Source organism: Paenibacillus sp. FSL F4-0122, assembly GCF_038002845.1.
Classification (GTDB): domain Bacteria; phylum Bacillota; class Bacilli; order Paenibacillales; family Paenibacillaceae; genus Paenibacillus_AQ; species Paenibacillus_AQ odorifer.
This window is the reverse complement of sequence record NZ_JBBODI010000001.1, coordinates 3,113,775-4,036,520: the sequence shown is the minus strand read 5'-3', so window position 1 is coordinate 4,036,520 and position 922,746 is coordinate 3,113,775. Positions and strand designations below refer to the sequence as shown.

The following is a 922,746-nucleotide window of genomic DNA, read 5'->3' as shown; positions in this document are numbered from 1 at the left end:
GGTCATATGAAATGTACAAGATTATCCTGCACTACCTTTCAGGTTAGGAAGTGTTCTGGGTGATTGTCACGATTATAGGATTATCCTATGTTCGTTCCTCCAAGTGTGTGACAGAGAGCTGCCAATAAGGAAAATACCTCTCAAAGGTAAATGGCTTAAGACTGTTTACCGGCTAGTCTTCGGAGTTCGTTAGTGACAATGGCAGCAGAATCCCTTTTGCCCAGTCGTTTGGAAGCCTCGGACATTTTTTGGCGTACAGCTTCAGTTCCAATGATTGCTTGCACAGCTTCATAAAGCGCCTTACCATTCAAATCCTTCTCAAGCAGCACCACAGCGGCCCCTTCGCGTTCCAGCTGTCTTGCATTCGCCTCTTGGTGATTGTTCGTCACATTAGGAGAAGGGATAAGTACAGAAGGAATACCCAGCGCTGTAATCTCAGCGAGAAAGGATGCCCCCGCCCGATTTACGATTAAGGAGGTACAAGCCAAGACCTCCGGCATATTGTGAACATAAGGTAGGACATGCAGCCAGTTCGGTGTGCTACCCAGCTTCTGACGCAATTCAGCACGGGTATCCTCAAAATAAGGCTCACCTGTAACGTAAACATAATGAACACCATTACCCTTACCCACAAATGGGGCCATTTCAATCATGGCTTTATTAATAGCCTTAGCCCCTTGACTGCCGCCAACAACCAAAACAACCGTGCTGTTATCCGGAATGCCCAGCGAGGCAAACCCCCGTTGTGGACTAGCCGTAGTAACCGTCGTTGCCCGAGGATTACCTGTGTAGATTACGTGCTTGCTCCCCGGAAAAGCAGATTCTGTCCCTTCAAAGCTTACGGCCACTGTACTCGCGTAACGACTTAAAAAACGATTTGTTAAACCAGGGATAGCATTTTGCTCATGGATCAAGGTTGGGATGCCCAGCCGGGATGCAGCGTAAACGACTGGACCACATACATAACCGCCTGTACCAATTACAACATCAGGCTTAAACTCTCTTAACATTTCTTTGGAAGCCTTAACGCCCTTTAAAAAACGCATCACCGTCTTGACGTTGTCCATGGACAGCTTGCGCCGAAAGCCAGTGATGTCGATAGATTTGAAAGGGATATTCTCTTGGGGAACAAGCTTGCTCTCTAAGCCACGCGTTCCACCAATATACAGGAAGGTAGATTCACTATCTTCTGATTCCAGTTGTCTAGCAACAGCGACTGCGGGATAGATATGACCACCCGTGCCTCCGCCGCTTAATACGATACGCATGTCTTTCACCTCGCATAACGGGATAAGTTCAATAGAATGCCCAGGGAGGTTAACATCAGTGTAAGCGAAGAACCTCCATAGCTAATCAGAGGAAGCGTAATGCCTGTTACAGGCATCAGACCAATGACCACACCAATATTAATAATGACTTGCACAGCCACCATACAGACGATGCCAACGGCCAAATAGCTTCCAAAACGGTCAGGCAGACTCATCGCCACCTTCATTCCGCGCCAGATTAGAATAAGAAACAGGATCAACACTGCCAAACCACCGATAAACCCCAGTTCCTCGGCCAATATAGAAAAAATAAAATCGGTCTGCGGCTCAGGTACATAACTGTACTTCTGCCGGCTCATTCCAAGTCCGAGACCCCCGAGCCCTCCAGGCCCAATCGCGTATAGCGACTGAATAATCTGGTAGCCTGCACCGAGGGGATCGGACCAAGGATCAAGAAAAGCGGTGATCCGCTGCAACCGGTAAGGTGCTGCGGCAACCAAAGCAACAAAACCAGCCACCCCAGCTACTCCTAGTGAGAGTAGATGTTTCATTCTTGCCCCAGCTGTAAAGACCATCATCAAGGCTGCGCCAAACATAACGGTACCTGTACCCAGATCCGGCTGGAGCATAATCAGTGCAAAAGCTGACCCGATAAGCGCTAACGGGGGAAGTAAGCCACGAGTGAAGGAGGTGATATCATACTCTTCTTTTCCCAGCCAATTCGCCAGAAATAGAATCATCCCCATCTTCATGAACTCGGAGGGCTGAATCCCGAAGGAGCTGATTCCGAGCCAGCTGCGCGCTCCCCCGCGAACTACACCAATGCCGGGAATAAGCACCATAACGAGCAGGATAAAGCAGACAATCAGTGCCGGCTTAGCCAGCTTTTTTAACACTTTGTAGTCTGTATTCGCTGTAACAAACATTGCAACAAGTCCCAGTCCTGCAAACAAAAGCTGCCTCTTTACAAAGTAAAACGAATCTCCATAATTGCGGAAGCCTAAAACAGATCCGGCGCTGTATACCATCACCATGCCGATCACCAGCAGAGAAAGAATGGGAATCAGCAACCAAATATCGGGAGCATGACGAGTTTTGTTCATCAGGAGCACACCTCTTGCATCCGTAGTAGGGGCTTATCCACCCCCCTACTTAAAGGTTATGCACCGCCTCTTTAAAAATACACCCGCGCTCTTCATAGGATGTAAACATATCCCAACTAGCACATGCAGGAGACAGGAGAACGATATCTCCTTCTTCCGCCAGAGCGGAAGCTTCCCGCACAGCTGCTTGCAGCACGGCGGCGGCGCTCTCCCCATTATCGACGGAGATAATCTGCTTTAATCCTGCCAGCTGTGCTACATTTATTAGCTTGTCCTTGGTTTGTCCTAACGCCACCAAAGCTTTGACGCGTCCGCTCAGGACAGGCAGCAGCTCCATATAATCGGAGCCGCGGTCTAATCCGCCAGCGATCAATACCACCGGCCGCTGAAACGATGTCAAAGCCGTAATTGTCGCTTTGGAGTTCGTTGCTTTGGAATTGTTATAATAAGCGGCTCCAGCCTTATCAGCTACATACTCCAGGCGGTGCTCCACACCGCGAAAAGAAGAAAGCACTCCGCTTAATAGAGAGGGGTCCGCTCCAGCGGCAATAGCAATTCCACAGGCAGCCAGCGCATTCCCCACATTAAAGCGACCCGGAAGGGCGATGGAATCCACATCCGCGATTATCGTTTCCTTGTCCGCAGATTCGCGATAGATAATGTGGCGCTTCAGCTCATCATCTTGCCCCGTAATGTAGGACGGGCTAACAAATACTCCATGAGGCAGCTCCTCAAACAAGGAGAATGGAAGAATAGAAGCCTTCATATAGGGTACAAGTTCCCGGCAGACAGGATCATCCCAGTTCAGCACTGCTGTATCCGTAGCTAATTGATTAGCGAACAGCTTGGTTTTGGAATCCACATAATCTTTCATGCTTCCATGATAATCCAGATGGGTCTCTGCAATATTCAGCAGACAGCCTATCTTAGGGCGGAAGGTCTCCGTACCTTTAAGTTGAAAGCTGCTAAGCTCAACTACCATCCAGTTATCCTCGGTAGCCTCTTGTGCAGCCTGACAGAGAGGCGTACCAATATTGCCCGCAATTATAGGGTTCATTCCCGCAGCTTCCAGCATATGGCCTACCCAGGTCGTCGTTGTCGTCTTACCATTGGAACCCGTGATCCCGATCATCGGCGCTGCACAAAGTCGATATGCCACCTCTACCTCTGTGACCACTTCAATTCCAAGCTCAATTGCCTTTTGTACAGGAGGCGCAGAATAAGGAATGCCTGGATTCTTGATTACCAGACTTACACCTTCATGAATAAGACCTTCCGGATGCCCACCGCATATAACACAAATTCCCAAAGATTCCAATTCGGAAGCTTCGGGACTTTGATCTCTTTCCTTTTTATCGTTCACCGTAACTACAGCGCCGCGTTCATGCAGCACTTTAGCCACCTGGACACCGCTTTTAGCAAGCCCAAGAACCACAACTTCTTCACCACGATACTTATCTGGATGTTTCATTCTCTACAACCCCTTGCTAATAAATAGTCCCACAGCAGCCAACACCAAGCTAACCGCCCAGAACGAAATTACCACACGCCACTCCGACCAGCCACCAAGCTCAAAATGATGGTGAATCGGGCTCATTCTGAATACACGTTTGCCACGGGTTTTAAATGAAACGACTTGAATCACAACGGACAACATTTCAATTACAAAAACACCGCCAATGATGAGAAACAGCAGCTCACTCTTCGTGACAATAGCAATAGCACCTATCGCGCCACCAATACCAAACGAACCCGTATCCCCCATAAATACTTTAGCAGGGTGGGCATTAAACACAAGAAAGCCAAGTACAGCACCAATCATTGCCGCAGCACATACACCTGCCGCAATAGACGTAGCCTGCATTGCCACCACCGCGTATGCGGCCAAAGCAATGGCGCTAACCCCGGACAACAGTCCATCGACTCCATCTGTAAAGTTAACGGCATTCGTCACTGCCATCATCATAATAATGATGAATGGATAATAGAACCAGCCACCCCAATCAAAGCTGAAATCAGTACCTGGTACGCTGATACTTGTACTGTGTCCGGCATAAATCAGAAGACCGCACATCAGAGCACCAACCAGCAGCTGTCCAAATAACTTTTGACGTGCTGTGAGCCCTAAGGAACGCTTAAATACAATTTTGATATAGTCATCCAAAAACCCGATCAATCCAAAACCAAGCGTAGCTACGAGCAGTACGTAAAAATCTGTATTCACCACAGAAAATTTCAGATAAGACAAGGTAAAAGCTACGATAATCACGATACCGCCCATAGTCGGCGTTCCCGCTTTCTTCAAATGGGTTTGCGGTCCGTCATCTCGCACCTGCTGTCCGAATTTCATCCTGCGCAGAAGCGGAATGAAGAGCGGAGCGGCAATGACCGCAAGGATAAAGGAAACAGCAATAGTCAATAACAATAGTTGATAATCCATGGGTACACCCCCTCCAATGATTTAGGTCTGTTGAATATCTTTATTTAGGCTCTGAAGCACTTCCTCGAGCTTCATCCCTCTTGATCCTTTAAATAGAACAATATCCTTAGCACTGCATTTCTCTAGAAGGACAGCGGTTAGTTCCGCTTTATCTGTAAAAGCTTTTACGCGCTCTTTGCCGAATTTCTCTTCTGCTGCTTTGGCAATATGAACGGATAATGGTCCGTAAGTACATACAAAATCAGTTAATGAAGGGTCAAGGTAGTAGCCTATTTCTTGATGAAATTCTACTTCCTCCGGCCCAAGTTCCAGCATGTCCCCGAGCACAGCGATTTTATTGCCACTGCATTTCATAGATTGCAGGACATCTATAGCCGCCTTCATAGAAGTAGGGCTGGCATTATAAGCATCGTTTAAAAGCGTAAGTCCGGAGGAAGTCCGAATCACTTCAATCCGCATGCCCGTCAACTTGAGCCTGCTGAGACCGTCCTTCATATTCTGCTCCGTAACCCCAAAATGACGAGCAACCGCTAGTGCAGCCAGAGCGTTAACAACGTTATGCTGACCTGGCAGCGGTAATGTAAAAGCATGTTCCTTATGACGGCTTGACGTGAACGTCATGCCACCAGTATGGGACATCATCCCTGTTGGATAATCATCATTATCCTCATTTAGACCAAATCGGAAGATTCTCATCCCTTCTGGAGCCTTAAAAGTGGACTCTTGCATTACCTCAGTCAGCAGCGGTTCGTCACCATTATAAATCAGCAATCCCCCCGGCTTCAGCCCTTCAGCAATCTCCAGCTTGGCGCGGGCTATTTCTTTACGTGACCCCAGCTGCAGTAAATGCGACTCGCCTACATTAGTAATTACCGCTACGTCTGGTTCAGCCAAAGAAGCCAGCAGAGCAATTTCTCCCCGCGAGCTCATCCCCATTTCAAGTACAGCGATCTCTGTATCCTCAGCCATGGATAAAATAGTAAGCGGAAGACCGATATGATTATTGAAATTCCCTGCTGTCTTATGCACTTTGAACTGCACTTCAAGCAGAGACATAATGATATCTTTTGTTGTTGTTTTCCCGTTGCTGCCCGTAACAGCGACAACCTGTGGAGCCACTTCCTTCAGATAAGCAGCGGACAACTTCTGAAGAGCCTCTAGTGTATCTTCAACAATAATAACTCCGCCACCTTCAGGTACCGGTCCTTTATCGCGTTGCCACAAGGTTGCACCCGCACCAGCAGCCAGTGCTGCGGCAGCATAGTGGTGACCATCGAATTTGTCTCCAGATAGAGGCACAAACAGGCAGCCGGGTGTGATCTTACGGGAGTCGGTAACGACTCCCGTAAGGGTTGTATTCATAGCTTCGACAGCAGCAGGTTCCCCTGCGCACATGGCAGCAATATTTTCAAGCGTTCTTGTAATCAATAGTTTCGGCCCCTTATAACTTCTTTAGCGACGATGCGGTCATCGAAATCATGAACCACTCCGCCAATCAGTTGATAGGTCTCATGACCTTTCCCCGCAATCAATACTACATCGCCAGGGCTTGCCATTTCAATAGCCTTCCCGATAGCTTCTCGGCGATCAACAATCATATGATACCGGTCAGAGGTGACTCCATCCTCTACTAGTCCTGCTTCTATATCCTTCAAGATTAGTTGAGGGTCCTCCGTCCGGGGGTTGTCAGAAGTTACGAATACCATGTCGCTATATCGTGCAGCGATCTTCCCCATTAATGGACGTTTCGTCCGGTCTCTGTCACCGCCACAGCCAAACACTGTAAGCACTTTGCCGGTAGCAAATTCGCAGACCGTTTTTAATACATTCTCTAGCCCGTCTGGTGTATGTGCGTAGTCAACGATAACAGCAAATTCCTGACCTTCGTCCACTGACTCCACCCGTCCAGCTACACCATCGATTGCCTCAAGACTAGTCTTGATATCAGCCAGAGAGACATCTTCCAATAAAGCAGCTGTAATCGCCGCGAGTGCATTGTAGACATTGAACTTACCAACCATACGGAGTGAAATGTCCGTCTTCCCCTTAAACGTATCCACATGGAAAAAAGTTCCTTTTGCAGTGATCGATATTTGCGAAGCTCGGACATTAGCGTTGTTATCAATGCCATATGTAATCACTTCCGCCGCAGTTTGGGCTGCAAAATAGTGACTTGCTTCATCATCCGCGTTCAACACCGCATATTTGCGTTCTTCCTTCCACGGAGAGATCACATTTCCTAATCTGGAGAAAAAGAGCCCTTTAACCGCCCGATACTCCTCCATTGTATGATGATAATCCAGATGATCTTGGGTTAAGTTCGTAAAAATTGCCGTACGGAAGTCCGCACCCTTCACACGTCCTTGCTGAAGTGCGTGAGAGGATACTTCCATTACGCAACACTCCACACCTTTGGAAGCCATATCATGAAGGGACCGCTGCAGATCTAGCGACTCCGGAGTTGTGCCTGACATAGGGTAGCTTTTGCCGTCATAGCGCATTTGAATCGTTCCAATCAGACCTGTCTTCATATTCTGATCCTGCATAATCCGCTCAATGAGATAAGTCGTTGTTGTTTTGCCGTTTGTGCCCGTCACCCCGATCATTCTCATCCGGCTGCTAGGTGAGCCAAAGAAAGCATTCGACATGACAGACATCGCAAACCGGCAGTCATCCACAACAATCTGCGGGATATCAAGCTCCAGCTTGTGCTCACATACAATAGCCGCCGCTCCGGAGGCTACTGCTTGCGGCGCATATTTGTGCCCGTCCACGGTGTGGCCAGGCAAACAGATGAATAGATCTCCCGGGCCTACACGGCGGGAATCCGTCTGAAGATCAGTAATCTCCACATCTCCATCCCCGTATAGTTGCGAAGTAGCAAGACAAGCAGATAATTCGTTAACTTTCATAGTAATCCCTCACTCTACATTTTCGGATACGAGCTGAAACCTTATACCTTAATCATTATTCACTAGATGCTCCCATATAAATCCTGATGGTTGAGCCCTGTTCTACTCTGGCCCCAGCCTTAGGAGCTTGATTGATGACCGTATTTCCTGTGCCTGAACGTGCAAGATTAAAATTCATATTTAAATCCTCATAGATATCCTGCACCGTTGCTCCGGTAAGATCAGGTACGGTCACTATCGGAGTTTCGCCATACTTATAAGTTTTGGGAAGCTGATCACTGCGCTCCGGAACCTTCATATAGTGCAGTGAGTCTTCCAAAATATTTTGCACGATTGGAGCTGCAACCACACCCCCAAATTGAATCCCTTTCGGATTATCCACGGCAGTGTACACAACGATCTGAGGATCATCCGCTGGCGCAAAGCCAATAAAAGAAACAATGTGCTCTGTTGGAGAATAACGTCCATTTACAACCTTCTGTGCAGTACCCGTCTTGCCACCTACACGATAGCCGTCAATAAAAGCCGGCCGTCCTGTGCCTTTGGCAACCACGCTCTCAAGTGCTGCCCGCACCTTCTTGGATGTTTCCTCCGAAATGACCTGCCGCACAAGCTCTGGCTTCACCTCTGATACAGTCTCTCCAGTAACCGGGTTAACCCATGCTTTTGTTACATGCGGTTTATAGAGATTACCGCCGTTGATAGCCGCGGATACCGCAGCAATCTGCTGAATAGGCGTAACCGAAACCCCTTGGCCGAAGGCTGTAGTCGAAAGCTCTACCGGACCTACTTGACTGAGCTTGAACAGAATGCCATTAGCTTCCCCATTCAGATCAATTCCCGTTTTGCTGCCAAAACCAAAATCACGAATATATTTGAAAAGTGATTCTTTTCCCAGCCGTTGCCCTAAGGCGACAAACCCAGGGTTACAGGAGTTCTCAACTACCTGTAAAAAGGTTTGACTACCGTGGCCGCCCTTTTTCCAGCAGCGCAGCTTTGCGCCCGCTACCTCGATAAAACCCGGATCATAGAAATGATCGTTCTGAAGATCTACTTTACCTTCCTGCAGCGCAGCAGCCAGAGTAATGATTTTGAACGTTGAACCAGGTTCATAGGTCATCCAGATAGGCAGATTCCGGTTGTAAATCTGCGCATCATATTCCTTGTATGATGCTGGTTCATACCCCGGTCTGCTAGCCATGGCTAGTATCTCACCATTCTTCGGATTCATAGCTATAGCCCAAGCACCCTGCGCCTGATATTTTACCATAGCCTGATCCAGCTCACGTTCCATAATGGACTGGATCTGTTTATCAATCGTCAGCTCCAGATTAAGTCCGTCTTGAGGGGCAGAATATTTCTCAGATGAGCCAGGCATAAGTCTTCCGCCTGCATCAGACAAATAAGAAATATTGCCGGCTATGCCTTTGAGCAGATTGTCATATATACTCTCTACTCCTGTAATACCCTGGTTATCTATACCTGTAAAGCCTAAAATATGCGCGGCTAAATCGCCGTAAGGGTAATATCTTTTGCTATCCTCAGCGACAACGATGCCCGGCAGCTGCAAATCACGGATGCTCGCGGCAAGATCCATCGTAATTTTGCGGCCGCCGGGCTGAAGTTTCACCGACATTTCTTTTTTGGACAGCAATGTCATCAGCTTCTCCTCAGTCATCCCAAGCAGTGGAGCTAATTGCTGTGCTGTCTTTTGCTTCTCTTTTACCTGCACCGGTACTGCATACACTGTAGGTGTGGTGATATTAGAAACGAGCGGCACACCTTCACGATCCATAATTTCACCACGTTTAGCGGTAAAAGGAATATTGCGGCGCAAGGAATCTTCTACCTTCGCAGTCAATTCCTCGCCTTGAGATAATTGCACATACGCAAGACGCACGACCAGCGAACCGAATAACACTGCCAGTCCCAGCAATGTCCACAGCATTCTCCGCCGTGTTACGACTTTGGAAACCTTCATTCCGTTCTCCCCCACTTTCAACAATAGACATGAGCTCTTATCTTCATGACTATTCGGGACAAACAGGGGTTAGAACAAGCTATGTTCCGCTCTCGGGATCTGTCCCCTCATCAGCAGGCGGGGCCACGGGAATATCTTCGCCATAATCATTTAATGGCTTCATTTTCAAAGTGACCAAGGTCTTGCCATTTTGCGTGCCTACAATCTGTTCTGAGACGTAACCTTCTCCGTCTACCGCAATCTCTACTTTTAGTAGAGTTAGAATTTCAAGTGCATCACGCAGGGATTCCCCTTTTAAATCTGGAATGGTAGGCTGAGCCCCCTGCGGACTTAATAAATAGATCCGTTGCCCTGTAGCAAGCTTCGTACCTGCCTCAGGATATTGACTCTCTACAGCAGATCCTTCTCCGACCACTACATAATCGAAGCCTTGATCCAAAAGTGCTTCTCTTGCTTCCTTCATCGTCTTGTCTGTTAGATCTGGTGTAGTCCGAAGTGCGACTGTTTCAGTCTTAGCCGGCTTTTTGCTGCTGCTATCACTAGCCTCAGACGCCAGCTTAGGTACTCCCATGTATTGCAGAGACTGGGATACAATCTCTTTAAATACTGGAGCAGCTGCCTTACCGCCGCCAACCTCAACGTTCGGTTCATCAATAATGACAATAACAGCGATCTTTGGATCATCAACAGGAGCATAACCAATAAAGGAGACAAGTACTTTGGATTTCACATAATCCTTACCTTCAACCTTGATAGCCGTTCCTGTCTTTCCTGCCACGCGATAGCCGTCAATATAAGCGTTGCGGCCTGTTCCTTTTACTTGGTCAGCAACAACCTGCTCCAAATATTCACCCGTTTTCTTGGCGCTTTCCTCATCAATCACCTGACGCACTACACTAGGCTCAGTAACCTTTGTCTCACCAGTGTTAGGGTTTGTGACCTCCTTAACTACATACGGAGTCATCAACTTCCCCCCATTAGCGATAGCAGATACGGCAACGAGCTGCTGAAGTGGGGTTACTAGCACTTTTCCGTGTCCATATGCGAGTGTCGCAATTTCTATAGGACGTCCAACATTAGGGTTAACGACCCCGCTTGCTTCTCCTGGCAGATCGATTCCCGTTTTCTCATTGAAGCCAAAATCATTGATATACTGTAATAGCTTGTCCTGTCCGAGCATTTCATATAGCTTAACGAATAGAACGTTACTAGAACGTTTCACACCTTCAAGAAAACTGATTTGCCCCCATCCAGCATGATTAATATCATGCAGTGCCTTACTATATCCCTTTATCCGGATGGACCCGGACAAAAATGTCGCAACAGGATCAAAAAGCTTCTCTTCTACTGCGGCGGCAAGCGTTACAATTTTGAAGGTGGAACCAGGCTCATAAGTAGATTTAATAGCATGATTATAGAATCCTGCCCCTTCAGCCCCGGTCTTCCAAAATTCATTTGGATTATAGGTAGGCATGTTGGCTAATCCCAAAATCTCCATCGTGTTCGGATCAGCAGCAATGACACTCATACTTTTTGGCTTATATTGCGCATACGCCTTTTGCATGGCCTCTTCTATATAATGCTGGATCGTACTATCGATTGTAAGCTTGAAATTACTTCCATTTACTACTGGCTTATAGGTATCTTGTGAATCCGGCAATTTTACCCCTTGACCGTCACTTTGATAAAGCAGCTTGCCATCGGCACCCTTAAGCTCCGTATCAAAGTATTTTTCCAGTCCCATGATAGCATTGCCGTCCCTATCTGTATAACCTAAGATATGTGCAGCTAATTCATCTTTTGGATAATATCGTTTCTGCTCTCTAACAAGCCCAATACCGGTCTCTTGAATTTTATGTTCTTTACCTAGGGCTACATAAAATTCTTTCACCTTATCGGCAAGCTCCTGATCAATCTTCCAGCCTTCATTACGTATTTCACGGTTCTTGAGGTAAGCACCCGTCTTTTCGTCCTTGGCTTCAACCAGCTTACGCAGCTCATCCTCTGGTTTGCCTAGCAATTCGTGTAATCCTGTGATGACCTCTTCCCCGATGCCTTGTTGTTGAATCACTTCAGGATTCACCACCACGGTATAAGCAGGGACATCGCTAGCAAGCACACTCCCGTTACGGTCAGAAATCGTACCTCGCTCCGCTTTGATAGTTGAGGTATGCGCCCAAAGTGTGGCGGCCTTTTCCTGCCATTCCTCACCTTGCATAACTTGAATCCAGAACACTCTAACGATCAAAACAAGAAAAAAGAGGGTAATACACCCTCCTATAAACAGCGTGCGAAGTTTTATTCTTTTCAGCATAAGCGAACCTCACAACTTTTTTTATTGCGATCTTGCCAATCGCTCACTAATTATCACCTGGAGTCGTTGCCGAGCTTGCCGGAATATAGATTGTTGCATTCTCATCCGGAGACACATAACCAAGATCCCGTGCTTTTTGGGCGACTTTCTGCTCTAGATTCTGCTTTTCCATCTGATACGTAGAAATCTGCTTCTTAGCTGTTGCAATATCCTGATCTAATTTCTGAGCCTGCAAGTTCAAATCATAAATTTGGACGTAACGTGAAATCAGGGTGATCGCCACCAGAACGCATACTCCTAGCGTCAGCATATACAAAAGTTTCTCTTGCAGCGGAAGTACTCTTCGTCTGGTAACTACTTTTGTCTTCTCGCGGTAAAGGGGGTTTACCTCTTCTTTTCTTTTGGGCTGAACTGCTAAATTGCCGCGGGTATAGGCCATCTCTGACTCTCCTTTATCGTCAATTACAATTTTTCTGCAATGCGCAGCTTAGCTGAGCGGGCTCGGGTATTAAGCTCAAGCTCTTCTTCAGAAGGCACAAGCGGTTTACGATTGATTAACTTAAGCGTACCTTTCGCGCCGCATACGCAAAACGGAAAGTCAGGCGGGCATGTACATCTGCTTAAATAGCTGCTAAAAATTTGCTTGCAAATTCGGTCTTCGAGCGAATGAAAGGTGATGACGGATACTCTGCCTCCTGGTGCAAGGCAACGTACTGCACTATGTAGCCCTTCTTCAAAAGCACCCAATTCGTCATTCACAGCAATCCTTAATCCTTGAAAGCTACGTTTAGCGGGATGCCCTCCTGTTCTTCGAGCAGCTGCCGGGATACCTTCCTTGATCAGTTCTGCTAATTCTCCTGTTGTCTCAATAGGAGCTTCTTCTCTTCTGTCAACAATTTTTCTAGCGATTCTCCGCGAGAATTTCTCTTCTCCATATTGGAAAAGAACACGGGCAATCTCCTGCTCGGACCATGTATTCACAATTTCAGCAGCCGTCAAAAGTGCTGACTGATCCATGCGCATGTCCAGCGGAGCATCATGATTGTAACTAAAGCCTCGTTCCCCTTCGTCAAACTGGGGAGAGGATACGCCAAGATCAAAGAGCACTCCATCTACTTGGGGAATACCATCTGTTTGTGGCACAAAGGGCACATCCTTAAGTACACTCTCCAGATCACGGAAGTTAGTCTTAATAGTCACAACCTTGTCTCCGTATTCCGCTAATCTTTCTTTGGCGTTCTCCAAAGCCCAATCATCTTGATCCAAACAGATTAAACGGCCTTCGCCGCTAAGCTTGGAAGCAATAAGTGAGCTGTGTCCCGCCCCACCGAGAGTGCAATCTACATAGATTCCGTCTTTTTTGATGTGCAGCCCTTCTGTCGCTTCTTCCTTAAGCACCGTGATGTGGTGAAACAAGCTGCATCCCTCCAGGACAGTATTCGTTATTGTGTTTTATAGATCAAAATTGAAATCCACCAATTTCTCAGCGATTTCGTTGAACGATTCCTCGGACTGTTCGAAGTACTGTTCCCAAAGCTCTTTGTTCCAGATTTCCACCCGGTTCGAAACGCCCAGAATGACACAGTCTTTGTCCAGTTTGGCATACTGCCGTAAATTGGCCGGCAGATTTACCCTTCCCTGCTTATCCCAAACACATTCAGTTGCACCTGAGAAAAAAAAGCGGCTAAATGCGCGGGCATCTGATTTCATCAGCGAAAGGCTTTTAAGCTTTTGTTCCATGATTGCCCATTCTTCCATGGGATAAACAAACAGGCAGGAGTCTAGGCCGCGGGTCGTCACGAAGGAGGTTCCGAGCAATTCACGGAGTTTAGCCGGAATAATGATTCGGCCTTTGTCGTCAATGCTGTGTTGATACTCTCCCATGAACATCCTTTTTCCCACCCCTAATCCCCGAATCCCCACTTTACCCCACTTTTCACCACTTAAGCATAATAGATTCGCCATTAAAAATCAAAAACCTTTTTCTGGCCAAGGAAATTTTTCCTAAATCAGATAGATCGTTTCCCGAAAAACATTTCTCCACAGAAAAAAGCCATACAATCGGAATCTTGTCCGTTGCATGGCTTTGTTAAAAAAGTTGCTTCAGTTCAAGGTACACTGGTTAATACACTTTATTGTTATGCGTTCAGTTATTAATCGTTCAAATTCCAGCTGTCCAAATAATCCACTTGCGCCGGAGTCAGGCTATCGATGTTAATGCCCAGACTTTCCAGCTTATAACGTGCTACTTGCTCATCCAGCTCATAAGGAACATTTTCAACTTTTACGCCAATGCTCTTATAATTATCATTTACATATTTCAGCGACAGCGCCTGGAGCGCAAAGGTTGTATCCATAATTTCAGCAGGGTGACCATCAGCAGCACCCAGATTTACAAGTCTGCCTTCGGCAAGCAGATATAATTTACGTCCGTCACGAAGCTGGTACTCTTCGATATTTTTGCGAACGGTACGTTGGGATACGGATCTTTCCGACAACTCAGGCTTATTCACTTCAACGTCGAAATGGCCCGCGTTGCACATGATCGCTCCATCCTTCATCACATCATAATGTTCACCGCGAATTACATAACGGTTACCAGTTACTGTAACGAAGAAATCACCAACCTTAGCTGCTTCCAGCATTGGCATTACTTCAAAACCGTCCATATGTGCTTCAACGGCTTTAATCGCATCAACTTCTGTGACAACCACTTTTGCTCCAAGCCCTTTGGCGCGCATGGCAACACCTTTACCACACCAGCCGTAACCGACAACAACTACTGTTTTACCCGCTACGATAAGGTTGGTTGTGCGAATAATTCCATCCCATGCCGATTGGCCAGTGCCATAACGGTTATCAAACAAATATTTGCAGTAGGCATCATTAACCGCGACCATTGGGAACTTCAATACGCCTTGCTTTTGCAGAGCTTTTAGACGAATAATCCCGGTTGTTGTTTCTTCAGCACCCCCGCGAATATTCTCCATCAGATCAGAACGCTCCGAATGCAGCAATGTAGCAAAATCCCCACCGTCATCAATAATCAAGTCCGGTTTGCTCTCCAGTGCCTTGATATTAAGGGCTTTAAATTCTTCAGGAGACGGATTGTATTTAGCAAATACTGTGATTCCATCCTCCACAAGCGCTGCACATACATCATCCTGTGTAGAAAGTGGATTCGAACCTGTAATGGTTACATCTGCACCACCAGCTTTGACAACCTTCGCCAAATACGCGGTTTTAGCTTCCAAATGCAATGTAATCGAAACTTTTAGACCTTTAAATGGCTGTTCTGCTTCAAACTGCTCACGAATACGGTTCAGTACCGGCATATGCTGGCGAACCCAGTCGATTTTCAAATGCCCTTCCGGTGCGAGTGACATATCAGCCACGATACTATTTTGTTTAGATGAACTCATTATGAAACCTCCTAAAAGTTTGTGAGCGTTACTACATTGAATCTACTTCGTACAAAACTTGCTTCGTAAGCATACGCTTTGTTTTGTGAGCGTTACTACATTGATCTACTTCGTACAAAACTCACTTCGTAAGCATACGCTTTGTTTTGTGGAAAGCAATACTTCCATTACATATAAATGATGCGATGTGTTCCACTGTAATCCGGTTCAACCGTCATTAGCTCATCCAGCCAAGCAAGCCCGTACCGGTTCAAGTAATACATGATATTGTACACTCTTTCCTGCAGTTTACCCAGTGGCATTAATGACAGCTCGATTCGCTCCCATTGCCGGATTGCAGCTTCGTTCTGTTTTGCCATTGCATCTTGGGCTTTCGCCTGTAAAAAAGTAATCTGATCTAGAATCTTCTCTTTATTGTTATTCCCCAGCTTAAGCAGACCGGCCTGAACCGTTCCAAGCTGCTCAATCAGCGGTTCGTACATGGCGGCAAATGAGGTTTTGGTTTCTTCAAAACGGCGTTCAATCCCGAGCTCATCCTGTGCGGCCAGCCATTCATGTCTTTTATGATCCAGTCCTTGTCTTACATCCTCAAAGCTAAGTTGATATTTGTCCATATGCTTGTGCAGCGTACCTTCTACGACAGTAAAAGACATTCTAGGGATAATTAACGGCATTTCTCCCCCAATGGTCTCAAACGCACGGCGCGGAATGGCCCAGTAAGCAATCTCACCTTGACCCAGCACCGTTGCCAGAACAGGCAGCACATAATCCTGCATAAGTGGACGTGTCAGCACATTGTTGCTAAAGCGTTCCGGATGTGCCTGCACCTCCTCAAGTAATTCATCACGGGTAAAGGATACCTGACCCTTGCGATCCGTAAAGATTCCGTCCTTCTTGTGAAGCAGAAGCCGTGTACCTTCATGAATATAAAAGAGGTTGGCATTGCCAGCTGTAACATCAGCCTGAAGCTCATATCCAGCGCCCACAATATCAGAAGCAGAATTCATATACGCTGTTTCCAGTGCATCATTCTGCATAATTAGCGAAGTGAAAAATGGCTGTTCTAACTTACGTAAGTTGGGATCAGCAGAATCAAGCAGAATCAGACCAAATTTACCAAATAATGAACCCATCAGCTTGGCAAATGCATCCGTCATACTATCAGCTCTAAAAGAAGAAGTGCGAATGAATTCCATGATCTGCGGCTTAAAGTCGCTTTCCTGAAGCAGACCGTCTAACTGTTCTACTACCTGCTGCCAGCTTTCCTCTTCTACACGAATATCACTTACTGAGGAGCGTTTCTCTTCTGACTTTTCTATCTTAATCTTAGTAATCTCCTGCGTACGATTCAGTACATACGTATGATTCACTTCATCCCAGTCATGATCTTCACCTGCAATCCAGAATAAAGGAACTACAGGTCGGCCGAGTTGTTCAGCTGCTTCTTTTGCCGCCATAATGGTAGTTGCAGCTTTATATACCACTAACAGGGGTCCAGTAAATAGTCCGCTTTGCTGCCCACCTGTCACCACTAATGTCCCCGGCTGCTCTAAGAGCGCCAGCGAAGCCATCACCGCATCATGCGAATTATGCTTTTCATTATATTGTCGTAGACACCCAGCAATCTGAGTCCGGTCGGCACGAAGGCTTTCTCTGCTATCTAGCCAATCGGCCCGTCTACTTCTACTTTCTTTATTGCGGAAATCCCCACCGTACAAATGACTAACCTTTTCAAAATGATCTATATAGTCGCGCGAGAGTGCAGATCCACCCTTGAGCGGTTCCGTTACAATATTCATTCGCTAGTGCCTCCAGTTCTACTAAGCAGTTATATGTAAATCCAAGTTCGTAAAAACTCTCTATGATTGTATCCAAAGTCAGGAGCCGCGTCAAAGCAAAACATGTCTTGATATCAGCAACACAGGTACAGCCAACTGTTCAATTATACTATAAAATCATTAAATAATATCCTAAATACATACAAGAGGCGAGAGCATAATGCTCCCGCCTTTGAAAACCTAAGTATAAATTATGCGAATTTTTTGCTGACAAAGTGGCCTTTAGATACTTCTACTAATTCAAAGTCACTGTCATTGGTCTTATCGTTAGCAGAATAAATAGGGCTGCCAAGCTCATCATGCAAGTGAATACGTTTTTTGTTGACTTCAATTTCCGGGTCCGGAACTGGAATAGCCGACAATAGGGATTTAGTATAAGGGTGGATAGGATTTGCATATAGCTCTTCACTTTCCGCCAACTCAACCATTTTACCCAAGTACATAACTGCTACGCGATCACTGATATGTTTAACCATGGACAGATCATGCGCGATGAAAAGATAAGTCAATCCCAGACGATCTTGCAATTCTTTAAGCAAGTTAACGACCTGAGCTTGAATGGATACGTCAAGTGCGGAAATCGGCTCATCACAAACGATGAACTTAGGATTAACCGCTAACGAACGGGCAATCCCGATACGTTGACGTTGTCCACCGGAGAATTCATGCGGATAACGGGTTGCATGGTCATGATTAAGACCAACCATATCCAGCAGTTCTTCAATCCGTTTCTTACGTTCTGCACGGCTGCCAGCCATTCCGTGAATGTCCAGTGCCTCGCCGATGATATCAGAAACCGTAAACCGCGGGTTAAGCGATGCGTACGGATCTTGGAAAATCATTTGCATGTCACGGCGCATAGCCTTCATTTGATTTCCAGGTAATTTATAAATGTCTGTACCATTATATTTCACACTTCCAGCAGTTGGCTCATACAAGCGAAGAATCGTACGTCCAGCAGTAGTCTTACCACAACCGGACTCACCTACCATCCCAAGTGTCTCGCCCTCACGGATCGTGAAGTTAATATTATCAACAGCCTTAAGAACCTTACCTTTACCTACATTAAAATATTTCTTAAGACCTTCTACCTCTATTAGGTTCTTACTCAAGAGTACTGCACCTCCTTGGCCATCGAATGCAGATTCCAGCAACGCGCCATATGCGTTTCGCTGAATTCTGTGGCGCCGGGATCGATTTGTTCGCACACATGCATCGCTTCATTGCAACGAGCAGTGAACGGACAGCCGATCGGCGGCTTGATCAGATCTGGCGGTGTGCCGATGATCGGAATAAGCGGCTCGCCTTTCTTTTGGTCCAGACGCGGCATTGAGCGCAGCAGACCTTTGGTGTATGGATGTTGTGGATTTTTAAAGATTTCCCATCTTGTTCCGGTCTCCACAACCTCACCTGCATACATTACAATCACCCGATCACACATGCCAGCAACTACGCCGAGATCATGTGTAATCAGAATAATGGAGGTACCTAGTTTTTGCTGCATCTCTCTCATAACTTCCATGATCTGCGCCTGAATGGTTACATCTAGAGCCGTTGTAGGCTCATCCGCTATCAGCAAAGCCGGACGGCAAGCTAACGCGATTGCGATCATTACACGCTGGCGCATACCGCCTGAGAATTCGTGGGGATATTGGTTAAAGCGAGCCTCCGCATTTTTGATGCCTACTAATTTCAACATCTCCATACCTTGCTTTTTCGCTTCGGCCGCTGACATTTTCTGATGTTTAATCAAAACTTCAGTGATCTGTTTGCCCACTTTGATGGTTGGGTTCAGAGAAGTCATCGGGTCTTGAAAAATCATGCCAATATCTTTACCGCGAATAGATTCCATTTCTTTCATGCTTTTGTCTAGCAGATTCTGTCCTTGAAAAATAATTTCTCCCTTTTTCACTTTAGAAGGTGGAGAAGGGATCAAACGCATAATCGATTGAGCAGTTACACTCTTACCGCTGCCGGACTCGCCGACGATGGCAACCGTTTCGCCTTTGCCAATTTCAAAATTCATACCACGGACAGCTTGTACTTCTCCGCCCTTAACAAAAAAGGAAATATGCAAATCTTTGACTTGTAAAATAGGTTCCATCCATATTCCTCCTATTTCTTCAGCTTAGGATCAAGCGCGTCACGAAGACCATCACCGAAAATGTTGAAAGAAAGCATTGTTAAGCTGATTAGGATCGCAGGGAACAAGAAGCGCCATGGATAGTACAGCCAGCCGGTGAGTGAGTCATTGATCATCGATCCAAGTGAAGCAACAGGAGCTTGTACACCAAGACCCAAGAAGCTTAGGAAGGCCTCAGCAAAGATAGCATTTGGTACAGACAGTGTAATGGTTACGATAATCGGACCAACCGCGTTCGGCAGAAGGTGCTTGAACAACAGTCTCGCAGAACCAGCACCCATGGAACGGGACGCCAATACGAATTCGCGATTCTTGAGCTGCATAATTTCTCCACGCACAATCCACGACATCGTAATCCAGCCTGTAATGGTTAGAGCTAGGATGATTGTTCCAAGACTTGGCTCAAGAACGACCAAGAGCAAGATTACAACCAGCAAATATGGAATAGAATACAAAATTTCAGAGAATTTATTCATAATATTATCTACACGGCCGCCGAAGAAGCCCATAATGCCTCCGTAGATAACACCGATGAACAAGTCGATGGCTGCCGCAGCAAGACCAACGATCAAGGAGATCCGTGCACCGTACCAAGTACGAACAAAGATATCACGACCAAGATCATCCGTTCCAAACCAGTGATCGGAGGAAGGGGGCTTGTTGGTGCTCATCAAATCATTAGAATAATAGTTATATTTCGAGATAAAAGGTGCAAAAATCGCTGCAAGTACAATCAAACCCAGGATACCGAGCGCAGTCATCGCCATTTTATTTTGACGCAACCGTTGCCAAGAGTCTTTCCAAGCAGAGAGACTCTCACGCTGGATAACTTCGGCTTCTTTTTCATCCACACCGACTTTTTGAAAATCTTCCGGTTTTAGATTTAGCAAGTTATTTTCAGTAGCCACTCTTTAGCCCTCCTTTCCTCCACTTAATTTCATACGTGGGTCAATCAATACATAAGCAATATCAGTAATAAAGCGGGCAACCATGAGTAATACACCATAGAAAATGGTTATCCCCATAATAACGGTATAGTCACGGACACCAATCGCTTCCACGAACTGTTTACCAATACCCCCAACACCAAAGATCTGCTCGATAACAACCGAACCAGTTACGATGTTAGCTGTCATTGGACCCATATAAGTAACAACAGGTAGAATTCCGTTACGAAGTACATGACGGCTCAGAATAGCCATCCAGCTCAATCCCTTTGCTTTAGCCGTTTTGATATAATCCGCATTCAAAACTTCAAGCATGCTTGAACGGGTCAAGCGGGCGATAAAGGCGATCGGCTGTGCCGAGAGCGCGGCCACGGGTAAGAAATAATAGATTGGCCCTTTAAAACCTGAAACCGGTACCCAACCCAGTTTGAAAGCAAATACGTACTGCAGTAATGACGCGACTACAAAGCTCGGAACCGCAATCCCCAGAACTGCCAGCACCATAGCTGCGCTGTCAATAAACTTTCTGTGATAGAGTGCCGCCAACATGCCGAGAAATACTCCGACAATAACCGCCACAACGATTGCGACGAGTCCCAGCTTCAGCGACGCTGAAAAGGTTTGACTGATCAAATGTGATACATCTTGATTTAGGCGTTTCATTGAGACACCTAGGTCACCTTGGATAATATCACCTAAATACTTAAAATACTGATGAGAGAGCGGCTTGTCCAGACCATATTGTTCCATCAGACGTGCTTTAATTTCTGGCGGTACCTTCTTTTCAGAAGTAAACGGATCCCCCGGAATAGCTTTCATCAAGAAAAAGGTAGCTGAAATCAATACAAATAGAGAAACCAACATATAGAAAAACTTATTTGCGACATAACGAACCATCCCCATCACACCTCCTCCGACAATTTTTGATACACATAATAATGATTTTATGAAAAAAACGGATTTTTGTCTATTTTCTATATATGTTATTAATAACATTAATTAACAAATAGACAGGAGTACAAAAAAAAGGGATATATATGGAATTCCACATATATATCCCGAAGTATTCTGCAACTTCAGTCAACTAACTATTCTGTTGTAATTACTAAAGCAATATCTTAGTGCTCAAGCAAGTATCCGCGAGTCAAGTCAATTGCACCACTAAAGTCAAGAGTAACACCTTTAAGGTACTCTTTAGTCAGGGAGTTGTTAGTGTAGTAGTACAAAGGAATCAGAACCATATCTTGCTCGATGAGCAATTTTTCAGCTGCAGCAAACTTTTCTTGACGTACTGCCAAGTCAGTGCTTGTTTTAGCTTCGCTGATCAATTTGTCATACTCAGGGTTAGCGTAACCAGTATCATTGTTACCGCCACCTGTTACCCACATATCAAGGAAAGTCATTGGATCATTGTAATCCGCAGTCCAACCAGCACGAGCAACTTGGTAGTTCAGGTTTTGACGGTTTTCAATAAATACAGCCCACTCTTGGTTAACGGTTTGTACGTCGATACCAAGATTGTTTTTCCACATATCAGCAATCGCCAAAGCGATTTTCTTGTGACCTTCACTTGTGTTGTAAGTCAGGGAGAATGTAGGCAGTTTATCCATACCTTCTTCTTTCAGACCTTCAGCAAGCAATGTTTTAGCTTGTTCTAGATCTTCAGTGAAGTAGCTATCTTTAACTGCTGTACGGTATTCACCATCAGCACCAGCGATACCTGGAGGTACAAAACCGAATGCTGGGAATTGTCCACCTTGAACTACATTGTCAATCAAAGCTTGGCGGTTAAGCGCCATTGCAAGAGCTTTACGGATTTTAGCGTTTGTGAATGGTTTTTCAGTGATATTGAATTCGTAGTAGTATACGGAAGCAATACCTTTACGGCTGAATTCGTTAGGAAGTTCTTTTTGTACGATTGGAATTTGTTCTGATGGAATTTCACCAGTTGGTCCGCCCGCACGATCATATTCACCGTTCTTGTAGCTGAGCAGTTCAGTTGCACCGCTGTTTACAAGGGAGAAATCGATAGCGCTAAGTTTAATGGAATCTTTATCCCAGTATTTATCGTTTTTAGTTACAACAAGAGTTTGACCAGTAGTCCACTCAGTAAGAGTGAAAGCACCGTTAACGATCATAGAATCTTTGCTTGTTGCCCATTTAGGATTACTCTCAATGGATTTGTGTACAGGGTAATAAGTGTAGAAGGAAAGCAATCCAAGGAAGTAAGGAGTGGAGGATTCAAGAGTAACTTCAAGAGTTTTCTCATCAATCGCTTTGACACCTACTTGACTGAAATCAGTAATTTCCTTGTTGTAGTACTTTTCAGCATTTTTGATGTAGTACAATTGATAAGCGTAAGGCGCAGCAGATGCAGCAGCAGGATCGAGCACGCGTTTCCAAGCGCGAACGAAATCTTCTGTTGTTACAGGATCGCCGTTACTCCATTGTGAATCACGGAGTTTGAAAGTATATACCAGACCGTCAGCGGAAACTTCCCAGCTTTCAGCAACACCTGGTTCAGCTTGACCTGTTTCATCATTCATGCGAGTCAAACCTTCGTACATTGTTTTCAGGACAGTGTTAGCTTGGCTATCTTGCGCCAATCCTGGGTCAAATGTTGGAGGCTCAGAACTAAGGTTAATTCTCAATGTTTGGTCAGCAGCCAATTTTTCTTCTGTAGCTGCATTACCAGTTGCCGTGTTACCAGTGTTAGCATTGTTACCTTTATTGCCGCTGTTTGCATTGTTTCCGCCGCAGCCAGCAAGCACTGTGCCGATAACAAGTACTAATGCAATCATTAGCAATAGACTTTTACTCTTCTTCATCTAGCAGTTCCCCCTAAATAGAATGTGGTATATGGTTTATGATTATACAACCAGTGGTCAAAAAAATCTAGTGCAATGTTTTCAGAAAATATTTTTTTTTAAAAACTTTAAACTTTTGTGACGTTGACGCTTCACCGAAGCAGTGGAACGTTACATCGCTTGTGATATGTAGGTAATTAGCCCAACAAACATAAATAATAAATATCCGACGCTCATAAAAAAGAACGAAAGTCTCCAAACTGCCCGAAATAACCGCTTCCCATCTACCTTTCCTTTCATCCGATTTTGAGCTCCGCCAATCAGTCCAGCGGATATTAATACAATAATTAGTATAAGGTAAAACCCAAAACCGGAATTAAAGATGTTATTAAACAATGCGGAGACCGACAATAATAAAAAAAATGTGGTCACGTCCATAGCGAGCATAAAAGTTTTCTTTTTATCTTTTTTTAAGCCTTTTCCAATGAAAAAAACAATCAAAAACGGCACAATCGGAATAACGCTTAAAGTAATAACCGAATCCATCAGCAGTCCCATAGCTTCACCTCTCCCCAGAGATCATACCCCAATACCTTCTACTAATTGGCAGAGCCAGCGATTTAATGGTGCCGACACTCCAGATCGTTCTGCCATTTCTACAAGACTTCCATTGATCCAACGAATTTCTGTGGTTCTTGAAGCAAGTACATCTGCCAGCATAGATGAAATATTGCCAGACGTTAACCGGCATACCTGAAGGATGTTATCCCAAGCATCCTTATCATAAGTAATTTCACAGAAATCATACACCATTGTTGCTTCTTCAAAAACTTCCTTCATTAATTGGAGGCGTTGCTCTGAAGACAGCAGCTCCCCATTTGGAATACGCCAAATCGCCGTGAGTGGATTAATAACGGCATTGATCAAGAGCTTCCGGTAAATCATGGTATCCACTTCATTCGACAAAAAGGCTGCGAATCCTGCCATTATGAGAACTTCTATTAAATTATTCGCTTTTAAATCATTATGTATGCTATGAGCTTGTCCATCCCCTGAGCTCCATTTTCCTATCCACACCTCCCCTGCTCCTGCATGAATGACCTCAGTTAATGATTTGCGCTTCGCAGCCTCCGTAGTCACAGCTACATATAAATTGGCGTCCGGCAACAAGCCCCCCAACATCTCCATATGTCCTGTACCATTCTGAAAACATATCATATGTACTTGCTCTTCCTTAAGTAGGGATAGAAATTCAGGCAAATCATTATGTAGAGTATTCTGTTTAACCGTCACCACGATCCAATCACTCGGCTCTTCCAGATAAGCACCAGCGAACTCCCCTATTGGCGCGGATACAAACTGATCTTCCGAAATTGTTATCGGCTCGCGTTCATCCTCGTAGGTAACCGTTAAGCCATCACGCCCTAATCGTTGGCATTGTTCTATCCCTCGGCCCCACAGTCTCACATCATTCCCGGCTTGGATCAATCTCCCTGCCAGCAGCAGCCCGAGTGAACCTGCACCAATTATATCAATTTTCATATAACCCTCCTGCTGATCTTAAGCACAATTTTTCTAAGTATACCAAAAACCCCGCAAGTGGTGCTTAAAAAGCAGACCACTTGCGGGATTGTTAGTTAACCTATCGTTTATTCAATGCGTTCTAAATTTCCGTTACCATCCATTTTGAAACGAGTCTTCATTTCTTCTTCTTCTTCATTTAAGAAAGCAAGCCTGCGAGCACGATCCATAATCTGAATTAAAGCTTTGTAATCATCGTTGACTACCCGGTAGTCGCTTTGAGCAAGATTAACCTCTTTAGACAACCGCTCATTCTCAGATCGTAATTCTGTTAATTCATCTTCCTTCTCGCGCAGGTCTCTTTCCAGCATTTTCAGCTGACGTCCTGCTTCCTGGATCGTACCCTTCCATTGCCTTAAGAAACGAATGACCGCATCGATGGATAATGTGTTTTCACTTAATCCCTCACCGCGTCCAAATTCCTCATCGACATCACCCAGAATCAGACCAGCTACTTGCGCTCCTCTTACTGACGGCTGCTTTTTCAGGTAGCTACGCTTTTGACGCTGCCCTTTAGCAATACCGATTGCACCTTCATAACTTTTCCGAACACAACTGTTCCAGCGGAATCCGCAAGCGGCCGAAGTTCTGCCGATTTTTTCACCCACCTCTTCAAAAGCGGCAAGCTGTGTGCTGCCCTCCCGAATGTGTCGCAAAGTTACTTCTGCCAATATTAGATCATCTTCTGCACTCCAAGCGTCCTGTCTAACGGCTGTCATAAAGCCAAACCTCCTAACAACGTCATGAAATAACCATCTCCATAACCGGCAGTTCTGCCGGGTAGTGAATAGGGATAAAAGCTGCTTACTCCATTTCTATGCTTCTCATAGAGTTCATAGAATCTATTTGATACTAATTTGTATTTCCATTATCTGCGTACATCATACGCATAAAACTATAAATTCTCTTTTTTAAAGCGCTAATCACTCAGGTCAATTATAAAAATCACATTTTTTGAAGATTAGTGCATTTTTTTCAATGAATTCGTTTACACATAATTATGTTGAGGGTATAATAAATCGAAGGAATATTCGTGAGATACATACTGGAAGGGGGACTCTCTCTTGGACCGCATGTTTCGGGTATTAGGTTTTTTCACATTAGCTATTGGATTGATGGCTTTCGCCGGAGGTCTAACAGAAATGGCCTTGCTTTTCTTTTTGCAAACAGCATTTTTCGTAATACTTGGCTATATGAAATTTACTGAAAAAACTTATGTTCTTCTCTTCTGGGCATACATGATTCTGACTTTCACCGGATTTAGTTATTGGACGATCTTTCAAATGGGTCTTCCACTATAAATTGCAGTACTCTTTTAGAGCGGATGAGGTCCTTATCTTATAAGGATCACTTCCGTTTTTTTGTTTGTATGCTATTTTAGAAGGGTTAAACATATTATTAGTACATACATATATCATTTCAAAAAAAAGGTGGTGGTGTGGTGCGCTCCCGCAATTTACAAAGCCGCATGATTGCAACCATACTAATTCTCTTCTGCTGTACTTTGTTTCCGTTACAACCTGTGAAGTACTTGTCTGCCGATCCTAGCGGTGATTTTTTCAACTCTGCTATACCAGATAATGAAGAAACCCGTAAACTACTTGAACAGACCTTGTCTTCTGCAGAAATTGAACGTGAAATCATCAAGATTACAGCCGAACAAAAAGCGCTTGAACAAAAGGTAGAAAGCTTGAACAGACAAGCTACCCAGAAAAAAACAGCCATTGCGGACCAACAGGAACGGGCAGGTGCAGTTGTGCGTTCTTATTATATGGGGGATAGAGATAATCTTCTGGTCGCGTTTTTTTCAGCAAAAAGTATCAGCAGATTCCTGGCTCTGTTCGATTATTATGAGATTATTATTGGGAATGACCGCGATATTCTCTCACAATATGAAGAACAATATAAGGATTTGAAGGATACCATTCAGACTGCGAAGCGAAACTCGGAAGAGCTCGCCCGGCTGCGCACGGCTCTGGAGGAACAGCAAGTTCGGGTAAACGCGCTCAACAAGGAAATTGAGGGTGGGATTAAAAATAGCAGCGATCCTGAAAATATGAGTACTCTACTTAAAGAATTCACATTATATTGGGAGAATATCGGCCTGCACGAGGTAAAAACATATTTCAAGGCGTTATCCTCCGCAATGAATAAACTACCACAGTTTGTTCAGAATCGAGAGGGTGTACTGACTCGAAAGGGAATGACTTATGAGCTAAACCTGAAGGAAGAGGATTTGAATGAATTTTTGCAATCACAGAATTCGCTGTTTAAAGACTTCGCCTTTCATTTCAATGACGGTTCAATTACTGCCACTGGAAAAAGCGGAGCGCTAGCTCTTTCACTGACCGGTCACTACACCATTCAGGAAGAACCGATCAACGGCCTTATATTCCAAGTCGATCATATTGTATTTAATGGTCTTGAATTGCCTGACACGACAAGAAAAACGTTGGAAGAAGAATTTGACTTAGGCTTTTATCCTGGAAAAATAGTATCTTTCCTTCGTGCCACGGCAGTAGATAGCCAAGAGGGCGTCTTGCATGTTAAGCTTTCCATTTCATTTTAGACCTTCTTTTAGATATTCTTTGTAGCCTTCCGCATCTATCTGCCCTGTTAATAGTAATGATACAGCTTCAACAACCTTACTCCAGCCGCCCTGTGACTCATCCTCCGGGGCGGTTTCTTCTGTCAGCAATAGCTCAACATCGAAAGGAAGTTTGTATTTAAAAGCATGCTCCGAACGATAAAGAACATCAAGCGCCGGCAAGCTCCCCGTATTCTCCAACCAATCCAACTGAGCATCCTCTGAGGTGATAAAAGTCAGCCAATTCACAGCTTCCTTTGGACTTTGAGATTGAGCTGGAAGGGCAAAAGATCGACTGTAACAGGATTCAAACCCACCTCCGTTATTGGCAGTCAGCGCCGGAACAGCAGCAAGGGATGAATTACCATGCTTCTGCCACTCGGATAACGGTAAAGAAGCAACCGCGACACTACCTCCTTGTAGCATATCCCAGACATCTTTATTGTAGCGGCTGGTGAGATAAAAATAACTGCGGGCGTTCTGAGTCCAATTCAACACTTCTTGGTTATCTGCTAACAAGCTGCTATTCATGCTCTCCATTACCGCTGACAATCCATAAGGATTACGGGTATCCATCGCGAGTAAATATTTTCCTTGCTCTTTAAGCACATTCTGAAGCAGGATATTCCACTCTTCGAGGCTTTTGGGTAATGCATTAAAACCCAGCTCCGCCAGCCGTTGTGGGGAATAAACGAGCACGTAAGGATCTATATCTAACGGGACTCCCCAATTATATCCATTCCACTGCATCAAGGGGATCAACTGTGTTAACGGTGCACTCCCCGGAACGCTCTGATACACATCCATCGGCAATAAATATCCACGTGTGGCCCAGTCCAGTATGCTTCGTCCATCTGCCATGACTATATCCGGGCTGTCCCCGATCGTTAAATCATGCTTCAATACCTCATCGGCATCCTCAATATCCACATTGCTTAAAATAACCTTTACTCCACTTTCTAAGGTATAGCGGTTGCTAAGGAGCTCCAGTTCACTAAATTCTTCGCTATTTAACGATACTCTTATATGTAAGCTATCTATAGTTCCCTCATCTCCGGAAGAGGGATTGGTCGACTGACTTTGCGGTCTTTTCATAGGACGTGGATCGTTACTGGTACTCAATTCCATACTGGGCGACAGGCTTGTCAGCGATAGTAGTAAAATTGCAAAAAGCAGCCAATAATTTTTGCGTTTCAGCACGATTTCCCACCTTCCCTTTTGATTGGTCTCCCCTATTTTACCAAACCCTCCGGTGCTTGTCTTTAGTTTGTGAAACCGTTCTCTTTCTATTATATGGGTGAAACGCTCTAAAACCTCCTAAATTCCTCTGCCGTTTCCGGGCGGGCAGGAAAAAGCCGGGAGTGTTTGCTTCTCCCGGCTGAAAATTGGATTCATGAACGGCTAGAGTAGATCCGCGGCCAATTGCGCCAAGCGGGAACGTTCACCTTTTTCCAAAGTAATATGTCCGCTAATCCCTTGCTGCTTAAACTTCTCGACGATATAGCTCAGTCCGTTGCTCGCAGCATCCAGATATGGATGATCGATTTGCTCCGGATCGCCCATTAGAATGACTTTACTTCCTTCTCCCGCTCTGGAGACAATGGTCTTCACCTCATGACGGGAAAGGTTCTGCGCCTCATCAATAATAATGAACTGTGATGGGATTGAACGGCCGCGAATATAGGTTAAGGCTTCTACCTGTATACTGCCTAACCCCATTAAGATTTTATCGATATCGCCAGCTTTTTTGGTATCGAACAGGAATTCCAGATTATCATAAATAGGCTGCATCCAGGGTCTAAGCTTCTCATCCTTCTCACCGGGCAAGTAACCAATGTCCTTACCCATAGGAACAACCGGACGGGCGATAAGCAATTTTTTGTATTTATGTTCATCCTCCACTTTGAATAGTCCGGCTGCAAGCGCCAATAACGTCTTCCCTGTCCCAGCCTTACCCGTGATCGTTACGAGTGGGATTTCATCATTTAGCAGCAGCTCCAGTGCCATTCGTTGTTGAGCATTACGGGCGCTAATCCCCCAAACCGAATCATTGCCCAGATAGAGTGGCTCCAGACGTGTGGCATCACTATTCACTTTGAGAAGAGCTGATTTGCCAGTGCCAATCTCATCCTTGAGAATCACAAATTCATGAGGGTACAACGGATACGACAACGCGAGCTGTTTTACCGTCAGAGAGCGGTGACTATAATATTCATCAATCAATGCGGGATGCACCTGCAGAGATTGGTAACCAGTGTATAGTTCATTTAAGTCTCCAGTACGATCTGACAAATAATCCTCTGGCGTAATTCCAAGTACATCCGCTTTAATACGAACCAGTACATCCTTGCTCACAAGCACAACGGGACGCGGATCAGGCTTCTCATTCTCTTCATTCAAATAATTGAGCGCAACAGCCAAAATCCGATTGTCGTTAGACACCTCACCAAACATTTCCTGTACCTTCACAAAACTGCGATGGTTAAGTTCTACCTTCAGCTTGCCTCCATGCTCCAGTTCCACACCACTATGCAAATGACCTAGTTCCCGGAGTCCATCAAGCAATCGGGATACCGTACGGGCATTCCGACCGATTTCGTCAGCATTGCGCTTCTTGGAGTCGATTTCTTCCAGCACAACGGCCGGAATAACCACCTCATGCTCCTTGAAAGAGAAAATTGAATTGGGGTCGTGCAAAAGCACGTTGGTATCTAGCACAAATATCTTGTTCATATTATCCCCTCCACAGCGCCTGGTTTGATTGATCATACATAACTCTTTCCGCCAAGGGAAAAGATAAGGTACAGAAACGATTCATTGGCTGAAAGGAGTAATCACATATGAGAAAATCAATATGTCTGTTGCTGGTACTGCTGCTACTGACAAGCTGCGGTATCGCTAATAAAAAGACATCACCCTCTCCTCAGAATAAACAATCTGCGAATGCTGTAAAGGGTACGGGGAACCATGAGGTTCGGCAATTGTCCAATGATGGTGCGACTAATCCTAAAGCCACCTCAAAAGCTGGTCAAGCCGTCAATGTTAATGGAGAAAATGAAATTGCACTTAAGGATCATTTTGAACAGTTGGCCAAAAGAGTTCCCGGTGTAAATGGCGCACACTGTGTAGTCATGAACAAAGTTGCCATTGTTGGTCTTGATGTAGAAGGTTCTCTAGGCCGCTCACGTGTAGGAAGCATCAAATATTCTGTAGCAGAAGCTATCCGCAAAGACCCAAGAAGTGTACGGGCGCTTGTCACAGCGGATATGGATCTCTCCAGCAGATTAGCGGAAATGAGCCGCCATATCTCCAAGGGACATCCGATTTCCGGATTCTCATCCGAGCTGGCTGATATTATCGGACGAATCATGCCACAGCTGCCAGAGGATACCAAGCCGCAAAGAAATGCACAGTAGTGGATAAAGGACAAAAGAAGTCCTTAGAATTCAAAAAAAGCCCAGTGATATTTTCACTAGGCTTTTTTCATGGCAGCAAATACTTGTCCGTCCAACTTCTCAGCGGCACGTCCATCATAAACTTTCGCATATCTTGGGGCGGAGTCAAGCTGCGCGCCGTAAAAAAGCGCGTTGCGGACCGCTTTAATTTCAACATCAAAACAGCACATCTTAAAGGGAACATCCTCTAGCGGGTCCTGCCTTACAGCAGCACTACCGTTAATGGCATAGACAGTTCCTTCACCAAACACAGTTATAGTTATTAATGGATTAACCTTCATATTATTCACAAGTCTTGAACGATGATCAATAGCCAAACGCACAGTACTAGGACTAACAGCATAAAGCCACGAAATAGCTGTGGATGTAGGACCGCCTGTCTCCGCATCAACTGTGTTTAGAAGAACAAAGGTTTCCGATTGCAGCATCGATAGCAAAGTTTCATTCAGCTGAGCAACGGCTTCGGACATAAGTACTGGCCCCCTATGCGACGTTAATTCATTCGATTTATTATATTATAGCACAGGCTGAAACTTGCATTCAATTTTAGCTATGGAAGATATTAAGGTCCTCAAGGCGCCTCAGCAGTTGTCGAATCAGCTCCAGTGGAAATTCCTGCAATTCGATCCTGCAAGCTTTTCTTAGCGGCCTCCAACTCCTCATCATTAATATATACATATGGACTTCGCCACGTACCAGTAACCGGCTTGAATTCGATATTCTCTTTGGAAATCTTCCAATACGTCGCAATCATATCTTTGATTTGCGAATTTTCGATATCTGTCTTCATGTTACTGTCCACTGCATCAAGCACCTTGCCGATTTTCAATACGCCACCAAGCGATTGCATCTGATCCACCAGACTGTTCAGGACTTCGTTCTGGCGTTTGTTGCGATCAAAATCATCTGAAGCGTTAGTCTTAGGCTTGCAATTGGATTTACGATACCGCACATAGTCCAATGCATTTTTTCCATCCAGCTCTGCCGGACCCTTTTTCAGATTGATATTCGTGCCGTCCACAGTGTCTGTATAACACATATTTTCACTAATATTTACTTCGACTCCCCCAAGCTCGTCCACCACATCCCGGAAGCCCTGAAAATCAAGAATCGTTGTATAATCTACATCAATGTCCAAATACTTACCCATCATCGTCTTCATCTCGTCTTCAGCCAGTAGACCGGAGGATTTCTCCTTACCCTTGAAGCGAGCATAAAATTCATTAATCTTCGTTTTCTTATAGCCGCTTAGCTCCACATAGGTATCACGAGGAAGCGAAACAATGGTCGCTGATTTGGTCTTAGGATTAAGTGCTGCAACCATGATTACGTCAGTCAAATAAGACTCGTGTTTAGGTCTGTTATCCGTTCCCAGTATAAGCATCGTCAGTGGCTTTTCTGAAGCGGATTGCCCTGGAGCAACCGTACCCTCAACCCCTGCATTAAATACGCCATGCTCAAGCTTCCAATACAGATAACCGCCATAACCCAGCACGCCGAGGATCGCAATAATTAGCAAAGTTAACAATACTCTAACTAATCTGCCAAAAAAACCTCTCTTTTTCACTTTCTTTTTCGTTTTTTTCTTAGAAACACCCTTCACAGGCTGTTTTCTATTAGTAGGTTGTTGCCCGTTTGCTCTTGGAGGTAAACCGCTGTTTCTTGTACTCATAATAGAATAAAGTCCTTTTCATTTCATTTAGAATTAGAATTGCTACATTAATTAGACGATCCATAAGGTACAAAAGTTGCGATTACGATCTCTTCGCTGCTGCCGCAGCCTTTCTCTTCTGTCGAGCTTCTACTATATAACGTATCCGTACCATCAGCATTAATCCGACAGCAACCAACAGACATTGGATAATCGGAAGCTTATCATGTTGGAAAATGAGGAGCATGCCAGAGCCAATCGCCATCATTATGTAGAGCATGATTTCCTTGCCAATCGATAACTTTTGATTCACACGAAAGACTTGATTATAAACAAAAGTAAGCAATATAAAGATAACAATATAAGCGACGATTGGATGCTCAGCGAACCACACCTGCATAGATAACCGCACTCCTCCCAAATTTAAGATACGTTTACATTATATCATCAGTAGGGGAATTTTTTGTTTCTTATATTAAAAAAAGCCGCCGGATGCAATAATCCGGCGGTCTTATTCAAAAGCATGTGTTTACGCGTTGGCTTGTGCTGTTTTACGTTGTTTCTCTACACGTTCGCGTTCGCCTTTGTTCAGAATCTTTTTACGCAAACGAATGGATTTAGGTGTAATTTCACAATATTCATCATCGTTCAAATATTCAAGTGCGCCTTCCAAAGAGAAGGTGCGTGGTGTCTTCATTTTTACAGTATCATCTTTGCCTGAGGTACGCATGTTGGTAAGTGCTTTTTCCTTACAGATGTTAACGATAATATCGTTATCACGGGTATGCTCACCTACGATCATACCTTCATAAATTTCTGTACCTGCATCCAAGAAGAGAATACCACGATCCTCAACACCCACGATTCCGTATTGAGTTGTTGATCCAGTCTCACTTGCTACAAGCACACCTTGATGACGTCCGCCAACTTGACCAGCAACCAGTGGAGCATAGCTGTCAAAAGCATGGTTCATAACGCCGTAACCGCGTGTCAAAGTCAAGAAGTAAGTGTTGTAACCAATCAAACCACGTGCAGGAATCAGGAACTCCAGACGTACTTGACCCGTACCGTTGTTAATCATATTGACCATTTCGGCTTTACGAGTACCCAGACTCTCCATAACAGAGCCCATGCTTTCTTCTGGAATATCAATCATTAGACGCTCAAGCGGCTCCATTTTGACACCGTCGATTTCTTTAATGATTACTTGTGGTTTAGAAACTTGCATTTCGTAACCTTCACGACGCATATTCTCGATCAGAATACCAAGGTGAAGCTCACCGCGTCCAGAAACGATAAATGCGTCAGGACTATCAGTTTCTTCCACTCGCAAGCTCACATCTGTTTCAAGTTCTTTAAAGAGACGCTCACGTAGTTTACGGGAAGTTACCCATTTACCTTCTTTACCAGCAAAAGGACTGTTATTCACTAGGAATGTCATTTGCATGGTTGGCTCGTCAATCTTCAGAACCGGAAGTGCTTCAGGGTTTGCAGGATCAGCAATGGTCTCACCAATGTTGATGTCCTTGATCCCTGCAATAGCAACAATATCCCCTGCGCCCGCTTGCTCTGTTTCAATACGTTTCAAACCTTGGAAGCCGAACAATTTCTCGATACGTGCAGTTTTGCTCTTACCATCACGCATAATAACTGTTACAGATTGACCTTGTTTGATCACACCGCGGTTAACACGTCCAATCGCAATACGACCCAAGTATTCGTTATAATCCATCAACGTTACGAGGAATTGAAGCGGTTCTTCAACACTTTCGGTTGGAGCTGGAATATGTTCAACGATGGTTTCGTAGAGCGAAAGCATCGTTTCATCTTGTTTCTCAGGATCCATGCTTGATGTACCATTAAGAGCAGATGCATAAACAACCGGGAATTCCAATTGTTCGTCATTTGCTTCAAGTTCGATGAACAAATCGAGCACTTCATCAATAACTTCCTTAGGACGAGCAGCTGGACGGTCAATCTTGTTCACGACAACGATCGGTGTAAGTTTTTGTTCCAATGCTTTACGCAGAACGAATTTCGTTTGCGGCATGCAGCCTTCATAAGCATCAACAACCAGCAATACACCGTCAACCATTTTCATGATCCGTTCTACTTCGCCACCGAAGTCAGCATGTCCAGGTGTATCCACAATGTTGATCAAAAACTCTTTATAAGTAATTGCTGTATTTTTAGCTAGGATTGTAATTCCACGTTCCCGCTCGATATCATTAGAGTCCATAGCACGTTCTTGCAAGTGCTCATGGGCGCTGAAGATCCCCGATTGTTGAAGGAGCTGATCGACGAGTGTTGTTTTGCCATGGTCAACGTGGGCAATGATCGCAATGTTGCGAATATCTTTTCTTGAATGCATGATTTGTATCCAAATCCTCTCATTTATCAAATTAAAACTGTTAAAATTCATAGCATGTCACGGCAGTCTCACAAAAGAAGCGCCAGGCAGAAAGCCGACGCTTCAACATAACATTAATATTATAGTGAAAGCACCATGAAAAGCAAGTCTTTTTATGAAAAAACAGTTACCAATTTCCGTTTTTTTTCACAAGATCCTACAGCAATTAACTTCGGTACCATCTATTCCGGCCACGTGCTCTGCCTCGACCGGTAATCAGCCAAATTCCTGCAGCTATTAATACAATCCCGATCAGGTAGATCGCACCGGTACCCATAAGGCTGAAAATACAAAGTGCAAGGCTTAGTAAGCCTAATGTTACAGCAATTGCTGATAGTCCACCCATCCGTCTTGGTTCATAGATAGAATATTCATACAAGCCCACGGCAAGACCAAGCAGCAGCACAGGCCATAAGTTACTCATAAGCCCCCATCCCCAAATATTGCAAAGGCCAAACAACAAACCGTACACCGTTAATATCCCAGCAGGAACCAATACTGAGGCCGAAGCACGACGGCTGAAAAATAACATGTGCAGCACTATTCCTGGAATTAAAATCACTAGAGGCCAAAGCGCGCGGCCCAAAAATCCGAAGACGCCCAGCTTACCTAATAAAATCACGATGCCAGCAGCAACAATAAAAATTCCTAGCTGTATATCTTTCTTTGAAGACATCCTTCACCCATCCCTTCAATTTCACGTCTACCTCATTTCCTCGTCACCTTATAGCCTGAAAGCGACAGGATTCTTACTCATATATTATCCGAAACATACACAAAATGCCATCACTCCCTGTGATTAATCAGTGTCTATAAGCACTTCTGATCACGCAAAAAAAACGGACAATTCCAATTTATGGAGATGTCCGTTTAGTATTGCCTTTTATTGCAATTTATTAACCTGCAGATGTTTTTCTGCGTTTAATTGCTCCCGTAACCACAACTAATATGCCTAAGGCAATGGGCAAAAAGGAATGTAAGGAGGGGAATAAAAAGGAGAGCATTGTCCCTAATTTTGCATCCTGAAGCAACATATCCCCTGCTGTAAACGCCAGTATATAAGCACCGATAAATACGAGCACTGGAAACCGGTGCAGCCAGCCTACAATGATGCCGCTTCCCCACACTACTATCGGAATGCTAAGGGCAATCCCGATGACAATTAAAGCCAAATCTCCTTTAGCTACTCCTGCAATGGCTAGTACATTATCCAGACTCATAATGAAGTCTGCTACAAGAATCGTTCGGATTGCTTTCCAGACTGAGGATGATTCCCTTACTCTGAGATCCTCCTCTTCCTCCAAAAGCAGCTTGAACGCTATCCATAGCAGCAGCATCCCCCCTCCAGCCTGAATATAAGGGATTTTTAATAGCAATACCGCAACAAAAGTAAGCAAACACCGCAGAACAACTGCGCCTGCTGAGCCCCACCATACCGCAGTCTTTCGGTGCTTCGCCGAAAGATCCTTGCTGGCCATTGCGATAACCATTGCATTATCTCCGCTCAGCACCAGATTGATCATCAATATTTCACCAAGGAGCAATAATGAATCCATTCGCACTTACCTCCCCGAGTCACATGTAACTACTTGTATGTTCGGAAATGACAAGCTATGCTTCCTGTCCAACTTTTTTTGAGCGTGAACGCATGTTGGCTCCTTTTTTTGCGTATACAAAACTAAGCATATTTTGCAGCTCAATCTAACAAAACTTGGGAGTGACTTCGCTTTGAATACATCCATCTGGGAGTTTATATTATCGCTGCTCAACATTATTTTTCTAGATCTTATTCTGGCGGGAGATAATGCCATTGTGATCGGACTTGCAGCGCGTAATTTACCGTCCGACACGCAAAAAAAGGCTATCGTATTTGGAACAGCAGGCGCTGTAGTGTTGCGGATCTTCGCAACGATTCTGGTCGTATGGCTGTTGAAAATCCCCTGGTTACTGCTTGCCGGAGGGATTTTACTCATTCTGATTGCCTATAAGCTGTTAACCAGTGAGAACACTTCAACAGATATCAAGGCAGGTCAAAGCTTGTGGTCCGCTGTAGGTACAATCATTTTAGCTGATGCTGCCATGGGCCTTGATAATGTGATCGCCATTGCCGGAGCTGCCAAGCATAATATCTCACTGGTTATCATAGGACTGCTGATCAGTGTCCCCATCGTTGTGTGGGGAAGTACCCTTTTTATTAAATTAATCAACAAATATCCATGGATCATTTATATTGGTTCTGCTGTCTTAGGTTTTACTGCTTCAAGTATGATGACGGATGAACATCAGCTTGCGCCATTTTTTGATCATCATCCGCTGCTCAAATATCTGTTTATAATCGTGATCATTATAGGTATCTTGGCAGCGGGACATTGGAAACGCCAATCAAAACCAGAAGAGCCTCAGGAGGGCACAATCGTCTAAACCACAAAAAACTGCCTCAGAACGTAGATTTCACTACGCTCCAAGGCAGTTTTTTGGTTTATTATTTTAGAACCATTCTTCCTGTAATCCAGCCTCAACACTTACAACATCACTAGGCTTCTCATCTCCATAGGGAGTGATTAACACAGTCTCTGTGGCTTCAATCGCTGCTTCCAGAAGTTCAGAATATCCCGGAAGCGTAGCCTCTATCTTATCCACAATCCGTAAATTCGGATTTGTTGTAGGTGATTTTGGAACAAATAAAGTACAACAATCCTCATAAGGAAGGATAGACAAATCATAGGTACCGATGTTCTTCGACAGGTCCACGATATCACTTTTGTCCATCATTACCAGCGGACGCAGAAGGGGGAGGGTTGTCGCCCGGCCAATCACGTTCATGCTTGGCAAGGTCTGGCTAGCGACTTGTCCCAGACTATCCCCGGTTACAATCGCCAATGCACCTTCGCGCTCCGCAAGCTGGGTAGTAATTCTCAGCATTGCCCGCCGCATCAGTGTAATAATCAGATTATCCTGGCCGATGCCGGTAAAGGAAGTCTGCACTTCTGTAAAGGGTACCAGATGCAGCTTGATTACACCCGCATAACGTGACAATACTCGCGCAAGATCCACAACCTTTTGTCTAGCAAGCTCGCTTGTATAAGGATAACTGTAGAAATGCACGCACTCCACTTCAAGTCCGCGCCGCATGGATGACCAGCCTGCTACGGGACTATCAATGCCACCGGACAGCAATAACATCGCTTTTCCGTTAGTGCCTAATGGAAATCCACCTACACCGGCAATATTTTCACAGAAAATATAAGTATGTCCCTGACGAATTTCGACCCTCAGCTCTAATTCAGGCGATTTAACGTCTACGGTGAGGCCAGGATATCCTTGCAATAGTGGTGTCGCGATCAGTTTATTCATCTCAATGGAGCCGTAAGGGAACTCTTTCCATACCCGCCGAGCATTAACCTTAAATCTGGTGCCCGGAGCAGGCGCGATTATCTCCAAAAATTGACGGCTTACCGCTACAATATCCTCAAGCTCTGACTTAGAAACCTTCACTGGACTGACAGAAGCAATGCCAAAGACATTCTTCAGTGCTTGTACCAATTCAATCGCAGATTCCCCGTTCAGTTCCACGTAAATTCTTCCGAATTCCTTGCTCAGAACTACGTTTGGATAAGGCTTAATCAATTCCTTCACATGACGCAGTACGGTTTTTTCAAATCGGGTACGATTTTTGCCCTTTAAAGTAAACTCCCCAAAACGCAGGAGCAGCATATCAGCGTATTCTATACTATGGGCTCTGCCTTCTGCAGATTCCTTGTTCATCATGCTCATTTGTTACTTCATTCCTCCTTCAGCAATCTTTAAAGCTTGTACCGCAGTGGTTAATGCTTGCTCAAGCGCAGAGACATCCTCATCTGTATGACTGTCGCCAAGGCTAATACGAATCCCACCTAAAGCACTGGAGACATCTTTACCCATAGACAATAACACACGACTAGGCTCAGCCAGTCGTGAGGAGCAAGCCGAGCGGGTGGAGACTACCATCCCCAGTTCCTCCAGCTTGCGGGCGAATACCTCTCCCTTCATGCCAGGGTAAGAGAAATGCACAATATGGGGAGCTCCATCCTCTCTGCTGTTTATAACAAATTCAGGAACGGTGCGCAAGAAGCGTAATAATCGATCTCGGAGTGGAACCAACTGGGCAACGAAGGTTTCGCGCTGCTCACCACTCATGCGGATAGCTTTGGAGGATGCGACAATCGCAGGTACATTTTCAGTTCCAGCGCGTTGTCCTTCTTCATGAGAGCCCCCTGTAAGCAATGGGAATAGCTTAATTCCATCTTTGATATACAGTAATCCCACTCCACGTGGGCCTCGAAGCTTATGAGGAGACAGGCTATAAAGATCCACCTGCCAATCCTTTAGATCAACTGCAAGCTTACCATATCCCTGAACACCATCTACATGAAATAAGGTTCGCGGATTCACAGCTTTAATCAGCTTACCCATCTCTTTAAGCGGTTGTATCGTTCCAATCTCGTTATTGACATGCATCACACTAACAAGCACTGTGTCGCGCCGGACAGCAGCAGCTACGCGCTCAGGATCAACAACGCCAGTGCTATCGGGTGCTACAAAAGTAACCTCCCAGCCCATTCGCTGCAATTGCAGGAAACTCTCATATACAGAGGGATGCTCTATTTCTGTAGTTACCAAATGGCGGCCTCTAGACTGATATTGCAGAGCAGCGCCTTTTATCGCCAAATTATTGCTTTCCGTTGCACCAGAAGTAAATAGAATCTCCTGCGGTTGTACAGATAAAGCAGCAGCGCATACTTCACGCGACCGTCTGATCAGCTTACCCGCTTCACTGCCCGCACGGTGCAAAGAGGAAGGGTTCGCATAATGCAGCTTCATAATTTGTTCCATCGTCTGCACCACTTCTTCATAGGGCGGTGTAGCGGCGGCATAATCCCAGTAAAGCATATGTCAAATGTCTCCTTTACTTCGTTGAGTGAACTTATTATCGAAAAAGGATCAAACGGTGTTTCCCGTTTGATCCTTTTTATTATACCGCGTATTGAGCGCGAGCGCGTTCTATTTTGAAGATATAAGACTGTGTCTCTTTTGGAAGCAGGCTAAGTTTCTCCAATAATTCCTGATCATTGGTTACTCCAAGATCTGTTACCCGTCCCGGCCCTGCGTTGTACGCTGCAAGTGCCATCTTTTCCTCTCCGCCAAAGCGTTTCAGTTGATAAGATAAATAACGTACGCCGCCATCAATGTTTTGCGCCGGATCGAACGAATCAGTAACCCCTAAGCCGCTCGCGGTGCCATCCATAAGCTGCATTAAACCTTTAGCCCCTGCCGAAGAGACCACATTAGGATTAAACGAAGATTCAGTATCAATCACTGCTTTGATCAGATCAATCGGCACGCCATATTTAGCACTCGCCTTCTGGATGAGATCATCATAGCTTGTAGGTGTGGAACCCGTTATTTCCCCGGAAATTATGTTATTGAAGGTTTCTGTTGTCCCACCTATCTGCTGCCATAACAAGCTGCTGACTGAAGTTGCATCCGGGAGAGAGGTCAAATAGCTTGAACTTTCACTACTCGTTGACATTGCCTGAAGCATTGTCGCAAATCCAGAAGCTGAAACCCCCGTTGACCGTTCATTTCCATTCGCGGAGCTAGTTTTTTCGGTTGTAGCCTTAAGGTTGATCCATTTAAGCTGCCCTAACCCGTCGGTTACAGCGGGATTGATCTGCATGCTGGCGCACTCCTTTTTTTGTCCTACTCGAATCATATATAAGGTTTCGCGTTGAAATTTCGATGAATTACGGCTTAATCTTACATTTTATCTGAGATTATTGCTATATGTTGGAATGAAAAAACAGACTTCAGACCCTGATATTTAGGTCTAAAAGCCTGTTTAGATCAAAGCAATTCAGTTCTTTTTAGCGTGCAAAGGGAATCATCACGAAGTAGCTTAGTGTCGCAACAATCCCTAAGCCCATTGCCCATGCCCCAAGCGTTTTTTGCTCTTTGACATAGGAATAATAACCAACTACGGCAGCGATGGGTCCGAGAATAAAGGACCAGATGAACAATGAGGCGATTCCCATCCCCAGTCCAACATACCCCATTACCGGGCTTCCACTATATTCCGCTTCACTGTCCTTGCGCTCTTCCACTATACGCGGGGCATCCCGTACCTGCATTGGAACCGGATTTACCTCAGCAGCGTATTCTTCGCGATGCTCTCTGTCCCGACGAGGATAGTCCACTCTCCGCGGACGAAGAATGACTTTTCTCGGACCGGATTGTTCCCGTGATGAGCTTGATTCATTATCCTTTTCTGTGTCCATTCTGGCGGCCTCCTAAGCGTTCGGCTTAAACGTCAGACAACATGTTGCAGATGATGTACTGGCATGATCGCGGTGACCTTCATTCGTCATTTCTTCAGCATATTCTTCCTTATAACCATTGCCTACGTGCTTATCGATCTCAATGACAATTTCTTCAGCCCGGCATAAATTATGCTCGCCCCAATAATGACAATTGCTCACGCTACATTTTACTAATGGTTTTTCACTCGACATAATTATCACCTCGGCTTCATTATGTCCGCTCCATTTACCCGCTATTCGACAGAGTGGTTTCCAGTTGATGTATCGAGACAGGCTTTCAATCCACGCAAAAAAGGACCAGCTCATCGTCATTACAAAATGACAAAGTGCTGATCCCTTTAGATCACTATTTAGAAGTTAAACCTGATTTTGCATACGTTTCTCGGTCAAATAGTCGTTCTCATAATAAATGAGATCATCGCGAAGATCTTCATACGTTTTGGTGATTTCTAGGATGATATCACGTGCGGGACGTACTGGCTTTTTGCGGAAACGGATTGCATCCTGACCAGTATAAGCGTAACGGCCATCTTCAGAATAGCTTTCATTTTTCGGATAAAAGAAGTTGTTCACGCCATAGTGATATACATTATAAAGCGCTTTCTGTGCAAAAGATTCATCGAATGTCGCACGACGCAGCGCAACGCCTAATTTCTCATATGACATTTCCGAGAACACTAATAGATGACGAAGATCGGACAGAAAACCTTGGTAAAATTGTACAGTTTCCTCATCTCCCTCAACTACAAGCTGAGGCAATGCATGCTCATTTAGAAATACTTCCATTTTGTCGATTACCACTTTAAGTTTATCTCTCGTCGATTCACATAATTTCTGCACATTGGCTGCTGACATAGCGGTTGCTCCTCCTTATTATTCCCTGCTCTTGTAGTCAATAAAGTTAATCCTCTGAAAGAAACCGCCCTAAGGACGTATCTCTTTATTCTTGCAATATCAGGATGTGAACACAGAGAAGTCTAACCTTCTGAACAATTATTAAGAACAACATCTAATGAGGTATCTCTTACAAAATCAAGAAGACAATTCGAGATACTTATTCTCTCTGATATTATCATAAAAAACGTTAGGAAGGTATCCTTTTCTAAGATGCATAAAAGATACGCTCTCTTCTAAACCTATAGACATTACATTGCATAGAGGAGCGGAAATCATGTCACGAAAAAATCTAACAGTTGCAGGTTTGGTTACAGCAGCTTTTACAGTTGGGTTACTTACCTTTGCCCTGCGGCCTGCCACTAATGGGACGACCAGAGATGCCGCTAAAGTCGCTGTTCAGAATCCGGCTCCAACTTCAGCTTTGCATTCACCTCCAAATCCCTCTCAGGAAAAAACATTAAAGAAAACCTCCTTAAGCCAGGATGTGGAGGCGACAGATCATCTGAATAGAGTCGATGTCAGTAGACATTTAACTAAACTCCTGTCTGAAACAGACGGGATGTCTTCGATTCATGATAAATCAGTGTATGCGAAACGATTGCAGCAAGACCACGGGTTTATCTCCATGCTGATGTGGATCGATTTTCGCACACAAAAGACTGAGACCTTTAAGTCATCTTTTCCAAAAGGAACCGAACAGGAGAACAAGCAGCTTCAAAAATATCTCAATACGGCAAAATCAGCAATCCACGGTCATCAATCCTATGAATCTCCAACGTTTACAATCGGTAAAGAAAAATATTACTTTATCGCTCAGCGGAACAAAGAAAAAAATGTAGGGATTATTGCACTTATCAACCAAAAGGTGCTTGGGCGTGTGGCAGACCATCAGCTGAAGAACCTGCGTCTCATTCCGTATCCTAAGGAAGGCAAATACCATGTGGAATCAGTCCATACCGATAACTTAAAGGACATTACGGTCAAGACAGGCCATGATAACGAAAATGCCAGCCATTTTTATGAGAATGAAATTGTAGTCCGTTTTCAGGGAAATGCTCCGACTCAAGGACAGCTCCAGACGATAGTCGCCGATATCCACTGCAAGCAGCCACGCAAGCTGGGATATGCCTATATCTTTCGCTCTGAGAAGATGACCTACTATCAGCTCAAATCCTATTTCACCAACAAATGGCATCCCGAATATACGGAACCTCACTATATGTATTTAACCAATGATACCATCACTAAAAACGCTGAAGGAACTGTCACTCCTAACGACATGTTATTCTCCACTTACCAATGGAACCTCCCGGCGATTGAAACCGAGCTAGGGTGGAATCTTTCCAAAGGCAGCAAAGAAGTGGTTGTGGCCGTGGTGGATACGGGAGTACAGATTAATCATCCTGATTTACAAGGTAAGCTTTTAACTGGTTATAATGCCATTACCAATGGTTCCACACCCGAGGATGATGTAGGTCACGGTACACATGTATCTGGAATCATTGGCGCACTTGTTAACAACGGGGAAGGTGTAGCTGGCATCAGCTGGTACAATAAGATCCTCCCTGTAAAAGCGCTAGATAACTCAGGTGCCGGAACGACTTATTCCGTAGCAGAAGGTATCATATGGGCAGCTGACAATGGTGCAAAGGTTATTAACTTAAGTTTAGGGAATTATGCCGACTCTCAGTTCCTTCATGATGCGATTAAATACGCCTATGACCGGGACATCGTGCTTGTGTCTGCAGCAGGCAATGATAATACAGAGCGGCCTGGATACCCTGCAGCTTATCCCGAAGTGATTGCAGTGGCTGCTACAAATGCTTCAGGGGAAAAAGCCTCCTTCTCCAACTACGGCGATTATATTGATGTCGCTGCACCCGGAGAAAGCATCGCAAGCACCTATCCGGACAGTCAATATGCCGCTTTATCCGGCACGTCAATGGCCAGTCCCCATGTCGCTGCGCTGGCGGGTCTGGTACGTTCACTAAATCCTAATCTGACGAATAAGGAAGTTATGGACCTTATGACCAAAAACGCTGTGGATCTGGGAACTTCCGGCCATGATAAATATTTTGGCTGGGGTCAGGTCGATATTTATAAAACGCTACAAGCGGCAAGCGGCAATCAAGTCCCATTGCAGCTTTTCCCTCAACATGTACGCCAGCAAATGAATCAATTAAAACAAAGAACAAATAACACCCCTTAACCGTGTCATTGCAAAAACCGGCCAAGTAAGTGAAGAAACCGCTGCAACCCTTCCTCCATCTCCGGTTCCTTCATTTGAGAATAGCAAAGACGGATGTGGCGGGAAGGCGTTTCCGCAGAGTAACAGACATCACCGGGTAAAAAAGAAATGCTCTCCTGTTCCGCCAAGTCATGCAGGCTTGCGATATCAGGAGAAGGGGGCAGCTCCAGCCAGAGATTAAGTCCTCCCTCTGGTAGCATATAGTTCACTCCAGGCGGCGCGTACAGCTTCAGAAGCTTCGCCGCCTTTTCCATACGACCACGCAGTGTAATTCGCAGCTGTGCTGCGTAGGCGTCGTATTTTTCAGCGATGAAGGGTAATACAGCCTTCTGTGTCAGCAAGGGACTTCCTAGGTCACTCGCAGATTTAGCGGCGATCAGCCGGGACAGAATATTTCCTTCTGCTGCTACACAGGCGATTCGGCAACCAGGAGCAAGTACTTTGCTAAAGCTTTTCATATAGACTACATGTCCATCGGGATCCATTGATTTAATCGCCCTAGGTGGAGGTGCATGGAAATATAAATCACTAAATGGGTCATCCTCAACAATGAGGCAACGGTAGCTGCGCGCTAATTCCAGCAGTCGTTGCCTTCTTGTGATGCTCATAGTTACGCCGCTTGGATTTTGAAAAGTAGGGATGGTATAAATTAGCTTTGGGGGTCTTTGATCACACATTTTTGTAAGAACATCCACCCGCATCCCTTCACTATCCGTAGGTACAAAAATCATCTCTGCACCTCGTCCCGCAAATACATCAATAGCACCAGTATAGCTAGGCGCCTCAAGATAGACTGTATCTCCAGGACCAACAAATGTACGAGCCACCAGATCAATGCCTTGCTGGGTCCCGCTGGTTATCATCAAATCGGAAGAAGTGAGTGAAACCCCACGCGATTTCAAATGTTCTCTCATGACATTCCGCAGCTCAAGATCTCCCTGAAAATTCCCGTAGGTTGCCATAAGCTCCGGTTGCTCTTTGACCAAGGAGGTGTAGGTGTCACCGATATCGTGAAGCGGCAGCAGCTCACTGTGGATGGCGGCTAAATGAAAGGGATATTTCACTTCCGAAACATCAAAATTCCGCCAAAGCTGAGCCCGCGGCAAATAATCATCATATAAATCCTGCCAGCAACCCTCTTCGTGACGTCTATTATGGGTTGGATCGGCTACAAAGCAGCCTTTGCCCTGTCTGCAGTAAATAAGTCCTCGTCTCTCAAGCATATCGTAAGCCTTGCTTACTGTAACCTGACTCACGTTCAATGTTATAGCTAGACTTCTAACGGAGGGCAGCCGGACACCTTGCTGAAGCAGTCCTGATGAGATCCGCTGACTGAGGGTTTCACTGATTTGATGGGGCAGAGTTTTGCTGCCGCTGCGATTCAAATCGATATGCATGAACCCTTCACCTCCACTGTTATATTCAACGCTTTACTGTTATACAGCGCTCCTATTATGATAGCATCAAATCGAAAGGTGGAGAACTAATTTATGGATATCAAATACTCAACGGCAGCCAATCATCTAGGGTCATCAGCAGTTCGGGAGATTCTAAAAGTTACACAGGGCAATGACATCATTTCACTTGCAGGCGGGCTGCCTGGGGAGGATTTGTTTCCCTTGGAGACCGTACGCGATGCCTATAATCGTGTGCTCTCCAGCGATACCTCAGCGCTTCAATATGGGCTAACCGAGGGTTTTACTCCACTACGTGACAAAATCGCTGAAAGACTTACCCGGCAAGGCATCCCGGTTACATCCTCTGAGATGGTGCTGACTACAGGCTCACAGCAAGCTATAGATCTGTTATGCAAAATATTGCTGGATCCCGGCGATGCAGTTTTTGTGGAAGCGCCCACCTATCTGGCAGCACTACAGGTACTCGGTTCTTACCGGGCTGCTATTCATACGATACCAAACGACGAACATGGCATTCTGCCAGATCAATTGGAGGAGCAGATTCGGGTACATCGGCCAAAACTGCTCTACGCAGTTCCGACCTTCAACAATCCGTCTGGAGCAACCTGGAGTAAAGAGCGCCGCGAGCAGGTGGTTGAAATCTGCCGCCGTTACAGTGTTCTTATTCTAGAGGACAATCCCTATGGAGAAATAACCTTTGATGAAGATAAAACTCTATATCCCCCCTCACTAGCCTCCATCGATAGAAGCTTCGGCGGGGATTATTGTGTAGTCTACACAGGGACCTTCTCCAAAATCGTCGCCCCTGCCCTGCGCACGGGTTGGATTATCGGCGATTCCGAACTAATCAAGACCATCGCCAAGGCGAAGCAAGCAGCCGATCTGCATTCCAGCACCATCGACCAGCGTGCTTTAGATGAACTGCTGTTACATTTTGATATTGAGCAGCATATCCGCCTCATCTCAAGAGAGTATCATTCGCGTATGAAGCTCCTGTCCGCGGAGCTCAGATCACATAACTGGGAAGGAGCATATTTCCTTGAACCAAGAGGCGGCATGTTCCTATGGCTTACACTTTCCGAAGAGATTAACACTAAGGAATTACTCCCGCTGGCAGTGGAAAACGGAGTAGCGTTTGTTCCAGGAGAGGTATTCTATTCAGCGGAGCCTCACAAAAGCAAAATGCGCCTTAACTTCACGCATACGCCACCCGAACTAGTTCCTGTTGCTGTTCAACGTCTAGAGAAAGCATTGGTTCAATGGCAGCAAAATCAAAACATCGTTCGGTCGTGAATAACTGCTCATAATCAATAGCCACGATAGCTAATTAAAACGGCTTCTCCATCCTTTATTGGCCGGAGAAGCCATTTTTTGTGAGCAGATTTCTGCGTTTTCACTTTTGCGCATTTGCAGAATGTTACCTTTACGCATTTCTGCAAATCAAATTTTCGCATTTCTACTTTTAGCGTTTTTGCAAATCTCATTTCGCAATTCCACATTTGTGTGTCTACACAGCTCATTTCTGATTTCCACATTTCAGCGTCTCTGTACAGCTCATTTCGTATTTTCACATTCGGCGTTTCTGCACAGCTCGTTTTGCATTTTCACATTCGCGTTTCTGCACATCTCATTTCGCATTTTCACATTCGCGTTTCTACCCTTTGCACATCATATATCCAATTCCCCACATTTCGCTTTCCGCATCACCAATTATCCTCTAGTTACTCAACACATCTACCACTTAACTAACTCCGATTTCACCAGCGAAGTTACAGCCAGAGGTTACAATTGATATTTTGCTACTAACTCCAATCTTCCCGCAGAAGATTAGCCAAGCTCCGCATTGTTACAGTTTGCTAGCTACTAATCTAATTCTGGCTTCAAAGTAACTATGGAGTTCTGGAGTTCTGGAGTTCTGAGTTCGGGAGTTCGGGAGGTTCGTATCGGACCCCAGCGCTCTTATTTGCATCAATTCCGCTCATTTGGTTTGCTATCGGACTCCATAGTCACTATTGGATTCAAAACGCCTGATATCCACCCTGTTTATGCCGAATAACGGCTCTCCAGTCCGAAACTCCTCCAAAAAGGCATAAAATACACAAATAGCTGCATCTCGGTCCGTTAGCATATCAGCTCATCAGCTCATCAGCCCATCAACCATCAGCCATCAGCCATCAGCTCATCAACCACCAGTCATCAGCCCATCAGCTCATCAACCACCAGCCATCAGCCATCAGCTCATCAACCACCAGTCATCAGCCCATCAGCCGCTAGCAATTCTGTTAAAAAATCCAATTTCTGCATATCACGTTACTAAACCCCTGCATTTTCACGCATTCACTGCTTTATATATTTGCCTTATCCACATTTGTTTGCAACAAAAAAGGCGGCGTAGCCGGGTTACCGGGATACGTCGCCGTTTGTATGGTGTTGTTATTATAACGTTGCAGTTAGGAAAGTTTGCCGTAAGCCGGGTTCTGTGCTCGTCGTGGTTCGATCGGGAACTACCCTCCCACCATAAGCGACAATCATCTATCTAGGCCATACATTACTGCACAGCTCCAGCGACCAACCTAGACGCGCCTCAGGCTAAGGCTGCTTATTCAGCTGCGTCTCATTAGGTCTTGCTCCAGATGGGGTTTACCAGGAACGAAGTCACCAGCGTTCCTCGGGGTCTCTTACACCTCGGTTCCATCCTTGCCTGTGCCGCCCTAAGGCGGCCATCGGCGGTCCATTTCTGTGGCACTATCCTTCAGCTCGCGCCGACTGGACGTTATCCAGCATCCTGCCTTATGGAGCCCGGACTTTCCTCCCGTGACGTCTTCACGTCACCGGCGATTGTCTGTCAAACTTTCCGAACAACATTATATATTATACAGACATCACATGTCTGGCACAAGCATTATTAAATGGCAATTTTATAGGAACTTAAATGGCTCCGTATTCACCTGCGAAGCATGTACAGCTGTATCATACTTATGCTCGGCCAATTTTCCAGCCATCCACTCCGCTACTTTCTCTTTCATGATCTTCTCCGCATTATGTCCCGGATCAATCAGAGTGATTCCGGCGAGCGCAGCATCCTGAACTGTATGATAATCCAGATCCCCAGTAACCAGGACATCCGCACCGCGGAAAATAGCACTGTTATAATACTTTCCACCCGAGCCACCGAGAACAGCTGCTTTACGAATCGGACGGTCCAAATCACCAACAACCCGTACATGGTCTACCTTCAGACCTTTTTTTACCGTCTCCACGAATTGTCCAAGGGTTGTAGGCTCTTTGAGCTTTCCTACCCTCCCAAGTCCTAAGCTGCGGCCCTTAAGATCCATTGAATATAAATCATAGGCAACCTCTTCATAAGGATGGGCCTTAAGCATAGCCTGCACCACTTTATTGCGGATGGAGTGCGGGACGATCGTCTCAATACGAATTTCCTCGGCACGTTCCATCTTACCTTTTTCCCCGATATAAGGATCCGTGCCTTCTCCTGGAATAAAAGTACCGTATCCCTCGATATTGAAGCTGCAATGACTATAGTTGCCAATTGCCCCTGCTCCAGCATTCAGGATAGCATCCAGAACCTTCTGATGATGATCCTTCGGCACAAATACTACCAGCTTTGATAATTGCTCTGAATGAATGTCTTTGATGGGTACTCCGTTTTCTATGCCAAGAGCTTCAGCCATCCAATCATTCATTCCACCCTCGGTAACATCCAGATTCGTGTGGCTGATGTACACCGCAATGTCATTCTTGATTAATTTTTCATACATTTTGCCCGCCGGTGTGTCTGTCTGGATTCCTTGCAATGGACGGAAAATAATCGCATGATGCGCAATAATCAAATTGCAGCCTAGACGAATCGCTTCTTCAACTACCTCATCATTCACATCTAAAGCAACTAATACATTAGTTATTTCTTTTTGCAGCGTGCCCAGTTGAAGGCCGATTTTGTCCCAATCCTCAGCTAAATGCTTAGGAGCCAGTTGCTCCATATACTGAATTACTGTTTGTCCCTTGGCAAACATTGTAGCACCTCCGTAATTTCCCTGATCTGACCTTGAATCTGTTTCCGTTTATTCTCAGCAGATTCTAGTTCTGAACGTGACAACGATGTTAAAATGCCTTCCAATTTCTGAATCTCACCCTGCCACTTAGCAAAAAACACAGCATTTGGTGCTTGAAGCAACCATGGTCCCATTTGCAGCAAGGCCTCTTGCCCAAGGACCTTAGCGGAATCCCCCAAGGTTAATTCACGATATACACTTTCATTTGTAATTCCAGCGTCCGTATTTTCTGGTACAGCCGTCAATACTTCATATAGCTTCCCGTCTTCTTCCAAAATTCTCTCAGCTACGAGTACCCATTTATTATTTAATAACCAGCGGCGCAAAATATCCTCGCCTACATTCGGCTGAAGCAAAAGGGTTGTAACATCTTTTAGCTTACCTTGGCTTTGACCCCGGTCAAGAATCGCGGCAATTAATGCGCCTCCCATACCAGCAATCGTGATACAATTGACTTCACCAGGTTCCAGAACCTCAAGGCCGTCTCCTCGGCGCACCGAGATCACCTTCCCTAGTCCAGCCTCTGCAACGCCCTTACAAGCAGCATCAAAGGGACCCGGGTTTACTTCACCTGCAATTGCAAACACAGCCTTACCGCTTTCGACAGCGGCCACAGGAAGCAAGGCATGATCGGAACCGATATCTGCTAATCTGCTTCCTTGCGGAATTTGCTCCAGCAATTGCTGAAGCCGATCTGATAATTTCACATTGTTCATGTTGCCACCCACGTTATCCATTTTTTTCGAAACCCAAACAACAAAGCTAACCCTGCTGCAATCTTTAGGATCAGCATCAATGAAATCCACTGCGGATAATCCTGTCTTAATAAAAGAGCGTCAAGCTCTGGCATGATCCAAAACGATACTCCCACTGCAAAATAAACACTGGCAACACCTCTTACCTTATGATGCAAAAGCCAGCTTAACCATACCATCAGCACACACAATGGCAGCCATAGGAACTCCAGTTCAAATATAGAGGCCTCCGGGCTTCTTCCACCGAAGAACCCTGCATACAGTAATGCCCAAAAAGCAAAACCACAGTACTGCAACAAACCTATCCGGAGTAAAAATCCCAAAATACACCATAACAAGCCGCAGCACCCAATTAGAATAGGCCTCCAGAGCTGAGGATCCAGATCATGCAAATCAATCAGCCATAGCCCAAAACCAAGCGTTAAAACACTGCCCAGCCCCGCTAGGATAAGACTGATAACATTGTTCCGGTCCTTATAAACGGCGGAGTATCCATAACAAATAATTAATACAGATAGTGCGGTTGCAAGTTGCAAAGGCCAAGGAAAAACGCTAAAATAAAGACTAATCAAGAAAATCAAGGAAATAATTCCAAAAGAAAACAGCCAAATTTTGATGCTTCCCTGCTGTAAATTTCTCAGCGAAATTGGATTGTTATCCTTATTCGCATCCTCATCGTCATACAGATTGGTTAAGAAATCGCAATACTGCTCTGGCAGCAACCGGCTTTTTCTCCAATACTGAATCTCTTTTATAATGATGTCGCGTTTTTCCAAATTCACTGGTTCATCCTTCTTTCCAGATACACAAGGTCAACACATTTTTTACCAGCGTAAATTCAAATAAAAGAACCTCCTGCCACTGAGCAGCAGAAGGTCCAGTTCATGAAATACTATTCAAGGAAATCCTTAAGCCGTTTACTGCGGCTAGGGTGACGAAGTTTGCGCAATGCTTTGGCTTCGATCTGGCGAATCCGTTCCCGGGTAACACCAAACACCTTGCCGACTTCTTCAAGCGTTCTTGTCCGTCCATCATCAAGGCCAAAACGCAGGCGAAGTACATTCTCTTCACGCTCCGTGAGCGTGTCCAGCACATCCTCCAGTTGTTCCTTCAGGAGTTCATAAGCCGCTGCATCCGCAGGAGCCAATGCTTCCTGATCCTCAATGAAATCTCCCAGATGAGAGTCATCTTCTTCACCAATTGGTGTTTCCAAGGATACAGGTTCTTGGGCAATCTTCATGATCTCTCTAACTTTCTCAACCGTCAGTTCCATCTCAGCCGCAATTTCCTCTGGGGAAGGTTCACGTCCCAGTTCTTGCAGCAATTGGCGAGAAACCCGAATCAGCTTGTTGATCGTTTCCACCATGTGTACAGGAATACGAATGGTACGCGCCTGATCCGCAATCGCACGAGTGATGGCCTGGCGAATCCACCAAGTAGCATACGTACTAAATTTGAATCCCTTATTATGGTCAAATTTCTCTACTGCTTTGATCAGACCCATATTACCTTCCTGAATCAGATCCAGGAACAGCATACCGCGTCCGACATAACGTTTCGCGATACTTACTACGAGACGCAGGTTCGCTTCTGCAAGACGGCGTTTAGCTTCTTCATCGCCATTCTTAATCCGCATAGCAAGCTCAACTTCATCGTCAGCCGACAACAAAGGAACGCGTCCGATTTCTTTTAGATACATACGGACAGGGTCATTAATCTTGATCCCTGGTGGCAGTGACAGATCGTCATCAAAGCTGAAATCATCGCTGTCTTTATCCTCATTATCCTCACTTGGTCGGAGGCTGTTAACCTCTTCATCGTTCTCGTTTACAACCTCAATTCCCAAATCACTGAGTTGCTCGTAGAACTCCTCCATTTGCTCGGGGTCTTGATCAAACGGCGATAATTTCTCCATAATATCTTTGTAATTTAATGATGATCTTTTCTTACCTTGCTCAATGAGCTGATCCTTCACCTGATCCAAAGTAAATTCTGCTTCCAATTCAGTATGCTGATCGTTCGCCATAATTCGACTCCCTCCTCCCTAGGTACATCCTGTCAACATGTCATTGTCTCTCTAGGGCTATAATCTCACTTGCTATTTGTGCCGCACGCAAAAAGTCACCTGACTTTTCAGCCTGAATCATCTCTTCACGCTTCTGTTCCATTTTGCGTTGCAGTGGGTATTTCCGCACTTCACGAATACAATCATCTAGAACCTGCATATTCCAGTCCGGAGGGGTATCCATCATGGATATTGATGTCGCAGTTTTCTCCAGACGATCATCCTGAAGTGATGATAGAAACCGACTAATGCCGGGTGGTTTGCCTTGCGCGTAATAGGCATATAGATAAGCAGCAATTGCCGCATGATCAACGATGTTGAAATCTTCTCCGAGGCGTTCGCCCACATACGTGGCGGCTTCCGGGTCCTGGATCATAAAGGACAATAGACGCCGTTCCGCGACATGATAAGCGGGTAGTAAGGTCGGTGTCTGCACCTGCCCTTTTTTATGCCTACCATTATTCCACCTTTTGTCGTTATTATCCCCTTCAGGGATGTTTTTTTGCATCGATGCCCTAAGTAAATTACAATCCTGCTTCAAACTATCATATGAAAGTTCGAGTTCAGCAGCGATTTCCTTCAGATAAACCTCTCGCTCTGTTGAGGAATGCAGTGAAGCAATAACTTCTAAGGCTTCCTTGACATAGGCGATTTTGCCATCTTCCTCTAGGAGTATATGGTTTTTTTTCAGATATATAAGCTTAAATTTTATGGATGAAACTGCTGAATCAATAACCTGATCTTTAAATCTTTCTCCTCCATGCTTGGAGATAAATTCATCCGGGTCCACCCCGCTTGGCAGTAAGGCGATCTTTACACGCAGGCCGCTGCCTTCAAGCATCGGAATGGCCTTCATGGCTGCTGCTTGTCCCGCCCGGTCACCGTCGTAAGACAGTATAATTTCATCAGCCAGGCTCTTCATAAGTGCCACATGACCCTCCGTCAAGGACGTTCCCATCGTTGCTACGCCGTTATGCACACCCGCTTCCCAGGATGAGATGACATCTCCGTATCCTTCAAACAGGACGATTTGTCGAGTTTTGCGAATGGATGCTTTGGACTGGTGCAAATTGTACAATATCCGGCTTTTGTTAAACAATCTACTCTCCGGAGAATTTAAATACTTAGGTTGACCCTCTCCAAGTATTCTTCCGGCGAATGCGATTACCTTGCCTGTACGGTTGGCAATCGGAAAAATAATCCGGCCACGGAAACGATCCAAATAGCCTTTGCCCTCACCGCGGGCTGACAGAAGTCCGCCTTTCTCCATTTCCGCAAGGTCAAAATTTCGCTTCTCCAAAAACTGCAGCAAAGTATCCCAGCGGTCCGGAGCATATCCGATCTGAAACTGGTCAATCATTTTATCACTGAAGTTCCGGCCTCTTAAATAGTCCATAGCGGCTTTGCCGTGTTCCGTATTCTTCAGCAAGTAATGATAGAACTTTGCCGACCATTCATAAGCTTGAATCAACCGGTCGCGTTCCGGATCAGGGGGAGACATCATACCTCCCTTACCTTCTGGAACGGGAATATCACTTTCTTCAGCCATTATTCTGACAGCTTCGGGGAAGGTTAATCCTTCGATTTCCATCCTAAATTTGATGGCATTTCCACCCATACCGCAGCCAAAGCAATGAAATACTCCCCGGTCGGGGGTAACAGTAAAGGAAGGGGTTTTCTCCGAATGGAACGGGCAGAGGCCCCATAAATATTTCCCCTGCTTGGACAAATGAACAACCTTAACGACTGTATCGACTATATCATGACGCGCAAGCACGCTTTCGATAACCTCTTCCGGAATATTGCCGTGTCCGCTAGCCACTTCAACCACCTTCATCTCTTAACAAATAAATATAATTCGCTATTGCTCCACATTCTCCTGCAAAAGTATTAAAAGTTTTGTCAGTTTATGTTGAAAATAAGTTTTTTCTTCTGCCGTTATGGGTTTTGGACCCTTGGAATAATGTCCCCGTCTTCGTTCCACGGCCCTGGCATGTCTTCCCTCCAACATAAAATCCATCTTGAAATTGTCGTATTCCTGACCACGAAATGAAAGCACACTGCATCGTTTACCTAGTGCAAGTGCCGCAAGACCATAATCTTGAGTCAATACCACATCTCCTGCAGTAATATGATTGGCAATATATAGATCGGCACTCTGATCTCCTCGATCCACCTGCACAACCGTTACACCCTCTTCAGCTTTCAGTGCATGGTCATAAGAAGATACCATAAGTACCGGAACACCAAAGGTGCGACCTACCTCAGCGATCTCTTTTTTGACCGGACAAGCATCCCCATCCACCACTATCGTTCTAGACTGGGACTTCTCCATGATCATCACCAATTTCCCGTGTAATATATATACGCCCTCTCCGCAAGAAATCCTTCTTTCTAAGCATAAATACGGAACGGATGTCAAATGACGCATTGGCACCGTTCCGTATATTTATACCCCAAACCAACATTCTATACCATAAGATTCAAATTTTCTTGATTAAAATTACCAGACAAGCTTCGCGAAATCAGCGAACGACTTGGAGTCAGCATCAATACCAGCAAGCAGAGCCAAACGGTTAGCACGCACTTGCTCGTCCTCAGCCATAACCATAACGGAATCAAAAAATGTTGTAACGGCGTCTTTTAGACCCGAAAGAATCCGAAGTGCTTCTTCGGCATTTTTTGCCGCCATAGCTTTCAGGTAAGGTGTGTGAAGCTCCTGCCATGTATTGAAAAGCTGCAATTCAGCATCTTCTTTAAGTAAAGCAGAATCAATCACTTCACCGGTTGCTTTACTTGCCAAATTACTGACACGAGTAAGCGAATCTACGGTAATCTTGAAATCTGCTTGGTCGGACACAGCAGCCATAAGAGCACGACTTCTGCCCACAACATCTACCACGTCGTCAAAACCAGCCGCTGTTACAGCGTCCACAACATCATAGCGTACATTGTCAGATAAAAGACGTTTTACACGCAGACCGAAGAACTCGTACAGGTTTATACGTAGTTCATCTCCAGAATGTTTCGTATTTCCTGAATTTTCATGAATTTCAATCGCCGCTTCAAAAATTTCGCGCAGCGTAATTGGCAATTTATGCTCAAGCACAATTTGGACAATTCCTGCAGCCTGACGGCGCAGCGCATATGGATCCTGAGATCCTGTCGGGATGATGCCGATGGAGAAGCAGCCAACAATCGTATCGATTTTGTCCGCTATGCTGACAACTGAACCGGCTTCTGTTGAAGGTACAGCATCTCCTGCAAATCGTGGCTGATAATGCTCGAAGATCGCTTTTGCCACAGTTTCAGGCTCGCCTGCTTTACGTGCATAATCTTCACCCATTGTTCCTTGCAGCTCAGGAAATTCATAAACCATTTGAGTTACAAGATCAAATTTACAAATATCCGCAGTGCGACTTACTTCGGACACAGCAGTAGCTGACAGTCCAAGCTTCACAGCCAGACGATCAGAGATTTGGCGAATACGGCGCACCTTATCCCCTACGCTTCCCAAATCTTCATGGTAAACAATGTTCTCAAGCTTGGCTAACGCATCGTCAATCTTCATCTTTTGATCTTCTTGATAGAAGAATTTGGCATCTGATAGACGAGCACGAAGCACTTTTTCATTTCCCTTAGCGATAACATCCAATGATTCTGCATTCCCGTTACGTACCGTTACGAAGAATGGCAGCAGTTTGCCAGCTGCATCAAAAACAGGGAAATAACGCTGATGCTCACGCATCGAGGTAATCAGCACATCCTGAGGAATCTCTAAGAAAGATGGATCAAAGGTTCCAAAGAGCACGGTTGGTGTTTCTACCAAGAACAGTACTTCTTCCAAAAGATCTTCTTTAATCGCAATTGTCCAGCTTTTCTCTTCAGCCAATTTGTTGATTTGATCCAGGATGAGCGTTTCCCGTTCCTTCACATCCACAAGTACATGCTGCGCACGCATGCTCTCCACATATTGTGCAGGCTCCGAAATTACAGTCTCTGTACCGAGAAAACGATGTCCACGGCTCACATTACCCGCTTTTACGTCCGTAATTTCCAAATCAATGATCTCTTTACCAAAAAGAGCAACCATCCAGCGAATCGGACGAACGAATTTAAAATCGTAAGCTCCCCAGCGCATATTCTTCGGGAAAGTCATCGCATTTACAATACCCAGAAGTCCTTCTGTGAGCAAAGAAGCAGTCTCTACACCCGCACTATTTTTTGTGGCATAAATATATTCCACGCCAGCTAGCTCTTTAAATGTAAATTGCTCTGGAGATACACCCTGACTGCGGGCAAATCCTAGTGCAGCTTTACTCCAGTCGCCGTTAGCATCCAGCGCGATTTTGCGTGAAGGTCCTTTGACCTCTTCACTAATATCCTCTTGCTTCTCAGCCGCGTCCTTAACAAATACAGCGAGACGACGTGGCGTAGCATATGCAGTAACTCCAGCATGGTTTATACGTGCAGAATCCAACCACTTGGACATTCTATCTTGCAGCTGTTCCATCGCAGCACGGATAAAACGTGCAGGAATTTCCTCCAGACCGATCTCAAACAGGATATCTTTAGACACGGTCAGCACCTTCTTTCTTCAGCAGCGGGAAGCCAAGCTTCTCGCGTTCCTCAAGATATGTTGCCGCTACGGAGCGGGCAAGATTACGCACTCGGGTAATAAATCCAGTCCGTTCAGTTACACTAATTGCTCCACGTGCATCGAGTAGATTAAAGCTATGTGAGCATTTCAACACATAATCGTAGGCTGGAAACACAAGATGTTTCTCCATCGCTCTACGCGCTTCCTCTTCATACATGTTGAACAGCGAGAATAACATTTTTACATCCGATACTTCAAAAGTGTAGGTAGAATGCTCAAACTCCGGCTGATGAAAAACATCACCATAAGTCATACCGCTTACCCATTCAAGATCGAACACATTTTCTTTATCCTGAATGTAAGAGGCTAAGCGCTCCATACCGTAAGTGATTTCTACAGCAACAGGATTCGCTTCGATGCCACCTACCTGCTGGAAGTAAGTAAACTGAGTGATCTCCATACCGTCCAGCCATACTTCCCATCCCAGACCTGCACAGCCCAGCGACGGATTCTCCCAGTTATCCTCTACAAAACGGATGTCATGCAAGAGCGGATCAATACCGAGTGCTTTCAAGCTATCCAAATAGATCTCTTGAATGTTATCTGGTGAGGGTTTGATGATTACTTGGAACTGGTGATGCTGATACAGACGGTTCGGGTTCTCTCCATAACGACCATCGGAGGGACGACGTGAAGGCTCTACGTAAGCCACTCTCCAAGGCTCAGGACCTAGCGAGCGTAAAAAAGTCATAGGGTTCATCGTGCCGGCGCCTTTTTCTGTGTCATAAGGCTGTACGATGATACAGTTCTGTTCAGCCCAGAACTGCTGCAGTGTCAAAATCATCTGCTGGAAGTTCATAATACCGTCTCCTTCGCTTTACAAGTTTTTTACAACAGCTTGCCTAAAACTTTCTACCATGGAGGCGGCACTTTTAGCTCCTGACAGCAACAAAAAGCCCCCGCCCCCATGCCTGATTAACAGACATAGGGACGAGAGCTTAACTTATTCTCCCGCGGTTCCACCCTACTTGATTTCATACCTTGTATGAGCAAGTTTGCTGCCAAGACAAGAACGAAATCCACTTTCACTCGCCGCATCCGTACTCCCGGGTGCCATGTTCATGAACGTTGTCCCGCCAGGCTTCCACTGCCCCCAGCTCGCTGAATAACGACAATACAGTCCACTACTTTCCCGATCAATGCACGCCTCTCCCCAATTGGAGCATAACGACGATCATATAATAAACTGATCCTATAGTAACGGAAAAATCAGTTTTCGTCAAATCTTGTACTTGTCGAGCTGGTCTAGGAAACTTTGTGACTTCAGCTTTAATCCGAGTTGCACATCCATAAAGGCCCGCATAATTTTTTTCAGCTCATCCCGGCTGCTTTCCTTTACATCCACATTGCCTAGTCTAGTTAGGTCAAGTCTGGCGAATAATCGCAGCAGCTTCAACGCACGAGCAGAGACCTCCATGGCTGGAGGGTCATTATGTTTACAACTGCGGCACAGTGCTCCACCAAGGCGAGGGCTGACCAGCAGTTGATCATCCGGCTTCTCGGCACCACAAATTACACAAGAATCGAATTCAGGACCATAACCGGCTGCCTGTAAGATTTTCATTTCAAAGACATTTATGATAACGCCGGGTTCCTTGTCCTCTTCAAGTGCATTAAGACAGGCCGTAAGCTGGCGAAACCAGAAGCTTCCCGTTTCCTCATCATGCAGAACACGATCAAGCAGTTCACACGCATAAGACGCATAAGCAGCTTTGATCAAATCCTCACGGAGCGGATGGTGAGACTTCGTAATTTCGCCAGAATTCAGTGTCCCAAGTCCTCCGTTATTTCTAAAAAAAACAAATTCCCCAACGGTGAACAGTTGGATCAATGCAGCATGGCGGCTCTTGACCTTCTTTGCGCCACGCACCAGAACCCCTACTTTTCCCGCGTTCTCGGTGCAAAGCGTAATAATTGCGTTCCCCTCGCCGTAGTCCATGCTGCGGATGACGATCCCTTCCACCCTGTGTAGCATGCCTCTTCCCCCAACCATTCGGCAAGCAACCAGTCCTTATTGCGCTTCTTCATCACAGGCCTTCTCTTCCTCCACTAGCTGTAATCCACTATCTTCAAGCGGATGGCCAGCTTCCTTATACAGCAGGTAAGCATCGACGTCTCCTGTCATTGCAAAATACTTCCACGAAAAGTTTCGCATTCGTATTCATCCTTTCTTGGGAAAGACGATGTCTCTTATCAAGAATTAGGATGGTGCGATGGAGCAGGTTCTATCCTTGCAATTCCTACCAAACGAGGAATAACGGAATTAACTTAAAGGTCTTTATGGAAGCCCAAATCCCGCAGAACGCGGTCCTGATTGCGCCAATCTTTTTTCACTTTTACCCATAGCTCCAGAAAAATCTTCGAACCCAGCAGGTTCTCAATATCTGTCCGAGCCCGTCTGCCGACCTCTTTCAGCATTGCCCCTTGCTTGCCGATAATAATTCCCTTTTGGGAATCACGCTCAACAAAAATAACAGCTGAAACATGTACTACTCCATTAGGCTCAACCTTCATATCTTCGATGGCTACAGCAATAGAGTGCGGCACTTCTTCACGAGTCAAATGCAGAATTTTCTCCCGGATTAATTCCGCGCAGACAAATTGCTCGGGGTGATCCGTGATTTGATCTTCCGGATAATACTGAGGGCCTTCCGGCAAGTACTTGGCAACCTGCTCTAACAGCGTGTTAACATTGCTGCCCATCTTCGCAGAAATCGGAATAATTTCGGCAAAATCATGCAGCTTGTTATATTGGGCCATAAGCGGGAGCAAAGCTTCCGGCTCTATTTTATCGATCTTGTTGAGCACCAGAATCACCGGTGTCTTCAGACCATTTAATTGCTCGGCAATGTAACGGTCTCCACCGCCCAAGCCCTCTGACGCATCCACAAGGAATAACACAGCTTCTACTTCACCCAGTGTACTCATTGCAGTCTGGTTCATGTAGTCGCCTAGCTTGGACTGTCTTTTATGAATCCCCGGTGTGTCCAGGAATACGATTTGTGAAGTGTTTGTTGTGTAAACACCATGAATTTTGTTTCTGGTTGTCTGTGGCTTATCCGACATGATGGCAATCTTCTGGCCAATGACCTGATTCATGAGTGTTGATTTACCTACGTTTGGTCTGCCGATAATTGCGACAAAGCCTGATTTGAATTTCATATTATCTTCCTTCCATACTTACCTTCTAGTTCAATCTTTTTCAATCATTCAATCTTTTTTTAAAAGCTTTTTCGCTCCCCCTGAATCTCCCTCAGCCAAGGGGGACCCCAAGGGCCGCGACCCTCTGGACACCCGAAAATAGGCGTACCCGCAACGTTCGACGGGATTAGAGGGACGGTTGTGCATGAGCGCTTTTGTCCCCTGTTGGGGACACGCTTCACTGTCGCTTATTAACACGGTTCGCATTAAGCTCACCATGGAGAAAAATTACTGAGATGCAGCTTACAAGCAGGGTTTCAAGTTACGATGGGCAAAGAATCGCTGGCGGCTTTTGCCGCGGCGCTTACCTCGTAATATTACTCTAATAACACATAGTTTGCACCAGTTTAGCCTAACTTGGTAGAACTAGAACACTTTTAATTGTATTTTGTACAACTAATTTTAGTTTGAGTTTATGTTTTGGTGCTTTAGTTGTATTCTGTGCAATTAAATCCTGTCTTAAGAGCCTAATATGGACTTTATCATAAATTTAATTGTACTATCTGCAACTAAATTCATTTTTGTGGGAAAGAGTAGCAATTTAACTGTACATTGTGCAATTAAAGTAGCAACCTTCGTCTAACTATGCCTAATTTGCCTTTATACGGGCACAGGCATTAAATCAAAACCTCATTTTATTCTGAAGCTTGTCCTTGCTTTAGATCTACGGGACCAAAAGCGCCTGGAAGCAATTCTCCCACCGTAGTCTCAACGACATCACCCTTCATGTTTCCAAGAATAACCTTCATATCCGGTGAACACAACTCAATCATTACTTGCCGGCACACACCGCAAGGTGAAACGGGGCCGTCAGAGTCAGCTACTACGGCAATTGCTTTAAAAGAACCAACAGCATGTCCATCCGCAATCGCACGGAATAATGCTGTCCGTTCCGCACAGTTGGTTGGGCCAAAAGCAGCATTTTCCACATTACAGCCGTGGTGAATATGACCATCCTGATCAAGAAGGGCAGCTCCCACTCCGAATCGGGAATATGGAATGTAAGCTTTAGCTCGTGCTTTAATCGCCTCTTGCATAAGAAGAGTAGAATCCATATTTTGTCCTCCTAAAGTTTTGTGAGTATTGACTTCGTTGATTTTTCTTCGCACAAAACTCACTTCGTAAGCATACGCTCTGTTTTGTTTATCGTTACTTCCTGTTATTACTTCGACAAAACTCACTTCGTAAGCATCTAATTAGTTTCGTTTATCGTTATTTTCTCAGCATGCACTAAATTTTATCAGCGTACTTCATGAGATATATTCGGGTACATAACTCACTTCAAAATTATTCAGTAACGAAAGAGGCGGAATCGCAAAACGCGGGTCCGCCTCTCCCCTGAATTGATTTTGTATCCTGATTATGACATAAGTCCGCTAATCCAGTCCATCACAGGCTGGTAAAAAACATAGATCCCGACTAAGACAGCAAACACCGCCGTGAGAAGCACAGCTCCTGCGGCGGTATCTTTTGCTCTCTTAGCCAGTGGATGAATCTCTGGCGAGATCAGATCAACCGTCGCTTCAATTGCCGTATTGAGCAGTTCGGCAGTTAGGACAAGCGTGATCGAGAACAGCAGCAACATCCAACTGGCCAGCGGAAGTCTGAACACGGCAGCGGCAACTAGCACAACCACCGCTAAACAGCAATGCACCTTCATGTTAAGCTCGGATTTGAATGCCGACACTAAGCCTTGCGATGCAAACCGAAAAGAGTGCCAGAACTTCTTGTGCCCTACCGCCGTGTTCTTCACCATTAGCGCGTCAACCCAACCTGAGATAGTACTTTTTCTTGCTTGGACATCATTTCTGCTTCTGAGGCTTCATCCTGATGATCATATCCTAACAAATGCAGAAATCCGTGAACAAAAAGAAAACCAAGCTCTCGTTCCAGTGAATGACCGTATTCCAGCGCCTGCTCCTGCGCACGAGTTACGGAAATGATTATATCCCCAAGTACGTCTGGAACATCTTCCAGCGCCTCGCCTTCCTCTACCTCGTATATAATGTCCAGCTCGTCCTCTCCGCTTTCATTCATAGCAAAAGAAAGCACGTCCGTCGGACGGTCAATTCCCCGATATTCTAAATTCAACTCATGTATACGAGCGTTATCGACAAAAGTAAGAGCTACCTCGCCCCGATCGATCCCTTCCGCTTCACCTGCTTTTTGCAAAATACTCTCCAGCAGCGTAATGAGATCGTCCTTTATCTCGTATTCTTCTTGCTCGTTATCCCAAACGATCTCCAAACTCATGGGTTAGGTGCCCCTTCCTCTTTTTTCGGCTTACGCACATCTTCTGGGTATTCGATCCGTGAATGGAAAATTCCCATAACCGTCTCCTTCAGAGTCCGTGCAATAATATCCAATTCTTTAATCGTCAAATCACATTCGTCAAACTGATGATCATCCAGTCGACTTTTAATAATCTTCTCAATCATCGTTTCCACCTGCAGAACAGTTGGCTTACGCAATGATCTCACTGCAGCCTCGACACTGTCGGCAATCCCCACAACGGCTGCTTCCTTCGACTGGGCTTTCGGTCCAGGATAACGGAAATCTTCCTCGGTAAAATCAGCCTCGACACCTTTTTCTTCAGCCAGCTTCAGTGCCTTATGGTAAAAATAATGCAGGAACGTTGTTCCATGATGCTGCTCAGCAATGTCACGGATTGGTTTTGGCAGCTTATATTCTCGTTGCATTTCCACCCCGTCACGGGCGTGGGCAACGATGATAGATTTACTAAGCTTCGGTTCAATAGAGTCATGTGGATTTTCCATATTATTCTGATTCTCGATAAAATAAAACGGACGTTTTGTTTTGCCGATATCATGATAATACGATCCTACCCGGCATAATAAGCCATCTGCTCCAATCGCTTCCGCGGCAGCCTCCGACAGGTTACCTACCATTACACTATGGTGATAGGTTCCCGGGGTTTCGGTAAGCAGTTTGCGCAGCAGCGGGTGGTTTGGATTAGACAATTCTACCAGCTTCAATGCTGATAGAATACCAAAGGTTGCTTCGAAGAAAGGCATTAGCCCAATCACAAGCACAGCCGTCAATAGACCCCCTGCAAAAGCAAAACCAACCGAATACAAGGTACCTACCTCTTTCCATGCCCCTCCGCCTAACAGTATCTGCATAAAAACTGTCAGACAGCCAAAAAGCGATACCATAATCCCGCCTTTAAGGAGCGTGGAGCGTTGACCCGCACGGTGAGTCGCAAAGATAGCCACGTAAGAAACCACGATGGCAAAGAAACCAAAGTTAAAATCAAAGATTGAGTTCTGCTGCACATTCAAAATAACACTCGCCAGTACACTGAATAGAATGGAGCAGAAATAGGCCAAAGGCATGTCCAGAAGCATTGCAATTAACATTGCGCCTATCGCCACTGGTGCCAGGAATCCGATATAAGATCGGACATCGGTCTGCAAAACAGCGGCCAGCCGCATAGAGATAATAGTTATAACAAATACAAGCACCAGCATCAATAGCTGAGAATTGTTGTACTTAAAGCCTGAGGTACCGCCAGAATAACGAATGAACGCAAGCAAACCGACGGAGAGCATCGCAGAGAGAATCAATAGCCCTAATTGTGGCCAGTAATTCACCTCATTGCTTAGTAGACCATTCTCATCCAAAAGAGTGTAGAGCTCTGGAGTAATTAGCTGCCCCTTAGCAACAAGCGTGTCCCCTTGCTCGATGAATACATCAGGTGTGTTCTCCCGAGCTTGTACCTTCGCTTCCTTGGTAGCATCCTCATCGTAGAACTTGTTACTTGTGATCACAAGACGTACAAGCTCCTGAACAACCTCACGCGCTGTGCGCTGGCTTAGAGAACTAATACTGACCTGTTCCGCTACCTTGGCGCGAGCAGTCTGCGCATCCGTAATCTGATCATTCATCAGCCTAGTTACAATATCTCGGGCGACAGGCTTCATCTCGATAATGTCCTGAGAGGTCAGGCGCGGAATCTTAATGTAAGTCTCTTCCGGAATGACATAGGTCTGCTCTTTGATGACAGATTGCATTTCATCCAGAAGGTGATCTGAATAAGTAGCGCTGCCTCGGTTGGAAGCTACGAAATTCAAGATGAAGTCGCTGGCTCTCTGCGGAATCTCATCACGATAAATCCCCGTCTTATCGCTTTGCGAAATCAGATCATCCTGATTGAGGCGATCTATCCGGTCCAGCAGTGAGGTCACAAGGTTGTCCGCCCTCATCGGGATAATTTTGTACTTGGGAGATACGCTTTCAGCCGCTTCCTCAGCCGCCTTTAACGTAGCTTTGGTGTCCTTAATTTGTTTCGGTGCCGTTATTTCCTTTGCACTGTAAGTATTCTCTTTAATATCATATTTCTTAGGTAGCAATTCTGGCGACAAGCTGAAGTAGAACACTAGTCCGAGTAACAGGAAAAGAGCATAGCGTGTCACTGCGCTATACTTCCATCCGTTGTTCGTATATACAAATCCGCTTAATTTAGATGGTTGCTTTGAAGCCATGAAGACAATCCCCTTTATTGGAGGTTTTCGGCAGAGCGGTCATAGGCAACGATAATTTTCTGCACCAGGGAATGCCGTACAACATCCTGTTCCGCGAAGTAGACAAAGCCAAGTTCTTCTATGCCGGATAAAATCGCTTTGGCTTCAATCAAACCGGATTTCTTGCCGCGGGGCAGGTCAATCTGGGTAACGTCACCTGTAATCACCATTTTGGACCCGAAGCCGAGTCGAGTCAGGAACATTTTCATTTGCTCAGGTGTGGTATTCTGTGCTTCATCCAGGATGATAAATGAATCATCCAGTGTACGTCCGCGCATATAAGCCAGCGGAGCAATCTCAATCAATCCCCGTTCAAGCGCCTTAGCCACCTGATCGGGTCCCATAACGTCGTATAACGCATCATAAAGCGGACGCAGATATGGATCTACCTTTTCTTGCAAATCCCCTGGAAGGAATCCTAGACTCTCTCCTGCTTCTACTGCGGGACGCGTAAGAACAATACGCTTAACCGAACCCTCTTTCAGTGCCGTAACTGCAAGCACCACTGCCAAGTAGGTCTTCCCCGTTCCTGCAGGACCGATTCCGAATACAATATCACGCTTCTTGATCGTTGTCACATAATGCTTCTGGCCGACCGTTTTGACACGGATAGGCTTTCCGCGAAAAGTTGTAGTAATTTCTCCTTTGAACAAATCGAGCAATTGATCAGCACGAAAATCTTTCGCCAGTTCCACAGCGTACTGCACATCACGTTCAGTAAGTATGTAACCGCTACGAATGAGGGACAGTAGCACATTAAACAATTGCCCCAGCATGTCTACTTCCCGCTCAGCTCCACGAATCGTTAGCTCAGCTTCACGCGAATCAATAATGGCGGGAATTTCACTCTCGATGATTTTTAAGAATCCATCCTGCGGGCCAAACAGCGATTGCGCTTCTCCCGCATTTTGCAAAGATATACGAATGCTTGCAGTCTGTTCTGACAAGTAGCCTCATTCTCCTCAATTGTTTACTATTGGCAGTTCTTCGGAAATTTTTTCTTCTACTTCAAAGATCACTTTCATATAAACTTTACCATTCTCTTTCTTCTCATGCAAAACTTTTTGACTTTTGATGACGCTATCAACACCATATCGAGCTAAAATATCATTCTTCGCCCGCTCAATTCCCCTCGCAACTCCGGCTTCTGGAGTTATCGTATCCTTTGTTTCATTGATCTCCATTTCTTTCTCAGTCATCAGGCCCAGCGGCAGCTCAATAGAGCGCCAAGACAGCGGATCATGCTCTGTGAGCGTCTTTGAATTCTCAAAGGCGGATTTGCCATAACCCCACAGCTGAATAGCCCATTTCCCCAACATAAGATAAGTGCGATCCTTACGCTCCCCAGTATAGGTGCTATTTGTTGTTTTAAGAGGGACCTCGATATTGTACTCATGCCAAACCAAGCCCTTAACCTCACCCTTGGCTACCACATACTCTACATTTTCTTCGTCTCCAAGAGCACCGGAAATCAGGATATCTCCTTTTTTCACACGCGAATTACGCGCAACTACCGGTCTGCCCTGTTCCGCATATATTTCTGTTACCACCGCATCTGTTCGGCTAATTAAATGGCGCTGGCTAAGCAAAGGTTTGATGTCGGGCTGTTTAGCCTCTACAACCTGAATTTTGATGCTCGTCCCCGTCCGTTGCAGCCCTATCCAAGAAACACCCGGTAAATGGGCCAGCAGCCCCTTAGAGAGCTTGTCCGGCTCCTCCAGACGCCATATCCACTGAAAAGGGTACACCCCCTCCTGGCGAGCAGCAGCCAATATATCCTCAGAGGCAATCTTTTCATTTCCTTCGACTCTAATACTCCATACCATCGTAGATAACATAAAAAGTGTAATTCCAAACATTAAAATACCTATGCCAAAAAATTTCCTTTTCCACAGCCGTGCCATAAGAAATGGAAGTCCGCTTCTACCGGTAACGTGCATACGACAGCCTGTCTTTTTTAAAATCGGCCGGAGGACATAAAAATCATCCAGAAGCAGCTTAAGGGAAGCGCCGCCCTCAGCGGGCCTCACATCCCAAATCATGATTCCTGCTTCAGAAATGAAATTAATAAATCGCTCCACCTGAGGTCCCGTCACATGCAGTGTAACGAACCCCCGCAGTGATGACAGAGGTGGCTCCTTCATGATCTCTCCTCGCTTTCGTTATATCTGATCTCCCCGATAACGCCTTCTACAGCCAATTCCTGGCCTAGAATATTTCGGATGACAAGTCCCTCGCCTTTGATTTCAAGCGATCCTTTAGCTAACGCGAGCTTAAGCTGACCAGAGGAAAAATGCAGCACGCCGCGATGGTTCTCAATATGCAGTTCCTTATTGCCGATCAGGGTGATCCGGGGCATTTCCTGTAATAAGTCCTGTGGTAGATCCAGTACCCCGTTTGTCCATCCCCGCAGCCTGCGGCCAATACGGGTCATAAGTAGACGTTCCCCCTTCCTGCCTTCTGTACACCTTATGCGGCAACGCTTTTTTTTATGAGAAGAAGTAACAAAGGAGGACCCTTCTAGTGTGAAAAAAGCAAAAAAAGCCCCGGCAACCTATCGTAAAGATAGGAAACCGAGGCTTTATTGTTACTATGATCCGTAAATATTATCTTCGGGTGGAATGCGGCTGGCGAGAACGCGGTGGTCCCAGAATCTCTGCCCAGACTACACCATTGCGCAGGTCGTCACGACTCCCTGTTCCATGTGTCTGGTCTGCCGCAGAGGGTGAGTTGGTGTTCTTAGTCTTATTTGATCTTTTGGAATCTGCACCCGCTATCCCGTCAAAAGCAGATTGAAGGCGCCGCACCTCTTCTTGCATTCTTTGTGTGCGTAATTCAACTCCGTCATCGGCATGCTCCAAAGACATTCCTTCTCCAGTAGAATAATCTGGAGTTGGTATATACGCAGGTTCTGGAAAGGCAGGAGAGGCATCATACTCCCGGTTATCCTCTGACATCGACTGCCGGGAAGAGGTGTTAACAGGAGCAGGAAATCCACTGCCAGACTCCGCTTGGCGCCCTCCATCGATATCCGGGCGCTTTACCCGGCGGAGCGGAGAATCCTCTCCGCCCCCAAAAGTGGGCATCCCCCCGCGAGGAGCTCCTTTGGGCTTGTTTTTAGTTGCTTTATTCACATTGGATACGATCGCGAATATAATAACCGCAATAATATAGATCCAGCTCATGGAGATTCACATCCCCTTTTATTTATTATTGTTAGGACGGTTATTGTCGTCCTGATCATTCATTTTGCCGAGAGATCCCCGCATTTGGGTATCTGCCTCGATGTTTTTGATATTCATATAATCCATCACGCCGATTTGGCCATTTCTGAGCGCCTCAGCCATCGCCATAGGCACCTGAGATTCAGCTTCTACAACAAGAGCCTTCATCTCTACTACGCGCGCCTTCATCTCTTGCTCGTGAGCGACAGCCATCGCTCTGCGTTCTTCCGCCTTGGCTTGGGCAATACGTTTGTCCGCTTCTGCTTGCTCAGTTTGTAGATAAGCACCGATGTTCTTGCCTACATCGATATCCGCAATATCAATGGAGAGGATCTCAAAAGCAGTACCTGAATCCAGACCTTTGGACAATACCGTCCGCGAAATCAAATCCGGGTTCTCAAGGACATCTTTGTGGGAATCACTCGAACCTACTGTCGTTACAATCCCTTCACCAACACGGGCAATAATCGTTTCTTCACCCGCACCACCCACGAGACGGTCGATATTGGCACGAACGGTTACGCGCGCTTTTACCTTAACTTCAATCCCGTTCTTAGCAACAGCCGCAACAACCGGTGTCTCAATTACACGAGGGTTAACGCTCATTTGCACAGCCTGCAGCACATCACGTCCTGCAAGATCAATGGCTGCTGCGCGAGTAAATTCCAGAGGAATATCTGCACGTTGTGCTGCAATAAGCGCATTAACCACCCGGTCTACGTTACCACCTGCGAGATAGTGACTCTCCAGTTGATTAATGTTCAGTCCAAGACCTGCCTTGGTCGCTTTAATCATTGGGTTAACGATACGACTTGGGGTTACACGACGCAGTCTCATCGCCACCAGTGTAATAATACTGATTCTAACGCCCGACGCTAATGCAGAAATCCAGAGCATAACCGGGAAGAAACTTAAAAACACGCTTAATACAATAATCACCACTACCGCGATAAACAGAATAGGAATCAAAGATGCTTCACCCATACTATATAACCTCCGTAAATTTATTCTAGAACTGTTATTGGTTCCAGTGTTTACCTTATTCCTTGATTTCTTTCACAACAATCCGTCCGCCCTCTACTTTAATAATAGAGACCGGTGCATTAGCACTAATAAAACTACCTTCTGTAACAACATCCACACGTTCGCCGCCTATCATAGCCGTTCCTGATGGACGAAGCGGAGTAATACTGGTTCCTGTAGCGCCTAATAAGCTAAGCTTCTCTTCTACGGGCACAAATCCCTGATCTTTAGTAAGGCTTTCCTTCAAAATAAATCTGTTCCAGATCCCTCGTTCTTTAAAAATGACCGCAACAATTACTACAACTATAGTCGCAGCTACGAAAGAGATACCTAGACTGAGAAGTGCATGCTTATAGCTGTAAGCAGCTCGTACGACACCCGCTACAAGGCTAACAGAGCCGAGCAGCCCCAATATTCCGAAGCTAGGCACAAAGAGCTCCAGCACAAGCATGACAAGCCCAATGATAAACAAGAGCCAAGTTTCCGCTCCGGCGAATCCTGCAACATAGTTGCCGAAGAAATATAACACAAAAGCCAATGTCCCGATAATTCCTGGCGCACCAAAGCCTGGAACAATCAGTTCAATTACAACGCCTGTAATCCCAATGAACAGCAGAATCGTCATAATAATCGGATTGGTCAGAAATTGCGACATTTTTTCCGCACCGGTATGCTCTACGCGAAAGATGTCGTCTGTAGTATATCCAAGCCAATGAATTGCTTCTTCAGAGGTATCTGTAATTTGATCAGCGTAACCAGCTTTTAAAGCTTCTTCACTAGACAAGGCAATGATCTCTCCCTGTATCTTAGTCACACCAAGCTCTGGCTTATCCACGACCAAATTACTATCCACCATACCAGCGGCAATGTCTGGATCACGCTCATTCAGAGCAGCAGCACCGATCATTTTAGATCTCCAGTAGGATATCATTTTGGCATCATCGACTTTTTGACCATTCATGTCTACCAAGGAAGCGGAGCCGATCATACTGCCCGGCTTCATGATTATTGCACCTGCATTAAGTGCTATGTAACTGCCTGCAGAAGCGGCATCACCTTTAATATAGGCAGCTGTTGGTATTTCACTCTCTCTTACCATCGTCCCAATCTCTTCTGCCGATTTCACCAGCCCTCCAGGTGTATCGACCTCTAGTAGAATAAGGACTGCTCCATAATTAGCGGCTTCTTCAAATCCTCTTTCCAAAAAGCTTTGCAAACCCCGTTCAATCTTTTGATCTACCGGAATAATAAACACGGGACCTTGTTTCAGCTCACTGTTCGTAACCCCCGGTGTTTTCGGGGCTGCCCCGTCAGCGCTTACATTCGTTGCAAAGGGTGTCAGGAGGAGTAACAGCAGGACCACAGGAATGCTAGCTAACAGTATTTTCCGTAATCTTCTCAATGATTTTACCTCCCTTCTTTAGCTTGACCCAGAACTCATAACCCTTAATACGCTGAAATTGGATTTACGTTTCATTACATAGAAAAGCACCCCTTTTGCAAGGGGTGCTAGTGCTATATTATTGCAGAAATTGCAGAACCGCCTGGTTCACGAGTTTACCATCAGCGCGACCTTTGACCTTAGGCATCAGTGCGCTCATGACCTTCCCCATTTCGCTCTTCGAAGAAGCACCGGTTTCCTGGATGGTCTGCTGTACAATTACTTTAATTTCTTCTTCGGAAAGTTGCTCGGGAAGATATTTAATAATAATCTCGATTTCTGCTTTTGTACTCGCGGCAAGCTCGTCGCGACCCGCTGATTCAAATTCTTGGAGGGCATCTTTGCGCTGTTTGATTTCACGACTAAGGATATCAAGCACTTCGTTGTCGTCCAATGTTCTCTTCAGATCTATTTCAAGATACTTTATTGTAGAACGAACCATTCGAATCGTGGAGAGCGTGAACTTGTCCTTACTCTTCATCGCTTGCTTCATATCTTCGTTCAATCTCTCGCTAAGATTCATGCGTGGGTAATCCTCCTAAAACTTTCTCTTACGAGCAGCCTCAGACTTCAGCTTTTTCTTAACGCTCGGCTTTTCGTAATGTTTGCGTTTCTTCACCTCAGCCAAGACACCATCTTTTGCGATGGAACGTTTAAAGCGACGAAGTGCAGCATCAATTGTCTCGTTTTTGCGAACTTTCGTTTCAGACACAGGTTTCCCCTCCCTCCGACCATACCGTCCAAGAGCATAACACGGTTTATCAAACTCCATTATAGGTCAAACGGAAATAACGTGTCAACCTTCGTGCTATTCTTTTTTCTGGCAAGTTCTTCAACATTAAATGATTATGCTATGCGTGGGAAGCTGAGTTTCCAGTGAGCGCACCCAGCTTGGCTCCACCCAGCAGGTGATAATGAAGATGAGGCACAGCTTGTCCACTATCAGGCCCGCAATTATTGATTAAACGATAACCAGACTCAGCAATCCCAAGGTCTTTGGCGATCTGTTGGGCTACACTGTGGATTTCAGCAATTAGCGGAAGATCCTCAGGTGTAACATCATTCATTGAAGCAATGAACTTCTTGGGAATGATCAACACATGTACCGGTGCAGCCGGCTCGATGTCGTAAAATGCAAGAATACGTTCATTCTCAAATACTTTTTTGGAAGGAATAGTACCCTCAATAATTTTGCTAAACACGGTCTCCATAGAGTGCTTGCCTCCTAAAAATTGGTGAAATTCCACTTCATCATAAGATAATCATACAGGATAATCATCAATTACGAAAGCAGCAAGCAAACTCAGTATAATCAGCACCAAACTGTATCTGTTACAGAATGAACCATTAAATAAATATATCAACACCGTTAGGCCTAAAAAAGACAAAAAAAAGAGAAACACCCTTCACAGCTTATAAAGCTGATTCGGCGGCGGACGTATGAAAAGGAGTTCATTCCCTGCCATACGTCCGCCGAGGTGTTTCTAAAGTAATGTCGGCTTAGCTGTATTATAACAGCGCGTTGATACTGTATCTGTGATAAGAATCACACACATTGTAGATCTTCACATTTTTTCCAAAAGGATCCGAGATCCCCCTCCACCCTGTTCAGCAGGTACTACTACCAGCTTGCGTGGCAGTCGTGCCCGAAGCTCTGGAACATGGCTGATAATGCCGACAGACAGTTGGTCGTTATGCAGTCTTTCCAGTGAGGTAATTACCGTATCGAGCAATTCCGGATCCAGCGTACCAAAACCTTCGTCCAAAAAGAAAAATTGCAATGGATACTGCCCCCGCAGCTGAATCTGTGCCGAAAGAGCAAGTGCAAGTGACAAGGAAGTTAAGAACGTCTCTCCGCCGGAAAGCGTGGAGACCGGTCTTCTTACACCACCGTTTCCATCATCACGGATTACAAAGCCACCGCCCGAATCAACCTCCAGCGCATAACGCTGTTTGCTCAGGAAACGAAGCCGCTGAGAAGCAGACTGGCACACCTGCATCAATTGTTCCTCCGCAATATACTCAACAAAAGCATTTCCACGTAAAACCGTCTGCAATTTGGACAAATGATCCTGTAGGGAAGCATGTTCTAGCCGCTGGGCTTCAAGCTCCATCCAGCGAATATGCCGATGCCGCAGATCCTCTAGATCTCGCTCTGCACGCGCTCTTGCTTGCAGAGACATTTCATCCTCTGACTTACACGCGCTTAAGCTCTCCTGGCTAACTTGCCATTCCTCTTCACTTAAGCTGGCTCCATCAAGCTTCTCTTCAATATTGCGCAGCTGCAATGAGACTTCAGCTTCTTCAGCACGATGGGCACGTACCCGAGAAGATGAAATTTCCCGCTCTTCAGGTGCGAGAGCTGCTCCTTCAACCTCAGCGGCCGAACTAAACGGTGAAGAGGTTAAGCTTTGCTCCCACAGATGGCTTGAAGTCACATAATGCTCTCGAGCAGATTCTGCAGCCTGGCGGGTAATCGCTGCCTCCTTGATCTCATGCTGCGCTTTTTCCGCTGCCGTGAGATGTAATCGTTGGCTGGTCTCCACAGCTGCTAACAATTCCTGCAGACGACGCTCACACTCTGCTAGAAGTGGGGCAGCAGCGCGGCCATTAGTCCACTCTAGAAGACGCCGTTCTTTTTCACGCTGCAATTCTTCTTTGCCTTCCATCTGTGTATTCCACTGAGTAAGCTCTTTATCGAGTCCGGTGATGGTTTCCTGAAGATTCTGTACCGAAGCGCTTTTCTCATCCAGAAACTTGACACTGATTTCCAGTCGGGATCTAATTTCCTCAGCTTGAGCATCCTTGGCTAACAGCTCACGATAAGCTTTTTCTACCTCTTCCGGTGCCAAATCAGGGAACTGCTGTACCCAGTTCTGCCGCAAAGCGGTTAGTTGGCCACTCAGTTCCTTGGCTTTGGCGGTAAGACCTTCTACCCAGCTTCGCTCACCTTCGGCACCTGCTGCTTCTTTGAGGCATAGCTGCTGAACTTCCTGCATCGATTGCTGCCACTGTATCGCTGTACGGCGCAGTTCTCCAGACTGGCTTTTTAATGCTAAAAATGCAGCATCAAGTTCTGCCAAAGCTTTTTCATCTGGGATGGACATATCGGTAGAGGAAACCTCTGTAGTACTGACTTCTGAACCTGCCGCTGCAGGATGATTTACCGTATCAAAAGCTCCATCACCAAACACCTGCTCCAGCCAAACCAGGTCCTGCTCCCTTAAACCACGGAACATATGGCGTGCTTCCAAAGCACGTCTGGACAACACCCGAGCCTGTTGAAGCTTTGACTCCAGTTCCTGTTGCTCTAGGTTATCCTGCAATACAGCAGGGGTCGGGTGGTGTTCGCTGCCACATACAGGGCAAGGTTGTCCTGCTTCCAATTCTTTAGCCAATCCAAGCGACAGTCTGTGCAACTCATGCCCCTTGAGGGCTGCTTCCAAAGAACTGATATGTTGCTCCAGGCTTTCTGCTGCGGTGCGCGCAGCTTCTTCTGTCGCCAGCAGCTTCTCTTGATGCAGCGCCGCCTCGCGGATCAGCTGCCCGCGAGAAGCTTCCTGCTGCTCGCGACGGCCCTCGGCCTCCGCGAGTCGCGCCTGCGCAGCCGCGAGTGCAGCGGCACGCTCGCGGCGCTCCTTCTCCGCCTTATCCCACTGGGATTCGGCGGAGTGCAGCCCTTGCAGTCTCTGCATCGCTTCTTGCAGAGACTGCCGCTCCTGGGAGCGGACACCGAGCGGCTGCAAGCTCTGCTGCAGCTCTTGCTGGCGCTTTTGGCCCTTGGCCAAAAGCTCACGCTCCCGGGCCATGCCCTCCCGCAGCTCCGCCAGCTTGCGGGAGGCCTCTTCGCGGCGCTCGCGCAGAGCCGCGAGTTCGCGCCGCAGGGCGCCGAGCTCGGACTCGAGCTCGAGCGCGCGGCGGTAGGTGTCGGCCCCCTGCCGGAGGGCCGGCTCTTCCGCCGCAAGCGCGGCCTGCGCAGCAGCCGCGGCCGCAGCGGCATGCGCCGCCTCCTGCTCGGCAGCGGCGGCCAGCACCTCTTGACCCTCCGCGCGGGTCAATCGACTCTTGAAGGCATCTTCCGCGCTTCGCCATGCTTTCAGCGCGGGAAGCCTAGCCTCGGCCTCGTCAGCTTGGCCGAGCTTCCGTTCAAGGAGGAGAATCTCCTCCTCCTTGGAGAGCAGTCCCTGCCGCTGCAATTCGCGGCGGGTCCGTTCCTCTTGCAGCTCGCGAATGCGCGTGAAACGCTCCGCGACCTGCAGCGCCGCCTCCAGCTTGCGGCGGCATTCCGCAGCATGTTGGGCTGCTTGTTCGAGGCGCTCCGCCGCTGCCTCTACATCCTCTTTGCCTGCGCTGCCAAGCCCCTGCTGCTCCGCTTCGAGCGCGCGGAGCGCAGCCTCATTCTCCTTCACCCGCCGGCTAAGCTTCAACGCAAGCTGATCGCCATACTGTTCCAAATGGAACAGGCGCTGCAGCATTTGTCGGCGGTCTACGCCCCGAAGCGATAAGAATTCGGCGAATTTCCCCTGCGGCAATACAACTGCTCGCGTGAAGTCATCCATTTTGAGTCCAATATGCTCTTCCACACAACGTGTAACATCTGCGAGTTTATCCGCCATAACGTTATCCCCGTCAGGTGTGACTTCAATGAAACGGCTAATGGTGTTGCTGACTGTTTGCTCACCTGTCCGCTTGAACTTACGTTCAACACGATAACGATGTGCCCCAGCAGAGGAAGTGAGCTCGAAGGTAAACGCCACGCTGAGTGAATCCTCAGAGTGATTCATAATCCCCTGTGTCCCGTTAACGGCGCGCTCTACTTTCCCGTACATCGCCAAAGTAATAGCATCCAACAAACTGGACTTGCCGCTGCCCGTAGGTCCAAAAATCCCAAACAGCCCAGTCTCACACAGACTTTCAAAATCTATTTCCTGCATTTCTCTATAACTCTGCAATCCTGCAACTTTTAATAAAATAGGCTTCAACTTAGTTCTCCTCTCCTTCCTCCGGCTGCTGCCGTTCTTCTTCGGTTAGCTGTAAGAACAGCTCAATCAAACGATCCTCCGGCTCCGCCCCGCCCGTCTGCCGCTGATAGAATTTACGGAACAATTCTTGTACAGGCATACGTGAACGGGAAATCTGTTCGAGCTCCAGCTCCATTTGCGGATAAATCGGACGAATATGAATGATCCCCTCACGTGATTTACGCAGGCGCTGAATATCATTCATCGACATAGCTTCACTGAGCCGAATCTCCAAATCTATAAAAGCAGAAGCATCTCTACCTTCATCCAACCAGTTATATACCTCTTGCAATCCACCCGTAGAGCTCCATCTTACAAGTGGACGCCCACAGCGTAGATAGATTTCTTCGAAGGTCGGCTCACCGCCCGGCGCGACATCAATCAGCGTCACCGACTTGGCTTGTCCTGCTTCCGAAAAGCTATATGCCAGCGGGGATCCGCTATAACGGATCATCCCTTCCCCTTTAACACGCTGAGCGCGATGAAGATGGCCTAGGGCAGTATATTGCGCTCCACAGGATAAAGCAGAAGGGTCTACAGTGTAAGCCCCGCCCACCTGAATTGGGCGTTCCGAATCACTCTCTACACCTCCAAGCACATAAATATGGCTCATCGCCAAATTCACGGTTTGTGGCGTAAATTCCCGTCCCAACAATTGCATAAGTTTGCCTACCCGTGCGCTGTAAGCTAATCGAAGCTCCTCTTCCCCGCTGTCCCCAGCAAGCAGCTCACCAAGACGTGCCTCTGAGGGATAGGGAAGGGCTGCGATTTTGGCAATCTCACCTGTGCGCGCAGCATGAACTGTCACTGGCTCTGAGGTTGGAAGTCCTACCAAGGTAATCCCCTGCCTTAATACAAGCGGGGAGACTGAAGATACGCGCTCCGGTTGGTCATGATTGCCGGCAATCACCACAAGGGGCCTGCCCCCTGAAGATAGCCTGGCAGCAGCCTCATAGAATAATTGCTCCGAAGCCGCTGGTGGATTAACGGAATCGTACACATCTCCCGCCATCATAATCAAATCCACCTTATGAAAATCAGCGATCTCCACCAATTCATCTATGAACTGCTCTTGCTCCTTCTGGCGGCTTCTTCCCTCCAGCGTACGGCCCAAGTGCCAATCCCCCGTATGCAATATCCGCATCTTCGTCCTCTTTCCCCGCTCCTATGCGGCAATGAATAATTTATAATTTCACAGCATGATCGCCGTCAAAAAAGTACAGCCAAATCTCGCTGATCGGTTCTCCCAAAATATCATGTAATGCCTTGCTGTATAACTCTAGCTGAAAACGATATTTTTCCTTAAGTGCTTCTAGGCCGCCCTGATGTTCTAATACAGAGTCCGTCTTATAGTCTAGCAGAATAATCCGGTCCTCTTCTCGGAACAGGCAGTCAATGACCCCTTGAATTAGCACAGCCTCACTAAAGCCTTCCTTATTGTTCTCAGGGGTAAGCTCCGAGACGGCTTCATTCATATAATCGAGCCCTCGATAAGCCTCACCTGCGGGAACCATATAACTGAATGGCATTTCTCTAAGCTTCCAAGAAGAAGCTATTAATCTACGTCCAAGTTCATTATTATAAAAAGCTTCTATCTGATCGGGAGCTACAGCCTCCACCTGCTCAGCAGTTAGAATAGCCACTCTCTGAAGCCGGGCTAAGGTTTCTTCCACAACCATAGGATCAACTGAACCCTCCAGCGGAATATGCTGCATGACTGTATGGTATGCTGTCCCGCGTTCCGCTGGGGTCAGACTGCGTTTTTCCATAAATTTCGGACGCCGCAAATGAAGACTGTCCGCACCTGCAACACTTGGACGTTTATCGTTTTCTATTGAGGTTGTAGAATTGCCTTCTTCCAGCAGATCAAAAGAGGGCTGCTCCTGTAATGACAACAACGCTTTTAACTCCGTAACAGAAGTTTTAGCCGGAATACCTGAGGCTGCCGCATACGGATAATTCCATTCCAGTCTTCTAGCAATTTCATCGCTAGTCTCTGTTTCATATATATTTACAGATTCACCCTTATGCAGTGCTTCGAGTACAGCTTGCCGTTCCTCTACCTTATCTTCAGTCTGATCCGTTGGCAGGAACGCCCCAGAATTAAGTTCGGAAGCATTTTGCACACTGATGCTCCAGTTGGACACATCGTTGTGCAGCACCGTGGAGACGGTACCTTCTGAACCGCCCAGCTTACGAAGAATCGCCGCAGCAGGGTGCCGGATCAATGCCGGTCCAACCCAATCCAAATAGCTGCGCCCTCGGGCCAGCAGATGGTCTGCAAGCAGCAGCTCATCCCGGTTCTGTACGCTGCTCCAGCTAGCGATTTTGCGTGGCAAATCTCTTACGGTGCCCACTAGAATCATTTTATCTCTCGGACGAGTTAACGCCACATATAATACACGCATTTCCTCAGCTAATAACTCAAGCCGTGTACGCCGGTTAATAGCCAGATAAGGAAGTGTTGGGTAACTAACTCGCGTTTCCCGTTCCACAAAGCGTGGCCCAAAGCCAAGCTCTTTGTGCATAAGAAATGGCGAATGCAAATCTTGTCGATTGAACTGTTTTGCCATCCCGGCTACAAAAACAACAGGGAACTCCAGACCTTTGGATTTATGGATGGTCATGATTCTGACGCCATTGCCTTCTTCACCGCCACCGCCAGCTACACCCAGATCTCCGCCATTCTCACGAAGCCGTGAAATGAACACCAGAAAACGGAACAATCCGCGTGCTGCGGTGTCATTCTCAAATTGCACAGCCCGATCATACAAAGCTTTAAGATTGTTCTGGCGCTGCGAGCCTCCAGGCAGTCCTCCAACCCATTCCAGATAGCCGCTCTCCCCATAGATACGCCAGATCAGCTCACTGAGACTACCTTGTCTAGCCGCATTTCTCCAGCTTTCCAGCTGTTCTAGGAAATGTTTAAGCTTGCGCTTCAGTTCTGGACTGATCTGCGGCAGATCTTTATCAGGTAAAACATTATTTTCGACGGTGCTTGCGGATTCAATCACATGAGCCGAGAAGAGGTCATACTCTTCTTCAGCCTCTTTTGCATCTTGCATATCCACCGCCATCTGTACTGCTTGAAAAAAAGGACCCTGACTACACATACGCACCGTAGCCAATTCTTCTTCCGTTAATCCGACCACAGGTGAACGAAGTACGCCAGCCAGCGGAATGTCCTGCTGAGGATTATCAACTATTTTTAAGAGGGAAAGTGCAATTTCCACTTCTGTAGCTTCAAAATAACCTTTATTCAGATCACCATAAGCAGGGATTCCTTCCATCCGAAGCTCTTCGATGATTAGAGGGGTCCAGATTCTTGCCGAGCGAAGCAGGATCACGATATCACCGTAAATAACCGGACGCATAATCTTGAGTCCTTTATCGTAGATAAGCAGTGGCGATCCACCGGTCATCCCCGTCATTTGTGAAATACGCCGGGCAATTGCCCGCGCTTCCAGCTGCGCCGTCTCGCTCTCAATGGCTTCACTCTCCTGAAGTGGCGCCTCACCGTCTTCAGAGGTCTCTTCTGACTTCCCTGCTGCCGAACCACGATCAATCAATAATAACTCCGGTGCAAAAAAGGTATCAGGACCCTTCTCTGCTGCACCTGGGAAATTCGCTCCGTAAACAAGCTCAGCGCGTTCATCATAATTAATCTCCGCTACCGTCTCATTCATAATCTGCCGGAAGATCATATTCACGGCATTTACAACCTCCATGCGACTGCGAAAATTACGGGCCAGATCGATGACCGAACCGCTAGATGATTCATTAGTAATTTCAGATAGATCATCGATTTGGTGTGAGCCAAAGCTGCGGTATTTATCCAGGAATAGCCCCGGCTCCGCCAGACGGAATCGATAGATACTTTGCTTCATATCTCCGACCATAAACCGGTTACCGGGTGTTTCACGGGATATTAGCCGCACAATCTCCTCTTGCACGCTATTCGTATCCTGATACTCATCCAGCAGAACCTCATCGAATTGAGCACGGTACTCCATAGCTGCATCAGAAGGCAGGGAATGACCGGGCGTAGAGTCCGGATGGCGTAGAATTTGCAGACAATAATGCTCCAAATCACTGAAGTCGACTAGACCTCTTCCTGCTTTTTCAATTCTATAACGTTCACCGAATGCTATCACTGTCTCTGCAAGCTCTGCCATCAGTGGAGCCGCTTCGTTCAGCTCTTTCAAAAAAACCTCAGGCGGACGGCCAAACAATGCTTTCTGAAGATCTAAAATACTCTTCTTCACACTATCGCGCAGTTCCTTCACCATTTCCTGCAGTCCAGGATCTGTCGAATCCTTCTTACAAGCCTTTAATTTCCCAAAATATACTTCCATGAAAATATCATATAATTCTGCCCAAGGTCGTTCGTTTACGGCATCCTGCAGTGCATTTACCATCTCAAGATCAGCGGTTAAATTCTCAGCATAGGGTGCCGGACCGCCCGGCTGCAGTGCAATCTCCCGGCCTTGAATCAGCTGACTGGCTGCGCCCGCAAGTGTCAGCTTCGCTTCTTCAAGAATGCTCAGCACCCATGGCGTTCCACCCAGACTTTCGGTGTCTGGCAATGAGAAATCAGCTGCAGTATCACGGAGCCATTGCGCAGGCCAAGGATGGCTGCGGGCATAATCATGCAATCGCTGTATGAGCGCATGCACTGCATCATCACTGCGTTCACCACTGAACCAATCAGCGAGCTGCACAAATATACTATCCTCGCCATCCGCACCTGCTTCACCGTACTTTTCCTCCAGCAACTCTTCGAGCAGCTCCTGCCGCATCATCTCCGCTTCATGCTCATTTAATATGCGAAAACCCGGATCAATCGGAATCATTTGATAATAACGCCGGATCACTTCCAGACAGAAGGAGTGCAACGTTGTAATCGAAGCTTTGCCCAGCAGGGATAGCTGACGGCGCAAATGGTCGTTCTCCCCATTCTCCTCCAGCTCCCGATCAAGGGCTTCCCTGATCCGCTGCCGCATTTCGGCAGCCGCAGCTTTGGTAAACGTAGCTACTAATAGCCTGTCTACACTGAAGCCGTTCTCTTCCTTACTGATTTTTCGAATAATCCGTTCTACCAGCACCGCCGTCTTACCGGAACCTGCTGCCGCAGCAACGAGGATGTCATCACCGCTCTCCGCAATGGCGCGCCACTGGTCATCACTCCATATACTTCCTTCCGGTTTCGCTTCTATTTCAGCCTTCATACTCAAGGTGTAGTTCCTCCTTTGCGGGACAGCAGATCCCATATAACGTCCTTCCCTGGCTTACCCAGATTGTTATAGCTGTTGCCTTCCACAGCTTCATCGAACTGGCAGACAGGTCTAAAGGAACAGAATGTGCAGGCGGTCTCCTGCCCAATTCGGTACGGCTCAATCGCCACATCACCTTCTGTAATCCGTGTCCCGATATCCGAAATTGTCCCTCTAACGGAGGATAATAGATGACCCCACTGCTCTGGTGTAGCTACTGAAGCACTGCTATAAAAGCTGCCGTCAGCTTTTACTGCTACAGGCACGATAGAAGAATACCCTTTGTCTAAAGTGGTATCCATCAGGGAGACAACCTCACGATCTGCTGTAAGTAGTCCTTTCATCTTGAAGCGTTTCAACAGCTCTTGCTCAGCCTGTTCCTTGTTCATCCCATTGGATGAGGTCAACAACGGATCATGCACATGGAAATAAAGTGTGCCGGCTGGAAGTGCCGGCTGCCCCAGCCATTGCTCCGAATATGTTAGCAGCACATCCAAATAAGTCAGCATTTGCAGCGATAATCCATAATACACCTCATGCAGCTTGAGATCCTTTTGGCTCGATTTATAATCAATTACCCGCAGAAGAATTCCGTTCTCTCCACGGGCCATATCTACACGGTCAATCCGGCCAACAACCTCCATCACGCAGCCATTTGGCAGCGTAATCCTTAAAGGCGGCAACTCCTTATCCGGTCCAAAGTCCAGCTCCAGCCCTACTGGCTCAAAGCTGCCCCGGCGGGCGTGCTCGCCCAGAATCACAGAAGCACGTCCAACAATATTCTTAAGCTTACGGGAGATGTACCCGTAACGTTTGGAGCTCATTAGGATTTCACCCTGCAACATCGGAGATAGCCGCTCTACTGTCTCACTGGCCTCACGCCGACATTCATCCGGAGACAAGCTGCCCCAGCCCCGTCCCTCTTGTTTCAGTCTTATCGCCATATCACTTAACGCAGCATGGAACAGCTGTCCAATATCAGGTGCTTGCAGCTTATATAGCTGACGCTCCTTCAGTCTTAGTCCGTAGGACGCAAAATGGGAAAATGAGCACGCAACAAATTTCTCCATCCGGGACACACTGCCCCGCAGTGTTGAGCCACCATACAATCTGAGGCTTGTGCCACGCTTTAGCTTCGTTCCCTCATTACGATAGAACAGTGAGCTTAGCAAACGTTCCAGTTGAAATTTACGATCTTCGTTCTTAGTAAACCAGTTATACACATCCCACCATAGCTCCGGAATTTCTGTCCCCTGGCGCCACTGCCGCAGCTGCATAATCAATGCGCGAAGACTCTGTTCTGGTTGACCAATGAAACCGAGATGAATAGGATTTCCGACTTCTGCCGGTAGTCCCGCAGGGGGAAGTGCTGACAAGCTATGCTCTTGAACCCTTGGGAACATTCTATGCAAATGCCGGATAACCTCAGAGGGAAGGAGAGCTTTGCCCTCATCATCCGCTGTAGCGTAGCTAATCCAGAGCTTTTGGCTTCCTGTCGTTAGCGCATTATAGATCAGAAACCGCTCGTCCAGTAGTTTACGAGAAGCGCCGGGAGCAAGCTCCATTCCAGCATTCTCTAGTACGGAGCGTTCACCTTCCGAGAGAATTCCATCTTCCTTAAACTGCGCAGGCACAACACCTTCATTAAATCCAAGCAAAAAAGCGTATTTAACCCCTGTTGGGCGAGTCCGATCCATATTGCCGACCAATACTTGATCCAGTGCGGGCGGAACTAGTCCCATTTTAAGCTCAGCAAGTCCTGTCTCTAGAACTCCGGTGAACACTTCAAACTCAAGTCTTTCATTGCCCATCATTTCTACTATCTGATCTAGCAGATCAAGTACCGCACCCCACAACTGGCTATGTTCCCTAGCCTTCTCGGGTTGGCCCTTCTCCATAGACTTAACACTGAGTTTCTCCAGCTTTCGTGCAACATCCGTCTCTTCAAGCAGCTTGTACATTGCCGTACATAGTTCAAGGCCGCTTCGGCTTTTCTGGATTCGTTTCTCAAAAGCAAATAAAGGACCTGTTATACTAGCACGGCATCGTTCCATAGTAGCAAGCAGTTCATCATCCATCTGTCTGCCGCCTTCCAGCGACAAGCTAGGAATACCTTTCCATGAGCGGCCATCCGTCCAGCGATACCCTTGAATCCCACAAGCCAGCACATAGTTTTCTAAAGCATCCATATCCTCACGTGTAATACTACCGTCTAGCGGAAGCAAAAGCTCCGTCTTTACGCAACGGAATACATCCTCGTAACGCCAGCGACGACGCACTACATCCAGCGCGGAACGTATAAATTCCACTAGCGGATGATGCAGCTCATTTACCTTCTGGTCCAGAAAAAATGGCACTCCGTAATCTTGGAACAACGGTTGGATCAGCTGCTCGTAATCGCCAATATTGCGCATCAATACAGCCATTTCGCCATATTTTGCACCTTCATCACGCGCCAGTCTAGTCATTTCGCGCAGTGCTCCCTCAACCTCTGCTCTGTGCGAAACTGCGGCGCCTATGGATATAGCCTCTCTTGCCAGTTCATCCGCACCTATCCAGGCCTTCCGGCGATCATATCCCCGTTCAAGGTGAGCAAGTACTGGACTTTCTTCAAAACGTGGAAGAACCGTTGGCTCCAGCAGCTCGTCCCACACATCAATGCCCAGCTCTTCAGCTATTCCACGCAGTTTAATGTAAGTAACCGCAGTGGGGTGAAACAATTCAAGCTCATTCAACTGATCTCCATATGGGTAAGGACGATCAATTGTAAGCGAAACGGTCAGCTGCGAAGCTTGCTGCATCAATTCTCGAAGCACTACGAATTCCTGCGGAGTAAATCCATGGAATCCATCTACCCAAATCTCCGCCCCGCGAATATAGGAGGAATCAGGAATATGCTCAGCCAGTTCTGCTAAACGATCCTCTTCATCGATATAGAGACGTGACATTTCCTTCTCTAAATCGCTGAATACCAGCTGCAAATCATCCAGCTTACCCTCAAGAATAGGACTTCTTGCAATAGCTCCTCGCATAGCGGACAACTGCTCTTCTAAATCAGTGGAACCCAAACAGCAACGCTTCATCTCCGTGTGCAGTTGGTTCAGACGTTCCACAAAACCCGGTCTGTCTGCTGAGGCACCGAACAATTTCAGTTCCTCTTTGCGACGACTGATGATTTTGTAAATTAACATTTTCTTACCTTCATCACTGATTGGCAGACTTGCACTGCCACCAGTTTCCTGCTTCACACGATAGGCAAGCCGCGAAAAACTCAGTGTCTGCGCCCGAAGGCTTCCCTTCACATTCCCTACGGTCAGAAGCCCCCGTTCTGCTCCAAAAGAACCTTGCTCTGGCACAAGAATAATAATCGGCGCACCAAGCGGTTCCTTCTCTAAGGAAGAAGAGATAGATTCCCATATTTTTGTTGTCTTGCCACTGCCCGAGCGGCCTAGTAAAAAGGTTACCGACATAAATGATAGACTCCTTCCGTAGCGGAGAAAATATATAAATTACAAGGTGAAATATCCACCTATTGATTACACTCCAATTAAAAAAGTTCAGTGATTCCTCGTCCCTTCAGTATATCATAACCACACTAATCGGAACATGTGTTTGCTAGTATTTTCTAATGTTTTACAAAGGATAAACAACTACGAGTACAAATATAAAAAAGCAAACCTCCGGATTTTGGCGGCTTGCTTTTTAGAGTATTTAGTTTGTTTTTAATGCCAGATGTGCAACGTTAGATTAGAGCTGCCAATGTCGGAGCATAGGGTCAATGTTAGACTGTTCGGTGTTCGGTGTTCGGTGTTCGGTGTTCGGTGTTCAGTGCTCAACGTTCAGCGTCCAGCATCCAGCGTCCAGCATCCAGCGTCCAGCATCCAGCGTCCAGCATCCAGCGTCCAGCATCCAGCGTTCGTCATTCGGCATTCGGCGTTCAGCGTTCAAATTGCACATTTTTGGCTAGGCTTGTTTCATTAATTACTTACGGACCCAGGAGCCGTTATTCGTGGATTCAGTGCTGTTTTGGCAACTTTTCGGACCCCATTGATGCTATTCTTCGAAAATGTGTTGCATTACGGGTGTTTTAAGAGCAATAGCGCCTTTGGGGTCCGTAAGAATTCAATAATAGGCTGTTTACGCTAAATAGAGTCATCTGAGTCCGTTGGCAACTACTTGCCTTACAGTCGACTCACGGCCACCCTACGTCCCGCCCTTTTATCCTATTTGTTACTTGGCACTGTAAACCTTTTTGACCTTCAGGCTTATTTTTTACTCCGCACTTCAAAAATCGCAAACTTCAGATAGTGTCCTTCGTTAACGCCAAGTATTTGTGGGTGGTCTTTGCCTGCGGCCCGCCATTCCACAAGTCTCAACACCTTGCCAGCATCTTTAGCTGCATCGGCAATCGTTTCGAGGAACAGATCTGGCTGCATATGGTAAGAACAGCTTGCGGTAACCAAATAGCCGCCTTCGTTCACCAGCTTCATCCCGTGCAGATTGATATCCTTGTAACCACGGCAAGCGCCAGCTACTGCACTTTTGGTTTTGGCAAACGCCGGAGGGTCCAGGATGACTACATCCCAAGTTCTTCCTCCACCTGCCGTCATCGGCTTGGATGTGTCGGTTTTGGCTGTTTTGCCTCCGGATTTAGGATTTGCAGCAGCTGCTGCCGTCTCTGTTCCACTTGCAACTGTCGCCCGTTCAGAACGTTCCTCTAGTCCTTTAACCTGATTCCGTAAATATGCAAAAGCATCATCCACTACGAATTCAACACGATCGCTAAAGCCGTTCAGCTCCACATTCACTTTGGCACTCTCAATGGCATGCGCTGAAACATCGAGGCAGGTTACTTTTTTCGCGCCATACTTGCAGGCATGCAGCGTGAAGCTGCCCGTATGTGAGAAGCATTCCAGCACTGTCGCACCGTCCCAATAAGGGAACGTTACATGTTTACCGCTCTTATTAACTGGCAAGGTCTGTAGCGAACCCTCCTCAGTTTCGATTTCCTGCAGCGTAATGCCGCTTCGTCCCCCCCAGCCTTTCATGAGCGGAGCAATAGAAGCTCTATTCTCACGTTGGTCAAAGAAGTAGCCAGTCTTCTGGCCTTCTTCAATATCAACGACCAGCTTCAGGCCATTCTCACTCACAGTTACATGCCGTGGACACTCCCCATACAGCAAACCCGTTGTCTGCTCCATACCTTCAAGCTCGCGCACACTAACATCACTGCGCTCATAGATTCCGCGCGGTGCCATAACCTGCACCAATGCTTCGACGATTTCTGCACGCCGCTTGTCCATTCCGAGCGTAAGCAGCTGCACAACCAAAATATCTCCGAATCGATCTACAATAAGCCCCGGTAAAAAGTCCGCTTCACCATAAACCAAGCGATAAGCATCCGCACCCGGAAGGAACCGATTTCTGTGTTGCAGACAATTCGCAAAACGTTCTGCAAAAAAGGCTGTATCCATGATCGCAAGGGGTCCCTGTGATACAATTCTTACCCGAATCTGTGACGCTGGATTGTAATATCCCACGGCCAAAAATCGGCCCTGATGATTAAGGACATCTACTAATCCCCCCGCTTCCGGATTTCCTTCTACCGATGCGACTTCACCTGCATAGACCCATGGATGGCCCTGTTCCAGTCTTTTTTTGCGATTGCGTTCTAAAATAACCGATGGCAATGACTTCAACTCCCTGTTTTTCTAAAAATGTTTTTATACATGTCCCATGCAATACATTCATATATTGGTGTACAACCCTCGTCCAAAGGAGTATGCCCTATGTTCAGTGATTTGCTGTTCCCTATCATATATGGTCTTGTTATCTTTCTAGCCGGCATGAAGCTGATGGAAACGGCGTTGTCCAAGCTAGCAGGCCCTCTATTAACTACAAGTCTAAATAGAGCTACCTCAACACCTATTAAAGGAATGATTGCCAGCAGCCTGTTGTCCGCCTTACTCCAGAGCAGTACTGCTGTAACGGTGTTGACTATCGGCATGGTCAATGCCGGCCTGCTCACCTATGCCCGCACACTTGGCATTATCTTGGGCAGCAACATCGGCACCACATTAACTACAGAATTGATCGGACTTCAGATCAATACCATGGCCACGCCCTTGCTGGCAGCCTCGCTCAGTCTGTGGGCAGCGGCAGTTATTGCAGGCGAACTGCCGCCTACATCGCGAGTGGCAGAGCTCTGCCACAAAATATCCCCGCCACTGCAATTTATCAGTCTGGCTGTATCAGGCTTCGCCCTCGTCCTATGGGGGATCGCTGTCATGCAGTCTATCGGCGGAATACTTCAGGAAAGTGGCTTATTCCTCTGGTTCCTAAACCATGCCGCTACAAGTGCCCTATGGGGGCTCGCCGCTGGAGCGTGCCTAACAGCCCTGCTCCATAGCAGCGCTGCTGTCATAGCTATGGCTATGAGCATTGCCGCCTCGGGTGCCATGCCGCCTGAGCTAGGTATAGCCATAGTGCTAGGCGCCAACGTAGGCACCTGTGTCACAGCGGTCATTGCTTCCATCGGCGGCACGCCATCCGGCGTCTTCGTCGCTTGGTCCCATGTTGCGCTTAATGTAGGCGGTGCACTACTATTCTTGCCCATGATCGGGCTGCTACAAGCAAGTGCAGCATGGATTGGTGGAGGCCCTGCTTCACAAATCGCCCACGCCCAGACCATTTTCAACGTAGTCTGCTCACTTCTAGCACTGCCATTATGTTACCTGCCTATATGGACAAAACTGGAAAAACGTCTTCAGTCTTAGCTTAAAGGTACCGTTTTTTTATACCCCAGCTTTCCACAACTGTACTATTATACTTCAATCGAAAATATTATAAAACCGCGAACCGTCGTAAAAAGTGATCACCGTCGAGAAAATTCCAATCAGCACAAACAAAGCCAATGCAAAATAATCGTCTCTCGTGAACGGGCGACTGCTATACCAAGTTCGTTTTGTCTCAGTGCCAAAGCCGCGCAGCTCCATAGCGGTACTGATATTTTCAATTCGCTCGATACTAGTCAAAATTAGGGGCATCAGAATCGAAATGATATTTTTTAGCCGCTTAGGCAGCTTTTCTTTTCTGGAAATATCTATTCCCCTTGCTTGAGCAGAAAACGATATATTCTCATAATCTCGTTGAATATCCGGAATGTACCGTAGAGCCAGCGATACAGAATATGCAATTTTATAGTTCACTCCAACTCTGTTTAAGGATGCTGCAAATTCACTGGGATGGGTCGTTAGAAGAAACAATAGTGCCATTGGAATGACCACTGCATATTTGAGGGCAATATTGAATTGATAAAATAGCTGCTCCCAAGTTACCGTATACCGGCCTGCAATGTGCATAATATCATGACGTGTACCGTAAACACGTACGCCCTCCAAAGGAGAAAAGATAAAGATAGCTATATGATTAAGCAAAAAGAAAATCAAGATGAAATATAATACGAAAGCATAATCCTGAAATTGGACTTTGGAAATTCTAAAGGCAAGCAAACTAAATAACAGCATCACAATTAGACATCTTGTATCATATGTAATCATCCCCGTCACAGACCACACTACAAATAAAATCAACTTAGTAGCGCCGGTAAGACGGTGAATAGGTGAATCCTGCTTCGTAAAAGTTAACATTTTGGCCTTCATCCGCCTCGGCTCCTCCTATCATACGCAATGAACCTTCTAACGAACTCCTCTGGTTGTTTCAGTTCAGCTTTTACAGCTAGGGCAAAAAGCGAGGTTTCTTTCAAGTTCGCTTTTTTTACCACATCAGTATTCGTTAATATTCGCTCAGGTCTATCATCCGCAAGCTTCACGCCATCAGCTAACACTATAGCTCTATCGGCATATTCCAGCATCAAGTGCATATCATGCGTGATCATAATGACCGTCATCCCCTGCCCCCGCAGCGTCAAGAGAAATTCCATCATTTCGTTATAATGCCTGTAATCCTGAGCAGCAGTCGGCTCATCCAAAATGATCACTTCCGGCTCCAGTACCAGAATAGCGGCAATCGTAACCCGTTTCTTCTGGCCATAACTAAGCGCCGAGATAGGCCAGCTGCGAAAAACATAAAGTCCGCACACCTTCAAGACTTGATGGACACGTTCACGAACTAGCTCCTCAGAGCAACCTCGGAGTCTAAGTCCTAGAGCGACCTCGTCATATAAAAGTGTCTTAGAAATCATATGATTGGGATTTTGCATGACAAAACCGATCCGCTCTGCCCGCTCCTTAATCGTGTCCTGAGCAATATCACGCCCATGCATCCGTATTGATCCGGAAGTAGGTTTATAGAAGCCACAAATAAGCTTGGAAACTGTAGATTTCCCAGCCCCATTTCGCCCCGCTATACAGACCATCTCTCCTTTATGAATACAGAGATTGAGCTTATCCAGCACCTGCTGATTTTTTTCGTATCCAAAAGAAATATCTCTTAGCTCAAGGATGGGTGGGCTCTCCAGCTTATCCTGGCGTGAGTGATTGCACTCATACCAGATCTTTAGTTTATTAGAACACGCCTCCAACTCTATATCGTTCACATGCTGCGGATTCATATTTGCTGTAATCGAACATCCGGCATACTTTAAAGCCGTTAAATAGAGAGGTTCCCGAATGCCAACTTCTGAAAGCAACGTTGTGCTCAACAGTTCTGCAGCCGGCATATCCGACACAATACGTCCTTCATGGATCACAATAATACGATCCACTGCCCGATGCAGCACCTCTTCAAGACGATGCTCGATCATAATAACGGTTTTACCTGTCTCTTTATGCACTCGATCAATAAGCTCAATCGCTTTTATACCGGTATAAGGATCTAAGCTTGCCAGCGGTTCATCAAAGAGCAGGATGTCCACATCACCTACCAGAACACCTGCCAAGGTCGTTTTTTGCTTTTGTCCACCCGATAACTCTTGAGGAGAAGAAGCCAGAAATTCGTGGATATCCACCGCTCTTGCGGCAGCCGCCACTTTACTCTTCATTTCTGTCTGCTGAACCACATGGTTCTCTAGACTGAAGGCGATATCCTCACCAACCGTTAATCCTACAAATTGTCCATCCGGGTCCTGCAATACGGTACCCACCTGATTGGACAGCTCTGCGATACTCAGATCCTTCTGCTCCTGGCCCATAATCCGTAATGAACCTGATATTTCCCCACTGTAAGCAAAAGGAATGAGACCATTAATACAATGAGTAAGTGTACTTTTCCCAGAACCTGAAGGCCCCACGATAAGTACCTTTTCCCCTTCAACAATCGTTAAGTTGATCCCCTGCAGTGTGGGTTCCTGCTGCGCCCGATATTGAAAGCTGAAATCCTTAAATTCAATCATTACTTTTTTCATCCGAGACCTTCCTCTGGGTTAATGTGAAGAGAAAAAAGCCGGTGATTTCCACCGGCTTTTTTAGCTTGGATTTGTATTCCACTCAAGCTTCTCTAGTTAAGCTGCCCTGTTTCGTTCTTGTCTTAGCATACGCAATGGCTAGTAAAGATCCGATCACTGCCACCGAAGCTATATTTAATGCACCTGCGGTCAGTCCTTGCGTAAATACTTTATTTACGGGTTCTGCATAGATCAGAATATCCAACACCGGGGCTACAAGGAACCATGCTACAGCATTCGCTGCAATCTGAGCCAGATTAAAGCGTATTATTTCCTTCCGTCCGAATTCCCCGTCATGAATAGCGATTCTAGCTACTAACAAGCCAATAACCAGCCCTACAATGCCAGATGATATGACCCAACTGAACCATGGCGATCCATAAGATATCGTATCCTTCAGGGTATGCCCGATCAGGCCTATAAATAATCCGGCAAACGGACCGTACAATAGGGAGAACAATGCCAGTAATGCGTATGTAGTCTCGATGTTAGTGTTTGGAATACCCGAAGGAATCGAGCCGAATCTCCCCAATATAACGAATAAAGCAGAACCAATACCAATCGCTACAATCGTCTTGATCGACAACACCTTTTGTTTTGCCATGTTCTCATCTCCCCCAACGCATCTATTATGTTTTATGTGATTATACATCGGAATAGTCGGAATTACTATAGAATCCAAATAAAAAAATCTGCAAAGCAACATAATGTTGGCTTTGCAGATTCATATTTGATTATTCAGATCATATTTTCTATTACTTCACTGTCACTGATACCGTAACTGTCTTGCCGCCTAGCTTTCCTTTAATGGATGTCGTTCCTTTACTCACAGCTACAATCTGACCGCTAGCAGATACTCTCGCTACAGAAGGCTTGGAGCTGGTCCATACCGCACTTCCAGTAACAACAGCAGTCTTACCAGTATCATACTGTGCAGTCACGACTACATTCTGAACGGCTCCCGGAGCCATTTTCAGTCTGCTTTCATTAACGGTTAGCTTTGTCAATTTAGGAACTACAGTAATTTTGACACTAGCAGCAATCCCTTGGTAAGATCCTGTCAGCGTAGCAGTACCTTCTGTTACTGCTTTAACGGATGTAGCTTTAACCGTAGCAACCGCCTCATTCGAGGACTGCCAATTCATACTGCTGGAGACATTTCCCGTTTTACCATTAGAATAATAAGCCGTTACCTTTATCGCTTTAGAGCCTTTAATGTTCATTTCGATAGCAGTAGGTTCTACAACAAGCTTAGTAACCTTTTGTTCAATGGTAACTGGGATACTGATGGTTTTATTGGCGTAAGTTCCCTTTAAAGTAGCAGAACCCTTCACCAGTCCTTTGATTACCTTACCGGAAGTTGTTGTCTTGATAATTGCATTCGTACCGGTAAGCTCCCATTCCATAGTTCCAGTAGCATCAAGTTCACTGCCGTTTTCCATCACAGCTTTCACTTCAGGAACAGCCTTCTCTTCACCAGTAACAATCACCAGATTTTCTTCTGGTCCAAGCAAGACAAGGACTTTATCTTTCACTGTAACCTTTACTTCAACACTTTTTTCTCTTACAGCTGTTTTTGAAGTCGTTGGGTTTTCTGATTTTATTTTACCGATAACCTTCACAATACCTGCCGATTCAGCTACAATTTTACCGTCTTTAATGGTGGCAATCTCATCATCCGCAGAGGTCCACTCGATATCACTGCTAAGATCTAGCTTTGTTCCGTCAAGCTTTGTACCGTTTACTTTTGGAAGGCTTACGGTGTCATCTGTGTAAAGCTCCAGTTCCGTCTTGTCGGCTTCCAGTTCTGTAATCGTAGGATAAACTGTCAGCTTAAAGCTTTTATTAATTCCTCTGTACTCTGCTTTAATAACCGAAGTTCCCACTGCTTTAGCAGTCACTGCCGCGGTATCGCTACCAGGCGTAACGGTTGCCGCCAATTGGTTATCCGAAGTCCATACTGCGCTGCCTGAAATATTCGGAGTAGAATTCGCAGCATCGCGAACCTCAGCCTTAACGTTCAGGGTTTCACCCATAAACAGGAATTGATCTCCTGTAGGAGTAAGTAGTAGCGCTTCATAAGGAGCACGTACATATACGTCTACAGTTTGTGTAATCCCCAGATAGGATACTGTAATTACAGCTTTACCAGCAGACAACACTTTGATCTCGCCTTTGTCTACTGTAGCTACACTAGCACTAGAAGAGGACCATTCCGCTTTCGCTGAAATATCATTTGCGCTGGATTTTGTAGTTTCTTTAGTCTCTGCAACCAATTTCAAAGGTGCATCTCCAACTAGCATCTCTAGTTCTTTAACGATTTTGTCGTCATGTTTAAGCTCAATTTCAGAATAAGGCAATTTCACTACAGCCTTAAAGGTTGCTGTTAAGGTCTTGTATTTGGCAGTGATCGTTGCTGTACCTTCACCAGCCAAAGTGATCTTACCTTCTGCAATGGTCAATACGCTTGTGTTCGAGCTGCTCCAAGTAGTATCAGCCGTTACATCCTTAGCAGAAGTCGCTGTTTCTCCACCAATCGCATTGGCTTTGACCAGCAGTTTATCCTCATCATCACCCAATTTGTAGTTCCCTTCAGAACTATATTCGAGCTTCAGTTCTTTAACAGGATGTGCTACCTCAACTTCAATGGTAGCAAGTGCATGATTATAAGTCGCTGTAATAATAGCTTTTCCACTGTCTATCGGAGTCAGCAGGCCATTTACTACCTTTACAGCGTTTGTGTTAGAAGAATTCCATACAACTGCACCTGTCACATCTCTTTTAGATGAGGACCCTTCCACATTCGCATATACCTTAAGTTGCTTTGGCGTTTGTCCAACCGTAAGCTCTACTTTAGCTGAGCTTTCGAATTCAATCGAGTTGATATCGCCGGTCGCTGCAAAGACACTTACCGGAAAAACCGCAGTAGCTAACAATATCATGATGAGGAGCATTTTCGTCATTTTCCTGTACACAGTCATTTGTTCTCTCCCTTAGGCTATAATGTCGTTCGGTGGTTTATCCCCACACTCTTTTACTTATATCGACAATTGTACCCTAAGTGTTTACCCCCTGGCTCTATAAAGCGAAATTCGGGACTTTCAGACTAGATAATACGGTAAAGGTTGATCAAAATATTAGGAAGTAATATGCTAACTACTAAATTCTTTCTTGAAACAAGGGGGCTACGATGAGTGCAGAGAACGTCCAACTAGAAGCAATCCCGTCTCCTAAACAGGAAGATAGCTTCCTTAAAGGGGTAAAAGATTGTATTCCCACACTACTAGGCTACTTAAGCATCGGACTTGCAGCAGGCGTTGTTCAAAAGACAGCCGGACTCAGCATTGCTGAGATTGCCTTAATCAGCTTGATTCTTTACGCGGGCTCCGCTCAGTTTATAGCTGCTGGAATGATAGCCGTTAGCAGCTCGCCTGCGGCCATTATCATTACGATATTTATCGTGAATCTTCGCCATATTTTGCTTAGTGCAGCTCTTTCTCCTTATTTCCGCCATCTTTCCCCACTGAGAAATATGCTGGTTGGTTCTTTATTGACTGATGAGACCTTTGGAGTTGCCATCAATCAAGCTTTGAATAAGCAGCAAATCAGTGAAAAATGGATGCACGGTCTAAATCTCACAGCATATTTAAATTGGTTTCTTGCGAATGTAGCGGGAGCTTTTTTAGCCCAGTGGATCTCAGACCCTGATCAATTCGGTTTGCAGTTTGCCTTACCTGCGATGTTTATTGGTATTCTTGTAATTTCCATGATTGACCGTAATAAAATCAAACTAGATTTGGTTGTCGCAATCCTTGCCGTAATCATAGCAGTAGGAAGCTCTTTCCTATTCTCCAGTAGTGTTGGAGTGATTATCGCTACAGTTATTGCGTCAACGATAGGGATGGTGTTTGAAAAATGGAAGTGAGATGGGATGTATTTCTGATCATTCTAGGAGCAGCTTTTGTGACCTTTATTCCCAGGGTGGTTCCGCTTATGATCCTTAGCCGGTTTGAATTGCCAGAATGGGGAATGCGCTGGTTAAATTATGTTCCTATCTCTGTTATGGCGGCATTAATAGGTCAGGAGATATTTTTGAATGATGGAAAATTTTCGTCTTTAGCTAATAACATTGAGCTTTTTGCGGCATTGCCTACTTTTTTGGTTGCGATAAAAACCCGGAGCTTGCTAGGCACTGTACTGGCGGGGATTGTTTCAATCATGATCCTACGGATGTTTTTTTGATCCACTTCTACGCGTATGAAGTCGCTATCGGACCCAGTTGACCTTATTCACAGCTTTATCCCACTTTTGGAACACTAACGGACCCCATAGTCGCTATTGCCATGAAAAACACCTATTATGAACCACTTTCTGAGGAATAGCTGCACTGGAGTCCGAAACTAAGCATAAAAGGCAAAAAAATTGCAAATAACGCCATCTGGGTCCGAAAGCATCAGGAGATTGTTATGAATTGGTGGTCTAGGCAGCAGCAACTAAAAAACAGAGCAGCCCTTCCCCATTAACGGAAAAATGGCTGCTCTGTTGTCTTTTTACTAATATCTATTTAACGGATATTTATTGCTTAACGAACAGCCTGCTGAAGCCCAGTCTGACTAACCCCGATCAACTCACCGCGGCATTCGTTCACGCCAGCTTCCGTTATCTTCACCTGACAAAGTTCTCCTTGGAGTGAATCTTCACCATCGAAGAACACCTGCAAATAGTTGTCGCTAAATCCATGCTGGATATTGCGCCCCGGAGCCCCTTTTGCGGCTCTTTCCGGAATAACACTTAATGTCTGACCTACAAATTTGCGAGCATAGGCTATTTGCATTTCTTCTGAAAGATCAATCAGTTCCTGCACGCGTACATTTTTGATTTCTTCGTCGATCTGATTCTCCATCCGCGCTGCTGGAGTGCCCGTCCGCTTGGAGTAAGGGAATACGTGCATCTCGGAGTAATTAATAGCTTTCATGAAGTCGTAGCCGGCACGGAACATTTCATCGGTCTCCCCCGGGAATCCAACGATAACATCCGTAGTAATCCCGACATCTGGCATCGCCTGACGGATCAGCTGCATTTTGGCGTAATATTCTTCTGTCGTATATTTACGGCGCATTGCTTTCAGCACATCATTATGTCCGGCTTGCAGCGGGATATGCAGATGACGGCACATTTTAGAGGAACGGTTCAGCACCTCCAGCAGCTTCTCATCGATCTGGCTGGCTTCGATAGAACTGATACGTACCCGCTCCAGTCCATCCACCTTATCTAGATCCCACAGCAAATCGGCTAGACGGTAATTATCAAGATCATCACCGTAACCACCGGTATGAATACCCGTGAGAACAAATTCTTTATACCCTGCTTCTACTAATTGATGCGCCTGGGTTACGATGCTTTTGGGATCACGGCTGCGGGAAAGTCCACGTGACCATGGAATGATGCAGAATGTGCAGAAGTTGTTGCAGCCATCCTGAATCTTCATAAAAGCACGCGTCCGATCCGCAAAGCCAGGTACATCCATCTCTTCGAATTCACGTGTCTTCATAATATTACGAACAGCGTTGACCGGCTGACGTGAGGCTTCAATGTTCTTCACATGCGTCATGATCTGATCGCGGTCCTGGTTACCAATAACAAGATCGACACCAGGAATATCAAGAATCTCACCAGGAGAGGTCTGTGCATAGCAGCCAGTAACCGCCACGATAGCCTCCGGATTGCGGCGAACGGCACGACGAATCATTTGACGGCTTTTTTTGTCACCTGTATTAGTTACAGTACAAGTATTAATCAGATATACATCGGCAGGTCCCTCGAAATCGACCTGCTCGTAACCTTCATTTTTGAATAGCTGCCAGATGGCTTCGGTGTCATAAAAATTCACTTTACAACCTAAAGTATAAAATGCTACGGATGGCATCTCTTAAGCTCCTCCCATTTCTCCAGATTCATATAAAATACAAGCAGCGGCAACCATGCCCGCTGTCTCACAGCGCAGAATACGCCGTCCTAGTCCTACGGAAACCGCACCAGCTTCTTCTGCCTTTTGGCATTCCTCTGGTGTAAAGCCCCCTTCAGGACCTACCACAATCAATACCTTCCCACCAGCCTGCGGTGAAAGCGAGGATAACCAAGGGGCAACACTGCTGCGAAGCTGCAAGCCTTCTTCTTTTTCATAACAAAAATAAATTGCATCATACTCACTAAAAGTCTGGAGCAGCTGCTTCCAGGATAACGGTGAGCCTACAGCCGGAACGATGTTCCGGTGTGCCTGCTCGGCAGCTTCTTTACAAATTTTACGCCAGCGGTCCAGCCGCTTACTTTCCTTGCGTTCATCGTACTGTACAATCGTGCGCTCCGACAGAAAAGGAATAAAACCAACGGCTCCAATTTCTGTACACTTTTGAATGATAATTTCCATCTTATCAGCCTTGGGTAAGCTCTGAGCCACTGTGATTTTTATCCGCGGTTCATGCGTCATCTCCAGGGTTTCCAAGATATTCACTGTCACTTCCCCAATTTCGATCTGAGCAATCTCCACTAACGCTTCACGGGAGACGCCATCGCTGACAATAAGCTTGTCCCCAGCCTTACCGCGCATCACTTTGGCAATATGCCTTGCATCTTCTCCGTCAATTCTAACGTTATCCGTACCAAACTGCTCCGGTGTAACAAAATATCGCTGCATCTCTTCATCATCCTGTTCATGAATTCAGTAAGAAGAAACGGTAAAGACGCCTTAATTAAGACGTCACCCGTTTCTTAGAGAAATATAACTATGGATCAGGCGAAATTTAACTATCCTATTTTTCAACAAATTACATAATACAATGTTTAAGCAGGGTTGACCAGACTTCAGTCCCTACCTTAGCTGCCAAACATTCTTAGGAATAGCTGCACAAATGTTCTCGACATTTCACTAGCCCAGTGGCCAAGAGGATCAATGGTATAGGTTCGTAACCCTGGAATAAACAGAATTAATAAAAAGATAAATACAGCCCATTGCTCAAATTGCTGTAATTTGCCCCGAATAGAGCGAGGGGCAATATCCTCCACAATCCGGTAGCCATCCAGCGGAGGCAATGGAATCAGATTGAATAAGAATAGAAAGAAGTTCCATTGAATAAAGGTGCCAAAGAACAAATACACTGCCTCTAATACGCGGTCATTGGAGATCGACTCTAATACACCAGTTGCCGCAAGCACCCCATATATTAAAGCACCAATAATCCCTAGTAACAGGTTACTGATTGGGCCCGCAGCAGACACAATGACTCCCATCAGACGGGGGCGGCTAAAGTTATCGCGGTTTACAGGAACCGGACGCGCCCACCCGAAACCAGCAACCAGCAGCAGTAAAATACCAAAAAAATCGAAGTGTACAGCAGGGTTAAGCGTCATGCGTCCTAATAATCTAGCGGTAGGGTCACCGAACTTATTGGCGAAATAAGCATGACTGAATTCATGTACTGTAAAAGCAATTAAAATCGTAATGAGCAGAAAAGGAAGCTGATCCAGATCCACACGTATTATACTTTGCAATATATCCATTTTTACCTCTTTCCGGCTGTAAATGCCACCCAATCTTCTTCACGGGATACTTCCATAATCTCAAAGCCGGACTCTTGTAGTGCGTTAGCCACAAGTCCTTCTTTATCCTTGTAAATACCAGAGGTAATATACAAGCCTCCTGGCTGAAGTGCACGATACACGTCATCCGTAAACAATACGATGATTTCTGCCAAAATATTCGCAACTACAATCTTCACTGGGAGTGTAACGCCAAGACTATCCTCTGTTACTTGCTCACCAGGTGTTCCCTCAAGAGTGTGACCCGGTCTAGCGGATGGCCACATTTCTCCAGCAGCTGTGTCAGCTACGCCTTCACCGCCTAGCAAGGAGAGCAGGTCGCTTTCTTTTACCGTAATGAACTTCTCAAGTTTGTTCAGTGCTACATTCTCGCGCGCACTTTCAACAGCTACCGGGTCCAAATCTAACGCCAGCACGGATTTCGCACCAAGCAGCATCGCACCTACAGCCAATATTCCTGAACCCGTACCGACATCGATCACTTCTTCGCCGCCGCTAATATTCTTTTCAAGCGCACGCAGGCACAAAGCTGTTGTAGGGTGAGTCCCTGTACCAAATGCCATACCAGGGTCCAGCTCAATGATTGCTTCATCTGGGCGCTCAGGCGTATATTCCTCCCAAGTTGGTTTAATCGTGAGACGCTCCGATACCCTGAGCGGTTTAAAATATTGCTTCCAAGCATGCGCCCATTCGTCTTCATCTACGGTTTTCCAAGAAATCAGCGATTTGCCCGGATCAATACCGTACTCACGCAATTCTGCTACCCGTGGAGTCAGTTCTTCTATAACAGCATCCATATCCGTGGAATCGGCATAATAACCTTTGATTACCGCTTCCCCTTCTGGGATATCATTCAAGGGTTGGTCGTATAATTCACCGTAACGCGTATTCCGCTCTTTACTGAGTGTTCCGGATTCTTCAATAGAAACCCCACCCGCTCCTGCTTCATATAAAAAATTCGAAATCATTTCTTGTGCATCTTCTGTTGTATGTATCGTCACTTCATGCCATAACATCTTTATGTGATCCTCCTAAAGTTTTGTGAGCGTTAGCTTCATTGATTGACTTCGTGCAAAACTGGCTTCGTAAGCATAGACTTAGTTTTGTGAGCATTCGCTTCATAGTATAACATTTCTTCTTGGGGTAACGCCAAACTACAGATCAACGCTCTGCCATGCCCGTGCTACTCCTGCAAAAGCAATCGAGCGAATGATCATCTACCATCCCCGATGCCTGCATAAAAGCATAACATATGGTAGAGCCGACAAACTTCATGCCTCGCTTTTTTAATGCTTTACTCATTGCGTCAGACTGAGCCGTCGAAGCAGGGACATCCGCACGTGTCTTCCAATGGTTAATCGAAGGTGCACCCCCCACAAAACTCCAGAGATAATCTGCAAAGCTGCCTGTTTCCGCACTAATTTGCAAATATACGCTTGCATTACGAATGATAGAATCAATCTTTAAGCGATTTCTAATAATCCCGGGATCGTTCATCAGCTCAGCAATTTTCGGCTCATCATAATGCACAATCTTTTCCGGATCAAATCCATCAAATACCTCTCTGTAATGTGCCCGCTTTTTTAAGACGGTGTACCAGCTTAATCCTGCCTGCATGCCTTCGAGCATAAGTAATTCAAACAGCTTCCGGTCATCATACAGAGGTTTACCCCACTCTTCATCATGGTATGCGATATATAAAGGATCCTCATTAACCCAAGCACAGCGAGTGATTTCCATCCTTTTCTCTCCTTTACGCTAATCCTCGCTGAGTCCACTCAGCATCTACTCACTTTAAACGAAAAAAAGGGAAGAACACAAGGTTCCTCCCTAAAAAAAAATTTTCTATGGCCGCAGCTGCACTCTTGTTTCTTTATCCGGATCGTCAGTCGTATAGAAGAATATATAAATAGAAGCTTCTGTACCTTTGAAACCCTTGTAAACATCAATGGCCTTATTGTTTCCATCCCCAGTGAAATTAACGGTCAGAGGTTTACCTAAAATACGCTCTTTCCCCAGTCCGATATGGGTCTGGTTAATTCCACCGAAGCGAGCATCTTCACTTTCAGTCTCTACATAAAGATCGGCACCCTGCATATAGTACGTCCATTTTACCGGATAACCGCTAAGCTGCTGGATAAGCGTCTGTTTCTTATCAGATATATTCGTCAACAGAAGTGGTGTTTTTTCGTCCTTGTTAATTTTATAGCTGCCGTGCTGAGTTACCTTGTATTTAGCAACAAAGGTAATTGGCGTCTCTTCTGTGATTTCAAGGTCAACTGGCCGCTCAAAACGAAGCACTGTTAATTCCGGCTCACCTTCTGGAGATCTCCAGAAATTGCCCTCCAGCGTCTTGCCTGCTACTTCAAGAGTAGACTTTTGATACGGGAAATTGGTGCCTTTCTCTTTACTTCTAATAGCGATTCGAATTTGAGTAGGCGTCACTACCATTTTCTCCAGCGTGTAATTAGGTTCGCCCTCTTCTAGCGGCAGATTCAATGAAGTATTTATGGTTCCGCTCTCCATCTGCTTTTTGCTTAATTGAAGATCAAAAGCTAGTGGCCCCTCAACCTTTTTCTCTTGTTTCATGTACTGCAGCTTGTAATTCACTTCTCCGCTGGAAATATCAGCCGCCTTAAAATATTGCTGGGACGTATATTCCCCGTTTTCTCCCGGTGTACCGAAAGTACCTCCAGCCAGCGAATTTATGAGCGTTCCGTTTTTGTATGCAACAATATTTGGAAAGGCCCATTCTTTTGTTTCTGGCTGATCAAAAATGATCGCTGAAGAGAATAATATTTTTTCTTGTCCTTGGGTAAAAGGTTTCACCTCTATGCTGCGCATGCCTTCCTGTCCAATAGGAAACTTTTGTGTCTCCTGCGATTGGATATCCAGCGGTAAATCTAACTCCTGTGTGCTAAAGGCTTGCAGATTATCTGCAACTAATTGCACATTCACAGTATCCTTTTTCGGTGTCCAATCACTCTCGAAATATCCGTTGTAATGTTGATTTTTCTCATCCCATAACACATAACTGAACTCACTGGGACCATTCGCCCCATCTGCGCCCTTCAAAGTCATTCCTTTAACATTCCAATTTTCATTTTCCAAGCGTTTTCCTACATCCAAAGTGAATAAGATAACCGTCCGATTCTCATCCACAATCGCTGTATGTAGCTTCAGAGTTACTCCATCCTGTGTCACCGACTGGTTCAGTTGTTGTCCGAGATTTTGGGCCAGCGCTGCTTGAACGCCTCCTCTCCCATGGAGCAAATTATCCCAATCATAATGCACTGCCGCATATACGGGTGCCGCTGCAATAAGTACTGAAAATGAAGCAACCACAGCTATTTTACTCCAGTTTCTCCCTCTGTTCCCGCTACCATTGGCCATACGAAGTTGTAGGGGAGTCATTGTACTGTTTTCTTGCTCTAAACGTCCCCACATGCGTTCAAAATCTGGATAAGGCACGCCTTTATCTTCATTTAAACGATGCTCCAGCATATTTTCTAACTTTTTCAAAAGCTTCGCCCTCCTTTAGTTCAATTTGAACCCCAGCCTCCTGCAGGATTCTCCTCATTACCGTTAGTCCTTTATGCAGCCTAGATTTGGTCGTTCCAAGTGGAATGGACAGCAGATCCGAAATTTCAGCCAGACTGAAATCATGCATATACCTAAGTGTGAGCACCATCCTAAGTTTGATAGGGACCTGGCTCATATATTGCGCCCACTCGACCTCCGTCTCACGCTGCTCAATCTGCTGCTCCACAGCTGTTTCTGCCGTTTTATTAAAGAAATGAAGGTTGTCCGTAATCTTCTGTTGTAATGTCCGTTTTCGTTTCAAATGATTGAGGCAATGGTTGACCGTTATTTTCATAATCCAAGCCTTGATATGCTCCACGTGCTCACGATTGCTGCGAAATACGGTAATAAAGACATCCTGAGTCAAATCCTCTGCATCCGCCGCGTCATGCACCATATAGTAGCAAGTTCGGTATACATCTTTATTGTAGGTTTCAAATAACTCCCGGTTACTCTCCAAATCTTGCGCCCTCCTTTCTTGACTGAGATATCTATATGACAACCAATCCTTGGAAAAGGTTCGTTTTTCTGAGCATAATCTATCGCTACTCTCAAAGACATAGGGAAAATCAAACGGGCTTAATAATCTGAATGAAGCAAATGGAGGAAGGACAATGACTCTTTTAACTACTGGTCCGATAGAAAACAATGTTAACTCAGAAAACAACACAAGACTTACACAACAGGTCACGGTCAAATTCGCTAATGGTAGCGGTCAGATTGCTTCTACAGTTCTGATCGAAGGCTACTACATGAATGAGAAAGAATTCAATATGTATGCGATCTGCTAGATGTGATGCCAAATCAAGTAATAACTAAAAATTATTTTGCGGATTTTGATACTTTCGAATTTTTTTTCACAACTGCTAGTTTGCCAGATCAAATTCAACTCTCATTTTGGGGTAAAGACAGTGCAGAAAGATTAGTAGCCCCGCATCGATTAGTTACAGCAGAATTACTTGGGTATGATGGGGCAACTGGCGCGACAGGCGCTACTGGGGTGATGGGGCTAAAGGTGGGACTGGCTCTGATGGGGCGATTGGGGACACGGGATTTACTGGAGTGACGGGAGCTACGGGCGCGACTGGAGTCACTGGCACGACTGGTGCTTCTGGTAACACCGGAGTTAACGGAGTCATCATAAATCATAGATATATGATTCCTACCTTGATTGTTAACAAAATCGGATAATACCAACAATTAAAAGGGTCTATCTCTCGCAAGTAGGAGACCGACCCTTTTTTGCTGATATTCAATCTATCAACATACATACTGCTGCTAGAGAATATCCATAACCTCACGCGCTTGTGTGTCGAGATTTTGTGCAGATGAAGCAATCTTCGAAAAATCCTCCAACGCCACCAGAACCTGCTGCTGACTATCTTCTATATTTTCTTGCACTTGATTTGTACCTATAGAGATCTTTCCAATTTCCAGCGTGATCGCATCCACACTATCCCGTACCTTTATGATCGAATCTTGTACCATGGAAGATAACTTTCTTACTTCTTTTGCCACCACGTCAAAACCTCGGCCATACTCCCCGGCATGCGCTGCCTCAATAGCAGCATTTAGGGCTAATAATTGCGTTTGCGAAGCAATATCGCGAATCGTTTGCACGATGCTATGAATCGATACAGCTTGCTTTTCAAGATTAGCTAGAGTATGTGTATTTTCTATCGATACTTCGGCGATTTTGTTGATGCTTCGTAATAATTCTTGACTGCGCTCAATACCTAAATCTGCTCTTTGATTCAAGCTGTCTGCCATCTCTTGCATCCGTAGTACAACATTACTCATGTTGCTTTGTCTTTGGGTGATATTAGTTGCTATTTTAGATACTCCGATGACTTGTTCATTGCTTTCATCAAACACTGGCATGTAGGTGGCTTCAAGCCAAACCGCATTTCCTTTCGAATCCATTCGTTCGATCTTATCCTGAAAACTCTTCCCTGTAAAAAGATCCTGCCAAAACCGTTCGTAACCTGGGCTATCTGCGAAATGTGGAAAACAGAACTCTTTATGATGCATTCCGTACATTTCATCTTTTTTATATCCCATGGAATTTGCAAAAACCTCATTCACATAAGCAACTCGGCGATCAAGGTCAAACCGGATAATGGCTAAATTTCTTTCTAAAGATCTAACAACAAGCTCATCAGTAACTCCTTGAGAGTGTACCAGCCCCATTCTAATTCCCCCTGAAAAAATTCAATACTTGATTGGTCGTAGTTAGTATATTCGAACAATTATACATCCTTAATTTGTAGTGTGATATTAGCTATTTTACTTAAAATATTTATAACATCTGCAGACGTTAATATAATTGAAAATAATGATAATTAGGGAAAATTTCCCTAATGATGTGCAAGATTCGAAGGTTGATCTATCTTTTAGGGAAATACTCCCCAAAAACTCATGAAATCAGGCTTTTTCTATCTTTTCGAGCGTTTTTCAGGGAGGTTTTCCCTAAAAACTCATTTTTTCGAGCATTTAGAGAAAAATAGTGGGAGGTTTTCCCTAATTATTCATTTTCCAACCTCAATCATGCCGAAAATTATATCCAATTCCAACAGAAATGCATCTACAGCTACGTCGACTATGAGACGCCCAAATTCTTCTTAGCGGTAGCCTTACTTATAAGCTAAAAGCTTGCCCTAATTTAGTTCATTTTTCTGATCTCATAACAAAAAAACCCAGCTGCAAATATCAGCTAGGGTTCAACTCTCAATTTCATTTTCAAATTCTATCATTCTCAATCCCATTACTAATTTCAATTTTCAGATTCCAACCACAAAGCAACTTTATTTTACCACTACTTCAGTCGTTCCCTCATTACGAGCACGCAGCAAAATTTCGCAGTTCATCCAAATCAAATGCACTCCAGCTAGGCTGCGGCGCAGTAACTCGTCCTTCACACCCAGTTCTTCTACTGTGGTACTCCATGAACGGTATGTAATAGTTCGCGTAATCGTTCAGGTGTCAGCAATTCCTTAATATCATGGCATACCTGCTGCGCCACAGGACTATCGCTCAGTTCAAGCGTTTCTGCTAATTCGTGATAAAGCGCTTGCGATTTGTGTTCAAGCTACGTCTACCTTCGCTTCATGCAGCAGTTGTCTGCGACCTGTGCGAATATATTCCTTCTCCCATTGTACGTACAGTCAAAAGTATCTTATTAATTGGATTTATAATCTTTTATTTTAATCCCCAAAACCATATCCTTCTGATATGCGTCAGCTTGCTTCAAACCAATAATCCTTGGGTCTGAAGGGTAGTGACGTTCAAGATATAACAAAAATGCGTGATGAAACCTAATTTCGGCATCCAATTTATTCAGTTCGTTCGGATGATTCTCTAGTTCGGTTAATTCTGCTTCCCATCGATACAAATCGCTCGCCTCAGAGCGCTCCATACGAACCTTCTCTGTCAGCTCCCGCAACTCACGATAGGCCCGTTTTACTTTTGGAGAGTACAACTGCTTCTGGTTCAAATAGGTTAATAGTGCGATCAATAAGGCTAATCCTGTCCACAAAATAACGTTATCCATCTTCTCCCCCCACACTTAAGCTCTTCGCCCTAATTATACATGCCCAAACACAAAAATACCCCACAAAGTGAGGTATCCGCCTTAGCTTTTTTAGCTGCTATTCTTTCTTCATAATCTCATTCAGCTGACGTTTGTCCGCTTCTTGTGCGCGATCCTGAGCTTCAATATCATCAAGATCGGCTTCCGCCGCCGAGAATTCTACATCCTCCGCTTTAGCTTCATATAACATTTTCAATTTCTCCGTCTTGGAGAAGATTTGTGAGTTTTCTCTATCCATTGTTCGTCTCCTTTCTTCTTATTAATGAAGTGCCGATCAGACCATCCCGCCTGCTTCTTCAATTAAGCGCAGAGCCTGATCGTAGGACTCCGTATGCACAATAACCGTAAGCAAAATATCTCTCCCCGTTGGACCTCCGTTACCACCATGACTCATTCCGCTAGAGCTGGTGTCCGCAGCTGCAAGTATGCCTGTGTGTGCGTGCTCAGCAGTCATGGAGTCCATTCTGGCCACATTGCCTGTCACCGGATTTACCCCTGAGCTAAAGCTGGTACCTCCATATCTACTGAAGCGATCAATGGAAACTTCAATGGCCCGAAGTGCACGAAGCTTGCGCGCGACGCCTTCGGCTTCCTCTGGACTTTTAAAATATGCCAAAATATATCTTTCCGACATCTTATCCCCGCTCTCGCTTGAAATTCAGACATCTGTTGCATTCATTTATATTGTCTTAATTTCACTTGTTTTATGCTCTGATTTTCTTATATTCCACTTATCTACTGGGTATTCGACATTTTCCTCAACGCTTCGCTGCAATATGGTACTAAAGTTGTATATTCGATTTGAAGTTATAGCTGTAGAATAAATTTAATTTTCATAATTTTTTACATTTTATATGGAGGAGGAGAACCACAGACACATTGTAATACAAAAAATTCATTTGGGAGGATGAACTTATTTGAAACGTACCTTTAAACACTCTATTCAAAGATTTGCTATTGGAGCGGCAAGCTTCGGTCTGGCTGTGTCTGTTCTTTTTCCATCAGCTGCATTTGCGAACTCATCCCTTGAATCTTCAACCCTGGTTACGGATGTACAGTCTCAAAGTGTGACCCCTCATAACTATGCTGGAGTACTCAAAGGTTCAGCACCAGTTTCAGTGATTGTGGAATTGACTAATAAACCAGTCAGTGTGTATGTAAATGAGGCAAAAACTTATTCTTTACGATCCTCAGTCTCCTCACAACGCAGTAAAATTATCTCAGAGCATAAAAGCTTTATTTCCTCAACACAGAAAATCGATGCAAATATCGGTTTTGAATACAGTGAGATTTTTAATGGGTATTCCATTACGCTGCCAGCCAATCAAGTAAACAAGCTGTTAGAGCTTCCAGGCGTTGCCGCTATTTATCCGAATGAAGAAGTACATGCGTTAGCAGACAGTGTTGAAGTAGCGACATTACCTGTTACACGTTCCTATTCAGACAGCGGCAAGCTAATAGGCGCGGACAAACTACATGATTTAGGTTACACAGGCAAAGATGTACAGGTAGCGGTTGTCGATACTGGTATTGATAAGAATCACCCTTTGTTAAAAGATAATTATAAGGGCGGCTATGATGTATATGATCAGGATGATGATCCGGCTGAAACAGCCCCTGATGCTAACTTCCCTCCAAGAGCAGGCACTCCTTACGAAACCTCGCATGGTACACACGTTGCCGGGACAATTTTAGATGTGGCACCTGAGGTAGAATTGTATGCGTATCGCGTACTTGGTCCCTATGGATCTGGTTCCACAGCGGATGTAATTGCGGGTATTGAGAAAGCGGTCGATGACGGAGCAGATGTTATTAACCTTTCTCTAGGCTCTAGTGTCAACCAAAGCTATTCCGCGAGTTCAATCGCGATAGACAATACCGTAAAATCGGGCGTGAATGTTATTGTTGCCGCCGGTAACGCTGGACCGGATGCAGGAACACTGGGCGAACCCGCTGGTGCCCAACTCGCGCTTAGTGTTGGAGCTTCTACTACTCCGATAAATACCCCTTTCTTTGATATTGGCGATGTTAAAAAGATTCCCGGGACATTAGCCAGTTACTCCCCAGATTTAATCGATAATATTGCTGGCAGTAAGATCGTTTTCGCTGGTCTTGGAAGTCCTTCCGATTACAAAAATCTGGATGTCAAAGATAAGGTAGTGCTTGTCGATCGGGGCTCGCTGAGCTTCTCAGACAAATCTCTTAATGCCAAAGCTGCTGGTGCGAAGCTTTTGCTGATTGCCAATAATGAGCCTGGTGAAATCAGCCCCACCCTTGGTGCGCCTGGGGATTACATTCCTACCTACGGAATCAGTCAAGCCGATGGCAAAAAAATAAAAACTCAGATGGCTGCGGCTAAAGATATAATCAGTTACTATATAGCGCTTGAAGTAAATCAGTTAGCAAACTTCAGTTCTATGGGTCCGGGGATGCCCGATTATCTAATAAAACCTGATGTTGTAGCGCCCGGAGTCAATATCAACTCGACGATCCCTAGCTGGGATGGGAACTATGACCAAGCTTTCGGCTTAAAAAATGGTACTAGCATGGCAACTCCACATGTTGTAGGAGCTGTGGCTTTGTTACTGAGTAAAAACTCTGATCTGAAGCCAAATGAAATTAAAGCCCTGCTGATGAACAATGCTGATCCTATTTTTAAACGTGATGGGAATTCTTACTCCTTGTACCAACAAGGTGCAGGTTTAATTAATCTGGAGAAGTCGATAAACGCTAAATCCATTGCTAAAGTCGGTGAGATCCTTAACAGCGGTCTTCCGGGTACTGTTGAAATCCCTTATTACACAGGTTCCTTATCCTTCGGCTTACAGCCAAAGGGTGTTACCGTAACGAAAGCTGTCTATGTAGAGGACTTTAAAGGGAATGGAGAAACATACACCCTGTCCACCAAATGGCTGACAGAAGTGCCTAGTGATATTAGTATTGATTTTGCACCACACAGCGTTACTTCAGGGGTAGATCAATATGCACAATTTACACTCAATGTATCTAAAACAGCAAAAGAGGGCGCATATGAAGGTATCCTGTTACTTACCTCTGATACAGAAACCCTTCGTCTGCCATTTAACATTGTTGTAGGCGACCAATTTAATGTAGCACCTATTAATCAGCTCTCTTTTGAAAGTCCACAAATTTCACCTAATGGGGATGGACGCTCAGATGACACCACCTTTACCTTTTCTGTCAATGAAGAGCTGGAAGGCATAAGTTTCGTTGCCTCTTCAAAAGATGCTCCTGCAACAGTTTTAGGTGAAGTTTATGCAATCGATGAGAAGATCTATCGTGGCGTATACGAAGTTCCAAATTGGGATGGAACATTAACAGACCTGGAGACCTCCGCCAAGTCTACTTTAGCAGATGGTCACTACTACATCATTCCTGTGCTTCCCAATGGGCAACTGCTCGAGAAACAAAAGGCCGAATTCACAATTGATACCGAGAAGCCGCTAGTTTCCGGCATCACCATTGAGGAGTATGAACGCGAAGCGCCAACCGATCCTGGCGTGGCACAAATTAGTGGTTTTATTGATGATGACTTAATGGCCTATTATATTTCTAATACAAACCCTATTGGAAACTGGTTTACCGTATATGCCGAAGGCAAACATTATGATGGGAATGCTTATAAATTTGGCGGTGTGATTGCAAATAACGGTGCCTTTACCATTGATGTTCCTGTTAACGAGGGGCTAAATGAGTACAAAGTCCATGTGGTCGATAAAGTGGGGAATGGTGCAGACGACGATGATTACGTTCAGCGGCTGCTTTATAGCACAGGGGACGGTACTTTCACAGTAACTCCGGCTCTTTCTGCATCCACCATTGAAGTAGGACAATCTGTGACCGTTGATTTAGATTATTCCGTGACAGACGAGGTTTATGGCGTCTATGGGGCTTCATTCGGTGTCATATACGATGATTCCCTTGAATCACCGGTAATCCAGCCAAGCGTACAGCTGGTTACGTATCAAGAGGAGCATTTCTCTAGTGTTCCACTTACAGAATATTCACAAACGTATGACCTTGGAGACGGCCACAAACTGACACAATATAGTGTCAATCTGTCAGGAGGTGCTTATCACGGCTCCGGCTCACTAGCCCAAATAACCTTCGAACCAGCAACAGCAGGAGATTATTCCTTTGAGCTATATGATGTCCAGATTTGGAATGATGCCACAACATCAACTATCCCATCTGGTTTGAGAACAGTAAGTGTAACTGTAAGCACACCTGAAAAACCGACACCAACGCCAACGCCGACACCAACGCCAACGCCAACACCAACGCCATCAGCAACACCGACACCATCAGCAACGCCAGATCCAACAGAAACGCCAACACCGACACCATCACCTACGTCTTCTCCATCTTCTGAGACCTATGTATCTACAGCAACCAGCACTCCCACTCCTGGACCTTCTTTGAAATCTGGGAAGCTAGTAGAGACAGCCGATCCAGCTGGTGGTAAACCTTCAACGGTGTTTAACATCTTAGATGCTGCATTAACAAATTCGATCCAGAATGCAAAAGATAAGACTTCTGTACTTGATCTTAGCGATGTGAATTTCAATAAGTATAGCCAAGTCGTTATTACTCTTACCCCGGCGCAAGCCGAACAGTTGAAGAAATCGGAGAATGCACTCAGCCTTAACGGTAGTGGGTTCAATGTTCTTATTCCAGCGGCAACCCTTCCGGATTTCATTAGCAGCAGTGGTTTGTTGCTTACGATAAGTCTGGCTGATGCTAGTGATGCAGCAGTGTTATCAGGAAGCTCAGCTGCGATCAATATTGGTTCTTCCATTCTGACCATTAAAAATGGTTGGACAACCGGAAAGCCGATTACCCTTCAGCTTAATCTAAAAGACAGCAGTCTACGTGATGCTCGAAAAACTGCCGCCTATGCAGAAACAAAGGATCATAAGTGGTCCTATCTGCAACCTGGATCTTTCTCTAAAGAAGGTATTCTACAGTTTACAGTTACTGGCGACGGCTCTTATAGCGTTGCATTCCGTAATGTAAGCTTCAAGGATATCGGCACTCACTGGGCTAAAGGCGATATCGAAGTTCTTGCTGCTCATGGTATCATTGCCGGCAAAGGAACCGATGGCAGCTTCAAGCCTACTGACACCTTAAATCAAGCGGAGCTACTAACGCTCTTCGACCGTCTACTTGGAAAAGGTGACACTTGGAATACTCGTATCAAACAAAGTGGTTCACGTGATGTGCTGACTCGCGAAGAAGCAGCTCTTATCATTGCTGAAGCTCTAGGTGCTGATCTTACAGTAGCTAAGACTCCTTTGAGCTTTAAGGATGCCGACAACATCGCTGCAGAAGCACGTAACGCCGTAGCCTATGCGGTAAGCAAAGGTTATCTCAAGGGCGTTGGCGCGGACAACTTCAATCCACAAGGTATTCTGACTCGGGCACAGGCAGCAACGATTCTGAGCCGCGTGTTCGAGGACCTACGTTCTTAAACAGTATCTAGTTGAACTCTCAAAGAAAGCCCCAGCAGCCAGATGGCTGCTGGGGCTTTCTCGCTTTAGGTCACATCTGCGGCGCATACGAGGCAACTATCGGACACAGTTGCACTTAAATGCTGGATTATGCGACATTTGCCATGCTAACGGACCCCATAGTCGCTATTAGCACGAAAAACACCAAATATAAGCGCTTTTCTGGGCAATAGCTGCACTGGAGTCCGAAACTTCGCTCAAAAGGAGAAAAATGTGCAAATAGCGCCAACTGGGTCCGTATGCCTCCAGCGTCTTCTGGGTCCTATCCACTCAGATGATTATTCTCAGCGCTATCGGACACAGTTGCACTTAAACGCTGAATTATGCGACATTTGCCATACCAACGGACCTCATAGTCGCTATTAGCACGAAAAACATCAAATATGAGCGCTTTTCTGGACAATAGCTGCACTGGAGTCCGAAACTTCGCTCAAAAGGAGAAAAATGTGCAAATAGCGTCTGCTGAGTCCGCAAGCCTCCAGCGTCTTCTGGGTCCTATCCACTCAGATGATTATTCTCAGCGCTATCGGACACAGTTGCACTTAAACGCTGAATTATGCGACATTTGCCATACCAACGGACCTCATAGTCGCTATTAGCACGAAAAACACCAAATATGAGCGCTTTTCTGGGCAATAGATGCACTGGAGTCCGAAACTTCGCTCAAAAGGAGAAAAATGTGCAAATAGCGTCAGCTGAGTCCGCAAGCCTCCAGCGTCTTCTGGGTCCTATCCACTCAGATGATTACACTCAACGCTATCGGACTCAGTTGCACTTAAACGCTGAATTATGCGATATTTGCCATGCCATCGGACCTCATAGTCGCTATTAGCAGGAAAAACATCAAATATGAGCGCTTTTCTGGACAATAGCTGCACTGGAGTCCGAAACTTCGCTCAAAAGGAGAAAAATGTGCAAATAGCGTCAACTGGGTCCGTATGCCTCCAGCATCTTTTGGGTCCTATCCACTCAGATGATTATTCTCGGCGCTATCGGACGCAGTTGCACTTAAATGCTGGATTATGCGACATTTACCATGCCCACGTAGATAATTCAAAACAGATAGTGTGTTAAAAAAAGATGGAGACCAGTCGGGGGTTTCAAGGTTACAGGGTTCGGGGGTCGGGGTTCGGGGTCGGGGTTCGGGGTTCGGGGTTCGGGGTTCGGGGTTCGCGGTTCGCGGTTCGCGGTTCGCGGTTCGCGGTTCGGGGTTCGGGGGTTCGCGGTTCGCGGTTCGCGGTTCGCGGTTCGCGGTTCGGGGTTCAGGGTTCGCGGACGGGATTCGGGTTCAGAGGTTCGGCGGGGTTTACCGGAGTTACCGGAGTTACCGGAGTTACCGGGCTTGCCGAGTTCACCACGAGCTGCCAGGCTTTTCCGGGTTTTCCGAGTTAGCCAAGCTCGCAAAATTCCCCAGGTTCCAGCATCACAGCTCCTCCAAAGAATTGCATGAGGTTAGTTAAATGGCCCTGCCCTAATCTCATGCTAAACAAAAACGCAGAGCAGCGATCCCCCAATAATGGGAGGATCGCTGCTCTGCTGTCTTTTTCTATTCATTTACTGAATGAATGAGTTAGGATATCAGTCCCCGCGAAACGCACGTTTCACACGATCAAAGAAGGACTGTTCGTGTTCATGTGTGTTTTCTCCGTTCAGAGAAGCGAACTGGCGTAGCAATTCTTTTTGCTCTTCATTGAGCTTGCTAGGTGTCACAACAATTACTCGTACATGCTGATCACCTTGGCCAGATCCGCGCAGACGCGGAACACCTTTACCTTTGAGGCGGAAGAAAGTGCCTGTTTGCGTTCCGGCAGGAATCTTCAGCTTCACTTTTTCGGTTAAGGTTGGAATTTCAATCTCATCACCAAGTGCTGCCTGTGCAAACGTAAGTGGAACCTCGCACATAATATCATCGTTCTCACGCACGAAGAAATCATGCGATTTAACACGGATAACAATATACAAGTCTCCAGCAGGACCGCCGCGTAAGCCGCCTTCGCCTTCGCCAGTCATGCGCAGCTGTGCACCGTCATCAACACCGGCAGGGATGCGCACATGGATCTTGCGTTGCTTTTTAACCTTACCCTGTCCGGCGCAAGTCGTACATTTTTCCTTAATAATCTTACCTGTACCACTGCAATGTGAACAAGGACGACGATTACGCATCTGTCCAAGCGGTGTATTCTGTACGAATTCCTGTTGTCCACTACCATGACATACGGAACAAGTCTCTGGTTTAGTGCCCGGTTTAGCCCCGGAGCCGTAGCAGGTATCGCAAGTTTCTGTACGTGGAATAGTAATATCGGTTTCTTTGCCGAATACCGCTTCCTTGAATTCAATGGTCATGGTATACTGCAAATCCCCACCGCGCTGCGGTGCGTTAGGATCACGGCGTCCGCCGCCTCCAAAGAACATATCAAAGATATCGCCAAGTCCTCCGAAGTCGCCACCACCGCCGCCTCCGAAGCCGCCCATACCTTGGTTAGGGTCAATATGGCCATATTGGTCATACCTAGCTCGCTGTTGTCCATCACTAAGAACATCATAAGCTTCTTTTACTTCCTTAAACTTAGCTTCAGCGTCATCTGCTTTATTCACGTCTGGGTGATATTGGCGCGCCAATTTCCGGTACGCTTTTTTCACCTCATCGTCTGAAGCATCTCTACTAAGGCCAAGCACTTCATAATAATCGCGTTTATCTGCCACTGCTTTCACCTCCGTGCATACATACTCAAATTCCTTATTACCTGTCAAACAAACCATTATACGATAAAACCTCAGGATCTGACCATCCAGATTCAGCGATGTTTATTCTTACAATATCAGAAGGCGCATTCGCAAAGAGTGTGCAATCTGATATTACAAAAGGAAAGTCAAAACACGGGATGACCCGGTTTTGACCTTCCCTTCTTAACTATATAAGAATTTATCAGTTTCCTATTACACTTATCGTATAAGGTTACCCTTGATTCTTATCTTCGTCAACAACCTCATAGTCAGCGTCAACTACATTATCTTTTTTAGGAGCGCCTTCAGCGGCTCCAGCGCCACCTTCAGCACCTTGCTCAGCTTGAGCAGCTTGTTCGTACAGCTTCATGGACAACTGTTGTACAATCTCAGTCAATGCTTCTGTAGCTGCATTGATTTCTTCAAGATTGTCAGTTTCAAGTGCTGCTTTAACTTTATCTTTAGCTTCATTTGCTTTTTCAACATCAGAAGCATCAGCTTTATCACCAAGATCTTTAATTACTTTTTCAGTAGAATACACGAGTTGGTCAGCACCGTTCTTCGCTTCTACCAGTTCTTTACGCTTACGGTCTTCCTCAGCGTGAAGCTCGGCATCCTTCATCATTTGTTCTACTTCTGCGTCGCTCAGGCCGCTGGAAGAAGTGATAGTGATTTTTTGGCTCTTGTTCGTGCCTTTATCTGTTGCAGATACATTTACGATACCGTTGGCATCAATATCGAAAGAAACTTCGATTTGTGGCACGCCACGTGGTGCTGGTGGAATCTCGTTCAGCATGAAGCGTCCCAGTGTCTTGTTGCCATTTGCCATTTGACGCTCACCTTGCAGCACGTGAATCTCTACGCTAGGTTGATTGTCAGCAAAGGTTGAGAATACTTGGGATTTGCTTGTAGGAATCGTAGTATTACGCTCGATCATCTTCGTGAACACGCCACCTGCAGTTTCAATACCCAGGGAAAGCGGAGTTACGTCAAGCAATACAACGTCTTTAACATCACCAGTCAATACACCCGCTTGAACAGCAGCACCAAGAGCTACTACTTCATCCGGATTCACACCTTTGTGTGGTTCTTTGCCAGTAAGCTTTTTGATAGCATCTTGTACAGCTGGGATACGTGTAGAACCACCAACCAGAACGATTCTAGTAAGGTCTGCAGGTGTCATACCAGCATCAGACAATGCTTGACGAGTTGGTCCCAAAGTACGTTCTACCAGACCAGCAGTCAGTTCATCAAATTTCGCACGAGTCAAGTTGATCTCTAAGTGCTGAGGTACGCCGTCAACCACAGTGATGAACGGAAGCGATACAGTTGTTGTCAGTACGCCTGACAATTCTTTTTTCGCTTTTTCAGCTGCATCTTTCAAACGTTGTACAGCAGATTTATCTTTGCTCAGATCAATGCCTTGCTCTTTTTTGAATTCGGATACCAGGTAATCCATAACCACTTGGTCAAAGTCGTCGCCACCCAGCTTGTTGTCGCCGCTTGTAGCTTTTACTTCGAAGAAGCCATCACCAAGTTCAAGGATGGATACGTCAAAAGTACCGCCACCAAGGTCATAGACTAGAATGGTTTGATCTTCGGATTTCTCCAGACCATATGCCAAAGCTGCTGCTGTTGGCTCGTTCACAATACGCAGAACTTCCAAACCTGCAATTTTACCTGCATCTTTGGTAGCTTGACGTTGGCTGTCATTAAAATAAGCAGGAACAGTGATAACTGCTTGAGTAACAGTTTGGCCAAGATAAGCCTCTGCATCGGATTTCAGTTTTTGCAGAATCATTGCCGAAATTTCTTGTGGGGAGTAGTCTTTACCATCAATGCTTTCTTTGTGGTTAGTACCCATGTGACGTTTAACAGAGCTGATCGTACGATCAGGGTTAGTAATCGCTTGGCGTTTAGCCGTTTCACCGACGATACGCTCGCCGTCTTTCTTAAAGCCTACAACCGAAGGGGTTGTACGCGCGCCTTCTGGGTTTGGAATTACTACGGCTTCGCCGCCTTCCATAACGGCAACGCAAGAGTTCGTGGTTCCTAAGTCAATACCGATAACTTTACTCACAATAATTTGCCTCCTCTAAAGTTATATGGAGCCTAAGCTCAATAAATTTATAAAAATATCAAAAAAATTCGATTGATAATAAAACTATCCGGGCAACAGCCTGCAATCGGATAAATAGTAGGCAAAAGCACTGCTGCTTTATGGCGAGCAGAAACTGCCCGTCCTATATAGACAGACTACATGCTGACTTTGACCATGGCCGGACGAAGAACTCTATCTTTCAGAAGATATCCTTTTTGAACCTCTTCTGTAACGATACCCTCTTCGTACTCCTCGCTCTCAACCTGCATAATAGCCTGATGGTATTCAGGATTAAAAGGCTGTCCTACTGTTTCCATAGCTGTAAGCCCCTCAGCCTTCAATACTCCATCCAGCTGACGGAAAATCATATTAACGCCCTTCGCGAAAGCTTCGGATTCAGGATTAGCTGGAGTAGTGACTAACGCACGCTCGAAATTGTCCAGCACGGAAAGCAATTCCGTCAGGAGCTTGGAGGTAGCATATTGAGCCAACTCTTCTTTTTCCTTCTGGGTACGACGACGGAAGTTATCAAAATCAGCTTGTGCACGCAGTGCACGACCTTGATATTCATCAGCAAGATCCTGTAGGCGTTTCACCTCAGCACCTGTATCTGAAGCACCTTCACTAACGTTTTCAGCTGTAAATGAGTCGGCATCTGAGACTACTTCAGCCACAGGCTCCTCATTGATCAATTCCTCTTTGAATTCATTAGAATCTTGAACTTGTTCCTTTTTCAAGTTGTCTTCACCTCCTTAAAATCATTCACGAAATCATGTTGACTCTGTTCACTTATACCAGTGCGCCAGCATCGCTGTCAAATCTCGGGATAAAATGCCCAAGATCCCCATCACTCTTGCATATTCCATACGGGTCGGCCCAAGGATTCCAATGCTTCCTAGTGCCTGCCCATCAAGTGAATAAGTGGCGGTGATCAGACTACAGTTAGCGAACGCTTCGTGATTGTTTTCTGTTCCTATTCGTACTTGAATACCTGTGCCACCCACTGTAGGGGCCAGCATTTTGAGCAGTGTCGGTGTCTCTTCCAGCAGATCAAGAATACTCTTCACCTTGTCTACGTCTTTGAACTCAGGCTGTGTCAGCATATTCGTTGCTCCGCTGAGATAGATGCGCTGCTCTTGATCGCTTTCCAGCGCGGTGTCCAGCACCTGCATTAATTCTTCATAATGTGAGATGTGACGCTGCATTTCTTCGCCAAGCTCGGAATAGAGCCGAGTCTTCAGCTTATAGAGTGGTACATTGACCAGTTTACTATTCAGTAGGTTAACCACTTTCTCCATCTCGGAAACAGAAATCTCCGGCGGAATGTTCACCGTACGATTCTCAACTTGCCCCGTACTTGTGACGATAATGGCCACAGCGGTTGTATCATCTAGTGGTAACAACTGAAAATGACGCAATGAAGTATGAAAAACCTCCGGTCCCAGCAGGATGGAAGTATAATTCGTCATATTGGAAAGAATCATCGCCGCATGTTGGATTACCTGCTCCATTGCATTTAGCTTCTCGGCAAAAAAAGCGCGGATCGTGCCCATTTCTGCCGTTTCGGCGGAATTCCACGGTACCAAATGATCCACATAATATCGGTATCCTTTATGGGAAGGAATTCTTCCCGCCGATGTATGAGGCTGCTCGAGATAACCTAAATCCTCCAGGTCAGCCATTTCATTTCGAATCGTAGCCGGACTGTATCCTACATCTCCCCGTTTAGAAATGCTGCGAGATCCTACTGGCTCTGCCGATGAAATATAATCATCCACAATTGCATTTAGTATCATTCTCTGGCGATCAGTTAACATGTTATTCCCTCCTATCGGCTGTGGCTCCGATTCGTTAGCACTCGACTCAGATGAGTGCTAACCACTAATACAAAAATACCAAACTGACATTGACGTTGTCAAGTCAGTTCAGTATCTTAAGCACTGCTATTTCATCGCAGGCATGCTGCTTTTTACAATTCACGCAATCTGTCCATACTTTTTCGGGGAAAATCTCTTTCTGGACGACTTCAAATCCATTTCTAAGAAAAAAATCAACAGCATAGGTTAGTGCCATTACCTTTGGGATTTTCTGGTTCCTAGCTTCCTCGACCAGCTTCGCCAATATCATGGAGCCTACGCCTTTACCCTTACCTTCATCATTCAAGCCAATCGAACGAATCTCTACGAGATCATTCCCGAGCTTGAAAAGTGAACCACAGCCTACGAATCTGCCTTCGATTTCAGCAACTACGAATTGATCGATCTGGCGTGTCAGCGCCTGCCGGGAACGGGGCAACATGATGCCGCGCTGTGCATACTCTTCTATCATTAGATACAATGGCTCAACGTCTTCTACCACAGCATTTCTACAAATTACCTGTGCGTCTCCCGCTGGAGACGAATGGCGAATCATTTCCGTCTTGGCAAGCACTTTGGTTCACCCCTCTGTTGATAATATGAATAAATATACAACAGAGTGAATTACAATTCAAGGGGTATTTTAAAATTAAACTTCTGTCAGGGCGCCTACAAATTCAGCAAAAACATCGTTCCCAAACAAGATTCCTTGCTTGCTGAGTCGGTAACCCCCTGCTTCTTGTTCCAACAGCCCTGCATGCAGCATTTTATGCAAGGATTTCTCGAATACTTCCTCTATTGAACGCCCGAATTGCGCCTGAAAAGCTTCATTAGAGACGCCCTCATGCATACGCAATCCGACCATCATAAAGTCTTCCATCGCTTCTGCTTCTGAGATTGGGTATGCATCCAGTCGTGGCAGCCCTTTACGTGTTGCTTCTACATATGGATTTACGCCCTTAACATTAATATGCCGCTGACGCCCCACATATCCATGTGCTCCTGCTCCTAGACCATAATAATCTTCATTACGCCAGTAGGTGATATTATGGCGGCTCTCCATTCCCGGTTTCGCGAAGTTACTGATCTCGTATTGATTGTAACCAGCTTCCTTCATAGAGGACATCAACAGGAGGTACATTTGCAATTCATCTTCTTCATTAGGAAGAGGAAGTTTGTTCTTATTAAACAGCGTGTGAAAAAGAGTATTCTCCTCCACCTTCAAGCTGTAAATAGAATAGTGGGGTAGATCCAGCTCCAACGCCTTGCGGATACTTTCGCCCAACATCTCAACAGTTTGATTAGGCAGCCCAAACATCAGGTCAACTGAAAGATTATTTAGTCCAACTGCACGTGCATTCTCTAGGCTCCGGTATACATCATCTACATTATGAATCCGGCCGATGCCTGTGAGCAGCTCGTTCTGAAATGCTTGAACGCCAAAGCTCACCCGGTTCACGCCGCCTTCTTTCATAACCGTCAGCTTGTCCAGATCCGTTGTTCCAGGGTTAGCTTCCATAGAGAACTCAATATCTTTATCCCAGTTTGGGAAATGCGTACGAACAGACTTTAAGAAATAAGCCATTTCATCAGGTTTTAAAACAGTGGGTGTGCCTCCGCCGACGAAGATCGTTTTGATAACACCCGGAGGGGTGTTCTTGACGGTCTGCTCCATCTCTCGATCCAAAGCTTCGAGATAATCCATAACTGGCTGATCCTTGAGTACATAGGAATTAAAATCACAATAAAAGCACTTATTGGTACAAAAAGGGATATGAATGTATACAGCCTCAGGGGGACGGCCATTAGTCTTCGTTGTCATTAGCTGTCTCCTTTATATAAAAATATCGTTTGAATAGTGTAATCTAAAAAACAAGAAAAGGGAAGCCTGACGGCTTCCCTTCGAGGGCGTTCAATTATAAATGAACTCTATTTTAGAATACAAGAAAGTATAAGTTTTACGTTATCCTATATATTTTGTATTTCCCGCAGAAACGGATACCGTCCCTATAAAGTCGGCAAAGCCGTTGCTTCTTGATAAATCCGCATTTCCACAAGTTCGGCATGTACTCCACCGTTAGTTTCATGAATAACGATCCGGACAGCATCTGTAAGGACAGGCTTCTCTAATCGATGAACATTCTTCCGGCGATGGTTGTCTTTGACACGGAGCATGACTTGCCACGCGCCATCAATGAGCAGCTCTACATCATAGTTCTTTACCAGTTCAGGAATCACTAGAAATGGCGTTTCATGGTGATGTAAGTTGATGAGATCTTCATTGACATCATCATTAAAGGTGAAATGAATTTCGGAGACTGGAGAAGCATCCGGGAGACGCGCCTCTACCCACTCCGATCTACCCGCGGTCATCGGCTCAGAAACCCAGCTATGCGGTCCCGCGAAAGGTCGAACATATCCATCAATGACTTTAGATGCAGCATATGCCGATGTTTCTACTGCAAAGCAGAAATGCCTGCGTACAAGTTGTTTCATGCTCCACTCTATCACCGGCTGATCTGGCTGATGATCCTCCAGCGATGAATCAACAACGGATTTAGCACCTCGCTCAAATGTAATGACACCAGTGATTGGGGTTTCTGAAATATGCAATTGAAGGTGTTCATTAGCTCGAATAATAGCGAAGATATTACATTCGCCGATTGGACTACATTTCTCCTCTTGTATCGGAACTTCAATCCATTGCTGCTCTCCAGCCTGTACTGTTATAACATCAACCTGTTTGCACTCCGCCGGCACGTAATTTTCCGCGCGTCCAGTCGTCCAGATCTCCACGGTCAGCTGCGTCTGAATACTTGCTGACACAAGCAGCCTTAACCCACGGATACTTCCTTCAACCGGAAACAAAATCCCTACATCATGAGAAAGCTCATAAGCTTCGGCTGGGCGATCCAGCAGGATACCATTCATCGTGCTGGATGCATGAATCTCGCTTTTTCTGGCGAGGTCCAGTGGATCTTCGTTACGTAATCCAATAATCGAAGCATCTTGCTTTAACATCACCTGTTGCAATTCATGCATATACTGCTCGCGAATTTCACGAGGGGTCACACCTTTGATGACGGATAAAGCGGCACCTGTTCCAGCTGCTTCACCCATGATTGCACAGGTTGCCATAACGCGTGTTGTTCCAAAAGCCACATGAGATGCACTGATATTACGACCCGCGAAGAATAGATTCCGTACATTCTTCGAATATAGCGAACCAAATGGAATATGGTAGATCCCGTCCGCATGCAGATGCTTGGAGCCACTCTCTTGTGCGTACATCCCCTGTGGTGGATGTAGATCAATTGACCAGCCACCAAATCCAATACGGTCTGCAAATTCACGCTGCGCGAGAATATCATTTTGCGTTAGAATCGTATCGCCAACAAACCGTCTGTATTCACGTTTACCCGGAATCGAGCCAACCCACTCAAGCGTCATATTCTCGGCATCAAAATGGCCCGAGTTTTTGATATAATCCCAAATCCCATAAATAACTGAGGATAACTCATCACGTATGCGTTCATTCTCATCCACCGTATCAAGCTCGCCGCCCCACTCAATCCACCAGTAGTGACAGCCTGAATCCCCACTCCGAATGACCCGGCGGATCGGGATAGAAGTTGTTGTAATATCCTTAGCGAATGAGGGTGCAACATAACGTACCGGTTTTCCAGTATCCTGTGTATAAAATAATAATGTACTGCCTAATGTAATATTATCAGGCACTTCTGGTGCCCATTCCTCATTAAATTCATGACGGGCTTCACGTCCTAATCGGAAATCCGCTCCTGCTAGGAAGCCAACTAAACCATCACCCGTACAATCGATGAAAGCATCGCTCTCGAACGTGATTAAACGCTCAGATCCCATCATCCAGCCGGTCACACTCTGAATCGTACGCTCCTCTGCCTCACCTTCCGCTTCCACTTCACGTACATCGGTATTTAGGAACAAGCTGATATTCGATTCTGCCTTCACCGCTTCGAGCAAGGTTAGATCCCATAGATATGGATTCCCTTCCGGGTTCCGGTATTGATTCTCGATGAACAGCTCACCCATAATGCCTGTCTCACGTGCATAGCGATTTACACCATGTCCTGTTGCACCACATACCCAAACCCGAACTTCTGAACTCGAGTTACCACCAAGTACAGGACGATTCTGTACCAGTGCTACCTTTAACCCAAGACGTGCTGCAGCAATCGCCGCGTTCATCCCTGCAAGTCCACCCCCGACCACTGTCACATCGGATTTAACCGTTTCTGTTCTCATGTCAGTATCCCTCCTATAGTTAGCCTTTCACAGCCGAGCTAGAAATCCCTTGAATAATATATTTCTGACCTATGAAGAAGATAACAATCATTGGAATGATCGCAGCCGACGAAGCGGCCATCATCCCGTTGTAATCCACATTGTTCTCAAGAATAAAATTCTGCAATCCAAGCGGAATGGTATATAGCTTAGGGCTCTGCAAAAATACAAGCGCATTCTCATAATCATTCCATTGCCAGGAGAAATCAAGAATAGCAAACGTAGCGATTGCCGGCTTCGCTAATGGCAGAATTAAGCGGAAAAATATTCTGTAATGCCCGGCTCCATCCAGAAAAGCAGATTCCGTGATTTCCTTAGGAATGCCCATGAAGAACTGCCGAAGCATAAATACACCGAAGATCGAGAACATGGCTGGAAGGATTAGGGCCAAGTGCGTATTGTAAATCCCAACCCAGTTAAACATGATAAACTTAGGAACAAAAAGTACCTGTGGTGGAACCATCATCATGGATAGATATATGACAAATAGGCCATCCCGCCCTTTAAACGAAGTACGTGAAAATCCGTAAGCGGCAAGGGCAGATAGAAACACAGCTCCCGCAGTTCCAATAATCGATATCTTAAGTGAATTTAAATAATACGGAACAAAATCATAACTTCCTGTCCACACCCGAATATGATTGCTCCAGTTGAGAGATGAAGGCAGCCATTCGTTAAACACCTCGGCAGGTGTCTGAAAAGACGTGCTGAGCATCCATAGAAAAGGCACAATCATAAATAGTCCTAGAACAAACATGATGATCGTTACTGGCAGCTTCACCTTCATGTTTCCTGCTTTTTCATTCATACCGCCTGCTCCTTTAATTTATGGTTTCGGGGCCTCCCGCAAAGCTCCACTTTGTGGATTCATTTAGTAATGAACCCAGCGCTTTTGGCCGATCCACTGAATGACTGTAATAACGAGAATGACGGCGAACAAGAACCATGAAATAACTGAAGCGTATCCCATATCGTAATAACTGAATGCTGTTTTATAAACGAATAGTGATAAGACCGTCGTACTTCCGCTAGGTCCTCCAGCCGTAATGGCTTGAATAATCGAGAACGATTTCATCGTCATAATTAATCCGGTAATCATTAATAAAAAAGTTGTTGGACTAACAAGAGGCCATACAATTTTCCATGTTGTTTTGAATGTGCTTGCACCATCGATCCGGGCAGCTTCTAGTTGTTCTGTCGAAATTTCCTGTAGTGCTGCTAAATATATGATCATATTGTAGCCAAGCATCAGCCAGATCTGTACGATATCAATGGCATACATTGCGGTTTCCGTATCTGCAAACCATCCTGGCGGCGATGTTATGCCAATCCAGCGAAGCAGTTCATTGATGGGTCCCTGTGAAGGCTGAAATAGCAGCATCCAGACAAATGCAACGGCTACTCCACTAGAGATATACGGTAAGAAAAACATTCCACGTAATACGCCTTTAAGATACACACTGCGGTTTAGAAATAGCGCCACAATAAAAGCGAGCACCATCGATACTGGAACCGATATCAGGAATATCACCGTATATTTGATCGAGGCATAGAAATTATCGTCATGGAACAACCGTTTGAGATTATCCAGCCCGGTAAATTGCCAATTCGGATTTGAAAATTGATAATTCGTAAACATCAGGACAAAGGAAAAGATTGCAGGAATCACAAAGAATAAGAGAATACCAATCATATTCGGGAGAATAAAAGTCATGCCGATCCAGCCTTGTCTGTCCATCCAGCTTCTCCGCTTCACGGTATCGCCGCCTTTCGTATGCTGAAAAATGGGTACACGAAAGAGAAGAACGAAGAATTCTTCCTCCTTCTCTTTTGTGCTAGCTATTTCTTTATTTCATTAACTCTTGCGAACGGGTTTGCATATTTTTCATCGTGGTATCAATATCTTGCTTATTTAAGAAGTATTTTTCATACTCTTCTTTACGTGCATCAATGGCTTGTTGAGGTACATTTAGCTGGAAGGATGGGAATTTGCCGAATACAATATTATTCATTGAATCTGTATCATATTTGTCTTCTACACCATTCAAGAGAAGGCTCATCGCTTCCTTACTGTCTACACTCTTAGAGGCTGGAATACGACCCCCGCTTGCCATTGGCAGCATACCGCCATCCGCATACCATTTTGCGAACTCCCAAGCTGCATCCAGGTTTTTGGACTTTGCATTAAGAGCAAGCATGTCACCCACACCGCCCGAATATTTATAATCCTTTTGATCCTTATTCACTTTTGGAATAGCGGCGAACGCAGTTTTGAAATCATGCGGATAGTCCTTCAAGTTGTTCGCATTTCTAAAAATAAATTCACCGGCTGCCAGCATTGCCGCTTTGCCTTGCAGGAACATGGTATCAACCGGCATTTTACTGGTCAGCTGCTCCCCATATTCCGGTGTGGATTTGTCCACGAACATCATGTTATGCAATATTTCCAGGTGCTGTTTCCAGAGATCATTCCCAAAGTTTGAGGTACCATCCGCCTGTTTCACACCCATTCCAGCCAGCGTACCGTCCATCGTTGTTGAGAAGGAGGAATCTGCCTGCAGTAATCCGTACACACCAGGCTTCGTTAGCTTCTTCGCATACTCCTCAAGATCTGACCAAGTCCAGTCCACCGCAGGAATCGGTAATCCTGCTGCATCCAGCATATCTTTGTTCAACCATACAAACGCCATGTTTTTCTTTGTAGGAATCCCATAGTACTTATCATTGATTTTCCACATTGCTGCGTCCTCGCCGATCTGGCTGTCGATGTCATAGTCTGTTTTCGTGCTTAGATCCAAGGCAACGCCTGCATCCATACGTTTCTGTAAATGAGCAAGATCGTAGTTCATGAAAAGGTCTATGTTTTGATTGGTCATCAATGCAGTGTCTAGCTTTAAGTTGCCTGCATCGTCATTTACATTACGGATATACTCGACCTGAATGTCTGGATGATCTTTATTCCAGTTATCAATTACAGCTTGAGGCCCGGCTTCGGCAGGAACTGCCCCCCACATCGTAAGCTTTATTTTCTCCTTTGCTGTTTCTCCATTTGCACTGCCCTGCGCCTCATTACTTCCACCACTCCCACAACCAGCCAGCATCGTACCTGCTAATAAGACAGAAAGCACTGCAGGATACCACTTTTTCTTCATAGATAGCTTCCCCCTTGGAAGGATTATGTGTTGTGCTCTACATCTATAACTTTATCATCAGAGCGGATTTTGGGGGATGAACTACATTTGGGAACTTATAGAACGTTTTTTGGTTCTTTACGGAATTCATTTGGCGTGACACCACACCACTTTTTGAAGATTTTTATAAAATAATTATCGTTCTCAAAGCCTACCTGCTGCCCAATCTCGCTAATCGTTAGCTTCGTTTCTGCAAGCAGCATTTTCCCAGCCTGAATACGGCGTTCTTGAATATAATTGGTCAACGTTTTCCCTGTCTTTTTCTTGAATAAGTCACTTATATAGCTGGCATCCATCCGGATCAACTCTGACATGGATTTGAGCGAGATGTCCTCAGCATAATGTTCTTCAATATAAGCTATAATTTTGTTCATCTCCACATGATCTGTCGGTCCCGTTTGTTGCTTCTCCGGAAACCATTTATCGGCTTTCTTCATCTTCACCATTCGCTCCAGCTCGGCCTGAACCTTACCCATGGTCTGCTTCAAACCTTGGAGATCTAAAGATAACTTCAAAATGTAATCCGAAGCCCCAAATACGAGCGCCTGGCGGGCGTATTCAAATTCACTCAATGCGGTCAACATTACAAACCGGCATTCGAAGCCTTCCTCTCGCGCAATTTGAAGAAGCTTCACCCCATCCATCACCGGCATATTGATATCCGTCACTACCACATCAGGCTGAAGCTCACGAATCATTTGCAAGCCTACTTCTCCATTCTCCGCCTCACCTATAATTTCAAACGGGATTCCAGCCTTTAAGAATAGCTTCCGTATACTTTTAACCGCAGGTTGTTCATCATCCACAATTAACGTTCTCCACATGTGAGCTTACCTCCATCGTAAGGTTTTGAAATAAGGAATGGAAAATGGATGATCACTTCAGTTCCTGTATCCGAAGATACAATGTCCATACCTGTCCGTTGATTCTTGAACAACAGCTCTAAGCTCTCCCTAATATTCTGAACACCGATTCCTTTACGTTTCCGTGTAGCCTTATTCAGCTGTGCTCTTTCTATCCCCATGCCGTTATCTCTAACCTGCAGGTACAGCTGTTGTCCAGTCACCTTAGCGGAGATATCAATTCTCCCTTGTTTTACTGACTGACCGAAGCCGTGAATCAAGCTATTTTCAATTAAGGGCTGCAGACAAAATTTAGGGATTAACGCGTATTGCAGCTCCTCGTTGATATCATATTGAATTTCAATCCCATGTCCAAAACGTTGCCGCTGTATCTCCATGTAAGATTCTATTAGTACGATTTCATCCTTTAACAGGATCAAATCCACTTCAGTATTTAAGGTTGTCTCCAATATTTTTCCTAGTGCAACACAAATTCCATAAATTTCATCATCATCTTTATCTAAGGCAATGCTCTTTATCGTATTCAATGTATTTAGTAGAAAATGCGGGTTCATCTGCGAAAGTAATACCTGAAACCGAACGAATTGCTTCTGTTTTTCTTCAAGCTGAAGACGCTGCAACAGCTCATTTAAATCATGAATCATTATATTGAAACTCTGAGTCAGGGCAAGAATCTCTCCCCGCCCTTGCTCGGGTAATTTCATTTTGAGATTCGTCTTAGCGGTCATTTCCATCTTCTTCTGTAGCTTCTTAAGCGGTACTGTAATCGTCGATGATATGAAATAAGTTAATAGAACAAATAGCAGCAGAATGATTCCAAATCCACCAAAAAACCGTCGTTTCTGCTTGTCTACTTCAAGAAAAAGCTGTGCTAGCTGCACCTTTTTAACAACATAGCCATTTAACTCCTCGATGTAGCTGTAGGTGTATAAGCTTTCCTCCTTCGGGTTGACAATGGATGCAGCACGCCCCGTCTGCCGCTGGTTGGCACTCTTCACAATACTCTGCGCAATATCAGACGAAAAAGCCTCATCCTTAAGGGGATTAAGCATCACTCCCCCCAAGGCATCGAGTAGAAATAAAGCCCCTTCCTGTTTACTCCCTAACGTTGATCTAGTAAACCACTCCTCATAATCGATACTTAATCTTGCATAGGCATAAATATTCAAATCATTATCACGCATAACCTCATAGAGACTAAGCATTTTCTTACTTGTTGTACTTTCCCGGACCACATTATTCTTGTCATTCGGATTCCATATATATCGATTCGTTCCTTCTCGCTTCAATGCTTGAACCCAATCCTCCGATTGGATTTCGTCGTAGCTCAAAGTTTCCTTTGGCATAAAGGAAGTGTATGCGTTTCCATGAAGGTCGATTAAAGTATAATACACCGTCGCTCCACTCATGAAGAATGTATTTTCAATCGCTCCAAACTTGTTTTCAACGAGTTTTTTTCTCGTGATTTCATCAGATTGCTCGGGATTCTTCATTATCGATAAAATCGTCGTATCTTGTTCGAGTAATGACCCTGTTTTCATCACGAGACTCATGAGATCAACAAAACCATTCTTAATACCAATAAGCTGCTCTATGTTCTTCGTTTCCGCATTATCCTGCAGCATTCGTTCTGTCTCTTTAAAGTTATATAGAACGAGTATGGCAATGGGTGTTAGTACCAACAGCAAGAAAGCTAACAAAATCCGATTCTTAAAGGTACTTGGCGTAAGTTTCAAATATAATCGCTTCACGAGGAATCCCCTCACTTTGTATGTGCTTACAATCCTTCCCCCTATTGTAATCTGCTCCTGCTCAAAAAAATAGAGCCGGGATATTCTCCCGGCTCTACCTATTTTTTACTCGTCGATCTTCAGTACTGCCATAAACGCTTCTTGTGGTACTTCTACACTACCCACTTGCTTCATGCGTTTCTTACCTTCTTTTTGCTTCTCAAGCAGCTTCCGTTTACGGGAAATATCACCGCCGTAACATTTAGCAAGTACGTTTTTGCGCATCGCCTTAACGGTTTCACGCGCAACTACCTTCGTACCCACAGAGGCTTGAATCGGCACTTCGAACATTTGACGAGGGATAATCCCACGTAATTTCTCACAAATGATACGTCCGCGGTTGTAGGCACGATCGCGGTGAACGATAAAGGACAAGGCATCGACCTGCTCATTGTTAAGCAAGATATCCATCTTGACCAGATTCGAACGACGGTATCCACAAATTTCATAGTCGTAAGAAGCATATCCTTTCGTACCGGATTTCAACTGATCAAAGAAATCATAAACGATCTCAGACAGCGGAATCTCGTACGTAATCGTTACACGATTAGTATCTAGATATTCCATATTTACGAACTCGCCGCGTTTGTTCTGGCACAGCTCCATTACAGTACCCACGAAGTCGTTAGGCACAATGATCGCTGCTTTAACATACGGCTCTTCAATGTAGTCAATCGTACCGATCTCCGGATAATGTGACGGGTTGTCGATTTGGATCATTTCGCCATTGGTCAGCATAATTCGGTAAATAACACTCGGCGCTGTTGTGATTAGTGGCAGATTGAACTCGCGCTCAATCCGCTCTTGAATGATCTCCATATGCAAGAGTCCAAGGAAACCGCAACGGAAACCAAATCCAAGCGCGCTTGAGCTTTCCGGCTCAAAGCTTAGCGAAGCATCATTTAGCTGGAGCTTCTCCAAGGCCTCACGAAGATCGTTATAATCGGAGGTCTCAATCGGATACAACCCGCAATATACCATCGGGTTGATCTTACGGTAACCCGGAAGCGGCTCAGCAGTAGGATTCTTTGCGTCAGTGACAGTATCACCGACACGGGTATCTCCAACATGCTTGATCCCAGCTACGATAAAGCCAACATCACCGATGTTCAATTCATCGACAATGGTCATACGCGGCATAAATGCGCCAACTTCAATGACCTCGAAGGTCTTCTCAGTTGCCATCATCTTAATCTTCGAACCCGCACGGATCTTCCCGTCCATTACGCGCACATAGACGATAACGCCTTTGTAAGGATCGTAGTGAGAGTCAAAGATCAATGCTTTAAGCGGCTCTTCTGAATTACCGGATGGCGCAGGAACCTGCTTCACCACCTGCTCCAGAATTTCCTTGATTCCGATACCGGCTTTGGCAGATGCCATAACCGCTTCACTGGTATCCAGCCCGATAACATCCTCAATCTCCTGCTTTACCCGGTCAGGGTCAGCGTTTGGCAAATCAATTTTGTTGAGCACAGGTAGGATTTCCAAGTTGTTATCCAGTGCTAAATACACATTGGCCAGCGTCTGTGCTTCAATTCCTTGAGCCGCATCCACGACCAGCAGTGCGCCTTCACATGCTGCAAGACTGCGGGAAACTTCATAGGTGAAATCGACGTGCCCCGGTGTATCAATCAAGTTGAGATAATACTCTACACCATCGTCTGCACGATAGGTTAAACGCACGGCTTGCAGCTTTATTGTGATACCACGTTCGCGCTCCAGATCCATCTGATCGAGTACCTGTTCCTGCATTTCACGCGTGGTTAGTGCCCCCGTGTATTCCAAAATGCGGTCAGCTAGTGTCGATTTACCATGGTCTATATGTGCAATAATCGAGAAATTGCGAATTTGTTGTTGTCTTTTCTGAACGTCAGTCATTCCTTACCCCCACAGACAGCCTGATATTAATCCACTTATTATAACAGTACAAGCTTACTCCATCAATCCCGCGCTGGCCCAAAACAAAAGAAACAGCTATACACGATCCCGTGAAATAACCGTTTCTTCTAAATTTGCTGTTAATTTTCTGCCGAAGCGAACAATGAAACTACCCAGCGGATTCCCTTCTGGGAAGCCTGCTGCAAGAGACCTGCCGTCTTATCTGCCAGAACATCGACTGTAGGCTTTTGCTCCTCAGGAATTAGAATTTGCTCCGGAGATTTCGTACTATAATCATCCACAACTTGCTGAGGAGGATCTGCGGCTGGCGTTGTATTGCTATTTTGAGGCAAAGGAGAAACAGCCGTATATGCACCTGTGACAGGATCGATTACCATTGGCACATATACATAAGTCTGCCCACCCTGTGTCACACCATTCTTTTGCAGTTGTGGCTGTGGCTGCATGCCTGTTACTTGACTGGTCTGCGTAGTCGGGCTGGCATTCCAGCCGGGTAGAATCTTAGAGACTGTTGACCCACCGCTTCCGCCGAACTGCATCCCTAAGAGGATGCCAATCCCTGCCCAAATCCCAACCATAACCAGTTTTTTTCCGAAACGCGACATGTACACCACTCCTTTTTGATCCTTGGTAATTTATTTTACGAAGCTCCGTTTGATTTCTTTGGTGTTGTAGTGGGATTCGCCACTTTTTCAGGTGCGTTCACCTTCTGAGCGTCATGACTGCTCCAGTACACATCAGCGATAGCATCTGCCAAAATATCAGCCGTCCGCTTTAATTCCTCAGCCGAGTTATCAATTCCGCCCACTTCAATCAAAACACTATTGGGAGACAGGGTCTGATTGTACTCTCCGTTGTTGCCTTTACCCGCAGCTTTTCCCCATATCCCACGAGATATTCCCGGGTAATTCTTTTCAAGCTGTTGATGAATCTTATTGGCAAACTCTTCGTTCTTCTTCCAGTCTTTATTTGCATGTCCAATGATAAAATAGACCTGTGCATAGCTTTTCCCGTCAATAACAGCTGTTGTTTTGCTATGACGCTGCGAATCACGGTGAATGTCGATAAAACTATCCATTTCCTCATTTGCGCTGAGTGCTGATTTAACCAAGATCCGGGAATATTTATAGGAAAAGTTCCAGTTATAGTCGGTGACTTTGGTCGGAAAATCTTCTTTGGCATGAACCGTACCAATCCCGAGCTGTTCCAGTCTTTTCGTAATATATGATCCTACCAGCATTACATTTTTAGTTGAAACTCCGGAGCTGGGATTTTCATTTGCTGCCCCTAACAGAGGATTGTAGGCTTCTCTAGGATGTGAATGATAGATTAGAATCCGTTTGATCGAGGTATCCTTAGTGCTGTCTGTGCCGCTTTGCGGATTACTCTTATCCGTCCCTTCCTCCGCCGCTGATGGATCAGGAGATGGTGCAACCGTCGCTTCAGGCTGCTGTGTTGTAACATCTTCTTGCTTGTCCCCTTCGTCCGGAACAGAAGTTTCCGCATCTCCACTACCCTCAGCCAGCTCATCAGTCCCAGGATGATAATCCACTGGTGCTCCTGTAGATCCACCTGAACCTTTCCGCAAAAGAAATGGATCATCCGCCGCCATCCCCGGCACTTCACGAGAGACTAGACTCTTAGGGTCACCTGGATTCACGCTGGTCAGCAACTGAAATACGAAAGAAGTTACCTTTTCACCTGAAAAAGCGGATGGCTCTTTACCCTGCGGTAAATGCGGCACCTCCATCCCCAGCAGCTCCATGAAAAAACCACTAGACAGGGAGGCGGCAAGCCCCTTCATTGAAGGAATGGGTGAAGAGCTAAGCTTCTGTCCGGCCAATCCACCAGCTCCAAGCAGCATAAAAAATACTAGTGAACCTCCGGCCAACAGCAGCATCGTTCTCCCCAGCGATAAAACATCCAGCATTTTTCCCCTTAAACGGCCGATGTTCCAAAGCTGAAACCATTTTTTATTCATTGTAGTTATTTCCTCCTCCAGCCCTCTGTAATCTCTTATACTCCAAATCTATGAGTGCAAGAGCAATACTAGAACCGAAAATGAGAGAATAGACATAAAGCCCGTACAGGATACCTTAATTCAGCATCCCGCCGGGCTTAACAAACCATAATTCAGTTAGTGGGTATAAGCGCCAACATTCTCAGGATCAACCGCATCATGTAAAGCCGCATTCAGACCACTGGCCACGATATTCGCGATCCCTTCAATAAATTCATCGATTTCCTTGGGAGTGACGATCAAATCGTGCCCCAAGGGTTCAAGCACTTCCTTCACTAATGACAAGCGTTCCTGCTCAGAGATATCGTCCAGCATCCCCATGATTTCCTTAGTATGGTTTGCTCCTTGCCCGAAGTGATTTTTCATCATCTCCAGCACATTATTTACAATAGTTGATGCATAGCAGACAGTGGGCACTCCGATTGCGATACAAGGAACACCCAGAATTTCTTGGGTTAATCCACGTCGCTTGTTGCCAATCCCCGAACCGGGATGGATCCCAATGTCCGCAATTTGAATCGTCGTATTGATACGCTCCAGTGACCGGGATGCCAACGCATCTATGGCGATAATAAGCTCAGGTTTCGTGCGATCCACGATTCCCTGCACGACCTCACTCGACTCAATTCCAGTCAGCCCAAGCACTCCAGGAGCAATAGCGCTCACCTTACGATAACCAGGGGAGATCTGATCCGGAACCAACTCATAGAACTGCCGTGTAATGAGTGAGTTCTCCACCACTAAAGGACCCAGTGAATCCGGTGTAACATTCCAGTTACCAAGACCAACAATCAACACAGATGCATCCTTGCCAATCCCAATTCTGATCAAAAAGTCCTCAAATTCGCGGGCAAAAACTTCTGCCACCTTTTGCTGCAAGCCTGTATCTCCGCCACGCAGAGCGGGTACCTCAAGGGTTACATAGTTGCCAATTGCGCGTCCTATTGCCTGTGATCCGGCAGCATTAGCTACACCAAGACGGGTCACTTTAATCCCATCAGACTCTTCCACTTCTTCGTTCACACCAGGGATTGGCGTTCGTTGTGGGCCTTGAGCCATTTCCTTTGCCTCTAACGCCAAATCGGTGCGCACAGAATATAGCTGCAGATCCGGTTCCATTGTGTACCAGCCTCCTAAAAGTTTTGTAAGCATACACTTCCATGAATTACTTCGAACAAAACTCACTTCGAAAGCAGCTGCTTAGTTTTGTAAGCATACACTTCCATGAGTTCATCCTCATTTGGCAAGCTTCTGCCTATGCTCTTTTGTCGATAGTGTGCGAGAGAAAGCCAATGTTTATGCAGGATACGGAGGTTTAATTTGAAAGCTTTAAGTATTGCTTTTTGCTACCGGTCATGCTAAACTATTTTAAGTTGTGAATCATTTGATAATGATTTCGAATGTCTTACAGGAGGTGAATGCAATGCCAAATATTAAATCCGCGGTTAAACGCGTAAACACGAACGAAAAACGCCGTGCACTGAATGCTTCCCAAAAATCCGCGCTTCGTACAGCTGTGAAAACTGCTGATGTAGCTCTGACTGGTACGGAAGTAGAAACTGCTCAAGCTGCTTTCCTAGCTGCTTCCAAAAAGCTGGACAAGGCCGTAAGTAAAGGTCTGGTTCATAAAAATGCGGCTGCCCGCAAAAAATCCCGCTTGGCGAAGAAATTGAACGCTCTTACGGCTCAAGCCTAAGACGACATTCATAATGAGCAATTGAAGAACCTGACCGCTATGCTTCATACGGTTAGGTTTTTTTGTGTCTATTAATTAATAATAAGTAGTGTTAGTTACTTTTAAGAGATGTGTGTTAAATGAAAGAAGACCACCTTAGAGAGGCGGTCTTCTTTCATTTATTTTTTCTCTTTTTTCATTTCATAATAGTTACCATCCCATAAGAAAATCATCGTTTGATCGTCTTTAACAATAAAACTGCTGCCGGGATTCGTCCAATTATTTATAGATACCGTCTTAACCGATTCCGTTTCGATCCCAAGGTCACTTAATTCATTTCTGTATTCGTTAAAATAGTCATCCTTAGTGATGTTCTCTTCCTTATATTCAGGGCTCATAATTTCATCTTTATCAAAAGATGCTTTTTCTATCGAATAAGTTACTCGCATTCCAATAAGCTTTTCATCCTCCGCTGCCGAGACAGGTGTAGAACCTACTATACTTTGTACACTCCATTCCCCAAAATAAGAAGGTGCATCTGCAGAGGTATTCGTATTCGCAGGCGAATCAGAGGCAGATCCTGACGGTGAATTAGTATCCGTTTTGCCACAGGAACTAATTAGTAGAACGAGTAAAAGCAGTGCCGAATATTGAAATATTCTTTTCATAGTCAGATCATCTCCAATACTCTTTCCCTTCTTAGCTCAGACACCTAAACGCAGCATGAACAGCTCCAGCCCTAGCACTTTGTCTATAGCCCCTGTTTTCATTTTATAATCCAGATCCGCCAATGCACTTAAGATTTGCCGCAATCGTTCACTGGAGAACTTATGGGCCTGCTCCCCAGCAAGCTTAACCGCATAAGGATGCAATCCGATCTGTGACGCAATCTGTCCCTGCGAATAACTATGTGCTGATAAATCCTTAACCTGCAAAATAATGCGGAACTGCCGCGCAACCAGCGCTGCGATCTTGATCGGTTCCTCACGCTGCTTCAGCAGCTCATATAATGTATCAAGCGCCTTATCAAGACGCAGATTAGCGATATCCTCAACAAGCGTAAACACATTTTGTTCTGTTCCACGATGTACCAGACTCTCTACGGCCCCCGCATCCACAGTGCCGCCCTTACCAGCGAATAAACAAAGCTTGTCCATCTCTGCAGATAAACCTTGTAAGCCGGTGCCTGCATTCGTTATAAGAATTTCTGCAGTGCCAGGTGCCATTACACAACCACGCTCACGAATTCCTTTTTCCACCCAGCGCAGCAGCTCTTCTGCTCCCAGCGGATTAAATGCTAATACTGTGCCCACTGATTTGACAGTCTTCACAATTTTTTTACGCTCATCCAGCTTATCATTATTCACCATAAAGACGATCACACTGAAGTCTACAGGATGCTGCAAATAGTCACTTAAAAGATCTATACGATGCTCCAGTTTGGCATTTTCTTTGCCCGCTGTAAATAACGAGGCATCCCGCACCAGCAATAGTTTACGTTCTACCATAAATGGCACTGTCTCCGCTTCTTCTACCACAGCCTGCACCGGCGTCTCAGAGAGATCAAAGGGAATAACTGCGAAATCACGATCCTCTTTAGCAATCAGCTGTTCTTCCAGCAGTGCCGTGAATTCATTCATTCGAAATTTCTCACTGCCATATAAAACATACAACGGTGAGATCTTCCCTTGTTTGATTTCTTTTATCGCCGTTTTGGCATCCATCCCGCCACTTCCTTTTCCATTCATCTAGCCCATTTTGTCCAGAGTTCTATTGTAGCAAAAAAAACTACAAAAATGCATGCAAAAACGGAGAAACTCTGGCAGCCATGGCCAAAGCCTCTCCGTTTAAGCGGCGCATCTATATAAACGACGGAGTGCGAAGCTCTAGAAACTCCACATCCGGCGGTCATACCGATGTTCTGCAAAACCTATACTTTCTAGTTCCTGTCCTGTTGATATAGTATATTCAGAAACTTCGAAAAAAGTTCCAACCCCACTTTAATTTGTTGAAGATGAGGTTGGAGTGTTCGTTGGGGTCGCTCCAGGGGATGCAGCCGGACTTGAAGAAGCAGTAGCTGCTTCCTGTACAGTGTACACCTTGGTCACATTCACACCATCTTTTTCTGTCACGTACGTAAACTTCGAGCTGTCCGCGGACCATTCACCAGAAATCCAATTTCCTTCTAGCGGATAAGAGTTTACGGCTAACCGTTCTTCCGCTGAGCCCCCTGGCGACTTCTTATAAATTACAAGCTGCAACCCAACAAATTCTATAGCATACTGACCATCAGGAGAAGTCCAGGTCTGCACATTAGGATCTTCAGAACTGCTTAAGCTCATAACTTCCCGTCCGTAGTCATATGGAAACTTTAAAGAATCCTCCATCGGTGGAGCAGAATCGGCTGCGCTGTCTGAATTCATATCAGCAGTTTGCTCCTTATTATCCACCTTTAGCTGATTGCTACTGGCGTTGCTAGAATCTGAATTTTGAGATTTCGTGGCGACATCCTGCCTTGGCGGAGCAATCTTCTCTGTCGGCTTAGGATCTACGCTTTGAGGCGGTTCAGTGATCGACCGCCCTCCAGCTCCCGCTCCCGCATCAGCTGCATCCGCCGGTGCACTTGGCATCGAGGCAGGGTCCACTGGTCCCGTCGCTCTATCTAAAGCGGCGTTATCTTCGTTCATCTCCGGTGCATCCATCTTAAACTGCGCAGCGCCCTCGTTCTCTCCACCAGCGGCAGGTGAAGCTCCATCAGAGTTAGCAGTAATAGAAGCTTGCGATTCCATTGCTGTATCCTTAGTATCATCGCTGGCTGTTTTAGCGCTATCCTGCATCCTTTGTTCCACTTCTGCCCCAGGCATTTTATCGGGCATATTAAATATTGCGATCCCTAATAGAACGGCAGCTGCAATAGCTCCAATGCCTGTCCGTGTTGCTATAGAGGTTCCCTTGGCAGGTTTACCGCGGGAGCTTTCACGTGAAAATGGGACAACAACCGGCTCCTCAGATCTCACAGCACTTTGTTCACGACTGCTTCGATCCAATTCTGCAAGCTGAGGTAAAATAGAGTCAACCAGACTAAACGGGGGTTTCACGTCTGGCAACTGCTCCAATTCATTGGAGAGAAGTGTCAGGCGCTCAAAGACTTCCGCGCAGGAAGGACAATTATCGATATGACGGAACATTTCAATAATCTCATCTTGACTCAAATCTTTGTCTAAATAGCGGTGCATCCATTCCATCACCTCCGCGCATTTCATCCCGATACACCACCTTTCTGGTACTCCTGAAGTCTATTCTGCAGTTGCTGTCTAGCCCGAAATAAGTATGATTTCACTGTATTCAAGGGCAAATCCAGACAATCTGCAATCTCGTTGTAAGAAAAATCCTGTAAATAGCGCAGGACGATGACTGTCCGATGATGCTCGGGCAATTGATCAATTGCTTCACGTATATCCTCAGCTAAATAAGAGGATAGAACCTCACGTTCCACATTGTGTTTATCCTGAAACACCATTTCATGTTCATCAATAGAAACTGTAGGTTTAGTTCTTCTGAATTTATCAATGCAAATGTTAGTGACGATTCGCTGAACCCACGTTTTGAACTGGGCCTTCTCCTCATATGAGCCGATTTTTGTATAAACCCGGATCAAGGCTTCCTGAGATGCATCTAACGCATCTTGTTCATTATGCAAAATGTAGAAGGCCGTTTTATATACATGTCCTTCAATTTCTCGCAATAGGGTGATTAGAGCGTCGCGATCGCCCGCTTGAGCGGCTCTGATGAGTCCCTGCTCCACCACGAAGGTTCCCCCTCTCTATGCAATCTTACTGACGCGCAAGACTGCGAATTTGTTGCAACCGTGTAATTAATATTTTTAGCCAATAATTCCTACTAAGCATACAGGGGAAACAACAATCATTCAAATACTCTTTTTCACTATCTTAGTAACAAAAATGACATCAAAAGAAACGGCCTATCCCCTTGTCGGAAATGAAGCCGTCTGTCTTAAATATTACCCTCCGGAATCGGGCAAGAAACTCTATTTATAGAGCGCAATTTTGCAGAGCATGAAGACCGCGTAGTTTTCCCTAGTCTCATCATCCACCACATAGGCTTCTCCATTCTCAAATAATTGAGGGTTATTGTAATTGCGCTCTAATCTGTAGATCTGCCCTTCCGTCACCTTACAACCATGGAATGCCGACTCAATTTCTACGTACTCAGCATCATCTTCATCCGCTGCTTGATACAGCGCTTTGTCATTATAAGCAGGCATATACTCACTCCCGGCTGGATAATAGATCCTGACGTTCAGTCCATGTATCACTACTCTTCTATTATATAGTTTATTATCTTTATCCCGATTCTATACTTTCTAAAAAGCATAGAATAAAAGGAATATGGACAGCTCAAAGAAAATCAACATAAAAAGGCTGCATGGCCAACATCTGTCAGCCACACAGCCTATAAATAAAAACGCGAATCTGGATTTCAATCTCCGTTCGAACTATACATTAAATCCCTTTTATCTCTTTAAACTTCGCCACATATTGGGCAGCAAGATCGGTAATCTGATCGTATCGGCCATTCTTCGCCGGTGCAGTCAAATTCCCCCCAATGCCCACAGCCATGCAGCCGTTTGCAATCCACTTCTCCATATTGTTCAAATCCACGCCACCGGTCGGCATAATATTCACATGTGGCATAGGACCTTTAACCGCTTTTACATAATCCGGACCGAAAGCACTGCCAGGGAACAGTTTAAGCACATCCACGCCGTACTTCAACGCTTCCTTCATTTCATTTAATGTCATGCAACCAGGCATATAGGGAATGCCGTAAAGATTACACATCTTAGCTGTCTCCACTTCAAAAGAGGGACTAACGACAAACTCTGAACCTGCAAGAATGGCTATTCTAGCTGTTAATGGGTCCAAGACAGTTCCGGCGCCAATCACCGCACGACTCCCGTACTCTGCAACCAATCTCTTAATCGCCACGTCCGCGTCTGGTGTAGTAAAAGTTACCTCAATATTATTTAGACCGCCTTCTATACAAGCAACGGACATCTTAAAAGCTTCCTCAGCACTTTCTGCTCGAATAACCGCTACAACCCCGACGGATGCCACATTCTGTAATACTTTCATTTTCTTCATCAGTAGACTCCCTTTCTCTTGGACGATCATAGATAAACAGGAAATACTTTTTTAGATAAACTATTTTATTAAATTTACTAATTATTGCGTTTTGTTCTATAAGGAAATAGTAATAACAATACGATTAACAGTCAATACATTTTTATTACATCAGAGGGAAATAAGTAATAAAATCTAAGAAAAACCTTTATAAAACAAGGGTTTATGGAAACATTATTTTCTTTTTACGAAAAAAGTTTTTTGGTTAACAATCATTATTTTATTGTACAAAACCGATTTATGTGATAATTTCAAATTACAAATCATTATACTGGGATAAAATCATTACCCTAGGAGGAACTAAAAATGAGTAAACAGCTGGATGCCGTCACTTTCGGGGAGCCGATGGCGATGTTTTATGCGAATGAGGCCGGTCCTCTGCATGAAGTATTTTCGTTCTCCAAAGCATTAGCAGGTGCAGAAAGCAACGTGGCTACAGGCTTGTCGCGTTTGAATCATCCTACAGGTTATGTTACGAAGCTTGGCGAAGATAACTTTGGCACATTCATTGCTCAGGCGATGAAGAATGAGAACATTAATACGGACAATATTACTTTTACTAAAGAGTATTCAACAGGTATGCTTATCAAATCGAAAGTGGTTACCGGCGATCCAAAGGTCGAATACTTCCGCAAAAACTCCGCAGCCTCCACGCTTAGTCTGGAGGATTTTGACGAGGCCTACTTCAATTCCGCAGGACATCTGCATGTTACAAGTATCTCCGCCGCTTTGTCCAAGAACTGTCTTGAATTTTCTATTCACGCTATGGAATTTATGAAGAGTAAAGGAAAGACGATCTCTCTGGATCCTAATCTGCGTCCTAGCTTATGGCCGGATACAGAAACAATGGTGAGTACCATTAATGATCTGGCTACACGCTGCGACTGGTTCCTGCCGGGGCTCGGTGAAGGTAAAATCCTTACCGGACTGAGCACACCCGAAGAGATTGCTGACTATTACCTGGAGCGTGGCGTAAGCTTAGTCGTCATCAAGCTTGGCCCTGAAGGCGCTTACTATAAATCCTCTGCTGGGGAAGGTTACGTGGACGGATTCAAGGTGGAGCAGGTTGTTGATACGGTGGGTGCAGGTGATGGATTTGCGGTTGGCGTAATCAGTGCGATGCTGGAAAAGCTTCCGATTGCTGAGGCCGTCAAACGCGGCAATGCGATCGGTGCGTTAGCCGTCATGTCGCCAGGCGATATGGACGGACTTCCCACCCGTGAGGAACTTGCGAAGTTTATGCAACAAGAAGTCTAATAATCGCAAAAGAGCAGCGATTCTCCGTTATTGGAGGAGCGCTGCTCTGCTTTTTGGGTCGCTGATTGGCTGCTATGGCTATGCTATTGCTATTGCTATTGCTATTGCTATTGCTATTGCTATTGCTATGCTATTGCTATTGCTATTGCTATTGCTATTGCTATTGCTATTGCTATTGCTATTGCTATTGCTATTGCTATTGCTATGCTTCAGCAGTGTAATCACGTACCCCTGGGGCTTTCGGACCCAGAAGACGCTATTTGCGATTTTTTTACCTTTGCGGCGTAGTTTCGGACTCCAGTGACGCTATTCCTTATGAAAAAGGGCATTTAGCATGTTTTCCATGCCGATAGCTGCGATGGGGTCCGATTGTACTCCAAATATGGGATTATACTGCTTATAAGATCAGCTGAGTCCGATAGCGACTTCCTGCGCGAAAATATTACTCAATCAAACCCAAGTTTAGTGTTTAGATAAAGTTAGGTCCAATAAAAGGGGGAGTGCTCAACAAGCTAAGAAATAGCTGCTGGGCACTCCCCTTTTTATAGTTCAAACTTATTTGTAAGACTTCACCGACTGCCCTTGCTGCAAGGTCGGCGGAAAACGATATGTAATTGGAACAGAAGCTCCCTTATCCTCGATACAAGAGAGTATAATCTTGGCAGCCTGCATCCCCATCTCGTAAGCAGGCTGTCGGATTGTCGTAATGACCGGATTATATATTTGCGCGAATTCCGCATCATCTATCCCGATGACCGACAACTGTTCTGGAATAGAGATGGCATTTCGATTCGCATATTTCAGAATTTCCGCTAGTGTGATGTCGTTCGTAGCCAGCAACGCTGTCGGCGGCTCCGGCAGTGCTAATAAGTGTTCCAGCCCCGAAGCTAATTCCTCTTTGGATACACTGCAAATATACTCCTCACGCAGCGTTATGCCCGCTTCTTCCATCGCTTTTTTGTAGCCACTAATCCGCTCTTTCCGAGGGGTAATCGCATGCTCCCCAATTGGGAGGGACACCAGAGCAATCCGCTCATGACCTTGCTGTATTAGCTGCCCTACGCCTATCTTTGCCGCCATTTCATTGTCCAGCAATAGACTCTGCGTGGTGATTCCATCTACCAGACGATCCATAAAGACTAGCGGAAAATCAGCCTCTATCAGCCTGCTATAGGCAGACGGGTTATTCCCTGTAGGAAAAATAATCAGCCCGTCCACCTGACGTGCGATTAAGGTTTCTACATACTTGCTTTCTTTCTCCGCATTCTCATCCGCGTTGCATATGATCACTTGGATTCCGTGATGCTGCAGCTCATTCTCAATCGCCCGGATACATTGGATTGACAGCGTATAGTCAATATTGGCTACGATGATCCCGACCGTATGCGTCCGATTCTGCTTCAGACTGCGCGCCAGACCATTCGGCTGATAATTAAGCTCCTCAATTACTGCCTCAATCCGGTTTTTCGTCGCTTCACTCATATATTTAAAACGTTTGTTCAAAAATTGGGAGACCGTACTTTTCGAAACTCCCGCTTTTTGAGCCACATCATCAATCGTTAACTTCTTCATCGCTTCGGCTCCACTCTTCTCAAAAGAAAATACTTTATCAAAAAGTATAGCTTTTATTTAGTGATTTATCTACTAGGGAGTATTGTTCATATAATCCATATAAAGCTTATTTTGTTGCTCTTCGGATAAAAAAGCCCAATTCTCATCCAGCCACCCCAATCCAGCTTTCGTAAGAATATCCGCTTTACGTTGTTCCCCACCCACTTTATAATCCATAATTAATGTTTCTCCCTTAATCTCTTTAAAACCAATTGCTGTAGCAGGTGTTGGAATGCTCATGGTCTCCATATCATAAAGTACGGTTTTCTCTTTGTACTTTTTATCCCCTGCATGTTCTAAGTAACTAAGTACGAGTTGTCCATGCTCCTTATCAACAGCGATTAATGACTTGTATTCTAAAAGTGTATTATCGAAGGATGCAAGCGCTATTGGAACTACAGATTCTCCTGCCGCTGCTTTTTTAACATTAAGCATTGAAAATTTAACATCCTCATACATTCCTACACCAAGAGTCATTTTGAAGGAAATTAACAGGACGTAATCGCCTGCTCCAAAAAATCCACTCAAATATTGATACGTACTTGCCCCTCCCCCATAAAGAGGAAAAGTATAAATCCTAGTAGCCGAAGAAGCCGATAGCTCCGTCTGGTCCTTAGAGCTCAGGTAAAGAGTGAACGGTTCTGTAGGATGTGTGTACTTTGGCTTCTTGTAGTCAACCATCGGGGGTGGCGGCGACCAAAGAATTCCCGCTGTTGTCTCAACGGCATACCCTTTGCTCTTATCTCTGTTCATTGGCAAAGGCATGTAGTATTTCTTACCGCTAATCTCAAATTCTACTGGACTTGTCGGAGGCCCTAACGCTTTATCATTAGTTGCAGAACTAGAAGAAGGCAGTATGCCTGCGCCTTGTGACTGAACGGATGGCGAATGGATTGGCCCTGTGTTTTTCCATACACCCATAGGCAAGGTAAGCGCACCTATCAACAAAACCGTAGCCAGACTGGTTAGAAGCACATTTTTATTCATCCAATAACGTTTGTAACCTGAACTTTTATTCACAGCAGCCTGTTCGATCCGCATCATTAACTCAGGCGTGAAACCATCTTCAATGAAAGGTCTTTTGCCTGCTTCCGCATACCAATCCGTCTGCCCGATCATCACTGGATTACTATCATCCGCGTTGCGTTTCATTCCCTCTCCTCCTTCTGGATAGCCTCTTTAACCTTCTCTCTCGCCCGCGCGAGCCGAGATTTCACGGTTCCTTGTGCTACATTCAGCAAATCTGACATTTCGGCAATGGATAATCCATGTTGAATATCTAGCACAAGCACCTCTCTGTTCTTCTCTGGAAGGGTCATAATAATTTCCCAGATACGGTTCGCATACTGATTGCCGAGAGCTTCTTTTTCCGCAGAAGGAGCATTAACAGTAGTAGGTTGATCGCCCAAAGCAATGAATCTGCGCCAAAAGCTATTTTTGCTCCAACTGAAGGCCGTATTTCTGGTAATTGTAAGCAGCCAGGTTTTCATCGAAGATTGACCCCGGTATTTCCCAACATTCTTATACGCCTTCAAAAATACTTCTTGGCTGATATCATTTGCCTGCTCTCGACTTCTAGTTAAGAAAAAAGCATAATTCCACACATCCGAGCCATGCGCCTCCATCATTTCCCGCAAACTCATTGCGGGCGCGTACGCTGCTGTATATGGTATATCTTCGCTTAGCATGTTTCGCCTCACCCCTTGCCTAATAAGACTTTCCAAACTTGAAAAAGTTCCCTCTAAAATAAAAAAATAGGTCATTCATTAAAAAACACCACCGATGAACGTTTTAAGCGTTCACTAGTGGTGTGCGGATATTTTAAAGAGAGCTGAATTTCTCCTCCAGCCGCCGTGCAAGCTCATCGTCCGGTAACGGATTACGATGCGTATTTTCCAGATAGATATGCTTTTCAGTCTCGGGCATCAAATATTCCTTATACCATAAAAACATATCCGGACTATCCCCCTGAATCCGCAAAAATTTACGCGCTGTTTCTACATGATCTATAGTGTTGGCAATATTGGTCAACCAATCAGCCCGATAAAAATGCTTCCACTGACCGATCTCTGCCCGTAAAAGAGCCTGCTGGCCCTCCTTATAATCCCAAACCGCATGTGAAGCTTCGATAAACGCCTCTGGAAATCGCTCTTCTTGGTAACACATATACGCCTGGCAAAGAGAGGATAACCCTCTGCACCCGCTCCAATGCAGCTCAATTTGAACTAGCAGTTGAACATGCAGCCTGTTTCGCTCTTTTTCGGGTAAAAGTTCCATCACCTCTAGGCACTGCTTTCGCAGCAGATACCAGACTAGTACAACTCGCTCAGCTCGATCCCTGAACCATCGAACCTGCTCTACAAAAGGAACATCCCCTGCGGCCCAGCACAGACGTTCATCGCTCTCCGTCTTATTTTGCAGCCAATGCCCTATAATCTGCCTTGCCGGATGATGATAGAATTCATCGCCTGCGCGGTCGTCAGCATTAGGACCATATACTATGGTGTTTTTGAAGTAGCTTTTGTACAATTGGGCAATTCGCCCCTGCTGCGCTGTGTAGAAACGGTTAACGAAGGTCTGAAGCTGTTCATCAGCATCTGCTGTTCCATCCATCCACAACTTTGCTGTCAGATCTAATGTATAGAGATGAGGCAAAATATTCCCTGAATTCACCAGCAGATATTCACTAGCCCCTGCCGCAAATGCACCCTGTAATTCCTCCACTATAAAGGACGGATCCGTAGGGAATTGTGTTAGATGATTGGAGGCCTGCAAATCGTGGAAGGTGACGTGGTAATATACCCCGTTTTTGCCTTGATCTCCTGCCTCGGGTAGAGCAGGCACGCGCAGATTCAGATGGCCATGTCGTCGCGACACCATTTTGCCGTATCCGTTATCCGCCCATATTTTAATAACACCTTCTGGAACTTCGATCTTTCCCTGTTTATACAGCTCCGCAATTTCTCCGTACATCGCCATACAGCACACAGGCTGGTCCACATATTCACAGATCATATCGTATTGCTTGCGAACCACAAATGAGATCAAATCGCCCCGTTTCTCCGGAGTATCAAAAGAGGGGTCATTCTCCCAAAAAGGTTTATCGCCCTGTCCGCGGAAGGAGAGCACCCAGAGTGTTTTTTCATCTTTTTGCCGCTCGATGGCTTCTCTCCACAGCTGTTCAAACAATTCTGGATATTCTTTATAGCTAGCCTGCTTGCCCGGAAAAGCACGCAGGAACATTTGCGCGCCAAGCGGCTCCGCATGATGATGTGTGATCCACAGTCCCATATCCACCGCAAGCTGATGATGAATTCCGTCTCTCGGCAAATCCGTCCCCGGGATTACCATATTTCCACCACAGCGCAGTAGCGCTTCAAAAACAGGCTCCCATACCTCCGCCGTCGGAGGATAATCCTCCTTCCAGCCGATAAGACACACTTCATCATTCACGAACCAACCTCGGTAGCGTACCTTTGGCTGAATGCTGTTGTATTCAGAAACAGGCAGATTGATCGCATCTTTCTTAGCAGGAGGAAGTTCCGCCCAGAACCAGAAGGGATCTACACCAAGCACGTGGCAGCTATAATGAAGCATCCCATAAATAATGCCCAATTCATCACGGCCGATAATATGCAAGATCCGATCCTCTTCACTACCTGCAAAACGCAAACAAAAACCCTCCGCCCATTCCGGGCAGCCCTCATCCTCTGTCGCATAACGAATAATTACAGTAGCTGCTGCTCCTTGGTTCGGAGCTTTTCCGAACACCAGCTCATGATCTCTGGCGATCATCCGCCAAGCATGTTCAATTGGATTACTGCGTTCTACTTGAACATCATATACACTTTCCGTTGTGACTCTAAATTCTGCATATGTATTCACTATCGCTTCATCTCCTAATTCGCTACAAAACACGGAGGACACAAGCTTCTCACCACCGCACTTTGAAATATAGTTTAAGTAGGCATAGAGTTTACCAGAATCTTCTATCTCTATTATAAAGCGTTCACATAGATTGTGCATGCACGCGTAATAATTACTGGAGGAGGACGGCGGTTACTGGAGCTGGAGCTACTGTATTAGAGCAGTTGGTGCTAGACAGGACAACAGTTACAACAGTTACTGCAATAGAGCAGCTGGTGCTAGACAGGGACTACAGTTACTGCATTAGAGCAGCTGGTGCTAGAACAAATGGACTGGATCATCAGCAAGTAATCGGAATTTGGGTGGAAGTTAACATCGTTACAACGATAATATGTAACAGAGGCGCTTTGGTATGTTCATATGGAGCGTTCTATTGCACTTTGTGCAACTAAAAAAGATCTTTCCAGCTCATAAAGTGATTTAGTTGCACTTCATGCAACTATTTCTGTTCAAAATTAGAGAAATAGGCATTTTTCCAGATTCCAAGTGTACAAAGTGCAACTAAATGAAGATCCAGCTACTTTAAAGTGCGATCTATTGCACAAAGTGCAACTAAACGAGTTTTTAGGTTCTATGGTGTCTATGGGGAAGAATGCAACGGAAGGAGCTACATAGATTCTGCGATATTGATACATGATGACCTACTCTGCACTAACGCGACAGAAGGAGCTACTTGAGCTGTCTACTACCTAAATTAATTCGGATAGGAGCAACTTTGCCCGCTTACACAAACCGCAACAGTAGAAGTCCGTGTGCACTCACAAATCCCTCTTTCATACCCCAGCACTCAATCACATTACTCTACTACCTTCCTCTACTACCTTCCTTAATCCGCTCCCTCCGCCAACTTATGACGCACCATAATCCCGTCGGCCCGCACACGCATCTGAATCTCCCCCTGCTGATCCGTTCTAAAAATAGCAGCATGATTAACTTCCAAACGTTCCAATACCTCAGCTTTCGGATGACCATATAGATTATTTACTCCCGCAGAAATCACCGCAGCCGATGGATGCCAGAACTGCAGCCAAGACTCGCCTGTTGAAGTTTTGCTCCCATGGTGAGCTACTTTTAAAACGTCAATGGCAGGTCCTGCGTTAATACCCTTTTGCAGTGCTTGCTGCACAATCTCCTCCTCGGCTTCCAGATCCATATCTCCGGTAAATAGAAAATTCCTTCCGTTCATCTCTAAACGAAAAACTACAGAATCGTGGTTCTGATCCTCTAGCATTGGGATGCCATTCAGCATAGAAGAACCTGACGCTGCTCCCTCTCTATCTTGTTCCTCCGGCCATAAAAAGGACAGCTTTGTCTTATCATCCGGGGAAAGCCTCATTTCCTGATGCACGGCATACAGTTGAACATTGTTCTCCAGCGCAGTCCGCATCATCTCCATATAAGATTCACGGTCAGCGAGTGTGCCATTAAAAAGCAGTGCCGAAACCGGAATCGCCTCCATAACGGCTTGGAGTCCCCCGGCATGATCCTGATCCCCATGAGTCAAAATAATCGCGTCCAGACGGTGGATCCCACGTTTTTTAAGCAAAGGCACCAACACTTTAGCCCCTACCTCGAACGGGCTGCGGCGAATGCGCCATTCTTCTTTTTGCCCAAAATTTAACGTTCCTCCACCATCTACAAGAATATGAGCTCCTTTTGGTGTAGTGATGAGGATACTGTCGCCTTGCCCGATATCCAGATAACTAATCGTCCCTTTACCTTCCATTCTTTCTGACTGATAACCCTTGTACAGCATTAGGCCCAGTCCAACCGCAGATAGTAGAACAATCGCTCCGCTCCAACGTACAAACATAGGCGCATCCAAAAAATACTGTGCGCTCCCCGCTCCCCCAAACCCGCCGTGCTTGTTCACAGGTAAACCAATCTCAGCTAACGGCTTCGTCTCATCCTCCATATACTGCGGTGTTGCGCGGGCTTCCATTCTTAGCTTGGCAGCATACAACAGCCCGTACAACAAGACATAATACACTCCGATCCACAGCAGTGAAGGCGAGCGCCAAATCAAAACTCCACCAGCAAAACCATTGATCCATTCAACCGCATAAAAAGTAACGTTATTCAGCAGCTCCGTAATATGTGCCAAAAAAATTGCAGCATCTCCCCACAATCGTCCAAGCAGTAGCGCCAGCGTTCCTAAAGGCAATACAATAAAAGTAATAAAGGGCACAAAAACCAGATTAGCCACTAAAGACAGCAGCGAAAATTGATTAAAATAATAGATCGTCAATGGAAATGAGACCAACTGGGCAACTAGAGTCACAGAGACGGCGCTTTTAAGCCAGCGTGGCAGTGCCCTCAGCAGAGGGTCCATAAGCGGAACGTAGACCATTAATCCTAAGGTCACCAGAAATGACAACTGGAAACTGACACTGAGCAGCATGTAAGGATTCCAAATCAGCATAACCAGTGCCGCTGCAGCCAAAATATTCAGTCCATCCTTCAGCATGCCAACTCGTGCAGCGAGCAATGCAATCATACTCATTAATCCCGCACGTACGATAGACGGACCCGCACCTGTCAAAAGGACGTATATGGGAACGAGCACTAAGGTGACTGTTAGCGTGGTCTCTTTTGTCATCCGTAAGCGCCTGAATATAAATAAAAGAACACCAACATACACTGCAACATGCATGCCTGAAATGGCGAGGATATGTGTCAACCCAAGTTGTGAGAACTGCTTAAAGGTATCCGGATCGAGATCATCCTGCATCCCAATCACCAAACCCTTCATATATCCAGAGTGGCGCTCTTGAAACAGCCGATCCGTCTCTGCTCCAAGAACTGCCCGCGCTTTATCATTCCAGCGTAAGATCATTAACGGACGCCATGAATCTGGAGCCGTTGCTTGCACGTTCTCTGCCCCCTGACCCTTTAGAAGCCAGTGGATCTTCTGCGTATGTAAATAGGCTCGATAATCAAACCCTCCGTAATTCCGCGCTGTCGCTGGCTCTTCAAGTACACCGTTTAGCGACACCTGATCCCCTCTGCGCCACTCCGCGGCAATAGCGATTTCTTGCTCGGCAAGAAGTTTGATCTGCACCATAATTAACTCCCCATGCCCCCTTTTATCTTGTTCGTCCCGCGGATCAGGCGAAGCGGCCTCTTCCTCAGTAATCAACGATAACTCTGAGAGCTTCATCGTGAAATCAACCCGGTCCCCGTCCCGTTCCACAACGGAAATAATCGTCCCCTTAGCCTCCACGGCAGTCTCATTCAACTCCGAAAATAATTTCCCCAGCACTTCAGGCAGGTGACTTACATTGCGGCCTTCATTCCATTCCCAATATCCAGCGGATATAATAATCGCCAAACAAAATACCGCCAGCTGTTTCCAGCTCATGTTCACCCAAACTCTCATACTAACCAGTAACAATAGTAATCCAGCCCCCGCCAACCACAAGCTAATCCCTGAGTATAAACACGCTGCTGCACTTCCAGTCACCCAACACACTGTAAAACTTAATAAGGGTCTCTCCTTCACGCCTCCATTCTCCTCCTTTCGCAAGATAAAAAAAGAACCTCTGCATACGCCATAAAAGCGTACGAGAGGTTCTTCCTCAAGTCATCTTATTCAATTAGGGTTGTACAATACAGCTAATCCGCTACTTTAATCATCGTTTCACTTGGCGGCTCATAATTTTCCAATTGGCGAAATACGATGCCTTTGGCAGCCATCATTGCCTCTACCTTTTCCATATCCTTACGGTAAGGACGATAATACACAATCTCCACAATACCGCTATTAGCCAGCATATTTGCACAGGTCCAGCAAGGCTCATCCGTCACATAGACGGTGCTGCCTTCCCGGTCAATCCGGTCTGTGAATAGCAAAAGATTCTGTTCCGCATGAATCGTGCGAATGCAGCGCTGTTTCTTCACCATAGTCTCTACGCCATCCACGATCTCCATCTCATATTGCTCCGAGAGCATACAACCTGCCTCTGAGCAATCAGGTACGCCCATTGGCGCCCCGTTGTACGCGGTACCAAGCAGCTTTTTGCCTTGCACCAGCACAGCACCTACATGTCGTCGTGAGCAGCGTGAACGAGTTGAGACCATACAGGCAATGTCCATGAAATAAGTATCCCAGTCTTTACGATAGGCAGTAGTCATAATCAATCTCCATATCCTTCTAAATAGTTGTTAACTATTGTAGCACATCCCCGCAAGTTTTCACTAGGACAACGGTTGTGGCACTTCCAACGATCTTCATTTCCTATTTATCTTCAAAATATTACTAAAGCTTTTAACTTCTCCAGCATTTTAGGTCCTATCCCCTTTACCTTCCCCAGATCAGATAGGCTGCGAAAGGTGCCTACACGGTTGCGGTAATCCATAATTGCCTGAGCCTTCTTTTCTCCGATGCCCGGAAGATCCATCAGCTCCTTAACACCCGCAGTATTCACATTTACTTTACCTTCCTGTGAAGCTGCTGATGCGGAAAGCTCAGTCGCCTCCTTAGCCGCAAAAGCTTTATCCCCTGCCGACGTTTGCTTCCCTGCAATGTTTGGCGTTTGAACTTCTGCCCCTGTTGGTGTTTGACCTTCTGCCATTGGCGTTTGGCTCGCTCCTTTTGCTCTCTCCCCCGCAGCGGCTGCCGTAGCTTTTTCATCTGCCGAAGTTTGGACAGCTTGTTCTGCTTGTTCAGCTTCTTCTGCTTGCGCAGCCTCCTTAACCTTCTCACCGTCTTCAACATTCCCAGCAGCTTCAGCCTGCCCTGCATCTTTCTCTAAATGTTGCTTATTTCCTTTCGTCTGATGACCTCCCTCACTGCCCCCAGCAGCTGGAGCGTCACCAGACTCAGCGATTCCAACAGCTTGCTCCATACCAACATTCAAAGTCTCCCACCCGGCAATCCCGGAATCGCCCTTGCTTCCCGCCGCCCAGAATAGCCCACTTCCTATTACAGCAGCAGCCACTCCGAGCACGATACTCCCTTTATTCATATCACTTTCCTCCTCACAAAAATTCTTCTTATGCCTTTTTGTGAATCTTCATACATTCCTGCGGCTGGAAACTCCTTTAATAATTCATACAAAACCTGTCATCTGTCCAAGTCTATCCTGCATACATATAACGAAGAGCATTCATGTCAGTTAGTAAAAAAGCAACGCTAGAAAGGAGGAACCACAGGTGAAAGTAGGATTTATCGGAACAGGCAGCATGGGCAGCCTGCTGATTGACGCCTTTCTTTCTTCCGGAGCCCTGAATCCGTGCGATGTACTCGCCAGCAACCGCAGTCTGAATAAACTGCTGGAGCTAGAAGATCGTCATCCCGGCATAAACTTATGCGGAAGCAATAGTGAAACAGCGACTGGAAGTGACATTGTTTTTTTATGTGTAAAACCGCTGGAATTCAAAACCTTAACAGATGAGATTGGCCCTTATCTCCGCAGCGATCAAATCGTCGTATCCATTACAAGTCCCGTTCAATTGCAACATCTGGAATCCGCTTTGCCGTCCAAAATAGCCAAGATCATCCCCAGCATTACACACTGTGTCAAAAGTGGGACATCACTGTGCATATTTGGCAGCAGGCTTAATAAAGAAGACAGGCTTGTGCTGCTGCAGCTGTTGTCTTTCATAGGTGTTCCTTTGGAAATTCAAGAGGCCCATACCCGAATCGCTTCTGATTTCTCCAGCTGCGGACCTGCGTTCTTGAGCTATTTCATTGAACGCTGGATTGAAGCTGCGGTGGAAGTTACCGGGATTGAAGAGACGTTAATCAGCCGGCTTGCAGGTGAAATGCTGCTTGGAACAGGCAAGCTGTTAACAGAAGGAGAATTCACCCCGCAAGAGCTCCAAGAACGTGTAGCTGTCCGTGGCGGGATTACCGCAGAGGCACTGAACCATCTTCGCATTAGCCTTGAGGGCGTATTCGAACGTCTCATCATGACTACGCATGATAAATACGATGAGGATGTCACCAAGCTGGATGCATTATTTGGGCATGACGGTATTATTCAAAGTCCTGTAGACCGTTAGAAAACAATAAAACCCGCAGCACGGAATTCTCCGTTGCTGCGGGCATTATTGCGTTCTTCGCTTAACCCACTACGATATTTACAAGCTTGCCAGGAACCGCAATGATCTTGCGTACGGTTTTACCTTCTACTGCTGCACTCACATTCGGGAGTGACAACGCATGAGCTTGCATCTCTTCTTGACCCATATCCTGCGGGATCAACGCGCGTTGTACGATTTTACCATTTACCTGAATAACGATTTCAACCTCAGCATCCACCGTCCATGCTTCATCATACGTTGGCCAAGCCACGTAGCTGATACTTCCTTCGTGACCGAGCAGCTGCCACAGCTCTTCAGCGATGTGAGGCGCCAGTGGTGACAACATTTGTACGAAGTGTTCAGCAGCTTCTTGGGACAAAGTTTCTTGCTTATAAGCATCGTTAATAAAAATCATCAACTGGCTAATTGAGGTATTGAAACGCAGATGCTCGAAATCATCAGTGACCTTCTTAATGGTCTTGTGCCAAGTGCGTTTGAACTCGTCAGTGCCACCGTCTGCTGTGATTTTGGTGCTCAGCTTACCATCTTCACTCACGAACAGGCGCCATACACGGGACAAGAAACGGTGAACTCCTTCTACACCCTTTTCATTCCAAGGTTTGGTTGCTTCCAGAGGGCCCATAAACATTTCATACACACGTAGTGTATCTGCACCAAAAGCTTCCACAATCTCATCCGGGTTGATGACATTTCCGCGTGATTTACTCATTTTTTCATTATTATTTCCAAGAATCATACCTTGGTTAACCAGCTTATGGAAAGGTTCTTTTGTTTCAACAACGCCGAGATCATAAAGCACCTTGTGCCAAAAACGTGCATAGAGCAAGTGAAGCACGGCATGCTCCGCTCCACCAATATACAGATCTACTGGAAGCCATGCTTTTTGCTTCTCAGGGGAGCACAGCTCTTGATCGTTTTTCGGATCAATATAACGCAGGTAATACCAGCAGCTGCCCGCCCATTGCGGCATGGTGTTCGTCTCGCGGCGAGCCTTCATGCCAGTCTCAGGATCAATAGTTTCCACCCACTCTGTTACATTCGCAAGTGGAGATTCCCCTGTACCCGAAGGTTTAATCGCATCTACATCCGGCAGTACCAGCGGCAGCTGATCAACCGGAACAGTCTTCATTGTGCCATCTTCCAAATGCAGAATTGGAATGGGCTCTCCCCAGTAGCGTTGACGGCTAAACAGCCAGTCACGCAGACGATAGGTTACTTTGCCTTTACCTACGCCCTTTTCTTCCAACCAAGCAATCATCTTCGCAATCGCTTCTTCATTCTTGAGTCCATTCAGGAAATCAGAATTGACATGCGGTCCATCTCCGGAATAAGCCTCTTCTTCAACGTTGCCGCCTTGAACGACTTCCACGATATTCAGGCCGAATTGTTTAGCAAATTCCCAGTCGCGTGTATCGTGACCCGGAACTGCCATGATTGCTCCCGTTCCGTAACCAGCAAGCACATAATCTGCAATCCAGATTGGCGCCTTCGCACCATTCACAGGATTAATTGCATATGCGCCTGTGAAGACACCGCTCTTCTCTTTTGCCAAATCCGTACGCTCCAGATCGCTCTTACGAGAAGCTTTTTCACGATATTCTGCCACAGCAGCACGCTGAGCTTCAGTGGTAATCACATCAACAAGCTCATGCTCTGGTGCCAGTACGCAGTAACTTGCTCCGAACAGTGTATCTGGACGTGTAGTAAACACGGTCAGGTTAGCCTCGTGACCTTCAATGTTAAAGTTCACTTCTGCACCTGTTGATTTCCCGATCCAGTTGCGCTGCATATCCTTGATGCTTTCGGACCAATCCAGTTCTTCCAGATCCTCCAGCAAACGCTCAGCGTACTCTGTAATTCTCAGAATCCATTGACGCATCGGTTTGCGCACGACCGGGTGACCGCCGCGCTCACTTTTACCATCGATAACCTCTTCGTTGGCAAGTACCGTACCCAGTGCCTCACACCAGTTAACAGGTACTTCTGCTACATAAGCCAGGCCTTTGTTATACAACTGGATAAAAATCCATTGTGTCCATTTATAATAATCCGGATCTGTCGTGCTGATCTCGCGGTCCCAATCGTAGGAGAAACCCAGCGATTTGATCTGACGACGGAAATTATCGATGTTCTTATCGGTAAAATCACGTGGATGCTGGCCGGTATCCATCGCATACTGCTCTGCCGGAAGTCCAAAAGCATCCCAGCCCATCGGATGCAATACATTGAAACCGCGCATCCGCTTGTAGCGAGAAACGATATCAGTCGCTGTGTAACCCTCTGGATGACCTACGTGCAGTCCTGCACCTGAAGGATACGGAAACATATCCAGTGCATAAAAATTGGGTTTTTCAGGATCTTCTCCTGTCTTAAAGCTTTTGTTCTCATCCCAGAACTTTTGCCATTTCGGCTCAATAGTCTGCGCCCGGTAACCACCAGCGGGTGTGCTATTTGTTTGATTGTCGCTCATTGTCTGCTCCTCCTTGGAGTGTTACTTCTTAGATTTCTTATTTCTTAACCAAGCATATACACCTTCGGTGTCCTTATAAGGACGGTAAGCGTTTATGCGGGAAATATAAGACATGAAGTATTGCGTGAAACGTATACTCTCTTATATTTACAAAAAAACCTCCCATCCCTAGCGTATTATCGCTAGGGACGAGAGGTTATAATTCCCGTGGTACCACCCTAGTTAGCGGCGAATATACTTTATTCTGCCACTCACTTTGCACCCTTTAGCGGGGGTGAGGCGACGGCGGTTCATTCATGACATCCATTATCTCTTATGGATATCCTGTAAACTTGCACCGTTACTCCGAGGTGAGTTCACTCTGTTCCGTTAACCGACTCGCACCTTAGTGTCGGCTCTCTGCAATAACGGTATAGAATTAATACTCCTCATCATCGAACAACTATATACTGAGTCATCAGTAATATTCCCCAACATTATATACAAAACTGTTATCAATAGTCAATGATTATCCCTTTATACGGGCTTTCGTTTGATTAAAAACGCCATAAAGTGTTGAATTACGACTTTTGCAGCTGCAAAGAACGGTACAGCAAGGATAAGTCCAATCATCCCTGCCAGTTCACCACCTACCAGCAATGCGAAGATAATAAGCAGCGGATGCAAATGTAGCGTCCTGCCTACGACCTGTGGAGAAATAATATTGCTCTCCACAATTTGGCATAAAGTGTTTACCACAGCAACCAGTAGAACTAATCGAAAAGAGACGGTCGAAGCCATCACAATGGCAGGTGCAGCCCCTAGAAAAGGACCCATATACGGAACAATATTAAATACTGCCACCACACTGGCGAACAGTAAGGCATAAGGCATTCCGACGATGGCATAGCCGATATAGGCAAGCACACCTATAATGATGCAGACCAGAAATTGTCCGCGAATGTAATTGCCGAGCGCAGCATCGATATCTTTTAACAAAGTAACAATAGACTTGCGGCGTGCGCGGGGCAGACAAGAGACCACCGTCCGTTCAAATACGTCAAAATCCTTCAAAATATAGAACACCAGAAACGGCACGATAAAAGCATTGAACAGCAAGTTAATCGTTGTCCCTATATTATCGAGAAAATGCGAAATCCCTTCGGCCAGACGATTCTCCAGTTGAAAAAACCAGTTGTTCATCCCCATTTCAACCCCAGGCGGTATTAGCCTTGTATTCATATGGCTCATCAGCCCCTGGGCTTGCAGTGTGATCTCAGGCAGATGTTCATTTAATTCTTCAAGCTGCTCAATAAACATCGGGATAAGGTTGATGGCGATCACGGTAATCGCCGTTAGAAACACTGCATATATAAGTAGAACAGCTACGCTACGCGGCATCTTCCGTCCGGCCAGCATACTAACCACGGGATTCAGCACATAGGAAATAATCATAGCTGCCAGAAATGGAGCGAGGATTGCCTTTAAAAATACAAAAATCCCCTGCAGCATCGGACGAAGCAACCAAACAAAATACAAAATGATCAGGGATAGCAGCACTCCGATCATCCAGCGGAACCATTTACTTTGGGACCATTGTTCCATGAGAGTACCCTCCTGCGGTAGAGCCTGGACTAGCTTCGTAAATAAGTATATGTATGGCCGCAGCAAAATAACCATCAAACACACAAAAAAGCGTCAATAACCTTGCAACTGATTTCAGCTGAAAGGAAATTGACGCTTAAGTACATAGAGCAGTCTTGCTTACAAAGCAAGATTCATAGTTAAGACGACGCATGAATTTGCGGGAAATCCTGAGTCATATCATCCCCGGAGAACAGGTCGTCCAGCGAGCTTAGTGTGCCGTCTTCTTCAACTTGATAAACCGACATTTTTTCGCCATTTACCGTCAATTCGATGAAACAGCCCCAGCAATAAAACTGGTGGGAACCGATCTTTCCGATATCTTTGGAGTTGCAGTTTGGACACTTCATATAATACATTCCACCTATCCGTTAACAATATTAATGGCTTTTTGTAGCCGTTCTTCGCTCATCGCAGGAACCATTAATGCATTCTCACCAATGGACATCTCGTCAGAACAAGGCAGCCATTTGCGGCCTTCGATCAAATCAGTGACAAGCCCGTCACTAATTTCCAGCGCTCCTATTGTGTTTCCCAACTTTTGGTCAAAATAAACATCAGATATTCGTCCGAGTATAGTTCCAGTTGTAGTTAGCACTTTCAAATCCTTAAGTTTGTTCTTTCCAAGTAGAAAAGTACAAGGTATATGATCGGCATCTATCTTATCAATCGACTCTTTATTACGAATCATGACAGCATCCTCGCCGTAGGCCACAATATCTTCCCATGCCACAAATTTCACATGGCCACCAAAAAAAGATTTGCTTTCCAGTTCAATACCCGTAATATTCCAGTTTGAATCGAGCAAAATATCGACAATTTTGCCGATTGCGTTACCCTCTTCAACTTCATATACAGCCAAGCCGATCAGATCTTGAAGTTTCATGGCTGCTCGGTCTCCTCACTTTGAGTGTAATTACGAGTTCTCAAAAAGTGAAAGCCCGAATGATCAGGATACCTACCATAGCCTAGAAGTAACTAGTCTCTGATACGCAGCCGATTCAGAATGGTTTCAACTTTTCGAGCAACGTACTCAATTTCTTCAGTAGTATTACCCAAACCCATGCTAAATCGAATCGCTGACCCTAAAATATTTTCTGGAAGCTCCATTGCTCTCAGAACATGGGATATTTCCAGTGATCCTGACGTGCAGGCTGAACCGCTTGCTGCCGCAATCCCGTCCATATCCAGGTTCATCAGCATAACATCTGTTCTAGCTCCCGGGAAGCTCAAATTCAGTATACTTGGCAAAAAATGCTCGGTATTGCCGTTAATTGAATAACTTTCCCGTCCAATCAGCGCATCCAGCTCTTCAAGTAGTCTATTGCGCAGGAGCTGCACTTTTTGTCGACGTTCTGATAGACCTGTAACTGCTATTTCAACAGCCTTGGCAAATCCAGCAGTACCTGCTAAATTTTCTGTTCCGGCTCGTCTGCCGCGCTCCTGAAGGCCACCGTGGAGTCTTGGATGCAGCGGTGCTCCACTCCGCACATAAAGGCCACCGATCCCCCCAGGTCCATTGATTTTGTGAGCTGTAAAGCTCATGTAATCTACCGGAAGCTCCCGCAGTGTGATTTGTAAGGCACCAAGAGCTTGTACAGCATCAACATGGAACAGAATACCCCGCTCTCTGGCAAACTGGCCAATTTCCTGAATCGGCTGAACGGTTCCTACCTCATTGTTGGCATACATTACACTGATTAGCACTGTGTCTTCCTGCACCGCTGCTTCTACATCTGCAACGGATACTCGGCCTGTAGAATCCACAGGAAGATAAGTAACCTTAAAGCCTTCCTTCTCCAGCTCTTCGCAGGTATGTAGCACTGCATGATGCTCTATCGCAGAGGTGATAATATGATTGCCTTTCTGGGCAACAGCAGCAACAGCAGCGACAGCTCCATAGAGTGCTAGATTGTCACTTTCGGTTCCGCCGCCAGTGAACACCCACTCTTCCGGCGAGCAGCCTAAAAAGGCGGCGATAGTATCGCGCGCCCCATTTAATATTTTCTTGGCTGAACGTCCGAACTGATGTACACTGGACGCATTTCCATATTGTTCTGTCATTATATTCAGCATGACCTTGGCCACCTCCGGATGAACCGGGGTTGATGCGGCGTGGTCCAAATAGATGGTTTTCATCATTCATTTCTCCACTTCTAGGGTATAGGAAAACAGTTCGTTTTTAAGAACTATTAAATTATACCGCGCGAGAAGTTAGTTTTCCACAAACTAAAGAACACAATATTGTAATCAATTCCCTGCACAGGCTAAGGTAATGACAGCCAATTCTCTTCAGAGGTAACTTCTATGCCGTTTTTTCTAAGTAAAGCTGCAGTCACGCCGTTCCCAGCGATCTTCTTCCCTTTGAACTCTCCGTTATAAATCATGGTGCTGCCGCAAGAAGGACTGTTTTCCTTGAGGACTACCATCGTAGCTGAAACTTCTTGAGCTTTCTCAAGCGTAATATAAGCCCCTTTTAAATATAGTTCTGTTACATCTATGCCCGATCGGTCCACTACTTTAGCCGTTCCTGCAAGCACAGCCTCACCATCCCCGCCGACAATTTCAGCTGGCTCTCTAGGCGTAGAGAATCCCCCTAATAATTCCGGACACACAGCAATAGCTTGATTGTCATTCAAAAGCTTCTGAATTTTCTCATCCAAACAATCTGTGCCATTATATCTTACCTTCATACCAGCTAAACAAGAGCTTACCAAAATCACCTATATGCACCGCTTTCTTCATTCATTGTGCTTCGTTTATAATAAGATACAACCCTCAACAGCCGTTCAAGCTAAGAAATATTTCGAGCATAACATGCTGCTTACAAGCTGTAAACAAATCCAGCCTCAAAAACGACCGAATGGGAAGTGTATAAAATGTGCGGACGATATACGATAACCGTCACCATGGAAGAGCTGATGGTCAGATATTTTGCGAATGATTCAACCATTATCCACTATGCTCCAACATATAACGCAGCACCCATGCAGCAAATTCCGGCAGTCATTAACACAGGATCCAGCAATAAACTTGGGGAACTGCGCTGGGGTCTGGTTCCTTCATGGGCCAAAGATGACAAAATCGGCAGTAAAATGATTAATGCCCGGGCAGAGTCACTCCTTGAGAAGCCTTCTTTCAAGCGATTAGTAAGCTCCCGCCGCTGCATCATTCCATCTGATGGCTTCTATGAATGGAAGGTTCAGGGCAATAGCAAACAACCCATGCGAATCGTGATGCGCGATGGGGGTATTTTTTCAATGGCCGGATTGTATGATATTTGGATGGACCCTGAAGGTAATAAATTAAGTACCTGCACGATTATAACGACTACCCCAAATGAACTTATGGCTGAAATCCATAACCGTATGCCAGTTATTTTGAAGCCTGAGGATGAGCCAGAATGGCTGAGCCGGGACAATCAGGACGCAACTTCGTTAATAAAGCTTCTTAAACCCTATGATCAGCATCAAATGAGAGCCTATCCGGTTTCCACTGAAGTAGGAAATGTCCGGAATAATACGAAGGAATTAATCAATGAGATATAGAAAACAATATTATTCAAATGGTAGGAATGATTATCACCCTTTTATTGACACTAATTCTGACCTCGTTGTTTATCCATGAAAAAACATCTTAACCCTGCGGATTAACCGCAGAGTTAAGACCAGCGTCGCTCAATATGAATTCTGCGTCCCATCAATTGATGATACATCTGCAGAAATCTGTCCGCATACAGCTCGGAGGACAAGTTAGTCCGGATATGCCATTCCCCATTCATCCTGATTCTGGCCCGCAGTGCCTGATCATCCATCAAGGATAGAGCAGCAACCACAGCTTCATCCAGCTGCCCTCTAGTGTATATTTTTCCAGTGTGATTGTTAATGACGAGTCTTCGAACGCCATCTGAATCTGTAGTAAGTACAGGACAACGGCACAACATCGCCTCAGCAACCGCGTATCCAAATCCTTCCAAAATCGAGGTCGAAAGGAGCAATCCTCCCGAATCACCAATAATGCTCATATAATCTGCCATTTGCTCATGTGGAATATTGGAATACGAAATCAACCGTGAAGAAATCCCCGTCTCAGCTACAAATTGATCAAAGCTTTCTTTTTGCTCTGGATCAAACAACGTATCATCCTGAAAAATCCATAAATAAAGCTCGGGATGGATCGCCAGCAGCCTTTGCCCGATTTGCAGAAATTCCCGCCAATTCTTATTCGTTTGAATGCGTCCTACCCAGCCGAGGATAGGGAAACTTTTCGCGGGATAATTGGTATATCCAAACTGATCGCAATCGATCGGATCATCAAAACAATATTGTGGAATGGTTGGAAATCCGCCTTTGAAAAGCGCCTGCAAATGGGTTGTTTCTGGATACAGCAGTGCATCGGTGAGCCTGTAAATGCGCTCTGTAAAATTATTAACGACCTGCTCAGCTTCATCTAAGGTGCCTAAACCCTGCACTTCAAAAACAAGCGGCCCTTTATACCCAAACCCTCGAATCCGCTCTGCTAAGTTAATATCCGTACACACTACAATTAAGTCAAAAGCTTCACGAGCAAGCATTGCCCTGATCTCGTCATCGCTATTGGTAATATGCGTTTTAATGTTACGGATATTCTGCTGTCCTTTTCCATGGTGTGTATACAGTAAATGGCACTCTACACCGCGAGCATGTAACGCTTGGCAGCGAACTCGGTTCAGGGTTTGCATACCTCCACTCGGGTTATAAAAAGTGAACAAAATCTTCATTATGATCACTCATTCGCAAATTATTTTTAGGTAAAAGAGGTCTTCAACAAATCATACAGATCTGCGCTGCGAAACAGCTCATTATAATAGTGGCCTTTGGTCGATGGGACATGTCTGTGTCGAAATCCAATCAGGCTATGATCATCCGTATAGTAATTGGAAATCGTATCCCCGCCCGTAGTTACCAAAGCTTCCAGCATGTACTCAATATCGAGCGCTCCTATAAAAACTTTTGGACCTAAAACTATCGTGAATGGAGTGGATAGTTGTTCTATAGCACTGCAAATCGCGTGTGACTCCACAGCTCCAGGCAGCCAGGCGAACGCTGTCGCAGGATGAGGTATGGTTTCCAATAGAGCCGATGGCTGACGCGTAGTTGATAAATCCAACACCCGGCATTCATAATTGCTATACGTTTGTTCGTACAGATTCTCTATCCGCGTTATTTCATCCGCACAAGCATTCACTACAGGATATAGAACGGTAATCATCGCCGGAATTCCTCTGCGAAACCGTGCCTGATGGCGGGTCAAATGATAGGCATATCTCCATCTACGATGATTTTCAACCGAATGTAATTGGGCAGATACACTAAAGGTAGAATCCACACGATAATTCACCAGTTCCACCGGTATAAAGCGAATTTCACAATGTTCAGCCAGTCTCAGCCAGTAATCATAATCCTCCACCGGTTCCATTCCATAAGCTCCAACAAGCTTCGCAATCTGTGCTTTGTACATAAAAGAAACGCCAATAAGCGAGTAATCCAGCAATCTCTCTTTAGGCTGTGACTGATAATTACGCTGAGTAGCTAATTGATGTTCGTTATGAAGAAACCTTCCCTCGTTATCGATGCTTTGAAAAGAACTGTACACGATGCCTAACTCCTGTGGACCTCTAACTAGCGCCCCCCGAAGGATTTCGAGGAAACGGGGTTCATAAACATTGTCGCTGGAAACCCAACTTAGATATTGAATACTAGGCTCACTATACAAAAGATCAAAGCCGGTATTCAGTGCATGTGCTATACCCCTGTTCTGTACGTAAGAGATAACCGTTACCCTTGGATCTTCGACAATAATGGATCTCACGAGCGGTTCCATTTCAGGTGCACCATCGATCACAACAACCAGCCGAAAATTGGTAAAAGATTGGTGTAGAACAGACTGCAGAGCTTGCCGTAAGAACTCCGGCTTTTGGGTATACACAGGCATAACTACTCCTACATCCGCCATGATTTTTTACCTCTCTCTACATTGGAGTATAAAAACAGTATATTTTGATTCCTCCCATCTGACTGTGTGAATGCCCTTAAAATACTTTATTACGCCTAAAAAAGCAGCAATCGCCCTATTTCTTTCAGCGACTGCTGCTTAATGGTCTAAATATTACTATTATACAGGTATAGAAAGGGCGGTAATCTCCGTCATTTCAGATTGAAGCACCCGCTGATCGGTAACTAGATTTCCGAACTCATCCAGCCCATAAACAGAGGTGACTACTTCTGCCAAAGGATAAGGACTACTAATTTGCACCTCGTAAGCCAGATTCCCCCCAATGAAAAACTCTCTAATATCAGAACTCTTTGCAGGAACGAAATAACCTGTGACATAAAGCGGGGTAAGAGCTGGCAAGGAATATGGAACACCGAAGACTTCGACAATCATCATTGCACTCGCATTACTTGTGTTACGAACACTGACCACTACATTACTCGCTGCAGTACCAGTTGCTCTCGTATTCGTAATAAGACCTGTTGTATAAGGCATTTTCTCACTCCTCCTCTTGGTTTCTATCAACTTATTCAACAGCTAGCTTATAGTTGTGAGGCAAGAGGAGGGGTTAACACGTGGAATAATAGCCAAATAGACAGGTATACAGTTCCTTTCCCGCTTTTTTCATAACATAGATTAAAGATGAAAAAGGAGAGGTGACAATGACCAATTTCAATTTTCAGGTCACTACAGGTTTGCCACCAAAGTTTGAACCCTATGTTGCTGTGAATCTGCTTATTCCCGGGATCATGATTGCTGTAGCTGTAGACACTACAACCGGAGTTCCATTAATAGGGATGTATCGATCGTTAGATGGCGGTGCCAACTGGTCACAAGCTTTACTGCCTCTGCCTCCAGGATTTACAGGGGCCGAAGCACCTGCTGTTGCGTACTCCTTTCCGAATACATTTGCCATTTCTGCACATGCTTTTCCAGGCGCTTCAGACGGAACAACTATATTCTATATTTCCACCAACAATGGTACTAATTTCAGCAGCCCTGTAATTGTAAGTAGCGGGTATGGAACCTACATTAATAATGACGAAACAAATATCACAATCGATGTAGGACAATCTAGCCCATATTTAGGAAATATCTATGTTTCTTACAATCATCAGTTCAATGTAGCTAACGGAGGTAACTCGACAGCTTTTCTTAGTCGATCTCGTGATAATGGAGCCACATGGGACACTCCCATCCTGCTTTCCAGTGAAGCTAATCAGGTAGAACGTCCCGATGTGGCTGTGGATTTGATAGGCAGCGTGTATGGAGCATGGATTACGACAAATCCGGAATTCCGATTTGTGATCAGAACTTCTTTGGATGGTGGAACAACGTTTGGCGCCCCTGTTCTTGTGTCCACGATCGTACCTGTGCCCATAGTCCTGCCCGTTCCCGGCTATGCTTTTCGGGTCTTAACATTTGCGAATATTTCAACCGATCGATCAGTCGGACCCTTTACCAACCGTGTGTATACCATCTGGCAGGATTTCCGCCAAGGGTACTCTGATGTATTCATGTCCATTTCAAACGACAGGGGCATGACTTGGAGCACTCCCGTTAGTATTACCGGTGCACCCGCGGGATCTCAGAACTTTTTTCCTGCGATCGATGTCGACCCTTTGACGGGCGTAGTAAATGTGATCTATTACAGCAATCAGGTTAACGGATTTTTGCTAGATGTATATGTTGCGCGATCCATTAACGGTGGACAGACATTTACCAACACTAGAATAACTAACGTTTCCTTCGATCCGAATGCTGGAGGTACAGGACCTGTAACCTTAATAGGGGATTATATTGATATCACTTCCGTTCCGCCTGGAGGATATATCGGCGTATGGACAGATACTAGTCCGGGAACACAGACTATTTTTGCGGGATATTCCGATGTAGTTATTACTTGATTGGGGCTGGCTGCCAACATCATAAAAAGTCTATTGCCGGGGATTAGGCAATAGGCTTTTTAGTGCAGGTAATGAAAAAGAAAATATTTTCATGAACTTGAACGCTGTTACGCTGAGCTTTCGCATCCGCATCATCGCCGATTCCCACTCTGGCAAGATCCATAGCATACTGGGCTTTGATATTACATATGTTCGATTTTTCAGTTAAAAAACCTTCTCTAATAAAGATCCAAAAGCATAGCCAAATTCATATGTATTTCTTACCAGACTCTCCATTCCCTGAACTAATAACGTGACGCCCTTAAGCATTAGAGTAAAAATAAATATCACACCAAACATTCGAAATACTCCCATTCCTTTCTCGTGCCTCCAACGATAATTCTTGCCCATTTTAAAACACCTCATTTTGAGTATTATTATGTTAACTACGTCTCATTACGGGCTCCTATGTATTTCACATCATCCGTATAAAATCTTCTTACTAGAATACTAGATTTGGAACATTATGTATACCAATGCAGAGGTCATCGGTGATTTCTGCCTTCTCATAAGTAAATAAGCACAAATGTTCGCATATAAAGAATAATAGTGTTAAAATAAAGTTATACTATTCCTAAACTAAAGCCTAAGGAGTCTTGCCAAATGAGTCAAAGAGTTGCCTACAATGAAGTTGCACCTGAGGGTATGAAAATCATGATGGATATGGAGATGTACACCAAAAAATCTACGATTAATCGGACTACAAGAGAACTTATCAAAATCAGAGTTTCTCAAATTAACGGATGTGCTTTCTGCATAGATATGCATACATCCGAAGCTCGTAAAATGGGTGAAACCGAACAACGAATTTATTGTTTAAATGTTTGGGAGGAATGTACTTTTTATACACCTGAAGAGAAGGTTGCTCTCGAACTATCTGAGCATATTACGCTAATCCCTTCCAAAAGAGTTCCTGATGAGCTATATAAACGAGTACGTGAACAATACGATGAGAAGCAATATATTGATCTTGTACTGGTCATTAATCAAATCAACAGTTGGAACAGAATTTCTATTGCAATGGGAAATACACCCGCAGAACAATAATTACCCTCAAAGAACACCTTAGGGTGTTTTTTTTATTCTCCGCTCCGCACGTTCCACGGCTCCGTTGATATATAGATCATCACATTAACATGCCCTGCCAGTATTATCACTAGCAAGGCATTTTTTCATGCGATCGCGTTGGGTTAGTTCAATAACAATTGCTGATTTTAGTACTCTCTTTTATTTCCCTTCTTTACGTATTCCCACTCAACCTCAACATTTTTCCTAACCCTTTGCAAGAGTTGAAACAATACTTCCGTTTCTTTTTCAGATAATCCTGCTAACGCAACCAAGTCGGTATGTTCCCCTTCTCTCTTCAGAAAAGAATAGGCTTGTTTACCTTTTTCAGTTGTGAATAACCTTTTTATTTTTTTGTTGGTTTCATCGTCTTTCTTTTCAATAAAACCTTGGATTTCAAGTTTCTGAATCGCACGCGCTGCTGTTGTTCGGTCCACCTTTATCATTTCCGACAGCTTTTCTTGAATAATACCTGGATTCTCATATATCCGGACCAGATATAAATACTGCCCCTTTGTAAGCTCTAATTCCTTGAACTCTATATTACTTATGGAATCTAATGCCCTCGCTATCATTCCAACTTCACGAAGTATCTCCTTCATTCAATCACCTACCAGTTCCAATAATGTTGTATTTACAACAATATTGATTATATATATACTTATAATTGTCGTTAATTCATTATGACGTTTTTCCTAAAAAAAACAAATACAGAATGGAGTAAGCAAGAATGAATCTTAAAAGAATTACACTAATCGAGGAACTTGAAGCTGCATTTTCAATAAGAAAAAAAGTATTTGTTGAGGAACAAGGCGTACCCCTTAATGATGAATTTGATGAATTCGATACGCTGAATGGAGAATGTGAGCATGTTCTCGCCTATTATGATGGGCAACCAGTTGCCACAGGAAGGATCCGCTTTCTTGATGGATTAGGTAAGTTAGAGCGTATTTGCATCCTAGAACCTTATCGTAAATTTGGAATTGGGAAAAAAATTATTTCTGCATTAGAAGAGATCGTGGTTGAAAAGGGGCATCAAAAGGTTAAATTGCACGGGCAAACTCAGGCAGAGGGGTTCTATAAGAAACTTGGTTATCGGGCTTCATCTACTGAATTTATGGAGGATGGCATCCCTCATCTTTTAATGATTAAAGATCTTTCTGCTTCAATAGAATGAAGAAGTTTAGTGTAACTACGTTTTCCATTTTCACTTGCGGAATTTTCATCTTAACCCTAGGCGTTTCACTAACAATAATCTCCGATCTTGGAGCGTCCCCTTTTGATGCACTTTTAGTCGGTCTATCCCAAAATGTCGGTCTTACAGTAGGCAGTTGGGAGGTGCTGATCGCATGCCTATTGATTGGATGTAATTCATGTTTATCCAAGCAAAGACCAGAATTATTAGGGTTGGTAACTGCATTTATAGCAGGCATTGGTATCGATATGTGGCTTTTTTTGTTAAACAATCTGATCGAGCCTAATCTGTGGATCAGTAAAATCGCCTTTTATGGTTTAGGATTAATCGCAATTGGATTAGGTACATCCATTTATTTGTACGCAAATTTCGCACCGATTCCAGTGGACCGACTAACATTAGTACTGCAAACGATAACTAGGCTTAGTATACTATTTACTAGAACAATCATTTATCTGGTTTTCTTATTTGCCGCCATTATTTTCAATGGGCCTATTGGGATTGGCACTCTACTTACCATTTGTTTAGGCGGCTTAATTCTTAATTACTTTATGCCACTTATACAGAAAGCCTTGGACCGATTGCTACAACATACAACAGCGGACTCCGCTAAAGAAATATGATATATAGAGCAAACCATAATCTTATCATTGGGAGTGAATAATATGGAGATTAGAATCGATAACTTAACCGGAACCGAAATCATAGCATTGATCAGTGAACATCTGCAGAGCATGTTTGAGCAATCCCCGCCAGAGAGTGTACATGCGTTGAATTTAGATAAATTAAAAACACCTGAAATTACCTTCTGGAGCGCCTGGGAGCAGGGCGAACTCTTAGGTTGCGGTGCTCTTAAAGACCTGGGTAGCCATCATGGTGAAATCAAATCTATGCGTACTTCTACCAAGCATCTTAGGAAGGGTATTGCATCTAAAATGCTTGCCCATATCATTAAGGAAGCTAAGCAACAAGGCTATCGGCGGCTGAGCTTAGAAACCGGATCCACTGAAGGGTTCGAAGCAGCTAGAAAATTATATGAACAATATGGATTTGAATACTGTTGTCCGTTTGCAGATTACATTGAAGACCCCTATAGTGTTTTTATGACAAAAGAATTATAAGCACTATGGAGGTGCTAACTTGACTACTAATCAATGGATACCGATTCTCGCAGCGTTCATCGGAGCCTCTTGCTGCTGGATCGTGCTCTTTAATAAGCGTAAGAACAAATAGAATCGCAGATAAAAAAAGACTCCCAAATGGGAGCCTAAACGTTGACACATTATTTTTTTGGAATATCTTTCATTCGAGGACTAAATATAAAACATGTAATTGTCAGCCAAACTCTCTTCTTTGTAGTTAATCAAATCATAAAGTGTTGTGGAATCCAGCACATCGGCAATGCTGTCACGAATACGCAACCATAAATCCCGTTTCGCTGCATCGTCCTCTTCCGTGAAGTCTACAGGAGAGATAGGGCCCTCCAGCACACGGATGATATCACCGGCAGTGATAGCGTTCGCCTCACGCGACAAAATGTATCCTCCATATGCTCCACGAATACTTTTTACAAGTCCTGCATTGCGCAAAGGAGCAATTAGTTGCTCCAGATAATGCTCGGAAAGACCATTTTTCTCAGCGATACTCTTAAGTGAAGTTGGTCCTTCACCAAATTTCAGTGCAAGCTCCATCATAATTGTTAGTCCGTAACGACCTTTGGTTGATATTTTCAAAGGGGCACCTCTTTCAGTTTAATGTCTGATTATTGTATACTATTGATTCGGCAAGTCATTTTGATTGTCATATCAAGGTATTCCGATAATTACTCTCAGTTTATGTTATCATATCCGAAGTCACAAATGAAATGGTAAACGAAACATTTTACGAGAATGTTCACCCCAGGTGGACATTTTGTTGTTTCCAGTCTCTTATTTCAGAGGTTTAGAGTAGACAGGTATGTTATAATACATTTTGAGCCGGGTGTTCCATGAATGACCGGTATTTTGGGTACAGAAATGGTGATTACGATGACAAAAGCAAAACAAGACACCCGTGTCGTCGTCGGCATGTCCGGAGGGGTCGATTCCTCCGTCACGGCGCTTCTGCTCAAGCAGCAGGGCTATGACGTCATCGGCATCTTCATGAAGAACTGGGACGATACCGACGAATTCGGAGTATGTACGGCCGAAAGCGATGCAGAGGATGTTCGCCGCGTATGCGAGCAGATTGATATTCCTTACTATACCGTTAATTTCGAGAAGGAATACTTTGATAAGGTATTTTCTTATTTTCTCGATGAATATAAGGCCGGCCGGACGCCAAATCCTGACGTCATGTGCAACCGCGAGATTAAGTTTGGAGAATTTTTGAACAAAGCTCTTCAGCTTGGTGCCGATTATGTCGCAACTGGACATTACGCACGTGTTATAGAAGAAGATGGTGTGTACAAGCTGCTCCGCGGCGTAGACAACAATAAGGATCAAACCTATTTCCTGAATGCACTGGGGCAACATCAACTCTCTAAAACAATGTTCCCTATTGGACATCTGCCGAAACCTGAAGTGCGGAGAATTGCTGAAGAAGCAGGACTTTACACTGCCAAGAAAAAAGATAGCACAGGCGTCTGCTTTATCGGCGAGCGCAACTTCCGCGAATTCCTCAGTCAATATCTCCCGGCACAAGCTGGCGATATGGTTGACATAGTAACTGGAGAGATCAAAGGCCGCCACGACGGACTTATGTATTACACGTTAGGCCAACGCCAAGGCCTTGGTATTGGTGGCTCTGGCAACGGCGAACCGTGGTTTGTAGCTGAGAAAGACCTTAGCCGCAACATTCTTTATGTAGTACAAGGAGACAAGCACCATAGCCTGTACTCTACTAGCCTGATTGCTTCCGGTGTTAACTGGATTGACGGTCAAGAGCTTGGGCAAGAGCCGCTGAAATGCACCGCCAAGTTCCGGTATCGCCAGCCAGATCAAGGCGTGACCCTTACAGCGCGTGAAGATGGAACAATAAATGTAGCCTTTGATGTTCCACAAAAAGCTATCACACCTGGTCAAGCCGTTGTCTTCTATCTCGGCGAGCAATGTCTCGGCGGCGGAACGATAGAATACGCGCAGAAGGTTGTTCCTTCAGCACAAGTGTGAATGTAAGCCAAGCTTCTATAAAAGCCTATCTACAAGTAATCGTAGTAACTCACAATATCTAACTAACATACCAAAAGCACGAAATAGTTGTATTTAATACAGCTATTTCGTGCTTTTTTATTTCTTTTTGGGTTTTAGTTGTATATTGTACAGTTAAACTGAGCTTATACCTCAATAAATACCCATATACTGATAAATAGTTGTATGAAGTGCAACTAAATTACGTTGGCGCGGCTAGGGTGTATTTTAGTTGTAAAAAATACAATTAAAATGGATATGAAGCCACATTTAGTCGCAGTCGCTAACTAGCCAATTACTAAAAAAAGCCCCAGCCAAATGGCTAGGGCTTCCCTTATTTAGACTTTAAGGCTCAAGTCCCCATGCTAGATCACCATTCAAATACAACGGCACATGATTCCATTCCGTGTACGATGTTTTGGCAGGATCATAAGAGTAGTCTCCAACCTCGTTGTAATTGCTCCAATCCGTTTTGTTGACCCGGATCTGGATATCACCCGTGTTGGCTCCCGGTGCAAGACTGCCTGCACCTGCGCCGAAGGAGATTTCTAAATAATAATCCGCTCCAGTTTTGGCAGGGTCCACCTTCACGAATGTTCCCTGTATATTACTTCCACCGATGTTAGCATAGTCAACATTAAATTGTTGAGGTTTATCGCCATCAATCGTGTAATAATACCGCAGCTTTACATCGCTAAGCGCTACAGCCGTATCCCCATTGTTAACAATTTGCAGCTGCGGGCGGAACTGATTATCTCCCGGATTGGTATCACTTGTCCGGTATTTCACCAGCAAATCTCCTTGTACCGGAATCGGCACATCAATAGGCTTGGCGTGAACCTCAAGCGAATTTGGGCTCTCTCCAACCACGTTGGAAGCACTAACTACGTAGTAGTAATCCGTACCGTTAACCACTGAAGCGTCATTGTAAGTCGCCTGAGTGACAACAGCCACATCGCTGTAAGGGCCACCAGTTGTCGCAGCTCTTTTCACAGTGTAGCTAGTAGCTCCAGTTACGTTGTTCCAACTAAGATCTACAACTTTGTTACCAGCGACCACACTTGGTTTGGAAGGTGCTTTTGGAGCTACTGGCTCAGTAGGCACACTGCTGTTGATCAGTCGATCGTATTCAGCATAAGCAGTTGCCATATCTACTTGCGACCAGAAGCGATGGTAGGTAAATTCAGGGGCTCCATTGTCCCAAGTTTTAGTCACTTTATTAAAAGAAGTATTGTATTTGTCCAGCAAATATTGCCACTTGGAGTCATTCACGATATTTGGACGGATATCGGTATAGCTTGCGTATACCCCGTTTCCGCCTTTAGCTGGATCGGAAGGCACTGTAGATGAACCAGGGATCGTATTTCCTTGGCCGAATGTACCTGTCCAACCGCTTGGAAAATAGACTTCTTTAGTGAAATAGCGAGAATAATCTCCACGGCTTTCGGTAGTTGCAATACCAATTCCATCGTTATAACCCCATGCCGTGTCTAACAAAGATTTAGCCAGTACCTGAGCCTCTCCTCCCAGAGTACTGTAGCTGCCATGTTCAGCTTTGGTGCCAGCCGCATAGAAGGTAAGTGCCTTAATATAGCTGCCCAGTACACCTGTATCTTGGCTTGGACTCTTAGTTACGGCTTTCAGGTTACTGTTTGCTGCAGAACCACTGAAGCCATTCCACGTATTAGGTTGTCCTGTCCATTCCACATTACCTGGAATCCAGAACTCTCCTGGTGCAGAGACTGTTGCCACTTGTGGGTTGTCTCCTCCAAGAATTCGATTACCTTGACTGTTCAGGTAGTAACCTTCAGCATCCGTAACTGGACGTTTGTTGGCAAAGGCATAATCTTTAGACCAATCTACCCAATTTTCTATAACTTGTTTTGCCATTTGAAAGTTTTCAGATGTAGTGTCTCCGTTAGAAGCAAGGATATAGTACAGCTCTGCTACCCGCTCCACACTCCATGCCTGCATCCCGAACCAGTTATTGGATGGAGGATCGTGGTAGACTGGAGCTTCGTCATATGCCATGCCATAAAAAGTACTGGTTCCGGCTGGATAAGCCTTGTAGGCGCCTTGATAACTATTGGTCGCTCCTCCGGCAATTGCCCCTTCAGAGGACTGCAGCCAAGTATAGAATTCCAATTGACGTTTCAGAGAATTTTCCCAATCCTGTCCAGCTGTAGCTGATGACGGGATCAGACCACCATCCGAATCAGAAAGTGCATAGGCAGCCACGACATTCTGATACCCTTGGTGGGCATGGCTCGCCCCGATTCTCCAAGCCCAGTTTCCTGTAGCTCCAAGTCCACCGCCCCATGCGGTATACCAAGCCAGAAGATATTGATTGGAATCTTTGCCAGTCCCGGCATCAGGTGTGCCGTCAGTAGCTGCACTTCCTACTTTTTGGAAGTATTTATCATACATACCGTACCGCAGGAAATCGCCCATTTTCTTAGCTTTATTCAAATACACTGTATTGTTGTAGCCGAGCTCTTTAGCCCAGTACATTGCTTGTACTGCCCGTGCATCGGCATCTGTAGCATTCGTGTAACGCCATTGAGCGGAAGGCACGTTAGCTTCTTTTGTGAACAGGCTCATGAAGCCTTCGTTTGCTTTTCCGAACGTTTTGTCATCTTGAGACGGGTGAGGGACCGCCTCCCAAACGGACTCTTGTTCACCCCGTTGGAATGTATTCACATAAGCGGCTGTATGCGTAGGATTCAGCAAGTTGCCGAAGCCGTACCAGTTGTCCACGTCTACCAGCCAGTGCATCAAGTAGGTCTGGTTGTTGCCATACGTCGCCTTCAATTCAGCATCTAGCGGATCTTTACCTGCTGTATACTGGCCACCTAGCTGACTTGGATACTGATCCGGCTGAGCATGCTCCGCTGCATACGTAGCCGGGCTGTTCGGATTGTAATAACTCATGGTTGGCTGTTCTTCCTTGCCATCACCTTCGTTAATAGGGATGATATACTTCTCCATGTTGTCCCAAGCTGATTCCAGCTTAGTCCAGTCCCCTGTGTGATAACCATAGAGTACCTCAAGCCACATCCAATAACTGTAAGCTTCTGAGGTCGTCATATGTCCGTAATCAGGGGCTTCACTCATCAAGGTCTCTACCGCATGATAAGGTACTCCTTCAGCAGAGAAATAACCATTTGCGGGGTCTTTTAGCTGCGCATATAATTGCAGAAATCGCGTCTGCTCCGTAGTAGAAGCGTGAGCAGTCTGAGGTCTAAAATTAAATAGACCGGTCATGAGTGAGAGAAACAGGACTGCGGCCATCATTACAGAAACAGGCTTCTTTATTAAGCTCAATTTCATCATCTTAGGCAAGCTCCCTCTCTTGGATATATTTATGGTTCTAAGCCCCATACAAGTGTTTCACCTTGATAAAGTGTAACTTTATTCCAATCGGCAAATGTCTGCTGAACCGCGCTGTAGGAATAATCATCCGTTTCATTGTAAGCCGTCCAGTCCGTCTTATTGGTGCGAGCCTGAATCTCGCCGCTATCTCCACCAGGCGCTACGCTTCCAGCCTCTGCACCAAAAGAAATCTCCAGATAATAATCCGCGCCCGTACTGGCGGGATTCAGCTTAACAAAACTGCCGCTTAAATTACCACTGCCTACTACAGCATAATCACAATGAAACTGTTGTGGTTTATCCCCATCCACAGTGAAATAATAACGCAGCTTCAAGCCGCTAAGTGCCACAGACTCGGTTCCTGTATTCATAATTCGGAACTGAGGGCGCAGCTGTCCATCACTGGCATTCGTATCATTCGTACGATATTGCACCTTCAAATTCCCCGTTGTGGGCTGTGTTGGTTCTTGGGGTTTGGCACTAACCTGTATAGATGGCAAGCTCTCCCCTACACTATTCGTGGCAGTGATCACATAATAATAAGTGGTTCCGTTCACCCGTCCACTATCCATGTAATCCGTTCCCATGACATTCTCAAGCACCGTATACGGGCCTCCACTCACTTCACTGCGTTTAACGGTATATTCACTAACCCCGCTAATGACATTCCAAGTCAAATGGACAGTCCCATTACCTGCTACTGCCTGAACATTAGTCGGACGTGCAGGGACTTGAGGTTCTCCAGGTTGTCCACCACCCGCTGGAAGTTCTCCATACATGTGCACACCTGCATCAAACACCGGAATGTTCGCTGTTTTAACAGGAGTTGCTCCTTGAGCTGCCACACCTTGGAATGAAAAATCATTAGCATTATTCCAGAAGTTAGTGTTCAGCGGGGCTGCAATTCGGAATTGAATCTCCTTACGATGAGCAGATTGTCCACCCGGATAAATTAAAGTACCTGTAAAATCAACCTTAGTATAGTAGATATGGTTAGCTGCATCGTAAGGCTGAAGTGCAGACACCGTTCCACCCTGATTGTAGCCTCCCGCCGTAACCGTAATATCCTCAGGAGCATAACCAGCCGCTATCGCTTCACTAAGATCCACATAGTAGTTAAAAGACATCTCTTTACTGGCCCGTGCCGGCCAGCCCGTACGGTTATTCAGCAATGCTCGAATCTCTACGAAGTTGCTGCCACTAGCATTCACAGAGGCTTCGACAAACATCTCATCTTCACGTGTCTCTGCAGGTGGAAATTGTGCAAGCGGCTGTTGCCCTTGTCCATGCAGCAGCACCATTTTTGCAATAGCTCCTGTAAAAGCTGCATTGTAATCGGTTGCAACTTCATTCGAGACATAATCGTTAATGGAGTCGTTGTAGCTGTCTGTTTTGGACGGGCCTCCAACTAGCGCTCCGTACAAGACATGGCGATGATTTACCGGAACGGTCTGACTATCATTCCATGATCCATGTGAGGTTCGATGATGGGGATGCTGAGGAGAATTATTACCATAACCGATAACATAACTGCTGTTTCGTGGATTGTCGCCAAGCATATACGTAATTTGTCTCTCCGCGAAAGAACGCGCCGTATCTTTCTTCACCGGATCGCTCACCCAGTCCGAGTAAACGAAGGCCATAAAAGCCTGATTGGCTGCATAACGCAATGCGCCCCATTGATCCAGATGGGCTAGTCCGCCAGGTGTATAGGCAACACGGTCACTTGTTCCACCCACTCCAGTCGTCCAATACTGCATATTCCGTTCAGTGGATTGAATGAACTTGGTCTGCCCGGTGATTCGTGCCAACAGTAATTGAGCGCCATAATGCTTGTCGTCCCAAGACTGCGTCCACTGATAACCCCAGTTTCCAGCCTGATTCGTTCCCCATTGATCACTTGCTGCAATAGCCTTATTGAGATACTGCTGATCGTTAGTCGCCAAATACAACCAGACAGCCCCCCAGCTCAATTCATCCGCATAACCGCTCCAAGAATTATAATATTGTTTGGCATCGGTAATGCTATCGGAATAGGAGCCGCGGTAAGTGTCAGCAAAATTATAAAGCTGTTTAGCATGCAGCAGCAGCTTGTCCGCATATACGGCATCCGTATCCCTGAAAATAATGGATGCTGAAGCTAACGCTGCAGCTGTTTCTGCGGCAAGATCTGATCCGGGATGAGTGGCATCAATTTTGTAGGAAGGTCTCTGCATCTGCATGACTTCTGCGGGTCCCCACCAATTATGATCGGTTGTTCCGTTACCAACTTGTCCCCACAGCTCGTTAGGAGCAGTATGAGCTTTTACAAAATAATCGGTTGCCCAGCGAATATTGTCTAATATTTCCTCCAGCTGCCCAGACCCCTCATATCCTTGCTTGTACTCATAAACCGACCACGCCAGCATCGTCGTAGAATAAGCCATAGGCAGACCGAATTTAACGTGATCACCGGCATCATACCAACCACCAGTCAGATCATGTCCCACATCCGCCCCGTCCAAAAGACCGGAATCGCCCCGCCATTCCACCCGATTGTTATCTGGCAATTCACCAGACCGCTGGGTTTCGTAGAAATAAATAGATTTTTGAAGAACCTCCGCATAGTTGTAGTCTCCGGCCGCCGCCTCTGCTATCGCCGGTTGAAATGCAGCATTTGAACAAAATGTAAGCGTAAACAACAAACTGAACACCAGTCCTTGTTTCCTATACCTCTTGATCATTTCTACTGCCCCTCTCTTCAGTGAATGCCACAAGAAAGATTACACCTCAGTCCCGTAACACCTCCCTCACTTGAATCAGGTACCCGTCATTGCGATCATCCACTCACCTCTCTCTAAGAGCTATATTTAAGCGAAAGTTTCGCTCTCACCCAAAATATACCATATCTTTCATTAAAACACTATATTTTTACAGTAAATAATGCACAAAATATAGGAATTATTGTTAATTTAATGAAAAATAAAAAACAGCAGCTCAGGATCTCTCCTTGAACTGCTGTTCATTAATACCCTCTTACTGAGCTACCGCAGCTTTATCTGCAGAAACCGCAATGTCGTTATAATAGATTTCAACTCCATCACCAACAGCCCAATAATTCAGGACGCGGTTATTAACCGGCACTATTACAGCACGATAAAGTGTTGGGAATACTGGAATCTCATCAACCATAAATTGTTGCCACTCTTTATAGATTTCTTTACGTTTGTCTACATCAAATGCAGCCTCGGAGATCCCTTCGGCGAGCAAACGATCGTTCTCTGCACTCGAGTAACGCGGGAAGTTATAGATTGCATCTTTGCCATACAGACCTGATGGGTCAACGTCAATCCCTACACCCCAAGCGCCTTGGTACACATCAACAGTAGGATCATCCTCACCATTTTGACCTATGCGATCATAGAAGGTATTAAACTCTACCATTTCCAAAGTTACATTCAGACCAATCGCTTTCCAGGATTGTACATAATATTGAGCCAGCGGCTCAGCAATGTCTCCACCAGTCATCGAAATGAAATTAATCTTCAGCTCGCTGCCATCTGGATTCGTTCTAAATTCACCGTTTAGTTTGTAACCAGCGTCATCCAGGATCTTCTTAGCTGCTTCTGGATCATAAGCTACACCTGGATTGGAAGCATCATGGAATTCAGGATGGGAAGGTGGGATCAACGTAGTCGCATTCCAGCGAAGTCCATTATAAAACTTCTTACCGACAGTATCATTATCTACGGCAGCCCACATGGCTTTACGCAGATTTACATCCGCCATTTTAGCTTTAGGATCTGTTGCAACAACCTTTTTCTCTGCATCCCATTTACCAAGCTTAAAGCCTATATACGTATAAGCACGATCAACCGCACCCAGGAATTCAACGTTTGACATCTTTGCATTATCCGGGAATTGATCAATAGGGAAGGAATCCACCAAGTCAACTCCGCCAGATTTCAGTTCTTGTACAATCGTTGTTGGGTTGATAACCTTCAAAATTACTTTATCCAGTTTTGGGGCTCCGCGCCAGTAATCTTCATTCTTAACAAATACTACAGACTCACCAGGAACGATGCTCTCTACTTTAAAAGCTCCGAAGCCAATTGGCTTTTGGCGGACTTCAGGGGAAGAGGAGATTTTGGCAACATCCATGCCGCCAAAGATATGTTTGGCTAATGGATAAATCCATACGCTACCCGTTAACAAGGAAGGTGTAGATTGCTTATAAGTAATCTGCAGTTTCTTATCACCCAGCACTTTAATCCCGGATATGGTCTTGGCTTTACCGGAATGGTACTCATCCATGCCTTCAATATTAGTGAAGTCAGAACCATAACGAGGACCATCATAAGCAGGATTACCAATAACTTCATGGGCGAACAACCAGTCTTCAGCCGTTACTGGCTTACCATCCTGCCAGTTTACATTGTCGCGAATCGTAAAGGTAAAGGTCCGTCCATCTTCTGCAACTTCATAAGTAGCCGCACCATCATTAGTATATACATAGTCTTTATCCCAAGTTAACAAACCTTCATCAAACCAGTTCAGAACTTGAGCATCTGGATCCCCAGAATAGAAGTTCCAGTTCAAAGTACCTTCAAATGGACTATCGGAAACAAGTCCAAATGTAATTGTCCCTCCGTCAATAGCTTCACCTTGGTTAGTCTTAACGTTACTAAAATCTTTAATGTTATAAAGTCCGTCTTCTGCCTCAGGCGCGGCCGTTGCTTCTGCAGTTGCCGCAGGTGCGCTGGCGCTAGGAGCTGCTGTTGATTCAGCCGCTTCGTTGTTGTTCTTGGAGCCGCAAGCCGCAAGAGCGAACAACATTACAAACATTAATGAAACTAGTAAAGCTTTTGAACGAATGGCTTTTCTCATTTAATCATTTCCTCCCTTATTATCCTTTTCTTTGTCTTGCGTCGGTCGCACGTTTAAGCGCTTGACCCACATTATTTATACTCAACATCAATACCAGGATCAGCAATGATGCGGGTAACCAGATCCACCATCTGAACTCAAGGGTCTGCGGATTTCTCGCATAGCTTACTAGAGTACCCAGACTGGGTGTACTTTCTGGAAAACCAAAACCTAGAAAGGATAGGCCTGATTCCAATCCAATATTAGCTGCCAGATTCAAGGTCATCGTTACGATAATGATAGAGCTTAAGTTCGGCAGAACTTGCGTGAACATAATTTTTAGATTGGAGGAGCCTAGGGTCTTAGATGCCTGAACATAATCCAATTCCTTCTCTTGCAATGTCTTGGAACGAATTAGCCTGGCAATCCCCATCCAAAGAAATGCTGTCATGATAAAGGAGAAGGTCAATGTATTGTACTTAGGAACTGCGCTGACAAAAGCTATAACAATCATTAGAAAAGGTAGAATCATGAAGAAATCCACAATACGCATCGCGACATTATCTACCGTTCCCCCAAAGTAACCTGAGACTAAACCTACCAGAATACCGATAATTCCCGTAAAAAAAGTAACCATAAAGGCAATAGACATGGAATTTCGTGTTCCTATAATTAATTGACCGAATACATCCCGTCCTCCATAATCAGTCCCCAGCCAATGCACAGCCGAAGGCTTCTCATATAGGGCGAACAAGTCAACCGTGACAATTTCTTTCTGATCTAAAAATAAGGAGATCCCATATACAGCAGCAATAATCGTAAATAGGAAAATCAATGAGATCAGTGCCAGCTTATCCCGCACCATCTCCCGCCAAACAATTTTGAAGCCCGATGGACTTTTATCAGTTTCCTGCAGCAGAGCTATCTCTGCGCTCGTCTTTGCCATTTCATTCACCCCAAAGTGTTCATCTTCTTATTTAATCCGGATACGAGGATCTACGATACTTAAAATAATGTCTGATAACAACGCACCGACGATGGAAGCAACCCCATACAGAAGAACAAGAGCTGTTACCACGCTGAAATCCCGAATCGTTATCGAACTTAGAAACAGCAAACCCATTCCTGGATAGCTGAAGATCGTTTCAACGAACACCGTACCACCGATTAGCCCAGTGATCTCATATCCAAAAAATGCAGCGATCGGCAGCAAGGAGTTTCTCAAAATATGACGATTGTATACGCGTGACTCCGAAGCCCCTTTAGCTCTAGCAGTGAGAATGAAATCTTTTTGCTTCGTATCAATGATCTCATTTCTCAGATATTGTACGGTCCCAACCGTTGCAATTAGCGCCATAGATAGCGCAGGCAGAAGCAGATGGTAGAATTTACTCCAGAAGTGACTTAGTGTACCTGGAACTTCCCCGGGACTGACACTGCCGCTGGTAGGAAACCAATGAAAATGAAATCCGAAAACCCATACCATTAAGAGTGCAAAAATAAACAACGGTGCAGCAAATCCAATATAGGTATAGCCAGTTATCAAGCGATCCAGCCACGAATCGTTATAACGTCCGCTGGTAATACCAAGCGGGATAGCAATAAGGTATGTAAGAATCAGCGTAACAATGGCCAGCCAAAGGGTATTCATCAGGCGTTGACCGATTAGCTCTGAGACCGGCATTTTGAAACGGAAGGACTGGCCGAAATCCCCTTGTATCGCTTTAGTGATCCAATCCCAGTACTGGATGTACCATGGATCATTTAAACCGAGCTTTTCTCTCATCGCATCAATGGCCGCCGGGTCAATATTCGGATCAAGCATTCCTGAAAGTGCGTCACCTGGCATCGCCTTCGCCATAAGAAAAACAAGAATACTTAATAGAACTACTTGAGGGATCATTATAAGAATTCTACGAACGATAATCTTCCACATATTCTCAACCTTTCTCAGGCAAGGCTACCAGATGAGTCTCGGAAATTGATTTTAATGGATAAGCCATGCCTTCTTCATCAAAATAATTCCGGTGCGCTTGTTCATATTCCTTGCTTACTGATTTTCTAAACTCCGTCTGCTTTTCTCTCTGTTTCGGATCAATATCAGGAATGGCGGCAATGAGTCGTTTGGTATAAATATGCTGAGGATTGTCAAAAATATCTTTAGCAGTCCCTTGCTCCACATGTCGTCCTTTATACATAATCCCTATGTGATCGCACATATGCCTGATGATCCCGAGATCATGACTGATAAATAGAAAAGTAAGATTCAGCTCTTTTTGAATGTCCTGCATGAAGTTAAGCACTTGTGCCTGTACTGAGACATCTAGCGCAGATACCGGCTCGTCAGCAATAATAAGCTTTGGCTTGAGTGCAATTGCTCTGGCAATTCCGATCCGCTGCCGCTGGCCGCCAGAAAATTCATGCGGATATTTCAGGATGTTCTCAGGACTTAAGCCTACCTGTAAAAGCAATTCCTGCACCCGGCGTTTTTCTTCCCCTGGAGACATTTTTTCGAAATTACGCAACGGTTCTGCAATAATATCGAGTACACGCTTCTTAGGATTTAAGGAAGAGTACGGATCCTGAAAGATCATCTGAATGTCTTTGCGGACATTTCTTTGCTTACGTACACCCCTCAAGGCCAAATCTTGCCCTTCAAAAATCACGCTGCCGCTAGTAATAGAATTAAGACCTATAATCGCGCGACCCGTTGTCGTCTTCCCGGAACCAGATTCACCAACCAGACCATAGGTTTGCCCAGCTTCAATGGTAAAATTAACATTATCGACAGCCTTAACTACGCCAACTTCCCTTCGAAAAACACCGCCGTGGATCGGAAAATGTACTGCTAAATTTTTAACCTCAAGAAGTCCCATTGTGGATTGCCTCCTCGTTAGTATCAGGGAAATGGAAATTGTTATAACAGGTGCAGCGAACGAAATGTCCGGGTGCGACTTCATGCAGCTGTGGGTTCTCCTCATGCTCCGATTCAGGAATCCAAGGCGTCCGTGCCGAGAAACGGCAGCCCTTACGCGGAAGGTTTTGCAGTGGTGGAACAATCCCCTGAATCACATGCAATCTGGATTTCTCTTCTTTTGCTGTTGGAATGGAGTTTAATAAGGATCTCGTATACGGATGTTTCGGATTAGACGTCAACGTAAAAATATCTGCGATTTCGACGATTTGTCCGGCATACATCACCGCAACACGGTCAGCCATTTCGCTTACAACCCCTAAGTCATGAGTGATTAAGATAATGCCTGCTTCCATATCGTTTTTTAATTTTTTAATAAGTTCAAGGATTTGTAATTGGATAGTCACATCTAGTGCTGTAGTAGGTTCGTCGGCGATCAAAAGCTTGGGTCCATTGGCTATCGCAATGGCGATAACCACCCGCTGCCTCATGCCACCGGATAATTCGTGGGGGTACTGCTGATATGTATGCTCGGGACGGGAAATTCCAACCTTGGTCAAAAGATCAATGACCTTCTCTTTTCTCTGTTTCTTAGAAAGCTTGGAATCGTGTAGGATAAGTACTTCTTCAATCTGTGAGCCGATGATCATTAGCGGGTTTAAAGCGGATAAAGGATCTTGAAAAATCATAGACATTTCTTGGCCGCGCAGCTTGTTTAGTGCAGCAGGAGACATGGTAACGATGTCCTGGCCCTTGTATTTGATTTGTCCGTCAATTTTGGCTCTGGTGTGCAGCCCCATAATTGAAAAGGCGAGCGCACTTTTTCCTGAACCAGACTCTCCAACGATAGCCAGAATTTCATTTTTGCGAACAGACAGGGTAACATCATCAACCGCAGCATAATAGTCGTCTGCAATTCTGAACGATGTCGACAAATTTTTGATTTCTAGTAGTTCTTCGCCCATATTCATCACCCTAACGACAAGGATTTCAAAATTAACACAATGAAAATATTATGTAAATTTTGATATAAATAGTGTTGATTTTCATGAAACATTTTGAAATAACCAATGTGATGATAATTAACACCATTAAGAATACTACCAGTAGTTCAATCGGAAATAAAAATGAACATCTCGTAACTTTGTAGTTCATTTTAATTAACTTATGGTAAATTATCAATCTTTTCCTATAAAAAATTTTCAATCGATGTGATTAAAAGTAACGTAGGCAACAAAAAAACGGCTCTAGGCCGCCTTTTTTTGGGAATTATTTAGTTCGTCTGAAAGTTAAAATCTTTTGCTTTCCAGCATGAAATTGGAAGGTATTACAGTCGCTAGCTGGGTTACTGCTCCCGCCGAAGCTTTTGATTATGACGAATCTTAATCTCGTTGCCTTGCTCAGTTGCTTGATAAAAAACACGCTGAGAAATCTCCTTAGGCAAATACTCCTGCTTTACATAATGCCCCGGAAAATTGTGCGGATATTGATATCCTTCATGCCCTAACGCAGTTGCGCCTTTATAGTGCGTATCACGCAGATGCAGCGGTACCTCCGCTGATTTGATCTCATCCATACTTGCCATTGCATTGGAAATAGCCATAACCACAGCATTAGACTTCGGACTTTCCACGGCAAAAAGAATAGCTTGGGCAATGTTCAGCTTCGCCTCTGGCCAACCATTGTTTCGATAGGCATCCAGCGCACTCACCGCTTGAACCATAGCTTGGGGATTAGCCAGGCCGATATCCTCACTGCTGGCTGCAATCAGGCGCCGAATAAAAGTCATAGGGTCCATTCCAAGCTTTTCTACCGCATACAGAAACCAGAACAACGCGGCGTCACTGGAACCGCGAATACTTTTATGAAAAGCGGATAGCACATCATACTGCGTAGATTCATCAGCCTTCACAATGGGGCGCCGAATGGATTCCTCCGCCACCTCCAGCGTAATATGAACACTTCCATCAACTTGCGGCGCGGTAGTCAGGGCTGCCAGCTCCAGCGCATTTAGTGCCCGGCGAATGTCTCCATTAGCCATAGTTGCAATATGCAACAAAGCCTCTTCATCGACCTGAAGCTCCATAAATCCAAGACCTTTATCTTTGTCCGCCAAGGCTCTGCGCATCGCGATCAGACTGTGTTCACTCGTTAATGCCTCCAGCTGAAATAAGGTGGAGCGGCTCATAAGCGCCCCATTAACATAATGGAACGGGTTCTCTGTAGTCGCTCCAATGAAGGTGATGGTCCCTTTTTCTACCGCTGGCAAAAGCGCATCCTGGCGCGAGCTATTAAATCGATGCACCTCGTCCAGGAACAGGATCGTCTTTGTGCCGTACAATGTTTGATTGTTCTGAGCTCGCTCAATAACCTCCCGTACATCCTTCACGGTAGCTTCCACCGCATTCAGACGTACGAATTCCCCTTGTGTGTGATGAGAAATAATATGCGCGAGTGTCGTCTTACCGCATCCCGGGGGACCATAGAGCAAAATCGAAGAGACTTGATCCGCCTCAATCGCTCTTCGCAGCAGCTTCCCCCGACCTATGATATGCTCTTGACCAATATATTCATCAAGATTCTCCGGTCTCATCCGGTCCGCAAGCAGCCGTCCGCCCCCGGTGTCCTCTCCGAAAGAAAATAAATCCATAACTCCACTTCCTTGCTATATTCTTGTAAAAGCTCAATATAAATCCCTCTCTATCATACCATATCACAGGGAAGGATTAGGATGTCCTGCCGGTTCAAGGTAACAGTATCAGCATAGACTTATTTTACGCCAAAATAAAAAGAGCATGATCTCGTCTTAGAAAGGCGGGAGCCATGCTCTTTTTTCAAAATATAAGAAAGTATAGGTTTCACGCTACACTTTATCCTTATGATTTCTCGCATAACGCTTACCGTCCTTATAAGGACACCAGAGGCGTTTATGCTTGAATTGCAAGCTAGCAATTTACTGCCAGCCGCATTTTTGATATGATTTTACGAATGCTTTCTTCCGATAGATGGTACTTCTTCTGAAGTTCCGCTACGGAATCACCGCTTCGATGACAACTGAAAATTTCCTTGTTCCGGTTCGCTATTTCTTTCCTCGAACCGCTGTTCTCGCCCCATCGAACCCGCTCTTCCGTCCTCTTTGGGATGTAGAGCAGTTCACCTTGGATGTATCCCTGAAGCTCTTCGAGCAAGCCAGGGGGGAGCACATCCTTCCCATTTACATAACTCAACTTGCATTTCCTCCTTCAACAGGTGTGTCCCTATGCGTCGGTCAACTAAGTTTTTAGTTATAATCACGTCACCTGCCTCCTTTCTTCTCCTCATATTTGGAAAAATCCGTAATTTCATTATATAAAAACCTTTTGGTAGCGTCTACATTCGATTTCATAAATTTCGTTCTTATGGATAAGTGTGGTACTTCTTATGTTAGTAATAAGGAGGCCATAAGGCCTCCTCGCTTTAAGCAGGTTTCCGTCTTAAACGGAAACCACCTCGTATACTGAAATCATTTCAATCAGCCTCCTTCCAGAAGTGTTCTTGCCCGGCCGGACACTTATTATTAAGCCATACCTATGGGGGAGTTACAAGACCAAGAACAGTTATAACCATTCTCCACCAGTCTTACTCCCCCTCAGAATCGCTTCCAGCCGCCGTTTGCACATAGGAAGGAACTTCCCCATTATGGAGCAGCCACAGCTCATGGAGAGCACGTGTACAGCCGACATACATCAGCTTCGCGTCCCAAGCCGTCGCCCCGTAATGGTCTTGATCGGCATCTGCTAAGATCACCGCATCGAACTCCAAACCTTTTGATAAATAGACAGGCAGCACCGATAGTCCACCCTGATATTGCGTCATACTGCCATCAATCAGATGAATATCTTCAAAATGCTGTGCCAGCTCCGCATATAGTTCTGCAGCCTCATGAAGATTTCTTGTTAGGACAGCCACCGTACGGTATTCCCTTCCTGACAGAGACTTCAGTGCAGAGGTTATTGTCCGCAAGCGAGCTTGCTCATCAGCCACCAGTTCCCCGTTATCCTCACCGTAGGCGATCATACGCACGGGATCTCCACTACGAAACACAGGAACAGCCAGCAATGAGCTCTCCACACCTGAAGATAGAATTCCATTAGCGAAGTCTATAATTTCCATAGTAGAACGATAGCTGCGTGTCAGCGCGTGATAAGCCGTGTTCTCAGGGGCAAACAACGTCTGCATCTCTTCCCACGCGTGTACGCCTTTATAGGCATGTATACCCTGCGAGAGGTCACCCAGGATCGTAAAGGAATGGCCTCGTACATATAAATCCAGAACGGCAATTTGGAAAGGTGAAAAATCCTGAGCCTCATCAATTACTACATGGTCAAAGCGAGTAACACCCTCATCACCATTCAAAAGATAATGGATATACAGCAGCGGAGGTAAATCCTCTTCACGTATGATGCCTTTTTTCAGCTCTTTTGCCGTTTCCTTCAGTACAGCTGCCGGAATTTCCTCTGGCGGTTCAACCGGCCAATCCTCAGGAAGTTTAGCTGCTCGGAAAATTTGCTTATAGATCGTTAATGGATCATATTTAGGCCATTTGGCACTATAAGCCTTCTCTCGCTGCGCGCCTTTTTTCTTGCGATCCTTCATAGCAGCAGCTGAAGGGCTCTTCTTCAGTTCCATCTCAATCCAGCGATGAATCCGCGCCATTACCCGTTCCTTGCGCTTAGCTGGAGGATAGGGAGCATACTCCTCATTATGCCAGCGCAAAATCATAGAACGGCGTAGCACCGCACCCTCCCACGGGCTAAAATCACCCTCAGGTACGGAGCTGCTTTCCAATAGCTTGATGCTGGACTCTATGATTCCCATCAGCACCGTGGAACCCTTGAAGCGCCCTGGTGTCTCTTCTGTAATTACCGGCATGCCCCCAGGGGTTTCGAACCAGCGGTTCATCGTCTCCGTCGCATCCTGTTCCGGCAATTCCAGTCCTAGTACATTAGCTGCCCAATCCGGAAATGTACTTTGAGCAATATTACCTACCCCGAGCTCAGGCAATACATCCGAGATGTAATCTAAAAACATCCGGTTTGGTGCAAAAATGATCATTTTTTCCGCAGAAACCTGATCCTTGTATTGATACAGCAGAAAAGCAAGCCTGTGCAGTGCAACGGTTGTTTTACCGCTTCCTGCCACGCCCTGAATGATCAGCGCTGTATTCTTGGCAGCACGGATAATCTTGTCCTGCTCCTCTTGTATGGTCGATACGATATCCCGTAGGCGATTATCCTTATTTTCCCCAAGTCGATAGACGAGAAACTCATCTGATACTATCGGTGCATCGCTTTCCCGATTGTACGTATCCGCGACCCGCTCCAGAATTTGCTTCCGAATCACGACGTTGCGTTTGAGGTATACCAGCCCCTCTATCAATCCCTCAGGAGCTTCATAGGAGGCTGGCTCGGTACCGCCGGTAAACGAATAGAACAGGCTTGCTACCGGTGCGCGCCAGTCGATGACTAGCGGACGGTCGCTTACCTGCTCACGGTCTACGCCGATTTTGCCTATATAGAGTGCCTTCCGTTCATTCTCATCATTGCCTTGAAAATCAAGCCGTCCGAAATAAGGCTCCTGCCTAAGCTTGGCAAGATCTTTGCGCTTCTGATCACGGTTCGCTTCCAGCACCTGTTCCGTATAGTCATGTCCCGTGTACACTGGTGTCTGCTGGAGCTTCTCCAGCAAAGTGTCAATTTCAGTAAGCGCTTGATTCAGCCTGTCTTCTTCCTCTTGATAGGCACTTTGAAAGTTGTCTTCCAATTTCAGTTACCTCCTAAAAGTTTATCGAGCTTAAATTTTCATGCTCCTACGCCCATTTCTCACGCAAAAGGATACCCATTGTAGCACAATCAGCGCTTAAATACCAAATCTTTCAAATGATTTGACTAAACTTATAAGTTCTCCAACCTAAAACCCTTTGGTGCTCCTTAGCTCGCACAAGCGTCGAATATTTAGGACACACCAAAGGTGTTTTTGCCTTTGGTTTCGGCGCTTACATACATTTAGCTCGGATCAAAGGCATTTTTGCCTTTGCTTTCGGCGTACACGCACATTTAGCTCCAATCAACGGTGTTTATACCTTTGGTTTCAGCGTTCGCTCACGTTCGGCTCCAATCAACGGTGTTTATACCTTTGATTTCGGCGTACACGCACATTTAGCTCGAATCAGCGGTATTTATACCTTTGATTTCGGCGTCTATGCGCTTTTAGCTCGAATCTACGGTATTTATACCTTTGATTTCGTCGTCTACGCGCATTTAGCTCCAATCAACGGTATTTATACCTTTGATTTCGGCGTCTATGCGCTTTTAGCTCGAATCTACGGTATTTATACCTTTGATTTCGTCGTCTACGCGCATTTAGCTCCAATCAACGGTATCTATACCTTTGATTTCGACATCTACGCGTATTCGGCTCGAATCAACGGTATTTATACCTTTAATTTCGGCGTCTTCGCGTATTTAGCTCCAATCAACGGTATTTATACCTTTGATTTCGGCGTCTATGCGCTTTTAGCTCGAATCTACGGTATTTATACCTTTGATTTCGTCGTCTACGCGCATTTAGCTCCAATCAACGGTATTTATACCTTTGATTTCGGCGTCTATGCGCTTTTAGCTCGAATCTACGGTATTTATACCTTTGATTTCAACGCTGGCTAATAGAGCTGATTAGTGAACAACAGTTCCCTCGTAATCAAAGAAACTGGATGCCGCACTATAACACAGCCTGCAAAATAAAGTTAGCTACAAACAAACCAGCAATCCCATACAGCGCAGGTGGCACTTCCTTCCCTTTGCCCAGCGCCAGCTTCACAATCGGGTAGGTAATAAAACCAAAAGCCATACCATCCACAATGCTATAGGTGAATGGAATCATAACCATGATTAGAAAAGACGGGAACAGCTCGGTCAAATCACTCAAGTCCATCTCACGCACATTCTGTACCATAAGTCCGCCGATCACAATCAGGATCGGTGCGATCGCACTATCGGGAATATAGGATAACAACGGAAGGAATAAGAAGGTCGCCCCAAATAGAAGCCCTGTCACCAGCGAGGTGAGACCCGAACGCCCGCCCGCAGCTATTCCTGCATTAGATTCTGCAGCGGCCACGACTGGACTGCTTCCGAAAAGACCCGCGGCGATATTGGCAAGCGAGAGCGCACGCAGGCTGCTTTTGAAGCGTTCTGGACGGCCTGCCATCATCGTCTGTGAGGCTACAAGACCGATATTTTCAAATACAACGATTAACAATAACAGGAATACAGCAATCCAGAACACAAGGCTCACAATACCGCTCCAGTCCATTCCGAAAAATAGGCCGCCATAACCTGAGAATACATGCCCTGAAGCTTGTTTTTCCGGTGCATGTGCAGCTCCCAGAAGATAGGCTAGTCCTGTACCAACCAGCATACTTATCAGCAGGCCGCCGTTAGTTCCCCGGATAAATAACACTAAAGCCAGCAATAAAGTCACACAGGATGTAATAACTGCAGGATCACTAAAATGTCCTATGGCAACAAAAGTAGTCTGATGGGCAATCACTATCCCGCTCTTTTGCAGCCCTATAAAAGTCAGAAATAGCCCTATACCGACTGTAATGGCATGCTGCAGGTTTTGGGGAATTGCCTCACTAAGAATACGATAAAGTGATGTAAAGGCCACGATAGCGAATAACACGCCTGTTATAACGACTACAGTAAGTGCCTCTCTCCAGTCCAGTTTCATGGAATGAACAAGCGTATAAGTGAAAAATGCGTTAATCCCCATCCCGGGAACCACGATGATAGGCGTCTTCCCGCCGAAAGCCATCAGCAGACAGCCGGTAATTGCGGTCAACAGTGTAGCCACCATTGCCGGTCTAAGCGGCATCCCTGCGTCATGGAGAATCGTCGCATTCACCATAACAATATAAACTGAAGCAAAATAGGAGAGAATCCCTGCAGCCCATTCCCGTTTCCAGTCATTCTCAGGCGCAAGCCCCACACTATTTCGCCAAAAATTCGATTTCATGTACAAAAACCTCCACTGATATTAAGTTCCGCAGGCGGATATTACCCGGATTATAAATCTTATAATCAGCCGTTCATCCCGGTTCAGCTATTATGCCTATTTATGGCCTGCTTATTGCAGAGCCCGCCTGTTAACGACAACAAAAGGGCGTACGCAGCCGGATTCCAGCTACTCGCCCTTTTGTCCATTACTCTAATCCTATAACTATAATTGAAACAGCCTCAGCTCAGCGATTCACTTACAAGCTGACGCCTCCAGCCTCAAGCAAATCACGCACGGCAACGCTGACCATGATTAGGCCGGCTACCGGTGGAACAAATGAATTGCTGGCTGGCGGTTGTTTCGCTTTACGTCGATCCGGCGCATTCTCCGGAACAATCTTGTCCGTAACATCCTGACGTGGCTTCATTGGCGGCTCCGTAGAGAAGACCACCTTCACGCCTTTCTTAATCCCATCCTTACGCAGCTTCTGGCGAATGACACGGGCAATCGGATCATACGTTGTCTTGGAAATGTCCGCTACCTGGAATCTTGTAGGATCCATTTTGTTGGCAGCGCCCATGCTTGAGATCATAGGAATTCCACGTGACAGACATTCTTTAATCAAATGTACCTTGTAGATAATCGTATCCGAGGCATCAATCACATAATCCGGTTTCAGCTTGAACAGTTCCTCATAGGTTTCTTCCGTATAGAACATGTTCAGCGCAATCGCTTCACATTCCGGATTAATCAGCTTCACGCGATCCACCATCAGTTCGGCCTTCTTTTGCCCAACCGTAGTAGTAAGTGCGTGAATCTGCCGATTCACATTGGTAATGTCGACAGAATCCTTATCAATCAGAATCAGTCTGCCGATCCCGCTACGAGCCAATGCCTCAACAGCCATACCGCCAACACCGCCGATACCAAGTACCGCTACTGTGCTGTTCTTCATAATCTCCAGACCTTCCGGTCCGATCGCCAGTTCCGTACGTGAGAACTGATGCAGCATGAGGTCAGCCTCCTTCAAAAGCTATGGCGAAGCAGAAATCTGCCTCGCCCGCTTTATTTAATTATTCTTTTTCTTTTTCTTTCTTTGGTTTAAGGGCCAGCTTAATGTGCAGTTGCTCCAATTGTGAACCGTCTACTGGTGCAGGTGCATCCATAAGCAGGTCCGTTGCACTTGCCGTTTTCGGGAATGCGATGGTTTCGCGCAGATTTGTACGACCCGCCAGCAGCATGATTAGACGATCTAAACCGAAGGCGATACCACCGTGTGGAGGTGTACCATATTCGAACGCATCCATCAGGTAACCGAACTTCTCGTAAGCAACCTCTTCTGTGAAGCCGAGAGCTTGGAACATTTTTTCCTGTACTTCACGTTTGTAAATCCGCATGGAGCCACCGCCTACTTCATAACCGTTCAGAACGATATCGTAGGCTTGTGCACGAATTGCACCTGGATCTGTGTCGAACAGATGCAGATCCTCTTCACGCGGACGAGTGAACGGATGGTGTTCTGCTACATAACGTTTCTGATCTTCATCATAACCAAGCAATGGGAAGTCAGTCACCCAAGCGAACTTGAACACGTTATCGTCGATCAGACCCAGCTGACGTCCGATTTTGACACGAAGGGCGCCTAGAACGTCCGCTACAACCTTTTTGGTATCAGCGGAGAACAACAGTAGGTCGCCTTCTTCAGCGCCTGTACGCTCCTTCACAGCGGCAATTTCTTCTTCAGTGAAGAATTTGACAATCGGTCCTTTGAACTCGCCGTCTTTCACTTGAATCCAAGCCAAACCTTTCGCACCATAACGCGCAGCATAAGGTCCGAGATCATCGATTTCTTTACGAGTCCAAGTCCCGCAGCCTTTAGCATTTAGACATTTCACTTCTCCGCCCTTTTCGATCACAGAAGCAAATACCTTTACGCCACTTGTTGCAACAATATCGTTCATTTCTACAAGCTCTAATCCAAAACGCAGGTCAGGTTTGTCTGAACCGTATTTGCCCATTGCCTCAGCATAAGTCAAACGTTGGAATGGAAGCTGAATATCCGCTCCTACAGTTTCTTTGAACAAACGCTGCATTAGGTTCTCCATCATGCCAAGCAACTCATCTTGAGACAGGAATGAAGTCTCGATGTCCACTTGTGTAAATTCCGGCTGGCGGTCAGCACGCAAATCTTCATCACGGAAACAACGAGCAATTTGATAATAGCGTTCAACGCCACCCACCATCAAAAGCTGCTTGTAGATTTGTGGAGATTGAGGCAATGCGAAAAACTCGCCTTCATGCACACGGCTTGGCACCAAATAATCACGCGCACCTTCCGGTGAGCTCTTAGTTAGGATTGGTGTCTCTACGTCAATAAATCCTTCACTGTCAAGGAAATCGCGGAAAATCTTAGAAGCTTTCGAGCGTAGCAACAGTGTTTTTTGCATTTCCGGACGACGCAGATCCAGGTAACGATATTTCAGACGAAGAGATTCGTCTACTTCCACTCCATCTTCGATGAAGAATGGAGGAGTCTTAGCAGCGTTCAGCACTTCGATATCTGTAATTTGAACTTCAATCTCACCTGTTGGCAGATTGCGGTTAATAGTTTCTTCATCACGTTTAACCACTTTTCCTTTGACAGCCAAAACATACTCACTGCGAACCTTATCCGCAATTTGCAGTGCTTCGCCGGAGTAGTCCGGGTTGAATACAACTTGCACAATACCGCTTCTGTCACGCAGGTCAATAAAAAGTACGCCCCCAAGGTCGCGGCGGGTCTGGACCCATCCGTTTAAGGTTACCGTTTGTCCAATATGTTCTGGTGTTAATTGCCCACAGTTATGACTTCTTTGCATAATTCACCATTCCCCTTTTTATTTAAAAATACATTTCTACTTAAAAAGTCTTCTTCTATACCAACGCCTGAGCCAGCTCTTCGAGCTTCACAGTCTGCTGTTCCCCTGTGCTCATCGACTTCAGCGCAATTACACCATTCTTCAGCTCGTCTTCGCCAAGAATCGCAGTATAACGTGCCGACATACGGTCAGCTGACTTCATCTGCGCCTTCATCTTCCGGCCGAGGTAGTCGCGTTCTGCCGAGAACCCTTGGCTACGCAGAAAGTATAGCTGCTTGGAGATTTCAATGTCAGCCTCTTCGCCAAGAGCTACAAAATACACATCCAGTGGCTTCGCAGTCTCCAGCTCTACCTTCTGATCCTCCAGAATAAGAAGAATACGCTCCAGCCCGATCCCAAAACCAATACCCGGTTGATCCGGTCCACCGATTTCTTCAACCAAACCGTTGTACCGGCCTCCGCCGCCTACGGTATCAATAGAGCCAATGCCAGCTGCTTTATATTCAAACGCAGTATGCGTGTAATAATCCAAACCACGTACAAGACGAGAATTAATCGTGAACTCTACACCCATAATGTCGAGATGCATCTTAACCTTCTCAAAATGAGTTATGCATTCATCATCCAAACTGTCCAAAATAGAAGGGGCATCTGTAAATTTATCCTGATCCACCTTGCAATCCAGCACACGAAGCGGATTACGCTCGATTCGACGCTGACAGTCACTACAGAGGTTATCCTTCATCGGTCTAAGGAATCCCAGCAGCTTCTCCCGGTAAGCCGCACGGCTTGGTGCATTACCCACGGAATTAAGCTCCACTCTTACATCCTTAAGACCTAGATCCTTATAGAACTGATAGCCCATAGAGATTACTTCTGCATCAATAGCCGGATCCACGGCCCCAAACGCCTCAATCCCAAACTGATGGAACTGGCGATATCTTCCGGCCTGCGGACGCTCATAACGGAACATAGGTCCGATATAATACAGCTTGCTTACATCAGGTTCACCGTATAGCTTGTTCTGAACGTAAGCCCGCACGACACCAGCCGTTCCTTCTGGACGAAGAGCCAAATCACGGTCGCCTTTGTCCTTGAACGTATACATTTCGCCTTCCACAATATCCGTTGTTTCGCCTACTCCACGTTCGAATAACCCTGTGTGCTCAAACATAGGTGTGCGAATTTCCCGATAGTTAAAACGGCGGCATAAATCTCTGGCCTTCCCCTCAATATACTGCCATTTCTCCACAGCACCCGGAAGCACGTCCTGCGTTCCTGTTGGTTTCTCGAATCTTTCTTTAGCCACAGTCTATCCCTCCTAAAAAATAACCCCTCTAAAGCTGTTCTCTTCATCTGTTTCTATTGCAGAAATAGCAAAAAATCCCTCGTCCCTGTTTTATAAAAAAACAGGGACGAGGGATTATCATAACCAATAATACACCACGTGGTACCACCCACATTCCGGATCAGTAAAAATATACTGAAGCCGCTCAAAGCGGTTAACGCCCGCCTACGCGTAAACGGCTACTGATCGCGGCAATCAACACTGCCCACTTTCGCCGTACGTTCTCGGGGAGGTCATTCATTCGCTCATCAACAGAATCCTTGCAGCCAAGCGATACCGGTTCATCATCCACTTAAGTAGATGTCATCCGAATCGACAAGGGATTCTTCTCTGGAGTTGTGGGTTCTCGAATTACTTGGTCCCGTCATCAAAACCATATGATAAAATCGTATATTGTTAATATTCTACTGAACTACTGCATTAAAGTCAAGGTAGTAAAAAGGATGCCTAGTATAAATTTTGACAGCTTCCGAGTTTTTTATTCAGCAATTATATTGTAACAAAAAAATGACCTGCAGCCGAATGCTGCAGGTCCATCATCATATATTATTAAAAAGGGGGTCATGCCTTTATTATAAACACGCTATATTAAGGAATCATGTACGTAATATTACGATTATATTACATTCCATGAAAGCGGTTTATTTTTAATAGAATACTATTCGAATTGTTCAACATAAGCCCCTTTGCCCCGGAGGATTTCCACAACTTCATTATAATTCTCTTCTGCTATACTTAGCTCCATCACATAACGAAGTTCACTTAAATCCCCATCTTCGAGATCTCCTTCTGCCACGTTCGCACTAACCTGATCTTCATTCACACTATAATGCGTTTCAGGGTCAGCACGAGTGTCGGAAGCGGCAATGCCAGGAACCAGCATAGCTCCAGCTGCAGGTGTGCTAGCCGTTCCAAGCGTTCCAGTTGTGCCTGCGACTACAGATGCACTATCCAGTGGAATGATTGGAAACAGAATATTACGATCATTGCCGATAGGGTCCGTGAGTGGCCAAACCTCCAAGCCATCCACCTTATAGCTAATCAATGCTGTTTTTGCGCCTTCTGCTTCATTTTCAGTTCTGAAATACGCTTGGATTTTTCTGCTCATTGCCATTACCTCCTTGGATTATAAGACTCTAATTTAAATATTGCTTATTTATTTCAGGACCTTCAATATTTCACGAACAAATGCAGGCTCATCTTTTGGTGTACGCGAAGTAATGTAATTGCGATCAACCACTACTTCCTCATCCTTAAACACCGCACCGGCATTCACAACATCATCCTTCAGCGGAGGATAAGAGGTAATGGTGCGTCCCTTAAGCAAGTCTGCACTGATCAGAATTTGCGGTCCGTGGCAAATAGAGGCGATAGGCTTGCCTGCTTCATTTGCTTCTTTTACAAACTTCAAAATATCGGCATTTTGCCGTAAATTCTCGGGGGAAGAACCACCCGGGATGACAATCGCGTCATAATCACTTGCTTGAACCTCGGCGATCGCCTTGTCTGCTGCGTAGGAGACTTCTTTCTTTTTACCCAGCAGGGTCTCCCCTTTTTTCAAACCAATAATGTCAGCTTGATGTCCTGCCTTTATAATTTCATCATAAGGAACCTTCATTTCAGAATCTTCAAAATCATTAGCCAGTAAGAAAGCAACGTTACTCATGTGATAGTTTCTCCTCTCTGTCTTTAGCAATTAATGATGTTCTTATTATTCTTTCTTGTGGTCTATTACCCTTATGAGGATGCTTTCTAACCTTTAATCGGAAAATAGGCTTCATTCACAACACCGAAAAAGCCGCCTTTTCCACCCGCTTCAGGTACGCGGCAAGAGATTGCGGCTTCTTCCTTTGATTACTAATGGTTCGGTCTCGCCTTCTAGCTTTTTGGCTAATGCACAGGCTTCCATAGGACTCCCAGTCGGTAGTGCCGGGATACTTCTCCATACCCATGCCTTCTGTGATTGTCTCATTCTTAAACTCCCTGCCTTATGCGTGATATCTGCCTGCATTTAGTTTATCCAGCCCAAAGAAGCTCTATCCGCATAAAAAAAAGATGTCGAAAGTTAGCTCCGGCCAGAAGCAATCTTCGACATCCTCTATTTCGTTAGCTGCGGCTATCCAGAATGAGAGTAACTGGGCCCCAATTGGTCAGCGACACATCCATCATCGCTCCAAATATGCCCGTCTCCACCTGAAGACCTCCAGCTCTAAGCTCTTGATTAAAATAATCATAAAGACGCTCGGCCTCCGCAGGAGCTGCAGCTCCCATGAAATTCGGCCGTCTTCCCTTACGGCAATCTCCGTATAAAGTAAACTGGGACACTGAAAGAATAGCTCCGTTAGTATCCGTGACACTATAGTTCATTTTGCCAGCATCATCTTCAAAAATACGCAGTCCAGCTATTTTATCCGCCAAATATTTGGCATCCTTCTCCGTATCTTCATGGGTAACGCCGACAAGCAGCATCAGACCATTGCCAATCGCTCCGGTCACTGTCTCATCCACGGTTACTTTGGCGTCCTTGCAACGCTGTACTACAACTCTCATCGCACTACTTCGCTCCTTGCCTTATTGCATGATCCGATTCACTGTATATACATCTTTGACTCGTTTCACTTTATCTACAACGGATTGCAGATGCTCCGTATTACGAATAAGGATGGTCATATGAATCATTGCCATCTTATTCTTGTCAGAGCGCCCAGTGACCGCTGAAATGTTCGTTTTGCTCTCGGACACTGCCTGCAGTACTTCATTGAGCAGTCCATTGCGATCATGGCCTGTAATCTCAATATCCACACTGTAGTTTGCTTCCATCGTGCCTTCCCATTCCACTTCAATCACTCTAGCTGCTTCTTCTCCGTCACCTTCACCCGGAATGTTAGGACAATCCTGGCGGTGTACAGATACGCCCCGGCCCCGTGTAACATAACCTACAATGTCGTCACCCGGAACCGGGTTGCAACATCGTGCAAAACGAACAAGTAAGTTTTCAATTCCTTTTACACTAACACCATTGGTAGGTTGATTACGTCTCTCGCCGGAAGACTTGATCTCCTTCATCTCTGAAGTAAGCTCCAAGTGATTAGCAGCTTCTTCCTGCTCCTTGCGCAGCTTCTCCGTCAAGCGGGAGGCAATTTGCGAAGCGGTAATCCCACCAAAACCAACGGCAGACAACATATCCTCTACATCATTAAAGGCAAATTTTTTCGCAGCTTCCAATAGTTTTTCATCAGAAATCCACTCGGAAACTTCGACATTCAGGCGCTTCAGCTCACGTTCAATCGCTTCGCGACCTTTTTCGACATTTTCCTCACGTTTTTCTTTTTTGAACCATTGCTTAATTTTGCTTCTTGCGTGAGAGGATTGTGCAATTTTGAGCCAGTCACGGCTAGGTCCGTAAGAATGCTTAGACGTCAAAATCTCAACAATATCGCCCGTCTTCAGCTTGTGATCAAGCGGCACGATCCGCCCGTTCACCTTGGAACCAATTGTACGATTGCCCACTTCTGTATGAATGCGGAACGCGAAGTCAAGAGGCACAGAACCCGCAGGAAGCTCAATAACCTCACCTTTAGGAGTAAATACAAACACCAGGTCTGAGAAAAAATCCATTTTCAGTGATTTTACGAACTCTTCGGCATCCTTAGCTTCATGCTGCAGCTCCAATATTTCGCGAAAGAAAGGCATCCGATTCTCCGGATTAGCATTATTACTGCTGCCTTCTTTGTATGCCCAGTGTGCGGCTATCCCGTATTCTGCCGTGCGGTGCATTTCCCAGGTGCGAATTTGCACCTCAGTAGGCTCTCCGCCTGGTCCTACCACAGTAGTATGCAGAGATTGATACATATTGGCTTTTGGCATAGCTATATAATCTTTAAAACGCCCCGGCATTGGCTTCCATAAGGTGTGAATAATTCCAAGGGTTGCATAACAGTCCTTGATATTATCCACAATGATACGAATGGCCAGCAGGTCATAAATTTCATTAAACTGCTTGTTTTTTGTGCTCATTTTGTTATAAACACTGTAAATATGCTTCGGGCGGCCGGAAAGATCACCTTCAATGCCCATTTCATCCAGCTTGGCACGAATACGGCCAATTACGCTGTCGATAAATTGCTCACGCTCGGCCCGCTTCTTATGCACCAGATTAGCAATCCGGTAATACTGCTGCGGGTTCAAGTAACGAAGCGCAATATCCTCCATCTCCCACTTGATCGCGGAAATCCCCAGCCGGTCAGCTACAGGACAGAAAATCTCCAACGTCTCATAAGAAATACGGCGCTGGCTCTCTTCAGATTGGTATTTTAACGTTCGCATATTATGCAGACGGTCCGCCAGTTTAATGACAATAACCCGGATATCCTGAGCCATAGCAATAAACATTTTACGGTAATTCTCGTTCTGCTGCTCTTCCTTTGAGCGAAAGCGAATGCGTTCCAGCTTCGTTAAGCCGTCAACAAGCATTGCGCAGGTATCGCCAAATTTAGCGCGGATTTGTTCCAGTGAGACCGTCGTATCTTCCACCACATCATGCAAAAGCGCTGCAACAATAGATATAACATCCATTTGCATATTGACGACAATATCTGCCACCGCCAGCGGATGCAGAATGTATGGCTCCCCCGACTTGCGGATCTGCCCGTGATGAGCCTGATCGGCAAATTCATAAGCTTCCCGGATGCGGAGAAGATCTTTATCTTTTATATAGGCGCCAGCCTTATCAATTAATCGCTCAATGCCCATTCTCGTCGTATCCGATTCCTTTCTATAATAAAATGAACCCGCAACTGTTCAAAAATCTGCAGGTTCCAATCATTTCATTTGTCCAAGCTTACTTACGCCCTTATTCAAAGTTGTCTATAATTATGAGGCTTAAGGAGGATTACGTCAACACTTGCCATCTCATGGGATTCCAGAAGTAAAAGTAATTAAATTCGGACAAATTAATAACACTTGTGAAAATGTTGTTGTAAAAAAGCCAAGTTCTATTTAATCTAGTAAAGGCGGATTTTCGCCGGACAACATAATATCAGATAAGAAAGAGGAGTGAACTCCATTGCAACGCGAAATTCAAGTTAACGAAAAACTTCCATGGGGCCCAGGCTTTCTATTAAGTCTCCAGCATTTGTTTGCCATGTTTGGCAGTACAGTGCTAGTGCCTAACTTGTTCGGGGTCGACCCTGGAATGATTTTGCTTATGAATGGTATCGGTACATTGCTGTACATTTGGATCTGTCGCGGTAAAATCCCTGCGTACCTTGGTTCCAGCTTTGCCTTTATTGCACCGGTATTATCAGTACTCAGTCGTTACCCAAATGATCACATGAAAGGATACTCGCTTGCTTTGGGTGCTTTTATCGTCACTGGTATTATATTCGTGCTCGTGGCATTGATCATTCGTTATGCAGGAACCAAATGGATTGATGTTGTTTTCCCTCCAGCAGTAATGGGAGCGATCGTAGCTACGATCGGACTTGAACTTGTACCTGTTGCCGCACGAATGGCAGGACTTATTGCTCCTGAAGGCGTTGCAGTTGCAGACTGGACGCCAGATGGCAAAACAATCGCACTTTCTATGGTGACGCTTGGTGTAACTGTAATTGGAGCTGTACTCTTCCGCGGTTTTCCAAAAATCATTCACATCCTTATTGGTATCGTCACTGGTTATGGTTTAGCATATATTTTGAAAATGGTGGATACCGCTGCTATCTCTAATGCAAAATTTTTAGCGCATCCTTCCATTGTTACTCCTTCATTTGATTGGAATGTAATATTCACTATTATCCCGGTATCATTAGTTGTTATCGTTGAGCATATTGGACATTTACTTGTAACAAGCAATATTGTCGGAAGAGACTTGGCAAAAGATCCTGGACTTGACCGCTCCCTGATGGGGAACGGGATATCTACAATTATCTCCGGTTTTATCGGTTCTACTCCAAATACAACCTACGGTGAAAATATCGGGGTTATGGCGTTGACTAAAGTATATTCGGTATATGTAATCGGCGGCGCAGCGGTGATCGCTATTCTGCTTTCATTCTCTGGTACTTTCTCCTCTGTTATCGCTAATATTCCAACCCCTGTAATGGGCGGTGTATCCCTGCTGCTGTTCGGTGTAATTGCGGCTTCCGGATTACGTATTTTCGTTGAGCAAAAAGTTGATTTTTCCAAAGCTACTAACATGATCATGGCTACGTTGGTACTCGTTGTCGGAATCAGTGGTACAACCCTTACCATGGGCAACGTTAAACTAAGTGGTATGGCGCTGGCTACAATTGTTGGTATCGTTCTGGCTCTGTTCTTCAAACTCATTGAAGTGCTCGGATTGTCTAATGAAGGCGGAGAAAGTGATAAAACTGCCCATTAATCGGTTATAAAAAATAGAATTTTAAAAAAGCTGCTCCAACGTCCATTTATGGACTTGGGCAGCTTTTTTTATTGACTCAGATACAAAACAGCAACTCTCCGCCAAAAGGCAGACAGCTGCTGTTATTATCTTACATTTTCCAATTAATGTTTAACTTCCACACTTTGCGTCTTTGCACTTTTCAGCATAATTCGAGAGCCGAATCCCCGTTTATTTCCCGGGAAAAGACAAACTTTACAAGATTAATCCTCGTAATTCACCAAGGAAAGAACTTCAACTCCAGAAAGCTTATTACGTCCAGCAAGCTCAACCAGCTCAATCAGAAAAGCAGCACCTACCACTTTACCGCCAAGCTGTTCTACAAGGTTAACCGAAGTAGCAATGGTTCCACCAGTTGCCAATAAATCATCAGCGATCAATACTTTTTGACCAGGCTTGATAGCATCCGTGTGAACAGCAAGTGTGTCCTTGCCATACTCAAGATCATAACCTACCTCTATAGTCTCATATGGAAGCTTGCCGCTTTTACGAATCGGCACAAAACCTACTCCCATCGCATAAGCAAGAGGTGCTCCAACTACGAAGCCACGTGCTTCTGGTCCAGCGATAACGTCGATTTCCAAGTGCGCTACGAGAGCTTTCAACGCGTCAATCGCTTGGCGGTAAGCCTCCCCGTCTTTAAGCAATGTGGTGATATCTTTAAAACTAATACCTTCTTTAGGGAAATCAGGAATCACACGAATACTATCTTTAAAATCCAAATTTATCATCTCCTATAAGTTTTGTTAGCATAGCTGCTTTGATTCAGATCGACAAAACTTGCTTCGTAAGCATACGTTTTGTTATATTGAGCGTTGCATTTTTATACACCGTTGGGTACGCTCAGCAGCTCATATTTGCATGGATTATGATACGCCTAAACGACGCGATAACATCCAGTCCTGTAACTCTGACAGGCTGCCCTCCATGAAGTATTGCTCCATTTCCGCCATCTGTCCCAGTCGGACAAAATGACTCGATGCTGTCAGACTTTTAGCTACTGGCTGAGTAATAAACGCCACACTTCCCTGACTTCTTTTAATAAAATCAAGCTCCTCAAACACATCAAGCATGTTGTTAAGCATGCGGATACTTAACGAGGACTGGCGGCTTAACCGCAGCAAAACTTCGTTCTCAGGTGTTGCAACTGAGGTGATCGAAGCCAACAGTTTATATAGTATTTTGAAATGATCCCGTGTCGGAGTAATAAGTCGTTCTCGGCCATCCTTGATAGAATGCAATAACGCAATATTATCAGCATTAGGGAAGGTTTCGAGCAGCGCATCCAGTTGTTCAGGAGTCTCCGGCATATCCAGTAAGCATAACAGGGAGACATGCCCTGATTCCTGAAGGGGCTCATCCTTAACAGCAGCGCTAATGCCAGCTTCTTTATCATATACCCATAAAGACATTCCTATCAATTCACTTGCAGGCGTACTACGTCCGTTCTGAAACACTGCAGCAGCTCGATACGGACCCGCACCACTATAAGGAAGAAGTAGTTCTCTAATATGTGCGGCTTGCCGTACGGCGTCAGCAGCACCACGAAGATCGAATAACTGAGCATCCTGCACAGATAAATCCTGCAGCATCAGCTGTGATTTGCGTGAGCCATTCCATTCATTGATCGACAGCTCAGCTAACACGTTGATCGTAGTACCCGCCGGTAGCAGCCTGGATAAAGCGCCTTTACCAAACGCCAAGGCTTCAATGCTGTTTTTCCCCTGCTGCAATACAATCTTCAGGTGTTTTCCATCTTGGCCCATTGTACGTGTCTCTTTCACGGTAGCCCCACGAATAATAAACTTCGGCAACGGATTAGACATTCCGAATGGTGCAAGCCTTTCCAATTCTAACGCGGTCTGCAGTGATAAATCTGAGATTGACACCTCTGCATCAGCGGAAGCAACAGGAACGAAATGCTCTGGCGTTAACACCCCGGACGCATATTCGTTTAATGCTGCAGCAAAGGCTTCTAATCCATCCCGATGCAGGCTCATTCCCGCAGCGGCTGGATGACCTCCAAAATGATCCATTAAATCAGAACAAGAAGAAAGTGCAGCGTAGATGTCAAGTCCAGGAATGGAGCGAGCAGAACCTTTGCACATTCCGGTCTCTGGATGTATATCCAGAATGATCACAGGCCGATAATAACGCTCCAGCAGTTTGGAAGCCACTATACCTACCACACCTACATTCCAGCCATGATCAGCAAGAACAATGATGTCTGGGATTTCGCCACCCTGTGTCATCTGCTCCAGCTTGGCAGTAGCCTCAACAACAATTCTTTCTACCACCAATTGGCGTTCTTTGTTAAGCAGGTCCAGCTCTCCAGCTAGCTGCTCTGCCTCAGCCGCATGCTCGGTAGTGAGGAGGGACACAGCCCGTCCAGCATGGTCCAGGCGACCACTGGCATTAATGCGCGGCGCCATGCCAAAAGCGATATTGACCGCACTCACAGTGCTCATGTTCACACCGCTGACAGCGAGTAAGGCACGAATCCCCGGGAAACTTGAATGCCGCATACTTTCCAAGCCATTTCTAACAATCTCACGGTTTTCGCCAAGCAGCGGCATTAAATCCGCAACCGTTCCTATCGCTGCAATCTCTGCCCATTCTGTGGGAGTTTCTTCCCCTAGAATAGCCTGAGCAAGCTTATAAGCCACACCTACACCCGCTAATCCTTTGAACGGATAAGGGCAGTCTGGCAGCTTGGGATTAATAAGCGTATAGGCCTCTGGCAAAAGCTCAGGGGGTTCATGGTGATCCGTAACGATCACATCGATCCCCAGTTCATTAGCGTAAGCAACCTGATGATAAGCGCTAATGCCAGTATCTACTGTAATGATTAAGGAGACACCTTGCTGTAAAGCCCAATCCAGGGCATGATTATGCAGCCCATAACCCTCATTAGAGCGGTGTGGGATATAAATATCAAAGGAAGCGCCTAAATAGCGCAGCAGATGAATCATAAGTGCTGTGCTGGACACCCCGTCGGCATCATAATCGCCATAAATAAGAATATGTTCTTCATCTTTTAAAGCCTTTCTAATTCTAGGAACCGCTTCAGCCATTCCTTTGAGTAGGAACGGATCATGCTGTTCTTCCTCACTGCCATCCATGAAGCTTAGAGCTTCATGAGGCGTGTTCATTCCTCTATTTACTAATAGTGAGGATAAGAGTGGAGAAATAGAAAGGCTCCGGGCCATATCCCTAACTGTGTCGGGATTGGCTGCCGGAGATTGCCATCTTGTTTTTGAATAAAGCAATAGAACTCACCTTTCTCTCACCTTGCAAACTACTGAAGCAACGTAGGAATATCATTATCCGGCAATTCATAATTGCTTTTGTACGGATAGCCGGGATCATAAGGAACAACGTCCATATGCACCTCACCGACATGAACAAACCGGTGCTGCAGCAGCTTCCTAGCGCATTCCGAAATATCCTGTGCTTCCATCACCGTAATCCGCGGATTCACACTGATCTTCACTTGAAGATTCACATAATTCCCTTGCTCAAGTGCCTTCAGATGTTCTACGCGAATGACGCCATGAACACGTTGCACCGTTTCAATAAAATTAGCGGCTTCCTCCGAAGGAAGCTCCTGCGCATTTTTAGTGTTAATAGAGCTAGCAATGAGTGAATAGCCTTTACGAAGAATTAAAACTCCGGTTAAGAGTGCGGCAATAGGATCCATATAAGATAGAGGATGCCAATAGGTGCCACCCATGGATAACGAAATTCCGACTAATACTGTGATAGATGTATATAAGCTGAAACGATGACTATTAACATATGCAGCGTGACTGCCATCACCTATTTTTTTAAAGTAGCGATATTGATATTGAAATACAGCTTCTTTAAAAACAATAGATACTAAGACGGTTACAAACGCCAGCTGTCCGTGTGTAGATGATTTTCCATCCGTTAAGTCGCGGATTGCAGAGAATGCGATCTGCAGTCCCCCCATAAGAATAAATACCGAAAAAAGTATAGCCAACAGCGGCTCCTTAGTGCCCCGCCGTTCTTCGATCCGTTGCTTACTCTTTCTCCCTTGCTCAGAGCGCCACGGAAGAATATCCGCCAGTTTGGCTGCTGCGTCTGCTCCGGAATACAAAGCATCCCCCATTAATGCCTTGCTCCCTGAAATATAGCCAAAACTCCCCTTAGCTACTGCCAAAGTAACATCGCTAATGATCCCTGTCCAAGCAACCGTCTCGCTTTGCGGTGATCGTTCTTTATTCATACGAGGCCCTCCTTACCAATAGCAAGTAATCTCATGATGATTCAATACACATGACATGACCCTAAAGATTTCGAAAGCCGCGTCGCATTTGACGCGGCTTTCTTAAACGTATAAGAAAAGTAGAACTTCGATGCTAATTTCTTCTAACCTTTATTCGGGCTGCTCTTCACTTTAACCTTCTCACGCTTTTTAAGCACTAACCAGAGTGGACTGGCAATAAAGATGGAAGAGTAAGCTCCGAAGAGCAAGCCGATTACCATCGCAAGCGAGAACATCTTAATCGACTCGCCTCCGAACAATAACAGGAAGAACGCCGCAATGAATACGGTAAATGCGGTATAGAGAGAACGCATAAGCGTTTGAGCCACACTTTTATTCACAAGGTGTTTCAAGTCTTCATAAGTTTTCTGTTTACCAAAACGTAAATTCTCACGGATACGGTCAAAAATAACGATCGTATCATTAATGGAATAACCGATAATCGTAAGCACCGCTACAATGAAAGTCAAATCCACTTCCAAACGGAAGATAGAGAAGAGCGCGACTACGATAAAGGCATCATGGAGCAAGGCCACAATCGATGCCACGGCGAAACGCCATTCAAAACGAATACTTACATAAATAATAATCCCCAGACAAGAAATCAGAACTGCATAAATAGCATTACGTGCCAATTCTTTTGCCATTTCAGTGTCCACGGTATTAATTTCAAATGATGCTTTGTCATCCAGCTTAAGGATTTCAGCTTTTAGGGCTTCATCTTGAGCCTCATCAAGAACTTCGTCATAGCGGATATTCACACGCTGATCACCAAACGAGATCGTTGGTTCATGATCGACATCGATTGCACTAGTTGCAGTCTTAACCTGATCCAAGTTCAAATTCTTGGAAAGGGAGATGTCCACATTAGATCCAGCTTTAAAGTCAACGCTGTAATTCAGGCCAAATGTCGCCAGGAAAATCAATCCTGCTACTGTCAATGCGATAGAGAAAATATAGAAATATTTACTCAAATGTACGAAATCAAGCTCTTTCTTAAAGCGCACGGATTTCACTCTCCTTAACACCGAAGCTCTTCGGTTTGTTCAGCTTACCCGCTTTGACAAGCTGGCTAAGCAACCAGTGGGAGAAATAAAGATTCGTGGCGATACTCAGCACGATTTCTACAATCAGCACCAATGCAAAGCCTTTGACCGCACCTGTACCGAAGGCAAACATAACTGCTGCCACAATAATAGTAGTCACATTGGAGTCCATTACTGTCCGGAAAGAGGATTTATTCCCCGCTTTAACGGAGGACAGTATACTTTTTCCACTGCGCATTTCTTCCCTTATCCGTTCGTTGGTAATGATATTGGCATCGACCGCCATACCTATACCCAGAATAAATGCGGCTATACCAGGCAGCGTCAAGGTGAAGTCTGCGAAGACGAAGACCGCAATTAGCGCCCATGTATGCAAGAGCAAGGCAAAACTAGCCAAAAGACCTGGCAAACGATACATTCCGATCATGAAAATAAGGATAATCACAGAAGCCAGCAGACCTGCTCGAATCGTTTGATCAAGCGATTGCTTACCCAGGGTAGCACCCACACTTTGGGAATATTTCTCCGTCAGCTTCAGTGGCAATGCACCTAGGTTAATAGTGTCTGCAAGTTCACGTGCTTCCTTAATTGTATAGTTACCCGAAATAGAAGCACTGCCATCGGTAAGTACTGCTTGTACCGTAGGGTCAGATAATTTGTTCTCATCCAAGTAAATTGCGAGATTCTTTCCTAAGAGACGTTTAGTAATCTCTGCAAATTTGTCCTTGTCCTTAATCTTGATGCTGATGATTGGCTGATTCAGGTTATCCCGTCCAACTTCTGCAGCACCTTCAACAAAATCACTACCTACCAGTTCGATTTTGCTGTAAGTTCCCTCAGCGTCACCTTCAGCAGCACTACGGAAAGTCAGAACTGCAGGTTCCTTCATTTTTTTACGAACCTCGGCTTCATCCGTTACGCCCGCAATTTTCAAACGGATACGGTCCGTACCTTCAGTAGTTACCTCTGGTTCACTTGTTCCGAGCGCATTCGCCCGTTTTTCTAAGCTTTCCGCTGTCTTCAGCAGAGAAGCTCGGGACAATGCTGCTCCCGCTTCCATAGGCTCAGCATGATACAAAATCTCAAATCCGCCTTTCAGGTCAAGACCAAGTCTAACCTTGTCCAGCAGTCCAGGAGTAGTAAATGCCATAACGCCTGTCAAAACGAGCACGGTAATAAAAAAGCCCATTAGTCTCTTCATGCTCTAGCTAGTTCCCCTTTCATTAACTCAATATTCCTATTATAGCTACACGCGAAATGACCGTCAATTCACAGCATTGATAGAGCTATACTCACACAAAGAAACGGCCGCCCCTGCTTAAATCAGCAAGACATCCGTTTTTAATAGGAGATGTGGAGTTATTATTCTCTTACTTTACTGCTTTATCAGGCAGTTCGCAAAAAGAAATATGTGGTTTATTGTTCAGTTCAACCCCCGATAGGCCGCAATAGTCAAATAATTCATGTAACTATTGGCTTTCAAGGAATAAATGTCGTTTACCAGCTTATGTAGGGGAGGCAAGCCTTCCTTATCATAATTACGGCTGATGCAATCCCAGATATCCTTGCTGGTTACATACTCATAGCCGAGGAGCCGGAATTCTTCAGCTTTGCTGCGGCACATGGCTTCGATTTCTTCACTATGTTGATCATGATTCCACTGTTCCGATTCCACGTGTTGACACCTCCAAAGATCGCTCATGTTCGTATGCTCACCATAGATATTCGACTCTTGTTCTTCGCTTTCCTTCTTCCTTCACAAAAAGTTAAAGCTACTAAAACAAGGCATGCCGAGATAGGGGTATAGCATATCCATAAGAATAGACAAGTTCGCCAGCGTTTTATTTCATTTTGGGAAGAAGGCGTGACCTTTGAAGAAACAGAGCTTTATACAAGGAACTTTAATCTTGCTAGCCGCCGGCATCATTAATCGGATGCTTGGATTTATTCCCCGGATTGCTTTACCACGTATTATCGGAGCAGAAGGTGTGGGACTATATCAGCTCGCATATCCTTTTTTTCTCGTGCTGGTTACTGTCATTACAGGCGGGATTCCACTGGCGATAGCCAAGATGGTTGCGGAAGCAGAAGGAGAGAATCGGCCTGAAAAATCAAGGCTGATTTTACGTACTGGACTTGCCCTTAGTGTTGGACTTGCAATCTTCTTTACTTTGGTTGCTTTGGTAAGTGCCTCATGGGTCTCCAATGTTATCTTAACAGACCATCGAGTTTATTATACGTTTATTGCCATGATCCCAATGATTGGGATTGTCGCCGTATCTGCAATCTACCGCGGTTATTTCCAAGGCAAGCAGAACATGATTCCATCGGCGCTCTCCTCCATCTTCGAATCTTTAGTGCGAATATTCTTTATGCTATGGTTCTCCTGGTTGTTGCTTCCTAAGGGTATTGCTATGGCGGCGGCTGGAGCGATGTTAGGTGTGACGGTAGGAGAAATTGGCGGAATGTTAGCGATTCTGTGGCAATATTATGTCATTACTAAAAAAGATAAAAAGCAGACAAATCCGACTCCAGAGCACCCCGCTCTCGAGCCGGAGGTTATCTCATCTGATACACAAGGTGTGAAAGCCAACTCCCCCATATTACGGCGGTTACTAGGCATATCCATTCCCGTTACGGCAAGTCGGCTTGTCGGCTCTTTTTCGTATCTGCTGGAATCTATTATTACTGTGCGCAGTCTCGCCTTGGCAGGTATAGCCACCGCTGCCGCTACAGCCCAGTACGGGTCTTTACAAGGGATGGTTATTCCCTTATTGCTGCTGCCCGGGGCACTGACCTCGTCACTTGCTGTATCTCTGGTTCCTTCCATATCAGCAGCTGCCGCAAGAAAGGACTTGCCTACCATTCACAAGCGTATGCATCAAGCGTTGCGGCTTGCGCTGGTAACAGGTGCCCCATTTGCTGTTCTTATGTATATCCTGGCGGTCCCGCTTTGCAATTTGTTATATGGCAACGCGGATACAGCCCCTATGCTGAAGCTTATGGCTCCGTTCGCCTTGTTCATCTATGTTCAAGCTCCCTTACAAGCTGCGCTGCAAGCTATGGATCGACCGGGCAGGGCACTCATCAACACCTTTATTGGAGCAGTAGTCAAAATCATTCTGATTGTAATATTGGCATCCCAACCTGAATATGGAATTTACGGCGCTATCATAGCCATTATTGTGAACAGCATTTTGGTTACGTTACTACACGGATACAGTGTAGTCAGTCTCATTTCATTATCTTTAAGAGTAACCGAAACCATTAAAACCTTATGTGCAATGCTCATTATGGGAGCGGGCGTGCATTATGTATACACTTCCATTCCCATTGCAGATGTACAATGGATTCAATTTTTATTTGCCTCTGCGATAGGAATGGTCCTGTATTTTGGAATCAGTCTGTTAGCTGGCCTTATCTCACTGCGTGATTTGGACCGTCTGCCGTTTATCAAACGCAGGCTCTAAAAGGTTATCTGTTGTCCAAACGGTCGACATAAATTCTGCCCTTATGATCTATGGAGCATAGAAATACATCTTTGAAATCAGATACTCCCTTTTGGCGAATTTGAGTTCTTAGCCAAAATCTGGTTTTTCCAATCATCTCTAAATTCTGATCCTGCACCTTTCCATCCATAATCAGAGGGATTGGAAGTCCTTCATACCTGATCTTATTCTTCGGCAGTTCTATCTTACGGTTCTTGTTCCCTTTATTATCGTCACTCTTTTTATGCTCAGCAGCTGCACTGCTATTGCCTGATTGGTTAGAGGATGAACTCCCCTTCTCTTTCTCGAATACGGTTAGCTGTCCACTAGGCTCCAGGATCGCAAATTCCACGTCAGCAGGACTGGCGATGTTCTGTCCACGCAATTGCTGCAGCAGATCATCAATATTATATCTCTGCCTACGCATTTCGCCCCGGTGCAGCTTGCCTCCAGAAATGAGTATGCTCGGTTTGCCGTCCATTAAAAGTCTGAGCTTTCTGCTCTTAAGACTGAGTTGAGCCACAATTACCTGTATCAACACCAATGTTGCCATCGGAACGACTCCTTCATAGATCGGCCGATTGATATCCTCAAGCACAAAAACAGCAATCTCGGCAATCATGATGGAGATCGTTAAATCAAATACAGACAGCTTACCTATTTCCCTCTTCCCCATGATGCGCATACACAGGAATATGAAGAAATACATCAGCACGGTCAAGAAAATATGGGTAGAGATATGCTGGAACATATAGCTTCGCTCCCCTCCATTCTCACCCGCAGACTTGTTTCCTCGGGTGGATTAATGTAACCCTATTCTGACCGCTCTGTGCAGGGAACATTCGGAAGCCGGCATATTAATTAATGGTAAAAAGGCTGCAATGCCCTTTCTTGTACTATTGGGGCAAGCCATCCCATACAATGAATAATAACTATGTTGATTCTTTTTTCTCAAAAAAACTTTAGGAGGTTGTACCATGTATTTAATCCGGCGCATGTTCTCGTGGAGAATAGCCAATCCTGTGTTATCTGGCCTATGTCGATCATTCCTTTGGATGCTGATGGGTGCGTTTGTCCTCTCTCTTTTGTTATGGGGCAGCAGTCTGAAGGAGCAGGATCTCTCAATGTACACATACATTGTACACGGCATAGCTGCAGCATTCGGAGGACTAACCGCCGGTCGCAGAGCCACGAGCAAAGGCTGGTATCAAGGAAGTCTTACAGGAGCATTTTATGGGATTATCGTTCTGTTAATCGGTTTTTTGGCACTGGATAGCGCACCATCTGGCGTAGATCTGCTATGGGTTCTCGCAGCTGCAGCAATTGGCGCTCTCGGCGGAATGTTTGGCGTTAATTTACAAAAAAGCTAAAATTATAATTCCATTAAATTCGAAACATTCCTTGAAAATATGTTAAACTGTGATCATCTGACTTCATTAAGAGATCAAGGAGGCTTCGATTGCTTTGTTTTACCAATCAATGAACCATATTGTTTTGTACACAGTTGCATTAGTAGTGATATTAGTATGGATTGGCTCTAAACGTAATCCAATCATGGCATTGGTTGAAATTGGGAAAGAGATGCTGCGATCTTATAAGTTTTTGTTGCTGATTGCAGGAATGTTTGGCGTATTAGCCATAAATAAATATGAACTGCAAATTGAACAAAAAATGCATCTTACCTCTGATTATACGCCATTTATATTTGGCCTAGAGGGTCATTTTGTCCAAGCCGTTCAGGATATATTCTACAGTCCATGGTTAACACCGATCATCGTCTTTTTCTACATTTTCATGCTTCAATCCGTTCTAGCAGCTTCATTAGGGGTCTATTTGTTAGATAAAAACCGGGTGATGTTATACGCAACCTGTTATGCTATTATTATCAACTATGCCTTGGCGATTCCATTCTATCTTTACTTCCCGGTAAACGAGGTATGGTCCTATCTGCCGGCAGGCGTCAAATTTACTATGCTGGATGTATTTCCGAAATTCGAACAGGAATATAGACCGCTATCCGGTCTCAATAACTGCTTCCCGAGTCTACATACGTCCATATCTGTTACAATGGCACTTCTGGCCTTCCGTTCAGGGAACCGCCGCTGGATGGTCATCACTAGCATTTCTGCAGTTGTAATCGTCTTTGGAATCTTCTATCTGGGCATTCATTGGCTTACAGATATGATTGGTGGAACCTTGCTAGCTGTGCTAGCCTCTACAGTTGGCGTTCAACTCGCCAAATTAACTTTGCGGGGACGTGAAGAATCGCTTACCGTTCCGAGCCGCGTAACAAATGTACGTTAAAGTTAAACTGCTAAATCGTAATAACCTTAAAGATCAAAAAAGCGGTGTCCTCTCCAATGAGAAGACACCGCTTTTTATGTACTTAAATAACAAGTCTATACTTTCTCTTCGACATCCGTCGCCACAGCGTGGCTGATGGAACCGCGATCAAAAGTCAGCTTAGTTACATCGTTGACCCGCAGAACCACAATATCATCGGAAATCTCCATGATCGTACCGTGAAGTCCTCCAATAGTAACGATTTTATCGCCCTTTTTCAGAGCTTTCAACATTGCGTTACGAGTTTTGGTCTTCTTTTGTTGCGGACGAATCAGCAAGAAGTAGAATACTACAAACATAAGGACAAAGGGACCTACCAGGCCTAGTATGCTACCTCCACCACCTGCGCCAGCTGCATATTGAAACGATTGAATCATATTTCTCCCCCCTTTCAAAGTACATTAAAGCATGACTCATAAATCAAACCCTAAAAGCCTTTAAGATTATCATATAATCCGTATTTGGCAAAAAACTCATCGCGAAAATCAAGCAGCCGATCTTCCTTGATGGCTTCACGCACTTTACGCATTAAATCCAACAAGAAGTGCAAATTGTGGTATGTCGTCAATCTAAGTCCGAAGGTTTCATCGGCTTTGATTAGATGGCGCAAATAAGCGCGGGAATAATTCCGGCATGTATAGCAATTGCACTCCGGATCAAGCGGCCCAAAATCACGGGCATACTTAGCGTTGCGTACAACGAGTCTTCCCTGACTGGTCATCGTTGTTCCATTACGGGCAATACGAGTAGGCAAGACACAGTCGAACATGTCCACTCCTCGGATTGATCCTTCCAGCAGCGCATCCGGTGAACCCACGCCCATCAAATAGCGAGGTTTGCCTTGTGGCAGCAGGGGAACTGTATAATCCAGTACTTCATACATTAGCTGCTTGGACTCTCCGACGCTGAGCCCCCCAATAGCATACCCCGGGAAATCCATGGAAGTCAAATCAGCCGCGCTCTGACGGCGCAGATCTTCATACATGCCCCCTTGCACGATAGCAAAAAGACCCTGATCGTTAGGACGAGCATGACTTTTCAGGCAACGTTCTGCCCAGCGCGTGGTGCGCTCCAGTGATTTTTTCACATAATCATACTCAGCCGGGAATGGAGGACATTCATCAAATGCCATCATTATATCTGAACCCAGGGAGTTCTGAACCTCCATCGCTACTTCCGGAGACAGGAATTTCTTATCCCCATTTAGATGGGAACGGAAATGAACTCCTTCTTCCGTAATCTTGCGCATGTCGCTTAACGAGAATACTTGAAACCCGCCGCTGTCTGTCAGAATCGGACGATCCCAGTTCATGAACTTGTGCAGTCCACCAGCTTCACGAACAATATCATGGCCTGGTCTTAGAAACAGATGGTAAGTATTGCTCAAAATAATATGGGCATCCATCTCTTTCAGCTCTTCAGGACTCATAGTCTTGACTGTAGCTTGTGTGCCGACTGGCATAAATGCTGGTGTCTCAATCACACCATGTGGAGTGTGGACTCTTCCAAGTCTGGCTCCGGATTGTTTGCACGTTTTGATGTGCTCATAAGTAATTGCTGCCATAAGTTAACCCATCCTCTTACCTTAATAAATAAACATTGCATCTCCAAAGCTAAAGAATCGGTACTTCTGCTCTATCGCTTCTTCATAAGCAGCTAAAATATGTTCCCGACCTGCCAAAGCGCTAACCAACATAACCAAAGTAGACTTTGGCAGGTGGAAATTGGTAATTAGCGCATTTACTACACTGAACTTATACCCTGGATAGATAAAAATATCCGTCCAGCCACTGCATTCCACAAGCGGCCCACCCTCACATTGTCTTCCGACCGTTTCAAGTGTCCGACAAGACGTTGTGCCAACTGCAATAATACGGCCGCCTCGTGCCTTTGTAGCATTTATGGTATCTGCCGTCTCTTGAGACATTACGAAGTACTCAGAATGCATAACATGCTCTTCAACCTTCTCTACAGACATCGGACGAAAAGTACCGAGACCTACATGAAGGGTGATATAAGCGATATTTACACCCTTAGCCTCAATCTGTTCCAGCAATTCTCGGGTAAAATGAAGCCCTGCGGTAGGCGCAGCGGCCGATCCCTCATGCCGAGCATACACAGTCTGATATCGTTCACGATCATCCAGTGTTTCCTTAATATAAGGTGGCAACGGCATCGTTCCCAGCCTGTCCAGAATCTCCTGAAAAATACCCTGATATATGAAACGAAGCGTACGGCCGCCCATATCAGCTTCGTCCTCGATAACGGCACGAAGCTCATCGCTAAAGATGATCACCGCGCCTGTCTTGAGCTTTTTCCCTGGCTTTACAAGTGCTTCCCAGCGATCATCCCCAAGATTCTTCAGGAGGAGCACTTCCGCCTTAGCACCAGTATCTTCTTTCACTCCAAACAATCTCGCTGGAATGACTCTCGTATCATTTAGAACAAGCGTGTCTCCGGGATTAAAATAATCAATAATATCGGTAAAATGCCGGTGAGCCAGCTCTCCATCCTCCTTATTCACTAGAAGCAGTCTAGAAGCACTGCGATCAGCGAGAGGTGTCTGGGCAATCAATTCTTCCGGCAAATGAAAATCATAAGCATCTACATTCATGGTCTGTCTTCATTCCTTAACTATAGTAACGTTCTTATAATAGTGTTGCAATATTTGCTTGTAATCATACCCGCTGTCTGCCATGCCTTTCACGCCCCACTGCGACATGCCTAGACCATGGCCGTTGCCTTGTCCAATGAACAGAAAGCCCGAGCTGTTAGTGATCACTCTGGCTGCAGAATCTCCACCCATCACTACAGTTCCACTGCCATTTACATTAACCTTCCCCGATGCGGAAAGCACACCAGCACTCTGCGAGCTGCTAATTGTGGCGGTAGCGCCGTCAGCGCCTAATACAGTATAACTTCCGGGTGCCACAATATCAAACAAAGTACTAGGTAATCCATTAAACGCGGAGCGGAACATATCAGGATATTTCACATTCAGAGCCTGACCATTAGCTTTCACCTGAATCGCTCTTCCAGAAGGACCGCGCTGAGTAACTTGCAGGTTAGAGATGCTGGAAGGGAGCGTGCTTGTTGTTTTGCCCTGCAAGCTTTTTAGAAGTTCAGCAGAGGTATACGGCCCTTTGATCCAGCTATAGCTGCCGGACTCATATACTTTATCCAGAGCCACAGCGTTCTCACCCGGATTCAGCTTTCCGACCGCACTAACACTGCTCTCAATAACTGGCAGAGGACGTATATTCACATCTTTGGTTGTAGCCGTAACTATATCGAGTCCGGCAGCAGTTTTGCTGCCGGTTAATTTAATATTATCTTCACGTGCATAACCAGAGGTACCATTCGCAAGCAGAACATAATACCACTTCTTAGCAGCAGCCGCCGAAACATCTTCAACGCTTGGAACACTAGCAAATACATCGCCACCATTCGCCCAAACCTCTGAAGGGTCAGCTGTCACACCACCACTATTGGAAGAAAATACAGCCTCAACAACTTTACCACCGCTCATCAGCACTTCACCAGCAGTAGTATCTACAGCTTTGATAATGGAGGGAGCTTCAGACCCGATTCCGTTATATACCTGACTAAGAGTAGTATCTACTACATTCGCTACATCAAAACGGTTGCCTTGCGACAGCGCATAGCTGCGGGCGGCGACAGCCTGAGCTTTTAGCGCTTCTTCCGGCCAGCTGGAGGAAACCTCTCCTCCCACTACGGCATACAAGTATTGCTCCAGCGGCACTACATTAATTACAGCCAGCGATCCGCTCAAATTGCTCAGTTCCAAATTTCCGCGATATGTACGCTTGGATCTTTCCACTAACTGAATCCCAGCCTCGCTGCCTGCCGCAAGAAATTTAGCATTGCTTCCAGAAACCAGATAATGATCGGCTTGAGTTTCACTGCTAAAATCCAGCCCGGCATCCTTACGCAGTATTAATCCGGGCGAGGTGGCCACAGAAACCGTAAATTGTGGTGCCGCCGTAGACACAGCGGCCTGAACAGCTGTTAAATCACTATCGTTGGCAGCTTCGCCTACCCATACCTCTACTTGTGCACTGCCGTCGTTTCCTGCCAGAAACACCTTCCAAGCATCTAAACCAGCTGCAGTGAGGCTATTAAGCGCCACATCTGCTTCCTGCTCCGAAGAATAGCGGCCAGCTGATAAATGTTTATTGCCTTTCACCGCTGGGGTTTGGTCAGCAGGAATGCTCAGCCCTGCTTTGACTACACGGGTAAGCCCATCCTTGGCAGCTGCTTCACTAGCATAGACGCCCGTGTACAACTGATACACAGTCGCTCCATTTCTGGAGATTGCAAAAATCTGCGGTTTATCGGAGGTGGATTGGAGCTTTTTAGCTGCATCCGCTGCTGTCTGCCAGCTTGAAGCCTCCATCACCTTAACTCTATATCCGTCCAGACTTATACGAATTTGCTTCTGTCCTGGGACAGATACCAAAGGAGCACTTCCTGCTTGATCCGACAGCAAAGTAAAGCTTTGCGTTGATTGCAGTGTTACTGCTGGCACAGTGGATTTATATTTACTTCCAATATCAGCATAAAGAGCAACTCGTATCGTGCTATTAGAATCGGCATGACTGGCACCCGCAGGGATCAGGAAACTTCCTACAGCAAGCGCAGCCGCAAGCAATCCTTTGCTTAGCGGGGCGACCCCTCTCCATTTCCTCTTCGTATGCTTCATCCAGCATCCTCCTTTATAATTGTAGTGACGAACTAGTGCTGCTCCGGAGGGAGCGGAAGCCCTAAATGATGATAAGCGGCCGGGGTTACAATTCTTCCACGCGGACTCCGCTGCAAGAAACCTATCTGCAGCAGGTACGGCTCATATACGTCCTCAATCGTCTGACTTTCCTCACCAATCGTAGCTGCAATCGTATCCAGTCCTACAGGACCGCCGCGAAAGCTTGAAATCATAGCACTTAACATCTTGTGGTCAATACTGTCCAGCCCACGCGGGTCCACCTGAAGCATCTTCAATGCTTCCCCAGAAATTTCAGGAGTTATAATTCCATCTCCGCGCACTTGAGCAAAATCACGGACCCGCTTCAATAAGCGGTTGGCAATCCGCGGCGTTCCCCGCGAACGAAGTGCAATCTCTTCTGCTGCATCGCCAACAATCTCAATGCCTAGAAGATCCGCATTTCGAGATACAATGTAACTCAGCTCATCTATGTTATAGAATTCCAGGCGACTGACCACTCCGAAACGATCACGCAGTGGCGCAGACAATAGTCCTGCCCGGGTTGTGGCACCTATCAGTGTGAACGGCGGCAAATCCAATCGTACCGAACGGGCACTTGGCCCTTTGCCGATCATGATATCCAGCGCGAAATCCTCCATCGCAGGATACATAACCTCCTCGACCGTGCGGTGCAAACGGTGAATCTCATCGATGAAAAGCACGTCGCCTTCCTGCAGATTCGTCAGCAGAGCGGCAAGATCGCCTGGACGCTCTATCGCAGGGCCGGAAGTTGTTCGCAGGTTCACACCCAGCTCATTGGCGATAATATTAGCGAGCGTTGTTTTGCCGAGACCCGGAGGTCCGTACAGCAGCACATGATCCAGCGCTTCGCTTCTCATTTTGGCCGCTTCTATATATACTTTCAGGTTTTCTTTCACCTGAGTCTGGCCGATATATTCTCCCAGATAACGAGGGCGCAAGCTTAGTTCTACCGCCTGCTCATCCATCATCAAATTCGCGGATATAATCCGGTCATCCATTTCCTATCGCTCCCTTTCTTTAGGATGTGTACGGCTTTACTTAGCTATATATAGCAGCCCTAGTGCTTTCTTCATCAGCACATCTACAGTTCCTGTTTCTGCTCCCTCTTTCTTCAAAGCGAGCCACACGCGGTCCAATTCGCTTTCGGTATAACCCAGCCCCTTAAGCGCATCCCGCGCCTCTTGCCAGGCCAAACCATCCGTTGCCTCTTCCGTTGGCACTGCAAACAATCCCGTTTGCATTGAAGCCATACTGAGTCCGTCCAGCTTGTCCTTCAAATCAAGGATCATACGCTGTGCTGTCTTTTTGCCAATGCCCGGCAATTTCGTTAAGAACGTTATATTCTCTTGATAAATCGCTGAAATTAACTGATCCGGTGTTCCACCTGTCAGGATTCCAAGCGCAACCCTAGGACCGATGCCAGATACCTCTATCAGCTTGCGGAACAATTTTTGTTCCTCACGAGTCGGGAACCCAAATAATAGCGTAGCGTCCTCACGTGTTTGGTAATGAATATAGATCGTTACAGGTCCTTCTACTTTGGCAAAAGCATAAGGATTCGGGCAGAATACCCGGTATCCTACTCCCTGCACATCCAGCACCACATATTCCGACTCCAAATGAACAACGGGTCCTCTTAAGAAATCTATCATTTTCGCAATACCTCATTTAATTTAGAATTAAGACTGCTCGAATGGGCATGACATACCGCTACCGCCAGCGCATCCGCCACATCATCGGGTTTCGGAATCGCCGATAGCTTCAGCAGCAGCTTCACCATTTCCTGGACCTGCCGTTTCTCAGCCTTACCATAACCCACAACAGCCTGCTTTACCATCATAGGTGTATATTCCGAGACGGGGAGACCCCGCTGTACTGCAGCTAATATAGTCACACCGCGGGCCTGCGCCACTGGCAATGCTGTAGTAACGTTGCGAGCGAAAAACAGCTTTTCTATCGCCACAGCATCGGGTTTATATTTATCAATGAGCTGACCCATGCCTTCATAGACATGCAGCAGTCGTTCTTCCTCAGGCGTATGAGCCTCAGTCTGAATACAACCATATTGGACGGGGGTCAGTTTATGTCCTTCCTTATCTACAAAGCCAAAGCCGACGATCGCCAGCCCCGGATCAATTCCCAAAATACGCAAACATGATCTCTCCTCTATAACAGGCAGATTATTCCACCGTTTTCATCCATTCCTCCGCCATGAAGCGAACATATGTATTCCTTCTAACCATTATAGCAAAAATCCCCCTTGCGGGAGAAAAAAAGTTTACCGTTTGCAGCGAAATGGCAACTTTAGGCCTACAGCTTAGACTCTTCCCCGTTTCATTTCACACAAAAAAGCTGCCCTCAGCCATTAATAATGACTTTTGGACAGCTTATCAAATCTATTGCTTGTTCTGCATGACATGCTCAGCAGCTTCGCGGGCATAATCACTGAAGGTAGACAGCACACTGTTGTACTCTTCAATATCCTGAACACGAATCCCCTCGTGAAGCTCTTTCCAAATATTTTCCGGCAATGAGGATTTCAGGGAACCCATATCCATTTGAAAAAAAGTCTTCAGTACCTTTTCCTGAACTGGCGGACCTTTAAACAAGGTCAAATTCCCAAACGCATCTACACCAATATAGGCTTCTTTTTTTATCATTGTCGATAAATCATTCACTTTTTGTTCCAGCCACAAATCCCCTTCTGAACTAATCCAACCGCTCCATTCAGGGTGTTCATTGATTATAGTCTTCAGCTGAAGCGGGTTCTTTACGCCTGGCAACGTCTGAATCTCTTCTCCGGACACATAGGTTGTTTTTAAATGAACGGTTCTGCTGAGCCCACTTTGGGAGATGGTTTGCAGCAGTTGTTCGTTATTTAAAGTGCCCTTCTCTTTTGCCTCATCACTGTCCTCGCCTACTTTAAAGACAGCTGCGGCTAACTCACTATCGGCACTATCCGCCCAGCTAGAATTCGTCAGCAGTCCACTGATTTCCTCAGGTACCTGCATACTGCGCCAAGCCAGTACAGTAAAAGCTATACAAGCAGCTCCTACCCAAAGCGCCTTTTTCCAACGTCTCCATCGCCGCCAAAGTTGTTTTTTTAAGCGAAACGCGTTCACGTTAATCCCTTCATTCTGGTTTTTCCCTATTGTGACCTAAGAAGGGAGCATTTATGCGCTTTTCTGTGAATAATCGACATTTCTCCAAAAATACAAGGTTGACCTTGCAGTATGGTTCAAGGTTTATGGTGTAAGTCTGGAAGGGCGATTCTGGGGAGAGGTTTCACATACCGGCCTTAGGTGATACCTATTTCATTACGATCGACCATTTTTTCCACCAAAGCTTTTGCTTTGCCAATAGACTATTTAGTTCTTAGTGTGCTATGCCATTGAATTGGGCGTTTGGGATGGTAGCGATGTAGGCGTTCTGCGTTTGCGTGATGGGGGGATGCGTTCTACGTTTGCGCGTTGTGCGGAGTGGATCTAAAACTAATTAGGGAAAAACTCCCTGAAAATAGCATATATTCGCTCTAAATGAACGAAATCAGGGAATTACTCCCTAATAAATAAGCTGTTTTCCTTAATTCCCGGGAATCAGACATATATTAGGGAGTTTTTCCCCAATTATATGTCTGACGACCAGAATCCAAAGAATTTCAGGGAGAAATTCCCTAATCGTTCTATAAGTGCTTTACCTTTTGCTTCATTTAAAGCTTAAGTTCGTTCTTCACTTATTATTTTACCTAGGCCTCACTCGGTGCTCACTCGGTAAGCCACTTGAAGCATCATTGGTCATCAAATGCTGCCTCAGCTTCAAGTGGTAATTTCTTTTACCTTTGTTCAGCATCTTCTTCGTATTAAAGTCATATTTAAGCGTTAGGAACCACCGGCAGCTTCACATGGCTCGGATACTCACGATTATGGTAAACGGTCTGCAGCACAGTAATCGCTTCTGAATCTTCATATGGATTATTACCTGTATTTGTATTAGGGAAAGCAACGAATTTGCTGGACGAAGTAACCGAGAACCGAATTCGGTGTCCAACAGCAAATCTATGGGCTATATTCGGCATGAAAATATCATATTTCTCCACCTGCCCAGGAATCAGCAGCTCAGGTGCTTCCAATCCATGACGGTATTTAGCTCTGACAATATAATTCGATAACCGAATGGAGTCCCCTTGTCCATTCACATCACTAAGCGTAACTACCCAATCCGTATCCTTGCCAGTGCTGGCAGCGTAGATAACAGCAGACAGTTCTCCGGCCACAGTCAGCTCTTCCGTCAGAATATCACTAGTGTAGACAAGGATATCATTGCGCAGCTCGTATTTCCGCAAATTTTCAGGCTCTCGTTCACCGCTATCATTCATAGGATCATGAGGATTATAGACATAAGTATCTTCAGGAGAATGTTCCTCAGGCGCTGCGAGCAGTTGCCCATCCCCATGTCCTGAATTCGCTCGCCCACCGCTGGAAAGGTAGAAGGAAGAAACTGTGGCTTCGGCAGGTGTCCAATCCGCGGACGTTCTCCACTGATTTTCACCAACAACATAATAAGAGGCTCTAGGCTCCTGATCTATTCCATTTGGAATGCCTTTGAGGAAGCGGTCGAACCAGCGCAGCACAGAAACATCGTAATCATAGACTACGGCATCATTGCCGAAGCTCACACCTTCATAGTCTCTGGCTCTGTTCGGCCCGTGCTCCCAAGCGCCCAGACGGATTTTGCGATTAGGCACATCATGTTCTGTCAGCATTCTCCAAGTCTCCGATACGCCGGCGCTGTCGCCGTCATACCAGCCTGAGATGACATACATAGGCACCTGCACCTGATCTCCGCGCTCGGTAAAAGTACAGTTTTTCCAGAAATCATCATACTCGGGATGCTGGCTCCACAGATCCCATGGACCTGATGTTTTGCCAATCATTTGCTGAGGGATCTCTTTAATCGGTCTTGCATCAACGGCTGCTTCCGGATTCACCGTAATGCCTCCAAAGATATCAAAATCCGTCCGAGTACCCACAGATTGAGCAAGAGTCCAAGAGAGCAACGGCCAAGAACAAAGAGTTCCCCCTTTGCGAACGGTATCAACAAATGGAGAGCCTACATTCACTTCATCCACAACCGCCTTCAGATTCGGGTGCCCACTGGTGGCCGCCGCCACAACAACAAAACCTAGATAGGATGCGCCCCACATGCCGACGTTGCCATCCGACCATTCCTGAGCAATAATCCAATCAATCGTATCATAGCCGTCATCCCGTTCATTATAAAAAGGAATCAGTTCTCCTTCCGAATCCGCCCGCCCCCTAACATCCTGCGATACTACTGCATAACCTTTATTGGCCCATCTCATAAAAATCTCTTTTTTTCCGTTGCGGTCATAACATGTTCTTACGAGAATTGTTGGCAGCTTGGTTCCCGGCTTAATGCCCTCTGGTAAAAAAACATCTGTCGCCAGCCTCACTCCATCACGCATCGGAATCAGATCAGTGCCCAGATCGTTTACACCATATTCTGCCTTAGATAGAAGAGGATCATCGTAGACCACTAACGGAGTCAGCTTCTCATAACCCGCTTTAACCATAAGCTCAATACCATACCGATTCGGTGTAAGAAAAGCGATAATCTCCCCATCCAAAGTCACAATGTCCAGAGCCGTCTCTTTGCGCAGCGCCCATACTTGTGAGGTCAGTTCGCGGCCTTCAATCTGCGCCTGATACTGGATATGCTTTTGATAGATATCGCCATTACTCAGCACAACCTCATAATCTACCCACTCCGCTTTAGCATAAGCGTCTAAATGTTTGTGGATTTTTTGAAGTGGAAGCACAGTTTTGAACTGTCCATCCAGCACATTGTCTTGCATTTGCGTTCTTCTGCGCGGATCGACCTTAGCGAGCATGATCTGTTGCTCTGTAAAATGAATTTTGCCTGTATAAACACCAGAAAAGTAGACGTTAAATGTAGTTGTGTGTAAGTAGGTTGTCATCTGTTTATCCCCTATCCGCAAATTTCTTCAAATACGCGCAGCCAGTTGCCGCCCATGATCTTAGCAATATCTGCATCCGCATAACCGCGGGCAACCAAACCTCTAGTAAAGTTAATAAAATAACTATATTTCTCAAGTCCAGCAACGGCTTCTGTAGAAGGTCCGTCTCCTTTGGCGAATCCAAGCTTGGGGGCGATATGTTCTTTAAAATAAACCAATGACCAGAGCACATCGCTCATCGGCCAATCCGTTCCAATTCCGACATGATCCACGCCTACAAGCCGGATTACATATTCGATATGATCCAGCACATGGTCAATAGTTGTATGTTTAGGGTCTTCATGAACAAACCAAGGCATAGCAAAAATACCAATGACTCCACCCGTCTTGGCTATCGCGATAATCTCCTCATCACTTTTACAGCGCATATGCGGATAGATCGCCTCTACACCCGTATGTGAAGCAATCACCGGAGTTGTGGAATAAGCGCAGGCATCTAACGTAGTCTGTTTCCCGCAATGCCCCGTATCTACAATGATCCCCAGCTTGTTCAAGCGCGCAATGAATCTTTTTCCAAAATTAGTGACACCGGCGTTCGATTGTTCTGCGCAGCCCGCCCCAATCTGGTTTTGATTGTTGTAGGTCAATTGTAGAATTCTTAAACCGAAGTTATAAAGTACATCTACTTGATCGAGATTCGTGCCCAGACCATCCGTTTCTTGTGCTGTGATAATGCCCGCTTTATGACCATTACGCTTGGCAGCACGTATGTCTTCGGCAGTTAAGGCTTTGATTAACCAATCTGCGGAATCGAATTGCAGCTGCACCTCTGCCATGCTTGTAATGATGCTGTCTAAGGATTCTAAATGAAGTTCACGGTTCCCTGCTGTAATTCCGGACTTGTACCACTCTTCCTTATACTCAGGGATCTCTCCGCTCGCAGATAGCTTTGTGATGATTTTTGCAGGCATACTGCTGTATACCATTGGCTCATCTTTATAAGGCTCACATAATTCTTTGATTCTGTCAGAGATAGAGTCTGGAATCGCGCTTGGAGATAAGGGACCTTGAAACAGCAAATCGATAATAATGTTCTGCTCATGCAAGCGTTTAGCCCGCTCCTCCTCTTGCTCCGTCAACTTGAAATCATACAGACCTTCATAAGTGCTCATCGTGTAGTCGCTCCTTAGAATGCAATTTCAGTGCCTTTATGTAATCTAACAGCTTCATTATATATAAAATTAGCTGCTGCTAAATCCTCTATGGCCAGCCCTAATCCTTTAAAAAGAGTAATGTCAGCCGTGGACCTTCTGCCCTCGATAGTGCCGCTGATCAGCTCGCCAATCTCCCCGACAATATGATCTGCTGTGATTTTGCCTTCGTTCAGCGGGATTAAATAATCCCCAGATTCATTCTGAGCGGATTCCAGCCGATCTACATATAACTTAGCTAATTGGACGGTCTCCGAATCCAGCTCACGATCATTGGGTCTACATGCGCCGACAGCATTGATATGTACACCCGGTTTCAGCCATTCTCCCTTGAGCACAGGTTCGGTGGATGCTGTCACGGTACAAATGATATCCGCTGCGCTGACTGCCGTTTGAACTGTCTCAGCAACAATGATCTGCACATCATATTTTTGGCTCATCTCCATTTGGAAATCCTGCGCCTTTGCGAGTGTCCTGCTCCATACTTTTACCTCACGAATGGGTCGAACCCGCAACATCGCTTCCAGATGACTTTTTGCTTGTTCACCAGTTCCAAGAATAGCAAGGATCTCAGCATCCTCTCTGGCCAGATATCGGGTTGCTGCTGCACTGACTGCCGCCGTACGAATGGCTGTGATCTTTTGTCCATCCACTATAGCTTTCAGAACACCCGTAGATGAATCGAATAGGGTAACAAGACCTTGATGAGAAGGCAGGCCTGAACCATGATTGCCGGGAAATACACTGATGATTTTGGCACCAGCTACCTCTTCATGCTGCAAATAACCCGGCATTAAGCCGAGCAGATTGCTCTTTTGTAAAGGAAGTACTTGTCTCAAGCTTTGTACGGCTTGTCCAGCGGACAGAGCCTTCAACACAGATTCCATAACGGAGATGCAAGATTCCATAGCTAACAATTCAGCCACTTCATTTTGATTAATGACTAGCATAAGACGGACCTCCTTCTCCTCATCATGATTGCACGAACGCGAATATAAAATTTTTCTTACTATCATAACTTATCCGGTTTAAATATTCATGTATAAAGCTGGAAGGCAAAATTTGTCCAGACCTCAGTTATTCTCTATACTTAATATAGTACGTATTATATTTCAAGGAGCTGACTATTGATTATGGCTAATAAAATAACTTTAGGAAAAACCAATCTGCAGGTTCTCCCACTGGGTCTGGGTGCCAATGCTGTTGGCGGGCATAATTTATTTCCGGGTTTAAATGATGAAACCGGCAGAAATATTGTGCGCAGCGCTCTGGATCATGGGATTAATTTTATTGATTCCGCCTTTATTTATGGACCAGGAAGATCCGAGGAACTGATTGGCGAAGTGCTGAAGGAAAGAGGCGGCCGCGACAATGTGGTCATTGCTACTAAAGGGGCTCACGTGATTACCGGTGACAAGATTACACTCGACAACTCTCCAGCTTTTCTAAGACAGTCTGTGGAAGACAGCTTGAAACGCCTCCAGACCGATTATATTGATCTTTACTATATTCATTTTCCTGATGAAAGCACACCTAAGGACGAAGCTGTAGGTGAACTTCAGAAGCTGAAGGATGAAGGGAAGATTAGAGCGATCGGGGTGTCTAACTTCTCCATTGATCAGCTGAAAGAAGCCAACAAAGACGGTCATGTGGATGTTCTTCAATCCCATTACAATCTGCTGCATCGTGATGCGGAACAAGATTTGCTCCCTTATACGCAGGAACACGGCATTTCTTTCGTGCCCTATTTCCCACTTGCGTCGGGCCTGCTGGGCGGCAAATATAAGCAAGGCGATACATTCAGCGACATTAGAAAAAATGATCCGCTATTTCAAGGGGAGACCTTTGCCAAGAATCTGGAGAAGGTGGACAAGGTTCGTCAGATTGCCAATGCCAAAGGTGTCGAAGTCGCACATGTCGTACTTGCCTGGTATTTGACCGTACCTTCCATCGATGCGCTTATTCCGGGCGCCAAACGTCCTGAGCAGATCGTTTCCAACTTAGAGACGCTGAAGGTGCAGCTGACACCTGAAGAGATCAAAACTATAGATTCCATATTTAAGGCGTAATCTAGCCTCATTAGATTAAGGGGTTGTCCCATGGCCACGAAATGGCTGCTGGGGCAGCCCCTTTTCTGCTTTGGTTCATCGGATGATTCGGATTAGTTAGTTGGATTGCCACGATTCGTAAGATTCGTCATTTGTTCGTTTTATTTCCTTCGTACGTTCTTCGATCGACCTATCCCAGCTCCCCGCACAATCCCCTATCGGACATAGTTGACCCGTAACGCAGCATTATTGCACATTTGGAATTCCAACGGACCTCATAGCCTCTATTGGCACGAAATACACCTAATATGAACCTTTTTCTAAGCAATAACGTCTCTGGGGTCCGAAACCCTGCTGAAAAGGCGATAAATTTGCATATAAAGTCATCTGGGTCCGTAAGCGACAGCGGATGGCAGTCGATCGTAGTGGAGAGCAGTCATTCTTCTCCAATATCCTAAATTCTTTGTATTAGTAAATATTGTTTGCTATACTTTCTCTGAAGTAACATTGGACTTTAATTATTATAAAAAGGGGAATTCCTTGATGATTATTCAACCTAAAACTCGCGGATTTATATGTACAACAGCCCATCCAGAGGGATGCGCCAAACAAATACAACAACAAATTGAATATGTAAAAGCACAAAAGAAAATTGAGGGACCCGCTAATGTACTAGTCATTGGTGCTTCTACCGGATACGGACTAGCTTCCAGAATTTCAGCCGCTTTCGGTGCTGGAGCCAACACTATTGGTGTTTTCTTTGATAAAGCTGCTGAAGGTCAACGTACAGCTTCTGCTGGCTGGTACAACTCCGCAGCTTTTGAACAACAAGCAGCGCAGCTTGGACTTAAATCTCACAGCATAGTTGGCGATGCCTTCTCCGATGCTATCAAAGAAAAGACCATTGAATTGATTAAAGCTGAATATGGCACAGTTGATTTAGTTGTCTATAGTGTCGCTTCACCACGCCGCACTCATCCGGTAACAGGAGAAACCTTCTCCTCCGTCATTAAACCGGTGGGAACCGCTTATTCGAACAAAACCTTGAACTTCCACACAGGTGAAGTTTCCATGACCACTATTGAGCCTGCCTCAGAAGAGGAAGTACGTCAGACCATCGCAGTTATGGGCGGCGAAGACTGGAGAATGTGGATCGATCAGCTTCAAGCAGCTGGCGTGCTTGCCGATGGAGCTACAACCGTTGCTTACTCCTACATCGGGCCTGAAATCACTCACCCTATCTATCGCGACGGAACGATTGGTCAAGCCAAACATGATCTGGAACAAACAGCGATCCAACTGAATGATCGCCTGTCCACTCAAGGTGGACGTGCTTTTGTTTCCGTGAACAAAGCTCTGGTAACCCAATCCAGCTCCGCGATTCCTGTAGTCCCTCTTTATATTTCTGCATTGTATGAAGTAATGAAGGAAAAAGGGCTGCACGAGAACTGTATTGAACAAATGTACCGTTTATTCTCTGAGCATCTTTACAGTGGGGGCGAAGCTACTGCTGACGGAGGCTGCTTGATCCGAATTGATGACTGGGAAATGCGTGAGGATGTTCAGACTGAGGTTATGAAACGTTGGGACGAGCTGACAACCGACAATGCAGGTGAGCTTGCTGATCTTGAAGGCTACCGCCAAGATTTCTTTAACCTGTTTGGTTTTAGAACAGAGGGTGTAGACTACGAAGCTGACATTGATCCTAATGTCGACATTCCAAATATGTATTAATAACTGACCTATAGACAAATGAGGTTGTCTCTGAAGTAGTGAATTCTACTGATGAGATAACCTCTTTCTCTTTTAGACAGACATTGGCTTACCTCCCCTCTTTATGATATGGTTTGATTGAATACTGCATGTTCTACTAACATTCAAAGGAGTGAGTCACTTTTGGTTAAAAAAATTAGTGTAGCAAACGGCGCACTTGAGGTGTCACAAATTTCGCTTGGCTGTATGCGGATTGCTGATCTATCTGCAAAAGAAGCAGATACACATGTACATAGTGCCCTAGAGCTCGGAATAGACTTTTTTGACCACGCTGACATCTACGCAGCTGGCAAAGCCGAAGAAGTATTCGCAGGCGTACTGGAGAACAATCCGGGTATGCGTGATAAAATGATGATCCAAACCAAATGCGGAATCCGCAACGGTTTTTTTGATTTCTCCAAGGAACATATCCTGCAATCCGTTGAAGGCAGCCTTAAGCGCTTGAAAACAGACTATATCGACGTCCTACTGCTTCACCGGCCTGATACGCTGTTCGAGCCAGAAGAAGTCGCTGAGGCTTTTGATATTCTGGAAAGCAAAGGTATGGTCAAACACTTTGGTGTCAGCAATCAGAACCCGTTGCAAATCGAGCTGCTTAAGAAAAATGTAAAGCAACCGCTGCTGTTCAACCAGCTGCAATTGAGCATTATGGTCACTGGCATGATTGATACAGGTTTCAATGTGAATATGACTAACTCCGGTTCAGTTGTTCATGATGGCGGGATTTTGGAGTACAGTCGCCTGCATGACATGACCATTCAGCCTTGGTCGCCTTTCCAATATGGCTTCTTTGAAGGCGTATTCTTAGATAACGATAAGTTCCCTGAATTGAACGAGGTCATTAACCGCTTAGCAGCTGAAAAAGACGTAACCAATACAGCTATTGCCATCGCATGGATTCTCAGACATCCGGCAAATATGCAGCCTGTCGTTGGCACAACTAATACACAGCGCTTGCGTGATATTGCCAAAGCTTCCGATATAACTCTCACTCGGCAAGAATGGTATGAAATCTACCGTGCTGCCGGCAATGTCCTTCCATAAACACTTAAAGCCACGAGGTACGTTATTAACGTACGCCGTGGCTTTTTTGCCAGAGAGCGATTCAATCTTCACGTTCTAGTTAAACTAGATAGACAGCGTCAAGATATTCGTATACTCACAAAAAGAACACAAAAAATTATAACTACTACCGAAATACTTAAGATCACAGTTGTTCTTTTGTTATGCTTTTTCATAATCCATCCTTCCTCTCTATAGATGCACATCTCTCTTTTCAAAAGAAATTAAAGCAACGCTCAAGCAAACCCCTATGATTACAACAGGAATTAGGATCATACGAATACCCTCGTTTAGGGTATATATCTCATGTGAATTTACAGCAGAGAATTTAAAAATTTGCGTCGTTAGCGTATTTTCAGAAATCACTCGCAGATATACATACGAAGAGTCTTTAAGATAACCACTGAGCAGAAAATCGCCAAATACAAAAACAAAAGTGGCAATTACAGCGGTAGCCGATTTTTTCATCAATACTCCTAACAACAGTACGACAGCGGAATAAGCTGCGAGATACAAAATATTGAATCCAATAGCCCCCATAGCAACGATAAACTTCCCCTCTAAGCTTTCATTTCCGATATGGGAACCCGTAACAAACGCTGCCAGCATGCACAATACATAAAAAAGACCAAAAAATTGAATTACCCACCATACTACAACTTTTAATTCGGTTAGATATTTTCCCAACAAATATAATGACCTGCGCTGACCCGAAGCGATAATGGTTTGGACCGACCCATACTCAAATCCCTCGGTAGCAAAAAAACAAACGTAAATCGGAATGATGAAATACAGAAAAAAAGATAACTGAATGCTAGTGATTAAAGGCTCTAAAGGACCATCTATATCAAATCCTACTTGTACCCCCATCCAAACCAGTAATAAGGCACTTCCAAACAGCAAAAGAAGACTTATCCCCTTGAACATAGGATCTTTGGTTACATAATAAGCTTCAGCCTTAAGAAAATTCCTCATTCGTTACCTCCAGCAATTAGATCCATATAATAGTTCTCAAGATTTGGAGCCGACAGGTTAATCCCTTCAATATGGATGCCCTGCGTCAGAAAAAGAGACATCAGCTCTTCCAGATTTGTACTCTCTTTAGGAATTTGAATTTCTCCAGCTTCGGTGATCGTAATGGTTTCTAGTTGGAGTTCACTTTTTAAAATCTGAAGTGTCGCTGCGGGATCAGCCGTTCGAATACAGATCTTTGTTTCCGCCGTATATAAGAGTTCCTCCGCAGAAGCTTCTTTGATTAACCTTCCTTTATGAATAAAACCGTATTGGGTCGCTAGTAGCTGCAACTCACTTAAAATATGACTGGAGATTAGTATAGTCACTCCTTGTTCTTTGGAAAGCTTCTCCAGGATCTTTCGCACTTCTACAATGCCTGACGGATCAAGACCATTAATAGGCTCGTCCAATACCAGAAATTTGGGATCGTTAAGTAGAGCAATAGCCAGACCTAAACGTTGTTTCATCCCAAGGGAGTATTCTGAGGTTAGCTTAGAACCGGCATCTGCCAGAGATACTGCCTGCAATACTTCCGCAATTCTGCTCTTATCCTTAATCCCAAACGCATGGCAATAAAACGTAAGATTTTGCTTCGCATTTAGATTAGGATAAAGCGCTGGCCTTTCAATTAGAAATCCAACCTTTCGCCTTGCCTCGTGAACAGCTTTTGTGTCCATTTTTTCAAAAAGAGAGATTTCACCATGTGTCGGATGTACCAATCCGCCTATAATTTTCATTAATGTAGTTTTACCTGCCCCATTTTCGCCAACAAACCCATAAATATCTCCTACCCCAATCGTCATATAGACATCCTGAAGCGCAAAAGACTCTCCGTATTGTTTGCTTAAACCTCTGGCCTCAAAGATCGTTTGCGTCAAATCAAACACTCCTCTTTTCACTTTTCCACATCCTATCATGTTGCCATGGACACTACATTCAAACTGTAACAATCAAGTTAGTTAATGTAATTATTAAGAAGGATTTGTATAATGTGACTTATATGGTCGACAAATTCCCGGATATTTTGGACAATTCTTGGCGAAAGGAATGATAAAGTGATACGTATTGCTGTCTGTGATGATGACTTTCCCACTACTGAATTAATAGAGAGACTTATTTTGGAGACTCAACCTAATTTCACAAGGAAAATAGAGGTCTCGATCTTTTATTCCGGAGAAAGCTTCACTAAGGCCATTCAAGAGGCCTGCGCGTTTGATATTATTTTTATGGACATTGAAATGGCGGATATGGATGGAATAAAAGCTGGGTATGTACTGCGGGGAAATGATGAAAATGATCTAGTGCAGCTTATCTATGTCTCTAGTCATGATGAATATCATCTGCAACTCTTCGATGTTCAGCCCTCGGGATTTATCAAGAAACCTATCGATTCAGAGATATTTAAGCACAAACTGATTTCTACGATTGAAAAAGTAATTCGCAAGCTGCAGCAAGGCAAAAAAAACTTCTTATCACTACAGCAAAAAGGAAAAGAAATTCTAATCCCCTATCGAAATATCATCTATCTGGAAAGCAACCGGCGGAGAATTATTCTTTATTCCTGCAAGGATCAACATGACTACTACAGTACACTAAACGAGGAAGAGCAGAAGCTTCCTGTGAGCGATTTTGTCCGAATCCATCAATCCTACATCGTTAACTTTTACTTTATTAAAGAAATCAGGAACCAGGGAGTAATTCTCCTAAATGGCGAAGCCTTACCCATTAGTGCAAAATACAGTGCCGATTTCAAGAAAAAATATCTGAAATTCAGGGGGAGTCTTGTTGGATAATATCTTTCTGGAGGAGTTATTTTATCTAGTAACGCTTCCACTTTTACCTATCATTATTCATTACTTCTACAGGCATTGTTTCGTTAGCCGACTTACCACCAAAGCCAATCTTGTTATCGTGTACTCCCTATATTTCCTCTGTATTGTCTTTCTGCACTATAGCTCACTGCCAGGCTCAATCCTACTCACGCTCAATATTGGCCTGATTGCTCTCTTATCTTTTTTTTACAATGGAAATATCAAATGGCGGATCGTTGCCGCTCTTTTTCTGGTTGCGCTTATTACGCTTAGTGAGTTATCATTACCCCTATTTTACTCGACAAAGGGATATATTCTGAACCAGTTTCTTTCCAAGCTGCTGATGTTTATATTAGCTTTTGTATCCGTGCGCGTAGCTAAAGCCTTTGGAAATGGCGGGTTATCTAAATGGTATTGGGTTCTATTATTTATTTGCCCTTCTATAAGCACACTAGGGATCTACAGCTTCGCATCCAGCCTTTATATGCAGTCCTTCCCTACCCTTGTTCCAATCCTGTCCACAGGGCTACTCATTATAAATTTATTGATATTTATCTTATGCGACCGTATGTTAGTTATCCAATCTGCGCAGAACCAAAGTTATTTACTTGAGCAACAAAATGCTTACTATGTAAATCAATATCTTTTGACAAAAGAAATACAGGAAGAATCTTTTAAGTTCCAGCATGATATTAAAAATATTCTCATAGGTTTACGCGCAAAGGTACAATCCGGTGAAGCTGCCAATCTGAATGAGTTGGACAACTTACTGGGGCAAATAGACAACCCAATAGGCGTTAGCAATAGCGGGAATACGATTATTGATTCCATTATCAACTACAAGCAGCAGGTCGCTGAAAAGCATCAGATCCCCTTCAAGTTAGACTTGAACATCCCTGCACAGCTGACGCTCGACACCACAGTTATCAGTGTGATTTTAGGAAATGCACTGGACAATGCCATTGAAGCTTGTTGCGATAAAAGAAATGAAGAGTGCTATATAACCATACATATGCATTATCTTAATGAAAGCTTGTTCATCCGGATTCAGAATCCTTATGTGAATGAAATTCATACGAATCGTTTTGGCGACATCTGCTCCACAAAAACTAATAAATCCGGTCATGGTATAGGCTTAAAAAGTATCCAGAAGGTCGTAGAGGATAGTAATGGCTTAGTAGATATTTCATATAACAATAATCTATTTCAAGTCGAAATTGTTCTTTTTATGGTCGCCTGTAAAAAAAGGAACAGCCTATCGTAAGTACAATAGGTTGTTCTTTTTTAGTTAACAGTGAGATGAATCGAACCTCCACAGTTGGACATTAGAAAGAGAACGAAATGCACTAGGAGAAAACCAACTCTCCCCTAACAAACTTAAGCGAAATTTAATAAAAATCTCAATAAAAATGCAGATCTGTTCTTCTTTTTCTAAATTAGATTTATAAATATGCTAGTTACTCCTCAAACAATGAATCTAGCACGGTTGTACCTCATATCCAACTAAAGTCAATTGCCTCTTTTATATCTACTAATTTATTCCCCCAAGAACTTGTGAACTATTTCTCATATACTATTTTAGGTTGGCGCCAATCTTTCTCATAGAGGTCTTATGAATGCAGTTTAAAGAAATCTATCTAATAATTTGAAAGAAGGAAACCACATTGGTACTGGGTTGTGATACTGCAACAAACGTTACTTCAGCAAGATTGATGACACTTCAAAATAATAACTTTACATTTGTTGGACGATACCTGAACCGTGTAGAAGGTTCTCATGACGGACTTACAGATGCTGAGATTACACGAATTTCTAATGCTGGGCTGTTCATAGTATCCCTTTATGAAAACAAAGGTGGAACAACTGTCAGTTACTTTACGAATGCACAGGGTGTTAGTGATGCGAAAGATGCTGTGGAATTGGCAAATGACTTCGGACAAACGAATGCCACTCCGATTTATTTCGCCGTGGATCGCGATATGACCACTACTCAAATTACTGGAAATGTTGTGCCTTATTTCCAAGGGATAATGTCAGTTCTAAACAGCAGCACTCAAAATCCTAACGGTTATAAAGTGGGAATCTACGGTTCAAGAGCTGTTTGTGCCTACATCCGCGGCTCCTTCTCAGCTACGACACGTTATACTTTTATCGTCGATAATAGCTGGGCAGGGACTTTCAATGATTGGAACTTACGTCAATATAATTTTAACACCACGCTTGGCTCAGGCAACGGTCAGATTAAGATTGATTACGTAGAGTCATCTTCTCATGGAGGAGGGGGTTGGAAATAGTAACCTATTTTATTCAAATTGAGAAACAAATAGAAGGGATCCTTTAGCCTCCGAATTTTCTCACTGCTGCATGTACCGCTTGATACCCTATAATATCCTATAAGAAGTTGCATCTGTAATACAACATATTAATTCATTGGATTCATGTTATTTTTTAATCAATGAACGTTGCAAAATTGGATCCCTTACAATTCGCTAATACTCTTTTCGAATATTTCTCTCATAGGCTTCTATCCTTAGGCATACTTTAGGATAGAAGCCTTTTTGACTTTAGTTCGGGAATTAGTATTCATCGTATCTATTTTTCCATTATCTGAGATCCCATTGGACAATCAAAAAGCGGCCATTCCAATGGCCGCTTTTTTTAAGGATTTAGAAGCTTATCATAAGCTTCATCATAAACCCAAGTGATTCCTTCATCTTTACTGGTAAGATATATAGTTCCTGCCACACCGGTATCTTGATCAATTAACGAGATAGGGAACAGTCCTTCCTTTCTATTAAAGATAGGAGAAAGGGGATTTTTTTTATATTTATCAAACTTTTCTGGAAGCGATACAGCAAGCCTTTCCCAAGTTTGCCCCTGATCTTTGGTCCAATAAATTACAGGACCCTCATCCATATAATATCTGTACCCTAAAAACCCGATATCCGAACTAGAAAATCCCACGCCGGTCAAATGTTCCGAATAAATATCATTTGGATTGCCTATCTCTTTCCACGTCTTACCTCCGTCAGAGGTTTGATATACATAATTCAGCGCACTCCCAACTCCTTGTGAAGCACCACTGACCAGCCAACCATCATTTTTATTCGTGAAACCGATAAATTTTGTTTCATATCCCATTGCTCCAGGAATAGGATAGTCATTCCATGTCTGTCCCTTATCATTACTGATTAAAACATGCAGCGGCAATGATTTTCCATCTGCAAAACCATAAACAATAGCTGTTTTATCCTCGGATATAAAATAACCGGTGTTCTCTTGCCCCATTCCCAGAACCCCTCCGGTCGTATCCAATTTTAATGGCACATTTGCTTTAACATCTCCATTCCGATATGAAACAGAAACATTCCCCTCTGCATCTATGGAGTACGAATTGCCAGCATCATTAACAACAACTTGCTCCCCATCAAAGCCAATGGAATAGATCGTGCCGGGTTTGATGAATTCGGTGCCTTTTATATTAGTGCACGACGCCAACACGCTGATTACCCCGATCAAAAGCAGGACGGTATAAAATAGAGTGATGCCGTTTCGTTTTTTCTTCGTATTAAGAATAGATATAAATCGCTCTTTCATAGAAATTTCCCCTCCTGAAAAGTTAGTTGATAAAGCCAAAAAGCGGGGATCCGAATTCTGTATGACAGATAAGATAGCCTCACAATATTTTTTACGGTAAGATAAGCTTCGTGTACCCACTACCGTCTCATCACAGTAAATTTCAATTTCACGTCCTGCTTGGCGTACCATGAACCACACGAAAGGATTAAACCAATGAATTGCATGTACAATTAAGAGGAGTATCTTATATATAATGTCATGTCTCTTATAATGAACTAACTCATGCTTGAAGATAAATTCAAGCTCTTCATCGTTATATTGATCATGCGGCAAGAAGAGAATCGGCTTGTAAAAACCAACTAACATTGGATTTGGAACCTTTTCACTAATTAAAACGGTGATGGATAATTTTATTTTCATTTCTTTATAAACTTGGTTTATTTTCAATACCATCTGGTCACTTAAAAGAGAATTACTCCAACGAAGAGACTGTTTTCTGAAAAAGTAGTAACTGGTAAAATGATAAAGCAAAAAAAGTACGAACCCGGAAAACCAGAGCCAAGTTAAGATGTCCATAAGAGATGGTATATGATTTAACGATGCGGCCTGCTGAACAGGATGAGAAATCCCTGACACATCAATTTGTATGCTGTTGGAGGGAATGTCTTGAAACACTGTACTTATCTTTGAGCTATCAGGAAGCGGAATCCGTACGACATTATTGGCAAACGAAATGTTAAATGGAAGTAGCAAGCGTATAGTCAAAATCATCCATATCCAATATTTCCATTTTGCCGATTTTCCCTTCACATTCCTTATAATCCGTTTCTGAGATGGCTGCACGATAACTATTGCTCCGTCCCTCCTTTTCACAATACAGAAATCCTTTATCAACGAGTCGCGAAAGTACCGTCATTAAAGTAGCCAAAGCCCAATTTCGTTTATTACGTAATTGATTCGATATGTAGGAAGAACTCACTGGATTCCCAGTTTTCCAAATGACAAGCATAATTTCTAACTCTGCATCAGGTAGCTTCTTAATTTCATTAATCATGAATCAACCTCCATATTATACAGTTGTATAACTGCTTCTATTATACAACTGTATAAATAAAATGCAAGTCATCTTTTCTTTTGTTTCTATAAATTAGAGACGTTGAAAAGTAGGAAAAGGTTTGCACTTTATAGTATCAATGCTAAATCATCGAATGCGAAGCTAACGGTATACACTAGAACTTTGGAAATAGGGTAATTCAGAAGTAGTAGTAGAGGAAAACCTAATGCTCCTATTAGAAATTCAATAAGCTCTGAAAATGAAAAAGGTCTATAAAATCGCTTATTAAGCAATTTTATAGACCTTTTTAGTATACCGGTGAGAGGAATGGAACCTATCGATATTTATTTTGAACGCATCAATAGATATAGGAAGTAAGGCACACTCAGCATTGTTACAATAATTCCTGCGGGAATATCTGACTTAAAGCTGACCGTTCGAGCAATCGTATCCGCTACAAGCAGCAATAGCGCACCAATAAGCGCTGAAGTAGGTAGAAGAACTTTGTAGTCGTGACCTACCAGCTTGCGAGCCACATGCGGACTAATCAATCCAATAAAGAAGATCGAGCCCCCGAGCGCTACACAGCCAGAAGCTATGCCTACAGCCGCAATTGCCAAGCGCAAAAATTTCTTCTTTACAGCGACTCCTAATCCTATCGAAATTTCGTTGCCTAGCACCAAGACGTTCAATGTCCTGAAATTAGAAAGAATATATGCGAATAGCAGCAATACCCAAGGTGCCAACAAGCTGATATAAGACCACTTGTCCCCCCATAAATATCCTGCTTGCCAACGCTGCGCAAACTCATACTTCTGGTCATCAAGCTTTAAAGTCAGGAATAGCGACAGCGCACTAAACCCCATATTGATTGCAACACCAGTCAAGACAAGTCGTGTAGAAGAAATCATACGACGTTTTCTATAGGCTAGAACATAGATCAGAGCTGCTGCCAGCAGACCGCCTAAGAATGCCATAGACGGCAGTAATAATGTTATAGCGGCGCCTTGAATGCTTACCGTTGAGATAATCAGCAACACCATAAGACCTGAACCTGAGCTAATACCAAGCATGCCGGGATCAGCCAGATCATTGCGCAGCAAAGCCTGCATAACTGCACCTGCCAGTGCCATCCCAAATCCAACAAGTATCGCTAATACGATCCGAGGAAGACGAAACTTATAAACAACGAGATTATGCTCCTCTGGACCTTGTCCAAGCAATACTTGAAATACTTCAAGTGGATTGAGGGACACCTTTCCCATATTAAGACTAAGAATAGCTCCTGCAATAAGCAGTATTAAAAGAGATAGAATCCATATTGTAGCCTTATGCGATTTAACAACATTCATTTGAAGGCTCTCCTCTCTTTGCTCGCAATTAGCAAGAAGAAAGGAACACCAATCATTGCAAAAATAATGCCCAGTGCTGTCTCTGCCGGACGATTAATCAGCCTTCCAGCGATATCCGCTACAACCATAAGTGCGCCGCCGTAAATGGCTGATGCCGGAATAATATAACGATAATCTACACCTACAAAAAAACGCATAATATGCGGAATAATTAACCCTACAAAGCCGATTGGCCCTACAAGTGCAACAGCTACACCCGCTAGTAAAAGGACCGCAAGCGTAGCTATCATCTTAACGAGAACGATCCGTTGCCCGAAGCCTTTCGCGATCTCTTCCCCCAAGTTTAAAATAGTGATAGAGCGTGCAATGAATAGTGACAAAGCCAGTCCACCTAAGAACCAAGGTATAACTAGCCTAATTTCCACCCATGTTGCTCCAGCCACACTACCCGAAGTCCAATAAGCAAGGGCACGACCAATTCCATAGTTTAATGAGATAAATGACCCCACAGCTCCAAATAGCATTGTAATTGATATTCCAGCTAGCACCAGTCGTTGAGGTGTCATTCCTGAACGATTCAATGAAGCGGCAAGATACGTTAATCCTGCTCCAAGTCCTGCGCCAATAAAGCTAACCAGCAGGGTTGTTGTCTGCAGTTGCCCTGGAAGAAAAACCAGTGTAACGGCCATTGCAAGAGCTGCTCCTGCATTCACTCCCATTAATCCGGAATCTGCTAAGGGATTTCGCGTATAGCCCTGCATAACCGCTCCTGCTACCGCGAGACACATCCCCGCAATAATATCAGCTGCTGTACGCGGAATACGAAGGGCATGAATAATCTGATGCTCGGTCAGTTCAGGATCAAAATTAAAAATCGCTGTCCATGCCATCTTCAGGCTCATGGAAGCAGAGCCAAATGAGATAGAAGCTGCTACTGAAAGCAGCAGCAGCAGTATCCCTAGGAGTAGAAACAGACCGAAATACGATTTCCCTCTTAAATCAGGGATAACGGTTGTTCTATCATCTAGCCTTCTATTTTTTTTCATACGCTGACACTAGCTTCTCTACTACAAAATCTAGTTGCTTATCAAGAGAGTAGATATCGGAATAATATGAAAAATCAAACCCAATTTCGATCAATCTACCTTCTTTAATTGCTGGAATGCTGTTCCAAATTGGATTGTCCGACAAATCATCAGCACCATCCCATACAGAGCGGAACACGAAGTCTCCTATATACTCTGGTAACACCTCTAAGGAAACAAACCCTCCAGTAGCCTTCTCTCTGCCATCAATCTTTTTCTGAAGAATCTCTGGTGCTTTTAGCCCTAAATATTCATAAATGATCTGAGAGCCCCTTCCATAAAGCTTGCTATCGATCACCGCCATCTCTTTTTTTCCGCCTTCGATAATGGTTACTGTCTTATCCAAAATTCCAAGTTCATCAAGCTGCTGCTTGCTCTTCTCCAACTTCTCGTGGAAATTATCTAATAGAGCTTGTGCCTCCTGCTCCTTGCCAAATACCTCGCCAATCTTCATTACACGTTCATCCGTCGCCATTTTTTCATAGGGAATTGGAACGGTCGGTGCAATATCCTTAAGGATTTCGTAAGTTTCTTCAGAAGCAGCTATGATCAAGTCCGGCTTTACTGCCATAATAGCCTCTGGATTAGGCTCATACCATGAACCTAGATCTTCAATCCCCCCCAGCTCTTCTGCAAAGGCCGCTCCTTCAAAAACACTCGAAGTACCTACTGGCTTAATGCCGAGGGCCACAAGATCCCCTTGAAGGTATAACACGACAACCCTCTTTGGATTAGCTGGAACAACAATATCTCCCTTTATTGTAGAGATAGTTCTTGTCTGAGCCTCCTTATTGACATTGTCAGCTGCAATTGAATTATTTGCTGGTGATGATGTAACTTCAGAAGCTTTGGATCCATTAGAATTTGTGGCATTAGAACCAACGCTTGCAGATCCACATGCACTTAAAAGCAAGGTAAAGCTAAGCAGCATCGCTACAATAAAACTTGACGTCTTTGTTAATCTCATAGGTGAAGACCCTCCGGTTATTTCATTTTGGTAATAGTAATGATAATGATTATCATACTCAATAACATTATATCGGGAGGATATGTGCTCGCCAATGGAGAATTTGGCGGTGGTAAATGGACGATTGTCCGATGAACTCACCTGCCTGCTTTCCTTGCGGAACCGGATGGGAGATTGACCATTGTATTTACTGAACATACGACTGAAGTAATATACATCGCTATATCCAACTTCTTCTGCAATATCGCGAAGTGGAGCATCGGTACATCGTAATAGCTCTTCTGCATGTTTAAGCCGGAATCGTATCAAATATTCAATCAAGCTAAACCCCGTCTCCCCTTTAAAGCGGGTTGATAAATGACGAGGGCTGTAATTAAATTGCTCCGCTATAGATTCTAGTGATAAATTATGACGATAATGCTCCTCAATATAACGGACAACCTGCCCAATGACATCCGGTTGCCTGAGGTTAATTCCATCCTTTGTGAACTGCTTTAATAATTCATGTATAAACTGATAGAACAAGCCTTTAACTTGAATTCTTTCCAATTGGCTTCCTTGTGCCCAAAGTTGTTCCATTGCCATTAGTTGATAGTGCAGTGGTAATGGCTCCAAAGACTCGAAGCTATACTGCATCCGAAATGGATTGCTGCGTTCTAAAAGTCTTGCTAAATCCTTTCTTCCTGGCAAGGAGGCTCTATAGAATAATAAATAGTATTCAAACAACTTCCCTGTCTCTATACTTAGTCTCATGCCCTTGCCACCATGCACAATAAAGTGACGGTCTGCGTCGTAATCTATGCCGTTGAGATTCAAGCTGGCCGTACCCCGCACACAGTAGATAAATCCGCATGCTGGTAATATATAGCCTTGCAGATTGTCCCCAGGCTCCATCACAGCATGTCGAATATCAAGTACTTTAACAGCAGCATAATTCCATGCGAAAATATGATCTTCCAGCTTCATCTTTGCCATACACTCCGATCTGCTCCACAATCTATTTGAATTAATTATATTCCACAACAATGATAATGATTATCAATTAGTATTAAGTAGTTCCTCTATTTTGTCAATCGCTGTTTAGTATCATGCTTGCTTATAGCTTCGAAGTGGAGCTTCCTCAGGAATGCCTCTATCTCATTCACATATCCTCTTACATTAATCATTCTCGGTACAACTAAGTCCAATTTCTTATTCACAACTGAAGGATGTATCAAAAGTTTTCCGGCACAGGCATGAACGGAATTGTAAAAAAACAAACAAAAAAGTTCATCAGATATAGTATCTAATGAACTTTGAGTTGATTTAGTTGGTACCGGTGAGAGGACTCGAACCTCCACGGTTTCCCTCTCGATTTTGAGTCGAGCGCGTCTGCCATTCCGCCACACCGGCAAAGTATTAAGTTAAAATATGGCGCGCCCTGAGAGATTCGAACTCCCGGCCTTTTGATTCGTAGTCAAACGCTCTATCCAGCTGAGCTAAGGGCGCAAAATTTATATGGAGCGGACGACGGGAATCGAACCCGCGACCCTCGCCTTGGCAAGGCGATGCTCTACCGCTGAGCCACGTCCGCACACGGTATGTATTGATGTCCGACTCACTAAAGAAGTGAGCCATGAAGGACTCGAACCTTCGACACCCTGATTAAAAGTCAGGTGCTCTACCAACTGAGCTAATGGCTCATAAAGCAAGAAAATGGCGGAACCGACGGGATTCGAACCCGCGGTCTCCTGCGTGACAGGCAGGCATGTTAGGCCAACTACACCACGGTTCCAGAAGAATAATTGCTTAATGAAAATTGGTTGCGGGGGCAGGATTTGAACCTGCGACCTTCGGGTTATGAGCCCGACGAGCTACCGGGCTGCTCCACCCCGCGTCAGTAAAAAAGTATTAATTTCCTTTGATTCCCCGGAAAGTATCCGGAATCCTCAGTGAAGCATTAACTTCACTTTTGGGGATGTGTTATGGTGGAGGCTGAGGGGATCGAACCCCCGACCCTCTGCTTGTAAGGCAGATGCTCTCCCAGCTGAGCTAAGCCTCCATGTAAAGAAGCAACTTAATTATCATAACATAATCAAATCTGTAATGCAACCATTTTTTCTAGAAGTCTAATGCCGTTTCAAGAAGAAATGGTGACCCGTATGGGATTCGAACCCATGTTACCTCCGTGAAAGGGAGGTGTCTTAACCCCTTGACCAACGGGCCGTTTTAAAAACAAATTGTTTTGACAACAAAAAAGATTATATCATGTATTATTAAGTATAGCAATACCTAAACTAATTATTTTTCTTTCTACTCTTCACTAGGTAATAGATTGATATGAAGCTTTTGAGCTATTATCTCAACAATTTCACCCGTAGTTCTATCATTCGTGTCTAGATGCTGCTTAAACACCTCGTGATCAAGCCCTGTGATGCACCTGTCGATCTGCTGAGCAGCCCAAGAGTCTTTTCATTCACCTCTCGCTTAATCTCTTAAGCAAGGTCTCTCGGGAGGCACACAAACTAAAATGATAAAGCTTTATACCTCCATCCATTAACTTGCCGATGATTTCCCTGCAATAATCCGGATTCATTAGGGTCATAGGCACGATAATTATTCCATCATATTCGCTAGCTATGTTTTTCTTCGATACATTTCATATGCGGTTTGTGTCTTCCCTGAACCAAAAGCACCATTGATCCATATAATCATGATCATTTGCCTCCGTGAACTAATTTTCATTCGAAGAAATCACTCACAATGATTGCCTATCCTTATAATAAGCGGATAAATATCATACAACAAAAAGACCACTGTCGATAACTCAACAGTGGTCTTGTGTGCTTGGCAACGTCCTACTCTCCCAGGACCCTTCGGTCCAAGTACCATCGGCGCTGGAGGGCTTAACGGTCGTGTTCGGGATGGGTACGTGTGGAACCCCTCCGCTATCGCCACCAAACGGGCATTTGCGGTACAAATGCATTATTCAGGTCTCAGCATCGCCAAATGCTGAAAACAAATTCATCATCAAACAGTCACTTGGACTATATAAATCTGAGCTTGATTCCTGAAAACTGAATCCGAAACGAATTTGCATTCTACGTATAGGATAAGCCCTCGACCGATTAGTATTGGTCAGCTCCATGCATTGCTGCACTTCCACCTCCAACCTATCTACCTCGTCGTCTTCAAGGGGTCTTACTAATTGGGAAATCTCATCTTGAGGGGGGCTTCACGCTTAGATGCTTTCAGCGCTTATCCCGTCCGTACGTAGCTACCCAGCCATGCTCCTGGCGGAACAACTGGTGCACCAGCGGTACGTCCATCCCGGTCCTCTCGTACTAAGGACAGCTCCTCTCAAATTTCCTGCGCCCACGACAGATAGGGACCGAACTGTCTCACGACGTTCTGAACCCAGCTCGCGTACCGCTTTAATGGGCGAACAGCCCAACCCTTGGGACCTACTTCAGCCCCAGGATGCGATGAGCCGACATCGAGGTGCCAAACCTCCCCGTCGATGTGGACTCTTGGGGGAGATAAGCCTGTTATCCCCAGGGTAGCTTTTATCCGTTGAGCGATGGCCCTTCCATGCGGTACCACCGGATCACTAAGTCCGACTTTCGTCCCTGCTCGACTTGTAGGTCTCGCAGTCAAGCTCCCTTATGCCTTTGCACTCTGCGAATGATTTCCAACCATTCTGAGGGAACCTTGGAACGCCTCCGTTACTCTTTAGGAGGCGACCGCCCCAGTCAAACTGCCCGCCTGACACGGTCCCCGTACCCGATTAGGGTACTAGGTTAGAACCTAGATACGATCAGGGTGGTATCCCAACGGCGCCTCCACCGAAGCTTGCGCTCCGATTTCTACGGCTCCCACCTATCCTGTACAGATCGTACCCAAATTCAATATCAAGCTGCAGTAAAGCTCCATGGGGTCTTTCCGTCTTGTCGCGGGTAACCTGCATCTTCACAGGTATTAAAATTTCACCGGATCTCTCGTTGAGACAGCGCCCAAGTCGTTACGCCATTCGTGCGGGTCAGAATTTACCTGACAAGGAATTTCGCTACCTTAGGACCGTTATAGTTACGGCCGCCGTTTACTGGGGCTTCGGTTCATAGCTTCGGGTTACCCCTAACCACTCCCCTTAACCTTCCAGCACCGGGCAGGCGTCAGCCCGTATACTTCGCCTTGCGGCTTCGCACAGACCTGTGTTTTTGCTAAACAGTCGCTTGGGCCTTTTCACTGCGGCCCCCTCGTGCTATTCACACTACCGGGGCACCCCTTCTCCCGAAGTTACGGGGTCATTTTGCCGAGTTCCTTAACGAGAGTTCTTCCGCGCGCCTTAGAATTCTCTTCTCGCCTACCTGTGTCGGTTTGCGGTACGGGCACCTTCTCCTGGCTAGAGGCTTTTCTTGGCAGTGTGAGATCATGACCTTCGCTACTATAATTTTCGCTCCCCATCACAGCCCAGCCTTAACGATGTGCGGATTTGCCTACACATCAGCCTCACTGCTTAGACGGACATCCATCAGTCCGCGTCACTACCCTCCTGCGTCACCCCATCGCTCATAGCGGATTACGGTGGTACAGTAATTTCAAACTGTTGTCCTTCGACTACGCCTTTCGGCCTCGCCTTAGGTCCCGACTTACCCTGAGCGGACGAGCCTTCCTCAGGAAACCTTGGGCTTTCGGCGGATCAGATTCTCACTGATCTTTTCGTTACTCATACCGGCATTCTCACTTGTGTAGTGTCCAGCGCTCTTTTCAGTACACCTTCAACCCCTACACAACGCTCCCCTACCCCAGATACATAGTATCTAGCCATAGCTTCGGTGGTGTGTTTAGCCCCGTTACATTTTCGGCGCAGAGTCACTCGACCAGTGAGCTATTACGCACTCTTTCAATGGTGGCTGCTTCTAAGCCAACATCCTGGTTGTCTGTGCAACTCCACATCCTTTCCCACTTAACACACACTTGGGGACCTTAGCTGATGGTCTGGGCTGTTTCCCTTTTGACAATGGATCTTAGCACTCACTGTCTGACTCCCGGCAATAAGTATATGGCATTCGGAGTTTGACTGAGCTTGGTAATCCTTGCGGACCCCGCACCCAATCAGTGCTCTACCTCCACTACTCTTATACCGAGGCTAGCCCTAAAGCTATTTCGGGGAGAACCAGCTATCTCCGAGTTCGATTGGAATTTCTCCGCTACCCCCACCTCATCCCCGCACTTTTCAACGTACGTGGGTTCGGGCCTCCAGTGCGTGTTACCGCACCTTCACCCTGGACAGGGGTAGATCACACGGTTTCGGGTCTACGTCCACATACTCAATCGCCCTATTCAGACTCGCTTTCGCTGCGGCTCCACCTTCTCGGCTTAACCTTGCATGTTAAACGTAACTCGCCGGTTCATTCTACAAAAGGCACGCCATCACCCATAGATCGGGCTCTGACTTTTTGTAAGCACACGGTTTCAGGTTCTATTTCACTCCCCTTCCGGGGTGCTTTTCACCTTTCCCTCACGGTACTGTTTCACTATCGGTCGCCAGGTAGTATTTAGCCTTAGCAGATGGTCCTGCTGGATTCATACGGGGTTTCACGTGCCCCGCACTACTCGGGATCCGTCTCGGAGAGAATACAGTTTAGGTTACAGGGCTTTTACCTCTATCGCGGGCCTTTCCAGACCTCTTCACCTACCATATTCCTTTGTAACTCCATGTGAGACGTCCCACAACCCCTAAGAGCAAGCTCTTAGGTTTAGGCTGTTCCGCGTTCGCTCGCCGCTACTGACGGAATCACTATTGTTTTCTCTTCCTCAGGGTACTTAGATGTTTCAGTTCCCCTGGTCTGCCTCTACATTTCCTATGTATTCAGAAATGAGTAACTGCGAATTACCACAGCTGGGTTTCCCCATTCGGACACCCCCGGATCAAAGCTTGCTTACAGCTCCCCGAGGCAGTTTCGTTGTTCGCCACGTCCTTCGTCGGCTCCTGGCGCCTAGGCATCCTCCGTGTGCTCTTATTAGCTTAACCTTGATTTTTCCGAAGAAAAATCTCACTAATAACATTTACTTGTTTGCACAAGTTGCTAAAAGATGTTCTAAAACGCAAATTCGTTTCGGTATCCAGTTTTCAAGGATCAAGTCTTACTTGAGAGCTTAAACTCTCAAAACTGAGCAACGAGTGAGTAACAGGCCTAAACCTGAGATTGTGGAAGCTAAGCTTCCGATTTGAATGTCTTCATTGCAGAAGACGATTCTCCATAGAAAGGAGGTGATCCAGCCGCACCTTCCGATACGGCTACCTTGTTACGACTTCACCCCAATCATCTACCCCACCTTCGGCGGCTGGCTCCCTTGCGGGTTACCCCACCGACTTCGGGTGTTGTAAACTCTCGTGGTGTGACGGGCGGTGTGTACAAGACCCGGGAACGTATTCACCGCGGCATGCTGATCCGCGATTACTAGCAATTCCGACTTCATGCAGGCGAGTTGCAGCCTGCAATCCGAACTGAGACCGGCTTTGATGGGATTGGCTCCACCTCGCGGCTTCGCTTCCCGTTGTACCGGCCATTGTAGTACGTGTGTAGCCCAGGTCATAAGGGGCATGATGATTTGACGTCATCCCCACCTTCCTCCGGTTTGTCACCGGCAGTCACTCTAGAGTGCCCAGCATTACCTGCTGGCAACTAAAGTTAAGGGTTGCGCTCGTTGCGGGACTTAACCCAACATCTCACGACACGAGCTGACGACAACCATGCACCACCTGTCTCCTCTGTCCCGAAGGCCGCTGCTATCTCTAGCAGATTCAGAGGGATGTCAAGACCTGGTAAGGTTCTTCGCGTTGCTTCGAATTAAACCACATACTCCACTGCTTGTGCGGGTCCCCGTCAATTCCTTTGAGTTTCAGTCTTGCGACCGTACTCCCCAGGCGGAGTGCTTACTGTGTTAACTTCGGCACCAAGGGTATCGAAACCCCTAACACCTAGCACTCATCGTTTACGGCGTGGACTACCAGGGTATCTAATCCTGTTTGCTCCCCACGCTTTCGCGCCTCAGCGTCAGTTACAGCCCAGAAAGTCGCCTTCGCCACTGGTGTTCCTCCACATATCTACGCATTTCACCGCTACACGTGGAATTCCACTTTCCTCTTCTGTACTCAAGCCACCCAGTTTCCAGTGCGACCTCAGGTTGAGCCCAAGGTTTAAACACCAGACTTAAATAGCCGCCTGCGCGCGCTTTACGCCCAATAATTCCGGACAACGCTTGCCCCCTACGTATTACCGCGGCTGCTGGCACGTAGTTAGCCGGGGCTTTCTTCTCAGGTACCGTCACTCCGGTAGCAGTTACTCTACCGGACGTTCTTCCCTGGCAACAGAGCTTTACGATCCGAAAACCTTCATCACTCACGCGGCGTTGCTCCGTCAGGCTTTCGCCCATTGCGGAAGATTCCCTACTGCTGCCTCCCGTAGGAGTCTGGGCCGTGTCTCAGTCCCAGTGTGGCCGTTCACCCTCTCAGGTCGGCTACGCATCGTCGCCTTGGTGGGCCGTTACCCCACCAACTAGCTAATGCGCCGCAGGCCCATCCCTCAGTGACAGATTGCTCCGTCTTTCATTCTTCTCTCAGGAGAAAAAAGAAATTATCCGGTATTAGCTACCGTTTCCGGTAGTTATCCCAGTCTGAAGGGCAGGTTGCCTACGTGTTACTCACCCGTCCGCCGCTAAGTTATTTTGAAAGCAAGCTTTCAAAATAACTCCGCTCGACTTGCATGTATTAGGCACGCCGCCAGCGTTCGTCCTGAGCCAGGATCAAACTCTCCAATTAGTATTGAAAAGAGCGATATGCTCATTTTGAAACATCTGACGAGAAAATTAATTCTCTAATTTTGGATATCACTTGCGTGATTTCCTACTCACTCGTTGTTCAGTTTTCAAAGATCAAGTTCTCGTTGACGCCGCTTAATGTCTCAGCAGCAACTCTTATAATATATCATGCTTTCTGATTTATTGCAACTCTTTTTTTCAAAGTTCTTTGCAATCTAATTCAGATTAACATTCACCAACCGAAAGCTTTATAGATCCTCTTTGCGACTGGATTTATAATGTACCATATATCCCTATATAAAAACAATACTTAAAAATTTATATTTTATAAATAAGTGCTTTTGCCCCACTTTATTTAACATCTTTTATCCCTATTTACCTATAAAAAACGTGTAGATTCTAAGGATACAGAATCTACACGTGTGTCCGGACAGCGGCTTGTTATATAAATTTATTAGTTTGAAATCCAAGGATTTCTACGTTTTTTAGTACTCGCTGCTGAACCTTGAGATTTCGTAGCAGTTTTGCTTTTCTTGCTACTAGGTTGACCTGAGGTCTTTGCTTTTTTGCCTGTTGCTGTTTCCTTTGCTACACTCCCCTTATTCTTGAGAGAAGCGTTAGAAGTTAACTCATCAGTCTCTGTTCTAGCCGCTTCAGGAGATTCCTGCACGAACGCTTCAGGTTCTTGAATTTCCGGCACCCGATTATGCTGCGAATAATTACCTATCCCTGGATACTGCGGATTGGATGGAATATTAGAGTTATCCTGTCCGCCAAATGCTCCAAGCGTAGAAGTAGGAACCATTCCCTGATTAGGCATTCCTGCTCCATATGCAGAAAAAGCGTTTGGATTCCCATATTCAGGATAGGTGTTGTATACAGGCATGTCATATGAATAAGTTTGCACTGGTTGAATATGCACGCCTCCGCACCCACAAGTTGGCCAAGGAAGGTTCGGCGTCTGTCCTCCATATTGAGGAACAGCATACGGGGAGAAATCCCCGCCTACGTTCATGCCAGCAACATTAGCCTCCATCGGATTCCACTGTCCTGGAGGGGCAGCATTGGGACTCCATTGTTCTGGGCTTATGTTAGGCGCTGCATTTGGATTCCATTGCTCTGGGCTTATGTTAGGCGCGGCATTGGGATTCCACTGTTCCGGGCTTATGTTTGGCGCGGCATTGGGATTCCACTGTTCCGGGCTTATGTTTGGCGCGGCATTGGGATTCCACTGTTCTGGGCTCATATTAGAATACATATTGCCCGAAAAATAACATGGGGAAATACATTCTGGTGCATAAGCCATTGGCTGAACATAACTTGGTGCCCAGTTCATGTTCATATTAGGGCTATTTTGATATGAATCATAGAGATAAGGATTTCCTCCCAAGCCCGGGTATCCGTTGGAATTATCCCATGAGCAATCATTGTCTGCTTTCTTCTCAGCTTTAGGTGCTTCTTGTTGAGCAACCGGTTCTTGATTTGGAACCGTAATCTGAACAAATAAACTCTGCATTTCAATTTCTTGCACTGGAGCAACTTCCATTTGCATATTAGGCGCAGGATTTGGTGCAATATTTTGTGTATTAATAGGGGCGATGTTTAGCGATGGGTGTGGTGCAGAATTAGATTCAGGTGAGATATTTGTCACTGGTTTAGGTGCTGGTTTAGCTTCTGGCTTTATTTCTGGTTTAGTTTCCGGTTTAGGTGCAGGCACTACTTCAGCAGCAGGCTGTTCTTTGGGACCTGTATATTCCTTGCCACCCACTTGTGTTTTCTCTGAGGCGTTAGAAGGTGTATACCCAGGCTGTGTGGGTGAGGTATTGGATACTTTTTTAGGGATATTAACTACTTCCCCTAGCATAAGTACATTTGGATTCTTTAATTGGGGATTGGCCTCAACCATATCCTTTAAAGGAATTCCCCAGGCTTTAGATAATTTCCACAAGGTATCTCCTTGTTTAACGGTGTGCTTGTAGTAAACTTCACTGTTCTCCGGTACGGATACTGGGGCCGTAGGTATTTTTACTTTGTCTCCAACCGCTAATACGTTCGGATTACTGATCTGCGGGTTAGCTTCAATAAGTTTTTGTAACGGCACTCCGTACTTTTGCGATAATGCATACAAACTATCGCCTTGTTTGACAATGTGTATTTTCACGTAGCATTAACCTCCTAAAAGTTTTGTGGAGTATTGCTTTCTTTACAGCTACACAGCAAAACTGACTTCGAAAGCAAACACCCTTTTCATGGAACATTGCTCTCTTACAAAGTTATATGCGGTACAGCCGCCTCCTTCGTTACTACATCTTATGCAGCCCATGGGCGAATGACATCCCCGAAATAAAAAAAATCCTTTCATGATCCATGAAAAGATTAACCGGAGACTCCCGTTTTCTTCTGCATGTATGCATAAAAGGACTTCTGATGCGTATTCAATGCTATTTACGTTGTATGATTAGTCTTTATTCCCAAACCTTATAGCCATCTTTATCAACCACATTACGGAACTCTTCGAGCAGCTTCAAAGTGATTGGACCCGCTTGTCCCTCACCAATGATCCGGCCGTCAATTTCACGTGCAGCAATAACTTCAGCAGCTGTGCCAGTGAAGAACACCTCGTCCGCTATATAAACATCATGCATTGTGAACGGTTCTTCTTTCAGTTTAATACCTAATTTCTCGCAGAGCTCAATAATCGCCAGACGGGTAATTCCTTCAAGGGCTCCCAAGTAACATGGAGGAGTGAAAACTACACCATTTTTGATGATGAATATGTTATCGCCCGATCCCTCAGTAACATAACCTTGAGCGTTCATCATGATTGCTTCGTCGGCTTCTGCCAAGTTGGATTGGATTTTTACTAGGATATTGTTTAGGTAATTAAGCGATTTGATCTTTGGATTGAGTGCATCCGGAATATTACGGCGCTGGGATACAGAAACTGCACGAAGTCCGTTCAAATACGCTTGTTCTGGGTAAATAGCCAGTTGTTCAACGATAATAATTACACTAGCTTTTGGACAACGGCGCGGATCAAGACCTAAGTTCCCTGGTCCCCGGGAGACGATCAGTCGAATATAGCCGTTACGCATGTCGTTAAGACGAATCGTTTCAGCCATAGCTTCCAGCATCTCATCATACGTTAGCGGAATGTCCAGCATGATCGATTTTGCCGAATCATACAGTCTGTCCAAATGCTCTTTACATTTAAAAATATTGCCGTTATAGATACGGATACCTTCAAAAATACCGTCTCCATACAAAAAACCGTGATCAAAAACGGATACCTTTGCATTTTCCTTCGTTACGTGTTGTCCATCCAAATAGATCCATTGCTCAGCCATGAATTTACTGCACCTCCGCTTTCTCTTCCTCATAGGTGTATGTGGGATACGAGCCCAGAATCCTTACCTGACAGCCTAAAGCACTAATTTCTTCAATAGCCCCTGGCAGCAGAACAGATTCTATCGGTTCCAGCACATCAATATAAAAATAATAAGTACCCAGCTTCTTCTTCGTTGGTCGTGATTCAATCCGCGATAAATTCAGTTTCCGCCAGGAAAAAGCAGCAAGCACCTGATGCAAGGCACCTGGAAAATCCTCTGGCAGCGTTACTAGAACACTCGTCTTTACTCCGGTGCTGCTCCGCGGAAGATTTATCTTCTGTGGGCCGACCAGGACAAACCGTGTGTAGTTGTTGTTGTGATCTGTAATTTGCCGATCTACAATCTCCAGCCCATGCGTAGCGGCGCCAAGAGCGGTACCGATAGCAGCCCAGCCCTTGCCGGGATTGTTTTTGACGATTTCCACAGCTTCAGAGGTGCTTCCGACCGACTCCAGTTCAGCCCAAGGGGCATGCTTACGAACAAATTGCATGCATTGTGCCATTGCTACGGGATGCGAAAGGATTTTTACCATCTTGGTGAAATCCTTGTTGCCGTCTGTATCTGTGAATTCCCTTGGGTTACCGATAAGATTCTGTATCGATGGAAAAATCCATTCCGTCTGCATTGGCAGATCCACTTCATTGATGAGCCAATCGATGTGAAGACTAACTGAGCCTTCAATGGTATTTTCAATCGGAATCACGCTGTAATCGGTCATACCACCCGCCGTAGAGAGAAATACATCGGAAATTAACTTGTGATGTACAAGCTTTACAGGTTCACCGTTAAACAAATGCAGCAGCGCTTCGTGGGATACCGAGCCCTGCGGCAATACCGCTATTGATTTCATGACCGTACTCCTTTTATCATATCCAAAAATGATACGTTTTGCATCTCGTTTATTTCGAGCAGCTCTGTAGTCACTCCAGAAGCACAAGGTGTTAACCAGCAGGTCCGAGCGGAAATGCCATGTTCCTGCATCGTATTCTTCAAGAAGGCCTCAAGCTCACGCTTGCGGGTCTCTTGGCGATCCACTAAACATAGCAGAGTCGGTCCCGCACCGCTAAGTGCGATTCCTAAAGCACCGTGTTCAGGAGCTTCTGCGAGCAGCTTCTCCATGCCCGGTATAAGCGGTGCACGATACGGCTGATGCAGGCGATCCTGCATCGCTCTGCTAAGCAGGTCAAGCCGGCCTGATGCCAGCGAAGCCGTCAATAGAGAGGTTCTGCTGATGTTGTACACAGCATCACTAACTGAGATTTCTGTTGGAAGCAACCCCCGCGCTTTTGTGGTTTCCAGTTCGAATTCAGGAATAACCACCAGCACCTCAAGATTTTGTGGTGGTTCTAGCCGAACATAATCCGCATGTTCACCATCCCACACGGCAGTAATAATGCCGCCAAACAAGGAGGCACCCACATTATCGGGATGTTTCTCAAGCTGGGTAGCCATATCAAACAGCTTAGCATTATCCAGCGGAGAGCCAATCATTGTGTTCGCTGCGGCCATTCCGCCAATAATAGCTGAGGCACTGCTGCCGAGTCCGCGCGTAAGCGGAATCTCCGAGTACATGGATATCGATAATTCAGGCACCGTAACGGCTGCCTCTGCAAATACCATTTGAGCGACCTTATAGAGTAAATTGCTCTTATCCTGAGCCACTCCATTCATCTCGTCACCATACAGATGAAAAACAGTCTCCTCTGCTTCCTCCATCTCAATCCAGGCATATAGCGGCAAAGCCATACCTAGAGTATCGAAGCCCGGACCAAGATTGGCAGTACTAGCAGGCACTTTAACCCTAGCTCTTCCGTAAATACTCATAACAGGTACAATCTCCTTACTATGTTTTGAAATATGAAAGTATTAGTTCAGTGACGTGGTTAACCTTCCACTCGATAATGGCTCTTGATCCGGCGGATGACTTTCAGCTCCTCGAAATGGCGCAGCACTTTGTTCATGCTTGCTTTACTAGCGTTATGAGTGACAATAATGATCTCCGCATCAGGATTATTGGGATTGGCTTGCTGAACTACTGAATCCAAACTTACATCATATTCGGCAAACACTTGAGTAATCTTAGCCAATACCCCTGCTTTATCATCAACATGCAGAAGCAAAAAGTTTTTATAAAAAATAGCTTCATCACTCTTAAGCTTTTTCTGTTTGTAAGGTACTTTTTGCTTCAATCCATTAACACCTAGTTTAAGGTTCTTAATGACAGCTACCAAATCAGCTACCACTGAGGTTGCAGTTGGCATAGCGCCCGCACCCGCACCGTAGAACATAGTCTCTCCCACTGCTTCCCCGTATACGTAAACTGCGTTGAACACGCCATTGACGGAAGCCAAGGGATGACTAGCCCGAATCAAGGTTGGCTGAACACTGATGCTGAATTCTTCATCCTGACGTTCAGCGATGCCTAACAGCTTAATTTCATATCCGAGACGTTTCGCAAAGGCGATATCCGCCTTACTCACCTGAGAAATCCCACTCACACTTACATCATGCAGCTCCACGTTAGTACGGAAACCTAAGGTTCCGAGAATCGCCATTTTGCGGGCTGCATCCAGTCCTTCCACATCCGAGGTTGGATCAGACTCTGCGTATCCCAGATCCTGCGCTTCTTTTAACACATCATTATAGGATGCGCCTTCTTGGCTCATTTTGGTTAGAATGTAATTAGTCGTTCCATTCACGATACCTATAATTTTCATAATCTTATCCGAGGAAAAGCCCTCGATAAGTGTGCGGATAATCGGAATGCCTCCTGCAACGCTAGCCTCATAAAAGACATCACATTGCTTCTCCTGCGCCTTAGCAAGAATCTCTGATCCGTGCAGCGCCATCAAATCCTTGTTCGCAGTTACGACATGTTTACCGCGTTCCAAAGCTTCAAGAATATATTCTTTGGTTCCCGCGATTCCACCCATAACTTCAACGATGACATCAATTTCAGGATCACGAATCACATCCCATGGATCTGTCGTTATTTTAGCAGGATCAACCTCGATTTCGCGTGGTTTATTAGAATTATTCACAGCTATACGTTCAATGACAATTGAAGAGCCTACCTGGCTGCTTAAATCCTCTTGATTCCCTTCCACGATACGAACTACACCTGTGCCTACTGTTCCCAGGCCCAGCAACCCCACTTTAACCGGCTTCATCTGTCTCCTCCTAAAAGTTTACGAATATAGTTCCTATCCCTGTCCAACGATTAAAGCTCGCTTCACTCCTGGAATCTCTTTCAGACTATCCAGCATCTCCCCGAGTTCCTCATTTAAGTGTGAAATTTCTACGGAGATCACCACATTTGCCCGCCCTTGCAGCGGAATACTCTGGTGAATCGTCAACACATTAGCCCCATGTCCCGCTACAGAGCCTAGTACCTTGGAAAGCATTCCAGATTCGTGCTCCAAATCCATGGAAATCGTAACGATCCGCTCCCGTTCGAGCTGATGGATCAAATGAATTCCATCCTTGTATTTATAAAAAGCGCTTCGGCTTAATCCCACCTGCTCTACACCTTCATTTACGGTCTTCGCATCCCCGGCCTCAAGCAATTGTTTAACCTGCATAGTCTTAAGTACAGCATCAGGTAATATGTCCTCCCGGACCAAATAATAGCGTTCTTTCACGAACGTCCTCACCTCAAAGACTTTTGTGTTTTCTTAGTGGACATTATATCGGAAAAAGCCTGTAAATTGCAATAACTTTATCTGGATACTCTGAGGTCGGGGAGTTAGACGCAATAAAACCCCCGGATTCCCGGGGGCAGTTGGCAATCGTATGTACACTAACTGTATGGAATCGTCGTCCCGCAATAGTCACAGATTTTATCCTGCCCTGGAAGTACTCTACTCTTAGCACCGCAACTCGGACAAACGATGGATTTGGGCAGTTGGACAGGTGGTTTAGGCCTATTCTCCGGCAATGACTGCCGCCCAGATGATGGCTGGTTCTCTGATGCCGCGGAGGGCTGTGCCCGGTCAGGATGCACAAGATTGGGCGGTTGTTTATCTAAGAGCTTAACACGTCCTTCATAATAGACAAGATCAGAAGCAAGTAACCCCCATCTCACTAAATACCGTAGGTCTCTACGTACATCATCTTCACTTTGTTTCGTGATATCAGCTAAATTACCGATATGTCTAACATCATCCACTATGATCAGCATGAGATACTTCTTGCACAGAAAATCAAAGTTTTCTGTTGCGAAGGTAGCCCTCCCTGCAAAGCTGTCCGCCGGAATTATAAAGATCAAGTAGAGGACCACCAGAATGATCAATAAAGTGAACCACTTAAAATCCCCTTTGTAGGTCCCCACGGCGAAGAGGACGGCAAGTTCCATAAAAGCTCCCATACATACATGATAGAGCAATTTATAGTTAAATGATTTCCGCTCATTCTTATAATGAGTGCTTACAAAACGAAGCATCGCAAGTACAAACCCAAGCGGAGCAAACAAATAGGCAATCGCCATGATGATTCGATCAAACACTGTCCGGTCTCGCTTGTTACGATAGCGAAGGTTATTCTCAGGCGCACGCACCAGTGCTTGTGCCCGTTTAGAATAAATAAGCTTCGGCGGCAATTTTACAAATGGGTTATCTACACGTCCTTCATAATAAACAATATCTGGAGAAAGTACTCCCTGATCTTTTAAATATTCCAAAACCTCGCGGACGTTCTCTTCACTGAATCCGCGAATATCGGATAGGCTGCCGATATGCCTTATGCCGTCCACAAGAACCAATGCGATATAGTCATTGCAAAGATAGGTGAATCCCTCTCTCCATCCTACGGCTCTAACGGATAATTTGATGGCGGGAATCCTAAACAATGCGTAGATAATCACCAGCCTGATCAAGAGTGCGACATAATCGATTTGACCGAGTAGCTTGCTAATAATGAAATAGATCACCAATTCTACAAAGGCACCCATACACGCATGATAAAACAGGTTAATATTGCTTGCTTTGCGCTGTCTCTTGGAATGTGTAGATAATAACCGAATGGCAGCCAATATAAAGCCAACCGGAGCAAATACATACGCAAACACAATAGTCGTATAATCAAACGCCGTCCGCTCATATTCATGCTTGTACACGGGTTTTCCCGATGTCGGCGGCTGTCTGCGTATATCCAATCCACTCATTTTGTCTTTAATCCCCTTATTTATGTAATCCTATATGCGATGCAGCTAATCTATTGGTTGACGGCATTAATTGTACGGGATCTTCGTTCCACAGTAATCACAGCTTTTAGATTGGCTTGGGAGCACAGTATTCTGGGCTCCGCACCCCGGACAACGGATAGACTTAGGCAGTTGCGGTGGAGACTGAGGCTGCGCAGGTATCTGCTGCCCCGATGCTTGGGTTCTCCCCGTTCCTTCGAAGCCCGAAGTACTTCCAGGGTAACCTTGATTAGCTGCTGATGACTCTGGCGTCTGGCGCCCTTCGGATAACGAGATATCAATATCAAGCAGTCCTTTATCCTTCAGATACTGGACATCTCTTCGTACATCACTTTCACTTTGGCCTATTCGTTCAGATATACTGCCAATATGCCGGATATTCTTATTTTGAATCAGCTCTATATAAGAAGTGTTAAGCTTAGAAAGGGTATATTTAGCTTTCGCTGTCACACTGGCCAGTATAAAAGCTGGAGTCAAAAACATGATTGCAATTAAAATAAGCGTTGATACTAATTCAGAAGTTCCAAATTCCCCATTGAGCGCACTAGAAAACATGGCAATAGAAAGTTCAACAAACCCACCAATAAATACATGCATCAGCAGGTTGAGGTTAGTCGGTCTGCGGTAATTTTTGTAATGCGTTGTCATCAAACGTAACAAGGCAAGCACAAGTCCAACGGGCATCAGCAGATAAGCCGCCGCGAGAATAACATAATCAAACCCGGTACGTTCGTATTTAAGCCGGGGAACGGCTGCATTTCCTCTCGGGAGCGGTGACGGCTCTTGTAGGTTCAAACTGTTCATGTAGTAAACTCCTCCTATTTAAGTGCCGCTAATTCACGGTTACGCCGCTGAAGTGTAGACTTTATGCTCTCTGACATCTCATTTATTTCTACCTGCCAGCCCTCATGTGGCTCTTGGGTCGCCAGCAGTAGCTTCACGTGATCATGTAACAAGGAAATCTGCTGCTGCAGAATATCCTCTGTAGCATATAAAGACGGTTCTGATATCGGATCACTGTACTTAAATTTTTCCTCCAACATATCTAGCACGTTCACTAGCTGCCCAGATTCGGAATTCTTCCAGCTACTAGCCAGCTCACTCATTTCAGTTAATTCGTTCTGATACCGCCGAAACTTTTGTAAAGACTTTTGGGCTTGCTGTTCCCCTGCCCCGGCATTCCACCCGTAAAGCCCTATCGCGGCCAAAGTGATCGCCCCTAACACAAGAATCAGCAGTTGTTCGGCTGCGTACCACAAGGCGAGTAACTCCAGCAGCCAATCGAATAATAAGGCCGATACAAATACGATCGCTGCATAGATTCCCGTAATGATTGCACCGCTGATAAGAACAGGCGGAGTCTGCTGAATGCTACTTGCAGTTCGGAGCCAAAAAATACAATAGCCATAGATTACACTCTCTGCTAGCAGAACCGCGGATAAAGAAATTATGAACCGAAACAGTGAGTCGGAGAAACCTAATCCAATAAACGAGAACACTGTCAGTACTATAGCTACCGCATAAATGACGGTAATAATGTATATATATCTCCTGCTTTTGTTCATTAGGTCCTCCTTAGCCTGCTTTTGTTCCGCACTCTGCACAGAATTTTTGTCCAGCTTTCAGCTCATGTCCACAGCCGCTGCATTTAATCACCATGCTGTCTCCACAATGAGGACAGAATTTCACCCCTGGCGCTACCATAGTCCCACATTTACCGCAAGCTTTAGGCATTTCTTTTCCACAGGAGACACAAGAAGCCGCTCCCTCAGGATTATCTGCTTTACAGGATGGGCAAGCACGATAAGGATTTCCGCAACCTGGACAGAACTTAGCTCCCGCATTTAGTTCATGCCCACATTCAAAACATTTGATCTTGTTCGCAGACGGAGAACCTTGCGGGTTGCCTCCAAGCGCCTGCCCACAACCGCTGCAGAACCGTCCCTCTACTGGATTCATAACTCCACACTTAGAGCAGGAACGCTGCTCTTGACGTATAACTGTAGTCCCTGAATCCAAATTCATCCCTCTAGTCATACGGTTCACCATATCCATAGCCGGTCCAGCAAATCCCATTCCAAGTCCAAGCCCCATCCCGGTGTTCATCATGCCCACTCCAAGATTGCCGGGATTACCTGCCGCTTCTTCCATCGTGTCAAAACCACGCTCCTGCTGATAGGTGAATCCGATGATATCCATTTCTGCTTTTTTAGCCAAAGCTTCCTTCAAACGAATCGTTGCCGGATCATCCTCTGGAATATTGATCGAATCAATATAGAAATTATTCAGCTCAATGCCATTATCCAAGAAAGCCGAGGCTAGTCGGCCCTGAATATGTTTGGAGATCTCTGCAACATAAGCATTAATCTCCAGTATGCTGATTTGCTTGTGCACAAGGTAAGAAGAAATAAGTTCATTTATATTCGACATCAGCAGTCCGCGGAAATAACTGATAAGCGTTTCATGATCAAACTGCGGGAGTGTCCCTACGAGCTTCAGCAAGAATTTTCGCGGATCATCGATTTTTACACCAAACTGCCCAAAAGAGCGAACAGAAATCATGATTTTGTATTTAGGATCCTGAAGCTGTAAAGGCGAGCTTGTTCCCCATTTGACATTCATCGAATTCGTCTTATTCACATACCATACTTCAGCCGTAAATGGTGATTTTCCACCAAAAGGAAGATTAACGATATTGGATAAAATAGGTATATTAGCGGTGCTAAGGGTGTGCCGCCCAGCTGTAAAGGAATCAAGCGCTTGTCCGCCCTTGAATAGAATCGCTTCCTGGGATTCATTAACGATTAGTTGTGTCCATGTTCCCAGCTCCTGGTTAGGATATTTCCATGCAAATATACCTGGAGGACCGTCATACTTCACCACTTCTATAATTGCCATCTGCTATTCCTTCTTTCATTATCTTATATATAAATAACGTGTATGCTCCCAAATGGGAATTAGTGTATTTCGATATTTATTGTATACGATATATATCGTGTTTTGGGTTCTTTTATTGAAAAAAATTACTGATCTCCTCACAAAAAAAGCGCCAACTATGCCATCCCTTTACAGGAAAACCATAGTTGGCGCTTCATAGTCAGCTAAATATTAATAGTAGCTGCTGTTCTCAACGAATTCGAATTCGAAATCAGCGATACGGACAATTGTTCCTTCTACAGCACCGCGTTTACGAAGCTCTGCATCTACACCCATATGACGCAAAGTCCGTGCCAGCTTGAGAATCGCATCATGTGTGCTAAGCTGCATGCGCTTCAGCATACGTTCGATACGTGGGCTTGTGACCACAAATGCCTCGTTATCACGTGTAATAGTAAACGAATTATCTTCTTCTGCTTCCAGCTTATACACCTTACGTTCAGTAGTTTCAGCAACTTCCTCAACCACCGGAGCAACCGGAATACTGTCGAGAATATCCGTTGCACGATATAAGAGCTCCTGAACACCCTGACGGGTAAGGGATGAAATTGGCATGATTTCTAAATCCGGCCGCACCTCAGCTACGCGTTCACGGAAAGAAATAAGATTCTCTTCTGATTCAGGCATATCCATCTTATTCGCCGCCACAATCTGCGGACGATCGATTAGACTTGCATTGTACTGCTTCAGCTCATCATTAATTAGAACCCAATCCTCGAAGGGATCACGACCCTCAGAGCCAGACATATCAACTACATGAATGATGATACGCGTACGTTCAACGTGACGCAGGAATTCGTGACCCAGACCTATGCCTTCACTAGCTCCCTCGATTAATCCTGGCAGATCCGCCATCACAAAGCTTCGGCCATCCCCAACATCCACTACCCCTAAATTCGGTGTAATTGTTGTGAAATGGTAAGCTCCGATTTTGGGCTGAGCTGCGGACACAACCGACAGCAACGTAGATTTACCCACACTCGGGAAGCCTACAAGCCCTACATCAGCCATTACCTTAAGTTCCATAACCACATAACGCTCTTGGCCTTCTTCACCGTTCTCCGCAAGCTCTGGTGCAGTATTATTAGCTGTGGCAAAACGGGTGTTACCCCGGCCTCCACGGCCTCCACGTGCAACTACAACCTGTTGTCCATGACGCGTCATATCGGCAATGATCTCTTGCGTATCATCGTCAATCAGAATGGTTCCTGGCGGAATACGAACGATCATATGATCCGCATTCGCTCCATGTTGGCTTTTGTTCCGTCCTTTAATCCCTTTGTCAGCTTTGAAGTGGCGCTGATAACGGAAATCCATCAACGTGCGCAGTCCCTCATCTACACGGAAAATAACGTCGCCTCCACGGCCTCCGTCACCACCGGCAGGACCACCCTCCGGTACATATTTCTCCCGGCGAAACGCAACGAGACCATCCCCGCCGTCACCGCCTTTAACATAAATCTTAGCTTTATCTACGAACATAAATGTTCACCTTCCTCACATTTCAAGCGGTAATCGCAGCTCTACATAAGCCCTGCTAGGCTTAAACTGCTCTGCTTTCATGATTTTTCCTTGTACTATATTATAAATTTGCCCTTTGAGCAGCTCGGGATTGCCATGCTCCCCCTCGCCTTCGAAGGAGATAAGAATGTCTCCTCCATCCTGAAAAAAGCCAAGGCGCAGCTTGCGCGTCTCCCCCTGAGGAGCCAGCCCGTTGTACTGATAAGCCCGTATGGTCTGCATAATCACTGAAGTCAGCTCATCTCCTGCTTCTGGATTTAGCTTGTCCTCTAGCTGCAACCCTTCCTCCACCTGAACTTCCAATTCCAGACTAGACCTGTTAGTTCGGAAGGATTGGATATAGAAAACCAATGAAGGAATGCCCAACTTAGCGATACGACTATCAAGTGCTATGCGTTCCTTTATTCTTTCCACACACTCCACGGATTTATTAGGCTTTCCAAGCTGAATATATCCGTATAGAATCTGCAAATCGTTCATCCAATCATGTCGATGATGATTCAGTGTCCGAATCGCCGCCTGTTGCAGAGTGTTCTCTTGTATACGCAGCTCCCGTTCATAATGACGCTGGCTCCAGATAAAACTGAAAGCAACGATTGCCACTACCCAGATTCCGAGTAATAGACACGTCAGAAGAGAAGTATGCCAATACAAAAGACCTAAAGGAAGCATTACGGATAACATGACTGCCCAGATTGCACTTTTCCAGGATTTCATTCTTTCTCCCCGTCCCTCAGTTCGCAAAATTCATGACTTCGTTTAGATTATTTGTTTTGTTAGTATCATTTACCATTTCCTAGTATAACACACGCGTTCACTGTAGTTCACCAGAGATAATAACGAGATTTTCACATCTATCTAACCCTTCCAACTTTGCAACACAAATAATTATGAATATTCTACAAAAAAGCCTCCGGCACTCATGCCGGAGGCTTCTACTTGCTCATATGGTCCGTAAGCTTACGCTTCCAGTGCCGCTGCTACCGGAGCGACATCAACTGGGTACACGCTCACTTTTTTGCGATCGCGGCCCCAACGTTCGAACTTCACTACGCCATCCACCATTGCGAACAAAGTATCATCTTTACCGATGCCTACGTTAGTTCCTGGGTGAATTTTTGTTCCGCGTTGACGAACCAAGATGTTACCGCCGGTTACTGCTTGACCGTCAGCACGTTTCACGCCAAGACGTTTGGAATGGGAATCCCGTCCGTTTTTTGTGGAACCTACACCTTTTTTCGATGCGAACAATTGAAGATTCAATTTCAACATGTTGTCAACCTCCTTCTTTAAATATTTACTTGCTGTATTTGAATATACTTCCCGTATGATTCTGCGATATCATTCAGCATCACGACCATGGATTCGAGCAGCAATTGTACCTTCGCGGAAGTATCGAAATCTTCAACAGAACTTAATGTTCCACTTAAGAATCCGTTCTTCATGGACGTGTCCATGGAGATTCCGGTCAAGGTCTCAATCGAATTGACGGTTCCAACTGTTACAGCGGATACCCCGGCACATACGATATCTTCGCCACGCTTCGCATAACCCGCATGCCCCTTAACCTCAAAGCCAACGATAGTTCCTAGATCCGATAATCGTGTAATCCGCACGCTAATCATTAACGCACCTTCTTACGCTTGAATCTTCTCGATAGTTACTTTCGTGTACGGTTGACGATGACCTTGTTTCTTATGGTAGTTCTTCTTAGGTTTGTATTTGTAAACTACAACCTTAGCGCCTTTACCATGTTTCTCGACTTTAGCTGTTACAGACGCACCGCTTACTAGCGGAGTTCCTGCAGTCAGACCACCATCGTTAGAAACAGCCAATACACGGTCAAAAGTTACACTTGCGCCGTCTTCAGCTTCCAACTTTTCAATGAACAAAACGTCGCCCTCTTGGACTTTGTATTGTTTACCACCAGTTTCGATAATTGCATACATTTTACTTGCACCTCCTCATGTCTCAGACTCGCCTAGTCTAGGTGGCAGAATTCCCGTAGGAACTGCGCTTATGTACCCGATCGGAGCGGTTACAGCATGTGCAGGATCAACTGCATCAAACACATACTTGAAGATAGTATCATACTTATGACTTATCGTCAACTCATTCCAGCCATTCTCCAACTTTTCCGGTTCCCCCGCAGCACTGGCAAATCACAGGTGCAAAGCTGGCTGAATCATGCCTTGCCTTCTTTCTGGTCATCTCGAGCAGCCCGAGTCTTGTCCACCCCAAAATATGTGTTTTGGTGCGATCCTTGCAGATCACTTTCTCTAATCGCTCTGTGACCATCTTGCGGTGAAGCTCTTGTTCCATATCAATAAAGTCGACAATAATGATTCCACCAGTATCGCGTAACCGGATCAAACGACCGATCTCCTCAGCTGCGAGCAAATTCGTATTGGTAACCGTTTCTTCAAGCGATGCTCCGCCAATGTATTGAGCGGTGTTGACATCAATTACGGTTAACGCCTCTGTCTCATCCCAGATCATTGTTGCTCCACCCTCCAGCGTGATTTTGCGGCTGAAGCTCTTAAGCAATTGATCCTGAATACCATAAGCAGCGAAAATAGACTCCGCTCCATTATAAAGACAGACTGGCTTGTACCCTTCAGGAGCCATGTCGTCCAGAAAGGCTGTTGCTTCTCTAGCTGCGGCAGATGAATCAATAATCAACTGATCCCGTTGCGGATTAAAGGCATCTCTTATAAAGCGTTGGACAATACTAAGATCACGATGTAGTAAAGCGGGAGCCTCTACCGTCTGTGCTTTACGTGTAATATTCTCCCATTGGGCACGCAGAAAGGAAAGATCGCCCTCCACAGCTTCATGTGGCTCGTCCTGAGAAACCGTCCGCATGATAAGCCCTTCTTCTTTCATTCGCAGACGTTCTCCGATTCCTTTGAGACGGCTGCGCTCTGCTTCCCGGCTTATTTTTTTGGAGACACCGACGTATTCTGCAAAGGGCATGTACACCATCCAGCGCCCGGGCAACGTATAATGAGTCGTTACACGCGCGCCTTTTCCGCCGCTTGGCTCTTTCCGCACTTGAACAACAATATCCTGTCCCGGCTGCAAAAGCGTCTCGATAGAGGGCTTCACATCAGGCTGTTTATCCAAATTAGGATGCAATACATCATCAACATATAAAAAAGCATTCTTCTTCTGTCCGATATCAACAAAAGCAGCCTGCATACCTGGAAGTACGTTAATCACACGGCCTTTGTAATAACTGCCGACCAACCCTTGCTGCTGATCGCGTTCAGCCGCGTACTCCACCAGCCTTCCGTTTTCCAGAAGAGCCATTCGGGTAATGTGCTGCGTGCAGTGAACGATCATCTGTTTCATGGCTTCACCTCTGGTTTCGTTCGTTCATTCCTTCACATTCTCTGCATAAATACACTATATTCCGAAGTAGGTTGATATTAAGCGCTGTTCCGGCACAACAGCAACAACATTTCCTTTACCGTTTAACACATAGATAAAATGATATTGATTACGTTTAAATAGACGCAATATATCATCTAAAGGTTTCGCAGATAATGCAACTATTGGACGAGCTACGCTTCCTGTTCGCAAATGATACTCATAAACAGCCTCCCGATTCATCAAAAAAGCAACAAACCGGTACGGTAAATTACGATGGTCGGTAAAATTCGAATACAGCAAAAAAGCTCCGATCATGACCATATTCAGCCTAAGGCCTCCACCCGCTCCAAGAGGCAGCAGCGCATATATAATCACAAGGACACTTGCGGCTACACTCACCCGTCCAGTCCATAACAAAGTGTAGTAATAAGGAAGCACTAAACTAATAGTGGCCTGAAGCACTTTACCTCCGTCAAGCGGCAGCACTGGCACTAGATTAAAAAGTCCAATCATGGCATTGGCATGAATAAAATAGGTCAGAAATTCCTGATTGCCATAACCGGCTTGTTGAAGTCCCAAAGCAATTACAATCATAATTCCATTTTGCAGTGGACCGGCAAGGGCAATTCCGATCTCACGACTGGCTGTAAGCCGCCCATGATCTTCAATAACAGCCACTCCGCCAAACGGAAGAAGCTGAACCGACTTAACTGTAACACCAGCCAAAAGAGCCGCAACGACATGTCCCATTTCATGAATGAAGACAATCGTAAATAAGGTGAGCAGCTCTAGAAATTGTCCCGTGATCACGGAGAATAACATAATGATCACGAACAGTGGATGTAGTGACAGTTCGATACCAAAGATCCTAATCAAACGATACCACTTCTGTAGGATCAATATAAGTCTTGTCTTTCATCACTGCGAAAAACAGTGTGGAAGCTGAGGATACGTCCTTCTCCATCATCCAACCGAGTGAATCCCCGCTCTGCACCCAGTCATCAACCTCCAGCTTGGTGCCGCTCAAATGTCCGTATTCTGCGGTGACACCGCCTGAATGCTGAACAGCAATTCGAATGCCCCCTTCCAGCTCTTTAGAGATGGAGAGAATACGTCCCATGTCTATACTTTTCACCGTCACATTTAAGGTTGAATCGATTTGAGGCATAATTTCCACCCCTTTTAGCGTAGAAGCAAAAGGCTGGACAATGCTCCCAGCAATCGGCGCAGTGAGTTGATGATGAGCGGCCACTTTTTGAGCAGGCTCATCTTTATCTCCAAACATCGGAATGAACGCTGGAGCTCCGTTAAAGTTCTCCTCATACCAAACTCTCACAGCCGTGAAATCCATGTCATTGCTTAACGCATCACTAATAAAAGCTTGCATCTTATACGACCATGGCTGATGTACCGCAAAGACCCCCCACACTGCTCCAAACACAAGAACACTAGCAACAAAGCGCCGAATAAAACCGGCAGCAAAATTCGAGCCTCCACCGCCATCATCCTCCCAGCCTCCACGACTCTTTTTCCACATCACCTCTGGATCGGGCTCTACAGAGGATTGATCCGCATTCTTAAATCCTGTTCCCCATTCCTTAAAGCTCGTACTCTTATCCGGCATAATAAATAAAGGGGGAGTCTCCGCTATTTCTAGTTCTTCGACTTCCGAAACTCCTGAGACTGCTGAGACTTCCGGGAGTTCCTCCAATAAACTACGAATACGCTCCTTGCGGCGATTCTTGATATCTGATTTCTGATCCATATTTATCCCTCCGGACGGGCTTGTTTTACTTCCATTTTATGAAGCACGGAAGTCTCTTTAGAACAAGCCCCTCCAAGGTAGACCATATAAATACCGGAAAGTACTAGCATGAGCTAAGCTTTTAAGCAAGAAATATAAGACTGCTATTATTGTGTTCCTTAAGTTCACATTGTTAAGGAAAAATATGTAACCGTCAAACCCGGCGTCATCTGAATCTTCCCACCGATCTTCTACTGATTGACTCGACCTACGGTCACGGCGGCAAACTCCCGAGTGCCTTAGGCCCCATACAAAAATTCAGAGGGGGCATTAAGTTGCATGGCGCCTGGACTCATGACCAGCGCATACCTCTGAACGTGGAGGAATCGATCGCAAATCGACATCGGGACGTTGAAATCGAAAATAACCGGGGTGAAATCGTGCGGGTTGTGACCGATGTGAGAAAAGCTTCTCCTCACGTTATCGCTAAGAATTATAAGACATGCTGCCAAATTGAAGTCTTTTTCCGGTGGATTAAACAGCATCTGATGTGCCTTATCTATTTGGAACGACAGAAAATGCGGTATATAGTCAATTATTTGTGCCCCTTGCCGTCTATGTGCTCCAGAAATACATTTTTGATGAAATTCATCCCAACGTGCCTATCTTTACTCAACTGACCTTTTTGGGAATTTGTGCAGTATTTGCGCATGTTTAATCTTCCATTGGAGCGGCTGGTTCAGCTTAGCCTGCTCTGGAATAAATGGAATTCCGGAATATCTGCCATCCCATAATATGGTAAATTATCATGATTGAAAAATAAGACAAAAATCGACATGATTTTTTTGGATAAATATTACGTAGGATAAAGGTATCAATTTACTTATTAACCATTTACTTCTATATAAGTATTTGATATGGTAATTAAGAACAAAAAATATATATATTGGAGGAACAACATCTTATGAAAAAAATCTCTAGTTTATTTCTTTTAACGGCTGCTATTTCTTTAGTGAGTGCAGTTCCAACGTTTGCTGCGAATGAATCTATTACTAACGCAAGCCCATCTTCGTTTGACTCTATTGCACCTTTTGTAGCGGGGGAAGCTACGTTTCCTGCGAATGAATCTAGTGCTAACACAAGCCCTTCTTCGATTGACTCTATTGCACCTTTAGTAGCGGGGGAATCTACGAGTGTTGTTGTAGCTCCTGTTACCTATACATTGTCAAATCCCATTAATGGAGCTGGCCAGTATGGAAAAATTACACTTGAATCAGCTGGAAAGGCTACTTTATTTATTTACTACAATACAGGTAATGGAGTATGGACGAATATGGGTATAAATGATCCAGGATACAGTGGTATTTTATTAGATGCAGGCGAGGGCTCAGAATCACTTGACTTTTACATGAATTTAGGTTGGCAGTATAAAATTAAAGTATATGCAGAGACTCATACAGCAAAAGGATATATTAGAAACTACCAATAGTAACTAAATGTAATAATTTTGTTTTGGGACATTTACCAAAATCAAATCAAACAGTGACAGATAGGACTTTATTTTCTCGTCCTTTGCTGTCACTGATTTAGTTTTTAGAGAGAGTATAAAATATATTTTATGAAGTATGACAATTGGGATACTCGCGTGGAACATAACATCGAGTCAAATACTTTATTTTTCTGCTGACTGCACTCGCTGTAGGAGTGGGAGCAGGTAACGCTTGTACTGTTTGATTCAGTGCAGGATGTTAAGGTGAGAGGCATGGCACTTCAGGTGGACCGACAGTTGAGACAAATTAAATTTCAACTCGAAGAGGATTATGGCTGGATAAAGATAGGTGATGTTATTGACGCAATCACAGAACAAACTCACCCTACGGGTGAGTTGAATAAACTTACTAGCCAGCTTTCTGCGACTCTTTGTTTTTCCTCGGCTATATAGACCATAACGCCCTACTATCCGAAAATGCTTCGGAGAAATGCGCTGCACCAGATCAAAGATGAATTTCATCACCGGCGACACCACATCTACACGTTTACCTGTTCCGTGCTCCTCGTACCAATAATGTACCTTGTGGTAGTCATAACTTACGACTCGGTATTCTGCTATCGCCGGACGTGCCAAATAGCGCCCTATATATTTCGTGGCTCCTCGGGCATCCTTCATCCTCTGCTCTGTATTCACATAAAATCCTTGCGGATAGCGCTGGTATAGCTCATTCAACAATTTTTTCACTCGTTCTTCCTTCGGTTACCATTTCATCATCAAATCAAGTAGCAACTTCTGCAATGATTTCCGCAGTTACTCATGCGAGATGTATTCAACTTTTTTCCATTCTTTATTTATGTCTAATGCACCTTCTGTAATAAGTGCGTGAATATGCGGATTAAACTTCAAATCACGTCCAAACGTATGGATGTCCGTAATCACTCCGACTTCGTATTTCTTGCTCTTATTTTTCGTCGGTAATAATACTGGATAACACTTGCCACCTGATTGCTTAGTTCATTTAACTTGCGACGATCTTGAAAAAATACGTTGCGTAATTCTTGAGGTACCGTAAAGCCCATATGACGATGGGTTACATTTAGGATTCGTTCCTGTTGCTTCTCTGCCCATTCATCTGTATATTTCTTCCCACACCCATGACAAAAACGACTTTTACAGGTGAAGCAGATGAATATGGGCTCTGGGTTTCCTTGTGTACATCCTTAACACTCATATCTCGCATAACCCATATCTCTTGTCCTGCAGCGAATCGCTTTGTTCACGGTCTCCATTATTGAGGCATGCAAAATCTCTGGTAATTGATGACTGTGCATTTCCATGAATCCATGAAAGTGGTTTTTTAGAATCATCCCGATAATCCCTTTTTATTACATTTTTCCTGATTTTTCACATTTATCTCTCCTACCTTTTTATCGGAGTTATCCACAATTCTTTGCATTGTATCATTGCCTATTATAAATAAAAAAAATCCCACCCGTAGATTTCTCTATGGATGGGATCAATTATGTTTTTATAGTAAAATCGCTAGACTTAAGACTAAGCCATGCCGAAAAATTTCTTAAGCTTCTTAAATGCTCCCGGTTTGCGGTCAAGCTGCATCAGGGGTACAGCATCACCTAGAATTCGACGTGCAATATTGCGATAGGCAATAGCTGCTGACGAATCGGGATTCATAACTGTAGGTTCTCCGTTATTTGCGGCTTTAATAACTAGCTCATCATCCGGAACAATTCCGATAAGATCAATGTTCAGCACCTGTAATATATCCTCAATATCAAGCATATCGCCAGACTTCACAAGACCTGGGCGAATACGGTTTACCACCAATTTCGGCGATTCCACACTCGACTGTTCTAATAGTCCGATTATACGATCGGCATCCCGCACAGCGGCATGCTCTGGTGTGGTAACCACAATCGCTTTATCCGCACCGGCAATCGCATTGCGGAAGCCGTGCTCGATTCCTGCTGGACAATCGATCAGAACATACTCATATTCCTTCTTTAGTTCAAGAATGATATCTCTTACTTGTTCAGGAGAGACAGCCGTTTTATCCTTTGTTTGAGCTGCAGGCAGCATATACAATTCATCAAAGCGCTTGTCTTTAACGAGCGCTTGATTAAGGCGGCAACGTCCTTCCGCTACATCCACAAGATCATAAATAATACGATTCTCAAGCCCCATAACTACATCCAGATTACGCAGTCCAATGTCGGTATCGACGAGACATACTTTTTTGCCCTGCAGTGCAAGTGCGGTTCCAATGTTGGCTGTTGTGGTTGTTTTGCCAACTCCGCCTTTGCCCGAGGTTACGACTATCGCTTCTCCCATGGAGGCTACACCCCTTTAAACACATTTAAATCCTGACGTAATTTGACCAAATTATGAATCTTATCGATCTGCATAGCTCCGTTTGTTAAATATGCAAATTCCATACTGCTTTCTCGGGTTTCCCATTCATCGGGCGGACGACTAATAATATCGGCAATTCGCAGCTGCGTTGGAGACATTAAAGAAGCAGCTATAATTGCTTCCTCATTCCCGTCTACTCCAGCATGCGCCATCCCTCTTAGCGAACCTAGTATATAAATATCGCCTGAACAGGTTATGGTCCCCCCAGGGTTCACATCCCCCAGATATAGAAGATTTCCGTTATGGTGCAGCACCTGACCGGAACGTAGAATTCCACTCATCAAAAACAATGCGTCATTATCCTCACTGCCGGGCGCTGGAAGCGCCTCTATAGATCGAATCAACAGATTTCCCTGTCCCTTAAGAATCTCCAGCACAGCTTCCTTGTCTTCCTCAGTTACGGTACGATTGCCCAGCTTTATGTCCACATGTACAATCGGTCCAGTTAAAATATTTTGATGGCTGTGCTCCAGCTTATAGCGAAGCTCGCTCAGAAGATCTTCAAAGGGACATTTGTCGTCTAGCAGGAATATCAGGCCATCCTTGATGCCCTTAATCCTTACATGCTTGGATTTTACTGTCATATGCCTGGCCCCCTATCCTCATTCATTCGTGCCGGGCCCCTTAAATTCCTGCTTTGTATAGAAAGAAAATAGAAGCTCTTTAAGCCGCTTCTTCCTTATTCGTTTCTTTCTTGATTAGCTCAAGCTGGCGCCGAACCGGTATGTAGAAGAGTAGCCCGATGGCAAAATGAAAAAGCATCGTCGGCAGCATGTGATTCAAAATCGCCCAGCTATAAGGTTCTTGATTAAGATTAAATACACTATAGATACCAAATAGTATACTATCCTCAAGTAGACTTCCAAGCAGAACCACAGTCATCATAAGGGGCAGCGGAGCACGTGGAATCTGAAATAAAAGGCCGATTAAATAAGCCGACAATCCCATCGCAAAAGAGTGTGCTCCAAGAATTCTGCCGTAAAAAACGACATCATGCAGCATTCCAAAACATAATCCCAATATAAGTGCTGTATGCCGATGATGATATATAGTCACGAACAATAACACTACAAAAACCAGATTCGGAATGATTCGCATCTGCCAAACATCTGGAATCAGCCAAGGTAAAATGGTTCCCTCCACAATAAATAAGAGGAACAGTAACAGAACAAGAACTGATCTGCGCATATTCACTATTCAGCACGCTCCTCCGTAAACACAACAATCAACTGCTTCCAGTCCTGAAATTCTGCTGAAGGCTTAATCACTGCTGTGGAGGTTAATCCAAATTCACCAACATCGACGCTTTCAACTGTGCCTATTGTCAATCCCCTTGGATACAATCCTCCAATACCGGAAGACAGAATAGTATCCTTCGCTGCAATAGGATCACCCGGTGGAATCTTAGTCATCAGCAGTCTGTTCGTCTCTGGATTATAACTCTCAATCATCCCAAAGGATTTACCCTCTTTATTTAAGGCAGTTGCCGCAATAGGCGGCTGGGAATTAGGATCATTGGTGTCCATCATTGTCATCAGCTTCACCGTGGAGGTGAAATTGCTCACCTGACTAATAACCCCTACCATACCATCGACGGAAATCACGGACATATTAGGTCTAACCCCATCTTTGGAGCCCAAATCGATAACAATCGTACTATTGCTTGGCTCTGTAGTCTGGCTAACTACCTGCGCAATACGATATTCATATTTATACAATTCTTTCTGGGCATTAGTGAAGTCCAATTTCTCCTTCAAAGATTCATTTTCTGCCTTGACGAAATTATACTGGGCTTTATCACGTGCATACTGGGCAGCCATAATTTTAAGCTGTTCATTTTCTTTAGCAAGATCACTCAGATTTCCAATATCTTCAAACAAGCCCGCTACATATCCAGCGGGCTTGTAGAACATTTTTTGCACGAAACCAGTCGAATCTCTGAGAAAGTTCTCCGGCCAGGACAAGCCTTTCCTTGTTGCCAAGCTGAAGCCCATTACCACAATGAACAGCACCAGTGTAATCAACAGAATAAACAGACGTTTATTGCTTAAGAGTTTAAACAGTTTCAACACCCTCTAACAACAGTATTTCTCCCATAACAGGGGTTGACTTACACAAGTGGTAGAACATCATCTTATCTCTTCGAACGAAGACTGGATCCGCTGCGGCTCTTGAACAAATGAATGTTCTCAAGTGCCTTACCGGTTCCAATAGCTACACAGTCCAGTGGATTCTCAGCAACAATAACCGGCATTCCCGTCTCACGTGCAAGCAGCTTATCCAAGTTGCGAAGCAAAGCTCCCCCACCTGTCAAAACAATTCCACGATCCATAATATCTGCTGCAAGCTCTGGCGGACATTTTTCCAATGTTACTTTAACAGCTTCAATAATAGCATTCACTGTGTCAGACAAAGCTTCACAGATTTCATCAGAAGTAATTGTAAGTGTTTTTGGCAGACCTGTTACGAGATCACGGCCGCGAATTTCCATGGTTTCAGCCTTTTCAAGAGGAAGGGCCGAGCCAACATCCATTTTGAGCTGCTCCGAAGTACGTTCACCGATCATCAGATTGTATTGACGTTTGATGTATTGAATGATGGACTCATCCGCTTCATCACCTGCAACACGCACTGATCGGCTAGTAACAATACCGCCGAGCGAGATTACAGCAACTTCAGTTGTACCTCCACCGATATCTACAACCATACTACCTGTAGGCTCCCATACTGGCAGATCCGCACCGATAGCAGCAGCAAAAGGCTCTTCGATAATGTAAGCTTCTCGAGCGCCAGCTTGTTTGGTAGCATCTTCTACCGCACGTTGTTCTACAGCAGTAATGCCAGATGGCACGCAGACCATTACATTAGGGTGACGCTGGAACATAGAACGCTGTTTCTGTGCTTGACGAATAAAATATTTAATCATCGTAGCCGTTGTATCAAAATCAGCGATAACGCCATCTTTCATCGGACGGATCGCACGGATATTTCCAGGAGTACGACCGATCATTTTTTTGGCGGATTCACCCACGGCTTCAATCGTCTTAGTATCAGTGTTAATCGCTACAACGGAAGGCTCTCTTACAACAACGCCCTTACCGCGTACGTAGACAAGCGTATTCGCTGTCCCCAAGTCAATTCCTAAATCTTTTGTGAAACCACCCAACATGCTAATTTCTCCTTTTCCTAAGTAAATCTACATTTATATTACATATGTCCTTTTTCTTTCAAGCTTACGAAACTGCTATCTCCGATAATTAGATGGTCCAGCACATCTATTCCGATAATCTCACCTGCCTGAAGCAATCTAGCGGTTAGGGAAATATCTTCCGGACTAGGTGTTGGATCACCACTAGGATGATTGTGCGCGCATATAATAGAGGCGCTACTGCATTTTATAGCTGCTCTGAATACCTCACGAGGATGAACGATCGAAGCATTCAGGCTGCCCATGGACAATGTTTCTTGTCCAATCACATGATTCTTCGTGTTCAGAAACAGACAGACAAAATGCTCCTTTTGCAAATAACGCAATTGCTCAGTCAGAATCTCTGCAGCGTCCCCAGGACAGCGGATAATGACCGGCATATTGAACCTGGAATTCGCAAGGCGCCTTCCCAGTTCGATGCCTGCTTTTAGTTGTACGGCCTTGGCAGGACCGATACCGTTGATTTTGGTCAGTTCTTCGATGCTAAGGTCAACTAGCCCACGCAGGCCACCGATCTTCCCCAGCATCTGCTGTGCAATATGAATAGCCGACTCGCGGCGTGTTCCCGTACGCAGCAGAATGGCTAACAACTCCGCTTGACTTAATGATTCCGCCCCATAATGCATCATGCGCTCTCTAGGTCGTTCTTCATGGGGGAGGTCCCGCAGCATAATTGGTTGCGACTCCATCCCTATCCCTCTTTCCCCAGGCTTCCTACCGGCTCAATACAGTTATACCGAACTCGGATAGCATTTCGCCAAGAAGCGACAAAGGCAATCCGACTACATTGAAATAACAGCCTTCAATTCGTTCCACCAAAATGGACCCAAGCCCTTGTATCGCATATGAGCCAGCCTTATCAGCAGGCTCCCCCGTAGCTATATAAGCAGCAATTTCCTCTTCAGTCATTGCCCTCATCGTTACGGAAGTAACACGGTGCTCCACTATAGTCTTCCCATTCGGGAGTCCGAGGCAGGCTACACCCGTGTATACCTTATGAGTTCGGCCCTGAAGTCTGGTAAGCATCGCTTTGCTGTCCAGCTTGTCCACCGGTTTGCCTAGCACAGTATTATCTAATACAACAATTGTGTCGCTTCCTATAATGACTGCGTTACGCTCTCCGGCTGCAGCTACTACGGCTTCTGCTTTTCGCAAAGCTAGACTGCGCACGATTCTCTCCGGCGTCCAATCCGGCGGTGTGCTCTCATCAGCTTCGCTGGTAATGACCTCAAAGGGCAAACCCAGTAAGGATAACAGCTCACGTCGACGCGGTGAACCTGAGGCTAGAATAATGAGTGGTGAGTTGTCCACGTTGTAAACGTCCCTTCTTGCTCAGTAACGAGAGTTACAGTCTGCGGTACAGCCATACAGCTGTAATAATACCGGCGAGACTAAGCATGCACAATTTCAAATGAATAGTGATGTCATAGGTTATGATGTCTAAATCGGCTCGCGGAGACCATTTGAGCACAGTCGATGTTGTTAGAAAAGACAGAGCCTTTACGGGCTGCAGCAGCTTGGCGATCCAGGCTCCAGCCAGCCAGCCTAGAATTAGAAATAACAGCAGTGTTCCTACATTTTTCTTCTTCATCTCAGTCTTCCCTCGCCATTTTTTGACACCCTAATTATTATACGGTGAAACGGTGATCAATACAAACGTAAAATCCCCTACGGTAATGTTTACCACCTTTTGCCCTAAAAGTTGCGGAACGATACCCCTCTCCAAAAAAAACAACAAGCCCCCAATTCCCCGGAGACTTGTTGTTTTTTGAATCCGCAATCCAAGCATTCAATTCATAGCAGACAGCAGCTGTTTTTGGCTGGTCAAGAAGCTCAGCATGGACTCCTGCACTTCCCAAAGCAGGGCTTGCGCCTTGTTCTTGTTATATTCACTCAGTGCTGAAATTCCTTGGCTCATAGATTTCTCTAGCGCTGCGCAAATGCTTTTGGCTTCAGGCGTTATGCCTTGCTCCAGAGCTTTAACAGCTTCACTCCATTGGAGATGAAGATCACTCACAGCTGAGGTATTAGCTGCCGCATCCGTTTGCCCGCCACAGAGTAACGAAGCGGATTGACTGCTTAGTTCACTGAGCAACTGTCCACTCACCGCGAAATAACTATTCACAGCCTCCGCATTTCCGGCAAATCCTAATCGTTCCACTCCGGGAAGATCCACCTCTCTCACATAAAGCTCAATCCCTTGATTCTTCAGACCACTGCTGAGCAGCTTAGCTTGTTCACGGTCAGAGGACATTCCGGCATATACACGATTTCCGTCAGCAGGGTCTAAGCCCGCAGCCAAGCCAGCGTCCAACAGCTCTTGTCTAGCTTGTTCCGCGCCTGCCGGCGTACTGAATACGCCATACTGCAGCAGGTAGTAGCTTTGCGCAGCCACTTGAACAGGAATACTGTTTTTGCCGGCATCATCTGTGCCCGTAACCGGCAATCCCGAGGTTCCTACACCTGCTGGATCATTAGCTCCGGAAGTCTGCCCTGAAGTAGCCAACGTATCTGTTATCCCGGTTCCTGAACTACTGTCCATGTTTCCTCCATAAAAAAAGGAAAGTGCCGCATATCCTAATAGTAGACCCGTGCCGATCGCCCCCACCACAGACAGGGATAATTTCCACCAATACGATGGGCGACGAGTATGGTATGAGCCCCCATAACCTCCCGTGTAAACCTCTGCTGATTTATCTCTGTCATCCAGTACCAAATCTGAAAGCAGATATGATTGCTGCGTATTTCTGAAATCTCTATCCTGTTCGTCCCATTCTTGCTGGCGTGGATCTACAGTTCCTGAGTAGTAGTCGTAAGCATCCTCCGGTGGTGCCTCACGCATAGAGCGTAAATCAGGTTCATGCACCCAAGTATGCTGCTGTGCTGGACCGACCTCCTTGCGCAACTCCTCTGCATATTCTTCAGCTGTGCCCAGTCCGCCACTGGACCAGCGCTCCACTACCTGCGGTTTTGGCTTAGGCTCGTCCTTATTCACGTCAAATCGGAATGTCATTCTTCCGTTATTCAACAGTAACACCTCACCTCATCTAATCTATATGGAAATATATGATAGACAATAGAGAGATATGCTATTTTTATAGCCAAATGAATAATGAAAGTTATACGGATTCAGTTTACATTACATGTAACTTTTATATACTATATAAAAAGAGCTAAAAGTGTGCACTATACTAGTTAAGCTAGAAATAGGATTTTAGTTCATTACAGTTTAGGAGGGCTTTTTCTGAAACAAAAAATTCAAGCAGCAATTGTGGGCTACGGTAATTTAGGAAAAGGTGTACGTAAGGCTATTAACCAAAGTGAAGATATCGAGCTGGTTGCGATCTTTACGCGCAGAGAGCCTGGACAACTGGAAGCCGGTGAAACCGGTGTGAAATTCGAGCATATCTCTGCCGTCGAACAATATAAGGGAAAAGTGGATGTTATGATTCTGTGCGGAGGATCGGCTACCGACCTGCCAGAACAGACACCAGCTATTGCCCGGATGTTTAATACCGTGGACAGCTTTGACACTCACGCCAAAATCCCTGAGTTCTTTGCGACCGTTGATGCCGCAGCTAAACAAGGCGGAACACTCAGCGTAATTTCTACGGGCTGGGATCCAGGCCTGTTCTCCATGAACCGTCTGCTAGCTGAAGCTATTCTTCCACAAGGTAAAGAATATACTTTCTGGGGTAAAGGCGTCAGCCAAGGTCACTCCGATGCCATTCGCAGAGTAGAAGGCGTTAAAGGTGGCGTGCAATATACGGTTCCAGTACAAGAGGTTATCGAGGCTATCCGTGCGGGTGAAACACCAGAACTTACTACTCGTGAAAAACATCTTAGAGAGTGTTTTGTAGTAGCTGAGGCAGGTGCAGATCAAGAGCGCATTCGCGAAGAAATCGTGAATATGCCGAACTATTTTGCAGATTATGATACTACGGTTACTTTCATCACTGAAGAAGAACTAGCAGCTCAGCATAGCGGTATTCCGCACGGCGGGTTTGTTATTCGCAGTGGTGTAACAGGAGAAGGCACGAAACAAATCGTTGAATTCGGCCTGAAGCTGGAGAGCAATCCTGAATTTACGGCTAGTGTGCTTGTGGCTTATGCCAGAGCTGCTCAGCGTATGAGTCAAGAAGGTCAAAGCGGAGCGCGTACTGTATTCGATATTCCACTTGGAATGTTGTCTCCGAAATCACCAGAAGAACTGCGCCGCAACTTGCTCTAAAATCCTGTCAACAAATAACCCGCGTAGGACTTTTAATGGTCCTCGCGGGTTATTTGTTGTCCAGAGCAGCAAGCATCTTGTCAGACAACCTTCTATACAAGACTAAGAATCTTACTCTTAACATGATTCATTTCATAATTCTTTAATAAAGTCTCATGCGCACGATCCGCAATAATAGCGCCAAGCTCAGGATTTTTCAGTAAATTCAATACACTTCCAACAACCTCAACCGAGGTATTAGCCAGCAAAATATTTCGGTTATGCTCACAATTCAGCTTCTCACACATGATAGAGCTAGTAACCACCGGCGTTTTAAGCGCCCAGGATTCCAGTATATTTCTAGAAACTTCGCAGCCTTCAAGGATAGGCACCAGAACAGCTTTAGACCGTCGTATGTATTCAGTAGAGGAATTTACTGGTCCAGTGACTATGACCGATTCATCTTCCTTAATCAAAGTCATGACCTCCGGGTGAACCTCTGAGCTGATAATATAACTTTTGATATCTGGCACTTGCTCCTTAATCATGGGATAGGTTTTTTTAAAGAATACTCGGGCTGCATCTATTCCCAGTCTCATATTCATATTCCAGTGCAGCACAATTGAATTTTCTTTAGTCACAGGCTCTGCAAAAGTCTCATACTCATTCATCTTGATGAAATGGGGGACAACATGAACCTTACGGGCATCTGCAAATGATAGAGATTTGAACGCTAGTGCATCCCATTCCGAGGTTGCTAAAAGCAGACCCGTTTTATTCATTAATCGCCGTTTATTCCTACGATCCCATGCAGCATTGAGTTTATTATATGGATTCTTCCTGCTTAACTTCCCTGTCTCTCCGGAAGATCCTCCGCTTCCGTTTGCAAAACTATAGGTATCTGTGATCACACTGGCTTCTGGAAGCAAGTTCCTCACCATATCAATACATTTTCCCAATAGGACATGCGATATAAATACATGCTTATAATTATTGGAACGGCAAAGCTCCAAAATAGTGTTTTTCATATCTTTATCTATATGACTTAAATTTGAGAAATTCCGCAGTTTATGTAAGGGGCGCAACATTGGCCTCCAGGTTGTATAATCTTCGTTAATGTTATGAACCGTAAGTGCCGTCCGCTCATTTATAGACACGGTTTGGTTGGCACTTCCGTACGTCAGCAAATCTATATCAAATTTCCCAAGCAAAATCTCGAGAATACTCCCTGTTCTCATTTCTCCTTCTAGATCCTCTGCGCTTTGATTCTGGGCTGATAGGAACAGCATTCTTTCTCGCATGACTCTGGCTCCTTGTATTTTGTAATAAAAACCCCCATCTACCAACTGAAACTTTAGATGCAGTTCAATAGTAACTCATTTCACTTAAAAGTTTTGTCGATTTATAGGGGAAGTCTAAATTTTTTTAAGTTTTTTTCTGGTTCCTCAGAATTCTATTACAATTTCCCCTTATAAACCGCCGCTTTTTCTAAAAAACAGACTACCCCCCCTTTTTTCACGACATACATAATCATGAATTGCTCTATTGATAGAAGTTGTAATCGTTAGGTATTATGTACTAATCCTCTTTGCATACAAAAAAAAGCGTCTCCCTCGTATAATGTCGAAAGGAAGACACTTTAGTTGTCGTAGCTTCTAACTACACAGTTCCGGCCCTTTTTCTTAGCCTGATACAATGCAATGTCACTAAGTTTGTAAAGAGTGCTCAATGAGTATCGTTCACCTGAATCCACCGTGATGACTCCAATACTTATTGTGTAAGGCAGAGGTATACCATGAATGATCGCCCCTGTAACCGCTGTGCGCATCCGCTCTGCAATCATATCACTGTTTTGTTCATCGGCTCTATGTAGCAGCACAGTGAACTCCTCACCGCCGAATCTTCCGAACAGATCGCCATTGCCAAGCTGCTGTTTTATTTTATGAGCCAGATCCTTCAGAACGTGGTCGCCGGTATTGTGGCCGTAGGTATCGTTTATACGTTTAAAGTGATCAACATCCAGCAGTAAAAAAGAATATGGCAGCTTCTTCATCGCTGAGGCAGCTATTAAAGGTCGGACACGCTGAACAAAGGATCTGCGATTCAAAATACCTGTCAGCACATCATAAGTGGCCACCCGCTCCAATTCTGTAAAGGAATCCTCTCTATATAGCAGCATGATTCCCGCAGTTCCTAAAAACATAAGCAAATAAATCCCCAGATAAAAAAATATCTGCAGCCAGTGAGAGGTCAGTGCATTCAGTCCTAACATCGAATAAAACGGTTCAAGTCCCTTGCCAACCAGCGTTAAAATCACAACACCGTACAACAATCCCATGGTTTGCTGGAGAGAGGTCTCTCTAATCTTCACAGCTAATATGTAAGCAGGTAAAGCTATGATCATAATCCCAAATAGACAAGTTGCAGCCATAACGAACCGCTCATCTGGCATAATTAAATGCAGTAGGACTACAACGACAATGGACACTCCGAACAGGATCGTATAATATCGTTCAACCCAGCTCCCAAAAACCCTGAGAAGCATCAGAAGCGCTAAGCTTTCCAGCGTACCTCCAGCTAAAGCAAGCAGCATACTGATTGGAATGGGAAGTCGCGAGTCTGTGAAATCGTTCAGCAAAAGGAGAATTAAAGCTGCCAGCTGCAAATATTTTGCCGTGACAAACAAGGTTGAAGTCCGTTCCTGCGCGTAACGCAAACGATAGACAACAATAAGCAATACCGTGAATGATTGCCACATAAAGAGGCAGACCAGCAGTGTCTTGAGATCCAGATGCATGTTAGTGAATTTCACCCCCTGTATTCTCTAAGCTCAATAAATATAATTGTATCTGACCACTCGGTTTCTTCCTTCTTGTTTGGCTTGGTATAACGCTTTATCGCTCAGCTTGTACAGCTTATTTATCCAGATCTCCTGATCCGGCATGATCGTAATTACACCTATACTAACTGTATATCCTTGTGAGAGTTTTTGTGTGGACGTCTTCATTACTGCCTCTCGTAACGCTTCAGCTTTCCGGTCACAGCTAGCTTCATCAAGCCCGCAAAGTATAACTGCAAATTCCTCGCCGCCAAGCCTGCCGAATAAATCGCTGTTTTCGAGGTTGTCCTTAATCGTCAATGCGAATTCTTCCAGAACAACATCACCGGTATCATGGCCGTATGTATCATTGATTTCTTTGAAGTGATCCAAATCCAGCAGCATAAACGAAAAGTACTCCTGCTCAGCAACTGCCTTCTCAAGCCGTACCTCAGCTTCCTGAAGAAATGCTCCACGGTTAAGGATTCCAGTCAGATCATCGTAGCTAGCGATTCGTTTTAGTTTTACAAAGGAATGCTCGTTAGAAAGTAGAATAAAGCCTGCGGCTCCCACAATCAATAATAAATACATCCCCAGGTAATATAAATACTGCGAAAGATTAGTTGTGAACACGTTCATCTCTGGCTCCCAGATCAGTGCAACAATCGCGCGGAGCAGCATAATCCCTGCAAAAGCGTAAAATAATATTCCGAGTATCTTCTGAAGAGGGGTGCCTTTGGGGTTCACCGTGAGGTGGTAAGCTGGATAGACAATAAAAAGTATCGACCATAGTGAGGTGCAGGCTATGCGCCAGCTGGAATGATGAAAGAAGACGGCAACAATACTAAAAGTAATCGAACTAAGTATGGAAAGCGTTATGTAATACAACTTTATCCGCTGCCCAAGGATGCCCATCATCAGCAGTAAAGCAATAATCTCCAGACAGCAGCCTAGAAGAATCAAAGCGTTGCTAAGTGGAATGGATAAAGCACGGGGAATATGGCCCCATAATAATAATGAACACCAGAAGAGCAGCTGCACCGCCTTAGAGCGTATGAATAAGGTGGATGCCCTGTCTTTAGGAGCGCTCCTCCGGTAATTGGTTATCAGTACCAATATAAATAGGTTTCCAAAAATAAATAAATACACTAACGTTTTGATATCAAGCTGGGAGTCCATGAGTCACCACCTACACGGAAAAATTGATCCTCTACTGACAGCACTATAGCACTCAATGGCCGGTTCAGCAAATACCCTATTTATTTCATTTTTTAGAATGTACTACACCGCTTAAGTATACAAAAAAGCACTTCCCCCTGCACGGAGCTCGGGGGAAGTGCTATGGTCAAGAGAATATGAATATTCTCGTGTAGGCCTGTGTTTGTATTAACGCTTCTTCAAGCCGTCCGCCAATGCGTATCCAACCTTCCAGATATCGCCTGCGCCCATCGTAATCACCAGGTCACCTGGGGCAATACGAGGTTTCAGATCAGCAAGCACATCTTCTTTGGTTGGCAGATGTCTTGCACCGGCGTTACTGTTCTGCACAATAAGCTCAACCAGCTTCGCAGAAGTAACCCCCTCAATCTGCTTCTCACCTGCGGGAGAGTAGATGTCGGTGATGATCACCTCATCTGCTTCGCTAAAGGCGCGGCTGAAGGCATCTAGCAGGAAGAACGTACGTGTATACCGCTGAGGCTGGAATACGGCAATAATCCGTTTCCCCGTTGCCTTAGCAGCACTGATTGTCGCCTGAATTTCAGTTGGGTGATGCGCATAATCATCGATGACCAGAATATCATCGACTTCTCCGAGTACTTGAAAACGGCGCTTCGCACCATGGAATTTCACAATCGCTTCAGCGATTTTCTCAAAAGAGATTCCTGATTTCAAACAAGCGATAACCGCAGCCATTGAGTTATACAGATTGTACTGACCTGGCACGGACAGTTCAATTTGTCCCAATACTACGCCATTATGGTTCATCGTATACGAAACCTGACGGTCGCCAAGAACGATGTCTGTTGCAATATAATCTGCTGTCTTCGACTTGATGCCGTAAGTAATCACCTTACCTGACACTTCAGGCAATAAAGAAATCACGTTCTCGTCATCTGCACACACAATCGCAGTGCCGTCTTCACGTGTCTGGTTCATAAACTGTACGTAAGCAGCCTTGAGACGGTTAAAATCTCCGCCGTAATTTTCCAAGTGATCTGCTTCCACATTCGTGACAATTCCAAGCCAAGGATGATAGTGCAAGAAAGAGCCATCGCTCTCATCCGCTTCCGCCACTACATAATCGCCTTGTCCTGCCTTTGCATTCGTACCGACATTCATAATCTCTCCGCCGATAATATACGTAGGATCAACTTCACACTCTTCCATTACAAGCGCGATCATGGAGGAGGTAGTTGTTTTACCATGCGCTCCGGCAACGGCTACCCCTTTACGTTCGTTCAATAAACGAGCCAGCATTTGTGAGCGGTGCAGAATTGGAATCTTAAGACGCTCTGCTTCCACCCATTCCACATTATCGCTGGACAAAGCCGTAGAGTACACGACCAGATCCGCACCTTTTACTTGTTCTGCTGTATGCCCAATATAAATCTTGGCACCTTTAGCAATCAATTTATCCGTCAATTCTTGGGCAGCCACATCGGAGCCCGTAACCGTATATCCCATTTCTAGCATTACTCGGGCAATCGCGCTCATACCGTAGCCGCCGATCCCTATAAAATGCACACGTTCAGTAGTATCCAACAGTCGTCACCAGCCTTTTTCAGTATCGGGTTGCTGCAAAAGTGTACCGCGCACGTCAGAAATCAAATACAGCGTACCAGATACGACGGCAAGGTCATCCTCCGCTGTAATCGACTTCAGTTGTTGCAGCGCTTTTCCCCAATTATGTTCTACTATGATTACCAAGTTTTCCTTGGCATATTTATCCCGCAGACTTTCTGCGATAACCTGCAGATGCTCCGCGTCCATTTTGTTCTGGAAATCCGGTTCGGTCAGGATGAGCGTATCCACTATAGGCAGTATATGCTTAAAGTAGGATTCATGATGCTTATTTGCCATCATTCCCATAAGTAAATTTAATTTACCGTATTTATAGAGCTGTGGCAGGCTTTTGGCAAGGCTCTCCGCGCCTTCCGGATTATGTGCTCCATCCAGTACGATCCTCGGAGATTTACTTACCTCTTCCAGCCTTCCAGCCCAAAATGCATGACGCAATCCTTCCAGAACATCTTCATCCTCTAGCATGAACGCCATATACTGGCGCAAAACTTCAAGAACCATCATGGCTCCCGCCGCATTGCTAATCTGGTGTTCGCCTTTCATCACAATCCCAAGTTCAAGCGAACGGAAGGGACCCTTAAAGTTAAAAGTCTGCACATCCGCATGGATTCCAGTAGCTTCATAGCTAAAATCTTCTCCGGCAAGATAAAGAGTAGAGCGGCAAGCCGCCGCTTTCTCCTTGAGTACAGCCACGACTTCCGGTTGATTTACGCAGCTAACAACGGGTACACCGGGTTTGATAATTCCGGCTTTCTCCATTGCAACCTTCTCAAGCGTATCTCCCAAAATATCCATATGGTCATGGCCAACATTTGTAATCACCGACACGATCGGAGTAACGATGTTCGTTACATCCAGCCTTCCCCCAAGCCCAGTCTCCCATACGACAACATCCGGACAAGAAACACCCGCAAAAAATAGAATAGCCACAGCTGTAGTTACCTCAAACATCGTTGGTGAGCCAAATTCCGTTTCTGCAATCTCATCTACCAAAGGACGAAGGGTATTCACTAGCTCAAGAAGAGTTTCTTCAGGAATGTCCGTATTATTATATTGGAACCTGTTCGTGAACTTCGTAATATACGGAGACGTGAAGGTGCCGACGGAATAGCCGCTTTGCAAAAGTGCGCTTGTCAAAAAGGCACAGGTAGAGCCTTTGCCGTTCGTACCCGCCACATGAATAAATTTCAGCCGACGGTGCGGGTTTCCCAGCTTGTCCATCAACATCTCAATTCTGTCTAAACCTGGCCGGATTCCAAACGGAATCAGGCCCTTGATCCAGTTAACCGCTTCGGTATATGTCGCAAGAGGGGCGGTGCTCCCGCCCCGATTTAGGTCATCCATGTCTCTTATCCTCTCAGCTCTGCTATGCGGGCAAGTACTTTCTCACGTTTGGCGGAGTAATCCGCCTGCTTCGCCTGCTCCTCTTCGATAACTTTTGCGGGAGCTTTGGCTACGAAGCCCTGATTGCTCAACTTTTTCTCTACGCGTTCTACTTCGCTGTTCAGCGTCTGCACTTCTTTTTCCAGACGAGCGATTTCTTGTTCAATATCAATCAGCCCCGACAAAGGCAGAAGCAGTTCCGCTCCCGTTACTACAGCGGACATTACCTTGTCTGGCGTTTCCGGATTCAGACCAGCTTCGAAAGAAGAGGTATTGCAGAAACGTCCAATGTAGTTGTCGTTACGAGTAATGATGCTCAGCGTTTCTTCATTGCTCGCTTTAATAATCAATTCAACCTTCTTGCTCATCGGTACGTTCACTTCAGCACGGATATTACGAACTGCCCGGATTACATCCATCAGCAGGTTCATTTCCGCTACCGCTTGCGGGTTCTCCAGAGCAGCATCATACTCAGGCCATGCAGCCAGAGTAATTGTCTCTCCTTCATGCGGCAGATGCTGCCAGATTTCCTCCGAAATAAACGGCATAAACGGATGAATCAAGCGCATCGTGCGGTCGAGTACATAAGCAAGTACGGACTGTGTCTTCGCTTTGGCTGCGGCATCCGTTCCGTAAAGCGACAGCTTCGCGAACTCAATATACCAGTCACACAAATCGTCCCAAATGAAGTTGTACAGCTGGCGGCCGGTCTCGCCGAACTCGTACGAGTCAATTAGACGCGTAATTTCACGAGAAGTTTCGTTCAGGCGGTGCAAAATCCAACGGTCAGCCGTACTTAGCTCACCAGTAATGTCAATATTCTCGAAGCTAACTCCTTCAAGATTCATAAGGGCGAAGCGTGACGCATTCCAGATCTTATTAGCGAAATTACGCGCCTGCTCTACCTTTTCCCAACGGAATCGTAAATCCTGACCCGCTGTGCTGCCGGTAGAAATCATATAACGCATAGCATCTGCCCCGTACTTCTCGATAACCTCAAGCGGATCTACGCCGTTGCCGAGTGATTTGGACATTTTTTGTCCTTCAGCATCCCGTACCAAACCATGCATCAATACGTCGGAGAATGGTTTCTCTCCCGTGAATTCCAGTGCCGAGAAGATCATCCGCGCTACCCAGAAATAAATAATATCGTAGCCCGTTACGAGCACATCGTTCGGATAGTAACGTTTGAAATCTGCGCTGTCTTCATTCGGCCAGCCTAGGGTTGCAAACGGCCAGAGGTTGGAGCTAAACCAAGTATCCAGAACATCCTCGTCCTGTTTCAAGTCGGTTAGGCCGCTGATCCGGCGCGCTTCTTCCTCATCATTCGCCACAACCAGCTCACCGGTAGATTCAGAATACCAAGCCGGAATACGATGTCCCCACCAAAGCTGACGGGAAATACACCAGTCGCGTACGTTTTCAATCCAGTTCAGGTAGGTTCTTTCGAACCGTTCAGGTACAAAGTTAACCCCATTACCATCCTTCTGTGCATTGATGGCAGCTTCGGCGAGCGGCTGCATCTTCACGAACCATTGTGTGGACAGGTACGGCTCAACAACCGCTCCTGAACGTTCACTGTGTCCAACTTGATGCACATGATCTTCAATAGAGATCAGAACGCCTTGCTCCTTCAGATCCGCCGTGATGGCCTTACGGCATTCACTCCGGTCTTGACCTTGGTAAGGTCCTGCTTCTTCGTTCATTGTGCCGCTCTCATCCATTACGTTGATCTGCGGCAGATTATGACGTTGACCTACCTCGAAGTCATTTGGATCATGAGCTGGCGTGATCTTAACTGCACCGCTGCCAAACTCTTTATCTACATACTCGTCAGCGATAATTGGAATCTCCCGGCCGATAATCGGCAGGATCAGCGTTTTGCCAATCAGATCTTTATAACGATCATCCTCAGGATGAACAGCAACTGCCGTATCACCCAACATCGTCTCCGGACGTGTGGTCGCTACAGTGATATGTCCGCTGCCATCTTTAAGTGGGTAACGCAGATGGTACAGATGACCGTTAACTTCCTTATATTCAACCTCGATATCCGACAACGCCGTACGAGCCGCCGGGTCCCAGTTGATGATACGTTTACCGCGGTAGATCAAGCCTTTATTATAAAGCTTAACAAATACCTCGCGAACTCCCTTCGACAAACCCTCATCGAGGGTAAAACGCTCGCGGGAGTAGTCAAGGGAAAGTCCCATTTTAGCCCACTGCTCATGAATGGTGTTTGCGTATTTGTCTTTCCAATCCCACACCTGCTCCAGGAACTTCTCACGTCCGAGGTCATGTCTAGAAATCCCCTGCTCGCGCAGCTTCTGCTCTACCTTCGTTTGTGTTGCAATACCTGCGTGGTCCGTACCTGGCAACCAAAGCGTATCGAAGCCCTGCATCCGTTTGGTACGAATCAGGATATCCTGTAATGTGAAATCGAGCGCATGCCCGATGTGCAGCATTCCTGTTACGTTTGGCGGCGGGATCACAATGCTATAGGCTTGAGCATCCGGACGCTGGCCTGCACGGAAATATCCGCCCTCTGTCCAGTAGGAATACCATTTCTGTTCTGCTGCCTTCGGATCATACGTTGTTGGCATCTCGTTTTTAGATTCATTCGTAGCGGCAGCATCTGCCGCTGTTAGATGGTTTTGGTCAGCCATTCTCTGATACCTCCACTAGTTTACTTGTAGTTGCTTATAGTTGTTAATAAAGTTGCTGTATAGAGCGCACAGGTCTCTGAAAAAAACAAAAAGACCCCTCGTCTCAAAGGACGAAAGGTCATTCTTTCGCGGTACCACCTTTGTTTCGCGCCAATGAAAAATAAAACTACACTTCTTACCCAACGGATTCAGAAGCTTAGCGCGACACTCGTACAGATAACGGCTGCTACCGGCCACAACCTAACTTATCCTTCATAGATATGAAGATAAGCTCAGAAGGGCGACTCCGGGGCGACTTCGGGGGCTGTTTCCTACGGAATGTCACAGCACTTGCAATTCCGCTCTCTGAAGGGCTGACCGCCTACTCTTCCCGTTCCCAGTCTTTACTTAGATATTGCTTACTCCATAATACATTTTGAGCCCCCCCTAGTCAACCTGGATACGCCTTTGCAGCGGGACTTTAGGCTGAATTTCGACTTATTTCTTCTGAAGCATTCATTCCAACAATGAAACAGCAAAAATCCCGACCCTAATACCTGATCGGGATTCACCTATTCATGTGTGTACGCATCACGATTCGATTACGGGATGTACAACACTTGGCCTTCCTCTACACTCTGCCCGGACAAGCGATTATACATCACCAGCTCCCGCGCACTTAGCTGATACTTCTCTGCAATGGTATCCAGTGTTTCTTCACGCTGTACAATACACAGCCGAACTTTGCGGAACATGTTAGCTCCGTCCGCGCTGGCAATGAATCTGCTCTTCCATTCCGTATTATTACCAACCTCTGGAACGTCCACTGCTGCAGATGTGTTTCCTTCCGACTGCAGAGCTTCCTGCTCTTTACGGACACGACTGGAGCTTAGTAAAGAGGAGAAGGTGAGATGTTCTTTTTCCGGAACCTCTGCTTCTTTTTTACTGCCCAAGGCGATCTTAAGATCTTGTTTCTCCTCATGAGAAGCCACACTCTCTTGTGAAACAAAAACTTCGTTCACATTCTCATGGATGGGTTCAGCATTCTCATCCTGTTCATGAAGCTCATGATTAGCCTCACTCTCAGAAGCAAATACAGGTATATCTTGATTCGCTTCTGCACTAGCCGTTGGAACAACGGTCTCTCTAGAAGCAAAAGAATATTCCTCTTCCGGCTGCTGCTTCTCTTCGCTCACATAACTTGCTTGATTCAGCTGGGACACTTCAGCTTCCTTGATCTGTGGCTCGGCTTTAAACCAGTAATCGGATAAACCCGCTTTGGCATCCTCTGCTTGTGACTCTAGACTATGTGTCCGGGCTTTTGCGCCCTTGTCCTTCTCCTGAGCGGATGAGAAATTGACTACAGGGGACGTATGAGCCGCTCCGCTTGAGACTAGTAACTCCTGTGCGTCCTCAGCCGCATCGGCCTGTTCATGTTCTTCTACAGCAACCTGTGATGCATCTTCACCAAAGGTCCACTGTGAATTTTCATAAAGGGTATCATTTTCGTGTTCTTGGTGCTCAGCAGTTGCTTCTATCACCCTGTCATCATTAACAGGAGAATAGGCGACTGTATACTCCTCTTGCTGCCAGGCCGGTTGAGGTTGAGGATCCGTACTACCGATCCCCCGCAGCGATAGTACGCCTGTTATATTCACAGTGCGCATCGTGAGCAGATCAATATCAAAATTCTCGATCTCCACCCCAATATCTTCAATCGAGCTGACGCGTGTAAGCGGAACAGTGATTTCGACGGGAATGGCATGCTCCAGACGTTGTGTTCGGTCATCTTCACTCCGGTAAAGCCCGGTAAGCAACAGCTGACCATATAACTCGGCCCGATCCTCCCGCTGAATCACCTGAATTTCCGGAAGTAGTTCAACCTCCTCCAGCTCAGCTATTCCCGGAAGCTCTTCCGAAAGGTGAATGCGTTCGTAAATATCAAACCGCAAGCCGTGGGACTGATCAAACACGGGATATGTCCTCCTTCTTGGCATAATCTAACCCTGAGACAGGCCCAGAGCATAAGCCCAAAATGTTACTCCCCACATGTATATGCTTCAAACAGAGAGGCATGACAACTTTGGTAGTACTAACCGGACAGGATGCTAATAAATTTCATGAATTTAAGAGCTCATCAAACCTTCAGCCTGCTGATAGATGCACTACTTCGTAAGAACAAAGTATTATATGCTGCTTTTATTAATAAGACATGGATAGATGTTTTTTTTCTGAAAAAAATAGAAAAAGAACAGCAGAACCAGCTTTTGCTGATTCTACTGTTCTTTAGTTGCTTACGTATCCGTCAGGGTGCTTCAGACAGCAGCTCTCGCAGCTGCAGCATATCCTCCGGCCACGGATCGCTGACTTCCAGCTGTTCTCCGCTCCAAGGATGGCGGAAGGACAACGACTCACCATGCAGGGCATGGCGGCCGGCAGCGCTGGAAGCCCAAACCGGGCCGCCATATAGTTCATCCCCATACAAGGGATGACCCATATGGCTGAGATGGACGCGAATCTGATGCGTCCGCCCGGTCTCCAGCTGCACATGCACCAGGCTTCCGCCATGCAGTGCCTCGCGCTCGATGATTCGCGTCACGGCAGATTGTCCGCCGGGCGAGACGCGTCTGCGCGCAGCGTGATGCCGATCGCGCCCAATCGGGGCATCGATCACCTTAAGTACAGGCGGCACTGTGCCTTCGACGATCGCGGCGTAGTGCCGTGAGATGCTTTTTTCACGCATATTCTCGTCCAGAACTAACTGTGCGAACTCATTTTTCGCATACATCACCGGACCCGTTGTATCTTTGTCCAAGCGGTGAATATGGCGCACAGCCACACTCTCGCCGGAAGTGATATAATGCGCAGCTACGAGGTGATCCAGAGTTACACCTGTTCCACTGCCATCTGGATGAACCGCCATCCCAGCTGGTTTATGAGCTACCAGGCAAAAATCATCCTCGTACAGCACCTCAAGCTCTTCCCATATCGGTTCAATCCCCACTTCACGATCGGGAAAAAGTGCCAGCCGAAGCCGGTCACCTTTCCACTGAATGCCTCCCTCGCGGCGTAACCGCAGATGAAGTTTCTCGGGCATGCCCACAGTTTCTCGCAGCCACTTATCAATCGTCGCCTGCGTATCCTCAGCTCCAGTAATGATTTTGCCGGGTGTTACCTCCAGCCATTCTCCACGCCGAGTCCAAGCGCCACCACCGGTTGTTTCTCCGGCTCCGATGCTCAAAGGGCCTTCAGGGCATTATAATGGCCCTCAATGGTATCATCAATATCCTGCTCACTATGTGCAGCCGATACGAACATCCCCTCAAACTGTGAAGGTGGCACACTGATGCCTTGGCTCACCATATGACCAAAATAACGACGGAAAAGATCCGTGTCACTCGTCTTAGCCGTTTCAAAATTGATTACAGGTCCTTCAGTGAAGAATGGACAAACCATTGATCCTACCCGGTTGATCGTGAGCGGAATGCCAGTCTCGATTGAATTCTTTCTCAAACCCGCTTCCAGACGTGCACCCAACTGTTCCAGTCGGTCATATACTTCCGGTGTCAACAGCTTGAGCGTAGTATATCCGGCTGCCATCGCTAATGGATTACCACTTAGTGTGCCCGCCTGATAAATCGGTCCAGTAGGAGCGATTTGCTCCATGATCTCTCTTTTCCCGCCATAAGCACCCACTGGAAGTCCGCCGCCGATAACTTTGCCAAAACAAGTAATATCCGGAGTAATCCCGAACAAGCCTTGAGCACAGCCGCGATTAACACGGAAGCCTGTCATAACCTCATCAAAAATAAGCAGCGAACCATTGTCAGAGGTTAATTTACGAAGCCCTTCCAGGAAGCCTGGAAGCGGTGGAACAACGCCCATGTTGCCGGCAATTGGCTCTACGATCACTGCCGCAATCTCATTGCCAAAACGTTCGAAAGCAATCTGAGTGGACTCCAAATCATTGTAAGGAACCGTAATGGTATTCATTGCAACGCCTTCTGGGACACCCGGGCTATCCGGCAATCCCAATGTAGCTACACCAGAGCCAGCCTTAATAAGCAAACTATCCGCGTGACCGTGGTAGGAGCCTTCGAACTTCAAGATCTTGCTGCGTCCAGTGTAACCACGTGCCAAACGAATCGCGCTCATCGTAGCTTCCGTTCCGGAGTTAACCATGCGCACGATATCTACAGATGCCACACGTTCAACAACGGTTTTTGCCATTTCCGTTTCGAGTAGCGTTGGGGCGCCAAAGCTTGTCCCTTTTACCGCCGTCTCCTGCAATGCCTTCACAACCTCAGGATGCGCATGACCCATAATCAGTGGTCCCCATGAGAGCACATAGTCGATAAAGCTGTTGCCGTCGATATCAAAAATACGCGAACCGATCCCATGATCCACATAAATCGGAGTCAGACCTACGGATTTAAACGCCCGTACAGGGCTGTTCACCCCGCCGGGAATATATTGTTTTGCTTCATCAAAAGCCTTCCGGGACGCTTCCTCTTTACGCGCCGTTGGCACATTACTCATGTATCTTCACTCCTATTCTCTTCTTGGTTACACAAGCTTGTACAAACATATATTAGCTGCCGCGATGTCGGTGTGATGAAGATTAGCCGCGCAGCCAGCGGGCTGCATCTTTTGCAAAATAAGTAATAATAATGTCCGCACCAGCGCGTTTCATGCCCGTCAGCATTTCCAGCACAACGGCTTGCTCGTCGATCCAGCCTTGTAATGCCGCTGCTTTTACCATGGAATATTCTCCACTCACATTATAAGCCACCAAAGGAAGATCAAACTGATCACGAATCGTACGAATCACATCTAGGTAAGCCAGGGCTGGCTTCACCATTAACATATCCGCGCCTTCCAACACATCGGATTCTGCTTCACGGAGCGCTTCGCGCAGATTGGCAGGGTCCATTTGATACGTTTTGCGATTCCCGAATTGTGGCGCTGAATCCGCTGCTTCGCGGAAAGGGCCATAAAATGCCGAAGCATATTTGACCGAATACGACATAATCGGCACATGCTCAAAACCGTTCTCATCAAGTCCCGCACGAATCGCGTGAACGAATCCATCCATCATGTTGGAAGGGGCGATAATATCTGCTCCAGCTTTTGCTTGGGATACCGCCGTACGAGTCAAAAGCTCCAGCGAAGCATCGTTGATAACATCGCCATGTACCACACCATTCACCGTATGCGTATGCACCATTCCACAATGTCCGTGATCCGTAAATTCACAAAGGCAGGTATCTGCAACGACCAACAGCTCTGGGTACCAGTGCTTGATCAAGCGAGTAGCCTCTTGCACAATTCCATCCTCTGCAAAACCGGAAGAACCGATAGCATCCTTCGTCTCAGGAATCCCGAACAACAATACAGCCGGGATGCCTAGTGCGGCGATCTCGTCCACTTCTGCTTTTAACGTATCCAGCGAAAAATGATACACGCCCGGCATCGAGCTAATCTCATTCTTCACACCTGTTCCATAAGTCACAAAAATAGGCTGTACCATATCCAGCACATTCAGTATCGTCTCCCGCACCATGCCACGAATTCCAGCAGAACCGCGCAAACGGCGGTGACGTGTAATTGGAAAGCTCATTTGTTCATCCTCCTGAAAAATAAAATATAAAACCAAATTATGTGTCTGGCAGCAAACCACAACTAGCCGCAGCCAAGTCCAAATTAGCCGCAACCAAACCGCCGACCACTGGCTAACTGCGTATAGTTGTAGTTTGTGCAACTATCTCGATGTTTTGTCCTAATTGTAAGCTTTAGTTGCATTCTCTACAGTTATTTATTACAAAAGAGCGAAGATTCCTCATTTAGCGGATAATTAATTGTACATACTACAACTAAACTCGACTTTAGCTGATATATAGGAAATTTAATTGTATGAAGTACAACTAAACCTAAACCTCAAGCAGACCTGTTCAAATTAACCTACCGACATATTCTCTACATACCAGTTAGTTTACAACCAAATATTATACTCCGAACTCCATAAGTAACTACTTTCGGAGTTCAATTTATATGTTACTTGAAGGTTGCGATGTGGCACTTTTGAGCGTAGATATAACGGCGAGCAAACCAACACATGCAATTAGTAAATGTAAGCGCAGACTCATTAATAACTACCAACTCACATGTAACCACCAACTATTTAGTAACTACCAACTCACATGTAACTACGAACTATTTAGTAACTACGAACAAAACTCTAGCCTGTAATGTAACTAATTATAAGCTGAGCGCTATATTTCTAAGCAGGCACTGCCTTTCTCCGTTGAACAGCTACTACTCTCCCCGCAGAGTAATCAGCTTCTACCTTCCCACCAGAAAGTAAGCTAAACAAGCCAAGCTCACCAGTAAACTATTGCTTCGTTCTATCCTCGATCCGAGCGCTACTGCAGCTGAGTCTCCGCATTCCAGCGGCAGAGCTCCTGCACCAAACCATCTATGGTTGCCTCTTCAGGCAAGAGTCCTGGTGTCAGTCCCGCGTCTACCGCAGTCTGCTCCGTTAACGGGCCGATACAGGCGATTTTCACGTTTGCAAGTAGCGGGAGCGGATCTACAAGTCCCATCCGTTTCAGGATGTGTAAGAAATTACGCACGGTTGACGAGCTGGTGAAGGTTACCGCGTGTACGCGACCTTCCTCTAGCAGCTTCAACAACTCGTCGTCATCCTCACCAGTGACAACCGTCTCATAAGTATCCACGTCTGTCACCTGAAGGCCAAGCTCTCTCAGCTTGTCCGGCAGCCAGTCCCGCGCCAGATCGCCGCGCGGCAAAAGCACGTTCTGCCCCGGCAGCAGCTGGGGACCGAACGTCTCAATCAGACCTTCCGCCTGAAACTTCGCCGGAAGTTCCTCAGCGATCACCCCGCGCTGCGCCAGCGCGGCGGCTGTGCCTGGCCCCACCGCTGCAATACGCGCGCGATGTAGCCCGCGAATGTCCGCCCCCAGCTCCGCCAAGTGGCGCCAAAAAAACTCCACGCCGTTCGGGCTAGTGAAGAATACCCAGTCGTACGATTCCAGCGCGCCAAACGCCGCTGCAATCTTCGCCTTCTTCTCTGCCCCTTCCGGCATGATCGTCTCGATCACCGGGAACTCGTAGGGTTCCCCGCCGAGTTCTTCAATTCTATCCACCAGCTCGCTTGCTTGGCTGCGAGCCCGTGTCACCACGATGCGTTTGCCGAATAACGGCATCGCCTCGACCCACTTCAGCTGCTCACGCTGCAGCACCACGTCGCCGACGACGATGACTGCCGGCGGCTGAAAATCCGCCGCCTTCACCTTCGCCTCAATATCGGCGAGGGTTCCCGTCAGCGTCTCCTGATCCGCGCGGGTGCCCCAGCGCACAAGTGCCACTGGTGTTTCTGGCGGCCGCCCGTGCTTGATCAGCTGAGCGCTGATATAACCTATTTTAGCTACGCCCATCAGAAACACTAACGTGCCTGTGGCGTTCGTTACTTTATCCCAATGTATGGAATGATCCAGTTTATCCGGACTCTCATGCCCGGTGATAATCGACAGGGAAGAGGCATGATCGCGGTGCGTAACAGGTATACCCGCATAGGCAGGTACACTGATCGCTGACGTGATGCCTGGTACGATTTCGTAATAGATCCCATTTTTGCGCAGCAGCTCCGCTTCTTCACCCACTCGGCCAAAAATCGTAGGGTCCCCACCCTTAAGCCGCACCACTGTTTTCCCCTGTAAAGCCAAATCAACTAACAATTGATTAATCTGTTCTTGCTTCATCGTGTGGCGATCCGGCAGCTTGCCTACATAAATCTTCTCCCCGCCGGGTTTCATGCATTTCAGCAATCTAGGACTTGCCAAGCGATCATACACCAGTACGTCGCTTTTTTGGATACACTCGAGGCCTTTCACAGTAATCAGCTTTGCGTCCCCGGGACCTGCACCTACCAAATAAACCTTCCCCGTCAATTCACTCATCCCCTAACGTCTGACAGTATCTTCTCCGCTCCTCTTGCAATCAGCTTTTTAGCGACTTCTTCGCCGAGCTGTACCGGGTCAACCCCCGTGCAAGTTTCTTTCAAAATCGTTGAACCGTCCGGTGTTCCCACCATCCCCGTTAACGAGATTACTTTGTGCTCAGCGGTAGCAGCTTTGGCGGCTGCGTCAAGCACCGCATGAGCACCAATCGGCACTTGGCAGCCGCCATTCAGCACGCCAAGGAACGTGCGCTCCGCCGCTACCGTCAACGCCGTATCGGCATCGTTGTATAATGCCAGCAGCTTCCGCAGGTCAGCGTCATCTGCACGGCACTCGATGCCGAGTGCGCCCTGCCCTACAGCGGGCAGGCAAACCTCCGGCGGCAGGTAGGCGCTCACGCGATCCTGCCAGCCCATGCGCGACAGCCCCGCCGCTGCCAGCAGGATTGCGTCGTATTCGCCGCTCTCCAGCTTGCGCAGCCGCGAGTCAATGTTGCCGCGCACGGGCTCAATGACCAGATCAGGCCGCAGCGCAGCAAGCTGGCTGGATCGGCGTAGGCTGCTTGTGCCTACGCGTGCACCCTGAGGCAGCTCGTCTAGCGAGACGCCTCCGTTAGAGATCAAAACATCACGCGGATCGACACGCTTCGGCACAGCACCATTGATCAGCCCATCCGGTAACTCGGATGGCATATCCTTCATGCTGTGCACCGCCATGTCGATTTCTTTTTCCAGCATCGCTTGCTCGATTTCCTTCACGAACAACCCTTTGCCGCCTACCTTGGATAAAGTAACGTCAAGAATGCGGTCACCTTTGGTGACGATCTTTTTCACTTCAAAAGTAAATCCAAAACCATGCTCTTCGCTAAGTCGCTCCAAATCAGCAATCACATGTCCCGTTTGCGTCAACGCAAGCGCGCTCTGTCTACTCCCCACTATAACCTTACGCATTGTCCATTCCTCCTGGTAACGTTCGCCTCTTACTCTTCACCACAGAACCTTGCACTAGAAATCCAAACCCAAACTAACCAATTAACTACTCTCACTCTAAAAAAGGCATTATTGCCTTTGAATTCGCTACTTCGGATGACTCCCACCAACCTGAGGCATTCTTGCCTTTCATTTGGCTCCTTCGGCGACTGTGGCTCGTTTAGAGGGCATTGTTACCGTTCATTCCGCCATCACAGCTACTTAAGTCCAATTCAACGGGATTTATACCGTTCATTCCACCCTCTAAGCCACTTCAGCCGAATTCAACAGTATTTATACCGTTCATTTCACCAAACTAGCTACTTCAACCCAATTCAACGGGATTTATACCGTTCATTTCACCATTCCAGTTACTTCAGCCCAATTCAACGGGATTTATACCGTTAATTTCACCAAACTAGCTACTTCAACCCAATTCAACGGGATTTATACCGTTCATTTCACCATTCCAGTTACTTCAGCCCAGTTCAACGGGATTTATACCGTTCATTTCACCAAACTAGCTACTTCAACCCAATTCAACAGTATTTATACCGCTCATTTCGCCATCCTAGCCACTACGAGCCAATTCAACAGTATTTATACCGTTCATTTCACCATTCCAGCCACTTCATACCAATTCAACGGGATTTATACCGTTCATTTCACCATTCCAGTTACTTCAACCCAATTCAACAGTATTTATACCGTTCATTTCACCAAACTAGCTACTTCAACCCAATTCAACGGGATTTATACCGTTCATTTCACCATTCCAGTTACTTCAGCCCAGTTCAACGGGATTTATACCGTTCATTTCACCATCCCAGCTACTTCAACCCAATTCAACGGGATTTATACAGTACATTCCGCCATCCCAGCTACTTAAGCCGATTTCAACAGTATTTATACCGTTCATTCCACCATTCCATCCACTACGAGCCAATTCAGCCATTCATTATGGTTACCCAAACAACCGCTCATCACTTCATATCTTAATCTAACCCAATTTTATAATCTTTACAGTGTCCACGCGCACTTTTACTCCACCCGCTGCTCAGCAATCCAAGCGTCCATATCCTCCGGACTCCACGCTATGAAGGTACCCTTACTCATCTCGTTCAACACATCCAGCGCGCCTAGCTTCCGCAAAAGCCTTCCACGAACTTCAGCAGAAGGTTCTTTTTCCTTAATCCGTGTACGCATGGCATGAACAAAATCCAAATATGGTTCATATGCCGCATCCAGCGCTTTTTCAAGCACATTTTTGATCTTCGTTGCCGCAAGCGGGCCAGCACCCGAAGTAGATACAGCTACCGTCAAACGTCCCCTCCGAACCACTCCGGGCGTGATAAAGTTTCCCGCTTCGGCATGGCTGGCCACATTTACATGAATTCCAAGCCGCCTAGACTCCTGAGCAACCTCTTCATTAACCGCCCTATCGTTAGTGGCTGCATATACGAGAAAGGCCCCACGGAGATCTCCGGGAGCATAAGTACGGTCCATCCAGATCAGGAGACCTTTTTCAGCTAGAGAATCAAGCGGATCTGTCAAAGAAGGACTAATCACCTTAACCGCCGCTCCAGCTTCCAACAGCCCGCTCACCTTACGTTCAGCCACGACACCACCGCCAATAACCACACAGGGCTGCCCTTCACAATCCAGCATTATGGGTAAATAACGCGTCATGCCCCTCACTCCCCGCTCCAACCGTGAAAATCAGACCAAGAATTCAACAGAAAATTTAAGATAATAAAAGCATATCCTAAAATCGCCCAGCGAGCCATACTTACTCCACTTTTCCGCCCGGACTTCTTAAAGATAATATAAAATATGTAAATCCCAAGACCGATAAGAGTCGTCAATACTTTTAAATCTTTCAATAAAAGCGTCCGTCCCTCAGATACTATAGATAAACCAGCCACCACCAGTGATATTCCCAGCAAAGGAGTGCCCACCAAAATAGCGGTGTAAGAGTATTTATCTGTAGTCTCCAGGTTCGGCAAACGACGGATCCGGTCGCTCCATTTCTTGCTTTTGAGTCTGGTGTGCAGGAACAAGTACAATATTGCAAAAACCGTCCCTAACGTCAGTGCTGCAAAACTCATATTTGCCAAAATCACATGCATCGTCAGCCAGCCATACACCGCACTCCAAGTCTCAAGCGTATGCCCACCCGCCGTCAGCCACACCCGATTAAGCAGAAAAACACTAAACCCGGCCATACTGAGCAGCAAAATCGTAAACTCGCCTCCACGTGTAAAAGCCACCGCAAGCGAAGTCAGCACAATACTAAACGCAAACCAAAACAAGAAATCATAAGGTGTGAAAATAGGCAGGCCTTTCTCCTGAGAGAAACGAATTCCAAGTCCTGCAACTTGCAAAAGACCTACAACAACAAGAAGCCCCGTGCCTAACCGCTTCCCACCCGGACTCCTTTTAAGGCAATCCGAGAAAACAAACAGCAGGCTCAGGGCATAGACCAGCAGAGCGGCATCATATATTCCGTTCAGCAGTTGCATATTATTCACCCGCCCAGCAAGCCTGCCGGAGCAAGCGCCGTTTTAGGCACAGAAAAATCAGCGCTGCCAGCCGTACGTTCTCCAGAACTAGACTGCTTAACCGGGGCAATGTCTCCATCATCTGAATCGGATTTGAGCTGTTCCTGCAACGCAAAGATTTTGGAAAAATAATCAAGAGCTTCATTTCCCTGCTTACCACCGGACAGCTCTTTAATTACATTGATCGGATCATGCATCATCTGGTTCACGATACTTTTAGTCAGGCGGCGGATTACTTTCCGCTGATGCTCGTCCAGCTCGGGCAGCTTGTTGAACAGACTCTCCATCGTTTCTTCATGAATCGTATTCGATTTATCCTGGAGCGCCCGGATCACCGGTCTTACCCCAAGCGTCTTGAGCCACAGCTGGAACTCATCCATTTCCTCGCTGATCATCACTTCAATCTTCGCAGCTTCACTTCGGCGCATTTCCAGATTATTCTCCACAATGCCCTCCAGATCGTCAATATCATACAAAAAAACATCCGGCACATTTGCCGCCGCAGGATCAATATCACGTGGTACAGCAATATCAATCATAAAAAGCGGCCGCGAAGGACGGCGTTTCATAGCATGCGCTACCTTATCAGCCGTAAGCACATACCCGTCTGCTCCTGTCGAGCTGATCACGATATCTACTTCATTTAGAGTTGTTAACGCATCTTCAATCGTGCTCGGCTTACCCGAGAACTTCTCCGCCAATTCAATCGCACGCGACAGCGTACGGTTAGCGACAATCACTTCTGCCGCACCACTACTGTATAGATGCTTCACGGTAAGCTCGCTCATTTTGCCGGCGCCGAGAATCAGCACTTTTTTCCCAGTGAACATGCCAAAAATCCGCTTGCCCAGCTCCACAGCCGCATAACTGACCGATACTGCGCTCTCGCCGATTGACGTTTCACTATGTGCTCTTTTGCCGAGCGTCACCGCTTGCTTGAACAACCGATTGAACCAAGTACCAGTTACACCCTCAGCCTGAGCTGTGAGAAAAGAACTCCGCACCTGTCCCAGGATCTGCGTCTCCCCAATCACCATGGAATCCAGACCGCAGGTCACGCGGAACAAATGCGCAATCGCCTGTTCGTCTTCATAAATATACATATGCTGAGTAAATTGCTCGCTTTTCACACCAAACCATTGCTCCATAAAGCCGCGGATGAAATAACCAGCCATATGAAGGCGGTCCATCACCACATAAATTTCCGTACGGTTGCAAGTAGCTACTAAGACCCCTTCTAGCACACCCTTCGTCTTCATCAGTTGATGGAGCGCTGCCGGAAGGTCACTTTCCGCAAAAGCAAACTGTTCCCGAACCTCCACGGGAGCCGTACGATAATTCAGGCCAACGACGACGATGTGCATCGATAGTTCACCATCCTAGTCTCTATAAGTTACTGAAATCCAGTTATATAAATTAATATCTTACATACCGTTCACTTTCACAACATCTCAAAACACTGTGTTAAGTATATCACACGAAAATAAGACTTTTTACAGATTTTTTGAACGCTTTATGAAATCCAGATAATAATTATTATAAATAAAAAACCGTAGGTTCGCTACGGTTAGGATGAGTTATTTTTAGCTAATTTATAAGGTTGTGGAAGTGAGAATGAAATATTATGGCCTACTAGTTCTTAAAATCGTCAAAAAGTCCGTTCTCCAAAAAAAATAAGTCACTGCTAAGTGACTTAAAACTTCTCAGGTTTCTTAACTTTTATCGACGCTACTTCTCCACACCTTTTGCAAAATGTGAAGATAACTGGTGAGCCAAAAGAGAAGGCTTTCCCAATAGGCATGACGTTAGCATATCCGTTGCTCATTTCGCCTTTAGCGAATGTAGTTCAGAAGTCGCCGATGCTTAGACCAAACTTTAACCCAAACACGATTTTCATCATCTAGATAAAAACGAATATTCACTAATTTTAAAGGCGTCCATATTTCTTTAAAATAGTAATTAGGCATTTGGCGTCTCTCCCACGAGAATAATATTGATATAGTTATAAGTATAAAACTATTAAGCAATATTGTTTGTCGTAATGCGCCTTAAGCCAAGATAAGAAAAAAACTGTTTTTGTCGGATTATAGTGTGAACATTCTACAGCAGATTAGCGAAACCAGTTCTTAATCTGATCAAGAGTACTTTTTGCCTCCGGACCATTGTAACCAAAGGTGTTGCCGATCATTTTCACATACTCGTTGAACGTTGTTTCTCTACTTTTTCGGTCACTCCACCAGCGTTTAGCGTTATATCCTGATGCAGAACCCACATATGTCAGCTCAATCTCCGATTTTTTATACACACGACCAAAAAGAAATTTCACCCTCCGCATGTGAAAGTCAGAGGAAACAACAATCGCAGATTTAAAACCGTATTCCTTCATAATTGGGAGAGTGTACTTGGCATTCTGATGAGTGCTTTTTGCGGCGTTCTCAGTATAAATAACATCCTTGGGTATGCCTAAGGCTATGGCATTTTGGACCATGTCACCCGACTTACTTGTAGACTCTTTAGCATTGGAAAGAATTATATAAGGAGCATAGCCTGCTTTATATAACTCAGCTGCCTTTTCCACACGACCTTGGCCTCCGCTTAGGACGATGATTACATCTGATTGTTTGGGAGATTCAGTTAGAGCTAAGAAGCGGCCTGCACTGAAGAAACCAGTAATCAACAATAGTAAGCATACGAAAAGGACAAATCTTTTATTCATTAAATTACCTTTTCTTTTCTTAACCGTTAAGTCGTGCATAAATCACTTATGCGATTCGTTACTAAGGATTTGTTGCCACCAATCAGCATTATCAATATACCATTGGATCGTCTGCGCAATTCCGGTCTCAAAAGTATAAGTGGGCTTCCAACCTAAATTCTCAAGTTTCGTTGGATCAATGGCGTAGCGTTTATCATGTCCTAATCTATCTGTTACAAATTCAATCAAATCTTCAGATTTCCCCAAGGTACTGATAATCGTCTTAACTACTTCAAGATTAGTTCTCTCATTATGACCACCTACATTATAAACTTCACCGCTTACTCCTTGGTGCACGACAAGGTCAATGGCCGCACAGTGATCCCAAACATGGAGCCAGTCGCGAATATTTTTTCCATCTCCGTATACAGGAACTTTCTCTTCGTTTAATACTCTTGAAATGGTTAGTGGAATCAGTTTCTCAGGAAAATGATAGGGGCCGTAATTGTTCGAGCAGCGTGTTATGTTCATTGGTAAACCAAAGGTCTCATAATACGCACGAACTAACAAATCAGACGCTGTTTTGCTAGCACTATAAGGACTGTTAGGCTGCAAAGGTGTTTCTTCGGTAAAAAATACAGTAGGATCAAAATCGAGTTCGCCATACACTTCATCCGTAGAGACATGGAGGAATTTAGTAATGCCGAATTTTTTAGCTGCATCCAGTAGTACCTGTGTCCCCATAACATTCGTACGAACGAATATCGCAGGATCAGTAATTGAGCGATCCACATGACTCTCCGCAGCGAAATGAACAACATAATCGAATTTTTCCAACTCAAAAAGAGACAATATTGCCTCTCGGTCAGCAATGTCAGCTTGAACAAACCGATAATTGGATTTGGACTCAATATCCTTATGCTTCGTTAGATCACCCGCATAAGTTAACAAATCCAAATTCACAATATCATAATGCGGATATTTATCTACCATATACTGTACGAAGTTGCCTCCAATAAATCCGGCACCACCCGTAACCAGCATCTTTTGCTTACTCAATGAACGCACTCCCGATCTATTAGCTTTATTAGTTATTGTAAAAAAAATTCAAATTAGCATCTTTTAATAAAGGCGCCTTCTCATCTTTGGCAGATAATACCGGTGTAATATGAAGAGGCCATTCGATGCCAATAGAAGGATCATTCCACAGAATACCCCCATCACATTCCGGGGCATAAAGCTCATCGCACTTATACTGAACCTCTACGTCTTCTGTTAGTGTCATGAATCCATGTGCAAATCCTTTTGGGATCAGCAGTTGCTTTTTGTTCTCAGCATTCAGTTCAATGCCGAACCATTTACTATAGGTAGGACTACCTTTTCTGATATCTACAGCTACATCAAAAATAGCACCACGTGTACACCGAACCAGCTTCGTCTGTGCCTTAGGATGTAATTGAAAATGCAAACCACGTAATGTTCCTTTAGTTGCAGAGTAGGATTGGTTATCTTGTACAAACTCCATGTCAATTCCATGCTCTTTAAACTTAGCTCCGCTATACGTCTCCATAAACCAACCACGGTGATCCCCAAAAACGGCCGGTTCAACGACTAATACGCCTTGCAAAAAGGTCTCTGTAATTTTCATCACTGCCACACTTTCAGTTATTAGTATTGTATTTTACCTGTTGCTACTTTCATCAAATACTGACCATACCCTGTCTTACTTAACTTTTCCCCGCAATTCCACAAGTGTTCTTTAGTAATCCATCCATTAATATATGCAATTTCCTCCGGAGCGGCGATCTTGATTCCTTGATGATCTTCAATAGTCCGTACAAAGTTAGTTGCGTCGACAAGACTTTGATGAGTTCCTGTATCTAACCAAGTGAATCCCCGACCTAGAAGTTCCACATCAAGCTCACCAAGATTTAAGTAAGCTTCATTAATGGAGGTAATCTCCAATTCCCCACGTGAAGAGACCTCAACATTCTTAGCAATCTCAATAACTCTGTTATCATAAAAATATAGACCAGTAATTGCATAGTTAGATTTTGGCTGAGTTGGTTTTTCTTCCACGCTCAATACTTTACCTTCTTCATTAAACTCTACCACACCGAAGCGCTCTGGATCTTGTACATGATATCCGAACACCGTTGCTCCTTGTTGTTTAGAAGAAGCACGTTGCAACATCTTCCGCATTCCATTGCCATAGTAGATATTATCTCCAAGGATCATGGCAACTGAATCATCACCTATAAAAGATTCACCCAAAATAAAAGCCTGCGCTAAACCATCAGGACTTGGTTGAACTTTGTATTGTAATGAGATGCCAAATTGAGAACCGTCACCTAATAAACTTTCAAATCTAGGCGTGTCCTCTGGAGTTGAAATAATAAGAATTTCTTTAATGCCCGCTAGCATTAATGTGGATAGTGGATAGTAGATCATTGGTTTGTCGTAAATAGGTAAAAGCTGCTTGCTTGTGACCATTGTTAATGGGTATAGGCGCGTACCGCTGCCGCCTGCTAGGATAATACCTTTCATAATGTCGTAACTCCTCTTCGAATTATTTCTCTTTATAATAATCTACATACCAATTAGCGAATCTCTGTAAACCTTCTTCAATGGAAGTTTTCGGCTTAAATCCTACAGCTTGTTGTAATAAATCCGTTGATGCATATGTTACTGGTACATCCCCTGGTTTAATAGGTTCAAATACTTTATTAAATATCACTGCTCTCCCAGTAGCCTTGCTTAAACACTTTTCTAATGTTTCAATAAATACCATTAACTTTTCTGGGCTGTTGTTTCCTATATTAAAAACCTTATGCGGAACCGCTTCTGTCGGTGCTTTACTTAGAAGTCTCTCAATACCCTCAACAATGTCGTCTACGTAAGTAAAGTCCCGATAAAGATCGTTTCTAAAATCACCATTATTAAATATATTTATAGATTCACCAGCAAAATATTTCTGAGTAAATCCGAAATACGCCATATCTGGACGACCCATGGGACCGTAAACAGTAAAGAAACGTAGACCAGTAGTCGGTATCTTATACAGATGACTATAAGTATGCGCCATTAGCTCATTCGACTTTTTCGTAGCTGCATAAAGCGATTCCGGATGATCCACAACATCTGATTCTTCAAAAGGAACATTTTTATTAGACCCATAAACTGAGCTAGATGAAGCATATACAAGATGGTCAACAGGATAATTTCTACAAGCTTCAAGAATGTTAAAGAAACCTACAATATTGCTTTGAATATACACATCTGGGTTCTCTATAGAGTAACGCACTCCAGCCTGAGCTGCAAGATTCACCACAATATTCGGTTTATATTCTTCAAAGATCTTTGTAATCATGTCCTTATCTGATATATCAACTTTTACGAATTCAAAACGGCTAAATAATTCTAGTTGCTCTAAGCGAACGTGTTTGAGGTTGACATCATAATAATCATTTATATTATCAACTCCGATCACTCGGCTCCCTTGCTCCAATAACCTTTTAGATAAATAAAATCCTATAAAGCCAGCTGCTCCAGTAATTAGATATGTTTTCGTGTGATCTACAAGTATATCATTCAAATTGCTCGCCCCTTCGACTATCTTCCGATGGAATAATACTCCACACCAGCTTCTTTCATATCTTGTACCCCATACAAATTTCTGCCGTCATACACCAACGGCGTTCTCATTAAATTTTTATAAACTTCCGGCTCGATTGCTTTGATTTCTCCCCATTCAGTAAATACAAAACAGACATTCGCACCTTCAAGAGCTTCTTTTATGCTCTCAACATATTTGATACTTCCCTTACCATTTCTACCTTCTGGATACTCCTTAGAAAAATTCACTTTTCCTACAGGATCAAAAGCATAGATTTCTGCTCCCTGATTTAATAACAAAGGTATATTTTCTAGCGAAGCAGCTTCTCTTAAGTCATCGGTCCCAGGTTTAAATGTCAGTCCTAGCACCGCTACTTTTAAACCGTTAAAGGTAATAAGTCTTTTAGATGCTTTTTTAAACAGAATTGTCTTTTGGCTAGTATTGACATCAATAGCTGCTTTAACGGTTTTAAGCTCATATCCATTTTGTCTCGCTAAGTACTCTAGTGCCTTCGTATCCTTAGGAAAACAGCTACCTCCATAACCAATACCTGCATTTAAGAACTTGCTTCCAATGCGTTCATCAAATGACATTCCTCTTGATACATCTTGAATATCTGCTCCTACTAATTCGCAAAGATTAGCAATATCGTTCATGTAAGATATTTTCAGAGCAAGAAAATCGTTAGATGCATATTTGATCATCTCTGCAGATCTCCTTTTAACAGATACAACTGGGATATTAAACGGCTCATAGATTTTCATAAGAATATCTTCTGCCCATTTGCTCTCAGTTCCAATTATGATTCTTGCTGCTTGCAAAGTATCCCTAACAGCTGTACCTTGCGCTAAAAACTCTGGATTAGATGCTACTTCAACTCTGATGTCTCTACCTACTCCATTACCATTACCAACAAGTTTTTCTCCTTCACGAGGTAAAAAATCATGTATAAACTGCTGCACCTTATCATTTGTTCCTACAGGAACAGTAGATTTAACCACAACAAGGCAATCTTTTTCTATTGTTTCTGCTATTTGTCTTGCAACTGTAGCTATGTATGAAAGATTAGCCGATCCATCAGGCTGCTCAGGAGTTCCAACACCGATAAATATCGCATCTGCTTCTTTATAAGCTGACTTATAATCAGTAGTATATTCAAGTCTACCTGCTGCATAATTCTTTTGCATAAGTTCTTCTAAATCCGCTTCATAGATTGGTGACACACCAGATTTCATCAACTCAACTTTGTTTTCATCGATGTCCACACAGATTACTTGATGACCTACTTCGGCGAAACATACGCCTGCTACTAAGCCGACGTAGCCAGTTCCAGCTACTGCAATATTAAACATAGTTAGCCCTCTTTCCCTTATTTATAAGCGTAAAAGGGTGATTTACCCTTAATCTCCCATCAATAAAACATCAATTGCAAAACATTTAATACCTTAGAATCTAAACCACCCTGCTTAAAGTACAGGTATTTATGTCGCAGATCCGTCTGAAGTTCTTGATTGAAAGCCATACTTCACACTAAAGTGTTTTTTTCTGAAACAAGCTCAAGTTCGTGATTAAAACTCACTCTTCGTTTTTAATACTTCACCCATTTTTCATTTTCTTGCTCATCGCTATATTCTTTGATCATTTTTCCCGTTACTACTCCTACTCTTCTACAAAAAATACGGGTGCTCATTAAACAGTGCCCCCAGTACCGCTTCTTTAGTTCCTGAAATTCTTCCTGCGACATCTTCGAAAATCAGTTGCTTTCCTTCAAGGGATTGAGCGCTCGTGGGCAATCCAGTTCCTCAAGTGATTTTTGGAATCTCAGCGGTACAAGTGAATGCTGCAGAAGCTGGATTCACGCAGATTGATGTCGTTCGTCGAATTCTAGAAGAATATCTGTGGCAAATTATCGTCTAGGACTATCAGAAATCCTTGGAGAAGAAGCCTCTTTTCGACATTATTAAGCTTCTTCGTAATTCCTTCTATAACTCGTCACCTTGTTACTTCATAGGTTTGTCCACTTCAGGATCTCTAAATCGAAATTCGAAACACTCAAGTTTATTACAATCCTATTCTCTTATTAATTGTTTAACAATTTTCAATGTATCTGTAATATCTTTTTTCTTAATTACCAAATACAAACTATATGCAACTAAATAGAGGACTGCCCCAATCCACCAGGTTAGAAACCAACCCGTTAATATAAATATTAGAGTGATAGCTATCTCTAGTAATAAATCTTTGTACACTGATACATTGAGTATCCTTGATAAAAACACCTCTGCTAAAGCAGATCGAAAAGCCAATAGTGCAACAATCGATAAAATAGCTAAAGTTAGATCTCCAATCACTAAAGTAAACAATATGGTAAGAGTAATACTTAACATCACAGATACTAGATTAATTTTAAGTATCAACTTTTCTTTACGCAGTGTTTTTAAATAAGTATTTATTAACAACGCCATTTTTCCTTCATAGACACACATTGGAAAAAGAAGTGCCATATACATTAGGCTCTCAGTATATTGAGGTAGCCATACTGATAAAATTATCTTCAACGGATAATAACCAACAAGCAAACCCAATAAAGGAACCATTAAGAATGTCTTCATAGTTGAGTAGATTAATGGGAGTTTATCTTCATTTGTTCGCCTCAAAACTGGAAATATAATTATTCCAACAGCATTAATAAATACCATCAGGAGGTTAGATATGCTCAAGGTTAATGACACTTTACCAAAAGTTTCCATATTCCATTTAAGTTCTATACCAAATCTAACAACGCCTATTATCAACATGCTTGCAATATTGGCGAACATTAGTTTTATTCCTACACCTATATTTTTTGTTGTTTCATTTATCGTAAGATAAAAATAACTGATTCTATTAAACACAATGTCCCTACATGAAACCATCGAATATATAAGCGAGAATAGTTTACCTAGTAAATCAGCAAGGATAATCACCTTATAATCTCTAATTCCAGCAAGCAAAAAGACAATCACTAGAATAATAAACGCAACTCTGTCAGACATTGTGACCCGAGCGTACTCTTTGATTCTATTTGTCGCTTGCAATATATATATGAGCATTATTCTTATATTTACAATAATCATGGATATAGAAACCATTGTTATAATAAAACCTCGGTTTAAATCTGATATAAAGATACTAGTAAAAAAACACATAAAAATCCCAATAAAAATTTGGCTGCTAAATAACATAACAAATTGAGAGAAAAATAATTTTTTATCTAATTCGTTGTACTCATCTCCGCCATATCGCAAATAAATACCATCAGTCCAGCCAAAGTGTAAAAAACCTACATACGAAGCATAAAATAAATACAATTGCCAATACCCATAGTCCTCAACACCTAAAAGTTTGGGAATAACCAAAATACCCAAGGTAGATATAATAAGGGTTATCAAATTCGAAGATATAGTATATGACATGTTTTTGATAAAGCTCATTGCTTTTATATTCAAGTTATCAACTCATTACCTAATAATATTAGTTATTAATCTACTTATTGCATCCTCTAAATACAGAAGCATATACCCTTTATGCATATACATTAAAAGTGAACATTCTGAAACTAATTAAAAATTAAAATAAATATTTTCAGTGAAAAATGGAATAAGCAAAGCTTTTACTGGAGTCTTAATAATTAAATCCACAACAATCCATAATATAACGCTATTCCACACTACAAAAGCGAATATCTTTCTATTTTTAAGACTTATATTTTTTGAGGTTCTTATTTGAGAAAACACAAGATAATTAACTATTAACATATTTCGTGCTAACCGATAAAATGTCAATTGCAACATGAATAGTGGAAAAAATAGAACAGCTAGTAAATTCAGCTTATATACATGTTCTAAAATTTGAGTACCTTCGTTATCATTTGATTTTCTATATAATTTCAAAGCCCATAAAGTTAATAATATTGATGACAATTGAAATACAAAAGGATATAAGAATCCATAATTAGTAGATTGACTCATATACACAACAACTTTATAATTATCTACTGATTTTAATAATTGGGATAAACCAGGTATTTGATTATTATTTAAAAAGATAATTAAACAGAATAATAATGCTGCGGTTGCAATGATCTTTTCTTTTTTACTTTTCACCGAATTATTACTTAGTAGAAATATGAAATAAATTACAAAAGATAAGTGCATAGTTGTAGCTAAGACTAAAAAACAACTAAAAATTATTTTTTTATGTTTAAAATTTGAATATACAAGAATAAACAGACCAATTGCAAAAATAACAAATGCTAAAAAATATCTTAATTGTTCTGAACTTAATATAATCAAATAAGAACTAAACAAAGCAATAACATAATGAGGACTTGGCGCCCACTTTCGTATAGCCCAAAATAAAAAGAACAAAAAAATTCCAATAACAACATTTCGGAATATATAAAAATCCTGAGTAAATACCCCCCCCGCTTTCATCAATAAAATATAGCCAATTTCATAATTTGAATTTAGTCCATTGATGATATTATTGTATTCAAGTTCATTATTTGATAAGTCATTAGATAAACCTGATGTATTTCTATAACCAGACATTAATAGAAAAATAATAATAAAAGATAAAAATATGATAACGTTATTAGTCTTTTTTTCTAAATTATTACGGAGATTTTTACTGGCAAAAACATTCATCAATATTGAAATCCCATAAAATAATATAGCCATTGATTAACCTTCTTTACACTTTTTCAGCTAAATAATTCTCTATCAATTCCAGAAAATTTCTTGGAGAATTTTCGCCTTTATAATTATAATGAACTTCATTTTCTTCAGTTATAAAACTTGTCCTAATTTCATCAACAGATGAAAAGTAATGCATATTTAAAGGGTTATAAAAAGCATTATCTTTCGCATACTTATAATTAGTAATTAGTTTTTTATCGTACATTACAGCTTCCCAGAACCTTAGTGTGCATCCAGTTGTATTAGTATCAAGTATTTCCAATATACACTTTGCAGACATAGTACGACCTAAGTATTCTCTAAATGGCATAGCCGACTTACTATAATATATCCCTTCATCGTTTAGCTCATGTTCTGAATTAATAGACACAACATAAAAAAAACACTTCAATCCTGCATTTGTTAGTTTTTTATAAGCACTCCTAATTTCATTTAACCTATTTCGTGCTGCACCGATAAACAGTACATCTACTTGATCATAAAGAGGTAATTTTCCAATCCATGATTGGGGCATTTTCGAATAATATATGGATGTATATTTCAAATTATATTTCTTCACATCTTGTTGATTATAAGATAGTACTAAATCGAAACTTTCTTTTAAATAATCTATATTTAATGAAGGTATAACATTTAATTTAGATTCAATAGTATCACTAAAATAAAATACAAACTTACTCGTTTTATACCTTTTTTTTAAATACTCGATAAAATTGGGATAATACCATCCTGGTGTAAATACAAAACATAATTCATCCTCATTAACAAAATCATTTTTAAATAACACTTTATTCCAAATCCATTTTAACGGTAAATTAATCTTTGAATTTACTCTATGAGATAAATGAAATTTACAAAGAAAATTAAGAAACTTGAATCTAAATAATCTTTCTCTCTTAACAATTTTCATATTACTTAATTCTTCAATATCCAAGAAAAATAATCTATCTAAATCTTTAAAACTATCATTATAGAATACAAAGTTATACAACTAACAATCTCCCCTTATATTAGTTTATACAACATACTTTATAATCTCTGTTTTATATCGCTTTAAAACTGCTTCTGGCATTTCAATATTAGGTGCCCCTCCTGCTTCATTAACATACTTACCAATTACAGGCTTCTTTTTAGTTGTACCAGACAAAAACCATTCATATTCTATATCTAGATGTCCGATATCAATAGCCTGACTTCCACAATTTCCAATATCATTTGCTAACACTGTGGCTGTAGGTCCTAATGAAATTATAAATAAATTATCTTTTGATATGTACTCTTTTGCATTGCTTAATATTTCATCATATCTTTGAAAAGCATTTTCTGCAGGCGCAATAATCCTTCTAATACTACGTGCATTGCTCAACAAATCATTCCCTACACCAAATCTCGTTTGACTACCTTCAATAATTATTATATTTTCATCTTCCCATATACTCTTCCAATTTTTAAACATATAATCACTTTTTTTATCATTAAGACCATAATAAACTCTTGTTATTAGTGCATCCGCATAATACTTATCAGAACTTAACAATTCCATCCATCTTTTATAATATTTTGCCAAGTGTGTATTCCTTGATTCTCTACGTTTTTGACTATATTGATCCAAAGAACCAAAAAAGTTAGGTATCCCAACAATTATATTCTTATTGTCTGATAATAATATATCCCGCAGTCTATCGCTTAACTCTTTCGAATTTTCCTGATTAAAATATCCTTTTGAATCTCGATATATCCAAGAAATTTCTCCATCACCAAATCTACATAAAGAAACTTTTTTCGATTTCAGCATATCAAATGTATCCTCATTAGAATAAAATTTAATACTTTTAAACTTATTTTTTATGAAGTGAAATTTAAATGAATAAATTCTAGCTATTGGTACAGCTACTGTATAATGATAAGCCTTAATAAAAATGCGCCCAACTGTCGTTCGCGTAAGTTCTTGTTTAATTCTAATAAGCGATGTCATCTTTCCCACCATTTATCCCCTTTTGTATTGGATTATTTATTATAATTTATATAAACACTGAACTTTATACTGTTCGTAAATTTTATTTCGTTTGCTCTCTAGATGCACCAACTCATATTCTTTTGCCTTTTCGAAATTACATTTTGCTATTTCACGTAAATCCGTAGTAACCAGCATTTTTAGTATATCGCAAATCTGATTAATATTTCCATTTCTGAAAACCGTTTTAGTCTGAAGTAACTCTGGTATCCCAGCAGTCGTTGAACCAATAGCTGGACATCCTCTACTTAAGGCTTCTATTAAAGCTCTAGGTAGACCTTCTTGTTTACTTGGCTGAGCATATATATCAATTGAGTCAAGCCATTTAAACACATCACTTCGTAATAATAGCCCCTTAAACCTAACCTTATCTTCCACACCTAACTTTTTCGATATTTTTTTCAAGTAAGAGGTGTCTCCCCCACCAACTAATTCATATTCAAAATTATATCCTTGTTTATTTAGCTCAGATATAGCTCTTATAATATATTCCTGTCCTTTATACCTAACATTTACAGCTGCTACTGTACCTATAATAATTTTGCTATCCTTACTTTTTGTTTTTATTTTATTTATTCGTTGTTCTAAAACAGATTTTTCATTCTTATCCAAGTAAACATTTGATGCTGAAACAGATGGGCAATTGCATGGATAACGCTCTTGCAACCATTTTTCAGTTACATATGACGCGAAAGTAGCATGTTTTACTCCTTTTACTTCATTAAAAAACATATATGGTGCAATTAATTTTCCAATTAATCCATGATTCCAATAAGCATCCCAAGCACAACCACCTACTTCAACCATATATTTCTTTTTCATTTTTCTTGCGAAATGAATAGTTATATCACTTATAACGCTTGGCATTCTTGCAAATATTAAATCAGCTTTTTCGACCTGTTCTCCAATTAACTTTTTATATTTTGGCTTATCTTTCAAGAATCCATGAATAGAATTTAAATTAGGTATTTCAATAAATTGAAGCCCATTTAATTCTACTTTTTGTAAATTAGCTTCTTTATAAGTCTTGTCTAAATGCAATGTACGGATAACAACTATTAATTTATCAACAACTTGAAAATATCGTGAAAACATTTCTGAAGTAATCGTTGTATTGCAATACACACCATTACAATCACGATACATCGGTCCATCAAAACTAAATAACCCAATCATTTTTTTCCCTACCTCTATCAAAACTATTTATTAATACTTCTCCATGTATTCGTATCTTTCTCATATTTCTTAATAACTTTAGCTGGATTTCCAGCAGCAATACTATTCGCAGGAATGCTCTTAGTAACTACAGCATTGGCACCTATAATGCAGCCATCTCCAATAATAACCCCTGGTAATATCGATACATTTTCACCTAACCATACATTGTTACCTATAACAACTTTCTTGTAGTATAAAGGTCGTTTGTTAGGTGGAGTTGTAGGGAGAGATCCGTCCATATTTTCGGTATATTCTCCATGATTAGTATCTGTTATGAAAATCCTAGAGGCCATAAGAACTCCATTACCTATAACCACTTTATTATTAGCTACAATATGGGCATAATCTCCGATCACACAATCGTTCCCTATTATCAACTTATCTTTTACTTTTGTCCCGTTCATTTCAATTCTGCAACTGTACCCCGTAGTAAAACCAGAACCAAAAGTCAAGCAATCTTTTCCTCTTACACGTATAGGAAGGCGTATGAGTCTAGCTTTTCTCCAAAATAACTTGGTGTATATTAACGAAATCCCATTTTTGATAATTTCGCCGAATCCATAATTACCTGCACGTTGCTCTTTCAATTTTCTACCCTCCTATAGATATTCCATAACATTCAATAATCACAATTGGTTTAAGATCTTTCCAAACTTTTGATTAAATGCCTCAATTGAAAACAGATCATTAAAGACTTGCAGAGCGCTATCTCTCATAAGTAAAAGTTCTGGCAAATTAATGTTTACTACTTCTTCGATGACCTCATTCAAATTACCATCCGTAATATTAATACCAACCTGATTTTCTTCAACTAGCTTGGCCGTGTCTCCTTGGATATTATTGAGAATAGGCAGACCGTATTGAAAATAATCAATTGACTTCATTGTCAAACCTACACAGACCGAATTTTTCATCATATTAATACCAAAAGAGCAGATATCAAATATTTCCTTCTTACGTTCTTCATCATATATTTTTCCGTAATATTCAACTTTCACACCAGAAAGTTTGACCCCATCAATAAACTGTTCTCTGTTTTCCCCATCACCAATAATGTGTAAAGTGACCGGTTTAAGTTTATTTATACCACTTAGTAATTTAATAATAGATGGAATGTCTATAATGCTATTAATAGAGCCTAGATAGGAAATATTTATTCCGTTTAGATCTAGATGAGGTTTACTCGTCAAGCTACTATTCTCCTTGGTCAAATAAAGCACTTCAGTATTTAAATCATTTAGTACGTGTTTTAATTTTTCTTGATAAAGCTCACATTCTGTAACTACAACATTCGCTGCTTTTAAATTTCTATCTCTCAGGCTACCCCAAAGCTTAAATGGGATTGTAAGTAGTAATTTAGCTCTATCTGAGGGGAATGTTTCTGGCCATAAATCATATATATCAAATATTATTTTTACTTTTTTATTTTTTCTTTTATATTTCGAGGCGAATTCGGCTAAAAAATTAGGTGGCAACATAATATATAGTAAATCTGGTTTGAGTCTCTCTATTTCTTTGAAAGCTTCTTTAGCAAAGAAGTAATGTGACAAAAGTCTCTGGGCTGATAAATTTTTATAATAGGATTTAACTTTTACTTGGGTTGTATTGGGTCTTTCAAGTAAATATTTAGCTTTATCGATATGATCAAAATCAGATGTGATATAGTGAACGTCATACCCCTCACTGTTTAAGTATTGCTCAACAAACCTAACCCTAGTATTGTAATAATTAAAACAACTAACGCAAACTGCTTTCATTGCAAACCCAACTCTCCATCCACTTCAGTAAATTGTATCGACTGTTTAAAATTTTTCACGCAATAGTTTTCTGTATATCTCGACATACCCTTATCATAGACTAAGTTACCAAATACTTTATTAATCAAACTATATTTTTTCCCTGTAAGACTCAAAAATCTATTAGCTAGTTTCGTTAGTCTGATTTTTTTCCCATGTGCCTCTGCAATAAGTTTAACCATCTCACTAGTCTTAACGTATTCTTTATTTTGAGGAAAAAAAGTACCCTTTTCTTCATTTTCAATCATCAGCCTAATAAATTCACAAAGATTATCTATATGAAGCATGCTTCTTTCATTGTCGATGTCAGGAAATATTGGTAATTTACGTGCGTAGCTTGCCAATTTCGGATAATTCCCTTTAGAGCCCTTACCATAAATCATTGGTGGTCTAATTATCACTACTTTAAAATCATCACTCTCTAGAAGAGAAATACCTTTCTCTGCCTGAAGCTTACTATTACCGTAAAAATTTGATGGCTGAGGTTTCGTATTTTTATCTATTATTCTTTTCTTGTTGATATGGCTACTATCACCATAGACGATAATACTGCTTGTGAAAACAAACTGCTTAACGTGTTCTTTTTTTGCCTTTTCCGCAACTTCAATCGCCAAATCGCGGTTTACTTTATAATATTGCTGTTCCATACTTGGGTCCGTAGATACATGAGCAATTCCAGCAACATGGAGTACTACATCATAAATTGAAAAATCATGTTCCTTCCATTCCGTACCTCTAACCGATAGCTCCACGACTTCGTATTGATCTGGGCATTGTTCCAGCCACTTTATAAAATTTGTACCCACATAACTACCTTTACCAGTTATTAATATCTTTCGTCTACTCATCTTATAAAGTTACTCCTTTAGTAGAAGACACTTCCTGTTTTGTTGTTCCTTCTTTTACACCATCAGACTTCAAAACACTTAGTATCGTCATAAAAAATACCTTTATATCAAACTTAAAAGAAAGACTTGCAACATACTCCCCATCCAGACTCGCCTTCTTCTCAATAGGTAACTCATCTCTACCATTAATCTGAGCCCAGCCAGTCAACCCAGGTTTGATATCATTAGCTCCATATTTATCACGTTCAGCAATCAAATCATATTGATTCCATAATGCAGGGCGAGGTCCCACGATACTCATTTCACCTTTTAGGATATTGATTATCTGAGGTAGTTCGTCCAAGCTAGTTTTTCTTAGAAACTTTCCTACTTTAGTAATGAAGAAGTCAGGATCTTCTAGTAGATGCGTTGGCATATCTTGTGGTGTATCTGTTCGCATCGTTCTGAATTTAAGTATGTAGAATTCCAATTTGTTTTTGCCTAATCTTTTTTGTTTAAATAAAACAGGGCCTTTGGAGGTTATCTTAATTGCAATCGCAATAATTAATAAGACCGGCCATAACACTAGCATTCCGATTAAAGCTAATAGAAAATCAATGGTTTGTTTCACGTAAACATAAGGTCTCATAAATTCACCTGATCCTTTAAGTTACTATTTCTTCATATATGTAGATCATCTCTATGCCAAACGAGCATAGAGATGATATTCTTACTACTCTCTTAATTCGCCATCTTCTCAGCTATATCTTTACCCGCCTGAAGCTGTGACTCAAATTCACTTTTATATTGACTAATAATCTCCGTGCTATAGCCGTTGCTGTTCAGTTTTTGTTCAGTGTCAGCAACTATACTATTGAAGCTAGCAGTAAATGAGGCCAGCTGTTGCAACCCTTTTTCTTTAATGCTTTTCTTACTCGCTTCATCTGTCGCTCCAAGATACTCAAACCCAATACTCATTAATGTCGATTGACTTTGATTTTTAAGCGCCGTAAGCTTAGCTTCTGTGTCACTAGTGATAGTTTCATATGAAACATTTCCAGTTCCTGCAGAACCACCACCTGCTGCACCTGTTGTATCCGTTGGCGCTGGTGTCGCTACTGGAGATGGGTCCTTGCCATTGTCATTGTTTGTCGATCCATTAGTGGTTTGTTCCTGATAACCCTTGGAAACTGCAGTAATGGTCTTCGTCTTCTGATCCCAGCTAATGTTATGACCTACAGATTCCGATAAAAAACGTAGGGGTACATATAAGGAACCATTCAGTATAAAGCTAGATTGGCCTGTAGGCAAAGCCTTGGTTGCACCGTTAAATACATAACTTGCCTTAACTTGATTGAGGGCAATATTCTTCGCTGCTGCTGAAGTACTTTTCCCGTTCGTTGCATTCATTAGGTATTCTTTAATCACAACTAGCTCTGAGCTGCTAGGCTCTGCAACTGTAACTTTAACGTTTTTAGCATCCCAAGCTACACTCTTTTGCAAAGCATATGACATAAAGCGCAATGGAACATACGTTGTATTGTTGTACATGAATACATACTGGCCTGCGGGTGGCTGAATACTCACTCCGTCAAAAATCAAATTCACGTTCATACTTTGCACTTTAATCGTATTAGTTGCAGCCTTAGTCGTTCCACTTGGTACCGCCGCAGCTGCCGATACAGATATAGGTGCGGATGCTGTTAATGGTGCTAAACCAATTGAAGCAATTAAAGTTAGAGCTATGACTGGTAGCGTTGCTTTAAACATGCTTATTCACTTCCCTTTTCTTTCGCTTTTAATTGTTCTTCTTCAGCAATAATTTGGTCACGTGACTTCCCTTGACTAACACCATACTTCTTAGCAATTTGAGAAAGCTCATTGTATTGCTCTTCGGATACTTTACCAAGAATTATGCTACGTGCTTCCCGCTTTTCATCAAGTGTTAAGCCACCCTTTGCCAAATCTTTAAGACGATTAATATCCGATACACTAAGCTGACCAAGCACAATAGAAGCTACATCAGCTTTATCCTTAATCGTTACATTCTCTTGAATTTGCTTAGCTTTATCCGTGGAGACCTGTGCTGTATAACCATCTTTTTGTTCTGATGATGGAGCTTTGGTCGGTTCACTAGTAGTAGAAGCTGTTGTTTCTCCACTAGGTTTATCGTTATTTTCACTACTTTGATTACTACTTCCCTCATCATTTGCTGGTGGAGTAGTAGGTACCGCGGACTCTACAGGATCGACATTACTAACATCAACTGTATCAGTTGTCGCTATTCCTTGGTCCTGACCACCACCAACATTATCCTCAGACTCCAGATCAAAACCATCTACCATTGAATTCATCAGCTTATCGACAGCGTAATTCGCGGCGAATAAGCCGCCAACACCCAGCACTACAATAACTGACAGCGTCCATAAAAGGATCTTTTTCCATCGTTTGTTGAACACTTTATATCCCCCTTTATGAATAGTTAGCTAATAGCAACTTGGGCAACGGGCTGCATTGGTACAATCTGATTGATTATTTCGCGGATAACTTCTGGTTCCTCAGCTAGAACACGTTCCAAACGTTTAAACTCCAGTTCTAACTGGTTCAGACTTATGACATTAGGTTTACCGATAAAGATTCTTCCATGATCAGTAGAACCTAGATTTTCTTCATCTGTAAGCAACTCTTCATATAACTTCTCACCCTCACGAATACCGGAGAAATGAATATCAATGTCCTTATAGGGTTCATATCCAGAGAGCGTAATTAAGTCTTCCGCCAACGTTAGAATCTTAACCGGCTCTCCCATATCCAGAATGAACACTTCTCCGCCTTTGGCGAAAGAACCAGATTGGATGACAAGCTGAACAGCTTCCGGAATCGTCATGAAATAACGCACCATTTCTGGATGAGTCACAGTCACTGGCCCCCCGGCAGCGATCTGCTGCTTAAAGGCTGGAATCACACTACCACGACTGCCAAGAACATTCCCAAAACGCACAGCAGAGAACTTTGTTTGACTTGTGGTGTGCAGGCTCTGCACATACATTTCAGCAATCCGTTTAGTGGCACCCATTACACTGGTTGGGTTAACTGCCTTATCAGAAGAGATCATTACGAATCTCTCGGCACCATATTTATCTGCACAATCCGCAACATTTTTGGTGCCAAAAACATTATTTTTAATGGCTTCCGAAGGATTACGCTCCATTAAAGGAACGTGTTTATGTGCTGCTGCGTGAAAGACCACATGCGGTCTATGGCCACTGAATACATCCATTATCCGACTGCGATCCTGTACATCTGCTATCACGGTTACAATGTTCAACTCCGGAAAACTCTTACGAAGCTCCATTTCAATCGTGTAAATACTGTTCTCACCGTGTCCAAGTAACATTAGCTTGTCCGGACCAAAAGGAGCAATCTGCCGGCATAACTCTGAACCAATAGATCCGCCAGCCCCCGTAACTAACACCGTCTTATGATGTACATAACCTAAAATACTATTTAAATCAGCTACGATCGGCTCACGACCTAATAAATCTTCTACGCTAACATCGCGAAGTTTCTTAACTGATATTTTCCCAGCGATCAGATCATTAAGAGCCGGTATAATCTTAAGCTTTGCTCCAGTCTTTTTGGCAAGATTAATAATCTCAGAAATCTCAGTACGTGAAACAGAGGGCATGGCAATAATAATCTCATGAATTTCTCTTTCTTTCACAATAGCTGGGATAGCATATCGATTACCTAATACAGGAACACCCAATATATACATATGGTATTTATTCGCATTATCATCAATGAAACCGACTAATTTGGTATGTGCAAAAGAGGGTCCCATCATTTCCCGAGCAATTAATAACCCACAATCACCAGCACCTACAATTAGTGTATGGGTCTTAGTGTCTTTGTAATTGATTCGATCATTATGAAGTACTCTCCACAAAAATCGGACTCCACCTACTAATAAAAGAATAGTCTCCATCGACCGAACTTCTATGGCAAGAGGTACTCTATCCGGCAAAATTAGATATGCCAGTGCAAATGAAAATAAAGACCCTACTACAATAGCTTTAGAAACCGATATAATTTCACCGATGCTGGCATATTGCCACATTCTTCGGTAAAGACCGAAGTATATAAGGCTTCCACCAAATGCAAATGTTGCAATCAAACCAAATTGCAGCATCTGTACAACGTATTCCTGAAGAGCATGGTTAGGGTACCGAAACAAATAAGATGTCACAATACTGAACCAAATGATCGCAAGATCAATGAAGAATAAAAGAATCACTCTAGATTTCGCTGTCATTTTCAGTGCCTCCAAAAATAACATTTTTAATTATGAATAAATCAATTTCCATAGTAGTAGTAATAGTACCCTTCACTAGCTTTACGTTTTACATTATTGAGAACAACGCCGAGCATTTTTGCACCTACACGATCTAGATTAGCTTTAGCTTTTACTGCGATATCGCGTTTTACCTTACCATAGCTGACAACCATAATAACGCCATCACTCTTCGAGGCCACAATTTGTGCATCCGTAACCGCTAATAATGGTGGAGTATCAATAAGAATGACATCATACCGCTGACGCAAGTCCTGTAAAAGAGTGCTCATCCGATTAGATGCCATCATTTCCGCCGGGTTGGGCGGGATTGGTCCAGAGGTCATGATTGAAAGATTATTAACACCGGAGTCTTGGACAGTGTCCTCAAGAACTGCCTGTTGAGACAGTAGGGAGGATAAACCAAAACGGTTGCTTAGTGTAAAAGTCTTATGTGCCGTCGGCTTCCGCAAATCGGCGTCAATCAACAATACTCTTTTATCTGCTTGTGCATAAGCTGCCGCCAGGTTAGCAGATACCGTAGATTTACCTTCTTCCGGTCCGGATGAAGTGACCATAATCACTTGAATGGTCTGATCTACAGAAGAAAAATCAATATTCGTGCGCAATGCGCGAAACGCTTCAGAGACAGGAGAGCGTGGGTTCGTAACGGTGATCAGATGGCGTTGTTTATTTGGAAGCTGTGACATGTTCGAGGTCCCCCGCCTTTCTGGATGATTGTTTCTGTGTTTGTGCGGCACCTTGTTTGCTTTCATCTTGACCCAATCTTGTAATCATAGCTATGGTAGGCAATCCAAGATACTTCTCAATATCTGCTTCTGTCTTCAGGGTGTCATCCATATATTCCAGCAGGAAGGCAATCCCTAATCCAATCATCAAAGATACGATAAAAGCAATAGCCATGTTCAGTAAAACATTTGGTTCTACCGGCCGTGGCTCAACAGTTGGATTCACTTTAGCTTCATTCAGAATCGATACATTTTCCACATTAAATAGACTTGGAATTTCTTCCTTGAACACAAGTGAAATGGCATTCACGATTTCAGCAGCCCGCTGATAAGAATTATCTCGAACGACAAGTGTCATCACCTGCGTATTATTTACGGAACTCACATTAACCTTTTTTAATAGCTCTTCCGCAGTAATATTGAATTGCGGATAATCCTTTGTAACAATATCAAGGATGGCCGGAGTCTTAATAATTTCCTTATACGTATTAATTAATTGAATATTGGTATTAATCTGGTTTAAATCAAGCTGCCCCACCGCTGACTGCGTCGGTGTTTGGTTAACGATAATCTTCGTGGATGCCTCATATACCGGGTTTTTAATATACAGACTATATACACCAGCAATACCGCACACCAATACAACTATGCTGAAAATGAGCCATAGTCTCTTCCTGACGATCTGAAAATAATCGCGAAGATCCAATTCTTGTGATGACAAGTGAAATTACCCCCAAGCTATTTCTGAAATATTTCGATGCCTGTTCAAATCTTCTCTATTTGCAAAAAAATCGCCTCCTCTCACCTACATGAGAGGAGGCTGTATACTATAAGTTTTATTTACTTGAAGTTAATAGTACGGTAGATAATTACTGCTGCTTCAGCACGGGTAGCTGTATCGTTCGGGTTGAACTTGCCAGCATTTCCGATAACCAGGTTGTGGCTTGCTGCAAACGCTACGCCATCTCTTAGGGATGCGCTGATCTTAGCAGCATCAGAGAATTTGCTGATTGCAGTAGAATCCGTTTTTGCATCAGGATTGATAGATTTCAACGCACGGGAGATCATTGTTGCCATTTCTGCACGTGTAATAGTTGCATTAGGATCAAATTTGGCCGCACTGCGTCCAGTGATAATCCCTTTTTCTGCTGCAACTGCTACATATGGTGCATACCAAGCTGTTGAACTTACATCGCTAAAGCTTTGTACAGCAGAGTTGTTTTCCAGGTTAAGCGCACGAATCAACATTTTGGAGAACTCAGCACGAGTTACGTTGTTCTTCGGTGCAAATTTACCTGCTCCGACTCCTTCAATCGCACCTTTAGCAGCTACGACTTGAATTTGTCTACCAGCCCATGCTTGTACAGCAGCAATATCATTAAAGGAGACTTTATTCTCAAGTACTGCGTAAGAAGAGAATGTATCACGTGGTTCTACGATGAAATCTCCATCAAGAACTCCACCTTGGAATTGCAGGTCGCCGTATACAAGTTTACCAACAGAAAGCAATTCTTTATCAAGACCATCAGTATTCTTAAGTGGCAGTTTGATAGTAATTGGTTGTTTAAATGTACTTTGTACTACACCGTTCACACTAAGTGTGAATTCATACACATCCGAAGCCAATTTCAGCTTGGTAACGGAAGTTACAACTTCTGGTTTAGCTGTAGTTACTGTCAATGAAATTGCTGTGCTGAATTGGCTTACAGGAATCGTTACAGTTACACCGTTGAAAGTAACGGCGATATTCGCAATACCTTTAGCTTTTGCAGCTTCAATAATGGCTTGGGAAAGTGGAACTTCAACTGTAGTAGCGTTTACTGTTCCCAGATTTAGGGTCAAAGTAAGACCAGTTTTACCAGGGTTCGCTGCAACCAGCTTATCAAATTCTTTAATTACATCAGCATCAACCAATTTCAAGGTTGCTTTACCGTCAACAATGCTTACGAGCTTGGATACATCGTAGATTCCTGGAGTTTGAACAGGAGCTACAGGCGTTGTAACACTTCCACTCCCACTGCCACCGCTACCAGGACCGACTCCGCCGCCAGTACTAAATCCATAAGCTTTAACGTAAGCAACAGCAAGTGATTTTGCCGCAGGTTTTGCGGATTTAATATTATTGTTCAGGTTTTTCAATGTTTGCTTAACATCATTAGCAGTAACTCCAAGCTTGTTCAAAGCCTGACTTACTGTAAGAGCTCCTGCACCTGTAGTGTGGTTCATCACTTTCGCAATGGCTTCATCCAACAAAGTCTCGTAACCAGATTCAGATGTAAGAATTGCCAACAAATCTGCTGATGACTTGTTACCTACCAGTTCACGAAGTTCTGTTTCAATACTGCTCAAGAATTCAGCAACACTATCAACAGTAAGTCCAGACACACCCGCTTTAGCTGCAATTTTGCTTACCAAAGCAATGTTTTTGTCATCGTTACGGATCACTTGGATTCCGGAGAAGTCATTTCCATAGACATCGTAGACTACACTAGTAACGCTTTGGAACAATTTAAGTGATGTTTTTGTTTCTTCTCCATCCAGTGAAAGCTTGTTCAGTACTGGAGCAAAAATTTCTGTAAATTCTTTCTCACTCAGTGCTGCAACCTCAGTCTTCAAATTGTAAAGATAAACTGCATCTGTTGCGGTCAATTGTTTGTAAACAGCAAGAACCTTATCCTTAACTGCTGCACTGCTACTAACTGTAGCCGCAGATGCTGTGCCTACTGCTCCAAGGCTTCCCAACGGAAGACCCGCTACGGATGCTGCTACCATACTTGCTGCTAATGTTGATACTACTAGTTTCTTTTTCAAAGTCACTAAATATCCACCTCTTCTTATGTATTAAAATACTGTACTACCATAGACCTAGAACAATTCGCCCAAATGCTACGCTATTACGTATAGCATTAAATCACCCAATAAAACCCATTCTACCACTATTAGGTAGATTAGTCAGCCCTTTCGGAAAAAAAATCCAAACAATTTTTGTCGGTTTCCCCTTGTTTGTACGTGTTTTCCATGAATAACCTCGCCATTGGTCATAATTTGCTGAGCATTGCCGCGAACATAGTCACGCATCTCAGGGCCTAATTCTTTCTCCATAACCACATAAGCAGCGTTTAATCCAAAAGGACGATGAACACTGTCATGTGCATCAGAGGCCAACACATGTACTGCATTTCTACGGCATAGCTCCAGCGACAATCTCTGTAGCTTATTCCCGAAAACGCCTGCAAGACTCTGTGCGGTTACCTGTCCAAGTGATCCTAGCTCTATCAATCTCTCTAGTTTAGAAGGATCAGCAGCTATTTCAGCATTGCGCTCCGGATGGGCGATGACCGGAACGAACCCTTGAATGATCAGCTCGTGGCAGATTTCTTCCATGTTACGTGGTACTCGTGAAGAAGGCATTTCCAGTAAAATATACCGCGAATCTGCAAGACTCAGCAGTTCCCCCCGCTCCAGATCATTCAGCAGATCACCGTAGATACGGATCTCTTGACCTGAAAGAACAAGCAGTGGATTACCAGCCTGACGAAGTCTTTCATTCATCAGCTCCACAGCTTCTTTAATCTTGGGGGCGTTATTCATATATTGACCGTTGGCATGATGTGGCGTGGCGATGACTGAAGTAATCCCTTCTCTGTGGGCGTCTTGCGCCATGGCAAGAGCAGCTTCCCAATCAGAGGCTCCGTCATCCAAAAAGGGTAAGATGTGGCAGTGAATATCTATCATATGTTATCTATCGGTCCTTTTCCATAGAAATTTTAGTTTTATCAACAAAAAAATACAACCATTCCCTCCAGGAATGGTTGCTTGATTGTAAATGAGTTCATATCTTACGCTTCGGTTGACTCCTCTTGCTGAGATTCATTTGCTATCATTTCAGCATCCTCTGAATCCGGAGATTCATTCTCAGAAGGGCGAATATACCCATCGATTAAGCCCCAAAGCTCGTCTTTGCCGAGACCAATTTCCGAGGAGAATGGAATAAAATTATCCCCTGGCAGCACGCCCAGCTCCTGCTTCATGGTCTTGATATGCTTTTGCCAGCGTGTCTTCGGAATTTTATCCGCTTTGGTCGCTACAACACACATAGGAAGATCATAATGCTTCAACCAGTCGAACATCATCTTATCATTGCTGGTAGGCGAATGCCGCAGGTCCACAATAAGCAGAACAAGCTTCAACGTATCGCGCTCAGAGAGGTATTTCTCAACCATTTTACCCCACACCGCGCGTTGTGTCTTGGAGACTTTGGCATACCCGTAACCTGGAAAGTCAACAAAATACATGCTGTCTTCATTGATACGGTAATAGTTCATGTGTTGTGTCTTACCAGGCGTGGAGCTTGTCCGAGCCAGATTCTTACGGTTAATCATTCGGTTAATGAGGGAAGACTTCCCCACATTGGAACGCCCTGCCAGAGCAACCTCTGGCAAGGAATCATCAGGGTACTGATCAGGGCCAACGGCACTGATAATAAATTCGGCAATATTAACTTTCATAGGACTTCCTTTCTAATGCACACTACTCGGTGGCTCACTGCTAATTTCATTATGATGCTCAACTAACGCATGATGCAAGACCTGATCCATATTAGATACAGGTACGAACTCAACATCATTACGTACGCTCTCAGGAATATCTTTCAAATCCCGTTCATTGTCTTTGGGAAGAAGGATCTTTTTATATCCAGCTCGGTGAGCCGCAAGGGATTTCTCTTTCAATCCACCAATTGGCAGTACACGTCCCCGCAAGGTGATTTCACCTGTCATCGCCACATCCTTCGAAACATAACGTTTCGTGAGCGCGGAGATCAATGCGGTTGCAATCGTAATCCCTGCAGACGGACCATCCTTCGGAATTGCACCTTCCGGGATATGGATATGAATATCAATCTTCTCATAAAAATCGGGCTGGAGCCCCAGCTCCTCCGCCTTCGAACGAGTATAGCTGAATGCTGCCTGTGCCGACTCCTTCATTACATCGCCAAGCTGTCCGGTAAGGGTTAGTTTACCTGTTCCCTGCACAACCGTAACTTCGATCAGCAGTGTATCTCCACCGACCTCAGTCCAAGCTAGCCCAGTGACCGTACCGATCTGATCTTCAAGCTCAGCCATACCGTAACGATATTTAGAAGCCCCAAGATAATCCTTGATGTCGTCAGGAAGAATGACCACTTTCTCTTTTTCCTCAGACACGATTTGTTTCGCAGCTTTGCGGCATAATGCTGCAATCTGCTGCTCTAAATTACGCACACCGGATTCACGGGTATATTCGCGGACAATGCGTAATAAACTATCGTCTTCGATAATCAGTTGATCTTCTGCAAGACCGTGGTTTTTCTTCTGCTTAGGCAATAGATAACGGCTGCCGATTTGCAGTTTCTCCAGTTCCGTATATCCCGGAATGAACAGCATTTCCATTCGATCCAGCAAAGGACGCGGAATATTATGCACTACGTTCGCTGTTGTTACAAACATTACGTTCGACAAGTCGAACGGCAGCTCTACAAAATGATCACTAAACGTGTTGTTTTGTTCTGGATCCAACACCTCAAGCAGCGCTGAAGATGGATCTCCACGGAAATCCGCAGCCATCTTATCGATTTCATCCAATAGGATAACCGGATTAATCGTACCCGCCGTCTTCATGCCTTGGATAATCCGGCCCGGCATCGCACCTACATAAGTCCGGCGATGTCCTCGAATCTCCGCCTCATCACGTACACCACCTAACGAGATACGGACGAACTTGCGGTTGAGCGAGCGGGCGATGGAACGAGCCAGTGAGGTTTTCCCCACCCCCGGAGGACCTACAAGACATAAAATCGGACCCTTAAGCTTCTTAACCAGCTGCTGAACAGCCAAATATTCCAATACCCGTTCCTTCGGTTTTTCCAAACCGTAGTGATCCTCATCAAGTACCTGCTCGGCCTTTTTGATGTCAAGATCATCCTCTGTCTGTTCACTCCAAGGGAGACTAAGCAGCCAATCTACATAGTTGCGAATGACGCCGCCTTCCGCAGAGCTGACTGGCATTTTTTCCAGCCGATCGATTTCTTTCTCCATCTTTTCTTTCACACGTTCTGGAACATTTTTCTCTTCCATTAGCGTCCGCAGCTCTTCCGCTTCTCCTACCCGGCCTTCCTTCTCGCCGAGTTCTTTCTGGATCGCTTTCATTTGCTCACGCAAATAATATTCCTTCTGCGTCTTTTCCATCTGTTTTTTGACACGTTGATTGATCTTACGTTCAAGCTCCAGCACTTCACGCTCATTATTAAGAATATCAAGAAGCTTCTCCAGCCGTTTACTAACATCAATCGTCTCGAGAATTTCTTGCTTATCCTTAATTTTTAGCGATAAATGACTCGTAATGACATCCGCAAGTCGACCAGGCTCTTCTATATCGGATACAGCAGCGAGGGTCTCTGGGGTCACTTTTTTGGATAACGTAATATAGTGTTCGAACTGATTGAGTACTGTACGCATCAGCGCGTCACATTCTTGATCGCTATCTTCATCTTCCGGCAGCTCACGCGCCATAACCTCATAGTACTCATCATTATCGATATAATTAATAATTTCGGCCCGTTCTACACCTTCAACCAGTACACGTATCGTACCGTTTGGAAGCTTCAGCATTTGCCGCACATTGGCGACAGTACCGACCCGAAAAATATCGTCCTGACCTGGCTCTTCAATATTCACTTCCGACTGGGAACAAAGAAGAATCAAATTATCTTCAACCATAGCTTTCTCTAGCGCCCGAACTGACTTCTCACGGCCCACATCCAAGTGAAGAACCATGCTTGGGTACACAAGAAGCCCTCTTAGCGGCAATAAAGGAAAACGACGACCTTTTGTTTTATTTGTCATCATCGCTTTCGCACCTCCCATGGCTCTCAATTAATCTCATATGCATTCATTCTAACAAAAGCAGCCCCAAAACACCAACAGAGTCCTTAGATTTCAAGAAGAACCGACTTGCTTTTCCATAAATAGAGACAACGTTCTTGTAGCATTTAAAAAGGAAGCAGCAGAATTGCCTGCAGCCTCCTTTATTTTACAGCGACAAATCTCACCTTATTCTTCGAATTAGGGATCAATTTAGTTTAACCCTTTGCAGATTCACCAGCGGCATCGGCCTTCAGGAGCGAAGGTGCAGCGGAGAACAGCTCTCCAGCAACTGCAGGCAGCCTTACATCAGCTGTATCGGCACCGAACAGATGACGGAACACCTCTTCTACTGTTTCCATTGGAATAACGCGTAATGGCGCAAGGTCAGCGAAGAGAGACTGCCAGTTTTCTTTTGGAATAAGCACTGTAGTGGCTCCAGCTTGAAAAGCAGCTTCCACTTTGGCAATTACACCACCCACTGGCTTGACTCGTCCATGGATGCCTATCTCACCTGTGATCGCTACAGTGTTATCCACGGGAAGTCCACGAATAGCAGATACGATTGCTACTGCCATCGCCACCCCTGCCGAAGGCCCGTCAATCGGTGTTCCACCTGGAAAATTCACATGTAGATCATAACGATCGGGCTCCAGATTCATCGTACGCAGTACGGTCAATACATTCTCAACCGAGCCCTTTGCCATACTTTTTCTCCGAATCGTGCGGGAGCCTCCACCGATCTCTTCTTCATCCACCACACCTGTCACGTTCAGTCTGCCCTGGCCGTTCACAGCAGGCGCTGCGGAGACTTCGATTTCGAGCAGAGTACCCATCCCCGGTCCATACACGGCAAGACCATTGACTAATCCAATCTGCGGTGCCGAAGGAATCTTGCGTTCCGTACGCAGCGGAAGCTGGCTGCTGCCCGCTACCCATTCCACATCAGCAGCATTTAGTGTATCTCTCTGTTCAGTTAAAGCTAATCCGGCAGCCAGTTGAATCATATTAACTGCTTCCCGGCCGTTGGTTGCATACTGCTGCACCACAGTGACAGCTTCCGGACTTGGTTTAAGCCCGATTTTCTGTATCGCGTCACGCGCGATGACGGCAATCTCATCCGGCAGCAGCGGGCGGAAATAAATCTCCATGCAGCGCGAACGCAATGCAGGTGAAATCTCATCCGGAGAACGCGTAGTAGCGCCAACTAGCCGGAAATCAGCAGGCAATCCATTTTGAAAAATATCATGAATATAAGCCGGAGTATTATTATCCTCCGAATTATAATAAGCGCTCTCTAGCAGTACCTTCCGGTCCTCAAGCACTTTAAGCAGCTTATTCATCTGAATGGGGTGAAGCTCTCCTATCTCATCCAGAAAAAGAATCCCGCCATGCGCCTTAGTCACCGCTCCCGGTTTCGGCTGTGGCACGCCCGCCACCCCCATGGCTCCTGCACCCTGGTAAATAGGATCATGCACAGAGCCGATCAACGGGTCAGCAATACCACGCTCATCAAAACGAGCGGTAGTGGCGTCAATCTCTGTGAATTTGGCGTCACTTTTAAAAGGAGAAAGCACATTCTTTTTCGCCTCTTCCATGACAACACGCGCTGCCGCAGTCTTGCCCACTCCCGGCGGACCATAAATAATCACATGCTGCGGATTAGCGCTGCAAAGTGCGGCTTTCAGGGCGCGCAGCCCATCTTTTTGCCCGACAATATCTCCAATAGAAGCCGGACGTGTTTTCTCCGACAATGGTTTAGTTAATGTAATCATCCGCATTTTCCGTAACTTGTCCAGTTCCTTGCGCGACTCTCGTTCCACCGCTGTCTTATTTGTCTTCTGACCCCGCAGCAGATTCCAAAAGTATACGCCGATAACCAGCGCGAAAAAGAGCTGCACGATCATCACAACTATACTTAATTCCATAGGTCATCCTCCTGTTTCGTTCAGTCTACCTTTCCACCCTTGGCTACTATTAGGTAGTATAGCCGTTTCGGTAATTAGTAAACGCGAATTTGAGGATTTGTTGAATTGTTGCAGTAGGATAGACTCTGATAATTAACTATAAGGGCAATAATGAGTGTGGGGAGTGCAAATGTAGCTTATGTAAATTTTAAAAAGGAGATTGTTGAGGTGGTTAGAAAGGAGATTGGAGAAGAAGGAATGCGGAGAAATGCGGAGAAATGCGGAAAATCGCGGAGAAATACGGGAGAGATTAGTGGAAAGGGAATTTGAGGAACTGTGGTGATATGTCGAGCCGTTGAACTTAGTAACTGAGGATCGTGATCGATGCTATGTAGGGTGAGGAACCTAATTCTGCGACTTTACAGCTAAGGGTGAGGAAGTTGGGAGTTTCCTGTAGATGTTAGTTAGTTGAGTTCGTCGAGGTACTTTTAGAAGCTGAGTTACTCTAGAAACTGAGTCAACTGGGACGGTGAGCTACTTCTAGAGGTTGAGTCAGCTGGGAATGGTGAGCTACTTCTAGAGGCTAAGTCAGCTGGGCACGGTGAGTTACTTCTAGAGGCTAAGTCAGCTGGGCACGGTGAGCTACTTCTAGAGGCTGAGTCAGCTGGGCACGGTGAGTTACTTCTAGAGGCTAAGTCAGCTGGGGACGGTGAGCTACTTCTAGAGGCTGAGTCAGCTGGGCACGGTGAGTTACTTCTAGAGGCTAAGTCAGCTGGGCACGGTGAGTTACTTCTAGAGGCTAAGTCAGCTGGGCACGGTGAGTTACTTCTAGAGGCTAAGTCAGTTGGGCACGGTGAGTTACTTTTAGAGGCTAAGTCAGTTGGGGACGGTGAGCTACTTCTAGAGGCTGAGTTAGTTAAGTTCGGGGGACTACCTCTAAGACGCAGAGTTAACTTAGTTTGCTGAACGTATGAGTTTGTATCTTCTATGTTCGTAGAAACAACCTATTTAGTACAAAATCTAAGTATCATTGGTACCCAGCCAAATAATTAGGGAAATACTCCCTATTTATCAGTAATTCACGACCTTTCAACTGCTAATTAGGGAAATCCTCCCTGATTATCGGTAAAATCACACATAATGAGGGAAATGCTCCTTTTATTAGGGAGTTTTTCCCTAAAAAGCTCGATTTTGAGCCATAATCGGCTTATTTCAGGGAGAATTTCCCTAATTGTTGCGTTTCAATTCATAACCGACTTCACATCAAGCTCCCTCACATACCTTCTTTTCAAATCCCCACCTTCAGCAAAAGTCATGGCCAAAATTGTTACGCCTATATGATCAGCCCCATCAAACCACTTCAGCTACACCTGCTCCATCAGCCAATTTTACTACTTTATCCGTTTCAACATTAGCTACGTCATCTACACCAGTTACATCAGCTACACCAGTTACATCAGCTACAATGGCACCAACAACTCCATAAGTTACACCAGTTATATCAATTACATTGGCTAAACCTTTGCATCATTTACTTCTATATTAACAACTTCCATCATATAGGCTCCATCAACCATCAACCATCAACCATCAACCATCAACCATCAACCATCAACCATCAACCATCAACCATCAACCATCAACCATCAACCATCAACCATCAACCATCAACCATCAACCATCAACCATCAACCATCAACCATCAACCATCAACCATCAACCATCAACCATCAACCTTTACAATTATCAATCCCAGTAATAGAGAACATCACGAGCCAGCTTATACTCAACATTTTTGACGCCGATTCCCCTTTTTATGGGGGTTAGCCAGCCTTTTTCACAGAGACTCTTTAGCATCATGCGTACTGTTTTAGGATCTAGCGTGAAATAATCAGCTACCTCTTTAGGACGTATTATCCCAGCGTTTCGTACCACTAAACGCATGATTTCCTTCTCAGCGATTAGCAGCCTGTCACGTGGCGCATCTAAAATTTGGTAGCGGCTTAACGCCAAACGCAGCAGTGTAACACATAACTCAGGGCGCTGTTCAACATCATCATAGGCAAATGAAATTACTTGATAACCCATTCCGTACAGAAAAGTTTCACGATTTAGCTCATTACAATACTTCAGCCTATCCATGTCTCTTACATGAGCTGCATACCCTTTAATCTCAAACAAGAGCTTGATCGGCCCCGGCAAAAAAGCAAAATCAGCAAAATAAGCCCGTCTCTGTAAATCCAGCACCTCATACTCCGGATGAAGATCATTGAAGTCACCACGAAGCGGCCACCAGACGTTCTGCAAAAATAATTTTTCTGCGTGGCCATGACCTCTCTCCAGCCTCCCCCGCCGTTCGCCCGTTCTGTTTGCAAGATGATGCGCAATAAATTTTTCATGGGCTTGTTCATAGTTCATGTTTACTCATCCCTTCCTCCAAAATAAGAATAAACGCAAAAAAAACGCCCCATGGGCCCCGGATTTACCGGAGCTGCACAGGGCGTTCTTCGCCACGTATTATTAACGAATTATATATTCGTAAAAGACCAAGTTACTTCGACTGCACCGGAGGTGCAAGGTTAGCGTGGGCGCGGCCTGGGATTTCGCCCGTTGCCTCGTAAGCCACCACGATCGCATCAATTTCCTTTTTCAGCTCGTTCACGAGTTCAGCTTCAGGCACTTTACGGATCATTTGTCCGTAACGGAAAAGCAAACCTTCCCCACGAGCGCCAGCAATACCGATATCTGCTTCACGTGCCTCACCAGGACCATTAACAGCACAGCCAAGGACAGAAACTTTAATAGGCACCTTAAGCTTCGAAATATATTCTTCCACCTCATTAGCGATGGAGAAAAGATCGATATCCAGTCGTCCGCAAGTCGGACAAGAGATCAGCGTCGCCGCGTTAGAGATCAGACCAAACGTCTTCAGCAGCTCACGCGCCACCTTAACCTCTTCAACCGGATCGGCACTAAGCGAGATACGCAGGGTGCTGCCGATGCCCATAGAGAGCAGTGCACCGATACCAGCGGAGCTTTTCACTGTACCCGCAAACAATGTGCCGGATTCTGTAATCCCCAAGTGTAGCGGATAAGGAATGACTTCCGCAGCCTGACGATAAGCTTCGATGGCCATTGGCACATCTGATGCTTTTAGAGAGACGATAATGTCGTGGAAATCCAGTTCCTCCAGAATACCAATATGGTATAACGCACTTTCTACCATGGCTTCTGGGGTTGGGTATCCGTATTTCTCCAAAAGGTGATTCTCCAAAGAACCAGCATTTACACCAATACGAATCGGAATCCCTTTTTCTTTACATGCTTTAACTACCGCTTCTACCTTTTCGCGGCGACCAATGTTCCCCGGATTAATCCGTACCTTATCGATGCCGTTCTCAATAGCCATCAACGCTAGCTTATAGTTGAAATGAATATCCGCTACGAGTGGGATATGAATCTGTTTCTTGATCTCCTTGATTGCGGCAGCCGCCTCTTCATTGTTGACAGTTACGCGTACCAGCTGGCAGCCTGCTTCCTCAAGCCGCAATATTTCAGCTACAGTAGCCTCCACATCAGCGGTTTTGGTTGTACACATGCTTTGAATCGCAACCTCGTTGTTTCCCCCAATAATGAGCCCGCCAACATTGACAGGACGGGTTTGGTGTCTCAAGAACATGATTTTTCTCCCCCATAACGCCAAAGCTCCACCCCTTCGCTCCCGCTAATGTGAAGCGGGATAAGCGGAAGAAAGGTGGAGACTGTGACATGTATTGTTAAGGAAAAGCGGCTTACGCGCTTTCCTCTTTCTTCTTGTCTTTCTTAAGGTTGAGCTCAGGCAAAGCTTTCTCCTGAACGACCTGTTCCGTGATCACACAATCCTTAATATCATCGCGTGAAGGAACTTCATACATCACATCGAGCATGATGCTCTCAATAATCGCGCGCAGTCCACGGGCTCCCGTATTACGTTTGATCGCTTCCTTGGCAATTGCTTCGAGTGCCAATGGTTCGAACTTCAACGCTACGTTGTCCATTTCCAGCAGCTTGATATATTGTTTAGTGAGTGCATTCTTAGGCTCGGAAAGGATACGTACAAGCGTATTCTCATCAAGCGGCTCCAAAGTCGAGATGACTGGCAGACGGCCTACAAATTCAGGAATAAGACCGAATTTGAGCAAATCTTCAGGCAATACCATCGACAAATATTCGCCAGGCTTAAGATCCTTTTGTCCTTCAACTGCTGCGTTGAAGCCAATGATTTTTTTACCGATACGGCGTTTAATCATTTGCTCCAGACCGTCAAAGGCACCGCCAACGATGAACAGGATGTTCGTCGTGTCGATCTGAATAAACTCCTGGTGAGGATGCTTACGTCCGCCCTGCGGAGGCACAGAAGCAACAGTTCCTTCCAGAATCTTCAGAAGCGCTTGCTGTACACCTTCGCCGGAAACGTCACGAGTAATGGACGGATTCTCGGATTTACGTGCTACTTTATCAATTTCATCAATATAGATAATGCCGCGTTCGGCTTTCTCCACATCGTAATCTGCAGCTTGAATGAGTTTGAGCAGAATGTTCTCAACATCCTCGCCAACATAACCAGCTTCCGTTAAGGAAGTAGCGTCTGCAATAGCAAAAGGAACGTTGATAATCTTCGCCATCGTTTGTGCTAACAAGGTTTTACCAGAACCTGTTGGACCGAGCAAAAGGATATTACTCTTCGTCAGCTCAACATCTTCGATCTTGCTTTGGCTGTTCACGCGCTTGTAGTGGTTATAAACCGCTACAGAAAGAGATTTCTTCGCTTGCTCTTGACCGATTACATATTGATCCAAAATATCACGAATTTCCTTTGGTTTTGGAATATCCTTCAGATCAAGCTCTTCCTCATGACCGAGCTCTTCTTCCACAATTTCCGTGCAAAGCTCGATACATTCGTCACATATATAAACGCCCGGTCCTGCTACAAGCTTACGAACCTGCTCTTGTGATTTACCGCAAAAAGAACATTTCAATTGCCCTTTTTCATCATTAAATTTAAACATCTAACCACCCCTTTAAGATTTCATCGGTGAAGAAAGAACCTGGTCAATAAGCCCATATTCCTTGGCTTCTTCCGCGCTCATGAAGTTATCGCGGTCTGTGTCCCGTTCGATTTTTTCAAGGGGCTGACCTGTGCGATCTACATAAATTTGATTCAGCTTCTGTCTCGTCTTGAGGATCCAGTCAGTGTGAATCCAAATATCAGACGCTTGACCTTGAACACCGCCGAGCGGTTGATGAATCATAACTTCGCTGTTGGTCAGCGCATATCTTTTGCCCGGAGCCCCAGCTGTTAGAAGGAGCGATCCCATGCTTGCTGCCATCCCTACACAAATGGTTGAAACATCCGGTTTGATATATTGCATCGTATCGTATATACCCATGCCGGCTGTTACTGAACCACCGGGTGAGTTGAGGTACAAGTGAATGTCCTTCTCGGGATCATCTGCTGCCAAAAACAGCAATTGAGCAATAACCAGATTGGCGACATCATCGTCAATCGCACTGCTTAAGAAAATGATGCGATCCTTGAGCAATCTGGAATAGATATCGTACGAACGTTCTCCACGACTTGTTGATTCCACAACCATTGGTACCAGACTCATGCCACCAACCTCTTTTCTCTGTACAGATTAGTCTTATCGTTTCAGAAATATTTTAACACGTTCACGGCGCGATGTCATTTTTTCACTACAGTGGACAGTCCGCTGCTTGTGAATTGTGACGTTACCGCCCCTATTACCTTATTGCCATACGTTCATACGGATACCTATGTAGTCACATATATTTGCGGCCGAGGATAAAAATAAGGCACGTAACGAAACTTACGTGCCTTATCATATCTGTATGGAGGCCGTGTAACTGGCCGTTCTAGGTAGTGTCAAGCTAAAACGCCTTCGGCGTCCTTTTAAGGACGGTAAGCGTTTATGCGAGAATTATAAGAATAAAGTATAAAGTGAAACTTATACCTTCTTATAATTTTAAAATATCCTACTCAGCTTTAGTGTCTTCAGCAGCTGGTGCTTCTTCTACTGCTTCAACTTCTACACTATTGCTAACAAGGAAATCAATGGTTTTACGCAACGAAAGCTCTTCGCTCAAGCTGCCCAGTGAACCGTTAGCTGCCAAGATGCTGCGGATTTCTTCTGGAGTACGTTTGTAAGCTTCAGCCATAGTAGCCAACTCTTCGTTAACTTCTTCTTCGGAAACTTCAATGTTCTCTTGTTTTGCGATAACTTCCAATACCAGGTTGTTGCGAACGCGTTTTTCAGCATCGCCTTTCATTTGGTTCTGCAAGTCTTCACGAGTTTGGCCGGAGAAGCTAAGGAACATATCCATGTTCATGCCTTGTTGACGAAGACGAGTGTCGAAGTCACGAACCATATTCTCAACTTCACTGTTGATCATAGCTTCAGGGATTTCAACTTCAGCGTTAGCTGCTGCTTTATCAACAACTGCATTCTCACGAAGGCCTTTCAGTTCTTCCTCTTTACGGGATTCGAGCTGAGCCTTCAAATCTGCTTTGTACTCATCCAAAGTTTCGAATTCACTTACATCTTTAGCGAACTCATCATCGAGTGCAGGAAGTTGTTTGCGTTTGATTTCGTGCAGCTTCACTTTGAATACTGCTTTTTTACCCGCAAGGTTCTCTGCATGGTATTCATCAGGGAAAGTAACTTCAACATCTTTGAAATCTCCAGTAGCCATTCCTACCACTTGCTCTTCGAATCCTGGAATGAAGGAGTTGCTGCCAAGCTCAAGAGAGTGACGTTCAGCTTTTCCGCCTTCAAACGGTACATCATCAACATATCCGTCAAAATCGATTACAGCGATGTCGCCGTTAGCTGCTGCTTCTTCTTCAACTACTACAAGCTCAGCATGACGTTCTTGCAGACGAGCAAGTTCAGCACTCAACTCTTCTTCAGTCACTTCAGCTTTTTGTACTGGAACTTCCAGACCTTTGTAATCGCCGAGCTTCACTTCAGGTTTAACCGTGATCTTCGCTTTGAAGATAAAGGATTGGCCTTTAGCAAATTGCTCAATATCAACTTCAGGACGGTCTACAGGGAAGATGTCAGTTTGTTCAACTGCTTCACCGTAAGCTTCAGGAAGAAGAATGTCGATTGCATCTTGGTACAAGCTTTCTACACCAAAACGGGATTCAAAGATCGGCCGAGGTACTTTACCTTTACGGAAGCCTGGTACGTTAGCTTTTTTAACGACTTTGTTAAAAGCTTTATCAAGTGCTGCTGTTACGCGTTCTGCGTCTACTTCTACTTCAAGAACTCCAAGGTTCTTCTCTATTTTTTCCCATGTTGCTTTCATATTATACTTTTCCCTCCAAAATATAGGTTCACAAGTTTACTTCAAATAATGATACAATCCACGCACAGAATAACCATTATATTATATACAACATTACTTTATTTATCAAGTAGAGAAGTCTTTACAAAACCCTTGAGAGCACGATAAGCTCCCTCAAATTGAAAGCGCATGCCGTCTGTGATGCCATACATTCCACGTGTCTCTTCCTCTTGTCGGGAGCCGTTTAAACTCTCAGAAACAAATTGGTGCAACGCTCCTGCCCAAATATCCAGCAAAACGTCTTCGCCTTCCAGCAATTTCCGATATTCATCCGACCCATAAATCGACATGATGAACTGGCCCCAGAGCTCTTGTGCAAAATAATACAGCGTAGGCTCATGCACCTCAGCCTGCCCGGCTACCCGCTCCAGCACATGACTCACCTGCGGAGGAAAATCCTCCGTCTGCAGTGGCACGCTCTCGATCTCTACAAGTACCTTTTCATGTCCACGAATCAGCTTCACTGTTCCCTGCATCCCACGCCGCTTAAGCGTCTGCAAGGTCCGAAATTGCAGCAGTGGATGAACATTATCCCCCTGTAGCCAAGTGGTCAGCTCCTCGTCAACGCCGCCACCTTCCAGATAGGATAGCTGCTCTAGTGCAAGTATTGTCGCCTCAGACAGAGGCTCGTTCATCACCCGCTGCAGCAGCTTTTTGGGATACCCCGTATCCTCGTTCATTTTGGATTTGGCCAAAAAGCGGGCCATATCCTCTTCCCTTAAATCTTCGTCTTCGGGGTGAACAGCTCCCTCCGCATCTCCATTCTGGGACGCGTAAGGAAATGCCGTTTCGAGCCATTCCAGCAGGGACCGCCATTCCTCGTAATTTCGCTCTTCCTGTCCTTGACACTGCAGCAAAAAACGAAGCAGCTCCATCGCTTCCCCGTAGCGTTCACTTTCCAGCATCACCGTCAGCTGGATTTGATAATAGTCCAGTGTCTTGGGGAAAAGGACGATATTCTCTTTGGTGGCGGGGGAATCCGAATGTTTAATGAGGGCACCTCCTTATGTCTACTTATGTGAATGGAATCCTAACCATTATAAAAGTTATTAATACCTTAAGCTTCTTCCGAAACTTAATAATTGTAGATTATAGCATACCCCGTACTCTTTTTAAAAAACAGCTTGAAAAAAAACACCCCATATGATATGATAATTCCTGCTTGCTTTTCTGCCAGCAACCATGTCCCGGTAGCTCAGCTGGATAGAGCATGCGCCTTCTAAGCGCACGGTCGGGGGTTCGAATCCCTTCCGGGACGTCATATAGAAACAGCCTTCCTTCGGGAAGGCTGTTTCTGTGTTCAGGGGAGGGGTTGGGTGGAGCTCAGGGAGTCACTGGGACGAATAGTCGACTGAACGACTGAGCTTAAAGATTCGCTGCTCTGGATTAGTTGAGTTTCAGAGATTAATGGAGCTTGGATTCGAAGCTCAGAACCTGATGAAAACTTAGCCTCGTCGGAGCTCAGGGTCCGATAAAGCTTAGCATTCGAAACTTAGAATTTGGTGAAAACCTGGGCCTCGTCGGGCTATGAGTCGATGGAGCTTAACTTTTGATGCTCGCTCGGACTTGGTCACACTTAGAACTCATTGGGGCTCAGGGTTCTGTGAAGCTTAGCAATCGATGATCAGTTTCTATGAGTCAGTACCACATCATACCCGCCGCATTAGAACATTACGGCTGCTTTTCCGGAGAAACGCAGCTACATGCTATCTAATTGCATTTTCTGCAACTAAAAGTACCCTTTTACCTCCAAAAATCGCTTTAATTGCATTTCATACACTTATATTCTCAGATTTACGCCTAGAATGGTCTTTTCACCATTTTTAACTGCACAAAGTACAATTAAACCCAAACAAACCTATCACCATCAAAAATAAGTGCATAAAGTGCAATTAAAAACCACTCTTATCACCACTACTCATCACTTATTACTCACCATCCACCAATCATTACTCATTACTCATTACTCATTACTCATTACTCATTACTCACTACTCACTACTCATCGAATATTAATATTCACATTCCCATTTCTGATTTTTAAATATGGGAACATTTTTAGCTCTCTATAAGCGTGGCCAATCTAATTACTCAAAAGACACGCGCATTAGCAATATTATCGAAGGATGAGACTATCCTGCTTATTTAATCGAGAATAAAAAAACTGTTCACGGCGTTTTCTTCCGCCGAGAGACAGTTTTTTATGCATGTTCTTCCTTTATAAGCGAATCAGCGCCCTTTGCGGCGATTTCCAAGCCAGAGCGGAAAACGGAAAGCAAAGTTAATAAACAAAACTACAAATACTAGTACTGCCGCTGATTTGTCAGCGATTTGCCGCGCATCTTCTACAATTGCCTCAGATTGTACATACCAAAGGTGTACGGCCAGGGTTTCTCCCGGCGAGAACAGATTAAAGTCCCACATTTCGCCCGAGGTACTGAGACCAGCGGTAAGGATAATAACCGCAGACTCCCCGAAGGCGCGTCCAGCAACGAGACAAATCCCAGTAACAATGGCAGACATTGCAACGGGTAGGACAACTGTGCGGATCACGTGGAATTTAGTCATGCCCAGTGCATATCCAGCTTCACGCATCTCCCCAGGAACAGCACGGACCGCTTCCTCCGTCACACGTGCAAGCATAGGCAGATTCAAAAGCGCCAAGCTTACCCCACCGCCAAGAATCGTCAGGCCGATCCCAAAATATTCAGCAAATATCGCAAGACCAAGCATACCGAATACAATCGAGGGAACCGAAGAGAGCGCCTCTACACATATACGCAGTCCGCCTGTAAAAGCATTATCCGGAGCGTACTCCGCCATATAAATTCCTGCACCTAAACCGATAGGGACGGAAATAAGCAGCGAGATGAACAAAATATAAAAAGAGTTGAAAAGTACAGGACCAATCCCGCCACCTACGTCTATCTCTTCAGGCTGTTTGATCAGGAAATCAGGTCGCAGCGCTGGCAGGCCTTTACTAAGAATCGTGAAGAGCAGCCAGAAAATTAGCAGCATGACTAAAGCCCCAAGCGTATAAAACCCAATAGTCGCGAGCTTATTGCGTCTCTGAGCACGCGCTGTATGCTTTGTACTTGCGAATCCGTTCACGCTGCATCCCTCCTTTTTCTACCCAGCACGCGGATGATCAGAATCAGTACAAAGGAAATCACTAGCAGAAGAAAGGCCATCATATGTAGGGCATAATTCCAGGTTGACTCAAACTCTACATTCGAGATTTGCATAACGATGTTACTAGTCAAGACCGAAGCAGGTGTAAATAAGGTTTTCGCCAACTGTGGTGTGTTTCCGATAACCATAACTACAGCCATTGTCTCCCCCACAGCACGAGTCATCCCGAGGATGACCGCGGAGATAATCCCTCTGCTAGCCGCAGGCAAAACAACACGCATAATGACTTGCAGACGGGTAGATCCAAGAGCGTACGCAGCATCCCGATATTTGCGTGGAACAGCGACAATAGCATCATCACTGATTCGGCAAATTGTTGGCAGGACCATTAATGCGAGTACGAGGGCCGCAGCCAGCAAACCATCACCCAAGCTCTCCCCACTAACTCTACGCAGGAAAGGAAGTAATACCGTTAAGCCTAAATAACCATATACTATAGAAGGAATACCAACGAGCAGATCGAGCACCGGGCGAATGAAGGTCTTCATCCACTTCGGAGCAATCTCCGCACAGAGCACGGCCATGCCTACCGAAATAGGAACTGCGATCAGCAGGGTCAAAGCCGTCAGTGAAAGTGTATTTACAATGAAGGCAGCAGCCCCAAAGGAGTCCTCTTCAGGCGTCCAGTTAAAAGAAAAGAAAAAGTCCGCAGGCGAGAGATGACCAAACAGAAGCAGCGCCGTTTTGCCGATAAATAGGATTACAAGTCCAAGCACGAAACAAAGTGCAAGAATGCTGAATAAGAAATAAAAGCGGAATAATCGGTTGCTAAACATATGTCTACTGTGACGTTTGGAGTTGGCGCTAACTTCTGTAACGCCCTCCTTAACCTTAGTTGCCAGGTTGTGGACTGGTGCCCCCATACTTTCCCTCCTGTAAGCGGCCAACCCCGTATCAAAATCGGGGCTGGCCGCTGTTACCATTCAATATGATCTTCAGATGTTATTAACCCTTCATTGCTGCGATCGGAATGAATTTAAGCTTTTTCAGAGAACCTTGTTGGAACTTTTTACTTTGTACGTATTCGATAAATTCTTTAGTTGCGCCAGTAGGCTGGCCTTTAGTCATGTAGTAACCATAAGCCCAAATCTTATAAGAACCGTTGATTACGTTGTCTGTAGTAGCTGCGATACCGTTGTGTTTCACTGCTTTTACGTCGCCACTTACATAAACAAGGTCGATATAACCGATGGAGTTAGGAGTTGTTCCTACTGCTGTTTTCATGTCGCCGGATGAACCTGTTTCTTTGTAGTTCTTAGCTTTTTTAACGATATCTCCGCCGTCCAAAGCTTTAGCCTGATAGTTAACGCGGGTACCAGAACCGAATGAGCGAGTGATGACAACGATATCTGCATCTGCGCCGCCTACTTCTTTCCAGTTGGTGATTTTACCAGCGAAAATACCTTTAAGCTGTTCTGTTGTAAGGTTATCTACACCCACATTTTTGTTCACGATCGTGGCAAAAGGAATGACAGCCACTTTGTTCGCTACCTGTCCGTCAAATGCTTTGAAACCTGGTACGTCGATGCTAGCATCCCAGTCGCAAGCGCCGATATCAGCGATGCCTTTTTTTACAGCTTGTGGTCCAGTTACAGAGCCTTTACCAGATGCTGCGATTTTCACTTTAGGATGCAGCTTTTGGAATTCTTTTGCCGCTTGCAACGTCAATGGAAGAAGTGCGGTCGAACCGTTAACGGTGATTTTGCCACTAAGTGAATCTGCTGCTGCTGCAATCCCTGCAAAAGATGCGGTTACCGCGATTACGGCTGTTAAAGCCGTTACTGTTAATTTCTTGAAGATTTTCATTGTACTATTTTCTCCTCTCGGCTCTAGGCCGTTAAAATATGTTTGAAATAATAATTATTTAGTCAGTTGCAGCCCTTTACCGCCTTGGATAACCCATACGCTGTCGCCGCTCACAATCGCAAGCTTGCTTCCGTCTTTAGATACAGATACTTCAGATACATCTTCAGCCGTACGGAACAGTTCGGTCTTTGCACCACTACCATCGATAGAATAGATCACTGTGCTTCCGTCTGCCGTAGTACCTGCCACTACCAAATCATTGCTAACGCCAGTGGACCAATTCACTTCGATATCAAGTGCAATATTAGTGCTGGTTGCGTCCGCTTTTACAAGCTTCAGGGTATTCTTCGCATTGCCGTCTGCATCTGCGCTCAGGTATGCCACATTTCCATCAGCCAAAATCTCTGGGTAAAGCTTGTTATCTGCTGTAGTTGTTAGTGCAGCTGGTTTAGCATCTTTTGTAGCCAAATCAAGCTTGTAAAGCTGCTCTCCTGCCGAGCTAAAGTCAACCGTAAGAGAATCTTCTGTGCTGTCTGCATCATTTTTAGCAACACCCGTCAAATTAACGATATAAACGGCGCTTTTTTCGTCAGCAGAAATACGCAGTTCGGATTTATTCTCAACCTTGTCAGCCAATACGGATTTAACATCACCAGTCTCTACTGAGATTTTAGCGATTTTTTCTTGCTTGTCTCCTTGGATGAAATAAATGCTTTTCCCATCTTTGGACCAAACCAGATCTGTCTTCACACTATTGTCGGTGCCTAGTGTTTTAACAGCTCCGCTAGACAAGTTAATCAGATTCAGCAAACCTTTCTCATCATTAAAAGCTCCCCACTGCTGATCCGGCGATACTGCAAAGTCCACTGCACTGTCATTTGACGAAAACACTTCATAGTTACCTGGTTCTGTACTGAATTTGATAAGCTGAGTAGTTTCAGCATCACTTTTGTTCGCAATCAGGTTGCCAGCTGCCGTCCAGTGCAAAGTATCAAACAAACCTTCAGGACGTGCAAAGCTCAAAATCGTGCTAACATCAGCGTCCAGCTCTCCACCTAATGCAGTAACTAACTTAGTAAGCTCTACATAGGTTTTACCGTTATAAAACACTGGAGCCACTGTGAACGATTCGGAATTACCATCTACTTGATAGCTCTTTGAGCCTGTTTTGAGTTGCACATTATGTAGTCCTTTGCTGTCGTTAAGTTCAAACCCGCTTGTTCCCAGTACTACCTTAGCCCCAATTTCTCCAGCTACCTGAGTCAGCGAGTAAAGCTTGTAACCACTGTTGTTAATGGTGTTAAACACAATCGGCGTTCCGTTTACATTCCAAGTAGTTGTACCTTCTTTAACTGCTGTTGCAGCAGCGACTTGATTGGTAGCTACAAATTTTACATTACTGCCGGTGCTAGCTGCAGATACACTTCCAACGCCTACTGTTGCAAGAAGTGCTGAAGCCAACGTTGCGCTAATCCATTTACTGTTTTTCAATTAGATTCACCCTTTTCGTATAGGTAACTGCTAATGTCATTTTCGTCTACAATTGTCAATTCTGTTGCAGAGGAATGTAATGGAAATATTAACTAGTATTCTTTTTTTAAAAAAACCAGGTAACCAAATGAACTAAGCAGCAAAAACAGCCTCTTTTCGTAAAAAGGTGCTCGGTGCAGCTGCCTTATTTAGTTGGAGAATTGTTTGGGATCTTGGGGTGACGTAGGGACTAATTTGATATTGCAGGCGCGTGGAGGGAACTTGTTGCTGAGGTGGGTGGGTGGAGTATATTGCGGAGGTCGCTTGGAGTGTGGGGGGAAGCTTATTGAGGAGGTCGCTGGGCCACGTGGAGTATATTTCGGAGGTCGCTTGGGTGCGTGGGAGAGCCTTGTTGCTGAGATCGATGGGCACATGGAGTATATTGCGGAGGTCGCTTGGGTGCGTGGGGGAAGCTTGTTGCTGAGGTCGATGGGCACGTGGAGTATATTTCGGAGGTCGCTGGGCACGTGGAGTATATTTCGGAGGTCGCTTGGTGCGTGGGAGAGCCTTGTTGCTGAGATCGATGGGCACATGGAGTATATTGCGGAGTTCGCTTGGAGTGTGGGGGAAGCTTATTGAGGAGGTCGCTGGGCCACGTGGAGTATATTGCGGAGGTCGCTTGGGTGCGTGGGAGAGCCTTGTTGCTGAGATCGATGGGCACGTGGAGTATATTTCGGAGGTCGCTTGGAGTGTGGGGAACGTATTACGCTGGTCGCTTGGCGCGTGGGGGAAGCTTGTTATGTGGCTGCTGCTTACAATTTAAAAACTAACTGGTCTGTTGTGGCGCATTCTGCGTAAGGGTCATCGTAGGAGATTCGGCTGATTGTACGGGATTTATACCGTTCTTTTGAACTTTAGCGGGATAGACCTCATTGTACGGGATTTATACCGTTCTTTTACTAACTTTAGCGGGATTGAGCTCTTTGTACGGGATTTATACCGTTCTTTTGCTAACTTTAGCGGGAATGAACTCATTGTACGGGATTTATACCGTTCTTTTGCTAACTTCATCGGGATTGAGCTCATTGTACGGGATTTATACCGTTCTTTTACTGACTTCAGCGGGATTGGGCTCATTGTACGGGATTTATATCGTTCTTTAACTGACTTCAGTCGGATTGAGCTCATTGTGCGGGATTTATACCGTTCTTTAACTGACTTCAGTCGGATTGAGCTCATTGTGCGGGATTTATACCGTTCTTTTGCTTGATTTATCTAGATCATGCTTATTTAGTGGCATTTATGCCCTTCTTTTGTCTGGTTTAGGTAAACCCGTGCTATTTTGAGGCATTTATGCCTTTCTTTTAGCTGATTTAACTGGATCGGCGCCATTTAAGGGCATTTATGCCTTTCTATTACCTAGTTTAGGCGGACTGACGCTATTTAGTGGCACTTTTGCCTTTCATTCAAATCATCTCTATATACATAGTAAAAGGACAAGTTGAATTAACAAACCTCAATTGGGATTAAGCTAATACTGTGGGATACATTTGTATAAAATATATGGTTTACAATTCCTAACTTTTGATGCAAGATAATGAGTGAGTACTCACTCATTATCTAATCAGAGTGTACAGAGCAGTATAATTCAGGAATATCTCAACACCTTCTACACCTTCATCACCATCACCACCACCTTATCAGCAACATCTTCACCTCAAGCAAGTATCCCAGAACATTCAGAATCGAGGAGATAAACATGGGTTCAGAGGTTCCAGTTATTTCAGTGAGCCATGTCGGGAAAGCGTTTGGAGAGAAACAGGTGCTCGAGGATATTTCGCTTCAAGTGGAACGTGCGGAAACCTTTGGCATACTAGGGCCATCGGGCTCAGGAAAAACAACATTAGTGAAGCTGCTTACAGGTATCGATGAGGTAACCTCCGGCGAGGTGAAAATACTTGGCGTGACGATGCCGAAGCTGACTATGCTGCAACAGATTGGGTATATGGCCCAGTCTGATGCCTTGTACACGGAGCTTAGCGCGAAGGAGAATCTGGAGTTTTTTGCAGCGCTATATGGACTAAAGGGGGAGCAACGCTCCAAACGCATCACAGCCGTAATGGAGATCGTTAATTTACAAGATCATTTAAGAAAAAGAGTAGACCAATACTCCGGCGGGATGAAACGCCGCTTATCATTGGCGATCGCGCTGCTGCATGAACCGCCGTTGCTTATTCTTGATGAGCCTACAGTTGGCATAGATCCGGTATTGCGGCTATCCATCTGGAAGGAACTAAAAGCGCTGAACCAGAAAGGCACCACCATTGTGCTGACCACGCATGTCATGGATGAAGCTGAAAAATGTGACCGGCTCGGAATGATCCGTGATGGCAAGCTACTTGCCGCCGACACGCCTGCCGGACTGCTGCAAGCCACCGGTTCAGCTTCTATTGAAGAAGCCTTTTTATATTATGGAGGTGTGCGTTCATGAGAATCCGAGCGATCACCTTAAGGATTTTGCGACAATTTATTCATGATAAAAGAACGATGGCATTAATGTTCATTGCACCACTCCTCGTTCTAAGCTTAATGAGCTTGGTCTTCAACGGTGACGCCTATGAACCCAAAATCGGTGTGTCCGGTGTACCTCTAAATATGTCAGCTGCGTTAAAAGAACAAAATGCCATCATCAAAGAATATGCCAGCGCAGAGCTGGGAAAAGGCGCTTTAGTAGAAGGAAAAATTGACGCTTTGATCACTTTGAACGGATCCGCCGGAGATTCGCAAGTTACGCCTCAAGTGCTGCTAGAAGGTAGCAACCCTACAGCCAACAAGGCAGTAATCATGACGCTGCAACAAATCTCCCAGAAGCTTCTTCCAAGCACAAAGGAACAATTACAGCCGCAGATCAGCTATCTTTACGGTTCTGAGAATATGAAGACGATCGACCGTTTCGGTCCCATTATGATTGGCGTATTTGTTTTCTTTTTCGTATTCTTGATTGCAGGTGTATCCTTCTTAAGGGAACGAACCACAGGCACGCTTGAACGCCTACTTTCGACTCCATTAAAAAGATGGGAGATTGTGCTCGGGTATGTATGTGGTTTCGGCATATTTACCGTTTTTCAGGCGCTATTGATCTCATGGTATTCCATACAGATTCTTGGCATTATGATGACAGGCAGCTTTGGTTACGTGTTGCTGATCACATTACTCCTATCGATGACAGCGCTGACGTTGGGCACACTGCTGTCGGCTTTTGCAGCCAATGAGTTGCAGATGATTCAGTTCATTCCACTCATTATAGTGCCACAAATCTTCCTCAGTGGATTATTCCCGCTTGATACCCTTCCACTGTGGCTCCAGCGCGTTGGCCTCGCTACACCGATCTATTACGGATCAGAAGCTCTGATGAACATTATGGTCCGTGGCAAAGGATGGAGCGCAATTGCAATGGATGTCTATGTACTTATAGGATTTTCGCTGCTATTTATGCTGCTGAATGTATTGGCACTGCGCAAGCATCGCAAAATGTAACTTCACAAAAGCTATTATCATTGAAACAAAATGAATCAAGCATGGAGGGTTATTGTAATGAAAGAGGAAGTTTCTACGGAACAAAATATAGAAGAGCAGTGGATAGAAGAGTTGCTGACCCTTAGCAAAGACGAGAAACTGACACCGAAGCAGATTTCTATTCTACAAGCGGCGATTGAGGTGTTTTCCGAAAAAGGATACTCTGCGACATCCACGAGTGAAATTTCTCAGAAGGCGGGCGTGGCGGAGGGAACGATTTTTCGCTATTACAAGACTAAAAATGATCTGCTGCTTGCCATAGTAGGTCCTACCATGAGTCGCATGCTTGCGCCTTTTGTGCTGCGGAATTTCAACGGCGTGCTTGATATGCCCTACGACAGCTTTGAGGAGTTCCTGCGGGCATTTATGATCAATCGGCTGGATTTCGCCCGCAAGAATTTTAAAATTCTTAAGATTCTTATTCAGGAGATTCCTTTTCAGCCAACAGTTAGAGCGCAGTTTGTAGAGAATATTCTTAGCAAAATACTGGAGCGCGTGATTGATATTGTTGAACATTTTAAGGAAAAGGGTGAAATCATCGAGGTGCCTACACCCACACTTATACGCTTCACACTCTCATCTGTCGTAGGTTATTTGATGAATCGCTTGCTGCTGCAGCCAGATAAGGACTGGAACGACGAGGAAGAAATCAACCTGACGATCGCTTTTATCATGCATGGAATAAGTAAAACAACACCCCCTATTTGATGCGCACGCCCGTTCTGTTATCATAAGTACTATATTAAATTCGGACTTTTCAAGATCAAGTTATGAGGAAGGAATTATGTTATGGGCTTTAGTGTATCAGAACGGGTAATCAAACTGCTGTGCGGCAAGTCTATTTTTGAAAAAGGATTAGCTTATTACCAAACTGAAAGTGTCGATATAATTGAAGTTGAAGAATACAATGTCTCCATTCCAGATTTGCCCCGCTCTCGATATGAAGCCATTGTTCAGGGGGCGATCGACTATGAAGTTATGGTGGTCATTGATATTGATGGGGATGTCCAGGCAGAGTGTAATTGTCCAGCCTACTCCCATGGGGGGCCATTCTGTAAACATATCGCGGCTGTGCTGATCAACGTTGACGCCCTTAAAACTGGCCGAGATCGTTCAGAGCCTACCGGAGCTTCGCACCTGTCCTCTATAGAAGATACTGAGATTCTAACCCCACGTATTTTTACAGATACTGCGCAAGACAACGGGGGAAAGTCCAGAGATCAACAGCTCGTGAGCAGCCTACTGGGGATGTTCAGCAACCATACACCGCGTCCTAGCGGTACGGGGGCTTTTGTAGATAACAGACTTCCTCTAAATATAGAGTTTACATGCAAGCCGTTCACTTATAGTTACAGCCACACCATGCTGGGTATAGAAATGAAAGTCGGTCCAAAACGTCTATATATTGTTCAGAAAATAAGGGGATTTCTAGAAAGCGTACACCGCGGAGAATCCTTTGAGTTCTCGAAACATTTTATCTATGATCCTGCCATTTACAGCTTTCGGAAGGAAGACAATGTTGTTCTACAGAAGCTGATTGATATTGTATCAAATGAAAAAATGTACCGCGATAACGTAACTCCTTACTCACCATATGGGGGAAGTATTGGGGGAGATCGTTTGCTGGCCGTCCCTCCTTTTTTCTGGGAGTCGCTTCAGCCTGCGCTTTCAGAGGTCTCTTCGGTATTTTTGCAACAAGAAGAGGTGCTGTACGAAGGCATCCTTGTGTCTAATGAGGCGCCTCCACTCAGCTTTGAATTTGAACAGGCAGAAGAGGATGGATATCATCTGGATATTCAAGGACTTGAGCAGATTTCGGTCTTAGAAGATTACGGGATAGTACTAACGGAAGGTAAGTTGCTGAAGCTATCCCCTCAAGAATGCATACGCCTTGCTGAAATGAAAAAAATGCTGGATTCCTCCCGCCGAAATGGTATCGATATTGCCCCCGAGCAAATGGAGTCTTTTATGGACAAGGTTATTCCTGGTCTGAAAAAGCTAGGCAACGTCCATATCGCCGATTCCATCGCGGATCGGATTGTCCAACATAGGCTTATCGCGAGACTTTATCTGGACCGTGTGAGAGATCGGCTGCTCGCCGGACTAGAGTTCCAATATGGTGACATTGTGATCAATCCCTTAGATGAAAAAGCCCATGTTCGCGGGACGAATTTGATTCTTTTGCGAGACGGGGAGGGAGAAGCCCGCATTCTGGAGCTGATGGAGCACGAATCCTTCGCTAAAACTGAGGGCGGATATATTATGACAGACGAAGAGGGCGAGTACGATTTTTTGTACCATACCATTCCGCTGCTGGAACCGCTGCTTTCGGTCTATGCGACCTCCGCAGTCAAAGCAAGACTGTTCACGAGCACTACACCCCCAAAGGTGAGCATTAGTTGGAATGAAAAGACGGACTGGCTTGATTTTAAATTCGATATGGGCGGGATTCCAGAAGCTGAGATTGTTATGGTTCTGAAATCCCTGCAGGAAAAACGCAGATACTACCGCTTGCCTGATGGGGCCCTGCTACCACTGGAGAGCGAGGAGCTTCAAGAAATCATTACCTTTATGAATGATATAGGCATCCGGGAAGGTGAGATCAAAGGGGTGGAATTTTCTCTGCCCGTTGTTCGCGGGTTACATTTGACCTCCACGGATGCTAAGAGTGACTCCATTAAGCTGGGCAGATCCTTTAAAAGGTTACTTGCGAACATGCGGAATCCTGAGAATCTTGATTTTCCTATACCTGACAGTCTGGTTCCTGTGCTAAGGGATTATCAACAGTATGGGTTTCAGTGGCTGAAGACGTTGGCCCATTACCGTTTTGGTGGTATTTTGGCGGATGATATGGGGTTAGGCAAAACGCTGCAAAGTATCGCTTTTCTCCTGTCAGAACTTCCAGAGATCCGTCAGAATGGACTGCCTGCCCTAATTGTCGCTCCTGCGTCTCTCACTTATAACTGGCTTAATGAGCTTAAAAAATTCACACCAGAGATCAAAGCTGTCATTGCAGACGGTAGTCTAATTGAACGCGGGCGGATTTTAAAAAATACAGCAAAAGCTGATGTAATCATCACTTCTTATCCGTTGCTTCGCAGAGATGTTCAGCTGTATGCTAAAAAGTCTTTTCATACTCTGATTCTCGATGAAGCACAAACTATAAAAAACCATACTACACAGACAGCCCAAGCTGTAATGGCGCTACAAGCCCGGCACCGTTTTGCACTTACGGGTACTCCCGTGGAGAATGCGTTGGAAGATTTATGGTCCATTTTCGGCACCGTGTTCCCTGGGTTGTTTCCAGGCAAAAAAGCTTTTCATGATTTACCAAGAGAAACGGTTGCGATGCGGGCGCGTCCCTTTTTGCTGCGGCGCTTAAAGAGTGATGTGTTAAAGGAACTTCCGGACAAAATCGAATCCGTACAAGCATGTGAACTGCTGCCGGAGCAAAAAAAGTTATATGTAGCTTATCTCGCCCGTTTGAAAAAAGAGGCGCTTAAGCATTTGACCCAAGATAGCTTCGGCAATAATAATCGGATCAAAGTTCTGGCGGGACTAACTCGTCTGCGCCAGTTGTGCTGCCACCCTGCTCTTTTTGTCGATGGATATGAAGGAAGCTCTGCTAAATTCGAGCAGCTGCTCGAAATTATAGAAGAATGTCGCAGTTCGGGTAAACGTATGTTAGTATTCTCACAATTCACAGAGATGCTCGGCCTGATTGGACGTGAACTAGGATATCAGGGCATTCCATACTTTTATTTAGATGGTCAAACGCCTGTTTCTCAACGAGTAGATTTATGTAATAAATTTAATGAAGGAGAGCGTGATATTTTCTTAATCTCCTTAAAGGCCGGCGGGACCGGGCTCAACTTAACTGGGGCAGACACTGTAATCCTTTACGATCTTTGGTGGAACCCTGCCGTCGAGCAGCAAGCTGCGGATCGGGCTCACCGTATCGGACAGAAAAATGTAGTACAAGTAATTCGTCTCGTCACCCAAGGCACCGTAGAGGACAAGATGTATGAGCTGCAGCAGAAGAAAAAGAACTTGATCGATGAGGTCATCCAGCCAGGTCAGGAAAGCTTGTCTACCCTCACAGAGCAAGACATCCGGGAGATTCTGATGATCTAAATAACAATGTTTGAGAAAAAATCAGGGATATCCTGCAGCCTCTATGGCTATCGGGATATCCCTTTTCTTCAGATTATGCAATTGTAACTCCTGCACTAGCGTAGCCAGCAACAGTAGTTGCAACGTCAATGCCAGCCGTGACCGTCGAAGTGAAGACCAACAACAAGCGTTCTCCCACAGTTACAGGAATGCTTAAGCCTGTGGTATTACCACTGCTAATAGTTCCAAGAGCAATTAATCCTGTAAGCGGAGGACTTAACGTAACTAAAGCCCCAGGTACTGCTGTGAAGGTATTGTTAGGTGTAGTAGATCTGTATAATTGAGCCGTGATTGTTACCGTAGAACCCACCAAACTAACGGAAGATGTCGCACTGAAATAGGCTGCCATAGACGTAAGCGTTCCTGTTCTAGGAACCGAGAACGCAAAGTTCAGCAAGGTTCCAGCCGCTCCAGTAAGATCTATAGTACCGCCTGTAATACTGATATTGGTCGCACTGCTACCAAAACCAACTGCACTTGAAGTATTCAAAAGACCCCCTAATACAGTGGTCATAGCAACTGGAAGTCCAGAAGAATATGGAATGATTGCGCCTGCGCCAGCAGCACCTGTGGCTCCGGTTACACCAGCACTTCCTGTCGCTCCCGTTACGCCAGCACCTGTCGCTCCCGTTACGCCAGCACTTCCTGTCGCTCCCGTTACGCCAGCACCTGTCGCTCCCGTTACGCCAGCACTTCCTGTCGCTCCCGTTGCTCCAGCGCTTCCTGTTGCTCCCGTTGCTCCAGCGGTTCCTGTCGCTCCGGTTACACCAGCACTTCCTGTCGCTCCCGTTACGCCGGCAGTTCCTGTTGCTCCCGTTGCTCCAGCGCTTCCTGTTGCTCCCGTTGCTCCAGTACTTCCTGTCGCTCCCGTTACGCCAGTACTTCCTGTCGCTCCCGTTACGCCAGTACTTCCTGTCGCTCCCGTGGCTCCGACGCTTCCTGTAGCTCCGGTTACGCCAGCACCTGTGGCTCCGGTTACGCCAGCACCTGTGGCTCCCGTTGCACCAACGCTTCCTGTAGCCCCAGTAGCACCTGTAATTCCTATATTTTCTCCATATAATTCAGAGTAGACAAGGCGATGAGCAGTCACTAGTTGGCCTGTGCTGCTTTTTCCCCAAACTGAAATTTGAATGGGATCATCAATCATAGTAGGTGTTGTGAATAAAAATTCAAATGAATCAAAGTTTGCATAATAGTCATTAGTAATTACTTGATTAGGAGCTACATTAACCAGCTCACTTACATATAAAGTTCTTGTCCCATTCATATAATAACCTTCGACTTGAACCGTTGACGGAGTGTCATCGCTCTGATTAACAATTTTAAGAGTAATAAGCTGAGTAGGTCTTACGCCGCCTACCAGATTATTTTCTATGGGACCAGTAGATAGTTGACTCAATTTTCAACACCTCATTTTTTATGAAATTATAATACTCGTATTATTTGAATTTCGAAAATCAACTCACCTGAACAAAACTATCCTCAAGAGTTTCGTATAAACTAGGTTTTTATCTATAATCATTCCTCCCACCTGCTCTAAGTTGATAATCTATGAGCCTACAAATCAGTTCATATTTTTTGGCTCTTTATAGTATTATTCTTATTTTGAATTAAGGTGTGGACATCCATTTAAAAACTACCAATATATTTTAGAAACATTGAAGTCGCTTGAATTTTCATAGTGGTAGTACAGTAAGATATAATTCTAAAAAACATTTTTTCGCTCCAGTCGACTCGCGACATATCCTTAACAAAAATAGAGATAACCCGGAAAGCCATACTAATAGCTACCGAGTTACCCCTATTTTATACATCTAACTTAGAGATAATTTAAGTTAATTCATGAATAGACCATACAATCCCTGATGTGTTGGCACCACCCAGATTCAAATTTAAGGTCAAGCCATTCGCTACATAGAACAATCCAATAACATCCCCAGCCGTCAGTGAAAATTCTCCAGCTAGCGTTACTGTTCCGCTTCCTAATATTGCTCTTAAACTCAATACAAGCGCAACATTCACGTCCAGTATAGGGAACAAACCAGTTATTAAGTTTGTTGCTATAGGGGTAGTTCTCTGAACTACGAAAGCAGGATTGACTCCTGCCCCAAGACTTATCGAAAGCGCAGCCGTTGTGGAATAGTTGATGGTCGCTTCAATAGAATATCTGCCTGTTGTTGGAACTGTGTAATTACCCGAAACTGGATTGAAGGACGGACTAGTAAAAGAAGGAGAAGTCACAGTCCATCCCGTAAGTTGAGAAGAAGCAGCAACTGCCAAAGATGACAGACGTGCAGAAAATCCCTCAGCTTGAACGTTCGGTCCGGTTGCTCCTGTTGCTCCTGCTATCCCCGTTGCTCCAGTTTCTCCAGTTACACCTGTTACCCCGGTCACTCCAGCTACTCCTGTTGCTCCGGTTACTCCGGTTGCCCCAGCTACCCCAGTTGCTCCAGTCGCACCTGTTACTCCAGCCGCTCCGGTGGCTCCCGTTGCTCCATTTGCTCCTGTAGCACCCGTTGCGCCAGTTGCTCCATCTGCTCCGGTCGCTCCTGTTACCCCCGTTGCTCCGGTCTCTCCTGCTCCGGTCGCCCCTGTTGCACCTGTTACTCCATCGGCTCCCGTTGCTCCAGCCGCTCCATTTGCACCAGTCGCACCTGTTGCTCCATCTGCTCCTGTTGCTCCAGTCACTCCTGCCCCGGTAGCTCCCCTTGCTCCATCTGCTCCTGTTGCTCCAGTCACTCCTGCTCCGGTGGCTCCTGTAGCACCAGTCGCCCCTGTTACTCCATCGCCTCCTGTTGCCCCTGTCTCTCCTGCTCCGGTCGCTCCTGTTGCTCCATCCGCTCCTGTTGCTCCAGTCGCCCCAGTTGCTCCATCGCCTCCTGTTGCTCCAGTCACTCCTGCTCCGGTGGCTCCTGTAGCTCCCGTTGCTCCAGCCGCTCCCGTTGCTCCAGTCACTCCTGCCCCGGTTGCTCCTGTTGCCCCCGTTACACCTGTTACTCCGGCCGCTCCTGTTGCTCCAGTCACTCCTGCTCCGGTCGCCCCTGTTGCACCTGTTACTCCATCGCCTCCAGTTGCTCCAGTCACTCCTGCTCCGGTGGCTCCTGTAGCACCCGTTGCTCCAGTTGCTCCATCTGCTCCTGTAGCTCCGGTCTCTCCTGCCCCGGTTGCTCCCCTTGCTCCATCCGCTCCAGTTGCACCCGTTGCTCCAGCCGCTCCAGTTGCTCCAGTCTCTCCTGCTCCGGTGGCTCCTGTAGCTCCCGTTGCTCCATCCGCTCCAGTTGCACCCGTTGCTCCAGTCGCCCCAGTTGCTCCAGTCTCTCCTGCTCCGTCTGCTCCTGTAGCACCCGTTACTCCATCCGCTCCCGTTGCTCCAGTCGCACCTGTTACTCCATCGGCTCCTGTCGCACCAGTCTCTCCTGCCCCGGTAGCTCCCCTTGCTCCATCCGCTCCAGTTGCACCTGTTACTCCATCGGCTCCAGTTGCTCCAGTCACTCCTGCCCCGGTAGCTCCCCTTGCTCCATCCGCTCCAGTTGCACCAGTCGCCCCAGTTGCTCCATCTGCTCCTGTCGCGCCAGTTATACCTTGCGTTGCACCAAGTAACTCTGTATGCACAAGTCGATGCGCAGTCACGATTTGGCCAACGCTATTTTTTCCCCAGACTGAGATTTGAATCGGATCATCTACCAGACTTGTAGTTGTAAATATAAATTCGAACGCTTCAAAATCAGCATAATAATCACGTGTTATGACTTCATTAGGTGCTACATTTACCAGCTCACTTACATATAAAGTTCTTGTCCCATCCATATAGTATCCTTGAACAAGAGCCATTGATGAATCAACGTCACTTCGGTTATCAATTTTGACAGTGACATGTTGAGTAGGTCTTACACCCCCTACCATACTATTGTCTATCGGTCCGGTAGATAAATAACTCAATTCCTCATCACTCCTTTAACGTTAACTGTTTCACTAAAAAAATTATTAAATTAATACTGCCTGCTTCTCCCATGCAACTATGCGATGAGGATCTACCAATGCTCCGGAATTCTGTTTTCCCCAGACTGAAATCCCAATCTCTGCTTCAACTTCTTCTACTGTTGTAAACACAAATTCAAATGCGTCTAAGTCGGCAAAATAGTTCTTAGTTAAGACTTGATTGGGTGCTAGATTTACTGTTTCATTCACATACATCGTTCTTACTACATCTAATACAAAACCTTGAATTACAAGGTTATAAGGATTGATAGCATCGCGATTTACTATGTTCACTGTTACGATTTGTGTCTCTCTAACTCCCATAAAAGAACTGTTATCTATAGGTCCTGTTGTATATATTGCCATCTTTTTTGTTCCTCCCCTCTATTACAAATTGAAAGTTTAGTACGGCAACATTAGTTCTATGATTCGAAATGATTAGCTATATACTGCTCTATACAGCTCTATACAGAAATATTCGTAGCTTAAAGTTACGTGTGGACGTTTTTACATAGAATTGTCAGATTTTTTTATTGAAGAACTCATTTCCTATACCCGCAATCTACTAAACTGTTAATTTACATGCTGTATACATTAGACAAGCAAGCTCAAAATCCACTGTTATTGTATCGCTATCCTTACAACGTTGCCGGAAGAAAGCAGCGCTGTTAAGATATACTGACTTTTGCAATCAATCAAAAGATGTGCCTTATAGCTAAACCAGAACATGTCTTCAGAGCTATTCTTCACTTATATTAATTTTCATGTCACAAAAATCCTCAGACGGAATAGAATAATTAGATAAATTCTTTTGAAGTACATCTTTCCAAAAAACTTCTAAAAAATGTGTAGCTCACCTATAAAAAGGTGTACTGCTCAGGTTGGTGAAGCTAGACAGGTTGTACAACAATTGTCTGGATCATGAGGGGGTAAATAATGATTAACAGGAATAGTTTGTTTCAAAGAATTATGGAAATACAAACTGATTCTTCCTTACATGATTTTGGAGGGGGGAGCCCTCTGAATAAATGTTATGTTATGGCATACTTAATCAAGAAATTCGACCTTAAGAATTATGTGGAGATTGGTGTTTATAAAGGAAGAAGTATCTTTTCTGTATCACAAGCTATTAAAGATAATACTGGAACTGCTTATGGAATAGACCCCTATGAGCTCAGTGAAGCCATGCAATACAATATTGATGAAAACTTAAGAGATCAAGTAAATCACTTTGTTGAAAAATTAAATTTCGAAGATCTATATATAAATTTTATTTTAAAGCGAGAAGCATTTGGACTTAAAAATGTAATTGAATTAATCCGAAAAACCTCATCCGAAGCTGTTATAGATTTACAACATATCGAAATTGATATGCTCCATATAGATGGCAATCATGAATATAAGCATGTTCTTGAGGATCTCACCAATTATGCTCCGCTTATTAAAGACGGGGGATTCATTGTTTTTGATGATATCCATTGGGATTCAGTAAGACAATGCTATGACGATATTAAACAGGATTATATTGTTTTATTCGAAACGATGTATTATGGAATTCTAATGAAAAAAGAAAAAACTCAAAAAAATGTAGACCTTGCAAATTTAACCTCAAAAAAGCTAAAAAGTCTTTATACTAAGCTCCGTAATATTGAACAACAAATACAAAAAAAGAAACCTACGGTTAACGTAGGTGTTCTTGCATATAACCATGAAAAATATATTCAACAATGTCTTCAATCTATTGTGACTCAAAAAGGTGACTTTAATTTAAAAATCGTTATCTGTGACGATAAATCGACAGACAAAACAGCCGAGTATATCGAGTCGTTTATTAAAAGCTCTCCGATTCCTAATGGAGTAAACCTTGTATTCTTAAAGGGTGAAGAAAATGTGGGAATGGTTAAGAATTTACAACGCCTATTGGAAGCTTGCCAAGGGAGTGACTTTTTAGCATTAATCGATGGTGATGATTATTGGAATGAAGAACATAGGCTGCAAGAGCACATAGACTTCTTAGGAAGCCATCCAGAATGTGCACTTTCGTTTGATAGTATTATTTTATATTGGGAGAACCAAGGTGTATTTGGACCTCATCCCTTACAGCACGCTAAAACTAAAGAGATTTATACTACTGTAGATATCATTCAGTCTAATATAATCGGAAACATCTCCTGTTGTTTTTACGATGCGAGCTACCTGAATCAAATCCCAGATGATCTATTTACCTCCTCCTTTGTTGGGGATTGGATATTAAATATATTCTATTCTCAGTTTGGAGACATCGGTTATATTAATAAACCTATGACCGTTTATAGAAAGCACGATGATGGGATTTGGACTGGAAATAAGACATTTAATCAATTTGAGAAGAAGAAATATCTAATTGAAAGTGTAGATAAATGTAACCAGCTTTTAGATTTTCTTTATGATGAAGAGTTTACTAAAGTGAAAAATCAACTACCAAGATATCTTTGAATCTACCTAACACTTTAAACCAGTGATATGACCATAGGCATATCTCAAATCTAAGAGATATGCCTATGAAACATATTCAGGTGCACATCACCGGATCGATTGTATCGTGAGAAATTTGTCCGAGAAGCTCAAACGCCCCTAAGGTTCATAATAAGTTGAGTTAAATCTTTTCTTAACGACTGCAGGGATACCAGCAGCCAAAGTAAAATCGGGAACGTCGTCTTTGACAAACGCTCCTCCACCAATCGTAGACCAACAACCAATATGGCGTTTCTCACGGACCGAAGCAGCGATACCAATATAAGCGCCTTCATCAATGGTTACATTACCGGCTACATTAACACCAGGAGATATAGTTACGAAATCACTAATTATTACATCATGACTGAGACTAACGCCTTGGTTAATAATAACATGCTGGCCGATCCTGATATTTCCAGATAAGATAGCCCCTTGAAAGATCATACTTCCTTCTCCGATGATGTTACTTTGAGAGATTCGAACACGGGGATGTATCAAAGGGGATGCAATACGGAATCCTGATTGGATGGTTTCATGAACGAATCTTTTTTTCAAACTCGTATCACCCACCCCGGCGCATACTAGCTCTACCTCGTTTTTTAATAGCTCAATATCAACCAAAGTTCCCAGAACGGGAACGCCATCGACAATCCGGCCTTTGAACTCAGGTCGTTCGTCTAAAAATCCCATTACTTGAACGTCTAATTCTTCGCATAACCAGTTAATCTCTCTGGCATGACCACCAGATCCCCAAATGACTAGTTTTCTCATCGGTTAGCTTCTCCCAAGTTTCCAAGAAATTTAGTAATTCTTCGAATCTTAACCTCATCCAGTTCCTCCCACAAGGGTAAGCTGACAATATGTTCGGCGGTATATTCGGTAACCTTCACGGATGCTCTGGGATAACCTTGGAATTGCTTATGTTGATGACATGCCGGGGAAAAGTAGGTTCTGGCTTCAATGGAGTTAGAGGATAACCTTTCGACTACTTCACTGTTGCTATGGGACTCTGGACTGAGGATGGAAATAAATTGATGAACAACAGATCCTTGTGATTTATGCATGGACCAGCCCTGTTCAAATAAACCTTCTTTGTCCAGTTCTTGAAGATACATTTCATAAATCGCCTTTCGATTCTCCTGTATGGAGGGGAATTGATCTAGAGTAGCTAAGGCAATAGCTGCGGTGTACTCTGACATCTTACTGTTTAACCCTTGGATAACGGACTCTCTGTTGCTGGAGAAGCCAAAATTCCCTGCTTGACGTATTCGCTTAATAAGCTCCTGGTCCATACTGTAGACCAATCCACCTTCTCCAATTCCGAATGATTTGGTGGCATGAAAGCTGAACACTACCGCTCCTCCGAAGCCTTTGCCAAAATGAGTGGCCTCCTCTAAGGTTTTAGTGCCAAAACTAGAAGCAGCATCAATAACTACTGGAACACCTTGCTGCATTAGCCTATTATATAACGATAAATCTATGGCTGTACCAAATGTGGCATAAGGAACAATAACCGCAACCTCATCTCCAAGCTGTTTGACGGTATGTTCTAATTGCTCCCTATTCATTTGTAAATTGTCCGGTTCAATGTCTAGGAAATAAGGTTCAAGTCCACACCATTGTGCGGCAAGGGGGGTGGCAGCAAAAGTGAAGCTTGGCATAATTGCATATTTTCCTTTGGAGCGCTTGGATTGAGAAATTGCTACCATAAGTCCGACAGTAGCATTATGAACGGTCACAGCGGAACCGGTCCCTCCGAACATTTCCGTAATGACACGTTCTTCAAATAGGTCGTTTAAGGGTCCATAATTAGAATAGATTCGGGTTGCCTCAATCTTCTCATAGTAAGTAAGAAATTGTTCTTTTTTTACTAAGTTAGGTCGTAAAAAGGGGATTTCAAACATGAACGGACCCTCCTTCATTTGTAACAATTAAATCTAAGATAGGAGTTTCTATAAGGTTGTTAATATCATTTCAATTCGCTTGATATCATTAAAAAATTGATGATGATCTTTTACACGATTAAGATAAGAATGGAGTGCAGCTTTATATAAATCATTTGTCTCTAGAAATCCATCATCTCTAGCGGCGATAATAATATCCAACCATTCAGAGAATACATTAGGACCAAGTGTTTGATTATTTTGATTAGGATGTATGCGGAAATAGCTTAGAGGTTCTGGAATATACACTGCTTTTCCTTTGGATAGTAAGTTTAACCAAGAGGCTAAATCATTGAGAAGAGAATACTGTTTTCCTGAATACACTCCAAATCGATCGATAAGATCGGCTTTTTTGAATAATACCGTTGTAGGTTCACCTATTACATTTAAGCAACGACTTAATGCAATATTTGCAAGCTGCTTACCGTCCATGATCCTTGTTTCTTGATATAACCTATTCGTTGCATAGAGAGGAGGGATAATTACACCTGATTCATTAATCGTTTGTCGGTATGAGGTAACCAGCGTAATGTTTTCAAATTCTCGAAAATAGCAGATCATCTTTGCAATTTTTTCTTTATGAAATACATCATCATCCATTAAGTAATTGATATATTCCCCGGATGCCAAGTTATAGCACTTATGCCAATTTTCAAGAAAAAGATTTTTTTCATTTTTGAAATATTTTATTTGAGGAAACGCATTTAAATAGGGAACTAGCATCTCTTGTACATTATTATTCGAGCTATCATCACAGATGACGATTTCTATATTCGGATAGGTCTGTTCGAGTACACTATCAATGGCGATTTGAAGCGTATGCGGTCGGTTATAAGCAGGTATTACTACACTCACTAAAGGGTATTTCACATGAATCCACCTTTCTAATTCGGCAATGTGGATTTTTTTCATTTGCTAACATACACATAAACACTCCCATATATATATTAATGAGGCATCGAAATGATGATAAAAATGTCTTCACAACTAGTAAAGGGGAATGTTCATGTCACTCGATTTCACTCCATTATTGACAGCTCATCTTTTTGTAGCTGATACGGTGTTAAAGAAAGAGCTTGAAAGGTTTGTAGAGAGAATGGAAGAAAGCCATATTACCGTAAATCAGTATGCAGCAGGCCATCCTTTACAAGAGACTTTTTTCCAAGGACCTCACATTTATATTTCTTTGGGTGAGGGTTGGGGCGCGTTTAGTGCTCTTATTGAATTGCCTAAGCATGAAAAAAAACGCTGGTTGCACTTTCATTCACCTAACGAAATTCAGCCTGAACATTTATTTTTCTGCTGGCTCAAAGCTACAGACCCTCTCCCAGAGAATCGGATGATTCCTCCAACTCGTTTTTCATCAGGCACACCCTTAATATCCGTATTTACTGCCGCCTACAGATCCAAAGAGAAAATTGATCGGCCTTATCAATCCTTATTGAAACAGACATATACAAATTGGGAATGGGTAATCGTAGATGATTCCGGTGATGATGATGAGACATATAGACAATATTTACTTCCACTAAATGACTATCGTGTTCGCAGATATCGTCAAGACTCACGTAATGGTTATATCGGGGCAAATAAAAGGTATGCTGCAGGGCTATGCAGAGGAGAAATATTAGTAGAAGTCGATCATGATGATGAGCTGACAGCTGAATGCCTTGAGAAAATCGTCAGTGCGTTTAAGCAAAATCCAGATTGTGGATTTGTATATGGGGATTGTGCCGAGGTGTTTGCAGAAAGTAACTATGCGCATTGGTACGGTTGGGACTGCGGCTTTGGTTACAGTATTCATTACCGGGTCTGGCTGCATGACATGAACCGCTGGCAAAATGCTCAGAAACATACAACTATTAACGGGAAGACCATTTCTCACCTTGTCGGTTTGCCTAATCACCCTCGTGCTTGGACAAGAGATTGCTACCATCTAATCGGAGGACATCGAGATGAATTATTGGTAGCAGATGATTACGACATGCTGGTACGTACATTTCTTTGTACTAAAATTGTACAGATCCCTGATTTGTTATACATCCAATATCGCAATGAACATGGGAATAATACCACTTTTTTAAGGAATAAACAGATTCAAATTCTGGTTCGGCAATTAAAGAGAGCATACAATCAAAGAATTACAATGAGATTAATCGAGCTTGATTTACCGGAAAAAATACCGTATAACCGCATATGGGAGACCTCCGTTAATGATCCTGCCCGGAAATCTGCACATGTGATTCATGAGGATTCTTCCCGTTACTCAATACTGTTTCCGATTCCATATAGTTGTCCTGAAGAGCACATCCAATTAATGAAAACACTCCAAAGGGCTGTTGAAAACAATTTTAGGAACACAGAGATAGTGGTTGTTGGAAGAATTCCGGAGGAAGTTGAAATCTATGCCTCTAAAGCTCCTACCGGTGCCATTCGATGGTGGCCGATGCAGCAAAAGGATTCACTCGAAACTTGTATACAATATGCCAAATACATTGCTTCGTGTAAGGAAAAGGTGGTTGTATTACCGTAAGCCGGAGCCTGTGTTTGGCGATATAAAGAATAACCGTGGTTTTAAGAGATCCCTACTTCATCGCTTACCAAAAGTAAGTATAGAGGTCGGGTGGCTTTCTCTTGCCCACAATCTACTAAAGAAGGCTTCAGTGAACGCAAAAAAAACACGAAGGAGCTAAGCATCTACAAACCGCTTAGCTCCTTCGTCCATTCGTATTTCAGTAATGTTTGGCACTTAGGTTATTCCAAAGATACTTTTGGGACAGCCCCATTAAAGTACACCATTAACTTGAATCCCTCAGGATCTATTATAACACTGTAGGTCCTTGAGGTCCTTGATCACCTTGTGGTCCTTGTACGCCTTGAGGCCCTTGATCACCTTGAGGTCCTTGATCACCTTGTGGTCCTTGATCACCTTGTGGTCCTTGTACGCCTTGAGGTCCTTGATCACCTTGTGGTCCTTGTACGCCTTGAGGTCCTTGATCACCTTGCGGTCCTTGATCTCCTTGTGGTCCTTGTACGCCTTGAGGTCCTTGATCTCCTTGTGGTCCTTGATCACCCTGTGGTCCTTGAACACCCTGTGGTCCTTGATCACCTTGCGGTCCTTGTACGCCTTGAGGTCCTTGTACGCCTTGTGGTCCTTGATCACCTTGCGGTCCTTGATCACCTTGTGGTCCTTGTACGCCTTGAGGTCCTTGATCACCTTGTGGTCCTTGATCACCTTGCGGTCCTTGATCACCTTGTGGTCCTTGTACGCCTTGAGATCCTTGATCACCTTGCGGTCCTTGGTCTCCTTGCGGTCCTTGAACACCCTGTGGTCCTTGATCACCTTGCGGTCCTTGTACGCCTTGAACTCCTTGAAGTCCTTGAACGCCTTGAGGTCCTTGGTCCCCTTGAGGTCCTTGTACACCTTGCGGTCCTTGGTCTCCTTGCGGTCCTTGGTCCCCTTGAAGTCCTTGGTCACCTTGCGGTCCTTGATCACCTTGCGGTCCTTGGTCTCCTTGCGGTCCTTGGTCCCCTTGAAGTCCTTGGTCACCTTGCGGTCCTTGATCACCTTGCGGTCCTTGTACGCCTTGAGGTCCTTGATCACCTTGCGGTCCTTGGTCCCCTTGAGGCCCTTGAGGTCCTTGGTCTCCTTGCGGTCCAGTATCACCCTGAGGGCCTGCGATCTCGGTTCCTAAAAGTTCATCAGAGACTAATCGATGGGCAGGCACGAATTCCCCAGCAGCATTTTTACCCCATACAGAAATTTGTGTTTCATTCTCAGCTGGTCCACTTATGGTAAAGACAAACTCTATTGCATCGAAATTAGCGAAATAGCTTCTAGATAATACTTCATTAGGACCTATGGTTACTAATTCTTGTACATATAATATTCTGGTACCATTTAAATGAAAGCCCTCGATAACAACATTAGAAAAATTTACAGGATCACGATTATCCAGTTTGATTAACACGGTTTGAGTGGACCTAACACCACTAACCGGATCATTAGCAATAGGTCCTGTTGATAGTACTGCCATTACGGCACTCCCTCCTTTCTGGAAAATACAGTTAATCAAGATTTCTTGTTAAACTGCTCTTTTTTATAATATGTTTCAACTATCTATTAAGAATGTGGTTATTACCCTGCATATATGTTGAATTTATGTTTCTGACTGCTCCTCTGCAACAACTCGTTGAACATCGATAATTGCACCACTTTCGTTTCTCCCCCAAACTGAAATCTCAGTGCTTATTTCAGCAAAACCGTCTGTGGTGAACACGAATTCATATGCATCAAAGTCTGCTCCAAAATTTCTCGTAATAACTTCATTGGGTGCAATAGATATTTCTTCTAGTACGTAGAGTGTTCTGAGACTGTTTAATTTGTAACCTTGAATATGAACAGAAGAAAAATTGATAGAATCACGGTTTACAATTTTGATAATAACCGTTTTAATTGTTCTGACACCACTAACAGGATCATTTGCAATGGGTCCTGTTGATAATACTGCCATTGAGCTATTCCCTCCTTTATTAAGTATTTTTCAAAAATTCAGATTTACAAATAAAAAATACAAAATTTAAAATTGGGAAAAGGTTAATAATTCCCCTTGTATTGTATTAATGATTGGTTTCATTTGATTGTTTGAATGCCCAAAAATTTTATATTGATTTAGCTATGATTTGATAGTTTTTGAGACTTCTAAATCCCTGCAAGATGCTCAAGAAAATTGGGATTAGCTCCACCACCCTTGCTTTTTTCGAAATATTAGTTATACTGATAAAAATTATTCAAGCATCGATGAGCGGGAGAGTAGTTAACGAGATCTAGTCCTCAGCGAGCCGGGAGAGTGTAAGCCGGTACAGATTCCTTTAATGAAGCGCACCCGTGAGATGGACTTCTGAATCTTAGTAGGAAGTCCCGGCTGAAGGCCGTTATCCCGTAAGGTGGCTGAACAACTTGTTCAGCAACGAGAGTGGTACCGCGAGCGCTAAAGCCCTCGTCTCTTTTGAGACGAGGGCTTTTTTGTATTTTCAAAGGAGGGTATACCATGTTAGATCAAATCATCAAAGACGGAATCAAGCACAGTGTACACCGTGTATTCAATACTTTAGGAGCTGACTATCCAGAGGACATTGCCATTCTGATCGAACAGCCAGCAAATCTAGAACATGGTGATTATTCATGTAATATCGCTATGCAGCTAGCCAAAACTCTACGTAAATCCCCAATGGTCATAGCAGAATTAGTGAAAGCAGAACTTCAATTCAAAGGGCGTTTCGCCGGTCTATTGCAAAAAGTTGAAGTCGCTGCTCCCGGATTTATCAATTTGTATATGAATTGGCAAAGCTGGGCTGAACATTCCTTTGAACTGCCTGCCAGCACTGGGGAAAAAGTCATCATCGAGCACACTTCTATCAACCCCAACAAAGCCGCTCATGTAGGTCATCTAAGAAACGCCTGTATTGGCGATACTCTAGTCAGAATTATGAAAAGAACTGGGTATAACGTAGAGGTCCATAACTACATTGATGATCTCGGCAATCAGCTGGCGGATACAGTTGTTGGATTATTAAATATACCTTTAGAAGGGGAACATCAACGTTTCGGTGATTTTTGCTGGGATCTTTATGCCAAAGTGAACAAAGAATATGCGCTGAACCCTGAGATGACACACAAGCGCACAGATATACTGCACTCCCTTGAACAAGGTGGCGGCAATGAAGCCTGGCTGGGCAACCTTGTAGCTGAACGTATCGTTAGAGAGCATGTAGAGGAAATGAAACATTTTGGGATTTATTATGATTTGCTGGTATGGGAGAGCAGTATTTTAAAAGAGGGATTTTGGGCAGCCGCAGCTGAGCTACTGAAGCAGACAGCCGTTTTTGTACAAGAGACTGAAGGTAAACTCGCAGGCTGCTGGGTGCTGAAGCAAGGAACAGAGGCTAACATTGGAGCGGATTCAGAGGAGCATCATCTCGATAAGGTGCTGGTGCGTTCGAATGGGATTTTAACGTATACAGCCAAAGATATTGCCTATCATCTCTGGAAATTTGGTCTTTTAACCAAAGATTTCTCCTATAGCGAATTCTCGTCCGGTTTATGGACAACAGGATTAACTGGAACCCAAGAGTCTTATGGGCAGGCGGACAGAGTCATCAATGTGATTGATTACAGACAGGAATATCCACAACAGATGGTTAAGCAAGCCTTAGGGGCACTAGGTTATAACGAGCAAGCAGACAAACTCCATCATGTGAGTTATGGTGTTGTATCTCTTAGTCCCGCCTCGGCTGCCGAGCTGGGTATAGATATTTCAGAAGGCAAATCTTCTTATGCTATGTCCGGACGACAGGGAATCGGGATTAAGGTAAGCGATCTGGTGGAACTCATGGAACAGAACATCGAACACTCACGTTCCGATAAAGACGGCCTCTCCAGCCGAATGATTGCCACTGCTGCGATTCGCTACTATCTGCTACGGTTTAATTTAGGAACGGAAATCGTGTTTGATTTCAAACAGGCTACCGAAATATCCGGCAATACCGGAGTTTATCTGATGTATACTTTTGCGCGTGCGACAAGCGTTTTGAGTAAAGCTACGATCCCAATCCTTACAGCTGCCGCACAGCTTCAGTTCCCTTCCAAGTTGGAAAAAGCAGAGCTTGCGCTGCTAAGACAGCTAAGCCTCTGGCCGGAGATATTACATTCAGCAAGTATAGAGTTAACGCCAAATACGCTCTGCACTTACGCCCATACCCTAGCTACCCTGTTCAACAACTTCTATTCTGTATGTCCAATTCTAAAAGGCGATTCAGCCACGATCGAATTCCGCCTCTGGCTCACTTCAAGATTCAAGGACATCTTGGGAGATGTGCTCGAAGTGCTTGGGTTACCGACACCGAGCCGAATGTAAAAAACACAAAAAAAGGGCAATCTCCGCGCTTAACGCGGAGATTGCCCTTCTATATATAATGTTACTTATAAATCTCTATCACATTTCCAGCTTCCGTGCTGAGACGGTCAAAGTCCGCACGCTTGATGCGAACACCACCGCTACGATAGCGGTTAGGTGTACCTTCTGTTTGCACTTCCGTACCGTTGATAGTAATTCGACTGATCTCACGACCTGTAAGATGATAGATAAAATCTACCTTAGTGCCTGCATATTCAAAGCTAAAGTGCATTCCATCCAGCGATTCCGGCAGAATCGGGTCAACAATTAAGTCTCCACCTTCCGTACGGATCCCCAGTGCATTCGAGATTAACTGGTTCATATAGATCCCAGGACCGCTGGAATAGATTCTCCAGCCACCTTTAACAGCTACGTCACCATTGCGCAGTTTATCGAAATTCTCCTGTGCCTCATAACGGGTGTTAAATTTACCATCCGAGCTACTGAAATAGGAGTTAGCTTGACGTAGTTCAGCGTTTGGCACCACATCGCGGATTCCGATCGGATTAATCGCTGCCAGACCCTTCCAGACCTGATCGGTTTTACCGAGCTTGGCCATAGCCTCTACATAACGGATATGTGCATGCACATACTGAAGTCCAATTTCCCGGCCAAAGTTAGCCGCTTGCTCCGCACGTTTGAAATGAGTGCTGACCCCGCCAACATATTGAGCTGGACGATTCATCAGACGTACACCGTCAGGGCAGAATAGTTTATCCTGAATGACATCATAGTGTGCTTCGGCCTGTTCCGGAGTAAGCAGCTCACTGATCATACTGCGCGTCATTGGCAGCAGACGGTACTGGATACCTGTTTCTGTGTCACTTGGGTGCACCATAAGCTTAATCTGCTCAGGGTCCTCCATATACAGGAAGCCAGGAATCACTTCGGATTGAAGCATATGAGTATGGAAATCCTTACGGATTCCTTCCACCATCGCCTTCAGTTCCTCTGCCTCAGCTTGATCAACTGAACGAAGTACCTCTGAGAACTGATTAAGTGTCTGATAGGTAAGCGCCACTGTCCAGCTGCTAACCATATACTGCTTCAGCTGTGGATTTGCAGGCTGGAGTGTATCATCCCAGTCTCCATCACCGTAAGAAGACAGATGTGTGTCATGCAGGAAATGATCCTTAATATAAGCAATTTCCTTCCGCGCATGATCCAGCAACGTCGCTTTTTCTTCTGTAAAGTCAAAGCTGTGCTTACGGGTATACGGCACTGTTGCTCCCAAGATGCTGTAATCCTGAGTTACTGCCAAGTAGTCTCCAAGCACCTTAAGCGGCCACACAATAATATCTCCATGGCTCTCTTCTTGTTGTATCTTCGTGTATTTATCAAACATGAACCATTGTGGCCAGTTGCCATCATCTTCATATTGATGACTATACAGCGTCAGCAAAATTTCACGAACCTGTTCGTATTTTTGCGTAGCCATGAAATATTCCACAGGTCCCTGACATACATCCCGTGTTCCCCAAGCAGCGCCACCATATTGCTCTAAACCATGTGGAACCGAATAGTGAACCAGCATGTTATGTGTGTACCACCAAGTCAGAGCGTTAACCTTAAACAGTTCACCTTCTGTTCCGTCCCCAAGCGTCAGGCGGAATCCATTCATCACACCAGCATAAAACGCGCGATAAGCAGAAATCTCTTCCTCAGCTGAACGATTTCTTGGAGCAAGTGACTTACCATCCAGAAGGCCTTGAATATTCAAGGTCCATTCACTGCTGGCAGACAGCTCCAGTACTGCTAACGGTGCTTCAGTTGGTTGAACAGGAGAGACAAGTCTACCTTCATCCTGCAGAGTTAACTCCGCACCCTGTACCTGTAATTTATACTGTAAGTCAGGATATTCACCAGCACTTAGTGCGCTTCTGTCAGCCGAGAAGATTACTGCTCCACCTTCTTGCTTAGCTTGATATGGAAGCTCGTATTCGTTAACGTTCATGGTGATTTGATTAGTGACTAAATAACGATAAGCTCGTCCGCTTTCCGAACGCACATTCAGGAATATCTCTGGCGAATCTTCGGTGGTGTAGTTCGTAATAATGAAGCATTCACCATCTGTTCTGTAATACCAACGAGCATAGTTGAAGCCAACCTCAAATAGAGAAGGCATGGTCAGCAAACGATATTCACCGTTCCACTCTACATAAATGCGTTGTCCTGAAGCTTTTGGAATGTTAAGCGCATTTCTTGGATTGGACATTAGCTTGTTGAAATTGGTATTTCCAATTACCACCTGGGAGTTAAAGATCCCGTACATATAAGAAGTTGTTGTGATGACCTTATCATTAAGTCGAGCGTTATCCCCACTCATCAGGATATGACCGTGTGGCCGTTCTACGCGCATTTCTTTCTCTTTTAATACTACGTGCTCATAATTCTCCGTGAAAAAGGAAAGTAGTGTGTCTCCTTCTCTCTCCTCCTGATAACGAACCGGAAACAAGACCTCGATCTCTTTCTCTGTCAGCGAATCTGCAGCCAGCGGTGCTCCCAGCTCCTTCGAGAAGAAAGAACGTTCAAGTGCTGCTTCAGCTTCTAAAGGTAAATCTTTAACAGCGTCCCAAGCCGCAGCAATATCATTAGCAAATTCTAGCGCAGTGATCGCTTCTGGATGATCTTGCTTAAACAATCCGTAGAACACAAACCGTGTTTCCCCGCTCAGCTTCACCCGTTCCGATTGCAGCGCAGTATATGCGAATTCATATTGATAGATTTCATTACTTAATTGCTCACGACCCAAGCTCTCTGGTTGGTTGGTTTCTTTATAGGACAGTCCAAAGAATTGAAAACCATCTGTTGAGAAGCTCGTTGCCTTGGTAAGTGAACCCTGTTGCAGATATGGGAATTTCCCGCCCTGTGGCTGATTCTGTCTAGAGCAAACAACGTACCCTTTGGATTGATCCTCAAATACCGCATGATCGATATACTGTGACAAGTAAGCTTCATTACTGCGGACAGCGGCGATATCAGCAATCCCTACATCCTGTCCGTACACGAGATCTACCTCTGCATTTTGTCCAGTAAGCTTCACATCCCAGAACCAAGTTCCTCCTGCAGTAGGGGTGAAAATAACTTGATATTCTATATTTTCCGCAGTACCTTCCCAAACCAAACGGTTTCCAGCCTTACGTACAGTGCTTGAAGAATGAATGCCAAGCAAAGGAATGGCTTGAATGTTTCCATCATTGTGCACTCGCAAATATAGATTGGATAATGAGCCGTCCACAATGCTTGGCAGCAATTGATTGATCATTGTCCGTTCGTAAAGGACTTGGAACAAGTCCCCGCTGTTTGTAAAAGTGAAGGATAGATCCCCGGCGTTTAAACGGATGTTAGTATTCAAATTAGTAGTCATATTTTACACTTCCTCCATTACGGCGTTACTGCCGTATATATTCTACTTATGCTAATGTTAAGCAAAAATCCCGTTCTTTAACCTCATTGCTGTTCGAACCGACGAATAATTTAAATCGTCCCGGATCACTGCTAAAGCTTAGATCGCTATGATAATAACGAAGCTGCTGTTCGGTAAGGGTAAAGGTCACTTCACGACTTTCCCCTGGTGAGAGGTTGATTTTGGCAAAATCTTTCAGTTCCTTCATTGGTCTGACGACCTCTCCGGAAATGTCTCGGATATACAGCTGCACTACCTCTTCCCCATCTACTTCTCCAGTATTGGTCACCGTAACTTTTATTTCAATAGGCTGATTTTCAGTCATGATATCACCGGACAGAATTGGTTCACTATAGCTAAATGTCGTATAGCATAGTCCAAAACCAAATGGCAAAAGCGGCTCATTAGGAATATCCAGATATTGCGAGACATAACGTTTGTCGGCACCCGGAGCATGAAGTGGGCGTCCAGTGTTGAAATGATTGTAATAGACTGGAATCTGCCCAACGGATACCGGGAAAGACATCGTTAATCTTCCTGAAGGATTCTCATCTCCATAAAGTAGACTGGCAATTGCCGCTCCGCCTTCACTGCCCGGGAACCAGGCTTCCAGAATAGCATCTGCATGCTCGTACACACCGGCCAAGTCTAGTGGACGTCCATTAAATAACACCACCACGATAGGCTTATTCAGCTGTTTCAGACGTTGTAAAAGCTCAAGCTGCGCTTCCGGCAAACGGATATCTGAACGGCTGCCCGCTTCTCCACTCATCTCTGAATGTTCACCAAGCGCCAGTACAATCACATCAGCTTGCTTAGCAGCCGCTTCCGCCTCCAGCCACTGTTCCTCTGTAAAGCTATCGACTCCAGAACCTTCTGCAACAGTAATCTTACCCGCACCTGCGCGAGCTTGAAGCGCCGGTGCAAGACGGCTTGCCTCTTCCGTTGAACCCAACCACGACCACGGTCCAAGAATATCTCCGCTAGTAGCAAACGGTCCAATTAGCGCAATCCGTTGCTCTGCAGCAAGCGGCAGAACCTGATCATTCTTGAGCAGTACGCAGGATTTAGCCGCCAACTCACGCGCCGCATTTCGATGATCTTCACAGAAGATTACCTCACGCTCTTTCTCGACGTCAGCTCCGCGGAACGGATGCTCGAACAAGCCCAATCTTTGCTTCAATTTCAAAATACGAAGCACAGCTTCATCAATAATCTTCTCATCTACTTGCCCATCTGCAACAAGCGCCGGAAGCTGATGAACGTAACAAGCCGTCATCATCTCGATGTCTACACCAGCTTTGATGGCTTTAAGTGCTGCCTCAGCCTCATCCTCGGCGACACCATGTGGGATCAGTTCCTTCACTGCACCCCAATCCGAAATCAATACGCCATCAAATCCCCATTCTTCACGAAGCAGCTGGCGAAGCAGCTTGACGTTGCCGCTTATCGGAATCCCATCAATCGTATTAAATGAAGTCATGACCATCTCTGCACCTTCATCCAGTGCTGCACGATAGGCCGGCAGATAATATTCACGCAGCTGCCGTTCCGATAAATCCACCGTATTATAATCACGACCGCCTTCGGATAGACCATAGGCAGCAAAGTGCTTAATACAAGCCGCCAGACGATCTACATCACCAGTCAAGTCGCTTCCTTGAAATCCGCGCACAAACGCACGGGCAAACCTACCATTCAAATATGGATCTTCTCCTGTAGATTCCATTACTCTTCCCCAACGCGGGTCCCGTACAAGATCCGCCATTGGCGCATAAGTAACGTGCACACCGGAGACTGCCGCTTCTTTAGCCGCAATCTCGGCGCTCAGCTCTGCGCGATCCATATCCCAAGAGCAGCCAATTGCCAGCGGGACCGGAAAAATCGTCTTGAAGCCATGCACAATATCCGCCATCATCAGCAAGGGAATGCCCAATCTATTTTTGCGTAAATGGGCTTCCTGAACCGCAATGACTTGCGCTGCACCTGATAGACCAAGTACAGAGCCGCTGCTCTCGATCATGTGGTCCGTAATTCCCATGGATGCCATAGGGCCAGTGATTTGTCCTCCATCCTCTGCCCCTTCATAGAAATTAGCGGCTAGCTGCTGCAATTGTGCAATCTTTTCTTCAAGCGTCATCTGGTTCAACAAGGTAGTCAGTTGCTGCTCATTCATTTCAAATCCTCCATTGTTCAATTCTGCCGATGCCTATGAATGGAAAAACCCGTGTGCAAGAATTGCACGCGGGTCCTGTAGGTTCATTCCTACATGCATAGGGCGAAAGCTATTTTTTTAGATTGTTTAGTTCATCTAGAACCGGCTGAACGAGGGATTGTTTGCTCTTAACCCATTCTTTCCAGTTCGCCTCTAGATCGCCTGGTTTCAAAATCAGGTTAGTGTATTCTGTAGCATAGTCAAAGGAAGCCTGATTTTTAGCCTTGGAATCATACAACTGGTAATCCCAGTCATATTCAGCCGTTGCTTTGTCTTTTAACGCAAGCTCAGCTTTTTCCTTGAACAGTTCTACAGAACGATCGCGATATTCTTTTTTGATCGCAGGGTTCACGACACTAAAGTCATCCGCCAAGACATACAGTCCTTCAAAACGGTTCGGATATTTCTTATCCAATGTTGTTCCTTCAGGGAGTAGGCTGATTAATTCGCCATTTTCGCCTTTTTTCCAATCTGTTCCTTCAAAGCCCAAGTTAACGGTCAATTGACCTTCTTTACTTGTTGTATATTCCATGAAGTCCATAATCCGTTCAAATTTCTCTTTGCTGATATCTGGCGAGAAGATTACAGCAGACCAGAAGTTAACTTGATCGAGGTTACGATATTTACCGTCATCGCCAAGTACAATAGCTGTGTGCACTAGGTCATCACTATTTACACCTAGGTTATCTTTCATTTTAACGTCCATGTCTTTTCTGTAAGAAGCCAAACCACCTAGACTCGTAATACCGGAAACACCGTTAACTGTGAACTTTTGGCCAGATTCGCCATTTTTCCAAGTATAAAACTCAGGGTGCAGTAATCCTTCTTTATAAGTAGTTTGAAGTTCTTTCAGTGCCGCTAACGTTTCATCGTTGGCTGGACCCCATTGGTATTTGCCATCTGCATCTTTATAGAATGCCGACTCTACTCTGGAATGCACGCTATTAGCCATTACAATATTAGTCAAAGCATCGTTGATGTCATAAGAAATAGGAATGAGTTTATCTCCTACCTTGCCAGGGTCTTTCTCTTTAAGCAATCTAGCAAATTCCATCAGTTCTGTAGTAGTGTAGGCATCTTTCAATTCAAAACCAACGGCTTTAGCCCAGTCAGAACGCAGAGCAATTACTCCGATTTGGTTAATGAGCGGATCTGCCGGCTTGTTCTCAAAGTATACCGGTCTTGGCAGAACATAAGTGCCACCTACCGCTTTCTCCAATTCATCGCCAAGTCCTGTCAGCTTATAAGCGGCTGCCACATTCGGCCAACGTTCTTTCCAGTCATCTGGCAGCTTGTACAGCAGCCCTTGATCAATGTAATTAAGAGCATCACCGTGAACATAGTTCCAGCTTGCTACGTCAGGAAGATCACCGGAGTTAATCCACAGGCGCAGCTTCTCAGCCCATGAATCCCATTCAATATAGTTGTAATCCCATTTAATATTGAACTTATCCGTAAAATATTTATGATACACGTTATCAAAATCAGATTCTGTTGTCTTAATGGTGCTGGCTAACGAAATCTTCAACTCATCTTTATATCCATCTGTTGGATTGCCTGAATTTCCGCTATTAGCATTATTGTCTGAGCTTGAGCATGCTGCCAACATGATTGGAGTAAGACATAAAACACCGGCAAGGATTGACTTTACAGATTTTCTTTTTAAAATATTCATTTTGTCCTCCTTAAATTGTGTGACTGACCCTCTTTTGTATGGATAAATCATAAATCCCTAGGTCTTGATAGCCCCTGTAAGTACCCCTTTGGCAAAGTGCTTTTGGAGCATTGGGAAGAAACACATAATAGGAACCATGGTAACGAATACTGCCGCCATTTTCATACCCATGGAGAATGATTGTTTACCCACTGCGTCAACACTTGTGGCATTCGATGCATTCACTTGGGCTTCCATAATGATAGATCGCAACACGTTCTGCAGTGGCATCTGATCCGCTTTCCGCAGGAAGATCATGGCGTCATACCATCCATTCCAGAAGGCTACTCCGTAGAACAGTGTGATGGTAGCTACGATTGGAGCAGATAATGGCAGGACTACAGAGAACAGGATTCTCCATTCCCCAGCACCATCAAGTCGCGCAGATTCCATCAGGGACTCAGGCAGACTGCTAAAATAGTTCGACATCAGAATCAGGTTAAACGCACTGAAGCTTCCAGCCAGAATAACTGACCAAAGGTTGCCTGTCAGATGCAGATCCTTCATCACCAGATACAAAGGTACAATCCCGCCATTAAAAATCATTGTGAACAGGACAAGCATAAAAATCAGCTTTTTACCCGGGAATTTATTGCGGCTAAGGCCGTAAGCCATACTTGTCGTTAAGAACAAGCTAAGCGGGAGTCCTAAGATTAAGATCTTAAAGGTATTCCAATACCCTGTCCCGATCCGCCCATCAGCAAAGAGTGCCCGATAGGATTCCAGTGTTGGGTTCTTCGGAAATAACATCATAGGGTTATCAGCGTATTCTTTTTGCGTAGAAAAAGAAATCATAATGACATTCCAGAATGGAATAAGAATGGCCAAAGCGCCTACACTCAGAATTACGAAAATCACATAATCCATAGCGGTCATTTTTTTATGGTCTTGCATAATGGTCAGCTTTTTTTTACTCATACATTTGCACTCCTTTCTTACCGGAATAAACCGTCTCCGCCCATAAGTTTGGCAGCTCTATCTGCCAGAATCAGCAGAATCATATTAACAAGTGAACGGAACAAACTGACTGCAGTGGAGAATGAAAAGTCTGTTGAAGACTGGAACGTGATTCGGTAGATATACACATCTAGTACTTCCGAGACATTTTTCGTTGCAGCGTTGCTCAAGTTAAAGATTTGGTCAAATCCAGATGACATCAGGCCACCGACAGAAAGGATAAACATAATCGTAATCGTCGGAAGAATGTTAGGCAGAGTAATGCGGAACATTTGCTGCAAGCGTGTAGCACCATCAATCTGTGCGGATTCATATTGGTCTGTATCAATACCAGAGATAGCGGCCATAAAAATAATGGCTCCCCAACCTGCTGATTTCCAGATATCCGTAAGATACAACATCGGAACGAACATTTTTTCAGAACCCAGGAAGTTAATGCCTGTCCCGCCAAACATTTGAATGAGGCTGTTAACCAGACCATCATAGGAAAGCACATTGATAACAACCCCGGATACTACGATCCATGACAGGAAGTTCGGAAATGTGAACACCGTCTGTAAAGCTTTTTTGTAACGATTCATGCGCAGTTCATTCAGCAGCAATGCCAATATGATTGGAAAAGGGAACTGAATAATCAGCTTACCGATGTTAATGGTTAACGTTCTCCATACGGCGTCAATAAAAGCCGGGTCACGGAACACATAGGTGAAATTCTCGAATCCGCTCCATGGGCTGCCCCAAATTCCTAAATTCGCTTTAAAATCTTTAAAAGCCAGAGATAGACCACCCATCGGCAGATAAGCGAATAGGAAAAGCCACACTAGTCCAGGAAGCACCAGAGTATAGACCATTCTGTTCTTCCAGACTTCTCTTAGGAACAGTTGGAATCTGCTGTCGTTTATTTTTTTAGCCGGTATTGCAACTTCGGATTTCAATTTGCATCTCCTCACTCTGCTTATGTCTTTTAGTTGTACAAGAAATCAAAGGTTGTCTTCAGATGTTCCTCCCAGAATCGCCATTCATGAGTTCCAGGGGTCTCAACATACTGAAATTCATAAGGGGTCGTCTCCAGGTAAGCTGCGAATTCCCGATTCATCTCCACAAACGGATCTTCCGAACCACAGCAAGTCAGAATCGAAGGCAGGTTACGTCTATCGTCGACCAATTTAGCGGCTAAAGCGTACAGATCCTGATCCGGCTTAATTTGTAAGCGTTTTCCAAAAGTACCCGCCATCTCCCTCGCCATGTCCTTGGACATTTGCGGATCGTTTAATCGTTTCTGGAGATCGGTAACTCCTGATAACGAAACCACTTTGCTATAACGCTCGGGATAGGTAAGTGCACATTTCAGAGCGCCATACCCGCCCATCGATAAACCAGCGATATACGTCTTCTGCGGATTATCATCCAACCTCATCATTCGGCCACAAAGCTCGGGAAGCTCATGGGTCACATAGTGGAAGTAATCCAGTCCGTACTCCATGTCTGTATAATAGCTCCTGTTTACTTGCGGCATTATGACTGTACAACCATATTGACTTGCATACTGCTCAATAGTAGTCATCCTGTGCCAAGTGCTGGCGTTATCACCAGCACCATGCAGCAGATAGAGCGTTCCTCCAGACATATTGCCTGAATCGACGGGGGAGATAATACTGATGGTCGTTGTCATTCTCAAGGTAGGAGAGCCTGTCTCAACTGTTAATAATGCCATGAGTTATCTCCTTTTCGTTCTTATTCATTTGTTTATTTTCTTGCAAGATCCCCGCTTAACCAGTACGGATTCGAATACCATATGTTTGTTTTGCGAATCACCTGTGATCAGGTCAAACAAAATTTCAACACTGGCCTTCGCCATATCCACTCCGGGTTGGCTGATCGTATCCAGAGATGGATGATAATATTCTGCCATTTCAATCCCGTCGAATCCGATAATCGAAACATCATTTGGAATTGATAAGCCCAAGGACAATAACGCCTTAGCCGCCCCAATGGCAATCGTATCTGATGCAGCAAAAACAGCAGTGATATCTTTTTTCTTATTGAGCAGACGTTTGGTAGCTGTAAAGCCAGAGCTGGGACTATATTCACAATCCTCTACCATTGAAGGGTCGTACTCAATTCCATGCTCCTCAAGCGCTTTGATATATCCCATAAGCCGCCGGTTGCCTGTTGTATTTTGCACCAGAGGAAATCTGGCCAAAAAACAGATATTGCGATGTCCTAATGAAATTAAATAGCTGACAGCCTTATAAGATTCCTGAAGATCATCAATGATCACGCTTGAAAAAACAGCAGGATCGACTTCTTTTGTAGTCGTGATGGTAGTCAGAACAAATGGAATTTTTAATTGTTTGAATTTATCTTCGGAGTGATCATACGTTCCGCCCATAAAAATTATGCCATATAGATTTTTTTCTTTTACAAGCTGTAGAGCGATATCGATCTCGTCTACTCCATCTTCTACATGCTGGATCATTAGCGGACATCCCCGCAGGTTCACCTGGCGTTCAACTTCCTTGATCATGTCTGCAAAAAACGGGTTTGAGATCCCTTTTACCATTAGCGCTATGGTATTGGATCGCGTCTTTTTCAAGTTGCTCGCATTACCATTTGGAATATAGTTATGTTCTCTAACAACCGCCATTACTTTAGCTCTAGTTGTATCGCTTACAACACCGCTATTATTGATTACTCTGGAGACTGTGGCGATACCCACGCCTGATAGCTTTGCAATATCTTTGATATTCATATTTACCTTGCTCCACTCCTATGATGAGTCCCCCCTTCACCCGATGAAAATCAGGTTGTGGAAACGCATGAAATGATGGGAAACGTTTCCCACGACATCATTTTGAGTCCTTAGCGTGTTTTTTCCGCTTACTTCGTCCATTATGAACAGGTAATTTTTATAAGTCAACTAAAAACACAAAAAAAATTGTGATTCATCACTTTTTATTTGGTTAAAATTACAATAAGTCTATAGTTACTCAATCTATAAATTAGAAATAAGTGGTATTTATATATCAATCAATAGTTTTTCTTGCTTTATTGACTTTGAAACAAGAATGGAATACCATCAATTTAGCGATTTTTATCGTTTTTACAGAAAACGTTTCCACTCATTTTTCTAGTTTTTCTTTTTGTCACTTCGCTATCCTAGCTAGGAATATCAAGAGAAAGAAGGACTCTTTTTATGTTGAACATGGCTCAATTCGCAGCTAAGGCTCGTGAACGAAACCTGAATATCTTCAATGTTCGTGTGCTTCAAAACGGAAACCTTGTGGGAAAACTGGATCTCACGGAGGATATTCGGCGCTTGCAGCATTCCGTCAGCAAGTCTTTTACTTCTATGGCAGTAGGTCTTGCCATTGATAAAGGGAAGCTGACACTGGAAACAACGCTTAAAGATGTTTTTCCGGAGTATGTCTCTCCTCTTAAACAAACACCTCCTTCCATGCAGCCCGGAGATATAACTTTGTTCGATTTACTGCGAATGAGTACAGGGCACGACTCCCCTCCATTTTGGGCTGAAGAGAGATTAGCCTTGAAGGATAAAAATTGGGTGCAGCATTATTTATCTCTGACTTTAGACAGAGCTCCCGGAGAGAAATTTACATACAGCAGCGGAGATACCATTATGATCTCTGCAATGGTGCAAGCCCGCGTCGGGCAAACCGTAAAGGATTATCTGGTACCTCGTTTGTTTGCACCTCTGGGTATAAACAATGTGGATTGGGAAACAACACCTCAAGGGGTAACCCTTGGCTGTGCCGGACTTCAGATTAACACGGAAGAGTTAAGCCGGTTTGGACAGCTGCTTTTACAGCAAGGAAAGTGGCAGGGCCAGCAACTGATCCCCGCAGCATGGATCGATTTTGTTACACAAAAACAGATCGACAATGATGGAATCGGCGACTGGGGAGAAGGATACGGCTGCCAATTCTGGCTCTGCTCCCACGACGCTTACCGTGCCGATGGCGCTCATGGACAATTCTGTCTTGTGGTGCCGGACGCTCAAGCAGTCATTGCAATTAACAGCATGGAAGATAACATGCAGGGCATCCTGGATATCGTCTGGGAGGAAATCTGGCCGCTTCTTTAGGAGCGGTCTTTTTTATGGCTTGAGGTTAGCGTGCGCATAATGGGTAATTTACATTCTTCGGCGATTAGTACATAACACCGCCAAGTAACCAGCGCTGTCGCAGGCTGAGGAAGCTTGCGGACTCAGATGACGTTATTTACTCATTTATCGCCTTTTGAGCAACGTTTCGGACTCCAGCGCAGCTATTGCTGAGAAAGTGGCTCTTTTGGGGCACGTTTGATACCAATAGCGACGATGGAGTCCGATAACATCGCAAATTCCGCACTTTTCAGCATTTAAGGTCATCTGGGTCCGATAGCAGCTGGGTATGTGCAAAATAAGTAACTCCTCACACCAAGTAACCAGCACTTTCTGTTGCTGAGGAGGCTTGCGGACTCAGATGACGTTATTTGCTCATTTATCGCCTTTTGAGATACGTTTCGGACTCCACTGCAGCTATTCTTGAGAAAGTGGCTCATTCGGGGCACGTTTGGCACCAATAGCGACGATGGAGTCCGATAACATCGAAAATCCCACACTTTTCAGCATTTAAGGTCATCTGGGTCCGATAGCAGCTGGGTATGTGCAAATATGGTCTAGATGTTCGAAGTTTGATGTTCAACGATGATTAGTAGCTAAACACGCCCAAGCGTTCACACCAATCGATGCTCAAACCGTAAGTCCCCACCATCAAACTCGCCATGCAGTCAACAACAATAGATGCACAACACCAAGTAACCAGCATTACTCAGACCGAGGAGGCTCGCGGACTCAGATGACCTTATTTGCTCATTTATCGCCTTTTGAGCAACGTTTCGGACTCCAGTGCAGCTATTCCTGAGAAAGCGGCTCTTTTGGGGCACGTTTGATACCAATAGCGACGATGGAGTCCGATAACATCGAAAATTCCGCACTTTTCTGCATTTAAGGTCCTCTGGGTCCGATAGCTGCTGCATATGTGCAAAATAAGTAACTCATCACACCAAGTAACCATTTACTTTCTGAGGCTGAGGAAGCTTGCGGACTCAGATGACCTTATTTGCTCATTTATCGCCTTTTGAGCAACGTTTCGGACTCCAGTGCAGCTATTCCTGAGAAAGCGGCTCTTTTGGGGCACGTTTGGCATCAATAGCGACTATGGAGTCCGATAACATCGAAAATCCCACACTTTTCAGCATTTAAGGTCATCTGGGTCCGATAGTTGCTACGTAATGTACAAATGTGGTCTAGATGTTCGAAGTTTGATGTTCAACGATGATTAGTAGCTAAACACGCCCAAGCGTTCACACCAATCGATGCTCAAACCGTAATTCTCCACCGCCTACAAGTAGCTCATCACACCAAGTAACCAGCACTTTCTGTTGCTGAGGAGGCTCGCGGACTCAGATGACCTTATTTGCTCATTTATCGTCTTTTGAACAACGTTTCGGACTCCAGTGCAGCTATTCCTGAGAAAGCGGCTCTTTTGGGGCACGTTTGATACCAATAGCGATAATGGAGTCCGATAACATCGAAAATCCCATACCTTTCAGCATTTAAGGTCATCTGAGTCCGATAGCTGCTGCGTATGTACAAATGTGATCTAGTCGTTTGAAGTTTAATGTTCAACGATGACTCGAATTTCGACGTTTAGTTCAAGAAGGAAGACAAAGGTATCCCGTGTGTGACCTCGAACTAAAACTCGCGCACGCAAAAACAGCCTTCCCGAAGGAAGGCTGTTAATTGACGTCCCGGAAGGGATTCGAACCCCTGACCGTGCGCTTAGAAGGCGCATGCTCTATCCAGCTGAGCTACCGGGACATATAAGAAATAAATACTATGTATTGACGCAACGATATTTATTATACCTTATTCAGCGGATTTTTCAAGTCAAAACAACTTAGAAAAATAATAAAAGAGTTTTCGGTGCGGTTTTTTTACACGTCAGTATAACCACAGGAAATGAAAAGAACGGCATTTCTGCCGTCCTTTTCAGCGATTCCAGTGTACACTTTACAAGCCTTCGTTATTTACTCCAGCTTTCGAAAACGCTTCTCCAGCTGCTTTTTCAAATCCCCAAAAGTGAGTAATTCTCTTTGAAACTTGGAATGCTCATCTTCTGGCGACATGAAGTTGCTGCCTGTAAATGCACTCGAGGTCACATCTTGAAAAGCGTCATGCATATTGTTATCAAACCAATCGGTAGAGGTATCAGCATCATTAGTCAGAATACGGACAATCTCATATCCCTCTTCACGCCGATCCTCAACGATATACACCAAAAGCGCAGGATCACTAACAGCACCCGGCAAAACACCCACTTCTGCACAAGGCGCACCATCGTACTCCATCATTCTGCGAATTTTGGCGTCTTTAATATAATACACCTGTCATCCTTCCCTCCTGGCAAATTCCCCTCTCCCCTAGTGTTCGGATAAGGACATACATTTTATGCCTTCCTTCGGCATATATCTGTATTACTTGGCAAAAAAGTAAGGACAACAATCGCACAAAAGAGAGGATGAACCATCATGTGCGGAATAACCGGATTTATCCAGTGGCGCGGAGATCTCACTCAGCACTCGCAGCTGCTGGTCAAAATGACTGAAACTTTAGCAAACCGCGGCCCCGATGCAGCCGGAACCTGGATCTCAGGCCCCTGTGCTTTCGGTCACCGCAGACTTAGCGTTATCGATCCGGAGAACGGTGCCCAGCCCATGATCACCCGCCATGAGGAACAGGTATACGCGATTGTTTACAACGGCGAATTATATAACGCCCTCGAACTCAAACAAGAACTTAAGCAGCGAGGGCATCAATTCCGCACCCAGTGCGATACAGAGGTGCTGCTGCATTCCTATATCGAATGGGGGCCGGATTGCGCAGAGAAGCTCAATGGGATCTTTGCTTTTGCAGTATGGGACGGTCTTCGCGACCAAGTCTTTTTTGCACGTGACCGTTTAGGTGTGAAACCCCTGTTCTATAGCAAGGTTGATGATGTGCTAGTTTTTGGCTCAGAGCCTAAAGCGTTGCTGCAGCATCCTAAGGTACAACCAATCGTGGGTCCTGAAGGTCTCGCAGAAATCTTCATCATCGGTCCAGCGCGTACACCGGGTCATGGTGTTTATAAGGATATGCAAGAGCTTCGTCCAGGTCATGCTATGATCTATAGCCGTGAAGGTCTGCGCAGTTACGCCTATTGGAAGCTGGAGAGCGCAAAGCATACTGACAATGAAGCAGAGACAGCCGCTAAGGTGCGTGAACTGCTCCAAGATACACTCGAACGCCAACTGGTCTCAGACGTCCCTGTTTGCTCTCTTTTGTCGGGAGGGCTGGATTCCAGTGCGCTGACGGCACTTGCAGTGGATTACTACAAACGGAATGGTCAGGGACAAGTGGATACTTATTCCGTAGACTATGTAGATAACGACAAACATTTCAAAAGTCATACTTTCCAGCCGGGAGCAGATGGGCCGTGGATTAAACGAATGGTCGATGAATTGAATACAAACCACCACTACATCTCGTTCGATACCCCGGAGCTTGTAGAAGCGCTGGATAATGCTTTGTACACTAGGGATTTACCAGGGATGACCGATGTGGACTCTTCGTTGTACTTATTTTGCCGGGAGATTAAAAAGAACGCGACAGTAGCTATTTCTGGTGAAGCTGCGGATGAGATTTTTGGCGGATACCCTTGGTTCCACCGTGAGGAAATGCTCTCCTCAGGCACTTTTCCTTGGTCAGTTGCTCCGAAAATGCGTGCAAGTCTACTTTCCCCAGAAATTAACGAGTGGATCCGTCCACTGGAATATTTGGGTGACAGATATAGCGATGCGGTGGCTGAAGTTCCAAAGTTGGATGGAGAAACGGGAAAACAAGCACAAATGCGCGTCATGTCCTATCTGAATATCACCCGCTTCATGCCTACTCTACTAGACCGTAAAGACCGAATGAGCATGGGCGCAGGGCTAGAGGTACGTGTTCCATATTGTGATCACCGACTCGTTCAATATGTATTTAATATTCCTTGGGAAATCAAGAATCTGGGGGGCCGTGAAAAAGGGATTTTACGTAAATCTCTTGAAGGCATTCTTCCAGACGATGTGCTCTACCGCAAAAAAAGCCCTTACCCCAAAACTCATAATCCTGCCTATTTAGATGCGGTACGAACTCAAGTTTTAAACATTCTGGATGACTCCACTTCCCCCCTACTTCCGCTAATTGATGCTGCCAAAATCCGTGAGATCGCCGCTTCCCCGGAATCCTCAACCAATCTGCCTTGGTTCGGCCAGCTCATGTCCGGTCCTCAGCTGTTTGCTTACCTCGCCCAAGTGGATCTCTGGCTGCGTAAATATAACGTCTCCATCCAATAAGCGCGTAGACAACTGAGGTAATCGACAAGCCAAACAGCAAGTCTCCATATCCGGTGGCTTGCTGTTTGGCTTGTATTTGCAAAGGATTACTCTACGATCTTATCTGAACGACCTTTAAAAGTTAAAGTTGTCCGGGTCCGGGCCAAATCGATGGTCTTTGTTCAAGCCCTCGATAGCTTTGACATCCTCATCACTAAGCGTAAAGTCAAAGAATCCTGCATTCTCCTTGATTCGATCCGCATGTACGGATTTAGGTATCGTAATGACACCTTGCTGCAAATCCCAGCGAAGTACAATTTGAGCAGGGGTCTTACCATACTTCTCAGCCAACTCTTTTAAGAGCGGTAGGTCAAGATTCCCCTGCATTAATGGACTCCATGCTTCAAGCTGAATGCCCTGTTCATTGGCATATTTCAACAGCTCACGCTGAGTTAACAGCGGATGGAATTCCACCTGATTCACCACAGGCACCACTCCGGTATCCTCGATGATATCTTTCAGATGATGAACCTGAAAATTGCTCACGCCGATAGATTTGATGAGGCCTTCTTTTTGCAGATGAATTAAGGCCTTCCATGTCTCACGATATTTTCCTGCCACCGGCCAGTGTATGAGATACAGATCTAGATAGTCCAGACCTAGCTTGCGCCGGCTATCCTCGAACGCTTTTAGCGTAGACTCATAACCTTGATCAGGATTTCGTACTTTAGTCGTAATAAACAACTCATCACGGGCCACTCCACAATCACGAATAGCTTGTCCTACGCCTTCTTCGTTATTGTATCCGGCTGCCGTATCAATACTGCGATATCCTAATTCCACTGCGGTTTTGACCGCATGAATAACCTCTTCGCCATCTTTAGTCTTATACACGCCAAGACCCAGCCACGGCATGGTCACCCCGTCATTTAAAGTAGGACCACCCGAGAACGGTGCATTCAATTCACTCATCGCTTAACCCTCCAAGCTTATTGTTATTTCGTTAAACATACTTAACCTATTTACCCACTTAAGAAGCAAACGCTACCATAAAAAGTATAGCAGATGGCTTCATCATTCCCCAAATCCTTATAAAAAAACGGAGGCGTAAGCGCCCCCGCTCTTCTTTATTTCTCAATTAGTTTGAAATCATCAAAGTGGAATTCAGGAGAAACAATACAGGATACCAGCGTCGGCTCTTTGCCTAACGAACGCGCGGCCTGCCATACTCCCGCTGGAACAACCACTTGTGGCTGCTGGCCTGCAGCAATATCGAGACCCAGAATAACTTCCTGCACATCCTCAGGCTTATCTCCATTACCTCCGAGACTAAGCACGATTGGACTACCGGAATGCCACAACCAAACTTCATCGGACAATACTGTATGCCAATCAGATTGTTCGCCTTCGTGAAGTAAAAAATAAATTGAAGATGCCGAATGACGTGATCCAGAATAGCTATCGCCTAACACTTCCTGCGAAATTTCAAATTCCGAATTCCAAAGTCTTTTGTACCAACCACCCTCAACGTGAGGCTGTAATCCAAGCAGTTCAACTAGCGGTGAAATTTCTTTTTGCGTCACAGTAGCTTCTCTCCTTCAAAGTTAGCATGAACAACAATAGCTTCATATGCATAAGGTTGTTTTTGCTTTTTACTTTAACGGAATAAGCTCGAATTGTAAAATCTATTTACTGTCCTTGCTCGCTTTGAAGACTTCCGCAATCGCTCCAAGACTTCCCAGTGTTTCAACAGCGCTAGTTGGCAAGAACACTTTATTAGCAGAGCCTTTGGCAATCTCAGCCAGAGCCTCGAAGGAACGATAAGCCAGCACCTGCTCATCCAGACCTGCTGAACGAATCAGCTCAATACGTGATTTTTCTGCTTCTGCCACGGCTTGAATCGCTTTAGCCTCACCGTGTGCTTCCAGTTCCTGCGCCTGCCGTGAACCCTCAGCTTGACGGATACGCGCTTCTTTATCGCCTTCTGCTTTTAGAATCTTACTCTGTTTATCCCCTTCAGCGCGCAGGATCATATCCTGCTTGGCAGCTTCCGCTTCCAAAACAATGGCACGTTTGCTCCGCTCTGCTTTCATCTGCTTATCCATCGCTTCCTGAATATCCAACGGCGGTTTGATATCGATAACTTCCACACGCTCGATCCGTACGCCCCACTTCTCAGTAGCTTCATCGAGAGCAAGACGGATATCCGTCGAAATCTTTTCCCGTCCAGACAAGGTCTCATCCAATTCCAGCTTACCGATGATTTGCCGCATCGTTGCCGTCGAGATGTTTCTTACCCCATAAACATAATCAGAAATACCATAAGTAGCTTCCTCTGGTCCAACCACCTGGTAGAAAATAATCGTATCAATCTGCACCTGCACGTTATCCTTTGTAATTACCGTTTGCGGAGGTACATTTGCTTGTTGAATCCGTAAATCATGGTAGGTGCGCACCTGATCAATTACAGGAATCAGAATGTTCAGCCCCGGTGTCAGCAGACGATTAAATTTACCGAGCCTTTCCACTACGCCTACCCGCTGCTGTGGTACGATTTTGACTGTTAATGCCACAAAAACTACGACCACTACAATAATAATTGCGATAATTGCCCATTGCATTAGTTCATTTCCCCCCATCGTTCTACTTCGATAATCGTCGTGCCTCTTTTCACTACTCTTACAACCTCATCCTTGCCCAGAGACTGTTCAGAGGTCGCGCTCCACGTATCTCCGCCTACCTTCACTTGCCCGTAACGTCCCTGCTCTATCGGCTCAACAACTACTCCTTGCCTACCGATGATTTCTGTACCTGTATCCTTGAACCCACGTGAATGGCGAAATCTAGAAACCAGTGGTTTCGAGAATATAGTCAGACCAAGTGCGACCAGTGATCCAAGGACCACCTGAAACAAAATGGCTTCGGGAACAATCAGCGACACCAAACCTGCGGCCAAAGCACCAATACTAAGCCACAATAAATAAAAAGTAAGCGTCATCATCTCTACAACAAACAGGACACCGGCTGCGATCAGCCAAAACACCCACACAACCATCGGTGAGCCCACCACCTTCCGTATGATACTACTATAACGAAAAGAAACATCGATGCGTTGCATAGTTCCATAAAAAAATATTTCAGGCATGTATATAATTTATATTCATTACATCGGTGGTTATGTGTTTCTTCATGAGTTTCTTGATAAAAGGCGAGTATACAAATCCAAAAGGGTTCACTTTTTGACAAGTCACTATAAATTAGAAAATTCTCCCCCTATATCACCTGATTTTATCCCTAGCGCAATTGCAAGCTATGCTTGAGAATAAGAGTTACCATCACCCATTTATATCTAATTCATCCTAATTATCCAACTTCCAAACATCCTCCTCTATTCATTCAAACCATACACAGCATGTTACATCTTTTAAAATCAATGAAACAGCAGCACATAAAAAGCATAAAAGAAAGCGCTTACTGATTGGGTAAGGCTTGATTTGGACCGCTGCTTTTTTGCTGCTGAATCTACGAATTGAACTTCAATAGAATGATAGGGACGCCAAGGGTGATGGTGCACTACAACCGACGGGAGGTGAAGGTCAGGACATCTTGCCGAAAAGAATTTCGAACTACACTTTGAATCGAGGAGGTAGAAATTCAATGATCTTCACGAAAAAAGCTTCACGCAAAACCTTTGCAATTGCGATGATCGCCGCGCTTGTTCTGACACTCTTTTCCACCCTGGGTGGCAGTCCCAAAACAGCCAACGCCGCACAGGATTACAAACTGGTTGGTTATTACGCTTCATGGGCCGCTTACGGGCGTGCTTACAATGTAACAGATATCGATCCTACCAAAATGAATGTCATTAACTACGCTTTTGCGGATATTTGTTGGAATGGCATTCATGGCAATCCCGACCCCACTGGACCTAATCCGGTGACCTGGTCTTGCCAGAATGAACAAGGCCAAGCCATCAGCGTTCCGAACGGTACGATTGTTCTTGGTGATCCGTGGATTGACACTGGAAAAAGCTTCGGGGATGACAAATGGGATGATCCCATCAAAGGTAACCTGAAGCAGCTATGGAAGCTGAAGGAAAAGAACCCGAACCTGAAGACCCTAATCTCCGTTGGGGGCTGGACCTGGTCGAACCGTTTCTCGGATGTAGCTGCGACAGCTGCGACCCGTGAGGTTTTTGCCAATTCCGCGGTTGATTTTATTCGAAAATACAAGATGGACGGCGTGGATCTCGACTGGGAATATCCAGTAAGTGGTGGACTCGCAGGCAATAGCTACCGTCCTGAAGATAAAGAAAACTATGTACTGCTGCTGCAAAAAGTTCGCGAAAAGCTAAATGCAGCCGGCGCGGCGGATGGAAAAACCTATCTGCTGACCATTGCTTCCGGGGCAGGCCCAACGTATATCAACAACAATAACCTGGCCGGCATTGCTTCCGTTGTCGACTGGATCAATATTATGACCTATGACTTTAATGGGAGCTGGAACACCACCACCGGACATAATGCTCCGTTGTACTATGATCCCGCAGCTTCCGCTTCGGGCTTAACCGAACCGCAAAATTTTAACATCGATAAAGCGGTAACCTCCTATCTTGCGAATGGTGTACCTGCGAACAAGCTTGTACTTGGCATGGCTTTTTACGGTCGTGGTTGGGGCGGAGCTCCTGCTTCAGGAAACGGCCAATATCAGGTATCCGCTGGCATCTCACCAACAGGAACATGGGAAAAAGGCAGCTATGATTTCTATGATCTCGAAGCTAATTATATCAACAAAAACGGCTATACCCGCTATTGGAATGATACATCCAAAGTGCCTTATCTCTATAATCCAACAAATCAAACCTTTATCAGCTATGACGACGTAGAATCCTTTGGCCACAAGATCAGCTACCTGAAGTCCAAGGGTCTTGCAGGTGCTATGTTCTGGGAAACAAGTGGTGACCGGAACAAAACACTAACCAATAAACTAAACGCCGATCTTGGTGGCGGAGTGGTGCAGCCGACACCGACACCATCCACATCACCAATACCTACACCTACACCTACACCTACGGCAACTCCAACTCCTACGGCAACAGCAACGCCAACGCCAACTGCAACCGTGACGCCAACCCCAACGCCTACACCGGGACAATGTTCGGCAGCGGCCTGGGGTGCAACAACCGTATACACTGGCGGACAGCGTGTCTCCTACAATGGCTCAGTCTATGAAGCCAAGTGGTGGACGCAAGGGGATCGTCCTGATCTTAGCGGACCTGATGGGGTCTGGAAATTCATCAGCGTATGCGGAACAGCGACACCAACGCCAACTGCAACTGTGGTCCCAACTTTAACACCTACGGTAGTACCAACGCCTACCGCAACCGTTGCACCTACGCCTACTGTCGCGCCAACGCCAACTGCAACCGTTGCACCTACGCCAACTCCTTTGCCTACCGCTACACCTACTTCGGAAGGGTCTAGCTGGGGAACAGGCGTTGCGTACAAAACAGGTGATGTCGTCGCCTACAACGGAAAAACATATACCTGCTTGCAGCCCCACACTTCACTTCAGGGCTGGGAGCCAGCCACCACACCTGCTCTTTGGAAGCTCAATTAAAGTCATGCAGGAAGCAGCGTTCCCTAAATAACATTATCCCCCCTTGGAGGTATATTAAATATGATTGCAAAAGCACGTGCTAAGCGCAAAATATCCATAAGTTACCTTGCTGCGCTAATGAGCCTAATCGTTCTGGTTCCACTTTACACCGGGACAGGTGCATCCTTACCAGTGGCCCATGCAACGGAAACAACACCTTCCGCTCCCGCTCCAGCAGCTGACCATCCTCGCAAAATCGTTGCTTACTTCCCAGAGTGGGGCGATCAGGAGAACAAAGGATTTTACACCGTAGACAAAATTCCGTGGGATAAAATTACCCATATTAACTACGCCTTCGCCAAGGTAAATCCTCAAACGAACAAGATTGATCTCATGGACCGTACAGCTGCAATCGAAAAAGACTATCCCGGTCAGCTGACTACCCTGCCTTTTAAGGGGCATTTTAACCAACTGATCAAGTACAAACAGCTCTATCCTGATGTACGCACCCTGATTTCTGTTGGCGGCTGGTCGGGTTCCGGAGGATTCTTCAACATGGCGAATTCGGAAGCCGGGCGAGAAGCTTTTGCCAATAGTGTTGTGGATTTTCTGCGTACCTATCAGTTCAACGGAGTGGACATCGATTGGGAGTACCCTTCTGGCACTGGGCAGTCCGGTAATCCTAACGATTTTGCCGTGGCAGAACCGCTGCGTACAGTTAATTACAACAACTACGTTCTTCTTATGAAAAAACTTCGCGAAAAGCTCGATCTGGCAGGTTCACAAGACAATCAGAAATATGATCTGACCATTGCGGCCACCGCCTCTTCCTGGATTCTTGGGGGCATGAAGCTTGGGGAAGCCAATCAGTATTTAGACTGGGCGAACCTTATGACCTATGATTTCCATGGTGCGTGGAATGGTTATGTAGGGCCGCATTCTGCACTGTACCCGGATTCCCGCGATACTGAAACTGCTGCGCTGGGTACTCCGGTTCTGAATACCGACTGGGCGGTCCGATACTATCTCGGTACGCTTCCTCCGGAAAAAATCGTGATCGGAGTTCCTTATTATTCACGAGGCTGGAAAAATGTGAATGGAGGCATCAACAATACCGGCCTTTACGGCACAGCTCCGACAACCGGTGGGGGAGCAGATGGCCAATACGGCATCTGGAATGATCCCGCACCAGAGCAGCCTGCTGGTGCAAATCCAATCTGGCATGTGCTAAATCTGCTCAAAGATCCAGCGAATAAACGTTACTTCGATCCTGTTACCAAAACACCGTACTTGTTCAACGCAGACAAGAAGGTTTTTCTTACGTATGAAGATAAGGAATCTCTAGGCTACAAGCTGGATTACATTAAACAAAAAGGCTTGGGAGGCATGATGTTCTGGGAATTAACGGGCGATTACTCTGAGCAGAGCGATGGCACTTATACGTACGGCAATTCTCTGACCGATTTTGCCTATGATCAGCTGAAGACAGCCTCGCCGCCGGGCGGAGCTCCTAAGCCGCAGTTGCCTGAACCTAAAAACTTCAACCTCAGCTTCAGCGGCGCTTATGATCATCCGAACTATACCTATTCATTAAAAATAACGAACAACACCGGTGCGGATATTCCCGGTGGCTGGAAGCTGGAATTCGACCTGCCAACAACTACAACCCTAACCTCGGCATGGGGAGCCGGTAGCGTTGAGCAAATCTCCACGGCCTGGGATTTCAACCGCTACCGTATTACAGGCACAGCTACTCAAACTATTGCGAATGGAGCTTCACTTGAAATTCCGGGTATGATGAAGCTGAATTTTTCAGGCGGTCCACAGCGAATCACCCTGAACGGAAACTCGTCCCAACAGGAATACGATAAACTGTACGGAGGCATTACGCCAACACCAACACCGTCTGCATCACCGACAGCAACACCTACTCCGACGACTACACCAACAGCAACACCAACGGCAACACCTACAACAACACCGACTCCGACGGCAACCGTGACGCCAACGCCAACTGTAGCGCCAACACCTACTCCTACGCCGGGACAATGCTCGGCAGCGACCTGGAATGCGGCAACCGCATATACTGGCGGACAACGTGTTTCCTACAACGGCTCAATCTATGAAGCCAAGTGGTGGACACAAGGCGATCGTCCCGATCTTAGCGGACCGGACGGTGTCTGGAAATACATCAGCGTATGTGAAACAGCAACGTCTACACCAACGGCAACTGTAGCTCCAACGGTAACACCGACTTTGACACCAACGGTGGCACCGACGCCTACAGCAACCGTAACACCCACGCAAACTCCATTACCGACTGCTACACCTACTTCGGGAGGTTCTAGCTGGGTAACAGGAGTTGCTTATAAAGTAGGTGATGTCGTTGCCTACAGTGGAAAAACGTATACCTGCTTGCAGCCTCACACTTCACTTCAGGGGTGGGAGCCAGCTTCTACACCTGCTCTTTGGAAGCTGATATAATCGGGTGCTCTCTTTGATTCCAACAAGAAGATTGTCCCATTACAAGGAGAACATCCCATTATTAGTGCAGAGTCATACTCATTCTCTGGGGCTTACGTTAAGGACCCAGTTGACGTTATTTACAAATTTCAAGCCTTTGGAGCTATGTTTCGGACTCCAGTGCTGCTATTCCTTATGAAATGCTTCTTTTGGGGTGTTTTTCGTGCCCATAGCGACTTTGGGGTCCAGTAGAATCTCAATTATCGGAAATAGCTACGTTTAAGGTCAGCTGTGTCCGGGTGGCAGCTTCATACGGGTAAATGTGTTAGAATCGAACGAAGTTTGAGGCTTAGTTCAAAGGGAAGGTATAAAAAACGGGGGTGCCCAGCAGCCATTTCGCGGCTTTTGGACACCCCCACTTTTATAAAAAACTCTATTCCGGCGATAGGCCGCCTTCAGCCGCCAGTTTCTTCTCCAGCTTCGCCGTCAGCAGTCGCAGTGCAGTTCCTCGATGGCTGATCTGCTGCTTCTCTTCCAGCGTAAGCTCGGCCATAGTTTTTTCATGTTCCGACAGGTAGAATAGCGGGTCGTAACCGAAACCACCGGCACCTGATGGTTCTGAAGTAATCCAACCTTCGACCGCACCTTCTGCGGTTAGCTCCTGCTTGGAAACTGGATCGTACAGCGATAAAGTACAGACGAACCTAGCCGTGCTCAGCAAAGGCTGATCTGTGTCTTCCCCCTGTTTCAATCTCTCTAGCTCGCTAAGCAGCTTTAGGTTATTTTCCCCATCCGTAGCATCTTCACCTGCAAAACGTGCAGAGTACACACCAGGTCTGCCATCCAAAGCATCTACACAAAGACCCGAATCATCAGCGAGTACCGGAATTCCAAGTGCGTCACCTACGGCTTTGGATTTTTTAAATGCGTTTTCTGCAAAAGTAGCTCCGTCTTCTACCACATCGGGCAGATGCGGATAGTCATACATACTCTTAACTGTCAGGCCCAGCGGGGCAAAAGCGTGCTCGAATTCGCGCACCTTCCCCTTATTCTTCGTAGCGACAATGAGAATATTGCCCGTGGAATTCATGTTACACCTCTTGGCCCGGCTGGCCGGAAGGGATTTTCAGAGCAATCGCTCCGAGCGCTTCTTTTTGTGCGGCAATCAGTTCATAAATCCCTTTCTCACCTAGACCCAACAAAAGATCCAGCTCTTGACGCGAGAATGGTCTTTCTTCGCCAGTTCCTTGTACCTCAACAAAAGCACCGCCGCCGGTCATGACTACATTCATATCCACTTTGGCTTTGGAATCCTCTTCATAATTCAGATCGAGCAGTGTTTTATCCCCTACAACACCTACACTAATTGCTCCCAAAAAGTCTGTTATAGGAAAAACAGCCAGCTTGTGCTGTAGTGCAATTTTATTAATAGCAAATGCCATGGCAACAAAAGCGCCTGTTATCGAAGCCGTCCGAGTTCCCCCATCCGCCTGAATCACATCACAATCCAGCGTAATGCTGCGTTCACCTAACGCTTGTAAATTCACCACGGAGCGAAGCGCACGGCCGATCAGCCGTTGGATTTCCATTGTACGTCCGGTAAGTTTACCGCGTGCAGCTTCACGTTGATTACGGGACTGAGTGGCCCGAGGAAGCATCGAATATTCAGCAGTTACCCAGCCTTTTCCTTGTCCTTTAAGAAACGGAGGCACTTTTTCCTCTACAGTAGCCGTACAAATAACTTTGGTGTCTCCCATCTCAATGATCACGGAGCCCTCAGCATATTTATTCGTTTGGGTCGTTATTGTCAGCGGCCGTAATTGGTCGTCAGTTCGCCCGTTTGATCTCATCTTTTCTGCCTCCTACATCGTATAGCTAATAGTTTAGTGTGAGTCCCGTTTCCCTGTTGTTCATTGCGGCAGTTCACCGTTCGGGACGTTACGTCTTTTTGAGCAACTTTTATTCTACCAAAGAGGAGGCACAAAAGCATCTTTTAAACCTTAGAAGGTCATTCTATAACGGGAGCTCGTTCAAAAATTCAGGTGCAGAAACAGGTTTGCTATAATCCACATTGTCAGTGTCAGTAATCGATTGTTTGCCGTTCAAACGAATTTGAACCAGAGCATCTTCCGTATTTTGCGCAACAGTCAGAACAACCGATTCCAGCAATTCGGCAGGAACTTCCTTCCCATCTGCGAACATATCGTCAGTCAAGGATACAGTAACAACACCGTTTTGTCCGGCTTCAACCGAATCAAGTGATGTGCCCTGTGTCATAACCATTTCCAGACCGTCTCCGGATTCAGGTCCCGCAATCAGTTCATTGATAGCAGCAGTCAGCTGTTCTTGCCCTGCGGGTACAAAGCGCGTAACCGGAACATAATATTGGATACCGTCAGGAGATGTTGTGGAAAAATAAACAGTAACCGCACTAGAGTTCATCAAAGATGGACCTTGTTTAGGCAGGTTAATGCCCATTGTGCGGGACAGCGGGCGATCCAGCGGAGTACCTTGAAGCGGCATTTCCGTAAGCTTTTTACCATCTACCCAGAACTGTACACCTTTAATGTCATCTTGACCGGTCAGCGTCCAAGTGATCGCTTCAAGGATTTTGCGTTCATCCGCAGCATCGTAGTTGTTAAATTCCGAATTGAACTCAACAACTGCCAGATTCGACTTGTCTACCGTAATGCTTTGCACCTCAGTTCCAGCTGGTAGAATGCCTTGGAAGCCTTCTGGCAATAAGGACGCATATTCTCCCTTATTCACTAATGCCATTAAAGAGTTCTTGAGCGTGCTGGAATCTTTGCTTTTTGGCAGATTTAGCGACACTGGAGCGAGTAAGCCGTTTCCATCTTCCAAATATACGGTCGTCCGGTCACCGGAAGCCGTTGTTTTATCCGTTGCTTTAGCGGTTTTGGTGCTGTCCTTAACAGCTGTTTGTGCATCATCCTGAGCCACTGGACCAAATACACCTGAATCCAAAGTGTTATTTCCCTCTGTCTGTAGCATCTGCGCTTCAACCTCAGGTGGCGGAGCATCAATCGATGCTGATTCCGAACCGAACAAGCCACAACCGGACAGTGCCAGTGGAACTGCGAGTAGGCAGACCGCGGAAATCCCGCGGATTTGTTGCATTGTTTTCATCATTTATTACCCCTTTCAAGGTTAGATAGCATTTGTACTGCTATGTATACGAGACCTTTGTCCAAAAAATAACAACTGCTTATCCTAAATTGTTGGAAAAGCCTGTGTACTTTATTTTCAGGTTGGGTTGGATCTAGATTTTAATTCACATAGACTCCGCTTTCTGGACAAATACTTCTTCTAAACGTACAATCTGAGATAACACCAGCGCTTAACATCATGCTAACGAACGTTGTAATGCAAAGACTTAACTTACGAGGTGACTAATCATGGCTGATGAACCAATCGCAAAAATACCTTACAGTCTGAACAGCAAGGCAGTCGCAGATGCGACCAAAGTGTGGTTGAATAAGCGTGGAGTGAACCTGCAGGAAATCGCAGAGCTCGTTATGTTTCTGCAAAAAAAATATTATCCAAACTTAACAATGGAAGAGTGTGTCCATAACGTTGAGATGGTACTCAGCAAACGGGAAGTGCAAAATGCAGTACTTACGGGCATTCAATTGGACATGCTCGCGGAGGAGGGGAAGTTGTTTCCGCCGCTTCAGGATATGATCGAAAATGATGAGGGATTATACGGAGTGGATGAGATTCTGGCTTTCTCCATCGTAAATGTATACGGCAGCATTGGCTTCACCAACTATGGTTATGTGGACAAGCTTAAGCCAGGCGTTCTTGAACGGTTGAACGACAAAAACACCGGGCAGATCCACACCTTTCTCGACGATATCGTCGGAGCTGTAGCCGCTGCAGCTAGTAGCCGAATCGCACACCGTAAGCAAGCAGAGCGTGAGATAGACCTCGAACTTCCGCATTCACCTGAGGATCGCGAAGAAGCTGCAAGGAAACTTGCAGAACATGAAAAACAACCGGAGTAACCGGTGTTTTGGGTACACTCTGAGAATTAAAAAGCGATTGTTTCGTAGCCCTTGCGGGTTATGAGACAATCGCTTTTTTTGAGGTTGGGTTGGGTTGGGTTGGGTTGGGTTGGATTGGGTTGGGACCGTTTTAGGGAAAATCTCCCTAAAAAATACCGAAAATCGTTCAAAACCTAAGGTATTAGGGAATTCTTCCCTAATAACTCTACGAAAACCTTAATTTATAGCTACATTCGTAGAATATTAGGGAGAAATTCCCTAATATCCGCTCTACACCTCAACAATCCTCAAAAAACAGGGAGGAATTCCCCAATTAGTCAATACCAACACTTAGTTACTCGACAAGATGTGTTTCTACCCACGAATAGCGGCATCTGAGTCCGAATGATCTGTGTGACGCATAAGTAAAGTAATCAAATGTTAGTTGGTAATGCGATCGGACTCAGGTGACCCTATTTCCATAAAACACCCTTGATTTAGTCACTTTCGGACTCCAGAGTCGCTATTCACTCAAAAATGACCAATAACTACCCTCTGCACTAGCAATAACGCCTCTCCGGTCCGATACTAACCTCAAAAGCCCCAAAACCCACGAATAGCGGCATCTGAGTCCGAATGATCTGTGTGACGCATAAGTAAAGTAATCAAATGTTAGTTGGTAATGCGTTCGGACTCAGGTGACACTATACTCACAATCCCCTTAGATTTGGACACTTTCGGACTCCAGAGTCGCTATTCACTCAAAAATGACCAATAACTACCCTCTGCACTAGCAATAACGCCTCTCCGGTCCGATACTAACCTCAAAAGCCCCAAAACTCACGAATAGCTGCATCTGAGTCCGAATGACCTGTGTAACGCGTAAGCAAAGTAATCAAATGTTAGTCCAAATGATCAGCCTAACGCATGAGTATGTAATCAAAGGTTAGTTTGGTATGCGATCGGACTGAGGAGCTCAATATTCATATAAATAGCACCGAATTATACTCTCTCCTTAGTCACTAAAACCAAAACCCAAAAAAAGAGCAGTCCCAATAACACAGGACTGCTCTGTACCTCTACTTGATCATAACCTTCACATCTCAATTCATTTCATCAATCATCATTCATCACTCATCACTCTTCGAGCCCGCTAGAAACTCTAACTAACATGGTCTCCAGCACTTTGAGATGCTGCAAATAATATAGCACCGTCCGCCTCTATCATCACTGCCCGCTCCCGGCGCATCAGCTCCGCTAAATGCGCCAGTGTCTCACTCATCGCAAAGCGCATCTGGTGAACGGTGGTTACCCGGCTGCGAAACAGAATTTCGCAGACTGCGAAGCCGCTCAGCGGGCAGTTTGCGAGCAAGGCTGCAGCGGTATCCAGCCGCTCCTCATGATGAGCGAGCAGGCTGCTGACCCGGTGCGTGAAGCCCGTGAACGGTTCCCGATGGCCCGGGAACGCCATGCTGACCGGATAGCTGCCCAGCTCCCGCAGCCCCTGAAGAAACGTCTGCAGCGGCTGTGGATCGCTGCCTGGAAGCAGGCTGACATTGGGCGAAATCTGCGGCAGCACAGCATCGCCGCAGATCATTTGCCCGCTGTCCGCATGATAAAAGCTCACATGTCCCGGTGCATGTCCGCCAGTTACAATCAATTGCCATTCACGGCCCCCCATCCCGAAAGGCTCTACCTCATTCAGATAAGTTACAACCGGCTGCGGCTCCACTTGAGCGTCAAAGCTCTCCAAATGCGTTTTTATTCCACTCGACCATTCTTCCGACATTCCGTGTCCGATGAAATATAACGGCAAAACTTCATTGATATCCGTGTCACTGCCCCACATCAACATCGCTTCGGCATGAGCACGTTCAGTCATCCATACCTTACATCCGGTCTGTAACTGCAACCATCCCGCCAATCCATAATGATCGGGATGATGATGTGTTACGACGATATCCCACACGTCCTTCCACGACAATCCCAGCTCCTGCAGGATCGCCTGCCAGCATTTTTCTGTCTCCGGGCTACGCGGACCGGGATCAATAATAGTAATTCTGCCATCCTCATCGGGCAGAATATAGCTGTTCACTTGACGAAGCGGCGAGTCCATGGGCACCGAGACCTGAAGAATGTTCTCGTCCCATGAAGTGATATCCGCCTTAGACATGGTGCGATCACCGCCTTTGAATCTTTTTCCTGATACCATTACGATCGAATTCCACTAAAAATCATCCGCGTGGAGCTTTCTGCATTATAAACCTCATCTTCATAGCTGCCATGCACAGCTTCGAGCTGTAAACCCGCTTCCTCGATCATCCCGCTGAATTTCTCCAAGGAATACAGCTTCACACGTTCATGATATTGGCGAGGTGTAGAATCATTTTTAGAGGTTAAAATGATGTCCTTCTTCACGTACCCATCCTCGATCCGCCGCGACTCATCAATCAGATTTTTTCCATCCTCGCGGGTAGAATGCGGCACCAGATGACGAATCACATACGCAGGATTCAGATAATCAATAACAAACTTGCCACCCGGCTTCAACATCCGATAGATTTCACGCAAAACCTTTACCTGCTCCTCATCCTCTTCAAAATAACCAAAGGAAGTGAATAGATTAACCACAGCATCGAAACCTCCAGTTAACGGTAGGTCACGCATGTCAGAACGCAGCCAAGTTACCTGCTCCGCTCCTGTTTGAGATCTTGCCTCACGCAGCAATACCTCTGATAAGTCCACTCCAGTTACCTCGTACCCTGCTTCCGCAAGCGCCAGTGAATGACGTCCCATCCCACAACATAAATCCAGCACTTTGGAGCCTGGCGGTAGTCCCAGCCACGAGATCATTCGTTCAACTTCTTTACGAGCTCCACCAAAGTCTCGATGTTTGTATACGACCAGATAATCCTCTCCGAAGCTCTTTTCATACCATTCAGTCATGTTGTCTCTCCTCCCACAGGCGTCTTCCTGTAACTCCACTCTATGTATGTTAATGTATCGCCATTGTACAGTCTTTTACTCACAAACTCAAAGAAGAGTTGTCACAGTGAGCGTTCAGCCCCTTCATGACAACTCATTCCTACAGCTTCCTTTACACAAGCTGCTGCAAATATACTCGTGCTTCATAAGGTCGAAGTTTAAGCGGTTGGATCTGCTCATCTTTTTCCACGGAATAATTAGAAATTAACAGCTCTATATTTTCTGGTTGGAACTCTGCTGGCCATTCGAATACAGGCTCTCCATCATAAAAATTCAGAATAACCAGCAGCCGCTGATCTTCCAATGTCCGGGTATACGCATATATCTCTGTATGCTCTGCAAGCAACAACTCGTAGGCTCCATAAACGATGACTTTATGTTTTTTTCTCAGGGCAATCAGCTGTTTATAGTAGTTGTAGATGGAATCGGGATCTTTAATCGCGTTGCCAGCGTTGATCTCCATATAGTTGGAATTCACTTCGATCCAAGGAGTCCCCGTCGTAAAACCACCTGCGTGACCATCGTCCCACTGCATCGGGGTGCGGGCATTATCCCGGCTTTTATGATGAATGGCAGACATAATCTGCTCTTCTGGAACGCCGTTTTTTCGCTTTTCCTCATAATAATTAAGCGTCTCTACATCCCGGTAATCATCAATGGATTCGAAACAGACATTCGTCATTCCAATTTCTTCGCCTTGATAAATATAAGGTGTGCCTTCCAGCATGTGAATGAAGGTCGCCAGCATTTTAGCCGAAGGAATCCGGTAAAAAAGGTCGTTCCCAAACCGGGACACTGCGCGCGGCTGGTCATGGTTGCAGAGATAATTCGCATTCCAGCCTTTGTCATGCAGAACCGTCTGCCAATTACTCATAATCTTTTTCAGCTCCAGTAGACTCCATGGGACGACATCCCATTTTCCACTACCTGCCGAAGCGGCATCCAGAAACATATGCTCAAACTGAAAAGTCATATTCAGCTCCCGGCGACCATCACCTACGTAATCTAGCGCCTGCTCCGGTCCAAGTCCTGAGGTCTCTCCTACCGTCATAATATCGTAGAAATAAAGCACTTTATCATATAAATTCTGTAGCAGGGTATGCACATCTGCCAGATTGGAGAACATTCCATAAGCCCGTACGGTAGGTGTTCCACCTGGATTATCCGCATCCGGGTAACCTTTCGTCTTCACGATATGTGCAATGGCATCAAAGCGAAATCCGTCCACACCCTTCTTCAGCCACCATTCCACCATCTCATGCAGCTTATCAATGACCACGGGATTCTCCCAGTTCAGATCAGGCTGATATTTGGAATAGAGGTGAAGGTAATATTCATCGGTCCGCGGATCAAGCTCCCACACCGAGCCACTGAAATAAGACTCCCAGTTATTCGGGGGACCTCCATTTTTTCCTTTTCGCCAAATATAGTAGTCCCGTTTCGGATTATCCTTCGACGATCTGGATTCAACAAACCATGGGTGCTCATGTGACGTATGGTTCAGAACCAAATCCATCATCAGCTTCATCCCACGTGCGTGCATCTCCCTCAGCAAATGGTCAAAATCATCCATCGTGCCAAATTCCTTCATAATGTCACAGTAATCACTGATATCATAACCGTTATCATGGTTTGGCGATTTATAAATAGGGCAGACCCAAATCACGTCTACACCTAAATCCTGCAAATAATCCAGTCTGGATATGATTCCTTGCAAGTCTCCAATCCCATCTCCGTTACTATCCATGAAGCTAATCGGATAAATTTGGTACACGACACTTTCTTTCCACCATTTCGGGTTCATTTCTCGGTTACCTCCTATTTAGCTATATGTAGAGTTTAACCACACAAAGCCTAGTAGATAACAATTTGCTCCTACTTCCCTAGTCCCTTTTGATATTGTGAGGGCGTAAGTCCGGTCCATTTCTTAAAAGTAGCACTGAAGTGGCGTTCTTCCCCGTAGCCTACTAACTTTGCAACAGCGTACATTTTTAAGTTTTGGCGGAGCAGCTTTTTTGCCTCTTCTACCCGGTATTGATGCAAATAATCGAGAAAATTCACACCCAGCTCCTGGCGGAACAGTGAACTTAAATAAGTATTAGATACATAAGCTTCCTTCGCAACATATTCCAGAGACAGATTGGTATTATATTTGTTACGGATGATCTCGAGCGCTGTAACTACTGTTCGATGCAGAGGGCGATGTTTAGAAAAAGCCTCCACCACATTCTGCATGATCTTATTCAGGATCGTAGACAATTCTTCCAGCGTCTCGATCTGTGGTGCCTGCTCCATCCAATTGACCAAATGCTGCTTCCATTCGAATCCGGCTACTTGTTTTTCCTGCGCAAGCCTCTTAAGGCGAACGACAAAAGCTGTTGCCCGAATATTCACCTCCTGCTTGAGGCATCCGGGGTTTCCGCGAAAACGTTCCAGCCATTGCTCCAGCAGATCGAGGGCAAGCTCATTACTTCCTGCACCGACTGCCACAAGCATCTCATCCTCCAGCACATTTAATTCAGGATCATCTAAAATCCCGATCTCCTGTGCGCCACCCCCAATAACTCCCGAGCCTTCTGTATAAAAATAAACGCCGCCTTTCCCGTTCAGAAAGCGGGATTCCATGGCCTGAAGCGCTTCTTTATAAGACAGGTGAGCTTCCGAAATATCCGCACGACAGGAGCCTACAGCAATACTGATTGACAGCTTGAGGTATTTCTCCAGATTGCTTTGCAGCATCCCGATCTGCTCTTTTAAATAGATGGGGGTTCGGTAAGACTTGCGGGAATCCGTTCCAGCTAAACCACTGCCGATCCAGAGCAGGAGATTGCCATCATGAAAGGTCTCGATTTTTCCTTTATAGATAGGAGACAAGGTCTCACTAATAATATTTAGGGCCGCGTAACGTAAAAGTACAAAATCCTGTCCAGACCCACCAGCAGAGGGAGGATCAAAATCAAAGCTGACCAGCCCAATCTGCGGACCTTCATGGCTAATAGCCATAGCTAACTCACCGATCAGCTCCTGCCGCCGCTCCAGCGGAACCGGAGGATGATGAATCCATTGGGACAGCACTTGGCTTTTGACAAGCGGTGCATTTTTATGCCAGGAACGATCTCTTTTTAGCTGTTCATTCTCCTGACAACGCTGCCTTTCAATTAGCTCCTTAGCCTTGAGTACCGTCTTCAGAATTTCTTCCGGCCGGCACGGCTTCAGCACGTAATCGACAACCCCCAGCGCAATCGCTTGTTTTGCATAAGAGAACTCATTGTATCCAGATAAAATAATCGAGCGAAAGTCGTAACCGCGACGCCGTCCAGCTTCGATTAGCTCCAGACCATTCATCTGCGGCATGCGGATATCCGTTAACAATAAATCCGGCTGTTCAGACTCCATCAGAGCCAGCGCTTCACTTCCGTTCCCCGCCTCGCCCATTACCTCAATCTGATGCGAATTCCAGTCAATCATATTGACGATACCCTCACGGATGGTGTCTTCGTCTTCAGCAATCAGCAGCTTCAGCTTCATCATTTAGGGACCCTCCACAGTGATATGAATGATAATACGTGTGCCTGCTCCTTCTACACTCTCTACTTGCAATGAGGCTCCGTCAAAAAACAAAGCTAAACGTTCCTGTACATTCGAGAGTGCAAACCCCGAACGTCCAGCATTCTCCTCTTCCTCCGAAATAGAGCTTCCTCTCGCTAAACGCTGATGTAGCTCCTGAAGTCTTTCCGGCGTGATTCCCACCCCGTTATCTTGAACCTCGAGTACAATAGTTCTATCTTTGCGGAAGGCGCGAATCGAGATTAGCCCACTTCCAGCCAGTGGCTCGATCCCATGAATCACTGCATTTTCCGCCAGTGGCTGGAGCAGCAGCTTCGGAACTGTGAAATCCTTGATACTCTCATCCAAGGCAATTTCGAACTCAAAACGTTCTCGAAACCGATTTTTTTGCAGGAACAAATAATTCGTCACAAGCTCTACTTCCTGTTCTAATGTAAACGTATCCCGCCCATCATTTAAGCTCAGCCGGAATACTTGAGAAAGCGAATAGACCATATCCGCTATTTCTTTGTCGCCCTTCTTCTCAGCTTCCCAACAAATCGTATTCAGCGTGTTATATAAAAAGTGCGGCCTGATCTGTGCCTGAAGCGTTTTCAATTCTGCTTCCTGCTGCTTCAGTTTGGAGGCATATACATCATTGATGAGCGATTTGATCCGCTGCACCATTAGATTATAACCATGGCCCAAGAGACCAATCTCATCATTTCCTTCAAAAAATACGCGCTGCGTGAAATCCCCTGTCTGCAATCTGCGCATGGAGCGGGAAAGCTTTTTCAGCGGTTTCGTTATTGAGGCGGCGGCGAGCCAGGTAACCATTAAGCTAACTGCTAAGCACAGAAAAGCGATCGTCACCGTGACCTGTGAAATCTGTCCCAGCTCTTTGACAAGCTGCCGTTTGGAATGCACCACCACTACATACCAACCCGTCGTTTCTGACTGCAGATGCGAGACAATCCACTGTTTGTGATCCGCTGTAGACTCCAGCCTCTCCTTTAGGCTCAACTTAGGATCGCTGTCCGCAAAATACGGAAGATCAAGATCTCTTTTGCCGATCCAGCTCTTGTTAGAAGCCGTAATGATGAGCCCGTCTCGATCTACCACAAACATATCTACATCATCTTCAGAGTTGTCTAGATATTGGCTTCCAATCTTACCAGCATCGACCCCGATCACCGCAAGCCCTGCCGGTTTTAAAGTATATACATTCTTGATAATTCTGGAAAGTACAATCTTATGATAATGATCACCAACAAATATGCCATCCGTGGGTCTGGACAATCCAAAGGTTGGACTACCTGCGGCTTCAACGGCTTCCTTGTAGTACGAGGTTTGGATAAAGTTAGAGAACTTCATGCCAGTTGTCAATCCGGCTTGGTTCGCAGCAAAAGGCTCCGCCCCGTTATTCTGGTCTTCCAAAGAGTATAGAATCAGGGATTGAATCGAGTTGCCAGCGACCATCAGGTTGGTGACCGTTTTAAATACGGAATTTCGTTCTTTTTGTGCTTCTGACGACACTAAGAGCCGCTGCACACTTTCATCCAGAAAGAGTGTATTGGAAAAAGAAATCATTCCCCTCACCATCTCATCAATCTGCTCTGCTGTTTTTCGGGTCAGGTGATCCTGTGACTGTTTCATTTTCTCCACCACCTGCTGCGAAGAGATCTGATAGGAGTTCCACCCCATAGCGAATATAGTCACGAGAAGCAGCGGCACAAACCATAATAACAGCTTAAACTGGAGCGGAAGATGGCGATAACGGCTTAATAAGCGGATGTTTCGATTCATGAGAACCACCTTCATGTATAATCAATAAATGTGTAAACCAAGTATAACTGAAATCATTAAACCCTGAACCAGCTTTTTACAATCACTGAAAAATACCTACATAGTTCTTAAATATGGACCATGTTTCTATCGGTCATAAACTCTTAAGATGGGGATGCAAGAAGAAACGACATTGTCGTCCTCGTTTGATGACAGCCGTTCTCGTGGAAATATATCTCATAAAAAAGGTGGGTTTTTGATGAAAGGTAAAGGAATAAAGCTAGCACTTATGAGTCTAATGCTACCAGCTCTGCTCGCAGGCTGCGGTGGCGGAAATAACAATGCGAAAGCTACCAATGCACCTACAAATGACAAGGCCGAAGCTACTGCCGAAGCAACAGCAAGTGCAGGGGAAAATACACCCGCCGAAAAAATCACACTGAAGTTCTTCACCGCGCTCGCGGATCGGGCAAATGGTTCAGGTAAGGTAGAGCAAGACATTATCGATGCTTACATGAAAGAGAACCCTAACGTCAAGATTGAAGTGGAAGCGCTTCAAGATGAGCCTTACAAATCAAAAATCAAAGTGTATGCCTCCAGCAATCAGCTGCCTGATATCATTCAAGCCTGGGGTCAGCCCTCCTTCCTGAGTCCGCTGCTGGATAACGATCTGCTGCTTGAACTGAACAGCGCTGACTTCGAAGGTAATCAGTTTGTGTCCGGATCCATGGACGGCTTCAGTAAAGATGGTAAACTTTACGGCTTGCCGCGTGGTGCCGACTACATGGTCATGTACTATAACAAAAAAATATTCGCTGACAACGGCATCGAGGTTCCAAAAACCACAGATGATTTGCTTGCCGCCGTCAAAACACTTCGTGCCAAGAAAATTAACCCGATCGCTATGAATGGTATGGACGCTTGGACACTGCCTATCTGGTATGAATTTGTAGCCCAACGTCAGACTGGCGATTTCAATACAATGGATGAAGCTGTTGCGCGTAAAATATCCTTTACAGATCCTAGTCTCGTTGCAGCCGCAACTGAAATGCAGCAATTTGCCGATGCTAAAGGTTTTGCCGATGGCTGGCTGACTGCCGATTACGGTGCTGCACGCAACTTGTTCGGACAAGGGCAAGCTGCCATGTTCTTTATGGGCGCTTGGGAGTCGGGTCTGGCAACAGACGAGAACTTCTCTGAAGAATTCCGCAATAACGTAGGTGCTTTCGCTTTCCCAGCTTCAGATAAAGGTAAAGCAACCGATGATGCCGCTTGGTATGGTGGCGGATATGCAGTCAGCAAAAATTCCAAACATGCTGAAGCCGCTGTTGATTTTTTGAAATATTTCTTCGCTCCAGAGCATTGGTCTAAAATGCTATGGCAAGCCGGCGCGGGTACACCTGCGCAGCAATTCGATCAATTCCTAACGGGTAACGAAACCCAGCTGCAAAAAGAATTGATTGAAGTATTCAGCTCCATGACCTCTTCCAGCGGTACTCCACTGCAGGATGTGGGTGACGATGAGTTCAAGCAAAAGGTAATGGAGGCGCATCAAAGCCTGCTTTCTGATGCAATTACCCCTGAGGAATTCGCCAAAGCACTGGATGCTGCATCCGATAAATTCGCTGGTAAATAAACCAGAGAACTACAAAAAACATGAACCTTAGCGCTCCTGAAGTAACCTAATAGATGGCAGTGCGCAAACCCCGGCTTCCCCCAGAGGCCGGGGTTTTGTTTTCGAAAAAATGTATACACCGATCTGAAATTTACGGCATGTTCCGGTGCCTGGCTTCCCGTTACGATGGTAATAGATAGATTACTCTTTAAAAGGACGGAGATTTCCATGCACAGAGTGTTAAGCGACAAAAAAGCGATATTCTTACTCATCGCACCTGGACTGTTCCTATTTGCTTTTATGATCTGCATCCCTATCTTCATGAGCGCTTATTACGGTTCTACGGATTGGGGCGGAATCGGCAAATACAATTTCATCGGCTTTGATAACTACCGTGAAATTCTATTTCATGACAAAGTGTTCTGGAGATCGCTAGTCAATGCCCTGCTCCTGACCGCCGCCACTGTATTTTTACAACATCCCTTTGCCATTCTCATGGGGATATTCCTAACCAATTCCGGCAAATACGAAAAAATATTCCGGACGATCTTTTTTATCCCCGCTGTAATTTCCGTCGTCGTTACAGCCAAGCTGTGGACCGGAATTTTCCATCCAAACTACGGACTGCTCAACAAGCTGCTAAGCGGAGTTGGATTGGATGCACTTACGCATGATTGGCTCGGTGATCCAAAGACGGCCATCTGGTGCATCATCATTGTTGTTATGTGGCAAGGCTTTGGGTATGCACTGCTGCTGTATTATTCAGGTCTGCAAGGCATTCCGGAAGATTTAAGCGAAGCCGCAAGAATCGACGGCGCCAACAACTTCACCCTCTACACGCGTATCATCATTCCGCTGCTTTCGCCGATGATGCGGGTTGCCATCATCATTGCCGTCACCACCTGCCTTAAGCAAATGGAAACCGTATTCTTAATGACCAACGGTGGCCCTGCAAATAGCACACAGTTCCTAGGGAACTATCTGTACAAAACTGCCTTCTCATCATCGCTATACGGTTATGGTAATGCCATTTCGATTCTGTTTATTGTGTTCTGCCTGATCCTAACCGTTATCCTCAACAAGATTTTAAAGAAAGATATCGGAGAATTTTAAAGAAACCCTGTAACCGGAGGAAATCCTATGAATAATTCCTTATCGCCTGCCGCTTCACCCCCTAAGCTAAACCTTCACAAACAAGAACGCAGAAAGCCTACAACGGGCAAAATCCTAATGATGGTGTTCCTGTGTATCATGGCGTTGATTCAGTTATTTCCGCTTATTTGGTTGATCGATTATTCCCTGCTCAAGAGCGGTGAGTTCTTTGGAAGCTCATTTCTGAAATGGCCCTCTCCACCCCAGTGGGAGAACTATCGAAACGCTTTTACCTACGGGCGTGTGCCACGTTATTTTGCCAACAGTCTTATCATTACAGTGATTACTGTTATGCTCTCTGCGCTGGTGTCCCTGATGATGGGATATGCGTTTACCCGGATGAAATGGAAGCTAAGTGGCATCGTCCTCTCTCTAATCATGTTAGGCATGATCATTCCCATTCACGCCACATTGCTGCCAAACTTCATTCTGTTTAACAAGCTTGGGATGCTGAACAATATGTACACATTGATTTTGCCTTACTCAGCCATTGTCATCCCCATGAGTGTGCTGATTATGACCGGGTTCCTGGAGACCATCCCACGGGCTATTGAAGAGTCCGCCGTTATTGATGGCAGTGGCATTTACGGGTTAATCTTCCGTATCATCCTGCCCATCACCAAACCGGCGCTGGCAACCATCTGTGTGCTCAACTTCATCAGCACGTGGAATGAATTCATTATGGCGAACACCTTCCTCACCTCGGAAGATCTTAAGACGATTCCCTTCTCCATTATGAAATTCACTGGTGAGTATTCATCCAACTATGGTGCACAGTTCGCGGTTATGACGATCATCGCTATCCCAACCATCCTGATCTACCTGCTCTTTACAGAACAGATGACCAAGGGAATTACCGCTGGAGCGGTTAAGGGGTAACACAATAAACTTAATCATAACAACATAAAAAAGCTGACAAGACAGGTTTCGTACCCGTCTTGTCAGCCTTTATTCATTCTTATTATATCCCTTACGGTCGTTGCCAATCCTCCCTCAGCCATTCAACCAAGAGGAGCTCTGGCACATTCACTTTATTAACTTCGGCATAGTCTCTCACCCGTTCAAGCAAACGTCCCGCGGTTCCCGCACTAACCTCTAAACCATGTGCGTTCAGAACATGCATGATTCCACCACTTCCGGAATGTTTACCTAACACAAAATGATGTGCTCTCCCCACCTCAGTGGGATCAAAGGTCTGGTAGGTGGCTGTTTCTTTCAACAAACCGTCAACATGTATCCCAGATTCATGTGTGAAGGCGAGTGATCCGACGATTGGTTTGGCATCGCCGACACTTCGGCCCGAGGCTGCGATCACCCTATCCGCCACCCCCTTCAGACACTCTGGACGCACGCTGCTCTCCCCGCCATAAAGATAACGCCAAGCCATCACTACTTCTTCCAATGCTGCATTCCCGGTGCGTTCACCAATCCCTGCCACCGTAGTGCTTGCCCAGACCGCACCCGCGGCAATACCGCTAAGTGTGTTTGCAGCCGCAAGACCAAAATCATTGTGGCAGTGTACCTCAAGCTCTACATCTGCAGGAACAGCACTAAGTAATGTGCTTACCCGCTCTGCCATTTGACCCGGATGATGAGCAGATACCGTATCTGCATAACGGAACCAACGAATGCCTTCTTTATATAATGTATTTACCAGTTCAACCAAGTACTCCATACTCGCCCTTGAAGAGTCCTCCATCCCCACCGACACAGTCATTCCTAGCCGTTGACCATATTCCGTCGCATGCAGTAATCTTGTCAGACCTTTGGCAGGTGTTAAACCTAGCTTACCTTGTAATTGAATTTCCGAGACAGGGATCGATACATGACTCCAGTTCACACCCGTCGCCCATGCTTTGTCGATATCACTTTCCAAGGCCCGATTCCAGGTCATCATCTTCATAGGAAGACCTAAATCAGCGATAGCCGCAATATCTTCTTGCTCTTGCTTGCCCATGGCAGGAATTCCTACCTCTGCTTGCTCCACTCCGCATTCCGACAGCAACCTTGCGATTTCCAGCTTTTCTTCCCTCGTGAATGAAACTCCAGCCGCCTGTTCACCATCCCTAAGTGTCGTGTCACATAGCCTGAGACTTTTCACGGTTTACCTTCCTCTCCGCAGCAAGTGCAATTCGGATTACGGGTAATATGGACGCTGTAACAGGCGAAGTCGAGTGAATTGAAGCGATGCATTACGCCCGCATAAGTCGTCCCTACCCTTGTAACCCATTTTACGGCTTCCAACGCAGCCAGACAACCCGCAATTCCGGAGGTTGCTCCCAATACTGGAAAGCCAAACGGTTCCCATTCTGGATTAACATCCGGATAAAGACACTCTAAGCAAGGGGTTTCACCAGGTATAACCGTTGTTAGTGAAATCTCAAATCCATACATCGCCGCCTCTATCATTGGCGTGCCGGTTTCTACACATAGGCGGTTCAACGTATATCTTTCCGGAAAATCATACCGTGCATCAATCACTATATTAGCTTGCTCTACCCAAGGTTTTGCCATATTGTATTCAATCTTCGAATTATATCCTTCAATTTCAACATTTGGATTCAGACGTTTTAGCTGCTGAATTGCTGTGCTCATCCTTTCCATACCCAAATGATCACTGTCCATCAAAATCTGTCGATTTAAATCTGGAGGCACAATGTTTCCTTCATGCGCCAAGATCAGCTTGCCGATTCCGGCAGCAGCTAAATAAAGTGCGGCAGTGCCTCCAAGCCCACCAATTCCAGCAATCATCACTGTAGCTTCTTTTAGCGCTTTCTGCCCGCCTTCTCCAAGCAGCTTCAATTGGCGTGCGTATCGTTCCAGTTCGGTGCCGCCTACAAGCTGCTCCATTTTGCTCCCTCCCTGTGGCTGAGCTGCATCATTGGAATCTAACCCTCCAGACCATCCGTTCCATAGAGAGCTGTCATTTCATTAAATTTATCCATAAAGGCCAGCCCTTCTTCTACACAAGCAACGCCGTAGCGAATTACTTTATCCTCCGAGGTAAAAGGAAACGGAAAACCTGCTCTCAAGCTTTTTAACACAAGAATAATCCGATCACTATATAAAAGAGCACGCCCAAATCCTTCCCCATTTATTTCAGAAGAGCTCTGAACCAGAACCCCACTTTTCTCCTCGATCACGCCCGCCACCGCCTGAAACAAGAGAGGAACCTGCAAACGGACCTTTGGAGAAACCGCGCAGTTAAAATCAGATTTGTTCTTGTCTTCAGGGGAAGCGAGAAACAATCGTTCGATCTTCTTCTGTGGTGAAAGAGAATCATGCCTTCCAAAAAAGTCTTCTGTATCAAGCAATTGACACAACCGGCGTATGAGCATCTCTGCTATATCTTTATCCAGCTTTTTCTCCGTGGTTCGACAACGACGTTTTAATACTGCCGCTTCCGGAGCAACCCGGCCCATTAATGCAGAACTCTCATTAGCTATGGGATCCATCTACACTCGCCCCTTCCGCTTCATTTTCAGCATGTAATACCTTGGCTAGCCACATCGGTGGTTTGCCCTGTAGCATTTCAACAATCCGCTTCACTTGCTCATCAATAGGACTGCCTGGCGGAACCTTTACCGGCATAATTTTACGACGTGTGACTCTTGCCGCTGCTGAGGCTCCAATCTGCATGATGAATATTAGCGTGCAATCCTCTACCACCTCCAGACGACTCTCTATTTTGCCTGCTTCATCCTGATTGAGAATCGTTGGCAGTTTACGAAGACCTATAAGCTCCCCGCCACCTTTGGTAACTTTATAAATTGCGAACATCGGACTCTGCCCAAAATGGGCATTCACTCTAATTCCATCCTCTGTAGCGAATGCTACTTTCACGATGTTCCTCCTCCCTTCGCATTAACAGATTCGCCGCTTTATTCGTCCACTCCATCGCTCCCCGATACCCTACAGAGGTGGCCATATAAGCACCAAGCTCATTCCAAACGGGAAATCCAGCCGCCATAAATGCTGCATCTAACCGCGCCGCTCCATTTATCCCATGTGAGTTACCGATCCATAAATCTGCACCTTTACCCAAAAACTCAACATCATCCAGATCACCGACCCATACCTCTCGTTCCATCTCAACCACCAAAGGAGTTTCATAGGAGGTGACCAGGGCCTTTTGCTCCACCCCCAGCTCTTCGAGCCAAGAAGATACGGTATACAAATGATCTGGCTCCAGCGCGACAAGTGCAGACATCCCCGCAAATTGAAAATGAGCATCCAGCATGCTATCCAATAAATTCTCCCGTTGCCAGCAATAACGAAGCTGTACCGGCTCCCCGCTAATTTGATGCAGGAATTGCAAAATATCATCCGTTGCTTTAAGCCCCATCGCACTCTCGAATACTTTGTAGGGAGTTCCCAGCGCATTATGCAGTCTTCTAGCTGGACGCTCCATACTTCCGCCGATGGCAATGGTTAGACCCGAATGCAAGCTTTGCAGCATCGAATCCAGAGGCACCCCACCTCTTGTCAGCGGTGAAAATCCTGTCAGCAGATGCCCAGACAAAGAGGTCGAAATATCAGGTACAGCGATTACCTCAAAACCGAAGGAGGATATCATTTCTTTCAGCTCCATCACATCACCCGGCGTCAGAAACGATCCCGGCAAGAGGGTAATCTGACGTGTATTTACACTCCTTGAACCCCGATGGCCTACCTGCTGGATCATCTCATCAAGCATCGCCTCCACGGTAGAGCTGAACCCCGATTCCAATGAACCACGAAAGTCTGGTAAGGTGACGGAAAAAGCAAGCCCACCCCGCATGTTCCGCTCCCTTTTATAGGTCTTGAGCATGGATTGATAATCCACTCCTGCCACATCCGTCAGCTCAGTCCCAATAATGCCTATAATGTCTGGTCGGTGTTTACTGAGTATGGTATTTAGAGCTTCCTCTAAATTACGATTCGCATCAAAGATTACATCCATCTCCTGCAAAGCAGAGGTCTGTACGGCTATAGGCTCACGAAAATGCCGGGTAAGCAGCGCCTTCGGAAATGCGGAACAACCTTGCGCACCATGCACAATAGGCAATGCCTTGTAGCAACCCTGAAATGCCAGTACGGAACCAAGGGATTGGCCTATTTTCATTGGATTAACCGAAGTCGGTTTACTCCTTTTGTTAACGGTCATAGGAAGGTTCCCCCTTATCCCAGGGAGCGGCACTGGCAGCCAGCTTCCAGATTGGATTATCAAGAGAATACGTCAGCTCCTTAGCCAGCCTTAGTAAACCTTCGTAACCAGCATAGGCCTTGTGTCTTTCTTGATTAATATCGATAAACGGAATCTGCTCTTTCATTGCCACATACATATTCCGTCCGCCAGCAATCATAATATCTGCCTTACGATCCCGGACGGTTTTGATAATTCGGCTTGCCCCGCCCTCCGGAATATATTCGGTGTCATCACCAACACGATCCGCTATACGCCGTACATCATCTTCCGTGCTTTTGTTCGTGCCTACACCTACCACCTGAACGCCTAACTCCTTCAGTGCGGAAATAATCGACCAGCTTTTTACTCCACCCGTATAGAGAACTGCTTTCTTTCCTTTAAGCAGCTTGCGGTAGGGCCGCAGCTCCTGAATCAGTCTGTTTTCCTCTCGTTCCGTCAACCGATCCACACGCCGCTCCATCTCACGGTCATTCAGCAAATAAGCCATTTGACGTAAGGAATAAGTTGTCTCTTTGGCCCCATAGAAGGAGCCTTCGAAATAGGGAATGTGGTATCTTGCCTCCATTTCTTTTGCCAGACCTAACAATGCACGGCTGCACACAACCATATTCACTTTTGCATGATGTGCCCATGTAATTTCCTTATATCTTGCATCCCCTGTAATTCTGGACATTAGCGTAATTCCAACACTCTTCATTAATTTCTCGATATCCCACATTTCACCCGCGATATTGTACTCTCCAATCAAATTCACACCTAAAGGAATCTCAATCTCTGGTTCACCTGTGCCAATGACATATTGTAGCAGCGCTTCACCAGCCAGCCGATTTCCAAGATTCTTACTGCCTACGAATCCGGGACTGTTCACGGGGATCACAGGAAGCCCCAATCTGCCTGCCGCTTCCTTGCATACCGCATCCAAATCCTCGCCAATCAATGCTGTCACACAGGTCGCATATACAAATATTGCCGGAGGCATAAAGCGCCCGGCAATATAGTCGATACTATCTTTCAGTTTCTTTTCTCCGCCAAAAATAATGTCGTTATCGTTGAGATCTGTAGTAAATCCGTATTGTGAAAGTGATGGCCCGCTTGACAAAGCCCCTCTACTTTCCCAGCTATTCCCGGCACAAGCAGCCGGCCCATGGACGAGATGCGCAGCATCCATGATCGGCAGCAGCGTGATTTGGGCTCCGTCGAAGGAGCAGCCCCCAGCCGCTTCGCCCGGCTTGGGGCGTGGACATGGCTTCGATTTCGGAGTTAAGCTCCCGCAAGCTTGCGCGTCGAATACATCGTTTCTGATGGACTCCATCGTACCACCTCCCGTAACTGAATACTCCTTACTCTTAAAATGCTCAATTATTCAGTGTCACTACGATAAATATTGGACTAACGAACAAGATCGTGGTTGAAGCCAGATGAATCCTCATCCAACCCCTGCAGGATTGTATTTACTATAGTAGTTAACAAGTTCAAGGCACCTTGATAACCGATAATCGGATAACGATGCAGATGATGGCGATCAAAGACAGGGAAGCCTACACGGATCAAAGGAACGTCGGCATCTTTGGCAGCAAATTTAAGATGAGAGCTTCCAATGGCCAGATCCACAGGATCATCAATCAGCAGCGAGCGCATATGCCACAAATCATTTCCGATATGAACCGTTGTTTCTGCTCCGTAGGGACTGGCAGCAAGCAGAGCTTTCGCTTCTTCTTTAAATCCGTTTTCCCCATTGGAGCACACAATATGAATAGGCTCTATACCGACTTCCAGACAGAATTCAATCAGGCCGATCAGCAAATCCGGATCGCCAACTAAAGCCACTCGTTTGCCATGCAGATAAGGGTGGCTATCGAGCAAAGCATCCACTACCCGGCCACGTTCTTCCACAAGCTCAGGCGGAATGGGCAATCCCGTTAATTCACTGATAGACTCTATTAGCCGATCTGTCGCATTAATGCCCAGTGGAGTCGACATCGCAACGGTCTGTTGTTTCCATGTGCTGCTGATGTATTCCAATGTTTTTTTGACAGAATATTTCTGAAGTGATAGAGTTCCCAACGCATTAGCTGCCTTCGGCACATCTGCCAGCTTCGTTCCCCCATAATAATAGGAATATTCTCCTGTAGCCGGGGAATCAAAATTGCCGCTGTGGTCACCAAGGAAGGTGTAGCCTGTATCAAACGCGGCAAGGATTTTTCGAATTTCCGCAAAATTCCCCGTATAAGGCTCAAACCCTATAATGACATTCAGCTTCTCTCCAGTTCCCTCTCCACTGCCAGAGGTAGCTTCAATCCCAGAGCGGATGAACAAGGTACTGAGGATGGACTTTAACATGGAATCGTAACCTGTAATATGTGATCCGGAAAAACTTGGTGTGTTGGCGTAGGGCACTGGAATTTCGTTCGAAATTGCACCCTTCTGGCGGGCATTGGATATAAAAGCCTGCAGATCATCCCCTATAACCTCAGCCATACATGTAGTGGATACAGCTATCATCTCTGGCTTATAGAGCGCCACACTATTTTCAAGACCATCAATAAGATTGTTCATCCCTCCGAACACCGCACCATCTTCTGTCATAGAGGAAGAAACCGCGGGGGTTGGCTCCTTGAAATGACGGCTCAAATGACTACGAAAATACGCAGTGCAACCTTGGGAGCCATGTATAAACGGCAGAGTTTTTTCGAATCCCAGCGCAGCCATCAAGGCTCCTAGGGGCTGGCATGCTTTATGAGGATTAACTACCAGTGAGGTGCGAGCAAAATTCTTATCCTTATATTCAGACGACTTCGAGTAGGCTAATGCTTCCGCTGTCTCTTGCTCACTGCAGGGTGCCTCGAATGCTTTTTTCCCTTCACGTTGCTTCACATAGGGTTCAGTTTGAAATAATGTATTGTAATCCGGGATCTCCAGTTTGTCCTTCATACGCCCGCCTCCTTTTTAGGGAGTGATCCTGTTTTCCCTGAATTGATCAAGCTCCACACTGGGCTGTTAATGGTCATGTCCATGTCCTTAGCAAAAATCTTAAACCCGTCATAGCCATGGTAAGGACCACTATAATCCCAAGAGTGCATTTGCCGGAAAGGAATACCCATCTTGTGATACACATATTTCTCCTTCACACCCGAGCCCATCAGATCAATATCAAGTCTTTGCGCAAGCTCTTCCAGCTCGTAAGCGGTTGGATCATCGTAGATAATAGTGCCTTCCGGCAGTTCAGGGAATGTTTTCTCGTAATCATCCTTGTGAGCGAACTCATAACCTGTGCCCACTACCTCCATCCCCAGATCCTCATAAGCCCCCAGTGTATGGCGGGCACGTAATCCGCCTACCAGCAGCATGACCTTTTTACCTTCCAGCCGGGGTTTAAATTTAGAGATAATCGCCTCCATTTGTGGCGTGTATTTAGCGATGACTTTCTCGCAGTTTTCCTGAATATACTCATCAAACCTTGCGGCGATGGCTCGAAGGCTTTCAGCTGTTTTGGTCGGCCCGAAAAAGTTGTATTCCAGCCAAGGAATCCCATATGCTTTCTCCATCGTCGTTACCATATAGTTCATGGAGCGATGACAGTGAATCAGATTGAGCTTCGCCTTATGCGCGATCGCCAATTCATTGATGGTTCCATCCCCAGACCACTGCGCAATAACACGCAGACCCATTTCCTCCAGTAAAATGCGTGAAGCCCAAGCGTCCCCACCGATGTTATAATCTCCGATAATATTAATATCGTAAGGACCACATTCCGCAAGCTCCTTCTTCCCCATCAGAAAATCACGGATCGCATCGTTAGCAATATGATGACCCAAGGATTGGCTAACCCCACGGAATCCTTCACAACGAACGGGAATGATCGGGAGACCTAGCTCGATAGACATTTTTTTGGACACCGCTTCAATATCGTCTCCGATTAGCCCCACAGGACACTCTGATTGGATCGAAATTCCTTTAGCCAGTGGGAACATTTCTTTAATTTCACGGCAAATGACTTCAAGCTTCTTGTCACCGCCAAATACAATATCTGTCTCCTGAAAATCACTCGTCACCTGCATAGCCGTAAAATTATCAATGCCCAGTGTTCCGTTGGCATAATTCCGTCTTGTTCCCCAGCTATATTGCCCACAACCTACAGGACCATGGCTGATATGCACCATATCCTTGATCGGGCCCCAGACCACGCCCTTCGAACCGGCATAAGCACATCCTCTTTGGGTCATAACCCCCGGACGGGACTTCATATTCGATTTGATGGCGCATTTGCCACAGTTTATTAACTCTTCATTATTGATTTCAAAATGCTTCTGACGATCCTTCCGTGCCTTTTCCGGGTAAACCTCAAGAATCTCTTCGAGCATCTTTTGGTTATCTTCGATATTTAGCCCCATTCTGAATCCTCCTCATCCCTTAGAGTGATCCGGTGAACAGCCGTCTCTCCACTCCTGTTCACCGGACGAACCTAATTATTGGCCAGATGCCTTCAGCTTTTTCAGCGCGGTCTCTTCATCCTCAATCACACCAAATTCCATGAGTAAATCCTCCAGCTCTTCCATAGAAATCGGGGTCGGGATTGTCATCATATTGTTATTCAGAATCTTTTCTGCCAAAATCTCATATTCTCTAGCTTGCTGATGATGAGGATTATATTGGGCTACGGTCATTCTTCTCAGCTCTGCATGCTGAACCACATTATTCCGCGGGACAAAATGGATCATTTGTGTATTCAAACGGCGTGCCAGCTCCATAATGAGCTCATCCTCACGGTCCGTATTACGACTGTTGCAGATCAGACCGCCCAATCTTACGCCACCGCTGTTGGCATACTTTAGAATTCCGCGCGCAATGTTATTGGCCGCATACATAGCCATCATTTCCCCGGAGCATACGATATAAATTTCCTGTGCTTTATTCTCACGGATCGGCATTGCAAATCCACCACATACCACGTCACCAAGTACGTCATAGGATACAAAATCCAATCCTTCATAAGCCCCTTGCTGCTCCAAAAAATTAATCGCTGTAATAATCCCGCGGCCGGCACACCCCACACCCGGTTCAGGTCCACCGCACTCCACATTAAGAATGTCGCCATATCCCAACTGAACTACATCCTCAAGCTCCAAATCCTCAACCGTTCCTCTTTCAGCTGCCAATTGGAGCACTGAATTCTGAGCTTTGGTGTTCAGAATCAACCGTGTGGAGTCCGCTTTAGGATCACAGCCTACGATCATTGTTTTTTGACCAAATTTAGTGGCGAGCTGCGCCAAAGTGTTCTGCGAAGTTGTGGATTTACCGATACCGCCCTTACCGTAAAAAGCAATTTGTCTCATCATTCATCATCCCTTCGAAATCGATATATTTTCAAAATAAGAGCTGATCTTCACACTTTCGAGAATCACATCCTGTATTTCACCTTTACGCACCAGAGGCAATACCCCGGCTTTATTTAAGCTGGCGCGAGGGACATCGCCAATACCAGAGCAGAGCAATATTTGACAGTCCTGTAATATAGAAATAATTTCTTGTAGCGTGGTATTCTTATCCCCATTACAATCCGCTTTACCGTGGCAATAGGCCTGAATCTTTCGGACACCTAGCAGCTTCACGCTTACTCCATCTGTTTCATAAACCATGAACTCTGTCGCGTGGCCAAAATGTTGATTGACCTTATCCCCACCACGTGTAGCAACAGCGACTTTGGTGGTGTGCTGCCCTTGCTGGAAAGAGTTCTGCCTTAGCTCTTTGGCTTTGACACGCTGACGGATTTTGGCATCGAGTTCACGTTGAAAGAGCGCTCTAGCTTGCTCATTTATAACTGGATTTGCATCCATCTTTTCTAATATAAAATCCTGATTACGATCCTGACCCAGCAGCCCAATGGCATCAGCACGGCATTGCCGACAATGGCGCATGACCTTCATTCCTTCGCGCCCAAGCACTTCCTGCAGGTTGTGCAGTTCTTTAGGACGCGGCGCCTTGCGCCCATCCCGTTCATACTGACTTCCCGGTGCGATAATTAAAGGCGTCACATTATGCAGAGTTGCCCCGAGCGCTTTAACTGTTCGCGATACTTCAGGGAGATGATGATCATTGACCCCTGGAATCATAACGGAATTAACTTTAACAAGAATACCTTGCTGTGCCAGCAGCTCCAAACCTTGAAGCTGGCGGCTGATCAGCAGCTCCGCTGCTTCTTGTCCTTCGTACCGGACCCCTTCGTCAACAACCCATGGATAAATTTCACGGCCCACATTGGGATCAATGGCATTGATGGTGATCGTGACATGACGGATACCTAGCGCTAGTATGGCGTCTACATGCCTGTAAAGGGTCAATCCATTAGTACTCAGGCAAAGGGTAACATCAGGGATCTGCCGCTTGACTCGTTCGAACGTGTCAAAGGTTCGTTCTGGATTCGCCAGCGGATCACCCGGACCTGCAATCCCAACTACCGACAGTTGCATCAGCTGTGCGGCTACACCTTTCACTTTTCTTTCAGCTTGCTCTGGAGTTAGCACTTCACTAACTACACCAGGCCTGCTTTCATTCACACAATCGAATTTTCGGTTGCAGTAATTACATTGGATGTTACAGGCGGGAGCAACCGGGATGTGCATCCTAGCAAAAAAACGATGAGCTTCCTCGCTGTAGCAGGGATGGCGGCTGAGCTCCTCCTCTGCTTCAATGGATAACCTCGATGACGTCTGCGGCATTTCCCCACCTCCTAAAAGTTTTATGCAACATGAACTTCTAGTACTTCTTCGCAGTAAAACTCACTTCAACAGAACAACTGATGTAATTTTAGTTAACACAAACCATGTTCGATTGCTTTGATTAGTTTCATCATATTTTCATCAACCTACATCGTCAATCGAGTTTTTCCTTTTTAAGTCCTGTTTTTCCTTATGTTTGCAGTTTCGTCATATTAAATGTTAGTTTATATAACCTAAATGTATCATGTTTCCGTTTCCATTTTTATTCAATCTCTGTTGATTTCCGTCATCATGTCATGTTTCTGGCCATTTTAATGATTCTTAAAAGATAGAATCCATTTATTTCTGCAACTTTTATTGACAATGACTTTCATCTCGTATATGATCTCTTTAGGCAAGAACACATTGAATAATCTTAAAAATTTAATATATCCCGTAAAGGGGAGTAGCTGTTAAATAAAGTCGTCAATACGAGAATATGAGGATATTCTCCGGCTTTATTGGCAATTCACATTGTTAGCGAGACCTTTACCAATCAGGTTAGACCTTTATTCCAAAGGCTAATCTGTTTGGTAAAGGTCTTTTTTATATAAATTTGGTTAAAATGGTAGGGTAGATATCTTTTGGTAGATATTTGCATTCAAAAAGGGAGGACAACAGTAATGGATTGGGGATTATTATTAGAGTACGGTTGGGTATTGCTTGTTCTGGTAGCACTAGAGGGACTACTCGCCGCAGATAACGCATTGGTATTGGCAATTATGGTTAAGCACCTTCCTGATGAGGAAAGAAAAAAAGCGCTGTTTTACGGATTAGCGGGGGCCTTCGTGTTCCGATTCGGTTCGCTATTTGTCATCTCCTATCTGGTCGATATCTGGCAAGTACAAGCCATCGGCGCGATTTATTTATTATTTATCGCGGGTAATCATATTTTCCGAAAACTGTTGTTTAAGAAGCCCGTCACAGATGAAGCTGCTGAAAGCGGCACTGACGGTGCGGTCAATAAAAAGAAATCCAGCTTTTGGTTTACTGTTCTGAAGGTAGAAGTCGCTGACATCGCCTTCGCGGTCGATTCCATCCTAGCCGCAGTTGCACTCGCGGTTGCTCTTCCTGCAAGTGGTCTTCCAAAAATCGGAGGCCTCGATGGCGGACAATTCCTCGTCATCTTTGCCGGTGGATTTATCGGTCTGGTCATTATGCGTTTCGCAGCTTCCTTCTTCGTTAAGCTGCTGCATTCCCGTCCAGGACTTGAAATTGCAGCCTTCTTTATCGTAGGTTGGGTGGGTGTTAAGCTGTCAGTCATTACATTGGCGCACCCTTCACTTGGTGTTCTGTCCGAAGATTTCGCTCATAGTACCTGGTGGAAAGCCACCTTCTACGTTGTGCTCGTACTCATCGCTGTAATCGGCTGGTTTATGAGTAGCCACAAGGTTGAAGAGAATGTTGGCGAGAATCCGGTTAGAGAAGTAGACAAACAACTCGGTAAATAATCGTTAAAATACAGCCACAAACAATACCCCGTAAGATGCACCTTCTGAACAGGTGTCCGTCTTTCGGGGTATTGTTATTTATCCTCGTTTTTGCTCTCGATATTCCTGCGGCGTACAGCCAACTGTTTTTTTAAAGAATCGGAAAAAATAGTGCTGATCACTAAACCCGAGCTGGCCGGAGATCTCGTGCATTTTTAGAGCAGTTCCAAGCAGCAGCTCCTTACTCAGCTCCACTTTTTTCTCCAGAATATAATCAGAAATCCCCTTCCCTGTCGTTCTTTTATACCAGCGTGACAGATAGGACGGATTAAGTGAGACTTCCTGCGCAATCCGGGTTAAGGACAAATCATCGGCCAGATGGGATTTAATATATTGGTGGATCATGGACAGGATGTTCGATTCATCATGTTTATAGGTAGCGCTTCTGTTCGAGATAATCCATTCAAAGAACGTGTGATAAAAAGAGATGACATCCGACCAGTGTGTATTGATATTAAAATATAACATACGTGATAAATTCATACCGCTATGGGCTTTTTCCGTTAAACCTAACTCTTGTAAAGTCTGCAGCAGGGTGTTACTGATCCCAGACATTAATCTTAATCTCAAAAAAGGATCCTCCGGCCCACCTTCCCCCGAGAGCTCCACCCATTTGCGAAAAGATGTGCCCCAATCGAGATCACCTTCAAGCAGCCGTTGTTTTAAATAGTCGAGCAGTAGTTCCGCTGTTGCATTTCGATTATGCATAGAACCTGGACTTGGGCTCAGTTCCTTGGTATTTATCCTCAGCAGCTTTTCCATCCCAAGTCCGGGGCTATCAAAAATGGCTAATCGTAAACGGTTCAAGGCATAGTTCAGCTCATGCCAATGCACTTCCTGATCACTGGCGATAATAGACACAGATAGTTGCAGACATTTGCCACAGGCTTGCTGAACGGATTCCATTGTTCCATGGACGAAACGGAGCGTTTTTAACCAGAGCTCTTCTTCCTTGATTGAGGATACACTTTCACTTTTAGGCTGAACAAAACAAGCTATCGTCCCCGGGTCCAGATCCACAGCCTTAACTTCAACCTTGTCGCTGAGCAGCTCCTCCGCAATATTGGCTACCGCATAACGAATTAAACTCCGGTCTGAAGCCGTTTCATAATTTCGCCAAGCCTCCATCCGCAGAATAATAGGCAGGACGGGTCCATCCGCTTTGAACGGGAGCTGAATGGCGTCGAATTCAACCTGCAAGCTCTGCCGGTCTATCCGTTCGGTGCGTCTTAGAATATCGTGTAATAATTGCTGCTGTAACTGGGGCAGAGCACGCGGGAGCTTATCGCGAAGCCATTGGCTTTTATAGAAATAATCCTCTTCTGAAGATATTTTCTCCAAAGTCAGCTCCACAGCGGCACGAATTTTATCCATCCCCTCTGTCTTCAATAAATAGTCAACTACACATGGATTTCGGATCGCCTGATGGGCAAAATCGAATTCATTATGTCCTGTCAGCAGAATTACTTTACAACGCGGCCAGCGGTCGACAATTTCCTGAATTAACGCCATCCCATCCATACCTGGCATACAGATGTCACTAAGCACAATATCTATTTTTACGGTATTAAGCCAATCTATGGCATGATCCGCTGAATGAACCTTTATGATCTCTAAATCTTTAAAATCTGCCTTTACAAAAAATTCGTACAGCCCATCCAAAATATTAGGCTCATCATCAACTATCATCATTCGTTGCATCCTGCACGTCCCCTTTAAGCGGTAAATTGACTCTTACACAAAGCCCGCCCAAACAACTTCTCTCTGCCTGCAAGCCATAAGGAGAACCAAATTTGATCCTCAATCTCTGATTTACATTTAATAAACCTGTGATCTCCCCCTGAATGGCATTCTGCTCGGAGAACTGGCGCTGCAAGAGATTTAACTTGTCCTCACTAAGCGAGTCACCGTTATCTTCTATTATAATAGTCAGCGTATGCTCAACTTTTTCATAACTCATTTTTAATAGGCCATTGCTGCTTTTTTGCTTAAGCCCATGTTCGAATACATTTTCAATAATGGGCTGCAGGAGGACCCGTGGGACTTTGATGTCCCGGCAATCCGCTGCAATCTCATCTACTTCAGCTCTAATTCTCGCGCCAAAACGAATCCGTTGTATAGCCAGATAGACCAAAGCATGCTCCTGCTCTTGCTGCAAAGTAACCTCCTGGGCGGAATCCCGGGTCATGTACCGAAAATATTGCCCTAAATAATCAGAGAACTCCTTGATCAGCTCTACATTTTCCACCTCAGCCATCTGTTTTATGCTAAATAGACTGTTGTAGAGAAAATGAGGCGTGATCTGCGATTGTAAATGTTTAAGCTCCGCTTCCCCTGTCCGGATACGCTGCACGTAGTTCTCATCAATTAGTGTATTTAAATGCTTAAGCATCTCATTGAAACGAGAATATAGATACCCAAACTCATCCCTGCGGGAGTGAGTAATAAAGATCCCCGTCTGCCCCTGCTCCGCTTTCTTAAACCCTCTGATAAGAATAGACATCGGTCGATGAATCATCCTGTACGTCCATAAAGAGAACAAGATAATGATCACTATCGAGACAACGAACAACAGCCACAGCAGCAATGAGTACACATGAATCGGCTTCATGAGCACCGTGTTGGGAATATTTGCGGTCAGCCTAAAGTTATTGCTGTGATCGTAGAGCGAATAATAAAAAGAGTCATCATAACGATACCGCTGCACACTTACAGTATCTTCACTATTTAGCGGTTTCTCTACTGGGAATAACCTGGGCTTCTGGTCAGAAGTTGATATCACATAATCGTTATTGCCGAAGGCCAACGTAATATCGCTCCCCCCTGATACAGCAAATTCTTTCAAACGCAACTCAAGCTCAGGCGACGAAAGCTTCACTCCCAGCAAAAAATTAGGTGAAAGATTGCGATCCAGGTTATAGGGATTACTGCGCAGTAAATACAACTCGTCTTCGTATTTAGATAAAGCGCCCTTCAGATTGCCCATAGTGGCCAGCAGACTTTGCCATTCCTCATTGGTGACATCCCTAACCCCCACCGCAGCGCTAACCCGCTTATTAATTTCCGGTACATAATACACAACATCACTAATATAAGGACTGGTTTCTTTGATTTGTTTTAGCTTGGTGTATATATTGTTCAGATTAGAATCCACTTCGTACCGGCTCATAATTGGAATACGGGTACTGAAGGTAGCCAGCGTTTCATCCTGAGAGTACTCCGTGACTAAGCCCGTTATCCGTTGCAGCTCAAATTCAAGATGGCTATAGTAAAAATGAACCTTCGATTCGTTCGCCCTCTCCACTTCAGCTTGCATTTGGTTGGAGCTATAGTAGGTAATAGATATACTCAGCGCACAGAGTGGAAGCATGACCAATAGGAAAGCTCCGATCAGCTTGATCACAATGGAATCGGGGTTCCACCCGATGGAGAATGATTTCATTGGAATTTTCTCCCTCTTCTAACGAATAATAATAAAGAAGGAGCCATGTTCAGGCTCCTTCTTATATTTAGGTCCAGTCCAGTTTACCCCTTTACACTACCCACGACTAGTCCATGCACAAAATATCTTTGCAGGAACGGATAAATCGCCAGGATCGGAATGATAGACAAGAAGATCTGGGAGGCTTGCGTTGTACGGTCTGAGATTTGATTTAATAACGCAGCTTGTTCAAAAGTAATATTTTCAGTCTGGATCGATACCTGCTGAAGTATGGATTGTAAATAGGTGGCCAGCGGATAATGTTCCGGGCTTCTCATATAAATCATACCATCGAACCATGCATTCCAGTGCCCCACCAAAGCGAACAACGTAATGGTCGCAATACTTGGCATAGATACCGGCAGATACACACTCCATAACGTACGTAAGTGTCCTGCGCCATCCATCCATGCGGCTTCCTCCAATTCTTTTGGCAAACCTCTGAAGAAATTGAGCATAAGCAGAACATTAAAGATCGGCACCGCGCCCGGTATAACAAGCGCCCAGATGCTATCCAGCAGCCCCATTTCTTTTACAATTAAATAGCCAGGAATCAGACCCCCACTGAAGAGCATCGTGAACACAAAAACCCAGGCATACACGGTCCGTGAGCGGAAGGACTTTGCCTCTTTAGACAATGGATAAGCTACTAGAATCGTAAACAACAGGTTAACGGATACGCCAAGCACTACCCGGAGCAGACTAGTTCCGAAGGAGTGAATGAACTGGTTGTTCTGAAGGATATATTTATAGGAAGAAAGTGTGAAATCCACAGGCCAGAAGGTTACGCTACCCGCGTTAACAGCTGCGCTGGAGCTGAAGGAGATCGCCAGAATGTTCACGATCGGAAAAAGACAAAGCACTGCGAGCAAAGTCAGAAATACATAATTGCAGCGGAGAAACCAACGATAAGCAGTTGAAGTATGGTGCATTTAGTCCACTCCTTTCTCTCTAAAAAATCCGATATTTAGCAAAACGATACGCCAGATAGTAACCCAGCCCGATAAATACGAAGGAAACTACAGATTTTATCAATCCTAATGCGGTCGATACAGAGTACTGAGCATCCTGAAGACCAATTCGGTAAATCATCGTGTCCAAAATATCGCCTGATTCATACACTAGCGGATTGTACAGATTGAACACTTGGTCAAATCCCCCGTTCAGGACGTTGCCAAGACTGAGTGTAAGCATCAGGATCATAATCGGGCGAATGCCCGGAAGCGTAATATGCCAGGTCTGCTTCCATCTTCCGGCACCATCGATTACAGCAGCTTCATAAAGAGAGGAGTCAATGCTGGTTAAAGCCGCCAAATAAATGATCGTCCCGAATCCAAACTCCTTCCATTGATCTGTGATCACTAGTACGTATGGGAACCAGCTATTGTCGGCTAGAAATTGAATAGGCTGCATGCCTAGTGCTTTTAAAAGCATATTGACAATCCCGCTGCTCGGAGACAGTACATCTACGATAATCCCACCCAAGATAACCCATGAGAAAAAGTGCGGCATATAAATAATCGTCTGAATTGAACGTTTGAAGCCGTTTACACGAACCTCATTAAGCAATAAAGCCGCTATAACTGGCACGGTCAGGCCAGCAATAATTTTCATGACGGAGATAAATACAGTATTCCATACGACCTGTCCAAAACCGGGAAGCTCAAACAAATAACGAAAGTTTTCGAGCCCTGTCCAGTTCATATTCTTAAACCCTGAAATCGGGGAAAAATTCTGGAAGGCAATTACAAGGCCAGCCATCGGAATATAACTGAAAATAATGATCACTATTAAGGCAGGTAAAATCATTAAATGGAGCGGAATATTACGTAGAAATTGCTTAGTATTAAAGTGCATATGCTTTCTCCTCCTTGTATCTCAATTATAGAGCAGCCCCAAATTGCCTTAATAGTGTAGCGTATTGACTTTAAGTATCTTTTGTTGACCTGGTTATCGAACCGAATAGCTGTTCAGCCAAAAAAAGAACTGCCCGTTTGTCATTATCATGACTAGGGGCAGTCCTCTTCTGCGTCGTTTTTACTAGTTAGCTTTTACGATATCATTTACTTCTTTCGTAATTTGATCTCCACCGAGCTTTTTCCAGTTGGCTACGAATTTGTCGAATTCATCGATAGGAAGACTTCCGTAAATGATTTTGACAAAGGTCTCTGCACGCAGTTTATCCAAGGTAGCCGCTTTGCTGTTCATCGTTTTGGTTGGGGCATAAATGAACTCATTCATCAACACCAAGTCATTGTCGCGGTAGTGTTTGATAACCGATTGTGAGCTAAGCGGCCCAAAGATCCGTTCCATATGCCATTTATCAAGATCTCCGCCGCGGTAGCTTTGAATATCATCATAGAATAATTTAGCTTCAAGGCCCATGTTTGAGGTATCCCCCGATTCAAGGGCTTTTTCCACTTCATCCTGTGCCTTTACATTTTTGTTCGGTGGCAGGTTGGATACAACCGCGTTTTGGAAGCCCAGACCTGTGTCCCCGTTCAAATATTTTGCCCGTTCTGTTTTAGCGGACTCCCCAAACATTTTCTCTGCTTGGAAGTTAAGCAGCTTGATCAATGCCTCCGGATGCTCGTAGCCCTTACGGACCGCGAATACGCCACCAATTGTAAGATGGTTTTGAGTTTTGGCAGGTTGGTCATCAATAGATTGTACTGGATAAGGCACCCAGTTAACATTTTGATCTTTTTTAATCATGTCCTTTACTTGGAAAGGGGCCCATTGCGGCAAAAATAACATACCGGATTTACCAGCATTCACATCCTCCATCGCTTTGGCAAAGTCTTTTACCCCAAACTCTGGATCAATGACTCCTTCTTTATACAATCTTTGCAGCTCCGCAAGTCCAGCTTTTACCTCCGGTTGAATCGTACCATTCACAACCTCGCCATCGGCATTTTTGATCCAAGTTTCCAGGTAGGCATGGTACCCGAGAAGAAACGCATTGATTGGCAAGTCCTTGTTCAACGAAATGCCGTAAGTATCCTGTTTGCCATTTCCGTCTGGATCTTTAAATGTAAAGTCTTCTGCAATCTTAATAATATCCTGCATGGATGTTGGTTCTGCCAGACCCAGCTTGTCCATCCAGTCTTTTCGAATCCATATCATATCAGAGGAATCCAGCGAACCCGGGAAGCTTACCATCGCCATCAGTTTTCCATCTTTCGTAACCGGCTTTAGTCCTGCTCCGTCTTCTTCAGCGTAATATTCTTTGACAAGATCCGAAGCATATTTATCAAACACCCCGGTCAAATCCTCCAACATGCCAGCTTCATAAAGCTGCTCGAATTGCACCGTGGACACCTTTAACAAATCAGGCAAATCGCCGCTCGCCAAGGTAACGTTCATTTTATCGTTATAGTTGGCATCAGCCACAATCCAGTCATAGGACACTTTAATCCCAAGTTCTTCCTCGTATCCTCTGGTCCAGATGTTATTGGAATGTGTATCGCCCTGCGCCAACGTCTCTTTGCCTGTTTCGTTCATCGTGGAGCGAAGTTTGATCGGCGGGTCATATTTGGTTAAAGGGCCGCCTTCCATTTCCGTTTGCGCACTAGTGTTTCCCTCTGCGGAACTACTACTGTTTCCACTATTATTGCTGGAGCAACCACTGAAAACTAATGATAAAACAATGGCCGATGCCATTAAAGGCAAGCCTTTAATCTTACTTTTCATCTATTGAACCTCCCTTATTTTCTATATCCTAATTGTAAGAAGAAAGCGTTAACACAGCGAGTGTGAACCGTTTACATTCGGTATCTTTTCTTTACCTATTCATGTTCGCCTAACAAAGCTCCGCTTTAGGATCACTCTGATTATCATAATACTGTGAGATTGTAAGTGTCTATGTATTGGTAATTAATTACACAAAAAGAGGCTGATCCTTATGCTATCCCTTAAGAATCTTAGCCATCAAGATTACCTATAATGAGCCGGCGGTGCATAGTGTAGGAGGATTGCGCTGAGAATTGCGTTGTGGATCGCGTTGAGGATCGCGCTGAGGATTGCGCTGAGGATCGCGCTGAGGATTGCGCTGAGGATTGCGCTGAGGATTAAATTAAGCATTGAATTACGCGGCATTACGCGTTTAATTGTATTTAGTACACTTATAATGCATCAAATCACTCGGCCAAAGGATATAAGTGTATTTCGTACACTTATATTCTTGCTTTTCTCGCCGATAGGTGAATTCTCTAGTTTTTAGTTGCAGAGAATGCAATTAAAGATTCACATTCGCCTTTTGCACAAGAAATAGCTGTATAGAATACAGTTATTTTCCGGATTCCAGCAAGAATCGGCGCACAAAAAAATGCTGGGTGGAGACCGAAAACTGCATCTGCCAGATAGAGATGCTTCAGTCACTCCGCCGCGCTGCAAACTAAAAAGCCAGGCAGCGCTCCTCCAATCGTCGGAGAATCGCTGCCTGGCTGTCTTTTTAACACTTATTGACCTATGATCTGATCAGTCTTTCCTTGCAGCTCCACTAGCTTCATGATCACCGAAGCCGCCAGCGCTTTTGTTACATTCTGCTGCGGATTAAACTTGCCGTTGTCATCCTTTAAGAGTCCCAATTTCACAACAAGAGCCACGGCCCCCTTATTGTTTATAGCTGAGCTATCACTAAACTGACTTACAGTCACATCTTTATCAAGATAAGCTGTGAGTTTATTGTATTTCAAGAAATTAGCCAGATGAACAGCAAGCTGTTCCCGGGTTAACTTACTCTCTACTTGCAGGCTTTCATCCTTATTGATCCATTTACGATCAGCTGCAAAAATAACTGCATCATAATATGAATTCTCTGGCTTCACGCCTGCTACAGTTTTCCGTTCATTATTATTATAATAATTGGTGAAATTTGGGCTAGAAGCTTTGGCAAGATAGGTTAACCAATCACCGACAGTTATTTCTTGATCCGGGTTCACTTTGCCATCGGCATCCGGTGTAATCACATGGTGGTTTACCAATTCTGATAATTCCCGCTCTGCTGTATGGCCTTTGATATCCGTTGCAGATAGTTGAGCATCCTGCTGACCGAGATAATCATAGACCGCAATCCATTTTCCAGTGACTGCATCCAAAACCTGATTCAATCCGTTAGATTCATCAAAGGTTGTATCATATACCAGCTTCACCTTCGGTGCGACATAGTTTCTATAAGTATTGTATCCGCCAACCTGAGTATACTTCAGCTTAGTCTGATATTTAGGTTTATAACTTTCGAGCGCTTCTTTCTTGGAAATTGTTGCATCAGGCGATAATGTGATTTCATCGATACTGCTTATCCGATTCCCCATGTAAGAAGTCAGTCTGCCGTAAAGATCCAAGCTTACCGTAATGGTGCTGCCACTCACAGGAATTCCTTGATGATATCTAATAAACTGATATCCATATCCTGATCCGTCTGAAATCAAACTCGAATTATCCCCGTATTCTACCAGCTTTAGCTTCTGGCTCGCCTGAGGATATAGACTATTAATTATACTAAGCGCTTTCACCTTCGCTTCAGCCTCACTAAGCTTCTTACCTCCAGCAGGTGCCGGCTCTTCCTTCTTCTTATCCTGAATAGCACCATAAGCTTGAACCTGGTACTGCAATACTTCACCGGTCTTTGCATCGATCTCGGCAGAGGATTGCTCTGGAAAGCCAGCACCAATGTAACGATCATTTCCATTACTGCCCCAGTATAGCTGCCAGATTTTTCGATCTGAATCCTGATAGTCATTTCTCAAGGTTTGCGAGATCAATTTACGGTCTGCTGGAATATAAGCAACCTTCTCTACAAGTTGTGCTGCTTCTTTTGCAGAAAGCTCTGTACTAGAACTTCTTGCCTGAAAAACATCCTTACTCTTCGCTACTTCTGAATACACGACTGAGGTGGATACGGATTCTTTTCCTTCATAATCTATCCGCTTGCCCGTTAATGCATCGATAGGATATAGAGACTGATCTATTGGACGCCAGCCTAGAATCCAGTTGTTAGGTTTTCCGTTCTTATAAATAGGAATGTAAAATAGGCCCACATCAAACTGTTCCGCAAATTGCTTCTGTGCTTGCTCCAAGGTAATCTTGGGCTGTGCAGACGGGTACTCAAGCCCTTGAGAAGACTTAGAGAATTGCGTTACATTTCCGTTACCATCCACAACTATGTTAATGCTGTCCGATCCAGAAGGAATACCATTCTTCAGAATACTGAAGTTATACCCATATTGAACAGGACCGAATAATGATTCCGAAAAATAACTATAACCGACATTCTCATTTAATTGCAGCTCACTGCTCTTAACTGATGAGGCTGCCTTAGCCACAAAAGTCTTGGCGATCTCCAATGCCTGAGTCTGCGATACTTTCGGTGGATAATAGGACTCGTTCTTTTCCTGCGAGAATGAGAGATAGGTATTGATGATATCACCATTAATGGCGTCTACCTCACTGCTAAAACCATATCCCATATTCCCTTCTTGAACCTGCCACTGAATATGCCAGATCATTTGATTTGCTGGTGCTGGGTAGCTTTGGTTAGATCCCAGTTGAACATTGTTTACAGTTGCATCTTTTAGGGATGGGAATAGTTCTTTTAACTTTGCAATGGCTTGCTCCTGCGTGAATTTCACTTTTGTAGGATCAGCCTCAGAGTTCGTAGTCGTAGCTGGAGCCGCTGATTGCGTACTAACCTGCGTTACGGAAGTGTTGCTGCTAACAGATATAGAATCGGCTGCGGCTAAGCCAGGGGGTAAGAGTAACGCGAGTGCAACTGAAGTGATCAATACCGTTTTAGCCGTTTGATGAACAAAAAGAGTACTATTGCTTTTCAAAAGAATTCATCCTCCTCTAACACGTGATTCATATTATTATACAGATATTTTCTTGTATTTTCCATAATTATTTAACGACAGGAAATTACGACATTTTGGTGATGTGAGCTATAATGGTAAACAGTTGCAGCTATAATTCATCTAGAAAGGGGGTCACCGACATTACTGACTGGAACCTTCAGCCGCTTATTGACGGTATTACTAGCCTAGACATTCGCAGTTGTCTAATCGTTCAACATGGAGAAACCATACTGGAGCATTACCGTGATCCACAAATCGCTGCAGAGCTTGGCAAAATCAACTCGTGCACCAAAAGCGTACTTTCTGCCTTAGTTTGCATAGCCATAGATAAACTAATCATTCCACCTCCAGACACACCTATTTCTTTATTTTTTCCTTCATTAAAAGAAGATCGTGACCCACGTAAAAAGGAGATCACTATCGAACACTTATTAACGATGACCGGAGGCTTTAACTGGACAGAGTTCGGTGGGCAGAATTCTTTTCCGGCCATGACTAAAACCGCGGACTGGATAAAATACGTGCTTGCACAGCCATTAGCTCATACACCAGGAACCGTGATGACCTATAACTCAGGCTCCTCCCAGCTTTTGTCCGCAATCCTGCGTGATTGTTCTGGACAAGCGGTTGCAGAATTTGCCGAAGACCAGCTGTTTCAACCGCTTGGTATTCAAAGCTATCACTGGGAGAGCGATCCGCAAGGCATACATACCGGTGGGTTCGGACTTCATCTGAAGCCAGAGGATATGCTGAAATTCGGCTTACTTTATTTACAGGAGGGACGCTGGAAGAATCAGCAGATCCTTTTTTCGGATACAATTCAGCAATCCACTCGCCCTTACGTTGAAGCCAATCATCCGCAAAAAGGATTCTACGGCTGGCATTGGTGGGTATCCCAGTTCAATGCAGGTTCAGAACAGCAGCCGAACGAGATCCCTTATTATTTTGCACTCGGCTTCAAAGGTCAGCATATTATTGTAGTTCCTGCTTACGAGCTGGTTGCCGTTATCACCGCGGATAAGTACAAAAAAGGCTCTCCTGCAAATGTTTTCGGCCGGTTTATTGTACCTGCTCTTCTAGGGCAGTAAGAACCAGAAATCACATGCAGTTCTATGTGTGGATACCACACAATCCATAAAGCAGCCGCAGCCATAGACTGATAAAGTCTTGGGCTGTCGCTGTTTGATTTGAACGAAAAATCGTTCTCAATTTTTCATCAATTAGTTTGCTGCAAGCTTAAATGACACCAAATTTCTTTAATGCGTAGGCTATCCCGCCTTCACTTGCTTTTTTTGTAACAAAATCGGCTTTTTGTTTTAACTGTTCCGCACCATTTCCCATCGCAATGCCCAATCCCACATACTCCAACATGTCGATATCATTTCCACCATCACCAAACGCGATAGCTTCTGACCTGCAAATATTCAGATAATCCAGCACTTGTTTAATCGCAATTGATTTAGAAACTTTTGTTTCTTCAAGCACATTCATAACGTATCCGTGAAAACGTTCGAACCGTAATTCAGGAAATCTATCTTGGAATTTTTGCGCTTCATTTTCGTCCGCATACAAGCATATACAGTAAACCTCCTCTGGCAGAGCGCTCATTTTTTCGGGATATTGTGTAAGACTCAAAGTCTCCTTTAATGCCTTCATAACGCGCTCATCCTCGGAACCCATTCCGTTCATGGTTATAAGTTCGGTGAAATAGGACATGCCATGTCCGTTTAACTCAGCAAAAGCCGAGACATCCCGCACGGTTTCTGTTGAAAGCATTGATTTATAGATAACGTTATCCTTACATTTGATAAGCGCACCGTTAGCAGAAATAAAGGTATCAATGCCCATAGACTTGAACTCTTCACATAAGTTATGCGGTCTCCCTGTTGCAACTACGACATTAATTCCTCTCTCTATCAACTTCTCAATTGCTTCTATCGTGCTAAGCGGGATGCTTCTATCAATTTCACTTACTAGAGTACCGTCCACATCAAAAAATACAATCTTATACATATTATGAAATAAGCCTCCCCGTTCGAACGTAACTAGATAGATTATATTTCATGGGATCTAAAACAAGAAGGAAGCCGATCACATGGATCGGCTTCCTTCTTGTTTTCTTATTCAGCTTCGGCACAACAAACTTACGTCGTTAATTTTGCATATACCACAAAAAATAACATCATTTCACCAATGATCAGGTAATTAGGTATAAGGAACAACAAATCTACTGCGAAAAAAACACCAAGTAAACCTAATAATAACGCCAAATGGAATATCCCTAACCGTTGCTGTATACGTCTATATTTATGGAAGACCAGTGAGGTAGAGAAGAAGTAGAGCAGGACCGATCCAAAAATAAAACACACCATAAATATATAATTTAATTGATCTAAAAATAACAGTTGGATCGAAGCTGCAATCATACTCAAGGATACATAAATAAATAAATGCCCATAAATTATGGTTTGCCCGGCAGTCTCTATAGTCTTGTCCACTTTCTTTTCAACATTATCAAAATATTGCCACCACATAGCTATAATTAATAGAAAAGTTAATAATGCAAATACAATAGATTGCCACGTCCAGTGGCTAGACTGTAAAACCGCAAGGATACTGACCACTGATTCCCCAAGCAGAATAAGCGTAAACAACGAGAAGCGTTCTAATAAATGATGAGTATTGATCGGACTTTTCACCAAGTATTTCCGACCGACTAATGGAAGCAAAATGTCTACAGTAATTCCCGCATACAAAACTACATAACGCATCCAAGAGTCAAAGAAAAGTGATAAAGAAGAGATCACTAATCCAATCCAAAATCTGCTTCCCAGATACCGGGCAGTGCCCTTTCTATCATCCTCTTCATTCTTATTTACCGTAAGATATTGAATGGCTGTCATAGCTCTTAAACCAACATAACCTATTAAGAATGGCATATAATATTGATCAAAGTTAACCGATAAGCTCGCCGTCATTATTAATACAAAAAATAATTGTAGAATCAGAAATATCCGATGTGAAAAGATGTCTTGCCCAAACCGATTCACAAAAAGAGATTGCCCTACCCAAGCCCACCAGATCGGAACAAATATCAAGATAAATTTGGATAAGTATTCAAGTGGGATTGTACCCGCCTCTACATGCAATAGGACATGGCTCGCTTTTGAAACTGCTGCTACAAAAAGCAGATCATAAAATAGCTCCAGCCAAGTAACTTTCTTCTCAGCAATGGATGCTGTACTGTGCTCAAATCCCGATGTGCGTTTATTCATCGTCTGACTCCCTTGGTTTGGATGTGTATTTCTAATACAGTTTATCGAATACTTATCCATCTTAACCGAATTGATATACTAATTTGAAGCCCCTTTGCCTAAAATAAAACCAGCAAGCCCCCACATACGGGAGGCTTGCTGGTTTTTTCTGACTAGAGCTTTGTTCTTATTCCCCGGCAATACCGGAGCGTTCCACACTTTCTACGAAATGACGCTGTACGAACAAATACAGAATCAGAATTGGCAGAATAGTTAGAATACACGCCGCCATAACCTGATTCAGTCCAGTTGGGGCCATCCCAATAGAACCCGAAGTCATTTGCGACATCGTCTCCGCTGCCTGATTATTGGAACCATAAAACATCGCTAATCGCTGCGACAGATTATAGAAATCCGGTGTTGTTAAATACGTATTCGGTTCAAAGCTGTCATTCCAGTGCCATACCACAGAGAATAAGAATACGATCAGCATTGCGGGCTTGGCGATAGGAAACATGATTTTCCAGTACGTTCTGAATGCGCCTGCACCGTCGATACGTGCTGCTTCCTCCAACACTTTAGGCATTCCGCGGTAGAACTGAATAAAGATCAGTACGAATAATGCCCCCTTCAACCCGTGCCCAAACATAGAAGGAACCACAAACGGCAAATGTGTATTAATCCACCCCAAGTCACTAAAGAACAAATACAGTGGCACAACAATCGTCTGCGGTGGAACTAGAAAAGTAAACAGCAGCAGAACGAAACACACTGCGTAGCCTGGAAAACGGTATCTGGCAAAGCCATAACCGATTAAGGAACAGCTTAAGATTTGCAGAACCGCACTCCCGAAGGAAATAATCGCACTATTTGCGAACCCGGCCCAGAATTTTAGCGAATCCCATGCCAGAAAATAGTTGCCAAAACTAATCTTTTTCGGAAGCCATTGCACTGTGGCATCGGCCACGTCTGTTACTTGCATCATGGATTTGGATACCATGTATAACAAGGGATATAGGAATACGAACGTTAAGCTGAGAATAACCAAGTAATAAAAAGCGATATTCAGCACCTGAAGCGAACGTTTCACGACCCTGTCCAGCTTGCCGCTTGCTTTTAGACGAGTTGTCAGATGTTCCATGTTCGTTGTCCGAACCTGCTTTACGGATTCCTTCAACATCTTCTACTTCCTCCCTTCGGTGGCACCGAGCGACTTGCTGAATAACAGGAAGACCAAACCCAGAACCAAGAAAATAAACACAAAATAAATCCAACCCATCGCTGAGCCATATCCAAAATCATTATTCTTAAAGACGACATTCAAAATATGACTCATGATTTGATTATCTGCCTTCGTGAATGAGCTGACGATACTAAACAATGTGTTTACGAGCATCATCGGCATAATCATCGGGAAGGTGATTTTCCAAAAGCTTTCCCACGCGGTTGCTCCATCACATTTGGCCGCTTCATACAGTGAAACAGAAATCGTCTGTAACCCCGCTAGAAAAATCAGAATTTGCACGCCAGAATCCCACATCACCAGCGTTAAAGATTCTGCATATTTCAGCAACGACTTCAAAATGTCGCCGGGGATAAAGTTATGGAGCTTATCATATAAATCCTGATTATAAAAAATCGGTAAATTTGCGGCACCCTGATCCATCAATTTGCCCAGGATCGCCCCTGAAGCAATGATGACCGGCAAAAAGAACACGCCACGAAAAAAGGTTTTTCCTACGAGTCCGCGATTTAGCAGAATCGCACAAAAGAGCGAAAAGATAAGAATTAACGGAACCTGAGTCACCGTCGACACCATCGTCGATTTGAGCAGAGGCAAGAAATTAACATCTGTAGTAAAAGCGGCGCGATAATGCTCCATCCCAACAAAAGTGGCCAGTAAGCCACCTTTGCTCACTTGGAGATCCTGAAAGGAATAATACAAGGAACGGCCCAGCGGAACAGCCATAAACACCAGAAATCCGACCAGCCACAGGCCGATGAAGGAATATCCTTCAACGAAATAACGCGCTCGCATCGATAGCTTTGATTTTTTCACTTCATCATCCTCCTGTTACCGCATAGCTGAATGCCTCGACGGTCTGACCAGACACGTCAACAGACTGCTCATTATAGTTGACTATAATGCTCACACCGTTTGCATAAGTCGTCCGAAAGACCTTACTTTGCAGCTGCTCATGATTCGTCATTTGCTGGTTACTAATGCTGTCATAGACCTCTTTCAATGCGAGATAATTCTGTACAGAAGGTGCCAGCCAGTTCTCAAGACTAGAACTGAACAGCCGGTCTGCCATGGTTCTCTGAAGATCGCTAGTCGGAGCATAAGTTAATTCATAACTTGGAAGGGCTCCATATTCCAGCGCCCGTAAGGTTTGGTTACGGGAATCATCGTACAGATTAACCGGGCTTGCTGTATAAGGCACTAAGCCGTGTAACACTAGTTGATAGAAAGGAATCGCCCGATCTGTATAGACAAATTGACTGGAGTCGAGCGGCACTTGATCAATCCGGTTCACATGTCCTAATGTATAGGCAAAACCATAATCTACTGCCGTGTTAAGCTCACCCTTACGGAAGTTATCCAATGCATTAACATAAGTATCTTCTGTAAGCTGGCGGTCCGTATTGGATTTATTATCCTCATCGGAGTATAGCAAGCTTCCAAAGTGTTCAAACTGTACACCCTTCACACCCAAATCCTGGAACTTGCTCAGCTCAGCATTACTGCGTTTTGCGATAACACTAGGTTTCATTAAATAGAAATAATCATCCGTATTCCACCGGGTAGAGAGATAATAAACGTACTGCTTCAAGACTTCACGATTAATGCCGCGCACAGCATCTCTGCTTGCCTTCACGCTGTTGCTATCTTGGTAAGGTTTCACGTAGTTAGCTTTCAAATAAAGATTTACGCCCTTGCCTGCGGCATATTCCTGAAGCTCTTTAAGTCCCTTTTTACCTCCCAGCTTCTTTTCAACCGGAAATTGTTCTGGCTGGTTTCCGTATAAACCATTTTTGGACCATCCCTCGATCGTAATCTCTAGCTGAGTAACACCCTCTGCCTGATATTGATCAATCATGTCCTTGATTTGTTTAAACGTAGCTGCTTCTATAAAAGTTGAACCGATGACTTCATCACGAGAAATCCCACCGAGCACTTGAAGATACAATGGCGTGTTCTCAAGAACTACTTCCTTGACCTTTTTCTCTTCCATTAAGTAATTACGGTATTCCTTCGCCATCCCAACGTAGTTAGCTTCCTCGCCTTGGAGCAGAACATAACGTACGCTACGATCGGTTTTGATCATCTCACCCTGATAATAAGGAATTTGGCCGGAATTGCCGACAAAAATAACATCATCCTTGCGCAGGGTAAATTCACTTGATGCTCTATAAAGCGAAATAGCGCGAATGCCTGATGGAACACCGTTTATTTTAGCGTCGGTATCTCCCTTAGTAACAATTGCTAAATATCCGGTGTCTCCCTGATAGATCCCAAACACTGGCAAAGCGATAGCTTTTTTAAGAGGTGCCGCCTTTTGCCAAGAGTTATCCGTAATTTCATGATTTTGTTTCACGAAGGTTTCGTCCCCGCCGTAAATGTACTCAGAATAACCTTTCAAATAAACGGGATGTTCTTTACGAAACTCCAGCAATGCCCCTGAACCATCTGGAAGCATCATTGCCCCCTCTGCATCTTCTCTAGCCGCATGAAAAAATGGCAGAACCTCCAGACTCGTGAATTTCGCATTCCCCTCTTCCTTCAAATACTCCTGTGGAATGGAAGCCTCAAATCCATTAGCCGTCAGTCTGTACTCCAGAGCAAAAGAAAGCTTCAGGCTAATAAAAGCAAACTCCGCGCGGACGACATCTTGCTCAATCGTTACGGTAACCGTGGAGTCCTCATCTTTAAGTGGGTAGACCTGTGTAATGTCAGCCCCCTGTGTGTATCTTGCATAAATCGGCGCGGTCGTGTATTTCTTAATATTTGGCATGGCTGTTCGCTCCAGCTGTGGAGATCCAAGCCACTCCTTGTTTGTGATTTTGTCTGTGATGCGAAGATTTCCCGATTTCTCATCTACATACAAAATATAGCGTTCGTTCTCCAGTGCTTTTGTTCCAGGCGTGACCGGCTGCAGCTCAACCTTCTGAACAGGTGCTGCTACGACGGCTGGAGTCTGCTCTTCTGCAGGAACCGCAGTCTCCTTTTCTTTCACAGCAGTGGCCTGCCCTTCAACTGGTTCAGTCACCACCGATGTTTGCTCTTGCCCAACCTCTTTGCTTTCTTCAGTCTGAACAGACTGCGCAGCGGTGGACGGATCGGCGGAACTGTGTAGGGGTTGAACATTTATCACTGCGAACAGCATCATCACAACAATACAGAGAATGCCCCGCACTTTAACTTTTTTTCTCATCGTGTTACCTTTCCCTCCTTACGCGCGCAATCTCAATTCTTTGAGCAGATCGACAATAAATGAAACAAATTGATTGGAAATACCAAACAGCAAAATACCTACGAACCAGATAATGGCGATTCCTATTACACTGATTATGGTGATAAAAATAACCTTGCGAATCTCAAAATCATGCAGGATCTTCACCTTCATTAAAATCAACCAAGCCACCCAAAGAATCACAAACTTGTGCAGCAGATTGAAGGTTGAAGCCTCATCCAGCGAAAGGACCAACGTTAACAGTGTGACTGGAAGGATAAAGAGCATGTATGGAACAAGGGCAAAGGCACTGCCCACAAAAATCTCTTTGAATTTCCCCTCACCATCCATAATCGTACTGACACCCCAGTTCGAGACACACCAGGTCAACCAAGGAACGATAAGCCAAATAAACTCATGAAACATGGAGATTTCATGCGGCTCTCTTGTTTGAAAAGCATACCCTGTAATCAGAATCGAGATCATTCGTGCCACAAAGGTCAGTAGAACGATGGCAATCCCCTGTATCCAGCGGATACGTTGCTTTCCTTGAATATCGTTATAGAACTGATAAGGATGAACTACAACCTGATGAATCATTCGCAAAGTGTTCATCCAATCTCCCCCTTTGCCGGATCCAATACTGCCTTGTTTCCTCTATACAGCCAGGTATGGAATCTCCGGTATAATCTCGGCACACTCCAGAGCAGTACTAAGAACAGTCCAATTCCGCCGGCGAAGAAATAAGTAAAGTGCTCTCGGATAAACAATTTACGATATTCGCGGAAAGCAGATGAATAGTCAGCTTTGGAATTTGAAAGCTTGAAGTAGCTCATAGATTCCTTATATTGCTCTGCTTTATATAGCGCTTTGCCGATAGCTTGATAAGCCATATCATAATTGGCGTTCAATCGCAGCACCTCTTGCCATAAGGATTGCGCTTCGTCATAGCTGCCATCTACATAGAGCAAAGACGACTGATGAACCAAATCCGCAAAGGGCGTGGTCCGGAAGCGATCGATTCTGCCCCGTCCTTTATCCACTACATAGATCAGGCCATCAGCGGTTTGATCTACGGCGGAAGGAGTCACGAAGAGTCCATTCTGATCCCCAATCCCGCCAAAGCTGAATAACAAATTCCCCAGCTTGTCATATTGGAAGACTTTACTGGACTGCAAATCCAGCGCAGTTATAAATCCGTTCTTATCAATACTGATCCCCATAAAGGAAGCCATACTGAATGGACCCTCAGAGTAATAATCACCGTACCAGCGTTTACCAATGTTCAGCGTATCTACGCCTACCGGAGATAACCGTTTGATCTGGTTGTACTCTTCGCCCAAGGTTGTGCTGTAGATAAACCCTTCTTCATCCAGATCCACGTTCGAGAACTCAGAAGGTTTAACGGTCGCCAGCTGGTTCTGCTGCTCTTTAGTAGCCACCAGCTTAATTAAGAGACGTGTCCATGAGAAACCTACATGGTTCGCCCCATAGAACCCCTTGAACTTACCGCCCGAGTCAATTTGCAGCAACCCCTGCGTGTTACCATCGCTCACCACATACATATAATCACGCTTATCTACGACTAATTTAGAAGGAGAATAAGAGAAATTAGCACCCAGTAATGGGCTGTCCGGTTTTAGAAACTCTTTTACGAACTTGCCATTTTTATCAAAAATAGCAATACGCGCGTTTTTTGTATCTGCTACATATACCGTTCCATCCTCTTTCACGAATACACCCTTCGGCTCTTGCAGCTTGCCGCTGCCTTCCGTATCGCCGATCAGATTTAGCAGACGACCGTCCTTATCCATATGAACAATACGGCTATTGCCCGTGTCTACTACGTAGAGTGAATCGTCATCACTAATAAAGAGAGATTCCGGATTTTTGAAGGACCCCGTATCTGTTCCTGTTGGATCGATAGAAGAATCGTAGAGATAACCATTAATCGAGCGGACCTCATTGCCGGACTGATTCCACGTATACCCCTCATATGGGGCTTCACCAGCTAGCGCCTGCCCTGGAAGCAGCAGCACTGGCAGTGTCAGCGTCACCAGTAGCCCTGTTAGCAGCATTTTTTTCATATTACGTCCTATCATCATGACTCCCCCTATTCCTTCAGCCCCGAATGGGCCATTGTCTGAAGCACCATCCGCTGCGTTAATATAAAGACAAGAATAGTCGGGAGAATCATCAAGAAGCTTGCTGCTGCCAAAGTGCCTACCCTAGCAACGACTCCGGCTCCACCACTGATAGTTTGGATGGCGAGCGGCAATGTCTTCATTTCCTGAACAGTCGTATAGACCATTGAAGGATACGGATCATTCCAAGCAGAAATGAAGCTAAATAAAGCAAAAGTCGAAATCGCCGGCTTAAGCATTGGCATCACAACCACCCAGAATACCTTCCATTCTGAAGCCCCGTCTATGCGGGCCGCCTCTAATAAAGCGTCTGGAAGCTGCCGCAGGAACTGGGTCATAAGGAACATTCCCATGGGTGCAGCCAGATAAGGTAAGATCATTGCAAAATACGAATTCATTAATCCGCTGCGGCTAATCAGCAGATATTGCGGTATTTGCAATACTAAGGGTGAGAACATCAGCGCCGCCACAATCATACTAAAGATAGCGCCTTTAAATGGCATATTGTGCTTGGCAAGCGGATAAGCCGCCATTGCTGAAATTAAGACACCCCCGACCACAATCCCCGATGTAACGACCACGCTATTGAAAATAAACCGTGAGAACGGCACCGCCGAGGTTCCGGTAATTAACAACAAATCACGAAAGTTCACCAACGTCGGATTCACTACGAAAAACCGCGGTGGGAACAGGAATAGTTCGCTTGTTGGTTTTAAAGCAGTCACTGCCATATAGACAAGTGGCAGCAGCATAATTAGGCCAAACACCGTTAAGAACAGATATAAAAAGATGCCGCCATAGTCAATACGCCGTAAATTTATTTTGTGCATCCTAATCCCTCCCCAGCACTTTGAAGATGAGACGGTTGAGCCCAAGCATCAAAGCGAACAGTAATACAGCAATCGCTGACGCATATCCCATCTCAAAGCGGATAAATGCGTAGTCGAACAGATGCGCCATAATCGTATGGCCTGCATAAAGGGGACTCGGAAATCCAACAAGCCGCATACTGACGTCAAATACGGTAAGCGAACCGACCACCTGCATCACCGCACCGAATAACAGCTGCGGTTTGACGCATGGAATCGTAATGTACCAAAGCTCCTGCCAGCGGTACTTGACCCCATCAATTGAGCCAGCTTCATATAAATCTGTCGGTACATTTTGAAGTCCGGCCAGAAAAGCAAGGAAACCTACCCCCATACTCATCCATAAGGAAACTATGATGATAACGGGTACAATGGAATCCACATTTTGCAGAAATAAATAAGGTTCATTGATAATCCCCAGCTGAATGAGCCAGTGATTAAGCAACCCCTTGCGGTCGCCGGCGAACAAATACAACCAAACCACGGACATTGCTACTGCACTTGTAATCGATGGCACATAGTAGCATAGGGTATAGAAAAAGCGGAACTTCTGCGGAATCTGGCTAATCAGCCAGGCCAGCAAGAAGGCCATAATATAACCTATCGGACCTGTAATAATGGCAAATTTCAGCGTAATCCCAACAGCTTTAAGAAAGATATCATCGTCTACAAACAACAGCTTATAGTTAGAGAAGCCAATGAATCTCGGTGTCTCAATAATGTTGTAATAGCTGAAGCTTAGAACGACGGACATGATAATAGGAACAATAGTAAAAACGGTGAACAGAATCAGGAAAGGGGCCAAGAAATAATAGGAAACTTTATTTTTCTTGATATCTAACCAAAGCTGAGTCCATTTCCCGGGAGTTTTCGTCGGCTGCATCTGTACGGCTTCGTTCTGTGCCGGTGTAATTATTTCACTACTCATTTCTGACCTCCTTCCTCTTTGGCGCTTGAAGTCTGGGAAGTTTCAATTCCGAACTCTTCGCGTTTCTTACTAAGCTCTTTATTGATTTCACGTACACCTTGCTCCATCGCCTCCCGCGGGAATTTACCGTTGAGCACAATTTCATTCCAGATGTTGGCGATATGCCGGGTCGTGTAATATCCTCCAAGCACCACTTCGCGCTCTTTAAACCACTCCCACTGTTCCATAATGGCGTCGATATCATCTTGCTGCCACGGCAGACGTTTGAGTGCTTCAACATTGGCTGTATTCCAACGAGCTTCAACACCCAGCAAAGACTCAAGCTCTGAGCCGAAGTTCTCCTGTGCATCCGCACTGGTCCACCATTTCAGGAACTCCCAAGATTCTTCTTTCATATCCGTATCCTTAAAAATAATTCCTGTCTGTGCAAGCCCGCCTGTAGAACGGTTAATCTGTCCATCGGCTTGTTCAATACCCGGCATTGGTTTCATGCCCCACCAGCCTGTCAATTCAGGTGCGGCAGTAGATAACAGAATGTATGTGGAATAATCAGCAACGCCGATTGGCATCTCTCCAGAACGGAAACGGTTATAGAAATCCGCTTGTTTCTGCAGCTTGTAGTTCGTAAAGAGTCCCGTCCACATTTTCATAGCTGTCAGTGCTTCTGGTGAATTCAGATCAGACAACATCCCATTATTCTTATAGAAATCCCCGCCATACTGGAATAAGAACGGTGCAAACTCATTAATGGCTAGACTCGGGTTGTTCGGGGCATGTGGATAATAGAAGTCCATCCCGTTTTGTTGCAGCACAGGAATCAGTTCCATAACCTCTTGCCACGTATCCGGAATATCCTTATCGCTAATGCCCAGCTGTGCCATAATATCTTTCCGGTAAAAGAGCATCGTGAAGTTCTGATTCTCAGGTAAGGCAAAATCTCCGTTATCATACTTATAAGGAATCAGTGCACCCGCTCTGAAACGTTCAGCAACCTCTTGATAATCTGAGAATTCATTCAGATTCACGAGTGAATTCCGCACCGCGAAGTCAATCGGCACTTCACCCTCAACCCCCAGTGCCACATCGGGAGCAAGTCCGGCAGTATTGGCTAATAACAGAATCTGCTTCTGATCCGCTGCAAGCGTAGGAATAATATTGACGTTCACCTTGATGCCCGTGTTTGGTGTAAAGTCCTCATCCACCATTTGCTTAATGATCTCCGCCCAATCACGTCCACGTGAGATCCAGACATCCAGCACCTTTTCATTTTTGTACGTATTTCCTATGCCGCTGTAATCCTTTGTAAAAGAACTAAAGAAGTCATACGTCATCGTCCCTACACGGGTATACCAAGGAGCCGCGTCTTTAGGCCATGGCTGATCTTCCGACTTCACTTCAATATAGTCCATTACAATACTCTGCTTCATTAATCCGTTGACCCATAAGCCAAGTGATGACTGCAGGTCCGTAAATTGCTGAAGACGACCTGGAATACTTGAGGTATCCTTCGCCATTTCCAGGAACCGGTCACGTGCTTCATAAAGCGTACTCAGCTCAGAGCTTCCATCAGCAACGCCAAAAGCATACATATCCTGCACAGCATCATCCAACGTCCGCGCCATCAAATGTAAACGTGGCACAAGATTAGGAATGTTCTGCTCCAGCTGCCAATCCCCGTTTGGATCAGGGTTCGTTCCCGTTACCTGCGTGATTTCACGTCCCAAAAGAGACATTTTATGTGTAGTGTTCAGCACAGCTTCAATCATTCCGCCAACGCCCGATACTTGAACTTCCATCCGCAACGTATGCTTACCTTGTTCTAGATAAAAGAAGTACTCTCCATCCTCATTCCCTAGCTTGTTTACTTGCCATTCCGCTTTGTAAGGGAATTTCAAGGCATTCAGCTCTTGGAACGGTACCTCGCCATCAATCATAATCCGGCGTTCCACCGGTATCCCGTTTAGGAACCACTGGCCGTAACGAATTGCGATATTGTAGAGCCCTGACTCAGGAATCTCGAAATCCCATTCCGCCCATTGTCCACCCGTACGCCAACCGACACCCCCAAAACTATTAAGCACAATAGCATCTTTGTTAAAAGGTTCGGTGAGTGGCTCCCGGTCCTCGATCCGCTTCAGCGTTGGATCTGAACGAAGGGAGGATTCTTCTGCCTGAATTTTAATCACTTGATTCTGAACAGGCTTGTAACCCTTATTCTCATACTCCTGCTTCACTTCCGCATAAGTCGGGAGCGGTTCTGGAGAAAATATTCTCAGTTCACTAAGTGCAGCCGGTTCCCGGATGGCTTCCAGCTTCACCGTATGCTCCCCTTTGGTCAGATAAAAGCGAAAGGGATCCGCAGTTCTGGCCTCGGCATCTCGAAACTCCCGATATTGCCAGCCTGTTACCTCTTCCCGCTTGGGATTAAATTCATTCCCTTGATTGTCCAGCCATGGCTCTGCACTTTCCTTCCACATCCGCTGGAATTCCATTTTTTTTACTTGAGAGAATAAATACTCCCCATCAATCTTTACGCTTCGAATGATCGAGGATCGTTTACCAGGAAGGGCATAATACTCCATCCCCATCTGATACAAACCATCTGCCGGAACCGTAAATTTATATTCCACCCAGCTATCCTCTGCTTTAAGCGCTAGTACCTTGCCGGGTTTTCCACCAAGATCCGTCATTACCTCTGTACCTTCAGAACTAATGGCCTTATAATCCCCCGAAGGAATAGCAAGCGTAAAATCCGATGAGTCCTTTGCTCCATCCTGCTGTTTTTCCTCGTAATAGCTTAAGTAAGAGGCTTCGAGTTTTGAATTCACACTATCGCTTTCTAAAATAGAGCTTTCATCAACATCCGCATAAACGGGGATGCCATCCATCGCTGAATTATCAAACCCTCGTGATTGATTCCACCACACTAGGGAGACTCCTAAAAGTACCAGTAACAACAAACTAATCTTATATTTTCGCAGTATGCGTAACACGCATCGGTCTCCTCCCATCTTTACGGGCCTCTCGGACTTAAGTGAATACAAGCAGGGCAGCTCTGGCAATTGCAGGCTGCCCCTCCTGTTATTAGATTTCCTTACGGCTGCATTCCCATTGCCTTTTTAAAGGCAGCAATTTCTTTGGAAGCTTGCTTCAAGACATCATCACCAATTTTTTGAATAGCCGTCTTGGAATCTGTGTTCTTAGCCAGTGCATCACCGATCGCCGTTATAAAGATTTCCCAGCCCTTGTTATCTACTGGTGTAAGGTGTTTGACAGGAATATCATTGCTTAATTGTTCATATAGTTTAAATTCCTCTTGCCCACCCAGATATTCATTTTTAGTGTTTGCGTACCAATCAAGACTGGAAATATCCTTGTAACCCGGCTGAATGGAATGTTTTGTCCAAATTTTCCAAGCATTTTCACTTCTCATGCTCCACTGAATGTAAGCCCATGCCGCTTCTTTATTTTTGCTTTGCGAAGGGATAACAAAGCTTGATCCGCCCATTCCCACGTTAATTCCTATTGGCAAACGGGTTACCTTCCATTTTCCGGCAAGCTCAGGGAATGTTTCTTGAAGTCCGCGCGCTCCGAATGAACCCGATACGACACCAACCAAATCACCTTTTAGAACTAGCTGTTTACCTTCGTCTGAGCCATAACCGATATGTGGTGCCCAGCCCAGCTGTTGTCCACGTTTTGTAATATCGAGAACCTTCACCATTTTGTCCGTATTACGTGTCCAGTTCATATCCTTATCAAAGTAACCGACTTCATCTCCTGCCCATACGATCGGGCCATCGCTCCACTCCATAAAATATTTACCGTTAGCTTTCAAAATTTGAGCCAAGTTCAAGAGATTCTCTTCATCTTGCATGTATTCACCGAGCTCAGCAGGATCACTTGGCAATCCAAGCTCTTCAAAAATGTCTGCACGGTAGTAATAAACCCCCGGGGTCATATCCCAAGGCATACCAAGCAGCTGTGAGCTGTCCGGTGTCATCCAACGTTCCCAGTTATACGGAACAACCAGATCTTTATATTTTCCAGCGTTATAAGGCTCTTCCAAAAGATTCTCCAAAACATTTCCCGCCATATAACGGTTCAACTGATACATCTCTACTTCTGCTACGTCCGGTGCCCCGCTACCTGCGGCGATTGTGGTTTGCAGCTTGTCATGCAGGTCGCCAAAGGGCATAACTACCGTCTTCAGCTTAATACCAGGATATTCAGCCATAAATGCAGCGCCGACTTCATCAAATACTTTTTCATTAAAGGCCCAAACCGTAACCTCACCTTGAATATCTTTGCTTGGCAGGTCGTTGGCAGGATCTGTTGCTTCCGTGCCCTCTGTAGCTGTTGCATTGGTTGGCTCACTAGCATTATTGGTTTTTTCAGTGTTCGTTTTTACGTTGTTAGATGCATTTTGATTCGTCGTTGAGCTTCCAGCGCTGCTACAGGCTGACAGAATAAGCACAAAAACCATTAACATACATACGACTAAACTGCTCGTTTTTCTTTGCGAAATCATAACCTAACCTCCCTCTTAAATTGAACAAATAAATGCTTGTTTATAGTGAAGGAGTGAACCTCCCTCCGTGACCGGCTATTCCCCCCCTTCCTTTAGTCTTAACACGGTCACGGAATATTTCGGGAATTCAAACTCCAGACTACCTTTGTCTACACTTATCTTTTGAGTTACAGGTGCCACCTTGTCAGGTTCAGCGAAGCTATTCTCAGCATTTAAATCGTCCGACTGAAGTACGGTAGCTGTTCCTTCCAGGCTTGATGTGGCAAGTCCGGCAAAAGAAACATCCGTGCGCTGAGCAGTGTCACCTGCATTAACGACTTTAACGATCAGCTCACCTGTGGCAAGATCACGGCTCGCAGTTTGGAACAGCGGCCCTGCTGGACTTTCATCGTTCACCTCTTGTATAAGCTCATCGTCGAGATAGAGCCGGATATTAGCACCTGATAATTCAATGCGGATATCATACAATTTCCCAGTCTCAATCCTTACAGGAACCGTTCTTCCGATGACTGCTCTTGTTCCACCTACTGATTTTTCAATCGCGCTCTGCGTATTTCCCCAGCCGCCAAGATTCCACCAATAGAAATTGCCTTCATCTTTAGAGCCGAACATAATGAGCATGCCTTCTGCTCCGCCAGTCTTTTTCGCCTTAAGAGAAAGTGTATAATCACTCCATGAAGCCTCACCGGCAACTGCGCGAATATCAATATCATTAGAAGTCTGCTTAAAAGTACCCTTGGATTGTTCCCAGTCCCCATTGTTTAGAGTCCAGGCTCCGGAATCCTTCTTGAAATGATCTTCAAAAAGAACGTCATCACCTTTCGCTACTCGTACATCGCTGTACTCTACCTGGGTGGCCCAAGTCCCCAAACCAATTCCACCTTGAATGGATTGCTTACCGGAGGTTTCTTCTTGTCCTAGAGCCACAAGTGAGGTTGGAAGAACTATATCCCCCTTATTGCTTCCGAACATCTGCTGCACATGATAAGAAGGTGTTCCGTAGCTAGTCGATGAATCAAACACAATAGCATCCGGGTTCCAAGTACGATCCTTCGTATTCACAAACAATGGAGCATAGGAGGACATTTTCACGATATCAGAATTCCGTTCCATGCCCATCATAAAAGCGGCCTCGCCGATTGCAGCGTTCAGATTGCCTTCTCCGGCACCCTTGGTCACCGCATACTCACCAACATAAATCTCAGGACCACTCCGGTCATAAGTATCGTATCTGTTCGAGTTGCTGAGGAACCATTCAGAGGTTTCATAGTAATGCTCATCAACCATTTCGATAGGTTCTCCTTCAACTGCCGCATTAGCAATGAGATGAATCTCTGGATACTGCTCTTTAATTGCCTTATAAAACAAGCCATAACGCTTAATATATTCACTCATCTGGAAATTGTTTTCGTTACCAATCTCTACATATTTCATATTAAAAGGCTCTGGATGACCATTGGCGGCTCTTTGTGCCCCCCATTTGCTAGTAACCGGTCCGTTTGCATATTCAATGGCGTCCAGCGCATCTTGTATCCACGGCTGAATTTCACTGACTGGAACGGTATTCTGCTTGGCTATAGGATCTCCGTTATGTGAAATCCCGATATAAGCTACATATAATGGTTCCGCTTTCAGATCTTCAGCCCATTGCAGATATTCGTGGAAGCCCAGCCCATCTGAGGAGCGATAATCCCAATATCCCTTATGACCGGGACGCGTCTCAATCGGTCCAATGGTATTCTTCCATTGATAAGCATCTGTTGGCGTTTTTCCTTCCACAAAACATCCCCCCGGAAAACGAACGAATGCGGGTTTCATCGCAGCTACCTTTTCAGCCAAATCGATGCGAAGTCCATTCTCTCTGTTGTTCCAAGTCTCAGGAAACAAAGACACCATATCGAGATAAACAGTACCTACATTTGCAGCAGAGATTACAATTCGTGCGTTTGCTACAGTACCTGTAGAAGTCAGTGTGTATGTATATGGATTCCATCCTTCTTTTAACTTATCAACGGTCTGTTCTGCATATAGCTCTTTGCCATCCGGGCTTTCTAACGTTATACGCAGTGGCATAATGTCCCCTGGCTCTGGCCGCGCATAGAAAGACAACTTGTAACTGGCATCCTTCGTCAAAGCGATCCCCCAGTAACCGTTATTCACAGCAGATACCGAACCGCCCTCGGCAGCAGATGATACTGTTAAAGCCATTGCCTGGGTCTGAGCATCGTTCAAAAGCTTAGTGCCGGTCAGAGCAAGCTTCCCTTTACTGCCTCCTTTTTCATCAATCCACCAATTGAACAATGTGACCGAACTATCCTCAAAGGAACGATTGGAAATCAGCTCTGCATATAGCCCTCCATCTCCCGCATGATTAATCTCTTCGAAAAAGGCTCCGTACAACATCGGGCTTATCTTAGCTCCCGGATTTTCCGTATCCACGGTCAACGTATACGCGGGTCCACTACTTGTATTAGCTGCTGTCGCCGGTGGAACAGTTTCCTTTCCCGCTTCACCCGTTGCTTCTACGGCAGATTCCTTAGACTGAGACAGTGGCGCGGTGTTTTCTCCCTTAGAAGCCCAATAATACGTCAGACCGCCAACTACAATCACGAAAATCAACACCGTAAGCCATAGTTTTCGTCCATATTTATTCAAAGATATTTACCCCCAACTTTTTATTAGCATTTTCATTTTCTTATGAAGCGAACAAATCCTTCCATTCGTAAAAACTTAAAATTATTCCGTAAAACCTAAATGAATCCGTTTCCATTGATAAAATACCATACTAAAATCTGGTTGTAAATAAATTAAACTAAACCTTTTTATACTTTTATGAATATAATTTCCAATAGATATGCAAGAAATTAAGAGATTTATTAGTTTTTTTAAAATAAATTCCCTCTTTTCATCTCACCATCTTTATATTCCTCTAAAATAAACGGGGGTTTACAGCCATAAGTAAGTTTATTTTTCATTTTTCCCTCCATTTATTTTACTGTTTTATTTTTCCATTCAAATAATGATGAAATTAAAATTAATTTTATTCTCACCAAAAAATCATATAAAAAAAGCTCCCCTTTGCCTAAACTCGGGCAAAGGAAAGCTATAGTTATATCTCAACTAAATTTAATTCCGCCACTTCATAAACTTGTAATCAAGAAAATCAACAAGCAAGAAGAGAATAAAACCGACCAAGCTGAACAACATAATTCCCGCATACATCTCCGGATAATCTAATCTTAACCACGCATCCATGATGAAAAAGCCCATGCCGTGCTCTGTTCCATAAATCTCCGTAAAAAACAGTACAGATATCGCTGTCCCTAGCGAAATACGAATCGTACTCAGAATCACTGACAATGCACCCGGCAGTGTCACATGCCAGAACTTCTGCACAGCGCTGGCACCTATACTAGTTAAGACATCATAGGTATTGTCCGGAATAGCCTTAACCCCATCCCTTACAGAGATGATGATCTGAAACAATAGAATCAGCATGATCATTAGGATTTTGGACGTTTCCCCAAGCCCGAAGAACAGCATCACTACTGGAAGCAGGGCAATTTTGGGAACCGGATAGGTCAAGTAAACCACAGGGTCCAGCAGTTTGTTCCAGGTCAACGAACGTCCCATTAGAAGACCTATAAGCAGTCCAATAATTAACGCCATTACCACACCTGCAAAAATTCTGAACAAGCTATACCCTACATTTATAGCAATATCCTGCGCCCCTAACTGAAACATCGCTTTATATACAGCAAAGGGACTTGGCAAAATCGAATGATTCATAAGTAAAAATGCGATATACCAGACTACATTCATACAAACAAATACAAATAGAAGCCTTACTAGATGATGAAGTCGACGTTTGTTTACCATATCTCCTGCATTACCTTTCTAATCCGCTTAGTCTGCTCAAAGAAATCTACACTGTCCCGCTTATCCTCATGCTTCATATGAAACACCAACTGATTATCAATAATCTCAGGTGTAGTTTCTTTGTTGGAAGGCATGACAATAATCTTTTGCCCCAGCAGAATCGCTTCTTCCACATCATGAGTGACAAATAACGTAGTCGTAGGGTTAGCCAGCCAGTTATCTAAAAAGAGGACCTGCAGCGTTTCCCTTGTTATCGCATCGAGTGCAGAGAATGGCTCGTCCAGCAACAGAATAGTAGGCAAAATGGCAAAAGCTCTGGCAATCGCCACTCTTTGCTGCTGGCCTCCACTAAGGGATAAGGGATAACGTTCTGCTAAATCAGAGATCGCCATCGACGAAAGCCACTCCTTAATCTGCGTCTCCCGTTCTTGCTTGGATGAACTTGCCGTATGCGTAATCTTCATCGCTATCTGAATATTATCATGTACAGTCTTCCAAGGAAGAAGCCCGTAGTTCTGCGGCACCAGCCCGATTAACGTTTCTTTCTCATGCACAGATTTCTCATTAAAAAGAATGTGTCCCTGATAGCTAGGCAGCAAGCCCGCAATCGCCCGTAATAAAGTTGATTTCCCGCTGCCGGAGGGTCCGATAATGGTGTAAATCCCGTGCTCCGGCAAAGTTAAATCTACCTGACCCAAGGCCAATTGTCCGCTCTTATATTCTACTTTCAGATCCTTTATAACGAGTCCTTTATTTCTTGAATTGGACATCAGAAATCACATCTTCAGCCGAGATATTTTTGCTGAGCAAACCTTTTTCCCGTGCCCAAGCAAATGCGGCCTCTACTTCCTTCACATCCACTTGATAAGCTGGTACATAATCTGGTACCTTGATTTCATCTTTTAATGTTTCCGGATATCCTACTTCTTTGATTACAAGATCGATATATTCGGATTGCTCATGGGATTTCATATAAGCTACTGCTTCATCATATGCAGCATACATACTGCGGATAGCCTCTGCTTTGGCATCAATTGCAGTTTGCGGGAAAGCTAAAACGAACGGATTTACTCCCGCAGTTAGCGTTGAGCTCAGTACACGCAACCCTGAGGTTTTGCCCATAGTTACAAAAGGTTCCGGCAAAATAGCCGCATCCGCCTTATTATTCTTAAGCAATTCTAAACGGGTCGGAATCTGTGGAACCTCTGTGACTGTAATATCATCTTCGGTCAGGCCCGCTTGTTTCAGCATCATTGCCACTGTATATTGTGTGGAGGTATTTTTGGACAAAATCACGGTTTTACCCTTCAAATCCTTCACATCCTGGATGGATTCATTTCCAGTCAGCAAATCAAACTCTCCAAAAGTTGTACTGGCGATCTTCACATCCAGTCCAGCCTCATTGTAAATGGAGATCGCAACCAGGTCAGCGCTTAGACCATCCAGCTTGCCTGCTTGAAAAGCTACATCCCGATCTTTGGCGCTTTTAAATGTTTGGATATCCAGCTCCACACCGTGGTTTTTATCGAAACCTTGTTCATGTGCGATGATAAAAGGAATAGCATCAATCGAGGGCAATAAACCTAGCGACAAGGAGGTAACTTCTTTTGCAGCCTCTGGAGCAGCTCCCTCTGACGATTCTGTATTTGTATAATTTTTCGAACCACAGCCGACTGCAAGTGCAGCGATGACAACAACCATCATAGATAACAACAACATTCTCTTTAGACCTTTATTCTTCATTTAACTCTCCTGCCTCCATTATTCTTTCTATAGTGTAATTCTCTGTAATATTCTTTGCTCACTCATAAATGTGCATGCAAAAAAATCCTTAAGCTCTACAAAAAAAGCTTTAGGCATGTTAAGTTTACCACCAATCTTTATATTTTGTATATTTATAAATTTAGATATAAGTAAATAGAAGCGACGCAAAAAAAGCTGACAGCGGAATGGTTCCGCTACCAGCCTCAATCTCAATGTTATGGAGTTAGTAGATTTGTGTGGATTTTAATGACAGCTTTTTTAATCTGCTGCCCCGGTTGACCCATACCCGGTCTGTGAACATCATGAGGGAAAAAGACCGCGAACATGCCAGGCTTCAAAGATAACAATATTTCATCTGCTGATGGGGGATAAAGCGCATATTCTCCTTCGGCATCGTAAGGCTTAATGGGTTCGATCCCTTCTTGCAGGGTTGCCCAGCCAATCGTTTCTTCACCTTCGATCAGATAATGCACATCAATATAGGCCTCATGCTTCTCTGCGACTTGTTCCTCCAGCGATTTTGCCTCAAGAGCCATAATCGAAGCATACATTTCGTTCCCGCGAATTTCGATTCGTCCCAGATCAGGATCATGTTGTAAGATTACTTTCAATTCCTCGATAGCCTCAACAATGACAGGATTCTCATACTTGATATGCTCTTCCCAAGATGACAAAGAACCTAAGATCATAACTTCCCATTCCCCTCACATCTTAATGTACTAAACCAGTTTCTCACTGACTGCTGAAGCTGTTGTTTCTTTATTAATTATGGATTGCTCACTAGTCTTCTTGAAATATTCTACATATAAAATATCAAGCAGATAGAGCTGCGATATCTTTGCAGATAATGAACCCCCTTGCAGCGGTCCTTCATTAGCACCACATAGCAGGGTCAGATCGGAGTACGAGGTTAGCGGTGACTTTTCAAACCTAGTAATGGATATTACTTTGGCTCCTCTTTCCTTTGCTTTTCTCGCAACCTCAATGCTATCCTTGGTCGAGCCGGAATAAGAAATCACAACAGCGACATCCCGGTTAGACATCAGTGCTGCCGACATCATCTGCAGATGTGAATCCATTAAACATTCCGTTTTGTTCGTAATGCGCATAAATTTAATTTTGGCTTCCATAGCTGTGACTAGAGAAGAGCCCACACCGAAAAATAATACACGTTCTGCATTAATCAAATACTCAATAGCCTCACTGATCTTCTGTATATCAATTAAATTATAGGTCTCGTTGAGTGCACTTACATTCGTGGTCAGCACTTTAGAAGCAACAGCTTCAATCGTATCATCCATCAGAATTTGATCGGTAAGCTGCGGGATCTCATTCTCCACAGTGATGCTATGTGCCAATGCGATCTTGAACTCTTGATACCCTTTATAACTTAAAGATTTGCAAAATCGAAATATACTTGATTCCCCAACATCACATGCATCTGCAAGATCAGTAATCGACATGTAGACTACACTTCTCGTGTTCTCCAGTACGTAGTCCGCTACCTTCTTCTCCGTATTCGTCAAATTATTGTATTTAGAATGAATTGAAGAAAAAATACTGATTGTCCGCAAAAAAGCCCCTCCTTTTCAATAAATTAATGTACGAATAAGGAGGAAGCTCCCAGCAGACCTGCCTTATTCCCTAATGAGGCTTTAACAATTCTCACTCCCGCAAAGCTTTCCATAAGCAAAGACTTCGTTCGTTCTTCTACCCTTCGAACCAAATCTTCTTGTTCCATTACGCCGCCACCAATAATAATCGCGGATGGATTGAAGATATGCGTGATAGAAGCTAAACCAACAGCCACTTCAGTAATCCATAGATCTAAAATACGTTCAAGCTGCTCATTTCCGCTCTGTATTTTATCAAATAAGGCTTTTCCATCCGTGCATTCGGGATCTGCCAGTTGAGCCATCTTGACTAAAGCTGTGGTTGAAGCGTGTTTTTCATAATATGGCAGTCCTTCTACTCCGGATGTGGCCGACAATGGGTGAGTAAAGATATGGCCAAATTCAGCCGCTACCCCATTAGCCCCTTTGTAGATTTGGCGATTAATGACGATTGCACCGCCAATGCCTGTGCCAAAGGTTAGACATAAGAAATTGTTAAAGCTCTGAGCAGCTCCATAATAAGCTTCGCCTAATGCAGCTGAATTCACATCGTTCTCTACCATAACAGGTTTATGAAAATGATGGGTGACAATATCCTTAATTTTCATTCCAGTATATCTAGGTATATTTTCGTTAGCATAGACAATAAATCCTTCTTCTGCATTAACTTGGCCCGCGGTGCTTATGGCAATGGCATCAAAATGATCGTATTCTGCAATCTTTTCCAGCATTCTTGAGATTACATGAGGTCCCCCCAAGTAGCTTTCTGTTGCATACTCCTTGAAGTCATGTACATTCCCCTGTTTATCGCATATACACATCTTGGTATTGGTACCGCCAACATCTACGGCTACAATCCTCATTTCCATCTACCCTCTCTGGCGTTCTACTGAATAGCGTTCACAAACCGTTTCGTAATCTCCATCGGTCTCGTGATCGCAGAGCCAACCACTGCTGAATACACACCTAAATCAAACATGGTCTTTAATTCTTCAGGAGTGGAAACCCCACCTTCAGCTATAACGGGAACAGAGAAGTTGTTGACGATTTGTTGAACCAATTCAAAATCTGGCAAGTTGCGGCCTTTAGTAGCCTCTGTATAACCGCTCAAGGTAGTTCCTATCAGATCAAATCCCAGCTCAACAGCCTTCGCAGCTTCCGCAAATGTAGAACAATCCGCCATAAACAGTTGATCTTTATAGGTCTCTTTTAAAAGTGGAAAAAGTTCAGAAATAGTAGATCCGTCCGGGCGAATACGGTCTGTAGCATCCATAGCAATGATATCTACCCCTTCGCGGTACAGCTCATCGACTTCCTTTTGAGTGGGTGTAATAAAGACTTCAGAGCCTTCATACACCTTTTTGATTATCCCAATGATTGGCAGATTCACTTGCTTTTTGATTTCTTGAATATCCGCTACGCTGTTTGCCCGAATTCCAGAAGCCCCGCCTAAGTAAGCAGCATAAGCCATTCTCCCCATAATAAACGGGCTATGCAGCGGTTCTTCTGGTAAGGCTTGACTGGAGACGACTAATTTATGTTTTATTTTTTTAAGTACATTATTTTCAGTATTCATCAGTAACCCACTCCACATTTTTATTTATTCTTTAACTGCTCCTGCCGTAATCCCATTGGTGAAGAACCGTTGGAATAACATGAACACTAGCAACATCGGAATTGCAGCGATGGTAGCTCCGGCCATTTTATAAGCGAAATTAGGATTCAAATCCTGCATTAAGGTCGCAGTACCAACCATTAATGTTTTCATTTTGTTCTCTTGGCCTATAACCAGCTGCCACAAGTAATCATTCCAGACTTGCACGAAATTTAGAATAAATAAGGCTCCAATACCAGGTTTGACAATAGGCAACATGATGCGTGTGAAGATTCTCCATTCATTTGCACCATCTATTCTCCCGGCTTCTCTTAAGGCATTAGGGGTTAAATCGAAGAATCCCTTTAATAGGAACACTCCAAATGCACCCGCCACGTTCAGCCAAATCATACCGTTATAACTATTTACCATTCCAAATTGTTGGGTGATCCGGAATAAGGGTACAATCATAATTTCTTTAGGAATCATCAAGCTTGATATAAAGATAATGAAGATTATATTTTTACCTTTAAAATTAATCTTTGAGAACGCATAGGCGGCCATAGAGCCTACAACGATAACCAAAATAGTAGAAATACCTGATACATAAATACTATTAAACGTCCATCTTAAAGCCGGCTGGTTCTGAAATACATCCACATAGTTGGAGAATGTAATCGATTTGGGCCACCAGTCTGGAGGCATTTTCACAACATCCGAGCTGTTCTTGAGTGAACTTGTGAATAACCAATATAGTGGAAAAAGATTAAGGAGCGCGAAGAGGATAATGATTACATTCGATATCACATCAAACTTCTCTCTCTTTTTCTTGTTTTTAATCTTCGACATGTTGTATTCCCCCTCACTTCACCTTAATCATGCTTCGTAGCTGTGGCACAGACAATATCAATGTAATCACGAACATGATAACCCCTACCGCAGAAGCTACACCGAGTTGGTTATATTTAAAGGCATTATTATAAAGGTAGTACATCAGCGTTACGGAGGAATTGTTCGGTCCGCCACCGGTCAATAACTGAATAACTACAAAGATTTTTAATACGGCAATAATATTGATAATCGTAATATAAGTTGTTGTCGGTCCTACCGAAGGAATCAGGATCTTTGATATCACTTGCCATCTGCTAGCACCGTCGATTTCGGCTGCTTCAAAAAGCTCTTTCGAGACACCAATCATTGCAGCTATATACAGAATAATTGCCTGGCCCACGTTAGTTGCGAAGGTTACAAATATCACGACTGGCAGAACCGTCTTTGGATTTCCCAGCAGATTAATCGTCCCTAGTCCCATGTCTTTATATAGATAAGAGATAAGTCCATTAGCCGGATTCAGCAAAAAGCTCCAGACCATACTCATAACCACCATGGACACCATTACCGGGATATAATAACTTCCTCTAATAAAGGAAACGTACTTAGCATTTTTATCAAATACCGCGGAGGCTACGAACAATGCAAACCCCACTGTAAGTAGAACGATAAATATTACGAACACAACGGTGTTGATGGTAGCCTTAAAAAATACCGGATCATTAAACAATGTGGTGTAATTGGCAAAACCCACAAATTTCTCACTGTCATAATTAATCTGGTATAGACTCAGCCGCATCCCTTCTAAGATCGGATAGACAAGAAAGGCTAAGAATACTATCATCTGAGGTAAAATAAACAGATAACCTGTAATATTCTCTTTTAGGTAATTACTACGTAGTTTCATATCGTTTACCTTTCTAATTAACAGCCCCAGAGTCTCTTCAGACCCTAAAGGCTGTCAATCGTGTATTGTTTATCTGGTCTTAGATTATTGGAAAATTACAGAGCCAGCTTTATTGGTCTCAATCACCTTGTTGCCACTTGTCTGATAATCTTGTACAAACTGTTCCGGTGTCTTAGCTCCCATGTAAAGTGCTTGTAGCTCTGGATATAAAACCTCTCTTAATTGGCTGTATCCTGGAACGTTGCCTGTGAAGTTGAACAAATATTTAGAATTGGCATCGTAAGCTGCAAACAGTGGATTCTCCGCTTTAAGTGCTTCGGCTACAGAACTTCTTACAGGAATCCCATTCTTAGAGGATTTAACTAACTCAGGATCGCTTGAGAAAAACTTCACGAAATCCTTAGCTACTTCAGTCTTCTTAGCATCTTTGGACTTGAATACACTAGCGCCTACTACATAAGTAAAGGATAGAGGATCGCCGCTTTCCGACGGAATATTAGCAAGTCTCATATCGAATTTCGCTGCCGTACCATCCGCCATATTAGCTTTCGTACCATTAAACAGAATCGGGTTAGTGAAACTGATCGCTAATTGCTGATTTTGGAACATAGCATTGGCATCATTAGAAGAAACAGATTCTGCTCCTGGATTTGTATATCCGCCGTCATATAGGTTTTTCAGCCAAGTTGCAGCTTTAACTCCGTTCTCATCGTTCAGGACAATGTTGCCTTGATCATCAAAGAACTTATTGCCGAACATTCTCATATAGGCAAGGTTCCATGTATCGCCCTGATTATTTACAGCGAATAATGCCATTGGATATGCATTCGAATACTTATCCTTCGGCAGATTGTTTTTCAGACCCTCAAGAATTTGTTGATATTCATCCAAGTTCCAAGTTTTGATTTCGGATTCTTCACCCACAAACTTTTCTAAGCCTGCTGCTTTAAACATGTCCGCGTTGTAAACCAAGGTGCCTGGGTTGTGCTGGAATGGATAGAAATAAATATCTTCTCCGAACGTTACAGCGTCCCAGTAGTTTTGAGCAATATCGCTTTTCGCGTCTTCATCAATGATGTCGGTCAAAGGAACCAATGCTCCACGGTGAACGTAATCCCCCATCGGGAATACACTCTCAAAGAACACATCTGGAGGTGTTCCTCCGCTTAAGTTAACGTTAAGCAATTGATCGCGCTGATCTCCAGCAATGACCTCTATTTGAATATCCGCATCATATTTATCATATTGTGCTTTGAATTTCTCAGCGGCGTGCTTTAGGAAGCTATCATAGTCCGCGCCTGCCTCCGTGGCATCCACAACACCCTTCCACTGTGGAGTCAGCCATACTCTGATCCCCACTTTTTCCTTCCCAGATGCAGAAGAATTATCGGATGTATTAGAGCTAGCAGCATTGTTACCTGAGCAACCTGAAATTAAAGAAATAATCACCATTAGCGCAACCATTGTCGAGAGTAAACGTTTTTTCTTCATTTATAAACCTCCCTAAAAGTTTTGTGAGCATTATCTTCTCTGAATCGCTTCGTACAAAACTCGCTTCGAAAGCATACGCTTAAAGTTTTGTAAGCATTATCTTCTTTGAATCACTTCGTACAAAACTTGCTTCGAAAGTATAGAACCCTTAATTTAAAATCCGTTTGGCATGGTATTGCACTAAATCGGCCATGCTGCGATGTCCTTGCGGATCAAGATGCATATAATCAATTTCATTCATCGATACATGATCTCTGGAGTCTATAAAGTGGATGCCAGTTTCCGTTAGTAAAGCTGCAAGATGCTCAGCGAGCTCCATAGACTTCTCACTACATCCGCTACCCATTGGTTTGCCAATAGGGGTATGAATATACTCTGCTCCAATCGGAGGGGGCGCGATTACTAGAACCTCTGGAGCCTTCCCCTCGGGTCCTGCACCGCTATCTTTAGCTTTAAGAGCCAACCTAACAATACCTTGTGCGATGTTATAAGAAGTTAGTCCAAACCTTTCTTTTGTATCATTGGTCCCAAGCATGATCACAACCAAGTCTAATGGCGAATGTGACATCAGGCAGGGATAGATATAGGAGATTCCAGAAAGTCCTTCAAATAGAGGGTCCTCACTGACACTTGTTCTGCCGGGAAGCCCTTCTTCGATCATTCGGTAGGCGTCACCCAATTCTGTATGAAGAATTCCCGTCCAACGAATATCATCCTTAAATCTGCGGTCTGTCTCTGCGTCGTAGCCCCAAGTATTAGAATCGCCAAAGCATACGATGGATTTCTTCATTATCTTAACCGCAATATCTTTCAATAGCTTGATCAATCAATTTCATAATGTCTGCGATCGGACCAGCATCCTCAACGGCTACTGCCTCAAGCGGTGCTCTTACGCTGCCAATGTTTACGCCTCTTAATTTTAGAAGCTCTTTTATTCCGGCATACATGGCACCTTTCAGCGAACAAAGGGCGATGATAATATCGTTGATATCGCTTTGAATTTGTCCAGCTTCTTCGAACTTACCAGCCTTAACAAATTCATTTGCTTGGAGGAACAGCTCAGGCATAACCGCATAGGTTCCACCGATTCCCGCATCCGCTCCCATGATTCTTCCCGCAACATATTGTTCATCTGGTCCATTAAATACCACTACATCTTTTCCACCCACTCTTTTGAATCTTTCAATATCCATAGTCGGCATGGAGGAGTTCTTCACACCAATCACCTTTTTGTTCGCAAGCAGCTTCTCAAATAGGGAAGGAGTCAGTGTATATCCAGTAGTCTGAGGAATGTTGTAGATAATGAAGCTAAGAGGGGTTGCCTCCATAATCTCGCTCCAATATTTATAGACTGCACTATCAGGTAATTTGAAATATATAGGCGGGATTGCGGATAATGCATCATACCCTAAGGTTGCAGCATGTTTCGCTAACTCAATACTATCTCTAGTGGAAGGGGCACCCACGTGGGCAATCAGTGTCATTTTACCTTTCAGGTTACTAGCTACGTAGCTTAGTACCGCTTTGCGTTCGTCGAGACTCTGGTAAATACATTCTCCTGAGCTGCCTCCCACATATACACCTTGAACTCCTTTTTCAAATAAGTAATCACATAAAGCATGCGTCCGGGATTCCGAAATGTTTCCTTGATCGTCATAGCAGGCATAAAAGGCAGGTATAATTCCGTGGAACTTTGTGAGTGTCATTGTTAATCCCCCTTAAGTTGTGAGCGGTTTCTTTTCTACATAAACAAAATATCATTATATTTTGGTTTTGTAAATTATTTTCTCTATTTTTAGAAAAATAAAATTTATTTCCACCAATCTTATTTATGATTAGCACAATAATGGTTTTCAGTATAACTCGCAGCTAATAATCATTTATTTTTCCATATTCATTAGAAAATAATCCTGCAAATATTCCACCCTAAATTTATTTCTTCCGGGCAGTATTTGTTGGATATACGGATGTAAAATAATATAAAAAAGGGGTACTAATGAGTATCCTTTCAGCTTCACTAAAAATGTCTCCTACAGGGAGACACTTCTCTCCAGATGAAGCACAAAACCTAAATAACACACAATGTTCACTGAATAATCTGTGTTTTTCAGACGGACACACCTTTTAAAAAATGGAGTTTAGGATTATAATGAAAGCGTAAACAAATAACTACAAAATCTATTTTGTTTCTTCGCCAAAGGAGGCTGGAGGAAATGCTAGCAGGACTTAAGGAACTTAAAAATTGGGTGACAGAAAACTGGAATCCAACATTGAATACAGGTAATGAGGACTACCGGAAAATGGAGTACTCCGTGGAGCGTCATCTGCACACTCCGCAATCTCCGAAACCACTTAGCTATGAAGAAGAGGCTCGAATCAAGACCGTTAAATTTCATTAACTAACCCTTTCAGATAAAGATTGATTCATAACGAAGACATCAGACCGCCAGATCCGGAAGCAATTCCAGTGGATGCGGTCTTTTATTATGCCTTGTAGTTGTATAACGAAAAAACCTCCCCCACCCTAAAGGGTGAAGAAGGCTAATAGGTTACTTTCGAGGACATGGCAGTAGGTTATCAATCCAAACGCCTTGTTTAGTTCATCCTTCGATAAACCTCAGCGCGCGTTCCGATTGATAATCAGCTAGGCCTTGGGCGAATTGTTGGTCAGGAAATCCTCTATGCAGCAGCTTTAATCCACCTGAAGTTAAGGAGACATGATGGTGGAATTGATAAAATAACAGCCTATCATGATCCAGAGCATCGTTCTTTAAGTACCGATAGAAATCCCCAAATCTCATCTGTAAAAAACTATGCTCATGCTCAATGTCATAGTACATTGCCCCTTCAATATCTATCAGAAAGGGCTCCAGTTTATCATTAACCATAACATGGTCAGGTCCCAGCTCCCCGTGAATAAACCCATATTGCTGTCTGGGTTGAATTTTTGATTCAAGCTCGTACAACTTATCGAGCAGTTTGCTTTGATTAGACCTGATCTTCTCAATATGTTGGGAGGCATAGGCTAGCTGCACTTTCGCATTTTCCATTTGTAATAAATGACATTCGCTCATGCTGCTCTCGTTAGCATTTGCTTTCCCAAAAACATGCCTCTCGTTGGTATGCATAGCAGTAAGCATTTCCCCCACACGCTGAAAAACTTTATCTTGAACACGTGAATCGGGATGATAAAAATAGGTTTCTGCCATTCTTCCATCTATATATTCAACTAGAGCATAATCGAAAGAGTAACGATCTCTTTCCTTATTCAGATCATAAAGAGCAGGGGTCTGAACTCCATGTTGTGTTAAGTACCTGTTATTTAATTCGAATAAATGACTTCCATAGGATTGTTCATTTATATCTTCATTTGCTTTTTCTTCTTTAAAATAATTCATCGAAAGATCCCACACATACAAAACGCAGGAAAATCCATTACTGCACTCAATCTTGTAGACCACCTTTTGTGCACCGCCATGCATGCGCGAAACACGAGCAACGAAATAACTGCTGCCAAAAACCCTACTAATATAATCCTGTAAGTCAGCCTTATCGAGATGACAAGTAACGTCCATTAACAACACTCCATTTATTAGGTTTTGCCGACTTCACAATAGTAAATAAAATCCAGCCGAAAGTATAGACTTATTCTTTCCGATCAATTATGATGTTGAATAAGGTCTTGAAAAAAACAAGCATACAAAAAGCCGTTGGAATCAATTTCAACGGCTTTTTTTTATGAAATATCTAAACAAATATAGAGGAGTACTTTCACAACATGTTCAAACGACTAACTGCACTATTTTCGATTCCCTCTTATGGCTTACTCTTTTTATGTATGTTACTGCAGGGGATGGGGATTTCACTCAGCGCACCCTTTTTATCCATTTATTTTACGGAACAGCTTGGAGTATCTGTCGGGCTGTTTGGTGTTTTTCTGGCCACCACGTTAATTGCCGGAATATGGATCAGTACACTAATCGGGAGACGCTCTGACCTTGGCTTAAATCGAAGAAACATTTACCTTGTCTCCACGCTCTGTAATGCCCTTGCTTATAGCGGATACTTGCTCATTGGGGATTTTACGATCTTATTCATTTACATGATTGTGTTCACCGCACTCGGTGCACCAGGGATGCCTCAATTGTTCGCCATAGCTAGAGAAGCAGTGAATAAGAGCGATTTTACAGATACTGCGTTTGCAAATTCTACCTTGCGTTCTGCTTTCTCTCTCGGCTTTATTACAGGTCCTTTAATCGGTACTCTGCTAATTGCTGCTGTTGGGTTTAAGGGGATTTTCTCGGGCACCATCGGAGTATTCCTGCTGGTTGCCTTACTTATTTCACTATTCCTGAAATCAAATACAGAAGTGAAAAGCAGTACTGCAGAAGTAAAAGTAAAAAGTTTCCGGTTGGGTCAGAACCGTAATGTTCTGCTTCCTTTTCTGATTATGATACTCATGTATGTAGCCCACTGGACGAGTAGCATCAATACTGCCCTCTTTATCACCAACAATCTAGGGGGAACAACAAGCGATGTCGGTTTAGTCAGCAGTATTTGTGCTGCGCTGGAAATTCCTTTTATGATCATGCTGGGACTACTTAGTGCGAAATACAGTAACCGCATCCTGATGATGTGCGGAGCCATTTTCGGAGGAGCTTATTATCTCGTTGTCATTACTTCAGGCGCGATGTGGCAAATGCTTGCAGCCCAAATTTTGCTTGCCTTTTTTGTTGCCGTTATTTCAGCGATTGGCATTAGCTACATTCAGGATCTGCTTCCAAACATGCCTGGGTATGCATCCACGCTCTACTCTAATTCATCCACGATCGGCAGACTGATTGGCAGTCTTGTTGGCGGGTTATTAGCTAGTGTTGTTGGGTACCGGTATTCATTTGTGCTCTGTTTCATACTCGTCATTATTTCTACAATCATGCTTGCGGTAAGCGGACGTGACTCTGTAGATACACAAAAACTAACGGTTTAATCTGCTTTTTTGGGGCTTCATTCAGCCCTTGTAACTTCTCCATATTTTCTCGCGACTAACTAACATATCCTCAAAAAGGTGGAGTTAGATGTTAAAAACTATTGCAAGAATGCTCATGTTGATGTCTTTAATCTTTCTGGCAGCATGTGCAGGGGACGTTAAACCAAACCAGGAGCCGAGCACAGGAGCAAATACGCCAACCCAAAGTCCAGCGATTAATACGCAGAAGCCGCAAATCACAGAACCCAAGCAGCCAAATGAAACCAGCTTTAAGGCAGAATTGTTGATAAATCTGAAATCATATGCAGATCAATTGACAGAGAATGATCTCCCCGCACTTGAAGTGCTGGAAAAAAACCTAACTGCTTTAGTTGAGCATGACCACACAATTTATCAATCCGGGTTCGTAAACAAAAAACTAGCAGAGGCTATGGAGCCTTATTATGACGAACAATATCAGTACAAATTCACAGACATCGAAAGCATTGATTCCATGTTACCCAACGAACATCAGGTGAATATAACGGTAATCGGACAACGCTTGGATATGGCCGCAGAGACCGTTGAAAATGTAAAAATGCTATACGCTATTCGGCCAAACGATCAAGGGGAATGGGTCATTTATATTATTGATTGATTGACTGACTGACTAGCTTATGAAAAATCGTCGTCCGATTCCTGACAGGGAATTTGAACGGCGATTTTTTTGTGAAAAAAACCAATTTCTCACCTTGCTAGCTCAGTTACACATTAATCGTTCGGAAGAGCACCGTGAAATGCCTTCCCATTATGCGAAGGATACCCTGCTACTAGCTACAGACAGCAAAAGTAATCTTCATCCTTTGCGAGATGCGGAGAATGGAATCATGTTTGTGGTAACCTTCTAGCTACCTACCCGATCTAATATTTAAGTAACGTTACGAACATCCTAAGACTTCTAGTCAAGAAAGCAGGTAAATCTTTGCATATAGATCCTATTGTCGTCAAAGCCAAAGCTGGGGACCCTGAAGCATTCGTGAAGTTGATGCAGGAGATAGAGTTACCTTTATACAGAACTGCAAGGTCCATCGTCAACAAAGAAGAAGATTGTGCAGATGCCCTGCAGGAGACGATGCTAAAAGCCTTTAAGAACATCCATACACTCAGAGAGCCCGCATTTTTCAAAACGTGGATCTTCCGGATTCTGATTAATGAATGCAATAAAATGCTCAAAAACAACGCAAGAACCCTCCCGTATGGAGAACTTCCCGAAGTCCCTTCCACTTCCAAGGATTATGAGAAAATCGAATTATGGGATGCCGTTCAACATCTTGAGGAGAACCTCCGGATTGTCATTCACCTTCATTACCTACAGGACATGCCGATCAATCAAATTTCCGACATTCTCGAAATTTCTACGGTAGCCGTGAAGACCCGGCTGCATCGCGCCCGCAAAAAGCTAAAGCATTCATCTCAATTCAATCAAGAAATGAGGTTGCGACATGGTAAACACTAAGTTAGAAAAACAATTAAAGAACTGCCAAAGCTTACTTCCCGATCAGTTATCGGATATTGCCCGCTCCAAGCTGAATGAGACTTACCAAATCATCAGGGAGACCGATAATTCTATTTCCCCCATTCAGAGAAAGATAGATGTATCAAGAACTTTTAATAAATGGTGGGTTTCCACTGCAGCCGCTGCAATCCTGGGAGTTACACTCCTTGCTTCCGGCTTTGTATCGCCCGCAATAGCTGATGCACTCAAGCAAATTCCGGTTCTGGGACAAATCTATTCATTATGGGGCGAAAAAAACTTAGATCCCGGTGTTCAACAAGCCGAGGATTTCATCACAAACGTAAACCAAAGCGTGACCCATGGCGATGTGACGATGAATATCCCAACATTGTTATTTGACGGAACCCGAATTCTTATGAACCTAACCACTCCTGGAAACCGTCTGGCTTCGGAGCCCAATTCGCCGCCTTCCGATGCCAATAAAGGGGCGGTGGATAAGTTTGAGGTTCTCTATAAAGGCCAACCTCTGCTCTGGAGTTACGAACACATGGATGGTGAGACTGCTTCCAGCATAATGGTTCAGGTTTTGAACACTTATTATGAGCCGAGCACAACAACACAGACTGTCCAGTTCCCTGATCAGTTTGACTTGACTGTAAATATAACGTTAAAGGGTTACGATGTCCCGTTCGAATTCGTTCTGCCTGTTACCACATCAACGCCTGTTACCGCCCTAACTTCAGAGGAGACCAAGCATCACGATAACATTAACTTGCAGATCAGTAAGGTAGAAATCACCCCAATCACAACGCAGGTATCCATTGAGTACAAAACCAAACCGGGCCAGAGCGTAGAAGAAATGCTCGCTTCTATCCCTTCGAAATATAAGGGTGCTAACGGGGGCGTCATCGCTCTTCAATTTGACATTGTGGATGAACGTGGCGTTCAACTGAAGCCTGTCGGTGCTCACCCCGTAAGCGAATCTTATAATGTTCATTTTGAACCCTTCAAGACTATACCGAGTACCGTAACCATCAAACCGTACTTAGTCGTTTCCGAAGGTCAAGCCCCAGCTGGGACTAAAGGACTGTGGGAAGACAACAATATGGTCAAGGAATATATCCCTGAGCTGGAGACTGTACTTTCGGTCCAATAGTTCATTTGTAACAGGGACCTTATTTTCTAGGATGAAAAGGGCATGCAAAACTACAAAAGACGAAGCCATAATAGGCTTCGTCTTTTTATTTAAATGACTTCAGGTAGGTTCAATCCAATAAGGTTATTTTGATGAAGCCAGCTTCGATAATTTGTCGGCAATATCTTCAGCTTGTAACAAGGAGGAGTATGAATCTGCTGCAAAATATTTTTCCATATCAATCTCAATAATTCGATTGTTTTTGACCGCATCCAACATCTTCCACGTTTTGTCAAATGATAGGTGGCTTGTCGAACACATTTGAATGGATCAAATCTGATGCCCCCGGAGAGTCTCCAACCAAGTCGATATAGCCAAGCCACCTCAGCTCTTATCTGCGGGATTTATCCCGTACATTTCACCGTCCCAGCCACTTCAGCTCTTTTCTACGGGATTTATACCGTACATTCCAGCATCTCAACCACCTCAACTCATTTGTACGGGATTTATACCGTACATTCCAGCATACTAGCTACTCCAGCTCTTTTCTACGGGATTTATACCGTACATTTCACTATTCCAGCCACCTCAGCTCTTTTCTACGGGATTTATACCGTACATTCCACTATTCCAGCCACCTCAGCTCTTTTCTACGGGATTTATACCGTACATTTCACTATTCCAGCCTCCTCAGCTCTTTTCTACGGGATTTATACCGTACATTTCACCGTCCCAGCCACCTCAACTCATTTGTACGGGATTTATACCGTACATTCCAGCATACTAGCTACTCCAGCTCTTTTCTACGGGATTTATACCGTACATTTCACTATTCCAGCCACCTCAACTCATTTGTACGGGATTTATACCGTACATTTCACTATTCCAGCTACCTCAGCTCTTTTCTACGGGATTTATACCGTACATTCCAGCATCTCAACCACCTCAACTCATTTGTACGGGATTTATACCGTACATTTCACTATTCCAGCTACCTCAGCTCTTTTCTACGGGATTTATACCGTACATTCCAGCATCTCAGCCACCTCAACTCATTTGTAAGGGATTTATCCCGTACATTTTACTATTCCAGCCACCTCAGCTCTTTTCTACGGGATTTATACCGTACATTCCAGCATCTCAGCTACTCATACAAAATAATTGTGAAGTACGCTCGCAACTCCAGTTTTCGTTGCTCTATATAATAAATTCGGCCTCTTGAATGAGAGTCCATTCCCATAGATAACCCACGCAAATTATCTATACCGAAAAGATTTAGGGCCATCCTTTTATAGGATGGCCCTCTCATTGATTAAGTTGCAATTTTGCTTACCTTAATACTCTCCTTTAATTACAAAAAACGAACCCCGAATTGTTCCAGCTAGCTTGGACTTCTGCCTGGCAAACTTAAACTTCTCTTCTAGCTCCTTTGGGATCTCCATCCCCTCAGAAAGCTTAAAACCAACAGCCCGCTTCTTTGGGTCATCAACCGTATACATAACGTTGACCGCAAGGCCATCCTCATAAAAGACATAAGCAAATTTAATATTTTCCACTTGAAAACGCGACGTTTCTAAAGGATTGGCCGCAAACTCAATATCACGTTCTTCTTTTAAAATTCGGTTCACATAATCAAGGGTCTCCTGGCTTTCGCTGGCTTGTACAACCGTAAATTCATGCTTGTATTTATTCATAAAATAACGGGCCTCATTAGCACGCAGACCAGCAAGCGCATCTACTACAGGTGAAGATTCTAACCCAACCGTAGACACATTTTTAAAATCAACGATATAGGACATTTCCATCTTTCCTTTTCTCTCATTATTCCCAAAAAAACTTATCGTTACTTAGGATACAGTTCGCGTGCTGTCTGTAACTGCAAGTTTCTGTGTTAACTGCTGTGCTCTTTTTCTATTAAAGTGACCATCTCACGCTTCCACTTTTCTCGTTCCTGTGGCGGTATCGGCTCCCCTTTGTCATACAGAAATCTAATCATATAGAACCCATCCTTCGTAAGCAGGCTGGTAACAAGTTCATGCTCTAATACATTATTGTTCATCAACTGCGTCTCAACTACAGAGCTATTATCAGTCTGATGCAATACTTGAGCGGTCAATAAGGTCTCTTGGGAGATATAATCCGCTGTATGCTTCTCTACAGAAGATGCCTCTATCTTATCAAAATAATTAATCGTGAACGTATGCGAAGGTTCGTACCGATGGCATTCTCCTAGCGGATAATATCCGATAAATTGACTGTTACTGTAGACATGGAATGTTGCAGGTACATAGCTATTAAGCTGAAAATACGGGATGAATCGCGCAATGCCTGAATTGATCTCTTCTCCAGGAGGAATGACCGCATCCACACCACTAAGGAAATCACCCTTCTTATCTACAAAAATCGTGCTATAAGGGCTGTACCTCGTAATCCAAATTGAACCATTCTCCTTCACAGCCTCAACGTAATAACTGATAATTTGATTTCTTTTTTCCTCACGTTCATCGGCGGGGTTGATACAGGTATGAATATGCTTCCGAGTGTATGTAAAGACTGCTTTAGTAGCATCCATTGACAGCAATTCAAATTCGAGAATTTCAGATTTTATATTATAGATTTGAAATGTCATCATTAATTGAAAGTGATTTAAAAAGGACATTCCCCTCTTATCTGGATGAAATCTTTTGCTCAAACCTTCTTCATCCTTATCCATATAAGCCTGCTCCAAGCCTTCAACCAGGGCCTGCAGTTCCTCTTTTGTGATGCCTTTATTTTTCTTAAAGAAAAACATGTCTTCTCTCCCCTCATCATCAGTCTACTTCCAATTACTTACTCCTATTTATTATACGGGCACACCTGTGTACTTTTCTAGGTATTAAAAAAACCATACCTGACAAAGGAATGGTTTCTTTGAGTAGGTATACCTTACAGTCATCCCTACATTTTAAAATGTTCACGAACTAACCTAAATTGTTCTTCTACGCTCATATTTAGTGTTCTTTCTATGGTTTTGATGCCCAGCTTAGTGCAAGCGCTCTTTATTTCATTGGAGAACTTAATCATAGATTTATTACTGTGTTTAATTGTTTCTTCTGGATTTAACGTATAAGCGTTAATGCAGTCCAGAATCATCTTATGGTCTTCTCTAAAGTAATATAATCTCTCTATCTCCGCATCGGACGTATAAAAACATATCATTCTCTTTTCCGGGATAAACGGTATCTCTTCGACCACTTGAAATAACCATTGGCAATGTTCATCTACAGGTTTATTAAACCACTTATTCCAATCTAAACTAGGATTAGGGAATTGAAGGGCAGGATATTCCATAGGGCTAGAGAATGGTCTATATTTTAAGAGATCATCCCCTAATGTTTGAAAACCTAATTCCTCTACAAACTTCTTGGTCATAGTAGTCTTTCCAGCACAAGGTCCACCATTTAGCCAATATACATGTTTTAATTGTTCTTTCAAATAATTATTATTTATCTTCATCCAACACACCCCGTTTATATTTAAAAAGCTTACTCTGACACGTTGGTTGTGAGGGGTTGGCGGATTCTTATCTTTCTAGACAAAAAAAGCCTTCCCCACCCTAAAGGGTGAAGAAAGCTTAAATGTGTATCCCCAAATTATGGGCAGCTATATTAGGTTTTCGTACCCGAGGGTGCCTTAGCCAACTGCTCCTCCAGCCACCTTATCGCCTCAGCCTCTCCGGAGAAAGCACCTCCGGGGCAGCCGTAGGTTCTTTTAGTGGACAACGCTGTAACTGGCTTGTAGACAGCAAGCAACTTAGCATTCTGCATTACGACCGCGATGCCTGAACAATATTGGGCGATTTCCCGCTTGTTCATCTTGCACCAGTTCATATACAGCTGTGTGACCGCACGCTCTGGACGTGTGTTTTTCTCTGCGGAATGCACCATCAGCAGGCCGAAGGCAGATCGGCGCGCGAGCAGCTCTTCCCAATAAGCGATATATTCTTCTACTGTCTCCTGATCAAACGCCTCCCCCAAACTAAGGCTTATGATCGGCCAAGTGGATTCATCCTTTGTTATAGGCATACGTTTCCCTCCTAAAATGTGCTGAGCATTGCCTAAGATGTGATGCGGAATCCAACGGACTGCTGTTGCAGCTTCCAGAGCCGGTCGTACAATCCGCCGCGCAGCAGTAAGGCATCATGTCGTCCCTGCTCTACCAGCTGACCGTCTTCCAGTACGATAATGTTGTCCGCACCGCGTATGGTTTTCAGCCGGTGAGCGATAACAATGACGGTCCTGCCCGTAATCAACGCATCAATTCCTTTCTGGATTTCGGCCTCATTCTGCGGGTCAAGCGATGCAGTAGCTTCATCCAACAGCACAATTGGAGCGTTCTTGAGAATCGCACGGGCAATGGAGATCCGCTGCTTCTCCCCTCCGGAGAGCGTGCTTCCGCCTTCGCCTACCGGCGTATCATAACCAAGCGGTAATTTCATGATGAAACCATGGCAGTGAGCCATTTCCGCTGCCTGCTGAATATCCCGCTGCGACGCCCCCGGCCGCCCAAAAGCAATATTGTTCCCAATGGTATCTTGAAACAGGTACACATCCTGAAACACCACCGATACGGATCCTAGCAGATGTTCTGGATCAATCTCCTTGATGTTGCGCCCACCTAGCAGAACACTCCCTTTTTCAGGATCATAGAAACGTGAGATCAGGCGCAGCACTGTACTCTTGCCGCTGCCTGACGGACCCACAATTGCAGTCAGTGAACCTTGCGGCATTTCCAGACTTAAATTTTTGAGAACAGGCTCTCCTCCATAGCTGAAGGTTACATTGTCAAACCTAATGGTGCTGCTTTTAGGAAGAGGACTCGTAGCACCTGTCATTACCGGCTGGCGCAGCAGGTCTACTATACGTTCACCCGCTTGTTCGTTGTAGCGGAATTCGGCATAATTGGCTAGCGCCGTGGTCAATGGATCATAGATTCGTGTGCCGACAATAAGGAATACTGCCAACTGCAAAATACCGAGCTCCCCGCCTAATAATAGATGAACACCTACGTATATCATTAAGGTCAGCCCCGCACGGAGAAGAGCCATAGCGGTTAGAATAACCGGACCGAACATCCCTTCCAGCTTCACACTTTCCTTCATCAAAGTTTTAAAAGAGTTATCCAGACGGACAAATCGTTCTCCCGTCAGATTATAGGCCTTCATCACCCGTATGCCGTTCAAGTATTCTTGCAATCGGTTCGCAGCGTTCAGCTTGGCCTTCATATGATCCGCTCCGAGTCTCCGCCGCAGCTTGCCCGATATATACATGATCAGAAGAGCAACCGGCAGCGCTACGAACATGGAAATCGCCATCCGCCAGTCCAGAAACAGTAAACCAGCAAGTGCAAATATCGGCAGTACAAAAGCCCCCGCAAGCTGTGGCAGCAGATGTGAAATGCCCGTCTCAACGAGCGTGAAATCGCCCATCATCATATTGGCTAAATCACCTGGGTCCCGGCGAGTCAGGTAACCCAGCGGAAGCTTCCGCAGATGTTCTGCTAATTCCGCACGTCCCTGTGCAGCAACATTGTATGCCCCGCGGTAAGCGGTGCGATAGGCGGGAATCTCACTCAGGAACATCAGCACCATGACGGCGACAAGCCCTGCGCAGATCCACCAAAGGCGTTCTGTCTGAAGTTCTGCGCCCACAGTAATATAAGGAGCAAAAATCAACCGCACCGCCTCAATTACAAGCGCGAACGGAAGCACACTAACTAGATTAGCCAGCAAGGAAAAAAGTACAGGCTTCAGCAACTGCTGCGGTTTGCCGGCAGTAATATTATGCAATACCTTCATAGCTGATCCCCTCCTTTTTCCATATGCCAATCTCCGGCGTCACTGTAGGCATGCCACATTTTGGCGTAAAGCCCGTCCGCCTCAATCAAACCTGCGTGCTCTCCACGTTCCACGATTTCTCCATCCCTCAGCACCAGAATTTGTGCAGCTTCACGTATAGAGGAGAGTCGGTGAGCAATTACAATAACCGTCTTGCCGCGCATAAGCTCCGTAAGTGCTAACTGCATATGAAACTCATTTTCCGGGTCGGCAAAAGCAGTCGCTTCGTCGAGCACGAGCACTGGTGCATTTTTGAGAATAGCCCGAGCTACCGCAATGCGCTGCTCCTCACCACCCGAGAGATAGACACCGCCTTCACCAATTAACGTATCGTATCCCTGCGGCAGCCGAGTAATGAACTCGTCGCATTGTGCCGCTCTGGCTGCAGCCTGGACTTCCTCCAGAGTCGCTCCCGGTTTGCCGACAGCAATATTCTCATACAAAGTGTCATAGAACAGGAAGGTTTCCTGAAATACAAAAGCAACTGTATTCATTAATTCATGGATTGCCATATGGCGAATATCGACTCCACCGATACGGATCGCACCCACTTGCGGGTCCCAGAACCGCGGCACCAAGCTGGCCACCGTCGATTTTCCCGAACCTGACGGCCCTACCAGCGCTGTAACCTTCCCTTGTTCCGCACGGAATGAGACTTCGCTGAGCGCCGCTGCAGTCCCTGCATCTTCACTGTAGGAGAAGGTTACATCCACAAATTCAACGTCAAAAGTATGCGGGGATAGCGGTTCTGCTATTTCTGGTACAGGCTGCTGTGCCAAGAGACGGTCCATCCGCTCCACGCCTTCGCCAATATCCCGAGTGCTTGAAGCCAGCAGAAGTAGCTTGTAGAGCGGAGATGAAACGCCGGGCGCCATAATTAGAAAGAACAGCAGCACAAGCGCAAAAGACATGGAATCCGGTCGACCGCTTAGCATGAAGATGCCCACCGGCAAAATAAAGGTAAACGGTGACGCCAGCAATGTTTTGAATAAGATATAACCTGTTTGATAACGGTCCGTATACTCCAGACAATAATCGCAGTAGCTGGTCATATCACTGTAGAACTTTCTGAAAGAATGCACCGTCTGCCCGAACACCTTAACCGCCGGCATCCCCCGTACATACTGCACCGCCGAAGTATTGATCTGCTCCAACGAATCATGATACTGCTTCACACTGGCCTTGCCTCTGCTGCTCATCATAAGCGCTGACTGCACACCTAATCCTATAATTATCGGCAGCAGGCAAGCTACCGCCAACGGCGGACTAAGCCAAAACATCGCCACGATCATCAGCACCGTAGAAGCCAGCACGCTGACTAAATCGGGAAGCTGATGCGCTACGAAATTTTCCACCTTGTCGACATTCTGCTCTAGCGTTTTCTTGACCACGCCAGTTGATGTCCCATTCAGGAAACCGAGCGGCAATCTGCCCAAATGCTCGGTCATTCGCACACGCAAATTATATTGAATTCGAAAAGCCGCAATATGCGAGCACATAATACCACAATACGAAGTCACCAGCCCTCCGATTAACCCTCCAAGTGCAATCCACCCCCAGTGGATCATATACGCACCGTCGACCTGTCCAGGCGATGAAGCATGGCGCAGCAGCTCTGCCAAAATGAAATAAACAGACAAAAACGGAATCAGCATTAATACAGCGCTGACAGATGACAATATTCCGGACAAGAGCAGCAAACCTCGCTTCTCTCCGGCGATCTCCAGCAGCCTTGGCATGCCGGTTTTGGTTTTACTCACAGCTGTTCCCCCACTCTTGGTAATTACGCACAAAAAAAAGTGCACTGAGAATGATTCTCTGTGCACTAGTGTATAGGAACGTTGTTCACGATTGCTACCGTTTAAGGGATTATAATTAACCAAAACAGGAGCATCTGTGCAGGAGGATACGGACTTACAACTTAATACCGAAGAGACGCTGCCTGCCGCTGATCAGATATTCTCCTGGACGCACACCGAACTTTTTGCGGAAGGCTGCCGAGAAATGACTCACATTACCGTATCCAACCCTGGAGGCTGCTTCACTTACAGTCATACTCCCTTGTTCCAGCAGCTGCTGCGCTCTCTGCATCCGTTGTTCGATAACGTAAGCATGCACGGTATAACCAAACATTTCCTTAAAGCCCTTTTTCAGCTTAAACTCATTGAGGCATATAATGCGAGAAAGGCCTGCAAGCGTTGGCGGGTGCAAATAATCACGCTGCAAAATCTCCTTAGCGAGCCGCAGGCTCTCCATATCCTCTCTGGACAGCTTGACCGAGCACGGAATCCGCTCTGCTTCATATAAAGATTCATTGAGATAGACAGCCATTAGCTCCAGCATTTTGCCCTCCAGATAAAGTTCACGCATGCCATGGCTATAGGAACAATCCGCAATCTGCGACAGAATGAAGCGGATGGATGGTGTGATGTTATTTTTTCCAAAAAACAAACCCGCACCAGCTCCAATGCGAAGCCGTGTATCTTCGGTCAGACCACTGGTCATCCGCTCAAATTGTGCCGGGCTCATATCTATGCTGATGAATCGGTACCCCGCCCCACTCAGGTATGTGCAGTTTTCACTTCTTACCCCGCCATGAAACAGCGCAATTTCTCCCGTATCTATAATAAAATAGTCCGATTTCAGCGAAGTCCCCCACTCAATGCCATGCCCTATGCAGAAAGCCAGCTCCGTACGCGGAGTGCTAAAATTGCCCTTTGCTTCGATATCCCGATTAAACCGGAGATTAAAATCTGTCATCTGGATATACCCATGGCTAAGCAGGCTGCGGCAACTGCCTTCCCCTATTTCGACTGGGGGTTTAATCTCAAAATGAGCCCCATTAAAACGGTAATTATAATCTACCCCTTCACATGTAAGCGTCTTATGGGCATCAATCGTTTCTGCTTCTTTCAGTCCATTGCTTCGCTCCATGCTCATCCCTGCTTCCTCTTACTTTGGGTTAATTATATATGCAATGAGAATGATTATCAATTAAACATTACGATTTCCTCTTCGTTCAAACTGAGCAGTTGGGCAAATAAGCTGGAATATAAACAAAAAACCTTCCCCACCCCGAAGGGTGAAAAAGGCTTACACGCATCACTTCAAAGACATATCTAGCATTCCTAGCTATTCTCGTTTCTTGCCAACTGCACCAAGATAGATAACAAATTCTTCATCGCCGTCTAATTCTAAAATCTCATCTATCAACTTTTGATCATAGATTCCAATTGCGCAAGCACCTGCACCGATGGATTCGCTGGCTAAATAAAGGTTCTGGCAGACATGTCCAACATCGATGAGGATTTTTTTGTGAGCAGAAATATCGTACTTCCATTCGGAGCGGTAGGGTGTGGTACTCCAGGCAAACAATACAGAAGCCTTTTTGGCAAAGTTAGGGACAAAGGGCTGATCCAAAGTAATAGCATCAATCTTTTGTTCAAGTTGATCTAATTCAAACATAAATAAGAGCTTATGTTCCACAGGCAGATATCTGTAGATCCCTTGCCCAATACCCTCTACACGCATAATCATTAAATAGGTTTCAAAGGTGTGCGTCGCCCCGCTGCAGGGTACAGTCCGCAGCGTAAGTCCGTTCTTATTCATACCGCTAATCCCTTGGGTAGCCCATAATAAATAGGATAACTCCTCCAGACTCACAGTATCCTCAGAATAGAACCGTGTACTTCTTCTTTGATCTATACAATCAAAAATATTTTCTTTACTCACAACGTCTTTGCTGACCTTGGGCAAATCAATAATTAGTGCATCTGAATCAAATGGCTTAACAATTGGCGGTTGTGCAATTCCCTTGATCTTATCTGTTTTGATATGTTTGAATTCATGAAAATTGGATTTCAGAAAATTTCTTTGTTGTTCATATCTGGTCATAACAGATCCTCCTGAACTACCTTAATATCTCTAATTTATCATGTCATAAAAATCATACGGTGATCTAACTCACTCTTCAGTTGTTTTGGTGAGTAAACAAAAAACCTCCCTTTGCCCCGAAGGGCAAAAGAAGGCTTAAACGCGTCACTTCCGAAGACATGGCCAGCTATATTTTCAGCTCCCCAAGCTTGATCAGCTCGACAACCGCTTGTGAACGGCCTTTAACGTTTAGTTTTTGCATTACATTCGTAGTGTGGTTTGAAACACACTGATAATCTAGGCACTGGTAAACTGATTGTTGATCTTAAGGAAATCACCTAATTAAAAGACGGTAACGGTAATTGAACTATCGCTCTCCATTAGCACTACTCAAATGACACGGTTCTCCACACTACCTGTAACAGCAAGAAATTTTGAATCAACGTTCCCATAAGCTAAAGCATTGTTCCATGTTATCGTATTGAATCTGCACATATTTCTTCCAGAACTTTGGGAAGGAAATCGAGTTTACATCTAAGGTCGTTATCCAAGAATGTGGATATATAATTTGCATGTACAAAGACAATGGTTGAAAATTCTGGAGTTATGCCTCTACTAAGGAGTGTACTCTCGAAGCTATCATAATGTAATTTTAACTGGGAAGAATCGATGGTTAATTCAATTAGGTAAACTAAAGCTATCGATTGCCATTGTACAATGTATTTTGGCGTCACCCTAGAAACCAGCTTCGAGTCTGTCAAATTGATACCAATTTCCTCTTGTGATTCCCTTATCAGGCTTCCAAACATATGAACAACGTCACCCTGAAGATCGCTTGCCTCAATGCCTCCCGCAACAAATTGCAACCTTCCAGGAGCGGAAGTACGTGTATTCATCTCTCCAATCACAAAATACCTATCCTTTGTAAGGATAACTCCATTCGCAACCACTCCTCGGCACTTGTATGGATGGTCGATATTCAAAAGTTTGGAGAACATAAAATGAGCATAGTCAGTTTTTTGCAAAGTTATCTTTAGTTCCTCTTCAGACAGACTCATAGTTTTTATTGAAAATATTTCGCCTCGAGTAAGGTATGGTTTTTCTTTTGTTAATGAATCCCAAAAGGAATTTATTGATTGTTGAAGGCTGTAAGGTAAGAGAAGCTCATCACGATCAACAGTTACTTGTATACTCTCAGGCATCGGTTTAATAATCATTTATGGTCCATGTCTCCCTCCAATCTATGTAACAACGTATAATTGGGGTCTGCTTCCCAGGCTTCAAATGGAACAATACATTTTGCATTCATCGCATCTAACAATCTAGATCTTTGCTGCGGTCTTGTTATGTACTCCCCAATATTCGATTCATCAATTTTTATGTATCTAGCTTCGAGTATCTCTTCTTCTTGAATTTTTATTTCTCCGCTTACGTATTGAGCTCTAAAACATACAGACAAAACTTGTTTTGTTATATTCATATACACACCTGTAATACCCATTGGCTTAATAATGATGCCTGTCTCCTCAAGGAACTCTCTGTAAATTGCCTTATCCAGGGGTTCCCCCAATTCTACATTACCACCTGGCATTTCCCATGTATCTGAGCGCCAATGTGTTCTAAGCAACAATACCTCACCACTCTCATTTGTGACTAGAGCTGCAACCGAAATACATTGTTTAGGAACTTGGTACTCCAAACAAATCCCTCCTTAGTATTTTATCTTTAGACGCTTCCATCGCTTGGAAAGTTTCTTTAAACTGTCCATCGCTTAACGACTTCTCATTTGATAACTCGGATTCATTACCTATAACTATGATGTACTGAGGGAATTGTGCACATTGGAGCTATAAGTGAGTATCTATCTCTAACTGAAAAGACTACCTATCCACTTCAATCGGCAGCCTTAAATTAATTGAACTATCGTTCCCCGTTAGCTTAATATGAAGTTTTTTTACGTAGAGACTCTGCCTCTTGTATACTTTCTTTTAGCCAGATAGGAGCCATTGGATTACTCAGTATTTCATCAGTTGTCATCCAATACACAGCATCAACCTCATCTGGACTCTTAACATAAGGTTCACCCTTATCAAACTCGCAAAGGAAAACAATATCAATAACTTCACTACCATTGTCTAATATAAAAGAGGTGTTTCTGACAAATTTAATCTTATCTTTTACCTTTACTCCCACCTCTTCAAAGAGTTCTCTTTTAATAGTTCTTTCTAATATATCCTTGGTGTTACCCTCATTTTCAACTGTACCTCCAACAAGCGAAAGAAGTCCCCCAGCGTGTTCCTCTTTCATACTGCGTCCAATTATTAGCCACTTATCCTCTTGAAAAACAGCTCCTTCTACATTTACATAGAACATTTGTAGTACCCCCTTATTTTCAGATTTATAGTCAACTTCGCTTAGAAAGATGACATATCCTCTTTCACTATCCTGCCAGTTAGCTGAACAAAGGCAGCCGATCCACTGACCAGCTGCCTTTGTGTATTTATTGAGCTATCGTTCTCCGTTAGCGTAATACAGGAAGCTATCATTTGAATTCTTAGGAGGCTGCTTGACTGTTATTAATATACTTTTCGTGGTTGTGGTAATCTTTTCATAAATCGTTCTGAATCCTTACTAAACCCAAATTGTTCATACAATCCATGTGCATCTTGTGTCCCCAAAATCCCTGTCATCCATTCGAATTCTGAAGCATTTGTTATAACATCAACTAGCTTTTTTGAGATACCTTGCCCCCGATATTCTTCCAATACAAAGACATCGCACAAATAATACATTGTTGCTCCATCAGTAATTAATCTTGCGAAACCAATCATTTTGTCGCCTTGATATACACCATAACAAATTGAGCTTTGAATAGATTTTTTAATTTTCTCGATGGGTCTTCGACTAGCCCAATAACTAATAGACAAAAAGTCAATAACCGTTTGAACATTAATTCTTGACGTATCATCACTAATTAAATATTCCTTGAATTGTACCTCCACTCTAACCCGCCCCCAAAAAATATTACATTAATTTTACCACGTATGTGAACTAAAGGTTACTTGTATTTTCGCCTTTGCTATATTAAAACTAGCCTGCCCGTTAGCTGAACAAAGGCGGCCGATCCACTGACCAGCTGCCTTTGTGTATTTATTGAGCTATCGTTTCCCGTTAGTCAATCATTACTTTACTCTTGGTATCAAAAATGCTTTTTCTGTCTTTTCGAAACCAATGCGTGGGTAATACTCCATTGCAGTCGGAGCAGATAGCAATAATAAAGAAACTTCTTCTCCTAAGTGCTCCCGTAAACGCTTAATAAGTTCTGTTCCAATGCCTGTTTTTTGATATTCCTTACATACTGCTAAATCAGATAAATAACAACAATATGAGAAATCAGTAATTGCTCTTGCAATGCCTATTAGCCTAACCCCATCCCAAGCAGAAATGTTAACATCTGCATTATCAATCATTTTTTGAATACGTTCATGGTCATCTGCAGGACGTTTAATTCCAGAACTTTTAAAAACATCCGAAACATCTTTAGAACAAAGCGAAGCATTAATTTTATATTTAATTTCCATTTGCTCACCTCTCATGTGAATTGATTCATTTAATAATATACATAAAATGGAATAAGGGGAAGGGGAAATTCAGTCAATTTACGTTAATGCATTTCTTCGATTTACTATTTCGCTCTACTGCCCGTTACTTCAATGAAAACAGCAGGCTACCGTAGCGCCTGCTCATTAATGTGTATCATTCAACTAAAGTGTCCCGTTAGTTCAATGATCTGTTTAGAACAACTTGGCAAGTTTGATATCTTCTAAAGGTACGTTTTTTTTGATATCAAATAACCGCACGAATGTTACATCGAAGCTTGGAAAAGGAAGTAATGCTTCTCTCGCAGCCAATTTCATTTCTATAATTTCTGCTTCATTCATACCCCATTTTGTTTGACCCAAAGTCAAATGTGGAATGAAGTTATCCAACTCTATATTACTGTCAATAAGTTCGGCTGGTGGGGAAACCGCATCTACCAAATTATTGTGTAGATTATATATCTCTTTCGATTCAACACTAAGGAATGTAACCGCTGTTCCAAATGTTCCTGGTTCAGACAAAGTTAACTGGAAGATTGGAAATGAAGAACAAGTCTCTCTTACCTTTTCAAGCCAATTCATGTCCTCCGTAAGTCCATTTGAGAGTTTAACAGTAATATGAGGCTCCACAGGAGCCCTAAATCCATTATTATCCCATCGACTTCGAAATGTCTTAACCCATTTATTACGAAATACCAAAATTTGTTCTTTATAATCTTCAGGTGGAACGATTCCAATGAAAAAATGCATTATTACACACCCCTTTATACTTTTAAACACTTGAATCCATTTACATTAAGTCAACAAACAATATGTATTTCTCTCGGAGCATTCCTATTCATTTGCAGTTAGTTTAATAAAAAAGCAGCCACTCGCATTCCTCGGCTGCATTCTTATCTAATCAACTATTGTGTCCCGTTAGCTTAGCGACCAACAGGCTACAAATTCATTCGATATACCCCAGCCTCACCGAGAAAATCATTTCTGGTCAATCCTTTTTCTCCAAGCAATATACGATAATTCGTTATCGTACCATCATGTGAAATGATAAAAACTTTTTTATAGCTTTCCCTGATCCAATCTAATAACCGAGTAGCATATCCTTCAAAAATATCTTGTCCGATCCTATTAATCCCTTCTTTCCAGCAATCCAAGTTGAAATCAAGAATTTCAGTATCTCCATAAAGATTTGTAATTTCAGATTTAGAAAGGATGTGATCACAAGCTAAGAAAGGAAGTTTGGGGTTCTGAGGAAACATTCTTGGACCAACAAATGGAGAAATTATGAAGTCCGTACCGTTTTGTATAATAGTTGCCGTCTCAATTGTACGTTTAGTTGGACTTACAAGAACTAAATCATCAGGATCAATTTTAATTTCGTTTCGTAGCTGAGTTACTTGAAATTTGCCGTACTCTGTAAGACTCGGATGCAAAGTATTCAACCGATTTGGATAATCGTTGAGATGTTCTCCATGACCGTGCCGAATAAATATAAATTCCATATTCCGCCCTCCTAACATCAATAAAATGCCATATTAGGAATATTCCATAATTTATTAAACTATCCTGCCCGTTACTTCAATATCAACCTCTAATTTAACAGATTCACAATAAAAAGAAATAGCTCAGCAACACCACGCGCCGCTCTTCCCTCCACAACAAAAAACCTCCCCCTACCCCTAAGGGTTTTTTATAAAAATTCTTAGTATTTCAAAAATAGTAGTAAATTGCCATAATGGAGTCGAAGGAGATGATGACATGAATAATTCTAATGTGGTAAGACAGCTTTCCGTAAATGATAATTTTGATTTTTTGCTCAGCTTAATTAATCAGACAGCAAAAAGATTTAATCCTGACCCTAAGTTTTTAGGCATAGGTATGACAATTAGCGAACTCAAAGATAGTTACTTTTCTTCTGAATCCAACAAAGAAGGATATGTTGTTGAAAAAGATGGAAAAGTGATTGCAGTGATGGGTGTTACTTTATCAGGAGTAACGTCGAATGGTTATATCGAATTTGGTGTGGCTGAGGGACATGAAGAGGTTCTAAAAGATTTGGTTGAAAAATGTTCTTCCATAGTGAATCAAAAAGGTGGAAAAAAACTCTTCATATTTGCCTTTAGTAAATTTGGTCAGATCAGGAATAGAGAAATTACTTTGTGGGAACAGTTGGGCTTTAACTCAGAAGAGTTCTCAAATATTATAATATCCCTTGATGTGAGGGATTGGAATGTGCCAGATGATTTTCATAATGAAAATATCTATCCTGCTACTGATATGGAACTATCCGATATTAGGCAGATATTAATTGATGATGGAGAAGATGTGATTGCAGAATTAGTTAGCAAGCAATTTGTTACTAAAAGCCCAGATCAAATCGTCCTTACCTTGATGGATAAAGGAACAAAGGAACTGGTGGGTATCGCTTATTATAGAGTTGTTATAGCTAATAAGGGTAGTGATAATGAGTTCTTCGATGCTTCTGGCTTTGGACTCCACTTTAGACCCAGATACCATTTAGATAAGAGTGAAAAGGAAAGATTGCTTCATGCTTCCTTACTTTCTATGAAGCAATTAGGCATTTATCATGTATATTCACGCATCACTTTAAAGAATTTCGAAGTTTTCTCCATGCTTATTCGTGAAGGATTTGACGATCCTGGCATCGACCAAAATTGTACAGTTCTTTTGTTTAAAACGGTATAGCAAATGAAAAAATACGTGAATGCGCGGGAAGTTTTACCTGAGAGTTTAATAAAGGAAATTCAGAAATATGTCAAGGGTCAACACATCTATATTCCCCAAACAGAACGACAAACTTGGGGGGAATCAACGGGTATACGTAAGGAATTGGAACAACGAAATGAAGAGATTGTTCGCAGATTTGAATCAGGTATAAGTATACAGCAGTTATCCAAGTTGTTTAATTTGAGTGCAGACAGGATTAGAGGGATTGTTTACGAAAGACAGACCTAGTGATAACTTATTACGAACCTAATGGGAAATGATATTCAATAAAAGAGAAGCTAAATTGAAGAGACCACTCCATTGTCAGGAGTGGTTTTATCCTTTATACACAGATGTATACCTTGTAGTGAACTTTACTTTGTGCTTAGGTACATTGCGGTGATCCGTATCATAAATAATAGTTCCACAATTGCACTCGTTAATTCAATATCAAAATCATCCATCCAATTTTAAAAATAGGTGATTTTGAATGACTTACGATTCCAACTGCCCCAAAGGTGTATAAATCTCCACTTCTCCATCCATGCTCACAACTAATTTATCAATAAGCTTGGTCAAGACAAGTCTCATTTCATCCATACGATCAAACTCAAGATTAACAAGGCTTTCCAATGCTTCTCTAATCTCGTCGTATACTTTCTCCAAATTAATTTGTTCTTCCATACTCTGAGATGCCTTCGCTAGTTCAGATTGAAGTGAAGCAATATCCTGTTCATACTGTTGCTTTTCAAAGAGATATTGTTCTTCATCGATTTCTCCAAGCATATTTTGTTTTCTCAATTCGAACAGCAGCTTCCGATTCTCCTGAATCCCTTTCTCCAACTTTTTTAAATCCTTGTCCATTTCACTGGATGTCTTTCTCTTTAAAATCCTTTCTTTGCTTTGGCTAGTTGTAGTCTCGACGTTAATAACCTGCTTCAACTTGTTGCTCACTTCATTGATGATGGTATCTCTAAAGTTTTTATAAGGTATCCACGCATTGTTGATACATCCCATCTCACCTTGTCGTCTCCTAGTTGAGCAAATTAAATATCGATATACTGGGCCGTCCTTTCTCGACTTCCCCTTACAACTCACCAGAGACGCTCCACAATGTTTACAAAAGATCATGCCAGCAAATACATTCACTCGATTTCTAACGCCCCCACGCCTTCCTCCACCACGTTTCAAACGAATCTCTTGGGCAAGTTCGAATGTTTCTTTATCAATGATCGCTTCGTGAGTTTGTTCGGTAGATCTTTCCCACTTAGTCTTGTCGCGCTGCACTTGTTTTCTACTTCGGTCAGACATATTGTTAATGTCGTTGTAAACCTTTTTCACTTCGTATTTCCCAAACACATTCTGCCCTGTGTATACCTCATTAGTGAGAATCCTCTGAATAGTGGTAATTCCCCAGACTCCTCCTTTTGGTGAAGGAATCTCCATCTCTTCGTTGAGATATTTTACGATTGCCTTTTCGCCCATCTTACGGGATACATATAAATGGTAGATGAGTTCGACGATAATCCTATCATTCTCATCAGGTACAAGGGTCTTTTTATCGCCATTCACTATTTTTCTATATCCGAACGGAGCCACACTACCTGTAAAGTTTCCTTTTAGAGCCGACTGTCTAATCCCACGTTTAGATGAAAGACTGATCTGTTCGCTAAGCTTCTGGTTCACTGCCGATATAATCTGAAACTTAAGTTCATCATTATCCTTCAGCGAATCAAAGCCCTCTTCAATAGAAATTAATCGGATTCCTAAAGCATCAACTAAGATCCTCTTTAAGTTAAGTGAATCAAGCGTATCTCTTGAGAAACGCGATAACGAAGCGAATATTATCGTTCCAAAATACTTAGCTTTGGCATCTCGGATCAATTTTTGGATTTCTTCCCTTGCGACGATAGATGTTCCTGTATCACGATCTTCGTAAAAATACTCTACATCCAAATCAAGTATTCTAGCCTTCTCTTCGCATAGCCCTCTTTGGTGTTCAGGGCTATCTTTTTGAGAATCCTTAGTGGTTGACACACGTACATATATAGCCGTTACATTAGGATTTATCATATATACATCACCTGATTTATCATGATAGTCTGTCCTTCGCGGTCTCCCTGTTATAGCTTATGCCTGGATGATTGACTAGCACCTTCCGAATGGTGTCATCAATCAATTCTTCAATGATCTTCTCAAGTGACTTTTCCTTTTCAATGGACTTAAACACGATCTTGAGCTGCACAGACATCACCTCTAGGTAATGCCTATTACTCAATAAGATTGTCCTATTCCATATACACTTTATTCCTTCAAATTTTCTAGGTGATAATGCCAGCCTGTATTCCATATAATCTGATAGCGAATAAAATCCAGTTACATTTGGAGTTAACTCGGTTAACCTCACTTACAGGGTTAACCGAGTTAATTTTCACGGAGAAGGAGGTTAGCATGGCGTCAGAAACATTTGGAGTTAAGGTGAACCCAGAAATTAAAGAAAAAGTCTCCTCAATGATCTCCGCATCAGGATTATCCAGCAAGGAATGGTTCGAAAGCGTCGTCGCTCTATACGAACTTCAGATGTACAAGCATCATGCTAGTGCAAAGAAATACTTAAGCGACTTAGAGGCTCTCCAGGAACACTCCTCACGCATTAACGAAATTTTCTCCTCCCTGATTAAGAAAATCATAGATGACAACAACTACAACACTTCAGAAATCGAGAAAGTTGCTTTGGAAAAACAACTGCTTATAGAAGACTTGGAGCAACAAGTACAAACCCGAAGTAGAGAATTAACAGAGGTCACACGTGATTTATCGGAGATCCAAAAATCGCGGATGCAAATGGATGAACTGAACAATGCTCAAAAAGAAACCATATCCCACTTGCAGTCTGAACTTGAAAGACAGAATGATCAGATTTCAAAATTCAATCAAATGGAATTTGAGCAACTCACTAGTCAGCTTAGAGAAGCTAAACAAACGCTTGAGCTTACAACTTTACGCCATGAAAAAGAAGTTCAGGAAATGCTTACTCAACACAAGCAGGAAATCATCGATAAATTTATAGACAATTCCAAAACATCAGGGGAAAGGAAAAAGGGTCGACCTCCGAAGAAGACTACTCAGGAAGAATCTTTACCTTTAGAGATGTTGCCGATCCACCAAAGCTAAAGTAGTATCGACTTTAGCAAAGATTATAAAGGTGAAGGTTAAACATTCCAGCATAATACAGGGGGTAATATATGACTTATTATCAGCCATCACAAGAAAATATTGATAAAGTGATTGCCTATTTTGTTTCAAAAGTTAAGGCAACTGGGTCAAGGAGATTTAGTGAGACGGTAAACAATATTGCTGATAATTCATATGTAGCCTTAGCTACTGCTCATCGAGTAATTAATCAACTTGAAATTGAAAAAAAGATCACAGTTATTCGCCATAATAGCAGGCGTATTCCTACAGAATACATTTATAATGGCGATATCGAGGGATTTCTTTTGGAGAAAGACAAAGATGAACAGATCGCTTACCTTCAAGAATTGGTTCAACAGTTAAAGGTGGAAAATGATGATTTGAGGCAACAAATCATAAAATCAACTTTTTAAATCGAGCTAAAAAACAGAAAAATGGCATGCAAACTTATGTTAAGTTTGCACGCCATTTTTCTAATCAAATAATTTTTCAGACCAAGTACCTTATCGTTTCTAGATAATTTTCAAGTCGATTGACTTCAAATCTCCGCTTTTTGAACCACTCTTGTGACCATATTCTATAAATTTTCCACCCAAGCCCCTCCAAAACTTGCTGACGAAGTCGATCTCTATCCCGCGCGACCTTTGAACTGTGATAAGCCTTTCCATCGCATTCAATGCCTAACAGAAACTTATTGTCATTCAGTGGGTCAACGATAGCTAAATCAATTCGATAGCCTGAGCAACCAACTTGCGTTTTAACTTTGTATCCCATGTCCGTAAGAACATTGAATACATCCTCTTCAAATGGTGAGTCAAACTCCATCTCTTTATGCGATGTCATACTGATCGGCAACTTGCCATCCATAGTGGTTTGCATATATTCCTTTAGTAAGCGTAAACCAGTATTGCCGCTTACTTTTACGTCGGATAAATCAGATGGCTTTAAGGAGCTAATTAGTTTCATATGATATTTGGCTCGGGTAACAGCTACATTTAACCGTCTTTCTCCACGAGCTTTGCTTAATGGTCCAAAATTGTAATGCAACGTTTGATCAGCTGCCTTAGCATAGCCCACGCTTAAGAAAATGACGTCGCGTTCATCACCTTGAACATTCTCCAGACTTTTGATGAAAAACTCTTCATGAGCCCCTTCTTGAAAGAAACGTTCAAATAACGGATTTGCATTTCTTAATATGGTCAGTTCATTCTCTATAGCAGAAGCTTGAGCCTCACTGAATGCAATTACTCCTAAGGATTGATTAGGGTGTTCTTTAAAATGCTCAAAAACTAAATTTGCAATCTGTTCTGCTTCTTTTTTATTCGTTTTATTTCCGCCTCGATCGTATACGCCATCTTCAACATAAACAAATTCTGTTCCCAAATATGGGCCGTTATCTGAACTTGGGAAAGTGATCAAATTATTGTGATAAAATGCTTCATTCGAAAAAGTGATTAATGACTCATGTTTACTACGATAATGCCATCGCAAATTAATTGGAGGGAGAACATGAGCGCACTCATCCAGAATACTTTCATATGAAACTTCTTGATCCTCTTCTTGTTCATCATCGAAATCTTCTTCAATCGTACTGCTATGGAAAAAATTCGTTGGAGGCAATTGTTTAGTATCTCCTACAACAATCAACTGTTTTCCACGTACAATAGCTCCGATCGCGTCCTCAGAGAATATTTGTGATGCTTCATCAAATATCACTAAATCAAACTGAATTACAGAAGCATCCAAAAATTGACTTACAGACAACGGGCTCATAAGTAAACATGGTTTTATCTCCATGAATAAAGGCGCTGTAAGATTTAATAGTTTCCTTATTGGATAGTGTCTTTTTTTCTTTCCTATTTCCGCTTGTATGATTTGAAGTTCTCGACGAAATGCAAGCGAATTTATCGCGTGATTTCGGTTTGATTCTAATCTTTCCTTTATGCGGAGGACATTCAACTGATTGCTCTTTACATCCAATTTTCTAAAAGAAGTAACATCAGTATTCATTGCGTCTGCATCAAAGTCAAATAAAAGCGGTTCATTTTTATAAATTTGATCCAGCCAAAGTGTAAAGAATCTCTTTTGGAATAGATCCTTAAACGTAAAATCACCAATGTTCTCATTTTTTATTGCAAGCATAAATTTGCCGAGACCTAAATTGGATGCACGGTCTTCAAGACGACAATATCTAATCCAGTCTTCCAAAAGATCAATTGAATCAATACGAACTTCAGAAAAATGAATAAGTTCCTCCAGTTTAAGTTCAGGAAAATCAAGTCCCTTAAAGATAGTAGATACAGTGAAATACAAATGCAGATCTTTTTGAAGGTTCATGTTTTTTTCATATTCTTTTTCGGCCTGCTCTAGCCACTCCATGATGTCGATTTTGCTTCCGTTTCCTTCTGAAGTAACATAATTCAGCAACTTAGACGGCATTACCATATTAGCAAACAAGTTATGCCATTCATCCGTCCATGCTAGTGCGTCAAAGATTTGTTCCCAATTCGTGTTGTACCCAGTGAATCGATCACCGAATACAACTTTAAGATTCTCCAATTCACTATCGATAATCTGTTTATACATTTTGACTTGGACTGCCATCTCTAATGTATTTTTAATCTCATCGAATGTTAAGTCAGTGACCACAAAAAATGAGCTGAGTTTAGAGAATCCATACTGCCACTCTTCAACTTGCCGTTTTATTAATTTAAGTGTATTTCCAAATTCAGCATATGGCCAATATAATTCTGGACCTTCGTAACCCGAAAAGAATTTTGGCAGTGCCATCCGATACTTTGGAATTTCTTTCTCAATGCTATTTATACATTGTACAAGGGGCGTTACATCAACATAAAATTCCTCTCCACTGAGCATTGCTGTTTTAAATTCTTTTGTGATATGATCATTACTTTTAAATAACAAATTAAATTCTTCGATAAACCTAAAAAACTTATCCCACTCCGTATCATTACCTTTAAAAGAACTCCCCAGAATATTAATATCATTTTCAAAACTTTCGTCTAGCTCCTTGGATTGTTGCTTAAGGATAATCTTATTTTTCAAATCTTGTTTTAAGGAAATCACACTTAGATTCATTGGATTCAGAAGATGGCAACTAAATTCATCCACAAAATTAAAATACGCGTCCACATTTTCCGATTCAATTTGAAGCTTAGTAAATAATTGTTCTGTATTAATCTTTGAAGCATCAGGACCGAATAAACTAATTAAATTTGAATACTCATTTTGAATTCGATTGATGATATTCTTCAAATCGGTACTTATTTGTTTCAACTGGGCAAAAGAAGACGTCAGTAACTCCACTTTACCCGCAGGTCTAAGTAAGAGTTCTCTTAAGGATACAGTCATGCTACGTCCTTGATGCCATTCTACAATCTCTCTTGTAGTTGATAACGCTTGTTCAATGGAAGACCAATTTGTATCAGACAACTGGTAATGCCACCCCAGCGATGATTGTAAATCAGATTCCATTTTTCCAATGGACTTCTTGTAATCCAATACTCGTTTTATGTTACGAACGTTCTTCTGAAACGTATCAAAGTCTAATTTCTCATTGGATTTCAGATTAGCCTTTAGCCATTTTAAATCCTTTTTATAGGAACCATTAAAGACCCTTAAAAATGACTGGTATGGCCCCTCACACCGTGTAAAAATATCGTAAATTCGCTCGTCATACACTTCTTCTTCAAATAATTTAGTGGATCTATCGAATTCAATTTGATATTTACTAAATAACTCCTTACCCTCTCGAATAGTCGTTTGTATACCATGGTAATTATTTAAGTTAAACCAACTTTCCTGTGGCTTTGGAGATTTCTCGATAAATTGAATCACATTTTCTAGACTATCAATCAAGGAGAGGTTGGAAATTTCTATTCCGAATAGTGACTCGAATTCTGTTTTATATGTGTTTAATAATTTAGTTTTACTGAAAAAATCCCCGAGTAATCCTTTCACTTTTGATTTTTGATCATATAAAATAACATCCTCTGATCCTGATCTTTGAGTGTTTCTGAATGACTCAACTAGGGACTCTTTAACTTCGAAATCAATTAAGGCCTTTTCAGCATTGATCTCTAAAAAAGAAGGCTTATATTTAGATAACAAATCGCCTCGTAATGTTGCAGTCTCTAAGTACTTTTCCTTTGTATTCATGGCTTGATTTAAAACATTGGCTAGTTGGTTTTCATCGAACCAGACCTCTGTTGGAGTTACACTTTGGTTTAGCAAAGTAAGATAACTTAACAACTGGTTGAGTATTTTTGCATTTTCCAACTCGTATATTCCAAGACTAGAGGCTATTTCAGCATAATTAGAGGCATTGGAGAGAATAGGCAGGATATCTTCGATCCCATATATTAATGCACTTTTGGTTAACAAAAGTTCGTTCAGTTTTGTTTCAGGAATCATCGAAATAAACTGTTCATTTTCAATATAAAGTTCGTTATAGGTATCTTGAAGGCGGCTTTCCTCCAATATATTCTCATTGATCTTTGTGGTTAACTCCTTTTTGTCATCAAGAAATGTTGAAAATCTCTCTTGATAATTTTTCGCATCAATAATAATTTGGGAGATATCCATCTTATCAAACCAACCCACTGGAGGCATAGGAGAATGCTTAGCCATGTCCAATATATTAGTTACCTTCTTTAATTCATCTAGCGTAGAAATCTTTAGGCCAGTAAATGTTTCGATATTTGATACAACTTCCATCGTGTTTTCCAATTGTTTTTTCATTTTATCAAGAAATTTCTTCACTTTAGATTTTATTTCAAGCGAAAAGCTCTCATCGTTATAACCTTCCCAAGGATGAAAGTCAGATTTATAAACAGAGGCCCGATAACGTTCTAGGTCAGATAGCAATCTGTAAATTGATTCTAGCTCAGTTGTTGGGCTGATGTTGAAGTCCACTGTGAATTCAGGAACGTTTTGCAACCTAGAGAGTATTCCGTGTATTTCGTATACTGTCATATCATACGGTTCTCTGGCCAAATGAACCTTTTCTGAATATGTATTTAGTTTTTCCCTAATGACATTTATTTGGCTGTATACTTCCCTGGGTATCTTCTTATTTGATCCATGAATATTAAGAACGTGGCTTATTTCATCTAATACCTGTCTTTTATTGGCTTTTTGGCTATGCATTTCAATACAAAAGTCTCCTAAGCCTTCACTCTCCAAGCGACTTTTCACTACATTTAGTGCGGCCATTTTCTCACTTACGAATAGAACCTTTTTGTTGTTTGCTAAGTTCTCTGCAATAATATTGGAGATGGTTTGGCTCTTACCTGTGCCTGGTGGACCCTGAAGAACAAAACTCATCTCATTCTTAGCAGCCAATATTGCCTGTTGCTGGCTTGAATCCGCATCGAGTATATTGAATATTTCATGGGAAGGAATTTCCCGATCCATACTGGTTTCATCAGGAATTCGTGTGTGATCAAATGTTTGTTTCCTACTCTCCTCGTTAGATACACCTGCAATCTCTCTGATTAGTGGATGACTTTCAATAATATCTTTATAAGTCTCCATGTCCTTGTACATAACCAGTTTATTAAAGGAAAATAACGATAAGTAAACATCCTCTTCGACGCTCCAACCCTCAAGATTAATAACTAGTTCTCTTATTTCTACCCACAATTCATTTACGTTAATACTTGCTGAATCTTCAGGGAGCTCTGGTAAGGTAATGCCATGCTGCTCCTGTAACATGTGTGCTAAAAAAGGATTAATCACAATCTCATCTTCAAATTGATTTAAAGTAAATGGGGCATTTGCACTAGTTCTTTTTAAGGTTACAGGTACCAGCAGTAAAGGTGCAAAGAAATCTGATGAAGACGCGAGCTGTGTTTCTTTCCATTTCAAAAGACCAAATGATAAGTACGAAATATTTATTCCTTGTTCATTCATTCGAGTCTTTGCAGCAGTTCTAAGCTTATTTAAAATCTTATTATAATTTTGAATTTCTTCGGCAATTCGTTTCTTCTTCTCAATTTCTTCAATCGCCATAAGTTTGATTTTTTCAATTTGCTGAGTATATTGAGTAACTAATTTATTACAATCTAATTGCTTTTCATCCCCCACCAGTGATTCATATAACTCTAACGGGGCATTCAAAAAATTCACGCTATTGGTTTTCTTTGGTTTGAAATTGAGTAGTGTGTTCCTCTTACTCATATCAATGAGGTTCTTTTTCCAATTCGCTATTCTGTTCGATAACTGCTGTTCGATTTGATTGTCCATTTCTATCCACCTATTCGGTATAATGTCTGCCTACTGCTTATTCAGCCTCATGATAATTAGGTAAATTGTACCACGCGATTCATAGTAATAGAATACAGAATACTAGAAACGGCTAATTAATCAACATCTAAGAACCGAGCTACTTATTTAGACAGTCATTCGTTTATAACGATGGAAACTAAGAAGCCTTATATACCGCAAGGTTTATGGGGTGTACAAGCCTGTTTAATCTCGGTTTTATACAAGCTTCGGGATCGAAAGGCTAATAAAAAACCGAGTTTTTATTTCTCTAGTATTCTAGCTTTTAATCCAAGAACCGAGATATAACAAGAAAAAGACTTGCTTCATTTCTGAAACAAGTCACTTCACTTCCGTATATAGAATATCGTGTCGAGCAATAATTTTAACATTCCCTGTCGGGTTAATTAAGATTTCTTGTACAAACTCGAATAATAAGCCACGCAGTAATCGTGGATCGGAATCGGGCTTGGGTTTGGCTAGTTTTATTTGCTGCAGTTTATTTTTAATATTGTCATGATTAAGCTGCAATTTTCGAATTTGTTTAATTTGAGTTTGCTGCTGAGTCAAGCGTAATTCAAAATCACTAATCCTTTGTTCGCAGTTATGTTTAGTCAGTGTTAATATCCGTATAAATGATTTTACCTTATCTCTAATTTCTTCTAACTCTTCTACATCCATATTATTAAGCGTCTTAAATTGTTGACTAATTTCGGAATCAACTTTTCTAAGCCGTTCATTAAATTCAAAAATGGTTTTGATGAGAACTTCGCATTCCTGTTCCAAATTAAATATGTCATTTTGGATACTTAGTATTACTTTGTCTACAACTACACTTTCATGCTGATGCCCTAAATTCATTAAGAGAAAATCAATTATTTTATGCGCCTTGGTCAATTCAACTCTGTAAGTACAAGATTTACAAATATAATACCTATTCCCATGGTATTTTCCTGTCTTCTTTCCCTTGCTTCTTTTATCTTTTCCTACTAAATAATATCCGCAAACTTCACATTTAAGAAGATCAATTAGTAAAAAATCCGTTTTATATCGTCTTGGAGGAATATTGCCATTGACCCTCTTATCATATAGTTGCCAACATTTTTCCCATTCATCTAAAGTAATAACTGATGGAATGCTTTTGCTGTGTATCATTTCCCATTTTGCTCGATCGTTAAATGAATTGTTCGCCCGTTCCTTCTTTCTTCCGCGTGTTAAATATCCCGCATAAAAGGGATTTGTAACCACAGCACGAACTGCCTGATCAGTCCATTCATCCCCACCGTATGTGTTTAATGGTAATTTCTTGGCAATCATATCAAAACCAAGGTATTCTTGATACATTTTAAAGATTTTCTTAACTTCTAAAAGTTCATGATCCACTACTTCGAAAAGTTGTGTTTGTGAATTATAACGATATCCAAAAGGAGGTTTTCCACCCCGCCATTTACCTTGTTTAAAGAAGGTATACATTGTGTCTCTGGTTCGAACACGGGTGTTATCCACTTCAAATTTCGAGTTACCATCCTTTATTAGATCAACTAAAGGGTCCCCAGAATCATACAGACTTTCAGTACTCGCAATGATGACGGGAATTTTGTATTTCTTTAAAGTTGAGCGTATCTCTTGATGTTCGCTGGGGTTTCTTGCTAGTCGGTCGTGCTGTGAAATAACTACAAAATCATATTTATTTAAATGAGCATCTGCGAGTAAATATGATACACCGTTACGTTTATTCAGTTCCTTTTTCCTTGCCGAAACTGCTGTATCTAAATACTCACCTACAAATTCACATTCATACTTCCGAATAATATCTAAAGCCATGCTTCTCTGAGCATCCATCGTTTGCTTGTCTGTTGAATGCCTACCGTAAAATACTCCCCTCATTCCAGGACTAATCAACGCTCTTAAATGCAATTGTAATTTCACCATCCTTGAAGTTTACTAATTCTAAAAACGGGTGTTTAAATTCAATTTGGGGCAAAAAATCAGGAGGGCCAATTTCAATTTTACCTACAACATCATGTAACACTTCAGCTATCCCTAAACCATTCATATTATCCAGTTCATTTTGAACATTTATCTGTGCCCATATAGCTTTAATTCTTGCTGGAAACATCTTTATAAAACTTTGAGTTCTCAAGAGTAACTTTCTCTGGTTCTCGTATTGAACTAATTTTGAATAATCTGTCACCATTTTTTCCTGGATATTAGGGTCTTTATTGAGAATCCACTGTTCCGTAAATCCAATTACTTTATCGTTTAAATTCCTCATTTTTTGTTCTATCTCTAAGAGTTTGGTTGAACTTTCTGAATTCACTCGATTAATTACATCCGTGTACATATCGCTATTTTGGGGATAAGCCATATTTTGAACCCACTTAGTTGCTTCTTCTAATACGAATTTCTCTAATACTTGTTGAGGAAACTTGTTTCGATAATGGGCACTGCAATAATACATAACAGATTCTTTCCCAGCAAATGAAATTAATTTTCTTTTTGCTGGTTCATTGCATGTCGTACAGAATACAAGACCATCAAGCATACTTACTTCAGATTTTTGGTTACCTCTACTCTGTATTAATGTTCTAAGTATCATTTGAGCTTGTTTCCATGTATCCTCGTCAATAATTTTTAATCGTTTTTGTTCAATTTCGATAATATCATCATTAAATTTTGCTCTACGAATGCCCATATATTCAGGTGTGGTAATATACTTTTTAATTTTGCTGTAATTGTCTTTGTGCTTCTCAATAATTCTCCTTGCCTCAATATCCCTAACAAATTCACTAAATGTACGACATTCTGTGATTAATAGTTCATTGAAAATATTCTTGATTTTATCTGATTTAACTGGATCAGGTTGTATTATCTTTTCTGCATCTAGGAAGTATCCAAAAGGTAACTTCCCTCCGTGATTTTTCCCATCGGAAAATAGAGCAAGTTTAGTATCTCGGATTCGATGTGTAATTTGATTTACTTCGCGCTCGTTAAATCCAGCAATGACCAATTCAAAAAACTCCCCTGCTGGCGAATATTGCAGGGGGAGTTCATTACTAGCTGAAAAAATAACCTGAACGTTATATTTCTTCAATATCTCGTAAATTTTCAAATGCTGACCAACATTACGTGCTAAGCGATCCCGTTTATAGGCAATCAAAGTTTTTACATTACCTCGTCTAATATCATTAAGTAACCTTGCAAGATTTGGTCGGCTACTAATATCATTAATACGTGCAGAGACCGCTGTATCAATGTATTCTTCATCTATTAATAATGAATGCTGAGCAGCGACAGCTTCAGAAATAGTTCTCTGCATAGAAATCGAGTTTTCTTGAGATTTAATAGACGAGCGACAATACAAGACAGTTTTCATAACTCCCTCAACTCCTTCTCTAAAAGGGTATGCTCATCCTCGCCTAAATTTGCTATTTCTGAATTCAAAGCTTCTTTAAACAAATTGACATAAAGGTCTAACCATTTTTGCATAGCTTCTGGATCATGAACATATGTGATATTTGTTATTTTTATTTCGTTCACGTCAGACTCCCTCATTAAATCCTCCTTATTGTTCGTTAATTACCGTTCTCAACTTCTTCTTATCTCCTTCAAATTCCAATTTTTGTCGCGTATAATAATATATGGGGGGGATTCCATGAGAACATTGGGGCAACAAGTTAGAAATATGAGGCTTCAAAGAAATGTCGGGTTAACTGACTACGCTCAAGAACTTGGAGTGTCTACAGGTTATCTTAGTAATTTCGAGACTGGTAAGACCGAAACAATACATTTGGCGATGCTTGAAAAAATACTAAGTGACTTGGGGATTGGGAAATTCGACGTAGAACTGGATTCAGCAACTGCGCAACAATTAAATCGAATTAACTCCTTGCTCACAAAATTACATAATGAATCACCAGAAGCATTTCAGTATTTCACTAACAATTTAGAACAAGGAATTGAGTTGTTTAACAAGCTTGGTAATAAATAGTATGGGTACTAATGCAGAAAATATTCATTTTAATGAAATAAAAATTCATTTTAATGAGAATAGCCTCATTCGGCTGGATACCGAATGAGGCTATTTTTGCTTTACTTATTTCTTTACTCTATATTACGGATATACTATACCTTCAGAGGTACATATATTTTCTGTAAAGGAATTAATTGTTGAGAATTAATTGGGAGTTTTTCGTACCATTCACAAACTAATTGGACTAATTCACTAAGATCTAGTAATTTAACCCCATTCTGTTGCGCAACTTTTCTAGCTGATGCAGTATATCCACCAGTTGAAACGAAGATGCTGCTAGCATCCATAGGAGTAGTACCAAGTAATTGCTGGACTTCAGCTCCATTACTTGCAGAATTACGATGCTTCACTTGCACTTTAATGATTGGCCTCTCAAATCCAAAGGCGTCACGATGTGCAAGGATGTCGACACCACCATCTGCCCCTTTTGGACTTACCTTAACTTGGTATCCCATGGCTGATAACAAACCACCCACTAGATCCTGCATTTGCCAAGGATCTAGTTTATCAATGGCATCCTCCATCATCGTTTTTGCTTGTTGAATAAACTCTTCAGCATTGTTCGTTTCTTCGTCTTGTCCATCATCGGTTATCACAGGAGGTATGTTACCTAATAGCAGATTATCGATTTCCATTCCCCAATCATCGATACGAAATACAGTAGAAATACCCCCGAGTGAGTTCTTCGCTCCTTGCGATAGCAGATCACGAGAAACGCGCTTATCTTCCCACTTCACGCTTATAACATTTGGGTAGTAATCGCTTATAAGGGAGGGATTATATTCATGAGATTTTGTGACAGTTCCAACTAAATATTCTCGAGATTCCTTCGTGTATGTTACTATTCTGTCTCCAGATTTAATATCACGACTGAACTTCCAAACTTGACTTGCCCATTGAATTCTAGATCCAGGTTTTGATTCGTGATAAATCACGTGAGCCTTTTGTATCATAGCATCTCTTGATGCATATGATTTCGGATCGCCTAACTGATTCCAACCAATCGACACGACATTCTTTGATTCCCATTGAGGTATAAGTTCATTGTTATCACCTGCACGCACCATCCACCATTTAGTCACACGTTTGACCTCCTAATTATTGGATACGAATTTCACTTTACCATGTATTATTTCTACAGATAATAAATCCTGTTCATTTTAGCATGAAAACTTCGATTGATCACTGTATAGGTCTGAGTTCCTCGTTAAGAACCAAAGTATATGCAAATTCAGAAGTAGTTCGACCAACATCAGGATTCCATTAATTAAAATACTCCCCGTACTGCAGCAGGCTTTTCGTGAGAAATGTCGAACTTTTTGAGTATAAGAACGACTGGTATATTCTGTCGTAAACTCAAGGGGAACTGCTATGAGAGCTAAATACTCTAATTTTATTGATCAGACTTTCAAATTAAACCCTGTACTTATCGTTGGAAGTGGTATATCTGCAGGCGCTGGAATCTCAGGGATGGGGAAACTAGCTAGTTATTTATCATCAAATGTTCAGGTGGACACATTGAATGAACATGAAAGAACTGCATGGTATGATATCAAATCTAAACTAGCAGTTGGTAGAGGTCTCGAGGAAGTGCTTCAGAATTCGGGTGAGGCTGTAAGCAATAAACTTCTGCAAGAAATCATTTTACACACTTGGTGTTGCATTTCAACGGATGAGCAAAAATTGTTACTGGATATTTCAACCAATTCCGACCCGACAGGATTTGTTCGGTACTTTTTAAAATACATAACTTCCAATACAAAAGTCATCAACATAATAACAACAAATTATGATCACTTAATCGAATGGTCTGCTTCAAAAGCGAATTGGAGAATTTGGGATGGATTTAACGAAGGATCGATCGGCTCTCCTCTCTCAATAAACAAGTTGAATGAACAAATGAATCGGACCGTAAAAACTGGTAAGAACCTGAATAATATTACCCATCCTCATTTGCGAATTTATAAGCCCCATGGATCGCTGAGTTGGTTTAAAATCCCTAATGGTGACGTTATGAAGGTGCCAGGAGTCGGTACACATTTAATACCACTTCTAGAACAGGTTCGACTTACGCCAACAATTGTAACCCCTGGAACAGGGAAATATCTTGAGACACACATGGAGCCATATTATACGATACTTTCTGAAATGAAGCAGGCATTGAGTGGATGTAATGCTCTAATGTTCCTAGGATTTGGTTTTAATGATTTGCACATTCAGGGTAGCTTTGAACCGCTATTGCGAAATGACTCTATTCCAAAAATTATATTAGCTATGGAACTATCTACTACTGCAAAAGCATTGATTGAAAGAGGGGCAATAAAAAATTTCGTAGCAGTACAAAAAATAGGGGATTACAGCGAGATTATCAGCGATAAATTTGAACCCTTTATCCTGCAAGAACCGAATCATTGGATGTTTACTGAACTTTTAAATCAAGCTTGGGGGGCTGAATCGTATGCAGCAACACCTAGATCTATTTAATATCAATAATGACCATTTTGTAGGATATGTGAATAAAGTCGATAGCTATCGTGTAAATGTTTCAACTTCTAGTGAAGATCAACTTCGAAAAATCAATGTGAACGGCTATGTTATCATGAACACTTCTGATCCAAACACCCGTTTGGTTGGACGCATTGAGCGAGTAGTTCGCCTCGAATATGAGCAAGATGAGCCTTTTCCAGCAGAAGGTAGTAATGTCAACAATGATGTTACCATCACTGCTCTAGGCACTCTTAAAGGACCTCGTGCAGGAAGAGAACGACCGTCATTTACACGAGCGGTCGAAAACCTCCCTGAAATTGGAGCAGATTGTTTTTTGTTATTTGACGAATATATGACATTATTCACAGGCTTAATCGCAGATGAAACCGCCAAATCGAAAACCCCATTATCATTGGGTGCATATACAATGGCGGCAAATGCTCACGCTCTACTGGATGGAAACGCATTTTTCCAAAGACACGCCATGGTCGTCGGGTCTACAGGCTCAGGAAAATCGTGGACTGTAGCCAGAATTATTGAGCAAGTAGCGGGGCTTAAAGATTCCAACATGATTATTTTTGATTTGCATGGAGAATACGAACCTTTGGCTGCTCACCCTAACATTACTCGTTATCGAATTGCGGGACCAGGAGATTTAGATAATCCGAAAGAGGACGTGCTTTTCCTACCTTACTGGCTGCTGGGATATGAAGATATGTTAGCTCTTATATTAGACAGGAGTGACGAAAATGCTCCGAATCAAACTATGGCTTTTAGCAATGCCGTAATTAGTGCTAAAAGAACCGTACTAGAAAAAGAAGGTATGAAACAAGAACTTGACACTTTTACTATCGATAGTCCTGTTCCATATAGCTTAGACGATGTAGTCTACACAATCACTGAATTAAATGAACAAAAAGTTCAAGGTCAAAAGGGACCAGTCAATGGCCCTTTCAACGGAAAGTTCAATCGCTTTTTACCTCGACTTCAATCTAAAAGAAGTGATCGACGACACGGCTTTTTATTCGCTTTAAAACAAGAGCAGCTAGCTGTGAGTTACCTTGACCATTTAATCGAAAAATTAATGAAAGCAAGTGATGATCATACTCCTGGTGTAAAAATAATAGATTTTAGCGAAGTTCCCTCAGATATATTGCCTATTGTTCTTAGCTTAGTTGCCCGTCTGGTCTTTCAAGTGCAGCAATGGTCGGCTAGCAGCTCGAGGCATCCGATTGCACTTGTTTGCGATGAAGCACATTTGTATCTGCCTAACCGAATGGCAGCTGATGCTGCTGAAGCACGAGCACTGGCGCATTTTGAGCGAATTGCCAAAGAAGGACGAAAGTACGGTGTTAGCTTACTCATTATTAGTCAGCGTCCGTCTGAACTAAACACTACAGTAATGAGTCAATGCAATAATGTCGTTGCTCTGCGCTTGTCAAACCAGTCTGACAAAAGTGCAGTTGCGAACTTGCTACCTGAAAATCTTGGTGGCATTCAGGATCAACTTCCGACTCTTGGAATTGGTGAGGCAATTGTAGTCGGTGATTCATGCTTGTTACCAAGCAGAATAAAAATTCAGAAACCAGAATACAAACCAAATTCTGGTTCAGTGAAGTTCTGGGATGAATGGAGCGAAGCTGACAAAAAACAAAATCTTACTCTGGCGGTACAAAATTTAAGAAGACAAAGCAGTAAACAAGAATAAAATTTCTATACTCTCTGCTATCTTTCATAAGAAGCCGTTGCCAGATTTGATTTGGCAACGGCTTCTTCCTATTTTTTCTTTTCCTTATTTTAATGGATACTCAATTAAACACTAATAAAAATAATGGTTCCTGACTCTAGCATTGTTATGTATTTCAAACTTAACTATATGGCAGTTTAGGCGGTCTCCTTGTTATCGTATTTTCACTGTTATTTGTAATGCACACAGCTTATCAATTAGGCAGTTTTGGCAAAAAACTTGCCCAGTTTGATATGGATTATGTAACCGTTGATTATCTGTTTAATGATCAAGTTAAGCAAGCGAAAGATATACGTGTTTATCAGGATAAAAACTATATTATTATACAAGATAGCATCAATATTCTTCACAGCATCGTATCAGATCAAATTCATATCCAGACCCAACAACAAAAAGCGGACTAATGGAATATACTATTGGGGTTAATTAAATGAGCTTAATGACACTTAAAAAGATTCCCATCACGCTTAGCTCGAAGCTTTATTCTCTTGAAACACCTGTTTCCCAAAGGAGCTTAATGGACTTATATATCCTTGTCAAACCAATCGAGATATTGAATGTATTACTGGAATCGGGTCATTAGAAGCAAGAAATGTGTCAGTAAACAATGGGGATGGGGGGATCCGACGGAATATTTTCCAAGGGGAAAATTAACTGTTCCTGCTGGCGGTGTAGTGCAAAACGAGATTGCTTTAATATAGTGAATCAGAATTAGTACGTTTGGAAAGTCAGTCCGAACAATTGATGGACATTGATTTTTAACCTTCTCAATAGTTTATAACCGTCAGACGCCATCTGACGAGGTTATAAACTATTCGATAGCAGTCGCTCACTTAACTAATTAATCTACTCGCTCTTATACGTCTCTCGTTCAAAAATTTGATTCGATGTAAAGCTTTGCTGCTTCCTGTATAAGAGAATATAGTTTTTTGATTAATGTTAAAACGTGAGCTTGTGTATAATCTTTACTAGTTGTAATCATTACTGTGTCAAAGGTATAAGCCGAACTCGAATTGAATCACGAGAAGAGGTGTTTGTATTTTTTTCACTAGTTTGCAATTCAGCCATATCTTGAAGAGCTATGTCTATAAAAGCATTTCGCTTTTCCATTTGTTTGACTTCATTTCTATCCGTTATTTTATCTAAAATTTCCAAATATGATTTTAGTATCTGCACCATTTGGTCTTTATTTTTAACTAACGAAATTGGAAGGAATTTATTCAACTTATGTGCGAACTGGTTACGCTCATTTTTAAATGGGTCTAGTTTTCGATATAATTTCTTTATTTCATCAATATGCAGATTTTTAACTCGTCTTCTGATATCCTTTAGCTCATCCACATCCACTAGCACATTGTTTATATATTTTTCACCATTAGCATATCCATGGTTGCTCAGATAAAGGTAATCATTGCATTTCTTAAGTGTCTCAACAATATCAATATAGTGTGCAGTCATTGTATACGAGAGTTTACGTATCCTCCTTCTAACCTCCTTCTTTTTCCAAGAATGTCGTTTTCGAATGATTTTCCTCATCTGTTTCAGGTAATCATCGCAGTTATCATCCATCTCATCAATTAAGTCCTGAACGTGTATCCGAATATCATCCAGCAAATAAATTGTTTCTGCACTCATTCATCGTCTCTCCCATCATTTTTAGTTTTGACATAAGAAAAAATACTGAAATCCAAATCATCGTCATCGTCTTCGATTTTTTTGAACTTACATTTCCCGCGTTTTTTTCTTTCCACGACTTCGATCTGAAGTTCTTCATCATCAGCTTCATCTTCTATTGATGTAACTAGATATTCCCTGTCGGATTTGGAGAGATAGCTCCAATGGACAGGCAATATTTTTTTCAACGTGAACTCTTTCCCAGGTTGAAGTTGATCAATTCTATCTTTTATTAGCTGAAAGTACATTTCTTTCAGATCATCCCCTAATAAACGTCTTCTTGCTAAAGAACTTAAAGATAGTCCTAAATCTTTCGCAATCAAAGCTAAATCCTCTTTCTCTTCTACAGAAATTCTAATAACAAGTCTGTCTTCCACGGTTCACCTCACCAATGCGTTAATATTACACATAATTATATTTTTGTTGAAACAAAAATATGAAATAGATTGCACAAAACCATAATATTGTTACCTTCATCTTAAGTTCATATAGGTATTAATGTCAATGTCAAAATACTGTTTATTTTATGGAGAAAACCTACTAATGAAAAACAAGTGATGCTCTGGTTTAAGCATCACTTGTTTTTCATTAAATATGAGGAAGCCCAGATTTGTCTTCACAATTCCAGTAGCGACAACCCGAATTTAGTCACAACCTGAATATCACCATCACGACTCACTTTAATTTCAGACAACAGCTTTTTCAAAATAAGCTGCATCTCATCGAATGAATCAAAATCCAGATCTAGTAGCTCATCAAGCATATCCATTACCTGCTCACAAAGTTCGGTTAAATCGGATTTTTTACGTTGTTCCTCTGTCAATTCTGCAAGCCTTTTCTCGCACTGTACAACTTCCTTTTCATATATCGCTTTCTCCATATTGTATTGTTCCTCATCATGGAACTGACCTGACATCTTCTCACGTCGCAGTTTAAATAGGCATTTTCGATTGTCAGCAATTCGCTTCTGTAGCTTTTTCATTTCACTTTCCAAGTCTGATTGACATGCAAAAGGCAACTATTTGGTAGTTCCGAACAGTTGCCTCTTCTTATTAAGAACTTGTACATCAGACATACAAATTTTGAAAAACCAATGAAATCAAGGGTTTTAGCCTTTTGAGAATGGGTGTATTTCAAACCACATCTCATTGGAAATGTGGTTTCGAACTGTTTTTTCGCTGATAAATAATAAGCCAGCGATATCACGAGTCGTTTTGTCCTGCACGAGAAGCTCAAAAACTTCGCGCTCACGATGAGTCAACAGAAATTTGCTGTGGTGTTCGTTCCCCTTCAATGGTGTCACCCCTCCTTGCCCTGGGTTTGTTTGGTATAACAAGGTAAAGGGATACAGTCAAAACATATTATGTATTGTTGATGTTAATGGTGCTGTAACAATTATAAAATGGGCTTAGTTCATTCAAATGCAAAAGCCTGAAATTTTCATGAATAAGAACATCTTTTTTCAGGGTAAACTACGGTTTGTTGTTCCTTATTAAAGGAGGTGTATGTATGAGCCATTCAAAAAACAATCAACCCACCAAAGCAGAAGTACAAACTACGAAATTAAACAAATTACCACTCGTAGGTAAATTCGAACCTGAATTTTCTGCAGAGGAAGCTGCAGAAGTGTTCGAAAACCAACCCTCTGCCGATCATGAATCCCATAATGAACGATAAAAAGCAGATGACCTTTGATCTTATTCTTAAGCAGATCAAACCTTCAAAGAATGGGACTGTCGCATTAACAGCTTAATTAACTATAAATGAGACGGTTCGCTTCATTTAAACATCGTAAACAATATAGAGCAGCGATTCGCCATTAATGGGAATCGCTGCTTTATGTTGTGGACCGTCGGCTGCCCGCTCCAATAGTGTATTCATCAGCCCCTACTGAGGCTTTCGGACCCAGATGGCGTTATTTGCAAATTTATCGCCTTTTGAGCGAAGTTTCGGACTCCAGTGACGCTATTCCTTAGAAACAGGCCCATATTCGGTACTTTTCAAGTCAATAGTGACTATGCGGTCCGATAGCGACTCAAATATCGAATAATGCTGCATTTAGTGTCATCTGAGTCCTTTAGTTACTGCGTATGCCCAAAGATCAACTTGTCGGTTACTGCTGACTACGCATAAAGGTTCGCTGGGGCCTTTACTGCTGCGTACGCGCAAAGGTTCGCTGGGGCTAGAGCTGAGTTCGTTGTTGCTGAATATGCGAAGAGAATAGTTGGGCCGATTACATAGTACTGTGTACGTTCGCTTGTTCGCTGGGGCGGTTACTATTCTGCTTTTTCAATTGTAATCGGATACATTACCACAAACCATACTCCCAACCCTGGGAGTTTTTTGTCGGGCAATTATTACAATGAGATACATCACATTTTTATATTGACAGTAATTGTATACGGACTTATGATAAGTCCAGCATAATTGATAACGATTATCATTTAGATATAAAAAAGGGGTGTTTTTTTAATGAAATTTACTTATGCGGTGCCTGCAGGTCTGCTTGCAGCCTCCATACTATTTACCGGATGTGCCAATAACAACAATTCTACAAATACTGCTACCAACAGCACTACAGCCACCAACACACCGACGACTGCTGCGGCTACCAACACACCGGAGACTGCCGCCGCTGACTTCACGTCAGCTATAGATCAATATCGCACATACGTCATCCAGCAATGTGATGAATTTGTTAAGCAAACAGAGAGTTTCACCAACGCTGTAAAAGAGGACAAGATTGATGAGGCTAAGGCGCTCTATGCTCCTGCCCGCATGTATTATGAACGGATTGAGCCTATTGCAGAAGCACTTGGCGACTTGGACCCAAATATCGATGCCCGGGAAAATGATGTAGATGCGGCAGAGTGGCGCGGTTTCCACAAGCTTGAGAAAGCACTCTGGCAGGACAATACAACTAAAGATATGACAGAAGTTGCTGACCAATTGTTGAAGGATGCACAGCTGTTACGTGCGAAAGTTGAGACCGTTGAGATCGACGCGAATCTGCTCGTAACTGGTGCTGTTGAGCTTTTAAATGAAGTCTCCTCCTCCAAAGTAACCGGAGAGGAAGAACGTTACTCGCACACAGACCTGTATGATTTCGTCGCAAACGTTGAGGGCGCGCAAAAGATATACGAGCTGTTAAAACCAGAACTAGCTAAAAAGGATGCCGATCTTGAAAAAACCATTGGTGAACGATTCGCTGCCTTGCAAGCTGAGCTTGCCCCTTTCAAATCCGGAGATGGATATGTTTCCTATGAAGAGCTGAAAGAAGATGAAGTACGTAAACTGAGTCAGAATTTGGACGCCTTGGCTGAGCCATTGTCCAACATGGGAACTATTCTAGGAGTGTGACCCTCATGAATAAACATAACAAGTTCACTGGAGTACCAGGTAATCCTGAAAGTCCCCCTCTTAATGATCAATCGAAGAATCAGCCTATATTTGGTAAAAAATTAAGCCGCCGCGATATGCTGCGGCTTACTGGCGCCACTGGCCTTGGTCTTTTGTTAGGGGGCGGAGGTGTCGGTGGAATTATAGCTGCGCGTAATGCTGTAGCTGAGCCAACGAAAGCCGCAGAAGGTGATTCCAGTTCCATTCCTTTTTATGGGAGCCATCAGGCGGGAATTTTGACACCTGCACAAAACTTTATTTATTTTGCTGCCTTTGATTTCACCACAACCAAACTGGCCGATGTGAAAAAACTAATGCAAGCATGGACCACTGCCGCTGCCGCTCTTACTACTGGCGAGCTTATTGGTGACGTAAATGACAATCCCAATCTTCCGCCCTCAGACACCGGGGAAGCGGACGGGCTAAACCCTGCACGGTGTACGCTGACCTTTGGTGTTGGCCCTTCCTTTTTTGATGAAAGATTCGGCTTAGCTTCGAAACGCCCAGCCCTATTGGCCGATCTTCCGGCATTTGCGGGTGACAATCTTGATCCGAAATGGTGTGGCGGGGATATTTGTGTGCAAGCCTGTGCCGATGATCTGCAGGTTGCATTTCATGCGATCCGCAATCTGGCTCGTATTGCCCGGGGGACTGCTGTACTACGCTGGACACAGGAAGGTTTTCAACGCACTGGAGCAGCGGATCCCAAGGGGGCTACGCCACGCAATCTTTTGGGTTTCAAAGACGGCACGGGCAATCCCGATACAACTGATAACGCTGAAATGAACAAAGTGGTCTGGAACAGCAGCAGTGACGGTCCTTCTTGGATGAGCGGCGGCACTTATATGGCGGTACGCCGGGTGCGTCTGCGTATTGAAGTCTGGGATCGGTCTTCGCTAAGTGATCAGGAGGCTACCTTCGGGCGTTATCGTCACACCGGAGCTCCACTCGGAGCTAAGGATGAATTCGATGAGTTGGATCTTTCAGCGGCGGACGCTTTCGGGAAACCTGTCATTCCGGCGAATTCACACTCCGCATTGGCGCATGGTGACGGTACAGTCAAAATGCTGCGCCGCTCCTACTCTTTTTCCAGCGGTTTGGATGTCACCACGGGCCAGCTTGATGCAGGTTTGTTATTCATAAGCTTTCAACGTGATTTAATGAAACAATTCGTTGCCATTCAGCAGCGCCTCTCTAAGACTGATCTCCTGAACGAATATATGACTCACACCGGCAGCGCGGTATTTGCCTGCTTCCCGGGTATCCGCAGTGGCGGCTTTATCGGGGAAACACTACTAAGCTAAATTTATGGCTGTCCATTATTGAAGGGGGATTATCCCGATGTTATCTCTTACGCATCCTAAACGGCAAATGCCAAAGGTTGCCTTGCTGATTCTTTTTGGCTTTTTGTGTATGCTTTTGCTCTCCAGCCCCGCGGGGGCGGAGGGCGATGGCACGGTCGACGAGCTCCTGCCGCCGGTCGGCAGCGCGCTCGTCGAAGCCGGCCAGAGCCGCTGGGACGCGGCCGCCGCCGATGTAGAAGTGTTCGCTGCGCTGTGGCGCACCGCGAACACAGGCACGCCGGACCCGGCACTCGCCGGTCCGGCTGCTGCCGTTGACGCCGCGCTTGCAGACGCGGCGAAAGCCCTTGCGGCGGGCGGCGGCGAGCCCGCCAAAACCGCACTGTCCACGCTCGCGAGAAGCGTGGACGCGTACGTCACCGCCGCCTCCGGCACGGTCGGCGGTGACACTGGAGCCGCCGGACGCGAGACGGCGGCGAAGCTTTTGCCCGCGGCGGAACGCACGCGGGATGCGGCGCGCAGCGCCGACTGGAGCGCGGCAGCGGCAGCGTACCGCGACATCGTCAGCGGATGGAAGCCGGCGGAGCGCAACATCCGGGCGGACGATTCCGCCGTCTACAGCCTGCTGGAGACGCGAATAAGCCTGCTGCGGATTGCGCTGCAGGCTGAACCGCTCCGTGAGGCGTCGGCGAAATCGGAAGCAGAAGCACTATATCAGCTGCTGGCTGATTACAGTGAAGGCAAAACCATTGACGCTGGGGACACTTCCAGTGAACCAGCTTCTATAGAGGGATTAATCAACTACCTGAACAAAGCATCCTCCGCTGCCAAAGACAATAACAGCACAGAGGCCGCTAACATCATGGAGCAATTCATCGTAGCCTGGCCTTCTGCCGAAGGGCAAGTCCAGATCGCCTCACCAACAGTCTACAACAATATCGAAAACGAGAGTGCGGCTGTCACAGGTTACCTGCTCTCAAATCCACCTAAACTGGATCAAGCTTTAACCATCATGGACAATATGCTTAGTGAACTAACGCCTTTGGCTGGTGAGACCACTTATAATGCTTGGGATGCCGCTTTGATTCTGTTGCGCGAAGGACTTGAGGCTATTCTCGTCTTGTCAGCTCTTCTTGCTTACCTGAAACGTGATGGCAACGCCAAAGCGCAAAAATGGATCTGGTCCGGTGCAGCTGTCGGCCTCACCGCAAGTATCGGATTGGCTGTTGTGCTCACTTATACCATTTCTCGGGCAGCTTCCGGGGGAGCGCGGGAGATGATTGAAGGGATTACTGGTCTTGTCGCGGTAGTTATGATGCTCACCATCGGACGCTGGTTGCATAGCAAATCAAACACTGCGAACTGGAACAACTACGTGGGTAGGCAAGTTGATGGCGCGCTGGCCAAAGGAAACCTTTGGTCACTGTCCTCCGTTGCAGCGCTTGCGATTTTACGTGAAGGTGCAGAGACTACTATTTTTTATGTGGGCATGGCTCCATCCATCAAGCTGTCTCAATTACTGCTTGGGATTGGATGTGCTCTGATTATTCTTGGTATTGTAGGTTATGCAATGATTGCCTTGAGTGCAAAATTACCGATTGCCGCCTTCTTCCGTACAGCTACAATTCTTATTTATTACCTAGTATTCCGCTTTCTTGGGGAGAGCATTCACTCGCTTCAGGTCGCTGGCAAACTTCCTGCGCATGTACAAGAGGGCTTGCCTTCAATTAACTGGCTTGGCATGTATCCAACTTGGGAAACCTTGCTTCCACAGCTGCTTGTCCTGCTGTTTATTGTGTGGGAGCTGCTTCGGAACAGATCGCCAAAAGCTTCACGAACAGCTTAGTTTTATTAATACAATAGATCTACCGGTCCGTCACGCCCTTGTGGTTACGCCGGTTTAGTCCGGTAATCTCTTGCATTTACAGTCTAATTTATGAAATGGATTCCATAGCAAGCTTTTTATTTGGGAGGTTATTTGCGGACAATATGATAAAATAAAATGACTATACACAAGCACCAAAGGGAGGCTGTTGTACTCTAATGGCTAATATTAAAGAAATTGCCCGTATGGCTGGTGTTTCCGTGACAACAGTCTCGCGGGTGCTCAATAATCACCCTTATGTAAGTGAAGTCAAACGAACCGCAGTTCTAACTACAATTGAAAAATTAAACTACACGCGTAATATGAACGCTGTGCATCTGATCACTGGGCGGACTCAAGCTATAGCTGTTATTATTCCGTATACCAACTTATTTTATTTCTCAGTCATTATAGCAGGCTTGGCTCAAGAAGCACTGCTGGCTCAATACCGGCTCGTTCTGTGCCAAACCGATTATCGTACTGAAGAAGAAATTAAGGTGCTTGAGATGCTGCGCAATAAAGAAATTGACGGTGTGGTTATGGTCTCTTCAACAATGAGCTCAGAAGCTATTGAAGAATATACAGCTTATGGCCCTATTGTGGTATGTCAGGATAGAGGAGAACGCCAATTTTCTTCTGTATATATTGAGCATTATTCTGCTTTTCGCAGCGGCCTTCAATATTTGAATGATAAAGGTTACCGCCATATTGGCTACTGTGAAGGAAGACCATACGGCAGCAGCAGCTCTATCCGACAAATTGCCTTTAGAGACTTTCTGGCGGCTACAGATCAGCCTTACATTGATGAATGGATGATCTATAACTGTGTGACCGAAGAGGACGGTGCCCGCGTACTACACCAACTGCTGCAGATGAAGAATCGTCCTGATGCCCTGATTATTTCAGCAGGCGATCATATAGCGGCTGGTTTAATCATCGAAGCTTGGAAAAAGGGTATCCGCATTCCTGAGGATCTGGCCGTCATCGGATTTGATGATCAGCCTATCGGCCGAACGTTAGGTCTGACCACTGTAGATAATCAGTTAACTGAAATGGGCATATCCGCTTTTCGGATTATCTATGATCAGATCCAGCGAAATGATGGACAACCCGTTCACCGCAAGCTTGAGTACCGTATTATAGAACGCAATACAGTATAGCATCCCTTTTATCTTATATCTCCGTAATTACATCATTTAACGGTCCACTTTGCAGCCTTCTGCGAGTAGGCCGTTTTTTATTTTTGCATATTCCCCTCAAGTATTCATTTTTATCCCTTGCTTCCGAATGGAATTTGTTTTATCCTAAGTATGAAAATAATTTTCTACATTTAGTTAATAATTATAAAAATAATTTCAATACCCCATTGAAACGAGGTGGATGAATGGATGTCCCCAATACTGCATGCACTCGAGCATGAGAAGGCCAAGCTCTCTCAAATGGAACGAAAGCTGGCTGAACGAATTCTCTCCTCACCAGGCGAAATCGTTCATATGGGCATTACAGAATTAGCAGAACAATGCGGAATAAGCCCGGCAACGATCACCCGTTTCTGTAAGGTGCTTCATTTTAAAGGCTTCCCCGACTTCAAGGTGAAGCTGGCAGCAGAAATTGCTCATAGTGATGTCGCGCCGCAGGATGGTGGCTCTTCTTATCAAGATATTGTAGCAGGCAACCCACTCTCCGTGATTGTGGAAGCGATGCAGACGAACCATCTGACCTCCATCAGGGACACTACTTCCCTGTTAGATCTGGAGCGACTGCAGGCAGCAGTTAATTTATTGTGCCAAGCACGCCGCGTTGATCTATACGGGATGGCGACCTCTTCCATTGTTGCTCAGGATTTCTATCAGAAGCTGATCCGCATTGGCGTAAATTGCACTGCTTTTGCTGATTCCCATATGCAGATTACCTCTGCTTCATCACTCTCCGAAGGTGATGTCGTGTTCGCAGTATCCTATTCGGGAGAGACTCCCGAGACCATTGATGCCTTGATGTGTGCGAAGGCTAGCGGAGCAAGCACTATCGCACTAACCTCTTATGGCAGCAGCACCTTGGCTACTCTGGCGGATATCCCCCTATTCTCCTCATCTTTGGAGAAAGGTATGCGCCGGGGAGACATGGCCTCACGCATAGCTCAGCTTCACATCATTGATATTTTGTTCACTGGAATGGTCAGCACCCGTTTTGGGGATTTTATTCCTAGACTGGAGCAATCTTATCTCAATGTCCAACAATACCGAAACAAACGAGGAGGACAATCCTAATGAATATTCTAAAGTTCCATAGTGATGAAGATTTCGTACAAACGGGTGCGAATCTTATCGCCAGCCTACTGCAAAGCAATCCTAAAGCCGTGCTCGGTCTTGCGACTGGAAGCTCCCCAGTTGGTGTTTATGCCAAATTGGTTGAAATGCACCAAAAAGGACTTGTGAGTTTCTCTAAAGCAACTTCCTTTAATCTGGATGAGTATATCGGCTTGCCTGTCGACCATCCACAGAGCTATCGCAGTTTCATGAACGAGCAATTATTTAACCATATAGATATTGATCCAGGACAGACACATATCCCTAACGGAAACGCAGCGGATATGGAAGCAGAATGCCTTGCATACGATAAAATGCTGGAAGAAAACGGACCCGTTGACTTGCAGATTCTCGGTATTGGCAGCAACGGCCACATTGGATTCAACGAACCCGATGCTAACCTCAGCAGCAAAACCCATGTCGTTGACCTGCTTGATGATACCCGGGAAGCGAATGCCAGATTCTTCGACAGTTTGGACGAGGTACCTCGGCAAGCGATCACAATGGGCATTGGAGGCATCCTAAAAGCACGCCAAATTCTCTTATTAGTTCGTGGTGCCAGCAAAGCTGAAGCCATCCGCAATGCTGTTGAAGGCCCGATTACAACCCAATGCCCTGCATCCTTGCTGCAGAGCCATCCAAATGTAATCGTTCTCGTAGATGAAGGAGCAGGCAAATGGCTGAAATAAATAAAGAACTAGAACAGTTGCTGTTCGGTAAGGTACTGACTCCCCAAGGTTTAATTGAGCATGGTGTGATTGCCGTATCTGGAGAGCAGATCCACTATGCTGGCGATGCGGCTTGGCTCCCAGAGCGTTACGCTCATTGGCCTGCCAGTGGTCAAGCAACGGATCTTCTGATCCCCGGATTTGTAGATGTACATGTTCATGGTGGAGCTGGCCACGATTTTATGTACAGTGATACTGAATCGCTGAATGCCATCACTAAGTTCCATAGTTCCCAAGGAACAACAACAATGCTGGCTACAACCATGACCGCTTCCAAGTCTGCTATTGACCAAGTATTCTCCGAAGTCAGCGCTTATCGTGCTGCTGAAATGCCTTACACACAAATTGCAGGCATGCATCTGGAAGGACCCTTCATCAGCCCGAAATGGTCCGGCGCACAAAATCCAGAGCATATTGTTCCTGCCAATATTGAGTGGCTAGCACAATGGGAGAACGATTATCCAGGAATGATCCGGCAAGTCACGCTTGCTCCGGAACGTGAAGGTGCCCTCGAAGCTATTCTCTGGCTGCGCAAGCACGGTATAACTGCAGCGCTCGGGCATACGGATGCTTCCTTTGAAGAGGTTATTGCCGCAGCAGATGCTGGACTTAACCAAGCTGTGCATATGTTCAATGCGATGACACCCCTACATCACCGTAAACCTGGAGCGGCTGGAGCTATTTTGTTCGATAAACGCATTCGCGCAGAGATTATAGCCGACGGGATTCATGTTCATCCCGCAGCCATTTCTATATTGACCCGTCTCAAGAAAGAGAACAATTTATTACTGATTACTGATGCCATGTCTGCAACTGGACTTAGTGATGGTGAATATACAATTGGTGATTTACCTGTACTCGTTCAAGATGGCATCGCCACCCTTAAAGATAATCCTGCTGCTCTAGCTGGAAGCACACTAACGATGATTCGCGGCTTCCGTTATCTGATCCAAGAGGTAGGACTCAGCTTGGAAGAAGCCTCCCGTGCTGCAAGCCTTACGCCAGCGGCGTCCATTGGAATGGAGCGTAGCATTGGTTCCTTGGAGGCTGGAAAACGCGGCGATATCCTGCGCCTTGATGCTGAATTTAATATTTGCGGCGTATGGATCGGCGGACGTCCAATCACCACTTCATAAAATTAGCTCCAAACAAAAAAGCAACAATTCTCTCCAGATGGTGAGATTGTTGCTTTTTTATTTAGATCACAATAATCATTAATAATTACGTGTTGGAAAAATTCGTTCAACCATGGTACGGAATTCATCCACAAATCCTTTTATCGGATGACCAGCACGAGCCTCTTCAGCATAAACATTAGCGCGTTCCACGAAGTCAGGATTTGCTGATACGTATACATCCTTAATTCTCGCATCATGTTTTTTAACTTCTGCAGCAATTTTATCTTTAATTGCTTTGGTAACTGTTTCTGTTTCTCTTGTATTTATGGTGTTATTTGTGTTATTTGAGTTATTCGTGCTATTGGTGTTGTACATATGCGTCGAATTACTTCTGTAATTCGTGTCATGGGTACTAGGAGTGGTACTGCGCATGCCCATGCCCATTCCAGTTCCCATACCTTTTCCCATCCCCATATCTACATCATGTTTCGAGCCATCGCTGTTCAGCAGAGGACCATTATTATAAGTATGGTTTCTTGTCGTACCTGTTCCCATAGTACCTGTACCTGTACCCAACATACCCGCTCCCAAATTACCCATACCATTGATTCCATTTCTGGTTGCCGGTCCAGTACTTGTTGTACCAGGAACTGTATTTACAGTACCTCTTAAGGCTCCGTTCATACCATTTGTTACGGCTCCAGTATCATTCATTCCATCACGGCCAATTTTCACTCTTCCTGTACCAGACATTACGCCAGTCGGTCCATAATTGTGAGGAGTGGTTGAAGATTTTGCCCGATACGATGGAGTCCCTTTGGCACGCAGGCCAGCAGTTGCATCATTTAAAGTTACTGCTACATACGCGCTATTTCCTGCAAGCATTACATTCGCTGAACGGACTTCAGGCATAGCAGCAATCCGGTCTGCAAGCTCCTGACTAACTTCCATCTTAGTGATGTTATGCGTGCCACCGCGTACGGAATTTACACCAATACGCCCATCATTTACTCCCCGGACACTATTGGTTTGCACATTAGATTTTTCTGCCGTATTGGTTCCACACCCTGTAATACTCACCAAGCCGAGAAGCAATGCAGCTGAGACTGACATACTGATCTTGGATCGCAACATGAATTCATCCTCCATCTCTAATGTTGTATGTGTGCAGTGTACGATCGTTAGGATGACCTTCTGAAGAACAAGCTATCCTGAAAGGATTTGGAACTATGCCACTTTGACCGTCACCCGCGAGTGCAGATCGGCGTATCTTATAAACAGTAAGCCATATCTCAACAAGTCGGTATTGCTCCGCAAAAGTCAGGAGGCTTGTGCATGAAAGTTCTATTTACGTTTTATGTACCGAGTGGCGGGGTGGAGACATTAAATAAGCTGCGATGTGAAAGTCTCCAGCGAAGTGGGATCGAATGCCATGTTTTATATCTAATGCCGGGTTCAGGCCAGAATACGACCAATTTTCCGGTATTTGTCTCATCTTCAGATGAAGAAATTAAAAATTTGCTGGATACCCATAATTACGATGCTATTATTGTTACATCAGATTATTTATTACTGAAACGTCTGCGTGAACTCGGTTACCGCGGTATTATGATATACGAATCTCAAGGCCTTGGAAAACGCAGTCATGCGGAAACTCTGATCAGAGATGCTGTCCCTTATTTACGTTCTTATTGTAATGCGGTACTAATCCCGCCAACCGATCATTTGTTGGAGCTGTTTATTGAAATCTGTCCCTGGCTGCATCGTTATGTAATTCCGAATATTGTTGATGTCCAGTCCTTTCAGCATATCCCTGCTGAACCTCCGGCTAATCCGGTTATCGCTTGGGTAGGCCGGCTAGAGAGCAATAAAAATTGGCGGGAATACTTGAGAATCGCCCATGAAATTCGCCTTTATAAACCAGATCTTCATTTGTGGATGTTCCATGATCCTAATTTAGCCGCAGAGGATCAAAAACAATCCTTTCAGGAGGAGCTACACGCCTTAGGGCTGAATGATCGTCTAAGTACTTTTACCAATATTCCTAATCATGTAATGCCGATTTATTATTCCTCGATAGCCAATTCTGGTGGATTCCTGTTAGCCACCTCCATTACAGAAGGATTTGGATATGCTGTTGCCGAAGCGATTTGCTGCACTTGTCCAGTACTTAGTACAGATTCCGATGGTGTCAGATCCTTTATTGTTCATAATGTCACGGGTAAATTTTACCCGCTTGGCAATATTCCAACTGCCGTCAACGAAGGACTGGAGCTTATGAACAATATTCCTCTGCGAGAGGGTCTCCGCCAGCAAGGAAGAGGATATATGGTCTCACGCTTCGGAACCGAGAAGTATGCGCAGTCTTTTCGTGAAATGATGAATTCATATGCCATCTTCTAACCGAAATCAAGCAAAAAAACCTTCAAGCCACTTCTCAAGTGGTACTGAAGGTTTTTTATATTTTAAGGACATATTACTAAGAGTTCCTCGCTACGATCTCAAACAGTGCATTCTGAAACAATTGTGTGCTTTTTTCCCAAGTGAAATGCTGTGAATCCTGCTCCCCCTTACGAGCCAGCCGCTGGCGTAAATCCGGGTCTTTAATTAAGGTTATGATATCATCCGCGAGCCGATTCTCAAACCGGTAGGACATTAAGCAGTTGTGGCCATGCCTGCCATATTCCATATTCCCACCGGAGTAAACAGTAACGAGTGCTGCTCCACAACGCATAGCCTCGATGCCTGGTAGCGATCCCGTATCATACGTACTTGAGCTTACAAAAATATCACTCTCACTATAATGGTAACAAAGTTCAGTATCATTTGCAGGAGTCCTTATATGATATCGTTCATCCATTAATAAAGTTTGCAGTGTAGTCGACTCAGCAAATTCACCAGGAGGAATAATCAAATAAAGTTCAACTTCTGGATGAAGTCTTCTGACCCGATTTAACTGTTCAAGCAAATAATCTTGTTCACGATGACCTGAGAATCCTCCCTCCGGCTTTCGCATAACCGCGGAAACTACAAGCTTATTTTCAGGTTCACGAATGTTCAGGTTTCTAAAAACAGGATTCACACCAATGGGCACGATTGTCCCCTTAATGCCATGATTCATCTGGACGATTTCTTGCTGCCAGCGGGAAAGTACGAGCAGATTGCTGGTTAAACTATAAGATGCAAAAGAACGGCTATTGTCAGGTAAAAAAGTGGGCTCGTAGCAAAGTGCTAAGCGAATATGAATCCCTTTTCCCTCATTACTTGCCTGCTGCGATACCTCGACTGTGGTATAAAAGTTGGAGACAATCACGTCCCCCACTGGAAAATCGCTGGCCGACAAATCATCATCTGCCGCATAACGCAATTCACAATTTATCTCGTATTCAACGACACCATCGCTGGGCAAGAGGATCGTAATTTCATGACCGATCTCTGACAGACGATTAGCCAGTTCTGCCAGCATCCGTTGTGCTCCGCCCCTAGATAGAGTTAGAACAGGAAATATTAATTTCATTCCCCTCTCTCCTTTAGCAGCAGATGCGATAGAACCCCGTGATGTTTTGCTTGTACCAGTTCTATCTCTCTTTTCTGCGCCTCACTATGAATCACTGAGCCCATCTCTTGATGCACTCGATAATCAAGCTGCGGATGCTCAATATAAGACCAGCTAAAATGCGGTAAAATACGCAGCCATAAATCATAATCTTGAGTATATAACAACATTTCATCGAACGTTCCTACAGCACGAAATATATCCATATGAAGAAGAACTGTACTCCCATTCACCGGACAACCCAACATCATAGTCTCAATAAAATGGGCCCTGCTGCTAAAAAGCATACTTACCGTATCTGAGATCCGTTCTCCCTGCTCATTTATATAATAATAGGCTGTATAGTTAAATAAAGTGCCCGTACTTTTGAGCTTTTCTATTTGGTTTTTGATTTTATCCGGGTGAAATTGATCATCTGCACTGAGCCAGGCAAAATACGTTCCGGTAGCCACTTCTATCCCTTTGTTCAAAGCAGAGGCCGTCCCGCCATTATCCTTTTGTATATAAATGATCCTGTCACGGAAGGGAGTCAACTTCTCCAGCCATAGGGTAGAACCGTCGTCGACAACAATGAGTTCTATATTCGGATAGCTTTGATTCAAGACACTTTGGATGGCGAGATCCACATACGAACAGTTATAAAATGGGATGATCACCGATACTTTAGGTTCTTCACTCATACGCGCTCACCTCCTTCACCCGGAGCTCAACTTTTTATACTGTTTTACAAGCAAGCAAGGCATCTACTGGTGCATGGTCTTCACCGAACGCTTCTCGAAACGATGGGTTTTGGGCATGATGGAAGCCTTTCAGTACCGTTACCTCATACCCCAGTGCAATAAAATCCTCCGGCTCCCATCCGCTCCGGTGCTTTTGATAATGCTCCCCCTGCAAATGATAATGATCCATACCCTCCTGTGGAAAAAAGCCCCGAGGGGTAAATACAACTACTCGGTTATTGGCGATTCTTTCGGCCATCCCGAGCAGTGTCTTCGCTTCATTTTTATTAAAGTGCTCTATTGAATCAATAAAGGTAACCGCTGAAAATGTTTTGGGGAGGAACAATTTATCCATATGACTGGCATCTGCATGTACCGGAATAATATGAGGTGACTTATATTGACGATGCAGCAGGTACGGCCTGTGAATTTCTAATCCAAGCACTACTGCGGCTTCATATCGTTCAAGCAGGGTACCGGTGCCGCTGCCGATATCCAGAATACTCTCGCAGAATTTCAACTGTTCCAGTAAGACTGGCAGAAAGTCATTCACTTCAATTTCCCGGTACATTACCTTCAGCCCCCCATAGAAGAAATCAAGTGCTGCAGCGAATTCTTGTAGCGGGCATTGGTCGCAGCTGCCTCTGCCATAATTACATCAAAATATTTGATCGTTCCCATGCCATCATGAGTCCGGTAAGCTGTAAGTGATTGATTCAACATCACAGGTGGATATCCGTTCAGAATGGCGCGGAACCATAAGTCATAATCATGTGTGTAAGGAAGTGATTCATCAAAAAGCCCTATGGCTCCAAACACCTCTCGTTTAAACATCACCGTACAGCCATTAATAGGATTACCGTGTAAAAAACAACGTAAGTAATCCAGGTGACTAGGAAACAATGGCGCAGCATTCAGCTGAACCAGCTGCGATTGAGCGTTAATATAATTAAAGTTGGTATAGGAGATTAACAAGTGGTTCTGCTCCATGAACAGAACCTGATTGTTGATCTTATCCCGATAAAATAAATCGTCTGAACTAAGCCAGACCACATAGTCCCCTGTTGCATTCAAAATGCCGTGATTCAGTGCGGAGGCGGTTCCCCCGTTGCCTTTGCCCAAATAATGAATTCGGGAGAGATACGGTGTAATTAGATTGCTATGAGCGTGCGAGCCGTCATCGACAATAATGATCTCGTAAGGTTCCCAAGACTGGGAGAGCGCACTTTGCAGGGCGTGTTCAATATAAGGACAATTATAAAAAGGAATCACTACCGAAACCTTCGGTCTCATAACAACCTCCCCTCCCCGTTAACTCGGTAATAATTCAAAATATCCATTAACGATTGGCTAAGCCCAATCTCCGGGCGCCAGCCCAGTGAAGACACATCAGCCTCAGGGGTTGATGCTTCTGAATGAACCTTCTTATCCGCTGTGGCTGCGATCTCTGAAATAGCCCGTTCAGCATCTGCAGGTCCCCAGTCCATTGGCACTGGTCCTACAGAATGACTGAGCAGCTGCTCCGCGATCTCCCCGAGTTCCCGCTGCTTCCCCGAATCGATGCGATAGATGGTTCCATTTGTACCTTTACGCAAAATGTAGTCATAAGCTCTAACGGCATCTCTAACATCTAAAAAATCACGCAGCGCATAACGAGAAGAGAGCTTAAATGGAGGTATTTCCTCATCTGGCTGGACTTCACTTCGAACAATGTGCTGTGCTAATAATGAGCAGAAGCCGGTGGAAGGACCGGGACCAATCAGATTACACGGTTCAGCCAGCAGAACCGGCTGTTTAAATAAGGTGCCCCATGCGAGGGACACCAGCTCTTCTATTGTTTTGCTAAGGCTATACGGGTGTGGTGGCCCAGCCACCACACCCGGTTTGAACTTAAGTCTGGAGCCTGCCACTAGAATCCGACTGCTCGGCAAGCTTCGCATTGCCTCTAGTAAATATAAGGTGGCCATCACATTTGTCTCCATATAAAGCAAGGGATTAAGCCATGACTCGGGTACGGAGTTCTTCCCAGCCAAATGAAGGACAGCGTCCGGCGCAGTTTGCTTGATCATCTCAGCTACTGCTTTCCGGTCACTTAAATCACAAACATATATCTTTACTCCTTCTGGAAAAAGAGTGGAGGCAGCTGTCGATTGCGGCCGCAATACAGCGATAACCTCAGCCCCTCCTGCCGAAAATAATCGAACCGCATGTTGCCCGGTGAATCCACCGGCTCCGGTAATCAGAAGTCTTTGCCCTGTCATAAATACATCTCTGACTGTTTCATCCAGTCAGCCAGTTCCTGCAGCATTAAAGGATATGAAGGCAGCGGCAAGAGGACATCCGCTCTTGTATTTACTAGTGTACGATCCTGAATATGTTCATCCTCAGGGATGATCTCCACATTTTCTTTATGAAAAGCCGCCTGAATATGCTGAAGCAGCTCATATTTACTTACTGGCTCTGGATGCGCTAAATGGATCAGCCCCGATACGGAGGAATCCAGCATTACATCCACTGCTTTGGCTAATTGGAGCGTTGTGACCCCGTTCCACATCACCCGCCGGTATCCTGAAACTTTACCACTCTGCGCCAGGAACCAATCCATCAGACCAATACCGCCTGAGCGGATTTCGGGGCCAATAATGGAAGTGCGAATCGTAAGATGCCCGGGTTTTTGCACCTCACCGAGGCTTTTCGAAATTGCATATACAGAGGTTCCATCAGGAGCATCCTCTTCGGTGTACCCTCCGCGTGTTCCTTCGAACACGCAGTCGGTACTGATATGGATGAGCCTTGCCTGAACATCCTCCGCCTTTCGCCACAAGTGATGAGGGAGAAAGCCATTCACGTGGTAAGCCCCAATTTTGTCACGCTCCGCGAATTGATTGAGAACCCCCATTGCATTGATAATGCAATGAGGGGAAACGATATCGACCAGCTTCTCAACTCCGGCTATATCGTTCGCATCTACATACAGCCCGCCAAGATCGCTCTTATCCCGGGTTGTATGGAAGACGTGATGCTTGCCCTGGCGGCGAAAATAATCCGCCAGCATATGCCCCGCCATACCGTTTCCACCTAGGATAAGCAGCTTCATTGCAGGAACCCTCCCCGGATCAAGATGCTTTTGATCTCTTCCCGATCCATCAGATTCGTCTCTGAACTGAAGCTATTGAAAGAGACATGAGGATAAGCGCTATAATGTGCCTTTAATTCCGGCATGTTCAGCGTAGGGAGAATTACTAGATACTGTTCATCGTAGACAACGGTAGTTAAGCTTTCGAAATCGCTCATCAGAATCTCGTGGATTTTCTCCCCCGGACGAATCCCGGTCTCGACAATACTCACATTGGACTCTCCGGAAGCTTCAATCAGCACCTCAGCAAGATCTATAATTCGGCAGGTAGGCATAGTCATGACGAAGATTTCTCCACCCAAGCTAACCTCAGAAGCTTTAAATAATAATGTAATAGCATCGCGTAGGGTAAAAAAGAAGCGGGTCATTTTCATATCCGTAATGCGTACCTGACCCTTATCCTTAATCTGCTTCATGAACAAATGCACGACGCTGCCGTTCGTTCCGAGCACATTACCTCCGCGTACAGTAACGAACCGGGTGTTTGAGCCAATCAGATTGGCATAAACGAACAATTTTTCCCCAATCGCTTTGGTCATTCCATAGAAGTTGGATGGGTTCGCAGCCTTATCGGTAGAGATGTAAATTGCTTTTTCAACGCCATTTACAATGGCAGCTTCGATCACATTTTGAGTTCCCACTACATTGGTTTTGAGTGCTTCATAAGGCTGATCTTCACAGACTGGAACATGTTTGAGCGCCGCCAGATGAAAGATGTAATCAACGCCACGGCAGGCTGCAATCAGAGCATCCTTGTCACGGATATCGCCAATGATAAAGCTGAGACGTTGATCTTCAAACTCCCGGCTCATCGCCACTTGAGCGGATTCACTGCGGGAGAATACGATGATTTCCTTAGGATTTTGTGGCAGAAGTTGCCTAATCAGTTCATGCCCCCAGGAACCAGTTCCGCCTGTGACCACAATCCTTTTATTATTGAACATGCAGGTTCCCTCCAAGCAAGAATTTAACTACCTTGACCGAAACATCCGGAGTCATGTATCCTTCCGGTGCCTCCCAATCCCGATTGAGCGCCGTCATCAGCTTGACGCTGCGAAGAATACTTTTCTGATCTACACCTGAGACTACATTGCTGCCACAATCCACTGTTTCTGGACGTTCCGTCGTTCTGCGAATCGTAACTGTTGGCACTTTCATCAAGCAGCATTCCTCCTGTACAGTCCCGCTGTCGGTGATGGCACATAAGGCGTGCTGTTCCAAATAGACAAAATCAAAAAAACCGAAAGGTTCATGAAATTCAACTAGTGGGTTCATTGGAAGGGAAAATTGCTCGGTAAGTTTGGAGCGAGTGCGAGGATGAATGCTGCATATTAAACGAATTCCAAAATGCTCAGCCACTGCGTTAAGACCCGACATAATTTGTACAAGGGACTCTGGATCGTCTACATTCTCAGCACGGTGGGCCGTGACTAGAAAATACTGTCCTGAGGTAAGCTTCAGCTGCTCCAGAATGTCGCTAGTCTGGATTTTGTGCTCAAAATGGGTCATGACCTCATGGATCGGATTTCCTGTTAACACGATACGCCTGCTGGGGAAACCTTCGCTGATTAGATGTCTTTTGCTCTGCTGCGTATAAGGCATATTAATGGTCGAAACGGCGTCGATGACACGGCGGTTTTTCTCTTCTGGTACTTGGAGGTCATAGCAACGGTTGCCCGCTTCCATATGCACCACCGGAATTCCCATACGTTCAGCCAAAATCGCGCATAACGCGCTGTTCGTATCGCCCAGAAGCAAGACACGATCTGGCTGTTCTTTTAGTAAAATGCTTTCTAACCCTCCGAACATGGCGGCAAGCTGACCGCCTAGTCCTGCTTGTTTATCCTGCAGCACATAATCCGGTGCCCGCAGTCCCAGCTCAGCAAAGAAAATACCGCTGAGACTGGCGGTGAAGTTCTGGCCTGTATGCACCAGGATGTGCCGCTCAGCATGTTCGTCGAGAAGCGGAATGATTACACTGAGGCGAATGATTTCAGGCCTCGTGCCTAAAATCGTCATGATCTTCATGAGTTCACTCCCCTGCCTGTTTAATTATGGTCTGACTTGGCTCAGTCAGCGGACTGTGCTCTGGTTGCTGGATTGAGCTCTTTTTGCGGGACTTATACCGTTCATTTGGCTCAGATTGCTGGATTGAGCTCATTTAGCGGGAAATCTACCGTTCATTTAGCTCAAGTTGCTGGATTGAGCTCTTTTTGCGGGATTTATACCGCTCATTTAGCTCAAGTTGCTGGATTGAGCTCTTTTTGCGGGATTTATACCGTTCATTTGGCTCAGGTTGCTGGATTGAGCTCATTTTGCGGGATTTTTACCGTTCATTTGGCTCAGGTTGCTGGATTGTGCTCATTTTGCGGGACTTATACCGTTCATTGCGCTCAAGTTGCTGGATTGAGCTCATTTTGCGGGAAATCTACCGTTCATTTAGCTCAGGTTGCTGGATTGAGCTCATTTTGCGGGATTTATACCGCTCATTGCGCTCAAGTTGCTGGATTGAGCTCATTTTGCGGGATTTTTACCGCTCATTGCATTCAGATTGCTGGATTGAGCTCATTTTGCGGGATTTTTACCGTTCATTTGGCTCAGGTTGCTGGATTGAGCTCATTTAGCGGGAATTATACCGTTCATTGCGCTCTGGTTGCTGGATTGAGCTCATTTAGCGGGAATTATACCGTTCATTTGGCTCAGGTTGCTGGATTGAGCTCATTTTGCGGGATTTTTACCGCTCATTGCGCTCAAGTTGCTGGATTGAGCTCATTTTGCGGGACTTATACCGTTCATTGCGCTCTGGTTGCTGGATTGAGCTCTTTTAGCGGGAAATGTACCGTTCATTTGGCTCAAGTTGCTGGATTGAGCTCAATGAAGAGCATTTTTATCTCTCTTTGTACTCAGCTTGCCACTTCGCTGCAATCGAGGCATTTACGCCGCGCGCCGCCGTCCACCGCGGCGGGCCCGGCGGCGCTTGCCCCCGGCGGTGCTGCGCCGCCGGGCAGAACCTTTACGCCGCTTGCGAGCAACGCGGCGCAAAACCAACGGGCGCCCGCTTCGCCGGCGCGTCCGGGCTTTGCCGCGCCGCTTGCGGGCGACGCGGCTTGGCAGGCCCTTGCTTCGCGGCGGCAAAGCCGGCGACGCTGCGGGTAAGTCAGGCTGGACAGCGGGTGGTTCCACCACCACCACGCTGTCAGCCTCGCGCACCGCGGGTGCGCTGCAATAGCGGAGGTTCCACATCTCCGCAAGACCCTGCAGGCGGCTCCGATAAGCCGCCGGACCATAGACGGCGTCGACGCGCTCCCGCGCTTGACTGCCTATAGTTAACGCCATTCCTGGCTGCGCCAGCAAGACGTTGACTCTTTCTGCCAGCGCGGAAATGTCCGATGCTGGCACGAGATTTTCGCCGCAGCCCGCTGCGTGCAGAATTTCTCGTAAGCCCCCAGAGTCGTAAGCGACCACGGGTTTTCCAAAAGCCATTCCTTCCAGAGCAGTCATGCCGAAGCCTTCGCGGATCAGACTAGGAACCACTAGCACATCCATGGCGCAATAAGCGGATGGAAGGCATTCAGCATAACCAACAAATTTAAACCGGGTGTACAGTCCCTCAAGCTTCACCTTGCGGACACAACGCTCATAGTAGCTTTTATCACCAGCAGACCCAATGACAACAAATTTCGAGCTTGGATGAACCGCGTGCACAAGCACAGCCATTTTCACAAAATGTTCTAGCCCTTTTTCCTTGTTGATAAAAGAAGAAATATAACCGACCAGCTGTTCATGCGGTTTAACCCGCAATTCCCGCCGCCGTTCGCTCCGAAGCTTGCTCCAAGCCTCAATCATCATCTCTTTATCATTCCAAGAGGGAGGCAGCTGGATCACTTTTTCCGCTCTCACGTCCTCTGGAAAGCAAGCTGCAGCTGTTTGTGAAATAGCTAATATCTCATCACTATTCCGATGAATCAGCCCTACACTAATAGGTGTATATTCATTGTCTGTTATCGTCTCTGATATTTTCCATATCACCGGAATGCCCAGTGACTTTGCAGCCATTGCTGGCAGAGCATGCACACAGGTACTTGTAATAACAAACGCCGGGCGCAGGGAATTCAGCCAGTCTGTTAACTCGTGATACTCCCTGCTTTCCTGGAATTTCTGAGCATCTGCCTCCAACCCTGCATAAGGAGTGTACATTCCATATAAAAGAGGAATCGAAAGCAACTGTACACTTATTCCACAGCTTCGAGCCTGAGAAGTCAGCTTGCCGTCCTGAGGTGCAACGAGAATACAATTAAAGTACGGAGAAAGCTCCTGAGCGAAAAACAACAATAGCTTCTCCGCTCCCGTAATACTGCGTGTATTGGATACATGTGAAAAGAGGACGATTGTAGCTTTGTCAGCCATGGCGTTTCGGCGCTCCCTAACGAGGGGCCTGGAGCAGCCATTCACCTCCTTAAAAAATTTACAAACTTTCGCTAAATTCTATCCTTCGCAGTAAAACTCTCTTAGAAGATAGTCGCTCCTGTGACTCGCAACATCGCTTCCGCTTAGCTCTAGAATCTCGTCAGTCAATTCACTTCGCTCCCGAGCTTCGCCCCTTCGCTTCCACTCTGCTCTCGAATCTAGCCAGTCGCTTCCGCTCCGCTATACAAGCCCGCTCCAGACGTTGCTTCTTTTCATCAGGCCACAGGCATAAGCTGAGGTTCGGTTCTACAGTATATCGAGGAAAAACAGATGCCGGCACGACACCTGTCCCCTGGTAAGCGCACATTTCCATTCCATTTTCGGGCATATGACCTAGCCGTAAATTACTGTTAACAGCTGGTGTATACGTTTAGTGTAGGTGTGATCCTTAAGCGTCCGTTCAAAAGCGCGCAGGGCTATCGCACGGCGTTCTTCCTCATGAGTCAGGTAATAACGGATTTTATCCATCATTTCTTGAGGGCTTGCAAAAGTCTCAATTTCTTCACCAGGTTTGTAAAAGGATCCCATATCATCTCTGGCATCCACTAATTGCAGCGTACCCGTTGCCGCGATTTCAAAAGTACGCGGATTAGGAGATACCGCCGGAATCGAAAGCGTATTGTTGTTCACTACTTCATCAATGTGCGAGCGGTGGAGGTTGATGACGATTTTGGATCCGCTGTAAGCTACCGCGGTTTCTTGTGGTGACATCCATTTGCCGATCTCAATTCGATCTCCATAAAGCGCTGCTTCAGGCAGACGATCCCACCAGATGCCATTAATCACCGTGTTATAGTTCATCAAATCCGGAAGAATCTCACGGAAGAAATTAACCCGGTTCCAATAGGCAGAGCCAATAAAACTAACTTCGCGATTCAATGGTGAACGTGTTGTAGTTGGACGGTAATGCTCGCGGTGAGCGGCAAAAGGAAGATAATGAACTTCAGGGCAGCCAAGTCCCTTATAAAAATCAATACAATTACGCTCAAGTGTGAACACAAAATCGTAATGCGCCACAATTTTAACTGTAAAATCAGTGTAATAAGGATCATCTGTAAGCCAAATGGCTGTCTTAATCCCGCTAGCCCGAAGAACGGAGATCTGCTCAAGCGGTAAATCCATACCGTCCAGCACAAGTACCAGATCCGGTCTTTGAGCGGCGGCTAACTCCACTAAGTTTTGACGTACATCTGTTATCGTGACTTGTGCGGTTAATTTTTGCAGCGCGTAGAGGACTGCATCGTCTAATGGAGAGTAGGGATATCCTTTACCAGAAGCCACATACATTACATGAATATTCCGTACGGGAAATACTTCTTCTGGCCGACCATCCAAAATCGCAAGCCGCCCCCGTAAATATCCCTCATCATATCCGCCCTTAAAACCACTCAGACGACCACGAAGCTTTTCTTCCTCTGGAGGTGTCAGAGGTAGCGGTGGTGCAGGCATAATAAATTCATTGTTGTTCATCATCATCCTCGCTCCTTTGTCCCGTTATAGATTTCATACACTTGAAGCAATCACATTCAGCAAATGAGGCAAACGCGCAGTGAATGTATGGTTGCGCATGGTTGTCTGTAGTCCCCGTAAAGCGTAAATTCGGCGCTCTTTTTCATGCTTCAGATAGTACTCAATCTTCTCCTGCAATTCCTTAGCAGAGCCAAAAGTATCCAAGTCATAACCTGGCCGATAATAATTGCCCAGATCCTCACGAACATCCGTAAGCTGCATAGTACCGCAGGCACTGATCTCATAAGTACGCGGATTGATAGAGCGTGATGGTAAACGGAAGCTATTCCGGTTATCCTGCCCCTCCTCCCACGGACGGTGAATATTAATGACTAGCTTTGCGCCACTGTAATAGTTCGCAGTTTCCTCAGGCGGGATAAAGCCATTGCTAATAAAAGGGGCAAGCTGGTCATAAGTCGCAAGCCGTTCCCAGAACCCCCCAGCGATCAGCACCTTCTTATCCTTTAGATAGGGGGCAAGTTCATCAAACAGCGCTGTCCGATTATGAAATGCATTGCCAATAAACACAATGTCGTACTTATACTGCGGTGCCGTACGGCGTGGATAGAACATCTTTGGATTGACGCAAAGCGGTAAATAATGAACGGATGGAACCCCAAAGGATTGATAAAACTCCACACAACCGAGCTCATGCGTAAAGACGTGATCATAATGCCGGCAAATCACTGAAGTATCCTCTGTAAAATAAGGATCATCCACAAACCAGATCGCAGTCCGAATGCCCAGCTTTCTGATTTCTGTAATCTGTTCTAAATGATTTTCCGGAAAAACATGCAGTCCATTCATAACCAGCACTGCCCCGGGCATCTCCCGAGCCGCGGTCTCCAGCATAGCTTCTGGAGAGCTTATCACAAGCTCACTTACAAGCTGCTGAAGCGCCTCAATTACCCCAGTATCGATTGCATGGAACCCTTGAGGAACATACATTAGCTTAAATGGCCGACAGGCTTCGACCTCTACAGTACTCCGACGCTGCACAGCCTCACACATGCCGAGACGATATCCTTCGTGATAACCGTCGCGATAATCTCGCGGACGCTTGTGTTTTCTCCTTTTTGCTTTCACGGCCTTCACCCTGCCCCGTTGTATTCTCAAGACAGTATAACTATATGCGGAGTCAGCACTCGCCTCATGGACATCTGTCATTACTAGAACTAAATTGGCAGATGTACCCTGTCTTTTGCCCGGCTTGCCCGAACCCCGTCAAGATTTCATCCACTCGCTGGATGCTGTTATACTATAAAGGTCTAGCTAGAGGCACTAAACTTGTCATCTCTGTCCAATCTGTCCGAAGATGATTATTTTTTGAAATTCACAAGGGGGGAACTATGAATAACACCACGTTGTATTTGCGACACGCGGAGCTGCTGCGTGATCTGGTGCCATCCTTTCAAACCTATCCTTTTCATCTGCCTGCTGTTCGAACGCTGGATCGCCTGACTTTTCAAAAACCAGTGACCTTTCTTGTTGGAGAGAACGGCACGGGCAAATCAACCTTGTTAGAGGGAATTGCTGCTGCTTGGGGCTTTAACCCTGAGGGTGGAACGCTAAACTTTTCTTTTAACACTCGTTCCTCGCATTCGAATCTTTATGAGTATTTTAGAATTGCTAGAGGGGTTAGACGGCCGAAGGACGGCTTTTTTCTACGTGCGGAGAGTTACTATAATGTGGCTTCTTATATTGATGAGTTGGATGAACAACCCGGTGGCCCACCGATCAAAGACTCCTACGGAGGCAAATCTCTGCATGAGCAGTCCCACGGAGAGTCTTTTTTAGCTACATTCGTTCACCGTTTCGGCGGCCGCGGTCTTTATATCCTCGACGAGCCTGAAGCAGCGCTTTCCCCCTTACGTCAAATGTCTCTGCTGGTGCGTATGCATGAGCTGGTCGGGCAGGATTCACAATTTATTATTGCTACCCATTCGCCGATTCTGATGTCCTATCCCGGTGCTGAAATTTTTCTCTTGGAGGGGGAGGGAATACGTTCCGTCGCCTTGGAGGAAACTGAACATTATACCGTGACCAAAGCGTTTATGAACAATCGTCAAGGGATGCTGCGTGAGTTATTTGAGGATGAACAAGCATAAATGCCTTCGACGGCTATAAGGACGGTAAGCGTTTAAGCGAGAAATATAAGGATAATTTACAATATGGAACATATAAATTCTTACATTTTAATAAAAACAGCAAGTCTCCATAATCGGAAACTTGCTGTTTGATTTGTTCCATAAGCTAACGTCTTACAAATCCCACTACCTTGTGAACAATCCACCCAAACATGACCACGACCATCATATCGAAGCACACATTAAAGAGGAATAAATGCTTGCCAATATCAGCCCTTCCGTCTCCCAGAATCGGAACCAAAAAGGAGAAAATCCCTATTAGCCCTAGCAGCATCAGCAGCTCGCCGGCAATTTTGCCGCGAATATCTCTGCTGCGGAAATACTGGAACAAGGCTCCCGCAAAATACACCAGATAGAATATGGAGAGAAATCCGAGCGTATGCGGAATATGTTTATTTTTGAATTGGCTCCATCCACTGTAAGTATAGGATAATGCACCTGCTGGTTTATTCTCGCTTTTCTCGTAGTTTCCTAGATAATACGGGCGAATCGCCATGCTGTTACTCGCAGCGTATTTCATATTATCTATCAACCGGTCCGGATGCTTCAGATAGAAGAACAACACATCTTTATGAGATACACGGTCATAGAAGTCCGGAACCAGCGAAGGATCATCCTGCTTAATCACTGTATCGGTCTGAAAATAATTCGTACCCGCCAGTACCTCCAGCCGCTCCGGTAATCCGAGATCCTGCAAGTCTCCCTTCACATCCGGCGATTCGTTTAAAATCCCAAAAAACACCGTTTGATACAGATTAATATGCTTCAGATCTTTTGGCGCTGCCACATACAAAACGATGGATACAAGAAAGATGGCAATCGAAAAACGTAAAGCCAGCTTCCTCCATTTGCCCTCTCCGTCAAGCATCATAAACCGCAAGAAAATCAGAGCAAAGGCAATCCCAATCGGTGCATTCTGGATTTTGGAGGTGACCAGAAACAGAATCGCGATAAAAAACAAAGTTAATCCTTTAGTGGTTGGCTTCTCTTGGCTAGTTAATCTTAATCCTAATGCAAATGTCAGCAACATAAACACCATCGACACCGGTTCTCCAAACAAGGAGTTGAAATAGGCCACATACCCGATATCATAAAATACAAATAAGATAGCTGCACCCAGCAGCAGTCCTGTAACATAAGAGCCACGAGCATTATACTTCACCAGCAGCCAAGTTGCCGCCAGTAAAAGAAGCCCATAAACTGCACCCAGCAAACGGACATCAAAAAAGCTGCCATGGATGAGCCCGCCGATCAACCTCGGCACAAGCACTATAAAAATCTGTGAGGAAGGATAAAATCCCCTAAACAAATCCTCATACGCAAAACGAGAATGGCTAAAGCTGAAAAACTGATCGGCATACGATGCAGCAGTATCGTAGTAGTTCAGACCGATGGTATTCATCATACGCAGAAAATCTCCATTATCGGCAACACCAATAAATGGCCCTACGAATAGCAAATAAATAATGATACCGCAGCCGGCAAGGCCTACGAGATACTCCGGTTTCCAGAACTTTTTCATGATTCCCCCTATCTCTGTGGTAACAGCTTCACATATTCGTCGGACAAATTCATTAGCTTCAAAATATAATCATAATCAGTCTGATATTTTGTAAAATCCGATACTGGCTTAAGCGTATCCAGCGACACAGCTTCACCATCAGCAAAATCTTTACCAGGCACATAGAGAATATCATCATTAAAAAAAGAACCGGAAGGTAAATAATACCGCATCCCTAACACATTACGATCAATGTTCAAGAGATCATGGCCAAATGCTGTATAACCTTCTTCCTTTAAAGAAACCCCCAATAGGTTAGCTATTGTAGGAAGAATATCCAACTGTCCACCTGTTCGCTCTACTACCTTCCCTTGCTCCATTCCTGGTACATGTACAATCAATGGAATATTAAAGCGACTGATCCGGGAATCGTATGGAATCCCCAGTGCACTTTCCACTTGCTCCGGTGGAACATCCTGCGGCTGCAAGCCAAAATGATCGCCATACATCACCAGCACAGTGTTATCCCACATTCCGTTTTTCTTCAAACCCTCTATTAAAGTTCCAATGGCATAATCAGTATAGTTAATAGCAGTCAAATAATCGCCAAGCATCGTGTTTTTTAACTCATCAGGCACTGAGATCTTCTTAAAAGAGTCCGGAATTTGGAAGGGATGATGGCTGGACGCCGTCACCATTTGTGCGTAGAAAGGAGTTCCTTTCTTCTGCAATTCTGCCATTTTCTCGACACCCGTAATATAAAGCTGTTCATCGGAAGCACCAAACGCATTAAAATGATCATTAGTAAAATAATCTTTGTCATAATAACCGTTAAAGCCAAGCGCTGGATATAGCTCGTTCCGATTCCAAAAGCCTACTTGATTCACGTGAAAGGTGTACGCCTCATATCCTTTATCTCTCAGCAGACGTGGTAGGCTCGGCAGTTCTCTGTCCCCGAATCCAGTGGACATTGCCAACGTCCCGATTGGATAAATCGACGTGTTGCTCATAAATTCAGCGTCAGAAGTATTGCCCGGACCAATCTGTTGGTAGACATGGGGGAAGTAAAATCCCTCATCTGCCAACTTGTTCAACACTGGAGTCAGCTCTTGACCCTTCAGGGATTGATGCAACGGGAAGTTTTGAAAAGCTTCCATTTGAATGACAATTACATTTTTGCCCTTTTGCGAGCCGAAATACTCAGGTGCTGTGCCCGCGGCTTTACTACTATAAGGATAGGAAGCTTGCAGCTCATCAATCTTCGCGATTGTATCCTTAATATCTCCGGTTCCAATGAGATTGTTATCTTCCTTGACCTTGATTGCGGCAACGACCTCATAATTCAGGAATCCGGCACTTTCTGCCTGCACAAGTTCATTTGTAATTCCCCGCGCAGAATTGACAGAATTGGCCGAAAAAGCAAAACCTCCAAGAATAGCCACCAGAATCACCATCATATGTGCCAATCGTGTGTTCCGGGAGCTGAATCGCTCACGCTCATGCGGATAGGCTTTTCCATGCTTCCATCTGCGGATCAAGACATAGATCACCATGATCACAAGATCAGCGAAAAATAAATAATCAATAGTCTGTATCGTTGATTCTACGCTTGCCTTCACTTGAAATACCTGATTCAGTTCATATAAAGCCAGATACGTCGGAACAGAACCAAAGTGATTGAAATATACACTGGCTGCGAACAGCAGCAGCGATAATATCCCGTTAAATGTCCAATAGACGGCTGTTCTCACCCGCGAAGGAGTAATGACCGTCAGAATCCCCATGATGAAGAGGACTGGAGCAACATCTGCTGCAATCCACTCCCAAGCAATTCTATCAAAGAACAGCACTCTCAGCAGGAGCAGCTTCAACCATAGCAGCAGGACAACAATATAGAACTGAGCTCGATTCGGCCCGTGCTTTTTCACGTTTTAATCCCCTCTTACCTTTTCATTTGTTCTGATTATGAAATCTATTCATCTTTTCTGTAAAATATCAGATTGTTCTAGTATAACAATACTTACTTTTTTTATCAAAAATGTGCACCGTTCGCTCCCACTACAAATAGGGAAACCCCACGCCTTTTCGGCTGTGGAACCTCCCTATTTAAGCCTATTATGTTATGCCTTTCAATCTAAGACTGGCTTGCTGGCGAATCCTCTTTCACCTTCCAGATCGTTAAATCACTATCATAATATACAGTGATCTCAGGACTGCCAAGCTTATGAAAGGTGAGATTCCCGGGCTCCTGATCTCTTTTAAGCAAGCTATATTCGCCCACATCAGCAACGCTAAATATCTTAGTCAGCAGAGGTGCGGCCTTCTCACGTAGGCGATCCCCATCAATTAGAGACAGCTCACGGTCTAATACCGTTAGTTGTTTGGGATCTGTTTTATCACTAGCACGAGGATTTGTATCACTAATCTGCTCAATCCTTCTAGTAACAGTATCGAGCGTAACCGAAACCTTTGATCCGTATTGCAGCGTAAGTCTATCCTGATCCTTGTCCATAGCCCGAAATACTAAACTAAGCTCTTCATCACCTCCGTTACCTCTCAACATCTTCAATGCCTCTTCCCCAGCTTGACGCGTCTCTTCTGATACCGCCGAGGCCTCAAGCGTGGCTGATGCGTAATCGAATTCACCATTTACAAATCCGATACGCCATTTCTCCGCCCTAAAGTTATTTTCAATTTTCACGCTAGAATGTTGTGTAGCATCATATTCAACATATCTGAGCACATCATAAGCTGAATCATTCGCATAACCCATTTTGCCCTTGATCTCTTCCGCACGGGTTTTCATTTCAGCGTCGATCTCTGCAGTTGTCAGCATCGCGCTCATTTTCGTTTGCACCAGTTCTCCTGTCTCATAATCGATCCAGATATATGCGGAGTCCTCATCTTTCTGGTAAGAGTAAAATATCTGCTGTTGCTCCTTAAGCCATTCCCGGTGATCTAGCGGATAAGTCTTTCCAAGTAAACTCTGCATCACCTGATCTGCGTTCCGCTGTAGCTCAGCCTCCGTGAAATGCGACGAAACCTCAGTTTGCGCAGGGTTGCTTGATTCATTACCAAGGAACCTTCCGTTCAGAAAGAATATGCCTAAGCCCAACAGTACAATAAAACTTGCCACAGCCCACATTTGCACAGATAGTCTTTTTCCTGAAAAAGATTTCGTTCCCTGTTGATCTTCTTGAATTCGGCGAATGACGTTGTCTGCATGCCTCATAGTAAACTTTTCATTTCCAAAAGGTCCTTTTCGGGCCTGAGCATACCATTCCGGTTGATGATCCTCCATCATTCTACCCCCTTTAATTTGTTCTGAATTTTTTGCCGCGCTCGGTGCAATCTTGATTTTACCGTTCCATGACTCAAGTTCATCAGTTCAGCTATTTCTTTTATAGAGAGCTCATATTTCAAATCCAGGACCAATACTTCGCGCAGCTTGGGAGACAATGCCATAATTAAATCCCATATCTCACCAATGGACTGATTACCCAAATACTCCATCTCCGCAGATCGGGCTATACCAAGAGGTTCAATAGTTTTTTCCCGCTGCTCCACATCAACCGTGGACAATGGCTGTACACCACCCCATAAGCCCGAACGAAAAAAGCGCGATTTCCGGTGCGAAAAAACAGTATTCCTGGCAATCGTAAGCAACCATGCTTTAAATGAAGAATTCCCCCGGTACGTGCCAATCCGGTAATAACATTTAATGAATACTTCTTGGGCCAGATCATCGGCCTGTTCAGAATTTTTGGTAAGATAATAGATATAATTCCATATATCCTCTCCGTAACGGCTCATGATTTCTCTTAATTGCTGTTCATTCATCGTCTCGCTATGCTGAAGACCTTCCAGTTCCAATTAGCTTCACCTCACTTAATACGACCTCATAAAAGGCACTTTAGTTCCCTTATGTTCATATTTTCTCATAAAAAAACAGGGGGTCCAGTGATCCCCTGCAAATAAAGATATCCGAATCGCCCTCTCTCCTCAAACGATCGAGGTATGCGTAAGTAATCTTTTAATAGAACGGTTAGCTTCATTTAGTACAATTTCTTTATCCACAGTCTTTAGCAAACCTCTTTCCATCACGATCTCCCCGTCGATTATCGTTGTCTCCACATCTGCCCGCGTAGCGGAATATACAATTCTAGAGATGGGATCTACGTCGTAAGAGGGGAAGGTATGAAAATTGTAGAGATTCAGGAGCACTAGATCTGCTTTTTTGCCTACCTCGATACTCCCGATCTTATCCTCCATCCCTACGGCCTTCGCCCCACCAATAGTAGCCATACGGAATACGCTGCGGGCATCCATGGTTGTGGGTCCGTGATGAGGCTTTTGAATAATCGCCGCCAATCGCATCTCATTAAACATATCCAGATTGTTATTGCATGGAGCGCCATCCGCTCCCAGACTAAGAGAAACATGCTCATGAAGCATCCCTGGTGTGTCCGCAATTCCGGAGGCCAATTTCAGATTGGAACCCGGGCAATGACTTACATGCACTCCTCGATCCCGCAAAATCCGCCGCTCCTCAGCATCCAGCCACACGCAATGCGCCAGTATAAGCCTTTCATTGGCTAATCCTAGATGATCCAGATAGACGATGTTACGCATGCCAGTCATGGCCTGCACAATCTCAATTTCCCCTAAATTCTCAGACGCATGAGTATGCACCTTCACATCGTATCTTGCGGACAGATCCCGCACCTCGGTTAATAAAGGCTCTGTACAGGAAATCACAAAACGTGGAGAAAATGCATACTGAATCCGGCCGTTTCCATAACCATTCCATTTTTCCAGTAAATCGACACTTTCCTGCAAAGAAGATGCGGTATCCTCCTGCAGCGCCTCAGGCACATCTCCCCCTTTTTGATCCATCATCACCTTGCCGGACAAGGCCCGGATTCCACTTTTAGCTATAGCCTGAAACGCAAAATCCGTATGATGGACAGTCTCCATATCCACAATCGTCGTCGTGCCGCTGGTGATCAGTTCGCCGATGCCAAGCATAGCCGAATAATAAAGGGATTCTTCATCATGCGCGGCCTCTAATGGCCAGATTCGTTTGCGCAGCCAATCCATCAGCTCCAGATCGTCCCCTTTACCACGGAATAACGTCTGGCATAGATGAATATGAGTTTGGATAAAACCCGGAATTAATGTACGGTTCGTAGCATCAATAATCTTCTCGTCACCCTGCGGGATCAGGCCAGTGCCGATTTCAACGATGAGATCATCCTTAATCCGGACATCCCCGTGTAAAATTTCCTCTTGCTTGTTCATCGTAATGATTTCGGCATTTTTGATCAAAATATTTCCCATAGCCCTTCTCCCCCTCATTGAGTTAATTCCAGCACAACTTCACGCCTGTAACACAAAAAGGCCACAAAAATATGCCTGAGCATATTTTCGTAGCCAGAAATTTACGGTTCCCGGTAGAGACCCTTAAACCAATTATTAAGGATATACGAAAAAAAGACTATTCATTTGTAATTTGAATAGTCCAATAATAATCTAAAGACAGGTTACATGTCAATATACATGACACACAATATCGATTATGTATTTTAAATAGTGATTTATAAAAGGAATTCAGCGTTTTGCGTTATGAAAAATAACATTAATTCGTTTTATGATCACGAATTCTTACGTTAAAATATTTTCGATTATGCTACGCTGTGCATCGTGTCAGACTTACTGTCAGGAAAACATGGAAAATAAGCTATCCGAGAGCTATTTCATGGCTTAAGAGACAGTCGTTTCGGACGATTAGGTCGGCCATTTCGAATGATTAGATCAGCCATTTCGGACAATCTCTGCTTACTCTAACGCCTTGTGGTAAACCGCTGTGCGCATATAGCGCGGTATGGCAGACTGGTCAGAGCCCGCTAGTGCACGCCTAGCTCTATTCATCTAACTGACCTATGCCGGGCCCTACTGCTACTCAACTGCTTCTGCACTCCTACATTCTCCTTGCGCCCACTCCACTGCAACGTCTAATGCTTCTGCTACTACTACTGCCCCTACACTACTCCTACTTCTGCACCGCTACTTTCTCCTTACGCCTACTCCACTGCTACTTCTACTGATACTGCTTCTGCTTCTGCTTCTGCTCCTACACTACTCTTATTTCTGCACTTCTACGTTCCCCTTGCGCCTATTCCACTGCTACTTCTACTGCTTCTGCTACTACTGTCCCTACACTACTTCTACTTCTGCACTTCTATGTTCCCCTTGCGACTATTACACTGCTACGTCTTCTGCTTCTGCTTCTGCTTCTACACTACTCCTACTTCTGTACTTCTACTTTCTCCTTGCGCCTATCCACTGCTACATCTACTTCTACTACTACACTACTCCTTCTTCTTCACCGATAATTTCCCCATGCGCCTACTCCACTGCTACATCTACTTCTGCTTCTACTGCTCTCGCTACGTCCACACCACTGGTGAGTCATAATCCTCCATACTTTCGGACCCAGATGGCACTATTTGCACATTTTTCGCCTTTTGAGCAAGATTTCGGACTCCAGTGACGCTATTCCCTCGAAACAGGTCCATATGCGGTGTGTTTTGTACCAATAGCTGCGGTGGAGTCCGATAGCATCCCAAATGTGGGGAAATGCCACGTTTAAGGTCATCTGGGTCCGTTACTGTCGAGTCATACTCAGCCACTGATGCTTAAGGACCCAGATGACGCTATTTGCACATTTTTCGCCTTTTGAGCATGGTTTCGGACTCCAGTGACGTTATTCCCTCGAAACAGGTCCATATGCGGTGTGTTTTGTACCAATAGCTGCGCTGGAGTCCTATAGCCTCCCAAATGTGGGGAAATGCCACGTTTAAGTTCATCTGGGTCCGTTACTGTCGAGTCATACTCTGCCACTGATGCTTTCGGACCCAGATGACGCTATTTGCACATTTTTCGCCTTTTGAACATGCTTTCGGACCCAGATGATGCTATTTGCACATTTTCCGCCTTCTGAGCAAGATTTCGGACTCCAGTGGCGCTATTCCCTCGTTACAGGCCCATATGCAGTGTGTTTTATACCAATAGCTGCTCTGGAGTCCGATAGCATTCCAAATGTGGGGAAATTCCGCATTTAAGGTCTGCTGGGTCCGTTACTGTCGAGTCACAATCAGTCACTGATGCTTTCGGACCCAGATGACGCTATTTGCACATTTATCGCCTTTTGAGCAAGATTTCGGACTCCAGTGGCGCTATTTGAACATTTTCGCTTATTGATCAGGGTTTCGGACTCCAATGACGCTATTTGCACACTTATCGCCTTTTGAGCAGGGTTTCCGTAAGCGCAAATTGCTACCTAATCAAACAAAGTTTTTGTTTAGAAAACGGTGTTATTTCCACAAAAAGAGGATATCTCAGTAGCCATTAGATGGCTCATGAGATATCCTCTGGTTCTCTCGCTATGTTAAGCTTCCGAATTCCCGTGTTTTTCTAGAACCTTCTCGAACACCGGAAAATTAGCGGTACGCCCTGGAAAAGTTACCTCACCCCTGAGGTCATAACCCAGCTTGGGATATAGGGCGAGTGCCCCAGTGTTCTTAGCATATGTGTCCAGACGGATACTTGAATAACTATTCTGGCGAGCATATTCTTCTGCAAAAGTGCTAAGACGGCGTGCAATTCCCTTTCCTTGAACTTCAGGATGCACAGCCAATCTATGCATAATTAAATGAGGCCCTTGCGTTTCTGTCCAGTCAATCTTCCCATACTGCTCGGATTGGTGCTCGTCCAACACTAGAATGCCGGCCACCGCATTGTTCTCCTCACATACCCATAGATTTCCACGTTCAATATCAAGGGAGATGATCTCCCGGTTCGGATAATGCTCGTCCCACTGATCGCTGCCACCTGCTTGCATCACCTGTACGCATTTGGCAATCAGCTCCATAATTTCATCAATCTCATCTTTGCGTGCTCTGCGAATCTCAGTATCCATGAATCATCCCTGCCTTCATCTTAACCTCATATTATTTTCACTTTCATTATGAAGTTTATCACATCGGCAGCGCAGCAAACCAGTCCGCACGAAAACCCCAAGACCCGCTCACGGGCGGAGCGGATCTTGTCATCTGTGTCCCCTAGCTGAATTCCAGCTTATGCCCGTCCTCGAAGCCCTTGGCGAAACCGGCGTCGAACCCCACGTTGTATGCTTCGGTGTAGCCCTGTTGAAAGGCGTCTGCCGGGGGCGTTTCCGGCGAAACGCCCAGCTCCGGGGGGAGCGGAATTACCTGTGGAGCAGGCGGAGCCTCGCTCACGGGTACCACAAGCACCGGTGGCTGTGAAACCCTTACTTTACGAACAAGCTTACGACGAAGTCTTCTTTTCTTGCGTAGCAATAGGCCTTTTTTCGACTTCCCATAACGAGCAGTTTTCCGGGCAAGAACTCTGCGGGTTTTACGGGCTAGCCCTTTACGAACTTTTGCTTTCCGCGAGAGCAGCAATGTGCGTCTACGAGTTCTGCCTGAACGTAGTGTTCTACGGCTTTTCTTCTTCATGCTTCTACTCCTCCTGTGCTCCATGTTCTCTGGAGGTTCCTACGGCGTATGCCTTACTCAGCCATGGCGCAGCAGGAATTCCCCGTTTAGGACGATGTAGTGAAATCCCGGACATCATCCGGCACATCGCACTCTGATACCCACTTAAAATCCTGATATTGTCGCTCAATTTGCGGGCCGTCAACTCAGATTGCTCCGTCAATTCGGCGATGCTCTCCAAGATGGCCGCCAAAGCAGCCTGACTGCGCGAAATGGAGCGAATCATCTCCAGCTTGACGGCATGTTCAGAGAGACGGTCCCCGCTCATTTGCTGTCTTCTCCAAAACTAAAGCCATCACCTGACATGTCTCCAAAACCTTCCCCGCCACCATCGTCTTCACCACTGCCCAGCACTGCTTTTAAATTGCTGTAGAGTCCGTTCTCCAGTTTGGTCAGCCCTTCGACCATCTCCACGATGACCTCGTGTATAGAGAGGGACTCCTTCAGTTGCTCACTGTGGGAATCAAAGGCTCTAGCGTGGATATGATGCTGTGCCCACTGCTTTACCTTTTCAGCTTCAACCGCCTTAGCTTCCAGAATCAACGCAACGTTCCACTGGATGGCGGCGGTGGACTCCAGCATTTGCAGATAAGCCTTTTCTCTGCTCATCTTCCGCCTCCCGCTCCTATAGCGTTACTCTTCTTCTTGACCGTTCAATTCCTTAATCACTCTGCCTACCCCATCAGCCATCGCTTCTTCCAGATCTGCAAGTGCATTCAAGTAAGCAATAATATTCTTGTTTACCTGAGTTGAGCTTTCGATCATCCCGCTGATCCCATCAAAATCAGGCTCCGCATCTGGCAGATCGTGGACAATTTGCGACATACGGACAGCCACATGGCGCTCAGCGTCTAGAATCCGCGCCATCTGTTCATGCGTATGGGCCATGTGCTGCAGGACTTTAGTTATTTTACTCTGCACCTTCATGTCTCCTTTGCTCAAACGCCCTGCTACAGCATATGCGGCAGGAGCCGTTACGGTGCCGGGGATCCTCGACAAGTTAAGGCTCTATAAGTGACTGGATGACATAAAGATTACGTTATTGCTAAGTACATTTAAAAGGATTAAAATGTGAAATGCGCAATCCTGAGTTTACCAATGATTGGTGGGGAATATATGAAGCTTGAAAGCCAGCGGATCGATCTAATACCTTTAACTGCCCCAGAGCTCTCACTAGCAATAGATAACTATTCGGAGCTACAGCAACAATTAGGCTTAGCTGCCATCAGTGCGGCGCTTGATGATGAAATGCAATATGCTATGCAGATCAGGCTAAAAAAGGTGCAGCAGGACCCCGACCATTACCTATGGTTAACGAACTGGGCCATCGTCCATCGGGAAGATCATTGTATTATAGGATTCATTATCCTTAAAGGTTACCCGAATGAGAAAGGCGAGGTTATTATAGGATATGGGATTGATGAGAAATATAGAAGAAAAGGGTATGCAACAGAGGCACTACGCACAATTACTGCATGGATTTTCTCCCATCCCCAAGCTGTCTATGTAATCGCTGACACTGAAAAAGATAATACAGCCTCCCACAAAGTATTGGAGCGTCTAGGCTCTGAGAGATACAAAGAAACTGAGGATTTAATCTGGTGGAGGATTTCCAACCCCCGAGCCCTCTGAGTAACGCGTGATTTCAAAGCCCTTGCGGCTATCTATAGCAAGATTACATCAAAAAAAGCACTGCCTTATGGCAGTGCATCCTTTAACTTTTCCCCCGCCTCGTGCAAAGACTGGAACGTCCCCGCATCACTCCACCAATCCTTAAGCACATCATAACTAAGTCTGCGATCAGCGGCGTATATATTATTTACATCAGTAATCTCCAGCTCCCCCCTTTTGGAAGGTGATACCCGCCGGATGATATCAAATACAGCTTCATCGTACATATAAATACCAGTTACACAATAATTGGTCTTCGGATGCTCCGGCTTTTCTTCGATATAAGCAATCCATGCCGCATCTTGACTATCAAACACAGGTACACCGTATCTGCGCGCGTCCTCCACCGGCTTCAGCAATACCTTTGCTGTGCCCGCTGGCTGACGGAGATAACTCTCCACATAAGGCTTCAGATCATCCATAAAAAGATTATCCCCGAGCAATACAACAAATCGTTCCCCCGGGAAAATGAACCCTTCTGCTAAATCAAGCGCCTCGGCAATGCCTCCGGCAGCTTCCTGAATTTTATAGGTCAGAGATACACCAAATGCAGCACCGCTACCTAAAAAATCCGTGTACAGGCCAGCAGACTGCTTGCTTATGACCAGAAGAATGTCGGTAATTCCTGCCCGGCGAAGCCGGTCTATGCCGTAACAGACCATAGGATATTTGCCGACCGGAAGCAAATGTTTGTTCATAAGCCGGGTCAGCGGTTGAAGTCTAGATCCTGTTCCGCCCGCCAGTATGACTCCTTTCACTTACTTTCCTCCTCTTTATCTACGTCCTTTGCCTTCGGATCTGCACTTCATATGAAATTTATAGGGTCTACATTCCATTTATCTATAAAAATCTTGCGATTTCGTTCCACCAGTTCTTGCAGTCCGGTATTGTAAACTTGCTTGAAACTTGCACTTCCTTCATGGTGCACCAAGCAATCCCCGGCGATAAGCAACCGATATCCCTTTATCCTGGTACGGTAACAATAATCATCATCTTCGTAATGTCCAGGTGAGAATCTCTCATCCAGTAGACCTACGGAAGTAAGCAGCTCTCTTTTGAATAAAAAACATAATCCTACCAGCCGTCTCGTCTCCAACCATTTCTGGGGATTTGGAAGGTTCGCCCTCTCAGCAGCCTGATGAAAATCTATCAGACCTTCATAATCAGTCTTCACCTGTTGACGTCCACTAGCATAGTTTGTGACTGGCCCAACAATACCAACATCAGGAGCACTATATAGAGCTCTCTTCAGATTAGTTAACCATCCTTGAGATAACACTACATCGTTATTCAGCAGCAGTAATTCATCACCTGAAGCTAGCTGTAGCCCCATATTGCATGCAGCTGGAAAGCCGCGATTGTCAGGCAATGAAATAAACGTTATATGATTCGCACGGCAATAAGTGTCTGTTCCGTCCGTTGAAGCATTGTCCACTACGATAATCTCATAAGGCGGCGGAGTGTAGGCAAGAATAGATTCCACACAGGCCCGCAGCAAGGGCAGCGCATTGTAGGTTGGAATAATAATACTCGTCAGCGTCATATGCGATTCCTCCAAGCGGCTACCTGTCTGCGGTACTCGCGCTGAGTCTCACTACTTAGCAGACCGCCAGCTTTTCGCCGGGAAAGAACCTCATGTAGAGCCTCAGCATGATCTCCTATGATCAGTTTTTCCACAGCATTTCCAACCCCTGTATTTGCCTTGCGCAGCCGATTATGTTTAATAACATTTACCGTCCCAGCCTTCTCCACCCGTAACTTTTCTAATACAGAACGAGCTTGGGCTTTAGGTGGAACCATTAATTCACGGTAGCCTATGGTCTCAAGCGCATGCCGCGAAAGCGCATGAGGAACAGCTGTCATAGAGCTAACTCCGAGATCGTACCTATCCAGAGCATAATTCAGAAACAGTTTGCTGCGGGTGACATCATCACATAATCCAAAAGAGGGCATCAATGAGTCTAAATCATTAAGAGCTACATCAATCCCACGATCTACAGCCGCCGTGAATGAACCGAGCTGAGAGGCCGGAATGACCATATCTCCATCCAGAAAAAGCAATATATCCCCGCGACTCAGCTTCGCACCGATAGCCCGACCCACATCATGTCCGACAGACTCTGGGCAGTGTACTACAATGGCTTGACGATGTTGTCTAGAAATAGGAAAAGAGTTATCACTGCAGCCATTAAGTACGACGATAATTTCTGCAGGTTCAAGCCGTGCAACCTGATGCAGCAGACGTGACAAGGTCTGCTCCTCATTACGCGCGGAGATAATGACTGACAAAGTCCCGCGTAACTTCGGTAACTTCAGAGTCTCCTTGCCTGCCTTCGATTGCCGAGACAGAAGCGGGCGAGTAGCAGCGTTGCCTTTTACAGAGCGATTGACTGACCTGTGACGGATTGGGCGTTTCTTTGCCGTTCGAGCTGCTGTGCCTCGTAAAGTTGCAACCATCATCTCACCATCTCTCTGCGCCGGGCTCCGTCGCCAAAGCCCGCTCTGATCCCCCGATGTTCCAGCAACAGGGATACTGCCTCCATATGATCCGCTGTAATCAACTGCTGCAATGGATCTTTGCCGTCTTCCTTGCGTCTTACCGCATTCAATTTCCCTACAGGCACTTTGTGAGCGGCTACCACATGCAGTCCACTAAGAATTGCCTGGGCATGCGCCAGTGGAGGACGTGATAATGAATCGCTCCCTAAAATATCAAGTGCTCTGCGGCTGATTGCGTGTGGAACTGCCGTCATCGAACATCCCTTCAGATCTGGACGGCCAAGCAGAATATTCAGTGCATGTTTAGACAGCACCACCGGATGGGGGGATAGCTTCCGGACCGGACCGGAATAATCATTAAGCGCTATGTCCACTCCACCACTAACAGCAGTGACGTAAGGACGCAGCCCCGAAGCAGGTATCACCAAATCTCCATCTGTAAACAATAGGATTTCTCCCTTGGCAGCCTCAGCTCCCACACTACGGCCAGCGTCGTGTCCAAGCGGCAACTCATAGGAAATAACACGCGCACCCAGCGATTGTGCAATCCCTGCCGTTTGATCAGTGGATCCATTCACGACCACAATTACCTCGCAGCGCGGATGGACCCCTCTGGCTCCAGATATCACTCCCGCAATGGTCTGAGCTTCATTCATGGCTGGAATAATAACCGAAACATAGGGATTAGGATGGTTAACTATAGGGACTACAGCGACTTGCCGCACTGGGCGTGAAGTCCGCCGCTTCATCCGAGAGACCCGCCGTCCTGTGCGGCGGGCAGAAGTTCGTTTGGGCTTCATGCTCATCCACCTTCCTTACAGAGCCAATTCTTCAGGCTGAGGGTTACATCACAGTTTATGTACTACAACGTACAGGGTAACGGCAATTGTCTCCTGTCGTTCTGAAAACAGGACAAATGTACTCCCCACCAAACTTCAGCTTAGATACATTGCGCATAGCCAGCTGCCGCGGACACAATCTGCGACGGTAACGAACGCAGTACCACAGCAGGTTGATTAGGTTAGGGCGGTATCGGACAAAACCGAATCTGCAGCGGATGTTTAGACATTAGCGCTATCGGACACAGTTGCTCCTATTCGCCGCATTATCACACTTTTAGATTATTAACGGACTCCGTAGCAGCTATTGGCATGAAAAGAACTCAATAATGCTCTATTTCTATACAATTGCTTCACTAGAGTCCTAAACCAGCCTTAAAAAACGACAAACCTGCAAATAACGCCATCTGGGTCCGTAAGTAGCAGCGGATGTTTAGACTACCAGGCTATCGGACAGAGCCGCAGCCACAGCGAATGATTAGAACCCGGCGATGCTGACATGTACCGTTCCCCCCCAAAAAAACAGAGCAGCGATCTCCAATAAGGAGATTCGCTACTCTGCTATTTTTAAGAGGAACTGCTTAAGGTTCAATCAAATACGCGATCATCTGCTGCCGGCTTAGCTAAGGGAGCGCCTATAGCAATCCAAGAGATAACCCCATAGAAATGCGGAGTCTCGCGCAACCGCACTACTTGAATCACTGCTTCTCCATTGGCTCTGCTCTTTAAGGAAGCGTAGAAGTAAGGCTGATTGGTCATGGCAACAAGCACATAACCCGTATGCCCAAAGCTCTCATCAAACGATACGGTCACCTCTACACTCTCTGCATCCCCATTGAACATAAATGCTGTCATTCCAAACTGCTGTAGTGCTTCTCGCTTCCCAGCTGTTTGAATCGGACTGAAGGACAGATGATCTGTATTTACAGAGTTCGGTGCCAGATGAGTCCCGTTTACTGCACCTGGGGAAATATGATATTCCTGAACACTCTCTTCTTCCAGATGGCGGGCTTGAATCGCAAACGAAGAGATTTTGGATGCTACTACCGCTTCATCCTGAAGCTCTGTTGTCCCTACTGCACCTTCTGTCAGATGAGCGGACTCGATACTGCCTTCCTTCAGCTTAGCTCCGTTGATACTGCCATCCGGGAGCAGTGCTGAGCTGCGTGTTTCATCCGCAAGATGCTCTAATTTGATGATGCCAGGCTGCAAATGCCGATCTGCCACGCTCTTGTCAGCAAGATGCTCTCCGTAAACACTCCATGGTTGTAAATGTGAAGAACTCACGGAGCCTTCGGCGAGTTTTTCTTCAGTAATACTGCCATCCGGCAACAAATCCGCACTGCGTACCTCTTCTGCCAAATGCTTCAGGGTGATGCTGTCCGATCGAATATGGCGGCCATCCACCGCATCCCCGGCCAAATGACCTCCAGAGACGCTGCCTTGGGCTAAATGGAAAGACTGAATCGTCGCGACTTCAATCTTCTCGCCTGTAATACTGCCTTCCGGCAACAAATCAGCGCTGCGCACTTCTTCTGCCAAATGATTCAGAGTAATGCTTCCAGCACGGATATGGCGGCTATCTACCGCATTCCCCCCTAAGTGTCCCCCATAAACACTGCCAGGAGCCAAGTGGTAGGCAGTAATAGATCCACCCTCCAACTTTTTACCGGTAATGCTGCCATCCGGCAGTAACTCGGAGCTGCGTACCTCATCCGCTAGATGTGCTAGCTTGATCTCACCTTTTCCAATATGGAGACCTTCTACTGCAGACGGACTCAGATGAGTTCTATCCACACTGCCAGGCACTAGATGAATTGCTTCTACGGAGGCTTCCGCCAGCTTCTCCCCAGTAATGCTTCCGTCCGGCAGCAGCTCGGAGCTGCGTACCTCATCCGCCAAATGCGCTAGCTTGATCTCACCTTTTCCAATATGGCGTCCTTCTATTGCAGACGGACTCAGATGAGTTCCCTCCACGCTTTCAGGTACAAGGTGATTTGAATTTATGGATGCTTCCGCCAGTTTCTCCCCAGTAATGCTACCGTCTGGCAGCAAATTGGAGCTGCGTGTTTCTTCGGCCAAATGAGCCAGCGTGATCTCACCGTATCGGATATGACGTCCTTCTATTGTGTCCGGACTCAAATGACTGCCATCTACGCTTCCAGGCACCAGATGATTAGAATTTACGGATTCTTCCGCCAACTTCTCCCGAGTGATGCTACCGTCTGGCAGCAAGTCAGCGCTACGTGTTTCTTCGGCCAGATGAGCTAACGTAATCTCACCTTTTCCAATATGGCGCCCTTCGACAGAACCTGAACTTAGATGAACGCCTTCCACACTTCCAGGTACTAGATGATTTGAATTTACGGAAGCATGTGCCAGCTTTACTCCAGAAATACTACCGTCTGGCAGCAATTTAGAGCTGCGTGTTTCTTTTGCCAAATGAGCCAGCGTGATCTCACCGTATCGGATATGACGGCCTTCTACTGTGTCTGGGCCTAAATGGCTGCCATCCACACTGCCAGGCACTAGGTGAATAGAACTTACGGATTCCTCCGCCAGCTTCTCTCTAGTAATACTACCGTCTGGCAGCAGATCAGCACTTCGGGTTTCATCGGCGAGATGAGCCAGAGTAATCTCACCATTTCCAATATGACGTCCTTCGACGGAACCTGAACTCAGATGTCCGCCTTCCACACTTCCAAACACTAAATGAATAGAATCCACGGATGCTCCCGCCAGCTTCTTCCCGGTAATACTGCCTTCAGGCAGCAAGTCGGAGGTATATGCATCTGCAGCCAGATGAGCAAGCGTGACCTCACCCGGTAGGATATGTCGACCTTCTACAGAACCCGAATTCAAATGGCTTCCGTTCACACTTCCAGGCAGGAGATGGTTGGAATCTACCGATCCTTCTGCCAGCTTCTCCCCAGTTATGCAGCCGTCTGGCAGCAACTCAGAGCTACGTACCTCTTCCGCCAGATGAGCCAGCGTGATCTCACCCGGTAGGATATGACGACCTTCAATGGTATCGATACACAGATGGCTGCCGTCTACACTACCAGGTGAAAGATGCTGAGAATCCACGGCACCTTTTACCAGCTTAGAGCTATTAATACTGCCCTCTTGGATTTGAACCGCAGAAATAGAATTCGGAAGGATATGACCATTCCCTATAGACAACGGCCGGATATGCGCCCCACTGACACTGCCGGGATTCAAATGTCTACTTTGAACGGCACTTTCGCTTATGGTTTTCGAACTTACAGCATTTACCGACAAATGCTCAGCATGAACTGCTGACGCCGCCAGTTTACTGGATTCTATGCTGCCGTCTGCAAGCTTAGCCGAAGTGACTGCTAAATCACTGATTTTATCCGTTGAGACACTTTCCGGTGAAAGCTTCAACGAGGTCACTGCATGATCGGCCAGATGGTGAGGCTGCACGGCTCCTGCTGCCAGGTGAATTTCTCTCACCGCAGCGGAAGCCAGCTTATCTCCTGAAACTGAGCCCGATTGAATCGCAGCGGAAGTCACACTATTTTCACCAAGATGTCTTCGTTCCACGGCTCCCGTGGCCAAATGATCCTTATTTACCACAGCATCCTGCAATACACGGCCGCTCACACTGGCATCCGCCAGATGCTTTTCCTCCACTGTACAAAAAGCGATATGTTCACCACTGACTACTTCACGCGCAATCGTGCTCCCAATCACTGCACCTGCTGCCAGCTTAGCTGCATTTACACTTCCATCTGCCAACTTGGCAGAAGTAACGCTCTGTGCACGAAGATGCTCCCCGCCCACAGATTCTGAAGCCAGCTGTTCTCCAGTCACAGCACCGGAAGATAAATGTTGAGTCTGAATAGCTTCTTCCTTAAGCTGCTCCGAGCCGACCGCTTCCGCCGCTATATGCGAATGATTCACTGCTTCGCGTTCCAGATGAATAGAAGTTATGGCTTGCATAGCAATTTGCGGTCCGCGAATGGCGGATTTAGCAATATGTCTTGTGGTCACTGCTTCGTCTGCCAGCTTATGTGGGAGAATGCTTTGGTCAGCAATTTTGGACGAGGTTACCGCTTGCTCCACTAACTGTGCAGTTCCTACTGCACCCTCAGCCAGCTTTAAAAAAGAGATGCTGCGGTCAGCCAAATGCCGACTCGATATTTCGCCATCACCGATATGATTACCATTCACACTTTCTGGGCTTAAATGGACGCTTCTCACGACATCTGCACCAAGTTGCTTAGAGCCTATAGCTCCATCAGCTAAATGCCCGCCTTCGATAATACCCGACTGCAGCTGTTCCTTACCGATCAATTTGCTGGCAAGCTGATCAGAACCAATCGCTCCCGGGGCCAGATGTCTGGCGGTTATCAAAGCGTCGCTAAGATGGCGGCCTTCAATAACAGCATCCGCTAGCTTTGAACTGCTGATTTCACCATCAGCAATTTTATCGCCAGATACCGCTGCATCGGCCAGCTTGGAACGGTCAACACTGCCGTTAGCTAGGTGGCGACTTGTGATGCTGCTGCTTCCTATTTTGTCACTAGTAACGGCTCCATCTTCCAGTAAATCCGCAGTAATAATCAAATCGCTTAAATGGCGGCTCTCAATGGCTTTATCTGCAATTTGACCGCCGCCTATAATCCGATCAGCCAGCTTCTCTGGACTAATACTGCCATTTTTCAGCTTCTCTCCACTAATCGAATGATCCAGCAGCTTACCGCCACTAACGCTTCCTTCTGCTAAATGCTCGCCCACAATCGATTCTGGTGCGATTTTTGCAGAAGTGACTGCCTTGTCCGCGATATTGATACTCTGTACAGCGTAATCTTGCAGCCAAGGTGTACCAATAATGCCGAACTTTAGCTTAGAACCGTCAATGGTACGTGGAGCGATTTTGGCTCCGGTCACCGCTGCATCCGAAAGATCATCTGTATAAACGGGCTGAAAACGTTCTTTCTCTGGAGGAGCGAACCATACGGTTTCAGGAAGATTATCCGCCTGTTTCTGAAGCTGCGCTTCCTCTATAAGCTCCGGCTCCAATTGTAGAACTGGAGCAGAAGTTGGCTCCTCTAGAACGACTTCAGCTATTGCTCCCCCACTTACCTGAACTTCCGCGATCTCTGCTTCACTGACTCCGTCACTGTTATTCCCCGAGCTTCTAGAGCTGCTTTTGGTATCCAGCATACTCAGTTCCTCTTTATTGGGATTATCTACAAAATAGAGTCGTTTCTGTGGACTGCGCGGCTGCTTTTTTTTGGAACCCCTCACAAGCAGTCTCCTCCTTCCATCTAATGTTTCTCCTAGGCATCATATGCAGCGGTATGGGCTTATGACACCCTTTTGCGATGAGGCCTTCATAAGATTATGTATAAAAAAAGGCATCTGCCTTCGCGCATTCGTCCACCCTGACACGCGGGTACAAACATACTATGACAAGAGTAGAAAAAGCAGGGATCATGTAACCGATGAAACAGGAGGAACAAACATGGGGCATAAGCTCGTTGGAATATTACTAAATGCCGATATGCACCGGGGCGTTCCCCGGCTAAAAACAGGACAGGAGTCTCTATCCAACTATGAAGAGGCCGCGGCGGCATACGGTTTAGTCCCTTGCTTCCTGAAGCTCGCGGACATCGATACGGACACAGGCTTTAGTGCCGCCTATATAAAGGGAGCCAACGGATATAAAAGCGTAGTTGTTCCTACGCCTGCTGTTATCCATAACCGGGCAATATACAGCAAAAACAGCCCTGGGATGCAGCGTCTGCTGAAGCACTATCCCCTGATTTTCAATACATGTAATCGATACGGCAAAGATGAGATCCATCAGCTGCTTGAAAAAAATACGGAGCTTCGCGAATATTTACCCGTAACAACGAGAGTCTCAGGCCTAAAAGAAATGATGAATCTTTATCCCGATCTCATTCTTAAACCTTGCCGTGGAAGTATAGGGAATGGGGTCATGCGGCTGGTCCGCAAGGGATCTCAGCGTTGGACCTTGAGCTACCTCTCCCCTTCGATGCAGCGCTGGAGAAATATTCCCGTAAATCAGGCGGCGTTGCCACAAGCGCTCCGCGCACGCCTAACCTCCGTGCCTTATCTTGTTCAAGAACGTATTCCCCTTGCTGAGATTGGAGGACGTCCCTTTGATCTACGCGTCACCGTTCAGCGCGGCTGGGGAGGAGATTGGCAGGTCACTGGGCTCTTCGCCAAACTGGCTGCCCCAGGGGGCTTTGTCTCCAATATAGCCCGCGGAGGAGAAGCGTTAAGCTCCTCCCTAGCGCTCGAAAAAGCCTTTTCAAGATCCACAGCGGCCCACATCCGTATGTCTGTCGAAATACTTAGCCTTGCAATCGCACGGTGTCTGGAGCAAGACCTTCCCGGACTGGCCGATATCGGACTGGATATAGGCATTACTAAGGACGGACGACTCTTCTTCATAGAATGTAACGGTCGCGACCAACGCTACGGATTTCATAAAGCCGGCCTTACGGAAATTTGGAAAGACAGCTATCGCAGACCTATGGGATACGCGCGTTTTTTAATAGAAACGAACAGTACGGTATATAACAGTTATTGATTTGTCTCCTATTCTATGTCAATATAATGCAGAGCAGAGACGACCCGTATACAACCGTACTGCTGCATTATGGAAGGGAGATGGGCATGGTAAAACAATTGCTACGGCTGATGACCGAGCTATCCTCACACCGGTGGCTTTCACGGTTAATGGGATCTTTTTCTCATAGTAGAATCAGCCGTTTTCTTATCCCGGCATTTATTAAGACTTATCAAATCCCCTCCGCTCAAGCGGAGAAAAATCCTGGAGAATATCTCACTCTTAATGAGTTTTTCAGCCGCCGGCTGAAGCCGGGCATGCGGCCTATTGCAACCGATGCTGACGCTTTGGTTAGTCCCGTAGACGCAACGATTACTGCTATGGGTGACATTACCGCCGGTACGATTATGAATGTAAAAGGGCAGGATTATAAGATCGAGGATCTCCTTAATCACTCCCCGCATCTGGAGCTGTACAAGAAGGGTTTTTTCTTCGTTCTTTATTTGAGTCCTACCGATTATCACCGGATTCACTCTCCCCTTACCGGACAAAAGGTGGAGAGCGATTATATTCGCGGACGGGCCTATCCTGTCAACGATTTCGGAATGCGACATATGAAGGGTGTCCTGAACCGCAACGAACGTCTCATTACGTATATTGCCGGGAGTTACGGGGAAACCGCGGTAGTAAAGGTAGGCGCAATGAACGTCAGCAGCATCCGTTATACGGATGCTACGGCTGCAGAGTGGCAAATAGGCGATGATCTGGCTTATTTTGAGTTTGGCTCCACCGTAGTGCTGCTCACGGAAAGCGGTACCTTTACCCCGAGACCCAAGCTTGAGGTCAACTCGAAGGTAAAGATGGGCGAACTACTGGGAACGTTGCATCGACCTTTGTAGGGAGAGTTGGGCGAATGTCAAAAATTAGAGGGTGCCTCAAAAGCCATGAAATGGCTGCTGGGGTGCCCTCTAATTTTGGGGACTTAGTGTGGAGCACAGTTGCGGACACGAACCCTCTAGCTATCGTATACCTATCGTCTAACCATCGTGTACCTATCGTTAGCTATCGTATACCTATCGTTAGCTATCGGACCCAGCTGACCTTATACGCGGATTTTTCACACATTTGCGATTCTATCGGACTCCACCGCAGCTATTGGCACCAAAAACGCCTTATTAGAGTCGATTCTTAGGCAATAGCGGCGCTGGAGTCCGAAACTCCGCTCAAATGGTGATAAATGGGCAAATAGCGGCTGCTGAGTCCGTAAGCATTTGCAGAGCGTTGGTCGAGGTTGGTCGAGCGTTAGTTGAGGATGGTCGAGATAGTGGAGGGCTGGTCGAGCGTTAGTGGAAGGTGAACGCTCGGCGCTATCGGACCCAGCTGACCTTATACGCGGATTTTTGACACATTTGCGATTCTATCGGACTCCACCGCAGCTATTGGCACCAAAAACGCCTTATTAGAGTCGATTCTTAGGCAATAGCGGCGCTGGAGTCCGAAACTCCGCTCAAATGGCGATAAATGGGCAAATAGCGGCTGCTGAGTCCGTAAGCATTTGCTAGAGCGTTGGTCGAGGTTGGTCGAGCGTTAGTTGAGGATGGTCGAGATAGTGGAGGGATGGTCGAGATAGTGGAGGGATGGTCAAGAGTTAGTTGAGGATTTGAGGGCTAGTGGAGCGTTGGTCGAGGATCTACGGAGAGTTGGTCGACGGTTAACATTCAACGCTTTCGCACCCAGCTGACCTTATACGCGCCATTTTCGCACATTTGATTGGTCACAAACACACTAATAGCAAAAAGGACAGCCCCGTGGCTGTCCTTTTATCTTTTCATGTAAACCACCTAATACGCCTGTTACGCTTATTAACCTGCTACGCCCTAATGTGATTATTACGCCGCCTGTTTTGCTTATTCAACCTGCCACACCGTTATCTTAATACACCTGCTACGCCTATACGCTTATTACACGCCAATTACACATGTCCCTGCTTAGCAACATCAAGCGCCTTGGCCGCTACCTGTTCCGGATCTCCTAGATAAAAGCGACTGATAGGATTCATGTCCTCATCCAGTTTGTACACGAGCGGTACTCCGGTAGGAATATTGAGCTCCAGCAATGCCGCTTCATCAATATCCTCCATAAATTTAATCAATGCACGCAGCGTATTGCCGTGGGCTGAGATAAGCACCCGTTCTTTTTTACGCAAAAGAGGGACGATCCGGTTTCCCCAGAAATCGCCTACACGATGTACAGTGTCCTCCAGGCTCTCTCCACGCGGGATATCTTCCGGACGAACACCGCTATAGCGAATATCGTTTCTGGCATACCTAGGATCATCAAGCTCCAGCAACGGGGGTCTCACCGATAAACTCCGCCGCCAGATATGCAGCTGCTCATCTCCATATTTTAGCGCTGTCTCGCTTTTACTTAATCCCTGCAATGCCCCGTAATGGCGTTCATTCAATTTCCAAGACTTTTGCACGGGTATCCACAGCAAATCCATCTCTTCCAGTACATAGTTAAGAGTTTTAATCGAGCGTTTGAGTACCGAAGCAAAAGCCAGATCAAATGTATACCCAGCGTCCTTCAACAGCTTGCCAGCAGTCTTTGCCTCTTGGATACCCTTCTCAGTTAAATCCGGGTCACTCCAGCCTGTGAACAAATTCTGTACATTATACTGGCTCTCACCATGACGTATTAGTACGATTTCGTACATTTTCTCTCTCTCCTTCCAACTATGGACCTTATATATTTTACCGACGAACAACATTATGCGAAACGTATCGCGGAAAGCTCTCACCTTAGTAATAACCCAATCGTAGAAATAAATATCTACCGCTACCTCATAGTTAGACCAATTAAACATCCTCAAAGGTACGTGAATGAGGCGTGCATGGACCGTGAACGGCGTGTGGATAGTGCGGTACATGAGCTTACGCTTCATTGCAGAATGTGCAACAGAAAATCTTAACTTTTACTTGGAAATACATTACATTGTACTTCGTGCAATAGATTATCGTGATGATCTCTAGAAAGGCTGCTTCTCCTGAATTTGAATGTGAGATGTGCAACAGAATTCAAATCCGACTGCTTTTAGACTCAATCCCATTGTACAAAATACAACGTGAGGCACGATGTAATGTCCATCAGTTACTCTAGTCTTCGACTTAAGTTCATTATATATATCAATTTCTAACAACACAAAAAAACCGGATGCCTCATGGCCCCGGCTATTTATATTTTTAGTCATATCATGCGATTGTATGCTTGCTTGTTCCGTTTAGAACCAGCTGTCCACGACAAAAGCGTTCGCCTGCTTTAACCGTTTTAAGCGGTTTCTAAAAATACCTCCGCCTCCACTCTTACAATCCGTGTTGCAGATTCTGCGTCTGATGATCATGCCAAGAGTCTCCTTCCAAGAAGTTATGTAAATTCTCTGTAAACTAAACTGCAAAGTATTTACCCTTGGTTGAACAAACTGAAACAAAAAAAGTGAATCAGCGGATCTCAGATGGACTTTTTCCGGTATATTGCTTGAACTGGCGGCTGAAAAAGAAAATGTCACGATATCCGAGCGCATCTGCGACCTCAGTAACATTCATTCCTGCGTACAGCAGTAAATGCTGCGCACGCTCAATCCGGGCTCGGATGACATAAGACTGCACAGAAGAGCCCGTAAGCTCCTTAAACTTAATTGAAAAGTACCGAGGCGAAAGCCCCGCACGAGCAGCAAGATCCTCTACACGATGTGCAATCCCCGGATGCTGGCTCACATAGTTCGCTATTTCGTGAATGATTTCTGTCAAATGGTTGCTAACATAACGTTCTACTGGCTTCACACGGTCCTCCCTCAGCAGATGAATCATCAGCTGCTTCAGTATAAGCTGCCCTTCTTCCTCAGCGGCGTAAGTATCCACCAGAAATAGTCGAACGTACCTAGCAAGCAGATGTTCAAATTCAACGGTTTCTGTAAGCTCACGATAGGGCAGCGGAATATCCGTCACCTCTTCGGAGACATCAAAATGAATATATGTAAGTACAAGTGGCTTTTGCGGATTATGTGTAGCACTAGTATGGTCACCCGGACGAAAAAGGAAGCAGCTTCCCTTACCTACTTGAAAGGGTTCATCGTTACGCACAACCGTCCCTTCCCCGCTCCATACATAAAATAAATCATAATTTTGCAGCGACTTCTCTCTTTTTTGCCATTTCCAGCCCGGCTCGCACACAATCTTAGCCAGAGCCGGCAAAATAACAAAAGAGGACGGCGATGCATGCAGCATAACGTTCCCTCCTAAAAGTTTTGTTAGCATAAACTACCTTGAACCACTTCGCAAAACTTGCTTCGTAAGCATTTCACTTTGTTTTGTTAGCAAATCTACTTTGAACTTCTTCGCAAAACTCGCTTCGTAAGCATCCGCTTTGTTTTGTTAGCAAACCTACTTTGAACTTCTTCGCAAACTTGCCTCGTAAACATTCGCTTAGTATTGTCAGCTAAATCTGCTCTGACTTCGCAGCGTCCATATAGTTTTGTTTAGCTTAATCTACTCCGAGTTTCTTCGTCAAAATTCGTAAGTATTCGCTTAGTTTTGCATTTCATCTTCTTTATCATACCTTGTCATGTTGCATTTTGTACATCTTCCCACGCCAGATGCAGGCTTGTTATCCCTTCCTCCAGCTCCTCGGCATTCAGATGGGCAAAAGAAAAACAAGCGGCCGGTGCTCCCGGTGATAGCTGATATAACGCGGCATCTCTAAAATCCGTGTCGCGCCTAAGCGCTGCCGCTCGGAAAGCAACAAACTCTTCGCTGCTGCGCAGCCAGCGGGCATATACATGCAAGCCCGCATCACCAGGCAGCAGCTCGAAGAGCTCCTTAAGCCGTTCCGACAGCAGCGTCCTGAGGATGCGTCCGCGTTCACCATAGATGCGTGTCATCCGGCGCAGATGACGGCCATAGCCGCCTGTATTCATGAACCGCGCCAAGGCTCGCTGCTCCAGCAGCCCTACCGGCAAGGGCTCATATAGCGCCTTGGCGGCGATAGTCGGCTTTACCAGAGAGGGCGGAAGCACTGCAAAGCCGAGCCGAAGGCCTGAAAACATCGTGTTTGAAAAGGAGCCCACATACACGACCCGCTCTTCGCGATCCAGTGCTTTTAAGGGCTCGATGGGACGCCCAGCCCAACGGAACTCACTGTCATAATCATCTTCAATGATTACTGCATTATGCCGCTGCGCCCATTCCAACAAGGTCCGTCGTCGTTCCAAAGGCAGTACCACACCCGTAGGAAATTGACGGCTCGGCGTAACAAACAACAGCCGGGCATCCCAATCCTCCGGAATAAGGCCGTTGCCATCCAGCTTCCCTGCCAGCAATCGGCCTCCAGTGATCTCTACGGCTCGCCGGATCCCGTGAAAGCCCGGGTCCTCTACGACCGCTGAGCCCCCTGCATCCAGCAGCAGCTGCGTCAAAATAACGATGCCTTGCATCGAACCGCTGAACAATACGATATGCTCTGCATCCGCGCGAATCCCGCGGGTAATCCGCAGATGTGCAGCGATAGCTTTCCGAAGTCCTTCATCGCCTTGAGGTGGACAAGTGCTTTGCAGCAATCCACCTTCCTTCCCTCCGGCATAAGAGAGCGCACTGCGCCATTCGGAGTAAGGAAAATGTTCCATCCGCATACCACTACTCTGGAAGCTCACTGCTTTCTTATTACTCTTTTCATAAAAGGGTATCGGGCGCGCAAGCAGCCGCTTTCCCCATGCTGAAATAGGAATCGTAGTCTCGATTTCACAATCTCCTCCAGCAGCATCTGTGGCTTCACCCAAAGCCTGATTCTCACCGTCACTGCGACTGGCAGCTGAAGCAAAGCTATCTTCCGATACGAATGTCCCCCGCCCCGTTTCAGTCCTTACATAACCATCAGCGAGCAACATTTCATACACCTGCGAGACCGATCCGCGCGACAGCTCATAGTGCTTAGCAAGACTTCGTGTAGACGGCAGCGGAGTGCCTCCCGGAAGTGTTCCTTCCAATATTCCTGCGCGAAGCGCGTGATATAACGCTAAATATTTGTAGCGGTGTATCGCCAGATATTGATCGTATGCCAGCGTGATATTCATCGTTATCCTCCTTGACCAGCAAGTGGTCCATTAAAAACTATCTTAATTGGTCCTTTTTAATTGTCAACCACTCTACTATTCTTTAAAGAACAATTACATTGGAGCAGACGCTCTAGACTAAAAAGAAAGAGGACGTGATCCCTATGCGCAGAAAAGAATTTAAAGTAGATCAGGAGGAAGAATTGGTCTCTTTTCTAAACGGAATGAGTTTTGGTTTTCTCGGGACAAGCGATGAACAGGGGCAACCGCGGGTGACACCGCTGAATTTTGTGTATACAGATGGTTGTTTCTATTTCCATGGCAGTCATGCTGGTGGCAAAATGAAGTCGATCCGCAATCAGCAGAAGGTCTGCTTTACGGTAGCGGATGAGTATGCTCTTATCCCGTCTTATTTTAGCGATCCCGAGCTGGCATGCCCTGCAACCGCCTATTTTAAAAGTGTGACCGCCTACGGCACAGCCGAACCTGTCGAAGACATTAATGAAAAAGCCAGCGTACTCTCCTTATTTATGAAAAAGCTCCAGCCCGAGGGGGGGTATGATTCCATCGATGCAGAGGACCCTAGATACCGTCCCCGTCTAAAGGGAGTTGCCGTTGTGCGCATTACCCCCGAGGAGATCACTGCGAAGTTTAAGTTTGGGCAAAACCTAAAAGAAGAAGAGCGCTCCGGCATCATTTCCGGCCTGTCCGAAAGAAATAATCCACGGGATGAAGAAACGATAGAAATGATGAAAAAATACTGCCCTTTCCACGCCGAATGATATTTTTTAAAAATCGTATCTTTCCAAGTGACGGTTGCAATTGGCGGTGATATAATGTTAGGCAATGTTAACAGTATGTTATCCCCAAAGAACCCTGGAAGGATGAAACTGATGAATCCACTAGCTGGACAATTAAACGAAAGTATCAAAGCAGGAAATGAACATGTGTATGATATGCTCTCTACGCTTGGCAAAGAGATTTACTTCCCAAAAGAGGGCATCCTGAGCCAATCCGCTGAAGCAGGAGCTCACGCCAAGAAATACAACGCAACTATCGGTATTGCTACTGAAGGTGGCGTACCTATGCACCTCGGCGTCATTCAGGATAAACTCTCCGCTTACAGTCCTAAGGATCTTTATAGTTACGCCCCTCCGGCAGGTAAACCAGAGCTGCGTACTGTATGGCGTGAAAAGATGCTGCGCGAAAATCCATCGCTAGAAGGTAAAACCATCAGCAATCCCGTTGTAACCAATGCCCTGACTCACGGGCTTAGCATTGTCGCTGACCTCTTCGCAGAGCCAGGTGACGCGATTATCTACCCGGACAAGAACTGGGAGAACTACGAATTAACCTTCGGAATCCGCCGCCATGGGGAGACCGTTAACTATCCGCTGTTCACAGAAGAAATGACTTTCAACAGTGCAGGTCTGGAAGACGCGCTGCTCGCTCAAAAAGAACGCGGCAAAGCGATTGTGCTGCTGAACTTCCCTAACAATCCTACCGGATATACTCCAGGAATTAAGGAAGGCGATAAGATCGTCGCAGCTATCCTTCGTGCGGCTGAGGAAGGCATCAACGTTGTTGTTGTAAGTGATGATGCATACTTCGGGTTATTCTTTGAGGATTCACTAAAAGAATCGCTGTTCGGCAAACTGGCTCATCTGCATCCTCGTGTGCTTCCAATCAAGATTGACGGTGCGACCAAAGAAGAATTTGTCTGGGGCTTCCGTGTGGGTTTCATCACTTATGCCTCGGAGGACAAAGACCTGCTGGCAGCATTGGAGCAAAAAACACTAGGTATCATCCGTGCCACCATTTCCAGCGGTGCGCATCCTTCGCAAACCTTCGTACTAGACGCCTTGAAGTCGCCGGAATTCGAAGCACAGAAGGAAGAGAAGTTCCAGATCATGAAAGGCCGTGCGAATAAAGTAAAAGCACTGCTCGATAGCGGTAAATACGGCGAGGATGTATGGACGTATTATCCTTTTAACTCCGGTTACTTTATGTGTCTGAAGCTGCACACAGTTGCGGCTGAAGAGCTCCGGCTTCACCTGATTCATAATTACGGACTAGGCACTATTGCTTTGGGTGAAACTGATCTACGTATTGCCTTCTCATGTATCGAAGAGGAACAGCTCGAAGATCTTTTCGATCTTGTATACGCAGGTGTTCGCGATTTAGAAAAAGCCTAACTGAACTTTATATAGCTTACAATCAGCTCCGTTTTCATGGAGCTGATTTTTTTTGTACACGACTCCGACATTGGCCTATACACGCCCCTCTCTCCGCACATACAATACGATGTACTCAAGTACAACACACACACCGAAAGGGGAATGAACATGAGCGAAGAAGTTAGAGGCGGATATGGATGTTGTGGAGGTGGCCCATTCACTAGCACTGGCGCCATCCTGGTTCTCTTTATCTTGCTGGTTATCATCAGCCGTTCACTTTTTGTCTAACCATTAATGACAGTCTCGGGAGAGAGCTTTAAGCTCTTTCCTATTTTCAATCCCTTTTTTTTACAATAGACGTGGGTGTCCAGTAGGTCATGATAATGGCTGCTGTGACGTCCACGTCTTTTTTTATTCCACCTTGGTCTAAGCACCAACCGCACCAACCTTCGTTACCCCAGATCACATTTGCCCGCACAAAGCAGCTATCGGACACCCCTGACCCTAAAGGCAGTATAATCCCATATTTTACTTACTTACGGACCCCAAAGCCGTTATTAGCATGCCAAACCCCAAATATGAACCTCTTCATAGGGAATAACGCCACTGGTGTCCGAATTTCCCCGATAAAGGTTATATATTTGCAAATAACGTCTGCGGGGTCCGTAAGCCTCCGGGGATAATTATGATCGGCGGCGGAGTTGCAGGCTTAATGTAGATCTAGCTAATGCGAACTTCTAAACTTAGATACTCACCCAATAACCACACCTAAAAAAGGCTGTCGCAAACGTAGAAAATCTACGGATGCGACAGCCCAAAAGCTAAAGTATCTTTACAACTGATGTATTACAGATTGTACAGGTTGTAGATCAAGACCGCTGCCTCTGCACGGGTGGTAACACCTTGTGGATGAATCCGCAAGCCGTCTCCCTTGATCAGGCCAGCACGTATTAGTGCTGCCACACTGTCACGTGCAAATGCTGATACTTGCTGGCTATCCGTGAAACTGGACATTGAAGCTCCGTTGCCGGCTGGAAGCTGTCTGCCGGCTGCTGCAATCGCTTTTGCAGCCAGTGTCATCATTTCCTGCCGCGTAACAGAAGCGTTAGGATCAAAGCTTCCATCTGGACGACCAGTGGTGATCCCCAACTGCTTCGCCATAGCCAACGCTTCATATCTGTAATCGCCAGGCTGCACATCTGTGAAGCTTTCTGCACTATCTCCTTCCAAGCCAAACGCTTTTATAAGCAGGAGCACAAAATCTCCCCGCTTCACTTCCGCTTGAGGCACAAATTGATCCTCTGTCATTCCGTTGATGATGCCTTTAGAGCCAAGCACCTCAATCGCATTGCGGGCCCACTCAAATTTGCCGATATCCCGGAATGTCTTCTCCGTAAAGGTGATACTGTACGTACCAGAGAGAATTCCTGTAAAGGAAACCATCCCCGTAGCAGCGTTATATCTGCCACTTGGAACAACCGTTAGAATCCCCAACGAATTCAGACTATGAATCGTTATATGTCCTTCTTTACCACGTTCTTCTGATTGTGGAGTATACGGCAGGGACACCTTAACCCGCATGTCAGAACTGTTCCATACGGCTTCCTTGCCATTGATAGTTACGCTCAGTTTAAATTCTGGGCGAGAATCTGAATCCACCTTGGTTATCGTAATTACCCATGGGGTTCCTGCCTCTTTTGCTGCTTGTTTCAGCAGACTACCTGGCAGCTCCAGCACACCAAATTCAGTATGAACGACCAATGAAGTCTTATCATCTGCAAAGATTATACCGTTTGGCAATTGCAGCTCATAACCCTTAGCTTTAGCTACTGCCGGTATATCAACAGTAACCGCTGAAGTTGCTCCACTTAAGCCTGCTGTAGCAGCCTTTTTCAAGCTTTCCAGGTCTATACTTGCTCTTGCCGCACCGGTATTACTGTTCAGCACTGGTGCTGCTGTAAGGATGGTGCTGCCTGTTACACTGCCTGCATTTCCGCTTGAATCCCCCCCTGTTGTTCCGCTGTTGCCACCACCTGAGGTACCCCCGCTTCCGGAAGTTGGTGCTGTCGTTGGCTGAGTAGTCGGTTCAGAGGTTGGACTTGGGGTTGGTTCAGGCGTTGCTGTTGGTGTAGGTGTTGGTGTTGGTTCAGGTTTATCCGCAGAAACGATATATTCAAAACTGGAAATATCACTTGGCTTCCAGCCCTCTTTTACAGCAATCGCCTTAATCGTCTTGCTCTTGCCTACATAAATCACTCCACTATACAGTTCGCTGGCTGCTGTAGGTACAGTGCCATCCAACGTGTAGTGAATAGACGCTCCAGCTGTAGCTGTAGTTAACTTCACAGCAACCTGCCCTGTATAAGTTCCCCCGGCAGGATCAGCCTGCGGTGCTGACACCGTCTTCATATCAACCGCTCCGCTGATCACATACGTGAATGGAGCTACAAAACTGTTCTCCATGCCCTCTTTTACCGCTATCGTACGAAGAACTGTGACTCCTGCTGCGTCAATAGTTCCGGTATAAAGTGGACTGTCTGCTGTAGGCAACGACCCATCGGTTGTGTAATGAATCTCTGCTCCTGATGTCGCTGTAGTAAGGCTGATCGTTTGTAATCCGCTGTAAGCTCCCGGTTTCAAAGAAGAAACAGGTAAGGAAGTCTTTGAATGAATCGGCTGCTCTCCTTCTTCCGTCCGTTCAAGCGTGAACCAATCTAGATTGGCACCGTCATTATTGAAGTTCATCCGTACTACCTGTTTTCCTTGCGCAAGTTGTACGACACCACTCGCCAGCGTGTAATTCGACCAGCCACCTGTAGTAGGCATAGGCACTGTCGAGAGTTTTGTACCATTTACAGATAGCGTAGTGCTTACTCCGCCTTGTGCTGTAGCATACCGATATACGATTTTATAAAATCCGGCTTCAGTAATATCAAGCATATAATCCATAGAACCACCTGCAACGGTAAACCCGACATTTCTAAAATCCAGCACATCGCCAGTCATGGTACTCTGAATTCCATTGGGTGTAGCATCGTAATAATTCTCGGCTTCCACTTTCAAAGAACCAGTGCCATCCATGATTACTTCAGTATAAGGTTCTATTTTAATACCACTAAGCTCGTATCCTGCTGATCCAGCTTGCAGGCGCAGCTTCTGTTCACCAGCCTTCAATTGAAGAACGGTGCGTATGCCAACGGTTTGCGAGTAAAGATTCGGCACATCAACGGTTCTTAATGTCTTCCCATCCTCCGTTTTATAAATAATGCCCTTAGGAGCACCATTCGCGGAAGTCACGGTAAGCGTAAAAGTATAGTTTCCATCCTGCGGCACATTTACCCAGTAATCAATGCTGTCTCCAGCATCAATGCCGGTCAGCTTCGCTCCACTGCCTTGGCCGCTGACTGTGATACCTTGCAGCTGGTAGAATTGATCCAGTGCGTTCAAGCTTGTGACTTCTATAGGTGCTGTAGCACTAGTTGTTCCTAAGAGCTTAACCTCCGCACGCAGCACGCCACCACTTGAATCGGCATAAGCATTTGCAGGCACATTCACGGTAAGCTGCAAATCACTATAATACGGGGTATGATCATTCCATGCCAGCGTCAGCTTCACATGGGTAGGGTCAAGTAAGGCAGCTGCCCCAATACTTACATGCCCCTGATCCTTACCTGGGCCCGAGACAGAAATGCTCTGAATGGCATCAGGATTAAATGTCCCTCCTGTAAGGCTGACTACCAATTCATTCCCGTTCACTTGATATGGAAGAGTACTCGGAGAAAGACTAATGCTCTCTTCGTCGTTGATTGCTGTAACTATAAGTGGCAATTTCAGAACATGGACGCTGCCAAAAGACTGATTTGATTCTGTCTGATACACATCAGCGGTAACCGTAAGCGTACGATCAGTGTCGAAATCAATAGCTCGCGTCCCCGCTAATACGACCTTCGCTGTATAATCATCCACCCGGTATACGCTATCCACAACCGTACCTTCGTAACCTTCAATAGACCAATAAGCGGTGTCCAGGTCAGGTGCATATTTGTCATTTACTAGCTTGACGATAACTTCTGCACCCTCCTCATTTCCTTCTACCAAAGCAGTCTCCGATTGAAGCCCGGGTCCGATCGTAAGCGACTGCAGATGAAATCCTGTTCCATTTACCTTCATGGTCAGCGTCTGCTCCCCGGCAGGCAAGGTTACTGTTCCATTAGCTATTTGCCAATTGGACCATCCCCCCGTCTTCGTCAAAGCATAAGTCGCTGCCGTTACCGTTGCTCCATCCTCTCCCGTCAGCAGTTCCAGCTCTGCATCATCCTGATTAGTAGCATAGGAGATCAGGAGTGGGTAGGTACCGCTGGCAGGTACATTAATCTTGTACTTCACCCAATCGCCGGGGTCAGTATAACCCACTGCACCACCCGTTACTAATACACCTGAAGCTGTCGTGTAGTCTTGCCCTTGAAGCACACCAGGAAGCTCATGTGATCCGGAAGGCGCTTGGCGTAAAACTAATGAACGGATATTATAACCGTTCCCGTTCGTCTTCAAGGTGAGCTTGTGAATGCCCTTGTTCAGAGAGATCAAGGATTGATAATCTGCAAAATCGGTCATACTCTCCGTCTGCTGCACAATTGGAAGCGTAGCAATGACCTTACCATCTTCACTAATCTCCACCGATTTTCCGGCGCCATCGCTGAATTGAGCGGCATGCTTAAATTGAAGTGAATATTCACCGCTCTCTTTAACATCAATCACATAGTCGAAGGTGGACGAGGCGTCTGGCGAGAACCCGCCAATATAACCCTGCTCATTCACAGTGTAAACCCCTTGCGCTTCTTCAAAATCAACAGCATTCACTACACCCGGCACCGTCTGTATACCATTCAGACGTTCCCAGCTATAAGTGCCCACTGATTTCGCCGGCAGCACAGCACTAATTTGCGCACCGTCCACTAGCAATTTGAACGGCTGTGGATCCGACGTCTGGTTGATCACTACCGTCACAATCTCTTTTCCATCCGGACTAGCAAAAGCTACGTTCGTTACAGTGCTGCTTGAGCCGTAGTCACTATCAATCCGCACGTACCCCGGTTTAACGAATTTCGTAAATTGGCCCATCAGATAATATTCTGGCAGCAGCCAGTAATGGTTACGGTCTCCCGAATCCTGCACAATCGGGGTTGGGTCTGGCGTTCCGGTCCACTGATGGGAGGCAATATCACTGTCCAGCATCGCTACCCAGGAGTTATAGCTGCGGGCCCAATTACGGAAATATTGAGCAATGCGGTCTGCGCCTGAGGTACCCCAGACTGCGCGTTCGGTCAAATATACATTTTTGTCAGGATAGAGATTATGGAGCTGGGTCATCAGACCAAGGTCACCGCCATAATCATGAAAAGCAGTTCCGTCCACCGCATCGTAGGCACCTAATTCAGGATTGCCTAGGATTTGTGCTGGATAGGCCATCGTGTCACCAGGATTATGATCAAATGTCCACAGCTTCACGTCTTTGAAACCATGTTCATCTAATTCCTTCCGCAGCAGTTTAGCCAGCTGGGCTTCTTGCTCCCACGGCATTTTGGTGCTTGGATATTCAATTTCCAGCAAAGGTTCATTCTGCAAGGTCAGACCTTCAAAGGTAATTCCCAGCTTCTCGTACTCCTGTACGAATTTAAGATAATATTTGGCCAGTACAGGCAGATATTCATCCTTCACTTGGCCTTTGATCATACTGTCTGTAGTCTTCATCCAACCCGGCGGGCTCCAAGGTGAGGCAAAAAACTTAATGTCCGGATTGATGTTTTGAATTTTTTTAACCGTGCTGATGATATGGTAGTCAATGTCCTTTTGGATGGAGAAATGCTCCAAATTAATGTCGGTTTGTCCTGGAGGCATATCATCGTAGGTATAAAATTGTTTATCTGTAAAGTCAGCCGTCCCAATCGTCAACCGGAGCATACTCATTCCGATCCCTGATACAGGATCAATCATTTTCCGCAGCAATTCCTCCTGCTTCGCCGCAGACATCTTCGCCAGATTATTAACCGTCGATTCCTCCATGGAGGTACCGATCCCTAGAATAGATTGATATTTCCGGTCAGGATCAATATGGATCTCTGTACCTGCCTTCACGTCAGGAACCACAATATCCAGCTTCGCCTGCTCTTCCAGCTTCAAATCACCCTCTTGATAACGGTCAGCATAATACCATTTCCGATCGGAAGGATCTCGCTCACTCGATACCCAGGAGCTAACTACATCTGACTTAATAACATGTTTAGTGCTTTCCCCGCCATCTCCGGGATTTGATGGATCTACAGGCACATCACCTGTTCGAGTGAAGCTCACCCAGTTCAGGTTGATATCCCCACCGGTAAATTCCAGACGGATCTTTTGCAATCCTGCCTTCTTAAACACAACATTTTCTACAGCTTTCGTCTGCCAATTCTGCCAGCCACCTGTTGAGGTCACGCTTAATGTTCCTAGCTTGGTTCCCTCTGCTGATTTGATGTTGATGCCTGTAGTGCCACTATTAACGGAATAGCGGAAATCGGCTTGATACGTACCTGCTTGCGCCACATTCACGTTATATTCGAGCCACTGTCCAGCCGAGGTATAGCCGACATCGAGACCGCCACCTATATCCTGCGTGTTTTCAGTTTGCAGTCCTGCGCTTTTGTTCAAAAAGTCCTCTGCTTCAATTTTGCCGGGAATCGGCAGGGAAGGAATCTCTGGAGCTTCCGGATCGACAGGAGCGGTTGGAAGCTTTGGTGTTTTCTCATTTTTGGTCAAGCCATATCCCGTTTTGAACAACACATTGGTACTGTTATTGTCTGCCGGATAATTATTCAAAGTGAATGGCCAACGAATTGGATTTTTGCCTACAAAATCCTTAGTACCAAATAACACATCAGCTACTCCAGCACCCTCTGTACCTGGTAGCCAAGCTGCCACAAGCCCATCCCAATCTTCCACTTGGCTGGCTATCGTCATTGGACGTCCAGACACCAATACGACGATAAGCGGAATATTAGGATCAGCAGCACGTATATTCGCAAGTGTCGCCAGATCCTGCTCATCCAGATTCAAGCTGGTCCGGTCGCCATCGGTCTCGGCGTAAGGTGTCTCACCGATAACTGCGATCGCTGCATCATAACCAGCAGCCCCACGCCCATTAAGGTTATATGTGACCGTTGTAGAAGCAGGAACAGCCTCCTTTATCCCTTCGAGAATCGTCGTGCCTTCAGTTATATTGCCCGACTTCCCTTGCCAAGTGATCGACCAACCACCGGCTTGGTTACCGATATTATTAGCGTTTTTACCTGCTACGAATATTTTATCCATCCCGCCTAATTGCGATAGAATTGGACTTCCATTTACCTCATCGTTCTTCAAAAGAACAAGCGACTCCGCCACAGCTTGGCGGGCTAATTTGCGGCTTTCTGCTGAGCCAAATGCACTCAACAGATCCGGTTCGCTTTTGGGATGCTCGAACAATCCTGAAGCGATTTTGACATGCAGGATACGTTCTGCCGCATCATCTATGCGCTCAGTAGTAATTTTACCTTCGCCTACAAGTTCTGTGATGTACTTAATCGTATCCTTCCAAACGGTCGGCATCATGAACATATCGACTCCGGCGTTTACGGACACATACAGCTGGTTCTTCAACCCGCTAACTGCTTTGCCCTCGCTATCCACTGTGATTTGCTGCACAGCGTTATAATCCGAAATCACGAAACCGGTAAAGCCAAGCCCGCCATTTTTCTTGTCACCCTTCAAAACATCGGTCAGTAAATGTTTATGGGCATGCATTTTAAGACCTTGGATGCTGTGATAGGAGGCCATAACCGTCTGCACCCCTGCGTCTACAGCTGCTTTATAAATTTTCAAATCCTTATCCATGATCTCTTGCTCGGTATATTTAGTGATGTTGCCTTGATTTACACCATTATCCGTATAACCTTCACCTAGATAATGTTTTGCAGTTGCCGTGATTGTATCTGTCCCTGCCAATGCAGCAGCAGTCCGTCCTTGCAGACCAAACACATAAGCCGCACCTAGTTCTGCTGAAATATCCTGATTATCACTAAAACCTTCATAGGTTCTACCCCATCTTGCATTATGAGGGGAGGCTATCGTTGGGGCAAATGTCCAGTTCGCTCCTGTTGCGGCTACTTCCTTAGCAGCAGCTGCACCAATAAGCTCAGTCAATGCGGGATCATTAGCAGCCCCTAGGCCAATATTATGCGGAAAAAGCGTCGCGCCTTTGACATTGTTATGTCCATGCACCGCATCCACCCCATAGAGCAGCGGAATGCCTAATCTGGTAGACAATGCACCATCCTGATAGCTATCTATCAAGTCTCTCCAGTTATCGCGGGTACTGTCACTTTCTTTTCCGTTAGGGAATGAGCCTCCCCCGCTGAGTACAGAGCCAAGAGCATATTTCTGTACCTCCTCAGGAGTGACGGCAGCTCTTTCTGCTTGAACCATCTGCCCAATCTTCTCTTCCAGCGTCATTCGGGATAATAGATCCGCAGTGCGCTCCTCCACACTTTTTGTGGGATCATAGTACACTGGAACTCCTGCGGCATCCGCTGCGGCCCGTGGTATACCCGCCTCAAGCACATTCAAGAATAAGGATGATAGTAAAAGCGCCACCATGAATATTGATAATCTTCTTTTCACGCCTGAATCCTCCCCCAATACTGTTTTGTTGGTACGGATGACTACGCCTATGAATGGAAGCGTATACATGATGTAAGATACAGGCTTATTATGCTGGAGCCATCTGGTAAAAGACATACAGCATTTTTTAAATACTCTGTTCCGTTTTTGCAAATTTAAGGACTTGCCCGGCTCAAATTATGCTTCCAGCAAAAAAAAGGTTCTCTCATTCGTAGAATTTCTCTACTGTGAGACAGCCTTTTTATTGTGACTATGAAATTGCCTTACAGATCGTCATCATCCAATCGTGCCGCTTTGCGGGACAAGTATCCTTTAAACAGAAAGACTACCACAACACCTGCCGCTAAGGTAAAGACCACTGGCATCAGACGGTCACCTATGGAAGCTAAGAAAGGTAATCCAAGAATCAATGCCACAACCAGATGCGCACGGAATACAAATTGTGTCGTGTTGTCCGCCTTACTGCCTTCAGGAAAAGGATACACTGTCAGCCAAAAAGACTCGCTATGCAATTTGCGGAGTGCCGACAATTGAACACCAATGATGAACAGGAAGAACAAATAAATTCCGGTGCCAAAGTAACTATCACGGTTCCACCAATTCAGCAGCAGAGCCAGCACCGATATCCGCATAATGATTCCAAAGATATCGCCCCGGGCAAAGCTTTTGGTTAGCAGATACCGATAAGCAGTATCCTTACGCCAAGGCAGCTTAGCGCCCCATTTGGAAAGATAACGGCGGGAATACACCCGTTGCTCACGGCCCGGTACATCCACGAACCAGCCCAGAACCATCAGCGCACGTGCACCTTGATTGTTTTCCATGGCGATCAGTCTTTCCCATGGCACAGCGTGACGTCCGGGCACAGACAGTGCAGCAAGATAGGCTGCTGCCAATAACACCATAAATATCAGGCTCGGGCCGGCAGGCTGCCACAGCCAAGCGGCAATAATCAAACCTCCAACTGCCCAGCGCAAGAAAGCAAACACACCTGCCATCGGACGTGACAGCATAGCTATCTCTTTCCATAATCCATAGCTCGCGATCAGCTTCACAGCAATCAGGATCAACACTGTAAATAAAAGTCGCTTGGGAGAATCATCTGTACGTATGTACAACGGCCAAAGGGTGATCAGTACAAATAACAAACGAATGATCTTCCACACGTTTCCACTGACCCAGGAGGGTGCAAAATATTCCTTCATGCGGTGACCCTGAGGCAGCAGAAAGATCGTATCCGGGGTCTGCAAATAGGTTCGGAAGCCGCTATGCACTGTCGCAGGCAACAGTAATGCTAACATAATCCAGCGAATGGGAATGCCTTCAGGTACATTTTGTAGCAGCGATGTATACCAAGCAGAGAAGACAATCAACACGAACAGGAAAACCATGGCTACGCCGCTTTGAATGATATATCCCACATAAGGAAGCATACTTCCCATGAATCGACCGCGCCGCGTGCGCCGCAGCTCTTTCAAATCCATATTATTTCCCTCCCTGAACCAGCTCGTAGAACAGCTGCTCCAAAGTCAGCCCCTGATGCCCGGCAGTTGCCGCTATTTCCGCCAACGTACCCTGTGCAATCACCTTACCTTTATGCAATACAATAAAACGGTCGCAATAATTCTCTATTGTGGAAAGAATATGAGAGCTTAACAGAATCGACGATCCAGAGTTCTTTAGATCCATCATGAAATCAAGCAAGGAGCGGATACCTAGCGGATCCAATCCTAAAAAGGGCTCGTCGATGACATATAATGCAGGTCGTGCAACGAAAGCGCACATGATCATAACCTTCTGTTTCATCCCTTTGGATAGATGGGTCGATAGGGTTTCCATCTTATCCTCCATATGGAACAGCTTGGCAAGATGCGAGGTGCGGGATTCATAATCCTTTTGATCTACCCCATAAGCTCTGGCAGTAAATTCAACATGCTCACGAACCGTCATTTCGTCATACAGTAGCGGCGATTCCGGTACAAAAGACAACGCATTATTGTATCCAACGGGATCTTCAGCACGCGTCTTGCCCTGTACGGTGATATCGCCCTTATGGGGCGACATCAATCCTAGAATATGCTTCATCGTCGTACTTTTTCCTGCTCCGTTTAAACCAATCAAACCAACCATTTCGCCAGGCTGCACCTGAAGTGCAATATCATGCAGCACTGGCTTATTCAGGCTGTACCCACCACTGAGACCCGTAATTTGCAATACGGGAGCATTATTCATTGACCGTCACCTCTCGGAGTTTTGTCTTTCAACCACTTTGGAGCTCCTTTATTTTTACGGTTCTTCTCACGTTCCGCATTGCTGCTGCGTTTGCTCCGTGCAGGAGTCGCATCTCCGCGTGCTCCCGCAGAAGGATTCACACTGCGCTGTGGATCGCGCTGTTGTTCTCCGCTTGTTGTTTCATTTGTGTTAATCGTAGCCATTCTTTTGGCAGGCTGCGTACCTGCTCCAACGGATGGCGACTGAACATTGGAGGCTCCAGATGTGCTTACAGGCAGCTTGCCGCTGCCTGGAGCGGATCCATCACGGCGTTGCCCACTGCCTTCACTACTCCGTCCTCGTCCATTGCGCAAAGCGCTGCGCGCTTCATCTGCTGCAAGCACCTTACCACCGACCATCTCCCGCTCCTCAAGCGCAATATCCAATTCGCGAGCGAATTTCCGCATGATAAAGGTTTGTTGCTCTGTAACAATCGTTACAGATAAGCCGCGGCGTCCCATCCGTCCGGTACGGCCTGCACGGTGTACATAATGTTCAGAATCAAAAGCCGGATCGTAGCTAACTACCAAAGAAAGATTCTCAATATCCAGTCCTCTGGCAGCTACGTCACTGGCAACAAGCACACGAAATTTACCTTCCCGGAAACCTTTTAATACATTGCTGCGCGTTACCTTATCGGCATCTCCGTAGAGTGCTGCCGCAGTAAGCCCAAGATGATTCAGCTTAGCCTCAACCTCGGCAATATCATCTGTAGCATTCACGAACACAATCGCTTTATCGGGATTGTAATGGCGAATCACCCGGCGCAGCATGTCCATTTTGTTACGCTCTTCAGCAACAACATAATGATGCTCCAAACTTTCAGCAGTCATTACACCTGGAGCAATCCCAACCTCTGCTGGGTTCTTCATTTCACGATTAGCCAGCGCTTTCGTCTCTGGTCCGATCGTTGCCGACAGCATAACAAGCTGGCGTGAACGCAGCGCACTGCTGACAATTTTTGTGACTTCGCCAGCTCCGCTAAGCTGGAACATTTGGTCCGCCTCATCCAGAACAATAGTACTGACTTCATGCATCTTCAATTTACGAAGTCCAATCAGCTCGCGGATCCGCCCAGGCGTTCCCACAACTAGCTGTGGATGCTCACGCAGCTTGTCAATCTGGCGTTTGATTGCGGCCCCGCCAATAAGACCCATAACTCGGATTCCGCGCTGTTCACCATAACGTTCCGCCTCGCGTAAGATTTGCATCGCCAGCTCCTGTGTAGGGGCGAGCACCAGCTTTTGGACCACCTTCTGCTCCGGATTAATCGTTTGAAGCAGCGGCAATAGATAGGCCAGCGTCTTACCCGTTCCAGTCTGGGAAGCTGCAATAACATCTCTTCCCTCTAGTAGAAGCGGTATTGTCTGCTCTTGTACCGGGGATGGAGCGTTAATGCCGAATTCCGACAACCGGGCAATGAGGTCTTCCTGAATGCCGATAGCCGCAAAAGAAGCTTTATTCATAAGTGTAATTCATCCTTTTCGCTTGAGATAATATCTTCATTATATGCCAAAAAGGCCTCTCCACCAAATGGAAGGCCAATAAAGCTGACAACAGGGTCTATTTTCTGTTCATCGCATTATAAGTAAGCTTGTCCGCCAGGCGAGGAAACAGCCCGTAAAGCCGTATGCCAAACCCTGCCAGACCCGGAAGATCGAGCTCTTCTTTGCCGGTCTCCATAACCTTAACGATCTTAGAAGATACATGCTCTGGGGTCATCATCATCCGGGCTACACTCTTCTCATAATTGCCAGACGGGTCTGCCGTTTTGAAAAAATCGGTGGCGATAGGCCCCGGGTTCACAGCCGAGACGATAATTCCACTCTTCCGCAGCTCCTGACGGAGCGCATTTGTGAATCCGAGAACAGCATGTTTGGTAGCTGTGTAGGCTACAGATTTGGCTGTGCCTATCTTCCCTGCCATGGAAGCCACATTTACAATCTGGCCGCTTCCCCGCTCCAGCATATGTGGAACAACAGCCTTCGTGCACCGGACAATCCCCATGTAATTAACATCCATCATATCGTCAAATTCATGAGGCTCCATCTCCGTAAAAGCAGCAAATTTGCCGTACCCTGCGTTATTTAGCAAAATATCAATTCTGCCATATGCGGCTAAAATTTGTGCGAAGGTCTTTTGAACACCTTCAGCATCTGTTACGTCACAGGTGTACAGTCCAAAAACGCCCGGGATACCGGCTGCTGTTTCTTTCAGCTTCGCTTCAGAACGTGCTACCAGGACGGGGATTGCCCCCTTTTTACTAAGCATCTGTGCTGTTAATGCACCAATGCCGCTTGACGCTCCTGTAATCACAACAACCTTATCTTTGAGTACCATGAAAAGTATTTCAGCTCCTAACTCTTGCCTAAGAGATCATCACCTGAATATCCATCTCTCCAACCCCATCCATCAACAACGGAATACTAAGCGCTTTACGAGGCATAAAAGACATGCTTTCCATCTTCATAATCTGAGGAGGACTTATATCCACCGAAACACCTTGATTATATAGAATGGTACTGGCATTCCCACTGATCATATTGCTCAGCTCTGAAATCGCACTTTGACCCATCTCATCCATCTCGGTGATCACAAAGCCACCCATCATAATCGATACCATTCGCAAGGCTACCTGCTCCGCGATACCAAATATAATATTTCCGCTCAGTTGGCCTGTCATCCCTACTTGAATCCATATATGATTATCGATCAGTTCAATTTCTTTAATGCCTAAACTCCCCGTAGAAGGCGAGACCTGAATTACTTGTTCTATAACAGTCCGTGCAGACTCTAGAAACGGATTAATTACTTCTGCTTTCATGAATGTCTAGTCTCCCCCTTTATCGTGCTTTGGTCATATACCAAAAGTCCCAAGCAATATGGATATATTATACTTTATATATCGGCACAATTCAGCAAAAATTAATGCATATGTCGAATTCAAACCCAAGATAGTTTACGCAGCAACATTGCTCTGCCGGGTATTATCTCCTATAATTTAAACAAATGCCAACGTGGAACGTAAGATATTAACGCAATTACACATCCAATTCGATGGTCCAAAGGAGGTATTCCATGAACATCAGCCAGCTGGAGACACTAATAACAATTTCCAAAACGATGAGCTTTCGCAAGGCCGGAGAACTGCTTAATCTGACCCAACCAGCGGTTTCAGCACAGATTAAGAGCCTTGAAGAAGAGTTCAAGACTCAGCTGGTTGACCGAAACCAGCCTGTTACATTAACGGATAGAGGGACTGTCTTTCTGGAGCATGCGGAACAAATAGTGAGGATTGTCGAGGAACTTAAGGAACGGCTTGCAGATCTTGATGAAAATCCCCAAGGTCATATAGTTCTAGGCACAACTACCTCAATCGCCATTCAAATTTTACCGCGTATTCTATCTTATTTTAAAGACCAGTTCCCCCATATCAAAACATCAATTTCCTCTATGTCCTCATCACAAATTTATCAGCATGTCGAAAACGGCATTGTTGATGTCGGCATCGGTTATTTAATTGGACGTAGCCCGGGCATGTCTACTTCCATTTTGTATTATGATACCTTCGAACTGGTGGTCTCTCCCAGACACCCTCTCGCTCAAGTGAAGACCGCTGGGATAGAAGCCTTAAGCAAGACCCCGCTAATTCTGCTCTCACCAGATACAGTGGGCCGTAAATTTGCGGATGAGGTTCTGAACAAACATGGCATTCAACCTCAGGTCATTATGGAGCTGACCAGCAGCGAGGAAGTGAAACGGATGGTCGAGCTCGATTTGGGCGCCGCCATTATTTCCAAGCAGTCAGTAACCGCTGAGGTTCGAGCCGGCACCCTCAAAATTGTGCCAATTATTGAGCTGGAAGTCACCCATCCTGTTGGCGTGATCACAAAATCAGGAAAATACGTAAACTCTGCTATGAGGCAGTTCCTAAGCGATCTTAAAGGCATGCCAGAAACCCAATTTATCGGGTCTGAATAAATCCCACCCACAAAGTGGAACCGATTACTTCTGAGCTGATTGCATAACCTTGTTTAAAGGAGATGTTCTTGATGAAATTTGATTTACACACCCATCATTTCCGCTGTGGCCATGCTGACGGAACGATTAGAGATTATATCGAAGCTGGGATTGCCGCTGGATTGGGAGTTATAGGTATTTCCGATCATACTCCCTATTTCGGAGATCCATCCGATCAGGCTTTTCCCAAAATCGCAATGGCTAAATCCGAATTTGCTAATTATGTAGATGATGTTCTCTCCCTCAAAAAAGAGTACGAAGGCGTTATCGACGTACTGTTAGGCATCGAATCAGATTACTTCCCCGAACATGCTGAGATATACCGTAAGACATTATCCGCCTACCCTTTTGATTATGTGATTGGATCGGTACATAGTGTTAGTGGAGTCAGCATTTTTAACAAAGGGCGCTGGAAAAACCTTAGCAAAAATGAGAAGATCCGCGTGAAGTCTGAATATTACCGGTTAATTGCTGATTCCGCACGCAGTGGTATGTTCCAAATACTCGGACATATTGATGCGATGAAGGGGAATTATCCTGCTTTTTCCGAAATCCCTGCACCTCAGCCGATTGACGATTGTCTGCGTGTAATCAGTGAATGTGACGTGGCCATCGAAATCAATACCTCAGGCGGGACTAAGCTGGTCGGCGGCTGGTATCCCTCTGAAGATATTCTGGAGCGGGCACTACATTTTGGCGTAGAGGTTAGTTTTGGTTCGGATGCACATAAGCCGTCCCGGGTCGCCGAGGATCGGGATGCGGTAGCTGCACAGCTTAAAGAAATAGGCTTTACACACTGGGTTTATTACAAGCAGCGCCAAAAAGTCAAAGTTTCTCTGTAAACAAGCTTAAACGCCTTCACCGTCCCTATAAGGACGGTAAGCGTTTAAGCGAGAAATTAAATAATGCACCAAGCGTTTTGGTTTAGGGGCAGGGTTCACCCTCCGTTAAACCAATCTCAGCTTGGTGCATCTTTTTGTTTATTTACAGATTATCACAGCTAAAACCTTGTTGTTTCAGCGTACGTTTCGCATCTCCATATTCCGGGTTGATATCATAAAAATGAGCAATCGTACTGGTCCAATCTCTCTCCGTCATCCCCTGCTGCTGCAAGAATTCACGGTGGGTTTGATTATACGCCTCCAGGAGGCCTTGTACGTCCGGATTGTATTGCTCCTCATGAAATATAGCTTCCAGTGGCAGCCGCGGCTTCTGAGAAACCTCCTCCGCTGGGTATCCCACGCATAGGCCGACGACAGGGAATACGTACTCCGGCAGCTTCAGCAGTTCAATCACACCCGCTGTGTTGCGGCGCACACCCCCAATAGGAATGATGCCCAGTCCCATGGATTCCGCCGCTGCAATCGCGTTAGACAATGAGATTCCCACATCTGTAGCTCCAACCAAAAGTGCATCCACATCTTTCACGGCTTCAAAAGACTTGCCTTCCAGCTCACTAGCTACTTTAGCTCTATAAAAATCCATGCAAAATACCAAAAAAACCGGTGCTGCCGCTACATGCTTCTGATTTCCGCACAAAACTGAAAGCTGCTGCTTACGCGCAGGATCTTTGATGGCGATTATCGATACCTGCTGTCCATGAACCCATGACGGTGCGGCTTGAGCCGATTCAATCATAATTTGTAGCTTCTCTGGCTCCACAGGCTGGTCTGAATATTGCCGGAAAGAACGATGGTTTTTTAATGTTTGTACCACTTCATTCAAAATGTTACGCCTCCTTGGTCATTCCACTCCATAGTATGTTAATCATAAACGATCGGATTCGGTACTGCCAATCACTTACGCTACTCTTTTCAATCAAAAAAAATGGACCCGAATCATCGGGTCCCAAAGCAGTATATTTTTAAAAGGGGGTCATGTACTTAGTTTAACCGCACACTGTTAGAGTTTGATAACGGCATTATTTCATTTGTGTAACAATGTGAATACTTTCATTACATCGTCCAAGGAGCCGACTTTGGGCATCACCCGCTCCAGCTTCATACCGTTCTTGAGCATCACACGTTCCGATCTAATATTATCTCCTGTGCAGCGTCCTTCGATCCTTGTTATCCCAAGGGTATGAACACTATAGTTCAAAAACAAACCCACGGCCTCCGTCGCCAGCCCGCATCCCCACCATGCCGGGTCCAGCATATATCCTAAGGTAGCTGTGCCCTCACGGCGGTTCCAATTCTGCAAAGCCACTATACCGATCAACCGCTGCTGCCCCTTTAAATAGATCCCGGCATGCAGCGCACAAGGATCGAAGGCAAATAACATCCGGTTTACCAGCTTCTCCACCTGGGCAGATGCTGATCCAGGGCCAGAGCGTACTAGAATATGGCGCTGCACATCTGGATGGGAGAGCAGCTGCCGCAAAGCTAAAACATCCTCAGGCATGATCAGCCTCAGATCAACTGCTAAACCATGTTGTGTCTCTAACAACACTGCTCCATAGGTGCTCATCTTCTCTCCCCTTCCGTGCAGCTAAAATTCCAGCCTAATCAGCTCATGGACCGATGCAGCGTCAGAACCGTTAATTCTGGCCTACACAATAACCGAAAAGGCATGTATGTCTCTCCAAACCCTCTATTCACATACACAGGCATGGCTTTGTCTTCTGTATAATACAATCCATTTATGTATTTAAGAGATCCATAAGGTGTAAATGGCGCACCTATAAAGGGCAGGCGAATTTGTCCGCCATGACTGTGCCCGGAAAGCTGTAGATCAAATGAATAGGCCTGTGCGGTATCCGCATAATCCGGCTCATGCATCAAAAGGACGTTAAAGGTTCCTTCAGGAACACCAGTAATGGCTTTCGCTGGGTCGGGTTTACCGTGTAACAGATCATCCAGACCCGTAACCGCCATGACTGCCCCGCCTCTTTTTAGAAGGTAGGATTTATTCCTCAGCACCCGGAAGCCCGCAGACTCCAGCAGCTCGGTAACCAGCTGGGTATTCTTGTAATCATGATTGCCTAATATCGCAAATTTACCCAATGGCGCACTTAACGCTGCCAGCACCGGTACGGCTTCAACAAGATCCTCAGGATCGCTGTCCACAATGTCACCCGTGAAGCAAATAAGATCCGGTTCAGCTTTGCTTATATGTTTAGCGAGTCGGGCCAGATCCCTGGCATCCTTATTAAATCCGAGATGCGTATCACTGAAATGAACAAGCTTCATCCCTGAAAAAGCGGAAGGAAGCTCCTTAAAACGCAAGTCCAGCTTAGTGACCTCAATCCAGTTCGGCTCCCCCTGCCATGCATATCCGCTTGTAAGCAATCCTGCGCCGATTACAGCAGCCGCACTCCGAGTCAGGAACTGCCGGCGGGTAATTGTAGACTCGCTACCAGAACGCCCCTTAGAGGGGTCCTTGTGGATCTTATCGCCATTCTTATTGGGAGAAGCCCCAGACGATTGTATCTTCATAGGGAGATTCTCCTTTCTTTACCTTTTCCCCGAAAAACAGACGGTCCAAATAATAACTTATATATTATTTCGGGCAGTTAGAACAATCCGGCATTCTTCTTCCGGAGTTTCGCTGTAAGCGCGTGCAATCCCTTTTTTTGCGATTTCTGATTTTTGAACTCGTCTCAGTATAAATGCTACTTCCAGGTTTTTTACAAAAGGAAACGGTTCAAGCATTAACGTTGACTTATCCTGCCACTCCGCTGTGATAACACGACCTGACGTAAAACTGAAATCTTCAGTGCCTGAGAACCCTTCACGCCACCATGGATGCTCCTCTGATTTCGGACACCCCGGCTCATTTAAGGCCAAATACAAGGACAGATCATCGCAGAATTCTAAAAGACGGGCATCATAATACAGCTCATCTTCTCCGATAGGCTTAGAAGCTTCAAGCTCCCGATGGATACGTGCTCTGCGTTCCTCTTCATGTTCTTGATATAACGTTAGTTCTGGATAATCGAGTCCCGAAATCTTAATAAGCCGCTCAAAATGCAAGCTGCACAGCAACGCTCCGTACGGTGTGTGTTCCTCGATCTCATCTAATCCACGCTTATAAAAGGTCAACTTAGGCACTACAGGAAAATCAATAAAGGTGTAGGGTGCTTGCTCCGCATCATTCCAGAAAGGGGTCTCATCGAGATCAATCCAACCCCTATCATGCTGGGCTACTGCCCACAGTACCTCTTCCCGGCGTCCTTCAGTTGGCACATGCTGCTCTTTGAACCCAATGGCCAGCTCTCCGGCAAGTTTCCCGTGATCATGCTGCTTAACCATTACAATTGCTCCATCTTGCTCCCGACAAATCACGATTATTCCTCCTTGTTCCACAGCTAACATTACGTTAACAATGGATATTATAGCATAAATTGGTCAATATTCTGAACTTGCTCCAGCCCTGCAAGACTTTCCCGCCTCAAGCAGATAAGAGAGTCTTAACAACATAAAAAAAGCTACCCCCAGCGAATGGAATCCACTTTGAGGATAGCTCAATAGATAAACATTTGGCGGTACTATTAATTACACACCTAACCAACGTTTGAACATATGCTTCGTTGTTTGCTTGTTTATTTCTGCAATAGATGTCGTAAGAGGAATCCCCTTTGGACAAGCGCGTACACAGTTCTGTGAGTTACCACAGCCATCGATCCCGCCATCCTCCATAAGAGCGTCCAATCTTTCGTCAGCGTTCATTTCACCTGTAGGGTGAGCATTGAACAGACGTACTTGAGAAATGGCTGCCGGTCCGATGAAATCCGTCTTTTCGTTGACATTCGGACAAGCCTCCAAACATACGCCACAGGTCATACATTTGGATAATTCATAGGCCCACTGCCGTTTTTTCTCCGGCATCCGCGGTCCCGGTCCAAGATCGTACGTACCGTCAATCGGAATCCATGCTTTCACCCTTTTTAGCGCATTGAACATCCGGGTACGGTCAATGACTAAGTCACGCACCACCGGAAATGTCTTCATAGGCTCAATGCGTACAGGCTGCTCCAGATTGTCTATAAGTGCAGCGCAAGCTTGGCGGGGTTTGCCATTAATCACCATGGAGCAAGCTCCGCACACTTCTTCTAAACAGTTGGAATCCCAGCATACGGGAACTGTGCTGTCACCTTTGGCATTCACAGGGTTACGCTGAATTTCCATCAAAGCACTGATCACATTCATACCTGGACGATAAGGAAGTTCAAATTCCTCGACATACGATGAACTTTGTGGATCGTCCTGGCGGGTGATGATAAACTTTACGTTTTTGGGAGCTGCAGCTGTTTCCGCCATAATGGTTCCCTCCTCAAATTGCCTGATTTTATTTCATGAAGCTTGCCTCGCAAGCTATTCTGTTACTGGAAAGCATTAATCCTTCGAATAATCGCGTACCCGTGGAGGAATCAGCGAGACATCCACTTCATCGTAGGAGATTTGTGGACCCTCTGCAGTCCAGGCTGCTTTTGTGGTCTTCAAGAACTCCTCATCATTACGATTTGGGAATTCCGGTTTGTAATGTGCACCACGGCTCTCATTCCGCATAAGCGCTCCAAGTGTCATCGCTTCGGACAGCTCCAGCATATTCCAGAGCTGGCGAGTGAAGGCCACACCTTGGTTATTCCAGCGCGATGCATCATTCATATTGATCTTGCGATAACGCTCCTTAAGCTCTTTGATTTTGCCAATGGTCGCTTCCAGCTTCGGATTGTGCCGCACCACGGTCATATTGGCGGTCATCCATTCGCCCAGTTCCTTGTGAATCACATAAGCATTCTCTGTACCTGACATCGCTAACAGAGATTCATATTTGTCCGTTTGCTTTTTGTGGAAGCTATCGAATACGGAAGAAGAGATATCCTGCGATGATTTCTTCAGGCCTTTAATGTATTCAACAGCCTTTGGTCCTGCGACCATACCGCCGTAAATAGCAGATACCAGTGAGTTGGCGCCTAGACGGTTCGCTCCATGATATTGATATTCACATTCTCCGGCTGCAAAAAGACCAGGAACGTTCGTCATTTGATTGTAATCAACCCACATGCCGCCCATAGAATAGTGTACAGCCGGGAAGATCTTCATTGGTATTTTACGGGGATCATCCCCCATGAATTTTTCGTAAATTTCAATAATCCCGCCAAGCTTCACGTCCAGCTCTTTCGGATCCTTGTGAGAGAGGTCCAAATACACCATGTTCTCGCCATTAATGCCCAGCCCTTGATCCACACACACATTAAAAATTTCACGTGTAGCAATATCGCGCGGCACCAAGTTACCGTAGGACGGATATTTTTCTTCGAGGAAATACCACGGTTTCCCGTCTTTATAAGTCCAGATACGGCCGCCCTCGCCACGTGCCGATTCCGACATCAGGCGGAGCTTGTCATCTCCCGGAATAGCGGTTGGGTGAATCTGGATAAATTCTCCGTTGGCATAATGTACACCCTGTTGGTACACCGCACTTGCAGCTGTCCCTGTATTAATAACGGAGTTCGTTGTTTTGCCAAAAATAATACCCGGCCCGCCGCTTGCCAAAATAACAGCATCCGCAGGAAAAGTCTCAATCTCCATCGTCTTAAGATTCTGGGCACTGATGCCGCGGCATACACCTTCGTCGTCGATGATAGCCGAAAGGAACTCCCAGTTCTCGCGTTTAGTTACGAGACCTTCAGATTCCCAGCGGCGCACCTGCTCATCCAACGCGTACAGCAGCTGTTGGCCTGTTGTCGCGCCGGCAAAAGCTGTACGGTGCCGCTTCGTTCCGCCGAAACGACGGAAATCGAGCAGACCTTCCGGTGTGCGGTTGAACATAACGCCCATCCGGTCCATAAGGTGAATGATACCTGGCGCAGCTTCACACATCGCCTTAACCGGCGGCTGATTCGCCAAAAAGTCACCGCCATAGACAGTGTCGTCAAAATGCTCCCAAGGGGAGTCGCCCTCACCTTTTGTATTTACCGCGCCATTGATGCCGCCTTGCGCGCATACGGAGTGTGATCTTTTTACAGGAACTAATGAGAATAAATGGACATGCGCACCAGCTTCCGCTGCCTTGATGGTAGCCATCAAGCCGGCCAGACCGCCGCCCACGATAATGATATCGGATGTTGCCATGATAGTTCACTCCTTTTATCGAAAATATCAGAAAGGATTCTTAAATTAAATGAAGGTCTTTATGGACTGGGCAATAGTTGCTGCAGTTTGAAATTCACTGTCACGGAAAGTAACCAGCGAAATCAGGAACATGAACGTTACTAAGACAAATATGCCAAGACAGAGGTAAGAAGATACCCGCTGTGCACGAGGACCGACGGTAATTCCCCAGCTGATTAAGAAAGACCAGAGACCGTTCGAGAAGTGGAAGCATGCAGCAACGATACCGATAATATACAGTGTCAGCAGAAGTGGCTGAGTCACGATATCGTGCATGAGACCGCCTAATTCTTCGTGCTCCACATTACCCACTGCCACCTGAACCCGTGTTTGGAACAAGTGCCAGACGATAAAGATAAAGGTAACAATACCTGTAATCCGTTGCAGGGTATAACGCCAGTTTCTTTCAATGTTGAAACGGTTCAAGTTCGGCTTGGATTGATACGCAATATAAAGTCCGTATACCCCATGGTACAGCAGAGGAAGCCATATACCGAACAATTCCAGGAAGAAGACGAGCGGTAAGCTGTTCAGCCATAACACGCTGTCAGTGAAACCGGAAGCGCCACCCTCTACAGCCGCAAAATTCGTCATCATGTGCTCAATGAAGAAGGCTCCAAGTGGGATAACGCCTAGCAAGGAATGAATCTTTCTGGAATAAAATCCTTTCATACAAAGTAACCCCTTTCCGATTAAAACAGCGTTTTCATTAATGGGTATTCACCGCCGGAACTACATTTGACACAGGATAACGTTGACAATCCAATGACATAATTCCTTAATTTACCGTTATCCTAGAGTTTACCGGACTTAGTTTTATTTTTCACAAAATGTGAATATCTTGTGTCACTTTTCATGTTACTCTTTTTTCGCTTATAAGGGAATTGCAATCTAATTATTAAACGTTATACAATAAACGCATAAGAATAGATTTTATATGATAATAATTCTCATTTAGCGAAACAACATTTTCCGACATAACCTGATTTTCCTTATGTAATAAGAACAGTTACCCTTAAGGCTATGAATTTCATCACTACTGATCATACATCGCACTAGGAGAGGAACCTCAATATATGTTTGACGATTTAGATGTTTTTGCAGCAGTTGTGGAACATTCCAGCTTAAACCGGGCCTCACGCCAGCTCAATCTATCCCAGCCCGCCTTGTCTCGCAAAATTTCTAAACTCGAGGAACGTCTGGGGGTCGCACTGTTTAATCGTTATGGCAAACGACTGGAGTTAACCGAGGTTGGGCGTCTCACTTATTCCTATGCGCTTGAACAACGGCAGCAGCGTTCCAAGTTTCTGGAAGCCCTTTCTAAATTCAAAGAGGGGGAGCCAAGGCTTGTCACCTTGGGGGCTAGTCTTACCTCACTGCAGACCACGCTTCCGCCGCTGGTTAACGCTTATATGGACAAATATCCGACCGCAGAGCTGAAGCTGATTACAGGCCGAACGCATGAGATCGTATCCTCAGTTAGTGAGGGGAAATCAGATGTAGGTCTGATCGCTTCCTCTATTCAAGAACCTGGGTTACGCTGCATTTCTCTGTTTGAGGATCAATTGCGACTGGTCGTCTCAGAGCAGCATCCTTTAAATTTATCTTCCAAGCTAACCATGGATAATCTATCCCGGCTGCCTATGATTCTCTTCTCAAAGGGGACCTGGTACCGGCGCCTGACGGACGATCTATTCCAGCGCTGCGGGATTGATCCCGATGTGCGCATGGAGATTGACTCCTTCGAAGCCATCGTGCGGCTGCTTCCGACTGTCAAAGCGGCTGCGTTGCTGCCAAAGTCTTATCTGCGTCCAGAGCTGCTGAACGGCGGCGGACTGGTGTCCTTACATATCAAGGAGCTGGAGCAGACTCAACGGACCACCTGCCTGATTTACCGTGACGATGGAAGCATGAGCACGGCGGCTCGCAGTCTGGTGCAAGTAACCGAAGAGATGTTTCTGACAGAACGTGAGCAGTAAAGCCGGACCAAATGAATCAAGGGGCGCACCTATTGATCTCCAAATGAGGCAATAAGTGAAGCACTTATCGAAAGATTAGGGGATTTATCCCTAAAATTCAGAGATTTTTGTTCAGAAGACTTATAATTAGGGAAAACTTCCCTAATTTTTGGCCGATTCAGTAGCTAATAAGGAATCCCTCTAATTATTAGGGAGAAATTCCCTAATTTCGTTTATTTAGAGCGAATAGCGGCTGTTTTCAGGGAAGTTTTCTCTAATTAGTTCACACCCACTCTGTACATCGTACAAACAAAGAACGCATCTCGCCCATAGTCCACTGTCACAGATACCACAAATCATCTACTACAGCCGTACGAATATCACACCTAGTAACTCGCCCACCACACACCCCAATAGCACAGATCACTACGCGTGATCTATAGTCATATGGCATAGTAAAATCCATTACTTTTCCTACTCTTTACTCCATAAAAAAGAAGCTGCCCCCAAGTAGAATTCACTACTTTTGAGTCAGCTTCTTTTACTATGATTCTTGGTTCACAACTTCACTCTCAAAACGGTCAATACTTTCATTAGGACCAATGAGTACCATAACATCGCCTTCACTTAAATAATCATGGGCAGTTGGAGCGACGATTATTCCGCTTTCCCTATTTAGGGCAACAATGCTGCAGCCATATTTAGCTCTTGTATTTAAATCGGACAAGCTTCTGCCGTTCATGCAGGATGGCACGGTCAGCTCGACAATTTTATAATCCTTGGACAGTTCAATATAATCCAGCAAATTGGGCGTCACCAGCTGGTGTGCCACACGAATCCCCATATCCCGCTCCGGAAAAATAACCCGATCAACCCCCAGCCGCGACAGTGCGCGGCCATGAAGGATGGAGATTGCCTTAGCCACCACTTGCTTGACTCCAATCTCCTTTAACAAAATGGCCGCCAGAATGCTTCTCTCCATATTGTCACCAATCGCAACAATCCCACAATCAAAGTTCCGTACACCAAGCGAGCGCATAATTCCCTCATCTGTAGCATCTGCTACTACCGTATGCGTCAGCTGATCGCTCATTTCCTCCACGCGTTCTTCATGGTGGTCAATGCCGAGCACCTCGTAGCCCATTTCCATCAGCTCAAGCGCCAGGCTTGAACCGAAGCGACCTAAGCCGATTACTACAAATTGCTGTGCTTTCATTTCTAATTAACTCCTATCCAATAATTATTTTACCTTCAGGATACTTATACAGTGGTTTACCCTGTTTGGGACCGAGTGCATACGCCAAGGTTAGTGGACCTAGCCGACCTGCAAACATCGTCAGACAGAGTAGAATCTTACCGATCGCTGACAGTTCCGGAGTTAGCCCCATAGTCAGTCCTACCGTAGCAAAGGCGGAGGTCGTCTCAAACAAGATTGCCAAGAAATTACTGTCTTCAGTTGTGGAGAGTATCATCGACACAGAGGCGATTAACAACAAAGCCAGCAGTGTGATCGTTAATGCCTTGTAGATGCGCTCTTGAGCCAGCCGATAACGGAACAACACAACATCTTCCCGTCCACGCAGCATAGCAATAACAGCACCAATCATCATCGTAAAGGTTGTTGTCTTGATCCCGCCGCCCGTTGAGCCTGGAGAAGCACCAATAAACATAAGAATCACTATAAAAAATTGTGTAGCCTGCCGAAGTCCAGCAATATCAACTGTGTTCGCGCCAGCCGTACGGGGAGACACGGATTGAAAGAAGGCTGATAATATTTTACCGCCAAAATTCAGTGAACCTAGGGTACGAGTGTTAGTAAACTCGAATATAAAAATAACCAGAGCTCCGATCAGAATCAGCCCTGTGCTGGTGGACAGGACAACTTTACTATGTAGAGACAGCCTGCGGGTTACCCGAAACTCCACCAGATCTGACATTACAATAAAACCAATCCCGCCGGAGACAATCAGAAACATCACAATAATATTCACAAGCGGATCATATACATAATCAGTTAAACTGCGAAAATCCCCAAAAATATCGAACCCCGCATTATTAAACATAGACACCGCATGAAATATGCCAAAATAAATCGCTTTTCCCAGTGGCATATCAAAAGCCCAGCGAATAGACAGCAGCAAAGCGGCACAGCCTTCTATGACAAGAGAATATATAAGGACTCTCCGGATCAGTCGCACAATTCCTTCCATAGAGCCGTGATTCATGGCTTCCTGTAGGATTAGCCTGTCCCGCAAAGAAATTTTACGCTTTAACACCAGTGAAAATAGAGTGGCCATGGTCATAAAACCTAAGCCGCCGATCTGGATCAGGATCATAATTACGGTTTTCCCAAAAATCGTGAACGAAGTTCCGGTATCCAGCACAACAAGTCCTGTTACACAGGTTGCCGAAGTTGAAGTAAATAATGCATCAATAAATTCCACGGAATTCCCGCTTGTGCTTGAAATGGGCAACATAAGCAGCAAGGCCCCTATCAGAATAATCGATGCAAAACCAAGCACCAGTATCTGCGGCGGCGAGAGCTTCAGAAACTTAAATTCAGAAATCCTGCGAAACTGTGAAGCCACTATGCTCACCTTCTTATCAAAAATTCCAACAAAAAAAGCACTGGAAAACCAATGCTGACTTGGTTCCTGCAGTAAATTAGCCTACGAGGTTAGCTGACGGATTCGGACTGTGCAGGCTGCCCTATTCGTTCCTAGAACGAAATTCACCCCTGATGAAAGTGCCATTTATCTTGTACACTCCACTTTTCATCACTTCTTATGGTTCCCCCGTTTTCACCAGAAATTCGGCTACTATACAATTGCATACAAATTATATACGTTATTTAGTGAATTCACAAAGACACAATTAATGCTCATTCACATGAAAAAATGCGGTTTAAAGAGACTGCATCAAATGGAGTACCTTTTCTCATCACTTTTCCGTGTTTTCCCTGCAATTACACCGATTCTCACCATTCGTACACAAATGAACACGATAAAATTCATGGTATAAATTCACATGACTATTCTATACTATCTCTATTACCCATAAAAAGAACATATAATGTTTTTTGTAACCAGCCAGGCACTAATACTATAATGGAACATAACATTGTCAGTACATAACAAGGAGGCGTTACATGAATCCCGTCGGCCAGCCCCTACAGCAACGTGCCCTCTCCAAGAGGCTCATCATCTCGGGCATTATCGGTCTTATTCTATTTATTATGTTTCAGATTTCCCCTTCGCTGCTAAGCAGCTCTACAGGGGAAGATACCACCGTTATTAGCAAGGCAGAAGCCCGTGACCAAGCCGTATTATTCGCAGAACAAAAGCTCAATTACACCGAAGCACCAAACGATCAATGGAATGTACTTTACGAGACGGACTCTTCCTTTTATGGTTATATGTCTCGCGAGAAGCTTGTGGAGGACTACACCAAGAAAAAATTGGATCAAAAATATCCTTTTGATGTCTTTCGTGCAACGCTTACTCCGTCAGCGGATCAAGAGCCGCAAATCATCGTTGACCTCAATATGTATACCGGCGAGATTGTCGCTTTCTCAAAGGCTGCAAAAGTTGCCTCCGAAGAGGGGTCTGGCATTGCTTCCGTTGGTGCAAAAGAGGACAAGGGAGCTGACCTCACTCTAGCGCAGAAGGAGAATCTTGCTCGTCCTTGGCTTCAGGAATGGGAAGTAAATCCTGCCAAGCTACAAATTGAATCGAATACAGGAAGCCATGGGCTGGTGTATACGGATAGCACTGTTCAGGTCGGCGAATCCTTATTGCACTATTATTTTGATTTCAGTGGAGAGCAGGTCTCCAGCTTTAATGCCGGATTCACTGCACCGGCTTGGCATACCTCCTACGTACAAGGACAGACCTCTTTAGCGGAAAAGCTGACATTATTCGGTTACGGTATACCCACACTGATTTTAGGAATTCTGGCACTCGTCTACAGTATTCTTAGAAGAGAGCATACTTCCTTTAAACGTGGGGTATTCCTAAGCTCAGCCTATTTTGTAATCATGATGATCAGCACCTATAATATGCTGCCTGAATCAACAGGCGAAGGGCTAGAAGCACAGATTACCTCTGTCATTATGTTTATCATTTATGCTTTATACAGCCTGCTGATGTCCTCCTTGCTTTACTTCTCTTTAGTGGGCGGCAATGGCCTATGGCGAAAAGAGGGAGGCATGAACCCTTGGCCCCGCGCCAAAGAGCCCGGCTATGGACAATATGTGTTGGATAGTATCCGGGCTGGATACATGTGGGCTTTCGTTCTGCTAGGGGTGCAGACGGTTATGTTCATCATATTATCGTTTACCTTGCACAATTGGTCTACTACAGACGCCACCCAGTCTCCTTATAACATGAGATATGCTTGGCTTCTGCCTATCGTCGCATGGCTCGCTGGTTTATCTGAGGAAGCCATTTATCGCTTTTTCGGAATCCCTATGCTGAAAAAGGTGTTCCGGAACACTTTCGTCGCTTGCTTGATCACCACGCTGGTTTGGGCGTTTGGCCATACGTTATATCCGATCTATCCCATCAGCTCCCGTCCGATTGAGCTGACCGTAATCGGGCTGCTGTTCAGTTATATTTTCCTTCGTTACGGATTTATTGCTGTCATGTTCAGCCACGTCGTGTTTGACAGCATCCTGATGGGCGCTACGCTGATCTTTATGAAGGAGAGCGTAAATGTAGGCGCGGGTATCTTCGCGATTATTATGCCGTTCATAGTCGCTTACATCGTCTATCGATTTAATCCACCACAGAAACCTAAGCCGGTGGAGCCTTCTTCTTTGATTTAAGAAAATAAAATAGTGTACATCCTATAACCAAATTAAAAAAAGGGCATCATAGCAGCTTTAGTCGCTGCTGTGATACCCTTTTTCTTTTGTCATCATTGCTATGAGGTTGGCTCTTCGTCCTTGAGCGCATCAAGAATTTGTCTTGCCAGCTTTTCTCCAATAGAAAGTGTACGGAAATCATCCACGGAGGCTTCTTTAATTTTCTTAAGCGATCCGAAATGCTTAAGCAACGCTTTACGGCGCTTCTCACCTATACCAGGTATAGAATCCAGCTTGGAGGTAACCATGGACTTCCCGCGCTGTTCACGGTGGAAGGTGATCGCGAACCTATGGACCTCATCCTGAATCCGTTGCAAAAGGTAAAATTCCTGACTGTCCCGGGCTAGCGCGACAGGTTCTGGCGGATCTCCAACCAAAAGCTGAGCCGTCTTATGCTTATCATCCTTAACAAGGCCGCAGACCGGAATGAATAATCCCAGCTCATTCTCCAGAATATCAATAGCAGAGGAGATTTGCCCTTTCCCGCCATCGACCACGATAAGATCCGGTATCGGAAGATTCTCCTTCAATACCCGTTCATATCGCCGCCGAATGACCTCGCGCATCGTTCCATAATCATCCGCACCCACTACCGTACGAACCTTATATTTACGATACTCTTTTCGTGCAGGCTTGCCATCAATGAAGACAACCATCGCTGAGACCGGGTTAGTCCCCTGAATGTTCGAGTTATCGAACGCCTCAATGCGGCTCAAGCGTTCAAGACCCAAGCTCTCACCTAAGCTGATCGCTGCTCCAGAGGTACGCTCTTCATCCCGTTCAATCAGCCGGAATTTCTCGTCGATAGCCACTCTTGCATTTTGACAGGCCATGCCAACCATCTGCTTCTTAAGACCGCGTTGTGGCACAAGCACCTTAATGCCCAGCCACTCCTGCAGAATGGAGGCGCCGCCGGCGGCATCCACGATCCCAGCTGCAGCAGCTTCCTCCTCCGCCGTCGCACGTGCCTCAGCCTCTTCAGCCGATTCAGGAGTATCTTCACCCTGTTGTAAATCCGCTTCTGCTGGAGCAGCTATCGTGATCTCAGGTTTAGCCTCTTTATTAGCCAGAGACTCCTCATCGAGCACATCCGGCAGCAGAATCTCCTGCGGCAAAGCGGGATTATCACTGTAATACTGCGTCACATAAGACATAAAGTCACTGTAGGCTTCACCATAGAACGGGAACACGGAGGAATGGCGCTGAATCATCTTCCCTTGTCTCATGTACAGAATCTGTACACACATCCATCCCTTGTCTACAGCATAACCAAATACGTCCCGGTCCTTAGTATCTGTAGTGTTGATCTTCTGCTTCTCCATCAATGCATCGATATGGATAATCTGATCCCGCAGTTCCTTCGCCCGCTCAAAATATAACTCCTCAGCAGCTTCTTGCATTTTTTGCTGTAAATCCTTTTTAACCGCCTCATGACCTCCGCCTAGAAAAGCAGCGATATCCTGCGTAATCTGCTCATACTCGGATTTCTGAACCTCCTTCTCACACGGTGCCAGACACTGGCCCATGTGATAGTAAAGACAGACCTCCTTTGGCATCACACCGCATTTACGAAGCGGGTACATACGATCTAGGAGCTTTTTTGTCTGCTGAGCAGCATAAGCATTAGGATAAGGGCCAAAATATTTTGCTTTATCTTTAATCACCCGGCGTGTAACCTCAAGGCGCGGGTGAGTTTCATTCGTTATTTTTATATAAGGAAACGTCTTGTCGTCTTTCAAAAGCACATTATAACGCGGCATATGTTTCTTAATCAGATTACACTCTAGAATGAGCGCTTCCATGTTACTGGACGTAACGATGTATTCGAAATCAGCAATATTAGCGACAAGCCGCTGCGTTTTACCATTATGACTGCCTGTAAAATAAGACCGCACCCGATTCTTGAGTACCTTCGCTTTGCCCACATAAATAATAGTGCCTTCCTGATTCTTCATCAGATAGCAGCCAGGCAGATCGGGTAGTAGTGCCAGTTTATTGCGGATATTGTCCAAAATGATCCCCTCCAGCTAAATTGGACCCATGATTAGTTGGCATTCAGCACACAAAACGCCTCCGGAATGAACCGAAGGCGCTGAGTGGCAGGGCCGAGGCCCGAACAGTAGCATCTATCAATTATTGATGTTTTGCTACGATATTTTTCAGGGATTCTTTGGAGTTCAGTCCCACAACTTTATCTACCGGTTGACCATCTTTGAAGAAGATCAGAGTTGGGATACTCATAACACCAAAACGGGAAGCCGTTTCCGGATTCTCATCCACATTCAATTTTGCAATTTTCACGTCGTCTCCCAGCTCTGTGGACAATTCATCCAAGATTGGAGCGAGCATTTTACAAGGACCACACCAAGGAGCCCAGAAGTCTACTACTACAGTACCTTGACCTTCCACTTCGTTACTGAAGGATTGGTCAGACACGTTCACGATAGCCATGATATTGTTCCTCCTTTAAGTTTTGCGAAGCATCACGCACATCTTAAGCCAAAGCTTAGTTCATGGAAGCTGCTCCGAAATATGAGTTAATAAATTGTTTCATGTAATATGATAACCAAATTACCACTTACCGACACATTACAAGTATAACATATCTTTATGGGATATGTGAAATATCACTCGCAATTATATTGCCTTCAATGTATTTTTTTTGCGTACTCTTTTCTTTACAACCTCCCCAGCATTTCGGTATACTTAAAGAAAGCGCATTAATTGTCAATGACTTATTTCATAAAACTAATGTCAATTTGCATCTAACAATACAGGGCTTGTCCCTGTAAGGAGGCAGAAACTATGGATGTTAACGCGCAAGTACGGGACCCACGAGAACATATCAACGAAGAACCCCGCAATGATCTTGGGGATTTAATGACCGGATTTTTCGGAATGACCACGTTTATGACGGTTGTCTTTTTCGGAATGGTCATCCTTAAATTCATTCTCTCGGAGTAAAGGAATCATCGCACAATAAAAAGAAGCTGTCTCAAAAGTAGTGAATGCTACTTATGGGACGGCTTCTTTTTTTGAGAATAATGAGGGAAAACCTCCCTGATTATAGCCGATATTTGCTATAAATGAACGGAATCAGGGAATTCCTCCCTAATAATCGGGAGAATATCTATTTTCGCTGACGAATCAGTTCATTTTTAGGGAGATATTCCCTAATTAGTAGTCTAATGAGCAGAAACCTCTGAATTTTAGGGAGGTATTCCCTAATTATCGATCAGAGTGAGTATGCCCGCCAGATGTTGCAACCGGAAAGTGTGTTTGGACAATTAAAGTACACTCAAGACTTCCGACGATCCTGCTTCGCAGCATGGAAAAAGCGGCGTTTGAGTTCGAATAACTAAAAAAACGAAGAGCAGCGATCCTCCAATAAAAGGGGAATCACTGCTCTTTTAAATTTTACATTATGAATATTCCAGCTTATCTATTGGCCCCTCGCTGATTCTCCCCATGCAGTGGAAGCACATCCACAAAAGGAGCAATGCGATCCATTAGTCGTTGGCCTTTATAGACCTCTTCACCATCTTTGCTCGTAAAGCTAAGATGTTTCTCCAAGCCATCCAATGGATAATTCGAGGTATAGAAGGTTGGTTTGCGGTTCATCCGATAATTCAAGATCGCCCCAAGTACATGATCACGAGCCCAAGGATTCAAATTTTCCGCACCAATGTCATCAAAAATAAGCAAATCACAGTTTTTCATCGTATCGACAGTTTCCTTCATTTTCTGGCCATCCATCATGATCGATTTCAAGTCCTCTATAAAGTCTGGCATGTATACGATCACTCCGGTATATCCAGCAACAGCAAGCTCATGCAGCAAATAACACATCAAAAAAGTTTTGCCTGTTCCGAAAGAGCCATGTAAATAAATGCCGCGTGAAGTCAGGCCTTCCTCTTTAACACTGGTGATATAATCAAATATTTTATTCACAGCCGAGACCCGACGCGGGTCTTTGCCCATAATATCTATCTCATCATAACCGCCGTTAAGTACACGCTCGTCCACATAAAAGCTACGAATACGTTTGCGGATATTATCCTGATTATCTTGTGCCACTTTAAGTCGGCATGCCGTCTTGCGTTCATATAGATCCACTGAACCATTCACAGTTTCTACCGTTAGTTTACTATAATGGCCAGGAAAATCATTTGGACACTTCTCTAGTCCTGGGCAGTTCGCACAGTTTCGGCTTTCCTCTACATATTGATACAGGCGACTCATATGAAGCCGCAGTCGTGATTCGTCCAGCTCAGGATGTTCGGACTGTAATGCCTTCACAAGTGGATGATTGAATAACCCCTGTTCAAGATCGCGTTGACGCTGCCGTAGAGTTGGATTGTTGATCGAACGAAGTACATCGCCCATAGACTCCATTGTTCCACCTCTCTTTCATTAAGGCGTTTGCGATACGCCTTTTTTCTTACTAGCCTTAATTTCTGCCGCTTTCTTCATCATCGCCGCGAATTCCTCTTCCGATACTGTTCCGGCACTTCCATCATCCAGCACAATCGGAATTTCCGGTTTATTGGATCGGCCTGTATTTTTGGCATAAGAACGTGATCGTGTTCCTCCAGCAGTATTAGCCGTTGTCCCCTTGCCCTTCACTTTGGACTGATCTCTAATATATCTTACAGCCTTCTCATAGGTGTTCACTTGTTTAACCAGCATATTGGAGGCGATAGCCTCTACAAAATTGCGGTTCATCCGCTGTTCTCCACCCGAGGCTACCATAGTCATTAAATAATGAATGAGTACATTAATTACTTCACCGCTCAGCTTATAGTTCAGATCTATTTTCTCGAACATATCCATCAGATGGCTGGGCACTGCACCCGGGAAAAAGGTTTGTAGCAGTCTTGTATAAGGTTCGTTACGCAGCATCATATTATATTGGTGAATGTCGCATTTGGACAAAAATTGTGGCGGTACTTCTACATAATACTCCATCTCAACTGATTGCTCTGGTGGTGCTATAGAATCATCATTCTCTTCGGTCGCACTGGACCGGATGGAAACAACTTTTGCAGCCGCAATTTCACGTTTTTCCTGTCGTTTCATATCTTGCCTGAAATGTTGGCTCGCTTTATATTGCAACGCATCCAGCATTACCTCGCCCTCCGGTGAGAACACTCCATCCTCATCCAGCAAACGACATAAATCCTGCGGACTCAGTTCGTATTTATGAGCAACATAGTTAATTACACCCATTTGAGTATGGTCGAAGCGCAGTTTTTCTACATGAGCCCGATTCACAGACTCCCGTGGAAAACGCAAAATAATGTCACTATATCCGATTGCCTGCTCTCCGGATTCAAGCGTGCCGGGCTGTCGAACAGAGGCTACCTCTGCCAAAGCTTGCTCCAACTCATAATCAATGACATGTGTATTAAGTTGAAAAATATCATAAAAAGGCACGGAAATATTCTCTTTGCCTATAGATCTGCGACTCCACTCTTCCGGCTCGCGATTCCAGAACTGTTCCCGTAAGGACAGCACAGCAAATTTGCCAATCTTATCACGTAACAGCAAGGTTAAATGCTGAGTGGCAAAAAAGTCGGCTGGCGATAGCGGCGGCATTAGCTCATATTCATATAAATAATCATCTGTTTCCGGCACATAGATTCGACAGGTCTGCAACAGACCCACTGCTTCTAACCGGGAAGCCTGATCAATTAAATATTTGCGGCCTTTCTCATTGGGTTCAACACCCAAAGTCATAAATAGCCTGCGCTGTTGCTCCACTCCAGAATAGCCAATGCTATCTGCTGGCACATGTTCAACCAGCAAGCGATAGAAACTGATTGCAAAGGCTCCCACCATAGGTTGATATACAGAGCTAAGCATACGTCCATCTATAACACTAAGACCAAATTCGCGGGAAACGCAGTACCGATGATGTTCGGTGAAATGATGTAAGTTACTCATCCGCATCTACGGATACCCCCTTGTTTACACGAATTCATACAGGATTCTATTCTATCACAAATTAACATAGCGAAAATGTAAATAAAATCCCAATTTCGACTCTTTTCGCAATATAATCAACTTCTTCTTACGAATATCTACCTCTATTAAACAAGAAGAAACGGCTTCGCCGTCCTCTAAAGAGGAAGGTATCCCGTTTCTCGCAGAAATATAAGACTGATTCATAACATAGGCTCTTTCGAATCTTTAAAACATCTTGTAACCGCCAAAGCGCAGCTTTTGAATGGTCCATCCACTAAGTATAGCACCTGCAAGACCAGCGACACCTGTAAGATAATCAACAAAGTGGAAACTGGAGAGATGCTCCCAGAGCGACATCGCGTTTCTATCCCAAATAGAATAGATTACGACGGGTAGAATAATAAGTACGAATAGATAAGCGGGGAACCAGGTTGTCTTCATTAACATGTTAAGAATAAAGCCGATACCAAACATCATCACAAAGAATAAAACGGCTAGGATAAACACTGGAATAAATCCCATCTTACCGTCTCCACCCCTTTCTATAAAGAAGCGCACATCTTTTACAAGCTAGTAGTAAGTTTACTAGAAAAAATGTCACGAAGCAATGAACTTTATTCAAATTCACGCACTAATTCGCACACTTACAGGATGCCTCCGTTTGCTCTTGGCGGCTTGATTGCGATACAATGCAAGTAGATTAATCAGATCATACATAGCCTATGAAGCAGATGCTTCGTAAGACTAAGTTTATGCTTCAATTGCGAGTTTTACGCGATGTTATTTTGGGCGAGGCTTATGCTTCGTAAAACTTTTAAGGAGTGAGATCATGATCGAAGCCGCTTTGACACTGGAAGGCTGGTATGCACTGCATGACTTCCGCTCTCTGAACTGGACCGCTTGGACGGCAGCAGATGATGAAGAACGTGCCGTTGCCCTGGAAGAACTACATGCTTTTATGCAGGAATGGAGCCCTGTTGAGGAAGCTAAAGAAGGCAGCACCGCAGTATACTCCATAGTGGGCCAAAAGGCCGATTTTGTAATGATGTTTTTGCGCGAAAGCCTAGAAGCTTTGAACCAACTTGAGACCGCCTTTAACAAAATCGCTTTTGCTCAATATACAACCAAAGCTTATTCATATGTAAGTATTGTTGAATTAAGCAACTACGCTGCTGGTGGCAGTGGTAGCGACGGCAGCGATCCAATGCAGAATCCGCATGTTGCCGCACGGCTAAAGCCTATTTTACCGCAAGCGAAACACATCTGTTTCTATCCTATGAACAAAAAACGCGAGCTTGCCGATAACTGGTACATGCTTGATATGGACAAACGCCGGGAACTCATGGCTTCACACGGGTTAATTGGACGTTCATATGCAGGCAAAGTGAAGCAAATTATCACCGGCTCCGTCGGTTTTGATGACTGGGAATGGGGCGTGACTCTGTTCGCTGAAGATGCACTGCAATTCAAAAAGCTGGTATACGAAATGCGTTTTGACGAAGTAAGTGCTCGTTACGGCGAATTCGGACCTTTTTATGTCGGCAATCTGCTGACTGAAGAATCTTTTGAAGAAATGCTCAAGCTGTAATAACAAAAAAGGGTGTGTCTCCAGTTCGTATGGAGACACACCCTTTTTATTACCATATTATTAGATTAAGACACCGAAGTTCCTGAATCCTCATCTTCGTTATCCTCTTCATCTTCACGTAAACTTTCCAGATATTCAGCCGTGGCCCGATCCCGAGCGCGCCCTTTATCCTTCAGGCGTTCGATACCAGGGAGAATGAGCAGATCAATTTCCTTCTGAACGATATAAGCCAGATCATACTGGTTCTGATCCTCCAGATAAGATCCAACCTCTATCAGTCCGTTATAACGGTCCAATTCTTCCCGAGTCAGCAGTCCGCGTACCTGTACGCTGCAATGGCGCATCTTATAAGAATCTTCCTTTTTTCAGAACCAGCGGAATTCCGCCGATAATGAACAAGTAGCGCATATCTACAACTTTTTTCAACTGAGCTGCAGTCCAGCCCTTGTAAGTTTTGCTGCCTACTACAGCGATTCCTTGGCCTTTGCCTAGGGAAGCCACGGTTCCTTTATTGCTGAATGCGAATTTCTTCGGCTGTTGATTGCGGATTGCCGCTACCAAATTATGCGCACAGCATTCACCCTGCTGCATAGCAATTTGAGCGGTTGGCGGGTAAGGGCGTCCTTCCGGATTAATCATAAGGGAGCCATCACCAATAATGAAGATATTCTCTTGGCCCGATGCACGTAGATATTCATCTACCTTCACGCGCCCACGCATAGCTTCAAATCCGGCAGCCTCAATAAGACGATTGCCACGGATTCCGCCTGTCCAAATAATTGTGGAGGCTTTGATTTCTTCGCCTGATGCCAGAATCACCCCGTTTGGCAGACACTCCTTGATCGCAACCCCCATCTTGAAGGTAACTCCCTTTTTGGTGAGCAAGTCCATCGCATACTCAACAAGCTCAGGAGCAAAACCAGGCAGTGCTGTCGGAGCAGCCTCTACGTTATATATATTAACCATACTTGGATCAACGTCATATTCTTTACACAGTCCAGGGATACGGTCAGCTAATTCAGCTACAAATTCGATACCGCTAAAGCCAGCACCACCGACAACAAAATTAATATGCTCCTGAGCATTGTTCTCGTTCTTGTACTTAGCGAATTGATATTCAATATGCTCGCGAATTAAACGAACGGAATTGATGCTCCGGATTGTCAGTGCGTATTTATCAAGTCCAGGAATACCAAATGTTTCAGGCTCTCCACCTAAAGCAATGACAAGATAATCGTACGATAGGGTACCATCCTCCAAAATAATCTTTTTCTGCTGAGTACGAATTTCCTGAACAGATGACTTCACGAGGTCGATCTTGAATTCATCGATTAGTTTCGAAATGGACACCCGAGTGTGTTCAATACTGTCCGTACCCGCGGCAGGCATATGTAGATGGGTAGTAAAATAGTGGTACTCGTGACGGTTTACAAGCGTGACATCCGCTTCATTATAATTCAAAGCCTTCTGCAAGCGCTGTGCGGTCAAAATACCCCCATAGCCCGCGCCTAAGATAACGATTTTGGGAATACTACTCATGTTCCGGCTCCTTCCAAGAGGTAAATCTGTCTTTGTATTTTTTATTGAAACAATGTACGGTCCTTTTTGTGAATTTATACACTTATATTTAGAAGAAATTCCAATCAAACTTGAAGCATTTCTAAATTGACCATATCCATTGTAAACCTTAGTGTAGCATTAATCAAACATTAAAATACTAAAAAACGTCACACTTTTATTGACTTCTAAAGTCTTTCTTTGCAGGTATGTGTCACAATGATTATAATAAGTAGGTACACAAGTATGGCAAAATGAATATATCAACTCGGAGGTGTAATATCCCGTGACCCAAGAGCAATCCAGCGTTCCTATGAGCGACCTTTTAATCATAGGTGGCGGGCCAGCTGGCATGTTTGCCGCATTTTACGGCGGAATGCGTCAGGCATCAGTAACCCTTATTGAAAGTATGCCCCAATTGGGGGGACAACTTGCTGCCCTTTATCCAGAAAAATACATTTATGATGTGGCAGGTTTTCCAAAAGTAACAGCACAAGAATTGGTCGACAACCTGTCTCGGCAAATGGATATGTTCCAATCCAATATCCGGCTGGAGGAGAAAGTGATTTCTGTTCAAAAACGGGACGAACGTCATTTTGTGGTTACAACCGATGTAGCCGAATACCACAGTAAGGCGATCATCATTACAGCTGGTGTAGGTGCATTTGAACCTCGTCGTTTGGAATTACCCAACGCTGGACGTTTTGAAAAAGCAAACCTCCATTATTTTGTAAATGATCTAAATGCCTTTAAAGATAAAAAAGTTCTGATCAGCGGTGGCGGTGACTCTGCAGTTGACTGGGCACTCATGCTGGAACCCATCGCTGAACAGGTAACCCTGATTCACCGCCGGGATAAATTCCGTGCGCATGAACATAGCGTTGAGAACCTGATGGCTTCCAAGGTTAACGTAGTTACCCCTACTGAAATTACAGAGCTGCATGGTGAAGAGTTCATTACTAAGGTTACATTGTCAAATATCAAGACCAAAGAAACTCAAGAAATTGAAGTGGACAGCGTTATTGTTAACTTCGGATTCATCTCTTCCCTAGGTCCTATTGCCGAATGGGGTATTGAGATTGAGGGGAACTCCATTGTTGTTGACTCGCGTATGGAAACAAGTATTCCAGGCATATTTGCTGCCGGCGATATCACAACTTATCCTGGTAAGCTGAAGCTGATTGCTGTAGGATTTGGCGAAGCTCCAACGGCTGTGAATAATGCTAAGGTGTACATTGATCCAGAAGCCAAGCTTTCACCGGGTCACAGCAGTAATATGAAACTCTAAATCTATTAACACAATAAAAAAGGGTATTCTTACAGGCCTGTTGATAACAGCCTGTGAGGATACCCTTTTATGTTTGTTTGTGCCTCGCGGTTTTATATATGTAGCCTGCTACAAAGTTATCCTTTGCGCTTTTTAATGAAGAACCGCATGTACTGGAGAGTGTAAGTTTCGTTTGCGAATTTCAACGAGTAGAAGAGCGATGAAATCATGCTCTAGTTGCAGCTCTATTGCTCTATGGTAAGAGTCAAGCAGCATCTCATCCGACAATTCAACCATAAACTTCATCTACCTTTCCTTTATTTGGATCTGAATCTATCATATCAAACTATCATTTTTCGAACAAGCGTTCGCGTTATCCACAAGTACATGTGGAAATCCTGTGTATAAAATGTGTGTAAGCGTTATAAAGGTACTAGCTACACAGTGGACTATGGGGATAATAGTTATACACAGGATTGAACCACTTGTATACAGCTAAAAATATATTTTTATTGTAAATAAATTACAATGTTATTTACCCCAAAAGAACGCAACTAAACGCAATTTTATCTTACTACTCTATTATCGTCAATTCTTAAAATAATTGTTAATTTATTGAGGTCTTGTATTAACCTCCAGAATCCATATTTTCCCTGAATAATCTACAGCATAATCAAAGCCCAGCTCACCTATTCCCGGAAAATGCCGTTCCATAATTCCGATACATACATGGGTTAGTCTCCGCATTTCTGCTTTCTTCGCTGAAGCTTTAATCCGCGGCAACGATCTACGAAGTCCTTCACGACATGATAGCATCGTTCCCCCTTTACAAAGATTGGTCACGAACAGACCTGGCCGAGCCAATCTACCTACCATGGAGCGAAATTCCCAAACATCACCATTTTTAACTACTTTGACCCGATAATCAATAGGCCGCCCGCCGATTCTCGCCAGGGAAATCCCTTGTTGAATCAAATATCTGCGTCTTGCTTTCACAGTATTAAGCGCATGTCTCATGGATCCAAAATCCTTGTAAATTCGAGTTCTGTCCATATAGGTGAATCCATAACCGCGACTATCCCGAAAAACTTTGATTACACCGTAACCTCCGCCACCCACAATAGGTTTAATGACAACATTTCCATATTTACGAAGCATTGCCAGGAGCGTTTCTGCCCTGTACCCCCTCGTCATTGGGATATAGGGTGCAACCCGAGCATCGGTCAGCAACGCCTCTGTCTTCAGCCACTTACTGGCCAATTGTCTTCCTGCCATCGTCCTTTCCCTCCCTTCACAATCCAGCCTACCCTATACATTACTCAGAGAAGGTCTCGCCCTCTTGTATGATTGTCCGTGTAAGATGCCGCTCTTAGCAAAAAGGGCTTAGTGTTTAGCACAGCATCAGTCGACAGCGACAGGGTACAACCGCGGATTTTGTAGATTCAGTTCTCAAGAAATTCGACATCATTATCTTAATGGATGAGTTCACTATAACTAGAATAATCTTCAAAATCGTTGTATTATTAATAGCGGTTACATTTTCAATTTCTACTATTATAGTGAGTACTAACAGAATCACTAAAAAGCACAGCGCGGGGAGGGCTCAGAATGGCACAGTTTTTTGAGGTTTTATATTGGGTGGCTATGCTTGGGATGTCCATTGTATTGGCTGGAACGACTATACTGATCTGCGCCATCGGCTTTAAATTTATTAAAGACAAACGCAGAGCACTGGGTACGGGCTGTATCGCCTTCTCCCTTGGAGCTGCAGCGCTCATCGTATTTATGATTAATTACAAGTTTATTATTCCAGCCTAATGTACGCAGGGACTGCCTATAAGCAGCTTATTTCTATGAACAGACGGTCCGACCATCGCAAAAAAACAACAGAGCAGCGATTCTCCAGTTATGTGGAGAATCGCTGCTCTGTGTTTTTAATCAATAGCTATCTGCTTCAACAGTGTCGTTAACCCATAAGCGTTTCGGACCCAGATGACGTTATTTGCAGATTTTCAACCTTTTAGGCGTGGTTTCGGACTCCAGTGACACTATTGCTTAAAAAGAGCTTCATATTTACTGATTTTCATAGCAATAGCGGCAATGCGGTCCATTGGCACCACAAATATGGGGAAATGCGGCGTTTAGGGTCATCTGTGTCCGATACAAGGTTCGTTCGCGATACATGGTTCGCGATACATGGTTTGCTTCCTATGTAAAAGAATAAAGAGCTACCCCAGTGCACATTAAATGGCTTCTGAGAAACTCCCCTTTTACTCATAAATCTAGCGACAGACGTATCATATCTATGACTTGAATCCCATTTTCAAAGATCTCTTCGCTGTAATGCCTAATAAAAAAGTCTCTATCAATTCCGGTGATTCTGAATCCGCATTTCTGATAAAGTGCCAATTGTCCAACGCTCGAATTTCCTGTGCCAATTTCAATGGTTTTTGCCCCAAGCAGCTTGGCATTCTGAATCGCATGGTTCAGCAGCTGCTTTCCTATACCTTGCCCGTGTTTATTTTCGTCGACGGCGATATTAACAATCTCTACAGTCTCCGGTCTTGTCTGCAGCACAACGTAGACTCCGATGATGCTGTTATCTACCTCAGCCACACAACATAACCCTCTTCGTAAATATCCGTTAACTAAGCTCTCCGAAGGATCTGCTAATAGAAGTAATTCTAATGGAGGCTGTTCACCAGCTTTTAATTTTCTGATTTCCATTTCCGAACTCCTTGTGATGATTTTTGTCATTGAGAATAAAAAAAACTCCAAGCCTGTGTTGTTAGAATCCAACACGGGGCTTGGAGCCGTGATTGCTGCTATTAGCAAGGCTCTTCGTTAGGTTTCCCTGCATCCGTAGCTGTACGGAAGCTTGAGCCGCAGCCACAGGTTGCAGTAGCATTAGGGTTGTTGATGGTGAAGCCACCCGTCATGCCGGATTCTTCAAAGTCGATTTCGAGACCATCCAGGTAACGAAGGTTCTCCTTCTCCACAACCACTTTCATGTCTTGAATGTCCATATATACGTCCTGATCGGTTTCATTATCATCAAAGCCCATAGCGTACGAGAATCCACTGCAACCGCCGGGCGTTACTCCAATACGGAGGAACATGTTCGGTACTTCTTGTTCAGCAAGCATCGCCTTTAATTGTTCTGCTGCTTTTTCACTAATATTAATCATGATCTCATCCTCCTACAAATTCGTCTCACTTCATAAGCGGAAACTTATGTTTAAGGGGCCTTCCGGCCAAAAGTTATTTCTTAAAAATATAAGAAAGTATAAGTGTTGCACCTATTCTTTATGTCTTATATTTCTCGCTCAAACGCTTATCACCTTTATAAGGATGCCAATGACGTTTATGCTTGATAAATTCAGTATAACCGACTATTCCGTTACCCTCAAGTCACAACTGCCTTAGGCATGACCCTTCACAGCAAAAAACACCATCAATATCAAGCTGTTGATACCCTTAGGAGAGTAGGTTTATAATAGGGAAGGCACTCTAAGTAAAAATTCGGAAATTTGTCACGGAGGCAAGCTCGCCTCTTTCTTTTTTAGAATGAACAGCTACCACTTGGGTACGTCTGGAATTTATCTTCGAGCAATCTGCTCGTAAACTTTCAGGAGGAAATCATAATATGTCTACTCTTTTTACCCCCCACACGGATGCCCGAATGGCGAACATTATTGATAAGGTTCGCAGCGGCGAAAGATTGAATTTGGAAGATGGCGTTTATTTATATCAAAGCAACGATTTACTTACCATTGGCCAGCTAGCGAATGAAGTCAATATCGCCAAGAATCACAACCGGGTATATTTTATCGAAAACATGAGTCTATATTTCACCAATGTTTGCGAATCGCACTGTGCATTCTGCAATTTCCGCAAAGATGATGGAGAAGAGGGAGCCTATACCCTTTCCGGTCAGGAAATGGTGCAATATGTCGAACAACATATCCACCCAGGCGTACGCGAATTCCACATTGTTGGTGGCCATAACGACAAGGTTCCCTTCCAATATTATGTGGATTCTTTAAAGGCTTTGAACGAACGTTTCCCTGAGGTTACCTTAAAAGCCTACACTGCCGCTGAGATTGATTTCTTTACCCGTATTAGCGGTTTGAGTATTCGTGAGGTACTGGAACAATTGCGTGCTGCTGGACTTAAAACACTCACCGGTGGTGGCGCAGAGATATTATCCGACCAATATCGTAAAAAAATGCGTGTAGACAAAGCTAATGTGGAAGAATATCTGGAAGTCCATCGGACAGCACATCAGCTTGGGATGAAGACCCATACCACTATGCTGTACGGCTCCATTGAATCTCACGAAGACCGTATCCGCCATATGATGCAAATCCGTGATTTGCAGGACGAAACCAATGGCTTTATGGTATTCATTCCATTGTCCATGCAGCCTAAGAATAAAAACGCTGGCATCATGCGCCGCAACTCTGCTTATGAGGATCTGAAGACCATTGCGATCAGCAGATTGATGTTGGACAATTTCGATCACATCAAAGCGTACTTCATTAACATTGGCCCTCAGCTTACTCAAGTTGCGCTGAACTTCGGTGCATCAGACGTGCATGGCACAATTCTAAAAGAACGGATCAGCCACGCGGCTGGCGCCTTAACACCGGAAGGTCTGACTCGCGACGAATTGATCTGGCTAGTGAAAGGTGCTGGACGAATTCCTGTCGAACGTGACACTTTCTATAATGAGGTTAAGGTATACGAATAAGAAGACTACCTGAGATTTGTTATCCCATATTGGAAAGGAAGTTCGGTCAGCATGAGAACAATACTCGTTCTTGGCGGTGGCTACGGCGGCCTAGCCTTAATTCAAGAATTACTCAATAATCATCTTCCTCATGATGTTGAAATTATCTTAATTGACCGAATGCCTTATCAAGGAATCAAAACGGAATATTATGCGCTCGCCGCAGGTACCGTAACTGATTATCACCTGCGCATTCATTTTCCGGTTCACCCCCGGCTTACTGTCCGGTACGGTGAAGTGAGTTCCATTGATTTGGAGAGCAAAATAGTCAGTATGGAATCCGGTGAGATTGTATCTTATGATCTCCTAGCCATTGCTCTTGGCTGTACCGATAATTACCACAACATCCCTGGTGCTGATCAATATACCTGCAGCATCCAGACCTTTGCTGGTACTCGGGAAACCTACCGCCGTTTAAATGATGTGAAGCCTTACGGAACGATAAACATCGTAGGTGGAGGATTAAGCGGTGTTGAATTAGCCGCAGAGCTTCGGGAGAGCCGTCCAGACCTTAACATTGCTATTCTGGACCGCGGTGAACGTGTTTTGTCTGCCTTTCCGGCAAAGCTGTCACAGTACGTAGAGGAATGGTTTCATCACCATCAGGTGCAAACGCTCGGACGAATCTCTGTATCTCATGTAGAGAAGGATTCGATTTTTAACGGTACCGAGGAAATCCTTTCAGATGTGACAGTATGGACCGCAGGAATTCAACCTGTAAAAGTAGTTCAAGATTTGAATGTGTCGAAGGACCGCGGTGGACGGATTATGCTGGATGAGTATTATCGTATACCGGATTATCCTGAGGTATATGTGATTGGTGACTGTGCCAGTCTGCCATTCGCACCAAGCGCACAAGCCGCTGGAGCACAGGGTGAGCAGGTAGCTCAGGTTATTCAAGCCACCTGGCGCGGTGAGACTCCTAAGCTTCATCCTATTCGCCTGAAGGGTACTTTAGGGTCACTAGGCAAAAAAGCAGGATTCGGACTTATGGGACAACGCTCCGTCAAAGGACGGGTTCCCCGCATCCTCAAGAGCGGAGTGCTCTGGATGTCGAAACGCACTTTAGGATAAGCCTAAGATTGGTTCATAAGTATTCAACAACGACGCTACTCTCAGATAAACACGAGAGTAGCTTTCTTACGTTATTGGTGCGTATACCCTACGGACTCAGATGACCTTATTCGCAAATTTTTAGCCTTTGGAGGAGAGTTTCGGATTCCAGTGAAGTTATTGCTTATAATGAGGTTCATTTATGCTGTTTTTCAGGTGAATAGTGACTATGGGGTCCGATAGAGCAATCCAAATGTAGGAAAACACTCAATATAAGGTCGCCTGAGTCCGGTGGCACCTTCACGGTAGCACCTGCACTCTCCAATATGTTGCCTAATCGATCAAATTGGTGGATTTTGTTCAAGTAAGGTTCCAAAAAGAGGGAGCACTCCATAATTTAAATTATGGAGTGCTCCCTCTTTTTTTCTCGAGAAATTTAGTCAAGATCTATATTAAACCAAGCCTCAAGCTCTTTGATCTTGGCCTCAATTTTCTCTTCTAGCTCTACAACAGTGTCTGCTGCAATAATGTCACCTTCAACCATGGCGAAAGGCATTAAATAACACTCTCCACAATTGTTCAGACATCCGTATTCAATGACATCATAATCCGGATTTTCCTCCAGCTTATGCATTAGCTTGTCTGTTCCGTGACCCATGTTGCTGGAACAAAATTCAATAATTGGTCTCATGATGATCTCCCTATTCCGCCTAACCATTTTATTTTTTAACTTTTTGTACTATAATGAACTTACGAAAGGAGTGATTGAGAAATGAGTGAGAATGCACAAAGCACCGAAATGTATGATGAAGTACTAGAAGTGCTGGATAAGCTTCGTCCGTTCCTGCAGCGCGATGGCGGTGACGTAGAACTGGTCGATGTGGAAGACGGCATCGTTAAGTTGAAACTTATGGGTGCCTGCGGCAGCTGCCCAAGCTCCACGATCACCTTGAAAGCCGGGATTGAACGCGCCCTCCTTGAAGAAGTAGAAGGCGTTGAAGAAGTAGTTCAAGTATTCTAAATCCCGTTCAATAACCCTCCCGATTCTCCTGTAAAGGAGATCGGGATTTTCTTATTATAGAGGATTTAACATTCTCTCACAACCTTAGAACATAAAACCCGCAAGCCAACTTGGCTGCGGGTTCTTGTTATGACTATAGACGAATTTAGCTTAATTCCTTAAAACGCTGGAATGATCGCACCTTCGTACTTTTCTTCAATGAAAGCTTTAGCTTCTGGAGAATTCAGGGCAGCAACCAGCTTTTTGATGGCTTCGGAATCTTTATTGTCTTGACGGGTTACCAAAATGTTAGCATAAGGGGAATCTACACCCTCGATGAACAATGCATCTTTAGTTGGTACGAGACCAGCGTCTAGCGCAAAGTTCGTGTTGATCAAAGCAAGGTCTACCTCATCCAGTTGACGTGGGAGCATAGCTGCTTCCAACTCGATGATATCGAGGTTTTTCTTGTTTTCAGTGATATCTGCTTTCGTTGCAGCAATGTTTGTATCATCTTTCAAGGTAATCAGACCATTTTTTGCAAGTAGGATTAGTGCACGGCCACCATTAGTAGCATCGTTCGGAATGGCAACTTTTGCACCATCAGCCAACTCATCGATCGATTTGATTTTTTTGGAATAAGCTCCAAAAGGCTCAACGTGAACGGATGCAACGGAGACCAGATCTGTTTTATTATTTTTGTTTTGGTCATCCAGATACGGTTGGTGTTGGAAAAAGTTAGCGTCTAACTCCTTCTCATCAAGCTGCACGTTAGGTTGAATATAGTCAGTAAATTCTTTAATTTCAAGGGTAATTCCATCTTTTTCAAGCAATGGAGCAATAGCCTTCAAAATTTCAGCATGAGGCACAGGTGAGGCACCAATAACCAGTTTCACAGGATCTTTAGTAGGTTCACTTGTTGCTTCTGCATTTGGTGCTGTTGTAGCAGCCGAGCTCCCAGCATTATTAGATGCATTGTTGTTACCGCAAGCCGCAAGCACCGCAACCAGTGTCAGGCTAAAAAATGTAAGTAGTACTTTTTTCATTGTAAATCCCCCTCTAATCTATATTTTGTATTGAATAAGGATATATATGGATGTACCTTATTTCCGTGTGTAATGTTTTACGAGTCGGTCACCGGCCATTTGTAGCAATTGCACCAGTACGACAATAAATAATATAGAAACAATCATAATCTCCGTCTCATAGCGGTGGTAGCCGTAACGAATCGCCAAGTCACCTAATCCGCCGCCCCCAACCATACCAGCCATTGCTGTATAGGAGACCAGTGTAACCAGTGTGATCGTAACTCCAGCTAGCAGACCTGGACGAGCTTCTGGCAAAAGAACACGCATAACGATTTGGTTCGTCGATGCTCCCATACCTTGTGCGGCTTCGATGACTCCGCGGTCTACCTCTCTTAACGACGTCTCTACCAAGCGGGCAAAAAACGGAGCTGCACCAATCACCAGAGGTGGAATCGTACCGAGTACACCAATGGAGGTTCCAACAACGGCTTTGCTGAAAGGAATTAGAGCCACCATCAAAATGATAAAGGGTACGGAACGTAGGATATTTACAAGTAATGATAAGACCGAGTAAGTTACTCTGATTACTATACTATTCGATTTCCCCCATAAATACAATAGAATTCCGAGTGGTAAACCAAGAATAATTGTGAACAATCCGGAAAAAAATATCATTTTTATAGTAGCAACCGTAGCATCCATCATTTCTTGCCAATTTAGATCTGCAAAATTCATTACGAAATCACCTCCACATCAAGGCCTTGAGCAATTAGTCTGGAGATCGTTACAGCAATCGCCTCAGCTGGCCCTTCGAACCGCACAATCATCTGTCCATAAGGCACATCTTTAATCGTTGAGATGGTACCATGTAAGATTGCAAAGCTTACACCCGTATCACGCACGACATCGGATAGTGCCGAGCCGTAAGTTTTTTCTCCGAAAAAAGTAATTTTGACAGCTTGAGAGTTATCCCCGGCAGCAGCATCAAGCGCCACTCGAAGAGGCCCTTCATTCTGTGTCTCACTGCGGATGAAATCGCGTGTAACCTCATGCTGCGGCTTGAGAAATACCTCTGTAACTTTGCCTTGCTCAACAATCCCACCACCATGAATGACCGCGACACGGTCGCAGATGCTCTGGATTACATGCATTTCATGTGTGATCAGCACAATGGTCAAATGGAATCTTTTATTAATATCGAGCAGCAGCTTAAGAATGGAGTCCGTTGTCTGGGGATCAAGCGCAGAAGTGGCCTCGTCACACAGCAGTACATCAGGGTCACTGGCTAGTGCCCGGGCGATGCCGACCCGCTGCTTTTGTCCTCCAGATAACTGAGAAGGATACTTATCTGTATGTTCTTCAAGCCCAACTAGAGCGAGCAGATCTTTCACTTTTGTATCAATAGCTGTTCTAGATGTACCTGCAAGTCGCAGTGGAAAGGCAATATTATCATACACAGTCGCCGAAGAAAGCAAATTGAAATGTTGAAAAATCATCCCAATCTTGCGCCGCTGTTCCTGTAATTGACCTTGGTTAAGGCTAGTTAGTTCAACACCGTCTACCCAGACCTCACCTTCTGTCGGACGTTCCAACAGATTAATGCAACGGATCAATGTACTTTTCCCCGCTCCAGAGTGGCCGATGACTCCGAATATTTCACCTTTCTCGATGGACAGATTCAATCCAGAAAGCGCTGTTGCCGCATTACTCCCTTTTCCATAAACCTTTGTTATCCCTTTTAGATTAATCAACTCTCGTCGCCCCCCCTTTATATTTCACTTATTCTATACAAAAAAACCTCCAACGATCGATGCAGATCGCAAGAGGCTCTGTGGGTTTATTAAGACAATGCCTTCTCATCTGCCAACGACCGCAACCTGCGCCATTGTAGGAATTAGCACCATGACATTTGTACAACGCTTCCCGCGCTGGATACAAATCGGTTGCCGGGCTTCATCGGGCCTATCCCTCCGCCGCTCTCGATAAGATAAAGTTATGAAATTATATTTTTTCTGAAATCGTACATACTTTAATGCAAGCATAAGTATAGTGAGTTTATCGATCTTTGTCAAAAGGAAATATATTGAACGATTACGATTTTATGCTCTTTGCCCTGCTTATTTCCTTACGCAGCTGTTCATTGCTGTAGCTGAATGCCGCGATTAATGTCTTACAGTTCATTTCGAGCGATTGTTTTAAATCCTCAAGATGGCTATCCAGATCCTCGAGCTGAATTTTATCATGCAGACCTTGATGCCGCTGCCACAGATCATCCTGCATTTCAGAATTCATATAATGAATTTCAGCATTTCTGCGCTTGCGTAAATTCTCCAATGGATCGCGGTAGGAGTTCTTGATCTGTTCCAGTTGATCCGCTAATGCAGGATGCACATTCAATAATTGAAGCTGACGCAGCACTGTAAAGTAAGAAAAGTGCGTTTTTAATTTGGATGTTTTGAGATCATAAAAATGATTCAGTACCGTCCCAAGCTTGTCCAGAAGAGAGAAAACCCGGATAAAGCCATCTTTATAAAAATAAACATAACGTGCATAATCGCCCTGTTCCACCGGTGTCATATCATCCATATAACCCGCAATCACTAATTTCCGGTAAAAAGCGGCCGCGAACCAACTTTGCTCCAGTTCATCCAGAGAGGAAATCAGCCCACGTGTCCAAATCTCCAGCTTGCGGTATTCATGGTCATTATCCTCATGGGCACTCATTTCCTTGCGCAGCAATGCTGCAAAAGTGGCCATATTCTCCATCGCATCAGCCAACACACCACTGTTCTTTCGAGGCGGCTCTCCAAGTAATACCCGCAGCATATCCCAGTCCTCCTAAAGTTTTGTTCAGCGTCTGCTTCCATGGACTGCTTCGTACAAAACTCGCGACGTAAGCATCGGCCAATCAGCTCCACGATATACCGATTTCCACTTTATTATTCCGCGGGTGAAGCGCCTCTATCCACGGAGGGAATTTTCTACCAAGGCGGTGGAATCATTGGGTTCGTTACATTTTTTCCAGACACGACACTACCCGCACGATTTAGCTGCCAGACTCTTACACTCATATAACATAAGACACCAAACAAACTGGCAATCAGCAAAATATGAGCCAAAGCGGCAAATATGTACAATCTTTCATTATCTAGGGTGTAAACCACAGCCGCCCCACTAAACACCTGCATCAAGCATAACAGCACTGCAGCTACACCTAGCGCTCTAAGCTCTGGATAATCCTTATGTTTCCAAAATGCTAAATGCCCAAGCAGCGCAGTAAGCATGAATAAGAGCAAAGCCGCAATCCGATGCGTAAAAACAACACCTACACCTCCGGAAAGCTCCGGAACCCATTCTCCATTACAAAGCGGCCAACCCGAACACCCGCCCTGTGAATCCGTATGACTTACAAAGGCTCCAATATACACGACAATATAAGAATAGATGGCAGTAAAACAAGTTAAATTGCGAAAAGCCTTACTTACGGGCTTCTTTTGAGCTTCCAACGTATGATCATATTCGCGCGATTCATGCCATCTCTTGGTTCCAAGAGCCAACATCATAGCGCTCGAAAAGGCGATCAAAGAAAAACCCATATGCAGCGCCATTACAGCAGCAGATTGAGATTTAATTACTGCAAGCGCTCCCATACCACCTTGAACGATGACGAATAATAAAGTCATAAATGCATAGCCCAGCAAATCGCGCCGAGTACGGGCATAACGCCAAAAAGCAAACATCGAGGCAAGTGAGAATAACCCTGCCAAACCGCTAAACAAGCGATGGGTGTATTCAATCATCGAGCCTATAGTATAAGCCGGAATTAATTTCCCATGACAGAGCGGCCATTCATTTCCGCATTCCAAGCCCGATCCAGTCTTCGTCACTACCGCTCCTCCGAGTACAGCGAGGAACATGATAAGGCAAGTAAGATAACTAAGCCATTTCAACTGATTTGTCGTCAAAAATATCACCCGCAGTTTTTAGTAATGAAGAAGCAGCCAGACTTATATTTCAAAAAACCACCGCTTTTGCACAAACAGGCGAAAGCGGTGGTTCCTTAGGAATTACTTTTGAAGGCTTTGATGCACTTGGACCGCTTTATCAAGGAAATTTTCAATCTCTTCACGGGATTTGCGCAATTTATTAACGAATCTAACCAATTCCCGTCCATCCGAATATGCGACGAAGCTTGGAATACCCATAATATTTTGTTCTTGGCTAACATCGCCCACGGCATCAACATCTACCTCAACCAGTGTAAGGCGGTCTGCATAAGCCTGCTCTACCTCTGGGATAAAAGGATCGATAAATTTGCAATCCGAGCACCAGTCAGCCTTGAAGATGGCCACTGTTAATCGAGGTGATTGAATGGCTACCTGAAATTCAGCAGGAGAACTAATTTTGTCCATGATTTACTCAGTCCCTTCTTCAATATCTGTCTATTTTCTACTCTTTAAGTGAAGCAAAATGCAGGGTAGAAGTCAAACCTATTCTCTCATACGAACACGTGCAGGCTGTAACTTCATCAGCGGATTCAATAATTTTTGCAGCGCCCGCGGATAACTGGAGATTTCCTGTTTAGTCAGCACGCCCAGCACAATAAGCAGTACTAGATAAATAACAACAACTGCGGCTCCCACAACAAGACAAGTGATCAGAAACGCCAAACGTGCCGGCATCAGATCCGTTAACAAAATCCCAGCCTCATTCAAGCCATAACCAATCCCGCCGGACACAAGTACCGCAATCGCGAAACCGCCCCAACGTTTGCCCATAATTTCAAAAGGCACAATCGATTTCAGCATGCGTAAGTTAAGCAAAGTAATGACCACGAAACAAAGTGCTGTTGCACCGATGATTCCGTAGATGCCAAATACCTTACTAAGTAATAAGCTTGCCACTAATTTTACAATAATACCCGCTAACACATAATACATGGAAATTCGCGATTTGCCCATACCTAACAAAATAGAGTTCGTTGTCATCATCGTAATCTGAAAGATCGTTCCTAAAGTAAGCATGGCTACGATACCACTGCCATCTAAACTGGCGAACAATAATCCATTTACAGAATAAGCAGCTGCTACAAGCGCCAATACAATCGGCATCCCTGTCAAAATAGAAATCCGCAGAGCAAGCGTTATCTGCTTTTTCAAATGCCCCTCATCACGGCGGGCATAGGCAGCCGAAATGATCGGAATCAATGAAGTTCCAAGTGCGATAGCTAGAACAGGTGGAATGCCCGCTACACTCTGAGCACGATTGGATAAAATACCTAGCGCTGAAGTGGCACTCTCCCTACCTATCTGATCAATCAATAATCGTACCGTAAGAGAAGTGTCAATTACATTCACAACCGGAATCGTAAGGGAAGATAGCACAATGGGAATAGACAGTGTAAAAATATCCTTGTAGATACCCCAAATCGGTAATTTTTGAGCAGTATCATAATTCAATCCTAATTGCTTGTCCTCACGGCGAAGTTTGACTGCAAAATAAATCATTACGCCAAACGCCGCGATACTACCGATCACGCTACCAAAGGATGCTCCCGCAGCAATTGTAGTGTTGCTATAACCTTGATGTAATAAAATATAAGCCAGCAAAATAGCGGTCAGTACGCGAGCGAATTGCTCCACGATCTGAGAAATCCCACCTGCCATCATATTGTTGCGGCCTTGAAAATATCCACGCATCATCGCTATTGCCGGAAAAAGAAGCAGGGCAGGCGCAATAGCTTTTATCGCCATCGCCGATTCAGGGACATCAGCAATATGAGTTGCATAAAATGGAGCCCCTATGTACAGCAAGACAGTCATAAACACCCCTGCTGCCACTGAAAACAGCAGTGCAGCATGATACACTTGTCTCGCCTCTTCAGGACGATTCAAGGCGTATCGTTCAGAGACCATTTTGCTGAGTGTACTTGGAATCCCAGCGGTGGCTACGGTTAGAAGCATTAAATAGATATTGTTAGAAACTCCGAACGATGCTCTCCCCACACCGTCAAAGATATGGTCCAGCGGCACACGCTGGACAAGCCCGAGTACCCTTGCCACCAAAGCTGCAGCAGCAAGGATAAGCGTGCCTTTAACAAAAGACTCTTTCTTGGACAAACTCTTTCCCCTTCTTCACTGTTAAATTAAAACCGGGCGACCCATATAAAAAAGAGGACGACCATAATTACCTGCAACACGATTTTGACCAAGGTGCTGCTAAATAAGCCGAGTATGGAGCCAACACTTACCTTAGCAGCTTTAGAAGGTGAAGATCCCACCATCAATTCTCCAATAAAAGCCCCTAGAAATGGTCCAATGATAAGACCAAAAGCCGGGATAACAAAAGGTCCCAAGATCAGCCCGATCGTGCTCCCGATAATCGATGAACGTGAGCCGCCAAATTTTTTGACACCCCACGCTCCTACAACATAATCAGCAACAAAAAGAACTACAACAATCAGTGTTTGAATAATCCAGAACCAAACCCCAAAGGGCTCAAAAGAAAAGAACCAGCCGTATACAAAAAAGGCAAGATAGATCGCTAACGCACCCGGCAGTATGGGATATACAGCCCCTGCCAATCCTACAGCAAACAAAACAATGATAAGAATCCAACCCAGGATCGTCAATTCCTTAACCTCCTACTAGCATAATGCTCCATGGATTCACTTCGCAGTACTGCTTTTATTATTTGCTGCCTACAGAGGCTGCAGCTTCGGTAAAGATATACTTTTGGATGACCTCGGCAATCCCGTCTTGATTATTGGTCGCCACCACAACATCAGCCTCTTGTTTAACCGTCTTTTGCGCGTTGCCCATGGCAACCCCAAGTCCAGCCTGCTGGATCGCCGCCAGATCGTTAAGGCTGTCGCCCACAGCTACAACTTGCGACATTTCTATTCCCAGCAGCTTGCAGACTTCCTTTATTCCTGCTGCCTTATTCACGCCTAGAGGATTAATCTCCAGATTGTGCGGAGAAGAGTTCGTAATCTCCAGTCCACCCATATCTTGAAGACGAAGCAACAGCTTATGGCGAAGCTCATCATCTTCAGTGTGATAACCGAACTTAAGCCATTCTCTACCCGTTACATCCCCATCCCAGTTATCCTGTTTGAGAACTTCGTCCAGAGAATAAGCCCAGAACCAGATGTCATCTGCTTTTGCAAGATCATACATTTCTTGTACCAGCTTGGGATCCATTAGCGATCTCCGGTATATTTCATGTGGCGCTCTCCACACCTCACTGCCGTTCACAGTGATCATCGGTGTCTCTAAACCTAGCTGCTCTGCATAGGGTAAGGCACTTACAAATGCCCGGCCTGTCGACAGACAGACATGAACGCCTGCGTTGACCGCCTTTTGAATCCATTCCACCGTTGTGGGTGTAATTATCTGTTCATCATTCAGTAGGGTTCCATCCATATCCAATGCAAGCAGGCGGTATTTGGCAATCATTTGCCACCCCTCCATTCTTGTATGCTCTCTATTGAGAAGCTGTTTATTTTTTTAAATCTTAGCCATAGGGTCAGAGTTACTCGGTACCTGTAGTCTCTCCCTCCTTCGCATTATCATTAGTATTATTGCCAGACTGGAGACTTTTCTTTGGAACTCCATCAAGCCCATATTCCCAATCATAGGCATCAAATATTTTACGTGCGACTGGTGCCGCACTTTGTGAACCAAAGCCACCTTCAGGGATTACAACCGCCACAGCCAACTTAGGATTATTACGTGGAGCATATGCAATAAATACCCCATTATCGCGAATTTCACCCTTAGCTACTTGCTGAGAGGTTCCCGTCTTACGTGCAAAGTCATAAGGGAAATCAGAAAAAGCACTAACTTCACTTCGCATCCCCTGCTTAATTTCATTCCAGTAGGACTTATCGAAGTTTGTTACTTCATCAAGCACCTCACGTTTAAACTCTTTGATTATATTTCCATCTGCGTCAGTAATCTTGCTAACCAGTTGAGGTTTAATCCGCTGTCCTTCATTAGCAAGTGTAGTAACATACTGTGCAAGCTGCATTACTGTATAACTTCCTTGTTGTCCGAAAGAGGCATAGACCAGTGCGGACTGCGCACTACCAGCAGCTTCTATATTGGTATAGTTTCTTTGACCCAAGAATTCATTAGGCAGGTCAATTCCCGTAGATACACCAAGGCCGAACTCTTTCATATAGACATCCCAGATGTCTATCCCCTTGCTTTTATATTTGTCATACAATCTTTTACCGACCATATCGACCATAAATGCATTCGAGGATTTCTCAATGGCTCTAGCAGGATCCAAAGAACCATATACGTGGTTAGAAGAGTTTCTTACCTTCGTTTCATGCCCAGACTTACCAAAAGTCGCAAAACCTTTATCCTGATAATAAGAAGAAGTTGAAAACAACCCTTCATTCAGACCCACGAGTACACTCAAAGGTTTAATCGTTGAACCTAGAAGCAGTACAGATCTTAGTCCGTTCCCTGAGGTTCCCGAAGAAATAGGAGTGATCGTTCCGTTCTGATAATTATCCATAATACTGTTCCAGACATCTGAAGACAAAGAACCTGATGTCCAAACATTCGTATCATAATCAGGCATACTCGCCATAGCGACAATATTACCAGTATCTACTTCCATCGCTACTGCATATCCCGTTAAAGCATTCGGATGCGTTCTGCCTTGTACGGTATTAGAGTGCAACCATTTGAGCTGATCTGTTATCGCCTGTTCTGTCTTCATCTGAACATTCTTATTAATCGTTGTCCAGATGTCATTTCCTTTGACAGGCGGAACGACACGCTCAATTTTCTCCGCCATATTCTGTGGATTGACGGAAATTTCCTGATATCCGTTTTGCCCGCGAAGCTCACGCTGATATTTCAGCTCCAGCCCATCGAATCCAACAAATTCGTCATCCTTATACGTTAGCCCTGGCTCCGGATTGTTTTTCATAGCACTAAGAATGTTTTTATAAATATTAAGACTGTTCGCGGATTTGAAGGGTTTGATATAACCAATCGTCTGTACAGCAACCGTATCTTTATCATAATGACGAATGCTCTCCTCGACAATCTCAAGCCCCGGATATTCTCCTTTATGCTCCATGAAATAAGCTACTTCTTCAGTAGTCAGATCAGCCTTAATTCGCCGTGCCATAAAGCCAAGTGATTTACGAAAATATAAATCCAGCGCATCAATTACATCTTTCTCCGTCATCTTCTCTGCATTTGGATTACCATATTTATTGAAATCAGCTACCAGCTTGGCTGCCAAGGCATCAGACTTGGCCTTAGCCTCTGGGGTCAGCGTTGTTTTACCGGTGACTTTATCTGTTTCCTTAGCCGTATACTCTTTATTGAGCGTGATATACAGCGATTGAACAGGTGTGGAATAAGCTAGCTTCTCACCGCCTGCAGCGTATATAACCCCTCTCATGGAAGCTAACGGTACATTTTTAGTATCTCTACTCGTCTCTACCTCAGTTAAAGTTGGACCTTCCACGAACTGCAGGACAGCTAGCCGTATGATGATTACGCAAAATATAACGAACGTGCTAAAGAAAAACACGTTGAGTCGCAGGCCAATGGAACTTTTGCTGCTGGTCTCGTCAGGAGGTGAGGCCTGCTTACGGAAAAAACTCACAGTTTTTCTCTCCTTTTTCTCTAATTTAAGCTTATTGTTCTTGAACGGGATCTGCCACAGGAGGAATATTCTTCTTTGGAACCCCATCCAGCCCATATTCCCAATCATAAGCATCAAAAATCTTACGGGCAACCGGAGCTGCACTATTGGAGCCAAAGCCGCCCTCCGGAATCACAACCGCTACAGCCAGTTTCGGATTCTCACGTGGAGCAAAGGCAATAAAAACCCCGTTATCACGGTTTATATTTTTTCTATCCGTTTTTTCAGAGGTTCCTGTCTTACGGGCAAAATCATAAGGAAAATCGTCAAAAGCACTAACTTTACTGCTCATTCCCTGTTTGATTTCTCTCCAGAACGATTTATCAAAGGTTACTTTATTAAGCACTTCTTTTTTAAATTCCTTAACCACCTTACCTTGCGCATCCGTAATCTTACTTACAAGCTGTGGTTTAATTCGCACACCTTCATTTGCAAGTGTAGTAGCATACTGGGCAAGCTGTAATGTAGTATAACTGCCTTGCTGGCCAAAAGATGCGTAGACGAGCGCGGCCTGCGAGCTCCCTGCAGCCTTGAAATCTGTATAGTTAATCTGACCTGGTGATTCACCGGGAAGACCACTTTGTGTTGACACACCCAGTCCGAACTTTTTCATATATTGGTCCCAAACCTCTACGCCTTTATCTCCCAGGTATTTCTTATAAAGTTGCTTTCCGACCATATCCACCATAAATACGTTAGAGGATTGCTTGATAGCATCAGCCGGATACAGTTTTCCATAGACATGACCTGATGAATTTCTAACCGATGATTTATCATCCTTACCGAAATATGTAATCCCCACATCTGGATAAGTGCTCGAGGTGCTAAAAAACCCTTCATTTAAACCAATTAATACACTTAACGGTTTGATGGTCGATCCCATGAATACAAGAGAGCTAAAATCATGACCCGATCTCCCGGAAGAATTCGAGGTAATAGTACCATTCAGATGATTGTTCATAATTTTATTCCAGACGGATGTAGGCAACGAGTCCTTTGTCCATACATTCGAATCGTAATCCGGCATACTCGCCATAGCGACAACATTACCAGTCTCTACTTCCATTGCTACTGCATAACCTGTTAAAGCATCAGGATGAGTTTCGCCTTGAACAGCATTGGTGTGCAGCCATTTAATCTGATCCAATATGGCCTGTTCAGTCTTCATCTGAACATTCTTATTAATAGTCATCCAAATGTTATTGCCTTTTACAGGGGGAACGGTCTGTTCTACCTTCTCCGCCATATTTTGAGGAGTGACCGAAATGACCTGATAACCATTTTCTCCGCGCAGTTCGCGTTGATACTGCATTTCCAGACCATCAAATCCTACATATTCTTCCGTTTTATACATAAGTCCCGGTGAAGAATTGTCTTTCATTGCACTACGAATATTTTTGTACATCGCTATGTCTTCGGTTGATTTAAAAGGTTTGCCAAAACCCACCGTCTGCACAGCTACCGTATCTTTATCGTAGTGGCGTACACTTTCTTCCACAATGGTAATACCTGGATATTCATCCTTGTGTTCCATGAAATAAGCTATTTCTTCTGAAGTTAGCCCTGCTTTTATACGACGCGGTACATAACCCAGATACTTTTTAAAGTCCAGATCAAGTAAATCCAGCACGTCCTGCTGCGTTAACTTGGGGGCATCTGCACTTCCATATTTCTCAAACTCCGCTACTAATCTTGCTGCAAGGTCATTAGACTTATTTTTCGCTTTTTCCGTTAGTGAGGTTTCACCCGTTACTTTATCGGTAGTTTTAGCTGTATATTCCTTATTTAGGGTAAGATAGAGCGACTCAACAGGTGTAGAATAGGCTATCTGCTCACCCCCGGCAGCAAAAATAATCCCTCGCATGGCTGCCAGCGGAACAAACTTCGTATCCCGTTTAATCTCTTCTTCTGTCAGCAAAGCTCCCTCAGTAAACTGCAAACCTGCAAGACGCACAATAATGATACAAAAAATAAAAAAAGTGCCAAAGAAAAACAGATTCAATCTCAGACCTACAGAATGTTTCGAAGATTTCCCGTCCGCAGGCGGGAGCTGCTTCCCAAAGCTCACCAGCTTTCTTCCCTTCTATATAAAAATAATGTCTGAATTGCCTTAGCCAGCGACATTGCTCTTATAATGAAGGTGATTTCTAAGAAGCTGATTGTGAGCATTGCACTCGCATTTATGTTAGAGCAGTTGGTATGAGTTTATTGTACCACACGGAAGGAGTGCGGCGCCCTCACTCAGAGTGCGTTCTCCCTAATATGCGTATCGTCAAAATCCTTCGGATTAAACCAATCTCCGCTGCTCGCCCAAGTGGGATCCAATGGAATCCATGCTTGCCGGTCACTTATATAAACTTCATTCCAGGCATGTGCGCCATACCCGCCTCGACCATCATAGCCTTGCCCCGTTACAACGCGCACCTGTAACCCTTGAGAGCGGGCCATAACAGCGTAAAGACGGGCATAATCAATACATACCCCTATGCGTGTGTCGAAGGTATCCTGCGGGGTCTGTTCATGCCAAATTCTATTTTTTTCATAATTTTCCGCTTTGGCGTAATCATAAGTTACTCGTGTTCCTACCCAATCATACAGTAGTCTGGCTTTCTTCTCGTCTCCTTGCGCTTGTCCAATAATATCTTCAGCAGCTCCCACAATATCTTGTGGAATGTCATGATCGATAACTTCATATTTTCTGCGCAGAATATCATTCATCTCAGCTGCAACGGTCTTCGTCAGAATAGGCAGCTTTTTCTGCACTGTCTCCCCAACAAAGGGTTCAAATACAGCGGCAGCGCTTTGACTGTAGATCGGAGAAGATTCCACATAACGGCTAAATTGACTTTCTGGATTTAGGCCAACACAAATGAAGAGAGCGAGCACAATAATTAAACCACGAGTCAAGCCTATAATTAATCCTATGATAGCTCCACCCATACGGCTTACTTGCGTAATCTTTCTGTCCTTAAATGTCTTGGTGCGCCGTAGCTGATGGAATGGGAGCAGCATAGACAACAATCCCAGAAGCATGCGAATTAAGATATAAGAGAGCAATAACAACAATAGAAATCGCACCAGCGGCGATTCCGCCAGCACAGACACAGCCGTATAATAAATTTGCTGCCACTGGGTCAGCTGTTTATCAGGCAGACTTATTCCTGCTGCCCAAGTCTGTACATGAGGATTGAGATAAGCCGCAGCAGGAATGGCCAGCACCAAAGAAGCTATTGTATACAGTCCTGTTCCCAGCAGACCGAATAATCTTCCGGTAGCACTTGAGAACCCTCTGCTCCAGCCTTGCAATAGTGAAAAGACTACTACCAGCAGGAGGGCGATGGAGATGATATTTGCATCACTCAGACTAGTCAACCAACCGTTTATCATATCCAATCTCCCCTTTCAGTCGCCCGCTTGCTTGTTTTTGATAATGATTTAAACTGAAGCCGTTTATTGATGTTTCCGAGCTTCCTCGATAAATGTTTGTGTGGTATCAGTAATACTCCACTTCCCAAGACTAACTCCGCGGAAAGTAACCTCTACCTTATCTTCGCCAGTAGTACCTTTCACTTCAATATTCGGAGTTGTAATCGTAAATGTTCCGTCACCATTTGAAGTGTACTTCGCATCCTGCGCCTCTTTAAGCATAACCTCTTGTGCTTCCTTCTTCAGCGTACTTACCGTTCCATCTGCCACCTTATTCACAGCGTTACCAATTTGGTCCATTGTCACACCACTATAGATGAATAGACCTACAACGATAATAATGACAATCGCCCATTTCAACATCGTTTTGACCAAATTAACAACCGCGAACAACAGAACAAGCGCAATAACAATGACTAACCAATTCTCTCTAATAAACTGTGACCACACCTCTGGATCCATCAACCTCACAACACCCCTATCGCCTAGTTTCGTCCTAAGGATTATCTCCTCCATAGACATGACGCCAATATTAATTATTATACATGAATGCCCATCATAATTCATGGTTCCACAGCCAGAGAAAGGTATACCTGCTTATAGGAATTAAAAAAGCGGTATAAGCCCTCTCTGTCCCACGTAAAGTACAAGTAGTTGCTTAAATTTGATCTTCTTAAAATCCGCCTTCCTGCATTAATCTTTATTGTAGGTGGCTCTCGGAGGTGTTTCCCTGTGAAAACTGCGCTGTGGCTGTACCTGTTTCTTTTTCTGGCGTTTTTTGATTTACATGCACAGTATCCTATTCTAACGCCCTTTGCCATCTCTCTTGGTGCGGGACCCGCCTTTATTGGCTGGATGATGGGCATGTATTCGTTAACCCATCTTCCTGGCAATTTGCTCGCAGGCGTACTCGTCGATCGTAATGGCAGCCGCCGCTACATCGTCTTTAGCCTTGTTACTGCGGGAGCCATTCTACTGCTGCAGGCTCATGCTCAGCTTCCGTGGCATTTGCTGATGCTACGAGCAGCAAGCGGGTTCGCGCTCGCCTTCCTCTCTCCAGCGTGCATGACCTTGCTGGCTTCATTATCATCTGATGCTACTGAGCAGGGGAAATATATGTCCGGACATGGTATCGTTCATACCTTAGCTTCAGTGGTATCCCCGGCAGCGGGGGCCTTTATCGTAGCTAAAGCTGGCTATTCCGGCACCTTCACCACATTGGGATGGCTGCTTATCGCTACAGGCATCATGGCTTTTTTCAGTGTACCGGCACCTGCCCGGCGTTTAGTACGCCCTGTAAACTCTGCAGCACCTCCTTTAAAAAAACAGGATCTTCCTTCGGTCCCTATATCCGATGCCAATCCAGTTTCCAAACGTTATTATCTGCTGCCTTTTTTCGTTTCTTGTTCACAAGGGGTTCTGTTCTTTGAACTTCCTCTATCTCAGACCGGAAGTAATAGCATTGTTTCCACAGGCATTCTTTTATCGCTCCTTAGCTTAGGGGCTTTGGTAACACTCAGTTTGTTCTTCCTGAACCGCTTTTCCCCAGGAGGAAGAATAGCCGTGGCCTTGCTAGGAATGGCCCTTTGTTTTTTTGCGCTCGCCTCACTTCACAGCATTCCCGCATCCGTTATTCTCTTTATGCTGGGTGCAGCCAAAGGAATATTATTTCCTGCAATGGCATCGCTCTTTATTAGTCTAGGTGGACCAGGACGTATGGGACGCACCTTCTCCATGCAGTCGATAGCCATGTCACTAGGCGCATTCGCAGGCCCTGTGGCCGCAGGACAATTAAGAGCCGTTGTTTCACCTTATTTCATTGCCTTTCTATTGCTGATGGTTGCACTATTACTGCTTCCGCCAAAAAATTCAACCAAACTGTCTACCTACTCTTCCAAATGGAATGGGAGGGCCGCATGATTTATTGTTTTTACGACATTTCCCGGGGAATGAAGATTTTCCTGTAGAAACAGTTGTTAAAACTGCTCCTCCTTCGGTAAACTATAATGAGTCTGTAAGTTCAGACTTCATTTCCGGAGGTGATTGTCAGCAAATGTCCATTACGATTATTGTCGAAGGCAAAAACGATCGCAGCAGATTACGACGCGTGCTGGTACCGGAAGTCGAAATCCTCTGTACCTTTGGTACATTAAATACGCTCAAACTCGAGTCCCTGCGACAAAAAGTAGGAGATGGAGAAGTATATCTTTATATGGATAACGACAGTTCAGGCAAAAAAATACGCGGGATTCTCCGCGATGCCTTTCCCGATGCTGGTCACATCTATACGCGCCGGGGTTATGCCGGAGTGGAGGGCACTCCAGATGAATACAATATTAATCAGCTTGAAAAAGCGGGTCTGGAAGAGTTCATCATATACCCTGAACCCATTCCTTTTTGATTCGCGATATATTGCCTAAGAAATTAAAAACGCCTTTTTCGTTATCCCTTCAATAAACGGGATTCGAAAAAGGCGTTTCTGTTATGCGGTTATGTTCTATTCACGAGCCAATTCATTCAGCCTATCGGCAAGAAATTCAGGCGTTACGTTATCCGTATCTCCTGCGTCATACAATGCACGGAGACGATTGTCTCGATCAACCAATGCTATGCGATTGGCATGTACGAAATTTTCTTTACTATTCCCTGCAATTAGTACTTTAAAAGAATCAGTTGCCAGCTTACGAATCACTTCCTGATCCCCCCGTAAGAAGTACCAACCCTTATAATCTGCCTGGAAACGGTCCGCAAAGGTCTTAATGGCTTCACGTGTATCATTCTCTGGATCAAAAGAAATGGAGACGAACGCCGTATCTTTTCCAAAGCTGCCCTCGTCAACCAGAATCTTCTGTGTCTGGGATAACAGGAACGTAGTTATAGGACATACATCCGGACATTGCGTGAAAAAAAAGTATACCAGCCGTGCCTTACCTTGTGTATCAGCCAGAGTAATCTGGTCTCCATCCACATTTTCAAGTGAAAAGTCCTGCACTTCTCCGATTACCGGCAGTTTTTCTTTTCCTAAATTCAAAGAATTAACTGCCAGATAACCAGCCATTACCAAAGCAAGCAATAGTAGAATCCAGGTCCATTTATAACGCTTAAAGGTCTGCACGGACAATAATACCCTCCCTCTTCTTAACCGTGAATCGTATTTAATACAAGTACGATCAAACTTACCGTTAGGTAGTTAATGGAGAAGAGGAAGTTCTTCTTCGCCCAGACTTCGTCATCTTTTGCTGCAAAGCCCATCAAGGTTATGATTAACCAAGCCAGGGACAGCGCTGTTGAAATCACCAGATAAAAAATGCCTGCATAATCGTAGGCGTACATTAACACTGGAATAGGCAGTAACAGTGCTACATAAGGAATCATTTGAAACTTCGTACGACGTGTTCCTTTGACTACAGGCAGCAGTGGGAAACCTGCGGCTCTATATTCTTCTTTACGTCTAATCCCGAGCGCCCAGAAATGGGGAGGTTGCCACAGAAACAACATCGCAAACATCAGCCAAGCCCCTAGATCAACTGTTCCCGTAACTGCAACGTAGCCAATTACCGGTGGCATAGCTCCAGAGATCGCACCTACTGAAGTGCTCCATGTTGATGTCCGTTTCAACCAAAGGGTGTATACTACAACGTAAACGAACATCCCTACAATCCCGAACAGACCGGCTAAAACTCCGGAAAAAGCAAACAGCACAATCAAACCCGCAATCCCAAGCCCAATAGCATACAGCAATACGGTTTTGGGTTTCAATCGTCCTGTAGGAAGCCCACGATCGCGCGTTCTTTCCATCTTCATATCCAGATCACGGTCGAAATAGTTATTAAAAACACAGGCCGAAGCCATAACCAGCATTGTACCGAGCAGAGTCAGAACTAATCTGCCGTATTGAACATCCCAACCTGAAGCCAGCCAATATCCTGCAAAGGCAGCGATGAGGTTAGATCGGATAATACCGGGTTTTGTTACGGTAATGAAATCACGCCAACTTGCACCTTCCGGTGGAGATTTTGCAGACATAGCTGCAGAATCGGAAGAAGCTTGAAATGTTATATGATTATCCACACCAAATGATCCTCCTTCTAAACAAACTTCTAACGTTCTAGCCGAAGCACTAAATAGACTTCGCTGTTAACTTTATCATATCAAACCCGAGGAGACTTTGACAGTCATGGCACAGTATGTTCATGAATTTGACAATTACGTGACAATATTTATTTTCAGCCCCTTAATAACCTAAGCCGTATTTGGGTAATTATTAATAATGTACTTCCGAACAACAAAGGAGAACTGACCAATGGACACCGCTACACATTTAGTTATGGGCATAGGGTTAGCCGGACTTTCTTTCGTCGATCCCGTCGTTGCTTCTGACCCTAAACTGGCCGGGGCCGTTATGCTGGCAACGATTTTAGGCTCACAGGCTCCTGATGCCGATACCGCATTACGACTAAAGGACAATGCAATATATATTCGTAATCACCGTGGAATCACACACTCCTTGCCTTTTCTAATTTTGTGGCCCGCTCTGATTGCCCTAGTCTTAGGGCCTCTGTTTGGGTTTACTGATTTGGCAGCTTTAAGCCATGTTGCACTCTGGGGTTTCATAGGTGTAGGCGTGCACGTCTTCTCTGATCTGTTTAACACCTATGGAACTCAGGCGGCCCGTCCATTCACTGAGAAATGGATCGCCTGGAATATCATCCACATTTTCGATCCATTTATTTTTGGCAGCCATATCGCAGCTATTCTGCTCTGGATCACTGGGATTGTTCCGCCTAAACCTTTATTTATTACGCTTTATGCCTGTACCATTCTTTATTATATTTGGAGAACGATTGTTCATGCCCGCCTTACACGAAACATCAAGCTTAAAGATATACACCATACTGCTGGCGAACGTTATATTGTAATCCCTACAATTTCACTTAAACGCTGGAACGTAGTTAAAGTGAAAAAAGACGGCAGCTATGACGTTGGGCAGCTACTGAACAACCGTCTGGAATGGTTCAAACATGCGGTCTGCTCGAATCATCCCGCTGTGGAAATATCCAAGTCGCATCCAGATATTCAGTCCTTTTTATATTTCACCTCTTATGCGGTGGCCGAAGTGGAGGAGCTTCCTTCAGGATATATGGTGCGCTGGGGAGACGTTCGTTATTTACACCGCAAACAATACCCTTTTGTGGCTGTATTAGTTATGGATAACCAATATAAACCTTTAAATACTTATGTAGGCTGGCTTAGCAGCGATAAGCTCGACAAACGATTTTCCATCGACCCTGGTTCTTTACGATGAAACTGTAGACTTACTGAGAGAACTATTCTATAATCACAAAAAATCCCGGAGTATTTATAATACTCCGGGATTCATTTTAGCAGACACGGAAAGGAAGGCTCTTAATGGGTAAAGGACTCTCACTTTGGTTCGCTTGTTCTTCTATTCTTATTCTCACTGCCGCTTCAATCGCGATCAGCTATAGCTTCTGGCTAGCACTTCTGCTTGGTTTTCTCTGCGTATTGAATATTGGCTGGGGATTTATCCTCAAAGCCAGAATCAGACGCAAACAGGAAAGCTTAAGCTCTGATTAGATTAACGAGCTGGCAGAAAGCCCATCCGCTCTTTTACGCCATTCAATGTCTCAGCTGCAACAATACGTGCGCGTTCAGCACCTTCGGCAAGAATATCAGTGATCGCACCTGAACTGCGAATTTCATGATATCTTTGTTGCAAAGGCTCAAGTGTGGACACAACCACTTCCCCAAGATCCTTCTTAAAGCCACCATACATTTGTCCCTCATAACGATCGGCAATTTGCTGGAGGGACATTCCAGAACATTCCGAGTAAATACTCATCAAGTTACTAATCTCTGGCTTATTAGCCGGATCAAAGATAACTTCACGTCCAGAATCAGTCGTTGCGCGGCTGATTTTTTTACGGATCACATCCGGCGAATCCAACAGGGCAATATAGCTGCCTGCATTTGGGCTGCTCTTGCTCATTTTTTTAGTGCCATCATCCAGAGACATAATGCGTGCGCCCACTTCAGGGATATACGGTTCAGGAATCGTAAAGAATTCGCCAAAACGGTTATTAAATCGGCCAGCTAAATCACGGGTCAACTCCAAGTGCTGCTTCTGATCTTCACCTACTGGCACAAGATCCGCATTATAAACAAGAATATCTGCTGCCATTAAAGAAGGATATACGAATAGGCCCGCGCCAACCGAATCCTTACCTGATGATTTATCTTTGAACTGTGTCATACGCTCAAGCTCGCCCATTGCCGTTAGCGTAGTCATGATCCAACCCAATTCCGCATGCTGAGGCACATGGGACTGCATATATACATTCGAACGCACAGGATCAATTCCTGCCGCGATAAAGAGTGCAGCTACAGCTTCAGACTGCTCACGCAGTGCCGCAGGATCTTGAGCAACGGTGATCGCATGCATATCGACAACCATAAAGAAACATTGATGATCGTCTTGCAGCTTCACAAAATTTTTCAGCGCTCCGATATAGTTACCCAAAGTTAGAGAACCGCTCGGTTGTATGCCTGACATTACTTTTTTCAACATAATATAGACCTCCGTTAGATGTGATTTCCAATTTCCGAGAACGCAAAAAAAGCCTCATCCGCAAGGGACGTGAGACCGTGGTGCCACCCTTATTCGCTGCTAAACCTTTGTATAGTCAAAAGGAAACAGCCTTAGTCTTCCGTTAACGGGGAAGATCCGGCCGGTCTACTAGGGTATCTTGCTCCCGTTCAAGCGCGGCGCTCAGGGGTCCATTCATCAAGAGTGTCCTACCGGTTCGCATCAACCACCGGCTTTCTGAAGGTACATTTCCTGCCTACTTGTCCCCGTCATCACATTCTCATCATAATTTAATGCCTTCATCATAGAACCATAAAGAGAAGTTGTCAAATCACTTAACCACTTCCGTATAAATCTGTTATGATAAGGTTATCCATGTTCTATTCGATTACAGTTACGATAAAGGAGCATATCTCATGAAACAGGTGACCAAAGGGCAGTGGGGCGGTTATGATACTTATATTTTGCACAGCCGCGAACTGGAAGTCACGCTTTTGCCGCGACTAGGAAACAACGTGATTTCATTGTTTGATGTAAAGGAACAACGGGAAATTCTGCGGCGGCCTGATGAAAGCGATCAAGCTTTCTTTATGCAAAAACCTTACCATTTTGGCATCCCGCTCTTAATTCCACCCGGAAGAATTCGTAAAGGAAAATTTCAATTCGAGGGTACAAGTTATCAATTTGACCAGAATACCGCTGGTGACAATCATATCCATGGTCTACACCGGACTCAATCCTGGTGTGTCAGCGATATTGAAGAAGACGAGGACGGTTGTGCAGTCACTACTGAATTCCTTACTGAAGATGATCCACACTGGATGGAGCAATTTCCCATTCCACTCAAATTCGAAATGACATTCAGGCTTCAGGATGCCCGGCTCAGCCAGACTTTAAAGGTTACAAATCTCGGCGATCATCGTATTCCCTTTGGGATCGGTTATCACACCTGGTTTATGATCGATGGAGAACCTGAACGCTGGAATCTCAAATTGCCCGTAAACAGCATTTATGAACTAAACGATGAATTGCTCCCTAGCGGCAATCTAATTCCACTCGGTGATCTAGATTCTCTAAATTCTGGAATTAACCTACAGGGAACTAATTTTGATACCGCTCTGCGTATTGGTGACAAGCAGCCCGTAGAAGCATTGTTATTACGCGATGATGGTTATGGTCTTCGTTATACGGCCGACGAGAATCTTTTTCGCCACTGGGTCCTGTATACCAAAGGACCAGCCGATCAATTTCTGTGCATCGAACCTTATACCTGGCTCCCGGATGCTCCTAACGTTTCCGACGATCCTTCCTTCACTGGCTTGCTGAAGGTAGAACCAGGTCAAAGCCTTGAGCTGTCCACTATGCTGGAAATGATCTATCCCGAGAATTAAAGCAGATATACATTATATCGGTCTTCCCTTGCGTTTACGTAAGAGAAGGCCGATTTTTTGTGCGAGCTTAGTTATTTAGGCTTTCCTACCCTTACTTTTAATCGACTAATAATTACCATCCTTAAAACCTTTCGATAGCATGCATGAATTAGCCTCTTAGCGCTCATACTATCTTCACAACGGGCGAAGGAGGTGACACACATGGGTCAAGCAGGTCAAGGTCGTAGCAGCCGTTCCAATAACCTTGTAGTTCCTCAAGCAAATGCAGCGTTGCAACAATTGAAATATGAAGCAGCACAAGAGCTTGGAGTAACGATCCCAGCTGACGGTTATTACGGGAACTACACTTCCCGCGAAACTGGTTCTTTGGGAGGTTACATCACTAAACGTCTAGTACAACTGGCAGAACAACAACTGTCCGGTCGTCAGTAACATCGTTATCTTAAGTGTTTTATCCGGCTGAGGTCTTAAAAAGCCCATTGCCGACTAGCTTTCAAACCTCTCACACTTCTTCCAGAAGCTGTGGGAGGTTTTTCTAATTTATACCCTATAATCCGAGCTGCATGCAATCTTTATGTAAAACGTTTAACTTAAAAATTGATCAGCACTCTCGGCGTAAGCATTACGGGGAGATCGAATCATCAGATTTGCCATATTATAATTGGACTCCAGCGTAGCATCTACGATTAGCTTCCCCTGTCTTATAGCGAATTCATAGCTGATCTCACCATGAGTCCAGCGCCGTTTGTATTTCAGACTCTCCAGTGCCATTAGACGAAAAGAAGACTGCTGACTCTCCGTTATTCCTTCCTTTACTTCTGTGAATCCACCACCCCGACCGGCTAGAGGGTGATGACGTATGCCGAATTTGCCAATGGTATTATTTCGTATTTGCACAAATACCGTACCGGAAGATAGTCCCGATAATTCCTCTTGCAGTTCCCTAAACACCAAATCCATCTGTCTTGCTAAGGATAGCTGTTCTGTCTTAAGCATATCTTTCCTCCTAAAAGTTTTGTGAGCTTAGCTTCTTCGAGTTCACTTCGTCTTTTATAAATCGAACCCTAAATATTTAGGCTAAGGATCCGTCGCTACTGCGGGGAATGTTTGGACTTCCAGCCGCTGTTGTCTCCAAATTTCTTGAATTCTTACGCGTACAGCGGGTGAAATTCGGAGACAAAGGCGGTCGCTCCCGCTCTTACAGTTCCAAAATTCCCCTCCGCCACTCCTTCCCCTTTTCCCAAGTTTCTGGTTCGATTTATATTGTTTGTGAGCTTAGCTACTTCGAGTTTACTTCGTACAAATCGGCTTAGTATGCGCTTACTTAAGCTTTTTGAGCTAAGCTCATTAGTCTTCCTTGCAAGCCTTATATAAGGCTCAAGGCTCATTATAGACCCCTTAAATACGCCAAACAACATTATTCTACAAAATTGGGTTATTATCCCTAGTAATGCGCAAAATTCATAGATCATTCGTATATTAATTTTTATAAAACGGGAGTTTTCGACATTTAACCATTAAAAAAAGACCCCTTAACCGGGGTCTTTGCGTGTTCACACTGAAATTCCGTTATTTTTAGCGCACTGAAATTTGTCTTATTTTAGACATTTCATGCTAAATGCTCAGTCATCTCCAAGAACTCGTTGATATCAGCCACGATCAAATCTGTAGCCCCTTGCCAGAAATCTGGCTTAGTCAGATCCACACCCAAATGTTTGAGCACCAAATCCTCCAATGTCATCACGCCGGTATCCTGCAACAAGCTATCATATTTGTCTGCAAAGGAAGCTCCCTCTTGTAATGCCAGACGATATAAGCCTGTACTGAACATATAACCAACAGTGTACGGGAAATTATAGAAAGGTACATCTGTGATATAGAAATGCAGCTTCGACGCCCAGAAGTGAGGATGGTATTCAGAAAGCACACCACAGAAAGCTTCTTTCTGTGCTTCCACCATCAGAGCAGACAGTTCCTCAGCATTTACAAGGCCTTCCTTACGTTTTTCATAAAAGCGAGTCTCGAACAAGAATCGAGCGTGAATGTTCATAAAGAATGCCACACTGTTCTGTATCTTCGTTTCAAGCAGTGCCAGCTTCTCCTCTGCATTGCCCGCAGCTTTAACCTGAGCATCAGATACAATCACTTCTGCAAAGGTTGAAGCGGTCTCTGCAACGTTCATTGCATAATTCTGATTAAATACAGGTTGATCATCAAGCAAGTAGGAATGATAGGCATGTCCCAGCTCATGGGCCAATGTTGAAACATTGGAAGGTGTGCCGCTGTAAGTCATGAATATCCGTGATTCTTTGCTCTCAGGGAAGGAAGTACAGAATCCACCAGGACGTTTGCCATTACGATCCTCAACCTCGATCCAGTTATTATCAAAGGCACGCTCTGCAAACTCAGCCATCTTAGGACTAAATTTACGGAACTGTGTGACGATATCCTTCGCAGCTTGATCATAAGGGATTTTGCCGGAGGATTTGCCTACAGGAGCTTCGACATCGACCCATGAGAGGGAATCCAACCCCAGCAGCTTGGCTTTGCGCTGAAGGTAGGACACGAGTACAGGTTTGCTCTTCGTAATTACGTCCCACATCGTATTTAAGGTGTCCTGTGTCATACGATTGATGCTGAGCGGATCTTTTAGAACATCGTCCCAGCCTCTGCCCTTATAGAGCTTCAGGCGGAAGCCTGCTAAGTGATTTAAAGTATCTGCGCAATTATCTGCCGCTTCAGTCCAAGCCTCTTCCCATTTATGGAACATCGCTTGACGCACTTTTGGATCTGGATCATCCAGCTTATTAAAAGCTTGACCTGCAGAAAGCAGCTTTGTTCCTTCTTCATCCTCAAATGGGATCTTGATTGAGCTTACAATCGTATCATAGTGTCCGCTCCATCCATGATATCCGTCAACAGCTAATTCCAACGCTAAGCTTTCCAGCTCAGGGCTCATCTTCTCACGGGCCAAATCACGGCTCTCGCTCAGTACGAACGTTAAAGGAGCAATCTCTGGACGAGCCATCCACTCAGCCCATACCTTGTCCGTAGTCTGACGCAGTACATTGCTAAATTGCGAGCTGATCCCTTCGAATCCGGCGCGCATGCTTGTCACTTTGGCTGCCAGTCTTACCGCACCCTTGTCCATCTGATTCTGAGCGCCTAGACAGTCTGCGAAGGAAGTGACCTCCACAAGTCTTCCTGAACAGCTCTGAAGCAATGCTATAACCTCATCCAATGCTTTTGTAGACGCAACATCCGTTGGTGCCACAGCATCCTTCACAAAGCCCTGTAAGGATAAAATATCTTTTTCAAGCTTGCTCAAGAAACCTTCTAGTTCTGCAGACGAAGACCCCCCCGGAAAAATAGTATCCAGTTCCCAAGTCAGTGATAACGGTTGTTTCATTTGTACTCACCATTCCTTTGCTTTCATTTGACTTTCTTTGTAATTGTCTTAACACCATGGTAAAGTGAATAACGATATCTGAACATTTATAGCCGATAAACTTTAGGAGGGCATTCATATGAAGCCACTACAAATTTCACCGGAAACAGCCATTACGTTATCCAAGCAACTAGGCGTTCCTTTGGAACACTTGATGCATATGCCCCAACATATTTTACTACAAAAAATAGCGGAGCTATCCAAAAAACAAAATCCCCCACAAACTGAGGGCGAAAATGAACAGACTCCTTCTGGGAAGGACTCACAATGATTCCTTTTAGTCATACCTGGCCTTATGACATCATTCTAGGCGATATGTATGTGCAATACTGTCCATTCTGCAACTCAGAGAATGTGCTTCTGCCTATGAAGCCAAAAGAATTACAAATCGTTCGTGACGGCAAGAAAAAACTGCTTGTCTTCCCCTGCTGCAGCGCCAGTCCTACAGTTATAGATAATGACGGCGATTACCTTTTGTTCGATCGAGCTGTCAGATAAGCAAATCCTAACATTTTCTTTCTACAAAGCGCAGAGGAGAATTAAATTCTCTTCTGCGCTTTTTGTTGTTCGCAAATCGTTATGAACTTGAAGACAAGCCTTCGACATCAACCTCAACCTCTACAGCCTCAGCACGCATTTGCTCCCGTAAAATAACCCACTGCTCACGTGCCGCTCGAATCATCGCCGCATCCATAATCTTCTGATCATTAATCAGACGGGAGAACCACATCACAGCCACTGAGTATTCTCCGATGCGCCGATTAAGTTCGCCGATCAGGTACATGAGCCGGGCATCATTGCCGGCAATGCCATCTTTTTCATAGACCTTAACATACTCGTCCAAAGAATAACGTAAAAAACGCTTCTCCTGCTCAGTCTCCCCTTGGTAGCGATAGAGCCAAGCAATGTGATGCAGCAGACTTGCAATAATCCGATCTTTATCGTTAATACTCTGAGCACATAAAAGCGCCAGCTTATAGGTCTCGAGCGCAGTTTCCCAGTCTCTTTTCTCCCCAAAGTCACGGCTCTTCCAGCGTTTCCCTACCTGCTCATTAAATGCCTTACGCTGACGTTCCGTCAGCTTGTCAGCCGAATTTTCTGTGGAGGCAAACCCGCAATTGGGGCAGACCCGTACAACATAATAATCCGGATTCTCATTTTTATAATACGCGCAGAAATCAGCATCACGCCGAATAGCCTTTTTTAGACTAGGACGTACCCGCGAGGTTGAAAATTCATTTTCACAGTTGCAACACTTGACCTTAATAGAATATAGGGGTATTAACTCTGTCAAGTACTCTCATTCCTTTCAGGATCAACCTGTCCCTTGTTATTCCTGGGGCATGTTAACAAAATGATGTGCAGGACCTGCAAGGCGGCTAAGCACGAATGAACGCAGTGGTTCTTCGACTCCAGTCTCCACCAGTGCCTCTTTCATACATTGTAGCCACTCATCAGCACGTTCTGGTGTAATAGGAATATGCATATGCCTTGCTCTCATCATGGGATGTCCATGTAATTCCGAATAAAGCGGACCCCCGCCAAAAAACTGTGTCAGGAATTGATATTGCTTCTCCAGAACTGGAGTAATATCTTCAGGGAACAAGGGTCCCAGCTGCGGATGAAGCTGTACCTTGGCATAGAACACTTCCACCAACCGATGTAGTGCTTCAGCCCCCCCTAGATTGTCATATATACTCTCATTTGGATTCATTGAGGTTACCAGCCTTCTTCCATATTAATGAAACGTTACTTATTTTATTATACCAAAGATAAGCATAACACGGATATCCGTCGAAAGTGCTCTCTAAACTACAGAAAAAAGGCGCTAAACTATAGTTCAGCGCCTGAAGAGTAAGGTTAGTAGGTCCTAAATTCCTCATCACCAGGAGGGACGAGAGAGACCCGGATTACATATACAAAAGCACAAACGAGAACTCCGGCTATAACGCTCATCGCCATCACTCCATCCCATTTAATCGTGTAACAGAGGGTGCATTTATTTATTACATAATATCATAATTCCTGCGAAAAAGCACAGATAATTGTAACCGCTTTCTCCATTTTTTTGTGCTTTTTGTCCCTCTTTTTGCATACATCTAACCATAGACCAGGAGGCGTTAATTATGACTTTTAAAAAGATTGGCGGCCCGCTGCTGGGATTCATATTGGCTGGTTGTATGCTGCTGATGTTACTTCATCCTGAAGCATCTCTTGCCGCAGCCTTACGTGGCCTGGCCATCTGGTGGGACGTGCTCTTCCCTTCACTGTTTCCCTTCTTCGTCATTTCTGAAATCATGCTAGGCTTAGGCATTGTCCATCTCTTCGGCGCTTTACTTGATCCACTGATGCGCCCCCTCTTCGGTATACCTGGCAGCGGTGGTTTTGTCGCGGCCATGGGATATGTATCAGGATATCCCGTTGGAGCCAAATTAACCGCTAAGCTGCGGGAGCAGAAGCTGATCAGCAGAATCCAAGGTGAACGCCTTGTAGCATTTACAACCTCCTCCGATCCTATTTTTCTACTAGGGGCGGTATCCGTTGGGTTCTTTCGCGATGCTTCTTTGGGGCTAATATTGGCACTAGCCCACTACGGAAGTGGCTTAATGGTTGGTCTCCTAATGTCATTTCATGGACGTAAGGAACAAAAGACTCCCACCCAAGACCCAACAAAAAGTAGTTCTGACGCCCCCTCTGCTCCAGCAAAACAAGGATTCGGCAGAATACATGCCGCACTCCTTGCGATGTCCGAAGCCCGGCGCAAGGATGGACGGAGCTTCGGGGAACTGTTAAAAGGAGCGATCCAATCCTCGCTACAGCTTATTATTGTCGTAGGGGGTCTGGTTGTATTCTTCAACGTGCTAATGGAGCTGCTTGCCCGTGCCGGAATCCTGCCCTCACTATTTAGCCTGGCCGGATCTCTCGTCTCCCTTGTTGGAGGGCCTCCCGAATTAGCTCAGGCCTTGATCAGCGGATTGTTCGAGGTCACCATAGGTGCTCGTTCTGCTGGTGAAGCCGCTTCTTCCATCCCGCTTCAATTCAAGGTCGCAGCAGCTGCCTTTATTCTCTCTTGGGGCGGATTATCTGTACATGCCCAAGTCGCCAGTATTTTGAACGGTACCGGGCTGCGTTATCTGCCGTTCTTAACTGCACGACTAATACATGCCATACTCGCAGCAGGTCTCGTGGTGCTGCTATGGAAGCCTGTGATGGGATCAGGATTGTCTTCTGCCTGGGTCTCTCTGCCTGCCTCCACTGCCTTTACACCTTCAGCCTCAGGTGTCACTGCCAGTCTAGCTCTACTGAGTCTTATACTAGCCGCTGCTCTTCTAGTGTCACTGCTTATCCCTGCCTTTATGGCAATGCTCCGATTGATGCGCCGAAGTTGATTACATATTGTGTTCCGGGGCAAGATTGATTATGATCGGTGTATGACGGAATTATATAAAGGAGCTTGTACATCTTGAGATATTATGTTCTGGACCGCGGTGATGAGCTGTCAATCAAACTTGCCGAGCAATTTCACAAGCTGGCGGCGGAGCGGGATTTGCAACTGGATGCCGAGTCTCCGGAAATCGTCATCTCGATAGGTGGAGACGGCACAATGCTGCACGCTTTTCATACCTTTATCGACCAGATTCCCAACTTAGCCTTTGTAGGTGTGCACACAGGACACCTCGGCTTCTATGCGGACTGGCAAGCAGAAGAGCTGCCCACCTTAATCGATTATATGTGCGGAACCGGTGAATCTGAGCCGCAGAAACCGCGTATTGTGAAATATCCATTAATAGAGCTGGAGATTCACAAAAAATCGGGATCTTCGTCTCACATTGCCCTCAACGAATTTACCCTTAAAGGGGTGGATGGAACTATAATGATCCAAATCGACATCAACGATGTCACCTTCGAAATGTTCCGGGGCGATGGACTTTGTATTTCAACTCCCTCTGGCAGTACAGCTTATAACAAAAGCCTAGGGGGCGCTATGGTTCACCCTTCAATAGAAGCGCTGCAGATTGCCGAAATCGCGTCTATTAACAACCGTGTATTCCGGACAATGGGCTCGCCGCTACTACTGCCAAAGCATCATCATTGTGACATTTTTTCATGTAAAGACCAGCGTTTGCTGCTCACCGTAGATCATAACAACATTCCTGTTGATGACCTGATTTCAGTACGCTGTCAAGTTTCAGACAAAAAAGTCAGCTTCGCAAGATATCGTCCGTTTCCGTTCTGGAACCGTGTCCGTGAAGCTTTCTTAGTCTGAGATCAGGGGATCAAAAAGCTGGAGATTTCAATATCTCCGGCTCTTTTTGGTGTGACAAAACTAACACCAATTGATAGACATAGAGAGAAATCAAATGGTATAATGAGGCTATTTTACAAAGAGTTACATAAAAGGAGAGAGTACTGTTGAAAAAATTATTATCCCTCTTGAGCATAAGTCTTCTGGCCCTGATACTGGCGGTCCCGGCTTTTGCTGCTTCAAAACCGATTGATGTTTATATCAACGGCAGTAAGGTTTCCTTTACCGCAGGAACCCCTTACTTAGCGAACAATTCTGTACTTGTCCCTTTCCGGGTCATCTTCGAAAAGCTTGGACTGCAGGTGCTTTGGGATGCCAAGACTGGAACAGTAACAGGTAAAAGTTCAAATCTGGCGATCAGCCTGAAAATTGGCAGCAACCGTGCAACCGTTAACGGAACCGTGAAAAAACTGACCACCGCACCAGTCTCCTCAGCTGGCACTACATACATTCCTTTACGTTTTATCGCAGAGGCAACCGGAGGCACAGCCGTCTGGAATTCAACCAGCAGAAGCGTGCAAATTACCACCCCAGTATCCAAAGATAAGGACGAAGCAGCGATTACAGCATTAATCCGTTTGTCTAATAAGTATTTTAATGAAGAAAAAGCAATTAGCTTCTATTCCCTTATGGATTCAGAATCCTCTAATGCGGAGTCAGTGGCGGATCTCAATGCATCCTTTGAGATTTTTGATATAAAAAATACTATTGAGAGTTTGGAAATCATTGATATTTCAGGCAATGACGCTACTGTGTATACACTGGAAAGCTCTCGCCGGACAGGTGGGGCCTATACGCCAGATACAGAGGACGAATACATGTATACACTTGTCCGCAAGAATGGAAGCTGGAAAATATCATCTGTGGAATCCCAAAGCTCCGTGATACTGCTGACTCGTGAACAAGCTCTAAAAACAGCAGCTAACATTCCTCAAAATGATGCGGATGCCATCAAAGGTAATATCACCAAATATTATCAAGCTATGAATGAACAAAATCCGGCGGCTGTTCTTTCCACCATGACTTCATACGGAGAAGAATATGATACCTCCCTTAAGGAAGATCTGGAAGATTTCTTTACTTCATACGACGTCACTTATACTCCAAGCGTTTCAAATATCTACTATTTTAGCGCCAAAGAAGCAGCTATTTATGTGGAAAACAAAGAGAAAGATGCCAGTGAAGAGGAAACTTTTGAGCAAGGCACTATCTTCATTTTATCCAAGTCGGATAGCGGGGTATGGACTACTGATAACACCTATAGCGTTTACTATAAACTTGTGAAATCCTAAAACCATACGTCACAGAAAGTTAATTCGTGCAGTGTATACTTTCTTATCTTATAAATTATATAAAAAGGGCGTATGATTCCATGAAATCCAATAAAGTAATAAGTGCACTTTTAGGCAGCTGTCTGGCTTTATCCCTAACTTTTGCTCCAGTAGTTTCTGCTGCCGATGCCGCTCAGGCATCTACAGATAACCGTGATCTTATCAATGAAGTCATGAATATTCTGGAGAACTATAACCTCTCCGGTGTAGATAAGGATACTTTGATTCGTGGAGCCATTGACGGCATGGTGAACACCCTGGATGATCCTTATAGCCAATACTTCAATACCGAGGAAGCGGCACAATTTGAACATGATGTTGATCTGGAATACGTTGGTATTGGTGTTAGATTGCAATATACCGCAACAGAACTCTACATCGAAGACATAACACCCGGTTCGCCTGCAGAACAAGCAGGTCTGAAACGCGGTGATACGATAGTCAAAATTAACGGAATCCCCGTTGAAGAGACCGAAGGAGACGAGTTAAGCGGAGCCGCAGGCACCAAGGTCACTCTGCAGGTGCTCCGGAATGGAGTGACTAAATCATTTCGTGTAACCCGAAATGAAATCAGCTCGACTTCTGTTACCGGAACTATTGTTGGACAGAAGATAGCCTACATCACACTGAGTGGTTTCACACAGAATTCCGATGAAGAATTTGCCGCTATGCTGAAAAAGATGCGTGCAGCAGGTATGAAATCGATGGTGCTTGATTTGCGTGACAACTTAGGCGGCTATATGGATTCGGCATACAACATTGTCTCTAATTTCATGGATAAAGGCATCATGATGTATACCTCCGATCAAACCGGAGCACTAACTCCAGTAACGATTACCAGTGGCAGCAAAATAGGCGTACCCGTCGTTATTCTAACGAATGAGTACACTGCCAGCGCTTCTGAGGCGCTTACTGGCGCATTACGCGACAATAAGCTCGCTACCGTCGTAGGCACTCGTTCTTTCGGCAAAGCACGTATTCAGAGCCTGCTTCCAATGTCCAATGGAGACATGCTGAAGCTGACTACGCAGAAATATCTAACTCCAAATAAAGAAGACTTTAATCACATCGGGCTTGCACCGGATATTGAGGTTAAAGGCAAAACTGCGCAGCTGATTACCGCTCTACAGATTGCAGGAATGAAAAGCATTGAGGTTTCCGGTGATCATCATATCTTGAATGTCAACGGGGTTGCCTTTGCTGGTAATGTGGGTCTAATAAAGCAAGGAGATAAGACTTATGCTTCTTCGCTCGTACTAGGTGCACTGATCGAAGGCGACATCACATGGGATGCCAAGAACAAAAAAGTCATCGTAACGAACGGGACAGGTAAAGCGACCGGCTTTACGTTGTCCTCCAAAGAGGCGCTTTCTCAGAACGGCGAGACCTTCATTGAATTAAATGCCTTTAAGAAGAAGTTCCCTGCGCTTGTATGGAGTTACAATGCAACACAGAAACAATTGAAATTATCTGTAAAATAGATCCTTAATCTAGCTAATCATTAAGCTGCTGAATCAAGCACCCATGAGTAAAAACAGGAGTTGTCACATAAGCCATGAAATGGCCGTTGGGACAACTCCTGTTTTTTGTTTAGTTTGATAATATTTGCACCTACGAAACATCTGTAGCACCTATCGGACATGGATGACCCTAATCGCAATATTAATCCATATTTGTTATGCTATCGGACCCCATAGTCGCTATTGGTATAAAAGACACCATAATTACTCCCCTCTTTCTAACGAATAGCATCATTGGAGTCCAAAACCCTGCTCAAAAGGCTGAAAATTCGCAAATAACGGCATCTGGGTCCTTAAGCCTCGGGGGATGATGAAACTGCTGGGTCAAGCAGCCAACGACTAATAGTATAGAGCAACAGAGCAACAGAGCAACACAGAGTAGCAGAAACACTGAGCAGCATAGCAACACTGAGCAACACACAGCAACACTGAGCAGCGATCTCCAAGTACCGGGAGAAACGCAACTCTGCTATTTTTTATAAGAAAAAAAGCTGGCTCATTCGTAGAAGGACTCTACTTATGGTTCAGCTTTCATCATTAAGGTTGTGAATTTTCTATGTTTTGATTGTTCTGGTTGTTTTGATTGTTCTGGTTGTTTTGAGCGCTTTGAGGTTTTGGTGTGTTTTGGGGCTTCTGAGACTGACCTTGTGGCGGTCTGCCTTGGAAATCCTTTTTGGATTTCTTGCCCTGTGAATCCTTGCCCCGGTGATTTCGGCTCTGATGTTCTCTCACAGGTCTATCCTTCGCCATATTGTCCTTAGAAGAAGTCATCTCTTTAAATGCCAATGAGTGATTCGAGCCTTGCTTAGAGGATGTTTCTTTAGCAGAAAACTCTTTATCTGCAGCCGCTTCATCACTAGCTTCCGATTCTTGCTCCAAGGCCTCTTCATCACTCGGCTCTGGTATTTCTTTGATCAAAATATCCTTGAACATGCCTTCTTGTGGTACCTCTTTCAATTTATGCAGCACAAAATAAGCGCAGCCAAAATTGCAGTATTCATTAATATAATCAACCATACCCGAAATCGCTGTATCCCGATTCACCTTAGGATGGTTGTCCCGGTAAAAACCTTTCAAACGCAACTGACTGTAACCCCAGTCACCGATAATATAGTCGTATCTTTCCAGCACCTCGCTATATCTCCCGCGAAATGCCTCCGGATTCCAACCATCCTTATGATCCAACATAAGTTCATAGCCTTTTCCGCCTATTACGATCAAACCTTTTGCCGCCTGCCTTTCTTTGGGAATCATGACGTTGATTATACCACCATCTATGTGGAATATTGGGCTTTCGGTCGCTGTTCTCGAACCGCTCCTACAGCTCCAATATTCCCCTCCAATGACGCAAATCAACGATTTTTATGGGTAACCTAAGAGCAGAGATTTCAGAACGCTGTCGCTCTTCCTCCTCTTACTAACATTCTCCGTGAATTAAACCACAGAAAAGCAATAATTAGCTAGAAGAAACCGCACGCTCCTCGCGAGCTTGAGCTGCAGACTTCACCTGCTCATGCGCATGATAAGAGCTGCGAACTAGCGGGCCTGATTCCACATGGCTGAAGCCACGCTTCATTCCCTCTTCCTTCAACAGTGCAAATTCCTCCGGTGGATAATATTTCTCGACATTTAAATGTTTTGGAGTGGGTTGCAAATATTGTCCTAAAGTCAATATATCACAATTTACGGCTCGCAAATCATCCATTGCTTGTAAAATCTCATTCCACTCTTCACCGACACCAAGCATGATGCTCGATTTGGTTGGAATATTTGGTTTCATTTCCTTGGCTCTGCGCAGCAATTCCAAGGAACGAGGGTACTTCGCTTTAGCCCGTACACGATCTGACATCCGTTCCACGGTCTCAATATTATGATTAAGAATGTCTGGATTACTGTTCATGACAATCTCAAGACTATTCCGGTCTCCTAAAAAGTCTGGAATAAGCACTTCAACACTACATAACGGAAGGCGTTTACGAATCGCCGCGACCGTCTCAGCAAAAATCTGAGCGCCACCATCCGCAAGATCATCGCGGGCCACACTAGTCACCACACAGTGACGAAGATTCATTTTCTCTGCAGCTTCAGCTACACGTTCAGGCTCCTGCAGGTCCAGTTCTGTAGGCATCCCTGTATTTACTGCACAAAAACGGCATGCGCGTGTACAAATATCACCTAAAATCATGAAGGTAGCCGTACGGTTTGCCCAGCATTCATAAATATTCGGACACCTAGCTTCTTCACATACGGTATGTAAAGTTTTGGAACGCATCATGCTTTTGATTTCCTGATAGTTGTCACCGGTAGTTAGCTTAATCTTAATCCAATCCGGTTTAGGTTGCTTTGCTGTTTTATTAGACAAAATGATAAACCCCGCTTCCTCCTGAATGTGATGCTGCAGATGAAAGTTGCTGCCTCATATTATAACATGTGCGATTTACAATTGCCTGTTTTTGTGAAATATGCAGGGTGTATCATCTGGAGTTTCCAGCGAGATTTTTCTGGTACCTTTAGACAAGAACGGATAAAAAGTAGTATTTTGCACCAATCTATAAAAAAGCTTCATCCGAAGTGACTACATTCAATTTAATGCCCGGACAAAAGGAGGCTGTTATCTTGCTGGCCCTATTTAAAAATATTAAAAACCGGAGAACCCTGTTATGCCTGTCCGCGGCCGCTATCCTTTGGGGTGGTTTAAACCTTCCCGTTGCAGCAGCTGTAGCGCGGCCTACTATCCAACCGGTGATGAGCAGCGGGGATCCCGCTAGTGCTAGCAAAGAAGCGCAATGGTCTGGCCGTAGACAGATTTATGAGCAAATGAGCGCAGCTACTGGTATCCCTTGGTTTAGGTTCGCAGCCATTGATCAATATGAACGCACGCTCGCCAAAAAGGGAGCCTCAGGGCAGCCTGTCTCCACGCGCCTTACAGCCATAAAAATCCCGGCACCGGTATGGGCTGGTCCACTTAATCCGGATCAGGGGGATACTTCCCCTAAATCCATTAGCTTCTTTGATGGTTTTGGCAGTGATGGCTCAGGAGACGGCATTGCTGATCCAGAGAATGATGCGGACGTTCTGTATAGTATGGCTAGACACTTATTGAAGTATGGACAATCCGCTAGTGATTTCAGTATCGGGGTCTGGGAGTACTATCACAATGGCCGCGCCTCGCAGCGCATTACCCAGTTCGCGAAGTTATATGAACATTTTGGACGGCTGGACCTATCCGGCAATGCCTTCCCGCTTCCCCTAAGTAACCTTTATTCTTATCGTAGCACTTGGGGTACTGGAAGAAGCTGGGGCGGAGCACGTATCCATGAAGGAACAGATCTATTTGCACCTCAAGGAGTGCCAGTACGAAGCACCTGCTTTGGCTTAGTAGAGACAAAAGGCTGGAACCGGTACGGCGGCTGGAGAATTGGCATTCGCGATATCGAGAACCGTTACCATTATTACGCTCATCTATCTGGATATAACAAAACCATTTCTCGCGGAGATATAGTCACCCCCGGTGAGATTATTGGCTGGGTAGGCAGCTCGGGTTACGGCAATCCCGGAACACAAGGAAAATTTCCTCCACATCTACACTTTGGCATTTACCGCGATCGCGGAATTACCGAATGGGCTTTTGATCCGTTTCCGTTGCTGAAACAATGGGAGAAACAGGAATATAGAGACTTAAAGAACAAAAGAAGCAAAAAAAGTGCTGTAAATTAGAATAAGGTCCCTTTCCTTAGAGAGGGGCCTTTTCTTTTTTAATACAACATCAAACAGCCAAAAGGTTCAATGCTGACCGTAAGCTTATTATTATTTTTAAAAGTTGCTCCAGACAATAAATCAGTTAATTCGTTCTTATCAGCTCGATATGGACTAAGCTCTAGTTGGTACGGGTTTGGAGAATTATTGATAATCAGCCCTATCTTCTCGTGCTCCACACCTCGTATGTAGCCAAGCACATTACGAACTTCATCAGTAAACCAAGGACGAAACGAACCTTTGCGCAGAACTTCATGGCTTTTTCTCAGAGAAATCAATTGTTGATACCACTTATGCAGCACTGCATTCTGAGCTTGTTCTTGCCATATCATAGCTTTTCTACAGTGGGGGTCTGTCGCCCCTTCCATCCCAACCTCATCCCCGTAATAGATCATTGGAATACCGATATAGGTCATCTGGAAAAAAACAGCCAGCATCATACGTTCAACAGCGGTACTCACGTGGTCCCAACCACGCCCACCTTCTTTACATGCCGTAAGAAACCGCAGGGTATCATGGCTGCCAAGCAACTGAAACATTGCCGAATTCGCCTGGTCATTATACAATGCCTCCTGATGGAGCAATTGCTCTATAAAGCGAACTGGCCCCGTAGATTGTTCCGCAAAAAATTCCAACACTGCATCACGAAGCACATAATTCATTCCTCCATCGAACTGATCCCCTCTAAGCCATGGCCCAGAAGCATGCATAATCTCACCGATCAGCAGGATTTCAGGATATTCAGATTTGAGCTCTTGCCGAAACCGGGACCAAAAACGCGGATTAACTTCATTGGCCACATCCAGACGCCAGCCGTCAATCCCTGTCTCGCGCACCCAATACTTCGCAACCTCAATCATGTAATTCGCCGTATCCGGATTGTCCATGTTCAGCTTTGGCATATGCGCTTCAGCTTTGGCAAACGTTTCATAATTGGGTACAGGCGTCTGCGTAACCGGAAAGGAATGAATGAAGAACCAATCTTTATACGGAGATAGCTCTCCTTTTGCCAACACATCTTTAAACGCGAAAAAGCGGTCTCCCGAATGATTAAACACAGCGTCTAAAATCACTTTGATTCCATGCCTGTGCGCCTGGCTGACCAGCGCCTTCAATCCTTCCATATCCCCAAATACTGGATCAACCTTATAGTAATCGGAGGTATTATACTTATGCTCTGAAGGAGACTCAAATACAGGCGTCATATAAACAACGTTTACTCCTAACTGTTGCAAGTAGGGCATTTTGTCAGAAATGCCTTGTAAGGTCCCTTCGTTATAACTGCTAGGATAGATTTGATAGGTTACTGCATCCATGCTCCATGAAGGTAACTTCAACGCCTCAGAATGATGGAGATATGCATATTGAAAAGAACCCGCACGTTCGCGGCTCTCCGACGCCCCTCTCTCTCCATACCAGACATATTCACCCGCAGGATTAGTTACATGGAATAGATATCTGCATTTTTTCGTAGGGTTCTCAATGACCGCTTCATGTATCTCATAAACACCTGCCGACCCAATCCGCTCCATCTGCAAAGGAACTTCATGCCCCGGAGAATCATAACGGTCTGAGTAGATGACGGTACAGGATAATTGCTGTCCAGCTTGCGTGAACAGTCTGAGCTTCAAGATGCCCGTACCCACAGGATAGGCAAACGGATCTTCACTTGTATGATATAAAAACCATGTATGAGGCATAACTTCCAAACTCCTTTTTTATGCTTTTATCTTTAAATCTATGAGACTCTTTGTGATTAGAGAGACTGCTAAATTTGTGTTATTATGGTTACAAATACCGTTCCGGATTATGAGGGGAAGACAATGAAAGTAACCATTTCTGATATTGCCAAAGCAGCCAATGTGGCTAAATCTACCGTATCCAAAGTATTAAACGATTCCCCAAAAATATCACAGAAAACGAAACACAAAGTTCGCGAAATTATGAAGCAGATGAACTATACACCAAGCAGTATCGCTACTGGATTAGCCAGACAAAGCAGCTGTAATATTGGTCTCCTGGTCGATATGTCCAAGGAAAGTGAATTTCTAAACCAGTTTTTCTACAACATCATCGGTGGAATAGAAAGTGTAATTGCGCCTTTAAAATACGAGCTGACTATTTCCAATGTGCAGCATAGTAGTCCGGAAGGACATTTTCTAAATAGACTTGTATTCAGCAAACGTGTCGACGGAATCATAGCGAATAACTCCGTACTTACGGAAGAGCTTTGCGAAGAACTGAACCGCTTGGAGTTTCCCTACATCTCCATCGGCGAAATTATGACTCCCGGAAGCTGGGTCGATTTCGATAATGAAGCAGGCGGCGGCATGCTGACCTCACATTTAATAAAGCAGGGGTATTCCAAAATAGCCTTCATAGGCGGGCAGCAGCAGGAAAAGATTTATACCCATCGTCTGAGTGGATATTTGCAAGCATTGCAGCAAGCAGATCTTGCGGATCAGCAGCAATGGATTATCAATTGTAAGGCTGATGAACATGAGAGCTATCATGCTGCACTTGAGCTTCTACAGAGCGAAGATCGACCAGACTCCGTAGTATGCATGAACAGCTATGTTGCCTTCGGGGTGCTTCAAGCTGCAAAATCACTGGATATTCATGTTCCATCACAGCTCGGCATCGCAGCTTTTGATGAATATCCTCTGTCCCGTTATACTACGCCTCCTCTAACCTCTCTGAATATCGACACGTTCCAGCTGGGGGTATCTTCAGGCGAGCTGCTGATGCAACGCATTCGTAATAACAACATGCCTACCGGGCATTTGCTTCTCGAGCCAGAACTCATTCCCCGTGAGTCAACCATGAGATCCCAGTTCCCGGCGGGAACTTAGTGAGGAGGCAGAAGCTTGGTTGCGCTGAGTGCTGATTCGGCTTGATTGTCTGGAGTAACTAACTGAGCTTGATTGAGCTTGTGTAGCTGACTGAGCTTTATTGCGCTGAGTGCTGATTCGGCTTGATTGTCTGGAGTAACTGCTTTAGCTTGATCGAATTTGAGTAGCTAAAATGGCTACATCGGATTTAATTGCATTTTGTGCAATAGAAATCCTTATAAGATGGGTAACATTCGATTTAATTGCACTTTGTGCAGTCAAAACTCGTGAAATTGGCAAAAAACAGCCTTTTTCCTGAATTCTACTGTACAAAATACAGTTAAATCTTTCTACCAGCTTCAAACAGAAAGTCTAATTGTACTTTCTGCAATTAAAAAGCTTCATACTGCTTACCAAGGAGCGGCCCCATACGGGAGCCGCTCCTTGTTGTGTTTAAACTGTAGATATTATGAAGCTTATAGATCCTTCCAGCGCTGAACCGTCAGATTTACGGTTTGTGTACCGCCTGATGGCGTAAGAGTTCGATTGGAAAGATCCGATCCATTCGAATTCACCTCCACATTAGTCCAAGCGCCTCGTGTAACTTTGTATTGAATTGCTGTTCCCGCCGGTAGACTTAGTGTGATGGAGTAAATACCATCACTGCCCTTCGTCAGTTGGTAGTTCGGATCTGCCACATTCCAGCTATTGAAGGAACCGGAGAGATAAACGGGACCACTCACAGGAGTAGACGCAGGAACAGTTACTCGGAATGTAACACTATCCGCTTGTGGTTCTCCTGCGGTGATGTTGCCATTCACCATACTCCAGGTGCCCGCAGCAAAATGATAGTTATTGCCGCCATTGTTATCCCATGTGCCACTGCCATTATTAAAGGCTGCGGTCAGCCCAGCTGCCGTGCCCAGCTGAATCGTAACCGCCTTATATCCTGTAAAAGCAGAAGCTTGGAGCTGCTCGCCTGGAGACGTCGTCCAGACCGTTGAACCATCGAGCTTATAATGGATATAAGAGCTGCTATAAGCCGCATTCTTATAATAGATCGTTGCCGTGCTGCCGACAGGTGTTGCCGTTGGCGTTGGTGTAGGCGTTACGGTCGGTGTCGGAGTTGGCGTTGGCGTTACGGTCGGTGTCGGCGTTACCGTTGGCGTCGGTGTTGGCGTTGGTGTTGCTGTTGGTGTTACGGTTGGCGTCGGTGTCGGCGTTACCGTCGGTGTAGGCGTTACGGTTGGTGATGGTGTCGGCGTTACCGTTGGTGTCGGCGTCACTGGTCCACCCGATTGAATATTGCCAGTTGGTGTATAAGTCCAGGTGCCGGCACTAAATAAATAGTTGCTGCCCCCGTTACTGTCCCAAGTACCGCTGCCATTGTTAAAGCAAGCTTCAAGCTGGCTGGCTGAGCCGATATTAATCGTTATTTTGTTGTAGCCTGCTACATCAGAGACAGGTATCGCCACACCTGGTGATGTCGTCCAAGTTCCTCCTACAGGGCGATAATGAATATAAGGCGAGGTATAGCCCTGCTTATAGTAAATAGTGACACTGTTCCCCGCTGGTGTTGTCACTGAAGCAATCGCGCTAAGGAGGGATAGATTGCCTGCTGCATCCATTGCTTTTACCGTATAGTCATACGTAGTACTGGCGGATAATCCGTTATCCGTATATGAAGTAGTTGCGGATGTACCCACTTTGACGCCGTTGCGATAAATTTCATATCCGGTCACACCTACATTGTCGGTGGAAGCGGTCCAGCTTACTAAAGCACTGGATGCATTTTGAACAGTTGCGGTCACGTTAGTTGGTACAGTTGGAGCCACTGTATCTGTAGGAAGCTGTTGTTTTGCATAAATTTTGGCTGCATTTGCACCCACGGTTACAGTGATCTGCTTGCCAGTTGCTCCACCCGATTGTACAGTTACCGTATCCGAAGTGTTCAACTGGTTATAAAGAACCGTCCCGACTGCCAAGCTGCTCTCTGCACGCAGTGGAATGGTAACGGTCTGCGAGCCGCTGGATTTATTACTGAATACGGAGATAACTTCCTGCCCCAGATTAGTTCCAGTGTCGATACGACGTGAAAAAGCATATAAGTTCTGTGCAGACCACATTTCACGTTGAGTGCCTGTACGGAGTGCCGGATTATTTTTCCGAATCTCATTAAGTTTGGCTACGTGCTTGTAGGTGCTGGCATTCTCATTAAAATAATTCTCTAATACATTGCCGTTTGCATCCCGTTTCACCATTGACCAGCGGTTCCAGGTATCGGCGATGCCTCCCGTCATAATCTGTCCATTACCATTGCCTTTGTTCTGTTCCGTACCTTGGAAGACTACGGGTGTTCCACGCACTGTAAAAATAAAAGTCAAAGCGTTCTGCAGCTTATCTACGCTTCCTCCAGCTTCTGTGAGAAAACGATTGCGGTCATGATTGTCGATAAAGGTAACCATGTGATTGGCATTTCCGTTGTAGTAGGAATCCTGTGCCAAGGTGCTTTTAATATTGGAGTCAAAAGACTGCCCATATGCGAAGCTATTTAGAACGGAGAAGAACATTGGGAAATCAAGCATGCCCCACTCCTTGTTGTTGCCGACCCAGCGTGAGACAAATTCAGCATTGCCGTCAAAATTCTCGCCAAAGGTATTAACCCCCAGATAATTTTGCAGTTCACCAATATCAGTCGGCTTCATCAGCTTGGCTGCGTCTACACGCGCACCATCTGCTCCTGTATAGTCAAACCAGCCTTTAATCGAATCAAATACGGCTTTTTTAGCAGCAGGGACATCGAAGTCAATGTCATCCAGTCCGCCTAGATCATGATTTTCTAAGTAATCCTGTGCCCATTGATCGTATCTTCCGTCTGCCAAAGACCAGTTGATATCTCCATTATGGTGATACCAAGCCGGGTTATTGAAAGGAGCTGCTGGCTGCAGACTAGGGATATCATAGTAGGCTTGGGTACCCAGCATATAATCCCCGATATGGTTCGGCACAACGTCGATCACTACCTTGATGCCAACCGCATGTGCGGAATCCACTAACTCCTTAAGCTTCTCCTTTGTACCAAAGTAGGGATTGGCTGCGTTAGGGTCCTTAACATTGTACCCGTGATACGCTGTATTTTTACCGCTGCCATTGTTCTCCCGATTCGTCATTTGCGGCTCCGCCACTGGGGAAATCCAGATCGCGGTGTAGCCCATATTTTTAATATAAGACAGCTTGTCGATCACCCCTTGCCAATCTCCGCCTTTCATATAACGGAAATCTTCTTCAGAGTTCTCGCCATAGCGAATTGCCGCTCCCGTAGCATTGTTGGAAGAGTCCCCGTCATTAAACCGGTCAACCATAATCTGATAAATGGTATCATTCTCGTTAATCGTACCGATGCTGGCCGCATCTGCCTGTTGTGGCGCTAAGATGAATAAATTAATCACAGTAGAAAGAAGAATAGATGTAATCAGAACGGGCACGTACCATAACTTACGTTTCATCGCGCGCATCTCCCTCTCTTATTAAAGCGTATTCATAACACACTAAAACCTACTTCTTGGATTAAAAACGACCTTTCCAGCGATGTTTTTGGCATAGAAACAAACGAATTTTAGGGAAACCGGTTTCCCTACTAAAAATTACCATGACACCAGACGCGTTGTCAAGCCTTAAAATTGAAATGCACAACAAAAAAAGAGCTCCTATTTCGGAAGCTCTTGGGGTTGAATATTTACGGTTTGAGTTCAGCGTCCCGCCGTCTGAATAAACTGCAAGACCTCATTCATAATTCGGTCCTTCTCTTCACAATGGCACACCATATGACCACTGTTGTCGACCATCAGCACCTGTTTTTGGGTCGCCTTGATCATATGATGACGTAGGTAATCGGCGCTTCTAGTCTTCACTAGATGATCCCGTTTCCCTTGCACGATCAGGGTTGGAGTCTCAATATGCGGATAAACAGAAAAGCTTTCACGAACCAGTCGCTGGAACTCTCGAGTTGCTTTTGGAGGCGTTGAACTGAATTTACTAATATAAGTTTTTAGCATGGAAAAGCTCGCAAGGGTCTTAATAATTTCTACAGGATTCAGCGGAAACACAGGGGTAGACAACAAAGTGAGAGATTTAATCCAAGGTTTATAGCGCACTGAAAGATGTGAAGCAATAAGAGCACCGGTTGAAAAACCGATCAGATGAACTCCGTCATTTGTCTTTAACAGCTCTGTTAATTCATCCTCAGCACTTTGCTGCCAATCATGTCGATCCGAATGCAGTAAATCATTCCTGCTGCCCCCGTGCCCCTTTAGGGTAAATGTTCTGGAACGATAATTATGCTGCTCCATAAACTGGGACAAGGGAGAGATTTCATGCTCACCTCCGGTAAAGCCATGAATAAATAAACAACTTTCCATAATTGTCCCTCTTTTCACATTCCAAACTGAATTCCATCTTTATTGTATAATGCCAATCCCCTTTATTTTCTATTCATTCCAACCTTCTATGTAAAACCTTAACCAAATGATGTCAAGGTTCACCACCGTTATAGGTTCAAAATAAAATATATATTCTATTGTTCCCACCAAAGAAGACCGAGTGCAGAAGTAATCGTTAAACCTACGGCCGAGCTAGATGAAGTTACGTTAGCACAAATAGCAGTCCCCGGCGGAACGATGATGCTGCCCGTAAAGTTCTGTGAGAAGGCTCCCGGCGCTAATTGATAATTGTAAAGCGTTGTTCCCCCGTTAATTGCCGCTGTTGAAGATTGAACGGTCATCGCACTTGTAGCCGCGCTTCCGAGATTATTATTTGTTGGTGTCAAGGTTGCAGGAGAGGTTAACGTCCCCCCTTTGACAATTGTAAAGCTTCCAGACATAGCCGATAGCAGAGAAGATCCGCCGATACTGCCGCTTATACGAGATATATATACGGTTTTTCCGCTGCCAGCAGCATTACTAATCCGAATAGAAGTAATTGCAGAAATAAGACTAAGTACGACCAAACTAGACACGGATGTGTTGGTAGAATACAAGACCGCAGCCTTCGAAGCACTTATTTCAGGTGGCGCGCTGATATCCGGAGCTTGGAAGGTATTGACCATATCCACATAAAGAGGTTGATCATTGTCGTTAAACACATATTGATTAGGCATGATTATCCCCTCCCAGTTCTAATATTCCCACCAGCTGATAGATGTTGTCGCTGCTGAAGTTCCCGATGCAATCGTGATGGACGTGGTTATGGAATTTCCGGGAGGAACAACGATTTGTCCAGTAAAGTCAACAATGACGGGACCCGCTGCCAGTAATAAAGATACTAGAGTGGCCGGACCTCCCGTAGGGGCAGCAGTCGAGGTTCTGGCCGTCATCACACTGGTTAACGCACTTCCAAAATTAAAATTTATCGGTGTAACGGTGGTTCCGGTGACCGTAGCGTTCCGAAGTAGAGATAACGTAACCGCAGCTGTTGCCGAGCTAGCTGCAACACGGGATACATACAATGTACGTCCGCTGCCTGCCGGATTACTAATCTGAACAACTAACGGTGCAGCAGTCGTTACCGTAGAAGTAAAAGGGATTCCAAACAATAGCCCCGCCTTAGCCGCTCCTCCCTCCGGAGCTGAATCTATACCAGGTGCAACATACGTGTTGACTTGTTCTGTAAAGAGTGGCTGGCTACTCTGATTAAATACTGAATCGTTTGGCATGCGCTATCCTCCCCGTACTTGAGCTTATCTTATTTTATGCCGCTCTAAGTAGCAGGTTGTTTGGGAAGGTGCGTATTTTTGCTTTTGCAGCCCAATCACCTCTTATTTTTCACCATATATTATTATCACCATTCGAATGGCTAAGGATTGTCCCTAACGGTTCGCGGCTTATTGGACTGCGGTTTATTGATGCTCAGGGCTCAAACGACGGTTAGGGTCCTTTTATGGATAGGGTTCCAGAAAACCCGTAGGAGGTGAATGAAATCCATAACGGTCTGGAACTAGAAAAGCGCAGCAAAATAAAACACACAAAAAAACAGGGGAATCGCTCTAGAAATCCGCAACCTTTTCCACCTCCAAATGGTCGAAGAAAGCGCCGTAAGGTCACGATCAGTCCTTTATTTTCCGAGCATCAATTTATCGGATTCCCCGTGTCCAGCTCCATTTCGCCTCTGCCTTGGCAAAAAAGCGGAACTAAAACGATGATCTCTTACGCAGTTATGAACCAAGGAGACCACCCTGTTAGCGTCCGCTTGGAGATTAGTCCGAACAGTCTTGATTCTTTTATAGATTCAGAAGAGATCGTGGCCGCAAAAGAAATGAAGGTGCTAGTGCCAAGCAGATTTTTAAAGTGGACTCGGATATCCGCCTCCACGCAACAGTCAACGGGTTTAGGCAAAATTGATGTATACGTCCAAGCCCAGTCTATAGGTATGAGTTAACAATTTTATAAGAGAGGGACGAGGAATTTTGCCTAACTACAGCTCTTTTCAAGCTAATCCCGATAATCTACGAACGCTTATTTTTGGCCGGGATGCCTCGCTGATTGATCATCCGCTTACTACAGATCCAGGCGGAAATCTAACGACAATTATCCTAGATGGTACGATTTCCAATATACTCGGAGCTACCATCACTGCGGGTACTTTGTCCTCAGCAGGAACAGTTACTAACATTCTTAACGGGACTATCACTAGCGTACTCGGGGCTACCATCACAGCGGGTACCTTGTCTTCCGCAGGAACAGTTACTAACATTCTTAACGGGACTATCACTAGCGTACTCGGGGCTACCATCACAGCGGGTACCTTATCTTCCGCAGGTACGGTTACCAACATTCTTAACGGGACTATTGCTAGCGTACTCGGAGCTACCATCACAGCTGGTACTTTGTCCTCCGCAGGAACCATTACTAACATTCTCGATGGCACGATTACCAGCGTGCTGGGAGCTACGATTACGGCTGGTACCTTGTCCTCCGCAGGAACCATTACTAACATTCTCGATGGCACGATTACCAGCGTGCTGGGAGCTACGATCACTGCCGGGACTATTACTAGTGTACTAGGCGCAACCATTACCGCTGGTACTTTGTCCTCAGCAGGAACAGTTACCAATATCCTTAATGGGACCATTACTAGTGTGCTAGGAGCTACAATCACTGCGGGTACCTTGTCTTCCGCAGGTACCATTACTAACATTCTCGATGGCACGATTACTAACGTACTTGGAGCTACCATCACTGCCGGTACTTTGTCTTCGGCTGGTACGGTAACCAATCTCTTAAACGGGACCATTACCAGCGTGCTCGGAGCCACCATTACGGCTGGTACTTTGTCTTCCGCAGGTACGGTCACCAACCTCTTAAACGGGACCATTACCAGCGTGCTCGGAGCTACGATCACTGCGGGTACTCTGTCCTCAGCAGGTACCATTACTAACATTCTCGATGGCACGATTACTAACGTACTTGGAGCCACCATCACAGCTGGTACTTTGTCTTCTGCAGGTACGGTCACCAACCTCTTAAACGGCACCATTACCAGCGTGCTCGGAGCCACCATCACAGCCGGTACACTCAGTAGTGTGACCTCTATTTCACAACGCAGCTTTATCGAACAGACGACGACGGGTATTGCAACTGCTAATGCCTATACTCCACTGCCAGCAGTGACTACGAGCGTATTGGGGACCTATTCCTTTTTCATCAATAACACTGGAGCTAACCCAGTCAACACACGAGTTGAAATCAGTGCTGACGGAACGAACTATTTCGTCGATACCACAGGAGATAATCCTTTAGCAGCAGGTTCTATCGATGTCATAGTTCCGGCAAGATTCCTGAAATATACACGCTTATCCTATCAATCAACGAATGCAGGAGCCGCCTCAACAATCAATGTAAGTTTCAACGCGCAGGGAACGTAATGCAGATGCCCATCATATGTTGTAACGAAAGAGTGCATGGATATCCATGTGCTTTTTCTTTTGATAGCAAAAGCTGATTTCTACTTCTACATATGTAACAAGGAGGAAACAACGTGAACAATATTACGCTTGGCGTCCACCTCATCGTTAACAATGAAGCTGATCTTCTGCCCCACTGTCTCACAAGCGTAGCAGGTGTTGACGAGATTGTGGTCATAGATACAGGCTCTACTGACGAATCCATAGCTATTTCCCAAGCGCACGGGGCTAGAGTATTCCAACGGGAATGGACAGAAAACTTTGCTGCAGCACGTAACGAAGGTCTCGATCAGGCGGATACCGATTGGATTCTAGTCCTTGATGCCGATGAACGCCTACAAACTCCACTTCCGGAACTCCGCAGCCTCCTGCAAAACACGCAAGCTCAGGCTTTTACAGTACACATTGATAATTGGCTTGGCGTTCGGCCTGAAGATAAGGTAAAGCACAGTGCGGTTCGTTTATTCCGAAATGGACAGGGTTATCGATATAGCGGAAGAATTCATGAAGGAATTGACGCTGCAATCCTTAAATCACATAACATCTCGGCGATTGAGCATAGTGATATTGAGATTGAACACTTCGGATATATGCCGGAAATCATGGCACGAAAAAATAAAATCAAACGCAATGAACAGCTGCTGCGACTCGCTTTAGCCGAACAACCGGAAGATCCTTTTCACTCGTATAATTTAGCAGTCACCTGCTGTCAGGACGGTCGTCTTCTGGAAGCAGAGACATTACTTCGCCAGACCCTTCACCATGTGCCACTTGAAGCTTCCTACCGTCCTACGATGATTAGAGATCTCTGTAAAATTTATCTGACTCAAGGAAAAACCAATATCATAGATCCCTTGCTGTTGCCTGAATTGGAGCGTTATGAGGATTACCCTGACCTGCATTTTTTATTAGGCCAATCTTTGGAGAGTCAAGGTTTGTTAGAACGTGCTTTTCAAGCTTATCAGCGTGCAGCATCCATTTCTGGAGATCAGGTTAATCAAAAATATGTATCTGAGCAAGGGATGAACACCTTCCGCCCACTTTATCGACTAGGATTAATCTCAGAGCGGCTTGAGCTTCAGGAGGACGCTGCGAGATTCTACCACCGTGCGCTTCAACACCACTCTTTATATAGGCCTGCCTTGCAGGGAATAGCTTCTGCTTTTCAACGCTTAGCTGTAACCGATGAGGAGATTGCCACCTTGCTGATACAACTCGTCCCCCCAACTAATGCTGCCCAACGAGCTGCGATTATTGACAGTTTATTTGCGATAAATGCTAATGAGGCCATCAATAACTTATCCCGAGACACTTTTCCCTTGGAATTAGAGACGGCAAATTGGATGATCTCTTCGCTCATCATTACCGGCAAGCTGGAAGACGCCTATACAACGATAAGACAAATGGCCTCCTTAGCTACGCAAGATAACCATGATTTAGAATATCTGAAAAAGTGGGCTACCCTCTGGGCTATTTGCTCTTGGTCGCTTTTTGGAGAATTCCACAATGACCTGCTAACCTATGTACCAGACGAACTTCGTTTCGGACTGCAATACATTCAGAAGTGCCACCAGCAACAAAAGGTAGATCCCGTTGAAGCAGAGGTAGATCCATTAACATTACATTCCTCATTCATTTCAGATTTGATCGAACAATCAGTAAAACTACACCAGCCCGCGTTAAGCGAAGCTTTGGTAAATTTGTTCCCTACCTTTCGGTCTGAATTAGCCGCAGCATTATATAAAGAAGGGAATAGGAATGAGGCAGGCGAGCATTTTATCAGGTTAGTTAGCGATCAAGCGGCTGATGCGAAGGTTCTTTTTTATATAGGTGAGATGGTCTTTGACAAGGGGCATTACACGGAAGCCAGTGAATGGTTTCAACAAGCGCTGGAGCAAATGCCTGAGCATGAGGCTGCCCGAGTGGGTTTAGCACTCTGTTACCTTCAGCAAGCGAAGCTTAGCATGGAGGATGCTCTGAACAGCTTGGATGCAGCTAACGTCCACGGTCCACTGCAAACGGATATTGGTGCCATCCATAAATCCATCTTTTTACTAAATCGTACACCGTGGCACACACAGTGGAGCTTCCGCCAGAGCGAGGGGAGGGCAGCCAAATGAACATGCCAAGCCAAAAACCTCTGATTTCGCTATGCATGATCGTTAAGAACGAAGCAGATAGCTTAAGCCAATGTTTAAAAAGCGTACGTGGTGTCGCCGACGAGATCATTGTAGTCGATACTGGCTCTACTGACTCCACGCTACAAATTGCTCTAAGCTTTGGAGCTAAAGTTGTTCACCATCCTTGGAATGGCGATTTTGCCGCTGCCCGCAACGCGGGTCTTCAGCAAGCCCGCGGACAATGGATTCTCATTCTGGATGGAGACGAGGAACTGGATGCGAAAAGTAAGGGGGAGCTGTTGCTGTGTGCGGAGCATTTGGAGTATGAAGCTTTTTTTCTGCGCATTCATAATCATAAAGGTTTAACCGCAGCTTCACAGACCATTACTGTTAATCCGATTATCCGCCTATTCCGTAACCGCCCGCAGTACCGTTTCAGCGGCATCATCCACGAACAGATTGCAGAAACGATCGTAAAAGCTACACCCAAAGCAGCTATGCATTTAAGCACCGTAGTCATCCATCATTACGGTTATGCAGACGGCGTAGTAGCAAAAAAAGATAAGATCAAACGAAATGTAGAGCTGCTCAAGGAACAGCTAAAGTTAAATCCCAATGACCCCTTTCACCATTTCAATATGGCTGTTGAATATATGCGGCTTAGTGAATATCAACCGGCTCTAGAGCATATCAAAAGATCACTTAACGAAGCTCCGCCCGACACAAGTTACGTTCATCTGCTGCACAAATATCAAATCCGCTGCCTGGCAGAATTAAAAGATTTCAACGCGGCGCTGGAAGCTTGCGACTTAGGGATAACCCTACATCCAGATTATCCTGACTTGGCTCATATCAAAGGTGTGCTGCTGTTTCAAATGGGAGCCCTAGCTGAGGCCAAAACAGCATTGCTGCAAGCCTTAGTCATTGGAGAAGCCCCTTCCGGTTACCATACCGAGTCTGGATTCGGATCTTATTTGACATTTTATTTGCTGGGACAGTTATGCGAAGAAATAGGCGATCAGACCGAGGCCTGTGCCTGTTATACCAAAGCTGCTCAGCTTCATCCCGATCCAACGCCCATTATAACCCGACTGATCCGAGCCTTAAAATGTGCTGAGCGCGAAAATGAAATTTCGGGCTGGCTTCACGCTCATCTACCCGAATACACAGCTGCTAAAAGCGGACTTCTCTTAGATTTATTGCAGATTGAGGGATGTGATAAGGCAGCAAAACAGCTGATGAAGACCACAGGGCAGCCCTCAGCTAATGACTCGTTATTCAACCCAGCCTATCACCCAGGGCGTTCGGAGCTTTTGTTGGCGGATCGTCTGCTTGCCTCCCTCTCTTCTTCAACCCCCTATTCTCCAGCGGCTAAAAGAGTGCGGCTCGCACTTCCACTGCCCAGAGTTTCAGATTAGGAAGGACGTATTCCTATGACCACACCGGATATTACACTTTGCATGATCATTAAGAACGAGGCAAACCATCTGGAGAAATGCTTATCCTCTGTGTGCGGGCTAGTATCTGAGATTATCATTGCGGATACAGGTTCAGAGGATAACAGTAAAGAAATCGCTCAGAGGTTCGGTGCAAAGATTATCGACATTCCTTGGGAAAATGATTTTACCAAAGCTCGGAATATAAGCCTAGAGTATGCAACTTCTGCTTGGGTTCTGGTGCTGGATGCCGATGAGGCTGTAGATCATTGGAGTGAGAATCTGCTCCAGCCCTTGCTTGGTGCCGAGTATATTCATGGGTATTGGCTGCCCATTATCCACTATGTCGGTGATATACCTGAAGCGGATTTTGTTACAGATCATGTCTGTCGATTATTCAGAAATGACAAAAGAATTATTTTTCGCGGAAGTATTCATGAGGAGATTGCCAGCAGCATTTGGGAGCTTCCAGCGGGGGAGATCGCTTATGCAGATTTGCGTATTTTGCACTACGGATATTTAGAAGATGAATTGATGCGTAAAAATAAATATAACCGCAATTTAGCACTTATCAACAACGGTCTGCGGCTTCAACCGAACCATCTTTTTCTTCGTTATGCGTTAGGGGCAGAGTATTATCAGCAGGGACAATATAAAGAAGCGGCAGAGATCCTCCTTCCGCTGCTCACCTCCACTCCAGCCCCTTCCGGTTATGTCTCAGATATTTACCTTAAGACGGCTTACGCCTTACAACTATGTGGCCGAAAGCAGGAAGCTGAGGAAGTTTTTCGTACGGGGAGCGGTCTTTTTCCCGATTTCACGGATTTATTAGAAAGCTATGCCCTCCTGTTACTGGAACAAGGGAAGCTCAGCTCAGCCAAGCACTACTTGGAGCAAGCACTTCAGAGCGGGAATACAGCACATAAATACCCTTCTTCCTCGGGCAGTGGAACGTATCGAACAGAACTACTAGCCGGGAGAGTGTGTGAGAAGTTATACCAATACCCGGATGCGTGGAGACATTACGAGGCTTCCATACAACATAAGCCTGATTATACCGAAGCGTGGAAAGAACTCGTCCCACTAAGCCTTCTATCTGGAGGGAAGGCACAACTACGAGCATTGACCCACAACCATCTGCACTCTTTATCCCCTGATACTTTGAGTTATCTTCTGCCCGCAGCGCTCAATGCCCGCGATCCGGAATGGCAAGCTGAGCTTTCTACAGCCAGCCAGTTACCCTTATCTGTTCAGGTTGCATTGCAGGCGATTCTGGAAATAAACAATCAACCGGAACATCTTCAGACACTCGCACCGCTTGAACAGCTGCTTCATGATCCTTCCCATCTTTCCAACCGATCCTTTGTACTTGGCTACCTGTGGGCTTTCTCTTGCCGTATTGGAGATACTGAGTCTGCCATGCGCTGGCTTGTCTGTCTATTGCCTTACAGACCGGGGATTTTATCGATCCATCATCTTTTAGCGGGGAATTATAGGCTTAAAGCTGATCTTTCGGATCTCAACTATGCAGCACAATTGCTGCTTCAGACTGGTGCTTGGAATAGTTTATTAGCACTTTATCGGCATTCGCAAGGTTCTTCCTTTCAATGGTCCAGTCTGCCGCAGCCCTTACTTTACGGTTTACTCGAAGCCCCCACCTCCATAAAAAAACAATGGTGCTCTATTTATGTCAGCAAGCCTCCTCAATATCAAACGCCTGCGGACTGTACCGAGTGGCAATTATACGCTGCGATAGCCTACTCCTGCGGAGAGGTGCCCATCCTTCATATAGAAGATGAAGCCGCTTTGCGTAGAGTCGGGGGGGCTACCGCAGCCGTGAGCCTCGCTTATTACAAGCTGCAGCTCGCAGCAGAAGTTTATCCGCAAGGGATACCGTCAGCTCATATCTCTTCTGCGCTGCTTCTGAGATCTGCCAGCCGGACTTAGCCGGTTGGCAGGGCAGATGCGGATTTCAATGCTCCTCTTGCCATTCTACCAGATGGGGCTGCTCATCAAGGATAGATTCGTACTGCTCCAGACTACCCCAGCGCCCCTCTGGATCAAGCTCCAGGTAACGCGAGTATTTTCGCCGAAGCTCCTCAGGGGATATCGCCCAACCATAATGTTTCACACGCAGCTCGGTAAGAAAACCCGGCAATACCGAATAAGAGAGCGGAAGCCTTGGCACATGATGATCCATTTTCGGAAAAAAATAATGAAAGTTCGGCAAATAGCGGACTAGTGTACGGGTATGCTTCGTGTGGATATTCCAATGCTCATCTTCACGGTAATGTGTGGTGCCTCCCCAAAAATCAAATAATCGGAAGGATACCCAGTCATACACATCCTGATCGATGAGTCGCCTCATCTCCCGTTTAGCAGACTCTTCATAGAACTCATCGGCGTCCACAGACAGCAGCCAATCCGGATTCGTAGATACCGCCAGCTCCCACAATGTTTGCCGCAGCTCCCATTCACGGTTAAACAAAGAGCTTTGCAGGGTTACGAGCTTCTTAACTTTGGCAAAAGAGAGACATAACTGAGCCGTATTATCTGTACTACCATCATCCACGATCACAATATCATCCACGAACTCACTTAATTCCTCCAGCACCTGCTCTAAATACCTTCCGGCTTCGTTCCTAACCTGCATTATAGCAGTCAGACGATTGCCAGATGTTTTGCGGAGTGGCCCTCTATGACTACTCATCCTCCACTCTCCTTCTCAATCGTCTTACAGCCTCTTCGAGATCTGCCATCTCTGACAAAAGTGGCCATGCCTGATTGTCTTCCCCTCCTGCATTTAAAAAGCTACGGATGGCCTCGTGCCGCCTGCCATACAGCAAGTGTATGGTGCCTTCCATGGCTTCATCCACATTTTCTTCCTGCTCATGTTGCAGCACTATTGCCTTTTCCCATTGAAAAGTCCGCACATAATTTTGCACCAGCAACGCTTTTGCCTCGGAAGAAGTTAGCGGGCTTAAAATTCTTACCGCCGCTGCCTCATCCTCATTCCGGTGGAACAACTCCGCGCGAACCAATTCATCCTGACCGGAATGGAGCCAGCTCTCCATCCTTTCTACTGCTTGCTTCTCCTCTGCGGTAAATGCTGTAATCGCAAATTGGCGGACTGCCGTTTCCAGATTCCCTGTCTTGGCTTCTATTGCAGAAAAAAACCGGAAGTGTGAAATAAGGCAATCCAAATATTCATACAACACCATTAACTCAAAGGATTGCGCCAGATATCGATTCGCTGTGGAGTCCCCAAGCAAATACAAATAAGATGCTGCCAAATAATGTACAACAGGCTGGCTGGGCAGCTTGGCGCACATTGAGGTATAATAATCAGCCCTAAGCTGTAGTTGAATCCTAAACCAGTCCGTAGCAAGGAGGGGCTCCTCCTGCCATAAGTTCTCAATCGCCTTACTCCACAACATCTCATAATCTGTCAGAAAATAAATCCGCTCGCGCTGAAATACAACTCCATAGGATTCCTGCTGATCCCCGTCGAGATAAATAACACTCTCCCTGCACAAGCTCTGCTCCAGATAGATCCGTTCTGACCGGGTTCCTACTAGATCAGCCTTTGCTCCAAGCAAGCCGCTGTATTTATCCCATAAGACCTTATTTTCTTCTTCCGGACAGCGCTCTAACAAAGCCACTATATATCCTGCTTGCAAAGAAAGAACCTCGGGCAGCCAATAAGGAGAGGAGACCAGAAATGTGTACTCCCTCGCCTTGAGAGTATGAATATCCGCGATCATTACCGGCTTGATCTGGCTGTTAATCTGCTGTTCAAGAGTCATTCTTCCGGCAAAACAAACCTCTTCCCGCTCGGGAAGAAGATCCAACAGTCTTTTATATTCGTATTCCTCCCAGGAGCCTCTGCTCAGAATTAAATATTTCATGAGTGCGCCTCCCTGCCCCTGCTGCTATCTGCCTTCTTCCCCTGCGGTTCGGACAAATCCCCCACATAACCTATAGTTAGTGAAGCTTCAGGGTGAAGCTGCAATTGGTGCGAAGTGGACGCCTTACAGGTAATCACTCCAGGCACATTCCCGCCTTTATGAGCAACTCGCTCTAGCGGAAAAACAATTCCCGAAGGGTCTCCCTTAAGCAAATGCCCCACCTCTTCGTCCATATCCGTAGATAAACTAACGATCAGATCCGCGGAACCTTGGGTGATCGCCTTCACTACCCGTTCAACGTAATATTTCTCATACCTGATAGAGTCTGATAAATACACAGTTATCTCACTCTCAAATAATGCAGATGCATTCTTCAAAGCCCGCAGCCAAGCCTCTTGACCACGAACTGTAATCACTACATCCTGTTCATTTACTGGCAAGCCGGAAGCTGTGTTCATCCAGCTGTCCTTGATCCAGATCCAGCGAATATTCTTGTAGCTCTGCTGCTCCTGTGTAGCTGCCCATTCCTGCGGAAGATGGTCCCCATTCCCATCCTCTTCACAATAAACAATCGCCGTCACTAATGGCGTTGCCAAGGTTACCTTACCGAGTGGAATAACAGGTTGTGTTGATTGTAAGAATCCATTCTGCGGTACAAGATGTTCTTCGTCTTCTAAGACATCTTCCAGCGCCCATTTTGTACTGTACGCCCGCCAGCCATCCGCAAGTGTGGGTCCGTTCAGCCTACTCTGGCCTCTATCAAGTGAATGTATAGCATGAACATACACAGCATCACTTAGCGCCAGCTTAGCTCCAGACTGCCGCGCTCGAAGACACCAATCGGCAATCATAAGAGGCCGCGCATGAAGCGAGGTGTCCAACCCTCCAATACGCTGAAGCAGCTCTTTAGAGAACAGGAGGCAAGAACCCGTTAGTACATCCATCTCTCGCCATTCTCCTTGGTGCCGGCTAAGACTATAGCTCACATGCGCAGCAAACTCATCATAGGTGCCGAAGTGAAGACGTTTCTTCCCTTCCCCTCTTTCGGTTGAAGAGCGAGGGGCAACCACCTTAACAGAAGCGTCATCAAAAGGAACCCACAATAGCTCATTTAGCCAGCCAGGCGATACCATGGTCGAATCTTCAAGTAAAACCGCGAAACTGGTTTCGATCTGTGCCAGAGCCTGGTTAGGCATGTACTCCTCTTTCTCATAAGGAACAAAGAGAATCGACTGCTCCTGTGAGAACTGTCCGGCTAATGTTTCCATAGGAAAATCAGGAGTCATTGCCACAGCAATAATGCGCACAGACTCTCCAGAATGGAGCAGCAGCAAGGGTAAGCAAGCCGCGGCACAATCCGGGCGGCTTAGCTCAACTACAAGGGTGATCCCATCTATACTCGGTAGTGGAAGTAGTCCCGTGCGTTCCAAGAACCCATACCTTCCCGCCAAGCGTTCCACATTCAGAGATTCTTGCGACATTAGGATTCACGCTCCATTTATTAAAGCTGTTCTACCTATAGTCTATGAGCGCTGAAGCGTGATATCCCCTTAATTTCCTCCGCCCGCTCCTTTATCTTCTTCCGTATGGTCTGCACCCGTACTCGCGGGATCAGTTGCCGCTGGAGACGGGTTGTTATCTTTCTGACTGTTGCTGGAGGTATCCTTACCCTGATCCACTGCTCCACTCTTATCCCCACCTACAGCTGGAGCAGGAATAGCAATTCCCGGAGCACTGCTGCCGTTCGCCCCCACAGGTTGACCTTGATTATCGTAGTAATACATAGGTACATCTCCAACAACCATCAGATAAGACACAGGAATTTCTGTATCCACTACCTGCGGCTCCATATCAAAAGGAATGACGACTGCAACCTCTGTCACAATATGAATATATACCTCGACCAGAATCATATTGATCCCAGCGTTTTGCTGGCGAGTACTGAGTTCAACCTTAACCGCACCTTGTGGTTCAATCTTGATCGGAATGTCGGGTCCATAAGAAGCGATAAGGGGACTGCCCAGCGCCTGCCCCAGCGGAATATATTCTGTTCGATTATGCAATTCCTGCAGCGTAGACTGAATGACCTGTGCCGCTTGCGAAGTAATACGCATATGCTCCGCGTAGTTGAGCATGAACCCTGATATTTTCCCGTTCTTATCCGTCTTCCAATCAATTAGCTCTTCCGCATTCCCTCCATTCGCAACCTGAGAGGTAATCGCCTTATTAATCGATTCCGTAGCGATTTGCTTCACACGTATTTGTGCTAAATGCAGGATGGGCGGCTTCATATGCAGCTCCACATAGCGAAGTGACTGCAGCACCAGCACAAGTATTACTAAAGATGCTATCAGCCAAAATTTGCGTCGGCTTCTTGGCTTATGTGTTTTTCCGCCTGCAACCGTTACCTTACTCTCTGGCCGGCTGGATAACCTAAAGCGGCCTTTGCTACGTTTGGCTTCAAAGCGCGTACGCTGCGGCCTAACCGCTGCCCGGCTGGGTTTTGACTTGAATGCGGAGCTTCTTGCTGAGAATCTCCGATTCGTGTCCCCATTTATTTTTGGCAGCCGAAAATGGCCTAGATCAGGTATTCTCAGCCTTCGGTTCCCCCATTTTTTCAATCTGCCCATTGCAATAGTCCCTCCCGCCTTACGCAGAGGTCAAGCCACCTCCACTTAATTTAAGGTATTCGCTAAGAGGGCAAAAAAGAAGAACGTTCCCTCCGGCAAACTACGCCTGAAGAAACGTTCTTCATCCTTTAGATCATCAACTGGGAATATGATATTAGTGCATTCTGCTCCGCTTATCCTCCTGCAAATGGTCCCAATGACGCCGAATAAAGATGCCAATGAGAATAGCAATAAACACCGCATACCAGGTAAGATAACCATTCCATTCTTCACGCGGAACAATTAAAGTTGATCCAATCGTACCGAATAACCATATATAAGATAAATTACCAAGCACGGTTCCCCATATAAAGGATGAGGCTTTAATCGGTGAAACAGCAGACATGAAATTGATTACATTGTTCGGAATAATCGGAATCGTACGCAATAGTACCAGCGTCCAAATCCCGTATCGATCCAAGTAACGTTGCCATTTATCATAGCGCTTCAGTTTGGTTCTCCATTTTCGGTCAAACCAGTTATACAGATATCTCCGAATAAGAAAATACATCAGTATTCCGCCTAGATTGCAGGCCAGCCAACTGATCAGCATGCCTCCAATTACGTTAAAAACAGAGACATGCAGCACGATCAAAATTACGAATGGAAAAAATCCTAATATACTCTGCAAAAGTGCGAGCGGGATGGTCACGAATAAAATAGATGGCCCGCTAAGGCCCAGCGTTTGCAGCAGCCAATCAATCCAGGTATTTATGGTCTCTGTCATGAAGCAGTCTCCTCTCTTGACTCCTTGCAGCAGCTGCCTCCTGATTTACTTTGACAAAGCATAAGTCTAAGTGTGTAAACTAGGTATCCATTCTTATTGAAATATAAGCACAGTACATTAAGAGCTTGTAATACTTTGCTTATATTCCCAAGAAAAACACCCCTTACGGGGTGTTTTATTGAATGAGCTTGCTTATGAAGTGTAATGTGTAAAGAACAGTAGTTAGCGTACAAGTTACATTTTTGTTTCCATTTATTCTTCACATCATAACACAGTTTTTAATTTACTTACAATTCTATACCTGCAACCCAAGCATTCACTTTATCCGGATTGCTCTCAACCCAAGTTTTAGCGGCTTCTTCTGGTGACTTACCACCCTGAACCTCAATCATTACTTTAGCCATATCTTCCGCTGTCCATTCGAATTGATCCAGGAATTTGTAGACATTCGGCATGTCATCTTTCAGACCTTGGCGGACCATCGTGTGGATCTGTTCGTCCGCACCATAAACCCCTTTTGGATCTTCCAGATACTTCAGATCCATATTGGCGAACATCCAGTGTGGTGTCCAACCTGTAACAACGATTGGCTCGTTGTTGTCATAAGCCTTTTGCAGTTCCTGAGCCATCGCTGCAGATGAGCTTTCAAGAAGTGTGTAATCGCTAAGATCATATTCCGCAATAGCCTTTTCTGTGGTTGTCATAATGCCAGCACCTGGCTCAATGCCGATAATGCGATTGTTCAGCTTTGCTGCCATATCACTGTTCTTCAAGTCTTCAATAGAATTAATATCCATATAGGCTGGAACAGCCAAGCCAACCTTAGTTCCGTTTAGATTCGCACCCAAATCTTCAATTTTTGCACCATACTTTTCTAGATAAGCCGCATGGGTGCTTGGCAGCCAAGCTGCAACCATTCCATCCGCACTACCGTCTGCAACCCCAGCCCACATTGGGCCAGCATCTACCTGCAGCATTTCAACGGTAGCTCCAAGCTTAGTTTCAAGTACTTCCTTTACTACATAAGTACTCGCAATTTCCGAATCCCATGCTACATATGCTAATTTTACCTTCTCTTTACTTGATGAAGAACATCCAGCAATAACAGCAATCATCATAATAACTAACAGGAATACCCCTATATTTTTCTTCTTCATTTATTTAAAACTCCTATCTTTGTTTTGGTTTTAGTGCGTTCTGTGTCAAACGGTCCAGCAGAATGGCAATAATAACGATCGCAATCCCTGCTTCGAATCCGTCTCCTGTCTTAGCCTGTGATACCGCACGGTATACATAGGCACCCACGCCCTGTGCACCAATCATCGATGAGATAACAACCATTGACAGTGACAACATAATTGTCTGGTTCACACCTGCCATAATTGTTGGTAAAGCGATTGGAAGCTGCAATTTAACTAATTTCTGAGTAGGTGTCGATCCGAAAGCATCTGCTGCCTCCACCAGTTCCTCCGAAACCTGACGAATTCCGAGATTGGTCAAGCGAATCGTTGGCGGAATTGCAAAAATAATCGAAGCTATAACCCCTGGAACTACGCCCAGTGAGAAAAAGGATACCGCTGGCAATAAATATACAAAAGCCGGCATCGTCTGCATAAAGTCCAAAATAGGCGTAACTATATTTCTAACGGTATTTCTCTGCGCACATAAAATACCAATCGGCACACCAATTACTACAGCCAATATCGAGGCGGTTAGAACAAGGGCCAAGGACTGCATAGAAGGTCCCCATAATCCAAGATTATCAATCAGAAGCAGCCCAATGACCGCAAATAGTGCCATGCGCCATTTACCGATCCAATAAGACAAAGCTGCAATAATCACGATAAGTACTAGTGCTGGCAGGAAGGTAAGTGCATTTTCAATGCCAGCCACCATACCACCGATAATCGAATGGATGAAGTCAAACAGGGGCCCACAATAAGTCGTCAGCCAATTTTCCAACCACTCGAGTGCCTTTCCCAAAGGCAGTTTAGGAATGTCCATTATAATCCTCCTTCCGGTACCGCGTTGCCGGCGAGTGCGGAAAGAACGGCTCCTTTAATCACAATACCCTTCAATTTATCCGCTTCATCTACGACGGCTACAGGCAAATGTGTCTCAGATATTAATTCAAAGAAATCATTGAGTAGCGTTTCCGGTTGTACACGTGGGATTTCTCTCCGCGTTACTTCCAGAATAGATTTATTATCATTCAGTGCCTTAAGGGCATCCTCAGCTGTAATAACACCCAGAAGCTTATTTTCCTTGTCCACTACATATAGACTGAATATACCACTGTCACGCATTAATTGAAGCGCTACCCGAGGCCCGCGTTCAGGTCTGACTGTTTCCGGCTGACGCATTACATGAGCTGCAGTCAACACCTTGGACAAGTCCACATCCTCCACGAATCGCTCTACATATTTATTGGCAGGTTGGATGAGGATTTCTTCCGGTGTACCAATTTGCACAATGACTCCGTCCTTCATCAGTGCGATCCGATCTCCAATCCGCAAAGCTTCGTCTAGATCATGAGTGATGAACACGATGGTTTTCTTCACTCTGGCCTGTAATTCCAGCAGCTCTTGCTGCATGTCTTTACGAATAAGCGGATCCAGTGCACTAAATGCCTCATCCATAAGCAGGATATCCGGGTCGTTGGCAAGGCCCCGTGCCAGTCCAACACGCTGCTGCATCCCTCCACTGAGTTGATCAGGACGATGATTCTCCCAACCTTTCAGACCTACCAGATGCAAAGCTTCCGTTGCCAGTTCAGTTCTTTTCTTTTTATCTACGCCCTGAACTTCAAGTCCGTATGCTGCATTCTCCAGTACGCTTCGATGTGGAAATAATGCGAACTTCTGAAACACCATACCGATGTTCTTCCGTCTGAATTGGCGCAGCTGCTCCGGATTCATTTTCACAACATCTTTCCCTTTAAAAAGAACTTGCCCCCCTGTAGGCTCAATCAAGCGGTTCAACAAACGAACCAGCGTCGACTTACCGCTGCCGGACAAACCCATAATGACGAATATTTCTCCTTCTTCAATGCTGAATTCGGCTTTGTTGACTCCGACTGTCAACTTCAATTCCTGAGCAATTTTTTCCTTCGACATCCCTTGCTCTAATAAAGGAATCGCGCGTCCCGCATCATGACCGAATACTTTGGTTAGTTGTTTCACCTCTATAATAGCCATGCCGTCCTCCTTCTCCCGAAATGTTATCCGGGTTTAGTTCACTTATAGTAGTTTACCGGACTATTGAAAATTCATGCAAACACCATATACGGATAAAATTTAGTGTACAGTTTTAACTTTACGAACTTTATGTATGGAATACTCTGTTTTACGCCAAATTCCTTTCTTCATGAATTCTTTACTTATGGAGGGGGATTTGATTACAATACATTGTATAAGGTTGCAGTCTATCGACCTATTCCTCAGGAGGGACATCATGAACGATTTAGAAGGGCTTACGCCCGAACAAATAGAGAAGATTAGTAAAGCCCGTGAACGTGTGATCGATTCTATCGGCAAAAACATGGATCTGTATGGCATTACCTTGTCTATTGGACATTTATACGGTTATATGTACTTCAATCAAGGTCCAGTGACACTGGATGAGCTCAGCAAAACAATGGGAATGAGTAAAACGTCCATGAGTACGGGAGTCCGTACCCTTCTAGATCTGAAAATGATCGACAAAGTATGGGGGAGAGGGACGCGCAAAGACTTGTTCACCACTGTGCCTGACTGGCATCAGAACTTCAGTGATTACTTCTCTATTAAATGGAGAAAAGCCGTCGAAGGTAATATGATCTCACTAGCGAAATCACTTGCAGAAATTAACGATATGAAAAAAGAGTATAGTGACGATAGTAAACTTATGCAGCTCTTAAATACAGATGAAGAAAAAATAACTGAATCCATTAACTACTACCGCTGGTTGCTGAAACTAATAGAATCTTTTGAGAGTGGCAAAATTTTTGAATTTATCCCTAAAGAAACTTAAATCTAACCCACAAAAAAAACACACAAAAAAAACGACAGTGCTCCTGTAAAAAGGAAAACACTGCCGTTTTTTTCGTTTACCCTTCGATCAAGCTTACATCATCCAAATAAATTGTACTGCCCATGCTAATTTCACTATTCGTCTCCGTACCGTTCCCATCTATAAGCCCTAGCAAAAACACCAGATGAACACCTGCGTCTGTTGCCCCATTCATCGTAAATGTGTAGCTGTATTCGTCCATATTTTGGGTCAAGGCTACAAGCTCAGCTTCCATATATTTGGTGTAATCCCCGCCTTTATGCTCCACAGCTACCTGAATATTGCGGTTTACTGTAGAACGAGCTTTAAACTTCAAGGTGTACGTTTTTCCCTGAACAAGCTTCAGATTTTCGTAATCCACCTGTGCGCTAAAAGGGGCTTGCCCGGTACCTGTTAAGTTGATAGCAAATTCCCCCTCTTGAACAGAGGCAGATCCGATTCCGTCAAAATACTGGCTCCAGCCCGTTGCATCTACATCGAAGGTTCCATTATCCAGCGTACCGCTTGGCGGTATTACTGGTGGACCCCCTTGTACCTCCCTGACCACAATATCGTCAAAAGAAATCGTATGCGGCGTACTGTTAGCCGCAGGATCAGCGCCCAGCGTTTTGCCGATCAGATAATTAAGCTTCAGCGGATTGCTGTTCGACACCGTAAATTGTGCTGTATAAGTAGCCCAATCCGCATGAATATCAAACTTAGCTTGTGCGGAAGCAGCTGAAGTATTGGAGTATTCTAACACAATTTGCCGCGGAACCGTTGATTTCGCCTTGAAGCTCACCTCATACGTTTTTCCGCCCTCCAGTGGAATACCCTCTTGGAAAAATTGTGTATGCCACGCTTCCCATCCGGCCGACGTAATCAGGATTTCAGCTACGCCATCCTTCACATTAAACGCGGAGACGCCACCTTCTCCGGACCAGGTAGTCCAGCCCGTCTTATCGCTGCCAAACGAACCATTGATGACTAGATTGTTATCATTAGCTAGAATAGTCTGCGTGACTGTTGCAGTAACATAATGTTCAGCCTCAACAGTAATGGTATAACTTCCTTCTACCGGAAATACTGCTGCTTCAATTGTGATTTTTCCCGGTTCAATAGTGTACTGCTCTGCATTAAGTATTGTACCGTTAACCTTTACCGCCATGATTTGATTCCGCCAATTTGCATTGTCGATAAAAGTAAGCTCAATCGGCTGCGAAACTCTGTTATTGCTGCTGTCGCTTAGCAGCTCCTGCGGTTTGGCCGGTGCATTTTTGATCTCAAATTTCACATTGTCAATGATAATATCATGGTTTTGAGGAATACTAATCCCCTCAACCTTCCCAAGCAGGAATTTTAGAGACAATGTATCCTTGCTTCCTTGCCGGAATTCGAATCTGTAATGATTCGTCTCCGGCGTTACCTCCACAATATTGCTGAACGAGGCCTGATACGTACCATTTTCTACGTTCACCCCGATTTTGCGGATTACGGTTGAACTGGCGTCAAATTCAACCACATAATCCATTCCAGCAGCAGCTTTCAAGTTGTTCTGAAACAACATTACAGAATACGCCTGACTGCCGGTATTCGTAATGCTAAATTTCGCTGCTCCATCTGCAACCGTAGCGCTGCTCTGACCACCCTGCTCTGTCAACAGGCGGTCCCAGGCGCTAAACCCAAAGTTAAATTCACCATTCAAGAGTGGGTAGTATATTAGCGATGGATCAAAATAGAAGCTAGTACGCAGCATCTGGAAATTATCCAGAATGACTGTATCCGCAGCACCGTTTAACAGTAATACGAATTGTCCTTCATGATCGGTTGCACCTGCAAGATTGATAAAGGTAGCTTTAATTTTTTGCTCACCTTCGCTTAAGTTAACCGGTTGTTCTGCCTGTACACTGCCGTCTTTCCCTAGTAGTTGAACCCTTCCTGTGCGTGCAGAGGAGACTGAAGCATTGAACGTAACCTCATAGTCCTGCCCTTGAATGAGCTGAATTCCCTTCTGAAGTAACCGAACCTCACCATTTTCACTGCCGCCAATCTGCAGCTTTAACTGGCCATTGTCATTAACGCTTGATTCTACCATGGCACCACCAGTTGCTTCCGTATGCCAATAACTCATCCGATTGGGTTCCCCAATATCGAAAGTACCATTGTACAGATGATTACCGTTGGCCAGCGGTTCCTTCACACTATCATGCGGGAATTGAATATTCTCAATCTCTTCTAATCTGACATTACCAAACCATACCGGTGAAGTATTGGTACCCACGTTGAACTCGACGCGTGCAGCAATATCTGAGTTTTCCTTCATTTGAAACATCGTCTCGTAATGGGTCATCGCTGAAGTTAGATCTACCTTAAGCGATGGAGAATACGCTGCAAATCCACGAGATTCTCCACCTGTTAACCGGACGCTCATACTGCGGGACATATCGGTTTTGGCATCGAAGCTGAGTTTATAGAACCTGCCTTTAGCTATAGATACGATAGCTTGGGGTTGAATCGAATAAAAATTGCCGCCACCACTGCTGATATCTACCTTCACATAATTGCGCTCCCCAATAGGAACGGTAGAAACCGTAGCTTCAGCCCCTGCTTCTTTATAAAGTACCCAATGTGCGGTATTCGGGATTCCCATACCGTCATCCCCCGGCACCTGCTCCGAATAATTGTTGTTATAGACCATGTTGCCGTCTGCCAGTGCAAGCTTGGAGCCTTCTGGATAGGCTTCCTTCTCCAGTGTAACTGGAATAGGCTCGCGGTACTCACGACCTGTCAGCTCATAGACTCTAACGTAATCGATCTCCATCGATTTTGGAAATACGGTTTCGCTAGTCGGATCACCATCAAAGTTACCGCCTACGGCCAGATTCATCAGCAAGTGGAACTTCTGATTAAACGGCGCTGGATACACATTATTGGCAGGCTGCCCATTGCTGATGCTATACCAGTCATTTTTGGTCGAATATAATTCACCATCCACATACCAGCGAATTTCGCCCGGCTCCCACTCAATAGAGTACGTATGGAACTGCTCAATCGTAGCGTTATCCGGAAATACATACTCTTTGCCGGAGTATACATTGTTCGGCGCCATACCGCCGTAATGAATCGTCCCCGCTACCGTGTTTGGACGACTGCCCCAGCCTTCCATAATATCAAGCTCACCGGAAGCAGCCCAAGTCCCGTACACATCGTTCTCCGGCAGCATCCAGATCGCCGGCCAGTACCCTTTTCCAGTAGGTGCTTTGGCCCGAATTTCAAATTTTCCATATTTTTTACTAAACAACCCTTTAGTCTTAATCCGTGTAGAAGTATATTGTTTGCCAGCTTTTTCTTCTTTGTGGGCCGTAATGATCAGGTTACCGTCCTGTTCCTTTACATTCTTCTCATCGTTGGTATACCACTGCTTCTCATTGTTTCCCCAACCTGGATTGTTGTATTGCGAACCATCTCCAAGGTCATAGGTCCACTTTGTAGCATCAATGTCTCCATCATCAAACTCATCCCCCCACACCAGTGTCCACGGATCAGTGGTCGGTGTTGGTGTGGCTGTTGGTGTTGGTGTTGGTGTCGGTGTTTCGGTTGGTGTTGGCGTCGCTGTTGGTGTCGGTGTTTCGGTTGGTGTTGGTGTCGCTGTTGGTGTCGGTGTTTCGGTTGGTGTTGGCGTTGCTGTTGGTGTCGGTGTTTCGGTTGGTGTTGGCGTTGCTGTTGGTGTCGGTGTTTCGGTTGGTGTTGGCGTTGCTGTTGGTGTCGGTGTTTCGGTTGGTGTTGGCGTTGCTGTAGGTGCCGCCGTTGCTTCAGGTGTGGCGCTTGGCGTCGTTATTGGACCTACATTCCCCGAACTGCTTGGCGCTGAGCTTGCTATTGGCAATGTTGTTTTGCCAGTGTTTCCTTTTTTCATTGCTACACCGCCAATCGTCACTCCATCGGCTTTGTTATCTATTGTGGTTACGCTTCCGCTGCCTTGAATTGCTGTAGCTCCAGCGCTCGCAGATAGGATTAGTGCCGCCACTTGTGAATTATTCTCCAATGTTAAATGGGTCGGACTTCCCAGAGTAAGGCTGCCGACAGTTCCAAGGATTCTTAACAAAGAACCGCTGACTGCTGAGTCTGCCGAACGAACCGCTCCAAATGTTCCGCGAAGCGAAATATTGTGAGGAACGACATCCATCTCAACATCCCCAAACCCTGCCCCGGTAAGATCGCTGCTTTCTTCCAAGATTGACCCAGATAGCAGCTGCACAGTACCCACAGCTGTCGACCCGCTGGCATAAATCCGAACCTTACCATTAGGCTTGGCTACTTGAAGCAGTCCAAGAGAAGTATGGTGTAAGCCGATACTTTGCTCGCCGCCTCCCCGTACAAAAGTAGTCCCTGTTACCTTTACACCTTCAAGCTTTGCATTCCCTTCAGCTATCCCCTCGGTTAGATAAAGATTACCTTGGATGACCGTGTCTTTAAGAATCACATCAGCCCGATTAATGACTACATTGCCCTTTACTGTTCCTAGTGAAGTCTCTCCTGATTTCAGGAGGAGTCCCGAAACCATTCGATCAGCCAACTGAGCTAACTCTGCACGGGTGATCCCACCATCAGGCTTAAACAAACCTCCAGGATAACCTTTTACATAACCTGCACTCGATAGAACGGCTATTGCTTTTGCGGTTTCATCGCTGACTCCGTTCAGATCGGTGAATGCTGCTGTACTGCTTTTGTCTGCATTGAAACGAAACACTTTCTCCAATGCTAACGCTGCCTCCGCGCGCGAAAGTGCTTTTGAAGGATAAATATTGTTCTTCTGATCACTGCTTAAATAACCAGCTGCAATCCCTTTGGCTATATCATTTTTATACCAGTCTGTGGTCTGGACATCAGCGGGAACCTTATCCGATTGCTCCTGATAATTAAATATACGATTCATAATAGCTGCGAATTCTGCCTTCGTGACTTCCTTACCCGGACGAAACGACCCGTCGTCATATCCGCTTATGATCCCATTTGTGCTCCAACGCTGTAATGGGCCTGCGGCCCAATGATTTGGAGATACATCGGTAAACGCTTTCAATCCATTGATTGGTTCATTTTCCACTTTCGTTGCCGCTGAATCAGGTGAGTTTTCCTTTAACGCCTCTGCCGCTGAAGCATTCATGCTCCCAACCGGTGATAGCAGCCCGGTGACAAGGAGCATAGCAGCAAGTGCTGCTGTGAAATTCCTTTTCATCCTAAACATCACTCCTCGAATTTCGTAATATTCGTAATTCAAGCGAAAAATCGAAATCGGTTTCGACAATGCTATTGTTGCTTAGTTTTCTATTTTTGTAAAGATGTAATTTTGAATTTTTTTACATAGATTATTTTGGAGTAAATCTGCATAGTGAAATATATATTTGACTTGTTTCGGCAATAATAATAGACTGAAAATAATTGAATTTTCATTCACCCTATTCATAATAACTCGCAAATAACCGCTCTAGAACAGTCTTTTTCTCAAATTTCAACGATTTAGCGGAGGGTGGCATTATTAACTATGAATATCAAAATGATTGCCGAAATGGCCGGCGTTTCTGTCTCGACTGTTTCGAAAATTATGAACAATTACAGTGATGTTTCCGAAAAGACCAAGCAAAGAGTTTTGGAAATCATCGAACAAACCGGATATTCACCTTCCAACTCCGCCAAGACACTCGCAACTAAGAAGTCGAATCTGATCGGGGTTATTTTTGCTGGCGAGCTTAATGTCGAATTTACACATCCCTTTTTCGTAGAAGTGCTAAATTCTTTTAAAAAGCAGATGGGCGTTCTGGGCTACGATCTCATTTTCTTTTCCAACGAGAAATTCATCAGCAGCGGCGATTATTTCGCTCGATCTGTTCATTTTAATGTGGATGGATGTGTCATTATTTCCGGGCAAAAGATGGAGCCTACCATCCGCGATCTGGATATGAGCAGTATTCCTTGTATCGGGGTCGACCTTGAGCTAAAGGGCAAAAAATCCGGCTTTGTGATGTCAGATAACTTTCAGGTTTCTTCCAAGGTCGTGGAGCATTTTTATCTGCTTGGCTATAGAGAACTTGGATTTATCGGAAGTGCAGCGGATTCAGATATTTCTAACCTGCGGGAATCCGGATATGTCAAAGCTATTGAAAGCTTCGGCCTCACTTTGAACCGTCAGTGGTTTGTTCATGGCGACGATTTCTTTGAGCCCAGCGGTTATACGGCTATGCAGCAATTAATTCAAGCCGGAAATTTACCAAAAGCCATTTTTGCGGCTTCTGATTTGCTGGCTCTGGGAGCCATCCGGGCTTTGAAAGAACACGGTCTCAGCGTGCCTGAAGATATTGCCATTATCGGATGTGACGACATTGAAGCCTGTAAATATACCAGTCCAAAACTGTCGACCATCCGCCAGAACAAAGAACGGCTTGGCATCCTCGCTGCCCATATGCTCTATGACTTGATTAACAATCAGTCTGGCGGTGGATCATTTGTAGTGGAGCCTGTGCTTATTGTGCGTGAATCCTGTGGCAGTCAATTAAATACTTAGTTAATCAACAAAAAAAGACAACTTATGTAAGCGGGTTTCCGCAAACGGCGTTGTCTTTTTATTGATTATCGAAAATGTTTCGTTATCTATCTTCATTGGTCTCTAGCTGGCCGAACTCCACCTCTTAATATGGAGTAGGTATCCCTACCTGATGATCCAAATTCAACTCAATCAATTGTCCTGCCTGGGTTAATCCGGCACCAAAACCATACATCAGGATCTTTTGTCCATTTTGTACCTTGCCCTCGCGGATGCCCAAATCGAGTGCTAAAGGAATCGTGGCAGCAGATGTATTGCCGAAATTCACAAGACTGTGCAGCACCTGCTCCAGCGGATAATTTAATCGCTCGCAAATTGGCTCAATCATCCGCATATTAGCGCTGTGTGGAATAAACCAGTCTACTTCCTCCAGACCTACCTCCGCTTTTTCTAGCAGCTGTTGCACACCTAAAGGAACCGTTCTGACCGCCCAGCGAAACACTTCTCGTCCGTTCTGTACCAGCATTTGTGTATCTACCAGCTCAATATTGTTTACAGTATGGGCAAGCCCCGTACGGTAAACATGATGTGCCCCACCGCCATCACTTGCCAGCTGGAAGCCTAAAAATCCCGTCGTCTGCTCATCACTTTCCACAAGCACTGCTCCAGCGCCATCCCCAAAAAGAATACATGTACTGCGGTCAGTATAATCCGTAATCTTGGAGATCGTATCCGCACCAATAACCAGTACCTTGCGATGCATTCCTGAAGCCACATAACTGTGAGCAGTATGCAGTGCATAGACAAAACCTGCGCATGCTGCACTCAAATCCATAGCACCAGCAGTCTGCGGAATGTTAAAACGATTTTGAATCAAAGAAGCTACTGAGGGAAAGGAAAAGTCAGGTGTACTCGTAGCTACCAGGACCATATCGACATCCTGAACGCTTTTTCCATAACGAGTCATAAGATCCTGCACAGCTGCTGCACATAAATCACTTGTATACTCATCCTGCCGACTAATTCGGCGCTCACGGATTCCGGTCCGTTGCACAATCCATTCATTATTTGTATCTACGATCTGCTCCAGATCGGCATTAGTTAGTCTTTTGGCTGGGACATAGGTTCCGATAGCGGTAATTTTTGCACCTGTCATTCCAATCACCTCTTCAATTAGTATCTGATATTAGTACTTGGTACTAATTATAACTCTGTGCCTGCTAAAAAGTAAAGAAGGCCGGTAAAGCATCCTAGCTTCTCGGCACTTCCGTAACTTTACGAACCCACTTAGAAACGTTTTCTATTACGCTGCTTTCTTTTTCTCACGAACAATATAATCGCAGTTACAACAACCACCACTAAAATGATAAGCACAATCACGATATTCCATACATTAGGCACATAAACCTGCATTTGAATTGGCTCTGTATCCGCTAGTGTAACATTCCAAGTAAGGGTTCTGCCGTCCTCCACATTTGCATTATTGTCTCCATATAGATCCACAGGTAACGTTAATTTAAAGTCGAAAGCCATGTTTTGCAAAAAAGCCCGAATAATCGGCTTCGATAAACTGAGCGATCCCATATTATCCATTATGGTGTCTATGTAGCTATTAAATTTGGGCTTCGCCTCAACGTCATATTTGGTATAAAACCAATTATCTTTGGTATCTAATTTCAGGTCCACAATATCCAAGTCACCAGAGAGTGCTTTCATATCCTCAAAAGAGGCATAAGATTTCACGAATTCATAGACTGTAGATTTTCCATCTTGGCTTTTCTCTAGCTCAATCCCCTGATCCTTAAGTTTGTTTACCAGAGCATCTTCCATTTTTCCGCTAACCAACGCTTCTGCACGCGAATTCACTTTCATGTTCACTGCAATATCTACGCTTCCATTCTTATTCACTGTGACATGAGCAGTGCCTTTAGAACAGCCTGATAATAGTACAAGCATTAAGAGCAGCCCTAGTAACGAAAACCCTCTCCATTTTGACAACAACATTTCCCTCAAACCCTTCAGTAACATGTATTTATATAACGGCTACCCATTCTATAAAGGCTAACTCATTTATATCATAGAATCAAACTCTATATGAATGAATAATCAAATTTGAGAACCGTCAAACTTAAACTTTATACGCGCATAAAAAAGAGGCCCTCACAGAAGTAATCATTTCTACTCATGAGGTAACCTCTTTCATAAAAACAGCACACGTAATGTTACTTCGAACGCTAGTTGTTCACACGATGCTCAATGTTACTTGGAGTGCCTATTGTTACTCAAGATGCTCATTGTTACTTGGAGTGCTCGACGTTACTCGGGATGCTCAATATTATTCGGAGTGCTTATTGTCGCTTGGGTGCACGGTGTTACTTGGACTTTCAAAGTCGCTTTCGGACTCCAGAGTCGCTATTTGCGCAAATACTGCTCTTTTGAACAACTATCGGACTCCAGCGTCACTATTGGTGCAAAACGCCCCCATTAGGAGTCATTTTACGAGGAATAGCGCCCCTCCAGTCCGAAACTACCCGTAAAAGGCTCTGAACCGGCAAATAGCGGCATCTGAGTCCGAAAGCACCTGTCCTCCCGTAACCGCCCAACTACCGCTCTCCTGCAGCCGCCCTACTGCCGCAACAAACAACGTCCGACTCTTAAACCACTCCATTGCCCATCAAGCTAGGCTTATAGAGTCCCGCTTATGTGGTTAACGAGGTGCTTCTTTTCCCGGCTCCATGTAGTGAAGCATTCTCTTCACTCAAGCCGATATCCGCTTGGCGGAGAACCTTTCGCCCCCTCCAGCGCGCCAGGACAAGCAAGCCTCTCACCAATTCGTCGGCTATCATACAACAATAGATACCCATAAGTCCCCAGCCGACGCTGATTCCTAACCAATAGGAGCAGCCCACGCCAATGAGGGACATAGACACGATGGAAGTATACATCGTATAACGCGTATCCCCGATAGCGTTCAGCGCGTTGCCGAGGGCCATATTCAGCATTTTGGAGGGCTGGAGCAATAGATTTAGAGCTAACAAAGAAACCCCGATCGCAATAATCTTCGGATCAGATGTGAAATAACCGAGCAGCTGTTTTCCGAACAGGAATAGTAACAGCATGTTAGCTGACACAATGCTCAAACCAATAAAAAGTGTACGATATGCACTGCGATAAGCTTCTTTCAGTTTGCCTGCTCCGAATAAATGAGCAATCTGTATCTGCCCCGCCAGCGCAAAAGCATAACCAAGCGTGAAGCAAAAGGACTCCAAGGTGTTAAGGTACGTGCGTGCTGCTAACGCTTCGGCTCCAAGTGCAGCCAGAAAGGAATACACAATAAGCTGGGAGAATACCCAACAGGAAGAATTGATCCCAAGAGGCCAGGCAATCTTCAGGATTTGCTTGAACAGCTTGCCATTGAATATGCGGAAATCTCTAAGTCTAACCTTGATCTCGAAAGAACGCCGGAATAGGGAGTAGAGAATAATCACTCCGACCAGTCTACTGACAATACTGGAGATCGCGATGCCCGCAAGACCTAGCTGAGGCAGACCGAATACACCAAATATAAAAATATAGTTCAGAATTATATGAATCACGTTGATAATGATCCCTGTGTACATCGGTCCTTTGGTATTCCCTGTGTTCCGGATAGCGGTACCGAGGGAAGCGATCATCCCGACCATAAAGAGTCCGCCTCCGACGTAGGAGATATAGACATTCGAAAGTGATAATAGTTCCGGTGCTATATTTAGAACCCCACCAATAGGGCCCGCATAGAAAAACAACACAATACTTACGACAATCCCCAACACAAGGCTAACCGATACTCCCATAATAGCAATCGTGCGCGCTTCACCAAAACGTTTGGAGCCCATTCTCTGCGCGATCAGAATCCCCGCTCCACCCGCAAATGTTGTAAAAAGCGTGGTCAATGCACCGAACAATTGATTGGAAATGCCGACTACGGCGACTGCATCATCAGAGATACGGCTGACCATTAATGTATCTACCGTACCCAGCAGAGTCTGTAGAAATACCTCTATAAATATAGGCCAAGCCAATACCCAGAGTCCAAAACCCTGTCTTTCTTTTTTCACTATACAAACCCTCCTCGTAAACCATGCCTACAGACTTGGCCTAAAAATAACATCTTTATTCATTAGGTCAGACTAAATTATAGATGATATACTTTGGATGATGGTACAGATTTCAAACCAATTATTACATTATTCCAACCTCACTAAAAGGAGCTTCTGACATGAACATCTTGAACTTCACCGTTCCTCCGTTGCTGTACTACATTGTAAGCGGATTCCATACTTTCTCCCCCGGCCATTATCATATGAGCCGCCATAATACCCGGGTGTTCGATTTGCTTGTAGTTAAACAAGGCTGTTTATATATGAGTGAAGGCGGCCTCCCCTTTCAAGTAAAAGCGGGTCAGGCGCTCTTGCTTCGTCCAGACAGCCATCATTTCAGTACGGACAGCTGCAAGGAATCCACCTCTTATTATTGGCTGCATTTTCAAACGGTGGGTGAATGGAATATGACCGAGGATACGGCTGCTGCGCTTGAGAAGGACAACGTCAAAATAGAGAACTCCCTGCAATCTGACGAATTTGATATCCGACCGTTTAGCTTACGCCTGCCTCAGTATACGACTCTGCTGCAGCCGTCCAAGATAGAAGAGCTGCTCTCACAGCTGAATCAGCTTGTGCCTAATTCCCATTTAAGCGATACTCCATTTCAGCAGCAGCTGTTGTTTCAGGAGGTTATTCAGCAGTTATCCGCCTCCCTCAGCCATGAGCGCCCCTCGCCCTCCAAAACATGTGCAGAGCAAGCGGCCTCCTATTTACGCAGCCATTTTCGTGAGCACATCACTGCGCAGCAGCTAGGGGAAAGCCTAAGCTTTCACCCTGTATATATCGCTCGTTGCATGAAGAAGGAATACGGCTGTGCGCCGATGGAATATCTGCTGCATTATCGAATTCAGCAAAGTAAACTTTTGCTGATGCAGACCAGCTACACGATTGCCCGTATAGCCGAGGAAGTCGGCTTCAATCAGGCCCCTTACTTCAGCTCCAGCTTTATTCGAATAGAAGGGACCACTCCGCGGGAATTCCGCCAACGCTTTTCGTAGATCCTGAAGACTCCAAAAAACACAAAAAAAAGGATGCTCCCCATTTGGCTTAGGGAACATCCCTTGCTACTTTTATTATTTCAAACCCTTCTCCTGCACATAAGCGTCCCATTGCTTGATATATTCGGTCTGGATTTTCTCAAGGCCTGCTTGCTTAGCCTTTTCCATAAAGGTGGTTAAACCCGCATCAACATCCTCTACTAATCCAGCTTGCAATGGATACAGGTATTGCTTTTCCACCTGCTCTAGTGCTGCTTTTTCCGCCTGATAGGAGGTATAATCCTCAGCAAAACCTGTGAAAATATCCGGTTTCTGAATTTTGTCGAGCTCAGCGAAGATTTCCTTCACGCCGTCATAGGATTTATCAAACAACATGAACTCCGGATTCCGCCAAGCCCAGCCATTCATTCCCTCGCGTGTAAAACCGTTTGTTGAAGCATCTCCAATAAGTTCATAGTAGCCGTTCGCATCAATTTTATAGTTCTTTCCTTCCACACCGTATTGTGTGAGTTGGTTGTAACGTTTATCCATGACCATCTTTTCATAGAAGGCCAGCGCACGTTCAGGGTTCTTGCTGCTCTTCGGAATGGCGAAACCATTATGAATAGGATGAACTGGTGTTGCATAACCAATGGTATTGCCATAAGGATAGTAACCTAGATCCCAATCCGGATGTGCTGCTTTCACCTTCATCAACGTATCGTTGAAGCGAGTCGGATTATCTCCGAAGATGCTTGCTGCCTTGCCCGCGATAATCGGCGCCTGGATGGTATCCTTCAAGTTCAGGACGTTTTTGGAAATCAATCCGTTTTCCTGCCAGCGTCTCATCGTCAGCAGCTCTTCTTTATGTTCCTCCGAGCCCCAATAGAGATAAGCTTTTGAAGGATCATCGTACTTAATACCAATACCGTAAGGCAGCGGACTGCCGACCTGTGCGGTAAGTGTTGAATATACATCATGAATGTTACCTCTTACATCACTGTTAAAAGAAGCCGGCGACATCTGCGGTTCATTTTTCTTGATTCCTTCCATGTATGCTTCATAGCTAGCCAGATCTGTCGGCTGAGGCAGATTGTATTTCTTGCGCAGATCCTCACGCCATACGAAGCCATTCGTTACATACTCCTTATAAGTCGCAGGAACGGTGTAAATCTTGCCATCAATCTTCACGGCATCCCACATTTCCTGTGGTACGAATTGCTGGAGTTCTGGGGCAGCTTTTGGCAGCAGATCATCTATAGCCAAAAAAGCTCCCTTTTTCGCATAAGCCTGATATTGTGTCCAGTCCGCAGTGAAGATCAAATCGATCGATTGGCCCGACGACAGCAGCAGCTTATATTTCTGATCCCAATCTGTCCAGGTTGTATAGTTGAATTTAACGGTTGCATTCAGATCCTCTTCGGCCATTTTGTTAATTTCTGCTTCAATGCTTGAGAGGTCCTTCGGCGCATCGCCTAGCATATAGAATTGCAGCTCTACCTTTTTGGAAGTGTCCAGTCCGGTCTTCTCCTCAGTAACTGCGTTCGTACTTTGTGCTGTGTTTCCTCCGCTATTGCTCTCTTTTACCGCCGCATTGTCTCCGTTTGCAGAATTAGAATTCCCCCCGCAGCCTGCCAGCAGCGTCAAGCCCAATACTGACGTAAGCAGAATAGACATGCGTTTGCCCCGTTGTTTATTCATCTGAATCCTCCCTTTTCACTATGCTTCTATGTTAGCCGACTGTACCTTAACCCGGTAGTGGGCAGGTTGCGGTTCTAACCTTTCACAGCGCCGATGGTTAGGCCTTTGACAAAATAACGCTGAACGAACGGGTACAGAAAAAGAATAGGTCCCGTCACGACAATTGCCATCGCCATTTTGGTAGACTCAGCAGGGACCTCCGTAGCCAGTGACACCCCGGTTCCCGCCCCCATCTGTGCGATAAACTGTGCTGAATTAATAACATTGTACAGATAGAACTGCAGCTGATATTTATGCGTATCATTGATGAACAGTGAAGAGGTGAACCAGTCATTCCAGTAATACAAAGCCAGAAATAAACCGACTGTAGCGATGCCCGGCATGGAAAGCTTGAGTACAATCTGCCAGTAAATCCGGAAATCACCGGCCCCGTCTATTTTGCCAGAATCGAATAATTCCTCAGGAACTGCTGATTTGATGAAGTTTTTCATTAAAATGATCAAAAATGGCGTCATCAGACCTGGAAGCACCAGTACCGCATAGGAATCCAGCAGACCGAGGTATTTCGTAATCATGATGTACCACGGGACAAGTCCTCCCCCAAACAAAGTCGTAAAGTATATATAGAAGGAAAAGCTATTTCGATATTTGAAATCTTTACGCGCCAGTACATAACCGGCCATAGTCATGAAAAAAAGTCCCATTACCGTTCCAATCGCAGTTGTGCTGACTGTGACCGCATATGCCCGTAGCACCTCATCCGGGAAGATGAATACCGTCTTGTAGCCCTCCAGTGAGAACTGTGCCGGAATCAGATGATAGCCATCGCGGATAATGGACTCATTGCTGGTCAAAGACGCAGAGATAATTAGCAAAAAGGGCAGCAGGCAAGCGATCGACAGGCCAATAATGACCACATAGGCAATCCAATGAAGCATTCGCGTATATTTATCCTTTTGAATTTTCATTCCTTATCCTCCTAGAACAGGGCGTAGTCATCGTTTATTTTGCGGATTATATAGTTGACCGTCATAATGAGGACGAAGCCGAACAGGGATTGATAAACCCCGGCAGCCGTTGCCATGCCCACATCAAAGGTTACTTTAAGCGAACGGTATACATAGGTATCAAGGATATCAGTCGTATTGTAGAGCAGCCCGTTATTGCCTATTAATTGATAGAAAAGATCGAACTGGCCCTTCATAATACTGCCGAGCGCAAAGAGCAGCAGCACCACAAAGGTTGATTTCAGCATCGGCACCGTTATATACCAAATCCGCTGGAAAATATTAGCGCCATCAATTTTGGCCGCTTCATAATATTCGTCACTAATCCCCGTAATCGCCGCCAGATAAATCACCATGCTGTAGCCAAGATTTTTCCATAGATAAAAGATAATGATCAGAAAGATCCATGCCCAAGGTTTACTGTAAACGTCGACCGGATCAAGGCCAAATTGGGTAAGTATTGTATTCAAGAAACCGCTGTCATAATTAAACAAGTTGTAGACAATTACACTGAGAATTACAAAAGATACGAAGTAAGGCAAAAACATTACCGATTGGCTAATCTTTTTAAACCATTTTCCATTGAGCTCACTCAGCAGGATCGCACAGACAATTGCCAGCACATTCCCTAGTACAATAAAAGCAATATTGTATCCTATCGTGTTCATCGTGAGCTTCACCAGCGTACCGGATCTCCAGAGGAACTCGAAATTCTGCAACCCGACAAACTTGGAATTGAACATACTGCTGTTGAAGTCGAATTGAGTGAACGCATAATAAATGCCTACCATTGGAAAATAGGAATTCACCAGAAAAAAGACCAAGGTGGGCAGCAGCATCAGAAACATTACCCGATTGTGCACCAGCTCATACAACAATCCTTTCTTCTTTCTTGTCGTTCGTAAGCGTGCTCTACCATCAGCCTGGATGCCAAGTTCGACGTTTGAAATTCCTTTGGATGAGGTTTGGCTCAAGATCTTTCACTCCCCTTAATATAGAAACTGCATAATTCCACTATAGGGGGATTCTTCTGAGCACAGAAGTGAAGCTTACAAGCCTTACTGCACAAACTGGCGAAACAGGAACTGAACAATCAGGATGTTTATGTAAAAGTCTTCGGAGACCCCCAGAGCCTCTCAAGCTTCGCTAACTCCTTATATTCCTTGTAGAAAAGGCTGTTTTGTACACGAATATTTAATTTGTTCACTCCCTTCAGATTGGAAAAATGCAGGATTCTAAGGTTGCTCCACTGTTCTGTTCACTCTTGGGGACTTATAATAAAGGAACTTCATAATATGAATTCATCCAGAGTCTTGTCCGAGTAAGTCATATGATGGTCAGGGGGGACGGTATGAAGAATAATGATCTACGGAGAAAAAGACTACTGTATGGCAAGCTGCTCACCACCATAACCCTGTGCATATCGTTAACCCTTCTTATCTCTACGTTTGTTTACTATACGTACTACATCGGCGTCGAGAAGACGCAAACCTTTCGCTCCGATCTAAGGGATCTGACCCAGACTGGCAAAAAAGTGGTCAACATGGCCGAAGTCGCGCAAACGCTTTCATTTCAACTGTATCGAACCAGCACGATTTCTCATCTGTTGTTCTATAACAAGCCTTCTATTTATGAGGTAACCGCGGCGATGTCCGATCTCGGAAACTACTTAAATTCCATGCCTTATATTGAATCCATCTATGTATATAATCCGAATAATGACACGGTTTATATTTCGGCAGCACAGGGCCAGAATGGCGTATTCACCACCCGCGAACTGGTGGACACTGAAATTATTCAGATGCTGAATCATTATCAGGATTACAAAACATTTACGCCGATTCCGCGAACCTATTCCATAGATGAACCTGAGAAGAAAACCATCTCAGTCTATACTTACCTTTGCTATGATGCGATCAATTGGGACCGCTCTATTAACTCTGCGGTTATTGTTAACATATCCGCGGCTTGGATCAATAAAGAACTGGCTAACGGCAATACACCCGGTAGTGGCAGTACCTACATTTTGGATGACCAAGGCCGTTTTCTGTCGGGGAATAAGCTGACATTGGAGAAGCTCTCCGGGGATGAAAACAGTTGGCTGGAGCATCAAGTAAAAGCACGTTCTGCCGGCTATTTTACTGCCCCTTTTAGAGGAAATAAATCACTGGTGTCCTATACTTCGCCCGATTCGCTTGGCTGGCAATATGTGCGCATTACTCCTTATGAGGTAATTACTGAACAGACCAATCATATCCGCAATACTACGCTTCTGATTTCTTTAATTATTTTATTGTTCGGTCTTGTTATTTCTAGGGTACTGTCCAAACGGCTTTATCTGCCGATTGATTCGATCGTAAGCCGAATGAACACCCTTGAGGCAGATAAACGCAACAGCATGTTCACGATCAGGCAGAATTCATTACGCAATCTGGTGCTTGGCATTAAATCTCCTCATAACAGCCGGCAAAATGATGTTCAACAGCTGGGTATTTCTTTTAATTTAAACGAGGGCTACCGGCTAGTATTACTACGCATTGATGAGTACGAAGCTCTGCGAAAGGAACGAGGCTCTTATCTCCTTCCGTACAAGTTTGCCATCATGAATATTGCCTCAGAGATCTGTGGACAGACTTATCAGGTGGAAACTGTAGATATGAATGACGATAGCGTGGTCATGTTGCTTAGCAGCATGACCTCCACTGAACATCTGGATAATGAGCTGATTGAAGTACTGCTGCGGCAGATCCGCGTGGCCTGCTGTGATTATCTAAAAATCGGACTGTCGTTAGTGTACAGCCCCATCAGTGATAATCCAGATGTACTAAACCGGCTGTACAGTCAGGCCAGAGAAGCTTCCAAACATAGACTGTTTTATGGTCATGGCAGCTTGATCAATGCTGAGCGCATTAGCGAGCTTCAGAACAATCTTTACTCCTACCCGGCTGACAGCGAAAAAAAGCTGGTCGATGCGCTCACAAGTGGCAGAACAGACGAAGCCCGCAGTCACTTCTCCGAAATGGTACGTGAAATGGAGCAATATCCCTATCATGTGCTGGAACTTACTGTTTCAAGGGTGACGCTAACGATTAAACGAATCGTCGATAACATCAAGAAGCTTAGTCCTACCTCCACCGAAGGGATGATGGTGATGCCTTCGCTTGAACATTATGAAACGATAGAAGAATTTGAAGCGGCTTTTTACCAGCTTTTCGAGCATATTCAGGAATTCCAAGCGGATAAGCGCAGCTCCAAGCAAAGCGATCTAATCCGGCAAATCAACCAAACCATTCAGCAATCTTACATGGACCCTTGCCTGAGTCTGAACCAAATCGCGGATGAACTTAATATGTCTCCAATCTATGTCAGCAGACTTTATAAGCAGCAGACCCTAACCACTATCGTGGATGTCATTATGGAGGTACGGATGAAGGAAGTATGCCGCCTGCTTGTAGAGAGTGATTTGTCGGTATCGGATATTGCTGAAGTAACTGGCTTCACCAGCAGTTCTTATCTCCACCGGATGTTCAAACGCAACTTCAGCCTTACACCAATAGAATTCAGACGGACCAAAAACAGTTCATAACATGAATCACCTATCCCCCAAAAAGAAGGGTGTTCCAACAGCCATTACATTGGCCTTTGGAACACCCTTCGATATCATATGAAATATTAAAATACCTTCGCAATATTTGCTTCATTCTCACCTGCAAGAATGGTGTATTCTTTGGTCAACAGATTAGCTTCAAGCTTCGCCACACTGTTCTCATTTTTCCAAGTGATGTTCAGCTCATTCTCACTACCTTGTTCAATCTTGATCTCACCATCAAAAGCTGGACAGCTATTTCTGAATTTTAACAATGCGAACAGCTTTTGAACAACAGGACGTTGTACCTCAGCAGCAATTTCATCTTTAGAATAATAATGGCGGTTAATATTGCGTCCTTCTTTTGTGCTTTCGAGCAGCTCAATATCATTCTCGCCAGCGAATAGACCTACATAATAAATCTGTGGAATACCAGGGGCGAAGCACTGAATAGCTCTGGCCAAAAGATATGCCTGATCATCATTGCCAAGTGCAGAATAATAAGTGCAGTTAATTTGATAAATATCCAGATTATTATAAGCGGCGGAGCTATATTTTTTCTTAACATTCGCTCCTTGGCTATATAGGCTTTCTCTGGTCATTTCAGCTTCTTCGTCGGTCATCAGGTCCTTAACATCCACTACGCCGATGCCGTCATGCGTATCCAGGGTAGTGAATTGTTTTCTCGGACAGATTTCCAGCCAATGCGCAAGCCGATTTACTTTTCCACTATACAGAGCATGTAATACCAACATTGGCAGGGCAAAATCATAGACATAATAATCCTTGTCTGCAATCTTCAATTGAATGCTGTAATGCTCATGGATTTCCGGAAGAACAGTTACGCCATAAGGTGCTACTACTTCTTTAGACAAATTCAACATTTCCCAAATATCCGGTTCTACGAAAAAGCAGTTGGTACCCATCTTTTTGTTGGCATAGGCAAAAGCGTCCAGCCGGATAATCGATGCTCCTTTATCAGCAAGGAAGGTCAGATTGTCTTTTACGAATTTCTTCGTAGTTTCCGTAGTCACGTCCAGATCGATCTGCTGCTCATCAAACGTACACCAAACCTTTTCCTTCGTCCCATCTTTAAAGGTAACCTCTACGTATGGCGCCCGAGGTTTACGTTTATAAATTAAATCCACATCAACCTCAGTTGGTTCACCGTTAGGCCAGAAATCCTTGTAACGAATAAATAAATCCTTGTATTGCGATTCATCCTTCTTCTCAAGGAAATCTTGAAAGTATGGAGACTGCTGTGAAATGTGATTGATCATGAAATCATACATCATGTAGAACTTCTCGCTCATCTCTTCGATTTCCGCCCAGTCGCCAAAAGCTGAGTCAACCTTGGTGTAATCCATCGGGGCAAATCCCCGGTCGCCCGAAGAGGGGTAAAACGGCAATAAATGAACCCCACCCACGACTCCTTGCAAGTGTGTATCCAGTACTTCGTTTAGTTCTTTTAAATTGTTTCCCATGCTATCTGCGTAAGTGATAAGCATAGCTTCATTTTTAATCTGCATATTGGAGTTCTCCTTCTATTTCAATTTATACACTCTTGCTTCATAAGGTCTGAGAAATCATCAAACTAATGTAATTTAATGAAAGCGTTCTCCTAAGAATCCTGTTCCTCCCTAGATGAACGTTTATTCAAAACCAATTTTATAGATGCGCAAATAATATGTCAAACGTTTTCATATAATTATATTCATATAATATAGACAAAATTATTGATATTTAATATTATACCTAAATATTTTGTGGTAACGTATAACATACCTATTATAACTATCAAAAACAATCTATGCTTTTACAATTGTTAGTCTTGATTAGTGTCAACAATCCAAGAAACGTTGTAGAATATAGATTAGAGCATTTTATGAAACGGGGATGAGGGTATGGCAAGTATTAAAGATGTTGCCAAGGAAGCGGGCGTTGCTGTAGCTACCGTGTCCAGAGTAATGAACAACCGGGGATATATCAGCAAAGAGACGCGTAAAAAAGTTGAACAAGCGATGGACGCCTTAGATTATCATCCTAATCAAATCGCCAGAGCCTTACAGAAGAATCAATCCTTTTTTATTGGGATTATTGTTCCAGATTCGAACCACCCTTTCTTTTCCGATCTCATCAAGTATGTTGAAATGAGTGCTAATGAAAAAAACTATAAATTGCTAATATGCAATTCTCTTGACGATCCTGAGAAAGAAACCAACTATATTAGCATGCTTCGCCAGAATCAAGTAGATGGCATTATCATGTGCAGCCACACCATGAATATTGAAAGCTATAAAAAGGTCCCTTTCCCTATTGTCTCTTTTGACCGTTTTATTTCCTCCAACATTCCTTGTGTGGGATCGGATAATTACCGCGGTGGTGAGCTAGCTACCGAACATTTGATACAGCTGGGCTGTAAACGGTTGCTACATATCTCCGGCCCGCTAAATCTGGATATTCTAGCGAATCGTCGTCGGGATGCTTTTGTCATCACTAGTATGAAACATGGTGTAACCTACGATATTATCGAAGGTGCGCACAATAAGCTTACCTTTGATTATTTTTGGTCCTTTGTCACCGAAAATATCTCTCCAGCCCAACTTCGAGAATATGATGGAGTATTTTGCAGTAATGATATTGTGGCTTATGCTTTATACATTTATGCTGAACAGCAAGGCATTCGAGTGCCCGAGCAACTGAAAATCATCGGTTATGATTACCACAGCTTTACCCGCATGCTTCAGAGTCCTAAATTGACTACCATTATGCAACCTAGTGATCGGATCGGGGTCATGCTGACCAATACTCTCCTGCAAATGATCGAAAGTGCTGACGGAGAGCTAATCAACAACACTACTGTAGACGTAACTCTTATTAAAGGAGAGACTACTTAACGTATCTATTAAAAAGGTAGACTACCGTAATTAGCGGTGGCCTGCCTTTTTTTTGTATTGCTTCATTAATAACGACTTTCAGGAATAACGGCTTTCAGGGCAATTATTGTAACAACTTCCGCTTCTCAGAATATGCTGATTGGGCAGGTTCCCATTTTTTAAAGGAATGAACAGGAGAAGTTCAAGGAGGAGATATAGAAATATGCCTGATTACAGACCATTTAAAGGCGATGCTATCCTAAACAAGCATGGAAGGATCAGCAGTCCTATTAGAAAGAGGGAGTGTAACGCACTATTAAAAATAGTCACTGATCTCTCTGCAGTGGTACCCCCCGTACTTACGAATCCCACAACACTTCATATTGTCAATCTCCAAAGAGTGTTAAGAGAGCTATTGGAATTCTTGCATACTTCTAAGTTATGCAGCCCTTTTAGAACTGAGCTACTTTCTGTAGTAGAGATAACCATTGTATCGACCGAAGTCAGTCCCTTCTCAGTCGTAAGCGTTGGCACTAATCTTCAACTGCTATTAGCTGAGTTATTATCTTTTATTCTCGCCACGAAGATTGACCCTAATTGCAAAGATCAGCTGATTATTCAGATCAGACATATTCAGGCTTCTATTACACAAGCAATTGGATTACCTATTAAAGGTGTGACTGGACCTCAAGGGCCACAGGGACCACAGGGACCTCAGGGGCCGCAAGGATCTCAGGGGGTTCCGGGAGCAACGGGAACTACAGGGGCAGGGCTGCAAGGAATTGTTGCTTTTAATCCTGCATTAAGCCCTACTTATCCTGCCGGTCAAGTAGTAACCTTCAATGGTAGTACCTATATAGCTACTGTTGCGGGACCAACGGGAACACCTGGAAGTTCACCAGATTATTTATTAATTGCTGGGGGCTCCACAGGCCCCCAAGGACCTCAAGGCCCTCAAGGAACACCGGGACTTCAAGGACCTCAGGGGCCGCAAGGGGTAGGGCTGCAAGGGATTGTAATCTTTAATCCTGCACAAAGTCCTACTTATCCAGCAGGTCAAGTAGTAACCTTCAATGGCAGCACCTATATTGCTACCGTTTCTGGACCTACTGGAATACCCGGGAGTTCACCAGATTACTTGTTAATCGCTGGTGGCGCGATGGGACCTCAAGGACCACAGGGTGTGCAGGGGATTCAAGGGCCAACAGGTGCGCAAGGACCAGCAGGTCCAGGCGTAGGAGCAACTGGAGCGACTGGCTCGACTGGCGCTGCAGGCTTGGCAGGCCCTGCTGGTGCAACGGGCGCGACTGGTGATCCCGGCGCGGTCGGCGTTGCCGGAGCTACGGGTGCAACGGGTGCGACTGGTGATCCCGGCGCGGTCGGCGTTGCCGGAGCTACGGGTGCAACGGGTGCGACTGGTGATCCCGGTGCGGTCGGCGTTGCCGGAGCTACGGGTGCAACGGGTGATCCCGGCGCGGTTGGAGCTACTGGCATTACCGGAGTCACTGGTGCAACCGGTAACGGTGCAATTATTCCACTGGCATCCGGAGGACCTATTATTATGACCACGGTTTTAGGTGGTTTGGTTGGAACAACAAGCCTTGTAGGCTTCGGAAGTTCAGCCACAGGCATTTCTCTTGTTGGCGGTAATATTGATTTAACAGGTACTCTCCTTGGACCGCTTATCAACTTTGCATTCTCGACTCCTCGTGCAGGAGTGATAACATCCCTTGCTGCTTATTTCAGTAATACCATAGCTTTATCGCTGCTTGGTACTACAATAAATGTAACAGCACAGTTGTACCAATCGGCCACACCAAATAACACATTTACTGCTATTCCAGGGGCATTAGTAGCGCTCCCACCTATCACAGGTACTATTAATCTAGGAACTTTTGTCAATGGAATTACAAATGATATCAATTTTGCTGTAACACCACAGACACGTCTGCTTATGGTATTCTCAGCCACTGCTACAGGCCTCACCCTTGTAAATACAGTCACTGGTTATGCAAGTGCTGGCTTTACGATTGTATAATCATTAAAACAAATTCAAAAAAAGGCATCTGCCATTCCTTCTAAGGAGTGATAGATGCTTTTTTGGTAATATACGGTACACTTACTTGATCTTTCGGACTCAACTGCCGCTATTCGTTAATTTATCCCTGTTTAGAGAGATCATCGGACCTGAGAGGCGCTATTGGGCAGAAATGGTGCTCAATAGCGTCTATTTTGTACAAATAACGCCTATGGGGTCCAATATCAACTCAAAAATAGGAAAATGTTGCAAATAAGAGCGCTTGAGTCCGATAGTCTGTCAATGCCACTCCCCGCTCTTCTTCTCTCCTACTCATGTCCGGAGGCTGAATCCCTATTACCGAAACCTTCCTTTCCTTTGGTCTCGATCAGGAGCTGCAGATACGCTGCTTACTACACCTCCTTCTATACACTTACAATCACTACTTAGGGTCTACTGTTTCTTTCCCACGTCGGGTCAGCAGCTTACTACGCCCCTTCTATACACTTACCTTCACTACTTAGGGTCTACCGTACTCTCCCACGTCGGATGAGCTGCTTAGGTCTACCATTCTCTCCCACGTCGGATGAGCTGCTTACTACGCCCTCCTCTATACAATTACCTTCACTACTTAGGGTCTAACGTACTCTCCCACGTCTGATGCGCTGCTTACTACGCCCCTTCCATACACTTACCTTCACTACTTAGGGTCTACTGTTCTTTCCCACGTCGGGTGAACCGCTTACTACGCCCCTTCTATACTCTTACCTTCACTACTTAGAGTCTACTGTTCTTTCCCACGTCGGGTGAGCTATATTTGATGCTGTGGTAGGGTAGGGACATTAAGTGGCGTTCTAGGTACAATATGCTTGTAAATGTTCAACATCCACCGGTTAGTAAAATACCAAAGGCTGGCTCATTCGTAGATTTCACTACTGATGAGCCAGCCTTTAGTTAGATATCCATTATATTAGGGAAATCCTCCCTAATATTCATCGATAATCGTTTTAAAATAAGGTTTTTAGGGAAATCCTCCCTAAAAATTCATGCAAATACCCATTTATGGCTAAAAACACCCTATTATTAGGGAGGATTTCCCTAATCCACGTTCTAGGAGCCATAATTCCCTTCACTTTAGGGAGAATTTCCCTAATCCACGTTCTAGGAGCCATGCTTTCTATCACTTTAGGGAGAATTTCCCTAATTCACGTGCTAGAAGCCATAATCACCTTCACTTTAGGGAGAATTTCCCTAAAGTTCTACCCAGAAAGACGTCCCATAGCCAGCTCATTCCCCCTGGCTATGGGACGCCCTTTTCCACTTAAACGCTTCGCTTGTAAAGGTCTCCCTATAGATCAGCTAATCTGCTGACTGCCCTGCTGCTTCTCTAAGAAACGTTGAAGAATCGCATTGAATTGCTCCGGCTGGCACAGATTACTTGGATCTAATGCGTTCGGAATAATCGCCAACTGCGCATGTGGCAGCTGGGACACCATTTCCTTCATACAATTCACTCCAAATTCATTAAAGTCCCCTACAATACATAAAGCAGGACGTTTAAAAGCCTTTAAGCATCTGGTGTAATCAACATGGCTCGTAGCCAGCCTTTGCCGATAAAGCTCCCGGGGACGTTTGTCCAGCAGCCCTCTTCTAATCTCATTGTAGGCCAGACTCCAGCGCTCTCGGTACATCATCCGAATCGAAGGCAACACCAGCTCGCTTGGGAGATAATACATTAGCAAACTGCAATATGCTGCCATAGTTTGTATTTTCCCTACAATTGTTGATCCATGAGTCCTACAGAAGCTGTCTGCGACCACAATGGCTTTTACACGCTCAGGATATTGTTTGGCAATATGCTGAACGACTAAGCCACCATAGGCGATTCCTACAAAAACTGCTTCACGAATACCTAGGTCATTCAACAGCATAATCAGATCCAGACATTGCGTCTCAATAATCTCATGTGGGGCCTCCAGCAGTTTACCAGACTTACCATTCCCCCGTAAATCGCACAAAATCACTTTATATTTATCGGAAAAATACTCCAGCTGTGGTTTGAACATACTGTGTGTTAATCCATGTCCATGGATAAACACAACCGGAGTGCCAGTTCCATTGATTTCATAATAGAGCGAAGTTCCGTTCAGTTTAGCGATAGGCAAAGGTAACACCTCTTTCATAATAAATTCTACGACTATATCTGCTTAAAAACGCAGCAAAAAACCACAGAGGGATTCTCTGTGGCTATTCATCACTAAACACGCCATTCATCCTCTCTCCATACGCTTACGAGGTTAGCTGTCGGATTCGGGCAGTGAGAGTTGCCCTACCTGCAGGGATGCATGTTATGCACCCGGAACAGGATTCACCCCATAACCAGTGCCGACTCTCACATCGGCTGCCAGTTGTTGGTTCCCCCGCTTTCCAGAAACGGAAATTAAGCGGATTGCTTATGTAATTGTAAATTTAAGATAATTGTCAGTTCTGAGATGAATCATACTCTTGTAAGGTTTGCTTGTAAAGGAGGGCTCTGGTCAAAATAATGTTGAAAGCAATGCTTTTCATTTCATATTGAGCATACTCTTCATTTTCTCTTTCTTTTGCTCTTGTTTACTCGTTTTATTTAAGAAAATGGCTCTGAACCAAGCCAAACGGAGGTTAAAACACCAGTACTTTCTATATAAAGGCCATCCTTTTCACTGGAGATATGAAAAAAGCTAAGCAGAATCAGAGATATTCCCCTGTCCACTTAGCTTCCTCTTACAATACTATGGCTACAAAAGATCGGCGTTTTTCAATGCATGCTCCCAGCTTGGAAAAAAGAACAGCGCACTTCTCATAAGCTCAGGATCGCTCTGCTTTACTTGTTTTTTACTGATCGAGCTTCCGTCGCTTTGCAGCTTTTTGATCCGACTTAATACTTCATCAGCCTCCAAAGGAATTTCCATTGAAACACTCCTTTCTCAGTGACCTGTTTCCCTTCATTTTCTCCATAATATGTTTATTTATTCCGTACTCTTTATTTCCCCAGATTAAACCATCTGATAGATGGGTTGTTCAGCAATGAACCGGCTAGGAAGCATGGGATATTTGTCTGCTAAGATTTCAGCTAAATATTTCATTCCCGGCGCTTCACTCTCCGCATGACCTAACATGATGAGCGCTTTAGATCTGCCTTGGTGCCCTGCATCCCGCACATATTCCGGAGTCTCCCACTCTGGTCCCTCTCCAGCAATAATTAAATCAAGATTGTGATCATTAAAATGCGGAATAGCCATCGTCCCGCCTCCTCTGTAACCTACTAATATCCCTACGCGTTTGCAGGACAGAGACAGGTCACCAGCAGCGCGTACATAAGAGATCCCTAGCTTACTTTTAATATACTGAGCAGCTTCCAGTACAGTCATAGCAGGAATAGTGAGAATCGTAGCAGCTGCTTGCTGCTCTTCCACGTATGCGGACCAATCTAGTTCTCCCAGCAAACCCACCATAATTCCATCCGGCTTTTGCCGATGCCAATAATCATGATAACGAAAAATAGCAATTTGGGAATGTTCGATCAGACTTTTTTTCGCATGATAAACCGGATCACCTTCTAACCACTCGCTCGCCGCATGATGGCTATAAAATACACCTTCATGCGTGATCAGCAAATTGGCTCCTAACGCTATTGCTTGCTCCACAACATTTTGTGTGGCAGAGAAGGCCGTAATAATCCCTGTGACTTCAGTTTCCGGTTCCCCTGGGTTCAGAATATCGACAGTGCCTTCTACCTGTTCCACAGTTCCCATTAAATCTTCCATAATCGCTCTAATCGTGAGGCTCACTATCATCATCCCTCGATTCGAAATCTAATAAATCTTTCTGCCTTTAAGATCCTCAATTCCGCTCTTGCGGTAAAAATACGTATTGATCCGATCTCTCCATTCCTGCGCATGCTCTGCTTGCTCTTCAAGACGTTGCTTCACTTGCATATACAATCCACTATCCACGCTGCCTTCAAGTGATTCCCATGTCGCTAGAAGCTGTGCAGCCTGCTCTGCCCCCTCGAAATGAGTATCGTAAATATGTTGTATAACCGTTTGCCCCGATTGCAGAACATGCGTGTATGGAACATGATGAAAGAACAGCAACAGCTCTTCTGGACAAGACGCTAGATTCTCATAGTTTGATGCATTAAGACCCATATACTGTCCACTATAACCCGTTCCCGATTTGACTGAACGATCCACACCAATGCCTTTATGATCCGCATAATGGTACGTTCCCCACTTGGCGTATTCATACCCATCCACATTCGGCCCATAATGATGATCCGGATTAACCATCCAACCCACACCTAATGGAGCTGTGTAAGATTCGTAAATCCTCCATGAGTCCATCAACATCCCGCGAATAGCAGCCACTAGACCTTCATCAGTGCCAAAGGTAAGCCGAATCCATTCCTCAGCTATTTCTTTTGCCGTCAGCTCCGGATTCCAAATTAATCTTCCATATCCATACAGATTAGCTTGAGCTAACCCATGCCCCGTCCAGTTCATGTCATCTCCAACATTAGTTACAGCAGCCACACCATTATACTTATTTCCCCACACCGATCCGTCCACAATATGTTTCACAAGCGTAGTTTGCCCTTTGGCATAAGTATTGAAATCAAGGACTTCTTTCCACTGTGGAACAAGATAACAGAGATGCCGCTGCTGCCCCGTATATTCTTGAGCAATCTGAAACTCCATCAGATGATTGGTATGTTCCAGTGCGCCAAACAGCGGAGATACCGGTTCTCTAACTTGAAAATCCATCGGTCCATTCTTGATTTGCAGCACTACATTATCATTAAACCGGCCATCCAATGGTTTGAAATGATCATATGCCGCTCTGGCCCGATCTGTCTTACGGTCACGCCAATCCTGCTTGCAGTTATATACGAAACAACGCCAAATCACGATTCCGCCAAACGGATCCAGTGCTTCTCCCAGCATATTAGCGCCATCGGCATGGTCACGCCCGTAAGTGAATGGCCCCGGTCGATTTTCTGAATCCGCTTTGACCACAAACCCGCCAAAATCAGGTATCGCCCGATAAACCTCACTAGCCTTATCTTTCCACCATTGCCGCACCGCTGGGTCCAGTGGATCAGCTGTCTCCAATGCTCCGATCTGTATCGGGCAGGCGAAGTTAGCACTGAGGAATAGCTTAATTCCGTATACGCGGAATATTCCTGCAATTAACGCGATATCAGGCAAATATTGCTCCGTTATAAATAGAGATTCAAGCTCATGAACATTCACATTGTTAATCGAGATCGCGTTGATCCCCACAGAGGACATCAATCTGGCATAATCACGCAGCCGCTTTGTATCGTTAAGAAATTGATTGGACTCGTAAAAAAAGGACCGTCCAGCATAGCCACGTTCAATACTGCCATCAAAATTATCCCAGTGATTAATCATTCGCAGGCCGTTCACCGGACTCATAGACAAATTCAGAGCGTCTATCTCGCTTTCTGTTCCTATCAGCCGTAACAGATGGAATACGCCATACAATATTCCAACAGGCGTTGAAGCACCAACAGCGATACATTGCTCAGTAGCGTTTGTACGTATAAGGAAACCTTCAGCACCCAGTGAATCGGTTCGCTCTCCTGCGAATACTCTACCAATTAACGGATTCCCCCCTTGGAAGGTTCCTATAACGATACACGGTCCTTCTGGTTGCGCTGTGAGCAGTGGCGCTTTGCCCAGCATAGAGGCCATCCCCTGTATGTATTCCGCGGCTGCCGCCTGAATCGTCTCGTTGTCCTCCGTTACAACCAGCTCACCACACCAATTTGTATATTGATTGTATAGAGATCCTGATTTCAGCTGGCCATAGTTGAGCCAAGCCTCATAAGCGGTATTTGTCATGTTTAATCCTCCCGTATAAATAACCCGCCCTGGATTGAAAAGGACGGGTTCATAATTCGCAAGCTTGAGCAGGTTACCCGCTCTATGATTTGGTGACAGCGTTAAGCAATTGGTGATAAGCCGGCTTAGGATTATGCTGCTCATCGAATAGAAATGGCCAATTTTTCCGTCCCCGAACAGGGAAGCCGTCCAGCCATGTATAGTCATCCGCTGCTCCCCAGAAAGTGACTGAGCTAATCACGTCGCGGTATTCTTTCAACAGAGCAAACATCGCTTCATACCGCTCTGCCTGCAGCTCGAGCAGTTCGGCAGGTGCAACCTTTAAATCCATTCGTTTGTCATCGAAACGGAACATGGACACATCCAGCTCTGTCAATTGGAGCTGAAGCCCTAAAGATGCATACTTCTCAATAGCAGCACGTATTTCATCTAAGTCCGGATCGTATAGATTCCAGTGCGCTTGCAATCCGACGCCATGGATCGGTACTTCCTGTTCCAGCAGCGACTTCACCATTTTATAGATTTTGTCGCGCTTAAGGGGATTAGACTCGTTATAGTCGTTGTAGAATAACAAAGCCTTTGGATCGGCTTCATGAGCGAATTCAAACGCTTTGCCGATAAACTCCGGTCCGACAATATCCAGCCACTTTGACTGGCGAAGAAGTTCTTCTCCTTCATCTGCAATAACTTCATTTACAACATCCCAAGCATAGATATCTTCCTTGTAACGCCCAACCACGGTCTGAATATGTGATTTGAGCCGTGCAAGCAATGTCTCTTTGCTTACACGCCCGCCCATCTTATCCTCAAACAACCAGTCCGTAGTCTGGTTATGCCAGACTAAAGTATGCCCACGCATAGCCATATGATGTTTTCGGGCGAAGGCAACCAACTGATCTGCTAGTTTAAAGTTATAAATGTCTTCAAGCGGATGCAGACTTTCAAACTTCATCTCATTTTCAGCGGTAATGCTATTGAAATGATAGGCGAGCAAATGCTCCTGTGATTGTATCGTCAACGGGTTAACGGCTGCGCCAATTTTGAAATCCTCAGCAAATATTGTTTTTAGAGCAGGTTCTGTGTAATCACTAGCTTGTCTCAACAAGTTCCCTCCTGACAAACGCATTTATATCAGTATTCGAATAATTAAGACTGATAATCGAACCAATCGAAGTAGGCAGGCACCTCAGCCACCTTGCCATGACCTGTTGCATATAATCCGATAAGTACACCCGTAAATCCATTTCCTTTTACAGCTTGAGGGGATAATGGATACGCTGCTGCTGTTGATAGCTTATTCCACTCCTGCCCATCCAAAGAATAAAGGAAGCTGTATTCGGTAAGCTCAGCCTTAGCTTTCAAATAAATTCGCTCGACAGTAGTCGAAACCTCTGCCGCTGTATGGGTTACTCCATCCATAGTCACATGAGCTGTAATCACTTTTTGCCCGTTTTTTTGAACAAGTCCAATTTCATAATGAGCGTTCTCATCTAATCTGGCGCAAAGTCCAGCTTCCACATCAGCAATAGATGAAGGCATTTCAAGCAGCGTGCTCCATTCTGCCGAAGTATGCTGCTGTCTTCTACCTACAAAAGCCACTTGGCCTACTTCACTGAGACCTCCAGATTGTCCTCGAAGAGATAACCATCCCTGTCGTTCGTTTAAGGACCAGCTTCCCTCAGCCGGATTCCGCAGAAAGGCTAATCCCAGCGGCAATACATGTTCATCAAAATCATATCTTCCACTAGTCTCAGGTTTTGGTGATTGACCAGGTACACGTGAAACCTTCATTTCCAGTCCAACTGTGTCTTCATTATTATCGATCATCGGCCATCCGTCTTCAGTCCAGCTTACGGGAGCAAGGAAAGTCTCTCTTCCAAGCACAGTAAATTTTGCATCTACTAGTCTTACTCCAAGGAATACGGCCCACCAATCCCCGTTACGATCCTCAATCAAATCGGCATGCCCTAAATACTGAATGGGATTGTCAGTACCGCTGTGCGTCAATATCGGATGCGGCAATCGTTCAAACGGTCCATAAGGAGAGGAGCTGCGGCCAATGATCTCCCGATGTTCCTTAGCCGTTCCTCCTGAAGCCGTCATGATATAGTACATTCCATTTATTTTGTACAAATGGGGTCCTTCCGTCCAAGGTCCGCCATCCCCAGTCCAGATGACAACAGGTTCTGTTAATGCTGCTCCCGTAGCGATATCTATCTCATATTGGATGGCATGGGAGTCATAATCTGCCCCCTGCTGGGTGGTTACATATACTTTTCCATCCTCATCAAACATTAGAGAAGGGTCAATTCCTCCATAAGGAATACTAATCGGATCTGACCACGGACCCGCAGGGGCTGTAGCCGTAACATAGAAATTCCCTTTCCCGTGTACTTCGGTCGTTATCATGTAAAACGTTCCTTCATGATACCGGATCGTTGGGGCAAATATCCCTCCAGAGCTCTTGCTTTTACGTGTATCCAGCTGACTTACACGATTGAGCACATGACCTATTTGGGTCCAGTGAATCAAATCCTGACTATGAAAAATAGGTACGCCAGGGAAATACTCAAAGGAGCTGCAAACTAAATAGTAGTCATCCCCTGCCCGGATGATACTTGGATCAGGATAGAAGCCTGGAAGTATCGGATTCGTGTATGTGATTGAAGATGGGGTCATAATTTAACAGACAACCTTCCTATTACTTAATAGTGATTGCAAGCTCCTTATTCCTTCACGCTTCCTACGTTCATTCCAACTACAAAATACTTTTGCATGAATGGATAGACTAGCAAAATTGGAACCGAAGCAACAATAGTAACGGCTGCACGAATGGACTTTGGAGTAACCATTGACCCCGCTGACTCTGCAGTTACCCCTGCCCCGTTAGCTACACTTGCGTTACTGTTCGCATTCATACTAGATGATATTAGTTTCATTAATTCATATTGCAATGTACTCAAGTGTTGGCGGGAAGAAGTGTAGATAAAAGCATCAAACCATGCGTTCCATGCACCTACCGCGACAAAAAGGGCGATGGTAGCAAGAACAGGTTTACACAAAGGGAAGACTACTTTCATGAAAATCTTGAATTCACCTGCACCGTCGATTCTCGCGGATTCCATAAGACTTTCATGCAAGCCGCCAATGTAAGTACGGATGACGATCATATTAAATGCACTTATCATAGTCGGTATTACATATACCCAAAACGTATTAATCAAATGAAGATCCTTAATTAGGAAATAGTTTGGAATCAGACCCGCATTAAAATACATGGTTAGGACGAAAATAAAGGTAATCTGTTTGCGGAAAACATATTCTTTCCGGCTTAAAGTATAAGCAAGCATTGTGGTTAAAAATAGATTCAGGATCGTAGATATCACTGTTCGTGCTACCGAAATCCAAAAAGCAGGAATAATTGTACCAGAGGCAAAAACTGCCTTGTAGTTTTGTATGGTCCACTCTCTAGGCCATAGATAAATGCCGCCGCGGATGGTATCATTCCCCGCATTAAAGGAGACTGCTATAGTATTCAGGAATGGATACAAGGTAACAATAACTAGACAAACCATAAATATAGTATTGAAGGTGCCGAACACTACGGGTTCGAACCCCAAATTTCTCATCCGTTTTCCAGCATTACTTTTTGGAGATTTTTGAGGAATCAATTGAGTTTTTTCCATGATTATAACAGCCTCTCTTCCCCTAGCCGCTTCGAAGTCCAGTTAGCTAATAGCAGCAACGTTACACTTACGACTGTTTTAAATATACCACCCGCAGTAGCTAAGGAATAATTCCCTTGCCCAATCCCGTATTTCAATACAAATATATCAATCGTATCCGACCAGTCTACAGTAAGCCCGTTCCCTAATAAGTACGGAACCTCAAATCCGACATCCAGTACATGTCCTATGGACATTATCATCAGGATTACAATGGTTGGTCTAATTCCCGGCAATGTTACATTGAACATTTTTTTGTACCGGTTAGCCCCATCAATCTCAGCAGCCTCATATAAAGCTGGATCTATAGAAGCAATAGCAGCCAAGTAGATGATAGTACTCCATCCAACCTCTTTCCAGACGGTTGAAGCACCCACAATACCCCAGAAATACTTCCCTTCACTCAACCAAAGAATCGGTGAATCGATAAGATGTAATTTCATGAGTACGATGTTGATAATCCCGTCGTTAACCGAGAGGGAGACACCTACAATCCCTGTTACAATAATCCAAGAGAGGAAGTGAGGTAAGTAGGATATGGTCTGCACGGTTCTTTTCCAAAATACATTTTTGATTTCATTAAGAAGTAAGGCCAATGTTATTGCGGTTATAAATCCTAGAAAGAAATTAATTAATCCCATAGCCAGTGTGTTTCGTAGTACCCTTAAAAAGGTATCGTCCGTAAATAGAAACTTGAAGTGTTTCAAGCCAACCCACGTTTGTTCGCCAAAAGCCTTAGCTGGTTTATAATCCTGAAAAGCCATGGTCCATCCCCAGACGGGAACATAAGCAAATAATATAATATAAAGCAGCAATGGAACCGACATCCAAATTAGCTGTTTCTGATTCTTAATCAAATTCATAGTAATAGGTTGCTTCTTTTTTCTTTTAGGATGCCGGTTAACTTTTTTTCCCGTTAAAATCTCATCCATATATTTTCTCCCCACATCATCCATATATTTCAGAAAGTGGTTGGCTAATAAGCCACCACTTTCTGATTTTTAAGCATGCTCTAACTATTTAACACTCCAAGTATCAAATCTCCATTTAAGCTGTTCATTGATTCTGTCTTCGTAGGCTTTAACATCCGCTTTATTAAGTTCTTTAACAAATTCAGCCCAAACTTTATCGAAATCGGAAGGACTAGCCAAGATTGCTTTTGGCAAGAACTTGGTTTTAACTTCTCCCATCTTCGTATCGGCAATTTTTGCTGGAGAATTTTCAACAAGATCTATGGACCAAGCAGGGTAAGCTACTGGATTCGGTCCAGGCTTACTGAAGAAATCTACATAACTGTTGAATCCATATGCGTCGAGGACTTCCTTGTCAAACGCTTCCAATCCTGCCTTATATTCTTCTGGTTGGGCTGCCGCATCCGTTGAGTTACCGTCTGCAAAGTACCCTTGCATTTTCGGAGCGGTAGCATACCAAGCTTCTGCTTTGTTACTCAGCTTCCAAGTAGCATCAACTGCGTTATCCCGTTGTTCTTGGGTTCTCATAAAGCGGCCGTTTTCCACAATATAATCTTCGCCTTCAATACCCCAAGTGAGAGTTTTTTGCCAATCTTCTTGAATCAATGTGTCCATAAGTTTAAGGATTCTCACTGGATCCTTAGCATTGATAGTAATCCCGAATCCATTATTCAAGTTAAGCGCAGGGCGATCCAGATAATAATCTTTGGTGTTGGTATCATACACAAGAGGCAGACCTACATAAGTTCTCATATCTTTTTCTTGTGTCTTGAGTGAATCTTCTGCTTTACCAAAGTTCCAGTGCTGATCAAACATTCCTAGAACGGCTCCGCTGGACAATTTAGCTAAATATTGGTCATAATCCATTGTAAATGCTTCTTTATCAATAATACCCAATGCATTCATATCATTAAGCTTCTTATAGTACTGCTTAGCATAGTCTTTATCCGCAAAGATTTCTGCCACGTTATCCTTAACCACTACTCCGCCATCATTAGGATGTCCGATCAGATGCTGAGGAGCGTTAAACAATCCCCAGTTTCTCCAGTCTTTGTTATGAATTTCAAACCCAACTGTTGGTTGTCCATCAATGGTTGGATTCTTCTCTTTATACTTAACGATAAGATCGAAATACTCATCCAAAGTTTTAACCACTGGATAGCCAGCATCTTTAAGTACAGCTTTCTGAATCCAGAAAGCTGGGCCAGAGTAATAGGTTGAATTCACATCACCGTTATACGCACCATAGTTTGGAAGTGTATAAATATGTCCATCATTTGGATCCTTCATCATGTTCCAGTAAGCTGCGTAATGCGCTTTCAAATTTGGAGCGTGTTCTTCAATCAAGTCCTCGAGAGGAATAAATGCACCTGCTGCCGTCAGTTGGGTATTAGAACTCATTAGATCTGGATAATCCGAACCGGCAATCATAACGCCAAGCTTCTGTTTAAGATCTCCTGCCAAGAATTCGAAATTGAATGAGGCGCCTGTTTTTTCTTTAATCATTTTATAAATTTTATTATCTGGTGTTGGTTGCTGGCCTGCTTCTCCAAGAAAGATACTAATTTCGAAAGGTTCAATCTTATCAGAATTTGTTCCTGCTGCAGTTGAAGTGGCTGTTTCTGCTGGTTTGTCTTCCCCCTTAGCCGTCGTATTGTTGCTGTTATTTCCTCCGCACCCTGCTAAGGTAAAGCTTAGGGATAACACAGCAATCAGACTAAGTTTCCATTTGGATATTAACCTGCCCCCCATAAAGCACCTCCATATATTTGTTGGTGTAACAATGTTGTAAGCCCTTACAAGTTAAATTATAGAGGTGATAATCTTCTGAAAATACGCCAGAATTAAAGATGTACCCCCAAAAAGTTTAGGTATTAGTGTTTTTAAATTCGTTAGGACTCATATGTAGTTTTTTTTCAAATTGCTTGAGGAACTGACTATAATTGCCATAGCCCACTTTCTCAGCGATTTCACTATTTTTTAACTTATTTTGTTGAAGTAAATGTACTGCCTCTTTTATTCGGAGGTTATGCAGCTGTTCATTGAAGTTAATTCCGTTCTTCTTGATCAATAATTGTCCCAGATATACCGGGTGCAGGAAAAACACCTCTGATAGCCTCTTAATGGTAAGACATTCGCGAAAATGCTCTTCAATATAATTGTTAATCTCCTGAACAATCCCCTGTGATCTTAGGTTTTGTTCCTTAAGAAGGATATCAATACTGGCCTCACCGCAGAATAGCAAATTACGCATTAAGTCCGTCAAGGTGATCATTGAGTCTAACATCGCGGGAATTCTAATTTGATTAGATAAGGAGGACTCATGGACTTCACTGGCTTCCGAGGTAAACTCAATAATCTTATACATCATATGAATAACAATTTTCTTCACAACCTCTGGAGCGATGCGCTGCTCACGGAAACTGCGGGCTGCCGAGTTCACAGCTTGGCTAAAATCTGCGGAGTCCAGCGTATTAATAGGTCTTATCAAGTCATCCATCAGTTGAATTTGATCATAATGATAACTGAAGGGACTATCCTTAATCTCTTGATAACTCAGGACCTCTGCATTTTCAGGATAATAAAAATAATACATTAATGCTTCTTTCGCCGTTCGGTAACTGTTCCCGATCTGAAGCAAGGAGCCTACGCCAGCGCCAGCTGCAATATACAAAGCTTGTTTAGGGTGTTCATTCAGCAAGGGAGTTGCGATCTGATCGATCACAGCTCCCTCAGTGGACAATGAATGGTATCCGTATACGATTCCAAAACAATGACTCTCCAGATCCATCAGAAACATCGAATCTTTATCGGTTAGGAGGGCTGAGGCTTGCTCTCTGATCTCTGTATATAAAACCGGCTCTGTCTGTATCAGACAAATATTCCAATGGCTTTTCCCTTCCGATAATCGGTTAAGTACCTCCTGATTCGACTGCTCAGCTTTCTCATGCAGTATTCCTTTCAGGAGAGAAACAGCCTCCTCCGCGGAGGCTATTTGATTTAAACTGCGCTTCTGAGCTTCCTGCTCCAGCTCCTGATAAATCTCCAGTAATTCTTCTGCCGCTTCTTCTGGAAACACTGGCTTCATCAGATAATGATTAATTCCATAGTGTATAGCTGTCTTGGCATATTCAAACTCACTATAACCACTTAGTATGGCAAACTTAATCTCCTTAATCTCAGCTCGTTGCCAAGCTGCGACCATCTCCAGCCCATTCATTAGCGGCATATTAACATCCGTAATTACAAGATCTGGTTCGAGCTGTTTCATTAACTCCAGCCCCTCTTTGCCATTGCTGGAGGTTCCACATACCTCAAAGCCAAGCTCCTGCCAATCAATCCATAGCTGCATCGCTTCAAGCGCACTAGGCTCATCATCGATCAACAATACTTTGTATTTCATAGGGGGTCCCTCACTTTCTAGCTATTCTTCCGTTCCAGGAGTTTTAATGGAATATCAAAAGTGACAATGGTCCCTTCATCCGGAACGCTGCTGATATCAAAACGGACCTGATCTTCATAATACAATTCTAATCGGCGGTACACGTTGCGGATTCCGATATTCGTTCCCGAAGACGCTTCATTTTGCACATTACCTAATAATTCTTGCAGCTTCTCTGGCTCTATCCCTTTACCGTTATCAGAGACGGTAACTTTTAAGCGTCCCTCCTCCACTAACGTCTTCACTTTTATCACACCAAGTCCCTCTATGGCCTGTAGACCATGTTTGCAGGAATTCTCAACGAGCGGCTGCATGCTTAGCTTGGGAATCTTATATTGAAGCGACTGCTCATCGATCTCAAATTGATAATCAAATTTATCCCGGAACCGGAATTTTTCAATTTTTAAATACATCTCGATGAAAGTCATTTCTTCTTCCAGAGTGACGAGATCTTCTTTCCAGCTCAGCAGCCGTCTAAGTAATTTGGATAAACTCTTAATAATATCTGTAACATCCGAATAATTATTTTTAGTACAGACCACCAAAATGGCATTTAACGTATTAAACAGAAAATGCGGATTCATCTGGCTTTGCAGAAAATTCAGTTCAGCTCTTACTCTTTCCATCTCCAGATTATTTTTTTGAATCTCCAGTTTATATACATCATTGATCAAGGAATTAATGGTAGTGGTCATCCTGTTAAAATTACGGATCAGTCCCCCGATCTCATCCTGGCCTTCATCGATTCGAATCAGCTCAAATTTCTCATTGGATACTTTCTGCATATGTCTGGATAACCGTTTCACCCGATAATTATAGGATCTTAACATCACATATAAAAAAGCGGTTGTGATTAGCGTGACAATGGACGCCAGAATCCCTGCATAAATCCGAATCTCCATTATCGCTTGGGTAATACGCTCACCTTGTGTAATTCCTATTATCCGCCAGCCCTTTATATAACTAGCTCCGCCGACGGGTACAATATGAACGTCCTCCTTGCGCTCATCATCCTGCAGCTTGAACACGGGATAAGGTTCCGCGGTGCCTCTTTGATAGCCGCTTTGTGCAGACATAATAATCTCGTCCTGCTCGTTAACTAAATAAAGACTCAAGTAATCTTTTTCTCTGATAATCACGTCATATATTTTACTGAGATCCAAATCAATTCTAAGCAGCTTTTCAAACTTATTGTATGAGCTGTAAGCGTCCATTCGCTCAATAACACTCAAATAAGGCGCTGTAGAAATCACACTAGAGGTATCACTCATATGATAAGCGGCAAGAAACAGATGTTTATCCGCAGCCTTCGACTGCTTATACCATTCACTATTCATTACCTTTTCATTGATGACCTGATAGTTGCTGCCGGAAACAATGGAATCATTGTTCGTAAATACAGTAATCCGTTCAATCTGATTATTCACCGGCATATAGCTGTTCATGCGGTCTCTCAGCTGTTCATCAAAAGTGTCATAAAATTCAATAGAGTTCCCATACGTCCGCTCAAGCAATTCATACAGGTTCTTATCGGCAGAAAGCGTATAGCTGACAGCTACCCCACCTTCAATGAAATCATGAATGTCCTTTCGGGCTCTTTCTAAAGATATCTCCAGGTTCTGCTGCTCTCTGGATTTGATCAGATCGGAAATCCGATCCAAAAAAACAAGGTTAATAATAATGATAGGGAGAAGAACACCTATGATATAAATAAGGGAAAATTTATAATTCAAGGGAATATCATTCACTACTTTTCTAAATCTGAATTTTTTTCTCTCCATATGAAACACCTTGCTTCCCCTAGAGCTGTTGGTTCTTATTCTCATTTTTATACACGGATGGTACTACCCCTACAAGCAACTTAAACTTATCTATAAAATAATCAGTGTTAGAGAATCCCACCTGCACCGCTATATCCGATATCTTTAGCTGTGTTCGTTTCAGCAGACTTTTCGCCTCTTCAATCCGTTTGGCATTTAGGTATTCACTAAAGCCCTGACCCGTTTGCTTTCTGAACAGTTGTCCCAAATAGGTAGAATTAATATGAAATTGTTGTGCCAAATCCTGAAGCTTTAATTTATTCCGAAATTCCCGATCCACATACTGAATAACCTTGTAAATCGTATTTTGTTCATTCTGCTGCTCTAGTTCAGACAGATAGACGGCAGCCCGTTCACACAGACTTTGTACATAACGGCTTAATATAAAATAATCACTAAGCTCACCTAGATTTCCGTATTCTTGCTGAAGCTTAATCATAATCGTATCCGGGTCTCCATTCATTTGAGCTATAATTCTACAGATCGTAAGCTCTAAATGGGCCACTTTTGCTTTTACAACTTCAAGGGTCAGCAGATTCTCGACGAAAGCAGTGAACGCTTCTTTTACACAAGGCTGGATCTGTTCCGTATCATTCGTTTGGACCTTATGCAGCAGCTGTCTGAAATGATCCTCATGCGGTTCTTCCTTTTTCAGGTTCCTAAGCTCACTATAATAAAAGACCCCTCTTTTCTGCTGGTGCGTTTTTCGTTTCCATACCTCAAGTGCCTGCCTATAAATCTCTCGAATAGAGCTCACCCCGACCATTCTGCTGCTAAGTGCTAGAAAAACCGGTTCTGGTGATTGCTCAGTGAGATCCGAATACATCTGGTTGACGATAGACTCCAGGCTCTCATTCCCGATAGAAGCAGACTGAAGAATGATCCCCGCTCTTCCCGATCCGTCTTGAAAGAAGCAGAAGTTTTCCTTAGAAAAATAATCGCTTATCTGCGGCTGGTATGGATTCATAGAGGAGGCCGGTTCAATAAGAATACACATTACCTCTGCATCCGCTTGAAGCTTCAAGGTGTTTCGGGTTAGAAGCTCTAAATTTTCGTTATACTCCCCTTGGATCAGGCGGTTGATGATATTATTTACGATAAAAAATTGCTTTTTATCAAACCCCTCATTGGAAGCGATTTCATTTTGGATTATTGGAGTGATCCTGCTTAATAAAGCCTCTATTTCTTCATCATCAATGGGTTTTAATAAATATTCATTTACCCGCTGGCGCAATGCCGTACGTGCATACTTGAAATCATCATATCCAGACAAAATCACAAATTTAGGAGGTTTCTCCATCACCTCATTCAACTTTGTAATAAGCTCAAGACCGTTAATTACAGGCATATTAATATCCGTAAGAACCAGTTCCGGTTTATTCTCCTGGATAAGCCTCATCGCATCCGTGCCGTTTTGAGCTTCACCACAAACTTCATAACCGAATTTTCCCCAGTCGATCATCGTCCTTAGCCCCTCTAGAACCCAGGGTTCATCGTCCACGATCAGAACCTTAAGCATGATGTTCGCTCCAATCTTATTAAGATAAGCCCGCGCTTTACACCAAAATATATAGATCATGCTATCATACTTGGATAATGATGTGAATTCATAAATTTTCCTTCTTTTGTTTAAAACAGTACTTTTTTTACTTGAAAAAACATACTAAAAACAGCGTATCCTAAATTTCAGACACACCTTTACAAGGGCCCATCATTCCATTATTATAGTTTACATCGAGTAAACCTTTACACAGTGTAAACTATATAGGAGGGCTATGATATGAGCAGCTTATCTAAGTCTGCTAGATTTCCACTTTTCATTCTGATGTTGAATCTATTTATCGCTTTATTGGGGCAAGGTATGGTCATTCCCATTCTACCTGAATATCTGAAACTGTTTAATGCGTCAGGGGCTGCCGCCGGATATCTTATTGCGGCTTTTGGAGCAGCACAGTTTATTTTTTCACCTATAGGGGGACAGCTTTCGGATAAATGGGGCCGAAAATCAATGATCATTTCCGGAATGTTTTTAACCGTCCTTTCAGATCTGATATTTGCTGTATCTACGACATTGCCCCTACTTTACATCGCTAGATTTATTGGGGGTATAGGTATCGGAATCATGGTCCCTTCCAATATGGCCTATGTCGCTGATATCACCACCCATGAAACCCGTGCAAAAGGTATGGGGTACTTGGGGGCTTCCATGAATTTGGGTATGGTACTTGGTCCAGGGTTAGGCGGGATTATCGCTGGGTTTGGCATACGGGTGCCTTATTTTTTTGCGGGTGGACTTGGGCTTATCGCTACGATACTTTGTTTTTATATGCCAGAGACACTACCAAAGGAAAAACGGAAATCCGTTAACAAATGGGCCCCTCGGGAATCCATTCGTAGTCAAATCGTAAACTCATTCCGGACGTCCTATTTCCGCTATCTTCTGCTCATTCTGATCATGACATTTGGTCTGATGAATTATGAAACGGTGTACGCCCTTTTTGTGGAACAAAAATACGGTTTTGATACAACGAAAATCTCAATCATTATTACGGTTGGTGCTATTATAGGCATTATTGTGCAGATCTGGCTGCTTGATCATCTGATTAAGAGACTTGGCGAGATAAAGCTTATACGTATATCATTGGTGATGACCGCTATAACCTTATTGTTGATGATATTCAAGATCAATTTAGGTTATTTATTAGTGGTATCAGGTTTATTTTTTGCTTTTAATGCTTTTTTACGACCCACAGTAAGTACATTGATTGCCAACTCAGCTGGTGATCGGCAAGGATATGCTGCCGGATTAAATACAACGTACACCAGTATAGGAAACATACTTGGACCCATTTTAGCGGGATTGATGTTTGACAAACATATTAATATTCCCTATATTTTTGGGGCAATTATCCTGGCATCTGCCTTTTTCATCACCTTACAAAAACCAAAAAAAGAGCAAGAAAGGAGTGTCGCCCATGACTGAGAACTGGCACCAGAATTTAAAAAACAAAAACCGGGAAGAATTAATTGCTGCGGCGAAGGATCTTTTTATGAAGCAAAGCTTTCTCAAAGTTAATATTAAGGATGTCTGCGACGTGGCTGGTGTAAGCCGGGTTACCTTTTATAAGCATTATCAGTCCATGAACGAACTGATTTTTGAGGTCCAGATGGAAATTCTGGAGAGCATGACCCAATTTGTTAGAAGCGCACCTTCTTCAATTGAAATGAATGGTAAGCAAATGCTTGCTTCGATGCTTAATGCTTGGATTGATTATGCCCGGCAACACCCAGGTTACATCAAATTCATTCTTCTATTCGATTTGCATTTTGAAGCCTATGATTACAGTAAAGAACTCAAAGAAAAGTACAAAGATTTTGTGATGCGGAGAAAAGAACGACATTTCTTAATGGATGCTCTGGAGGCCGGAGTTAAAGATGGATCGTTAAAATTTGATACAGAACCCTTATCCACTGCTCATTTCATCTTCACGTCTATGATGGGTTTATTACAGAAAATGAGCCTGATTTCCAAAGACGATTTCAACAACGAACTTCAGGATATTCAGATTGCTAACCGATTTGTGGACATGTTAGTTCAGTATTTAAGTACAGAAAGTGATGAATCTCCTGCCTTGAAGTAAGGGGATCCATCACATTCTACGTAATAGAGAGAAGTAGTTTAAATGAAATTATTCTGATTTAAGGAGCGGTTAGACTCATGTTTGATTAACCATTCTTTTCTGGCAAGCCCGCCTCCATAGCCACCCAATTCACCATTGCTGTTTATCACTCGATGACATGGAACCAAGATTGAGAGTTGATTGGTACCATTCGCCCTTGCTACAGCGCGGCAAGCAGAGGGATTGTTGATTTTCTCTGCAAGCTCCTTATAAGAAACTGTCTGTCCCAGAGGTATTTTCCGGAGTTCATTCCACACCTTTTGCTGAAAGTCTGAGCCCAGATAACGAACCGGCGTTGTAAATTCCGTAAGTTCACCTGTGAAATACAGCTTCAATTCCTCCTCAATTTGGTGAAGGACGGCTACCTTTTCAGGTAATATAGTTGCATTTAAGCGAGTGCGTAATCTTTTGATTTCATTTTCAAGACCCTTGCGATCCACAAATTCCAGCAGTAAAAGACTCTCTTCATCGGAGATGGCCAGCATGGAACCCAATATCGTTTCTATCCAAGTACAGTACAGCACTTTAATCTGCTTGGAATGATTCGGGACAGTCCCCATCGTTCGTGAAAAGGCATCCCTAAACCCATTGCTCGAATCGTACCCGCTTTCCAGTTGTGCGTTAATGATTGAATCCCCATTCCTAATATGTTTGAATGCCAGTCCTAAACGTCTAGAACGTGCATATTCGATAAAGGTCATCCCGAATTGTTTCTTAAATTGGCGGCGTGCCGTGTTTGCACTAATAGACAGCTCATCAAAATCTTTATCTGTCCATTTTCGTTCCGGATTGCTCTCAATAGCCTCTACTAGCAGCTTTACTTCAGGAGACATTTTTGTTGGATTGGATAGCGGCTGACACCTTTTACAAGGTCTATATGAAGCTAATAAGGCTTCCTTGGCTGTAGCAAAAAACTCACAATTTTCTTTTAATGGCTTTTTAGCGGGACAAGTTGGCCTACACATGATGCCCGTTGTTTTCACTCCTACAAAAAATACGCCCTCATAATTCGAGTTTTTCTCGACCAGCATCTTATAATATTTATTGATATCCTGCTCATTAGTTATCATAGTATGGTTAGCTCATTTCTAAATAAAGTCCTGAGGCATCAAGCGTTTGCCGGGCATTTTCCTGAAGATTATGTTGTGCCTGAAAGAAACTACGCGGGCCATAGCTAATCCGTTTCACGCCAATTTTTTGCAATTCATGATTTGAAAGCATACCGTCCATAACCATGATATTCACAGGCAGTGGCGATTTTTTGACAAATTGTTCAATCAAGCTTGGATCAGCGAGCCCCGGTATAAAAATCCCATCCGCTCCAGCGTCAGCATAAGCATAGGTACGTTCTATAGCTTGATTCACTAGATCCATCGAATGTTCCTTATCCTTGAAAAAAATATCCGTTCTAGCGTTAATAAACACACGCTTTTGCAGTTTGGAGGCTACTTGTTGTATGGTTTTGATCCTACGGCTTTGTTCGCTGGTCTCCCATAGTTCATTGTTAGGATGATTTACAATCTGATCTTCAAAATTGATACCACAGATGTCTAATTGAAATAACTGCTCCATGTTATGCGCTAAAGTATCCTCATCTATAGCATATCCACCTTCGATGTCTACGGTCAATGGAACCGCTACTCGTTCGGCAATCTTTGAAATCATCCAAAGCATAAGCTCAAATGTAAGCTGTTCACCATCCGAATATCCCCACGCTTCCGCCATGGAATAGCTGCTAGTTGCTACCGCCTTTGATCCAGCTTGCTCTATTGCTTTAGCCGAGGCTACATCCCAGCAGTTGTACAGAATCAGTGGATTTTTTTGATCATGCAGCGTTTTAAAATAGTCATAGTTTTTAGTGTTCATAAGTGGTCATCTCCATTTAGTTAAGAATAGAACCACTATATATTAGACATCCATTATCGATACCAGAAAAATTAACACCAATCTTTTTTTCCACAAAAAAAACACCGATAGATAATCTAATCCTCTCAGGATCAGATCATACCATCGATGCCAGTTTGCCGATTAAAGTTCTACCTTACGAAGTGATTGCTTCGGTGATGATTTGGGTGACTTTTTCCCTGTCCCCATCGGGAGGATTTGTGGAGCTGCGATCCCGATCAGAACTACGATAATCCCGATCCAGCGAAGTAATGATACCTCTTCTTGCAGAACTAACACGGAGGCTACTACAGCTGCCGGTAACTCCGCTGCCCCTAAAATCGCGCCTAGACCTGAACCCAGCTTCGGAACCCCGATCGAAAAGAACAGAACTGGAATTACGATGCCCAACAAACCTAGAGGTAGGCCGTATTTCCAAAGCCCATCGCTAATCGCACCGTCATATAAAAACGAAGGAGAAAAAACAGTCATAATAATAACCATTGCACTAGTGGTCATATACAAGCTTTTATTAACGGCAGGTACCTGCGTAGCTACTCTTCCACTCACAAAAATATAGAAGGCAAACGACACGGCTGACATTAAGCCAAAAACCACACCAGTGGTCGTGATTCCACCTACACTCGGCTCAAGGATGCCCCCCGCTAATACCGTACCAATTAGAAGGATAACCATCGAAATCACTTTTTCCCGACTAGGAAGTTTTCGATCTACAACCGCCTCCAGAATTACACCGATCCAAGTAAATTGGAATAACAGTACAATCGCAATCGAAGCAGGCAATTGTTCAACGGCGAAGCCATAAAATATGCCAGTTAAACTGATGGTGATCCCAGCGGCTAATAATTTCCCGCCTGTTTTTAGCCCTAATTTCTTTCGAGAAAATAATAAGACCAGCAAGAGCAGCATACACCATCCAAAAAAGTATTGTGATCCTACCAATTGTTTCATTCTAAAGCCATCGTTCATTCCAAGCTTGACGATCGTAGAGAGTGAGCCATAACTACAAGCACCTAAAAAAACTAGTAAAGCATATTTGAATAACTTCATATTCATCGTAAACCTCTTCCCTTTCTCTTGAGCAAGCTCATTAACATAATAAAGCCCCTTGTCATCGAAATGACAAGGGGCGATTGAAACCAAAGAATACATCTTTGACAAAATTCCGCCACTCCATCCACTGGATAGAGTTTGGTTTATTTACTTATAACAACTCCAATCATAATATGATAAATCACACAGGGTGTCAACTTGAAATTTAAGGATTTAGCTGGAACAATCGATAGACAATAACAGCTGCCTGAGCACGAGTTGTATTGGCTTTAGGTGCAAAGTTATCTTTGCCTACACCTTGAATAATCTTTGCTCCGCTCATGAATTGTACAGCCTCACGAGCGTAGGATGAAACGTCAGCGGCATCATTGAAACTCACTGGCTGGTCCACTCCCACGACCGTAAGTTTGGCGAGTTGTGCTGCACGATAAGCCATCAACGCCATTTCCTCACGGCTGATTGTTTCATTAGCACCGAAGGTTCCATCAGATCTGCCCTGAATAATTCCTAGCTTCTGAGCAGCAGCAACGGAGCTGTAGTACCAAGCATCCAGCGAAACATCCTTAAATGTACTTGCCGCACTACCTTCCTCCAGCTCTAGTGCAAGCATCAGCATCTTCAGGAACTGCGCCCGAGTTACATTCAGCTGTGGCCCGAAGTTATGATCTCCGGTGCCATTCAGAATATCTCTGGCGGCAAGGGCTTGAATGCTATTTTGTGCCCAGCCTAGTCCAGCGATATCCTTAAAGGAATTTTCCGCATATCCTACTGCGAATCTGCTGGAATTGTCTGGTCTGAAGATGATCTTGCCAGTTGTCGGATTAAACTGGGAGTTTCTAACCACCTCTACAGTCCCGTCTTCACGGATTTGGTAGGCTACTATTTGTTCTACACCTGAAGTTGTCTTTGGTTTGTAATCCCGTTCAACCTTCAGTCCACGCCCAAAGCTGTCAAACTGTTTGCCATCAACAAAGAACTTAAACTCATAAATATCCCCGACATCCGTCTGAAGCGACAGTGTCTTCGCGTCAACTTTGCCAACTACAAGCTTAACGCTTGCGGCGTCAGATCCTGCCATCGCAAGAAGCAGGTCAGCATTTATTCGGAACGTAGACAATCCCATGTCTATTTCCAAAAGTTGAATTGCTTTTGCTCCCGCTCCAGCCAACTCACGAGCTGGCAAGGTCAGTTCAACCACCGAGCTGGCAGAGGATGGCTTCACTGTGATTCTCAACACTCCATTCTGCATTGAGCCAATTGCTTGTTGCAGAATCGTCGAGGATACCTCTGCAATAGCTTTACCATTCACATCCGCTGTCACGGAAAGAGTAACTCCATCTGCGTTCACAGTTGGTTCCGGTTGTTTCACTGGTTTGACTGTCGTTGAAGATGAAGTACCGCCCGATTCTGAAACCTGCGATTCTGCCTTAATCTCAATGGACATCGTACCTACAACACCGGAGTCATCTTTAGCTGTCGCTCTCACCGTTACTTTGCCTGCTGCAATTGCAGTGAGCAAGCCGGTATCCGTAATAGTTGCTCGCTCAGTAGCTGATCCATCCTCATTCACTACTGACCAGGTCACTGCTGGATCGGATGCATGGTCCGGCAGGATTACAGCTGCCATTTGCAGGGTTTGCCCTGACTTGATTTCGCTCACATTATCTTTGGAGGAGACTTTTATCTCCATGACGGATATAGGAATGACATGAACAACCGATTGTGCCTCATGCAGGATGTCAAAATCAACATCTGTGTTGGATCCTCGGAAAGAAATAAATCCAAGCGGCACGGCGATTTCACGGTTTGTCTTCTTCGCTTTGAAGATGATTTCTAAGAATTCCGCATCATCGGTCAGGATATTTCCTGCCTCCGTTCCAGCTACACTAACTGTTATTAGACCTGGACTGTCCTCATTAATATGAGTGATGCTGAATCCGTCTGGCAAGGTCTGAGCGGATATGAATTCCACACCAGATACGTCATATGCCATGGTAAAGTCTACAGCATACACTTCCTTGTAGACGGAGGTAGTAACATTTGTAAGCCCTACACGGTAAGTGAAATCCTGTCCTGCCACCACTGTGACCGGTCCGTTCAGCGTTGCAGCGGGCAGATTACGGGCAATCTCATCTTGTCCGCTGATATTAATCTCTAGGCTTCCGGATACTCCACTTCCATCTAGAGCTCGCGCAGTTACTTGTACGCTACCGTTCTTTCTAGCTGTCAGTAAGCCCTTCTCATTAATAACCGCTTTATCCGTAGAGGTTATCCCATCTGCTTCAGTTACCGTCCAGATAACTTTAGGATTCGTCGCATTCTCTGGAAGCACAGAGGCTTGCAGCTGCAAGGCACCGCCCTTCGACTCAATGCTGCTAATTCCATCTTTACCCGTTACAGTAATTGAAGAGACTTGTACCGCAGGTATCTGCTCTTGATCCACTAAGATCTTGGATTGCTGTGGATTCCAGCCATCACTTCCACCAAGCACAGCTTCAATCGTATAGGCAGCTGCCTCTTCTGCTGTTAATTGTTTGGACCAGCTGTAACGTGAAGCTGCATTAGCCCCCTCTCCGTAACTTAAAAACTCAGAGAACCGTGCAGTTTTGGAACGACCTTCATACCATTCATGCCAGCCAGTAGCACGAATATGAGCTCCCATCTCCGTGTTAATGAAGGTAGAGCTGCCATATTCTCTCCATGGCCGGCCTAAATCAACGGTTCCAGCAGCAACGCCCTCACTGGCAGTTAGTCGATTATTGATGAACACATAACCAGGCTTACCCGTTGCCGTGGAAGGCGCAGTAACATAGCCAGCACCCGCACTTTGAATCACATTATTCTCGAATACAGCAGCGGAATTACCAAAGATAAAGTCCACTGTACCTTCAATATGGCTGTCGACGAAATAAGCTCTTCCCTTGTCTGCGAACAGGGTATCCTGATATCCAAGAAGTTTAACATTTCTGTACACTCCCCGGTCTCCTTCAGCATATAAAGCGACTGCCTGACCGGCATCCCGCCCAGCACTGTTCTCAACCGTCATGTTCTCCAGTGTGAAATCAGTTGCCGCAACCTTTAATGTATAGCTGCCGCTGGTGCCCATTTCTTTACCATCTGAGCCAATGGTTTTCGCGGAGTCACCGTTAATAAGTACGGTACCTTCCCGGCTCTCACCGATGATACTAATATTCATCTTACTAGAAGGTACAAGCACCTTCTCCTTATACGTGCCGTTCTTCACTTTAATAATCGTGGTTAGGGCACTATTATCAGGTGCTGCTTGAATAGCGTCATTAATCGTTTTATAATCTCCTGTCCCATTCTGAGCAACAATAATGACAGGAGCTGGAATTCCCTTGACCACCTCGGATGGAAGACTGGCACCCTTATCACCGATGGCGATTACCGCATATTGATAGGCAGTCCCGTTGCTCAAGCCTTTATCGGTATAATCTGTTGCTTCGATGCCGTCGGCCACGACCGCATAGCTGCCACCGCTCTCCGAGCGTAGAATTTGATAGCTGCTAGCTCCATCAGCTACATTCCAAGTCAGATGGATATCAGTGTTGCCAGGCTCAACGCTAACTCCTTGTGGAGCCTGCGGCTGGCCGGAATTCTTGTATGGAACCGCTGGGGTAGCAGCTGAATCTAGACTACTACGGGTACCGCTTATTGCTTTGACTTTGTAATAATACGGTGTTCCGTTTACGAGCCCAGCATCAGTAAAGCTTGTGTCTGATAAATCAGACCCGAGCACTTCATAAGGACCATTCGCCGATGAGGCACGTTTGACAATGTACTGGCTCGCCTCCTCAATCGCTAGCCAGCTTAGTTTCATTACACTGTCACCAGCTTCCGTGGAAACGACAGGTGTTCCCAAAGGAGATTCCGGAGTAGCTTCAACAGGCGCTGATTCTTTTCCCTCCCCGGCCACATTTGTTGCAGCTACGACGTAACGGTAGGTTTGCCCGTTGGCCAAACCTCCGACGCGGTAAGTTGTGCCGGTGATTTCTTTTGCCACGAGTTCATAGCTACCTGAAGTCTCATTCCACTTCTTGATGCTGTAGCTGGCTGCATTCTCCACAGCTTTCCAACTGAGATCCAGTTGTGCATTCCGACTTACAGCAGCAAACGATTCTGGCGCAGGCAATTTCACCGCCAAAGCGGATGGGGTAATACTAATTTCATTGGAATTTCCCGATTCACCAGTGGGCGCCGTCGCCGAGATAACATAATAATAGGTAGTTTCGTTGGTAACTTCATTATCAATATATGATGTCTCTGTAATAGCATTGGCAATAGTCTCATAAGGCCCCCCGCTCTTAAGACTTCTCTTAACATTGTAGGAAGTTGCGCCTTCAAGAGCAGGCCATGATAGCTGGGCTGCTTGGTTTCCTGGAAGCCCAGTCAGTCCAAGCGGTGTTTCAATGGGCTCAACATAGATCTTTAAATTGTCTAAGTAATAATTTCCTGAGCCGCCGCCCGGTGTCTTGGACAAGATACGCCCAATGCCGTAGCTGGCGAAATTCGTGGTTGTGAACGGAAAAGAGCCCGCAGGCTGATCATCGATATATACATCCACTTTATCGTTGTTCACATCCACCTTTAGCTTCAGGTTGTACCATTGTTTTAGGGAATAAGAGCTCATCAGTTGATGATACTGGCTGCTCCCCCTGCTCATGGTTAGCGTATATTTACCTGTAGCTTCAGGAAGCGTTGGCTTTCTGCTCTCAATGGAGAATGCCGTTTTGCTTCCATCTGTACTCTGGGCCTGCAGGAACACCGAGGTTCCCGATTCTGTCGCAAACATAAAGTCAGTGTCAATAACCAGTGCACCTGTAATTGGCGCAAATTTGCGGATAAACTGCACGCTGCCGTTCGCACCATCGAACACATTCAATACTTGATCTGACGTATTCCCTTTACTGTCAGACGGTGTGGGAGATACAATAACCTTTTGAATTTCAGTCTGTGGATTTGGAGTTACATCATAATACTCTGGTGTCACACCTACGGCAACCTGCTCGAAGTCTTCATCCACATAATAGACATTACCTGCTTCACCTTCAGCTGTAGCGCTGGCCTCATCGGAATCAAAGCTTTCACCAAGCTCATTCACCGCGCTGACCACGTAATAATAAGTTTTTCCGGAGCTGAGTCCGGAATCAGTATACAAGCTATCTTTAATTTCAGTATTAATCGTTTTGTAGGGACCGCCGGAAACCTCGCTACGTTTAACACTATACGACTTGGCAGAAGCAACGTCCTCCCAATTCAACTTCACTTTCTCTTCACCGGCTGTGGCTGTAAGTCCACGGGGTGCGGCAGGAAACTGATCACTAAGCGGTTTCAGCTCCACCTCACTGAAGACAGACGCATTATAACGATTAACCTCGTTATCTACCTTAGCAGCATCGGCTGCAAGACCAAAATAAACCGTATCATTCAGGTCAAGCTTCACCGTGCCTACCTTGCTCCATGTTACTTTATCCGGCGATACCAGACCTGTCACTTCGTTACCAAGACGAACCAGCTTCACCCAATAAGGTGTATTGATGAAACTGTCCGGTTCTGTTTTTACCACCTTGGCTCCTGTGGTGGAGCGGGTAATCATAACTCCCTTCTTGCCATATTTGACATAAGGGATTGCCAGCATCGTCATTTTAGAATTGTCATTGAGATTATCACGAATCATGACACCTGCTTTGGCATAATCATCAGTTCCCGTTACGGAGTCGATTCTAGCAATAATTTCACCATTGCCTGTCAGGGTTTGATAAGCAAACTGAAAGTTATCAACAGCAGTTTCGCTCTCCGATGTAGCTCCGATAAGTCCAGCCGATTTGAGCGTAATTTTCCCGCTATCTGGATGAAGTGTAGTCACTCCCGCTATCCCTGGACCACCAACATCCACTGAAGTCCACGGAAGAACGGATCCAGAGGTGTTGACATGTATAGCTACGTTATCGGATTGTGTCTTGAGCCCTTTATTGTCTATAGCCTGAACAACAAGATAATAGGTACCATCCTGCACATTGTTCCAATTGAAACTATAAGGTGCTGTGGTAGCTTCGTCTTGCTTCACACCATTAACGATAAATTCCACCTTAGCAATACCATCGCTATCACTGGCAGAAGCTGTAACATTCACCTCGCTGCCTGACTCTATGATTTGGTTATTCACAGGATAATTGATAGCGGTTACAGGATTGTCCGTATGCTCATACCCTGATTTCCCTAACACAATGAGATCATTCAGATACACTTCTAAATTTGTATATCCCTCCGAAGATAACGTCGACTTCTTGCCATCCTCAGGATCGGTAGGATCTAGTCCATTAGCAATCTCCCAGCTATCATCCATACCGTCATGATCCATGTCGATTACATTGGAAGCTGTCTCTGTATAGTCTGGGTAACCGCCTATTTCAATAGGTGAATTAATATGCTGTCCAGTGCGATTCTTCACATCATTAATGACACGCGCATCGTAAGCATCACGTCTTGGCAAAGTGGCACCAGCATCAGCCATTACATTTGCGTAGGCTTCCTCCGCCGACACTGCCGTATATGGGTTAGGCATCTTTGCCGGCTCCGCAAGCTTAGAGATATTCGAATACTTTTGCACACCCTTCCAGTTGTCTTCGGTAACCTTCGGATTACCATCCATGATGTTCCCATCTATAAACAACCGGGTTTCTGGAGACACTTCCCCAAACAATTGATTTTTTACACTGGTGTAGGTGTTTGGACCATTTTTATAATAATTGTTAGTGATATTATATCGATAATCTTCTGCTCCCCCACCATAGGTCGAAGCGAATCCCCAGTTATAGATAACGTTATTAGACATTTCCGTCAGATCCACCAATTTGGTCACCGTCGGCAAACGGGGGTTGCGGCTGGTGCTATGAGCAATCAGATTGTGAAGGAAACTGGCATTTTTCCCACCCCAGATTCCTCCGTAGCCGTGACGTCCCTTCTGGTGAGTCGTCATCAGCATACTTTCAGCGGATATCGACCATTGTACGGTAGTATTCTCGTTGTCATACAGACTGACCACTTCATCCACCGACCAGCTGAATGAGCTATGATCGATAATGAGATCCTTATGGTACCTTGATCCAAAAGCATCATCTTCACTAGCTACCCGGTCGCCTAACCGGAAACGCATATAGCGCATAATAATATTGTCAGCTTCAACAGAGGTTGTGTAGTCGGCAATTGTAATTCCGTCACCTGGAGCCGTTTGCCCGGCAATCGTCAGATTTGAGCCGGTAATCTTGAGGGATTCCTTCAGATGGATGGTTCCCCCCACTCGAAAAACAATGGTCCGATTACTTTGACTTACCGCATCGCGGAAGGAGCCGGGGATCGGAGTTTCCTTGATACCATAATCAGCCAACGTCGTCACTTCATACACAGGTTGAGCTCTTCCGCCGGTTACATATTTGCCGCCGCCTTCCGCACCCGGAAAGGCAGGAAGCGCTTCCAAAGAAGCGGCCTCGACACCACCAAATGGCATACATGTTGCAAGAAGACTCGCGACCAGCGCCCCAGATAACCATTTTTTCTTCATACAAGACCTCCTAATATCTATTGGAATAAGAAGGGGGCCCTGTCCTCAGAGCAACCCCTTCCTTAGTAAAGCCGTGTGTATTATTCCTTGCCCTGATAACGGAAATATGCGAAATCAGCACTGCTGCCACCGAACTGCTGCATATCATGCGCCGCAATGCCAACAAAGTTCCCAGTGAAGCCTCCCGATAAAAAGCTGATATTCTGCGGATCGCCAAGTGGCTTCCACTCCGTATCGTCACCCTTAAGATAAACAAATTGCCCAGTCACTTCCTGCACCTCAACCGCGATCCGCACTGTCTCCCCTGCATTTAGTTCAATCATTACAGGCTCCGCAGTGAATTCATCCCGCTGACAGCGCATTAACCGCAGCACCTTGCCACGTCCTTCTTCATGGCTGATATACGCATAAAGATAGTTATCTTCATTCAGGTATAACAGTAGTCCTGCCATCTGCAGATAAGTATTCGGTTCATATTCAAGCGCTGTTTCGGCGCGGAAGCTTATATCCGTCTGGCGAATAGCCAGAATATGATGCTCAAACAGACTCTGCACGGATTCCCCGGCCCTGATTCTTAACCAGCCCGGTCTTTCAGCAAGGGAACACCAGCTTTCATTCCTAGGAATCCGCAGTGTATTCCAGTTCTTTTTCAATTCCGGGCCGTTAAAATCATCCTCGAATTCAAGCGTCCGCACTTGTTTCAGGACCTTCGTTCCTTTAGGTGCTGGTACCTTGAGCTGTGGCGCATTTCCGCCTGAGGTTAGTCTTAACCAGCCCTCCTCATTCCAGTGCACCTGCTGAACGGCAGTCTCTCTCCCCAGTATGGCGTATTCGCCTTCCAGGGGGCGGGTACACAAATGGGCCATATACCATTCACCTTCTGGTGTCTCTACCAGACTTCCATGGCCGGCACATTGAAGCGGCAGCTCGGGATTATCCCGTGAGGTCAACATCGGATTGAGCGGATCCACCTCATACGGACCCAGCAGCGCCTTGGAGCGCGCTACGGTTACGGCATGCCCCGATCCAGTGCCACCTTCTGCCGTAATTAAGTAGTAATAACCTCCCCGCTTGTAAATATGCGGCGCTTCCGTCTTCTTCAGCGGCGTGCAATCAAAGATTTTCACAGGTTCACCTATTAATTGGCATTGCTCTGGATCGTACTCCTGAATTACAATTCCGCAGGACTTGTTGCCTTCCGTAATCCGGTAATCCCACAGCTCATTCAGCAGCCATTTGCGCCCATCCTCATCATGGTACAGAGATGGATCAAACCCGCTGCTATTCAGGTATACCGGGTCAGACCAAGGTCCCTCAATATCCTCCGCAGTGATCAGATAGTTATGACAATCTTTAAAAGGCCTTTTAGTGCTCTTAACATCGGTATAAATCAGATAAAACAAACCGTCATAATAGCTAAGCTGTGGAGCCCAGATACTGCAATTTTTCGGATTTCCCCGCAGATCCACCTGATGAGTCAGAATATCTGTGCAATGCTCCCAGTCTGCTAAGTCCGCTGATTGATACACCCTTACACCGGGCAGCCATTCAAAAGAAGAAACAGCAATATAATACATCTCCCCCGCTCTTACAATACAAGGGTCAGGATTGAAGCCTTTTAATATGGGATTGTGAATAATTCCAGTCTGAATATTATCTGTAATCATCTTCATACTCCTTCCTATTTCCATACATCCGCACCCTTCACCCTAAGCAAATCTGCAGTCTATCCTGTTCAATTATCAGTCTGTCTGCTCACTTAGATCTTCCTGTGACGGGATAACGGTCACCTGCTGTACTAATTCTTCCACTTTACGGGTGTTTCTCGATTGGCAACCGGTGATATCTACCGTTTCTCCATTTTCAATATAAAAAGCCGGTCCCTCATGATTCTCGATCGTCACTTGGCGGAAGCGGATATCTCTTACGTTGCCAAGATAGAACCCACGGTTGTTCATATCCTGGATTCCTGACATCATGGCTGGACGACCAGGGATTGCATTCTCTGCCATGGAAATATCAATATCGGAAAAGGTAATTTCTGAAATGTATTGCTCCGCAAGGCCGTAAAGAAAACCTGCAGCAGCGTGAACATTCCGAGCAGTAATATTAGCAAAATGAATCCGTCGGAAGCAGGGGGTCTCCTCCGTCACCGGATAAGGATTCTTGTCCCATACGTATTTGTCCTTACCACGTGGTCCGCAGAAATAATAAAGATTAAGAATAAACGGACAGATCACGTCCTCCATCACGATATTACTGACACGAATATCTTCGACAACACCTCCGCGCCCGCGTCTGGACTTCAGCCGAATTCCGCGGTCTGTCTGCTTGAACACGCAATTGCTGATCACGATATTACGGATATCTCCGCTCATTTCGCTTCCCAGCACCACACCGCCGTGACCATGAATCATCGTGCAGTTAGTTATCGTGATATTCTCACACGCAACCCGCTCCTTCGTATCCTCCGTCCCTGCTTTAATGGCGATGCAGTCATCACCCACATCGATATTGCAGTTGCTGATGCGGACATTCACACAGGATTCTGGGTCAATGCCGTCTGTATTAGGCGAATCCGCCGGATTATAGATCGACAGATTATCAATCGTAACATCCTGGCAACAAATAGGATTCACAGTCCAGCTTGGGGAGTTTACGAGTGTCAGATCTCTGAGCGTAACTCTACGGCAGTTGTCGAAGCTGATAAGCTTCGGGCGGGGATACAGCAGTGAATCAGGAGAATTCCGATGTTTATCCCACCAAGGTGCGCCCCTTCCATCCAGCTTGCCTGCACCTGTAACCGATACATTCTCTAGATTTATTCCAAAAATACATGAAGCATGGACGTTCTGTTTCACGCCCTCCCAGCGGGAACTCACCACCGGATAATCGTTAGGATCAGAGCTGAAGCTAAGCTCAGCTCCAGGACTAAGCTGTAGCTCAATATTGCTTTTCATGAAGATAGCGCCTGTCTGATAGTGCCCGGAAGGAACATAAACTGTTCCTCCCCCTGCCTCGCTTGCCGCATGAATGGCACGGGCTATCGCTTCCGTTGAAGGCTCTGCACTATTAGGATGTGCTCCGTAGTCATTTATATTGTAGATAGACATGCGCTTCACTCGCTCCCTTTCGTCACGGCAGGACGCTGCAAATATTCATATTCTCCGCAAGCCAGGAGGAATGCGCCAAGCCCCTTCTGATCATTGGTAACAATCGGTTCACTGATATAATAGGTGTAAGTACCATCTCTCCGGTCTTCACCACCGAGTCCAGCGACCTGGCAGTTTTTATTCAGGTTAACCCAGCCATTTTTGGTTTCCAGCACAAATTCAGTAATAAGGCCTTGATAAGCACGGTCAAGTGTCTCGAACCAACTAGCATCCAGTACACCAATCCGAATGCCCTTAGCCATTGCATAGGTGATCATACTTGAGGCAGAAGCCTCCAAATAATTGCCTTTACGGCCGCCCATGTTTACAACCTGATACCAGACTCCGGCATCAGCATCCTGAACCTGACGAAGCGCTGTCAGCGTATCTGTCAGAATACGTGCCAAGATCTCGTAATCCGCGTGTTCCTTAGGGAGCATGCCGAGTACATCCACTAGCGCCATCACATACCAGCCCAGCGAACGCCCCCAAAAGTTCGGAGACAACCCCGTTTCAGGATCGCACCACGGCTGTACCCGCTTTTCATCCCATGCGTGAAACAGGAGACCCGTCTCAGTATCCTTGGTATGACGCTCGCACAGAATAAATTGCCGGGTCACATCGTCCAGACCCTTGCCGCCTTCATACTCAAGTAAATACTCCAGATAGAAAGGAGAGCCCATATACAAGCCATCCAGCCAAATCTGATAAGGATATACATTCTTATGCCAAAACGCACCTTCCGAGGTTCGAGGATGCGTTGTTATCTGCTTTCTTAATAAATCTGCTGCCATTTTATATTTCGCTAACCCAGTTTCTTTATGGAGCACAAACAGGATCTTCCCGTTATTTAAGTGATCAATATTATGTTCGCTCAGGCGATACCCCTTCACAGAGCCGTCTTCCTCAATAAAATAATCCATATTATCTTTGATGAATTGATAATATTTAACCTGCCCGGTCTGTCTCCACAGCAGCTCAAAACCCTTCAAGATGACTCCATAATCATAAGACCATTTTCCATGATATCCGTTATCCTCATATAATCTTGGCGTTCGCTCCATAATCGAATCTGCAATTCGAACACCCCAGCCCATACTCCTAAGTGCATTGTTGTCTTTCATTTTTTCCTCCTGTTTGAATAGATATGGTCCTAAACGCAGCCTCCCCATTTAGGACCCATCTACTATTTTCTTAGAATATAGTCTGTAGTACTTCTTAAGGATTTACAGCTTTATAAGCAGCTTCATATTCAGTAATGATTTTGCTGCCGCCGGATTTCTTCCACTTTTCAACCTCAGCTTTAAATCCGTTCAAATCAATTTTGCCAAGAATATATTTATAAGTGGCATCTGTCATAATCTTCTGCAATTCAGATCCTTGAGTAGAATAGGTCTCAGATTCCAGAGAGTAAGCAGGATTCAGTACAGCATATTTAGCATTCTCAACGATCAGCTTATCAGCTTCAACTTTGAGTGGATCAGCATCATGGATAATGAACCCATTCTCTAATGGACGAGATGCCGAAAATGGCTGAACTTCTTGCTTCCAGAGATCCGTATCCTTAATCGTAACCGCTTGTTCTCCATCAATTGTGTAGTGAACATCCTTAATACCGTAGGTCATCAAGCCATAGACATCTTCATTCATAAGATCATTAACAAATTTCAGGATCCGTCTTAACTCATTTTCATCCTTAACTTCGGATTTCGGGAAAGACAGCAGTCCCCCAATTCCGTTATTACCAGCCCAGATGGCACGATCTGCTTCATTGCCAGTGGAAGTGATATCGTTAACCATAACCAAATCCATGCCATCCTGTATGCCCTTAGACAGATTTAGCAGGTTCTTGCTGTCAAACAAGGCACCCACATAAATTCCAGCCTTTCCTTGCGCAAAATTCTGCTGCTGATCTGTTTTAGCCGTCACAGCAAAATCCTGATTGATATACCCACCATCATAAAGAGTCTTCATATAATCCATGGTTTTAACATAAGCCTCTGTATCGAACTCAGGTGTCATTTTACCCGCATCGTCAACGCTCCAATAGTTCGGTGTTCCAAAGTATGAGCCCAACGTCTTAAATGCTCCATATACAAGATCGCTGCGGTCCATGAAGCCTGTGGTATCCTTCTTGCCATTACCATCAGGGTCTTTTTCGGTAAACGCTTTCGCAACTTCCATCAACTCATCTGTTGTTTTTGGAACCTGCAGTCCAAGCTTATCCAGCCAATCTTTACGGAGAACAACGCCGTTTCTAGCCAAGGACTTCTGGAAAGGAACCCCGTACAGCTTACCTGCAATCGATGCCGATGTACGTGTATCCTGTGAAATTTTAGCCAAATTCGGGAACTCATCAAGATAAGGACTTACTTCCCAGAACATACCGGCCTTCAGTGCATTACGTACAGAAGAGTTATCAAGAATAGTCAGGGTAACGATGTCCGCTAGGGAATTCGATGCTAACGAAGTATTAATACGTTCTTCTTTGGAAGGATCCGGAATCCATGAGAATTCAATCTCTGTATTCGTTAATTCTTCAATTTTTTCCAGAATAGGACCCGTTGGTGTTGTAGACGTTTGTAAAATGTTCAGCCAGCTAATCTTTGCTTTAGCATCTAGCACATCTGCAGGTGCAGCAGTTGTTTTAGCAGTTGAATTCGTTCCCCCATTTGAAGAATTTGACTCCTTCGCGTTATTGCCTCCTCCGCATGCAGTGAGTACTAACCCGCTACACAACATTAAGGCTGCAATTTTTTTGTAATTGCGATTCATCAACATTACCCCTTTTACTAATGTATTTGTTGTTGTATCTTCCACCTCTGCCCTTAAGGCAGAGGTAAGAATTCAGCATACTGTGAAGCCTAATAAACACCATCTTCGCCGATTTTTTTAGCTAACTTGTTCGACAGCATAACGAGAATCAAGCCAACCACACCCTTGAACAGACCTACTGTTGTACTGAAACTCAATTGTCCGTTCTTTAAACCAGCTGTATAGATATAGGTATCGAAAATTTCTCCAACTTCGCGGTTCAAGGAATTGATCAGCAAGTACATATGCTCAAAGCCCAGATCCAGCGTGTGGCCAATCTTCAGAATAAGCAAGGTAATAATGATTGGACGAATCGCCGGCAGGGTGATATGCCATGTTTTGCGCAATCTTGCCGCTCCATCCATCTCAGCTGCTTCATATAACTGCGTATCCACTACGGTAATGGCTGCCAAATAAATAATGGTTGACCAACCAATTTCTTTCCAAATGATCTGTCCGATATACACGGTACGCAACCACTCGGGAGAAGTCAAAAAGCTGATCTTCTGCATCCCAAAGGCCGCCAACATCTCATTCAGCACCCCTCCATCCACATTCATAAATACATAGGAAATGGAGACGATGATAACCCATGACATGAAATGGGGGATATAAATAATCGTTTGAATGGTGCTCTTAAATAACTTGTGCTGAACTTCGTTAAGCATCAGCGCCACTATAATAGGTAGCGGGAAGAAAATAAAAATGTTTAATGCAAACAAGATAAGTGTATTACTCAATAGCATAAAGAAGGTAGGTTCTGTAAACAATCGGACGAAATGCTTAAACCCAACCCACGGGCTATCCGCTATACCCAGAAACGGCTGATAGTCCTGAAATGCAATGATAAGACCGCCCATAGGCAGGTACTTAAAAATAACAAAATACAAAAATCCCGGGAGTATCATTAGATACAATAACTTGTTTCTTTTTAAACTCAGCCAGCTAGGCCCCGTTCGCTTTTTTCTTAATGGATTAACTTTCGTGTTCAGCATGGTGACGTTTGCCTCTTTCACCTGATCGGCCTCCTTGATCGCGTTTCTTTACGATTCCCAGATTACGATCATTCGTCCATTACGTATATAATCATCAGATACTGATACTCCAAGAACCCTACAGCTATAAGGTTTTCCAGACCCGTGCATCTTATAGTGATTACTACAATACATAAAGATCATCTATGCCTTATCACGCTTTTTCCTCCCAAAACAAAGCCCAAGCTAATGATTATATACGGAATAACAGACCCCTGTTAAAGTTTCAATGAAACGATTACAAGGAGGATATCTGCATGTCGCAATCATCTTTTAAAAAAGAAACTATGGGTAGCCGGCTGTTTACTATTGTAAATACCACACTGCTTACACTCATTGCCCTAGCCTGTCTTTTACCCTTTGTCAATGTGTTTGCCAGTTCCTTTGCTTCAACACAAGAGGTAGTAGAAAAAAGCTTCATCCTGTTCCCGACGACATTCTCTTTGGATGCTTACCGTTATATACTGTCAACGCCTACTATCTTTAAAGGGCTTGGCGTATCTATCGGTGTAACTTTAGTGGGTACAGTTGTCAGTATGGTTCTTACCTCTTTAATGGCTTATGGATTATCTAGAAAATATCTATACGGAAGAGATTTCATCAATTTCGTAATCGTGTTCTCCATGCTCTTCAGCGGGGGAATGATCCCTACTTTCCTGGTAGTTAAATATTTCGGATTAATCGATTCCTACTGGTCCATGATCATGCCTGTTGCGATCAATGCTTTTAACCTGATCATTATGCGTAATTTCTTCCAGGCGCTGCCGGAAGGGCTAGAGGAATCAGCGAAGATTGACGGCTCTAATGATTTTGGTGTATTTTTCAAAATCATGCTTCCGCTGGCGATGCCATCTATCGCGACCCTCTCCTTGTTCTACGGGGTAGCTTACTGGAACACTTATATGAGTGCAGTTTTATATATGACAGACTCCACTAAGTGGCCTATTCAAGTCCTGCTGCGCCAAATTGTTATCGTCGCCAGCGGGATGCAGGGAGATAATGCTTCTGTTGATATTATCCCACCTGCTCAAACCATCAAGATGGCGGTTATCGTAGTCGCAACCGTTCCAATGCTGCTCGCCTATCCTTTCGTACAAAAACACTTCACCAAAGGAGCCCTGCTGGGTTCTGTAAAAGGCTAAAACATTGCAGCTATACAAAACAGCCAGCCCCGGTCTCCCGGGGCTGGCTGTTTGTGTTCAGCGCCTTACTTCTCCTGTTTCTGGGTTCGGTATGCACCTGGTGTTACATGTTCTTTTTTACGGAAGGATCGAATAAAGTTCTGCGGATTATGGTACTGCAGCCTTTCAGCAATTTCTTTAATGGTCATATCCGTTTCTACAAGCCACTTCTTAGCCATTTCCAGGCGATAGTTCATTAGATATTCGCTAAACGTCATCCCGTACTCTTTTTTGAAAATACTGCTTAAATAGTTCGGACTGTAATGAAGGCGATCACCGATTAATTCTAACGTTAAGTCCTGATCAAATTCTGAGCGGACAATCACCGCAATTTTATCAGATAAAAGGCGGAACTGACGGTCTGTCTTCTCCTTAACACTGGTCACCATCGGATGAATAACTTCTTTGACCAAAATGCGTTCGATCTCTTCCGGATTACGGATGTCTAACAATCGGTGGTACAACGTAGAATTGTCCTCTGTCAGCAGAACCTCTACACCCAGCAGCTGCTCCAGCTGAATCAGATTGTTGACGAAACGTATTAATGTGACTTCGAAATTCAAAGGATTCTTACTGTGCTTCATCATTTCCCCGAGTAATGGATACAGAGAACAGGAGACTTGTTCTTCATCTCCAATCCGAATCGCGTCAAATAACTGGGACTCAAACTCAGACGGATAATGCAGTAGAACTGGACCCGAGATTACCTTCGATATATCCTCATAGAAAATGATGGACTCTTTGCCCAGATTTAAACGATGGTGCAGCGCCTGCTTACTCATCTCACAAGCTTCCTTACTAAATAATAAATTATCGTAAAAATTGCTTATTCCAACACTAACGGATAGTTTCAGGATTTCTCTAGCTGTTCGAATAATTGTCTTCGCATAGTCCAGTGCTATTCTCCGGTTCTCCTGTTCATTCGCTCCCTCAAAAATCAGGATGGTCGCTTGTGTACGGTCATTTAATAGGATAGGAATCATCCGCTTCTCCTGCGGAATCAGCTCTTCCACCAGTTTGTTGACCGCCACAAGCAGAAGGTCCTTGTCGCTAGCCTGCCGTTCCCCATAGTTATCCAGCTGTATCAGCAGCGTTGCATACACCGAATTCTGTGACAGCTCATAACCGAAACGAGGCAAACCTTGATTCAGCTCTTCTTGAGATATCCGGCTACGAAATAGATTTAGAATAAACTGAGTTTCCAACTTAGGCATCTCAGACTCAATAAGACCCTCTAGGCTTTCTTTCTCCGATAAGATGGTATCAATCGAATTAATAATCCAGTCTACCTCATTCTTGGGCTCTAGCTCTGCATTGGCAGGTAATAATCGGCGCTGAATCTGCCGGAATGGCTTGGTGAAATACAAAGAGATAACGTAAGCGACTACCGCAATCAACAATGTAATAAGCAGTACCATCATCACAATCCCGAATCGGGTTGTCTTTAGTGCATCTGAAATTTCTGATTTATCCAAAAGAGTTACGTAAATCCAATTATTATAAGAAGATTTAGCATAAATAGCTTTTATCGATTGGTGATCAGCCCGCTCCATGGCAATCGTCCCCAATTGCCCCCCGCCTCCGGCAACATTAGTAATATGGCTAAGCTGATTACTAGTCAGCAGGGACTTCCCGGTTTCCGACTCATATAGAAGCTCACCCTCCCGGTTAAGAATAAACACCGGTGTGTTTCTTTCGGTCTGAAGGGTGCTCTGCAAGGTCTGAAGTGATATATCAGATAAGGCAATCGCCTGTTTGGTCTGTGAGAATACCGGCAGGGTATTTACAAAGCGGATGCCTTTATCCGTCTTAACCCAAAATAAACCCCGGCTACGGTTATTGATATAGCTCTCATAAAGTGTCCTGCTCTCTTCTTCCGTTAAATGTGAAAGCTTCCCATTAGAAATCTGCCATTTCTGCTCCAAACTGATTAAAGAATAATTAACAAAATCCATCCCCATACTGGCAATGTAGTTAAGCTGGGAATTAATCTCGCGATACTCCTCAAAATCCTGCTCCGTGATCGGATTCTGCACAACCTCTCTGAAGGAACTGGTGGTACTGTAAGTATTAAAAGCGTATTCGATGGTCTGAATTTTCTGTTCCAGAGTGTTTTTAATTTGGGTAATTAAACTCTGTTTATCATCCGCTACTCTCTCATTTACCGAATTAATCGTCGTCAGATAAATATAGCCACCGAAGCTAATAACCAGGCCAATCCCCAGCACTAGAATAGGAACAAAAATCTTGTAGAATATCCTGCCTTTTTTCATGATAGACTCCTTAAGCATGTAATTATTTTCAATTATAGCGCTTCCAATAGGTTAAACCAAATGTTTTAAATGTGTATAATCGCAACCCTATTTTTATTAAAAATAGAAAACAAAAAAACAAGGCAAAAAACGCTTCATCAAGCCCAGTGCTCAATGAAGGTTTTTTGCCTTATATTATAATGCCTTTATTCCCTATCCTTATATTTCAATCTCTTCCGTTGAATCCGAAAGACCACCACTCTGCACGCCATTGTTATTGGCTACCGCAAGAACATATACTTTATATTTAACACCCTTAACAATTAATGCACCATTAACATCTCTTCTCGAGGCTACAATTGTAGGATTCGTTCCGTTAGGCGTTATCGACGTATAATACGAGGATTTCACCTCAATTGCTTCCGCTGATCCAAAACCTTGTTTGGACGGAACCACCAGGATTCGATATTCCGAAATGTTAGACTCGTTAGAGGAACGGTTGAAACTTACTAGTATTTTACCCTCATCCACACTGTACGTTACATTAGTGACAGAGGTTACCGGCAGCTTAGTGGATAAAGTGATGGCATTCGACTCTGAGGACAACACATTAGTGCCTGAGTACTTGCCGCTGCCAATCGTTAACACATACAATCTGTAACTGATTCCACTCTTTATTAAACTTCCGTTTACGTCTCTGGCTGAAGAATCCAAGACTTGACTGGTGTTATTTCCTGAAGTGCCTACCGCAGTGTAATTGGAGCTCGAAACAGCATTCGCCTGGGTTAAACTAAAGCTGCTGTAATAGGAAGTAGGAACAATCAGGATTCGATACTGGCTAATGTACGTTTCATCCGTGGCATGGTTAAAGGATACTTTTAAATCACGGCCGTCTTCGTAGTCATTAACGTCCCTTACATCCAAGCTCGAAATAGGAGCCAATCTGTAATCTACATTCAACGTAATTAACTGTGAACCAGAAGAAAGAATATTGCTGCCCGAGTAATTCCCGCTTCCGACCGTTAACACGTACACTCTGTAATTGATTCCACTCTTTATCAGGTTACCGCGCACGTCCCTTGATGACGAGGTTAACACTTGATTGGTGCTGGATCCTGTTGTGCTCACTGCTGTGTAGTTGGAACTGTACACATTATTGGCGTCAGATAAACTGAAGCTGTTGTAATAGGAAGTAGGTACAACCAGGATTCGATACTGGCTAATATACGTTTCATTCGTAGCGTGGTCAAAGGATACTCTTAAATCCCGGCCATCATCATAGTCATTTACGTCGCTTACATCCAAATTGTAGACAGCACTCACATTGTAGTCCACAGCCAACGTAATTAATGTTGAATCCGTTGAGAGAATGTTGGTGCCCAAATTCTTCCCGCTTCCAATCGTTAACACATACACTCTGTAAGGTGTTCCATTCTTAATCAAATTACCACGCACGTCTCTTGCAGATGAGGCTAACACTTGACTGGTGCTAGATCCTGTTGTGCTCACCGTTGTGAAGTAAGAGCTGGAGACATTATTCGCCTCAGATAAACTAAAGTTGTTGGAATAAGCTGTAGGCACAACTAGAATCCGGTACTGGCTAATATACGTTTCATCTGTAGCGTGGTTAAAGGATACTTTTAAATCCCGGCCATCTCCAAAGTCACTAACGTCGCTTACACTTAAATTAGAAACATTGACCGAGGACAGCGTAATCGCAGATGAAGCAGCAGACAATAAATTATTGGCTGTATTACTGCCACTATCTACCCCCATAACAAACACACGGTAACCAACTCCCGTCTTAATGAGGGCACCATCCACATCCCTCGCTCCAGACGATAAGATCTGGGTAATATTGGAGCCTGTTTTGTTGACCTGTGTGTAATTTGAACTGCTAACAGCATTTGCTGCCGCCAAATTAAAAGAAGAATAATTAGTAGCTTTGACTACAAATATCCGGTAAGAACTCACCTTGGATTCATCCGATACCTTATTAAAACTTACGGCTAAATCGCGGCCATCACTATAATCGCTCACATCACTTACTTGTACATTACTTGGGGCAACGACTACAGTATTAGTGTTAAGTGATATAGTCGCAGAACTATACGAAAGAGCGCTGGTATTATTGCCTTTACCCACTGCGAAAACATAAGCTACATAGGTCTGATTACCTTTAATGAGATCACCAACAACATCCCTTGAATTTGCGGTCATTCTAATCGTAGGATTAGTGCCTCTAGCTAAAACAGTAGAATAATTGGCGGATGTAACCTTTTGTGCAGATGAGATATTAAAAGTGCTCCAAGCCTTTACAATCATTACCCGGTAATGATCCACAAGAGCTTCATTAGAAGATTGGGTGAAGCTGACCTGAAGATCACGGCCGTCACCGTTATCACTTACATCCTTCAACTGTACATTCGATGCCGGATTTACAGTTCCAGTTTTACCGCCGGAAGTCGTTATGGTCACTACTTTGGTGCTTGGGTTCCAACCCACATCATGACCCAGTGCCTCACTGACAAACCGTGTAGGAACCATCGTTCTCCCTTTCAAATTCTGACCCGGCACATCTAGAGTTACAGCTTTATTGTTAATCGTGGCTGTCTTTGAGCCAATCTTTAACATAATCGTTGTATCATCTTTAGTTGCTGTTACAGTTTGTGTTTTCTGATTCCACTTGATAGAGGCATTAAAGGCTTCAAAAATTGCCCGTAAGGGTACCATTGTCCGTCCATTCACCATCACCGGTGCTTGATCTGTGGACAATCGAACCCCGTCAATAAAAATACTGATGGGCGCAGTAGCAGCTTTCACTGAAGATTGAAACATCATCGGCAAAACTAATAAGCCCACTAAAATAGAAATCCATAACTTCTTCACAGATTCACCCTCCTGGAATGACGAATACATTTTTTTCCTACCCCTTTGACGCTCATACTAGGATAAAAGTTTCACGCTTTATGGTTACAATATTTTAATCTGGAACCCGTTCCTTTCATCCGCCACAAACCGCTCTGTAAAAAGAAAAAGAAAGCGCAGATCGCGCTCTCCTTTGTGTTATTCGCTGATACTTTTATCCACATTTTTCTTCGGAATTCCATCCAATCCGTACTCCCAATCATAAGCATCAAAAATTTTTCTCGCTACAGGTGCTGCACTACTAGATCCAAATCCGCCTTCAGGAATAACTACAGCTACAGCAAGTTTTGGATTTTCACGTGGTGCAAAAGCTATAAACACTCCGTTATCACGGTTTATGTTTTTACTATCCGTCTGTTGTGAAGTCCCTGTTTTACGTGCAAAATCATAGGGGAAATCACCGAAGGCACTTTTAACGTCACTGTTCATCCCTTTCTTTATCTCCCGCCAATAGGATTTATCGAAAGTAGTCACTTCATCAAGCACTTCCCGTTTGAATTTTTTGATAACTTTACCTTTGGAGTCCGTGATCTTGCTTACTAGCTGTGGTTTGATTCGTTGCCCTTCATTGGCTAGTGTAGCCGCATATTGCGCCAACTGTAGAACGGTATAACGCCCCTGCTGCCCAAAAGAAGCATACACAAGCGCAGACTGAACTGAACCCGCTTTAGCTTCAGCTTTATAATTTAAATCACCCAAGTATTCCCTTGGTAAACCTATCCCTGTTGGAACACCCAGACCAAATTCTTTCATATATGTGTCCCATACCCCAATGCCCTTAGACTTGTATTTTTCGTACAATTTTTTCCCGATCATATCAACCATATATACGTTTGAAGATTTTTCAATGGCTGTATAAGGGTACAAAGAGCCGTATACATGATTGGATGAGTTCCTTACATTAGTCTCATGTCCTTCTCTACCAAATGAGGTGATCCCCTTATCTTGATAAGTAGAAGAAGTACTTATAAAGCCCTCTTTTAAGCCAATTAACACACTCAATGGTTTTATGGTCGAACCGAGCAGCACGGTAGATTCAAAATTATGCCCTGATCTTCCCGATGAGTATGGAGTTATCGTTCCATTTTGGTAATGCTTTTCAATTTTTTTATACACCTCTGGAGAGATCGAACCCGTAGCCCAGTTGTTGGTATCATAGTCAGGTATGCTTGCCATAGCAATAACATTACCTGTATCCACTTCCATGGCTACAGCGTAACCTGTTAAAGCATCAGGATGTGTTTCTCCCTGAACGGTGTGTGAATGCAACCACTGAATCTGATCTTTAATGGCTTCTTCGGTCTTTAGCTGAATTTTTTTATTAAGGGTAGTCCAGATAGTGCTTCCTTTGACCGGGGGTTCAATACTGACAATTTTTTCTGCCATATTCTGCGGATCTACGGAAACTTCCTTATAACCATTCTGTCCCCGAAGCTCCTTCTGGTATTGCAGCTCCAAGCCATCAAAGCCTACTAGCTCATCCTCTTTATAGTTAAGTCCAGGGTTCTGGTTATTTTTCATCGCCTGAAGTACATCCTTATAAAGATCTAAACTAGTAGAGGATTTGAAAAATTTCACGTAGCCAACAGCTTGTACAGCCACCGTATCGGTATCATAATGCCTGCTGCTTTCCTCTATCACTTCAAGGTTTGGATATTCGTTTTTGTGTTCTAAAAAATAAGCGATTTCTTTCTTAGTTAAACCTGATTTAATTCTTCGCGCTACATAACCAGAGAGTTTTTTTGAATATAAATCCATAGACTCAAGGATCTCTTCTGTGGTTAGTTTTTTCTCATTAGGATCACCATAAGTTTCGAAGGCTTCTGCTAACTTGCTGGCGAGTGCCTTTGATTTATTATTTGCCTCAGCAGTTAAGGTAACTTTTTTCGTAGTTTTATCTGTTTTTGTTGCGGTATATTCCTTATCCAAAGTAAGGTACAAAGATTGAACGGGCGTTGAGTATGCCAATTTCTCACCATCAGCAGCGAGGATATTCCCTCTCAGTGCTGATAATGCCACTATTTTCGTATCCCGGTTAGCCTCAGCTTCAGATAACGTAGGTCCTTCGACAAATTGCAAGACCGCAAGGCGTAGGATAATCACACAAAAAATAATAAAAGTGCTAAAGAAAAAAATATTGATTCTTAATTCGCCAGAGTTGTTAATAGTTTTGCTTCCGTCTTGTACACTTTTTCTGTCGAAAAGCCTCACATAATCCCACTCCTTATTTCCAAAATTCTACAGCATAAGATTAAAGTATAAACTAGCAAACGAAAATATACAAAATTAAGAATAATAGTTAAATAATTGTTCACAAATCGATAATATCCAATTAAAAAAGCAGCTTTCCCCAGTATGGGAGAATCGCTGCTTTTTGTTTATGGGCGTTGGTGGCCTGCACCAATAAATTGTCATCATTCGCCGAGGCTTAAGGACTCAGATGACGTTATATGCGGATTTTTAGCCTTTGGAGCTTGGTTTCGGACTCCAGCGACGTTACTCCTTAGGAAGAGGGGCAAATTAAGCACTTTTCATGCCAATTGCGACTATGCGGTCCGTTGTCACTTCAAATGCGAGATAAAGCTGCGTTTAAGGTCAGCTGTGTCCGATAGCTGTATCGTAAGCGAAAATCTTAATCGAATGAAACGATGTTTGAGGGGTTCTAGATGGAGTAAGCTCAAATTAATCAGGGGGTGCCCCAGCAGCTATTTTTACAGCTGATGGGCCCCCCCCTGATTTTTCCATAGCAAAATCTAAACTTTTCTAACCTGTGACCGGTACATTAAAAACAAGAAATACGGAGCCCCAATCAGCATAATAATAAGGCCTGAAGGGATTTCTTTCGGCGCCATTATGGTTCTTCCGAGCGTATCGGCAATAACGAGCATCAAGCCGCCAAGTAATCCTGACAAAACAATGGATCGTCTCGTATGATGACCAATCATCATCCGCACCGCATGCGGCGCCATGAGTCCAAGGAACCCTATTGTTCCTACACTTGCAACGGCTCCCGCTGCAAGCAAAACACCGATAATCATAGCCCAAAGCCGCGTTCCTCGAACCGGCAAGCCCAATCCTGTTGAACTCTCGTCGCCAAATGCCAACAAATCGCATTTCCGTCCCAAATAGTATGCAATCGGTACAAGTACAAGCAGGAATACAAATAGGATGTAAAATTGATTCCAGCTTCGTCCATAAGTCGAACCGGTTAACCAAATTAAGGAGCTACTGCTCCATAAACTTCCTTTGACGATCATAACCTGGATTCCCGCAGAGGCAATAGCCGAGACTGCGATTCCAAGCAAGATCAGAACCGATGGATTCAAGGACCTGCGCCAGGCCATAAAAAAGACAAAAGCAGCAGCCAGTGCCCCACCCACGATTGCGGCAAGCGGAACTGCAAATACCGTCAATGCTGGCCAAACGGTCATTACGGCCAAAGCACCAAAGCCAGCCCCTGAGGTCACACCAATAATTGAAGCATCTGCCAGTGGATTTCGAACAGCACTCTGAATCAATACACCACTGATTGCAAGTGCGATCCCTCCTGCAGCCGCTACGAGTGTACGGGGAAGCCGTAAATTCAGCAGGACGGAATAGGATTGATCCCCCCTATGGAACAGACTGCTTAGCAATTCACTGATCGGTATTTTTGTTCCCCCAAACGATAAGCTTACGAGGATAATAACAATCAGCAGCACGGTCATAACTATAGCCGTCGGCACAAAGCGCAGACGCAGCCCCGCTCCACCGATGCTCATCGATGATTGGCCAGAGCCTGAGCCCGATATATTTTTCATCTTGGTGAGTACTAGCCAAATGAGCCACGGGGCTCCAATAATCGCCATAACTGCACCAACAGGCATTTCACCCACACTGCTTCGCACTACACGCGCAAGCGTATCCGCTGCCGTGATGAGCAGTGCTCCCCACAATGCGCTTGCAGGAATGAGCAGGCGATGTTTGCGGATCCCGCTAAGCCGGACAAGATGGGGAGCCACTAAGCCGACGAAGCCAATCGGTCCAACCACGCTGACTACAACCGCAGCCATTAATACCGATAGGCCAAGCCCCGTCGCCCGAATTAACCCTACTCGCTGTCCAAGTGAACGGGCCGTTGACTCATCGAGCTCCAGCGCATCAAATTGTCTGCCGGCAAATATCGCTGCCAATAGCAGCACTACGACAAAAGGCCAGGCATATATAACACCGTCCCAATCCAACTGGATTAGGGAACCTGAACCCCATAAAAACAGATTTTGTGTTTCTGTTCTTTTAAAAATATGTATGGCCGATGTAAACGCTCCGAGCACCATGGAGACGATCATACCTGACAAAGCCAGCCGAACAGGTGTGGCTGCCTTGCCTCCACTCAATAAATAAGCGGCTAAAGCAGCAAGCAGTCCCCCTGCAACTGCGAGCAAAAATGGAAACTCATGCTGCAAAGCAGGAAAAGCTACCATACCAAGCACGACCATAAAGTATGCCCCGGCATTAATCCCAAGTGTATCTGAGGAAGCAAGCGGGTTCTTCGTTATAGTTTGCAATAATGCCCCAGCCACAGCCAGAGCAGCCCCGGCCAGCAGACCAATAACTGTACGTGGCATGCGGATATCCCAGAGCAGATTATGTTCCATTATATCTTGGCGATTCAGCAAACCATCTATTACAGTAGCTGCAGGGATCTTGGCTTCCCCAAAGCCTAAACTTAAAACGAACAGAATGAAGAGGACGGCAAAGCCGCCCCCAAATATTCCAATGATCCGCCAGTTCATGCCGATAGAGGCTTCTTTGCTACTCTTTTCGTTCATAACCGCACTCATTTCGTTAATGTATTTACAACTTCATCCACGATAACTTTGGAGGAGATCGGACCGCCGAACACCCAAGTAGTACTGCTCAATCCGAAGGTGCGATTCTCTTTCACAAAGTTAAGGCCATTCCAAACGGAATTATCCTTCAGTTCTTTCGTGAAAATATTATCATCCTCTTGGACGATATAGATCAGATTTGTATCCTGAACCGCAGGCAATGCTTCAACTGTAGAGGTACTGAATCCGTAAACTTCGAAATTTTCGGGTTTCCAGTCGTTTTTCAGACCGATCCGATCCAAAGTTTGTACCGCAAGTGAATTATCTGTAAAAAGACGCATCGTTGCTGCATTCTGGTAGCTGTATGCTTGTGTCAGTACATAGTTCAAGCCTTCTTTGCCTGCATCAGCCAGCTTTGCTTTTGCATCTGCATAATGTGCATCCAAATCAGCAAGAACCTTATCGGCTTCTGCTGTTTTACCTACTGCCGCTGCAATCGTTTTGAAAGTATCTTCCATCAGCGTGTACTGATTACCTTCTCCTTCATTCGGATACAAGCCGAAAATCAATGTTGGAGCGATACTTTTAAGTTGATCATAAATTCCTTCATGCCCACCCGTATTGGCAATAATCAGATCAGGCTTTAATGAAGCAATTGTCTCCAGATCTGGCTCGTCACGGGAACCAACATCAGTCACGTTTGCATCAAGCGGTGCTTCAGAAGTTACATACAGCTTATAGTTTTCGTTATCTGCGTTACCTACTGGCTGCACTCCCAGTGCAATAACATCCTCTGTAAAGGTCCATTCCAATACCACAACTTTTTGTGCAGGTTTGTCCAGCGTAATCTCGCCTTTAGAATCTTTTAATACAATAGGACCGCTTGTAGATTCACTGCCCGCGTTTTCAGCAGCTGGTTTATCAGTTGCTCCCGCGTTCGATGTTGAATTGTTCTTTTGGTTAGTACCACAGCCTGATACGACCAATATAATAGCAATAACCATAAATAAACTAATTAACCTTTTGTGCATTTGCTTTATCCCCCTGGATTCAACGTTCGAAGTTTATTCTATGATAACAGTTATCAATCTATTGATAATGATTATCACAGAAAACATATTAGTAATCTTATACGCGATTCTCCCGAAAGTCAAAGTTAAAATTTAAGGCTTAACCGTCCCTACTCCATGATCTGGTTTGTAATTCTTTCAATGTGTATGGTCAGATACAGCATTTCATCATTTGTTAACTCCCGATTATATGTTTTATCAATATAGATTTTAATTTTCTCAACGCTTGCGAAAGCTTCCTTATACTGCTGCTTTACCAAAATAAATAGGCCATTCTCATTATCAGGAGGTGGAGTACCGTTGATGAGACGTTGTGCAAAAAATTTCAAATGAGTGATAAAACGGTAATAAGCAAGGGACTCCTCGTCGTACTCTAGCCTGAAATGGCGCTTCACGATATTTAGGATGTCGTTCATGATCTTGGTGATATTCACCATGTTAGGCATCTCTTCATTTAGTTCAGCATTCACCAGATGGAGAGCAATATGTCCAGCCTCATCTTCGGGAAGTCTGACTCCGAGCTTGGAATGTATGATTTGAAGCGCAGCTTTCCCAACCTCATATTCTTCTTTATAGAATCTTTTGATTTCCCAAAGCATGGCGTTTTTAATCTTCATCCCTTTTGAGAATCTCTCCAGCGCAAAACTGATATGATCTGTCAGACTAACATAAATACTGTCATCCAGCATTTTACCGAGCTGCAGTTTGGCGAAGTTAATAATCTCTTCTGAGAGCTCCATGTGCTCGATTGGAATCTCGGAAAGCAGCGTTTTTAGCTTATCTGAAAGTTTTTGATTACTTAAAGTGAATATCTTTTCAATTTTATCTTCTTCTAAAAAGTCTCCACGTTTTTTCTTAAAGGCCAGTCCTCTTCCCATAACTACTAGTTCAAAATTTTGGTCATCTATGACAGTAACAACATTGTTGTTTAACACTTTTTCGATCCGCATATTACAGCTCCTTACCTTTTCATTTTACGAAGCTAGCACTTTTTTATAGTATTCTATAATAAAAAATCGATCTCTAAGTAGCAGTACTAAGAGATCGATTCCATTCATACCTTATGACTCTTCAATAGATCACACTACAACAGTCAGCAAATCTTCACCCGGTGTAATAACTGTTTTATTGGTACCAATCACATCACTATAATTAGCCGTATTGGTAATAATTATCGGTGTTGTGCATTGATAACCTTCATTTTTTATTTGTTCAAAATCAAACTCAATCAATAGATCACCCTGTTTAACGGTTGCTCCTTCTTGCACCTTCACATCAAAGTATTTACCTTTTAGCTTCACGGTTTCTATACCGATATGAATCAAGACCTCAACACCCTCATCCGATACTACCGCAATACAATGACCTGTTCTGAAAATAGTGGATACAACTCCACTTACCGGTGAATAAAGCTTACCTTCTGTGGGTTCAATTGCAATCCCCTTGCCCATTGCTTCAGAAGCAAAGGCAGCATCATCTACTGAGGTTAACGGGATTACGTTACCAGCCAGAGGGCTTACAACGGTTGAACTTTTAACGGCGTGAGAGAGGATAACCTCGCTTTTTTCAGTATTCGTTTTTTCTTCTACAATATTCACTTTCTTTTTATCTTCATAACCAAATACCATGGTAATTACCATAGCCAATACAATGGTCACTCCTGCTATAATCGCTTGAACGGCCAGCGGAGAGAATGCAGGAAGACTTAATACGCTGACAAATGCGAAGACTTCCATCTTCACTTTGAAAAGACCACTAAGTGCTCCACCTACTCCGCCGGCAATGGTTACATAAATGAAAGTCCGTTTGTAACGAGTCAGCAATCCGTAAATAATAGGTTCTGTTACACCTGAAAGCGCGCCTGGTATAAATGTACTGCCGGCCAATGTTTTCAACTGTTTGTCCTTTGTTTTCAGGAAGATACCCAACGCTACACCCAGCTGCGCGAAGATGGCCATGCCGGCCATTGCATATATTGGATCTCCACCCTTAGCAATGTTCTCAAGAATAATTGGCACAAGTCCCCAGTGCAATCCGAGCACAGTCAAATACGTCCAAGCTATTCCCACAATTGCCCCTGTAACAATACCGCTTTTCGTACTGAGGAACAAAATAGCGTCTCCAATTAAATTCCCTACATTCACGCCAAACGGTCCGAAAGCCAAAATAGTTAACGGAACAATCACAATCAAACATAGCATAGGGACCAAGAACATCTGCAAATCCTTGTGTATAAACTTTCTTAGCTGCTTATCCAATAAAGCGTATATACAGATAGCGATAAAAATCGGAAACACGCTTGATGAATAGTCCGAAATTACTAAAGGAATACCTAAAAAATGTGGAGATTCAACACTTGCTAATCCCGTAATATTAGGTTCAAGTAAAGCCGCACCGATACTACCACCCACATAAGCATTAACACCCAGCCTAATCGATAACGTAATTCCTAAGAAAATGGGTAGAAAATAAAACACAGCATTACTAGCGCCGGCTAATACTTTGTAAGTTTCACTATCCGCACTTAGAACATGTAACGAAGCAAGTACGGTTAATAGCGCTTTCAACATACCCGCACCTGCTAAAGCACCAATCAGAGGCGAAAAGCTTCTAGAAATAACATCAAAAATCAGAGTCCCTATAGGTTTCTTTACCTTGTTCTCGCCAGAGTCACTGTTAGGGGATATGGATTTGGCAATTTCTTTATACACATCAGCAACATGGGTACCCACTATAACTTGAAACTGTCCCCCTTTGCTAACTACCCCAATAATCCCTTTCATTTTTTCCAAATTTTCTTTATCAGCTTTTTGCTCATCGTTAAGTGTGAATCTTAGTCGCGTGGCACAATGAATCACATTGTTAATATTTTTCTCCCCACCGACAGATTGAATAATGTCTTTACTTAGCTGTTCATAACTCATTTTTATACACCCCTTTGTAACAGATCAATTAATCACGGATATCAGGGAACACAAAAAAACCTAAATCACATCTATGTACGAGAGAGATTATCCCCGTAATCATAAATGAAACTTAGGTTTTGCCTGCTATGCAGTAGCAATCCTGATATCCGATTAATTTATTATTTACAAATTAACATGTTCAATTAATGATGTCAACAATAAACCAGAGCCTGTATAATATTGGATAACAAAATAAGCCCTGATAGATCAAGAATATCTTGATTATCAGGACTTTTTTTTAGAACAGGCTTTGTCCGTTGGATTCAATTACTTCTTTGTACCAGTGGAAGGACTTCTTACGGTATCTCTCCAGTGTACCTGAACCATCATCATGACGATCTACATAAATGAAACCATAACGTTTCTTCAGCTCGGCGCTTGTTGCGCTAACCAAGTCGATGCAGCCCCAGCTTGTGTATCCCATAACTTCCACGCCATCAGCAATAGCTTCCGCTACTTGAACCAAATGATCTTGCAAATAATTGATCCGGTAATCATCGTTTACGATCTTCTCACCGTTCCCGTCTACAACCAGCTGATCGACGGCGCCAAGGCCATTTTCCACGATAAACAGCGGTTTTTGGTATCGGTCATAGAACATATTCATCACATAACGCAAGCCCTGCGGATCGATCTGCCAACCCCATTCGCTCGCTTCCAGATACGGATTCGGTACCCCACCCAGCAGGTTTCCTTCTCCTCTGATCTGTTTCTCCGGATCGGCTGTTTCACATGTGCTCATATAGTAACTGAACGATATGAAATCCACGGTATGCTTCAGAATTTCTTCGTCCCCTGACTCGAAATGAATGTGAATTCCATTTTCCTTAAAGAACCGTTTCATATATCCTGGATAATAACCTCTGCTATGAACATCCGCAAAAAACATATTTTTGTGATCGCTTTGCATCACCTTGATCAAGTCGTCCGGATGCGGAGTGAGCGGATAAATTGGCATGCTCAGTACCATACAGCCTATTTTGAAATCAGGATTGATCTCATGACCGATTTTTACCGCTAAAGCACTTGCAATGAACTCATGGTGAATGGCCTGATACAGATCCTGCTTACTCAATTTCTCCAATGGAGTATTGATTCCGCCACTCATAAATGGGAACTCTAGGATAGAATTGATCTCGTTAAAGGTCAGCCAGTATTTAACCTTGTTCTTGTAACGATTAAAGATCGTTCTCACATAACGCTCGTAAAATTCCACCATCTTACGGTTAACCCATCCATCATACTCTCGTGCCAAATGCAGCGGGGTCTCATAATGGGAGATCGTAACTAGTGGCTCAATGCCGTATTTATGACACTCATCAAATAGATCATCGTAGAACTGCAGGCCTTTTTCATTCGGCTCCAGCTCGTCCCCTTTCGGGAAAATCCGGGACCAGGCAATAGACGTCCGGAATACTTTAAAGCCCATTTCCGCAAACAGCTTAATATCTTCTTTATATCGGTGATAGAAATCGATACCAATCAACTTCATGTTATCGTCGGTAGGAACTTCTGTAGGCGCAGACTTAATGCCATGCGGCATGACATCTTGGGTAGACCAGCCTTTGCCATCATCCTGATATGCCCCTTCAAGCTGGTTAGCGGCTACAGCCCCACCCCATAGGAATCCTTCTGGAAATTGTAAGTTCATATTTCTTCCCGCCTTTGCTATTGTGATAGTATAGGTTTACTGCTCTAATCCGAATCCTAAACCTTGGAACGCGTTACATGTCAAGGATTAATCTTGCAAAGGAGATAAGCCGATGTCCACACTTGACGAAATTGCTAAGCTGTCGGGCTTTTCCAAAGCTACGGTATCCCGAGTCCTGAACGATTCTCCCCATGTCAGCAAGGAAACTAGGGAGAAAATTCTCGCCATTATGAAAGAGACGGACTATGTTCCCAATCGGAATGCCATATCTTTATCCAAAGGCCAAACCCAGCAAATCGGCATGATTACCTTAGACCTCAACGAGCTTATTTTGTGCTTCATGAACAGCTTCGTCGAAATTTCCGGCCGTTACGGGTACCAGACGATTATTTATACCACCGGCGGTGATAAGCAAAAGGAACTTCAGGCCTTCGAGGATCTCAAACAAAAAAGAGTCGACGCTCTGCTTATTCTGACCGCTGTTAACGATAAAAATGTCATAACTTCCTACTGCAAATACGGCCCGATTGTGTCTTGGCAACGTATGGACCATCCTGAAATACCGTCAGTTGCCATGAACCAATATGACGGATATGCACTCGCTCTAGAGCATTTGATAGAGCGGGGTTATACGCGTATCGCTAATGCTTTTGGCCGCCCAAGCAGCATAAATACCCAGAGTAGACGACTAGCTTATGAGCAAATCATGACCAAATATAATCTTCCCATCGTTGAGAAATGGTATTACTCCACGATTTATGGAATCCGTGACGGAGAGCAATTGGTGCGAACCCTAATTGGACAACCCGATCAGCCGGATGCTATTCTGTGCTCCAATGATTTGGTGGCGGTGGGCGTTCTGAGCGAAGCACGTAGACAGCAGCTGGATGTGCCCCGTGATCTAGCCATCGTTGGTTTTGATAATTCGGAGCTGTCGCAGACGCTCGGAATTACCACTGTTCGGAATCCGATTGCGGGACAGGCGGAGAACGCCTTTCTTCTGCTGGCTCCAACCCTGCTTGGACTGGATATGGAGCTGCAGCCCCTATCGTTCCAACTGATCGAACGGGAGACAACATAGGTTGCCCATTCTCAGAAGATTCCGACTGTACATTCCATAAAAAAACAGTAAAATTGTATTGAAAATTTTGATGAAGATAGGTGTTTTTTATGACAAATAATGTATTGAATCCTAGGGTTGATAAATTCTTAAGTAAAGCGAAACAATGGCGGGAAGAATATGAGCAGTTGAGAACGATCGTGCTTGATTGCGGGCTGACCGAAGATTATAAGTGGATGCATCCATGTTACACATTTGATGATAAAAACATAGTATTAATTCATGGATTTAAAGAATATTGTGCGCTTCTCTTTCACAAAGGTGCCTTGTTACAGGATCCCAATGGGATTCTAATTCAACAAACAGAAAATGTGCAGGCAGCGCGCCAAATTCGGTTTACGAATGTGCAACAAATCGTTGAAATGGAAGCTGTTCTGAAAGCCTACATTCAAAATGCCATAGAAGTTGAAAAAGCGGGTTTGGAAGTCGAATTAAAAAAGAAAGAGGATTACCTCATTCCTGAAGAGCTTCAGACCAAATTCGCTGAACTTCCTGGCTTGAAAACTGCTTTTGAAGCCTTAACGCCTGGACGGCAAAACGCATATATTTATCATTTTTCTCAAGCGAAACAATCCAAAACCCGCGTATCCCGAATTGAAAAATTCATCCCGCAAATCCTTGAGGGTAAGGGATTAAATGATTAGCGTTGCTGACAATGAGTCAATTAAGCCTTAGGGTTTATTGGCTCTTTTTTTAAATTGTCTTCTTCTAACTGCTTGTAATAATCCTCAACAAAGGCCTTGAACTTTTTAGCGACATTAGTCATGTACCGGTTGGTATACCATGAGATTTCAATGGTGCGGGTACTTATGGGTTCTTCAATGGGAAGAAGCACAACAGAGGATCCTTGAGAACCCCCCCAAGTTACAGCGGGGATAAAAGAAACCCCTAGTCCCGAACGGACTAGACTGCGTACCATCGAAGGCTCATCGCATTCATAAATGATACGCGGAGCAAATCCGGCGGCGTGACAGAGAGAATCCGTCGTTTCGCGCAGCTGCTTGCCTATTTTCAAACTAATAAAACCGTCTTCCGCGAGTTCATTCAGACGTACACTTTTACGGGTTGCGAGCCTGTGCTCATTAGGAACCGCCAGCAGGATTTCTTCCGTTAATACCGGTGTGGACACTGTTCCTGGAATCTTGAGCGGAGTAGAAGAAATACACAAATCAAAAGCCGGATAACGTGAGATCTCCTGATCCTGCTGCAATAGCTTGAATTGAGCTTCCGGGTACTTCTGGCGAAATAATGTGATCATATCCGGAAGCAAATAGGAACCCGCTTGGATAAAAATCACTACAGTTCCTGTCGGTCGCTCAGACAAGTCCAATAGCTCTGTTTTCCCCTCCTCTAACGTTTGTAGGGCTAAATCAACTTTCACAAGAAACCGCTTTCCATATTCATTTAATCGAATGTATTTTCCTGTGCGATCAAACAATTTGACGTTTAATTCGCCCTCAAGATTTTTGATCATTTTACTAATAGCAGGCTGTGAGATTTGGAGTATTTCGGCTGCCAGGGTCATATTCTCAAGCTTTGCAACCGTTTGAAAGTACCGAAGCGAAAGTAAATCCAACGAAACCACCCTCTTCTATAACCTTAGAGTTATGTATTTTATATATAATAATATATTTTTCATCATCATAGCAGAACACTATAATAAAGAGAATTAAAAATACATAAGAATCTGCAGGAGAAAGGGGAACTATAAATGAGCACACGAGAACCCATGGAAGAAATTATTACAGTCTCCAGTGGTCAGCTTAAGGGCATACGTCTGCCAGCACTTGGGGCGATCGCATGGTTAGGGATTCCTTATGCGGAACCTCCCATAGATAAGCTCAGATGGAAAGCACCGCGTGAGATAGAACCTTGGACAGGTGTATTGCCTGCATGCCATTTTAATAATAGCAGTGTCCAATTCATTCAAGGGGAACCTGGCGGCAGTGAAGATTGCCTCTTTTTGAATATTTGGCGACCGGATCATGCCGAGGCAGGCTTACCCGTATTCGTCTTCCTCCACGGTGGCGGAAATATTGGGGGTTCGGGACGGGATTTTCAAGGTGGAGAATTGGCGTGTAAGACAAATAGTATAGTGGTTACAGTGAATTACCGTTTAGGAGCAATGGGATTTTTCCGGCATCCCTCACTCCGAACCGGGGACCCCTTGGATGACTCAGGAAATTACGGTCTCCTCGATGTTCTTCATGCGCTAAAGTGGCTGCACAATAACATTGTTTGCTTTGGGGGAAATCCAGGGAACATAACATTAGGGGGCCAGTCTGCAGGTGCAAGAAATGCATTAGCTGCTTACCTTTCACCGCTGGGCAGAGGGCTCTTTCATAAGCTTTTTATTATGAGCGGAGGTTTAACAACGGCTGTTACGGAGCAAAGCGAAGAAAAAGCAGATGACATTTTAATAGAGTTATTAATAAAAACAGGAATGGTCAGCACTCAAGATGAGGCAAGAGTATGGATTTCCACACAATCTGCGGATAAGATTTCCGCCTTCCTATATCGTCAGAATGCCTTTCACTTTGTCAAAATCATTCGTGAGACGGGGCTTCAGATGGCTGCTTTTCCCCATTTGATCGAAGATGGCACGGTCATTCCTATTGGTGGCTTCGACAATCTAAATAACCGCGATCACCCTTCCCTGCCGATCATCCTTGGCAGCACTGCCAGCGAATTCTCCGAGTTCACTTTATGGGATACTCATTTCTTCTCCCTAGTGCAAAAGGAAGAGTTAGCCGGAAATGTGGAAGAAAAGAAGCTCTATGAAGCTGCAGTCCAATATGGGAGCGATCTGTATGCAGAATTTAATGTAGAGCAGACTACAGAGATATTATTAAGTGCGATTCCGGAGATGCCCATCTATGCTTACCGCTTCGCCTGGGGGTTAAGAGACGGAGTGATCGATCCTTACATCCGTTTTCTTATGGGTGCCCCGCACGGTGCAGACATCCCCTTCTATACAGGTGACTTTTCCGGTGTCCAGGAAAGATTTCCTGCGGATGTAATTTCCGAGCATAACGAGCCTGGGCGTAACATGCTCTCTTCCCTAATGAGGGACTATTTACGGCATTTCCTATATACCGGTAATCCTAATGCTGAGGGACAACCTGCTTGGCAACGATACACCCCTAATCCCCGGTCTGCGGAAATTCTCTGGTTAGATGCTAGCCAGGATCAAACTATTGTTCAATCCGTCTGCAAACTTGTAAAAAAAGATATCCTGTCCCAAATGGACAATGATCCCCGTTTAGCAGCAGAACAGCGCAATTGGCTAAAAAACAATTTATTTGCGGGACGTTTTTTCTGGTAAGATAAATGATTGTAGAATTCACGTAGAGGAAGGAACATGCTGTTGTGCTAACTTACTTACTGCTCTTAGTCATCGGGCTAGCAGCTGGCATTTCCGGTTCATTGGTCGGACTTGGCGGCGGGTTCATCGTTGTGCCTGCGTTGGCTTTCCTTTTTCCTGATATGGAGCCTTCACATCTGGCTGGAACATCAATGGCAATGCTGCTTTTCAACTCCATTTCAAGTACTTATGTGTACGCAAAGCAGAAGAGAATCGATTATCAAGCAGCGCTCACCTTTGCCGCCGTTTCGATTCCGGGTTCAGTAATAGGTGCACTCTTTACCAAGCAAATGGGCGGGAGAATGTTTTTCGTAAGCTTCGGGATTTTTTTAATCCTTGTCGCTTTATTGCTCTTGTTCAAGCCGAACAAACCCATCCATTGGCCTTTCAAACCAACGGTGAAGCGAAGCTTTTCCGATAATAGCGGTGCTCATTTCGAATATGCTTATCATATGCCTACCGGCATAATCATCAGTTTTCTTGTTGGCTTTGTAGCAAGCCTATTTGGGATTGGCGGCGGGAGTCTTATGGTTCCGACAATGACCTTACTTCTCGGCTTTGCCCCCCATATCGCTGTTGCAACTTCTATGCTTCAAATTTTCCTGTCAGCTATCGTAAGCACCACAACACATGCCTTTTTATTGAATGTTGAATGGTTTATGGTGTTAGCCCTAGCACCTGGCGCAATTATCGGCGGTCAAATTGGCGCACGCCTGGCAAAACGCCTTCCTGCCAAGCTGCTTTTAAAGCTATTAGCCGTTTTTCTCATCATCGTTTCGCTTCGTTTGATGATGAAAGGGTAGGTCATTATGTAAAAAGTCCTGATGGATCAAGAGTTTCTTGATCCTCAGGACTTTTTTATTGTGACTGTGGGACTGATACTTGGCCAATCCTATCGAATTTTAAGTCTCTTCAGGATTTCTTTAGAATTCCCCCACCTAATTCCTCAGTTTTTTTAGTTAAGATTTCTGTATTGAAGTAAGCGAAGGAGGTGGCATATTGGCCAGTAATACCGTCTTAGAGCTAATCAATCAGTATGGATATCTGATTTTTTATCTTGCTTTCACGTTAGGCCCTTTTGGAATTCCAATCCCTAATGAAATTACAATCCTCACTGGAGCTACCCTAAGCCACATGGGGATTATCAATTCCTGGATGACTTATTTCTGCATTTTATCAGGGCTATTAACGGCCTTTACGGTTGCCTACTTTGCAGGTAAATTCTTTGGGCAAAAGCTGAAGTGCAAATTTGAAGCTAATAGACATTTTAAAAAAGCAGAGCAGATTCTAAAAAAACGTGGGCGTACAGCTACGTATATCGGCATGTTTATTCCAGTTGTACGTTACATCATTCCCATGTTGATCGGGCTCAGCGGTACAAGCTATAAACGATTTGCCCTTATTTCATATCCCAGTGCTTTAAGTTGGACCTTACTGTTCTTTTTTGTAGGAACGTACTTTGGAGATCACATCCTATCAAAATTAATAAACATCTAAATCAATTCTAAAATTATGGAGGAATTCCGAATGAGCTTCAATGAAAAACTCTTATTTTTAAAAAGTTTTATTCATGATCCAAAACAGGTAGGCAGTGTTACCCCGAGTTCCCGGTTTCTGGCACACAGCATGGTTAACCAAGCCCCTTGGCATGAAGTTAAAGCAGTCGCTGAACTTGGATCAGGTACAGGTGCAATCACCCGTGTAATCAATACTAAGGTAACTAGTACAACGAAAGTGTTACTATTTGAGATGGATAAAACCATGAGGCATAACCTGAAGACAAGCTATCCGGACTTTTCCTGTTATCAAAATGCTGCTAGTTTAGTAGAAACAATTAAAAGTTCACATATTCATCAGTTGGATTGTATTTTTAGTGGGCTGCCCTTTTTCAATTTTGATCCCCAATTAAGAAATACATTGGTTGAACAGATCTACCAATCCCTTAAACCTGAGGGATTATTTATCGCCTTTCAGTATTCACTTCAAATGAAGAAGCAACTCTCCGAATATTTTAATATTGATACAATAAAATATGTGCCATTTAATTTCCCTCCCGCTTTCGTCTACGTCTGTCGTAAAAGGGAAACATAATAAAATAAATATAGAAGAGGGGCAGCGTCCATTGAATACAATTCTTGTTGCAGATGATGATTCTGAAATTCGAGATGTGATTCATGTTTATTTAAGAAATGAAGGTTACCAAGTGCTTGAAGCTGCAGATGGTCAAGAGGCGTTGAGTACAATACAAACAACATCCATTCAACTGGTTATCCTGGATGTGATGATGCCTCAAATGGACGGTATCACAGCCTGTCTCAAAATTAGGGAAATATCAAATATCCCAATTATTATGCTCTCAGCCAAGCAAGAGGACATTGATAAAATCACAGGTCTAACTACCGGGGCAGATGATTACATGATCAAACCGTTTAATCCACTGGAACTACTGGCCCGTGTAAAAGCTCAGTTACGGCGTCAGTCCTTAATTGGAAAGGAAGAATTCAACTCTCTGCTTATAATTAAAAACCTGATCATAGATAAAAATAAACATTCCGTAAAGTTAAATGGAATTGAAGTTTCATTAACTCCACTAGAGTTTGCGATTTTAACCCTGCTTGCAAGCCGGCCTGGGCAAGTTTATAGTTCGGAGCAAATTTACGAGAGTGTATGGAAAGAGCCTTACGGATATTCTGACAATACCGTAATGGTTCATATTCGTAACTTAAGAGAAAAATTAGAGGAAAATCCAAGAGAACCTCTGTATATTAAGACAGTCTGGGGAGTTGGTTACAAAGTTGATTAAAATCATACGAAATCTACAAATAAATAAACGCATTCAATCCAATATCTTAATCAGGATGGTGTTGAGTTTCATAATTACCATTGCGATAAATACCTCACTTAGCATCTTGTTATTTCATTTTGGAAATGCAACAAAATTGGATTGGGTGTTCAATTTTCTTGCCTACCTTCTTACTCCGATGTTTTTCATTATTTTCGTTATTACATTTTTTACATTGACCCGGCGAATCGTCAAAGATTTAATTGCGCTGGAACAAGGACTTCAGATTATATCCGAAGGTAATTTGAGTTATCGGGTAAATGTTGTGCGCCAAGATGAACTAGGACTGGTGGCTTTGAACATCAACCGGATGGCAGAGCGCTTAGAGCAACAGATCATCAAGGAACGCGAAATAGAAAAATCCAAGATGGAGATGATCACGGGGATTTCACACGACTTACGTACCCCTCTTACAAGTATTATCGGGTATATTGAGCTTTTACGTACAGAATCGTACCAAGATAAAAAAGAATACACACGTTTTATTCAAAACACCTATAACAAGGCGCTTCATTTGAAGAAACTCCTTGATGATTTGTTTGAATATACCCGACTTAATTCGGTGGATTCCCGTTTAAATCTGGAGAGAATCGATTTGTCACAGCTTTTGAATCAATTATTGTTCGAATTCGAACCAATCGCTCAAGAAAACAATGTGCATCTTATAAAAGATATAGATAAGAGTCCAATCATCACCTTAATCGACAGTGAGAAAATAGCCAGAGCCATAGATAATCTACTTATGAACGCCTTAAAATATTCCATCAGCCCGGGAAGCATTAGCATACGAATTACAACCGATTCTGAACACTGTACCATTGAGATTGAAAATAAAGGAACTCCCCTCTCACAGGATCAAGAAAACCGTCTATTTGACCGATTTTATAAGGTTGACCACTCAAGAAAAAGCCAGGGAATTCAAACCGGGGCAGGACTTGGTCTTTCGATAGCTAGGAATATTGCTGAGTTGCACAAGGGTACTTTAACGCTTAAACACACTCATGACGTCTTCACATTCCAACTGAGATTGCCTTTCGGAGAGGATTGCTAATTGATTATGTCTGAATACTTACTTTTCTTACAAGGCTTCCTCAAAGATCCAAATCGGGTAGGAAATATTCTACCCAGTTCGCAATTATTAGCCAATAAAATAATCCAGTCTGTACAATGGCATAATGTAAATGCCGTTGCAGAGCTTGGAGCTGGTACAGGTGCTATTACACATCTCATGACATCACAATTAACGAATTCTACAAAAGTGCTTTTGTTTGAGCGGAATAAAAAAATGAGAGAACACTTAAAATCAATTTATCCGGAATGCATTTTCCATTCCAACGCCAGCTACTTACTCAAGAAATTGAATCAGGAAGGCATCCGTGAGTTAGATTGCATAATTTGCGGATTACCATTTTTTAATTTTTCAATTGAAATGCGTGACAAAATCCTACATCAGATTGTTAAGTCACTTAAACCAGGCGGAATTTTAGTTGCATATCAGCACTCGCTGCACATGAAAAAAAAATGGGCTAAACAACTACTTATTGAGAAAATTGAATTTATGCCTTACACTTTCCCTCCAACATTCGTATATATTTGTCGTAAAAAAGAATGACAGATGAATACTCGGAAAACAGTAATTTCTAAAGAATGTATAAGTATTGAGAATGGAAATGACCAGCCCAATATGCAGCCAATACTGTTGCAGGACTGGATTTAGTGTGAGAAAACTATGTGAGTAACGGTTATAATTGAGACTGAAAAGCAGCCAAAAGGTTGCTTTTTTCAATATATGCATGAGATATCTAACAAGTACAATTGAGATAAGTTGTTTTTCTAACGAAAATAACTGATACAATTCAAACCACCTTTGTCATTATCGTGATCTTTTAGCACTACCTTGCCTGAAATGTACTTAATCCAGAGCAACCAGTTTTATTCTACTCGTATCAACCGTTTGTCTTGGGTACAGTAGAATCAGCGGAAGAACTATTTGAGTCATCGTTAATACCTTGACTTAACCGAAGGCTCGTGTACATCCATTTGGTATACGCTAGGGAATAGCGGTCGCCTGCACAATCCGCTATATATAAAATGCTTCAATGATTATGCAATCCTGTCGATGTACCAAGACGATTTGGTACAGCAAAATCTTAATTACGTTTCAGTACATCGGAGGCTGTCATGAATAGCGTAACTTCTGCAGTGAACCGGTTAGCTACCGTTTTGCCGCTGAAGAAGGAGTTGGTATTCACCTGGCGTGGGGCCTCGGGTGCCTTTGCCTGCACACCCAATGCAAGCACACTGTTAATGCTGGTTACCACAACAGGATCGGCTAAGAAGCTTACGATGCTCTCAACTACAATGCCCCCGATGTCCGGCAGACCGGCTAATTTCTCGGCGTTTGCGTTCATCGCGGCTTCCAGACTGAAGTAGTGATCTGCCAGCATTTTGGTTGTCGCTTTGCCAGTGTTCGGAATACCAAGGGCAAACAAGAAGGAAGCAAGGTCTCTTCCTTTGCTCTCTTCCAGGACCTTGAGCAGATTATCCGCCTTTTCTCCCCGAAACGCTCCAGCTTCACAAGCTGCTCAAAGCTCAGCTCATATAAATATCTGCCGGTTCCCGTACATTCAGTTCCTCATGCAGCTGCCCTGCCGTCTTGTCGCTAAAGGTTTCGATATCCATAGCATCACGGGAAGCAAAGTGAGTAATCCGCCCTATAATCTGCGGCTTGCAATCCAGTTTATTGTTGCAGAAGAGATGCGCACCTCGCGTTTCTAATGGAGAACCACAGTCTGGACAATCCTCAGGGAAAATAATCTCCCCGCCATCACTCTCCTCGGTCACCTTGCCGAGAATTTCCGGAATCACATCATTCGAGCGGCGGATAAACACCCGCGTACCCAGGGCGTGCTTGAGATTCCTGCGTTCAATATCTCCAACGTTATTCAGCGTACAGTTCTGGACGGTAACTCCGGCCAGCTCAACCGCCTCCACACGTGCCAGAGGAGTAACTTTACCTGATAAGCATATTATTCAAAATTGACTTATGTTTATAAAACCATATTGTGTTAAGCACTATTTTCCGTTCCGTTATACATCTATAAGATTATTATTTTGAATACTTCGGAGTATTTTGAGCCACCGTTCAGTGAGAAACTCACTTACAATAACAAACCAATAGTTAATTATAAGCTACATAGAAAAAGTGTTTTAGAAGTAACTCCTCACAATAAAAATGAAAAATTGAAGCTTATAAAAGGCGAACTACATCAACGTAATTAAATAAAGTGACTTGAAGTGAATCAACAGCCAGTAACACAAAATTGCATGTTCTCTTTTTAAAGACTTATGAAGTACTAGAGTTCATCAGTAAAACCACAGCATGGATTTGGAATAATTAATAACTCAATAAATATTTTGTCGAATACCTTGCTCAAAAAAAAGGTTTTCGACAGAAAAAAAGCTTTATATTATCAATATAAGTAATAGATTGTAATAAGGTATTTAAGGGGGAGTGTGATGGGGAGCCACCTTAATTGATTAGAACAATTAATTCGGTATTGGAGTATCCCTCAAAAATCGATTTAAAATAAACTATTGAAAAGTAAGTTCTTCAGCAAATCTAGGTATTTAATCATGGGAGAATATTATTAATGAATCCTATTGAATTATTCAACATTAAAGGAATCATTATTTATTCTGGTCATATTAACATTAATAATAAAAAATAATTACTTGGAAAATTGAAATATGTTATGAAGGATCAAACAAAAAGAATTATTCGAATTTCGAACATTAAAGTCGTTATAACAAAAATGAAGAGGTGTGAATTTGAAAGGTATAATTGTAGTTTGTGAACAAATTCAGTTATTGGATCAAAACCTATTAAATTTAATTAGTATTCAGAAAATCATCAATATAAAAGCAACTCCTGCTATTTTTAATGCCAGTTTATTCGTGAAACTATTTGAACTTCCAAAAGTTCAGAGTATCGACTGTTGGATAGAAGTTTATGATGATATTAATGATATTTTACTAAGACAAACAGAACCTATTGTACTTAGAAATCAATTTAATATTTCTGAAAAGGTTTCTGGTGCGGATATTGGAGTAAGTATTCCAATACCAGTAGTCGAAGAAGAAGGAATGTTTCGATTCGATTTAATTGTTGAAAATGATGTTGTTTCTCAATATTATTTACCATTTAAGACCTATGGGGGCAAAGTGGCGAATGGATAATATTAAGCCGATTCCGGATTTCCTGAAAAGTACAGTTAAAAAGCGATTCGTAGGCACATATATTCCAAATAAAATAGTGTTGTTAGATAAAGAACAATTAGAGGTTGATTTAACTTGGATTACGCATACAGATATTGGTACGATTATCTTTTTACTTTCTCCAACTTGTACTGCCTGTGATCCGAAAATAATTAATGAATTTATAAGGCTAAACCCCTTAATGAATTATGCGATTTTCTTTCATCTCGATGACGGTCAAACTGCTGAGGACTTTTTCCAGGAAGATCACAATGTCAAATTGTACAACTGTGATATTCGCATAATTGATGATCAGATTGATTGTGGTTCAATTGTTCCGTTCATGTTAGTGGTAAATAAAATCGGCCAAATTTTTAGCGGTAATATTTATAACCATATTAAAGATGTAGAGATGTTTGCAAGGCCACTACTAAATAAAGTGATGTGATTAAATGAACTTTATCTCCACCAAAAATACAGGTTTGCAAGTCGGATCTGAGATACCTAATTTGATTCAAAGTCCTGAGCTTAAGGAAATACATATATATCAATCATTAATATTCTTTATCTCAGTGGATTGTGCTCGCTGTATAGAATTACTTCCATTTATCTCTTTAATAAGTCAGAACTATAATGACTATCATCTTTATATTTTTTCAACCGGAGATGAGGAGATCAATAAGGAAATCAGAGACTACTTTGAATGGAAGTTCCCAGTTATAACATTATCTTCTAAAGAAATGGATGATGTTTACAAGGTGAAAATACATCCATTTGTAATTATTTCGAACAACACTGGGAAAGTAGTTAATAAAGGGGTAGTTTATAACTCTAATGATATGATGATGTTAATTAATGAAGGGAGGTGAATGAGAATGTGTATGACTTCAGCTGATTGTGCGATAACTGGTCTTATGTTTAATTCACGTACTACTACTTACTGTGAACTTAGAGGTCCATGTATTTTGGGACGCAAAATGACCAGATATGAAACTGCTTGTCAGTCATTTGTATCCCAACTTATTAACGGTTGGATTTTTGAGACATGCAGTACTTCAGACACTGGAACTTGTTGTACTTAGCAACTTAATCTTAAGAGAACTATGCGTTATATTTTCTTTTTAAAAAAATCCATAAAATAATATTTTATGGATTTTTTATTAATTTCATTTTATGTTTATGTTTAGTAGAACCTTTAAGGTTATTCAAAAGCACAATTAAGTTTATAATTTAACAAATAGGCGATCTATCGTTTCCAGCGGTAGTTATTTATTCGCTACATAAATTGATTCACATGAAGTCTAATCTTATTAATTTTTAAGAAGATGTTGTTCAACATGTCTGCTTTGAGCCACACCCATACTCTTTAACCATATTCGGGTTTGGACTATAAAGCGGAAGAGAAACCCACGTCAAGCGTGGGTTTCCTTTTTTAAAAGGCTGTAACTCTGAGCATGATGTTACTGCTGTCGTCAAAATCATGGCCATTTTCTTCAATTGGTTAGACATCCGCCTTCCTCTCGGTGATGAACCTAACCGACCACATAGTTAATCGCACCAAATAATTTTGTCACTTCATGTTTGCTTTATTTGAGTTTTTGGATTTCTTCGTTACTTGTTTCCAACGGACCTAAGATTTATTTAAATCATATTACCCTACTTGGAAATTTGAGAGGCTTTATTTATTTGGTAATTGTCCTTAAAAGATTTAAGTCAACCTTGTTCACTCTTTAGTTAGTAAACAATAGCCCTTTTTCAACCTTTACAAAAAGTCAGTAGTTTATTCATTATAAGAATATGTTACTACTAAAATGATTGATGTAATCTCTCTACTGTGTTGATAGACATAAATAATTTTAAAGATAATACTATCGTGTTACTCCCAAAAGCATATATAAGGAAATTTATGATTTTAAGACTTTTTCAATTATCTTAAATTAACTATTTACTTATTGGGTTTACACAATTACTATTTATTTCTAGGAGGAGTATAGTTGTTTATATGAACGGAATATAAAAATTCGTTTTGATCACAGGTTTATGAGGCATTCATATGAAAACTTATACAACTAAAGCAGATGTTTAGATCATGTATAATAGCATACAACGCTTAATTACTTAAAAAGGGGTTTATTGTATTTTTTTCATAATGCACAATATTAATTGTAAGGAAGGCGAAATGATTTGTCTGACAAGAAAGAATCCTTTATAAAAGGTACTTTGATTTTGGCTGCGGCCGCCCTAATAGCGCGTATACTCGGCATATTTCAGCGAGTACCATTGGAACATATGTTTGATAAAATAGGTAACGCCTCGTTCGTTCAGGCCAATAATGTCTACTTGTTGCTACTAACTCTGGCGACAGCTGGTATTCCCAGCACACTTAGCAAAAAAGTCTCCGAGCTCTATGCACTAGGTCGGCCTAATGAAGCGAAACAGGTATATAGAGCTGCACTATACTTCGCAGCGGTTGTTGGTGTCGTAATGAGTACAGCTTTATACATAGTAGCTCCAGTATATGCGCGGTCTACTGGAGTGCCGGATAGTGTTTTAGCAATAAGAGCCATTGCACCTGCACTCCTATTATTTCCATCAATTGCAATGATGCGGGGATATTTTCAAGGGCGCGGTAATATGACCTCTGGTGGCATATCACAGATTGTTGAGCAGTTCGCCCGTGTTATGACTGCAATTTTACTTGCATTCATTCTTTTACGTCAAGGCTATAGTAATGCAATTATGGCTGCTGGCGCCTCATTTGGAAGCGTGCTAGGCAGCGTTGCTGCCTTTTGCGTAATGATTTATTTTGCTATTAAGTATAGTAATGAGGATACAGCACAGGTACGGGGTCACAATGAAACAGAATTAAAACTCTCACTATGGAGAATATATAAAGATATATTTAGATTATCTATCCCAATTGTATTGGCTTCTATGACTATACAGGCGGTTTATCTGATTGATTCGTCTCTTATTGTACCTCTTTTGGCGGGTCAAATCGGCGAGGGAGAAGCAATACACCTTATAGATATTTTAGGCCAAAAAGCTCAAAGTATCGCCGGTATTCCACCGGTACTTGCCATCGCTCTTAGCACATCGCTGATTCCAGTCATTTCAGCTGCTTATGCCCGACATGACGAACTCTATTTAAAGAATCAGATTATACTGGCGCTTCGTATCGCTATTCTAACAGGTACACCGATTGTACTAACACTTGTGGTCGCGGCATATCCAGTCAATGGCTTACTTTTTAAGACTCCGTCAGGTAGTGAGATGATTGCACTGCTGACTCTAGGAACAATATTTCAAATTACAATGACAACATCAAATTCGATTTTACTTGGGATGGGTAAATCCCGAACTTCAATGTTTTATGTGATGATTGGCATTTTGGTTAAGCTCATCGCTAGCGTTATTCTTAGTCAGTTTTTGGGGATATACGGTATAATCATTGCCACAGGACTCTGCTTCATCATTATTACGATACTCAATTTACGGCTATTGAAGTCGGTTGTACCATTTCAAATACTGGGTGCTAGCTGGGGTTCCTATTTGATATCTGTACTCGTAGCTGGATGTATTGGTCTTGCGCTTAATATATTGGGGCTCATGCTCACTGACATCATGACAACTAGGGTCGCGTATCTACTTACTTGCTTAATAGTCGCAGGCGGTATAATTCTCGTTTATCTACTCCTACTTATTATACTTAGAGTACTAAATCTTAAAGAATTGGAAAGCTACCCACTTGGAGTTCAGCAACTTCTAAAACCTCTCATGAAGCTGCAATTCGGTAGGAGTAAAAGATAGTTGATATAGAGGAAAGCTAACTATGGTCTTTTCCTAATCCAACACCATAATAGTATGAGAGAACTTAACTTGTTATCTTTTCTATGCCACTATAGGTGGATATAGTAGAGAAGGATTATGATGTAAAAGTTAATGGTAGATACTATTTTATCTTGTTCATCTATAGGCTTCTTATATAATTTTTAATGATTCAGCTTTCGCACCTAGAAATTGAGCCTAAATAATTGAGCTCATAAGTGGAACTCAATTATTTACTGATATTACAAATAACATCTCGTTTATCTGGTATCATGGAAGTGTCGAGCAACCTTACCAATAAAAAAAGGGGCCTGACTCTATGTTATTAGCGTCCACTGTCTAAACAGTACTGCTTTTCTAGATCCATTGCCAATCTGCATAACGGAAAAACGTAGCGAGAAAGGTCATTTCTAAATCACACGTTCTTTCAAGTCTAGCAATTCCCCAAATTCTTTTCCTTTGTTCTTCTAAGGAAAGGACTGGTTCGACTCCTGGAAAGTGACAACGGGGCAATTTCTCCTTGCAAAGGTATTATCTTTTAAATCCAGTTCCTTTTGCTTGGCGATGCTATACTTGCCTTAAATCTTCACATCATACGCGTTTTAAATCGCTCAACGCAGAAGCACGGGTGCTCATCATCGATTATTCTGTTTTGAGACCGGAGCAAATCGTGGAACTGTTGACACGTGTATTTGAGCACTTCACAGGTAAATTCAATAGATCGTACCGTTGCTAAATATCTTTGACAATCGCGGCATCTACCGAATTGTAGGGCTGGATTCTCTTCTCTAGTAAACAAATCCCTCGTAATTCTCTTTAATCCCCCCTTTAGCTTCCGGTCCAAATCCATGACTGGCTTTGCAATATCTCTAGTCAGATGTTCCGTACCGGTACTGATACGAACATCTGACTAGAGATATTACATGGATAGTCGGATACAATGCTGCCCATCAATAAGCAGTCCAATCTGATCGAAAAGTTATGTTGTTTAATGGGCTCTATCAGACCGTTCAGTTTCACGGCACTTCTGCTTTGAGATTCTATACTGCAAGAATTCTGTCGCAAAATTCTTAACACAACATTCTACTGGGTTTAACTTTTTTCGGGTAGAACTCCATCCAGGAAAGCTGCAGCCATCCATGCTGCTGAGCCAATTCCACTTAGATTTCGCGCGAAGATGGCTAAATCGCGAAGGCGTGTCAAATGTCAAATATTATTCATACAGCCGTTCACAGATTCTTTCCAATGCGTCTACGAGATTCATTTCATCATGAAGTTCGTAAGGGTGTAGTGGTTTTTTGAACAGAGTTCACCTACGAGAGAAATACGTCGAATCCATAGGATGTATGTTTCATGACAAGTGCGTCATCTTTGGCAGAAGGTAGTAGGATTTAGGATATGGATAATTTGGATGAGGACAAGCATAAGCCATATTCCCAAATATCGGAATCTTTAAACTTAAAGCACTGTCGTTATTCTCTAAGTGGGTTATGCAACTCGCAGACCGAAGTCCATTTCACCGAAGACTGTGAAAAAAACGTAAATCTACTAGAACACCAATGTGACTAGGGCATACTCCTAAATTAGCGGGTCTAACTGCTACGAAGAGTTCAAAACAGTAAGTGGAATATGCAAGAAGTGCTTTTCTCCAAAGGCTTTGAAGTGAGGATTTTTTGCGGTGTTTAACGGTTATCCCACTTCTCTCTCTCTACCACACTTTTGAATAGAATATCGGACAGAACTGTTTGTAGTTCAGCGATAAGTCTCAAGATAATTATACTTTCCCAAATAAAAATACAGAGCCGATTTTAGCGGCTCCGTACTTAAAGTAATACAGGAGTAAAACTATCATCTTCCTTTTACAACATAGTTGACTGTAGATAATTCAGTGAATAACTAAACAGTAAAAGGGACTAACTATATAGGTTGAACTAAAGAATTCCCACTACCTTATCTGACTTCACGCCGCGATGATTGCCTGTTGTCCAAATAACACGTTGCTTACCTTTTTCAAACCATGTTCGTTGCAGGGCCTGATAATCACAGATCATGCTTTCATCTTCAAACAAAAAATGATCAGTTTCGCTATTTCCAACCATTTTTAAAGCTGGGAACATTTCTTCGACAAACTGTTTCTGTTTGTCAGGGTCTGCAGCAGCAAGGGTATATGTGAGCTTCGTATAGCTCATATTCATATGTCCCATGAGCTTAGGACGCCGCGCAACGAGTATTGGCAGCCGTACGTCCGCTCGATGTAGTCTGCAATGAGTTGTAATGTCCAATTGAATCTGGCAGTGAAGACGTCTGCCAGTACTTGGCTGACGATAACGCGCTTTAACTCGTCGCGTTGATCTTTTGTCAATCGCGGGGATCGCCCCGGCGATAACCGCATGATGAGGCCGAGAATTCCTGCCTTTTCATAAGCATGAATGTAGTTGCGAATTGTTTTCTCAGAATGACACGTAATCGTAGCGATTTAGCTTATAGACATTCCCATTAATCGCTAAACGAATAGTCTGAAGTCGCTCGTATGTTCGACGATCCTTTGTTGACTTCAGTCGTTCTTCAATGGCTGACAGGGCTTCGTGTTTTTCCATCCCATTCACCGCCTCATCAAGGATCTTTCTAAGTTCGACAGTGATTGGGTGAGAGCCTGCCGGATACTCGAAAATCACTGATTCAATCTATATAGATCCAACACTCAGAGGCAAGCTACGAAACTCCTCATCGTTGTTATCTTTATACATCGACAACTGTGAGTTAAACATTTCTGCATATTTACCATTCTTTCTTAAAAGTGAATCATGATCTCCTTGTTCAATCAACTTACCATTCTCTAATACAATTATTTCATCAACGAAGCGACAACATGCTAATCTATGAGTAACAATTATAGCAGTTTTACTATCTGTAATAGAAAGGATATCTTTTATTATTTCCATCTCCATTATTGGATCAATCGCGGACGTGGGCTCATCTAATATTAATAAATTGGCTTCACTAATTAGACATCTTCCAAGTGCTACTTTTTGCCACTGCCCACCTGATAAATCTCTTCCTTTTTCAAAATATGCTCCTAACATAGCATCTAAATGAAGATCCATCTGTTTATCAGATTTGTTTAACCTTAATCTATTTAATGTTTTCTCTAAAAATAAGTCATCATCTATTTTTGATATATTTCCAAAACTTAAGTTTTCCCTTAAAGTCATATTATATTTAATGAAATCTTGAAATAATGTGGTAATATTGCTCCGAAGTGAGTATTTGTCTATTTCGTTTATGCTAATATTATTATAGTTAATGTCACCTTCAGGTATTTCGTAAAGACCTGCAAGACATTTAGCCAAAGTACTTTTCCCAGCACCATTCTCCCCTACAATAGCGATTTTTTTACCCCCATAAATATTAAAGCAGATATTTTGCAACGTATAGTTTTCATTATTCGGATACTTGAAATTCAAATTTTTCACTTCAATACATGATATAGGTTCATTCAATTGAACATCACTAGCTCTTGTCTCTTCTTTGAGATTTAGAAAAGAATAATAGTCCATCGCATATCTTGCAGTTTGAGAAATTTTTGAAATGGAAGTAGCAAGTTCTCTTACTTGATTACTTGAGGATGTTACCGCTTGAGAAACTGCTACAAATCCTCCAATTGTTAAACGACCCAAAATACTACTAAAAACTGTAATCGACAGTATTAGAAGATTGATAACAATATTCATTCCATATAATAATAAATTAATAAATTCTGTTTTTATCTGCAAATTATATTTCTGATTTGAAAACACCCAAAATAACTTCTCCCATTTATCAATCAAATACCTACTTTGATTAAATATCTTAATTTCTTTAATTACTGGTTTATCCTTAAGAATTGAATAAAAGTATTCCATTTTTCTTTCTGTTGGTATTAGACTCATTGACAAGTTATATTCTCTCTTGCCAATTTTTAAATTTTGTATAAGTACTGGTATAAATATAAGTACTAAAGTAAATATAAGAATAAAATGAATTTTCATCAGTACAAATATTAGCAATGTTAAAGTAATACTATTCTTTATTATTAAAAGTATTAGATCAATAACCTCAAACGCTTTCTTTCCCGCGCCATTACTAATTCTTTCAAAGTCATTAAAAAACTCAGGGTCTTCAAAATTACTGAATGATAATTTCTGCACTTTTTCGATGAATGCACTATCAACTAAAAACGAGACTTTGTTATCAATTTTAGTTCTTACTAAATTAGATAAAGATGAAATAATAGTAATAATAAGAGAAAATAAAACTTGTAAGGCCAAAATTGTTAGTAGTGGTTTTATAATGTTTTTGTTTGTCAAAACTTCTGAAACAGAGTTAATCATTTTGGTAGTAATTGATAATTGAATTAATGGAGTAACTCCATCTACTAGGTAGAAAATTAACTTCATCAAAAAAAGTATAGGGAAGTTTTTTAGAATAGTTGGATATGTATTTTTCACAATATATAAAACTGTCTTCAAGCAAAACAACTCCAGTAGATGATCTTAGATTATGTTAAAAATAATTACCAATGTAAGTTATTTGAAATAATACAGGGCACTTCCAGAGTATATTACGTAAAATTCACTTTGAGAAAACATCATAGAGATTAACGAAATTATTTCAAATTAATTAATGTTATGAAATTTGTCTTTTTTCTAGAGAAACTGTATCAAATTTTGTATAATTCCTCCAATGATTAACTTAATATGTCTAATTTCAATTCTACCAGTACATCAATTAGCATTTGATATTTAAACATGAAAAATATACACAACAATATCCTATGTCTTTTTTAAATTTAATTCTTACAGTAACAATCAACGCTCTCGCCTTTAGTTAAATAGCCTTTCGTGTCTAAAATTGTAAGATCATTGGATATCTTGACCATCTATATGCTATTTTAATATCTCTGTTAATGTTGATATGTCATAACATATCTCACTCATTAAAATTTCCTTTTCTTGATTAACTTTATAAATATAAGGTGTCACTGGAATAGGTAAACTCTCTTTTAACTTTGAATAATCTGCTCGATAAACTTTTTTGAAACAACTCCTTAATTCAGCTATGAATTCTAACTCACCTTCTATTAGAATAAGCACATCAAAGTATCCATTAATTTTTAGATAATCCAAAACTTCTATACAAGTTTCACACGAACTAGATAAAATAAAAATTATTTCCGAGTCTTCCATTACCTCATATAGAGAATTCAGATCGTCAATAAAAGCATCTGGAAGTATATCCCCTACACCCAAAGGGTTGCTTTTACTCATTATTTTTTCTAATAGTTTATTTTTCATTAAATTCTCCCGATCATAAAATCCTATTTTCAAAATGTATTACACTTAAATTCCCAATTAATAGTTCTAAACATTCGATGAACTGTAATATGTCGCTTTCTTGCGTATTGGTACCAAAACTAACTCTTACACTACTTGAGGCAACTCTATCATTTTTACCCATTGAGGATAATACTCGACTTTTACTAGAAGTCGACGAACATGCTGATTGAGAAGATATAGTTATCCCATGTTTATCAAAAAAATTTAGTATTACAGGAGATGTTAATTCAGGAAATGAAAAATTGATAATGTGAGGGACTGAAAGCGGGATAGGAGGACTATTGATAAAAAGCCCTTGCATCTTACTGATTCGAGAGTAAAGATACTGATTAAATGCTGTAACTTTTTTATTTTCAGCTTCAAAATTATCTATAGTCTCCTTAATTGCCTCGGTGAACGCAGCTATTAAAGGAACGTTTAGGGTTCCAGGTCTGTTCCCAAACTCTTGATCTCCCCCAAACATTAAAGGTGCCAAATCAATATCTGACTTTTTAATTAGTAAACCAATACCCTTTGGTCCACCTATTTTATGTGCAGATATTGTATACAAGTCTATACCTTCAAATGAAATTTTGGTTTTGCCAACTGCCTGGGCTCCATCAACATGAAAACATACACTAGGATATTCACTAATTAACTTTGCAATTTCAGAAACCGGCTGTATTACCCCTGTCTCATTATTAACATGCATCACACTCAGCAATACAGTATCTTTAGTTATTTCTGTTTTTAACATTTCCATATCAATAATTCCGTATTCATCAACTGGTAAATAAGAAACTTTAACTCCTTGCAACTCCATTTTTTTGTAGACATTCAAAACAGATGAATGTTCTGTAGTAGGCACAATAATATGAAGAGTATTTTTACTTTTTTCAATATTATTAACTATACCTGTTATTGCTAAATTATTTGATTCTGTTGCACCTGATGTAAAAATAATATTATCGCTATTTACTCCTAAGTAACCTGCAATAATACCTCTAGAATTTTCCACTAAATCATTAGCATCAAATCCCATCCGATGTAATGATGAGGGATTTGCGTAAATATCTCCTGAAACTTCTATTAATGTATTTAAAACTTTTTTATGCATAGGAGTTGAAGCACTGTAATCAAGATAAACCCCCATGATAATCCCTCCTTAAATTCCTTTTTTTTCACACCACTGCTTATATTGTCAGAATATCATTTTTCACTTGTCGAAAACCTTATTTTAATACAAGGTATTCGACAAAATGTTTATTGTTGTTGGAGAAAATTGCTCAGGCAACTAGAACAAAGTAATTAATCATTTAATATACAGATACGATGCTAGTTTGCTAACTAGCTTAGACAATTTAATTACTGCTTTGATCAGTCGGAGTCTTCTTCAGCTGAAGAATACAGTCTATTATTTAAATTAATCAATGATTTTATTATTATGATTGTAAAAATTTACCTAAAATAGGTGTGTAATATGCATTTGACACATTAAAAGAATTATGATAATTTTTTCTACATCCTAAAATTTAGAATAAATGGATTACATTAATGAAAAGAGGTGACGTTTTTTGTTGAAAAATCTTTTTCGAATTAATGAAAATGTACTAATCGATTTTGATGACTCGTCATTACTTAAAGATGGGTTGAAAATGGCTTTATCAAGATTAGAATTAAGACTTCTAATTTTACTCACAAACTCTATAGGTGAGACTCTGGATAAGAAAAAAATAATAAAATATGTGTGGACATCAGAAGAATATTCAAAAAATCAAGATACTGAACTATATGTATTAGTACATAGGCTACGCAAAAAAATAGAAGATAATTGTAATGAACCACGATTTTTAATCAAAGTCTGTGGACAGGGCTACTTATTAAAAGCAGACAATCTAAACGCATATGTAAGTAATAATTCTAATAGATTTTAAATAAACTCGCATAAATGGTATTAAAGAATAGAAAGTTCACAATTTAAAAGTAATGACAATGACTAAATAGATTGAACTTGAAAATTAAAATTATAAGAAGATAGGCGGAGGGCAATTTTGGAACTATAAGAGTGGTAGTTTTCTTCCGCCTTTGTTTGCGGATTTCAAACCCAAACAGCAATATTATTCAAGAAATCTGAAGGGCCGACCGGAGGTCCAAATAGTCAAGCTCAATTCTTAATTGGGAGAATCAAAGTTCAATCTATAAGCTAATAGGTAGTTGGTTACTTGTTATTTAACAATGAGGAGGAAAAAAAATGAACAATGACCGTTTATTCAAAAAAACATCTATTGAGAGCTTGTTCACTAATGATCAACCCACTAATGTATTTGAAGAATTTAAATACATAATTTATCTATCAATACACTGCATAAGATGTATTAATATACTTGGAGAATTTGAGAACCATCAAGACTTAGAATTCGATAGTAATATGTGTATTTTGATTGATTGCGATGAATCAGAAATATTACTAATAGAGAAACTTTACAAAATACCAATACCCATTTTCTGCTTAGCATACCACAAAAAATATGTTAAATACTTACAAAATTTCACCCCCCCCCATCTAATTGACACATCAAATTTTCCGAATTTAGCAGGAAATAAAATAAATAGTTTCAAAGAAATCAACTGTATAATTTTGAATTCTCGCATTTTACCTTTGTCATAAATATTTTCTTATTACATTATTTAGAGCGTGTCTTCAAAATATAAATTAGTCCTAAATCAGGGTAAAATACATCTATGAAAAGACGATACGAAAAACGTAACGAACAATGGGAACGAATCAAAGATTTGCTTCCACCCGAATAAATAAGACAGGGTGGATAAATTGAAAAAAACAATAAACCGATGTTGAATTCTATTTTTTGGGGTAGATCGTTTCGGTAGGCCTTGGCGGGTTTGCCGGACTACTATCCATCTTGAAAAACGGTGGATACCTGGTTTCGTTGCTGGCAGATGGCCGGCGTATGAGGTGTTTTAACTTGTATCGCACTCCATCAATTTGAAAATATTATGATTGATACCACCGTCGTCTGTGCTCACCAGCACTGACGATGGAGGCAAAAGGGGGCAGCAATTTTAGGCTATTGGCCGCTCCAGAGGTGGACTAATCACTAAAATTCATGCGATTGTCGACGCTTTGCCCACTCATTGCGTGTTGAACTTATGTCTGGAAATCGACATGATTGCGTCAAAGGCTATGAAATGCTGCAAAACATGGATCTATCCGGAAAAACCGATTTAGCCGAACGTGGTTATGACTTAAATAACTTTTTGAATCTGATTCAAGAGCAGTAAGCCAGCGCTGTCATTCCCAACCATAACATCGTAAAGTTCAATGCAAATGTGATTGGTGACTTTATATAGGACATCATTTGGTGGAATTCTTCTCTGTTTTGAGATGCGAAAAGAAGGAATCAATGCATGCTTTATCTAGGTAGACTGCTTTGCAAGAGCTGCTACATTTGACGCCGTATGCCTCTAATCGTGTGTTGTACGCCTGAGACTTTTATTGGAGCCCTTGGTCGAATGGAGTACGGCTTCCGAGAAGTCTCCTTTTCGTGTCCACTGTTCTACCTACCGTATCTTGGACCAGTTTCACATCGTTACGGTTGGAAATTTACCAAGCGACAAACTCATTGTTAAATAGATCTTGAATCTCGGACAGGTAATAAAAATGGGTGCCATCCGAGATATATGTAGTATCGGTGATGAGCTTCTGTTGAGGAAAGGTAGCATGAAACTTACGCTTCAATCGGTTAGGATACACCACGGATGGGGTAGAGTTGGAGCGAGTTCGTTTCTTTCGGATCACCGATTGGATCGATAATCCTTTCATGATCCGCCTAATTTTTTTGATATTGACGAGATAGCCTGCTTCACATAGAGTTGTCTGCATTCGGGGGTATCCTAAGTAGGGATTTACAATGTGAATGGCTACCATGTGAACTTTAATTTCATGATCTCGAGCGTGTATATCGCCCTGCCGTGACCCCGTGGCTCGCCACTTGTAATAACTGGCCCGATGCCCTGCAATAGCTAATAAGCGTGTAGGTCACGCAGTTCCTCTATGGCTGGTAATTGTCCTGTGGTCTCAATTTCTCTCCCACTATAAATTAATATTTCCTCTTGTTTACTCACTCGTTCTTAGGTTTTCAACCGTGGACTTTTTGAGAGTTGGAGAAGTCACGTAAGGATGACATTATTTTCTGGCGAAGTCGGTAGCAGGAATAGAGCTTGGGGATTCATCCCCAACCCACAAACTGGTTGTTATGATCGCACCTTGGATATTCACACCTGACTCTTAATGGCTTACCCTCCCATGTCACGCGGGGTCTTTGCCCTTTCATTCCTTCGTTCGACCTCTCAAGATGTGGACGCCGTATCTTACTCCTTTACAGGGTCGTTTCTCTTATGGAAATGATTCCTGCGACTGCTCCGTGCTTCCTTTGTCCTGGTTCTTTTCTTCCGGTGAGAAACGTGATTTCCGTTTTACTTAAGCTGCCATCTGAATCTGGGACTGACGTACCGGCCCTAAAACGTCGTTTGCATCGTATGGAATGTGCAGAGTCCCGAGCATATGCAGGTCAAGTATGAGTTTCCCGCACAAGGCCACAAGGGATTGCCTTTTCTTCAGTGGATTTTGGCTTCACTTCGTGAAGTACTGTTGCATTACCTTGAACTTCGCGTTCTTTGCTACCATAGCATCACCGCCCGAAACAGCAGGGCCCGAAGCCTTGCTGTTTCGGGCGGTGATGCTCGACTTGCCCTTTATCTTTCCAAAACTGTACTCTTTTAGATTCAGTTCGGCCAGCCTGATAATCTGCTGTCCATGCTCGTAACCGCTCAGATCTCCGACTTTCGCTAGAAACCCTGCCAAGGTGACCACAGCCACGCTCGGTACGGTGAGCATTGCCTTCGTTCTTGTTATTTGCACAAGTAGACGTTCCATCTCGGCCATAACCTCTTCGAGTTGTCTGGCGAACATGTCGCACTGCCCCGAAAGCGCTTTAATCTCTATCTTTGCTGCGGTAAGCCCTTTGGTAAGCCACATGAAACTTCTACGGTTTCGACCAGTTGTTTAGTTCTTTTTGTCCCTACAGCGCGTTTCACGTCTTTCTTCCAGCGTTCCACAATGCCTTCTGTTCCTAGCTCCACGATTTCACCTAGAGCCGGAAACTCGCCTAGCGTAATGAATGAGGCTTTACCTTTCCAATCCTTAAATACCTGCGGATACTCTGGGAAGAAGCGATCCTGCCAGTTCTGCACCCCCTTTTCACCTTCTTTTTTTGTTCCCTCGAAATAATTCATTACAGGATTGGGTACTTCTTGATGCTATATGGTGAAAATAATTTCTCTTAAAAAAACAATAGCCTAATCCTTCAATTTTGTTTGAAAGGATCGGCTATTGTAATTACACCTTACAAATACATAAATATAAAAGAAACCTATTCTAATCCTAAAAAAATCTCATCACGGAGTTGGCGGAAGTGGACCAAATCCATCACTGCAACACTCTCCAGTCCCTACTTCATTACAAGTAATCGTTTGATAATCATATGACCCGAGGTAGAAACAATGTGCCCATTCATATCGAACTTTATAATACTCAGATTTACAAACTTTACTACCATACCTACATGCATACCCTACACCATTATTCTGTGTAACTGACGTCCAACTGCACGAACAAGCCATTTCACACACTCCCAACATTAGTTTTATTTATATAGAAGTTCGGAATCGAACTATCTACCAACTTAACTATTACTATATGCCCTTAAAGTAAAGTGGTATAATCTTGAAAACAAAGTAAAGCAATAGACTCATACTGATTTCATGTAAAATCAAAGTTAACAAAATACTAATTGCCGAAAGAAGTTCGCAAGCACTCGATATTCGGTCATCAGAAACTCGATATCTTTGTATCTACCCGAAGCAATGTAAATGTGTCAGTTCCGAATGTTTCCACAAAAGGACATGACTTCACTTCAGTTACTGAAAAAGAACTTGCCAAACAATATGTTAAATTACCAAACGCCCTCGCTAATCTCTTGTATAGAAGTGCGCTCACGAAGTCCTCATGGAAGAACTGTCAATTTCAGCTTGATCATTCGTTAGTAAATATTTCAAAATAATATTTTAGAGAGTTTCATATTATTTTATTATTCCTTACACTTACATCTTAATTCTCCCTATCTATCCTATTTGATACTAAAGGTTTTATTTGTATTTCTAATCCGTCATAATTTGGATATACACCTGCCGAAACAATTCCCCCAAATTTATCAACCATAAAAACCCAAGGTGCTAGAGCCCCATAATTTAAGCTCTCATCTACAGCACCAATTTCACACAGCTCTATAGGAAAATGCAACTTGTATTTTTCAACTATTTTCTTAAGTCCTTCTTCATTTGATTGCAAAAGCATATAATGGTTAAATTCTTTATAATTATGACTAAACTCTTGAACAATTTCAAAATTGCATGCTGTACACGAATCACTCATAATGTAAATTACAGTTCCATTAATTGTTTTATGTATCCATTCAAAATTCAGTTGTTCATCTAGTTGATTTCGTTTTATAGTAGATGGAAAAAACTTGCCGAGTTCATAAGAGAATCCTTTGCTCTTTTTCAAAAACTTCCTATGTTCATACATTTGCAAACACCCACTTTGAGGTTTTCTCCTGTTGTCATTAATAAACAACCAGGGAATAAAAAGATATTATCAGAATATACGAAATTACATGCTTATTCGGTAAAAATCCCAGAAACCATATTTACTTATTTGCTCTTGATAAAAAAGTGGAATCTAAGATACAAAACAATTCATCTGTTACTGAATAAATTTAATAGGTACATGACTATTAAACTCCATACAAATCACCTCCTTTCAAAGCACTAAGCTTTACAAAATAAATTACACTTCGAACCTTTCCAGATGAATTATTGAGGACATCTTCACTACTAAAATTATTTTTAAACTAACTGATTTAATAGATATAGAAAAAATGCACTTCGAAATCGTTTGATAGCTAACGACTAGGTCTTCAACTTGTTATTTTGAATCTCACCCATTCATAAAAGCAACCTTTTTATATCATTTCCTCTCTATATCAAAGCAATTATTCAATAAATATTGTTTAAAATCATTAAGATTATGAATAACTCCTCCACCAATTACCTTATTCGTGTCATCAGCAAAGATCATATATGGAAATTTTTTTGCTGAGAAGGTCATTTCCATTTCATTTTCTTTCATTGCAATGACTGGGAACTCCCAATTAAAATAATCGGCAATTTCTTTGTGATCAATCTCATCTCCAGTTGAAAAAAACACAATAGTTGCAGAGTATATTTCTTGAATTCGATTTATATGCGGCATTAAATCGATACAAGCTAGGCAATGCAAAGAAGTGAAAATCAGTATTTTTTTTCCTGAAAGATTATATAATTTAAACGACTCCCCGTTCCAGTTTGCAAGTTGAATATTAGGAAGTAATAGCCCTGCCTTTAGTTCCTGATTCATATACCTCTTCGCCATTTCCGACATTGTCAATGTCTCCTCTATTAGATTTTAGATACCAATCACTCTGCTGACTCCACATTTGACTATAAGTACCTTTTTTTTCCATCAACTGATAATGTGTTCCTCTTTCAACTATTTCCCCTTCTTTCATCACCCATATTTGATCAGCTTTACGTGCCATTCCTATACGGTGTGAAATAATGAACATAGTTTTATCCCATTTAAATTCCATAATTTTATTATAAATGTCTATTTCACTTAAAGGATCAAGCGATGCAGTCGGCTCATCTAATACAAGCACATCATCATCCCGCAATAATATCCGTGCCAGAGCAAGTCGCTGCCACTGCCCACCTGATAGATTAATTGCATTATCAGAAAGATAGCCAAGCTGTGTATCAAGCCCATTTGGGAAGTCACTTTCTTTAAACCCTAATAAATTTAAAATATCAAGAATTTGAACATCATCGTTCACTTCTTCTCTTCTACCAATAGTAACGTTTTCTCGTATCGAACCCATGTAACGAATAAAATCTTGAAATACAGCCCCAGTTCTATCCCATAATTTATTCGTATCCATCTTATTAATACCTACATTATCATAATAAATATCACCTTTTTGAAGACGATATAATCCTAGTATCAGTTTTACAAGAGTAGATTTACCTGCTGCATTATCTCCTAAAATAACAACTTTTTCGCCTTTATAAACAGTTCCGCTAATCCCTTGAAGAGCAGGTTTTTCACGATTAGGATAACAGAAAGTTATATTTTCGAGTCGTAGTTCATGGTCAAGTCGAAAGGTTCGTAATTCTTCCATACATTTTTGTTTAGGTACTATACTCATTGATTCAATATTTTCTATATACTTAGTATTTTCAATCAGCGCAGCTAAACGTTGAATCGTTAATTGGAGACTTACGTCTGCTGCTCCGACAGACATTGTCAAAGAAATATAGTCACCAGTCGAAAGCGCTCCATGCGAAATAAGATATACAATAATAAAACTAGCAATAGCAGTACTTATACTTGATAATGCATACTCAGTGGCATTCAACTTATTCTCCATTTTTTCAAGTACCAGTTGTTTATCTAAGGCATTGTTTTTTTTTAGAAACCACTGATCTTTAAAATAATTTACTGACTTGAATAGAGAAAGCTCTTTTTGATTTTCACTACCTAACAGCAAATGATATAAATATTCGTACTCTCTTGAATTTCGTTCAATTCCACTTCTTATTTCTACACGAAATCTAATAATACGATATTGTATTATTCCTTTAATGAAACTGACAAGTAACACAATCAAAGCCAATATCCAGTAAGAAAAAAATAAATACGATAAATTTATTCCCATTGAAAGTACGTTTTGAACCAATATAATTAAAGTTTGATAAGTATCATAAAATTTTCCTATTCCATAAGTCCAAAGCTGCAAGTTACCTTTAAATCGCGGATCTTCCTTTCTAAGGATATCCATAGAAGCAACAGACTCAATTAGTTCTTTTTGCGTATTAATGGTGAATCGATGTGAAAGTATATTATTTAAATGAGATTTAAATATATTCAATAATGAGCTGCCAAATTGTATTAATAGCAGAATAGATATAAATAAAATAACTGTGTAAAAATTCATGTGAGAAATACTATTTACTATTTTCCCCATTAGAATAGCATTTAGATTTGATTGAGAAGCTAAAATTATACTTATAAGTGCACTTATAACTACCTTTCCTTTTGAAAATTTATAAACTTTCGCAAACGAAGAAAAAGATAAGAATACAGTTTGTATAATTTTATTATTCATTTATTTGCCTTTCTACTTTAGATTACTTATCCTTCACCTATTGGACTACGTTATAATATTTAAAATTATTTTGTAAAAATTTCAATAGATTGTATAACATCAATAATTTTTTAGAGGACCGATTATCTAGCTTTTCTATGAAGGCCTCGTGAGCGAATAACTACCAGTGCGCTTCATTTTTTCACATTAAAATCCAAGCCATTCATGGAGATGATATTGCATAATAATCTTAGAAACTTGTGTTAAAACATTTTATCCATAAGGAGTTGAACCGCTTTAATCATCATTACCATGAAATTTCCTCCTTTGTTCTTTACTTTTTTCAATTAATTACAACATTATCATTTTTACGCTGTCGAAAACCTTGTTTTCAGTCAAGTTAATCGACAATTTAGGACGGACTCCCTCTCGTTCCCTTTATTAGGCGAATCGGTTAAGTTTCGTTTTTATTTGAGCCCCTCTTTAACCGCAGGGTAAGCTCCTTGAACTTTTACCTTCCTAAAATTCAATAATAAAATGCTGATATTCTCTTTTTCATATCCCATACGCATCTGGCAGCCACACTAAAGAAAACACCTTGACAGGCATAAAGCCAACCAAGGTGTTGTAAAAACATTTAAGCCTAGATTACCGGAAAATTATACCTGGTTAGGAACATTCACCCCAGGTTCATATAGTTATCCTTTTTTTTTGGTAACCTCGCCAAGCCGGCGCTGGCGCCTTGGTTGTTCAAAACATTCGATGATATCTAACTCGTCTAAAACTTCCTGTATGGTATAGTTTTTGAATAAGTTTTGATAAGTTTGGTCAGACATTGATTTTTTTATGTACGAAAGGTAGATGAGTGCAACAAATTGGACAATACCTCCCAGATTCTCTTCTGAGGATACAAAGGGTGCGCGCATATTCAAGCGTTCTTTTAAATTACCAAAGACTTTCTCAATGACATCTTTGGAACGATAAATTTCAAGGGCTTCGAGCGGATCCTTTACGCCATTGGATATCATGGCAAAATAACCGTAGTTCTTTTCAGCGGCGTCAATAGCTTCTTGTTTTGGGGTGAGCGAAACGCCCCTGACCGGTGTTTCGTTTACCTCGTAATACTTGGTATATAGTTTCTCATGCAAACAATTTACTCTTTTAATGGATCAAGTATTTCAAAAAATTTGAATTTTGAGGATCGGATCAAGGCGCGCTCCTGTTCCGTTCTTCCATCTTTATCATAGGTCAGAAACTACCGTTCAACCGATAACATTATTAAGGTCGCTAATCGCATAATGCAGAATACCGCAAATAGGAACGAGCTGATTGTCAAGTTACATAATGAAGGCGATAAAGTTACCTTGGTTCATGCCACTTCAATGCAACTTGCAGCCGACTATATTGCTACCAAAGTACTCATTATCCCTGAAACAGAGAATATTAAGCCTCATGAAGTTTGTATCCTTGTTAGGAAAGATACCGAATTTTCGCCTCAGGGATTAATCGTATTGGAAGCTTTGAAAATACTGGGCCTAAACGTTAGTTAAATCAGGTTTAACAAGACGTTGGACGAGGGCACCTTCTGAGGGATCAATAAAAAGAAGGCTTCTTACTTCAATCGCAAACTTTTCTTTAGGGGTTTGATTAAGAAGAAATAAGTAATTCAAAAACAAAATCTCCATCCGTTTTGGAGATTAAATTTGCAATCCATACTTCCCACAATTGATCTTGCTCTCCCTGCAATACCATTTGATTCTCAGCAGGATAGAGCGAGACGGCCTTAATGCTTGGGTGCTCAGACAATAGCCACTTTTATCTGACCATTTTGCATTAATCTAAGCCCTTGCTACACAAAGAAATTTTTGATATAAAAAAGGACTTCACCCCAACTTGGAGAAGTTTTTTTGGTGACGAAACCAAAAAACTCAAGAGGAGGAAGCCCCCTTTGAATATTCTCCAAGAAAGTCTATTTTCCTTTGAGGAACTTTAAAAAATTGAATCCAAAGAACGACCGCCTATCTTCTTCAGCGGTCTAACTTACGACTATATGCGAGACGATTGAGAAATCCCTCACCCCGAGGAGCGAATGGACACTGTCGCCAAGGCATTCCTCGTGCTTTACTCGCGGCTCCTCTGGAGAACATTGATACGTTTACAGGCTTGCAGTGCAGACAGGAGTTTGACCTTCGTTTTCGTTACCAATGTGGGATTCGACTGGATATCTCCGCCCCTTCGATTTCCATGTTAAACCGAGTCTTTGCCAAGCTGAATCACAAGGCCTTGCCCAGCAGTTGTTTGAGGATCTTGTGGCTCAGTGCCAAGCAATTGGAATCATCGACGGAACTCATATCGCCATCGATAGCGCAGCCATACATGCCTACGAAAAAAAAGAACCCAAGCGAAAAGCGAACTCACCGGCAATGCCAACTGGGGCGCAAAGTTTGATACCTTTGGCAACAAAGTCAAGTGGTTTGGCTATAAGCTGCATCTTGCCGTCGATGCAAAGAGTGAACTTCCGATAGCGCTTAAGGTGACACCTGCTCATGTGAACGATGGAGACGAAGGGCCTGTGCTCATGATGCTTGTCGCTAAGAAATCCAAAACACAAAATTCTTCATGCTGGGTGCGGGCTATGACCAAATGAAAAATTACGAGGCAGCCCGGAACGTCAAGGCACAAGCCATTATTCCGCTGAATGCTCGAAATGAAAAGAAGCCACCAACAGGGATTACTCGCAAAGGCACTCCTGTTGCTCAATGAGCTTTTCCATAACGTATTGGGGACAAGAGAAGAACTATTTCAAATTCCGTTGTCCGCATGCTATAGATCAAGTGAATTGCCCTTTAGGTATTGCTGCTTGTTCGTCCTCCAATTATGGAATGGTAGTCAAAATTAACAGTCAAACGGATCTTCGGCGCTTGCCCTACCGCATCGATAAAGTCGAGGTTGGAAGGAACTTTACAATAAACGAACCAGTGTGGAACGTTGCAATTCTCGAATCAAAACCTATTTGACCGCAGACCAGCTCCATATTTGGGGGATTCAAAAAGTGAAAACTCACCAATATTTGAATGCCATTGTGTTACTTGCTTCTGCTCTTGCTGTAGCGATGCAACGAGTCCAAAACGCCGCTTAAAAAATTCCAATTTTATAAAAATTCTGCCTGTCTGCCCATTTATAGCTCAACTCTCACAAAACAGAGATTTCGCTTCGTCCTGACCATGACTCTGAATTGAAAATTGAATTATGCAAAATACTCATCTATAAAAAAGAAATATTTAAATCCCTCATTTTCATATACTTCTTTTCTCTTCTTAATAAATGAATTGTAAGCCTCAACTTGTTTCTTCCCTGTTATATAATCAACAACCCAGATATCCCCGTTAGGAAAATAAATTAATAAGTCGGGGATAATCTTTAATGACTTACGATAACTGTAACCTTCTTGGAGCTCTACATGATGAATTTTAAGTTGTCCTTCTAAATAAGTCCTGAGTATTGTTTTGCCTAAGCGGTGAGGATGCTCATCCTCTTCTTCTTTAATTTGCTTAGTATATCGTCCATAATTTTCTGAACTGGGACATCCTTCTCCCAGATGCTAGAAATGAAATTTATCCTGTCGTAAAACCATACTGACTGGCTGTTCACAACAGATACATGTAAATGTCTTCTTATCAGAATGTATTCGATATTTTGATTCCAGTGTTTTGACAATTTGGTTATATACAACTTGTTGCTCTTCGAACGAGCGTCTTTCTTCTTCCAAATAGATTGAATCATTTATAAGATAGGCGACTTCCATATCCCCCACTCCTTTCTACATATTTTAACAGTCATACAAAATAAAAAACTATATAAAATAGCGCGCATCCCTAAACTCTGGAATACGCGCCAGTATAATTTTATTATTACTAAAGTTAATCTCATGGACCATAGAAAGATAGTCTGTTTAAAGATACTTTTCAAAATACAGAGATAGTGAATATCAACCTTAACTTCGTGCTATTCTTCTAACGTTCTTTCATCAATGAGGTTATTTTACAAAACGCAGATTACTTGATTTTATTTATTGTTAGCTTCACCTGCCGCCATACACTTGAAAATGGAATGATTTTACCTTTTGCATATGTGAAACTCAGAAACATCATTACAGTAAAAAATGTGTACCCGTACATTTCAAAATACTTGTGAACTGACACTGTAAGACCTACGTAGACCATCAGTATGACAGTATGTCGAATAAACTCCTCCATCTTCTCATCCATTAAAAATCGCTCCTTCAAACATATAGATTCCGAATAAAAAAAGCACTTCAATGTGGCATATTCCATGCCTACATTGAAGTGCTTCTCCAATTGTTATATTCGGTTATTATTATATTAGTCAAAAATATCATAGTTGTCTACTCTTATGGCATTAACAAATAGTTGGGCGGGTTTTGAAGAAAACTGATCTGAAGACTATGCTATGCCCCCAATCACCCTTTTACTCGAAAGAGTGTTGAAGCTATACAGGAATATTGTATTATTCGCAGCTGCTAATGGTGGTGGTGACCAACGCACTGACATTCGTTGTAGGCTCGACCATGGTCCAGGAAAAAGCTTCCGGATTACAAACGGAAATCCTATGTTCATAAATTGGAGCAGTAAGCATTGAAGAACAGATTGTAGGATACAGCAGTCAAGGCCATCCTACTTTAGATCCCCATAAACTCAACTTTTGTTCAATAGCATGTTTTACAGGATCTCATCAAAGTGATTCGGGTACTTCGGCAGCAACACCTATTGTCGCTGGAACAATCGCCTTACTCAAGCTTTCCTTACAACAGAAGACATCAAAACACTCATTAGAAATACAGCAAAGATATTGACGGACAAGGTTGGAACACTGCAACAAGATAGGTGTGTCCCACCTCTCAAAGCATATAAAACCTTTCAGTCCCATTTGGTGTTCACTAAATATCTAAAAACAACAGGTCGCTAAAAAACAGCGGTCTGTACTTTTATATCTTATAGTGAGAAGAAATGATGAATAAATTATTGTGTGTATCAGGCTGGTTTGATGGCAGGATATATGTTGTGTCATCGGGAATATGAAGAGCTATTATGGATTTAATAATAAACTCCAAATAAACATCCTGATTCATCTGTATCTGTTAATAGCACAGGAACTATGGAGTCTGACACTTCCTCTCTCACGCTCTCAGGTAAAGCGTCAGAATTCAAAGTAACTATATATTGGAAACCATCCTCAATAGATTTATCTTTACCAAACCTCAACGCTTCAGCTATTTGTCTTTCATCCACCGGATCAAAAAGAGTACTATCATGTATTAAAATATCCATTTTTCTTCCTAAATACTTTGACATTTGAATTAACATCATATCAAAACAATAAATTAACATACTATTAATCCCGGTACTATTTTGATTTCTGGATACCATCTCAATATCGTATCGACCATTTGTTGTTTGTCCTATATGTAATTGAGCTATAGAGTTATATAAAGAACTAGAAACCTCTTCGACTAATAAAATCGCATGGCGTTTAGTGTTAAAATGCTCTTCTAAAGATTGATTAATCTCAATAATTAGCCTTTGTTCTTCTATTTTCAGCTTTGCTGCTTCCTCACGCATATTATTCATGAAATTTTGTTGTTTTTGGTACATATCTAGTTTATTTACAAGTTCATTCATTTCTGATTGTAATAGCGAATATTGTTCAAGAGCTCCGTGTGTATTTAAAATCATCATCTTTTTAGATTGCTCCAAAGAAAGCTCATGGATTAATTTATCTCTACTTTTTACAGCTTCTTCATAATGCTCTAATTCTTCATGCAAATATTTTTTCCTATTTGAAACTAATTGCTTATGAAATATTTTAGCTTCATCAAATTTCTTTATTAGAATATCAGGCATTTGAATTTTAACTTCATCGTATAATTCTGTTATATTTAAATCTGTAATATTTTTTTCACTTTCTGACGCATTAATTAATTCAGTTATAATCTGTCTGTCAACAAAATTTTGATTACTTAGCTCTGCTATTTTTTTAGCATAACTATTAGCATCAATTTCGATTTCTTTGTACTGAGGGTGGATCTGGAAATTTTCAAGATCCTTCTTGCACTTTGATATTCTAACAGTCAGAATTGTAATTTCAGTATCTAAATTTATCCCATCATTCATAATCTTATTATAAGAATCTGTTTTAATAGCTTTTTTTAGATCAATCATTTCTTTTTTCTTTTCCTCAAGTTGCTTATAACTGATTGCTAAGCTTGTGTCTAATCCAAGTAAATATGACAGTGCAATTTGAGTGAGATGCACATTCTGTGATTTGAAATATTTTGTCGCTTCTAAAAATCCACCGTCTCTAGTTAACCTAGAAAAGTATGGAAATAATGATCGGAATTTTAAATGAGCTTCCAATATTGCATCTCTATGATTTAAATTAAATAAATATTCGCCTAAAAATTCATTCCATTCAGTAATTTTCAGTTTAATATTCACATCGCCGAATTTCTTTTCAAAAAAGCTTCCCTTCTCACACTGTATATACAAAAAATTCGATTCAGATCCACGTCGTTTCACTATATATAGCTTATCTTTTAAGTCTATATCCATAATGAAAAATTCATCTTTAAATTGATCCATTTTAAAGATACTATTCTTTGTACAACTACTACCATATAAAAAATGAATAATCTCAATAAACGTAGTTTTCCCCAGCCCGTTTCGAGTGTCTTTTACAGTTGACCTTTGAGTTATATCAGCTAATAAAATATTTAGTCCTTCATGAAGCTCTATTGTATTAAACGTGCTTAATGTGCTATATATCTTCCTAATCATTTCTTGCCCTCCACATTAAATCATCCTCATATTCAATTGCACCAATAATGTATAAAAAGTCTATTGCTAAAATGAAAGTATCAAACTGAATTCTGATCTTTCCATTTGTGTCAGATTCCTGAATTTGAATATATGATTTCCATGCTGTACTAATCGTACGAGGAGAATTTAATATGGAAAGTATTCTAGCCCCAATTTTTATAATTGATTTATCTTCATGCAAATTTTTAGTGGGTGTCAACACGATCCCAACCCCCTCCTTATTAACCAACTGAATGTCACTCTTATATCTGCTTTTTTTCATTATAACTTGTTCTAGCTCTATGTAACATTCATTGTACATTTATGCACTCACGCTTTCAAAAATTGTACATTGCTCAAAAAAATAAGCAAGAACAGTATGAACAGCTGCCATATATACCTGATTATCTTTCTTATTTGGATCTGTTATAAATTTAGCCAATTCACTATATATCTCGTCAGGATCTAATTTTGTATTATCTCTTAGATCCTCATAATGCCTACGTAGAGTATCCGCAATTTGATCTCCTAAATTCAATTCTGTTTGAAGGTCTAGATATTGTCGTACTAAAGGAGCACGTATTAATCCTGCCTTTATTAGTCCAATTATTGGATCACTTAGGCCATTAATTAAAAGTTTATTTTCTGGTACAGGTTCCAAATCCTCTTTCCTTGGATTAGATCTTTTAGAGATCGATTTTATTACAGGTTGTATGTCTTCAAATTTTAATGTAGCATAGTTAATTTTTGAAGGTACTGGACCTAAAATATCTCTAATATAAGCTTCTTCTAGTGAAAAAATAATATCTCTTAATGTACTTGGACCCCAAAACGTAAATTTAATGGCAGTATATTTAGTACCTAGCTTCAACAACTCTTTATTAATCTTTGGAGGTAAAGAATCTTGATTATGTACAAAAGACCATTTATCAAAAAACTCTTCCCAATAATCTATTGCACCAGAAAAATCACTATTTATCTTCTTTATCATCCTAGGTTGGTTAAGACTATGAGGACCATTGACAGCAAATAAGTGACGTTCGCTAATTAAATAGCCATCGTTTTTCTTGTCACCCTCTTGTCCCCATGGACGACATGGCATAAAATCATCTTTGTATTTTGTCTGCATTACCTTAGAAAAAAATTTTTCAAACTCAGTTTCGGTCTTTTCTCGAATAATCTCTTTATACTTAACATCATAAAAATACATAGATAAATCATCCATAATTTCAATCCTTTCTGACTTTATTAATCAAAAAATCGCCCTGTAAGCCTAAGCCAACAGGGCGATTTTGCCGATTCTTTCGGACTACACGCCGGTGCTTCCAATCAGTGTAGTTTCACATTAGCATGATTGTAACAATCTGTAAATCGATAATTCAAAGTCATAAAACGACCACTAGCAATCCTAAAGTAAGAAACGGTGCCAGGGGTACGGAACGCTGGACCTCCAAAGACAGCAGCTTTCTTCCTCCATGGTACAGAAACACAAAATGCATCTCAACAACAGATCTAGCCCCACTTGTTCCAGGCCGATGTCTAATCCAAGCAACGCAACCAACTTTACATCACCGGACCCCAGAGATCAGGGGCAGATCATGAAGATCAGAAAATACACTATTTTTGGGACAAGTCCCCATAATATTCCGGACTACGTTTGGGGTTGGGATTTATCTTAGTTTGTCCGGGATACGCCTTATACATCATTTCAGCAAGAATTCTCAGATTTATGGACGTTAGGCTTGATGATAATTAGATGAGACGTACTGCTCATACATCACATGTGTAATCTCGCTTGTTTATTCCAGTTAACTCTTTTTTGATCAACCTCTTTACAAAAATCAGGGTCAACTCTTCTAATTGTGTTACGACACACTTCAAATTGATCAAACAAATCTTTTGATTGTATAATTTCTCCTTCATGTCTAGTAAAATAATTGTTAGCACTCTCTTGAAGCCTAGTGATTAGATTCTGCCCATATTTCAACTGCTGTTGCTGTCTATATGTATTTATGATACTTGTGCAACCTTTGTTTCGAATGGTTGTTGCACTATACCCGACTAACTTAGCAACAACCTCAACCTTTATTTCTTGATCCTTTATAATTAATCGGTCGCAAATATCCCTAATATTTACATATAACGCCTTATCATACATAAATTTTGGATATAAAGATGTTTTTTTTGAAACTAGAATTTTGATTACTTTAGGGTGGTATCTATGAAGTAAATAGTGCTAATCATTGTACCAGTAGTTCAAGCGTTGAATATCATAAATATTTATACCTGCTTGTATGCTTTCAATTACTTTTAACAGCAATGTATCATCTACATCTTTTTCGGAGTATCTATAATTCCCCTTCACTATACCTCTTGAGGAAAAATAAGCAATAATTCTCAGAATCCTATTTCGCTTTAATCCAAATATTTTTTCTTTTTCTGGCCAAGTTAAATTATCCATATTTCTATTTGAAAGAATCTCAAAAGCCCTTATAAAATAAGTTCTCTCTATTAATTCTTTGCTTGAATTCAAGCCATATTCACAACCGCAATCAGGACAAAGAAAATATTGTTTTAGAGTTTGACCATGATGTTGAATATTTTTTGATGCGGTGGCAAACAACCTTCCTTTTAATTCATAGTATTTACACCAAGGAGCTTTACACGTTAAACTATGTTTCTCTTTAACATCATGGTTTAAAAGAGCTGACTTAAATTCATCTGGAGTCTCCATTGTTAAAAAATTTTCTACATTTATATCTCGGGCCTTTAAAATGCTGAGAATGGTCCTTATATGGATTGTATTCTTTTTAGTTGTTCCTCTAGCACACTGTAAAAAATGCACCAAGGTTGTTTCTTTTAAATTACCGCTAATCGCTTTCCTATTAAAGTCGCTTTTACAACCATTAAGTACATACAAGAGCTTTAATGCTAGTTCGCTAGAATCAAAAAGAATCCCTGAAGAATCATTCAAAAGCAAATCAAAGGCTGTTCTATACCATCGATGTTCCAATATAAGTTGGTTTGTAATAACTTCTATAACCTCACTACGCTGCTCACTTAATTCTTTTAAACAATGTGGGCAAATTCCTACTTCTTTTATATCTTTATATTTAATCTTACTTTTACAATAGTGACAATGCTCTAATAGAATTCTATGATGCTTTTCGCAAATCACGATGGGTTCTAATTTCCATAAAAGCCGAATAATACGTTTTTCTTTAAGACAATCCGGGCAATAATGAAATTCATTTCGAAGATACCCCTTTAGAAACATACTATTATAATCCTTACTGTTACCCTTGAATTTTAGAATTATATTAAAACAAGTAGATGATTTCAGTTTTTCTATTAAAGTGCTACTAACAAAACTTAGTCTTCTTAAATCAATCATACTTCCAGGAATAATATCTAATTTATGATAATCACCCGAATGAAGTCTATACTTGCCAACTTTTAACCAGTTAATAACATCGCAAAGAGCTATTCCATTAGCACATGCACAACGTAACAAGAAGCCAAATAGTGACTCCTCTTTTTGTAACATTGGTCTTACTGTAAATCTAACTCTATCATCCATTGAACCCACTCCAAGAGTTTTTAACTATTATTCCCTTGAAATGAGTGTCCTAGACGCACAAACCCTAACGTTAAAAAATTCTCTGTATTAAATGACTTATCTTCCTGTCTCTAATGTTCTAATTGTTTCTTTTACATGTTGTAACACAGGACGATATTTAGTATAGAACTTGTCATAAATCTTTAACTTAATTCCAATTTGACGTACTGAAGGTATCTTATTTTCACTTTCATATTCCGCTAGTATCATTTCATCTGCTATAGTCATAAAACCTTTCATTTTATAAATTCTCATCTTCTCTTTACTCAAAGCAGACTGCTCGGTAATATAATTCGCCAAAGCAGGCATGGATTTCTTAATATCATTTGAGCTTTTCCCGATGTAATTATAAACACTGATAATCTTACTTGATCCATCGTTTTAACATATTCCTGTACCTTATCAAAAAGTTCTGACTCAGTAGCTTGCTTTTGCATTTGTCTTTTTATTTCTTGGACTTTTTTAGAAAAACCATATTTTTGAAAATTAATAAATTCTATATCAAGGGAAGCCGCAATTTCTTTTGTAGTAAGTTCTTCTTCTAAATAAAGAATATCATTTAATGTCTTTTCTATATGGGGTTGGACTTTTAATACTTTTTGCTTATTAATAAATTTATTCTTTTGAGTATACTCAATCCAACGGTATTGTTGGACTACAGGATTATAAAAATGATAAAAAAACTCTATTCCATGCCATCCATACCATTTTTGTGCCTTATAAGTTATTGTCGTAGCTTCTGAATACAACTCTTTGAAACATTCGATTATGTCTAAATCTGATTGCGAATACTTCATATATATTTCTCTCTTATTATCAGGTAATAAATTATACCTCAAAGCATATCCGAGAGCCTGATATAGTTTTCTATATGTAATATCTAATGATATTCGTATTTCTTTCTCACTCTTATCAAACCACAACATGAGAACCACGTTATTTATCAAATCTATATTAGTATCTATTTCTAACCATTGTTTGGTATTCATATTTAATCCATATCTAATTCCACAATTGACACAAATACTAGTGTTCGAAAATTTTTGGTTTTTGAAACTTGAAAAGTGAGTATATGGAATCTCTTTTAATGCGTCCGATTTCTCAAACGTAATGCACCAAGGTGATAGACATTTACGAATCACGCTTTCTTGGACTTTTAATGATTTTATTGAGTTGACATAACTGGCTGGCACTTTCATTTCCACAAAATCTATCATTCTTATTTTCGCTTTATTTAAAATTTTCATTAATTGAGGGAAGGTTACTTTCTGGGGGGATGTTTGATCATTAATAAAACGAAGAATAGAATGTAAAAAGTCGTGTCGTAGAAGTCTTGAAACAAGATTATAGCGATATTGGGTGGGCGATTCCTCTAGTTGTAGTTGTAGAATATAAATTAGAGTGATGCATATCGTTTTCTGCAAGTCTAATCCATCTACTAATCCAGGAAATAATCGTTTTTTTGAATCCAATATATATTTCCATTCATCATACCTTTGATGCATATATTCTTCATTGGCTTCATGAAATTGCTGATTTTCACTAAACAAATAATTTTCACAATGATAACAACGATATGCGCCCAAGTTATTATGTATATATGATTGATCGTGATTACAAATCGGGCAGCTGGTTCTCAACTTAACATTATGTTTAAAGCAAACATCGATATCTCTTACTTGCCACAACATTTGAAAACCAAGGTTTTCCTCAAGACAATGGGTACAAAATTTCCGCTTATTCGATTCTAATAATACTGGCATCAAGGTCAGAAAACTTTCATCAAAGTAAAGACCATAATGATTAAATTTTAATCTTAATGAATCATAAGTCATTTCAAATAAACTTTTCTCTGTTTGCCCAATCAACATAGCTAATCTTTTCATGTCGTGTTTTTGCTGAGGCATAATATCAATTCGAATGGATCGTCTATAGAAAACGTCCATAGATCTTATAGGCTGTACATGTCTTAACAAATCCAAATATAGCACCATATTTGCTCGGCAAGCTCGCATTAGGTAACTACTTAAGGATTCCCCATCTTTGATTTCGGGACGAATTGTAAGACGACTCAATTGTATCATCTCCTTGTAATATGGCCTTTTTATTCCGCATTTTCCGGTCTGATTAAATGGTCGCTTTCACGAAACAGATTAAACTTAGCTTGTTTCAATATATCTACTGTTAATCGAATATTCGAATAATCAACATACTTCTGATCAAATACATTAAGCAATCTGAATGCTTCCTTAATAATCAAATGTAAATATCCAATGCGACCTTGGCAATAGAAATGCAATAAACGAGGAAGACCTGTCGCTTCATCATATAATCCTATGGGAACCGGCGGTTGAATGGCCTCTTCAATTTTTTTAGTAACTCACAGAATTTCTCGTTACAATTATCAAAACGATTAATATGGTCTCTTCCAAATCGTCGGACATATTCGTCCTCCATGATGTGAAGTTTTTCAATTTGAGGGGTTCCTAAACAAACGATACTCACCTGGTGCTCATTTGTTAAATCTTTAAGCATCTCCATTGCTGTTTGGTTATCAAAATTCTTCGTACGCATAATGAAGTTCATCTCGTCAAAAATGATCATTTGAACTTTTTGTTTTTTCAACAATAATAGTACTCGATCTTTTATCATATTAATCCGAGCATCTCGGCGGAAGTTTTCAGTTCCGAGTGCTTTAAGAATCTTTTTATAGAAATCAAGCTGTGTAAATGGATATGGAAGTTTTACATAAAGAACAGGAATGATGTCGATCTCCTCATCATCAACTTTTTTGGTGTATCGAGAAACACTTTTGGCATACCTTTTTCCAATCTGTGGTTTTCCAACGCCTGATAATCCCGTAATAAACAGGTGCCTCGGATCCTTTTCTTCATCATCCTCGTCATCAAACTCATCACGTTCAATATACACTCTCATTGAATCAAGCCGATTCCAAATACGCTTTACTTCGTCATGTTCAATAAATAGTTTATTTATACGACGAGCTAAAACTTTTACTTCTTCACTGCTCATTTTGGTATCCACCTCCACTAGATTGTTCCGCCTTTTTCGCAATCAAATATAACTCTTCTTCGATATTCTGAGCCTTCTTAGCTTGTTGGGTTTGAACTGTTTGATGAGCTTGATATGCGGTAGAGACAACTACCTTTACCCCCTCCATTCTTGCGACAGTTTGTCTTACCTTTTTTTTTCTCTCATCCCTTCACTAATAAATTGAGCCAACCTCTCCCAAGCCCTATGCATATGAGCTTTACCTGGTAGAAGCTTTAATTTGCCTTCCCCTTCATTTCGTAAAAACTGCAGTAATTTTTTGTAAGTATATTGATTTACCCCAACTACAGTTTCGTAAGGAGGGGTTTCACAATAAAGCTCTATGAACTCTTTAGTTTTCGGATGCAGTAAGTATATTTTCGAAATGTCATCAATGTCGTATTTCACTGTATACTTTGTTTTTCTAGTTCCAACAAGGTCATTACACTTATCAGATTTATAGATTTTGTTATCCCAGCGTACCCCATCCCGCGTATATGGTTTTTGGTCCGTTAATAAAAAATCAATTTTATATTTTTCTTCGTCACTTTTATCAATCCACTCAGGATAGCCCACTTCACTAACACTTTCTCTAAATTTCGCCATTGGTGACATGTTATTACCTAGGCCTTTATGTGGACGCAAAGGATAAATATCAACAAAATAATGGACAAGAATTTTACGAAGTTGACTTAAAGTTAAAAATGCATCCTTTTCAGGATTTAGGTCCCCTCTATCTACAATATTGCTTTTCGTTGTACCCATGATGTTGTGTATCAGTTCACTGTTAAGCGTGCCAAACAATCTTTCAATAACTGCCCCGTAATGAGGTATTTTAACCGGCCTATGCATAATCTCAGATTGAAGAGTTTCATTCACTAATCGTTTGATCTCGTTACTTTTAAAATCCATTCCGTTATCAACATAAATGATATTCGGAATACCAAAAAACTCCCATTCCAACTCTGTTCCATATTCATGTTTTGTGTTTTTAGCAAAAACCCCATGTTGAATGGCTTTTCTGACCACATTAATTGACGGATCTTCATGAGATAAATAAAGACACCATGGGCCACGTGAATATACATCGATTCCCAATGTTATCCATGGTCGGTCAATTACAAGACCAGTTGCGTCATCAATGACCTGCATATCTAGTCGAGTATGATCAATCTGTATCATATCCAAACGACATGTGGCCTCTCTGTCTGCGTAACCACGAGCTACTTCGTCATATACTGCTCTGGCTCTCTTCATATTTCGAAGTCGCTCAACAGCCCGTTTTTCAATACGGTCTATAATGTCAGAAATAGTACTATATTTTATATCAGGCTCATTCACTCTTGCACATCGTCGTTCTACAAGTCTGTGAATGGTCGCTTTTGAAACTCGATACTTATTTAAATAATCTTTTTCAATGGTTTCTTTCAGAATCTCGATTTGCTTTACTGTTAGTCGAACAAAGATAGTATCGAGAATGATCTCCGGATGTTCAGGATGACAGATCGTTACCATTTTGTTATCTTTTCTACCGGTATAACCCTTTCCTTTATTCGAAATGAGTCCTGCTAAACCTCGTGATTCTCTTTCTGATTCTGCACGTCGATAATCCGATAAGTAGCGCATAATGCTTGCTCTTGATCCGCCACGTTTTTCTAAGATTCTATTAATTAATTCTTCCTGTTTCAGTACAATAATTTCTTCATTCTCAAGTAAAATATCCTTACATTTGTCGCGAAATTGCGCTATCGCTTGAACATTTCCGGCTTTAATCTTCTCTAGAATAAGAAGTGGTTGTATTAATTCAAACCGCTTACTTACTTCACTTCTTTTGTTGTCATCCAGCTTCGCAATTATATTTCCGTATGTTATTTTTTCTTCTTTCCTCTCAAATTTCATAGTGGATTCAGGTACGAAGGTAGGATGATTCACAAGATCAGTATAAGCTATTTGAAGATCTTCCCCATCTGGCCTTCTTAACCAAAGATTTGGTGGATCTACCCTTACGACCTTGTATATTTTTCCATATAGGCAGCATTCCGAATATAGTCTTAGTTGGTTAAACGCCATACAATGCTCCTCCAGGTATACTGGTAAAAGGAGTATTAGTTTGAGAATTAAATGTGATTTTGCTTTGGGAAGTAATTCTCTCGTTTACATCAGCCATAAATGTTCCTTTGGCAATGAGGTGATATATCAAAGGTTTAATTAAAAGAGGATCACTAATATCAGTGAATGTGGAGGCAAGATATTCTATGGAGCACGATTCAATACAACGCAGTCTATAAGTTACTGATTCATACCAACTCGGGTAGTATTTTCTTTCCTTCAAAAAGCCTTTAAGCAGCTTGAGGTTGTATGATACAGCTTGAGGTAGTTGTTTTGGATATATAACTTGGTATTCCCAACCCTTTTCCAATACGTATGCTCTGCAATACCTATTGCACAGTTCTACATGCTCATCTAGTGTTGCCTCCGGTTCGAGTTTCACTTGATAAAGCAACGGATTTAACCTCTGCTTGAAAACTAGGACATCCGGGACATGAACCCATTCTTCTTTCCCATCGTAAACAGGCACTTCTATTGGCTGAACATAATAACGTATTACTTTGGTATCTAATTCGAGGTAGTAGTAAAAAAGCCGTTCAGATAAAGATTCATATTCAACTGTTCTTCCGTTCTTTACGCTAAAAAAACTCCCTATGATATGGGGGTGAAAGTGACTTCTCCGATTATTCACTTTGCGTTTAGGACTGTACAACATGTCTTCATTGTTCCATACATGATTTTCCCATTCCACAAGCACACCTCATTTCAGAAAGTATCAATTATAAGCGTAATATCCAATTTATATTTCTACTATATCTATTACCCACTAATTCCAGTGTTATACCCACAACAAAATAAAAAAAACAGTAGCAGCAAGGTTTTGCTACTACTGTTTTTTTTATTAGTCTCAAACATATCACCAAAAAAGTCTCAGTTATCGATCCAATTAGTCTCAAGTATAGCCGTTACTCACAAACTACGTTACAAACGGTGACAATTTATCCCCGCTGTCTCATTCCCTCAAACAGCAAAATCGTCGCCGCCATTGCGGCGTTCAGCGATTCCGCGCGGCCTGCCATCGGGATGATGATACTCTTGTCCACGAGTCGCGCCGTTTCCGGCGAGATGCCTTTTCCTTCGCTGCCAATCAGCAGCCACTGGCTGCCCTGGAAATCGTGCTCATAGCACGATTCTTCGCCCTGCAGCGAAGTGCTCACCAGCAGCGCCCCATTTTCCCGGGCCTGTGGCAAAATCTCACTTAACTCTCCCTCCACCACCGGAAGATGGAACATCGAGCCCATCGTGGAACGGATGGTCTTCGGATTATAGAGGTCAGCACAGCCTTGTCCGAGGATCACTCCGTCTGCTCCCGCTGCATCCGCACTGCGGATGATGGTGCCGACATTGCCCGGATCCTGCACGCCGTCCAGCACAACCACAAGGCTATCCTTCTTCGCTAGGATAGCTTCTACAGCCTGCTGTTCCTTCCGCACGATGGCGAACACCGGCTGCGGCGTATTGGTGCTGCTGCATTTTGAGATGATCGCCGCCGAAACGCCAATCACTTCCATTCCCTGAACGGCCTGAAGCAGCCCCTTAAGTTCAGCAGGCATTCCTTTGTCGAGGTCATAAGCAAGGCATTCCACATCTGCTTCAGCCAGCAGTGCTTCCTGAACCAGATGAACGCCCTCTACGATATATTTACGAGCCTTGTCACGATGCTTTTTCTCCTGTAACCCGGCCCACTCTTTAACCCGCGTATTTTGCGGAGACATGATTTCCATAAAGTCTTCCTTTCTTCTGCCTTGCCATTTATTCTTTGTTCCTACTGATACGCCATCTCCAGCTTCGTCAAATTATCCTTATGCCCAACAATAACAAGGATATCGCCATCGATCAGGCGATCCTCTGCACGGGGAGAGATGTTCATTTCTTCACCTTGGCGGATGGCCATTACGTTGCAGCCAAATCTTGCGCGGATGTCGAGCTCCTGTAGATTTTTTCCGAGCATCGGTCCGGATACCTTCATATCCAGAATACTGTAGTCCGGCGACAGCTCAATATAATCCAATATATTAGGCGAAGCAAGATGATGCGCAACCCGCATTCCCATATCCCGTTCAGGATAAATCACCTTGTCCGCACCAATTTTGCTTAATACTTTGCCGTGCAGTTCACCTTTGGCTTTTGCCAGAATTGCAGGCACACCCAGGTCTTTTAGGATAAGTGTTGTCAGGATGCTAGCTTGAATGTCCTCGCCAATGGCTACAACCACCACATCAAAATTGCGAATACCAAGGGCACGCAGCGCCTCCTCATCCGTGGAATCTGCAGATACGGCATGAGTTACAATACTTGAAATTTCCTGTGTTCGCTGCTCGTCAGCATCAATCGCAAGTACATCAAACCCCATGCCGCTGAGCGCCTTAGCAACACTAGATCCGAAACGCCCCATACCGATGACGGCATATTGTTTTTTGGCCATGTCTATGTACCTCCCGTAGCATTCTATATCTCAAACAGTATAGCATAAGCCAAGAAGAAACGTCATTGCCGTCCTTACGGATGACAACCGTTTCTCGTAGAAATATAAGGATGATATATATGTGTCAAACTTATACTATCTTATATTTGGACAAAAACTTGAATTTCCAGCACCTTTGCAGGGCACATTATAACGAGGTCAATATCACTATATTTTCAAAAAAGGAGGTACATTATGCCCGTTACCATTGACTTGCGCCAGGCGATTATTCATAAAGTGCACGGTCAATCTGAAGAGGATTTACGTCATATGATTGAAGGCTCTGTGGATGGTCCGGAGGCAGCACTCCCGGGACTTGGCGCCGTGTTCGAAATGATCTGGAAGGATTTAGATCCCGCTAAGCAAGATAGGTTGGTTACCATGCTACATGATCACCTGGAGACTATTACCCCTGGGGATATCACATCGTAAACTGACCGCAACTAGTCAAAAACCTCCGCTCACCATGGTGTAACTTCACCTATGGAGGCGGAGGTTTTATTATTACATTCAGAAAGTTATAGCGTCCTAATTATAGTAATGCTTTTGGAGCCATTTCCAGGAATTTAGCTGTCGGGTTCTTATCCATCGCTGTCCGCATAGCATATTCGTTCTCGAACAACACGACAAAATTGCCCTTCTTATCCGTCACCAACGTTGAGTTGATTCTGAATTTGCTCGCATCCGGCTTAGTATCATCTACGATCCAACGTGCAAACTGGTATGGCATTCTCTGCAACTGAACATCCACACCATATTCACCCTTCATGCGGTACTCAAACACTTCAAACTGCAGTTGTCCAACTACACCGAGCAAAATATCGTCAAAGTTGACCGTGCGGAACACCTGAATCATGCCCTCTTCAGTCAGCTGATCGACACCCTTCTGGAACTGCTTCGATTTCAATGCATTTTTAATACTCACTTTAGCAAAAATCTCTGGTGAGAACGTTGGCAGCTCATCGAATTCCATATCTCCTGCTTGGCTCAAGGTATCACCAATTCTAAAAATACCTGGATCAAACAGACCGATGATATCTCCCGGATAAGCTTCCTCTACGATATCGCGGTCCTGCGCCAAAAATTGCTGTGGTTGCGCCAGCTTGATATCTTTACCGGCACGTACATGCTTCACGCTCATACCCCGTTCGAATTTCCCGGACACAATACGCAGGAAAGCAATCCGGTCACGGTGAGCCGGGTTCATGTTCGCTTGAATTTTGAACACATAACCAGTGAATTTCTCATTCGTTGGTTCTACTACCCCTATAGTACTGCGGCGTGGTTCAGGCTTCGGTGCCAGATCCAAGAAATTATCGAGGAAAGTCTGTACACCAAAATTGTTGATCGCACTGCCAAAGAACACAGGTGTGAGTTCACCACTTAATACTTTTTCATAGTCAAAAGCATCGCCTGCTACATCCAGCAGCTCCAGATCCTGACACAGTTGATCATGCAGATACTCTCCAGCCATTTCACGAATGATTGGATCACGGTATCCGTCAACCTTTTGAACCTTGATTACGGAGTGATCGTCACCTTGGAACAGCTCTACCTGATTTTTCATCCGGTCATATACGCCGCATAGCTCACGTCCACTACCGATCGGCCAGTTCATTGGCACAGAACGAATACCAAGAACCTGCTCCAGCTCTTCCATCAGATCAAACGGGCTACGTCCTTCACGGTCCAGCTTGTTAATAAAGGTGAAAATCGGAATGCCCCGTTTAGCACATACCTGAAACAGTTTGGTAGTTTGGGCTTCCACACCTTTTGCCACGTCAATAAGCATGACCGCACTATCCGCTGCAGTTAGGGTACGATAGGTGTCCTCACTGAAGTCTTGGTGACCCGGTGTATCCAAAATGTTCACGCGATGATTCAAATAATCAAACTGCATTACGGAAGACGTTACAGAAATCCCCCGCTGCTTCTCAATTTCCATCCAGTCACTCGTCGCATGTTTATTCGCTTTACGGGCCTTAACCGTTCCCGCCAGACGGATCGCGCCACCGAATAACAGCAGTTTCTCCGTTAAAGTTGTTTTACCCGCATCCGGGTGGGAAATGATCGCAAAGGTTCTGCGTCTATCCACTTCCTTTTGCAGCTTCTGATCTATTGCTTTGTTCATTACACATATCCCTTCATATATAAAATTCCTGCTTCTGCTTCAATTACACTGGGGTTCATCAAATCGGTGCTCTGCTCATTGTTCATACCCCTTCATTTCTGAATGAATAGCTCTTAGGTCTAGCTCCAGTCCGCTTCAAGTGAAAGCATCCTCTAAAGTATATCAAAATCCGGCAGACATTATCTACTAAAAAGCGCGTGCCGCAAAATATCTCCCGAATGGTCTGGATTATGATCCCCACATATCATTGCTCAAAAAAATAGATGTATTTCCTACAGTTACTTGAAGTATTAGCATTTTCATTAGCCTTTAGTTGCATTTGATGCAATTAAAATTAAGTTGTGCACGCTTTTCCGCCTTATCCGGTGATTATAGTTGCAGAAAATACATCTAAAAGACTAATCATAACGAGATAAGCGATTTTAATTGTACAAAGTGCAGTTATTAGAAAAGTGCCCAGATCCCCCAAACACCGTCTGAAGTCCAATCTTTTAGATCTTAGCATTACAAAAAATCTCCCTGCATCCTCTGCAGGGAGATAGCATTAACTCAAGGTTTAGTTATTCTTCAGCCAAACCACATTATCTTCATCTTGGCCGTTTACAGGCCACCAATGGAAACCTTCTTTAGCAAGCAGTTCATCTGCTTCCACTGGACCCCAAGAGCCAGCAGGATAAGAAGATAAGTCGCTAGACTCTTCGCTCCATGCTTTTGCAATACGATCCACGAACGACCATGCCGAGGATACCTCATCCCAACGAGTGAAATAAGTTGAATCTCCGCGTGCCGCATCATGTAGCAAGCGCTCATATGCTTCCGGAGAATTGATTCCAACCAGGCAGCTCTGACAGAAGTCCATAGCCAGCGGTTGAATCTCAGACTCGGAACCCGGTTTCTTGGCATTAATCTTTACGTAAATGCCTTCCATTGGGTTCACACGGATTACAAGGAGGTTAGGCTCAAGTTTATGCTTTTGTCCCAAATAAACGTTGGTTGGCATACCTTTGAACTCAACTACCACTTCCGTCGTCTTCACCGGGAGACGTTTACCTGTACGGATGTAGAAAGGAACTCCAGCCCAGCGGAAGTTATCTACAAATACACGGGCAGCAAAATACGTCTCTGTATTCGACTCAGGATCAACCTTATCTTCCTGACGGTAAGCAGGAAGGGTTTTGCCTTGGTGTAAGCCTTGAATATATTGTGCTCTTACGACATTCTCACGCACCTCATCAGATGTCGCATAAGGACGAAGGGAACGAAGTACCTTCACTTTCTCATCACGAATATCTTCTGCGAGCAGACGGCTTGGTGGTTCCATAGCAATCATAGTCAGCAGTTGCAGTATATGATTCTGGCCCATGTCCCGTAAGGCTCCCGCATGGTCATAGTAACCACCGCGTTCTTCTACACCTACGGTTTCGCCAAGTGTAATTTGAATATTGGCAATATGTTTATTATTCCAGAGCGGTTCGAAAAAAGCATTAGCAAAACGAATCACTTCGATATTCTGTACCATTTCTTTACCAAGATAGTGGTCAATCCGGTAAATTTCCTCTTCTTTGAAGACCTGACGAATCTGTTCGTTCAGCTGTTCAGCCGACTCCAGATTATAACCAAAAGGCTTCTCAATTACGAGGCGATTCCAACCCGTACTATCCAGCATCCCGCCAGCTTTAAGATTGAAGGAGACACTGCCGAACAATTCAGGCGCCAGCGCAAGATAGAACATCCGATTGCCCGGAATACTGAATTTCTCTTCAAGAACTTCAGTTTGTGCTCTTAGCTCGCGGAAACCATCAATATTGTTAATGTCCAGAGATTTGTATTCGAAATGCTGAACAAACTCATTCCATTCGCTTTCTTCTCCCGCTTTGTAACGGCAGAATTCAAGGATGGATTCCTTCACATCACTTCTAAATTCTTCCTGAGTACGCGGGCGCCGCGCCACGCCAATTACCGCAAAATCTTGTGCCAGCTTACCTTCACGGTACAAGCTGTAAATCGCCGGGAAAAGCTTACGCCGGGCTAAGTCTCCGGTTGCCCCAAAGATAAAAAAGACAGCACCGGGTGTGTGCAGTGCATCAAGGGTTTGATTTTCAGCCATGGCTCCTCATCTTTCTGTATGTAATATAGTTTATTGACATGCTCAGCGTCGGTACTAACATAAGGTGAATAACGACGTTATGTCATTTTAGCATATTCCTAAAAAGGATGCTATCACATTCCTGACAAATACTCTCGGGATTTCGCAAATTTCAATTAATATTTCTTATTATTAACTATATCTGCGCTTATATAAGAGAAAATTGTCAATATTCGATGGTTATTAAAGGAAAGCCTATAGTTACGCGGTTTGTCCCCTTCTGATCTTCATGATGCACTGCGATTTGGGCAGAAACTGACTGATTTCCACTCATCACAGAACGATTCAAATTAGGAATCGAATACGTACGGCTAACCGTTGAGATATCCTTGTAGCTTTCTCCTCCGGTCACAGCTTCAAACCGGTCATGCATCAATGACTCCGTCTGTGCTAGAACTTTTTCAGGTGCTCCCTGTTCTTGCGCGCTTCCTTGAAGGGATACATTCCATTCCACCTTAATTTTATTCTGTTCAAGAATCATACTTACTTCACGAGCAGCCGCTTGAAAGCTGGCTTCATTTTGCAGATCAGCCGCTTCTAACGTTACAATCACATAACTGTTGCCTTCGCTAAGCTCACTCCAAAATAAGGAGAGCCGCGATTCATATGGTTTTACAGCTTCTGTACGATACGTCATATGTCCATCTTCCTCAGTACCTGACGGTACATTCAATCCGAGACTTGTGCTTAGCTTAGCAACTTCGGCAGACAGATCCGCGTAATTGCTGCTTTCTCCCTGCCACTTTAACACTAAACGCAGCGGTGAATCAGAAACGGTTGTTTCTTTTCCGAGATCAATTAAACTCACAAGAGCATGATTCAGTTCGGCTCCTGTTGAAGCTTGGTTATCGCCCTCATCAAGAACGGGTGAATTCGCTTTAACACTTTGCAGATTAACTAGCAGAGTCGCAGCGCAGCACACGATTATCATTATAAAAAAAGTCCCTTTTTTTGTTCCGTTGTTCAGCTTCATCTTCCGCATATGTCATTCTCCCTTCGAACCTCTCTAGCAATCTACTAGACAGTATGTTCGAATTAGGAGATTCTATACCTGAAATATCCCCACCAAGTGAGGGTTTATACTTCGATGCGTATTCAAGTACTTTGCGGGAGCCCCAAAACACACTTTCTTGTACAATAAAAAGGACTGAAGCAGAGGCTTCAGTCCTTTATTGTTATTCAGCTAGTCCATTTTTATATGCATAAATTGCTGCTTGGGTCCGGTCTTCCACGCCCAGCTTCGCGAGAATATTCGTCACATGAAATTTCACAGTTTTGATTCCAATAATTAGTTGATCGGCAATATCCTGATTGGATTTACCTTGCGCCAACAGACGTAATACTTCCATCTCGCGCTCCGTAAGCTCTTTATAAGCAGGTGATTCTCCTTTTGCATTGTTTCTAAAACGGTTCATCATTTTAGAGGCCACCTGTGACTCAAGCACGGACTGTCCTCTTGCCGCAGCGCGGATCGCATCCGCCACTTCACTAGCCCGCGAAGTCTTCAGCAGGTAACTAAAGGCGCCCGCTTCAATAACAGGATACATCTTTTCATCGTCCAAATAGCTTGTAAGAACAATAACTTTGATCTCTGGGTACTGCTTCATCAGCTGTTTAGTCGTTTCTATGCCATCCATCCCATCCATTACGAGATCCATTAAGACCACATCGGGATTGTACTCCTGAGCCAGCCGAATGCCTTCTTCTCCACTTCCAGCTTCACCTACGACCTCAATTCCATCCTCGGTACCTAAAACAGCTGCTAGTCCGATCCGTACCATTTCATGATCATCTACGAGTAGTACTTTAATTGCTTCCTCCATCTCCATGGTTACTCTTTCCTCCTATTATTCATTGACTAACGGAACGGTAATCTCAATACGCATCCCTTTACCCGGAGCGGTAATGAACTGAATGGAGCCTCCGATTTCATTAATCCGCTCCTGCATGTTCGACAAACCATAGGAAGCTTGTTTGGTGTCGTCCATCTCAAAGCCGATCCCATCATCACGCAACGTCAAGCGAACTGTATCTCCCCGTCTATGCAGCCGGATTTCCATTTTTTCTGCCTTCGCATGACGAAGTGTATTAGAAATCGCCTCTTGGACGATACGGAACAAGTGATTCTCTACCCCTTTTAACAGCTGCACATCAGGGTCCATTTCAAATACAATTTCGATTGGAACCTTGATCTTAAGCTCCTTGATCAATTCCTGCAGACCTTGTTCGAGGCCCTTTCCTTCCAAATAAACAGGTCTCAAATGCAGCAGCAATGCCCTCATCTCCGATTGGGCTACGGCAGACATTTCTTCTATAAGCGCAATTTGCCGCTGGGCTTTATCGAAATCTTTCTCCAAGGTCCGGCCCACCGCCGTGGCAGTCATGGAGATTGCAAATAGCTGCTGGGAAACAGCGTCGTGCAGTTCACGCGCAAGCCGCTGGCGTTCCTCCATAATAGCAGATACCCGCGCCTGCTCCGCAAGCTTCGCGTTATTCGTGGACAACCGCTGCAGCGTCGTCACTTGATTCTCCCATTTGCCGCTAATCCGGCCAAGCTGTTCTCCAAGCCTTCCCAGCTCATCATCACCTAGATCCGGCATGGACAGCGTCAAATTTCCCTTTTCCCATAATACGAGGGTCTGCCTAAGACGTTCCAACTGCCGCTTCACACGAAAGCTCTGATAAAAGCCATAACCAATCCCAAAGCCCATAGGCAGAAGAATTAGAGTGACGGCTGTCCGCACGCCAAATTTCCAGCTTTCAAAAGGCTTCAAATAGCCATATGTATACATGACATACATTATCACAAGCAGCATGACCAAAGAGAACAGAGCCCCCTCACCCATGCTGCGTGATATCATGTTTTTGTTCTTTTTTTCCATGCGGGGGACTCTCCCTTCTCTATCAAGCTTTTCAGGATAATCGTACATCTAGATCTCCCATTAAATAAGAAACACTAAATTTCACTTTGTATTCACTGCTGTCATAATTAGCTGATTTCCAATTCAGACGGTTCAACATCCCTGTATCTCGCTGGTTGCCGAATTCAATGGACCCAAAGAGCACAAAAGCTTCAATTTCCACGCCGTAATCATCGGACAGGTTAATGTCCATATCGCCAAAAATCCCTTGAAACAGCATGACCGTTTCCTTATGATCCGCCATAGCTAATGAAAGATCCACATCGGCTTCACCCAGTACATGCCAAGAGCTAAGGCTGTGCATCACCCAAGGTGAGCGGTCCCAGTCAAATCTGGATGAAAAGTTCTGCTTCTGCATAAACCCTTCCTTGCGCTGTACTCTTTTGGATTTGGTAAAAAACATCCCAAGTGAGATTAAACAAATCCCCAGCACGAGCACCAAATGGTCCAGCAAAAGCAATACAGCACCTATCCCGAGCAGTTTATAGCCCTGCTTTACTTTGCCTGATGTCGTACGGTAGACTCCCAGCAGCAGGAACAGAAGCGCGACAATGGAGAAAAAGCCGAGCCATCTACCAAAAATCATCATGCAGCCAACAGCAATCAGTCCGATGGCAATCAAACGGTTTCGTTTATCCATTTCGCACCTCCTAAAAGTTTTGCGAAGCAAAACTCATTTTATACTATCGGTTAGATATCCGTCACTATGATGAGGAATATTATCACCGTTAAATATTATAGCTAGCCGCTATAAAAGCCATATCGGTATGGAGATCCATACCGTATGGCTTCTTCTTGTCCAGCATATCATATCCGTCCAAGTTTTAGGAACAGGATTTATTGTTCTTTTTTGTTTAGAGAAGGAGCCGCAGGTGTATCATTCAGCTTGTTTTTCAGTAGCGCCAATTGCTCATCCACTTTCAGTTGCTTCTCAACATCAACGGGTTTGCTATAAGCAGCGGATGGGCTGTAAGGTGCACGCATTACATCTGCTTCAGCCTCAAGCTGCATAATTTTCTCTTCCATCCGGTGGAATCCGAGTGATGCACTGCCACTTTCAATGGAATGTACGCTGCTGATTTGCGACATTTGTTTTTTAGCTTTAGCCATTTGAGCACGGGATACAAGCTCGTTACGTTTGTTGCGCAGCTTGTAGAACTCATCCTTCATGTCATGCAGTTGTTGCACTAATTCCTTAGCGTGTACTTCAGCTTGTGCGTGAAGATCACTGTATTCCACTTGCTTTTGGTCAAAGTAGATTTTTTCTTCCAACAGCTTGCGAGTTACTTCTTCTTGGCCATTTTTCAGTGCCAGTTCAGCTTGTGATCCACGTTGTGCAGACATTTTTGCTGCTTCTTCCACACGTTGCTTCATACGGCGTTCGTTAGCCATTTGTTTAGCAACTGTTACTTCTGCTTCGTGAATTTCAGCCTCCATATCGCGCAGATATTGGTTAAGCATTACGATTGGGTCCTCTACCTTATCCAACAAGTCATTTACCGACGCTTTTGTCATATCTTTAATTCTTTGAAATACTCCCATGATTTACAATTCCCCTTTCTCATATTTAGACAGTTTTTGTTTGAGTTCTTCTACTTCTTTTTGCAAAGCCTTCTTCTCAATATCCTTCATCATCGCATCCAAACCGGAGTCCGGTGCGGAATAAGCGTTGTTCTTCTCAAAATTAGGATTGTAATTTGACTGGCGTCCATAAGGTCCATATCCGCCAGTAGCTTGTGGTCCGTGTCCATGTTCCGGTCTGCCTGAGTAGGGTCCGCCGAATGGGCCACCCGGTGCCCCAGGCCCTGGTCCAAATGGATTATAATGCGTCGGTTCCTTAGGAATGACCATTGCTGCAATGAAGTATACCGGAATCACCGCACCACCTGTAAACGGAATGCTGACCAGTAATAGAATCCGGAATAACGTGGAATCAATACCGAGTGTCTCAGATAATCCACCTGCAAGACCCGTCATCACTTTATCTCTTGTTGAACGATACAATCGACTCATAGCGCTACTCCTTTCCACCATTGTTCAGTTTCTCCTTTAGGCGAGCCATTTCTCTTTCGAGTACGGTTGCTACGGTCTCACCCGCTTGCACCGCATATTCCTGTCCCATGCGCCGCAAATCACGCAAGCTCTTTGCTTCTAATTCCCAATCCGACATCTGATCTTCCAGACGTCCGAACATTTTGGGAACATCACCACCATTGCCATAAGCACTGGCTCTTTGATTCATCCGTTGCTGCAATCGCAGCGACTCCATTCGTGCCGAATAATACTGACGTTTGCTGTACACCGTTTGATACTCTATTTTCAGCTCATTCAGCTGTGCTTCAAGTTCAAACAAGGATTGCTTGCTCTGTTCTAGCAGCCCGCTATATTGCTCCAGTTTTTCCTCGTGAATGATCTTTTCTTGTAAAGCCAGCTTCGCGAGATGATCCTCGCCTGCTTTCAGTGCCAACAACGCCTGCTCTTCACGTTTGTTTCTCATGGCAGTTGCTTGGTTCACTTGCTGCTGCAATTGCTTCGTGTGGGAAGCATATTGCTGGTACAGCCTTTCAGCTTCACTGATTTCCTCACGGGTTGAATGTAGAAATTGATCAATTAGTTTCACGGGATCTTGGCTTTGCTCCAGACGTTCGTTTAGATTAGCTACAGTAATATCCCTCATGCGACGAAAAACACTCATGATCTCCTGCTCCCTCCCTGCTTCTTGTTTAAGTACATTGCTTCTTAATAAGTACCATTATTACTTCTGCCCTTTAATGCTGATACGCCCCAGACGATCAACGCCACTCCTAGAAGTGGTCCAATGATCCAGGAAAGCTTCGCGATCAGGGACATCACACCAATGAACATCAGTACCCAACCGATAATCTTGCGTCCGCTCTTAATCCCGTAGTACCCGAGAACAACCAGCAATACCGGGAAAAGTAATCTGAACATTCCGTGGATCAGAGGAAGCGCAATGCCGAGCAGCATAACCGCACCAATCACAATCAGTACAACCGCTAATCCGTTTCCTTGTCTTCTTTGCATTTTTTCTCACCGCCTTTCGTTGTCCTTAACCTTATAGCCTTATTCTAGGGTAAATCGCAGACTTTCAAAACAGACCAACGACGGTTTTTCGTACTGGACCTTAGTCGAGGTAGCTGTACGACTACAGACCACTGTTGGGCTAGTTGTAGGTCATAACCAACCTTTTCAATATAAAAAGGGGATGCGCCCCCATCGAAAATTGAAAGGACACCACCCTACATAGGTGATGTCCTTTTGAACTTTCCTTTATGGTTTAACTATGTGGCTCTTTATCAAAAAACCTCGCTCCGTAATCTTTCAATAATAGTATTCTTAGATATGAAGCCCACTTTCAAGTGCCTACTAAATAAAAACTCGCTTTCGAATAAATCCCGAGAATGTATAATGATCAAATAAGAAACAAAGGAGAATTACTATGAACATACTGATCGTTGAGGACGACCGTAGTTTAAATAAAGGGATCGCTCTCACTCTTTCTCAAAACAATGTTGTGATCCATCAAGCCTACGATATTGCCGCGGCGGAGCATATCTTCGCAGTTAACCCTATTGATCTCATCATTCTGGACATCAATCTGCCAGACGGCAGTGGGCTGGATTATTGCGAGCAACTACGCAAGACCTCACGCGTACCCATTATTTTCCTCACCGCCAATGATATGGAGTCCGACATTATCACCGGTTTTGCATTGGGGGGCGATGACTATATCACCAAACCATTCAGCCTAATGGTGCTTCGCGCCAGAGTAATGGCAGTCCTCAGAAGAACGGAATCGCTAGGGACTGGAAAAATAATATTGGGTCCGTTAGAACTCGATTTTGAGAAACTGGAGTACAGCAAAAATAAACAATCACTCCAGCTGAGCAAAACTGAGCAAAAACTGCTGCGGCTGCTGGTGACGAATACGGGCAATATTTTGACCCGAGAACAGCTGATAGACAAGATCTGGAGCAAGGATGCCGAATTTGTGGATGAAAACGCATTGACAGTAGCCATCAAACGGCTGCGTGCTAAACTTGAGGATGACCCGGCAGCGCCTAAATATATCAAGACCATTTACGGACTTGGATACATGTGGACTGAAGGGCAAAAACCATGAAAACCAATAGCCCTCCTGCTAATTTCAAGCACATTCATAGGCTCTTTTTACTGATCATCCTTATACTAGTGGCCTGTTTTATCGGCCGTATAATGTTTCTGTACGGGTTCGACCCCACTGTGCTCCAACTGACTTCTCTATTCATCATCTGTATATTAGCGACAGGAGCCGTATGGGTCTGGTTATGGAACCGTCAGATCACAATCTATATACAGACCTTAGATACAGCGATTGAGCGGGCTATACATGACCAGCCGCCACTCACTAACTATGAAGAAACCGCTCTGTCTTCGATGGAACATAAACTAAAGCGGTATATAGGGATGGCTAAGGCGAATGAACGAAATATTCAAACAGAGAAAAACAAAATAAAAGAGCTGATCTCGGATATCTCCCATCAAACCAAGACCCCCCTCTCTAATATCATGGTATTCAGTCAGTTGCTGGAAGAGATGCCCGGACTAAATGAGAATGTCCGGCACTACATACAGCATATTAAAGCGCAGTCAGATAAGTTGGATTGGCTGATCCAGTCTCTAATCAAATTATCACGTTTGGAAACAGGAATGATCTCCCTACAGCAGATTGAGGCGAAACCGCTCATACAAACTCTGACGCAGGCTTTATCCCAGATTTATGCACAAGCGGAAAACAAACAAATTACGATCAATATTGACTGCGGGACACACATCTTAGCCTGCCACGATGTCAAATGGACAAGTGAAGCGCTATTCAACCTGCTCGAGAATGCTGTGAAGTACACGCCGCATAGCGGACAAATCTCCGTTCTTGCTGAAAGCAATGAGATGTTCACCTGTATTCACCTTACCGATACTGGGCTTGGAATCCCCAGCGAAGAAATCCCTCACATCTTTAAGCGGTTTTACCGAGGGAAGCAAGCGCGTGAATTCGAGGGGGTCGGCATCGGGTTGTTTTTGTCCAGAGAGATTATCACGGCGCAAGGCGGCCATATCAACGTCATTTCTGAAACTGGAAAAGGTACAACTTTCTCTGTTTACCTGCCCCAGCGCTGAAATAGAATGTGTCATTATGGTCAGAATTCAGACACTCTCCTGTCAGATTGATTTGCTACCCTTAAATTATGGACAAACAGATCTCATTGGAGGGGAAGAGTTATGCCGATTCTACAGACTGAAAATTTAAAAAAACACTATGGAAAGGTGGGCTCAAGCGTTAAGGCTTTGGACGGCATATCACTGTCAGTGGAAAAAGGGGAGTTTGTCGCCATTGTCGGCACTAGCGGCAGCGGCAAAAGTACCCTTCTCCATATGCTTGGCGGATTAGATCGGGCAACAGAGGGCAAGGTTTACGTGGACGGGAACGATATTTTTGCGATGAGTGATGAGAAGCTGACCATTTTTCGGCGCAGATCGGTGGGGTTTGTTTTTCAGAACTACAATTTGGTACCCATACTAAATGTGCGGGAGAATATTGTGCTGCCCATTGAACTGGACGGTGGCAAAGTTGACGAAACTTATCTTGATCTGATCATCCGCACTTTAGGCTTGCAGGAAAAGATGAATACTCTACCTTCTAATCTGTCTGGCGGACAGCAGCAACGGGTGGCAATAGCCAGAGCATTGGCGACCAAACCTTCAATCATCTTAGCAGATGAACCTACAGGTAATCTGGACAGCAAAACAAGCCAAGAAGTGCTGATTTTACTTAAACAGATGAGCGAAAAATTCAACCAAACCATTGTGATGATCACACACAATGAACAAATCGCTCAAACTGCTGACCGTATTATCCGTATTGAAGATGGCATCATTTTCACTGGACAACCCCGTAGCTCCGGAGTGAGCCAGCCATGATCAGCACGAATAACCATAAGACTATTGCTACTTTAGCCAAAAAAAGCCTCAAAGCCAACCGTGCTCGCAATTTCACTATCATCTGTGCCATCGTACTGACTACGCTTTTGATCACCACCGTGTTTACCTTGGCGCTCAGTATTAACAAATCGATGCAACGCGCACAAATGCAGACTACTGGCAGCGATTATCATGGAAGCTTCAAATATCTGAATCCTGCCGAGTTGGAGAAGCTGAAGAATCACCCATCCATCAAAGAGTATGGCGTTTTTCTTAAGGTTGGCGATATAAGCACCAGTCTGTTCAAGAATAACCGGGTAGAGGTCCTTCGAATTGACGAGAATTATGCCAAACACGGATTTATCAACTTTATAGCTGGCGGACTGCCCTCCCAAGAGAATGAAATCGTCCTAAATACTTGGGCGCTTGACTTGCTTGGAGCAAAACATGAGTTAGGCCAGACTGTGAAGCTGGATATAGACATTGGTGAAAAAGTCATAAGCCAAGACTTTAAGCTCTCCGGGTATTACGAAACCAATCAAAATTTGGCGATGTCAGGATTAGCTTTTGTATCCGAAGCATTTACACAGAAGAACATTTCCCATATTGACCCGGATATCTCTGAGGCAACGGGTTCTTATGTAAACACCGCAGGTCTAGGGGTGATGTTTAACAATTCTTATAATATTGAACAGAAGGTACAAAAGATTTTGACGGACACCGGCCTGGATGTACCTTATGGTGTCAATCCGGCTTATACAAGTGTGTCTCTCTCCGATAATCTAATGAATATCATTCCTTATGCAGTTGTCATTCTTATCACCATGCTGAGCGGCTATTTACTAATCTACAATATCTTTTTTATTTCCGTCGTGCGGGATGTCAAATTTTATGGCCTGCTAAAGACCATCGGTACCACACCCCGACAACTAAAAAAGATCATCTCCATTCAGGCCCGCTCACTTTATCTAGTCGCATTGCCTTTTGGATTGGGGTTGGGATATCTGCTAGGTCTGCTGATTCTCCCTATGACCTCCTCATTTTTAAACGGTTCTACTGATAATGTCTATTCTGCTAGCCCGTGGATATTTATTGGTGCAGCAGCATTCTCGTTTATGACCGTATGGATCGCCGCAAGTAAACCGGGCCGGATGGCTTCGCGAACCTCGCCGGTAGAGGCTGTAAAATTTGCCGGAGTCAGCAGCGGCGGAAAACGGAACGCCAAAAAATCAAAACATGGCGCAAAACTTCACAACATGGCGTTCTCCAACCTGTTCAGAAGCAAAAAGAAGCTGATCCTGATGCTCTCTTCACTCTCCTTGAGTATCATCTTGTTCAGTACCATTTTCACAGTAATTTCCTCACTGGATGTGAACAAATATCTGGCTTCCTTTATCTCCGGTGATTTTTTGGTTCAGAATGAAGTGTTAGTCAGTATTACAGGGCCTCGAGACGGTGATCCATACAAGCTTTCAGAGGATTTCGCCAACAATCTAAGTAAAATTGACGGTGTAGAAAGTGTTGATAAGGTTTACCACAGATATGTTCCATCTCCTGTCGATGATGCTGTCCGGGCTATTTTGGAGCCAATGGCAGCTGCTGATCCACATCCCTATCTTCTCTCCACTTTAGATAAGAGGGGGGTGATCTACAATAATTTATATGGATTAGATCCGGGCTGGTTTGATCTTGTGGACAAGGATATTATTGAAGGGGAGTTTAACAGGCAGAAGTTTGCTTCAGGAAAATATGCGGTCATAGCTGAGGCCATGTTTATAGAAGAAGATAGCTACCGCGCCTATTATCATCCTGGAGATACAGTCACTTTCGAGAAGTCGGGTAAATCTTATGAAGTGATGGCAGTAGTAAAAAATGATGCAGTATATGCTGCCACAACAAAATCTTTCTCTTTGTTAGGGTACAACGTCTTCCTCCCTGCTTCGGAGCTGCAGAAGGAAATGCCGCAAGGTACAGATCCAGCCAATATTGTTTCAGCCACACTACATGTCGATCCAGCTAAAATGGATTTAGTAGAACAAGCAGCCAAGGCTCTAACAGATTCGACAAATGAATTATCCTTGAAATCCAGGGAGGATTATAAAGATGAGCTCGGTGGATTCATTCGCATTTTTCAAACCGTGGGGTATGGGCTTAGCCTGGTCATTGCTCTAATCGGGGTGCTGAATTATATCAACACTGTACTCACCGGGGTAGTCTCACGCCGCAATGAATTTGCCATGCTGGAGAGTATTGGCATGACCAAAAAGCAGCTAAAACGTATGCTGATCCTTGAAGGATTATACACCGTTTTGCTAACCGTCCTCATAACCTCAACATTAGGTGTATTGCTGACCTATAACCTTTCCAAAAGCATCACGGAAAATATGGCCTTTATGGTATTTCAGATGAGTTGGCTGCCGTTTATCCTCACCGTTCCTATTTTGTTAATTCTCGCTTACACAGTGACACTGAGAGCCTATAAAACGTTATCCCAAGCATCCATAGTGGAACGGCTGAGAGAAGCCGAGTAATGTAAGACACACCTAAATAGTCCTATTACAAAAAGGGCAGCCCGGTAAATATCGCCGGGCTGCCCTTTTTTTATAGATCCATATTCAGCTTATTTAAACGCAGGCAACGCAATATCCGCGTAATTATCCTCAAGGAACTTCTTCACTTCAGGACCGCTGATCCGTTTAGCCAGCTTTTGAATGGCGTCAGAATCCTTGTTGTCTTCACGTGCCACCAAAGTAATTGTGAATTCGGAATCTTCGCCTTCCGTAATCAGCGCATCTTTCTTCGGTGTCAATCCTAGTGGGCTCGCATAAGCCGGAGTCATGGCTACTAAATCGCCATCATCAAGCATACGGGCCAGCATTAGGAGATCGACTTCTTCAAACTTGAATTTTTTTGGATTCTCAGTAATGTCTGCTTGTGTGGCTTGAATGCCTACGCCTTCTTTTAGCTTAATAAGATCAGCTGCAGCGAACATTTGCAATGAACGACCAATGTTAGATGGATCATTAGCCATTACAAGCGTAGCCCCTTCAGGAAGATCAGCTATAGTCTTGTAACGTTTGGAGTATCCGCCATAAATAGCGTCATAGACAGGCTGTACCTCTACCAGATTAGAGCCTTTGCTTTCATTATATTGCTTCATATAAGGAACGTGTTGGAAAAAGTTAGCGTCTACCTCTTTATTAGCTAAAGCCTCATTAGGCTGCACATTGTCAGAGAGAACAACGATCTCCAGATCAATGCCATCTTCCTTAAGGAGCGGCTTCACAATATCCAGAATTTCTGTCATAGGTGGGATCAGTGTAGCGATCTTTAATTTGGTTAACTCATCATTACTACCTTTTGCAGCATTATTCTCGGCTGCTTTATTAGAGCCACAACCCGCTACGACCAATACCATTAATGTAAGCACAAGTATCATTGATTTTTTCATTAGTACTACTAACCCCCAGTTTATATATTGAACTATTTTGTATTAACGCTTATCCAACAGCCTTGCGATAGTCCCCCCAGTGAACTGAACCAATTGGACCAATACAATCATCACTAGAATGGCATAGATCATCACTTCCGTCTCAAAACGCTGATAACCATAACGGATAGCGAAATCACCAACCCCTCCCCCACCAACAACTCCCATCACGGTCGAGAAGGAGATAAAACTAATTGTAGAAGTAGTAAGTCCAAGGACTAGACCCGAACGAGCTTCCACGTACAAAAATTTAAAGATCAAGCCCAGCTTCGAGGCTCCCATCGATAATGCTGCTTCAATGACCCCTTTAGGAACCTCCAGCAACGACTGCTCCACTAACCGAGCATAATAGGCAATAGCGATTATAGATAATGGAACCGCTGCTGCAATCGTCCCAATGGCGGTCCCGACCAGGAAACGAGTGACTGGAATTAGCGCAACGACCAGCAGCAGGAACGGAAACGAGCGGATAATATTAACGATACTGTTGAGCACCAGAGACAACGTTGTATTCTCATAAAGCTGCCCTTTTCGGAAAAAAAACAACAAGGTGCCCAGCGGAAGCCCCAGCAGTACTGCCGCTCCAACAGAAATACCAACCATCACAAAGGTTTCACCGATCGAATCCCACATCTGTGCCTGATATTGAAGTACACTGTCAAACATGACCTTCCCCCGCTTTACCAAGAATCTGATCGCGGTATGTCCCGGCGCTGGCTGCTGCTGGACGGAATTCACCGTCTTCACGAGAGAACGAATCTACAATGCACCCTTTTTCCATCACCGATACATGAGTACATATGCTTTTGACAACATCCATCTCATGCGTAACAATGACAACCGTTACTCCAAGACTTGAATTCACATGCTTCAGCACGTTCAAGATATCTGTAGTGGTTCCTGGGTCCAGAGAGGACGTTGGCTCGTCACATAGCAATATTCCCGGACTGTTCGCTAGCGCGCGGGCAATCGCAACACGCTGACGTTGTCCTCCGCTGAGCTGTGCCGGATATTGTTTTGCCTTATCTGCCAGTCCAACAAAATCCAGACACTCCTTCACACGTTTCATTCGTTCATGCTTTGGGACATCTGCCAGCTCCAGCGGGATCGAAACATTCCGCTCTACTGTGACGTTATAAACAAGATTAAATTGTTGAAAGATCATTCCAATCTTTTGCCTTGCTTTACGCAGTGCTTTACTAGGCATTTCGGTCAGGTTGTGGCCATCTACAGTAACCGTTCCCTGATCCGGCTGTTCCAGAAGATTCATCAGTCGCAGCAGCGTAGATTTCCCCGCACCACTCTCACCAATGATCCCGTGAATGGATCCCTGCTTTACCTCCAGCGATACCTCATCCACAGCCTGATAGATGCCTTCCTTCAGCTTGAACCCTTTACTTACCCGACTCAGCGACAGTATTAGAAGCTCCCCCTTCCTTTCCCTTATATAATGAACCTCCATGAAGTGAGACATTGTATTACAATTTTCTAAAATCTGTTTTATTAAAAATCTCCTTAAATAATAAGACATTTCTTCTGCTGTGTCATCATTTTTATTTAAATGATATACCAGGAAGTTTGATAAAAACCTAAAAACCCTTTATACCGGGCTCTTTTTACACAATTATTAACAAAATAAAAAGGGTTAGCAAAGGTAATCCTTCCCTCTTGAAATCATGATTCTCCTATTGCCCCACCACTAAACGCTCCACTGTTAATATAGCCATATTTGGTTTTTTTAAGTGTATGAAATGCAGTTAAAGCTACATTTGGTTCGTTGGAGTGTGATTTAAAGACCTGCTGTTACGCAAAAAAGGATGTCTAAGCCGGTAGCTTAAGACATCCCATAATTCATATAGTAATCCCTGAATCCCTGATCTATCGAGTCCCATACTCGCTAAATCTTTTATGCCTTTTCGCCAAGCTCTCTGCGAATCTTCAAGAACACTTGGTAGCTGCGTTCCGCACATTCCGAAATCGCTATCGGATGAAATCCGGGCAGATCCGCATATAACGTATCGTGAAGCGGTTCAATCCACGAAGCCGGCAACTTACTTGCTCCAAACTTCGCTCCCATAATTGAGCCCACAGTTGCCCCGTTACAGTCTGTATCCATTCCACCGTATACGGAAGTGACGACTGTTTTTTCAAAATCATTCCCGCCATAAACAAGCGACGCGGCTACAAGAGCAGCATTATTATTTGTATGGACCGCATCATAGTGGCTAAAAGTATCCCAAATGTTACGAACCAAGTCCCGCTCGCTTTTGGCCTTCTGCGCAATATCTATCCCCCGCAAAACATCACTGGCAAGACGACTGGTACGCGGAATCTCGCTAAGGCCAATCTCTAGGATCCGTTCATTATCCTTCTCTGCAAAAGCTGCCGATATCATCGCCGCATTAAACATCTCACCGTAGATGCCATTTTTCACATGTGAAAATGAAGCATCACGCCAGCCTAATTCTGCCGCAAGCTCAGGATAACCTGCTGCACCATAAGCCAGTCCATCTGCGCGTATAGCGGCACCAATCCACTCGCGGTAAGGGTTTAAGTGCATCCGCACTCTTTCCTGCCGCACCAGCCAATCCGCAGGCTTCTCGCCATGCAGATGAGAGGTCTCCTGCGCAAAATTCATATATGACTGTGTCTCCGCCGTGCACACCTGACTATATGTTAAATGTGTATGCCACAGCTTTCCGATATCCCAAGAATCCCAGTTCAGACCTTTCTGTTCCAGCAGCATAAGACCCAGGACAGTGTAACGAATATCGTCATCGCTTTCCATATACTTGATCGTCTCGCGGGTACTGGCATGTGTCCATTCGCTTAAGCCAAGACCATATTCAGCCTCTGCCCGTGAATGCCCAGGCGTATAGCCAGTAATTGGCCAGGCGTCCGCACCCTGAAACCATAGCTCAATATTCTCCCAGCCCGGACGGCCATCTTTCCCATAGAGATAGTCCCAATACTCCAGCGGTTTCCCGAGTGCGCAGCCGACACTTCTACCGAGCCAGGCTCCATAGAACTTATCTCTCCATTCCGCTTCGCTCCAGTCCGCCTCAAGCTTACGTGGGCCTTCTGGACGTAGTTGACGAATCTCCTCCAGAGAGGATGGCTCTTGATACGGAAAATCCTCACTGATCGTAAGCTCCATTAGCTCATTGTATACCTGCATCAGCTTGAGCTCCTCGGCACCAGCAGCCGCTAGCTTATCCGCGAACCCATCAATCTCGCAACCTTCTTCTCCACGCTGAGCAATTTCAAACTGCACGGTCTCTTGAAGTCTCTCCCATCCTGCCATAGGCTACTTCCCTTCAGCCGCTAGCAGCAGCTCTTGATCAAGCTTTTCCAGTGAATCAAAGATCAGCTTCATAAATGCTTCCCGGTCAACTCCCACCAATACTTGCACATTCGCTGGACGATCCGTCTTCTTCCGTCTGTCTGCAACTGTCATTCCCCGCGTCAGCTTGCCTTCTGTCTCCACCGTTACATATAGATGCTCAAATTCAAATAGTTCCGGATGCAGCAGCCAGGCAACAGCACATGGATCATGCAGCGCACTGCCGACATAGCCCATTTTTTTACCGTAAATCGAATAGAAATCCAGCAATTCTCCGACCATTGTAGACACTGGTCCCCGCTCTTTCAATGCTAGGATCTCATCTTCAAAAATAGCAGCCTTATCGGTCACATCCAGACCACTCATTATGATCGGAATCCCCGACTCAAACACAATACGGGCTGCTTCAGGATCTACATAGATATTAAACTCCGCAGTAGAGGTGACATTCCCATAAGAGATACCTCCGCCCATTAGTGAGATTTTTTCAATTCTGTCTTTAATCTCTGGATAAGCCGTGATTAGCAGTGCGATATTTGTTAAAGGAGCCATCGGCACGAGCGTAATCTTCTCCTCTGAAGAACGGATGATATTCAGCATAAACTCCACAGCACCCTGCTCTACAGGGCGGAATTTACTTGGGGGCAAAAGCGGCCCATCCATGCCCGATTCACCATGCGCTTCCTCACCTGTAACAAGCTTGCCGAACAGTGGGCCAGCAGCCCCTTTAGCTACAGGAATGTCAGCATTCACGAAGCTGATCACCTTCAGGGCGTTATCCGTGATTTTATCTAAAATTTGGTTTCCACCAACCGTTGTAATCCCGCGCAGATCTAACTTCTCCGAATTTGCTATGGCAAGCAGTATCGCTATTGCGTCATCATGCCCTGGATCGCAGTCAATAATAATAGGTGTTGGCATAGTTACTCACTCCTTGTCTGTGTATCAATCATTTCAATCGCTATTTAACTAGCGGGCTTTTAAGTTTTTTATTCTTTTTTCGTGTCTCAGATACTGCGTAGATCACAAGTCCAATTACTGTGGCTACATAAGGAAGAGTAGCGATTAGCTCCGCAGGAATCTTCAACACCTGTAGCGCATTCGACAATGCATCTGCAGTACCAAATAATAAAGAGGTCAGCGCCGTGCCTACGGTCGTACTTCTTCCCATCGACTCAGCGGCAATGGCAATCCAGCCCCGGCCAGCGATCATATCGCGGGTAAACAGTGACAAATACCCCATCGACATATAAGCACCGCCTAAACCGGCAAAAAATCCGCTAAGCAGCAAAGCCATATACTGTATTTTCACAACACTTACACCCACGGATTGAGCCGCATGTGGATTTTCGCCCACTGAACGAATGCGCAGTCCAAGCGGTGTACGATTTAATAGATAGTAGACAACAAACACAGCCAATATAGAAACATACGTCAGAATGTGATGCCCCGATAAAATAGGTCCAAGCACCGGGATATCCTTCAACAAAGGAATCTGGACACTAGGCAGAACTTTACTCGCCAGAGAAGTGGAAGAACCCTTGTCGCCACTAAGCAGATAGAGGATAAACACAGTTCCTCCCGAAGCGAACATATTAATGGCCACACCCCCGAGAATGATATGTGTTTTGAATTTCAGGGTGAAAAAAGCTAATATTCCAGCGATCAATGTTCCAGACAGCACCGCCCCAAGCAGACCTACCCACGCGCTATGCGTATAGCTGCTTATGATGACACCCGCTAAAGCGGCAACAAGCATGATGCCCTCCATCCCAATGTTAATGATCCCTGCACGGTTGGAGATGAGTGCGCCGAGCGCGGCGAACAGAATCGGAGTCGTCACGCGAAGGACAGAGAACGCAAAGTCAGTTGTAAAAATTACATCAAACAAACTATTCACGCTTCCTTCGCCTCCTTCAAGAGCATCCGATTTTTCCAGAACTTCAGAAATTGCTCAGCCGAAATCAGAAGAATGATAATTGCCTGTATAATTGAGATCATCTCTGAAGGTACATCAGACAGACGCGCCATCATGTCAGCCCCAATTCGAATGTACGCTAGGAACAATGCAGAGCCGATTACGGACAGCGGATTATTTTTGGCTAACATCGCTACAAGGGCACCATCCAAACCATAACCAGGCAGTGACGTCCATTGGAAACGGTTATACATCCCCAGCACTTCTACGGAACCCCCCATACCTGCGATAAAACCTGCAATCAAGTGAACGAGAATAATAACCTTGGCTGTCTTCATACCGGAATAACGGGCAAAGTCCCGGTTGATGCCTGTCATGCGCAGCTCATATCCCCATTTCGTTTTGTATAGGAATAAATGAGCTGCAATAATAAGCACGATAACGATAATAAGACCGGTATGAATCCGGGTGCCCGAGACCATTTTACTCAGCAGTGCCGTTTTCTCGAATTTGTAGGATACATTGGCAAAAGCTTTAGCATCACGTAGATGATAGTTCAGTAGGTATAGCCCTACTCCGAACAAAATATTATTGAACATTAAGGATGTAACCAACTCATTAGCATTCCATTTTGCCTTCAGAATACCAGGTATTGCCGAGAGCAACGCTCCTACAATTGAACCTGCAGCAATAGCTACCATCGGATGCAGCCAGCCGTCCAACGTTAAATGAATAGCCAATACGGAAGTTACAACACCGGAGAAATAGAAAATCCCTTCAGCTCCCAGGTTGAACATATTGGCTCGAAACAACAAGGATACTGCCAACCCAGTGAACATGAGCGGAATCGCCATCTCAATCACATTACCAATATGACCTTTACTGGATAACGGCTCTAATAGGAATATACCAATCGTCTTCACAGGCTGATTACTGACCAAAGAGATAATCAGAAAGGCAATAGCGAGTGCAATAACGATTACCGCCGATGTCCGAATGTACTCAAAATATTTAACTTTAAACATGATTTACGGCCCTCCCGATGTGCTCCTCGTCCTGTCGATGAATCCCCAGCATATAAAGACCTAATTCTTCCTCACTAACCTTAGATGGCTCCTCGAAAAAGGCAACAATCTTACCCTCGTACATTACTAACAGACTATCGCTGATCTCCAAGATCTCATTCAAATCTGCCGACACTAGCAAAATCGCGCAATCGTCTGAACGTAATTCCAACAACTTTTGATGTATGAACTGGGCTGCGCCTATATCCACACCCCGTGTCGGCTGTTCTGCAATAAGCAACTGCGGTTCAGTCGAACACTCTCTAGCTACGACTACCTTCTGCATGTTACCACCTGACAACATTCCTATGGGCTGAGAAGGTCCTGAACAGCGGACTTTAAATTCCTCTACAAGGGATACTGCTAGCTTGGCAATTCGTGAGCCATTCAAAAAAAGACCTTTATTCATTGCTTTTGTACGATACTGAGTAGATAGCAGATTATCAGCTATGCTTGCCTCACTAGCGATCCCTTGCCGCATCCGATCCTCCGGTATATAGGAAACGCCTAGCTTACGAATATCCAAAATATCCGATTCACGGATATCCTTTCCCTTCACTAGTACAGAGCCCTGACTTGAGACACCTCTCAAGCTACCTGTAAGAGCTTCAATGAGCTGTGTCTGCCCGTTGCCTTCTACACCAGCAATCCCAACGATCTGCCCACCACGTACCGCAAAATTGATATCCGACAATAATGCTTTGCCATCTGCATCATTCACACTGAGTCCCTGCACCGTTAGTACTGGCTCACTAACAGCCAGAATCTCTTTGTCATATTTCAGCACGACGTCTCTGCCGACCATTAGTCGCGAGATTTCCTGTTCTGTCACATCCTGTGTTTGAAAAACACCTTCACTACGGCCGCTGCGCATAATCGTAATTCTGTCGCAAATCGCTTTGACTTCCTTTAATTTGTGCGAAATAAAAACTATCGTATGACCCTGTTCCCTTAATTGCTTAAGCTCGCGGAACAATTCCTCTGTTTCCTGTGGAGTCAACACCGCAGTCGGCTCATCAAGCACCAGAATTTTCGCACCACGCAGCAGCGCCTTAAGAATCTCAACCTTTTGCTTCATCCCAACTGTAAGATCCTCTACTTTTGCTTTAGGATCCACGGCCAGATTGTATTTCCTTGCGGTCTCTTCCGTCATGCGCACAGCCTCGGCATAATTAATGCCAACTCCTCTGCGCGGCTCCATACCCAGCACCATATTCTCTGCCACCGTAAACGAAGGTACCAACATGAAATGCTGGTGGACCATGCCGATGCCTCTATCAATGGCGTCCTGAGCGGATTGCAGCTTCACTTTTTCACCCTTGATATAGATCTCGCCTTCACTTGGCTCTTCCATGCCGAACATAATTTTCATTAAAGTCGATTTACCAGCACCGTTCTCACCTGCAATCGCATGTATTTCTCCCTCACGTAAAGAAAAATGCACGTCTTTATTTGCAACGACGCCATTGGGATATACCTTGGTAATTCCCCGCATTTCCAGCAGAGCTTTGTACATAGGTCTCAACGCCTTTCAACTTGGAGGTCTGCAAAAATATACAGCTGGAATTCCCCTGACTAGAAGAATCTCCAACTGTAGGTTTATCTCTATAGAGCTGATCTTAAGATTTAAAGCTTAAGGCTTAACTGCGTTACGAATAGCTTCTACCTCTGCAGTTTCCATCCCCATCGCATTATCCACTTTAATTTCTTTATTGATCAGCTTTTGCTTCACTTCTTCAACCTTGGCCTGAAGATCAGCCGGGAATACATTTTTATAAATATCATTCTCAGCAATACCTACACCATCATCTACAAAGCTCAACACATCACGTTTGCCCATTTCTAGCGTACCCTCTTGCAATCTCTTCACTGCACCTAGAATAGCCGTATCAATCTTTTTAATAGATGAAGTAACGATTAGATTTGCTTTTTCACTATCCGTATCGTTAATCAACATTGCCTGATCGGAGTCTACACCGATTGCATATTTTTTCTTCTCTTTAGCTGCGTCAAAGATCCCATGACCTGTACCCCCAGCCACGTTAAAAATAACATCCACACCGGAGTTATATTGAATTAGAGACAGTTCCTTACCTTTTGCCGGGTTAACAAAATCACCAGCGTACGACACAGCCACTTTTACATCAGGATCAACATACTGAGCACCTTGAATGTAGCCGACCAAGAAAGCATTAATCCCCGGAATATCCATACCGCCCACAAACCCAATCACATTCTCAGGGGTAGCATTCGGCATATCCGATTGTGTAGCTAATGCTGCTACGGCACCTGCCAAGAAAGATACTTCATTTGTCGCATAAGACATGTTGTACATGTTATCTGGTGCTTCATCGATGTCGGTATCATAATTAATGAATTTTTTGTCTGGATACAATTCTGCCGTTGCATTAAACATCTCTGTAATTTCAGAACCGCCAGAAATAATTACATCCCAATCCTCGGAAGCGATATCGTTAAATGTAGGCTCCCATTTCGTTTTATCAACGCCCATTTCAACAACCTTTGTTACTGCACCTAGTTCATTCTTAACCTTTTGCAAGCCGTTATTAGCGGAATCAAAAAATGATTTATCCCCAAGTGTCCCCGGAATCAGCAATACAACCTTGAGTTTATCCCCTGAACCTTTTTCTCCACCCTCAGCAGCGTTTGATCCAGTATTCGCAGAAGAACCGTTATTGGACGTGTTATTCCCACATGCTGTGACCAGAACCATCACCATTAATAACAACAAAGAAAGAACTTTTTTATTCATTACTCTATTCCACCCCTAATTTTAGTTGGTTAGTAATCCGGCAGAATCCCCATCTTCACCCATTGTATAATTCACGGTTCAAATGGAAATTCTCTTTTTTCCAAATAAAGTATCATTAAAAGTAATAAATTTAACGTTTAGGCTCAAAAATAGCAATAAAAATACCATTATTATTAATAATCCGCTTTATTTCCGAACGAGATGGCCAGTCAGGTTGCGAACTTTCGGATTTATTGATACGATCATAACAAATATTATTAAAAATAATTATATGATTTCGGTCATAGTTTTGTACGATTCGGCTAAAACATAAGTATTGGAGGATCATCATGGATCGTGTTCTATATATTGTAAGTGCCACACATGAGCTAAATACTTATATCCCTCCACACCAGCATGAATGCTACGAACTGGTCTATTATTTACAGGGGGTAGGGACAACCAATGTTGGCCCACGAAGTTACCATTTTCGCTCCTCTTCTTTCGCGCTTGTGCCACCCAATCATAAACATGACGAGCACCACCGTGAGGATGCAAATGTATTATTTGTAGGCTTCCACTCGGTACACCCTAATATGAGTAATCTGCTCGGCGTATATGAAGATGATAAAGATCAGACCGTTCTTCAAATCCTGCTGCGAATGAAAGCAGAGTTTACACGTAAGCAAGACGGATTCTCTGAGCTTCTAAACCTACAAATGAGCGAGATTACCGTCCATCTTATGAGGCTTCTTAGTGCCTCTGGATATCAATCCCCAACAGAAGATCGAGTACAATATGTCCTTAATTATATGAATGAGCATTATCGCCATAAATTGTCCGTCGAAACACTATCAGAAATGTCCGGATATAGCTACGATCGTTTTCGCCATCTATTTAAAGAACGTTTCGGGTCCTCACCCCTGCGGTATTTGCTGTTAAAACGCCTGGAGTATGCAAAATCTCTATTACGTCATACTCAGATGCAAATCTCTGAAGTATCTGCTGCTGCAGGTTTTGTGAACGATGCCCAATTCTGCAATATGTTTAAACGAGAAATAGGTCATACCCCGCGAGCATTCCGCATTAATAATCAATCAGGTTAATCACTAATCAGATTAAAAAAAGCCGTTGAAATAGAGAAACTCCTCTATTCAACGGCTTAATCCTGTAAAACTAAGAACATAAAGAAAAAAGGTTAGTAAGATTGCTTATAAAAGCAATCTTACTAACCTTTTTAAGATACCGGCGAGAGGACTCGAACCTCCACGGTTTCCCACTCGATTTTGAGTCGAGCGCGTCTGCCATTCCGCCACGCCGGCACATATGAACTAAATGGAGGCGCCACCCAGATTTGAACTGGGGATAAAGCTTTTGCAGAGCTTTGCCTTACCACTTGGCTATGGCGCCATGTAAATTTTGGAGCGGACGACGGGAATCGAACCCGCGACCCTCGCCTTGGCAAGGCGATGCTCTACCGCTGAGCCACGTCCGCATAAAATGGCTGGGGATATAGGATTCGAACCTATGAGTGACGGAGTCAAAGTCCGTTGCCTTACCGCTTGGCTAATCCCCAATAACATTTTAAAGTAAATGGGGCGACTGATGGGTCTCGAACCCACGAATGCCGGAACCACAATCCGGTGCGTTAACCCCTTCGCCACAGTCGCCATATTAAGTTGATATTGTCGCCATTATTCATTTTAAAGAAAATGGGGCGGCCGATGGGTCTCGAACCCACGAATGCCGGAACCACAATCCGGTGCGTTAACCCCTTCGCCACGGCCGCCATATTAAACTTTAGAAAAAACTTGGCAGGGGCAGCAGGAATTGAACCCACACCAACGGTTTTGGAGACCGTTGTTCTACCTTTAAACTATGCCCCTAAAAACTGGTGGAGGATGATGGATTCGAACCACCGAACACTTACGTGAGCAGATTTACAGTCTGATGCGTTTGGCCACTTCGCTAATCCTCCAAGGATGGTGCCGGCGAGAGGACTTGAACCCCCAACCTACTGATTACAAGTCAGTTGCTCTACCAATTGAGCTACACCGGCATGGCACTCATTCTTTTGTGATGATAAATGGTGGCTCGGGACGGAATCGAACCGCCGACACGAGGATTTTCAGTCCTCTGCTCTACCGACTGAGCTACCGAGCCATGATGAAAATGGCGGAACCGACGGGATTCGAACCCGCGATCTCCTGCGTGACAGGCAGGCATGTTAGGCCAACTACACCACGGTTCCAAAAGATATAATTGCTTAAGTTAATTGGTTGCGGGGGCAGGATTTGAACCTGCGGCCTTCGGGTTATGAGCCCGACGAGCTACCGGGCTGCTCCACCCCGCGTCAGTAAAAATATGTTATGGTGGAGGCTGAGGGGATCGAACCCCCGACCCTCTGCTTGTAAGGCAGATGCTCTCCCAGCTGAGCTAAGCCTCCATAAACAACAATTGTTATTGTACCAAAGTCCACTAGGATAAATCAAGTGAAAATTTGGTGACCCGTATGGGATTCGAACCCATGTTACCTCCGTGAAAGGGAGGTGTCTTAACCCCTTGACCAACGGGCCATACTAATTAAAAATTTGTGGCGGAGAGAGAGGGATTCGAACCCTCGAGACGCTTGTGGCGCCTACACGATTTCCAATCGTGCTCCTTCGGCCAAACTCGGACACCTCTCCATATGGCTCCCCGAACAGGACTCGAACCTGTGACAACTCGATTAACAGTCGAGTGCTCTACCAACTGAGCTATCAGGGAATATTCATACCAGGCTTAATCGCCTGAAAACTGAATCCGAAACAAATCTGCATTCTAAGTATAGGATAAGCCCTCGACCGATTAGTATTGGTCAGCTCCATGCATTGCTGCACTTCCACCTCCAACCTATCTACCTCGTCGTCTTCAAGGGGTCTTACTAATTGGGAAATCTCATCTTGAGGGGGGCTTCACGCTTAGATGCTTTCAGCGCTTATCCCGTCCGTACGTAGCTACCCAGCCATGCTCCTGGCGGAACAACTGGTGCACCAGCGGTACGTCCATCCCGGTCCTCTCGTACTAAGGACAGCTCCTCTCAAATTTCCTGCGCCCACGACAGATAGGGACCGAACTGTCTCACGACGTTCTGAACCCAGCTCGCGTACCGCTTTAATGGGCGAACAGCCCAACCCTTGGGACCTACTTCAGCCCCAGGATGCGATGAGCCGACATCGAGGTGCCAAACCTCCCCGTCGATGTGGACTCTTGGGGGAGATAAGCCTGTTATCCCCAGGGTAGCTTTTATCCGTTGAGCGATGGCCCTTCCATGCGGTACCACCGGATCACTAAGTCCGACTTTCGTCCCTGCTCGACTTGTAGGTCTCGCAGTCAAGCTCCCTTATGCCTTTGCACTCTGCGAATGATTTCCAACCATTCTGAGGGAACCTTGGAACGCCTCCGTTACTCTTTAGGAGGCGACCGCCCCAGTCAAACTGCCCGCCTGACACGGTCCCCGTACCCGATAAGGGTACTAGGTTAGAACCTAGATACGATCAGGGTGGTATCCCAACGGCGCCTCCACCGAAGCTTGCGCTCCGATTTCTACGGCTCCCACCTATCCTGTACAGATCGTACCCAAATTCAATATCAAGCTGCAGTAAAGCTCCATGGGGTCTTTCCGTCTTGTCGCGGGTAACCTGCATCTTCACAGGTATTAAAATTTCACCGGATCTCTCGTTGAGACAGCGCCCAAGTCGTTACGCCATTCGTGCGGGTCAGAATTTACCTGACAAGGAATTTCGCTACCTTAGGACCGTTATAGTTACGGCCGCCGTTTACTGGGGCTTCGGTTCATAGCTTCGGGTTACCCCTAACCACTCCCCTTAACCTTCCAGCACCGGGCAGGCGTCAGCCCGTATACTTCGCCTTGCGGCTTCGCACAGACCTGTGTTTTTGCTAAACAGTCGCTTGGGCCTTTTCACTGCGGCCCCCTCGTGCTATTCACACTACCGGGGCACCCCTTCTCCCGAAGTTACGGGGTCATTTTGCCGAGTTCCTTAACGAGAGTTCTTCCGCGCGCCTTAGAATTCTCTTCTCGCCTACCTGTGTCGGTTTGCGGTACGGGCACCTTCTCCTGGCTAGAGGCTTTTCTTGGCAGTGTGAGATCATGACCTTCGCTACTATAATTTTCGCTCCCCATCACAGCCCAGCCTTAACGATGTGCGGATTTGCCTACACATCAGCCTCACTGCTTAGACGGACATCCATCAGTCCGCGTCACTACCCTCCTGCGTCACCCCATCGCTCATAGCGGATTACGGTGGTACAGTAATTTCAAACTGTTGTCCTTCGACTACGCCTTTCGGCCTCGCCTTAGGTCCCGACTTACCCTGAGCGGACGAGCCTTCCTCAGGAAACCTTGGGCTTTCGGCGGATCAGATTCTCACTGATCTTTTCGTTACTCATACCGGCATTCTCACTTGTGTAGTGTCCAGCGCTCTTTTCAGTACACCTTCAACCCCTACACAACGCTCCCCTACCCCAGATACATACGTATCTAGCCATAGCTTCGGTGGTGTGTTTAGCCCCGTTACATTTTCGGCGCAGAGTCACTCGACCAGTGAGCTATTACGCACTCTTTCAATGGTGGCTGCTTCTAAGCCAACATCCTGGTTGTCTGTGCAACTCCACATCCTTTCCCACTTAACACACACTTGGGGACCTTAGCTGATGGTCTGGGCTGTTTCCCTTTTGACAATGGATCTTAGCACTCACTGTCTGACTCCCGGCAATAAGTATATGGCATTCGGAGTTTGACTGAGCTTGGTAATCCTTGCGGACCCCGCACCCAATCAGTGCTCTACCTCCACTACTCTTATACCGAGGCTAGCCCTAAAGCTATTTCGGGGAGAACCAGCTATCTCCGAGTTCGATTGGAATTTCTCCGCTACCCCCACCTCATCCCCGCACTTTTCAACGTACGTGGGTTCGGGCCTCCAGTGCGTGTTACCGCACCTTCACCCTGGACAGGGGTAGATCACACGGTTTCGGGTCTACGTCCACATACTCAATCGCCCTATTCAGACTCGCTTTCGCTGCGGCTCCACCTTCTCGGCTTAACCTTGCATGTTAAACGTAACTCGCCGGTTCATTCTACAAAAGGCACGCCATCACCCATAGATCGGGCTCTGACTTTTTGTAAGCACACGGTTTCAGGTTCTATTTCACTCCCCTTCCGGGGTGCTTTTCACCTTTCCCTCACGGTACTGTTTCACTATCGGTCGCCAGGTAGTATTTAGCCTTAGCAGATGGTCCTGCTGGATTCATACGGGGTTTCACGTGCCCCGCACTACTCGGGATCCGTCTCGGAGAGAATACAGTTTAGGTTACAGGGCTTTTACCTCTATCGCGGGCCTTTCCAGACCTCTTCACCTACCATATTCCTTTGTAACTCCATGTGAGACGTCCCACAACCCCAAGAGGCAAGCCCCTTGGTTTAGGCTGTTCCGCGTTCGCTCGCCGCTACTGACGGAATCACTATTGTTTTCTCTTCCTCAGGGTACTTAGATGTTTCAGTTCCCCTGGTCTGCCTCTACATTTCCTATGTATTCAGAAATGAGTAACTGCGAATTACCACAGCTGGGTTTCCCCATTCGGACACCCCCGGATCAAAGCTTGCTTACAGCTCCCCGAGGCAGTTTCGTTGTTCGCCACGTCCTTCGTCGGCTCCTGGCGCCTAGGCATCCTCCGTGTGCTCTTATTAGCTTAACCTTGATTCTTCCGAAGAAAAATCTCACTAATAACATTTACTTGTTTGCACAAGTTGCTAAAAGATGTTCTAAAACGCAAATTCGTTTCGGTATCCAGTTTTCAAGGATCAAGTCTTACTCGAGAGCTTAAACTCTCAAAACTGAGCAACGAGTGAGTAACAGGCCTAAACCTGAGATTGTGGAAGTTAAACTTCCGATTTGAATGTCCTCATTGCAGAGAACGATTCTCCATAGAAAGGAGGTGATCCAGCCGCACCTTCCGATACGGCTACCTTGTTACGACTTCACCCCAATCATCTACCCCACCTTCGGCGGCTGGCTCCCTTGCGGGTTACCCCACCGACTTCGGGTGTTGTAAACTCTCGTGGTGTGACGGGCGGTGTGTACAAGACCCGGGAACGTATTCACCGCGGCATGCTGATCCGCGATTACTAGCAATTCCGACTTCATGCAGGCGAGTTGCAGCCTGCAATCCGAACTGAGACCGGCTTTGATGGGATTGGCTCCACCTCGCGGCTTCGCTTCCCGTTGTACCGGCCATTGTAGTACGTGTGTAGCCCAGGTCATAAGGGGCATGATGATTTGACGTCATCCCCACCTTCCTCCGGTTTGTCACCGGCAGTCACTCTAGAGTGCCCAGCATTACCTGCTGGCAACTAAAGTTAAGGGTTGCGCTCGTTGCGGGACTTAACCCAACATCTCACGACACGAGCTGACGACAACCATGCACCACCTGTCTCCTCTGTCCCGAAGGCCGCTGCTATCTCTAGCAGATTCAGAGGGATGTCAAGACCTGGTAAGGTTCTTCGCGTTGCTTCGAATTAAACCACATACTCCACTGCTTGTGCGGGTCCCCGTCAATTCCTTTGAGTTTCAGTCTTGCGACCGTACTCCCCAGGCGGAGTGCTTACTGTGTTAACTTCGGCACCAAGGGTATCGAAACCCCTAACACCTAGCACTCATCGTTTACGGCGTGGACTACCAGGGTATCTAATCCTGTTTGCTCCCCACGCTTTCGCGCCTCAGCGTCAGTTACAGCCCAGAAAGTCGCCTTCGCCACTGGTGTTCCTCCACATATCTACGCATTTCACCGCTACACGTGGAATTCCACTTTCCTCTTCTGTACTCAAGCCACCCAGTTTCCAGTGCGACCTCAGGTTGAGCCCAAGGTTTAAACACCAGACTTAAATAGCCGCCTGCGCGCGCTTTACGCCCAATAATTCCGGACAACGCTTGCCCCCTACGTATTACCGCGGCTGCTGGCACGTAGTTAGCCGGGGCTTTCTTCTCAGGTACCGTCACTCCGGTAGCAGTTACTCTACCGGACGTTCTTCCCTGGCAACAGAGCTTTACGATCCGAAAACCTTCATCACTCACGCGGCGTTGCTCCGTCAGGCTTTCGCCCATTGCGGAAGATTCCCTACTGCTGCCTCCCGTAGGAGTCTGGGCCGTGTCTCAGTCCCAGTGTGGCCGTTCACCCTCTCAGGTCGGCTACGCATCGTCGCCTTGGTGGGCCGTTACCCCACCAACTAGCTAATGCGCCGCAGGCCCATCCCTCAGTGACAGATTGCTCCGTCTTTCATTCTTCTCTCAGGAGAAAAAAGAAATTATCCGGTATTAGCTACCGTTTCCGGTAGTTATCCCAGTCTGAAGGGCAGGTTGCCTACGTGTTACTCACCCGTCCGCCGCTAAGTTATTTTGAAAGCAAGCTTTCAAAATAACTCCGCTCGACTTGCATGTATTAGGCACGCCGCCAGCGTTCGTCCTGAGCCAGGATCAAACTCTCCAATTAGTATTGAAAAGAGCGATATGCTCATTTTGAAACATCTGACGAGAAAATTAATTCTCTAATTTTGGATATCACTTACGTGATTTCCTACTCACTCGTTGTTCAGTTTTCAAAGATCAAGCTGTTTATTTCGTCGATGTGTTGTTCAGCAGCGACCTTTATAATATATCACAGCACCCTCGTTTTAGTCAACCTTTTTTTAATTTCTTTTTTCGGTTGTCTTTCGAATGTTTTCGAAAGCACATCTCTGTGTCAGAGGGACGAGTTATAATTTAACACATGAACAAGGAAAGAGTCAACCATTAATTTTTCTGAATAAATATGAGCGTTTCATATTAGCAAACAAACAAAAAAGAGAGTGCTCAGCCTCTCCCTATCCTTGCTCATCTCTCTATAATTAAACATCTTCTACTGTATCTAATTCATCTCTATAATGTATAGCGGATCGCATGCCCTTCTCCCTCGTGAACATCAGCCCAAGATGTAATCTCTCGGATTAGCGAACGAGAAACCAGCTTTCGTAAAACAAGGGGTAGTTCAGACTCTAATTGACTCAGACCTGAATGCTGCAGTAATTCTTTAATGCTCCATGCTTCCTTACGGCTATTCAAAATATTAAAGAGCAATAGACAACAGTCCGTCATTTTGGACATAATTCCAAATTCACATGCAAGAAGCACAAGCTCCACACGTTGCTCTAAGGTCTCAGTACTGACCGTTAACTCCTCATAAAGTTTATGAACGGAGGTATTCATGCTTTTAACCTGTTCCCAAATAGCTGGCTCGGGGAAAGCACCCACTTCACTCACTTCTATTCTTGCCCAATGATATAAGGCTATCAATACACAGTTGTAAGCATCCATAATAAAGCCAGCCTCTATATAGCGCTTGGATTTCACATACATATGCAAAAAGCGGGCAAACTCCATAAATGCGACCCGTTCCTTGATCGGTCCTTCAAATTGCAATATCTCGCTGCGCATTTCCTCGAGTATTCCCTTGGGGTCCCAGATCACTTCCCCCCTCATCAAACTGATAAGAAGTTCGTTATTATCCCCTGCCATAACAGCCTGCTCCAAAGCAAATAGGCCGATATGGACTGACTGGGTCCGTTGGTCACCGGCAATGGTATGGCGAACAATATGCTCTCTATCCTGTTCTTCATGCAATACTAACACTATCATATCAAAATCTTGAAGAAGTGCGCTTTGAAACGGAATATCCCCATTCTGCCGCAAAACGACCGCTCCTAAAACATTCTCATCAAACGTTTCTCCACTCAACAAAGTTACATTGGACAGTTCCATGCTTCCCTCCATTAAATTTGGCGATTTTGCGTCCAGTCAGTTATAATTCAGTTATAATTATTATTCTACATATGAAAGACAGTTCCTTCTGGACAACCCAACTATATTTAGTTAGGAGCAAACACTCATGAAGTTTAAAACGGCTAAGATCAACGCTTTTCGCACATGGGGATTACTGCTCACAATGCTCGGAATGGGACTTATGGTTTTGGGTACAGCGGGCATCGTGTTTTGGGGCTCAACTGGAAAAGTATTCGCTGGAATCGGTCTTGTAATCGGTTTAATCTCAATGATGGCAAGTCTTGCAATCTATTTCTGGGCTGGGATGCTGTCAACTAGCGCAGTCCAACTGGAATGCCCTGAATGTCACAAGCTGACCAAAATGCTGGGCAAAACAGACCGCTGTATGTTCTGCCATACCATCCTTACTATGGATCCAGCTGAGGCCAATATTACTGCGGAACAACTTAAGAGTCAGCAGCTTAATCAATAAAACACATCTTACAGAAGCTTATTACTAGCGATTTATAATGCAATCAAACATTTGCTTAATACAACAAAGGGGCCCCCGTATTGGGAGCCCCTTTGTTTATTATGAATGAAATAATAATTACTTATGAATTCCTTGTAATACCTCCCATGCAGACAGATTACTAAAGCTGCGATTCCATGAACCGATGCCACCAAGCCCTAAAGACTTAGCAAGCTCAACTCTAGCTTTTAAGGAAACTTTGTCTTCGATCCATATTTTTTTAAGAGCGCCATCTTCCTTATACTCAACGTAATTCTGCCCAGCTGCCTTATCAAAGGTTGGGGTTAGCTTCTTCTCTTTAATAATTTTTTCAACGGCATTCATACTAACCGATTTAGAGCTTACTTTGGTCTTGCCATCTACCTGGGCCTCAGTCCAGATTCTAGTATACAGTGGAATCCCCAGAATCAGCTTCTCAGGCGGTACATCGTCTTCCTCTATGATCCGGCTTAACGAGCTTTCTACCCACGGTAGAGACGCAACAGAGCCCGCGATAGGACTAGCCGCCCAGTGCTCGTCATAAGCCATAACAATAAGATAATCAACTACGGAATTAAGAGCCTTACGATCAAGGAAAGCTGACCACATCTCACTGTTGGATTTAGGGGTTACGTCTATGGAGACGATTAAGTTTTTGGCTTGAGCCATAGGTTTTAGCTCTCGCATAAATTGTGTAACATTCTCCCCGTCTTTCGTATATACATTCTCAAAGTCAATATTAATTCCATCCAGCTTGTATAAATCTGAATACTCGAGGATCTGTACGATCGCGTTCATCCGCTTCTCATAGCTCGACAATGCCTCAGTGGTTATGTCCGGATCAAAGCTATTGCTGAGCAGCCCCCACACTTCCAACCCGCGCTCATGCGCCCATTGCACATACGCACTGTCAGCCTGACTGCGCACATTTCCATCACCATCTATGATACTGAACCAAGTCGGGCTAGCCACGTTAACCCCTGGAAGCTCACCGAATGTACTTGGATCAGGTTTACGTTGATAAACTGCTTCCCAATACAAATTCACTGACTTCCCTTTCCAACTTCGTTCTGCCCGTGAGGGAGTGGTGCTTTTCGGTTCCACTGTTTTTTGACCGTCCGAGATAATATCACTGGCCTTGGCATACCCCGCGTAACCGCTGCTTAACTGCACATACAGCCAGTCCTCATTTTCCTTATTCCAAATACTCACACTGGCTCCCGGGGACATATCCGCCACGATGGGTGCGTGAATCGACGCTTCGCTGCGAAGAGCGACTGTCTTATCACCTGCTTCACCTTTCACTTTCCCCAGCGGTACAGTCTCCCCTGCTGTCATTAACAGCACAGCCCCGGTAGTCGTATCCTCTTGAATCTCAAACCCATACAGGTCTTCTAAAACATCCGCAGGAAGATAAGTTATCTTTTCCTTAACTTCTGGTGCCAGCCGCAGCTGCAGCGGACGATTGTTCAGACTAGCATCGGTTTTATCCTCTTGCATATATAGAAGTTCACTTTCCGTTGATAGGATGACCGATTTAGTCTTTTCTTCATAACGAATAGAGGAGTCCACATGTTCCTGCAGTAATGGTAGAGGTAAAAGCATGCTATCACCGGTCCCTGATGCGGAATATCCTGTTACTTCTCCTTTTACGAAGATAGGATGTTCTAGGCCTTTCCAGTCTGGATCGATGTGCTGGCGATTTGGCAATACAAAAAACACAACCCAATAAGCTGCTGCCGCAATGAGCAAAAGTCCAAAAAAGCGTCGGAAAAGACCTCCGCGCTTTTTAACGCGTTTTTGTCTATATCTTCTGTCCAAAATATATCCTCCAAATACTAGATGATTTTAAGTTAAGTCTAACAATACGATTATAACATCCACTTGGTTCCGGATAACCAGTATAAGTTAGTCATTTTCACTATATTTTGTTATTTTAAAAAAAATAAAAACGTGAGTCCTCCGCTTTCGGATTTCACACGTTTATTGTGTAGCTTGGCTATACGCCCTTGAGTACTGTAGTATTCTGTCTTATTGTTGCTTCTCTCTGCAACATTTGCAAACTCCATGCAATTCCATACGCAAACCCGTAATTTTGAAGCCCGTTTCCTGCTCCGCATGTATCTCTACATCATGAAGCGATGGATAACTAAAATCTTCAATCTTACCGCATAGCTGACAGATGACATGATAATGATCAGATACATTGGCATCAAAACGACTGGAACTATCCCCGTAGGTCAACTCGCGAACCATGCCGGCTTCCATAAACATCTTGAGATTATTATATACAGTTGCAACGCTCATGCTCGGAAATTTCGGCTCTAGCGCCCGGTATATATCGTCAGCTGTAGGATGATTCATTGCTTCCATCAAATACGTAAGAATCGCATGACGCTGGGGCGTTATACGGACACCTGTTGTCTTTAATTGTTCCAGTGCATGTTGTACTCCACTCCCCATTACTGTCACCGCCTTTTGAATTTAAAAATAAAAGAAGTACTTCTTAAGATTGTAAGACTGGTTTTTCAATGTTGTCAACGAAGTCTATACATTATATTTATTATTATATAAGAAAAATTACTTTTTTCAATATTTCCTAACATTTAGATTGCTATTTCCTTCAACATGAAGCTTGAACTCACCGGTCCCCACTTCACCTGATACTTTTTTCTTATCAATTGTAAGTTCAGGCAAATCTGAAGTAATATCACCATATCCACTGGAACCATTCACTGTATAGTTGCTTAACACTGGCAAATACAATTGAATATCACCAACTGCGCTATAAATATCCCAGTCTCCAGCGACATCTGAAGAGCGAACATCAATGGTACCATTTAGAGATTCGGCATGTAGCTTGGATCTGGCTCCATCAACCTCTAAATTACCGTTTTTGGTAGTAATATCGATATCATTGCTATTTCCGATCGCACTAATATTGCCGACAGCCGTCGATAATTTCAAAGCACCGGTAACATCCCAAGCATTCATATTGCCTCCGCTCGTTGTTAAATCAACGCTGCCTTGAACAGATCTGGCACGGACAGCTCCATTCAGTGTTTTTCCCTTAACATTACCAAAGATACGATGAAGGATCAGCTCTCCATTCCCCGTTTCCAGAGAAATGTCTTCAATGGCTTCTACATTCTGCAATGTGATCCCGCCATTCATGGTGCGAACATCGAGGTTAAAGCGGCGATCCTCCGGCAAGTAAATGTCTAAATCCATGCGTGGCTGGCGTTTGCCGGATTCTCCATAAGCCTTGCTATTTGAGGTTATTTTTATGTTGGGCCCTTCAACGACGTCCACAAAGGACTGTTCTGAAATAGCTTCAGCCATCGGCCCATCCAACTGATCTACCCAAACTGTCGTCGTAATTTGAATATCATCCACTGGAGCGCGATGCAATAAAATATCGCCATTAATACTATCAATAGATATTTTGGCTGTATTTAATTCCACCGGAACAATTAGCGGGGCTTTCTGATATTTGCTGCCTTTAGCCTCACCATAGTCCACTGCTGCTGCCGTCAGGTTTAGACTGACATTTTTCCATAGATATAAATAATGTTCTTGCTCTGCAACAATAAATACACTCGCAGCTAGCAATATAGCGGATAAAAGCCCACGTAAATCCAATCTGATTCTGGTTCCCTTGGCTGAACGGTTAGAGAAGATAAACATCAGCAGGAACTCAATCCCCCATAACACCGGGATGACTGGCCACCACTTCAAGAGCAGGAGCATATAGTCAGTTCCCTCTCTCCAATCCAAAAACAAAGGAACAGAAATAGCTATCAGCAATACAGAAGCCGTATATCTTCCTACGCGCCGCTTGCGAGGTTCATTGTCTTTACGCTGCACAACTGCTCTGGCAATTTCTCTAGCTCCTATAAATAAGCCACCGCATACTAAAATGACAGATACGGCCATTTCAGCATAATGTTCAATAAAGAACTGGAGCCATGTTGGTTTTTGCCGGAACAGAATAAGCAGGGCTCCCCCTAATAGCAGTATGAGCCCAAAGGATATCCCAGGCTCGCTGACGATACTACGACGCTTAGGAGCCACGTTTGCTTTGGTCACAGGGATATCAAGCTCATGATCCTCTGGGAAGCGAAGAAGCCTATCCGCTGATTGCAATACGTCATACACGTTATAAAAATAGATCGCCGGAATAATGAGCGCAAGTAAAATAAGTAGTGGAACATTAATCTGCATCCCGATGGATGAGAAATACAATAAAGCTGAGATATCCAAAAGAATTAGAAAGATGAAGGTGATCCCTTTTCGGAGAAGCCCAAAATACAAATGCCCCGTCCCAGGGATGAGAGCTGCCAGCAGTCCAGCGATAAATTTACGTTTGCGGTGGCGCCGCTTCGGACGCGGAGGAATAATCCTCTTCTGTATCTCACTCTCCTTAGTCTCTATATCAACAGAATCTTGCAGTTCTTCCTGCTCTGGGAGCATTGCAGAGTCATGTTTCATTTTGGACTCCTCCTTTCGTAAATAGTTGTCTATGAATATCTTTTTTCAAAGAGAACCACTCCGATGAAATTCAATCAATTCAACTCCTGGAGCGACTTCCTCCACACCGGTGGGCATAAAGCCATATTTACTGTACAACGAAACGGCGGGTGTATTCTTTTTGCCTGTCGACACAATGAATTGCTCCATCCCTGCAAAATGCTCAAATACATATTCCAAAAGATGGCTAGCAATACCTCTGCGAAAAAAGTCCGGCCCCACCATCATTCGTGTAATCGTCAATTTGCCAGGAGATTCTTCCTCTACAGCAACAGCACCCATTAGTTCCTCATCTTTATCGAAGCAGCCATAAAAATCCTCTTTAGAGCTGCTCAGCATTTCTCTCGTCTCCATCAAAGGTGGAATTTCACGAAAGCCGATTAGTTCAGCTTCCAGTCTATAGGCCTTATGCTGAAGACTCCATAATTCATTAACGGTGCTTTCATCCTGCAGATTTAGCTTGTTAATTGTATTCATCCTAACCAGTCCCCTTATATGCCGCTAAGGGCCTGCCGTTGCCGACAAGCCCTTAGCTTATTACATAAGTATATTACCCCAAGTATAAACGCCTTCGGCGTCCTTTTATGGACGACAAGCGTTTAGCTGCTCAATACCTCGATGAGAAGTTTATTAGCAAGACCCGGATTCGCCTTACCTTTACTTTCTTTCATAACTTGTCCGACCAGGAAGCCGATTGCTTTCTGTTTACCTGCTTTATAATCTTCCACAGATTGCGGATTGGCGGCTACGACTGCTTCCACAATCCCTTTAATAGCACCTTCATCGCTGATCTGCACCAGACCTTTTTCCTCAACGATAACAGCTGGCAGTTTACCGCTCTCTAGCATTTCTTTAAATACTGTTTTAGCGATTTTGCTGCTGATGGTTCCGGCTGCAATCAGTCCGATCATCTCGCCTAGCCCTTGTGGTGTAATTTGTACCTGCGACAACTCCAGATTATTACCATTCAAATAGGCAAGCAAGTCACCCATAATCCAGTTAGCTACAGCCTTGGCATCCTGCGTATAGGCAAGACATCCTTCGAAAAAGTCCGCTAACAGTTTAGAGGATGTAATGACGCCTGCATCATAAGCTGTCAGGCCCAGTTCCTCGCTATAACGAGCTTTCCGTGCATCCGGAAGTTCTGGAATCGTTGAACGAATTGATTCTTTCCAAGCATCATCAATATGCAGAACGATCAAGTCCGGGTCCGGGAAGTAACGATAATCATGTGCTTCTTCTTTCCCGCGCATCGATAATGTTTTCCCTTGTGCTTCATCCCAGCGGCGAGTCTCTTGCACAACAACTCCACCATCATCCAGGATCTCAGCCTGACGATATTGTTCATACTCCAGTCCACGCAATACACCGCGGAAGGAGTTCATGTTCTTAAGCTCTGCTCTAATGCCGAATTCCTCTTGTCCTTCTGGGCGTAGACTGATGTTCGCGTCACAGCGCATCGATCCTTCTTCCATCTTGACATCGGATACGTCACAATACTGCATAATCGCACGGATTTTCTCCAGATAAGCACGAGCTTCCTCAGGAGAGCGCAGATCAGGCTCGGATACGATTTCGATAAGCGGTGTTCCCACCCGGTTAAAATCGACAAGCGAGGCAAAACCGCCATCTACGTGCGTAAGCTTACCTGCATCCTCTTCCAAATGAAGACGAGTAATGCCGATCCGTTTGGTCTCTCCATTAACTTCAATGTCGATCCAACCGTTCAGCCCGATAGGCTGATCAAATTGTGAAATCTGATAAGCTTTTGGTGAATCCGGGTAAAAATAGTTCTTGCGGTCGAATTTGCTAACATCACCAATGGTGCAATTTAGCGCCATCGCTGCTTTCATAGCGTATTCTACCGCTTGTTTGTTGAGCACTGGCAATACGCCGGGGTGACCCAAGCAGACAGGACAGGTATGAGTGTTAGGTGGGGCTCCAAATTCAGTGGAGCATCCGCAAAAGATTTTGGAGTTGGTATGAAGCTCTACGTGAACTTCCAAGCCGATGACCGTTTCGTATTTAGACATAAGTAATCCCATTCCCTCCTTTACTACAGCTGTGGACGCTGCTTGTGATGATCTGTATTTTGTTCAAAGGCATGAGCGACACGCAGAATCGTGCTCTCGTCAAATTCCTTACCGATAATTTGCAGACCTACAGGCATGCCTTCCGCAAAACCACACGGAACGCTCACGGCAGGAATACCCGCCAAGCTTACAGGAATCGTGAGAATATCGTTCAGATACATGGTCAGCGGATCTTCAGTCTGTGAGCCCAATTTGAATGCTGTCGTTGGCGCTGTTGGCCCGATGACCACATCATATTTTTTAAAGATGTCATCAAAGTCCTGTTTAATCAAAGTGCGTACCTTTTGTGCTTTTAAATAGTAAGCATCGTAATACCCGGAGCTGAGTGCATAAGTACCCAACATAATACGGCGTTTGACCTCAGGGCCAAAGCCGCGGCTGCGGGAATTAAGATATAGATCAAGCAATCCTCCGCCTTCATCTACACGTGCGCCATAACGCACACCGTCAAAACGCGCAAGGTTAGATGAAGCTTCCGAAGAGGACAGCAAATAATAAGCTGCTACTGCGTATTCCGTATGCGGTAATGATACTTCCTCCCAGACAGCACCCATTCCTTCCAGCACTTTAAGTGCAGACAAGACTGTCTCACGCACAGAAGCATCGACACCTGCTCCCAAATATTCCTTAGGTACAGCAATGCGAAGTCCGGAAACATCACCAGTCAGTGAACTCAAATAATCAGGAATTTCTACTTTAGCAGAAGTAGAGTCTTGGGCATCATAACCAGCAATCGCTTGAAGCACATAGGCAGTATCCTCTACATTACGTGTTAATGGTCCTATCTGATCGAGTGAGGAAGCAAAGGCTACCAGCCCGTAACGTGATACAAGACCGTAAGTAGGTTTGAGACCTACAACACCACAATAGGAAGCTGGCTGGCGGATGGAACCCCCAGTATCCGAACCTAGTGAGAAGAACACTTCGCCCGCAGCTACTGCTGCAGCAGATCCGCCACTGGAACCGCCCGGCACACGTTCTAAATCCCAAGGATTGCGTACAGGACCAAAGCTTGAATTCTCATTAGATCCGCCCATTGCGAATTCATCCATATTTAATTTACCGATTGTTACGGCATCTGCCTGCTGCAATTTAGAAGCTACAGTAGCGTTATAAATCGGCTGGAAATCGCTCAAAAATTGGCTGGCACAAGTTGTGCGCAGACCTTTAGTTACAATATTATCCTTGATTCCGGCAGGAAGACCAAACAGCAATCCACGTGCTGCTCCGGATGCCAGTTTATCGTCCAAAGCGCGTGCTGTCGCACGTGCGCCCTCCTCGTTCAAGGTCAAAAATGCATTTACGTTCTTATCCCGCTCAGCGATAATCGCCAGCGATTCTTCAGTCAGTTCACTGACCGATACCTCTTTAGCAGTTAACATGCGGTGTACTTCAGGCAATCGATTTTGAAACAGGCTCAAGATTCTTCCCCCTTTCTAATTATGTAGTTATTCCAAAACAGCTGGAACCTTGAAATGTCCGTCTTCATCATCTGGAGCGTTAAGAAGTGCTTCCTCTTGCGTAAGGCTATCCTTCACAACATCCTCCCGCATTACATTGCTGACTTGCAGCACATGCGTGGTCGGCTTTACATTCTCCGTATCTAGCTCATTTAATTTCTCGGCATATTGTAAAATAGCATTCATTTGTTCTGTAAAGGTTGCCTCTTCTTCCGGGCTCAGCTGCAGACGAGCCAGCTTGGCCACATGCTGCACATCTTTAACGGTAATGCTCATAAGAAAAATCCCTCCTGTTTAAAGGGCTAAAGCGCCCGGATAACGTTTTTAATTATATTGTAGAAGCTTGGACAATTCAATGATGGGCTGTAAAACAAACGCTCCTTTATCAAAGTGAAGGGGATTCCTACACATTTTAAAGGAGCGTATCGTTCATCAATATATAGGGATTGTCATTTCCAGCTGCGGAATATATTCGACTGCCGGGTATCCATTATTGTCTAGCAAATTTCGTTTTCCACTACCCTCTCCAGTATATTTGTAGAAAAAGGTTTTTATTGTCAGTGCTTTTACATCCTTGGGCAGCGGTACAATATTAACATCCTCTTTAAGACTATAATGGATTGTGTCATCTATCTTTTTCGAATCCGACCAACCATTGCTGCCGTTTACATATTGCAACAGGTTACCTTTATCATCATAGACTTCATAATTTAATGCCAGGTTATTGGTATCTGTCAGATAAGTATAAGGAATACCCTCGAGGGCTACAGCACTCATCCGTATTTGTGTAGTTGCCGGAGTCTGTGTAATCTTCTCCACTGTGGTCGTTACATCATTGTAAGTTTGACTGATTCCGGGTTGCTGAACAATATTATGACTCGTATCCTTTTTTATAGGAATTTCAATTTGAAAATCATCATCGATTCCGGACAGACGACCTTTTACTGTCATTTGGAACTGCTCTGGTAAAGTAATGCCTCCCTCATCATAGGATTTCTCTGAAAATTGCAAAATCAACGATTGTTCATCTACTCCCGGAGAAAGGATAAGGCCAATATTGTGTTTAAAAGAATCCTCTTCTTCCTCCCCAGCAGCGTTTAAAGGCTGTCCATCAATAAATACCTGCAAATCCTGAATGTCTCCACTGAATATTCCCTCTTCATTTTCACCTTCAAGTTTCAATGCTACAGAAAGCCGTGTGCCGTCATATATAACTTCATTAGCACGGATAATAACATCTTGAACCTGATCACTGGTATCAACTGCAGTCGTTAAGCCTTGGCGACTCGCCGCTTGAAGTCCCATATCACCTGCGAGCTCAAAAATACTATTGACTAACGGAATACGTTCCAGCGACCTAGCCAATGCGGGAGAAGTAAAGCCGCTTCCAAGCACGATAACCCCCAAAACAAGAGCTGCCCCGAAGCCAAGCGCTGTCCTCTTAACATTACGAAATTTGTGCGTGGATCTCTTTATCTTCACATGATCCAGCATTGTATACGTATCCTCTTGACGTTGGCGAATCATAGAGGGAAGCTCATTTGCCGGGAGGATGTCCATATCTTTCAAAAGCAATTCAAGCTCTTGCGCTGTTCTCTTCTTCATCTGTTCCATCCTTTCTAAATATCATTAGAATCCATTCAATAAGTTTTTTCTTGCTCTGTAGAGGCGCGATTTGACTGCCGTTTCGGAAATATTCAGAAGATCGGCAATTTGCTTAACGGGCATGTCCTGAAAATAATGCAGCGATATCACGGTCTGGAGCGAAGTATCCAATCGTTCTACTGCTTCCCGCAGCTCAATTTTCTCATATTCTGCACCGGAGGAATGGCATTCCAAAGCAGTAAGGGGATCTCCAAACTCCACAATATTTGTCCGCTTGCGTTGGAGCTTATGACATTCGTTTATAAGGATGCGAAGCATCCATGTCTTGAAAAATTCTGGTTGCCGCAATCCATGGATAGACCGGTAAGCCTTTAGGGTGGCTTCCTGCATGGCATCTGCACATTCCTCGTCCCTGCCCAAAATAGATCGGGCCATGCCGTACATTTCAGGTTCAATCTGCCGGCATAGCTGGATAAACGCTTCTTTATCGCCATTTCTCGCTTTTTGAACAGCGGTTATCATCTTCACTTGAGGTTCTCCTTTATTTAAGTTAAAACGCCTATACCGCAGATCTGCATTCTCGTATTCGGCTCTCAATAATTTAGATACATAAAACAGGAGATTGGTTGTATACCAAAAAAATAAAAAACAAACTTTCGAAAACTATAAAGAAGGAATAAAAGAAAAGATTTTGAAAATGATGTGTAAATTCAGAGGATTAATGTGGGGGAAATACTTTTTATGACAAAACAAAAAAGCCGGCTTGCGCCGGCCTTCCTTAAATCCAAGCTCGAAGATTCACTTGTTTGATGAAATCCGCTTGGGACATGCTTTCGCTTGACGTTGACTCCGTCTCTTCTATATCCATATCTTCACCGTTCATCAAATGATGGAACAGCTTCTCATTGTACGTGGACAAAGCGTAATCAATCAACGCTTCATGCGTTGCTCTTTCAGCCTCAGCTACTAATAAATGTTCTTCCGCCTCAATGTCCTCAGCCGGAACATAAAAGTTCCTATTCGCCTCTGGTACACGAATAACATAGTCAAACGCATTATCGGGATTGCGGTCGTAAGCAATTAGGTAGCCGTATTCCCCGATAGGAAGACTCTGCTCGAAAGCGTCCGCAACAATGACAATCTTCTCTCCTAAACGCAGCATCGCCCTACCTCCTAACCCCAAAATCTTTCAAGATTTTGCTTGTTTCAACAGTCTACTAAAAAAAGATAGAACTGTCTAGTTGAAGGCTGGCCGATCCTACAAATTCTATGAAAATATACTATATTTAATAAAAACATAACTTAAGTTTCAAGCGGTTAAGTTATTCTTCCTTGTCAAAAGTGCAGCACCCACTAAACAAATCAAGATCAAAATAGCTGCTGAAAGATAGGGTCCAACCCTGAATCCTTCTCCAGCCATAAGGATTTCAGCCGACAACCCGGCAAGCCCCGCAGGTGCCCATTCAAACCATGAAGGCAATAAGCTTTGGCCTAATGATAATGCTGCCATTAGCACCAATGCTAAAAAAGCGGCAACTGGGGATTTTAAAAACCCACTAAACAACAACGTAGCTGATACAGCACATAACAGCCACAATCCATATACTCCAGCAGCTGCGATGACATCTCCCCAAGATAGTGAACCAATCAACTGCTCCGTGTAGTAAGCAGCGCCCGCTGCACCTAATCCTAGAGCAACGATCAACAGGGTCAGCTGTGCTGCCCATTTAGCGAACACTATTGCGGCTGGAGAAACCGGCCTTACCAGAATTAATTCCATAGTTCCGCTATAGCGCTCACCAGCTAAAACATTCATCGCGCCAAGCGCCAATACTAACATTCCGATCGTTCCGTACTGTCCCAAAGATTGCGCCATCACAGCTGCGGCACTCGGTATTTCATACCCCTCTAGGAGACCTGGAGGAACATCACCTGAAGCTTTTAATATTTCCGGCAAATAATAAGTAGTTAACGGCTGCATAATGCCTAATAGGATAAAAACGACAGGTATCCAGATTAACTTATAACTGCGAGCCATTTCGAGCATTTCTTTGCGATAAAGGACCCAGGCGCTTCTCATACTCCCACCACCTTCATAAATAAATCCTCTAACGTGGAAGAACCCGCTTCAAATTGCAGTAATGGAATTTCGAGCTGCGCCGCTTCTTGCAGAATCGTCCAACGGGCCATGTCTACATCGTTGACATTAAAAATGGCATGATCTCCGAACAACTGAGTCTCCAGTACAAACGGTTTGGCAGCAAGAGACTCCAGCCACTGAATAGCTTTTTCTTGCTTCTCCGTACGTAAACGAATAACAGGAAGGCTGTATTGTGAACGAAGCTGTGATAAAGATCCCTTCTCAGCAATCAAGCCTTGATTCATTAAAATAATATCATCGCAAATTTCTTCTGCATCATGCAGCACATGTGTAGAGAAAACTACAGTTGTCTCCTCACGTATTTCCCGCACCAGTCCCATTACTTCTCTGCGGCCAATCGGATCAAGTGCAGATACAGGCTCATCAAGCAATAACAGACGAGGCCGATGCACAAGCGCCTGAGCCAGACCCAGCCGCTGTTTCATCCCGCCGGAGTATCCACCAATCCGGCGACGAGCATCACCTTTAAGCCCTACACGCTCGAGCGATTCCAATGCCCTGCTGGTTGCGTCTTTAGTTCCCATTCCACTAAGCTTTGCAGCGAAAACAACATACTCATGTCCAGTCATCCACCCATAAAAAGCTGGAGACTGTGGCACATATCCTAATCCTCTGCGATATTCGGCTCCAGGACGGCTCCCCTCAAATGAAATCATGCCAGAGGTGGGTTCAAGCAGCCCTGCCAGCATACGAAGTGTGGTCGTTTTCCCAGCACCGTTAGGCCCCAATAAAGCGACGCACCGTCCTTTCTCAATTTCAAAGCTTATATCATTTACGGAAATATGCGCCCCATAGCTTTTGCGCAAATTCATAACTTGAAGGAGTGACATCAGACATCTTTCCTTCCTATTGTGAAATAAGCTACGCTACCTAATATATTTCCGCAAATAATGATAATAATCCACATCCATTTTGGGCCACGAACGTTATCCGCTTTGGCCAGTGATATCAGTCCAATAATTGCAAGCAAAGCCTGAAGAATAATTAACGGCATGATTAAACCCCATTTTACCTCTTCCATGAAGTACCACTCCTTGTAATAGGATGAAAGGAACGAGCTTCTTACTAAAGCTTTACAACTGCTTCTTCCTTCTACGTCGGTCAGGAAGTATGACAACGAGTAAGTAGACTAATGCTGGGGACGGAACTGTAGTAATCGCCCACAATCCCCAGAACCAAGCTTTTTTTCCGCGCCGTCTTGCATCCCGGAACAGTAAGGTCCCTTGCAGCATTAATGCTACTGCTATGCCAAACCACAACCAAAGAGGCACATCTTGTAGCTCATTCATTCTTGTACACCTTCTCTATTTCTTCTGATCCTGGCGATCCCTAAGCCACCCAGTCCTACAACAGGAATGATCGCCTGAATAATCCAATAGATCATGGGTGCAGAAGTGAGAATGGATAGAAATGCGCAGATCAGGATCAATGAGACCCCCCAGAATAACAGTAGTTCTTTACGTTCCCTTCTCTTTCTGTGCACAGCTGCATCAGCCATTAACCACTCCAGTTCCTGTAACGAAGGTGGGGTGATATCATCATATTGCGCATCCAAACGCTCAAGCTCTTCAGTAAGCTTGTGCAAATACAGTTCTGGCTCCTTATCCTTCTCCATCCTCATTCAGCTCCTTTCGCAATTGGTTAAGACCAAGGGATACACGCGATTTGACCGTGCCTGAAGGAATTTGCATGATCACACCGATTTCTTCATAGCTATAGCCATAATAATGCTTCAGCAGCACAGCTACCCTCTGAGCAGAGGGTAGCTTGGAGATGGAATCGAGTACTTCACTCCATTCTTCCCCCCTGCTCTCAAACCGCCAACGAATCGAACGGGTGCCCTGAGCCTGTTGTTCCCGTTTCTTCCAATCTGCCTCACGTTTCCAGCGCCGCTTTCGATCGATGAATATTCTGGTAGCTATGGTGATTAACCAAGAGGAGAACGAAGAAGAACCGTTATAGGTATTGATTTTTTCCATACATCTGACCATCGTGTCCTGTACAAGATCCTCTGCCAGTAACGGGTCCATAGTCACTTTAAGTAAATATTTGAACAAAAAAGTATAATGTTCTCGCAGCAGTGAAGACAGTGCTGAAGTATCTCCCTGCTGTGCCTGCCTGATTTTCTCCAGCGCCTGATCGCTCATCTGCCCCTCCATTCAGGATTAGTTCTTATTTGTAATACGATTATGTATAGTGATTCGTTCATTCCGTTTTAATTTTATTTTTTGAGCTCCCAGAGCTTACGCCGCCATGGCTGAAGCAATCCTGCTTCTGCTGGAAAATGCCAAAAAAGAGGCGTTCTTCTGGGCTCGCCTCCTGAAACCATTGGTATTCTCCCATCCTTATTCTCAGATTGTATGTCCCTGCGTTCTATGGAAGTACAAAAACCTCCCCTTCCAGAACATTCTGAAAAACATTGGCATTTACTGCTGCAAAAACTAGTCCATTTCTCCTTGGAGTCATACCATCCGTAATCCAACGGGTAATACATATTCTTCTCCAATCTATTTCCCCCCATGCTTTTAAACCTATATGTAGACAAAAAAAAGAACGCAAACCGGGATTAATTCCGCAGTCTGCGTGCTTCGCGAGGTTAATGTTACATTTAATTAACAATAGTGTAGTCCTTTTGTATCCCTTTGTCTATCAAAAATTCCCCGATTCTTGTCAGTTCTACTAGAATGACTGTTTATTGAGGAATATAAGGGTTACGAACTTTTTCAAAACCGATAGTTGTTCGTGAGCCGTGACCTGGATAAACCTTCACTTCATCATCCATTTTGTACAGCTTGCCACGAATAGAATCGAACAAATCACGTTCTCTGCCACCAGGCAAATCGGTGCGCCCAACTCCCATCTTAAACAGTACATCTCCAGAGAATAAATCATTCCCGCATAGGAAGCTGACACTGCCCGGAGAGTGCCCAGGTGTGTGGTACACCCGGAAGGTATGTCCGATGAATTGCAGAACTTGTCCTTCTGCCAGATCATACTCTGCAGGATCTGTAGTCAGAGGAGGCGAAATATCAGGCCACATCAATGAACCATTCAGCTTAGGGCTGCTGAGCCATTCACTTTCTAGTGGATGTAAATAAACAGGACATTTCTTAGCTTTACGAATTTCGTCTACGCCGCCCATATGGTCAAAGTGCGCATGCGTTAGCAAAATAGCCTCGATCTCCATCCCTTCGATACTCCGCACTAATTCCGCAGGATTCATGCCGGGATCAATAATGATTCCCTTCGTTGGATCCGCACCTGTCAGCAAGTAGGCATTGGTCTGAAGCGGACCTAAATTAAACGAACGTATATTTAGCATCGGTCTAGAATCCGGAAATCAGACTACGCAGCTCTTTTGCGATAACTGCCTGTGATTCCGTTCCTTCCCCATAAGCTTGCCCCATAGCCTTACGTACTTCTGCGATTTTGCTGTCGTAATCAGCAGCCTCACGATCAGGATTCTCACGTTTGAACTCTCTCATTAGGCTCTGCACATGCTCTGGACGAGGACCCCAATGTCCAAGCACGTATCCGCCGGTATCCGCAAAGATCACAATCGGAACAGATCTTCCGCCCATGGTCAAGAATTCATCCATAAGCTCCTGATTCTCTTCCAAAATGAATACCTCTGTCTTCATTCCGGCAGTCTCCAAAATACGGAAAACCGCAGGGACATTACGTACTACATCTCCACACCAATCAGCGGCAAGGATAAGTACCCGCAAATCGTCACGATGGTTCAGACTTTCGAAATATTCCTTGTCGCTCTCATCTTCCCAAGAAAACTTCTCATACCAGGATTCAAAAGCCTGCTGGTTCTTCGTCATGCTTTCTACAAATTGGCGCGGTGTAAGACCTTTTCCAAATTTATGAGCTACATTCGGTTTCATTTTGCAGTCCCTCTCTTCTTGGATTTAAACCACTTATACACAAAATAAATGATGATTAGTGCTAACGCTACAAGAATAATTTCGTTGGTGTACTTAGCTGCTACTTCGTCAATATCTTCCCACTTATTCCCCAATGTCATACCGAGATATACAAACAAAGCACTCCATGGAATAACAGCAAGTGTAGTCAATAAAGTGAACTTACCTAAAGGCATACGAGAAATCCCCGCTGGAACGGAAATGGCATGGCGAACAACGGGAATAAAGCGTGCCGTAAAGATTACGCCTGTCCCATATTTATTGAACCACTCTTCCGAATGATCAATATGCTTCTTTTGGATAAGAATATATTTCCCGTATTTCTCCAGTACAGGCCTGCCCCCATAACGGCCAATCCAATATACAAAGATCTGGGCAATCACTCCGCCTATCGTACCAAACAATACTGCGCCGAAAAAATTAATATCTCCACTCCATACCAAGAAACCACCGAAAGCCAATACAATTTCACTCGGAATAACTTCAATCATCAGTCCGATCATAATCCCAAAATAACCAAGACTCTGAATCCATTCAAATAATGTCGAGATCAGATCAGAAATAAAATGCAAACGTGCTCCTCCTCCCTTTTCCGCAGAATATGGCTACATGTATCAAGCTAATCGCCTTTGGCATCTTTATAAGACGCTAAGCGTTTAAGCGAGTGAAATATAAGAACATAAAAGCATAGATACTAATCTTATACTTTCTTATATTTTTAAAAGCTTTGCCGCTCTGCTATATTTTCCAGTTTCTCTTAGCCTATTCTAGCACAAGCAACCTTATCACTTCTACTTACGTGGTAAGCAGCTTCCATCTTCCAATCCACACTTAAAAAGAGTTTGAGTAACAGGCATAAACAAAAAAGGTGAACAAATTCCACCAATAAAGGGAAAATGAACACCTTTTTATCTGCGCTCAATTAATAAGCCATCCAACCGGCATCAGCCGTTATCACCGACCCATTCAAAAAGCTTGCAGCATCTGAAGCCAAAAATAAGGCTACCGAAGCAATCTCACTGCTTTCCCCTGTCCGTGGCATCGACGCCATTCCTTCGCCCGCTTTTTGACTCCCAAAAGGGCTTGGATCAGACAGATCAATATTTGTCTTTACTCCGCCCGGCGCTATGGCATTACAGCGAATTCCAAGCTTAGCGTATTGAAATCCTATATTTTTGGTCATCCCGATTACAGCATGTTTAGAGGAAGTATAAGCCACTCCCGCACGCGAGCCCGCTAAGCCGCCAATAGAGGCTACATTGATGATACATCCGCTTTCCTGTGCCATAAAAATCGGCAAAACCTTACGAATGGCTCTCATCGGACCGGTTACGTTGACCGCAAGCACCTGCTCCCACATGTCATCAGTGATCTCGTGCGCTGGCGTCATTTTATCCATAATACCGGCATTGTTAACAAGGATATGAAGGCCTCCAAACTGTGTGGTTGCGGCATCAATCATTCGCTGTGTGTCCTCTTCCTTCGAGACATCTGCCTTTACGGGATAGATAACTCCGTGTCCCTCACCCGTTTCTGCCTTTTTGGCCACCGCTTCTACATTGTCCAGATGGATATCCGCAGCAATCACTTTAGCCCCCTGTTGGGCAAAAAGAAGAGCAATCGCTTCTCCAATCCCCGATCCTGCACCTGTAACAATTGCGACTTTATTGGTTAGTATCATATATCTGCTCCTCTGCATCGTATGTTCGGTGCATCAAGGAATGCATGCCCATCGTTAGTATTAACAGGAGTCGGCTTTGGACGGCAGTTAATTTTAAAGATTCGGTGACACTTTTACACACGCTATTGCTAAGTGAATACTGCATTGACAGCTATGAAAGTGAAGAGCTATTATATATTTAGATAATTATTTAAATATCGAAAGGCAGGGTGGAATATGAATGAATCCTTTAAAGCACTAGCTGATCCTACCCGTCGCCAAATCATTCGGTTACTAAGGGAGAAAGATCGAACCGCAGGTGAAATCGCAGATTTTTTCAACATGTCTAAGCCAAGCATTTCTCACCATCTGAATGCGCTGAAGCATGCCGATCTGGTACAGGATGAGCGAAAAGGACAATTTATTATGTACTCGCTAAACACCACAGTCCTCGAAGAGGTTCTCGGTTGGTTATTGGAGCTCACTGGTACAGGAAAGCAAACGGAGACGGAGAGTAAATCACTGGACGGAAAGCAGCAACGTCAGGATATCGATTCCAAAAAGGAGGCGGATTAATGATGAAAGATTTCAAATGGAGATGGCAGGATACCCTAATAGTAGTATTAGGTTTAGCTACATTAGCCTACGCTCTGATCAATTACAGCAAGCTGCCGCAGGAGTTACCAGCACAGTTTGGAATTACGGGTAAGGTCAACAGATACTGGGACAAAAATATTGCTATTTTTGTGTTCGGAATCTTAGGGATTGTGCTCCCGCTAATCATGCAGTTCACACGCAGCATCGATCCTAAGCGGGAAAATTACAAAAAATTCGAAAACGCCTATGCCATGAGCAGACTTGCTATTGGGGTGCTTTTTAATCTAATGCTGGTGCTGTCGATTGCTTACGGTCTAGGTAAAGATATAAACGTTGGGAAGATCGCCATAGGAGCTGTCGGAATAATGTTTATTGCTCTCGGCAATTACATGCCACAGGTAAAAGATAATTACTTGTTTGGGGTTCGTACAGCCTGGACACTCGCCAACCCCGAGGTATGGCGAAAAACACATCGCCTATCCGGGATAATGTGGATGATCGGTGGCCTACTTATTTTTGCAGGAGCCTTTTTGAGCGGAGCCTTGTCTCAGCTTCTTATTATTACGGCACTCGTACTTGCAATTATCGTGCCCATTCTCTACTCCTGGATGATTTCACGTCCGCTAAAATCGTAAAGCAAACATACTAAGCCGTCGACTCAAGTCGTCGGCTTGTTCTGTCATTCGGAACTCGCGGTCATTATGTTGCCCTCCTTTATTAGCCTCCTCTTCTGCCAACCTTCTATATTTCAAAAGAAGTTCATTCCCAGAGGCGACACAGATTAGGCCTTCCTTTCGCTTTCCTTCTGCAAGCTTTTTTTGCCCCATAAGAAGCATCCCTTCAATCGCCTTCACCCACTTGGCATTGTTGTACTTATCCAGCTTAAGGCTCTGGCCTATCCAATATAACGCTGCCCCCGGATGGTCGCTGCTCATCCATACTTCAGCCAGCTCCCAGCTTAAGCTGGCATTCTCGGGAGAATACAACAGACTCTGCCGAAGCAGACTCACGCTCTGTTCACCCGAGAGCAGCCTAGATAATGCTATAGCCGTTCGAGGTGACCGGGGATTCCAACCCAGCGATTGCTGTAGCAGCTCTACCTTCACCGAAGGATCCACCGACATAATCGCTTGTCGATAGAACTTCTCTCCTTGAGCGGCGTGAAAAGATAGCACCCCCAGCAGAAGCGAAAAACAACATGCCGCAGTTCCGATTAGTCGGCGAAGACGGATTTGGGGCGGATTCTTGGGTGTGGGGTGAGCGATTGGCGGATTCGCTGGTGTAGTGACATTGGTAAGGGGGTTCGTGGATGTAGGGTAAACTATTAGCGGATTCGCTGGTGTAGTGACGTTGGTGAGCAGGTTCGTAGATGTAGAGTGAGCGATTAGCGGATTCACAGGTGTAGTGACATTGGTGAGCGGGTTCGTGGATGTGGAGTGAGCGATTAGTGGATTCGCAGGTGTAGTGACATTGGTGAGCGGGTTCGTGGATGTGGAGTGAGTTGGCAGCTTGGTCTCAGACTGAGGGTGGGTTGGCGCAGATTGATGTTTCTGCTTATGCTCAGCCAGAGCAATCGCTGGCAGCCAGAATAGCAGCATCCAAAATAATCCATAGCTCCAATCAAAATCGACGACGCTGTGCAAGACGATGACCAGAAACGGCGGCAGCAACCGCGGCGATTTAGTAGCCAGCAGCCAGCCTGCTGCCAACAGCATAAGGAGTATGGCTGCAAGACCAACGAATCCTAAGTTCAACAGGATGTCGAGGTATCCATTATGCACCTGGCTGCCTACATAAGGGCGAGATTGGGCGGCAAGGTATGAATGCCGCCAAGTCTCACCCCCACGTCCCAGCCAAGGTGCCTCTACCGCTAGCCGCCAGGCGTCGCGGTAGAACAGCCCGCGCGCGGATACCGTCGATGACGGTCCGGTGATCCGCTCGCGCACGTGCAGGAGGACGGCGATCCCCGCCGCCGTCCAACCTGCCGCCGCCAATGCCAGCATGGCGGCTCGGGCAGTGCCCGCCGCGCCGCGCTGGCGGCGGCACAGCCATAGGCCGGCTAGCAGCGCGCCGGCCCAAAGCCCGGCCAGCAACAGCAGGCCGGGCACTGGCTCTACCGCCAACCCGGCACGGGCCAGTTGGCGGTAGAGTAGCGCCGCGGCGGCCACGGGCGCGGCGCCAGCAGCAAGAAGCGGCGCGATTAGCTGCCGCTTCCAGAGCAAGACGGCGGCGCAGGCGCAAGCCGCCGTCAGCCATGCGCCGCGCGACTCGGTGAGGAGCAGCGCGGCGGTGTACGGGAACAGCGGCAGCAAGCGCAGCAGCGCGGCGGTCGTGCTTCCCGCTTTTCCCTGCTCCGCTTCTACGCCTTCTTCCCCTCTGCTCCTCCGTTCCTCATCTGCGCACTCCATCCCCAGCCCAACACTTCTTGCCTCCAACATATTCGCGCTCTTTTTTGGATCCCCATAATAAACAGCAACAGCAAATAGCCGTTCCAGCAGAAAAACAGCCATCACAGCACCAAAAGCATTCGGATATTCCATCAATCCTGCTAATCTAACCCCTGTGGCGCTCACTTCTGCTGAATTGCTGTAAGCCACAGCGAAAGGCAACTTTACCACTCCACACACAGCCAATAAAGCGCTCAGGCATAAAGTCATACCCAGCATAGACCAAATTACATTTAAAATCCGGCGTCCCACCAGGTTCACCGCACAAAAACAAACCAATATTGCAAAGCTAGCATACAAGCCCCACCGCAGCATTTCATTCATAGTTCCCTGGGAAGAAAGTGGCCCGCACATCCAATGAATCACATAAAGCGATAGAATAATTAAAGGGACGCTTAATAATATTCTTAACGCTCTATTTTCTCCACTAACTTGACCAACTTCACTAACTTCACTAACCCCATTGACTCCCGTAAAACCTCTTACTGCACCTGCACCTACTCCTCCCCCACTTTTTCTCCATGCACCAACCCCAACAAGATAATAAAGCGAGCACGCACAACACAGCACAAACCATAAGGTTAGAAAGGGATACATCTCCTCAGTAAAAAACAACCCCCGCAACAAACAAGCACCCACACCAGCCGCTATCACTAAGCCTCCACAAATATATGCAATTGATGATTCCAGATTCCGGTCTTTTTTAAAACGCCACATTTAGATACCCCTGTACTCGTTAATTTATCTCTATCCTTTCCACATTTCCCTTATACAAGACTAGAACGCAAAAAGACGATACCTCTCCACAAAGGAGCGGTACCGTCCTAACCATTAGATCGCACTAGCTGTACTATCCGAATTCTCATTCAAAAAAGCTATATAGTTGTAAAAAGTACAACTAATCCCGTGCTTTCGCTGCTTACTTCCACTTTAATTGCACTTAGTGCAACTATTTTTCAAGAATCCCGCCGTATGGGGAGTATTGTTCGTTTTTAAGTGTACAAAGTGCAACTAAATCACTAAAACGCAGCTTCAGAGCATATTTAGTTGCACAAAGTACAACTAAACCAACTCACCATTAGATCGCACTAGCCGTACCGTCCTCACCATTAGATCGCACTAGCCGTACCGTCCTCATCATTGGATCGCACTCACTGCACCATCCTAACCATTTGATCTCACTAGCTGTACTATCCGAATTCCCATTCAAAAAAGCTATATAGTTGTAAAAAGTACAACTAATCCCGTGCTTTCGCTGCTTACTTCCACTTTAATTGCACTTAGTGCAACTATTTTTCAAGAATCCCGCGGTATGGGGAGTATTGTTCGTTTTTAAGTGTACAAAGTGCAACTAAATCACTAAAACGCAGCTTCAGAGCATATTTAGTTGCACAAAGTACAACTAAACCAACTCACCATTAGATCGCACTAGCCGTACCGTCCTCATCATTGAATCGCACTCACTGCACCATCCTAACCATTAGATCGCACTAGCTGTACTATCTGAATTCCCATCCAAAAAAAGCTATACAGTTGTAAAAAGTACAACTAATCCCGTGCTTTCACCGCTTACTTCCACTTTAATTGTACTTTGTGCAACTGTTTTTCGAGAATCCCACCATATGCGGAGTATTGTTCGTTTTTAAGTGTACAAAGTGCAACTAAATCACTAAAACGCAGCTTCTGAGCATATTTAGTTGCACAAAGTACAACTAAACCAACTCGCCATTAGATCGCACTAGCTGCACCGTCCTAACCATTAGATCACACTAGCCGTACCGTCCTAACCATTTGATCGCACTAGCTGTACTATCCAATTTCCCATTAAAAAAGCTATATAGTTGTAAAAAGTACAACTGATCGAATAGCCTGCACCTATAAGTGCCCATTCTACAGTACTACCGTTCTACCATGCTACAGTCCTACCGTTTTACGCTCTCTACCTTAATATCCTCTACCCTTCTACCGAACTCCCAGTGGGAAGCAGATCAGCGCATACGCGTTCGAGGTAGGGTTTTGCTCCCAGAAAATCGCGGAATGCGGTGTATTCGCGCCATTTGACGGAGTTGTCCCCGGCTGAACTCTTAACGGCACGAATCAAAATGTTCTTCGGCGTATTCTCCAGATCGATGAATTCCAGCAGCTGGCTGCTATAGCCCATCATGTCGAGCAATTTGGCGCGAATGGCATCTGTAGCCAAGGCGGAAAAACGCTCTTTCAGTATGCCATGCGAAAGCATAGGGCTCATTACTTCATTTTCGATTTGTGCGAATAATTCATGCTGGCAGCAAGGCACGGACAAAATAACAGACGCTCCCCAACGTACCGCTTTTTCAAGGGCAGCATCAGTAGCTGTGTCGCAAGCATGAAGTGTGATCACCATGTCTACTTGCTCCAGCTCATTGTACTCAGCAATGTCACCCACAAGGAACTTCAAGTGATCATAACCGATTTTCGCAGCAAGTTCGTTACAATGCTCAATCACATCTGCTTTCAAATCTAACCCAATGATATTAAGCTCCCGCTTCTTGCGAACGGTCAGATAGTGATACAGTGCAAAGGTCAAATATGATTTTCCACAACCAAAATCCACAATCGTCAAGGGTCGGCCGGTTGGCAGATCGGCAAGCACGTCCTCTACCATCTCCAGAAAACGATTGATCTGCCGAAATTTATCATATCTTTTGGCTAGCACTTTGCCTTCTTTATTCATGATGCCAAGTTCCACCAGAAATGGCACAGGCTCTCCATCCTCCAGCACATAACGTTTGCGGCGGTTGTGAGCTAGATCCGGCTCTTCTTTTTTACTTGGAGACTTAGTTAGGATTGATACTTTGAATTTTTTGCTAATAAGCACCTGATAATCGGCTTCTACTGTACACAACAAGCCTTGCCGATATGTTTCTCTAAATAAAAGAGATATCTCTTCCGCCGCCAATTCTGCGGGTACGTTGCGATGTTCTACCTTTGTACCAATATAGGACGCAAACTGATAATGCAGCTTACCCTTTAGTTCAACAGGTTTAACCTGCACCTTGGTACAATTTTCGCCTTTATAACGCACTTGACTTAGGGTAGCCGTAATCAAAGTACGGTCGTTAATTAGTTGTTCAATTAGAGCTGTTAAAGATTCCACAACGCACATCTCACTTTCGGGATTAAAAATGGAGAATCTATGTCTCCTAACCATCATCGTTCATTATATCACGTGTTAACAAGGGTCGTTCCTTGTTCTAGCAGGGCTTAACATGCAGCTCTCCACTAACTATAGTTAATGCTCGCCCAGACATCTTAATCTGGTCTTTACTTACCTCTAACTGAAGCAAACCTCCACGTTTCGAAGCTTGATAAGCGGTCAACTGCGTACGATTGAGTCTATCCGCCCAAAAAGGTGCCAGTGCAGTATGCGCTGAGCCTGTTACCGGATCCTCATTCACTCCTACCTTCGGCGCAAAAAAACGTGATACACAATCAATACCTTCGATAGAGCTTTCTGCGGTAACCGCGAAGCCTCTCCCTTCAAGCCCGGATAAAGCTCCGAAGTCAGGGCTGAGTTCGCGAACCCGTGCTTCCTGATCCAGTCGTACAAGCACATTGTCAGCATATCGCATAGTTTCCACCACATTCGCTTCTGCAATACCAAGCGCTGCTGCGAGACCTGAAATTACAGGAGAGGGTTGAAGCTGATAAGGCGGGAAGTACAGTGAGATCAAATCTCCTGAACGAGAAGCTCTGAGCAACCCACTGCGTGTATAGAACCTTGCTTCCATATCAGGAGCTAGCAGTCCCCTCTCCCATAATACATGTGCACTTGCTAGAGTCCCATGACCACATAGCTTGACCTCAACTTTAGGTGTAAACCAGCGCAGGCGATATCCATCTTCCTCTGGCCAGAGAAAAGCTGTCTCTGACAAGTTCATTTCCGCTGCTGTCTTCTGCATATAACCTTGATCGACGGGATGCTCCAGTAAACATACCGCCGCAGGGTTGCCTGAATAAGCCTGTTCTGCAAAAGCATCGATAATATATAAAGGGATATTCATCGTATTCATCAGGTTCCTGATTCCTTTCGTATCGCTGTTATCCTGCCCCACTCTTTTAACCCCTGCTCTACTTCCTCCAGAGGAAGAGTACCTTGTTCCAATTCTGCAGATGACTTGAGCAGCAGTCGATTGTATAGCTTATCCCCTTCTATTACAACATTTTCTCCCTGCTCCCACAGCCGGTAGAGGCTGTCCTCCGCTTTACTATATCGCCCTACCGACTCCATATACTCCATCAGTAGCCGCTCCGTTTTAGCCGGGAGCCGATAGGCCTGCACATCCTGCAAGAGTTCATCAATTTCCTGAGTCATATGCAGCAGCTCCCGGTCTGCACCGTGAAGATCCGCGTACAAATATAAATGTAAGGCTCTCATACTTCTAAATAATGCTGCATCCTTATCGCCATTTGCGGCATAAATACTGCCTTCTTCCTTCAGCAGTTTGGCCAGACCTTGAAGCTTATCGGACTCAACCACACCGCCAAAACGAAACATATCTATGATATCTTCTACAGATAGTGAATTTAAAAGACGTGAATTCAGCGGAAAATGCCGGTTCAACAGCTCATCGATTTCCCATAAAGCTTCTGTCGTCTTCCGTTCCTGCTTCAGAGTAAGTACCTTGGCAACCATCGCCGTCATATCTTCGATCATCCGGACAATATAGTCTCTTCGAAACATGCACATCCTCCTTTTCCGTACTGTGGTAGCAAAAACTACAGGACTCATACCACTTAAATTATTCTATTGATTTATCTTAAACCATTGCCGAATTCTATGCCAGTTAAGGAGAATACCAGATCATTAGATAGCCCTAAAAGAAAGAGGCAGCACACGCCAGAATGGCGCCGTGCTGCCTCTTTGTAGAAGATTTTTTATACGCGGCTATTATCTAAAACGGAAGCCTGGACAAAATCCTTAATGATCTCGGCTAACCGTTCAGGAGCTTCAAAAAGACTCATGTGGCCTGCACCCGATATCGTTGCTTGCGTTACATTTGGCTTATCCGCAGTAAAGGTTCGTTCAGCAGGAATCAATCCATCCTGCTCGCCAGCAACAAGCAATACCGGCAACGTAGTGGCCGTAATTACATCCCGTCGATCTGGACGCTCACGCATCGCCAGTGCAGCTCCTGCTGCTCCTTGTGGAGGCGTTTTGTAGCCGATTTCTTTAGCGCGCTCCAGCAGCTGTGGGGATGCAGAAGCGGTTGCTTCAGCAAACAAGCCTGGTACGAAGCTGTCTACGAAAGGAGTAATCCCTTCATTTTGAATCGCGCTGACACTCTTCAGTCGTTTTTCCTTAGCTTCTTCACTATCTGGATAAGCAGTAGAATGAATTAATCCAAAGCCTTTCAATCGAGAAGCATAACGCTGAGCAAACGATAGCGTAATATATCCGCCAAGCGAATGACCAAGCATGATGCATTCAGCAATCTCCAGCGAATCTAACAGACCCAGAACATCATCTGCCATTTGTTCAATACTATAAGGTCCTAGTGGAGCTTCCGAAGCTCCGTGACCACGTAAATCGGGAGCAATCACTCGGTAGCCGCTGCTTAAGACAGGAATGACTTGTTCCCAATATTCAGCGCTTCCACAAAAGCCATGCAGCAATACAATAACTTCGCCTTTCCCCTGATCACTGTAGCATATATTGCTTCCGTCACAACGAACTCTTTCCATGGCTGCTTCCCTCTTTCTAGAATACTAAGATAATGTGTCTAATATCTATTATTAAGCAAAACAGCCCGCCTTGAAACGGACAGCTTATTTTTAAGTGCCCAATGGGTACTACTGGAGTCCGAATCCTTTTGCTGCCGCTATAGCGATATGTTCTGCCATAACCATCACTCTATGCAGTGGAGTAGTCTGCAGCGTCCGATAAGGTTTCGGGCCATTCATATCTACAACGGCCGCCAAACTATAGTGACCTACGGCTGGAAGATTTGCCCCCACCGATTGTGCAGGCAGCAGTGGCTCACTCGAAACGAAGTAATATCCAAGCGCGATCGGAGGGCCCAGACAAGCATCTACCGCAACTACAATATGCCCGGAGGGAATCTCAGCCACTCTGGCCACCAAATTATCTGCATCGCAAGGAGACGGCAACGTACCGATTACATGTCGGAAGCCATGTTCCACAAGTTTGCTGCCCGTCAACGGACCGAGTGCATCTCCTGTAGATCGATCTGTTCCGATACAAAGAAACGTGACTTCCTCGGCGGAATGCAGAGCAGCTATTTCCATGAAAAAGGACACCAGTCCAGCATCGTCCATTTTAATGCGTTTTCCGCTTCCCTGTTCTCTGATTGCCAATACATTTGCTCCCTTCGATGATATTTTTTGATTTCATGCCTTTAATTTAACATGATTTCAGTGAACCCGACAAAAAAATGGTGGTCAAGCTGCCAAACATGGTAAAATACATGAATCAGTATACAGAGAGGATGTTTTAACCTAATGGATTTAACAAAGCCTAGTCAGGAAAATGTTGAGTATATGATCGAGGCTATCAAAAACAAATTAAAAATGGCCAGTGCTGCGGCGATGCAAGCCTCCGCTTTTTCAGTAGATCATTATGAAGATATCTATGATGTATATGAGGTAGCCATGGGCAGCGACAGACTGAGTATTTCTCAGGTGGAAGCACTCGTCTCCGAACTCGGCCGTCTACGTCATAAATAATAGTTCTCCCTATACAAGAAGAAACGATGTTGCCGTCCTTTAAAGATGACCACCGCTTCTCGTAGAAAAAAGCCCTTCGCTGCGTATCCAGAAGATGGATTCGTAGTCGAAGGGCTCTTTTTATATGATCCTACTTTATGAAATTAAGCTTGAACTCGGTATCCGCATGGCCTACTCGTGTACCCCCGTCATTGTAAATCACGCCTGAAAATGCATTGCGCAGCTTTTCCAAGGTATTTTTCTGACTATAACCAATTTGGTTTAAAATTCCCTGTACAATAAGTCCCCACTCTTCTTCCGACCCATCCAGAATCTTGAAGGCAATCCCCAGTCGCTCACGGCGTAAACCGAAGCAATACACACCCTTAAATCCACCTTTAGCAATAATATTATCATCTTCCAAAAGAATAGAATCAAGGCGACCAGATCCAGAAACCATCTCCGGATAAGCATTCATTGCCGTTGTAATAGTAGTAACCGCTTTGCGAGTAGCTTCATCTGCAATCAAATCCGGATTGGCTAATTTCAAATAGGCTGTCGCCAAGGCGGTCAGAGGCAGAGCAAATACCGGAAGTCCACATCCGTCCGTACCTAAACCGATGCTGTCTGGGGCCACACCAGCCATATAAGCAATGGTGTCGATAATCTCACGCTGCACCGTTTGCTCCGGCTGTGAGTATTCTTCAAGCGGCAAACCTTTGAGCTTACTGTAAGCTAAGATGCCCATGTGCTTGCCCGCACAGTTATGATAGAACTTTCTTTTGCCCGCACCACGAATGGCGTTCTCCCTGCTGGAATAATCCAGCGGGTAACTCGTTGCACAGATCATTTGTTGCTCATCGATGCCAATCTTGGAGGATATGCTCTCTAGCGCAGCAACATGGTAGCTCTCTCCCCGATGAGAGGCGGTCATCAGGGCAACCTCTGCGGGAGTAAAGCCGTAATGCTCCACGATCCCCCCACGTACGCCTGGAATAGCCTGAAGGGGTTTAGCAGCTGAACGGGTGAACGATACAAATTCCGGGTCACCTGCATACCCCATTAAATTTCCATTCTCTCCTACGATGGCAATATGCCCACTATGGACACATTCCAGCAAATCCGCCCGATACTCTCGTACTAATACGGTTTCCATGATATCTCTCCTCTTTTCTCTAGATGCTCTATAACTCACAAGGACTTATTAGTATTCACATTTAATAAATGCTAGAAAATAACCCCGTGCTCCGGGGATTTTTGAGTACTCCACAAACTCCCTTAAGTGTTGGTTCCATGAGGAATTCTACTCCTATTTTCATTATTCTTCAATCCTGTCCACACCAAGAAGATTATAGAAACCGGATAAAATATAAAAAACCGCTTCCTTCTCAGAAGCTTAATCTCTGAGTAGAAAGCGGTTTTTAGCGAATTCAGCGTAGCTTCACAAGGGTAGCGCAGTTCGCCTTATCCTTTGCTTGCACCTGCGGTGAGGCCATCCACCAAGAAACGCTGTAGGAAAATGAACAGCAGCGTGACTGGGAGAGCGACCAATACCGCTCCGGCAGCGAACAACGTAAACTCGGTTGAGTTGCTCTGGTTCACCATACGGTAAAGCCCAACGGCGAGCGTTCTTGTATCCTCCGTGCGCAATACAAGGTCGGCGAATATAAAATCCACAAAGCAGCCGTTGAAAATCATAAGGCTGGCATAGGTGAGCATCGGCTTAGATAACGGGATCATGATAGAAAGGAATACTTTCATATGGCTCGCCCCATCCATTCGCGCAGCATCTTCCAAGCTTTTAGGAATCGTATCAAAAAAACCTTTAGCCACAAAAACATTCGTGATAATAGCGCCGCTGCTGTATACGAGCACAAGTGCCCAATGAGAATTCAGTAGCCCAAGTGTGTTCAGCAGCACGTAAACTGCAATCATAGCCATAAATCCCGGAAACATCTGCAGAACTAGGAGCGCGGTTAGTGTAGTTTTTCTGCCCGTAAATCGATAACGAGAAATGGCGTACGAAGTCAGCAGCAGCAAAAAGGTGCCGAGCAGCGTAGACAACGCCGCAATCTTTAGCGTATTCATGAACCATAACAAATATTTAGTTTGCTCAAACAGTTCCTTGTAATGAACAAAGGTAAAATTCTTAGGAATCAATGAGTCACTGAACAAACTGTTTCCTGTTTTGAACGAAGACATAATAATCCAGAAGGCTGGGAAAAGACTAATAAAACTGAGCACAATCAGCAATAAATGGCTTCCAAACGTTTTTAACGCTTCCGTCAGTCTTAGCTTCATGCAATCATATCCTCCTCTTTAAAGGACCGCGTCCGCCGGTAGCTCCAGATGGAGAATGTCGCGACCATCAGGAAGATGACAATCCCGATGACAGAAGCAAAGCTATACTGCGACTGGTTCAGCGCCAGTTTATAAAGCCAAGTCACCAGCAAGTCAGTGTGGCCCGCGTACTGGTAGTTGGGATTAACCGGTTCTCCGTTAGTCATTAGATAAATGACATTAAAGCTGTTAATATTGCCGGCAAACTGCATAATCAGGATAGGTGCGGTTGCGAACAATACCATGGGCAGCGTAATCATGCGGAATTTATAAAATGACCCAGCACCGTCTACTTCTGCCGCTTCATACATATCCCTCGGAATTGTTGTCAGCACCCCGAAGGCCAGAATCATGGTCACCGGAATGCCGATCCACATATTAGCCAGAATTACAGTGACCTTAGCCCAGAAAGGATTGGTTAGCCAGGCCACACCCTCCAGTCCCAAGGCTCTTAAATAACTATTGATCGGTCCGAATTGATTATTGAACATATTGCGCATGACGAGCAGAGAAATCATATTGGGAATAGCGAACGGAACGATCAGAAGTGTGCGCCAAAGCTTTTTGCAACGGACACGGGGCTGGTGAATAAGTACTGCAATGAGCACACCTCCAATGTAAGTCGTCGCAGTAGCAATAACCGCCCAGATCAAGGTCCAAGTCAGCACTCCACCGAAGGTGGAACTCCAGACATCCAGACTAAGCATTTTATTAAAATTACCGAAACCCACCCAGTCTACCAGATGTGCTGGCGGTAAAATCGGGTCGGCATAGTTCGTAAACGCCAGTAGCACCGAAAAAACAAGTGGTAATATCGTCAGAAAAACCACAGCCACAAAGGGAATCGCGAGGACAAGATAGGCAAAATTCCTCCGCCCCATAGCTCTGAGCGATTCAGCGAATGAATGAATGGGCTCTTTCCGGTCCCGTGCAGCTCCAACTAGGAATGCATCTCTGATGTTCAATAAATGAAATGCTGTATAAAAGAGCAGCGCCAGCAATGCCATTAGACCATTGATCATCATAAAAATGGAATGGTCGCCTTCCACCATCCGGGTTAATTTGCCTACCTTGACCATACGGCTTGGAAATTCCCCAAGCGTAATTAAGCCATGCAAATGACCCATCAGATCATGAGCAATATAGAAGATTCCAGCAGACCCTACCAGCAGGAATACCAATCCTTTCAGCCACTGCCGGTTGTAGAACTGGCCCAGTCCCGGAATAATAGCCGAGAGTAGCGCTGCGCCTGTTTTTTTCCTCATGGTTAAATCACCTGCCCTTTACTTCGACTCCAGATCGGCCTGAATCGTAGTTACAGTCTGATCCAGCGTCTGTTTAACATCAAGATTCGAGTCGTTCCACAGGGATACAAACGCTGCTTTTAGGGGTTCCCAGACGGATTTGATTTCTGAAACGGAAGGCATTGGAACGGAATTTTGGAATTGCTCGAAGAATCCGCCAATAATAGGGTCATCTTTGATTTCCGGCGCTTCTCCAGCCTCTATACTCGCAGGAATCGCTCCCGTCATCTCAAAGTTCTTAAGCTGGTTCTCCTTGTTGCTTGCAAAATGTGCGAACAAACGGCCTGCGACCGGATATTCCGTATATGAGTTAACATAATACGATTTGACACCGGAGAAAGAAAGACTGTCTTGACCGTCAGGTCCCTTTGGAAGAGGAGCCACACCCAGGTTAACATTTTCCTTAAACGCCGCTATGGACCATGGCCCATCGATATTCATCGCCAGCTTACCTTCTTGGAATAATTGGGTTTTCACGTCATAAGTGATATCTCCTGCATTCAAAGGCAGAATTTTTTTGAGGCTCTGCAGAAACGTAAATCCTTTGATAGTGCCCTCATTGTTCAATCCAATATCCTTGAAATTCGTATTGTTGTCTCCGTAAATATATCCGCCGAAGCTGCCAATAAACGGATAGCTGTAATATCCGACGAATTCCCACATGATTGCGAATTTATTTTCCTTCGGATTGTTGTACGTATCTGCAAAAGCAATCACATCATCCCACGTTTTAGGAGCGTCAGGAATCAGGTCCTTGTTGTAGAACAGCGCATAGGTTTCCACCGATTTAGGATAACCGTAAAGAATGCCATCATAAGACGATGCCTGAACGGCTGTTGCCACCATCGTTGATTTGGTTTCTTCCTCAAAAACATCGTTTGGCAAAAGCAGCCCTGCTTTTACGGCTTGCCCGATCTGGTCATGGGGCAGAGTCAACACATCTGCAGCAAGTTTAGACGGACCATCCGTCGCCAGTCTTGCGCCTTGATCGCCACCCGCCATTTCCTCAACCGTGACGGGAACACCATATTCTTTTTCGAAATCAGCAGCTACCTGCTTCATGTATTCAAGCTGCTCCTTGGCTTCCCAGACCATAAGTTTGGCCCCTGCTTCTGGCTTCATTTCCTCATCAGTGGTTTTCTCTTCGGTATTTGTCTCATTTGTGGTTCCCCCCGGCTCGTTCACTGCGGAATTCGGACTCGAATTCGGCTTTGATGCGGAGTTCCCATTGCCAGAACCGCATGCGGTGACCGTCAAAGTTAACAGCAGGCATAGGACTAAACTAAATGTTACCGCTTGCATTTTGGAACGTTTACTCTTCTTCATTTGCTCATCTCCCCTTCGATCATGAGTGATTAAACCTAACCCGCATTGAAAAAAAGCATATAAAAAAGGTACAACCTCATTTGCACAAAGTGCCGAGGTTGTACCTTTGCAGGTAACAGTGCCTTTAATTTGAATGCGTGTTATGAAAAATCAAGTTCGTTCGCACTCATTCTATAATATCCATAATTTTGATTGCAATCAGGGTATAAGTCCAAACAAGACGGTTTAACAAAGTTTATCTTATCTTTTCTCTTATTTTCTCTTTATTCCTACCACATACTAAATATTCCATATTGTAAATTCTTGTGAAATAACCTCTTGCTTTGCTCTTGAGGGTTATGGTAAGATGCAGACAAATTTAAAGGCAATGAAACCGCCAAGGGTTCAACCTCTGAAAATCATGAGGTTGGCCCTTTTTTGCGTTTACATGCCCGAAGGGATGGAAAATGAGTATGATTCAACCGGAAGCCGTTTATCACCGTATGGGACAAAATTGGTCATATGCCTACGATGAGTCTACACTTCATATTCGCCTAAGAACTAAGCGGGACAACGTATCACAGATCGACCTTTTCTGTGGAGATAAATTTGGCTGGGACAAAACGCATGAGGTCATTCCAATGCAGCGCCTCGCTTCTGACGGCTTGTTCGATTACTGGCAAGCCTCCGTCCGTCCTGTTTACCGCAGACTCGCGTATTACTTTGCGCTTTATAACAAAGACGAAGTCCTTTATTTTTTGGAAAAAGGATTTTATCCAGAGCCACCTGCTGTTGTATATGAGGGTCTGTTCGACTTTCCATTTTTGAATCGTGAAGATGTGCACTCCCCTCCATCTTGGGTGAAAGATGCAGTATTTTATCAAATATTCCCGGAGCGTTTCGCGAATGGTGATCCCACCAACGATCCGACAGATGTACTCGAATGGGGCGGCACACCGAGTCCTCGGAATTTCTTCGGAGGAGACTTGCAGGGTGTACTAGATCATTTGGATTATCTCTGTGAATTGGGCATCAATGCTATATATTTTAATCCTCTATTTGCGGCAACCACCAATCATAAATACGATACAGAAGATTATTACTTGGTCGATCCTCATTTTGGCAGCAACACATTGCTGAAAGAGTTTGTGGACTCCTGTCATTCCAAAGGCATCCGTGTCATCCTGGACGGTGTCTTTAATCATTGCGGCCATACCTTCCCGCCATTTGTTGATCTGCTCGCGAACGGGCAATCTTCGCGTTATGCCGATTGGTTCCATGTACGCGAGTGGCCGCCACAGGTCATCGACGGAATTCCCACCTATGACACATTTGCATTCGAGCCTATCATGCCTAAATTCAACACTGAGAATCCTGAAGTCATAGAATATCTACTGAATGCAGGCCGCTATTGGATCGAGGAAATCGGTATAGACGGCTGGCGGCTTGATGTCGCAAATGAAGTCTCACATTCGTTCTGGCGGCAATTCCGCAGTACGATCAAAAGCGTTAATCCAGAGGCCTATCTCGTAGGAGAAATCATGCATGATTCCTTGCCGTGGCTGCTTGGCGATCAGTTTGACGCCGTTATGAATTACCCGCTAACGAATATTCAAATTAATTTTTTCGCCCACGGACAGATCAATGCTGCACAATTCTCTCAGTCGGTTGCTACTATGCTAGCGAATTATCCGCAACAAATTACGGAAGCAGCCTTTAATCTGCTAGACAGCCATGATACAGTTCGTTTCCTGACACTTTGTGGCGGTGACATCAGGAAGTTAAAGCTGGCCGTTTTGTTCCAGATGACCTTTCAGGGAGCACCCTGTATTTATTATGGCGATGAAATCGGCATGGATGGCGGATACGACCCGGACAACCGAAAATGCATGGAGTGGGACTCCCAGAAACAGAATCAAGAATTGCTCGAATACTATCGCTGGACGATCAGCCTTCGTAAATCTCATCCCGCATTCCGGAGCAGTGGATTTAAAGCGCTGGAGATTCCGGGTTATCCAAAGCTGCTTGTATATGAGCGGTGGGACAAACAAAGCCGATTCATAATCGTATTGAATAATGAAGATGTTATGGCCGATGTCATCATTCCTGTAACCGGGGCAGACATGATATGGGTAAACCTAAAGACGCAGAAGCGGACTGAATCCTCCACATCCCAGCTGTATCTGAATCTGCCTGAATTCGGCTATGCGGTACTCCAAGCCGTTAATGATTAATCCGTAACATTCTAAATTCAATCGTAGAAGGATGGAGACATATGCTGCATATCACAGCCTGTCTTCGCCCTTCTTTTTGCGCATAAACAAATGTTGATAAAGTCTCAAAAACGCGGTTTATATGACCTAAAGCCATCTAGGTTACCGTATCCTCCCTTAACCTCCCGTAATCTCCCCCTTGCTCTTCAACTGTTTCAGCCCATACGCCAAAGTTTATATACGAAGTAAGATAAATTATAAGGAGTGATTGGTGATGAGTAACGTAGAACATGAAGTAGAGAACGGAAGCAGCTTATTAAAAGGTATCTTTATTGGTAGCTTAATTGGTGCCGCAGCAGCCCTGCTATTTGCACCAAAGCCTGGCCGTGAAATGCGCAGTGATCTGTCAGATAAACTTTCTCTAGCTACAGACAAGACCAAAGAAGTTGCTGGTGCCGTAACTGACAAAACCAAAGCTATTGCGACAACAGTTGGCGAAAAAGCAACCGATTTGGCTAGTACGGTATCAGATAAAGCCTCTGATATCTATACCACTGTCAGTGACAGCAAACAACAGATTGCCGCCACTCTTCAAGAGGCTGGAAGTAAAATTGGTGACACTGTAAGTGAAGCCTCAAGCAATGTAAGCTCGGATGTTAAAGACGCCTCTAAAGACGTAGCTGATGAAGCCAAAGCATCCTCTAAAGAGGTTGCCAATCAGGCTAAGGATGCGAAAGAGGATGTAAAATCCTCCTATAAATCCAATTACTAATCTGCGGCATCATACAGCTATCACTTTAACAAACAACAGCCAGCTGACCGCAGCTGGCTGTTGTTTAGTTATACCTTTATTCACATCAGCAGATACAACTAGACATTTAATTAATGCCCGTTCGGGCTATAGAAAGCAGGGATGGCGCATGGCAGATTCAAATAACCAAACAAAACCTTATGAAATTGATGAACATCCTTTCGAGTTGCGACATGAAGTGAAACGCTTAAACAGTCGTCTTGATAAGATCGCTCACTCACTGGAAAAATCAGAATTCAAGGACATTCTCGACAACTATTCAGATCCGAAAAAAAGAATCATCACAAACCTGATGGCCGGTATATCTCGGGGACTTGGACTATCTCTCGGAACATTTGTAGTCCTTGGTTTATTAGGCTACATTCTTAGTCTTTTTCTTAATGTTCCAGTAATCGGAGAGTATCTTGGCGAAATTAAAAAATACATTGATGCTAATAGCTAACCGCAAGACTATCGATCTATTCCCCAACTATCGACCGCTTCCCCCGCTTGTCCGTCTAATCCTCTAGGTTGGACGGACAAGCGGGGGAATAAGTCTACAACAGTATACAAATAAAGGACATGCGGGTCTCCAGTCAGTGGAGAGAAGCATGTCCTTATCGTCGAAAATGTATACTACCCATACAGGAACTCAATAGGAAGAGTTGGCCATAATCTGCTTTAACTTCTCAGTGGCCCGCTTCTGTATGCGTGAAACGCTCATCTGTGATACCCCCAGCTTCTGGGCGATCGCCCGCTGGGATTGTCCATCTTGGAACGCTAACAGCAGCACCTGCTGCTCCTGTTCCTTCAATTGACCTAGTGCTTGTTGCAAATCCATACGTTTCTCTACGGTCTCGTAATCATTTGCGTCAGAGCTGATCAGCTCGCCTAGTGTAGCTCCTGTCTCCTCTTGAGAAAGGGGCGAGTCTAGGGAGACGTAATGATAACATTCTCTGCCCGCCAGTACTTCTACAGTTTCTTCAACAGACAAATCAAGATAATGAGCAATCTCATCCACCGCAGGCGAACGTTCCAGCTTCACTGTTAGTTCGTCAATCGCGTGTTGAACAAGTGCCCCCTTTTCTTTAATCCGTCTAGGTACCTGTATGTACCAAGATTTATCACGTAGGAAATTCTTCATATGTCCAATCATGCTTTTCATCGCATAGGGCTCAAAAGGGATTCCAAGGCTAATATCATATTGCTGTAATAACCGGATGAGCGCCATTTGCCCGACCTGATATAAATCCTCATACAAGTCGGGGCGGTTGCGAGAAATTTTTCCAGCAGCCATTTTTACCATAGGCTCATATTTCTGTATCAGCACTGTTGCGCGTTCATTATCCTTAGTCTGCTGATATTCCCAAATTTGGGTGACTGCTTCATTCATGGACTCGGGGGGAGTCACCTTATCACTCATACCTTTTCCTCGCTAAAGTTAAGGTGCTTCTTCAAAGTTACTACCGTCCCTCTTCCGGCCTCACTTACGACGCTCACGTCATCCATCAACGCTTGCATTAAGTAGAACCCTAAACCGCCGACCTGAACGTCACTCAACTCTTTATCATGCAGTGTCATACGCTCACTGGACGAGTCTTCCAAACCGTCAAAGCTCTCCCCCTCGTCTTTGACTGTAATGGATAAGGCACTTTCACCCACCTCAAAGATTACATCAACCATTCCGTCTTGTTGTCCATAGGCGTACAATACTGAATTGTTACACGCCTCTGATACAGCTACCTTCATATCTTCAATATCTTCGTAGGTGAAGCCCATTTTTGAAGCAATACCATATAAATTTAACCTAACAATATCCACATACTCTGCGCTAGCCGGCAGCTGAAGAATTACTTTTTGCACATCATCACTCATTCTTTGTTCTATCCTTTCCTAGTGGGAATTCTCTTGGGAGGCAAAAAACTTGGTAATACCAGTCATGTCAAACAGCTTCTGAATTTGGGGAGGAACATCCTCAACCATAAACTTAACGTCCATACCTTGTCTTGATTTCAGGATCGAAAGTAGAATACCAATACCCGTGCTATCGATGTATTTTAATTCTTTAAGATTTATTACTAAATCATGCTTCGTATCCCCTACAAGCGGCTCCATTACCAAACGGAAATCGGAAGCAACGGATAGATCAAGTTCACCATTCAGGAAAACCGTACATACATTTTCTTTTGTCTCTGTCTTAGCGTGAAACTTATTACTTTTATGCGTGTTCATAGACGATCTCTCCTGATAAATATTTTCTATATTAATAACCTCATAGTCCTACCTTTGAAACAAATAACATTAAAATATAAACTAGTAAATCTTGGGTTACGCCTGAAAAATAGATGTATCTGGTTCAACCATCCGATTATCGCTGCTAGAATACCGAGAGATAATCTGCTTAATACTGCTCATCTTAAGTGGCTTGCTGATATAGTCATCCATTCCTGAGGCTTTACAGCGATTCTGAATGCCATCCATGACATTCGCAGTCATTGCAATAATAATAGTCTTCTCAGCCGCCGGACCGCCTTCTCGACGGATTTGGGCGGTTGCCTCCAGGCCATCCATTACTGGCATTTGGAGATCCATAAAGATAAAATCATAGGGCTGCTTAAGCGCCATTTGCACAGCCTGTTTCCCGTCCTCAGCCATATCAGCTTCATAGCCGAGCTTATCTAGCATGCTAACCATCAGACGCTGATTGATAGGATGGTCATCTACAACAAGAATTCGGCTTCTGCTCTCCTGATTAAGAAGAAGATGAGGCGATTCCTCTTCTTGATAACCTCCTGTCAAATCTTCTCCAGGTACGGATGCTTGAATCGTAAAAATAAAGGTAGCTCCTTTTTGCTCCATGGATTCTACCCGTATTTCTCCGCCCATCATGCCTACAAGGGATTTACATATGGCTAAACCAAGCCCTGTCCCCCCGTATTTCCGTGTCATTGAAGAATCCAGCTGTGAGAACGGTTGGAATAATCGGTCGCATTTCTCTGGAGAAATACCAATCCCTGTATCCATGACCGTAAACTCGACTTCTACCTTGTGCCCAGATGTTTCTTTGATGGAAGCGACTAAATAGACACCGCCCTGATTTGTAAATTTAACTGCGTTAGCAATCAGATTAATTAATACTTGGCGTAGACGAGCCATATCTCCATATAAAAGTCTAGGCAACTTCTGATCGATAAAATAAGCGAGCTCCAGGTTCTTTTTTCCCGCTTCCACCGAAAAGAGGCTGAACACCTCTTGAATACATGTGCGAAGTTCGAACAGCTGCTCTTCGATTTCCATTTTACCGGATTCCATTTTGGTGAAATCAAGAATATCGTTTATAACCGTAATCAACGTGTCTGCACTTTTCCGAATGATCTCGGAATACTCCTTCTGCTCAGGAGCAAGGTCAGTCTCCATTAATAAATCAATCATACCCACTACGCCATTCATTGGTGTACGAATCTCATGACTCATCATAGCCAGAAATTCCGACTTCGCTTTGGAGGCGATCTCCGCCTCTTCCTTAGCCTTTACGAGCTCACTATTTATGATTTCCAGCTCTTTCGTCTTTTGCTGCAGCAGCATGGTCTGAGTCTGATGTTTTTTGCTCGTAATATACATCTCGACAAAACCTTGTATCTTAGACTTCAGAATTTGTGGAATGAAGGGTTTAACCATATAATCAATAGCCCCTGCAGAATAGCCCGCGAATAAATGCTCCGCTTCCTTACTATTCGCAGAGATAAAGATAATCGGAATTTCCTTTGTTTTTTCTCTGGCTTTAATCAACTTTGCGGTCTCGATCCCATCCATACCTGGCATCTGCACGTCCAGTACGATGACAGCAAAATCATACCTTAACAAACACCGCAGCGCTTCTTCGCCGGAGGTGGCTTTGACTAGCTCATAATGCTGGCTTTCAAGTACCGCCTCCAGCGCCAGCAGATTTTCAGGACGGTCATCTACTAGTAGTATATGAATTGGTTCTTGAAACCCCATAGGACCACCCTCCTTCATGCGTTATTTTATGTTACGGTATATTTTTTCTACTCTGTCCAAAGACTCATAACAATCGCTGTACTTCGTAAAGTGAATGGATTCTTTAGAGCCTAGAACAAGTATTCCAAAACGACTTAAACTTTCATGAAACAAGCCGTGAACATGATCACGCAGCTCATCATTGAAATAGATCATCACATTGCGGCAGAAAATAACATTAAACTCATTAAAAGAAGTATCTGTAGCTAAGTTATGCTCAGCGAATATAATGTTTTTGCGTAAATATGGCTGTAAAATAACCGAGTTATACTTCGCTGTATAGTATTCAGAGAATGCCCGGGTACCTCCCGCCTCCAAATAATTCTTAGTGTATTGCTTCATTCTGCTAATATCATAGACGCCTTCTTTAGCCTGCTGTAAAGAACGCTCATTCATATCTGTGGCATAAATCCGAGCCTTATCGTAAAGCCCTTCTTCATGAAGCAGGATGGCCATAGAGTATACTTCTTCACCAGTGGAGCATCCAGCATGCCAGATACGAATATAGGGATAAGTCCTCAACAACGGAACTACCTTCTGGCGAAACGTTAAAAATAACCCCGGGTCCCTAAACATTTCGGTGACCGGAATGGAGAGACTATAGACAAATCGTTCAAAACAGGCACGATCATGCAGCACCTTTTCTTGCAGCGCGGATATGCTGTGTACATTCTCCGCATGCACATGATGCCAGATACGCCGCTTCAAAGAAGGCAACGCATAATTCCGGAAATCATATCCATATAAACGGTGTACTCCATCAAGGAGCAGCTCGATCTCAATTTGCTCCAACTCGTCACTTCCTACCATAACGGGCTGCTCCTCATATCCGTGTTCTATCGCTTTCATTGTTATCCCGACTCCCTTATTAACACACCGTAATTCTAGTCATGTTAGTTCTTAAAAAGGTATTACCCCAAATTTGAGTTTACGAATACAACCAGACACGCATTAACGAAAGAAGTTGACCTGTTGCGATCGGTTTCTTCATATAATCAGAAGCTCCCGCTTCAATACATTTGGCGCGATCCTCTTTCATTGCTTTGGCGGTAAGCGCAATAATAGGCAGTTTCTGATATTGCGGCATTTCACGGATTCGGCGCATAGCTTCATATCCGTCCATTTCCGGCATCATCATATCCATAAGCACGAGATCAAAATCTTCTTGCTCTACCAGCATTTCCAGCGCTTCACGTCCGTTCTCCGCAAACTTCACTTCCATGTGGTATTCTTCCAGTACACTAGAGAGTGCAAAAACATTACGAATATCATCATCGACGAGCAGTATTTTCTTCCCTTCGAATAACTCTTCCTTGTTATGCAGCTTCTGCAAAATTTTACGTTTATCTTCCGGAAGATTGGCTTCTACCCGGTGCAAGAACAACGTTGTCTCATCCAGTAGTCGTTCCGGAGAACGAACATCCTTGATAATTATGGATTCAGCATACTTGCGGAGCTGTGTCTCTTCTTTGCTATCTAAATCCTTACCTGTATAAATAATAATAGGAAGATCGTTTAATTCCTCATCATCACGAATCTGATCCAGCAGTTCAAAGCCGTTCATATCCCCAAGCATAAGATCCAGAACCATACAATCATATCTCTGCTTGCGCAGCTCCATCAGTGCCTCATTGCCGGTTGATACCGCGGTAATAGCTACATCATCATGACCAATCAATTCCATAATGGAACGACGTTGAATCTCATCATCTTCTACAATCAGAAGGTACTTCACAGTGCTGGACGTATAGTTCTCAATTTGTGAGAAAGCCCGCTCCAATGCTTCTCTTGAAGATGGTTTTCTTAGATACGCCATAGCCCCCATCATCAATCCTTGCTTCACTTCATCGTTCACTGAGATAACATGAACAGGAATGTGACGGGTCTGAGATGCACTTTTCAGCTCTCTAAGAATGGTCCAGCCGTCCATTACAGGCAGCTGTATATCGAGAATAATCGCATCTGGCAAATAAGTTTTTGCCATCTGCAGTCCAATATCGCCTTGAAGCGCTACTAAGCCTTTAAATCTGCGACCACGAGCCATGTCTAGCAAGATTTTCGCAAAGCTTTCATCATCTTCTATAATAAGCAGGACTTTGTCATTCGCCGTCAAATTGTCACGGTCATCCTCAATTGTCAGTTGTGGAAGGGGTACGTTAACGGCTGCTGGCACTAAGGTTGGAAGCATGTCTCCAATATATTCATCATATGATGAATCCTCTTTGGACACAGCAGCTTCTATTTCTGCAGGTTGTTTACTGTAATTTGCCTTCACCGGCAAATACAAAGTGAAGGTACTGCCTTGTCCCTCACGGGATTCGAGCACAATAGCTCCACCCATTATACGAACCAATTCACGGCTGATCGACAATCCCAGGCCCGTGCCTCCATATTTACGGCTGGTTGTTCCGTCTACTTGCTGGAAGGCTTCGAATACAATATCTGTTTTGTCAGCCGGAATACCAATGCCACTGTCCTTCACAGCAATAGCAATATATTCATTATCACTCGGCAGATTTAGTGGCAAGAGATTAGTATCTGCCGGGCTAACTGAAAACTCGATAAAACCTTCGGTTGTAAATTTAAAGGCATTGGAAAGCAGATTTCTTAAGACCTGCTTCAACCGATGACTATCGGCAATTACGCTATCTGGCAGCGGCTCGTTAAAGGCTATCCGTAAGGAGAGTCCTTTTTTGAGCGCCTGTGGAGCAAAATTCTGCTTCACAAAGCTTTTCAGCTCAGTCAGTTTAATTTCTTCATGATTCAGTTCCATTTTTCCTGCATCAACCTTGGACAGGTCTAAAATTTCATCAATCATCTTAAGCAGGTCAGCACCTGACATATAAATCGTATGGGCAAATTCAACCTGCTTCTCCGTTAAATTACCATCCTTGTTCTCGGTAAGCAGCTGGGACAAGATCAGCAGACTGTTGAGCGGCGTCCGCAATTCATGGGACATGTTCGCCATAAATTCCGATTTATACTTACTAGTCACGGATAATTGCATAGCCTGTTTCTCTAGCTGAACCTTAGCATGCTCAATTTCATCTTTTTTCTCCTCAACCTCCTGCACTTGCTCCTCTAGTGCACGAGTCTTGGCGACGAGTTCCGTATTGTAATGTTCCAGTTCCTCCTGCTGACGTTGCAGCAGTTCTTCTGAACGCTTAAGTGCGTCCGTCTGCTCTTCCAAGTTCTCATTGGAACGACGCAGTTCTTCTTGCTGAGTCTGCAGCTCTTCTGACTGACATTGCAGTTCTTCCGTAAGTGCTTGTGACTCACGCAGTAATTTCTCTACAATCAGACGACGACTAATATTATTGAAAATAATGCTTAAATTATTCGCTAGTTGTTGCAGCAAATCATTTTTCAGACTGCTAAATGGCTGGAATGAAGCGAATTCTACTACACCGAGCAGCTCGTCTTCAAAAATAAGCGGATGAATGGAAATATATCCTGGCTGTGAATCCACAAAGCCGGATTTCACGGAGATATAATCTTCAGGAGCCCGCTCCAATCTGATTGGGTGCATATCAAGCGCACTTTGTCCTACGAGTCCTTCTCCAATCACAAAACCTTCCTTTGGTTTCTTATCGCTATCTACTGCATAATAACCACTGCTTCGCAGAAAATCGGGACGGTTAGCATCCTTTAAATATACTGCCCCAAACTGGGCTCCCAGCACAGGGGTGAACTCGTTAATAAAGGTCTGTGAGACCTGATCCAATGAGCTAACCCCCCGGAGAAGTTCTGTCACCTGAGCAACATTTGCATTCAGCCAGGATTGATCATTCTGCGCCTGTGCATAAGCCTGTTCCATTTGCTGTTTCTCTTCAAGATCTAACGCCATTTTCTTAAAGACAAGGGCAACCTCACCAATCTCATCTTTCGAAGTAACCTTTATACGCCTTATGGCCCGGATTCTGCCGTTGCCAAAGCTGGTAATCATCATCGAAACGACGTTAAGCCCCCGCGTAATGCTTGGAATGATCCAAAGAACAACTCCAAGTCCAAGTAGCAGACCCACAATCATCATCAAGATGACCATCTGAGTAGAGCTTTGGTAGGCATCTTTAGCTTTTGCGCTCTCTTCATTCATAATAAAGGCATTATAATCAGAGAGACTGTTCAGAGCATTTAACACGGCATTCTGAATCGCTTGTCCCTCTGTGTTAGAATACGTGCTGGCATTCTGGAAATAACCAGCTGATAGCAGCTTCAATATTTTTTCCTGATAATTTAGATAGATCGTATAAGAATCATCAATTTGATTAACGATCTGCATCTCTTCAGCGCTAGTCATTGATTCTTTTATTTTGTCGTAGTGCTCATTCGCCTTAGCTATTTTTTTATCAATCTCTTTTTTTTGTGATTCTACCGTTGATGTATCAGCGCTTAACATGGTCGTCGTTAATATCCGCGCCATATCATTCACTTCTCCACGCATACCTGAAGAAGAACGCCCCTTCATATATCTATCCTGGTAACCCTCAAGCTGACCATTCATATAATCCAAACGATCGTATCCAATCATAGTAAGTGCCAGCATAATCGCCAGCATCGCACTAAAACCAATTAAGAGTTTAGCCTTTATTTTCATCCTCATTCTGTTCCCTTCTTCAGTGAGATCCACACTATACATTTGTCATCGTCACGCTCTTTAGGAACATCAGCATTGAAAAAAGCAGCCCGTATAGTTTCTTCCTTCCATTCATGCTCAACATTTAAATGCTTAATCATAAACTTCAGCTGCTCTTCCTGTTCACCCTCAACCAGCTCCAGCAGACCATCTGTATAGAGAACCAAATGCCCTTCATCTTCGTAGGTCAAGCTCTGAGGCTGAATATCGATTCGTTCAAACAGGCCTACAGGGTGACAATTGCTTTCCAGCAAGACCGGAGTCTTGGCTGCGCCCTCAAAAAATAGCGCAGGTGGATGCCCGGCGTTAACGTAGTCAATACGCTTTATACGAGTGTCGATCACAAGATAAATCGTCGTAAAATAGTATTGAATCAGCTTTTTCTCAATATAAAGTTGGTTAAACCTTCGATTGAGTTCCTGAATTACCTTTTCCGGCTCTACATAAGTAGTTACCGTGTCCTTTAATACTGACGCAAGGAACATGCAAAAAAGAGATGATGATATACCGTGTCCCATAATGTCCAGGAGGATTACGCCATATCGGCCATCCCCGAGGGGATACCAGGCATATAAATCACCCGCCAATTCAGAGGAAGGCTGATAGATAGCATGCACCTCGAAATTCTCTTCCTGCAGGGGCAGGCTGAGTACAGCATTCTGCACGAGTGCAGCCAGTCTCAATTCCTCCTGAATCCGCTGATCCCGTTCCTTATGCCAATCTTTCTCACTTTTCAACCGCAGAGCAAGCCGAATCCGGGCCATTAGCTCCACTTTATTAATAGGTTTCGTAACATAATCTACTGCACCTGCATCCAGCGCTTCGGCCAATTTCTTAGAATCGCCTACAGCTGTAACCATTATTATTGGAATATCCTTAAGATGTTCGTATTGCTGCACAACACGACATGCTTCGATCCCATCCATTTCTGGCATCATCATATCCAGTAAAATCAGATCAATATCTGACATCCGGGGACGTCCATCTTCACTCCCAGAACCGATTCCAAGCCGTTCCAACATCTCTTTGGCAGAAGATGCGGTTACGAAATTTCGGTAATCTTCTTTTTTCAGGATTTCACGGATAATGATAACATTAGTCGGATTGTCATCCACGATTAAGATTCTCATCATCTTCACCTCACACGAATAGTATTACGACCGTAAAATTCTGCAAACCTACTAACTATATCATACGCTATTTTACAGTGTTATTTCTATTTTCATAATATGTAAATATAGTCATAGGATCAATTTACGTATTCAGCAAAGTAACCTCCAGCCCCACTATACCTAGTGGTTCTGGAGGTTACTCTATTCTAAAGACAGCCTATGTTTATTAACCAATTTGCTCAAATATGAAACACATTAGGAAGAAATACTATCAAATAAATCAATTCCTTCAAATTCACCCGCCAAATTTCGATATATTTTGAGTGCATTATTCCCTCTCATATATACATCCCCATCTTCAGCTATAAAATACGGTTTGCCCAAAGTATCTTGCAAATTATCTCTTACAGGATCGATTTCTACACCATCTACATGTAAACCAAACTGCCGTGCTTGCGGAGGTGAAACATGTACATAAAGTACCATCCCCTCGCCCACACCCACTGTCACATCTGCGTAGTGGTACTCCACCGTCTCTTGTAATGGATCATTTGTCACCGCAAGTGGATTGCCTTTGGCCAGAAACATTTCTTCCTTTGTGGCATATAAAGCAACACCTTGCAGAGAATCAAAGTCATTGATATATGGACTGGATTCTGAAGCATGTTCAAATGCGAGAACCGACTTAGGTTGTTCAATAAAAGTAGCGATAGGCGCCAACTGTGGAGACGCATCAAAGTATGGGAAAAGAAGACCAAATAAAAGGATCATCATGTTCATGTTGTGTCCCACCTTTCTTATCTGCAGCCACCGATTACAGAAGCTTTACTATCTTATGCTTAATGACGAAATTTCTTCCAAAGAGTTGCAGCTACGTCTACACCTTTTAGCACTGTAGCTATTTTTCCCGGTGACTTCTCAGTATAAATGGCATCATAGGAGTTAACAGTACGTTCTTCAGCAGGAGTTAGAGGAGCTTCTTTTATAGATACTTCCTTACTTTTCTCCTTCAGCTCACGCGATTTACGATATTTCTCGATCACTGTGACTGACACTTGTTTGACTGTTAAGGTTAGCTCATTCATAACATCACCCAGATTCTTAACAGAATCGATGACTGGGTCAATCTTCTGAATCTTATGCTGTACATCGGCAGTGATTTCATTTGCGTGTCTGACCGTCGTTTTCACTTCATAAGTAAGCTCATCCATCGTCTTCTGTACTTCCACCAAGGTTTGGCTGACTTTGTCGAGTGAATCCTTTGCCGACTTTAAGGTTTTAATTAAAAAGAAAACAAGTACTGCAAATGCAATTGCGACGAGAGCTACACTAAGTTCAATGATCATATTCATAACCCCTTCCATATCTCATAAATATCGGCTAATCAGCCTTGTATACTGCATAGTTACCCCTGCTCCCATAAGCCGAAACATCTTGTCGAGCGTTGTCAAGAGTCCCTCTTCCCTTTTGTTTCAAAATCAAAGTCCCCGTTTATACAATGACTACATTAATCAAAAAAGGATAGGTGATATGTAATGTTAAAATGGTCCGCAATACTACTTGTAGTCGCAGTAATCGCCGGAATCTTTGGTTTCTTCAACCTTGTAGCCGCCGCCGCTGGTCTTGCTAAGATCCTGTTCTTCGTCTTCCTGGTTCTGTTTGTAATTTCTCTCTTCACGGGACGCAGAGGTAGATCTATGTAGTAGCCCCTCATTTTAATGGTGTGACTGTCGTATCCCTCCCATATCTATCCATATATCTTATTCATCATGCAGAAAGTATAGGTCATTCCTGCACGGATGTCACTTGAGAAAATAAGAAATGTTGGATGGGTGGTTCATCACGCATCATTTACGTTTACTAGCATATTAGCAAACAGCGCTTTTGGAAAAAAATACATCCAACCCCTACTAGGAGGAACCAAACATGAAAAAAATCGCCAGCCTTACAGTAGCCTTAGGTCTTATGGCTTCCATTGCTGCTACAGCTTCAGCAGCTGAAGTAACTAACACTACTACGGATCCTGCAACCGTAACTGGAAGCACTTACAGCAATTCTTTTGAAACAATTATCACTCCAGCGGATATGATTCCAGCAACACCACAAATAGTGCTGACCGAGAAAACACCTTTCTACTTTTCCGTCGGAGGTATAATTCCAGCAGGCTGGCTTGGCGTTCAGACTCTTGATACAACAGGTGAAGTTATTTCGGACACTTGGGGTAATGAATGGAGAGAAATCTACACTTGGCTAGGAAAAGCATGGGTTAAGGTTCCTGTAACAGCCAATGTGATCTTACCTTAATTATCAATATGCGAAAAAAGGGTGTCCCAAGAGCCAGAAAAATGGCCGTTGGTACTGCCCTTTTTTTATGTGGAGAGTGCATATTCTGAACAGATAAAACAGGAAGAGCTACCCCCTCAGTAGAGAATTCTACTAAAAGGATAGCTCTCTTGCGCGTACGCCCGCCATCGTTCACCCGTCACAAACATGCGATGCTGTCGCTTCCTGCATTTTTCATATATTTAGCGAATGACCGAACCTCCGTAGAGAAAACGATTCATCCAAGAAGCGCTTAGTTTATCTACTCTTACCCCGCCTGAAGCTACGGAATAAGTTTGTAGAACTTGTCCATCTCCTAGATACATAGCAACATGCGATATTCTAGCTGTAGATTTGTCGATTCCCTCATAAGCAGAAGCAGAATTCCCCTTATAATCCATAAAGAACATTAAGTCGCCGCGCTTCAAATTGGAAATAGACGTAACCATCGTACTATTCGACTTCACCCAATCTCCTTGTTGACGGGAATCCGCCGGCAGTTTGAGATTCGCAGCATCCATAAAAATTTGCCGGATGAAGTCCGAGCAGTCAAAGGTTCTTGTATCATTTCTGCTGGAGCCATACTCATAAGGCGTTCCTAGATATCCCATGCCTGCAGCAATTACCCGTTCGATTTGGGCTGAAGCCCCCGGTGTTGTTATAGGCGGATTGGGTGTAGGTGTAGGTGTAGGTGTAGGTGTAGGTGTAGGCGTTGGTGTAGGCGTTACCGTTCCAGATCCCCCACCGTTTCCTGAAAGTGTACTATATTGATCACTTGAACTTATATATCCGATGCTACCATCCGCCGCTTTAACTTGATACCAGTAACTGTTAGGCTGTGCCAGAACTTCTACTTTTTCTCCCTTATTCAAAAGCTTCATTACTTTTCCGCTTGTTGAAGGTGAAACCCGAAGATTCACACCATACTTAATGGTGCCAGTTTGTGCCGATGGTGTCGTTACTGAAGCAGAGGATACGCTGATATACTTATCTCCTGCACTTGTATAACCCACTGAACCATCAGCCGTTTTTACTTGATACCAATAGCTGTTAGGCTGCGAAAGGATCTGCACTTGATCTCCCTTTTGCAAGTACTTCACTATTTCTCCGTCAGTAGAAGGGGTGCTGCGAAGGCGAACACTAGCCTCGATCACACCTGTTTGAACGGCTGAAGCTGCTGTAACTGAATTAGATGAACTTGAGGCTGCCGCTGCTTGTCCAGGAGCAGATACTCCTAAACCTGCAACAATTGCAGCAGATACTAACAAAGATGCTGTAATTTGCTTATGTGATTTGATCATACGTTCCCCCAAATTCCATGATGAGATTTCAATAAAGGATTGTACTACATTATTCCTTTATGCCCTCATTATAGGCTTGCCCGGGATTTGGAACATGCTCCAAATTTCACATATAATCATGCCACTTTATGGTAACATACAGGTCTAAAGTCTTGATTTCTCCTTGAATATGTGTGTTTTTTCCTTAATATAGCATTTTTAATTTATTTTTTAGGTTCCACGTGCACCTGCACATTCATAATATTATGCATTTTGCTCATTCTTTCTTCGATGGAATCACTTATTTCATGACCTTCCGTCACAGAAATATTCGCATCCACCTCCACTACAACATCCACATGCACATGATTACCATGAACCCGTGCCTTCACATCTTTAATCTCTTCTACTCCCGGCGTTCGAGCAATCGTACTGCGTAGATCCATCAATTTATCTTCATCAAAGCCATCGGTAAGCCGATAGGTCGAATCACGAAAAATATCCCAAGCAGTCTTGGAGATAATGAGTCCGACAAGAACAGCCGCTGCGGAATCAATCCATGGCAATCCAAACTGTGCGCCTACAATCCCAACTGCGGCTCCAACACTGACCATAGCATCAGAAAAATTATCCTTAGCCGCTGCCATAAGTGCCCCACTGTTAATTTGCTTGGCCAGTCTTTTGTTATATATATATACCCCCATCATAGCCACTGCACATACAATAGCCACCCCTGCCGACAAGAGCTGTGGCGTTTCTTTTGTACGATCGAAAAAGGACCGCACCGCCTCTACAATCACTTGAATGCCCACTACCGCCATGATAAAAGAAGCCAACAACGCCGCTACGGTCTCTGCGCGGAAATGCCCATAAGCGTGGTCAGAGTCAGGTGGCTTCCGCGAAATCCGTAAACCCACCAGCACAGCTATGGATGCCACGATATCTGTTAAATTGTTGACCCCGTCCGCTACGAGTGCGCTAGATGCAAATAAATAACCGCAAACCAGCTTGAATGATGATAGGATGAGGTAAGCCGCTATGCTAACCCAAGCTCCTCGTTCCCCTTTACGTATATCTTCGTAAATATCAGTCATCTTGGCTCCCCCTCTTTTTCCCCGATTATTTAAAATACGGAAAAGAATTCTTTCAATTATTCTTGCCCTTGTGGCAGCATTTAAAAACAATTAGAATAAAGTGTAAGGACTTGCTTCGAAGGAGGTTATCATAATGAGCGAAAGCAACGATAAAGGAAAAATCAACTTAGCGGAAGCTATCCGTAAAAAACTGGAGCAGAAGAAACAACAATCTTCCTCCAAACCTGGATCCACATTTCAGGCTGGTTCCGCCAAACCGCTAAAAAGCCAAAATAACAAAAAGCCTAACAACCAACGCCGTCGTACTGGCGGATCTTAGTATTTACTTATATTTAAACATAAACGGCTGCGAATCCCTCGGGGAAACGCAGCCGTTTATACGTTCGTCCTGCCTGATAGGATGGATTAGAACTCTTCAAATTCATAACTGATTCTCTTTATTGTACGATTAGTCAGCTGAAAACATGCGCTTTGGAAAACTCAAGGGCTAAAGACTCCCGTCTTAGAAGCCCCGCGTATACTCCCCGTAGAATTCTACTTGTTAATAACTTTTCAAAATCGAAATTATAAAGACAGCTACCCTGATCCTAAAAGGATTAGAGTAGCTGCTTCATGGGTTCCTTCCGCATAGCGGAAATTAAATATTATACTTCTACAGGATACATGCGCTGGCGCATTTCCTTAATTTCTGGATTCTCCAAATATTCATCGTAGCTCATGGAGCGGTCAATTACACCTGTAGGTGTAATCTCGATGATGCGGTTAGCAATGGTTTGGATGAACTGATGGTCATGGGAAGTGAATAGAATCGTGCCATCGAAATCGATCAGCCCGTTATTCAGTGCCGTGATGGATTCCAGATCCAAGTGGTTGGTTGGTTCATCGAACACAAGCACGTTTGCGCCGTTGAGCATCATTTTGGCCAGCATACAGCGAACCTTCTCGCCCCCGGACAGCACGCTTGCTTTCTTCAGTGCTTCTTCTCCGGCGAACAACATACGGCCCAAGAATCCACGCAGGAAAGTTTCGTCCTGATCTTTAGAATACTGGCGTAGCCATTCTACAAGATTCATTTCTACACCATCGAAATAGCTGGAGTTGTCTTTCGGGAAATACGCTTGAGTTGTAGTTACTCCCCATGTATATTCCCCCGTATCCGCTTCTTGCTCACCCATGATCACATCAAACAGCAGTGATTTAGGCTGGGAGTAAGGGCCCACAAAAGCAATCTTATCCCCTTTGTTTACTACAAAGCTGATTTCATCAAGAAGCTTTTCACCTTCAACCGCTTTGGACAAACCGCTGACTGTCAGCAATTGTTTACCCGCTTCACGTTCAGGTTTGAAGTTGAGGAACGGATATTTACGGTTGGACGGACGAATATCGTCCAGTGTAATTTTCTCAAGTTGTTTCTTACGTGATGTCGCTTGTTTAGACTTGGAAGCATTGGCCGAGAAACGCTGGATAAATGCCTGCAATTCCTTGATTTTATCTTCCTTCTTCTTGTTCGAATCACGCTGCAAAGCTTGCGCAAGCTGACTGGACTCATACCAGAAGTCGTAGTTGCCGACGTACATTTGGATTTTGCCAAAATCAATATCCGCAATATGCGTACATACTTTATTCAGGAAGTGACGGTCATGGGATACGACGATAACAGTACCTTCATAGTCCATGAGGAAGTTCTCTAACCAGCCAATAGATTCGAGATCCAAGTGGTTGGTAGGCTCATCTAGCAGCAGGTTATTTGGACGGCCAAACAAGGCTTGCGCCAAGAGTACCCGTACCTTTTCATTGCCGCTCAGTTCGGCCATTTTTTTGTCATGCAGTTCACGCATAATTCCGAGACCAATCAGCATGGCAGCTGCATCTGGCTCAGCATCCCAGCCGTTAAGCTCAGCGAACTCACCTTCAAGCTCCCCTGCACGCAGGCCATCCGCTTCTGTGAAATCAGACTTCGCATAAAGCGCGTCCTTTTCTTTCATAATTTCATAAAGACGTGTATGACCCATAATTACGGTCTCAAGTACTGGGAATTCATCATACTCAAAATGGTTCTGTTTGAGTACTGCGAGACGTTCGCCTGGTGTAACATGTACCTCACCGGTATTTGCTTCGATCTCACCAGACAGAATTTTCAGAAAGGTTGATTTACCGGCACCATTGGCGCCAATCAAACCGTAGCAGTTACCAGGGGTGAATTTTATGTTTACATCTTCAAAGAGAGCGCGTTTTCCGTAGCGGAGTGTTACGCCGCTTGTGCTAATCATTACGCATTACCATCCTTTTCACTTAGGGTTTCGGCTCATTATAGCATAAATAGAGAGCAAAAAGCCCGTAAAATAGCCTTTTCAGCTGTTCTCTCCAATACTAAAGTTATTCCAGCTGCTGTACAGAGGTCGCCAGTAAGGAGGAATTTTTTCAATTATTGTCCAGTTATGCGATTCTCGGGTTGTATAACAAGCGTTTCACCATAACTGAGCGTACGGATTCTTTCTTCAGAAATACCTTGTTTAAGCCGGGCACTTTCCATCCGATCCAGCGCTTCCCGGGCCGTATCATCAGCAAGTCTATAGGTGCCGTAATGCATCGGAATCATGGTCTCCGCTCCAACATCTACAAATGCTTGTATAGCCTCTTCAGGGGTTACATGCTGCGAGGTCATGAACCACTCCGGTTCATAAGCTCCAATCGGCATGAGTGCAACATGAAGCTTATAGCGGCTCCCAATCTCCTTAAAACCCGGAAAATAACCGCTATCTCCTGCGAAATACAGGTTTGGGGGCAGCTTGTCGCTATCCGATTCGATCGGCTGCAGAATATATCCTCCCCAATGCGAAGTATTCGTGTCCCAAGGCGTTCTCCGCGTCCAGTGCTGAGTCGGCACGAAGGTAAGCTTAATTTTACCTAGCGTATTTTCCTGCCACCATTCCATTTCTATGCAGTTGCGAAATCCTTTGCGGAGCATCTTTCGTTTCAAGCCTATAGGAACAACAAGGGTTGTCCCTGCTCTATATAATTTACGGATAGAAGCCATATGCAAGTGGTCATAATGAGAGTGCGAGATCAGAATCAGGTCAATGGGAGGCACTTCGCTGAGCGGAATCCCGGGTTGCCCCAATCTTTTCTCAAAGCCTAGTCTTCTCGCCCAGATTGGATCAGTAATGATATTCATCCCTTCATATTGAAGAAAAAACGTTGAATGCCCAATCCACGTAATGGTAGTCTCCAGCCGATTCTCCGCCAGATAAGCTAACCTCGGTGGCGTACTTGGCACTACATATGAATAATCTTTTTTCTTCCGTCGACGTTCCTCCCGCCACTTACGAAACTCTTTAAGTGTTTTATCGGTACTCACATTGTCGAGGTTATTGTAGCGAAATTTAACCATAGAGCACCTCATCTTTAGAAGTTTGCCGAGCACGCTTTACTTTAGCGAATATAATACAACTATATTGAACGGCAGAGTATTTTGCAAAATATACAAGTTACTTGGTAAGGGTGCGCCCTTTTTCCGCAAAATATCTAAGCACCCTTTTGTGTTTCACGCCAGAAATGAGATAATATGTGTATAAAGTATGGCGGTGCATATACCGTTCAAGGGGGAGCTACGTATGAAGATTACTTTTATTGAACCGACTCCAAGTCCAAATACGATGAAGCTTCATTTGGACGAAAGTCTGGAACCTGGAATCCGCAGAACCTATACACCAGAAAGTGAACGTTCCGCACCTGCCTGGGCACGCGAAATGTTAACGATACCGGGCGTTATTAGCATCTATCATGCTGCTGACTTTGCAGCGCTCGAACGCAAGGGCAATGCGGATTGGGCAGCGATTCTAAGAGAAGTCCAGAACCGCTTCGGCAACAGCGAAGGCTTAATTGACGATTGGAATCTTGCCGATGAGAACGCTGGCGCTCATTTCGGCGAAGCCCAAGTCTTCGTCCAGATGTTCCGCGGAATTCCGCTGCAAATCCGCGTTAAGACCGGCGCGAATGAAGAGCGCATCTCCTTAGCAAACCGCTTCACGAAGGCGGTTATGGATGTGGCTAGCGCCGTGATGATTAAAGAGCGTAAGCTCACTGATTACGGCGTGCGTTATGGCGAGCCCGCGGAGATTGCACGCGAGGTGGAGCAAGAGGTCGAAGCGGCGTATCCGCAGGAACGCCTCGACTCTCTCGTGCAGCAAGCCATTGCGCACGGCGCCGAAGGCGAGTTCGTCGAGCAGAGACGAACCCGCAGTCAGGATGAGCTGCTGCGAGACCTGAAGCATGAGGATTGGCGCGTGCGCTACGCCGCGCTGGAGGATCTTACGCCGACGGCGGAGCTCCTGCCGGAGCTTAAGGCGGCGCTGCACGATCCCAAGCTGCATATTCGCAGGCTTGCGGTCGTGTATCTAGGCGACCTTCGCACGCCCGAAGCGATGGAGCTGCTCTATGAGGCGATGGCAGACAGCGCGCCAGCCGTGAGACGTACGGCAGGCGATACGCTGTCCGACATCGGCGATCCTGCCGCCACGCCAGTGATGACGGCGGCACTGACAGATAAGAGCAAGCTTGTCCGCTGGCGCGCAGCTCGTTTCCTCTATGAGGTGGGCACATCCGATGCCCAAGAAGCGCTGTCGGTTGCGGCGGAAGATCCGGAATTCGAGGTTGGACTTCAGGCTAAAATGGCTTTGGAACGTATCGCTTCCGGTGAAGCAGCGGCGGGTACCGTTTGGCAGCAAATGTCAGAGCGTCGTCGCAGCTAACATTCCCTACCGGATTTTGTCATTGCTTGACTTGCGAACTTGCTTTATACTAATTCCTGTTGTTTATAAATGAATGAAGTAAAGATAGCCTCGTCATACTAAGATGAGGTAGAGGTCGCGGATATAAAGAGTACGCGCGTGGAGACGTTAGAGCCGTCTATGAATCGCGTCGAAAGGAATATCTGCCGAAGTCTGCACTGTCGCTCTTACAGCGGTGCAGGCTGGGGCCGTTGCCGAAAGGCACGGAACTGTCACATTGTATAACCTGCATAAGCAGCAGGTCATAATGTGTTGCGCTATCTTCACAGGGAGTATGATGCGGAGCTGTATAGATGGAAACCGCAGATATAGTCTGCGGTTTCTTTGCGTTTACAGAATTTGTATATTTAGTGTTTCCCCATAACCTTATGGAGACCACCAAATACACTCTCCCGCTCTGCGGGAGGAAGCAGCTCAGCACTCCCCGTTCATGAATTGAAAGATTAGATCATAAGGAGTGTCAAATCATGCAGGGCAAGCAGCAAAATCTAGCACAAGGCAACGTAAGTAACCCGCCTGAGCTAAAAAAATCATTTAAAGCAAGGCATTTGACTATGATTGCGCTTGGAGGATCTATTGGTACTGGACTCTTCCTGGCCAGTGGTGGCGCTATCGCTTCAGCCGGACCCGGTGGTGCACTTCTAGCCTATACGGCTGTTGGTGTTATGGTTTATTTCCTCATGACCAGTCTGGGAGAGCTCGCTACCTATTTACCGGATTCCGGCTCATTCAGCACTTACGGCACGCGTTTCGTCAGCCCCGCTTTTGGGTTCGCCATCGGCTGGAACTTCTGGTATAACTGGGCGGTTACGATTGCAGCAGAATTGTCTGCCGCCACCGTCATTATTAAATATTGGTTCCCGGACAGTCCCTCCTTTCTCTGGAGTCTCGTGTTCCTGCTGCTGATGTTCGGTCTTAATTTCCTGTCTGCTCGTGGATACGGAGAATCAGAATATTGGTTTGCCATTATCAAAATTATTACTGTTATCGCCTTCCTTATTGTCGGAGTTTTGATGATTTTCGGAATCATGGGCGGAAAAGCCGTAGGCTTCAGCAATTTCCAGATCGGGGGCAGCTCGTTCCACGGTGGCTTCTTCGCTTTCGTCGGTGTCTTTATGGCTGCGGGATTCTCCTTCCAAGGCACCGAGCTAATCGGTGTTGCAGCAGGTGAGAGTGAGAACCCTCGCCGTAACGTACCTATTGCTATTCGCCAAGTCTTCTGGCGTATATTAATCTTTTATATCCTCGCTATACTAGTAATCGGAATGCTGATTCCTTACACGAATCCAGATCTGCTGCGCGGTGGTATTGATGATATCGGAGTCAGTCCGTTTACGATCGTATTTAATAAAGCAGGACTTGCTATTGCCGCATCCGTCATGAATGCTGTCATTCTCAGCTCCGTATTGTCAGCCGGGAACTCGGGAATGTACGCCTCCACCCGCGTCCTGTACGCTATGGCTAAGGATGGAATGGCTCCACGTGCTCTAGGCAAGCTTAATCGCCGCGGTGTTCCTGTTGGTGCTTTGCTCGTGACCACAGCCGTGGGTATGTTAGCCTTTTTAGCATCATTCTTTGGTGATGGTGCTGTATACAACTGGTTGCTTAATGCTTCCGGTATGTGTGGATTTATTAACTGGCTCGGCATCGCTGTCTGCCATTATCGTTTCAGACGCGCCTTTATAGCTCAAGGTCATTCCCTTGATGAGCTGCCTTACCGGGCTAGATGGTTCCCGTTTGGGCCTATATTTGCCTTAGTACTTTGTACGGTAGCCATCCTTGGCCAGAATATGGGTGCCTTCTCAGGTGGAAACATCGACTGGTACGGTATTGCCGTTTCCTATATCAGCCTGCCATTATTCGTCTTGATTTGGGCCGGCTATCGCTTCTTCCGCAAGAGTAATATTATTCCTTTGGATAAATGCGATCTTAGTACTCACCCAGAATAAATAGACTCCTCAAAAAGGGATATCCAGAAGCCTGAAAGGCTGCGGGATATCCCTTTTTATATAAATCAATCTAGTATATTCAACTCCTGATTTTACTTAGCCCTTTGCCTATTCCCAAGTCACATACACTTTTAGATCACCCGTATTATCAAAAGAAGTGCTAGAATAAGACACTTCCTCTAGTCCAAGTTTATATAACTCCTGTAGATCATTCTTCAGCTGGGTTCCACTACCGTCATAACGGAATAATAAAGATCCCTCTCCTGAAGCGACAGCCTTATTCGCCAGCTGAATTAAATCTGCTGCTGAACGTACAATCCGTTCCTCGGCATACAGCTCATAATTAAGGTCCTTCTGAAGTTGCTTATACACCCCGGCGCTCTGTCCTCCACGCTCTACAAGTGCTGACAAGGTCTTATAATAGGCAACCGAGGCTGCCGGATAAGACTTCGTCCAGCTATGGTCCTGACGCATTTGGGCATCAGTCTTCAAGTAATACGCGGTGCTTACTACGCCGGCTTTATCAGGTGTCGGGTCATCCCAAGTTGTGTCGAGATGATACCATCTCCCTTCGAGCAGCACTAGATTCCAAGCATGAGACTGGCTGCGTCCTCCCGGCTGTTTTGCAGTGCCCTCAACGATTTTATTACTGAATCCCGCTTCCTTGAGCAGCTTATAGGTCAACAGCGAATACCCTTGGCAAACGGCACTGCCACTCTTCAGGCCTTCATAAGCCGTATATTTACGATAAGAGGTATCATACTTCAGACGCAGCACCACCCAGTCGTGGATAGCCTTAACCTTCTGATGATTATTCATGCCCGGTGTAATGATCTTCTTGAGCGTTGCCTTTACTTCTTTATTCACAAAAGCGGTCTGCTCCAGCGTTTCCAAGTATTTCACTTCTACCGTAACCTTTACAGAGCTTTTGCTCCCTCGATAAGTGTATCCGTAGCTGTCTATGATGTAATACAAATAGGGATCGCTATTCATCGCTTGATCTAGACCCGTTTGTATCTGTGTTTTTAAATTCGAGGTTTTCCCCTCATAAGTAAAAGTGATAGTCTCTCTACGATTATTCATCGCACCGGTTAGCTTCTGGGCAATTTCACTCACAGAACGAACGGTCGGTGAAGTCGTGGCCGCATAAGCATGCCCCCAGGTCCAATACAATGTCGGGGGAATGGCTGCGCAAATAATCACTCCTCCAAGAATGACTTTTGCCAACGTGAAGCGTTTTTTCCACATAATTATTCTGATCCTCCGGCTCCTACAGACTTATTCAAAACCCTCCATTTAATAGATAATGAAGACTTGGGCAAAAAAAGACTGTTCTCTGTAGAATAATTCTACTCTGAGAACAGCCTCTAAGCCAGATCAATATGAATTATTTCTTTAGGGGTGTAATGAGATAGGTCTCTCCTATTACTGTTTCAAATTCCAGCCCCGCTCCTTCAATCTGTGTACCATCAGGTTTTTGAATGAGCAAAGGCTGGTGTTGAACAATTCTGCAGGATCGGCCATGAGTCGAGGTAACCTCTGCCCTAGTTAAACAGCCCCCGCTCCATTCTATAGTCATGACAAAGCCACCACGTGCCACCAACCCTTTCACGCTGCCTTCAGACCATTCCTCTGGAAGAGCAGGTAATAGTTCCAGACCCTCCTGATGACTCTGCAAAAGCATTTCTGCTATTCCGGCTGTAGTGCCGAAGTTTCCATCAATCTGAAACGGAGGATGATTTCCGAACAGGTTCGGCAAACTGGAATCTTGCAAAATGCGACGTAGACAGCTAACCGCACTCTCGCCATCCTTCAGACGCGCATAAAGATTAAGCAACCATGCTGCGCTCCAGCCTGTATGGCCACCTCCGTGTTCTATGCGTTTCTTCAGTGTTAAGGCTGCCGCCTCCGCTAGCTCTGGTGTGGAGGAAGGGCTAATTACGTTCCCAGGGTACAGGTCATACAAATGAGAAACATGACGATGCCCAGGCTCTTGTTCAGCAAAATCCTCATTCCATTCGCGGACAGTTCCGTCCGGTGCGATCCCTTGGTGGGCAAGCTGTTTCTGTTTCTGCATAAGCTCCTGACGCAGCTCTACATCGGTATTTAAAATGTCAGCAGCCTGAATGCAGTGCTTGAACAACTCAGCGATAAGCGATAAATCCATAGCTGAGCCAGCCGAGACACTGCATGGTGTGCCGTCAGCAGTCAGAAATACATTCTCTGGCGAGGTAGACAAACCTGTCGTCCATCTTCCATCAGGCAGCTCTACTAGCCAATCCAGACAAAACAATGCGGCTCCCTTTAGTATGGGATAAGCTGTGCGCAAATAGTCCTCATCTGGACGAAAAGCGTAACGCTCCCATAGATGGCGAGAGAGCCATACCCCGCCCATCGGCCAAAAAGCCCACATCGCCTTACCGTCTGATGGAGAAGTCATCCGCCACAAATCGGTATTATGGTGTACTGTCCAGCCACGTGCGGCATAATGAATACTCGCTGTACGGCTGCCAGCCACGCTAAGCTCCGTGATAAAATCTATTAAAGGTTCATGGCATTCGCCCAATCCGCATAACTCGGCTGGCCAATAATTCATTTCGGTGTTGATATTTGTCGTATAATTGCTGTTCCATGGTGGCTGAATATAGGGATTCCAAATACCCTGCAGATTCAGAGCTTGCGTCCCCGGCCGTGAGCCAGCAATCATCAGGTAGCGGCCATACTGGAACAGCAACGCTTCCAGTTCAGGATCTGCCTGTCCTTCGCGGTATTGTACCAGGCGCTCATCAGTCGGAAGCTCTCCTCGGGAAGCAGCAGATGCAAGCGTCAACTCCACACGGTGGAACAAGGATTGATGATCCTCTAAGTGGCGTTGCTTAAGCTCTGCGTATCCTTTAGAGGCTGAAGCTAACTGCACTAGGCACAACTCCGCTGGCAGCTTGCCACCGCTTCCCGGCATCCGGTCATACCCGGCATAATCGGTTGCCGCAGCCAGACGAAGGGTAATGGAGTGCGCGCCAGAAATCAACAGCGAGCCGTTCTCCGCTACACAAGTCCCACCTTCCGTCTGGATCTCCATAACCGCAGCAAAACTTATGCCAAGCCCTTCTTCATATAATACGGCACGCGGGTGATCCCCTACGTAGTTATCAGCCACATGCGACGGGGCACGGCCAGTCATAATCAGCATGCCATCCGGAGTAATCTCCGAGTTGAAAGGATGTGGTGATGCCAGATCCGCCCAGAAATCTGGGAGAGTAGCTTGGCCCTCCCCCCCCTCAGCACGGATATGAAGAGCTATAATGTCATCCGGTCTGCTGGCCAATACTTCACGTACGATCCTTACACCACCGGCAGTATAGGTTACCGTAGCCAACGCCTGATCCAGATCAAGCTCTCTCCGGTAATCCTCTACAGGACCTGCAAAATTAAACTTCAATCGCAAATCTCCAAGCGGTTGATAGGATTCCGTCCGGCTGCCTAACATTTTGGCGTCCACCAGTGCTTCTGCTTCCTTGTATTTCCCCTCTGCAACTAGCTGTTTAGCTGGAGCCAAATGCCGCAGTGCCTCATAGTTGGCTTTATCCCGCGGGAAACCTGACCATAGAGTGTCTTCATTTAATTGAATCCGTTCTTCTTCGATTCCACCAAAGACCATGCCGCCCAGCCTCCCGTTACCTACGGGCAGCGCCTCTTCCCATACAGCCGCCGGCTGCTTGTACCATAACTCATGCCGTCCGGAGTTCTTGCTCTCTCCCATGTATATTCCTCCTGTCCTGTTATTACCGGTGAAAAGCAATCAGCGGGAGGCCCGGACTTTCGTTCGGACTTCCCGCCATCTTCATGCTTTTATTGGATTAGACGAAATTTAATAATTAATCATTCCAAAGTTTCACGCGTTGTTTAACCAGCTCTTCACGCAAATCTTCAGCTTTCGTTACACCAGCTTTATCAAGCTCAGCCATGTAAGCATCCCAAACTTTATCGAAATCAGCTGGTTTAGACAAGATTGCTTCTGGGATCCGTTTCCAACTGATATCCTTCAGCTTGTTGTCAAGAACGACAATTTCGCTATCCCCAGGAATCGTGATGTTCCATGCCGCGCCCCAAGGTTTAACTTTGAACTCATCTTCACTTGGGAAGAGGTCTTTCCAAGTTGTTGCTTTGTAAGCAGCAAGTGTTTCTTTTTCAACCGCATTGTAACCTACAGTTACTTGCTCAGGGAAACGAGTTGTGTAGTAGTTACCAGATGGATCCAATACACCGTCGCCATAGTGAGCGCTCAGCAATGCATAGTTTGATCCGACATTACCCAAACCAGTTTCTTTTTGGAAGTTGGTAGTGTCATTATATTTACGGTCGTTCACATCTTCAGGAATGACACGTTTGCCATCAACAACATTGTAGTGTTTGCCTTCAATACCCCAGTTAACCAATACTTGACCTTCGTCGGAAGCTAGGTAGTCCAGGAATTTAATCGCACGAACTGGATCTTTAGCATCTACGCTGATCCCAATTCCGTTACCACCCATGAAGCCTGTAGGCCAGAAGGAGGTTTCTTTGTACTCCTCAGACAAGGTTACAGGATAGTGTCCATAGCCTTGATCCAGCTTGCCTTCAGCTTTCAATGCTCTTTCTCCATCGCCATAACCCCAGTCTTGGTCAATCAAACCAATAACGCGGCCGGTAGCAATTTTAGCTTTGTACTGATCATACTTTTGAACGAAACTTTCTGGATCAAGCAATCCGATATCGTTCATGTGGTTGAGCCAGCGGAAATATTCTTTTTCAGCCGGACGACGGAAGTGATAAGTTACTTCTTGGGTGTCGATATCAATCGCATATTCACCATCGTCAGGAGAACCAGTAGTAATAAATGCTGGGTTAGTTACTGTAATGTACATGTACCAATCATCTGCATTCAGAGTCAGGCCGATGTTTTTGTTACCATTTTCATCCGTAGGATGTTTTTCCAGGTAAGCCTTGATTACGTTCTCATAATCTTGAACAGTTTTGATTGCAGGATATCCAGCTTCTTTAACAGCACGGTGCTGTAGTTCAAATCCGCCACCAGCATCAAAATATTTGTTGTCCACACCTGCATAGGTAGGGATGGCATAAATCGCGTGATCATCGTCACTGTAACGTGAACGTTTCATGCCTTCTTCGCCCAATACTTTTTTGATATTCGGAGCATATTTTTCAATCAGGTCTGTTAGATCAAGCATTGCGCCTGCATCCACCAGCTTACTGACATCAGTCTTAGCACTGATCAAATCCGGATATTCGCCGCTCGCTGCGATCAAGGCTACTTTTTGTTGAGGATCACCAACTGCATATTCAGCATTTAGGGTTACTCCCGTTTTTTCCGTAATCACTTTACCAACTTCATCTTGCATACCTGTCCAGTTCGGGTTAGGGTCTGCACTGAAGAAGGTCATCGTGAGCGGGGAAATATCCTCAGCCGCATTGGTCGCATTTCCAGCATTAGTTGCATTGCCGCCTGTATTTCCAGCTGCAGCATTACCATTGTTGCCATTGTTACCGCCGCAGCCTGCAAGCACACCGAGCAGCATAATAGAAGTGAGCGTTAATGCCGTAGCTTTGGCTTTTATCTTTCTATTACTTCCCATTAAATAAACCCTCCTTAAAATTGTTTATCTATCGTATCACAGGTGAAGACCTGTTAATACTTTACCCAGCTTGCCAAAAGAAAACGGATACACAATAGGTTTTAAGCATAGGGGAGACTAAGCTCCCCCGTTAAACTGTGATTAACTCTTCACAGCACCAAGTGTCATACCTTTAACAAAATACTTCTGAATGAACGGATAAACCAACAGAATCGGTACGGTTACGACAATCGTAATCGCCATTTTGAGCGACTCCGGCGAGACCTGATTGGAAGCCAGCGAAGCAATGTTGGAGCGGTAGTCGCCTCCGTTACCACTGGTTGTGGTCTGTAGAACCTTCATCAATTCAAACTGTAATGTGGTTAAGTTAGGGCTTGAACCATTGTACAGATAAGTATCCAACCAAGCATTCCATTGACCTACTGCTAGGAACAGCGCAATTGTTGCTAACGCTGGTTTCATCAGTGGCAAAATGACCCGGAAGTAGATAGTAAAGTCATTGGCTCCATCCAGCTTCGCTGATTCCTGCAGCGCATAAGGCAGACCGTCGATAAAGGAGCGGATAACGAAAACGTTAAAAGCACTGACCAATCCAGGTAGGACATAAACTGCAAAGCTGTTCATCATATGCAGATCCTTGATCAGCATGTATATAGGAATCATTCCTCCAGAGATATACATGGTCATTGCCAAGAATGTGGAAACGAATTTACGGCCTGCAAAGTCAGGGCGGCTGATCGTAAACGCCAGCATCGAGGCACTGATCAGTCCGAATAAAGTTCCAACAACTGTCCGTAAAGCGGATATTTTAAACCCGGTGATTAATCCCGAGAAGGTGAAGATTTTCAAGTAATTGTCCCAAGTAAACTGGCGGGGATAGATGGTCACTCCACCGCGCACACTATCCACTGAATCATTCAGTGAGATGGCAAGCACGTTCAAAAACGGATAAATCGTGATTACAACCACAAACAGGATTACAAAATATACAAAGAAATCAAAGATCCTGTCTGACCATGACTTTCTGGTGATAGCTGATTCTCCCACGGTAACGCTCTCCTTTCATGAAAAGGGCAATTTGCTGCCACGATTGGGTTGAAGGGCCCTCTGTGTTACAGAAGGCTCTCTTTTGTTGTACGTTTAAAGATTCCATTAATCGTAAACAGTAGAATTACACTGATCACTGAGTTGAATATATTGATCGCAGTACCGTAGGAATATCTCGCCATGCCCAGTCCGTATTTCAGTGAATACAAGTCTAGCACTTGAGAATAGTCGGTAACGAGGTTGTTTCCGAGCAAGAATTGCTTCTCAAAGCCGATATTGAGCAAATTACCAATCGACATAATAAGTAGTACAGTAATTGTTGGGCGAATACCCGGAAGTGTAATATGCCATACCTGACGCAGCCTGCTGGCACCGTCTACCCGGGCTGCTTCGTACAATTCAGGCCCAATACCTGCGATAGCTGCAAGGTAGATGATGGCATTCCATCCGGTCTCTTTCCAAATATCCGATAAGGTAACGATTCCCCAGAAAAGATGGCCCTGGGCCATAAACTGGATAGGTGCGTCTATGAATCCTATTCCTAACAAGATATCGTTTACAATACCATTTTCACCAGATAACATTTTAGTTACAATCCCTGCTGCAACCACCCATGATACAAAGTGGGGCAAATACGAGACTGTTTGAGCAAATCGTTTAAAGAAGCCGAGACGCACTTCATTGAGCAATATTGCAAACGTTATCGGAAAGATAAGGCCTGCGACCAAGCCCATTCCACTCATCGCTAGCGTATTACGCAGCGCCAGAAGGAATTGCGAGTCACTGAACAGTGTCTTAAAGTGTTCAAAACCTACCCATTCTTGTTCAAAAAAGCCACGTGCGGGCTTGTACTTTTGAAAAGCCATCGTCCAGCCCCATAACGGGAGATAACTGAAGACGAATGCCCAGATCACAAAAGGTATCGACATCATCCATAAGTACTTTTGATTCTTAAAGCTTCTCCAAAACCGTCCTCCTGAAGCAGGCTTTTTGTTGCGTGTTCGGGTATCCGGCGGGATTTGAGAAGTTACTGTGTCCGCTTTCATAAAGCCCCTCCTCTCTATGTCTATATTCTAAATCTCTGTAAGCGATTGCAGTACCCTATAAATTCGACCTAAAATCAGGTGAAAATTAGAGATTTAGAGCCAAAATAAAGCGGATACATCGTTGAAAACACTGAAAACAAACATGAATTTACTGAAAATAAAATTAAGTGAAATTATTTGATTTCATAAATCAATACGATACTTAATCCCCTGTCTATTTCACACAATTAATACTTCATCCCATAATTAAAAAACGCCCCGAGCTAACGTTCTATAAGTGAACGTGGCCGGAAGCGAAGGCGCGGACTGAAATGACCTTATTTAAGCAAATTGCACATCTTATTGGGTTAGGCGGACTATAAAGACCTTATTCACTTAAAAAACCACCTTTTGGAGAACATTTGCAGCTAATAACGTACATGGAGTCCGATAAATCGAAATTGGACTCGAAATAGCCCAAATAACGACTCTGGAGTCCGTCATACCCGCGAATGAAAACTATAATATGCTCTCAGATGAGGCGTAACAAGTATACCCGTAACCCCTGCCCTGCTCCTCAACGAAAACCTCCGTATGGTTCAATTAAAATTAATTACTTTAATATCATCTTATCTAGAAAATATCACCTGATACATCAGTACTTCAACTATTTCAGATACATATTCCTTATACGCACATGCCGAGTCGACATTATCTGTTGTACCTGCAATTTCTTTTCCTAAAGGAGGGTAATAGGAGAGCAATGAAAAACAAAAACATCAAGACATTATTATTGATTATCGCCGCAGTATTATTGACACTAAATTTATTTCAATTCAATAACAACGTAAGCCATAACAGATTAATGAATAGGCTGGACCTGAATCTGACATCAGAACTCGACGGTCTAAGAGTGGAATTAGAACGATCCTCAACACCAAGCATTCTTGCTGTAGAGCAAGCGAGTAAAATTGCTGCCCTTTCGACGTATTCAACATTAGGGTTCGATTATGGATATACCTTGGAAACCAGAATACATGACAAATATGTACAAAATGAACCTTTTAAAGAGATGGATCAAATTCAAGAGTTACTTCTGGCCCTTCAAAAGGACCCTGCAAATCAAGAATTGCAACAAAGATTAGATTTATTATTAGTGAAGTAGCTTTAATGTAAGAAAAAAAGCCACAGCTAAAGCTCAGGTTATACCTGAACTGCAACTGTGGCTTTTTGGGCTTCTATTTTAGATGTTTTTGCGAAAAGAACTTGGGGAGAGTCCTACATATTTACGGAACTTGGCGTTGAAGTAATCGGGGTTCATGTACCCAACTTTCTCGGCCACCTCATATACTTTCATGCCTTGTGCTAGGAATTGCTTCGCCTTCTCAATCCGCACTTTGTCCACATACGTATTGAAGTATTCCCCGGTAGTGTTCTTGAACATTTTACCTAGATATGCGCTGTTGTAATTAAATAACTCAGATAAGGTCTCAAGCTTAAGGTTCTCATTGTAACGGCGGTTGATTAGCTCCGTAATTTTTTTGATCTCATTCCCTTTGCTGCCACTGGACATTTGATCGGCGATCTCCGCCATGAAATTAACGGCCTGCTCTTGCAGGTCTGCCAGATAATGACTATGGTAGAGCTCACCGATCGGCGGGGAATGCTTAGCGGCATTGCTGCGAATCTCTGGATAGACCGGTTCGAGACGGGCCAACACCGTACTGAGAATCCGCACAAATGTATCTTTGATCTGCTGCTCCTCACTGCCCGCAGCCAGTAGCTCCGCACAGATCGTATCCACCAGCGGTTCAATGGCCGCGCGGCTTCCGGTTTCAACAGCAAGCATTAGGCGGCTCTCCGCATCCTGCCCTTCTTCGGTGTACGCCTCCGCCACTCCAGGAAACAACATACCGGAGAGATCGGCGCTGATCAGAATCCCTTTGCGGTAAAAGAATGCCCGGCGCAGCAGTTCACGCGCCACTTGAAAAGACTGTGCCGCCTCTTCTGGTCCAGCTACAGGGCCTCCCGTTGCTGCGCTGAAGTTGTATCCCTCGCGGCAAATTAAGGACGCAAGCTCTTCCATCAGCCGCTCCTGTTCCTGCTTTCCTGGCAGCGGCTCTTGCAGCAGGAATCCAATATATGGCGGCATCGTGAAAAACATCCGCTCTTCACTGCTGCCAAAATACTGTTCTACCGCGGCCTTAACGGCCCGCTCCCCTTCCTCACTACCGCCCGCAGGCGCGAGTAATTCGAGTAGGATCACTTCGACACGGTCTGATTTAAGACCCAGTGCTGCCGCCTGCTTAGCAGGATCATTCTCCCCCTCCTCCGCAGTTGAAGGCTGCAGCAATGTACGCAGCAGGCTTTCGCGATTACGGGCAGGCTCCTCTTCATTCCAGCGGCTAAAGCGATCTTCCTGAGCGATCGTGACTCTGAGTTCCTCCAAATAGTTGATTAGCTCTTCCTCATCCACCGGCTTCAGTAAATAGCCGTCAATGCGGTAAGAAATGGCTCGTTTGGCATACTCAAAATCCGCATGACCACTTAAAATCAGCACATGGCTGGTCGAGCCTTCCTCGCGCAGCTCACCGATTAACTCCAGCCCGTCCATACCAGGCATGCGGATATCCACCACAATCAGTTCCGGATAAAAAATATGATATTTCTCCTGAGCTTGCAAGCCGTTGGCGGCCGTAGCCACCACCGTATACCCTAGCTCTTCCCAAGGGATTAGAGCCCGAAGGCCTTCCCGCAGCTTTGGCTCATCATCAACAATCAATACTTTGATCATAGATTTATGTCCTCCATTGGAATACGAAACGTAATAGATGTTCCTTCATTCATCCGGCTTTCGATATTCAGTCCATATTCAACACCGTAGGATAACTTCAAACGGTCGTGTACATTGCGCAGCCCGATGCGTGCCTCTTCCTGCTCATCACGAACCTCAAGGGTATAACGGATCTGCTCCAGCTTGTCCGGAGTGATCCCGGCTCCATTATCGGTAATGGTAAAGACCGCATGATTCTGCTCACGCTTGATATTCACCGTAACCATTGCTCCATCCATCGTGTTGTCTAACCCATGAATCACCGCATTTTCCACAAGCGGCTGCACAATCAGCGGCGGGATGTAGAGTGATTCGACGGCAGGGTCTACAATAAATTGATATTTCAAACGATCCTCATAACGGAATTGCTGAATATCCAAATAACAACGAACCACTTCAAGCTCCTGGCTAAGCAAAATTTTACTTCGGCCTACCTCCAGATTACTGCGCATCATTTTGCCAAGAAGACGCACTACCCGTGCAATCTCCACTTGCCCTTTCATATGGGCCTCCATACGAATAGATTCCAGCGCATTGAACAAGAAATGAGGATTGATCTGGCTTGCCAGCATTTTAAAACGGATATCATTCTGTTTCTGTTCCAGCAGACTGTTCTGGTCATTAGATTCCTGTACCTCGTACATCAAATCGTTAATACTCCGTACCATAGAATTGAACTGACGAGCTAACAGGGCAATTTCATCTTTGCCATCAATTTTTAATGAAGTGTCAAAATCACCCGTACTAACGCGGTTAATATGTCTGCTTAACTGCAATAATCGACGTGAAAATAATGAAGAGAAACTATATATGATTAAAAAGGCCAATAAAACGCTTACGGCAATCACGGTAATCGAAAGCTTAATCACCCGATTAGGTTCTTTGACTATACTATCAATAGAAAAAACAGAAATAATTCGCAGGGCGTTACGGCTGGCTTGTGGTTTAAGTTCTTCTATCACTATTTTGGAGGCTTCACCATCTACTTCTGCCTCATAGCTCCCGCTTCCTTGCCCCAAAAGCTTTGTATCAAAAGAAACATCTGCCAGTTTCTTTCCTGTCCGATCGCTCCGGTTCGCAGCAATGATATTATCCTGATCATCCACGATCATGGTATCAAATGATTCCTGGCTCAGAATTGAGGTTAGCTGGTGACTGTTTACATTAATAACGAGCACGCCAATTTTACTGGAGCCCTCCAGCTCGATTTTGCGGACAAGACTTAAATAATTCCGCTGATCACGCTCATCCTCTATATATTCCCAACCGACGAGGCTATCGTACCGCTGTGCTCTCTGATACCACTGGCTCTCCTTAATGGCAGACGAAGGATTGATCAGCTCCCAGTTGTTAAGCAGCGTAGCATTATCAGTGTATAAACGTATGTTGGATATGTCTTTATATAATCTTAGGTATTCACGCATATCAGTGTAATCCCGATAAGCCTCAACCACATCATAAGTGCTTACATACTGGCGTATGGCGAGTTTTTTCAGCCGGGCATCATTGGACAATCGATACGCTATATCTTGCGATACACCGATGACTTCTTCTGTTCTTTTTTTTACCCGATCTACGTTAATTGAAGCTTGCTCCAGTGCGTTCTCAAACGCCATGGTCCTCATCTCAATCGTAAGATAACCACCTACCAGTAATACCGGTAAAAGTGTAGTCAGTAAAAAAGCAAGCAGCAGCTTATTGCGGATTTTGATGTCATTCAGCACCTTAACAAACCATTGAAACATGGCCTTTCGCCCCCCGAAACCTTCACTATCTCATGTACAGGCTGCCACTACCTTGGAGATATTCCATACTTTACAGAAGAAAAATGAAAACGGCAACATTTTTGAATATTGCCGTTCATCACCTCTATAAAGAAGATGGTCTTTAAAAAGGCCTTCCGCCAGATGCGAAAGACCTTTTTTATATCAGACAGATTGATAAATGGCGTTTTATTGGCGATATGCAGCCAGCTTGTTATTCAATTCGCGGGTCTGGCCGTAAACTTCCTGATAGAGGTTGAATAGACCATCATAGATTGCCGTTTGTTTCGGATCTGGTTTATAAACATCAGCAGGACGGATAAACGCTTCTGCACATTCCGCAAGGGATGTGAACCATCCGCTTCCATAAGCCGCCAGCATAGCTGCTCCCATTGCCGGACCCTGTTCACTTTCCAGCTTCACGATGGATGCATTGAAAATATCAGCCTGCATTTGCAGCCAAGCCTCATTTTTAGCTCCACCACCAATTGCAATGATCTCTGTAATCTCTTTGCCTGACTCACGTACAATCTCAATGGATTCACGCAGTGAGAAGGTAATGCCTTCTAATACTGCACGTGTAAAATGCGTCAACGTATGCCCTGAATCCATACCAATAAAGCTTCCGCGAATATTCGCATCTGGATGTGGTGTACGTTCTCCTACAATATAAGGTGTGAATAACAGGCCGCCGCTGCCAGCTGGAATAGAGGAAACTCCGCTTAACAGCTCATCAAAGCTTTTGTCCGCCGCAAAGGTTTCTTTGAACCACGTAAGGCTATGACCAGCAGCTAGTGTAACCCCCATAATATAGTAGGCATCTTTTTCACCATGGTTAAAGAAATGGACTTTGCCTTCGAGATTCAAATCTTTATTGCTTTCATAAGAAAGAACTACACCAGATGTACCAATACTGCACATGGTCCGGCCTTCTCCCAATACACCCGCTCCGAGCGCGCCACAAGCATTATCTGCACCACCAGCAAATACCTTTGTTGAAGATAAAAGACCTGACGCTTCAGCAATGTCCGGCAATAAAGTTCCAGTCTGTTCAAAGGATTCTACCAATCTAGGACAAAGAGAAAGCGGAAGTTCAAAAGCCTCTGCGATTTCTGCACTCCATTCTTTAGAACCTACATCCAATAGCAACGTTCCGGCAGCATCGGAGTAATCCATTGCATAATCACCCGTCAACCGATAACGAACATAATCTTTTGGCAGCAGGAACTGATGCGCCTGTGATAATACTTCTGGTTCATTCTCTTGAACCCACAGAATCTTAGGCAGTGTAAAACCTTCCAATGCTTTGTTTCTGGCGATATCGATCAACTTCGTTCCAAGCGTCTTCTCAATCTTACGGCATTGTGCAGTAGTACGGGTATCATTCCAAAGAATAGCTGGACGCAGCACTTGCCCTTCTTTATCTACCAGTACCAATCCGTGCATTTGTCCGGAGAAACTTAGACCGTCTACTTGAGACGGGTCTATGCCTGATACTTCAATCAGACGGCGCAGGCTGACCAGCGTGCCCTTTACCCAATCTTCAGGATTTTGCTCACTCCAGTTCGGTTGGGGTCTGCTTAGCGGGTAGGACTCGGAATGCTCAAAAGCCACCTTCCCCTGCGGGTCCACTAGAACAGTCTTCACTGCACTAGTCCCCAAATCAACACCTATAACGTATTTCATTTTTGACCTCCTAAAAGTTTTATGGAGCTTAGCTTCTTGATTCTCTTCGCAATAAAACTCGCTTCGTAAGCATCTGCTTAGTTTTATGAGCGTTTACTACGTTGAGTTACTTCGAATAAAACTTACTTCGAAAGCATCCGCTTAGTTTTGGCTACAAAAAGGGGGCTGCCGAAGAATGCTCTCTTCAGCAACCCCCGTTGCATTTGTTCAAACTAGACTCAAAGCTTAAGCTTCAAGCTCCCTGTAAAAACTACTCAGCCAAGATGTATTGGTTAAGGGTAGCTCTCAGGTATTCTTGACGTCCGGATTGGTTAGGACGTGGGTTCTCATTGTTCAAAGCATATTCAGCCAAAGAAGCCAATGTTGCTTTACCTGAAACGATGTCTGCTCCAACGCCTTCAGTGAAGCTGCTGTAGCGTTTGTCAACGAAGTCTTCGAATACGCGATCTTCGATCAATTTAGCAGCAACTTTCAAGCCTTTTGCGTAAGTATCCATACCAGCGATGTGTGCCAAGAACAGATCTTCTGGCTCGAAGGAAGGACGACGTACTTTAGCATCGAAGTTAATTCCGCCTTTGCCAAGACCGTCATTCTTCAATACTTCATAAAGAGTAAGTGTTGCATCGTAGATGTTAACTGGGAATTCATCAGTATCCCAACCAAGCAGTGTATCCCCTTGGTTAGCGTCAAGTGATCCAAGCATGCCATTAATACGAGCTACACGAAGTTCATGTTCAAAAGTATGACCTGCAAGCGTAGCGTGGTTAGCTTCAAGGTTCAGCTTGAAGTGCTTGTCGAGCTTGTATTTTTGCAAGAACGAAATTGTTGTTGCTGCATCGAAATCATATTGATGTTTAGTAGGCTCTTTTGGTTTAGGTTCGATCAGGAATTGACCATCAAAACCAATTTCCTTAGCGTAATCTACAGCCATGCTGAACAGGCGAGCAATGTTATCTTGTTCAAGACCCATATCTGTATTCAGCAATTCTTCGTAACCTTCACGGCCGCCCCAGAATACATAGTTGCTTGCGCCCAGACGTTTACCAACTTCCAGACCTTTCTTCACTTGTGCTGCTGCATGTGCGAAAACATCAGCGTTAGGTGTAGAACCTGCACCGTGCATATAACGTGGGTTAGTGAACATATTAGCTGTATTCCACAGCAATTTCTTGCCGGAAGTCTTCATGCCTTGTTCAAGGATATCAACGATAGTGTCGATGTTGCTGTAGAACTCACGCAAAGATGCGCCTTCTGGTGCGATATCTACATCATGGAAGCAGAAGTAAGGCAGATCCATCTTGTCCATAAATTCGAATGCTGCTTCAGCGCGAGCTTTAGCTTTATCAAGACCACTCAATTTGTCCCAGCTGCGAATTGCAGTTTCAGCGCCAAACGGATCAGAACCGCCAGCAGTTAATGTATGCCAATAAGCCATTGCAAATTTCAGATGTTCCTCCATAGTTTTGCCGGCTACGACTTCTTTAGGATTGTAGAATTTAAATGCATAAGGGTTGGTGGAACGGCTTCCCTCGTAAGAGATTTTGTTCACTGTCTCAAAATAAGCCATTGTGTAATCCTCCTCATATTGTGCTACGCTAGCAAGCGTTTACAGCATCATCTTAACACATCTTTTTGACTTTGTATATTGGTTAAACAAAGTTTTTTTATAAAATTTCCGCCTCTTTAAGTCTCCCTTGCCTATCCGTTTAATATTCAAAAAATCCAACAAACATAGATTTCCTCTTTTCTGCCGATGTATTGCAATTTCCAGCACATCACTCTAGACTAAGTGGCATACAACAAAAGGGAACTATGCTAAAAAGGATGTGTGATTCGTGAAGGTTACCGGAGATCAGGCGCTGGTCAAAAAAATCAATAAATCGATCGTACTACATACTATTCGAAGGAACTCTCCGCTCTCGCGCGCCAAGGTTTCAGAGATGACCGGACTAAATAAGGCCACCGTATCCAATCTGGTGGCTGAGCTATGCGCTCAAGAATTAGTGACTGAAGTTGGACCAGGTGAATCCAGTGGCGGCCGTAAGCCACTAATGCTGCATTTTAACAGCATGGCCGGCAGTGTAATCGGTATAGAGCTACGGGTGAAGCAACTGACAGCCGTCTTATGTGATTTAAGTGGTGGCATTCTTTTCGAAAGCGATTTCTCCCTGGACAATCATGCGCTGCCTTATGTTCTGGAACGGATGAAAAAAACAATTTCAGACTTGATTGATAAAGCACCTGAATCCCCATACGGTATCGTCGGCATCGGAGTAGGTGTCCCCGGGATGGTGGATGAGAACGGGGTTGTTCTTTTTGCTCCCAACCTTGGCTGGGAAATGGTTGACCTGCGGGGTATTTTGGAGGCGGAATTCGCGGTTCCAGTCACTATTGATAACGAAGCTAACGCAGGTGCACAAGGTGAACTGAACTTTGGGGCGGCAAAAGATGTTAGACATCTGCTCTATATCAGTGCGGGTTCAGGGATCGGATCTGGTATTATTATTGGCGGAGAGCTGTACAAAGGTGCACGAGGATATGCCGGCGAAACCGGACATATGACGATCGAAGCCCAAGGCAAGCCGTGCAGTTGTGGGAGTCGTGGCTGTTGGGAGCTATATGCCTCGGAAAAAACCTATGACCATTCAGAGTTCTCCCTCCCTGCTCATACCACACAAGAACTGGTCCGTTATGCAGCCGCTGGACAAGAAGACGCCTTGCGCCACTTCTCATCTATGGGTGAATATCTCGGCATCGGAGTAACGAATCTAATCAATAGCTTTAATCCAGAGCTGATTGTCATCGGTGGAGCTTTATCCGAAGCAGAAGCCTGGTTAGGGGAGCCTCTTCGCGGGGTTGTCGCGGAGCGTACGCTTCCTTATCATAAGCAGCAGCTCGAGATTACCTTCTCTAAGCTGGGCAGCCGGGGCACGATGATAGGCGCGGGGTTCTCTGCGGTTATGCATTTTCTAGGCGATATTCGGGTCACCGTTTAATGTAGTCTAATGGACAACGATTTTGCGGGACAGTTTCACGAGTGAAATTCATAAGCGGATAGAATTGACGTAAAATTGCCGCATTTAGGTGGATCAAAAGTGCAGTAAAAGCAACTTAAATCCTATATAATAAAGGATAAGTTAGTGTGACATTTATCACTACAACCCCTTTTTTGAAATGGAGAGCGAGTCCATGACCTATGTTGATACGTCTGATATCTCGGCACAGATGTTCATCACTGTGTTGCTTTTTCTGCTCATTATTGCCCCTTTGATCAGTCTCGGTGTGCTCCGTTTTTTTCAAGCCAAAAAGAAATCAGGATTCATTCTGATCGGCAGCGGTGTTGCTGTATACGTCCTATTTCAGATCATTACCTCTTTCACTCAAGCTTAAATTGAACTTTGCGATTTACATCATAAAAAATAGCCTGCGCATATAAGCGTCAGGCTATTTTTGTATACCTAGACCACAAAAAGGTCACCTCCAAAATGGAAGCGACCTTTTGAATTTCTTCGCAGAAATCTTATTTAATTAACAGTCGCCAATGCTTTGTCGAACTGAGTTTTGTTCATCCCCACGATTTTGTACTCACCAATTACAGTTACAGGAACAGCTCTCATTCCCATATCCCAAACCTGCTGTGCGTAATCATCATTCTGCTCGATGTTACGTTCTTCATAGGCTACGCCTTTTTCGCTCAAAAAGCTCTTCACCTGACGGCAATGTGGACAATTTGTTGAAGTATATACAATTACATTTTCCATCATTAGACCTCCTATGGAAGATTACAGTTATGTTATTTATTGTAGCACTGGGAGTTTTCTATACCAAATTACAGAATGACCGCGCTATGTTCCAGACTTTCAATGTATTTCTCAGCATCCATAGCTGCCATACATCCACTGCCTGCTGCCGTAATCGCTTGTCTATAACGGGTATCCTGCACATCACCACAAGCGAATACGCCTGGGATATTAGTTTCAGAAGTACCGGGATTAGTCATGATATAACCTTCAGCATTAGTTGTGATTTGTCCACCCAAGAATGCAGTGTTAGGATGGTGGCCAATCGCCACAAACACTCCGCTTGCTTCAATGATTTCTTCTTGTCCTGTCTCATTGTTCAGCACTTTTAGTCCACTCACGCCTTTATCTCCAGAAGTTACTTCCAGAGGAGTACGATTCAGGCTCCAAGCTACCTTAACATTATCGCGAACGCGATCCTGCATGATCTTGGAAGCACGTAGTTCTTCACGACGGTGTACCAAAGTTACTTTGGAGGCAAAACGAGTCAAGAAACCCGCTTCCTCAAGCGCAGAATCACCACCGCCAACAACCACGATCTCTTTATTACGGAAGAAGAATCCATCACAGGTAGCACAGGTGCTCACACCGCGTCCCACATTATCCTGTTCGCCTGGGATACCGAGGTATTTTGCCGTAGCGCCAGTGGAAATGATCAGGGTATCCGTCGTAAGAACACCCAATCCTTCAACATTAAGCTTAAAAGGCCGCTCTCCAAGTTCTACACTGTTCACCCAACCCGTACGGAATTCCGCACCAAAACGTTCAGCTTGTTTACGCATATTATCCATTAAGTCTGGACCCATAATCCCATCAGGAAATCCCGGGAAATTCTCCACTTCTGTAGTGGTGGTCAATTGTCCGCCAGGTTGGGGTCCTTCGATTACTAGTGGGTTCAAATTGGCACGAGCCAAGTAGATAGCAGCAGTCAACCCCGCCGGTCCGGTTCCAACAATTATTGATTTATACATATCTATATCCTCCTTGAATTAGACGGCAGTGACGTCGCTTCTTATTTAAAATAATTATAATGTAGTCTTAATTATGCTAACTGAAAGCAAAAATGTCAATAAGCCAGACTCCCTCAGGAAAAAATCATTTGTGAACAATTTAATTTTTGGCAATAAATAATGCGCAATAACATCACTGACCTCTTACCGCAACAATCGCAGCCCATTAAGAATAACTAATATCGTACTGCCTTCATGACCGATCACGCCAAAAGGAAGGGCGATGCCCTGCACAAAGTTACTGATCATCAGAGCCGCGATTACTGTTACAGCAAAAATCATATTTTGCTTCACAATACGCTGTGAACGCCGTGCCAATGAAATGGTCGAGGCGATCTCTTCAATATTATCATTCATAAGCACTACATCGGCTATCTCAAGCGCTGCACCACTGCCTTTCATGCCCATACCCATGCCAACAGTCGCTGTAGCCAGAGCAGGCGCATCATTCACACCGTCACCCACCATCACAACATTACCGTGCTTTTCACGAAGCGCCTTAATATGCTTTACTTTATCCTCTGGTAAAAGGTCGGCAAATACTAAATCTACTCCGGTTGAAGCCGCAATAACTTTTGCTGTAGCTTCCCGGTCACCCGTAAGCATAGCCACTTTAATCCCCAGCTCCTGCAGCTTCCGCACTGCAGCTTCTGCTTGTGGGCGAACTATATCCTGCAATGCAATCATACCTGCAATATGCTCACCGTCCAAAATAATGGAGACAGTCTTCCCCTCTTCCGCCAACTGCTGCCGTTTAGTTCTCCAGAATGCTAGCTCAGAATCCATCGCAGACGAAGTCAGCTCATCCAGTAAATTGGACTTTCCAATTTTCCAGAGATGCCCGTCAACTTGACCTTCAATTCCCCAGCCAGTGATGGTTTTACTTTCCTGCACACCTCGCAGCTCCAGATATTCTTCCTCAGCTTTACGCACAATGGCTTCCGCCAATGGATGGCGGGACATATGCTCAATGGATGCGCTAATCGCCAGTAATTCTTCCCGGTTGTAGCCTTCAGCTGCAATAAAGTCTGTCACCTGCGGAGTTCCCTCTGTAAGGGTCCCTGTCTTATCAAAAGCTACAACAGAGGTCCGGGCCATATTTTCGAGGTGGACCCCGCCTTTAAATAAAATCCCTTTTCGCGCACTTTTGGAAATAGCCGACAGCATCGCAGGCATAATCGATGAGACCAACGCACAAGGCGAGGCTACTACAAGAAAAACCATCGCTTTATAAAAGGTTGCGCTCCAGCTCCAGTCCAGCAAAAAGGGTGGAAGGAAAATAAGAGCCACAGTCGAGGCGACAACTACCCGTGCATAGATGGCTTCCAGTCTTTTAATGAATCGCTGTGAATTTGGAACATCCGTCTCTGCTTCTTCTACCATCTTAATGATCTTGGAAAAAAGTGTGTTCTCTGCTGATTTCGTTACTTCAATATAAAGAGGACCTTCTCCATTGACCGTACCTGCGAATACTTCGCTGCCGGCACATTTTTCAACAGGCACTGACTCTCCTGTAATGGAAGCCTGATCTACTGCCGATTCTCCTCTGTACACCTTACCATCTGCAGGAATAAGATCCCCTGGACGTACAAGCAACAGATCTCCGATTACTAACTGATCAATAGCTACCTCGTTCATGCTTCCTTTTTCAATCCGCATGGCTGTGGCTGGTTTTAAGGCCATAAGTGAGGAAATATCCTTCTTACTCCGTTCCATCGTATAGCTCTCAAGTGCTCCACTAAGCGCAAAAATAAAGATGAGCATAGCACCTTCATTCCAGTACCCAATGGTAGCTGCGCCTAGTGCAGCCGCAATCATCAGCAGGTTCACATCGAGATCACGTTCTTTGACGAGCGTCTCAACGCCTTCTTTGGCTTTGTTCCAGCCACCAATGGTATACGAAATAACATAAAGTACTATAGAGAAAACTTCTGACCAGCTACCCATAGCCCAAGCAAAAAGCATAAGCACTCCGCTGCCAAGCGCAGCCTGCATCTCGGAGTTGCTGAGCATGGCTCTCACATCGAACCGGCGTTTTGGAGCGCCTGGTTTCTTCATGCTGCCGGAGATTGAGGTTTGCTGGGGTAAATGTTTTGATGTTGCTTGCATAATAATCACCATCCTGAAAGTTTTGTGTAGGATTACTTCATTAACTTCTCTTCGCAACAAAACTTGCTTCGGGAGCACACGCTTTGTTTTGTCTAAATGATAATGAGAGCCATTCTTAAGACCCCTAAAATGACACATGCTGCCCCGGCTTAGCCGGGACAGCATGAATGATAACTATGAGTAGTGAGAATGATAATCATTGTTGCAACAGTACAACTATATTTCCTTAGTGCAACTTATATTTTAATAATACCACCTTGAACGAAAAAGTAAACCCTACCTTCTGGGCTATTCGTCATAAATTTAAAATAACGTTTTCCTATCTTAACTGCGTATTTTATTTAAAAGCTCGGATAGGACTTGCTCTTCGACTGGCGTCGAATAAGCTCCACCTTCAAAAGACTTCATCGCTCCAATTCCAGCTTGGAACACAAACCGTATACGCCCTTTGCGAACCTTTTTATCCGTATACATCTTATCGATCAGCATTCTATTTGTAATGGTTGCTGGTATTTCAGTCGGAAGTCCCGCCTTCTTCAACAAAGCAATCACACGCTGAGTTTCGTCAGCCGTTACATACCCCAACTGCTCTGCCAGCTGCACCTGAACCGCGAGTCCAATCGCAATAGCTTCACCATGTAATAATTCATAACCACTTAAAGCCTCTAACGCTCGGCCAGCAGTATGCCCCAAATTTAGAATTTGGCGCAGGTTGCTCTCCAGTTCGTCCTTTTCCACCACGCTGTACTTGATCTCACAATTATGAAAAGCAATCCGTTCGCAAACCTCTCGATCTAATACAAGTTCGCCTTCTAAGGAGACAACTCGCTCCATATTCTGTTCAAGAAACTCAAAAAAGTCAGCATCCGCGATGCAGGCATGTTTGATTGTTTCAGCCAAACCACTGCGAAGCTCACGTACCGGAAGCGTTCTCCAAGTGGCTAGGTCGATGTAGACCTTTTTAGGCTGATGAAAAACACCAATTAGATTGGTTGCAACCGGTGTATTCACGCCCGTTTTACCACCAATAGAAGCATCCGCTGCTGCTAAAAGGGTAGTTGCATAGTTCAAACTTGGCACTCCCCGACCAAATGTTCCAGCCAAAAAACCTGCCAAATCCGTTACCGCCCCGCCTCCAATGGCAAGGATACAGCAATCTCGTCCATAAGAACGGCTTAATAGCCGATCCTCCAGCTCTGCCTTCGTTTCTCGGGTTTTGGACTTCTCTCCAGCAGGGAAAGAAAAAAGCTCCGCTTGAAAATCATTCTGAAGCAGCAGTTCCAGCAAGGCTTGTCCATACAGGGCTTCGACTTTGGAATCTGTAATAATCGCGAATTTGCTTACATTCTCGACAATTCCACGTTTTAAATCCTCAATCAGAGCGCCAAAAAGACCTTCCCCAATCTCAATATCGTAAGAATGATCTACGACCTTTTGCAAGCCAACTCTAAAATTCGTGGACATCTACAGCACCCCTATTCAGTAAGATGCTAATAAAATTCGAGCCTCCACTGTCATTATCCTGTTTATGTAAAATGTAAGAAGATGCTGGAAACAAATGTGAATGTTCCAAAACTAATATTGCGCTGCAGCTACTGGTGATAGTACAGAGTTTGCGTGCAGTTAGTTTGAGTAGCTACTATAGGACTCAGCTGACCCTAATCGCTGGTTTTAAACACATTTGGTATTCTAACGGACCCCATTGCAGCTATTGACTTGAAAAGCACCAAATATGTACCTCTTCCTAACGAATAACGTCTCTGGTGTCCGAAACCATGCTTAAAAAGCTAAAATCAGGCAAATAGCGTCATCTGGGTCCTTAAGCATCGGGGGGTGAGGAGTGCGGAGGTTAGGTGCCGAGTTTGAGTGCTGATTAGTTTAAGTGCAGAGGTGCACAATTAGTTTAAGTGCGGAGGTTGAGCGCAGGGTATTAGTACGGTGGTTGGGCACAGGGTGGGAGTTCGGAGGTTGAGTTCGGAGGTTGCATCCAAAGCATGAGTGCAGATTAGTTTAAGTACGGAGGTTAGGCACAGGGTGGGAGTACGGAGGTTGAGTGTGTAGGTTGAGCGCAAAGTATGATTACGACACGATTGATGGACGTATGATGCAAGTTGCTCGCGTATGTAGCTACTATAGGACTCAGCTGACCCTAATCGCTGGTTTTAAACACATTTGGTATTCTAACGGACCCCATTGCAGCTATTGACTTGAAAAGCACCAAATATGTACCTCTTCCTAACGAATAGCGTCTCTGGTGTCCGAAACTTTGCTTAAAAAGCTAAAATCAGGCAAATAGCGTCATCTGGGTCCTTAAGCATCGGGGGTTGAGGGGTGAGGAGGTTGAGTTCAGAGTTTAAATGCAAAGCATGAGTGCAGATTAGTTTAAGTACGGAGGTTGGGCACAGGGTAGGAGTACCCGGTATGAGTACGGCGTTTAAATACAAAGCATGAATACAGATTAGTTTAAATACGTAGGTTGAGTACAGTATTGAGCATGGAGGTTGAGTATAGTGATTGAGTAATGGGTTATATATACGCTGTTGAAGCATGCAGCTAACGACCAAAAAAACAAAGCAACGATTCTCCGATAACCGGATAATCGCTGCTCTGAAGTCTTTTTACGATTCTTATATGAACTGCATCGTATCGTTCAGCAGAAAAAGCTTACTGCCTTCCCCCGGCGGCAGTATCCAGCGTTTCACGCTGCCTGGCGATCCAGATCAGGCAGGCCGCTCTCAGCAGCGCTTCGGTCCGCTGACCGGCGCTGCAAAAGATCCCGCTGAGCCCGATCTGATACAGATCGGCCAAAGCCGACGCCGCCGGTGTCCCCGCGGCAAGTACCACCGCCGCCGGCTTCACGCTCGTCACGGCGGCAAAGATCTCCCCCGCCGCCAGGGCGAAACCCTCTGCGGCGGTCTCTTCCGGCGCGTGTTCGCCCGCCGCGCCGTCCAGCACTAGGAAATCGGCGATACGCGCGATTTCCGCAGCGGCGGCAGGCTCCACATCGGGCGCGATCAGCACCCCGATGCGGCATGCCGCCGCATAAGCGTGGCCGAGTGTCTGATCGGCCACGTCTTCGATGAATTCGCGCTTCGCGGCGAATTCGGCTGCGCTTGCGGTGTAGGCGACCAGCAGGTCAAGGCGGCAATCGCCGCCTTGCCGCTGGCTCTCCGCCACCGCAGCGAACAGCGCTTCGAGCTGCGCGTCCTGAAGCGCGGCAAGCTTGGCGGGCTGCGCCACCGCAAGCGACTCTGGATGCAGCAGGGTGACCGCTGCCCATTCGCCATCCGGCGATTCGAGCAGTTCGGCAGCAGCTGCGCGCAGACGATAAGAGATTCGCTGCAGAATCCGGGCTGCTTGCAGTTCATCCTCGCTAGATAACCAGTTCTCATAAAGACAGAACAGCTCTGGTTCCAGCAGCCATTCCTCACTCCGTATCAAACAAGGGCCCGCTTGAGCAGTCCTTGTTCCTTCCCGTCCAGCAAGACGTTCTTCTCTTCCTTCACGCAGCACTAGGAATGTCGATGGTTCCCCCGGCCGCTTATAATAAGACCGCTTCAAAGGCTCAATGACATCCCTCTGCTCTACTCCAGCGATAAATTCTGCGGCAGCCGAGGCTACGGACCCAGCTTGGCTCATTTCCATTCCCACAGTCCGATCACCAGCCTTATACATGAACTTGAACGGGCGCTCTTCACTACTCCGCAAACCATCCTGCTGACGTTCACCCTTCATCCTCGCACCCACCCTTTATCTTTGGATTGCTGCCGGTATGCCAAGCTATATAACATAAGCGACCGACATTTCATTACCTCACTTATAAATACGGGAGCCACACCTGAAATATGCAAGCGTTGCCAAATCCGATGAATATTCCAACTTTTTTAGGCAACAAAAAAAGCATCACCGCAGAGCGGTAATGCTTTTCGAAATATAAACTTCTATTGTTGACTGGCTGCAATAGCTTGCTCCAGATCATAGATAATATCATCAATGGATTCCGTCCCGATCGACAAACGCAGCAATTCCGGCGTTACTCCGGCTGTGATTTGCTCTTCATCCGACAGCTGTGCATGTGTTGTGCTTGCTGGGTGGATGATCAATGACTTGGAATCCCCAACATTCGCTAAATGAGAGAACAGCTTCACATTCTCAATCAATTTACGTCCCGCAGCACTTCCACCTTTAATACCAAAAGTAAGGATCGCACCTTGGCCTTTAGGCAAATACTTTTGCGCTAATTCATGAGATGGATGCGTAGGAAGTCCCGAATAACTTACCCATTCCACATCGGAGTGTGCCTCCAAATATTGTGCTACCTTCAGCGCATTCTGGCTATGACGTTCCATCCGCAAATGAAGAGTCTCCAGACCTTGCAGCAGCATCCAAGAGTTGAACGGAGAAATCGCCGCCCCTAAATCGCGAAGCAATTGAACGCGGGCTTTAATAATATAAGCAACCGGGCCCACCGCTTCCGTATAAACCACTCCATGATAGCTTGGATCTGGCTCCGTAAGACCTGGGAATTTACCGCTTGCCTTCCAATCAAATTTACCACCGTCAACAATAATCCCACCAATGGATGTACCATGTCCACCGATGAATTTGGTTGCTGAATGGACAACAATGTCCGCGCCATGCTCAATCGGACGCAATAAATATGGACTTGGGAACGTATTGTCTACGATGAGAGGAATCCCATGTTCATGGGCAATCGCTGCAACTGCCGCAATATCCAGAACATTTCCCTGTGGGTTGCCGATTGTTTCTGCATACAAAGCTTTGGTCTTATCTGTAATCGCAGCACGGAAGTTCTCAGGATTATCCGAATCTACGAAATGAACCTTAATACCAAGCTTAGGCAGTGTTGTCGAGAAAAGATTATAAGTTCCGCCATACAGGCTTGCAGCAGATACAATTTCATCCCCAGCGCCCGCAATATTTAGAATGGAAAAGGAAATAGCCGCTGCCCCGGAAGCTGTAGCAAGCGCACCTGCCCCACCTTCAAGTGCCGCCACACGCTGTTCAAATACATCCGTAGTTGGGTTCATCAGCCGAGTATAAATATTGCCGAATTCTTTAAGCGCGAACAGATCGGCTGCATGATCAGCATCACGGAACCCGTAGGAAGTGGTCTGATAAAGCGGTACAGCACGTGAGAAAGTAGTTGGATCAATTTCCTGGCCTGCATGGACAGCCAAAGTTTCAAACGACAGCTTGCGATCTTCTGACATAGGTATTTCCTCCCCTATAATTAAGTATAGAAATGATTAACAATTTTGAATTGTACTCATTCTCTCACAAACCACATCATTTGAAAAGAAAAAAATCTCATTATTCCGGTGTGAATTATTGTACTTTGGTCAAATGCTTCTGCTAGTGTCCTCTACCTACTGGATAACGCTTTCAATATAAATTAATAAAAACCTCAACCTTATGTATAAAACACAATTCCTAATCAAACTGATGGTTAATAGCTTGAATCAGGACAGCGGCGATTGAGCTTGTCCTCCTCACTCGCCGCTTCCGATTCAGCCCCTCGGCTTAGTAATTGCTTTGGCTTGTTTCGCCTTTAGCAATCGCTACACCACCACTAGTTCCAATACGGCTTGCACCTGCTTGTACCATTACATGTGCATCTTCTGCACTACGTACACCACCGGAAGCTTTTACACCAATATTAGGTCCAACTGTAGCACGCATAAGCGCGATATCTTCTTTCGTTGCCCCGCCTGTAGAGAATCCAGTGGATGTTTTTACGTAATCTGCTCCAGCCTCAACAGATAGCTTGCAGGCACGAACTTTTTCTTCTTCCGTTAACAGACAAGCCTCAATGATGACTTTTGTCAGTGCTTTGCCACGAGCTGCATCTACAACGGCTGCAATATCACGTTTAACCAGCTCATCGTTGCCATCTTTTAATGCTCCGATATTGATGACCATGTCCACCTCGCCAGCACCTTTAGCGATAGCATCGGTAGTCTCGAATGCTTTGCTCTCTGTTGTCGATGATCCCAGCGGGAAGCCGATAACTGTACATACTTTAACCTCAGGCGTATCTTTCAGCACTTCATGGGCAGTAGCTACCCAAGCTGGGTTTACGCAGACAGAAGCAAACTTATAAGTTTTAGCTTCCTCCGCCAATTTAATAATGTCTTCTTTCCGTGCATCTGCTTTAAGCAGTGTATGATCAATAATCCCCGATAGTGTAATTTCGCTCATTTTTATTATTCCTCCATGATTTGGATAGTAGTTTTTTTCATCTCTGTAATCATACCAATAGAACTCTGCTTTGCAAAGCAAACAGGGTGAGCATGCCTACCTCAAACCTTAATTTGTGCAGATTTTATGGATTTTAAGTAGTTTATCATTCCCTAAATTATCTTTTTAAAAAAATAAAGGTTTAATCCCCTAAACTTTCCCAATTAAAAATACGATAATAGTCTTAGATAAATAGGTTTTTTTATCCTATTCATCAAAATTTTTCTTAGATAATACTTAGGAGGAGATTAATCAAAAATGGGAAACTTCAATTTCGCCACAAATGCTGCAGATCAAAAACTGAATGTACAAGTCGAAGGAACTATGTCGCCAGAAGATGCAGGACGTTTCATTAATGAATACAACCAAATCATAAGTGCATTCGACCCGAAACAATATGAGATCATCCTAGATTGCAAGACATTGAATGTATCCTCAAAGGACACACTTCCCATGCTTGAGCAATGCTACATACTGTATAAACAATCCGGATTTAAAAAAGTAACCTTTATTATTGCCAAAAGCCCTGTCCTAAAAATGCAGCTAAGCCGAGTGGCACGGGCTACGAAATTAGAAAATTACGAAATTATTGAAGCATAGGAGGCGCCACTTGGGACATATAACGATTCGCCAAGCTGCTTATTACCACCCAGAGCATATCGTAGATAACGAATATTATCTGAAGCATTTTCAGAGTATGGGCAAGGACATCAAACGATTCCTAGAAGTCATGGGTCGCGACCGGAGATACATCGTAAAAGAACAGGGTGAAAATGCCCTGACGATGGGATTAAAGGCTGCCCAAAAAGTGCTTAGCGAAGCGAATTTGCAAGGTGAGGATATGGACATGATCATGTTCGCTTCACAGACGCCAGAGTACACCTATCCTACCAATGCACTTCTACTACACCGTATGCTTCAAGGTAAACACCGGACCATTACGCAGGATTCCAATGCTAACTGCGCAGGAATGGTATCTGCCGTGGAGCAGACAAGTCGTTATATGCAAGCCAATCCCAGCATCAGGTACGCACTCGTCGTAGGAAGCGACTACAGTTCAGTGAACTGCAATACAGATGATGAAATTACTTACCCTAACTTTGGGGACGCCGCAGCAGCAGTGATTCTGGAGCGCAGCAACGAGCATGCAGGCTTCATAGATTCCCTTTATTACACCGATTCTGAGGGCTCCGAGAATATTATGTTCCCGGCCTGCGGCCTGTCGAATATTTATCAAGAGGGTATGACCCCAGAGCAGATTCGGATACGGTGGACCCCTTTTGACGGTACAGTGTGTGTAGACGCAGCTATAGCGGATATGAAAGAGCTTCTCTCACGCAACGGCCTGACTACGGACGATATCTCTGCATTCTGTCTTTCACAATTCTCACTGAAAAATATCGAGCTCATCCAAATCGGACTCGGACTAACCGCAGAGAAGTTCATTTATGTAGGCGACGAGTTCGGCTATACAGCCACAAGCAGTCCTTTTATCGCCTTTCAACGCGGAGTCGAGGACGGACGAATCAAACGTGGCGATTATGTCTTCTTTTGGTCAGTTGGCGCTGGCTGGCAAATTCCTACGATGCTTTATCAATATTAATAGTATAAAAAGCCCTACTTCTATAGAAGTAGGGCTTTTTCATCAGAGGAAATAAATCAGAAACCCAATAATGAATTATTTAGTCAGGGATTGAACATCCACAAAAGGTGTGGCTCCCCCTGTTACAGATGGCAGCACGCCGTTCCATTTTTCCAGCGCTTTCTCCTGAACCTCAATTTGCTTCAGCTGCACCAGCTCAGGTGTAACCTCTTGCTTCTTAAGTCTTAAAGATTCAGCCTCTGCTTGCGCCTGGGCGATTTTTTGCTTCGCTTCAATTTCAATCCGCCGGAGATCATTTTCGGCCTTCAATGCCTGCTGCTGGGCGACCTGCTTTGCTTCAATCGACTGGTTAAATGCCTCCGAGAATTTAAAGTTAACGATGTTAATATCGTTGACGATCAGGTCATATTTTGCCAGCCTAGCGGTTAAGTGCTCACTAATCTCACTCGACACTACATCACGACGCGTAATCAAATCCTCTGCTGGATATTTGGCTGTCACTTCTTTAACGATTTCTTGAATGGCCGGATTGATAATTACACTATCAAAATTACCTCCGATATTGTTCATCAGATTAAAGGCGGAAGCCTTATTTACGGAATAGTTCACCGCCACATGTGTGGACACGGGCTGAAGATCCTTTGAAGAGGCTGAAGTATCGGTCTCCGCCTTCGTTACCTGTGTATTGACCTGAATCACCGTTTGGATAAACGGAATTTTAAAATGAATGCCGGGTGACAATGTATTGTCATTTAATTTACCAAAGGTTTTGTACAAACCTACATGCCCATATTCCACTGATACGAAAGAATTCGCGCCAATCAACAATACAATGAGCACCGCTGCAATCCCGCTGACTATTTTTCCCGGGCGCAGCTGTTTCAATTTCGGATTCATTTGCATATTCATCCAATACCCCTCCTAGATTATGGATAATCATTCAAGCTTAACCGTCTATACGGAGGTTTGGGGTAAATGGTCGCAGGAAATATTTCAACAGCAGTGGTCATGGCGTTACCGCTCTGAGATCAGTCCTTCTACGGTCAACCGAAATCTTCTGCTCTGCTTGTCCCCGATATTAGAAGCTTCATATATTCCTTCATCCGTTAGCACCACGGAGTCTGCCTTTAAAGCATCATTAACGTATGTTACCTCAGCGTGATCAATATTCCAGCGATAAATATAGGCACTCATCGGACTTCCATGTGCGGCTACCCCTTCAAAAGATCCATCCTGATCAACATCCAGTTCTTTGGAATGTCCGGTATCTATTTGCAGCAAACCCGAGGGGTTACCGCTCTCGTCGATTAAATAATAGTTACTGAGCGAGTTATTTGCTCCTAGTCCTCCGGTGATTTTCAGCACCTTTTCGCTAAACAACCGCACTACTTCTACCTTGATATCCTCCGGTTGACGATAATTATAAGTTCCTATCGCCCCTAGACTGTATTGTCCTTTGGAAGTAGAAGTTCTGGCATACACATAGTCTTCGTCACTAGCCATCGTATACACACTCACTTTGACTCCTCCGAAATCATCCAGCTTCTTCTCTGCAATCAAAGTAGCGCCTGTGGGTGGAGCACTTAGTTGAGAGACTATGGGCATTGTATCCACCAGCCTCCACTCCAGCTTAATGAGGTTAGCAGCGGTGTCTGTTGGCTTCGGTCTTGAGGTGTGGTAGTAGTCACCCGATTGAAGGGGGGATGGGTCCACCTGATGTTGGCAACCTGCAAGCAGATTCATTAGAAGCAAGGCTGTCAGCGTAATGGATTTATGTAAAGGAAACATCTCTTGATCACTTCCTAGCCTCTTTTTATAATTTAATCTTTCATTAATCATAGATGAAGTTAGGCATTCAAATGTTACTTTTAGGAGGCGGTAGGGTTAATTTATTGTCTTTTGAGGGTATGCATCGATCAAAAAGCTAAATTGGCATACAAAAAACCCGCATGAAATGCGGGTTAAGGTTAGCTATCAAGAATCAAGAGCCTAGCAGTTCACGCGCCAGTAGTCGGTAAACCTCTAGCCGTTTCTCCTGCGAATGTGGGATGCTGCATATCATTGCTTCTTGGAATCCATATTGTGCTTGTTCTTCTTGCAAACGTACGGCGATGTCTTTAACCGCACCAACCAAATGAATCTTGCGCCCTTCCTTGATTGACATCCGGTCAATTTCCGATAACGAAATGTTCTGAGCTTCTTCTGGTGTCAGCACCTGAGTAATCCGGCCCTTACTCATCATCAACCGAAAAATATCCTGCGGTAACGCTTCATACTCAGCTTCTTCCTTCGTTTCTGCTGTGGTCACCATATAGGATACACTGATCTCTGGTTTGTCCATAAAGATAGAAGGCTGGTAGTTATTCCGGTAATGGTCCAAGATCTCATTACTCATCGCACCATTAAAAAATTGTGCGAAGGAGTATCCGACTCCCATTTGTGCAGCTTTTCGCGCACTATTGCCGCTCGAGCCTAACAACCATACTTCAGGGAGCGCCACCTTCGTTGGAGCAGCGAGATTTTTGGCATATAGCTCATCTTCCGGAATCTGATCACTAAGCAGTTGCATGGTAATGCCAAGCTTGTCATACATATTATGCAGCATTAACTCACGGCCTTCAGATAAAGCGTACATGGCGCTTGTATCGCCACCAGGAGCTCGTCCCACACCGAAATCAATTCTCCCCGGGGAAAAAGCACTTAACGTTTTAAATACTTCCGCCAGCTTAAGAGGAGAATAATGCATCATCATTACACCGCCGGTGCCGATTCGAATACGGTTGGTCTTGGCGGCTAAACGGGCAGCCGTTACTTCCGGAGCTGAGCTAGCAAAAGTATTTCCGCCATGGTGCTCTGCCATCCACATTCTGCTATATCCCAGCTCATCTGCTAAAATAGCCAGTTCTTCTGCTTTATTCAGGGCACCTTCCGCTGTGTTACCGCTTGTCACGGGTGCCTGATCCAATACGCTTAATCTCATGCGAATACATCCCTTCTTTGGTTAGATGACCATTTTATTGCTGACCCATTCCTCTAAGACTGCAATCTTATCTTTAAAGCGTTCAGCACGCATTTCCTCCGACAACGAAGCAATAGTCTCTCGCTTTAATACAGCTTTCCAAGAGGATTCAGCTTCTTCCATCAGATTCGATAACAGGCAGCAGCTGTCTTCTTTTTCTAAATCCAACATGTCTACCAGAATCCCATTCGATGAATACAGCGACTGCTGGCCTTCCACCGCGAGGTAAACGTCATATACACGAATATCTTCAGGGCTTTTCTTTAATTTAAAACCGCCTTTAATGCCAGGAACAGACGTGATGATGTCTGCGGTTACCAGCTTTCTTAACAGTTTCTGAAAATAGGTCGCCGATGCTCCGAGCTGCTGGCTAATCGCTTCCCCAGATAGCACCGCCTTATCCGGCAGCATGTTGAGTAGAACCAGTGCATATACCGACTGTTCTACCCCTGTTTTCATATGCATGTACAGCACCTCGATTTACGTAAATAGCTTGATTCAAACTGTATATAATACCGTCCGCGTATAAAGCGGATAAATATTATCCACTTTATACTTTATATTATTTTAAACCCAAAGTAAAACCTTGCTGGCCTTTTCTTTCAGAAAATATCTGCTATAAAAAAAAGATCACGCACATAGCGCAATCTTTTTTGAGGGTATCCGTTATTTTTTTGTATGTCCTACTGTAATGATAATCCCACCCGCTGAACCAGCTGTGAGCTCTGGTCATTAAGTCCTGTAATGGTGACTTTTTTGCCATGCTCGGCGTATTTGCTCATCGTCTTCGCTATGGCATGGACAGCGGATTGGTCCCACACATGGGAGTGTGAAAAATCGATAATAATATGATCCGGATCGCTTTCGTAGGCGAATTCATGAATGAAGTGGCTTGTCGTGCCGAAGAACAGCTGGCCGGAAACCGCATATGTCTTGGAAGAGGTTGCTTCCTGAACAGTTAGGCGGATCGAAGCTATTTTCCAAGCAAACGTTAAAGCACTTAGCAGAACCCCAAACAAAACCCCAATAGAAAGGTTGTCTGTAACCACCACGGTGACCACCGTCACAATCATAACCAGCGCATCGCTTAGCGGAACACGGGTTAAAGTTTTGAGTGAGCCCCATTCAAAGGTGCTGATACAGACCATTATCATTACGCCGACGAGCGCGCCCATCGGGATCTGCTTCACCACATCGCCAAGTACGATAATTAGGAATAATAAAAAGATTCCTGACACAAACGTGGACAGACGCGTGCGTCCTCCTGACTTCATGTTAACCATCGATTGGCCAATCATCGCACAGCCTGCCATCCCTCCGAAAAAACCAGTGACTACATTTGCAAGCCCCTGTCCCTTCGCCTCTCTGTTCTTATCACTACCTGTGCCCGTAATATCGTCTATTAAGGTGGCAGTCATCAGTGATTCCAATAGCCCAACTACGGCCAGTGAAAGTGAATATGGCAAAATAATAAGCAGAGTATCCAGCGTGAACGGGATTTGCGGGAGATGGAATAGTGGCAAAGTTGCTGTAATATTCCCCATATCGCCTACGGTTCTTACGTCCAGATGAAGAGCGATGCTAAGAACAGAAACGATAACGATCGCTACAAGTGCTGAAGGTACGGCTTTGGTAAACCGAGGAACCATGTAGATAATAAGCAAGGTCAGAGCTACCAGTCCGTACATCACCCAGCCTTGTCCTTTAAAATGGGTAAGCTGTGCCATAAAAATCAGTATCGCCAGCGCGTTGACAAACCCTGTCATGACCGGCTGTGGCAAAAACGTGATAAACCGCCCCAGCTTTAGCATCCCCATCAATATCTGAAACACACCAGCCAGTACAGTTGCCGCGAACAGATACTCTATTCCGTGTTCTAGTACGAGACTTCCGACTAACAGAGCCATAGCTCCCGTAGCCGCCGAGATCATTCCGGGTCTGCCCCCGGCAAGTGCCGTTACAATCGCAATACAAAAAGAGGCATATAAACCAACCATCGGACTTACTCCCGCCAGGATCGAAAAAGCGATCGCTTCAGGAATCAGCGCAACGGCTACGGTCATCCCCGATAAAATATCGGTTCGAGTGTTAGAAAACCACCCATTATTTAAGGTAAGCTGCTTCAAAATCTATTTTCCTCCTGTGACTATTAAAATGTGTGGATCTTTTGTCAGAAAAGACCCGGGGCCGGTGCAACGCTAATGTTGCTTATTGTACTCGACCCACCTTCACCTTCACAAAAAGATTAGTTAGACTTGTAAGCGCTTATACACCTCATTTTCTAGCGAATCCTTAAAATATCATGCAAATTCTATATTTCTAGATTACCGGTACAATCCGGAAGCTTTCACTTCATTAAAGAAGGTGTTGAATTCATCAATGTTCAGCTGCTGAGCGGCATCAGACAATGCGGTTGCAGGATCAGGATGCACTTCCACCATAATGCCGTCAGCTCCAGCTGCGAGTGCGGCTTTCGCACATGGAATAAGGATGTCTTTGCGGCCTGTCGAGTGAGTTACATCAACCAATACTGGCAAATGGCATTCCTGTTTGAGAATTGGCACTGCTGAGATATCAAGCGTGTTGCGGGTCGCTTTTTCATAGGTGCGAATTCCACGTTCAATCAGCATGATCTGTGTATTTCCACGAGACATGATGTATTCCGCTGCATGGATGAATTCATCGAGTGTGGCAGCCAATCCACGTTTCAGCAGCACCGGCTTGTCGACTTCTCCCACCGCTTTTAGCAGCTCGAAATTATGCATATTACGTGCACCAATCTGGATGATATCCACATAATCAAGCGACTCTTCAATATGTCTTGCATCTACAATTTCGCTGATGGTCAGCAGTCCATATTCATTTGCTGCTTCTCGTAATATTCTTAAACCGTCCATTCCCAGCCCTTGGAAATCATAAGGTGAAGTCCGAGGCTTGAAGGCACCGCCACGCATTACACGTACTCCGGCTTTTTGCAGGGCGGCAGCTACGGTGCGAGTCTGCAGTTCACTTTCCACGGAGCAAGGACCGGCTACCATCAGTGAAGAAGCACCGCCAACCGTTACATCTCCCGGCAGAACAATCACTGTATCCTCTTTGTGGCTCTTGCGGGCTACCAGTAAAGTTTTTTTATGATCATCTGTTTGTAAGTCCAGAGAAGCTGAGAAAATTTGTTTGAAGAGGCTACGGATCGTCCCGTTAGTGAAAGGGCCTTTGTTGCTCGCTACGAGCTTATCCAGCATCTGTTTTTCCCGTTCTGGATCAAATTTAGGGACACCTTGTTTTTCTTTAACAACTCCAATCTCCTGAACAATCTTAGCCCGCTCGGAGATCAGCTCCAGCAATTGCCCATTAATTTCATCCAGACGACCTCTAAGAACATCCAATTCCACGTTACTCATTACCCTTCCACTCCCTCTTTTTGTTATAATTTGGAACGCAAAAAGGCCCCCCGTCGCAAGGGACGAGGAGCCGTGGTACCACCCTTATTTAGAATTAACCCGAATACTAGCACAAAGGAATAGAATCTCATGTTCCCCTGACTAAGAATTAATTCTGTCTTTCACCCGGTAACGCGGGGCGCGGGCCTCCCTACTCATACCTGCCACAACCTGTGACAAACTACTTCAGGGGCCGACTCGGAAGTGAACTTCGGCATTAATCGTCTCATGAGGGTGCTCTCAGTCTCCGGCACGCCTTCCCTGTTAAGATCCGCTATAATGCTTACTCTCTTCGTCATAGTCCTTATCTATGTCAGCGCGGCTTTTGCGCTGGTTTCTGCTATCTTAATCAAAAAACGTTCCCGATGCAAGATAATAATGGAACGCAGAGTAGCTTTAACGCAATAAATTTGTTTGACTGATCCATACCCATTATCTATCCTATTCCAACCTGGCAATTACGGTTCCAATTCCTTCAAGCTGTATTGTTTGACAGCGATAATTGAATTGTTTACAATTTAATTATTATAAATATTTCCTGTTCTTTTTCAAAAAGCATAGATAACTGAAGGGATGTAGCAGCCATGAGCATTTATCAATATTCAGCACGCAGTATTCGGGGAAAAGATATCGAGCTAGAGCAATACAAAGGTAAAGTACTACTGATAGTGAACACAGCAAGTAAGTGCGGATTTACCCACCAATATTCAGATCTGCAAAAGCTTTATGAGCGGTACGAGGAACGTGGCCTCCAAATTCTCGGCTTTCCTTCCAATCAATTTGGAGAGCAAGAACCCGGCAGCAATGAAGAGGTTAATGTATTTTGCCAAATTAATTACGGGGTAACCTTCCCACTCTTTGAAAAGGTTGACGTAAAAGGCGAAGCTAAACACCCTCTTTTCACCTACCTAACAGAACAGGCTGGATTTGAAGGGTTCGATATCAACCATTCTTCAGGAAAGCTGCTGCAAAGCATGCTTGAAGACAAAGATCCAGAGGCTCTGAACAATGACGAAATCAAGTGGAACTTCACTAAATTCCTGATTGATCGCGAAGGCAATGTTGTCACTAGATTCGAATCTACGGTGGACCCGCTGGATATTGAACCAGCTATCGAGGCCCTGCTGTAAGTTTCTAATATATGAAAAATCCGCCCAGCTTTCGGGCGGATTTTTTGGGTTTAAGCCTCTGCTTATTCATGTACGGTACTGCTCCGTAAACACTTCAAAATAAGGAGTCGTATCCCTCTCCGCCATCGAGCCATTCGCACCTGGTCCCCAGCCAATTTCAGCACGCCAGCTTCCCAACACACCTGACTGAATCAGCGCCTCCTCATTTACACCGATCAGCTGATCCGCCTGTGGTGCCACGTATAAAGCATCTACAGGACAATAAGCTTCACACATGAAACAGGTCTGGCAATCTTCCTGACGGGCAATGACCGGAATCTTCCCCTGCATTTCGAATACGTTCGTCGGACATACTTTCGTACACAGCTTACAACCAACACAACGCTCCAAGCTGATTAATTCGATCATATCGCTTGCCCCTCCTTCAGCGCATTCAGTTCATGAGCATGGGGCACAGCCTCTGTACTGACGCTTATATGTTGAATGCCGGATAAGATCAGCCGGTGAGTCTGGCGCGGATCAAGCTCCGGATATTCCGCTAGCTTTTGCAGTCCGCGGGTCTCTTTCCGGGCGAGTGCTGCGGTGTACATCCACCTGCCGACCGCGAGCATAGCCGCGGCTTCACGCGATTGCACGATGCCCTGAACGCTGGCAGGAGCCTGCCCGTTCAAATAGGGCATCAAGGCATTCAGCCGCTTCAAGGCTGAAGAAATGCCCGGCTCGCTGCGGAAATAATTGATCTGCAGCGGCAAGATTTCACGCTGGATTGCCGCGATTAGCGGCTTCACCTCCAGCGTTTCCGAGGCATCGGCGCCAGCCGCCAGCCCGTAGCGTCCCGCTGCGGTCAGCTTGCGGCTGTTCGCCTGTCCTCGGCAGGACAGCGCATGCTGCGCGGCTCCCTGTCCAGCCCAGCTTCCGCTGCACATGGCCCAGGAAGCGTTATAAGCCCCGCCGCCGGAGATGGCGCCGGTCACTTTCTCGCGAGATGCGGCATCTCCGGCCGCATAGAGTCCGGGCACGGTCGTCTGGCAATCCGTGCCGCTCAAGCGCAGACCCCCAGTGCCGCGCATCGTGCCCTCATAGCGCAGGGTGAGCGGGAATTTCTGCTTAAACGCATCAATTCCCGCCCGCTCCAGCGGCATAAAGAAAATCGGATGCGCTTTGCGCAGAAAATCCTGTTTCTCCGCGGTGTCTGCCAGATCCAGCGAAGCGTAAACCGGACCCTTCAGCATCAGCTCAGGAATGCTGCCAAAGGTCCGATCCCCTCTATGCAACGGATGACCGTCCGCATCATAAAGGGTGGCCCAAGCCAGCATGCGGCCACGTGTTACGGTTCCGTCCGCAAAGCTTGGCGCATATTGGCGGCTGAATTCCATGCCCGAAAGATCAGCTCCCACCTCTGCGGACATCAACAATCCTTCCCCTGTCAGCACGTTGCAACCAAGGCCTTTGCTGAGAAAAGCACAACCTCCGGTAGCCATCACAACGGCATTTGCCTTCACTTCCCAGGACTCTCCTGTCAGGCGGTTGATCCCACGCGCTCCACCAACACCGTGTTCATCGTGAAGAAGTTCCAGCGCTGGTGACTGATCAAGAATTGTGACCCCTGCTTTGCGCACAACTTTTCGCATAATCCGCATATATTCTGGTCCATGGAGATGGGTACGCAGTGAGTTTCCTTCTTCATCCTTCGGAAACGGATACCCCCACTGCTCCACTTGAGCCAGGTTCTGCTCTACCTGATCCAGCACCCGGTGAATCCAAGCATTCTCCGATAAATATCCGCCGGCCTTAAGTCTGGCTTGCACTGCCTGCTCCCGCAGCTCGGCAATGGGAGGGATCACGAGCAACGTTGTTCCACCCGGTGCAGTTGCGCCACTTGTGCCCAAGTAGCCCTTATCCGCCAGGACTACCTTTGCACCTTGCGAGGCTGCACTCCATGCCGACCACGCCCCAGCAGGACCTCCGCCAAGCACGAGGACATCCACTGTCATTTCCTTCTTAAGCTGCGACATCTTTTTTCCTCCTACACCATTAGCTGAGTTAGTTGAACTTAAAAATCACTAAAGGGAGGAGTGGCGGAGAGGCGGCCGAAAATCCAAACATTCACCGCAGTCACTCAATTACCTTTATAGAAGAATCTTAAGTTCAATTAAAGCAGCCTTTAAGCAACTTTATTTCAACTGCCAATCGCTAATATTGAAGTCTTTTTTCGCTAACTTCTCTTCGACGAGGAAGTTTTTGGTACCTTCCAGCAGCTTTATTCCTTCATCAGTGAACGCAGTATCCTTGATATCACTAATCGGATTCACTTGCTTCGCCAGCTCAGGCGTTGTATCTCCGATTTCAGCCAGAAATTGATAATACTCATCCTCATGCTGCTTCAAGTCTGCCAAGGCCTTCTCTCTAGCTTCGTTCCATGCCTTCGGAAAATCAGGGAATTTCGCCAGATAATCCTCAGACACAACTGTTGCGCTAGAACCAAGCAGATTCGGGTGCTTCGAGGCATCATCTAAGTGAGTGTAGCCTTGGTCAATCAGCTTCAGCGCAGGAACGCCTAGATTTGTTGTAGCATCTACATCTCCACGGGCTAAAGCTGCGGTAGCATCAGGAATGAGCATATGCACGAGTTTGTAGTCGGTTACTCCTTCTTCCTGTAGTAATCCAACAACATAGCGGTGCATGAAGGAGCCCTTTTGAATTGCGATAGTCTTACCTTGCAAATCTTTCACCGTCTTGGGCCCATCCTTCTTGCCGATCAAATAACCGATCGTGTTCGCGGAAGATTGTGAAATCAGACGGGTCTTGGCTCCAGAAGCGTAGGCAATAATAGCAGGTGTATCTCCAAGGCTGCCGATATCCAGCCGACCACTAATCAAGGATTCTGTCTGATCCGGACCGTTTGGAAAGCCAGTAAGCTTCACTTCAGTAATGCCGTATTTCTTCAACTCTTCTTGAATAATCCCTTTATAAAAGCCCCAACCCTCTGCGCCGCCAGGCACATTCAATTTGTTGGAACCGATAAACCCAAAGTTCAATACCGCTGGAACATCGCTCGTGGCCTCTTCTCCCGCCTTCTCCGTATTTGATCCCCCGGAGGCAGATGCTCCATTGCCGCCCGTATTATTTCCGCAAGCCTGAAGCACCAGCATGGCCATCATAATTGTAGTTAAAAGTGCAAAACGAATCTTCCTTGAACGTTTCCCTTGAATCTCTCTGTACGCTTGTTTCATTGTTTCTCCCCCTAGGTTTATGCTATTTATTTAAATCTTAATCAAGCTCAGAACCCTGCCCTCGACGCCAATTTATACATAAAGTCATGGCTTGCTACCGGCTGCCTGCCCTTACCCCAGCCTACTTTTTCACGATAACCGCCAAGTAGTCCCTGCTCCTGAAGTTCCGCTTCTGTCACACCAATAATATTCTCTGAGTCTGGTGCAACGTAGAGAGCATCGACAGGACAATACAGCTCACACATAAAGCAAGTCTGGCAATCGCTCTGCCGGGCAATAACAGGAATGCCATCCTCTACCCGTTCGAAAACATTAGTCGGGCAGACAGATACACATTGGTTGCACTCTACACATCTGGCAGCGCTGATCACCTCAATCACGATAGAACACCCTCCTTAGCCACGGCTTCCGTCTTCACCCATACCTGATCTAATCCGCCGCTGATCAAACGATGATGCTGGCCATGATCTGTAGCCTTGAAATCCTCACGCTTATGCATGCCTCTCGTCTCTGTACGAGCAAGTGCAGAATTGTACATCCAGCGGGCTGTTGCGGTCATGGCTTCGGCTTCACGTGCCTTGACCCCTTCTGGCGTGCGTTGAATTTCGCGGCTTCGTTGCTCTTTCCACAACCCATCGAGACGATCTAGTGCAGAAGTCAGCCCTTGTTCTGTCCGGAACAAATTGATGTCATACGGCTTCACCTCAGCCTGTACAGCAGACACATACTCTGCCGTTTGGGCCGCCACTCCCGGCTTCACTTCCTGATGCACCAGTGGTGATGATGATAAGCCGACTGGACTACGCTGCGCAGCGTGCGACCCCAGACTCTGTGCATAGACAGCAGCTCCTTCACCAGCAAAAGAACCTGAAGACATCGCCCACGCCGCATTATGGCTGCCTCCGCCAGTAAAACCTCCGCAAATCAGCTCGCGGGTAGCAGCATCTCCTGCCGCGTAAAGTCCGGGAACACCTGTGCCGCAGCTTTCATCTGTAATATGGATGCCACCCGTCCCCCGAACCGTGCCTTCGAGCCGCAAAGTAACCGGAAACGCATCCTTGAACGGATCAATTCCCTGGCGGTCAAAAGGAAGGAAAAAGTTCGTCTGCGCCACCCGCAGCAGCGGTCTTAAATCCTCTGGTGCCCCATCCAGCTTGGCGTACACCTGGTTACCTGCCAACAGATTCCGGGCAATTACAGAACGGCCTTTCTTGGAACCGGCTCCCTCCACAATGCTTCCATCCTCATAATAAAAGCTGGCATAGCTGTAATACGCCGTCTTGGTCACCGAAGAGAACGTAGGGCAGATCGCATAGGCATTGGAGAATTCCATGCCGGACAGATTCGCCCCAGCCTCAGCAGCGAAGAGATATCCATCTCCGGTCAACACGTTGCAGCCAAGTGCCTTGCTTAGGAAGGCGCAGCCTCCGGTAGCAATGACGACTGCTCCTGCCTGAACAGTCCAGGTTTCTCCACTCTGGGTATGAACTCCAGCCACTCCAGCTACGCCATGCTCATCCGCCAGGAGTTCCAAAGCTGGGCTGTGATCTAGAATTTTAACGCCTGCCTTTTTCACCAGCCTACGCATTAATTTCATATATTCCGGTCCTTGCAGACTTCTTCGGAATTGATTGCCCTGCTCATCTACAGGGAATGGATAACCGGAAACACCCAGCTTGTTCATATTGGCATAGGTTTGATCCAGCACCCGGTCCATCCAGCGAGATTCAGCCAGCTGACCGCCAAGCGCATAACGACTTGCTTTTGCCTCTTTTCGGAGCTTCTCATCCGGCTTCACATACCAGACTCCCGTTCCCGACGGTGCCGTTGCCCCACTTGAACCGCAGTACCCTTTATCTGCAAGGATTACTTTGGCCCCCTTCGCTGATGCAGTAAGGGCTGCCCACGTTCCTGCCGGACCTCCTCCGATAACGAGCACGTCTGCCACCAAATTCACCGATCCTTTTTTCACCGATCCACTCATATGTTCAAGACCTCCTCAGTTTGTTTAGCCTTCGTAACTATCGCGCCAGAACAGGAACTTTCGTTCAATAATCCGGAACAAGGAATCGATCAGCTTACCGACAATTGCGAAAATAATAATGCCTACGAATACAACCTCCGTATTAGAGTTCTGCTTCGCCTCATTGATAAGAAACCCAATACCTGACTGTGATCCAATAAGCTCTGCTACAACCAAACCAATCCAAGCAACAGCCAGCGACAACCTTAGCCCTAACAAAATTCCGGGCAGCGCCGCCGGGAGTATAAGCCTGCGCAGCTTCTGATAAGGACTGAATCCTAATACCCGAGCTACTTCGAACAATTTATTGTCCACATTGCGGATGCCCATAAACGTATTAATATAGAGCGGAAAAAAAGAGCCTGTCATAATGATCACAACTTTAGATATCTCTCCAAACCCGAACCAGAGAATAATGAGCGGCGCTATAGCCAAATGGGGAACAAGCCTAAGCACTTGTACGCTAGGATCGAGTACATATTCCACACTGCGGAACAAGCCAGTCAGTACGCCGAATAGAAGACCCAACACACCTCCAATAAGAAATCCGATGCCCGCCCTACCCATGCTGACACCCAGATGATGAGTTAACTCTCCAGTAACCAACAAGTCGGTAAAAGCTCTTGCAATCGAAAGCGGAGTCGGCAAAAAGGTTGCTGAGACCAGCCCCGTACTCCCTGCCAGCTGCCAAAGGACTAACGTCACCACCGGGATAATTGCACCCATTCCCCAATCAGAGAGCAAGGGTTTCCATGCAACTTGTATTGCGGGTTTCTTCGGTGTCTTCTTGGATAAAGGAGCTGTGCCGCTGCTATCCAGCGTTTCTCTGGCTCTTTTAGTATTTTTGATAATAGCTTCTACTCCATCGCTCATGGTGCATCCCCCTTTTGTTTAATGAGCGTTCAAGGTTATCCGCGATAACTGTCTTGCCATCTCAACAACCGTCGTTCAATGTAACGGACAATGGAATCACTCAACAATCCAGCTACGGCAAAAATAATAATTCCCACGAACACCACTGGTGTGTCCGCGAATTGACGCGCATCGGACATCATGTATCCAATGCCTGAGGTAGATGCAATAAGCTCTGCCACTACTAACCCCAGCCAAGAAAGCCCTAGAGAGAGACGAACTCCAAGAATAATGTTCGGCAGCGCTGCTGGAAGTACTAACCTGCCAATCTGCTTCAACCGGCTGAAGCCAAGTACCCGGGAAACTTCAAATAGCTTGTTATCCACGCCGCGAATTCCCATGAACGTATTAATATAAAGTGGGAAAAAAGCTCCCTTAGCAATCAATAGCACCTTCGACTCCTCACCGATCCCGAACCATAAAATGAACAGCGGTACTACCGCCAGACTGGGAATCATACGGATCATTTGCAGGGAGGGATCTAACAGCTTCTCCGATCTGCGGAACAGACCTACGAGAAGTCCTAACAGCAGACCCAGTCCACCACCTAGCAGGAATCCAGAAAAAGCTC

Annotated in this window: 754 protein-coding genes, 26 tRNA genes, 5 rRNA genes, 1 other RNA gene, 9 pseudogenes, 5 riboswitches and 4 other annotated features (1 of these 804 cut by a window edge); of the genes and pseudogenes, 170 read left to right on the top strand and 625 right to left on the bottom strand. The window is 44.5% G+C overall.

Annotation, left to right across the window (positions count from 1 at the left end; translation table 11 throughout):
• Positions 1–155: 155 nt before the first annotated feature.
• The 21 genes from murG to MHH49_RS17285 all read right to left on the bottom strand — a co-directional run bounded on the left by murG (position 156) and on the right by MHH49_RS17285 (position 25,475).
• Positions 156–1,268, bottom strand: coding sequence for an undecaprenyldiphospho-muramoylpentapeptide beta-N-acetylglucosaminyltransferase (gene murG, locus MHH49_RS17385; protein WP_076136524.1), 1,113 nt, complete (start codon positions 1,266–1,268; stop codon positions 156–158).
• A 5-nt stretch (positions 1,269–1,273) separates the two neighbouring features.
• Positions 1,274–2,371 carry a stage V sporulation protein E gene (gene spoVE / locus MHH49_RS17380; protein WP_036683647.1) on the bottom strand — a complete coding sequence of 366 codons (1,098 nt, stop codon included), beginning with the start codon at positions 2,369–2,371 and terminating at the stop codon, positions 1,274–1,276.
• Positions 2,372–2,420: 49 nt separating this feature from the next.
• Positions 2,421–3,842 carry a UDP-N-acetylmuramoyl-L-alanine--D-glutamate ligase gene (gene murD / locus MHH49_RS17375; protein WP_340033516.1) on the bottom strand — a complete coding sequence of 474 codons (1,422 nt, stop codon included), beginning with the start codon at positions 3,840–3,842 and terminating at the stop codon, positions 2,421–2,423.
• Positions 3,843–3,845: 3 nt separating this feature from the next.
• A complete protein-coding gene (gene mraY, locus MHH49_RS17370) occupies positions 3,846–4,811 on the bottom strand; it encodes a phospho-N-acetylmuramoyl-pentapeptide-transferase (protein WP_036683653.1) in 966 nt (321 codons plus the stop codon).
• 21 nt (positions 4,812–4,832) lie between these two features.
• Positions 4,833–6,239 (bottom strand): UDP-N-acetylmuramoyl-tripeptide--D-alanyl-D-alanine ligase, encoded by a 1,407-nt coding sequence (locus MHH49_RS17365; protein ID WP_341087474.1) that lies wholly within the window; start codon positions 6,237–6,239, stop codon positions 4,833–4,835.
• On the bottom strand, positions 6,236–7,723 hold the full coding sequence (locus MHH49_RS17360) for a UDP-N-acetylmuramoyl-L-alanyl-D-glutamate--2,6-diaminopimelate ligase (RefSeq protein WP_036683658.1): 1,488 nt from the start codon (positions 7,721–7,723) through the stop codon (positions 6,236–6,238). The genes MHH49_RS17365 and MHH49_RS17360 overlap by 4 nt, the downstream gene beginning before the upstream one ends.
• Positions 7,724–7,778: 55 nt before the next feature.
• Positions 7,779–9,704 carry a stage V sporulation protein D gene (locus tag MHH49_RS17355; RefSeq protein WP_036683661.1) on the bottom strand — a complete coding sequence of 642 codons (1,926 nt, stop codon included), beginning with the start codon at positions 9,702–9,704 and terminating at the stop codon, positions 7,779–7,781.
• 79 nt (positions 9,705–9,783) lie between these two features.
• Entirely contained in the window at positions 9,784–12,018 is a 2,235-nt protein-coding gene (locus tag MHH49_RS17350) for a penicillin-binding transpeptidase domain-containing protein (protein ID WP_339809459.1), read from the bottom strand.
• Between the two features lie 46 nt (positions 12,019–12,064).
• Positions 12,065–12,457 carry a septum formation initiator family protein gene (locus MHH49_RS17345; protein WP_036683668.1) on the bottom strand — a complete coding sequence of 131 codons (393 nt, stop codon included), beginning with the start codon at positions 12,455–12,457 and terminating at the stop codon, positions 12,065–12,067.
• 23 nt (positions 12,458–12,480) lie between these two features.
• Positions 12,481–13,434 (bottom strand): 16S rRNA (cytosine(1402)-N(4))-methyltransferase RsmH, encoded by a 954-nt coding sequence (gene rsmH, locus MHH49_RS17340; RefSeq protein ID WP_036683671.1) that lies wholly within the window; start codon positions 13,432–13,434, stop codon positions 12,481–12,483.
• A 36-nt stretch (positions 13,435–13,470) separates the two neighbouring features.
• Positions 13,471–13,908 carry a division/cell wall cluster transcriptional repressor MraZ gene (gene mraZ, locus MHH49_RS17335; protein ID WP_036683674.1) on the bottom strand — a complete coding sequence of 146 codons (438 nt, stop codon included), beginning with the start codon at positions 13,906–13,908 and terminating at the stop codon, positions 13,471–13,473.
• Positions 13,909–14,171: 263 nt separating this feature from the next.
• A complete protein-coding gene (locus MHH49_RS17330; protein WP_179087734.1) occupies positions 14,172–15,443 on the bottom strand; it encodes an adenosylhomocysteinase in 1,272 nt (423 codons plus the stop codon).
• A gap of 164 nt (positions 15,444–15,607) precedes the next feature.
• A complete protein-coding gene (bshC, locus tag MHH49_RS17325; RefSeq protein ID WP_036683679.1) occupies positions 15,608–17,239 on the bottom strand; it encodes a bacillithiol biosynthesis cysteine-adding enzyme BshC in 1,632 nt (543 codons plus the stop codon).
• 230 nt (positions 17,240–17,469) lie between these two features.
• The gene (locus tag MHH49_RS17320; protein WP_036683682.1) at positions 17,470–18,390 is read right to left on the bottom strand and encodes an ABC transporter ATP-binding protein; all 921 of its coding nucleotides are present in this window, start codon (positions 18,388–18,390) and stop codon (positions 17,470–17,472) included.
• Positions 18,387–19,382, bottom strand: coding sequence for an ABC transporter ATP-binding protein (locus MHH49_RS17315; RefSeq protein ID WP_036683686.1), 996 nt, complete (start codon positions 19,380–19,382; stop codon positions 18,387–18,389). Before MHH49_RS17315 ends, MHH49_RS17320 begins: the two co-directional genes overlap by 4 nt.
• Positions 19,383–19,393: 11 nt before the next feature.
• Positions 19,394–20,329, bottom strand: a complete 936-nt coding sequence (locus tag MHH49_RS17310; RefSeq protein WP_036683689.1) for an ABC transporter permease — start codon at positions 20,327–20,329, stop codon at positions 19,394–19,396.
• 3 nt (positions 20,330–20,332) lie between these two features.
• Complete coding sequence (locus tag MHH49_RS17305) at positions 20,333–21,265, bottom strand: ABC transporter permease (protein WP_036683691.1); 933 nt, start codon at positions 21,263–21,265, stop codon at positions 20,333–20,335.
• A 221-nt stretch (positions 21,266–21,486) separates the two neighbouring features.
• Entirely contained in the window at positions 21,487–23,196 is a 1,710-nt protein-coding gene (locus MHH49_RS17300) for a peptide ABC transporter substrate-binding protein (protein WP_036683694.1), read from the bottom strand.
• 150 nt (positions 23,197–23,346) lie between these two features.
• A complete protein-coding gene (locus tag MHH49_RS17295; protein WP_036683696.1) occupies positions 23,347–23,733 on the bottom strand; it encodes a DUF3397 domain-containing protein in 387 nt (128 codons plus the stop codon).
• A gap of 21 nt (positions 23,734–23,754) precedes the next feature.
• On the bottom strand, positions 23,755–24,717 hold the full coding sequence (locus MHH49_RS17290; RefSeq protein WP_076213938.1) for a ketopantoate reductase family protein: 963 nt from the start codon (positions 24,715–24,717) through the stop codon (positions 23,755–23,757).
• Between the two features lie 107 nt (positions 24,718–24,824).
• On the bottom strand, positions 24,825–25,475 hold the full coding sequence (locus MHH49_RS17285; RefSeq protein ID WP_036683702.1) for an RsfA family transcriptional regulator: 651 nt from the start codon (positions 25,473–25,475) through the stop codon (positions 24,825–24,827).
• A gap of 345 nt (positions 25,476–25,820) precedes the next feature.
• Between MHH49_RS17285 and MHH49_RS17280 the strand changes: the two genes are divergently transcribed.
• Both MHH49_RS17280 and MHH49_RS17275 read left to right on the top strand, forming a co-directional pair.
• Positions 25,821–26,057, top strand: coding sequence for a DUF2626 family protein (locus tag MHH49_RS17280; RefSeq protein ID WP_036683705.1), 237 nt, complete (start codon positions 25,821–25,823; stop codon positions 26,055–26,057).
• A gap of 140 nt (positions 26,058–26,197) precedes the next feature.
• Positions 26,198–27,325, top strand: coding sequence for a coiled-coil domain-containing protein (locus tag MHH49_RS17275; RefSeq protein ID WP_235219499.1), 1,128 nt, complete (start codon positions 26,198–26,200; stop codon positions 27,323–27,325).
• Here MHH49_RS17275 and MHH49_RS17270 read toward each other — a convergent pair.
• Both MHH49_RS17270 and MHH49_RS17265 read right to left on the bottom strand, forming a co-directional pair.
• Positions 27,317–28,543, bottom strand: a complete 1,227-nt coding sequence (locus tag MHH49_RS17270) for an extracellular solute-binding protein (RefSeq protein WP_036683707.1) — start codon at positions 28,541–28,543, stop codon at positions 27,317–27,319. The two genes, MHH49_RS17275 and MHH49_RS17270, sit on opposite strands and share 9 nt — an antisense overlap.
• A 201-nt stretch (positions 28,544–28,744) precedes the next feature.
• Positions 28,745–30,076, bottom strand: coding sequence for a PhoH family protein (locus MHH49_RS17265; protein ID WP_036683710.1), 1,332 nt, complete (start codon positions 30,074–30,076; stop codon positions 28,745–28,747).
• A gap of 107 nt (positions 30,077–30,183) precedes the next feature.
• Here MHH49_RS17265 and MHH49_RS17260 point away from each other — a divergent pair, with 107 nt between their 5' ends.
• Positions 30,184–30,759: a YhcN/YlaJ family sporulation lipoprotein gene (locus tag MHH49_RS17260; RefSeq protein WP_036683713.1), complete on the top strand. Its 576-nt coding sequence runs from the start codon at positions 30,184–30,186 to the stop codon at positions 30,757–30,759.
• Between the two features lie 56 nt (positions 30,760–30,815).
• Here the strand turns inward: MHH49_RS17260 and MHH49_RS17255 are convergent, their stop codons facing one another.
• The 6 genes from MHH49_RS17255 to MHH49_RS17230 all read right to left on the bottom strand — a co-directional run bounded on the left by MHH49_RS17255 (position 30,816) and on the right by MHH49_RS17230 (position 36,415).
• On the bottom strand, positions 30,816–31,268 hold the full coding sequence (locus MHH49_RS17255; RefSeq protein WP_036683715.1) for a pyridoxamine 5'-phosphate oxidase family protein: 453 nt from the start codon (positions 31,266–31,268) through the stop codon (positions 30,816–30,818).
• A 101-nt stretch (positions 31,269–31,369) separates the two neighbouring features.
• Positions 31,370–32,470, bottom strand: coding sequence for an LCP family protein (locus MHH49_RS17250; protein WP_036683718.1), 1,101 nt, complete (start codon positions 32,468–32,470; stop codon positions 31,370–31,372).
• A gap of 82 nt (positions 32,471–32,552) precedes the next feature.
• Positions 32,553–32,849, bottom strand: coding sequence for a YlaH-like family protein (locus tag MHH49_RS17245; RefSeq protein ID WP_036683721.1), 297 nt, complete (start codon positions 32,847–32,849; stop codon positions 32,553–32,555).
• Between the two features lie 129 nt (positions 32,850–32,978).
• Positions 32,979–34,820 (bottom strand): translational GTPase TypA, encoded by a 1,842-nt coding sequence (gene typA, locus MHH49_RS17240; protein WP_036683723.1) that lies wholly within the window; start codon positions 34,818–34,820, stop codon positions 32,979–32,981.
• Between the two features lie 205 nt (positions 34,821–35,025).
• Positions 35,026–35,535 (bottom strand): hypothetical protein, encoded by a 510-nt coding sequence (locus tag MHH49_RS17235; RefSeq protein ID WP_076098541.1) that lies wholly within the window; start codon positions 35,533–35,535, stop codon positions 35,026–35,028.
• A 220-nt stretch (positions 35,536–35,755) separates the two neighbouring features.
• On the bottom strand, positions 35,756–36,415 hold the full coding sequence (locus MHH49_RS17230; RefSeq protein WP_036683728.1) for a TerC family protein: 660 nt from the start codon (positions 36,413–36,415) through the stop codon (positions 35,756–35,758).
• A gap of 172 nt (positions 36,416–36,587) precedes the next feature.
• Here MHH49_RS17230 and MHH49_RS17225 point away from each other — a divergent pair, with 172 nt between their 5' ends.
• Positions 36,588–37,280: a TerC family protein gene (locus MHH49_RS17225; RefSeq protein ID WP_076098540.1), complete on the top strand. Its 693-nt coding sequence runs from the start codon at positions 36,588–36,590 to the stop codon at positions 37,278–37,280.
• 66 nt (positions 37,281–37,346) lie between these two features.
• Here the strand turns inward: MHH49_RS17225 and thiI are convergent, their stop codons facing one another.
• The 6 genes from thiI to MHH49_RS17195 all read right to left on the bottom strand — a co-directional run bounded on the left by thiI (position 37,347) and on the right by MHH49_RS17195 (position 42,070).
• Positions 37,347–38,633: a tRNA uracil 4-sulfurtransferase ThiI gene (gene thiI / locus MHH49_RS17220; RefSeq protein WP_081382359.1), complete on the bottom strand. Its 1,287-nt coding sequence runs from the start codon at positions 38,631–38,633 to the stop codon at positions 37,347–37,349.
• Between the two features lie 3 nt (positions 38,634–38,636).
• Positions 38,637–39,788, bottom strand: coding sequence for a cysteine desulfurase family protein (locus MHH49_RS17215; protein ID WP_341138297.1), 1,152 nt, complete (start codon positions 39,786–39,788; stop codon positions 38,637–38,639).
• Between the two features lie 82 nt (positions 39,789–39,870).
• Complete coding sequence (locus MHH49_RS17210) at positions 39,871–40,575, bottom strand: lytic transglycosylase domain-containing protein (protein ID WP_038572880.1); 705 nt, start codon at positions 40,573–40,575, stop codon at positions 39,871–39,873.
• A 187-nt stretch (positions 40,576–40,762) separates the two neighbouring features.
• A complete protein-coding gene (locus MHH49_RS17205; RefSeq protein ID WP_341138296.1) occupies positions 40,763–41,173 on the bottom strand; it encodes a hypothetical protein in 411 nt (136 codons plus the stop codon).
• A 12-nt stretch (positions 41,174–41,185) separates the two neighbouring features.
• A complete protein-coding gene (locus MHH49_RS17200; RefSeq protein WP_036683762.1) occupies positions 41,186–41,407 on the bottom strand; it encodes a DUF1540 domain-containing protein in 222 nt (73 codons plus the stop codon).
• Positions 41,408–41,572: 165 nt separating this feature from the next.
• Positions 41,573–42,070, bottom strand: a complete 498-nt coding sequence (locus tag MHH49_RS17195) for a YpuI family protein (protein WP_036683764.1) — start codon at positions 42,068–42,070, stop codon at positions 41,573–41,575.
• Positions 42,071–42,386: 316 nt separating this feature from the next.
• On the opposite strand from MHH49_RS17195, the gene MHH49_RS17190 reads away from it, so the two are divergent.
• Positions 42,387–44,321 (top strand): S8 family peptidase, encoded by a 1,935-nt coding sequence (locus MHH49_RS17190; RefSeq protein ID WP_036683784.1) that lies wholly within the window; start codon positions 42,387–42,389, stop codon positions 44,319–44,321.
• A 5-nt stretch (positions 44,322–44,326) separates the two neighbouring features.
• Here the strand turns inward: MHH49_RS17190 and pdxR (MHH49_RS17185) are convergent, their stop codons facing one another.
• A complete protein-coding gene (pdxR, locus tag MHH49_RS17185) occupies positions 44,327–45,757 on the bottom strand; it encodes a MocR-like pyridoxine biosynthesis transcription factor PdxR (protein ID WP_076275674.1) in 1,431 nt (476 codons plus the stop codon).
• Between the two features lie 93 nt (positions 45,758–45,850).
• Between pdxR (MHH49_RS17185) and MHH49_RS17180 the strand changes: the two genes are divergently transcribed.
• Positions 45,851–47,071: an aminotransferase-like domain-containing protein gene (locus MHH49_RS17180; RefSeq protein ID WP_341138295.1), complete on the top strand. Its 1,221-nt coding sequence runs from the start codon at positions 45,851–45,853 to the stop codon at positions 47,069–47,071.
• Positions 47,072–48,229: 1,158 nt separating this feature from the next.
• Here MHH49_RS17180 and rnpB read toward each other — a convergent pair.
• The 31 genes from rnpB to MHH49_RS17025 form a co-directional block, all read right to left on the bottom strand.
• An RNA gene (rnpB, locus tag MHH49_RS17175) (RNase P RNA component class A) lies at positions 48,230–48,632 on the bottom strand.
• Between the two features lie 64 nt (positions 48,633–48,696).
• Complete coding sequence (locus MHH49_RS17170; RefSeq protein ID WP_076098536.1) at positions 48,697–49,812, bottom strand: Nif3-like dinuclear metal center hexameric protein; 1,116 nt, start codon at positions 49,810–49,812, stop codon at positions 48,697–48,699.
• On the bottom strand, positions 49,788–50,567 hold the full coding sequence (locus MHH49_RS17165; RefSeq protein WP_440971527.1) for a tRNA (adenine(22)-N(1))-methyltransferase: 780 nt from the start codon (positions 50,565–50,567) through the stop codon (positions 49,788–49,790). Before MHH49_RS17165 ends, MHH49_RS17170 begins: the two co-directional genes overlap by 25 nt.
• On the bottom strand, positions 50,564–51,388 hold the full coding sequence (locus MHH49_RS17160) for a hypothetical protein (protein WP_076098535.1): 825 nt from the start codon (positions 51,386–51,388) through the stop codon (positions 50,564–50,566). The genes MHH49_RS17165 and MHH49_RS17160 overlap by 4 nt, the downstream gene beginning before the upstream one ends.
• Positions 51,389–51,498: 110 nt before the next feature.
• Positions 51,499–52,632 (bottom strand): RNA polymerase sigma factor RpoD, encoded by a 1,134-nt coding sequence (gene rpoD, locus MHH49_RS17155; protein ID WP_036683799.1) that lies wholly within the window; start codon positions 52,630–52,632, stop codon positions 51,499–51,501.
• Between the two features lie 40 nt (positions 52,633–52,672).
• Positions 52,673–54,493 carry a DNA primase gene (gene dnaG, locus MHH49_RS17150; protein ID WP_076103819.1) on the bottom strand — a complete coding sequence of 607 codons (1,821 nt, stop codon included), beginning with the start codon at positions 54,491–54,493 and terminating at the stop codon, positions 52,673–52,675.
• A 39-nt stretch (positions 54,494–54,532) separates the two neighbouring features.
• On the bottom strand, positions 54,533–55,012 hold the full coding sequence (locus MHH49_RS17145) for a YaiI/YqxD family protein (protein ID WP_076103766.1): 480 nt from the start codon (positions 55,010–55,012) through the stop codon (positions 54,533–54,535).
• 162 nt (positions 55,013–55,174) lie between these two features.
• Positions 55,175–57,250, bottom strand: a complete 2,076-nt coding sequence (gene glyS / locus MHH49_RS17140; protein WP_076103764.1) for a glycine--tRNA ligase subunit beta — start codon at positions 57,248–57,250, stop codon at positions 55,175–55,177.
• Complete coding sequence (gene glyQ / locus MHH49_RS17135) at positions 57,243–58,130, bottom strand: glycine--tRNA ligase subunit alpha (RefSeq protein WP_036683820.1); 888 nt, start codon at positions 58,128–58,130, stop codon at positions 57,243–57,245. Before glyQ ends, glyS begins: the two co-directional genes overlap by 8 nt.
• A gap of 420 nt (positions 58,131–58,550) precedes the next feature.
• On the bottom strand, positions 58,551–59,306 hold the full coding sequence (gene recO / locus MHH49_RS17130; protein WP_036683821.1) for a DNA repair protein RecO: 756 nt from the start codon (positions 59,304–59,306) through the stop codon (positions 58,551–58,553).
• Between the two features lie 36 nt (positions 59,307–59,342).
• Complete coding sequence (locus MHH49_RS17125; protein WP_076098533.1) at positions 59,343–59,486, bottom strand: YqzL family protein; 144 nt, start codon at positions 59,484–59,486, stop codon at positions 59,343–59,345.
• Between the two features lie 113 nt (positions 59,487–59,599).
• The gene (gene era, locus MHH49_RS17120) at positions 59,600–60,493 is read right to left on the bottom strand and encodes a GTPase Era (protein WP_036683823.1); all 894 of its coding nucleotides are present in this window, start codon (positions 60,491–60,493) and stop codon (positions 59,600–59,602) included.
• Between the two features lie 674 nt (positions 60,494–61,167).
• Entirely contained in the window at positions 61,168–61,629 is a 462-nt protein-coding gene (locus MHH49_RS17115; RefSeq protein ID WP_428978140.1) for a cytidine deaminase, read from the bottom strand.
• Between the two features lie 263 nt (positions 61,630–61,892).
• Entirely contained in the window at positions 61,893–62,288 is a 396-nt protein-coding gene (locus tag MHH49_RS17110; RefSeq protein WP_036683827.1) for a diacylglycerol kinase family protein, read from the bottom strand.
• Positions 62,288–62,785, bottom strand: coding sequence for an rRNA maturation RNase YbeY (gene ybeY, locus MHH49_RS17105; RefSeq protein WP_036683829.1), 498 nt, complete (start codon positions 62,783–62,785; stop codon positions 62,288–62,290). The genes MHH49_RS17110 and ybeY overlap by 1 nt, the downstream gene beginning before the upstream one ends.
• The gene (locus tag MHH49_RS17100) at positions 62,782–65,037 is read right to left on the bottom strand and encodes an HD family phosphohydrolase (protein ID WP_036683831.1); all 2,256 of its coding nucleotides are present in this window, start codon (positions 65,035–65,037) and stop codon (positions 62,782–62,784) included. Before MHH49_RS17100 ends, ybeY begins: the two co-directional genes overlap by 4 nt.
• Positions 65,038–65,051: 14 nt before the next feature.
• Entirely contained in the window at positions 65,052–66,023 is a 972-nt protein-coding gene (locus tag MHH49_RS17095) for a PhoH family protein (protein ID WP_036683834.1), read from the bottom strand.
• 15 nt (positions 66,024–66,038) lie between these two features.
• On the bottom strand, positions 66,039–67,220 hold the full coding sequence (gene yqfD / locus MHH49_RS17090) for a sporulation protein YqfD (protein ID WP_076098531.1): 1,182 nt from the start codon (positions 67,218–67,220) through the stop codon (positions 66,039–66,041).
• Complete coding sequence (gene yqfC / locus MHH49_RS17085; RefSeq protein WP_076098530.1) at positions 67,217–67,510, bottom strand: sporulation protein YqfC; 294 nt, start codon at positions 67,508–67,510, stop codon at positions 67,217–67,219. The genes yqfD and yqfC overlap by 4 nt, the downstream gene beginning before the upstream one ends.
• A gap of 172 nt (positions 67,511–67,682) precedes the next feature.
• Positions 67,683–68,261: a hypothetical protein gene (locus MHH49_RS17080; RefSeq protein WP_076098529.1), complete on the bottom strand. Its 579-nt coding sequence runs from the start codon at positions 68,259–68,261 to the stop codon at positions 67,683–67,685.
• An 18-nt stretch (positions 68,262–68,279) separates the two neighbouring features.
• On the bottom strand, positions 68,280–69,284 hold the full coding sequence (gene floA / locus MHH49_RS17075) for a flotillin-like protein FloA (protein ID WP_036683849.1): 1,005 nt from the start codon (positions 69,282–69,284) through the stop codon (positions 68,280–68,282).
• Positions 69,285–69,339: 55 nt separating this feature from the next.
• Entirely contained in the window at positions 69,340–70,725 is a 1,386-nt protein-coding gene (locus MHH49_RS17070) for an NfeD family protein (RefSeq protein ID WP_038572898.1), read from the bottom strand.
• Positions 70,726–70,843: 118 nt separating this feature from the next.
• A complete protein-coding gene (locus MHH49_RS17065) occupies positions 70,844–71,287 on the bottom strand; it encodes a GatB/YqeY domain-containing protein (protein ID WP_036683862.1) in 444 nt (147 codons plus the stop codon).
• A gap of 15 nt (positions 71,288–71,302) precedes the next feature.
• Positions 71,303–71,476: a 30S ribosomal protein S21 gene (gene rpsU, locus MHH49_RS17060; RefSeq protein ID WP_036657994.1), complete on the bottom strand. Its 174-nt coding sequence runs from the start codon at positions 71,474–71,476 to the stop codon at positions 71,303–71,305.
• Between the two features lie 139 nt (positions 71,477–71,615).
• Positions 71,616–71,975: a histidine triad nucleotide-binding protein gene (locus MHH49_RS17055; protein WP_036683863.1), complete on the bottom strand. Its 360-nt coding sequence runs from the start codon at positions 71,973–71,975 to the stop codon at positions 71,616–71,618.
• 354 nt (positions 71,976–72,329) lie between these two features.
• A complete protein-coding gene (locus MHH49_RS17050) occupies positions 72,330–75,746 on the bottom strand; it encodes an AAA family ATPase (protein ID WP_341138294.1) in 3,417 nt (1,138 codons plus the stop codon).
• Position 75,747: 1 nt separating this feature from the next.
• Positions 75,748–76,929 carry an exonuclease SbcCD subunit D gene (locus MHH49_RS17045; protein WP_341138293.1) on the bottom strand — a complete coding sequence of 394 codons (1,182 nt, stop codon included), beginning with the start codon at positions 76,927–76,929 and terminating at the stop codon, positions 75,748–75,750.
• Between the two features lie 40 nt (positions 76,930–76,969).
• Complete coding sequence (gene addA / locus MHH49_RS17040; protein ID WP_341138790.1) at positions 76,970–81,013, bottom strand: helicase-exonuclease AddAB subunit AddA; 4,044 nt, start codon at positions 81,011–81,013, stop codon at positions 76,970–76,972.
• 2 nt (positions 81,014–81,015) lie between these two features.
• The gene (addB, locus tag MHH49_RS17035; protein ID WP_076297523.1) at positions 81,016–84,528 is read right to left on the bottom strand and encodes a helicase-exonuclease AddAB subunit AddB; all 3,513 of its coding nucleotides are present in this window, start codon (positions 84,526–84,528) and stop codon (positions 81,016–81,018) included.
• Positions 84,529–84,883: 355 nt separating this feature from the next.
• On the bottom strand, positions 84,884–85,015 hold the full coding sequence (locus tag MHH49_RS17030) for a hypothetical protein (RefSeq protein WP_341138292.1): 132 nt from the start codon (positions 85,013–85,015) through the stop codon (positions 84,884–84,886).
• A gap of 308 nt (positions 85,016–85,323) precedes the next feature.
• Positions 85,324–86,748 (bottom strand): class I SAM-dependent rRNA methyltransferase, encoded by a 1,425-nt coding sequence (locus MHH49_RS17025; RefSeq protein WP_076098526.1) that lies wholly within the window; start codon positions 86,746–86,748, stop codon positions 85,324–85,326.
• A 99-nt stretch (positions 86,749–86,847) separates the two neighbouring features.
• Between MHH49_RS17025 and MHH49_RS17020 the strand changes: the two genes are divergently transcribed.
• The gene (locus MHH49_RS17020; RefSeq protein ID WP_036683880.1) at positions 86,848–87,834 is read left to right on the top strand and encodes a Na/Pi cotransporter family protein; all 987 of its coding nucleotides are present in this window, start codon (positions 86,848–86,850) and stop codon (positions 87,832–87,834) included.
• A 54-nt stretch (positions 87,835–87,888) separates the two neighbouring features.
• On the opposite strand, the gene MHH49_RS17015 is transcribed toward MHH49_RS17020, so the two are convergent.
• The 4 genes from MHH49_RS17015 to MHH49_RS17000 form a co-directional block, all read right to left on the bottom strand.
• Positions 87,889–88,719, bottom strand: a complete 831-nt coding sequence (locus MHH49_RS17015; protein ID WP_076098525.1) for an energy-coupling factor transporter transmembrane component T family protein — start codon at positions 88,717–88,719, stop codon at positions 87,889–87,891.
• Complete coding sequence (locus MHH49_RS17010; protein WP_076098524.1) at positions 88,716–90,422, bottom strand: ABC transporter ATP-binding protein; 1,707 nt, start codon at positions 90,420–90,422, stop codon at positions 88,716–88,718. The genes MHH49_RS17015 and MHH49_RS17010 overlap by 4 nt, the downstream gene beginning before the upstream one ends.
• Positions 90,423–90,504: 82 nt before the next feature.
• Positions 90,505–91,065 carry an ECF-type riboflavin transporter substrate-binding protein gene (locus tag MHH49_RS17005; RefSeq protein WP_036683889.1) on the bottom strand — a complete coding sequence of 187 codons (561 nt, stop codon included), beginning with the start codon at positions 91,063–91,065 and terminating at the stop codon, positions 90,505–90,507.
• Between the two features lie 151 nt (positions 91,066–91,216).
• Complete coding sequence (locus tag MHH49_RS17000) at positions 91,217–93,442, bottom strand: Ig-like domain-containing protein (protein WP_036683896.1); 2,226 nt, start codon at positions 93,440–93,442, stop codon at positions 91,217–91,219.
• 209 nt (positions 93,443–93,651) lie between these two features.
• Between MHH49_RS17000 and MHH49_RS16995 the strand changes: the two genes are divergently transcribed.
• Together MHH49_RS16995 and MHH49_RS16990 are read left to right on the top strand one after the other, a co-directional pair.
• On the top strand, positions 93,652–94,386 hold the full coding sequence (locus MHH49_RS16995) for an AzlC family ABC transporter permease (RefSeq protein WP_036683898.1): 735 nt from the start codon (positions 93,652–93,654) through the stop codon (positions 94,384–94,386).
• Positions 94,377–94,703 carry an AzlD domain-containing protein gene (locus MHH49_RS16990; RefSeq protein WP_036683900.1) on the top strand — a complete coding sequence of 109 codons (327 nt, stop codon included), beginning with the start codon at positions 94,377–94,379 and terminating at the stop codon, positions 94,701–94,703. The genes MHH49_RS16995 and MHH49_RS16990 overlap by 10 nt, the downstream gene beginning before the upstream one ends.
• Positions 94,704–95,043: 340 nt before the next feature.
• Here the strand turns inward: MHH49_RS16990 and mtaB are convergent, their stop codons facing one another.
• The 7 genes from mtaB to MHH49_RS16955 all read right to left on the bottom strand — a co-directional run bounded on the left by mtaB (position 95,044) and on the right by MHH49_RS16955 (position 102,099).
• Positions 95,044–96,387 carry a tRNA (N(6)-L-threonylcarbamoyladenosine(37)-C(2))-methylthiotransferase MtaB gene (gene mtaB, locus MHH49_RS16985; protein ID WP_038572916.1) on the bottom strand — a complete coding sequence of 448 codons (1,344 nt, stop codon included), beginning with the start codon at positions 96,385–96,387 and terminating at the stop codon, positions 95,044–95,046.
• Between the two features lie 3 nt (positions 96,388–96,390).
• Entirely contained in the window at positions 96,391–97,155 is a 765-nt protein-coding gene (locus MHH49_RS16980; RefSeq protein ID WP_076103752.1) for an RsmE family RNA methyltransferase, read from the bottom strand.
• 179 nt (positions 97,156–97,334) lie between these two features.
• Positions 97,335–98,018, bottom strand: a complete 684-nt coding sequence (locus tag MHH49_RS16975; RefSeq protein WP_036683904.1) for a site-2 protease family protein — start codon at positions 98,016–98,018, stop codon at positions 97,335–97,337.
• Positions 98,019–98,020: 2 nt separating this feature from the next.
• Positions 98,021–99,073 carry a 50S ribosomal protein L11 methyltransferase gene (gene prmA, locus MHH49_RS16970; protein WP_076103750.1) on the bottom strand — a complete coding sequence of 351 codons (1,053 nt, stop codon included), beginning with the start codon at positions 99,071–99,073 and terminating at the stop codon, positions 98,021–98,023.
• A gap of 145 nt (positions 99,074–99,218) precedes the next feature.
• A complete protein-coding gene (locus MHH49_RS16965; RefSeq protein ID WP_076103749.1) occupies positions 99,219–99,797 on the bottom strand; it encodes a DNA-3-methyladenine glycosylase I in 579 nt (192 codons plus the stop codon).
• A 105-nt stretch (positions 99,798–99,902) separates the two neighbouring features.
• Positions 99,903–101,579, bottom strand: coding sequence for a DUF4179 domain-containing protein (locus tag MHH49_RS16960; RefSeq protein ID WP_143758975.1), 1,677 nt, complete (start codon positions 101,577–101,579; stop codon positions 99,903–99,905).
• Positions 101,539–102,099 (bottom strand): RNA polymerase sigma factor, encoded by a 561-nt coding sequence (locus MHH49_RS16955; RefSeq protein WP_036683913.1) that lies wholly within the window; start codon positions 102,097–102,099, stop codon positions 101,539–101,541. Before MHH49_RS16955 ends, MHH49_RS16960 begins: the two co-directional genes overlap by 41 nt.
• 154 nt (positions 102,100–102,253) lie before the next feature.
• On the opposite strand from MHH49_RS16955, the gene MHH49_RS16950 reads away from it, so the two are divergent.
• From MHH49_RS16950 to MHH49_RS16940, 3 genes are read left to right on the top strand one after another with little or no spacing between them, the layout of a single operon-like run.
• A complete protein-coding gene (locus tag MHH49_RS16950; RefSeq protein WP_341031202.1) occupies positions 102,254–102,430 on the top strand; it encodes a hypothetical protein in 177 nt (58 codons plus the stop codon).
• Positions 102,431–102,432: 2 nt separating this feature from the next.
• Positions 102,433–102,705, top strand: coding sequence for a hypothetical protein (locus MHH49_RS16945; protein WP_341031201.1), 273 nt, complete (start codon positions 102,433–102,435; stop codon positions 102,703–102,705).
• Positions 102,702–102,830 carry a hypothetical protein gene (locus MHH49_RS16940; RefSeq protein WP_268748658.1) on the top strand — a complete coding sequence of 43 codons (129 nt, stop codon included), beginning with the start codon at positions 102,702–102,704 and terminating at the stop codon, positions 102,828–102,830. The genes MHH49_RS16945 and MHH49_RS16940 overlap by 4 nt, the downstream gene beginning before the upstream one ends.
• A gap of 87 nt (positions 102,831–102,917) precedes the next feature.
• Here the strand turns inward: MHH49_RS16940 and MHH49_RS16935 are convergent, their stop codons facing one another.
• From MHH49_RS16935 to MHH49_RS16920, 4 genes are all read right to left on the bottom strand, one after another.
• Positions 102,918–103,829 (bottom strand): methyl-accepting chemotaxis protein, encoded by a 912-nt coding sequence (locus MHH49_RS16935; RefSeq protein ID WP_036683918.1) that lies wholly within the window; start codon positions 103,827–103,829, stop codon positions 102,918–102,920.
• Positions 103,830–104,817: 988 nt separating this feature from the next.
• Positions 104,818–105,189, bottom strand: a complete 372-nt coding sequence (locus MHH49_RS16930; protein ID WP_036683921.1) for a hypothetical protein — start codon at positions 105,187–105,189, stop codon at positions 104,818–104,820.
• 97 nt (positions 105,190–105,286) lie between these two features.
• Complete coding sequence (locus MHH49_RS16925) at positions 105,287–105,466, bottom strand: YfhD family protein (protein ID WP_036683923.1); 180 nt, start codon at positions 105,464–105,466, stop codon at positions 105,287–105,289.
• A gap of 36 nt (positions 105,467–105,502) precedes the next feature.
• Positions 105,503–105,862, bottom strand: a complete 360-nt coding sequence (locus tag MHH49_RS16920; RefSeq protein ID WP_036683926.1) for a hypothetical protein — start codon at positions 105,860–105,862, stop codon at positions 105,503–105,505.
• Between the two features lie 283 nt (positions 105,863–106,145).
• On the opposite strand from MHH49_RS16920, the gene MHH49_RS16915 reads away from it, so the two are divergent.
• Entirely contained in the window at positions 106,146–110,720 is a 4,575-nt protein-coding gene (locus MHH49_RS16915) for a S8 family serine peptidase (RefSeq protein ID WP_341138291.1), read from the top strand.
• Between the two features lie 1,617 nt (positions 110,721–112,337).
• On the opposite strand, the gene dnaJ is transcribed toward MHH49_RS16915, so the two are convergent.
• The 16 genes from dnaJ to gpr form a co-directional block, all read right to left on the bottom strand.
• Positions 112,338–113,462, bottom strand: coding sequence for a molecular chaperone DnaJ (gene dnaJ / locus MHH49_RS16910; RefSeq protein WP_036677487.1), 1,125 nt, complete (start codon positions 113,460–113,462; stop codon positions 112,338–112,340).
• Between the two features lie 253 nt (positions 113,463–113,715).
• The gene (gene dnaK / locus MHH49_RS16905; protein WP_036677488.1) at positions 113,716–115,563 is read right to left on the bottom strand and encodes a molecular chaperone DnaK; all 1,848 of its coding nucleotides are present in this window, start codon (positions 115,561–115,563) and stop codon (positions 113,716–113,718) included.
• Between the two features lie 176 nt (positions 115,564–115,739).
• Positions 115,740–116,321 carry a nucleotide exchange factor GrpE gene (grpE, locus tag MHH49_RS16900; RefSeq protein ID WP_036677491.1) on the bottom strand — a complete coding sequence of 194 codons (582 nt, stop codon included), beginning with the start codon at positions 116,319–116,321 and terminating at the stop codon, positions 115,740–115,742.
• 48 nt (positions 116,322–116,369) lie between these two features.
• Positions 116,370–117,401, bottom strand: a complete 1,032-nt coding sequence (gene hrcA / locus MHH49_RS16895; protein ID WP_036677493.1) for a heat-inducible transcriptional repressor HrcA — start codon at positions 117,399–117,401, stop codon at positions 116,370–116,372.
• Positions 117,402–117,504: 103 nt separating this feature from the next.
• Complete coding sequence (locus tag MHH49_RS16890; RefSeq protein WP_051490987.1) at positions 117,505–117,996, bottom strand: N-acetyltransferase; 492 nt, start codon at positions 117,994–117,996, stop codon at positions 117,505–117,507.
• Between the two features lie 93 nt (positions 117,997–118,089).
• Entirely contained in the window at positions 118,090–119,262 is a 1,173-nt protein-coding gene (gene hemW / locus MHH49_RS16885) for a radical SAM family heme chaperone HemW (RefSeq protein ID WP_036677494.1), read from the bottom strand.
• A 185-nt stretch (positions 119,263–119,447) separates the two neighbouring features.
• On the bottom strand, positions 119,448–121,724 hold the full coding sequence (locus tag MHH49_RS16880) for an FAD-dependent oxidoreductase (RefSeq protein WP_076099002.1): 2,277 nt from the start codon (positions 121,722–121,724) through the stop codon (positions 119,448–119,450).
• Positions 121,725–121,743: 19 nt separating this feature from the next.
• Positions 121,744–122,571 carry a carbohydrate ABC transporter permease gene (locus MHH49_RS16875; protein ID WP_036677500.1) on the bottom strand — a complete coding sequence of 276 codons (828 nt, stop codon included), beginning with the start codon at positions 122,569–122,571 and terminating at the stop codon, positions 121,744–121,746.
• A gap of 63 nt (positions 122,572–122,634) precedes the next feature.
• Positions 122,635–123,519, bottom strand: coding sequence for a carbohydrate ABC transporter permease (locus MHH49_RS16870; protein ID WP_232061438.1), 885 nt, complete (start codon positions 123,517–123,519; stop codon positions 122,635–122,637).
• A 91-nt stretch (positions 123,520–123,610) separates the two neighbouring features.
• Entirely contained in the window at positions 123,611–124,915 is a 1,305-nt protein-coding gene (locus MHH49_RS16865; RefSeq protein ID WP_038572941.1) for an ABC transporter substrate-binding protein, read from the bottom strand.
• 95 nt (positions 124,916–125,010) lie between these two features.
• Positions 125,011–125,778, bottom strand: coding sequence for a response regulator transcription factor (locus tag MHH49_RS16860; protein ID WP_036677509.1), 768 nt, complete (start codon positions 125,776–125,778; stop codon positions 125,011–125,013).
• Positions 125,763–127,568, bottom strand: a complete 1,806-nt coding sequence (locus MHH49_RS16855) for a sensor histidine kinase (RefSeq protein ID WP_235219398.1) — start codon at positions 127,566–127,568, stop codon at positions 125,763–125,765. The genes MHH49_RS16860 and MHH49_RS16855 overlap by 16 nt, the downstream gene beginning before the upstream one ends.
• Before the next feature lie 105 nt (positions 127,569–127,673).
• Positions 127,674–129,488, bottom strand: coding sequence for a translation elongation factor 4 (lepA, locus tag MHH49_RS16850; RefSeq protein WP_036677511.1), 1,815 nt, complete (start codon positions 129,486–129,488; stop codon positions 127,674–127,676).
• Positions 129,489–129,628: 140 nt separating this feature from the next.
• Positions 129,629–130,114 (bottom strand): hypothetical protein, encoded by a 486-nt coding sequence (locus MHH49_RS16845; protein ID WP_036677514.1) that lies wholly within the window; start codon positions 130,112–130,114, stop codon positions 129,629–129,631.
• A 35-nt stretch (positions 130,115–130,149) separates the two neighbouring features.
• Positions 130,150–131,490 (bottom strand): stage II sporulation protein P, encoded by a 1,341-nt coding sequence (locus MHH49_RS16840; protein WP_036677516.1) that lies wholly within the window; start codon positions 131,488–131,490, stop codon positions 130,150–130,152.
• Positions 131,491–131,646: 156 nt separating this feature from the next.
• Positions 131,647–132,648: a GPR endopeptidase gene (gene gpr / locus MHH49_RS16835; RefSeq protein ID WP_036677518.1), complete on the bottom strand. Its 1,002-nt coding sequence runs from the start codon at positions 132,646–132,648 to the stop codon at positions 131,647–131,649.
• Positions 132,649–132,952: 304 nt separating this feature from the next.
• On the opposite strand from gpr, the gene rpsT reads away from it, so the two are divergent.
• A complete protein-coding gene (gene rpsT, locus MHH49_RS16830; RefSeq protein WP_036677521.1) occupies positions 132,953–133,225 on the top strand; it encodes a 30S ribosomal protein S20 in 273 nt (90 codons plus the stop codon).
• Between the two features lie 158 nt (positions 133,226–133,383).
• Here rpsT and MHH49_RS16825 read toward each other — a convergent pair whose 3' ends face one another.
• The 6 genes from MHH49_RS16825 to MHH49_RS16800 all read right to left on the bottom strand — a co-directional run bounded on the left by MHH49_RS16825 (position 133,384) and on the right by MHH49_RS16800 (position 138,369).
• Positions 133,384–133,872: a hypothetical protein gene (locus tag MHH49_RS16825; protein ID WP_038572946.1), complete on the bottom strand. Its 489-nt coding sequence runs from the start codon at positions 133,870–133,872 to the stop codon at positions 133,384–133,386.
• A 36-nt stretch (positions 133,873–133,908) separates the two neighbouring features.
• A complete protein-coding gene (holA, locus tag MHH49_RS16820; RefSeq protein ID WP_036677525.1) occupies positions 133,909–134,928 on the bottom strand; it encodes a DNA polymerase III subunit delta in 1,020 nt (339 codons plus the stop codon).
• A gap of 276 nt (positions 134,929–135,204) precedes the next feature.
• Positions 135,205–136,467 (bottom strand): anti-sigma factor family protein, encoded by a 1,263-nt coding sequence (locus MHH49_RS16815; protein WP_076099001.1) that lies wholly within the window; start codon positions 136,465–136,467, stop codon positions 135,205–135,207.
• Positions 136,464–137,012, bottom strand: coding sequence for an RNA polymerase sigma factor (locus tag MHH49_RS16810; RefSeq protein ID WP_036677530.1), 549 nt, complete (start codon positions 137,010–137,012; stop codon positions 136,464–136,466). Before MHH49_RS16810 ends, MHH49_RS16815 begins: the two co-directional genes overlap by 4 nt.
• Before the next feature lie 240 nt (positions 137,013–137,252).
• Positions 137,253–137,489, bottom strand: coding sequence for a hypothetical protein (locus tag MHH49_RS16805; RefSeq protein WP_036677533.1), 237 nt, complete (start codon positions 137,487–137,489; stop codon positions 137,253–137,255).
• A gap of 238 nt (positions 137,490–137,727) precedes the next feature.
• Entirely contained in the window at positions 137,728–138,369 is a 642-nt protein-coding gene (locus tag MHH49_RS16800; protein WP_036677536.1) for a bifunctional 2-keto-4-hydroxyglutarate aldolase/2-keto-3-deoxy-6-phosphogluconate aldolase, read from the bottom strand.
• Between the two features lie 345 nt (positions 138,370–138,714).
• Here MHH49_RS16800 and MHH49_RS16795 point away from each other — a divergent pair, with 345 nt between their 5' ends.
• On the top strand, positions 138,715–139,665 hold the full coding sequence (locus MHH49_RS16795; RefSeq protein WP_036677538.1) for a sugar kinase: 951 nt from the start codon (positions 138,715–138,717) through the stop codon (positions 139,663–139,665).
• A 555-nt stretch (positions 139,666–140,220) separates the two neighbouring features.
• Here the strand turns inward: MHH49_RS16795 and MHH49_RS16790 are convergent.
• The 7 genes from MHH49_RS16790 to MHH49_RS16760 all read right to left on the bottom strand — a co-directional run bounded on the left by MHH49_RS16790 (position 140,221) and on the right by MHH49_RS16760 (position 150,170).
• Positions 140,221–141,237 (bottom strand): LacI family DNA-binding transcriptional regulator, encoded by a 1,017-nt coding sequence (locus MHH49_RS16790; protein WP_341138290.1) that lies wholly within the window; start codon positions 141,235–141,237, stop codon positions 140,221–140,223.
• Positions 141,238–141,309: 72 nt separating this feature from the next.
• The gene (locus tag MHH49_RS16785) at positions 141,310–142,428 is read right to left on the bottom strand and encodes a hypothetical protein (RefSeq protein WP_341138289.1); all 1,119 of its coding nucleotides are present in this window, start codon (positions 142,426–142,428) and stop codon (positions 141,310–141,312) included.
• Complete coding sequence (locus MHH49_RS16780; protein ID WP_052097267.1) at positions 142,425–142,964, bottom strand: RNA polymerase sigma factor; 540 nt, start codon at positions 142,962–142,964, stop codon at positions 142,425–142,427. The genes MHH49_RS16785 and MHH49_RS16780 overlap by 4 nt, the downstream gene beginning before the upstream one ends.
• 133 nt (positions 142,965–143,097) lie before the next feature.
• Positions 143,098–145,161 (bottom strand): glycosyl hydrolase 115 family protein, encoded by a 2,064-nt coding sequence (locus MHH49_RS16775; protein ID WP_341138288.1) that lies wholly within the window; start codon positions 145,159–145,161, stop codon positions 143,098–143,100.
• A gap of 868 nt (positions 145,162–146,029) precedes the next feature.
• Positions 146,030–148,705, bottom strand: coding sequence for a ComEC/Rec2 family competence protein (locus MHH49_RS16770; RefSeq protein WP_341138287.1), 2,676 nt, complete (start codon positions 148,703–148,705; stop codon positions 146,030–146,032).
• Positions 148,706–148,818: 113 nt separating this feature from the next.
• Complete coding sequence (locus MHH49_RS16765) at positions 148,819–149,337, bottom strand: deoxycytidylate deaminase (protein ID WP_036677545.1); 519 nt, start codon at positions 149,335–149,337, stop codon at positions 148,819–148,821.
• Between the two features lie 113 nt (positions 149,338–149,450).
• Positions 149,451–150,170, bottom strand: coding sequence for a ComEA family DNA-binding protein (locus MHH49_RS16760; protein WP_076147687.1), 720 nt, complete (start codon positions 150,168–150,170; stop codon positions 149,451–149,453).
• 187 nt (positions 150,171–150,357) lie between these two features.
• Between MHH49_RS16760 and comER the strand changes: the two genes are divergently transcribed.
• Entirely contained in the window at positions 150,358–151,209 is an 852-nt protein-coding gene (gene comER / locus MHH49_RS16755) for a late competence protein ComER (RefSeq protein WP_036677548.1), read from the top strand.
• A gap of 61 nt (positions 151,210–151,270) precedes the next feature.
• On the opposite strand, the gene leuS is transcribed toward comER, so the two are convergent.
• From leuS to MHH49_RS16725, 6 genes are all read right to left on the bottom strand, one after another.
• Complete coding sequence (gene leuS / locus MHH49_RS16750; protein ID WP_036677550.1) at positions 151,271–153,721, bottom strand: leucine--tRNA ligase; 2,451 nt, start codon at positions 153,719–153,721, stop codon at positions 151,271–151,273.
• A 181-nt stretch (positions 153,722–153,902) separates the two neighbouring features.
• Positions 153,903–154,165, bottom strand: a binding site (T-box leader).
• A 72-nt stretch (positions 154,166–154,237) separates the two neighbouring features.
• The gene (locus MHH49_RS16745) at positions 154,238–155,305 is read right to left on the bottom strand and encodes an AI-2E family transporter (RefSeq protein WP_036677553.1); all 1,068 of its coding nucleotides are present in this window, start codon (positions 155,303–155,305) and stop codon (positions 154,238–154,240) included.
• A 179-nt stretch (positions 155,306–155,484) separates the two neighbouring features.
• Positions 155,485–155,694, bottom strand: coding sequence for a hypothetical protein (locus MHH49_RS16740; protein ID WP_036677557.1), 210 nt, complete (start codon positions 155,692–155,694; stop codon positions 155,485–155,487).
• A gap of 14 nt (positions 155,695–155,708) precedes the next feature.
• Complete coding sequence (locus MHH49_RS16735; protein WP_038572961.1) at positions 155,709–156,230, bottom strand: PRC-barrel domain-containing protein; 522 nt, start codon at positions 156,228–156,230, stop codon at positions 155,709–155,711.
• Between the two features lie 92 nt (positions 156,231–156,322).
• The gene (locus MHH49_RS16730) at positions 156,323–157,483 is read right to left on the bottom strand and encodes a cysteine desulfurase family protein (RefSeq protein WP_076098997.1); all 1,161 of its coding nucleotides are present in this window, start codon (positions 157,481–157,483) and stop codon (positions 156,323–156,325) included.
• 128 nt (positions 157,484–157,611) lie between these two features.
• The gene (locus MHH49_RS16725; RefSeq protein ID WP_076098996.1) at positions 157,612–158,067 is read right to left on the bottom strand and encodes a DUF523 domain-containing protein; all 456 of its coding nucleotides are present in this window, start codon (positions 158,065–158,067) and stop codon (positions 157,612–157,614) included.
• Between the two features lie 156 nt (positions 158,068–158,223).
• Here MHH49_RS16725 and MHH49_RS16720 point away from each other — a divergent pair, with 156 nt between their 5' ends.
• Positions 158,224–158,892 carry an SOS response-associated peptidase gene (locus MHH49_RS16720; RefSeq protein ID WP_076316941.1) on the top strand — a complete coding sequence of 223 codons (669 nt, stop codon included), beginning with the start codon at positions 158,224–158,226 and terminating at the stop codon, positions 158,890–158,892.
• Between the two features lie 113 nt (positions 158,893–159,005).
• Here the strand turns inward: MHH49_RS16720 and MHH49_RS16715 are convergent, their stop codons facing one another.
• From MHH49_RS16715 to MHH49_RS16705, 3 genes are all read right to left on the bottom strand, one after another.
• Entirely contained in the window at positions 159,006–160,103 is a 1,098-nt protein-coding gene (locus MHH49_RS16715) for a glycosyltransferase family 4 protein (protein ID WP_341138286.1), read from the bottom strand.
• Between the two features lie 26 nt (positions 160,104–160,129).
• The gene (locus MHH49_RS16710) at positions 160,130–161,338 is read right to left on the bottom strand and encodes a glycosyltransferase family 2 protein (RefSeq protein ID WP_076105882.1); all 1,209 of its coding nucleotides are present in this window, start codon (positions 161,336–161,338) and stop codon (positions 160,130–160,132) included.
• Between the two features lie 159 nt (positions 161,339–161,497).
• A complete protein-coding gene (locus MHH49_RS16705) occupies positions 161,498–161,872 on the bottom strand; it encodes a hypothetical protein (protein ID WP_036677578.1) in 375 nt (124 codons plus the stop codon).
• Positions 161,873–162,039: 167 nt separating this feature from the next.
• Here MHH49_RS16705 and MHH49_RS16700 point away from each other — a divergent pair, with 167 nt between their 5' ends.
• Complete coding sequence (locus MHH49_RS16700; protein ID WP_051490984.1) at positions 162,040–163,284, top strand: sialidase family protein; 1,245 nt, start codon at positions 162,040–162,042, stop codon at positions 163,282–163,284.
• Between the two features lie 204 nt (positions 163,285–163,488).
• Here MHH49_RS16700 and MHH49_RS16695 read toward each other — a convergent pair whose 3' ends face one another.
• Positions 163,489–163,638 carry a hypothetical protein gene (locus MHH49_RS16695; RefSeq protein WP_155288181.1) on the bottom strand — a complete coding sequence of 50 codons (150 nt, stop codon included), beginning with the start codon at positions 163,636–163,638 and terminating at the stop codon, positions 163,489–163,491.
• Positions 163,639–163,926: 288 nt separating this feature from the next.
• Here MHH49_RS16695 and MHH49_RS16690 point away from each other — a divergent pair, with 288 nt between their 5' ends.
• Positions 163,927–164,370 carry a carboxymuconolactone decarboxylase family protein gene (locus tag MHH49_RS16690; RefSeq protein WP_036677583.1) on the top strand — a complete coding sequence of 148 codons (444 nt, stop codon included), beginning with the start codon at positions 163,927–163,929 and terminating at the stop codon, positions 164,368–164,370.
• A gap of 167 nt (positions 164,371–164,537) precedes the next feature.
• Here MHH49_RS16690 and MHH49_RS16685 read toward each other — a convergent pair whose 3' ends face one another.
• Entirely contained in the window at positions 164,538–164,990 is a 453-nt protein-coding gene (locus MHH49_RS16685) for a MarR family winged helix-turn-helix transcriptional regulator (protein WP_036677586.1), read from the bottom strand.
• A gap of 128 nt (positions 164,991–165,118) precedes the next feature.
• Between MHH49_RS16685 and MHH49_RS16680 the strand changes: the two genes are divergently transcribed.
• Genes MHH49_RS16680 through MHH49_RS16670 form a run of 3 tightly spaced genes read left to right on the top strand, consistent with a single transcriptional unit; the run spans position 165,119 to position 166,704 of the window.
• Positions 165,119–165,565 carry a GNAT family N-acetyltransferase gene (locus MHH49_RS16680; RefSeq protein ID WP_038572966.1) on the top strand — a complete coding sequence of 149 codons (447 nt, stop codon included), beginning with the start codon at positions 165,119–165,121 and terminating at the stop codon, positions 165,563–165,565.
• On the top strand, positions 165,562–166,206 hold the full coding sequence (locus MHH49_RS16675) for a YczE/YyaS/YitT family protein (RefSeq protein WP_036677593.1): 645 nt from the start codon (positions 165,562–165,564) through the stop codon (positions 166,204–166,206). Before MHH49_RS16680 ends, MHH49_RS16675 begins: the two co-directional genes overlap by 4 nt.
• A gap of 42 nt (positions 166,207–166,248) precedes the next feature.
• Complete coding sequence (locus MHH49_RS16670; RefSeq protein WP_339210582.1) at positions 166,249–166,704, top strand: GNAT family N-acetyltransferase; 456 nt, start codon at positions 166,249–166,251, stop codon at positions 166,702–166,704.
• 192 nt (positions 166,705–166,896) lie between these two features.
• Here the strand turns inward: MHH49_RS16670 and cymR are convergent, their stop codons facing one another.
• Positions 166,897–167,316 carry a cysteine metabolism transcriptional regulator CymR gene (gene cymR / locus MHH49_RS16665; protein WP_036677599.1) on the bottom strand — a complete coding sequence of 140 codons (420 nt, stop codon included), beginning with the start codon at positions 167,314–167,316 and terminating at the stop codon, positions 166,897–166,899.
• Positions 167,317–167,610: 294 nt separating this feature from the next.
• Here cymR and mnmA point away from each other — a divergent pair, with 294 nt between their 5' ends.
• Complete coding sequence (mnmA, locus tag MHH49_RS16660) at positions 167,611–168,732, top strand: tRNA 2-thiouridine(34) synthase MnmA (protein ID WP_076141568.1); 1,122 nt, start codon at positions 167,611–167,613, stop codon at positions 168,730–168,732.
• A gap of 363 nt (positions 168,733–169,095) precedes the next feature.
• Here the strand turns inward: mnmA and MHH49_RS16655 are convergent, their stop codons facing one another.
• From MHH49_RS16655 to MHH49_RS16560, 20 genes are all read right to left on the bottom strand, one after another.
• On the bottom strand, positions 169,096–172,080 hold the full coding sequence (locus MHH49_RS16655; RefSeq protein ID WP_341138789.1) for a glycoside hydrolase family 48 protein: 2,985 nt from the start codon (positions 172,078–172,080) through the stop codon (positions 169,096–169,098).
• Between the two features lie 32 nt (positions 172,081–172,112).
• Positions 172,113–174,845: a glycoside hydrolase family 9 protein gene (locus MHH49_RS16650; protein WP_341138285.1), complete on the bottom strand. Its 2,733-nt coding sequence runs from the start codon at positions 174,843–174,845 to the stop codon at positions 172,113–172,115.
• A 292-nt stretch (positions 174,846–175,137) separates the two neighbouring features.
• Positions 175,138–176,988: an oligopeptide ABC transporter substrate-binding protein gene (locus MHH49_RS16645; protein ID WP_036677608.1), complete on the bottom strand. Its 1,851-nt coding sequence runs from the start codon at positions 176,986–176,988 to the stop codon at positions 175,138–175,140.
• A 19-nt stretch (positions 176,989–177,007) separates the two neighbouring features.
• A complete protein-coding gene (locus MHH49_RS16640) occupies positions 177,008–177,913 on the bottom strand; it encodes an ABC transporter permease (protein WP_051490985.1) in 906 nt (301 codons plus the stop codon).
• Between the two features lie 27 nt (positions 177,914–177,940).
• Positions 177,941–178,903: an oligopeptide ABC transporter permease gene (opp4B, locus tag MHH49_RS16635; protein WP_036677612.1), complete on the bottom strand. Its 963-nt coding sequence runs from the start codon at positions 178,901–178,903 to the stop codon at positions 177,941–177,943.
• A 4-nt stretch (positions 178,904–178,907) separates the two neighbouring features.
• Positions 178,908–179,843, bottom strand: coding sequence for an ABC transporter ATP-binding protein (locus tag MHH49_RS16630; protein WP_036677615.1), 936 nt, complete (start codon positions 179,841–179,843; stop codon positions 178,908–178,910).
• Complete coding sequence (locus MHH49_RS16625) at positions 179,830–180,846, bottom strand: ABC transporter ATP-binding protein (RefSeq protein WP_036677618.1); 1,017 nt, start codon at positions 180,844–180,846, stop codon at positions 179,830–179,832. The genes MHH49_RS16630 and MHH49_RS16625 overlap by 14 nt, the downstream gene beginning before the upstream one ends.
• 380 nt (positions 180,847–181,226) lie before the next feature.
• Positions 181,227–182,531, bottom strand: coding sequence for a replication-associated recombination protein A (locus MHH49_RS16620; RefSeq protein ID WP_036677622.1), 1,305 nt, complete (start codon positions 182,529–182,531; stop codon positions 181,227–181,229).
• A 295-nt stretch (positions 182,532–182,826) separates the two neighbouring features.
• Positions 182,827–183,108, bottom strand: coding sequence for a CD3324 family protein (locus tag MHH49_RS16615; protein WP_036677625.1), 282 nt, complete (start codon positions 183,106–183,108; stop codon positions 182,827–182,829).
• Positions 183,109–183,499: 391 nt separating this feature from the next.
• On the bottom strand, positions 183,500–185,683 hold the full coding sequence (locus tag MHH49_RS16610; RefSeq protein ID WP_341138284.1) for a HelD family protein: 2,184 nt from the start codon (positions 185,681–185,683) through the stop codon (positions 183,500–183,502).
• A gap of 957 nt (positions 185,684–186,640) precedes the next feature.
• Positions 186,641–187,939: an NCS2 family permease gene (locus MHH49_RS16605; RefSeq protein ID WP_036677630.1), complete on the bottom strand. Its 1,299-nt coding sequence runs from the start codon at positions 187,937–187,939 to the stop codon at positions 186,641–186,643.
• A gap of 238 nt (positions 187,940–188,177) precedes the next feature.
• Positions 188,178–188,933, bottom strand: coding sequence for a tRNA threonylcarbamoyladenosine dehydratase (locus tag MHH49_RS16600; protein WP_036677632.1), 756 nt, complete (start codon positions 188,931–188,933; stop codon positions 188,178–188,180).
• 61 nt (positions 188,934–188,994) lie between these two features.
• Positions 188,995–190,779, bottom strand: coding sequence for an aspartate--tRNA ligase (gene aspS / locus MHH49_RS16595; RefSeq protein WP_038572979.1), 1,785 nt, complete (start codon positions 190,777–190,779; stop codon positions 188,995–188,997).
• A gap of 55 nt (positions 190,780–190,834) precedes the next feature.
• Positions 190,835–192,088: a histidine--tRNA ligase gene (hisS, locus tag MHH49_RS16590; RefSeq protein WP_038572981.1), complete on the bottom strand. Its 1,254-nt coding sequence runs from the start codon at positions 192,086–192,088 to the stop codon at positions 190,835–190,837.
• 193 nt (positions 192,089–192,281) lie between these two features.
• Positions 192,282–192,419 (bottom strand): hypothetical protein, encoded by a 138-nt coding sequence (locus tag MHH49_RS16585; protein WP_155288182.1) that lies wholly within the window; start codon positions 192,417–192,419, stop codon positions 192,282–192,284.
• A gap of 366 nt (positions 192,420–192,785) precedes the next feature.
• On the bottom strand, positions 192,786–193,235 hold the full coding sequence (locus MHH49_RS16580) for a hypothetical protein (protein ID WP_036677637.1): 450 nt from the start codon (positions 193,233–193,235) through the stop codon (positions 192,786–192,788).
• 48 nt (positions 193,236–193,283) lie between these two features.
• Entirely contained in the window at positions 193,284–193,793 is a 510-nt protein-coding gene (locus MHH49_RS16575; protein WP_038572983.1) for a type 1 glutamine amidotransferase domain-containing protein, read from the bottom strand.
• A 150-nt stretch (positions 193,794–193,943) separates the two neighbouring features.
• Positions 193,944–194,099 carry a hypothetical protein gene (locus MHH49_RS16570; protein ID WP_170914232.1) on the bottom strand — a complete coding sequence of 52 codons (156 nt, stop codon included), beginning with the start codon at positions 194,097–194,099 and terminating at the stop codon, positions 193,944–193,946.
• 134 nt (positions 194,100–194,233) lie between these two features.
• On the bottom strand, positions 194,234–194,677 hold the full coding sequence (dtd, locus tag MHH49_RS16565; protein ID WP_036677641.1) for a D-aminoacyl-tRNA deacylase: 444 nt from the start codon (positions 194,675–194,677) through the stop codon (positions 194,234–194,236).
• 21 nt (positions 194,678–194,698) lie between these two features.
• A complete protein-coding gene (locus MHH49_RS16560; RefSeq protein ID WP_036677643.1) occupies positions 194,699–196,879 on the bottom strand; it encodes a RelA/SpoT family protein in 2,181 nt (726 codons plus the stop codon).
• Between the two features lie 313 nt (positions 196,880–197,192).
• On the opposite strand from MHH49_RS16560, the gene uraA reads away from it, so the two are divergent.
• Positions 197,193–198,506 carry a uracil permease gene (gene uraA, locus MHH49_RS16555; protein WP_036677645.1) on the top strand — a complete coding sequence of 438 codons (1,314 nt, stop codon included), beginning with the start codon at positions 197,193–197,195 and terminating at the stop codon, positions 198,504–198,506.
• Between the two features lie 242 nt (positions 198,507–198,748).
• Here uraA and MHH49_RS16550 read toward each other — a convergent pair whose 3' ends face one another.
• From MHH49_RS16550 to MHH49_RS16525, 6 genes are all read right to left on the bottom strand, one after another.
• The gene (locus MHH49_RS16550) at positions 198,749–199,267 is read right to left on the bottom strand and encodes an adenine phosphoribosyltransferase (RefSeq protein ID WP_036677647.1); all 519 of its coding nucleotides are present in this window, start codon (positions 199,265–199,267) and stop codon (positions 198,749–198,751) included.
• A gap of 144 nt (positions 199,268–199,411) precedes the next feature.
• Positions 199,412–201,814, bottom strand: a complete 2,403-nt coding sequence (recJ, locus tag MHH49_RS16545) for a single-stranded-DNA-specific exonuclease RecJ (RefSeq protein WP_038572989.1) — start codon at positions 201,812–201,814, stop codon at positions 199,412–199,414.
• A gap of 29 nt (positions 201,815–201,843) precedes the next feature.
• Complete coding sequence (locus tag MHH49_RS16540; RefSeq protein WP_036677651.1) at positions 201,844–202,794, bottom strand: cation diffusion facilitator family transporter; 951 nt, start codon at positions 202,792–202,794, stop codon at positions 201,844–201,846.
• A 143-nt stretch (positions 202,795–202,937) separates the two neighbouring features.
• Complete coding sequence (gene secF / locus MHH49_RS16535) at positions 202,938–203,840, bottom strand: protein translocase subunit SecF (RefSeq protein ID WP_052097271.1); 903 nt, start codon at positions 203,838–203,840, stop codon at positions 202,938–202,940.
• Complete coding sequence (gene secD / locus MHH49_RS16530) at positions 203,830–205,080, bottom strand: protein translocase subunit SecD (RefSeq protein WP_036677653.1); 1,251 nt, start codon at positions 205,078–205,080, stop codon at positions 203,830–203,832. Before secD ends, secF begins: the two co-directional genes overlap by 11 nt.
• A 222-nt stretch (positions 205,081–205,302) precedes the next feature.
• Positions 205,303–205,554, bottom strand: coding sequence for a post-transcriptional regulator (locus MHH49_RS16525; protein ID WP_036677655.1), 252 nt, complete (start codon positions 205,552–205,554; stop codon positions 205,303–205,305).
• A gap of 196 nt (positions 205,555–205,750) precedes the next feature.
• Between MHH49_RS16525 and spoVB the strand changes: the two genes are divergently transcribed.
• Complete coding sequence (spoVB, locus tag MHH49_RS16520) at positions 205,751–207,349, top strand: stage V sporulation protein B (protein WP_339210590.1); 1,599 nt, start codon at positions 205,751–205,753, stop codon at positions 207,347–207,349.
• Between the two features lie 4 nt (positions 207,350–207,353).
• On the opposite strand, the gene MHH49_RS16515 is transcribed toward spoVB, so the two are convergent.
• Positions 207,354–208,118, bottom strand: coding sequence for a DUF421 domain-containing protein (locus MHH49_RS16515; protein WP_036677658.1), 765 nt, complete (start codon positions 208,116–208,118; stop codon positions 207,354–207,356).
• Between the two features lie 226 nt (positions 208,119–208,344).
• Here MHH49_RS16515 and MHH49_RS16510 point away from each other — a divergent pair, with 226 nt between their 5' ends.
• Together MHH49_RS16510 and MHH49_RS16505 are read left to right on the top strand one after the other, a co-directional pair.
• A complete protein-coding gene (locus tag MHH49_RS16510; RefSeq protein ID WP_036677660.1) occupies positions 208,345–208,737 on the top strand; it encodes a TIGR04086 family membrane protein in 393 nt (130 codons plus the stop codon).
• Between the two features lie 94 nt (positions 208,738–208,831).
• Complete coding sequence (locus tag MHH49_RS16505) at positions 208,832–209,671, top strand: phosphatase PAP2 family protein (protein ID WP_254924631.1); 840 nt, start codon at positions 208,832–208,834, stop codon at positions 209,669–209,671.
• A gap of 95 nt (positions 209,672–209,766) precedes the next feature.
• Here MHH49_RS16505 and yajC read toward each other — a convergent pair whose 3' ends face one another.
• The 11 genes from yajC to MHH49_RS16450 all read right to left on the bottom strand — a co-directional run bounded on the left by yajC (position 209,767) and on the right by MHH49_RS16450 (position 222,634).
• On the bottom strand, positions 209,767–210,087 hold the full coding sequence (gene yajC, locus MHH49_RS16500) for a preprotein translocase subunit YajC (RefSeq protein WP_038572999.1): 321 nt from the start codon (positions 210,085–210,087) through the stop codon (positions 209,767–209,769).
• Between the two features lie 50 nt (positions 210,088–210,137).
• Complete coding sequence (gene tgt / locus MHH49_RS16495; RefSeq protein ID WP_036677666.1) at positions 210,138–211,274, bottom strand: tRNA guanosine(34) transglycosylase Tgt; 1,137 nt, start codon at positions 211,272–211,274, stop codon at positions 210,138–210,140.
• Positions 211,275–211,295: 21 nt separating this feature from the next.
• On the bottom strand, positions 211,296–212,324 hold the full coding sequence (queA, locus tag MHH49_RS16490; protein ID WP_094903196.1) for a tRNA preQ1(34) S-adenosylmethionine ribosyltransferase-isomerase QueA: 1,029 nt from the start codon (positions 212,322–212,324) through the stop codon (positions 211,296–211,298).
• A gap of 9 nt (positions 212,325–212,333) precedes the next feature.
• Complete coding sequence (locus MHH49_RS16485; RefSeq protein ID WP_076105442.1) at positions 212,334–214,433, bottom strand: SpoIID/LytB domain-containing protein; 2,100 nt, start codon at positions 214,431–214,433, stop codon at positions 212,334–212,336.
• 32 nt (positions 214,434–214,465) lie between these two features.
• Positions 214,466–215,473, bottom strand: a complete 1,008-nt coding sequence (ruvB, locus tag MHH49_RS16480; protein ID WP_036677672.1) for a Holliday junction branch migration DNA helicase RuvB — start codon at positions 215,471–215,473, stop codon at positions 214,466–214,468.
• 36 nt (positions 215,474–215,509) lie between these two features.
• Positions 215,510–216,127: a Holliday junction branch migration protein RuvA gene (gene ruvA / locus MHH49_RS16475; RefSeq protein ID WP_036677675.1), complete on the bottom strand. Its 618-nt coding sequence runs from the start codon at positions 216,125–216,127 to the stop codon at positions 215,510–215,512.
• Positions 216,124–216,627: a crossover junction endodeoxyribonuclease RuvC gene (gene ruvC / locus MHH49_RS16470; protein ID WP_036677679.1), complete on the bottom strand. Its 504-nt coding sequence runs from the start codon at positions 216,625–216,627 to the stop codon at positions 216,124–216,126. Before ruvC ends, ruvA begins: the two co-directional genes overlap by 4 nt.
• A 244-nt stretch (positions 216,628–216,871) precedes the next feature.
• Positions 216,872–217,597: a BofC C-terminal domain-containing protein gene (locus MHH49_RS16465; RefSeq protein WP_036677682.1), complete on the bottom strand. Its 726-nt coding sequence runs from the start codon at positions 217,595–217,597 to the stop codon at positions 216,872–216,874.
• Positions 217,598–218,346: 749 nt separating this feature from the next.
• Positions 218,347–220,473, bottom strand: coding sequence for a CocE/NonD family hydrolase (locus MHH49_RS16460; protein ID WP_081384052.1), 2,127 nt, complete (start codon positions 220,471–220,473; stop codon positions 218,347–218,349).
• Positions 220,474–220,484: 11 nt separating this feature from the next.
• Positions 220,485–221,645: a dipeptidase gene (locus tag MHH49_RS16455; protein ID WP_340952123.1), complete on the bottom strand. Its 1,161-nt coding sequence runs from the start codon at positions 221,643–221,645 to the stop codon at positions 220,485–220,487.
• 14 nt (positions 221,646–221,659) lie between these two features.
• A complete protein-coding gene (locus tag MHH49_RS16450) occupies positions 221,660–222,634 on the bottom strand; it encodes an ornithine cyclodeaminase family protein (protein ID WP_340952124.1) in 975 nt (324 codons plus the stop codon).
• Between the two features lie 183 nt (positions 222,635–222,817).
• Here MHH49_RS16450 and MHH49_RS16445 point away from each other — a divergent pair, with 183 nt between their 5' ends.
• From MHH49_RS16445 to MHH49_RS16435, 3 genes are all read left to right on the top strand, one after another.
• A complete protein-coding gene (locus tag MHH49_RS16445; RefSeq protein ID WP_339210600.1) occupies positions 222,818–223,753 on the top strand; it encodes an aldo/keto reductase in 936 nt (311 codons plus the stop codon).
• Positions 223,754–224,275: 522 nt separating this feature from the next.
• On the top strand, positions 224,276–225,466 hold the full coding sequence (gene fabV, locus MHH49_RS16440) for an enoyl-ACP reductase FabV (protein WP_036687496.1): 1,191 nt from the start codon (positions 224,276–224,278) through the stop codon (positions 225,464–225,466).
• Positions 225,467–225,628: 162 nt separating this feature from the next.
• Complete coding sequence (locus MHH49_RS16435) at positions 225,629–226,549, top strand: aldo/keto reductase (protein ID WP_038573011.1); 921 nt, start codon at positions 225,629–225,631, stop codon at positions 226,547–226,549.
• 210 nt (positions 226,550–226,759) lie between these two features.
• Here MHH49_RS16435 and MHH49_RS16430 read toward each other — a convergent pair whose 3' ends face one another.
• Together MHH49_RS16430 and MHH49_RS16425 are read right to left on the bottom strand one after the other, a co-directional pair.
• Positions 226,760–227,542, bottom strand: coding sequence for a hypothetical protein (locus MHH49_RS16430; RefSeq protein ID WP_341138283.1), 783 nt, complete (start codon positions 227,540–227,542; stop codon positions 226,760–226,762).
• Positions 227,539–228,480, bottom strand: coding sequence for an ABC transporter ATP-binding protein (locus MHH49_RS16425; RefSeq protein WP_341138282.1), 942 nt, complete (start codon positions 228,478–228,480; stop codon positions 227,539–227,541). Before MHH49_RS16425 ends, MHH49_RS16430 begins: the two co-directional genes overlap by 4 nt.
• A gap of 156 nt (positions 228,481–228,636) precedes the next feature.
• Between MHH49_RS16425 and MHH49_RS16420 the strand changes: the two genes are divergently transcribed.
• From MHH49_RS16420 to MHH49_RS16410, 3 genes are all read left to right on the top strand, one after another.
• Positions 228,637–229,374 carry a LytR/AlgR family response regulator transcription factor gene (locus MHH49_RS16420; RefSeq protein WP_076225223.1) on the top strand — a complete coding sequence of 246 codons (738 nt, stop codon included), beginning with the start codon at positions 228,637–228,639 and terminating at the stop codon, positions 229,372–229,374.
• Positions 229,367–230,656 carry a sensor histidine kinase gene (locus tag MHH49_RS16415; protein WP_076148069.1) on the top strand — a complete coding sequence of 430 codons (1,290 nt, stop codon included), beginning with the start codon at positions 229,367–229,369 and terminating at the stop codon, positions 230,654–230,656. Before MHH49_RS16420 ends, MHH49_RS16415 begins: the two co-directional genes overlap by 8 nt.
• Positions 230,657–231,056: 400 nt before the next feature.
• The gene (locus MHH49_RS16410; protein ID WP_076098986.1) at positions 231,057–231,686 is read left to right on the top strand and encodes a glycoside hydrolase domain-containing protein; all 630 of its coding nucleotides are present in this window, start codon (positions 231,057–231,059) and stop codon (positions 231,684–231,686) included.
• A 364-nt stretch (positions 231,687–232,050) separates the two neighbouring features.
• On the opposite strand, the gene MHH49_RS16405 is transcribed toward MHH49_RS16410, so the two are convergent.
• The 35 genes from MHH49_RS16405 to MHH49_RS16235 all read right to left on the bottom strand — a co-directional run bounded on the left by MHH49_RS16405 (position 232,051) and on the right by MHH49_RS16235 (position 263,419).
• Complete coding sequence (locus tag MHH49_RS16405) at positions 232,051–233,742, bottom strand: M56 family metallopeptidase (protein ID WP_256717826.1); 1,692 nt, start codon at positions 233,740–233,742, stop codon at positions 232,051–232,053.
• Positions 233,708–234,025: a BlaI/MecI/CopY family transcriptional regulator gene (locus MHH49_RS16400; RefSeq protein ID WP_076148066.1), complete on the bottom strand. Its 318-nt coding sequence runs from the start codon at positions 234,023–234,025 to the stop codon at positions 233,708–233,710. The genes MHH49_RS16405 and MHH49_RS16400 overlap by 35 nt, the downstream gene beginning before the upstream one ends.
• Positions 234,026–234,369: 344 nt before the next feature.
• Positions 234,370–235,377: a FecCD family ABC transporter permease gene (locus tag MHH49_RS16395; protein ID WP_076098983.1), complete on the bottom strand. Its 1,008-nt coding sequence runs from the start codon at positions 235,375–235,377 to the stop codon at positions 234,370–234,372.
• Complete coding sequence (locus tag MHH49_RS16390) at positions 235,374–236,423, bottom strand: FecCD family ABC transporter permease (protein WP_081382417.1); 1,050 nt, start codon at positions 236,421–236,423, stop codon at positions 235,374–235,376. The genes MHH49_RS16395 and MHH49_RS16390 overlap by 4 nt, the downstream gene beginning before the upstream one ends.
• A complete protein-coding gene (locus MHH49_RS16385; protein ID WP_256717658.1) occupies positions 236,410–238,404 on the bottom strand; it encodes an AraC family transcriptional regulator in 1,995 nt (664 codons plus the stop codon). The genes MHH49_RS16390 and MHH49_RS16385 overlap by 14 nt, the downstream gene beginning before the upstream one ends.
• A gap of 335 nt (positions 238,405–238,739) precedes the next feature.
• Positions 238,740–238,821 (bottom strand) — tRNA-Leu (locus tag MHH49_RS16380).
• Positions 238,822–238,840: 19 nt separating this feature from the next.
• A tRNA-Arg gene (locus tag MHH49_RS16375) sits at positions 238,841–238,917 on the bottom strand.
• Between the two features lie 10 nt (positions 238,918–238,927).
• Positions 238,928–239,002, bottom strand: a tRNA-Gly gene (locus MHH49_RS16370).
• 36 nt (positions 239,003–239,038) lie between these two features.
• Positions 239,039–239,111, bottom strand: a tRNA-Lys gene (locus MHH49_RS16365).
• Positions 239,112–239,125: 14 nt separating this feature from the next.
• Positions 239,126–239,203 (bottom strand) — tRNA-Asp (locus tag MHH49_RS16360).
• A 25-nt stretch (positions 239,204–239,228) separates the two neighbouring features.
• Positions 239,229–239,305 (bottom strand) — tRNA-Met (locus MHH49_RS16355).
• A gap of 89 nt (positions 239,306–239,394) precedes the next feature.
• Positions 239,395–239,470: transfer RNA gene (locus MHH49_RS16350), tRNA-Val, on the bottom strand.
• 89 nt (positions 239,471–239,559) lie between these two features.
• A tRNA-Glu gene (locus tag MHH49_RS16345) sits at positions 239,560–239,634 on the bottom strand.
• A gap of 619 nt (positions 239,635–240,253) precedes the next feature.
• Positions 240,254–240,370, bottom strand: a 5S ribosomal RNA gene (rrf, locus tag MHH49_RS16340).
• A gap of 146 nt (positions 240,371–240,516) precedes the next feature.
• Positions 240,517–243,442, bottom strand: a 23S ribosomal RNA gene (locus tag MHH49_RS16335).
• Positions 243,443–243,675: 233 nt separating this feature from the next.
• A 16S ribosomal RNA gene (locus MHH49_RS16330) occupies positions 243,676–245,233 on the bottom strand.
• The 16S, 23S and 5S rRNA genes sit together here, the layout of an rRNA operon.
• A 453-nt stretch (positions 245,234–245,686) precedes the next feature.
• Positions 245,687–247,393 carry a LysM peptidoglycan-binding domain-containing protein gene (locus MHH49_RS16325; RefSeq protein ID WP_341138281.1) on the bottom strand — a complete coding sequence of 569 codons (1,707 nt, stop codon included), beginning with the start codon at positions 247,391–247,393 and terminating at the stop codon, positions 245,687–245,689.
• Positions 247,394–247,697: 304 nt separating this feature from the next.
• Positions 247,698–248,579, bottom strand: a complete 882-nt coding sequence (gene ilvE, locus MHH49_RS16320; protein ID WP_036685189.1) for a branched-chain-amino-acid transaminase — start codon at positions 248,577–248,579, stop codon at positions 247,698–247,700.
• Positions 248,580–248,583: 4 nt separating this feature from the next.
• A complete protein-coding gene (gene pheA, locus MHH49_RS16315; RefSeq protein WP_076142060.1) occupies positions 248,584–249,471 on the bottom strand; it encodes a prephenate dehydratase in 888 nt (295 codons plus the stop codon).
• Positions 249,468–250,445 (bottom strand): homoserine kinase, encoded by a 978-nt coding sequence (gene thrB / locus MHH49_RS16310; RefSeq protein ID WP_076142059.1) that lies wholly within the window; start codon positions 250,443–250,445, stop codon positions 249,468–249,470. Before thrB ends, pheA begins: the two co-directional genes overlap by 4 nt.
• A 59-nt stretch (positions 250,446–250,504) precedes the next feature.
• Positions 250,505–251,791 (bottom strand): homoserine dehydrogenase, encoded by a 1,287-nt coding sequence (locus tag MHH49_RS16305; RefSeq protein ID WP_036685184.1) that lies wholly within the window; start codon positions 251,789–251,791, stop codon positions 250,505–250,507.
• Positions 251,792–251,824: 33 nt separating this feature from the next.
• The gene (locus MHH49_RS16300; RefSeq protein WP_036685183.1) at positions 251,825–252,262 is read right to left on the bottom strand and encodes an ACT domain-containing protein; all 438 of its coding nucleotides are present in this window, start codon (positions 252,260–252,262) and stop codon (positions 251,825–251,827) included.
• Positions 252,263–252,420: 158 nt separating this feature from the next.
• A complete protein-coding gene (locus tag MHH49_RS16295) occupies positions 252,421–253,782 on the bottom strand; it encodes a hypothetical protein (protein ID WP_341138280.1) in 1,362 nt (453 codons plus the stop codon).
• A 66-nt stretch (positions 253,783–253,848) separates the two neighbouring features.
• On the bottom strand, positions 253,849–254,625 hold the full coding sequence (locus MHH49_RS16290; protein WP_036685179.1) for a hypothetical protein: 777 nt from the start codon (positions 254,623–254,625) through the stop codon (positions 253,849–253,851).
• A 14-nt stretch (positions 254,626–254,639) separates the two neighbouring features.
• A complete protein-coding gene (locus tag MHH49_RS16285) occupies positions 254,640–255,386 on the bottom strand; it encodes a hypothetical protein (protein ID WP_339279434.1) in 747 nt (248 codons plus the stop codon).
• Between the two features lie 10 nt (positions 255,387–255,396).
• A complete protein-coding gene (locus MHH49_RS16280) occupies positions 255,397–256,719 on the bottom strand; it encodes an SPFH domain-containing protein (RefSeq protein ID WP_036685175.1) in 1,323 nt (440 codons plus the stop codon).
• Positions 256,720–256,929: 210 nt separating this feature from the next.
• Positions 256,930–258,240: a GTPase ObgE gene (gene obgE, locus MHH49_RS16275; RefSeq protein WP_036685174.1), complete on the bottom strand. Its 1,311-nt coding sequence runs from the start codon at positions 258,238–258,240 to the stop codon at positions 256,930–256,932.
• 15 nt (positions 258,241–258,255) lie between these two features.
• Entirely contained in the window at positions 258,256–258,996 is a 741-nt protein-coding gene (locus MHH49_RS16270; protein WP_036685172.1) for a Spo0B domain-containing protein, read from the bottom strand.
• 243 nt (positions 258,997–259,239) lie between these two features.
• Complete coding sequence (gene rpmA / locus MHH49_RS16265; RefSeq protein WP_036685171.1) at positions 259,240–259,551, bottom strand: 50S ribosomal protein L27; 312 nt, start codon at positions 259,549–259,551, stop codon at positions 259,240–259,242.
• Positions 259,552–259,568: 17 nt separating this feature from the next.
• Entirely contained in the window at positions 259,569–259,904 is a 336-nt protein-coding gene (locus MHH49_RS16260; RefSeq protein ID WP_036685168.1) for a ribosomal-processing cysteine protease Prp, read from the bottom strand.
• Positions 259,905–259,916: 12 nt separating this feature from the next.
• Positions 259,917–260,228 carry a 50S ribosomal protein L21 gene (gene rplU / locus MHH49_RS16255; protein WP_036685166.1) on the bottom strand — a complete coding sequence of 104 codons (312 nt, stop codon included), beginning with the start codon at positions 260,226–260,228 and terminating at the stop codon, positions 259,917–259,919.
• Between the two features lie 14 nt (positions 260,229–260,242).
• Positions 260,243–260,329, bottom strand: a sequence feature (ribosomal protein L21 leader region).
• Entirely contained in the window at positions 260,244–260,411 is a 168-nt protein-coding gene (locus tag MHH49_RS16250) for a hypothetical protein (protein ID WP_155288184.1), read from the bottom strand. It overlaps the preceding feature by 86 nt.
• Complete coding sequence (locus MHH49_RS16245) at positions 260,392–261,633, bottom strand: Rne/Rng family ribonuclease (RefSeq protein WP_038573035.1); 1,242 nt, start codon at positions 261,631–261,633, stop codon at positions 260,392–260,394. The genes MHH49_RS16250 and MHH49_RS16245 overlap by 20 nt, the downstream gene beginning before the upstream one ends.
• Before the next feature lie 54 nt (positions 261,634–261,687).
• Complete coding sequence (locus MHH49_RS16240; protein WP_076317208.1) at positions 261,688–262,530, bottom strand: M50 family metallopeptidase; 843 nt, start codon at positions 262,528–262,530, stop codon at positions 261,688–261,690.
• A complete protein-coding gene (locus MHH49_RS16235; RefSeq protein WP_076100992.1) occupies positions 262,523–263,419 on the bottom strand; it encodes a M23 family metallopeptidase in 897 nt (298 codons plus the stop codon). Before MHH49_RS16235 ends, MHH49_RS16240 begins: the two co-directional genes overlap by 8 nt.
• A 943-nt stretch (positions 263,420–264,362) precedes the next feature.
• On the opposite strand from MHH49_RS16235, the gene MHH49_RS16230 reads away from it, so the two are divergent.
• Positions 264,363–264,887: a hypothetical protein gene (locus MHH49_RS16230; protein WP_076099462.1), complete on the top strand. Its 525-nt coding sequence runs from the start codon at positions 264,363–264,365 to the stop codon at positions 264,885–264,887.
• A gap of 246 nt (positions 264,888–265,133) precedes the next feature.
• Here the strand turns inward: MHH49_RS16230 and MHH49_RS16225 are convergent.
• The 11 genes and pseudogenes from MHH49_RS16225 to MHH49_RS16180 form a co-directional block, all read right to left on the bottom strand.
• A pseudogene (locus MHH49_RS16225) lies at positions 265,134–265,829 on the bottom strand (IS91 family transposase).
• Entirely contained in the window at positions 265,826–266,077 is a 252-nt protein-coding gene (locus MHH49_RS31210; protein WP_370510547.1) for a transposase zinc-binding domain-containing protein, read from the bottom strand. Before MHH49_RS31210 ends, MHH49_RS16225 begins: the two are co-directional and overlap by 4 nt.
• Positions 266,078–266,444: 367 nt before the next feature.
• The gene (gene minD, locus MHH49_RS16220) at positions 266,445–267,239 is read right to left on the bottom strand and encodes a septum site-determining protein MinD (RefSeq protein ID WP_036685156.1); all 795 of its coding nucleotides are present in this window, start codon (positions 267,237–267,239) and stop codon (positions 266,445–266,447) included.
• A gap of 5 nt (positions 267,240–267,244) precedes the next feature.
• Positions 267,245–267,904, bottom strand: coding sequence for a septum site-determining protein MinC (gene minC / locus MHH49_RS16215; protein ID WP_036685154.1), 660 nt, complete (start codon positions 267,902–267,904; stop codon positions 267,245–267,247).
• Positions 267,905–267,983: 79 nt separating this feature from the next.
• On the bottom strand, positions 267,984–268,514 hold the full coding sequence (gene mreD, locus MHH49_RS16210) for a rod shape-determining protein MreD (protein ID WP_080742577.1): 531 nt from the start codon (positions 268,512–268,514) through the stop codon (positions 267,984–267,986).
• Positions 268,514–269,392, bottom strand: a complete 879-nt coding sequence (mreC, locus tag MHH49_RS16205) for a rod shape-determining protein MreC (RefSeq protein WP_076099459.1) — start codon at positions 269,390–269,392, stop codon at positions 268,514–268,516. The genes mreD and mreC overlap by 1 nt, the downstream gene beginning before the upstream one ends.
• 62 nt (positions 269,393–269,454) lie before the next feature.
• Complete coding sequence (locus MHH49_RS16200; RefSeq protein ID WP_036685150.1) at positions 269,455–270,489, bottom strand: rod shape-determining protein; 1,035 nt, start codon at positions 270,487–270,489, stop codon at positions 269,455–269,457.
• A 38-nt stretch (positions 270,490–270,527) separates the two neighbouring features.
• Positions 270,528–271,217 carry a RadC family protein gene (gene radC / locus MHH49_RS16195; protein ID WP_036685147.1) on the bottom strand — a complete coding sequence of 230 codons (690 nt, stop codon included), beginning with the start codon at positions 271,215–271,217 and terminating at the stop codon, positions 270,528–270,530.
• Between the two features lie 25 nt (positions 271,218–271,242).
• Positions 271,243–271,839 (bottom strand): Maf family protein, encoded by a 597-nt coding sequence (locus MHH49_RS16190; protein ID WP_036685146.1) that lies wholly within the window; start codon positions 271,837–271,839, stop codon positions 271,243–271,245.
• Positions 271,840–271,873: 34 nt separating this feature from the next.
• Positions 271,874–272,119, bottom strand: a complete 246-nt coding sequence (locus tag MHH49_RS16185) for a DUF4321 domain-containing protein (protein ID WP_036685144.1) — start codon at positions 272,117–272,119, stop codon at positions 271,874–271,876.
• A gap of 198 nt (positions 272,120–272,317) precedes the next feature.
• Positions 272,318–273,556, bottom strand: coding sequence for an SPOR domain-containing protein (locus MHH49_RS16180; protein ID WP_341042972.1), 1,239 nt, complete (start codon positions 273,554–273,556; stop codon positions 272,318–272,320).
• Positions 273,557–273,772: 216 nt separating this feature from the next.
• Here MHH49_RS16180 and MHH49_RS16175 point away from each other — a divergent pair, with 216 nt between their 5' ends.
• Positions 273,773–274,759, top strand: coding sequence for a diaminopimelate dehydrogenase (locus MHH49_RS16175; protein ID WP_038573038.1), 987 nt, complete (start codon positions 273,773–273,775; stop codon positions 274,757–274,759).
• 92 nt (positions 274,760–274,851) lie between these two features.
• Here MHH49_RS16175 and MHH49_RS16170 read toward each other — a convergent pair whose 3' ends face one another.
• The 12 genes from MHH49_RS16170 to hemC form a co-directional block, all read right to left on the bottom strand.
• Positions 274,852–276,039, bottom strand: coding sequence for a glycosyltransferase (locus tag MHH49_RS16170; RefSeq protein WP_036685141.1), 1,188 nt, complete (start codon positions 276,037–276,039; stop codon positions 274,852–274,854).
• 338 nt (positions 276,040–276,377) lie between these two features.
• Positions 276,378–277,535 (bottom strand): GGDEF domain-containing protein, encoded by a 1,158-nt coding sequence (locus tag MHH49_RS16165; protein ID WP_341138279.1) that lies wholly within the window; start codon positions 277,533–277,535, stop codon positions 276,378–276,380.
• Between the two features lie 33 nt (positions 277,536–277,568).
• Positions 277,569–278,735 carry a GGDEF domain-containing protein gene (locus tag MHH49_RS16160; protein WP_036685138.1) on the bottom strand — a complete coding sequence of 389 codons (1,167 nt, stop codon included), beginning with the start codon at positions 278,733–278,735 and terminating at the stop codon, positions 277,569–277,571.
• Between the two features lie 207 nt (positions 278,736–278,942).
• On the bottom strand, positions 278,943–280,319 hold the full coding sequence (gene murC / locus MHH49_RS16155) for a UDP-N-acetylmuramate--L-alanine ligase (protein WP_036685137.1): 1,377 nt from the start codon (positions 280,317–280,319) through the stop codon (positions 278,943–278,945).
• 6 nt (positions 280,320–280,325) lie between these two features.
• A complete protein-coding gene (locus tag MHH49_RS16150) occupies positions 280,326–281,702 on the bottom strand; it encodes a bifunctional folylpolyglutamate synthase/dihydrofolate synthase (protein ID WP_036685135.1) in 1,377 nt (458 codons plus the stop codon).
• Between the two features lie 5 nt (positions 281,703–281,707).
• The gene (locus MHH49_RS16145) at positions 281,708–284,407 is read right to left on the bottom strand and encodes a valine--tRNA ligase (RefSeq protein WP_051491372.1); all 2,700 of its coding nucleotides are present in this window, start codon (positions 284,405–284,407) and stop codon (positions 281,708–281,710) included.
• Positions 284,408–284,988: 581 nt separating this feature from the next.
• The gene (locus MHH49_RS16140; RefSeq protein WP_036685134.1) at positions 284,989–286,359 is read right to left on the bottom strand and encodes a LysM peptidoglycan-binding domain-containing protein; all 1,371 of its coding nucleotides are present in this window, start codon (positions 286,357–286,359) and stop codon (positions 284,989–284,991) included.
• A gap of 332 nt (positions 286,360–286,691) precedes the next feature.
• Complete coding sequence (locus tag MHH49_RS16135) at positions 286,692–287,627, bottom strand: RluA family pseudouridine synthase (protein WP_244886386.1); 936 nt, start codon at positions 287,625–287,627, stop codon at positions 286,692–286,694.
• Positions 287,624–288,925 (bottom strand): glutamate-1-semialdehyde 2,1-aminomutase, encoded by a 1,302-nt coding sequence (gene hemL, locus MHH49_RS16130; RefSeq protein WP_038573041.1) that lies wholly within the window; start codon positions 288,923–288,925, stop codon positions 287,624–287,626. The genes MHH49_RS16135 and hemL overlap by 4 nt, the downstream gene beginning before the upstream one ends.
• Positions 288,926–289,007: 82 nt before the next feature.
• On the bottom strand, positions 289,008–290,006 hold the full coding sequence (gene hemB, locus MHH49_RS16125) for a porphobilinogen synthase (protein ID WP_038573042.1): 999 nt from the start codon (positions 290,004–290,006) through the stop codon (positions 289,008–289,010).
• 802 nt (positions 290,007–290,808) lie between these two features.
• Complete coding sequence (gene cobA, locus MHH49_RS16120) at positions 290,809–292,356, bottom strand: uroporphyrinogen-III C-methyltransferase (protein WP_339824862.1); 1,548 nt, start codon at positions 292,354–292,356, stop codon at positions 290,809–290,811.
• 5 nt (positions 292,357–292,361) lie between these two features.
• On the bottom strand, positions 292,362–293,315 hold the full coding sequence (gene hemC / locus MHH49_RS16115; protein WP_076317205.1) for a hydroxymethylbilane synthase: 954 nt from the start codon (positions 293,313–293,315) through the stop codon (positions 292,362–292,364).
• Between the two features lie 353 nt (positions 293,316–293,668).
• Here hemC and MHH49_RS31205 point away from each other — a divergent pair.
• The 3 pseudogenes from MHH49_RS31205 to MHH49_RS31195 form a co-directional block, all read left to right on the top strand.
• Positions 293,669–293,755: pseudogene (locus MHH49_RS31205) on the top strand (hypothetical protein); the annotation flags it as partial.
• 15 nt (positions 293,756–293,770) lie between these two features.
• Positions 293,771–293,857, top strand: a pseudogene (locus MHH49_RS31200) (hypothetical protein); the annotation flags it as partial.
• A gap of 219 nt (positions 293,858–294,076) precedes the next feature.
• Positions 294,077–294,337 (top strand): annotated as a pseudogene (locus MHH49_RS31195) (DUF1720 domain-containing protein); the annotation flags it as partial.
• Between the two features lie 37 nt (positions 294,338–294,374).
• On the opposite strand, the gene MHH49_RS16110 reads toward MHH49_RS31195, so the two are convergent.
• From MHH49_RS16110 to MHH49_RS16070, 9 genes are all read right to left on the bottom strand, one after another.
• Positions 294,375–295,022 carry a precorrin-2 dehydrogenase/sirohydrochlorin ferrochelatase family protein gene (locus tag MHH49_RS16110; protein WP_340940831.1) on the bottom strand — a complete coding sequence of 216 codons (648 nt, stop codon included), beginning with the start codon at positions 295,020–295,022 and terminating at the stop codon, positions 294,375–294,377.
• A 5-nt stretch (positions 295,023–295,027) separates the two neighbouring features.
• Positions 295,028–295,855 carry a cytochrome c biogenesis protein CcsA gene (gene ccsA, locus MHH49_RS16105; protein ID WP_036685126.1) on the bottom strand — a complete coding sequence of 276 codons (828 nt, stop codon included), beginning with the start codon at positions 295,853–295,855 and terminating at the stop codon, positions 295,028–295,030.
• A 5-nt stretch (positions 295,856–295,860) separates the two neighbouring features.
• Positions 295,861–297,258 carry a glutamyl-tRNA reductase gene (gene hemA / locus MHH49_RS16100; RefSeq protein ID WP_076142048.1) on the bottom strand — a complete coding sequence of 466 codons (1,398 nt, stop codon included), beginning with the start codon at positions 297,256–297,258 and terminating at the stop codon, positions 295,861–295,863.
• Positions 297,259–298,004: 746 nt separating this feature from the next.
• A complete protein-coding gene (locus tag MHH49_RS16095) occupies positions 298,005–298,610 on the bottom strand; it encodes a YdcF family protein (RefSeq protein ID WP_340940832.1) in 606 nt (201 codons plus the stop codon).
• Positions 298,611–298,652: 42 nt separating this feature from the next.
• Positions 298,653–299,648: a dTDP-glucose 4,6-dehydratase gene (gene rfbB, locus MHH49_RS16090; protein WP_076224604.1), complete on the bottom strand. Its 996-nt coding sequence runs from the start codon at positions 299,646–299,648 to the stop codon at positions 298,653–298,655.
• 28 nt (positions 299,649–299,676) lie between these two features.
• Positions 299,677–300,237, bottom strand: a complete 561-nt coding sequence (rfbC, locus tag MHH49_RS16085; protein ID WP_076105539.1) for a dTDP-4-dehydrorhamnose 3,5-epimerase — start codon at positions 300,235–300,237, stop codon at positions 299,677–299,679.
• Positions 300,238–300,257: 20 nt separating this feature from the next.
• On the bottom strand, positions 300,258–301,136 hold the full coding sequence (gene rfbA / locus MHH49_RS16080) for a glucose-1-phosphate thymidylyltransferase RfbA (protein WP_036685112.1): 879 nt from the start codon (positions 301,134–301,136) through the stop codon (positions 300,258–300,260).
• A 22-nt stretch (positions 301,137–301,158) separates the two neighbouring features.
• Entirely contained in the window at positions 301,159–302,184 is a 1,026-nt protein-coding gene (locus MHH49_RS16075) for an SDR family NAD(P)-dependent oxidoreductase (RefSeq protein ID WP_341138278.1), read from the bottom strand.
• 17 nt (positions 302,185–302,201) lie between these two features.
• Positions 302,202–303,557, bottom strand: coding sequence for a UDP-glucose dehydrogenase family protein (locus tag MHH49_RS16070; RefSeq protein WP_341138277.1), 1,356 nt, complete (start codon positions 303,555–303,557; stop codon positions 302,202–302,204).
• A 433-nt stretch (positions 303,558–303,990) separates the two neighbouring features.
• On the opposite strand from MHH49_RS16070, the gene MHH49_RS16065 reads away from it, so the two are divergent.
• Positions 303,991–304,122 (top strand): hypothetical protein, encoded by a 132-nt coding sequence (locus MHH49_RS16065; RefSeq protein WP_341138276.1) that lies wholly within the window; start codon positions 303,991–303,993, stop codon positions 304,120–304,122.
• Positions 304,123–304,274: 152 nt separating this feature from the next.
• Here the strand turns inward: MHH49_RS16065 and MHH49_RS16060 are convergent, their stop codons facing one another.
• The 25 genes from MHH49_RS16060 to MHH49_RS15940 all read right to left on the bottom strand — a co-directional run bounded on the left by MHH49_RS16060 (position 304,275) and on the right by MHH49_RS15940 (position 335,002).
• Positions 304,275–305,693 (bottom strand): hypothetical protein, encoded by a 1,419-nt coding sequence (locus MHH49_RS16060; protein ID WP_341138275.1) that lies wholly within the window; start codon positions 305,691–305,693, stop codon positions 304,275–304,277.
• Between the two features lie 114 nt (positions 305,694–305,807).
• Entirely contained in the window at positions 305,808–306,926 is a 1,119-nt protein-coding gene (locus tag MHH49_RS16055) for an EpsG family protein (protein ID WP_341138274.1), read from the bottom strand.
• Positions 306,927–306,939: 13 nt separating this feature from the next.
• Positions 306,940–307,935, bottom strand: a complete 996-nt coding sequence (locus MHH49_RS16050; RefSeq protein WP_341138273.1) for a hypothetical protein — start codon at positions 307,933–307,935, stop codon at positions 306,940–306,942.
• A 24-nt stretch (positions 307,936–307,959) separates the two neighbouring features.
• On the bottom strand, positions 307,960–308,919 hold the full coding sequence (locus tag MHH49_RS16045; RefSeq protein ID WP_341138272.1) for a GT-D fold domain-containing glycosyltransferase: 960 nt from the start codon (positions 308,917–308,919) through the stop codon (positions 307,960–307,962).
• A gap of 39 nt (positions 308,920–308,958) precedes the next feature.
• Positions 308,959–310,134, bottom strand: coding sequence for a glycosyltransferase (locus tag MHH49_RS16040; protein WP_341138271.1), 1,176 nt, complete (start codon positions 310,132–310,134; stop codon positions 308,959–308,961).
• Positions 310,135–310,157: 23 nt separating this feature from the next.
• Positions 310,158–310,763 (bottom strand): DapH/DapD/GlmU-related protein, encoded by a 606-nt coding sequence (locus tag MHH49_RS16035; RefSeq protein ID WP_341138270.1) that lies wholly within the window; start codon positions 310,761–310,763, stop codon positions 310,158–310,160.
• 39 nt (positions 310,764–310,802) lie between these two features.
• The gene (locus MHH49_RS16030) at positions 310,803–311,933 is read right to left on the bottom strand and encodes a hypothetical protein (RefSeq protein ID WP_341138269.1); all 1,131 of its coding nucleotides are present in this window, start codon (positions 311,931–311,933) and stop codon (positions 310,803–310,805) included.
• Entirely contained in the window at positions 311,930–312,820 is an 891-nt protein-coding gene (locus tag MHH49_RS16025; protein WP_341138268.1) for an NAD-dependent epimerase/dehydratase family protein, read from the bottom strand. The genes MHH49_RS16030 and MHH49_RS16025 overlap by 4 nt, the downstream gene beginning before the upstream one ends.
• A 1-nt stretch (position 312,821) precedes the next feature.
• Positions 312,822–313,448 (bottom strand): sugar transferase, encoded by a 627-nt coding sequence (locus MHH49_RS16020; protein ID WP_341138267.1) that lies wholly within the window; start codon positions 313,446–313,448, stop codon positions 312,822–312,824.
• Between the two features lie 92 nt (positions 313,449–313,540).
• The gene (locus MHH49_RS16015) at positions 313,541–314,569 is read right to left on the bottom strand and encodes a stalk domain-containing protein (RefSeq protein ID WP_341138266.1); all 1,029 of its coding nucleotides are present in this window, start codon (positions 314,567–314,569) and stop codon (positions 313,541–313,543) included.
• Between the two features lie 2 nt (positions 314,570–314,571).
• Positions 314,572–315,258 carry a hypothetical protein gene (locus tag MHH49_RS16010; protein ID WP_341042948.1) on the bottom strand — a complete coding sequence of 229 codons (687 nt, stop codon included), beginning with the start codon at positions 315,256–315,258 and terminating at the stop codon, positions 314,572–314,574.
• Positions 315,259–315,281: 23 nt separating this feature from the next.
• Positions 315,282–317,114, bottom strand: coding sequence for a polysaccharide biosynthesis protein (locus MHH49_RS16005; protein ID WP_076274667.1), 1,833 nt, complete (start codon positions 317,112–317,114; stop codon positions 315,282–315,284).
• A gap of 41 nt (positions 317,115–317,155) precedes the next feature.
• Complete coding sequence (locus MHH49_RS16000) at positions 317,156–317,842, bottom strand: CpsD/CapB family tyrosine-protein kinase (protein ID WP_036685074.1); 687 nt, start codon at positions 317,840–317,842, stop codon at positions 317,156–317,158.
• Positions 317,823–318,602, bottom strand: a complete 780-nt coding sequence (locus MHH49_RS15995; RefSeq protein WP_036685072.1) for a YveK family protein — start codon at positions 318,600–318,602, stop codon at positions 317,823–317,825. Before MHH49_RS15995 ends, MHH49_RS16000 begins: the two co-directional genes overlap by 20 nt.
• Positions 318,603–318,721: 119 nt before the next feature.
• On the bottom strand, positions 318,722–320,698 hold the full coding sequence (locus MHH49_RS15990) for an S-layer homology domain-containing protein (protein ID WP_341138265.1): 1,977 nt from the start codon (positions 320,696–320,698) through the stop codon (positions 318,722–318,724).
• A gap of 135 nt (positions 320,699–320,833) precedes the next feature.
• Positions 320,834–321,616 carry a tyrosine-protein phosphatase gene (locus MHH49_RS15985; protein WP_076274665.1) on the bottom strand — a complete coding sequence of 261 codons (783 nt, stop codon included), beginning with the start codon at positions 321,614–321,616 and terminating at the stop codon, positions 320,834–320,836.
• Positions 321,617–321,720: 104 nt separating this feature from the next.
• Positions 321,721–322,389, bottom strand: coding sequence for a ribosome biogenesis GTP-binding protein YihA/YsxC (yihA, locus tag MHH49_RS15980; RefSeq protein ID WP_036685063.1), 669 nt, complete (start codon positions 322,387–322,389; stop codon positions 321,721–321,723).
• A 12-nt stretch (positions 322,390–322,401) separates the two neighbouring features.
• Entirely contained in the window at positions 322,402–324,765 is a 2,364-nt protein-coding gene (gene lon, locus MHH49_RS15975; protein ID WP_076129428.1) for an endopeptidase La, read from the bottom strand.
• A gap of 233 nt (positions 324,766–324,998) precedes the next feature.
• The gene (gene lonB, locus MHH49_RS15970; protein WP_038573063.1) at positions 324,999–326,708 is read right to left on the bottom strand and encodes an ATP-dependent protease LonB; all 1,710 of its coding nucleotides are present in this window, start codon (positions 326,706–326,708) and stop codon (positions 324,999–325,001) included.
• 1,725 nt (positions 326,709–328,433) lie between these two features.
• On the bottom strand, positions 328,434–329,105 hold the full coding sequence (locus MHH49_RS15965; RefSeq protein WP_076224631.1) for a BlaI/MecI/CopY family transcriptional regulator: 672 nt from the start codon (positions 329,103–329,105) through the stop codon (positions 328,434–328,436).
• Positions 329,106–329,238: 133 nt separating this feature from the next.
• Positions 329,239–330,366, bottom strand: coding sequence for a flavodoxin-dependent (E)-4-hydroxy-3-methylbut-2-enyl-diphosphate synthase (gene ispG / locus MHH49_RS15960; RefSeq protein WP_036685055.1), 1,128 nt, complete (start codon positions 330,364–330,366; stop codon positions 329,239–329,241).
• A 112-nt stretch (positions 330,367–330,478) separates the two neighbouring features.
• Positions 330,479–331,735 (bottom strand): ATP-dependent protease ATP-binding subunit ClpX, encoded by a 1,257-nt coding sequence (clpX, locus tag MHH49_RS15955; protein ID WP_036685052.1) that lies wholly within the window; start codon positions 331,733–331,735, stop codon positions 330,479–330,481.
• Between the two features lie 12 nt (positions 331,736–331,747).
• On the bottom strand, positions 331,748–332,338 hold the full coding sequence (gene clpP / locus MHH49_RS15950) for an ATP-dependent Clp endopeptidase proteolytic subunit ClpP (RefSeq protein WP_076129430.1): 591 nt from the start codon (positions 332,336–332,338) through the stop codon (positions 331,748–331,750).
• Positions 332,339–332,723: 385 nt separating this feature from the next.
• The gene (tig, locus tag MHH49_RS15945; RefSeq protein ID WP_036685045.1) at positions 332,724–334,058 is read right to left on the bottom strand and encodes a trigger factor; all 1,335 of its coding nucleotides are present in this window, start codon (positions 334,056–334,058) and stop codon (positions 332,724–332,726) included.
• Positions 334,059–334,156: 98 nt separating this feature from the next.
• The gene (locus MHH49_RS15940) at positions 334,157–335,002 is read right to left on the bottom strand and encodes a hypothetical protein (protein ID WP_036685042.1); all 846 of its coding nucleotides are present in this window, start codon (positions 335,000–335,002) and stop codon (positions 334,157–334,159) included.
• A gap of 279 nt (positions 335,003–335,281) precedes the next feature.
• Here MHH49_RS15940 and MHH49_RS15935 point away from each other — a divergent pair.
• A tRNA-Arg gene (locus MHH49_RS15935) sits at positions 335,282–335,355 on the top strand.
• Between the two features lie 971 nt (positions 335,356–336,326).
• Here MHH49_RS15935 and pstA read toward each other — a convergent pair.
• The 4 genes from pstA to MHH49_RS15915 form a co-directional block, all read right to left on the bottom strand.
• On the bottom strand, positions 336,327–337,208 hold the full coding sequence (pstA, locus tag MHH49_RS15930; RefSeq protein WP_036685040.1) for a phosphate ABC transporter permease PstA: 882 nt from the start codon (positions 337,206–337,208) through the stop codon (positions 336,327–336,329).
• Positions 337,205–338,152 (bottom strand): phosphate ABC transporter permease subunit PstC, encoded by a 948-nt coding sequence (gene pstC, locus MHH49_RS15925; RefSeq protein ID WP_036685038.1) that lies wholly within the window; start codon positions 338,150–338,152, stop codon positions 337,205–337,207. The genes pstA and pstC overlap by 4 nt, the downstream gene beginning before the upstream one ends.
• An 82-nt stretch (positions 338,153–338,234) precedes the next feature.
• Positions 338,235–339,095, bottom strand: a complete 861-nt coding sequence (locus tag MHH49_RS15920) for a phosphate ABC transporter substrate-binding protein (RefSeq protein WP_038573065.1) — start codon at positions 339,093–339,095, stop codon at positions 338,235–338,237.
• A gap of 54 nt (positions 339,096–339,149) precedes the next feature.
• The gene (locus tag MHH49_RS15915) at positions 339,150–340,586 is read right to left on the bottom strand and encodes a stalk domain-containing protein (RefSeq protein ID WP_339809334.1); all 1,437 of its coding nucleotides are present in this window, start codon (positions 340,584–340,586) and stop codon (positions 339,150–339,152) included.
• A gap of 550 nt (positions 340,587–341,136) precedes the next feature.
• Here MHH49_RS15915 and MHH49_RS15910 point away from each other — a divergent pair.
• The 6 genes from MHH49_RS15910 to MHH49_RS15885 all read left to right on the top strand — a co-directional run bounded on the left by MHH49_RS15910 (position 341,137) and on the right by MHH49_RS15885 (position 348,275).
• Positions 341,137–341,388 carry a hypothetical protein gene (locus tag MHH49_RS15910; protein ID WP_341138264.1) on the top strand — a complete coding sequence of 84 codons (252 nt, stop codon included), beginning with the start codon at positions 341,137–341,139 and terminating at the stop codon, positions 341,386–341,388.
• 60 nt (positions 341,389–341,448) lie between these two features.
• Positions 341,449–341,835 carry a hypothetical protein gene (locus tag MHH49_RS15905; protein ID WP_341138263.1) on the top strand — a complete coding sequence of 129 codons (387 nt, stop codon included), beginning with the start codon at positions 341,449–341,451 and terminating at the stop codon, positions 341,833–341,835.
• A 489-nt stretch (positions 341,836–342,324) separates the two neighbouring features.
• Positions 342,325–343,056, top strand: a complete 732-nt coding sequence (locus MHH49_RS15900; RefSeq protein ID WP_076129437.1) for an ABC transporter ATP-binding protein — start codon at positions 342,325–342,327, stop codon at positions 343,054–343,056.
• On the top strand, positions 343,053–344,102 hold the full coding sequence (locus MHH49_RS15895) for an ABC transporter permease (RefSeq protein WP_340940857.1): 1,050 nt from the start codon (positions 343,053–343,055) through the stop codon (positions 344,100–344,102). The genes MHH49_RS15900 and MHH49_RS15895 overlap by 4 nt, the downstream gene beginning before the upstream one ends.
• Positions 344,103–344,159: 57 nt before the next feature.
• The gene (locus tag MHH49_RS15890; RefSeq protein WP_341138262.1) at positions 344,160–344,849 is read left to right on the top strand and encodes a TetR/AcrR family transcriptional regulator; all 690 of its coding nucleotides are present in this window, start codon (positions 344,160–344,162) and stop codon (positions 344,847–344,849) included.
• An 81-nt stretch (positions 344,850–344,930) separates the two neighbouring features.
• On the top strand, positions 344,931–348,275 hold the full coding sequence (locus MHH49_RS15885) for a DEAD/DEAH box helicase (RefSeq protein WP_341138261.1): 3,345 nt from the start codon (positions 344,931–344,933) through the stop codon (positions 348,273–348,275).
• 73 nt (positions 348,276–348,348) lie between these two features.
• On the opposite strand, the gene MHH49_RS15880 is transcribed toward MHH49_RS15885, so the two are convergent.
• The 3 genes from MHH49_RS15880 to MHH49_RS15870 all read right to left on the bottom strand — a co-directional run bounded on the left by MHH49_RS15880 (position 348,349) and on the right by MHH49_RS15870 (position 352,658).
• Positions 348,349–349,581: an exosporium glycoprotein BclB-related protein gene (locus tag MHH49_RS15880; RefSeq protein ID WP_445667570.1), complete on the bottom strand. Its 1,233-nt coding sequence runs from the start codon at positions 349,579–349,581 to the stop codon at positions 348,349–348,351.
• Positions 349,582–350,144: 563 nt separating this feature from the next.
• Positions 350,145–352,253, bottom strand: coding sequence for a collagen-like protein (locus MHH49_RS15875; RefSeq protein ID WP_341138259.1), 2,109 nt, complete (start codon positions 352,251–352,253; stop codon positions 350,145–350,147).
• A 45-nt stretch (positions 352,254–352,298) separates the two neighbouring features.
• Entirely contained in the window at positions 352,299–352,658 is a 360-nt protein-coding gene (locus tag MHH49_RS15870; protein ID WP_076099427.1) for a hypothetical protein, read from the bottom strand.
• Positions 352,659–353,228: 570 nt separating this feature from the next.
• Here MHH49_RS15870 and MHH49_RS15865 point away from each other — a divergent pair.
• Entirely contained in the window at positions 353,229–354,767 is a 1,539-nt protein-coding gene (locus MHH49_RS15865) for a class I SAM-dependent methyltransferase (RefSeq protein ID WP_341138258.1), read from the top strand.
• A gap of 138 nt (positions 354,768–354,905) precedes the next feature.
• Here MHH49_RS15865 and MHH49_RS15860 read toward each other — a convergent pair whose 3' ends face one another.
• From MHH49_RS15860 to MHH49_RS15850, 3 genes are read right to left on the bottom strand one after another with little or no spacing between them, the layout of a single operon-like run.
• Positions 354,906–355,559 (bottom strand): acetyltransferase, encoded by a 654-nt coding sequence (locus MHH49_RS15860; protein WP_076106018.1) that lies wholly within the window; start codon positions 355,557–355,559, stop codon positions 354,906–354,908.
• A complete protein-coding gene (locus MHH49_RS15855) occupies positions 355,556–356,692 on the bottom strand; it encodes a DegT/DnrJ/EryC1/StrS family aminotransferase (RefSeq protein ID WP_341070661.1) in 1,137 nt (378 codons plus the stop codon). Before MHH49_RS15855 ends, MHH49_RS15860 begins: the two co-directional genes overlap by 4 nt.
• 48 nt (positions 356,693–356,740) lie before the next feature.
• Positions 356,741–357,601 (bottom strand): glycosyltransferase family 2 protein, encoded by an 861-nt coding sequence (locus MHH49_RS15850; RefSeq protein ID WP_076099423.1) that lies wholly within the window; start codon positions 357,599–357,601, stop codon positions 356,741–356,743.
• A 136-nt stretch (positions 357,602–357,737) separates the two neighbouring features.
• Between MHH49_RS15850 and MHH49_RS15845 the strand changes: the two genes are divergently transcribed.
• Positions 357,738–359,264 (top strand): glycosyltransferase, encoded by a 1,527-nt coding sequence (locus MHH49_RS15845; RefSeq protein ID WP_076099422.1) that lies wholly within the window; start codon positions 357,738–357,740, stop codon positions 359,262–359,264.
• 279 nt (positions 359,265–359,543) lie between these two features.
• Here the strand turns inward: MHH49_RS15845 and MHH49_RS15840 are convergent, their stop codons facing one another.
• Entirely contained in the window at positions 359,544–360,398 is an 855-nt protein-coding gene (locus tag MHH49_RS15840) for a hypothetical protein (protein ID WP_341138257.1), read from the bottom strand.
• 493 nt (positions 360,399–360,891) lie between these two features.
• Positions 360,892–361,245 (bottom strand): hypothetical protein, encoded by a 354-nt coding sequence (locus tag MHH49_RS15835; protein WP_076101005.1) that lies wholly within the window; start codon positions 361,243–361,245, stop codon positions 360,892–360,894.
• A 278-nt stretch (positions 361,246–361,523) separates the two neighbouring features.
• Positions 361,524–361,742, top strand: a binding site (T-box leader).
• Between the two features lie 40 nt (positions 361,743–361,782).
• Between MHH49_RS15835 and MHH49_RS15830 the strand changes: the two genes are divergently transcribed.
• Complete coding sequence (locus MHH49_RS15830) at positions 361,783–363,648, top strand: arginine--tRNA ligase (RefSeq protein WP_076101006.1); 1,866 nt, start codon at positions 361,783–361,785, stop codon at positions 363,646–363,648.
• A gap of 61 nt (positions 363,649–363,709) precedes the next feature.
• Here MHH49_RS15830 and MHH49_RS15825 read toward each other — a convergent pair whose 3' ends face one another.
• The 7 genes from MHH49_RS15825 to MHH49_RS15795 all read right to left on the bottom strand — a co-directional run bounded on the left by MHH49_RS15825 (position 363,710) and on the right by MHH49_RS15795 (position 374,731).
• The gene (locus MHH49_RS15825; RefSeq protein ID WP_341138256.1) at positions 363,710–367,054 is read right to left on the bottom strand and encodes a GH36-type glycosyl hydrolase domain-containing protein; all 3,345 of its coding nucleotides are present in this window, start codon (positions 367,052–367,054) and stop codon (positions 363,710–363,712) included.
• A gap of 46 nt (positions 367,055–367,100) precedes the next feature.
• On the bottom strand, positions 367,101–369,269 hold the full coding sequence (bglX, locus tag MHH49_RS15820; RefSeq protein ID WP_341138255.1) for a beta-glucosidase BglX: 2,169 nt from the start codon (positions 369,267–369,269) through the stop codon (positions 367,101–367,103).
• A 109-nt stretch (positions 369,270–369,378) separates the two neighbouring features.
• Positions 369,379–370,983 carry an extracellular solute-binding protein gene (locus MHH49_RS15815; protein ID WP_076129208.1) on the bottom strand — a complete coding sequence of 535 codons (1,605 nt, stop codon included), beginning with the start codon at positions 370,981–370,983 and terminating at the stop codon, positions 369,379–369,381.
• A gap of 57 nt (positions 370,984–371,040) precedes the next feature.
• Positions 371,041–371,940, bottom strand: a complete 900-nt coding sequence (locus tag MHH49_RS15810; protein WP_036686985.1) for a carbohydrate ABC transporter permease — start codon at positions 371,938–371,940, stop codon at positions 371,041–371,043.
• Positions 371,941–371,957: 17 nt separating this feature from the next.
• On the bottom strand, positions 371,958–372,830 hold the full coding sequence (locus tag MHH49_RS15805) for an ABC transporter permease (protein WP_341138788.1): 873 nt from the start codon (positions 372,828–372,830) through the stop codon (positions 371,958–371,960).
• 113 nt (positions 372,831–372,943) lie between these two features.
• Positions 372,944–373,693 (bottom strand): alpha/beta hydrolase, encoded by a 750-nt coding sequence (locus MHH49_RS15800; protein WP_339809299.1) that lies wholly within the window; start codon positions 373,691–373,693, stop codon positions 372,944–372,946.
• 24 nt (positions 373,694–373,717) lie between these two features.
• Complete coding sequence (locus MHH49_RS15795; protein ID WP_341138254.1) at positions 373,718–374,731, bottom strand: LacI family DNA-binding transcriptional regulator; 1,014 nt, start codon at positions 374,729–374,731, stop codon at positions 373,718–373,720.
• A 444-nt stretch (positions 374,732–375,175) separates the two neighbouring features.
• Here MHH49_RS15795 and MHH49_RS15790 point away from each other — a divergent pair, with 444 nt between their 5' ends.
• Positions 375,176–376,084, top strand: a complete 909-nt coding sequence (locus tag MHH49_RS15790; protein ID WP_076297355.1) for a serine hydrolase domain-containing protein — start codon at positions 375,176–375,178, stop codon at positions 376,082–376,084.
• A 1,705-nt stretch (positions 376,085–377,789) separates the two neighbouring features.
• Here MHH49_RS15790 and MHH49_RS15785 read toward each other — a convergent pair.
• A tRNA-Arg gene (locus MHH49_RS15785) sits at positions 377,790–377,863 on the bottom strand.
• A gap of 209 nt (positions 377,864–378,072) precedes the next feature.
• A complete protein-coding gene (locus MHH49_RS15780; RefSeq protein ID WP_036686975.1) occupies positions 378,073–378,429 on the bottom strand; it encodes a hypothetical protein in 357 nt (118 codons plus the stop codon).
• A gap of 144 nt (positions 378,430–378,573) precedes the next feature.
• Here MHH49_RS15780 and asnB point away from each other — a divergent pair, with 144 nt between their 5' ends.
• Positions 378,574–380,418 (top strand): asparagine synthase (glutamine-hydrolyzing), encoded by a 1,845-nt coding sequence (gene asnB, locus MHH49_RS15775; RefSeq protein ID WP_341042942.1) that lies wholly within the window; start codon positions 378,574–378,576, stop codon positions 380,416–380,418.
• Between the two features lie 114 nt (positions 380,419–380,532).
• On the opposite strand, the gene MHH49_RS15770 is transcribed toward asnB, so the two are convergent.
• The 4 genes from MHH49_RS15770 to MHH49_RS15755 all read right to left on the bottom strand — a co-directional run bounded on the left by MHH49_RS15770 (position 380,533) and on the right by MHH49_RS15755 (position 383,452).
• Complete coding sequence (locus MHH49_RS15770; protein WP_036686969.1) at positions 380,533–381,369, bottom strand: aldo/keto reductase; 837 nt, start codon at positions 381,367–381,369, stop codon at positions 380,533–380,535.
• Between the two features lie 155 nt (positions 381,370–381,524).
• The gene (locus tag MHH49_RS15765) at positions 381,525–381,980 is read right to left on the bottom strand and encodes a cupin domain-containing protein (RefSeq protein ID WP_036686965.1); all 456 of its coding nucleotides are present in this window, start codon (positions 381,978–381,980) and stop codon (positions 381,525–381,527) included.
• A 102-nt stretch (positions 381,981–382,082) separates the two neighbouring features.
• Positions 382,083–383,018 (bottom strand): SPFH domain-containing protein, encoded by a 936-nt coding sequence (locus MHH49_RS15760; RefSeq protein WP_341042941.1) that lies wholly within the window; start codon positions 383,016–383,018, stop codon positions 382,083–382,085.
• The gene (locus MHH49_RS15755) at positions 383,018–383,452 is read right to left on the bottom strand and encodes an NfeD family protein (protein WP_036686960.1); all 435 of its coding nucleotides are present in this window, start codon (positions 383,450–383,452) and stop codon (positions 383,018–383,020) included. The genes MHH49_RS15760 and MHH49_RS15755 overlap by 1 nt, the downstream gene beginning before the upstream one ends.
• A gap of 602 nt (positions 383,453–384,054) precedes the next feature.
• Here MHH49_RS15755 and MHH49_RS15750 point away from each other — a divergent pair.
• A complete protein-coding gene (locus tag MHH49_RS15750; protein WP_341138253.1) occupies positions 384,055–386,016 on the top strand; it encodes a glycosyl hydrolase family 18 protein in 1,962 nt (653 codons plus the stop codon).
• Positions 386,017–386,076: 60 nt separating this feature from the next.
• Positions 386,077–388,479: a glycosyl hydrolase family 18 protein gene (locus MHH49_RS15745; protein WP_076099468.1), complete on the top strand. Its 2,403-nt coding sequence runs from the start codon at positions 386,077–386,079 to the stop codon at positions 388,477–388,479.
• A 412-nt stretch (positions 388,480–388,891) separates the two neighbouring features.
• Here MHH49_RS15745 and MHH49_RS15740 read toward each other — a convergent pair whose 3' ends face one another.
• The 3 genes from MHH49_RS15740 to MHH49_RS15730 form a co-directional block, all read right to left on the bottom strand.
• The gene (locus tag MHH49_RS15740) at positions 388,892–389,548 is read right to left on the bottom strand and encodes an XTP/dITP diphosphatase (RefSeq protein WP_038573081.1); all 657 of its coding nucleotides are present in this window, start codon (positions 389,546–389,548) and stop codon (positions 388,892–388,894) included.
• Position 389,549: 1 nt separating this feature from the next.
• The gene (gene rph, locus MHH49_RS15735) at positions 389,550–390,308 is read right to left on the bottom strand and encodes a ribonuclease PH (RefSeq protein WP_036686952.1); all 759 of its coding nucleotides are present in this window, start codon (positions 390,306–390,308) and stop codon (positions 389,550–389,552) included.
• A gap of 163 nt (positions 390,309–390,471) precedes the next feature.
• Positions 390,472–391,605 carry a GerMN domain-containing protein gene (locus MHH49_RS15730; protein ID WP_341138787.1) on the bottom strand — a complete coding sequence of 378 codons (1,134 nt, stop codon included), beginning with the start codon at positions 391,603–391,605 and terminating at the stop codon, positions 390,472–390,474.
• Between the two features lie 269 nt (positions 391,606–391,874).
• Here MHH49_RS15730 and MHH49_RS15725 point away from each other — a divergent pair, with 269 nt between their 5' ends.
• Positions 391,875–392,483, top strand: coding sequence for a phosphatidylglycerophosphatase A family protein (locus MHH49_RS15725; protein ID WP_036686950.1), 609 nt, complete (start codon positions 391,875–391,877; stop codon positions 392,481–392,483).
• A gap of 1,141 nt (positions 392,484–393,624) precedes the next feature.
• Here the strand turns inward: MHH49_RS15725 and MHH49_RS15720 are convergent.
• The 5 genes from MHH49_RS15720 to MHH49_RS15700 form a co-directional block, all read right to left on the bottom strand.
• Positions 393,625–394,635, bottom strand: coding sequence for an MBL fold metallo-hydrolase (locus MHH49_RS15720; protein WP_076099492.1), 1,011 nt, complete (start codon positions 394,633–394,635; stop codon positions 393,625–393,627).
• A gap of 38 nt (positions 394,636–394,673) precedes the next feature.
• Entirely contained in the window at positions 394,674–395,408 is a 735-nt protein-coding gene (locus MHH49_RS15715; protein WP_076099469.1) for a class I SAM-dependent methyltransferase, read from the bottom strand.
• Positions 395,409–395,559: 151 nt separating this feature from the next.
• Positions 395,560–397,251 carry a glycoside hydrolase family 13 protein gene (locus MHH49_RS15710; RefSeq protein WP_076099470.1) on the bottom strand — a complete coding sequence of 564 codons (1,692 nt, stop codon included), beginning with the start codon at positions 397,249–397,251 and terminating at the stop codon, positions 395,560–395,562.
• 71 nt (positions 397,252–397,322) lie between these two features.
• Positions 397,323–398,978, bottom strand: coding sequence for a response regulator (locus MHH49_RS15705; protein WP_038573084.1), 1,656 nt, complete (start codon positions 398,976–398,978; stop codon positions 397,323–397,325).
• Positions 398,979–400,799 (bottom strand): sensor histidine kinase, encoded by a 1,821-nt coding sequence (locus MHH49_RS15700; protein WP_076099471.1) that lies wholly within the window; start codon positions 400,797–400,799, stop codon positions 398,979–398,981.
• A gap of 238 nt (positions 400,800–401,037) precedes the next feature.
• On the opposite strand from MHH49_RS15700, the gene MHH49_RS15695 reads away from it, so the two are divergent.
• The 3 genes from MHH49_RS15695 to MHH49_RS15685 all read left to right on the top strand — a co-directional run bounded on the left by MHH49_RS15695 (position 401,038) and on the right by MHH49_RS15685 (position 404,424).
• Positions 401,038–402,414: an ABC transporter substrate-binding protein gene (locus MHH49_RS15695; protein ID WP_036679562.1), complete on the top strand. Its 1,377-nt coding sequence runs from the start codon at positions 401,038–401,040 to the stop codon at positions 402,412–402,414.
• 207 nt (positions 402,415–402,621) lie between these two features.
• Positions 402,622–403,506, top strand: a complete 885-nt coding sequence (locus tag MHH49_RS15690) for a carbohydrate ABC transporter permease (RefSeq protein ID WP_036679565.1) — start codon at positions 402,622–402,624, stop codon at positions 403,504–403,506.
• Positions 403,507–403,533: 27 nt separating this feature from the next.
• The gene (locus MHH49_RS15685; RefSeq protein ID WP_038573086.1) at positions 403,534–404,424 is read left to right on the top strand and encodes a carbohydrate ABC transporter permease; all 891 of its coding nucleotides are present in this window, start codon (positions 403,534–403,536) and stop codon (positions 404,422–404,424) included.
• Positions 404,425–404,515: 91 nt separating this feature from the next.
• On the opposite strand, the gene MHH49_RS15680 is transcribed toward MHH49_RS15685, so the two are convergent.
• From MHH49_RS15680 to nifB, 10 genes are all read right to left on the bottom strand, one after another.
• Positions 404,516–405,646 carry a homocitrate synthase/isopropylmalate synthase family protein gene (locus MHH49_RS15680; RefSeq protein ID WP_038573087.1) on the bottom strand — a complete coding sequence of 377 codons (1,131 nt, stop codon included), beginning with the start codon at positions 405,644–405,646 and terminating at the stop codon, positions 404,516–404,518.
• The gene (locus MHH49_RS15675; protein WP_076223453.1) at positions 405,643–406,395 is read right to left on the bottom strand and encodes a HesA/MoeB/ThiF family protein; all 753 of its coding nucleotides are present in this window, start codon (positions 406,393–406,395) and stop codon (positions 405,643–405,645) included. The genes MHH49_RS15680 and MHH49_RS15675 overlap by 4 nt, the downstream gene beginning before the upstream one ends.
• A gap of 38 nt (positions 406,396–406,433) precedes the next feature.
• Entirely contained in the window at positions 406,434–407,000 is a 567-nt protein-coding gene (locus MHH49_RS15670) for a DUF269 domain-containing protein (protein ID WP_076296890.1), read from the bottom strand.
• Positions 406,984–407,388 (bottom strand): NifB/NifX family molybdenum-iron cluster-binding protein, encoded by a 405-nt coding sequence (locus MHH49_RS15665; protein WP_036679578.1) that lies wholly within the window; start codon positions 407,386–407,388, stop codon positions 406,984–406,986. The genes MHH49_RS15670 and MHH49_RS15665 overlap by 17 nt, the downstream gene beginning before the upstream one ends.
• The gene (nifN, locus tag MHH49_RS15660; protein WP_076296891.1) at positions 407,354–408,691 is read right to left on the bottom strand and encodes a nitrogenase iron-molybdenum cofactor biosynthesis protein NifN; all 1,338 of its coding nucleotides are present in this window, start codon (positions 408,689–408,691) and stop codon (positions 407,354–407,356) included. The genes MHH49_RS15665 and nifN overlap by 35 nt, the downstream gene beginning before the upstream one ends.
• Positions 408,681–410,045 (bottom strand): nitrogenase iron-molybdenum cofactor biosynthesis protein NifE, encoded by a 1,365-nt coding sequence (nifE, locus tag MHH49_RS15655; RefSeq protein WP_339809288.1) that lies wholly within the window; start codon positions 410,043–410,045, stop codon positions 408,681–408,683. The genes nifN and nifE overlap by 11 nt, the downstream gene beginning before the upstream one ends.
• Before the next feature lie 77 nt (positions 410,046–410,122).
• Complete coding sequence (gene nifK, locus MHH49_RS15650; RefSeq protein ID WP_339809287.1) at positions 410,123–411,664, bottom strand: nitrogenase molybdenum-iron protein subunit beta; 1,542 nt, start codon at positions 411,662–411,664, stop codon at positions 410,123–410,125.
• Entirely contained in the window at positions 411,661–413,124 is a 1,464-nt protein-coding gene (gene nifD, locus MHH49_RS15645; RefSeq protein WP_036679590.1) for a nitrogenase molybdenum-iron protein alpha chain, read from the bottom strand. The genes nifK and nifD overlap by 4 nt, the downstream gene beginning before the upstream one ends.
• 75 nt (positions 413,125–413,199) lie before the next feature.
• Complete coding sequence (gene nifH / locus MHH49_RS15640) at positions 413,200–414,069, bottom strand: nitrogenase iron protein (protein ID WP_235219430.1); 870 nt, start codon at positions 414,067–414,069, stop codon at positions 413,200–413,202.
• Between the two features lie 3 nt (positions 414,070–414,072).
• Complete coding sequence (gene nifB / locus MHH49_RS15635; protein ID WP_038573093.1) at positions 414,073–415,449, bottom strand: nitrogenase cofactor biosynthesis protein NifB; 1,377 nt, start codon at positions 415,447–415,449, stop codon at positions 414,073–414,075.
• Positions 415,450–416,111: 662 nt separating this feature from the next.
• On the opposite strand from nifB, the gene MHH49_RS15630 reads away from it, so the two are divergent.
• Positions 416,112–416,939, top strand: coding sequence for a TerC family protein (locus MHH49_RS15630; RefSeq protein WP_036679597.1), 828 nt, complete (start codon positions 416,112–416,114; stop codon positions 416,937–416,939).
• 78 nt (positions 416,940–417,017) lie between these two features.
• On the opposite strand, the gene MHH49_RS15625 is transcribed toward MHH49_RS15630, so the two are convergent.
• The 6 genes from MHH49_RS15625 to MHH49_RS15600 all read right to left on the bottom strand — a co-directional run bounded on the left by MHH49_RS15625 (position 417,018) and on the right by MHH49_RS15600 (position 427,292).
• Entirely contained in the window at positions 417,018–418,679 is a 1,662-nt protein-coding gene (locus MHH49_RS15625) for a response regulator transcription factor (protein ID WP_339809286.1), read from the bottom strand.
• Positions 418,657–420,420, bottom strand: coding sequence for a sensor histidine kinase (locus MHH49_RS15620; RefSeq protein WP_036679602.1), 1,764 nt, complete (start codon positions 420,418–420,420; stop codon positions 418,657–418,659). The genes MHH49_RS15625 and MHH49_RS15620 overlap by 23 nt, the downstream gene beginning before the upstream one ends.
• 83 nt (positions 420,421–420,503) lie before the next feature.
• Entirely contained in the window at positions 420,504–421,391 is an 888-nt protein-coding gene (locus MHH49_RS15615) for a carbohydrate ABC transporter permease (RefSeq protein WP_076099478.1), read from the bottom strand.
• A gap of 19 nt (positions 421,392–421,410) precedes the next feature.
• Positions 421,411–422,316 carry an ABC transporter permease gene (locus MHH49_RS15610; RefSeq protein WP_036679607.1) on the bottom strand — a complete coding sequence of 302 codons (906 nt, stop codon included), beginning with the start codon at positions 422,314–422,316 and terminating at the stop codon, positions 421,411–421,413.
• A 183-nt stretch (positions 422,317–422,499) separates the two neighbouring features.
• Positions 422,500–424,152, bottom strand: a complete 1,653-nt coding sequence (locus tag MHH49_RS15605; protein ID WP_076179392.1) for an extracellular solute-binding protein — start codon at positions 424,150–424,152, stop codon at positions 422,500–422,502.
• A gap of 767 nt (positions 424,153–424,919) precedes the next feature.
• Entirely contained in the window at positions 424,920–427,292 is a 2,373-nt protein-coding gene (locus tag MHH49_RS15600; RefSeq protein ID WP_076272768.1) for a YcdB/YcdC domain-containing protein, read from the bottom strand.
• 161 nt (positions 427,293–427,453) lie between these two features.
• Here MHH49_RS15600 and MHH49_RS15595 point away from each other — a divergent pair, with 161 nt between their 5' ends.
• Positions 427,454–428,401, top strand: a complete 948-nt coding sequence (locus MHH49_RS15595; RefSeq protein WP_038574807.1) for a serine hydrolase domain-containing protein — start codon at positions 427,454–427,456, stop codon at positions 428,399–428,401.
• 148 nt (positions 428,402–428,549) lie between these two features.
• Here MHH49_RS15595 and MHH49_RS15590 read toward each other — a convergent pair whose 3' ends face one another.
• From MHH49_RS15590 to MHH49_RS15475, 24 genes are all read right to left on the bottom strand, one after another.
• Positions 428,550–429,326 carry a Cof-type HAD-IIB family hydrolase gene (locus tag MHH49_RS15590; RefSeq protein ID WP_076146369.1) on the bottom strand — a complete coding sequence of 259 codons (777 nt, stop codon included), beginning with the start codon at positions 429,324–429,326 and terminating at the stop codon, positions 428,550–428,552.
• A 131-nt stretch (positions 429,327–429,457) separates the two neighbouring features.
• Positions 429,458–430,546, bottom strand: coding sequence for a low temperature requirement protein A (locus MHH49_RS15585; protein WP_038574808.1), 1,089 nt, complete (start codon positions 430,544–430,546; stop codon positions 429,458–429,460).
• A gap of 208 nt (positions 430,547–430,754) precedes the next feature.
• On the bottom strand, positions 430,755–431,747 hold the full coding sequence (locus MHH49_RS15580; protein ID WP_051491074.1) for a carbohydrate ABC transporter permease: 993 nt from the start codon (positions 431,745–431,747) through the stop codon (positions 430,755–430,757).
• Between the two features lie 3 nt (positions 431,748–431,750).
• Positions 431,751–432,626, bottom strand: coding sequence for a carbohydrate ABC transporter permease (locus MHH49_RS15575; RefSeq protein WP_081382489.1), 876 nt, complete (start codon positions 432,624–432,626; stop codon positions 431,751–431,753).
• A gap of 4 nt (positions 432,627–432,630) precedes the next feature.
• Positions 432,631–435,003, bottom strand: coding sequence for a DUF5696 domain-containing protein (locus MHH49_RS15570; protein WP_076099482.1), 2,373 nt, complete (start codon positions 435,001–435,003; stop codon positions 432,631–432,633).
• Between the two features lie 18 nt (positions 435,004–435,021).
• Positions 435,022–435,636 carry a YIP1 family protein gene (locus tag MHH49_RS15565; protein WP_036679624.1) on the bottom strand — a complete coding sequence of 205 codons (615 nt, stop codon included), beginning with the start codon at positions 435,634–435,636 and terminating at the stop codon, positions 435,022–435,024.
• Positions 435,633–437,126, bottom strand: a complete 1,494-nt coding sequence (locus MHH49_RS15560) for an NHL repeat-containing protein (RefSeq protein WP_143763116.1) — start codon at positions 437,124–437,126, stop codon at positions 435,633–435,635. Before MHH49_RS15560 ends, MHH49_RS15565 begins: the two co-directional genes overlap by 4 nt.
• A gap of 8 nt (positions 437,127–437,134) precedes the next feature.
• Positions 437,135–437,995 (bottom strand): carbohydrate ABC transporter permease, encoded by an 861-nt coding sequence (locus MHH49_RS15555; RefSeq protein ID WP_076212885.1) that lies wholly within the window; start codon positions 437,993–437,995, stop codon positions 437,135–437,137.
• Position 437,996: 1 nt separating this feature from the next.
• Positions 437,997–438,962, bottom strand: a complete 966-nt coding sequence (locus MHH49_RS15550) for a carbohydrate ABC transporter permease (protein ID WP_052097291.1) — start codon at positions 438,960–438,962, stop codon at positions 437,997–437,999.
• The gene (locus MHH49_RS15545) at positions 438,959–441,889 is read right to left on the bottom strand and encodes an extracellular solute-binding protein (RefSeq protein WP_076212882.1); all 2,931 of its coding nucleotides are present in this window, start codon (positions 441,887–441,889) and stop codon (positions 438,959–438,961) included. The genes MHH49_RS15550 and MHH49_RS15545 overlap by 4 nt, the downstream gene beginning before the upstream one ends.
• A 167-nt stretch (positions 441,890–442,056) precedes the next feature.
• On the bottom strand, positions 442,057–443,493 hold the full coding sequence (locus tag MHH49_RS15540) for an ABC transporter substrate-binding protein (RefSeq protein ID WP_076212879.1): 1,437 nt from the start codon (positions 443,491–443,493) through the stop codon (positions 442,057–442,059).
• Positions 443,494–443,568: 75 nt separating this feature from the next.
• On the bottom strand, positions 443,569–446,148 hold the full coding sequence (locus tag MHH49_RS15535) for an alpha-L-arabinofuranosidase C-terminal domain-containing protein (protein WP_081388030.1): 2,580 nt from the start codon (positions 446,146–446,148) through the stop codon (positions 443,569–443,571).
• Between the two features lie 471 nt (positions 446,149–446,619).
• The gene (locus MHH49_RS15530; protein WP_036679634.1) at positions 446,620–447,372 is read right to left on the bottom strand and encodes an ABC transporter permease; all 753 of its coding nucleotides are present in this window, start codon (positions 447,370–447,372) and stop codon (positions 446,620–446,622) included.
• Positions 447,366–448,142: an ABC transporter ATP-binding protein gene (locus tag MHH49_RS15525; protein WP_076099486.1), complete on the bottom strand. Its 777-nt coding sequence runs from the start codon at positions 448,140–448,142 to the stop codon at positions 447,366–447,368. Before MHH49_RS15525 ends, MHH49_RS15530 begins: the two co-directional genes overlap by 7 nt.
• Positions 448,123–449,115, bottom strand: a complete 993-nt coding sequence (locus MHH49_RS15520; protein ID WP_143763115.1) for an ABC transporter substrate-binding protein — start codon at positions 449,113–449,115, stop codon at positions 448,123–448,125. The genes MHH49_RS15525 and MHH49_RS15520 overlap by 20 nt, the downstream gene beginning before the upstream one ends.
• 236 nt (positions 449,116–449,351) lie before the next feature.
• Entirely contained in the window at positions 449,352–449,825 is a 474-nt protein-coding gene (locus tag MHH49_RS15515; protein WP_038573106.1) for a YhcH/YjgK/YiaL family protein, read from the bottom strand.
• A gap of 30 nt (positions 449,826–449,855) precedes the next feature.
• Complete coding sequence (locus tag MHH49_RS15510; protein WP_051491079.1) at positions 449,856–450,710, bottom strand: MurR/RpiR family transcriptional regulator; 855 nt, start codon at positions 450,708–450,710, stop codon at positions 449,856–449,858.
• A 23-nt stretch (positions 450,711–450,733) separates the two neighbouring features.
• Positions 450,734–451,612, bottom strand: a complete 879-nt coding sequence (locus MHH49_RS15505; protein ID WP_076099487.1) for an ROK family protein — start codon at positions 451,610–451,612, stop codon at positions 450,734–450,736.
• A 23-nt stretch (positions 451,613–451,635) separates the two neighbouring features.
• Complete coding sequence (locus MHH49_RS15500; RefSeq protein ID WP_036679646.1) at positions 451,636–452,325, bottom strand: N-acetylmannosamine-6-phosphate 2-epimerase; 690 nt, start codon at positions 452,323–452,325, stop codon at positions 451,636–451,638.
• Positions 452,326–452,349: 24 nt separating this feature from the next.
• Positions 452,350–453,192 (bottom strand): carbohydrate ABC transporter permease, encoded by an 843-nt coding sequence (locus tag MHH49_RS15495; protein ID WP_341138252.1) that lies wholly within the window; start codon positions 453,190–453,192, stop codon positions 452,350–452,352.
• Positions 453,193–453,205: 13 nt separating this feature from the next.
• Positions 453,206–454,081 carry a carbohydrate ABC transporter permease gene (locus MHH49_RS15490; protein ID WP_036679648.1) on the bottom strand — a complete coding sequence of 292 codons (876 nt, stop codon included), beginning with the start codon at positions 454,079–454,081 and terminating at the stop codon, positions 453,206–453,208.
• A gap of 84 nt (positions 454,082–454,165) precedes the next feature.
• Positions 454,166–455,572 carry an ABC transporter substrate-binding protein gene (locus MHH49_RS15485; protein WP_036679651.1) on the bottom strand — a complete coding sequence of 469 codons (1,407 nt, stop codon included), beginning with the start codon at positions 455,570–455,572 and terminating at the stop codon, positions 454,166–454,168.
• Positions 455,573–455,720: 148 nt separating this feature from the next.
• Positions 455,721–456,362: an SGNH/GDSL hydrolase family protein gene (locus MHH49_RS15480; protein WP_036679760.1), complete on the bottom strand. Its 642-nt coding sequence runs from the start codon at positions 456,360–456,362 to the stop codon at positions 455,721–455,723.
• A gap of 4 nt (positions 456,363–456,366) precedes the next feature.
• The gene (locus MHH49_RS15475; RefSeq protein WP_036679654.1) at positions 456,367–457,278 is read right to left on the bottom strand and encodes a dihydrodipicolinate synthase family protein; all 912 of its coding nucleotides are present in this window, start codon (positions 457,276–457,278) and stop codon (positions 456,367–456,369) included.
• A 507-nt stretch (positions 457,279–457,785) separates the two neighbouring features.
• On the opposite strand from MHH49_RS15475, the gene MHH49_RS15470 reads away from it, so the two are divergent.
• Entirely contained in the window at positions 457,786–457,971 is a 186-nt protein-coding gene (locus tag MHH49_RS15470) for a hypothetical protein (protein ID WP_036679656.1), read from the top strand.
• A 201-nt stretch (positions 457,972–458,172) separates the two neighbouring features.
• Here MHH49_RS15470 and MHH49_RS15465 read toward each other — a convergent pair whose 3' ends face one another.
• On the bottom strand, positions 458,173–459,102 hold the full coding sequence (locus tag MHH49_RS15465) for a phosphotransferase (protein WP_076146417.1): 930 nt from the start codon (positions 459,100–459,102) through the stop codon (positions 458,173–458,175).
• Positions 459,103–459,350: 248 nt separating this feature from the next.
• On the opposite strand from MHH49_RS15465, the gene MHH49_RS15460 reads away from it, so the two are divergent.
• From MHH49_RS15460 to MHH49_RS15445, 4 genes are all read left to right on the top strand, one after another.
• Positions 459,351–460,559, top strand: a complete 1,209-nt coding sequence (locus MHH49_RS15460) for a sugar efflux transporter (RefSeq protein ID WP_076207036.1) — start codon at positions 459,351–459,353, stop codon at positions 460,557–460,559.
• An 88-nt stretch (positions 460,560–460,647) separates the two neighbouring features.
• Positions 460,648–461,196, top strand: coding sequence for a hypothetical protein (locus MHH49_RS15455; RefSeq protein ID WP_341138251.1), 549 nt, complete (start codon positions 460,648–460,650; stop codon positions 461,194–461,196).
• A gap of 324 nt (positions 461,197–461,520) precedes the next feature.
• Positions 461,521–462,054 (top strand): RNA polymerase sigma factor, encoded by a 534-nt coding sequence (locus MHH49_RS15450; RefSeq protein WP_038573112.1) that lies wholly within the window; start codon positions 461,521–461,523, stop codon positions 462,052–462,054.
• Positions 462,041–463,210 (top strand): DUF4179 domain-containing protein, encoded by a 1,170-nt coding sequence (locus MHH49_RS15445; RefSeq protein ID WP_038573113.1) that lies wholly within the window; start codon positions 462,041–462,043, stop codon positions 463,208–463,210. Before MHH49_RS15450 ends, MHH49_RS15445 begins: the two co-directional genes overlap by 14 nt.
• Before the next feature lie 123 nt (positions 463,211–463,333).
• Here the strand turns inward: MHH49_RS15445 and MHH49_RS15440 are convergent, their stop codons facing one another.
• Positions 463,334–463,468 carry a hypothetical protein gene (locus MHH49_RS15440; RefSeq protein WP_256717374.1) on the bottom strand — a complete coding sequence of 45 codons (135 nt, stop codon included), beginning with the start codon at positions 463,466–463,468 and terminating at the stop codon, positions 463,334–463,336.
• 42 nt (positions 463,469–463,510) lie between these two features.
• Here MHH49_RS15440 and MHH49_RS15435 point away from each other — a divergent pair, with 42 nt between their 5' ends.
• The gene (locus MHH49_RS15435) at positions 463,511–464,251 is read left to right on the top strand and encodes a hypothetical protein (RefSeq protein WP_339809279.1); all 741 of its coding nucleotides are present in this window, start codon (positions 463,511–463,513) and stop codon (positions 464,249–464,251) included.
• 272 nt (positions 464,252–464,523) lie between these two features.
• Here the strand turns inward: MHH49_RS15435 and MHH49_RS15430 are convergent, their stop codons facing one another.
• The 16 genes and pseudogenes from MHH49_RS15430 to MHH49_RS15355 form a co-directional block, all read right to left on the bottom strand.
• Positions 464,524–464,988, bottom strand: a complete 465-nt coding sequence (locus MHH49_RS15430) for a phage tail protein (RefSeq protein ID WP_076223472.1) — start codon at positions 464,986–464,988, stop codon at positions 464,524–464,526.
• Between the two features lie 92 nt (positions 464,989–465,080).
• Positions 465,081–465,980 (bottom strand): hypothetical protein, encoded by a 900-nt coding sequence (locus MHH49_RS15425; protein ID WP_076098587.1) that lies wholly within the window; start codon positions 465,978–465,980, stop codon positions 465,081–465,083.
• 146 nt (positions 465,981–466,126) lie between these two features.
• Entirely contained in the window at positions 466,127–466,684 is a 558-nt protein-coding gene (locus MHH49_RS15420) for a hypothetical protein (protein WP_038573121.1), read from the bottom strand.
• A gap of 152 nt (positions 466,685–466,836) precedes the next feature.
• Complete coding sequence (locus tag MHH49_RS15415) at positions 466,837–467,253, bottom strand: hypothetical protein (protein WP_036679675.1); 417 nt, start codon at positions 467,251–467,253, stop codon at positions 466,837–466,839.
• Between the two features lie 32 nt (positions 467,254–467,285).
• The gene (locus MHH49_RS15410; protein ID WP_038573122.1) at positions 467,286–469,025 is read right to left on the bottom strand and encodes an ABC transporter ATP-binding protein; all 1,740 of its coding nucleotides are present in this window, start codon (positions 469,023–469,025) and stop codon (positions 467,286–467,288) included.
• A complete protein-coding gene (locus MHH49_RS15405; protein WP_076098596.1) occupies positions 469,022–470,803 on the bottom strand; it encodes an ABC transporter ATP-binding protein in 1,782 nt (593 codons plus the stop codon). Before MHH49_RS15405 ends, MHH49_RS15410 begins: the two co-directional genes overlap by 4 nt.
• Positions 470,804–470,978: 175 nt before the next feature.
• On the bottom strand, positions 470,979–472,004 hold the full coding sequence (locus tag MHH49_RS15400) for a helix-turn-helix transcriptional regulator (RefSeq protein WP_051491081.1): 1,026 nt from the start codon (positions 472,002–472,004) through the stop codon (positions 470,979–470,981).
• Between the two features lie 192 nt (positions 472,005–472,196).
• Positions 472,197–472,958 (bottom strand): SagB/ThcOx family dehydrogenase, encoded by a 762-nt coding sequence (locus MHH49_RS15395; protein WP_036679680.1) that lies wholly within the window; start codon positions 472,956–472,958, stop codon positions 472,197–472,199.
• A gap of 166 nt (positions 472,959–473,124) precedes the next feature.
• A pseudogene (locus MHH49_RS15390) lies at positions 473,125–473,223 on the bottom strand (LuxR C-terminal-related transcriptional regulator); the annotation flags it as partial.
• 187 nt (positions 473,224–473,410) lie between these two features.
• The gene (locus MHH49_RS15385; RefSeq protein WP_341138250.1) at positions 473,411–474,154 is read right to left on the bottom strand and encodes an NUDIX hydrolase; all 744 of its coding nucleotides are present in this window, start codon (positions 474,152–474,154) and stop codon (positions 473,411–473,413) included.
• Positions 474,151–474,636, bottom strand: coding sequence for an NUDIX hydrolase (locus MHH49_RS15380; protein WP_341138249.1), 486 nt, complete (start codon positions 474,634–474,636; stop codon positions 474,151–474,153). Before MHH49_RS15380 ends, MHH49_RS15385 begins: the two co-directional genes overlap by 4 nt.
• Positions 474,637–474,875: 239 nt before the next feature.
• A complete protein-coding gene (locus MHH49_RS15375; RefSeq protein ID WP_341138248.1) occupies positions 474,876–475,310 on the bottom strand; it encodes an NUDIX hydrolase in 435 nt (144 codons plus the stop codon).
• 203 nt (positions 475,311–475,513) lie between these two features.
• Positions 475,514–475,939, bottom strand: a complete 426-nt coding sequence (locus MHH49_RS15370) for a GNAT family N-acetyltransferase (protein WP_341138247.1) — start codon at positions 475,937–475,939, stop codon at positions 475,514–475,516.
• A gap of 180 nt (positions 475,940–476,119) precedes the next feature.
• Entirely contained in the window at positions 476,120–476,518 is a 399-nt protein-coding gene (locus MHH49_RS15365) for a GNAT family N-acetyltransferase (protein WP_341138246.1), read from the bottom strand.
• Positions 476,519–476,731: 213 nt separating this feature from the next.
• A complete protein-coding gene (locus MHH49_RS15360) occupies positions 476,732–477,286 on the bottom strand; it encodes a 2'-5' RNA ligase family protein (protein ID WP_341138245.1) in 555 nt (184 codons plus the stop codon).
• Positions 477,287–477,474: 188 nt separating this feature from the next.
• Entirely contained in the window at positions 477,475–478,038 is a 564-nt protein-coding gene (locus MHH49_RS15355) for a histidine phosphatase family protein (protein WP_341138244.1), read from the bottom strand.
• A gap of 256 nt (positions 478,039–478,294) precedes the next feature.
• Here MHH49_RS15355 and MHH49_RS15350 point away from each other — a divergent pair, with 256 nt between their 5' ends.
• Together MHH49_RS15350 and MHH49_RS15345 are read left to right on the top strand one after the other, a co-directional pair.
• Complete coding sequence (locus tag MHH49_RS15350; protein WP_341138243.1) at positions 478,295–479,242, top strand: hypothetical protein; 948 nt, start codon at positions 478,295–478,297, stop codon at positions 479,240–479,242.
• A gap of 3 nt (positions 479,243–479,245) precedes the next feature.
• Positions 479,246–479,512, top strand: coding sequence for a CD3324 family protein (locus MHH49_RS15345; protein WP_341138242.1), 267 nt, complete (start codon positions 479,246–479,248; stop codon positions 479,510–479,512).
• A 246-nt stretch (positions 479,513–479,758) separates the two neighbouring features.
• Here MHH49_RS15345 and MHH49_RS15340 read toward each other — a convergent pair whose 3' ends face one another.
• Entirely contained in the window at positions 479,759–481,336 is a 1,578-nt protein-coding gene (locus MHH49_RS15340) for a recombinase family protein (RefSeq protein WP_341138241.1), read from the bottom strand.
• A gap of 19 nt (positions 481,337–481,355) precedes the next feature.
• Positions 481,356–481,508: a hypothetical protein gene (locus MHH49_RS15335; RefSeq protein WP_341138240.1), complete on the bottom strand. Its 153-nt coding sequence runs from the start codon at positions 481,506–481,508 to the stop codon at positions 481,356–481,358.
• Positions 481,509–481,714: 206 nt separating this feature from the next.
• Here MHH49_RS15335 and MHH49_RS15330 point away from each other — a divergent pair, with 206 nt between their 5' ends.
• A complete protein-coding gene (locus MHH49_RS15330) occupies positions 481,715–482,437 on the top strand; it encodes a hypothetical protein (RefSeq protein WP_341138239.1) in 723 nt (240 codons plus the stop codon).
• Between the two features lie 71 nt (positions 482,438–482,508).
• Positions 482,509–482,871 (top strand): hypothetical protein, encoded by a 363-nt coding sequence (locus MHH49_RS15325; protein WP_341138238.1) that lies wholly within the window; start codon positions 482,509–482,511, stop codon positions 482,869–482,871.
• 76 nt (positions 482,872–482,947) lie between these two features.
• Here MHH49_RS15325 and MHH49_RS15320 read toward each other — a convergent pair whose 3' ends face one another.
• The 4 genes from MHH49_RS15320 to MHH49_RS15305 all read right to left on the bottom strand — a co-directional run bounded on the left by MHH49_RS15320 (position 482,948) and on the right by MHH49_RS15305 (position 492,283).
• Positions 482,948–488,725 carry a DUF4011 domain-containing protein gene (locus MHH49_RS15320; RefSeq protein WP_341138237.1) on the bottom strand — a complete coding sequence of 1,926 codons (5,778 nt, stop codon included), beginning with the start codon at positions 488,723–488,725 and terminating at the stop codon, positions 482,948–482,950.
• A 360-nt stretch (positions 488,726–489,085) separates the two neighbouring features.
• The gene (locus tag MHH49_RS15315) at positions 489,086–490,630 is read right to left on the bottom strand and encodes a recombinase family protein (RefSeq protein ID WP_341138786.1); all 1,545 of its coding nucleotides are present in this window, start codon (positions 490,628–490,630) and stop codon (positions 489,086–489,088) included.
• A gap of 7 nt (positions 490,631–490,637) precedes the next feature.
• Positions 490,638–492,119, bottom strand: coding sequence for a recombinase family protein (locus MHH49_RS15310; RefSeq protein WP_341138236.1), 1,482 nt, complete (start codon positions 492,117–492,119; stop codon positions 490,638–490,640).
• Positions 492,116–492,283 (bottom strand): hypothetical protein, encoded by a 168-nt coding sequence (locus MHH49_RS15305; protein ID WP_341138235.1) that lies wholly within the window; start codon positions 492,281–492,283, stop codon positions 492,116–492,118. The genes MHH49_RS15310 and MHH49_RS15305 overlap by 4 nt, the downstream gene beginning before the upstream one ends.
• Positions 492,284–492,398: 115 nt before the next feature.
• Here MHH49_RS15305 and MHH49_RS15300 point away from each other — a divergent pair, with 115 nt between their 5' ends.
• Positions 492,399–492,734: a helix-turn-helix domain-containing protein gene (locus tag MHH49_RS15300; protein WP_341138234.1), complete on the top strand. Its 336-nt coding sequence runs from the start codon at positions 492,399–492,401 to the stop codon at positions 492,732–492,734.
• Between the two features lie 134 nt (positions 492,735–492,868).
• Here MHH49_RS15300 and MHH49_RS15295 read toward each other — a convergent pair whose 3' ends face one another.
• The gene (locus MHH49_RS15295; RefSeq protein WP_341138233.1) at positions 492,869–493,858 is read right to left on the bottom strand and encodes a restriction endonuclease; all 990 of its coding nucleotides are present in this window, start codon (positions 493,856–493,858) and stop codon (positions 492,869–492,871) included.
• Positions 493,859–494,147: 289 nt separating this feature from the next.
• On the opposite strand from MHH49_RS15295, the gene MHH49_RS15290 reads away from it, so the two are divergent.
• Both MHH49_RS15290 and MHH49_RS15285 read left to right on the top strand, forming a co-directional pair.
• Entirely contained in the window at positions 494,148–495,260 is a 1,113-nt protein-coding gene (locus tag MHH49_RS15290) for an SIR2 family protein (protein ID WP_341138232.1), read from the top strand.
• Complete coding sequence (locus MHH49_RS15285; RefSeq protein ID WP_341138231.1) at positions 495,235–496,971, top strand: ATP-binding protein; 1,737 nt, start codon at positions 495,235–495,237, stop codon at positions 496,969–496,971. Before MHH49_RS15290 ends, MHH49_RS15285 begins: the two co-directional genes overlap by 26 nt.
• Before the next feature lie 1,020 nt (positions 496,972–497,991).
• Here the strand turns inward: MHH49_RS15285 and MHH49_RS15280 are convergent.
• From MHH49_RS15280 to MHH49_RS15265, 4 genes are all read right to left on the bottom strand, one after another.
• Positions 497,992–498,645, bottom strand: coding sequence for a hypothetical protein (locus MHH49_RS15280; protein ID WP_341138230.1), 654 nt, complete (start codon positions 498,643–498,645; stop codon positions 497,992–497,994).
• On the bottom strand, positions 498,642–499,061 hold the full coding sequence (locus MHH49_RS15275) for a hypothetical protein (RefSeq protein ID WP_341138229.1): 420 nt from the start codon (positions 499,059–499,061) through the stop codon (positions 498,642–498,644). Before MHH49_RS15275 ends, MHH49_RS15280 begins: the two co-directional genes overlap by 4 nt.
• A gap of 239 nt (positions 499,062–499,300) precedes the next feature.
• Positions 499,301–499,666 (bottom strand): hypothetical protein, encoded by a 366-nt coding sequence (locus MHH49_RS15270; protein WP_341138228.1) that lies wholly within the window; start codon positions 499,664–499,666, stop codon positions 499,301–499,303.
• Positions 499,667–499,792: 126 nt separating this feature from the next.
• Positions 499,793–499,978 carry a helix-turn-helix transcriptional regulator gene (locus MHH49_RS15265; protein WP_341138227.1) on the bottom strand — a complete coding sequence of 62 codons (186 nt, stop codon included), beginning with the start codon at positions 499,976–499,978 and terminating at the stop codon, positions 499,793–499,795.
• Between the two features lie 215 nt (positions 499,979–500,193).
• Here MHH49_RS15265 and MHH49_RS15260 point away from each other — a divergent pair, with 215 nt between their 5' ends.
• The 8 genes from MHH49_RS15260 to nagA all read left to right on the top strand — a co-directional run bounded on the left by MHH49_RS15260 (position 500,194) and on the right by nagA (position 509,418).
• Positions 500,194–500,361 carry a hypothetical protein gene (locus MHH49_RS15260; RefSeq protein WP_169744806.1) on the top strand — a complete coding sequence of 56 codons (168 nt, stop codon included), beginning with the start codon at positions 500,194–500,196 and terminating at the stop codon, positions 500,359–500,361.
• 795 nt (positions 500,362–501,156) lie between these two features.
• A complete protein-coding gene (gene efeO / locus MHH49_RS15255) occupies positions 501,157–502,044 on the top strand; it encodes an iron uptake system protein EfeO (protein WP_036679682.1) in 888 nt (295 codons plus the stop codon).
• Positions 502,045–502,049: 5 nt separating this feature from the next.
• The gene (gene efeB / locus MHH49_RS15250; protein WP_036679684.1) at positions 502,050–503,387 is read left to right on the top strand and encodes an iron uptake transporter deferrochelatase/peroxidase subunit; all 1,338 of its coding nucleotides are present in this window, start codon (positions 502,050–502,052) and stop codon (positions 503,385–503,387) included.
• 67 nt (positions 503,388–503,454) lie between these two features.
• Positions 503,455–505,230: an FTR1 family iron permease gene (locus MHH49_RS15245; protein ID WP_076103740.1), complete on the top strand. Its 1,776-nt coding sequence runs from the start codon at positions 503,455–503,457 to the stop codon at positions 505,228–505,230.
• Positions 505,231–505,427: 197 nt separating this feature from the next.
• Positions 505,428–506,408, top strand: coding sequence for a LacI family DNA-binding transcriptional regulator (locus MHH49_RS15240; RefSeq protein ID WP_036679686.1), 981 nt, complete (start codon positions 505,428–505,430; stop codon positions 506,406–506,408).
• 228 nt (positions 506,409–506,636) lie between these two features.
• Positions 506,637–507,515 carry a MurR/RpiR family transcriptional regulator gene (locus MHH49_RS15235; RefSeq protein ID WP_094903287.1) on the top strand — a complete coding sequence of 293 codons (879 nt, stop codon included), beginning with the start codon at positions 506,637–506,639 and terminating at the stop codon, positions 507,513–507,515.
• Entirely contained in the window at positions 507,515–508,243 is a 729-nt protein-coding gene (gene nagB, locus MHH49_RS15230) for a glucosamine-6-phosphate deaminase (RefSeq protein WP_094903289.1), read from the top strand. The genes MHH49_RS15235 and nagB overlap by 1 nt, the downstream gene beginning before the upstream one ends.
• On the top strand, positions 508,231–509,418 hold the full coding sequence (nagA, locus tag MHH49_RS15225; RefSeq protein ID WP_036679691.1) for an N-acetylglucosamine-6-phosphate deacetylase: 1,188 nt from the start codon (positions 508,231–508,233) through the stop codon (positions 509,416–509,418). The genes nagB and nagA overlap by 13 nt, the downstream gene beginning before the upstream one ends.
• A 78-nt stretch (positions 509,419–509,496) precedes the next feature.
• Here the strand turns inward: nagA and MHH49_RS15220 are convergent, their stop codons facing one another.
• A complete protein-coding gene (locus MHH49_RS15220; protein WP_176462659.1) occupies positions 509,497–510,534 on the bottom strand; it encodes a YhcN/YlaJ family sporulation lipoprotein in 1,038 nt (345 codons plus the stop codon).
• Between the two features lie 201 nt (positions 510,535–510,735).
• Here MHH49_RS15220 and MHH49_RS15215 point away from each other — a divergent pair, with 201 nt between their 5' ends.
• Positions 510,736–511,803 (top strand): glycosyltransferase family 4 protein, encoded by a 1,068-nt coding sequence (locus MHH49_RS15215; RefSeq protein WP_036679693.1) that lies wholly within the window; start codon positions 510,736–510,738, stop codon positions 511,801–511,803.
• 76 nt (positions 511,804–511,879) lie between these two features.
• Here MHH49_RS15215 and MHH49_RS15210 read toward each other — a convergent pair whose 3' ends face one another.
• The 12 genes from MHH49_RS15210 to MHH49_RS15155 form a co-directional block, all read right to left on the bottom strand.
• Positions 511,880–512,917 carry a glycosyltransferase family 4 protein gene (locus MHH49_RS15210; RefSeq protein ID WP_036679694.1) on the bottom strand — a complete coding sequence of 346 codons (1,038 nt, stop codon included), beginning with the start codon at positions 512,915–512,917 and terminating at the stop codon, positions 511,880–511,882.
• Positions 512,914–513,636 (bottom strand): glycosyltransferase family 2 protein, encoded by a 723-nt coding sequence (locus MHH49_RS15205; RefSeq protein ID WP_036679696.1) that lies wholly within the window; start codon positions 513,634–513,636, stop codon positions 512,914–512,916. Before MHH49_RS15205 ends, MHH49_RS15210 begins: the two co-directional genes overlap by 4 nt.
• A 34-nt stretch (positions 513,637–513,670) precedes the next feature.
• On the bottom strand, positions 513,671–514,246 hold the full coding sequence (locus MHH49_RS15200; RefSeq protein ID WP_036679697.1) for a class I SAM-dependent methyltransferase: 576 nt from the start codon (positions 514,244–514,246) through the stop codon (positions 513,671–513,673).
• 5 nt (positions 514,247–514,251) lie between these two features.
• Entirely contained in the window at positions 514,252–514,968 is a 717-nt protein-coding gene (locus tag MHH49_RS15195; RefSeq protein WP_036679699.1) for a glycosyltransferase, read from the bottom strand.
• Positions 514,965–515,936 carry an NAD-dependent epimerase/dehydratase family protein gene (locus MHH49_RS15190; RefSeq protein ID WP_036679701.1) on the bottom strand — a complete coding sequence of 324 codons (972 nt, stop codon included), beginning with the start codon at positions 515,934–515,936 and terminating at the stop codon, positions 514,965–514,967. The genes MHH49_RS15195 and MHH49_RS15190 overlap by 4 nt, the downstream gene beginning before the upstream one ends.
• Entirely contained in the window at positions 515,933–516,772 is an 840-nt protein-coding gene (locus MHH49_RS15185) for a dTDP-4-dehydrorhamnose reductase family protein (RefSeq protein ID WP_076103694.1), read from the bottom strand. Before MHH49_RS15185 ends, MHH49_RS15190 begins: the two co-directional genes overlap by 4 nt.
• A complete protein-coding gene (locus MHH49_RS15180) occupies positions 516,769–517,755 on the bottom strand; it encodes a polysaccharide biosynthesis protein (protein ID WP_036679704.1) in 987 nt (328 codons plus the stop codon). The genes MHH49_RS15185 and MHH49_RS15180 overlap by 4 nt, the downstream gene beginning before the upstream one ends.
• Positions 517,745–518,839 carry a non-hydrolyzing UDP-N-acetylglucosamine 2-epimerase gene (wecB, locus tag MHH49_RS15175; RefSeq protein ID WP_076103696.1) on the bottom strand — a complete coding sequence of 365 codons (1,095 nt, stop codon included), beginning with the start codon at positions 518,837–518,839 and terminating at the stop codon, positions 517,745–517,747. The genes MHH49_RS15180 and wecB overlap by 11 nt, the downstream gene beginning before the upstream one ends.
• Before the next feature lie 906 nt (positions 518,840–519,745).
• The gene (locus MHH49_RS15170) at positions 519,746–521,218 is read right to left on the bottom strand and encodes a glycosyltransferase (RefSeq protein WP_341138226.1); all 1,473 of its coding nucleotides are present in this window, start codon (positions 521,216–521,218) and stop codon (positions 519,746–519,748) included.
• Between the two features lie 169 nt (positions 521,219–521,387).
• Positions 521,388–521,558, bottom strand: a complete 171-nt coding sequence (locus MHH49_RS15165) for a hypothetical protein (RefSeq protein WP_155288192.1) — start codon at positions 521,556–521,558, stop codon at positions 521,388–521,390.
• Positions 521,559–521,611: 53 nt separating this feature from the next.
• Positions 521,612–522,727: a CgeB family protein gene (locus tag MHH49_RS15160; RefSeq protein WP_036679773.1), complete on the bottom strand. Its 1,116-nt coding sequence runs from the start codon at positions 522,725–522,727 to the stop codon at positions 521,612–521,614.
• A gap of 54 nt (positions 522,728–522,781) precedes the next feature.
• Positions 522,782–523,882 carry a CgeB family protein gene (locus MHH49_RS15155; RefSeq protein WP_341138225.1) on the bottom strand — a complete coding sequence of 367 codons (1,101 nt, stop codon included), beginning with the start codon at positions 523,880–523,882 and terminating at the stop codon, positions 522,782–522,784.
• Positions 523,883–524,136: 254 nt separating this feature from the next.
• Between MHH49_RS15155 and MHH49_RS15150 the strand changes: the two genes are divergently transcribed.
• Positions 524,137–524,895 carry an AAA family ATPase gene (locus MHH49_RS15150; RefSeq protein ID WP_076274297.1) on the top strand — a complete coding sequence of 253 codons (759 nt, stop codon included), beginning with the start codon at positions 524,137–524,139 and terminating at the stop codon, positions 524,893–524,895.
• A 145-nt stretch (positions 524,896–525,040) separates the two neighbouring features.
• Here MHH49_RS15150 and wsfD read toward each other — a convergent pair whose 3' ends face one another.
• From wsfD to MHH49_RS15100, 10 genes are all read right to left on the bottom strand, one after another.
• Positions 525,041–526,456: a glycan biosynthesis hexose transferase WsfD gene (gene wsfD, locus MHH49_RS15145; protein ID WP_076103701.1), complete on the bottom strand. Its 1,416-nt coding sequence runs from the start codon at positions 526,454–526,456 to the stop codon at positions 525,041–525,043.
• Positions 526,457–526,464: 8 nt separating this feature from the next.
• Positions 526,465–528,363 (bottom strand): LTA synthase family protein, encoded by a 1,899-nt coding sequence (locus tag MHH49_RS15140; protein WP_076100932.1) that lies wholly within the window; start codon positions 528,361–528,363, stop codon positions 526,465–526,467.
• 206 nt (positions 528,364–528,569) lie between these two features.
• Positions 528,570–529,739: a hypothetical protein gene (locus MHH49_RS15135; protein ID WP_341138224.1), complete on the bottom strand. Its 1,170-nt coding sequence runs from the start codon at positions 529,737–529,739 to the stop codon at positions 528,570–528,572.
• Entirely contained in the window at positions 529,736–530,308 is a 573-nt protein-coding gene (locus MHH49_RS15130) for an RNA polymerase sigma factor (protein ID WP_076100935.1), read from the bottom strand. Before MHH49_RS15130 ends, MHH49_RS15135 begins: the two co-directional genes overlap by 4 nt.
• 129 nt (positions 530,309–530,437) lie before the next feature.
• Positions 530,438–531,775: a 5'-deoxyadenosine deaminase gene (locus MHH49_RS15125; RefSeq protein WP_036679719.1), complete on the bottom strand. Its 1,338-nt coding sequence runs from the start codon at positions 531,773–531,775 to the stop codon at positions 530,438–530,440.
• Positions 531,776–531,845: 70 nt separating this feature from the next.
• Positions 531,846–531,944, bottom strand: a riboswitch (purine riboswitch).
• A gap of 1,941 nt (positions 531,945–533,885) precedes the next feature.
• Positions 533,886–534,416 (bottom strand): GNAT family N-acetyltransferase, encoded by a 531-nt coding sequence (locus MHH49_RS15120; RefSeq protein WP_339279450.1) that lies wholly within the window; start codon positions 534,414–534,416, stop codon positions 533,886–533,888.
• A gap of 142 nt (positions 534,417–534,558) precedes the next feature.
• Positions 534,559–534,975: a hypothetical protein gene (locus MHH49_RS15115; protein ID WP_036679722.1), complete on the bottom strand. Its 417-nt coding sequence runs from the start codon at positions 534,973–534,975 to the stop codon at positions 534,559–534,561.
• 4 nt (positions 534,976–534,979) lie between these two features.
• A complete protein-coding gene (locus MHH49_RS15110) occupies positions 534,980–535,282 on the bottom strand; it encodes a hypothetical protein (protein ID WP_051491084.1) in 303 nt (100 codons plus the stop codon).
• Positions 535,279–535,623 carry a hypothetical protein gene (locus MHH49_RS15105; RefSeq protein WP_036679724.1) on the bottom strand — a complete coding sequence of 115 codons (345 nt, stop codon included), beginning with the start codon at positions 535,621–535,623 and terminating at the stop codon, positions 535,279–535,281. The genes MHH49_RS15110 and MHH49_RS15105 overlap by 4 nt, the downstream gene beginning before the upstream one ends.
• Before the next feature lie 24 nt (positions 535,624–535,647).
• Complete coding sequence (locus tag MHH49_RS15100) at positions 535,648–535,935, bottom strand: hypothetical protein (protein WP_036679726.1); 288 nt, start codon at positions 535,933–535,935, stop codon at positions 535,648–535,650.
• A 195-nt stretch (positions 535,936–536,130) separates the two neighbouring features.
• Here MHH49_RS15100 and MHH49_RS15095 point away from each other — a divergent pair, with 195 nt between their 5' ends.
• Positions 536,131–536,646, top strand: a complete 516-nt coding sequence (locus MHH49_RS15095) for a GNAT family N-acetyltransferase (RefSeq protein ID WP_256715424.1) — start codon at positions 536,131–536,133, stop codon at positions 536,644–536,646.
• A 65-nt stretch (positions 536,647–536,711) separates the two neighbouring features.
• Here MHH49_RS15095 and MHH49_RS15090 read toward each other — a convergent pair whose 3' ends face one another.
• The 5 genes from MHH49_RS15090 to MHH49_RS15070 form a co-directional block, all read right to left on the bottom strand.
• Positions 536,712–537,443, bottom strand: coding sequence for a sugar phosphate nucleotidyltransferase (locus tag MHH49_RS15090; RefSeq protein ID WP_038573158.1), 732 nt, complete (start codon positions 537,441–537,443; stop codon positions 536,712–536,714).
• 47 nt (positions 537,444–537,490) lie between these two features.
• On the bottom strand, positions 537,491–538,228 hold the full coding sequence (locus MHH49_RS15085; protein WP_076100938.1) for a glycosyltransferase family 2 protein: 738 nt from the start codon (positions 538,226–538,228) through the stop codon (positions 537,491–537,493).
• Positions 538,225–539,145: a glycosyltransferase family 2 protein gene (locus MHH49_RS15080; protein ID WP_143758686.1), complete on the bottom strand. Its 921-nt coding sequence runs from the start codon at positions 539,143–539,145 to the stop codon at positions 538,225–538,227. Before MHH49_RS15080 ends, MHH49_RS15085 begins: the two co-directional genes overlap by 4 nt.
• Positions 539,142–539,984 carry a glycosyltransferase family 2 protein gene (locus MHH49_RS15075; RefSeq protein WP_305953534.1) on the bottom strand — a complete coding sequence of 281 codons (843 nt, stop codon included), beginning with the start codon at positions 539,982–539,984 and terminating at the stop codon, positions 539,142–539,144. Before MHH49_RS15075 ends, MHH49_RS15080 begins: the two co-directional genes overlap by 4 nt.
• Positions 539,985–540,611: 627 nt before the next feature.
• Positions 540,612–545,300: a WIAG-tail domain gene (locus MHH49_RS15070; RefSeq protein WP_076274294.1), complete on the bottom strand. Its 4,689-nt coding sequence runs from the start codon at positions 545,298–545,300 to the stop codon at positions 540,612–540,614.
• A 217-nt stretch (positions 545,301–545,517) separates the two neighbouring features.
• On the opposite strand from MHH49_RS15070, the gene MHH49_RS15065 reads away from it, so the two are divergent.
• Together MHH49_RS15065 and asd are read left to right on the top strand one after the other, a co-directional pair.
• Positions 545,518–546,612, top strand: a complete 1,095-nt coding sequence (locus tag MHH49_RS15065; RefSeq protein ID WP_036679737.1) for a YheC/YheD family endospore coat-associated protein — start codon at positions 545,518–545,520, stop codon at positions 546,610–546,612.
• A gap of 86 nt (positions 546,613–546,698) precedes the next feature.
• Positions 546,699–547,490 (top strand): archaetidylserine decarboxylase, encoded by a 792-nt coding sequence (gene asd, locus MHH49_RS15060; protein WP_036679739.1) that lies wholly within the window; start codon positions 546,699–546,701, stop codon positions 547,488–547,490.
• Positions 547,491–548,563: 1,073 nt separating this feature from the next.
• Here the strand turns inward: asd and gpmA are convergent.
• The 3 genes from gpmA to pdxR (MHH49_RS15045) form a co-directional block, all read right to left on the bottom strand.
• Complete coding sequence (gene gpmA / locus MHH49_RS15055; protein WP_036679780.1) at positions 548,564–549,307, bottom strand: 2,3-diphosphoglycerate-dependent phosphoglycerate mutase; 744 nt, start codon at positions 549,305–549,307, stop codon at positions 548,564–548,566.
• Positions 549,308–550,088: 781 nt separating this feature from the next.
• Positions 550,089–550,874: a helix-turn-helix domain-containing protein gene (locus tag MHH49_RS15050; RefSeq protein ID WP_076101041.1), complete on the bottom strand. Its 786-nt coding sequence runs from the start codon at positions 550,872–550,874 to the stop codon at positions 550,089–550,091.
• Between the two features lie 335 nt (positions 550,875–551,209).
• Positions 551,210–552,715, bottom strand: coding sequence for a MocR-like pyridoxine biosynthesis transcription factor PdxR (gene pdxR, locus MHH49_RS15045; RefSeq protein WP_036679783.1), 1,506 nt, complete (start codon positions 552,713–552,715; stop codon positions 551,210–551,212).
• A gap of 143 nt (positions 552,716–552,858) precedes the next feature.
• Here pdxR (MHH49_RS15045) and MHH49_RS15040 point away from each other — a divergent pair, with 143 nt between their 5' ends.
• From MHH49_RS15040 to MHH49_RS15030, 3 genes are all read left to right on the top strand, one after another.
• A complete protein-coding gene (locus MHH49_RS15040; protein ID WP_076212749.1) occupies positions 552,859–553,476 on the top strand; it encodes a pyridoxamine 5'-phosphate oxidase family protein in 618 nt (205 codons plus the stop codon).
• Positions 553,477–553,587: 111 nt separating this feature from the next.
• Positions 553,588–554,889 (top strand): aminotransferase class I/II-fold pyridoxal phosphate-dependent enzyme, encoded by a 1,302-nt coding sequence (locus MHH49_RS15035; protein ID WP_076212747.1) that lies wholly within the window; start codon positions 553,588–553,590, stop codon positions 554,887–554,889.
• 150 nt (positions 554,890–555,039) lie between these two features.
• Positions 555,040–555,159, top strand: a complete 120-nt coding sequence (locus MHH49_RS15030) for a YjcZ family sporulation protein (protein ID WP_212592220.1) — start codon at positions 555,040–555,042, stop codon at positions 555,157–555,159.
• Positions 555,160–555,717: 558 nt separating this feature from the next.
• Here the strand turns inward: MHH49_RS15030 and MHH49_RS15025 are convergent.
• The 6 genes from MHH49_RS15025 to MHH49_RS15000 all read right to left on the bottom strand — a co-directional run bounded on the left by MHH49_RS15025 (position 555,718) and on the right by MHH49_RS15000 (position 568,660).
• On the bottom strand, positions 555,718–563,565 hold the full coding sequence (locus MHH49_RS15025; RefSeq protein WP_340952268.1) for a glycoside hydrolase family 3 N-terminal domain-containing protein: 7,848 nt from the start codon (positions 563,563–563,565) through the stop codon (positions 555,718–555,720).
• Between the two features lie 263 nt (positions 563,566–563,828).
• On the bottom strand, positions 563,829–565,049 hold the full coding sequence (locus MHH49_RS15020) for an ABC transporter permease (protein ID WP_111505483.1): 1,221 nt from the start codon (positions 565,047–565,049) through the stop codon (positions 563,829–563,831).
• A gap of 1 nt (position 565,050) precedes the next feature.
• Positions 565,051–565,797, bottom strand: coding sequence for an ABC transporter ATP-binding protein (locus tag MHH49_RS15015; protein ID WP_076103718.1), 747 nt, complete (start codon positions 565,795–565,797; stop codon positions 565,051–565,053).
• Positions 565,794–567,302 carry a DEAD/DEAH box helicase gene (locus MHH49_RS15010; RefSeq protein WP_076103720.1) on the bottom strand — a complete coding sequence of 503 codons (1,509 nt, stop codon included), beginning with the start codon at positions 567,300–567,302 and terminating at the stop codon, positions 565,794–565,796. Before MHH49_RS15010 ends, MHH49_RS15015 begins: the two co-directional genes overlap by 4 nt.
• A gap of 97 nt (positions 567,303–567,399) precedes the next feature.
• Positions 567,400–568,176 carry an SDR family NAD(P)-dependent oxidoreductase gene (locus MHH49_RS15005; RefSeq protein ID WP_036679791.1) on the bottom strand — a complete coding sequence of 259 codons (777 nt, stop codon included), beginning with the start codon at positions 568,174–568,176 and terminating at the stop codon, positions 567,400–567,402.
• Between the two features lie 28 nt (positions 568,177–568,204).
• Positions 568,205–568,660, bottom strand: coding sequence for a chemotaxis protein CheX (locus tag MHH49_RS15000; protein ID WP_036679793.1), 456 nt, complete (start codon positions 568,658–568,660; stop codon positions 568,205–568,207).
• A gap of 254 nt (positions 568,661–568,914) precedes the next feature.
• On the opposite strand from MHH49_RS15000, the gene MHH49_RS14995 reads away from it, so the two are divergent.
• A complete protein-coding gene (locus MHH49_RS14995) occupies positions 568,915–569,817 on the top strand; it encodes a LysR family transcriptional regulator (protein WP_038573173.1) in 903 nt (300 codons plus the stop codon).
• Positions 569,818–569,888: 71 nt separating this feature from the next.
• On the top strand, positions 569,889–570,698 hold the full coding sequence (locus tag MHH49_RS14990) for a histidinol-phosphatase (RefSeq protein WP_076103723.1): 810 nt from the start codon (positions 569,889–569,891) through the stop codon (positions 570,696–570,698).
• Positions 570,699–570,840: 142 nt separating this feature from the next.
• Here MHH49_RS14990 and MHH49_RS14985 read toward each other — a convergent pair whose 3' ends face one another.
• From MHH49_RS14985 to MHH49_RS14955, 7 genes are all read right to left on the bottom strand, one after another.
• Entirely contained in the window at positions 570,841–571,572 is a 732-nt protein-coding gene (locus MHH49_RS14985; RefSeq protein WP_254924580.1) for an NADPH-dependent oxidoreductase, read from the bottom strand.
• Positions 571,573–571,782: 210 nt separating this feature from the next.
• Complete coding sequence (locus MHH49_RS14980; protein WP_051491088.1) at positions 571,783–572,325, bottom strand: GNAT family N-acetyltransferase; 543 nt, start codon at positions 572,323–572,325, stop codon at positions 571,783–571,785.
• 38 nt (positions 572,326–572,363) lie between these two features.
• The gene (locus MHH49_RS14975; protein WP_081382462.1) at positions 572,364–573,293 is read right to left on the bottom strand and encodes a metallophosphoesterase; all 930 of its coding nucleotides are present in this window, start codon (positions 573,291–573,293) and stop codon (positions 572,364–572,366) included.
• A 57-nt stretch (positions 573,294–573,350) separates the two neighbouring features.
• Positions 573,351–574,142, bottom strand: coding sequence for a DUF3891 family protein (locus MHH49_RS14970; protein WP_341138223.1), 792 nt, complete (start codon positions 574,140–574,142; stop codon positions 573,351–573,353).
• A gap of 210 nt (positions 574,143–574,352) precedes the next feature.
• Positions 574,353–575,117: a succinate dehydrogenase iron-sulfur subunit gene (gene sdhB / locus MHH49_RS14965; RefSeq protein WP_036679800.1), complete on the bottom strand. Its 765-nt coding sequence runs from the start codon at positions 575,115–575,117 to the stop codon at positions 574,353–574,355.
• A 75-nt stretch (positions 575,118–575,192) separates the two neighbouring features.
• Positions 575,193–576,935, bottom strand: coding sequence for a succinate dehydrogenase flavoprotein subunit (sdhA, locus tag MHH49_RS14960; RefSeq protein ID WP_036679802.1), 1,743 nt, complete (start codon positions 576,933–576,935; stop codon positions 575,193–575,195).
• Between the two features lie 45 nt (positions 576,936–576,980).
• Positions 576,981–577,646, bottom strand: a complete 666-nt coding sequence (locus MHH49_RS14955) for a succinate dehydrogenase cytochrome b558 subunit (protein WP_036679804.1) — start codon at positions 577,644–577,646, stop codon at positions 576,981–576,983.
• A gap of 404 nt (positions 577,647–578,050) precedes the next feature.
• Here MHH49_RS14955 and MHH49_RS14950 point away from each other — a divergent pair, with 404 nt between their 5' ends.
• Positions 578,051–578,953: a LysR family transcriptional regulator gene (locus MHH49_RS14950; RefSeq protein ID WP_036679806.1), complete on the top strand. Its 903-nt coding sequence runs from the start codon at positions 578,051–578,053 to the stop codon at positions 578,951–578,953.
• Between the two features lie 523 nt (positions 578,954–579,476).
• Here the strand turns inward: MHH49_RS14950 and MHH49_RS14945 are convergent.
• Together MHH49_RS14945 and MHH49_RS14940 are read right to left on the bottom strand one after the other, a co-directional pair.
• Entirely contained in the window at positions 579,477–580,148 is a 672-nt protein-coding gene (locus MHH49_RS14945; RefSeq protein ID WP_036679808.1) for a potassium channel family protein, read from the bottom strand.
• Positions 580,149–580,161: 13 nt separating this feature from the next.
• Positions 580,162–581,520: a TrkH family potassium uptake protein gene (locus MHH49_RS14940; protein ID WP_341138222.1), complete on the bottom strand. Its 1,359-nt coding sequence runs from the start codon at positions 581,518–581,520 to the stop codon at positions 580,162–580,164.
• 62 nt (positions 581,521–581,582) lie between these two features.
• Positions 581,583–581,760, bottom strand: a riboswitch (cyclic di-AMP (ydaO/yuaA leader).
• Positions 581,761–582,080: 320 nt separating this feature from the next.
• On the opposite strand from MHH49_RS14940, the gene MHH49_RS14935 reads away from it, so the two are divergent.
• Entirely contained in the window at positions 582,081–583,757 is a 1,677-nt protein-coding gene (locus MHH49_RS14935) for a CPBP family intramembrane glutamic endopeptidase (RefSeq protein ID WP_076216153.1), read from the top strand.
• A gap of 98 nt (positions 583,758–583,855) precedes the next feature.
• Here MHH49_RS14935 and uvrC read toward each other — a convergent pair whose 3' ends face one another.
• Both uvrC and trxA read right to left on the bottom strand, forming a co-directional pair.
• Positions 583,856–585,808, bottom strand: coding sequence for an excinuclease ABC subunit UvrC (gene uvrC / locus MHH49_RS14930; protein ID WP_305953825.1), 1,953 nt, complete (start codon positions 585,806–585,808; stop codon positions 583,856–583,858).
• 121 nt (positions 585,809–585,929) lie between these two features.
• Positions 585,930–586,247, bottom strand: a complete 318-nt coding sequence (gene trxA, locus MHH49_RS14925; RefSeq protein ID WP_036679814.1) for a thioredoxin — start codon at positions 586,245–586,247, stop codon at positions 585,930–585,932.
• A 354-nt stretch (positions 586,248–586,601) separates the two neighbouring features.
• Here trxA and MHH49_RS14920 point away from each other — a divergent pair, with 354 nt between their 5' ends.
• Positions 586,602–586,760 (top strand): YqzM family protein, encoded by a 159-nt coding sequence (locus tag MHH49_RS14920; protein WP_094902239.1) that lies wholly within the window; start codon positions 586,602–586,604, stop codon positions 586,758–586,760.
• 474 nt (positions 586,761–587,234) lie between these two features.
• On the opposite strand, the gene dnaI is transcribed toward MHH49_RS14920, so the two are convergent.
• From dnaI to MHH49_RS14905, 3 genes are all read right to left on the bottom strand, one after another.
• Positions 587,235–588,191 (bottom strand): primosomal protein DnaI, encoded by a 957-nt coding sequence (dnaI, locus tag MHH49_RS14915; protein WP_036685219.1) that lies wholly within the window; start codon positions 588,189–588,191, stop codon positions 587,235–587,237.
• A gap of 18 nt (positions 588,192–588,209) precedes the next feature.
• On the bottom strand, positions 588,210–589,748 hold the full coding sequence (locus tag MHH49_RS14910; protein ID WP_076134189.1) for a DnaD domain protein: 1,539 nt from the start codon (positions 589,746–589,748) through the stop codon (positions 588,210–588,212).
• Between the two features lie 240 nt (positions 589,749–589,988).
• Positions 589,989–590,285, bottom strand: coding sequence for a YuiB family protein (locus tag MHH49_RS14905; RefSeq protein WP_036685224.1), 297 nt, complete (start codon positions 590,283–590,285; stop codon positions 589,989–589,991).
• Between the two features lie 307 nt (positions 590,286–590,592).
• Here MHH49_RS14905 and hemQ point away from each other — a divergent pair, with 307 nt between their 5' ends.
• Positions 590,593–591,351 carry a hydrogen peroxide-dependent heme synthase gene (hemQ, locus tag MHH49_RS14900; RefSeq protein WP_036685226.1) on the top strand — a complete coding sequence of 253 codons (759 nt, stop codon included), beginning with the start codon at positions 590,593–590,595 and terminating at the stop codon, positions 591,349–591,351.
• A 65-nt stretch (positions 591,352–591,416) separates the two neighbouring features.
• Here hemQ and MHH49_RS14895 read toward each other — a convergent pair whose 3' ends face one another.
• Both MHH49_RS14895 and MHH49_RS14890 read right to left on the bottom strand, forming a co-directional pair.
• Entirely contained in the window at positions 591,417–591,695 is a 279-nt protein-coding gene (locus MHH49_RS14895) for a hypothetical protein (RefSeq protein WP_076103726.1), read from the bottom strand.
• 1 nt (position 591,696) lies between these two features.
• Positions 591,697–592,890 (bottom strand): NAD(P)/FAD-dependent oxidoreductase, encoded by a 1,194-nt coding sequence (locus MHH49_RS14890; protein ID WP_076274259.1) that lies wholly within the window; start codon positions 592,888–592,890, stop codon positions 591,697–591,699.
• Positions 592,891–593,221: 331 nt separating this feature from the next.
• On the opposite strand from MHH49_RS14890, the gene MHH49_RS14885 reads away from it, so the two are divergent.
• On the top strand, positions 593,222–594,196 hold the full coding sequence (locus tag MHH49_RS14885; RefSeq protein WP_036685581.1) for an NAD(P)/FAD-dependent oxidoreductase: 975 nt from the start codon (positions 593,222–593,224) through the stop codon (positions 594,194–594,196).
• A 132-nt stretch (positions 594,197–594,328) separates the two neighbouring features.
• On the opposite strand, the gene MHH49_RS14880 is transcribed toward MHH49_RS14885, so the two are convergent.
• Positions 594,329–594,472 (bottom strand): sporulation histidine kinase inhibitor Sda, encoded by a 144-nt coding sequence (locus MHH49_RS14880; RefSeq protein WP_036685584.1) that lies wholly within the window; start codon positions 594,470–594,472, stop codon positions 594,329–594,331.
• Positions 594,473–594,787: 315 nt separating this feature from the next.
• A complete protein-coding gene (locus MHH49_RS14875) occupies positions 594,788–595,450 on the bottom strand; it encodes a YheC/YheD family protein (protein WP_076103728.1) in 663 nt (220 codons plus the stop codon).
• A gap of 333 nt (positions 595,451–595,783) precedes the next feature.
• Between MHH49_RS14875 and MHH49_RS14870 the strand changes: the two genes are divergently transcribed.
• On the top strand, positions 595,784–595,993 hold the full coding sequence (locus MHH49_RS14870) for a hypothetical protein (protein WP_036685233.1): 210 nt from the start codon (positions 595,784–595,786) through the stop codon (positions 595,991–595,993).
• A gap of 456 nt (positions 595,994–596,449) precedes the next feature.
• Here MHH49_RS14870 and MHH49_RS14865 read toward each other — a convergent pair whose 3' ends face one another.
• Positions 596,450–596,902: a GNAT family N-acetyltransferase gene (locus MHH49_RS14865; RefSeq protein ID WP_036685234.1), complete on the bottom strand. Its 453-nt coding sequence runs from the start codon at positions 596,900–596,902 to the stop codon at positions 596,450–596,452.
• A gap of 101 nt (positions 596,903–597,003) precedes the next feature.
• The gene (locus MHH49_RS14860) at positions 597,004–597,363 is read right to left on the bottom strand and encodes a HesB/IscA family protein (protein ID WP_036685235.1); all 360 of its coding nucleotides are present in this window, start codon (positions 597,361–597,363) and stop codon (positions 597,004–597,006) included.
• A gap of 458 nt (positions 597,364–597,821) precedes the next feature.
• Here MHH49_RS14860 and mqnE point away from each other — a divergent pair, with 458 nt between their 5' ends.
• Positions 597,822–598,928 carry an aminofutalosine synthase MqnE gene (gene mqnE / locus MHH49_RS14855; RefSeq protein ID WP_036685236.1) on the top strand — a complete coding sequence of 369 codons (1,107 nt, stop codon included), beginning with the start codon at positions 597,822–597,824 and terminating at the stop codon, positions 598,926–598,928.
• Positions 598,929–598,979: 51 nt separating this feature from the next.
• Positions 598,980–600,041 (top strand): NAD(P)/FAD-dependent oxidoreductase, encoded by a 1,062-nt coding sequence (locus MHH49_RS14850; protein WP_076099373.1) that lies wholly within the window; start codon positions 598,980–598,982, stop codon positions 600,039–600,041.
• A 415-nt stretch (positions 600,042–600,456) separates the two neighbouring features.
• Here the strand turns inward: MHH49_RS14850 and MHH49_RS14845 are convergent, their stop codons facing one another.
• A complete protein-coding gene (locus tag MHH49_RS14845; RefSeq protein WP_076105303.1) occupies positions 600,457–600,711 on the bottom strand; it encodes a YuzB family protein in 255 nt (84 codons plus the stop codon).
• A gap of 81 nt (positions 600,712–600,792) precedes the next feature.
• On the opposite strand from MHH49_RS14845, the gene MHH49_RS14840 reads away from it, so the two are divergent.
• Positions 600,793–601,041, top strand: coding sequence for a NifU family protein (locus MHH49_RS14840; protein ID WP_036685249.1), 249 nt, complete (start codon positions 600,793–600,795; stop codon positions 601,039–601,041).
• A gap of 158 nt (positions 601,042–601,199) precedes the next feature.
• Here the strand turns inward: MHH49_RS14840 and MHH49_RS14835 are convergent, their stop codons facing one another.
• The 13 genes from MHH49_RS14835 to MHH49_RS14775 form a co-directional block, all read right to left on the bottom strand.
• Positions 601,200–602,066: a MetQ/NlpA family ABC transporter substrate-binding protein gene (locus MHH49_RS14835; RefSeq protein WP_036685252.1), complete on the bottom strand. Its 867-nt coding sequence runs from the start codon at positions 602,064–602,066 to the stop codon at positions 601,200–601,202.
• Positions 602,067–602,123: 57 nt separating this feature from the next.
• Positions 602,124–602,753, bottom strand: coding sequence for a methionine ABC transporter permease (locus MHH49_RS14830; protein ID WP_370510930.1), 630 nt, complete (start codon positions 602,751–602,753; stop codon positions 602,124–602,126).
• 29 nt (positions 602,754–602,782) lie between these two features.
• Complete coding sequence (locus MHH49_RS14825) at positions 602,783–603,799, bottom strand: methionine ABC transporter ATP-binding protein (protein ID WP_036685258.1); 1,017 nt, start codon at positions 603,797–603,799, stop codon at positions 602,783–602,785.
• Positions 603,800–603,901: 102 nt separating this feature from the next.
• Positions 603,902–604,037: riboswitch (SAM riboswitch) on the bottom strand.
• Between the two features lie 102 nt (positions 604,038–604,139).
• Positions 604,140–604,874 (bottom strand): Cthe_2314 family HEPN domain-containing protein, encoded by a 735-nt coding sequence (locus MHH49_RS14820; protein ID WP_038573186.1) that lies wholly within the window; start codon positions 604,872–604,874, stop codon positions 604,140–604,142.
• A 155-nt stretch (positions 604,875–605,029) separates the two neighbouring features.
• Positions 605,030–606,013 (bottom strand): COX15/CtaA family protein, encoded by a 984-nt coding sequence (locus MHH49_RS14815; protein ID WP_076099376.1) that lies wholly within the window; start codon positions 606,011–606,013, stop codon positions 605,030–605,032.
• Between the two features lie 102 nt (positions 606,014–606,115).
• On the bottom strand, positions 606,116–606,460 hold the full coding sequence (locus MHH49_RS14810; RefSeq protein WP_036685265.1) for a thioredoxin family protein: 345 nt from the start codon (positions 606,458–606,460) through the stop codon (positions 606,116–606,118).
• 78 nt (positions 606,461–606,538) lie between these two features.
• Positions 606,539–608,167 carry a putative polysaccharide biosynthesis protein gene (locus MHH49_RS14805; RefSeq protein ID WP_036685266.1) on the bottom strand — a complete coding sequence of 543 codons (1,629 nt, stop codon included), beginning with the start codon at positions 608,165–608,167 and terminating at the stop codon, positions 606,539–606,541.
• A gap of 26 nt (positions 608,168–608,193) precedes the next feature.
• On the bottom strand, positions 608,194–608,679 hold the full coding sequence (locus MHH49_RS14800; protein ID WP_036685268.1) for a DUF456 domain-containing protein: 486 nt from the start codon (positions 608,677–608,679) through the stop codon (positions 608,194–608,196).
• Between the two features lie 58 nt (positions 608,680–608,737).
• Positions 608,738–609,505 (bottom strand): Cof-type HAD-IIB family hydrolase, encoded by a 768-nt coding sequence (locus MHH49_RS14795; protein WP_036685270.1) that lies wholly within the window; start codon positions 609,503–609,505, stop codon positions 608,738–608,740.
• Positions 609,506–609,581: 76 nt separating this feature from the next.
• Entirely contained in the window at positions 609,582–611,687 is a 2,106-nt protein-coding gene (locus MHH49_RS14790) for a peptidoglycan D,D-transpeptidase FtsI family protein (RefSeq protein WP_339824677.1), read from the bottom strand.
• A 31-nt stretch (positions 611,688–611,718) separates the two neighbouring features.
• Positions 611,719–613,794: a peptidoglycan D,D-transpeptidase FtsI family protein gene (locus tag MHH49_RS14785; protein WP_256715499.1), complete on the bottom strand. Its 2,076-nt coding sequence runs from the start codon at positions 613,792–613,794 to the stop codon at positions 611,719–611,721.
• A gap of 173 nt (positions 613,795–613,967) precedes the next feature.
• Complete coding sequence (locus MHH49_RS14780) at positions 613,968–615,113, bottom strand: transglutaminase domain-containing protein (protein WP_076281937.1); 1,146 nt, start codon at positions 615,111–615,113, stop codon at positions 613,968–613,970.
• A gap of 63 nt (positions 615,114–615,176) precedes the next feature.
• A complete protein-coding gene (locus MHH49_RS14775; protein WP_036685280.1) occupies positions 615,177–615,614 on the bottom strand; it encodes a hypothetical protein in 438 nt (145 codons plus the stop codon).
• Between the two features lie 270 nt (positions 615,615–615,884).
• Between MHH49_RS14775 and MHH49_RS14770 the strand changes: the two genes are divergently transcribed.
• Both MHH49_RS14770 and MHH49_RS14765 read left to right on the top strand, forming a co-directional pair.
• Complete coding sequence (locus tag MHH49_RS14770; protein ID WP_076127992.1) at positions 615,885–617,072, top strand: MFS transporter; 1,188 nt, start codon at positions 615,885–615,887, stop codon at positions 617,070–617,072.
• Between the two features lie 133 nt (positions 617,073–617,205).
• The gene (locus tag MHH49_RS14765; RefSeq protein WP_036685586.1) at positions 617,206–617,553 is read left to right on the top strand and encodes a DNA primase; all 348 of its coding nucleotides are present in this window, start codon (positions 617,206–617,208) and stop codon (positions 617,551–617,553) included.
• A 96-nt stretch (positions 617,554–617,649) separates the two neighbouring features.
• On the opposite strand, the gene MHH49_RS14760 is transcribed toward MHH49_RS14765, so the two are convergent.
• On the bottom strand, positions 617,650–618,267 hold the full coding sequence (locus MHH49_RS14760) for an SCO family protein (RefSeq protein ID WP_094902247.1): 618 nt from the start codon (positions 618,265–618,267) through the stop codon (positions 617,650–617,652).
• A gap of 23 nt (positions 618,268–618,290) precedes the next feature.
• Positions 618,291–619,223 carry a heme o synthase gene (gene cyoE / locus MHH49_RS14755; RefSeq protein WP_036685285.1) on the bottom strand — a complete coding sequence of 311 codons (933 nt, stop codon included), beginning with the start codon at positions 619,221–619,223 and terminating at the stop codon, positions 618,291–618,293.
• 232 nt (positions 619,224–619,455) lie between these two features.
• Between cyoE and MHH49_RS14750 the strand changes: the two genes are divergently transcribed.
• Complete coding sequence (locus tag MHH49_RS14750; RefSeq protein ID WP_076105306.1) at positions 619,456–620,457, top strand: metal-dependent hydrolase; 1,002 nt, start codon at positions 619,456–619,458, stop codon at positions 620,455–620,457.
• A gap of 104 nt (positions 620,458–620,561) precedes the next feature.
• A complete protein-coding gene (locus MHH49_RS14745) occupies positions 620,562–620,750 on the top strand; it encodes a hypothetical protein (protein ID WP_038573198.1) in 189 nt (62 codons plus the stop codon).
• A 1-nt stretch (position 620,751) separates the two neighbouring features.
• Here the strand turns inward: MHH49_RS14745 and trpS are convergent, their stop codons facing one another.
• Positions 620,752–621,738, bottom strand: coding sequence for a tryptophan--tRNA ligase (trpS, locus tag MHH49_RS14740; RefSeq protein WP_036685592.1), 987 nt, complete (start codon positions 621,736–621,738; stop codon positions 620,752–620,754).
• Between the two features lie 63 nt (positions 621,739–621,801).
• Positions 621,802–622,041: a binding site (T-box leader), on the bottom strand.
• A 134-nt stretch (positions 622,042–622,175) separates the two neighbouring features.
• Here trpS and MHH49_RS14735 point away from each other — a divergent pair.
• The gene (locus tag MHH49_RS14735) at positions 622,176–623,150 is read left to right on the top strand and encodes an aldose 1-epimerase (protein ID WP_038573199.1); all 975 of its coding nucleotides are present in this window, start codon (positions 622,176–622,178) and stop codon (positions 623,148–623,150) included.
• 201 nt (positions 623,151–623,351) lie between these two features.
• Entirely contained in the window at positions 623,352–623,582 is a 231-nt protein-coding gene (locus tag MHH49_RS14730) for an alpha/beta-type small acid-soluble spore protein (protein ID WP_036685295.1), read from the top strand.
• Positions 623,583–623,735: 153 nt separating this feature from the next.
• Here MHH49_RS14730 and MHH49_RS14725 read toward each other — a convergent pair whose 3' ends face one another.
• Positions 623,736–624,146 carry a hypothetical protein gene (locus MHH49_RS14725; protein WP_036685297.1) on the bottom strand — a complete coding sequence of 137 codons (411 nt, stop codon included), beginning with the start codon at positions 624,144–624,146 and terminating at the stop codon, positions 623,736–623,738.
• A 613-nt stretch (positions 624,147–624,759) separates the two neighbouring features.
• Positions 624,760–626,559, bottom strand: a complete 1,800-nt coding sequence (locus MHH49_RS14720) for a M3 family oligoendopeptidase (protein ID WP_038573202.1) — start codon at positions 626,557–626,559, stop codon at positions 624,760–624,762.
• A gap of 118 nt (positions 626,560–626,677) precedes the next feature.
• Between MHH49_RS14720 and MHH49_RS14715 the strand changes: the two genes are divergently transcribed.
• Together MHH49_RS14715 and MHH49_RS14710 are read left to right on the top strand one after the other, a co-directional pair.
• Positions 626,678–626,869, top strand: a complete 192-nt coding sequence (locus tag MHH49_RS14715) for a YycC family protein (protein ID WP_038573204.1) — start codon at positions 626,678–626,680, stop codon at positions 626,867–626,869.
• Complete coding sequence (locus tag MHH49_RS14710) at positions 626,866–627,096, top strand: hypothetical protein (protein ID WP_036685307.1); 231 nt, start codon at positions 626,866–626,868, stop codon at positions 627,094–627,096. Before MHH49_RS14715 ends, MHH49_RS14710 begins: the two co-directional genes overlap by 4 nt.
• A 79-nt stretch (positions 627,097–627,175) precedes the next feature.
• On the opposite strand, the gene MHH49_RS14705 is transcribed toward MHH49_RS14710, so the two are convergent.
• Both MHH49_RS14705 and MHH49_RS14700 read right to left on the bottom strand, forming a co-directional pair.
• The gene (locus MHH49_RS14705; RefSeq protein WP_038573205.1) at positions 627,176–627,892 is read right to left on the bottom strand and encodes a DUF2225 domain-containing protein; all 717 of its coding nucleotides are present in this window, start codon (positions 627,890–627,892) and stop codon (positions 627,176–627,178) included.
• A 36-nt stretch (positions 627,893–627,928) separates the two neighbouring features.
• Positions 627,929–628,312 (bottom strand): globin domain-containing protein, encoded by a 384-nt coding sequence (locus MHH49_RS14700; protein ID WP_038573207.1) that lies wholly within the window; start codon positions 628,310–628,312, stop codon positions 627,929–627,931.
• Between the two features lie 412 nt (positions 628,313–628,724).
• On the opposite strand from MHH49_RS14700, the gene ylbJ reads away from it, so the two are divergent.
• From ylbJ to MHH49_RS14680, 4 genes are all read left to right on the top strand, one after another.
• A complete protein-coding gene (gene ylbJ / locus MHH49_RS14695) occupies positions 628,725–629,987 on the top strand; it encodes a sporulation integral membrane protein YlbJ (RefSeq protein WP_076224540.1) in 1,263 nt (420 codons plus the stop codon).
• A gap of 74 nt (positions 629,988–630,061) precedes the next feature.
• Entirely contained in the window at positions 630,062–630,865 is an 804-nt protein-coding gene (locus tag MHH49_RS14690; protein ID WP_076105311.1) for an NAD kinase, read from the top strand.
• 146 nt (positions 630,866–631,011) lie between these two features.
• Positions 631,012–632,196 (top strand): copper amine oxidase N-terminal domain-containing protein, encoded by a 1,185-nt coding sequence (locus MHH49_RS14685; RefSeq protein ID WP_339824670.1) that lies wholly within the window; start codon positions 631,012–631,014, stop codon positions 632,194–632,196.
• An 80-nt stretch (positions 632,197–632,276) separates the two neighbouring features.
• Positions 632,277–633,716 carry a S41 family peptidase gene (locus MHH49_RS14680; protein ID WP_051491374.1) on the top strand — a complete coding sequence of 480 codons (1,440 nt, stop codon included), beginning with the start codon at positions 632,277–632,279 and terminating at the stop codon, positions 633,714–633,716.
• Positions 633,717–634,292: 576 nt separating this feature from the next.
• Here MHH49_RS14680 and MHH49_RS14675 read toward each other — a convergent pair.
• Positions 634,293–634,976, bottom strand: a complete 684-nt coding sequence (locus MHH49_RS14675; RefSeq protein WP_081390260.1) for a YutD family protein — start codon at positions 634,974–634,976, stop codon at positions 634,293–634,295.
• A 235-nt stretch (positions 634,977–635,211) separates the two neighbouring features.
• A complete protein-coding gene (lipA, locus tag MHH49_RS14670) occupies positions 635,212–636,117 on the bottom strand; it encodes a lipoyl synthase (protein WP_036685320.1) in 906 nt (301 codons plus the stop codon).
• Between the two features lie 254 nt (positions 636,118–636,371).
• Here lipA and MHH49_RS14665 point away from each other — a divergent pair, with 254 nt between their 5' ends.
• Positions 636,372–637,472, top strand: a complete 1,101-nt coding sequence (locus MHH49_RS14665; protein ID WP_036685322.1) for a M23 family metallopeptidase — start codon at positions 636,372–636,374, stop codon at positions 637,470–637,472.
• 38 nt (positions 637,473–637,510) lie between these two features.
• Here the strand turns inward: MHH49_RS14665 and MHH49_RS14660 are convergent, their stop codons facing one another.
• Complete coding sequence (locus MHH49_RS14660) at positions 637,511–639,211, bottom strand: alpha-glycosidase (protein ID WP_341138220.1); 1,701 nt, start codon at positions 639,209–639,211, stop codon at positions 637,511–637,513.
• Positions 639,212–639,334: 123 nt separating this feature from the next.
• On the opposite strand from MHH49_RS14660, the gene MHH49_RS14655 reads away from it, so the two are divergent.
• Positions 639,335–640,363, top strand: a complete 1,029-nt coding sequence (locus tag MHH49_RS14655; protein ID WP_094903751.1) for a LacI family DNA-binding transcriptional regulator — start codon at positions 639,335–639,337, stop codon at positions 640,361–640,363.
• Between the two features lie 455 nt (positions 640,364–640,818).
• Here MHH49_RS14655 and MHH49_RS14650 read toward each other — a convergent pair whose 3' ends face one another.
• The 4 genes from MHH49_RS14650 to MHH49_RS14635 form a co-directional block, all read right to left on the bottom strand.
• Positions 640,819–643,848, bottom strand: a complete 3,030-nt coding sequence (locus tag MHH49_RS14650; protein WP_076178958.1) for a carbohydrate binding domain-containing protein — start codon at positions 643,846–643,848, stop codon at positions 640,819–640,821.
• 243 nt (positions 643,849–644,091) lie between these two features.
• Positions 644,092–644,760: an alpha/beta hydrolase gene (locus MHH49_RS14645; protein WP_076178957.1), complete on the bottom strand. Its 669-nt coding sequence runs from the start codon at positions 644,758–644,760 to the stop codon at positions 644,092–644,094.
• Positions 644,761–644,915: 155 nt separating this feature from the next.
• Positions 644,916–645,497: a hypothetical protein gene (locus MHH49_RS14640; RefSeq protein WP_076316370.1), complete on the bottom strand. Its 582-nt coding sequence runs from the start codon at positions 645,495–645,497 to the stop codon at positions 644,916–644,918.
• An 18-nt stretch (positions 645,498–645,515) separates the two neighbouring features.
• On the bottom strand, positions 645,516–646,052 hold the full coding sequence (locus MHH49_RS14635; RefSeq protein WP_076128012.1) for a hypothetical protein: 537 nt from the start codon (positions 646,050–646,052) through the stop codon (positions 645,516–645,518).
• 254 nt (positions 646,053–646,306) lie between these two features.
• Between MHH49_RS14635 and MHH49_RS14630 the strand changes: the two genes are divergently transcribed.
• The 5 genes from MHH49_RS14630 (at position 646,307) to MHH49_RS14610 (ending at position 653,802) form a co-directional block, all read left to right on the top strand.
• The gene (locus MHH49_RS14630) at positions 646,307–646,774 is read left to right on the top strand and encodes a DUF6385 domain-containing protein (protein WP_143766103.1); all 468 of its coding nucleotides are present in this window, start codon (positions 646,307–646,309) and stop codon (positions 646,772–646,774) included.
• Between the two features lie 28 nt (positions 646,775–646,802).
• Positions 646,803–648,260 (top strand): DUF6385 domain-containing protein, encoded by a 1,458-nt coding sequence (locus tag MHH49_RS14625; RefSeq protein WP_339813376.1) that lies wholly within the window; start codon positions 646,803–646,805, stop codon positions 648,258–648,260.
• A 113-nt stretch (positions 648,261–648,373) separates the two neighbouring features.
• A complete protein-coding gene (locus tag MHH49_RS14620; protein WP_341138219.1) occupies positions 648,374–650,419 on the top strand; it encodes a glycosyltransferase in 2,046 nt (681 codons plus the stop codon).
• Positions 650,416–651,837, top strand: coding sequence for a tetratricopeptide repeat-containing glycosyltransferase family 2 protein (locus tag MHH49_RS14615; protein ID WP_339813370.1), 1,422 nt, complete (start codon positions 650,416–650,418; stop codon positions 651,835–651,837). The genes MHH49_RS14620 and MHH49_RS14615 overlap by 4 nt, the downstream gene beginning before the upstream one ends.
• 15 nt (positions 651,838–651,852) lie before the next feature.
• Positions 651,853–653,802: a tetratricopeptide repeat-containing glycosyltransferase family 2 protein gene (locus tag MHH49_RS14610; RefSeq protein ID WP_076274248.1), complete on the top strand. Its 1,950-nt coding sequence runs from the start codon at positions 651,853–651,855 to the stop codon at positions 653,800–653,802.
• Positions 653,803–653,827: 25 nt separating this feature from the next.
• On the opposite strand, the gene MHH49_RS14605 is transcribed toward MHH49_RS14610, so the two are convergent.
• The 8 genes from MHH49_RS14605 to MHH49_RS14570 form a co-directional block, all read right to left on the bottom strand.
• The gene (locus MHH49_RS14605) at positions 653,828–654,565 is read right to left on the bottom strand and encodes a glycosyltransferase (protein WP_076105323.1); all 738 of its coding nucleotides are present in this window, start codon (positions 654,563–654,565) and stop codon (positions 653,828–653,830) included.
• Complete coding sequence (locus tag MHH49_RS14600) at positions 654,558–655,763, bottom strand: hypothetical protein (RefSeq protein WP_076224556.1); 1,206 nt, start codon at positions 655,761–655,763, stop codon at positions 654,558–654,560. The genes MHH49_RS14605 and MHH49_RS14600 overlap by 8 nt, the downstream gene beginning before the upstream one ends.
• Entirely contained in the window at positions 655,760–657,244 is a 1,485-nt protein-coding gene (locus MHH49_RS14595) for a hypothetical protein (RefSeq protein ID WP_341138218.1), read from the bottom strand. Before MHH49_RS14595 ends, MHH49_RS14600 begins: the two co-directional genes overlap by 4 nt.
• Positions 657,245–657,313: 69 nt before the next feature.
• Entirely contained in the window at positions 657,314–658,393 is a 1,080-nt protein-coding gene (yunB, locus tag MHH49_RS14590) for a sporulation protein YunB (protein ID WP_076141798.1), read from the bottom strand.
• 154 nt (positions 658,394–658,547) lie between these two features.
• Positions 658,548–659,159: a TVP38/TMEM64 family protein gene (locus MHH49_RS14585; RefSeq protein WP_036685356.1), complete on the bottom strand. Its 612-nt coding sequence runs from the start codon at positions 659,157–659,159 to the stop codon at positions 658,548–658,550.
• A 287-nt stretch (positions 659,160–659,446) separates the two neighbouring features.
• Positions 659,447–660,316: a glycine betaine ABC transporter substrate-binding protein gene (locus MHH49_RS14580; RefSeq protein WP_038573223.1), complete on the bottom strand. Its 870-nt coding sequence runs from the start codon at positions 660,314–660,316 to the stop codon at positions 659,447–659,449.
• Positions 660,317–660,329: 13 nt separating this feature from the next.
• The gene (locus tag MHH49_RS14575) at positions 660,330–661,163 is read right to left on the bottom strand and encodes an ABC transporter permease (protein ID WP_036685360.1); all 834 of its coding nucleotides are present in this window, start codon (positions 661,161–661,163) and stop codon (positions 660,330–660,332) included.
• Positions 661,163–662,356 carry a quaternary amine ABC transporter ATP-binding protein gene (locus MHH49_RS14570; RefSeq protein WP_036685362.1) on the bottom strand — a complete coding sequence of 398 codons (1,194 nt, stop codon included), beginning with the start codon at positions 662,354–662,356 and terminating at the stop codon, positions 661,163–661,165. The genes MHH49_RS14575 and MHH49_RS14570 overlap by 1 nt, the downstream gene beginning before the upstream one ends.
• Positions 662,357–662,612: 256 nt before the next feature.
• On the opposite strand from MHH49_RS14570, the gene MHH49_RS14565 reads away from it, so the two are divergent.
• Entirely contained in the window at positions 662,613–663,170 is a 558-nt protein-coding gene (locus MHH49_RS14565) for a GbsR/MarR family transcriptional regulator (protein WP_036685364.1), read from the top strand.
• A 76-nt stretch (positions 663,171–663,246) separates the two neighbouring features.
• On the opposite strand, the gene MHH49_RS14560 is transcribed toward MHH49_RS14565, so the two are convergent.
• Entirely contained in the window at positions 663,247–668,424 is a 5,178-nt protein-coding gene (locus MHH49_RS14560) for a carbohydrate binding domain-containing protein (RefSeq protein WP_341138217.1), read from the bottom strand.
• Between the two features lie 306 nt (positions 668,425–668,730).
• Between MHH49_RS14560 and MHH49_RS14555 the strand changes: the two genes are divergently transcribed.
• A complete protein-coding gene (locus MHH49_RS14555) occupies positions 668,731–669,747 on the top strand; it encodes a LacI family DNA-binding transcriptional regulator (RefSeq protein ID WP_036685366.1) in 1,017 nt (338 codons plus the stop codon).
• Positions 669,748–669,871: 124 nt separating this feature from the next.
• On the opposite strand, the gene MHH49_RS14550 is transcribed toward MHH49_RS14555, so the two are convergent.
• From MHH49_RS14550 to MHH49_RS14540, 3 genes are all read right to left on the bottom strand, one after another.
• Positions 669,872–670,882 (bottom strand): ketoacyl-ACP synthase III, encoded by a 1,011-nt coding sequence (locus MHH49_RS14550; protein WP_036685367.1) that lies wholly within the window; start codon positions 670,880–670,882, stop codon positions 669,872–669,874.
• Between the two features lie 131 nt (positions 670,883–671,013).
• The gene (locus MHH49_RS14545; RefSeq protein ID WP_341138216.1) at positions 671,014–671,730 is read right to left on the bottom strand and encodes a hypothetical protein; all 717 of its coding nucleotides are present in this window, start codon (positions 671,728–671,730) and stop codon (positions 671,014–671,016) included.
• A gap of 695 nt (positions 671,731–672,425) precedes the next feature.
• Entirely contained in the window at positions 672,426–673,826 is a 1,401-nt protein-coding gene (locus MHH49_RS14540) for an MATE family efflux transporter (protein ID WP_076104897.1), read from the bottom strand.
• A 158-nt stretch (positions 673,827–673,984) separates the two neighbouring features.
• Here MHH49_RS14540 and MHH49_RS14535 point away from each other — a divergent pair, with 158 nt between their 5' ends.
• The gene (locus MHH49_RS14535) at positions 673,985–674,866 is read left to right on the top strand and encodes an AraC family transcriptional regulator (RefSeq protein WP_036685373.1); all 882 of its coding nucleotides are present in this window, start codon (positions 673,985–673,987) and stop codon (positions 674,864–674,866) included.
• Positions 674,867–674,941: 75 nt separating this feature from the next.
• Here the strand turns inward: MHH49_RS14535 and MHH49_RS14530 are convergent, their stop codons facing one another.
• The 3 genes from MHH49_RS14530 to MHH49_RS14520 all read right to left on the bottom strand — a co-directional run bounded on the left by MHH49_RS14530 (position 674,942) and on the right by MHH49_RS14520 (position 678,401).
• Complete coding sequence (locus MHH49_RS14530) at positions 674,942–676,552, bottom strand: extracellular solute-binding protein (protein WP_143766237.1); 1,611 nt, start codon at positions 676,550–676,552, stop codon at positions 674,942–674,944.
• Positions 676,553–676,620: 68 nt separating this feature from the next.
• The gene (locus MHH49_RS14525; protein ID WP_036685379.1) at positions 676,621–677,514 is read right to left on the bottom strand and encodes a carbohydrate ABC transporter permease; all 894 of its coding nucleotides are present in this window, start codon (positions 677,512–677,514) and stop codon (positions 676,621–676,623) included.
• Between the two features lie 11 nt (positions 677,515–677,525).
• A complete protein-coding gene (locus tag MHH49_RS14520) occupies positions 677,526–678,401 on the bottom strand; it encodes an ABC transporter permease (protein WP_141118552.1) in 876 nt (291 codons plus the stop codon).
• A gap of 503 nt (positions 678,402–678,904) precedes the next feature.
• Here MHH49_RS14520 and MHH49_RS14515 point away from each other — a divergent pair.
• Positions 678,905–681,139, top strand: coding sequence for an AraC family transcriptional regulator (locus MHH49_RS14515; RefSeq protein ID WP_341138215.1), 2,235 nt, complete (start codon positions 678,905–678,907; stop codon positions 681,137–681,139).
• Between the two features lie 86 nt (positions 681,140–681,225).
• Here MHH49_RS14515 and gtfA read toward each other — a convergent pair whose 3' ends face one another.
• Positions 681,226–682,668, bottom strand: a complete 1,443-nt coding sequence (gene gtfA, locus MHH49_RS14510) for a sucrose phosphorylase (protein ID WP_341138214.1) — start codon at positions 682,666–682,668, stop codon at positions 681,226–681,228.
• A gap of 375 nt (positions 682,669–683,043) precedes the next feature.
• Here gtfA and MHH49_RS14505 point away from each other — a divergent pair, with 375 nt between their 5' ends.
• Positions 683,044–684,036 (top strand): LacI family DNA-binding transcriptional regulator, encoded by a 993-nt coding sequence (locus tag MHH49_RS14505; RefSeq protein ID WP_341138213.1) that lies wholly within the window; start codon positions 683,044–683,046, stop codon positions 684,034–684,036.
• A gap of 202 nt (positions 684,037–684,238) precedes the next feature.
• Positions 684,239–686,053, top strand: a complete 1,815-nt coding sequence (locus MHH49_RS14500; protein WP_340892893.1) for an exosporium glycoprotein BclB-related protein — start codon at positions 684,239–684,241, stop codon at positions 686,051–686,053.
• Between the two features lie 1,334 nt (positions 686,054–687,387).
• Here MHH49_RS14500 and MHH49_RS14495 read toward each other — a convergent pair.
• The 12 genes from MHH49_RS14495 to MHH49_RS14440 all read right to left on the bottom strand — a co-directional run bounded on the left by MHH49_RS14495 (position 687,388) and on the right by MHH49_RS14440 (position 703,418).
• Positions 687,388–688,197, bottom strand: coding sequence for an alpha/beta fold hydrolase (locus MHH49_RS14495; protein WP_036685387.1), 810 nt, complete (start codon positions 688,195–688,197; stop codon positions 687,388–687,390).
• Between the two features lie 105 nt (positions 688,198–688,302).
• Positions 688,303–688,489: riboswitch (cyclic di-AMP (ydaO/yuaA leader) on the bottom strand.
• Positions 688,490–688,809: 320 nt separating this feature from the next.
• Positions 688,810–688,983 carry a hypothetical protein gene (locus MHH49_RS14490; protein ID WP_169744809.1) on the bottom strand — a complete coding sequence of 58 codons (174 nt, stop codon included), beginning with the start codon at positions 688,981–688,983 and terminating at the stop codon, positions 688,810–688,812.
• Positions 688,984–689,067: 84 nt separating this feature from the next.
• Positions 689,068–689,862 carry a Nif3-like dinuclear metal center hexameric protein gene (locus MHH49_RS14485; protein WP_425311701.1) on the bottom strand — a complete coding sequence of 265 codons (795 nt, stop codon included), beginning with the start codon at positions 689,860–689,862 and terminating at the stop codon, positions 689,068–689,070.
• A 24-nt stretch (positions 689,863–689,886) separates the two neighbouring features.
• Positions 689,887–691,941: an alpha-glucuronidase family glycosyl hydrolase gene (locus tag MHH49_RS14480; RefSeq protein ID WP_341138212.1), complete on the bottom strand. Its 2,055-nt coding sequence runs from the start codon at positions 691,939–691,941 to the stop codon at positions 689,887–689,889.
• Between the two features lie 82 nt (positions 691,942–692,023).
• Complete coding sequence (locus MHH49_RS14475; protein ID WP_249267741.1) at positions 692,024–693,043, bottom strand: endo-1,4-beta-xylanase; 1,020 nt, start codon at positions 693,041–693,043, stop codon at positions 692,024–692,026.
• Between the two features lie 44 nt (positions 693,044–693,087).
• Positions 693,088–694,620 (bottom strand): glycoside hydrolase family 43 protein, encoded by a 1,533-nt coding sequence (locus tag MHH49_RS14470; RefSeq protein WP_341138211.1) that lies wholly within the window; start codon positions 694,618–694,620, stop codon positions 693,088–693,090.
• A gap of 47 nt (positions 694,621–694,667) precedes the next feature.
• Positions 694,668–695,570 carry a carbohydrate ABC transporter permease gene (locus MHH49_RS14465; RefSeq protein ID WP_036685620.1) on the bottom strand — a complete coding sequence of 301 codons (903 nt, stop codon included), beginning with the start codon at positions 695,568–695,570 and terminating at the stop codon, positions 694,668–694,670.
• A gap of 59 nt (positions 695,571–695,629) precedes the next feature.
• Positions 695,630–696,598 carry an ABC transporter permease gene (locus tag MHH49_RS14460; protein ID WP_036685395.1) on the bottom strand — a complete coding sequence of 323 codons (969 nt, stop codon included), beginning with the start codon at positions 696,596–696,598 and terminating at the stop codon, positions 695,630–695,632.
• 84 nt (positions 696,599–696,682) lie between these two features.
• Positions 696,683–698,389, bottom strand: coding sequence for a sugar ABC transporter substrate-binding protein (locus MHH49_RS14455; RefSeq protein ID WP_036685398.1), 1,707 nt, complete (start codon positions 698,387–698,389; stop codon positions 696,683–696,685).
• A 115-nt stretch (positions 698,390–698,504) separates the two neighbouring features.
• Entirely contained in the window at positions 698,505–700,040 is a 1,536-nt protein-coding gene (locus MHH49_RS14450; protein WP_341138210.1) for a response regulator transcription factor, read from the bottom strand.
• A 17-nt stretch (positions 700,041–700,057) separates the two neighbouring features.
• The gene (locus MHH49_RS14445) at positions 700,058–701,860 is read right to left on the bottom strand and encodes a sensor histidine kinase (RefSeq protein WP_036685623.1); all 1,803 of its coding nucleotides are present in this window, start codon (positions 701,858–701,860) and stop codon (positions 700,058–700,060) included.
• 19 nt (positions 701,861–701,879) lie between these two features.
• Positions 701,880–703,418: a response regulator gene (locus MHH49_RS14440; protein ID WP_076098806.1), complete on the bottom strand. Its 1,539-nt coding sequence runs from the start codon at positions 703,416–703,418 to the stop codon at positions 701,880–701,882.
• 261 nt (positions 703,419–703,679) lie between these two features.
• Here MHH49_RS14440 and MHH49_RS14435 point away from each other — a divergent pair, with 261 nt between their 5' ends.
• Both MHH49_RS14435 and MHH49_RS14430 read left to right on the top strand, forming a co-directional pair.
• Positions 703,680–704,882, top strand: coding sequence for an MFS transporter (locus MHH49_RS14435; protein ID WP_076098807.1), 1,203 nt, complete (start codon positions 703,680–703,682; stop codon positions 704,880–704,882).
• Positions 704,875–705,540, top strand: a complete 666-nt coding sequence (locus tag MHH49_RS14430) for a TetR/AcrR family transcriptional regulator (protein ID WP_076098808.1) — start codon at positions 704,875–704,877, stop codon at positions 705,538–705,540. Before MHH49_RS14435 ends, MHH49_RS14430 begins: the two co-directional genes overlap by 8 nt.
• Before the next feature lie 38 nt (positions 705,541–705,578).
• Here the strand turns inward: MHH49_RS14430 and MHH49_RS14425 are convergent, their stop codons facing one another.
• The 9 genes from MHH49_RS14425 to MHH49_RS14385 form a co-directional block, all read right to left on the bottom strand.
• Entirely contained in the window at positions 705,579–706,649 is a 1,071-nt protein-coding gene (locus tag MHH49_RS14425; protein WP_038573239.1) for a bifunctional transcriptional activator/DNA repair enzyme AdaA, read from the bottom strand.
• Positions 706,650–706,656: 7 nt separating this feature from the next.
• A complete protein-coding gene (locus MHH49_RS14420) occupies positions 706,657–707,445 on the bottom strand; it encodes an isocitrate lyase/PEP mutase family protein (protein WP_051491382.1) in 789 nt (262 codons plus the stop codon).
• A 162-nt stretch (positions 707,446–707,607) separates the two neighbouring features.
• The gene (locus MHH49_RS14415) at positions 707,608–708,534 is read right to left on the bottom strand and encodes an EamA family transporter (protein ID WP_036685626.1); all 927 of its coding nucleotides are present in this window, start codon (positions 708,532–708,534) and stop codon (positions 707,608–707,610) included.
• A 208-nt stretch (positions 708,535–708,742) separates the two neighbouring features.
• A complete protein-coding gene (locus MHH49_RS14410; RefSeq protein ID WP_076098809.1) occupies positions 708,743–716,119 on the bottom strand; it encodes a pectinesterase family protein in 7,377 nt (2,458 codons plus the stop codon).
• 80 nt (positions 716,120–716,199) lie between these two features.
• Positions 716,200–717,786: a glycoside hydrolase family 43 protein gene (locus MHH49_RS14405; protein ID WP_076098810.1), complete on the bottom strand. Its 1,587-nt coding sequence runs from the start codon at positions 717,784–717,786 to the stop codon at positions 716,200–716,202.
• Positions 717,787–717,861: 75 nt separating this feature from the next.
• Positions 717,862–719,232: a glycoside hydrolase family 28 protein gene (locus tag MHH49_RS14400; protein ID WP_076098811.1), complete on the bottom strand. Its 1,371-nt coding sequence runs from the start codon at positions 719,230–719,232 to the stop codon at positions 717,862–717,864.
• Between the two features lie 5 nt (positions 719,233–719,237).
• The gene (locus MHH49_RS14395; protein WP_076098812.1) at positions 719,238–720,395 is read right to left on the bottom strand and encodes a glycoside hydrolase family 88/105 protein; all 1,158 of its coding nucleotides are present in this window, start codon (positions 720,393–720,395) and stop codon (positions 719,238–719,240) included.
• A gap of 94 nt (positions 720,396–720,489) precedes the next feature.
• Positions 720,490–722,046, bottom strand: a complete 1,557-nt coding sequence (locus MHH49_RS14390) for an extracellular solute-binding protein (protein WP_036685421.1) — start codon at positions 722,044–722,046, stop codon at positions 720,490–720,492.
• An 89-nt stretch (positions 722,047–722,135) separates the two neighbouring features.
• Positions 722,136–722,993: an ABC transporter permease gene (locus tag MHH49_RS14385; protein ID WP_370510533.1), complete on the bottom strand. Its 858-nt coding sequence runs from the start codon at positions 722,991–722,993 to the stop codon at positions 722,136–722,138.
• A 383-nt stretch (positions 722,994–723,376) separates the two neighbouring features.
• On the opposite strand from MHH49_RS14385, the gene MHH49_RS14380 reads away from it, so the two are divergent.
• A complete protein-coding gene (locus MHH49_RS14380; protein ID WP_036685426.1) occupies positions 723,377–724,261 on the top strand; it encodes a carbohydrate ABC transporter permease in 885 nt (294 codons plus the stop codon).
• A gap of 65 nt (positions 724,262–724,326) precedes the next feature.
• Here the strand turns inward: MHH49_RS14380 and MHH49_RS14375 are convergent, their stop codons facing one another.
• The 8 genes from MHH49_RS14375 to MHH49_RS14340 all read right to left on the bottom strand — a co-directional run bounded on the left by MHH49_RS14375 (position 724,327) and on the right by MHH49_RS14340 (position 739,978).
• Positions 724,327–726,573, bottom strand: a complete 2,247-nt coding sequence (locus tag MHH49_RS14375) for a helix-turn-helix domain-containing protein (protein ID WP_076274652.1) — start codon at positions 726,571–726,573, stop codon at positions 724,327–724,329.
• 198 nt (positions 726,574–726,771) lie between these two features.
• Positions 726,772–729,441 carry a copper amine oxidase N-terminal domain-containing protein gene (locus MHH49_RS14370; RefSeq protein ID WP_076274651.1) on the bottom strand — a complete coding sequence of 890 codons (2,670 nt, stop codon included), beginning with the start codon at positions 729,439–729,441 and terminating at the stop codon, positions 726,772–726,774.
• Positions 729,442–729,618: 177 nt separating this feature from the next.
• Positions 729,619–731,691 carry a peptidoglycan D,D-transpeptidase FtsI family protein gene (locus tag MHH49_RS14365; protein ID WP_076274650.1) on the bottom strand — a complete coding sequence of 691 codons (2,073 nt, stop codon included), beginning with the start codon at positions 731,689–731,691 and terminating at the stop codon, positions 729,619–729,621.
• Positions 731,692–732,233: 542 nt separating this feature from the next.
• The gene (locus MHH49_RS14360; RefSeq protein WP_076274649.1) at positions 732,234–734,291 is read right to left on the bottom strand and encodes an iron ABC transporter permease; all 2,058 of its coding nucleotides are present in this window, start codon (positions 734,289–734,291) and stop codon (positions 732,234–732,236) included.
• 8 nt (positions 734,292–734,299) lie between these two features.
• Complete coding sequence (locus MHH49_RS14355) at positions 734,300–735,322, bottom strand: ABC transporter substrate-binding protein (protein WP_036685431.1); 1,023 nt, start codon at positions 735,320–735,322, stop codon at positions 734,300–734,302.
• 149 nt (positions 735,323–735,471) lie between these two features.
• Positions 735,472–736,311 carry a BglG family transcription antiterminator LicT gene (gene licT / locus MHH49_RS14350; protein ID WP_036685434.1) on the bottom strand — a complete coding sequence of 280 codons (840 nt, stop codon included), beginning with the start codon at positions 736,309–736,311 and terminating at the stop codon, positions 735,472–735,474.
• A gap of 129 nt (positions 736,312–736,440) precedes the next feature.
• Complete coding sequence (locus MHH49_RS14345) at positions 736,441–738,285, bottom strand: beta-glucoside-specific PTS transporter subunit IIABC (protein WP_076098813.1); 1,845 nt, start codon at positions 738,283–738,285, stop codon at positions 736,441–736,443.
• 280 nt (positions 738,286–738,565) lie between these two features.
• The gene (locus MHH49_RS14340; RefSeq protein ID WP_076098814.1) at positions 738,566–739,978 is read right to left on the bottom strand and encodes a glycoside hydrolase family 1 protein; all 1,413 of its coding nucleotides are present in this window, start codon (positions 739,976–739,978) and stop codon (positions 738,566–738,568) included.
• Positions 739,979–740,090: 112 nt separating this feature from the next.
• Here MHH49_RS14340 and MHH49_RS14335 point away from each other — a divergent pair, with 112 nt between their 5' ends.
• Both MHH49_RS14335 and MHH49_RS14330 read left to right on the top strand, forming a co-directional pair.
• The gene (locus MHH49_RS14335; protein ID WP_076098815.1) at positions 740,091–741,059 is read left to right on the top strand and encodes a LacI family DNA-binding transcriptional regulator; all 969 of its coding nucleotides are present in this window, start codon (positions 740,091–740,093) and stop codon (positions 741,057–741,059) included.
• 89 nt (positions 741,060–741,148) lie between these two features.
• Positions 741,149–741,742, top strand: a complete 594-nt coding sequence (locus tag MHH49_RS14330) for a YdeI/OmpD-associated family protein (RefSeq protein WP_076098816.1) — start codon at positions 741,149–741,151, stop codon at positions 741,740–741,742.
• A 20-nt stretch (positions 741,743–741,762) separates the two neighbouring features.
• On the opposite strand, the gene MHH49_RS14325 is transcribed toward MHH49_RS14330, so the two are convergent.
• Positions 741,763–742,674, bottom strand: coding sequence for a LysR family transcriptional regulator (locus MHH49_RS14325; protein ID WP_076098817.1), 912 nt, complete (start codon positions 742,672–742,674; stop codon positions 741,763–741,765).
• Between the two features lie 135 nt (positions 742,675–742,809).
• Between MHH49_RS14325 and MHH49_RS14320 the strand changes: the two genes are divergently transcribed.
• The 7 genes from MHH49_RS14320 to MHH49_RS14290 all read left to right on the top strand — a co-directional run bounded on the left by MHH49_RS14320 (position 742,810) and on the right by MHH49_RS14290 (position 748,916).
• Positions 742,810–744,423: a carboxylesterase family protein gene (locus MHH49_RS14320; protein ID WP_076098818.1), complete on the top strand. Its 1,614-nt coding sequence runs from the start codon at positions 742,810–742,812 to the stop codon at positions 744,421–744,423.
• A gap of 44 nt (positions 744,424–744,467) precedes the next feature.
• Entirely contained in the window at positions 744,468–745,265 is a 798-nt protein-coding gene (locus MHH49_RS14315; protein WP_076098819.1) for a sulfite exporter TauE/SafE family protein, read from the top strand.
• A gap of 196 nt (positions 745,266–745,461) precedes the next feature.
• A complete protein-coding gene (locus MHH49_RS14310) occupies positions 745,462–745,959 on the top strand; it encodes a DedA family protein (RefSeq protein WP_076098820.1) in 498 nt (165 codons plus the stop codon).
• A gap of 30 nt (positions 745,960–745,989) precedes the next feature.
• A complete protein-coding gene (locus MHH49_RS14305; protein WP_076098821.1) occupies positions 745,990–746,553 on the top strand; it encodes a class I SAM-dependent methyltransferase in 564 nt (187 codons plus the stop codon).
• Positions 746,554–746,584: 31 nt separating this feature from the next.
• Complete coding sequence (locus tag MHH49_RS14300) at positions 746,585–747,265, top strand: response regulator transcription factor (protein WP_036685458.1); 681 nt, start codon at positions 746,585–746,587, stop codon at positions 747,263–747,265.
• Between the two features lie 55 nt (positions 747,266–747,320).
• Positions 747,321–748,355, top strand: coding sequence for a sensor histidine kinase (locus MHH49_RS14295; protein WP_141118554.1), 1,035 nt, complete (start codon positions 747,321–747,323; stop codon positions 748,353–748,355).
• 6 nt (positions 748,356–748,361) lie between these two features.
• On the top strand, positions 748,362–748,916 hold the full coding sequence (locus MHH49_RS14290) for a class I SAM-dependent methyltransferase (protein WP_051491402.1): 555 nt from the start codon (positions 748,362–748,364) through the stop codon (positions 748,914–748,916).
• A gap of 579 nt (positions 748,917–749,495) precedes the next feature.
• Here the strand turns inward: MHH49_RS14290 and MHH49_RS14285 are convergent.
• Positions 749,496–750,325, bottom strand: a pseudogene (locus tag MHH49_RS14285) (helix-hairpin-helix domain-containing protein); the annotation flags it as partial.
• A gap of 810 nt (positions 750,326–751,135) precedes the next feature.
• On the opposite strand from MHH49_RS14285, the gene MHH49_RS14280 reads away from it, so the two are divergent.
• From MHH49_RS14280 to MHH49_RS14265, 4 genes are all read left to right on the top strand, one after another.
• Entirely contained in the window at positions 751,136–751,543 is a 408-nt protein-coding gene (locus MHH49_RS14280) for a hypothetical protein (RefSeq protein ID WP_036685463.1), read from the top strand.
• Entirely contained in the window at positions 751,536–752,009 is a 474-nt protein-coding gene (locus tag MHH49_RS14275) for a hypothetical protein (RefSeq protein WP_036685465.1), read from the top strand. Before MHH49_RS14280 ends, MHH49_RS14275 begins: the two co-directional genes overlap by 8 nt.
• A gap of 4 nt (positions 752,010–752,013) precedes the next feature.
• Positions 752,014–752,430: a hypothetical protein gene (locus MHH49_RS14270; RefSeq protein WP_051491387.1), complete on the top strand. Its 417-nt coding sequence runs from the start codon at positions 752,014–752,016 to the stop codon at positions 752,428–752,430.
• A 1,315-nt stretch (positions 752,431–753,745) separates the two neighbouring features.
• Positions 753,746–755,371, top strand: coding sequence for a putative polysaccharide biosynthesis protein (locus MHH49_RS14265; protein WP_036685467.1), 1,626 nt, complete (start codon positions 753,746–753,748; stop codon positions 755,369–755,371).
• 1,949 nt (positions 755,372–757,320) lie between these two features.
• On the opposite strand, the gene MHH49_RS14260 is transcribed toward MHH49_RS14265, so the two are convergent.
• From MHH49_RS14260 to MHH49_RS14240, 6 genes are all read right to left on the bottom strand, one after another.
• The gene (locus MHH49_RS14260) at positions 757,321–757,578 is read right to left on the bottom strand and encodes a hypothetical protein (protein WP_051491388.1); all 258 of its coding nucleotides are present in this window, start codon (positions 757,576–757,578) and stop codon (positions 757,321–757,323) included.
• A gap of 2 nt (positions 757,579–757,580) precedes the next feature.
• Positions 757,581–757,832: a helix-turn-helix domain-containing protein gene (locus MHH49_RS31190; protein ID WP_370511229.1), complete on the bottom strand. Its 252-nt coding sequence runs from the start codon at positions 757,830–757,832 to the stop codon at positions 757,581–757,583.
• A gap of 7 nt (positions 757,833–757,839) precedes the next feature.
• The gene (locus MHH49_RS14255; protein ID WP_155986599.1) at positions 757,840–757,986 is read right to left on the bottom strand and encodes a hypothetical protein; all 147 of its coding nucleotides are present in this window, start codon (positions 757,984–757,986) and stop codon (positions 757,840–757,842) included.
• Positions 757,987–758,073: 87 nt separating this feature from the next.
• Complete coding sequence (locus tag MHH49_RS14250; protein ID WP_036685468.1) at positions 758,074–759,897, bottom strand: ABC transporter ATP-binding protein; 1,824 nt, start codon at positions 759,895–759,897, stop codon at positions 758,074–758,076.
• A 417-nt stretch (positions 759,898–760,314) separates the two neighbouring features.
• Positions 760,315–760,722, bottom strand: coding sequence for a hypothetical protein (locus tag MHH49_RS14245; protein WP_036685470.1), 408 nt, complete (start codon positions 760,720–760,722; stop codon positions 760,315–760,317).
• A 13-nt stretch (positions 760,723–760,735) separates the two neighbouring features.
• The gene (locus tag MHH49_RS14240) at positions 760,736–761,896 is read right to left on the bottom strand and encodes a cysteine desulfurase family protein (protein WP_036685473.1); all 1,161 of its coding nucleotides are present in this window, start codon (positions 761,894–761,896) and stop codon (positions 760,736–760,738) included.
• 421 nt (positions 761,897–762,317) lie between these two features.
• Here MHH49_RS14240 and MHH49_RS14235 point away from each other — a divergent pair, with 421 nt between their 5' ends.
• From MHH49_RS14235 to MHH49_RS14220, 3 genes are all read left to right on the top strand, one after another.
• The gene (locus tag MHH49_RS14235; RefSeq protein ID WP_051491389.1) at positions 762,318–762,677 is read left to right on the top strand and encodes a winged helix-turn-helix domain-containing protein; all 360 of its coding nucleotides are present in this window, start codon (positions 762,318–762,320) and stop codon (positions 762,675–762,677) included.
• A 317-nt stretch (positions 762,678–762,994) separates the two neighbouring features.
• A complete protein-coding gene (locus tag MHH49_RS14230) occupies positions 762,995–763,411 on the top strand; it encodes a hypothetical protein (RefSeq protein WP_036685477.1) in 417 nt (138 codons plus the stop codon).
• 500 nt (positions 763,412–763,911) lie between these two features.
• Positions 763,912–764,043, top strand: coding sequence for a hypothetical protein (locus MHH49_RS14220; RefSeq protein ID WP_256715883.1), 132 nt, complete (start codon positions 763,912–763,914; stop codon positions 764,041–764,043).
• A gap of 322 nt (positions 764,044–764,365) precedes the next feature.
• Here MHH49_RS14220 and MHH49_RS14215 read toward each other — a convergent pair whose 3' ends face one another.
• The 7 genes and pseudogenes from MHH49_RS14215 to MHH49_RS14185 form a co-directional block, all read right to left on the bottom strand.
• Positions 764,366–764,701: an IS3 family transposase gene (locus MHH49_RS14215; RefSeq protein ID WP_339826082.1), complete on the bottom strand. Its 336-nt coding sequence runs from the start codon at positions 764,699–764,701 to the stop codon at positions 764,366–764,368.
• A 693-nt stretch (positions 764,702–765,394) separates the two neighbouring features.
• Entirely contained in the window at positions 765,395–765,799 is a 405-nt protein-coding gene (locus MHH49_RS14210; protein ID WP_249267742.1) for a transposase, read from the bottom strand.
• Positions 765,763–766,056, bottom strand: a complete 294-nt coding sequence (locus MHH49_RS14205; RefSeq protein WP_051491392.1) for a hypothetical protein — start codon at positions 766,054–766,056, stop codon at positions 765,763–765,765. The genes MHH49_RS14210 and MHH49_RS14205 overlap by 37 nt, the downstream gene beginning before the upstream one ends.
• An 874-nt stretch (positions 766,057–766,930) precedes the next feature.
• Positions 766,931–767,386 carry a hypothetical protein gene (locus tag MHH49_RS14200; protein ID WP_141118548.1) on the bottom strand — a complete coding sequence of 152 codons (456 nt, stop codon included), beginning with the start codon at positions 767,384–767,386 and terminating at the stop codon, positions 766,931–766,933.
• 462 nt (positions 767,387–767,848) lie between these two features.
• A complete protein-coding gene (locus MHH49_RS14195) occupies positions 767,849–768,301 on the bottom strand; it encodes a TlpA family protein disulfide reductase (RefSeq protein WP_051491393.1) in 453 nt (150 codons plus the stop codon).
• Entirely contained in the window at positions 768,240–770,084 is a 1,845-nt protein-coding gene (locus tag MHH49_RS14190) for an ABC transporter ATP-binding protein (RefSeq protein WP_036685482.1), read from the bottom strand. The genes MHH49_RS14195 and MHH49_RS14190 overlap by 62 nt, the downstream gene beginning before the upstream one ends.
• A 677-nt stretch (positions 770,085–770,761) precedes the next feature.
• Positions 770,762–771,208 (bottom strand): annotated as a pseudogene (locus MHH49_RS14185) (IS1634 family transposase); the annotation flags it as partial.
• A gap of 117 nt (positions 771,209–771,325) precedes the next feature.
• Between MHH49_RS14185 and MHH49_RS31185 the strand changes: the two are divergent.
• Positions 771,326–771,613 (top strand): annotated as a pseudogene (locus MHH49_RS31185) (3'-5' exonuclease); the annotation flags it as partial.
• A gap of 446 nt (positions 771,614–772,059) precedes the next feature.
• Positions 772,060–773,202 (top strand): annotated as a pseudogene (locus MHH49_RS14180) (transposase).
• 916 nt (positions 773,203–774,118) lie between these two features.
• Here MHH49_RS14180 and MHH49_RS14175 read toward each other — a convergent pair.
• Complete coding sequence (locus tag MHH49_RS14175; protein WP_036685490.1) at positions 774,119–774,331, bottom strand: hypothetical protein; 213 nt, start codon at positions 774,329–774,331, stop codon at positions 774,119–774,121.
• A gap of 371 nt (positions 774,332–774,702) precedes the next feature.
• Here MHH49_RS14175 and MHH49_RS31180 point away from each other — a divergent pair, with 371 nt between their 5' ends.
• Complete coding sequence (locus tag MHH49_RS31180; protein ID WP_076098847.1) at positions 774,703–774,936, top strand: S8 family serine peptidase; 234 nt, start codon at positions 774,703–774,705, stop codon at positions 774,934–774,936.
• Between the two features lie 241 nt (positions 774,937–775,177).
• Here the strand turns inward: MHH49_RS31180 and MHH49_RS14170 are convergent, their stop codons facing one another.
• The 12 genes from MHH49_RS14170 to MHH49_RS14115 all read right to left on the bottom strand — a co-directional run bounded on the left by MHH49_RS14170 (position 775,178) and on the right by MHH49_RS14115 (position 788,142).
• Positions 775,178–776,917: a DUF2326 domain-containing protein gene (locus MHH49_RS14170; protein WP_036685493.1), complete on the bottom strand. Its 1,740-nt coding sequence runs from the start codon at positions 776,915–776,917 to the stop codon at positions 775,178–775,180.
• Positions 776,910–777,161, bottom strand: coding sequence for an ABC-three component system middle component 6 (locus MHH49_RS14165; RefSeq protein ID WP_141118549.1), 252 nt, complete (start codon positions 777,159–777,161; stop codon positions 776,910–776,912). The genes MHH49_RS14170 and MHH49_RS14165 overlap by 8 nt, the downstream gene beginning before the upstream one ends.
• Before the next feature lie 99 nt (positions 777,162–777,260).
• Positions 777,261–778,163, bottom strand: coding sequence for an ABC-three component system protein (locus MHH49_RS14160; RefSeq protein WP_141118550.1), 903 nt, complete (start codon positions 778,161–778,163; stop codon positions 777,261–777,263).
• A gap of 1,011 nt (positions 778,164–779,174) precedes the next feature.
• Positions 779,175–780,518, bottom strand: a complete 1,344-nt coding sequence (locus MHH49_RS14155; protein WP_036685502.1) for a TniQ family protein — start codon at positions 780,516–780,518, stop codon at positions 779,175–779,177.
• Positions 780,519–780,614: 96 nt separating this feature from the next.
• Complete coding sequence (locus tag MHH49_RS14150; RefSeq protein WP_036685504.1) at positions 780,615–780,797, bottom strand: hypothetical protein; 183 nt, start codon at positions 780,795–780,797, stop codon at positions 780,615–780,617.
• Positions 780,798–780,823: 26 nt separating this feature from the next.
• Positions 780,824–782,632, bottom strand: coding sequence for a TniQ family protein (locus MHH49_RS14145; protein ID WP_036685506.1), 1,809 nt, complete (start codon positions 782,630–782,632; stop codon positions 780,824–780,826).
• 29 nt (positions 782,633–782,661) lie between these two features.
• Positions 782,662–782,793, bottom strand: a complete 132-nt coding sequence (locus MHH49_RS14140) for a hypothetical protein (protein ID WP_256715882.1) — start codon at positions 782,791–782,793, stop codon at positions 782,662–782,664.
• Positions 782,794–782,891: 98 nt separating this feature from the next.
• Positions 782,892–783,590: a TniB family NTP-binding protein gene (locus MHH49_RS14135; RefSeq protein WP_036685508.1), complete on the bottom strand. Its 699-nt coding sequence runs from the start codon at positions 783,588–783,590 to the stop codon at positions 782,892–782,894.
• Positions 783,591–783,755: 165 nt separating this feature from the next.
• Complete coding sequence (locus MHH49_RS14130; RefSeq protein WP_036685509.1) at positions 783,756–785,678, bottom strand: Mu transposase C-terminal domain-containing protein; 1,923 nt, start codon at positions 785,676–785,678, stop codon at positions 783,756–783,758.
• Complete coding sequence (locus tag MHH49_RS14125) at positions 785,668–786,408, bottom strand: hypothetical protein (protein ID WP_036685511.1); 741 nt, start codon at positions 786,406–786,408, stop codon at positions 785,668–785,670. The genes MHH49_RS14130 and MHH49_RS14125 overlap by 11 nt, the downstream gene beginning before the upstream one ends.
• A 247-nt stretch (positions 786,409–786,655) precedes the next feature.
• Positions 786,656–787,441 carry a TrmH family RNA methyltransferase gene (locus tag MHH49_RS14120; RefSeq protein WP_036685514.1) on the bottom strand — a complete coding sequence of 262 codons (786 nt, stop codon included), beginning with the start codon at positions 787,439–787,441 and terminating at the stop codon, positions 786,656–786,658.
• 41 nt (positions 787,442–787,482) lie between these two features.
• Positions 787,483–788,142, bottom strand: a complete 660-nt coding sequence (locus MHH49_RS14115) for a potassium channel family protein (protein ID WP_036685517.1) — start codon at positions 788,140–788,142, stop codon at positions 787,483–787,485.
• Positions 788,143–788,376: 234 nt separating this feature from the next.
• Here MHH49_RS14115 and MHH49_RS14110 point away from each other — a divergent pair, with 234 nt between their 5' ends.
• Positions 788,377–788,613 (top strand): small acid-soluble spore protein SspI, encoded by a 237-nt coding sequence (locus tag MHH49_RS14110; RefSeq protein WP_076130310.1) that lies wholly within the window; start codon positions 788,377–788,379, stop codon positions 788,611–788,613.
• Positions 788,614–788,713: 100 nt separating this feature from the next.
• On the opposite strand, the gene MHH49_RS14105 is transcribed toward MHH49_RS14110, so the two are convergent.
• The 10 genes from MHH49_RS14105 to MHH49_RS14060 all read right to left on the bottom strand — a co-directional run bounded on the left by MHH49_RS14105 (position 788,714) and on the right by MHH49_RS14060 (position 798,424).
• On the bottom strand, positions 788,714–790,312 hold the full coding sequence (locus MHH49_RS14105) for a peptide chain release factor 3 (protein WP_076130309.1): 1,599 nt from the start codon (positions 790,310–790,312) through the stop codon (positions 788,714–788,716).
• A gap of 556 nt (positions 790,313–790,868) precedes the next feature.
• Positions 790,869–792,419 (bottom strand): glucose-6-phosphate dehydrogenase, encoded by a 1,551-nt coding sequence (gene zwf / locus MHH49_RS14100; RefSeq protein ID WP_036685526.1) that lies wholly within the window; start codon positions 792,417–792,419, stop codon positions 790,869–790,871.
• Positions 792,420–792,624: 205 nt separating this feature from the next.
• Complete coding sequence (locus tag MHH49_RS14095) at positions 792,625–793,440, bottom strand: YwmB family TATA-box binding protein (protein WP_341138209.1); 816 nt, start codon at positions 793,438–793,440, stop codon at positions 792,625–792,627.
• Between the two features lie 193 nt (positions 793,441–793,633).
• Positions 793,634–794,287, bottom strand: a complete 654-nt coding sequence (locus MHH49_RS14090; RefSeq protein ID WP_036685532.1) for a response regulator — start codon at positions 794,285–794,287, stop codon at positions 793,634–793,636.
• A gap of 18 nt (positions 794,288–794,305) precedes the next feature.
• On the bottom strand, positions 794,306–795,340 hold the full coding sequence (locus tag MHH49_RS14085) for a sensor histidine kinase (protein ID WP_076130326.1): 1,035 nt from the start codon (positions 795,338–795,340) through the stop codon (positions 794,306–794,308).
• A 31-nt stretch (positions 795,341–795,371) separates the two neighbouring features.
• A complete protein-coding gene (gene liaF / locus MHH49_RS14080) occupies positions 795,372–796,019 on the bottom strand; it encodes a cell wall-active antibiotics response protein LiaF (protein ID WP_036685537.1) in 648 nt (215 codons plus the stop codon).
• A 197-nt stretch (positions 796,020–796,216) separates the two neighbouring features.
• Positions 796,217–796,921, bottom strand: coding sequence for a PspA/IM30 family protein (locus tag MHH49_RS14075; RefSeq protein ID WP_036685540.1), 705 nt, complete (start codon positions 796,919–796,921; stop codon positions 796,217–796,219).
• 3 nt (positions 796,922–796,924) lie between these two features.
• A complete protein-coding gene (locus MHH49_RS14070; RefSeq protein WP_076310263.1) occupies positions 796,925–797,392 on the bottom strand; it encodes a PspC domain-containing protein in 468 nt (155 codons plus the stop codon).
• Positions 797,393–797,396: 4 nt separating this feature from the next.
• The gene (locus MHH49_RS14065; RefSeq protein WP_036685541.1) at positions 797,397–798,074 is read right to left on the bottom strand and encodes a PspA/IM30 family protein; all 678 of its coding nucleotides are present in this window, start codon (positions 798,072–798,074) and stop codon (positions 797,397–797,399) included.
• A gap of 44 nt (positions 798,075–798,118) precedes the next feature.
• The gene (locus MHH49_RS14060; protein WP_036685544.1) at positions 798,119–798,424 is read right to left on the bottom strand and encodes a LiaF transmembrane domain-containing protein; all 306 of its coding nucleotides are present in this window, start codon (positions 798,422–798,424) and stop codon (positions 798,119–798,121) included.
• 415 nt (positions 798,425–798,839) lie between these two features.
• Between MHH49_RS14060 and MHH49_RS14055 the strand changes: the two genes are divergently transcribed.
• From MHH49_RS14055 to MHH49_RS14040, 4 genes are all read left to right on the top strand, one after another.
• Complete coding sequence (locus MHH49_RS14055; protein WP_339824587.1) at positions 798,840–799,523, top strand: response regulator transcription factor; 684 nt, start codon at positions 798,840–798,842, stop codon at positions 799,521–799,523.
• Positions 799,520–800,557 carry a sensor histidine kinase gene (locus tag MHH49_RS14050; RefSeq protein WP_339824585.1) on the top strand — a complete coding sequence of 346 codons (1,038 nt, stop codon included), beginning with the start codon at positions 799,520–799,522 and terminating at the stop codon, positions 800,555–800,557. Before MHH49_RS14055 ends, MHH49_RS14050 begins: the two co-directional genes overlap by 4 nt.
• A 102-nt stretch (positions 800,558–800,659) precedes the next feature.
• Positions 800,660–801,358, top strand: a complete 699-nt coding sequence (locus tag MHH49_RS14045; protein ID WP_036685550.1) for an ABC transporter ATP-binding protein — start codon at positions 800,660–800,662, stop codon at positions 801,356–801,358.
• On the top strand, positions 801,355–803,889 hold the full coding sequence (locus MHH49_RS14040; RefSeq protein WP_341138208.1) for an ABC transporter permease: 2,535 nt from the start codon (positions 801,355–801,357) through the stop codon (positions 803,887–803,889). The genes MHH49_RS14045 and MHH49_RS14040 overlap by 4 nt, the downstream gene beginning before the upstream one ends.
• An 89-nt stretch (positions 803,890–803,978) precedes the next feature.
• Here MHH49_RS14040 and MHH49_RS14035 read toward each other — a convergent pair whose 3' ends face one another.
• The 9 genes from MHH49_RS14035 to MHH49_RS13995 form a co-directional block, all read right to left on the bottom strand.
• Positions 803,979–804,809: a MetQ/NlpA family ABC transporter substrate-binding protein gene (locus tag MHH49_RS14035; RefSeq protein ID WP_036685556.1), complete on the bottom strand. Its 831-nt coding sequence runs from the start codon at positions 804,807–804,809 to the stop codon at positions 803,979–803,981.
• 42 nt (positions 804,810–804,851) lie between these two features.
• Complete coding sequence (locus MHH49_RS14030) at positions 804,852–805,514, bottom strand: methionine ABC transporter permease (RefSeq protein WP_036685560.1); 663 nt, start codon at positions 805,512–805,514, stop codon at positions 804,852–804,854.
• Positions 805,507–806,268 carry a methionine ABC transporter ATP-binding protein gene (locus tag MHH49_RS14025; protein WP_341138785.1) on the bottom strand — a complete coding sequence of 254 codons (762 nt, stop codon included), beginning with the start codon at positions 806,266–806,268 and terminating at the stop codon, positions 805,507–805,509. The genes MHH49_RS14030 and MHH49_RS14025 overlap by 8 nt, the downstream gene beginning before the upstream one ends.
• Positions 806,269–806,754: 486 nt before the next feature.
• Positions 806,755–808,152 carry an ADP-ribosylglycohydrolase family protein gene (locus tag MHH49_RS14020; RefSeq protein ID WP_341138207.1) on the bottom strand — a complete coding sequence of 466 codons (1,398 nt, stop codon included), beginning with the start codon at positions 808,150–808,152 and terminating at the stop codon, positions 806,755–806,757.
• Positions 808,153–808,155: 3 nt separating this feature from the next.
• Entirely contained in the window at positions 808,156–809,112 is a 957-nt protein-coding gene (locus MHH49_RS14015; protein WP_339210784.1) for a nucleoside hydrolase, read from the bottom strand.
• 40 nt (positions 809,113–809,152) lie between these two features.
• Positions 809,153–810,091: an ABC transporter permease gene (locus MHH49_RS14010; protein ID WP_036685567.1), complete on the bottom strand. Its 939-nt coding sequence runs from the start codon at positions 810,089–810,091 to the stop codon at positions 809,153–809,155.
• Entirely contained in the window at positions 810,088–811,134 is a 1,047-nt protein-coding gene (locus MHH49_RS14005; protein ID WP_036685569.1) for an ABC transporter permease, read from the bottom strand. The genes MHH49_RS14010 and MHH49_RS14005 overlap by 4 nt, the downstream gene beginning before the upstream one ends.
• Complete coding sequence (locus MHH49_RS14000) at positions 811,127–812,689, bottom strand: ABC transporter ATP-binding protein (RefSeq protein WP_036685571.1); 1,563 nt, start codon at positions 812,687–812,689, stop codon at positions 811,127–811,129. Before MHH49_RS14000 ends, MHH49_RS14005 begins: the two co-directional genes overlap by 8 nt.
• A gap of 117 nt (positions 812,690–812,806) precedes the next feature.
• Positions 812,807–813,946, bottom strand: a complete 1,140-nt coding sequence (locus MHH49_RS13995) for a BMP family ABC transporter substrate-binding protein (RefSeq protein ID WP_341138206.1) — start codon at positions 813,944–813,946, stop codon at positions 812,807–812,809.
• 329 nt (positions 813,947–814,275) lie between these two features.
• On the opposite strand from MHH49_RS13995, the gene MHH49_RS13990 reads away from it, so the two are divergent.
• A complete protein-coding gene (locus tag MHH49_RS13990) occupies positions 814,276–815,031 on the top strand; it encodes an AraC family transcriptional regulator (RefSeq protein WP_076213729.1) in 756 nt (251 codons plus the stop codon).
• 137 nt (positions 815,032–815,168) lie between these two features.
• On the opposite strand, the gene MHH49_RS13985 is transcribed toward MHH49_RS13990, so the two are convergent.
• From MHH49_RS13985 to MHH49_RS13895, 19 genes are all read right to left on the bottom strand, one after another.
• Positions 815,169–815,247, bottom strand: a tRNA-Leu gene (locus tag MHH49_RS13985).
• Between the two features lie 14 nt (positions 815,248–815,261).
• Positions 815,262–815,335: transfer RNA gene (locus tag MHH49_RS13980), tRNA-Cys, on the bottom strand.
• Positions 815,336–815,345: 10 nt separating this feature from the next.
• Positions 815,346–815,420, bottom strand: a tRNA-Gly gene (locus MHH49_RS13975).
• Positions 815,421–815,426: 6 nt separating this feature from the next.
• A tRNA-Gln gene (locus tag MHH49_RS13970) sits at positions 815,427–815,501 on the bottom strand.
• 18 nt (positions 815,502–815,519) lie between these two features.
• A tRNA-His gene (locus tag MHH49_RS13965) sits at positions 815,520–815,595 on the bottom strand.
• 43 nt (positions 815,596–815,638) lie between these two features.
• Positions 815,639–815,714: transfer RNA gene (locus MHH49_RS13960), tRNA-His, on the bottom strand.
• 23 nt (positions 815,715–815,737) lie between these two features.
• Positions 815,738–815,811 (bottom strand) — tRNA-Trp (locus MHH49_RS13955).
• Between the two features lie 6 nt (positions 815,812–815,817).
• Positions 815,818–815,903, bottom strand: a tRNA-Tyr gene (locus tag MHH49_RS13950).
• Between the two features lie 5 nt (positions 815,904–815,908).
• Positions 815,909–815,984: transfer RNA gene (locus MHH49_RS13945), tRNA-Thr, on the bottom strand.
• Positions 815,985–816,012: 28 nt separating this feature from the next.
• Positions 816,013–816,088 (bottom strand) — tRNA-Phe (locus MHH49_RS13940).
• 10 nt (positions 816,089–816,098) lie between these two features.
• Positions 816,099–816,176, bottom strand: a tRNA-Asp gene (locus MHH49_RS13935).
• A 25-nt stretch (positions 816,177–816,201) separates the two neighbouring features.
• Positions 816,202–816,278: transfer RNA gene (locus tag MHH49_RS13930), tRNA-Met, on the bottom strand.
• A 17-nt stretch (positions 816,279–816,295) separates the two neighbouring features.
• Positions 816,296–816,371, bottom strand: a tRNA-Val gene (locus MHH49_RS13925).
• Between the two features lie 55 nt (positions 816,372–816,426).
• Positions 816,427–816,501: transfer RNA gene (locus MHH49_RS13920), tRNA-Glu, on the bottom strand.
• An 18-nt stretch (positions 816,502–816,519) separates the two neighbouring features.
• Positions 816,520–816,612: transfer RNA gene (locus MHH49_RS13915), tRNA-Ser, on the bottom strand.
• Between the two features lie 3 nt (positions 816,613–816,615).
• Positions 816,616–816,691: transfer RNA gene (locus tag MHH49_RS13910), tRNA-Asn, on the bottom strand.
• 61 nt (positions 816,692–816,752) lie between these two features.
• A 23S ribosomal RNA gene (locus tag MHH49_RS13905) occupies positions 816,753–819,679 on the bottom strand.
• 233 nt (positions 819,680–819,912) lie between these two features.
• Positions 819,913–821,470, bottom strand: a 16S ribosomal RNA gene (locus MHH49_RS13900).
• Positions 821,471–821,895: 425 nt separating this feature from the next.
• Complete coding sequence (locus MHH49_RS13895) at positions 821,896–822,774, bottom strand: nucleotidyltransferase-like protein (protein ID WP_036680149.1); 879 nt, start codon at positions 822,772–822,774, stop codon at positions 821,896–821,898.
• A gap of 127 nt (positions 822,775–822,901) precedes the next feature.
• On the opposite strand from MHH49_RS13895, the gene MHH49_RS13890 reads away from it, so the two are divergent.
• Positions 822,902–823,267, top strand: coding sequence for a DUF2614 family zinc ribbon-containing protein (locus MHH49_RS13890; RefSeq protein ID WP_036680151.1), 366 nt, complete (start codon positions 822,902–822,904; stop codon positions 823,265–823,267).
• A 117-nt stretch (positions 823,268–823,384) separates the two neighbouring features.
• Here MHH49_RS13890 and MHH49_RS13885 read toward each other — a convergent pair whose 3' ends face one another.
• The 20 genes from MHH49_RS13885 to MHH49_RS13790 all read right to left on the bottom strand — a co-directional run bounded on the left by MHH49_RS13885 (position 823,385) and on the right by MHH49_RS13790 (position 840,747).
• Positions 823,385–825,106 carry a glycosyl hydrolase family 18 protein gene (locus MHH49_RS13885; RefSeq protein ID WP_341138205.1) on the bottom strand — a complete coding sequence of 574 codons (1,722 nt, stop codon included), beginning with the start codon at positions 825,104–825,106 and terminating at the stop codon, positions 823,385–823,387.
• Positions 825,107–825,316: 210 nt separating this feature from the next.
• Positions 825,317–825,748, bottom strand: a complete 432-nt coding sequence (gene perR / locus MHH49_RS13880; protein ID WP_036680160.1) for a peroxide-responsive transcriptional repressor PerR — start codon at positions 825,746–825,748, stop codon at positions 825,317–825,319.
• Positions 825,749–825,874: 126 nt separating this feature from the next.
• Entirely contained in the window at positions 825,875–827,776 is a 1,902-nt protein-coding gene (locus MHH49_RS13875) for a DUF4097 family beta strand repeat-containing protein (RefSeq protein ID WP_341138204.1), read from the bottom strand.
• A 45-nt stretch (positions 827,777–827,821) separates the two neighbouring features.
• Positions 827,822–828,292, bottom strand: coding sequence for a GNAT family N-acetyltransferase (locus tag MHH49_RS13870; protein ID WP_076100957.1), 471 nt, complete (start codon positions 828,290–828,292; stop codon positions 827,822–827,824).
• A gap of 122 nt (positions 828,293–828,414) precedes the next feature.
• Positions 828,415–829,860, bottom strand: coding sequence for an Asp-tRNA(Asn)/Glu-tRNA(Gln) amidotransferase subunit GatB (gene gatB, locus MHH49_RS13865; RefSeq protein ID WP_036680163.1), 1,446 nt, complete (start codon positions 829,858–829,860; stop codon positions 828,415–828,417).
• Positions 829,861–829,871: 11 nt separating this feature from the next.
• Positions 829,872–831,329 (bottom strand): Asp-tRNA(Asn)/Glu-tRNA(Gln) amidotransferase subunit GatA, encoded by a 1,458-nt coding sequence (gatA, locus tag MHH49_RS13860; RefSeq protein ID WP_076100955.1) that lies wholly within the window; start codon positions 831,327–831,329, stop codon positions 829,872–829,874.
• Positions 831,330–831,356: 27 nt separating this feature from the next.
• Positions 831,357–831,644: an Asp-tRNA(Asn)/Glu-tRNA(Gln) amidotransferase subunit GatC gene (gene gatC, locus MHH49_RS13855; protein WP_036680166.1), complete on the bottom strand. Its 288-nt coding sequence runs from the start codon at positions 831,642–831,644 to the stop codon at positions 831,357–831,359.
• Positions 831,645–831,800: 156 nt separating this feature from the next.
• Entirely contained in the window at positions 831,801–832,973 is a 1,173-nt protein-coding gene (locus MHH49_RS13850; RefSeq protein ID WP_341138203.1) for a DUF4179 domain-containing protein, read from the bottom strand.
• A gap of 24 nt (positions 832,974–832,997) precedes the next feature.
• Positions 832,998–833,495 carry a sigma-70 family RNA polymerase sigma factor gene (locus MHH49_RS13845; protein WP_036680329.1) on the bottom strand — a complete coding sequence of 166 codons (498 nt, stop codon included), beginning with the start codon at positions 833,493–833,495 and terminating at the stop codon, positions 832,998–833,000.
• 256 nt (positions 833,496–833,751) lie between these two features.
• Positions 833,752–834,135 carry a hypothetical protein gene (locus MHH49_RS13840; RefSeq protein ID WP_036680170.1) on the bottom strand — a complete coding sequence of 128 codons (384 nt, stop codon included), beginning with the start codon at positions 834,133–834,135 and terminating at the stop codon, positions 833,752–833,754.
• 147 nt (positions 834,136–834,282) lie between these two features.
• Entirely contained in the window at positions 834,283–835,053 is a 771-nt protein-coding gene (locus tag MHH49_RS13835; protein WP_076104199.1) for an ABC transporter permease subunit, read from the bottom strand.
• Positions 835,050–835,964, bottom strand: coding sequence for an ABC transporter ATP-binding protein (locus tag MHH49_RS13830; RefSeq protein WP_038573303.1), 915 nt, complete (start codon positions 835,962–835,964; stop codon positions 835,050–835,052). Before MHH49_RS13830 ends, MHH49_RS13835 begins: the two co-directional genes overlap by 4 nt.
• Positions 835,964–836,155, bottom strand: coding sequence for a PLDc N-terminal domain-containing protein (locus tag MHH49_RS13825; RefSeq protein ID WP_036680175.1), 192 nt, complete (start codon positions 836,153–836,155; stop codon positions 835,964–835,966). Before MHH49_RS13825 ends, MHH49_RS13830 begins: the two co-directional genes overlap by 1 nt.
• Before the next feature lie 52 nt (positions 836,156–836,207).
• On the bottom strand, positions 836,208–836,423 hold the full coding sequence (locus tag MHH49_RS13820; protein WP_036680176.1) for a hypothetical protein: 216 nt from the start codon (positions 836,421–836,423) through the stop codon (positions 836,208–836,210).
• Positions 836,420–836,749, bottom strand: a complete 330-nt coding sequence (locus MHH49_RS13815) for a YxlC family protein (RefSeq protein ID WP_036680177.1) — start codon at positions 836,747–836,749, stop codon at positions 836,420–836,422. Before MHH49_RS13815 ends, MHH49_RS13820 begins: the two co-directional genes overlap by 4 nt.
• A complete protein-coding gene (sigY, locus tag MHH49_RS13810) occupies positions 836,736–837,281 on the bottom strand; it encodes an RNA polymerase sigma factor SigY (RefSeq protein ID WP_036680178.1) in 546 nt (181 codons plus the stop codon). Before sigY ends, MHH49_RS13815 begins: the two co-directional genes overlap by 14 nt.
• A gap of 545 nt (positions 837,282–837,826) precedes the next feature.
• Positions 837,827–838,456, bottom strand: coding sequence for an MBL fold metallo-hydrolase (locus tag MHH49_RS13805; RefSeq protein ID WP_341138202.1), 630 nt, complete (start codon positions 838,454–838,456; stop codon positions 837,827–837,829).
• A gap of 4 nt (positions 838,457–838,460) precedes the next feature.
• Positions 838,461–839,027, bottom strand: coding sequence for a thioredoxin family protein (locus MHH49_RS13800; RefSeq protein WP_036680182.1), 567 nt, complete (start codon positions 839,025–839,027; stop codon positions 838,461–838,463).
• Complete coding sequence (locus MHH49_RS13795; protein WP_036680184.1) at positions 839,024–839,638, bottom strand: DedA family protein; 615 nt, start codon at positions 839,636–839,638, stop codon at positions 839,024–839,026. The genes MHH49_RS13800 and MHH49_RS13795 overlap by 4 nt, the downstream gene beginning before the upstream one ends.
• Before the next feature lie 350 nt (positions 839,639–839,988).
• Positions 839,989–840,747: a glucose 1-dehydrogenase gene (locus tag MHH49_RS13790; protein WP_076100948.1), complete on the bottom strand. Its 759-nt coding sequence runs from the start codon at positions 840,745–840,747 to the stop codon at positions 839,989–839,991.
• A gap of 216 nt (positions 840,748–840,963) precedes the next feature.
• Here MHH49_RS13790 and MHH49_RS13785 point away from each other — a divergent pair, with 216 nt between their 5' ends.
• Both MHH49_RS13785 and MHH49_RS13780 read left to right on the top strand, forming a co-directional pair.
• Entirely contained in the window at positions 840,964–841,302 is a 339-nt protein-coding gene (locus tag MHH49_RS13785) for an autorepressor SdpR family transcription factor (RefSeq protein WP_051491108.1), read from the top strand.
• Complete coding sequence (locus tag MHH49_RS13780) at positions 841,302–841,958, top strand: SdpI family protein (protein WP_076224259.1); 657 nt, start codon at positions 841,302–841,304, stop codon at positions 841,956–841,958. Before MHH49_RS13785 ends, MHH49_RS13780 begins: the two co-directional genes overlap by 1 nt.
• Here the strand turns inward: MHH49_RS13780 and MHH49_RS13775 are convergent.
• The 6 genes from MHH49_RS13775 to yyaC form a co-directional block, all read right to left on the bottom strand.
• Positions 841,947–844,487 carry an O-antigen ligase family protein gene (locus tag MHH49_RS13775; protein ID WP_341138201.1) on the bottom strand — a complete coding sequence of 847 codons (2,541 nt, stop codon included), beginning with the start codon at positions 844,485–844,487 and terminating at the stop codon, positions 841,947–841,949. The two genes, MHH49_RS13780 and MHH49_RS13775, sit on opposite strands and share 12 nt — an antisense overlap.
• Before the next feature lie 1,237 nt (positions 844,488–845,724).
• Positions 845,725–846,915 carry a class I SAM-dependent methyltransferase gene (locus tag MHH49_RS13770; RefSeq protein WP_081382568.1) on the bottom strand — a complete coding sequence of 397 codons (1,191 nt, stop codon included), beginning with the start codon at positions 846,913–846,915 and terminating at the stop codon, positions 845,725–845,727.
• A gap of 88 nt (positions 846,916–847,003) precedes the next feature.
• The gene (locus MHH49_RS13765; protein WP_256717908.1) at positions 847,004–847,864 is read right to left on the bottom strand and encodes a PhzF family phenazine biosynthesis protein; all 861 of its coding nucleotides are present in this window, start codon (positions 847,862–847,864) and stop codon (positions 847,004–847,006) included.
• On the bottom strand, positions 847,822–848,493 hold the full coding sequence (locus MHH49_RS13760; protein ID WP_076100631.1) for a DUF6483 family protein: 672 nt from the start codon (positions 848,491–848,493) through the stop codon (positions 847,822–847,824). Before MHH49_RS13760 ends, MHH49_RS13765 begins: the two co-directional genes overlap by 43 nt.
• Positions 848,494–848,687: 194 nt before the next feature.
• The gene (locus MHH49_RS13755; RefSeq protein ID WP_036680199.1) at positions 848,688–849,494 is read right to left on the bottom strand and encodes an alpha/beta fold hydrolase; all 807 of its coding nucleotides are present in this window, start codon (positions 849,492–849,494) and stop codon (positions 848,688–848,690) included.
• A 108-nt stretch (positions 849,495–849,602) separates the two neighbouring features.
• On the bottom strand, positions 849,603–850,127 hold the full coding sequence (yyaC, locus tag MHH49_RS13750; protein WP_249267773.1) for a spore protease YyaC: 525 nt from the start codon (positions 850,125–850,127) through the stop codon (positions 849,603–849,605).
• A gap of 144 nt (positions 850,128–850,271) precedes the next feature.
• Between yyaC and MHH49_RS13745 the strand changes: the two genes are divergently transcribed.
• Entirely contained in the window at positions 850,272–850,496 is a 225-nt protein-coding gene (locus MHH49_RS13745) for a DUF1128 domain-containing protein (protein WP_036680203.1), read from the top strand.
• 130 nt (positions 850,497–850,626) lie between these two features.
• Here MHH49_RS13745 and MHH49_RS13740 read toward each other — a convergent pair whose 3' ends face one another.
• From MHH49_RS13740 to MHH49_RS13725, 4 genes are all read right to left on the bottom strand, one after another.
• On the bottom strand, positions 850,627–851,631 hold the full coding sequence (locus MHH49_RS13740) for an asparaginase (RefSeq protein ID WP_036680204.1): 1,005 nt from the start codon (positions 851,629–851,631) through the stop codon (positions 850,627–850,629).
• 308 nt (positions 851,632–851,939) lie between these two features.
• A complete protein-coding gene (locus tag MHH49_RS13735; protein ID WP_036680210.1) occupies positions 851,940–852,776 on the bottom strand; it encodes a sugar ABC transporter permease in 837 nt (278 codons plus the stop codon).
• Complete coding sequence (locus tag MHH49_RS13730) at positions 852,773–854,080, bottom strand: sugar ABC transporter permease (protein WP_076297130.1); 1,308 nt, start codon at positions 854,078–854,080, stop codon at positions 852,773–852,775. The genes MHH49_RS13735 and MHH49_RS13730 overlap by 4 nt, the downstream gene beginning before the upstream one ends.
• A gap of 18 nt (positions 854,081–854,098) precedes the next feature.
• Complete coding sequence (locus tag MHH49_RS13725; RefSeq protein ID WP_076142229.1) at positions 854,099–855,445, bottom strand: sugar ABC transporter substrate-binding protein; 1,347 nt, start codon at positions 855,443–855,445, stop codon at positions 854,099–854,101.
• A 446-nt stretch (positions 855,446–855,891) separates the two neighbouring features.
• Between MHH49_RS13725 and MHH49_RS13720 the strand changes: the two genes are divergently transcribed.
• The 3 genes from MHH49_RS13720 to MHH49_RS13710 all read left to right on the top strand — a co-directional run bounded on the left by MHH49_RS13720 (position 855,892) and on the right by MHH49_RS13710 (position 858,890).
• Positions 855,892–857,658 carry a glycoside hydrolase family 13 protein gene (locus tag MHH49_RS13720; protein ID WP_445667555.1) on the top strand — a complete coding sequence of 589 codons (1,767 nt, stop codon included), beginning with the start codon at positions 855,892–855,894 and terminating at the stop codon, positions 857,656–857,658.
• A 253-nt stretch (positions 857,659–857,911) separates the two neighbouring features.
• The gene (locus tag MHH49_RS13715) at positions 857,912–858,409 is read left to right on the top strand and encodes a YtxH domain-containing protein (RefSeq protein ID WP_038573324.1); all 498 of its coding nucleotides are present in this window, start codon (positions 857,912–857,914) and stop codon (positions 858,407–858,409) included.
• 148 nt (positions 858,410–858,557) lie between these two features.
• Positions 858,558–858,890 carry a DUF5665 domain-containing protein gene (locus tag MHH49_RS13710; protein ID WP_036680215.1) on the top strand — a complete coding sequence of 111 codons (333 nt, stop codon included), beginning with the start codon at positions 858,558–858,560 and terminating at the stop codon, positions 858,888–858,890.
• A gap of 189 nt (positions 858,891–859,079) precedes the next feature.
• Here MHH49_RS13710 and MHH49_RS13705 read toward each other — a convergent pair whose 3' ends face one another.
• The 9 genes from MHH49_RS13705 to MHH49_RS13665 all read right to left on the bottom strand — a co-directional run bounded on the left by MHH49_RS13705 (position 859,080) and on the right by MHH49_RS13665 (position 869,559).
• Complete coding sequence (locus MHH49_RS13705) at positions 859,080–859,850, bottom strand: sigma-70 family RNA polymerase sigma factor (RefSeq protein WP_036680216.1); 771 nt, start codon at positions 859,848–859,850, stop codon at positions 859,080–859,082.
• Positions 859,847–860,302 (bottom strand): anti-sigma B factor RsbW, encoded by a 456-nt coding sequence (rsbW, locus tag MHH49_RS13700; protein ID WP_036680217.1) that lies wholly within the window; start codon positions 860,300–860,302, stop codon positions 859,847–859,849. The genes MHH49_RS13705 and rsbW overlap by 4 nt, the downstream gene beginning before the upstream one ends.
• An 18-nt stretch (positions 860,303–860,320) precedes the next feature.
• Positions 860,321–860,659 (bottom strand): STAS domain-containing protein, encoded by a 339-nt coding sequence (locus tag MHH49_RS13695; RefSeq protein ID WP_036680220.1) that lies wholly within the window; start codon positions 860,657–860,659, stop codon positions 860,321–860,323.
• A gap of 96 nt (positions 860,660–860,755) precedes the next feature.
• The gene (locus tag MHH49_RS13690) at positions 860,756–862,426 is read right to left on the bottom strand and encodes a response regulator (protein WP_036680222.1); all 1,671 of its coding nucleotides are present in this window, start codon (positions 862,424–862,426) and stop codon (positions 860,756–860,758) included.
• 21 nt (positions 862,427–862,447) lie between these two features.
• Positions 862,448–863,314, bottom strand: a complete 867-nt coding sequence (locus MHH49_RS13685) for a CheR family methyltransferase (protein WP_051491113.1) — start codon at positions 863,312–863,314, stop codon at positions 862,448–862,450.
• A gap of 79 nt (positions 863,315–863,393) precedes the next feature.
• Positions 863,394–867,062, bottom strand: coding sequence for a response regulator (locus tag MHH49_RS13680; protein ID WP_076179364.1), 3,669 nt, complete (start codon positions 867,060–867,062; stop codon positions 863,394–863,396).
• A gap of 2 nt (positions 867,063–867,064) precedes the next feature.
• On the bottom strand, positions 867,065–868,231 hold the full coding sequence (locus MHH49_RS13675) for a SpoIIE family protein phosphatase (RefSeq protein ID WP_076179350.1): 1,167 nt from the start codon (positions 868,229–868,231) through the stop codon (positions 867,065–867,067).
• A gap of 237 nt (positions 868,232–868,468) precedes the next feature.
• Entirely contained in the window at positions 868,469–868,993 is a 525-nt protein-coding gene (locus tag MHH49_RS13670) for a hypothetical protein (RefSeq protein ID WP_051491114.1), read from the bottom strand.
• Between the two features lie 59 nt (positions 868,994–869,052).
• Positions 869,053–869,559, bottom strand: a complete 507-nt coding sequence (locus MHH49_RS13665; RefSeq protein WP_076146325.1) for a DUF948 domain-containing protein — start codon at positions 869,557–869,559, stop codon at positions 869,053–869,055.
• 189 nt (positions 869,560–869,748) lie between these two features.
• Between MHH49_RS13665 and MHH49_RS13660 the strand changes: the two genes are divergently transcribed.
• Both MHH49_RS13660 and MHH49_RS13655 read left to right on the top strand, forming a co-directional pair.
• On the top strand, positions 869,749–869,916 hold the full coding sequence (locus MHH49_RS13660; protein WP_036680225.1) for a DUF1328 domain-containing protein: 168 nt from the start codon (positions 869,749–869,751) through the stop codon (positions 869,914–869,916).
• Between the two features lie 223 nt (positions 869,917–870,139).
• The gene (locus MHH49_RS13655; protein ID WP_036680226.1) at positions 870,140–870,517 is read left to right on the top strand and encodes a hypothetical protein; all 378 of its coding nucleotides are present in this window, start codon (positions 870,140–870,142) and stop codon (positions 870,515–870,517) included.
• A gap of 221 nt (positions 870,518–870,738) precedes the next feature.
• Here the strand turns inward: MHH49_RS13655 and MHH49_RS13650 are convergent, their stop codons facing one another.
• Positions 870,739–871,836 carry a C40 family peptidase gene (locus tag MHH49_RS13650; protein WP_076179351.1) on the bottom strand — a complete coding sequence of 366 codons (1,098 nt, stop codon included), beginning with the start codon at positions 871,834–871,836 and terminating at the stop codon, positions 870,739–870,741.
• A gap of 203 nt (positions 871,837–872,039) precedes the next feature.
• Positions 872,040–872,909 carry a cation diffusion facilitator family transporter gene (locus MHH49_RS13645; RefSeq protein WP_076104192.1) on the bottom strand — a complete coding sequence of 290 codons (870 nt, stop codon included), beginning with the start codon at positions 872,907–872,909 and terminating at the stop codon, positions 872,040–872,042.
• A gap of 133 nt (positions 872,910–873,042) precedes the next feature.
• Here MHH49_RS13645 and MHH49_RS13640 point away from each other — a divergent pair, with 133 nt between their 5' ends.
• Entirely contained in the window at positions 873,043–873,228 is a 186-nt protein-coding gene (locus MHH49_RS13640) for a hypothetical protein (RefSeq protein ID WP_036680230.1), read from the top strand.
• A 325-nt stretch (positions 873,229–873,553) separates the two neighbouring features.
• On the opposite strand, the gene MHH49_RS13635 is transcribed toward MHH49_RS13640, so the two are convergent.
• Together MHH49_RS13635 and MHH49_RS13630 are read right to left on the bottom strand one after the other, a co-directional pair.
• Positions 873,554–875,179 (bottom strand): ABC-F family ATP-binding cassette domain-containing protein, encoded by a 1,626-nt coding sequence (locus tag MHH49_RS13635; RefSeq protein ID WP_076179352.1) that lies wholly within the window; start codon positions 875,177–875,179, stop codon positions 873,554–873,556.
• A 155-nt stretch (positions 875,180–875,334) separates the two neighbouring features.
• Complete coding sequence (locus MHH49_RS13630) at positions 875,335–876,300, bottom strand: MBL fold metallo-hydrolase (protein ID WP_076104191.1); 966 nt, start codon at positions 876,298–876,300, stop codon at positions 875,335–875,337.
• 223 nt (positions 876,301–876,523) lie between these two features.
• Between MHH49_RS13630 and MHH49_RS13625 the strand changes: the two genes are divergently transcribed.
• Both MHH49_RS13625 and MHH49_RS13620 read left to right on the top strand, forming a co-directional pair.
• Positions 876,524–877,660: a virulence factor gene (locus MHH49_RS13625; RefSeq protein WP_076142234.1), complete on the top strand. Its 1,137-nt coding sequence runs from the start codon at positions 876,524–876,526 to the stop codon at positions 877,658–877,660.
• Between the two features lie 101 nt (positions 877,661–877,761).
• A riboswitch (Lysine riboswitch) is annotated at positions 877,762–877,967 on the top strand.
• Between the two features lie 199 nt (positions 877,968–878,166).
• On the top strand, positions 878,167–879,648 hold the full coding sequence (locus MHH49_RS13620) for an amino acid permease (protein ID WP_076179353.1): 1,482 nt from the start codon (positions 878,167–878,169) through the stop codon (positions 879,646–879,648).
• 108 nt (positions 879,649–879,756) lie between these two features.
• On the opposite strand, the gene MHH49_RS13615 is transcribed toward MHH49_RS13620, so the two are convergent.
• The 5 genes from MHH49_RS13615 to MHH49_RS13595 all read right to left on the bottom strand — a co-directional run bounded on the left by MHH49_RS13615 (position 879,757) and on the right by MHH49_RS13595 (position 887,374).
• The gene (locus MHH49_RS13615; RefSeq protein WP_076185435.1) at positions 879,757–880,896 is read right to left on the bottom strand and encodes a transglutaminase domain-containing protein; all 1,140 of its coding nucleotides are present in this window, start codon (positions 880,894–880,896) and stop codon (positions 879,757–879,759) included.
• Positions 880,897–881,035: 139 nt separating this feature from the next.
• A complete protein-coding gene (locus tag MHH49_RS13610) occupies positions 881,036–883,408 on the bottom strand; it encodes a glycoside hydrolase family 95 protein (protein ID WP_076179355.1) in 2,373 nt (790 codons plus the stop codon).
• A 115-nt stretch (positions 883,409–883,523) separates the two neighbouring features.
• Positions 883,524–885,281, bottom strand: coding sequence for an ABC transporter substrate-binding protein (locus MHH49_RS13605; RefSeq protein WP_080742630.1), 1,758 nt, complete (start codon positions 885,279–885,281; stop codon positions 883,524–883,526).
• 141 nt (positions 885,282–885,422) lie between these two features.
• A complete protein-coding gene (locus MHH49_RS13600) occupies positions 885,423–886,328 on the bottom strand; it encodes a carbohydrate ABC transporter permease (protein ID WP_036680237.1) in 906 nt (301 codons plus the stop codon).
• 65 nt (positions 886,329–886,393) lie between these two features.
• Positions 886,394–887,374 carry an ABC transporter permease gene (locus MHH49_RS13595; RefSeq protein WP_036680239.1) on the bottom strand — a complete coding sequence of 327 codons (981 nt, stop codon included), beginning with the start codon at positions 887,372–887,374 and terminating at the stop codon, positions 886,394–886,396.
• A gap of 742 nt (positions 887,375–888,116) precedes the next feature.
• Here MHH49_RS13595 and MHH49_RS13590 point away from each other — a divergent pair.
• Entirely contained in the window at positions 888,117–888,518 is a 402-nt protein-coding gene (locus MHH49_RS13590; protein WP_341138200.1) for a hypothetical protein, read from the top strand.
• Positions 888,519–888,596: 78 nt separating this feature from the next.
• Here MHH49_RS13590 and MHH49_RS13585 read toward each other — a convergent pair whose 3' ends face one another.
• The 4 genes from MHH49_RS13585 to xylA form a co-directional block, all read right to left on the bottom strand.
• On the bottom strand, positions 888,597–890,147 hold the full coding sequence (locus tag MHH49_RS13585; RefSeq protein ID WP_076185438.1) for a response regulator transcription factor: 1,551 nt from the start codon (positions 890,145–890,147) through the stop codon (positions 888,597–888,599).
• The gene (locus MHH49_RS13580; RefSeq protein WP_076128708.1) at positions 890,144–891,931 is read right to left on the bottom strand and encodes a sensor histidine kinase; all 1,788 of its coding nucleotides are present in this window, start codon (positions 891,929–891,931) and stop codon (positions 890,144–890,146) included. The genes MHH49_RS13585 and MHH49_RS13580 overlap by 4 nt, the downstream gene beginning before the upstream one ends.
• A gap of 207 nt (positions 891,932–892,138) precedes the next feature.
• On the bottom strand, positions 892,139–893,635 hold the full coding sequence (xylB, locus tag MHH49_RS13575) for a xylulokinase (RefSeq protein ID WP_076128710.1): 1,497 nt from the start codon (positions 893,633–893,635) through the stop codon (positions 892,139–892,141).
• Positions 893,636–893,885: 250 nt separating this feature from the next.
• Positions 893,886–895,202: a xylose isomerase gene (gene xylA / locus MHH49_RS13570; protein ID WP_036680248.1), complete on the bottom strand. Its 1,317-nt coding sequence runs from the start codon at positions 895,200–895,202 to the stop codon at positions 893,886–893,888.
• A gap of 268 nt (positions 895,203–895,470) precedes the next feature.
• On the opposite strand from xylA, the gene MHH49_RS13565 reads away from it, so the two are divergent.
• Both MHH49_RS13565 and MHH49_RS13560 read left to right on the top strand, forming a co-directional pair.
• A complete protein-coding gene (locus tag MHH49_RS13565) occupies positions 895,471–896,631 on the top strand; it encodes an ROK family transcriptional regulator (protein WP_076100592.1) in 1,161 nt (386 codons plus the stop codon).
• Positions 896,632–896,824: 193 nt separating this feature from the next.
• A complete protein-coding gene (locus MHH49_RS13560) occupies positions 896,825–897,025 on the top strand; it encodes a hypothetical protein (protein WP_036680251.1) in 201 nt (66 codons plus the stop codon).
• A gap of 134 nt (positions 897,026–897,159) precedes the next feature.
• Here the strand turns inward: MHH49_RS13560 and MHH49_RS13555 are convergent, their stop codons facing one another.
• From MHH49_RS13555 to deoC, 7 genes are all read right to left on the bottom strand, one after another.
• Positions 897,160–897,396 carry a glutaredoxin family protein gene (locus tag MHH49_RS13555; RefSeq protein ID WP_036680252.1) on the bottom strand — a complete coding sequence of 79 codons (237 nt, stop codon included), beginning with the start codon at positions 897,394–897,396 and terminating at the stop codon, positions 897,160–897,162.
• 68 nt (positions 897,397–897,464) lie between these two features.
• A complete protein-coding gene (gene trxB, locus MHH49_RS13550) occupies positions 897,465–898,406 on the bottom strand; it encodes a thioredoxin-disulfide reductase (RefSeq protein WP_036680254.1) in 942 nt (313 codons plus the stop codon).
• A 183-nt stretch (positions 898,407–898,589) separates the two neighbouring features.
• Positions 898,590–900,554 carry a heavy metal translocating P-type ATPase gene (locus MHH49_RS13545; RefSeq protein ID WP_076100594.1) on the bottom strand — a complete coding sequence of 655 codons (1,965 nt, stop codon included), beginning with the start codon at positions 900,552–900,554 and terminating at the stop codon, positions 898,590–898,592.
• 324 nt (positions 900,555–900,878) lie between these two features.
• A complete protein-coding gene (gene aroB, locus MHH49_RS13540) occupies positions 900,879–902,018 on the bottom strand; it encodes a 3-dehydroquinate synthase (protein ID WP_036680257.1) in 1,140 nt (379 codons plus the stop codon).
• Positions 902,019–903,218: 1,200 nt separating this feature from the next.
• Complete coding sequence (locus MHH49_RS13535; protein WP_076099932.1) at positions 903,219–904,289, bottom strand: hypothetical protein; 1,071 nt, start codon at positions 904,287–904,289, stop codon at positions 903,219–903,221.
• A 206-nt stretch (positions 904,290–904,495) separates the two neighbouring features.
• Positions 904,496–905,788 (bottom strand): homocysteine synthase, encoded by a 1,293-nt coding sequence (locus tag MHH49_RS13530; protein ID WP_038573355.1) that lies wholly within the window; start codon positions 905,786–905,788, stop codon positions 904,496–904,498.
• A 310-nt stretch (positions 905,789–906,098) separates the two neighbouring features.
• On the bottom strand, positions 906,099–906,776 hold the full coding sequence (deoC, locus tag MHH49_RS13525) for a deoxyribose-phosphate aldolase (protein WP_036680262.1): 678 nt from the start codon (positions 906,774–906,776) through the stop codon (positions 906,099–906,101).
• Positions 906,777–907,073: 297 nt separating this feature from the next.
• On the opposite strand from deoC, the gene MHH49_RS13520 reads away from it, so the two are divergent.
• Both MHH49_RS13520 and MHH49_RS13515 read left to right on the top strand, forming a co-directional pair.
• Positions 907,074–907,415, top strand: coding sequence for a hypothetical protein (locus MHH49_RS13520; protein WP_076099934.1), 342 nt, complete (start codon positions 907,074–907,076; stop codon positions 907,413–907,415).
• Positions 907,416–907,425: 10 nt separating this feature from the next.
• Positions 907,426–908,418, top strand: a complete 993-nt coding sequence (locus MHH49_RS13515) for a ketoacyl-ACP synthase III (protein WP_038573358.1) — start codon at positions 907,426–907,428, stop codon at positions 908,416–908,418.
• A 75-nt stretch (positions 908,419–908,493) separates the two neighbouring features.
• Here the strand turns inward: MHH49_RS13515 and MHH49_RS13510 are convergent, their stop codons facing one another.
• The 6 genes from MHH49_RS13510 to MHH49_RS13485 all read right to left on the bottom strand — a co-directional run bounded on the left by MHH49_RS13510 (position 908,494) and on the right by MHH49_RS13485 (position 914,838).
• The gene (locus tag MHH49_RS13510) at positions 908,494–909,327 is read right to left on the bottom strand and encodes a prohibitin family protein (protein ID WP_036680268.1); all 834 of its coding nucleotides are present in this window, start codon (positions 909,325–909,327) and stop codon (positions 908,494–908,496) included.
• Positions 909,328–909,432: 105 nt separating this feature from the next.
• On the bottom strand, positions 909,433–910,206 hold the full coding sequence (locus tag MHH49_RS13505; protein WP_076099935.1) for a hypothetical protein: 774 nt from the start codon (positions 910,204–910,206) through the stop codon (positions 909,433–909,435).
• A gap of 193 nt (positions 910,207–910,399) precedes the next feature.
• Positions 910,400–911,398 carry an LLM class flavin-dependent oxidoreductase gene (locus MHH49_RS13500; protein ID WP_038573362.1) on the bottom strand — a complete coding sequence of 333 codons (999 nt, stop codon included), beginning with the start codon at positions 911,396–911,398 and terminating at the stop codon, positions 910,400–910,402.
• Positions 911,399–911,419: 21 nt separating this feature from the next.
• The gene (locus tag MHH49_RS13495) at positions 911,420–911,902 is read right to left on the bottom strand and encodes an RrF2 family transcriptional regulator (protein ID WP_038573363.1); all 483 of its coding nucleotides are present in this window, start codon (positions 911,900–911,902) and stop codon (positions 911,420–911,422) included.
• A gap of 218 nt (positions 911,903–912,120) precedes the next feature.
• Positions 912,121–913,566 carry a SulP family inorganic anion transporter gene (locus MHH49_RS13490; RefSeq protein WP_076099937.1) on the bottom strand — a complete coding sequence of 482 codons (1,446 nt, stop codon included), beginning with the start codon at positions 913,564–913,566 and terminating at the stop codon, positions 912,121–912,123.
• Between the two features lie 195 nt (positions 913,567–913,761).
• Positions 913,762–914,838 (bottom strand): bifunctional 3-deoxy-7-phosphoheptulonate synthase/chorismate mutase, encoded by a 1,077-nt coding sequence (locus MHH49_RS13485; RefSeq protein WP_076099939.1) that lies wholly within the window; start codon positions 914,836–914,838, stop codon positions 913,762–913,764.
• Between the two features lie 623 nt (positions 914,839–915,461).
• Here MHH49_RS13485 and MHH49_RS13480 point away from each other — a divergent pair.
• Positions 915,462–916,007, top strand: a complete 546-nt coding sequence (locus MHH49_RS13480; protein ID WP_038573366.1) for a glutathione peroxidase — start codon at positions 915,462–915,464, stop codon at positions 916,005–916,007.
• 66 nt (positions 916,008–916,073) lie between these two features.
• Here the strand turns inward: MHH49_RS13480 and MHH49_RS13475 are convergent, their stop codons facing one another.
• The 7 genes from MHH49_RS13475 to MHH49_RS13445 form a co-directional block, all read right to left on the bottom strand.
• Positions 916,074–916,415 (bottom strand): 4Fe-4S binding protein, encoded by a 342-nt coding sequence (locus tag MHH49_RS13475; RefSeq protein ID WP_076099941.1) that lies wholly within the window; start codon positions 916,413–916,415, stop codon positions 916,074–916,076.
• Positions 916,412–918,022 carry an FAD-binding protein gene (locus tag MHH49_RS13470; RefSeq protein WP_076099943.1) on the bottom strand — a complete coding sequence of 537 codons (1,611 nt, stop codon included), beginning with the start codon at positions 918,020–918,022 and terminating at the stop codon, positions 916,412–916,414. The genes MHH49_RS13475 and MHH49_RS13470 overlap by 4 nt, the downstream gene beginning before the upstream one ends.
• Positions 918,023–918,181: 159 nt before the next feature.
• Complete coding sequence (locus MHH49_RS13465; protein ID WP_038573371.1) at positions 918,182–919,240, bottom strand: ABC transporter substrate-binding protein; 1,059 nt, start codon at positions 919,238–919,240, stop codon at positions 918,182–918,184.
• A 47-nt stretch (positions 919,241–919,287) separates the two neighbouring features.
• Positions 919,288–919,620: a 4Fe-4S dicluster domain-containing protein gene (locus MHH49_RS13460; RefSeq protein ID WP_036680289.1), complete on the bottom strand. Its 333-nt coding sequence runs from the start codon at positions 919,618–919,620 to the stop codon at positions 919,288–919,290.
• Positions 919,617–921,224: an FAD-dependent oxidoreductase gene (locus MHH49_RS13455; RefSeq protein ID WP_076099945.1), complete on the bottom strand. Its 1,608-nt coding sequence runs from the start codon at positions 921,222–921,224 to the stop codon at positions 919,617–919,619. Before MHH49_RS13455 ends, MHH49_RS13460 begins: the two co-directional genes overlap by 4 nt.
• 24 nt (positions 921,225–921,248) lie before the next feature.
• On the bottom strand, positions 921,249–922,136 hold the full coding sequence (locus MHH49_RS13450; protein WP_036680293.1) for an ABC transporter permease: 888 nt from the start codon (positions 922,134–922,136) through the stop codon (positions 921,249–921,251).
• A gap of 35 nt (positions 922,137–922,171) precedes the next feature.
• Positions 922,172–922,746 carry the 3' portion of an ABC transporter permease gene (locus MHH49_RS13445; protein WP_036680294.1) on the bottom strand. Its footprint extends 229 nt past the window's final position, so the window shows 575 of its 804 coding nt (coding positions 230–804); the start codon falls outside the window, past its right edge; its stop codon occupies positions 922,172–922,174.

Excerpts from the sequence above, each read along its gene's own strand:
- fabV (WP_036687496.1), top strand. The coding sequence starts at position 224,276 with ATGATTATTCAACCTAAAACTCGCGGATTTATATGTACAACAGCCCAT.
- MHH49_RS14725 (WP_036685297.1), bottom strand. The coding sequence starts at position 624,146 with ATGCTTAAGACAGAACAGCTATCCTTAGCAAGACAGATGGATTTGGTG.
- MHH49_RS16980 (WP_076103752.1), bottom strand. The coding sequence starts at position 97,155 with ATGCAGCGATATTTTGTTACACCGGAGCAGTTTGGTACGGATAACGTT.
- ybeY (WP_036683829.1), bottom strand. The coding sequence starts at position 62,785 with ATGAGTTTGGAGATCGTTTGGGATAACGAGCAAGAAGAATACGAGATA.
- MHH49_RS13990 (WP_076213729.1), top strand. The coding sequence starts at position 814,276 with ATGGATCGTGTTCTATATATTGTAAGTGCCACACATGAGCTAAATACT.
- MHH49_RS13780 (WP_076224259.1), top strand. The coding sequence starts at position 841,302 with ATGATGAAAGATTTCAAATGGAGATGGCAGGATACCCTAATAGTAGTA.
- MHH49_RS14130 (WP_036685509.1), bottom strand. The coding sequence starts at position 785,678 with ATGGCGTTTAACCAACTAAGACTATATTCGGAATGCTGCCTATATGGA.
- MHH49_RS17080 (WP_076098529.1), bottom strand. The coding sequence starts at position 68,261 with ATGAGCTGGATCTATATTATTGCGGTTATTATATTCGCGATCGTATCC.
- MHH49_RS14780 (WP_076281937.1), bottom strand. The coding sequence starts at position 615,113 with ATGATAAACGGTTGGTTGACTAGTCTGAGTGATGCAAATATCATCTCC.
- MHH49_RS16485 (WP_076105442.1), bottom strand. The coding sequence starts at position 214,433 with ATGAAGCATACGAAGAGGAAATGGAGAGGGGTCGCCCCGCTAAGCAAA.
- MHH49_RS14880 (WP_036685584.1), bottom strand. The coding sequence starts at position 594,472 with ATGGTTGAATTGTCGGATGAGATGCTGCTTGACTCTTACCATAGAGCA.
- MHH49_RS16995 (WP_036683898.1), top strand. The coding sequence starts at position 93,652 with ATGAGTGCAGAGAACGTCCAACTAGAAGCAATCCCGTCTCCTAAACAG.
- MHH49_RS16720 (WP_076316941.1), top strand. The coding sequence starts at position 158,224 with ATGTGCGGACGATATACGATAACCGTCACCATGGAAGAGCTGATGGTC.
- nagB (WP_094903289.1), top strand. The coding sequence starts at position 507,515 with ATGAATATTCTAAAGTTCCATAGTGATGAAGATTTCGTACAAACGGGT.
- MHH49_RS16515 (WP_036677658.1), bottom strand. The coding sequence starts at position 208,118 with ATGTTCCAGCATATCTCTACCCATATTTTCTTGACCGTGCTGATGTAT.
- licT (WP_036685434.1), bottom strand. The coding sequence starts at position 736,311 with ATGCGGATCGAAAAAGTGTTAAACAACAATGTTGTTACTGTCATAGAT.
- lon (WP_076129428.1), bottom strand. The coding sequence starts at position 324,765 with ATGATGACAAATAAAACAAAAGGTCGTCGTTTTCCTTTATTGCCGCTA.
- nifD (WP_036679590.1), bottom strand. The coding sequence starts at position 413,124 with ATGGGGCTAAATATCGAAGATAACCAAAAGATGCTCGAAGAGATTCTT.
- MHH49_RS15845 (WP_076099422.1), top strand. The coding sequence starts at position 357,738 with ATGTCACTCGATTTCACTCCATTATTGACAGCTCATCTTTTTGTAGCT.
- MHH49_RS14550 (WP_036685367.1), bottom strand. The coding sequence starts at position 670,882 with ATGACAGGTGCAAAAATTACCGCTATCGGAACCTATGTCCCAGCCAAA.
- MHH49_RS13790 (WP_076100948.1), bottom strand. The coding sequence starts at position 840,747 with ATGATACTAACCAATAAAGTCGCAATTGTTACAGGTGCAGGATCGGGG.
- gatC (WP_036680166.1), bottom strand. The coding sequence starts at position 831,644 with ATGAGCATTACCGTTAAAGATGTGCAGCATGTGGCCAAGCTGGCTCGT.
- MHH49_RS14635 (WP_076128012.1), bottom strand. The coding sequence starts at position 646,052 with ATGCCAAACGATTCAGTATTTAATCAGAGTAGCCAGCCACTCTTTACA.
- MHH49_RS13595 (WP_036680239.1), bottom strand. The coding sequence starts at position 887,374 with ATGAAAGCGGACACAGTAACTTCTCAAATCCCGCCGGATACCCGAACA.
- MHH49_RS15860 (WP_076106018.1), bottom strand. The coding sequence starts at position 355,559 with ATGAGAAAACTAGTCATTTGGGGATCTGGTGGTCATGCCAGAGAGATT.
- MHH49_RS16740 (WP_036677557.1), bottom strand. The coding sequence starts at position 155,694 with ATGAAGTGTCCAAACTGCAACTCCAAAGATATCGGAAAGATCGGTTCC.
- MHH49_RS15485 (WP_036679651.1), bottom strand. The coding sequence starts at position 455,572 with ATGAAGAAAAAACGTTTACTCTCGACAATGGTTGCGCTAATGGTGATT.
- MHH49_RS14065 (WP_036685541.1), bottom strand. The coding sequence starts at position 798,074 with ATGAGTGTTTTTCGTCGCATGAGGGATATTACTGTAGCTAATCTAAAC.
- rpmA (WP_036685171.1), bottom strand. The coding sequence starts at position 259,551 with ATGTTGAAATTGAATCTTCAATTGTTCGCATCGAAAAAAGGTGTAGGT.
- MHH49_RS16580 (WP_036677637.1), bottom strand. The coding sequence starts at position 193,235 with ATGAGCAGAAAAATCCAAGCGTATTTCAGAACTGAAAATGAAGCAGAA.
- minC (WP_036685154.1), bottom strand. The coding sequence starts at position 267,904 with ATGACAGTAAAATCCAAGCATGTAAGGATTAAGGGCATCAAGGATGGC.
- MHH49_RS13715 (WP_038573324.1), top strand. The coding sequence starts at position 857,912 with ATGAGTAACGTAGAACATGAAGTAGAGAACGGAAGCAGCTTATTAAAA.
- MHH49_RS15590 (WP_076146369.1), bottom strand. The coding sequence starts at position 429,326 with ATGTATAAGATTGTATTTTTTGATGTGGACGGTACTCTAGTAAGTGAA.
- MHH49_RS14320 (WP_076098818.1), top strand. The coding sequence starts at position 742,810 with ATGAGCACACGAGAACCCATGGAAGAAATTATTACAGTCTCCAGTGGT.
- MHH49_RS15415 (WP_036679675.1), bottom strand. The coding sequence starts at position 467,253 with ATGCCTATAACAAAGGATGAATCCACTTGGCCGATCATAAGCCTTAGT.
- MHH49_RS15470 (WP_036679656.1), top strand. The coding sequence starts at position 457,786 with ATGCTAGCAGGACTTAAGGAACTTAAAAATTGGGTGACAGAAAACTGG.
- bshC (WP_036683679.1), bottom strand. The coding sequence starts at position 17,239 with ATGAATATTGTAACGGAACCGCTCAAGGGTGGATCTGCACTCTCGCGC.
- MHH49_RS15290 (WP_341138232.1), top strand. The coding sequence starts at position 494,148 with ATGAGAGCTAAATACTCTAATTTTATTGATCAGACTTTCAAATTAAAC.
- MHH49_RS14980 (WP_051491088.1), bottom strand. The coding sequence starts at position 572,325 with ATGAGCACCTATGGAGCAGTGTTGTTAGAGACACAACATGGTTTAGCA.
- MHH49_RS13870 (WP_076100957.1), bottom strand. The coding sequence starts at position 828,292 with ATGAATACAATTAACAAGCTAAATCTGCAGGATGAAAGCACCGTTAAT.
- MHH49_RS14210 (WP_249267742.1), bottom strand. The coding sequence starts at position 765,799 with ATGTGGCTTACCAAAGGGCTTACCGCAGCAAAGATAGAGATTAAAGCG.
- pdxR (WP_076275674.1), bottom strand. The coding sequence starts at position 45,757 with ATGCATATCGATTTGAATCGCAGCGGCAGCAAAACTCTGCCCCATCAA.
- MHH49_RS15375 (WP_341138248.1), bottom strand. The coding sequence starts at position 475,310 with ATGTTCTATGTAAATGTAGAAGGAGCTGTTTTTCAAGAGGATAAGTGG.
- dtd (WP_036677641.1), bottom strand. The coding sequence starts at position 194,677 with ATGAGAGTTGTAGTACAGCGTTGCAAGGACGCCAAAGTAACCGTGGAT.
- MHH49_RS16860 (WP_036677509.1), bottom strand. The coding sequence starts at position 125,778 with ATGTGGAGAACGTTAATTGTGGATGATGAACAACCTGCGGTTAAAAGT.
- MHH49_RS16575 (WP_038572983.1), bottom strand. The coding sequence starts at position 193,793 with ATGAGTAACGTTGCTTTCTTACTGGCTAATGATTTTGAAGATTCTGAA.
- MHH49_RS14170 (WP_036685493.1), bottom strand. The coding sequence starts at position 776,917 with ATGATTAGGAAGATATATAGCACATTAAGCACGTTTAATACAATAGAG.
- MHH49_RS14335 (WP_076098815.1), top strand. The coding sequence starts at position 740,091 with ATGTCCACACTTGACGAAATTGCTAAGCTGTCGGGCTTTTCCAAAGCT.
- trxA (WP_036679814.1), bottom strand. The coding sequence starts at position 586,247 with ATGGCTATCGTGAACGTGTCTGACCAATCCTTCAGTAACGAAGTGGAA.
- MHH49_RS15815 (WP_076129208.1), bottom strand. The coding sequence starts at position 370,983 with ATGAATATTTTAAAAAGAAAATCTGTAAAGTCAATCCTTGCCGGTGTT.
- MHH49_RS14340 (WP_076098814.1), bottom strand. The coding sequence starts at position 739,978 with ATGAACTTACAATTTCCAGAAGGATTCCTATGGGGTGGGGCTGTAGCC.
- MHH49_RS15280 (WP_341138230.1), bottom strand. The coding sequence starts at position 498,645 with ATGAGTGCAGAAACAATTTATTTGCTGGATGATATTCGGATACACGTT.
- MHH49_RS15920 (WP_038573065.1), bottom strand. The coding sequence starts at position 339,095 with ATGAAAATCTTCAAGAAATTAACAGTAACGGCTTTAACAGCCGTAATC.
- MHH49_RS15340 (WP_341138241.1), bottom strand. The coding sequence starts at position 481,336 with ATGATAAATCCTAATGTAACGGCTATATATGTACGTGTGTCAACCACT.
- MHH49_RS15320 (WP_341138237.1), bottom strand. The coding sequence starts at position 488,725 with ATGGACAATCAAATCGAACAGCAGTTATCGAACAGAATAGCGAATTGG.
- MHH49_RS17360 (WP_036683658.1), bottom strand. The coding sequence starts at position 7,723 with ATGAAAGTTAACGAATTATCTGCTTGTCTTGCTACTTCGCAACTATAC.
- MHH49_RS14035 (WP_036685556.1), bottom strand. The coding sequence starts at position 804,809 with ATGAAAAAATCAATGATACTTGTGCTTACATTAATGGTATTGGTCGTA.
- MHH49_RS15285 (WP_341138231.1), top strand. The coding sequence starts at position 495,235 with ATGCAGCAACACCTAGATCTATTTAATATCAATAATGACCATTTTGTA.
- rpsT (WP_036677521.1), top strand. The coding sequence starts at position 132,953 with ATGCCAAATATTAAATCCGCGGTTAAACGCGTAAACACGAACGAAAAA.
- MHH49_RS15310 (WP_341138236.1), bottom strand. The coding sequence starts at position 492,119 with ATGAAAACTGTCTTGTATTGTCGCTCGTCTATTAAATCTCAAGAAAAC.
- MHH49_RS15550 (WP_052097291.1), bottom strand. The coding sequence starts at position 438,962 with ATGAGTAGTGAAATAATTACACCGGCACAGAACGAAGCCGTACAGATG.
- yunB (WP_076141798.1), bottom strand. The coding sequence starts at position 658,393 with ATGGGCAGATTGAAAAAATGGGGGAACCGAAGGCTGAGAATACCTGAT.
- MHH49_RS13465 (WP_038573371.1), bottom strand. The coding sequence starts at position 919,240 with ATGAAACAAGCGTACAGAGAGATTCAAGGGAAACGTTCAAGGAAGATT.
- MHH49_RS14730 (WP_036685295.1), top strand. The coding sequence starts at position 623,352 with ATGGGTCAAGCAGGTCAAGGTCGTAGCAGCCGTTCCAATAACCTTGTA.
- MHH49_RS15495 (WP_341138252.1), bottom strand. The coding sequence starts at position 453,192 with ATGTCGAAGATTAAAAACAAGAAAAAGAGAGAGAAGTTTGATGTGATA.
- MHH49_RS15430 (WP_076223472.1), bottom strand. The coding sequence starts at position 464,988 with ATGTCCTATATCGTTGATTTTAAAAATGTGTCTACGGTTGGGTTAGAA.
- MHH49_RS14445 (WP_036685623.1), bottom strand. The coding sequence starts at position 701,860 with ATGGAGAGAAAAAAATTCAGATTTAGAAAAGTAGTGAATGATATTCCC.
- MHH49_RS16800 (WP_036677536.1), bottom strand. The coding sequence starts at position 138,369 with ATGAAGAAAATGAAAGTATTACAGAATGTGGCATCCGTCGGGGTTGTA.
- MHH49_RS15985 (WP_076274665.1), bottom strand. The coding sequence starts at position 321,616 with ATGATAGATATTCACTGCCACATCTTACCCTTTTTGGATGACGGAGCC.
- hemC (WP_076317205.1), bottom strand. The coding sequence starts at position 293,315 with ATGCGTAAGGTTATAGTGGGGAGTAGACAGAGCGCGCTTGCGTTGACG.
- MHH49_RS14945 (WP_036679808.1), bottom strand. The coding sequence starts at position 580,148 with ATGAAAGCACAGCAATTTGTAGTAATCGGCTTAGGTCGCTTCGGTTCA.
- MHH49_RS14565 (WP_036685364.1), top strand. The coding sequence starts at position 662,613 with ATGAACGATTTAGAAGGGCTTACGCCCGAACAAATAGAGAAGATTAGT.
- rfbC (WP_076105539.1), bottom strand. The coding sequence starts at position 300,237 with ATGAAAATTACAGAGACCTTTTTGCAAGGCGTATTAGTCGTTGAACCG.
- MHH49_RS13740 (WP_036680204.1), bottom strand. The coding sequence starts at position 851,631 with ATGGAAACCGTATTAGTACGAGAGTATCGGGCGGATTTGCTGGAATGT.
- MHH49_RS14110 (WP_076130310.1), top strand. The coding sequence starts at position 788,377 with ATGCCCGTTACCATTGACTTGCGCCAGGCGATTATTCATAAAGTGCAC.
- MHH49_RS14040 (WP_341138208.1), top strand. The coding sequence starts at position 801,355 with ATGATCAGCACGAATAACCATAAGACTATTGCTACTTTAGCCAAAAAA.
- MHH49_RS16655 (WP_341138789.1), bottom strand. The coding sequence starts at position 172,080 with ATGAAATTGAGCTTAATAAAGAAGCCTGTTTCTGTAATGATGGCCGCA.
- rpoD (WP_036683799.1), bottom strand. The coding sequence starts at position 52,632 with ATGGCGAACGATCAGCATACTGAATTGGAAGCAGAATTTACTTTGGAT.
- MHH49_RS13650 (WP_076179351.1), bottom strand. The coding sequence starts at position 871,836 with ATGATCAAATCACATAAGCAAATTACAGCATCTTTGTTAGTATCTGCT.
- MHH49_RS16295 (WP_341138280.1), bottom strand. The coding sequence starts at position 253,782 with ATGAGTGGATTGGATATACGCAGACAGCCGCCGACATCGGGAAAACCC.
- MHH49_RS14875 (WP_076103728.1), bottom strand. The coding sequence starts at position 595,450 with ATGGCAGGAAGACAATTGGCCAGTAAGTGGCTGAAGACAGAGGCGTTG.
- MHH49_RS16145 (WP_051491372.1), bottom strand. The coding sequence starts at position 284,407 with ATGGCTGACCAAAACCATCTAACAGCGGCAGATGCTGCCGCTACGAAT.
- MHH49_RS16975 (WP_036683904.1), bottom strand. The coding sequence starts at position 98,018 with ATGGATATATTGCAAAGTATAATACGTGTGGATCTGGATCAGCTTCCT.
- hemA (WP_076142048.1), bottom strand. The coding sequence starts at position 297,258 with ATGCACATCGTCGTCGTTGGCCTGAATTATCGTACGGCTCCCGTGGAG.
- MHH49_RS14400 (WP_076098811.1), bottom strand. The coding sequence starts at position 719,232 with ATGTCTATCTACAATATAAATGACTACGGAGCACATCCTAATAGTGCA.
- MHH49_RS15750 (WP_341138253.1), top strand. The coding sequence starts at position 384,055 with ATGATCTTCACGAAAAAAGCTTCACGCAAAACCTTTGCAATTGCGATG.
- MHH49_RS16020 (WP_341138267.1), bottom strand. The coding sequence starts at position 313,448 with ATGAGACCTTATGTTTACGTGAAACAAACCATTGATTTTCTATTAGCT.
- MHH49_RS14920 (WP_094902239.1), top strand. The coding sequence starts at position 586,602 with ATGGATGTTAACGCGCAAGTACGGGACCCACGAGAACATATCAACGAA.
- MHH49_RS14905 (WP_036685224.1), bottom strand. The coding sequence starts at position 590,285 with ATGGGATTTATTCCAGTGTTTATCCTAGCCGTTTTATTCTTTGTGATG.
- MHH49_RS16235 (WP_076100992.1), bottom strand. The coding sequence starts at position 263,419 with ATGGATCAGAAATCAGATATCAAGAATCGCCGCAAGGAGCGTATTCGT.
- aspS (WP_038572979.1), bottom strand. The coding sequence starts at position 190,779 with ATGCAAAGAAGTCATAACTGTGGGCAATTAACACCAGAACATATTGGA.
- MHH49_RS16845 (WP_036677514.1), bottom strand. The coding sequence starts at position 130,114 with ATGTCGCGTTTCGGAAAAAAACTGGTTATGGTTGGGATTTGGGCAGGG.
- MHH49_RS14715 (WP_038573204.1), top strand. The coding sequence starts at position 626,678 with ATGAAGCCACTACAAATTTCACCGGAAACAGCCATTACGTTATCCAAG.
- MHH49_RS15300 (WP_341138234.1), top strand. The coding sequence starts at position 492,399 with ATGAGAACATTGGGGCAACAAGTTAGAAATATGAGGCTTCAAAGAAAT.
- addA (WP_341138790.1), bottom strand. The coding sequence starts at position 81,013 with ATGAAGGCTGAAATAGAAGCGAAACCGGAAGGAAGTATATGGAGTGAT.
- MHH49_RS15725 (WP_036686950.1), top strand. The coding sequence starts at position 391,875 with ATGGCTGATGAACCAATCGCAAAAATACCTTACAGTCTGAACAGCAAG.
- MHH49_RS16645 (WP_036677608.1), bottom strand. The coding sequence starts at position 176,988 with ATGAGAAAAGCCATTCGTTCAAAAGCTTTACTAGTTTCATTAATGTTT.
- MHH49_RS16625 (WP_036677618.1), bottom strand. The coding sequence starts at position 180,846 with ATGGGCGAAGAACTACTAGAAATCAAAAATTTGTCGACATCGTTCAGA.
- MHH49_RS14890 (WP_076274259.1), bottom strand. The coding sequence starts at position 592,890 with ATGAGTAGTATTCCCAAAATCGTTATCTTAGGCGCGGGCTATGGGGGT.
- MHH49_RS15160 (WP_036679773.1), bottom strand. The coding sequence starts at position 522,727 with ATGCCTGCACCACCGCTACCTCTGACACCTCCAGAGGAAGAAAAGCTT.
- tgt (WP_036677666.1), bottom strand. The coding sequence starts at position 211,274 with ATGGCAGCAATTACTTATGAGCACATCAAAACGTGCAAACAATCCGGA.
- MHH49_RS17350 (WP_339809459.1), bottom strand. The coding sequence starts at position 12,018 with ATGCTGAAAAGAATAAAACTTCGCACGCTGTTTATAGGAGGGTGTATT.
- ccsA (WP_036685126.1), bottom strand. The coding sequence starts at position 295,855 with ATGCAACTGCTGAACGGAATATATGATGCCGCTCTGCTGGTCTATGCC.
- MHH49_RS13705 (WP_036680216.1), bottom strand. The coding sequence starts at position 859,850 with ATGAGTGATAAGGTGACTCCCCCCGAGTCCATGAATGAAGCAGTCACC.
- MHH49_RS13475 (WP_076099941.1), bottom strand. The coding sequence starts at position 916,415 with ATGATCGAATTAATCAGCTTGGAGCGTTGTGTTGGTTGTAAGCTGTGT.
- MHH49_RS17305 (WP_036683691.1), bottom strand. The coding sequence starts at position 21,265 with ATGGTTCGTTATGTCGCAAATAAGTTTTTCTATATGTTGGTTTCTCTA.
- MHH49_RS15020 (WP_111505483.1), bottom strand. The coding sequence starts at position 565,049 with ATGGATTTGAAAGAGCTGCGGCGCACGCGGCGCGGTCGATTCATGGGA.
- lepA (WP_036677511.1), bottom strand. The coding sequence starts at position 129,488 with ATGACTGACGTTCAGAAAAGACAACAACAAATTCGCAATTTCTCGATT.
- MHH49_RS16245 (WP_038573035.1), bottom strand. The coding sequence starts at position 261,633 with ATGAAACAGATGATCGTTCACTGCACGCAGCACATTACCCGAATGGCT.
- MHH49_RS13555 (WP_036680252.1), bottom strand. The coding sequence starts at position 897,396 with ATGGAAAATGTAATTGTATATACTTCAACAAATTGTCCACATTGCCGT.
- MHH49_RS16005 (WP_076274667.1), bottom strand. The coding sequence starts at position 317,114 with ATGACAGCGAAATCTAGAGTGATTCTTTTATTCTTCATTGATCTTGCG.
- MHH49_RS13890 (WP_036680151.1), top strand. The coding sequence starts at position 822,902 with ATGAAGTTTAAAACGGCTAAGATCAACGCTTTTCGCACATGGGGATTA.
- MHH49_RS15730 (WP_341138787.1), bottom strand. The coding sequence starts at position 391,605 with ATGAAAACAATGCAACAAATCCGCGGGATTTCCGCGGTCTGCCTACTC.
- MHH49_RS15880 (WP_445667570.1), bottom strand. The coding sequence starts at position 349,581 with ATGAATGGGACAAGAACTTTATATGTAAGTGAGCTGGTTAATGTAGCT.
- yajC (WP_038572999.1), bottom strand. The coding sequence starts at position 210,087 with ATGATTCAATCGTTTCAATATGCAGCTGGCGCAGGTGGTGGAGGTAGC.
- MHH49_RS16815 (WP_076099001.1), bottom strand. The coding sequence starts at position 136,467 with ATGAAATGCGCGGAGGTGATGGAATGGATGCACCGCTATTTAGACAAA.
- MHH49_RS17210 (WP_038572880.1), bottom strand. The coding sequence starts at position 40,575 with ATGCAGATCAATCCCGCTGTAACCGACGGGTTAGGGCAGCTTAAATGG.
- MHH49_RS14535 (WP_036685373.1), top strand. The coding sequence starts at position 673,985 with ATGAACATCTTGAACTTCACCGTTCCTCCGTTGCTGTACTACATTGTA.
- MHH49_RS14305 (WP_076098821.1), top strand. The coding sequence starts at position 745,990 with ATGAGCTTCAATGAAAAACTCTTATTTTTAAAAAGTTTTATTCATGAT.
- MHH49_RS15240 (WP_036679686.1), top strand. The coding sequence starts at position 505,428 with ATGGCTAATATTAAAGAAATTGCCCGTATGGCTGGTGTTTCCGTGACA.
- MHH49_RS17295 (WP_036683696.1), bottom strand. The coding sequence starts at position 23,733 with ATGGGACTGCTGATGGATTCGGTTATTACTTTAAGCGTTATTCCGATT.
- MHH49_RS16685 (WP_036677586.1), bottom strand. The coding sequence starts at position 164,990 with ATGAAGGAGATACTTCGTGAAGTTGGAATGATAGCGAGGGCATTAGAT.
- MHH49_RS14245 (WP_036685470.1), bottom strand. The coding sequence starts at position 760,722 with ATGAAAAATAAACTATTAGAAAAAATAATGAGTAAAAGCAACCCTTTG.
- MHH49_RS16230 (WP_076099462.1), top strand. The coding sequence starts at position 264,363 with ATGAAAAAAATCTCTAGTTTATTTCTTTTAACGGCTGCTATTTCTTTA.
- xylA (WP_036680248.1), bottom strand. The coding sequence starts at position 895,202 with ATGGCTTATTTTGAGACAGTGAACAAAATCTCTTACGAGGGAAGCCGT.
- MHH49_RS17190 (WP_036683784.1), top strand. The coding sequence starts at position 42,387 with ATGTCACGAAAAAATCTAACAGTTGCAGGTTTGGTTACAGCAGCTTTT.
- MHH49_RS14520 (WP_141118552.1), bottom strand. The coding sequence starts at position 678,401 with ATGTTTCTGATGCTGCTGCCCACCTTGGTCTTTTTTCTGGTGAATTCC.
- MHH49_RS15825 (WP_341138256.1), bottom strand. The coding sequence starts at position 367,054 with ATGACTACTAATTTGAATACTAACATCCGTTTAAACGCCGGGGATCTA.
- MHH49_RS15270 (WP_341138228.1), bottom strand. The coding sequence starts at position 499,666 with ATGAAAAAGCTACAGAAGCGAATTGCTGACAATCGAAAATGCCTATTT.
- MHH49_RS14345 (WP_076098813.1), bottom strand. The coding sequence starts at position 738,285 with ATGAGTTATGAACAGCTAAGTAAAGACATTATTCAATCTGTCGGTGGG.
- MHH49_RS14155 (WP_036685502.1), bottom strand. The coding sequence starts at position 780,518 with ATGGATGATAGAGTTAGATTTACAGTAAGACCAATGTTACAAAAAGAG.
- MHH49_RS15690 (WP_036679565.1), top strand. The coding sequence starts at position 402,622 with ATGCACAGAGTGTTAAGCGACAAAAAAGCGATATTCTTACTCATCGCA.
- MHH49_RS14950 (WP_036679806.1), top strand. The coding sequence starts at position 578,051 with ATGTTTGACGATTTAGATGTTTTTGCAGCAGTTGTGGAACATTCCAGC.
- MHH49_RS14820 (WP_038573186.1), bottom strand. The coding sequence starts at position 604,874 with ATGCTGCGGGTATTACTTGGAGAGCCGCCTCGAAAGAACAGTGGTGTG.
- MHH49_RS14175 (WP_036685490.1), bottom strand. The coding sequence starts at position 774,331 with ATGGATGAGAAGATGGAGGAGTTTATTCGACATACTGTCATACTGATG.
- bglX (WP_341138255.1), bottom strand. The coding sequence starts at position 369,269 with ATGAATGAGCAGCAACTGACTACCTTGTTGAACCAGATGACGCTTGAA.
- leuS (WP_036677550.1), bottom strand. The coding sequence starts at position 153,721 with ATGAGCGACAATCAAACAAATAGCACACCCGCTGGTGGTTACCGGGCG.
- MHH49_RS15885 (WP_341138261.1), top strand. The coding sequence starts at position 344,931 with ATGGGCTTTAGTGTATCAGAACGGGTAATCAAACTGCTGTGCGGCAAG.
- MHH49_RS16290 (WP_036685179.1), bottom strand. The coding sequence starts at position 254,625 with ATGAACAGTTTGAACCTACAAGAGCCGTCACCGCTCCCGAGAGGAAAT.
- MHH49_RS14395 (WP_076098812.1), bottom strand. The coding sequence starts at position 720,395 with ATGAAAGACAACAATGCACTTAGGAGTATGGGCTGGGGTGTTCGAATT.
- mqnE (WP_036685236.1), top strand. The coding sequence starts at position 597,822 with ATGTCTACTCTTTTTACCCCCCACACGGATGCCCGAATGGCGAACATT.
- dnaI (WP_036685219.1), bottom strand. The coding sequence starts at position 588,191 with ATGGAGTCTATGGGCGATGTACTTCGTTCGATCAACAATCCAACTCTA.
- MHH49_RS15830 (WP_076101006.1), top strand. The coding sequence starts at position 361,783 with ATGTTAGATCAAATCATCAAAGACGGAATCAAGCACAGTGTACACCGT.
- MHH49_RS16890 (WP_051490987.1), bottom strand. The coding sequence starts at position 117,996 with ATGATTCGCCATTCGTCTCCAGCGGGAGACGCACAGGTAATTTGTAGA.
- mtaB (WP_038572916.1), bottom strand. The coding sequence starts at position 96,387 with ATGCCATCCGTAGCATTTTATACTTTAGGTTGTAAAGTGAATTTTTAT.
- MHH49_RS17010 (WP_076098524.1), bottom strand. The coding sequence starts at position 90,422 with ATGAAAAAAGTAATGATTGAATTTAAGGATTTCAGCTTTCAATATCGG.
- MHH49_RS17125 (WP_076098533.1), bottom strand. The coding sequence starts at position 59,486 with ATGCGAAACTTTTCGTGGAAGTATTTTGCAATGACAGGAGACGTCGAT.
- MHH49_RS14750 (WP_076105306.1), top strand. The coding sequence starts at position 619,456 with ATGGACACCGCTACACATTTAGTTATGGGCATAGGGTTAGCCGGACTT.
- MHH49_RS14910 (WP_076134189.1), bottom strand. The coding sequence starts at position 589,748 with ATGCGGATGAGTAACTTACATCATTTCACCGAACATCATCGGTACTGC.
- MHH49_RS15480 (WP_036679760.1), bottom strand. The coding sequence starts at position 456,362 with ATGAAGAAATCCATCGTATGCTTTGGCGATTCTAATACTTGGGGCTAC.
- MHH49_RS15180 (WP_036679704.1), bottom strand. The coding sequence starts at position 517,755 with ATGTTCAATAATAAAAGGATTGTGGTCACAGGCGGAACTGGTTCCTGG.
- MHH49_RS13725 (WP_076142229.1), bottom strand. The coding sequence starts at position 855,445 with ATGAAGAAGAGTAAACGTTCCAAAATGCAAGCGGTAACATTTAGTTTA.
- recO (WP_036683821.1), bottom strand. The coding sequence starts at position 59,306 with ATGCTACACAGGGTGGAAGGGATCGTCATCCGCAGCATGGACTACGGC.
- opp4B (WP_036677612.1), bottom strand. The coding sequence starts at position 178,903 with ATGTGGAAGATTATCGTTCGTAGAATTCTTATAATGATCCCTCAAGTA.
- MHH49_RS13470 (WP_076099943.1), bottom strand. The coding sequence starts at position 918,022 with ATGTCGCAGCTTAAGAAGGAAATGACAGTGGATGTCCTCGTGCTTGGC.
- MHH49_RS17205 (WP_341138296.1), bottom strand. The coding sequence starts at position 41,173 with ATGGACACAGAAAAGGATAATGAATCAAGCTCATCACGGGAACAATCC.
- MHH49_RS15445 (WP_038573113.1), top strand. The coding sequence starts at position 462,041 with ATGGTAAACACTAAGTTAGAAAAACAATTAAAGAACTGCCAAAGCTTA.
- MHH49_RS14090 (WP_036685532.1), bottom strand. The coding sequence starts at position 794,287 with ATGGAGATGGAGGAAGCAATTAAAGTACTACTCGTAGATGATCATGAA.
- MHH49_RS15895 (WP_340940857.1), top strand. The coding sequence starts at position 343,053 with ATGAGAATCCGAGCGATCACCTTAAGGATTTTGCGACAATTTATTCAT.
- MHH49_RS15560 (WP_143763116.1), bottom strand. The coding sequence starts at position 437,126 with ATGATGATAGGACGTAATATGAAAAAAATGCTGCTAACAGGGCTACTG.
- MHH49_RS16840 (WP_036677516.1), bottom strand. The coding sequence starts at position 131,490 with ATGAATAAAAAATGGTTTCAGCTTTGGAACATCGGCCGTTTAAGGGGA.
- MHH49_RS14585 (WP_036685356.1), bottom strand. The coding sequence starts at position 659,159 with ATGACAGAGACCATAAATACCTGGATTGATTGGCTGCTGCAAACGCTG.
- MHH49_RS16000 (WP_036685074.1), bottom strand. The coding sequence starts at position 317,842 with ATGTCACAGCTTCCAAATAAACAACGCCATCTGATCACCGTTACGAAC.
- MHH49_RS14020 (WP_341138207.1), bottom strand. The coding sequence starts at position 808,152 with ATGGCAGGATGGGAGAGACTTCAAGAGACCGTGCAGTTTGAAATTGCT.
- MHH49_RS14570 (WP_036685362.1), bottom strand. The coding sequence starts at position 662,356 with ATGGCTATTATAGAGGTGAAACAACTAACCAAAGTATTCGGTCATGAT.
- MHH49_RS15700 (WP_076099471.1), bottom strand. The coding sequence starts at position 400,799 with ATGAATCGAAACATCCGCTTATTAAGCCGTTATCGCCATCTTCCGCTC.
- MHH49_RS15125 (WP_036679719.1), bottom strand. The coding sequence starts at position 531,775 with ATGGGAAATATTTTGATCAAAAATGCCGAAATCATTACGATGAACAAG.
- MHH49_RS17195 (WP_036683764.1), bottom strand. The coding sequence starts at position 42,070 with ATGTCAGCAGCCAATGTGCAGAAATTATGTGAATCGACGAGAGATAAA.
- murG (WP_076136524.1), bottom strand. The coding sequence starts at position 1,268 with ATGCGTATCGTATTAAGCGGCGGAGGCACGGGTGGTCATATCTATCCC.
- ruvA (WP_036677675.1), bottom strand. The coding sequence starts at position 216,127 with ATGATAGATTTCTTAAGAGGACCCGTTGTTCATTTGGAGTCGGAATAT.
- MHH49_RS14030 (WP_036685560.1), bottom strand. The coding sequence starts at position 805,514 with ATGTTTGACAGTGTACTTCAATATCAGGCACAGATGTGGGATTCGATC.
- MHH49_RS13505 (WP_076099935.1), bottom strand. The coding sequence starts at position 910,206 with ATGTTTCCTTTACATAAATCCATTACGCTGACAGCCTTGCTTCTAATG.
- MHH49_RS17285 (WP_036683702.1), bottom strand. The coding sequence starts at position 25,475 with ATGACAGCCGTTAGACAGGACGCTTGGAGTGCAGAAGATGATCTAATA.
- MHH49_RS15505 (WP_076099487.1), bottom strand. The coding sequence starts at position 451,612 with ATGAGGATTGTAGCCGTAGATGTTGGCGGTACCAATACCAAGATGTGT.
- MHH49_RS14575 (WP_036685360.1), bottom strand. The coding sequence starts at position 661,163 with ATGGACATTCCTAAACTGCCTTTGGGAAAGGCACTCGAGTGGTTGGAA.
- MHH49_RS13675 (WP_076179350.1), bottom strand. The coding sequence starts at position 868,231 with ATGAGAATCTTAATCGTGGATGACAATCCGACTAATGTTATCATTATC.
- yqfD (WP_076098531.1), bottom strand. The coding sequence starts at position 67,220 with ATGAAGGAGCCACCTCTGTCATCACTGCGGGGGTTCGTTACACTGCAT.
- MHH49_RS15150 (WP_076274297.1), top strand. The coding sequence starts at position 524,137 with ATGAATAACACCACGTTGTATTTGCGACACGCGGAGCTGCTGCGTGAT.
- MHH49_RS15085 (WP_076100938.1), bottom strand. The coding sequence starts at position 538,228 with ATGACGCTGACGAGTATTATTATTCCAACCTACAATGCGCTGCCCTTG.
- MHH49_RS17200 (WP_036683762.1), bottom strand. The coding sequence starts at position 41,407 with ATGTCGAGTGAAAAACCATTAGTAAAATGTAGCGTGAGCAATTGTCAT.
- MHH49_RS14270 (WP_051491387.1), top strand. The coding sequence starts at position 752,014 with ATGAACTTTATCTCCACCAAAAATACAGGTTTGCAAGTCGGATCTGAG.
- MHH49_RS16560 (WP_036677643.1), bottom strand. The coding sequence starts at position 196,879 with ATGGGCATTGAGCGATTAATTGATAAGGCTGGCGCCTATATAAAAGAT.
- MHH49_RS14645 (WP_076178957.1), bottom strand. The coding sequence starts at position 644,760 with ATGGAAAGTTGTTTATTTATTCATGGCTTTACCGGAGGTGAGCATGAA.
- MHH49_RS16030 (WP_341138269.1), bottom strand. The coding sequence starts at position 311,933 with ATGAAAGCAGTTTGCGTTAGTTGTTTTAATTATTACAATACTAGGGTT.
- MHH49_RS15235 (WP_094903287.1), top strand. The coding sequence starts at position 506,637 with ATGTCCCCAATACTGCATGCACTCGAGCATGAGAAGGCCAAGCTCTCT.
- MHH49_RS13630 (WP_076104191.1), bottom strand. The coding sequence starts at position 876,300 with ATGGTTAAATTTCGCTACAATAACCTCGACAATGTGAGTACCGATAAA.
- MHH49_RS14260 (WP_051491388.1), bottom strand. The coding sequence starts at position 757,578 with ATGAGCTATACGAAGCTCACATATACCCTTGCTGCTGCAGACCCTGAC.
- MHH49_RS16200 (WP_036685150.1), bottom strand. The coding sequence starts at position 270,489 with ATGTTGGGTGGTTTCACAAAAGATTTAGGAATTGACTTGGGGACAGCG.
- holA (WP_036677525.1), bottom strand. The coding sequence starts at position 134,928 with ATGGATGCCAAAACGGCGATAAAAGAAATCAAACAAGGGAAGATCTCA.
- MHH49_RS14860 (WP_036685235.1), bottom strand. The coding sequence starts at position 597,363 with ATGATTAATATTAGTGAAAAAGCAGCAGAACAATTAAAGGCGATGCTT.
- MHH49_RS15755 (WP_036686960.1), bottom strand. The coding sequence starts at position 383,452 with ATGGTTGTGTGGGTGTTTTGGCTGATCGCAGCCGGTGTCCTGTTTGTT.
- MHH49_RS13615 (WP_076185435.1), bottom strand. The coding sequence starts at position 880,896 with ATGTGGAAAAAACGCTTCACGTTGGCAAAAGTCATTCTTGGAGGAGTG.
- MHH49_RS16280 (WP_036685175.1), bottom strand. The coding sequence starts at position 256,719 with ATGGCAATTATAGAAGTGGTGAAGTATGACGGTCCTCCAGGTATATTT.
- MHH49_RS13850 (WP_341138203.1), bottom strand. The coding sequence starts at position 832,973 with ATGAAGAAGAGAACAGCGCAAGAGCTTGAATTGCTTTTGAAAGATATG.
- MHH49_RS16185 (WP_036685144.1), bottom strand. The coding sequence starts at position 272,119 with ATGAAGAAGAAAAATGTAGGAACACTGCTGTTATTTCTAATTCTAGGC.
- MHH49_RS14290 (WP_051491402.1), top strand. The coding sequence starts at position 748,362 with ATGTCTGAATACTTACTTTTCTTACAAGGCTTCCTCAAAGATCCAAAT.
- MHH49_RS17245 (WP_036683721.1), bottom strand. The coding sequence starts at position 32,849 with ATGCAGGTGTGGTTCGCTGAGCATCCAATCGTCGCTTATATTGTTATC.
- MHH49_RS13680 (WP_076179364.1), bottom strand. The coding sequence starts at position 867,062 with ATGAAAATAAAGGCTAAACTCTTAATTGGTTTTAGTGCGATGCTGGCG.
- MHH49_RS16040 (WP_341138271.1), bottom strand. The coding sequence starts at position 310,134 with ATGATTGGGTTATTTAGTTTTGATGGACCGATGTATCGTGATTGTAAT.
- efeB (WP_036679684.1), top strand. The coding sequence starts at position 502,050 with ATGAATAAACATAACAAGTTCACTGGAGTACCAGGTAATCCTGAAAGT.
- MHH49_RS15455 (WP_341138251.1), top strand. The coding sequence starts at position 460,648 with ATGTTAAAAACTATTGCAAGAATGCTCATGTTGATGTCTTTAATCTTT.
- MHH49_RS16450 (WP_340952124.1), bottom strand. The coding sequence starts at position 222,634 with ATGCTAGTCATTAATCAAAATGAAGTGGCTGAATTGTTAGCTATGGAA.
- rfbA (WP_036685112.1), bottom strand. The coding sequence starts at position 301,136 with ATGAAAGGTATTATCCTAGCAGGCGGCAGCGGTACGCGCCTATACCCA.
- MHH49_RS16880 (WP_076099002.1), bottom strand. The coding sequence starts at position 121,724 with ATGAGAACAGAAACGGTTAAATCCGATGTGACAGTGGTCGGGGGTGGA.
- MHH49_RS14000 (WP_036685571.1), bottom strand. The coding sequence starts at position 812,689 with ATGTACAAAGCTCTGCTGGAAATGCGGGGAATTACCAAGGTATATCCC.
- MHH49_RS15385 (WP_341138250.1), bottom strand. The coding sequence starts at position 474,154 with ATGATTATTAAACCGATGCCTGAGAGTATACAAGTAACTGTTGATCGT.
- MHH49_RS13735 (WP_036680210.1), bottom strand. The coding sequence starts at position 852,776 with ATGAAGCTAAGACTGACGGAAGCGTTAAAAACGTTTGGAAGCCATTTA.
- MHH49_RS15110 (WP_051491084.1), bottom strand. The coding sequence starts at position 535,282 with ATGAGCGGGGACCGTCTCTCTGAACATGCCGTCAAGCTGGAGATGATT.
- clpP (WP_076129430.1), bottom strand. The coding sequence starts at position 332,338 with ATGAGTCTGGTACCAATGGTTGTGGAATCAACAAGTCGTGGAGAACGT.
- hemQ (WP_036685226.1), top strand. The coding sequence starts at position 590,593 with ATGATCGAAGCCGCTTTGACACTGGAAGGCTGGTATGCACTGCATGAC.
- nifH (WP_235219430.1), bottom strand. The coding sequence starts at position 414,069 with ATGATGAGACAAATTGCTTTTTACGGTAAGGGCGGTATCGGTAAATCC.
- MHH49_RS15215 (WP_036679693.1), top strand. The coding sequence starts at position 510,736 with ATGAAAGTTCTATTTACGTTTTATGTACCGAGTGGCGGGGTGGAGACA.
- MHH49_RS14150 (WP_036685504.1), bottom strand. The coding sequence starts at position 780,797 with ATGAAAGGTTTTATGACTATAGCAGATGAAATGATACTAGCGGAATAT.
- MHH49_RS14135 (WP_036685508.1), bottom strand. The coding sequence starts at position 783,590 with ATGAGCAGTGAAGAAGTAAAAGTTTTAGCTCGTCGTATAAATAAACTA.
- MHH49_RS16055 (WP_341138274.1), bottom strand. The coding sequence starts at position 306,926 with ATGGCTATATTATTTTATGGGATTTCAATATTGATGAATGTTTTTGCC.
- MHH49_RS16965 (WP_076103749.1), bottom strand. The coding sequence starts at position 99,797 with ATGGAAATCACTCGCTGTGCTTGGGTTAATGAGGATCCTTTATATATC.
- MHH49_RS16110 (WP_340940831.1), bottom strand. The coding sequence starts at position 295,022 with ATGACGCGTTATTTACCCATAATGCTGGATTGTGAAGGGCAGCCCTGT.
- floA (WP_036683849.1), bottom strand. The coding sequence starts at position 69,284 with ATGGGTGAAGCATCTTTGATTCCTATTCTGTTTATCGCGGTAGTGGTG.
- MHH49_RS13875 (WP_341138204.1), bottom strand. The coding sequence starts at position 827,776 with ATGAAACATGACTCTGCAATGCTCCCAGAGCAGGAAGAACTGCAAGAT.
- MHH49_RS14700 (WP_038573207.1), bottom strand. The coding sequence starts at position 628,312 with ATGAATCCAAATGAGAGTATATATGACAATCTAGGGGGGGCTGAAGCA.
- MHH49_RS13535 (WP_076099932.1), bottom strand. The coding sequence starts at position 904,289 with ATGAAGGGTGAACGTCAGCAGGATGGTTTGCGGAGTAGTGAAGAGCGC.
- MHH49_RS14505 (WP_341138213.1), top strand. The coding sequence starts at position 683,044 with ATGGCAAGTATTAAAGATGTTGCCAAGGAAGCGGGCGTTGCTGTAGCT.
- MHH49_RS17355 (WP_036683661.1), bottom strand. The coding sequence starts at position 9,704 with ATGAAGGTTTCCAAAGTCGTAACACGGCGGAGAATGCTGTGGACATTG.
- MHH49_RS15500 (WP_036679646.1), bottom strand. The coding sequence starts at position 452,325 with ATGAATACTGAAAATAATGTACTTAAAAAAATAAAACATAAATTAGTC.
- MHH49_RS15345 (WP_341138242.1), top strand. The coding sequence starts at position 479,246 with ATGAAAAAATACGTGAATGCGCGGGAAGTTTTACCTGAGAGTTTAATA.
- MHH49_RS16825 (WP_038572946.1), bottom strand. The coding sequence starts at position 133,872 with ATGAAAAGAATATTTCAATATTCGGCACTGCTTTTACTCGTTCTACTA.
- MHH49_RS15440 (WP_256717374.1), bottom strand. The coding sequence starts at position 463,468 with ATGTTGGATGCGGTCAAAAACAATCGAATTATTGAGATTGATATGGAA.
- MHH49_RS16675 (WP_036677593.1), top strand. The coding sequence starts at position 165,562 with ATGAAGAAGTTTAGTGTAACTACGTTTTCCATTTTCACTTGCGGAATT.
- MHH49_RS16460 (WP_081384052.1), bottom strand. The coding sequence starts at position 220,473 with ATGACAACCTACTTACACACAACTACATTTAACGTCTACTTTTCTGGT.
- MHH49_RS15610 (WP_036679607.1), bottom strand. The coding sequence starts at position 422,316 with ATGCACTTTAATACTAAGCAATTTCTACGTAATATTCCGCTCCATTTA.
- MHH49_RS13545 (WP_076100594.1), bottom strand. The coding sequence starts at position 900,554 with ATGCAAGCAACATCAAAACATTTACCCCAGCAAACCTCAATCTCCGGC.
- MHH49_RS16285 (WP_339279434.1), bottom strand. The coding sequence starts at position 255,386 with ATGAACAAAAGCAGGAGATATATATACATTATTACCGTCATTTATGCG.
- MHH49_RS16600 (WP_036677632.1), bottom strand. The coding sequence starts at position 188,933 with ATGCTGCATCAGTTCTCACGTACGGAACTGGCGATCGGACCGGAAGGT.
- MHH49_RS14205 (WP_051491392.1), bottom strand. The coding sequence starts at position 766,056 with ATGAATTATTTCGAGGGAACAAAAAAAGAAGGTGAAAAGGGGGTGCAG.
- MHH49_RS14595 (WP_341138218.1), bottom strand. The coding sequence starts at position 657,244 with ATGTCGCAAGAATCTCTGAATGTGGAACGCTTGGCGGGAAGGTATGGG.
- MHH49_RS13500 (WP_038573362.1), bottom strand. The coding sequence starts at position 911,398 with ATGAGATTAAGCGTATTGGATCAGGCACCCGTGACAAGCGGTAACACA.
- MHH49_RS14470 (WP_341138211.1), bottom strand. The coding sequence starts at position 694,620 with ATGACCCCATCTTCAATCACATACACGAATCCGATACTTCCAGGCTTC.
- MHH49_RS15525 (WP_076099486.1), bottom strand. The coding sequence starts at position 448,142 with ATGTCCAATTCAAGAAATAAAGGACTCGTTATAAAGGATCTGAAAGTA.
- MHH49_RS16670 (WP_339210582.1), top strand. The coding sequence starts at position 166,249 with ATGGAGATTAGAATCGATAACTTAACCGGAACCGAAATCATAGCATTG.
- MHH49_RS15615 (WP_076099478.1), bottom strand. The coding sequence starts at position 421,391 with ATGCACCATACTTCAACTGCTTATCGTTGGTTTCTCCGCTGCAATTAT.
- yihA (WP_036685063.1), bottom strand. The coding sequence starts at position 322,389 with ATGAAAGTTAATATTGCCGAATTTATTATCAGTGCCGTTGGCCCTGAT.
- MHH49_RS17235 (WP_076098541.1), bottom strand. The coding sequence starts at position 35,535 with ATGTCTTCAAAGAAAGATATACAGCTAGGAATTTTTATTGTTGCTGCT.
- clpX (WP_036685052.1), bottom strand. The coding sequence starts at position 331,735 with ATGTTTAAATTTAATGATGAAAAAGGGCAATTGAAATGTTCTTTTTGC.
- MHH49_RS17045 (WP_341138293.1), bottom strand. The coding sequence starts at position 76,929 with ATGCGGATATTGCATACGGGGGATTGGCACTTGGGCCGTACGCTGGAG.
- MHH49_RS15625 (WP_339809286.1), bottom strand. The coding sequence starts at position 418,679 with ATGCAACGAATGATGATAGTTGATGATGAGCCTAATATTTTGGATGGG.
- MHH49_RS14615 (WP_339813370.1), top strand. The coding sequence starts at position 650,416 with ATGAACATGCCAAGCCAAAAACCTCTGATTTCGCTATGCATGATCGTT.
- MHH49_RS14500 (WP_340892893.1), top strand. The coding sequence starts at position 684,239 with ATGCCTGATTACAGACCATTTAAAGGCGATGCTATCCTAAACAAGCAT.
- MHH49_RS15800 (WP_339809299.1), bottom strand. The coding sequence starts at position 373,693 with ATGGCATTATTAACAGTTGAGACAGGCTCTCCTACCTTGAGAATGACA.
- gpr (WP_036677518.1), bottom strand. The coding sequence starts at position 132,648 with ATGGAACCGGATCTGCAGCTATATTCTGTGCGCACCGATTTGGCGTTA.
- MHH49_RS15790 (WP_076297355.1), top strand. The coding sequence starts at position 375,176 with ATGTTGAACATGGCTCAATTCGCAGCTAAGGCTCGTGAACGAAACCTG.
- MHH49_RS13480 (WP_038573366.1), top strand. The coding sequence starts at position 915,462 with ATGAGCATTTATCAATATTCAGCACGCAGTATTCGGGGAAAAGATATC.
- sigY (WP_036680178.1), bottom strand. The coding sequence starts at position 837,281 with ATGAGCGATCAGGCGCTGGAGAAAATCAGGCAGGCACAGCAGGGAGAT.
- MHH49_RS16270 (WP_036685172.1), bottom strand. The coding sequence starts at position 258,996 with ATGAAATCCTGGAAAAGTGCAATCTGGGCAGTCATGTTATCCGTAATG.
- MHH49_RS14415 (WP_036685626.1), bottom strand. The coding sequence starts at position 708,534 with ATGAAGTTATTCAAATATGCTTTACTAGTTTTTTTAGGTGCTTGTAGT.
- MHH49_RS16765 (WP_036677545.1), bottom strand. The coding sequence starts at position 149,337 with ATGACTACTGCCTATCGTAAAGACTGGGATACTTATTTCATGGACATT.
- MHH49_RS14735 (WP_038573199.1), top strand. The coding sequence starts at position 622,176 with ATGAAACAGGTGACCAAAGGGCAGTGGGGCGGTTATGATACTTATATT.
- MHH49_RS14605 (WP_076105323.1), bottom strand. The coding sequence starts at position 654,565 with ATGAGTAGTCATAGAGGGCCACTCCGCAAAACATCTGGCAATCGTCTG.
- MHH49_RS15065 (WP_036679737.1), top strand. The coding sequence starts at position 545,518 with ATGGGGCATAAGCTCGTTGGAATATTACTAAATGCCGATATGCACCGG.
- MHH49_RS13520 (WP_076099934.1), top strand. The coding sequence starts at position 907,074 with ATGGGAAACTTCAATTTCGCCACAAATGCTGCAGATCAAAAACTGAAT.
- MHH49_RS13730 (WP_076297130.1), bottom strand. The coding sequence starts at position 854,080 with ATGAGGAAAAAAACAGGCGCAGCGCTACTCTCGGCTATTATTCCGGGA.
- MHH49_RS16630 (WP_036677615.1), bottom strand. The coding sequence starts at position 179,843 with ATGGGACTTCTTGAGGTTAAAAATTTAGCAGTACATTTTCCGATCCAC.
- MHH49_RS15555 (WP_076212885.1), bottom strand. The coding sequence starts at position 437,995 with ATGCACAAAATAAATTTACGGCGTATTGACTATGGCGGCATCTTTTTA.
- MHH49_RS17015 (WP_076098525.1), bottom strand. The coding sequence starts at position 88,719 with ATGAAGGCCAAAATGTTAACTTTTACGAAGCAGGATTCACCTATTCAC.
- zwf (WP_036685526.1), bottom strand. The coding sequence starts at position 792,419 with ATGGCTGAAAATCAAACCCTTGATGCACTGCACACACCCGGTGCTGTC.
- MHH49_RS13455 (WP_076099945.1), bottom strand. The coding sequence starts at position 921,224 with ATGAGTGGATCGGTGAAAAAAGGATCGGTGAATTTGGTGGCAGACGTG.
- MHH49_RS13770 (WP_081382568.1), bottom strand. The coding sequence starts at position 846,915 with ATGTGCGTTGTGGAATCTTTAACAGCTCTAATTGAACAACTAATTAAC.
- MHH49_RS15405 (WP_076098596.1), bottom strand. The coding sequence starts at position 470,803 with ATGCCAAGGCTGCTGGAGATCGCCGGAGAGAAGCGAGGTTTGCTGCTC.
- MHH49_RS14990 (WP_076103723.1), top strand. The coding sequence starts at position 569,889 with ATGAAATTTGATTTACACACCCATCATTTCCGCTGTGGCCATGCTGAC.
- radC (WP_036685147.1), bottom strand. The coding sequence starts at position 271,217 with ATGGAGTCGCAACCAATTATGCTGCGGGACCTCCCCCATGAAGAACGA.
- MHH49_RS15260 (WP_169744806.1), top strand. The coding sequence starts at position 500,194 with ATGAGCCATTCAAAAAACAATCAACCCACCAAAGCAGAAGTACAAACT.
- MHH49_RS14330 (WP_076098816.1), top strand. The coding sequence starts at position 741,149 with ATGACAAATAATGTATTGAATCCTAGGGTTGATAAATTCTTAAGTAAA.
- MHH49_RS14560 (WP_341138217.1), bottom strand. The coding sequence starts at position 668,424 with ATGAAAAGGAATTTCACAGCAGCACTTGCTGCTATGCTCCTTGTCACC.
- MHH49_RS17030 (WP_341138292.1), bottom strand. The coding sequence starts at position 85,015 with ATGTGCAATTTGAACGCTGAACGCCGAATGCCGAATGACGAACGCTGG.
- MHH49_RS14655 (WP_094903751.1), top strand. The coding sequence starts at position 639,335 with ATGAAAGTAACCATTTCTGATATTGCCAAAGCAGCCAATGTGGCTAAA.
- tig (WP_036685045.1), bottom strand. The coding sequence starts at position 334,058 with ATGAAAGCAACATGGGAAAAAATAGAGAAGAACCTTGGAGTTCTTGAA.
- mraZ (WP_036683674.1), bottom strand. The coding sequence starts at position 13,908 with ATGTTCATGGGAGAGTATCAACACAGCATTGACGACAAAGGCCGAATC.
- yqfC (WP_076098530.1), bottom strand. The coding sequence starts at position 67,510 with ATGACCCGTATTGGCCGCAGGCTGCGGGGATGGACAAACGGGGTACTG.
- MHH49_RS17055 (WP_036683863.1), bottom strand. The coding sequence starts at position 71,975 with ATGGAGACCGTGTTTAGCAAAATTATTGAGGGTACTATTCCTTCCAAA.
- MHH49_RS14650 (WP_076178958.1), bottom strand. The coding sequence starts at position 643,848 with ATGAAACGTAAGTTATGGTACGTGCCCGTTCTGATTACATCTATTCTT.
- ruvB (WP_036677672.1), bottom strand. The coding sequence starts at position 215,473 with ATGGATGACCGGATTATATCCGCGAATTTGATGATGGATGAGCAGGCG.
- pstC (WP_036685038.1), bottom strand. The coding sequence starts at position 338,152 with ATGGGGGCACCAGTCCACAACCTGGCAACTAAGGTTAAGGAGGGCGTT.
- MHH49_RS16790 (WP_341138290.1), bottom strand. The coding sequence starts at position 141,237 with ATGAAGAAGTTAACGATTGATGATGTGGCTCAAAAAGCGGGAGTTTCG.
- MHH49_RS16805 (WP_036677533.1), bottom strand. The coding sequence starts at position 137,489 with ATGCCTGCTTATAATGACAAAGCGCTGTATCAAGCAGCGGATGAAGAT.
- MHH49_RS16455 (WP_340952123.1), bottom strand. The coding sequence starts at position 221,645 with ATGAGCACTTATGAAGGTCTGTATGATTTCAAGTTGACGGAGCAAGAG.
- MHH49_RS16920 (WP_036683926.1), bottom strand. The coding sequence starts at position 105,862 with ATGTCGGAAAGATATATTTTGGCATATTTTAAAAGTCCAGAGGAAGCC.
- MHH49_RS15670 (WP_076296890.1), bottom strand. The coding sequence starts at position 407,000 with ATGGATCCCATAGCTAATGAGAGTTCTGCATTAATGGGCCGGGTTGCT.
- MHH49_RS14720 (WP_038573202.1), bottom strand. The coding sequence starts at position 626,559 with ATGAAACAACCGTTATCACTGACTTGGGAACTGGATACTATTTTTCCG.
- nifN (WP_076296891.1), bottom strand. The coding sequence starts at position 408,691 with ATGACCGTTAACAAAAGGAGTAAACCGACTTCGGTTAATCCAATGAAA.
- MHH49_RS13825 (WP_036680175.1), bottom strand. The coding sequence starts at position 836,155 with ATGGAAGAGGTAAAATGGGGTTTAATCATGCCGTTAATTATTCTTCAG.
- MHH49_RS15355 (WP_341138244.1), bottom strand. The coding sequence starts at position 478,038 with ATGGAATTTATATTTATTCGGCACGGTCATGGAGAACATCTCAACGAT.
- MHH49_RS17100 (WP_036683831.1), bottom strand. The coding sequence starts at position 65,037 with ATGGCTTCAAAGCAACCATCTAAATTAAGCGGATTTGTATATACGAAC.
- MHH49_RS13695 (WP_036680220.1), bottom strand. The coding sequence starts at position 860,659 with ATGAACACGCATAAAAGTAATAAGTTTCACGCTAAGACAGAGACAAAA.
- MHH49_RS14460 (WP_036685395.1), bottom strand. The coding sequence starts at position 696,598 with ATGGATGAGATTTTAACGGGAAAAAAAGTTAACCGGCATCCTAAAAGA.
- gtfA (WP_341138214.1), bottom strand. The coding sequence starts at position 682,668 with ATGCAGATTAAAAATGAAGCTATGCTTATCACTTACGCAGATAGCATG.
- MHH49_RS14840 (WP_036685249.1), top strand. The coding sequence starts at position 600,793 with ATGAGTGAGAATGCACAAAGCACCGAAATGTATGATGAAGTACTAGAA.
- MHH49_RS16570 (WP_170914232.1), bottom strand. The coding sequence starts at position 194,099 with ATGAGACAATCACAGAAGGCATGGGTATGGAGAAGTATCCCGGCACTA.
- hemB (WP_038573042.1), bottom strand. The coding sequence starts at position 290,006 with ATGAGCTTTCCAATTACACGTCACCGCCGTTTGCGCGGTTCTGCTGGA.
- MHH49_RS16400 (WP_076148066.1), bottom strand. The coding sequence starts at position 234,025 with ATGATTAATGAAATTAAGAAGCTACCTGATGCAGAGTTAGAAATTATG.
- MHH49_RS16385 (WP_256717658.1), bottom strand. The coding sequence starts at position 238,404 with ATGGCAAAGATGAAGCTGGAAGATCATATTTTCGCATGGAATTATGCT.
- aroB (WP_036680257.1), bottom strand. The coding sequence starts at position 902,018 with ATGTCCACGAATTTTAGAGTTGGCTTGCAAAAGGTCGTAGATCATTCT.
- MHH49_RS15900 (WP_076129437.1), top strand. The coding sequence starts at position 342,325 with ATGGGTTCAGAGGTTCCAGTTATTTCAGTGAGCCATGTCGGGAAAGCG.
- MHH49_RS17000 (WP_036683896.1), bottom strand. The coding sequence starts at position 93,442 with ATGACTGTGTACAGGAAAATGACGAAAATGCTCCTCATCATGATATTG.
- minD (WP_036685156.1), bottom strand. The coding sequence starts at position 267,239 with ATGGGAGAAGCGATAGTCGTAACCTCGGGCAAAGGCGGAGTTGGCAAA.
- MHH49_RS13610 (WP_076179355.1), bottom strand. The coding sequence starts at position 883,408 with ATGGGAGAGAGCAAGAACTCCGGACGGCATGAGTTATGGTACAAGCAG.
- MHH49_RS15565 (WP_036679624.1), bottom strand. The coding sequence starts at position 435,636 with ATGAACACTTTGCGAATGATTCATCAGGTTGTAGTTCATCCTTATCAG.
- MHH49_RS16160 (WP_036685138.1), bottom strand. The coding sequence starts at position 278,735 with ATGGACTCCCAGCTTGATATCAAAACGTTAGTGTATTTATTTATTTTT.
- MHH49_RS16705 (WP_036677578.1), bottom strand. The coding sequence starts at position 161,872 with ATGCCTTATACAACAGGTCTTATTACGAATACGAGAGCAACTGGTACT.
- MHH49_RS16875 (WP_036677500.1), bottom strand. The coding sequence starts at position 122,571 with ATGAATGAAAAAGCAGGAAACATGAAGGTGAAGCTGCCAGTAACGATC.
- MHH49_RS15095 (WP_256715424.1), top strand. The coding sequence starts at position 536,131 with ATGAAGCTTGAAAGCCAGCGGATCGATCTAATACCTTTAACTGCCCCA.
- MHH49_RS15460 (WP_076207036.1), top strand. The coding sequence starts at position 459,351 with ATGTTCAAACGACTAACTGCACTATTTTCGATTCCCTCTTATGGCTTA.
- MHH49_RS17265 (WP_036683710.1), bottom strand. The coding sequence starts at position 30,076 with ATGAACAAGATATTTGTGCTAGATACCAACGTGCTTTTGCACGACCCC.
- MHH49_RS15245 (WP_076103740.1), top strand. The coding sequence starts at position 503,455 with ATGCCAAAGGTTGCCTTGCTGATTCTTTTTGGCTTTTTGTGTATGCTT.
- MHH49_RS15000 (WP_036679793.1), bottom strand. The coding sequence starts at position 568,660 with ATGAAAGCAGAAGTAATTAATCCGTTTCTAGAGTCTGCACGGACTGTT.
- MHH49_RS14935 (WP_076216153.1), top strand. The coding sequence starts at position 582,081 with ATGAATCCCGTCGGCCAGCCCCTACAGCAACGTGCCCTCTCCAAGAGG.
- MHH49_RS16640 (WP_051490985.1), bottom strand. The coding sequence starts at position 177,913 with ATGGCAAAGACGAGCGCAGAGATAGCTCTGCTGCAGGAAACTGATAAA.
- MHH49_RS14105 (WP_076130309.1), bottom strand. The coding sequence starts at position 790,312 with ATGAACAAAGCAATAGATCAGAAGCTGCAAAAGGAAGTGGATAGACGC.
- MHH49_RS14275 (WP_036685465.1), top strand. The coding sequence starts at position 751,536 with ATGGATAATATTAAGCCGATTCCGGATTTCCTGAAAAGTACAGTTAAA.
- lonB (WP_038573063.1), bottom strand. The coding sequence starts at position 326,708 with ATGGAATTAAGTATAGTTGTGATGATCGTGCAGCTCTTTTTCGCGCTG.
- MHH49_RS14745 (WP_038573198.1), top strand. The coding sequence starts at position 620,562 with ATGGGTAAAGGACTCTCACTTTGGTTCGCTTGTTCTTCTATTCTTATT.
- MHH49_RS15360 (WP_341138245.1), bottom strand. The coding sequence starts at position 477,286 with ATGCATTTTTTCATTGGAATCGTTCCACCTGAAGATTATAAAGAACAA.
- queA (WP_094903196.1), bottom strand. The coding sequence starts at position 212,324 with ATGAATGTAGATGCTTATGATTTTCATTTGCCGGAAGAATTGATTGCC.
- MHH49_RS15530 (WP_036679634.1), bottom strand. The coding sequence starts at position 447,372 with ATGGTAAACAAACGTCGACTTCATCATCTAGTAAGGCTTCTATTTGTA.
- MHH49_RS16730 (WP_076098997.1), bottom strand. The coding sequence starts at position 157,483 with ATGAAAACCATCTATTTGGACCACGCCGCATCAACCCCGGTTCATCCG.
- MHH49_RS14465 (WP_036685620.1), bottom strand. The coding sequence starts at position 695,570 with ATGAGAAATTTGGGGTTCGAACCCGTAGTGTTCGGCACCTTCAATACT.
- MHH49_RS15675 (WP_076223453.1), bottom strand. The coding sequence starts at position 406,395 with ATGGAGCAGCTTGTAGGCGGCACCGAACTGGAACGATACGCACGCCAA.
- MHH49_RS16695 (WP_155288181.1), bottom strand. The coding sequence starts at position 163,638 with ATGGGAGTATTTCGAATGTTTGGTGTGATATTTATTTTTACTCTAATG.
- MHH49_RS15685 (WP_038573086.1), top strand. The coding sequence starts at position 403,534 with ATGAATAATTCCTTATCGCCTGCCGCTTCACCCCCTAAGCTAAACCTT.
- MHH49_RS16405 (WP_256717826.1), bottom strand. The coding sequence starts at position 233,742 with ATGATTTTGACTATACGCTTGCTACTTCCATTTAACATTTCGTTTGCC.
- MHH49_RS14380 (WP_036685426.1), top strand. The coding sequence starts at position 723,377 with ATGTCGCAATCATCTTTTAAAAAAGAAACTATGGGTAGCCGGCTGTTT.
- MHH49_RS14515 (WP_341138215.1), top strand. The coding sequence starts at position 678,905 with ATGAAGAATAATGATCTACGGAGAAAAAGACTACTGTATGGCAAGCTG.
- MHH49_RS14490 (WP_169744809.1), bottom strand. The coding sequence starts at position 688,983 with ATGGAAATTCCTTTGGAGGCTGATGAAGTATTAAGTCGGATCAAAAAG.
- MHH49_RS14085 (WP_076130326.1), bottom strand. The coding sequence starts at position 795,340 with ATGGAAAAAAAGAACAAAAACATGATATCACGCAGCATGGGTGAGGGG.
- MHH49_RS14160 (WP_141118550.1), bottom strand. The coding sequence starts at position 778,163 with ATGGATGATTTATCTATGTATTTTTATGATGTTAAGTATAAAGAGATT.
- MHH49_RS14580 (WP_038573223.1), bottom strand. The coding sequence starts at position 660,316 with ATGAAGAAGAAAAATATAGGGGTATTCCTGTTAGTTATTATGATGATT.
- mnmA (WP_076141568.1), top strand. The coding sequence starts at position 167,611 with ATGACAAAAGCAAAACAAGACACCCGTGTCGTCGTCGGCATGTCCGGA.
- MHH49_RS14075 (WP_036685540.1), bottom strand. The coding sequence starts at position 796,921 with ATGGGAGTATTTCAAAGAATTAAAGATATGACAAAAGCGTCGGTAAAT.
- MHH49_RS13820 (WP_036680176.1), bottom strand. The coding sequence starts at position 836,423 with ATGAATGAGCTACAAGATGTGCCTCTTTGGTTGTGGTTTGGCATAGCA.
- MHH49_RS13580 (WP_076128708.1), bottom strand. The coding sequence starts at position 891,931 with ATGTTTCAATGGTTTGTTAAGGTGCTGAATGACATCAAAATCCGCAAT.
- MHH49_RS14885 (WP_036685581.1), top strand. The coding sequence starts at position 593,222 with ATGAGCGACCTTTTAATCATAGGTGGCGGGCCAGCTGGCATGTTTGCC.
- MHH49_RS15120 (WP_339279450.1), bottom strand. The coding sequence starts at position 534,416 with ATGGATACTGAGATTCGCAGAGCACGCAAAGATGAGATTGATGAAATT.
- MHH49_RS16095 (WP_340940832.1), bottom strand. The coding sequence starts at position 298,610 with ATGAATAAAAGATTTGTCCTTTTCGTATGCTTACTATTGTTGATTACT.
- MHH49_RS17170 (WP_076098536.1), bottom strand. The coding sequence starts at position 49,812 with ATGTTTGCCAAGGGACAAACAGTAATTCAGTATATGGAGCAACTGGCT.
- ilvE (WP_036685189.1), bottom strand. The coding sequence starts at position 248,579 with ATGGCTGAGCAATGGATCTATTTGGATGGACAACACGTAACGAAGGAA.
- MHH49_RS14420 (WP_051491382.1), bottom strand. The coding sequence starts at position 707,445 with ATGAACACTAAAAACTATGACTATTTTAAAACGCTGCATGATCAAAAA.
- MHH49_RS16785 (WP_341138289.1), bottom strand. The coding sequence starts at position 142,428 with ATGAAACGCAACGCGGATGATAGTAATCCAGTGATGATCGGGCAGACG.
- MHH49_RS15395 (WP_036679680.1), bottom strand. The coding sequence starts at position 472,958 with ATGACCAGATATGAACAACAAAGAAATTTTCTGAAATCCAATTTTCAT.
- MHH49_RS14230 (WP_036685477.1), top strand. The coding sequence starts at position 762,995 with ATGAACAATGACCGTTTATTCAAAAAAACATCTATTGAGAGCTTGTTC.
- MHH49_RS16165 (WP_341138279.1), bottom strand. The coding sequence starts at position 277,535 with ATGCATCTGGATCTCAAGACACTGCTGGTCTGCCTCTTTATGTGGCAA.
- MHH49_RS14220 (WP_256715883.1), top strand. The coding sequence starts at position 763,912 with ATGTCTGGAAATCGACATGATTGCGTCAAAGGCTATGAAATGCTGCAA.
- MHH49_RS15760 (WP_341042941.1), bottom strand. The coding sequence starts at position 383,018 with ATGCAATGGGCAATTATCGCAATTATTATTGTAGTGGTCGTAGTTTTT.
- gatB (WP_036680163.1), bottom strand. The coding sequence starts at position 829,860 with ATGGGATTACTTATGTCTAAATACGAAACGGTCATCGGCTTGGAAGTT.
- MHH49_RS14120 (WP_036685514.1), bottom strand. The coding sequence starts at position 787,441 with ATGGAAATCATGTCTCCGCAAAATACGCGGGTTAAAGAGTGGGCCGGG.
- MHH49_RS14640 (WP_076316370.1), bottom strand. The coding sequence starts at position 645,497 with ATGCCTAATCAATATGTGTTTAACGACAATGATCAACCTCTTTATGTG.
- MHH49_RS15185 (WP_076103694.1), bottom strand. The coding sequence starts at position 516,772 with ATGAAGCTGCTTATCCTAGGTGGAAACGGTATGGCGGGGCATATGCTG.
- MHH49_RS17005 (WP_036683889.1), bottom strand. The coding sequence starts at position 91,065 with ATGGCAAAACAAAAGGTGTTGTCGATCAAGACGATTGTAGCGATTGGT.
- MHH49_RS15720 (WP_076099492.1), bottom strand. The coding sequence starts at position 394,635 with ATGTCTAAGGCGGATATCACTTCATGGGACGAGAACATTCTTCAGGTC.
- MHH49_RS16045 (WP_341138272.1), bottom strand. The coding sequence starts at position 308,919 with ATGACATCGCTTATTAGAATTAAACAAGAACTTACGCGAACGACAGTT.
- MHH49_RS13760 (WP_076100631.1), bottom strand. The coding sequence starts at position 848,493 with ATGTTTCGAAGAGACTATATTGTCCGGATGATCGAAGATATGACGGCG.
- MHH49_RS13745 (WP_036680203.1), top strand. The coding sequence starts at position 850,272 with ATGGATTTAACAAAGCCTAGTCAGGAAAATGTTGAGTATATGATCGAG.
- MHH49_RS13995 (WP_341138206.1), bottom strand. The coding sequence starts at position 813,946 with ATGAATAAAAAAGTTCTTTCTTTGTTGTTATTAATGGTGATGGTTCTG.
- MHH49_RS14765 (WP_036685586.1), top strand. The coding sequence starts at position 617,206 with ATGTCCATTACGATTATTGTCGAAGGCAAAAACGATCGCAGCAGATTA.
- nifE (WP_339809288.1), bottom strand. The coding sequence starts at position 410,045 with ATGGAGTCCATCAGAAACGATGTATTCGACGCGCAAGCTTGCGGGAGC.
- MHH49_RS17020 (WP_036683880.1), top strand. The coding sequence starts at position 86,848 with ATGTTCAGTGATTTGCTGTTCCCTATCATATATGGTCTTGTTATCTTT.
- wsfD (WP_076103701.1), bottom strand. The coding sequence starts at position 526,456 with ATGAAAAAGTTCTGGAAACCGGAGTATCTCGTAGGCCTTGCCGGCTGC.
- MHH49_RS14050 (WP_339824585.1), top strand. The coding sequence starts at position 799,520 with ATGAAAACCAATAGCCCTCCTGCTAATTTCAAGCACATTCATAGGCTC.
- MHH49_RS14115 (WP_036685517.1), bottom strand. The coding sequence starts at position 788,142 with ATGGCCAAAAAACAATATGCCGTCATCGGTATGGGGCGTTTCGGATCT.
- MHH49_RS16395 (WP_076098983.1), bottom strand. The coding sequence starts at position 235,377 with ATGAATGTTGTTAAATCGCATAAGGCTACAATATGGATTCTATCTCTT.
- MHH49_RS13755 (WP_036680199.1), bottom strand. The coding sequence starts at position 849,494 with ATGGAAAGAGTTCGTTGTGACGGAAGCAATATATGCTACAGTGATCAG.
- MHH49_RS15705 (WP_038573084.1), bottom strand. The coding sequence starts at position 398,978 with ATGATGAAGCTGAAGCTGCTGATTGCTGAAGACGAAGACACCATCCGT.
- thiI (WP_081382359.1), bottom strand. The coding sequence starts at position 38,633 with ATGAGCATGATGAACAAGGAATCTGCAGAAGGCAGAGCCCATAGTATA.
- MHH49_RS15580 (WP_051491074.1), bottom strand. The coding sequence starts at position 431,747 with ATGTTGAAGGAATCCGTAAAGCAGGTTCGGACAACGAACATGGAACAT.
- MHH49_RS15075 (WP_305953534.1), bottom strand. The coding sequence starts at position 539,984 with ATGAAGCCCAAACGAACTTCTGCCCGCCGCACAGGACGGCGGGTCTCT.
- nifB (WP_038573093.1), bottom strand. The coding sequence starts at position 415,449 with ATGCCGCAGACGTCATCGAGGTTATCCATTGAAGCAGAGGAGGAGCTC.
- MHH49_RS17260 (WP_036683713.1), top strand. The coding sequence starts at position 30,184 with ATGAGAAAATCAATATGTCTGTTGCTGGTACTGCTGCTACTGACAAGC.
- MHH49_RS15410 (WP_038573122.1), bottom strand. The coding sequence starts at position 469,025 with ATGAAGGTATTGCATAATATTACTGCCGGCAAACCGCAGCAGTTGCTG.
- MHH49_RS15330 (WP_341138239.1), top strand. The coding sequence starts at position 481,715 with ATGGCGTCAGAAACATTTGGAGTTAAGGTGAACCCAGAAATTAAAGAA.
- MHH49_RS14895 (WP_076103726.1), bottom strand. The coding sequence starts at position 591,695 with ATGCGCCATTGCAGCGTACAGGTACGCGGACTGCTGACTCGGGAAGAA.
- MHH49_RS14255 (WP_155986599.1), bottom strand. The coding sequence starts at position 757,986 with ATGGAAAAACACGAAGCCCTGTCAGCCATTGAAGAACGACTGAAGTCA.
- MHH49_RS13720 (WP_445667555.1), top strand. The coding sequence starts at position 855,892 with ATGAGTATGATTCAACCGGAAGCCGTTTATCACCGTATGGGACAAAAT.
- MHH49_RS16540 (WP_036677651.1), bottom strand. The coding sequence starts at position 202,794 with ATGAATAAAGAACGATCACCGCAAAGCGAGACGGTTGCTTGGACAGGG.
- murD (WP_340033516.1), bottom strand. The coding sequence starts at position 3,842 with ATGAAACATCCAGATAAGTATCGTGGTGAAGAAGTTGTGGTTCTTGGG.
- MHH49_RS16865 (WP_038572941.1), bottom strand. The coding sequence starts at position 124,915 with ATGAAGAAAAAGTGGTATCCTGCAGTGCTTTCTGTCTTATTAGCAGGT.
- MHH49_RS13625 (WP_076142234.1), top strand. The coding sequence starts at position 876,524 with ATGAAGATTACTTTTATTGAACCGACTCCAAGTCCAAATACGATGAAG.
- MHH49_RS16745 (WP_036677553.1), bottom strand. The coding sequence starts at position 155,305 with ATGGAACAATGGTCCCAAAGTAAATGGTTCCGCTGGATGATCGGAGTG.
- MHH49_RS15005 (WP_036679791.1), bottom strand. The coding sequence starts at position 568,176 with ATGGTACTCAAAGATAAGGTTGTTGTGATTACAGGAGCGTCAAGCGGC.
- MHH49_RS15040 (WP_076212749.1), top strand. The coding sequence starts at position 552,859 with ATGCGCAGAAAAGAATTTAAAGTAGATCAGGAGGAAGAATTGGTCTCT.
- MHH49_RS17230 (WP_036683728.1), bottom strand. The coding sequence starts at position 36,415 with ATGGATTCATTATTGCTCCTTGGTGAAATATTGATGATCAATCTGGTG.
- MHH49_RS16715 (WP_341138286.1), bottom strand. The coding sequence starts at position 160,103 with ATGAAGATTTTGTTCACTTTTTATAACCCGAGTGGAGGTATGCAAACC.
- MHH49_RS16510 (WP_036677660.1), top strand. The coding sequence starts at position 208,345 with ATGTATTTAATCCGGCGCATGTTCTCGTGGAGAATAGCCAATCCTGTG.
- MHH49_RS14015 (WP_339210784.1), bottom strand. The coding sequence starts at position 809,112 with ATGCCAACACCTATTATTATTGACTGCGATCCAGGGCATGATGACGCA.
- MHH49_RS15740 (WP_038573081.1), bottom strand. The coding sequence starts at position 389,548 with ATGAATTCCACGGGCAATATTCTCATTGTCGCTACGAAGAATAAGGGG.
- MHH49_RS14775 (WP_036685280.1), bottom strand. The coding sequence starts at position 615,614 with ATGGATCCAGAGGTGTGGTCACAGTTTATTAGAGAGAATTGGTTAGTC.
- MHH49_RS14440 (WP_076098806.1), bottom strand. The coding sequence starts at position 703,418 with ATGCTTAAGGTTCTGATCGTGGACGATGAACCCTGGGTTCTAGAGGGG.
- MHH49_RS14850 (WP_076099373.1), top strand. The coding sequence starts at position 598,980 with ATGAGAACAATACTCGTTCTTGGCGGTGGCTACGGCGGCCTAGCCTTA.
- MHH49_RS14830 (WP_370510930.1), bottom strand. The coding sequence starts at position 602,753 with ATGATGGATGCTACGGTTGCTACTATAAAAATGATATTTTTTTCCGGA.
- MHH49_RS15105 (WP_036679724.1), bottom strand. The coding sequence starts at position 535,623 with ATGAGCAGAGAAAAGGCTTATCTGCAAATGCTGGAGTCCACCGCCGCC.
- rplU (WP_036685166.1), bottom strand. The coding sequence starts at position 260,228 with ATGTATGCAATTATCGAAACTGGTGGTAAACAATACAAAGTCCAAGAG.
- MHH49_RS16735 (WP_038572961.1), bottom strand. The coding sequence starts at position 156,230 with ATGAAACTTCAAGATCTGATCGGCTTGGCTGTATATGAAGTTGAAGAG.
- MHH49_RS15325 (WP_341138238.1), top strand. The coding sequence starts at position 482,509 with ATGACTTATTATCAGCCATCACAAGAAAATATTGATAAAGTGATTGCC.
- MHH49_RS14390 (WP_036685421.1), bottom strand. The coding sequence starts at position 722,046 with ATGAATCGCAATTACAAAAAAATTGCAGCCTTAATGTTGTGTAGCGGG.
- MHH49_RS13605 (WP_080742630.1), bottom strand. The coding sequence starts at position 885,281 with ATGGGAAGTAATAGAAAGATAAAAGCCAAAGCTACGGCATTAACGCTC.
- MHH49_RS15810 (WP_036686985.1), bottom strand. The coding sequence starts at position 371,940 with ATGAGTAAAAAAAAGCTGACCATTATGCAAGACCATAAAAAAATGACC.
- prmA (WP_076103750.1), bottom strand. The coding sequence starts at position 99,073 with ATGTTATGGCATGAAGTGACGATACATACAACAGAAGATGCACAAGAA.
- MHH49_RS13645 (WP_076104192.1), bottom strand. The coding sequence starts at position 872,909 with ATGACTGATATTTACGAAGATATACGTAAAGGGGAACGAGGAGCTTGG.
- thrB (WP_076142059.1), bottom strand. The coding sequence starts at position 250,445 with ATGAGTATTTACGGAAGAGCTAGGGTTAAAGTGCCTGCTAGTACTGCC.
- MHH49_RS16950 (WP_341031202.1), top strand. The coding sequence starts at position 102,254 with ATGACTCTTTTAACTACTGGTCCGATAGAAAACAATGTTAACTCAGAA.
- MHH49_RS14795 (WP_036685270.1), bottom strand. The coding sequence starts at position 609,505 with ATGATTGCCAAATACCGCCTGCTTGCATTGGATATGGATGGAACCCTA.
- MHH49_RS15520 (WP_143763115.1), bottom strand. The coding sequence starts at position 449,115 with ATGAAGAATAAAGGTCTAAAGAGAATGTTGTTGTTATCTATGATGGTT.
- MHH49_RS15425 (WP_076098587.1), bottom strand. The coding sequence starts at position 465,980 with ATGTTTTTCTTTAAGAAAAATAAAGGCATCACAAAAGAGGAACTGCAG.
- MHH49_RS16170 (WP_036685141.1), bottom strand. The coding sequence starts at position 276,039 with ATGCGAGAAAGAATGCTGTTCCTATCAGCCCAGAATCAAAGCGCAGAG.
- MHH49_RS14955 (WP_036679804.1), bottom strand. The coding sequence starts at position 577,646 with ATGAAAGGATTTTATTCCAGAAAGATTCATTCCTTGCTAGGCGTTATC.
- MHH49_RS16605 (WP_036677630.1), bottom strand. The coding sequence starts at position 187,939 with ATGAAATCGAATTTTTGGCGAAATAGTGTGGGGCTTGCGCCTGAGAAT.
- MHH49_RS17180 (WP_341138295.1), top strand. The coding sequence starts at position 45,851 with ATGGATATCAAATACTCAACGGCAGCCAATCATCTAGGGTCATCAGCA.
- addB (WP_076297523.1), bottom strand. The coding sequence starts at position 84,528 with ATGTCGGTAACCTTTTTACTAGGCCGCTCGGGCAGTGGCAAGACAACA.
- MHH49_RS15420 (WP_038573121.1), bottom strand. The coding sequence starts at position 466,684 with ATGAAGATAAATAATAATTATTTGAAAGAACAATTAAAACATGTATAT.
- MHH49_RS13805 (WP_341138202.1), bottom strand. The coding sequence starts at position 838,456 with ATGCTAAATATACGTTCGTTTAATTTAGGTCCGCTTCAGACCAATGCC.
- MHH49_RS15030 (WP_212592220.1), top strand. The coding sequence starts at position 555,040 with ATGAGCGAAGAAGTTAGAGGCGGATATGGATGTTGTGGAGGTGGCCCA.
- MHH49_RS15605 (WP_076179392.1), bottom strand. The coding sequence starts at position 424,152 with ATGAAAAGTAAGATTAAAGGCTTGCCTTTAATGGCATCGGCCATTGTT.
- MHH49_RS15890 (WP_341138262.1), top strand. The coding sequence starts at position 344,160 with ATGAAAGAGGAAGTTTCTACGGAACAAAATATAGAAGAGCAGTGGATA.
- MHH49_RS14870 (WP_036685233.1), top strand. The coding sequence starts at position 595,784 with ATGGCACAGTTTTTTGAGGTTTTATATTGGGTGGCTATGCTTGGGATG.
- MHH49_RS16650 (WP_341138285.1), bottom strand. The coding sequence starts at position 174,845 with ATGATCAAGAGGTATAGGAAACAAGGACTGGTGTTCAGTTTGTTGTTT.
- MHH49_RS15540 (WP_076212879.1), bottom strand. The coding sequence starts at position 443,493 with ATGATTTCGCAAAGAAAAACGAGCAGTTTAGTCGTATGTATGTTAATG.
- asd (WP_036679739.1), top strand. The coding sequence starts at position 546,699 with ATGGTAAAACAATTGCTACGGCTGATGACCGAGCTATCCTCACACCGG.
- MHH49_RS13510 (WP_036680268.1), bottom strand. The coding sequence starts at position 909,327 with ATGAATATGCAAATGAATCCGAAATTGAAACAGCTGCGCCCGGGAAAA.
- MHH49_RS14360 (WP_076274649.1), bottom strand. The coding sequence starts at position 734,291 with ATGAACGAAAAGAGTAGCAAAGAAGCCTCTATCGGCATGAACTGGCGG.
- MHH49_RS16795 (WP_036677538.1), top strand. The coding sequence starts at position 138,715 with ATGAGTAAACAGCTGGATGCCGTCACTTTCGGGGAGCCGATGGCGATG.
- MHH49_RS13815 (WP_036680177.1), bottom strand. The coding sequence starts at position 836,749 with ATGGAGAAGGATAAGGAGCCAGAACTGTATTTGCACAAGCTTACTGAA.
- MHH49_RS14865 (WP_036685234.1), bottom strand. The coding sequence starts at position 596,902 with ATGGAAATCAGAAAATTAAAAGCTGGTGAACAGCCTCCATTAGAATTA.
- efeO (WP_036679682.1), top strand. The coding sequence starts at position 501,157 with ATGAAATTTACTTATGCGGTGCCTGCAGGTCTGCTTGCAGCCTCCATA.
- MHH49_RS16015 (WP_341138266.1), bottom strand. The coding sequence starts at position 314,569 with ATGTTTAAAGCAACGCTACCAGTCATAGCTCTAACTTTAATTGCTTCA.
- MHH49_RS15170 (WP_341138226.1), bottom strand. The coding sequence starts at position 521,218 with ATGGCTGACAAAGCTACAATCGTCCTCTTTTCACATGTATCCAATACA.
- trxB (WP_036680254.1), bottom strand. The coding sequence starts at position 898,406 with ATGTATAAATCAATAATTGTTGGAACCGGACCGGCGGGGTTGACTGCT.
- MHH49_RS15400 (WP_051491081.1), bottom strand. The coding sequence starts at position 472,004 with ATGAGCATGGAGCGAAGCAATGGACTGAAAGAAGCAGAAACGATTGAT.
- MHH49_RS17290 (WP_076213938.1), bottom strand. The coding sequence starts at position 24,717 with ATGAAAATTGATATAATTGGTGCAGGTTCACTCGGGCTGCTGCTGGCA.
- MHH49_RS15190 (WP_036679701.1), bottom strand. The coding sequence starts at position 515,936 with ATGACAGGGCAAAGACTTCTGATTACCGGAGCCGGTGGATTCACCGGG.
- MHH49_RS16430 (WP_341138283.1), bottom strand. The coding sequence starts at position 227,542 with ATGAGGAATTTTCTTAAGGCTGAAGCTTATTATGTAACCAAAGATCCT.
- MHH49_RS14710 (WP_036685307.1), top strand. The coding sequence starts at position 626,866 with ATGATTCCTTTTAGTCATACCTGGCCTTATGACATCATTCTAGGCGAT.
- MHH49_RS16700 (WP_051490984.1), top strand. The coding sequence starts at position 162,040 with ATGACCAATTTCAATTTTCAGGTCACTACAGGTTTGCCACCAAAGTTT.
- gpmA (WP_036679780.1), bottom strand. The coding sequence starts at position 549,307 with ATGTACGAAATCGTACTAATACGTCATGGTGAGAGCCAGTATAATGTA.
- MHH49_RS14410 (WP_076098809.1), bottom strand. The coding sequence starts at position 716,119 with ATGAAGAAAAAATGGTTATCTGGGGCGCTGGTCGCGAGTCTTCTTGCA.
- MHH49_RS15710 (WP_076099470.1), bottom strand. The coding sequence starts at position 397,251 with ATGAACCCGAAATGGTGGAAAGAAAGTGTCGTGTACCAAATTTATCCG.
- MHH49_RS13670 (WP_051491114.1), bottom strand. The coding sequence starts at position 868,993 with ATGAACATGATGATCCTTTTATTTGGTCTTCTTTTCCCATACTTTGAT.
- MHH49_RS13585 (WP_076185438.1), bottom strand. The coding sequence starts at position 890,147 with ATGATCAAAGTATTGATTGTTGATGATGAGCCAAAGCTGCGGGAAGGC.
- MHH49_RS16680 (WP_038572966.1), top strand. The coding sequence starts at position 165,119 with ATGAATCTTAAAAGAATTACACTAATCGAGGAACTTGAAGCTGCATTT.
- MHH49_RS15715 (WP_076099469.1), bottom strand. The coding sequence starts at position 395,408 with ATGACTGAATGGTATGAAAAGAGCTTCGGAGAGGATTATCTGGTCGTA.
- wecB (WP_076103696.1), bottom strand. The coding sequence starts at position 518,839 with ATGAAGATCATGACGATTTTAGGCACGAGGCCTGAAATCATTCGCCTC.
- MHH49_RS14355 (WP_036685431.1), bottom strand. The coding sequence starts at position 735,322 with ATGCACAAAAGGTTAATTAGTTTATTTATGGTTATTGCTATTATATTG.
- MHH49_RS13775 (WP_341138201.1), bottom strand. The coding sequence starts at position 844,487 with ATGTGGCGTTTTAAAAAAGACCGGAATCTGGAATCATCAATTGCATAT.
- MHH49_RS14430 (WP_076098808.1), top strand. The coding sequence starts at position 704,875 with ATGACTGAGAACTGGCACCAGAATTTAAAAAACAAAAACCGGGAAGAA.
- MHH49_RS17315 (WP_036683686.1), bottom strand. The coding sequence starts at position 19,382 with ATGGAACCTATTTTACAAGTCAAAGATTTGCATATTTCCTTTTTTGTT.
- MHH49_RS14835 (WP_036685252.1), bottom strand. The coding sequence starts at position 602,066 with ATGAAAAAAGTACTACTTACATTTTTTAGCCTGACACTGGTTGCGGTG.
- MHH49_RS13710 (WP_036680215.1), top strand. The coding sequence starts at position 858,558 with ATGGCAGATTCAAATAACCAAACAAAACCTTATGAAATTGATGAACAT.
- MHH49_RS15350 (WP_341138243.1), top strand. The coding sequence starts at position 478,295 with ATGAATAATTCTAATGTGGTAAGACAGCTTTCCGTAAATGATAATTTT.
- MHH49_RS15115 (WP_036679722.1), bottom strand. The coding sequence starts at position 534,975 with ATGAAGAAGAAAAGCCGTAGAACACTACGTTCAGGCAGAACTCGTAGA.
- MHH49_RS17255 (WP_036683715.1), bottom strand. The coding sequence starts at position 31,268 with ATGTCCGAAGCCGTTGCTCAGCTGAATGAAACTTTGCTATCGATGCTG.
- MHH49_RS14525 (WP_036685379.1), bottom strand. The coding sequence starts at position 677,514 with ATGAAAATTCAAAAGGATAAATATACGCGAATGCTTCATTGGATTGCC.
- MHH49_RS17165 (WP_440971527.1), bottom strand. The coding sequence starts at position 50,567 with ATGAACAATGTGAAATTATCAGATCGGCTTCAGCAATTGCTGGAGCAA.
- MHH49_RS13450 (WP_036680293.1), bottom strand. The coding sequence starts at position 922,136 with ATGAGCGATGGAGTAGAAGCTATTATCAAAAATACTAAAAGAGCCAGA.
- MHH49_RS16025 (WP_341138268.1), bottom strand. The coding sequence starts at position 312,820 with ATGAGTAGACGAAAGATATTAATAACTGGTAAAGGTAGTTATGTGGGT.
- MHH49_RS15050 (WP_076101041.1), bottom strand. The coding sequence starts at position 550,874 with ATGCTGCATGCATCGCCGTCCTCTTTTGTTATTTTGCCGGCTCTGGCT.
- MHH49_RS15865 (WP_341138258.1), top strand. The coding sequence starts at position 353,229 with ATGATTAACAGGAATAGTTTGTTTCAAAGAATTATGGAAATACAAACT.
- MHH49_RS17215 (WP_341138297.1), bottom strand. The coding sequence starts at position 39,788 with ATGCTTTACTGGGATTATGCCGCCGCTACACCGCCCTATGAAGAAGTG.
- MHH49_RS15835 (WP_076101005.1), bottom strand. The coding sequence starts at position 361,245 with ATGGCAGTATTATCAACAGGACCCATTGCAAATGATCCTGTTAGTGGT.
- MHH49_RS16710 (WP_076105882.1), bottom strand. The coding sequence starts at position 161,338 with ATGGCGGATGTAGGAGTAGTTATGCCTGTGTATACCCAAAAGCCGGAG.
- MHH49_RS15870 (WP_076099427.1), bottom strand. The coding sequence starts at position 352,658 with ATGGCAATATATACAACAGGACCTATAGATAACAGTTCTTTTATGGGA.
- MHH49_RS15475 (WP_036679654.1), bottom strand. The coding sequence starts at position 457,278 with ATGACACTCACAAAGTTCCACGGAATTATACCTGCCTTTTATGCCTGC.
- MHH49_RS14425 (WP_038573239.1), bottom strand. The coding sequence starts at position 706,649 with ATGATAACTAATGAGCAGGATATCAATAAATATTATAAGATGCTGGTC.
- MHH49_RS16150 (WP_036685135.1), bottom strand. The coding sequence starts at position 281,702 with ATGGATGACCTAAATCGGGGCGGGAGCACCGCCCCTCTTGCGACATAT.
- sdhB (WP_036679800.1), bottom strand. The coding sequence starts at position 575,117 with ATGGCGGAAACAGCTGCAGCTCCCAAAAACGTAAAGTTTATCATCACC.
- ispG (WP_036685055.1), bottom strand. The coding sequence starts at position 330,366 with ATGTTCTTGAGACACCAAACCCGTCCTGTCAATGTTGGCGGGCTCATT.
- MHH49_RS14600 (WP_076224556.1), bottom strand. The coding sequence starts at position 655,763 with ATGAAATATTTAATTCTGAGCAGAGGCTCCTGGGAGGAATACGAATAT.
- rsbW (WP_036680217.1), bottom strand. The coding sequence starts at position 860,302 with ATGAGTGATGATGTGCAAAAAGTAATTCTTCAGCTGCCGGCTAGCGCA.
- hemL (WP_038573041.1), bottom strand. The coding sequence starts at position 288,925 with ATGAGTAATGTGCCAACGGCGCGTAAAGAGGAAGCGTCCCGGAAGGCT.
- MHH49_RS13560 (WP_036680251.1), top strand. The coding sequence starts at position 896,825 with ATGACCTATGTTGATACGTCTGATATCTCGGCACAGATGTTCATCACT.
- MHH49_RS16260 (WP_036685168.1), bottom strand. The coding sequence starts at position 259,904 with ATGATTAGCGTGCGGATTACACGATTATCGGATCTAGGAACTATCGTT.
- MHH49_RS13835 (WP_076104199.1), bottom strand. The coding sequence starts at position 835,053 with ATGAGAAGCGCCTGGGTCCTTTATCGCAAAGAAATGCTCGAAATGGCT.
- MHH49_RS16760 (WP_076147687.1), bottom strand. The coding sequence starts at position 150,170 with ATGAATAAAGGGAGTATCGTGCTCGGAGTGGCTGCTGCTGTAATAGGA.
- MHH49_RS14660 (WP_341138220.1), bottom strand. The coding sequence starts at position 639,211 with ATGCCTCATACATGGTTTTTATATCATACAAGTGAAGATCCGTTTGCC.
- MHH49_RS15965 (WP_076224631.1), bottom strand. The coding sequence starts at position 329,105 with ATGAACTATGAACAAGCCCATGAAAAATTTATTGCGCATCATCTTGCA.
- MHH49_RS15630 (WP_036679597.1), top strand. The coding sequence starts at position 416,112 with ATGGATTGGGGATTATTATTAGAGTACGGTTGGGTATTGCTTGTTCTG.
- MHH49_RS14295 (WP_141118554.1), top strand. The coding sequence starts at position 747,321 with ATGGTGTTGAGTTTCATAATTACCATTGCGATAAATACCTCACTTAGC.
- MHH49_RS16990 (WP_036683900.1), top strand. The coding sequence starts at position 94,377 with ATGGAAGTGAGATGGGATGTATTTCTGATCATTCTAGGAGCAGCTTTT.
- perR (WP_036680160.1), bottom strand. The coding sequence starts at position 825,748 with ATGGGGAGTGGAGTACAACATGCACTGGAACAATTAAAGACAACAGGT.
- MHH49_RS15080 (WP_143758686.1), bottom strand. The coding sequence starts at position 539,145 with ATGATGGTTGCAACTTTACGAGGCACAGCAGCTCGAACGGCAAAGAAA.
- obgE (WP_036685174.1), bottom strand. The coding sequence starts at position 258,240 with ATGTTCGTAGATAAAGCTAAGATTTATGTTAAAGGCGGTGACGGCGGG.
- MHH49_RS14195 (WP_051491393.1), bottom strand. The coding sequence starts at position 768,301 with ATGTCGGAAATGGCGAAGAGGTATATGAATCAGGAACTAAAGGCAGGG.
- rph (WP_036686952.1), bottom strand. The coding sequence starts at position 390,308 with ATGAGATCAAACGGGCGAACTGACGACCAATTACGGCCGCTGACAATA.
- MHH49_RS13665 (WP_076146325.1), bottom strand. The coding sequence starts at position 869,559 with ATGATCATTGAACTTAGTGTAGCTCTCGTCGCAATTGCATTTGCAGTA.
- asnB (WP_341042942.1), top strand. The coding sequence starts at position 378,574 with ATGTGCGGAATAACCGGATTTATCCAGTGGCGCGGAGATCTCACTCAG.
- era (WP_036683823.1), bottom strand. The coding sequence starts at position 60,493 with ATGAAATTCAAATCAGGCTTTGTCGCAATTATCGGCAGACCAAACGTA.
- MHH49_RS17345 (WP_036683668.1), bottom strand. The coding sequence starts at position 12,457 with ATGGCCTATACCCGCGGCAATTTAGCAGTTCAGCCCAAAAGAAAAGAA.
- MHH49_RS14450 (WP_341138210.1), bottom strand. The coding sequence starts at position 700,040 with ATGAAATACAAAGTATTGTTGATCGATGATGAGCCTAGTGCGCTTGAA.
- MHH49_RS15200 (WP_036679697.1), bottom strand. The coding sequence starts at position 514,246 with ATGTACCGGGAAATTGAAGTGAATGACTTTCTGCCAGTCTTACTGGAA.
- xylB (WP_076128710.1), bottom strand. The coding sequence starts at position 893,635 with ATGAAATACGTTATAGGTGTTGATTTGGGGACTAGTGCAGTGAAGACT.
- MHH49_RS15620 (WP_036679602.1), bottom strand. The coding sequence starts at position 420,420 with ATGAAATCATTCTCCATCGGGTGGAACCCCGATTCCATTGTGATCAAG.
- MHH49_RS14095 (WP_341138209.1), bottom strand. The coding sequence starts at position 793,440 with ATGCGGAAGATGAAGCTGAACAACGGAACAAAAAAAGGGACTTTTTTT.
- MHH49_RS14070 (WP_076310263.1), bottom strand. The coding sequence starts at position 797,392 with ATGAGTCGATTGTATCGTTCAACAAGAGATAAAGTGATGACGGGTCTT.
- MHH49_RS14005 (WP_036685569.1), bottom strand. The coding sequence starts at position 811,134 with ATGTTTAAAGTTAAATATTTTGAGTACATTCGGACATCGGCGGTAATC.
- secD (WP_036677653.1), bottom strand. The coding sequence starts at position 205,080 with ATGAAGAGACTAATGGGCTTTTTTATTACCGTGCTCGTTTTGACAGGC.
- MHH49_RS16070 (WP_341138277.1), bottom strand. The coding sequence starts at position 303,557 with ATGTTTAATATTGCAGTAGCTGGAACTGGCTACGTCGGCTTAGTAGCA.
- MHH49_RS14480 (WP_341138212.1), bottom strand. The coding sequence starts at position 691,941 with ATGACAAATACCGCTTATGAGGCTTGGCTCAACTATGGCCAGCTGAAA.
- MHH49_RS13495 (WP_038573363.1), bottom strand. The coding sequence starts at position 911,902 with ATGCATATGAAAACAGGGGTAGAACAGTCGGTATATGCACTGGTTCTA.
- MHH49_RS15365 (WP_341138246.1), bottom strand. The coding sequence starts at position 476,518 with ATGGAAATTAAATATAAAATTAATGCTTCGCTTTGTTCTAAAGATGTT.
- MHH49_RS17300 (WP_036683694.1), bottom strand. The coding sequence starts at position 23,196 with ATGAAGAAGAGTAAAAGTCTATTGCTAATGATTGCATTAGTACTTGTT.
- MHH49_RS16620 (WP_036677622.1), bottom strand. The coding sequence starts at position 182,531 with ATGGATTTATTTTCTTTCGGAGAGGACACCGGGGGCGGACGGCTGCTT.
- MHH49_RS13685 (WP_051491113.1), bottom strand. The coding sequence starts at position 863,314 with ATGAAAGCGATAGAACACGGATATGAGGAGCAGCCCGTTATGGTAGGA.
- MHH49_RS14405 (WP_076098810.1), bottom strand. The coding sequence starts at position 717,786 with ATGATTACAGATAATATTCAGACTGGAATTATTCACAATCCCATATTA.
- MHH49_RS15010 (WP_076103720.1), bottom strand. The coding sequence starts at position 567,302 with ATGAATAAAGCTTCTTTTGCGGCTATCGGCATTCAGGAAGACCTCATT.
- MHH49_RS14555 (WP_036685366.1), top strand. The coding sequence starts at position 668,731 with ATGAATATCAAAATGATTGCCGAAATGGCCGGCGTTTCTGTCTCGACT.
- nifK (WP_339809287.1), bottom strand. The coding sequence starts at position 411,664 with ATGAAGGACAAACTGGAGATCCCGGATTACAATACATTATTTCAAACT.
- glyQ (WP_036683820.1), bottom strand. The coding sequence starts at position 58,130 with ATGAACTTCCAGCAGATGATTTTGACACTGCAGCAGTTCTGGGCTGAA.
- MHH49_RS16445 (WP_339210600.1), top strand. The coding sequence starts at position 222,818 with ATGGCTAATAAAATAACTTTAGGAAAAACCAATCTGCAGGTTCTCCCA.
- MHH49_RS13800 (WP_036680182.1), bottom strand. The coding sequence starts at position 839,027 with ATGAAACCGAATGTAGCTCATAAATTTGGAAAAGGTCTTACACCGCGC.
- MHH49_RS15695 (WP_036679562.1), top strand. The coding sequence starts at position 401,038 with ATGAAAGGTAAAGGAATAAAGCTAGCACTTATGAGTCTAATGCTACCA.
- MHH49_RS15940 (WP_036685042.1), bottom strand. The coding sequence starts at position 335,002 with ATGCTGGAAAGTGAACGCTACGGGGAAGCGATGGAGCTGCTTCGTTTT.
- MHH49_RS16690 (WP_036677583.1), top strand. The coding sequence starts at position 163,927 with ATGAGTCAAAGAGTTGCCTACAATGAAGTTGCACCTGAGGGTATGAAA.
- MHH49_RS17110 (WP_036683827.1), bottom strand. The coding sequence starts at position 62,288 with ATGGTGAAGAACACGGCGGTAGGGCACAAGAAGTTCTGGCACTCTTTT.
- MHH49_RS14610 (WP_076274248.1), top strand. The coding sequence starts at position 651,853 with ATGACCACACCGGATATTACACTTTGCATGATCATTAAGAACGAGGCA.
- MHH49_RS15210 (WP_036679694.1), bottom strand. The coding sequence starts at position 512,917 with ATGAAATTAATATTTCCTGTTCTAACTCTATCTAGGGGCGGAGCACAA.
- MHH49_RS15745 (WP_076099468.1), top strand. The coding sequence starts at position 386,077 with ATGATTGCAAAAGCACGTGCTAAGCGCAAAATATCCATAAGTTACCTT.
- MHH49_RS14680 (WP_051491374.1), top strand. The coding sequence starts at position 632,277 with ATGAAATCCAATAAAGTAATAAGTGCACTTTTAGGCAGCTGTCTGGCT.
- MHH49_RS15195 (WP_036679699.1), bottom strand. The coding sequence starts at position 514,968 with ATGAGACCGAAGGTTTCGGTAGTGATTCCTTTTTATAATTGTCCTTAT.
- MHH49_RS15490 (WP_036679648.1), bottom strand. The coding sequence starts at position 454,081 with ATGAAACTACGTAGTAATTACCTAAAAGAGAATATTACAGGTTATCTG.
- MHH49_RS16305 (WP_036685184.1), bottom strand. The coding sequence starts at position 251,791 with ATGAAGCCGGTTAAAGTGGGGTTGCTGGGCCTGGGAACAGTAGGCACA.
- MHH49_RS15135 (WP_341138224.1), bottom strand. The coding sequence starts at position 529,739 with ATGATGGAGGATCATCAACCGGAATGGTATGCTCAGGCCCGAAAAGGA.
- MHH49_RS14060 (WP_036685544.1), bottom strand. The coding sequence starts at position 798,424 with ATGCAAAGAAGACAAGGAAACGGATTAGCGGTTGTACTGATTGTGATT.
- MHH49_RS13640 (WP_036680230.1), top strand. The coding sequence starts at position 873,043 with ATGAGCGAAAGCAACGATAAAGGAAAAATCAACTTAGCGGAAGCTATC.
- MHH49_RS15770 (WP_036686969.1), bottom strand. The coding sequence starts at position 381,369 with ATGAGTGAATTGAATGCACCGTTCTCGGGTGGTCCTACTTTAAATGAC.
- MHH49_RS14975 (WP_081382462.1), bottom strand. The coding sequence starts at position 573,293 with ATGAAGATACAATCGTCTGGGGCTTCTCCCAATAAGAATGGCGATAAG.
- MHH49_RS17250 (WP_036683718.1), bottom strand. The coding sequence starts at position 32,470 with ATGAGTACAAGAAACAGCGGTTTACCTCCAAGAGCAAACGGGCAACAA.
- MHH49_RS15220 (WP_176462659.1), bottom strand. The coding sequence starts at position 510,534 with ATGTTGCGATCCAAGATCAGTATGTCAGTCTCAGCTGCATTGCTTCTC.
- liaF (WP_036685537.1), bottom strand. The coding sequence starts at position 796,019 with ATGGATAAACGAAACCGTTTGATTGCCATCGGACTGATTGCTGTTGGC.
- MHH49_RS14190 (WP_036685482.1), bottom strand. The coding sequence starts at position 770,084 with ATGAATAATAAAATTATACAAACTGTATTCTTATCTTTTTCTTCGTTT.
- MHH49_RS16780 (WP_052097267.1), bottom strand. The coding sequence starts at position 142,964 with ATGCTAAGCGAAGATATACCATATACAGCAGCGTACGCGCCCGCAATG.
- MHH49_RS14995 (WP_038573173.1), top strand. The coding sequence starts at position 568,915 with ATGAACATCAGCCAGCTGGAGACACTAATAACAATTTCCAAAACGATG.
- MHH49_RS13690 (WP_036680222.1), bottom strand. The coding sequence starts at position 862,426 with ATGGGGTTTCAAGAACCAATTCATATACTACTAGTAGATGACCGTCCT.
- MHH49_RS17145 (WP_076103766.1), bottom strand. The coding sequence starts at position 55,012 with ATGATCATGGAGAAGTCCCAGTCTAGAACGATAGTGGTGGATGGGGAT.
- MHH49_RS15515 (WP_038573106.1), bottom strand. The coding sequence starts at position 449,825 with ATGATCTTAGGTTCTTTGTCATCTTGGGAAGAGCATATCAAGTATGAG.
- MHH49_RS13590 (WP_341138200.1), top strand. The coding sequence starts at position 888,117 with ATGAAAAACAAAAACATCAAGACATTATTATTGATTATCGCCGCAGTA.
- MHH49_RS15205 (WP_036679696.1), bottom strand. The coding sequence starts at position 513,636 with ATGAGTGAAGAACCTAAAGTATCGGTGATCATCCCATTTTATAACTGT.
- MHH49_RS13660 (WP_036680225.1), top strand. The coding sequence starts at position 869,749 with ATGTTAAAATGGTCCGCAATACTACTTGTAGTCGCAGTAATCGCCGGA.
- MHH49_RS14810 (WP_036685265.1), bottom strand. The coding sequence starts at position 606,460 with ATGGACAAAATTAGTTCTCCTGCTGAATTTCAGGTAGCCATTCAATCA.
- MHH49_RS13845 (WP_036680329.1), bottom strand. The coding sequence starts at position 833,495 with ATGATAACCGCTGTTCAAAAAGCGAGAAATGGCGATAAAGAAGCGTTT.
- MHH49_RS14545 (WP_341138216.1), bottom strand. The coding sequence starts at position 671,730 with ATGTTGTTGTCAAAATGGAGAGGGTTTTCGTTACTAGGGCTGCTCTTA.
- pdxR (WP_036679783.1), bottom strand. The coding sequence starts at position 552,715 with ATGAATATCACGCTGGCATACGATCAATATCTGGCGATACACCGCTAC.
- MHH49_RS14845 (WP_076105303.1), bottom strand. The coding sequence starts at position 600,711 with ATGAGACCAATTATTGAATTTTGTTCCAGCAACATGGGTCACGGAACA.
- typA (WP_036683723.1), bottom strand. The coding sequence starts at position 34,820 with ATGCATTCAAGAAAAGATATTCGCAACATTGCGATCATTGCCCACGTT.
- MHH49_RS13840 (WP_036680170.1), bottom strand. The coding sequence starts at position 834,135 with ATGCTGCGTTTAGGAGAGAAGATTGTCATTGTTGCGGACGCTTTCGAG.
- MHH49_RS15805 (WP_341138788.1), bottom strand. The coding sequence starts at position 372,830 with ATGGTCTATACTCTGGTGCTTCCTGGACTAGTGTGGCTTTTCCTATTC.
- hemW (WP_036677494.1), bottom strand. The coding sequence starts at position 119,262 with ATGACAACGAAGACTAATGGCCGTCCCCCTGAGGCTGTATACATTCAT.
- MHH49_RS13895 (WP_036680149.1), bottom strand. The coding sequence starts at position 822,774 with ATGGAACTGTCCAATGTAACTTTGTTGAGTGGAGAAACGTTTGATGAG.
- MHH49_RS16390 (WP_081382417.1), bottom strand. The coding sequence starts at position 236,423 with ATGAAAAAAAATAGAAGGCTAGATGATAGAACAACCGTTATCCCTGAT.
- MHH49_RS14375 (WP_076274652.1), bottom strand. The coding sequence starts at position 726,573 with ATGAAAAAAGGCAGGATATTCTACAAGATTTTTGTTCCTATTCTAGTG.
- MHH49_RS14385 (WP_370510533.1), bottom strand. The coding sequence starts at position 722,993 with ATGATACTCCCGGGATTTTTGTATTTTGTTATTTTTAAGTACCTGCCT.
- MHH49_RS13785 (WP_051491108.1), top strand. The coding sequence starts at position 840,964 with ATGAATGAATCCTTTAAAGCACTAGCTGATCCTACCCGTCGCCAAATC.
- MHH49_RS15570 (WP_076099482.1), bottom strand. The coding sequence starts at position 435,003 with ATGAGAAAAAAAGTTAAAGTGCGGGGCATTCTCTGTATTGTTGTGATG.
- spoVE (WP_036683647.1), bottom strand. The coding sequence starts at position 2,371 with ATGAACAAAACTCGTCATGCTCCCGATATTTGGTTGCTGATTCCCATT.
- MHH49_RS13485 (WP_076099939.1), bottom strand. The coding sequence starts at position 914,838 with ATGAGTAACGTGGAATTGGATGTTCTTAGAGGTCGTCTGGATGAAATT.
- MHH49_RS16925 (WP_036683923.1), bottom strand. The coding sequence starts at position 105,466 with ATGGATAGAGAAAACTCACAAATCTTCTCCAAGACGGAGAAATTGAAA.
- deoC (WP_036680262.1), bottom strand. The coding sequence starts at position 906,776 with ATGAGCGAAATTACACTATCGGGGATTATTGATCATACACTGCTTAAA.
- pheA (WP_076142060.1), bottom strand. The coding sequence starts at position 249,471 with ATGAAATCAATAGCGGTATTGCCGCAGGGCTCGGTATCCCACGAAGCG.
- MHH49_RS15795 (WP_341138254.1), bottom strand. The coding sequence starts at position 374,731 with ATGAATATCAAAGATATTGCAAAGCTATCAGGCGTGGGTATCGCCACA.
- mraY (WP_036683653.1), bottom strand. The coding sequence starts at position 4,811 with ATGGATTATCAACTATTGTTATTGACTATTGCTGTTTCCTTTATCCTT.
- MHH49_RS16935 (WP_036683918.1), bottom strand. The coding sequence starts at position 103,829 with ATGGGGCTGGTACACTCTCAAGGAGTTACTGATGAGCTTGTTGTTAGA.
- MHH49_RS14240 (WP_036685473.1), bottom strand. The coding sequence starts at position 761,896 with ATGGGGGTTTATCTTGATTACAGTGCTTCAACTCCTATGCATAAAAAA.
- MHH49_RS14045 (WP_036685550.1), top strand. The coding sequence starts at position 800,660 with ATGCCGATTCTACAGACTGAAAATTTAAAAAAACACTATGGAAAGGTG.
- MHH49_RS15015 (WP_076103718.1), bottom strand. The coding sequence starts at position 565,797 with ATGAATAATGCTCCCGTATTGCAAATTACGGGTCTCAGTGGTGGGTAC.
- MHH49_RS14455 (WP_036685398.1), bottom strand. The coding sequence starts at position 698,389 with ATGGGGGGCAGGTTAATATCCAAATGGAAACTTAGTCTGATTGCTGTG.
- MHH49_RS13530 (WP_038573355.1), bottom strand. The coding sequence starts at position 905,788 with ATGTCAGAAGATCGCAAGCTGTCGTTTGAAACTTTGGCTGTCCATGCA.
- MHH49_RS15315 (WP_341138786.1), bottom strand. The coding sequence starts at position 490,630 with ATGAGGGGAGTATTTTACGGTAGGCATTCAACAGACAAGCAAACGATG.
- MHH49_RS13635 (WP_076179352.1), bottom strand. The coding sequence starts at position 875,179 with ATGATTAGCACAAGCGGCGTAACACTCCGCTACGGAAAACGCGCTCTC.
- ylbJ (WP_076224540.1), top strand. The coding sequence starts at position 628,725 with ATGACTTTTAAAAAGATTGGCGGCCCGCTGCTGGGATTCATATTGGCT.
- MHH49_RS17065 (WP_036683862.1), bottom strand. The coding sequence starts at position 71,287 with ATGAATCTTAGCGAGAGATTGAACGAAGATATGAAGCAAGCGATGAAG.
- MHH49_RS14435 (WP_076098807.1), top strand. The coding sequence starts at position 703,680 with ATGAGCAGCTTATCTAAGTCTGCTAGATTTCCACTTTTCATTCTGATG.
- MHH49_RS13655 (WP_036680226.1), top strand. The coding sequence starts at position 870,140 with ATGAAAAAAATCGCCAGCCTTACAGTAGCCTTAGGTCTTATGGCTTCC.
- MHH49_RS14055 (WP_339824587.1), top strand. The coding sequence starts at position 798,840 with ATGAACATACTGATCGTTGAGGACGACCGTAGTTTAAATAAAGGGATC.
- MHH49_RS13830 (WP_038573303.1), bottom strand. The coding sequence starts at position 835,964 with ATGTCACTCCTTCAAGTTATGAATTTGCGCAAAAGCTATGGGGCGCAT.
- MHH49_RS15035 (WP_076212747.1), top strand. The coding sequence starts at position 553,588 with ATGAATCCACTAGCTGGACAATTAAACGAAAGTATCAAAGCAGGAAAT.
- nagA (WP_036679691.1), top strand. The coding sequence starts at position 508,231 with ATGGCTGAAATAAATAAAGAACTAGAACAGTTGCTGTTCGGTAAGGTA.
- sdhA (WP_036679802.1), bottom strand. The coding sequence starts at position 576,935 with ATGGCAACATCCGATATCATTATCGTGGGCGGCGGTCTGGCCGGCTTG.
- MHH49_RS15855 (WP_341070661.1), bottom strand. The coding sequence starts at position 356,692 with ATGTTTGAAATCCCCTTTTTACGACCTAACTTAGTAAAAAAAGAACAA.
- MHH49_RS13620 (WP_076179353.1), top strand. The coding sequence starts at position 878,167 with ATGCAGGGCAAGCAGCAAAATCTAGCACAAGGCAACGTAAGTAACCCG.
- MHH49_RS16930 (WP_036683921.1), bottom strand. The coding sequence starts at position 105,189 with ATGGATAACGTTATTTTGTGGACAGGATTAGCCTTATTGATCGCACTA.
- hrcA (WP_036677493.1), bottom strand. The coding sequence starts at position 117,401 with ATGTTAACTGATCGCCAGAGAATGATACTAAATGCAATTGTGGATGAT.